The 922746-nt window shown below is 47.8% G+C and carries 973 protein-coding genes, 17 tRNA genes, 3 rRNA genes, 9 pseudogenes, 11 riboswitches and 3 other annotated features (2 of these 1016 cut by a window edge); of the genes and pseudogenes, 333 read left to right on the top strand and 669 right to left on the bottom strand.

Features of this window, described 5'->3' with window-relative positions:
- From K6T23_RS08940 to K6T23_RS08920, 5 genes are all read right to left on the bottom strand, one after another.
- Nucleotides 1-416: the 5' portion of a 1,2-dihydroxy-3-keto-5-methylthiopentene dioxygenase gene (locus K6T23_RS08940; RefSeq protein ID WP_238284185.1), read on the bottom strand. It extends 97 nt beyond the left edge of the window; the window shows 416 of its 513 coding nt (coding positions 1-416); the start codon lies at nt 414-416; its stop codon lies beyond the left edge, outside the window.
- A 14-nt stretch (nt 417-430) separates the two neighbouring features.
- The gene (locus tag K6T23_RS08935; protein ID WP_238284184.1) at nt 431-1060 is read right to left on the bottom strand and encodes a methylthioribulose 1-phosphate dehydratase; all 630 of its coding nucleotides are present in this window, start codon (nt 1058-1060) and stop codon (nt 431-433) included.
- Nucleotides 1057-1719, bottom strand: coding sequence for a 2-hydroxy-3-keto-5-methylthiopentenyl-1-phosphate phosphatase (locus tag K6T23_RS08930; RefSeq protein WP_238284183.1), 663 nt, complete (start codon nt 1717-1719; stop codon nt 1057-1059). Before K6T23_RS08930 ends, K6T23_RS08935 begins: the two co-directional genes overlap by 4 nt.
- Nucleotides 1719-2921, bottom strand: a complete 1203-nt coding sequence (locus K6T23_RS08925; protein ID WP_238284182.1) for a 2,3-diketo-5-methylthiopentyl-1-phosphate enolase — start codon at nt 2919-2921, stop codon at nt 1719-1721. Before K6T23_RS08925 ends, K6T23_RS08930 begins: the two co-directional genes overlap by 1 nt.
- A gap of 70 nt (nt 2922-2991) precedes the next feature.
- Nucleotides 2992-3093: riboswitch (SAM riboswitch) on the bottom strand.
- 49 nt (nt 3094-3142) lie between these two features.
- A complete protein-coding gene (locus K6T23_RS08920) occupies nt 3143-4327 on the bottom strand; it encodes a pyridoxal phosphate-dependent aminotransferase (protein ID WP_056537664.1) in 1185 nt (394 codons plus the stop codon).
- 120 nt (nt 4328-4447) lie between these two features.
- Here K6T23_RS08920 and K6T23_RS08915 point away from each other — a divergent pair, with 120 nt between their 5' ends.
- From K6T23_RS08915 to mtnA, 3 genes are all read left to right on the top strand, one after another.
- Nucleotides 4448-5227, top strand: a complete 780-nt coding sequence (locus K6T23_RS08915) for a carbon-nitrogen family hydrolase (protein ID WP_238284181.1) — start codon at nt 4448-4450, stop codon at nt 5225-5227.
- Nucleotides 5228-5338: 111 nt separating this feature from the next.
- Nucleotides 5339-5486, top strand: a riboswitch (SAM riboswitch).
- 98 nt (nt 5487-5584) lie between these two features.
- Nucleotides 5585-6763, top strand: coding sequence for an S-methyl-5-thioribose kinase (gene mtnK / locus K6T23_RS08910; RefSeq protein ID WP_056537670.1), 1179 nt, complete (start codon nt 5585-5587; stop codon nt 6761-6763).
- Between the two features lie 18 nt (nt 6764-6781).
- Nucleotides 6782-7828 (top strand): S-methyl-5-thioribose-1-phosphate isomerase, encoded by a 1047-nt coding sequence (gene mtnA / locus K6T23_RS08905; RefSeq protein WP_056537673.1) that lies wholly within the window; start codon nt 6782-6784, stop codon nt 7826-7828.
- Between the two features lie 46 nt (nt 7829-7874).
- Here the strand turns inward: mtnA and K6T23_RS08900 are convergent, their stop codons facing one another.
- From K6T23_RS08900 to K6T23_RS08890, 3 genes are all read right to left on the bottom strand, one after another.
- A complete protein-coding gene (locus tag K6T23_RS08900; RefSeq protein WP_238284180.1) occupies nt 7875-8462 on the bottom strand; it encodes a DUF2087 domain-containing protein in 588 nt (195 codons plus the stop codon).
- A gap of 195 nt (nt 8463-8657) precedes the next feature.
- A complete protein-coding gene (locus tag K6T23_RS08895; protein WP_056537678.1) occupies nt 8658-9125 on the bottom strand; it encodes a methylated-DNA--[protein]-cysteine S-methyltransferase in 468 nt (155 codons plus the stop codon).
- A 15-nt stretch (nt 9126-9140) separates the two neighbouring features.
- On the bottom strand, nt 9141-11291 hold the full coding sequence (locus K6T23_RS08890) for a PAS domain S-box protein (protein WP_238284179.1): 2151 nt from the start codon (nt 11289-11291) through the stop codon (nt 9141-9143).
- 158 nt (nt 11292-11449) lie between these two features.
- On the opposite strand from K6T23_RS08890, the gene K6T23_RS08885 reads away from it, so the two are divergent.
- Together K6T23_RS08885 and K6T23_RS08880 are read left to right on the top strand one after the other, a co-directional pair.
- Entirely contained in the window at nt 11450-12475 is a 1026-nt protein-coding gene (locus K6T23_RS08885) for an acyltransferase family protein (RefSeq protein ID WP_056537680.1), read from the top strand.
- Between the two features lie 267 nt (nt 12476-12742).
- Complete coding sequence (locus tag K6T23_RS08880) at nt 12743-14461, top strand: B12-binding domain-containing radical SAM protein (protein WP_056537682.1); 1719 nt, start codon at nt 12743-12745, stop codon at nt 14459-14461.
- A gap of 35 nt (nt 14462-14496) precedes the next feature.
- Here K6T23_RS08880 and K6T23_RS08875 read toward each other — a convergent pair whose 3' ends face one another.
- From K6T23_RS08875 to K6T23_RS08865, 3 genes are all read right to left on the bottom strand, one after another.
- Nucleotides 14497-14634, bottom strand: a complete 138-nt coding sequence (locus K6T23_RS08875; RefSeq protein WP_162838950.1) for a hypothetical protein — start codon at nt 14632-14634, stop codon at nt 14497-14499.
- The gene (locus tag K6T23_RS08870; RefSeq protein WP_164468453.1) at nt 14631-14792 is read right to left on the bottom strand and encodes a hypothetical protein; all 162 of its coding nucleotides are present in this window, start codon (nt 14790-14792) and stop codon (nt 14631-14633) included. The genes K6T23_RS08875 and K6T23_RS08870 overlap by 4 nt, the downstream gene beginning before the upstream one ends.
- Nucleotides 14793-14874: 82 nt before the next feature.
- A complete protein-coding gene (locus K6T23_RS08865; protein WP_056537684.1) occupies nt 14875-16227 on the bottom strand; it encodes a TrkH family potassium uptake protein in 1353 nt (450 codons plus the stop codon).
- Nucleotides 16228-16456: 229 nt separating this feature from the next.
- Between K6T23_RS08865 and K6T23_RS08860 the strand changes: the two genes are divergently transcribed.
- From K6T23_RS08860 to ltrA, 3 genes are all read left to right on the top strand, one after another.
- Nucleotides 16457-16657 (top strand): alpha/beta-type small acid-soluble spore protein, encoded by a 201-nt coding sequence (locus K6T23_RS08860; protein ID WP_048004262.1) that lies wholly within the window; start codon nt 16457-16459, stop codon nt 16655-16657.
- Nucleotides 16658-17112: 455 nt separating this feature from the next.
- A complete protein-coding gene (locus K6T23_RS08855) occupies nt 17113-17292 on the top strand; it encodes a hypothetical protein (RefSeq protein ID WP_187443174.1) in 180 nt (59 codons plus the stop codon).
- Complete coding sequence (ltrA, locus tag K6T23_RS08850; protein ID WP_238281298.1) at nt 17252-18514, top strand: group II intron reverse transcriptase/maturase; 1263 nt, start codon at nt 17252-17254, stop codon at nt 18512-18514. Before K6T23_RS08855 ends, ltrA begins: the two co-directional genes overlap by 41 nt.
- A 55-nt stretch (nt 18515-18569) precedes the next feature.
- Here the strand turns inward: ltrA and K6T23_RS08845 are convergent, their stop codons facing one another.
- The 6 genes from K6T23_RS08845 to K6T23_RS08825 all read right to left on the bottom strand — a co-directional run bounded on the left by K6T23_RS08845 (nt 18570) and on the right by K6T23_RS08825 (nt 25693).
- Nucleotides 18570-19742 (bottom strand): anti-sigma factor domain-containing protein, encoded by a 1173-nt coding sequence (locus K6T23_RS08845; protein ID WP_238284178.1) that lies wholly within the window; start codon nt 19740-19742, stop codon nt 18570-18572.
- Nucleotides 19742-20485, bottom strand: coding sequence for an RNA polymerase sigma factor SigI (gene sigI / locus K6T23_RS08840; protein ID WP_056537691.1), 744 nt, complete (start codon nt 20483-20485; stop codon nt 19742-19744). The genes K6T23_RS08845 and sigI overlap by 1 nt, the downstream gene beginning before the upstream one ends.
- 193 nt (nt 20486-20678) lie before the next feature.
- The gene (locus K6T23_RS22185; RefSeq protein ID WP_258523378.1) at nt 20679-20810 is read right to left on the bottom strand and encodes a hypothetical protein; all 132 of its coding nucleotides are present in this window, start codon (nt 20808-20810) and stop codon (nt 20679-20681) included.
- A gap of 106 nt (nt 20811-20916) precedes the next feature.
- Nucleotides 20917-21681: a TerC family protein gene (locus K6T23_RS08835; RefSeq protein WP_238284177.1), complete on the bottom strand. Its 765-nt coding sequence runs from the start codon at nt 21679-21681 to the stop codon at nt 20917-20919.
- Between the two features lie 99 nt (nt 21682-21780).
- Nucleotides 21781-21877: riboswitch (yybP-ykoY riboswitch) on the bottom strand.
- A gap of 61 nt (nt 21878-21938) precedes the next feature.
- Entirely contained in the window at nt 21939-22403 is a 465-nt protein-coding gene (locus K6T23_RS08830; protein WP_187443097.1) for a hypothetical protein, read from the bottom strand.
- 212 nt (nt 22404-22615) lie between these two features.
- Entirely contained in the window at nt 22616-25693 is a 3078-nt protein-coding gene (locus K6T23_RS08825) for an efflux RND transporter permease subunit (RefSeq protein WP_238284176.1), read from the bottom strand.
- 167 nt (nt 25694-25860) lie between these two features.
- Here K6T23_RS08825 and K6T23_RS08820 point away from each other — a divergent pair, with 167 nt between their 5' ends.
- A complete protein-coding gene (locus K6T23_RS08820) occupies nt 25861-26715 on the top strand; it encodes a hypothetical protein (RefSeq protein WP_238284175.1) in 855 nt (284 codons plus the stop codon).
- A gap of 3 nt (nt 26716-26718) precedes the next feature.
- Here the strand turns inward: K6T23_RS08820 and nhaC are convergent, their stop codons facing one another.
- From nhaC to K6T23_RS08805, 3 genes are all read right to left on the bottom strand, one after another.
- Nucleotides 26719-28113: a Na+/H+ antiporter NhaC gene (nhaC, locus tag K6T23_RS08815; protein ID WP_238284174.1), complete on the bottom strand. Its 1395-nt coding sequence runs from the start codon at nt 28111-28113 to the stop codon at nt 26719-26721.
- Nucleotides 28114-28471: 358 nt separating this feature from the next.
- On the bottom strand, nt 28472-29419 hold the full coding sequence (locus K6T23_RS08810) for an EAL domain-containing protein (RefSeq protein WP_079515857.1): 948 nt from the start codon (nt 29417-29419) through the stop codon (nt 28472-28474).
- A 220-nt stretch (nt 29420-29639) separates the two neighbouring features.
- Entirely contained in the window at nt 29640-31208 is a 1569-nt protein-coding gene (locus K6T23_RS08805) for a peptide chain release factor 3 (protein WP_079515856.1), read from the bottom strand.
- Between the two features lie 303 nt (nt 31209-31511).
- On the opposite strand from K6T23_RS08805, the gene K6T23_RS08800 reads away from it, so the two are divergent.
- A complete protein-coding gene (locus K6T23_RS08800; protein ID WP_056537705.1) occupies nt 31512-32729 on the top strand; it encodes a NupC/NupG family nucleoside CNT transporter in 1218 nt (405 codons plus the stop codon).
- Nucleotides 32730-32817: 88 nt separating this feature from the next.
- On the opposite strand, the gene K6T23_RS08795 is transcribed toward K6T23_RS08800, so the two are convergent.
- The 3 genes from K6T23_RS08795 to K6T23_RS08785 form a co-directional block, all read right to left on the bottom strand.
- A complete protein-coding gene (locus tag K6T23_RS08795; protein ID WP_056537708.1) occupies nt 32818-34293 on the bottom strand; it encodes a UDP-N-acetylmuramoyl-L-alanyl-D-glutamate--2,6-diaminopimelate ligase in 1476 nt (491 codons plus the stop codon).
- A 127-nt stretch (nt 34294-34420) separates the two neighbouring features.
- Complete coding sequence (locus tag K6T23_RS08790) at nt 34421-35446, bottom strand: M42 family metallopeptidase (RefSeq protein WP_056538633.1); 1026 nt, start codon at nt 35444-35446, stop codon at nt 34421-34423.
- Between the two features lie 102 nt (nt 35447-35548).
- Nucleotides 35549-36364, bottom strand: a complete 816-nt coding sequence (locus tag K6T23_RS08785; protein ID WP_056537710.1) for a YihY/virulence factor BrkB family protein — start codon at nt 36362-36364, stop codon at nt 35549-35551.
- A 150-nt stretch (nt 36365-36514) separates the two neighbouring features.
- Here K6T23_RS08785 and K6T23_RS08780 point away from each other — a divergent pair, with 150 nt between their 5' ends.
- Entirely contained in the window at nt 36515-36958 is a 444-nt protein-coding gene (locus K6T23_RS08780) for an SACOL1771 family peroxiredoxin (RefSeq protein WP_056537713.1), read from the top strand.
- Between the two features lie 76 nt (nt 36959-37034).
- Here the strand turns inward: K6T23_RS08780 and K6T23_RS08775 are convergent, their stop codons facing one another.
- From K6T23_RS08775 to K6T23_RS08765, 3 genes are all read right to left on the bottom strand, one after another.
- Entirely contained in the window at nt 37035-37352 is a 318-nt protein-coding gene (locus K6T23_RS08775; RefSeq protein WP_056537716.1) for a DUF3243 domain-containing protein, read from the bottom strand.
- 124 nt (nt 37353-37476) lie between these two features.
- Nucleotides 37477-38514, bottom strand: a complete 1038-nt coding sequence (locus tag K6T23_RS08770; protein WP_053427504.1) for a ribonucleotide-diphosphate reductase subunit beta — start codon at nt 38512-38514, stop codon at nt 37477-37479.
- Between the two features lie 18 nt (nt 38515-38532).
- Nucleotides 38533-40770: a ribonucleoside-diphosphate reductase subunit alpha gene (locus tag K6T23_RS08765; protein ID WP_238284173.1), complete on the bottom strand. Its 2238-nt coding sequence runs from the start codon at nt 40768-40770 to the stop codon at nt 38533-38535.
- A gap of 145 nt (nt 40771-40915) precedes the next feature.
- Nucleotides 40916-41096, bottom strand: a riboswitch (cobalamin riboswitch).
- A gap of 533 nt (nt 41097-41629) precedes the next feature.
- Here K6T23_RS08765 and K6T23_RS08760 point away from each other — a divergent pair.
- A complete protein-coding gene (locus K6T23_RS08760; RefSeq protein WP_238284172.1) occupies nt 41630-42400 on the top strand; it encodes a SurA N-terminal domain-containing protein in 771 nt (256 codons plus the stop codon).
- Nucleotides 42401-42495: 95 nt separating this feature from the next.
- The gene (locus K6T23_RS08755; protein WP_235563596.1) at nt 42496-42666 is read left to right on the top strand and encodes a hypothetical protein; all 171 of its coding nucleotides are present in this window, start codon (nt 42496-42498) and stop codon (nt 42664-42666) included.
- A gap of 40 nt (nt 42667-42706) precedes the next feature.
- On the opposite strand, the gene gndA is transcribed toward K6T23_RS08755, so the two are convergent.
- Nucleotides 42707-44119 carry an NADP-dependent phosphogluconate dehydrogenase gene (gene gndA, locus K6T23_RS08750; RefSeq protein ID WP_056537727.1) on the bottom strand — a complete coding sequence of 471 codons (1413 nt, stop codon included), beginning with the start codon at nt 44117-44119 and terminating at the stop codon, nt 42707-42709.
- 172 nt (nt 44120-44291) lie between these two features.
- Between gndA and K6T23_RS08745 the strand changes: the two genes are divergently transcribed.
- Together K6T23_RS08745 and K6T23_RS08740 are read left to right on the top strand one after the other, a co-directional pair.
- On the top strand, nt 44292-45137 hold the full coding sequence (locus tag K6T23_RS08745; RefSeq protein ID WP_056538635.1) for a MurR/RpiR family transcriptional regulator: 846 nt from the start codon (nt 44292-44294) through the stop codon (nt 45135-45137).
- Nucleotides 45138-45194: 57 nt separating this feature from the next.
- The gene (locus tag K6T23_RS08740; RefSeq protein ID WP_079515852.1) at nt 45195-46130 is read left to right on the top strand and encodes a nucleoside hydrolase; all 936 of its coding nucleotides are present in this window, start codon (nt 45195-45197) and stop codon (nt 46128-46130) included.
- A 32-nt stretch (nt 46131-46162) separates the two neighbouring features.
- On the opposite strand, the gene K6T23_RS08735 is transcribed toward K6T23_RS08740, so the two are convergent.
- The 3 genes from K6T23_RS08735 to K6T23_RS08725 form a co-directional block, all read right to left on the bottom strand.
- A complete protein-coding gene (locus K6T23_RS08735; protein WP_238284404.1) occupies nt 46163-47296 on the bottom strand; it encodes a thiolase family protein in 1134 nt (377 codons plus the stop codon).
- Nucleotides 47297-47461: 165 nt separating this feature from the next.
- Nucleotides 47462-47662, bottom strand: coding sequence for a cold-shock protein CspD (gene cspD, locus K6T23_RS08730; protein WP_048004281.1), 201 nt, complete (start codon nt 47660-47662; stop codon nt 47462-47464).
- A gap of 227 nt (nt 47663-47889) precedes the next feature.
- Nucleotides 47890-47961: transfer RNA gene (locus K6T23_RS08725), tRNA-Val, on the bottom strand.
- Nucleotides 47962-48115: 154 nt separating this feature from the next.
- Here K6T23_RS08725 and K6T23_RS08720 point away from each other — a divergent pair.
- On the top strand, nt 48116-48334 hold the full coding sequence (locus tag K6T23_RS08720) for a hypothetical protein (protein WP_056537735.1): 219 nt from the start codon (nt 48116-48118) through the stop codon (nt 48332-48334).
- 48 nt (nt 48335-48382) lie between these two features.
- Here K6T23_RS08720 and K6T23_RS08715 read toward each other — a convergent pair whose 3' ends face one another.
- From K6T23_RS08715 to K6T23_RS08700, 4 genes are all read right to left on the bottom strand, one after another.
- Nucleotides 48383-50365 carry a TRAP transporter permease gene (locus K6T23_RS08715; protein ID WP_056537738.1) on the bottom strand — a complete coding sequence of 661 codons (1983 nt, stop codon included), beginning with the start codon at nt 50363-50365 and terminating at the stop codon, nt 48383-48385.
- Nucleotides 50352-50867, bottom strand: coding sequence for a DUF1850 domain-containing protein (locus tag K6T23_RS08710; protein WP_056537741.1), 516 nt, complete (start codon nt 50865-50867; stop codon nt 50352-50354). Before K6T23_RS08710 ends, K6T23_RS08715 begins: the two co-directional genes overlap by 14 nt.
- An 80-nt stretch (nt 50868-50947) precedes the next feature.
- Nucleotides 50948-51940 (bottom strand): TAXI family TRAP transporter solute-binding subunit, encoded by a 993-nt coding sequence (locus K6T23_RS08705; RefSeq protein WP_056537744.1) that lies wholly within the window; start codon nt 51938-51940, stop codon nt 50948-50950.
- Nucleotides 51941-52238: 298 nt separating this feature from the next.
- Nucleotides 52239-52796 carry a phosphatidylglycerophosphatase A family protein gene (locus K6T23_RS08700; RefSeq protein WP_056537747.1) on the bottom strand — a complete coding sequence of 186 codons (558 nt, stop codon included), beginning with the start codon at nt 52794-52796 and terminating at the stop codon, nt 52239-52241.
- 140 nt (nt 52797-52936) lie between these two features.
- Here K6T23_RS08700 and K6T23_RS08695 point away from each other — a divergent pair, with 140 nt between their 5' ends.
- From K6T23_RS08695 to K6T23_RS08680, 4 genes are all read left to right on the top strand, one after another.
- Nucleotides 52937-53665, top strand: coding sequence for an alpha/beta hydrolase (locus K6T23_RS08695; RefSeq protein WP_079515835.1), 729 nt, complete (start codon nt 52937-52939; stop codon nt 53663-53665).
- A gap of 93 nt (nt 53666-53758) precedes the next feature.
- Nucleotides 53759-54280 carry a YjcG family protein gene (locus tag K6T23_RS08690; RefSeq protein WP_056537753.1) on the top strand — a complete coding sequence of 174 codons (522 nt, stop codon included), beginning with the start codon at nt 53759-53761 and terminating at the stop codon, nt 54278-54280.
- 1 nt (nt 54281) lies between these two features.
- Entirely contained in the window at nt 54282-54704 is a 423-nt protein-coding gene (locus K6T23_RS08685; protein WP_238284171.1) for a GNAT family N-acetyltransferase, read from the top strand.
- Between the two features lie 127 nt (nt 54705-54831).
- Complete coding sequence (locus tag K6T23_RS08680) at nt 54832-55509, top strand: DUF421 domain-containing protein (RefSeq protein WP_238284170.1); 678 nt, start codon at nt 54832-54834, stop codon at nt 55507-55509.
- Here the strand turns inward: K6T23_RS08680 and K6T23_RS08675 are convergent.
- The 9 genes from K6T23_RS08675 to K6T23_RS08635 form a co-directional block, all read right to left on the bottom strand.
- Complete coding sequence (locus K6T23_RS08675) at nt 55500-56396, bottom strand: MBL fold metallo-hydrolase (RefSeq protein ID WP_238284169.1); 897 nt, start codon at nt 56394-56396, stop codon at nt 55500-55502. The two genes, K6T23_RS08680 and K6T23_RS08675, sit on opposite strands and share 10 nt — an antisense overlap.
- A gap of 60 nt (nt 56397-56456) precedes the next feature.
- Nucleotides 56457-56699 (bottom strand): hypothetical protein, encoded by a 243-nt coding sequence (locus tag K6T23_RS08670; protein ID WP_056537765.1) that lies wholly within the window; start codon nt 56697-56699, stop codon nt 56457-56459.
- Between the two features lie 121 nt (nt 56700-56820).
- A complete protein-coding gene (gene spoVIF, locus K6T23_RS08665; protein ID WP_048004293.1) occupies nt 56821-57084 on the bottom strand; it encodes a sporulation-specific transcription regulator SpoVIF in 264 nt (87 codons plus the stop codon).
- 127 nt (nt 57085-57211) lie between these two features.
- A complete protein-coding gene (locus tag K6T23_RS08660; RefSeq protein ID WP_079515832.1) occupies nt 57212-57340 on the bottom strand; it encodes a YjcZ family sporulation protein in 129 nt (42 codons plus the stop codon).
- 139 nt (nt 57341-57479) lie between these two features.
- Entirely contained in the window at nt 57480-57836 is a 357-nt protein-coding gene (gene spoVAE / locus K6T23_RS08655; RefSeq protein ID WP_048012985.1) for a stage V sporulation protein AE, read from the bottom strand.
- 15 nt (nt 57837-57851) lie between these two features.
- Nucleotides 57852-58868 (bottom strand): stage V sporulation protein AD, encoded by a 1017-nt coding sequence (spoVAD, locus tag K6T23_RS08650; RefSeq protein ID WP_238284168.1) that lies wholly within the window; start codon nt 58866-58868, stop codon nt 57852-57854.
- A complete protein-coding gene (spoVAC, locus tag K6T23_RS08645; protein WP_238284167.1) occupies nt 58868-59338 on the bottom strand; it encodes a stage V sporulation protein AC in 471 nt (156 codons plus the stop codon). Before spoVAC ends, spoVAD begins: the two co-directional genes overlap by 1 nt.
- Before the next feature lie 12 nt (nt 59339-59350).
- Nucleotides 59351-59815, bottom strand: coding sequence for a sporulation protein (locus K6T23_RS08640; RefSeq protein WP_238284166.1), 465 nt, complete (start codon nt 59813-59815; stop codon nt 59351-59353).
- Nucleotides 59816-60081: 266 nt separating this feature from the next.
- A complete protein-coding gene (locus K6T23_RS08635; protein ID WP_148794874.1) occupies nt 60082-60438 on the bottom strand; it encodes a DUF1360 domain-containing protein in 357 nt (118 codons plus the stop codon).
- A 126-nt stretch (nt 60439-60564) separates the two neighbouring features.
- On the opposite strand from K6T23_RS08635, the gene K6T23_RS08630 reads away from it, so the two are divergent.
- Entirely contained in the window at nt 60565-61044 is a 480-nt protein-coding gene (locus K6T23_RS08630) for a CotY/CotZ family spore coat protein (RefSeq protein ID WP_238284165.1), read from the top strand.
- A gap of 41 nt (nt 61045-61085) precedes the next feature.
- Here the strand turns inward: K6T23_RS08630 and K6T23_RS08625 are convergent, their stop codons facing one another.
- The 5 genes from K6T23_RS08625 to mgtE all read right to left on the bottom strand — a co-directional run bounded on the left by K6T23_RS08625 (nt 61086) and on the right by mgtE (nt 66444).
- Nucleotides 61086-61514, bottom strand: coding sequence for a spore coat CotO family protein (locus K6T23_RS08625; RefSeq protein WP_238284164.1), 429 nt, complete (start codon nt 61512-61514; stop codon nt 61086-61088).
- Nucleotides 61515-61663: 149 nt separating this feature from the next.
- Nucleotides 61664-62440 carry an enoyl-ACP reductase FabI gene (gene fabI, locus K6T23_RS08620; protein WP_053427523.1) on the bottom strand — a complete coding sequence of 259 codons (777 nt, stop codon included), beginning with the start codon at nt 62438-62440 and terminating at the stop codon, nt 61664-61666.
- A gap of 174 nt (nt 62441-62614) precedes the next feature.
- A complete protein-coding gene (locus K6T23_RS08615; protein ID WP_238284163.1) occupies nt 62615-63103 on the bottom strand; it encodes a DinB family protein in 489 nt (162 codons plus the stop codon).
- A gap of 110 nt (nt 63104-63213) precedes the next feature.
- Nucleotides 63214-65076 (bottom strand): monovalent cation:proton antiporter family protein, encoded by a 1863-nt coding sequence (locus K6T23_RS08610; RefSeq protein ID WP_238284162.1) that lies wholly within the window; start codon nt 65074-65076, stop codon nt 63214-63216.
- A 24-nt stretch (nt 65077-65100) separates the two neighbouring features.
- Nucleotides 65101-66444 (bottom strand): magnesium transporter, encoded by a 1344-nt coding sequence (gene mgtE, locus K6T23_RS08605; RefSeq protein ID WP_048013149.1) that lies wholly within the window; start codon nt 66442-66444, stop codon nt 65101-65103.
- A 244-nt stretch (nt 66445-66688) separates the two neighbouring features.
- Between mgtE and prpE the strand changes: the two are divergent.
- Nucleotides 66689-67422: pseudogene (gene prpE / locus K6T23_RS08600) on the top strand (bis(5'-nucleosyl)-tetraphosphatase PrpE).
- Between the two features lie 42 nt (nt 67423-67464).
- Here prpE and K6T23_RS08595 read toward each other — a convergent pair.
- The 4 genes from K6T23_RS08595 to K6T23_RS08580 are packed head-to-tail and all read right to left on the bottom strand — an operon-like array spanning nt 67465 to nt 70244.
- Nucleotides 67465-68346: an RluA family pseudouridine synthase gene (locus K6T23_RS08595; protein WP_238284161.1), complete on the bottom strand. Its 882-nt coding sequence runs from the start codon at nt 68344-68346 to the stop codon at nt 67465-67467.
- A 13-nt stretch (nt 68347-68359) separates the two neighbouring features.
- Nucleotides 68360-69154, bottom strand: a complete 795-nt coding sequence (locus K6T23_RS08590; protein WP_048004306.1) for an NAD kinase — start codon at nt 69152-69154, stop codon at nt 68360-68362.
- 13 nt (nt 69155-69167) lie between these two features.
- Nucleotides 69168-69815, bottom strand: coding sequence for a GTP diphosphokinase (gene yjbM / locus K6T23_RS08585; RefSeq protein WP_048015489.1), 648 nt, complete (start codon nt 69813-69815; stop codon nt 69168-69170).
- Nucleotides 69816-69872: 57 nt separating this feature from the next.
- Entirely contained in the window at nt 69873-70244 is a 372-nt protein-coding gene (locus K6T23_RS08580) for a UPF0738 family protein (RefSeq protein ID WP_238284160.1), read from the bottom strand.
- Nucleotides 70245-70375: 131 nt separating this feature from the next.
- On the opposite strand from K6T23_RS08580, the gene K6T23_RS08575 reads away from it, so the two are divergent.
- From K6T23_RS08575 to K6T23_RS08555, 5 genes are all read left to right on the top strand, one after another.
- On the top strand, nt 70376-70975 hold the full coding sequence (locus K6T23_RS08575; RefSeq protein ID WP_079515828.1) for a CYTH domain-containing protein: 600 nt from the start codon (nt 70376-70378) through the stop codon (nt 70973-70975).
- Nucleotides 70976-71034: 59 nt separating this feature from the next.
- Nucleotides 71035-71649: a lytic transglycosylase domain-containing protein gene (locus K6T23_RS08570; protein ID WP_238284159.1), complete on the top strand. Its 615-nt coding sequence runs from the start codon at nt 71035-71037 to the stop codon at nt 71647-71649.
- 161 nt (nt 71650-71810) lie between these two features.
- Nucleotides 71811-72212 carry a globin domain-containing protein gene (locus tag K6T23_RS08565; RefSeq protein ID WP_053427531.1) on the top strand — a complete coding sequence of 134 codons (402 nt, stop codon included), beginning with the start codon at nt 71811-71813 and terminating at the stop codon, nt 72210-72212.
- Nucleotides 72199-73065, top strand: coding sequence for a ClpXP adapter SpxH family protein (locus tag K6T23_RS08560; RefSeq protein WP_235563651.1), 867 nt, complete (start codon nt 72199-72201; stop codon nt 73063-73065). The genes K6T23_RS08565 and K6T23_RS08560 overlap by 14 nt, the downstream gene beginning before the upstream one ends.
- Nucleotides 73066-73348: 283 nt before the next feature.
- Nucleotides 73349-73522, top strand: coding sequence for a hypothetical protein (locus K6T23_RS08555; RefSeq protein WP_179125790.1), 174 nt, complete (start codon nt 73349-73351; stop codon nt 73520-73522).
- A 61-nt stretch (nt 73523-73583) separates the two neighbouring features.
- Here K6T23_RS08555 and pepF read toward each other — a convergent pair whose 3' ends face one another.
- From pepF to K6T23_RS08495, 12 genes are all read right to left on the bottom strand, one after another.
- Nucleotides 73584-75407: an oligoendopeptidase F gene (gene pepF, locus K6T23_RS08550; protein WP_148985432.1), complete on the bottom strand. Its 1824-nt coding sequence runs from the start codon at nt 75405-75407 to the stop codon at nt 73584-73586.
- A 93-nt stretch (nt 75408-75500) separates the two neighbouring features.
- On the bottom strand, nt 75501-76652 hold the full coding sequence (locus K6T23_RS08545; protein WP_238284158.1) for a competence protein CoiA: 1152 nt from the start codon (nt 76650-76652) through the stop codon (nt 75501-75503).
- An 88-nt stretch (nt 76653-76740) separates the two neighbouring features.
- On the bottom strand, nt 76741-78231 hold the full coding sequence (gene cls / locus K6T23_RS08540) for a cardiolipin synthase (protein ID WP_056537807.1): 1491 nt from the start codon (nt 78229-78231) through the stop codon (nt 76741-76743).
- A 74-nt stretch (nt 78232-78305) separates the two neighbouring features.
- A complete protein-coding gene (gene mecA / locus K6T23_RS08535; protein WP_053427535.1) occupies nt 78306-78977 on the bottom strand; it encodes an adaptor protein MecA in 672 nt (223 codons plus the stop codon).
- Between the two features lie 354 nt (nt 78978-79331).
- On the bottom strand, nt 79332-79727 hold the full coding sequence (spxA, locus tag K6T23_RS08530) for a transcriptional regulator SpxA (protein ID WP_048004318.1): 396 nt from the start codon (nt 79725-79727) through the stop codon (nt 79332-79334).
- 292 nt (nt 79728-80019) lie between these two features.
- Nucleotides 80020-80592 (bottom strand): GNAT family N-acetyltransferase, encoded by a 573-nt coding sequence (locus K6T23_RS08525; protein WP_148985435.1) that lies wholly within the window; start codon nt 80590-80592, stop codon nt 80020-80022.
- 258 nt (nt 80593-80850) lie between these two features.
- Complete coding sequence (locus tag K6T23_RS08520; RefSeq protein WP_056537814.1) at nt 80851-82050, bottom strand: putative glycoside hydrolase; 1200 nt, start codon at nt 82048-82050, stop codon at nt 80851-80853.
- A gap of 323 nt (nt 82051-82373) precedes the next feature.
- Nucleotides 82374-83309, bottom strand: a complete 936-nt coding sequence (locus K6T23_RS08515) for an ABC transporter ATP-binding protein (protein ID WP_238284157.1) — start codon at nt 83307-83309, stop codon at nt 82374-82376.
- Complete coding sequence (locus K6T23_RS08510) at nt 83309-84379, bottom strand: ABC transporter ATP-binding protein (RefSeq protein ID WP_056537817.1); 1071 nt, start codon at nt 84377-84379, stop codon at nt 83309-83311. The genes K6T23_RS08515 and K6T23_RS08510 overlap by 1 nt, the downstream gene beginning before the upstream one ends.
- 20 nt (nt 84380-84399) lie before the next feature.
- Nucleotides 84400-85425, bottom strand: coding sequence for an oligopeptide ABC transporter permease (opp3C, locus tag K6T23_RS08505; RefSeq protein WP_238284156.1), 1026 nt, complete (start codon nt 85423-85425; stop codon nt 84400-84402).
- Nucleotides 85425-86354 (bottom strand): oligopeptide ABC transporter permease, encoded by a 930-nt coding sequence (gene opp3b / locus K6T23_RS08500; RefSeq protein ID WP_056537824.1) that lies wholly within the window; start codon nt 86352-86354, stop codon nt 85425-85427. Before opp3b ends, opp3C begins: the two co-directional genes overlap by 1 nt.
- A 163-nt stretch (nt 86355-86517) precedes the next feature.
- The gene (locus tag K6T23_RS08495; protein ID WP_238284155.1) at nt 86518-88182 is read right to left on the bottom strand and encodes a peptide ABC transporter substrate-binding protein; all 1665 of its coding nucleotides are present in this window, start codon (nt 88180-88182) and stop codon (nt 86518-86520) included.
- A gap of 459 nt (nt 88183-88641) precedes the next feature.
- On the opposite strand from K6T23_RS08495, the gene K6T23_RS08490 reads away from it, so the two are divergent.
- A complete protein-coding gene (locus K6T23_RS08490) occupies nt 88642-89028 on the top strand; it encodes a DUF3899 domain-containing protein (protein WP_056537830.1) in 387 nt (128 codons plus the stop codon).
- Nucleotides 89029-89069: 41 nt separating this feature from the next.
- Nucleotides 89070-89301, top strand: a binding site (T-box leader).
- A gap of 76 nt (nt 89302-89377) precedes the next feature.
- Entirely contained in the window at nt 89378-90376 is a 999-nt protein-coding gene (trpS, locus tag K6T23_RS08485) for a tryptophan--tRNA ligase (protein WP_079515818.1), read from the top strand.
- Between the two features lie 39 nt (nt 90377-90415).
- Here the strand turns inward: trpS and K6T23_RS08480 are convergent, their stop codons facing one another.
- From K6T23_RS08480 to K6T23_RS08445, 8 genes are all read right to left on the bottom strand, one after another.
- The gene (locus K6T23_RS08480; RefSeq protein ID WP_056537836.1) at nt 90416-91165 is read right to left on the bottom strand and encodes a YjbA family protein; all 750 of its coding nucleotides are present in this window, start codon (nt 91163-91165) and stop codon (nt 90416-90418) included.
- Between the two features lie 102 nt (nt 91166-91267).
- Nucleotides 91268-92032: a DUF2268 domain-containing putative Zn-dependent protease gene (locus tag K6T23_RS08475; RefSeq protein ID WP_238284154.1), complete on the bottom strand. Its 765-nt coding sequence runs from the start codon at nt 92030-92032 to the stop codon at nt 91268-91270.
- A 91-nt stretch (nt 92033-92123) separates the two neighbouring features.
- Complete coding sequence (fabF, locus tag K6T23_RS08470) at nt 92124-93368, bottom strand: beta-ketoacyl-ACP synthase II (RefSeq protein ID WP_053427547.1); 1245 nt, start codon at nt 93366-93368, stop codon at nt 92124-92126.
- Between the two features lie 49 nt (nt 93369-93417).
- A complete protein-coding gene (locus tag K6T23_RS08465; RefSeq protein ID WP_056537841.1) occupies nt 93418-94350 on the bottom strand; it encodes a beta-ketoacyl-ACP synthase III in 933 nt (310 codons plus the stop codon).
- A gap of 368 nt (nt 94351-94718) precedes the next feature.
- Nucleotides 94719-94901, bottom strand: coding sequence for a ComZ family protein (locus tag K6T23_RS08460; protein ID WP_079515816.1), 183 nt, complete (start codon nt 94899-94901; stop codon nt 94719-94721).
- Nucleotides 94898-95863, bottom strand: a complete 966-nt coding sequence (locus K6T23_RS08455; protein ID WP_273546614.1) for a BMP family ABC transporter substrate-binding protein — start codon at nt 95861-95863, stop codon at nt 94898-94900. The genes K6T23_RS08460 and K6T23_RS08455 overlap by 4 nt, the downstream gene beginning before the upstream one ends.
- Before the next feature lie 63 nt (nt 95864-95926).
- The gene (locus K6T23_RS08450) at nt 95927-96649 is read right to left on the bottom strand and encodes a hypothetical protein (protein WP_238284153.1); all 723 of its coding nucleotides are present in this window, start codon (nt 96647-96649) and stop codon (nt 95927-95929) included.
- Nucleotides 96650-96658: 9 nt separating this feature from the next.
- The gene (locus tag K6T23_RS08445; RefSeq protein ID WP_056537861.1) at nt 96659-97399 is read right to left on the bottom strand and encodes a hypothetical protein; all 741 of its coding nucleotides are present in this window, start codon (nt 97397-97399) and stop codon (nt 96659-96661) included.
- Between the two features lie 225 nt (nt 97400-97624).
- Here K6T23_RS08445 and K6T23_RS08440 point away from each other — a divergent pair, with 225 nt between their 5' ends.
- On the top strand, nt 97625-97807 hold the full coding sequence (locus K6T23_RS08440) for a DUF2929 family protein (RefSeq protein ID WP_053427553.1): 183 nt from the start codon (nt 97625-97627) through the stop codon (nt 97805-97807).
- A 664-nt stretch (nt 97808-98471) separates the two neighbouring features.
- Here the strand turns inward: K6T23_RS08440 and clpB are convergent.
- Both clpB and K6T23_RS08430 read right to left on the bottom strand, forming a co-directional pair.
- Nucleotides 98472-101057, bottom strand: a complete 2586-nt coding sequence (clpB, locus tag K6T23_RS08435) for an ATP-dependent chaperone ClpB (RefSeq protein ID WP_238284152.1) — start codon at nt 101055-101057, stop codon at nt 98472-98474.
- Nucleotides 101058-101179: 122 nt separating this feature from the next.
- Nucleotides 101180-101359 (bottom strand): YjzC family protein, encoded by a 180-nt coding sequence (locus K6T23_RS08430; RefSeq protein ID WP_048004339.1) that lies wholly within the window; start codon nt 101357-101359, stop codon nt 101180-101182.
- A gap of 175 nt (nt 101360-101534) precedes the next feature.
- Between K6T23_RS08430 and K6T23_RS08425 the strand changes: the two genes are divergently transcribed.
- Complete coding sequence (locus K6T23_RS08425) at nt 101535-102353, top strand: undecaprenyl-diphosphate phosphatase (protein ID WP_238284151.1); 819 nt, start codon at nt 101535-101537, stop codon at nt 102351-102353.
- A 50-nt stretch (nt 102354-102403) separates the two neighbouring features.
- Nucleotides 102404-103081, top strand: coding sequence for a Crp/Fnr family transcriptional regulator (locus tag K6T23_RS08420; protein ID WP_238284150.1), 678 nt, complete (start codon nt 102404-102406; stop codon nt 103079-103081).
- Between the two features lie 41 nt (nt 103082-103122).
- Here the strand turns inward: K6T23_RS08420 and K6T23_RS08415 are convergent, their stop codons facing one another.
- Both K6T23_RS08415 and K6T23_RS08410 read right to left on the bottom strand, forming a co-directional pair.
- Entirely contained in the window at nt 103123-103431 is a 309-nt protein-coding gene (locus tag K6T23_RS08415; RefSeq protein WP_053427558.1) for a metal-sulfur cluster assembly factor, read from the bottom strand.
- A 66-nt stretch (nt 103432-103497) separates the two neighbouring features.
- The gene (locus K6T23_RS08410) at nt 103498-104271 is read right to left on the bottom strand and encodes an alpha/beta fold hydrolase (RefSeq protein WP_056537874.1); all 774 of its coding nucleotides are present in this window, start codon (nt 104269-104271) and stop codon (nt 103498-103500) included.
- A gap of 157 nt (nt 104272-104428) precedes the next feature.
- Between K6T23_RS08410 and K6T23_RS08405 the strand changes: the two genes are divergently transcribed.
- The 3 genes from K6T23_RS08405 to K6T23_RS08395 all read left to right on the top strand — a co-directional run bounded on the left by K6T23_RS08405 (nt 104429) and on the right by K6T23_RS08395 (nt 105668).
- A complete protein-coding gene (locus K6T23_RS08405) occupies nt 104429-105238 on the top strand; it encodes a Cof-type HAD-IIB family hydrolase (protein WP_056537877.1) in 810 nt (269 codons plus the stop codon).
- A 105-nt stretch (nt 105239-105343) separates the two neighbouring features.
- Entirely contained in the window at nt 105344-105487 is a 144-nt protein-coding gene (locus K6T23_RS08400; protein WP_162838955.1) for a hypothetical protein, read from the top strand.
- Nucleotide 105488: 1 nt separating this feature from the next.
- On the top strand, nt 105489-105668 hold the full coding sequence (locus K6T23_RS08395) for a DUF3813 domain-containing protein (RefSeq protein WP_238284149.1): 180 nt from the start codon (nt 105489-105491) through the stop codon (nt 105666-105668).
- A gap of 41 nt (nt 105669-105709) precedes the next feature.
- Here the strand turns inward: K6T23_RS08395 and K6T23_RS08390 are convergent, their stop codons facing one another.
- Nucleotides 105710-106555, bottom strand: a complete 846-nt coding sequence (locus tag K6T23_RS08390; protein WP_056538648.1) for a YitT family protein — start codon at nt 106553-106555, stop codon at nt 105710-105712.
- A gap of 175 nt (nt 106556-106730) precedes the next feature.
- On the opposite strand from K6T23_RS08390, the gene K6T23_RS08385 reads away from it, so the two are divergent.
- From K6T23_RS08385 to K6T23_RS08365, 5 genes are all read left to right on the top strand, one after another.
- On the top strand, nt 106731-107579 hold the full coding sequence (locus tag K6T23_RS08385; RefSeq protein WP_056537880.1) for a DegV family protein: 849 nt from the start codon (nt 106731-106733) through the stop codon (nt 107577-107579).
- A gap of 53 nt (nt 107580-107632) precedes the next feature.
- Nucleotides 107633-107764 (top strand): DUF3941 domain-containing protein, encoded by a 132-nt coding sequence (locus K6T23_RS08380; RefSeq protein ID WP_142245899.1) that lies wholly within the window; start codon nt 107633-107635, stop codon nt 107762-107764.
- A gap of 148 nt (nt 107765-107912) precedes the next feature.
- Nucleotides 107913-108404 carry a YajQ family cyclic di-GMP-binding protein gene (locus K6T23_RS08375; RefSeq protein WP_238284148.1) on the top strand — a complete coding sequence of 164 codons (492 nt, stop codon included), beginning with the start codon at nt 107913-107915 and terminating at the stop codon, nt 108402-108404.
- Nucleotides 108405-108476: 72 nt separating this feature from the next.
- Nucleotides 108477-109823, top strand: coding sequence for a CoA-disulfide reductase (locus K6T23_RS08370; protein ID WP_238284147.1), 1347 nt, complete (start codon nt 108477-108479; stop codon nt 109821-109823).
- 103 nt (nt 109824-109926) lie between these two features.
- The gene (locus K6T23_RS08365) at nt 109927-110790 is read left to right on the top strand and encodes an SDR family oxidoreductase (protein WP_218245726.1); all 864 of its coding nucleotides are present in this window, start codon (nt 109927-109929) and stop codon (nt 110788-110790) included.
- A gap of 54 nt (nt 110791-110844) precedes the next feature.
- Here the strand turns inward: K6T23_RS08365 and K6T23_RS08360 are convergent, their stop codons facing one another.
- The 5 genes from K6T23_RS08360 to K6T23_RS08340 all read right to left on the bottom strand — a co-directional run bounded on the left by K6T23_RS08360 (nt 110845) and on the right by K6T23_RS08340 (nt 116975).
- Nucleotides 110845-111867, bottom strand: coding sequence for a LacI family DNA-binding transcriptional regulator (locus K6T23_RS08360; RefSeq protein WP_056537890.1), 1023 nt, complete (start codon nt 111865-111867; stop codon nt 110845-110847).
- A gap of 11 nt (nt 111868-111878) precedes the next feature.
- Nucleotides 111879-113423 carry an alpha-amylase family glycosyl hydrolase gene (locus K6T23_RS08355; protein ID WP_238284146.1) on the bottom strand — a complete coding sequence of 515 codons (1545 nt, stop codon included), beginning with the start codon at nt 113421-113423 and terminating at the stop codon, nt 111879-111881.
- 38 nt (nt 113424-113461) lie between these two features.
- A complete protein-coding gene (locus K6T23_RS08350) occupies nt 113462-114298 on the bottom strand; it encodes a sugar ABC transporter permease (protein WP_048004351.1) in 837 nt (278 codons plus the stop codon).
- 1 nt (nt 114299) lies between these two features.
- A complete protein-coding gene (locus K6T23_RS08345) occupies nt 114300-115586 on the bottom strand; it encodes a carbohydrate ABC transporter permease (protein WP_056537900.1) in 1287 nt (428 codons plus the stop codon).
- Between the two features lie 114 nt (nt 115587-115700).
- The gene (locus K6T23_RS08340) at nt 115701-116975 is read right to left on the bottom strand and encodes an extracellular solute-binding protein (RefSeq protein WP_079515807.1); all 1275 of its coding nucleotides are present in this window, start codon (nt 116973-116975) and stop codon (nt 115701-115703) included.
- A 316-nt stretch (nt 116976-117291) separates the two neighbouring features.
- On the opposite strand from K6T23_RS08340, the gene K6T23_RS08335 reads away from it, so the two are divergent.
- The 4 genes from K6T23_RS08335 (at nt 117292) to K6T23_RS08320 (ending at nt 122608) form a co-directional block, all read left to right on the top strand.
- Nucleotides 117292-119052 carry an alpha-glycosidase gene (locus tag K6T23_RS08335; RefSeq protein WP_238284145.1) on the top strand — a complete coding sequence of 587 codons (1761 nt, stop codon included), beginning with the start codon at nt 117292-117294 and terminating at the stop codon, nt 119050-119052.
- A gap of 24 nt (nt 119053-119076) precedes the next feature.
- Entirely contained in the window at nt 119077-120426 is a 1350-nt protein-coding gene (locus tag K6T23_RS08330) for an MATE family efflux transporter (protein ID WP_056537909.1), read from the top strand.
- 422 nt (nt 120427-120848) lie between these two features.
- Nucleotides 120849-121190: a P-II family nitrogen regulator gene (locus K6T23_RS08325; protein WP_056537912.1), complete on the top strand. Its 342-nt coding sequence runs from the start codon at nt 120849-120851 to the stop codon at nt 121188-121190.
- Nucleotides 121191-121222: 32 nt separating this feature from the next.
- Nucleotides 121223-122608, top strand: a complete 1386-nt coding sequence (locus K6T23_RS08320; RefSeq protein ID WP_238284144.1) for an ammonium transporter — start codon at nt 121223-121225, stop codon at nt 122606-122608.
- A gap of 93 nt (nt 122609-122701) precedes the next feature.
- Here K6T23_RS08320 and K6T23_RS08315 read toward each other — a convergent pair whose 3' ends face one another.
- The 4 genes from K6T23_RS08315 to asnB form a co-directional block, all read right to left on the bottom strand.
- Nucleotides 122702-123532 (bottom strand): phytoene/squalene synthase family protein, encoded by an 831-nt coding sequence (locus K6T23_RS08315; RefSeq protein WP_079515804.1) that lies wholly within the window; start codon nt 123530-123532, stop codon nt 122702-122704.
- Nucleotides 123498-125000 (bottom strand): phytoene desaturase family protein, encoded by a 1503-nt coding sequence (locus K6T23_RS08310; RefSeq protein ID WP_238284143.1) that lies wholly within the window; start codon nt 124998-125000, stop codon nt 123498-123500. Before K6T23_RS08310 ends, K6T23_RS08315 begins: the two co-directional genes overlap by 35 nt.
- Complete coding sequence (locus K6T23_RS08305) at nt 124997-126517, bottom strand: phytoene desaturase family protein (protein ID WP_238284142.1); 1521 nt, start codon at nt 126515-126517, stop codon at nt 124997-124999. The genes K6T23_RS08310 and K6T23_RS08305 overlap by 4 nt, the downstream gene beginning before the upstream one ends.
- Before the next feature lie 306 nt (nt 126518-126823).
- Nucleotides 126824-128671, bottom strand: coding sequence for an asparagine synthase (glutamine-hydrolyzing) (gene asnB, locus K6T23_RS08300; RefSeq protein WP_238284141.1), 1848 nt, complete (start codon nt 128669-128671; stop codon nt 126824-126826).
- 150 nt (nt 128672-128821) lie between these two features.
- Between asnB and K6T23_RS08295 the strand changes: the two genes are divergently transcribed.
- A complete protein-coding gene (locus K6T23_RS08295) occupies nt 128822-129385 on the top strand; it encodes a DUF2777 family protein (RefSeq protein ID WP_056537932.1) in 564 nt (187 codons plus the stop codon).
- 104 nt (nt 129386-129489) lie between these two features.
- On the opposite strand, the gene K6T23_RS08290 is transcribed toward K6T23_RS08295, so the two are convergent.
- The 3 genes from K6T23_RS08290 to K6T23_RS08280 all read right to left on the bottom strand — a co-directional run bounded on the left by K6T23_RS08290 (nt 129490) and on the right by K6T23_RS08280 (nt 132037).
- Complete coding sequence (locus K6T23_RS08290) at nt 129490-129861, bottom strand: YisL family protein (RefSeq protein ID WP_053427579.1); 372 nt, start codon at nt 129859-129861, stop codon at nt 129490-129492.
- 73 nt (nt 129862-129934) lie between these two features.
- The gene (locus tag K6T23_RS08285; RefSeq protein ID WP_238284140.1) at nt 129935-130831 is read right to left on the bottom strand and encodes a fumarylacetoacetate hydrolase family protein; all 897 of its coding nucleotides are present in this window, start codon (nt 130829-130831) and stop codon (nt 129935-129937) included.
- Nucleotides 130832-130834: 3 nt separating this feature from the next.
- Nucleotides 130835-132037 (bottom strand): DUF418 domain-containing protein, encoded by a 1203-nt coding sequence (locus tag K6T23_RS08280; protein ID WP_238284139.1) that lies wholly within the window; start codon nt 132035-132037, stop codon nt 130835-130837.
- Nucleotides 132038-132167: 130 nt separating this feature from the next.
- Between K6T23_RS08280 and K6T23_RS08275 the strand changes: the two genes are divergently transcribed.
- From K6T23_RS08275 to K6T23_RS08250, 6 genes are all read left to right on the top strand, one after another.
- On the top strand, nt 132168-132389 hold the full coding sequence (locus K6T23_RS08275; RefSeq protein WP_048004366.1) for a spore germination protein: 222 nt from the start codon (nt 132168-132170) through the stop codon (nt 132387-132389).
- 12 nt (nt 132390-132401) lie between these two features.
- A complete protein-coding gene (locus K6T23_RS08270) occupies nt 132402-132635 on the top strand; it encodes a spore germination protein GerPB (RefSeq protein ID WP_048004367.1) in 234 nt (77 codons plus the stop codon).
- 32 nt (nt 132636-132667) lie between these two features.
- On the top strand, nt 132668-133294 hold the full coding sequence (gene gerPC, locus K6T23_RS08265) for a spore germination protein GerPC (protein ID WP_056537940.1): 627 nt from the start codon (nt 132668-132670) through the stop codon (nt 133292-133294).
- A complete protein-coding gene (locus K6T23_RS08260) occupies nt 133272-133451 on the top strand; it encodes a hypothetical protein (RefSeq protein WP_048004369.1) in 180 nt (59 codons plus the stop codon). The genes gerPC and K6T23_RS08260 overlap by 23 nt, the downstream gene beginning before the upstream one ends.
- A 17-nt stretch (nt 133452-133468) precedes the next feature.
- Nucleotides 133469-133858 carry a spore germination protein GerPE gene (locus tag K6T23_RS08255; RefSeq protein ID WP_238284138.1) on the top strand — a complete coding sequence of 130 codons (390 nt, stop codon included), beginning with the start codon at nt 133469-133471 and terminating at the stop codon, nt 133856-133858.
- A 64-nt stretch (nt 133859-133922) separates the two neighbouring features.
- The gene (locus K6T23_RS08250) at nt 133923-134141 is read left to right on the top strand and encodes a spore germination protein (RefSeq protein ID WP_048004371.1); all 219 of its coding nucleotides are present in this window, start codon (nt 133923-133925) and stop codon (nt 134139-134141) included.
- A 318-nt stretch (nt 134142-134459) separates the two neighbouring features.
- On the opposite strand, the gene K6T23_RS08245 is transcribed toward K6T23_RS08250, so the two are convergent.
- From K6T23_RS08245 to K6T23_RS08215, 7 genes are all read right to left on the bottom strand, one after another.
- Complete coding sequence (locus K6T23_RS08245) at nt 134460-134756, bottom strand: HNH nuclease-like protein HlpB (protein WP_056537946.1); 297 nt, start codon at nt 134754-134756, stop codon at nt 134460-134462.
- Between the two features lie 40 nt (nt 134757-134796).
- A complete protein-coding gene (gene addA, locus K6T23_RS08240; protein WP_238284137.1) occupies nt 134797-138519 on the bottom strand; it encodes a helicase-exonuclease AddAB subunit AddA in 3723 nt (1240 codons plus the stop codon).
- Nucleotides 138516-141992 (bottom strand): helicase-exonuclease AddAB subunit AddB, encoded by a 3477-nt coding sequence (addB, locus tag K6T23_RS08235; RefSeq protein ID WP_238284136.1) that lies wholly within the window; start codon nt 141990-141992, stop codon nt 138516-138518. Before addB ends, addA begins: the two co-directional genes overlap by 4 nt.
- A gap of 160 nt (nt 141993-142152) precedes the next feature.
- Complete coding sequence (locus K6T23_RS08230; RefSeq protein WP_238284402.1) at nt 142153-143262, bottom strand: endonuclease; 1110 nt, start codon at nt 143260-143262, stop codon at nt 142153-142155.
- Nucleotides 143263-143553: 291 nt separating this feature from the next.
- The gene (gene lepB, locus K6T23_RS08225) at nt 143554-144114 is read right to left on the bottom strand and encodes a signal peptidase I (RefSeq protein WP_056537960.1); all 561 of its coding nucleotides are present in this window, start codon (nt 144112-144114) and stop codon (nt 143554-143556) included.
- Nucleotides 144111-144752, bottom strand: coding sequence for a TVP38/TMEM64 family protein (locus K6T23_RS08220; protein WP_056537963.1), 642 nt, complete (start codon nt 144750-144752; stop codon nt 144111-144113). The genes lepB and K6T23_RS08220 overlap by 4 nt, the downstream gene beginning before the upstream one ends.
- 215 nt (nt 144753-144967) lie before the next feature.
- Entirely contained in the window at nt 144968-146935 is a 1968-nt protein-coding gene (locus K6T23_RS08215) for a S9 family peptidase (protein WP_238284135.1), read from the bottom strand.
- 254 nt (nt 146936-147189) lie between these two features.
- On the opposite strand from K6T23_RS08215, the gene K6T23_RS08210 reads away from it, so the two are divergent.
- A complete protein-coding gene (locus K6T23_RS08210) occupies nt 147190-147579 on the top strand; it encodes a YhjD family protein (protein WP_048004377.1) in 390 nt (129 codons plus the stop codon).
- A 3-nt stretch (nt 147580-147582) separates the two neighbouring features.
- Here the strand turns inward: K6T23_RS08210 and K6T23_RS08205 are convergent, their stop codons facing one another.
- Nucleotides 147583-148149, bottom strand: coding sequence for a competence protein ComK (locus tag K6T23_RS08205; RefSeq protein ID WP_238284134.1), 567 nt, complete (start codon nt 148147-148149; stop codon nt 147583-147585).
- Nucleotides 148150-148347: 198 nt separating this feature from the next.
- Here K6T23_RS08205 and K6T23_RS08200 point away from each other — a divergent pair, with 198 nt between their 5' ends.
- Both K6T23_RS08200 and K6T23_RS08195 read left to right on the top strand, forming a co-directional pair.
- Nucleotides 148348-148584 (top strand): IDEAL domain-containing protein, encoded by a 237-nt coding sequence (locus tag K6T23_RS08200; RefSeq protein WP_056537968.1) that lies wholly within the window; start codon nt 148348-148350, stop codon nt 148582-148584.
- 105 nt (nt 148585-148689) lie between these two features.
- Nucleotides 148690-149349, top strand: coding sequence for a DUF421 domain-containing protein (locus tag K6T23_RS08195; protein ID WP_238284133.1), 660 nt, complete (start codon nt 148690-148692; stop codon nt 149347-149349).
- 23 nt (nt 149350-149372) lie between these two features.
- Here the strand turns inward: K6T23_RS08195 and K6T23_RS08190 are convergent, their stop codons facing one another.
- The 3 genes from K6T23_RS08190 to K6T23_RS08180 form a co-directional block, all read right to left on the bottom strand.
- Nucleotides 149373-150668 carry a M48 family metallopeptidase gene (locus K6T23_RS08190; RefSeq protein ID WP_159643274.1) on the bottom strand — a complete coding sequence of 432 codons (1296 nt, stop codon included), beginning with the start codon at nt 150666-150668 and terminating at the stop codon, nt 149373-149375.
- Between the two features lie 179 nt (nt 150669-150847).
- Nucleotides 150848-151156 (bottom strand): AzlD domain-containing protein, encoded by a 309-nt coding sequence (locus K6T23_RS08185; RefSeq protein ID WP_159643272.1) that lies wholly within the window; start codon nt 151154-151156, stop codon nt 150848-150850.
- Nucleotides 151149-151868, bottom strand: a complete 720-nt coding sequence (locus tag K6T23_RS08180; protein WP_238284401.1) for an AzlC family ABC transporter permease — start codon at nt 151866-151868, stop codon at nt 151149-151151. Before K6T23_RS08180 ends, K6T23_RS08185 begins: the two co-directional genes overlap by 8 nt.
- A 102-nt stretch (nt 151869-151970) precedes the next feature.
- Between K6T23_RS08180 and K6T23_RS08175 the strand changes: the two genes are divergently transcribed.
- The gene (locus tag K6T23_RS08175) at nt 151971-152531 is read left to right on the top strand and encodes a helix-turn-helix domain-containing protein (RefSeq protein WP_142127546.1); all 561 of its coding nucleotides are present in this window, start codon (nt 151971-151973) and stop codon (nt 152529-152531) included.
- 300 nt (nt 152532-152831) lie between these two features.
- Here K6T23_RS08175 and K6T23_RS08170 read toward each other — a convergent pair whose 3' ends face one another.
- Together K6T23_RS08170 and K6T23_RS08165 are read right to left on the bottom strand one after the other, a co-directional pair.
- A complete protein-coding gene (locus K6T23_RS08170; RefSeq protein ID WP_079515786.1) occupies nt 152832-154082 on the bottom strand; it encodes a YeeE/YedE family protein in 1251 nt (416 codons plus the stop codon).
- A gap of 181 nt (nt 154083-154263) precedes the next feature.
- A complete protein-coding gene (locus K6T23_RS08165; RefSeq protein ID WP_238284132.1) occupies nt 154264-154944 on the bottom strand; it encodes a serine/threonine protein kinase in 681 nt (226 codons plus the stop codon).
- A gap of 139 nt (nt 154945-155083) precedes the next feature.
- Between K6T23_RS08165 and K6T23_RS08160 the strand changes: the two genes are divergently transcribed.
- Nucleotides 155084-155269: a hypothetical protein gene (locus K6T23_RS08160; protein ID WP_048004385.1), complete on the top strand. Its 186-nt coding sequence runs from the start codon at nt 155084-155086 to the stop codon at nt 155267-155269.
- A 49-nt stretch (nt 155270-155318) separates the two neighbouring features.
- Here the strand turns inward: K6T23_RS08160 and K6T23_RS08155 are convergent, their stop codons facing one another.
- The 4 genes from K6T23_RS08155 to K6T23_RS08140 all read right to left on the bottom strand — a co-directional run bounded on the left by K6T23_RS08155 (nt 155319) and on the right by K6T23_RS08140 (nt 159642).
- A complete protein-coding gene (locus K6T23_RS08155) occupies nt 155319-156095 on the bottom strand; it encodes an enoyl-CoA hydratase-related protein (protein ID WP_053427597.1) in 777 nt (258 codons plus the stop codon).
- Nucleotides 156096-156158: 63 nt separating this feature from the next.
- Complete coding sequence (locus K6T23_RS08150) at nt 156159-157715, bottom strand: fatty acid--CoA ligase family protein (protein WP_079515784.1); 1557 nt, start codon at nt 157713-157715, stop codon at nt 156159-156161.
- A gap of 192 nt (nt 157716-157907) precedes the next feature.
- Complete coding sequence (locus K6T23_RS08145) at nt 157908-158894, bottom strand: lipoate--protein ligase (protein ID WP_148985456.1); 987 nt, start codon at nt 158892-158894, stop codon at nt 157908-157910.
- Nucleotides 158895-158910: 16 nt separating this feature from the next.
- Entirely contained in the window at nt 158911-159642 is a 732-nt protein-coding gene (locus tag K6T23_RS08140; protein WP_238284131.1) for an MBL fold metallo-hydrolase, read from the bottom strand.
- A 185-nt stretch (nt 159643-159827) separates the two neighbouring features.
- Here K6T23_RS08140 and yhfH point away from each other — a divergent pair, with 185 nt between their 5' ends.
- Nucleotides 159828-159962, top strand: a complete 135-nt coding sequence (gene yhfH, locus K6T23_RS08135) for a protein YhfH (RefSeq protein WP_079515781.1) — start codon at nt 159828-159830, stop codon at nt 159960-159962.
- Nucleotides 159963-160027: 65 nt separating this feature from the next.
- Here yhfH and K6T23_RS08130 read toward each other — a convergent pair whose 3' ends face one another.
- From K6T23_RS08130 to hemE, 6 genes are all read right to left on the bottom strand, one after another.
- Nucleotides 160028-160744, bottom strand: coding sequence for a FixH family protein (locus K6T23_RS08130; RefSeq protein WP_148985458.1), 717 nt, complete (start codon nt 160742-160744; stop codon nt 160028-160030).
- Between the two features lie 342 nt (nt 160745-161086).
- Entirely contained in the window at nt 161087-163282 is a 2196-nt protein-coding gene (locus K6T23_RS08125) for a YhgE/Pip domain-containing protein (RefSeq protein WP_238284130.1), read from the bottom strand.
- A 110-nt stretch (nt 163283-163392) separates the two neighbouring features.
- Complete coding sequence (locus K6T23_RS08120) at nt 163393-163959, bottom strand: TetR/AcrR family transcriptional regulator (RefSeq protein WP_238284400.1); 567 nt, start codon at nt 163957-163959, stop codon at nt 163393-163395.
- 157 nt (nt 163960-164116) lie between these two features.
- Nucleotides 164117-165508, bottom strand: coding sequence for a protoporphyrinogen oxidase (gene hemY / locus K6T23_RS08115; protein ID WP_238284129.1), 1392 nt, complete (start codon nt 165506-165508; stop codon nt 164117-164119).
- Between the two features lie 94 nt (nt 165509-165602).
- Nucleotides 165603-166532, bottom strand: a complete 930-nt coding sequence (gene hemH, locus K6T23_RS08110) for a ferrochelatase (RefSeq protein WP_238284128.1) — start codon at nt 166530-166532, stop codon at nt 165603-165605.
- An 88-nt stretch (nt 166533-166620) separates the two neighbouring features.
- A complete protein-coding gene (gene hemE, locus K6T23_RS08105) occupies nt 166621-167652 on the bottom strand; it encodes a uroporphyrinogen decarboxylase (RefSeq protein WP_238284127.1) in 1032 nt (343 codons plus the stop codon).
- Between the two features lie 287 nt (nt 167653-167939).
- On the opposite strand from hemE, the gene K6T23_RS08100 reads away from it, so the two are divergent.
- Entirely contained in the window at nt 167940-168443 is a 504-nt protein-coding gene (locus K6T23_RS08100; RefSeq protein ID WP_053427607.1) for an antibiotic biosynthesis monooxygenase family protein, read from the top strand.
- Between the two features lie 176 nt (nt 168444-168619).
- Entirely contained in the window at nt 168620-170008 is a 1389-nt protein-coding gene (locus K6T23_RS08095) for a hypothetical protein (RefSeq protein ID WP_148985461.1), read from the top strand.
- A 57-nt stretch (nt 170009-170065) separates the two neighbouring features.
- Here the strand turns inward: K6T23_RS08095 and K6T23_RS08090 are convergent, their stop codons facing one another.
- The 6 genes from K6T23_RS08090 to K6T23_RS08065 form a co-directional block, all read right to left on the bottom strand.
- A complete protein-coding gene (locus tag K6T23_RS08090) occupies nt 170066-170476 on the bottom strand; it encodes a DoxX family protein (RefSeq protein WP_238284126.1) in 411 nt (136 codons plus the stop codon).
- 74 nt (nt 170477-170550) lie between these two features.
- Nucleotides 170551-171066, bottom strand: a complete 516-nt coding sequence (locus tag K6T23_RS08085; protein WP_238284125.1) for a GNAT family N-acetyltransferase — start codon at nt 171064-171066, stop codon at nt 170551-170553.
- 7 nt (nt 171067-171073) lie between these two features.
- On the bottom strand, nt 171074-171757 hold the full coding sequence (locus tag K6T23_RS08080) for an EcsC family protein (RefSeq protein WP_420493506.1): 684 nt from the start codon (nt 171755-171757) through the stop codon (nt 171074-171076).
- An 81-nt stretch (nt 171758-171838) separates the two neighbouring features.
- Nucleotides 171839-173071, bottom strand: a complete 1233-nt coding sequence (locus K6T23_RS08075) for an ABC transporter permease (RefSeq protein ID WP_238284123.1) — start codon at nt 173069-173071, stop codon at nt 171839-171841.
- Nucleotides 173061-173804 carry an ABC transporter ATP-binding protein gene (locus K6T23_RS08070; RefSeq protein ID WP_079515770.1) on the bottom strand — a complete coding sequence of 248 codons (744 nt, stop codon included), beginning with the start codon at nt 173802-173804 and terminating at the stop codon, nt 173061-173063. The genes K6T23_RS08075 and K6T23_RS08070 overlap by 11 nt, the downstream gene beginning before the upstream one ends.
- A gap of 396 nt (nt 173805-174200) precedes the next feature.
- A complete protein-coding gene (locus K6T23_RS08065) occupies nt 174201-174365 on the bottom strand; it encodes a hypothetical protein (protein WP_179125785.1) in 165 nt (54 codons plus the stop codon).
- A gap of 28 nt (nt 174366-174393) precedes the next feature.
- Between K6T23_RS08065 and K6T23_RS08060 the strand changes: the two genes are divergently transcribed.
- Together K6T23_RS08060 and K6T23_RS08055 are read left to right on the top strand one after the other, a co-directional pair.
- Complete coding sequence (locus K6T23_RS08060) at nt 174394-174813, top strand: HIT family protein (protein ID WP_148985465.1); 420 nt, start codon at nt 174394-174396, stop codon at nt 174811-174813.
- Nucleotides 174814-174935: 122 nt separating this feature from the next.
- The gene (locus tag K6T23_RS08055; protein ID WP_056538020.1) at nt 174936-175472 is read left to right on the top strand and encodes a tryptophan transporter; all 537 of its coding nucleotides are present in this window, start codon (nt 174936-174938) and stop codon (nt 175470-175472) included.
- Nucleotides 175473-175498: 26 nt separating this feature from the next.
- Here K6T23_RS08055 and yhzF read toward each other — a convergent pair whose 3' ends face one another.
- The gene (gene yhzF, locus K6T23_RS08050) at nt 175499-175693 is read right to left on the bottom strand and encodes a membrane protein YhzF (protein ID WP_079515768.1); all 195 of its coding nucleotides are present in this window, start codon (nt 175691-175693) and stop codon (nt 175499-175501) included.
- 141 nt (nt 175694-175834) lie between these two features.
- On the opposite strand from yhzF, the gene K6T23_RS08045 reads away from it, so the two are divergent.
- Together K6T23_RS08045 and K6T23_RS08040 are read left to right on the top strand one after the other, a co-directional pair.
- Nucleotides 175835-176209, top strand: a complete 375-nt coding sequence (locus tag K6T23_RS08045; protein ID WP_053427613.1) for a YtxH domain-containing protein — start codon at nt 175835-175837, stop codon at nt 176207-176209.
- Between the two features lie 227 nt (nt 176210-176436).
- Nucleotides 176437-177030 (top strand): HTH-type transcriptional regulator Hpr, encoded by a 594-nt coding sequence (locus K6T23_RS08040; protein WP_048004405.1) that lies wholly within the window; start codon nt 176437-176439, stop codon nt 177028-177030.
- Here K6T23_RS08040 and K6T23_RS08035 read toward each other — a convergent pair.
- Nucleotides 177014-177382 carry a DUF1878 family protein gene (locus K6T23_RS08035; RefSeq protein WP_235563606.1) on the bottom strand — a complete coding sequence of 123 codons (369 nt, stop codon included), beginning with the start codon at nt 177380-177382 and terminating at the stop codon, nt 177014-177016. The two genes, K6T23_RS08040 and K6T23_RS08035, sit on opposite strands and share 17 nt — an antisense overlap.
- Before the next feature lie 193 nt (nt 177383-177575).
- Between K6T23_RS08035 and K6T23_RS08030 the strand changes: the two genes are divergently transcribed.
- Nucleotides 177576-178112 carry a DUF3267 domain-containing protein gene (locus tag K6T23_RS08030; protein ID WP_238284122.1) on the top strand — a complete coding sequence of 179 codons (537 nt, stop codon included), beginning with the start codon at nt 177576-177578 and terminating at the stop codon, nt 178110-178112.
- A gap of 182 nt (nt 178113-178294) precedes the next feature.
- Complete coding sequence (locus K6T23_RS08025; RefSeq protein WP_053427615.1) at nt 178295-178483, top strand: hypothetical protein; 189 nt, start codon at nt 178295-178297, stop codon at nt 178481-178483.
- 337 nt (nt 178484-178820) lie between these two features.
- Here the strand turns inward: K6T23_RS08025 and K6T23_RS08020 are convergent, their stop codons facing one another.
- The 3 genes from K6T23_RS08020 to K6T23_RS08010 all read right to left on the bottom strand — a co-directional run bounded on the left by K6T23_RS08020 (nt 178821) and on the right by K6T23_RS08010 (nt 179285).
- Nucleotides 178821-178913 (bottom strand): YjcZ family sporulation protein, encoded by a 93-nt coding sequence (locus tag K6T23_RS08020; RefSeq protein ID WP_079515766.1) that lies wholly within the window; start codon nt 178911-178913, stop codon nt 178821-178823.
- Between the two features lie 120 nt (nt 178914-179033).
- Nucleotides 179034-179117 carry a YjcZ family sporulation protein gene (locus K6T23_RS08015; protein WP_032089274.1) on the bottom strand — a complete coding sequence of 28 codons (84 nt, stop codon included), beginning with the start codon at nt 179115-179117 and terminating at the stop codon, nt 179034-179036.
- An 81-nt stretch (nt 179118-179198) separates the two neighbouring features.
- Nucleotides 179199-179285, bottom strand: a complete 87-nt coding sequence (locus K6T23_RS08010; RefSeq protein WP_048004408.1) for a YjcZ family sporulation protein — start codon at nt 179283-179285, stop codon at nt 179199-179201.
- A gap of 185 nt (nt 179286-179470) precedes the next feature.
- On the opposite strand from K6T23_RS08010, the gene K6T23_RS08005 reads away from it, so the two are divergent.
- Nucleotides 179471-180415, top strand: a complete 945-nt coding sequence (locus K6T23_RS08005; protein ID WP_079515764.1) for a peptidylprolyl isomerase — start codon at nt 179471-179473, stop codon at nt 180413-180415.
- A 62-nt stretch (nt 180416-180477) separates the two neighbouring features.
- On the opposite strand, the gene K6T23_RS08000 is transcribed toward K6T23_RS08005, so the two are convergent.
- The 4 genes from K6T23_RS08000 to K6T23_RS07985 all read right to left on the bottom strand — a co-directional run bounded on the left by K6T23_RS08000 (nt 180478) and on the right by K6T23_RS07985 (nt 185902).
- Nucleotides 180478-180654, bottom strand: a complete 177-nt coding sequence (locus K6T23_RS08000) for a sporulation YhaL family protein (protein WP_079515763.1) — start codon at nt 180652-180654, stop codon at nt 180478-180480.
- Between the two features lie 114 nt (nt 180655-180768).
- A complete protein-coding gene (yhaM, locus tag K6T23_RS07995) occupies nt 180769-181710 on the bottom strand; it encodes a 3'-5' exoribonuclease YhaM (protein WP_056538029.1) in 942 nt (313 codons plus the stop codon).
- Between the two features lie 42 nt (nt 181711-181752).
- Nucleotides 181753-184746, bottom strand: coding sequence for an ATP-binding protein (locus tag K6T23_RS07990; RefSeq protein WP_238284121.1), 2994 nt, complete (start codon nt 184744-184746; stop codon nt 181753-181755).
- Nucleotides 184703-185902, bottom strand: a complete 1200-nt coding sequence (locus tag K6T23_RS07985; RefSeq protein WP_238284120.1) for a metallophosphoesterase family protein — start codon at nt 185900-185902, stop codon at nt 184703-184705. Before K6T23_RS07985 ends, K6T23_RS07990 begins: the two co-directional genes overlap by 44 nt.
- A gap of 167 nt (nt 185903-186069) precedes the next feature.
- On the opposite strand from K6T23_RS07985, the gene K6T23_RS07980 reads away from it, so the two are divergent.
- Nucleotides 186070-186255 carry a YhzD family protein gene (locus tag K6T23_RS07980; protein WP_238284119.1) on the top strand — a complete coding sequence of 62 codons (186 nt, stop codon included), beginning with the start codon at nt 186070-186072 and terminating at the stop codon, nt 186253-186255.
- A gap of 34 nt (nt 186256-186289) precedes the next feature.
- Here K6T23_RS07980 and K6T23_RS07975 read toward each other — a convergent pair whose 3' ends face one another.
- The 6 genes from K6T23_RS07975 to K6T23_RS07950 all read right to left on the bottom strand — a co-directional run bounded on the left by K6T23_RS07975 (nt 186290) and on the right by K6T23_RS07950 (nt 193265).
- Nucleotides 186290-187084, bottom strand: coding sequence for an enoyl-CoA hydratase (locus K6T23_RS07975; protein WP_159643234.1), 795 nt, complete (start codon nt 187082-187084; stop codon nt 186290-186292).
- A 2-nt stretch (nt 187085-187086) separates the two neighbouring features.
- Complete coding sequence (locus K6T23_RS07970) at nt 187087-188703, bottom strand: long-chain fatty acid--CoA ligase (protein ID WP_238284118.1); 1617 nt, start codon at nt 188701-188703, stop codon at nt 187087-187089.
- 360 nt (nt 188704-189063) lie between these two features.
- A complete protein-coding gene (locus K6T23_RS07965) occupies nt 189064-190551 on the bottom strand; it encodes a coproporphyrinogen III oxidase (protein ID WP_238284117.1) in 1488 nt (495 codons plus the stop codon).
- Nucleotides 190552-190670: 119 nt separating this feature from the next.
- The gene (locus tag K6T23_RS07960; protein ID WP_238284116.1) at nt 190671-191543 is read right to left on the bottom strand and encodes a Cof-type HAD-IIB family hydrolase; all 873 of its coding nucleotides are present in this window, start codon (nt 191541-191543) and stop codon (nt 190671-190673) included.
- A gap of 142 nt (nt 191544-191685) precedes the next feature.
- On the bottom strand, nt 191686-192039 hold the full coding sequence (locus K6T23_RS07955; RefSeq protein WP_053427625.1) for a YlbF/YmcA family competence regulator: 354 nt from the start codon (nt 192037-192039) through the stop codon (nt 191686-191688).
- Nucleotides 192040-192128: 89 nt separating this feature from the next.
- Nucleotides 192129-193265: a DUF445 domain-containing protein gene (locus K6T23_RS07950; protein WP_238284115.1), complete on the bottom strand. Its 1137-nt coding sequence runs from the start codon at nt 193263-193265 to the stop codon at nt 192129-192131.
- Nucleotides 193266-193466: 201 nt separating this feature from the next.
- Here K6T23_RS07950 and K6T23_RS07945 point away from each other — a divergent pair, with 201 nt between their 5' ends.
- From K6T23_RS07945 to K6T23_RS07930, 4 genes are read left to right on the top strand one after another with little or no spacing between them, the layout of a single operon-like run.
- Nucleotides 193467-194696: a YheC/YheD family endospore coat-associated protein gene (locus K6T23_RS07945; RefSeq protein ID WP_238284114.1), complete on the top strand. Its 1230-nt coding sequence runs from the start codon at nt 193467-193469 to the stop codon at nt 194694-194696.
- Nucleotides 194693-195766 carry a YheC/YheD family protein gene (locus K6T23_RS07940; protein ID WP_187443102.1) on the top strand — a complete coding sequence of 358 codons (1074 nt, stop codon included), beginning with the start codon at nt 194693-194695 and terminating at the stop codon, nt 195764-195766. The genes K6T23_RS07945 and K6T23_RS07940 overlap by 4 nt, the downstream gene beginning before the upstream one ends.
- The gene (locus K6T23_RS07935) at nt 195766-197121 is read left to right on the top strand and encodes a YheC/YheD family endospore coat-associated protein (protein WP_238284113.1); all 1356 of its coding nucleotides are present in this window, start codon (nt 195766-195768) and stop codon (nt 197119-197121) included. Before K6T23_RS07940 ends, K6T23_RS07935 begins: the two co-directional genes overlap by 1 nt.
- Nucleotides 197118-198311 carry a YheC/YheD family endospore coat-associated protein gene (locus tag K6T23_RS07930; protein ID WP_238284112.1) on the top strand — a complete coding sequence of 398 codons (1194 nt, stop codon included), beginning with the start codon at nt 197118-197120 and terminating at the stop codon, nt 198309-198311. Before K6T23_RS07935 ends, K6T23_RS07930 begins: the two co-directional genes overlap by 4 nt.
- Here K6T23_RS07930 and K6T23_RS07925 read toward each other — a convergent pair.
- Nucleotides 198296-198694 (bottom strand): ferritin-like domain-containing protein, encoded by a 399-nt coding sequence (locus K6T23_RS07925; RefSeq protein ID WP_238284111.1) that lies wholly within the window; start codon nt 198692-198694, stop codon nt 198296-198298. The genes K6T23_RS07930 and K6T23_RS07925 overlap by 16 nt on opposite strands.
- A 169-nt stretch (nt 198695-198863) precedes the next feature.
- Here K6T23_RS07925 and K6T23_RS07920 point away from each other — a divergent pair, with 169 nt between their 5' ends.
- Complete coding sequence (locus K6T23_RS07920) at nt 198864-199058, top strand: DUF5342 family protein (protein ID WP_079515751.1); 195 nt, start codon at nt 198864-198866, stop codon at nt 199056-199058.
- Between the two features lie 49 nt (nt 199059-199107).
- On the top strand, nt 199108-199290 hold the full coding sequence (locus tag K6T23_RS07915; RefSeq protein WP_056538083.1) for a hypothetical protein: 183 nt from the start codon (nt 199108-199110) through the stop codon (nt 199288-199290).
- 42 nt (nt 199291-199332) lie between these two features.
- On the opposite strand, the gene K6T23_RS07910 is transcribed toward K6T23_RS07915, so the two are convergent.
- Nucleotides 199333-199593, bottom strand: a complete 261-nt coding sequence (locus K6T23_RS07910; RefSeq protein WP_053427843.1) for a metal-sensitive transcriptional regulator — start codon at nt 199591-199593, stop codon at nt 199333-199335.
- Between the two features lie 136 nt (nt 199594-199729).
- Between K6T23_RS07910 and K6T23_RS07905 the strand changes: the two genes are divergently transcribed.
- Both K6T23_RS07905 and K6T23_RS07900 read left to right on the top strand, forming a co-directional pair.
- Nucleotides 199730-200647 (top strand): PucR family transcriptional regulator, encoded by a 918-nt coding sequence (locus K6T23_RS07905; protein WP_238284110.1) that lies wholly within the window; start codon nt 199730-199732, stop codon nt 200645-200647.
- Nucleotides 200648-200741: 94 nt separating this feature from the next.
- Nucleotides 200742-201839, top strand: a complete 1098-nt coding sequence (locus K6T23_RS07900) for an ABC transporter ATP-binding protein (protein ID WP_079515749.1) — start codon at nt 200742-200744, stop codon at nt 201837-201839.
- Nucleotides 201840-201883: 44 nt separating this feature from the next.
- On the opposite strand, the gene K6T23_RS07895 is transcribed toward K6T23_RS07900, so the two are convergent.
- Nucleotides 201884-202063 (bottom strand): hypothetical protein, encoded by a 180-nt coding sequence (locus tag K6T23_RS07895; RefSeq protein WP_156184475.1) that lies wholly within the window; start codon nt 202061-202063, stop codon nt 201884-201886.
- A 340-nt stretch (nt 202064-202403) separates the two neighbouring features.
- Between K6T23_RS07895 and K6T23_RS07890 the strand changes: the two genes are divergently transcribed.
- Nucleotides 202404-202613 (top strand): alpha/beta-type small acid-soluble spore protein, encoded by a 210-nt coding sequence (locus K6T23_RS07890; protein ID WP_142130215.1) that lies wholly within the window; start codon nt 202404-202406, stop codon nt 202611-202613.
- 32 nt (nt 202614-202645) lie between these two features.
- Here K6T23_RS07890 and fumC read toward each other — a convergent pair whose 3' ends face one another.
- From fumC to K6T23_RS07870, 4 genes are all read right to left on the bottom strand, one after another.
- On the bottom strand, nt 202646-204019 hold the full coding sequence (gene fumC, locus K6T23_RS07885; RefSeq protein ID WP_238284399.1) for a class II fumarate hydratase: 1374 nt from the start codon (nt 204017-204019) through the stop codon (nt 202646-202648).
- Between the two features lie 144 nt (nt 204020-204163).
- On the bottom strand, nt 204164-204898 hold the full coding sequence (locus K6T23_RS07880) for an amino acid ABC transporter ATP-binding protein (RefSeq protein WP_148985474.1): 735 nt from the start codon (nt 204896-204898) through the stop codon (nt 204164-204166).
- 23 nt (nt 204899-204921) lie between these two features.
- A complete protein-coding gene (locus K6T23_RS07875) occupies nt 204922-205620 on the bottom strand; it encodes an amino acid ABC transporter permease (protein ID WP_053427637.1) in 699 nt (232 codons plus the stop codon).
- Nucleotides 205601-206407, bottom strand: coding sequence for an amino acid ABC transporter substrate-binding protein (locus tag K6T23_RS07870; protein WP_079515746.1), 807 nt, complete (start codon nt 206405-206407; stop codon nt 205601-205603). The genes K6T23_RS07875 and K6T23_RS07870 overlap by 20 nt, the downstream gene beginning before the upstream one ends.
- Before the next feature lie 171 nt (nt 206408-206578).
- Here K6T23_RS07870 and K6T23_RS07865 point away from each other — a divergent pair, with 171 nt between their 5' ends.
- Nucleotides 206579-207172 (top strand): NAD(P)-dependent oxidoreductase, encoded by a 594-nt coding sequence (locus tag K6T23_RS07865; protein ID WP_238284109.1) that lies wholly within the window; start codon nt 206579-206581, stop codon nt 207170-207172.
- 42 nt (nt 207173-207214) lie between these two features.
- Here K6T23_RS07865 and K6T23_RS07860 read toward each other — a convergent pair whose 3' ends face one another.
- Both K6T23_RS07860 and K6T23_RS07855 read right to left on the bottom strand, forming a co-directional pair.
- On the bottom strand, nt 207215-209233 hold the full coding sequence (locus tag K6T23_RS07860; RefSeq protein WP_079515744.1) for an ABC transporter ATP-binding protein: 2019 nt from the start codon (nt 209231-209233) through the stop codon (nt 207215-207217).
- The gene (locus K6T23_RS07855; protein ID WP_238284108.1) at nt 209230-210987 is read right to left on the bottom strand and encodes an ABC transporter ATP-binding protein; all 1758 of its coding nucleotides are present in this window, start codon (nt 210985-210987) and stop codon (nt 209230-209232) included. Before K6T23_RS07855 ends, K6T23_RS07860 begins: the two co-directional genes overlap by 4 nt.
- A 708-nt stretch (nt 210988-211695) precedes the next feature.
- On the opposite strand from K6T23_RS07855, the gene K6T23_RS07850 reads away from it, so the two are divergent.
- Complete coding sequence (locus K6T23_RS07850) at nt 211696-212220, top strand: universal stress protein (RefSeq protein ID WP_056538112.1); 525 nt, start codon at nt 211696-211698, stop codon at nt 212218-212220.
- A 129-nt stretch (nt 212221-212349) separates the two neighbouring features.
- A complete protein-coding gene (locus K6T23_RS07845; RefSeq protein ID WP_238284107.1) occupies nt 212350-213744 on the top strand; it encodes a cryptochrome/photolyase family protein in 1395 nt (464 codons plus the stop codon).
- Nucleotides 213745-213785: 41 nt separating this feature from the next.
- Here K6T23_RS07845 and putP read toward each other — a convergent pair whose 3' ends face one another.
- A complete protein-coding gene (putP, locus tag K6T23_RS07840) occupies nt 213786-215255 on the bottom strand; it encodes a sodium/proline symporter PutP (RefSeq protein WP_056538118.1) in 1470 nt (489 codons plus the stop codon).
- A gap of 539 nt (nt 215256-215794) precedes the next feature.
- The gene (locus tag K6T23_RS07835) at nt 215795-217048 is read right to left on the bottom strand and encodes a dicarboxylate/amino acid:cation symporter (RefSeq protein ID WP_056538120.1); all 1254 of its coding nucleotides are present in this window, start codon (nt 217046-217048) and stop codon (nt 215795-215797) included.
- A 422-nt stretch (nt 217049-217470) separates the two neighbouring features.
- Here K6T23_RS07835 and K6T23_RS07830 point away from each other — a divergent pair, with 422 nt between their 5' ends.
- Entirely contained in the window at nt 217471-217758 is a 288-nt protein-coding gene (locus K6T23_RS07830) for a low molecular weight phosphatase family protein (protein WP_162244150.1), read from the top strand.
- A gap of 29 nt (nt 217759-217787) precedes the next feature.
- Here K6T23_RS07830 and splB read toward each other — a convergent pair whose 3' ends face one another.
- From splB to K6T23_RS07790, 8 genes are all read right to left on the bottom strand, one after another.
- A complete protein-coding gene (gene splB / locus K6T23_RS07825; RefSeq protein WP_159643653.1) occupies nt 217788-218816 on the bottom strand; it encodes a spore photoproduct lyase in 1029 nt (342 codons plus the stop codon).
- 9 nt (nt 218817-218825) lie between these two features.
- Nucleotides 218826-219071, bottom strand: a complete 246-nt coding sequence (locus K6T23_RS07820; protein WP_053427648.1) for a transcriptional regulator SplA domain-containing protein — start codon at nt 219069-219071, stop codon at nt 218826-218828.
- Nucleotides 219072-219166: 95 nt separating this feature from the next.
- Entirely contained in the window at nt 219167-219946 is a 780-nt protein-coding gene (locus tag K6T23_RS07815) for a TatD family hydrolase (protein WP_238284106.1), read from the bottom strand.
- A complete protein-coding gene (locus tag K6T23_RS07810) occupies nt 219930-220676 on the bottom strand; it encodes an ABC transporter ATP-binding protein (RefSeq protein WP_238284105.1) in 747 nt (248 codons plus the stop codon). The genes K6T23_RS07815 and K6T23_RS07810 overlap by 17 nt, the downstream gene beginning before the upstream one ends.
- On the bottom strand, nt 220673-221434 hold the full coding sequence (locus tag K6T23_RS07805; protein WP_238284104.1) for an ABC transporter permease: 762 nt from the start codon (nt 221432-221434) through the stop codon (nt 220673-220675). Before K6T23_RS07805 ends, K6T23_RS07810 begins: the two co-directional genes overlap by 4 nt.
- Nucleotides 221431-221724, bottom strand: a complete 294-nt coding sequence (locus tag K6T23_RS07800) for a thiamine-binding protein (RefSeq protein WP_238284103.1) — start codon at nt 221722-221724, stop codon at nt 221431-221433. The genes K6T23_RS07805 and K6T23_RS07800 overlap by 4 nt, the downstream gene beginning before the upstream one ends.
- 6 nt (nt 221725-221730) lie before the next feature.
- Nucleotides 221731-222708: an ABC transporter substrate-binding protein gene (locus tag K6T23_RS07795; RefSeq protein ID WP_238284102.1), complete on the bottom strand. Its 978-nt coding sequence runs from the start codon at nt 222706-222708 to the stop codon at nt 221731-221733.
- An 81-nt stretch (nt 222709-222789) separates the two neighbouring features.
- A riboswitch (TPP riboswitch) is annotated at nt 222790-222899 on the bottom strand.
- 52 nt (nt 222900-222951) lie between these two features.
- Nucleotides 222952-223797: a phosphotransferase enzyme family protein gene (locus K6T23_RS07790; RefSeq protein ID WP_238284101.1), complete on the bottom strand. Its 846-nt coding sequence runs from the start codon at nt 223795-223797 to the stop codon at nt 222952-222954.
- A 91-nt stretch (nt 223798-223888) separates the two neighbouring features.
- On the opposite strand from K6T23_RS07790, the gene K6T23_RS07785 reads away from it, so the two are divergent.
- Complete coding sequence (locus K6T23_RS07785; RefSeq protein ID WP_238284100.1) at nt 223889-224791, top strand: aldo/keto reductase; 903 nt, start codon at nt 223889-223891, stop codon at nt 224789-224791.
- A gap of 209 nt (nt 224792-225000) precedes the next feature.
- Here the strand turns inward: K6T23_RS07785 and K6T23_RS07780 are convergent, their stop codons facing one another.
- From K6T23_RS07780 to K6T23_RS07760, 5 genes are all read right to left on the bottom strand, one after another.
- Nucleotides 225001-225183 carry a Fur-regulated basic protein FbpA gene (locus K6T23_RS07780; protein WP_053427656.1) on the bottom strand — a complete coding sequence of 61 codons (183 nt, stop codon included), beginning with the start codon at nt 225181-225183 and terminating at the stop codon, nt 225001-225003.
- Nucleotides 225184-225322: 139 nt separating this feature from the next.
- Complete coding sequence (locus K6T23_RS07775; protein WP_053427657.1) at nt 225323-225667, bottom strand: hypothetical protein; 345 nt, start codon at nt 225665-225667, stop codon at nt 225323-225325.
- A 376-nt stretch (nt 225668-226043) separates the two neighbouring features.
- A complete protein-coding gene (locus K6T23_RS07770) occupies nt 226044-227456 on the bottom strand; it encodes a SpoVR family protein (RefSeq protein WP_056538151.1) in 1413 nt (470 codons plus the stop codon).
- Nucleotides 227457-227584: 128 nt separating this feature from the next.
- Entirely contained in the window at nt 227585-228763 is a 1179-nt protein-coding gene (locus K6T23_RS07765; RefSeq protein ID WP_056538155.1) for an MFS transporter, read from the bottom strand.
- Between the two features lie 184 nt (nt 228764-228947).
- Nucleotides 228948-229247, bottom strand: a complete 300-nt coding sequence (locus tag K6T23_RS07760) for a DUF3889 domain-containing protein (protein ID WP_056538160.1) — start codon at nt 229245-229247, stop codon at nt 228948-228950.
- Nucleotides 229248-229413: 166 nt separating this feature from the next.
- On the opposite strand from K6T23_RS07760, the gene K6T23_RS07755 reads away from it, so the two are divergent.
- Entirely contained in the window at nt 229414-229668 is a 255-nt protein-coding gene (locus K6T23_RS07755) for a YhdB family protein (protein ID WP_056538670.1), read from the top strand.
- Between the two features lie 48 nt (nt 229669-229716).
- On the opposite strand, the gene K6T23_RS07750 is transcribed toward K6T23_RS07755, so the two are convergent.
- The 5 genes from K6T23_RS07750 to K6T23_RS07730 form a co-directional block, all read right to left on the bottom strand.
- Nucleotides 229717-230259, bottom strand: coding sequence for an NADPH-dependent FMN reductase (locus K6T23_RS07750; protein ID WP_238284099.1), 543 nt, complete (start codon nt 230257-230259; stop codon nt 229717-229719).
- A 3-nt stretch (nt 230260-230262) separates the two neighbouring features.
- Nucleotides 230263-230904 (bottom strand): response regulator, encoded by a 642-nt coding sequence (locus tag K6T23_RS07745; RefSeq protein ID WP_056538166.1) that lies wholly within the window; start codon nt 230902-230904, stop codon nt 230263-230265.
- A 13-nt stretch (nt 230905-230917) separates the two neighbouring features.
- A complete protein-coding gene (locus K6T23_RS07740; protein ID WP_218245672.1) occupies nt 230918-232027 on the bottom strand; it encodes a GAF domain-containing sensor histidine kinase in 1110 nt (369 codons plus the stop codon).
- 118 nt (nt 232028-232145) lie between these two features.
- On the bottom strand, nt 232146-233897 hold the full coding sequence (locus K6T23_RS07735; RefSeq protein ID WP_238284098.1) for a phospho-sugar mutase: 1752 nt from the start codon (nt 233895-233897) through the stop codon (nt 232146-232148).
- A 399-nt stretch (nt 233898-234296) separates the two neighbouring features.
- Nucleotides 234297-235838, bottom strand: a complete 1542-nt coding sequence (locus tag K6T23_RS07730) for a bifunctional GNAT family N-acetyltransferase/carbon-nitrogen hydrolase family protein (protein ID WP_056538175.1) — start codon at nt 235836-235838, stop codon at nt 234297-234299.
- Nucleotides 235839-236085: 247 nt separating this feature from the next.
- Here K6T23_RS07730 and K6T23_RS07725 point away from each other — a divergent pair, with 247 nt between their 5' ends.
- Both K6T23_RS07725 and K6T23_RS07720 read left to right on the top strand, forming a co-directional pair.
- A complete protein-coding gene (locus K6T23_RS07725; RefSeq protein WP_056538178.1) occupies nt 236086-236511 on the top strand; it encodes a disulfide formation protein C in 426 nt (141 codons plus the stop codon).
- Nucleotides 236512-236982 (top strand): thioredoxin family protein, encoded by a 471-nt coding sequence (locus K6T23_RS07720; RefSeq protein ID WP_056538181.1) that lies wholly within the window; start codon nt 236512-236514, stop codon nt 236980-236982.
- A 150-nt stretch (nt 236983-237132) separates the two neighbouring features.
- Here K6T23_RS07720 and K6T23_RS07715 read toward each other — a convergent pair whose 3' ends face one another.
- Nucleotides 237133-237528: a YhcU family protein gene (locus K6T23_RS07715; RefSeq protein WP_056538186.1), complete on the bottom strand. Its 396-nt coding sequence runs from the start codon at nt 237526-237528 to the stop codon at nt 237133-237135.
- A 179-nt stretch (nt 237529-237707) separates the two neighbouring features.
- On the opposite strand from K6T23_RS07715, the gene K6T23_RS07710 reads away from it, so the two are divergent.
- Nucleotides 237708-238604, top strand: a complete 897-nt coding sequence (locus K6T23_RS07710; RefSeq protein ID WP_238284097.1) for an RluA family pseudouridine synthase — start codon at nt 237708-237710, stop codon at nt 238602-238604.
- 278 nt (nt 238605-238882) lie between these two features.
- Here the strand turns inward: K6T23_RS07710 and K6T23_RS07705 are convergent, their stop codons facing one another.
- Nucleotides 238883-239713 carry an aldo/keto reductase gene (locus K6T23_RS07705; protein WP_238284096.1) on the bottom strand — a complete coding sequence of 277 codons (831 nt, stop codon included), beginning with the start codon at nt 239711-239713 and terminating at the stop codon, nt 238883-238885.
- Nucleotides 239714-239780: 67 nt separating this feature from the next.
- Nucleotides 239781-242039, bottom strand: coding sequence for an RNA polymerase recycling motor HelD (gene helD, locus K6T23_RS07700; RefSeq protein ID WP_238284095.1), 2259 nt, complete (start codon nt 242037-242039; stop codon nt 239781-239783).
- 252 nt (nt 242040-242291) lie between these two features.
- Between helD and K6T23_RS07695 the strand changes: the two genes are divergently transcribed.
- Complete coding sequence (locus tag K6T23_RS07695; protein WP_079515728.1) at nt 242292-242915, top strand: HAD-IA family hydrolase; 624 nt, start codon at nt 242292-242294, stop codon at nt 242913-242915.
- 29 nt (nt 242916-242944) lie between these two features.
- Here the strand turns inward: K6T23_RS07695 and K6T23_RS07690 are convergent, their stop codons facing one another.
- From K6T23_RS07690 to K6T23_RS07675, 4 genes are all read right to left on the bottom strand, one after another.
- Entirely contained in the window at nt 242945-244171 is a 1227-nt protein-coding gene (locus K6T23_RS07690; protein WP_238284094.1) for an ATP-binding protein, read from the bottom strand.
- Nucleotides 244172-244305: 134 nt separating this feature from the next.
- Complete coding sequence (locus K6T23_RS07685) at nt 244306-245229, bottom strand: ATP-grasp domain-containing protein (RefSeq protein WP_079515726.1); 924 nt, start codon at nt 245227-245229, stop codon at nt 244306-244308.
- Nucleotides 245230-245295: 66 nt separating this feature from the next.
- On the bottom strand, nt 245296-245493 hold the full coding sequence (locus K6T23_RS07680) for a hypothetical protein (protein ID WP_056538206.1): 198 nt from the start codon (nt 245491-245493) through the stop codon (nt 245296-245298).
- A gap of 66 nt (nt 245494-245559) precedes the next feature.
- Nucleotides 245560-246513 carry a LacI family DNA-binding transcriptional regulator gene (locus K6T23_RS07675; protein WP_238284093.1) on the bottom strand — a complete coding sequence of 318 codons (954 nt, stop codon included), beginning with the start codon at nt 246511-246513 and terminating at the stop codon, nt 245560-245562.
- A gap of 307 nt (nt 246514-246820) precedes the next feature.
- On the opposite strand from K6T23_RS07675, the gene K6T23_RS07670 reads away from it, so the two are divergent.
- Nucleotides 246821-247432, top strand: a complete 612-nt coding sequence (locus K6T23_RS07670) for a nitroreductase family protein (RefSeq protein WP_079515724.1) — start codon at nt 246821-246823, stop codon at nt 247430-247432.
- Nucleotides 247433-247533: 101 nt separating this feature from the next.
- On the opposite strand, the gene cydC is transcribed toward K6T23_RS07670, so the two are convergent.
- From cydC to K6T23_RS07635, 7 genes are all read right to left on the bottom strand, one after another.
- The gene (gene cydC, locus K6T23_RS07665) at nt 247534-249237 is read right to left on the bottom strand and encodes a thiol reductant ABC exporter subunit CydC (RefSeq protein ID WP_056538215.1); all 1704 of its coding nucleotides are present in this window, start codon (nt 249235-249237) and stop codon (nt 247534-247536) included.
- Entirely contained in the window at nt 249234-250919 is a 1686-nt protein-coding gene (gene cydD / locus K6T23_RS07660) for a thiol reductant ABC exporter subunit CydD (RefSeq protein ID WP_238284092.1), read from the bottom strand. The genes cydC and cydD overlap by 4 nt, the downstream gene beginning before the upstream one ends.
- Before the next feature lie 233 nt (nt 250920-251152).
- Entirely contained in the window at nt 251153-251677 is a 525-nt protein-coding gene (locus K6T23_RS07655; protein ID WP_238284091.1) for a DinB family protein, read from the bottom strand.
- Between the two features lie 136 nt (nt 251678-251813).
- Complete coding sequence (locus K6T23_RS07650; RefSeq protein WP_238284090.1) at nt 251814-253016, bottom strand: multidrug effflux MFS transporter; 1203 nt, start codon at nt 253014-253016, stop codon at nt 251814-251816.
- A 71-nt stretch (nt 253017-253087) separates the two neighbouring features.
- A complete protein-coding gene (locus K6T23_RS07645; protein ID WP_056538229.1) occupies nt 253088-253888 on the bottom strand; it encodes a MerR family transcriptional regulator in 801 nt (266 codons plus the stop codon).
- Nucleotides 253885-255132, bottom strand: a complete 1248-nt coding sequence (gene tyrS, locus K6T23_RS07640; RefSeq protein ID WP_238284089.1) for a tyrosine--tRNA ligase — start codon at nt 255130-255132, stop codon at nt 253885-253887. The genes K6T23_RS07645 and tyrS overlap by 4 nt, the downstream gene beginning before the upstream one ends.
- 51 nt (nt 255133-255183) lie before the next feature.
- Nucleotides 255184-255389, bottom strand: a binding site (T-box leader).
- Between the two features lie 47 nt (nt 255390-255436).
- Entirely contained in the window at nt 255437-255853 is a 417-nt protein-coding gene (locus K6T23_RS07635; RefSeq protein ID WP_079515719.1) for a carboxymuconolactone decarboxylase family protein, read from the bottom strand.
- A gap of 121 nt (nt 255854-255974) precedes the next feature.
- On the opposite strand from K6T23_RS07635, the gene K6T23_RS07630 reads away from it, so the two are divergent.
- Nucleotides 255975-256415, top strand: a complete 441-nt coding sequence (locus K6T23_RS07630; RefSeq protein WP_148985495.1) for an Lrp/AsnC family transcriptional regulator — start codon at nt 255975-255977, stop codon at nt 256413-256415.
- Between the two features lie 1417 nt (nt 256416-257832).
- On the top strand, nt 257833-259134 hold the full coding sequence (locus tag K6T23_RS07625; RefSeq protein ID WP_053427686.1) for an NCS2 family permease: 1302 nt from the start codon (nt 257833-257835) through the stop codon (nt 259132-259134).
- A gap of 53 nt (nt 259135-259187) precedes the next feature.
- Here the strand turns inward: K6T23_RS07625 and K6T23_RS07620 are convergent, their stop codons facing one another.
- Together K6T23_RS07620 and K6T23_RS07615 are read right to left on the bottom strand one after the other, a co-directional pair.
- Entirely contained in the window at nt 259188-259667 is a 480-nt protein-coding gene (locus K6T23_RS07620; RefSeq protein WP_238284088.1) for a tetratricopeptide repeat protein, read from the bottom strand.
- A gap of 15 nt (nt 259668-259682) precedes the next feature.
- A complete protein-coding gene (locus K6T23_RS07615; protein ID WP_053427688.1) occupies nt 259683-260222 on the bottom strand; it encodes a GNAT family N-acetyltransferase in 540 nt (179 codons plus the stop codon).
- A gap of 176 nt (nt 260223-260398) precedes the next feature.
- Here K6T23_RS07615 and K6T23_RS07610 point away from each other — a divergent pair, with 176 nt between their 5' ends.
- From K6T23_RS07610 to K6T23_RS07600, 3 genes are all read left to right on the top strand, one after another.
- On the top strand, nt 260399-261346 hold the full coding sequence (locus K6T23_RS07610) for an L-lactate dehydrogenase (protein ID WP_238284087.1): 948 nt from the start codon (nt 260399-260401) through the stop codon (nt 261344-261346).
- Nucleotides 261347-261408: 62 nt separating this feature from the next.
- Nucleotides 261409-261846 (top strand): hypothetical protein, encoded by a 438-nt coding sequence (locus K6T23_RS07605; RefSeq protein WP_056538249.1) that lies wholly within the window; start codon nt 261409-261411, stop codon nt 261844-261846.
- 4 nt (nt 261847-261850) lie between these two features.
- The gene (locus K6T23_RS07600; RefSeq protein WP_082529733.1) at nt 261851-262483 is read left to right on the top strand and encodes an SIMPL domain-containing protein; all 633 of its coding nucleotides are present in this window, start codon (nt 261851-261853) and stop codon (nt 262481-262483) included.
- A gap of 38 nt (nt 262484-262521) precedes the next feature.
- Here the strand turns inward: K6T23_RS07600 and K6T23_RS07595 are convergent, their stop codons facing one another.
- From K6T23_RS07595 to queG, 13 genes are all read right to left on the bottom strand, one after another.
- Nucleotides 262522-263040 carry an NAD(P)H-dependent oxidoreductase gene (locus K6T23_RS07595; protein ID WP_238284086.1) on the bottom strand — a complete coding sequence of 173 codons (519 nt, stop codon included), beginning with the start codon at nt 263038-263040 and terminating at the stop codon, nt 262522-262524.
- Between the two features lie 2 nt (nt 263041-263042).
- Nucleotides 263043-263855, bottom strand: coding sequence for a pyrroline-5-carboxylate reductase (proC, locus tag K6T23_RS07590; protein ID WP_238284085.1), 813 nt, complete (start codon nt 263853-263855; stop codon nt 263043-263045).
- Nucleotides 263856-264042: 187 nt separating this feature from the next.
- Nucleotides 264043-265062: a phosphotransferase enzyme family protein gene (locus K6T23_RS07585; protein ID WP_238284084.1), complete on the bottom strand. Its 1020-nt coding sequence runs from the start codon at nt 265060-265062 to the stop codon at nt 264043-264045.
- A gap of 87 nt (nt 265063-265149) precedes the next feature.
- A complete protein-coding gene (locus tag K6T23_RS07580) occupies nt 265150-265881 on the bottom strand; it encodes an alpha/beta fold hydrolase (protein ID WP_238284083.1) in 732 nt (243 codons plus the stop codon).
- An 86-nt stretch (nt 265882-265967) separates the two neighbouring features.
- On the bottom strand, nt 265968-266453 hold the full coding sequence (locus K6T23_RS07575) for an STAS domain-containing protein (RefSeq protein WP_056538270.1): 486 nt from the start codon (nt 266451-266453) through the stop codon (nt 265968-265970).
- A gap of 167 nt (nt 266454-266620) precedes the next feature.
- Entirely contained in the window at nt 266621-267781 is a 1161-nt protein-coding gene (gene yhbH, locus K6T23_RS07570) for a sporulation protein YhbH (RefSeq protein WP_373921204.1), read from the bottom strand.
- A 410-nt stretch (nt 267782-268191) separates the two neighbouring features.
- Complete coding sequence (locus tag K6T23_RS07565; protein WP_156183351.1) at nt 268192-268362, bottom strand: hypothetical protein; 171 nt, start codon at nt 268360-268362, stop codon at nt 268192-268194.
- A 63-nt stretch (nt 268363-268425) separates the two neighbouring features.
- Entirely contained in the window at nt 268426-268593 is a 168-nt protein-coding gene (locus K6T23_RS07560; RefSeq protein WP_164468456.1) for a hypothetical protein, read from the bottom strand.
- A 109-nt stretch (nt 268594-268702) separates the two neighbouring features.
- Nucleotides 268703-270598: a PrkA family serine protein kinase gene (locus K6T23_RS07555; protein ID WP_056538275.1), complete on the bottom strand. Its 1896-nt coding sequence runs from the start codon at nt 270596-270598 to the stop codon at nt 268703-268705.
- Nucleotides 270599-270927: 329 nt separating this feature from the next.
- A complete protein-coding gene (gene nfsA, locus K6T23_RS07550; protein ID WP_238284082.1) occupies nt 270928-271677 on the bottom strand; it encodes an oxygen-insensitive NADPH nitroreductase in 750 nt (249 codons plus the stop codon).
- Nucleotides 271678-271764: 87 nt separating this feature from the next.
- Nucleotides 271765-272238 carry a tRNA (uridine(34)/cytosine(34)/5-carboxymethylaminomethyluridine(34)-2'-O)-methyltransferase TrmL gene (gene trmL, locus K6T23_RS07545; protein ID WP_056538281.1) on the bottom strand — a complete coding sequence of 158 codons (474 nt, stop codon included), beginning with the start codon at nt 272236-272238 and terminating at the stop codon, nt 271765-271767.
- Nucleotides 272239-272298: 60 nt separating this feature from the next.
- Nucleotides 272299-273162, bottom strand: a complete 864-nt coding sequence (locus K6T23_RS07540; RefSeq protein ID WP_238284081.1) for an amidase domain-containing protein — start codon at nt 273160-273162, stop codon at nt 272299-272301.
- Nucleotides 273163-273232: 70 nt separating this feature from the next.
- The gene (gene queG, locus K6T23_RS07535; RefSeq protein ID WP_238284080.1) at nt 273233-274366 is read right to left on the bottom strand and encodes a tRNA epoxyqueuosine(34) reductase QueG; all 1134 of its coding nucleotides are present in this window, start codon (nt 274364-274366) and stop codon (nt 273233-273235) included.
- Between the two features lie 83 nt (nt 274367-274449).
- On the opposite strand from queG, the gene K6T23_RS07530 reads away from it, so the two are divergent.
- Complete coding sequence (locus tag K6T23_RS07530) at nt 274450-275127, top strand: B3/B4 domain-containing protein (RefSeq protein WP_056538290.1); 678 nt, start codon at nt 274450-274452, stop codon at nt 275125-275127.
- Nucleotides 275128-275611: 484 nt separating this feature from the next.
- On the opposite strand, the gene K6T23_RS07525 is transcribed toward K6T23_RS07530, so the two are convergent.
- From K6T23_RS07525 to K6T23_RS07380, 30 genes are all read right to left on the bottom strand, one after another.
- Nucleotides 275612-276580 carry a sugar phosphate isomerase/epimerase family protein gene (locus K6T23_RS07525; RefSeq protein ID WP_238284079.1) on the bottom strand — a complete coding sequence of 323 codons (969 nt, stop codon included), beginning with the start codon at nt 276578-276580 and terminating at the stop codon, nt 275612-275614.
- 12 nt (nt 276581-276592) lie between these two features.
- Nucleotides 276593-277633, bottom strand: a complete 1041-nt coding sequence (locus K6T23_RS07520; protein ID WP_238284078.1) for a Gfo/Idh/MocA family protein — start codon at nt 277631-277633, stop codon at nt 276593-276595.
- Nucleotides 277634-277650: 17 nt separating this feature from the next.
- Nucleotides 277651-278673, bottom strand: coding sequence for a Gfo/Idh/MocA family protein (locus K6T23_RS07515; RefSeq protein WP_238284077.1), 1023 nt, complete (start codon nt 278671-278673; stop codon nt 277651-277653).
- Nucleotides 278670-279401, bottom strand: coding sequence for a ThuA domain-containing protein (locus tag K6T23_RS07510; RefSeq protein ID WP_238284398.1), 732 nt, complete (start codon nt 279399-279401; stop codon nt 278670-278672). The genes K6T23_RS07515 and K6T23_RS07510 overlap by 4 nt, the downstream gene beginning before the upstream one ends.
- Nucleotides 279398-280975, bottom strand: a complete 1578-nt coding sequence (locus K6T23_RS07505; protein WP_238284076.1) for a response regulator transcription factor — start codon at nt 280973-280975, stop codon at nt 279398-279400. Before K6T23_RS07505 ends, K6T23_RS07510 begins: the two co-directional genes overlap by 4 nt.
- Nucleotides 280953-282749, bottom strand: coding sequence for a cache domain-containing sensor histidine kinase (locus tag K6T23_RS07500; protein WP_238284075.1), 1797 nt, complete (start codon nt 282747-282749; stop codon nt 280953-280955). Before K6T23_RS07500 ends, K6T23_RS07505 begins: the two co-directional genes overlap by 23 nt.
- Nucleotides 282750-282897: 148 nt before the next feature.
- Complete coding sequence (locus tag K6T23_RS07495; RefSeq protein WP_238284074.1) at nt 282898-284166, bottom strand: ABC transporter substrate-binding protein; 1269 nt, start codon at nt 284164-284166, stop codon at nt 282898-282900.
- A gap of 72 nt (nt 284167-284238) precedes the next feature.
- Complete coding sequence (locus K6T23_RS07490) at nt 284239-285066, bottom strand: carbohydrate ABC transporter permease (RefSeq protein WP_238284397.1); 828 nt, start codon at nt 285064-285066, stop codon at nt 284239-284241.
- Complete coding sequence (locus K6T23_RS07485; protein WP_056538318.1) at nt 285066-286007, bottom strand: carbohydrate ABC transporter permease; 942 nt, start codon at nt 286005-286007, stop codon at nt 285066-285068. Before K6T23_RS07485 ends, K6T23_RS07490 begins: the two co-directional genes overlap by 1 nt.
- 155 nt (nt 286008-286162) lie before the next feature.
- Nucleotides 286163-286915, bottom strand: a complete 753-nt coding sequence (locus K6T23_RS07480; RefSeq protein ID WP_187443106.1) for an alpha/beta hydrolase — start codon at nt 286913-286915, stop codon at nt 286163-286165.
- Nucleotides 286916-287044: 129 nt separating this feature from the next.
- Nucleotides 287045-287118, bottom strand: a tRNA-Gly gene (locus K6T23_RS07475).
- Nucleotides 287119-287121: 3 nt separating this feature from the next.
- Nucleotides 287122-287206: transfer RNA gene (locus K6T23_RS07470), tRNA-Leu, on the bottom strand.
- Between the two features lie 18 nt (nt 287207-287224).
- Nucleotides 287225-287298 (bottom strand) — tRNA-Cys (locus tag K6T23_RS07465).
- Nucleotides 287299-287307: 9 nt separating this feature from the next.
- Nucleotides 287308-287382, bottom strand: a tRNA-Gly gene (locus K6T23_RS07460).
- 4 nt (nt 287383-287386) lie between these two features.
- Nucleotides 287387-287458, bottom strand: a tRNA-Gln gene (locus K6T23_RS07455).
- Nucleotides 287459-287499: 41 nt separating this feature from the next.
- Nucleotides 287500-287575: transfer RNA gene (locus tag K6T23_RS07450), tRNA-His, on the bottom strand.
- Between the two features lie 2 nt (nt 287576-287577).
- Nucleotides 287578-287651, bottom strand: a tRNA-Trp gene (locus K6T23_RS07445).
- A gap of 8 nt (nt 287652-287659) precedes the next feature.
- Nucleotides 287660-287743: transfer RNA gene (locus K6T23_RS07440), tRNA-Tyr, on the bottom strand.
- Nucleotides 287744-287758: 15 nt separating this feature from the next.
- Nucleotides 287759-287834 (bottom strand) — tRNA-Thr (locus K6T23_RS07435).
- A 9-nt stretch (nt 287835-287843) separates the two neighbouring features.
- Nucleotides 287844-287919 (bottom strand) — tRNA-Phe (locus tag K6T23_RS07430).
- A 28-nt stretch (nt 287920-287947) separates the two neighbouring features.
- A tRNA-Asp gene (locus tag K6T23_RS07425) sits at nt 287948-288024 on the bottom strand.
- A gap of 100 nt (nt 288025-288124) precedes the next feature.
- A tRNA-Met gene (locus K6T23_RS07420) sits at nt 288125-288198 on the bottom strand.
- A gap of 91 nt (nt 288199-288289) precedes the next feature.
- Nucleotides 288290-288365: transfer RNA gene (locus tag K6T23_RS07415), tRNA-Val, on the bottom strand.
- A 22-nt stretch (nt 288366-288387) separates the two neighbouring features.
- A tRNA-Glu gene (locus K6T23_RS07410) sits at nt 288388-288462 on the bottom strand.
- A gap of 5 nt (nt 288463-288467) precedes the next feature.
- Nucleotides 288468-288560 (bottom strand) — tRNA-Ser (locus K6T23_RS07405).
- Nucleotides 288561-288566: 6 nt separating this feature from the next.
- A tRNA-Asn gene (locus tag K6T23_RS07400) sits at nt 288567-288641 on the bottom strand.
- Nucleotides 288642-288648: 7 nt separating this feature from the next.
- A 5S ribosomal RNA gene (gene rrf / locus K6T23_RS07395) occupies nt 288649-288765 on the bottom strand.
- Nucleotides 288766-288942: 177 nt separating this feature from the next.
- Nucleotides 288943-291876, bottom strand: a 23S ribosomal RNA gene (locus K6T23_RS07390).
- Nucleotides 291877-292070: 194 nt separating this feature from the next.
- Nucleotides 292071-293621 (bottom strand): 16S ribosomal RNA (locus K6T23_RS07385).
- The 16S, 23S and 5S rRNA genes sit together here with 16 tRNA genes alongside, the layout of an rRNA operon.
- A gap of 270 nt (nt 293622-293891) precedes the next feature.
- Nucleotides 293892-294758 (bottom strand): nucleotidyltransferase-like protein, encoded by an 867-nt coding sequence (locus tag K6T23_RS07380; protein WP_053427988.1) that lies wholly within the window; start codon nt 294756-294758, stop codon nt 293892-293894.
- Between the two features lie 154 nt (nt 294759-294912).
- On the opposite strand from K6T23_RS07380, the gene K6T23_RS07375 reads away from it, so the two are divergent.
- Nucleotides 294913-295266 (top strand): YgzB family protein, encoded by a 354-nt coding sequence (locus K6T23_RS07375; RefSeq protein WP_048007783.1) that lies wholly within the window; start codon nt 294913-294915, stop codon nt 295264-295266.
- A gap of 68 nt (nt 295267-295334) precedes the next feature.
- Here K6T23_RS07375 and perR read toward each other — a convergent pair whose 3' ends face one another.
- The 5 genes from perR to K6T23_RS07350 form a co-directional block, all read right to left on the bottom strand.
- Nucleotides 295335-295787: a peroxide-responsive transcriptional repressor PerR gene (perR, locus tag K6T23_RS07370; RefSeq protein WP_048007782.1), complete on the bottom strand. Its 453-nt coding sequence runs from the start codon at nt 295785-295787 to the stop codon at nt 295335-295337.
- 85 nt (nt 295788-295872) lie between these two features.
- On the bottom strand, nt 295873-296421 hold the full coding sequence (locus K6T23_RS07365) for a cob(I)yrinic acid a,c-diamide adenosyltransferase (protein WP_056534618.1): 549 nt from the start codon (nt 296419-296421) through the stop codon (nt 295873-295875).
- 1 nt (nt 296422) lies between these two features.
- Complete coding sequence (locus K6T23_RS07360) at nt 296423-297370, bottom strand: D-2-hydroxyacid dehydrogenase (RefSeq protein WP_238284073.1); 948 nt, start codon at nt 297368-297370, stop codon at nt 296423-296425.
- A 207-nt stretch (nt 297371-297577) separates the two neighbouring features.
- Complete coding sequence (bcp, locus tag K6T23_RS07355; protein WP_238284072.1) at nt 297578-298042, bottom strand: thioredoxin-dependent thiol peroxidase; 465 nt, start codon at nt 298040-298042, stop codon at nt 297578-297580.
- A 56-nt stretch (nt 298043-298098) separates the two neighbouring features.
- Complete coding sequence (locus K6T23_RS07350; protein WP_235563475.1) at nt 298099-298374, bottom strand: ion channel; 276 nt, start codon at nt 298372-298374, stop codon at nt 298099-298101.
- Between the two features lie 286 nt (nt 298375-298660).
- Here K6T23_RS07350 and K6T23_RS07345 point away from each other — a divergent pair, with 286 nt between their 5' ends.
- Together K6T23_RS07345 and K6T23_RS07340 are read left to right on the top strand one after the other, a co-directional pair.
- Nucleotides 298661-299947, top strand: coding sequence for a glutamate-1-semialdehyde 2,1-aminomutase (locus K6T23_RS07345; protein WP_056534614.1), 1287 nt, complete (start codon nt 298661-298663; stop codon nt 299945-299947).
- A gap of 266 nt (nt 299948-300213) precedes the next feature.
- Nucleotides 300214-301299 carry an FUSC family protein gene (locus K6T23_RS07340; RefSeq protein WP_056534613.1) on the top strand — a complete coding sequence of 362 codons (1086 nt, stop codon included), beginning with the start codon at nt 300214-300216 and terminating at the stop codon, nt 301297-301299.
- Between the two features lie 40 nt (nt 301300-301339).
- On the opposite strand, the gene nikC is transcribed toward K6T23_RS07340, so the two are convergent.
- The 10 genes from nikC to fabL all read right to left on the bottom strand — a co-directional run bounded on the left by nikC (nt 301340) and on the right by fabL (nt 311377).
- Nucleotides 301340-302236 (bottom strand): nickel transporter permease, encoded by an 897-nt coding sequence (nikC, locus tag K6T23_RS07335; protein WP_056534612.1) that lies wholly within the window; start codon nt 302234-302236, stop codon nt 301340-301342.
- Between the two features lie 25 nt (nt 302237-302261).
- Nucleotides 302262-303266 carry an ABC transporter permease gene (locus tag K6T23_RS07330; RefSeq protein WP_053427996.1) on the bottom strand — a complete coding sequence of 335 codons (1005 nt, stop codon included), beginning with the start codon at nt 303264-303266 and terminating at the stop codon, nt 302262-302264.
- Between the two features lie 292 nt (nt 303267-303558).
- Nucleotides 303559-305151 (bottom strand): ABC transporter substrate-binding protein, encoded by a 1593-nt coding sequence (locus tag K6T23_RS07325; RefSeq protein WP_238284396.1) that lies wholly within the window; start codon nt 305149-305151, stop codon nt 303559-303561.
- A 64-nt stretch (nt 305152-305215) separates the two neighbouring features.
- Nucleotides 305216-306181, bottom strand: coding sequence for an ABC transporter ATP-binding protein (locus K6T23_RS07320; RefSeq protein ID WP_056534611.1), 966 nt, complete (start codon nt 306179-306181; stop codon nt 305216-305218).
- Nucleotides 306156-307172 (bottom strand): ABC transporter ATP-binding protein, encoded by a 1017-nt coding sequence (locus K6T23_RS07315; protein ID WP_238284071.1) that lies wholly within the window; start codon nt 307170-307172, stop codon nt 306156-306158. Before K6T23_RS07315 ends, K6T23_RS07320 begins: the two co-directional genes overlap by 26 nt.
- Nucleotides 307173-307418: 246 nt before the next feature.
- Entirely contained in the window at nt 307419-309167 is a 1749-nt protein-coding gene (locus K6T23_RS07310; protein WP_056534609.1) for an ABC transporter ATP-binding protein, read from the bottom strand.
- Nucleotides 309168-309293: 126 nt separating this feature from the next.
- Entirely contained in the window at nt 309294-309824 is a 531-nt protein-coding gene (gene ntdP, locus K6T23_RS07305) for a nucleoside tri-diphosphate phosphatase (RefSeq protein WP_053427999.1), read from the bottom strand.
- Nucleotides 309825-309971: 147 nt separating this feature from the next.
- Nucleotides 309972-310229, bottom strand: coding sequence for a YgaB family protein (locus tag K6T23_RS07300; RefSeq protein WP_079515411.1), 258 nt, complete (start codon nt 310227-310229; stop codon nt 309972-309974).
- Nucleotides 310230-310405: 176 nt separating this feature from the next.
- The gene (locus K6T23_RS07295) at nt 310406-310558 is read right to left on the bottom strand and encodes a gamma-type small acid-soluble spore protein (RefSeq protein WP_056534607.1); all 153 of its coding nucleotides are present in this window, start codon (nt 310556-310558) and stop codon (nt 310406-310408) included.
- A gap of 75 nt (nt 310559-310633) precedes the next feature.
- The gene (fabL, locus tag K6T23_RS07290; RefSeq protein ID WP_048007785.1) at nt 310634-311377 is read right to left on the bottom strand and encodes an enoyl-[acyl-carrier-protein] reductase FabL; all 744 of its coding nucleotides are present in this window, start codon (nt 311375-311377) and stop codon (nt 310634-310636) included.
- 72 nt (nt 311378-311449) lie between these two features.
- On the opposite strand from fabL, the gene K6T23_RS07285 reads away from it, so the two are divergent.
- Nucleotides 311450-311674, top strand: a complete 225-nt coding sequence (locus tag K6T23_RS07285) for a hypothetical protein (protein WP_048012508.1) — start codon at nt 311450-311452, stop codon at nt 311672-311674.
- On the opposite strand, the gene mutY is transcribed toward K6T23_RS07285, so the two are convergent.
- The gene (gene mutY, locus K6T23_RS07280; RefSeq protein WP_420493505.1) at nt 311671-312783 is read right to left on the bottom strand and encodes an A/G-specific adenine glycosylase; all 1113 of its coding nucleotides are present in this window, start codon (nt 312781-312783) and stop codon (nt 311671-311673) included. The two genes, K6T23_RS07285 and mutY, sit on opposite strands and share 4 nt — an antisense overlap.
- 197 nt (nt 312784-312980) lie before the next feature.
- On the opposite strand from mutY, the gene K6T23_RS07275 reads away from it, so the two are divergent.
- Nucleotides 312981-313967 (top strand): metal-dependent hydrolase, encoded by a 987-nt coding sequence (locus K6T23_RS07275; protein WP_218246875.1) that lies wholly within the window; start codon nt 312981-312983, stop codon nt 313965-313967.
- 48 nt (nt 313968-314015) lie between these two features.
- Here K6T23_RS07275 and K6T23_RS07270 read toward each other — a convergent pair whose 3' ends face one another.
- Entirely contained in the window at nt 314016-314285 is a 270-nt protein-coding gene (locus K6T23_RS07270) for a YfhJ family protein (RefSeq protein ID WP_238284069.1), read from the bottom strand.
- Between the two features lie 109 nt (nt 314286-314394).
- Between K6T23_RS07270 and K6T23_RS07265 the strand changes: the two genes are divergently transcribed.
- Together K6T23_RS07265 and K6T23_RS07260 are read left to right on the top strand one after the other, a co-directional pair.
- Nucleotides 314395-314559, top strand: a complete 165-nt coding sequence (locus K6T23_RS07265; protein WP_079515361.1) for a small, acid-soluble spore protein K — start codon at nt 314395-314397, stop codon at nt 314557-314559.
- Nucleotides 314560-314577: 18 nt separating this feature from the next.
- Nucleotides 314578-314718: a YpzG family protein gene (locus K6T23_RS07260; protein WP_079515360.1), complete on the top strand. Its 141-nt coding sequence runs from the start codon at nt 314578-314580 to the stop codon at nt 314716-314718.
- Nucleotides 314719-314749: 31 nt separating this feature from the next.
- Here K6T23_RS07260 and K6T23_RS07255 read toward each other — a convergent pair whose 3' ends face one another.
- Nucleotides 314750-315079, bottom strand: coding sequence for a YfhH family protein (locus tag K6T23_RS07255; RefSeq protein ID WP_056534603.1), 330 nt, complete (start codon nt 315077-315079; stop codon nt 314750-314752).
- A gap of 361 nt (nt 315080-315440) precedes the next feature.
- Between K6T23_RS07255 and K6T23_RS07250 the strand changes: the two genes are divergently transcribed.
- Nucleotides 315441-316112, top strand: coding sequence for an SDR family NAD(P)-dependent oxidoreductase (locus K6T23_RS07250; protein ID WP_238284068.1), 672 nt, complete (start codon nt 315441-315443; stop codon nt 316110-316112).
- Nucleotides 316113-316129: 17 nt separating this feature from the next.
- On the opposite strand, the gene recX is transcribed toward K6T23_RS07250, so the two are convergent.
- Nucleotides 316130-316936 carry a recombination regulator RecX gene (gene recX, locus K6T23_RS07245; protein ID WP_056534601.1) on the bottom strand — a complete coding sequence of 269 codons (807 nt, stop codon included), beginning with the start codon at nt 316934-316936 and terminating at the stop codon, nt 316130-316132.
- A gap of 90 nt (nt 316937-317026) precedes the next feature.
- On the opposite strand from recX, the gene K6T23_RS07240 reads away from it, so the two are divergent.
- The 3 genes from K6T23_RS07240 (at nt 317027) to K6T23_RS07230 (ending at nt 318392) form a co-directional block, all read left to right on the top strand.
- Entirely contained in the window at nt 317027-317932 is a 906-nt protein-coding gene (locus tag K6T23_RS07240) for a TIGR01777 family oxidoreductase (protein WP_238284067.1), read from the top strand.
- Between the two features lie 67 nt (nt 317933-317999).
- Nucleotides 318000-318122 carry a YfhE family protein gene (locus K6T23_RS07235; RefSeq protein WP_079515356.1) on the top strand — a complete coding sequence of 41 codons (123 nt, stop codon included), beginning with the start codon at nt 318000-318002 and terminating at the stop codon, nt 318120-318122.
- Between the two features lie 87 nt (nt 318123-318209).
- Entirely contained in the window at nt 318210-318392 is a 183-nt protein-coding gene (locus K6T23_RS07230; RefSeq protein ID WP_174564569.1) for a YfhD family protein, read from the top strand.
- A 52-nt stretch (nt 318393-318444) separates the two neighbouring features.
- Here the strand turns inward: K6T23_RS07230 and K6T23_RS07225 are convergent, their stop codons facing one another.
- On the bottom strand, nt 318445-318762 hold the full coding sequence (locus K6T23_RS07225) for an MGMT family protein (protein ID WP_238284066.1): 318 nt from the start codon (nt 318760-318762) through the stop codon (nt 318445-318447).
- Complete coding sequence (locus tag K6T23_RS07220) at nt 318759-320519, bottom strand: ABC transporter ATP-binding protein (RefSeq protein WP_238284065.1); 1761 nt, start codon at nt 320517-320519, stop codon at nt 318759-318761. The genes K6T23_RS07225 and K6T23_RS07220 overlap by 4 nt, the downstream gene beginning before the upstream one ends.
- A 634-nt stretch (nt 320520-321153) precedes the next feature.
- On the opposite strand from K6T23_RS07220, the gene K6T23_RS07215 reads away from it, so the two are divergent.
- Nucleotides 321154-321909, top strand: a complete 756-nt coding sequence (locus tag K6T23_RS07215) for a Cof-type HAD-IIB family hydrolase (protein WP_056534597.1) — start codon at nt 321154-321156, stop codon at nt 321907-321909.
- A 49-nt stretch (nt 321910-321958) separates the two neighbouring features.
- Here K6T23_RS07215 and K6T23_RS07210 read toward each other — a convergent pair whose 3' ends face one another.
- The 14 genes from K6T23_RS07210 to K6T23_RS07145 all read right to left on the bottom strand — a co-directional run bounded on the left by K6T23_RS07210 (nt 321959) and on the right by K6T23_RS07145 (nt 338126).
- On the bottom strand, nt 321959-324088 hold the full coding sequence (locus K6T23_RS07210; protein WP_056534596.1) for an ATP-dependent Clp protease ATP-binding subunit: 2130 nt from the start codon (nt 324086-324088) through the stop codon (nt 321959-321961).
- 247 nt (nt 324089-324335) lie between these two features.
- Nucleotides 324336-325550 (bottom strand): L-2-hydroxyglutarate oxidase, encoded by a 1215-nt coding sequence (lhgO, locus tag K6T23_RS07205; RefSeq protein WP_056534593.1) that lies wholly within the window; start codon nt 325548-325550, stop codon nt 324336-324338.
- A gap of 16 nt (nt 325551-325566) precedes the next feature.
- Entirely contained in the window at nt 325567-326859 is a 1293-nt protein-coding gene (locus K6T23_RS07200; RefSeq protein WP_238284064.1) for a (Fe-S)-binding protein, read from the bottom strand.
- Nucleotides 326856-328265 (bottom strand): FAD-binding oxidoreductase, encoded by a 1410-nt coding sequence (locus K6T23_RS07195; protein ID WP_056534591.1) that lies wholly within the window; start codon nt 328263-328265, stop codon nt 326856-326858. Before K6T23_RS07195 ends, K6T23_RS07200 begins: the two co-directional genes overlap by 4 nt.
- A gap of 21 nt (nt 328266-328286) precedes the next feature.
- Nucleotides 328287-329015, bottom strand: a complete 729-nt coding sequence (locus tag K6T23_RS07190) for a FadR/GntR family transcriptional regulator (protein WP_238284063.1) — start codon at nt 329013-329015, stop codon at nt 328287-328289.
- A gap of 183 nt (nt 329016-329198) precedes the next feature.
- The gene (locus K6T23_RS07185; protein WP_238284395.1) at nt 329199-331151 is read right to left on the bottom strand and encodes a TRAP transporter permease; all 1953 of its coding nucleotides are present in this window, start codon (nt 331149-331151) and stop codon (nt 329199-329201) included.
- A gap of 18 nt (nt 331152-331169) precedes the next feature.
- Entirely contained in the window at nt 331170-332180 is a 1011-nt protein-coding gene (locus K6T23_RS07180; RefSeq protein WP_056534585.1) for a TAXI family TRAP transporter solute-binding subunit, read from the bottom strand.
- A gap of 167 nt (nt 332181-332347) precedes the next feature.
- Complete coding sequence (locus K6T23_RS07175) at nt 332348-332692, bottom strand: hypothetical protein (RefSeq protein ID WP_048004989.1); 345 nt, start codon at nt 332690-332692, stop codon at nt 332348-332350.
- Between the two features lie 76 nt (nt 332693-332768).
- A complete protein-coding gene (locus K6T23_RS07170) occupies nt 332769-332930 on the bottom strand; it encodes a hypothetical protein (RefSeq protein WP_156184481.1) in 162 nt (53 codons plus the stop codon).
- 264 nt (nt 332931-333194) lie between these two features.
- Nucleotides 333195-335243 (bottom strand): catalase, encoded by a 2049-nt coding sequence (locus K6T23_RS07165; protein ID WP_056534583.1) that lies wholly within the window; start codon nt 335241-335243, stop codon nt 333195-333197.
- Between the two features lie 193 nt (nt 335244-335436).
- Nucleotides 335437-336141: a hypothetical protein gene (locus K6T23_RS07160; protein WP_238284062.1), complete on the bottom strand. Its 705-nt coding sequence runs from the start codon at nt 336139-336141 to the stop codon at nt 335437-335439.
- Nucleotides 336138-336881 (bottom strand): hypothetical protein, encoded by a 744-nt coding sequence (locus tag K6T23_RS07155; protein WP_238284061.1) that lies wholly within the window; start codon nt 336879-336881, stop codon nt 336138-336140. Before K6T23_RS07155 ends, K6T23_RS07160 begins: the two co-directional genes overlap by 4 nt.
- The gene (locus K6T23_RS07150; protein ID WP_238284060.1) at nt 336865-337749 is read right to left on the bottom strand and encodes an ABC transporter ATP-binding protein; all 885 of its coding nucleotides are present in this window, start codon (nt 337747-337749) and stop codon (nt 336865-336867) included. The genes K6T23_RS07155 and K6T23_RS07150 overlap by 17 nt, the downstream gene beginning before the upstream one ends.
- Nucleotides 337746-338126, bottom strand: a complete 381-nt coding sequence (locus tag K6T23_RS07145; RefSeq protein ID WP_238284059.1) for a GntR family transcriptional regulator — start codon at nt 338124-338126, stop codon at nt 337746-337748. The genes K6T23_RS07150 and K6T23_RS07145 overlap by 4 nt, the downstream gene beginning before the upstream one ends.
- Nucleotides 338127-338306: 180 nt before the next feature.
- Between K6T23_RS07145 and K6T23_RS07140 the strand changes: the two genes are divergently transcribed.
- The 4 genes from K6T23_RS07140 to K6T23_RS07125 all read left to right on the top strand — a co-directional run bounded on the left by K6T23_RS07140 (nt 338307) and on the right by K6T23_RS07125 (nt 342618).
- Nucleotides 338307-338909, top strand: a complete 603-nt coding sequence (locus K6T23_RS07140) for a DUF4004 family protein (protein WP_238284058.1) — start codon at nt 338307-338309, stop codon at nt 338907-338909.
- A 19-nt stretch (nt 338910-338928) separates the two neighbouring features.
- The gene (locus K6T23_RS07135; RefSeq protein WP_238284057.1) at nt 338929-339720 is read left to right on the top strand and encodes a polymer-forming cytoskeletal protein; all 792 of its coding nucleotides are present in this window, start codon (nt 338929-338931) and stop codon (nt 339718-339720) included.
- Nucleotides 339721-340033: 313 nt separating this feature from the next.
- Nucleotides 340034-341347: an alkaline phosphatase family protein gene (locus tag K6T23_RS07130; RefSeq protein WP_238284056.1), complete on the top strand. Its 1314-nt coding sequence runs from the start codon at nt 340034-340036 to the stop codon at nt 341345-341347.
- The gene (locus K6T23_RS07125) at nt 341344-342618 is read left to right on the top strand and encodes an MFS transporter (RefSeq protein WP_159642908.1); all 1275 of its coding nucleotides are present in this window, start codon (nt 341344-341346) and stop codon (nt 342616-342618) included. Before K6T23_RS07130 ends, K6T23_RS07125 begins: the two co-directional genes overlap by 4 nt.
- A gap of 42 nt (nt 342619-342660) precedes the next feature.
- On the opposite strand, the gene K6T23_RS07120 is transcribed toward K6T23_RS07125, so the two are convergent.
- The 4 genes from K6T23_RS07120 to K6T23_RS07110 all read right to left on the bottom strand — a co-directional run bounded on the left by K6T23_RS07120 (nt 342661) and on the right by K6T23_RS07110 (nt 344734).
- Entirely contained in the window at nt 342661-343287 is a 627-nt protein-coding gene (locus K6T23_RS07120; protein ID WP_238284055.1) for an FMN-dependent NADH-azoreductase, read from the bottom strand.
- Between the two features lie 133 nt (nt 343288-343420).
- Nucleotides 343421-343555, bottom strand: coding sequence for a hypothetical protein (locus K6T23_RS22180; RefSeq protein WP_273546613.1), 135 nt, complete (start codon nt 343553-343555; stop codon nt 343421-343423).
- A 68-nt stretch (nt 343556-343623) separates the two neighbouring features.
- Nucleotides 343624-344151, bottom strand: coding sequence for a DUF3189 family protein (locus K6T23_RS07115; RefSeq protein ID WP_238284054.1), 528 nt, complete (start codon nt 344149-344151; stop codon nt 343624-343626).
- Nucleotides 344152-344203: 52 nt separating this feature from the next.
- Nucleotides 344204-344734 carry a ferritin gene (locus tag K6T23_RS07110; protein ID WP_238284394.1) on the bottom strand — a complete coding sequence of 177 codons (531 nt, stop codon included), beginning with the start codon at nt 344732-344734 and terminating at the stop codon, nt 344204-344206.
- Nucleotides 344735-344828: 94 nt separating this feature from the next.
- Here K6T23_RS07110 and K6T23_RS07105 point away from each other — a divergent pair, with 94 nt between their 5' ends.
- Together K6T23_RS07105 and K6T23_RS07100 are read left to right on the top strand one after the other, a co-directional pair.
- The gene (locus K6T23_RS07105; protein ID WP_238284053.1) at nt 344829-345143 is read left to right on the top strand and encodes a hypothetical protein; all 315 of its coding nucleotides are present in this window, start codon (nt 344829-344831) and stop codon (nt 345141-345143) included.
- 119 nt (nt 345144-345262) lie between these two features.
- A complete protein-coding gene (locus K6T23_RS07100) occupies nt 345263-345958 on the top strand; it encodes a TerC family protein (RefSeq protein ID WP_053428026.1) in 696 nt (231 codons plus the stop codon).
- A gap of 228 nt (nt 345959-346186) precedes the next feature.
- Here the strand turns inward: K6T23_RS07100 and K6T23_RS07095 are convergent, their stop codons facing one another.
- Together K6T23_RS07095 and K6T23_RS07090 are read right to left on the bottom strand one after the other, a co-directional pair.
- Nucleotides 346187-347353, bottom strand: a complete 1167-nt coding sequence (locus K6T23_RS07095) for an IS256 family transposase (protein WP_238284052.1) — start codon at nt 347351-347353, stop codon at nt 346187-346189.
- A 99-nt stretch (nt 347354-347452) separates the two neighbouring features.
- Nucleotides 347453-348505 carry an NAD(P)/FAD-dependent oxidoreductase gene (locus K6T23_RS07090; RefSeq protein WP_159642916.1) on the bottom strand — a complete coding sequence of 351 codons (1053 nt, stop codon included), beginning with the start codon at nt 348503-348505 and terminating at the stop codon, nt 347453-347455.
- A gap of 159 nt (nt 348506-348664) precedes the next feature.
- Here K6T23_RS07090 and K6T23_RS07085 point away from each other — a divergent pair, with 159 nt between their 5' ends.
- From K6T23_RS07085 to K6T23_RS07065, 5 genes are all read left to right on the top strand, one after another.
- Nucleotides 348665-349510, top strand: coding sequence for an ABC transporter ATP-binding protein (locus tag K6T23_RS07085; RefSeq protein WP_238284051.1), 846 nt, complete (start codon nt 348665-348667; stop codon nt 349508-349510).
- Nucleotides 349461-350384, top strand: a complete 924-nt coding sequence (locus K6T23_RS07080) for an iron-hydroxamate ABC transporter substrate-binding protein (protein ID WP_238284050.1) — start codon at nt 349461-349463, stop codon at nt 350382-350384. The genes K6T23_RS07085 and K6T23_RS07080 overlap by 50 nt, the downstream gene beginning before the upstream one ends.
- Before the next feature lie 58 nt (nt 350385-350442).
- Entirely contained in the window at nt 350443-351444 is a 1002-nt protein-coding gene (locus tag K6T23_RS07075) for a FecCD family ABC transporter permease (RefSeq protein ID WP_420493495.1), read from the top strand.
- Nucleotides 351441-352448, top strand: a complete 1008-nt coding sequence (locus K6T23_RS07070; protein ID WP_238284048.1) for a FecCD family ABC transporter permease — start codon at nt 351441-351443, stop codon at nt 352446-352448. The genes K6T23_RS07075 and K6T23_RS07070 overlap by 4 nt, the downstream gene beginning before the upstream one ends.
- A gap of 102 nt (nt 352449-352550) precedes the next feature.
- Entirely contained in the window at nt 352551-353861 is a 1311-nt protein-coding gene (locus K6T23_RS07065; RefSeq protein ID WP_238284047.1) for a short-chain fatty acid transporter, read from the top strand.
- A gap of 48 nt (nt 353862-353909) precedes the next feature.
- Here the strand turns inward: K6T23_RS07065 and K6T23_RS07060 are convergent, their stop codons facing one another.
- From K6T23_RS07060 to K6T23_RS07040, 5 genes are all read right to left on the bottom strand, one after another.
- Complete coding sequence (locus tag K6T23_RS07060) at nt 353910-354872, bottom strand: bile acid:sodium symporter family protein (RefSeq protein WP_056534549.1); 963 nt, start codon at nt 354870-354872, stop codon at nt 353910-353912.
- Nucleotides 354869-356263 carry an FAD-binding oxidoreductase gene (locus K6T23_RS07055; protein WP_238284046.1) on the bottom strand — a complete coding sequence of 465 codons (1395 nt, stop codon included), beginning with the start codon at nt 356261-356263 and terminating at the stop codon, nt 354869-354871. The genes K6T23_RS07060 and K6T23_RS07055 overlap by 4 nt, the downstream gene beginning before the upstream one ends.
- Before the next feature lie 152 nt (nt 356264-356415).
- A complete protein-coding gene (locus K6T23_RS07050) occupies nt 356416-357393 on the bottom strand; it encodes an alpha/beta hydrolase (protein WP_238284045.1) in 978 nt (325 codons plus the stop codon).
- A 253-nt stretch (nt 357394-357646) separates the two neighbouring features.
- Nucleotides 357647-358261, bottom strand: a complete 615-nt coding sequence (locus K6T23_RS07045; protein ID WP_048005012.1) for a class F sortase — start codon at nt 358259-358261, stop codon at nt 357647-357649.
- The gene (locus tag K6T23_RS07040; RefSeq protein ID WP_238284044.1) at nt 358261-359046 is read right to left on the bottom strand and encodes a DUF4397 domain-containing protein; all 786 of its coding nucleotides are present in this window, start codon (nt 359044-359046) and stop codon (nt 358261-358263) included. Before K6T23_RS07040 ends, K6T23_RS07045 begins: the two co-directional genes overlap by 1 nt.
- Before the next feature lie 219 nt (nt 359047-359265).
- Nucleotides 359266-359367, top strand: a riboswitch (purine riboswitch).
- A 74-nt stretch (nt 359368-359441) separates the two neighbouring features.
- On the opposite strand from K6T23_RS07040, the gene ade reads away from it, so the two are divergent.
- On the top strand, nt 359442-361181 hold the full coding sequence (gene ade / locus K6T23_RS07035) for an adenine deaminase (RefSeq protein WP_238284043.1): 1740 nt from the start codon (nt 359442-359444) through the stop codon (nt 361179-361181).
- A gap of 316 nt (nt 361182-361497) precedes the next feature.
- On the opposite strand, the gene K6T23_RS07030 is transcribed toward ade, so the two are convergent.
- From K6T23_RS07030 to K6T23_RS07020, 3 genes are all read right to left on the bottom strand, one after another.
- Nucleotides 361498-363006 carry a flotillin family protein gene (locus K6T23_RS07030; protein WP_238284042.1) on the bottom strand — a complete coding sequence of 503 codons (1509 nt, stop codon included), beginning with the start codon at nt 363004-363006 and terminating at the stop codon, nt 361498-361500.
- Nucleotides 363007-363110: 104 nt separating this feature from the next.
- Nucleotides 363111-364121 carry an ABC transporter permease subunit gene (locus K6T23_RS07025; RefSeq protein ID WP_238284041.1) on the bottom strand — a complete coding sequence of 337 codons (1011 nt, stop codon included), beginning with the start codon at nt 364119-364121 and terminating at the stop codon, nt 363111-363113.
- Nucleotides 364118-364996 carry an ABC transporter permease subunit gene (locus tag K6T23_RS07020; protein ID WP_162244108.1) on the bottom strand — a complete coding sequence of 293 codons (879 nt, stop codon included), beginning with the start codon at nt 364994-364996 and terminating at the stop codon, nt 364118-364120. Before K6T23_RS07020 ends, K6T23_RS07025 begins: the two co-directional genes overlap by 4 nt.
- Before the next feature lie 113 nt (nt 364997-365109).
- Here K6T23_RS07020 and K6T23_RS07015 point away from each other — a divergent pair, with 113 nt between their 5' ends.
- A complete protein-coding gene (locus K6T23_RS07015) occupies nt 365110-365706 on the top strand; it encodes a hypothetical protein (RefSeq protein ID WP_238284040.1) in 597 nt (198 codons plus the stop codon).
- 35 nt (nt 365707-365741) lie between these two features.
- Here K6T23_RS07015 and K6T23_RS07010 read toward each other — a convergent pair whose 3' ends face one another.
- The 7 genes from K6T23_RS07010 to gltB form a co-directional block, all read right to left on the bottom strand.
- Nucleotides 365742-366017, bottom strand: a complete 276-nt coding sequence (locus K6T23_RS07010) for a hypothetical protein (RefSeq protein WP_238284039.1) — start codon at nt 366015-366017, stop codon at nt 365742-365744.
- Nucleotides 366018-366068: 51 nt separating this feature from the next.
- On the bottom strand, nt 366069-366845 hold the full coding sequence (locus K6T23_RS07005) for an arylamine N-acetyltransferase family protein (RefSeq protein WP_238284038.1): 777 nt from the start codon (nt 366843-366845) through the stop codon (nt 366069-366071).
- A gap of 69 nt (nt 366846-366914) precedes the next feature.
- On the bottom strand, nt 366915-368765 hold the full coding sequence (locus tag K6T23_RS07000; protein ID WP_238284037.1) for a terpene cyclase/mutase family protein: 1851 nt from the start codon (nt 368763-368765) through the stop codon (nt 366915-366917).
- Between the two features lie 84 nt (nt 368766-368849).
- Complete coding sequence (locus K6T23_RS06995; RefSeq protein WP_056534533.1) at nt 368850-369557, bottom strand: DUF2161 domain-containing phosphodiesterase; 708 nt, start codon at nt 369555-369557, stop codon at nt 368850-368852.
- A gap of 145 nt (nt 369558-369702) precedes the next feature.
- Nucleotides 369703-371157: an N-acetylglucosamine-specific PTS transporter subunit IIBC gene (nagE, locus tag K6T23_RS06990; RefSeq protein WP_053428046.1), complete on the bottom strand. Its 1455-nt coding sequence runs from the start codon at nt 371155-371157 to the stop codon at nt 369703-369705.
- 259 nt (nt 371158-371416) lie between these two features.
- Nucleotides 371417-372904, bottom strand: a complete 1488-nt coding sequence (locus K6T23_RS06985) for a glutamate synthase subunit beta (RefSeq protein ID WP_053428047.1) — start codon at nt 372902-372904, stop codon at nt 371417-371419.
- Nucleotides 372905-372920: 16 nt separating this feature from the next.
- Nucleotides 372921-377522 carry a glutamate synthase large subunit gene (gene gltB / locus K6T23_RS06980; protein WP_238284036.1) on the bottom strand — a complete coding sequence of 1534 codons (4602 nt, stop codon included), beginning with the start codon at nt 377520-377522 and terminating at the stop codon, nt 372921-372923.
- A gap of 644 nt (nt 377523-378166) precedes the next feature.
- Here gltB and K6T23_RS06975 point away from each other — a divergent pair.
- The gene (locus tag K6T23_RS06975; protein ID WP_238284035.1) at nt 378167-379702 is read left to right on the top strand and encodes a glycoside hydrolase family 10-like protein; all 1536 of its coding nucleotides are present in this window, start codon (nt 378167-378169) and stop codon (nt 379700-379702) included.
- 63 nt (nt 379703-379765) lie between these two features.
- On the opposite strand, the gene metE is transcribed toward K6T23_RS06975, so the two are convergent.
- The 6 genes from metE to K6T23_RS06945 form a co-directional block, all read right to left on the bottom strand.
- On the bottom strand, nt 379766-382039 hold the full coding sequence (gene metE / locus K6T23_RS06970; protein WP_238284034.1) for a 5-methyltetrahydropteroyltriglutamate--homocysteine S-methyltransferase: 2274 nt from the start codon (nt 382037-382039) through the stop codon (nt 379766-379768).
- A gap of 139 nt (nt 382040-382178) precedes the next feature.
- Nucleotides 382179-382363: riboswitch (cobalamin riboswitch) on the bottom strand.
- A gap of 61 nt (nt 382364-382424) precedes the next feature.
- Nucleotides 382425-382533, bottom strand: a riboswitch (SAM riboswitch).
- 153 nt (nt 382534-382686) lie between these two features.
- On the bottom strand, nt 382687-384024 hold the full coding sequence (locus K6T23_RS06965) for a 6-phospho-beta-glucosidase (protein ID WP_273546611.1): 1338 nt from the start codon (nt 384022-384024) through the stop codon (nt 382687-382689).
- 6 nt (nt 384025-384030) lie between these two features.
- Nucleotides 384031-384324, bottom strand: a complete 294-nt coding sequence (locus tag K6T23_RS06960) for a hypothetical protein (protein WP_159129487.1) — start codon at nt 384322-384324, stop codon at nt 384031-384033.
- A 122-nt stretch (nt 384325-384446) separates the two neighbouring features.
- Entirely contained in the window at nt 384447-385724 is a 1278-nt protein-coding gene (locus K6T23_RS06955; RefSeq protein ID WP_056534520.1) for a PTS sugar transporter subunit IIC, read from the bottom strand.
- Nucleotides 385725-385749: 25 nt separating this feature from the next.
- Nucleotides 385750-386055: a PTS sugar transporter subunit IIB gene (locus K6T23_RS06950; RefSeq protein WP_048005030.1), complete on the bottom strand. Its 306-nt coding sequence runs from the start codon at nt 386053-386055 to the stop codon at nt 385750-385752.
- Nucleotides 386055-386921: a MurR/RpiR family transcriptional regulator gene (locus K6T23_RS06945; protein WP_056534518.1), complete on the bottom strand. Its 867-nt coding sequence runs from the start codon at nt 386919-386921 to the stop codon at nt 386055-386057. The genes K6T23_RS06950 and K6T23_RS06945 overlap by 1 nt, the downstream gene beginning before the upstream one ends.
- Before the next feature lie 161 nt (nt 386922-387082).
- On the opposite strand from K6T23_RS06945, the gene K6T23_RS06940 reads away from it, so the two are divergent.
- Genes K6T23_RS06940 through K6T23_RS06915 form a run of 6 tightly spaced genes read left to right on the top strand, consistent with a single transcriptional unit; the run spans nt 387083 to nt 393346 of the window.
- Complete coding sequence (locus K6T23_RS06940) at nt 387083-387409, top strand: PTS lactose/cellobiose transporter subunit IIA (protein WP_079515323.1); 327 nt, start codon at nt 387083-387085, stop codon at nt 387407-387409.
- A gap of 13 nt (nt 387410-387422) precedes the next feature.
- Nucleotides 387423-388514 (top strand): DUF871 domain-containing protein, encoded by a 1092-nt coding sequence (locus tag K6T23_RS06935; RefSeq protein ID WP_238284032.1) that lies wholly within the window; start codon nt 387423-387425, stop codon nt 388512-388514.
- Nucleotides 388515-388517: 3 nt separating this feature from the next.
- Nucleotides 388518-389408 (top strand): BadF/BadG/BcrA/BcrD ATPase family protein, encoded by an 891-nt coding sequence (locus K6T23_RS06930; RefSeq protein ID WP_238284031.1) that lies wholly within the window; start codon nt 388518-388520, stop codon nt 389406-389408.
- A complete protein-coding gene (anmK, locus tag K6T23_RS06925; protein ID WP_238284030.1) occupies nt 389409-390578 on the top strand; it encodes an anhydro-N-acetylmuramic acid kinase AnmK in 1170 nt (389 codons plus the stop codon).
- Between the two features lie 33 nt (nt 390579-390611).
- Nucleotides 390612-392024, top strand: a complete 1413-nt coding sequence (gene glcD / locus K6T23_RS06920; protein ID WP_238284029.1) for a glycolate oxidase subunit GlcD — start codon at nt 390612-390614, stop codon at nt 392022-392024.
- Nucleotides 392021-393346, top strand: coding sequence for a (Fe-S)-binding protein (locus tag K6T23_RS06915; protein ID WP_238284028.1), 1326 nt, complete (start codon nt 392021-392023; stop codon nt 393344-393346). The genes glcD and K6T23_RS06915 overlap by 4 nt, the downstream gene beginning before the upstream one ends.
- Nucleotides 393347-393383: 37 nt before the next feature.
- On the opposite strand, the gene K6T23_RS06910 is transcribed toward K6T23_RS06915, so the two are convergent.
- Nucleotides 393384-393545 (bottom strand): hypothetical protein, encoded by a 162-nt coding sequence (locus K6T23_RS06910; RefSeq protein WP_156450607.1) that lies wholly within the window; start codon nt 393543-393545, stop codon nt 393384-393386.
- A 95-nt stretch (nt 393546-393640) separates the two neighbouring features.
- Nucleotides 393641-394258: a class I SAM-dependent methyltransferase gene (locus K6T23_RS06905; RefSeq protein ID WP_238284027.1), complete on the bottom strand. Its 618-nt coding sequence runs from the start codon at nt 394256-394258 to the stop codon at nt 393641-393643.
- A 165-nt stretch (nt 394259-394423) separates the two neighbouring features.
- Here K6T23_RS06905 and K6T23_RS06900 point away from each other — a divergent pair, with 165 nt between their 5' ends.
- Nucleotides 394424-395098 carry an NAD(P)H-dependent oxidoreductase gene (locus K6T23_RS06900; RefSeq protein ID WP_238284026.1) on the top strand — a complete coding sequence of 225 codons (675 nt, stop codon included), beginning with the start codon at nt 394424-394426 and terminating at the stop codon, nt 395096-395098.
- Between the two features lie 36 nt (nt 395099-395134).
- On the opposite strand, the gene K6T23_RS06895 is transcribed toward K6T23_RS06900, so the two are convergent.
- The 7 genes from K6T23_RS06895 to K6T23_RS06865 all read right to left on the bottom strand — a co-directional run bounded on the left by K6T23_RS06895 (nt 395135) and on the right by K6T23_RS06865 (nt 401943).
- Nucleotides 395135-396361, bottom strand: a complete 1227-nt coding sequence (locus tag K6T23_RS06895) for an ATP-binding protein (protein ID WP_238284025.1) — start codon at nt 396359-396361, stop codon at nt 395135-395137.
- Between the two features lie 40 nt (nt 396362-396401).
- A complete protein-coding gene (locus K6T23_RS06890; RefSeq protein ID WP_238284024.1) occupies nt 396402-396959 on the bottom strand; it encodes a helix-turn-helix transcriptional regulator in 558 nt (185 codons plus the stop codon).
- Between the two features lie 246 nt (nt 396960-397205).
- The gene (locus tag K6T23_RS06885) at nt 397206-398264 is read right to left on the bottom strand and encodes a C45 family autoproteolytic acyltransferase/hydrolase (protein WP_238284023.1); all 1059 of its coding nucleotides are present in this window, start codon (nt 398262-398264) and stop codon (nt 397206-397208) included.
- Between the two features lie 398 nt (nt 398265-398662).
- Nucleotides 398663-399241, bottom strand: coding sequence for an ATP-dependent Clp endopeptidase proteolytic subunit ClpP (clpP, locus tag K6T23_RS06880; protein WP_079515316.1), 579 nt, complete (start codon nt 399239-399241; stop codon nt 398663-398665).
- Between the two features lie 16 nt (nt 399242-399257).
- On the bottom strand, nt 399258-399893 hold the full coding sequence (locus K6T23_RS06875) for a sigma factor-like helix-turn-helix DNA-binding protein (protein WP_056534493.1): 636 nt from the start codon (nt 399891-399893) through the stop codon (nt 399258-399260).
- 61 nt (nt 399894-399954) lie between these two features.
- The gene (locus tag K6T23_RS06870) at nt 399955-400944 is read right to left on the bottom strand and encodes a beta-carotene 15,15'-monooxygenase (RefSeq protein ID WP_238284022.1); all 990 of its coding nucleotides are present in this window, start codon (nt 400942-400944) and stop codon (nt 399955-399957) included.
- A 150-nt stretch (nt 400945-401094) separates the two neighbouring features.
- Nucleotides 401095-401943 (bottom strand): AraC family transcriptional regulator, encoded by an 849-nt coding sequence (locus tag K6T23_RS06865; protein WP_238284021.1) that lies wholly within the window; start codon nt 401941-401943, stop codon nt 401095-401097.
- A 332-nt stretch (nt 401944-402275) separates the two neighbouring features.
- Here K6T23_RS06865 and K6T23_RS06860 point away from each other — a divergent pair, with 332 nt between their 5' ends.
- From K6T23_RS06860 to K6T23_RS06845, 4 genes are read left to right on the top strand one after another with little or no spacing between them, the layout of a single operon-like run.
- Nucleotides 402276-403238, top strand: a complete 963-nt coding sequence (locus K6T23_RS06860) for a DUF4003 family protein (protein WP_238284020.1) — start codon at nt 402276-402278, stop codon at nt 403236-403238.
- Nucleotides 403235-403453, top strand: coding sequence for a DUF3951 domain-containing protein (locus K6T23_RS06855; RefSeq protein WP_082529642.1), 219 nt, complete (start codon nt 403235-403237; stop codon nt 403451-403453). The genes K6T23_RS06860 and K6T23_RS06855 overlap by 4 nt, the downstream gene beginning before the upstream one ends.
- Nucleotides 403450-403830, top strand: a complete 381-nt coding sequence (locus K6T23_RS06850; RefSeq protein WP_238284019.1) for a hypothetical protein — start codon at nt 403450-403452, stop codon at nt 403828-403830. The genes K6T23_RS06855 and K6T23_RS06850 overlap by 4 nt, the downstream gene beginning before the upstream one ends.
- Nucleotides 403831-403863: 33 nt before the next feature.
- Nucleotides 403864-404064: a hypothetical protein gene (locus K6T23_RS06845; protein ID WP_238284018.1), complete on the top strand. Its 201-nt coding sequence runs from the start codon at nt 403864-403866 to the stop codon at nt 404062-404064.
- Nucleotides 404065-404226: 162 nt separating this feature from the next.
- On the opposite strand, the gene K6T23_RS06840 is transcribed toward K6T23_RS06845, so the two are convergent.
- Nucleotides 404227-405156 (bottom strand): NADP-dependent oxidoreductase, encoded by a 930-nt coding sequence (locus K6T23_RS06840; protein WP_238284017.1) that lies wholly within the window; start codon nt 405154-405156, stop codon nt 404227-404229.
- A gap of 184 nt (nt 405157-405340) precedes the next feature.
- Here K6T23_RS06840 and K6T23_RS06835 point away from each other — a divergent pair, with 184 nt between their 5' ends.
- The 3 genes from K6T23_RS06835 (at nt 405341) to brnQ (ending at nt 408972) form a co-directional block, all read left to right on the top strand.
- Nucleotides 405341-406759 carry an NAD-dependent succinate-semialdehyde dehydrogenase gene (locus tag K6T23_RS06835; RefSeq protein WP_238284016.1) on the top strand — a complete coding sequence of 473 codons (1419 nt, stop codon included), beginning with the start codon at nt 405341-405343 and terminating at the stop codon, nt 406757-406759.
- Between the two features lie 99 nt (nt 406760-406858).
- Nucleotides 406859-407263 carry a VOC family protein gene (locus tag K6T23_RS06830; RefSeq protein WP_079515307.1) on the top strand — a complete coding sequence of 135 codons (405 nt, stop codon included), beginning with the start codon at nt 406859-406861 and terminating at the stop codon, nt 407261-407263.
- Between the two features lie 95 nt (nt 407264-407358).
- Nucleotides 407359-407596: a binding site (T-box leader), on the top strand.
- Between the two features lie 53 nt (nt 407597-407649).
- Nucleotides 407650-408972, top strand: coding sequence for a branched-chain amino acid transport system II carrier protein (gene brnQ, locus K6T23_RS06825; protein WP_238284015.1), 1323 nt, complete (start codon nt 407650-407652; stop codon nt 408970-408972).
- A gap of 36 nt (nt 408973-409008) precedes the next feature.
- On the opposite strand, the gene K6T23_RS06820 is transcribed toward brnQ, so the two are convergent.
- Together K6T23_RS06820 and K6T23_RS06815 are read right to left on the bottom strand one after the other, a co-directional pair.
- A complete protein-coding gene (locus K6T23_RS06820) occupies nt 409009-409926 on the bottom strand; it encodes an ABC transporter ATP-binding protein (protein WP_420493504.1) in 918 nt (305 codons plus the stop codon).
- Nucleotides 409920-410609 carry an ABC transporter permease gene (locus tag K6T23_RS06815; RefSeq protein WP_238284013.1) on the bottom strand — a complete coding sequence of 230 codons (690 nt, stop codon included), beginning with the start codon at nt 410607-410609 and terminating at the stop codon, nt 409920-409922. Before K6T23_RS06815 ends, K6T23_RS06820 begins: the two co-directional genes overlap by 7 nt.
- 156 nt (nt 410610-410765) lie before the next feature.
- On the opposite strand from K6T23_RS06815, the gene K6T23_RS06810 reads away from it, so the two are divergent.
- A complete protein-coding gene (locus K6T23_RS06810) occupies nt 410766-411473 on the top strand; it encodes a response regulator transcription factor (protein ID WP_238284393.1) in 708 nt (235 codons plus the stop codon).
- Nucleotides 411470-413149, top strand: a complete 1680-nt coding sequence (locus K6T23_RS06805) for a sensor histidine kinase (RefSeq protein WP_238284012.1) — start codon at nt 411470-411472, stop codon at nt 413147-413149. Before K6T23_RS06810 ends, K6T23_RS06805 begins: the two co-directional genes overlap by 4 nt.
- A gap of 135 nt (nt 413150-413284) precedes the next feature.
- Here the strand turns inward: K6T23_RS06805 and K6T23_RS06800 are convergent, their stop codons facing one another.
- Nucleotides 413285-413779 (bottom strand): lactoylglutathione lyase family protein, encoded by a 495-nt coding sequence (locus tag K6T23_RS06800; protein WP_238284011.1) that lies wholly within the window; start codon nt 413777-413779, stop codon nt 413285-413287.
- 112 nt (nt 413780-413891) lie between these two features.
- Here K6T23_RS06800 and K6T23_RS06795 point away from each other — a divergent pair, with 112 nt between their 5' ends.
- The 4 genes from K6T23_RS06795 to K6T23_RS06780 all read left to right on the top strand — a co-directional run bounded on the left by K6T23_RS06795 (nt 413892) and on the right by K6T23_RS06780 (nt 415561).
- Complete coding sequence (locus K6T23_RS06795) at nt 413892-414266, top strand: winged helix-turn-helix transcriptional regulator (RefSeq protein WP_079515303.1); 375 nt, start codon at nt 413892-413894, stop codon at nt 414264-414266.
- Between the two features lie 10 nt (nt 414267-414276).
- On the top strand, nt 414277-414594 hold the full coding sequence (locus tag K6T23_RS06790; RefSeq protein WP_053428084.1) for an ArsR/SmtB family transcription factor: 318 nt from the start codon (nt 414277-414279) through the stop codon (nt 414592-414594).
- A gap of 64 nt (nt 414595-414658) precedes the next feature.
- Entirely contained in the window at nt 414659-415087 is a 429-nt protein-coding gene (locus K6T23_RS06785; protein WP_053428085.1) for a DMT family transporter, read from the top strand.
- A gap of 12 nt (nt 415088-415099) precedes the next feature.
- Nucleotides 415100-415561, top strand: coding sequence for a DMT family transporter (locus K6T23_RS06780; RefSeq protein WP_048005061.1), 462 nt, complete (start codon nt 415100-415102; stop codon nt 415559-415561).
- A gap of 81 nt (nt 415562-415642) precedes the next feature.
- Here K6T23_RS06780 and K6T23_RS06775 read toward each other — a convergent pair whose 3' ends face one another.
- The 3 genes from K6T23_RS06775 to K6T23_RS06765 form a co-directional block, all read right to left on the bottom strand.
- On the bottom strand, nt 415643-416899 hold the full coding sequence (locus K6T23_RS06775) for a DUF4179 domain-containing protein (RefSeq protein WP_079515301.1): 1257 nt from the start codon (nt 416897-416899) through the stop codon (nt 415643-415645).
- Nucleotides 416892-417416 carry an RNA polymerase sigma factor gene (locus tag K6T23_RS06770; RefSeq protein ID WP_238284010.1) on the bottom strand — a complete coding sequence of 175 codons (525 nt, stop codon included), beginning with the start codon at nt 417414-417416 and terminating at the stop codon, nt 416892-416894. The genes K6T23_RS06775 and K6T23_RS06770 overlap by 8 nt, the downstream gene beginning before the upstream one ends.
- A 131-nt stretch (nt 417417-417547) precedes the next feature.
- Complete coding sequence (locus K6T23_RS06765; protein ID WP_238284009.1) at nt 417548-420676, bottom strand: hypothetical protein; 3129 nt, start codon at nt 420674-420676, stop codon at nt 417548-417550.
- A gap of 140 nt (nt 420677-420816) precedes the next feature.
- Between K6T23_RS06765 and K6T23_RS06760 the strand changes: the two genes are divergently transcribed.
- From K6T23_RS06760 to K6T23_RS06750, 3 genes are all read left to right on the top strand, one after another.
- Nucleotides 420817-421440 (top strand): TVP38/TMEM64 family protein, encoded by a 624-nt coding sequence (locus tag K6T23_RS06760; RefSeq protein WP_238284008.1) that lies wholly within the window; start codon nt 420817-420819, stop codon nt 421438-421440.
- Nucleotides 421441-421542: 102 nt separating this feature from the next.
- Nucleotides 421543-421920 (top strand): GntR family transcriptional regulator, encoded by a 378-nt coding sequence (locus K6T23_RS06755; RefSeq protein WP_238284007.1) that lies wholly within the window; start codon nt 421543-421545, stop codon nt 421918-421920.
- Nucleotides 421921-421923: 3 nt separating this feature from the next.
- Nucleotides 421924-423027 carry a DUF1648 domain-containing protein gene (locus K6T23_RS06750; RefSeq protein WP_238284006.1) on the top strand — a complete coding sequence of 368 codons (1104 nt, stop codon included), beginning with the start codon at nt 421924-421926 and terminating at the stop codon, nt 423025-423027.
- Nucleotides 423028-423163: 136 nt separating this feature from the next.
- On the opposite strand, the gene K6T23_RS06745 is transcribed toward K6T23_RS06750, so the two are convergent.
- The 3 genes from K6T23_RS06745 to K6T23_RS06735 form a co-directional block, all read right to left on the bottom strand.
- Entirely contained in the window at nt 423164-423976 is an 813-nt protein-coding gene (locus K6T23_RS06745) for an SDR family oxidoreductase (RefSeq protein ID WP_238284005.1), read from the bottom strand.
- A gap of 229 nt (nt 423977-424205) precedes the next feature.
- The gene (gene ald, locus K6T23_RS06740) at nt 424206-425330 is read right to left on the bottom strand and encodes an alanine dehydrogenase (RefSeq protein WP_238284004.1); all 1125 of its coding nucleotides are present in this window, start codon (nt 425328-425330) and stop codon (nt 424206-424208) included.
- A 120-nt stretch (nt 425331-425450) separates the two neighbouring features.
- The gene (locus tag K6T23_RS06735; protein ID WP_238284003.1) at nt 425451-426689 is read right to left on the bottom strand and encodes a PucR family transcriptional regulator; all 1239 of its coding nucleotides are present in this window, start codon (nt 426687-426689) and stop codon (nt 425451-425453) included.
- A gap of 280 nt (nt 426690-426969) precedes the next feature.
- On the opposite strand from K6T23_RS06735, the gene K6T23_RS06730 reads away from it, so the two are divergent.
- Nucleotides 426970-428373 (top strand): alanine/glycine:cation symporter family protein, encoded by a 1404-nt coding sequence (locus K6T23_RS06730; protein WP_056534444.1) that lies wholly within the window; start codon nt 426970-426972, stop codon nt 428371-428373.
- Between the two features lie 39 nt (nt 428374-428412).
- On the opposite strand, the gene hflX is transcribed toward K6T23_RS06730, so the two are convergent.
- From hflX to K6T23_RS06710, 4 genes are all read right to left on the bottom strand, one after another.
- Nucleotides 428413-429678, bottom strand: a complete 1266-nt coding sequence (gene hflX, locus K6T23_RS06725; protein ID WP_238284002.1) for a GTPase HflX — start codon at nt 429676-429678, stop codon at nt 428413-428415.
- A gap of 374 nt (nt 429679-430052) precedes the next feature.
- Nucleotides 430053-430817, bottom strand: coding sequence for an HAAS domain-containing protein (locus K6T23_RS06720; protein WP_238284001.1), 765 nt, complete (start codon nt 430815-430817; stop codon nt 430053-430055).
- Entirely contained in the window at nt 430814-431143 is a 330-nt protein-coding gene (locus tag K6T23_RS06715) for a PadR family transcriptional regulator (RefSeq protein WP_148985250.1), read from the bottom strand. The genes K6T23_RS06720 and K6T23_RS06715 overlap by 4 nt, the downstream gene beginning before the upstream one ends.
- A gap of 456 nt (nt 431144-431599) precedes the next feature.
- Entirely contained in the window at nt 431600-432424 is an 825-nt protein-coding gene (locus K6T23_RS06710) for an SDR family oxidoreductase (protein ID WP_238284000.1), read from the bottom strand.
- 163 nt (nt 432425-432587) lie between these two features.
- On the opposite strand from K6T23_RS06710, the gene K6T23_RS06705 reads away from it, so the two are divergent.
- A complete protein-coding gene (locus tag K6T23_RS06705) occupies nt 432588-433172 on the top strand; it encodes a hypothetical protein (protein WP_238283999.1) in 585 nt (194 codons plus the stop codon).
- 260 nt (nt 433173-433432) lie between these two features.
- Here the strand turns inward: K6T23_RS06705 and K6T23_RS06700 are convergent, their stop codons facing one another.
- Together K6T23_RS06700 and K6T23_RS06695 are read right to left on the bottom strand one after the other, a co-directional pair.
- Entirely contained in the window at nt 433433-434590 is a 1158-nt protein-coding gene (locus K6T23_RS06700) for an ABC transporter permease (protein WP_238283998.1), read from the bottom strand.
- Nucleotides 434580-435332: an ABC transporter ATP-binding protein gene (locus tag K6T23_RS06695; protein ID WP_238283997.1), complete on the bottom strand. Its 753-nt coding sequence runs from the start codon at nt 435330-435332 to the stop codon at nt 434580-434582. The genes K6T23_RS06700 and K6T23_RS06695 overlap by 11 nt, the downstream gene beginning before the upstream one ends.
- A gap of 161 nt (nt 435333-435493) precedes the next feature.
- On the opposite strand from K6T23_RS06695, the gene K6T23_RS06690 reads away from it, so the two are divergent.
- From K6T23_RS06690 to K6T23_RS06675, 4 genes are all read left to right on the top strand, one after another.
- Nucleotides 435494-436192 (top strand): LytR/AlgR family response regulator transcription factor, encoded by a 699-nt coding sequence (locus K6T23_RS06690; RefSeq protein WP_056534426.1) that lies wholly within the window; start codon nt 435494-435496, stop codon nt 436190-436192.
- Nucleotides 436193-436202: 10 nt separating this feature from the next.
- Nucleotides 436203-437180 carry a sensor histidine kinase gene (locus tag K6T23_RS06685; RefSeq protein WP_156450605.1) on the top strand — a complete coding sequence of 326 codons (978 nt, stop codon included), beginning with the start codon at nt 436203-436205 and terminating at the stop codon, nt 437178-437180.
- A 232-nt stretch (nt 437181-437412) separates the two neighbouring features.
- Nucleotides 437413-437991, top strand: a complete 579-nt coding sequence (locus K6T23_RS06680) for a TetR/AcrR family transcriptional regulator (protein WP_148985246.1) — start codon at nt 437413-437415, stop codon at nt 437989-437991.
- A 54-nt stretch (nt 437992-438045) separates the two neighbouring features.
- Nucleotides 438046-441204 (top strand): bifunctional cytochrome P450/NADPH--P450 reductase, encoded by a 3159-nt coding sequence (locus K6T23_RS06675; protein ID WP_238283996.1) that lies wholly within the window; start codon nt 438046-438048, stop codon nt 441202-441204.
- A gap of 342 nt (nt 441205-441546) precedes the next feature.
- Here the strand turns inward: K6T23_RS06675 and K6T23_RS06670 are convergent, their stop codons facing one another.
- The 12 genes from K6T23_RS06670 to K6T23_RS06615 all read right to left on the bottom strand — a co-directional run bounded on the left by K6T23_RS06670 (nt 441547) and on the right by K6T23_RS06615 (nt 452682).
- Nucleotides 441547-443745: a YhgE/Pip domain-containing protein gene (locus tag K6T23_RS06670; protein ID WP_238283995.1), complete on the bottom strand. Its 2199-nt coding sequence runs from the start codon at nt 443743-443745 to the stop codon at nt 441547-441549.
- A 278-nt stretch (nt 443746-444023) separates the two neighbouring features.
- Nucleotides 444024-444224: a cold-shock protein gene (locus K6T23_RS06665; protein WP_048005082.1), complete on the bottom strand. Its 201-nt coding sequence runs from the start codon at nt 444222-444224 to the stop codon at nt 444024-444026.
- Nucleotides 444225-444402: 178 nt separating this feature from the next.
- On the bottom strand, nt 444403-445170 hold the full coding sequence (locus tag K6T23_RS06660) for a MerR family transcriptional regulator (protein WP_238283994.1): 768 nt from the start codon (nt 445168-445170) through the stop codon (nt 444403-444405).
- 175 nt (nt 445171-445345) lie between these two features.
- The gene (locus K6T23_RS06655; RefSeq protein ID WP_238283993.1) at nt 445346-446110 is read right to left on the bottom strand and encodes a hypothetical protein; all 765 of its coding nucleotides are present in this window, start codon (nt 446108-446110) and stop codon (nt 445346-445348) included.
- Nucleotides 446111-446226: 116 nt separating this feature from the next.
- The gene (locus K6T23_RS06650; protein WP_238283992.1) at nt 446227-446997 is read right to left on the bottom strand and encodes an ABC transporter ATPase; all 771 of its coding nucleotides are present in this window, start codon (nt 446995-446997) and stop codon (nt 446227-446229) included.
- A 175-nt stretch (nt 446998-447172) separates the two neighbouring features.
- The gene (locus K6T23_RS06645; protein ID WP_142245858.1) at nt 447173-447952 is read right to left on the bottom strand and encodes a hypothetical protein; all 780 of its coding nucleotides are present in this window, start codon (nt 447950-447952) and stop codon (nt 447173-447175) included.
- Nucleotides 447953-448076: 124 nt separating this feature from the next.
- Nucleotides 448077-448841: a hypothetical protein gene (locus K6T23_RS06640; RefSeq protein ID WP_056534410.1), complete on the bottom strand. Its 765-nt coding sequence runs from the start codon at nt 448839-448841 to the stop codon at nt 448077-448079.
- Nucleotides 448842-448967: 126 nt separating this feature from the next.
- On the bottom strand, nt 448968-449417 hold the full coding sequence (locus tag K6T23_RS06635; protein WP_048005088.1) for a DUF5085 family protein: 450 nt from the start codon (nt 449415-449417) through the stop codon (nt 448968-448970).
- Nucleotides 449404-449802 carry a hypothetical protein gene (locus tag K6T23_RS06630; RefSeq protein WP_238283991.1) on the bottom strand — a complete coding sequence of 133 codons (399 nt, stop codon included), beginning with the start codon at nt 449800-449802 and terminating at the stop codon, nt 449404-449406. The genes K6T23_RS06635 and K6T23_RS06630 overlap by 14 nt, the downstream gene beginning before the upstream one ends.
- Before the next feature lie 84 nt (nt 449803-449886).
- Nucleotides 449887-450738, bottom strand: coding sequence for a hypothetical protein (locus tag K6T23_RS06625; RefSeq protein ID WP_238283990.1), 852 nt, complete (start codon nt 450736-450738; stop codon nt 449887-449889).
- Between the two features lie 37 nt (nt 450739-450775).
- On the bottom strand, nt 450776-452389 hold the full coding sequence (locus tag K6T23_RS06620) for an LXG domain-containing protein (protein ID WP_238283989.1): 1614 nt from the start codon (nt 452387-452389) through the stop codon (nt 450776-450778).
- A gap of 23 nt (nt 452390-452412) precedes the next feature.
- Nucleotides 452413-452682 carry a YwqI/YxiC family protein gene (locus K6T23_RS06615; RefSeq protein ID WP_056534405.1) on the bottom strand — a complete coding sequence of 90 codons (270 nt, stop codon included), beginning with the start codon at nt 452680-452682 and terminating at the stop codon, nt 452413-452415.
- A gap of 302 nt (nt 452683-452984) precedes the next feature.
- On the opposite strand from K6T23_RS06615, the gene K6T23_RS06610 reads away from it, so the two are divergent.
- The 3 genes from K6T23_RS06610 to K6T23_RS06600 all read left to right on the top strand — a co-directional run bounded on the left by K6T23_RS06610 (nt 452985) and on the right by K6T23_RS06600 (nt 454998).
- A complete protein-coding gene (locus tag K6T23_RS06610) occupies nt 452985-453152 on the top strand; it encodes a twin-arginine translocase TatA/TatE family subunit (RefSeq protein ID WP_238283988.1) in 168 nt (55 codons plus the stop codon).
- Nucleotides 453153-453366: 214 nt separating this feature from the next.
- Nucleotides 453367-453984 carry a DUF47 domain-containing protein gene (locus tag K6T23_RS06605; protein ID WP_056534403.1) on the top strand — a complete coding sequence of 206 codons (618 nt, stop codon included), beginning with the start codon at nt 453367-453369 and terminating at the stop codon, nt 453982-453984.
- A 15-nt stretch (nt 453985-453999) separates the two neighbouring features.
- Complete coding sequence (locus K6T23_RS06600; RefSeq protein WP_053428115.1) at nt 454000-454998, top strand: inorganic phosphate transporter; 999 nt, start codon at nt 454000-454002, stop codon at nt 454996-454998.
- Nucleotides 454999-455114: 116 nt separating this feature from the next.
- On the opposite strand, the gene K6T23_RS06595 is transcribed toward K6T23_RS06600, so the two are convergent.
- From K6T23_RS06595 to K6T23_RS06570, 6 genes are all read right to left on the bottom strand, one after another.
- The gene (locus tag K6T23_RS06595) at nt 455115-456572 is read right to left on the bottom strand and encodes a sucrose-6-phosphate hydrolase (protein ID WP_238283987.1); all 1458 of its coding nucleotides are present in this window, start codon (nt 456570-456572) and stop codon (nt 455115-455117) included.
- Nucleotides 456573-456593: 21 nt separating this feature from the next.
- Nucleotides 456594-457997 (bottom strand): sucrose-specific PTS transporter subunit IIBC, encoded by a 1404-nt coding sequence (locus K6T23_RS06590; protein WP_238283986.1) that lies wholly within the window; start codon nt 457995-457997, stop codon nt 456594-456596.
- A 161-nt stretch (nt 457998-458158) separates the two neighbouring features.
- Complete coding sequence (locus K6T23_RS06585) at nt 458159-459145, bottom strand: LacI family DNA-binding transcriptional regulator (protein WP_238283985.1); 987 nt, start codon at nt 459143-459145, stop codon at nt 458159-458161.
- Nucleotides 459146-459246: 101 nt separating this feature from the next.
- The gene (locus K6T23_RS06580) at nt 459247-459720 is read right to left on the bottom strand and encodes a response regulator (protein ID WP_238283984.1); all 474 of its coding nucleotides are present in this window, start codon (nt 459718-459720) and stop codon (nt 459247-459249) included.
- A gap of 26 nt (nt 459721-459746) precedes the next feature.
- Nucleotides 459747-460772, bottom strand: coding sequence for a Delta(5) desaturase DesA (gene desA, locus K6T23_RS06575; RefSeq protein ID WP_056534393.1), 1026 nt, complete (start codon nt 460770-460772; stop codon nt 459747-459749).
- A 247-nt stretch (nt 460773-461019) separates the two neighbouring features.
- Nucleotides 461020-461952 carry a TRM11 family SAM-dependent methyltransferase gene (locus K6T23_RS06570; RefSeq protein WP_238283983.1) on the bottom strand — a complete coding sequence of 311 codons (933 nt, stop codon included), beginning with the start codon at nt 461950-461952 and terminating at the stop codon, nt 461020-461022.
- A 163-nt stretch (nt 461953-462115) separates the two neighbouring features.
- Between K6T23_RS06570 and K6T23_RS06565 the strand changes: the two genes are divergently transcribed.
- From K6T23_RS06565 to K6T23_RS06555, 3 genes are all read left to right on the top strand, one after another.
- Nucleotides 462116-462322, top strand: coding sequence for a helix-turn-helix transcriptional regulator (locus K6T23_RS06565; RefSeq protein ID WP_056534391.1), 207 nt, complete (start codon nt 462116-462118; stop codon nt 462320-462322).
- Nucleotides 462319-462777 (top strand): hypothetical protein, encoded by a 459-nt coding sequence (locus tag K6T23_RS06560; protein ID WP_238283982.1) that lies wholly within the window; start codon nt 462319-462321, stop codon nt 462775-462777. The genes K6T23_RS06565 and K6T23_RS06560 overlap by 4 nt, the downstream gene beginning before the upstream one ends.
- A gap of 290 nt (nt 462778-463067) precedes the next feature.
- A complete protein-coding gene (locus K6T23_RS06555; RefSeq protein WP_238283981.1) occupies nt 463068-463889 on the top strand; it encodes an MBL fold metallo-hydrolase in 822 nt (273 codons plus the stop codon).
- Nucleotides 463890-463924: 35 nt separating this feature from the next.
- Here K6T23_RS06555 and K6T23_RS06550 read toward each other — a convergent pair whose 3' ends face one another.
- Nucleotides 463925-464299 carry a VOC family protein gene (locus tag K6T23_RS06550; protein ID WP_238283980.1) on the bottom strand — a complete coding sequence of 125 codons (375 nt, stop codon included), beginning with the start codon at nt 464297-464299 and terminating at the stop codon, nt 463925-463927.
- 215 nt (nt 464300-464514) lie between these two features.
- Between K6T23_RS06550 and K6T23_RS06545 the strand changes: the two genes are divergently transcribed.
- Nucleotides 464515-465522: a serine hydrolase domain-containing protein gene (locus K6T23_RS06545; protein WP_238283979.1), complete on the top strand. Its 1008-nt coding sequence runs from the start codon at nt 464515-464517 to the stop codon at nt 465520-465522.
- Here the strand turns inward: K6T23_RS06545 and K6T23_RS06540 are convergent.
- On the bottom strand, nt 465519-465704 hold the full coding sequence (locus K6T23_RS06540; protein WP_238283978.1) for a hypothetical protein: 186 nt from the start codon (nt 465702-465704) through the stop codon (nt 465519-465521). The genes K6T23_RS06545 and K6T23_RS06540 overlap by 4 nt on opposite strands.
- A 206-nt stretch (nt 465705-465910) precedes the next feature.
- On the opposite strand from K6T23_RS06540, the gene K6T23_RS06535 reads away from it, so the two are divergent.
- Nucleotides 465911-466309: an ATP synthase subunit c family protein gene (locus K6T23_RS06535; RefSeq protein WP_056534383.1), complete on the top strand. Its 399-nt coding sequence runs from the start codon at nt 465911-465913 to the stop codon at nt 466307-466309.
- A 47-nt stretch (nt 466310-466356) separates the two neighbouring features.
- Here the strand turns inward: K6T23_RS06535 and mmuM are convergent, their stop codons facing one another.
- Nucleotides 466357-467322 (bottom strand): homocysteine S-methyltransferase, encoded by a 966-nt coding sequence (mmuM, locus tag K6T23_RS06530; RefSeq protein WP_238283977.1) that lies wholly within the window; start codon nt 467320-467322, stop codon nt 466357-466359.
- Nucleotides 467291-468706, bottom strand: coding sequence for an S-methylmethionine permease (mmuP, locus tag K6T23_RS06525; RefSeq protein WP_238283976.1), 1416 nt, complete (start codon nt 468704-468706; stop codon nt 467291-467293). Before mmuP ends, mmuM begins: the two co-directional genes overlap by 32 nt.
- An 85-nt stretch (nt 468707-468791) precedes the next feature.
- Nucleotides 468792-468900: riboswitch (SAM riboswitch) on the bottom strand.
- A gap of 167 nt (nt 468901-469067) precedes the next feature.
- Between mmuP and nei the strand changes: the two genes are divergently transcribed.
- Entirely contained in the window at nt 469068-469883 is an 816-nt protein-coding gene (nei, locus tag K6T23_RS06520; protein ID WP_238284392.1) for an endonuclease VIII, read from the top strand.
- Nucleotides 469884-470193: 310 nt separating this feature from the next.
- Here the strand turns inward: nei and K6T23_RS06515 are convergent, their stop codons facing one another.
- The 8 genes from K6T23_RS06515 to K6T23_RS06480 form a co-directional block, all read right to left on the bottom strand.
- Nucleotides 470194-471123 carry an ICP22 family protein gene (locus tag K6T23_RS06515; RefSeq protein ID WP_148985229.1) on the bottom strand — a complete coding sequence of 310 codons (930 nt, stop codon included), beginning with the start codon at nt 471121-471123 and terminating at the stop codon, nt 470194-470196.
- 171 nt (nt 471124-471294) lie between these two features.
- Complete coding sequence (mnhG, locus tag K6T23_RS06510; protein WP_392397356.1) at nt 471295-471732, bottom strand: monovalent cation/H(+) antiporter subunit G; 438 nt, start codon at nt 471730-471732, stop codon at nt 471295-471297.
- A complete protein-coding gene (locus K6T23_RS06505) occupies nt 471701-471985 on the bottom strand; it encodes a Na(+)/H(+) antiporter subunit F1 (RefSeq protein ID WP_048015147.1) in 285 nt (94 codons plus the stop codon). Before K6T23_RS06505 ends, mnhG begins: the two co-directional genes overlap by 32 nt.
- Nucleotides 471978-472460: a Na+/H+ antiporter subunit E gene (locus tag K6T23_RS06500; protein ID WP_148985227.1), complete on the bottom strand. Its 483-nt coding sequence runs from the start codon at nt 472458-472460 to the stop codon at nt 471978-471980. Before K6T23_RS06500 ends, K6T23_RS06505 begins: the two co-directional genes overlap by 8 nt.
- Before the next feature lie 18 nt (nt 472461-472478).
- The gene (locus K6T23_RS06495) at nt 472479-473963 is read right to left on the bottom strand and encodes a Na+/H+ antiporter subunit D (RefSeq protein ID WP_148985226.1); all 1485 of its coding nucleotides are present in this window, start codon (nt 473961-473963) and stop codon (nt 472479-472481) included.
- Complete coding sequence (locus K6T23_RS06490; protein WP_048005112.1) at nt 473956-474294, bottom strand: Na(+)/H(+) antiporter subunit C; 339 nt, start codon at nt 474292-474294, stop codon at nt 473956-473958. Before K6T23_RS06490 ends, K6T23_RS06495 begins: the two co-directional genes overlap by 8 nt.
- Nucleotides 474294-474719 (bottom strand): Na(+)/H(+) antiporter subunit B, encoded by a 426-nt coding sequence (locus K6T23_RS06485; RefSeq protein ID WP_048005113.1) that lies wholly within the window; start codon nt 474717-474719, stop codon nt 474294-474296. The genes K6T23_RS06490 and K6T23_RS06485 overlap by 1 nt, the downstream gene beginning before the upstream one ends.
- Nucleotides 474703-477114 carry a Na+/H+ antiporter subunit A gene (locus K6T23_RS06480; protein WP_238283975.1) on the bottom strand — a complete coding sequence of 804 codons (2412 nt, stop codon included), beginning with the start codon at nt 477112-477114 and terminating at the stop codon, nt 474703-474705. The genes K6T23_RS06485 and K6T23_RS06480 overlap by 17 nt, the downstream gene beginning before the upstream one ends.
- Before the next feature lie 165 nt (nt 477115-477279).
- Here K6T23_RS06480 and K6T23_RS06475 point away from each other — a divergent pair, with 165 nt between their 5' ends.
- Nucleotides 477280-477972 (top strand): universal stress protein, encoded by a 693-nt coding sequence (locus K6T23_RS06475; protein ID WP_048005115.1) that lies wholly within the window; start codon nt 477280-477282, stop codon nt 477970-477972.
- A gap of 50 nt (nt 477973-478022) precedes the next feature.
- Here the strand turns inward: K6T23_RS06475 and K6T23_RS06470 are convergent, their stop codons facing one another.
- From K6T23_RS06470 to htpX, 5 genes are all read right to left on the bottom strand, one after another.
- The gene (locus K6T23_RS06470; protein ID WP_056534368.1) at nt 478023-478586 is read right to left on the bottom strand and encodes a site-specific integrase; all 564 of its coding nucleotides are present in this window, start codon (nt 478584-478586) and stop codon (nt 478023-478025) included.
- A 272-nt stretch (nt 478587-478858) separates the two neighbouring features.
- Nucleotides 478859-479527, bottom strand: coding sequence for a thiamine phosphate synthase (gene thiE / locus K6T23_RS06465; protein ID WP_238283974.1), 669 nt, complete (start codon nt 479525-479527; stop codon nt 478859-478861).
- Complete coding sequence (gene thiM / locus K6T23_RS06460; RefSeq protein WP_392397355.1) at nt 479527-480321, bottom strand: hydroxyethylthiazole kinase; 795 nt, start codon at nt 480319-480321, stop codon at nt 479527-479529. The genes thiE and thiM overlap by 1 nt, the downstream gene beginning before the upstream one ends.
- Before the next feature lie 53 nt (nt 480322-480374).
- Nucleotides 480375-481832, bottom strand: coding sequence for a protein adenylyltransferase SelO (locus tag K6T23_RS06455; protein WP_238283973.1), 1458 nt, complete (start codon nt 481830-481832; stop codon nt 480375-480377).
- Between the two features lie 118 nt (nt 481833-481950).
- Complete coding sequence (htpX, locus tag K6T23_RS06450) at nt 481951-482832, bottom strand: protease HtpX (RefSeq protein ID WP_148985222.1); 882 nt, start codon at nt 482830-482832, stop codon at nt 481951-481953.
- 168 nt (nt 482833-483000) lie between these two features.
- On the opposite strand from htpX, the gene K6T23_RS06445 reads away from it, so the two are divergent.
- Nucleotides 483001-483738 carry a DUF1836 domain-containing protein gene (locus K6T23_RS06445; RefSeq protein ID WP_238283972.1) on the top strand — a complete coding sequence of 246 codons (738 nt, stop codon included), beginning with the start codon at nt 483001-483003 and terminating at the stop codon, nt 483736-483738.
- 75 nt (nt 483739-483813) lie between these two features.
- Here K6T23_RS06445 and K6T23_RS06440 read toward each other — a convergent pair whose 3' ends face one another.
- The 7 genes from K6T23_RS06440 to K6T23_RS06410 all read right to left on the bottom strand — a co-directional run bounded on the left by K6T23_RS06440 (nt 483814) and on the right by K6T23_RS06410 (nt 487515).
- Nucleotides 483814-484176 (bottom strand): DoxX family protein, encoded by a 363-nt coding sequence (locus K6T23_RS06440; RefSeq protein WP_238283971.1) that lies wholly within the window; start codon nt 484174-484176, stop codon nt 483814-483816.
- Nucleotides 484177-484271: 95 nt separating this feature from the next.
- Nucleotides 484272-484478, bottom strand: a complete 207-nt coding sequence (locus K6T23_RS06435) for a hypothetical protein (protein WP_238283970.1) — start codon at nt 484476-484478, stop codon at nt 484272-484274.
- A 160-nt stretch (nt 484479-484638) separates the two neighbouring features.
- Entirely contained in the window at nt 484639-485061 is a 423-nt protein-coding gene (locus tag K6T23_RS06430) for a GNAT family N-acetyltransferase (protein WP_238283969.1), read from the bottom strand.
- A gap of 14 nt (nt 485062-485075) precedes the next feature.
- Nucleotides 485076-485507 carry a GNAT family N-acetyltransferase gene (locus K6T23_RS06425; protein WP_238283968.1) on the bottom strand — a complete coding sequence of 144 codons (432 nt, stop codon included), beginning with the start codon at nt 485505-485507 and terminating at the stop codon, nt 485076-485078.
- A gap of 75 nt (nt 485508-485582) precedes the next feature.
- Complete coding sequence (locus K6T23_RS06420; protein WP_079515259.1) at nt 485583-486377, bottom strand: ABC transporter permease; 795 nt, start codon at nt 486375-486377, stop codon at nt 485583-485585.
- Nucleotides 486374-487279 (bottom strand): ABC transporter ATP-binding protein, encoded by a 906-nt coding sequence (locus K6T23_RS06415; protein WP_079515258.1) that lies wholly within the window; start codon nt 487277-487279, stop codon nt 486374-486376. Before K6T23_RS06415 ends, K6T23_RS06420 begins: the two co-directional genes overlap by 4 nt.
- Nucleotides 487276-487515 (bottom strand): PLD nuclease N-terminal domain-containing protein, encoded by a 240-nt coding sequence (locus K6T23_RS06410; protein ID WP_238283967.1) that lies wholly within the window; start codon nt 487513-487515, stop codon nt 487276-487278. The genes K6T23_RS06415 and K6T23_RS06410 overlap by 4 nt, the downstream gene beginning before the upstream one ends.
- A 117-nt stretch (nt 487516-487632) precedes the next feature.
- Here K6T23_RS06410 and K6T23_RS06405 point away from each other — a divergent pair, with 117 nt between their 5' ends.
- A complete protein-coding gene (locus K6T23_RS06405) occupies nt 487633-488178 on the top strand; it encodes a helix-turn-helix domain-containing protein (protein ID WP_238283966.1) in 546 nt (181 codons plus the stop codon).
- Nucleotides 488179-488213: 35 nt separating this feature from the next.
- On the opposite strand, the gene K6T23_RS06400 is transcribed toward K6T23_RS06405, so the two are convergent.
- From K6T23_RS06400 to rlmD, 4 genes are all read right to left on the bottom strand, one after another.
- Nucleotides 488214-488378: a hypothetical protein gene (locus tag K6T23_RS06400; protein ID WP_238283965.1), complete on the bottom strand. Its 165-nt coding sequence runs from the start codon at nt 488376-488378 to the stop codon at nt 488214-488216.
- A gap of 72 nt (nt 488379-488450) precedes the next feature.
- Nucleotides 488451-489044 (bottom strand): histidine phosphatase family protein, encoded by a 594-nt coding sequence (locus tag K6T23_RS06395; RefSeq protein WP_238283964.1) that lies wholly within the window; start codon nt 489042-489044, stop codon nt 488451-488453.
- A 33-nt stretch (nt 489045-489077) separates the two neighbouring features.
- Nucleotides 489078-489317: a GNAT family N-acetyltransferase gene (locus K6T23_RS22275; RefSeq protein ID WP_337946935.1), complete on the bottom strand. Its 240-nt coding sequence runs from the start codon at nt 489315-489317 to the stop codon at nt 489078-489080.
- A gap of 555 nt (nt 489318-489872) precedes the next feature.
- Nucleotides 489873-491234: a 23S rRNA (uracil(1939)-C(5))-methyltransferase RlmD gene (gene rlmD / locus K6T23_RS06385; RefSeq protein WP_238284391.1), complete on the bottom strand. Its 1362-nt coding sequence runs from the start codon at nt 491232-491234 to the stop codon at nt 489873-489875.
- 182 nt (nt 491235-491416) lie between these two features.
- Here rlmD and K6T23_RS06380 point away from each other — a divergent pair, with 182 nt between their 5' ends.
- Nucleotides 491417-492220, top strand: coding sequence for an alpha/beta fold hydrolase (locus K6T23_RS06380; RefSeq protein WP_079515253.1), 804 nt, complete (start codon nt 491417-491419; stop codon nt 492218-492220).
- A 76-nt stretch (nt 492221-492296) separates the two neighbouring features.
- Here the strand turns inward: K6T23_RS06380 and K6T23_RS06375 are convergent, their stop codons facing one another.
- Nucleotides 492297-493133 (bottom strand): GNAT family N-acetyltransferase, encoded by an 837-nt coding sequence (locus tag K6T23_RS06375; RefSeq protein WP_238283963.1) that lies wholly within the window; start codon nt 493131-493133, stop codon nt 492297-492299.
- Between the two features lie 199 nt (nt 493134-493332).
- Here K6T23_RS06375 and K6T23_RS06370 point away from each other — a divergent pair, with 199 nt between their 5' ends.
- The gene (locus K6T23_RS06370; protein WP_056534333.1) at nt 493333-494220 is read left to right on the top strand and encodes a cation diffusion facilitator family transporter; all 888 of its coding nucleotides are present in this window, start codon (nt 493333-493335) and stop codon (nt 494218-494220) included.
- Between the two features lie 230 nt (nt 494221-494450).
- Entirely contained in the window at nt 494451-495170 is a 720-nt protein-coding gene (locus tag K6T23_RS06365; RefSeq protein WP_238283962.1) for a hypothetical protein, read from the top strand.
- Nucleotides 495171-495280: 110 nt separating this feature from the next.
- Here K6T23_RS06365 and K6T23_RS06360 read toward each other — a convergent pair whose 3' ends face one another.
- The 4 genes from K6T23_RS06360 to K6T23_RS06345 all read right to left on the bottom strand — a co-directional run bounded on the left by K6T23_RS06360 (nt 495281) and on the right by K6T23_RS06345 (nt 498659).
- A complete protein-coding gene (locus tag K6T23_RS06360; RefSeq protein ID WP_238283961.1) occupies nt 495281-495526 on the bottom strand; it encodes a hypothetical protein in 246 nt (81 codons plus the stop codon).
- Between the two features lie 90 nt (nt 495527-495616).
- Nucleotides 495617-497137 (bottom strand): tripartite tricarboxylate transporter permease, encoded by a 1521-nt coding sequence (locus tag K6T23_RS06355; RefSeq protein WP_056534327.1) that lies wholly within the window; start codon nt 497135-497137, stop codon nt 495617-495619.
- A gap of 14 nt (nt 497138-497151) precedes the next feature.
- On the bottom strand, nt 497152-497598 hold the full coding sequence (locus tag K6T23_RS06350) for a tripartite tricarboxylate transporter TctB family protein (RefSeq protein ID WP_238283960.1): 447 nt from the start codon (nt 497596-497598) through the stop codon (nt 497152-497154).
- Nucleotides 497599-497663: 65 nt separating this feature from the next.
- Entirely contained in the window at nt 497664-498659 is a 996-nt protein-coding gene (locus tag K6T23_RS06345) for a tripartite tricarboxylate transporter substrate binding protein (RefSeq protein WP_056534325.1), read from the bottom strand.
- Nucleotides 498660-498880: 221 nt separating this feature from the next.
- Between K6T23_RS06345 and K6T23_RS06340 the strand changes: the two genes are divergently transcribed.
- Together K6T23_RS06340 and K6T23_RS06335 are read left to right on the top strand one after the other, a co-directional pair.
- The gene (locus K6T23_RS06340) at nt 498881-499906 is read left to right on the top strand and encodes an ArsR/SmtB family transcription factor (RefSeq protein WP_238283959.1); all 1026 of its coding nucleotides are present in this window, start codon (nt 498881-498883) and stop codon (nt 499904-499906) included.
- Nucleotides 499896-501092 (top strand): MFS transporter, encoded by a 1197-nt coding sequence (locus tag K6T23_RS06335; protein WP_238283958.1) that lies wholly within the window; start codon nt 499896-499898, stop codon nt 501090-501092. Before K6T23_RS06340 ends, K6T23_RS06335 begins: the two co-directional genes overlap by 11 nt.
- A 33-nt stretch (nt 501093-501125) precedes the next feature.
- Here the strand turns inward: K6T23_RS06335 and K6T23_RS06330 are convergent, their stop codons facing one another.
- Nucleotides 501126-501821: a CPBP family intramembrane glutamic endopeptidase gene (locus K6T23_RS06330; RefSeq protein WP_238283957.1), complete on the bottom strand. Its 696-nt coding sequence runs from the start codon at nt 501819-501821 to the stop codon at nt 501126-501128.
- A gap of 227 nt (nt 501822-502048) precedes the next feature.
- On the opposite strand from K6T23_RS06330, the gene K6T23_RS06325 reads away from it, so the two are divergent.
- The gene (locus K6T23_RS06325) at nt 502049-502975 is read left to right on the top strand and encodes an RNA polymerase sigma factor (protein WP_238283956.1); all 927 of its coding nucleotides are present in this window, start codon (nt 502049-502051) and stop codon (nt 502973-502975) included.
- Between the two features lie 107 nt (nt 502976-503082).
- Here the strand turns inward: K6T23_RS06325 and K6T23_RS06320 are convergent, their stop codons facing one another.
- Both K6T23_RS06320 and K6T23_RS06315 read right to left on the bottom strand, forming a co-directional pair.
- Nucleotides 503083-503256, bottom strand: coding sequence for a DUF4083 domain-containing protein (locus tag K6T23_RS06320; RefSeq protein WP_238283955.1), 174 nt, complete (start codon nt 503254-503256; stop codon nt 503083-503085).
- A gap of 72 nt (nt 503257-503328) precedes the next feature.
- The gene (locus K6T23_RS06315) at nt 503329-503778 is read right to left on the bottom strand and encodes a GNAT family N-acetyltransferase (RefSeq protein WP_238283954.1); all 450 of its coding nucleotides are present in this window, start codon (nt 503776-503778) and stop codon (nt 503329-503331) included.
- 227 nt (nt 503779-504005) lie between these two features.
- Here K6T23_RS06315 and K6T23_RS06310 point away from each other — a divergent pair, with 227 nt between their 5' ends.
- Nucleotides 504006-504689: a DUF421 domain-containing protein gene (locus tag K6T23_RS06310; RefSeq protein WP_238283953.1), complete on the top strand. Its 684-nt coding sequence runs from the start codon at nt 504006-504008 to the stop codon at nt 504687-504689.
- On the opposite strand, the gene K6T23_RS06305 is transcribed toward K6T23_RS06310, so the two are convergent.
- Nucleotides 504682-505113: an NUDIX hydrolase gene (locus tag K6T23_RS06305; RefSeq protein ID WP_238283952.1), complete on the bottom strand. Its 432-nt coding sequence runs from the start codon at nt 505111-505113 to the stop codon at nt 504682-504684. The two genes, K6T23_RS06310 and K6T23_RS06305, sit on opposite strands and share 8 nt — an antisense overlap.
- Before the next feature lie 2 nt (nt 505114-505115).
- Complete coding sequence (locus K6T23_RS06300; protein ID WP_079515241.1) at nt 505116-505613, bottom strand: GNAT family N-acetyltransferase; 498 nt, start codon at nt 505611-505613, stop codon at nt 505116-505118.
- 55 nt (nt 505614-505668) lie between these two features.
- Between K6T23_RS06300 and K6T23_RS06295 the strand changes: the two genes are divergently transcribed.
- The gene (locus K6T23_RS06295; RefSeq protein ID WP_179125748.1) at nt 505669-505968 is read left to right on the top strand and encodes a TIGR04104 family putative zinc finger protein; all 300 of its coding nucleotides are present in this window, start codon (nt 505669-505671) and stop codon (nt 505966-505968) included.
- Nucleotides 505969-506009: 41 nt separating this feature from the next.
- Here K6T23_RS06295 and K6T23_RS06290 read toward each other — a convergent pair whose 3' ends face one another.
- From K6T23_RS06290 to K6T23_RS22270, 14 genes are all read right to left on the bottom strand, one after another.
- Nucleotides 506010-508073: a DUF4179 domain-containing protein gene (locus K6T23_RS06290; RefSeq protein WP_238283951.1), complete on the bottom strand. Its 2064-nt coding sequence runs from the start codon at nt 508071-508073 to the stop codon at nt 506010-506012.
- Between the two features lie 63 nt (nt 508074-508136).
- Nucleotides 508137-508847, bottom strand: coding sequence for an alpha/beta fold hydrolase (locus K6T23_RS06285; protein ID WP_238283950.1), 711 nt, complete (start codon nt 508845-508847; stop codon nt 508137-508139).
- Nucleotides 508848-509031: 184 nt separating this feature from the next.
- Complete coding sequence (locus K6T23_RS06280) at nt 509032-510612, bottom strand: M3 family metallopeptidase (RefSeq protein WP_238283949.1); 1581 nt, start codon at nt 510610-510612, stop codon at nt 509032-509034.
- A gap of 98 nt (nt 510613-510710) precedes the next feature.
- The gene (locus K6T23_RS06275) at nt 510711-511280 is read right to left on the bottom strand and encodes a 2'-5' RNA ligase family protein (protein ID WP_238283948.1); all 570 of its coding nucleotides are present in this window, start codon (nt 511278-511280) and stop codon (nt 510711-510713) included.
- Nucleotides 511281-511401: 121 nt separating this feature from the next.
- Nucleotides 511402-512610, bottom strand: a complete 1209-nt coding sequence (locus K6T23_RS06270; protein ID WP_238283947.1) for an ABC transporter permease — start codon at nt 512608-512610, stop codon at nt 511402-511404.
- Nucleotides 512603-513532, bottom strand: a complete 930-nt coding sequence (locus K6T23_RS06265; protein WP_238283946.1) for an ABC transporter ATP-binding protein — start codon at nt 513530-513532, stop codon at nt 512603-512605. The genes K6T23_RS06270 and K6T23_RS06265 overlap by 8 nt, the downstream gene beginning before the upstream one ends.
- Nucleotides 513525-514400, bottom strand: coding sequence for an ATP-binding cassette domain-containing protein (locus tag K6T23_RS06260; RefSeq protein WP_238283945.1), 876 nt, complete (start codon nt 514398-514400; stop codon nt 513525-513527). Before K6T23_RS06260 ends, K6T23_RS06265 begins: the two co-directional genes overlap by 8 nt.
- Nucleotides 514397-514783: a GntR family transcriptional regulator gene (locus tag K6T23_RS06255; RefSeq protein ID WP_048005151.1), complete on the bottom strand. Its 387-nt coding sequence runs from the start codon at nt 514781-514783 to the stop codon at nt 514397-514399. Before K6T23_RS06255 ends, K6T23_RS06260 begins: the two co-directional genes overlap by 4 nt.
- A 15-nt stretch (nt 514784-514798) precedes the next feature.
- Nucleotides 514799-515521 (bottom strand): hypothetical protein, encoded by a 723-nt coding sequence (locus tag K6T23_RS06250; RefSeq protein ID WP_238283944.1) that lies wholly within the window; start codon nt 515519-515521, stop codon nt 514799-514801.
- Between the two features lie 138 nt (nt 515522-515659).
- Nucleotides 515660-516199, bottom strand: a complete 540-nt coding sequence (locus K6T23_RS06245) for a cysteine hydrolase family protein (protein WP_238283943.1) — start codon at nt 516197-516199, stop codon at nt 515660-515662.
- A complete protein-coding gene (locus K6T23_RS06240; protein ID WP_238283942.1) occupies nt 516190-516660 on the bottom strand; it encodes a DinB family protein in 471 nt (156 codons plus the stop codon). The genes K6T23_RS06245 and K6T23_RS06240 overlap by 10 nt, the downstream gene beginning before the upstream one ends.
- Complete coding sequence (locus K6T23_RS06235) at nt 516647-517057, bottom strand: nucleoside 2-deoxyribosyltransferase (protein WP_238283941.1); 411 nt, start codon at nt 517055-517057, stop codon at nt 516647-516649. Before K6T23_RS06235 ends, K6T23_RS06240 begins: the two co-directional genes overlap by 14 nt.
- A gap of 5 nt (nt 517058-517062) precedes the next feature.
- Nucleotides 517063-517608 (bottom strand): GNAT family N-acetyltransferase, encoded by a 546-nt coding sequence (locus K6T23_RS06230; protein WP_337946934.1) that lies wholly within the window; start codon nt 517606-517608, stop codon nt 517063-517065.
- A complete protein-coding gene (locus tag K6T23_RS22270; RefSeq protein ID WP_337946933.1) occupies nt 517605-518324 on the bottom strand; it encodes a nuclear transport factor 2 family protein in 720 nt (239 codons plus the stop codon). The genes K6T23_RS06230 and K6T23_RS22270 overlap by 4 nt, the downstream gene beginning before the upstream one ends.
- 179 nt (nt 518325-518503) lie before the next feature.
- On the opposite strand from K6T23_RS22270, the gene K6T23_RS06220 reads away from it, so the two are divergent.
- Together K6T23_RS06220 and K6T23_RS06215 are read left to right on the top strand one after the other, a co-directional pair.
- Nucleotides 518504-519226: a 3-ketoacyl-ACP reductase gene (locus K6T23_RS06220; RefSeq protein ID WP_148985203.1), complete on the top strand. Its 723-nt coding sequence runs from the start codon at nt 518504-518506 to the stop codon at nt 519224-519226.
- Between the two features lie 62 nt (nt 519227-519288).
- Complete coding sequence (locus K6T23_RS06215) at nt 519289-519723, top strand: GNAT family N-acetyltransferase (RefSeq protein ID WP_238283940.1); 435 nt, start codon at nt 519289-519291, stop codon at nt 519721-519723.
- 29 nt (nt 519724-519752) lie between these two features.
- On the opposite strand, the gene K6T23_RS06210 is transcribed toward K6T23_RS06215, so the two are convergent.
- The 5 genes from K6T23_RS06210 to K6T23_RS06190 are packed head-to-tail and all read right to left on the bottom strand — an operon-like array spanning nt 519753 to nt 522923.
- Nucleotides 519753-520742 (bottom strand): S66 family peptidase, encoded by a 990-nt coding sequence (locus tag K6T23_RS06210; protein WP_238283939.1) that lies wholly within the window; start codon nt 520740-520742, stop codon nt 519753-519755.
- On the bottom strand, nt 520739-521266 hold the full coding sequence (locus K6T23_RS06205; protein WP_238283938.1) for a DinB family protein: 528 nt from the start codon (nt 521264-521266) through the stop codon (nt 520739-520741). Before K6T23_RS06205 ends, K6T23_RS06210 begins: the two co-directional genes overlap by 4 nt.
- 2 nt (nt 521267-521268) lie before the next feature.
- Nucleotides 521269-521889, bottom strand: a complete 621-nt coding sequence (locus K6T23_RS06200; protein WP_238283937.1) for a class I SAM-dependent methyltransferase — start codon at nt 521887-521889, stop codon at nt 521269-521271.
- A gap of 60 nt (nt 521890-521949) precedes the next feature.
- Complete coding sequence (locus K6T23_RS06195; RefSeq protein WP_238283936.1) at nt 521950-522501, bottom strand: ATP-binding protein; 552 nt, start codon at nt 522499-522501, stop codon at nt 521950-521952.
- On the bottom strand, nt 522498-522923 hold the full coding sequence (locus K6T23_RS06190; RefSeq protein ID WP_238283935.1) for an NUDIX hydrolase: 426 nt from the start codon (nt 522921-522923) through the stop codon (nt 522498-522500). The genes K6T23_RS06195 and K6T23_RS06190 overlap by 4 nt, the downstream gene beginning before the upstream one ends.
- A 155-nt stretch (nt 522924-523078) precedes the next feature.
- Between K6T23_RS06190 and K6T23_RS06185 the strand changes: the two genes are divergently transcribed.
- Entirely contained in the window at nt 523079-523495 is a 417-nt protein-coding gene (locus K6T23_RS06185; RefSeq protein ID WP_238283934.1) for a VOC family protein, read from the top strand.
- 40 nt (nt 523496-523535) lie between these two features.
- Here the strand turns inward: K6T23_RS06185 and K6T23_RS06180 are convergent, their stop codons facing one another.
- Both K6T23_RS06180 and K6T23_RS06175 read right to left on the bottom strand, forming a co-directional pair.
- Nucleotides 523536-524210, bottom strand: coding sequence for a response regulator (locus K6T23_RS06180; RefSeq protein ID WP_238283933.1), 675 nt, complete (start codon nt 524208-524210; stop codon nt 523536-523538).
- Entirely contained in the window at nt 524207-525793 is a 1587-nt protein-coding gene (locus K6T23_RS06175; RefSeq protein ID WP_238283932.1) for an ATP-binding protein, read from the bottom strand. Before K6T23_RS06175 ends, K6T23_RS06180 begins: the two co-directional genes overlap by 4 nt.
- Before the next feature lie 622 nt (nt 525794-526415).
- On the opposite strand from K6T23_RS06175, the gene K6T23_RS06170 reads away from it, so the two are divergent.
- The 6 genes from K6T23_RS06170 (at nt 526416) to K6T23_RS06145 (ending at nt 534999) form a co-directional block, all read left to right on the top strand.
- On the top strand, nt 526416-527363 hold the full coding sequence (locus tag K6T23_RS06170) for a DUF1672 family protein (protein WP_238283931.1): 948 nt from the start codon (nt 526416-526418) through the stop codon (nt 527361-527363).
- A 12-nt stretch (nt 527364-527375) separates the two neighbouring features.
- The gene (locus tag K6T23_RS06165; protein WP_238283930.1) at nt 527376-529466 is read left to right on the top strand and encodes an SA1320 family protein; all 2091 of its coding nucleotides are present in this window, start codon (nt 527376-527378) and stop codon (nt 529464-529466) included.
- Nucleotides 529467-529832: 366 nt separating this feature from the next.
- Nucleotides 529833-530759 carry a DUF1672 family protein gene (locus K6T23_RS06160; RefSeq protein ID WP_238283929.1) on the top strand — a complete coding sequence of 309 codons (927 nt, stop codon included), beginning with the start codon at nt 529833-529835 and terminating at the stop codon, nt 530757-530759.
- A 45-nt stretch (nt 530760-530804) separates the two neighbouring features.
- Nucleotides 530805-531740 (top strand): DUF1672 family protein, encoded by a 936-nt coding sequence (locus K6T23_RS06155; protein ID WP_238283928.1) that lies wholly within the window; start codon nt 530805-530807, stop codon nt 531738-531740.
- A gap of 464 nt (nt 531741-532204) precedes the next feature.
- The gene (locus K6T23_RS06150) at nt 532205-533260 is read left to right on the top strand and encodes a transglutaminase-like domain-containing protein (protein WP_238283927.1); all 1056 of its coding nucleotides are present in this window, start codon (nt 532205-532207) and stop codon (nt 533258-533260) included.
- Between the two features lie 5 nt (nt 533261-533265).
- Entirely contained in the window at nt 533266-534999 is a 1734-nt protein-coding gene (locus K6T23_RS06145) for a S9 family peptidase (RefSeq protein WP_238283926.1), read from the top strand.
- Between the two features lie 5 nt (nt 535000-535004).
- Here K6T23_RS06145 and K6T23_RS06140 read toward each other — a convergent pair whose 3' ends face one another.
- From K6T23_RS06140 to K6T23_RS06125, 4 genes are all read right to left on the bottom strand, one after another.
- Nucleotides 535005-535301 (bottom strand): hypothetical protein, encoded by a 297-nt coding sequence (locus K6T23_RS06140; RefSeq protein ID WP_079515208.1) that lies wholly within the window; start codon nt 535299-535301, stop codon nt 535005-535007.
- 251 nt (nt 535302-535552) lie between these two features.
- The gene (locus K6T23_RS06135) at nt 535553-536674 is read right to left on the bottom strand and encodes an MFS transporter (RefSeq protein ID WP_238284389.1); all 1122 of its coding nucleotides are present in this window, start codon (nt 536672-536674) and stop codon (nt 535553-535555) included.
- Between the two features lie 34 nt (nt 536675-536708).
- Entirely contained in the window at nt 536709-537188 is a 480-nt protein-coding gene (locus K6T23_RS06130) for a MarR family transcriptional regulator (protein WP_238283925.1), read from the bottom strand.
- A gap of 219 nt (nt 537189-537407) precedes the next feature.
- A complete protein-coding gene (locus tag K6T23_RS06125; protein ID WP_238284388.1) occupies nt 537408-537896 on the bottom strand; it encodes a DedA family protein in 489 nt (162 codons plus the stop codon).
- 205 nt (nt 537897-538101) lie between these two features.
- Between K6T23_RS06125 and K6T23_RS06120 the strand changes: the two genes are divergently transcribed.
- Nucleotides 538102-538563 (top strand): hypothetical protein, encoded by a 462-nt coding sequence (locus K6T23_RS06120; RefSeq protein ID WP_238283924.1) that lies wholly within the window; start codon nt 538102-538104, stop codon nt 538561-538563.
- Nucleotides 538564-538605: 42 nt separating this feature from the next.
- On the opposite strand, the gene K6T23_RS06115 is transcribed toward K6T23_RS06120, so the two are convergent.
- Complete coding sequence (locus K6T23_RS06115; protein ID WP_053428191.1) at nt 538606-539451, bottom strand: sulfite exporter TauE/SafE family protein; 846 nt, start codon at nt 539449-539451, stop codon at nt 538606-538608.
- Between the two features lie 101 nt (nt 539452-539552).
- Between K6T23_RS06115 and K6T23_RS06110 the strand changes: the two genes are divergently transcribed.
- Nucleotides 539553-540392, top strand: coding sequence for a LysR family transcriptional regulator (locus K6T23_RS06110; protein WP_238283923.1), 840 nt, complete (start codon nt 539553-539555; stop codon nt 540390-540392).
- A gap of 47 nt (nt 540393-540439) precedes the next feature.
- Here K6T23_RS06110 and K6T23_RS06105 read toward each other — a convergent pair whose 3' ends face one another.
- From K6T23_RS06105 to K6T23_RS06020, 18 genes and pseudogenes are all read right to left on the bottom strand, one after another.
- A complete protein-coding gene (locus K6T23_RS06105; protein WP_238283922.1) occupies nt 540440-540886 on the bottom strand; it encodes a toxin-antitoxin system YwqK family antitoxin in 447 nt (148 codons plus the stop codon).
- Nucleotides 540887-540896: 10 nt separating this feature from the next.
- Entirely contained in the window at nt 540897-541367 is a 471-nt protein-coding gene (locus tag K6T23_RS06100; protein WP_420493503.1) for a GNAT family N-acetyltransferase, read from the bottom strand.
- Nucleotides 541347-541703 (bottom strand): annotated as a pseudogene (locus tag K6T23_RS06095) (DinB family protein); the annotation flags it as partial. The pseudogene K6T23_RS06095 and the gene K6T23_RS06100, both read right to left, overlap by 21 nt.
- A 57-nt stretch (nt 541704-541760) precedes the next feature.
- Entirely contained in the window at nt 541761-542258 is a 498-nt protein-coding gene (locus K6T23_RS06090; protein ID WP_238283921.1) for a hypothetical protein, read from the bottom strand.
- Complete coding sequence (locus tag K6T23_RS06085) at nt 542255-543016, bottom strand: class I SAM-dependent methyltransferase (protein ID WP_238283920.1); 762 nt, start codon at nt 543014-543016, stop codon at nt 542255-542257. Before K6T23_RS06085 ends, K6T23_RS06090 begins: the two co-directional genes overlap by 4 nt.
- A 108-nt stretch (nt 543017-543124) precedes the next feature.
- Nucleotides 543125-544888: an acid phosphatase gene (locus tag K6T23_RS06080; RefSeq protein WP_238283919.1), complete on the bottom strand. Its 1764-nt coding sequence runs from the start codon at nt 544886-544888 to the stop codon at nt 543125-543127.
- Between the two features lie 271 nt (nt 544889-545159).
- Nucleotides 545160-545615, bottom strand: a complete 456-nt coding sequence (locus tag K6T23_RS06075) for a GNAT family N-acetyltransferase (RefSeq protein ID WP_148985186.1) — start codon at nt 545613-545615, stop codon at nt 545160-545162.
- A gap of 98 nt (nt 545616-545713) precedes the next feature.
- The gene (locus tag K6T23_RS06070; RefSeq protein ID WP_056534241.1) at nt 545714-546916 is read right to left on the bottom strand and encodes a Bcr/CflA family efflux MFS transporter; all 1203 of its coding nucleotides are present in this window, start codon (nt 546914-546916) and stop codon (nt 545714-545716) included.
- A 178-nt stretch (nt 546917-547094) separates the two neighbouring features.
- Nucleotides 547095-548012 (bottom strand): cupin domain-containing protein, encoded by a 918-nt coding sequence (locus K6T23_RS06065; protein ID WP_238283918.1) that lies wholly within the window; start codon nt 548010-548012, stop codon nt 547095-547097.
- A 75-nt stretch (nt 548013-548087) separates the two neighbouring features.
- Nucleotides 548088-549290, bottom strand: coding sequence for a sensor histidine kinase (locus K6T23_RS06060; protein WP_238283917.1), 1203 nt, complete (start codon nt 549288-549290; stop codon nt 548088-548090).
- Between the two features lie 192 nt (nt 549291-549482).
- Complete coding sequence (locus K6T23_RS06055) at nt 549483-551267, bottom strand: ABC transporter ATP-binding protein (protein ID WP_238283916.1); 1785 nt, start codon at nt 551265-551267, stop codon at nt 549483-549485.
- On the bottom strand, nt 551264-553003 hold the full coding sequence (locus K6T23_RS06050; protein WP_238283915.1) for an ABC transporter ATP-binding protein: 1740 nt from the start codon (nt 553001-553003) through the stop codon (nt 551264-551266). Before K6T23_RS06050 ends, K6T23_RS06055 begins: the two co-directional genes overlap by 4 nt.
- A gap of 430 nt (nt 553004-553433) precedes the next feature.
- On the bottom strand, nt 553434-553973 hold the full coding sequence (locus K6T23_RS06045) for a ferric reductase-like transmembrane domain-containing protein (protein ID WP_238283914.1): 540 nt from the start codon (nt 553971-553973) through the stop codon (nt 553434-553436).
- On the bottom strand, nt 553970-554863 hold the full coding sequence (locus K6T23_RS06040) for an FAD:protein FMN transferase (protein WP_238283913.1): 894 nt from the start codon (nt 554861-554863) through the stop codon (nt 553970-553972). The genes K6T23_RS06045 and K6T23_RS06040 overlap by 4 nt, the downstream gene beginning before the upstream one ends.
- The gene (locus K6T23_RS06035; RefSeq protein ID WP_238283912.1) at nt 554860-555141 is read right to left on the bottom strand and encodes a hypothetical protein; all 282 of its coding nucleotides are present in this window, start codon (nt 555139-555141) and stop codon (nt 554860-554862) included. Before K6T23_RS06035 ends, K6T23_RS06040 begins: the two co-directional genes overlap by 4 nt.
- A 71-nt stretch (nt 555142-555212) precedes the next feature.
- Nucleotides 555213-555857 (bottom strand): hypothetical protein, encoded by a 645-nt coding sequence (locus tag K6T23_RS06030; RefSeq protein ID WP_056534224.1) that lies wholly within the window; start codon nt 555855-555857, stop codon nt 555213-555215.
- 136 nt (nt 555858-555993) lie between these two features.
- Nucleotides 555994-557307 carry a sensor histidine kinase gene (locus K6T23_RS06025; RefSeq protein WP_238283911.1) on the bottom strand — a complete coding sequence of 438 codons (1314 nt, stop codon included), beginning with the start codon at nt 557305-557307 and terminating at the stop codon, nt 555994-555996.
- Between the two features lie 49 nt (nt 557308-557356).
- Entirely contained in the window at nt 557357-558019 is a 663-nt protein-coding gene (locus K6T23_RS06020; RefSeq protein WP_056534220.1) for a response regulator transcription factor, read from the bottom strand.
- Nucleotides 558020-558142: 123 nt separating this feature from the next.
- Here K6T23_RS06020 and K6T23_RS06015 point away from each other — a divergent pair, with 123 nt between their 5' ends.
- Entirely contained in the window at nt 558143-558559 is a 417-nt protein-coding gene (locus tag K6T23_RS06015; protein WP_238283910.1) for an ASCH domain-containing protein, read from the top strand.
- A gap of 4 nt (nt 558560-558563) precedes the next feature.
- Here K6T23_RS06015 and K6T23_RS06010 read toward each other — a convergent pair whose 3' ends face one another.
- Nucleotides 558564-558995, bottom strand: coding sequence for a GNAT family N-acetyltransferase (locus K6T23_RS06010; protein WP_238283909.1), 432 nt, complete (start codon nt 558993-558995; stop codon nt 558564-558566).
- 100 nt (nt 558996-559095) lie between these two features.
- Between K6T23_RS06010 and K6T23_RS06005 the strand changes: the two genes are divergently transcribed.
- Nucleotides 559096-560094, top strand: a complete 999-nt coding sequence (locus K6T23_RS06005) for a GTPase (RefSeq protein ID WP_056534214.1) — start codon at nt 559096-559098, stop codon at nt 560092-560094.
- Nucleotides 560095-560204: 110 nt separating this feature from the next.
- Here K6T23_RS06005 and K6T23_RS06000 read toward each other — a convergent pair whose 3' ends face one another.
- The 4 genes from K6T23_RS06000 to K6T23_RS05985 form a co-directional block, all read right to left on the bottom strand.
- Nucleotides 560205-561299, bottom strand: a complete 1095-nt coding sequence (locus tag K6T23_RS06000; RefSeq protein ID WP_056534212.1) for an NADH:flavin oxidoreductase — start codon at nt 561297-561299, stop codon at nt 560205-560207.
- 24 nt (nt 561300-561323) lie between these two features.
- Complete coding sequence (locus K6T23_RS05995; protein WP_238283908.1) at nt 561324-561683, bottom strand: hypothetical protein; 360 nt, start codon at nt 561681-561683, stop codon at nt 561324-561326.
- 85 nt (nt 561684-561768) lie between these two features.
- A complete protein-coding gene (locus K6T23_RS05990; protein ID WP_238283907.1) occupies nt 561769-563076 on the bottom strand; it encodes a hemolysin family protein in 1308 nt (435 codons plus the stop codon).
- A 297-nt stretch (nt 563077-563373) separates the two neighbouring features.
- Nucleotides 563374-563730: a winged helix-turn-helix transcriptional regulator gene (locus K6T23_RS05985; RefSeq protein ID WP_238283906.1), complete on the bottom strand. Its 357-nt coding sequence runs from the start codon at nt 563728-563730 to the stop codon at nt 563374-563376.
- A 156-nt stretch (nt 563731-563886) separates the two neighbouring features.
- On the opposite strand from K6T23_RS05985, the gene hxlA reads away from it, so the two are divergent.
- The 4 genes from hxlA (at nt 563887) to K6T23_RS05965 (ending at nt 566337) form a co-directional block, all read left to right on the top strand.
- Nucleotides 563887-564519 (top strand): 3-hexulose-6-phosphate synthase, encoded by a 633-nt coding sequence (gene hxlA / locus K6T23_RS05980; protein WP_048013614.1) that lies wholly within the window; start codon nt 563887-563889, stop codon nt 564517-564519.
- A gap of 4 nt (nt 564520-564523) precedes the next feature.
- Nucleotides 564524-565081 (top strand): 6-phospho-3-hexuloisomerase, encoded by a 558-nt coding sequence (gene hxlB / locus K6T23_RS05975; protein WP_048005198.1) that lies wholly within the window; start codon nt 564524-564526, stop codon nt 565079-565081.
- 96 nt (nt 565082-565177) lie between these two features.
- Nucleotides 565178-566038: an alpha/beta fold hydrolase gene (locus K6T23_RS05970; RefSeq protein WP_238283905.1), complete on the top strand. Its 861-nt coding sequence runs from the start codon at nt 565178-565180 to the stop codon at nt 566036-566038.
- Nucleotides 566035-566337, top strand: coding sequence for a hypothetical protein (locus K6T23_RS05965; RefSeq protein WP_238283904.1), 303 nt, complete (start codon nt 566035-566037; stop codon nt 566335-566337). Before K6T23_RS05970 ends, K6T23_RS05965 begins: the two co-directional genes overlap by 4 nt.
- A 41-nt stretch (nt 566338-566378) precedes the next feature.
- Here K6T23_RS05965 and ltaS read toward each other — a convergent pair whose 3' ends face one another.
- Both ltaS and K6T23_RS05955 read right to left on the bottom strand, forming a co-directional pair.
- The gene (ltaS, locus tag K6T23_RS05960) at nt 566379-568325 is read right to left on the bottom strand and encodes a lipoteichoic acid synthase (RefSeq protein ID WP_238283903.1); all 1947 of its coding nucleotides are present in this window, start codon (nt 568323-568325) and stop codon (nt 566379-566381) included.
- 199 nt (nt 568326-568524) lie between these two features.
- Entirely contained in the window at nt 568525-569535 is a 1011-nt protein-coding gene (locus K6T23_RS05955; RefSeq protein WP_238283902.1) for an NUDIX hydrolase, read from the bottom strand.
- Nucleotides 569536-569647: 112 nt separating this feature from the next.
- On the opposite strand from K6T23_RS05955, the gene K6T23_RS05950 reads away from it, so the two are divergent.
- The 4 genes from K6T23_RS05950 (at nt 569648) to K6T23_RS05935 (ending at nt 573443) form a co-directional block, all read left to right on the top strand.
- A complete protein-coding gene (locus K6T23_RS05950) occupies nt 569648-570262 on the top strand; it encodes a LysE family translocator (protein ID WP_238283901.1) in 615 nt (204 codons plus the stop codon).
- A gap of 125 nt (nt 570263-570387) precedes the next feature.
- Nucleotides 570388-570699: a metal-sensitive transcriptional regulator gene (locus K6T23_RS05945; protein ID WP_056534198.1), complete on the top strand. Its 312-nt coding sequence runs from the start codon at nt 570388-570390 to the stop codon at nt 570697-570699.
- Between the two features lie 38 nt (nt 570700-570737).
- Nucleotides 570738-570944: a copper chaperone CopZ gene (gene copZ / locus K6T23_RS05940; RefSeq protein ID WP_238283900.1), complete on the top strand. Its 207-nt coding sequence runs from the start codon at nt 570738-570740 to the stop codon at nt 570942-570944.
- An 84-nt stretch (nt 570945-571028) separates the two neighbouring features.
- Complete coding sequence (locus tag K6T23_RS05935; RefSeq protein WP_238283899.1) at nt 571029-573443, top strand: heavy metal translocating P-type ATPase; 2415 nt, start codon at nt 571029-571031, stop codon at nt 573441-573443.
- Nucleotides 573444-573479: 36 nt separating this feature from the next.
- On the opposite strand, the gene K6T23_RS05930 is transcribed toward K6T23_RS05935, so the two are convergent.
- From K6T23_RS05930 to K6T23_RS05920, 3 genes are all read right to left on the bottom strand, one after another.
- Nucleotides 573480-573836 (bottom strand): MerR family transcriptional regulator, encoded by a 357-nt coding sequence (locus K6T23_RS05930; RefSeq protein ID WP_238283898.1) that lies wholly within the window; start codon nt 573834-573836, stop codon nt 573480-573482.
- 147 nt (nt 573837-573983) lie between these two features.
- Complete coding sequence (locus tag K6T23_RS05925) at nt 573984-574778, bottom strand: class I SAM-dependent methyltransferase (RefSeq protein WP_238283897.1); 795 nt, start codon at nt 574776-574778, stop codon at nt 573984-573986.
- Between the two features lie 180 nt (nt 574779-574958).
- Entirely contained in the window at nt 574959-575135 is a 177-nt protein-coding gene (locus K6T23_RS05920) for a hypothetical protein (protein ID WP_156183332.1), read from the bottom strand.
- 85 nt (nt 575136-575220) lie between these two features.
- On the opposite strand from K6T23_RS05920, the gene K6T23_RS05915 reads away from it, so the two are divergent.
- Nucleotides 575221-575742, top strand: a complete 522-nt coding sequence (locus K6T23_RS05915) for a putative glycolipid-binding domain-containing protein (protein ID WP_238283896.1) — start codon at nt 575221-575223, stop codon at nt 575740-575742.
- Between the two features lie 92 nt (nt 575743-575834).
- Here the strand turns inward: K6T23_RS05915 and K6T23_RS05910 are convergent, their stop codons facing one another.
- From K6T23_RS05910 to K6T23_RS05870, 9 genes are all read right to left on the bottom strand, one after another.
- Nucleotides 575835-576113, bottom strand: coding sequence for a hypothetical protein (locus K6T23_RS05910; RefSeq protein WP_238283895.1), 279 nt, complete (start codon nt 576111-576113; stop codon nt 575835-575837).
- On the bottom strand, nt 576092-576265 hold the full coding sequence (locus K6T23_RS05905; RefSeq protein ID WP_238283894.1) for an NUDIX hydrolase: 174 nt from the start codon (nt 576263-576265) through the stop codon (nt 576092-576094). Before K6T23_RS05905 ends, K6T23_RS05910 begins: the two co-directional genes overlap by 22 nt.
- A 19-nt stretch (nt 576266-576284) precedes the next feature.
- The gene (locus K6T23_RS05900; protein ID WP_238283893.1) at nt 576285-579506 is read right to left on the bottom strand and encodes an ABC transporter permease; all 3222 of its coding nucleotides are present in this window, start codon (nt 579504-579506) and stop codon (nt 576285-576287) included.
- Entirely contained in the window at nt 579503-580195 is a 693-nt protein-coding gene (locus K6T23_RS05895; protein ID WP_056534175.1) for an ABC transporter ATP-binding protein, read from the bottom strand. The genes K6T23_RS05900 and K6T23_RS05895 overlap by 4 nt, the downstream gene beginning before the upstream one ends.
- Nucleotides 580196-580372: 177 nt before the next feature.
- Entirely contained in the window at nt 580373-580894 is a 522-nt protein-coding gene (locus K6T23_RS05890; RefSeq protein ID WP_238283892.1) for a GNAT family N-acetyltransferase, read from the bottom strand.
- Between the two features lie 31 nt (nt 580895-580925).
- Nucleotides 580926-581294, bottom strand: a complete 369-nt coding sequence (locus K6T23_RS05885) for a hypothetical protein (protein ID WP_238283891.1) — start codon at nt 581292-581294, stop codon at nt 580926-580928.
- Nucleotides 581295-581644: 350 nt separating this feature from the next.
- A complete protein-coding gene (locus tag K6T23_RS05880) occupies nt 581645-583735 on the bottom strand; it encodes a heavy metal translocating P-type ATPase (protein WP_238283890.1) in 2091 nt (696 codons plus the stop codon).
- An 18-nt stretch (nt 583736-583753) separates the two neighbouring features.
- Entirely contained in the window at nt 583754-584017 is a 264-nt protein-coding gene (locus K6T23_RS05875) for an ArsR/SmtB family transcription factor (RefSeq protein WP_231578972.1), read from the bottom strand.
- Between the two features lie 205 nt (nt 584018-584222).
- Nucleotides 584223-584399, bottom strand: coding sequence for a hypothetical protein (locus K6T23_RS05870; RefSeq protein WP_238283889.1), 177 nt, complete (start codon nt 584397-584399; stop codon nt 584223-584225).
- A 175-nt stretch (nt 584400-584574) separates the two neighbouring features.
- Between K6T23_RS05870 and K6T23_RS05865 the strand changes: the two genes are divergently transcribed.
- Entirely contained in the window at nt 584575-585039 is a 465-nt protein-coding gene (locus K6T23_RS05865; protein ID WP_238283888.1) for a VOC family protein, read from the top strand.
- Between the two features lie 210 nt (nt 585040-585249).
- Here K6T23_RS05865 and K6T23_RS05860 read toward each other — a convergent pair whose 3' ends face one another.
- The 4 genes from K6T23_RS05860 to K6T23_RS05845 all read right to left on the bottom strand — a co-directional run bounded on the left by K6T23_RS05860 (nt 585250) and on the right by K6T23_RS05845 (nt 590951).
- Nucleotides 585250-585597: a hypothetical protein gene (locus K6T23_RS05860; protein ID WP_238283887.1), complete on the bottom strand. Its 348-nt coding sequence runs from the start codon at nt 585595-585597 to the stop codon at nt 585250-585252.
- Nucleotides 585598-585734: 137 nt separating this feature from the next.
- On the bottom strand, nt 585735-586874 hold the full coding sequence (locus tag K6T23_RS05855; RefSeq protein WP_238284386.1) for a mannitol-1-phosphate 5-dehydrogenase: 1140 nt from the start codon (nt 586872-586874) through the stop codon (nt 585735-585737).
- Nucleotides 586875-586879: 5 nt separating this feature from the next.
- Nucleotides 586880-588952 carry a BglG family transcription antiterminator gene (locus tag K6T23_RS05850; RefSeq protein WP_238283886.1) on the bottom strand — a complete coding sequence of 691 codons (2073 nt, stop codon included), beginning with the start codon at nt 588950-588952 and terminating at the stop codon, nt 586880-586882.
- An 85-nt stretch (nt 588953-589037) separates the two neighbouring features.
- Complete coding sequence (locus tag K6T23_RS05845; protein ID WP_238283885.1) at nt 589038-590951, bottom strand: PTS mannitol transporter subunit IICBA; 1914 nt, start codon at nt 590949-590951, stop codon at nt 589038-589040.
- 200 nt (nt 590952-591151) lie between these two features.
- Here K6T23_RS05845 and K6T23_RS05840 point away from each other — a divergent pair, with 200 nt between their 5' ends.
- Nucleotides 591152-591697: a class I SAM-dependent methyltransferase gene (locus K6T23_RS05840; RefSeq protein WP_238283884.1), complete on the top strand. Its 546-nt coding sequence runs from the start codon at nt 591152-591154 to the stop codon at nt 591695-591697.
- Nucleotides 591698-591755: 58 nt separating this feature from the next.
- On the opposite strand, the gene K6T23_RS05835 is transcribed toward K6T23_RS05840, so the two are convergent.
- Complete coding sequence (locus tag K6T23_RS05835; protein WP_238284385.1) at nt 591756-592676, bottom strand: alcohol dehydrogenase catalytic domain-containing protein; 921 nt, start codon at nt 592674-592676, stop codon at nt 591756-591758.
- A 288-nt stretch (nt 592677-592964) separates the two neighbouring features.
- A complete protein-coding gene (locus K6T23_RS05830; protein ID WP_238283883.1) occupies nt 592965-593564 on the bottom strand; it encodes a histidine phosphatase family protein in 600 nt (199 codons plus the stop codon).
- Nucleotides 593565-593661: 97 nt separating this feature from the next.
- On the opposite strand from K6T23_RS05830, the gene K6T23_RS05825 reads away from it, so the two are divergent.
- The 7 genes from K6T23_RS05825 (at nt 593662) to K6T23_RS05795 (ending at nt 598409) form a co-directional block, all read left to right on the top strand.
- The gene (locus K6T23_RS05825; RefSeq protein ID WP_079515155.1) at nt 593662-594366 is read left to right on the top strand and encodes an MBL fold metallo-hydrolase; all 705 of its coding nucleotides are present in this window, start codon (nt 593662-593664) and stop codon (nt 594364-594366) included.
- Between the two features lie 24 nt (nt 594367-594390).
- Nucleotides 594391-594954: a TetR/AcrR family transcriptional regulator gene (locus K6T23_RS05820; RefSeq protein ID WP_238283882.1), complete on the top strand. Its 564-nt coding sequence runs from the start codon at nt 594391-594393 to the stop codon at nt 594952-594954.
- Nucleotides 594947-595300 (top strand): YrdB family protein, encoded by a 354-nt coding sequence (locus K6T23_RS05815; RefSeq protein ID WP_238283881.1) that lies wholly within the window; start codon nt 594947-594949, stop codon nt 595298-595300. The genes K6T23_RS05820 and K6T23_RS05815 overlap by 8 nt, the downstream gene beginning before the upstream one ends.
- A 17-nt stretch (nt 595301-595317) precedes the next feature.
- A complete protein-coding gene (locus K6T23_RS05810; RefSeq protein ID WP_238283880.1) occupies nt 595318-595599 on the top strand; it encodes an RNA polymerase alpha subunit C-terminal domain-containing protein in 282 nt (93 codons plus the stop codon).
- 70 nt (nt 595600-595669) lie between these two features.
- Nucleotides 595670-595852 carry a hypothetical protein gene (locus K6T23_RS05805; RefSeq protein WP_238283879.1) on the top strand — a complete coding sequence of 61 codons (183 nt, stop codon included), beginning with the start codon at nt 595670-595672 and terminating at the stop codon, nt 595850-595852.
- A 90-nt stretch (nt 595853-595942) separates the two neighbouring features.
- Entirely contained in the window at nt 595943-596689 is a 747-nt protein-coding gene (locus K6T23_RS05800) for a class I SAM-dependent methyltransferase (RefSeq protein ID WP_238283878.1), read from the top strand.
- Between the two features lie 406 nt (nt 596690-597095).
- Nucleotides 597096-598409 carry an aldehyde dehydrogenase gene (locus K6T23_RS05795; RefSeq protein ID WP_238283877.1) on the top strand — a complete coding sequence of 438 codons (1314 nt, stop codon included), beginning with the start codon at nt 597096-597098 and terminating at the stop codon, nt 598407-598409.
- A 42-nt stretch (nt 598410-598451) separates the two neighbouring features.
- Here K6T23_RS05795 and K6T23_RS05790 read toward each other — a convergent pair.
- From K6T23_RS05790 to K6T23_RS05770, 5 genes and pseudogenes are all read right to left on the bottom strand, one after another.
- A pseudogene (locus tag K6T23_RS05790) lies at nt 598452-599134 on the bottom strand (aspartate/glutamate racemase family protein).
- Complete coding sequence (locus K6T23_RS05785) at nt 599131-599592, bottom strand: phosphotransferase (RefSeq protein ID WP_238283876.1); 462 nt, start codon at nt 599590-599592, stop codon at nt 599131-599133. Before K6T23_RS05785 ends, K6T23_RS05790 begins: the two are co-directional and overlap by 4 nt.
- Entirely contained in the window at nt 599579-599887 is a 309-nt protein-coding gene (locus K6T23_RS05780) for a phosphotransferase (protein WP_238283875.1), read from the bottom strand. The genes K6T23_RS05785 and K6T23_RS05780 overlap by 14 nt, the downstream gene beginning before the upstream one ends.
- Nucleotides 599884-600513, bottom strand: a complete 630-nt coding sequence (locus K6T23_RS05775; protein WP_056534109.1) for an HAD family hydrolase — start codon at nt 600511-600513, stop codon at nt 599884-599886. Before K6T23_RS05775 ends, K6T23_RS05780 begins: the two co-directional genes overlap by 4 nt.
- Nucleotides 600514-600573: 60 nt before the next feature.
- Nucleotides 600574-600954 (bottom strand): VOC family protein, encoded by a 381-nt coding sequence (locus tag K6T23_RS05770; RefSeq protein ID WP_218245607.1) that lies wholly within the window; start codon nt 600952-600954, stop codon nt 600574-600576.
- 155 nt (nt 600955-601109) lie between these two features.
- On the opposite strand from K6T23_RS05770, the gene K6T23_RS05765 reads away from it, so the two are divergent.
- On the top strand, nt 601110-601964 hold the full coding sequence (locus K6T23_RS05765; protein ID WP_238283874.1) for a PhzF family phenazine biosynthesis protein: 855 nt from the start codon (nt 601110-601112) through the stop codon (nt 601962-601964).
- A gap of 28 nt (nt 601965-601992) precedes the next feature.
- Here the strand turns inward: K6T23_RS05765 and K6T23_RS05760 are convergent, their stop codons facing one another.
- Entirely contained in the window at nt 601993-602616 is a 624-nt protein-coding gene (locus K6T23_RS05760) for a class I SAM-dependent methyltransferase (protein WP_238283873.1), read from the bottom strand.
- A gap of 177 nt (nt 602617-602793) precedes the next feature.
- On the opposite strand from K6T23_RS05760, the gene K6T23_RS05755 reads away from it, so the two are divergent.
- Nucleotides 602794-603237, top strand: coding sequence for a DUF4362 domain-containing protein (locus K6T23_RS05755; RefSeq protein ID WP_238283872.1), 444 nt, complete (start codon nt 602794-602796; stop codon nt 603235-603237).
- A 65-nt stretch (nt 603238-603302) separates the two neighbouring features.
- Here the strand turns inward: K6T23_RS05755 and K6T23_RS05750 are convergent, their stop codons facing one another.
- Nucleotides 603303-604139: an aldo/keto reductase gene (locus tag K6T23_RS05750; RefSeq protein WP_238283871.1), complete on the bottom strand. Its 837-nt coding sequence runs from the start codon at nt 604137-604139 to the stop codon at nt 603303-603305.
- A gap of 183 nt (nt 604140-604322) precedes the next feature.
- On the opposite strand from K6T23_RS05750, the gene K6T23_RS05745 reads away from it, so the two are divergent.
- Both K6T23_RS05745 and K6T23_RS05740 read left to right on the top strand, forming a co-directional pair.
- Nucleotides 604323-604976, top strand: a complete 654-nt coding sequence (locus tag K6T23_RS05745; RefSeq protein WP_238283870.1) for a DUF3885 domain-containing protein — start codon at nt 604323-604325, stop codon at nt 604974-604976.
- Nucleotides 604973-605530, top strand: a complete 558-nt coding sequence (locus K6T23_RS05740) for a GNAT family N-acetyltransferase (RefSeq protein WP_238283869.1) — start codon at nt 604973-604975, stop codon at nt 605528-605530. Before K6T23_RS05745 ends, K6T23_RS05740 begins: the two co-directional genes overlap by 4 nt.
- 17 nt (nt 605531-605547) lie before the next feature.
- Here K6T23_RS05740 and K6T23_RS05735 read toward each other — a convergent pair whose 3' ends face one another.
- The gene (locus K6T23_RS05735) at nt 605548-606207 is read right to left on the bottom strand and encodes an O-methyltransferase (protein WP_238283868.1); all 660 of its coding nucleotides are present in this window, start codon (nt 606205-606207) and stop codon (nt 605548-605550) included.
- A 123-nt stretch (nt 606208-606330) separates the two neighbouring features.
- Between K6T23_RS05735 and K6T23_RS05730 the strand changes: the two genes are divergently transcribed.
- Nucleotides 606331-607365, top strand: a complete 1035-nt coding sequence (locus tag K6T23_RS05730) for an NUDIX domain-containing protein (protein WP_238283867.1) — start codon at nt 606331-606333, stop codon at nt 607363-607365.
- A 120-nt stretch (nt 607366-607485) separates the two neighbouring features.
- On the opposite strand, the gene K6T23_RS05725 is transcribed toward K6T23_RS05730, so the two are convergent.
- Nucleotides 607486-608913, bottom strand: coding sequence for a hypothetical protein (locus tag K6T23_RS05725; protein WP_238283866.1), 1428 nt, complete (start codon nt 608911-608913; stop codon nt 607486-607488).
- A gap of 158 nt (nt 608914-609071) precedes the next feature.
- Nucleotides 609072-609992 (bottom strand): alpha/beta fold hydrolase, encoded by a 921-nt coding sequence (locus tag K6T23_RS05720; protein ID WP_238283865.1) that lies wholly within the window; start codon nt 609990-609992, stop codon nt 609072-609074.
- A gap of 115 nt (nt 609993-610107) precedes the next feature.
- Between K6T23_RS05720 and K6T23_RS05715 the strand changes: the two genes are divergently transcribed.
- From K6T23_RS05715 to K6T23_RS05700, 4 genes are all read left to right on the top strand, one after another.
- Nucleotides 610108-610509 carry a YybH family protein gene (locus K6T23_RS05715; protein WP_238283864.1) on the top strand — a complete coding sequence of 134 codons (402 nt, stop codon included), beginning with the start codon at nt 610108-610110 and terminating at the stop codon, nt 610507-610509.
- 86 nt (nt 610510-610595) lie between these two features.
- The gene (locus K6T23_RS05710; protein WP_238283863.1) at nt 610596-610856 is read left to right on the top strand and encodes a hypothetical protein; all 261 of its coding nucleotides are present in this window, start codon (nt 610596-610598) and stop codon (nt 610854-610856) included.
- A gap of 4 nt (nt 610857-610860) precedes the next feature.
- Entirely contained in the window at nt 610861-611202 is a 342-nt protein-coding gene (locus K6T23_RS05705) for a hypothetical protein (RefSeq protein WP_238283862.1), read from the top strand.
- Nucleotides 611203-611211: 9 nt separating this feature from the next.
- Nucleotides 611212-611391, top strand: a complete 180-nt coding sequence (locus K6T23_RS05700) for a hypothetical protein (RefSeq protein WP_238283861.1) — start codon at nt 611212-611214, stop codon at nt 611389-611391.
- A 177-nt stretch (nt 611392-611568) separates the two neighbouring features.
- Here the strand turns inward: K6T23_RS05700 and K6T23_RS05695 are convergent, their stop codons facing one another.
- On the bottom strand, nt 611569-611979 hold the full coding sequence (locus tag K6T23_RS05695) for a YjdF family protein (RefSeq protein ID WP_238283860.1): 411 nt from the start codon (nt 611977-611979) through the stop codon (nt 611569-611571).
- A 167-nt stretch (nt 611980-612146) separates the two neighbouring features.
- On the opposite strand from K6T23_RS05695, the gene K6T23_RS05690 reads away from it, so the two are divergent.
- Nucleotides 612147-612464 (top strand): hypothetical protein, encoded by a 318-nt coding sequence (locus K6T23_RS05690; protein ID WP_238283859.1) that lies wholly within the window; start codon nt 612147-612149, stop codon nt 612462-612464.
- Nucleotides 612465-612493: 29 nt separating this feature from the next.
- Here K6T23_RS05690 and K6T23_RS05685 read toward each other — a convergent pair whose 3' ends face one another.
- Together K6T23_RS05685 and K6T23_RS05680 are read right to left on the bottom strand one after the other, a co-directional pair.
- Complete coding sequence (locus tag K6T23_RS05685) at nt 612494-613297, bottom strand: metallophosphoesterase (RefSeq protein ID WP_238283858.1); 804 nt, start codon at nt 613295-613297, stop codon at nt 612494-612496.
- The gene (locus K6T23_RS05680; RefSeq protein WP_238283857.1) at nt 613294-613632 is read right to left on the bottom strand and encodes a YunG family protein; all 339 of its coding nucleotides are present in this window, start codon (nt 613630-613632) and stop codon (nt 613294-613296) included. The genes K6T23_RS05685 and K6T23_RS05680 overlap by 4 nt, the downstream gene beginning before the upstream one ends.
- 87 nt (nt 613633-613719) lie before the next feature.
- Between K6T23_RS05680 and K6T23_RS05675 the strand changes: the two genes are divergently transcribed.
- From K6T23_RS05675 to K6T23_RS22260, 4 genes are read left to right on the top strand one after another with little or no spacing between them, the layout of a single operon-like run.
- Nucleotides 613720-614397 (top strand): nucleotidyltransferase domain-containing protein, encoded by a 678-nt coding sequence (locus K6T23_RS05675; RefSeq protein ID WP_238283856.1) that lies wholly within the window; start codon nt 613720-613722, stop codon nt 614395-614397.
- Nucleotides 614398-614399: 2 nt separating this feature from the next.
- On the top strand, nt 614400-614540 hold the full coding sequence (locus K6T23_RS05670; protein ID WP_238283855.1) for a hypothetical protein: 141 nt from the start codon (nt 614400-614402) through the stop codon (nt 614538-614540).
- Entirely contained in the window at nt 614537-614791 is a 255-nt protein-coding gene (locus K6T23_RS22265) for a hypothetical protein (protein WP_337946932.1), read from the top strand. The genes K6T23_RS05670 and K6T23_RS22265 overlap by 4 nt, the downstream gene beginning before the upstream one ends.
- On the top strand, nt 614788-615003 hold the full coding sequence (locus tag K6T23_RS22260; protein WP_337946931.1) for a GNAT family N-acetyltransferase: 216 nt from the start codon (nt 614788-614790) through the stop codon (nt 615001-615003). Before K6T23_RS22265 ends, K6T23_RS22260 begins: the two co-directional genes overlap by 4 nt.
- Nucleotides 615004-615028: 25 nt before the next feature.
- On the opposite strand, the pseudogene K6T23_RS05660 reads toward K6T23_RS22260, so the two are convergent.
- The 10 genes and pseudogenes from K6T23_RS05660 to K6T23_RS05615 all read right to left on the bottom strand — a co-directional run bounded on the left by K6T23_RS05660 (nt 615029) and on the right by K6T23_RS05615 (nt 622546).
- A pseudogene (locus tag K6T23_RS05660) lies at nt 615029-615983 on the bottom strand (quinone oxidoreductase family protein).
- Between the two features lie 170 nt (nt 615984-616153).
- Nucleotides 616154-616837: an alpha/beta fold hydrolase gene (locus K6T23_RS05655; RefSeq protein WP_238283854.1), complete on the bottom strand. Its 684-nt coding sequence runs from the start codon at nt 616835-616837 to the stop codon at nt 616154-616156.
- A gap of 16 nt (nt 616838-616853) precedes the next feature.
- Nucleotides 616854-617408: a 2'-5' RNA ligase family protein gene (locus tag K6T23_RS05650; RefSeq protein WP_238283853.1), complete on the bottom strand. Its 555-nt coding sequence runs from the start codon at nt 617406-617408 to the stop codon at nt 616854-616856.
- Nucleotides 617409-617432: 24 nt separating this feature from the next.
- The gene (locus tag K6T23_RS05645) at nt 617433-618434 is read right to left on the bottom strand and encodes a serine hydrolase domain-containing protein (protein ID WP_238283852.1); all 1002 of its coding nucleotides are present in this window, start codon (nt 618432-618434) and stop codon (nt 617433-617435) included.
- Nucleotides 618431-619345 carry a Nif3-like dinuclear metal center hexameric protein gene (locus K6T23_RS05640; RefSeq protein WP_238283851.1) on the bottom strand — a complete coding sequence of 305 codons (915 nt, stop codon included), beginning with the start codon at nt 619343-619345 and terminating at the stop codon, nt 618431-618433. Before K6T23_RS05640 ends, K6T23_RS05645 begins: the two co-directional genes overlap by 4 nt.
- A 1-nt stretch (nt 619346) precedes the next feature.
- Nucleotides 619347-620180: pseudogene (locus K6T23_RS05635) on the bottom strand (serine hydrolase domain-containing protein); the annotation flags it as partial.
- 153 nt (nt 620181-620333) lie between these two features.
- Nucleotides 620334-620801: an NUDIX hydrolase gene (locus K6T23_RS05630; RefSeq protein WP_238283850.1), complete on the bottom strand. Its 468-nt coding sequence runs from the start codon at nt 620799-620801 to the stop codon at nt 620334-620336.
- 12 nt (nt 620802-620813) lie between these two features.
- On the bottom strand, nt 620814-621932 hold the full coding sequence (dnaN, locus tag K6T23_RS05625) for a DNA polymerase III subunit beta (RefSeq protein WP_238283849.1): 1119 nt from the start codon (nt 621930-621932) through the stop codon (nt 620814-620816).
- 126 nt (nt 621933-622058) lie between these two features.
- Nucleotides 622059-622232: a hypothetical protein gene (locus K6T23_RS05620; protein ID WP_238283848.1), complete on the bottom strand. Its 174-nt coding sequence runs from the start codon at nt 622230-622232 to the stop codon at nt 622059-622061.
- A gap of 41 nt (nt 622233-622273) precedes the next feature.
- Nucleotides 622274-622546, bottom strand: a complete 273-nt coding sequence (locus K6T23_RS05615) for a hypothetical protein (RefSeq protein ID WP_238283847.1) — start codon at nt 622544-622546, stop codon at nt 622274-622276.
- A gap of 290 nt (nt 622547-622836) precedes the next feature.
- Here K6T23_RS05615 and K6T23_RS05610 point away from each other — a divergent pair, with 290 nt between their 5' ends.
- From K6T23_RS05610 to K6T23_RS05595, 4 genes are read left to right on the top strand one after another with little or no spacing between them, the layout of a single operon-like run.
- Nucleotides 622837-623271 (top strand): type IV pilus modification PilV family protein, encoded by a 435-nt coding sequence (locus K6T23_RS05610; protein ID WP_238283846.1) that lies wholly within the window; start codon nt 622837-622839, stop codon nt 623269-623271.
- On the top strand, nt 623268-623690 hold the full coding sequence (locus K6T23_RS05605; RefSeq protein ID WP_238283845.1) for a PilW family protein: 423 nt from the start codon (nt 623268-623270) through the stop codon (nt 623688-623690). The genes K6T23_RS05610 and K6T23_RS05605 overlap by 4 nt, the downstream gene beginning before the upstream one ends.
- Before the next feature lie 6 nt (nt 623691-623696).
- Nucleotides 623697-625148: a DUF7305 domain-containing protein gene (locus K6T23_RS05600; RefSeq protein ID WP_238283844.1), complete on the top strand. Its 1452-nt coding sequence runs from the start codon at nt 623697-623699 to the stop codon at nt 625146-625148.
- 60 nt (nt 625149-625208) lie between these two features.
- Nucleotides 625209-625709, top strand: a complete 501-nt coding sequence (locus K6T23_RS05595; RefSeq protein WP_238283843.1) for a VanZ family protein — start codon at nt 625209-625211, stop codon at nt 625707-625709.
- A gap of 36 nt (nt 625710-625745) precedes the next feature.
- On the opposite strand, the gene K6T23_RS05590 is transcribed toward K6T23_RS05595, so the two are convergent.
- Nucleotides 625746-627038: a helix-turn-helix domain-containing protein gene (locus K6T23_RS05590; RefSeq protein WP_148985135.1), complete on the bottom strand. Its 1293-nt coding sequence runs from the start codon at nt 627036-627038 to the stop codon at nt 625746-625748.
- Nucleotides 627039-627198: 160 nt separating this feature from the next.
- Here K6T23_RS05590 and K6T23_RS05585 point away from each other — a divergent pair, with 160 nt between their 5' ends.
- Complete coding sequence (locus tag K6T23_RS05585; RefSeq protein WP_079515113.1) at nt 627199-628440, top strand: MFS transporter; 1242 nt, start codon at nt 627199-627201, stop codon at nt 628438-628440.
- A gap of 18 nt (nt 628441-628458) precedes the next feature.
- Nucleotides 628459-629223, top strand: coding sequence for an alpha/beta fold hydrolase (locus K6T23_RS05580; protein WP_238283842.1), 765 nt, complete (start codon nt 628459-628461; stop codon nt 629221-629223).
- A gap of 179 nt (nt 629224-629402) precedes the next feature.
- On the opposite strand, the gene K6T23_RS05575 is transcribed toward K6T23_RS05580, so the two are convergent.
- Genes K6T23_RS05575 through K6T23_RS05550 form a run of 6 tightly spaced genes read right to left on the bottom strand, consistent with a single transcriptional unit; the run spans nt 629403 to nt 634543 of the window.
- Nucleotides 629403-629759 carry an MBT domain-containing protein gene (locus tag K6T23_RS05575; protein WP_238283841.1) on the bottom strand — a complete coding sequence of 119 codons (357 nt, stop codon included), beginning with the start codon at nt 629757-629759 and terminating at the stop codon, nt 629403-629405.
- Nucleotides 629760-629792: 33 nt separating this feature from the next.
- Entirely contained in the window at nt 629793-630224 is a 432-nt protein-coding gene (locus K6T23_RS05570; RefSeq protein WP_238283840.1) for a VOC family protein, read from the bottom strand.
- Between the two features lie 39 nt (nt 630225-630263).
- The gene (locus tag K6T23_RS05565; RefSeq protein WP_238283839.1) at nt 630264-631043 is read right to left on the bottom strand and encodes a helix-turn-helix domain-containing protein; all 780 of its coding nucleotides are present in this window, start codon (nt 631041-631043) and stop codon (nt 630264-630266) included.
- Between the two features lie 25 nt (nt 631044-631068).
- Nucleotides 631069-632451 (bottom strand): sensor histidine kinase, encoded by a 1383-nt coding sequence (locus K6T23_RS05560; protein ID WP_238283838.1) that lies wholly within the window; start codon nt 632449-632451, stop codon nt 631069-631071.
- On the bottom strand, nt 632448-633116 hold the full coding sequence (locus K6T23_RS05555; RefSeq protein WP_238283837.1) for a response regulator transcription factor: 669 nt from the start codon (nt 633114-633116) through the stop codon (nt 632448-632450). Before K6T23_RS05555 ends, K6T23_RS05560 begins: the two co-directional genes overlap by 4 nt.
- Nucleotides 633113-634543: an aminotransferase-like domain-containing protein gene (locus tag K6T23_RS05550; RefSeq protein ID WP_238283836.1), complete on the bottom strand. Its 1431-nt coding sequence runs from the start codon at nt 634541-634543 to the stop codon at nt 633113-633115. The genes K6T23_RS05555 and K6T23_RS05550 overlap by 4 nt, the downstream gene beginning before the upstream one ends.
- Nucleotides 634544-634643: 100 nt before the next feature.
- Between K6T23_RS05550 and K6T23_RS05545 the strand changes: the two genes are divergently transcribed.
- A complete protein-coding gene (locus K6T23_RS05545; RefSeq protein ID WP_148985130.1) occupies nt 634644-635246 on the top strand; it encodes a LysE/ArgO family amino acid transporter in 603 nt (200 codons plus the stop codon).
- Between the two features lie 37 nt (nt 635247-635283).
- Here the strand turns inward: K6T23_RS05545 and K6T23_RS05540 are convergent, their stop codons facing one another.
- Complete coding sequence (locus K6T23_RS05540; protein WP_238283835.1) at nt 635284-637398, bottom strand: MMPL family transporter; 2115 nt, start codon at nt 637396-637398, stop codon at nt 635284-635286.
- Between the two features lie 241 nt (nt 637399-637639).
- A complete protein-coding gene (locus K6T23_RS05535) occupies nt 637640-638089 on the bottom strand; it encodes an AraC family transcriptional regulator (RefSeq protein WP_238284383.1) in 450 nt (149 codons plus the stop codon).
- A 105-nt stretch (nt 638090-638194) separates the two neighbouring features.
- Here K6T23_RS05535 and K6T23_RS05530 point away from each other — a divergent pair, with 105 nt between their 5' ends.
- Nucleotides 638195-638428 (top strand): DUF3953 domain-containing protein, encoded by a 234-nt coding sequence (locus tag K6T23_RS05530; RefSeq protein ID WP_053428311.1) that lies wholly within the window; start codon nt 638195-638197, stop codon nt 638426-638428.
- 41 nt (nt 638429-638469) lie between these two features.
- On the opposite strand, the gene K6T23_RS05525 is transcribed toward K6T23_RS05530, so the two are convergent.
- The 10 genes from K6T23_RS05525 to K6T23_RS05480 form a co-directional block, all read right to left on the bottom strand.
- Nucleotides 638470-638784 (bottom strand): hypothetical protein, encoded by a 315-nt coding sequence (locus tag K6T23_RS05525; protein ID WP_238283834.1) that lies wholly within the window; start codon nt 638782-638784, stop codon nt 638470-638472.
- A gap of 48 nt (nt 638785-638832) precedes the next feature.
- The gene (locus K6T23_RS05520; protein WP_238283833.1) at nt 638833-640440 is read right to left on the bottom strand and encodes a glycoside hydrolase family 43 protein; all 1608 of its coding nucleotides are present in this window, start codon (nt 640438-640440) and stop codon (nt 638833-638835) included.
- Nucleotides 640433-640858 (bottom strand): DUF4064 domain-containing protein, encoded by a 426-nt coding sequence (locus K6T23_RS05515; RefSeq protein ID WP_238283832.1) that lies wholly within the window; start codon nt 640856-640858, stop codon nt 640433-640435. The genes K6T23_RS05520 and K6T23_RS05515 overlap by 8 nt, the downstream gene beginning before the upstream one ends.
- Complete coding sequence (locus tag K6T23_RS05510; RefSeq protein ID WP_238283831.1) at nt 640855-641799, bottom strand: pectinesterase family protein; 945 nt, start codon at nt 641797-641799, stop codon at nt 640855-640857. The genes K6T23_RS05515 and K6T23_RS05510 overlap by 4 nt, the downstream gene beginning before the upstream one ends.
- Nucleotides 641769-642668 (bottom strand): dienelactone hydrolase family protein, encoded by a 900-nt coding sequence (locus K6T23_RS05505; RefSeq protein WP_238283830.1) that lies wholly within the window; start codon nt 642666-642668, stop codon nt 641769-641771. The genes K6T23_RS05510 and K6T23_RS05505 overlap by 31 nt, the downstream gene beginning before the upstream one ends.
- Nucleotides 642665-643993: a glycoside hydrolase family 28 protein gene (locus K6T23_RS05500; protein WP_238283829.1), complete on the bottom strand. Its 1329-nt coding sequence runs from the start codon at nt 643991-643993 to the stop codon at nt 642665-642667. The genes K6T23_RS05505 and K6T23_RS05500 overlap by 4 nt, the downstream gene beginning before the upstream one ends.
- Nucleotides 643957-645120 carry a glycoside hydrolase family 88/105 protein gene (locus K6T23_RS05495; protein WP_238283828.1) on the bottom strand — a complete coding sequence of 388 codons (1164 nt, stop codon included), beginning with the start codon at nt 645118-645120 and terminating at the stop codon, nt 643957-643959. Before K6T23_RS05495 ends, K6T23_RS05500 begins: the two co-directional genes overlap by 37 nt.
- A 66-nt stretch (nt 645121-645186) precedes the next feature.
- Nucleotides 645187-646683: an extracellular solute-binding protein gene (locus tag K6T23_RS05490; RefSeq protein WP_053428319.1), complete on the bottom strand. Its 1497-nt coding sequence runs from the start codon at nt 646681-646683 to the stop codon at nt 645187-645189.
- A complete protein-coding gene (locus K6T23_RS05485; RefSeq protein WP_238283827.1) occupies nt 646652-647311 on the bottom strand; it encodes a YesL family protein in 660 nt (219 codons plus the stop codon). Before K6T23_RS05485 ends, K6T23_RS05490 begins: the two co-directional genes overlap by 32 nt.
- A gap of 18 nt (nt 647312-647329) precedes the next feature.
- Nucleotides 647330-648187, bottom strand: coding sequence for an ABC transporter permease (locus tag K6T23_RS05480; RefSeq protein ID WP_231578974.1), 858 nt, complete (start codon nt 648185-648187; stop codon nt 647330-647332).
- A gap of 372 nt (nt 648188-648559) precedes the next feature.
- On the opposite strand from K6T23_RS05480, the gene K6T23_RS05475 reads away from it, so the two are divergent.
- Complete coding sequence (locus K6T23_RS05475; RefSeq protein WP_048005289.1) at nt 648560-649444, top strand: carbohydrate ABC transporter permease; 885 nt, start codon at nt 648560-648562, stop codon at nt 649442-649444.
- Between the two features lie 62 nt (nt 649445-649506).
- Here K6T23_RS05475 and K6T23_RS05470 read toward each other — a convergent pair whose 3' ends face one another.
- From K6T23_RS05470 to xylA, 4 genes are all read right to left on the bottom strand, one after another.
- Nucleotides 649507-651723, bottom strand: coding sequence for a helix-turn-helix transcriptional regulator (locus K6T23_RS05470; protein ID WP_048005290.1), 2217 nt, complete (start codon nt 651721-651723; stop codon nt 649507-649509).
- A gap of 160 nt (nt 651724-651883) precedes the next feature.
- Entirely contained in the window at nt 651884-652648 is a 765-nt protein-coding gene (locus K6T23_RS05465; RefSeq protein WP_238283826.1) for an NAD-dependent epimerase/dehydratase family protein, read from the bottom strand.
- Nucleotides 652645-654147: a xylulokinase gene (gene xylB, locus K6T23_RS05460; protein ID WP_238283825.1), complete on the bottom strand. Its 1503-nt coding sequence runs from the start codon at nt 654145-654147 to the stop codon at nt 652645-652647. The genes K6T23_RS05465 and xylB overlap by 4 nt, the downstream gene beginning before the upstream one ends.
- 4 nt (nt 654148-654151) lie before the next feature.
- Nucleotides 654152-655468: a xylose isomerase gene (gene xylA / locus K6T23_RS05455; RefSeq protein WP_148985117.1), complete on the bottom strand. Its 1317-nt coding sequence runs from the start codon at nt 655466-655468 to the stop codon at nt 654152-654154.
- A 145-nt stretch (nt 655469-655613) separates the two neighbouring features.
- On the opposite strand from xylA, the gene K6T23_RS05450 reads away from it, so the two are divergent.
- Nucleotides 655614-656783 carry an ROK family transcriptional regulator gene (locus tag K6T23_RS05450; RefSeq protein ID WP_238283824.1) on the top strand — a complete coding sequence of 390 codons (1170 nt, stop codon included), beginning with the start codon at nt 655614-655616 and terminating at the stop codon, nt 656781-656783.
- A gap of 125 nt (nt 656784-656908) precedes the next feature.
- Nucleotides 656909-657676, top strand: a complete 768-nt coding sequence (locus tag K6T23_RS05445; RefSeq protein WP_082139267.1) for an SDR family NAD(P)-dependent oxidoreductase — start codon at nt 656909-656911, stop codon at nt 657674-657676.
- Nucleotides 657677-657849: 173 nt separating this feature from the next.
- Here the strand turns inward: K6T23_RS05445 and K6T23_RS05440 are convergent, their stop codons facing one another.
- The 6 genes from K6T23_RS05440 to K6T23_RS05420 all read right to left on the bottom strand — a co-directional run bounded on the left by K6T23_RS05440 (nt 657850) and on the right by K6T23_RS05420 (nt 661372).
- Nucleotides 657850-658341: a hypothetical protein gene (locus tag K6T23_RS05440; RefSeq protein ID WP_238283823.1), complete on the bottom strand. Its 492-nt coding sequence runs from the start codon at nt 658339-658341 to the stop codon at nt 657850-657852.
- Between the two features lie 27 nt (nt 658342-658368).
- Complete coding sequence (locus tag K6T23_RS05435; RefSeq protein ID WP_159644577.1) at nt 658369-658998, bottom strand: hypothetical protein; 630 nt, start codon at nt 658996-658998, stop codon at nt 658369-658371.
- A 168-nt stretch (nt 658999-659166) separates the two neighbouring features.
- Nucleotides 659167-659289 (bottom strand): hypothetical protein, encoded by a 123-nt coding sequence (locus tag K6T23_RS22175; RefSeq protein WP_273546608.1) that lies wholly within the window; start codon nt 659287-659289, stop codon nt 659167-659169.
- On the bottom strand, nt 659286-659849 hold the full coding sequence (locus K6T23_RS05430) for a hypothetical protein (RefSeq protein ID WP_238283822.1): 564 nt from the start codon (nt 659847-659849) through the stop codon (nt 659286-659288). Before K6T23_RS05430 ends, K6T23_RS22175 begins: the two co-directional genes overlap by 4 nt.
- Nucleotides 659850-660035: 186 nt before the next feature.
- Nucleotides 660036-660650, bottom strand: a complete 615-nt coding sequence (locus K6T23_RS05425) for a putative periplasmic lipoprotein (RefSeq protein WP_148985113.1) — start codon at nt 660648-660650, stop codon at nt 660036-660038.
- Nucleotides 660651-660712: 62 nt separating this feature from the next.
- Entirely contained in the window at nt 660713-661372 is a 660-nt protein-coding gene (locus K6T23_RS05420; protein WP_238283821.1) for a hypothetical protein, read from the bottom strand.
- Between the two features lie 243 nt (nt 661373-661615).
- Between K6T23_RS05420 and K6T23_RS05415 the strand changes: the two genes are divergently transcribed.
- A complete protein-coding gene (locus tag K6T23_RS05415) occupies nt 661616-662005 on the top strand; it encodes an OsmC family protein (RefSeq protein ID WP_238283820.1) in 390 nt (129 codons plus the stop codon).
- Nucleotides 662006-662067: 62 nt separating this feature from the next.
- Here the strand turns inward: K6T23_RS05415 and K6T23_RS05410 are convergent, their stop codons facing one another.
- Nucleotides 662068-662805: a class I SAM-dependent methyltransferase gene (locus K6T23_RS05410; RefSeq protein WP_218245548.1), complete on the bottom strand. Its 738-nt coding sequence runs from the start codon at nt 662803-662805 to the stop codon at nt 662068-662070.
- A gap of 609 nt (nt 662806-663414) precedes the next feature.
- Here K6T23_RS05410 and K6T23_RS05405 point away from each other — a divergent pair.
- The 5 genes from K6T23_RS05405 (at nt 663415) to K6T23_RS05385 (ending at nt 667842) form a co-directional block, all read left to right on the top strand.
- Nucleotides 663415-663732 (top strand): PadR family transcriptional regulator, encoded by a 318-nt coding sequence (locus tag K6T23_RS05405; RefSeq protein ID WP_048013688.1) that lies wholly within the window; start codon nt 663415-663417, stop codon nt 663730-663732.
- Entirely contained in the window at nt 663719-664291 is a 573-nt protein-coding gene (locus K6T23_RS05400; RefSeq protein WP_048013689.1) for a DUF2812 domain-containing protein, read from the top strand. The genes K6T23_RS05405 and K6T23_RS05400 overlap by 14 nt, the downstream gene beginning before the upstream one ends.
- 149 nt (nt 664292-664440) lie before the next feature.
- Nucleotides 664441-666384, top strand: a complete 1944-nt coding sequence (locus K6T23_RS05395; RefSeq protein WP_238284382.1) for an ABC transporter permease — start codon at nt 664441-664443, stop codon at nt 666382-666384.
- 171 nt (nt 666385-666555) lie between these two features.
- Nucleotides 666556-666795: a DUF896 domain-containing protein gene (locus tag K6T23_RS05390; RefSeq protein WP_238283819.1), complete on the top strand. Its 240-nt coding sequence runs from the start codon at nt 666556-666558 to the stop codon at nt 666793-666795.
- Between the two features lie 24 nt (nt 666796-666819).
- Nucleotides 666820-667842 carry an LLM class flavin-dependent oxidoreductase gene (locus K6T23_RS05385; protein ID WP_238283818.1) on the top strand — a complete coding sequence of 341 codons (1023 nt, stop codon included), beginning with the start codon at nt 666820-666822 and terminating at the stop codon, nt 667840-667842.
- Nucleotides 667843-667906: 64 nt separating this feature from the next.
- Here K6T23_RS05385 and K6T23_RS05380 read toward each other — a convergent pair whose 3' ends face one another.
- The 12 genes from K6T23_RS05380 to K6T23_RS05325 form a co-directional block, all read right to left on the bottom strand.
- Nucleotides 667907-668374 carry a hypothetical protein gene (locus K6T23_RS05380; RefSeq protein WP_238283817.1) on the bottom strand — a complete coding sequence of 156 codons (468 nt, stop codon included), beginning with the start codon at nt 668372-668374 and terminating at the stop codon, nt 667907-667909.
- A 262-nt stretch (nt 668375-668636) separates the two neighbouring features.
- Nucleotides 668637-669680, bottom strand: a complete 1044-nt coding sequence (locus tag K6T23_RS05375) for a sugar ABC transporter substrate-binding protein (RefSeq protein ID WP_238283816.1) — start codon at nt 669678-669680, stop codon at nt 668637-668639.
- Nucleotides 669681-669693: 13 nt separating this feature from the next.
- Complete coding sequence (locus tag K6T23_RS05370; RefSeq protein ID WP_148985103.1) at nt 669694-671214, bottom strand: response regulator; 1521 nt, start codon at nt 671212-671214, stop codon at nt 669694-669696.
- Nucleotides 671189-672649: a sensor histidine kinase gene (locus K6T23_RS05365; RefSeq protein WP_238283815.1), complete on the bottom strand. Its 1461-nt coding sequence runs from the start codon at nt 672647-672649 to the stop codon at nt 671189-671191. The genes K6T23_RS05370 and K6T23_RS05365 overlap by 26 nt, the downstream gene beginning before the upstream one ends.
- Nucleotides 672646-673623, bottom strand: coding sequence for a sugar ABC transporter substrate-binding protein (locus K6T23_RS05360; RefSeq protein WP_238283814.1), 978 nt, complete (start codon nt 673621-673623; stop codon nt 672646-672648). Before K6T23_RS05360 ends, K6T23_RS05365 begins: the two co-directional genes overlap by 4 nt.
- 311 nt (nt 673624-673934) lie before the next feature.
- Nucleotides 673935-675107, bottom strand: a complete 1173-nt coding sequence (locus K6T23_RS05355) for a sugar ABC transporter permease (protein ID WP_048005313.1) — start codon at nt 675105-675107, stop codon at nt 673935-673937.
- A gap of 14 nt (nt 675108-675121) precedes the next feature.
- Nucleotides 675122-676645 carry a sugar ABC transporter ATP-binding protein gene (locus K6T23_RS05350; protein WP_148796604.1) on the bottom strand — a complete coding sequence of 508 codons (1524 nt, stop codon included), beginning with the start codon at nt 676643-676645 and terminating at the stop codon, nt 675122-675124.
- 72 nt (nt 676646-676717) lie between these two features.
- Nucleotides 676718-677788 (bottom strand): sugar ABC transporter substrate-binding protein, encoded by a 1071-nt coding sequence (locus K6T23_RS05345; protein ID WP_414130728.1) that lies wholly within the window; start codon nt 677786-677788, stop codon nt 676718-676720.
- Between the two features lie 862 nt (nt 677789-678650).
- The gene (locus K6T23_RS05340; protein ID WP_238283813.1) at nt 678651-679610 is read right to left on the bottom strand and encodes an arsenic resistance protein; all 960 of its coding nucleotides are present in this window, start codon (nt 679608-679610) and stop codon (nt 678651-678653) included.
- Between the two features lie 179 nt (nt 679611-679789).
- Nucleotides 679790-680635: a methyl-accepting chemotaxis protein gene (locus K6T23_RS22170; RefSeq protein ID WP_273546607.1), complete on the bottom strand. Its 846-nt coding sequence runs from the start codon at nt 680633-680635 to the stop codon at nt 679790-679792.
- A gap of 14 nt (nt 680636-680649) precedes the next feature.
- A complete protein-coding gene (gene yfmT / locus K6T23_RS05330) occupies nt 680650-682104 on the bottom strand; it encodes a benzaldehyde dehydrogenase (protein WP_238283812.1) in 1455 nt (484 codons plus the stop codon).
- 175 nt (nt 682105-682279) lie between these two features.
- On the bottom strand, nt 682280-689872 hold the full coding sequence (locus K6T23_RS05325; protein WP_238283811.1) for a carboxypeptidase regulatory-like domain-containing protein: 7593 nt from the start codon (nt 689870-689872) through the stop codon (nt 682280-682282).
- A gap of 603 nt (nt 689873-690475) precedes the next feature.
- Between K6T23_RS05325 and K6T23_RS22370 the strand changes: the two genes are divergently transcribed.
- Both K6T23_RS22370 and K6T23_RS05320 read left to right on the top strand, forming a co-directional pair.
- On the top strand, nt 690476-690700 hold the full coding sequence (locus K6T23_RS22370; protein ID WP_420493502.1) for a helix-turn-helix domain-containing protein: 225 nt from the start codon (nt 690476-690478) through the stop codon (nt 690698-690700).
- A gap of 94 nt (nt 690701-690794) precedes the next feature.
- Complete coding sequence (locus tag K6T23_RS05320; protein WP_238283810.1) at nt 690795-691091, top strand: hypothetical protein; 297 nt, start codon at nt 690795-690797, stop codon at nt 691089-691091.
- Nucleotides 691092-691426: 335 nt separating this feature from the next.
- Here the strand turns inward: K6T23_RS05320 and K6T23_RS05315 are convergent, their stop codons facing one another.
- From K6T23_RS05315 to K6T23_RS05300, 4 genes are all read right to left on the bottom strand, one after another.
- Entirely contained in the window at nt 691427-691798 is a 372-nt protein-coding gene (locus tag K6T23_RS05315; RefSeq protein WP_048013704.1) for a DUF1304 domain-containing protein, read from the bottom strand.
- Nucleotides 691799-692092: 294 nt separating this feature from the next.
- Nucleotides 692093-692668 carry a dienelactone hydrolase family protein gene (locus K6T23_RS05310; RefSeq protein WP_048013705.1) on the bottom strand — a complete coding sequence of 192 codons (576 nt, stop codon included), beginning with the start codon at nt 692666-692668 and terminating at the stop codon, nt 692093-692095.
- Between the two features lie 176 nt (nt 692669-692844).
- A complete protein-coding gene (locus K6T23_RS05305; RefSeq protein WP_337946930.1) occupies nt 692845-695439 on the bottom strand; it encodes a polynucleotide kinase-phosphatase in 2595 nt (864 codons plus the stop codon).
- The gene (locus K6T23_RS05300; RefSeq protein ID WP_238283809.1) at nt 695436-696758 is read right to left on the bottom strand and encodes a methyltransferase domain-containing protein; all 1323 of its coding nucleotides are present in this window, start codon (nt 696756-696758) and stop codon (nt 695436-695438) included. Before K6T23_RS05300 ends, K6T23_RS05305 begins: the two co-directional genes overlap by 4 nt.
- Before the next feature lie 171 nt (nt 696759-696929).
- Here K6T23_RS05300 and K6T23_RS05295 point away from each other — a divergent pair, with 171 nt between their 5' ends.
- Nucleotides 696930-697292: a PadR family transcriptional regulator gene (locus K6T23_RS05295; RefSeq protein WP_079515077.1), complete on the top strand. Its 363-nt coding sequence runs from the start codon at nt 696930-696932 to the stop codon at nt 697290-697292.
- A complete protein-coding gene (locus K6T23_RS05290) occupies nt 697253-698017 on the top strand; it encodes a VanZ family protein (protein WP_238283808.1) in 765 nt (254 codons plus the stop codon). The genes K6T23_RS05295 and K6T23_RS05290 overlap by 40 nt, the downstream gene beginning before the upstream one ends.
- A 273-nt stretch (nt 698018-698290) precedes the next feature.
- Here K6T23_RS05290 and K6T23_RS05285 read toward each other — a convergent pair whose 3' ends face one another.
- A complete protein-coding gene (locus tag K6T23_RS05285) occupies nt 698291-699337 on the bottom strand; it encodes a 2,3-butanediol dehydrogenase (RefSeq protein ID WP_048005661.1) in 1047 nt (348 codons plus the stop codon).
- A 117-nt stretch (nt 699338-699454) separates the two neighbouring features.
- Here K6T23_RS05285 and K6T23_RS05280 point away from each other — a divergent pair, with 117 nt between their 5' ends.
- The gene (locus K6T23_RS05280) at nt 699455-700351 is read left to right on the top strand and encodes a LysR family transcriptional regulator (RefSeq protein WP_079515075.1); all 897 of its coding nucleotides are present in this window, start codon (nt 699455-699457) and stop codon (nt 700349-700351) included.
- Nucleotides 700352-700639: 288 nt separating this feature from the next.
- Here the strand turns inward: K6T23_RS05280 and K6T23_RS05275 are convergent, their stop codons facing one another.
- The gene (locus tag K6T23_RS05275; RefSeq protein ID WP_238283807.1) at nt 700640-700999 is read right to left on the bottom strand and encodes a hypothetical protein; all 360 of its coding nucleotides are present in this window, start codon (nt 700997-700999) and stop codon (nt 700640-700642) included.
- Between the two features lie 109 nt (nt 701000-701108).
- On the opposite strand from K6T23_RS05275, the gene K6T23_RS05270 reads away from it, so the two are divergent.
- Nucleotides 701109-701423 (top strand): hypothetical protein, encoded by a 315-nt coding sequence (locus K6T23_RS05270; protein WP_056533860.1) that lies wholly within the window; start codon nt 701109-701111, stop codon nt 701421-701423.
- Nucleotides 701424-702068: 645 nt separating this feature from the next.
- Here K6T23_RS05270 and K6T23_RS05265 read toward each other — a convergent pair.
- The 6 genes from K6T23_RS05265 to K6T23_RS05240 form a co-directional block, all read right to left on the bottom strand.
- On the bottom strand, nt 702069-702875 hold the full coding sequence (locus tag K6T23_RS05265) for a hypothetical protein (protein WP_238283806.1): 807 nt from the start codon (nt 702873-702875) through the stop codon (nt 702069-702071).
- Nucleotides 702876-702900: 25 nt separating this feature from the next.
- Nucleotides 702901-703245 (bottom strand): hypothetical protein, encoded by a 345-nt coding sequence (locus K6T23_RS05260; RefSeq protein WP_238283805.1) that lies wholly within the window; start codon nt 703243-703245, stop codon nt 702901-702903.
- Between the two features lie 526 nt (nt 703246-703771).
- The gene (locus K6T23_RS05255) at nt 703772-705337 is read right to left on the bottom strand and encodes an LXG domain-containing protein (RefSeq protein WP_056533853.1); all 1566 of its coding nucleotides are present in this window, start codon (nt 705335-705337) and stop codon (nt 703772-703774) included.
- A 40-nt stretch (nt 705338-705377) separates the two neighbouring features.
- Entirely contained in the window at nt 705378-705746 is a 369-nt protein-coding gene (locus tag K6T23_RS05250) for a YwqH-like family protein (RefSeq protein ID WP_056533850.1), read from the bottom strand.
- Between the two features lie 312 nt (nt 705747-706058).
- Complete coding sequence (locus tag K6T23_RS05245) at nt 706059-706721, bottom strand: MBL fold metallo-hydrolase (RefSeq protein WP_238283803.1); 663 nt, start codon at nt 706719-706721, stop codon at nt 706059-706061.
- A 519-nt stretch (nt 706722-707240) separates the two neighbouring features.
- Complete coding sequence (locus K6T23_RS05240; protein WP_056533844.1) at nt 707241-707783, bottom strand: nitroreductase family protein; 543 nt, start codon at nt 707781-707783, stop codon at nt 707241-707243.
- 375 nt (nt 707784-708158) lie between these two features.
- Between K6T23_RS05240 and K6T23_RS05235 the strand changes: the two genes are divergently transcribed.
- Genes K6T23_RS05235 through K6T23_RS05225 form a run of 3 tightly spaced genes read left to right on the top strand, consistent with a single transcriptional unit; the run spans nt 708159 to nt 709219 of the window.
- A complete protein-coding gene (locus K6T23_RS05235) occupies nt 708159-708488 on the top strand; it encodes a hypothetical protein (RefSeq protein ID WP_238283802.1) in 330 nt (109 codons plus the stop codon).
- A gap of 17 nt (nt 708489-708505) precedes the next feature.
- Entirely contained in the window at nt 708506-708745 is a 240-nt protein-coding gene (locus K6T23_RS05230; RefSeq protein WP_238283801.1) for a hypothetical protein, read from the top strand.
- A 54-nt stretch (nt 708746-708799) separates the two neighbouring features.
- Nucleotides 708800-709219: a hypothetical protein gene (locus K6T23_RS05225; protein WP_238283800.1), complete on the top strand. Its 420-nt coding sequence runs from the start codon at nt 708800-708802 to the stop codon at nt 709217-709219.
- 15 nt (nt 709220-709234) lie between these two features.
- Here K6T23_RS05225 and K6T23_RS05220 read toward each other — a convergent pair whose 3' ends face one another.
- Both K6T23_RS05220 and K6T23_RS05215 read right to left on the bottom strand, forming a co-directional pair.
- Entirely contained in the window at nt 709235-710143 is a 909-nt protein-coding gene (locus tag K6T23_RS05220) for an ABC transporter substrate-binding protein (RefSeq protein ID WP_238283799.1), read from the bottom strand.
- A 50-nt stretch (nt 710144-710193) separates the two neighbouring features.
- Nucleotides 710194-710364: a hypothetical protein gene (locus K6T23_RS05215; protein ID WP_238283798.1), complete on the bottom strand. Its 171-nt coding sequence runs from the start codon at nt 710362-710364 to the stop codon at nt 710194-710196.
- A 238-nt stretch (nt 710365-710602) separates the two neighbouring features.
- Nucleotides 710603-710706, top strand: a riboswitch (SAM riboswitch).
- Between the two features lie 83 nt (nt 710707-710789).
- A riboswitch (SAM riboswitch) is annotated at nt 710790-710895 on the top strand.
- A 91-nt stretch (nt 710896-710986) separates the two neighbouring features.
- On the opposite strand from K6T23_RS05215, the gene K6T23_RS05210 reads away from it, so the two are divergent.
- The 6 genes and pseudogenes from K6T23_RS05210 (at nt 710987) to K6T23_RS05185 (ending at nt 716536) form a co-directional block, all read left to right on the top strand.
- On the top strand, nt 710987-712018 hold the full coding sequence (locus K6T23_RS05210; RefSeq protein ID WP_079515068.1) for a methionine ABC transporter ATP-binding protein: 1032 nt from the start codon (nt 710987-710989) through the stop codon (nt 712016-712018).
- Nucleotides 712008-712658 (top strand): methionine ABC transporter permease, encoded by a 651-nt coding sequence (locus K6T23_RS05205; protein ID WP_048005662.1) that lies wholly within the window; start codon nt 712008-712010, stop codon nt 712656-712658. The genes K6T23_RS05210 and K6T23_RS05205 overlap by 11 nt, the downstream gene beginning before the upstream one ends.
- Nucleotides 712659-712673: 15 nt before the next feature.
- Entirely contained in the window at nt 712674-713498 is an 825-nt protein-coding gene (locus K6T23_RS05200; protein WP_238283797.1) for a MetQ/NlpA family ABC transporter substrate-binding protein, read from the top strand.
- A gap of 18 nt (nt 713499-713516) precedes the next feature.
- The gene (locus K6T23_RS05195) at nt 713517-714719 is read left to right on the top strand and encodes a M20 family metallopeptidase (protein WP_238283796.1); all 1203 of its coding nucleotides are present in this window, start codon (nt 713517-713519) and stop codon (nt 714717-714719) included.
- A 426-nt stretch (nt 714720-715145) separates the two neighbouring features.
- Complete coding sequence (locus K6T23_RS05190; RefSeq protein WP_238283795.1) at nt 715146-715595, top strand: hypothetical protein; 450 nt, start codon at nt 715146-715148, stop codon at nt 715593-715595.
- A gap of 75 nt (nt 715596-715670) precedes the next feature.
- Nucleotides 715671-716536 (top strand): annotated as a pseudogene (locus tag K6T23_RS05185) (GNAT family N-acetyltransferase).
- Nucleotides 716537-717022: 486 nt separating this feature from the next.
- On the opposite strand, the gene K6T23_RS05180 reads toward K6T23_RS05185, so the two are convergent.
- The 4 genes from K6T23_RS05180 to K6T23_RS05165 all read right to left on the bottom strand — a co-directional run bounded on the left by K6T23_RS05180 (nt 717023) and on the right by K6T23_RS05165 (nt 719574).
- Nucleotides 717023-717367 (bottom strand): hypothetical protein, encoded by a 345-nt coding sequence (locus K6T23_RS05180; RefSeq protein WP_238283794.1) that lies wholly within the window; start codon nt 717365-717367, stop codon nt 717023-717025.
- A gap of 14 nt (nt 717368-717381) precedes the next feature.
- On the bottom strand, nt 717382-718389 hold the full coding sequence (locus K6T23_RS05175) for an ABC transporter permease subunit (protein WP_238283793.1): 1008 nt from the start codon (nt 718387-718389) through the stop codon (nt 717382-717384).
- A complete protein-coding gene (locus tag K6T23_RS05170) occupies nt 718386-719120 on the bottom strand; it encodes an ABC transporter permease subunit (protein ID WP_238283792.1) in 735 nt (244 codons plus the stop codon). The genes K6T23_RS05175 and K6T23_RS05170 overlap by 4 nt, the downstream gene beginning before the upstream one ends.
- A 175-nt stretch (nt 719121-719295) precedes the next feature.
- Nucleotides 719296-719574 (bottom strand): hypothetical protein, encoded by a 279-nt coding sequence (locus tag K6T23_RS05165; protein WP_238283791.1) that lies wholly within the window; start codon nt 719572-719574, stop codon nt 719296-719298.
- 192 nt (nt 719575-719766) lie between these two features.
- Between K6T23_RS05165 and K6T23_RS05160 the strand changes: the two genes are divergently transcribed.
- The gene (locus tag K6T23_RS05160; protein ID WP_238283790.1) at nt 719767-720183 is read left to right on the top strand and encodes a VOC family protein; all 417 of its coding nucleotides are present in this window, start codon (nt 719767-719769) and stop codon (nt 720181-720183) included.
- 43 nt (nt 720184-720226) lie between these two features.
- On the opposite strand, the gene K6T23_RS05155 is transcribed toward K6T23_RS05160, so the two are convergent.
- Nucleotides 720227-720850 carry a homoserine/threonine efflux transporter gene (locus tag K6T23_RS05155; RefSeq protein ID WP_218245513.1) on the bottom strand — a complete coding sequence of 208 codons (624 nt, stop codon included), beginning with the start codon at nt 720848-720850 and terminating at the stop codon, nt 720227-720229.
- Nucleotides 720851-720977: 127 nt separating this feature from the next.
- Here K6T23_RS05155 and K6T23_RS05150 point away from each other — a divergent pair, with 127 nt between their 5' ends.
- Complete coding sequence (locus K6T23_RS05150; RefSeq protein WP_238283789.1) at nt 720978-721805, top strand: TrmB family transcriptional regulator; 828 nt, start codon at nt 720978-720980, stop codon at nt 721803-721805.
- Nucleotides 721806-722334: 529 nt separating this feature from the next.
- Here K6T23_RS05150 and K6T23_RS05145 read toward each other — a convergent pair.
- The 11 genes from K6T23_RS05145 to K6T23_RS05095 form a co-directional block, all read right to left on the bottom strand.
- Entirely contained in the window at nt 722335-723744 is a 1410-nt protein-coding gene (locus K6T23_RS05145) for a sensor histidine kinase (RefSeq protein WP_238283788.1), read from the bottom strand.
- Nucleotides 723741-724427 carry a response regulator transcription factor gene (locus tag K6T23_RS05140; RefSeq protein WP_238283787.1) on the bottom strand — a complete coding sequence of 229 codons (687 nt, stop codon included), beginning with the start codon at nt 724425-724427 and terminating at the stop codon, nt 723741-723743. Before K6T23_RS05140 ends, K6T23_RS05145 begins: the two co-directional genes overlap by 4 nt.
- A gap of 22 nt (nt 724428-724449) precedes the next feature.
- Nucleotides 724450-725016: a class I SAM-dependent methyltransferase gene (locus K6T23_RS05135; RefSeq protein ID WP_238283786.1), complete on the bottom strand. Its 567-nt coding sequence runs from the start codon at nt 725014-725016 to the stop codon at nt 724450-724452.
- Between the two features lie 202 nt (nt 725017-725218).
- Complete coding sequence (locus tag K6T23_RS05130) at nt 725219-726628, bottom strand: MFS transporter (protein ID WP_238283785.1); 1410 nt, start codon at nt 726626-726628, stop codon at nt 725219-725221.
- A gap of 328 nt (nt 726629-726956) precedes the next feature.
- Nucleotides 726957-727205 carry a phosphatase gene (locus K6T23_RS05125; protein ID WP_238283784.1) on the bottom strand — a complete coding sequence of 83 codons (249 nt, stop codon included), beginning with the start codon at nt 727203-727205 and terminating at the stop codon, nt 726957-726959.
- A gap of 54 nt (nt 727206-727259) precedes the next feature.
- Entirely contained in the window at nt 727260-727466 is a 207-nt protein-coding gene (locus K6T23_RS05120; RefSeq protein ID WP_238283783.1) for a hypothetical protein, read from the bottom strand.
- 88 nt (nt 727467-727554) lie between these two features.
- On the bottom strand, nt 727555-728421 hold the full coding sequence (locus K6T23_RS05115) for a GNAT family N-acetyltransferase (protein WP_238283782.1): 867 nt from the start codon (nt 728419-728421) through the stop codon (nt 727555-727557).
- A 153-nt stretch (nt 728422-728574) separates the two neighbouring features.
- Nucleotides 728575-729255 (bottom strand): metal-dependent hydrolase, encoded by a 681-nt coding sequence (locus tag K6T23_RS05110; protein WP_238284379.1) that lies wholly within the window; start codon nt 729253-729255, stop codon nt 728575-728577.
- Between the two features lie 174 nt (nt 729256-729429).
- Nucleotides 729430-730011, bottom strand: a complete 582-nt coding sequence (locus K6T23_RS05105; protein WP_056533792.1) for a histidine phosphatase family protein — start codon at nt 730009-730011, stop codon at nt 729430-729432.
- 3 nt (nt 730012-730014) lie between these two features.
- Entirely contained in the window at nt 730015-730431 is a 417-nt protein-coding gene (locus K6T23_RS05100; RefSeq protein WP_056533790.1) for a GNAT family N-acetyltransferase, read from the bottom strand.
- A 336-nt stretch (nt 730432-730767) separates the two neighbouring features.
- Nucleotides 730768-731106, bottom strand: a complete 339-nt coding sequence (locus K6T23_RS05095; RefSeq protein WP_056533788.1) for a YolD-like family protein — start codon at nt 731104-731106, stop codon at nt 730768-730770.
- 205 nt (nt 731107-731311) lie between these two features.
- On the opposite strand from K6T23_RS05095, the gene K6T23_RS05090 reads away from it, so the two are divergent.
- Together K6T23_RS05090 and K6T23_RS05085 are read left to right on the top strand one after the other, a co-directional pair.
- The gene (locus tag K6T23_RS05090; protein ID WP_056533786.1) at nt 731312-731746 is read left to right on the top strand and encodes a YybH family protein; all 435 of its coding nucleotides are present in this window, start codon (nt 731312-731314) and stop codon (nt 731744-731746) included.
- Between the two features lie 175 nt (nt 731747-731921).
- On the top strand, nt 731922-732374 hold the full coding sequence (locus tag K6T23_RS05085) for a VOC family protein (protein ID WP_238283781.1): 453 nt from the start codon (nt 731922-731924) through the stop codon (nt 732372-732374).
- Nucleotides 732375-732459: 85 nt separating this feature from the next.
- Here the strand turns inward: K6T23_RS05085 and carB are convergent, their stop codons facing one another.
- From carB to K6T23_RS05020, 13 genes are all read right to left on the bottom strand, one after another.
- Nucleotides 732460-735657 (bottom strand): carbamoyl-phosphate synthase (glutamine-hydrolyzing) large subunit, encoded by a 3198-nt coding sequence (gene carB, locus K6T23_RS05080; protein WP_238283780.1) that lies wholly within the window; start codon nt 735655-735657, stop codon nt 732460-732462.
- The gene (locus K6T23_RS05075) at nt 735647-736747 is read right to left on the bottom strand and encodes a carbamoyl phosphate synthase small subunit (protein ID WP_238283779.1); all 1101 of its coding nucleotides are present in this window, start codon (nt 736745-736747) and stop codon (nt 735647-735649) included. The genes carB and K6T23_RS05075 overlap by 11 nt, the downstream gene beginning before the upstream one ends.
- Before the next feature lie 86 nt (nt 736748-736833).
- Nucleotides 736834-744915 (bottom strand): non-ribosomal peptide synthetase, encoded by an 8082-nt coding sequence (locus K6T23_RS05070; RefSeq protein WP_238284378.1) that lies wholly within the window; start codon nt 744913-744915, stop codon nt 736834-736836.
- A 10-nt stretch (nt 744916-744925) separates the two neighbouring features.
- Nucleotides 744926-746377, bottom strand: a complete 1452-nt coding sequence (locus K6T23_RS05065; RefSeq protein ID WP_238283778.1) for a methylaspartate mutase subunit E — start codon at nt 746375-746377, stop codon at nt 744926-744928.
- Complete coding sequence (gene glmS, locus K6T23_RS05060) at nt 746349-746828, bottom strand: methylaspartate mutase subunit S (RefSeq protein ID WP_238283777.1); 480 nt, start codon at nt 746826-746828, stop codon at nt 746349-746351. The genes K6T23_RS05065 and glmS overlap by 29 nt, the downstream gene beginning before the upstream one ends.
- A gap of 73 nt (nt 746829-746901) precedes the next feature.
- Nucleotides 746902-747165 carry an acyl carrier protein gene (locus tag K6T23_RS05055; RefSeq protein ID WP_048005366.1) on the bottom strand — a complete coding sequence of 88 codons (264 nt, stop codon included), beginning with the start codon at nt 747163-747165 and terminating at the stop codon, nt 746902-746904.
- Nucleotides 747166-747225: 60 nt separating this feature from the next.
- A complete protein-coding gene (locus K6T23_RS05050; RefSeq protein WP_148796685.1) occupies nt 747226-748254 on the bottom strand; it encodes a 3-oxoacyl-ACP synthase III family protein in 1029 nt (342 codons plus the stop codon).
- A 14-nt stretch (nt 748255-748268) separates the two neighbouring features.
- On the bottom strand, nt 748269-749141 hold the full coding sequence (locus K6T23_RS05045) for a hypothetical protein (RefSeq protein WP_238283776.1): 873 nt from the start codon (nt 749139-749141) through the stop codon (nt 748269-748271).
- A gap of 45 nt (nt 749142-749186) precedes the next feature.
- A complete protein-coding gene (locus tag K6T23_RS05040; protein ID WP_238283775.1) occupies nt 749187-750080 on the bottom strand; it encodes an ACP S-malonyltransferase in 894 nt (297 codons plus the stop codon).
- A gap of 48 nt (nt 750081-750128) precedes the next feature.
- On the bottom strand, nt 750129-750884 hold the full coding sequence (locus K6T23_RS05035; protein WP_231578962.1) for an SDR family NAD(P)-dependent oxidoreductase: 756 nt from the start codon (nt 750882-750884) through the stop codon (nt 750129-750131).
- Nucleotides 750881-751510, bottom strand: a complete 630-nt coding sequence (locus tag K6T23_RS05030; protein WP_048005370.1) for a GNAT family N-acetyltransferase — start codon at nt 751508-751510, stop codon at nt 750881-750883. Before K6T23_RS05030 ends, K6T23_RS05035 begins: the two co-directional genes overlap by 4 nt.
- Nucleotides 751511-751526: 16 nt before the next feature.
- Nucleotides 751527-752216: a response regulator transcription factor gene (locus K6T23_RS05025; protein ID WP_053072190.1), complete on the bottom strand. Its 690-nt coding sequence runs from the start codon at nt 752214-752216 to the stop codon at nt 751527-751529.
- 166 nt (nt 752217-752382) lie between these two features.
- Nucleotides 752383-753363 carry an ornithine carbamoyltransferase gene (locus tag K6T23_RS05020; RefSeq protein ID WP_238283774.1) on the bottom strand — a complete coding sequence of 327 codons (981 nt, stop codon included), beginning with the start codon at nt 753361-753363 and terminating at the stop codon, nt 752383-752385.
- 198 nt (nt 753364-753561) lie between these two features.
- Between K6T23_RS05020 and K6T23_RS05015 the strand changes: the two genes are divergently transcribed.
- Entirely contained in the window at nt 753562-755007 is a 1446-nt protein-coding gene (locus tag K6T23_RS05015; RefSeq protein WP_238283773.1) for a class I adenylate-forming enzyme family protein, read from the top strand.
- Between the two features lie 54 nt (nt 755008-755061).
- Here K6T23_RS05015 and K6T23_RS05010 read toward each other — a convergent pair whose 3' ends face one another.
- The 13 genes from K6T23_RS05010 to K6T23_RS04950 form a co-directional block, all read right to left on the bottom strand.
- Nucleotides 755062-756285 (bottom strand): ATP-grasp domain-containing protein, encoded by a 1224-nt coding sequence (locus tag K6T23_RS05010; protein ID WP_238283772.1) that lies wholly within the window; start codon nt 756283-756285, stop codon nt 755062-755064.
- A complete protein-coding gene (locus tag K6T23_RS05005) occupies nt 756251-757303 on the bottom strand; it encodes a cysteine synthase family protein (protein ID WP_238283771.1) in 1053 nt (350 codons plus the stop codon). The genes K6T23_RS05010 and K6T23_RS05005 overlap by 35 nt, the downstream gene beginning before the upstream one ends.
- Nucleotides 757293-758210 (bottom strand): GHMP family kinase ATP-binding protein, encoded by a 918-nt coding sequence (locus K6T23_RS05000; RefSeq protein WP_235563429.1) that lies wholly within the window; start codon nt 758208-758210, stop codon nt 757293-757295. Before K6T23_RS05000 ends, K6T23_RS05005 begins: the two co-directional genes overlap by 11 nt.
- Nucleotides 758211-758223: 13 nt before the next feature.
- Nucleotides 758224-759537: a lyase family protein gene (locus K6T23_RS04995; protein WP_238283770.1), complete on the bottom strand. Its 1314-nt coding sequence runs from the start codon at nt 759535-759537 to the stop codon at nt 758224-758226.
- Between the two features lie 122 nt (nt 759538-759659).
- On the bottom strand, nt 759660-760718 hold the full coding sequence (locus tag K6T23_RS04990) for a GntG family PLP-dependent aldolase (RefSeq protein ID WP_238283769.1): 1059 nt from the start codon (nt 760716-760718) through the stop codon (nt 759660-759662).
- Nucleotides 760711-764688, bottom strand: a complete 3978-nt coding sequence (locus K6T23_RS04985; RefSeq protein ID WP_238283768.1) for a non-ribosomal peptide synthetase — start codon at nt 764686-764688, stop codon at nt 760711-760713. The genes K6T23_RS04990 and K6T23_RS04985 overlap by 8 nt, the downstream gene beginning before the upstream one ends.
- A gap of 176 nt (nt 764689-764864) precedes the next feature.
- On the bottom strand, nt 764865-765641 hold the full coding sequence (locus K6T23_RS04980; RefSeq protein WP_273546605.1) for an SDR family NAD(P)-dependent oxidoreductase: 777 nt from the start codon (nt 765639-765641) through the stop codon (nt 764865-764867).
- Nucleotide 765642: 1 nt separating this feature from the next.
- Nucleotides 765643-766422, bottom strand: coding sequence for an ABC transporter permease (locus tag K6T23_RS04975; protein ID WP_238283766.1), 780 nt, complete (start codon nt 766420-766422; stop codon nt 765643-765645).
- On the bottom strand, nt 766397-767356 hold the full coding sequence (locus K6T23_RS04970; RefSeq protein ID WP_056533755.1) for an ABC transporter ATP-binding protein: 960 nt from the start codon (nt 767354-767356) through the stop codon (nt 766397-766399). The genes K6T23_RS04975 and K6T23_RS04970 overlap by 26 nt, the downstream gene beginning before the upstream one ends.
- Before the next feature lie 137 nt (nt 767357-767493).
- Complete coding sequence (locus K6T23_RS04965; RefSeq protein WP_238283765.1) at nt 767494-769935, bottom strand: ABC transporter permease; 2442 nt, start codon at nt 769933-769935, stop codon at nt 767494-767496.
- Nucleotides 769904-770623 carry an ABC transporter ATP-binding protein gene (locus tag K6T23_RS04960; RefSeq protein WP_048015980.1) on the bottom strand — a complete coding sequence of 240 codons (720 nt, stop codon included), beginning with the start codon at nt 770621-770623 and terminating at the stop codon, nt 769904-769906. The genes K6T23_RS04965 and K6T23_RS04960 overlap by 32 nt, the downstream gene beginning before the upstream one ends.
- 92 nt (nt 770624-770715) lie before the next feature.
- Complete coding sequence (locus K6T23_RS04955; RefSeq protein WP_238283764.1) at nt 770716-771204, bottom strand: PadR family transcriptional regulator; 489 nt, start codon at nt 771202-771204, stop codon at nt 770716-770718.
- A 31-nt stretch (nt 771205-771235) separates the two neighbouring features.
- The gene (locus K6T23_RS04950; RefSeq protein WP_048005384.1) at nt 771236-771895 is read right to left on the bottom strand and encodes a DUF4097 family beta strand repeat-containing protein; all 660 of its coding nucleotides are present in this window, start codon (nt 771893-771895) and stop codon (nt 771236-771238) included.
- Nucleotides 771896-772054: 159 nt separating this feature from the next.
- Between K6T23_RS04950 and K6T23_RS04945 the strand changes: the two genes are divergently transcribed.
- The 3 genes from K6T23_RS04945 to K6T23_RS04935 are packed head-to-tail and all read left to right on the top strand — an operon-like array spanning nt 772055 to nt 773639.
- Nucleotides 772055-772207: a hypothetical protein gene (locus tag K6T23_RS04945; protein WP_048005385.1), complete on the top strand. Its 153-nt coding sequence runs from the start codon at nt 772055-772057 to the stop codon at nt 772205-772207.
- 16 nt (nt 772208-772223) lie between these two features.
- Entirely contained in the window at nt 772224-772961 is a 738-nt protein-coding gene (locus K6T23_RS04940; protein WP_056533745.1) for a MerR family transcriptional regulator, read from the top strand.
- 21 nt (nt 772962-772982) lie between these two features.
- On the top strand, nt 772983-773639 hold the full coding sequence (locus K6T23_RS04935) for a GAP family protein (protein ID WP_238283763.1): 657 nt from the start codon (nt 772983-772985) through the stop codon (nt 773637-773639).
- A gap of 31 nt (nt 773640-773670) precedes the next feature.
- Here the strand turns inward: K6T23_RS04935 and K6T23_RS04930 are convergent, their stop codons facing one another.
- Nucleotides 773671-774369, bottom strand: a complete 699-nt coding sequence (locus K6T23_RS04930; RefSeq protein WP_238283762.1) for a 4'-phosphopantetheinyl transferase family protein — start codon at nt 774367-774369, stop codon at nt 773671-773673.
- Between the two features lie 237 nt (nt 774370-774606).
- Here K6T23_RS04930 and K6T23_RS04925 point away from each other — a divergent pair, with 237 nt between their 5' ends.
- The 5 genes from K6T23_RS04925 (at nt 774607) to K6T23_RS04905 (ending at nt 776639) form a co-directional block, all read left to right on the top strand.
- Entirely contained in the window at nt 774607-775017 is a 411-nt protein-coding gene (locus tag K6T23_RS04925) for a hypothetical protein (RefSeq protein ID WP_056533740.1), read from the top strand.
- 139 nt (nt 775018-775156) lie between these two features.
- Nucleotides 775157-775633 carry a DUF2975 domain-containing protein gene (locus tag K6T23_RS04920; RefSeq protein ID WP_238283761.1) on the top strand — a complete coding sequence of 159 codons (477 nt, stop codon included), beginning with the start codon at nt 775157-775159 and terminating at the stop codon, nt 775631-775633.
- 10 nt (nt 775634-775643) lie between these two features.
- Entirely contained in the window at nt 775644-775865 is a 222-nt protein-coding gene (locus K6T23_RS04915; RefSeq protein ID WP_079515034.1) for a helix-turn-helix domain-containing protein, read from the top strand.
- Between the two features lie 113 nt (nt 775866-775978).
- Nucleotides 775979-776272: a hypothetical protein gene (locus tag K6T23_RS04910; protein ID WP_056533734.1), complete on the top strand. Its 294-nt coding sequence runs from the start codon at nt 775979-775981 to the stop codon at nt 776270-776272.
- Nucleotides 776273-776291: 19 nt separating this feature from the next.
- The gene (locus K6T23_RS04905) at nt 776292-776639 is read left to right on the top strand and encodes an SH3 domain-containing protein (RefSeq protein WP_238283760.1); all 348 of its coding nucleotides are present in this window, start codon (nt 776292-776294) and stop codon (nt 776637-776639) included.
- A 376-nt stretch (nt 776640-777015) separates the two neighbouring features.
- Here K6T23_RS04905 and K6T23_RS04900 read toward each other — a convergent pair whose 3' ends face one another.
- A complete protein-coding gene (locus tag K6T23_RS04900) occupies nt 777016-777258 on the bottom strand; it encodes a hypothetical protein (protein ID WP_238283759.1) in 243 nt (80 codons plus the stop codon).
- Between the two features lie 160 nt (nt 777259-777418).
- On the opposite strand from K6T23_RS04900, the gene K6T23_RS04895 reads away from it, so the two are divergent.
- Complete coding sequence (locus K6T23_RS04895) at nt 777419-777841, top strand: helix-turn-helix domain-containing protein (protein WP_142127011.1); 423 nt, start codon at nt 777419-777421, stop codon at nt 777839-777841.
- Nucleotides 777842-777968: 127 nt separating this feature from the next.
- Here K6T23_RS04895 and K6T23_RS04890 read toward each other — a convergent pair whose 3' ends face one another.
- A complete protein-coding gene (locus K6T23_RS04890; RefSeq protein WP_238283758.1) occupies nt 777969-778400 on the bottom strand; it encodes a hypothetical protein in 432 nt (143 codons plus the stop codon).
- Nucleotides 778401-778543: 143 nt separating this feature from the next.
- Here K6T23_RS04890 and K6T23_RS04885 point away from each other — a divergent pair, with 143 nt between their 5' ends.
- The gene (locus tag K6T23_RS04885) at nt 778544-779212 is read left to right on the top strand and encodes a haloacid dehalogenase type II (RefSeq protein ID WP_238283757.1); all 669 of its coding nucleotides are present in this window, start codon (nt 778544-778546) and stop codon (nt 779210-779212) included.
- Between the two features lie 116 nt (nt 779213-779328).
- Here the strand turns inward: K6T23_RS04885 and K6T23_RS04880 are convergent, their stop codons facing one another.
- The 3 genes from K6T23_RS04880 to K6T23_RS04870 form a co-directional block, all read right to left on the bottom strand.
- Nucleotides 779329-779565, bottom strand: coding sequence for a hypothetical protein (locus K6T23_RS04880; RefSeq protein ID WP_238283756.1), 237 nt, complete (start codon nt 779563-779565; stop codon nt 779329-779331).
- Nucleotides 779566-780145: 580 nt separating this feature from the next.
- Complete coding sequence (locus K6T23_RS04875; RefSeq protein WP_238283755.1) at nt 780146-780481, bottom strand: hypothetical protein; 336 nt, start codon at nt 780479-780481, stop codon at nt 780146-780148.
- Between the two features lie 59 nt (nt 780482-780540).
- Complete coding sequence (locus tag K6T23_RS04870; protein WP_238283754.1) at nt 780541-780717, bottom strand: hypothetical protein; 177 nt, start codon at nt 780715-780717, stop codon at nt 780541-780543.
- A gap of 148 nt (nt 780718-780865) precedes the next feature.
- On the opposite strand from K6T23_RS04870, the gene K6T23_RS04865 reads away from it, so the two are divergent.
- The 5 genes from K6T23_RS04865 to K6T23_RS04845 all read left to right on the top strand — a co-directional run bounded on the left by K6T23_RS04865 (nt 780866) and on the right by K6T23_RS04845 (nt 785895).
- A complete protein-coding gene (locus tag K6T23_RS04865) occupies nt 780866-781297 on the top strand; it encodes a hypothetical protein (protein ID WP_079515022.1) in 432 nt (143 codons plus the stop codon).
- A gap of 184 nt (nt 781298-781481) precedes the next feature.
- Nucleotides 781482-782162 carry a response regulator transcription factor gene (locus tag K6T23_RS04860; protein WP_079515387.1) on the top strand — a complete coding sequence of 227 codons (681 nt, stop codon included), beginning with the start codon at nt 781482-781484 and terminating at the stop codon, nt 782160-782162.
- A complete protein-coding gene (locus tag K6T23_RS04855; protein WP_238283753.1) occupies nt 782159-784003 on the top strand; it encodes a sensor histidine kinase in 1845 nt (614 codons plus the stop codon). Before K6T23_RS04860 ends, K6T23_RS04855 begins: the two co-directional genes overlap by 4 nt.
- Nucleotides 784004-784142: 139 nt before the next feature.
- Entirely contained in the window at nt 784143-784658 is a 516-nt protein-coding gene (locus tag K6T23_RS04850) for a hypothetical protein (RefSeq protein WP_238283752.1), read from the top strand.
- A 301-nt stretch (nt 784659-784959) separates the two neighbouring features.
- Nucleotides 784960-785895, top strand: coding sequence for an LCP family protein (locus K6T23_RS04845; RefSeq protein WP_238283751.1), 936 nt, complete (start codon nt 784960-784962; stop codon nt 785893-785895).
- Nucleotides 785896-785965: 70 nt separating this feature from the next.
- Here K6T23_RS04845 and K6T23_RS04840 read toward each other — a convergent pair whose 3' ends face one another.
- From K6T23_RS04840 to K6T23_RS04825, 4 genes are all read right to left on the bottom strand, one after another.
- The gene (locus K6T23_RS04840; RefSeq protein WP_238283750.1) at nt 785966-786514 is read right to left on the bottom strand and encodes a GNAT family N-acetyltransferase; all 549 of its coding nucleotides are present in this window, start codon (nt 786512-786514) and stop codon (nt 785966-785968) included.
- A gap of 55 nt (nt 786515-786569) precedes the next feature.
- Nucleotides 786570-787079 (bottom strand): GNAT family N-acetyltransferase, encoded by a 510-nt coding sequence (locus K6T23_RS04835; RefSeq protein ID WP_273546604.1) that lies wholly within the window; start codon nt 787077-787079, stop codon nt 786570-786572.
- 147 nt (nt 787080-787226) lie between these two features.
- Entirely contained in the window at nt 787227-788222 is a 996-nt protein-coding gene (locus K6T23_RS04830) for a hypothetical protein (protein ID WP_238283749.1), read from the bottom strand.
- Nucleotides 788223-788251: 29 nt separating this feature from the next.
- Complete coding sequence (locus tag K6T23_RS04825; protein ID WP_238283748.1) at nt 788252-789025, bottom strand: DUF7683 domain-containing protein; 774 nt, start codon at nt 789023-789025, stop codon at nt 788252-788254.
- Nucleotides 789026-789165: 140 nt separating this feature from the next.
- Here K6T23_RS04825 and K6T23_RS04820 point away from each other — a divergent pair, with 140 nt between their 5' ends.
- From K6T23_RS04820 to K6T23_RS04810, 3 genes are all read left to right on the top strand, one after another.
- Nucleotides 789166-789516, top strand: a complete 351-nt coding sequence (locus tag K6T23_RS04820) for a hypothetical protein (RefSeq protein ID WP_238283747.1) — start codon at nt 789166-789168, stop codon at nt 789514-789516.
- Nucleotides 789517-789745: 229 nt separating this feature from the next.
- On the top strand, nt 789746-790369 hold the full coding sequence (locus tag K6T23_RS04815; RefSeq protein ID WP_238283746.1) for an HNH endonuclease family protein: 624 nt from the start codon (nt 789746-789748) through the stop codon (nt 790367-790369).
- 63 nt (nt 790370-790432) lie between these two features.
- A complete protein-coding gene (locus K6T23_RS04810; protein WP_238283745.1) occupies nt 790433-790675 on the top strand; it encodes a hypothetical protein in 243 nt (80 codons plus the stop codon).
- A gap of 61 nt (nt 790676-790736) precedes the next feature.
- Here K6T23_RS04810 and K6T23_RS04805 read toward each other — a convergent pair whose 3' ends face one another.
- Both K6T23_RS04805 and K6T23_RS04800 read right to left on the bottom strand, forming a co-directional pair.
- On the bottom strand, nt 790737-791171 hold the full coding sequence (locus K6T23_RS04805; RefSeq protein WP_238283744.1) for a DUF4275 family protein: 435 nt from the start codon (nt 791169-791171) through the stop codon (nt 790737-790739).
- A gap of 148 nt (nt 791172-791319) precedes the next feature.
- Nucleotides 791320-792225: a helix-turn-helix transcriptional regulator gene (locus tag K6T23_RS04800; RefSeq protein WP_238283743.1), complete on the bottom strand. Its 906-nt coding sequence runs from the start codon at nt 792223-792225 to the stop codon at nt 791320-791322.
- Between the two features lie 81 nt (nt 792226-792306).
- Here K6T23_RS04800 and K6T23_RS04795 point away from each other — a divergent pair, with 81 nt between their 5' ends.
- The 4 genes from K6T23_RS04795 (at nt 792307) to K6T23_RS04780 (ending at nt 794493) form a co-directional block, all read left to right on the top strand.
- A complete protein-coding gene (locus K6T23_RS04795) occupies nt 792307-792750 on the top strand; it encodes a VOC family protein (RefSeq protein ID WP_238283742.1) in 444 nt (147 codons plus the stop codon).
- Between the two features lie 122 nt (nt 792751-792872).
- A complete protein-coding gene (locus tag K6T23_RS04790) occupies nt 792873-793430 on the top strand; it encodes a DUF2239 family protein (RefSeq protein WP_238283741.1) in 558 nt (185 codons plus the stop codon).
- A gap of 21 nt (nt 793431-793451) precedes the next feature.
- Nucleotides 793452-793856 carry a GNAT family N-acetyltransferase gene (locus tag K6T23_RS04785; protein ID WP_337946929.1) on the top strand — a complete coding sequence of 135 codons (405 nt, stop codon included), beginning with the start codon at nt 793452-793454 and terminating at the stop codon, nt 793854-793856.
- A 331-nt stretch (nt 793857-794187) separates the two neighbouring features.
- Nucleotides 794188-794493 carry a hypothetical protein gene (locus tag K6T23_RS04780; protein WP_238283740.1) on the top strand — a complete coding sequence of 102 codons (306 nt, stop codon included), beginning with the start codon at nt 794188-794190 and terminating at the stop codon, nt 794491-794493.
- 157 nt (nt 794494-794650) lie between these two features.
- Here K6T23_RS04780 and K6T23_RS04775 read toward each other — a convergent pair whose 3' ends face one another.
- Nucleotides 794651-795157 carry a hypothetical protein gene (locus K6T23_RS04775; protein WP_238283739.1) on the bottom strand — a complete coding sequence of 169 codons (507 nt, stop codon included), beginning with the start codon at nt 795155-795157 and terminating at the stop codon, nt 794651-794653.
- Nucleotides 795158-795882: 725 nt separating this feature from the next.
- Nucleotides 795883-797109, bottom strand: coding sequence for a DUF819 family protein (locus K6T23_RS04770; protein WP_238283738.1), 1227 nt, complete (start codon nt 797107-797109; stop codon nt 795883-795885).
- Between the two features lie 160 nt (nt 797110-797269).
- Between K6T23_RS04770 and K6T23_RS04765 the strand changes: the two genes are divergently transcribed.
- The 4 genes from K6T23_RS04765 to K6T23_RS04750 all read left to right on the top strand — a co-directional run bounded on the left by K6T23_RS04765 (nt 797270) and on the right by K6T23_RS04750 (nt 800965).
- Complete coding sequence (locus K6T23_RS04765) at nt 797270-798025, top strand: uracil-DNA glycosylase family protein (protein ID WP_238283737.1); 756 nt, start codon at nt 797270-797272, stop codon at nt 798023-798025.
- Between the two features lie 46 nt (nt 798026-798071).
- Entirely contained in the window at nt 798072-798485 is a 414-nt protein-coding gene (locus K6T23_RS04760) for a hypothetical protein (RefSeq protein WP_238283736.1), read from the top strand.
- 560 nt (nt 798486-799045) lie between these two features.
- Nucleotides 799046-800419 (top strand): Sau3AI family type II restriction endonuclease, encoded by a 1374-nt coding sequence (locus K6T23_RS04755; RefSeq protein WP_285813517.1) that lies wholly within the window; start codon nt 799046-799048, stop codon nt 800417-800419.
- A 129-nt stretch (nt 800420-800548) separates the two neighbouring features.
- Nucleotides 800549-800965: a very short patch repair endonuclease gene (locus K6T23_RS04750; protein ID WP_238283735.1), complete on the top strand. Its 417-nt coding sequence runs from the start codon at nt 800549-800551 to the stop codon at nt 800963-800965.
- Between the two features lie 36 nt (nt 800966-801001).
- Here the strand turns inward: K6T23_RS04750 and dcm are convergent, their stop codons facing one another.
- The 4 genes from dcm to K6T23_RS04730 form a co-directional block, all read right to left on the bottom strand.
- The gene (dcm, locus tag K6T23_RS04745; RefSeq protein ID WP_238283734.1) at nt 801002-802264 is read right to left on the bottom strand and encodes a DNA (cytosine-5-)-methyltransferase; all 1263 of its coding nucleotides are present in this window, start codon (nt 802262-802264) and stop codon (nt 801002-801004) included.
- A gap of 575 nt (nt 802265-802839) precedes the next feature.
- The gene (locus K6T23_RS04740; protein WP_238283733.1) at nt 802840-803511 is read right to left on the bottom strand and encodes a DUF2290 domain-containing protein; all 672 of its coding nucleotides are present in this window, start codon (nt 803509-803511) and stop codon (nt 802840-802842) included.
- A complete protein-coding gene (locus K6T23_RS04735; RefSeq protein ID WP_238283732.1) occupies nt 803511-805526 on the bottom strand; it encodes a DEAD/DEAH box helicase in 2016 nt (671 codons plus the stop codon). Before K6T23_RS04735 ends, K6T23_RS04740 begins: the two co-directional genes overlap by 1 nt.
- A 441-nt stretch (nt 805527-805967) precedes the next feature.
- Entirely contained in the window at nt 805968-806840 is an 873-nt protein-coding gene (locus tag K6T23_RS04730; protein ID WP_238283731.1) for an HNH endonuclease, read from the bottom strand.
- 396 nt (nt 806841-807236) lie between these two features.
- Here K6T23_RS04730 and K6T23_RS04725 point away from each other — a divergent pair, with 396 nt between their 5' ends.
- The gene (locus K6T23_RS04725) at nt 807237-807884 is read left to right on the top strand and encodes a BglII/BstYI family type II restriction endonuclease (protein ID WP_238283730.1); all 648 of its coding nucleotides are present in this window, start codon (nt 807237-807239) and stop codon (nt 807882-807884) included.
- A gap of 552 nt (nt 807885-808436) precedes the next feature.
- On the opposite strand, the gene K6T23_RS04720 is transcribed toward K6T23_RS04725, so the two are convergent.
- The 9 genes and pseudogenes from K6T23_RS04720 to K6T23_RS04675 all read right to left on the bottom strand — a co-directional run bounded on the left by K6T23_RS04720 (nt 808437) and on the right by K6T23_RS04675 (nt 815548).
- The gene (locus K6T23_RS04720; protein ID WP_238283729.1) at nt 808437-809198 is read right to left on the bottom strand and encodes an SDR family NAD(P)-dependent oxidoreductase; all 762 of its coding nucleotides are present in this window, start codon (nt 809196-809198) and stop codon (nt 808437-808439) included.
- Nucleotides 809199-809278: 80 nt separating this feature from the next.
- Nucleotides 809279-809584 (bottom strand): ArsR/SmtB family transcription factor, encoded by a 306-nt coding sequence (locus K6T23_RS04715; protein WP_048005433.1) that lies wholly within the window; start codon nt 809582-809584, stop codon nt 809279-809281.
- 75 nt (nt 809585-809659) lie between these two features.
- Nucleotides 809660-810442: an SDR family NAD(P)-dependent oxidoreductase gene (locus K6T23_RS04710; RefSeq protein ID WP_238283728.1), complete on the bottom strand. Its 783-nt coding sequence runs from the start codon at nt 810440-810442 to the stop codon at nt 809660-809662.
- A 115-nt stretch (nt 810443-810557) separates the two neighbouring features.
- Nucleotides 810558-810773, bottom strand: coding sequence for a hypothetical protein (locus tag K6T23_RS04705; protein WP_238283727.1), 216 nt, complete (start codon nt 810771-810773; stop codon nt 810558-810560).
- A 336-nt stretch (nt 810774-811109) separates the two neighbouring features.
- Nucleotides 811110-811364 (bottom strand): annotated as a pseudogene (locus K6T23_RS04700) (DUF6985 domain-containing protein); the annotation flags it as partial.
- 288 nt (nt 811365-811652) lie between these two features.
- Nucleotides 811653-812090: an SMI1/KNR4 family protein gene (locus tag K6T23_RS04695; RefSeq protein WP_238283725.1), complete on the bottom strand. Its 438-nt coding sequence runs from the start codon at nt 812088-812090 to the stop codon at nt 811653-811655.
- An 8-nt stretch (nt 812091-812098) separates the two neighbouring features.
- Nucleotides 812099-813949: a T7SS effector LXG polymorphic toxin gene (locus tag K6T23_RS22165; RefSeq protein ID WP_273546603.1), complete on the bottom strand. Its 1851-nt coding sequence runs from the start codon at nt 813947-813949 to the stop codon at nt 812099-812101.
- A gap of 12 nt (nt 813950-813961) precedes the next feature.
- The gene (locus K6T23_RS04680; RefSeq protein ID WP_238283724.1) at nt 813962-814243 is read right to left on the bottom strand and encodes a YwqI/YxiC family protein; all 282 of its coding nucleotides are present in this window, start codon (nt 814241-814243) and stop codon (nt 813962-813964) included.
- Between the two features lie 447 nt (nt 814244-814690).
- The gene (locus K6T23_RS04675; RefSeq protein ID WP_238283723.1) at nt 814691-815548 is read right to left on the bottom strand and encodes an SDR family oxidoreductase; all 858 of its coding nucleotides are present in this window, start codon (nt 815546-815548) and stop codon (nt 814691-814693) included.
- Nucleotides 815549-815766: 218 nt separating this feature from the next.
- Between K6T23_RS04675 and K6T23_RS04670 the strand changes: the two genes are divergently transcribed.
- Nucleotides 815767-816321 (top strand): TetR/AcrR family transcriptional regulator, encoded by a 555-nt coding sequence (locus tag K6T23_RS04670; protein ID WP_238283722.1) that lies wholly within the window; start codon nt 815767-815769, stop codon nt 816319-816321.
- 58 nt (nt 816322-816379) lie between these two features.
- Here the strand turns inward: K6T23_RS04670 and K6T23_RS04665 are convergent, their stop codons facing one another.
- Nucleotides 816380-816850 (bottom strand): immunity protein YezG family protein, encoded by a 471-nt coding sequence (locus K6T23_RS04665; RefSeq protein ID WP_238283721.1) that lies wholly within the window; start codon nt 816848-816850, stop codon nt 816380-816382.
- Nucleotides 816851-816982: 132 nt separating this feature from the next.
- Nucleotides 816983-817654, bottom strand: coding sequence for a hypothetical protein (locus tag K6T23_RS04660; protein WP_238283720.1), 672 nt, complete (start codon nt 817652-817654; stop codon nt 816983-816985).
- A gap of 538 nt (nt 817655-818192) precedes the next feature.
- On the opposite strand from K6T23_RS04660, the gene K6T23_RS04655 reads away from it, so the two are divergent.
- The 5 genes from K6T23_RS04655 to K6T23_RS04640 all read left to right on the top strand — a co-directional run bounded on the left by K6T23_RS04655 (nt 818193) and on the right by K6T23_RS04640 (nt 820796).
- Nucleotides 818193-818546: a hypothetical protein gene (locus K6T23_RS04655; protein ID WP_238283719.1), complete on the top strand. Its 354-nt coding sequence runs from the start codon at nt 818193-818195 to the stop codon at nt 818544-818546.
- A 111-nt stretch (nt 818547-818657) separates the two neighbouring features.
- Entirely contained in the window at nt 818658-819323 is a 666-nt protein-coding gene (locus K6T23_RS04650; protein WP_238283718.1) for a DUF5819 family protein, read from the top strand.
- Nucleotides 819295-820212 carry an HTTM domain-containing protein gene (locus K6T23_RS04645; protein WP_238283717.1) on the top strand — a complete coding sequence of 306 codons (918 nt, stop codon included), beginning with the start codon at nt 819295-819297 and terminating at the stop codon, nt 820210-820212. The genes K6T23_RS04650 and K6T23_RS04645 overlap by 29 nt, the downstream gene beginning before the upstream one ends.
- Nucleotides 820212-820601, top strand: coding sequence for a thiol-disulfide oxidoreductase DCC family protein (locus K6T23_RS22365; protein WP_420493494.1), 390 nt, complete (start codon nt 820212-820214; stop codon nt 820599-820601). The genes K6T23_RS04645 and K6T23_RS22365 overlap by 1 nt, the downstream gene beginning before the upstream one ends.
- Before the next feature lie 21 nt (nt 820602-820622).
- On the top strand, nt 820623-820796 hold the full coding sequence (locus tag K6T23_RS04640) for a hypothetical protein (RefSeq protein WP_238283716.1): 174 nt from the start codon (nt 820623-820625) through the stop codon (nt 820794-820796).
- 56 nt (nt 820797-820852) lie between these two features.
- Here K6T23_RS04640 and K6T23_RS04635 read toward each other — a convergent pair whose 3' ends face one another.
- From K6T23_RS04635 to K6T23_RS04530, 22 genes and pseudogenes are all read right to left on the bottom strand, one after another.
- Complete coding sequence (locus K6T23_RS04635) at nt 820853-821197, bottom strand: hypothetical protein (protein ID WP_238283715.1); 345 nt, start codon at nt 821195-821197, stop codon at nt 820853-820855.
- 105 nt (nt 821198-821302) lie between these two features.
- Nucleotides 821303-821878 carry a suppressor of fused domain protein gene (locus K6T23_RS04630; RefSeq protein WP_238283714.1) on the bottom strand — a complete coding sequence of 192 codons (576 nt, stop codon included), beginning with the start codon at nt 821876-821878 and terminating at the stop codon, nt 821303-821305.
- A gap of 41 nt (nt 821879-821919) precedes the next feature.
- On the bottom strand, nt 821920-822342 hold the full coding sequence (locus K6T23_RS04625) for a hypothetical protein (protein ID WP_238283713.1): 423 nt from the start codon (nt 822340-822342) through the stop codon (nt 821920-821922).
- 453 nt (nt 822343-822795) lie between these two features.
- Complete coding sequence (locus K6T23_RS04620) at nt 822796-823221, bottom strand: DNA polymerase III (RefSeq protein WP_337946928.1); 426 nt, start codon at nt 823219-823221, stop codon at nt 822796-822798.
- Nucleotides 823222-823404: 183 nt separating this feature from the next.
- A complete protein-coding gene (locus tag K6T23_RS04615; protein WP_238283712.1) occupies nt 823405-823884 on the bottom strand; it encodes an immunity protein YezG family protein in 480 nt (159 codons plus the stop codon).
- 200 nt (nt 823885-824084) lie between these two features.
- Complete coding sequence (locus K6T23_RS04610; RefSeq protein ID WP_238283711.1) at nt 824085-824540, bottom strand: hypothetical protein; 456 nt, start codon at nt 824538-824540, stop codon at nt 824085-824087.
- A gap of 68 nt (nt 824541-824608) precedes the next feature.
- The gene (locus K6T23_RS04605; RefSeq protein ID WP_238283710.1) at nt 824609-825007 is read right to left on the bottom strand and encodes a hypothetical protein; all 399 of its coding nucleotides are present in this window, start codon (nt 825005-825007) and stop codon (nt 824609-824611) included.
- 203 nt (nt 825008-825210) lie between these two features.
- Nucleotides 825211-825588, bottom strand: coding sequence for a hypothetical protein (locus tag K6T23_RS04600; RefSeq protein WP_238283709.1), 378 nt, complete (start codon nt 825586-825588; stop codon nt 825211-825213).
- A gap of 702 nt (nt 825589-826290) precedes the next feature.
- Complete coding sequence (locus tag K6T23_RS04595; protein WP_238283708.1) at nt 826291-826896, bottom strand: pentapeptide repeat-containing protein; 606 nt, start codon at nt 826894-826896, stop codon at nt 826291-826293.
- Nucleotides 826897-827003: 107 nt separating this feature from the next.
- Entirely contained in the window at nt 827004-827714 is a 711-nt protein-coding gene (locus K6T23_RS04590; protein WP_238283707.1) for a PoNe immunity protein domain-containing protein, read from the bottom strand.
- Nucleotides 827715-827857: 143 nt separating this feature from the next.
- A pseudogene (locus K6T23_RS04585) lies at nt 827858-828399 on the bottom strand (T6SS immunity protein Tdi1 domain-containing protein).
- Between the two features lie 197 nt (nt 828400-828596).
- Nucleotides 828597-829064, bottom strand: coding sequence for a DUF6985 domain-containing protein (locus K6T23_RS04580; RefSeq protein ID WP_238283706.1), 468 nt, complete (start codon nt 829062-829064; stop codon nt 828597-828599).
- Between the two features lie 392 nt (nt 829065-829456).
- Nucleotides 829457-829696, bottom strand: coding sequence for a hypothetical protein (locus K6T23_RS04575; protein WP_238283705.1), 240 nt, complete (start codon nt 829694-829696; stop codon nt 829457-829459).
- 150 nt (nt 829697-829846) lie between these two features.
- Nucleotides 829847-830332 carry an LURP-one-related/scramblase family protein gene (locus tag K6T23_RS04570; protein WP_238283704.1) on the bottom strand — a complete coding sequence of 162 codons (486 nt, stop codon included), beginning with the start codon at nt 830330-830332 and terminating at the stop codon, nt 829847-829849.
- Nucleotides 830333-830466: 134 nt separating this feature from the next.
- The gene (gene dhaK / locus K6T23_RS04565; RefSeq protein ID WP_238283703.1) at nt 830467-832221 is read right to left on the bottom strand and encodes a dihydroxyacetone kinase subunit DhaK; all 1755 of its coding nucleotides are present in this window, start codon (nt 832219-832221) and stop codon (nt 830467-830469) included.
- Between the two features lie 143 nt (nt 832222-832364).
- Entirely contained in the window at nt 832365-833138 is a 774-nt protein-coding gene (locus K6T23_RS04560) for a response regulator transcription factor (RefSeq protein WP_056533566.1), read from the bottom strand.
- A 2-nt stretch (nt 833139-833140) separates the two neighbouring features.
- Nucleotides 833141-834694, bottom strand: coding sequence for a sensor histidine kinase (locus K6T23_RS04555; protein WP_238283702.1), 1554 nt, complete (start codon nt 834692-834694; stop codon nt 833141-833143).
- Between the two features lie 181 nt (nt 834695-834875).
- Nucleotides 834876-835703: a hypothetical protein gene (locus K6T23_RS04550; RefSeq protein ID WP_148984981.1), complete on the bottom strand. Its 828-nt coding sequence runs from the start codon at nt 835701-835703 to the stop codon at nt 834876-834878.
- A gap of 14 nt (nt 835704-835717) precedes the next feature.
- Nucleotides 835718-837379: an ABC transporter permease gene (locus tag K6T23_RS04545; protein ID WP_238283701.1), complete on the bottom strand. Its 1662-nt coding sequence runs from the start codon at nt 837377-837379 to the stop codon at nt 835718-835720.
- Nucleotides 837372-838478 carry an ABC transporter ATP-binding protein gene (locus K6T23_RS04540; RefSeq protein WP_079514985.1) on the bottom strand — a complete coding sequence of 369 codons (1107 nt, stop codon included), beginning with the start codon at nt 838476-838478 and terminating at the stop codon, nt 837372-837374. Before K6T23_RS04540 ends, K6T23_RS04545 begins: the two co-directional genes overlap by 8 nt.
- Before the next feature lie 63 nt (nt 838479-838541).
- Nucleotides 838542-839531 carry an ABC transporter substrate-binding protein gene (locus tag K6T23_RS04535; RefSeq protein WP_048013878.1) on the bottom strand — a complete coding sequence of 330 codons (990 nt, stop codon included), beginning with the start codon at nt 839529-839531 and terminating at the stop codon, nt 838542-838544.
- Between the two features lie 234 nt (nt 839532-839765).
- Nucleotides 839766-839975 carry a hypothetical protein gene (locus K6T23_RS04530; protein ID WP_238283700.1) on the bottom strand — a complete coding sequence of 70 codons (210 nt, stop codon included), beginning with the start codon at nt 839973-839975 and terminating at the stop codon, nt 839766-839768.
- Between the two features lie 273 nt (nt 839976-840248).
- On the opposite strand from K6T23_RS04530, the gene K6T23_RS04525 reads away from it, so the two are divergent.
- Together K6T23_RS04525 and K6T23_RS04520 are read left to right on the top strand one after the other, a co-directional pair.
- A complete protein-coding gene (locus tag K6T23_RS04525) occupies nt 840249-840698 on the top strand; it encodes a hypothetical protein (protein ID WP_048013808.1) in 450 nt (149 codons plus the stop codon).
- 99 nt (nt 840699-840797) lie between these two features.
- Entirely contained in the window at nt 840798-841325 is a 528-nt protein-coding gene (locus K6T23_RS04520) for a YdbC family protein (RefSeq protein WP_238283699.1), read from the top strand.
- A gap of 96 nt (nt 841326-841421) precedes the next feature.
- Here K6T23_RS04520 and K6T23_RS04515 read toward each other — a convergent pair whose 3' ends face one another.
- Complete coding sequence (locus K6T23_RS04515; RefSeq protein ID WP_238283698.1) at nt 841422-841577, bottom strand: hypothetical protein; 156 nt, start codon at nt 841575-841577, stop codon at nt 841422-841424.
- 228 nt (nt 841578-841805) lie between these two features.
- Between K6T23_RS04515 and K6T23_RS04510 the strand changes: the two genes are divergently transcribed.
- From K6T23_RS04510 to K6T23_RS04485, 6 genes are all read left to right on the top strand, one after another.
- Nucleotides 841806-842339, top strand: a complete 534-nt coding sequence (locus K6T23_RS04510) for a sigma-70 family RNA polymerase sigma factor (protein ID WP_238283697.1) — start codon at nt 841806-841808, stop codon at nt 842337-842339.
- Nucleotides 842332-843354, top strand: coding sequence for a DUF4179 domain-containing protein (locus K6T23_RS04505; protein ID WP_238283696.1), 1023 nt, complete (start codon nt 842332-842334; stop codon nt 843352-843354). The genes K6T23_RS04510 and K6T23_RS04505 overlap by 8 nt, the downstream gene beginning before the upstream one ends.
- A 157-nt stretch (nt 843355-843511) precedes the next feature.
- Nucleotides 843512-843829, top strand: coding sequence for a DUF3784 domain-containing protein (locus K6T23_RS04500; RefSeq protein WP_056533542.1), 318 nt, complete (start codon nt 843512-843514; stop codon nt 843827-843829).
- The gene (locus K6T23_RS04495; RefSeq protein ID WP_238283695.1) at nt 843807-844298 is read left to right on the top strand and encodes a hypothetical protein; all 492 of its coding nucleotides are present in this window, start codon (nt 843807-843809) and stop codon (nt 844296-844298) included. The genes K6T23_RS04500 and K6T23_RS04495 overlap by 23 nt, the downstream gene beginning before the upstream one ends.
- A 70-nt stretch (nt 844299-844368) precedes the next feature.
- Nucleotides 844369-844800 (top strand): PH domain-containing protein, encoded by a 432-nt coding sequence (locus K6T23_RS04490; RefSeq protein WP_238283694.1) that lies wholly within the window; start codon nt 844369-844371, stop codon nt 844798-844800.
- Nucleotides 844801-844802: 2 nt separating this feature from the next.
- Nucleotides 844803-845609, top strand: a complete 807-nt coding sequence (locus K6T23_RS04485) for a hypothetical protein (protein WP_238283693.1) — start codon at nt 844803-844805, stop codon at nt 845607-845609.
- A 48-nt stretch (nt 845610-845657) separates the two neighbouring features.
- On the opposite strand, the gene K6T23_RS04480 is transcribed toward K6T23_RS04485, so the two are convergent.
- Complete coding sequence (locus tag K6T23_RS04480; protein ID WP_238283692.1) at nt 845658-845882, bottom strand: hypothetical protein; 225 nt, start codon at nt 845880-845882, stop codon at nt 845658-845660.
- Nucleotides 845883-846090: 208 nt separating this feature from the next.
- Here K6T23_RS04480 and K6T23_RS04475 point away from each other — a divergent pair, with 208 nt between their 5' ends.
- Entirely contained in the window at nt 846091-846459 is a 369-nt protein-coding gene (locus K6T23_RS04475) for a hypothetical protein (RefSeq protein WP_056533534.1), read from the top strand.
- Nucleotides 846460-846519: 60 nt separating this feature from the next.
- On the opposite strand, the gene K6T23_RS04470 is transcribed toward K6T23_RS04475, so the two are convergent.
- The 13 genes from K6T23_RS04470 to K6T23_RS04410 form a co-directional block, all read right to left on the bottom strand.
- Entirely contained in the window at nt 846520-847581 is a 1062-nt protein-coding gene (locus tag K6T23_RS04470; RefSeq protein ID WP_238283691.1) for a hemolysin family protein, read from the bottom strand.
- A complete protein-coding gene (locus K6T23_RS04465) occupies nt 847582-848952 on the bottom strand; it encodes a hemolysin family protein (RefSeq protein ID WP_238283690.1) in 1371 nt (456 codons plus the stop codon).
- A 305-nt stretch (nt 848953-849257) separates the two neighbouring features.
- The gene (locus tag K6T23_RS04460) at nt 849258-849809 is read right to left on the bottom strand and encodes an SF0329 family protein (RefSeq protein ID WP_238283689.1); all 552 of its coding nucleotides are present in this window, start codon (nt 849807-849809) and stop codon (nt 849258-849260) included.
- A 67-nt stretch (nt 849810-849876) separates the two neighbouring features.
- A complete protein-coding gene (locus K6T23_RS04455) occupies nt 849877-850119 on the bottom strand; it encodes a DUF2798 domain-containing protein (RefSeq protein WP_079514948.1) in 243 nt (80 codons plus the stop codon).
- A gap of 87 nt (nt 850120-850206) precedes the next feature.
- Nucleotides 850207-851058 carry a metallophosphoesterase family protein gene (locus tag K6T23_RS04450; protein ID WP_238283688.1) on the bottom strand — a complete coding sequence of 284 codons (852 nt, stop codon included), beginning with the start codon at nt 851056-851058 and terminating at the stop codon, nt 850207-850209.
- Between the two features lie 160 nt (nt 851059-851218).
- Nucleotides 851219-852406, bottom strand: a complete 1188-nt coding sequence (gene dltD, locus K6T23_RS04445) for a D-alanyl-lipoteichoic acid biosynthesis protein DltD (protein WP_238283687.1) — start codon at nt 852404-852406, stop codon at nt 851219-851221.
- Nucleotides 852403-852639 carry a D-alanine--poly(phosphoribitol) ligase subunit 2 gene (dltC, locus tag K6T23_RS04440; RefSeq protein ID WP_053428508.1) on the bottom strand — a complete coding sequence of 79 codons (237 nt, stop codon included), beginning with the start codon at nt 852637-852639 and terminating at the stop codon, nt 852403-852405. The genes dltD and dltC overlap by 4 nt, the downstream gene beginning before the upstream one ends.
- 14 nt (nt 852640-852653) lie before the next feature.
- Entirely contained in the window at nt 852654-853811 is a 1158-nt protein-coding gene (dltB, locus tag K6T23_RS04435; RefSeq protein ID WP_238283686.1) for a D-alanyl-lipoteichoic acid biosynthesis protein DltB, read from the bottom strand.
- Nucleotides 853808-855313: a D-alanine--poly(phosphoribitol) ligase subunit DltA gene (gene dltA, locus K6T23_RS04430; RefSeq protein ID WP_238283685.1), complete on the bottom strand. Its 1506-nt coding sequence runs from the start codon at nt 855311-855313 to the stop codon at nt 853808-853810. The genes dltB and dltA overlap by 4 nt, the downstream gene beginning before the upstream one ends.
- Nucleotides 855314-855334: 21 nt before the next feature.
- Nucleotides 855335-855481 carry a teichoic acid D-Ala incorporation-associated protein DltX gene (locus K6T23_RS04425; protein WP_048013815.1) on the bottom strand — a complete coding sequence of 49 codons (147 nt, stop codon included), beginning with the start codon at nt 855479-855481 and terminating at the stop codon, nt 855335-855337.
- Nucleotides 855474-856160 (bottom strand): response regulator transcription factor, encoded by a 687-nt coding sequence (locus K6T23_RS04420; RefSeq protein ID WP_238283684.1) that lies wholly within the window; start codon nt 856158-856160, stop codon nt 855474-855476. Before K6T23_RS04420 ends, K6T23_RS04425 begins: the two co-directional genes overlap by 8 nt.
- Before the next feature lie 73 nt (nt 856161-856233).
- A complete protein-coding gene (locus tag K6T23_RS04415; RefSeq protein WP_238283683.1) occupies nt 856234-857991 on the bottom strand; it encodes a sensor histidine kinase in 1758 nt (585 codons plus the stop codon).
- A 352-nt stretch (nt 857992-858343) separates the two neighbouring features.
- Complete coding sequence (locus tag K6T23_RS04410) at nt 858344-859315, bottom strand: DNA/RNA non-specific endonuclease (RefSeq protein WP_238283682.1); 972 nt, start codon at nt 859313-859315, stop codon at nt 858344-858346.
- Nucleotides 859316-859613: 298 nt separating this feature from the next.
- Between K6T23_RS04410 and K6T23_RS22160 the strand changes: the two genes are divergently transcribed.
- On the top strand, nt 859614-859748 hold the full coding sequence (locus K6T23_RS22160; protein WP_258523323.1) for a hypothetical protein: 135 nt from the start codon (nt 859614-859616) through the stop codon (nt 859746-859748).
- Nucleotides 859749-859775: 27 nt separating this feature from the next.
- Here the strand turns inward: K6T23_RS22160 and K6T23_RS04405 are convergent, their stop codons facing one another.
- Together K6T23_RS04405 and K6T23_RS04400 are read right to left on the bottom strand one after the other, a co-directional pair.
- A complete protein-coding gene (locus tag K6T23_RS04405; protein ID WP_238283681.1) occupies nt 859776-861011 on the bottom strand; it encodes an MFS transporter in 1236 nt (411 codons plus the stop codon).
- A 188-nt stretch (nt 861012-861199) separates the two neighbouring features.
- A complete protein-coding gene (locus K6T23_RS04400; RefSeq protein WP_053428523.1) occupies nt 861200-861580 on the bottom strand; it encodes a VOC family protein in 381 nt (126 codons plus the stop codon).
- 252 nt (nt 861581-861832) lie between these two features.
- On the opposite strand from K6T23_RS04400, the gene K6T23_RS04395 reads away from it, so the two are divergent.
- Genes K6T23_RS04395 through K6T23_RS04385 form a run of 3 tightly spaced genes read left to right on the top strand, consistent with a single transcriptional unit; the run spans nt 861833 to nt 863730 of the window.
- Entirely contained in the window at nt 861833-862852 is a 1020-nt protein-coding gene (locus K6T23_RS04395) for an ROK family transcriptional regulator (RefSeq protein ID WP_053428524.1), read from the top strand.
- A gap of 48 nt (nt 862853-862900) precedes the next feature.
- Nucleotides 862901-863452, top strand: a complete 552-nt coding sequence (locus tag K6T23_RS04390; protein ID WP_053428525.1) for a sugar O-acetyltransferase — start codon at nt 862901-862903, stop codon at nt 863450-863452.
- A 29-nt stretch (nt 863453-863481) separates the two neighbouring features.
- Nucleotides 863482-863730 (top strand): HPr family phosphocarrier protein, encoded by a 249-nt coding sequence (locus K6T23_RS04385; RefSeq protein WP_160316540.1) that lies wholly within the window; start codon nt 863482-863484, stop codon nt 863728-863730.
- 127 nt (nt 863731-863857) lie between these two features.
- Here the strand turns inward: K6T23_RS04385 and K6T23_RS04380 are convergent, their stop codons facing one another.
- The 3 genes from K6T23_RS04380 to bla form a co-directional block, all read right to left on the bottom strand.
- Complete coding sequence (locus K6T23_RS04380; RefSeq protein WP_053428527.1) at nt 863858-864892, bottom strand: flavin-containing monooxygenase; 1035 nt, start codon at nt 864890-864892, stop codon at nt 863858-863860.
- A 242-nt stretch (nt 864893-865134) separates the two neighbouring features.
- Nucleotides 865135-865983 carry a sialate O-acetylesterase gene (locus K6T23_RS04375; protein ID WP_238283680.1) on the bottom strand — a complete coding sequence of 283 codons (849 nt, stop codon included), beginning with the start codon at nt 865981-865983 and terminating at the stop codon, nt 865135-865137.
- A 43-nt stretch (nt 865984-866026) separates the two neighbouring features.
- Entirely contained in the window at nt 866027-866908 is an 882-nt protein-coding gene (gene bla / locus K6T23_RS04370) for a class A beta-lactamase (protein WP_238283679.1), read from the bottom strand.
- A gap of 234 nt (nt 866909-867142) precedes the next feature.
- Between bla and K6T23_RS04365 the strand changes: the two genes are divergently transcribed.
- From K6T23_RS04365 to K6T23_RS04350, 4 genes are all read left to right on the top strand, one after another.
- Entirely contained in the window at nt 867143-867283 is a 141-nt protein-coding gene (locus tag K6T23_RS04365; RefSeq protein ID WP_238283678.1) for a recombinase family protein, read from the top strand.
- A 681-nt stretch (nt 867284-867964) separates the two neighbouring features.
- Nucleotides 867965-869149 (top strand): sensor histidine kinase, encoded by a 1185-nt coding sequence (locus tag K6T23_RS04360; RefSeq protein WP_238283677.1) that lies wholly within the window; start codon nt 867965-867967, stop codon nt 869147-869149.
- Between the two features lie 27 nt (nt 869150-869176).
- Nucleotides 869177-869812: a response regulator gene (locus K6T23_RS04355; RefSeq protein ID WP_238283676.1), complete on the top strand. Its 636-nt coding sequence runs from the start codon at nt 869177-869179 to the stop codon at nt 869810-869812.
- 128 nt (nt 869813-869940) lie between these two features.
- The gene (locus K6T23_RS04350) at nt 869941-872124 is read left to right on the top strand and encodes an MMPL family transporter (RefSeq protein WP_238283675.1); all 2184 of its coding nucleotides are present in this window, start codon (nt 869941-869943) and stop codon (nt 872122-872124) included.
- A 443-nt stretch (nt 872125-872567) separates the two neighbouring features.
- On the opposite strand, the gene K6T23_RS04345 is transcribed toward K6T23_RS04350, so the two are convergent.
- Together K6T23_RS04345 and K6T23_RS04340 are read right to left on the bottom strand one after the other, a co-directional pair.
- A complete protein-coding gene (locus K6T23_RS04345; RefSeq protein ID WP_238283674.1) occupies nt 872568-873383 on the bottom strand; it encodes an alpha/beta fold hydrolase in 816 nt (271 codons plus the stop codon).
- Between the two features lie 84 nt (nt 873384-873467).
- Nucleotides 873468-874259: a LysR family transcriptional regulator gene (locus K6T23_RS04340; protein ID WP_238283673.1), complete on the bottom strand. Its 792-nt coding sequence runs from the start codon at nt 874257-874259 to the stop codon at nt 873468-873470.
- Nucleotides 874260-874378: 119 nt separating this feature from the next.
- Here K6T23_RS04340 and K6T23_RS04335 point away from each other — a divergent pair, with 119 nt between their 5' ends.
- The gene (locus tag K6T23_RS04335) at nt 874379-874924 is read left to right on the top strand and encodes a DUF4865 family protein (protein ID WP_238283672.1); all 546 of its coding nucleotides are present in this window, start codon (nt 874379-874381) and stop codon (nt 874922-874924) included.
- Nucleotides 874925-874976: 52 nt separating this feature from the next.
- Here K6T23_RS04335 and K6T23_RS04330 read toward each other — a convergent pair whose 3' ends face one another.
- Complete coding sequence (locus tag K6T23_RS04330; RefSeq protein ID WP_238283671.1) at nt 874977-876356, bottom strand: amino acid permease; 1380 nt, start codon at nt 876354-876356, stop codon at nt 874977-874979.
- Between the two features lie 367 nt (nt 876357-876723).
- Between K6T23_RS04330 and K6T23_RS04325 the strand changes: the two genes are divergently transcribed.
- Together K6T23_RS04325 and K6T23_RS04320 are read left to right on the top strand one after the other, a co-directional pair.
- On the top strand, nt 876724-876960 hold the full coding sequence (locus K6T23_RS04325) for a DUF3923 family protein (RefSeq protein ID WP_238283670.1): 237 nt from the start codon (nt 876724-876726) through the stop codon (nt 876958-876960).
- A 179-nt stretch (nt 876961-877139) separates the two neighbouring features.
- Complete coding sequence (locus K6T23_RS04320; protein WP_238283669.1) at nt 877140-877466, top strand: hypothetical protein; 327 nt, start codon at nt 877140-877142, stop codon at nt 877464-877466.
- A 27-nt stretch (nt 877467-877493) separates the two neighbouring features.
- Here the strand turns inward: K6T23_RS04320 and K6T23_RS04315 are convergent, their stop codons facing one another.
- From K6T23_RS04315 to K6T23_RS04305, 3 genes are read right to left on the bottom strand one after another with little or no spacing between them, the layout of a single operon-like run.
- Entirely contained in the window at nt 877494-878006 is a 513-nt protein-coding gene (locus K6T23_RS04315; RefSeq protein WP_238283668.1) for a methylated-DNA--[protein]-cysteine S-methyltransferase, read from the bottom strand.
- Nucleotides 877960-878874 carry a DNA-3-methyladenine glycosylase family protein gene (locus tag K6T23_RS04310; protein WP_238283667.1) on the bottom strand — a complete coding sequence of 305 codons (915 nt, stop codon included), beginning with the start codon at nt 878872-878874 and terminating at the stop codon, nt 877960-877962. Before K6T23_RS04310 ends, K6T23_RS04315 begins: the two co-directional genes overlap by 47 nt.
- Nucleotides 878861-879433 carry a bifunctional transcriptional activator/DNA repair enzyme AdaA gene (locus tag K6T23_RS04305; RefSeq protein ID WP_238283666.1) on the bottom strand — a complete coding sequence of 191 codons (573 nt, stop codon included), beginning with the start codon at nt 879431-879433 and terminating at the stop codon, nt 878861-878863. The genes K6T23_RS04310 and K6T23_RS04305 overlap by 14 nt, the downstream gene beginning before the upstream one ends.
- Before the next feature lie 197 nt (nt 879434-879630).
- Between K6T23_RS04305 and K6T23_RS04300 the strand changes: the two genes are divergently transcribed.
- The 3 genes from K6T23_RS04300 to K6T23_RS04290 all read left to right on the top strand — a co-directional run bounded on the left by K6T23_RS04300 (nt 879631) and on the right by K6T23_RS04290 (nt 880814).
- On the top strand, nt 879631-879927 hold the full coding sequence (locus K6T23_RS04300) for a 3-isopropylmalate dehydrogenase (RefSeq protein ID WP_238283665.1): 297 nt from the start codon (nt 879631-879633) through the stop codon (nt 879925-879927).
- Nucleotides 879928-879940: 13 nt separating this feature from the next.
- Nucleotides 879941-880216, top strand: a complete 276-nt coding sequence (locus K6T23_RS04295; protein WP_159646104.1) for a hypothetical protein — start codon at nt 879941-879943, stop codon at nt 880214-880216.
- 103 nt (nt 880217-880319) lie between these two features.
- Nucleotides 880320-880814 (top strand): DinB family protein, encoded by a 495-nt coding sequence (locus K6T23_RS04290; protein ID WP_238283664.1) that lies wholly within the window; start codon nt 880320-880322, stop codon nt 880812-880814.
- Between the two features lie 261 nt (nt 880815-881075).
- On the opposite strand, the gene K6T23_RS04285 is transcribed toward K6T23_RS04290, so the two are convergent.
- The 4 genes from K6T23_RS04285 to K6T23_RS22250 all read right to left on the bottom strand — a co-directional run bounded on the left by K6T23_RS04285 (nt 881076) and on the right by K6T23_RS22250 (nt 883254).
- Nucleotides 881076-881756 (bottom strand): zf-HC2 domain-containing protein, encoded by a 681-nt coding sequence (locus K6T23_RS04285; protein ID WP_238283663.1) that lies wholly within the window; start codon nt 881754-881756, stop codon nt 881076-881078.
- On the bottom strand, nt 881753-882238 hold the full coding sequence (locus K6T23_RS04280) for an RNA polymerase sigma factor (RefSeq protein ID WP_238283662.1): 486 nt from the start codon (nt 882236-882238) through the stop codon (nt 881753-881755). The genes K6T23_RS04285 and K6T23_RS04280 overlap by 4 nt, the downstream gene beginning before the upstream one ends.
- A gap of 482 nt (nt 882239-882720) precedes the next feature.
- On the bottom strand, nt 882721-882924 hold the full coding sequence (locus K6T23_RS22255) for a dihydrofolate reductase family protein (RefSeq protein ID WP_337946945.1): 204 nt from the start codon (nt 882922-882924) through the stop codon (nt 882721-882723).
- Nucleotides 882925-882936: 12 nt separating this feature from the next.
- The gene (locus K6T23_RS22250; RefSeq protein ID WP_337946927.1) at nt 882937-883254 is read right to left on the bottom strand and encodes a dihydrofolate reductase family protein; all 318 of its coding nucleotides are present in this window, start codon (nt 883252-883254) and stop codon (nt 882937-882939) included.
- 120 nt (nt 883255-883374) lie between these two features.
- Here K6T23_RS22250 and K6T23_RS04270 point away from each other — a divergent pair, with 120 nt between their 5' ends.
- From K6T23_RS04270 to K6T23_RS04255, 4 genes are all read left to right on the top strand, one after another.
- The gene (locus K6T23_RS04270) at nt 883375-884328 is read left to right on the top strand and encodes a helix-turn-helix transcriptional regulator (RefSeq protein WP_238283661.1); all 954 of its coding nucleotides are present in this window, start codon (nt 883375-883377) and stop codon (nt 884326-884328) included.
- A gap of 168 nt (nt 884329-884496) precedes the next feature.
- On the top strand, nt 884497-885681 hold the full coding sequence (locus K6T23_RS04265; protein WP_238283660.1) for a hypothetical protein: 1185 nt from the start codon (nt 884497-884499) through the stop codon (nt 885679-885681).
- Between the two features lie 151 nt (nt 885682-885832).
- Nucleotides 885833-886051 carry a hypothetical protein gene (locus tag K6T23_RS04260; protein ID WP_238283659.1) on the top strand — a complete coding sequence of 73 codons (219 nt, stop codon included), beginning with the start codon at nt 885833-885835 and terminating at the stop codon, nt 886049-886051.
- Between the two features lie 217 nt (nt 886052-886268).
- On the top strand, nt 886269-887102 hold the full coding sequence (locus tag K6T23_RS04255; RefSeq protein WP_056533438.1) for a YitT family protein: 834 nt from the start codon (nt 886269-886271) through the stop codon (nt 887100-887102).
- Nucleotides 887103-887119: 17 nt separating this feature from the next.
- Here the strand turns inward: K6T23_RS04255 and K6T23_RS04250 are convergent, their stop codons facing one another.
- Complete coding sequence (locus tag K6T23_RS04250; protein ID WP_238283658.1) at nt 887120-887704, bottom strand: DedA family protein; 585 nt, start codon at nt 887702-887704, stop codon at nt 887120-887122.
- A 176-nt stretch (nt 887705-887880) separates the two neighbouring features.
- Here K6T23_RS04250 and K6T23_RS04245 point away from each other — a divergent pair, with 176 nt between their 5' ends.
- On the top strand, nt 887881-888138 hold the full coding sequence (locus tag K6T23_RS04245; RefSeq protein WP_238283657.1) for a hypothetical protein: 258 nt from the start codon (nt 887881-887883) through the stop codon (nt 888136-888138).
- A 105-nt stretch (nt 888139-888243) separates the two neighbouring features.
- On the opposite strand, the gene K6T23_RS04240 is transcribed toward K6T23_RS04245, so the two are convergent.
- The 3 genes from K6T23_RS04240 to K6T23_RS04230 form a co-directional block, all read right to left on the bottom strand.
- Complete coding sequence (locus K6T23_RS04240) at nt 888244-889041, bottom strand: CPBP family intramembrane glutamic endopeptidase (RefSeq protein WP_238283656.1); 798 nt, start codon at nt 889039-889041, stop codon at nt 888244-888246.
- A gap of 10 nt (nt 889042-889051) precedes the next feature.
- The gene (locus K6T23_RS04235) at nt 889052-889474 is read right to left on the bottom strand and encodes a VOC family protein (protein WP_238283655.1); all 423 of its coding nucleotides are present in this window, start codon (nt 889472-889474) and stop codon (nt 889052-889054) included.
- Nucleotides 889475-889573: 99 nt separating this feature from the next.
- Entirely contained in the window at nt 889574-890245 is a 672-nt protein-coding gene (locus K6T23_RS04230) for an NAD(P)H-dependent oxidoreductase (RefSeq protein WP_238283654.1), read from the bottom strand.
- Between the two features lie 122 nt (nt 890246-890367).
- On the opposite strand from K6T23_RS04230, the gene K6T23_RS04225 reads away from it, so the two are divergent.
- Nucleotides 890368-891237 carry a LysR family transcriptional regulator gene (locus K6T23_RS04225; protein ID WP_238283653.1) on the top strand — a complete coding sequence of 290 codons (870 nt, stop codon included), beginning with the start codon at nt 890368-890370 and terminating at the stop codon, nt 891235-891237.
- A gap of 398 nt (nt 891238-891635) precedes the next feature.
- On the opposite strand, the gene K6T23_RS04220 is transcribed toward K6T23_RS04225, so the two are convergent.
- The 7 genes from K6T23_RS04220 to pssA form a co-directional block, all read right to left on the bottom strand.
- Nucleotides 891636-891797: a hypothetical protein gene (locus tag K6T23_RS04220; protein WP_238283652.1), complete on the bottom strand. Its 162-nt coding sequence runs from the start codon at nt 891795-891797 to the stop codon at nt 891636-891638.
- Nucleotides 891798-891927: 130 nt separating this feature from the next.
- Nucleotides 891928-892230 carry an NUDIX hydrolase gene (locus tag K6T23_RS22360; protein ID WP_420493493.1) on the bottom strand — a complete coding sequence of 101 codons (303 nt, stop codon included), beginning with the start codon at nt 892228-892230 and terminating at the stop codon, nt 891928-891930.
- Nucleotides 892231-892239: 9 nt separating this feature from the next.
- Complete coding sequence (locus K6T23_RS22355) at nt 892240-892416, bottom strand: NUDIX domain-containing protein (RefSeq protein ID WP_420493492.1); 177 nt, start codon at nt 892414-892416, stop codon at nt 892240-892242.
- Nucleotides 892417-892437: 21 nt separating this feature from the next.
- Nucleotides 892438-892656: a hypothetical protein gene (locus tag K6T23_RS04210; RefSeq protein ID WP_238283651.1), complete on the bottom strand. Its 219-nt coding sequence runs from the start codon at nt 892654-892656 to the stop codon at nt 892438-892440.
- Nucleotides 892657-892711: 55 nt separating this feature from the next.
- Complete coding sequence (locus K6T23_RS04205; RefSeq protein WP_238284375.1) at nt 892712-893257, bottom strand: GNAT family N-acetyltransferase; 546 nt, start codon at nt 893255-893257, stop codon at nt 892712-892714.
- A 20-nt stretch (nt 893258-893277) separates the two neighbouring features.
- The gene (locus K6T23_RS04200; RefSeq protein ID WP_238283650.1) at nt 893278-893751 is read right to left on the bottom strand and encodes a DedA family protein; all 474 of its coding nucleotides are present in this window, start codon (nt 893749-893751) and stop codon (nt 893278-893280) included.
- A complete protein-coding gene (gene pssA, locus K6T23_RS04195; RefSeq protein ID WP_238283649.1) occupies nt 893738-894277 on the bottom strand; it encodes a CDP-diacylglycerol--serine O-phosphatidyltransferase in 540 nt (179 codons plus the stop codon). Before pssA ends, K6T23_RS04200 begins: the two co-directional genes overlap by 14 nt.
- 138 nt (nt 894278-894415) lie before the next feature.
- On the opposite strand from pssA, the gene K6T23_RS04190 reads away from it, so the two are divergent.
- On the top strand, nt 894416-895231 hold the full coding sequence (locus K6T23_RS04190) for a MerR family transcriptional regulator (RefSeq protein WP_238283648.1): 816 nt from the start codon (nt 894416-894418) through the stop codon (nt 895229-895231).
- Between the two features lie 308 nt (nt 895232-895539).
- On the opposite strand, the gene K6T23_RS04185 is transcribed toward K6T23_RS04190, so the two are convergent.
- From K6T23_RS04185 to K6T23_RS04175, 3 genes are all read right to left on the bottom strand, one after another.
- Nucleotides 895540-895713 carry a hypothetical protein gene (locus K6T23_RS04185; RefSeq protein WP_201303196.1) on the bottom strand — a complete coding sequence of 58 codons (174 nt, stop codon included), beginning with the start codon at nt 895711-895713 and terminating at the stop codon, nt 895540-895542.
- A gap of 409 nt (nt 895714-896122) precedes the next feature.
- Nucleotides 896123-897256: a zinc-dependent alcohol dehydrogenase gene (locus K6T23_RS04180; protein WP_079514902.1), complete on the bottom strand. Its 1134-nt coding sequence runs from the start codon at nt 897254-897256 to the stop codon at nt 896123-896125.
- A 72-nt stretch (nt 897257-897328) separates the two neighbouring features.
- Nucleotides 897329-897874 carry a helix-turn-helix domain-containing protein gene (locus tag K6T23_RS04175; protein ID WP_079514901.1) on the bottom strand — a complete coding sequence of 182 codons (546 nt, stop codon included), beginning with the start codon at nt 897872-897874 and terminating at the stop codon, nt 897329-897331.
- Nucleotides 897875-897992: 118 nt separating this feature from the next.
- Here K6T23_RS04175 and K6T23_RS04170 point away from each other — a divergent pair, with 118 nt between their 5' ends.
- Nucleotides 897993-898592, top strand: coding sequence for a LysE family translocator (locus K6T23_RS04170; RefSeq protein ID WP_079514900.1), 600 nt, complete (start codon nt 897993-897995; stop codon nt 898590-898592).
- 6 nt (nt 898593-898598) lie between these two features.
- Here the strand turns inward: K6T23_RS04170 and K6T23_RS04165 are convergent, their stop codons facing one another.
- Entirely contained in the window at nt 898599-898955 is a 357-nt protein-coding gene (locus K6T23_RS04165) for a DUF3221 domain-containing protein (RefSeq protein ID WP_238283647.1), read from the bottom strand.
- Nucleotides 898956-899147: 192 nt separating this feature from the next.
- On the opposite strand from K6T23_RS04165, the gene K6T23_RS04160 reads away from it, so the two are divergent.
- From K6T23_RS04160 to K6T23_RS04150, 3 genes are all read left to right on the top strand, one after another.
- Nucleotides 899148-899624, top strand: coding sequence for a GNAT family N-acetyltransferase (locus tag K6T23_RS04160; RefSeq protein WP_079514898.1), 477 nt, complete (start codon nt 899148-899150; stop codon nt 899622-899624).
- A 285-nt stretch (nt 899625-899909) separates the two neighbouring features.
- The gene (locus K6T23_RS04155; RefSeq protein WP_238283646.1) at nt 899910-901199 is read left to right on the top strand and encodes a right-handed parallel beta-helix repeat-containing protein; all 1290 of its coding nucleotides are present in this window, start codon (nt 899910-899912) and stop codon (nt 901197-901199) included.
- 21 nt (nt 901200-901220) lie between these two features.
- The gene (locus K6T23_RS04150; RefSeq protein ID WP_079514896.1) at nt 901221-901787 is read left to right on the top strand and encodes a maltose acetyltransferase domain-containing protein; all 567 of its coding nucleotides are present in this window, start codon (nt 901221-901223) and stop codon (nt 901785-901787) included.
- A gap of 146 nt (nt 901788-901933) precedes the next feature.
- Here the strand turns inward: K6T23_RS04150 and K6T23_RS04145 are convergent, their stop codons facing one another.
- A complete protein-coding gene (locus K6T23_RS04145) occupies nt 901934-902512 on the bottom strand; it encodes a histidine phosphatase family protein (protein ID WP_079514895.1) in 579 nt (192 codons plus the stop codon).
- Nucleotides 902513-902649: 137 nt separating this feature from the next.
- Here K6T23_RS04145 and K6T23_RS04140 point away from each other — a divergent pair, with 137 nt between their 5' ends.
- Nucleotides 902650-902811: a hypothetical protein gene (locus K6T23_RS04140; RefSeq protein ID WP_179125716.1), complete on the top strand. Its 162-nt coding sequence runs from the start codon at nt 902650-902652 to the stop codon at nt 902809-902811.
- A gap of 18 nt (nt 902812-902829) precedes the next feature.
- Nucleotides 902830-903624, top strand: coding sequence for a GNAT family N-acetyltransferase (locus K6T23_RS04135; protein ID WP_148984910.1), 795 nt, complete (start codon nt 902830-902832; stop codon nt 903622-903624).
- A gap of 70 nt (nt 903625-903694) precedes the next feature.
- Here K6T23_RS04135 and K6T23_RS04130 read toward each other — a convergent pair whose 3' ends face one another.
- The 7 genes from K6T23_RS04130 to K6T23_RS04100 all read right to left on the bottom strand — a co-directional run bounded on the left by K6T23_RS04130 (nt 903695) and on the right by K6T23_RS04100 (nt 907886).
- Nucleotides 903695-904264: a GNAT family N-acetyltransferase gene (locus K6T23_RS04130; protein ID WP_148984909.1), complete on the bottom strand. Its 570-nt coding sequence runs from the start codon at nt 904262-904264 to the stop codon at nt 903695-903697.
- Nucleotides 904265-904376: 112 nt separating this feature from the next.
- On the bottom strand, nt 904377-905048 hold the full coding sequence (locus tag K6T23_RS04125) for a 5'-methylthioadenosine/S-adenosylhomocysteine nucleosidase family protein (RefSeq protein ID WP_079514893.1): 672 nt from the start codon (nt 905046-905048) through the stop codon (nt 904377-904379).
- Nucleotides 905049-905171: 123 nt separating this feature from the next.
- Complete coding sequence (locus K6T23_RS04120; RefSeq protein ID WP_056533377.1) at nt 905172-905537, bottom strand: fluoride efflux transporter FluC; 366 nt, start codon at nt 905535-905537, stop codon at nt 905172-905174.
- Complete coding sequence (locus tag K6T23_RS04115; protein ID WP_056533375.1) at nt 905534-905908, bottom strand: fluoride efflux transporter FluC; 375 nt, start codon at nt 905906-905908, stop codon at nt 905534-905536. Before K6T23_RS04115 ends, K6T23_RS04120 begins: the two co-directional genes overlap by 4 nt.
- Before the next feature lie 469 nt (nt 905909-906377).
- Nucleotides 906378-906596, bottom strand: a complete 219-nt coding sequence (locus K6T23_RS04110) for a hypothetical protein (protein WP_079514892.1) — start codon at nt 906594-906596, stop codon at nt 906378-906380.
- A complete protein-coding gene (locus K6T23_RS04105) occupies nt 906593-907381 on the bottom strand; it encodes a phosphotransferase (protein WP_079514891.1) in 789 nt (262 codons plus the stop codon). Before K6T23_RS04105 ends, K6T23_RS04110 begins: the two co-directional genes overlap by 4 nt.
- Before the next feature lie 16 nt (nt 907382-907397).
- Nucleotides 907398-907886: a hypothetical protein gene (locus K6T23_RS04100; RefSeq protein ID WP_079514890.1), complete on the bottom strand. Its 489-nt coding sequence runs from the start codon at nt 907884-907886 to the stop codon at nt 907398-907400.
- A 276-nt stretch (nt 907887-908162) separates the two neighbouring features.
- Here K6T23_RS04100 and K6T23_RS04095 point away from each other — a divergent pair, with 276 nt between their 5' ends.
- Nucleotides 908163-908561 carry a hypothetical protein gene (locus K6T23_RS04095; RefSeq protein WP_187443046.1) on the top strand — a complete coding sequence of 133 codons (399 nt, stop codon included), beginning with the start codon at nt 908163-908165 and terminating at the stop codon, nt 908559-908561.
- Nucleotides 908562-908581: 20 nt separating this feature from the next.
- On the opposite strand, the gene K6T23_RS04090 is transcribed toward K6T23_RS04095, so the two are convergent.
- Nucleotides 908582-909622 carry an NAD(P)-dependent alcohol dehydrogenase gene (locus K6T23_RS04090; protein WP_056533365.1) on the bottom strand — a complete coding sequence of 347 codons (1041 nt, stop codon included), beginning with the start codon at nt 909620-909622 and terminating at the stop codon, nt 908582-908584.
- Nucleotides 909623-909814: 192 nt separating this feature from the next.
- Between K6T23_RS04090 and K6T23_RS04085 the strand changes: the two genes are divergently transcribed.
- Entirely contained in the window at nt 909815-910222 is a 408-nt protein-coding gene (locus tag K6T23_RS04085) for a MerR family transcriptional regulator (protein WP_056533364.1), read from the top strand.
- Between the two features lie 32 nt (nt 910223-910254).
- Here the strand turns inward: K6T23_RS04085 and K6T23_RS04080 are convergent, their stop codons facing one another.
- Complete coding sequence (locus K6T23_RS04080; protein ID WP_056533362.1) at nt 910255-910779, bottom strand: CbrC family protein; 525 nt, start codon at nt 910777-910779, stop codon at nt 910255-910257.
- Between the two features lie 30 nt (nt 910780-910809).
- Nucleotides 910810-910968, bottom strand: a complete 159-nt coding sequence (locus tag K6T23_RS04075; RefSeq protein ID WP_156183405.1) for a hypothetical protein — start codon at nt 910966-910968, stop codon at nt 910810-910812.
- 158 nt (nt 910969-911126) lie between these two features.
- Between K6T23_RS04075 and K6T23_RS04070 the strand changes: the two genes are divergently transcribed.
- From K6T23_RS04070 to K6T23_RS04050, 5 genes are all read left to right on the top strand, one after another.
- Nucleotides 911127-911471: a PadR family transcriptional regulator gene (locus tag K6T23_RS04070; protein WP_238283645.1), complete on the top strand. Its 345-nt coding sequence runs from the start codon at nt 911127-911129 to the stop codon at nt 911469-911471.
- Nucleotides 911462-912718, top strand: a complete 1257-nt coding sequence (locus K6T23_RS04065; RefSeq protein WP_238283644.1) for an FtsW/RodA/SpoVE family cell cycle protein — start codon at nt 911462-911464, stop codon at nt 912716-912718. Before K6T23_RS04070 ends, K6T23_RS04065 begins: the two co-directional genes overlap by 10 nt.
- A gap of 97 nt (nt 912719-912815) precedes the next feature.
- A complete protein-coding gene (locus tag K6T23_RS04060; RefSeq protein WP_238283643.1) occupies nt 912816-913235 on the top strand; it encodes a MarR family winged helix-turn-helix transcriptional regulator in 420 nt (139 codons plus the stop codon).
- Nucleotides 913220-913573, top strand: coding sequence for a DUF3147 family protein (locus K6T23_RS04055; RefSeq protein WP_238283642.1), 354 nt, complete (start codon nt 913220-913222; stop codon nt 913571-913573). Before K6T23_RS04060 ends, K6T23_RS04055 begins: the two co-directional genes overlap by 16 nt.
- 12 nt (nt 913574-913585) lie before the next feature.
- Nucleotides 913586-914095: a YfiT family bacillithiol transferase gene (locus K6T23_RS04050; RefSeq protein WP_238283641.1), complete on the top strand. Its 510-nt coding sequence runs from the start codon at nt 913586-913588 to the stop codon at nt 914093-914095.
- A gap of 39 nt (nt 914096-914134) precedes the next feature.
- On the opposite strand, the gene K6T23_RS04045 is transcribed toward K6T23_RS04050, so the two are convergent.
- The 5 genes and pseudogenes from K6T23_RS04045 to K6T23_RS04025 all read right to left on the bottom strand — a co-directional run bounded on the left by K6T23_RS04045 (nt 914135) and on the right by K6T23_RS04025 (nt 916895).
- Nucleotides 914135-914878: an aminoglycoside phosphotransferase family protein gene (locus K6T23_RS04045; RefSeq protein WP_238283640.1), complete on the bottom strand. Its 744-nt coding sequence runs from the start codon at nt 914876-914878 to the stop codon at nt 914135-914137.
- A gap of 45 nt (nt 914879-914923) precedes the next feature.
- Nucleotides 914924-915616 carry a DUF2268 domain-containing putative Zn-dependent protease gene (locus tag K6T23_RS04040; RefSeq protein ID WP_238283639.1) on the bottom strand — a complete coding sequence of 231 codons (693 nt, stop codon included), beginning with the start codon at nt 915614-915616 and terminating at the stop codon, nt 914924-914926.
- 75 nt (nt 915617-915691) lie between these two features.
- Nucleotides 915692-915883, bottom strand: coding sequence for a hypothetical protein (locus K6T23_RS04035; RefSeq protein WP_238283638.1), 192 nt, complete (start codon nt 915881-915883; stop codon nt 915692-915694).
- A 154-nt stretch (nt 915884-916037) separates the two neighbouring features.
- A pseudogene (locus K6T23_RS04030) lies at nt 916038-916385 on the bottom strand (P-loop nucleotide/nucleoside kinase family protein); the annotation flags it as partial.
- Between the two features lie 69 nt (nt 916386-916454).
- Complete coding sequence (locus tag K6T23_RS04025; protein WP_238283637.1) at nt 916455-916895, bottom strand: YhfM domain-containing protein; 441 nt, start codon at nt 916893-916895, stop codon at nt 916455-916457.
- A gap of 230 nt (nt 916896-917125) precedes the next feature.
- Between K6T23_RS04025 and K6T23_RS04020 the strand changes: the two genes are divergently transcribed.
- Entirely contained in the window at nt 917126-917599 is a 474-nt protein-coding gene (locus K6T23_RS04020) for a GNAT family N-acetyltransferase (RefSeq protein ID WP_238283636.1), read from the top strand.
- Nucleotides 917600-917602: 3 nt separating this feature from the next.
- On the opposite strand, the gene K6T23_RS04015 is transcribed toward K6T23_RS04020, so the two are convergent.
- The gene (locus K6T23_RS04015; RefSeq protein WP_238283635.1) at nt 917603-917977 is read right to left on the bottom strand and encodes a YobA family protein; all 375 of its coding nucleotides are present in this window, start codon (nt 917975-917977) and stop codon (nt 917603-917605) included.
- Nucleotides 917978-918073: 96 nt separating this feature from the next.
- On the opposite strand from K6T23_RS04015, the gene K6T23_RS04010 reads away from it, so the two are divergent.
- Together K6T23_RS04010 and K6T23_RS04005 are read left to right on the top strand one after the other, a co-directional pair.
- Complete coding sequence (locus K6T23_RS04010; protein ID WP_238284374.1) at nt 918074-919057, top strand: BRCT domain-containing protein; 984 nt, start codon at nt 918074-918076, stop codon at nt 919055-919057.
- A gap of 83 nt (nt 919058-919140) precedes the next feature.
- Complete coding sequence (locus K6T23_RS04005; RefSeq protein WP_048012339.1) at nt 919141-919533, top strand: DUF5412 family protein; 393 nt, start codon at nt 919141-919143, stop codon at nt 919531-919533.
- A gap of 31 nt (nt 919534-919564) precedes the next feature.
- Here the strand turns inward: K6T23_RS04005 and K6T23_RS04000 are convergent, their stop codons facing one another.
- The gene (locus K6T23_RS04000) at nt 919565-920425 is read right to left on the bottom strand and encodes an HAD-IIB family hydrolase (protein WP_238283634.1); all 861 of its coding nucleotides are present in this window, start codon (nt 920423-920425) and stop codon (nt 919565-919567) included.
- 84 nt (nt 920426-920509) lie between these two features.
- Here K6T23_RS04000 and K6T23_RS03995 point away from each other — a divergent pair, with 84 nt between their 5' ends.
- The 3 genes from K6T23_RS03995 (at nt 920510) to K6T23_RS03985 (ending at nt 922210) form a co-directional block, all read left to right on the top strand.
- Complete coding sequence (locus tag K6T23_RS03995; protein ID WP_238283633.1) at nt 920510-921496, top strand: LacI family DNA-binding transcriptional regulator; 987 nt, start codon at nt 920510-920512, stop codon at nt 921494-921496.
- Nucleotides 921497-921565: 69 nt separating this feature from the next.
- Nucleotides 921566-921712: a hypothetical protein gene (locus tag K6T23_RS03990; RefSeq protein ID WP_179125712.1), complete on the top strand. Its 147-nt coding sequence runs from the start codon at nt 921566-921568 to the stop codon at nt 921710-921712.
- 27 nt (nt 921713-921739) lie between these two features.
- Nucleotides 921740-922210 (top strand): YrvL family regulatory protein, encoded by a 471-nt coding sequence (locus K6T23_RS03985; protein WP_238283632.1) that lies wholly within the window; start codon nt 921740-921742, stop codon nt 922208-922210.
- Nucleotides 922211-922225: 15 nt separating this feature from the next.
- On the opposite strand, the gene K6T23_RS03980 is transcribed toward K6T23_RS03985, so the two are convergent.
- Complete coding sequence (locus tag K6T23_RS03980; RefSeq protein WP_238283631.1) at nt 922226-922492, bottom strand: hypothetical protein; 267 nt, start codon at nt 922490-922492, stop codon at nt 922226-922228.
- Nucleotides 922493-922640: 148 nt separating this feature from the next.
- On the opposite strand from K6T23_RS03980, the gene K6T23_RS03975 reads away from it, so the two are divergent.
- Nucleotides 922641-922746, top strand: partial view of a hypothetical protein gene (locus K6T23_RS03975; RefSeq protein WP_159644745.1) — the 5' portion only. Its footprint extends 206 nt past the window's final position; 106 of the gene's 312 nt are visible here — the first part of the coding sequence; it begins with the start codon at nt 922641-922643; the stop codon falls past the right edge of the window.

Raw genomic sequence — 922746 nt, 5'->3', positions numbered from 1 at the left:
GGTACGGATATAAGGTCCCCAGGATTCAGGTGGACTTCGAAGAAATCACCATCGCTTCCCTGGATGATGAATACCCCATGACCACTGACGATGAAGCGGACCTCGTCATCCGTATGGTGATGTTCCTGCTGGAAATTCTTCAACAGTTCCTCAAGGTTCGGTGTACTGTCTGATAATGAGATGATATCCCACGCTTCATATCCCCGTCTGGCTGAAATATCTTCAATTTCATCCTTGAACGTTGTGAGGATCCTTTCTTTTTCCACGTCAGCCAAATCGAATTTTTCTTGAAGATCGCCGCTCAATTTCCCGATGTCCCAATGTTCATAAATGACGCCTTGCTCCTCCAGATACTGTACCACTTCTTCTTGATTTTCGATGACTTTATTGCTTCCTTGGACCTTGATTGTTGTCATGATTTTTCCTCCTTTTATGATTGAAGTTGAACGGTGGATTTTAGTGATAAGAGAGAAAGCTGATATTGAAATAGGAACTCAGATGCTTCGAGAAGCTTTTTTGCTTCAAAACCGCTCCGTCCCCAAACCGTGATCCCATGATTCCGGATCAGCACGGCGCCGGCGTCTTCATTAACATGATGGGAGAAGGCGCTCGCAAGGGTCGGAATATCCGCGTAATTCGGGATGATGGGAATGATGAGTTCATCATCTTGTCCCCATTTTCCAAACGCTTTGATCAATTCTTGATTTTTGAAGGTGATCTCTCCCTGATCCCCATAAAGCTCACTGACCACATTATTGGCTACGGTATGCACGTGGAGGGAACAGACTGCCTGGGTCCCTTTGAAAATATGCGTGTGGAGGAGGGTTTCTGCTGAGGACTTGAGTTTCGTTTCCTCCAGAGGATTCCCGTCCAGGTCAACGAGTAGGAAATCCTCTACCGTCCTCTTCCTCTTATCCTTTCCGCTGGCGGTTACCAGGAAGGCACCAGGGGCCGATCCGGCCTTGATGGCCAAGTTGCCTGAAGTGCCCATGAACCAGTCACGGTCTGCGAGTTCCCCCTTGATGGTGGACAGCTCTTCCCACTCTCTTTGGTAACTCATGTCCTCACCCCTTCCTTCAATGCCTCTATGCAGTCATGGAATGTTTCAAATGGGATATGGGGAATCCCCAATTCATTGCAAGTGTCAGCAAGATAATCCCTCGCAAGCACCTTGTCAGCCACCTTGGCCATCTCCAAGTCTGTTACAGAGTCACCGATGGCAATCACTTCTGCACCATCCGGTATGGAAAGGGAGCGGAGGACGGACGGTTTGCAGCATCCGCATCCTCCATTCCCGCATTGCCCATCACAGCCATAGGGCCAGTTGATGGAAATGAAGGGGCCGGTGAAATCCGCTTCATTGCAGTAGATTCCTGCAAATGGGCCATATCCGTCCAGGAGTGGGCGGACAAAGAAATCGATCCCTCCACTCACGATATATAACGGGATTCCTTCCTCTTTCGCAAATTGAACAAAGTCCCAGAACCCTTCCCGGATGACTGCCGTATGTAAAAGATAGTCCACGAGCTCATCTTTTTGTTGGGAAGGCAGAAGTGCGAACATATCCCCTACCCCTTTCTCGATCGACATCGTCCGATCAAGTATGGCATCTTTGAGTCCTTCCCATTCCGGAGGGGCAAATTGCTTCATGAGGGAGATGATATTATCTGTTTTCGTAATCGTTCCATCAAAATCACACAAGATGATCCGTTCCGTCATCAGCCCCTCCCTCCCTTGCTCCACAAGCTTAGAGCGACTCTAAGCTCTTCTCCCTGGACTTCTTCAAAGGGAATTCCCGCTTTCACCGCTTCAATTGCCTGTCGGAAGGCGAGCCCTCCGCTTACAGCACCTCCAGGATGTCCGTGGACGCCGCCGCCGGCATTGATCACACACTCCTCACCAAAATCCTCCACAAGATGTGGTACCAGTCCTGGATGGATACCTGCCGATGGGACAGGGAATGTCTTTTTGAACGGTGAAGACTCATCCGTAAGCTCTCTACTGATGGCGAGTACTTGATCTTTCTCCAGTGCCACACTTCCATAAGGGGAAGGGAACAAGGAAAAATCCGCTCCCGTCATCCGTAAAAATTTCCCTAGCCATAAGGAGTAGGCGACTCCATGATGGGGAGCCTGGGCAACGGCTCCTGCAAAGGCGGGATGGGCCATGAGCGGAAGTCCGATGTTTTCATCTTCCCTGAGTTCTTGAAGTACATCGAGAGAATAAGAAAATACGTTGAATAGCAAGGCATCCGCCCCAAGATCCCGTGCTCTTCTTGCCTTATCGCGAAGCTCAGACGTCCGTCCGGTCAGGTTCACCGCATAGAGCGTCCTCTTACCTGTCTCCTGCTGCACCTCATCAAGGATCCTCCTGCCGTTTTTCACCCGCTCTTCAAAAGGCGTCAGGGGGTTATCAAAAAGGATTTCATCATCCTTCACCAGGTCAACACCTCCGCGAGCCTGGGCACGCAGCTGATCTTCCATGTAAGCGAGATCCCTTCCGATCACTCCCTTGAAAATGCTCATGAGGAGGGGGCGATCCTTGACGCCTGCGAGTTCCCTGATCCCCTCAATACCGTACCGTGGTCCCGGATAGTGACGGTTGAGATCGTCACTGAATTCAAGATTGATAAGCTTTACCTGACCATCCAGGGAGAGTTTCCCGAAGACCGTTGTCAGTATCGCAGGGAGATCATTTGAATAATTGCCACCGGGGTAAGCGATCGAAATTTCTCCCACCCCTTCACCGGCCTCTTCATTGATGGAAACGACCCTTCCCTTGAATTTCAGCAGTTGCTCTTGTTCGAGTTGGGGAAGGTCTGTCCAAGAGCCCACTGTCAAGCCCAAGGCGATACCTTCTGCCTTTTTTTCGAAAGACCCTTTTGCCCCTGGCAATCTATATGTTGCAATCACTTCACTCATGTTCTGCCTACCTCCTTATACAATCAAAAAAGCCCCTTCCGATAAGAAGAGGCTTTCAATCCATCACTCTATCTTATCTCCCAGCGTCTGCTGCAAGAATTAGCACCGTGCTCGTAATGAGTCGGTTGCCGGGCTTCATCGGGCCAGTCCCTCCGCCTGCTCTTGATAAGAATCTATTCATTTGGTTTCCAGTAGGATTATTGCATCGATTGGGAGTCCTGTCAATCCCTATTATCGAACAAATGTAAATTTTCAATCCTTTTCACTGCTTCCTGAAGCCTTTCCTCACTGGTAAGGAGACCTACCCGGACATACCCTTCCCCGTGATCCCCGAAGCCGATGCCAGGCGCCACGGCTACATGGGCCTTTTCAAGGAGTAGGTTCGAGAAATCCATCGACGTGAAGCCTTCCGGCACTTTGAGCCAAGCGAAAAATGAGCCTGCCGGTGCATCCACATCCCAACCGATGGATCTCAATCCACCGATGAGGGCATTCCTTCTGCTTTCATAGGTCTCAAGCTGGGCCTGGACGCACTCCTGCGATCCGAGGAGCGCCGTCACCGCTGCTTCCTGAATGGCGCCAAAGAGGCTCACATACATATGATCCTGCATGAGATTGATGGCTTCTATCACACTCTCGTTCCCGACGGCAAATCCTACTCGCCACCCCGCCATATTATACGTTTTGGAGAGAGTATAGATTTCAATGCCGACATCCTTAGCTCCATCTGTTTCAAGGAAGCTATTGGGACGCTTGCCTTCAAATCCGATCGCCCCATAAGCAAAATCGTGTACCACGCAGATATCATGGCTACTTGCCAATTTTACCGTTTCCTCAAAAAAGGCTGGTGTGGCTACTGCTCCCGTCGGGTTATTCGGATAATTCAGGAACATAAGCTTGGAACCGTCGAGTTCGGCTTCACTAAACCGGCTGTAATCGGGGAGAAAATCATTTTCCTCAAGTAGCGGCATCAGCTTCATCTCCGCTTCTGCAAGTGCCACCCCTGATAGATAATCAGGATACCCAGGGTCCGGAACCAGCACGGATTCACCCGGATTCACCAGGCACTGCGGAATCTCCACGAGACCCGCCTTCCCCCCGAAGAGGATAGCTACTTCTTTGTCAGGATCCAGTTCCACCCCGTATTCCCTTTTATAGAAAAGCGCTACCGCCTCTTTGAAAGAGGCCATCCCCCTGAAAGGTGAATAGCGATGATTCAATGGGTTTTCGGCCGAAGCCTTCAAACTATCTACAATATGTTCAGGTGTGGGCCTATCAGGGTTACCCTGCCCAAGGTTAATGACATCGTGTCCTTCATTAATGACACGCTGAACGTTGGCTGTCAATTCAGCGAAAAATTGCTTTGGCAGCGAATCGAGGCGATCCGCATATGGGAATGTTTTCATCTCTTCACCTTCTGAATGTTCAAATATTCTTCACTTTCAAATTCTAGCTACAAATGATATAACGGAAAATAACGAATGTAAAGTAAAATCTTACAATTCCCCATGAAAGGTGCTGATCATATGAAGATCGGGCTCGCGCAAATGGACATCCGGTTTGGAGATCCAAAATCCAACTACGCACAAGCAGAAAGATGGTTTCAACAAGCAGAAAGCGAACAATGCGATATCCTTGTCTTCCCTGAGCTTTGGACAACAGGATATGACCTTAAGAGGATAGAGGGAATCGCTGATGAAAACAGTGAAAAGACCATTGCCTTCCTATCCCGTTTTGCAAAACAGTATGGGATAAACGTGATAGGGGGATCCGTTGCAAATAAAACGGAGTCGGGAATCGATAATCGCTTGATCGTGATCGATTCCAAAGGAAACTTCGTCAAAGGGTATTCAAAGCTTCACCTGTTCAAACTGATGGACGAACATCACTACCTCCTGCCGGGAAAAGAGGACGGTCTATTCACGCTTTCCGGCGAGCAAATGGCCGGCCTCATCTGCTATGACATCCGTTTCCCTGAATGGGTGCGTAAGCATGTTCTCTCCGGAGCAAAGATCCTGTTCGTCAGTGCAGAATGGCCTGAACAGCGGATCGACCACTGGAAAGTCCTCCTCCGTGCACGTGCCATTGAAAATCAATGTTATGTTGCTGCATGCAACCGCGTCGGCTCTGATCCGGACAATACGTTCGGAGGATCATCCCTGATCATCGACCCGTGGGGAGAGATCCTTGCTGAAGGCTCCCTCCACGAAGAACTTGTGACAGCCGTTGTCAATCTCGATACCGTCGATGAAGTAAGGAAGCAAATCCCGATATTCGACGACCGTCTCCCAGACTTTTACAGTTGACGAGGCGAAAATCGATCAGGATATCTTTTCAAAAAAAGCATTGACACTAAAAAACGCAAGGTGGTATGATGTCAATCAAATGGTAATTTTCTGAACAAATTAAATATGCAACTCTTATCAAGAGCTGGCTGAGGGATTTGGCCCTATGAAGCCCAGCAACCGACCGTAATACCGTTGAAAGACGGGGCGCAGATTCGATGCGCCTGACCAGGGCACGGTGCTAATTCCAACAGAATGATTCCATTCTGAGAGATAAGAGGCGACGAAGTATTCTTCAAGCCTCTTTCACAACTGGAAGAGGCTTTTCTCATTCCACAAGAAAAGCCTCCTGCAAACTATTTTAAGGAGGAACCCCCCATGGCCATCACCCAATTGAAACAGTATCGTTCCCTGACGATCGAATCTGCTATAAACCTTGCCAAAGACCTTTCCCTGTTTGATGCATCGGAAAATCTGACCTGTGAAGAGATCGGAGACGGCAATCTCAATTACGTTTTCCGCATTGTAAGCAGCGAAAGCGGAAAAAGCATCATTATCAAACAAGCACTTCCTTATGCAAAAGTCGTAGGCGAAAGCTGGCCGTTGACCCTTGACCGCGCGAGGATCGAAGCCCGGGCCCTGACTCTCCAGCGTTCCCTTGCTGAGCGTCTTGTCCCTGAGATCTATCATTCCGATGAAGAGCTTGCGATTACAGTCATGGAAGATTTGAGCCATCTTGAAATCGCCAGAAAAGGCCTCAACAAAGGAGGAATCTATCCCTCCCTTTCGAAGGACATCGGGGAATTTCTCGGGGCAACACTGTTCTTCACATCCGACTATGCTCTTCATCCTTTCAAGAAAAAGGGATATGTCAAAGAGTTTTCGAATCCCGAATTATGCAAGATTACTGAGGATCTTGTCTTTACCGACCCGTTCTTCAATAGTGAAACGAATGAATTTGAACAAGCCCTTGAAGAAGAGGTCCGGAATCTTTGGGACGACCTGCCCCTGAAACTGGAAGTCGCTAAACTGAAAAGATCCTTTTTGACCGAGGGGGAAGCCCTTCTCCACGGTGATCTGCATACCGGAAGCATCTTTGCAGGCAAAGAGGAAACTAAGGTCATTGATCCGGAGTTTGCCTTTTACGGTCCTATCGGTTTTGATATCGGACAGTTCCTGGCAAATCTCATTTTCCAGGCTGTGGTCCGCGAAGAAAAGCCAAAGAAGGAAGAGATCCTTCGTCATATTGAAACCACTTGGAACGTATTTGAGTCCACCTTCTCGCAATTCTGGGATCAAAGTGAAGATGCCTACACCAAAATTGATGGATACCTTGAGTATGTTCTAGAAAAAAGCTTTGCAGATACAATCGGTTTCCTCGGTTGCGAACTGATCCGAAGGACGATCGGTCTTGCTCACGTGGAGGATCTTGACTCGGTCCAGGACGAAGAAAAACGGATCTTGTATAAAAAGACGTGCCTTGCCCTCGGAAGGGAATGTATCCTTGAGCGCCAACGCATCCGTTCAATCCAGGATCTACTCGATAAACTTATTTAAAGGAGCTTTCTTAAACCCATGACACCACAACTTACCATACCTACTTCATTGGAGTGGCATGAAGACCACCTGGTCATACTGGACCAGCAAAAACTTCCCGGGGCAGTGGAATATGTCCATCTCTATACCATAAAGGATTACTACGATGCCATCATCACCCTTAAGGTAAGGGGAGCGCCTGCCATCGGCATCACGGCTGCATATGGCCTCGCCCAGGCAGCAGGAGGATATGAAACGGAGTCCCTTGAAGAGTTCAAGACATTGTTCAAGAAGGATAAGGCGCATCTCCTCTCTTCCCGTCCGACGGCGGTAAATCTTTCATGGGCCCTCGAGCGTCTCGAGCGTGAACTGTATCAGGCAGCAACGGTCAATGAAGCCAAGACCGACCTTCTCCATACAGCGATACAGATCCATGCAGAGGATGAGGATATGTGCCGGAGGATCGGGGAGAATGGCCTAGAACTCCTTCACGATGCACATAGGGTCATGACCATCTGCAATGCGGGATCCATCGCTACAAGTAAATATGGAACTGCCTTGGCACCGTTCCATATTGGACGTGAAAAAGACCGGAATTTTCAGGTGTTCGCCTGCGAAACCAGACCCGTTCTTCAGGGGGCGAGGCTAACTGCCTGGGAGCTCCAGCAATCGGGCGTCGATGTCACTCTCATTACAGATAATATGGCTGCCCATACAATGAAAACCAAAGACATAGAAGCGGTCATCGTCGGGGCGGACCGGGTTGCAGCAAACGGGGACACTGCCAATAAAATCGGGACCTCTTCCTTAGCCATCCTGTGCAAACATTTCGGGATTCCTTTCTATGTTGCCGCCCCTTCTTCGACGTTTGACCTGACCATCGACTCGGGAGACGACATTGAAATCGAGGAGCGGTCATCCACCGAAGTAACCACATTGGGCCAAAGCGTCATCGCTCCAGAAGGAGTCCCTGTCTTCAATCCCGCTTTCGATGTGACCCCCCACGACCTGATTTCGGCTATCATCACCGAAAACGGGATCCTTTATCCCGATTTTAAACAGAGCATTGCCGATACACTGAACTAAGTCCAAACCAAAAGCCAAGAATGCAGATTCTTGGCTTTTGGTTTTCCTATGATTTTACACTTCCCCACATTTCCTTTGGGTTTCGTTCATAAATACTGTTTTCCCTGAACATGAATTGATGAATGATGAACTCCCTCCTCACTGTTGCATAATCATCATGGAACTGTTTAATGTAGGCATTGATTTCTTTCTCTTCATACTTTCTCCCAATCTCCAGTCCTTCCACCCAATGTTCAAGCAGGTACAAGCGCTTCTTCTGCTGAGCAGGGAGCTGACTGACCTTCCCATCCTTCCCGATGAAGGCATTCATCACCTTTTGTTTCTCCAGTACCCGTTGATCCATATTCCGTTCCTCCCCTTTCATTCCCTCTGCAAACTGCTGTAGCACCTTATCATGATGCAAAAGGACCTTGGCATTGAGATGGTAATATACTGTATTTTTTTCCCTTCTTGAGTACACCAGGTTACAGTCCTTCAATCGTGATAAGTGATGGGAAATGGTCGGCGCCGTCAAACCAAGCTTTCCCGCCACCGCTCCCACGTGAAGAGGCCCCTCTGACAAAAGGTAAATGATTTTGAGCCTCGTAGGATCCCCAAGCGTTTTATGAAATTCAACCTGCTTATTCAGTTGCACTTACAACCACCCCAACTAATTAGATGAGTATCTATTTAGATAATAATCTAATGATAATAAAAACTCAATCCTTTTTTTCTGAATTTTCATTTCTCGTATTCACGTCTGTTTCGACGTATTCACCACAAAAAAACGCACTGACGATTTCGTTAAGAAATACAGTGCATTTTTTTGTGGTGATTTTTTGAAATTCCCTCAATTGCAGAATGCTTTTTCCAATTCTAAAAGGACGGATTTCTTATCCACCTGTTTCCCTGCATAACCGGTCAGCTGATTGTTCTTTCCGATGACTCTGTGACACGGTATGACAATGGGAAAACGATTCGCTTTATTCGCCTGACCGAGGGCCCTGACGGCTTTGGGACGGCGGATCTTTTCCGCCACTTCTTGATAAGAAGCGGTTTTTCCATAGGGGATTTCCTGGAGAGAAGTCCATACCTCCTTCTGGAATGGAGTCCCTTCCAATCTCAGTGGTAGATTGAATGATTTCCGCTCACCGTTGAAGTACTCCAGAAGCTGCGAAATTGTTTCATCTATTATATGGTGACCTGGACCCTCATCAAGTTCTCCTTCGGAAAATTCAATGGAGATGAGGTCTTGGTCGTCTGCTGTAATCTTCAACAGACCGACCGGCGAATCGATCGTCTTATGGATGGGTTCCATTGCCTGATCCCTCCCTTAGTTTTTCGGGAGATAGATATGAAAGGTCGTGCCCCTGCCCACCAGACTCTCAACCTCTACCGTCCCTTTATGCTCCTTGATAATATTAAAGCTTACCATAAGGCCGAGTCCAGTGCCCCGTTCTTTTGTTGTATAAAATGGTTCACCGAGCTTTTTGATCTTATCCTTTGAAATCCCGCTCCCTTCATCCTGGATCTCGATGTGTATCATTCCATTGTCTGTTTCATTGATGGCAATCGAGATAAAGCCACCCTGCGTCATCACTTCAATGGCATTTTTGATGATATTGATGAACACCTGCTTCAATTGATTCGGCTCAGCAATGATGCACGGAAGTCCCTCCTGGTAGTGCTCCCTGTATTGGACATTATGCATCACCGCCTGAGCGTTAAGCAGTTCCACCGTATCTTTCATGATCTTGATGAGGTTGGTTTCCTGGTACTGGATGGCCTGGGGTTTTGCCAGAACAAGGAAATCGGTGATGATGGATTCAATCCGTTGGAATTCAGACGTGATCACGTTGAAGTACATTTCATGTTCATGACCGATGCTGTTTTCGAGAAGCTGGATGAACCCTTTCAATGCTGTCATCGGGTTGCGGATTTCATGGGCGATCCCGGCGGCGAGCTCTCCGACCACGCTCAAGGTGTCGCTTTTCCTCAACTGTTCCTGCATTTCGACTTGCTCTGTAATATCCCTGATAATGGTCAGATTCAAGTTTGAGAGGAGGTTGTACTTCGATGACAGTTCTACATGCTGCAGCCTCCCTTTCTGATACAGGGACTTCTGGTAGGTAGCCTGTCCTTCTTCCTTCAATTGACGGAGATATCCTGCATATTTTTCTTCCTCAGGATCAATATTTAATATTTCACGTACATCTTTACCAATCAGGTGTTCCTTCGGTGCATCCAAAATTTCGCTCACTTCGGGATTCGAGTCAACGACAACATAATTGTGGTTGGTCAGTAGCATCCCATCCAGTGACCCCTCAAAAATCTTCCGGAAGCGTTCTTCACTTTCCCGGAGCTCTTTTTCCATCTGATATCGTTCACTCACATTCCGGAAGATGGTCATATTGTACCCGTCGACCGAATGGAGCTTGGATGTGAATTCAAGATGTTTGAGCTGATTATTGGGCATGAGAAATAACACTTCATCCCTTACAGCACCTGAAATCGTGAGTTGCTCCATGAGGAGATCGAACTTTTGCACTTCAAGGGGATAGACGAAATCCTTGATCCTTTTGGACAGGAGTTCCGACAGGGAGCATTCAAAAATTTTCAGGGCGGATGTATTGGCTTTCAATACCCGTCCATCCTGATCCCACAGGACGATGGCATCGATCGCCTCTTCAAACAACCCTTTGAAAAGCTCCTCATTCCGCTTCAACTGGATCTCCATTTGCCTCTTTTCTGTCACATCCCTCAGGATCGCCATATGGAGCTTATGATGAACATACGGACTCGTAGTGAATTCCACAATGGATACACTGTGCGTTTTACGGATTGGGATCTCTCCCCTTGCCTTCTTATGTTCGACGATCAGCTCTTTGATCTTTTCGATCTTGTAATGGGCATTTTCAGGAACAAACCAGCTGATGTTCCGTTTTGTCACATCGTTCTTATCCATGCCCACCTGTATACAGAAGGCCTGATTCACATCGCTGATGTTCCCATCAATATCAAACAAAACGATCCCCTCTGAAGCATTCTGGAAAATATTCGATAGGAGATGGACGTTCATATGATCCTTCCGTTCCTTTTCCTTCAGCTGCGTGACATCCTTGAAGTACAAATAGGCATTGGGAGAAATGGTCGATTTTTTGAGGATCAGCTCCACATGGAGGATCTTATCGCCTGTCGTGTTCATGAGCGTTTCATCTTCAAGGGATTTGCCCGTTTCCATCACTTCCTTATAGTGAGAGACGATAGGGGCTGGAACAGGAGTGAAAAACGTGCTGAATAGCTTCCCTATAAGGTCCTCCACAGGGGCGGCAAGGGTCGTGCATGCTCCGCGATTTGCATAATGGATCTTCATTTCCTCATTGATCACCAGCATGGGAAGTGGTGATGCTGAGCAGATTTCCTTATCGATAGGATGACATTCTTCCTTCAATACTTCCAAATCAAGTTTACTGCCGTTAGTCATTTCTACATCCCCCTGCTTCATTAAAGACGACTTTAGTAATACAGTCTGCATATGTTCACAACCCCTTGGCGATAATTAACAATGAAATGAAGGTTTTACCCATAGTATCCTAGGGAAAGTATGAATGAAACAATGAAATCGTTAAAGTTGGTGAGCCTATGAAACAGCGTGATTCATATTTTGATAATGCTAAATTCATCCTGATCTTTCTCGTCGTATTCGGTCACATCATCCGGTCGTATATTGAAAAAGATCCCGTCATCCTTTCCCTTTATAAAACCATCTATACCTTTCACATGCCGGCATTCATCCTGCTTGCAGGATTCTTTGCCAAAGGGTTTTATAAGAAAGGCTATATCCAGAAGCTGGCGAAAAAACTCATTTTGCCTTATATCGTGTTCCAGTTGATCTATACCGTGTACTATTATTTCCTATATGACAGCTCCACCCTTGAGGTCGATCCACTGACGCCACACTGGTCCCTGTGGTTCCTCATCAGCCTGTTCTGCTGGAACGCCCTGCTTTATGCATTCATCAAATGGTTTAAATTCGGTCCTGCGGCAGGACTGACAGTTGCATTTTCACTTGGCCTGATCGTCGGATTCGCAGACAGTATCTCGAGTACGCTCAGTTTGTCGAGGACATTCGTATTCTTCCCGATGTTCCTCCTCGGTTACTATCTGAAAAAAGAGCACTTCGATTACTTCAAAACGTCACAGATGCGCTTGGCAGCCGGTCTGACATTCATCATTGTCTTCCTGGGAATGTTCCTCATACCGGAATTTTCGGACAAATGGCTCCTTGGGTCTAAACCTTATGGCGACTTCAACTGGAATAACCTGTACGGAATGGGGATTCGAGCTGCCGTATACGCACTGAATATCATCATGATCTTCAGCTTTTTCTCCTTCGTGCCGACCAAGCAGCAGTTCTTCACGAAATGGGGTAAGAACACCCTCTATGTGTACCTCCTGCATGGATTCCTTGTCAGATTGTTCAGGGTCAGTGCGCTGAAGGATGAAATCAACCCTACCACAAGCATCCTCGTCCTGCTCGGCGTGTCACTTATATTAACGATGCTGTTTTCGACCAAGTTCTTTACGAGCCTGACTCAGCCTCTCGTCGAGTTCAGGACCTCCCGATTTCAAAAGTTATTTTCAAAAAAAGAAATCAACACAAGATAAAACCCAATAGAAAGGGCTGGCTCATTGAGTCAGTCCCTTTTTGGTGGATGAAATGGAACAAAACGAAAATATCTCCCATTTCCCCACTATATGTCATTTCATATGGTTTTATAATACTATTCGAAATCTTTCATCGAAATCCTCCCTTGGAATACAATAAATTTGAATTGATTTTAGACAAAGATTGAGCTTTTTCGCCTTCTCCGCTACAATGGGAACAGTGTGATGCAGTGACCTCGATTGATGAGGAAATAAAGGAGTACAGGTATGAAGAAAGTGGTTTTAAGTACATTGAACGCTAAATATATCCATACAAACCTGGCCATACGTTGCCTGAAAGCATATGCCGAGCCAGACTTTGATGTTGAACTTGCCGAGTATACGATTAAAGATCCCGTCTTGAATATCGCAACCGACTTATTCTCAAAGCGTCCCGACGTCATCGGGTTCAGCTGTTATATATGGAACATCGAAGAAACGATCAACGTCATCGGGATACTGAGAAAGATCATGCCCGACGTCAAGATCATCCTCGGTGGTCCTGAAGTGACCTATGACGTTCCCTACTGGCTCGAACGCCTGACCGATGTGGACTTCATCATTTTGGGTGAAGGAGAGGAATCGTTCAAACAGTTCCTTGTACAAGCCAATGGAGATGAGGACTGGGATAAGGTTGCCGGTATTGCTTATATGAAAGATGACAAGCCCGTCATCCGTCCACAATCGAACAAGATCGACCTTCGTGAGGTTCCCTCTCCGTTCCGATTTGAAGAAGATCTCGATCAGCTTTCAAAACGGGTAACCTATATTGAAACGAGCAGAGGCTGTCCGTTCAGATGCCAATTCTGTTTATCTTCCATTGAAGTCGGTGTCCGTTACTTTGACAGAGAGAAGGTCAAAGAAGATATCAGGTTCCTCATGCAGAACGGGGCCAAAACAATCAAGTTTGTGGACCGGACCTTCAATATCAGCCGAAGCTATGCCATGGAGATGTTCCAATTCCTTATTGATGAGCATCTGCCGGGTACCGTCTTCCAGTTTGAGATCACAGCGGATATCATGCGCCCTGAAGTGATCGAGTTCTTGAATCAGAACGCCCCTGCCGGTTTATTCCGCTTCGAAATCGGCGTGCAGTCCACCAATGATGAGACCAATGATCTCGTGATGAGAAGGCAGAACTATGATAAATTGACAAGGACCGTCACCATGGTCAAAGATGGCGGAAAGATCGACCAGCATTTGGATCTTATCGCCGGACTGCCGGAAGAAGATTATCATTCGTTCAAAAAGACCTTTAATGATGTATTCCAACTAAGGCCGGAAGAGCTTCAGCTCGGCTTCCTGAAGATGCTGAGGGGTACAGGCCTGAGAATACGTGCAAACGATCATCAGTACACCTATATGGACCACTCTCCGTATGAAATACTCGGGAATAATATCCTATCGTTTGACGATATCGTCCGGATCAAACAAGTGGAAGACGTACTGGAAAAATACTGGAACGATCACCGCATGGACCAGACGATTGAATACCTCGTCTCAGAAGTATTCGAGACTCCATTCGATTTCTTCCAGGAGTTCGGTTCCTACTGGGAAGGCAAGGGGTGGTCACGGATCGGTCACCAGCTTGAAGACCTGTTCAAGAGGCTTCGCGAATTCCTCTCGACCAAAGAAGGAGTATCTTTATCGGTTGTTGAAGGCCTTATGAAGTTGGATTATCTCCAAAATCAAAAATACAAGCCGAGAAAACCATGGTGGAGCAACACGATGACCAAGGAACAGCGCTCATCACTCTATCAGGAAATCCTCGCTTCCCCTGTACGCGCGGGTGCAGAATTCATGGAGATGAACCTTTCGGAGAAAGATCTGTATAAGCATACGATGCTGGAGTCCATTACCGGGACAGATGGGAAGGACGGCTATGTCCTCGCCTATTTCGAACCTTCCACAGGTCGCTCCACCCTCTTCCCCGTCGTTGTTTCCTGATTTCTCTTCAAATAAAAAATGTTAAGCGATATCGCTTAACATTTTTTATTTGCTTCTTTTTTCTTTAATTCTTTACGGGATGCTTCCATCAATTTGGCTGCATTCATGTCCCCGAACTCAAGACCGAACTCTTCACGTACGTTCAGTTCGTTTTTCTTTTCATGTTTCTTCATTGTCCATTCCCCTGTTTGCCATGTTTGGAATTGCGGTTTGCAGCCTTCCCTGGATCTTCTCCATTCATGAACTCTGAAGATACTTCTGTTTCCTGTTTATTTTTCTTGGGGGTCTTGTTGTTCTTCTCTGCAGCATCCCATTGGGCTTTTCGTTTCATGTTCATTCAGCTCCTTTAAGGATATCTTCCCCTCAGGTGCTCGGTGACATACAGAAAACGATTGCCAAGAGCGTCTTCAGCATCAACCGATGATCAGACGCTCTTTCGGATAATGATAATTTGCTTTTTTCTCTTTCCCGCCGATCATGAACAGGAATGAAAGGATGCCGACCCGTCCGATGAACATGAGGATCATGATGACACATTTGCCTATGACGCTCAAATCGGGGGTGATTCCAAGGGATAATCCAGTTGTTCCGAAGGCAGAACAAACTTCAAAGATGATTTCAATAAGGGTGTGATCTTCCGTGATGGTCAAAATGATCACAGAGGTGAAGCATAGAAGCACTGCCACCATGGTGACGACCAGGGATTTCAGTACGTCCTGCTGATGGATTTCCCTCCGGAAGATCTTGATGGTCTGATTCCCTTTGGCAAAATGATAAAGGAATAAAAGGTTCAACGCGAAGGTCGTTGTCCTGATTCCCCCTCCAACAGAACTTGGAGAGGCACCGATGAACATCATCCCGCTCAGCATCATGAGCGTCGGAAGTGAAAATTCGGCAAGGTTCATGGTGGCCAGCCCTCCGCTCCTTGTCGATGCCGACTGGAAGAACGCATAGAAGAATGCTTCATGCCAGCTCATCCCTTGGAAAAAGTGATTGAATTCCATCACGATGATCAAAAGGGTACCCACGATGAGCAAAAGTCCGAATGTCGTAGTGGTGATTTTTGTGAATAAAGAAAAATGATGCCGTTTTTTCTCTTTATTCATAATGAAATTCTTGACCTCGATCAATACAGGGAATCCGATGGCCCCCAAGGTGATCAGGATGACTGTTATTACCTGAACAAAATAATCATGCTTGAATGGTATGAAGGATTGACCGGTTATGTCGAAACCGGCATTGGTGGTGGCACTGACGGATGCGAATAATCCGTGCATATATGCTTCCTGCCAAGATGGATAATAACTTAAGAAATAGGTTCCCAATACAACGGCTCCTACGATTTCAATAAGGATGACCAACAGGAGGATCTGCTTGAGCAGATTGACCAATCCCGAAAGATTCATCTGATTCTGATCGGTCATGATCAGCTGTCTTTCTTTGAGCCCGATCCGCTTCCCCAATAACAACCAGAAAAAGGTCCCGAGGGTCATGATTCCGATACCACCGAACTGGAGGACAAAGATCAGAATGAAAATCCCCAGCGTATTGAACGTATCAGGCGTACTGACGACAGCCAGCCCCGTCACGCTTACGGCACTCACCGATGTAAAAAGCGCATCGATGAAACTCCAATCCGCCCCTCTTTTATGAGCCACAGGCAGGCTGAGTAATAAGGTTGAAAGGGTGATCGCCAATAAGTAGTAGGTGACGATCACACGCGTTGGTGTTAGTTTGCTTATATGTAATTTGAGTTTGAGCCACATAGCGTCGTTTCCTTTCCAGTATGGTGATTCCTACCTTATATTAATGAATTCTTGCTGAGAATGAAAGGAAAACCTTTAAATTAGTGTTCCTGAAACTTGATCCTGTGATACCCTGTCCAAACTCTGCAACTTCCTCGAAATTTTACCACACATGAACATCTGCCTTTATCAAATAATATCCTTACAGAAGCATATTGTTTCTAGTACAAACAGACTGGAGGAGACAAGCATGGCACGAAGCAGCAATAAATTATTGGTTCCTGGAGTGGAGCAATACCTTGATCAAGTGAAATATGAAATCGCTCAGGAATTCGGTGTGAACCTTGGTTCAGACACTGTAGCCCGTTCAAACGGATCAGTTGGCGGAGAAATCACTAAGCGTCTGGTACAACAAGCTCAATCACATTTATCTGGACAATCAACTAAATAATTATGGATAACAAAAGCCGGCAGTTTCTGCCGGCTTTTCTTTAAGTGCGCCCGGCATGGGTGTAGTCTATAGGGTGGAAGTCCCGAGCCGTGAAGGCAGTTGTAACGGTTAGCTTAACGCAAGGGTGTCCGGGGTGACCCGGAATCTGAAGGAAGCGAGCGGCAAACCTCCGGTCCGAGGAACACGAATCTCATAGAAGGCTTTCTGCATTGGATGAGTCTGCTTAACAAGGCAAAGTCCAAACTGCCAAAGGTGTAGGAAGTAAATGAGGCGGATAGATGGAGGGAAAGACTGCATTCTTACCCGGGGAGATCTGGCGGGTACGCCTTGAATACTTGGTAACCGGGGAAGTGATTCCCCGCTGAACCGCCAGAAGTCAGCAGAGGTCATAGTACCGGTGTTATCGAGGACGCCGGGAAGGACTGAACAAATAAGAGAGTGTTACGCCCTGGCTCATGGTAGCTGAGAAACTCACAGACAATCGAAAGAGCTATCCGTTAAGAAGTAGCGATGAATCTCGTGAGGGCTTACGGAAGTGTGAGGCAGTGCCATCGAATAAGGAAACGAAACACACGAAGAAAGGAACGATGATGGATGTTGATGAACACGATCCTGTCAAAACCGAACATGCTTAACGCGCTAAAACGTGTGGAGCGTAATAAGGGAAGTCATGGTGTGGACCTAATGCCCGTACAAAACCTACGAAGGCATATCTTACACGAATGGCAAGTGATTCGGGAGAATCTCCTTCAGGGAACCTACAAACCGGACCCGGTACGTCGGATTGAAATCCCGAAATCAGACGGCGGCGTTCGATTGTTAGGGATCCCGACGGTTATGGATCGTATGATTCAACAATCCATAACCCAAGTACTCTCTCTCATATATGATCCCACTTTTTCTAATCACAGCTACGGATTTCGACCCAATCGAAGTGCCCATGATGCGATTAAGAAAGCAAAGGGATATATACGGGACGGATACACATGGGTCGTTGATTTGGACTTGGAAAAGTTCTTTGATCGTGTAAATCACGACAAGCTCATGGGTCTTCTTGCGAAGACTATAGAGGATAAGGTGCTCCTTAGGTTGATCCGTTCTTATCTGAATGCCGGTATCATGATACAAGGGGTGAAGGTCAAAAGTGAGGAAGGAACACCTCAAGGCGGTCCCCTCAGTCCCCTTCTCTCGAATATTGTGTTGAACGAACTGGATAAGGAATTGGAAAGACGAGGTCTGCGTTTCGTACGATACGCAGATGACTGTCAAATCTATGTGCGCACGCCAAAAGCCGGAAAGAGAGTGATGGAATCGGTCACCAGCTTTCTCGAAAAGAAACTGAAGCTCAAGGTCAACCGGGAGAAATCTGCGGTAGCGCCTTCATGGAAGAGAACCTTTCTCGGGTTCAGTTTTATAGCAAGCAGGGAGCCGAAAGTAAGAATCGCGTTAAAAAGCATCAAGCGATTTAAGCAGAAGATCCGTTCTCTCACCTCCAGATCCTCGGGTTGGTCGATGGAAACACGAATTAGGAGACTGAACCAATACATCATGGGATGGGTAGGATATTTCCAACTCGCAGACACACCAAGCGTCTTAAAGAGGATGGACTCTTGGATTAGAAGAAGACTGCGTATGTGTCTGTGGAAGCAATGGAAACGACCCAAAACAAGAATAAGGAAACTTACAGCACTTGGAGTCCCAAGGTGGAAAGCATATGAGTGGGGTCTTTCCCGCAAGGGATATTGGAGAATTGCCCATAGCCCTGTATTGCACAAAACCCTTGATACTTCCTTTTGGAAGTATCAAGGGCTTCTAAGCCTATCACATCGTTACGAAAAGCTTCGTCAAGTATCTTAATTGAACCGCCGTATACTGATCGGTACGTACGGTGGTGTGAGAGGTCGGGGATTAATCATCCCCTCCTACTCGATTCATCTTGTTTATGGTTCTTTTTCCAGCCTTCCTTCTTGCCCCGGTCCTCTCCTCTTTTGCCTGGGTTTTTATCCCCTTTTGAACCTTCTTTTTCCTTCATGTGATGGTCGTGTTTATCTGCTTCCTTCTGTTTGCCGGCCTGTTTGTTCTTTTTTTCCTGCTGGCTCGGGGGTGACCATTCCTCTTGCTTTTTTGTCGTATCTGACTTGTCGTTTCCCCGTTCTTTCTGCTCATGGCGCTTATGAGGCTGAGCAGGTCCTTTTTTCGGTGGGGTGACTTCCTTTTTTTCTTTTTCTTGTTTCCTTTGAGGGTTTGCTTTTTGTTCGGGAACGGCTTCTTTTTCCTCTTCTTTATTTGTATTTTCTTCCCTGCCTGCGGCATCGCTTTTCGTTTTGTCTTTGGCCGGTGGCTGAACAGAAGGCATGTCACCCTCTTTAGGTTCCACCGTCTTCACCTTATCCTCTGGAGCTTCGTCGACCGTCTTCTCTTGCTCCTTCATCAAGTGCCCTGCCGTCACCCCGTTTTCATGGGCCTCTTTCCGTTCTTCCCGGCTGGCTTCTTTATAGGTGATGGTCACGGGTCTCGATTGATTCTCATCTTCGATCATTGTATAAATGCTATTAATAAAGCTCTCTTTGGCTTTTCCGTCTTTTTCTTCAGGAAATGAAGAAGTCATATAGATGTGATCCGTTTCAGTGAAGTATCCCAGCTCTTCACATAAATCAAAGATCTTCGCAGTAACCTTCTCTGCTTTTGAGTTTCGCCACTTATGAAGGGACGATAGGATTTCATCTCCTTCTTCATTGTACGAAACGATATCAAGCACCTGTTTTTCTTCATCCAGCGTCAATTCGAGACTCGGATTGATGTCGAGAGACACGTAGGCATATGCCTTCCTGTCCTCGGTCAATGTGCTTGGAAGCAAGATTAGCAGAAGAGCAAAGACTGCACATGAAGCGAGAAGAACCTTCCAACGCATCCTTCCTGATCGGCGTCGTGCATAGAACCGTTCTCCCGTCACTGGAAAAAACGGGATCTCTTCACCGATTGAATACTGTTGATGAGGATGCTTCTTCCCTTTGATGAACTCCCCTTCAGCGGTCATCATAACGAGGGCGTCCGACTTGATATCCATGATGATCCCTTTTTTCATCAGCCTAACCTGCCTTTTAAGTAATCCTTTAAATAAACATAATCGCCCATCAGAATCAAGCACATGGCGATGATATACTTACGATTCCGTTCTATGGTCTTCCTGCTCACACTTACCGTCTTTTCTAGTTTTTTTATCGGTAAACGCTTTTTCGCCAGTAGGTAGTCCTTGAATTCCATTTCATTTACGACAATCATGGAAATATTGATGGCATTCATCCGTGCATCTTCATGTTTTGGTGAAGCGTCGATCAGATCTTCAAAGGTAAGATTGTATTCTTCCAGCTGTTTCGTGAACTGTAGAATTTCCTCCCGCCTTAGCCTCGCATCCTCTTTTCTCTGGTACTCATCGACTGCTGCAAGCTGCTCGATATGGAGTGACGGAAGATCTTCATCGTCGGTATTGTTCATGTCCACGCTTATATCTTGGTACTTTCCATTTTTCCGGATATAATCAATGACCTTTCTCTTGATGATCACTTCTGAAAAGCTGATGAATGATGAACCTTTTTCAGTATTGTACTTGACGATCGCATCATGAAAAGCGATCAATCCGATGCTGAATTCATCATCGCTCTCGGTAATATATCGTTTACAGACGGAGGATACCGTCTTTTTTATGAATGGCTTGTATTCATCCAACAAACTTGAAAGTAATTCTTCTTCTCCGTTTTGGATCCGGACCGCTTTTTCCTCGATGGTCGTTTTTCTTTTGACCAGCGAGAGTAATAGTAGATTGAGCATCGGTTCCCCTCCATCCTGCACCCTATTATACTAAGAAGCACCCTAGTTTCAAAGGATATACCCACAGGAAAGGGTTGACATTCAACCTTTTGCTGAAAACAATCGATCGATTCTATAAAGGATTTTCGTACAATCCGGAGTTTTTGAGGGGGTCATATGTAATAAAAGGTGGTTGGACGAATTTAGAGACGTATCATTTCATGACGAACACGATCTGTTCCATAAACCGCTCATGATTTCGGTGCAAGACTTCGCTCTCGGCCGGTAGCTCGTGAGCCTCCACGGCAAGCCTGCACATGAGCCCGTAGGAGACTACATCTTTCACTCCAATCAACCGCTAGTAACAATGAAGTATGACTGGTCATAAAACAAATAAAAAACCGGATTCAATTGTCTTAGGCAATTGAATCCGATTTTTACTATGACTATTGTTAAGACCCTGTTTGGGCTGCATTTGCCCGCTTCTTCGACAAGAGGTATCCGCCGATGGAAAGGATGATCAAAACGGTCCAGAAGATCAGTTTCCATACCTTGGACTCTGGGAAATGATGATCCAGTATTGCGACATCCGGATGGGCGAGGGTGAACACGGCAAGCTTGACGCCTACCCAGCCTACGATAAGAAACGCTGTAGATTCCAGAGTGGGGTATTTCTCCAGAAGCTTGACGAACCATGTAGCGGCGAAACGCATGATCACTAGACCGATGACCCCACCAAGGAACATGATGGTAAACTGTCCACCATCGATCCCTCCGACTTCGAACCATCCTGTCGGTCTCAGCGTTACGGCCAGGGCCACTGCGGCAAGCATGGAGTCTACCGCAAAGGCGATATCCGCAAGCTCGACTTTCAGGACAGTCATCCAGAAACCTGATCCTTTATTCTCGGCGTTATCAACAGCCCCTTCACCCTTACGCTTCTTGATGAAGTGATGGATGGCGACGTAGAACAGGTAGATGGCTCCGATTGCCTGCACCTGCCAAACATTTACAAGGAATGAGATGAGGAAAAGGGCGGCGAAACGGAAGATGAAGGCTCCCATCAATCCATAGAACAACGCTTTCTTCCGCTGCTCTTCAGGTAGATGTTTGACCATGACGGCCATGACGACTGCATTGTCGGCTGCAAGGATTCCTTCCAGACCGATGAGGATGAGGAGTACCCATCCATATTCTAATAACATTGATGCATCCATACTATAAGTCCCTCCCAATGATAAAGTTAGTTTTCCATTAGGCAAGGAATTTTATCAAAAGAAAAAGACCCTTGCCTAAATAAGGCAAAGGTCTTGCTTAGCATAGTTGATATGCCAACAAAGCCGATGGGCAGAACCCATGAACTGACGACTTTGTTTAGGTGTGAACCTATAGCTACTCCCCTTTGACAGGTAGAAAACGTTTAATTTTATACCTGAATCGTACCTTATTTCCCTCATAAAGTAAAGAAATAAATTTATCTGGTGAACCGGATCACGATGGCCCTGACCAAAAAGCCGACCGCCACGCCAGGAATGACGAACAGCATCGGCAGGAAAATGGGTCCGATGAATGCTCCGAACAGGTGGACCTTCGGGGAAACCATCAGGCCGACCGTCACAAAGTATGCCGAAAAAACAAACGGAAGATAGCTGAGCTTTTCCTTTTCGTTTGAAGCAATCTTATACGCATCCCACATAGCGAACATGTATAAACATGGATAGAACATCAGCCACTGATAATCGATGACCCCAGCAGCTTTTTTTGTCTCACCTAAAAAACTGTACATGATGGCCAGGTTGAAGTCGCTCATGACATTGATGAAAATCTCCAAAAGGACCAGGAGTGCCCCTTTGAACCACAATCCGACGAGAAGCTGAGGAAAGCCAGGCAGTGCAATGCTCCAAAGAATGGCTTCAAGTTTTGTGATGGATGTTTTCACGCGGCATCTGCCTCACGTTCACTGGTAATGGGTGATGGATGGAAAATGGCATTCTGGACTCCTCCTAGCTTCTTCTCCCCCTATTGTGACCAATCTCCTCCTAAATATGTCAGCAGACATCAATTCTGTCACTTATGTAGGCGACCGTTCCGATTGCTTCACATCGTTCACCAGCAAAAAAACCGAACCCTTTGAAGATCCGGCTCCATTACTTATTCCATTCTTTTCCTTGTTGCTCTTCTTCGTGTCTCTTTATCAAAAAGGCTGTAAATGACGGGAATGATGTACACAGTCAAAAGCGTACTGGTGAGTAACCCTCCAATTACGGCAATGGCCATTGGCTGATTGATTTCTGTCCCTTCACCCAATCCGAGGGCAAGAGGCACCAGTCCAAGAATCGTCGTCAACGCCGTCATGAGTATCGGGCGGATCCGGTCCTGTGCAGACGTAACAATGGCATCAAAGCTCCCCATTCCGTCTTCCTTACGCTGTTTGATGTAATCAACGATGACGATGGCATTGTTCACGACGATACCTGCAAGTATGATCACTCCGATCACAGCTGGAACGCTGATAGGGGTATCTGTCAGCAATAAGGCCAATGCGACTCCGATGACCATGAGCGGAACTGTGAACATGATAACAAACGGATATTTAAATGACTCAAACTGTGCTGCCATGACCATGTATACCAAGACAAGAGCCAATACAAGAGCTAGGATCATGTCATTGATTGAATCGTCAAGAAGCTCTTTTTCCCCAGAGAAGGATACTTGTGTTTCATCAGGAAGGTCGAGCTTATCGATTTCTTTTTCCACCTTATTGGATATCGTTCCTAGGTTCGTATCAGAAGAATAATTGACAGTGAATTGAACAGCCGACTGCTGATCGATCCGTTTGATGCTCACCGGTCCGTCTTCAATGGAGAAATCAACGACAGAGTCCAGCTTGATGAATTTCCCCTGACCATTAGGTATCAGGAGTTTCTTCAACGAATCCAGGTTTTCCGTGATGTCACGATCATATTTAACAAATACGCTAACGACTTCTGAGTCGTCTGTGACAATCTGTGTAGCCGTTACCCCTCTGGTCACATCCTGAACCAACGAGCCGATTTGGGAAGGAGCGAGTCCTTGATCGAGTGCCTTCCCGCGGTCAACCTTCATCTGGACTTCTTTGATCGTTTCCATGCGATCCGTTGTGACTTCGTTTACGTCATCCATCCCATCTAATTTTTTTTGAAGCTTTTCAACTCCATCATCCAGCCGCTTCTCATTTGTATCTCTCAGATTGAAGGTAAGGGTCTGAGGGCTGGAACCGGAAGTGGATTGTAGATTGAATACGATGTTTGCCGTATCATTTTGTTCTTGAGCCGCTTTCTCCAGCTTCGGTTTTACTTCATCGGCAAATGAAAAGATGGACTGTTCACGTTCGTCAAAAGGCTTCATCTTCACATAAATTTCTGCAATATTCCCTGACTTGCCTCCCCTGAATGACTGCTCTTGATCAGTCCCCACGAGGCTGACAGCTGTCTGTACGTTCGTTTCGTTTTCAAGTTTTTCTTCGATCGCTTTGACTACTGCGTTTGTTTCATTGACCGAAGAACCGTTCTCGAGTTCTACCCTCATGGTGAAGAATCCTTCATCTGTAGCCGGCAGGAATTCCGTACCAACCTTTGTGGCTCCCCAGCTGCTCATGCCGAGCAGGATGAGGGTAGCCAGGAGGACAATGGTTCGATGGGACAGGGTCCACTCCACCGATCGCTTGAACCGGCTACGGGACTTCGATCTTCTTCTTCTTGCTTCAAGATTCCCCTTAGGCTCCTTGAGCATGCGGCTTGCCATCATCGGTACAACGGTCAGGGCCACAACAAGTGAGGCGAAGAGGCTGAAGGATATGGTCAAGGCAAATTCAGTGAAGATTTCCCCTATGAGGCCGGAAATGAACACGACAGGAAGGAAAACAGCGACGGTTGTCAGTGTGGAAGCCGTGATGGCTCCTCCCACTTCCTTCGCCCCTTCACTGGCTGCCTGTTTACGTGATTTCCCCATGGCAAGGTGCCTGTAGATGTTTTCAATGACGACAATCGAGTTATCGACCAGCATACCGATACCGAGTGCGAGGGCACCAAGGGTCATGATATTCAGGCTGAAGCCTGCAAAGAACATCAGAACAAACGTCACGACCACCGAATACGGAATGGAAACGCCTACGATCAAAGGACTTCTGACATTCCTCAAGAAGAGGAAGAGGACGATCATGGCAAACACGCCGCCGAGAAGGAGGGAATTCGTTATGCTTCCGATGGCGTCGGTAATATAATCTCCTTGGTCGAACAATACTTCTGCATCTACATCTTTATACTGTTCCTGTTTCAGAAGGGCATCCAATTCCTTCTGGAATGCCTTTGACACCGTAGCAGTATTGGCATCCGATTGCTGAAGCACGCTGAACAGCACTGCGGACTCTTGATCAGCCCGGGTGTATGTATTATCATCAACCGGCTTCATTTCCACTTCTGCTACATCGGAAAGGGGAATTTTCTTACCCGTTTTGGGATCGACAGTTACGGTGAGTCCTTTGATTTCCTTCACGGACTTCAGTTCACTCATGACACGTGTCGTGAGTGTCTTTCCGTCCGTATCGATTGTATCTCCCGGAGACGTGATGTTATTGCTGCGAAGGGTATTCACGACATCATTCTGGCTCAACCCTTTTTTCTCAAGAGCTTCCTGATCAAGATTGACGGTGATTTCATCATCAAACGAACCCGTGACATTTACGTTGGCGACTCCTGGTACACGGTTGAGTTCGAGCTTCATCCGCTCCGCCAACGTCCGTAGGGCATTATTGTCCCCATCCGCTTTCAGTGAAAACTGGATGATGGGGAATTGGGCCGGGTCGAATTTGAGGAACCTCGGCTTTTCTGCTTCGTCCGGAAGCGGTGCCTGATCAATCCGCTGCAGTACATCATTCTCGATTTCTTCAATGGATGTGGACCATGAGAACTCCATAAGGATGAAATTCGATCCTTCTTGCGCAGTCGATTGGACGTTTTTCAAGCCCGGCAGTGTGGAAAGGCTTTCTTCAAGGGGCTTCGTTACTTTTTCCACCACTTCCTGTGGTCCTGCCCCTGGGTATGATGTTACGACCACTCCGACAGGTGGATTAAGATCCGGGATCAGCTTAAGGGGGATCCTCGACAGGGATACCCCTCCAAGAATCAGGATCAGGATCATGGTGACGATTGTGAATACCGGTCTACGTATGGAAAAATCACTTATTTTCAAACGGTGTCTTTCCCCTTTCTCTATTATCTTGTTGATAGTATCAACTATAAAGGGTAAAGGAAAATCCTTCAATCTATAAGATGCCACCGCATCATATTGTGCGCCTATCGTCATAATTCCTATCTTTCTGCAAACAATACACATAACCTCTCATGTAAGGAGAACGAATGATGACCAATTCCCTCCCGTTTTTGATTCTCGTCATACTTTCATTGATGGTCCTCGGGTTCCTCATGATGACAAATCGGGATCAAGCCGGTAGGATCATCGTCTTCTGGCTTTTCATCTCTGGATTGGCTTATGTGTTTGAGTTCCTTATTTTCATACTCGGGGGAAGTTATGAATACGATCCCGCCATCCTTTCCAATCAATATAATGACAGCGTACTCGGTTCCATCAGCTCCCAAGCGTTTTCAGTACCTATTTCCCTGACCGTCATCGCCGTCAAGCGTTTGAAGTTCGGCTGGATCCTGGTTATCATCGCTTTCTTTTACTTCATCGAAAGTTGGTTCGTATTAGTAGGCATATACGAACATTTCTGGTGGAAAAGCATCTATACGAGCATATTCCTCCTCCTCGGGGCTTACCTTTCAAAAAAATGGTGGAAGAGGATGGCAGACCCGGGGTTGGAGAAACTTCATTTTATCACGCTCTATTTTTCACTGTCCGTGCTTACTCTTTCCATTTCATGGATTTTGTCCCCGTTGCTTGATCTTTACAAAATACCCTTGTCCCTCTTTTCAGACGAGATGAGGAATTCCATAACGGGGAACAGCATTTATTCGTGGGTATGCAACTACCTCTACACCCTGGCGATCTTTTATCGTCCAAACAATATAGTGGCGTTCTGGATCACCTTGTTGATCCTGATGACCCTCGATTATGCACTGATTCATTTCAACTTCTTAGCAGTTCGTGGGGTGGGTGGAATCATCACATTACCCCTTTTCCATATCGCCATGCTTCTTCTAGGTAAGAAGCTTTTCTCCTGGTATGGACATGCGCTAAAAAAAAACCGCTGAGCATTAACGCTCAGCGGTTTTTCCGTCAGTTTTCGTAATCGTCCAACCCGTGAAGCCGAATAGGATGGTCAGGATGGGAGACAGAAGGCAGAAGAATGCAAAAGGAAGATAGGTGAGTGTCGGTACACCTAGCACCTCTGCAATGAAGATACCGCTCACGCCCCACGGTACTAGGGCGTTGATGACCGTTCCGGCATCTTCAAGAGTCCTGGAAAGATTCTTAGGATGAAGCCCGATTTTTTTATACTGCTCCTGGAATGCTTCTCCCGTCAACAAGATGGAAAGGTATTGTTCCCCAATGGCAAAGTTCAAACCGATTGCCGTCAAAGCCGTAGTAAAGATTGTTCTGCTTGCAGACTGAAGGATGGAGCTGACTTTCTCCAAGAGGACCGGTATGATCCCCAGCTTGAATAGAAGTCCCCCAAGGCTCAGAGACAGGATGACAAGTCCGATGGTAAACATCATGCTGTCGATCCCTCCTCTTGTTAACAGTGAATCAAGGGCTTCATTTCCAGACTTTGAAACATATCCGGAGAACAGGGCATTCAAGATTGCCTTTCCCCCTATCATTCCGTGAATGAAGGCAAGGCCGGTTGACACGACAATATTAATGGCAAGCGTCAGCAAAGCAGGAATCTTCATCATCACCATGACGACAAGCAGGAGCAGCGGGATTAGACTATACCAATGGATAACTCCCGTATCCCCCAATGCCTGTTTAAGGGCATCCAGATCTCCAAGACCTGCACTCTTTCCGTCCGGTGATAAAACGGCAAACAGGATCACCGAAATGATGAAGGCGGGGATCGTGGTCCATGCCATATTCCTTATGTGTTCAAAAAGGTCAACCTTCACGACGGAAGATGCAAGATTCGTGGTATCGGATAATGGTGACATCTTATCCCCGAAAAACGCCCCGGAAACGATGGCACCGGCTGTGATCCCCATGGATAACCCCATGGTTTCAGAAATCCCGATGATAGCGACACCGATGGTTGCCGCTGTAGTCAAAGAGCTACCAACGATGACTCCGCAAAGGGCGGTGATCAAAAAGGCAATGGCATAGAAATAAGCGGGGGTGAGAAAAGAAAATCCACCATACATGATGGTCTGGATCGTACCGCTCGTTAGCCAGCTCCCCACGAGCATCCCAATGAATATGAACAGGAGAATGGCACCCAGACCTCCTTGAATGCCTGAAATCATTCCTTCTTCGATTGATTTAAAGGAGACCTTTTTCACCAATCCGTAAATGGTAAGAAGGATGAGGGCAACGGCAATGGGGATATGAGGAACCGTCTCCAGTTTGATGAGAAAGGTGCCGATCATGGACAGAACCATGATGAGAATGAAGGCAGCTTCCCAGACTTTTGGCCTGTTTGAAATATGTTTGTTCAACGTATGTCACTTCCTTATCTATGCTGTTTAGCGGGAAAGGACGAAAAAAAGAACCCTCTCCCTGAAATAGGGACGAAGAGCTCTCCGCGGTACCACCCTAATTGGAACGGCCTTTAGCTGGTAACACCTAAGGTCCATCCCCACTCTATCTTTCCGATCCCTTTTTAGAGGTTTCCCTCCAGAAGCAGTGTAATTCACTTAAAAGGAACTCAAGGCTTTCACCAAACCGCCTGATCTCTGATTGCTGTTCCCCTCAACCTACTATGCTGGTTCAAGATCGTTTACTCTCACTATTTTCCTTAAACGCTTTTAAGCGCTAAAGTAATATATGAGTATTTTATCATGGTTTTCATTTTTGTCAATCAAAAGTGAATGAAGGAATCAATGGACGTTCCATCGGCTTCCCTATGAAATAACCTTGAGCAAGATCGATACCGATGCTTCGGCAATACTCGAGTTCTTCCTTTCTCTCGATTCCTTCCCCTAACACCGTGATGCCTCGTTCGCGTGCCAGATGGATGATTTTCCGCAGAAAGGCCTGCTTGTCTGGACTCTCATCGCAATGATCGATATAGGAGCGGTCGATTTTCACATAATCGGGATTCAGGAGGGTAAGGAGTTCAGGATCGGCAAATCCGGAGCCCACATCGTCGAGTGCGACCCTCATTCCTTCCCTTTTATATACATTCAATACCTTCTTCAAATGATCAATATCTTCGATTTTTTCGGTTTCTACGACCTCGAACACGAGATCATTCGGGTCGACTCCGAAATCTTCTACGATCTGGAATGTGTGACGCAAACAAAATTCCGGATTGTAGATGGTGGATGGAAGGAAATTGATAAAGCTTTTCACACCGCGCGGAACGTATTTACTCTTCGCCTCTATGGCTGCACGCCTCGCTTTCTGATCAAGCATGGAGTGGAATCCTGTAAGAGATGCCGCTTTGAATAAAAGCCCTGGATTCAATGTCCTTGAATTACTCCTCAGCAATGATTCATATCCGTAAATTTCTCCCGATGCAACATTGATAATAGGCTGGAGATGGCTGATGAATCTCTCAGACTGAATTAACGTGACGACCTCTTCATATTTAAGTCGGTAGTGGAGTTCAGAAGCGGTCATCTGGTGTTTGCCATTTAGATGAACTTGAATTTCATCGGAATGCTCGGCAAGTGACTTGGCCACCCCCTCCAACTCCTCCTTGGACCGATAGATAAACGCTTGCCCGATCGATGGTACATTCAATTGTCCTTTGGATTCATACTGCATGGTCACACCGCAATGGATGCACGTGGTTTTCATATGTCTCCCTCATTTCACAAGTCTTTCCTACAATACTAAATCTTTTTACCTATATAAAGCCAGTTATTTCACTTTATATATTGAAAAATCTTCGTATACGCCTGCATCCACCTTTGAAAACCAGACCATTTACCCCCTCATATCATTATTTACCTTTTTACTGTCTCTTGCATGAGTCAGGTATGCAAAAAAGCCGCAGCAACATGCTGCGACTTTTTCCTTATAGCAAGCTATACAGTTTGATTTCAGGGTGTTTATCCTGGAACCATCTCATGGCAAAGTCATTTTCAAACAAGAAGACCATCTGTCCATGACGATCCTTCACCAGCATGCTTCGCTGACTGGACATCGTGTCCTTCACGTCTTCCTCGTTCTCGATCCAGCGTGCGATTTTGGAACCGACGGATTCCATCTTCACATCTACATTGTACTCATTCTTCATCCGGTGCTCGAATACCTCGAATTGGAGCTGTCCGACAGCCCCAAGGATGACATCCTCTGTACGCGTTTTATAGTACTGGATGGCTCCTTCTTGGACAAGTTGAAGGATCCCTTTTTGGAAGTGCTTCTGCTTCATGACGTTCCTTGCTGTCACCCGTACGAATAATTCAGGAGTGAACTGTGGCAGTTTCTCATACTGGAAGTTCTTCTTCCCTTGGACAAGGGTATCTCCGATCTGGTAGGTCCCGGTATCGTATACCCCGATGATGTCCCCGCTGACCGCTTCATTCACGGTGCTTCGATCATCTGCAAGGAACTGGGTCGACTGACTGAGCTTGATCGGCTTGCCTGTTCGAGGCAGATTGACCGTCATCCCACGCTCAAACTGACCCGAGCAAATCCGTACGAAGGCGATCCTGTCACGGTGGGCAGGGTTCATATTCGCCTGGATCTTGAATACGAATCCGGAGAACTCATCTGCTGTCGGTTCAATTTCTCCAGCATCCGAATTTCTCGGTTGAGGAGAAGGAGCGAACTGCAGATACGTTTCAAGGAATGTCTGTACCCCGAAGTTCGTCAAGGCACTTCCGAAAAATACAGGAGAGAGTTCTCCTGAGGCGATCCTGTCCTTCGAGAACTCATTTCCTGCTTCGTTCAATAGAAGGATATCCTCAAGTGCCTGCTGGTACAAGCCGCTTTCAGTCAGTGGATGTTCACCGGCAATCTCTCCTTCGTCATTCAGGGAAATGAAGCGATCATCTTCCTCGACACGGAATTGTTCGATGCGATTATGGAAACGATCATAAATGCCGAGGAATTCTTTCCCCATTCCGATCGGCCAGTTCATAGGGTAAGATTGGATCCCCAGTACTTCTTCGAGCTCTTCCAACAGTTCCAACGGTTCGCGTCCCTGACGGTCAAGTTTATTGATGAAAGTGAAGATCGGAATCCCTCTCATACGGCATACTTTGAACAGCTTAAGCGTCTGTGCCTCGATCCCTTTTGCGGAATCGATGATCATCACGGCACTATCAACGGCCATGAGGGTCCGGTACGTATCTTCGGAGAAATCCTGGTGACCAGGGGTATCAAGGATGTTGACGCGGAAATCGTTATAGTCGAAGGCCATGACGGAACTTGTGACCGAGATTCCCCGCTGTTTTTCAATTTCCATCCAGTCGGAAGTGGCATACTTCCCGGTCTTTTTCCCTTTGACCGTCCCGGCTGCGCGGATGGCTCCCCCGAACAGCAGCAGTTGCTCTGTCAGAGTCGTTTTACCGGCATCCGGATGGGATATGATCGCAAATGTACGTCTTGATTTTACTTCTTCAATAAAGTCTATTTTCATTAGTTCTTTCCTTTCTTGTCGTACTCACTTTCCCATCATATTCTTTCTATAGTTACTTTGCAATAAATCTCTGATGTTCAGTACCAATTCCACACTACAGGAATACCTTTTCCTTCCATTATCCCCAAAAAGTTTTTATCTCATCTGGATTATGTATGCCTTTTCATGAAAACGCTATATATGTACACACTAACCTACACAGATGTACGTACTTCTTGAAAATTGGTGGTTGTCAGACTTCTGAAAGAACTGTAAAATAAAAAACCGAACAACCAGAAAAACATACTACTAAGAGGTGACAGAATGCAGTATTTATGGGGGATTTTTGGAATTTTAGTTGTGTTGGGAATCGGCTTTCTCTTCTCATCCGATAAAAAGCGCATCAACTATCGGAGTGTGATCGGCGGGCTCATCATACAAATCATTTTCGCCTTCCTTGTATTGGAAACATCATGGGGTCAGAGTGGACTTAAGTGGCTTACCCTTGGAATCAATGAAATCATCAACTATTCCAATGAAGGTATTGATTTCTTATTCGGTGGATTATTCACTGAAAAATCCGGGATTGGATATGTGTTTGCTTTTAATGTTCTTCCAGTCGTTATTTTCTTCTCGGCTCTCATTTCTGTATTGTACTACCTGAATATCATGCAGTTCTTCATCAAAATCATCGGAGGAGCGCTTTCGAAGCTTCTTGGTACGCGTAAAGCTGAATCTCTTTCAGCTGCTGCCAATATCTTCGTAGGACAGACGGAAGCACCACTCGTCATCAGACCATATTTGTCTACGATGACCAAATCCGAACTATTCGCCGTCATGACAGGTGGGCTGGCTTCTGTTGCAGGATCCGTCCTGGTAGGCTATTCCCTACTTGGTGTGCCTCTCGAGTACCTGCTAGCCGCAAGCTTCATGGCCGCACCTGCCGGACTCGTAATGGCCAAGCTGTTTGTACCAGAAACCGATGACACCCCAGAACCTGATAGCTTCAAGATGGAAGCTGATTCTGATTCAGCAAATGTCATCGATGCTGCTGCAAAAGGAGCCAGCGTCGGTTTACAGCTTGCCTTGAATATTGGGGCGATGTTGCTTGCTTTCATTGCGCTTGTCGCTTTGATCAACGGAATCCTCGGCTTGATTGGGGGAGTATTCGGTTATTCCGACCTCACCCTTGAACTGATCCTTGGCTATGTCTTCTCTCCACTTGCATGGGCGATCGGGGTGCCTTGGAGCGAAGCGGTCACTGCAGGAAATTTCATCGGGCAAAAGCTCGTGATCAACGAATTTGTTGCCTATTCTAATTTTGCTCCTGTACTTGGTGATCTATCTGACAAAGCGGTTGCGATCATTTCCTTCGCCCTTTGTGGTTTCGCCAACGTATCTTCCCTTGGGATCCTCCTTGGAGGGCTTGGTAATCTGGCACCGAACCGTCGACCAGAGATCGCCAAAATGGGATTGCGGGCAGTGCTTGCTGGGGCACTTGCGTCACTTCTCAGTGCTGCCATCGCAGGAATGTTTGTCTGATTACTGTTGAATCAAAAAAGGGTTCCCGATGGGGGCCCTTTTTCCATGAAAAAAACCGGTCGGGGAGTAATTCCCGGCCGGTTTTTTATCATGTATGATGCACGTATTTGATACGGCTTTCTTCAATGGCGATCTGTTTGTCGCTATGTGGATACTTGGTGTTTTCAATGATCTGATAGTCTTCATGCCCTTTTCCTGCAAAGATGATGATATCTCCGGGTTCAGACACTTCAACGGCATGCTTGACGGCTTCTGCCCTGTCCCCGATCAATGCATACTGATCATGCTGCATCCCTTTTTCCAGATCTTTAAGGATACTGTCATATTCCTCATATCTTGGATCATCGGTCGTCAGGATCACATAGTCCGCAATGGATGCTTTTTCTGCCATCGTCGGACGCTTCGACTTATCGCGGTTTCCACCTGTACCGACAAGGAAAATGATCTTGTTTTCCTTGAAAGGCATGACGGACTCGATTGCTTTTTCAATGGCATCCGGTGTATGGGCGTAGTCGATGTAGACCGATAATGGTGCCTCCATCTCGACTTTTTGCATACGTCCGTCCACAGGCGGGAGGTCACGGAAGATCTCAACGATCCGTTCAACCTTCATTCCTTTTGCGAACAGTGATGCCATAGCTGTCAAAGCATTATAAACATTGAACCGGCCAAGAAGTTTCATCTCGACCTCGTACACTCCTTCAGGAGAATGGAGCGTGAACGTCGTTTTATCATTATAGTAGTCGACGTTCTCAGCCTTGAAGTCGGCATGTGCGTCAAGACCATAGCTGATGACTTCATGGGCGGTCATATTACTGTACCGCTCATACCATTCTTCATCTGCATTCAGGACAACATATTTAGGCTTATCCAGCGTTTGACCAAGCTGGGAGAATAATAGCCCTTTTGCATATCCATAATGTTCCATCGTCCCATGGTAATCCAGATGGTCATGACTGAGATTCGTAAAGGCCACTACGTCGAAGTCCACTCCCCACAGGCGGCCGAGTGTGAGGCCGTGAGAGGATACTTCAAGGGTGAAGTTGTCGATCCCCTTATCGAGGGCTTCCCGGATCATCTGCTGATTCGTCAGGTTATCACACGTCGTATTTTCACTCGGGAAGAGCTCACCATCCAGATTGAACCCGATGGTACCGGACAGTGCCGAACGTTGACCATCACGCTTCAGGATCGAATGGATGAGATTGGTCACCGTCGTTTTGCCGTTCGTACCCGTAATGCCGAACATATTCATCCTCTGTGATGGATAATCATAGTACTTGTTAGAAAGGAGCGCCAGTGCCTTGAAGGAATCCTTCACGACGACAAGGGCCGCTTTGGACTCATCGATATCGAGGCGCTTTTCTGCAATGATGAGACGGGCACCTTTCTCAACTGCCCCTTGTGCAAAATCATGGCCGTCGACTGTGTATCCCTTTGTACAGACGAATACACTGCCTTCCGTCACTTTCCTGGAATCCACGAAGATTCCGTTCACCTCTTCAGGCAGTTCTCCATATATCGTTTTCATCTTCATGCTTTCAAGTAATGTGTATGTATTCATTATTCGTACCTCTTTTATTTTTAAAGTTGTATCTATTTTACCTTACCATGGTTCATTTGATAAGAGAAATACATCCTGCATCCCCTATCCTATATAAAAACCTTCCACATAAAGTGGAAGGAAATCTTTACGCATCTGCCATGGATGATCGGACATAGTGCCAAAGCAGAGTCTCTGTATGGAGGATCGATGATTCATGCGTGCGTTCATACGCATGTGATGAATCAATTCCTGCACCGATCAGCCCGTGGACGATATCGAATCCTGCCCTGATTGCAGCTGAAGCATCGGATCCATAGTACGGATAGATATCGACTTTATAGTCGATTCCGTTTTCTTCTGCCAGCCTTACCAGATGTTTCCTGAATCCATAATGATAGGGTCCGCTGGAATCTTTTGCACAGATGGAAACTGTGTATTCATCCGTGGATTGACCATCACCGATCGCTCCCATGTCGACAGCCAGGTATTCCACCGTCTCGGCAGGGATATTCGAATTCCCCCCGTAACCGATTTCTTCATTGTTCGAGATGAGGAAGTGAGTTGTATACGGCAGTCTGATTTCCTCAGAACAAATGTGCCTGATCAGTTTCATGAGCATGGCGACACTTGCCTTATCGTCAAGATGTCTCGACTTGATGAATCCGCTGTCGGTGATCTCGGCACGTGGATCGAATGATACAAAGTCCCCGACTTCAATGCCAAGATCCCTGACGTCTTCACCATTTCGGACCTTTTCATCGATCCGCACCTCGATATTCACCTCATCCCTCTTTGCTTCACCCGCATCTTTATAAACATGGACTGAGGTTTGGTGCATGAGGATCGTGCCGGTGTATACTTTACCGGAAGAAGTCTCGATCTGACAGTTCTCACCTTCAACGGCATTCCATCTGAATCCACCTATCATGGAGAGGCGGAGACGGCCATTCCCCTTCACTTCTTTGACCATGGCACCAAGGGCATCCACGTGGGCTGTCAGCATGCGGTGACGGCTTTGATCCTCTCCCGGGATCGTGATGAGGAGCCCTCCCTTATGATTCCTCTTCATATCAAGTCCAAGGCCACCAAGCTCATCTTCAATGAATTGAATGATCTTCTGCGTGTTACCAGAAGGACTCGGGATTTCTACAAGCTGTTTGATCAGTTCCATCGTATTCTTTGCATTTGGATATGTATTCAACTGACTCCCTCCTTTATTCCATTATAGAACGAATTCCCCATTTACGACAGGAAAAATAACCTCCGGCCTTCTTCAGCCGGAGGTACGATTGTGCTTGATGGAGATGGTTCCGTTCAGCAGGCCGCCGATGAGAAGGATCGTCGATGACAGATAGAACCAGACCATCAAGGTGATGACACTCCCCATCTGTCCGTAGAATTGGGAGTAGTCCGTCAATTTCACATAGGAACCGTACAGCCAGGAAACACACTGCCAGCCGAATGTAGCGACCAGGGCCCCTGGCACGACATAGCGGAGCAGCATCCTTTTACTCGGCACGACATAATAGAGGAATAGAAACAAAAAGAACATGAAGACAGAACTCAATCCCCACTTCCCGATGACCCAAAGAGGCTCCCATCCCCCTGTGATCCTCCCCTCTGCAATACGTGTATGCCGGATAAACTCCTCCACAATCGGAACGATGAGGGAGAAAGAGATCAGGATCATGAATCCCACCGTCAAGAGGAAATCATAGAAGAGGGCGACAATGAACGGCTGTTTGCGCTGGATCCCGTATGCCTGGTTCATGGACCTCACCATGGATTGAACCGCCATGGAGGAAAGCCAGAACGTAAAAACAAGGGAAAGTGATAAAACATCCCCTCGTTGATTGTAGAGGATCCTTTCTACATTCTTCTCGATGATGTCATATGAATTTTCAGGGGCAAAAGGCTTGATCAGCAACAGCACATTCGTTTCGGAAATCGGCAGATAGCTGATCAATGAAAACACAAATAGCAAAAAAGGAAATAAGGACAATAGCAGGTAGTAGGCAAGCTGTGCCGCCTGATCATAAAAGCGCTCCTGGAAAAATCGACTAAAAACCTGTTTGATATATTCACTCATGTTGTTCATTCTCCTCTTTCGAGTTGATACTGTATTTTACCCAATTCGATTGATTCGTACCACTTTGAATGTGGAGAAGCCATTTCATTGCAAGAGAACCCCATCACCCTTTAGTATAGAGAGGAACTACTAGTAGAACGGAGAGATACCATGGCTATACATTCATTCTTTATCGATACTGACTGGCCCGGCCTCAGGAACGATGTAGGTACGATGTCCGGCAAGACATTGACAACCGACATCTCGATCCCGCCTGAAATGGATGGCCCCGGTGCCGGCACCAATCCAGATGAAATGCTCCTCGGCGCTGCCGCTACCTGCTACATTATCACCCTTGCCGCTATGCTTGAGCGAAGTAACATCAACAAATCGAACCTGAGGATGACCTCTGAGGGTCAAGTGGAAGTGGAAAAGGGCGTCATCACCTATAAACGCATTCTACACCGTCCTATACTCACACTCGACCGACCTACGGATAAGGAATATGCCCTGGCTGAAAAATTGATGTACAAGGCCGAACAATCCTGTATGATCACAAGGGCCTTAAAAGGAAATGTAACAGTGGAAGTATTCCCAACGATCCAATACGGATGATCAAACAAGAAACGCACGGTGCCGGGCACCGTGCGTTTCTTGTTTGGGGATGCATCTCCCTCATCCCCTTTTTTATTCAGCCTTCTTGATGAACGAGCTTCACGAGCATGTGAGATAACATATGCTGCTCCTGCTCGTCCCCTGCTTTCCACAGTTCATACAGCAATTTTTCTTCACGGTTTTTCGGCTCTTCATGTGCAGCCAGATAATCCCCGACCTTCTGTGCTGCTTTTGCCTGCTGTTCTTCATCAAGTCCGAGTTTCTCAGCGAGTGATACTTTCTTGCCTAAGTATTGTTTGAAGTGGTCAAAGTTTTCAAGAATATCCTCTTTTTTATCTTGGGACATGCGACCGAGTTTATCTTCTACTTTCTGATCCATTTTCGTGTCTGCCATCTTGATCCTCTCCTTTTCTATTTGTTGGGTATTTTCCCCTGAACTCCCTGTCTAAACATGGTGATGTGCAGATCATCGAATATATGGCAAAAGGCAGCCCCTGGAGGGACCGCCTTTTCTTGGATCAGAGTTCATCGAACCCATTTGCATCTGATGTTTTCGTATATTGTCTTGATTTCTGCTCAAAGAAATCGGTTTTACCCATATCGACTTCCTGATAGGCGATGATCCATTTGAGAGGATTTGACTTGAACCCTTCAAATGGCTCTTCGAAACCGAGCTGCTTGGCCCTTTTATTCGCCATGAACTTAATGTAGGCCTCAAGGTCACTGAACATGAGCCCATCCATATGGGTTCCGATGATTTCTTTCCCCCATTCAATTTCAAGGAGGGCCGCTTCCTTGAAAGCTTCTGTTCCGTAGCGCTTGAGCTCTTCCGTATCATATTCCGGATTCTCTGCGAGCACTTCCTTGAAAATCTTTTCAAACAATCCGACATGGAGCTGTTCGTCACGATTGATGTAGTTGATCATCGTACTGGTCGCAACCATCTTCTGGTTCCTTGCCAGGTTATAGAAGAAGGCAAACCCTGAATAAAAGAACAATCCTTCGAGGATTACGTCGTATATGATGGACCTGAGGAGTTTATCCACCGTCGGGGCCTCGACGAATTCTTTGTATCCATTGGTGATGAACTCATTCCGCTTCATCAGGATCGGCTCATTCTTCCAATAATCGAACACCTCATCTTGCACGCTCTTCGGTACAATGCTTGAAAGCACGTAGCTGTAGGAGTGATTATGCACTACTTCCTGCTGTGCAAGGATGATCATGAGTGCGTTCACGCTCGAATCCGTCAGATAATCTGCCACTTTCCCAGCATAGTCCGTTTGGATACTGTCAAGGAGAGCCAGGAGGCCGATGATCTTAAGGAACGTCTCCTGTTCTTTTTCCGTCAACTGCGGGAACTGCTTGATGTCTTTTGCCATATTGATCTCAAACGGCGTCCAGAAGTTCCCGAGCATGCGCTTGTACTTAGGGTATGCCCACGTATAGCGCACATCATCCCAGTTCAGGATGTTCGAGCTTTCTCCGTTGACGATCCCTGTTGATTTATTCGGTGCTGTCTCGTCCACGAGCACCCGTTTTTTCAATCCTTCCATATTTCCCATCCTTTCTTATTAGCTGTGGCAACTCTCGCACTCTTCAAAGTTTGCAACAGAAGTCGACCTTACATAATAGGTTGTTTTCAAATTCGATTTCCACGCATCCATATGAAGGTTAAGAAGCTCAATCGCCTTGATGTCATTCCTCACATACAGGTTGAAGGAAATCCCCTGATCGATATGATGCTGCCTTGCCTTGTTCTGTCTGATGCTCCAGTGCTGATCCACATGATAGGCGGTTTTATAGTACCAGGTCGTTTTGGGCGATAGGTCCGGTGCCGTGACCGGGATCTTGTAGTCTTTCTTCTCTTCGGAATATTCCAGTCTGAAGAGTGGATCGATACTTGCCGTCGAACCGGCAATGATGGAAGTCGAAGAGTTCGGGGCCACTGCCATCAGATACCCATTGCGGATTCCCTTGCTTGCCACTTTGTCTTTTAAGTCCAACCATCTCTCGCCTTCATATCCCTTATTCGTGAAGTAGGCTCCAGTATCCCAAGCGGATCCCGGGAAGTAAGGATACGCCCCTTTTTCTTCCGCGAGCTTTTGACTTGCCTTGATTGTGAAGTAGGCGATGTCTTCATATAAATGATCACAGTAAGATACTGCCTCATCGCTCTCCCATTTGATCCCTTCAAGGGCAAGGAGATGATGCCATCCGAAGGTACCGAGTCCGATTCCCCTGTACCGTGCATTCGTCAGCTGAGCCTGCAGGACCGGGATATCGTTCAGATCAATGACATTGTCCAGGAGCCTCACACCGATGGTGACGACGCGCTCCATCTGACCGTCCCGTACCGTCCTTGCGAGGGAAACGGAAGCCAGGTTGCACACCACATAGTCTCCAGGATTTTTATAGGTAATGATCTTCCCGTCCTTGACTACTTCTTCTTCCATCACAGTCGGGCTCATATTTTGGGCGATTTCCGTGCAAAGATTGCTGCAGTAAATCATGCCCTTATGACTATTCGCATTTTGACGGTTCACACTGTCGCGATAGAACATGTACGGCGTGCCTGTTTCAAGCTGGGAGATCATGATCCGCTTAAAGATATCGATCGCCGGGATGACTTCTTTGGATAAAGCAGGCTCATTCACGCACTCCCAATATTTCTCCCGGAACGAACCGGATCCTTTTTCTTCATCGAAATGATCTTCAAGGGCATAGCCCATGATGGTCTTTACTTCATGGGGATCGAACAGATACCAGTCCTCACGGTTCTCGACTTGCTCCATGAAGAGGTCTGGGAGACAGACACCGGTGAACAGGTCATGGGTTCGAAGACGCTCATCCCCGTTGTTCAGCCGCGTATCGAGGAAGGAGAAGATATCTTTATGCCACACATCCAGATAGACGGCGATGGCTCCCTGGCGCTGACCGAGCTGATCCACGGAGACAGCCGTATTGTTCAGCTGCTTCATCCACGGGATCACACCGGAGCTGACCCCCTTGAATCCTTTGATATCACTTCCGCGACTTCTTACTTTCCCCATATAGATACCGAGCCCGCCTCCGTTCTTACTCAATGTGGACACGTCGGTATTGCTGTCGTAGATGCTGCGCAGATCGTCTTCCACCGTATCGATGAAGCAGCTCGAGAGCTGTCCGTAACTCTTGCCTGCATTGGCGAACGTAGGGGTCGCCACGGTCATATATAGGTTTGAAAGCGCCCAATACGCTTCCTCCACGAGCATGAGCCTGTGTTCTTTCGGCTCATTCATCAGTAGCGTCATGGCAATGATCATGAATCGCTCCTGTGGAAGTTCATATAGGACTCCTGCATGGTCCTTGGTGAGATAACGCTCTGACAGCGTGACAATTCCTATGTAAGTGAACAGTTCATCCCGTTCAGGACGGATGAGACCCTCGAGATGATCCACCTCCTCCTTGCTGTAGGCATTCAGTAATGTTGGAGAGTACAAATTCTTCTCTGTGAGTGTCCCGATAAGTTCATGCAGGCCTTTATATGGCTCCATGCCCCTTGCATTTGCACTGATGGCATAAAGATTCTTCAGATAAAGCGAGGCCGCCACGTACGTCCAATCAGGTTCATTGGATGAGATCCGCTCAACAGCCGACAGGATCAAAAACTGAAGAAGCTGTTTTTCTTCCACTCCCGGCTGATCTTCTGTATACAGGGATACCTTTTGAGTGTATTCCTCCCAGTTCAATGATTCATGGCTTTCCCGAAGCCCGTTTAGTAGACGTTCCGCTCTATGGGATGCCGTTGTTCCGTTAATGGTTGATGTCATATTAGTATTCCTCCCTTTAATTAGTCGGGAGAGGATAAAAAAAGCCCATCCTATTAAGATAGGATGGGCAGTCATAAACGATAGATTCACAAGGCATACTACGCCAAAGGTAATCCTCGCCTATCCTCCCAATTCCCGAAGAAGATAACACGTACTGATCATGGCAGGTCTCCTGACTTGTGCTTTTTGCCTACTCGAAGGCCTTCCCGTCCGATGGACAGTGGCATTCCTTCTTTCGTTTGCACTTACAGTTGCGGGGACAGTCCCGGAATTTCACCGGGTTCCCTTTTAAGTCGATATCCGACACCACAATCATAGGTTATAAACAATATATTGTTATGAAGTTTAAACAAAACACAATATGTTGCGTCTTTTATATTAAACCAACTTTCTACATTTTACAACAGAGAAGCTCAAATGAAAAGAATGAAAGCAAGATGAATTTATGCCTACAATTATTTTATTCGTTAAATTCCATAGAAGAGCAGAACAAGACAGCGTGTAATCCACCCATATCGGTCCACATGACGCCAGACTTCCCTTGAGGAAATGCTGTTATCCCTTTATGATGCAATAGAAGGTTGTTTTGACCGTATTCTTAGGTCCCCTATTATTTTGAGCCGTTGAGATGGTACCCCATCTGCAGCGGCTCCTTTTTTACCCTGAATTCCTTACAGTTATGTTTCATTCACCTGGCCGTCACACGCTTCCCTTGTGATAAACCCGCACTTTTCAAGGCTTCTCTTCTATTTCAAGGGAATTACAAGGAAATTAATCGCCCCAAATACTTTCTTTTTCTTGAGGAATCCTTTAAAATGCCATTTAGAAGCTTGAAACCCAGTTTCGAAAGGAGATCACTATGAATAAACATTTACTCACGATCCTTTTAGCGGCTATGACCGTACTGCTGCTCGCAGCTTGCGGGGCTAATGACGATAGTGCAAAAAAATCCGATGATAGTAAAAAATCCTCCGAACAGGCAAAAAGCGAGGAAGAACAAGCGAAACAAATGAAAGAAATGCAAAAAAAGATGGACAAGCAGAAAGTCGACAACGATAAAGTCGTCGCCATCGTAAATGATGAGAAAATCAAAGGGGAAGATTACAACAACGTACTATCTTCTTCTCAAATGCAATATCAGCAAATGGGTCAGGATCCAACCTCTAAGGATGCTGCCAAGCAGATCAAAGAACAAACGATCGACAGTCTTGTAGGTCAGACCCTTCTGCTTCAACAAGCGGATAAAAAAGGGTACAAAGCTTCAGATGACGAAGTGGACAAGCAGCTCGAAGAAGTCAAAAAGCAATATGAGGATGATAAAAAGTTCAATGCTGCCATGAAAGATGCCGGATTCACCATGGATGAACTGAAAAATCAAATCGCGGAAAACATCAAATATACAAAATATGTCGATAAAGAAATCAAGACCGAAAAAGTAACGGACGATGAAGTGAAGAAAATGTACGAACAGTACGCGAGCCAAAGCGGCCAAGATTCAAAAGATGCACCAAAACTTGAAGATGTCGAGCCTCAGCTCAAATCACAGCTTGAACAGCAAAAGAAACAAGAACAGCTTGTGAAGCACGTGGAAGATCTCAAGAAAAATGCAAAAGTCGACGTGAAAATCTAATTTCAAAAAGGACATCCCGACGGATGTCCTTTTTTTTATGTTTCCCACTGAACGTTGAGGGTATTGAACTACCAAGACGGAAAGGAGGAACTGACGTGGCAAGAAATAAGAACGACCAACCAGAACAGACGGGTGAAGACCGTGAGATCCTGGATCGTGAAAAGGAACAGACAGTCGACTCCATTCCCTTGGATGACTTAAAAAAAGACCTCCAGGATGAGAAGAAAAAGCATAAAAGCAAAGATTCTTCTTCTAGCGAAGAATAACAAAACAAGCCTGGCGTCGAAGCCAGGCTTGTTTTTCGTATTATTTTCTCAGCCAGTCAGTGTGGAAGACACCTTCTTTATCTTTCCGCTGATACGTATGGGCACCAAAGTAGTCCCGTTGTGCCTGAAGGAGGTTCGCAGGGAGCGATTCAGAACGGTAGCTGTCGTAATAGGCGAGGGCACTGGCAAGTCCAGGTACAGGCACTCCAAGCTTGATCGCTGTCGCCACGACTTCACGTGCATCTTCCTGGTAGCCTTCAACGATGCCTTTGAAGTAATCATCAAGGAGAAGATTTGAAAGCTCGCCATCACGGTCATAGGCATTCATGATTTCTTCGAGGAATCCAGCGCGGATGATGCATCCCCCTCTAAAGATTTTCGCCAGTTCACCGAGTTTCAGATTCCAACCATATTCCTTTGAAGCAACTTGAAGCTGGGCGAAGCCTTGTGCATAAGAACAGATCTTGCTCAGATAAAGAGCTTTACGGATGCTCTCGATGAATTCTTCCTTGTTGCCTGAAAAGGTTTGGTTTTTTGGCCCCTTCAGGATCTTACTCGCTTTCACACGCTCGTCCTTCATGGCCGAGATGAACCGTGCAAAAACGGATTCCGTAATAATGGAAAGCGGTACGCCAAGATCAAGTGCACTTACACTTGTCCATTTACCGGTTCCCTTCTGACCAGCTGTATCGAGGATCCTTTCAACGAGAGGTTCTCCCGTCTCTTCATCGATCTTAGTGAAGATATCGGCCGTGATCTCGATAAGGTAACTGTCAAGTTCACCTTCATTCCATTCCTTGAATGTTTCATGAAGCTCCTGTGCGCTCAATCCAAGGACATTCTTCATCAAATAGTAGGCTTCACAGATCAGCTGCATATCGCTGTACTCAATGCCATTATGCACCATTTTCACATAGTGACCGGAGCCGTCAGGACCGATATACGTGCTACATGCATCCCCTTTTACTTTCGCTGCAATGCTAGTAAGGAATGGCTCCACGAGGTCATAGGCTTCTTTCTGGCCGCTAGGCATGATTGCAGGACCGTATAGGGCCCCTTCTTCTCCACCGGATACTCCGGCACCGATGAAGTTGATTCCACGCTCAGCGAGCTCCTTGTTGCGTCTCACCGTATCTTCGAAGTATGTATTTCCTCCGTCGATGAGGATATCCCCTTTATCCAGGTGTGGTAGGATGGATTCAATGGCAAGATCCGTGATTTTTCCTGCCGGTACCATCATCATGATCTTCCTTGGCACTTCAAGAGAGTCGATGAATTTTTCCACCTGGTGGAAACCTGTCAGATTTTTATCCTGATGCTCCTGAAGGGCACCTGCCACTTTCTCTTCTGACACGTCGTAGATTGCAACCTTATATCCACGGCTTTCAAAATTCAGCGCAAGGCTTTTCCCCATGACGCCGACGCCGACTACACCGATTTGTTGTTGTCCCATTTTTCATCATCCTTTCAGTTGTATAAACATCATTTCATCATCCATAGTATAATACGAAATAAATTTTCTTGATACTATATTTGAAATAATATTTTTTTCTATTGTACAATAGGTTAAAATAATTTTCATCCATCATCCCTTATAAGGAGGCCTCACCTTGCGGCAAAACGATATACCTCAACATTGTTTACCACGCATCCGGTCCCACTATTCTCAATTCAGCGAAAAAGAAAAGAAAATAGCCAATACTATTATTGCTGACCCTGAAAAAATTATCCATTCTACCATCAGTCAGCTTGCAGAAGATCTTTCCGTAGCCGACGCCACCGTCTTCAGGTTCTGCAAACGCATCGGTTTCAAGGGCTATCAGGCCATGAAGATTTCCTTGGCGGCAGAAATCGTCACCCCCCTGGATGACATTCATGAAACGATTGAAGAAGGTGATAGTGAAAAAGTCATTGCTCAAAAGGTGTTCCGCTCCAACATCCGGACGTTGGAAGATTCCATCGCCATCATGGATGAGGAATCATTTACATCGGCGGTTGCGATGATGCTGAAGGCACGCAGAATTGAATTTTATGGAACCGGGGGATCAGGATTCGTTGCCATGGATGCCCATCACAAATTCCTTCGTACCGGCATGACGACCACTGCTTATAACGACTCCCACATGCAACTGATATCAGCATCCCAGCTAGCCAGTGAAGACCTCATCTTTTTCATTTCCCATTCAGGAGCGAATAAGGATCTACTCGAGGTATTGGAGGTAGCGAAGGGCAACGGCGTTCCGACCATTGCCATCACCCACTTTGCCAAGTCCCCCATGAGTCTAGGTGTTGACGTGTCTCTTTTCACTTCCTCACAAGAAACCGATTACCGATCAGAAGCACTCGCTTCCCGTATCGGTCAACTGAGCATCGTCGACGCTCTTTATGTGACCATTATGATGAAACGGAAAGATCAGTCCTCAAGGTCACTCCAAAAAATGAGGGACGCCATCTCCGTGAAGAAGATCTGAGGGTTGGCATAACCTTCCTTTTCCATTTCATATAGTGAGGGAAGGAGGTGAAGAAGTGTGAAGAATGTATTGATATTCGCTGACCCGGGTATCGATGATACCCTGGCCATCATGTATACCCTCATGCATCCTGACATCCGGGTGATCGGAATCGTATCGGGTTATGGAAATACAGCACGTGATAAAGCCGCGAATAATATCGCTTATATCCTGGACCTTGCAGGTCAAAAAGACATCCCCGTCATCATGGGTGCCACCCGTTCGTGTACGGGGAAAACGCCTGTTTATTACCCTGAGATCCACGGACCGGATGGACTTGGCCCCATCACTCCTCCGGCCACCTTCAAAGGAAGCTTCAAAGAGTTCAGCGAGATCTTCAAGATCGTCCGTTCCTATGACGATGTACACATCCTGGACCTTGGAAGGAGTACCTCCCTTGCCGTTGCCATCATTCTTGACGAGGGGTTCATCGATCAGGTGTCCGGGTTCTATATCATGGGAGGCGCTTTCCTTGTTCCGGGAAATGTGACAGAAACAGCCGAAGCCAACTTCCACGGTGACCCCGTCGCCAGTCACGCCATCCTTTCCACGGTACCGCGCATCAGCCTCTTCCCCCTCAACGTGACCAATCGGGCGATCGTGACATCATCACATATCGATATGATCACATCCTCTCCTGCGTCGGGTACGGGTCTCACCTCGATTCTTAAAGACGTCCATTCATTCTATGACCGTGCTTATAAGGAGAAGATACCCGGGTTGCCTGGGCCACCGATCCATGATCTTGTTGCTGCCTCCCTCATGATGAATCCATCATTCGGTCGTTCTCTTAAAAGGGACGTAGGGGTTGAAACGGCCGGACCATTCAGGGGTCAATCCAACGCAGATTTCCGCCCGGCTTCAAAACCGGGCAATCACTCGCCAAACATTTATCTCTCCATCGATTATGAAGCATTCATACGTGATTTCATCAGGATCATGAGCGAGATATGAAAGAACCCGGCCGTTTTAAGGGCCGGGTTCTTTCATAGTCTTTCGATGATCGTTGCGTTTGCCATACCATGACCCTCGCACATCGTCTGAAGGCCATAACGACCCCCGGTGCGTTCAAGCTCATGCATCATGCCCACCATGATCCTGGCCCCGCTTGCCCCAAGGGGATGCCCCAAGGCAATGGCCCCGCCATTCGGATTGACTTTTTCAGGATCTGCTCCGATTTCTTGCTGCCATGCCAGCACTACGGGTGCAAAAGCCTCATTTACTTCGAATACGTCGATTTCGGAAAGTGGGATACCTGACTTTTCCAAGACCTTTTTCGTTGCCGGTATCGGTCCTGTGAGCATGAACGTCGGGTCTGAACCGACCACGACTCTCGTATGGACTTTGAATCTGGGCTTCAATCCGAGTGAAACTGCTCTCTCCCTGCTCATAAGGAGCAGAGCCGCCGCTCCGTCACTGATTTGCGATGAATTTCCTGCTGTAATGATGCCCTCTTCCCTGAACACAGGGCGCAGGCCTCCAAGCGCCTCTAGGGATGTTCCCACCCTCGGTCCTTCATCCTCCAAGAACTCTCCTCCACTGTGTGTGATGGCGTGGATCTCCTCTTTGAAGTATCCGTTCGCCCTGGCCTGTAAAGCCTTCTTATGACTGGCCAGAGCAAACCGGTCGAGTTCATCCCGCGATAAGCCGTACGTGTCTGCAATCCGTTCTGCCGATATTCCCTGATGGAACATTTCATGTCGGTTTTTCAAGCTTTCACTCAGTCCGGCCCCGGCGAAATTCGATCCGATCGGCGTGCGGCTCATACTCTCCACACCCCCGGCAATGACGATATCCATATCACCTGAAAGGATGGCCTGGGAAGCAAAGTGGACTGCCTGCTGGCTCGAACCGCACTGCCTGTCGATCGTGACCCCTGGCACTTCAACGGGAAAACCCGCTATAAGGGTAGCCACCCTGGCAATATCTCCTGCCTGCTCCCCCGACTGGGTGACACACCCCATAATCACATCCTCTACAAGCCCAGGTGAAACACCCGCCTTCTCCATCAATCCCTTCAACAGATCACCGGCAAGATCATCTGGCCTTATTCCGGCAAGTGCTCCGTTCCGCTTCCCGACAGCCGTGCGTACTCCTTCGACAATGACAACTTCCCTCACAGCAATCAACCCCTTCTTCCTATTCATATCCCCATATTACCTGTAAATAGGAGGAATTGAAATCAGATTTTAACTATTCTGTCAATTGAACTTATAAGGGAAGCAGAGATGAAGAAGCACAAAAAAAGAACAGGCCCCGAGGGAGCCTGTTCCTGGAATGTAAAATTAAAGTTTTACAACGTTAGCTGCTTGTGGTCCACGAGCACCTTGCTCGATGTCGAAAGATACTTCTTGACCTTCGTCAAGAGATTTGAAACCTTCGCCTTGGATCGCTGAGAAGTGTACGAAAACGTCGTCTCCACCTTCAACTTCGATGAAACCGAAACCTTTTTCTGCGTTGAACCATTTCACTTTACCGTTTTCCATAATTGTTGCCTCCTACGTGCTTGTGCACAAATTATTACTATTCTTGCGATATCAGGCGAAAAGCAAATCTTGTTCTTCCCTTACATACCGAACAAAAATAATTCTTCTATAGAATAACAGGTATGCGCACATTAATCAAGCCAATCCGATAGAAGTCAGACCTTTATTTTATTTATGGGGATTTTCCACATAAAAAGAACGTTTCCCGATGGAAACGTTCTTAGCGATGACCTGTGAGGGACTTGAACCCCCGACCCCTTCCCTGTCAAGGAAGTGCTCTCCCACTGAGCTAACAGGTCGCTTATGTAAGGTACAAATTAAATTATATAAGAATTTCGCTAAAAGTCAACATGTTTTGCGAAAATAATTTCTCTTCTTTATTTATCATGCTTACACACTGAATAAAAGCGGCATTCTGTGCGTAGGCTGTTAGGATGAAGGAGGTCTCGCGTCATGAAGCTGATAGCCCGTTCCCAGAATGAAGGAATCAAGATCGACATCATCTATTTCAACGGTGAGAGCTTTACCAAAAGAAAGATCCTCGTCCATCACTTCACAGAACAAACGGTTGATGCTTATTGCTATCTCAGAAAAGCTCCGCGTACGTTCAAGACAGACGGCATCCTGGCCGTCTCCCTCGATTCCCATTCCCTCGAAGAAAGATCCGGGTAGAAAGTAAATGAATAAAAGACCGGGCACAGGCACCCGGTCTTTCATTTATCAAGCTGTAGCTTTCAACACTTTGTCTTCGCGCTTAACGAAGAATTGCAGACCGATGAGGATGATGAACGTGATCAAACCGATCATATCTGATATTCCTTCCGGATAAATGAGCATGAGCCCTGCTGCGACGGCGAACAAGCGTTCAATCGCATACATCCGTCTGAACCAGTAGCCGATGATACCGGCGCCGATGGCAATCATACCGGTAACAGCAGTGAATACGACCCAAAGCAGCTCAGGAATCGTTGTATCGATCATCAGAAGTTCAGGCGAGAGGACGAACATATAAGGGATGATGAAGGCGGCTATGGCAAGCTTTGCCGCGTTGACCCCCGTTTTGATCGGTTCCCCTCCCGACACCCCGGCCGCGGCGAATGCTGCCAGTGCCACTGGAGGCGTGATATCTGCTACGATTCCGAAGTAGAATACGAATAGATGGGCAGATAACTCTGGTGCTCCTAAAAGGATGATTGCAGGTGCTGCAATGGTCGAAGTGATGACGTAGTTGGCTGTAGTTGGCGAGCCCATACCCAGGATCAATGATGCGATCATGGTAAAGACAAGCGTCAGAATCAATTTCCCTTGAGTGGTATTGGTCAAGTCTGCCGCCAAATCAACCAGACCGTTGGCCATTGTCAGCCCCAGACCGGTCTTTGTGACTACTCCTACAATCATACCGGCACACGCAGTGGCCACTGCGACGGATAAAGCGGTCCTTGCCCCATCGACCAGAGCATCGACTGCATCCCTGAATCCGATTCTCGTTGCCTTTCTGATCCCACTGATCACGATGGTAGCCACAATGGACCAGAGTGCCGCCCTCATGACACTCATCCCGCTTACTAGGAGGATGATGACCGTTAGGATCGGAAGCAAGAGGTAGATCTGCTTAAATACTTCCTTTTTATCGGGCATCTCTTCATCGGATAGCCCCCGTAATCCCACGCGTTTCGCCTCAAAATGGGTCATGATCCAGATTCCCGTAAAGTAAAGGACGGCTGGAATGGCTGCTGCTTTCGCGATATCCCAGTAGGAAATCCCTCCGATGAACTCTACCATCAAGAAGGCTGCGGCGCCCATGACAGGTGGCATGAGCTGCCCTCCTGTGGAAGCGGCTGCTTCTACCCCTCCAGCAAATTCTTTACGATAGCCGAGCTTTTTCATCATTGGAATCGTGAAGGAACCGGATGTAACGACGTTTGCAACCGAGCTTCCGCTGATCGTTCCTTGCAGGGCACTCGAGAAGATTGCCACTTTGGCAGGTCCACCGATCCTTTTACCTGCAATGGCTACTGCCAGGTCATTGAAATATTGTCCTACACCCGTCTTCACAAGGAAGGCACCGAATAGCAGGAATAGGAATATGAACGTCGCTGACACATAAAGCGGAGTCCCCAGGATCCCTTCACTTGTAAAGAACATCGTCTTGACGATATCGTCCCAATCGAATCCCCTGTGAGCAAGGAATCCAGGCATGAGTCTGCCGTAATACATATACAGGATGAATACCGTGGCGATGATCGTGATCGGAAGGCCGACGGCACGTCTTGTGGCTTCCAATACAAGGATCATGGCCGCAAATCCAACGTAGAAATCAAGAGAGGTCATCATGCCGACACGGCTGACGATATCATCCTGCATCAGCGGCCAATAGGCGCCGATTCCAATTGAAATGACCGATAACACCACATCATACCAGGCTACTTTGTTTTTCTTCAGATTCTTCTTCCTTGCCGGGAACAGCAGAAAGACCAATGATAGCGCAAATCCAAGGTGGATCGATAATAACAGCTGTCGCGGAATGAACTGGAAGATCGATGCCACTAACTGAAATAATGAAAATGCCAATAACCCATAAAAAATGATCCATTTAAAGAATCCACTCTCCAGCTTCCGAGTAGAAGATTCGGGATCGTATTTTTCAAGCAACTCCCGCTGTTGCTCCTCTGTCAACGTTTCGAATTTCTCATCTTTTTCCATTAACAGTCACTCCTTTCCATTGTGCAAATAGTGAAGCCCTCTTCCACTGAAAGCGGACGAACTCACCCTTACCGAAAAATTCTGATAGTTCGTATTCGGACTTTCCTATTTTTATACGGTGATTGGCGACCACTTGTCCGATTTGAAGATCGATATAGGGAAATTTCCGGTCCATATTCGATATGAGATATTTCCCATCCTTTGTCCTACTGAACACCTCATCCCCCTCCGCATCAGAAGGCATGCCAATTGACGTATCTTCATAGAGAAGGGCGTATTGAGTAATTTCAGCCCCTTTACCAAGAATCTTATAATATTCCTGTACTTCGGATAAATGGATCGAGTGGGTATATTCAATTGAAAACTCCCGATTCTCAGGGAGCTTCACATACATCGTCTTTGCCTCTGTAGAAAGACACACTATCGTCAGCCTTTCCTGAAATGGTACAAAAATTGCTATCGCCACTAAAATAACGAATCCAGCCAAGATGAATCTCTTCATACCCTTTCACCTCTTGCATCAAAACAAAGGAATAGACCCTAGAGTCAGGCCTATCCCTTTCGAAACATTTGAATCGACTCTTATTCTTCTGAGATTCCTTTTTCATCGAAATATTTCTTTGCTCCAGGATGCAATTCAATGCCCATCCCTTTGAGGCCGTTCTCAGCAGAGATCAATTTTCCTTTTGCATGTTTGATATCATCCGTGTTTTCAAAGATCGCCTTCGTTACATCATAGATGACGTCTTCATCAATATCGGCGCTGGTAACAAGCATGGCCAGTACTGCGACCGTCGGAATTTCTTCCTCTACTTTACTGTAGGTACCAGAAGGGATCTTATCCTCTGCATAATAAGGATATTTCTCGATCAATTCCTTTGCCTTATCAGTAGAAACAGGAACGATGGTAATATCCTGAGTGGCTGCAAGACCCTCTACCGCACCTGTAGGCGTACCGGAAGTGATGAAGGCTGCATCGATCGTGCCATCTTGGATACCTGTAGTAGAATCATCGAATGATAGATTGCGGGCTTCGAGGTCGTCAAGCTTCATTCCATAAACTTCAAGGATTTGCTCTGCGTTCAGTAGTGTTCCAGATCCGGCTTCACCGACTGATACAACCTTTCCTTTAAGATCTTCAACCGATTTGATTCCGGATTTTTTTGTTGTGACGATTTGGATGGTTTCAGGATAAAGTGTCGCGATACCGCGTGCATTCTCGACCTTATTATCTTTGAACATTTGTGTTCCTTCTGAAGCATAAGAAGCGATATCGGTCTGAGTGAACGCGACCTCTGTTTTCCCATCTTTGATGGAAGCCATGTTCTCAGCAGATGCACCCGACGTGGAGGCAGAAGATTTGATGCCTGTTTCGTCCTGGATGATCTTCGCGAACGTTCCACCTAGAGGATAGTATGTACCCCCCGTACCACCAGTTGCGATACCGATGAAATCCGTTTTCTTTTTTCCGTCTGCTCCTTTAGAATCATCCCCGGAACCACCACCACAGGCAGCAAGAACGAGAGAAACAAACAGAAGGATGGCAGTACCCAACATTAAACTGCGTTTTTTCAAAAGAATTCCCCCTAATCATTTTCTAATAACGGAAATAATTGTAACACAAAATGTAACACAATTGTGATAAAAATTTTATATTTTGATAATGTTCAATAAATTCAAACTAGTGAATCCGCTTGTAAAACGCTTTATTTCTCCTAATATATAGGACTTTACGGATAGTTACCTAGAAAAAAATTGAATAATAATTGTTAGAAACGTTTACAAACTCCTTTGCACCAATAAAAAGCTCAATATTGTGTATGAAATCCGCGCGTGTGAGCTTATTCCTTTCTTTCTGTTATATAGCAGAGTCTCACCCGATCAGTTCTTCCCCTTCCACTTCCAGCCTTTCTTCAAGCGGTCTTCCCTCTTCCAAGTCCCTTAAACGGTGGGCAAGTCTGGAAGAGGCATTTGCCGCGATGCTTGCCACGATGTCATCGAGGAATGTATGGACAGAGCCGCCTTCCTTCGTATCTAGCTTCTGAATGATGCCAATCTTATTTTTATCCAAGTGGCCGAAAGTCGTGACCGCGATACTTCCGTATCCAAGGGCAGCCCCAAGGGCTATCGTTTCATCGACACCAAAAAGACCTTCATCGGAGGCAACGATGGATTGAAGGGGTTCAGAAAGCATCTTCCGCTCTGCAAGCTGATCGAGTTCGACTCCTACCAGGATGGCGTGCTGAATCTCCCGTTTCAATAGGACCTTCTTTACGCTCTCAAGGCAATCTTCCATTGTAAGGGAACCGTTGTACGGGTATTGCATTTGATAGACGATGTCAGCGATATCCTCCAAGGCCACTCCCCTTTCCTCTAACTTTCTGAGAGCTGCTTTCGTTACTTCATTGGATGGTACGGATGTTTTTGGCATTGCTTACTCTCCCCTTTCCATTTGTCTGAATTATACCATTTATCAGAAGGTTCTACCGAACTCACTCATATAAGCTTTTCTCTTCACTTTGTGATACAATCCACTTGTAAACGTTAACAGAGATAAAGGATGTGTGTAGAATGACGACTGCTAGAGGGACCGTGGAAGAATTGGTTCTATACAGCGAAGCACTGAATGAGGAGATCAAGATGCTGGTCTATCTTCCGGCTTCTTACTCTCCCCTATATAAATACTCCATTCTGATCACCCAGGATGGAAAGGATTACTTCCAGCTGGGAAGGATTCCAAGACTGGCCGATGAGCTTTTGGGCAACGGGGAGATCGAGAACACGATCATCGTAGGGGTCCCCTATAAGAATGTACAGGATCGGAGCCGCAAGTATCATCCTGCAGGCGAAGAGAATGCAGATTACATCCGATTCCTCGCCCACGAATTGACACCGAAGCTTGATGAACTGTACCCGACTTACCAAATGGGAAAAGGGCGTGCGCTCATCGGCGATTCATTGGGAGCGACCGTTTCTTTGATGACGGCCCTGAAATATCCGCATACGTTCGGGAAAGTGATCCTGCAATCACCTCTCGTCAACGAAACCGTTCTTGAAGCCGTCGAATCATTCGCTTCCCCTCACCTGCTTGATATTTACCATGTGATCGGCCAAGGTGAAACCGAGGTAAAGACCACAGACGGTCAAATCAAGGATTTTCTGACACCGAATCGTGAATTGAATCACGTATTCGAAGAAAAAGGATACACCACGTTCTATGATGAGTTCGACGGAGATCATACATGGAAATACTGGCAGCCTGATCTGCGCAGGGCCCTGACGTTCATGTTCCATAAGTAATGGGCGGTCGCTCCGTTCGCCCTATGTTAAATTTTTTAAAAATTTGCTATACTACTCATACGCACATATGTTTCTAAGGAGGATTGAACGAAAATGAACTATGGCATCGTCATTTTCCCATCTAAAAAACTTCAAGATATCGCAAATTCTTACCGAAAACGTTATGACCCTCATTATGCTCTGATCCCGCCTCACTTGACGCTGAAAAATGTATTCAGCGCCGATGATGAGCATATCAAGGATATCGCCGGTAAGCTTTCCCATATCGCCAAAGAACATGACCCTTTTACGCTGAAGGCGTATAAAGTAAGCTCATTCCAGCCCGTTAATAACGTGATCTATTTCAAAGTGGATCCGAACCCTGAGCTGCAGGCACTTCACGATGCCATGCATCACAGGGAATTCATGGGAGATGAGCCGGAGTACTCTTTCGTGCCCCACATTACTGTAGCCCAGAAGCTGAGTAATGATGAGCACTCTGACATTTTCGGCTCCCTATCCATGCTTGGCATCGATCATGAGGAAACCATCGACCGGTTCCACCTTCTCTATCAGCTGGAGAATGGTTCATGGACCGTCTATGAAACATTCCGACTCGGAAAGGAAAATCAGTAAATTGCACACTAAAATCGCCTCAACAGAAGAACAGCTTCAAGAAGTATTTTCCATCAGAAAAACCGTTTTCGTGGGGGAACAAAATGTTCCTCCTGAAGATGAGATTGATCAACATGAAGAGGAGTCCACCCATTTTCTCCTTTATGACGTGGATCAGCCCGTAGGCGCAGGTCGTTTTAGGATTGTAGATGGGAAAGGAAAAGCGGAGCGCATCTGCATACTTTCCTCACTTAGGGGACGCGGAGCCGGACGGGAAATCATGAAGGCCATCGAGGAGTACGCAAGGGAGATGACCCTCCCTGTCCTCAAACTTAATGCACAAAGTCAAGCAATTCCATTTTATGAGAAATTAGGATATGAGATCGTCTCTGATGAATTCCTGGATGCAGGGATTCCCCACCGTACCATGGAAAAAGCATTATGAACACAAGAAGGCGCCGGAGAGTGAATCCGGCGCTTTTTTGTGTCTGATTTAGTTTCAGGGCTAATTCGTATAGAGTAGAGGTCATTCGTCCATAATGGGGAGTAGCCTATCGAAAGGGGGATTCCCCGTGGAGTACACATCCATTGCCGTGGAATTGATTGTCGGTTACTTCGCATTACTTATTCTTACCAAAGTACTGGGTAAGACACAGATCACGCAAATCTCAGCATTTGATTTTATCTCGGCCCTGATCCTAGGAGAGCTTGTCGGTAACTCCCTTTACGATGATAAAATCTCGGTGTTTCAAGTATTGACCGCTATCCTGATATGGGGCGCCCTGATTTTTGTGACTGAATTCTTCACCCAGAAATCCAGGAAATTCCGCCACTTGATGGAAGGAACCCCAGCCATCGTCATCAATAAGGGAATCATCAACTATAATGTCCTGAAAAAGAATCATCTGGACTTGAATCAGCTGCAGCACCTTTTACGGGCAAAGGATATTTTTTCTGTCAAAGAGTGCGAGTACGCACTACTTGAATCCAACGGTACCCTCAGTATCATCAAAAAGCCTCTCTACGATCAAGTTCAGCGTCAGGACCTTTCCCTTCCACTGAAGAAAGCAACCCTGCCCATGTCGCTGATCATGGATGGCGAAATCCTTTATGATAACTTGAAGATTGTGGGGGAAGATGACCGTTGGCTTCAGGCTGAGATCAGCATGCAGGGATTCACTTCGCCAAAAGACGTGCTTTTTGCAGAATGGACCGAGAATGAACCGCTCTTGGTTCAGGGCTATGAGTGAAGGGCCACCACAAGTTCATTCTGAGTGACCACCATGGTAATCCGTTCCCTTCTCTCGAGTGAAATCAGATAGGCCGTTATGCTTGTACGATACAGAAGCAGCTGGCCAAGCTGCCGGGATGAAACCCCCACTTCATTCAAATACTCCTTGACGATTCCTTCAAAGGAGCACGATTGTTTGCCTGCAATCAGTTCTTCCAACGCTTTCATATGACGATGATGAAGGGCGATGTTTTCCTCTACTGTCTTTCTGAAATCTTCTTCATATATACCGTGGCCGGGAATCGACCCATGACAGGATTGTTCCAATATGTAGTGAAGTGTAGCCAGGGTCTGGTCGGCGTCTGCGATGAATGGAACGATATGCTTTGCCAGTGCCTCCTTGCCAAAGTAAGCATCGGAAGCATAGAGGACCCCTTCTACCATCACGCCGATCTGCCCGTAGGAGTGCCCTGGAAGACCCAAGATATCCAACTGGAACGGACCGAGCTGAAAGGGACCAGCTTCGATTTCTTTATCGACAGAAATACCCTTGGCCTCAAGGAATTTATTCCGTAGGGAAATGGGAGGAAAAGCCCCGTTGAATAAGTAGATGGGTTCAAGGACGGGATTTTCCATGATGGCCTTTTCCAAGCGGGGTGCGAGAATCTTCACGTCCCTCTTACTCCTGATCCGATCGGCTCCTCCGTAATGGTCTGTGTGTGCATGTGTGATGATGCAGTAATCAAGGGGAAGACCTTTTTCGTCGAGTATCCGCAGAACTTTGTTAGCGGCGGAGTCATCCAGACCCGTATCGATCAGCAGTCCCTTCCCCTCCTTCATCGAGTATCCAATGTTCACGGCCCCTGTGAAGGCATAGGTGTTTTCGCGTAATGAAATGAATTCCAATGTACTCAGCTCCCACAATAATGTCAGACGTCCCCCCGTATACGAGGAGATTACATCTACTTAGACATATTCGTGAAAATTGATCCCTTTTCCTGTTAGTCTTGCAATGGTCTTTTCAGGAACCTTCTCCTTACCCTTTCCATTCTGATCATCTGGGGGTCCTCCTTCATACCCACCCATCCCTCTCGACAGGGCGGTGATGGCATGTACAGGGGTATAATGGTAAGGCTGCTCCGTGACCTTCAGCTCCCTTTCCTGATACTGCTTATACTGATAATGTGGAATCGGTGCAATATAGCCCATCGGATCCATCCTCCTTCTTTTTTAATGTATGTTACCCGGTACCCCTTTACGTTAATCCTCCCAACAAAAAAAGGAGGCTTATATACCGGCCTCCCGATCATAGGTCCCCCACAAGGGATGCTTATTTTTTATTCCCTTTATTCAACATGTTGGAAATGGTGCCGAAATCAAGTTGCTTCCCATCGTTTACGATGGATTTAACGATTTTATCTTCCATTTCTTTGTTTACAGGCTTATTGGCGATTTTAGAAACCCTTTTGATGACGCTGCGTACAGTTGCCTCATCCTTGAAATTTGCATTCTGCAGGGAGTTTGCCAGTTCAAATACCTCATTCATATCCACACCGGTCTTCTTCTCGAGGTTCTTGAAAAAATTGTTGTTCATCTACTCACGCCTCCTTTAACTATAAGCATCATATGTAAAAAACCCAATAGCGTTCCTCGGATCAGGCAGAAACCATAAAAAAGACAGGATCCCCAATAGCTCAAGGATACTGCCTTTCTACTCCTTTCTAGCAGAAACTGGCTCCGACGATGATCAAAAGAATGAACAAAACGACAATCAATACAAATGTAGAACCATATCCGCCAGTTCCACAGCCGTAATTGTAGCCGCATCCGTATCCTCCATATCCGTACATGCAAATATCACCTCGCTTTGCCCTATAATCCTTATTAACATATGTATCGGACAAGGCCTATGGTTGGGCTGAGGTGAAAATGGGTGAAGCCCTGAACGAAATCAAGCGATCAGATGGTTTCCATCTGACCGCTTGATCTTCATCCTTTCGGGTTGAACAAGAGGGCCCCGAGAAATCCAAATACAATGGCTGCCGATATTCCGGAGGATGTGACTTCGAACATCCCCGTCAGCACCCCGATGATCCCATGCTCCTGGGATTCTTGCATGGCCCCATTCACAAGGGAATTCCCAAAGCTCATGATCGGGATCGTGGCACCTGCTCCGGCAAAATCAATGAGGGGCTCGTAAAGCCCCAATCCTGAAAGCACAGAACCCACCACCACAAGAAAACTCATGGCATATGCCGGAGGGAATTTCACCACGTCAAGCAGCAGCTGCCCTACAACACATATGAGTCCACCGACAACGAAGGCCCAAAAAAACATGGCTAACATAGGTAGTCCCCTTTCTTATGAATATTCAATGGATACGGCATGGGCGATACAAGGAATCGTTTCCCCTTGTTGGAAGGTAAGCGGAGAAAGAAGAGCTCCCGTAGCAATCACCAGGATCCTTTTATACGTTCCTTGACGCATCTGGTTAAGGAGATGGCCGTATAGCACGGTGGCAGAACAGCCGGGACCGCTTGCCCCTGCCTGAACGGGTTGATCATCATCATAGATGAGCAATCCACAATCCTGGAACTGATCGGCCCCTATCCTGAATCCTTTCTGCTGAAGAAGGTCCAGGGCCGTAAGCCGACCGATCTTCGCCAGATCTCCTGTGACGATCAAGTCATAATAGGATGGATCACGCTCAAGGTCCCTGAAGTGAGCCGTGATGGTATCCACTGCTGCGGGCGCCATCGCACCTCCCATATTGAAGGGATCGGATAGACCCATGTCGATGACCTTTCCGATTGTAGCGGAGGTGACCCTCGGTCCCGGTGCTGATCCGACCGCCTCATTGCCAAGGAGTGCATACCCCGCTCCCGTAACGGTCCACTGAGCTGTGGGAGGCTTTTGACCGCCATATTCTGTCGGATATCTGAACTGTCTTTCCGTAGCCGAATTATGGCTCGAAGCTCCGGTAATGACGTGGCGTGCCCCATGGTAATTGACCATGAGTGCAGAAAGGGCGAGGCCTTCCATGGAAGTGGAACATGCTCCGAATAATCCGAAGTAAGGGAGACCGATCGTCCTTGCGGCAAAGCTTGACGGTGTGATCTGATTGATAAGATCCCCGGTCAAGAAGAACTGGACGTCATTTTTAGTGATGGATTTCTTTTCAAGGGCGATGGATACAGCATCTTCGATCATGGTACGGTTTGCCTTTTCATACGTATCCGTCCCCATCCTCACATCATCATAGAAACGATCGAAATCAGCGCTGAGACGGCCTTTCTTTTCAAACGGGCCTCCGACCACACCTGTGGAAAGGATTTTCGGTTTAAGGGGAAACACCCATGATTGTGAACCTGTTAACATTAGATCACCCCTAACTGGATGAGGATTGTTTTGATGAGGGCCACGACGAAGGCAGAGAAAACGCCGAATACGATGACCGATCCGGCAAGCTTGAACATATTTCCACCTACCCCGAGGACATACCCCTCGGTTTTATGTTCGATCGCTGCGGAAATCACCGAATTTCCGAAACCGGTGACGGGCACGGCGCTGCCGGCTCCTGCAAATTGACCAAGATGATCATACAGACCGAAACCGGTCAACAACATGGCAAGGAAGACCATGGTGGCAACGGTTGGATTTCCAGCCGTCTGTTCGGTGAAGTTAAAAAAATAGATATACATATAAGTGAACGCCTGTCCGATCACGCAAATGAATCCGCCGACAAAAAAGGCTTTCAGTACGTTCTTCATTAAAGGGCGTTTTGTTTCATACTTCTTCTCGATGGCTTCATACTGCTTTTGCCCAGGCGTTTTCGGTGTTTTAGCCACTTCTTAGCCCTCCTATGTTTTTTCCTTCTGAAGAGTGATGATGTCATTGAAGTGCTTCTCTGCCTCTTCATTTCCGATATCGTTATTCTTTATTCTTTCTTTGAGCCTTACCGTTTCAAGGAAGATTTTATAGTCGCTTGAAAGAATGAAATCCTCATCGGGATACTTATCTTCAAGGTAGGCCTCCATGTCGTGCTCGATCCGTTTCATATGGAATCGCTGCAGATGTTTCACTTTATAGACGACCAGGGTCTTTTCCTTCCCCTGAATCACAGCAACATCGTATAATTCCTTTTTCTTCGACAGTTCTTTTTTAATGGCATGGCCGAAGCTGTCGGTTTCCGGATTATCCACCAGTTCGATGGGAGATAGATTGGTGCGCTTCATCAAAGCATTTTTACTGTCTTCTCCGTCTTCCATGCTCTTGCAGCCAGTCAGCAGGAGGATGAACAGGATGCAGATGGTCATTCGTGTCATTTATACCGCCCTCCGTTTGGTTCGTTCTCACCTGTATTTTTCACTAAAAAGCAATTATTTATGAATAGAAAAAGACTGCCCAAAGGAGCAGTCTTAGTTCTTTTTGATTTTCGATCCACATCCGCAGCCTTTTTTCTTCGGAGTGGAATTGGTGGTGAGCGGTACATGTATAGGGGTTTTCTTCACTTCCCCGTCCTCCTTTCGTTCATTCCCACTCCCATTATATGCGCAAGATGCATTGCTTGTTTCCACTGTTTCCCTAATCCCTACTGTGATTTCCAATTTTGAATGGCCGATTCAAGAATAGCGCCGATCCCCGCTACTGCCATGATCGCGAGAAACGGTTGGAACACAACAGGGTAAAAGATGAATCCCGCGTAGCAAAAAAATGCCATCCATATACCGGTACACCAATAGCACGATAACAACTCCCCGATAAACCCTCTGACTCCCCCCTCTTTTGGAACCAGATATACTTCCTCCAAGCCATTTTCATCCGCTTCAGTGATTTCGTTGAAAAAGGGACTTCTGATGAATTCAGTGATCTTATCAAATACGATGAGATGGGTAAGCCTGAAGACGGCCAATCCCATGATGATCAATTCCAGAACAGTTAGCTTCAAAAAGCGCCCACTCCTTCATTCAATTCTGCCTATTTTCCCCAAAAGGGGCTATTGTCCGTGACCCAAAACCCGTTCTGTCAATATGTTAGTAGTGTAATGAAAACAATTTAAGGAGGAAATTTTCTTATGGGTTGCGGAAAAAGAAATGATGATTTGCACGGTGCCAGTAAAGGATGCGTTTGTCTAGCCGTACGCGCCATTAAAGATATCCAAGATGCAGCTGATCAAGATTGCTTCGATTGTAAGAACGACTGCTTTCTTGAGCCGCTTGGGTCTTTGATCAGTCCTGTCGGAAATGCACCAAACACGCGTGTTTTCAAACTCTACAACAAAAAAGGAGACCTTTTCAAGGTGCATCCTAAACATCACTGCTGGAAAACACCATACTTCCGTGTCAAAAACGTATTCGACGATTGTTGTGCTACCCTTCAAGTTTTGAAAAAGGTTCATGCTTCCGGAGCAGATGTTGATTCCGAAGATGAAATGATGGGTCTTCACAATAACTATTACTATGAGTTGACAGGGGATTGCATTACAGTTGATCTAGATTGCTTCTGCGCCATCCAATGCATCGATGATGTAAGAGTGGACGGAGTTTGTGACTGATTAACAGGGAAGGAGCCAGTCGGGTGACCGCCTGGCTCTTTCTATTTCAATCCAATGATCTGGATGTTTTTGACTGCCTTTTTTTCCAACACCACGGCTTCCCCTTGGAAGGTCTTAATCGTCAATGTGGTGGAATCCGATGATCGAAGCACCCCTCTGTAAGAGACATGATCCGTCTGGAATGTACATGGGAACGGGGCCCTCCCCATGATGCTCGCTTCCAGGTAGCCGATCTTCCCTTCAAGATCCATCTCCCTGAATGGCTTCAGCGGCCGGAAATAGGATTCTGTCTTCAGCGCCACCGGTTCCTCTATGACGGCTTCCACTACCTCTTCCTTCACTTCTTCGGGGAGCTTCGGCCTGGATTCGGCCCTCTTGGCTGATCCCTTATAGGTATTCTGCATATTGCTGCCCACATCGATCATGCGGGGCTGCTGAATATATAACAGAGGCTTCTTTTCTTTCCTCACATTCATCCCTCCTTATGGTCTACTTTTATATGTATGCACACCCCTCCTATGTGTTTCTTCATGGCAAAATGCAAAAAAAGAACCTTCATCGCGGTGGACTCCAACAGGAGCCTTCCTTAGATGAAGGTTCTTTCTATTGATATCTGAATTTAACCCAGTACGTGGTAACCTGAATCAACATGGAGATTTTCTCCAGTGATTCCCCTTGAGTAGTCGCTGAAGAGGAATACAGCCGCATCCCCTACTTCTTCCTGAGTCGTGTTGCGGCGTAAAGGTGCGCGCTCTTCAATTTCTCTCAGGATACTGTTGAAGTCACCCACTCCTTTAGCAGACAGGGTACGGATCGGACCGGCAGAAATAGAATTCACGCGGATTCCATCTTTACCAAGGTCGCTTGCAAGGTAGCGTACGCTTGCTTCAAGGGAAGCTTTCGCCACTCCCATGACATTGTAGTTCTGCATGACCCTTTCTCCTCCAAGGTACGTCATAGCCACGATGCTTCCGCCTTCGGTCATGATCCCTTTTGCCGCCTTGCTGACAGCCGTCAGTGAGTAGGAGCTGATATTGTGGGCGAGAAGGAACCCGTCGCGGGTCGTATTCATATAGTCTCCAGCAAGCTCCTCTTTGTTCGCGAATGCGATGCAGTGAGCGAGGCCATGGATGACACCGACTTCTTCCTTGATGGTTGCGAAGCACTTGTCGATATCTTCATCACTTGTCACATCACAAGGAAGGATCAGTGAATCTTCCCCTCCTTCGAGTGTGGAAGCAAGGTCCGTTACTCCCTTTTCAAAACGTTCACCAGCATATGTAAAGATCAATCGTGCTCCCGACTGGTGGAGCGAACGGGCAATCCCCCAGGCGATGCTGCGTTTATTCGCCACTCCCATGACGACGTATGTTTTTCCCTTTAATGAAAGAGTCATTGAATATCCTCCTGTTTAATACATGTTATTAGTACCTGATACTAATTCTACATGATAATCACCAAAATGAAAAGCCTTGTTCGCGATGTTTATAAGCTAATCCCTCCCACCACCGCATCCGTACTTACAGGAGGGGGCTCTTCATACGTCACGCCCCCAAGAACCGGGATGCTTTCATAGTCGGGTGATCTGCTCTTTGATCCGGTGGATTTGGCGGATATGCCGCTTCTCATGCCTGCCCAGCAGTTCGAATACCTGCTCAATGGGCATGACGCCGAAGCGGTGGTGATCCATTGATTTTTGCTCCAGCTCTTCTATTGTGTAGGAAGATTCAAGGCGTTCCGTCAACTGCCTCGAAGTATGAAGGGCCTTAAGAAGCTCGTCACAGGTTTTGTGTACGTCAGGAGGATCGATGGGCGCGATCATCTTATGTGCGGGATCATCGAATACTGTCAGGTCGACCTTTTCTCCCTTCGCCATACTCTCAGAGGCAGAGCGCAGTGCGAGCTCCATGAATCGTGTTTCAGCCCCGGCAAGATGAAGGACGACTTGCGCTATGCTCCATCCCCCACTCGCAGGCTTTTCATTCAGTTTATCTTCTCCTGCGTCATGGAAGCTGTCGATCAATTCATTACGAATGGTCTTTACATTCTCTCTCCACATGAGAACACCTCCTATTGGTTATACGTTCATTCTAAACATAGTGATATCCCTTGTCTAATGAGATAAAAAAAAGAACTTCCCAGCATATAGCATGGGAAGTTCCAATGTGTTCAGCAGTCTTCACAGAATTCCAATTCTCTCTTCAATTCATCCACATATTCCTTCGAACCGGTGACGATCAGGCGATCATTCATATGAAGCTCTGTATCACCGTGGGGAACAATGGAATCCTTCCCCCTGAAAATCCTGACAAAAATGACATCCCCGGTGAATGGGAACTGCCTGAGGGACATTCCCTCGAATTGATGGTTCAGCATCCTGATCTCATACAGGGACGTTTCTTGATTGGTAAGGATATTCAGTACAGACGGTGATTCAATCAAGGCCCGGAGCAGTGCCTTCGTGGATAGGAAGACAGAATACACCTCGATCTCCTTCTCCCTCAGATCTTCATGAAGGTCTGCACTCTCGGCCCTGACGATTACCCGGTCCACACCTTTTGCTTTCGCTTCTACGGCTAATGAAGCATTGAGCGCTTCGTCTCCGGTAGAAATGACGAGGATATCCGAATCAAATATCCCAAGTGCTTCAATGGTCGAAGAATCATAATTCTCGATTTCATTGATGGTAAACAGCGAGTCTGCAATGGTCTGTTCCGATTTGTCCTGCCTCGTATGGTAAAGGACCGGTTCATACAGGGAGGATTGAAGCTCCCTCGATACCGGCATCGTCAGCTGATTGGCTCCAAGGAATGAAACCTTGAGCTTCTTCTCTGCCGCACTTTCTTTCGGAAATAGCTTCTTGAAGAAAATCGGCGTGATGATACAGGCAATGACGGCGACGAGGATCAATGTTCCACTCATCTGCGGAGTGATGATCTCGATTCGCTCCGCGATCTTAGCTGCCGCGATGACCAGAGAAAGGGTCGAGGTCAGAAGGAACGCAGAAGCAAGGGTCGTCTTCGTATCATACCAATACTTCAGGAAGTACACCGGCACGACTTTCGAGATGAAGAAAGCAAGCAGCAGCAACGGAATCAACAGAAGCATTTTCTTGTCGCTCAGTAGGGTCCAGAGGTCCAGTTCAACCCCGATCATGACGAAGAAGATCGGGATGAGGAATCCGTAGCCGAAAGAGTCCAGCTTATGGACCATTTCCTGATTGGGCGCAAGCAATGAAACAAGCACTCCAGCCAGGAACGCCCCCAGGATATTCTCTGCCCCCACGGTTTCCGAAATGGCCACCAGGACGATGATGAGCGTGAATACCGCCCGCGTGCCGATTTGAACGGTACCTGTCGATAGACTCCTGATGAACGGATTATTCTTTAGTCGTCTTGCAAGGAAGTAAAGCAGGATCCCCACACCGAAGAGGATGAGAAGGAGCCACATGCTTCCCTGGCCGTCCCCGTATAGGGAGACGAATACGGCAAGCAGGATCATCGTCGCAAGATCCGCGATGACCGCTACCAGGAGGATGATCTGACCGATTGCCGTTTTCATGATATGGGCCTCTTTCAACGTCGGAACCACCACTCCCAAAGAGATGGTCGAAATGATGAGGGTCATGAGGAAGGCATTATTGATCAAACCGAACCAAACGAACAGATAAGAGAGGCCAAGGGAGACCACGAAGATTCCCAGGAAAATGATCATGGCTACCCGGAGCCTGTTCGGCTCTTCCTTACCGTTCGGCAGTAGGGCCTTTTTCTTCTTGCCCCCCGAGAACGCGGTGAAGTCTATTTCCAATCCACTGAGAAACATTAGGAAAATGAACCCCAATGTAGAAAGCGTCTCAAGCCACATATCCTGGTGAACAATATCAAATCCACTTTTCCCGATGATCAATCCGACGATGATCTCTGCGATGACCACGGGGATGAAGTTGAGTTTGAACTTATGGAGCAGGATAGGTGTCAGAAACGCCACAAGGATCACAATGACAAGTGACATAACAGATGCATGTTGTTCCATTCTAATTCTCCCCCTTGTCTATAGTTATAGTAGGTAGCTCATGAAAATGGTGGCGAGGCCGAAATAAATCAAAATCGAAATGATATCATTAATCGTAGTGATGAACGGCCCCGACGCAACCGCCGGATCGACTTTGAGCTTATGCATCACGAGCGGGACCAGGATCCCGGCAAGTGTGGCCACAAAGAGGGATATGAGCAGCGAAACCCCTATGACCAGTCCGAGGAAGAACTCACCCTTCCACACGTACACGATGATGCTGATACCGACACCGCATGTTGTACCCGTGATCAGACCGGTCCCTGCTTCACGCATGATAAGGGACCATCTGCTTTCTTTTTCAATATCTCCCGTTGCAATACCGCGAACCGCAACGGCGAGGGCCTGGGTACCCGTATTACCGGACATCCCCGAAATGACCGGGATGAAGATGGCAAGGACCGGTACGACGGCAAGGGTGTCCTCGAACCGGCTGATGAGGCTTGCGGTAAACATTCCGAGGAACAAAAGGGCAATGAGCCACGGCAGCCTTTTCTTGGCTGCACTGAACGGGTTCTGGTCGATGGAATCAAGATCCGAGATCCCTGCGAGCTTCGAATAGTCATCGGATGCCTCTTCTTCCATAACGTCCATGATGTCATCGACGGTGATGATACCGAGGAGGTGCTGCTGAAAATCCACAACCGGCAGGGCAAGGAAGTCGTAATCCTTCATTTGTCTCGCTACTGCCTCTTGGTCTTCACTGACGCCTACAGACATGACACGTTCGCTCATAATCTCTGAGATCATCACGTCATCGTGACTGATGATAAGGTCGCGAAGGGAGATGACCCCTACGAGTTTTTTATCGTCGTCGATAACATAGATATAGTAGATGGTCTCGGCATTCGGCGCTTCGTTCTTCAAGATATACATGGCCGACCGCACCGTCTGATTCTTGCTGATGGCCACGAATTCCGTGGTCATGATACTACCGGCCGTGTATTCTTCATAGTGCAGGAGTTCTTTGATTTCTTTCGCCGATTCATCATCCATGATGGTCAAGTAACTGACCACCTGTTCCTTATCCAGCTCATTCAATACATCGACCGCATCATCCGTATACATATGGGAGAGCATCTCAGCTGCATAAGAGGGATTCATTTCGGCAAGGATATCCTGATAATCTTCTTCTTCAATATCAAGACTTTCAAAAAGCTCTGCCATTTCTTCAGGGGATAGGTAGTGATAGAGGCGGGCCCTCAATCCTTCCTCCACCCGTGCAAAGAATGTCGCCTGATCATACGAGTGCAGTTCAATAAACTCTGAACGGAAGAGATCCATATTCTCCTCTTCAAGCGCCCTGATCAGAAGTTCTTCATCGAACATTTCCCTATCATTCGGTTTATCTTTGTCTCTTTCCTGATCTTGTGTGATATCAGTCATTGAACACACCTTCTTCCTATCACATGTATCTTTATCGTTTTAATACTAGCAAATCCTTCAGTTCTTGTCGCCTTAAAAATGACATCCTTTTTCTTGAAGTCCTGCGGTCCGAGCGTATATGTGAAACACTGAACCATTAATATGGCATAATTTCAATAAAAAGAAAAGCGAAAAGGAGCTGACTCATATGAAACTGGATATCATCGGGGATATATACATGGCTGCTATGAGGAATTGACCGCACTTATTGAAAAGCTTGGATACAGCTGGAATGACGGCATACCCATCCATCATGAACGAAAGCTTGCCTTCATAGGAGATCTTACGGACAGGGGGCCGCAATCACTCGACACGATCGAACTTGTGGCAGCTCTCTGCTCACGGGGGAAAGCAAGGTATGTCCCTGGGAATCACTGCGATAAATTGTACCGCTATTTCCTGGGCCATGATGTTCAAATACGCCATGGACTTGAAACAACGGTCGCAGAGTGGGAATCCGCCTCATCTTCGAAGCAGGAAGCAATCAAGAAGCAATTCCTCACTCTGTATGAAGACGCCCCTCTCTACGATGTGCTCGATGGAGGAAGACTGATCCTTGCCCACGCAGGGATGAAAGAGGAATGGATCGGGCGTAAAGATAAAAGAATCAGGACCTTCGTTCTTTACGGGGACATCACCGGGGAACGGAATCCCGACGGGACACCCGTCAGGAGGGACTGGGCCAGGGACTATCATGGTGATGCCTGGATTGTTTATGGCCATACACCCGTACCAGAGCCAAGAATGATCCATCGCACAGTCAATATCGACACCGGTGCCGTCTTTGGGGGACGCCTCACCGCGTTCCGCTACCCGGAAATCGAGAAGGTCAGTGTGCCTTCCACGATGCCATCGATCCCGACAAAATTCACTTGTTACTAAAAAAGAGCGAGGGCCACGGGGCTCTCGCTCTTATTATGAACCTTAATCCACCAACCGACTCATATCTTGAGGCAGCGGACAGTGAAAGGTCATCTCGCGTTGTTTCACCGGATGAAAAAAGGCAAGTCGGCTGCAATGGAGTGCCTGCCTCTTTATACGATCAAGCGCACCGCCGTAAAGATCGTCCCCTTCCAGAGGGTGTCCGATATGGGATAGATGCACCCTGATCTGATGGGTCCTCCCAGTCTCGAGCTGCAGTCTCAAATGAGCATAGGCTCCGTACTGCTTTTCGACACGATATCGGGTTTTGGCATGGCGCCCGTCTTCCCGGACCATCCGTTCGATGATGCTGGTCTCTTTCCTTCCGATGGGAGCTTCGATGACCCCTTCTGCATCTGTAAACAAACCGTGAGCAATGGCTTCATACTCCCTGCTAACGTTCCCCTGCTTCTGACTCAGCGTGAAGAGATGATGAATATGCCGGTGCTTTGCCACCAGCACAATCCCAGACGTATCTTTATCAAGCCTGGTGACGATATGGACAGTGGATGCGACTTCTGTAGCCATGTAATGAAACCTGATCGCATTTGCCAATGTCCCCCCTGCTTGATCGGTCGAAGGAATCGTCTTCATTCCAGCGGGTTTGTCAACCACCAGAACGTCCTCATCTTCATAAAGGACCTTCAAGGGAAACGGCTCAGGTAGGATGGAGCTGTCTTCAACCGGGAAGACGACGCGGAGGCAGTCACCCGCGGTTAAGCGAAACCTTACATCTTCCCGCTTTCCATTGACGCTAAGCTCCCCGCCTTCGAATTTGACCGCCGTCAAGGTGCGCTTGGAAATCTCATGATCCTTGAGGAAATCTTTCATGCGGCGTCCCTGGTCCTCTTCACCGATGACCCAATTCATTTCATATCGTTTCATGATCCTTGATCCGTCAGTCCGACACAAAGGAGTCATGCACCCGTTTCCAGAACGGGAACGGCCTGAACCGGGCAAACCGGATCTTTTCATCGGCCACGCGATATTGAATGCTCTTCACATCTTTGTGAAGCAGGGATAAGTGATCGATCGTGACGAGGAAGTCAGGACCGTTCACCGGCTTCAGCATGCATGTATGATGGGCCGGGAGGATGAGCGGCGAACCGATCGTCCTGAAGACGCGATTGTTGATGGACGCCATTTCAGCAAACTGGATCGCAGGGATCGACGGGTGGATGATAGCACCGCCAAGGGCTTTGTTATAGGCCGTACTTCCCGAAGGCGTGGAAAGGCAGAGCCCGTCCCCGCGGAAGCGTTCAAAGTGCTGGCCGCGAATTTCCACATCCATAACAAGAGTTCCTTCGACGCTTTTGACGGTGGATTCATTGAGTGCAAGATACCTCGTTTCCTTTCCACCGTGCTGATAACGGATGATCGTCTCTAGTAGAGGGTATTCAATGACTTGATAAGGAGTCTTCGCAATGGCGATGACCAGCTTTTCGATCTCCTCGGGCACCCAATCTGCGTAAAAGCCCAAGTGGCCGGTATGCACTCCGACGAAAGCCGTCTTATCAAGTCTTGAACGATAGCGGTGAAAGGCATAGAGGAGCGTGCCGTCCCCACCGACGGAGATGACGATGTCGGGTTGGTCTTCATCATATGTAAGATTAAAATCTTGAAGATAGGTCCTCATTTTATGCATCAACGTGTTGGATTTGGAATCACCTTTTGACGTGATCGCGAACTTCATACTCATGCCCCTTTCAAGTCCCGCTGGGTCTCCCTCGCTGGTCCTTTTCCGTTTTGTTCGTAAAAATGACCTGTGCTTCCTGTATCTCTTCCCTGATGAGGCTCATCTCTTCATCAAGGCGGAAAGCAGCTTCTGCAGCACCTTGCAACCTATGTCTGATTTCTTCCGGGATTTGGCCACTGTATTTATAATTCAATGAATGCTCGATCGTTGCCCAGAAGTTCATGGACAAAGTCCTGATCTGGATTTCCGCCAGAATATTCACTTCCCCGTGAATGGTCTGCACGGGATAGTCGATGACGATGTGATAGGAGCGGTAGCCGCTCGGCTTCTTATGGGTCACATAGTCACGTTCCTCGATGATGGTGAAGTCCTTCCTTGCGCGGAGCTTTTCCACCACCACATGGATATCTTCAACAAACTGGCACATCATCCTCAGTCCGGCGATGTCCTGCATCTCCTGCTGGATCGCAGACAGCTTGATTCCTTTTTTGTTCGCTTTATCCAAGATGCTGGCAATCGGCTTCACCCTGCCCGTGACAAACTCAATGGGTGAATGGATGCTATATTTCTCATACTCACCACGCATCCCCTTCAGCTTTACCTTCAGTTCGTCAACAGCCTGTTTATACGGAGCTAAAAACTGTTCCCAATGGTTCATTCCATCACCTCCTGGTAGGGTCGGCTGTCAATGCCTTAATGAACGATGTTTATTTGATCAGTTAAAAAATACCGCTTCAACCTTAGCGACCATCTCATCACCGTAGTTTCCGTTCCCCTGAATATTCTCGACCAGGTACTGAAGCTCATCCTGGAACTGATGCAGCTCTAGGGTCCGTTCCGATCCGCGCGCCATGACCGGCATGCCGCTTTCCAGGACGTTCTTCAGTTCCTGCCAGATCGGTTCCTCCAAATATAAATACACATACTCTTCCGCATTTTCTGCTAGGTATACAAAAGCGAATCGATCAGAGTCTGCTATGATCTGACCGGCTGCCTGGACTCCTTCCAGGAGATCGTCCTGTTCTGTGTGCAGGACCAGGACACCGTTTTCAACGCTTGTCTGGTGAAACTGGATTACTTTCCTCATTCAACACTCATTCCTTCCATAAAACAATCAGTATCATTCTACCACATTTCATGGATTCATCTAAACATTGAAGTTCCCCATTCGTCAATGAGATAATGAAGCAATGACCGACAGTAGAAAGGAAGACCCTCATGCCAAAAGAAATCGAAATTGAATTCAAGAACCTTCTTACATCCGAAGAGTTTGTTAAGCTCTCTTCAGCGTTCAATGTGAAAGAAGCGGATTTTCTGCACCAGGCCAATCACTACTTCGATACCGAAGATTTCAAACTGAAGGAAGCCCGTTCAGCCCTTAGGATCCGGTCCAAGAGTGGACACCATACGCTGACATTGAAGACCCCCCACGGCGAAGACCTGCTCGAAACCAACCAGCCCCTAAGCGGAGATGAAGCCGCTTTTCTTCTCAAGGATAGAAGATTCCCTGAGGGTGAAGTGCGGGATACCATCCTCGGACTCAATATCGATCCAGACACCCTGCTCCACTTCGGGACGCTGAATACAATACGCTCCGAACAACGATTCAAAGGTGGGCTACTGGTTCTGGATCAGAGCGAGTACCTGGATAAAGAAGACTATGAACTGGAATATGAAGTAGCGGACAGGACCGAAGGAGAAGCCATCTTCCTCGAACTTCTTGAGACGTTCCAGATCCCGGTTCGACAGACCAAGAACAAAGTCAGGCGCTTTTATGATGAGTTGAAGAAAAAGCAGAAGGAAAATCCTTCACAGTAGAGGAATCTTACCGATAGTAACTGTATACGCCTACTAATCAGAGCAAGGAGATCCGATACATGAACATCCAACAAGTAAAAGCGATGATGGAGCTTCAGGCACTCGGTAACCTCGGGTCCATCGCCTCATCATCAAGCGAAGGCACGAATGTGTTCCAAACCGTGCTTGAAAATGCTCTTCAGACAACCGGGACCGACACATTGGGGAGTGTACAGAATCTCCTCGATACTATGCCCCAGCAGGCACTTTCTCCGACGCTTCCCCTTTCCCAAAAGCGTGATGCAAGCAAGGGGCCGGAAACAGGCATCGACTCCATCATCAGCAGGGCCGCCGAACGCTACGGGATACCCGCTAAGCTGATCCACTCCGTCGTGAAGCAGGAGTCGGGTTATGACCCTTCCTCCACCAGTCACGCAGGTGCTGCAGGATTGATGCAGCTCATGCCCGGAACAGCTCGTGGGCTCGGGGTCACTGACGTCTTTGATCCTGAACAGAACGTCTTTGCCGGCTCTAAGTATCTGAAACAGATGCTGGTGAAATATGACGGGGACATGAAGCTTGCCTTGGCGGCTTACAATGCTGGACCCGGGAATGTAGATAAGTACAGTGGAGTGCCCCCTTTCCAGGAAACTCAGAACTATGTGAGAAAAATCATGGATTCTTATTACGCATGAGCCGGCCATCTGGGCCGGCTTTTTTTTATTTCCCCGCCCCCCTTTCATACGTTTCCCCCATCGAGGTCACACTATGGTTGAAGGGCAAGCCGATTTGTTTGTGCTAACACGGCAGGCTTGCTAGAATGAACTTACAAACTTAGTAAAAAGGAGTCATTCTTATGGTCGAGAAACCTAACATGCCCTATAATCTAATCGGCGAAAAGAAACTCTCCATGCTCGTAGAAGCGTTTTACCATAGAGTAGCCCGCCATCCGGAGCTGTCGAACCTGTTCCCGGATGATTTGACCGAAACAGCACGGAAACAAAAACAATTCCTGACACAATACCTGGGGGGGCCGCCGATCTACACGGAAGAACATGGACATCCCATGCTCCGTGCGCGACATCTTCCCTTCCCGATTACCGAGTCACGTGCCAAGGCATGGCTCGGCTGTATGCATGAAGCAATGGACGACGTACAATTAGAGGGTCCTGTACGCGAAGATTTCTTCCATCGCCTTGCACTCACCGCGCACCATATGGTGAATACCGATGAACGGGAGCAGAATGACATTGACTAGCGTGAATTGGCATCCGTTGAAGGGATGCAGCGCCGATAAGAAGCCTCTGGAAATCTATATGTTCGTCGACCCTCTTTGTCCGGAATGCTGGGCCCTGGAACCCATCATGAAAAAGCTTCATATCGAATATGGTCAATACTTCCGCATCCGCTACATCCTGAGTGGTCAGCTGTCCTCGCTGAATATCGCAACGAGAAAGAAACAAGCGGATCTCGCCCAGCACTGGGATAAGACCGCCAGCCGTTCGGGGATGTCTTGCGACGGCAGCCTATGGAAAGAAAATCCCATCGATTCGCCTTATGTGGTATCATTCGCCATCAAGGCAGCCGAACTTCAGGGGAAACATCAGGGCATCCGATTCCTTCGTTGTCTTCAGGAGCGATTATTCCTTGAAAAAAGGGATGTATCCTCCATCGATGTATTAAAGGAATGCGCCACTGCAGCCAAGCTGGACCTGAACGAATTCATGAACGATATCCACTCCGATTCTGCTGCGAAGGCGTTCAAGTGTGATGTTAAGATCACATCCGAGATGGAAGTCGAAGAGATCCCTACCCTGGTTTTCTTCAATGAAAACATTGAAGACGAAGGGTTGAAGATCGCAGGTATGTATCCTTATGACGTCTACGTACACATCATTGAAGAAATGCTTGCAGAGAAACCGGAAAAAAAGACGCTTCCCTCACTGGATGTATTCTTGAAGCACTATCGCCTGGTCGGTACGATGGAAATTGCCGTTGTATACGATTTATCGGTTGAGGAAGTAGAGAAAGAAATGAAAAAGTGGGCCCTTCAGCAGAAGGTGAAGAAGATCCCCGCAAAGCACGGGACATTTTGGAGATATATCGGGTAATTAATTATCCCGATATAATAATAATCGCACAAATGGAAAAGCCGATGTTGTCGCCAACATCGGCTTTTCAAATACGAACAAAGGGGATGGGAGAAATTTTTCACGGTCAAACAAAGGGGTATATGTTTGCTTGTGATCAACTTCACACTGATAATATACCATGAGCCGGCTGGCTATGACAAGAGTTTGTATGGTATTTCACAATATTGTCATATTCCATTGAATGAGAATTCACTCTGGCACATATACATAGTAAAAAACGGCTTCCAAAGGAGACGTGCTCATGGTGAAACAGGTGATCCTCCTGATACTCATCGGAATCAGTTTCATCCTCAATATTTTCGGTCTCATGAAGCTGATCCCGATTTATGTCACATCCCCGATTCTTTTCGTATGCGTGCTGATCTTCATCCATTCACTCTTCACACGCCATCGATTCAAAGGTTTTCAACGCTGATTTCTGCCCGAAAGCAAAGACGCCCGCTAGTGGTTCAGCGGGCGTCTTTTTATTTAAACGCTTATTGGAGTTTCTCAAGAAGGGCTTCCATTTCATTGAGTTTTTCTTCAAAGACCTTGCACGCTTCCTCAACCGGCGAGGACGTTGTCATATCGACTCCCGCCTTTTTGAGCACCTCAATCGGATAATCCGAGCTTCCTGCTTTCAGGAACTCGATATACCGTTTGACTGCAGGCTCGCCTTCTTCAAGGATCTGATGGCTAAGGGCCGTTGCAGCCGAGAAGCCTGTGGCATATTGATAGACGTAGTAATTGTAATAGAAGTGAGGGATCCTTGCCCATTCCAGTCCGATCTCCTCATCAATCATGATTTCCTCACCGAAGTACTTCTTGTTGAGTTCATAATATTCCTTCGTCAGGTATTCCGACGTTAGAGCCACGCCTTCCTGGGCTTTTTTGTGGATATGATGTTCAAACTCGGCAAACATGGTCTGGCGGAATACCGTACCTCTGAATCCTTCGAGATAGTGGTTCAACAAATAAAGACGCTTCTTCTCATCGTCGATCGTTTTCAATAAATAGTCATTGAGGAGGGCTTCGTTGCACGTTGATGCCACTTCCGCCACGAAGATGGAATAATTTCCGTACGTGTAAGGTTGTGCGCTCCTTGTGTAATAACTATGGACACTGTGGCCGAACTCATGGGCAAGGGTAAACAGATTGTTCACATTATCCTGCCAGTTCATAAGGATATACGGATTCGTCCCATACGCCCCCGATGAATAGGCCCCGCTCCTCTTCCCTTTGTTCTCCACAACGTCCACCCAGCGGTTATCAAACCCTTCCTTCAGGACATTCGCATACTCTTCGCCGAGAGGCTTGAGGCCGTCAAGGATCATCTTCTGGGCTTCATCATACCCGACTTCCATTTTGACTTCCTTCACAAGCGGAGTGTACAAGTCATACATATGGACTTCATCGAGCTCAAGGACCTTTTTGCGCAGCTTCACATATCGCTGAAGGAGATGCAGATTGCTGTTGACGGTCTCAACCAGGTTATCATACACCTGCTCGGGAATATTATTGTTTGAAAGGGCCGCATGGCGTGCTGAATCAAAGTTCCGAACTTTCGCTGAGAAATTATCTTTCTTCACGGCACCGCTCAGTGTAGAAGCGAATGTATTGCGGAACTTACCATACGTCTCATAGACTTTTTCAAACGCTTCTTTCCTGACTGCGCGATCACCGCTCTCCATGAAACGGATGAATCGCCCGTGGGTGATTTCCGTTACTTCCCCGTTTTCATCTTTGATACTTGGAAATTCAAGATCGGCATTATTCAGCATTCCGAATGTATTGCTTGATGAACTGAACACCTCTGATGCCTGCGCCAGAAGGGACTCTTCCTTCTCAGTCAGAATATGAGGACGTTGAAGGTTGATCTCTTCAAGGGCATGGGCATAAACCTTCAGTTCAGCTTTTTCTTCAAGGAATGATGCAATCCTTTCCTCCTCGATGGAAAGAACCTCCGGAACCAGATAGGCAAATGCGCTGCCGAGCTTTGTATAAAGACTCTTCGCCCTGTCGTCCATCCCCTGATAATGGGAGTTGGTGGTATCCTGGTCGTAGCGCATATGTGAGTATGTATAAACCTTCCCCATCCGCTCAAGGATCTCATCCTGGAAAGCAAAAGCGGCATATAGTTCATCTGCTCCGTTGCCGAGTGTTCCTTTGAAATCCCCTGCCTTGCCTGAAAGCTCCTGGATCTCTTTGAACTCTTTCTCCCAGGCTTCGTCACTCGGGAAGATATCTTCAAGCCTCCACGTTAGCTCCTGCTTTACTTCACTGCGGGTCGGCAGGCGTTTTACAGCTGTTTCATTAGACATAGTGATCCTCCATCCTCATTTTTTGCAATTTTTCCTTAATAGTACTATTCTCTCTCAACGAACGTATTCCTGCAACTAATCGGTCTCACTATACTATATGCGGAACCGCGCTGAAAAATCCGCTCGGTGGAGCATATAGAGATCGAACGTCGCCGGGCATTCCCACTGTTGAAGAAGTCTGCACATCCCTCCCTCCATTCGGACCATTCCGAGCTTCTCCAATAAAGATAAGTACCAGTTGACGGCTTCCTCTATAGGGCAGCCACCTTGGTCCACAAGGGGCAGATCCCTGACCCGCACCTCACCTCTCTCTGACCTCACAGCCATTGCAGAAACGATTGTGCCGAGTCCTGCGTCCCTTTTCTTCAACGCATCACTCCAAAGGTAATACTGCCAGATGACAGGGTGCGTTTCGATCCGGTAGTGGGGAAGTAGACCCACCCATTGAGGTAGATACAATAACGTATCACCTGACTGGTATACTTCCTGCTTAAAGGCTTGCTCGGTTGGGTACCTGAGGATGCGTTGGATCCAACCAGTCCTCGAGCGATCCCAAATTTTGTAGGGAAATGATCTTACAGGTGCTTGGGTAGTCATGGGTATGGTGAATTCACTTACGGGAATCTTGTGAATCGTGCAAGCATGGAAGGTATTCGCAGAAAGGGGGATGAGATTTTGGTAGAGATGGAATTCTTGTCGATCAGGGAGGAAAAGAAGAAGGAATAAGCCAAGGGGTTCTGCATGGCGCAGGAAGGTTTGCTGAAACGATGAAAGCCTGAGTGCCCCGCTCGGCCTGGGGGCTCCTTCCGTTAACAGCCATATCACTTGGATGCCGAGAGACCGGTACCCCTCTGTCCGCTTCTTCAGTTCTGCTGCAGAGAGGGTCGAACACTGGACCTCGACTGCCATTCTTGCGCTCCCCGAATTGATGAACACATCGGCAATCTGATTGATTTCCTTTAAGAAATACTCCACTTTCACATCCGGGAACAGACTGTGGAACCGATCATAAAGGATTTTCTTACCCGAGTGGTGAAGACGGGACTCCCCTTTATGCATGACGGGGCAGTCTTGCTTTAGTTGGTGGGCGAAATGCGGGATGGTCTTGCTTCCGATTTTGAGGACCAAGGGCTTACGACAGTGGGGACAAGTGATCGTTGGAGTGGATGAACGTAGCTTCAAGAGTTCTCCTCTCGAATGATGGAACGCGGTGACTAAACGGTTATTGACATGAGCAGTCAGCATGAAACACCTCCTCCACACTCATTCTACGTGCGCACGTCCATTTCCTTTCCCCCATCAAAAAAACTTCCCCGGGATTCCCCGGGAAAGTTCATAATAACGGTGAGAGCAGACGAGATGTTGATTCAAGGAACCTGTACCCAAGATGGCGCTTTTGGAATGTATCGAGTGACAGCTCTTCTGCATGGAGCAGGTCATGCTCATATTCAGTCATAAGATCAAGGGTGCTTTCCGTCTTGTAAAGGAAGGCGTTGACCTCAAAATTCAAATGAAAGCTCCTCATGTCCATATTGGACGTGCCGATCGAAGCTAGTTCACCATCCACGATGAGGATCTTACTGTGCATGAAGCCCTTTTGGTATTCATAGATCCTGACACCCGCTTCAAGGAGCTCAGGGAAATAGGAACGGGAAGCGTGGAACACAATTCTTTTATCAGGCTTGTGGGGTACAAGAAGCCTCACATCCACTCCGCTGAGGGCGGCAATCTTCAAGGCTGAGAATATATCTTCATCCGGTATGAAATAGGGTGACGCAACCCACACACTCTTTTGAGCAGATGTGATCATGGAGAAGAACAGATTCTTCAGGACGCTGACTTCATTGTCAGGTCCTCCCGCGATCATCTGCACGCCTCCGTCCCCCTCGCTTGGGTCAGGAGTAAGATAACCTGGTGTGATGAAATCGTCACTCGTCATATAGTACCAATCCTGGAGGAAGATAAGCTGCAGGGTCCTGACGGCATCCCCTTTCACCATCAGGTGGGTATCCCTCCAGAATCCAAAGGAAGGGTTCTTCCCAAGATACTCATCACCTATATTCAACCCACCCACAAAGCCGATGGAACCGTCTATGACGATGATCTTGCGATGATTGCGGAAATTGAACTTATTATTCAGGATGGGTATTTTAACCGGACCGAATGGAACCATCTCGACTCCTGCTTCTTTCAATTCGGTGATGTATTTCCTGGAAAGCTGCCATGAACCCACAGCGTCATATAAGAAGCGGATCTTCACCCCTTCGCTGGCTTTTTGGATGAGGACCTCCTTGATTTGAGAGCCGATGTCATCATGACGGACAATATAGTATTCAAGATGGATATGATGTTTCGCCGTCTTCAGCCAGTCCAAAATCTCCTGGAACGTTTCATCACCATTGGTCAGCACCTTTGTCGAAGAAGAAAAGGAAATCGAACTGTTGCCGATTCGCCTGGCTAGACGGAAATACTTGTCCTGAAACAAATCCCGATCCATTTCTTTCGGACCAGGTTCATACCGCAGATAGGTCTGCTTATCCAATATGTATTTTTTCTTGAACATCCGTTCCTTCCGGAAGTTCCTGCCAAACAACAGATAAAAGATAAAGCCCAGGAACGGAAATGCTCCGAGCACCACGAGCCATGTCAACGTCTGGGTCGGATGGCGGTTTTCGAAGAAGATCAAAAATCCGATCAAGATGACGGAGAAGGTGAACAACAAGCTGACGTATTTGACTACACCATGTAAGTACTGATCAAAGTAGAGCAGGTAACTGATAACAAGTACCAGCAGGAACAAGAGAACACGCACTGTATTTTTCACACTCGTGAACACCTTTCAGGATGGATTCTTAAAAATAAAGAAATACCGATTTCATCAGAAACCGGTATTGGGCATTATGCAAAATGTGTACGTAACGTACCGAATACATCTTCAGCCATGACGACTTTTCCATATTCCTCAAGACGATGTACAGTCATGCGTGATTCATCCGCATATTCGAGGAGCATGCTGAGCGTATTCTCCATTTCCTCTTCCGTAAAGTGTTCTTCGGAAAACTTAATGTATAGATAATATTTATTTTCATAAGCCAATAGCTTTGTGGCCATTTGCTCCAACGGCTGGTCCTTCATCCGGTGGGCAAGGGAGATCGCATCTTCAAAATCACGGAATGTAAGAGTGAAATCGAGTGAAGCATCCCCTTCTCCTTCAGGGTCCTGCTTGATCTGGAAGTGCTGATCGAGGAGTTCTTCAATCCGTTCATCAACCGGCAGATCCTTCAGCTTTTCTTCAGGGATCGGCAGTTCGAAACGTTGACCATCTTTGGAGACCTGTGCACGGGTCACGAGGATCTCAAGTCCCTTATCAAGGGCCTGAACCTGGATCCAAAGGGGGCCTTCGATTCCGAAGTCTTCTTCCTGATGAACTTCATCCATCATCTCCCAGAATAGCTCCTCGCTCCTCTCACGGTTATACCAGATTTCTTCCCTGTCAAAACCGCGATCTTCGATATCCCCATAAGATATATAAAACTTGACTGTATTTTCGTTAATGCGTTCGATTTCCATTTGACACCTCTCCCTTCTTGCATGAAGTTAGTGAAGGGACTGCACCCTCCGAGCCTTGCAGCTCGATTGCTGGTGAAGATAGAAGAAACAGTTAGGTTAGTTTGTACCTTGTACTTCTATTTTATGTTGATTCCACTGAAATGGGAATACATTTTGCACCCATTTTACTTCACATATCCTGCTGATTAACTAAGTGTTTTTGCCAGTTTAGCGGATATTTGCAGAAAATTCAAGTGATAAAACTCGTCCAATGTAAAAGGGGACCAGCTGAAAAGGATACGCAACGTACCTTCATTAGCTGGCCCCCTTTTTTTAGAAAAGGTACCCGGCCATTCCGACCGGGGCGGATATGAATTAGTTAACCATGCGCTGAGCTTCCATGAGTTGGAATGTACGAACTTTCCTTGGAAGGAAACGTCTGATTTCGTCTTCATTGTAACCTACTTGCAGGCGTTTTTCATCCAAGATGATCGGGCGTCTGAGAAGCCCAGGATTCTGTTGGATCAGTTCGAACAACTCTTGCAGAGGAAGGGTCTCCAGGTCGACGTTCAGCTTTTGGAATGTTTTCGAACGAGTCGAAATGATCTCATCCGTTCCATCCTCAGTCATGCGAAGGATTTCCTTGATTTCATCAATGCTCAATGGCTCAGAAAAAACGTTGCGCTCTGTATATGGAATCTCATGTTCTTCTAACCAAGCTTTTGCCTTACGACAAGATGTACAACTAGGTGAAGTGAATAATGTTACCACGAATCATTCACACTCCCTCAAGATTTTTTTGAAAAGATTATGGTAGAGTATTATTTAAACGTATACGGTTTAATTAAAATAAGTTTAAATAAGCAATCTCTATAACGTATTATACATGAATAATGTTTTGTTGAATATACTTTTAACCAATTTGTCAATTTTCTTATACATTTGTTTAACAAAGTATAATCATATCCATTTACTCTACATATACCCCTTCTGCTCACTGTTAAACATAAGAGTCCATTTTCATTTAGAAAACCTTATTGCGAATCGCAATAAGGTTGGTGTGCTACAGTTTTTTTAATACATCTCCGTCACGATCCTCATCCATTGTCAAAACATCCTCCACTGACTCGTAGGATTCACCGTAAAACGTTTCATCTTTATAAGTATGAATCAGTTCGTAGGTTTTCTTCATGGATTCATAAATCATTTCTTCAGGCTCATCCTGAGGTGCCCAGTAAAGGATTTCCATTGGATTGACTTCATTCGTTGCAAGGGATCTTCTCGCATATCCGATTGTCACGGCATGTTTGAACCCTTCCCTTTTGTAGAATTTAAGGCGCTTTTCAGTGTCGGTATCGTCATAGTCCACTGGTTCCACCTCCAGGAGGATCGGTTTCTTCCTCTCTTTCAGCTTTTCAATCAGTTTGCTTCCAAGACCTTGGCCCCTGGCATCCTTTGAGACGAACAGATAGTCAATGAAGATGAACTCCTCGAGTTCCGCATACATTAGAACGTGATACTGTCCTTCATCTTTGTGATAGATATCGCTTCTTTCCTTTAAAAGCGTTTCCATATGTTCGCGCGATTTCATTTCCTCTACAGGAAAATATTGATTTAGTTTCTCATACCAATGCATGGATCTACTCCTTCTGAAAATGTTTTTGCATTACTAGAATTCTCTAAATGGTAAAATGTATGTCAGATTTGAGAGAGGGGTTTTCACGCCTAAGGGTGAAAAAAGGGGATTTCGGTAGACACTCTACTTATAATGATAGCAGTATGTGGTGTATTGTCAAATGTCCACCTCGTGTAAAGGGCTAGATCCTACGTTCACTTAATAGAAGAAAACGGTGAGGATCTTTCATTAAACTGAAAGATCCTCACCGTCAATTGATCAAGGCGTGTAATCCACACCTCTTGTGTAGGAGTTTCCTGCATCCCATAGTAGGAACTCATTGATTCCGTTATCATTAAGCGCTTTGATTTGCGCCTCTACTTCTGCTTTTCCATATGCTTTATAGTTTCCAGCGCCGAGCCAAGAGGCCGTAAAATCCTGCAGCCATGGGCGGGAAGTAGGTGGATCCTTCAGCTCATCCAGCTTCTTATTCTCGAGCTTGGAATATTCAGCAACCAATTTGTACGGCTCAAGATCAGGTTTGTCGATCCCGAAATAAGACGTCCAGTGACTCGGGTAGATCATGGATGAAATCACATCGACATTCTCTGAGATTTTAGAGAAATTCTGGCCGATCCCCGGAGCTTCAGGCAATGTGGCGCTGTAGCCAAAAATATCAACAGAAACTTCGACATCATAGGGTTCCAGCTGCTTGTGAGCGTATTCGACAAAATCCGTTACAGCGTGTACGCGTTTTTGTACGTTATCGGAGTCTTCACTTGTGTACGTCCCTCCATCATACTTCAACTCATCGTCACGGGTTTCGAAGCCTTCAGGGAATCGCACATAGTCAAACTGAATTTCCTTGAAGCCCATCTTTGCAGCTTCAATGGCAATGCCCACATTATAATCCCATACTTCTTTCATGAAGGGATTGACGAAGGATTCCCCGCGTCCGTTCTTCCACACATCATTTCCATCTACAAATGAGAGTTCAGGTTTTTTATTGGCTAGGACCGTATCTTTGAATACCACCACGCGCGCGATGGGATAGATCTTCTTCTCTTCCATCGTCTTCAAAACCTGTTTCGGGTCTTTGATGAAAGGCTGGCCGATATCATGATAGGGTGACGACTCCTCTGGTACATACGTCAGATTCCCATTATCATCCTTGATATCCACGACCATTGCATTCAGATCCGTCTCTTCGATCAGCTTCGTCAGCTGACCGAATTTGGATCCACCAGCTGAATGACCCGTCACATAGATACCGCGGACGGCGTCAGGATACTCAAAGTTCAAACCGGAATCGTACTTAAAGCGTGGGGACACGCTCCCATCCTTTTCCTTCATCGCCATCGCTCTTACTTGATGTGTTCCGGCCTCTTTTCCAGTTCCTTCGGCATCTGCCGTCTGGAAAGGAAGCGCACACAATACTGCGACCCCTGCCGCAGCAGCAGCCCATTTTTTCCACTTCAAAGCGAACCTCTCCTCTATTCGTCTAGTAAAATATGTATCTCCTCTACCTATTCTAACAATGATTGAACTTGAAAGAAAAGGGAAAACGGACAGATAATGTCGAAATTTCCGAAAAGATGTGATTTCTGTCGTTTTCTTCTCACCTGAATGATGATTATGGTAGGAAACAACATACCTTAGTCGTGATCCTACCGCTTCATCCTTCTTACCTAAAGGAGTTAAACCAAATCAGCAGAATCTTGTCGATTTTAGCGTACAGAGATTACGAGCGTATGGCCCTTCAGCAAAAAAGAAGACCCCCAGGTCCAGGAGTCTTCTTTTTCTCAATGCTTGTATTGTGCTTGATACTGGACGAATTCTTTTTCAGAACAATAGACGAAATGTCCTGGTGCGACTTCGCGCATTTCAAGTTTGTCATCAGATGTATAGTTATGGACAGCCGTGTTATATTCTTTCCTTCTGCGGTTGCGCTCATAATCAGGATCCGGAAGTGGAATCGCCGACAGGAGTGATTGCGTATACGGGTGCAGCGGATTATTGTACAGGGCATCACTTGGTGCCAGTTCTACAAGCTTACCGTAGTACATGACTCCGATCCTGTCACTGATGTATTTAACCATGGAAAGATCATGAGCAATGAATAGGTACGTTAGTCCCTTTTCTTTTTGAAGCTCCTGCATAAGATTCACGACCTGCGCCTGGATGGATACATCCAGTGCAGAGATCGGCTCATCGGCGATGATGAAATCAGGTTCCACTGCCAGTGCGCGGGCGATCCCGATACGCTGACGTTGCCCCCCTGAGAATTCATGAGGATAGCGGCCTGCATGCTCTTTGTTAAGTCCGACTGTTTCAAGAAGGTCATGAACCCTCTTCATCCGATCTTGTTTATTTGTAGCAAGACCGTGAATATCGATTCCTTCTGCAATGATGTCTGCGACTTTCATACGCGGATTCAAACTAGCATATGGATCCTGGAAAATCATCTGCATTTTACGGTTGAAGTTCTTCAGCTGCGAACGGGATTTTTTCCCGTGAACGTCATCTCCATTAAAGAGTACTTGACCGTCTGTTGCATCATAAAGGCGGATGATGGTCCGTCCGGTAGTGGATTTTCCACAACCCGATTCACCAACAAGACCGAGCGTTTCTCCTTTATAGATATCAAAGCTGATGTCATCGACGGCTTTGACCATATTTGCTTTACCAGGATTGAAATATTGTTTCAGGTTTTTGATTTCCAATAATTTTTCAGCCATTATACACGTACCCCCTCAACAAGTACAGGCTCTGCAAAGTTGGAAGGCATTCTGCGATACCTTACTTTCACTGCCTCTGGTGGCTCAACTTTCGGAGCGTCCGGATGAAGCAACCACGATTTTACATAGTGAGTATCAGAAACCTGGTAATATGGTGGCTCCTGCTCAAAATCGATCTTCATGGCGTAATCGCTTCTTAGTGCAAAGGCATCCCCCTTAGGAGGATTCAACAGATCCGGAGGCGTTCCGGGAATTGCACTGAGATGCTGTTCACCGTCTGTGTCGGTCGTCGGCATGGAGCTGATCAATCCCCATGTATACGGATGACGAGGATCGTAGAAGATTTCATCCACCGTTCCCGTTTCAACGATTTGTCCGCCGTACATAACGGCTACGCGGTCTGCCACATTCGCCACTACCCCAAGGTCATGGGTAATGAAAATGATGGACGTATCGATTTTGTTTTGCAGATCCTTCATCAGTTCAAGGATCTGTGCTTGAATTGTTACATCAAGTGCCGTTGTAGGTTCGTCTGCAATCAGGATCTTCGGATTGCAAGCAAGGGCAATCGCGATGACCACACGCTGACGCTGACCACCGGAGAACTGGTGGGGATACTGTTTGAAACGGGTGTCAGGACTTGGCAGACCAACAAGCTTCAGAAGTTCGATGGCACGTTTCTTTGCATCCGGTTTGCTCATATTCTGATGTTTTAATAGCGGCTCCATGATTTGTTTCCCGATTGTCATGGTCGGGTTCAGAGAAGTCATTGGATCCTGAAAGATCATGGAAATATCTTTCCCGCGGATCTTTTGCATTTCCTTCTCAGGTATTTTAGCAAGATCTTTTCCTTCAAACATCATTTCGCCGTGCTTGATGAATCCAGGCGGGTTTGGAATCAGACGCATCAGTGCTTTCGTCGTAACAGACTTACCTGATCCAGATTCTCCAACGATCGCCAATGTTTCACCTTTATCTAAGTGTAAATCCACACCGCGAACGGCTTTCACTTCTCCAGCATGAGTATTAAAGGAGACGTGCAGATTTTTGACTTCCAACACTTTTTCCATATTTTATATCCCCCTTTTTCTTACTTACGCAGTTTTGGATCTAGAGCATCCCTTAGCCCATCGGCCATAAGATTGAAGCTCAGGATGATCAATGAAATGACCGCTGACGGAATCAGCATCATATGCGGGTAGGACTGAATGGATCTATACCCGTCATTAACCAATGATCCGAGTGATGCCTTCGGCGGTGCTATACCGAGTCCGATAAAGCTCAGGAACGCTTCCGTATAGATGGCGCCAGGAACCGTGAACATCGTAGTGATGATAACCGGCCCCATTACGTTCGGTAAAAGATGTTTGAAGATCAAACGATTATTTGGTGCTCCCAATGTACGGGATGCCAATACGAATTCCTGATTCTTAAGCTGTAGGATCTGCCCGCGGACAATCCGGGCCATACTCGTCCATCCCGTCAATACCATCGCCATGGTAATAGAGAATATTCCTGGATCAAACACCAAGATAAAGAGAATGATAACAATCAAGTTTGGTATACCGACAAGGACTTCAATGATACGCTGCATGATATCATCAATTCTTCCACCGTAGTATCCGGATATCCCACCGTAAGAAATTCCGATCAAGAAGTCGATGACGGCTGCCAGGATCCCGATATAAAGGGAAACTTGAGTCCCTTTCCACACACGTGTCCAAAGGTCACGGCCCAAGTCATCTGTTCCGAACCAATAATTTTCTTTCACTTGACGCGCTTCGTAGACATCAAAGCCTTCATGATCCTTCCCGTCAAACGGAAGCCAGCTGATTCCAGACAACGCTTCGATTTTTGGAGGAAGTTTGGCGTGACGGATATTTTGATCAGAGAACTTATGATCATTCATCATTGGTCCAACAAATGCAAAGAACACAATTATAAGTGTTATAATCATCCCGATGATGGTCCCCTTGCTCTTACGCAGACGGATCCATGCATCCTGGTAGAAGTTCAAACTTGGTCGTTCAATTTTTTCAGCCTGTGCACTTGATGCTTTTTGTCGTTGGAAGAGGTCTTTTGACAGCTGCTCTTGATTCTTTTTGTTTGGTTCCATTATTTCTTCCCTCCAACTAGACGAATACGCGGATCAATAATTCCATAAAGGATATCCACCAAGAAAATGACGGCAACAAGAAGAACACTATAGAATAATGTAACACCCATAATGACCGTATAATCATTTGTATTGATTGAACGTACGAACTGCTCTCCCAATCCAGGCACGGCAAAAATCTGTTCTATAACCATGGTACCCGTCATGATACCGACAGTCATCGGCCCAAGGATCGTGATGATTGGAATCATAGCATTCCGAACACCATGCTTCACGATGACATTTGTGTTTGTCGTACCTTTTGCTTTAGCCAGTAATATATAGTCTGTATTAAGGATTTCGATCATTTCAGTTCTCATATAACGGGCGATTGTGGCGACTACCCCTACTGTCAGGGCGAGGGTCGGAAGGATCGTATGTTTATACTCTCCCCATAACGCTACAGGTAGGATTTCCCACTTAACACCGACGTAATATTGCAGAAGTGCTGCAAATACGAACGAAGGAATTGAAATACCCAGAACGGCTAGGAATGTAGACCCATAGTCAACCCAGGTGTTCTGTCTTATAGCCGCAATGATCCCGATAATCAAACCGAAGATTGTCCCTAATACCATTGCTTGGAAACCAAGAAGTGCGGAAGGTCCTATACGGTCAGCGATCATTTGAGAAACCGGGCGATTGTCATATTGGAATGACAAACCCAAGTCCCCTTGCACCAAGTTCGTCATATAGGTGACATACTGAACCGGCAGTGGATCATTGAGTCCGTATTTATCTAGGATGATTTGTTGTTGTTGCGGAGACAGTCTCTCTTGATTTGTGAGTGGAGTCCCTGGAAGGAGCTTCATCAAGAAGAATGTGGCGGTTGCAATAATAAGCAAAGTGATGATCATATAAACAATACGCTTGATAGTATATTTGACCATGCTTAGCCCCCCTTTTCTATGTTTATACTACTTCTCCATTATAGCGATAATCGACAAATTTTCAATTTATTTTTTAAATTGCGAAAATTGTCGCTTATCACTGGAAAAGGAGAGCGTATGCCTATGCATACACTCTCCTTCAGAAGGTTCAACTTAGAGCGTTTTAGTTCTCGATAGAAGCCCACTTGTAAGAGTAGTCAGCTCCGAAAGAGTGATCCAATACGTTTTTCACGTATGGACGCTCAAGGTAAGAAACACCTCGTTGGTAGATCGGGCTGATTGCTTGATCATCGAAGAGGATCTTTTCAGCATCAACCATTGCTTGCCAGCGAGCTTCTGGATCAGAAGAAAGCTCAGTCTTAGCTTGTTCGATCAATTTGTCAAATTCAGGGTTAGAGTAACCCATTTGGTTATGTGCACCATCTGTTACGAACATATCCAGGAACGTCATCGGATCTGGATAATCCGGACCCCAACCTGCGAAGGAGAAGTCATAGTCACCTTTTGATTCTAGGTCGAGCTTTTGTTTGAACGGCTGAGCTTTGATCTTAACAGTCAATCCGTCAAGATTGGACTCAAGTTGCTCTTTGAAGTACTCACCGATTTTCGCAGAAGCTTCACTGTCATAGTTCAATAGTTCAAGCTCTACATTGTCAATGCCAGTTTCTTTTTTGGCTTTTGCCCAGTAGTCTTTTGCCTTTTCTACGTCAAATCCACCGTATGCTTCTCCAGCAGTTTCACGGTACTCTTTTCCATCTGGACCTGTAACGAAGTCCTTAGGAACGAGGTAGTAAGCTGGCACAGAACCGTTGTTCAATAGAACGTCGACCATACCTTGCTTGTCGTATGCAGAGTCAAATGCTTTACGTGCATTTTCATTTTTCAGGATTTCAGAGTTTTTAGAGTCTTGGTTCAAACGAAGGAAGAATACAGACGCTTCTCCGCGCGTTTTGAAGTTTTCATCGTTTTTGTACTTATCAACAAACTCAGCGCTTAGGCCAACCCTGTCGATTTTGTTAGTTTCATAAAGGTTAACGGCAGTTGTTGTATCTTTTACGATGCTGAAGTTAACTTCTTCAAGTTTAACAGTGTCAGCATCCCAGTAATCTTTGTTCTTCGTAAGTTTGAAGCTTTGCTCATGCTTCCACTCAGAAAGTGTGAAAGGTCCGTTGTATACTGCTGTATCAGCTTCTAGTCCATATTTATCGCCTTGTTCTTCAATGAACTTTTGGTTTTGCGGATAGAAAGTTGCGAAAGAAAGCAACGCTTTGAAGTAAGGAACTTCAGTCTCCAATTCAATTTCAAGAGTTTTGTCATCAAGTGCTTTGATTCCAAGTTCTTCAGGTTTCGCTTTACCTTCATTTACTTTGGAAGCATTTTTAACATCAGACATGATGTACGCATACTCAGCTGCTGTGTCTGGATTTAGAACACGTTGCCATCCGTATACGAAGTCTTGAGCAGTGACTGGGTCACCGTTAGACCATTTTGCATCACGTAGCTTGAATGTATACTTTTTACCGTCTTCACTTACTTCAGGCTCTTCAGCAGCGATACCCAGCTCAGCCTCATCGTTTTCACCTAGGCGGTAAAGACCTTCGTACACCTGGTTCATAACGTTGAATGATACTGCATCTGTTGCAAGCGCTGAATCCATTGACGGGATTTCGGAAGCTTCGGCAAGATTCAATACTTGCTCGTCTTTCGTGTCAGATCCCCCAGCTGCCCCTTCTTTTTTGCCATCAGTCTTCTTGTCTCCGCCACAGGCAGCCAAGAAAGTACTCACAGCTAGAAGAAGAACCAGTAATAAAGAAAACTTTTTCTTCATCTTGAAATTGACCTCCTCATACTTCTCATATTTATTTATCTTCTAATTTTCAGAAGATTTGTTACTTATTATACATGATAGAGATATTTTTGCAATACGAATTTAACAGTTTTTTTGCTAAATAATCAGTTTACTAGGTAATAAGGTGTTAAAACCTTGATATATAAGGGTTCTGAAATAGCATTCAGGGTGGTTTGTCCCATTACAAATGTTACAATCACCCAATTAAACCAGCGATTTTCCTGGCGTTTTTCCTTCTTTATCGAAAGAAAGCGTTCTCCCATCTTCATTATAATTATCTAGTATGGCGGATAGATATAAAAAACTGTGAATTCGTGCTCTTGCTTCCTTTTCAAAACTTGAACGCTTCGGGTATACTTCTATAGGAGAACAGCATGCATTCCTGATCGTTTCTATTGGAAGGAATGCTTGAAATCATTTTGGAAGTGAAGGTGCAACATGATGAAACGTTTACGCGTCCTACCGATGGTCACATTACTTTACCTTGCTGCGGTCTATCTTGTCCGTTACATGAATGGATCGAATTTGCTCCTTTCCCTCATTGATACTTTATTCATCGTCGGAATTTCTTATGCTTCTATAGCCGCCTTGATGTTTGTTTTCCAAAACGGTTTCTTGAATGGGATCTTATATGCCTTCAAGCGCTTCAGGTCAAGGTCGAAGAAAGATGAATACGTGGCGCAGTTCGATGACGTGGAGGAACGGAAGGAAATTCACGAGGTGTATGCAGTGAGAGAACCATTCCGCCTGACGGCACCCCTTTTCTATATCGGGATTTTATCCCTTGCCGTATCCCTGATCCTCTCATATTCTCTCTATACTTGATTTCGGCGCTTTTTTTTCATATAATGACTTTTGCATATATGAAACAAGCTTTGACAAAGAGTAGTACCCCGCTTGCCGGTTCCAAGAGAGCCTGCGTCCGCTGAAAGCAGGCATCCGCTTGCGGGGGAATGGACTTTCGAGCTTCCCCGGTGAAAGCAGTAGCCGGAGACGGACCCCTTCCGTTAACCGGGGACCATGCAAAGCATGGACTAAGCCGACTCATTCCTGAGTAACTTAGGGTGGCACCGCGGAAACAACCCATTCGTCCCTATATTTTTTGGACGGGTGGGTTTTATTTTTGGCCGGATGGTCATGATGATACAGGAACTGTACTATAGGAGGAATGAAGATGAAAACGATTTTTAGCGGCATTCAGCCGAGCGGGACGATCACGCTTGGTAATTACATCGGAGCTATGAAGCAATTCACCGAGCTTCAGGAAGAGTATGATTGCTATTTCTGCGTGGTCGACCAGCATGCGATCACTGTTGCCCAGGATAAAGCAGAACTGCGCAAAAATATCCGCAGCCTTGCTGCCCTCTATATTGCTTGTGGGATCGATCCCGAGAAAGCGACGCTTTTCATTCAGTCGGAGGTTCCGGCTCACGCACAGGCCGGATGGATCCTGCAGTGCGTGACCTATATCGGTGAACTTGAGCGCATGACTCAGTTCAAGGATAAGTCCCATGGAAAAGAAGCCGTATCTGCCGGTCTACTAACCTACCCTCCCCTCATGGCAGCCGATATCCTGCTCTATGGTACGGACCTTGTCCCTGTCGGAGAGGATCAGAAGCAGCATCTCGAGCTTGCGCGGAACCTTGCGGAGCGTTTCAATAAGAAATACAATGATATCTTCACGGTTCCGGAGGTGCGCATCCCGAAAGTAGGAGCACGTGTGATGTCCCTTCAGGATCCACTAAAGAAAATGAGCAAATCCGACGAGAACAAAAAGGCGTTCATTACACTGCTTGATGACCCTAAAGTCATTGAAAAGAAAATCAAGAGCGCTGTGACGGATTCGGATGGAATCGTCCGATTCGACCGGGATGAAAAGCCTGGGGTTTCGAATCTGCTCTCTATCTACTCGATTCTTGAAGGCACTCCGATTGCCGAACTTGAGGAGCGATATGATGGAAAAGGATATGGCGATTTCAAAGGCGACCTTGCCAAAGTGGTTGTGGATGCCATCAAGCCGATTCAGGACCGCTATTACGAGCTGATCGATTCCGAGGAACTTGATGATATCCTTGATCGCGGAGCTGAGAAAGCGAATCGAACCGCAGGGAAGATGCTGAAGAAAATGGAAAAGGCCATGGGTCTTGGAAGAAAAGAACGGAAAAAGCGATAAACTAAAGAACCTTGAGCATGGGCTCAAGGTTCTTTTTGTTCAATTTACTTTTGGACGATTCTCTACTTCCCATAACTTTTCGAAAAATGGTTGTCCTTTAATCAGATTCTCGCAGAGTGACAGATGCTTGTCGGACCATCCGTATTTTGTGTCCTCATAAAGCATCTGCCATGCTTCGTGGAAATCGAGCTCCTGGATCGTCCTGTATTGTTCCGGGGCCCACTCGGTATACCAGTATCTCACTTCAGCGGTGTTCTCCGATGTGCGCAGTTGATCGAGGGCCATGAAAAGAAGCTGTTTCAACTGCCTTTCCTTGCGTGTCAGCCCACTCATCATGAACGGGTTTGGAGAAAGGATGTGGTACGCTTCCTCCCGCTTTTGATCAGGCTTGAACTCATATTCAAGCTCTTCTTGACTTTCCACCATTTCATAAACGAGCTGTTCCTGACGCGGTATCAGGCGGCTCTTCCTGATCGGGACGGTGTAACCGATCGTATCGACGGCCAGAATCGCCGTCCCATCGGTGACCACGAAGCAATAATCCTGTTGAATGCGTTCATGGTTCTTTCTGAGATACGCTTTTTGATACACATCATTCAGCATCTGCCGAGGTAATTCTGATAAATCATTCTCGATGTAATGATACAACTCTTTGCCGACTTTCAATAGAGGCACCTGATCCAGCAACTCGATGACGTCCTCTTTTCTCCATTCGTGAAAATGGCAGATATTATATCCGTTTTCTTCCCCTTCGAACCAATTGACCCATACATCATGAAGATATAACATGATTGACCCCTCGCTTTACTACATTGTTTGGTTGTCAATCAGTATGGTCAATCACCTGTGGATTTATTCGTGCTCTCCCCTGTTTTATCCTATGGGCCGTAGTTACCCTAGAAAAGTCTCTGATGGGAGGCCCAGCATCATCACACTATTCATTCCGTTCTTCTCCGCGAATGACCGTACGAGCCGGTAACCGATGGCGTACCCCAGCAGCTCTGGGTAGTGTCTTTTCCCGTGGAGAAGTTCATCATGAAGGGGTGATTTCCTCGTTAGATCAGCATGGGGTTCGATCCATTCCTTGAACCATCCGCTCAATTCCTCTTCAGTATATTTCCTTGTCCACGGAGCAGCATAGTCAACGCCGCAATATTCCCTCACGGCATTCTCGGCCAGTCCCTCGAAGATGACAGAATCAAGGAGGGTATATTCCTCCTCTTTACCCGCCAGCTTTTTCATACGGGTGCAATGGTGGTATTCATGAACAAATAGTGCCTCATATTCTTTGTGATCCTCCAATTTTTGAAGAAAAAGAAACATTTCATCAAAAAAGCAAACTCCTGATTTTTTTGCCGGTTCCCTGAATAAGACTCTCCTCGGCTCTAGGGGAAATAAGTAGATGGGTATATCAGGTCCTTTCCATTTTCTTTTGTACCTTTTCTCAAAAACGGAAAGCCTCTTCCATAGATCGTCAGACTTAAGCTCATTAAAGCGTTCTTCCATCTGCCTAGACGGGCGATACATTCCTTGTTTTCGGAGGTAGGCATAGAAAGCTGCTGCTTCTCCTTCCCCTCTTTTCGTCCTTTCTAACAACTCGACCGGGTCATCGAATGTTTGATCCATCCACTCGTCTGTCGGGATCACTGGCATCATTATCCCTCTTTCCTGCTGATTTGGTTCATGTATATGCAATCTGCAGTAGAGTTAGAAAAAAAGCCCGCCGAAAGATTCGGCGGACTCACGATTACTTCACATATTTTTTGAATACGAGCGTGGCATTATGGCCACCAAAGCCCAGGGAGTTACTCATGGCAACATTGACTTCCTGCTCACGTGCTTCATTGGCTACATAGTCCAGATCGCAGTCAGGATCCGGATTTTGAAGGTTGATTGTCGGTGGAAGCTTTCCATCCTTCATGGCAAGAACCGTAAAGATCGCTTCCACTCCACCCGCTGCACCAAGAAGGTGACCGGTCATGGATTTTGTGGAGCTCATGGCCAGGCGGTTGGCATGATCACCGAATACCTCTTTGACGGCCATGGTTTCATACTTGTCATTATAAGCCGTACTTGTACCATGGGCATTGATGTAATCCATTTGATCAGGCGTTACACCGGCATCATCAAGTGCCATCTTCATGGCACGCGCTCCACCTTCCCCGCCTGGTGCAGGGGCGGTGATGTGATAGGCATCACCCGTGCAGCCATAGCCGACGATTTCAGCATAGATCGTTGCTCCGCGTTTCACCGCGTGTTCGAGTTCTTCCAGGATGACAATCCCCGCTCCTTCACCGATGACGAAGCCGTCACGTTCAGAGTCGAATGGTCTTGAAGCCGTTTCCGGATCGGGATTGGTCGAAAGGGCCGTGTTGGCGCAGAAACCGGCTACGGACATTTTCGTGATTGGTGCTTCCGCTCCACCCGTGATCATGACATCCGCGTCACCACGCTGGATGACCTTGAATGCATCACCGATGGAATTCGTGCCTGTTGCACAGGCCGTTACGGTACAGGAGTTGAAACCTTTTGCTCCTAGGAGGATCGATACCTGGCCGGCAGCCATGTCCGGGATCATCATCGGAACGAAGAACGGGCTCACCCTACGGTATCCACGCTTAAGGAAGGTTTCATACTGGGTTTCGAATGTTTCCATCCCGCCGATTCCAGAACCGATCCATGTACCGACACGGTTGGCATTTTCCTCCGTGATTTCAAGGTTGGCGTCTTTCACTGCCATCAAGGACGCTGCGATGGCATAATGAGTGAAACGGTCCATCTTACGCGCTTCCTTCTTTTCAATCCCGAAGTCTTCAATATTGAAATCTTTCAGTTCAGCCGCTACCTTGGCAGGATACTCATCAGCATTCAGCCTTGTGAGTGGCCCGACCCCGGATTTCCCAGCAAGGGCATTCGCCCACGTTGTTTCTACATCATTTCCTAATGGATTGACGGTACCCAATCCTGTTACGACAACACGTTTCATATCCATTGTTCGGTCTCCTTTATCGTATAAGTAGTAGAAGATAGATTTTTATCGATTATTTTCCCCAGCGCATGACAATCGCACCCCAGGTCAAGCCTCCACCGAAGCCCACCATGACGACGACGTCATCTTCTTTCACCCTTCCGGCCTCAAGATCCTCGACGAGTGAAATCGGAATGGATGCGGCAGATGTGTTTCCATATTTATTCACGGTCTTGGACATCTTCTCAACAGGCAACTCCAAACGCTGTCTTGCAGCTTCCATGATGCGGATATTCGCCTGGTGAGGAATGAGGAAATCGACGTCCTCTTTATCCAGCCCTGCTTTATTGATGACGTTGATGGAGGATTCACCCATCTGGCGGACAGCGAACTTGAATACTTCGCGACCATTCATGATGATGTGCTCATCCTGATAAAGATGCTTTGCACCGGTTCCATCAGAACCCAGCTCGAAAGCGAGGATCCCTTTCCCATCTGGTACAGGACCCATGACGGCAGCCCCGGCCCCATCACCGAATAGGACGGCAGTATTGCGGTCATCCCAATCTGTGATTTTCGACAGCTTCTCCACACCGACGACAAGGATATGCTTGTAGGCTCCATTGTCGATGAATTGTTTTGCGGTTATCATACCATACATGAAGCCTGCACATGCAGCACTGATATCCATGGCTGCCGCTTTCTTGGCCCCCAGGCGCTCCTGGAGGAGACATCCGACGGAAGGGAACGGCTGATCAGGTGTAACGGTTGCCACAAGGATCAGGTCGATATCCTCAGGTGAGATGCCTGCATCCTCGATGGCATTCTTCGCTGCTTCATAGGCCATATCCGATGTATCAATATCATCCCCTGCAACACGTCTCTCTTCAATCCCCGTCCGAGTACGGATCCATTCGTCCGATGTATCCACCATTTTTTCCAAATCGGCATTGGTCAATATCTTCTCAGGCAGATAGCGCCCTATTCCAATGATTCCAGTATTCATATCGGCATCCCCCTGTTTTACCTTCGCTTTATTATCAATTATTATGACTTGGTACTAATTTTAACGGACTTTTACTCTTTCTGCAATTCTTTTTGCCTTAGTTTTGCATTATCAGACCCAAGTTTCCTTGAAGTGTCCCTAAAGGTTTTTTACGATTCACTGGAAAGTGTATTCGATTCAGGCTGGGTGAATGATATACTCCCACTTGACCCGGAGCAAGGACTTCTATTTAGACTTGCTCTTCGAACCTGGCTAGTGAGTAACCCACTTTTCATCACATACGAAAAAACCCAAGAGGGACTGAACGTCACTGCTCCTGGGTTTTATGATGAACAGAGGGTGTATTTCCCCCTACTGTTCTATGTACATTACTTCGTTGCGTCTTGCTTACCTAGTTCATATGCTTCATTCATGACGTTGGTGAACATTGACAGGAAGGGTTCGATCATCTCCGGGCTAAGCTGGATTCCTGATTTTTCGAGCTGTTCCTGTGCTTCTGGAAGATACTTCATCGCTATCTGCAAGAATTGCATCGTTTTGTCTTCATTCATAATGGCGGCTCCTTTCCGTTGGGTAGTTTTCCGGTATCGACATACGCTTTGATATGCTGGTTCATCTCGGTCTTGAATCCGGCAGGGACGACAGGGCTGAATTCTCCCATGGAGATGACCCCGTCCTGGAAATCGAATTCAAGATTACCAGACTCAAGTTCACCGGCAGTATATTTCCCGGCAATCAGTTCATACAGCTTGTCGGCATGCTGGACCGTACTCGTCAACACCGTTGTTTCCCCAAGGTCTGACTGGTCGCTCACATACCCGATGGCATAGCGACCTGATTCCTTGAGTTTTTCAATTACAGCCACATTATACCCGTCCCCTGCTGGATATACAACGTCCACGTCTTGATCGAGAAGCCCGTCGAGCCTATCGAGTGCAACCTCCGAGTGGTCCCAGTGGCCCGTATATTCGACCAGGACCTCGGCTTTACCATTTTGGTATCTGGCTCCATCAATGAACCCTTGGACTTCCGGCTGCCAGGAAAAGGCTGCAATGACGCCGAGTCGATCCGTATTTGTCTGGGAAGCAGCAGTCATTCCTCCGAAAAACCCCATGGCGTACCCTTTGAACGTCAAGCTGGTAGTATTCTTCTCCGTAGCGTCCCCATTGAAGCTTACCAGATGCATATTCTTATGCTCTGATGCCACCTCATTGAATATGGAAGAGTATTCATTCCCATGGCCGAACACAAGATTGACGTCCTCTTTTTCAAATTCATCCAGGGCATGCCGGACCGACGTGTCTCCATTCATTCCCTCTTTATAGTAAACCTTCACATCGAACTCTTTCTGGATGCCCAAAAGACCTTGATACCCTTTTGTCCCCCAAACGCCATCATCGATCGTTTCCGGGACCAGCAGGCCAGCATTGTCCATCTCTCCTGACCGGCTACCGGCAGTACAGCCCCCCAGCAGCAAAAGGATCATCGACAAGTGAAAAAATCTCATGATCAAGTACAGCAACTCCTTTGATTCTTCGGAACTCGTAAAAATAATTGCAACGGGTATATTTTACCTTTACCTGTCCGAATAAGGGAAGCTATTTTTTCCTTTTTTTATCCCGGCTTCCTTTAATTGCTCATCGAATATGCTTTCTAAACTCTTCGAAGCCATGACGGAAATCTCTTTGCCCCTGATGTTCTTCGGTGCTTCCAATTTCGGATATTCAGTTTCCGTCAGGAGGGACAAAGCTTCTGCCCACGCCGTCTCTCCCTTCAAATGAAGTTCCGCCTTTTCCCCTGTGCATGAGATGATCTTCCTGGCCGCATCCTTTACATAGATCACCCCAGTCGGATCATCCTGGACCTGTTCATCCACACGGACATCCCTTATAAGTCTGGCAAAATGGTAGGACACCGGCTGTCGCAGACCGATCAAAGTGGGAACGTATATATCAGCTCCGGATGGATTAACTGATGGAGGGTCCTGAAAATGGCTGAAAACCCTGATGGTGTATCCTGCCTGTTCCATCAAGGTTTCTCCTTCTTTTTCAGTCAAAAGGTCATCTGCATCATAATAGGGTAGATACACATGACTACCCGAAGGAACGAGACGATCCCAAGTCGAAAAAGACGTCCAGTGAAGATTGGCATTACGCCCGATTTCCATCCAATGGTCACCCATCTCCCTGCCGGAATCAAGTGCCGTCACCTCCCACCCTTCCTCCAACAGTGCCGTACATAATTGAAAGCCCAGAAAACCCTGGGCCGGAAACACATATGCATGATTCACTTCTTTCACTCCCATCAGCTAAAGATCGCTCTCGTGCTTCGCAAAATAAGATGTGAATTTCCTTCCCAATGACATCCGCTTCTCAGGAAGAACATAAAACAGATCGACCATCAGACCATTTTCCAACCGGTCCCTATATATATCTAGTATGAGTGAGACTTGATTTTTATAACGATTCAGACTGGCAGGTTGCACAATGTAAAGTGGCATGGGGAGGGTGTGGAACACATTTGATTCTGTTAAAGATTCAATGAATGCCGGCCACTGATCTTCCGTAACGCTGAAAGCATGTCTGATTTCCCGAATGAGCTTTTTGTGGAAAAACTTCTGCTCCTTCTCCTGTTCAAGATGGTTTCGAAGGGACACACATGGAGACAGCATGACGATGCTCCTTACCTCGTCTTTCATCAGGGGATACAGGTTTTTCAGCACAAGCCCGCCCATTCCTTCGATCAGGATATGAATACGCGGATTGATGATCTCAGTCCTTTTCACATATTGATAGAGGCGATGAGCAAGGCGGACTGCCCTTTTGTTTCCCCAATTGGCTCCGTAGAGATTGCTGTAAAAAACGATATACCCTTTATCTGTCATGTCGCGGACCCATTTCTTGCGGAATTCATGGTGGGACCAGAAACTGCTTTTCTCATCTACATCTTGGCCGTAGTCACCGATGATCATCACTGCAAAACCGTTCGGTCGTTCGGGATAATGAATCATGCACCACTCTTGCTCTACTTGAAACAATCGTTGATACATCTGAAATTCTCCTTTTTCCAAGGTACTATAGTGTATGCGAGGTTCCTATATCGGAAAGGGGATTAGCCCATTAATGAAGGAATTCATGATGAAGAGAATAAAATGATAGGGTTTACATTTCACATTTTCGCCATTTATTAAAAGCTGAAGCTGTGGTAGTATAGAGGAGATTATGAATGTTTACATAGGCTTTTTCAGCCAATTATATAGAAACGGGGTGTAACCGTGAAATTTTTCTGGATGTTCTTTTGGGCATTTGCACTGACCGAGATGCTGACTTATGTTGTAGCCAACATGAGTGGCGGAAAATTCGATTTCATGCAGGGATTGATCTTATCCGTAGCTGTCACGATCCTTGCTTATATCGTAACATTGATCCTTCCTAACGAACCTGTCGAAGATCATTAAAAAAAGCATGTAGACCGGGTCTGAATTTCAGACGACCGGCTACATGCTTTTTTTATTCAAAACGCCGGAGATTTCTCCGTTCTTTCCGCTTGAGCGGTTGGTGCAATTACCTCGCTTTAAGATTTCGTGTACGGAAAAGTAATACTAATGACGAGCAGAAGGAACCTAGGCAATATAACCGTCCGAGAGGGACCAATGCCAGCAGCCAACCAACCAGCGAAAATCAATCAACAAGTCGTGACCCTCACTTTGGAAGAGTGAGAGCATATCAATGAAGAAAAATTAAATACGATTAATCACGACCTTCTAAAGAAGTTCCCGACAGTAATCGTTCGGACTATAAATTCATTGTTCTTACATACAAAGATGATGCTCGCTCAGAATGAGTAATAGATGAGACATAAGTGTTTTAGTCATAGTAAAACCCGGATTCCTTTGCCTACCACTAGGCAAAGGAATCCGGGTTTTTAATTTGCTTTAAGCGGTTGATTGGAGTGCAAGACGAAGACTCCTGTGGGAGAGTAGCTAATGTGAGACCCCACAGGTATGCCGAGGAAGCTCACGGGCTACCCACGGAAAGCGAAGTCTTGCACGGAAATCATTAGCGGTATTAATAACATGAATTGATCTTGTTCATCATTTGATAGGACTTTTTTAACCATCCTTACCTGATCGTCAGACCGCGCTCCCCTTTCTCAACCATCACTTCGCCAGTGGCCTCGCCTGCTATAATGGCCCTGGCAAGTTTTGTTTCGATTTCTTTTTGCAAGAAACGTTTCAATGGACGCGCCCCGTACACGGGGTCATAGGCCGACTCAGCAATGAAGGACTTGGCGTCGTCCGTGATTTGCAGTGAGAGACCCTGTTCAGCTACCCTCTCTTGCAGCTCCTTAAAGAGCTTATCAATGATACCTTTAATATTGTTGACGCTTAGGGGTTTGAATAAGATGATATCATCCACCCTGTTCAGAAATTCCGGTCGGAATGAAGACCTCAGCTGACCCATGACCAATTCCTTCGTTTCTTCATTGATCTCCTCTTCTCCGTGATTGCGTTCAAGAAGATGGGTTGATCCGATATTGGAGGTCATGATGATCACCGTGTTCTTGCAGTCCACGGTTCGTCCGGCAGAATCGGTGATCCTCCCATCATCAAGCATCTGCAGAAGGATATTAAACACTTCTGGATGGGCCTTTTCGATCTCGTCAAGTAGGATCACAGAATATGGCTTACGTCGGATAGCTTCAGTAAGCTGGCCTCCTTCTTCATAGCCCACATACCCGGGAGGAGCTCCCACAAGTCTTGAAACCGCGTGTTTCTCCATGTACTCTGACATATCGATACGGATCATGTGATCCTCACTATCGAACAGGGTCTGGGCGAGAGTTTTTGCAAGCTCGGTCTTTCCTACCCCTGTGGGACCTAGGAAGATGAATGATCCGATTGGACGGTTGGGATCCTTGATCCCTGCCCTTGCCCGGATGACGGCATCTGCCACCAGACCGACCGCCTCATCCTGGCCGATGACCCGTTCATGAAGGATGCTGTCGAGTTTCAGGAGCTTCTCCCTTTCACCCTCCACCAATTTCGTTACGGGGATTCCCGTCCATCTGGCCACAATTCCTGCAATTTCTTCTTCCGTGACTTCTTCCCTCAGCAAACGTCCTTCTTCTTCCTTCAGCGCTTTTGCTTCGAGACCAGCAAGCTCTCTCTCGACTTCTGGAATCTTTCCGTGCCGGAGTTCCGCTGCTTTGTTCAAATCATATTGATTTTCCGCATCCTCGAGGGACCGGCGCAGCTTTTCCAGCTCCTCACGTTTTTCCTGGACGATGGCGATGCTTTCTTTTTCCTGTTCCCACTTCATCTTCATGCCATTCAACTTTTCCTTCAGGCTGGCAAGGTCCCCCCTGATGGAGTCCAGCCTTCCCAAGGAAGCTGCATCCTTTTCTTTCACCAGGGCCGCTTCTTCAATTTCGAGCTGCATCACCTTCCTGGTGACTTCATCGAGCTCTGTGGGCATCGAATCGATCTCGGTTCGGATCATGGCACATGCTTCATCAATAAGATCGATGGCCTTATCCGGCAGGAAACGATCGGTTATGTAGCGGTCAGATAGCGTCGAAGCTGCTACGATGGCCCGGTCATGGATATTGACACCATGGTGGATTTCAAAGCGATCCTTCAGTCCACGTAGGATCGAGATCGTATCTTCCACGGTCGGTTCTTCTACAAGCACTTGCTGAAAGCGTCGTTCGAGGGCGGGATCTTTTTCAATATACGTACGATGTTCATTGAGCGTCGTCGCGCCGATACAGTGAAGTTCTCCCCTGGCGAGCATCGGTTTCAGGATATTTCCTGCATCCATTGCGCCCTCGGTTTTGCCTGCACCGACAATCGTATGCAGCTCATCGATGAAGAGGATGATCCTGCCCTCACTTTTTTTCACATCTTTCAGTACCGCCTTCAGTCGCTCTTCGAATTCTCCCCTGAACTTCGCCCCTGCTACGAGTGAGCTCAGGTCCAATTCAAAGATGGTCTTATCCTTCAACCCCTCCGGAACATCTTTTCGGACGATCCGCTGAGCTAGGCCTTCTACGATGGCCGTCTTCCCTACACCCGGTTCCCCAATCAGAACGGGATTATTTTTGGTTTTTCTTGAAAGGATCCGGATGACATGACGGATTTCTCCATCTCGTCCGATAACCGGATCAAGCTTTCCGGATCGCACCTCTTCCACGAGGTCCCTTCCATACTTCTTAAGGGCTTCATATTTCATCTCAGCATGTTGATCTGTCACTTTGTCCCCTCCCCTGATGGTTTCCACCTGATTTTGAATCGATTGTTGCTCAATCCCTTTTGAAAGGAAGTAACGCGTTATGGGATGGTCTTGCTGACGGTAAATCCCTACAGCAAGATGTTCTGTGGATATGTACTCATCATCCCATTTTTCCATAAGCTGTTTGGCATCTTCAAGGAGACGACGAATATCAGCAGCGAAGTATTGTCCATAAGGAATATTCTCCCCCTGTACCTCCGGGACCTGCTCAATCCTTGACTGTATAAACTCCTGCAGCTCTGAAATATCGACATCCATCCGGGCATAGAGGGAAGCCAAAAAGCTGTCCGGCCCTTCAAGCAGACGATCCCACAGATGGATCAACAGGATGTCGGTATGCTTTTTCTCCTTTGCCAGTTCTCCTGCCGCCACGAGCCCCTCCTGGATGGAAACGGTGAATTGATCAAAATTCATGCACTCACTCCTCCTTGACCATTCTTGACCTTTTCTTTATTATAGCTTGTTCCTTCCCTGTTGGAAAATAAAAGCCCGTAACGGCAGAAAAAAGGATGGAGCAGATGCCCCATCCCTTGTCATCACGGCTTCCTGGCATATGTCCAGTGGCGATCGTCATTTGTCGTCTCAGGGAAACGATCCCCGGCCTTCAATTTAGCCTGCTTCGGGTGATTGACGGTACTCCCGGTTTCACCGATTTCGATGTATATCCCATTATTGGGTGCTTTTTCTCCACCCTTGAAGTGTCTGCGCTGTCCCATAGTGACCCCTCCTTTATGAAGCATGTGCTTCGCTACTATTTTTCGACATACAGGGGCCATTCATACCTGTCAGAAATATGTCAATCTCTTTTCGAATCTGGATATTCCCTTTACAGTCTTTTGCTGAATGGTGTTAAATGAATAAGTGTGAATTTTTTTACTTGGAGGAAACAAAATGGATTTTATATTAATACTGAAATACCTGGTACTCGGGCTCATTCAAGGTCTGACCGAACCGATCCCGATCTCATCCAGTGGACATCTTCAAATTGTCCAGCATTTTTTTAATATCAAGACCACTTCTTTAACGTTTGAAATTCTTGTGAACACGGCTTCCTTGGTGGCAGTACTTATCATTTACCGTCAAGATATCTACAGGCTGATTTCTAACGGACTAGGTTACTTCAAGACGAAGTCCCCGGAAAATACCCGTGATTTCAAATTCATCCTTTTCTTGATCGTCGGGACGATTCCTGCAGGCGTCATCGGTGTCCTGTTCGGTGATGATATCGAGGCGCTCATTTCTGATCGTATTATCACAGTGGGAATCACCTTGATCATTACTGGTATTGCCCTATGGCTGATCCGTAATCTGCGCGGGCGGAAGAATGACGGGGACCTTAATTTGAAGGATGCCATCATCGTGGGACTCGCACAGGCAGTTGCCCTGATACCGGGTATCAGTCGTTCAGGTGCCACGATCGTCGCTGCCATGGGACGGGGAATGAAACCCGAAACGGCCCTTCGATTTTCTTTCCTTTTATACATACCTGTTTCGTTCGGTGTCATGCTACTCGGCATCAAAGACCTGATCAACGACCCTAACTTAGGGGAACTGGCTGTACCATATACCGTTGCGTTCCTGGCCTCCCTCATTGCATCCTACTATGCATTAAGATGGTTCATGGGGATCATGGCAAGGGGCAACCTGAAAGGGTTCGCCATCTACTGCTTTGTTGTCGGCGGTGGTGTGGCACTATTTTCTCTTCTATAATTCACGGAAAGGAATATCCTTTACCTATCTAAACGAAATGGTGTGAGGCTGTGGGACATGTTCCTGGATCGATCAAAGAGATGTTCATGCTGGATGGTCACCCATATGATGTTCCCAAAGGAAGCTACCTGTTTCTTGAAGGAAAAGTTCCAAGCCACTTGTTCTTCATCAAGGAAGGGCATATCAAAGTAACGAGGTCCACACCTGGTGGACGTGAACTGGCCCTTCGAATTGTCGGAGCCGGTGATGTGGTGGGAGAATTGCTTTGCGGGGATTCTTCCTATTCGGTCAGTGCTAGGGCGATGGATCGCTGTTCCCTCCTCTCGATTCCTATCACCGACTTCGAGGCATCCCTTTTGGACGATCGTGGGAGGAACCGGGATTGGATCAAATGGTTTCAGTTGCAACAGAGGAAAGACCAATCGAGGTTCCGGGATCTTCTTCTTCATGGCAAGAAGGGCGCCCTTTATTCAACCTTGATCCGTTTGACCAATACGTACGGTGAACACCAAGTGGGCGGGATCCTCATCGGAATCTGCCTCACCAATCAGGACCTGGCCGATTTCTGTGGTGCCTCCAGGGAAATGGTGAACCGGATGCTGCACGACCTCAAGGAAGAAGGGGTGATTTCCATGAACAAAGGCTTCATCACCATTCATAAACTGAATCGACTGAAAGAAACGATCGATTGCGATCAATGCCCCCTATGCGTTTGTCAAATCAATTAGAAAAGGGCCTGCTATGTGCAGGCCCTTTTCTTATGGAACGATTAACGGATTCCTAATGCAATCTTGGCATAGCGTGACATATTGTCCTTGCTCCAAGGCGGATTCCATACGATGTCGACTTCAGTATCTTTTACTTCAGGGATATCACGAAGCGCTGTTTTCACCTGATCCACGATGGTCCCGGCGAGGGGGCATCCCATGGAAGTCAGCGTCATCGTAACGGTGGCTGTTCCTTCTTCATTCAATTCCACGTCGTATACCAATCCCAGATTCACGATGTCTATTCCGAGTTCAGGGTCTACCACTTGTTCAAGGGCGCCCATCATATTATCTTTCAGATCTTGATCCACACGATCACTCCTATCTGTCCGTATTCTTAACCCATCTTAACAAATTCTGTCCCATATGACAAAAGGTTACGCCATCAGATGATCGACGAACCAGTCCACGAGCTTCAAGACACCGTCTCGGCTCACTTTGTGATCAGCCTTCTTATCTTCAAGGAAGACCAGTTGATCCTCGCGTCCTTCATAGAAAGGAAGAAGTTCCGTATACGCTTCGTATGTAAGCTGGAAAGGTACGACTTTGTCATTTTTACCATGCCAGAACATAAGGGGACGTCCGTTCAGCTTTTCCGGTTGCAGACTGAGATCGAACCGTGAGAGCTCGGACAAGATTTCTTCGACCTGCCCCTCTGTGAAAGGATTCTCATAGCCCATTTTTTCAAGCTGGCCAAGCTGAGCCTGTGCTAGCTTCACATAAGATGGGTTTCCCATGAGGGATACCGCACTGTTGATCCATTCATATTGGGTCAGGGCACCAAGGGTCACGATTCCGCCCATGCTCGTACCCGCTAGACCGATTCTTTCCTCATCAATCAGGCCATCCCGGGCGAAAGTCTCCTTGAGGATATCCAACTCCTTGATGGTATGGATGACGATGTTCCAGAAGCGTTTGCCCAGCTCATATTCGGTCTTACCTGTCCCCCGCTCCCCGTGCTCAAGACAATCAGGCAGGATCACTCTGAAGCCTTTCTCGGCTAAGTAATATGCATAGTGCAGATTATGCTCCTTCGCACTCGTGAATCCGTGGACGAAAAAACACGTCGGCAGCGCTTCATTGCGGTATTCTTCTTTCACCAGATGAAGAAAGGGGATTTCTTCAATGGTATTATTCTCTACGATAATCACGATCGTCCGCTCCTTCCAGGTATAGCTTCCTTCCTATGATATCCTAGTGGAAGGGGCATGTATATTATTTGGCCTTCACATCCACCTTCAGTGGACAATCGTTCGGCCTTATGCGTACACTACAACTAGAAAACATATAAATGGGGGATTAGTGAACATGAAAGATAAACATCTTATCGTCCTTGACCTGGACGGAACCTTGCTTACAGATGAAAAGAAAATATCCGTCCGTACGTTGGATACCCTCAATAAAGCCAGGAAAAATGGGCATGAGGTCATGATTGCAACAGGCAGACCATTCCGTGCGAGTGAACTTTACTATAAGCAGATGGGGCTCAATACGCCGATCGTCAACTTCAACGGGGCATTCGTCCATCACCCGGGTGACCCTTCCTGGGGAGTCCATCATGAACCGATGGACCTTGAGACAGCCAAACAAATCATTGATGCCTGTCACGGTTTCAAATTCCAGAATATCGTGGCGGAAGTGAAGGATGATGTGTACCTTCACTATCATGATGAAAAGATCATCGATGTATTCATGATGGGGAATCCGTCCATCTCTACCGGAGATATACGTCAAGTATTGAAAGATCACCCCACTTCCATGCTGATCCATGCTGATGAACATGATGTTCCGGAGATCCGTTCCCACCTCGACGACGTCCATGCAGAACTGATCGATCATCGCCGCTGGGCTGCTCCTTGGCACATCATCGAAATCGTCAAAACCGGCTTGAATAAAGCCGTCGGCATCGAAAAAGTGGCCGCGAGCCTTCAAATTCCACAGGACCGCATCATTGCTTTCGGTGATGAGGATAATGATCTTGAAATGATCCAATATGCCGGAACGGGTGTAGCCATGGGGAACGCCATCGATCCACTAAAAGATCTTGCCAATCATATTACGGAAAGTAATGAAGATGACGGGATTGGCAGATTCCTTCAAAGGCATCTTGAATTGTAATTCTGGCAATGGAGGGTAATACTTGCTAACGTATTTCAATGGATTTCAGCCATACTAATCAGGAGCGTCCACGTGGCGCTCCAACTTCGATAAGGGGTGGTTAGGATGGGAAGGAACAAGTCCAAGCGTTTTGTACAGCAAGGGAAAAATGCGGTCTCGAAACATGATGAACGCATTCCATACCATTTGACTTATGCCGAGGCAGAAGCAAGGAAGCTTTCCAATACTCCTTACGACGGAGGTCTGTAACATGGCAAATCCACTTTTCCGACAGGCCCGGACCGCAGTTGAGGAAGCCTGTGGCTCACAATCGGATCCACAGACGATACAGAAAGCGAAAAATGCCCTTTCCTCTGCATTTGCAAACTCGAATAACGAGGAGAGAAAGCAGCTTCACTCCATGCAGGATGAGTTGAACCGCCTATCGTAAGAACATGCAAAAGGGCAGCCGATAAAACGGCTGCCCTTTGTTTAGTCTTTCCTGAAAAATCCGAATACACCTGTCGTTTGGACGATATTCGTGAATGCCTGGGGATCGACTTCCTTGATGGTGTGCTCCAGTTCATACAGTTCATATCTGGAGATGACGATGATGAGCATTTCTTTATCTTCCCCTGAGAAAGCCCCTTTGGCCGGCACCGTCGTAATCCCTCTCACCAGCTTCGCATGGATGGCATCTTTCAGTTCCTGCGTCCTTTTCGTGACGATCATGGCGGTAAGCTTTTCATGACGCGTATGGATGGCGTCGATGACCCTGGTTGTTACATAAAGGGTCACGAGCGTATAAAGGGATTTTTCCCACCCATACAGGAAGCCCGCTGAAATGATGATGATTGAATTCATGATGAAGAAGTAGGTTCCGACCGGTCTGTCCTTCAACCGCGAAAGGATCATGGCGATGATATCCATCCCTCCGGTCGAGGCACCATACTTCAGGGTAAGACCGACTCCGACTGCAGCAATGACGCCTCCAAATACAGCGTTGAGGAGGATATCGGGTGAAAGCTCCACCACGGGGATGACTTCAAGGAAGAATGAAGTAAGGAAAACCGAGACGAAGCTGTAAATCGTGAATGACCGACCCACCTTCATCCATCCCAAGATGGTGACGGGTATGTTCAGTATGAATAATAAAATACCTGTAGACAGGTGAAAAGGTGTGAATTCTTTCAAGAGGCTGGATAATAACTGAGCCATACCCGTGAATCCACTTGCATATACATTAGCAGGAATCAGGAAGAAGTTCATGGCAACAGCCCCGAGGACCGCCCCCACCAATACAACAAGAAACTTCTTCGCTTCCAGGGTAACGTGCATTTTTTTCATGAATCGAACTCCTTTGGCAAGTGTAGTTGTTCCTTATGTTCCACACTATATCACAGCTAAACCCCTTGCACATGATCCTTATGTACAAGAATTTGAATAACTATCGATTGTGCTTTTACTGAAAAATAGCTAGACTAAACCTATATAACGAAAAAAGGTGATAGATATGAACGTTAAACTTTTTGCTGATAGTGCCAGCGACCTGCCGGTAACTTTCTTCGACCAACCCAACATAGAACTGCTTCCCCTGCAGGTACATATCGACGGACATGATTACGAAGATCTTGTCACGATCCAACCAAAGGAAGTTTTTGATAAAATCCGCGAAGGTCATGTTCCGAAGACCTCCCAAGTTTCGCCCGATGTGTTCCTGAGGACGTTCACGGAGCTTGCCAAATCCGGTGATCCAGGTGTCTACATCGCCTTCTCCTCCCAGCTGTCCGGAACCTATCAGACAGCGGTGATGATCAGGGACCAGGTGAAGGAAGAGTATCCTGATCTTGATTTGACCATCATTGATTCCAGGGGTGCCTCCCTTGGGTACGGACTATCGGTGATCAAAACCGCAGAGGTGCTCCACGCCGGCGGTACAAAGGATGAAATCGTGGAAACGGCACGCTACCATGTGGAGCATATGGAGCATCTGTTCACCGTCGAAGACCTGGAATACCTCGCCAAGGGCGGCCGCGTCTCCAAAGCATCTGCATTTCTAGGAGGGTTGTTGAACATCAAGCCCCTTCTTCATGTGGAAGACGGGAAACTTGTGCCACTGGAAAAACATCGCGGTAAGAAGAAGCTCCTCAAGCGCATTCTCGATCTGATGGAAGAACGCGGAAACAACCTTTCCCAACAGACCATCGGCATTTCCCATGGTGATGATGAGGAGCTTGCCCTCGAGATGAAGGCGATGATCGAGGAGCGTTTCTCTCCTAAGGATGTTACCATCAATATTATTGGATGTGCCGTAGGTTCTCATACAGGGACCGGCACCCTCGCCATCTATTTCTTGAACTGAACAGACATATTCCACCCACTCCTGCCCATACTAAAGGAAAAGGAGGGTCTATCATGTCACATACATCAGATAACGAGAAGAAAGCCAGGGACAATAATGCCCTGCTACAGAAAAAGAACAAGCTGAAAGAAAAAAACAGTGAAGCGGGTAAACATCAATTCTCCAAAAAAACGGATCATCTTTGATTAGCTGCCGCCATTTCCTATGGCGGCTTTTTTGTTGCTTAAAACCTAAGAAATCCATTCCATAAAGGGAATATCCTGTACTTTATACCTCTGCAGGTGGTATTTTAATAAGTGAAAAAGAATCATGCATATACGGAGGGATTTACATATGGCAAAAGAGAATTCATTTGATATCGTTTCACAGGTTGATATGTCTGAAGTTAGCAACGCGATTCAAATTGCACTGAAGGAAGTTAAGACCCGCTATGATTTCAAAGGGAGCAAAAGCGATGTCTCACTTGATGGTGAAGAGCTCGTCCTGATTTCGGATGATGAGTTCAAGATGAACCAGCTGAAGGATGTCCTTCTTGGAAAGCTGATCAAGCGCAATGTGCCTGTCAAGAATCTGGACTATAGTAAGCTTGAAGGAGCTTCCGGCGGTACCGTGCGCCAACGCGCCAAGCTTGTACAGGGAATCGATAAAGAAAATGCGAAAAAAATCAATCTCCTAATCAAACAGTCGGGTGTGAAAGTCAAAAGCCAGGTACAGGACGACCAGGTCCGGGTTACGGGAAAAAGCAAAGATGACCTTCAGCAAATCATGGCAGCTGTCAGGGGAGCCGACCTCTCCATCGACGTCCAGTTTGTGAACTTCCGCTGATCCTTCTGTTTCTTCTATCTATCCGATGGGTATCATAAACCCATCGGACTTTTTATTTTTAGGAGGCAGAACATGACTAAAAAAGTGATAATCATCGGAGCGGTCGGTGGCGGGGCCACCACGGCATCCCAGCTCAGGAAGCTTGATGAAACAATGGAAATCATCGTCCTTGAAAGAACCGATCACCTCTCATACGGCGCCTGCGGGATGCCCTATTATCTCGGGGATGTGATCAAGGATCGTGAAAGCCTGTTCGCCGCCACTCCTGAATCCCTTCAAACAAAAAAAGGGCTGGACGTCAGGATGAAGCATGAGGCATTAACGATCGACAGTGAACAAAAGACCTTACATATTCGCAATCATACCACCAATGAGGATTATGAAGAGACTTATGACGTACTGGTTCTTGCCACTGGTGCCTCCTCCATCCTCCCCGATATTCCGGGACTGAAGCAGATTCCCGCCTTCCATCTGCGGACCGTCGCAGACATGGACCGGATGAAGCAGCATCTTGTAACAGAAAAGCCCACATCCTGTGCCATCATAGGCGGAGGCTACATCGGGGTGGAGATGGCGGAAAACCTTACGGGACTCGGCATGAGTGTATCGGTAGTGGAGCGCTCTTCGCAGCTCATCCATATCATTGACCCTGAAGCAGCTGAAATCGTCCAGAAGCATCTCAACGACAATGGGGTTGATGTTTTTCTTGACGATGGCTTAAGTGAAGTCTCGGGACCTGATCAGCTTAAGCTCGACAGCGGAAAGATGATCCAGGCTGACTGCATACTTCTTGCTGTGGGGATCAAACCGAACAACGTCCTTGCAGAACAGGCGGGACTTTCTCTCGGGGATTCGGGGGGTATCAAGGCGAATGAGTTCATGCAGACGGATGACCCTTCCATCTATTGTGTCGGGGACGCCGTGGAGTCCATTGACTTCATTGATCACGCCCCAAAGCAGGTGCCCCTCGCATGGCCCGCTCATCGTCAGGCTTATGTTATCGCCAGACATATCACAGGAGACCCCGTACCATTCCACGGAATGCTCGGCACGGCCATAGCAAAAGTTTTCGATCTCCACGTCGCTTCCACAGGTCTCGGGGAAAAAGAACTGAACAAGAAGGGCTATCGGTTCAAGACCATTGTCCATAAAGGGAAATCCCATGCCGCCTACTACCCTGGGGCAAAGGATGTATACGTACGAGTCCACTTCGATCCCTCCAGCGGAAAGATCTATGGAGGGAGCGTCATCGGCGAAGAAAAAGTCGATAAACAAATCGACATCCTTGCTACCGCCATTTATGGGGGGATTACGATCACTGGACTTCAGGAAATCGAAACGTGCTATGCCCCACCATTCTCTTCTCCGAAAGGACTGTTGAACATGGTCGGATATAAGGCTGAAGCCGAAATGGATTGACCAGAGTCTTAATGATCAAAAATCTGCAAAGATGACGTTATCATTTCCAAACGTTGGGTAAACACTATTCCATATGACGAAATACTAAAAAGGAGTGTTTGCATTGACCCAACAAAATAAACAGCAGTTCCCCCCTCAGCACCAGGATCACCAGCCCGGTACAATCGATGAAATGAACCCCCAGCCGATTCATACCGATCAAAATTACAAAGGCAGCGGCAAACTGGACGGGAAAGTAGCCCTTATAACGGGAGGAGACAGCGGAATCGGACGTTCTGTTGCGTGGTATTTCGCCCGTGAAGGAGCAGATGTGGTCATTTCCTATCTTGATGAACATGAAGATGCACAGAAAACGAAAGAGCTCGTTGAAGCGGAAGGGGTCAGCTGTGAGCTCCTCCCGGGTGATATCGGGGATTCCCATTTCTGCAAAGAGCTTGTGGAAAAGACGATCTCCCGCTTCGGCAAACTGGACGTTCTCGTGAACAATGCAGCCGAGCAGCATCCGCAAGCGGGTCTTGAAGAGATCGATGATGAACAGCTGGAGCGCACGTTCAGGACCAATATCTTCTCCATGTTCTATGTGACCCGTGCTGCCCTTCCCCACTTGAAAGAGGGAGCTTCCATCATCAATACGGCATCCATCACCGCGTATAAAGGCAGTAAAGACCTGATTGATTATTCGGCCACCAAGGGGGCCATTGTCAGTTTCACCCGCTCCCTTGCCGACAATATCGCTTCCAAGGGCATCAGGGTGAATGGAGTGGCTCCGGGGCCGATCTGGACGCCGCTCATCCCTTCCACCTTCACCTCGGAGAAGGTTTCACAGTTCGGCGGCAATACACCGATGGCAAGAGCGGGACAACCATTCGAGCTTGCACCTGCATACGTATACCTAGCGAGTACAGACTCCACATACGTTTCAGGTCAGATGATCCATGTCAATGGCGGCATGATCGTGAACGGGTGACGCAACCAACGCAAAAAGGCATTCCGATTGGAATGCCTTTTTGCTTGCATATCTTTACCTCTTACGCGTGCACGATTGCCGCTCCACTATGCAATGGGGAACGATGATCCGCTTGACCGGCTCGAGAGGATCTTTGATTTTCTGGATCAGGTTCTTCGCTGCTTCATTCCCAAGTTTGAAGATGTTGATATCAACCGAGGTCAGGGGTGGACGGGACATTTCCGCCAGCAGGACGTTATTGAAGCTGACGATGGAGATATCATCCGGCACCGTGATCCCCATCTCGTCCAGGGTATTGAGTACCCCCAGAGCCATCAGATCATCTGCCACCACCAGGGCCGTCGGAGGTTCATCGAGCTGCATCAGCTCATTGATGGCTTCCCGGCCGCCTTCCCGGAGGAACTCCTCATGGATGATGTAGTCATCATGAAGCTCAAGTCCGGCCTCACCCAGCGCTTTTTCATAGCCTAATAATCGTTCGACCGTCACTACCAGGTTCAGATCTCCACCGATGAATCCGATGCACGTATGCCCGAGATTCAACAGATGCTCGGTCACCTCTTTTGTCGCCCGGAAATTGTCATTGTCCACATGGGTGATTTCTTCGGCATACTTGTATGGCTTCCCGATCATCACAAAGGGAAAATCCCTTTCTCTCAGGTAGTTCATCACCCGGTCTTCCACCCTGGAGTATAGAAGGACGATCCCGTCCACCCTTCCCCCCTGGACCATCTGGACGATGCCCTCATAGATTTCCTCCTCGGTCTGGCCAGTGGACATTTGCAGCGCATATTGTTCTTTATGGGCGCCTTCACTAAGGCCCCTCAACACGGTTGGGAAAAATGGATTCTGTGAAAATGTGCTCGTGGACCCGGGCATGACCAGACCCAGGACCTGTGTCGATTGATTGGCGAGGCTTCTGGCGATGAAGTTAGGGTGATATCCGAGCTCGGTCATGGCTTCCCTCACCTTCTTCTTCGTCTTCTCACTGATTCTTGGATTATTGGCAATGACGCGGGAAACCGTCGAAGGAGCAACGTCCGCAAGCCTTGCCACATCCTTTATGGTAATCGCCATGTATTCCACCTCTATTCTTTCTGATGCTTATTCTTTTTACCGCGTTTTTTCACTACATATAGGAATACCATGAATAATACGTAGACTATCCCAAGAGCGACGAGGAATGGGATATTGAGCCCGGACTTACTCTTCAGCTCATAGATCTCCGATTCCTCACGGTCGAGGACGATTTTATAGGTCCCTTCACCGTCGCTCCTGACAAGATCCGTTGTCAGGAGACTCTTCAGCTCTTGATCTGCTTCTAGCTGATCTTCCGTCAAATCGATCGTTTGTGTTTCCGTCGTATTATTGATGGCGATCAGCAGGGTTTGATCTTTATAGGTCCTCTTGTAGATTCCCATGCCGTCATTTTCGTATACCTTTTCAATCTCTCCCCTTGTGAGAGCGGGTTGGGTCTTCCGCAGCTCCCCAAGGCGGGTGATGTAATCGATGAGTTCTTTATCAGCCCGGAAATTCATCAGCCTTCGGTTGTCAGGATCTTCTCCCCCATCGACGGCAATTTCAGAACCATAGTAAAGGATCGGGATCCCAGGCGTTGTATACATATAGGTAAGGGCGAGCTTCCATCTCGTTCCCGGGAACTCCTTCTCTTCCACCATCAATCGCGTGAACCTTTTCATATCGTGGTTATCAATGAAGGTACCCATCAAGTAAGGGTTCTCATAAAAGGTCTGATTGTATCCCCAGAAATTGAAAAGACGATCCATGGATGTATCCGGTTTCTTGAATACCTGCCGCATTTCCTCGGCCTGGGGTACATTGACGAATCCATCGATCCCCACTCCATTATACTCGGCTATCTTTTCAGGATCCGTGTCGAACACTTCACCTAAGAGGTAAAAATCATCCTTCTCGGCCTTCACTTCTTTCGTGAAATCCTTCCAAAATTCCTTCGGTACGTGCTTCACGGTATCAAGGCGATACCCATCGATATCGGTTTCCTTGATCCACCACTTAGCGGCATCGATCAGGTATTCCTTTACTTCCGGATTCTCCGTATTAAGGTCGGGCAGGGCGTATAACCAGGCATTTTTCACGCTGTCTTCATCTTCGAAGTTCATCGTCTGCTTTTCATGGAACCAGTCTGCCTTGGCAGGATCCGTCACCCACGGATGCTCAGGTCCGACATGGTTCACCACAAAATCGAGGATGATCTTCATATCGCGTTTATGCGCTTCTTCCACAAGCTTCTTAAACGTTTCGATCGAGCCGAAATGCTCTTCTGTCTTATAATAGTCTGTGGTCCAATATCCATGGTATCCCCCAGGCTGATTCTCAAAAATCGGGGTGAGCCAGATGGCTGTGAAGCCCATCTCCTGAATGTAATCCAAGCGATCGATGATCCCCTGGAAATCTCCCCCTTGATAACTCAGCGGGTCGTTGGCGTTTACGTTTTTGTCATTGCTTGAATCCCCATTGTTGAATCGGTCTACCATCAAAAAGTAAATCGATTCATCCTGCCACATTCGCTCTTCTTTTTCAGCTGCACCTACCGGATGGGCGTAAAAAAGAAGAAACGGGACTAAAATGAGAGATAACACTCTTCTTTTCATCTCCGCTCCTCCTCCAAATGTTAGTAACGCCTATAAGATTATCCTTTCGTGCCCCCTGCCGTCAATCCTGAAACGAAGTATTTCTGGAAGAAAAGGAAAAGTAGGGCAATCGGTACAGCAATCAGGACAGAACCTGCTGCAAACGTTGTGAATTCCGCCCCGAATTGCTTGGCGACCATATCATACAGCGCCACGGGAAGCGTATACATCTTCTCTGAACGAAGCAGGATGCTTGCAATGATAAAGTCTGCGAACGGAGAGATGAATGAAAACAGGGCCACAACGGCGATGATCGGTTTTGCAAGTGGCATGACGATCTGCAGGAAGATCCTGAGATGTCCTGCACCGTCAATCTTCGCCGATTCGTCAAGTTCCTTCGGGATGGTGTCAAGGTATCCCTTCATCAGCCATGTGTTCATCGGGATCTGTCCTCCCACATAAACGAGGATGAGTCCGAGATGGCTGTCAAGGAGTCCTGTCAAAAGCGCCAGGACGAAAATGGCAATCAGCGCTGCAAAGTTCGGAATCATCTGCAGAACGAGGAAGGCCATCAACCCATTTTTCCGTCCGACGAAACGGTAGCGGGAAAAGGCATATGCCGTCAAACTCACAAGGCACACGGTCAGGGCCATGGTCGAGAGACTCACCTTCAAGGAATTCCAGTACCAAAGCATATAGTTGCTTTCTTCCAAATTGAATAGCTCCTTGTAGTGGGCAAGGGTCGCATTTTTAGGGATGATGCTCGAACCGGACAAGCTCTGCCCCGGATTGAATGAGGAACCGATGATCCATGCGACAGGATACAGTATCACCGCGAACATGATGCCAATGACAAGATACGATAGAGTCAACCGGATGATTTTTTGTTTTTTCATTTTACATCATATCCTCTTCCTGGAATGATTTCGTCTTCTTGAACTGCCAGATGGCCACTGTGATGACGATGATGGACAGGAGCAGCGTGATGGCTGCAGCCTTTGAATACTGCGCCGAAGTCATGGTCAATCGATAGATCCATGAGATCAGGATGTCGGTACCGCCGGCATTTTGACCTGTCAGTGCCGGACCGCCACCGTTGAATAGATAAATGACGTTGAAATTGTTGAAGTTGAATGTGTACTGGGTGATGATGATCGGTGCCGTTGCAAACAAAACAAGGGGCAGTGTGATATTCTTGAACTTTTGTACCGCCGAAGCACCGTCCACGGTCGCAGCTTCGTACAATTCATCCGGGATCGACTGGAGTACTCCGGTCGTCATTGCAAAGATGAACGGGAAGCCAAGCCACATCTGGATCATGATCAGGGCAATCCTTGAGAATAATGGCTCTGTCATCCATGGGAGTCCTTCGATTCCGAAGAATCCGAGGATATCACGATTGATGGCACCGAATGATTCGTTGAACATCCCGGCGAAGACGAGGATGGAGACGAATGCCGGAATGGCCCACGGCAGGATGAGAACCGTACGGATGATGGCTTTTCCCTTCAGATCTTTTTGATTCACGATGATGGCCAAGAAGATTCCAAGAGCCACTTGCAGGGTCGTGGCACCTAAAGTCCAGACCAGCGTCCACGCAAGGACCGTCACAAAGGTTTCACGCCAGATATCGATCTTGAAGATATCGACGAAGTTCTGGATGCCAACCCAGTCTACAAGTTTTGCAGGCGGAGAGTGATAGAGATCATAGTTCGTGAATGCCAGCAGGACAACGAAGATGATCGGGAAAATGACCACGAAGATCAGAAGAAGGAATCCCGGCGACATGATAAGGTAGGGAAAACCATTATCCACAAGGTTCCGATATTGTTCGCGGATCGTCGCGATCTTCTCTCCATTGTCCCTTTTGACTCCGTTCTTATAAGCGTCCCTCAGATTATATAGATAGAATGCGATTCCGAATAAGATGACGATGATGGCCAAAATGCCGTACACCATAAGGAAGATGGAATGATCACCATAGGAAACATCGGTACCCAGGGTCGTAATACCCCAGAGCCCTAAGGATATGAGATCCTTGAACACTAGGATGAAGGAAAGGGTCATGATGAGGAAGAAGACCCCCTTCAGGATTTGACGATGGTAAAGCTGGCCAAGGCCGGGAATGAGAGATAGGGCCAGTGCCGTTTTTCTATGTTTAGTAGTAGGATTGGATTGATCCATCCTGAACTCCCCCTTTATCTTTATATTTCAAGAGCTTTCTAAGCCGGCGGCTATTTGCTTAGAAAGCTCTTGAAAAGGATGGCGGCACCCGCAGACAGGTGCCGCCACTCTTCATCAGTTAGAATGGTTGGCTTTAATGTTATCCTCGATTTGCTTGACCGCAGCATCCAAGGCCGCTTTCGGCTCCTGCTTGCCTGTCACGACCGTTTGCAGTGATTTGGCCATCGGATCCCAAACTTCACCCATTTCAGGGATGTTCGGCATCGGTACAGCGTATTTGGACTGCTCGGCAACAGCTTTGGCGCCTTCATTCTCAGCAATCGCAGAATCATTGATCAAGCCTTCGTTTGTTGGTACTTCCTGTGTTTGTTCAAAACGATATTTCGCATTTTCATCTTCTGTGATGAACTCAACGAATTTCTGTGCCCATTCTTTGTTCTTGGAATAGCCGGATACATGCCATCCTTTAACACCCATGAATGTTTTCATCGGCTCACCGTTCGGAAGCTTCGGCATCGCTGTGACACCGATATCGATCCCAGCATCCTTGTAGCCTTGGAAAGACCATGGTCCGTTCATGACAGATGCCACCTTGCCTTCGTTGAACAATCCGTCCATGGCAGATCCACCGTTTTCACCGATGATTCCTTTAGGGAATAATCCTTCTTTGTACCATTTCTGAATATATTCTGTTCCTTCTACTGCTCCATCGTTATTCAAACCAAGATCTTTCGGATCAAGGGCTCCGTCATTTTCAGCGAACACATAGCCACCGTATCCACCCATCGGTGCGTGGGCAAAGTAGAAGTTATCCCATAGAGCAAGGAACCCATAGTTGCCATCTTTCGTGAAATCTTTTGCGAAGGAGTATACATCATCCATTGATGCAGGTGCTTCTTTCATCAATTCTTTGTTATAGATGAATACTGGTGTTTCAGACGATTTCGGCAAGCCGTAAAGCTTCCCATCATAGCTTTCTGCTAGAATGGAAGACTCTGTGAAACGCTTCTTGACGTCATCAGACACTTCAAGTGGCGCAATATGACCTGCTAGGGCCAGTTCCCCGATCTGATCATGCGGGAATGTCACGACATCTGGACCCGTACCTGCTGGTCCATCGAGGCGCAGCTGCTCTTTCATTTTAGAAGCCATTTCGACCTCCTTCACCTCGAGCTCGATGCCTGTTTCTTCCGTGAACTTCTTACCGACTTCGTCCAGCCATCCAGATTTCTTTTCATCTTCCCAGACGACCAGTTTTTCAGGCTTATCTTTGTTTTCCGCCTTCTTGTCTCCGTCTCCGGATGCACCTTCTTCCCTGTTTGGACCGCATGCAGCCAATACCCCTGCTACCAACAACAAGACCATGAATAACGAAACGACTTTCTTCACCCTGACCCCTCCTAATGGTTTGTCAATTTCCGAATGTGGACAACCGCTTGCACAAAAACGGGAATATTCCCCTGGAATCTATGTATGGTCCCCGGGCTTCCCCTATCGGATTTCCATAAATGATTTACGATCACCCGATATAAGATAACGTTTTCATTTTTACTGTGAAAGCGATTGCACAATCTACTATCATTATACTAAGTAACGCCCATTTGACAATACCTTTTTAGTAAAAACTTTTCTATGTCATTACATAATTGACAACCTCCTATAATTGGAATACTCTTTAGTGGAATTCATAAAAGGAGGAAAAGCCATGTTCCTTGAAGCCATTTTTCACCAACCAAGAGATCAATATGCATACGCTTGCACTGAAACAGACCTGCACATCCGTATCCGAACGAAACGGGGCGACATCCACACCATCCGTCTTTTGCACGGTGACCCCTACGATTGGAGCGATGGCGAGTGGCAGTATACCGACTGTGAAATGACTCTTACGGGCAGTGATCAACTCTTTGATTACTGGCAGGCTACCGTCACCCCTTCCTTCAAGCGGCTTCGATATGGTTTTCTCCTTTCGGACGGCGAAGAAGATATTTTTTATGGGGAAAAAGGGTTCAGCGGTGAACCATCATTTGAGATCGGCGACTACTTTTGCTTTCCTTTCCTTAATGCCATCGATGTGTTCAGTGCTCCCGAATGGGTGAAGGATACAGTTTGGTACCAAATATTCCCTGAACGCTTCGCCAATGGGGATCCTTCCAATGATCCTGATGGCACATTGGAATGGAATTCGGAAGAACCGGCCCCCGATCATTTCTTTGGAGGCGACCTTCAGGGGGTCATCGACCATATTGACTATTTAAAGGAGCTGGGGATCAACGGAATTTATTTCACCCCGATCTTCAAAGCCCCATCCAACCACAAATATGATACGACTGATTACATGGAGATTGATCCTCACTTCGGGTCGGAAGAAACCTTGAAGGAACTCATCCATGCTTGTCATGAGCGCGGGATCAAGGTCATGCTTGATGCGGTTTTCAATCATAGCGGTTATCATTTCGGCCCATTCCAAGATGTATTGGAAAAGGGTGAAGCGTCTCCTTATAAGGATTGGTTCCATCTGCACGAATTCCCGGTGGACCCGGAGTCGAATCCTCCCAATTATGATACCTTCGCATTTGAAGCATCCATGCCGAAGTTGAATACGGAACACCCGGAGGTCAAGGAATATCTATTGAACGTCGGGCGTCACTGGGTGGAGAAATTTGATATCGACGGATGGCGGTTGGATGTTGCCAATGAAGTGGACCATCAGTTCTGGAGGGACTTCCGCCATGCCGTGAAATCCATCAAGCCTGACCTCTATATCCTCGGAGAAGTATGGCATGATTCGATGGCATGGCTGAGGGGCGATCAATTCGATGCGGTCATGAATTATCCCTTCACCACCAACATTCTGAAGCTGTTTGCCCACGAAGCCATTTCTCCTGAAACCTTCGTTGAGAACATGACCACCGTCATGCATATGTATCCTCAGAATGTGACCGATGTTAACTTCAATCTTGTGGGAAGCCATGACACCCCGCGGATCTTAACGGAGTGCGGAGAAGATGTCAGGAAGCTGAAGTTGCTGTATACCTTCATGCTCACCTCCCCCGGGACCCCTTGTATCTATTATGGGGATGAGATCGGACTTACGGGCGGACAGGATCCGGGATGCCGCAAATGCTTCCCATGGGACGAGGGACAGCAAGACCTCGATCTTCATGGACATGTGCAAAAACTCACCTATCTCCGCCAGGAATACGATCTCCTGAGGAATGAGGGAGTTTTCAGCTTCCTTCCGACTGCGGGAGAGGACCGCCATGTGGCCTTTACGAAATCGGACGGTGACAGGACGATCCTCGTGGTATTGAATTGTTCCGACACCGACTTGGAATTCACGATTCCATTCGAATTGAAAGGCGTCCCCCTCTTGAACATACTTACCGGGGAGGAGTTCACAGCAGAAGCGGAAAGCATCGAATTAACGCTTGAAGCATACGGTTTCGCCATCATCAAGTTTTAAGGCATCTCTATGTAAGGAGTCAGTATGGACACAAAAAAACGAATGACCTTGTTTGCCCTCACGTGGCCGATCTTCATTGAAATCCTTCTTCACATGCTCATGGGGAATGCCGATACCCTCATGCTCAGTCAATATTCAGATCGTTCCGTTGCAGCCGTTGGGGTATCGAATCAGATCCTCTCCCTTATCATCGTGATGTTCGGTTTCATCGCAACCGGCACGGCGATCCTGGTGGCCCAGCACATCGGAGCCAGAGAGCATGCCATATCCGGTGAAGTCGCTCTCGTCTCCCTTGTCACGAACCTTGCATTCGGAGTGCTACTGAGCGCCATCCTTCTGCTGACAGGAAAAGGCATCCTGGACATCATGGGGCTTCCGCGGGAACTGATGGATGAAGCATCCGGTTACCTCAGGATCGTCGGAGGATTCATCTTCATCCAGGCCCTCATCATGACGGCAGGGGCCATCCTCAGGAGTTACGGATATACAAAAGACGCTATGTACATCACCATCGGCATGAACATCCTGAATGTAGCAGGAAATTATCTATTCATATTTGGCCCATTCGGCTTACCGGTCCTTGGAGTGGAAGGCGTGGCGATCTCCACCATCGCCTCCCGCTTCGTCGGCCTTGTCGTAAGCATCATAGTCATCAAGAAGCGCATCCCTTCAGCCCTGCCGTTGAACAAGCTGGGGCACATCCCTGTCCGTCATATGAAGAATCTGCTGAAGATCGGGATTCCATCTGCCGGTGAACAATTATCATACAACGGCTCACAAATGGTGATCACCTACTTCATCGTGAGTATCGGAACCTATGCCTTGACAACCAAAGTATACGCACAGAACCTGATGATGTTCATTTTTCTTTTCAGCGTGGCCATCAGTCAAGGCACACAGATCATGATCGGACATATGATCGGCGCCCGGCAATACGAGGACGCCTACGCACGGTGCCTAAAAAGTCTCAAAATCGCCATCATCATTTCACTGTGCATGGCAGGAATCGTCTCGATTGCAGCAGAACCACTATTGGGGATCTTCACTTCCAACGAGGAAATCATCTCTTCGGCTAAGGTCCTGATCTATCTCACCCTTCTCCTGGAACCAGGGAGAAGCTTCAATCTCGTTGTCATCAATGCATTGAGGGCAGCCGGTGATGTTAAGTTCCCTGTTTATCTCGGCATCGCCTCGATGTGGGGTGTCGGGGTTCCCCTTTCCTATCTCCTCGGCATCACTCTTGAGCTCGGGCTCGTCGGCGTTTGGATCTCCTTCATAGCAGACGAATGGCTCAGGGGCCTTCTCATGCTGAGGCGTTGGCGTACCAGAACTTGGATCCATAAAGGATTTGTCAGGAATGAAAAGGCCGTTTGATTCAACTGAAGCTGGGACAAACGTGTTTTAGCAGTAGTAAAACCCGCATTCATTAGCCTATGATCAGGCATGTGAATGCGGGTTTTTGCTTTTTGTTTGATTGGAGTGAAAGACGAAGACTCTTGCGGAAAGTGTAGCTGATGTGAGAGCCCCAGGCTTGCCGAGAAGGCTCGCGGGCTACCCGCGGTAAGCGAATTACATTAGCGGTAGAGAAATATATACTGATTTTATTCGCTTCAAAGGGGAACTTATAAGTTTTTTGATCCTTCTTTTATCATACAGGAAAAATAATGTGAAGTTTTTTTACATTTAACCGCTTACATATAAAATTAACACTTGAACTTTTTATATTTTCTGAATATGATAGTTGATATAACTTACTCATGTCATAAAAACTAACATCAAATTCAGGAGGCGAAAAAATGAAAAAAGTGGAAGCGATTATTCGCGCAGAGGCATTCATCAACTTACGTGAAGCACTGAGCACCAGAGGATTCAGTGGATTGACCGTATCAGAAGCAGCCGGCTGCGGCAAACAAAAAGGGAAACAAGGGATATTCAGGGGCAATAAATTCGAAATCAAGCTGGTCCCCCGTATCAAGGTCGAAATGGTCATTGACGATGATCAAGTCGAAGATATCATTGATCTGATTGTCGAGTACTGCAGCACCAACACGGTAGGTGACGGTAAGATCTTCATCTTCCCCGTGGAGGAGGTCATCCGGATCCGCACTGGAGAAAGAGGCAAGCAAGCCGTATTATGAATCACCAATCAAAACCAATTGGAGGGGTTACATTGATCAAGAAAATTTCCATTTTGCTATTATTGTCCTTTTTCATCGGAAGCCAGGCATTCGCGGCAGCACCTACGGCGGAGTCCGTACAGGCATCACTTGATTCCACCTGGGTGATGATCGCCACCATACTTGTGTTCTTCATGCATGCAGGATTCGCCATGGTTGAATCTGGATTCACCCGGGCCAAGAACACGTTGAATATCCTGATGAAAAATGTCCTCACCGTTGCCATCGGTGCTTTGATTTACTTCTTCGTCGGTTTCGGCATCATGTTCGGGAAAGATGTCGGAGGGCTGTTCGGAAGCGACGGATTCCTATTATCAGGTCGAGAAGATATTGGATTCTTTGTTTTCCAATCCGTTTTCGCCGCTACTTGTGCTACCATCATTTCTGGAGCAGTGGCAGAGCGAATGAAGCTTAAAAGCTATATGATCCTGACCGTTGCCATGACTGCCGTGATCTACCCGGTCGTCGGTCACTGGATATGGGGCGGAGGATGGATTTCAGAACTGGGATTCGTAGATTTCGCCGGTTCTACAGTCGTGCATTTGACTGGGGCCATAGGCGCCATTATCACCGTGTTGTTCCTCGGAGCCAGGTCTGGCAAATATCAAAATGGTAAAGTCAACGTGATTCCGGGACACAACATCCCGATTGGTGCCCTTGGAGTCTTCATCCTATGGTTTGGCTGGTTCGGATTTAATGGAGGAAGCACTCTTGCTGCCGATCCTTCCCTTGTCCCAATGGTTATCGGCACCACTTTGTTCTCAGCATCAGCCGCGATCATCTCATCTGCCCTGTATACATTGTTCCGTTATAACAGGATTGATCCTTCTCTTACGTTGAACGGTGCGCTTGGAGGACTCGTCGGAATCACAGCAGGTACAGCAAATGTCTCCCTTACAGGAGCCATCGTCATCGGACTCATTGCCGGAGTCATCCTTGTTGAAGGTGTCACACTTCTGGATTCTGTCCTGAAGATTGATGATCCGGTTGGTGCCATTGCCGTACACGGAATCTGCGGAATCTGGGGCACCCTTGCAGTTGGACTTTTCGATGTTCAAAACGGACTATTCTATGGAGGAGGCGCTTCCCTTCTCGGAGTTCAATCGCTTGGAGTCATCGCCGTCATTGCCTGGACCACCATTAGCGTAGGCGGCTTTCTCTTCATCGTCACGAGAATTTCCTCTATCCGCGTTTCACAAGAAGAGGAACTATCAGGTTTAGACTTTGCTGAACATGGCTCCAACGCATATGAGTTGAAGGATACCTTCTTGGAGCCTGATGTCGCTTCAAGCCCATTCGGCAGTGATCTTGTCGAGAGGCTGAACTCGATCGGCACCCCTTCTTCCGAAGAATCCCTCAAGCACCGCAATAGCATATGACTCTGAGAAAGAGCTGTCCATAGGGCAGCTCTTTCATCTTGAAGACAGAAAAGAGCTTCCTGTCGGGAACCGATCCCACAGGAAGCTCTTTTTTTATGATATAGTTGAAATGATTTTTTCCTTTTCATTCCCAGATACAAAGTTCTTTTTTGAAAAGACATCATATCCGTTCTTGCGTACTTCATTGAGTATTTCCTTATACAGAAGGGCCGCGCCTTTAACGGGAGCCCTGGAGTATATCGGATAAAGACCGATCGTTCTCATGGATAAACGGTAATAGTGTTCCGCCAAGCCGGCCATTTCTTCCCAGACAAGACGGAATGCGTCAGTTGAACGCCCATCCCGCAAGTCTTCCACAGAGCACTCGTGCTTCACGAGCAGATCCTGGGGAAGGTAGAGCCTGCACCGATCCAGATCTTCCCCTACGTCCCTCAGGATATTCGTCAACTGAAGGGCATAGCCGAGATAGATCCCGTCTTCACGCAGGTCCTTTTCTTTGCCGGGCGCGAGGATCGGAAGGAGCATCAATCCGACGGTGCTCGCTACATGATAAGAGTAGTCCAAGACGTCATCCATTGTCATGTATCTCCTGCCGGCAAGATCCATCCTCTGCCCTTTGATCATATCCCGGAACGCTTCCCGGTCCATATTGAAGCGCTTGAAGACATCATCCAAGGCGATCCAGATTGGCTGCTCTTCAAACGTCCCTTCAAGGAATAGCTCAAATTCCTGTTCAAAACGATCCAATACCTCTGGCGGGCTCCCCTCATCCACAATATCATCCGCTCTACGACAAAAAGCGTACACCGCCCACACCGCTTTACGCTGATTCTTGGGCAAAAGGGAAAATGCCCTGAAAAACGTTTTCGAATGATGTTTGATCACCGATTCACAGTGATCGTACGCTGCCGAAATCCTGTTCATCCATGGTCACATCCTTCCTTTCTAATTCCTCTTCAACATATCTCTGCACGGCCAGTTCGACCAGTTTTGCCCCTTGCATCACAATGGGAACACCCCCACCGGGATGAGTCGATGCTCCGACAGCAAACACGTTCTTCTCCGGGAACGGCTGCACCTGTGGACGGAAAGGACCAGATTGTCCAAGGGCAGGGGCTATACCGAAACTTCCTCCTGCATACAGCCCTTCCTGACGTGCCTGTTCAGGCGTCCGTGTTTCCATCCAATTCAACCGTTCCCTCAAATCATCGAATCCGCTCTCTTCCATTGTATCTAAAACATAGGACGAAAGATATCCCGAAGCGTCCTCCCAATCAATCTTTTCAGATGCTGGAACCGGGACCAGAACGTAGAGGACACTATTCCCCTCTGGTGCAAGGGATTCGTCTACGATGGATGGATTGAACACATAAAAGGAAGGTTCCGATGGTACTTTCCCTTTCTCGAAGATCTCCTTCATATTTTTGGAGAAATGTTCATTGAGGTAAAACTGGTGAAGATCTTTATCAGGATAGGTACCTTTGACTCCCATATAAAACAGGACGCATCCGGAAGAAGGCGTATATTTTTTGTCGGATGGACGCTCCATGAGGGAGTGAGTCCCAGGGAAGTCACCATTCACTACGACGGCGTCCGCCATAAAGTCCCCCTCACTCGATCGAATGCCTTCCGCCTTGCCGTCTTCCACAAGGATTTTCTCCACAGGACACGACGTTTTGATCTCTACTCCGAGTCTCTCGCACGCCTTCCGTATCGGTTCAAGGATACTTGCATACCCGCCTTTAATATAGTAGATTCCGTGCTTATGCTCACTGAATGATACGAGACTATAAATGGCTGGAGTGGAATAGGGATTCCCACCTATATAGAGTGATTGCAATCCGTATGACATCTGTAACCGCTCATGTGCAAAGTATGTTTTCAGGTTCGACATGACCGTTCGATACGCTTTGAGCTTAATGAGGGAGCCGATTGTCTTTGGATTCACATAGTCTTTTATGCCAAGGAAGGAGGACTGGAGGAATTGTGGTTCGCCGATGGAAAAGCGCTCATCCATATCCGACATGAACCTCTTGAATCCTTTTTCATCACCCGGGAACTCCCGCCTGATTTCATCCAGCTGCGTTTCAAGATCCGCAAATTTCCGGTAAGTCTGCCCGTCGGGGAAGTGGATCCCATAGAGGGGATCACAGCGAATGAGTTCGATTTCATCTGTATTCACACCCGCATCAGAAAGAATCGACATCAACATGTCAGGCAGAAGGACAATCGTCGGGCCTTTATCAATCTTGTAGTCTCCCTTGGTTACAAACGCAAGCCTGCCTCCAATCTCCTCATCCTTTTCAAAAATCGTCACTTTGTGACCATTCTTCGCAAGGAGCAGCCCAGTAATCAACCCACCGATTCCCGATCCCGCTACCGCCACCTTCATAGCGCTTCCTCCATTGCCCTGTGAGCGCCTGAAGTTTGGGAGGCATCTTCCTTCATTATGATGGCTGTAGTGATCCTGGCCGATTCAAGTATCGTCGGCAGTCCGCTGCCCGGATGGGTGCCGCCGCCGACAAGCCAGCAGTGATCGAGTTCCTCGAATTTGTTATGAGGTCTGAGGGCCATCATTTGCGTGAGCTGATGACCAAGATTGAAGGTCGCTCCTTTATAGATATTGAAGTCGGTCTCCCATTGATGGGGGTCAAGGACCTTCTCGAACCGGATATGACTCCGGATATCCTCGAGACCCGCTCTCTCCTCTAGAGAGCGAATGACGAGTTCCTTGAAGGTTTCTTGATTTTCTTCCCAATCGATCTCACTCATATTATTCGGTACCGGGGCCAGGACATAAAGCGTAGAGTGTCCCTCTGGTGCGAGGGTAGGATCAGTGACGGAAGCATTTTGAACATAGATGGAAGGATCTTCTGATAAAGCCATCGTTTTCGTAATCTCTTCTACATTTTTCCTGTAGTCATCGGCAAATATGATTGTATGGTGAGGCAGATCATATTGTTTATCAAGACCGAGGTAGATCATGAAGGTGGAGCATGAATATTTTTTCTTTGAAAGCTTTTCTTTGCTGTACTTCTTCAGCACACCGTCATCCACCAAATTCGTCATCACGTGAGCGAAGTCGCCATTAATGACCACTTCATCGGCTGATACCTTCTCCCCATTTTCGAGGATGACCCCTTTGACGTTTTTCCCTTCAAGCCAAAGCTTTTTGATTCCCGTCGAGAGATGGATCTTTCCTCCGCTCTCTCTTACGACTTTCGCCATCGCTTCTGAAAGCTGATTCACCCCTCCAATGGGATGAAAGACACCGTACTCGTGTTCCATGAAAGAAAGGATGGAGAAAGCCCCGGGACACTCCCAAGGTGACATACCCAAATATTTTGACTGGAAGGTAAATGAAAGTCTCAGTTCGTGATCGGTGAAGTAGTCACTCAGCACGCTGTAGAGCGACTTACCGAGGGAAAGCTGAGGCAGGGCCCGAAGGACTTTCCAGCTGATATATTGATAGTACTGGTCCATCGGGCTTTGAAGGATGGGTTTCAAGCGCTCCATCTTCTTGCGGGTGTCATTCATGAATCGCTCATACCCTTTTCCATTCCCGGGGAAACGGCGTTCAATTTCCTCTTTCAGCCGCTCTGGATCCCTGTACATCTTCACATCTTTATCTTTGAATTTCAGCTCGTACATCATAGGCAGCTCCTTCAGATCCACATAATCGTGAAGGTCTTTCCCCGCCGCTTCAAAAAGTTCCTCCGCAATTTCCGGCATGCCAAGGAACGTCGGCCCGATATCGAATGTGTATCCGTCTTGTTTGATGGCACCATTGCGACCACCAACAAAGGAATGCTTTTCATATACGTCGACTTCATATCCTTTACTGGCCAGAAGCATGGCAGAAGCCAAACCTCCAGGTCCCGCTCCGATGACAATCACATTTTTGGACATCTTGTCTTCCCCCTTATACAAAGTATATACAATACCTGAACATTGATTATAAATTAAGTATACATTGCTTTTTTCATGGGCACAAAGATTAACACTCTATTTTACTAACAAATTTCTTTTTTGCCATATGTAAAAATAGTCATATGAGGTATCTCTCATAGTTTACCCTCTTTTTTCTCTTTAATGATTCATATGTGCAAAAGATTATTTTAATCACGAATCCGCGAGTCGAGTACCTCCGCTCCTGCTGTAACAGGACATTCCCATAAAAAACATCCCCGGACAATTGTCCGGGGATCGTTGGCTTCAGGAAACGATTTTAATATTGTAGGTCTTGAACCAAACATGGATCTGTGCCAGATGGGCAAGAAGCTGCGGACCAGTCATGAGTTGACCGTACCACGGGGTCTGGAATGCTGCGCCTCCTGATTGTACGATGTCCTTCAGCTTTTCTTCATCGAATAAGGTATGGAGGACACTTGTTTCATCTTCCAAGATCTCTGACAGCCATCCACGTACAAGTTCCGTATACTTTGGATGATGTGTTTTGGGATAAGGACTCTTTTTGCGGTAGAGCACCTCATCAGGGAGGATGCCCTCAAGTGCTTTCCTTAAAAGGCCTTTTTCCCTCCCTTCGTGATGTTTCATCTCCCAAGGGATATTCCACGCATATTCTACGAGACGGTGATCGGCAAACGGCACCCTGACCTCGAGGCTCGCCCCCATGCTCATGCGATCCTTCCGGTCCAGGAGGGTCGTCATGAACCATAGCTGATTCAGATAGAACATCTGCCTCCTTTTCGCCTCTTCTTCCGATTCTCCTTCAAGCAAAGGGGTTTCTTCCACTGTATCCTTGTACCTTGCAAGTACGTAGTCTTCGAGATTGAGCTTGTTGCTCCACTCTTCCTTCAGTAGTCCCTGCCTTTCTTGCGTTGAACGCATCCAAGGGAATCCTGTGCGATTGAAATCATCCTCCCGGTGGAACCATGGGTATCCCCCGAAGATTTCGTCCGCACACTCGCCCGATAGACCGACCGTGAAATCCTGTTTGATTTCCTCACAAAACCACAATAGAGACGAATCAACATCGGCCATGCCGGGCAGATCTCTTACCAGGACGGCCTCCGTGAGGTATTCCTTCAGCTTTTCTTGATCGATGACGCAGCTGTGATGAACGGTTCCGAATTCCTGGGTCATTTGATTGATCCAATATGCATCGGCATTGGGCTGGAAGTCATTGGCCTTGAAGTGTTCATCATTTCCTTCGTAATCGATGGAATACGTATGGAGGTGGCCCTTCCCTTCATCCCTGTAGCAATCGGCAGCCACCGCTGTGATGGCACTGGAATCAAGACCACCTGATAAAAAGGTGCATAGGGGCACATCCGATATTAGCTGCCTTTTGATTGCATCCGTCACGAGGAATCTCACTTTTTCTACGGTCTCTTCGAAAGAATCTGTGTGCTTCTCACTTTTCACATTCCAGTATCTCCACTTCTTCACCCCTTCGGGACCGAAGCTCATGGCGAATGCCGGGCGCAGTTCCTGTACCCCTCTGAAAACACCATGCCCCGGGGTCCTCGATGGCCCGAGACCCAACACTTCCTTCAACCCTTGAAGATCGATCTCAGGTTCGATATCAGGGTGGGCCAGCAATGCTTTGATTTCTGACGCAAATAAGAGACCACCGTCTTTCTCGGTATAAAAGAGGGGTTTAACACCAAGGCGATCACGGGCAAGGAAAACCCGCCCTTCCTGTTCATCCCAGACGGCAAAGGCAAATATACCGTTCAGGTGATCAACGCACGCTTCCTTCCATTCGATATAGGATGTGAGGAGGACCTCTGTATCCGAATGCCCCCGGAACGTATATCCCTTTCCTTTCAATACGTCCCTGAGATCTTCCGTGTTATACAACTCACCGTTATAGCAGATTGTATAGGATTTCCCCTCATGCTGTATGGACATGGGCTGCCGTCCGCCTTCCGGATCGACCACGATCAGCCTCTTATGACCGAACAGGACATGTTCACCGCCCCAAAGATTATTTTCATCGGGCCCCCGCTTCGATAATGTTTCCGCCATCTCCCTAACAATCCCTCGTTCACCTGTCAGATTTCGTTCGAAATGTACCCATCCTGTGATCCCGCACATGGTCATCATCCTCACTTTCGTAGAAAACTGCTCTTCGACATGTAGATTATCTTATGCTTCTAAAGGGAAATGGTTAATTGACTCAATCAATTTTATATGAATGAAATATGATAATAATGATAAGTAATGTAGTTAAGGAGGGATATTCATTTGAGCAATATTTATCGATCGAACATATTAAAATCCCAAAAGCGGGCATACTCCGAAGGGACCGTGCTCTTAGAAGATGATATATGGTATTTCTTTGAGATAGATGCCGAAGAGGAGTCGGAACTGGATTTTTATCTTCATCAGGAGCTCAGACTGTACAGGGACGATGAATGGATCACGGGGGTCCTGTTGGAAGACGGCATCCTCGCAACCCCATATGAGAAGTTCAGAATCGAGAGCGGAGATCGGATCTTGATCAAGAAAAGCATCTTGTTCTCCCTCGAAAACCTGATGGAGGAAATATCGGATGACGCATTCAACCAGTTCATCACCACATTGAATAATCTGAACTATTCCATTTACGATTGTATTTTTTGTCACAACCACCTGGTATTCCTCGGAAACCAGAAAATCAAACAGGGCGTGAATTTCATCACCTTCGACAATGGGGACGAAATCTGTGCGGTACAACACCACTTCACCTACTACAAAAAACAGCGCGACCGCTTCGAATTCACCCTCAGCACGGGTAAGAGGATCGTTATCGAGAATATCGTGAAGTAATAACGGCGGGAAGACCAACAAAAGGAGAAGCTACGAGGCATTTTAGACTTGACTTAACCGAAGAACAAAAAAACCGTTGCCCTGTATAGGCAACGGTTTTTTTCTTACGCCAGGAAGTTGATTCCCAGTGGAAGCTTAAATCCAAGGTAGAGAACAATCAAAAGGGCAATGACCAGCAAGATAGAGGCCACCTTCGTACTTTTCCCTTTATTCAAGCGCACGAGGATAATTTCGAACATGGCAATTACCCAAATGCCGACCAACCCTTTGACACCGTAAAGGGCAGGATCAATTCCTTGGTGTTTCCAGAACAACAGTGCTCCGGTCACAATGATCAGGATGTAGAATAATCGCAGGATCATATGTACAATCTTCATTGCTTTAGCATTCCCGGCTCTGTGAAGCCCTAACGCTACAAAAAACAAGATGATGGCGATCGCCCATGTCGTAATATGAGCATCCGTTCTATCAAACATGTGAACCCTCCTAAAAAAGAGTATATGTACGCTCATAATATTACCATAGTCCGCCACCATTCCAAAATTTTATCTAGGACTGTAACCGATTTGTCAATTTTCCTACCGATTCCACTTCGATTTCAATCAGGTCGCCGTGCTTCAGGAATTTGGGAGGATTGAAGCCTTTCCCTACTCCTGCCGGGGTACCCGTCGCTATCACGTCACCTGGCTCGAGGGTCATCCCTTTTGACAGGATCGAGATGATGTCGCTGATCTTGAACATCATATTGCTCGTGTTCGAGGATTGTCTGACTTCCCCGTTGACCTTTGTGGTGATGGACAGATCGTGAGGATCACCGATTTCGTCCTTCGTCACAAGATACGGGCCCATAGGACAGGTTCCATCGAGGCTTTTACCGAGGAAGAACTGACCGTGCTTTTTCTGCAGGTCCCTCGCCGTGATATCATTGAGGATCGTGTAGCCGAAGACATGGTCCATGGCGGCTTCCACAGAAATCCCGCGTCCGCCCTGCCCGATGACCACGGCAAGCTCGCCTTCATAATCGAGCTGTTCCGTAAGCTCATCATGGACAGGGAGCTCTTCCCCTGATGCAGCCAGGGTGGTTGGTGCTTTGGTGAAGATCATGATGTTTTCCGGTGCATCTTCTGCCCCCATCTCGATGGCATGGTCACGGTAATTTTTACCCACGCACATGATATTTTTACCGAGTGACGTGAGGGGCGGGAGCAGACGGATCGCATCGGAATCATACGTGTGCCTGTCAAGGGCATCCTCATCCATGGCATTCCATGCTTCCTCAATCCTTTTTACGAATCCATCCCCTTCCGCGATTCCACTCCTCACATCCATCGGCAGCGCGTGTCCTTCTCCGAGCTCGGTGCTGGCCGCGAATACATCCACTACCCGGTTCTCACTGCAAATCCCATACGATACACGATCATTTTCCGCAAAGCTGACTAATTTCATCGTTTACTCCCCCTTGGTTTGATGGTGCCTGTCAGTAGACAGATTTCGCTTCCCGTAGCTCAGTAACCGCCATACTTTCTCTACTGGTCCGTATTTGAAATACGTGAGCCAGATCTCTGAGAAGATAACCTGGACGATATAGATCCCGATTGCGAGGAGAGTCCCTGTCGTCAGGGTGACTTCCCCATAGAGTCCCAGTCCATAAGAATAGAAGATAAGGGTCCCGATGATCGATTGAAGCAGGTAGTTGGTCATCGACATCTTCCCCATTGACGCAATGGGCTTGCTCCACTTCAAGATTTTTTGGTTCTGCAATAATAATGAGAGTATTATTGCATAAGATACTGATAAGAACGGACCTCCCAGGAAATCCTGGATATAGCCATAGGCCGTATTGGCCTCGATCAGAAACGGCAGTGATTTGATCGCAGTCCCGATCACCAATGTGGAGATCCCGATCCACAGCCAGGCTTTCTTATGTAAGGCGACTTTCTCCAATAATCTCAGTTTGCTCGCCCCTGCTCCGATCAGCATCATGGGCAGGATCGAAAGACCAAGGAAGATAAAGTTCCCCGGACCGTTCACCGCATACCAGTCAGAAAAGCGCTGACTCATGATGTCGCCGAATGACCCGTTCCCATAAGCGGCAACCGAATTCTGAAGTGACGCGATATCTGTGTAAAAACTTACCCCTTCAGGATCGACGAATGTCATCAATACGAGCAAAGAGCTGAAAAAAACCTGAGGCAAGATCAGCATAGCGCCTCCCAACATCATGAGCCATTTACCAGTCATGTTCATGAACAAAAGGAGCATCAACCCGAATACCGCATAGTTGATGAGGATGTCACCCGACCAGATAAAAAAGGCGTGAAGGCATCCGATGACCAGTAAAATCAACAACCTCCGGATCCCGAACATGTAAAAGGATGTCCCTTTTACATCGGCCCGGATCTTTTGTATACCCAAACCATAGCCGAAAAGCATGGCGAACAGCGGATAAAAACTGGCTTGGACAAAGATATCGATCCAGGGATACAACGCTGTATCACCGGCCGTTTTCCACCAGGAATACGGGTCCATATAAAGAAATGGTGAATGGAATGAGATCATATTGATGATCAAGATACCAAGTAGTGAAAAACCCCTTATCACATCGAGGCTGATTATTCTTTCCGATTGACTCACAGGTGATAGTCCTGCCATGAATCGTCCCCCTTTCTTAATCTCTTCTACTCTAGTGTACATCGAAACGGTCGATTAGGCGATTGTCACTTTTGCAAAATTCTCACATACATTGGTACTAATTATTGATAAACAAAGGTGTGAGTATTTTATGCCCGCGATCGTAGGCTTCGCCCAGGTGATCAGCATCGGTTCGAGCGGTGTTTTCCATATAGGTGACGTATTCAATATCAGCCCCATTTCAACGGCCAAAACCTTTGCAGGAGCTGGATCTTTCATCACCGGACGCGGAATATCCGTCTATAACGAAAGCTCCCTGACGTACACCGTGGATGACGACACGATGGACCAAGGGATTATCCTAAATGTATAAGGATGTGGCGAGATGAATTACTATGTGCAGCAGTCCATCCAAATCCAATTCATCAAAATTGGCGGAATGTCCAATTCCTCGGTCCTTCAGATCGGGACGTGCGGACAAATCGCTACAAATGATTACCTTTATAATACAGGCGGATTCACTGAACCTGCTCCACAGGCACAAAAGAACGGGGGTACGGGAGGCCAATCACAATCCGTACCTCCCTTTGTCCCTCTTCAACCCCCAGGCGAATCGTAAGGAAATCACGCGGCACTGAAAGAGGTGGTACCATGAATAATTACTATATGACCCCACAACAACTCTATCAATATATTGAAAATCTTCACTCAAAGATTGCCGCGTTAGAAAAAAGGATGAATGATCTCTCCGCTGAGCTCCAGAATATGAGGGACTCTCCATCAATCAACGTGGAGAAAATCGAATACAAATTCGATCAGCTCAAGGTGGAGTCCCTTGATGGCACATTGAACATCGGACTGAACCCGAACTCGCTGAAAGAAACCATCGAAGATCTGGCGGTGGAGCAAAACGTGAACGTCAAGTCCATGCAGGATCTCGGGCCCTATAAGGCGAGGCTTGCTGAAGCAGTCGGGAGGTATATCAAAGAAGAACTTCCCGTCTTGATTCAGGATAACGAAATGCAGTTCCAACGTTCTTTGGATCCCCAGTATCATGATATGATCCAACAGGACCTCCTGAATCAAATGCCGGGAAGAATCGAATTCTATCTTGAAACGATCCCCTACATGGAGGGCCGCCATACGAAAGAAGAATGGGAAGCGAAAGTGCTATCCCGGATCAAACAGGATATCCAAACGGCTCTGTACACCTTCATGTCTCAAATGCCAAACAATATGGAAGGGATGAATCAACATGAACCTCCAGGTAATCAATAGGGAATTATCCGTCGGAAACATTGATATTGCGGGGGTCGCAAGCTCTTCCCTCGTGCTGATCGGAGATGCAGACATCATTCAGCTCACCTCAGCTTTTGACACCCCTGCTGAATCCTTGATCATCGGACCTTTTGTACCCCTGACCCCGAAAGGATGACCATGCGCTATTCCATCGTGAATCAACTCGAAGGCATCACCCTGGCATTCAGCTCTTTTTACCAACTGGGGGATACGCGGAACATCGATTCCGTGTCATGGGCATACGCCGTCCAGCGGGAGAAGGAATTCTTCCTTTCCAGTGAAGGGAGCTACAATTATCGGGTGTTCCAATCCCCCATTCAGAAAGCCCCCATTGACCCAAGAGTAAACGTCTCGCGGTTGAACCTTTGTCCCATCAAGGTCAATCGCTTATTTGTAAAAGCAACGGCTTTCTCCTCCATCGTACACGTCGGGAATGTTTCTCTTGTATCCATGGATGCCAGAGTAAAACATATCCGCCAGCTGGAAGATGCCAATGGAGGCACCGGTCAGACGCAGTCGGAAGAAATCGAAGAGTCCAATTAACCTTTTCCATACAATCACATAGGCTAAGGATGATAGGACTTACTCGCGACAGGAGATGGTAGATATGCCAGCATTAGTCGGACCCGTCTCGATCCTGAATATCGGCGGGGGGAACGTACAGTTCGGAGACACGGGAATCATTTCCCCCAAAAATGCTTCTAAAACCTATGGTGGCTCTGGAGGGTTCAACACCGGTCCATTCCAGCTCACCTACAATGTATTCAGCGCCACAACCACTTTTGACTGCAACGTAGTCGACCAGCCGATTGCCGGCAACAACTAAAAAGGATGTGACTAAACTAGAAGAGCCCCCTTTAATGCCGAACACGATCAGTATAGTATCTTAATACCGCTCATGATCTCCGTGCAAGACTTCGCTTTCCGCGGGTAGCCCGTGAGCCTCCTCGGCAAGCCTGCGGGGTCTCACATCAGCTACTCTTCCCGCTGGAGTCTTCGTCATGCACTCCGATCAACCGCTGGAAACGATGAAATTTGATTGTTCATTAAACGAATTTAAAACCCGAATCATTTGCTTTATCGTAGGCAAATGACTCGGGTTTTACTATGACTAAAACATGTTTGTCTCAGCCTCTTGTTGGATTTATTTTTTCTTTCTCCGTTCCCTGCTTTTCCTCGTTCTGACGAGTTTAGACGATGGTTGCTTCCTGATCCACTTGATGAACGCGGATATCTTCGGATCATGACGCAGGGTTTCGATGGAATTCAGGCGGATCCCAAGCTCCTCATTCGTATAGAGGGAATGGATTTGTTTATGACAGGGGATGCAAAGTTCAGCCGTCGGGAGAAATGTCCCCCCCACCTCTTTCGGTGTAAGATGATGGGTGGTCGTCTCCACATCGCGTCTGCCGCAGAGCTCGCACGTTTGGTCCTCAGCCATAGGTGTCTCCCCTCCCTTTTCGTTACATGTAGGATACCCTTCAGATTTCGAGGACATGCCCGCCATCGAAGAAGTAGAGGAATTTCTCTTTCACAGGTTCCTTCCAGATGGATTCGAGGGCGCGGGTATACAGTTCGATTTGGACCCTGTACCGCTCTTCCAGGACCGGCCTTGCTTCTTCGAATCCATTCTCGTATCGATCGTGGATTCCATCCGTCTTGTAGTCGAGAAGGATGAGACCTGTCTCATCCCGGAACACACAGTCGATCACCCCTTGGACCAGAACCGTTTCTTCCGGTGCTCCTTCTCCGTCGAGGGTGATATCCCTAATGGGGACGCTCATACTGAACGGGATTTCCCGTTGGATTTCACTTGCATTCAACAACCGGGTCCCGACTGGAGTATGGAAGAATTGCTCGATGCGTGAGGCATCGATGGAGGAAATCTGTTCTTCCGTCATGATCTCGCGTTTGAGAAGGTCCTCCAGCAGATTTCGGATGTCAGCTTCGTCTGGTGTCGATCCATCAAGGGTAAGATGCTGCATGACAGCATGCATGGCCGTACCTTTTTCTGCCGGTGAGAGGTCCTTGGACTGCATGAATTTCGGACGATCATATACCGGCTTCTGGTGTCTTCTCAGAATATCGTTGCTTGCAGCTTCATCCTTGATCTCCACCATCCGCTTAAGCTCGGAAACGGACTGCTTGGACCTGAGACTTGTAGCCCTCTCATGCGGATACGTCCATGAGAGGCGGTGAAGCACTTCCTCTTCGAAAGGTGAATTCATCCCCATCTTTTCCGAGGCTTTGACGGTGTCCATCCAGTCCTGTGATTCCCCTTTATCATCGCCCGATTCTTCCATAAGGTCTGTTGCCTGGAATGTGGTGATCTTCCAAGAGGATGGATGATCGGCAATATCATTCGTCCCGGCGAGCCCATCTGCTCTCAGTGGGTCTCCGTCCCTGTGGCGAAGAACTGCCGGCCCGATCCAGTCGAGGTACGAAAGGGCTTTTGAACGTTCATGGTCGCTTAGCAACCACTCTTCCGTTGTGCCTCCGCGCTTCCAGTTATCAAGCGTCTTTTCAATGTTTTTGACGGTTCCGACGAGATACAACTTCTCTTTCGCCCGTGTGAGGGCTACATACAAGACCCTCATCTCTTCAGAAATCGCTTCTAGCTTCTTCTTTCGCTTGAAGGCAAGCTGCGGAAGGGACGGATAGCTGATCCGCTTTACCGGATCGGTGTATTTCGCCGCCAGCCCGAGATCCTTATCCAGAAGGTAAGCAGCATTCAGGTCCATGAGGTTGAATTGCCTCGTGGTCCCTGCCACGAACACAACCGGGAATTCAAGTCCTTTACTTGAATGGATCGTCATCAGCCTGACGACATCTTCCTGCTCGCTTAATGCCCGGGCAACCCCGAGGTCATCCCCTCTCTCCCTCATCCGATCGATGAATCGAAGGAATCGGAACAGCCCCCGGAACGATGTTTCCTCGTACTGCCTTGCACGGTCATATAAAGCCCGCAGATTCGCCTGGCGCTGCTTTCCGCCAGCCATTCCGCCTACGTAATCATAAAATCGCGTATCCCTATATAGCTGCCAGATCAGTTCCGTTACCGAGCCCTGCCTTGCCTTGGTGCGCCAGAGTTCCAAATGATACAAGAACACGCGGACCTTTTCGTACACTTCTTCATCCCGTTCTCCCTGAGGTCTCTTTTTCGCAAAGGATTTCATTGCTTCATAGTACGATCCGGCTTTAGAATGGATCCGGATCCTCGCAAGTCCCTCTTCATCTAGGCCAACCACCGGTGACCTCAAGACCGATGCCAAGGGGATGTCCTGATACGGGTTATCGATCACCTTTAAAAGCGAGAGCATGATTGCCACTTCGACGGCATCGAAGTAACCGGTGGACAGATTGGCGTAAATAGGAATCCCGTGATGCTTGAATTCTTCCATGATTTCTGGCGCCCACGGCATCGAACGGAGAAGAATGACGATATCACGATATTCGACCGGACGATCCGTACCGCTCTTGGCATCATGTATGAGTGTACGGCCTTCGATGAGCTCTTTGACTTTCTTCGCCATGAATCTTGCTTCCAGCACGGATTTTTCGGTATCCTCACTGTCGAGGGGATCATCGCCTCCTGTCTCCTGTTGAATCAGTGCAAGCTCTACAGGATAAGGCTCGTCCGCCGGATACGGGGCACCGGGAACCAATTCCGCTTCCCGGTTATACTCCATTTCCCCGACATTCATGCCCATGATCTGTTTGAACAGGAAATTGGTCCCGTCCAGCACTTCCTTTCTGCTCCTGAAGTTTTTGGAAAGGTCGATTTTCATTCCCGTTCCGTCACTGCCGAACCGGTTGTATTTATCCAGGAAAAGATTTGGTTCAGCCAGGCGGAAGCGGTAGATCGACTGCTTGACGTCCCCTACCATGAACCGGTTCCCTTTCCCTTCATCCGCTTCGGTGATCAGCCTCAGAATGGACTCCTGTACCATATTGGTGTCCTGATATTCATCAATGAGAACCTCTTTGAACTTCTCCTTATACTCCATCGCTGCCGCTGAGGGAATCAATTCCGCACTTCCTGGCTCCCTGAGGATATCGAGGCAAAAATGTTCAAGATCGGCAAAATCGACAAGACCTTTTTCTTCTTTAGCTTCTTTGAAGCGGATGGCAAATCGGGACACAAGTTCCGCCAACGTGTCGATGACAGCCTGCATTTCTCCCATATCCTTCAAAAATGAATCCGGTCGGCGGGAAAAGAAATCTTCCTGGATCTTCTCTACCATCTTCTTCCCTTGATCACGAAGGGCCTTTGCACTATCTACCAGATCTTTGTTGAAGTCATCTCCACGGCATGGTTTCAGTTTAGTGAAATGGAGGGCTTGAATCCCTTCGTAAAGAGCTTCCCATGACTCCTTCTGCTTGAGCTGAAGCATTTCGACGACACCAAGGTCATCGAGGAAGTTTTCCGCCCGTGGTGATGGGCCTCCAGGCATACGGCTCATGTTCAATGCCTGCTGAAATACATCCTTTGCCCCTTCAAGCTGAAGGGATATATCCCTGTGGAGATAGTCGGCAATCGGGAGTTGATCGATACTCTCCACCCCTCCCACGCCATACATTTCACCAAGTCCATTCAGCCACAGGGACGGTGCGGGATGGGACCGGGAGAAATCATAAAGCTTGAGAATCATATCCTGAAGGGCTTTATCGCTCCGGTCACTCGTAAACGTATCCACCAATGTATAGAACGGGGTATTCCCTTCCTTCCCATACTCTTCTTCAAACAGCTCTTCCACCACTTCATCCCTGATGAGATCTCCTTCGGTCGCATCGGCAATCCTGAAGCCGGGATCAACATCGATCAAATAATAGTATTTCCGGATCACCTCGAGGCAAAATGAATGCAGGGTGGAAATCGATGCTTTATTCAATAAACTCAGCTGTTTTCTCAAATGGGTGGAATGGGGGGCGGAGTCGATAGCTTTTTCAAGAGCCTGACCGATCCTGTGCCTCATCTCGGCCGCGGAAGCATTCGTGAAGGTGACGACCAGCAGTTCATCGACATCCAATCCGTCTTGACCTGATACGATCCGCTGAATGATACGCTCCACGAGCACCGCCGTTTTTCCTGATCCAGCCGCGGCCGCCACAAGGACATCCTGTCCTTTTGCCCAGATGGCCTTCCACTGATCATCCGTCCACGTTGCTTCGTCTGGTTTTACAGGTATATGATGACTGCTCATTGATCAGCCTCCTCTCTTATCTTCGCCATGATGTCTTCGGTCTTTGCCTCGGGCAATACTCTGTATTCATTTTCCTCAAGGGACTGATCGAATTGGCAGACGGGTTTGTAAGAACAGAACTGACATGGTGTCCGGTCCTTCAGTTTATATGGGGCAATGGTCGTTTCACCGGAAACGATCCGGTTTCCTGATGATTCATACATTTTCCTTACATGATGACGCATGAACTGGAAGTCTTCTCCCGATGCCGCCTTCGATCTTGATGACAGGGATCCGTCCTTTTTGATCCCTGCGGAAATGATGTCTGAATTCCCCGTATCCAACGTCTGGTCCATGAGGCGGATCACATCGCTGTCCCCTAGCACCAATCCTTTCATCTTGAAGCTTTTGAAAATCTCCTGTTCAATTTGATCAAGGGTAAGGAGCTTCTTGCTGTTGATCAAAGGATTATGCACATGGAAATAGAGGACCCCCGCAGGTTGTGCTTCCTTTCCTACAAACTGCTTGGAATTGCTCAAGACGATATCCAGGTAGGTGAGCATCTGCAGGGCTAGCCCGTAGTACACCTCGGTCATGTCCAGGTCCCTGGCGCTCGATTTGTAATCGACGATGCGCAGGTATACACCGTTCTGGTCCTCTGCTTTATCCACCCGGTCAATCCTTCCCTGAAGCTCCATCTGCGTTCCGTTGCGCAGTTTGAATTGGAACGGGGGGAGCGTCGCTTGTGGTCCGAACCCAAGTTCAACGCCGACAGGAACGAATCCACTGGCTTTCGCATGTTCGCTTAGGATCAAATTCGCCCGCCCGATAATCTGTTCAAGCTTCTGCGCAATATAGTTGTAGCGATTGGAACTGAGGAGGATCTGATGCTGCAGTTTCGGCGCAAGCATCGTCACGGCCTCCTTGGCCAGGCTTAAGCACTGGTTTCTGGAGAGTGATGCCCAGCTCAGACCGGCACGCTCCACTTCTTCCGATATCCATTTGAGCGCAGAATGGAACATCTCCCCTATATCAGGTGCCTCCAGTCTGAATAATTCCCGCTCCCTCAGCTTCAAGCCGTGGCTTGCAAAATGGGAGAACGGACAGCCGTGGAACATTTCCATACGCGAGACGCTGGCCAGGATATGTTCCCCGTACAGGTCCTTGCTCGATTCATCGGTCAAATCGGCCGATTCATTGCGATGGAACAAGCTCGAGAGCACATGACTGGTATGCCACTTCCATTCATCGGAGGTGACGTAGTAGTCGTATACATCCCACCAAAAATCAAAGACCGGGTATCCCCGCTTCTTCTGCTGAAGCTGCGTCGTCAAATGGGCAATCGATACCCCGGGATGGCTGACATAGTCAAGCTGCCCTCTTTCGTCAAGCTCCGCCGGATCATTGACGACAAGGGAATGCCGTGCTGCGGGGAACAGTTCCTTGAGCCTCTTGATGAGGGGGGATGGCAGGAGGGCCTTTCCCTCTTCATCGGCAATGGGATAGGAAATGATCAATCGTTCACCCGGTGTTGTGAACGCTTTGTATGCAACAAACTCTTCGTCGAGTAGCTTCGTCCTGCTCCTTGGCCCGACTTTCATACCTGCGATTTGCAAGGTTTCCCTGTCTTCATCCGACAGGATACCGTCTTCGGTCACTTTGGCAGGGAGTACCCCTTCGTTCACGCCGATGACAAACGCGGTTTTGATATGGGCTAGCCTTGATTTCTCCAGGTCGGCAATGATGACCTGATCGATGGCAGGCGGTACGAGGGAAAACTTCATCGCTTCCATTCCCGTATCGAGGATCGAGGCGAATGCCTTCACACTCGTCTTTTCTCCTCCAAGGATCTCCACGTATTGATCGAGGAGATCCATGACAGCTGCCCACGCCTGATCATGCTCCCTTGCGGCGACCAGATCGCCATTCTCTTCCGCCTCCATACGCTTCCGCTCAAGCTTCGCTGGAATATCAAGTTCCTCGAGATAAGCGAATAGCGTTTCGCAGTATTCCTGCCCCGTCTTCTGCTTTTTCAACCGTTTTGACAGGCGGATGATAGGGGCGGAGATGAAGAGTCGAAGCTCATTGATTTCATGCTCGATTTCTTTTTCTTGGTCGGTCTGAGGGGAGTCCACATGTTCAAGTCCCCTGAATCGGCGGTACTTCCACCTGTCCTTCTTCACCCACCGGTCGCCTTTCACCCCATGGGCCAGGACGTAATTCTCCAATCGGTCCATCTTCTCCCTGAGCTCCCCCGGTTCCTCGTGAAGGGGGAATAATAAATCGGTCTTCACTGCCCGGAATACGGGTTCGTACCTCCAATTGGAAGAGATGATTTCAAGAGTGGATCGGATCAGCTCAATCAGGGGATGATTGAGCATCGTCCGTTTTTGATCGAGGAAGTATGGGATATCATGGTCTTGGAAGATCGTTTCGATTTTGTCCCTGTAGTCCACTCCGTTCCTGACAAGGACAGCGATATCCTTATACCGGTGATCCCTTACGCGGGCAAGCTCCCGAATTTTTCGTGCAACCCCCTCGATTTCCGCCCGGCGATTGGATGCTTCCATAAATTCAATGCGATCGCCATCTGCCTCCGAAGGGATGACAGGTCTTGTCTCATAGTGCTGTTCAAGATGGGCAAGCGGTCCGCTCTGATAGCGGATCGGCGCCTCCATCACTTCTTCTTCCACCGGTATAGAAGCCGCGATACAGCCCTCCCGTATGATCCCGTATGTTTCACTCGTCATCCGGAAGAGGCTTAGTTCGTTCTCAGGGAGTCTCACTTCCTCCGCATCCGCTGTCAGGGCAATCGTCACCTTGCGCGTGCGCTCAATGAGCTGCTGGATGATCCTGTATTCCTGCGGGGTGAAACTATGAAAACCATCTATGTAGACGACTGCATCCTGCAGGAGATCGGAATGTTGGATCTGATCGGAAAGCAGTTGGAAGTAGTCTTCCGAATCAAGGTATTTTCCCAATAACGCTGACTGGAATTCTTCGTAAATCAGCTCAAGATCCGCAAGCTTATCCCGGAGCACCTTTTTACCCATGCCGTTTTCTTTAAATGAGGCAAGGTCACCCGGTTCGATGCAATAGCGTTTGAACTCCGTGAGCATCGTTTCCACATGCCCGATGAAACCGGGTTTTTCCGAAGACTTCCGGAAAATGCTCAATTCCCCTTTATTCTCTTCGATGATTTTCCTGATCATCATATTGAGCCCCACGTCGGATAAATGATAGCGGGTCATGCCTCCTGTCTCCTGGAGGATCTTCCACGCAAGACGTGTAAAACTGAAGACCTGTGCACGGATCATGCCGTTCAGCCCCGGTGTGTTCACGAGCTCGTATTCCGATATGAAGGACATCTGGTCAGGTACGATATAAAGGATCGGGGCGCCTTGTGGACGTTCCCTCAGTTCTTCTTTTATTTCTCGCAATATGCGATGCGTCTTCCCTGTCCCAGAGCGTCCGAGAATGAATCTTACCGTCATCTCCCTCACTCCCTTTCCGTTATACTCTTAGTCTATCCGGCGAGTAACATGTTTTTTTGGATAGGTTCATTATAATATAGATTGTCTATAAAATATGCTAATCCGCCTGATTTCCAACAGAATGCAAAACAGCCCGGGAAGATGCCCCGGACTGTCCATTTCACCATATTTGCTCTGCCCATTCTGGATGATCGATAAAAGGGTTCCGATTCCCCTGATACTCTTCATAAATGATCTCATTCCTCCGTCTTTCACGGTCATCGACGGGATCTGATTCATGCCAGTCCAAGAGGACAGATAGCCGCCCGTGATTCGGTGCCTTGCCGTTATTCACCCGGTCATTCAGCTCGAGGTCCACTTCCCCCGCGTCCCCTTCATAGCGGACGGCCATATAGAAGAGCATCCTCGCCACGTCTCCTTTCACCTCGTCCCGCGGCTCCCATGAGTCTTCATCGGAAAAATTCCCATCCGCTTCATCATGGGGTGAGCCACCGTTATCGAAATCCAGATTCCCCCTGGAAGAGTTGACTGTGACATCGGCCGGCCTCAGGTGATGAAGATCGGTCCCCGGTCCTCTTGCCGTCCCGAAATTCCCATGGGACTTTGCCCACACGTGCTCCCTGTTCCAATCATCCACATCTCCACCGTGCAGCGCCTGGTCCTGGGATCTTCCTGTATAAAGAAGGATAACATTGCCGGGGTGATCGGGATCTTCATCCGTTTTGGCGATTGCGTCCCATAGCTCGCTATAAGAGAGCTCCCGGTGATCATCGATGATGTCGTGAAGCTCCGATTTCAGTGCTTCACCGCTCAACCCTTCAGCGCTTGAGTAGTAGCCTCCCGGGTCTGTCGAAGGCTCTTCCTCTTCCTCATCCTCTTCCCCGTCGTCTTCTTCACCCGGCAAAATGGAGGTGACCTCCTTTAATCCGGGGCGAGAAAAGTAACCGGTCAGTTTCCCAGAGATCACTCGCTTCTTGCCGAATATGTCGGGATTCGTTTTCAAGCCTGCTTCAGGCCTTTGTGAAGAAGGAATCTGGACAAACAGCATCTTCTCCGGATCTGCTTCTCCCGGTTCATCCGCGAGGGCTAAGGCATAATCATTCGTGAAATCGCCCGTCAACACGTCCGAACCAGATACAGGCTGACCTGTGACAAATCCCGCTACTTCAGCTAGTGAACCGTCTTGGCGCTCAAGGGCTTCCTCCACTGTCAGCGGTGTGGAGACGTCCCTTTTGGCAATCTGGGGATGAGGAGTATCTTTCTTTCCCATTGATTGATTTCCCGACACTTGTCCACATGCCGTCAAAAAAACCGCCAAGATCAGCACCACTGTAATCCGCATGTATTGTTTCACTATTCTTTCCTCCCCCGGTATGGTTTACCTATAGCGTACAGGATAACATGCACGTAGAGATCGATTTTTTAATTGTTTTCAGGAAAATGCTCCATTCGGCTCATCCCGGTAATACTACTCGAACCTGGATATGATAAAAAGCACCCAGCAAGGCAGGGGATGCCTTGCTGGGTGCTTGACTGTTTTATACGGGTAGACCCTTCAGGATCAGTCTTTGAATTGGACGTCCCACTCATTCAATGGCCAGTAGCGGAGATTCACTTTCCCTACTACCTGATCGCGGTCGATGAATCCGAAATAACGGCTGTCCTCACTACCACGGCGATTATCTCCAAGGACGAAGAGTTTGCCTTTTGGCACTTTCTTCTCACCTGTCAATTCCTCGAGGGTGAAATCACCTGTGAGCTTGCTGCCTGGACTTTCTGCTTTATATGTATCCAGGTATGGTTCTTCGTAATATTTTCCGTTTATATAAAGTTTATCATTCTTATAGGTGACCGTGTCGCCCGGCAGCCCGATGACGCGCTTTACATAGTCTTCTTTTTCGTTGGCATGGAATACAAGGACGTCAAAGCGGTGAAGATCCCCGATCTGATACCCGATTTTATTCACGACGAGCTTATTGCCATCTTGAAGGGTCGGCATCATGGATTCGCCGTCCACTACATAATTCGAAAAGAGGAACGTGCGGATGACGATGAAGATGATCAATCCGATCGCAAGTGCCTTGATCCATTCCAGGCCCTCTTTCTTTATCTGCTCTTTCAATGTGATTCCTCCTGCTTCTTGCGTTCGTTTCGCTGGTCCATTTCAAGCTTTTTATTAAGATGAGCCTCTATACGCTTGCCGACAAACCAAAGGAGGAAGATGATCGCTCCCACGATGACGGTGCGGATCGGCTGTTTCACTAATGATACAATATCATACCCTATAAAGCTAATGGTGAAAATCATCACCATTTTTCCCGTGATGACGGCCAGCATATACTGGGCGATACTGATCCGGGACAGCCCGGCCACGACGTTTACGAGGGCCGAGGGTGTAAACGGGAAACAGAGCAGGATGAATAGAGGACCGAAGCCGTGCCTGTCCACCCAATGGGTCAGACGTGCTGCCTGTTTATTCTTCTTTAAGAAACGGAATAGTTTTGCTTCCCCGTATCTTCTGACCAGCATGAAGACCAATAATGCCCCTGCCGAAGCCCCTATCCATGAAAACAGGAATCCGAACCACAAACCGAATGCATTCGCATTTGCCAAGACGAACACAAACAGCGGCAAAAAAGGAAGGAAGGCTTCAAGCAAAGGGAGAAGGATTCCCGGAACGGGCCCGAATGACCGGTATTGCTGAATGAGATCCATAATGTTTTCTAATGTGAACCAATCTTTGAACGCTTGGATATCCATAGTATATGTTTCCCCTTAAACGACCATGAAAAAAAGACTCATTTCGTGATATTTTTCTTCATCATATCATATCATGTTTCATTTTCCATATCGCAGTTTGTATTATACATCCTTAACCTCGCAAGGGCCGCTTTAAACCTCCCCTTTCCAATCCCTCTCCCCTGACCAGAAAAAAACCGCTTCGGGATCACTTTCACCCTAGGCGGTCCTCCCCTTTACAGATGCTTCTCGAACCACGCCATCATCTCGTTCAACCTGTGCACCCTGAGTGACGGAGCACCAGTCCTGGAGAGATTATGATCCGATTGCGGGAAGCGGACGAACCTTGCTTCTTTCTTCTGGCGCTTCAAAGCGATGTACAGTTGTTCCGCCTGTTCGACAGGGCATCTCAGGTCTTCTTCACTATGCATGATGAGAAGGGGGGTATCCATCTCTCTCACGTACGCAAGGGGAGAGCGTGTCCAAAGTGTCTCCATATCTTCAAGCCCTGAACCGATCTGCCATTCTGTGAAGAAATAGCCGATATCGCTCACGCCGTAAAAGCTGATCCAATTACTGATCGACCTCTGGGTGATGGCAGCTTTGAACCTGCCGGTATGACCGATGATCCAATTTGTCATGAATCCCCCGTAGCTCCCTCCGGTCACACCCATCCGATTCCCGTCCAAGAAGCTGAAGTTTTCCAGCACGTGATCAACGGCTTTCATAATATCTTCATAATCTCCGCCACCATAGTCACCACGCACATCATCGACGAATGCCTGACCATAACCGTGGCTCCCCCTCGGGTTGATGAACAGGACAGCATAGTCTCCTGCTAACACCTGCAGCTCATGGAAGAACGTATTCCCATACATAGTGTGGGGACCGCCATGGATTTCTACCACGAGGGGAATTTTGCTTTCATCACCTACGCCTGCAGGCTTCATCAGCCATCCCTGAACCATCTCACCCTTCGCGCCTTGGAAGTAAAAGGATTCAGTTTCAGCCAATGACCGATCATCTGCCCAATCATTGCTTGCAGTCAGCTGCCGGATACTCCCGGTCGGAACATGGAGCAGATAGAGCTCACCAGGCTTGGAAGGAGTGCTCATGGCCATGATGATCCGTTGTTCCTGCGGATGGAAGTCAAAATCATATACATGCTGTTCCGCTTCCAGATAAGCAGGGAAGATGGCCCCGTCTATGTGACCATAGTATAAAACCGTATTCCCTGAGTCGGATGCCAGAAAATATACACTTTCATTATCAGTGGACCACTTGATCCCCGGGGTCTGTACCGCTTGGACGGCGTCACTGTTCATATGATCACCGATGGGAAGATCGAGTCCTTCACTCAAACAGTATGCATATCGCGCTTCCACGTTGTAGATCCAGAGTTTCGGCTGCGTGGCATTGAAATATTCCCTCTCATCTCCCGTGTAGGCAATATGTCGGCCATCTGGGGACCACCGGGCCGTTCCGTACTGACCCGCCCCTCCGGTGATCCTTTGCTTGCGGCCTGTTTCGATGGACCAGGTATAAACATGCTGCTGAAACGAAAAATCCGGATCATCACTGAGGTCGGCCGCCACCAAGAGTTCTTTCCCATCGGGGGACCAGTCCTGAAGACTGTAATCATGATGGTCATCGCTCAACCTTTCAGCCTTCCCGGTGATGATATCCAGGATGACAAGTTGAGAATGGCGATGATCCCGAAGCCCTTCCCCGTCGCCCTTATATTTCATGGTAGAGGTGACGTATGGACGGGGACGCTCTTCTTCTTTCATCTTTCCTTGCGGGTCTTCCCCAGTTCCAAGCTTCATACTGAATACGATCTTCGCGGAGCAAGGAGACCAAAGAAACTGCTTTACCGATGAGGGGCAGTCCGTCATCCGTTCAGGCTCTCCCCCGCCACGTGCCATCCTGTAGATTTGCGAAACGCCTGTGCGGTCTGATAGAAAGGCGATATACCTCCCGCACGGTGACCATGCAGGGGATGAAATCCTTTCTTCCTGGAACGTCCACTGCCGAAGTTGGTCACCATCCCCGTCATAATGGAAAAGCTGTGTGAAATAGGCATCTTTTTCTTCACACATCACCGTTTGAAGAAAAATGGCTTCCTCTCCGTCCGGTGAAAACCGCGGGGAGGAAATGGCCTTGATATGGTATAGATCATGGATGGAAACGGTTTGTCGGTCCATGTATGTATGATCGCTCCTTTGAGATGAATGTGTGTAACCGGTAATCAAGATACGGATATTCATCATTCTACCATCCCGGCATCGCCATGGATAAAACATTGCAAAAACTTTCATAATAGAAACACATTAACTTAGTATTGAAAAGCATCGTCATACACCGTACAATAGATACGAACACACGTTCTAAACAAAAAGACTCATGCCTTCCCCGGGACCTCTCGGATAGAAAGCATGAATCAAAGGAGTCATCACTCATGACAAGGATCCCTGAAGACGATCGAAATATCCTGGAACTGGCGATTTACCTGCCCATGGTCCTGACGATCCTGAATCGTGATATGCAGGTCGTGACCTCCAGCCCGTTCAAACTGAAACGCCCCTATCTGGAACTGATCGAGGAAACGATGAAAACGATACAGGCAGAGCTTGCCCGTGTAAGGAGGTATATGAGGAATAACAAGATGAAGGTGGAGAAAATCCAGACGGATGATGCGTTCACCATGTACATGTTTCTATACAAGGGGTATGAGGAACATCATAACTACTTCAACCCACGGCTGAGGAACAGGGTGGAAGAACTCCTGCGCCACTACTTATTCCAGCGCTTCCTCAGTCCTGGAAAGGACTCGACGAAGGAAGCTTGATCATCACGCATCCTGTTTCGGAATATCCCGGTCCATATAGAACATCTTCACCTGGGACGGATCGGGTGCACTGAGGCCGTAACGGGTTTCCATCTCGGAAATCCTCTGTGAATAGGCAATGCGAAGTTCCGCTGTTTTCCTCATCTGATTCTTGAAGGAGCTGTACGAAATCGGCACGATGCACGTTTGCTGGTTTTGGAGGTGAACATTTGTGGAACCATCTTCAAGATGCTCGTACTCCTTTACAAAGGCATGGGATATCCATGTGCATTCATGCTTGGCGGGAGATGTTGTAGGGAAGAAGAAGAGAGACATCTGGGGATTCACAATGATCGGGGCTTTATAAACGATGCCAGTCAATGTTTTGGTTCCTTCTTTCAGCCCTTCGTATGAAGAGCCGAAGTATTCACAGCTTTTCTTCAGGATCTCCAGCGGCTTGAACGGTGAGATCAGAACATCATTCACTTCGATGATCTGAGTGAACGTCTTGGCTCCATACTCAATCGGTTTCAGGACCATTGTATGAGGATTCACCTCATATTCTTCTATAATTCGGGATTTTGTGCTCATTCCATCGCCTCCTTTTACATTTTCCCCCATAATACTATCACATTTTTACTAAGTTGTCCTATGTATTTTTAAAAAATTCAGTTATTTAAAAAGCGTGACCGTTTTCCACGTTAAATATTATCAGAATATTTAATTTTCAGGTTGAATTTTCACCCCTTTGCCCATATACTAAGAAAAAGAATTCAGGGGTGATCGTATATGGAAAACAAAAAATCCTATACTGATATGATGAAGGCTTCCGCGATGACCAGGAAAAAGCATGCTGAAAAGAGCGTCCTAGATATCTATATTGACATGGTCATACACGAAAGCATCCTTACGACAAGAAGAGCCGACTTACTGGAAGCCATCGATGCCGCCCTGGATTGCAAAGACGAAACCCTTTTTATGAAATTGACGGATGAATTGACTCAACTATCCTGCCATTATGGATGAATCGCTTGGCCGCTTCCCCACGGGGAGGCGGCCATTTTCATGTCTATTCCGCATGTTCACCCCATCCTATGGTCATCCTAAGGGAAAAGAGTAAGGGGTGATACCATGACCATCCTTTTCAAGACACTTATCCTCTACCTCATCACCATCGCCGCCATGCGGCTCATGGGCAAGTCCACCATTGTCCAGATGACCCCCTATGACCTGGTGGCCATCATCATCGTCGGTACGATTGCTTCAGAGCCGTTGATTTCAACAGCGTTCTTCCCTACTCTATGGGCATTGATCATCCTTGTATCCCTTCATATCCTTTTCTCGTTCCTTACATTGAGTCAGTTCGGGAACCGCTTCTTTCTCGGGGAACCCACCCTACTGATCAAAGAAGGCACGATCCTCGAAGATAATCTGGAGAAGTCGAAAATCTCGATCATACAGCTTACGTCCATCCTGAGGGCTAAAGGATACCCGAAGATTTCCGACGTGGATTACGCCATACTGGAGCCGATCGGCGAAGTGAGCATCATCCCTAAAGTGGAGAATACACCTGTTACGGTTGAACATCTGAACCTTCGCATCGATGACGAAGGCCTCCCCATCTCTGTCATTGTCGATGGAAAGCTTCAACACCATAACCTCCTCCTCCTCGGGTTGGATTCGGACTGGATCAATGTGCGCCTTCGCAGGGAGCACCTCCATCATAAAGATGTATTATTCGCCTACGTGACGGAAAAAACAAAAAACCTCGTGATCAACAAACGCAAATAGGACCCGCATCGGGTCCTATTTGATCATGGAGAAGATTCCGCAGGATCTTCTTTTTCTTTTGTATCCATTTTGTATTGCTCAAGCATATTCAGCCGCTCCAGCATGGTTGGATGACCATATCGGAAGATCTTGACCAGAAGGGGTGGATTCACTTGAGATAAACCGACCTTGGAAAGCTTCTGGAACGATGTGATGGCCGCTTCTTTGTCCTGTGTCAACTCAATGGCATACCGGTCCGCTCTCGTCTCCTGGTAGCGGGATATCCAGTTGCTGAACGGGCTTACGGCGAACAGCAGCACCGATATGATCAATAAGAAGAGAGGCAGGGAACGAAGGCTTGCCACACGGTCCACCTTGATCTCCTCTCCGTAATTGGCGACGATCCCCCTCATGAGCTTCGATGTAAGGAAGAGACCGAAGAATGACAGGAGCAGATAGATCCCGATCCCGATGTAAATATGCTTCTCCACATAGTGGGCCATTTCATGGGCCATGACGAATAGGATTTCGTCATCGGTCAGCTGCTCCAGCGTCGTATCCCACAGCACGATACGGGAATTGGATCCAACACCGGTCACGTACGCATTGAGTGAATTCGTCTTCTCTGACATATCGACCTCGAATACATGATTTGCCGGAATCCCAGCCTGATCAGCCAGGGAAAGGATTTTTGCCTCAAGCTCCTTATTCTTCAACGGGTAAAACTCGTTATAAAGCGGATCGATGAGAACCGGCTGGATGAACATCATGAATATCGTAAACGGAACCGACAGTGCCCATGCAGCAAGCCACCACCGCTGTTTGAACCTTTTCATCAGTCCATAGAGAACCGATACGATGATGAGCATCAACAGGTAATTCACCCAAAAATCGATGGTCTCGTCCTTCATCCACATGGAAAACGTCTGAGTGGAAATATTGTATGCCTTGGACACTTGATAGGAGATGTACTGGAATGGAAAGATCGCGATGAACGTCGTGATCGATAACCAAAACAGATAAATGGCCGTCTGCAGGAATCCATTCTTCACCGTTCCTTTTGCCCACTTCTCAAACGTACGGGAAACGCCCAGTATCATGATCAAAAAATACAGGAGCCATTCATACGGAGTGGATAAAAAGAAAAGCAGGTTCTTGATCTTGGAAAAATCCTCGCTGAGGAGAATCTCCTTGGCATTCATGAATGTTGAAGGATCGGCACTGCTTCCTTTAAAGCTCTCAGGTACACCAGAACCGGCAATATAGAATAGATAACCATATAAAATCAAGCCCAACAGCGCATAAGCAAGTATCGCACGGAACGCCCACTTCTTCGCCAAACAACTTCCTCCCTTCTCAACCCTCACTACTATATGTAATACCCTGTCCACTCATTTAGAACCCGGAAGTACAGAGCACTGATCAACGCAAACCAGCAAGAGCTGCAGGACCTGCACCCTGCCCCCGCAGCATCTATCACTCATTATGAACCACTCTTCTCATTTTATCCCTTCCACGATCAGACCAAGAAGGTATAGGCTGATAAAATCGCGATGGCACCCAGCACGACGATGATGACATTGGCTCCACAAAATGCGAGGACGAAGGCAGCTGCGGCTCCGACGAATCCGAAAAGGAAGTCTCCTTCCTTGATCAGAAATATGCTCGGGAAAATGAGGGCCCCTAAGACGGCATAGGGAACATTATTGAGTACCCCCTTCATAAATGGGGGCAGCTCAGCCCCGGAAAACATCACAAACGGGAGCATTCTCGGCACGTAGGTGACAACGGCCATACCTGCAATCATCAAAAGCATCATTTTATCCATGGTGATTCCTCCCCTTCATTTGCCAGACCCATTCAACCAGCAGGGATGAGACCAAGGTCGAAGCAACAATGGACCAGCCTCCGGACAGATCGGTGTAAAAGATGAGCAGGCTGTTCACGGCTGCCGCAACCGCTGCAAGATACGTGACCTTCACGCTCTTTTTCATGGACGGAACGAGAAGCCCAACAAACATGGCATAGAGGGCAATGGACATGCTGACCTGGAGGAATCCGGGCATGACATCACCCATAAGATGACCGATTCCGGAAAATGCCACCCAGCTTCCATACGATATGATCATGACGCCTGCTGCAAAAGCGGTACGGACCTTCCCTGCCTGAGTCGAGATGACCGAGAACGTTTCATCTGTCACGCCGAAAGCCGTCATCAGCTTTTTATAGAGTTGATGTTCTTCCAATCTCTCAGTCAGTGAAGCAGACATGAGGAAATGGCGGATATTCACGATCAGCGTCGTAAGGACGATTTCCACTACGCCGGTTCCCACAGCAATGAGGCTCAGTGAAATATACTGCGCGGCTCCCGCGTAGACAAAGACACTCATGAGTACCGTCTCTGCAAACGTCAAGCCCGTTGTCCTTGCCAGGAGGCCGAACGTGAGGGCGACGGGCATATAACCGATTGCTATGCTTAAGCCCGCTTGCAGCCCTAAACGAAAATCAGAGGTTTTTTTGACAGAGTAGGTAGCTTCCACGCTTACACTTCCTTTATCATATAAACTATCGTACAATGAAAATATTCTAACAATTCATTATAGTATACATATAGACGTTATATTGCACAAGGGGTGTAGTGGATGAATGAGATGCCGATGAAGATCGGAGACAATATCAGGAAAATAAGAAAAGAAAGAGGGCTCAGTCTTGACCAGGTTGCCGATAGGACAGGGGTGAGTAAAGCCATGATCGGTCAGATCGAGAGGGATGATTCCAATCCGACAGTTGCGACCCTTTGGAAGATCGCAAACGGTCTGAAAGTATCATTCTCTTCCCTCCTTGAAGCCCCTGCTACCGATGTTGCCATCATTGACTACAAAGACGTAGAGCCTGTTCTCGAAGACGGGGGAAAGTATGTGGTCATACCGATTTTCCCATTCGAGCCGACAAAGAAATGGGAAAGCTACCGCATTGTCATGAAACCCGGCTGCGATTACCGGAACGACGGGCACCCACGGGGAGTCGAAGAATACTTGACCGTCCTGAAAGGTACATTCTCTTTAAAGATCGGCGAGGCTTCCTATTCCCTCTCTGAAGGAGAATCGATCCGGTTTGAAGCTGATGTTGCACACGAATACCTCAACCCCTCTTCTGACGACGCCGAGTGTCATATGGTCATCTACTATGGTGAACTCTCATAAACAAGAGCCTGGGACAAAACGAATAGCTACCAACTAATGAAAAAAATCAATATAGGGTTCTTTAAACCGCTCATGATTTCCGTGCAAGGCTTTGCTTTCCGCGGGTATCCCAAGAGCCTCCTCGGCAGCCCTTCTCACATCAGCTCCTCTCCCGGGAGGAGTCTTTGTCTTACACTCCAATCAACTGCTGGGGACAATAATAATGGCTCATGAAACAAATAAAAACCCGAATCCATCTCAAACTGGATTCGGGTTTTTCTATATCTAAGACCCTTTTGTCTCAACCTCTTTTCAGCAAATTCAGCAGAAGGTATCCTTTGGCTTCGGCACGGACAATCCAAATAACGGCCTCAGATAGAGGGCAAGGAATGTTCCGGAAAGAGCTACGATTCCCCATACATATCCGTGAAGGCTGAATGAAGCGATTCCGCCGAAATACGCACCGATATTGCATCCAAAGGCAAGCCGGGCACCATAGCCCATCATTAGACCGCCGATGACGGAAGCCATGGCGTTCCCGCCTGTAATCTTATTGAATCGGAAAAGACCACCTGCAGCCGAGGCGAGGAATGCCCCAAGGATTACGCCGAAGTTCAAAACGGTCGTGGAATCACTGAAGATGGAAGCCTGGAGGGCGCTTGCATTCTCGCCTGTCCAGTATCCCCAACTTGCCACATCGATCCCCATGAGTGAGGCCGCTTTTGAACCCCACAGGGCAAATGCAGAAGTGATTCCCCAAGGTGTCCCGCGTGTCATAAGCGTCAGCGCATTGAGTACAGCGAGGACGACAGCCGCAGCCATAAGCGGCCAAGAACCGCGCACAACCCGCTTCCATCCTTTCGCAGTAGGCAATGCTGCCATGCGGGGAGGATTCTTCACCTTCTCGACCCTAAGCGTCACCCATGCCACAAGGCCAAAAAAGATGAGGGATATAATCCAGGCACCTGTGTAACCGAGACCCGTAGAAGTGGCCAGTGAAAACGGCTTGAATGAAGGCATCTCTTCTGTCCAGAAAGGCAAATGATAAGCCCCCACCGTCGAACCGACAATAAAGAATAGCAACGTGATGAACATGACGGAACGGCCTCCCCCTACGGCATATAGGGTACCGGAGGCACATCCGCCCCCGAGCTGCATCCCGATTCCGAACACGAAGGCACCGACAAGTAGGCTCACTCCTACAGGGGAGACATACCCCGTCGCCTGTCCGCCGAAAAATGTAAACCCGGTAGCAAGGATCGGGGCGAAGAGTGTGACCGCGATGGCAAGCATAAGCATATGGGCCCTGAGTGCCTGCCCGTTCCCCACCGACATCACCCGGCGGAACGCAGATGTGAAGCCAAATCGTGCATGAAATAGGGTGAATCCTAATAAGAGACCGAGAATCAGGAGCACGACCTGGCTGACATCTTGGGTGAAAGCGAGATAGATGACCAGTACGGCAGATACGATGCTGCCCCCGGCCACCAATGGAATTTGAGGGGAATTCAACTCTTTCCCTCCCTGGACCGGGCCTTTCTGCTCTGATACCGGTTGAATAACTTTCGTCATTTTAATCCTCCTTTTCTGATTGTAATGGTTGGATTTTAATCGATTCTGAGCGACTTGTCAAAAATCCACTCTTCTCCTTTTACCCATTTCCGCAGGAACTATTCTCCCTGCAGCAGGTCGAGACTCCAAGCAAACCGCCAGGATCATTGAAAAAAGGACCCTTCCTTTAGGAAAGATCCGTCTATTGCTTATTGAAGGGAATGAACTTGGACAGCATGGCCATGAAGTCTTCTATGGTAGATGGCCTGTTTACCCACTGATGGTACCATTTGCGGACCGTTTCAACGATCCAGAATGGGATTGCTCTCCCGTCGATAAGGGAGTAAAACTCGTCGTATCCCTTCTTGAGATGCTCCCAACGATAATCATTGCCATCCAGGATGTACTCGGAAACATCGACGATCTTTGCCCTGCCCTCTTGCAAAAGGATGTTCTTCAAGTGGATGTCCCTCGGGTTCAGACCGACGCTCCTTACATACTCCCTCGCCTCTTCCACTCCGTCGACTACATGTTTCGGGATATGGACTCCCTGCAGGATGCAATCGAATAGCGTGGTTCCCGATTCAAAACTCAGCACGAGGATATTCCCATAGGTTCCATAACAGCGTGGAAAGTAATGTGATTCCCCGAGTACTTCATAGACCCGGGCTTCCGCCTCGGCTTTATCAGCTTTGGTGGATGCGTACACTTTGAAGGCATACTCCGGATCATCAGGGGAGCGGAATACGGCTGCGTCCGTCCCGATTCCCACGCAGGTGAACCCTTCATATTCACCACGGATGGTCACCGGTTCATTGTCATCCGTCGAAGTGACGGTAATCTGTTCTAATGAAGAGATGAGCTGTTTCCATTGATGAGACATGCTGATTCCCCTTTCAGGATATGTTCCAAACACTATAGCATGATTGTCAGAAAACTGATATAAATCTGCATCTGGTACTATCACCCAACCAAAAAGATAACGCTTACATATAGTGTTATCAATGAAAGGAGGTACTATTATGGATCGATTCATCCTGCTGATGCTCGCCAGCATCCTATCCGGTTTTGCACTATTGAAGCTCCCGCTTAGCGGAACATTCCTTGAAGGGATTTCACCAGTGACAGACGTCATCGGTATCATCACGGTCTTGTTGTTCTCTTTATTCCTCATTTACAAGGGGCTGCGTGCCCTCCTTACCAATTAATAAAAAAAGGACTCGTTCATTCGCGAGTCCTTTTCCATGTGCAGAAGAGTCACTTCCCTTTAAACTCCGCCTTGCGTTTTTGGCTGAAGGCCAACAGTGCTTCCACACGATCTTCTGTTGGGATCAGTCGTTCATAAGCCTTTCGTTCAATCTGGAGGCCGGACTGCAGATCGACGTTCATACCGGATTTCACCGCATATTTTGCCTGTTGGACAGCGATAGGGCCATTATTCAGCATAGGGTCAATAAAGTCGTATACCTCTTCCATGAAGCGGTCTTTTCCGAAGACCCTGTTCACCAACCCCACATCAAGCGCTTCCTCAGAAGTCAGCCGCTTCGCCGTAAGGATCAGTTCCAGCGCTTTCGATTCCCCAATCAACCTTGGAAGACGCTGGGTACCGCCCGCACCCGGTATGATGGCAAGACTCGTTTCAGTCAGTCCCATGGACGTGCCTTCCACCACCAGACGGAAATCACATGCCAGTGCAAGTTCCATCCCCCCGCCGAATGCATATCCATTCATGGCGGCAATGGTCGGCTGTGGCAGCATGGCCACTTCATTGAATACTTCTCCGATCTTATATACGTTCCGTACGACCTGCTGATCCGTAAGGGTTTTGCGCTCCTTCAGATCGGCCCCCACACTGAATGCTTTCTCTCCGCTTCCAGTGAAGATCACCGCCCGTACATCAGGGTTCAGCCTGAGAGATTCCACAATTTGCTGCAGTTCGTGCAGGGAATCATAATGAAAGGCGTTCATGGCATCCGGACGGTTGATCGTCACTACCGCCACATGATCCTTTTGTTCCAACAGAATGTATTCCATACGTCACTCCCCTTTCCTCATGTCTCTACGTATATTCGACATGTTTCGAAAAAAACCTCTAAATCATGGATTCAGTACCTGTGCTTTCAACGCTCTCCTCAAAATCTTGCCGGTTGTGTTCTTCGGCAGTTCTTCGAGAAATTCGATGGAAGAAGGAAGTTTATATTTTGCCAATCGCTCACGACAATACTCCATCACCTCTTCTTCAGACAAAGCCGGATCTTTCCTCACGACGTAACAGCTCACGGCTTCCCCTTTTTCGGGATGCGGGACCCCGATGACGGCTGCTTCCACGATCTCAGGATGATCATACAGCACTTCTTCTATTTCCCTCGGATACACATTGAACCCACCGACGATGATCAGCTCTTTTTTCCGATCCACGATATAGAAGTACCCTTCTTCATCCATTCGGGCCAAATCACCGGTATAAAGCCACCCGTCCCTGATTGCGGCTTGGGTTTCTTCTTCCATTTTGTAATATCCCTTCATCACGTTCGGGCCATTTACAATCAATTCCCCAACTTGCCCAGGCGGGAGCTCTTCACCGAGTTCATTGACAACTTTATTCTTGATGCTCATGATCGAAGTTCCGATCGAACCGGGCTTTCTTGGGCGATCGAGTGGATTGAAACAGGTGACAGGTGAAGCCTCGGATAATCCATAGCCTTCTGAAATCATGACATTGAACTTCTGCTCGAAGTTTTTCAAGAGGGCAACTGGCATGGAAGCTCCTCCAGATATACAGAGTCTGAGGGAACTGAGGTCATCAGGATCTCCATCAGTGTACTGGTAGAGGAAATTATACATGGTCGGTACACCTGCAAATACGGTCGGTTTATGCATCCTGGATAACCCGAAGATCCCCTTTGGACTGAACTTCGGAGCGATGAGAAGGGTGGCACCCATCATGAGCGGCGCATTGAGTGCCACTGTGAGACAGAACACATGGAACATGGGAAGGGCCGTGATGACACGATCTTGTTCACTCATCTGGAGGTATGTTCCGACATCCCATGCATTTGAATACACATTCTTATGTGTCAGCATGGCTCCTTTCGGCTTTCCTGTTGTTCCCGAAGTGTAAAGTATGATGGCTGTTTCATCTTCCTCTACATCTGCTCCTTCAAAATCCGTACCTCCAAGGGAAAGTACCTTTGTAAACGATTTCATTTTTGGATTCAACAAACCGATCCGTTCAAGATCCACCCCTTTTGCCCTGTCATCCCCCGATTCACAGAGAATGACGTGATCAACGGATTGAAGAAGCGATTCAAGTTTCCCCATGAGTGGAACCATGAGATCCAATGTGATGACCGCCTTCACATCCCCGTTACTCAGTATGTACCCCATTTCATCGGGTGTATAGATTGGATTGACCGGGATGACCCTTAATCCCAGGCGAAGCGCGCCGTAAAGACCGATAACGAAATGAGGCGAGTTCCCCAGTATGAGAGCAATATGATCCCCCTTCTTCAAGCCAAGGCTCTCCAAACCGCCCGCAAAGCGGGAAACCGAATCATCAAGCTCCCTGTAAGAAACGGATGTGTCCAAGAAATGATACGCGATCTTCTCCCCTTTGTCCTGTGAAACTTCCTTTAACCGTGAAGCAATATTCATTCCTGCCCCTCCCTTTTTCTCGAAATGAATGAATGGTCATTCATCAAACTAGTAAAAGTATTCAAAATATATTCTATTAAAAGAAAAGTCAGATTGCAAGATTTAAACCATCGAGCCTCCTTAACCTCAGCCACTTAGGATATCGCGATCAACATGGAAAAAGGCAGGCCATAACGGCCCACCTTCCGACACTCAATATACTAAATCGATAAATTCCTCTTTTGTCACTTTACCGAAGTAGTGTTGGATATCCATACCTTCGAGAACGTGTTCGATTTCGCTGCGCTCATAACGGGTACCTGTAAGCTTTTCTTCAATTTCATCCACATTGCCGACTCCGAAGAAATCTCCGTATATCTTGCAGTTTTCAATGGTGCCCTTTCTTACTTCCAATCTCACATCAATCTGACCGACAGGGAAGCGATGGGAGTGCTGGAGATTGAACGAAGGTGATTTCCCATAATTCCAATCCCAGTTCTGATAGCGTTCCTTGGACAAAGCGTGAATGCGATCCCAGTCCTCATCGGTCAAAACATATTCTTCTACATCGCTGTCATTGAAAATGTACTTGAGAAGGGTGGACCTGAATTCTTCAATCGTCAATTTCCCTTCAAGGAATTCAGAAATATTCGCCACCCGGCTCCGGATCGATTTGATGCCTTTCGATTCAATCTTGTCCTTTTTCACCCGTAGGGCAGATACAACGTTTTCCATTTCAGAATCAAACAGCAGTGTACCATGGCTGAACATGCGGCCCCTGGTAGAGAACTGGGCATTACCGGAAATCTTCCTTCCTTCTGCAAGGATATCATTCCTTCCGCTCAGCTCCGCTTTGACACCCAATTTATTCAATGCTTCGATCACTGGTTCGGTAAACTTCTTGAAGTTGTGGAAGCTGTCACCATCGTCCTTTGTGATGAAGCTGAAGTTCAGGTTGCCGAGATCATGATAGACGGCCCCTCCGCCCGAGAGTCGACGAACAACATGCAGTCCCTGCTTTTCCACATAGTCCGTGTTGATCTCTTCGATCGTATTTTGATTTTTACCGATGATAATGGAAGGCTCGTTGATATAGAACAACAGATAGCTCTCATCGATATCAAGGTTCTTAAGGGCGTATTCCTCTATGGCAAGATTGATCCGTGGATCCGTGATGCCTTTATTGTCTATGAATTTCATGTTGATGATTCCTCCTCTATATGATCCATACTTTATTCATGGCAGCAAGTTCGATGGTCCCGTTGAAGGCTGTCCCTGCTTCTTCCACCAGTTGCTGAAGATTCCCGAAATGCGGAAGATGAGTCAGGACAAGTCGTGTTGCACCGGCCTGATGGGCGAGTCGCCCTGCATCGATGCTCGTCATGTGCCCCGCTCCCGAACCATCCATCCCTCCATAGAAATTACATTCACACAGCAGCAGATCAGCCTGATGGGCAAGAGGGATAAGGGATTCTGTAAAAGACGTATCCCCCGTATAATACAGCACCTTTCCATCAGCCTCGATCCTCATGGCATAGCACGGGGCAGGATGGCGGGTCTTCACAAAGCTGATGGTAAAGGGGCCGACAGAAACGCTTGAGTCCCCTTTATATTCGATCCCCTCCATCACATCCCGATATGCAAGAGAGCGGAATCCCTGCTCGTCTTCGCGATGTCCATAGACCGGCAGTTTTTTCTTCGTTCCAAGAAAAGACTGAATCAGGAGAGCATGCTGAAGAACACCGATATCCGCCACATGATCAGGGTGATAGTGTGAAAGGATGACGGCATCAAGCTGACTGACAGGAAAATGGGTCTGAAGCCTTGAGAGGACGCCGCTTCCACAATCAATGAGGAGACGGAATCCTTCATGTTCCACTATGTATCCGGAGCTAGCCTCCCCGGCTTTCGGGTAACCACCCCAATGCCCGATAACAGTAAGTTTCATCTTGTACCTCCATTCTGTTGTGCGCTACTCATACTATACTTCATTGTGCCTAGTTTTTCATTTTTTCAGCCTATTTTCGAATAAATGGTTGACGCTTTACATACTGTTATAATACAATAAAACAAATCGATCCATCAGTTATATAACAATAAGGGTGGATACTAACTTGGAAGGTGATGATGAACATGGTAAAAAACATTATGGAGTTTTTCAGGAACCTGCCGCCAAAGTCTTGTGCCCAGTGTGGAGATGAAATCGAAGAACAGCATGAATGCTACGGCATATACTGCGAGAAGTGTACGACAGACTACGAGTATTGATATAGAGAAAAAAGTGGCGTCCCTGTATGGGCGCCACTTTCAATGTTTTCTGTTCTATTCGATACCTAATCAACTTTTACGGTTTCCATGATGTGGTCGTGGACCTCGTCCCCTTTGGTCACGTGGACCTTCACCATATATTCCCCCGCTTCAGGGAATGTGTGTTTCACTTCGTATTCTCCATTCCCTTTTTCCGTTCCGTCGATCCATTCATGTTTTTCGACGCCTTCCTGGGAAATTTCAAGCCTTACCTCCGCCCCGGTCAATGGTTTTTTGTCATTTTCCACATGGACGGTAAAGACTTCATCCTGAGAGGCTTTCAGTTCTTCCGGTGCCATAAAGTGGATGGAGGTGTCGCTTCCTTCATGGTGATGCTCATGATCTCCCCCATTGCCGATCGTGATTTCTTCCTTTGGCATCGTATGCATATCCCGGGCCGTCACATGGGCCTGGACAACATATGTACCATCCTGATCGAATGTCGTTTCCCCTTTATAAAGTCCTTCTTTATCATGTTTTGCTTCTACCATTTTACTATCTTCTTTTTTATCTTTCGGCCATACTTCAAATTCAAGCTCCCCTGCGTCATCCACTGCTTTATCATCTTGGGTCACCGTAACGGCAAGGGGGACCTTCTCCCCTTTATCTGCTTGTTTAGGAATATCGATTTGGGCATCGATCGGCTTTTGCATTTCCCCGCCGTCCGAAGACTTGTCATTTCCTTGTCCGCATGCAGCCAATACAATGGCAGCACCCATCAGAACCATCCATGCTTTTTTCATGGTCGATCCACTCCTTTACTTCATAGTTTCCATTCTAGTATTAATCGATCCTTCCACTAGTATACACCCGAGGAGGAGGACTGTATTTGTCCATTTTATGAAGGTCAGGAAGTAAGGCATTCATATACATACCCCTGCACTGTTGCTTCACTGAAAGATATCTTGGATTTTCATACTTCCCTTAAAGGTTTTGTTGTTTCCTTCGCCTTGGCATGCATCACTCTGACTGTGGGGATACATATTTAGACAAAAACATCCGAACGCATTCGATTCCAATTAAGGAACTCGAATGATTGTCCGGATGCTTTTTGTCAGGAACACATTTATCCTAGTTCCTGACTGTTATGCTTCTACAGGTTGATCTACCTGTTTTTTGAACTTCACAATGAAGAATGTCAACGTGATCAGGGCAAATACTGCAGCATATCCACAGAGGATGCCGAGATTATTCCACATGACCGTCATATCACCACTTGAGATGACCGCCTTGAATCCTGCAACCGAATAGGTCATCGGCAATAGCGCACTGATCGGCTGAAGGGCGGTAGGGATCAATTCCAGTGGGAATGTCCCTGCGCTTGTGGTCAACTGAAGAATCAGGATCACGATGGCAACGAAGCGTCCCGGGTCTCCAAGGATTGTCACAAGCATCTGGATAAGAGCAAGGAATGTAAAACTTGTCACCACTGAGAAGAGGAGGAACAGCGGTACACTTTCCACTTCAAGCCCGAGACCCCAAAGGAGTATGGCGACGGCTACAATTGATTGAATGATCCCTACGGTTGCAAGAACCATGAGTTTACCGAAGAACCAGCTTCCTCCATTGGAAGGAATGCCTGCAGGTTCCCTTAATGGGTAAACGATGGAGATCAGCAATGCACCGACGAATAGTCCTAGTGAAAGGAAATAAGGTGTAAACCCTGTACCGTAGTTCGGTACATGATTGATCTTCTCATTTTTCACGTCGACTGGAGCCGCCATCATGTCGGCGGTTTCTTCATTCGGTTTGACGCTGTTGGCTTTTTCCGATGCTTCCTTCAGTTTTTCATCGTACTCACCGGTTCCTTCAGAAAGTTTAGTCGAGCCATCCGCAAGCTTAGCTGAGCCATCTGCGAGCTGTCTGGATCCTTCCGTCAGTCGGCTCGAGCCATCATACAGCTGATCCATACCGGCACTTAACTCTCCAGCACCAGCAGCAAGACGCTGGGTTCCGTCTTTGGCCTCATTCAGCTTTCCGTTGAGGAGCGCGAAATTGCTCATGATTTCTCCTTGACCGGCCTGAAGTTTGCCTGCTCCCTCCTGGAGGGCTACCGATCCACTTTCAAGCTGATTCACTCCAGAAAGCAATGAACTCTGTCCTTCGTTCAAGGCACCGAGTCCTGAAGCAAGTGTACCCGCTCCCGTCTTAAGGGCACCTGCTCCTTCTTGGAGGGCACCTGTTCCTTGTTGAAGGGATGCTGTACCCTCGGTCAGCTGATTCAATGCTCCTTCCAATGCGGCTCTCTGCTCATCAGGGAGACTGGCAAGCAGTGGCGTCAATTGTTCTTTCAGCTGCTTCGAACCGGCGTTAACCTGCTCAGCACCTGTATTCACCTTGCCCGCCCCTTCCTGCAGTTCACCGATTTTACCTGTCAGTTCCTGGGCACCGGATTGGAGTTTCCCCGTATTGTCGATAGCCGACTGAAGACCTTGATCGACCTGGGTCAATCCTTCACTGCTTTGTACCAAACCTGAGGACAGGCTGTCGATTCCGGCCTGAATATCCTCGGATCCGTTATATAGTTTTCCATAGTTCTCGGAAAGCTGCCCCATGCCTCCCGACAGTTCGCTTGAACCGTCAGCCAGAGACTTGGCACCTGAGCGGGTTTTCTCGACACCATTATTCATTTCCACATTTTTTTCAGCAAGGGTTGTCAGATTATCCTTGAGGCTTCCTGCCCCTTTTGCCAGATCTCCTGCCCCTTTATTGATGTCCGCGGCTGAGTCACTCGCCGTTTTGAACCCGTCTCCAAGCTCTCCGATTTTATCGAACATCGTTTCCGCATACGTTTCAGAAACAGACTTGGATAAGCTTGCTTTGATTTCTTTCATTGCCGTCTCGCCGATCTGGGCGGACAAGAAGTTGAAGCTTTCATTCGGTACATACTTCAACGCAAGCTTTGTAGGATGATCATCAAGCAAGGTCGTACCGTTCTTTGAGAAGTCCTTCGGAATCTCCACCAGCATATAATATTTCTGCTTCTCGAGGTTTTTGTATCCATCTTTCTCATTCACAAAGTGAAAATCGAATTGGTCACTATCTTTCAATTTCTTGACCAACTCAGAACCGATTTCCAAGGACTGTCCCTCGAAGTCGGCTCCTTCGTCGTTATTCACGATGGCAACCGGAAGATCACTCAGCTGTTCATATGGATCCCAGAAGGCCCATAGGAACATACCGCTATACATGACCGGTATGAGGAGGACCGCGATGATTGGTATCAATAATTTCTTGTTTTTAAAAATGGCTTTAAATTCTGAGCCCGCAGATTTAAACATTTGTCTTCCCTCACATTCAAATTGACTATTTTGTTCATTTGGTCATATTGGTCATAAAATAAATGACCATATTATTCATTTGGTCATTCCGCTCCAAAAGAAAGGGACTATCAAAACGATAATCCTTCAATCAAATAAAGCTTAAAAAGATTGGCGATTTCATCTTTATCAAGTTCTCCCCGTTCACGCTCCCAATCGAAAATAAGAGCCACATAAAGCTTCAACATGACGAAAGCCGTCATTTCTGGATTGCATGGTTTGATTGCTTTCGACTCGATGGCCCTTGATATCCGTTCACTAAGGAACTCCACCACCATCAGTTCAAGCTTATGCAGGGCATCTGAGACAGCTGGCGTCCCCATTTCTCTTGCTTCCTGATAAAGTTTGATGGTGAGCTTATGTTCTTTCCGATATTCCAGCATAGAGAACAGGGCATTGTGAACGTTCTCGGAAAATGTCACGTTCGGAGAGATGGCTTCCTCTGCTCTGCCCTTCATTTCATTCATCAAGGAAAACGCTATTTCATCGAACAGCTCTTCTTTGTTGCTGAAAAACGTATAGATGGTCCCTTTCCCCACATTTGCAAGCTTTGCCACTTGATCCATGGTCGTAGCTTTATACCCGAATAAAGAAAAGGATTTAGTTGCTGCATCCACAATCTGTTTTTTACGGTCGATGATTTCCACCTCCAGATGACCGAATGACTAAATTTGATTTTTGGTCATTTCATTGCCGTTACTTAACTTACCACATACACCTACCTATAGCAAGAAGGAAATAGCACCCACAAGAAAAAAGGCCAAATCGGCAAGATTTGGCCTTTTGGGAGATGCATCAATCCTGAAGGAATTGCAGGGTCTTTTCCACTGCCGTTTCACCCTGTAAAACACAGTCGGGTATGCTCAGTCCCTCGAAGGAACTTCCGGTGATGAAAATACCAGGAATGGATTCCTCCGCCTTCCTTGCCATTTCCCTTATGCGGTCCCGGTGTCCGACCGTATACTGAGGCATGGATTGCTTATATCTCGACACAATAGTGAATTCCGGCTTCGCGTTCAATTCAACGATTTTGTTCAGATCCTCAATGACAATCTGCTCAATTTGATCATCGGAAAGATCAACAATCGCTTCATCGCCCGGTTTCCCTAAATAGCTCCTGATGAGTGCCTTTCCTTTTGGAGCCGTATGAGGCCATTTCCGATGTGTCCATGCAGCTGCCGTGAGGGAAAAATCACTGTTTCTCGACACGAGGAACTCGGTGCCGTCCCTTTTCTGCTTGATCGCATCATTGTCGAAGCCCATGGCAACGGTGGCGACAGAAGTGGCGGGCATCTCTTTCAGAAAATCCAGATACCCTTCTTGTGGAAGAAGTCTTTGAACCACGTGATGAGGAGCAGCCAGTATGACGGCATCGCACTCGATGCTTCCATCGGCAAAGGTGACGGAATATCCTTTCTCTTCTTTTCGGATATGGGTCGCCTTCATGCTTTTATACACCGTTCCCGGTTCGATCTTCGTCTCCAATGCGTCGATCATGGACTGCAGTCCGCCGGTAAAGGTCAGAAATCCGCCTTCTGATGTCTCTTTCTGGCTGTTTTTTTTGATTCCTGCTATCAAACTGCGATGTTTTTGTTCAAGTTCATAGAATTGCGGAAAGGTGGACATGAGGCTCATCTGATCGATGTCCCCTGCAAAAATGCCTGTCAAAAGGGGTTCAATGAGATGATCCACCACCTCATCTCCCATCCTTCTCCTGAAAAACGTACCGAGTGATTGGTCCTCCGTCATGTGAGAGCGAGGCAGGAGGAAATCTGCAGCTGCCCTCATCTTACCGGTGAGAGAGAAAAGATTGGTCGTGACAAAAGGTGCAATCTGGGTAGGGATGCCAACGATTGACCCTCCCGGAATAGGGTATAATTCCCCCCCAGCAATCACAAAGGACTTCCCTTTCTCATTCGTCACCAATGTATCGCTGATTCCGAGTTCCCCGGCCAGCTTCAGGATCGAGTCATTAGTCGTAAATACGGAATCAGGACCTTTCTCGATCACATATCCATCCCTTTTGACGGTCTGTACCTTACCGCCGACCCTGTGTGTCGACTCTACAAGTTTCACGTCATAAGGAAGCCCCTTTTCACGCGCTTCTTTTTGAAGGTAAAACGTTGCTGCCAATCCCGTAATGCCCCCGCCGATGACGACGACCCGCTTCTTCATTCTATCTGTCATACTTCATCGCCTTCTTTTATTCAAAGATCATAAAACACAGAGAAGGACTGGGCTGCGGGAATGGTTTCCTTCTGCCTCAGTCCAACTGCCTGAGCTACTGAATGTGCTTTAATACAACGTCTGCAAGGGCGTCAATGAATTCCGGCTTGCTATTCGGCATTTCCGGACGATAATAAGCCGCACCGATTTCATCCGTCACCACTTTACATTCGTAGTCATTATCATATAGTACTTCCAAGTGGTCGGATACAAATCCAACGGGAGTATAAACAAAGGTTTTGTATCCTTTTTTCTCATGGAGATCTCTGGTCAGATCCTGTACATCGGGACCCAGCCAAGGATCCGGCGTATTCCCTTCACTCTGCCATCCGACCGCATACTCCTTCACGCCGGCACCATCTGCAATCATACGTGCCGTGTCTTCAAGCTGCTTGGGATACGGATCCCCTGATTGGAGGATGCGCTGAGGCAGGCTGTGAGCCGACACAATCAGCACGGCTGATTCACGTTCCTCTGAAGACATACCCGCATAGGTTTCCTTCACACGGTCGACCCAGTACTGAATGAATTTCGGCTCATCGTACCAGCTCTCAACAGACGTAATGACTGGTCCTCCCAGTTTCTCTGCCGCTTCTTTCGCCCTGCCGTTATAAGACTTCACGCTGAAGGTAGAGAAATGAGGAGCAAGTACGATGGAGACCGCTTCTTCAATTCCATCTCGATGCATCTGTTCCACTGCATCTTCCACGAATGGTTCGATATGCTTCAGGCCGAGATACATTTTGAATTCAATCTCACCCTGCATATCATTTAAGTGTTCTTCAAGGCTCTTGGCCTGTTCCAGGGTGATCTTTGCCAAAGGGGAGATCCCCCCGATTGCTTCATACCGCCCCCGGAGGTCTTCAAGCAGTTCACTTGATGGAGTCCTACCGTGACGGATATGCGTGTAATAACGTTCAAGGTCTTCTTCTTTATAGGGGGTCCCGTAAGCCATGACGAGGAGACCCATTTTTTTCTTAGACATACCTCTTCACCTCTTAGTTGATAACTTGTCTGTGCATATTGTGCCATGTTTGGACCATTAATACCAAAAATAGTGCTCGGCAGATCGGTTATCTCGAACTATAGTCGTGTACAAAGGCAGCAAGCCTCTTCAATGTGTCCGGATTCACCTGAGGGAACACCCCGTGTCCAAGGTTGAAGATATGGCCAGGCAGTTCCATGCCTTGATCCAGTATCGCTTTTGTACGCTCTTCGATGACTTCCCATGGTCCAAGGAGGATCGCAGGATCAAGATTACCCATAAGGGTCTTCGTAAGCCCCATTCCCCTTGCTTCCTTGATCGATAGTCTCCAGTCCAGACCGACGACGTCAACCGGCAGGTCATGCCATTCCCTTGCCAGATGACTCGCACCCACCCCGAAGAGGATGAGGGGAACACCGGTTTCCTTCAATTCATTGAAGATTCGCTCCATATATGGCTTGATGAAATAACGGTAGTCCTGTACGTTCAGTGCGCCAACCCAGGAATCAAATATCTGAAACGCAGATGCTCCTGCCTTGATTTGTGATTTCCCATACGTGATGGTCATGTCAGACAGTTTGTCCATGAGGGCGAACCAGCTTTGAGGCTGTTCATACATGAAGGCCTTCGTCTTATTATAATTCTTTGATGGGCCACCCTCGATCATATAACTTGCCATGGTGAACGGTGCCCCTGCAAAACCGATCAAGGGAACCGACAGCTGCTCGGTTGTCAGGAGACGGATCGTATCAAGTACGTAAGGAACATCCTCTTCCGGGTGGATCTCGCCAAGCTTCTCCACATCCGACAGGGAGCGGATCGGCTGGTCGATGACCGGACCGATTCCAGACTTGATCTCTACATCCACTCCGATCGATGGGAGCGGTGACATGATATCCTTATAGAGGATGGCCGCGTCCACGTCGTATTGCTCGACCGGCAGTCTTGTCACATATGCGCAAAGTTCAGGCTGATGCGTGATTTCAAAAAGAGAATATTTCTCTTTGATCGCCCTGTATTCGGGCTGGGAACGTCCAGCCTGTCTCATGAACCATACCGGAGTATGCTCCGTATCTTCTCCCCTTGCTGCACGCAGCAGCGTATCATTCATTGCTTTCATACCTTTGTTCGTCCACCTTTCCTCGTACATCCAATATGTATAGTGTAGCCTAAGTAAAATTGATTCCAACAATTATGTAAGAGTTTTCATGAATATAGATGTTCTCAACTTCACTACTATAGACGTTTTCAGTCTGAAAGTATAGATTTACATGGCAACTGTCATAAAATTGCCGATTTTCACGGCTTCGCCACCGATTTATAAAACATTTCCCTCTTCATGTTACATGCAAACGGTTTTAGGGAAGAGTATAATAGAAGGTAACTATATCGCAAGAGGTGATGGACATGAAGATTTATATGACGACAGGGACCCATGATTTCCTAAAGACGATCAAAGACGAGCACCCGGGAGAGACAATGGTCCTCATGCAGGGAGAAGATGGACTTTTGATCCACGAAAGCGAAGGGGACAGCGTCTTCAGTTCCCCCCGCACCTATGACATCCTCGATTCATCCGGGGAGCTTACGGAAGAAGGGTTCGTGGTTTGCAACAATATACCTGTAACGGACGAAGGGCGCCCCTTATTCGAATACCGCTTTACCAATCGTGCCGGTCTTGTGGAAGAAGTGGAAGGGTTTATCTCAATCAGGGTATTGAGACCTCAGAGCTCTGATACATATGTGATCATGACACAGTGGAAGGATGAAAAAAGCTTCCTTGGTTGGCAGGAATCCAACCAGTACAAAAAGGCTCATGCCAAACGCGGAACGGAATCCGGAATCGACAATAAAAAAGACATCTTCCCCCGTTCATCCTATGTGACAAAATATCATGTGACGACCATCTGATGGTTTCAGTGGAGCCGCCGATTTTCGGCTGCTCCTTATTTGTGTGCCGGAATGGACAATATCCCCCCTATTCCCCAGGAAATGCACCACTCCTGGCACGAACAGGTTTCCCCTTTCATATCTTATTACTACAAATCAGGGCTTTTGCCCTGTAAGAATGGAAAGGGGTTTTCCTAATGGGAATCGATTTGACCTCCCTGCATTGGATCTATTTATCGTTCATCGGATTGATCATCGCGTTTATGGTGTTCAGAAAGGACACCACCATCATTTGCATCCTAGGGATTTTCACCATTGCCGCTGTCGCCACCGGCTCTTTGACCGGATCAATCAGTTCGATCTTCTCAAGCTTCATCTATGCGATTACCGAACTGCTCCCCACCATACTCGTCATTTCCATCATCGTTGCCATGAGCAGAAGTTTAACCTCCACCGGCATCAATGATGTGATGATCAAACCATTCGCTTCATTCATCCGTACTCCTACCCTTGCCTACTGGACAATCGGTCTCGTCATGATGTTCATCTCCTGGTTTTTTTGGCCATCGCCAGCTGTCGCCCTACTCGGAGCCGTCCTTGTTCCTGTCGCTCTCAGGGTGGGGCTTCCGGCACTCGGAATCGCCATGGCCATGAACCTTTTCGGACACGGGATTGCCCTATCAGGGGACTTTGTTATACAGGCTGCACCGAAGCTCACTTCGGATGCAGCAGGCATCCCGATTGGAGATGTTATTTCTGCAAGTATCCCACTGGTCATTATCATGGGGGTGGTCACGACCGTAACGGCTTTCATTTTCCTAAAGAGGGATATGAAGCAGGGAAAACTGAAGGTGGAGACTTCACCTTTGCTGTTCACCGAAACGGACACCTCATCCTCCCTCTCCCCTGTCTGGAGACGGATCATTGCCATTCTGATTCCCTCCGCCTTTATCCTGAATGTGGTGGCGATGTCTGTTTTCAATCTCCAGGGCGGAGATGCCACTGCATTGATTGGTGGTACCGCCATGTTCATCGTTCTTATCATCTCCCTTGCAGCATTCAAAGGAGATGGTTTGTCAAAAACCACCGGGTTCCTCATCGACGGATTCCAGTTCGGTTTCAAAGTGTTCGGTCCCGTCATTCCCATCGCAGCGTTCTTTTACCTCGGCGACTCAGGGTTTAATGCCATCATCGGTGATCACCTGCCGCAAACCTCACACGGTATCGTCAATGATTTGGGGGCAGCGTTATCAGCAGTCGTTCCGATATCTCAAGCAGTAGGTGCTGTTACACTGACTGCTGTAGGAGCCATAACCGGTCTTGATGGTTCAGGGTTTTCGGGTATTTCCCTCGTCGGGTCCATTGCTTCCCTATTTGCCGACAGCATTGGGTCTGGCGTTGCGACCCTCACAGCCCTCGGACAGATTGCTGCCATCTGGGTCGGTGGTGGGACACTTGTTCCATGGGCTCTGATTCCTGCAGCGGCGATTTGCGGGGTAGACCCTTTCGAACTCGCCCGTCGCAACCTTCTCCCGGTCACCATCGGATTGGTCGTAACGACAATTGCAGCCATGTTCCTTATGTAAAACGAAATGCGCCCCGGAAAGCAGGTTTTGCTCACGGGGCGCATTTTTGATATCTTCCTATGAATAGAAGCTACGAGTCTTTTCCACCTTGCTGACAGCAAGCACCCACCAGATCAAGAGCGGTTGGAAGAGGAGCCTCACCCAAAGCAGGGGAGCGTTTGCTTCTTCCGCCCCGGGGGCGGGAATGCCTTTGACGGCTGCATAGATATTGGCAGGAAAGATCAGGACCAGATAGACGGCCGTTACGATGCCGGTTTTTCTTCTCGTCTTCGGAATGAGAAGGAGGATGGCGAGTATGAACTCAAGTATCCCCGTCAGGTAGACCGCCTCCTCCTTCAGAGGAAGGAATGAAGGGATCATCCGCGCAAAGCCTTGGGCCTCTATGAAATGGAATACCCCCGCTGCAATGAAGAAGAAAGAGAATAGAACGAGACCGAACCATCTCACTACTTTTTTTCGACGTGACACACGTTTCCCCACCTTTCCACTCCATCATACTATATGTATTTCGCTCAGCGAAAGACAAAAGAAGGGATTACCAGTCATTCAAGCGTTTGGTAATCCCTTCTTGTTATTGCATAAAGGAGGCAGTCTTCGAAATCGGAGCCACGCCTGCGTGCCTGGCGCAACAACGCCTCTTCCTCGAACCCCGTTTTCTCAAGGACAGTCCTCGAACCTATATTGGAGTCACGTACCATCGCCCACATACGGTTCAGGCCAAGATCTTGGAACCCGAATGACAGGATCTTCTCCACGGCTGAAGTGGCATAGCCCCGCCCCCAGAACCGACTGCCGATCCAGTAGCCCAGTTCTCCTGCATCATGCTCCTGATTCCGTCTGATCACGATTGTACCGACGATGTCGGATTGGTATTCGATTGCAAAGTTATACTCCTCATCAGCTTCCCACAATGAGGGATGTGAGCGGATCCACTCCTCTGCATGTGAGACTTCATAAGGATGGGGCAAACCGATCGTATCTGCCAGGATCTTATCATCTGCAAGCCTGGTAATGGTTAATGCATCTTCCCGATGAAAAGGGCGTACACTGACTGTCATCCGCTCTTCACCCCTTTTCATGCTCGTGGAAATGACGGATCCGGTAAGCGAATTTCGCCGTCTCACCCAGCTGATCGAGAAGCTGGTAATTTGCGTACGCCCCTACAACCGCACCGATCCCAGGCACAAGCTGGAGCATTTTGATCAAATCGATATGATCCCTGTATTCCTGTTGGAATGTTCGCCAGTCCATGTCTTTGACCCGTTCTTTCTCCGCATTCCAGTCTTCGATCACGCTCAAGGTCTTCCGCTTATGCTCATCACTTGAAAACGCCAATTGAAATACATATAGGAGAAATAGCCTCTCTTCATAGACATTCACATCATAGCCGTGAATGATCGAGCATTCTGTAAGGAACTTCATCTTTATTGACAGGAGCAGAGGAAAATCCGCCATGCCGAGGAAGAGCCCTCCTGCTCCGGTGCCTGCACCTTCTATTGTAGCCGTCTTCCTGTAAAACTCCAGTCGCTCCTTCATGCTTTCTTCCCTTTCCTGAAGGTTTCCCTTTGCAGACACGGGATTCATCGGTAACCAGCCTCCGCTGTTGAGCGTGATCTCCACCATGCGGCGGATGCTGTCCGTTATCAGGTTATGGGCCTTCTCGGGAATCCACGTGTTCATTTTCGTCTGGGCCCTCTTGGATACTCTCTGCAGCCTGGAGGATTTACGTGTGATGCGGCGCTTCCACATATCTAGCTCTTGCTTTTCTATTTCCACTCTCATCCCTCCTCCACATGATGGTTAGTATACGTTCGGGTCATGAAGATGGTTTCACGAGTGAAGCGGATCATGCATTTTCTTCAACCTTCCCACCAGATAGTGGCGGCTGAACAGGAGTGAAAAGACACAACCTGTAGCAAGCACGATCACTCCCCCCAGCCACTCTCCCCTTACGATTAATGGGATGGATAAGACGAACGCCTGGATGATGAGTGCCTGCATGATCACGGTTTGAAACGATGACTCCTTCAGCTTCCGGGGAACCGGATAAAGAAGCACCCATATCTTATAGTCAAACCTTTTGAATAACGGGATGAGCTGGAAACCGGTCAAATACATGAAAAGGAGACCGGCGATCACGCTGAAGATCAAGGACGTATTGCTGTAAATCAAAACGGCGCCGATGAGGGTCAACCGGATATAGAGGCCAGAATATTCACTGGTCCTTACCAATGATCTGATATAAAGATAGCGGTATGACTTTCCTTGGTCCATCTCATTTGGCAATAAGGCATCGAGCCACTTCCTCCGATGAACCTTTCCTTTTAATTTCGGGACATCGGTGAACATATTGGCCATGCGGTAGAACATGAGCATACGCTGCTGCTCAAGGGTAATCAGCAGGTCCCATTTCAGATTTTTCCCTTTGGCAACCTGCATGAAATACCCCACGTATAGGAGCTGGATGACTGCAATCGTTGCAATGACCCAGAGGTGAGCACCAGAGAGAATCAGATACATGATGCTGCCGCTCAATAGAAAGCGGAAGAACGAATCAGTGAAATGGACACTCCTCTCCTGAAAACGGAGGATCTGCCACCGCATGAGAAGGTTCCACCATTTCACGGCCAGGACGATGATCAGAAGCGGGAAAAAGGTGCTGAATCCCTTCCCCGTCACTGCAACATACATAGGCATCATGGCAGCGAGCACAATAAGCTGGATGTAGGATTGAAAAGCGAAGCTCACCCAGAGGCTCTTCGTGAAATAGCCCTTCAATTTCTTCTCAAGAGGGAGCAGGAACACCGCATCGGCTTCGCGGAGGAAGGTATATACAGGGCTCCATGCCAGAACAAGTCCCAAAATGACAGCCATGATCAGAGGAGCAGGAAAAGACGGTTCCAATGTCTTGACCCACTGATTGTATGTATAGGCTCCTCCGCCGAATGCGAAGATCAAGACAAATAAAAGGTGATCATTGAACATGTACTTCAGATATTTTTGAAGCTCAAGGGTATATTCCGTCACCCGCTGCTTCCAGATCCCATTTACATTATTCATCATCCGATTCTTCCTTTGTCAGTTGAATGTAAATATCGTCAAGGGTGGCCCCAGCCATCGTGAATTCCCTCCGCAAATCGTCTAGGGTCCCTTTTGCACGGATTTTCCCCTCATGCAGGATGACGAACGAGTCACAATAGCGTTCGGCCGTCGCCAGGATGTGTGTGGACATGAGAATGCCGGCTCCCGTTGCTTTCATCTCCTCCATGGAATCAAGAAGTGACTGGATGCCGAGGGGATCAAGCCCGACAAATGGTTCATCGATGATGTACAGGCTTGGCTGGATCAGGAACGCACACATGATCATTACTTTTTGCTTCATTCCCTTTGAGAAATGGGCAGGGAACCACTTCAGTTTCTTTTCCATCCTGTAGGCCTTCAGCAATCCGGGGAGACGATCGGAATACTCTTCTTCCGTCAATCCGTATGCCATGGCTGTCAGCCTTAAATGCTCTTCAAGGGTGAGCTCATCATAAAGGATCGGTGTTTCGGGAATGTAGGAAAATTGTTTACGGTACTGCTCGGGATCTTTCTTCAGGGTCTTTCCGTTGATGGATACATCCCCCTGCTTTGCTTCCATCAGTCCGATGATATGCTTGATCGTCGTACTTTTACCTGCCCCGTTCAATCCGATCAGTCCTACAATTTCATTGGACTCGATTGAGAAGGAAATATCTTTTAATACAGGCTTACGTGTATATCCACCAATCAAATGGTTGATTTCCAATAATGCCAAAGCGAAAACGTCCTTTCTCTGCACAGTCTTTGCTTCATTTTATCAAAATTCCGTTATGAAGGCATGTTTGATCTACAACTTTTCCATTATCTAGTACAAATAAATACCTACAGACGGGTCATCCTATAGTTGTAGGGGTAAGGCAATAAGAAAAACGGGGTGGTTGTTAAAGACCAGGATCCGAATTTCACTAATTGTTGTAGCATTTATGCTCTTCTTTAGTGAATGACATTCATTCACCATTCATTCAGACAAATGAGGTGTTTGTTAAAGAACAAGTTGACGTATATCCAAACACTTATTCGCTTTACGTGATGTAAGGAGATGGAGATGGTCACATTGCACGAGTCATTCGTATGTATGCAAACCGTCAAATGAGGTGGTTGTCCAAGACGCTCAAGATTTTTCAAAAATCGATTGCGATAGGATCGTTCCGTTCACCTGCTGAATGGAATCGCCGACTTTACGAAAAGCATCAGGAAGCACAGCCCCTACATGGAGAGGCGGGACATTCGTTCCCGTCTCTTCTTCATTTATATCTGCACCCGTGATAAAATACAACTACTACATATTGAAGGGTGGATATACAATGAGCGACTGTATTTTTTGTAAAATCATTGATGGGAAGATCCCATCCACAAAAGTATATGAAGATGAAAACGTGCTTGCCTTCCTGGATATCAGCCAAGTGACGAAAGGGCATACACTGATTATCCCGAAGCAGCATATGGAAAACGTTTATGAGCTTTCCCCTGAAGCGGCCGGGCACGTGTTTCAGGCGGCTCCGAAAGTGGCGTCTGCCATCAAGGAAGCGTTCCAACCCATCGGGCTGAATCTCCTCAGCAACACAGGGGAAGCAGCCGGCCAATCCGTGTTTCATTTCCATCTGCATCTCATCCCGCGCTACGGTGAAGGCGACGGATTCGGCGCCGTCTGGAAGACCCATACGGACGACTACACCCCCGAGGACCTGCAGGAAATCGCCGCATCCATCTCTGGCCATATTTGAGAAGGAACAGGTCCGTTGACATGAGAGGCCGATGTGTTATAATAGTCCTAACTTTTCGCTGATGGCAATAGTGCACATCAGGAGGAGCAGAGAAAGCATAGACGAGTTGAGGAGAGATGAAGATGAATACTAAAACGCTTGTATCCCTGTCACTATTGATCGGGATCGGAACCGCACTGCATGCCGTAATCCCTGGGATCTTCCTTGGTATGAAGCCTGACATGATGCTTACGATGATGTTTTTAGGGATCATGCTGTTCCCTGCCAAGAAAAATGTACTGCTTGTGGGACTGTTGACCGGTGTCATTTCCGGATTAACCACCCAGTTCCCTGGAGGATTCCTCCCGAACCTGATCGACAAGCCCGTGACAGCATTTGTTTTTTACGGATTATTCTTGCTTACAAGAAAGTACTCCCGATCCATTTTGGGAGCAATTGTACTGACAGCCATCGGAACGCTCGTTTCCGGAGCCATCTTCCTTGGTTCAGCTTCAGTCATCGGCGGTCTTCCTGGAGCATTCATCGCCCTGTTCGCAGCGGTCGTACTGCCTGCTACAGTCGTCAACGCCGGTGCAATGTTCGTCGTATATCCGATCATCAATGGTATCTTAAAGCGTTCTTCCATAAGCGAAGCGGTCACGTCAGATCAGCTTCAATGAAAAAAGGCCCCCTTTGGGCCTTTTTTTTATGAAGCAATCCACCACAGGATGCTGCCGACCACTAGGGAAGCTGCTCCCGCCGTCCCCATCAACCCCGCCCTTTTCTTCAAAATGCTCTTAGGGGGATAGATCCCCGGTCTTTGAAAACTCATAATATTGTACACCATACTGATCACCAAAATCACACTGAGAGCAAAGAAACCGAAAATGATCCCGTCCATTCTTCCCCCTCCTCTCCCTTATTCGTATGCGTCCATTCGAATACTTATGAACAATCCCGTTTCAAACTGTTACAATAGGGAAAAGGATATCTACATCTTTTGTAGAATAATAATACTACCAAGCAATCAGAGGTGAAGGGCATGAAAGTGAAATCATTGATGTACGGTTTGATCGTGGGCGGCATCGTCGCAGGTGCAGGCTCCCTTCTCTCAGCTCCTTCTTCAGGGAAGGAATTGAGGGGAAAACTGAAAGATAAGCAGAATGATTGGAAGCTGACGCTCGAAGACTTAAAAGAGCGGGCAAATGAACTGAAGGAATCCATCGGAACGCTTTCTCAGGAAAGCAAGGAAACCGTTCTTCAGCTTTCAAAAGATCTTCAGGCTTCCATTAAAGAGTGGCAAATATCGACCGCTCCGAACAACGAGCGCCTGCAAAAAGAAATCGAGACCGTAAGACAAACGATTGAAGATCTAGAAAAATCCATCGATCTTCCAGGTTCGTCCCAATCGAAGTAAATCATAGGGAAAGCCCGTATCCACCTTGTATGTTCCAAAACATGAAGGCCTTTGCGATGCGGGTTTTTCAATTCCCTGCATGAACTTCTAAAAATTTTGTGAATTTAGACTTTATTATTCATTACTTTATTGGCATAATAAAATATAAGCGCTTTCTTTTTAACAGCCTGGTGCTTCAAAGGAAAAAGAAAAGGGGAAAAGATTTTTTAGTAAAGTGGGTGAAAGAGATGAAGGAAAGAGAATTCACATTAAAAGAGGCAATGCTCTTCAGCCAGCGGATGGCACAGCTCAGCAAAGCTCTGTGGAAAGCCATCGAAAAGGACTGGCAGCAATGGATCAAGCCGTATGATCTCAACATCAATGAACACCATATTCTCTGGATCGCTTATCATCTAAAAGGTGCTTCCATATCAGATGTAGCCAAATTCGGTGTCATGCATGTATCCACGGCATTTAATTTTTCCAAGAAATTAGAGGAGCGGGAACTGCTGGAGTTTTCAAAAAGGGAAAACGATAAACGCAACACGTATATCAGGCTGACGGAGAAAGGAGAACGCATTCTTCTCGATTCCATGAAGAATTACGATCCTGACCATCACGCTATTTTCCAAGGGGTCTCTCCCCTCAGGGAGCTTTACGGAAAATTTCCGGAAATGATCGAAATGATGAGCGTGGTGCGCAACATCTATGGGAATGATTTCATGGAGATTTTCGAAAAGTCGTTCGACAACATCAAAAATGACTTCTCCGATGACAATGGAAAACTGACTGAACTTTTCCAGGAAGAAGATGACTTAGAGAGTTCTAAAGACATTTCCTGAGCTGGGTCATGAGAGAAGGATATAATCCTTGGTTGAGGCACCCCTCGATGACCCGCTCGACAGTAAGCCTGCGGTCGATCCTACGTTCAAATTCTTTAAAAAGCGGAGTAAAATAGACAAACCCTTCCGCTTTTTGTTTTTGGCATTTATTGTTCAATCCCTCACATAACTGGAAGAATGCTCTTACATCTTCCTCATCAAGCCCTGCCTTCATGACCTCCCTGTAAAATAAAGTGGTATGCCCCGGCATCATTTCCAACATGAGCCTTTGATAATATTCCAGCTTTTCCACTCTTCTTAACAAATCATCCATTCCAATCACCATTCCATATGCATAGTTTCTCTTTTCCATTGTACAAGACATTCCGTACACTTGTCTCTTTTAATCATCACTTCTCCTCTAATCAAGCCCGTGCAGACTCCCCTGAAGGCATCACGGTTTTATTTTTTCCTCCCCTAAAAAAGTATTGATTTTCAGCAGCAATCATAATACAGTATGTAAGGCGCTTTTCACCATACCGAACGCCTTTTGGAGGAAACACGTAATGCACTGCTGGAAATCCGTTGATAAAGAAAGACATTTCGGGTATCATCGAGTCTTTTTACTTTCATCCATCGTGATGATGATGGTATTCTCATTTATATACGTACCGATTAATGTATTGAAACATCGTGTATTTTATGATCATCACATCCTGCTCTTTTTAGCAGGCTTGTTGAGCATCTATCCCCTGCATAAGATCTGCCACGCACTGCCGGTCTTGCACTGTGCACGGAATATGACATGCACGCTGAGAAGACAGATAGGGATCTTACCGACCGTAACGCTCAGATTGAATGTGCCGATCACCAAATGGAGATACGGGATGGCATTAACCGCCCCATTCTTTGTACTCAATTCATTCCTGATGTTCGGTTGCTTCCATTTTCCTCATTACTCCCATTACTTCATCATGCTGACTGCCTTCCATACGGGCATCTGCTTAATCGATTTTCTTTGTGTAAGGACACTGCTCTTTTCTCCGAGGAGGGCGATGATCGAGGAAAATGAGGATGGATATGAGATATTGATTGAACAATGAGGGGTCGCCCCCCTCACTAGGCTATTTTCGTATTCCTGCTCTTCATCAAAAGCAGAGGCTTTATACACGAACACGAATACGAAAAGAGCTTAGTTTCCAATTTTTCGTCAATACTCGCCCTACCAATCACCCCATTAATTTGGTATTGTATAGCTTATAGGAGAGAACGGGGAGGGACCTGGATGATCACCGTATTTATCATGTTTATCGTATTCGCACTGTTCATTCTGTTCAACATCAACAGAATGACCTTCGCACTCTGTGCACAAAAGGAAATACCCGAAGAACGTCAGCCGAAAGTATACGCAACCATCAACATCCTCATCACCATACTGCTGATTTCATCTTATGTGGAAATCTTATTTACATAGACAAAGAAAAGCGGAGGCGGGTCGCTCTGACCCGACAAGCATAAGACGAGCCACCCAGAAAGGCGTTCTTGGCCTTTTTGGGTGGCTTGACTTATGACCTCGAGGGTCAACCCGCCGGAGCTGGTTAAAGAAAAGCAGAACCAACATCCTTACCAATTCAAAAAACAAGCCCCCCGGATCGTCTTCAACGACTCTTCGAGGGGCTTGCTTTATTTTAGCTAAAAATAGAAGCCTGCAAAAGGAATCAATCCTCCCTTTTGCGTGCTTCCCTTCTTTTGAAAAACTGCCGTGAATGTTCACAGCAGCCTAACAAGTCCTTTCGGTTCAATTCACTTTATTAGCAAACGTATGCTGCACCGATGATGATAAGCAAGATGAATAGAACAACGATTAGAGCGAAACCTCCGCCATACCCGCAAGCACCTGACATATGCGCTTCCTCCTTTCATGTATGAGAAGCATCGGATGAGATAGGCAAAAAGGGGACGTTGCTGCAAGTAATGCCCCCTCTTTGATCCTGATCCGTCAATTCCTAGTATTTTTGGCTATCTTATAGCCAAGCTGCACCTACAATGATCAACAAGATGAACAGTACAACAATTAACGCGAAACCTCCGCCGTATGCGTTACCCATTACGTTCCACCTCCTTTGAAGCGCTAATGCATTATATTCAAGTAGACGTCTAATGGTTTTAGGCTATTGTCATATTTCTTATTAGCAAATAAACGCGGCACCAACGATGATTAATAAGATGAACAATACAACAAGCAATGCAAATCCTGAATTGTATCCACAGCTCATGATCATTACCTCCTTTTCTCTCTTCGCTGATATCATATGAACGAATCTGGGAATTGGGTATGTTATCTGCCTATTTTTATCAAGAATAGTTTGGAAATTATTTTTTTTCATCCAAAAAGTGTGATATAGTATGGGTTGTAGATTTTAGCCAAGCATGACTGAAAATAGCTTAGGAGTTGATCACCATGAAGAAGTGGATCCTTTCCGTATCACTTGTTGCCGGTGCCGTGGGACTAGCAGGATGCAGCGGTAATGGGGCAGACGATAAAGATGTAGTTGCGACAACGAAAGCCGGGGATATCACCAAGGATGAACTGTATGATTCAGCGAAACAAAAGTTCACTCCACAAATGGAACAAGCCCTGCAGGAACTCGTTTATACAAAAGTTCTCGATGAGAAGTATGATGTTTCTAAAGATGAAATCAACAAAAAGATGGACGAAGCGAAAGAACAGCTCGGTGATCAATTCGATATGTTCCTTCAACAGTACAACCTTGATGAAAAATCCTTTAAAGAGTATTTGAAGCTTCAGCTTCTTCAAGAGAAGGCGGCTACATCAGATATAAAGGTCACTGACAAGGAACTCAAGGATTATTACGAAAATTGGAAAGCTCCGATTGAAGTAAGGCACATCCTCGTGGAAGACGAAAAGACTGCGAAGGAAGTCAAAAAGAAATTGGCTGACGGGGGTAAATTCGAAGATCTTGCAAGCGAGTATTCAACCGATACCGCTTCTGCAGCTAACGGTGGCAGCCTTGGATGGGTTGATAATGCCGGACGCCAAAGCTTTGTACCTGAGTTCTCAAAAGCCCTTGACTCCCTGAAAAAAGGTGAGGTCAGCGATCCTGTGAAGACAGATTATGGCTACCACATCATTGAAGTGACCGATACGAAAGAAAAGAAACCGTTCAAAGATATGAAAAAAGATCTTGAGCAAGAGCTTAAACTTTCAAAAGTGGACCAGTCTAAAATCCAGGAATCCATGAAGGACGAAATCGAAAAAGCAGATCTTAAGATCAAGGATAAAGATCTCAAAGATGCATTCGAACAAGTCCTGAACGGTACGCCAGCACCGGATGCTGCTGCCCCTGAAGGCAATGCAACGACCGAATCCGATACAAAAGAATGAACCCAAAAAAGACAGTCCGGAGATTATTCTCCGACTGTCTTTTTTCTTTAATGACGATTTGATCAAGAGGACACGCGCCGCCGCTCTTTTTCTTCTTCCATGCGGGTCATATAGACCTCGCCCTCTTTCGCGATCCATTCATCCTCCTGGGCCTTTTCCTGCCTTGCCGACTTAATGGTCATGAACGCACTGACAAAGATCCCTGCTACAATGAAATACATCCAAATCGGTAATGTCATCTGCTTCAACTCCTTATAGGTTTGTCCTTACTTCACCATATGAAGAGGATTGCCTGCTTATGACAATCTTTTTTCAGACAGCAAAAAGCCCGGTCGAAGGACCGGACTTCATGTTCATTCATGGAATGTCGGTTTATAGAAGGAGCGGTTGTCAAGGGCAAAGACCCTCTCCGTATACTCCCCAGGTTTCGTCCTCGATAGGACCCTGTCGAGCATGTTCATCTTCGCATCCACGTTATCGATATAGTGAAGGATCTCTGCTTCGCGAATCAATGGGGGTTTCGGGCTGCCCCATTCTGCCTTGCCATGGTGGCTAAGGACCAAATGCTGAAGGATCATGACCTCTTCTCCTTCTATGCCAAGCTCATCGGCCGCTTTCCCGATTTCATTCACCATGATGGAGATGTGCCCGATCAAGTTCCCCTCGATTGTGTAGGTGGTCGAAGTCGGGCCGGACAGTTCAATCACCTTGCCAAGATCATGAAGGATCACACCTGCATACAACAGGTCGGAATCCAGCGTCGGGTATAGTCCTGCGATGGCTTTTGAAAGATCAAGCATGGAAACGACATGATAGGCTAGGCCAGATACGAATTCATGGTGATTCTTCGTTGCTGCAGGATATTCAAGGAAGTCCTTCTGATATTTTTTGATCAGATGACGGGTGATCCGCTGAATATTCGGATTGCGCATTTCAAAGATATATTGGGTGATCTTACTGCTCATTTCATCTATACTTACCGGAGCAGTCTCCAGGAAATCAGCAATGGAAAAACCATCCCCCGGCGACACGGGACGAATCTGTTTGATTTTCAGTTGGTTCTTCCCCCGATAGTTGTGGATATCCCCGACTACCTTGACAATCGTCTCCGGCTGGTAAGCTTTTTCATCCTGATCTGAGGCATCCCACAGCTTCGCTTCGATATCCCCGCTCTTATCCTGCAGGATGATAGTCAGGAATGGCTTGCCTGTATTGGTTGTGCCTTTTGTCATCTGTTTGATCAATAAATGCAAATCGATGGTCTCACCGACTGCATAGGTCGTAATTCCGGACATGGTTGTTCCCCCGTTCTCTTTCAGTTTACTGTTTCAAGTATATCACAGAGGCACCCGACTTGACTCGTCGAGACCCGTCTCAATTGTCTGCTCATCCAAATTTATCACTCCTGGTGCCTGGAAGGTGTCCACTACAGCCTGATGACAGGTGAAATACAGGATTTGATGATTCTCCGACAGCTTATCCAGCGCTTCAATGAATGCCCTGGTTCTGCCTTCATCAAAGTTCACCGCCGCATCATCGATGATGACGGGAAGATCATAGATTTCTTTCAGGGAAGAGCTCAGGGCGAAACGGATGGCGATATACAGTTGCTCCTTCGTTCCCTGACTGAGTTCCACAGCCTGAAACACCTGACCGTCTTCCCTGGCAACCGTGATCATTTCGTCATCGGTTACGTTGATCTTACGATATCGGCCATTCGTGAGCTTAAGGAAGTATTGTTCTGCCTCCCCGATCAGCCTCGGCATCTTTGTCTGCTGATAGTGCTCCATCGTATTTTCCAAAGCCTTCCTCGCCAGGGTGACAGTCGACCATCGCTGGATCTTCTCGTGGATTTCGGCTTTCTTCCCTTCGAACTGTTGCAATAGGACAGAATGTTCGGTTCCTTCCTCTAGAACTTGAAGTTCATATGCAAGTGTCGCTGCCTCCTCCTGCAGGGTGGAGATACTGCGGGAGCATTCGTCGATCTCAGTGGAAGCAAGAATGATTTCCTTTTCAACAAGATCTTTAGATTGAAATTCAGTAAAAGCAGACAGGATATCAGGCTGGAATCGTTTTTCCATAAATCTATAGGCATGCAACAGCTCCCGTTTCTCTTCGGCAAGCTGACCTGTCTTCCTATAGGCTTCCTCCGAAGTGGTTCCTGCAAAGGAGAAAAGACCCTCCACCTCGTCTTCCAGCTTGGTTCGTTCGATTTCAAGGCTTTGCATATCCATCCGGATCTGGTTGAGCTCTTCCTTGGCGTGATTCCTCTTCAGATCTTCTTTGTCCATCTCCTTCAGAAGCTCCTTCATCTTACTGTGGATCTCCTCCAGTGGTACAGCTTCGATTCCATGGCGATTGAACCACTCCCGACACTCCCCTGTATAGGCTTGGATCTTGGTTTCAGCTCCGCGGATTTCGTCATGGAGGATGAGCAACCTGTCATGAAGGGTCACGAGTTCCTTCAGCCTTATATAGGCTTCCCTCAGCCATTTCCACTGGAAATCAACAGGTAGTCCAAGCTCTGAAACGATAGAGGCAATCCTGTCATCTACATCCTGCAGCCTGTTCACAAGTCGGCTCTCCTCTTCCACGATACCTGCGAGCATACCTTCCGTCTCTTCAAGCTTCAGAATGAGCTGCTTCCATTGACTGCGGTACTCAAGCTGTTCATCATAGAGGCGCTGGGAGTCGGACGATACCTCTCCTTCGGGTCGTTCCATGGATTGGATCCTTTTCTCACGTTCAATCAAGCGCGATCGCGACTGCCTAAAGGATAATATGCTCATGACGCCCGGCAGCAGGGCAAGGCCCATGATCCATGTTCCCGTCCAGATCCCCCATAGCGTCAGGATCAGTCCGATCAAAAGAAGGGATAACGTGATCTTCTTCTGTCCGCCCAATGTCTTACGGTCGCTCGCAAGCATCCTCTCCTCTTCTTCCAATCGTTCCCTGAACCAGTTTCTCTGGGCCTCGGACATCCCTTTTTTGATTTTCCGCTGGAGATCCTGAAAGGCCTCCTCCCCGATCAATCGATTCTCCGCAGCGTCACAATCCCGCTCGGTTCGATCTCTGGTTGCTTGTGCTTCCGCCCTTTTCTTCCGATTATGCTCCCGTTCATGAAGGATTTCCGTCTTTTCTTCAATTGCGTCGTTGATTCTCTCATTCATCGAGAAGCTGATGTTGACGGAAGCAGCCTCATGTCCTTCCAAACTCAGTTGGAGCTCCCTTCTGATTCCTCGGATGCCACTTTCAATCGCTTCGACTTCCCTCCGATGATCCTCAAGATCATGGATCCATTTTTGAAAGTTCCCCTGAGATGCCAGCTTTTCTTCCAGGAAGCTCCGTTCTTCCTCTTCAATCTCTGCGTCCCGTTCCACCCTTTCCAAAAAGGTATCCTTTTTGAGCTGCAGGGTTTCAAGCTGGGCTTCCACCTTCCGGACCTCCCGCCTGCACTCATCGAGGCGGTGCAGACCCTTTTCAGGAAACGGGAAGTCACCAATTTGTCCGATCCTATCCAATGTATACACTCTTTCACTGAGAGCATCCCAGTTTTCCCGGATCTGCAAAAGGGTATGTTTTCTTTCCTGCAGGATCTTCAGCTCATGTTCAAGAAATTCCAGTCTTTTACCGATTTGCTCTTTTTCTACATGAAGGGGAGCATAGCGGTCATTGCGACCTTTCGCTTCTTTCAGTTTCTTTTCAAGTGACGTGAGCTCAGAGAGTAGGAGATTGATCACAGGTTTGCGCCCGGAGCGTTTGAAGAGCTGTTCCTGTTCTTTTTGCCACGCCTGCTCCATCTGCATGAGGGCATCCGTTCCGGTGGATCCTGCTGAGAATAAGAAGCGGTTAAGGTCTTCCTTTTTCAATCGGTGGATTCCCTGAAGACCCTCAAGGTCAAAGGAAAAAATGTTCCCGTAGGTTTTCCGGTCGATGGTACCGAGTAGCCGGTGAAGCCCTTCCTCCCCTTCTACCCTCCCATCTTCATATTGAAGAGTCACAGTCCCCGTGGCTGGTCCCCCCCTCTTCCTTTCAATCCGGATCTCCTCTCCGGAAGGAGTGCACACCCTGAGAACTCCTCCATAGTCTGATGATGTTTTCGGTTCGTAGCGTGGGAGTGAATGCTGCTTGGTAGGAAAGCCGAAGAGGACGCTGTGGATGAAAGACATGATCGTCGATTTCCCTGCCTCGTTTTGTCCAAAGATCACCTGTAATTCTTCCATGGTATAGTGCTGATTGATCAGTTTTCCATAGGCATAGATATGGATTCCCTTAATCTTCATGCAATCACCTTCCTTCCTTGCCCGGGGTGCCGAGGAGCTTTCTGACATCGTGAAAGACCTCCTGATCCACCTGAAGACCATGCTTATAGATCAACGGATGATCCATCAGCTCTGACAGGGACGATGTCCAGTCGCCCTGCTCCAGCTCATCAAGCATCTCAAACATGATTTGGCTGAATGGGTCGCGCTCATCAAGAACCCATTTCTCTTCTGCAAAGGACACACGATGCACCCATTTGATCCCTTGTTCATCCTCCATTGCCGATTGAATCGTATCCAGTAACTCACCGTTCTGGATCCTCCTCCATTCCTCTTCCCCCAAGCTGCCCTTTCCCTCCAGACGGAGTTCGATCATATCTTCACCGCACGAATCCACGGCCTCCCTGATCCGATTGTACAGCTCACCAAAACGGGTGACCCCATCGAGTGATACAGATTTTTGTATCCATTCTACTTCCTGTACGGGTATGAAGGTCAGTTCGGTACGGTCCCCTTCCATCTCGACTTCGTAACAGCCTTTAGGGCCGGTTTCTTTCCGGTGCCTTCCTTGTATATTCCCCGGATACACAATGTAAGGATCCTCATGGAGGATCTGCCGCTTGTGGATATGACCCAGTGCCCAGTAATCATATCCCTTATCTAGCAGTTCCTTGATGGTGAAGGGGGCATAGGGTTCATGGTCCGCCTCGATGCTCCCTTCACTTCCATGAAGAAGAGCGATCCTGTAGCCGCCGCCTTCGGCCTTTGGATATTCTGTAATCATCCTCTCGTGAATATGACGGCTTCCATAGCTGAATCCCGCGATTGAGACATCTGCCCCATCCTTCGTCCTTATCTGTTTCCACTCAGGTCGTTCAGAGAAGATATGTACATGGGGAGGCATGTCCAGTTGAACCCTGAATCCCCCAAGGTGATCATGGTTTCCATGGATGATGAAAACGGGGATCTCCTTCTCCTTTAAACGATCGAACTGTTGCACGAGCCTCGCCTGCGCCCGGATACTACGATCCTCTTCATCAAAGAGATCCCCGCTGATGAGCACAAAGTCGACCTCCCTTTTAAGTGCCTCGTCAATCAGTCTTTCAAAAGAAGCAAAGGTGCTTCCCTGTATGTGTTTGAACCGCGCTGCGGGCAAGTTCTTCAACCCTTTGAACGGACTGTCCAAATGCAGATCTGCAGCGTGCAGAAACCGGATTTTCTTCATGGTTCCCCTCCAAAATTACGAATATATGTTCTAATACTACCCATTATACCCCAACGGACGCTATCATTTCATCTGTGAATTATTTATTGGTATAGGAATATTCCACTTTTCATTATTAGAAAAATATGAAAAAATAAAAAGTGATCATGTTGCAAAGGGGTAGAGCGATGAAAACGTATAAACTTACAGTATTCGAGAAGAATGGGGCAAAACTTCTGGATGAGAGTGTCCAGGCTGCAACGGATGAGGAAGCGAAGAAGGTTGGGGAAAGTATGTTGGCAGAGAAGGGGTATCTTGATCACACCCATCGTTTCACTTCCCCACTGGGAAAGCTTCTATTATTCCACGTATAACAAAAGAGGGCGCCATTCGGCACCCTCTTTTCCGTTATTCCCCTTTGAATGACGGCCTTCTCTTTTCAATGAATGCCTTGATTCCTTCTTGGTGATCTGATGTTTGTCTCATGAGCCATTGACCATCTTTTTCTTTGAGCAATGCTTCCTGAAGCCTCTCTTTATTCAACTCGGTATAAATTTCCTTTGTTTTCAAGAGTGCCTTCACTGGGGATTGAAGACACTGTTCGATATATCGTTCCAGTCCTTCTGCCAGTTTCCCCGATGGAAGTGCTTCGTCTACCAGTCCTTTCATGAGGGCCTCTTGCCCGAGCATCACTTTTCCATTCCAGATCATCCTTTTCGCCTTATGGGTGCCGAGCCTCTCTTGAAGGAGGAAGTGGCTGCCACCATCGGGGATGAGTCCAATCCCGATGAAATTCATGGCAAGCTTGCTGTCTTCCTCGCAAAGGATATAATCGGCCGTCAACGCCAAGCTGAACCCGAGACCCGCGGCTGCACCGTGGATACCCGCCACGACGATCTTCGGAAGGGTGTAGAGAGTCATTGCAAGCTCATTGATCACATCCATCACTTCGGAAAAATCGCCTTCATTCCCAAGGGAGAGCATGGATTTGATGTCTCCTCCCGATGAAAAACCTTTTCCTTCCCCGGTCAGTACGACAATCGCCAAATCTGGGTCCCTCCTGATTTCCTTCAGTGCAGACAATAGCCCGCTCATCAAATCGAGGTCGAGGGCATTCAACGACTCCGGCCGGTTCAAGACGACTCTCGCCACTTTTCCTTCTATTTGAACCTTCACTAATTCACCTTGTTTTTGTACGCTCATGATTACTCCTCCTGGCTTATTTTATTATGAATTTCATCTCTCAGGGCCATCTTCAGGAATTTCCCCACCGATGTCTTCGGAATTTCCTTCATGAAGATCACTTTGTCTGGCAACCACCACTTCGCGAACTGTGGACGCAGGAAGTCGATGATTTCTTCCTCTGTGACCGTCCGCTTCTCGGTATCTTTCAAGACGACACATGCGACAGGACGTTCCTGCCACTCCTCATGAGGTACTGCAACAACTGCAGCTTCAAAGACATCTTCATGAGACATCAGGGCATTTTCCAGGTCAACAGATGAAATCCATTCTCCTCCTGATTTGATCAGATCCTTCGTCCGATCCACGATCTTGATATACCCTTCTTCATCGATCGTCACCACATCTCCAGTGTGGAGCCAGCCATCCCTGAAAGCATCCTCTGTCCGATCATCCTCGTAATACTCGGATGCAATCCATGGCCCCCTGAGGGCAAGTTCTCCCATCTCCCGGCCGTTCCACTCCACTTCCCCGTCTTTCCCGAGAATCTTCATCTCCAGTCCCGGGACAAGGATTCCTTGTTTGGCTTTGACATCATACCGCTCTTCATTCGATAACTCGTCATGCTGACTCTTCATCGATGCCACGACGGCGAGGGGGCTGGTCTCAGTCATCCCGTAGGCATGCATGAATGGAATTCCGTGTTTTTCTTCAAAGGTCTTGATCATTCCCCTCGGCGCTGCGGAGCCGCCGCAAAGGAGGTAGCGGACGGAAGATAGATCATATCGGTTCTCTTCGAGTTCTCTCAAGAGTCCCAGCCATATGGTGGGTACACCGGCAGCAACGGTAACCTTTTCTTTTTCCATCAGTTGGGCGAGGAGCCCAGGGGTGAAGTAGGGGCCCGGCAACACTTGCGTTGTTCCGAACCATACGGCTGCGAACGGGAGACCCCATGCATTCACATGGAACATCGGTACGACAGGCAGAGCCACATCCCTCTCCATGATCCCGGTTGTATCGGCAAGTCCGAGGGCCATGGCATGGAGGACAATGCCCCGGTGCGAGTATACGACCCCTTTCGGATTCCCTGTTGTCGCAGAAGTATAGCACATACCGGCAGGCGCGTTTTCGTCGAGATCATGCCTGAAAGAGAATGTCGGATCACCTTTCTCGAGTAGCTCTTCATAATGATGCAGATCTTCAATGGTCGAATCAGGCATTTCGCCGTCCGTCATGACAATGATGGACTCGACATGAGGGATCTGATCCCTGATTTTTTCCACCAGTGGTAGAAGATCGGAATCCACAAGAAGAACAGTGTCTTTTGCATGATTGATGATATACACGATATGCTGAGGGGACAGCCTGATGTTGATGGTGTGAAGCACTGCGCCCATGCACGGGATTGCAAAATACCCTTCAAGGTGACGGTGATGATTCCACGCAAGGGTCCCCACCTTATCTCCTTCCTTGACCCCTAGGTTCTTCAGGACGCTGCCGAGTCTCCTCGTCCTTTTTCCCCATTCTTTATAGGTGAAGCGGTGAATGCCCGATTCGGTCCTTGAAACGATGTGCTTTTTGGGATAAAACTTTTCTGCTCGTTCCATCATCGCTGTTAGAAGTAAAGGCGTCTGCATCATAAACGTATCTCCCCTTTGTCTTTATATGGACTGGTACAGATGAAGCGCATGCGGGATCGTCACGACGAAGTAATCGCTTACAAAACCATCCTTCTTACTTATTCGATTTCCTTGATCCGAATCCTCTTTCTCCCCCATGATTTCGACAATTCTCTAAAAACCAAAGGGGGTGGAACAAAGCAAAAAAGGGATCCTTTCATGACAGACACGTCCCCGCAGCTTCTTTATACTGCACATGAACCGCTGGATACATCGGAGTATACAGTTCGTAAAACAAATAAAAAAAACCGAATTCATATACCTTATCGCAGGCAAATGAATTCGGGTTTACTCTGACTGAAATATGTTTGTCTCAGTCTCTCAAGAAAACAATCCATCGAGGATGTCGATTTTTTTGTCTGTGTACTCTTTGAATGTCAGATTATACGCATTCGGTTCCTTCGGATTGGCAAAGTGGGTGATCTTCCCCGTTTCAGGGTCGATGAATTTACTTGCCGCCCCGCAGCCGATCCCGATGATGGTCTGCACTTCTTCCATGATCATGATGTTATAGATACTATCCTGACCCGGCAGGGCATAACCGACGTTCTCAAGATTTCCAAGGATGTTCTTCTGACGGTACAGGTAATAGGGCTCGTATCCATGAGCAGAAGTCCACTCCTCGGCGAGATTCATCATCCGTCCGATCTCGTGACGATCGGCCACCTTATATTTATCCTTATTCTTCGTCATCTCTGATGCACGTTTGAACGAAAGGGTGTGGACGGTCAACGATTCAGGCATCAGCTTCTCGGTTTCATCAAGGGAATGCTGCAGTTCAGGAAGCTCTTCGCCCGGCAGCCCGATGATGAGGTCCATGTTGATGTTATTCATGCCCATTTCCCTGGCCAGATGGAACTTATCAATCGTCTCTTCCACCGTGTGATGCCTTCCGATCGCCTTCAGCGTTTCCTGAGTGTAGGATTGTGGGTTGATGGAGATCCGGTCGATATTCCATTTGTTCAATACCTTTAGTTTATCAGGCGTGATGGTATCGGGTCTTCCGGCTTCCACCGTCACTTCCCGCACCTTGTCCACATCCGGGAAGGAGTCGTACATTTCTTCATACAAGGCATCCATCTCTTCCGCTGTGATGGAAGTCGGCGTACCGCCTCCGAAGTAAATCGTCGTGATCTTCACGCCTTTTTCCTTCATCCACCGCCCCATTTCCCGGATTTCATAATGAAGTCCAGCGAGGAACGAATCCACCCTGCCCTGCTTGCCCTGGATAGCGTAGGCCGGGAAGGTACAGTAAGCGCATTTGGTCGGGCAAAAGGGGATCCCGATATAGATGCTCACCTCATCCCTCACGTCATACAGGTCGGGAACGACGGACAGCTGGCGATCCACGATGTTTTGCATAAGATCGATCTTTTCATCGGTGATCAAATACTCTTCCTTCAGCTTATGATGGATCTCTTCTGCCTGAAGCCCGAGCATATTTTGTTTGTGGATCAATTTCGTCGGTCTTATTCCCGTCAGGATCCCCCATTTCTGTTGGATGCCTGTCATCTCCTGCAGGACGTTCAGGTACACATGGGAAACGGCGGTCTTCAGCTGTCTGAATCGCTCCTTCTCCGTGTCATACGGTAACCAGTCTTTTTCATAAACCGCTTTCGGAGACTGGTCTGATTTGATTTCCGCACTGGCCTGTATTGTCTCAGCGTCTGATACATGTATATGGATCTCCAAATCGGGGTGATCGCACTTTCCAAAATGGATTTTGGTTTCTTCAAAAAATAAATTGGCAATCAATCGAAGAGGTCGTTCAAATCGTTCGTCTTCGATGCCTTTAATTAACACATTCACGTTGTAATCACCTTTCACAATTGGATAAGCATTTATAAGTGTACAAGAACGGGATGGGAATGGTCAATGTCGTTGATGGTATGAAAAAGACCGATCCCTATTGGAACCGGCCTTGGCAATCAAGATTTTATGATATTCATCTTCTTAAGGAAAGGAATCGGATGCTGCTTCCTGAACACCTCACTGATGAAGTACGGGATCCCCTTTTCATGCTGGCTCCTCGTCACCCAGTCCGCTGCCTTCCTCACTTCTGCAGAAGCCCCTCCCATGGCGACACCGAGACCGCAGCACCTCATGGCGTCCATATCATCCACTCCCGCCCCGACCATGACGACCTGCTCCTTCTTCAACGCATAGCGTTCGGTTAGATACATGAGACCGCGAAGTTTTGATACGCCTTTCGGAACGATATCCAGACTATTTTCCGAAGTCGGGATGGCATCTACTTCATCGTACATGGCTGTGAGTGCGGCGATGATATCCCACACATCTTCCTTCCTCTCAAGGACCACGGAGATTTTCGGAACGGTCATCGGATTTGCTGCAAGGTGCTCACTGATGGAGTCGACATATTGCTTGCTGTAAAGAAGACGTGATTCCCGCTGCCACGATAAGCGGGCAAGCTCCTTGGACGGCGAATTGGTTTTCCCGATGATCGACTGCCTTTCATGGGCCATCTGGATCTGACAAGGGAATCCTTCAAGGAAGTGGGCGATTTCATAGGTGATGGTCTCGGATATCTTTTTGACATAGAGTGGTTTTTCGAGTTCAGCGGCGATATAGGCACCCCCATGAGTGATGATGGGACCTGTGAGATTCAGAGATTTAGCCACTTTCTTTGCCGAGTTGAAGCTCCTGCTCGTCACAAGGGTGACAGGAACCCCTTTATGTTGAACGTATTCAATTGCCTCCTTCGTTTCCTTTGCAATCTTTCCGCTTTGATTCACGATCGTACCGTCGATATTGAGAGCAAGCATTCTATAGATCATCATGATGTCCTCCTAAGTGTTGTCTACTGCTTTCTTTACATTTATGAAGAGGAATAGACAATTATGACAAGGAGGTCAAGGAGGCCTGAAATTTGCATCCACTCACAGAAAAATCCCGCCGGATCTGCCGGCGGGATTTCATGTATTATTGCTGTACGGAACCGTATAGTTCTTCCAGTGGTTTCATGATGACTTTATTCAAATCGGTGATCACCATGCTCATGCGTTGTTCTGCTTCCATGAGTTTTGAGATTTTGTCGTGCTGCTGGACGAGCTGGGCCGCTTTTTGAGCCTGCTCTACTTCTTCTTGAGTGATTTCTTCACCGCTCATTTGTTTTTGTTGAAGCTGCATCTGGATGTTGCGGAAGTTCTCGAACATCTTGCTGGCAGATTCGTCACTGTTCACTTCATCATACATGTTTTTCAGCTGTTGGAATTCGTCACTTTGACGGAGTGCGCGCTCCAATTCATTTGCTTGATCGTATAAGTTGATAGCCAAGGTTTAGCCTCCTAAAATATCTGTCTGACTTTCTTCATCCCCACTATAACAAACTATGTGTCCGAATACTAGGAATGACCCTTTTTCCATCATCCAATCAACAGAGCAAAGATTCCTTGGATGATTCCAATGACCCCACCCAACAGGGCACCAAGGTACGTGATCATTTTGAACTCACGCTTGGATATGCCAAGGACCAGTTCCTCAAGCCTCCCTACCGAGAAGGACGACACCTGTTCCTGAACGATTTCTTGAAGATTCATCTTCTCCATCACCCCTGGGAGCTTGCGTCCGAGAAGATCGGTACCTTGGTCCACCCATGCAGGAAGGAGCTTGGTGAAAAATGTCTCTTCATGGCGGGATAGAACACTTCCAAGGGGGCGTGAAAAGAACTCATCCACCTTCAGAACCCGTTTTGCATAGCTTTGAACCGATGAGACCAGGGCCTCATCTGAGAAGCTTACGGTCAATTCACCAATGGTTTTTTCTTGGAGTTTCTCCCATTCACTTCTTATCAGATTCAAGAGGATTTCCTGGGTACCGGGATGTTTGATGAACTTGACGATCTCTGGCTGTACTTTATCGGCAACCGACGTATTCCCCAGGAACATCCCGATCATATTCCCGAGCCTCCCCCTCTCTTTCAGGAAGTCATCGATCATCACCTTTACCTTTGATTTTCCTTCGGGACTTGTAAAATAGTCCTCGGCCTTCCCTGCGATCATCGCCACAATCGCAGGAATCTTCTCTTCTGCTTTCTCCTTCCATTCAAGAGGCATGGCCTCCCCTAAGGAACGGTCCGCATAGCTTAGCCTTGTTTCGATCACTTTCGTTTCAATCCACTTATCAAGGTAATCATGGATCATCATGGTATTTACAGGAATATTGAACTCTTCGATCCATTCACCAATCGGTTTCTCTGATTGGAAGATCGGGGTGAGTTCAGCTTTCAAATACTTGACCGCTTCTCCCTTAAAAGCCGGATTGAGAATCTTTTTTTGAAGGCTATCCGGAGTGAGAAGGTGGTCCACTACGGTTTTCCCCATTGATACGGCCAGTTCGTCCCTTCTCCTCGGAATGAGACCTGGAGTAAAAGGAATACGGAATTTCCCGATATAATAAGCCCGATACGGTCTGAAGAGCATCTTGATGGCCAGATGGTTCGTGACTCCACCGATCAGGGCACCCACTGCCACCATGAAAAGAATGAGGATGAACGCATTCATTTCATATATGCACCTGCCTTTTCCTGTTCATTTGAACCTTTTGTGACTGCCTACATAGTATGCTATATCAGCAATAGCCCAATAAGTCATTATAGGGGCATTTTGACGTGTTATGCAAACGAGGAATGGGTGATATGGATGAAATGCCGCATTATTTGCGAAAAAAGGACGGAACCTCATATATACATCCCTCACACTCTTTTGGAGGACTGGATGCTCGAAGATGGGATCACGCTTACAGTTGGTACGACTTCCACCTTGGTGGAATGCTTTCCTTCCCCGACGGATGACCTGATTCTGACCTCTTTCTTGCCCTGGTCGCATGCCTTACATGACCGGGTCTTTCATATACACGTCGATCGGCTCCGTGCCGGGATCGGGATTGGACCGATCACAGCAATCCTCATCAACAAAACGGCAGAATCACTCAGTGACTATGCCCATGAATGCCAACGCTTCTTCCGTCAAAATGGAGGCTTGCTTTATTTGCTTCCTGTTTCATCTTTTCTCCAAAAGGACGGGACCGGGCTACTCTATTCAGAAGGTGATTGGGAGGGTTGTTCCGTTCCTTCCCCAAGCGTCTTATATAATCGCATTCCTTCCAGGCGACTTGAGACCACAGGCCCATTCAAGCACGCTGTCACCTGTTTGGAACAAGCGGGGGCCGCTATTTTCAATACACGGTTTCTCTCTAAGTCAGAAGTGGATCAAGCACTGAATCATCATCCGCTCCTCCAGGATCATATCCCTCCTTCTGCCACTGGTGTTGATGAGTTGGAAGGGATGCTCTCAACATATGGAGATGTGTTCATCAAGAACATCCATGGCAGCAAGGGAAGGAACATCATCAGGGTGACCTCAGGGGACGGATGGGAAGTAAGACAGAATTCATTTCCGGGAGACAGCCACCAGACGTTCAAGGACTACCGCTCACTGGAGAAAAAAGTTCGTGCGTGGTGCAGGAATTCCACCTATCTCATCCAGGAGACGATCCCTTTCTGTCTGTACAAAGGTCGGCCCTTGGACTTCCGTATCCTATGCCACCGCATCGGTCAGGAGTGGACGGTCCTCTCATCGGTTGCGAGGGTTGCCGGAGACGGCGAATTCGTATCGAATGTCGATCGTGGGGGACAAACGGCGAAACCACGTACCATCCTGAACGACATCCTGCCTCTTTCTAAAGGCATTTACGAGAATATGAAGGCTATCAGCCTGAGTACAGCTGTGTATCTTTCCGAGGTGCTCGACGGCCATTTTTCCGAGTTTGGCATCGACCTCGGCATCGATGCTGATGGTAAACCATGGATCATCGAAGTAAACTCCAAACCAAGTAAACTCTCCAGCCAGCATTCTGAAGCGGTAAGACCCTCGGTTCGTGGATTGTATCAACATAGTCTTTCCATATGGAAAGAAGAGGAGGAAGAAAAATGAATCATCTTGGCATCCTGACGTTGAACCCCGACCCTGCCAATCCGCTTTATTCAGGGATAGGCAAGGAATCCTTGTCTTATCCGATTTGCCTGCACTTGTTTTCTCCGGAGGACCTCTCTCCTTTCACGGAAGGAATTGAGGGCTATACGTACTGCCGGGAATCCGGGGTATGGAAGGAAGATGCCTTTCGGATCCCGGAATACTTATATGACCGCACCTATTATCAAGCAGGAAAGCAACAGCAGGCAAAGGCGGTGGTCCAATGGTTGAAGCAACAGCCCCACGTTACATTCCTTGGCTACGGTTTGCCGAACAAATGGATCCTCTATGAGGAGCTTCGGAAGGGTCCTCTTGCACCCTATCTCCCCGGCACACGTCTTCTAAAGGAGGTCGAGGACCTTACCGCCTTCCTGAATCGCGAAGAAGAAGCCATCATCAAGCCTGTGGACGGAGCCCATGGATTCGGCATCTATCACCTTCGTACTAACGGTCCTTCAATTATCGTCAGAACGACGAAAAAGGATGGAATCCTTTCCCATACATTTCACAACCGGGATGAATTCAAGCGATTCACCCTCCGTTTAATGAAGAAACATACCTTTCTGATCCAAAGACGCCTGGAGAATCAAGTTCAAGATCGACCTTATGATCTACGGATCCACATGGCGAAAGATCCAAGTGGAAACTGGCAGGAATATCATCGCGCCTTCCGATACGGACATCCTGAAGGCATTTTGACCAACGTATCCTCCGGCGCCGAGTATGTTCCCTATGATGAGTGGAAAGCAGCGCATCCCGGCCCACCTTGGGCAGTCATGGAAGAAGAACTGAAAGAAATCCTGTCCATTCTGCCCCTGGAATTGGAAGAACGATTTTCACCGTTGCTGGAACTGGGAATCGATATCACGATTGGTGCTGATCATTCCATTTGGCTGCTCGATATCAACTCAAAACCTGGACATAAACTCATGCAGACCGGCGGGCTCGATTCTTCTGAGCTATCCCGCATCCCCTTAGACCACTGCATGAATCTATCATCACAGTCTGCACCCACGAGGAGTGATCACTGATGTTGAAACCTTTTAAAGTTGAAGTTTTTCAAGAAGAGCGTCTCCTCCTCTACCTTCCTGTTTCTTTCAATAGGGATTCAATACCGGGAAGCATCACTCTCGGGACAAGGAAGGTCGAAGCAGAATGCAGGACACACCCCAATGGACGAAATGTCATCGGCATCAGCTCCCCCCTTGCCGATGCCCTGCATCTCCCTCGCGGAGTGGGGAGCCTCCACCTTCATCAGGTGGAGGAGGAGCTTTACCTTGGCGCATTGATCGGCATATTCACGGCCGGATTCACGCAGTTCAAGATGAACCCCGTCGGGGAACGCTCGCGCATGTTCCAGCGGTTGCTTGCTGTACAGGGTACGCTCGGAGTCATACCGTTTGTGTTCGGGGAACATGACATCCAGTGGGAGGACGGACTCATCCATGCCCTTTTTCACTTTGGCGATCAATGGGAGCGGCACTTCATCCCGTTCCCAACCGTCATCTACGACCGCCTCCCCAACCGCAGGAGCGAAAAAAAACGTTCCTTCCTTTCACTAAAGGAGCGACTTCAAGGAGAATACGGAATTCCGTGGTATAATCCCGGCTTTTTCAACAAACTTGATCTTTTCGAGAGATTGGCAGGGGTTGAAGAAGCCGCAGCCTTCCTCCCGGAAACCCATCAGTTCCAATCCATCAGTGATCTTGAGCGGATGCTTGCAACATACCGGCATGTGTACGTGAAGCCTGCAAATGGAAGTCTCGGGAACGGAATTCATAAAATCACGTATGACCGGGGGAAGGATGGATATTTTTGCAGATTCAAGGACGGCGACCAGCAGGTTCGCCTACTCCGGTTTAAGAACCTTGAATCCCTTGTTCAATCGGTCATGAAGGGTCGGAAACTCGATTCCTTCATCATCCAACAGGGAATCAATCTGATTGAAGATGACCATCGCCCGCTGGACTTCAGGGTCCATACGAATAAAGATGATGAAGGACGGTGGCACGTATCGGCCATCGCAGCCAAAGTCGCAGGTTCCGGAAGTGTGACCACCCACGCAAAATCCGGAGGGGAAGTGAAGGTACTGAGCGAGCTCTTTGCGGAAGATGAAAGGCATGTGATAGAAACCCGGCTCAAGGATGCAGCCATTCGACTGTCGCATTCCATCGAAGCAAATATGGAGGGCTATGTGGGAGAAATCGGATTCGACCTCGGAGTCGACGAGAGTGGACGGATCTGGATGTTCGAAGCCAATTCAAAACCCGGCCGCTCGATCTTCACCCATCCCTCCCTGAAAGCCGAAGATGTCCTCACAAGAAAGCTTGCCCTCTCCTTTGGTGTATTCCTCTCTCGCAAAACCATCGAGGAATTGGTGCCATGAGAATCCTATATGATCGAAGGAGAAGAATCTTCTGCCATGACGAAAGGAGTATATCCACCTATGCGTTCGGTCTGGATTCCTTTCTTTTGCAATCAAAAAAATCCGAAGACTCCTACGCCTTTCCCATAGGCTCTCCCAATGACGGGGTGATCCCCCTCATAGGCATCCTGGCTGATAAGGACAGGGCGAATCGCTACCGCGGAAATTTTGAACTCTTTAAAACCCTTCAGGAAATCATCCAGGCTGCTGGGGCCATGTGTTTTGTTTTTTCACCCGGAGATATCGAGTGCAACACGGTTTCCGGCATTGCCTTTAGTGATGCGCTGGACAGATGGGTGACCTGCCACTTTCCCCTTCCAAACGTCATTTATAACCGAATTCCCACTCCGGCGGGCGAACAAAATGAAGCGTTTCTGAATGTAACCTCGTGGAGTAAAGATCATAAGATTCCTTTCTTCAATCCCCACTTTTTCAACAAATGGGAGATTTATCAGATCCTCCGGGAAAGGGAAGAACTACGTCCCCATCTTCCCGCTACCGAACAAATCCAGGATTCCGTCCATCTGAAGGAATTTTTGACAGAACATAAACAGATCTATATCAAACATTCCCTTTCATCCAAAGGTAAAGGCATCCGCAAGGTCGAGGTCCATGAAGATGGGAAGGTGATTTGCCGCAGTATCAAAAAAATCGAGCACTTCTCCTCTGCTGAGCGATTGGCGCATGCGTACCCCGAATGGTTCGAAGAAAAAGACTGGATCGTCCAGGAGGCCATTCAGTGTCGGTCACTGAACGGACACCGATATGACTACAGAGTGCTTGTCCTCTCCTCGGAGGATGGATTCAGTGTGACGGGAATCGGGGTGCGGATGTCGCACCGACAGGAAGTGACCACCCACGTCCCCTCAGGGGGAACGATCATTTCCCTTGACGATGTTGCCAAAGAGGACACAAAGCTGGTGCTCGATTCCATCATGAAGATCTGCGGGGAAACGCTCACCGAATCACTCGGGTTCATTGGGGAGTTTTCCGCTGATATCGCTCCAAGGAAAGAGGAAGGCTTCGTTTTATTTGAAATCAACTCCAAGCCGATGATATTCGATGAACTAGATATTGAAACCTCCCGACGCAAGAAGCTTGTGGATACATTTTTCTCCCTTGCCTCCTCCCGTCCTCAGCGCAAGGACTGATAAATCGTTTGGAAACGGGTCGAGTGTGCCGTCTCATCAGTCATGGCTATAAAGAGCGGTTTATAAGCCTGCTGATTCGGTATATCCATCAGAAGATCCCGATAGTATGAAGCACAGTCCAGCTCGTCCTTCAGTGCACGCAGAATCCCTTCTTTAAAGGTTGTGAACTCGACCTTTTCTTTTTTATGTTCATAATATTCTCCTGTAAGCAGATGATGCAGATACTGAAATAGATCATAATGCTTTTTCTCATCTTGTCGGGCTGAGCTGATGAACTCCACAAATAATGGATTATTCGTTCGACTCTGCAATTCTTTATAGAAATGATAGGCTGTCCATTCGTCGCTTATGGCTTTTTGTATATCCCGGATAAATTCATTCATGCCTCCGTACCTCCTTTGTCCATTCCATAAAGTGTATTAAGACTCAGGTGGATTTATGAGTCGGGTGAATAGGATGACGAGATCAATGGGACGGACAGGCTCTCCTTTCCATTTCACTCTTTTCAGTGCGATAGAAACCGTTTACACTATCATTAAGGAGTGATGCTGCATGATTCAACATTTTCAATACAGGAGCATGTATGAAAACAAAGAGTTACCGGGCTGGTATATTTCATTTTTCTACGGCGGCGTCAAGCATGAAGGGACCTACCATAAAGACGGCCGGATCGACTGCAAGCCTGCTCTCGATGAGAAATGTGCCAAACAGATCCACGATCTCATGCTTTTCCACGTCTATGAATGATGCATAATTCTCATCCGTTTTTTGAACACTATCCATAGGAGGCGATCTAATGGATAAGAAACATGAATTTCTTCCGGATAGCACGAATGAAGGACGCGATAAAGCATTTGTGGACGTGGACCGTTTCATCAATGAAGGGATGTCCGGGGGATCTGTTCACCTGCGCGATCAGATCGCAAACATTGAAGAGGCGATCGATATGCCCAGCCATGAGGAACCTCCAAGGCCATAAAAAAAAGCTGCCGTTTTTTCAAACGGCAGCTTTCATTGATAATCAGCGGCTTCTCACCAAAAGGTTGACTGCCTCCTGAATGGCCTCTTCCGTATTCATGCCTTTCTCTTCTGAATCCTTGATGCATGCTTCAAGATTCTTCGCGACAACAAGTCCGATCGTGCGGTCCACGGCAGTCCTGACGGCGGAAAGCTGAGTGACGACTTCTTTGCAATCCTTCCCATCATCCATCATCTTCAATACACCGCGTACTTGGCCTTCCAAGCGTTTCATTCGATTTGTGACTTCTTTTGTATATTCCATTGTGTACACCTCATCACGATAAATTCCTCTTACAATAGTATTCCAATCAAACAATATTTGCAATTCACGACTCTTTGCATCGTCCTTTTTATTCAGTACAATGGGAATATACTGAATAAAGGACGGTACATTCCCCATGCTGACATCCCTACTCAAAAAGTATCCTGAAGCAGCTGTCAGGTCCTCCCGACCGGGTACACTCGATTTCGGGAAGGCCTGGTTTACAAATGAAGAAGAAGACACGTTCATTGGAATCGATCGAAATAAAATTACCGAAGAAGAAGTGGAGCTACTGAAATGTTTGTTCATCGAAGTCGGTTCCCCCGTTACCCTACTCAACGGCTCATTTGAAGCCCGGGAATGGTTTTCTTTCCTCTATGAAGGTGGACATCAACCTCGTATCTCCCAGGATGAATACAGGATCATCCAATTCTCCATGAACGGTGAAATCGAGCACTCTATGATGAAGGAAGCCTTTCACCATCTGCTCCCGGAAGGAGTCCAGTCGGTCTTGTTCAGTGACGGGACAGGTCTGTTCATTGAACGAAAAAGCAACGAAGTGCTAGATCATGAGCAGCTGTTCACGATCTCCCATGTGATTGAGTCGGATTTTTTCGTCTCGACCTTGTTCTTCACGGGACAGTTCCATACGCTTGGCCCCACCTTCCCTGAAGCTTTTTCCTTCGAGCGGGAATTGTTCACCATGCCTGCATCGCTTAGTCATTCTGTCATTCACTCGGTTGAATCACTACTGCCATCCTTCCTGCTCCACTGTATGCCACCTGAGTGGAAAACACATCTCCTCGGACATGTGATCACCATACTGGAAGAAGATCCTGATTGGACACAGATCATCAAGGTATTCCTTGAAAATCAGGCCAATGTAAGCCAGACCGCGAAGAAGCTTTTCATGCACCGCAATTCGGTTCAGTACCGTATCGAACGTTTTATCGACAAGACAGGTATCGATATACGAAGCTTTCAGGGTGCAATCCTTGCCTATCTTGCCTGCCTGGATCATCTCCATGACAAGGTGAACAAGGAAGAAGAGTGAATTTTGTGCACATTGACCATATCGATCCCCCCTTAATTCCCCTACAATGAATAATAAGTTGAAAACGATTACAAAAGAAAAGGGGAGATTGAAAATGGCTGAATTGAAACTGGACAGTATCTATAAGATCTATGATAAAAAGGTGACAGCGGTCACCGACTTCAATCTACATATCAAGGATAAGGAGTTCATCGTCTTCGTCGGACCATCAGGTTGCGGAAAGTCGACGACCCTTCGCATGATTGCCGGACTGGAAGAGATTTCTCAAGGAGATTTCTCCATCGACGGAAAACGGGTGAATGACGTTGCACCAAAGGATCGTGATATCGCCATGGTGTTCCAGAACTATGCTCTCTACCCTCATATGAGCGTATATGATAATATGGCGTTCGGCCTTAAACTAAGGAAGTTCGACAAGAAGGAAATCGACCGACGCGTCCAGGAAGCTGCTAAGATCCTCGGCCTTGAAGCCCTTCTTGATCGTAAGCCGAAGGCATTGTCCGGTGGTCAGCGCCAGCGTGTCGCATTGGGTCGGGCCATTGTCCGAGATGCCAAGGTCTTCCTCATGGATGAACCTCTATCCAACCTTGACGCTAAACTGCGTGTACAGATGCGTGCAGAAATCGCCAAGCTCCATCAGCGTCTTCAAACGACAACCATTTATGTGACGCATGATCAGACGGAGGCCATGACCATGGCGACCCGGATCGTCGTCATGAAAGATGGAGTCATTCAGCAGGTCGGCTCACCTAAAGAAGTGTATGATAAGCCTGAGAATGTATTCGTAGGCGGCTTCATCGGCTCACCGGCCATGAACTTCTTCCAAGGAAAACTGGAAGAAAACTACTTCGTATGCGGGAAGACAAAGGTCCTCGTTCCGGAAGGGAAAATGAAAGTCCTCCGGGAACAGGGTCAAGTAGGAAAGTCCATCACCCTGGGTGTCCGTCCTGAAGATATCCATGATGAGCCCCTTTTCATCGATACTGCAGAGGGTGCAAAGATATCAGTCAAGATTGAAGTATCAGAGCTGACCGGTGCAGAAACGATGCTGTACTCCCAGCTCGAAGGACAGGATTTTGTCGCAAGGGTGGATTCACGCACAGATATCCAAGCTGGGGAAACGATCACCATGGCACTGGATATGAATAAAGCGCATTTCTTCGATGCAGAATCTGAAGAACGCATTCGATAAAAACAAAAAGGAGTCCCTATTATCCGGGACTCCTTTTTCAATGGTCAAAACTCCACCATGTCAATGCTTCTTCCTTCTTCCTCCCCACATCTCTTACAAGTGAAAAGATGCAGGCATGTATCCGTACAGCTGCTGTTCGGAATCCCGTCGGCAAGCTGAATCTCCTGAATGTCCATATAAGGGCTGTACTCATCATAGTAGTCATGGTATCTGCCTTGATCCACCGTTGTATCACCGCATTTTGCACACATTCCCTTATAGGAGACGATTCCATTGCATAAAGCACAAGCTTTCATGTGGTTCACCATACTTTCAATCTTCGTATACTGTTAGCCTTCAAACAAAAGCATGCTTTTATGAGGAGAAATTAAAGGGAGTTTAAAAGGAAAAGATTTCTTTTTTTATTTTCCGTATAGAAAATGCAGATTGATCCATAATACAAGTAACGGGATGAATTACTTCATTGGGTTAAACCATACCAGATGGTCGCTCATGGAATGCGAGCTGGTGCAAACCCAGCTGACCCAGCCAATAAAATTCTTATACTTTAAGGAGATGAACAACATGGCACAATCTCGTAACAACTCATCTAACCAACTGGTTGCTCCTGGAGCTCAGCAAGCAATCGACCAAATGAAGTACGAAATCGCTTCAGAATTCGGCGTACAATTAGGAGCAGACACTACTGCACGCGCTAACGGTTCTGTAGGTGGAGAAATCACGAAACGCCTTGTTCAAATGGCTGAACAACAACTTGGCGGAAGCTACAAATAATGCACAGTCCCCCGGTATTTCCGGGGGTTTTTTTATTTGTTCACCATGTCTTCAGGATTGATCCATTCATCATACTGTTCTTCCGTCACATATCCGCTTTTCAGAGCAGATTCTTTCAAGGTCCATCCTTCTTGGTGGGCCTTTTTGGCGATTTCTGCCGCCTTCTCATATCCAATATGAGGGTTGAGGGCGGTCACAAGCATCAGGGAACGGGATACAAACCCTTCAATCACATCGAGATTCGCCTCCAATCCTTCGATGCAGCGGTCATTGAATGATTGGATCCCATCTCCCAAAAGGCGGATGGACTGCAGTGCATTATAGATGATGACCGGCTTGAATACATTCAATTCAAAGTTTCCCTGGCTAGCTGCAAAACCGATAGCTGCATCATTCCCGAAAACTTGTGTTGCTACCATGGTGACTGCTTCACTCTGAGTAGGATTCACCTTGCCAGGCATGATGGAGCTTCCCGGCTCATTTGCAGGGATGGTCAATTCTCCTATCCCGCTTCTGGGACCGCTTGAAAGCCATCGGACATCATTGGCCACTTTCATGAGATCTGCAGCGAGTGCTTTCAATGCACCGTGGACGAAGACGAGCTCATCATGAGAAGTGAGCGCATGGAATTTATTGTCCGATGACTGAAAGGCATACCCCGTTTGTGATTCCAGCTCCTGTGCGACCCGGCTTCCGAATGTCGGGTCTGCATTGATGCCCGTTCCAACGGCGGTCCCCCCGATTGCGAGGGGCAACAGATGACGTGATGACTCCAGGATCATCGCCTTGGATTTCTCCATCATGGCCCTCCAGCCGCTGATCTCCTGTCCCAGGGTCAAGGGAGTCGCATCCTGGAGATGGGTCCGCCCGATCTTGATGATATCCTGGAACCTCTCTTCTTTTTCCCTAAGCGTTGCAATCAATTGATCCAGGGATGGAAGGAGACATTTATCCAGTTCCATTAATGCAGCAACATGCATGGCCGTCGGGAACGTATCATTGGAGCTCTGTGACATGTTGACATCATCATTGGGATGAACCCTCTCTTCCCCTGCCAGGGTTTCATTCGCCCTGTATGCCACCACTTCATTGACATTCATATTCGACTGGGTGCCGCTTCCAGTCTGCCAGACCACAAGGGGGAAGTGATCATCGAGATCCCCCGAAAGGATGTCTTCACACGCCCTTGCAATGGCATCCGCCTTGGTGACCGATAGTTTTCCCAATGCATGATTCGCCCTCGCTGCGGCTTTTTTCAGATGGGCGAAAGCATATGTAACTTCAAGGGGCATCTTCTCCCCTCCGATGGGGAAGTTCTCCTTGCTCCGTTGGGTCTGAGCCCCCCAGTATTTATCTGCGGGTACTTTCATTTCCCCGATGGTATCCTTCTCGATCCTGTAATCCATCATGATTCCTCCTTTTCTGGTCATATATTCATATTTCCACTAATTTCAACGAACTAACCTATTATGGACAAGGTTGATGAATATTCGTTCCCATCTGCACAAAAAAACGCTCCCTGTCCATAATGGACAGAGAGCGGATGAGTATCAATGTATAAGATTCAAGAACTGACGCGTCCGTTCATTCTTCGGATTGTCAAGTACCTGCTCAGGAGGGCCTTCTTCAAGGATATGGCCACCATCCATGAAGATGACGCGGTCAGCCACATCTTTGGCAAATCTCATTTCATGCGTGACGACCACCATGGTCATACCCTCTTCGGCAAGCTCCTTCATGACGGCAAGAACGTCGGCTACAAGCTCCGGATCAAGCGCTGAGGTCGGTTCATCGAAAAGCATGACCTCTGGTTCGATTGCGAGAGCCCTTGCAATCCCGACCCTTTGCTGTTGACCGCCTGAAAGTTGATAAGGATAGAAGTCGACCTTATCTCCCAAGCCTACCTTCTCAAGCAGTTTTACAGCCTGTGCTTTTGCTTCCTCTCGGCTTTTCCCTTGAACGACCACCGGACCTTCCATGACGTTTTCCAAGGCGGTTTTATGAGGGAAAAGGTTATAGCTTTGAAAGACCATACCGGTCCTTCTTCTCATTTCAAGGAGTTCGTTTTTGGCCACGCGACCTTTGAAGTCGATGGTCGTTCCCCCGATGGAGACAACTCCTTCATTCGGTATCTCAAGGGCATTGAGGCAGCGAAGGAATGTCGTCTTCCCTGACCCCGATGGGCCTACAAGTACGACGACTTCACCCTTTTTAATCTCGGCGCTCATGCCTTTAAGCACTTCAAGATCATCGAATCGTTTGGTTAATCCTTTTATGGAAATCATGATAAATCTCCTTTTTCTAACAATTATTTCGCTATATATCGATCGAGTCGATTCTCGATGCGGCCCTGTATGACGGATAGGATGAAGCACAATACCCAGTATAGGAGTGCCGCTTCCATATAAATCAGCAGGAATTCATAGTTCGTGGCTGCAATCTGCTGTGCGATTCTGAACATCTCAGTCACGAGGATGAGCGACGCAAGAGATGTATCCTTCACAAGTGAAATGAATGAGTTGGCAAGCGGTGGAATCGAAACTCTAGCTGCTTGGGGGAGGATGATGCGCCATAACGTCTGACCATAGGTCATACCGATGGACGAACCTGCTTCCCATTGACCCTTCGGTATTGATTGGATGGCAGCACGGATGATTTCAGATGAATATGCCCCCTTATTCAAGGAGAAGGCGATGACTGCTGCCAAGAAGGCAGGAAATCTGATTCCAAGATTCGGCAGGCCATAAAAAATAATGAATAATTGCACCAATAGAGGTGTACCCCGGATTGCAGATACATAGACCCTTGCGATGATTTGGAGCACTTTGTACTTTGAAAGTCTCGCTAATGCAGTCAAGATGGCCAGAATCATACCCACGGCAAATGATATGAGCGTCAGAGGGATGGAATAATACAAAGCTCCCTTGATCAAAGGAAGCAGGGAGCTTTGTAGTATATCAATCATTGCCTGAGGATCCTGGTAAATGCTAGTGCTTAGGAGATACATCTTCTCCGAACCATTTCTCAGAGATTTTCTTGTATGTTCCGTCCTCTTTCATATCCTCTAACGCTTTATTTACTTCTTTCACCAATTTGTCGTCGCCTTTGCGGAACATGAAGGCACTCTCGCTTGCTTCTGCCGCTTCAGCAACAATTTTCACATTGGCGCCTTTCTTCTTATTCAAGTAGTCAAGAACAGAAATTTTGTCATTCACTGTTACATCCACCCGTCCCTGCTCGATCAACTCGATCGATTGGGAAAGACCTTCGACACCTTGAATTTCTGCACCATTTTTCTCGGCAATGTCACGATAGTTGCTTGTAAGGGACTGAGCCGATTTCAACCCTTTGATATCTTCAAATGACTTTACGTTCTTGTTGTCTTTTTTGGCAACCACTACAGCACTTGACTCGATATACGGAGTTGAGAAGTCATATTTCTTTTGGCGATCTTCCCTGATCCCCACTTGGTTTGCAATCATATCGAACCGTTTACTGTTAAGACCTTCAAACATGGCATCCCATTGTGTTTCCTGGAATTCTGCTTTTACTCCGAGGCGTTTTGCCACTTCACGTGCAAGTTCGACGTCGAAGCCTGTCAGCTTGCCTGAATCATCATGGAAGGTGAACGGTGGATATGTACCCTCTGTCCCGATGAGGATTTTCCCATCTTCCTTCACTTTGTTATAAAGCGCTTCTTCGTCTGAACCGCTCTTCGAATCACCACTCGAGCACGCTGTCAGCACTAGGCTGAGCACGGCAATCAGAACGATGGAAATTCTCCATTTTTTCATATGATAACCCCCACTAATCTTATCGGATTTACTTCTGTACGAATGTCATCATAAAACGCTATGACTGAAAAGTCAACGGAAATGTTTCAGGCATTCGTCCCTTCTTAGTATTGGACGCGGAATGGTTTATCATGTAACAATATTCACATCGAAGAATCAGGGGGAGATGGAATGAATACTGCACTATTCGGATCAACCGGAAGAGTCGGAAGCATCATTGCCGATCAGCTGGGACAGAAAGCAAATTGTCTTGTGCGGACACCTACGGGAAATGATGAGGAGATCATAGGGAACGTCTTGAACCAAAAGGATATCGATCTCGTACTGGAGGGATGCGATGGCGTCATCAGCACTCTTAACTCCGACAAAACAGATGTATTATCAAGAAGCATGCCCCTCATCCTGAAGGGCATGCGAAGACACGGCATAAAGCGGATCATCACATGCGGAACCGCAGGCATCCTGGATGCATCTCATTCCACCGGGCTCTATCGCTTTCAGTCGGATGAGTCCAAACGGAGGAGCACCACGGCTGCGGAGGATCATCTATCCGCTTATCTGATGCTAAAAGCTTCTGAAATGGAATGGACGATCGTCTGCCCAACGTATCTTCCCGACGGTGAACGGACCGGTGTCTTCCGGGCATCAGAACGGGTCCTGCCTGAAGGCGGTAGGAGCATCTCGACACATGACACGGCAGACTACATGCTTAAAGTCCTGGATGATGGTCTCCATATACGGAAGCGCGTCGGGATCTGCTATTGACGGCCAAAAGGCACCTGGACGGATTCCAGGTGCCTTTTAATCTTATCCTGCCTCCTCCCCGGCTGCGCCGGTTTGAAGGTGATACATATGATAATACTTACCCTTACGCTCCATCAGTTGGTCATGGTTCCCCATTTCCGCAATGGACCCGCGATCAAGTACCAGGATCTGATCTGCATTTTTTATAGTAGAAAGGCGGTGGGCAATGATGAATGTGGTTCTCCCTTTCTTCACCACTTCCATCGCTTCCTGTATGATCGATTCCGTCTCCGTATCGATGCTGGATGTCGCTTCATCGAGGATCAAGATGGCAGGGTCGAAGGCAAGGGCCCGCGCAAATGAAATGAGCTGCCTTTGACCTGAGGACAGGGTGCTCCCTTTCTCGATCACCGGCTCATCATACCCTTTCGCAAGACCTGCAAATGCTTTTTCTGCTCCGACTGCCTTGAGTGACGCCTCTACCTTTTCACGAGATATCCCTTCTTGGCCCAGACTGACATTGGAAGCGATGGTCCCTGTAAAAAGGTATGGATCTTGAAGGACGATCCCCATATGCTCACGGACTGCTTGAATCGGCAGCTCCCTGATATCCTTTCCATCGATCGTGATACACCCTTCATCTACATCGTAGAATCTGAATAGCAGATTCATGATGGAGCTCTTGCCGGAGCCTGTATGTCCGACAAGGGCCACTGTCTCCCCGCGTGTCGCTGAAAAATCGATATCCTTCAGCACATAGTCATCCTTCTTGTACCCGAATGACACATGCTTGAAGCTCACATCCCCCCGGTAGCGCTCCATCCGTTCATCTTCCACGTCCGTCCCTTTCTCTTCGAGGAGCTTGAAGACCCGCTCCCCTGCGACCAGGGCCTGCTCCAGGTTGGACAGCTGATTGACAATCCCTGTGATAGGTTGGAAAAGCCGATTGATATAATCGACAAACGCATAGAGGACACCAAGTGAAATCACCGATCCCACTTCGAGTGATCCACCCCCGAAATGCCAAATGAATGCGACGAACACAATGTTCCTCAGTACTCCCGAAAGATTGTGGGACGTAAGGGAATTCAAATTGAGTAGCTTGTTTTGATAACGGTAGTGCATCTCATTCAGTTCTTCGAATTCCTCTTTTGTTTTCTTTTCCCTCCGGAAAGCCTGGATGATCGGCATTCCCTGGATTGATTCGTTGATGACCGCATTGATCTCACTTACCTTGCTTCTGATCACTTTATTATAGGAAGAGGCGTATCTTCTATAAAGGAAAGTCCACAGGACAAGAATAGGCATGAGGATGAGACAGATTGAAGCCAAGGACGGATCCAGAATGAAAAGGGCGATATAAATGCCGACAATGTAAATGGCACTGGTGAAGAAGGTCGACAAAACCGTCACATACAGGTTCCTGATCGCCTCCGTATCATTCGTAATCCGTGCCACGACCTTCCCGGCGGGCAGATTATCGAAGTACTGGATGGGCAAACGCTGAATATGGTTAAAAACGTCATTCCTCATCTTCTGAATGACCCTGTTTGCCGCCTTTTGAAGATAGAAGTGCTGTCCGTATTGGAAAAATGATGCAAACAGCAGCAATCCGAAATAAAAGGCAATCAGTTTGATGATCCTTGGAATTTCCGGCTGATAAAAAGCCAACAGTTCGGACCCGGATAATTTTTCAGCCTCATACAAGGATGTTTCCCCATTCTTACGGATGGAAAGCTTCCCGTCCGTAATTGAGCGTTCCCCATCACTCGGGACATCTCCCGGGATGAAGTAGAAAGACCTTCCGACCTGGAAGACCCTTACCTCATTCCCTCCGATTTCTCCATCAGACCGATATTCTTCACGGGTATACCATTTGCCTTTATAGGCTACAGCATCTTCCCCCTTATCGGTTTCTACCCACCGGTCTTCAATTCCAAGTATATGGTCATCGATCATCTTCTTGGCGATGAAAGGACCCGCTAGCTCTGCTCCTACTGAAACAGTGAGCATGAGAAGGGCCGCAATGATCATTCTTTTATATAAAAGGGCATACTTAACCAATCGTTTTCCTACGCTCATGCCCCCACCTCCTTCCGTGCAGGATCTGCAGCCTGCTGACGCTCATATTGCTGTCTATACCATCCTTTTGTAGTGAGAAGATCCGAATGCGTGCCCTCCTCGATGACTTTTCCTCCATCAAAGACCAGGATCCAATCTGCTTCCTCAACGGCGGAAATACGGTGGGTTGCCAAAATGGTGGTCTTCCCGGTCCTTTCATTCCTGAGATTCCGTATGATGGTAGCTTCCGTCTTTGCATCCACCGCCGATAGCGCATCATCGAGTAGGAGGATGTCAGGGTCCTTGATCAGAGCCCTTGCAATGGAAATCCTCTGTTTCTGTCCTCCTGAGAGCGCCACGCCCTTTTCACCGACAATCGTCTCGAGTCCTTGGGGAAGGGTGCTGAGATCCTTCATGAAATCTGCTTGGATTATCGCTCTTTCAAGCTCTTCATCTGTTGCTCCTTCTTTTCCATAAAGGATGTTTTCTTTCACCGTCTTGGAGAAGAGGATATGATCCTGAGGAACATACCCGATCCATTCCCTGACACGGTCCATCGGCAGCTGTTGGATCGGGATACCACCGATCTCCAAAGTCCCTTCTCCTAGCGGATACTCCCGTAAGATCTGTTTGATGAACGTCGTCTTTCCACTCCCCGTTTTACCTACTAGACCAAGCGTGGCCCCTTTAGGCACCCTTACATCCACATCTTTGAGATTCATTCCTTCAGAGGATGGATAGCGGAATGATAATTGATGGAATTCGATCCCATCCGGTTCAGGAACCGTTTCTCGGATATCTTCGTCTTTCACATCCTGCTCATAGGCAAGGGTTTCCTGAACACGATCGAGTGAAGCGTTCCCCCTCTGCATGATATTGATGAGTTCACCTATGGCAAACATCGGCCAGATCAACATTCCGAGGTAGACATTGAAGGAGACAAGCTGACCGAGAGTGATGGACTGATGGAATACAAGGTACGCACCGTACCCTAGCCCGATCAGATAACTCAGCCCCACCAGCACTTTGATGGTGGGATCGAACAATGAATCGATTCTCGCTACGGCGATGTTCTTGCTGTACACATCCTCTGTCATATCGGAGAATCGATTCTCATCTGCCCTCTCCTGCACATAGGCCCTGATGACACGGACCCCTGAGACCGACTCCAGGACTTTATCATTCAGCTCCCCGAAAGCATCCTGTGCTTCCGTGAAGCGCGCATGGATCCTTGCCCCGTAGATCTTCATAAGGAGGGCCATCAATGGAAGGGGTAAGATAGCCGCCAGTGTCAATTTCCAGCTGACGAGGAAGCCCATCGTAAAAAGGATCGTCAGCATGAAAATACTTGAGTCGATGAGCGTCAGCACCCCGAAGCCTGCCGTGACCGAAATGGCCTGAAGATCGTTCGTAGCCCTGGCCATGAGATCCCCTGTACGATTCTTTTCGAAGAAAGTGGGCGTCATCTTCATAAGATGACCGACAAAGCGTGAACGGAGCTTCCGTTCAACAAGGAACGCTCCCCCGAACAGCTGATACATCCAAATATAGGTCATGCCATACGAAACGACCGTGGTGCCTGTCAACAGCAACAGATAATGCACGATTGCTTCCTTCGTGAGTGAGCCGACCTGGATTTCATCGATGGCGTCACCCACCAGCTTCGGCGGGACCACATCCAAAATGCCGACTATGGTCAATAAAATGATGGCAACGGTATATCTCTTCCAGTTTTCTATGAAAAACCATGATAATTTCTTAAAAATGATGAACATGCTCCTGCCTCCATTCTTGCTTTTGGTCCCTAACTAGCCTCCTTCGGTCTCCGTAAGGGATGGGACTACCGATTGGTGATCGTGAATCATAAAAAATTCCTCCTTTATCAAGATGTGATTCTATGTCACAGGGATACCCTGAAAACAACAAAAAGATGGACGACCAAAGGCGATGCGCCTTTTAGTCGTCCATCCGGGGACAAAAAAGCACAGGTGTTCTACCATCACCTGTGCCCTCACTCATTTATGAAAACGGGATCAGCAGATATGTGATGAAGATCGCTTATTCTTGTTCATAGCGGAATCGATCATAACCTTCTTCATCACAGCCACTCCCTTCTCAGTTCAGTCTTCATAGACAGAAACTCTTCATTTTAAATCTTACTATACCCTACATTATTTTCAGAATAATGTCAATATTATTTTTGTTCTTATTTGATGTATCCTTTATGTTTCATTTGTACACGTTGGGGTATCTTAACGGTAAGCGAAATGATAAAACACATATGAAGAGGTGAACATCCATGGTACGCACGATCTTAATGGTCATCGGGGCAATCGTTGTAATCGGCTGGATCATCAGCCTTCTATAAGTTTCAGTATGAAGCAGGTGAAACCCACCCTGCTTCTTTTTTTGCTTTAACAAAAGGATTAAACTATTCTGAAAAGGGTAAATGGATACTATTCCATTACCAGAGGTGATTATTGATGTACGAACATATCCTAGTCGCATATGACGACACAGATGGTAGCAAGAAAGCACTTGATGAAGCACTGAAGCTGAAGAATCAATCACTCGATACAAAAATGACCATTTTATATGTAACCGATGAGAAAACACCGAATCAGGCAGTTGATCACTTCACTCCTCCCCACGCCATGGCAGCTACTTCCCCGGGTGTGGACCAGCAGATCGTAGGTGATACCGCCCTGCAGCGTGACCCCCATGTGTATGATGGTGCCGAGGAAAGGCAATCGATTAATGAAGTGGGAGAAATCCATCCTGTGCTGAAACACGTACAGGAAAAACTTGACCCCCACAAGATCGAAGCTGAATACATTCACCTTGCCGGTTCAGAAGAGAAGAGGATTTGTGAGTACGCAGCAGAAAATGCAGTAGATCTAGTCATCATGGGAAGAAGCGGTAAAAGCGGCATGAAGAAGCTCATGCTGGGAAGCGTAAGTGAAAAGGTCGTAAAGAACTGCGAAACCAATGTATTGGTCGTGAAATAAGCGATTTCAGGAATGGGCTTAGACCCATTCCTTTTATTTTGTAGCGCATTTTTCTTTGTCTCATCATGGATTCTTCCCTATACTGAATGAAAAATGGATCCCCTGAGATTCAGCAGGAGGTATAAGTATATGAACAAGCGCATCATCGTCCTCTTCAGGGACGACCTGAGAATTCATGATCACCCCGCACTTCATGAAGCCGCTACCGCTGGAACCGTCCTCCCCCTGTATATCCTTGATAACGATCGTCCATTCGGGGGAGCAAAGCAGTGGTGGCTTCATCGAAATCTGGAAGCCCTCGAATCGGCCATTTCAGAAATAGGCGGCCGGATGTGGTATGACAAAGGTGATATGGAAAAGACAATCTTCAGATGGATAAAGGAATGGAAAGCCGATGCCGTTTACTGGAACCGGGTGTATGAGCCAGGGATCTATGAACGGGATCTCGAGCTTGCCAAGAAGCTCGATGCTGAAGGAATAGAAGTGAAAACATTTGAAGGAACCTTGATGCTCCCTCCTTGGACGGTCAAAAAGGAAGATGACACCCCTTATAAAGTGTTCACTTCATTCTATAAGTCGTTTCGAACGAACAGCATCCCTAAACCGCTACCGAAGGTAAAAGAATTGAACGTGACGGACATAGATACAGGTGCTTCATTGGAAGAATTGGGCCTTCTCCCTGAAATCCCTTGGTATCATGTGATGGAATCCATCTGGGATCCGGGAGAAGCTGCCGCGATCAGGAGGTTCCGCTCATTTACGAAGAACAGGCTCCCGAACTATACCGACAGGCGGGATTATCCTGCAAACGGATCTCATTCCACTCTTTCTCCGTACCTATCCCTTGGTGTTATTTCCGTCAGGAGTATGTACCACTCCCTTCTCAAACATTCCGTATCACCCGAGCCGTTCATCAGGCAGTTGGTCTGGAGGGAATTCTCTTATTCCGTCCTCCTCCACTTCCCCGACTCCACGTCGACACCGCTTGACTCCCGATTCAAATCGTTCAGATGGGAGTCGGACCAGGAAGCATTCGAGAGATGGACAAAGGGTCTCACCGGATATCCCATCATCGATGCCGGGATGAGGGAATTGTGGGCAACCGGTTTTATGCATAACAGAGTCAGGATGGTCGCAGCCTCCTTCCTGACCAAGCACCTGCTCATTCCATGGCAAAAAGGCGCTGATTGGTTCATGGATACGCTGATCGATGCAGATCTTGCTAATAATTCAATGGGTTGGCAGTGGGTTGCCGGATCGGGACTGGACTCTTCTCCATATTTCAGGGTTTTCAACCCGACCCTGCAAGGAGAAAAATTTGATAGTGATGGTGACTACATCCGGATGTGGGTACCTGAAATCAGCGAATTACCTGACAAGTATATCCAAGAGCCTTCCAAGGCACCCGCTGCCACATTAAAAAATGCGGGGATCACGCTCGGGAAGGACTATCCGGAACCGATGGTCGATCATAAAGCAGCGAGACAGCGTGCATTGGCACGTTTTGACGAAATAAAGAAATAGCAAAGGAGACCTGTCAGGTGACAGGTCTCCTTTGTTTGATTCTATTGCTTCAATTTTGTCTGTACTAATTCGAATTCTTCTACGACTTCTTTGTCCGGTCCCTTTCCTGTCAAGCTGACGATGATAATCGCCAATGAGGAGAAAATGAAACCTGGGAGAAGCTCATAGATTCCTAGGAAGCCATCTTCGGGGATGGCCCAAAGGATGACCGTTACAGCACCGACTAGCATTCCTGCAAGGGCGCCATTACGCGTCATTCGCTTCCAGAAAAGACTGAAGATGATCAGAGGACCGAATGCAGCCCCGAATCCTGCCCATGCATAGCTGACGAGCTGCAAAACAGAACTATTCGGATTATACCCTAGGAAAATCGCAATAACGGCAATGACCAAGACCGAAATTCTTCCAACAAGCATCTCTTCTTTCTTGCTTGCTTCTTTCCTAAAAATGGCTTTATAAAAATCCTGTGCAAGCGCACTTGAAGATACGAGCAGCTGAGAATCCACTGTACTCATGATTGCTGAGAGAATCGCCGCAAGTAAGAAACCGGCAACCCAAGGGTTGAATAAGATTTGTGAAAATGAGATGAACACAGTTTCCGGATTACTCAGTGGATTATCTGCAAAGTATGCAAAACCAGTGAATCCAATAAAGATGGCCCCGAAGAGGGAAACAACCATCCACGTCATCCCGATCAATCTTGCCTTAGGTATCTCCCTAGTCGATTTGATCCCCATGAATCGAACGATGATATGAGGCTGACCGAAATACCCGAGCCCCCACGCAAGGAGCGATACGACGGATGCAAAGGTTGCTCCCGTATAGACGTTGAGATGGGATGGATCGATGCTTCCAACCCTGCTGACTGTTTCACTCCAGCCACCAAGTTCGTTAATGGCTACGACCGGAATGATGATGAGAGCAAGGAACATCAGGATACCTTGAATGAAATCCGTCCAGCTTGCCGCCAGGAATCCACCAAAGAATGTGTAGGAGAGGATGACACCCGCCCCGACCCATAGTGCCAGCTGGTAGTTCATCCCGAAAGATTGCTCTAGGAGGATGGCTCCACCTACCAGACTTGAAGATGTGTAGAATGTGAAGAAAATGAGGATGATTATTGCAGAAAAAACTCGAAGTACTTTGCTGTGATCGCGGAAACGATTTTCGAAGTAATCCGGGACCGTGATGGAATCGTTCGCTACCTCCGTGTAGACCCTGAATGGTTTTGCCACGAACTGCCAGTTGAGATATGCACCAACGGCTAGCCCAATTGCCAGCCAGATCGAGCCCATCCCGGAAGCATAAACCGCTCCAGGCAACCCGAGCATGAGCCATCCACTCATATCGGATGAACCTGCGCTGAGTGCTGCCACTCCTGCGGTCAAGCGTCTTCCACCTAAAACATAATCTGATAGATCACTAGTTAATTTTGCTGCTAAATACCCGATGATCAGCATCCCTACAAGGTAAATGATGATCGCTGTCAATGTTTCGATATTAATGTCCATAATCTACTCCTTTGTCTTTTCGGTTAATAAAGTGATAATTGAAAAAATAATCAATAGAGGCATCGGTATCAAAAGCCAAAGCCAGGTTGCCATTGTTAAGCTGTCTGCCATCACGCTTCCTCCTTATTCAATATTTTGAATCACGTATGCAATCATAAATCTCCTCTGCAATAATCTCCTCTCCCGAAGACACAAGATAAATCTTAACACATTTCTGGAATAATGAAAATTTCACAGGGCGTACGTAATTCATTTTTTGTATAATTATGCGCAAAAAACGCGTAAAACGAAAGGGTTTTTTTTGATTATCCGATAAATATTCATGTCGAATTATTTAAATTTATTTAAAATCATGACAAAATGAGGGGGGATAGAAGGATGATTCCCGAAGAGTATTAGACAAATAAGAACATGACTGGCTCCCTTGGTCATAGTACTTTTTTCTTAACCTCTTTCAACCAGTGTTAAACACATTTTCTGTATTTTCTTAAAAAAACAAAAAATCCGGACATGGTCCGGATTTTTCAGTTTGGTACCTATTATGATCTGGCAGATTCGCCTCGCTGTTCTTTGATGGTGCGCTTCTTCTCAGACTCTGAAACGTATAAGGCACATGCAGCATCACCAGAAATGTTGATTGCCGTCCTCGCCATGTCAAGGAGTCGGTCAATCCCAAGAATCAAGCCAATTCCTTCTACAGGAAGGCTGACACTGTTCAACACCATGGCAAGCATGATGAGCCCGACGCCAGGAACCCCTGCCGTACCGATACTCGCAAGAACGGCGGTGAGGACAACGGTAATCAACTGCTCCATGGAAAGATCAATTCCATAAACCTGTGCGATGAACACTGTCGCCACCCCTTGCATGATGGCGGTCCCGTCCATATTAATCGTGGCACCTAATGGCTGTACAAAAGAACTGACCGTTTTGGATACCTTCAGCTTCTCTTGAGCTACTTCCATGGAAACAGGCAGCGTGGCGTTACTGCTGGATGTTCCGAAAGCCACACTCATCGCAGGGCTGAAGTTCTTGAAGAACCACAGGGGATTCTTCTTCGCGAGGAAGCCTACGGCTGAACCATAGGTCACCACTCCGTGTACGATGAGAGCGAGAAGGACGACCAAGAAATACAACCACATTGCTTTCAGTGCGCTCAACCCTTGGCTTCCGATAGCGGAAGCGAGCAAGCCGAATGTTCCATACGGGGCAAACTTCATGACAATCCCCACGAGATACATCATCAGGTCATTCCCTTGTTCAAACAGCTTCAAGATTCCCTTTGTCTTATCACCAAGAGCGGTCAGGCCGAGACCGACGAAGATGGCGAATGCGATGATCTGCAGCATATTCCCTTCGCTCATGGAGGCAATCGGGTTCTTCGGAATAATATTCAATAGAGTCTCGCCTACAGGTGGAGCCTCTTCTGTCTTATACCCCTCTGCCTGTGATTTATCGATACCCTCGACCATTCCCGGGTCTATCGCATAGGCCATTAGAAGACCGATCACGATAGCAATGCATGTAGTGATCAAAAAGAATGATACAGTCTTGACTCCGATCCTCCCAAGCTTCTTCGGATCTCCCAATCCGGCTGTCCCAAGGACGATGGAGAGGAATACGATGGGTACGACAAGCATGCTGATTAAGTTTAGGAAGATTTGTCCCAGTGGAGTCAATAGATATGGGTCAAGGACGTCGAACCAGTCCTTAGCAAATAAATTGAGCAGCAACCCTACTATGGCACCCAAAATCAGGGCCAAGATAATCTTTGTTGTCAGGTTCAGTTTCATATGGTACCTCCCTAAAAAAATATATAAAGATAATTCGTAATCTTTACCCTATACAATTTTATATGAAACCGTTTTTTTAATCTAGGATTTTCTTACTCAATGGAAGAAACTCTACTAATTTACTAGAATCAGGAGAAGACCGGTATGAAACCGGTCCAGAAGTGGTTGCTGAAACGAATTCACAATAAATACTAATACATATCATGATTAAAACGAGCATATCGGGGTAGATAATAAGTAACAGCATGATGATTCGAGAAAGGAACATTAGAATGAAAAATACCGTTTACTTTCTTTCACCTGGCCAGGATCGAAGTTCCATCGCTGAAGGTTGGGCTGGAAGGCTTGACATGTCCGGCTGGGCCTTTAAAAGTGCTGGATTAATGAGAAAACACCACAAAAAAAGCTTTAGTACCCTTGCCATGAAGGAATATAACATTGATATAGACACCCTTAAAAGGGACCCCATTCAGATTGACGAACTCGCCGGTGCCTCCCTCATCATCACGATTTATGATGAAGAAATGGACGATGCCATCAAGTTCCCGGAAGAATGGGAGAAAAAAGTCATCCACTGGAATCTCCCCAACCCGGAGAAACGTTCCACCTCCGATTTGGAAGAGTGGGTTTTTTTCCAAGAGATTTGTGACGAGATCGCCATGAAGGTCAGGGATCTTGAATCCCTTCTCCCTTCCATCGGAATGAATTGACTGCCATGATCATCATGGCAGTCATTTTTTTATGTGAAGTATTCCAGTTTTGCTTGAGGAAAAGCCTTTTCCATATAACCGTATAGATGATCTTTGATATCCTGTTCTTCGTCTTTCTGATAAATATACTTTCCTATGCCATATTTCCCCCACTTATACCGACGTTCTTCTTCATTGAGTTCAAGTTTCGTCATCGGGTAGTTTTTCTCGATCACCCGTTTGGCCGGCTTTGTAAATCGATGCTGGATGAACTCAAACGTGAGATCTTTTTTGGCCGATGAAGGCAAAGTGGCTTCCAGATGTTCAAACATGGTTTTGTACCCTTCTTCCCATCCTTCGTGAAGATAGATGGGTGCTACAATGAAGCCAAGCGGGTACCCTGCTTCTGCCACTTTCGCTGCAGCCTCGATCCGTTGATCCAATCGCGATGTCCCGGGTTCAAAATTCTTGATCACATAATCAGCGTTGATGCTGAATCTGAAGCGTGTCTTCCCATTATGGTTCGCATCCAGAAGATGATCGACATGGTGGAATTTCGTCACGAATCTCAGCTTGCCATGGTCTGATTTTCCGAAGTGCTCGATTGCGCGTTTCAATGTATGCGTAATATGGTCAATCCCCACAATATCCGACGTACAGGCCGCCTCGAACCGGGTGAATTCAGGCGTGCGCTCCTTGATATATTGATCAGCCGCGTCAAAGATCTCATCCACATTCACATAGGTCCTGATATATGGTTTGCTCCCCATCGTCGTTTGAAGATAGCAATAATGGCAGTGCCCCATACACCCTGTGGCAAATGGGATCGCATATTCTGCGGAAGGTTTCGAGGTGTCGAACTTCAGGGTCTTCCTTACCCCGACTACCAAGGTGGATTTTGCAATCCTGTATTTTTGGAAGTGGTTATCCCCCGGCAAATTCCGCACTTGGTTGTGGGAAGTGGTGTAGCGGATTTCCACGTTCAATTTCTCAAATTTCTCTTTAAGCTGTTTCCCGAGGGGGTACTCTAGAGCGCCCGGTTCAAAGTAGACCAGCTGGGGCATGAATGGTTTCAGCATCTTGTCCTCCTACATCTGACCGAATGATTGTGTGTAGGCCGCTTCAGCATCTGCTTCCGATGCGTAAACTGCAACTTCATTCGTCAAAGGATAATAAGTTTCGTACATGAACAGTGCAAGTTCTTCGGGATGGTCCGGATCATTCACCACTGCTGCAGCCTGGACATTGGCCACGCTTTGAGTATGGGGATTGCGGTAGATCACATAGACAACATCCCCCGCCTGATAGACGGAATCCTGATTGTTGATTTCCATAGGGTTCACCCATTTCCTTTGTATTCCTTTTCATTTTTTCCTACCCGGGATCAAATATGTTGGTAATACCTGCTTATGCCAAAAAAGCTCTCCATTCAAATGGAGAGCCCGTAAAATCGTTTTGTTTGGGTGAAAATCTTCTCGGCAGCTTCGCTTTCGTCCATATTTTTGATTGAAGCGATGCACTTGATGGTTCGACCCATCATACCGGGGTGGGTCATCTGCCCTTTAAATGGCCCTTCAAACGGCCAGGGACCGTCGGTTTCCACCATGATGGCATCAAGCGGAGCTTTTTGCACGATCTTTTGTATTTCATCTTCATACATCACATCCGGTGTTACCGATACTTTATATCCATTGGACAGCACCCTCTCAAGGATTGCTTCGTCCCCTTTGAACCAGTGGAAGTGCGCCTTCTCGACAGAATGATGTTCCAACAGATCGCAAGCAATACCGGCATGCTCGTAGATGCAGTGGAGCACAATGGGTTTTTTAAGGGACTTCGCTTTCACAATGAACCTCTCCAGTAATTCTTCATAAGGTTTGAGCTCAAGATTGGCGTCATCCTGCATCCTGTAATAAGGAAGGCCCACCTCCCCCACGGCCACCAGTGAGCTGGCATGCTGATCGAGGAAGGTGAATAATTCATCCATTTCTTCCTCGGAAGGCAGTTCCTGTTCCGGATGAAACCCGGCTGCCGCTTTCACCCGGCTGTCCATCACGGAGAGTTCCAGTGTCTCACGGCTCGACTTCAAGTTCATCGACACGGCAATCATCCCTCTAATCCCATGTGTATCGAGAGAATCAAGGATTCCCGTGCGTTGCCCGGGAGAATATGCATCCCAGTGGATGTGTGCATCAATCATGTTGAACATACTTCGTCAACTCCCGGAAGATTTCTTTTTTGTACTCGAGGAATTCCGCGCTTAAAATAATTTGTTCATCCCTTGGGCGTAGATAGGGTACCCGGAATTCCTTCTGTACGCTTGACGGTTTACCTGATAAAACAATAATCCGGTCTGATAGGAAAAGGGCTTCGTCAATGTTATGGGTGATGAAGAGAACTGATCTTTTATCCTCATCCCAGATATCCAAGAGCCATTTTTGCATATCAAGCCTTGTGAACTCATCCAGACTGGAGAACGGCTCATCAAGGCACAGCAGGGATTGTGGACTCATCAGGGCCCGGATGAACGCGACCCTTTGCTTCATCCCACCGGATAGTTCATCGGGATACGCCGCCTCATAACCCGAGAGGCCGGCGCGCGCGATCCACTCTTTTGCCCGTGCCTCGTCCTTCCTCCCATGAATCTCTTGACCCAGGATCACATTTCCGAGAACCGTTCTCCAAGGTAATAACGCGTGATCCTGCGGCATATAGCTGATGAAGCCACTCTTACCGTTGATCTTCTCCCCGTTGAGAACAATGGAGCCTTCTTCCGGCTCCATCATCCCACCGATCAAATGGAAGAGCGTAGTTTTTCCGCTTCCTGAAGGGCCAAGGATAGAGACGAACTCCCCTTCTTCAACCTGAAGGGATAAATTTTGTAGGACAGGTTGGTGATCGAAGTGTTTCGATAATGACGTGATGTGAAGCTCGCTCATTTCAATTCCTCCTTCTTCCCTTTCACACACCATTGTTCCAGCAGGACGATGATGCTGAAAAACAACAAGCTCAAGATCATGATGGCGAAGATCGCCACGAATACACGATCGGTCCTGAATGCCGAGGAAGCAAGCGTCATATAGACGCCAATTCCTTTCTGAGAACCAAGCCACTCAGAAATAACGGCTCCCATGACGCTGTATGTAGCCGCAATCTTCAGACCTGAAAAGATGGATGGAAGGGCATGTGGCCATTCCACCTTCCTGAAGATCTGCCCCTTGGCGGCACCCGCCATTTTCATATAGTGAATATATTGGCGTCGCGTCTGTCTGAACCCGTCCATGGTGGAAACCGCTATCGGAAAGAAGCACACAAGCGTGATTACCAGGAATTTAGGCAGCAGGCCAAAACCGAACCATATGACCAGTAGAGGTGCAAGGACGATGATGGGGACGTTTTGCGATAAGATCATCAGCGGATAGACTGCCTCCCTCACCCCTGGAAGAAGATGCAGTGTGACAGCCACAGCGATACCCGCCGCACATCCGATCAAGAACCCGGAAACGGAGAGCCCGACTGTCGAAGTAAGATGGATACGGAAGGAGTCCCAGGAGGCCAAGCCTTCGGAAACAACCTTCATAGGGGATGGCAGCAACCATTGGGGGATGGTGAACACCGTCACCGCCACCTGCCAGAAGATGAATAAAAGGATGAGGGCCGAAACCGGCCGCCATCCCTTCCTTATTCCGTTCATCATGAACGGTATTTACCGGTAAGATCCGTCATCTCGATGCCTTGAGGCTGATAGAGAACCTTGATCTGAGAGATGACATTCACGCTTCCCCTCGTGATCATCTTCTCATTCATGCGCTCCACGATCTTGAACAACTCGCTGAGTTCACCTTCCATTGTCGTTTCTAAAGGATTCACTTCATAGTTCACTCCTGATTCTTCTATGACTGCGATCGCGTCGTCCACATAAGGGATGACATCTTCACCATTCTTTGTTTTCGGGATGATTTGAATACTGACCAATGCATTTGCCATTTATACTCACTCTCCAGGTAAAAATTCATTTGTGTAGGCTTTTTGACTATCAAGTTTCTTTTCCAGAAGTCCATTATCGAACATCCAATCAGCGTAGTTCTTCCATACTTCCGCTTTCTGCTCTCCCCATCTCTCCGCATCGTCTTTGTACTTCGCCGCAAGCCATTCTTGGCTTTTCATGACGAGCTCTTCATCAAGGTCGGGTGCTTCTTTCAGAAGGATCTTGCCTGCTTCATCCGGATGTTCGATGCTGTACTCATATCCTTCCGTTGCTGCCTTCAGGAATGCTTTGACCGTGTCAGGATCATCCTTTATGTGGGATTCGTTCGTCGTGAGGACAGGAGTATAGTAATCAAGCTTATCCGAGTAATCTTTGACATACATCATATCAAGTTCTTCCCCCCGGAGTTCGGCTTCGATTCCCGTCCAGCCATAAAAGATCCAGGCAAAGTCGATATCCCTTTTTACAGCCGTAAAGAAGTCTGTGTCCCCCATATTCACGAAGTTGACCTTCTTCACGTCGGCTCCTTCCTGTTTCATGATCGAGCCCATGACGGCTTCCTCTACGGGAGAACCCCATCCACCGTAGGTCTTGCCTTCGAAATCTTCAGGCTTGGTGATCCCTTTGTCCTTCGGAGCTGCGAATCCGGATGTATTATGCTGGATGATGGCAGCAATCGAGACGATCGGTACATCCTGTACCCTTGCCTGTGTGACACCTTCCTGATACCCTACACCAAAGTCCGCCTTTCCCGATGCCACCAGTTGGTCAGCACCAGCCTCTCCTGGCATGATGATGTCGACATCCAGTCCTTGCTTTTCAAAATATCCTTTTTCTTTTGCCACATACAAACCGGTATGGTTCGTATTCGGAGTCCAATCAAGGACGACCGATACTTTTTTGAGCTTGTCTTTTTCAGCTCCTCCTGCACTGCAAGCAGTCAGCAGAAGGATTGAACTTACGACCATGAGCCATTTTCTCAAGATGCATACGCCCCTTCACAAAATATGTACAGAAAAAAACGCCCGAGGCTCATGGGCCTAGGACGCATCATTAAACAAGAATTCTGTCTACGATCTGTTTCCTACGCTGGTATGAGCCAGTTCAGGTTCAAAGGGTCAGCATCTGATGGATGCACTCTCAACCGGCCACACCGGTCCCCCTACAATAATCACGATATCGGGCGTTATCTTTCATTCCTACTTTGCCATAGTATCTTATGGTTTTCAAGCATTACTTGAAGGGGACATCAGATCTTCAACCGCTTCGGATACCTCTATGAGCTGGGAAAATGCAGCGAAGGGTTCCTTACGTAGATAAAAGGTATATTGAACGATGAACATGGTAAGATGATGCATGAATCGTGCACCGTCTCCTTCCCTGAATGTTGACTCAGCACCGTACCCCTTTAAGAATGCGGTGATCAACGGCCATGATATACCGTTGTGAATGATGAGGTGTGCGCAGAAATAAGCAATGTCAGCCATGCGGTTGGCGACACGAAGCCGCTGAAAGTCGATGATGCCAACATCCCCTTCTTCATCGACTAGGAGATTCCCGGGGTGAACATCACCGTGCACCAGCTGCTTTCCTCGTTCAAGGTCCAAACTGCAAAATTGCTTCACAACGGTCCGCGCCCACCTGGCAACAGGTGAATGGCCGGATTGAAGGATCCACTCCCACGTATGAAGGGAGATATCCCACGTTTTGACTCCTTTGAACGGAAAGTGCATGAAACTTGAATGAAGCTTGGCCAACGTGTTTCCGACAGCTGACATGATCGGAACTTCCCATCCCGGTCGGATTCCGGGAATGCATGCGTATAAGGCGTACCCGCATCCATCCGCCCAGAACATGTTTCCCCCATGTCTTGCGGGATGAGGCATCTCCACCCGGACGGACCGCTGATGAAGATAGGAGGTGAGCTTCTCTTCCAACTTCAACTCCGTCCTCCGCTTGATATAAAAGATGCCCTCGGGACCATGAGCAACCCACACGCTTTCACTTATCTTTTTCACCTTGAACTCTTCTGCATCTTCTTCAGAAAAAAATGCGTTAATAAGGTCTAGCATTTCGTGTTCCACCCGTCTGTGTAGTAAGATATTCATTAGTATGACTGCCTAACCACCATACATACCAATTGCATGAAATGAGGAATGCGCGATGGAAAGAATCAAAATCACAGAAGACCTAAGTTTCTCAAGGATCATCCATGGTTTTTGGAGACTTGCAGACTGGGATTATACAAAAGAAGAAACCCTTTCATTGATCGAGCATGATCTTGAACAAGGCATTACGACATTTGATCACGCAGATCTATACGGTTCGTACAAATGTGAAGAGCTGTTCGGAGAGGCCCTTTCACTGAAGCCTTCTTTGCGGGACCAGATGGAGATCGTCACTAAATGCGGAATCGTCATTCCTTCCGAACAACGACCGCAGCATCGTACCCACCATTACAATACATCGAAATCCCATATCCTTGAATCTGTGGATCAGTCACTCAAGAACCTGTCAACTGACTTTATCGATGTCCTGTTGATTCACCGTCCCGATCCATTCATGGATCCGGAACAAGTAGCAGACGCCTTCACTCAGTTAAAAGACGCCGGTAAGGTCAAACATTTCGGTGTCTCGAATTTCAAACATCACCAGTGGTCCATGTTGCAGGCACATCTTCCGTTCCCTCTCGTGACTAACCAGATTGAACTATCTGCTTACGAGCTTGAAAACATCGAAGACGGCACGTTGAACCTTTGTCAGGAGAAGAAGGTGCCGCCAATGGCCTGGTCACCTCTTGCTGGAGGAGCCATCTTCAAGCAAGGCGATGAAAAAGCCGACCGCCTGCGTGCTGCACTTGAAAAAGTACAGGGCGAAACAGACGCCAACGGAATCGACGAAATCCTTTATGCTTGGCTTCTCACCCATCCTGCCCGCATCATGCCGATCGTCGGTTCAGGCAAAAAAGAACGAATCCAATCAGCCATCAACTCACTGAACATCACCCTAAACCACGACCAGTGGTTCGAAATCCTCCACGCCTCAATGGGCCACGAAGTACCTTAAGAAAAGCGGAGGGGGGTTGTTCTGACCCGACAAGCATAAGACGAGAACCCTGAAAGGCGCTCTTTACCTTTTGGGGTTCTTGACTTATGACCTCGAGGGTCAACCCGCCGGAGCTAGACAAGAAGAAAAGCGAAGGGGGCTCGTTCTGAGGCGACAAGCATAAGACGAGAACCGAAAATAAAAATGACGATCTCTACAGATCGTCATTTTTATTTCCTCCTAATATCAGGAGCTACATAGAAGTCGAGATACACTTCCTGAAGCTCTCCCATTGGCAATTCATACAGCTGTTTATCTTTATATTTATAAACTCCGATTCGCAAGAGCTGTTGAATGTAGAAATCTTTTTTTGAATTTTTGATTGTACTCAGTTCATTTTCTTGGTGTAACATTTTCAACCCCTCCAATTGAGGTGTATACCCCAATCATGGAAGGTTTCAAACCAAGCAATATTGGTTGGTGGAGTAAAATATCCCTTCATCTCTCCGAACTTATTAGAGGTTGATTTTCCACTAAGTGAAAAGATTCACCTTACCCCATTTCACAGGCTACCAGCCCGTATTGGATTCCCGGATCAAGATCCAGTATCATCCTGAACAGTCTTTCTACATCTTCCCCTTTTCTCCTATGGGCGTAATGACCCGACAGCACCTGGATCATTTCATAAGGATAGAGCAGGCACGTGTGGCTTCCCCAATCCGTTTGTCTTCCCACCAACTCTTTTTTGTAAATACCATCCAAGATCTTGTAGAAAAGATCGGATCCATCAGGAAGGAACGGACTGATCCTTTTCGGATAATTATGATTCCAATCACCGCCTTCATACTGAAAAGCAGGATCTTCCAGGTCTCCAATGAATACTTCGACTTCAGCCATACAATCGCCTCCTTGATTCATTTTATAAAGGAGGACATGGTTTTAGAACAAAAATCCAGGTCGGTCTGTGCATGATGATATGGAAAAAGAGGCTGAGACAAGAGTGTTTTAGTCATAGTAAAACCCGAACGATCCTGCCTGAGATCGTTCGGGTTTTTGATTTGTTTCATGACCATTACTATTTACTGGTTCCTAGCGATTGATTGGAGTGCAAGACGAAGACTCCAGCGGGAAGAGTAGCGGATGTGAGACCCCGCAGGCTTGCCGAGAAGGCTCACGGGCTACCCGCGCGCAGTCTTGCAAGGAAATCATGAGCGGTATAAAGAAACCATACTGATATTGTTCGTCATGATCTTTTTTGTTTTGTCCCAATCTCTTATAGGTATTTTCTCTGTACGCTCCGACCATCATAGGTGAACTGCATATTCCTTCCTTCCACCCGGGTTTCCATATGGACCGGTCTTCCCCAAAGCTGATGAAGATAGGGAAGGACTTTCTCCAAATATTTAATATCGAGTTCCACGTCCTCAAACCAGTGCTTCAGGTACAGCTCGCCGCTCTTCATATAATCTCCGTCATCGACTGTGATGTATGGGAATCCACCGTTCACCCTCATCCCGACAAGCTGATCCCTTACATGGGTCCACTCTTTGTCTACGATCTTGTAGTCCTTACCCTGCTTTTGGAAGAGATACATATCCTCCCTTGTCACGAGGTCTTTCGTAAGGTAATTCCTCAGGAATGAGATGTCGGATTCGATCTCCCTCACCTCAAACATTTTTTCCCTTCCCGAGTTTTCCTTCACACCCCGCTTCTTCATCTCCTCTGTCGGATGATCATAGCGGTCCTCGATATCTTCAAAGATCTTTAAGCCGAGGTAATAAGGGTTGATCTGAGTCCGTGACGGCTGGACGACCCCTGCATTCAACTTGGCAAACTCGATGGATTCACCCGATGTGAGGTCCATTTCCCTGATGATGCGCTGATGCCAATAGGAAGCCCAGCCCTCATTCATGATTTTCGTTTCGAGCTGTGGCCAGAAGTAGAGCATCTCCTCCCTCATCATCGTCAAGATATCACGCTGCCAATCGGTAAGCTCACGGCTGTACTGTTCAATGAAGAGCAGGATATCCTTTTCGGGTTGAGGCGGGAATTTCTTTTTCACCTTTTTCGTCTGGATCTTTTTTGGCTTTTCATCCAGGGACCAAAGATCATCGTAGGGTGTGACAGGGGCCGATTCTTCCTCTACCCATTCCACATCATCCATCGTCCATGAAAGATTTGGCCGCATAAGGGAAGGATCGATATGTTCATCCACTGCAAGAACTGCATCAAGGAAGTTCTCCACCTCCTGCTTCCCGTGTTCGATTTCATACTGTCTCACGCGCTCCGCCGTCGCCGACATGCTCTCGACCATATCCCGCTTCGTGTTTCGGAACCTCACATTGTTCTTGAAGAAATCACAGTGTGCAAGCACATGAGCGACAATCAATTTATTCTGTATCAAAGCATTCGAATCGAGCAGGAAGGCATAGCATGGATCCGAATTGATGACTAACTCATAAATTTTGCTCAGCCCCAGATCATACTGAAGCTTCATTTTATGGAACTGCTTGCCGAAGCTCCAATGGGAGAAACGGGTCGGCATCCCGTAAGCACCGAATGTATAAATGATGTCGGCAGGACAAATTTCGTATCTCATTGGGTAAAAGTCCAATCCAAATCCAGAAGCAATCTCGGTAATTTCAGCGATTGCATACTGCAACTGTCGCTGTTCCTCTAAATTCATCGCCATCCCCCTTAATATCACTCTTATCTAACTGTATGATAAGGTCGGCCATTTGATGAAAGGAACTGGGAGCAATTGACCTCTGAGAGACGAAAAAACCACGTGCCGACACGACACGTGGGTGAAGCTTATTCATTCTTCAAGAATACCGTCATCGGAATGATTGAAAGAGCAAGAAGGATACCTGAGACAGTGAAGACCGCCGGTATCGACCATTTCTCCACGAGTAAACCTGCACCTGCGGAAGAAAGACCGAACAGCAAGGTCGTCAACGTTCCCTGGGCTGCATAGATTTTGCCCAATTCATCTGGTGGTGCACTCTCCTGAAGATACGTCTGGAGTATGATCGTTTTCAGCTGATCGAATAAACCGAACAACAGAGAAAGGACGAGGGCCAAAATGGCCAGTTCATTCCAGGCAAAGAAAAGGGTGATGATCGATGTCATAATGATGGTCAGTGGAAGAATCGATGCCCGCTTTCTGCTGAACAGCCCGTGATAGCGGAAGATGACGATGGATGCAAGAAGCAGGCCGATAAAGAAGGCGCTGTTGATGAATCCCCACCATTCTTCCCCCTTACCAAGCTGGCGATCGACATACAGGTAGAGAACAGCCGCGATCCACACGGTGGCGGCGATGGACTCAAGGGCATACACACAAAACACTGATACAAGCCCTCTTTTCTCTTTCACCAGAACCCAGCCTTCACCGAGCTGCGCCCACCATGATTTTCGTTCTTCCAGGTTGGTCCTCAGGGCTGCAGGGAGCCGGAACATATAGACCGTACTGACAAGGAACAGAATGAACACGGTGACAAAGAGATAATCAACCCCGATAAGCGAGAGCAACACTCCCCCAAGGGCCCAACTAGAGAACTGGATGATCTGATCGACGGTGGATAAAAAACCGTTTGCCCCCATCAACTCTTCCCTTTTAACAAGATAGGGAACGAATGCATTCCGCGCCGGTAGGGCCCAACCATCAAGGAAGGCGATGCCTGCACCCAGCATAAGCAACGGCCAAACGGAAAGACTTTGGAGCGCGAACAGAACAATGAACAACAAAGCAGTCTTTGCAGCCTGCGACCAGGCAAGCAATGCCCTGAGTGTCGTTCTGTTCATGAGGAGCGGTGCCACCACTGAACTGACGAAACGTGAAAAGGTGATGATCAGTGGAACAGCAGTCATATAAACGGCCGAACCCGTCATGGTATAGACGGCCGAAATCAGTCCCACAATATATAAGACGTCGCCAAGATTGGCTAACGCCTGACCGAACCAGAGATGTCGAAATGCGATGGATTTCATCTTTTTTCCTCCCATTATTCAATTTTCAGGCTAGAAAAAAAGCTGAACTCACATCGGATTGCCAATCTCCCTTCTTTTCATTGATAACGACCATTATATCATACATTCTATTCTCAAAGCAGGATTATTTTTCCTGAATACCTATTAGGAGACGTAAAAAAAACCTCCCGAAATGGGAGGAATTTCATTCATGCACCGTGATGTTCAGCGTTTTCTCATTTGTAAGGTCATGTACGATGATGATCAATACCCTTTTGTCCCTGTTATTTTCCTGTACGGTGAACTCGAATGTATCGGACACCTTTTCATTTGTCAGCTGCTTCCTACCCAAGTAAAGATAATCTTTGACGGACTGACCCGGGTAGTCTTCTTTGACGACGACAGTTGCGATCCTGCCGAACTTTTTATAATCCACTTCTGTTGCATGGGCTACGCTTGGAAGCAGAAGAGACAGAAGGCATAGGATGAGAAAGGGCTTCTTCATGTGTTTCACCTCTTGTTCCTTTTCCCTTTAGAATGAGGGTAGGAAGGGATCTTTATTCACCCAATATAAGGAGAACCAGAAGAATCCACAGTGCCAAGTTTTGCTGAGGAAGTTCCTTGCATTTCTCCATACACTAACAGTACCCCTTCAGAAGGAGGGAACCGGAGTGGATAAAGTGGACTACGACAGGGCGTTGTACTACACTCACCGATCGGAATGGGATAACCTCCTGATCTTGATGGTGAGGTCGAAGGATGATCTTCTCTCAAAGAGGATCGAACATTTCCTGCATGCCTATCACTTTTCGCACGACTATACGGTTGTCGAACGCAACCTGTATACGCTTTTACGCTATATCGAACATGCCAACATCACCTACAGTGAAGAGCAACCACTCGAAGTCGATGTTGTCAAAATGTAAATAAGGGAATTCCACCGGCCGGCCTGACACTACGGGCCGGTTTTTTCTTTAAGGCTTAATGAGCTTCTCACGGATGGATACATGAGCCTCTGCATAAACCTTCAGTTCCTGCATCATGTCTTTTACCAATACTTCAGGATCTGGTAAAAGCGTATCCTTTTCACGGTCAAAACAGTGAGGATCCAGAACCAGTTGCTTCGGAATAACGTTGGCATACACGCCCCTGCTCACAGTTCGGAGATTCGTCAGACAGTTGATTCCCCCCTTCCCACCACCTGCACATGCGATGATGGCGACGGGCTTATGGGCGAATTGGTCGCTACCCATGAAGTCCATGGCGTTCTTGAGGGCACCGCTCATTCCGCTGTGATATTCGGGAGAGCAAAGGATGACAGCATCCGCCTCCTGGACCTCCTGCTTCAACGACCGTATCGCTTCAAGCTCGGACTGCTCTCGATCACCGGTGTAAAGTGGGATGGTTCCGTCACTGAGGTCGATCATGCTACATCCGTATTGTTTTGCTATGTAACGGGCAACGATGCCTGTCCTTCCATGTTTCCGGGGTGTTCCGTTGATGACTGTGATATTCAAAATTCATTCATCCTTCCATGCAAGCTGATTTTTAACGGCGTAGAGGGCTGCCTGCGTCCTGTCGGTCACCTCAAGCTTAGAGAAGATATTGGAGATATGGGTCTTCACCGTCTTCTCTGTGATAAAAAGGCTCGAGGCGATCTCTTTATTGCTCTTCCCTTTGGTCAGTTCCTTGAGCACCTCTGATTCCCTTCTTGTGAGCTCATGGATTTTATTGGGCGGTTCTTTTTTGGTGATTCTAGTCAAAAGATGGTTCGTTGCTTTCGGATGAAGGGAATTTTCTCCGGATAAGAGCTTTCTGATGCTTTTGACCAGCTCATCAGGCTCAATATCCTTGAGTTGATATCCTCCTGCCCCTGCTTCGATGGCGGGAACAACCTGGTCCTGATCAGAAAAGCTCGTGAGCATCATGATCTGGATTCCAGGGTGGACAGCCTTGATTCTTCTAGTTGCTTCGATTCCATCCATCTCCGGCATCATTAGATCCATGAGGATGATATCTGGATCAAGGGCTGATGCCATTTCAACAGCTTCCTTCCCGTTTTTCGCTTCTCCGATGATATCCATATCCTTCTGCGTTTTCAAGAAGAAGGCAAGCCCTCTCCTGACAACGTGGTGATCATCAACAATCAATATCTTGATCAATCCCTTCTACCTCCTAACATGGTATCTTCACGGAGAGGACCGTACCCTTTCCGAGTTCTGAATCGATTGTGAGGCTGCCCCCGACCGCCTTGATCCGCTCCTTCATTCCCTGAAGGCCCACGGACGGCAGGGAATTGGATGGATCGTAATGGAAACCATAGCCACAATCCTCGATGTTCAGCTCCACAAGTTCTGGCAATCTCGTCAACCGGTATCGCACTGACTGGACACCTGCATGCTTCTTGCAATTATTCAGTGCTTCCTGGCTTACCCTCCAAAGCGCTTCTTCATATTTGGAGTCCAAACATGCCAGACCCTGAATCTCCGCATCTAACTTCAGCCCGAGCATATCCGCATAGCCCCTGACCGCTTGGACAAGTCCATTCTCAAGTCCGTGAGGCTTCAATTGCCAGATCAATGCCCTCATTTCTGACAGGGCTTCCTGCGCCATGCCCTGGATCGTCTGGAACGTATCCTTGACATCCTGATCATCCGTCATAGCCGAACCGCCCCTTGCCGTCAATGTGAGGGAAAAGAGGAGCTGATTCACGGAATCATGGAGGTCCCTTGCCAACCGGTTCCTTTCCCCGATCAGGGCAAGTTCCTGCTCTTTCTTTGTCAACGTGATCCTCTTGATCGCGGAACCGATTTGGAAAGCGACCGACTCCAATAGAGCTAGCTCCTCATGGGAGTAATGGGTCTTATGGGGTGCTGCCATATTCAATAAACCAAACGATTCCTGCCCGGACTGAAGAGGAACCGTTGCATGATAAAGGATATCGTTTGTCGCATTGGGATCTTCTTCGATTGCTTTTTCAATTCGCAGGCATTCAATGATATTCGTCGCCTTGGTAAGCTTCCCTTTGATGAACCGGTTGACGCACCAGCAACCGCCTTCTTTCATACGTTCACAGCCCCGCTCTGTCAAAGATGCGGGAAGGTTCTGTTGAGAGACCATCTCATGTTTCCCTTGATCATCAATGAAAAAGATCCATCCGCTCGTGAATACCGTCCCGTTGATCAACTTATTCAACGCCTCGCTCATCATGGACTCCATCTCAGTCTCGGTGTTCAACAATTCGGCAATTTCTTTTAAAAGTTCGATATTTGATCCTTCGTTCATCGTATTCGTCCTTTCTTCTCCTCTCTAGTATAACTCCTTTCAGCCCATGAGCATTCGCTGAAGGTCCCATGCCCGCTACGACTTTTGTCTGACTTTCCACAAAAAAAGAAGGAAGGCATCAAGCCTTCCCTGCTTTCGCTTGCATCTTCCCTTCAACGTTCACCATGAAGTCTTCCTGGATGACATGCAGCAATTCGTCGCTCTCCTGCTTTGTCTCACCGACCACGCTGAAATAAAACTTGATTTTCGGTTCGGTCCCCGATGGACGGAGACATACCCATGATCCATTATCCAAGAAATACTTCAACACATTTGAAGAAGGGAGATCGATGGTTTCTTTTTCACCTGTCAGGAGATTGGTCCTCTCACCGCTCGCATAATCTTCAGCAGTGACTACCTTTCTTCCTGCAATTTCCTTAAGGGGATCAGCACGGAAATCCTTGAGGATACCCTGGATCTGTTCGGCTCCCTCTTTCCCTTTAAGGGTCATGCTTTGCAGTCCCTCCTGGTAATACCCGTGACGCTCATACAGTTCATTAAGTACATCTTGGAGCGTTTTTCCCTGCGCCTTGTAGTAGGCCGCTGCTTCCGCTGCCATGAGGACGGCCTGGATGGCATCTTTATCGCGGGCAAAATCACCGATCAAATACCCGTAGCTTTCTTCATATCCGAAGAGGAAGGTATGTTCACCCGATTGTTCGTATGCTTTGATCTTTTCGCCGATGAACTTGAAACCCGTCAAGACATCCTCGACAGAAGCGCCGTAGTGCTCGGCTACCTTCCGCCCAAGTTCGGACGTTACGATCGTTTTGAATACCCTTCCGTTCGCAGGGAGCTGATTCTTCTCCTGCTTCCTTGCCAGTACATAGTCCATCAGGATCGCGCCAGTCTGATTACCCGTAAGGAGGATATATTCCCCGCCTCCACCTTTCACTGCGACTCCCAAGCGATCAGCATCGGGGTCGGTAGCGATCAGGATATCAGCATCGATCTCTTTCCCTAGACGGATGGCATATTCGAAGGCTTTCCTTTCTTCCGGATTAGGCGAAGCAACCGTCGTAAATTCCGGATCCGGAACAGCCTGCCCCTTTACGATATGGACATGCTGGTAGCCTAGGGCCTTAAGGCCGCGTTCTGCCATTTTCAGACCGGTTCCATGAAGGGGCGTGAAGACGATCTTGAGATCGACTTCCGTAGCGATCTGTGGTTTTTCCGAAATCGTGAGAAGATGCTCAAGGTAAGATTGATCAATTTCATCCCCGATCATCTTGATCAGACCTTTTTGCTTCAATTCTTCTTCAGGAAGCACCTTGATCACCAGCTCATCCTCTACTTCATTGACCCTTCTGATCACTTCATCTGCTTCAAGAGGCGGAAGCTGGGCCCCGTCTTCGCCATATACTTTGTAGCCATTATATTCAGGGGGATTATGACTCGCCGTGACGACGATTCCCGAGAAAGCATTCAGCGTCCTGAGGGCAAAAGATAACTCCGGTGTCGGAGCCAATTCATCGAACACATATGTCTGGATCCCGTGAGTCGCCAAGGTCTTGGCAGACTCCATGGCGAATTCAGGCGACTTATGCCGTGAATCATAGGCGATCACCACACCGCGCCCCTTCGCTTCCTCTCCTTGATCTTCTATGTAACGGGCAAGTCCTTCAGACGCTTTCCTGACAGTGTAGACATTCATCCGGTTCGTTCCCGGGCCTATTTCCCCTCGCATGCCCCCTGTACCGAACTCAAGGTCTTTATAGAACGCATCTTCGAGGGCCTTCTCATCATCATTGATCGAAAGAAGGGCATTCCCCATCTCTTCATCCAGTCCAGAGAATCCACTCCACTTTTCCCATGCTGCTTTCCAACTCATCTGAATCCCCTCCTAATAGGCTTTGTGTTTGTATTATTCTAGCCCTTCACCCGTAAATCCTCCTTAAATGGAGGAGCAGGGTTTGCTTTTCTATAGTAGCATACTTTCGGCCCGGTTCAGTGGGATATTTTTCAAAAAAACCATGAGCTAATGCCATTTTTATTATGATAAGATCCTTCACGATGGAAGGGGGTGGGGCAAAACTAAAAAAGGCCCCTTTAAAGCCGAGCACGATCAGTATAGGAGCTTAATACCGCTCATGATCTCCGTGCAACCGCTGGAAACGATGAAATTTGAATGTTCATTAAACGAATTTAAAACCCGAATCATTTGCTCTATCGTAGGCAAATGATTCGGGTTTTACTATGACTAAAACATGTTTGTCTCAGCCTCGATCATTCATTTTTTATAAGAGATGCCGTACACATCATGACGGCGGTCTTTCAGTTGACGGACCGTTCCTGATTGCCGCTGGCGGCGAAGGACTTCGAGGTCCACATCCCCGATCATGACCATCTCGATGTTCGGGTTGGTTTCACCTACGATCCCGTCACGTGCAAATTCGAAATCGGATGGAGCGAAGATGCCGGACTGGGCGTATTGGATATCCATATTTTCCGTTTGTGGAAGATTGCCGACCGTACCGGAAATGACGGTATAGATCTGGTTCTCAACCGCACGTGCCTGTGAACAGTAGCGCACCCTGAGGTACCCTTGACGGTCTTCGGTACAGAACGGGGTGAAGATGATCTTGGCCCCTTTATCCGTCGCGATCCTGGCAAGCTCGGGGAATTCAATATCGTAACAGATCTGGATGGCGATCTTGCCACAGTCCGTATCGAATACACGCACGGTGTCACCAGCACTGATTCCCCACCATTTGCGCTCATTCGGTGTGATATGGATCTTGTATTGCTTTTCAATTGTTCCATCGCGTCTGAAGAGGTAAGCGATATTGTATATTTCATCATTCTCTTCTTTCACGAAGTGGGATCCTCCGATGATGTTCACATTATAGCGTACCGCAAGATCCGTGAAGAGTTCGATATACTCCTCAGTAAAATCTGTAAGCTTCCGGACGGCAAGACTCGGGGACTTGATGTTTAGGAATGACATCAACTCCGTAGTGAAGATCTCAGGGAAGACAACAAAGTCAGACTTTGCATCGCTTGCTACATCGGTAAAGTATTCAACCTGGTTGGCAAACTCTTCAAAGGATGAAATCTTCCTCATCATGTATTGGACCACACAGATCCTGACCGGATGGCTCGTCTTGAAGTGTCGCTTACTCAACGGACGATAGTCTACGTTGTTCCACTCCATGAGGGTGGCATACTTCTGCGAACGCTTGTCATCCGGAAGATAATTCGGGTTGATACGCATGAGGGTGAACCCGTTCAGAAGCTGGAAGGAAAGCACCGGGTCGTAGATTTTATGGAGGCTTACCGCATCTACGTAATCCCTCGGGGACATTTCATCCGAGTGCTTATAGAAGTTCGGGATGCGCCCCCCGATGATGATACTCTTCAGATTCAACTGACGTGCAAGCTCCTTCCTTGCCTCGTACAAACGGTGACCGACCTTCATCCGTCGATATTCAGGATGAACCATGACCTCGATTCCATAAAGGTTATAACCTTCCGGGTTATGGTTTGTGATGTACCCGTTGTCCGTCACGTCGTCCCATGTATGACGGTCGTCGTACTCATCGAAGTTGATGATGAGACTTGAGCAGGAACCGATGATCTCGCCATCGAGTACCGCAACAAGCTGCCCTTCCTGGAAGATATCCAGATGGCTTTCAAGATGTTCCACTTTCCACGGATCCATGCCTGGGAAGCAGACCTCCTGCATCTTGATGATATGTTCAATGTCCCCGTACTCCATGGGACGGATAATCATTTTCTTCTCAAATTGGGATAAATCGAGCTTTTCTGCCATTCATGATCGACTCCTTCTTCATCTTTCCTATATACCACATATCCTGCTCGTTTTAAACGAACTTCATGTTTATTCTATCAAATACCATGATTGAAGGAGAAGAAAAATACCTTACTGCATATGCATAATGCGATCATTCATGTAATTGACATGATTTTTTTATCATCCCACACAAAAATTTCGCATTTTACATTTATAATAAACCCATACTATAATTTGATAGAATACTTGAAGAAAGGAGAAAGGGATGAATAAAAAAGCGGATTCTCTATTCTTCACCGCATGGGCCACTTCCCTGATTGCCATGCTGGGCAGTTTGTACTTTTCTGAAATCATGAAGTACGAGCCGTGTGAGCTTTGCTGGTATCAACGGATCCTCATGTATCCCATGGTGATCATACTCGGGATTGCCTATGTACGGAAAGACTTCAAAATGGCATTATATTCCATGATTTTATCCGGCATCGGTACACTGGTTTCCCTTTATCACTATTCAATTCAAAAAGTAAGCTTCCTGTCCGATAGTGCCCCGGCCTGCGGCAGGGTACCGTGCACGGGTGAATACATCAACTGGATGGGATTCGTCACGATTCCATTCCTTGCATTAACTGGATTCATCATCATTTTCATCATGAGCCTGCTGGTTCTGAAAACACTGAAGGAGGATCACTAATTGAAGAAAGTCATCATTTTTCTTGCCGTCATCGTTCTACTCTTCGGAGGGATCGCTATCATTACGAGCATGCAAAACAGTCAGAAAGCCGAAGGAAATATGTTCAAGAAAGATAAACTAAAACCTGCGACCGTGGATCTCCTCGACGACCCGAACTATCAAAACGTCATCCTGCCCGATGATTTGAAAGAAAAACTCGATAACAAAGAAGATGTGACCGTGTACTTCTATGCTTCCGATTGCGTGCATTGCAAACGCACCACTCCAACCCTCGCTCCATTGGCCAAGGATATGGATGTCGACATGGTTCAATATAATCTATTGGAATTCCAGCAAGGTTGGAATGATTACAATATCGAAGCAACTCCGACCCTTGTCCAGTTCAAGAACGGAAAAGAAGAAGCAAGGCTCGTCGGGGAACAGTCGAAGGAAGATTTCGAAGCATTCTTTAATGAATATGCAAAAGAATAAAAAAAGAGGAGCTGGCCCTTCACGGGTCAGCTCCTTTCAATGAGGAGGAATTTCTGATCGAGAATATGAGGAATTCTCAAGATTACTGGTAGTAGATGTATACCCCTCATTGATGATGCTAAACCTATTTAATTGATTATTCAGATAAAATCAAATTAAAAGTTGATTAGCCGGCTTTGCATACAGGCTGATATGATTATCACAGTCATGACCTTCCGAGAATTGATCAAACGAGAAAGGAAAGGATATACCAAATCCCCGAAGGATCCCGGCATTATGAGCGAACATTTCCCTGTATACCTTTTCTTCGCTACCTGTTTCAATGATGGCAATCAGTGTTTGAAGACTTGAGATGATCTGAAACGCTTCTTTCAGCGTCCCTACATATTCCACTTCATGCACATGGGTATGTAAAACCTTCAAGTCATCCATTTGTCTAATTTCATCGTCTGTGAAATAATCAGGAAACACGGTACAATACATATACTCGATTAGCTCCTGAATCTTCTCTTCTTGTTCGGGAGTCGACGCGATTAAGATTTTCACCTGTAGCCCACCTTTTTTGTCATGATTGTAATCTTTATGTAATGGATTATATTAAGGATAACATAGTTCTATGAGTGCTCAGGTGGTAATTATACCCACGGCAACATCGTTAAATACAAAGATATAGGCTGAATTACATGATTCAAACCATGAATTTTGTCGTCTAAAGGAGCTTTTTGATGAAAACAAGACGTATAGGTGATCAATTTGAACTAACCATTCCTGAAAACTGGAAAAATGTAACGATTGAAATAATTCTGAAAGAAAAATGGAATTCCCCTAAAAAGTGGATCCACTCCATGCGAATGAGCAAGGAAGTAAAAATCAATGGTGAGGTTGCCGGATGGGATGAGCCCCTTAAAGGAGGAGACCGCCTGCAGCTTCCTCTATTTAAAGACTTGGAACTGAATGTGAATCCGACATACGGGGAGCTTGACGTTCTATATGAGGATGAACATGTAATTGTCGTCAATAAGCCCGCCGGCATCGATACCCATCCGAATGGTCCTGATGACACTGACACCCTGGCGAATCTGGTGGCCTTCCATATCCAGGCTTCAGGCAAATCAGCGAATGTGCTTCATGTCCATCGTCTCGATAAAGATACGTCCGGTGCCGTGCTATTTGCGAAAGATCCATTAAGCAAGGCCATCCTGGACCGCCTCCTTTCAGAGAGAAAAGTCAAAAGGACCTATCATGCAGTAGCCCAGGGCTCACTTAAAAAAAACAAAGGATCCATCACCGATCCCATCGGAAGGGATCGTCACCATCCAACAAGGAGAAGGGTGTCGGCCAGCGGGCAGGAGGCTATCACTCACTTTAAAGTCGTCTCCAAACAAAAAGACAAGACATTCCTGACTCTCCAGCTAAAAACTGGAAGGACCCATCAGATCAGGGTCCATATGAGTTCACTCGGACATCCTCTGGCGGGCGATCTCCTCTATGAAGGTACCCCCGTTTACAAGAGACAGGCCCTTCACGCCTCCTCCATCGTCTTCCCCCACCCACTGACCGGGGAAACGATTTCATGCCATGCATCGTGTTCGGACATTGCCGAGCTGAACTGGGAGGATTGAGTCAGCAGACGGGCTCATAAGGATAAAAAGGAATAACAGGAACGAGAGGCTAAGACAAAATTGATTTAGTCATAGCAAAACCCGAATGGATTTGTCTACGATAAGACATATCCATTCGGGTTTTATTTGTTTCATGATCATTGCGATTGTTTCTATCGGTTGATTGGAGTGCACGAAGAAGAATCCTGCTTGAAGCGGAATCTTGCATGGTAATCATGAGGGGTATTTAGAACCTACTACGAGCATGCTCTTCATTAGGCTTTTATCCCAATCTACTATTAAAAATCAAAATGATCAGGGTCTGGTCCGAACCGTTCATTCTGATTGAGACTGTTGATCTGGTTCATTTCATCCAATGACAGTTCAAAGTCAAACAGATTTGCATTCTCTTCGATTCGATTGGCATGTACCGATTTTGGAATGATGATCACATCATTTTGAAGATGCCATCTCAGAACAATCTGAGCCGCTGACTTACCATGCTTCTTGGCGATGTGATTCAGCGTCGGTTCGTGAAGCACACGCCCCTGTGCAATCGGTGACCACGCCTCGACGGCAATGGAATGGGACGAACAGAACTCCCTCAATGGTTCCTGACTCAAGCGAGGATGTGTTTCGATCTGATTGAGGACCGGTTTTTCATTGCTTCCGGCTAACAGATCTTCAAGATGATGCTGATGGAAGTTGCTTACCCCGATCGACTTGATCAATCCTTCCCCATGAAGACGCTCAAGTGCTTTCCACGTATCTTTGTATTTCCCTTCCACCGGCCAGTGGATCAGGTAAAGGTCGAGATAGTCCATCTGAAGCTTCTTCAGGCTCTCATCGAATGCACTTAGTGTCGAGTCATAGCCTTGATCGGCATTCCATACCTTTGATGTGATAAAAAGATCTTCACGATTGACTCCGGAATCCCTTACTCCCTGCCCGACTTCTTCTTCATTTCCGTAAACAGCAGCCGTATCGACGGAACGGTAGCCGGTTTCAATCGCCGTCCGCACGGCGTTGACTGTTTCTTCCGGGTTTTTCATTTTATAGACTCCAAGACCTACAAACGGAATTTCTAAGCCATTATGTAACGTCTTCGTACTTGCAAGGTTTTTAATCATGAGTGATCCCTCCTGATTCCATTGTACAAAATCTCTATTTCGGAAAGCGAATATTTCGACTTGTCAGTCATCCTATGAAATTCTCGGATGATGTACTCAGAAAGGACAGTTGGTGAAGTGGACGGGTCATGCCCACATACTGCAGCTTGATATCCAGTTCATTGGAAGGGTCATAGCTTTCTTCAATGGAGACAAGTATCACAGCATCGAATTCCAGTCCCTTTGAGAGATAGGAAGGAACGACAACGACCCGGTCTTTCGGGATTGATTCCTGTTCTTCCAAAAGCTTCACCACCAAGTCCGTCCGCTCCTCCAAGATAGAAGCGACCGCTTGGCAGTCCTTCATACTCTTACAGATCACAGCAAACGTTTGAAATCCCTGTGCTTTTCCGGAAGCGACAAGTCTTCCCACTTCATCGCCAATTTCTTCCTTTGAAGCTACAACCTTTCTTACTGGAGCTTCTCCGTGGCGAACGACGGGATTCACCTTTGGGAATTCGTACGGGAGAAGTGTGAGCAGCCTATTGGCTTCTTCCATGATTTCCACTGTAGTCCGATAGCTTTTCTGAAGTTCTGTGTACGTTGCCCGGGGAAAGATTTCCCGGTAGACCGGCTCCCAGGATTGAAGCCCCCTATACGAATGGATCCCCTGTGCGAGGTCCCCTACAAGGGTGAACATATCGGTTCCAAGGGCTTTTTTCAGCGCATAGAGCTGCAGATAGCTATAATCCTGGGCTTCATCGATGACGATATTTTTCGCTTTCACATATTTATCAATGCCATACAGGTGGGTTTGCAGGAACAAAAGGATGGCCAGATCTTCTGACTCGTAATATTTCTTATTGGCCAGCTTTAACGAATAGGCACATAATCGTTCGGCCCTCTCATGGGAAAGCTCACCGCCTGAATAGGATACCAAGCGCCCGGGATCTGAAAATAATTCCTTGAAATAGTGATCCAGCTGCTTTCGCTCGAATTGCTTCATATAGCTTGTGACGCTTGTTCTGATGGCTTTTTTCAGTTCTTCAAGACGTTCAAGCTTCATATCGAGGGCTTTTGTGACATAAGCCTTCCGATTCTCGCTCCTTCTGGATAAAGCCGCTTCAATGCGGGCGTCGAAGAAGTCCTCCACTTTTGTGATCATCTCGGCCTTGTTCGACCTGACAACATTCTGAAGAAGGGACTTGAGTTTCGTAATCCGTCGATAGATCGGCAGATACGTATACTCCTCTTTGAATAGATGGGTGAAACGCTTCGCCGTGAACAGCTTGTATTTATCCACATAGAAATCCTTGGACGTATAGAATCTCTCTTCGATTTCCTCCACGTACTGTTCAAGGATCTTCCTGAACGTCCTCGAGCCCTTGAATCCGGAGATCCACGCAAGGTCCTCCTTGCCGGGAGAATCCGATTCGATGAACCGTATTAGTTTATCATCCGGTGCGAGTTTCAACTCCCGCTCAAGACACGTCTGTACATAGTCGGTGAACGTCGTCTGCCTTACATTCTCCACCCCTAGATCAGGAAGGACTTCTGAAATGTAATCGATGAACAGATTGCTTGGTGCAAGGATCATAAGCTGGGATGGATCGAAGAATTGTTTATAGTTGTAGAGGAAGTATGAAATCCGGTGGAGGGCGATCGTCGTCTTGCCGCTTCCAGCCGCCCCCTGCACGATGATGGGTTTATTGAGATCGGCACGGATGATCCGGTTCTGTTCCTCCTGGATGGTGGAAATGATTTCAGTGAGCCGGTTGCTTGAGCTTTTGGCAAGAGAGTCCTGGAGCAGTTCATCCGTTGTCGTCAGGTCGATGTCGCGGACTTCTTCGAGCTTGCCTTCCTCAATCATGTACTGTCGCTTCAGTGAAAGATCGCCACTGTATGTTTCTCCTTCTGCTTCGTAGGAAACGTCACCGATCCTGCCCTCATAGTAGAGGTTTGCAATCGGGGATCTCCAGTCCACAATGATCTGTTCCTGATTATCTCTTTGGTACAGTGAGGTTTTACCGATATAGTGCTTTTCCAACTCAAGGGCGCGGTCATGGCGGAAATCAATCCGGGCAAAATAAGGTTTGCTTCTGGCCTTCTCAAGGGAATCGAGCTCCTCCTTGGACATTTCAAAGAAGCTTGCATTCGTAAGTAGGTCGATGTAAGCCGCACTGGATTCACCCCAGTCAATGTCACCGAAGGCTTTTTCCATATTCTCTTTATACTGTTCTTTGCTTGTTTGTGAGGTCTCGATGACTACGTCAATGTACCTTCTAGTGAAGTCGAGTCGTTCTTGTTCGATTGTAAAATCGGGATGAAGTGGTTTTTCCTTTGTCATGGCGATCTCCTTCCAAATTATGATCCGCAATGGAGAAATGGTGCTGCAGAGGTAACGACTCTCTGCATACCGACACTGGAAATATATGTAGGGCGTTGGGAGCAGAAGTATATATTATCAGAACATTCATTCCGGCACAATACTTATTTTCACTCCACGCCTGAGAGTGACCTATTTTATGGAAGAAAGGGATGCACTGGGATGCACTGTGATACGCTGGAATCAACGCATATTGCGGAGGAGGGAAAACAGATGTATCAACATATCATGTGGGATTTTGACGGCACCTTATTCGATACATATCCGGTCATGGCCGATTCATTCAGGGTCACCTTAGAGAAAAACGGGATCAGCGAGCCGCTTGAAGAGATCATGGATCTCATGCGCATCTCCATGTCTACGGCCATCCAGCATTATCAGGGGCTACACAGGTTTGATGAAGCCTTCCTGAATGACTATCATGCGGAACGTAAATCAAGGGAGCGTGATGCGAAACCATTCGAAGGGATCGCCGATCTATGCGGGCAGATCCAGAAAACCGGAAGACATAACTACCTTTATACTCATCGCGGGGAATCGGCTGTCGCCATGCTTGAGACATTCGGTTTGGCTGAATTCTTTACAGATTTCATCACCGAAGAACATGGATTTGACCGAAAGCCAAGTCCTGATGCCATCCTTCACCTTTTATCCAAGCATGACATCGCTGCTGAAAAAGCAATCATGATCGGCGACCGTGACCTTGATATCATGGCAGGAAAGAACGCCGGGATCGATGCCTGTCTGTTTACTGACAAGCCGTCATCCGACAGTCAAGCGGATTACGTCATTCGTGAGATTCAAGAGCTTCGCCCCATCCTGAACATACGGGGCTGATAGACAAAAAAACGCCTGATGGCGTTTTTTTAGTCTGCTGTCGGAAACGTGATCCTGAATTCTGTACCTTGTCCAACCGAACTTGTGACACTGATCTTCCCATTCATGGCTTCAATGATCCGATAGGAAATGAGGAGACCGAGTCCGGTGCCTGACTCTTTTGTGGAAAAGTAGGGCTCACCCAGTCTCCGCTTCTGAGACTTTGTCATGCCCACCCCTGTATCAGAGATGCTAATGCATACATGTCCCCTCTCCCTCACCGTCCTGATTGTCAGGGTTCCCCCCTTCGGCATGGCCTCCACGGCATTTTTCATGAAATTAAGGAAAGCCTGCTGAAAGGTCCGTGCATTCCCCTTAATCACCGCTTCTTCTATCCCTGCCTCGATCTTAACCGAATGCTGGTGGCTCATGGGTCCGATGATTTCCATCAGCTTCTGCAGATGGGCACCGACGGGGATCTCTTCGATGACTTCGGGGTAAGGTTTGGCAAAGGTAAGGTAATCATTGATAATATCTTCCGCACGGTTCAGTTCGGATGAAGCAATGCTTAAATATTCCAGCTTCTTCTCAGATGACAGATGCTCCTGATGCAAAAGGCGGAGAAACCCTTTAATGACGGTCAGGGGATTTTTCACCTCATGTGAAATGCTGGCGGCAAGCTGAGAAAGGACTTCCATCTTTTCAATCTTCATGAGGGTATGCTTCACCTGTACCTGCTTGACCAGGATCTCACAAATGTATGTAAAAAAGAGCATCCCGACTGAAGGCAACAGGATAAAGTTCAAGATGTAAGACCCGTCCACCCTGAATTCCGTCATCACCGTGGCAATGGAAGCTGCAGCGATGGAATGGATCGTGAACAGGCATACAGAAAAAAAGATCCGTTTCCGGCTTTTCATTGCATCAAAACGGAAAAGCTTCAACGCTGCAACGGTCAGGATATAAATCACTCCATAGATGACAAACGATGTCCAGCTCCACTGGTAAATGAATGTTCTCCCTGCCAGGAGGGAGAGAAAAAGGGCAGGGCCCATGTATGGCCCGGCATACATGATCCCGAGGACGAATGGGATCATCCTGAGGTCATGTATGCAGTAAGGTTTCATATAGATCGGTGACAGCATGCAAAGGATCATCGCACCGCTCAATGATAGGAACGTGATCATCTTCGTACAGATTCCTCGGATGAATCGCTTCTCTACAAGAAAAAAGACGAGGAAGATGCTGAGAAGGATATAGAAAAAATTATTGACCACGTCTTGATTGAAGATAATCATATGAATCTCTTGTTCCCTTTCAAATGGTATCGTATATGAGAATTTTACCACAACCACATCATCATGGTTACTCTATTATGGAATCATATGACCCTATCAAAAAAATGGATCCCTTATGATTGGTGAAGCTCCCTACCAAGGTATGAGGCAAGTTCGAGCATCCCGAACACCCCTTCCTTCTCTTCTGCATCACGGTTATAGTTCGTATTGGTGTTCACATCATACGTATATAAATTCCCTTCTCCATCACGGATGAATTCAATACCGGCGATGGCAATTTCATTCTCTTTCAAGAAAGTCTTATATGCGTCAATGATGTCTTCATCAAAGTCCTTGATTATTTCAAACTTTGGCCTCTCCCCAACTGGGCATGCAAGATCCTCGATGCGGCACGCATCGGCCGGACATAACTCGAAGCCTTCGGACGTATCGACCCTCACTGCATAGATGAATTCTCCCCCAATGAATTCGCAGCGTGTGATGCTGGAATCCGGGGACTTGATATATTCCTGGATGAGCGTGATCCCGTCCAGTGGCTCATCGAACTCTTCACTGTTCACATAGCTCTCCAATGCTTCTATGGAGTGGAATAACTGAACTCCAAGGCCCTTTCCTGCCCTGTTATGCTTCGTAATGAATGAAGGAGCACCCAGACGGTGGGCAGCATCCACGATGGCCTCTTTACCTACCGCCGCAATGGTAGCCGGCACGGCAATCCCTGCTTTCTTCAAAGCGGTGTACTGATTGACCTTGCTGACTTCAAGGCGGATGGCCCTGGTTCCATTCAACACCTTCCGTCCGTGAAGCTCGAGCCACGCAAGCACACTTTCCGTCAGCTCCGGTGCATAGCGGTGATCACGCGTGTGGGAAGAAGCGCTGATCCGATTATAGAAGATCCCTTCAGGTGGGGCTGTAGTCAAATCAACCATTCCCTTATCTAAGAACCACTCTTCATAGTCCAATCCAAGCTCGTCCATCCTCTTAATCAAATGATCTGTCCATTCGCTATTTTCATGAATGATATGTATCTTTCCCATTTCCTTCACCTCAATTTTTCGATTAGCTTCAATGTAACACAGAAAATCCTACCGATAAAGTAGGATTTAACGTTCCATGCTTGATTCATGCGATTTTCTCATCCACACTTTCATTCCAAACCGTGTAACAGGAAATCGGGTTGCTTCCCTTCCTGCCTTCGGAGCTTGCGTCCGGGTCCTTTCCGTTGAAAGCATGGTCATCACAAGCCCAACACCTACAGCTACCATCACGAGCTCCATAAGCAGTTTAACCACCCGTATCATGTTCATCCCCCCTCTTGCGTCCTATCTATAACATATGGCATCAGATAGGTTATGGTCACATTCCTTTTAAACCGTGTCACGTTCAAAGAGAGTCGTTTGTAAAACGGACCGCTGCCTTCCTTCCTCCAGAAACATCCGGAACGCCTCTCTCCCGAGGGATCGGGAAGGAACTTCAATCGAGGTAATCCCCATCAGCTCGCTGATTGGATGATTATCAAATGAAAGGAGAGCGAGATCTCCAGGGATGCTCACACCCCTTCTCCCTGCCTCACTGAGAAGACCGGCCGCCACTTGATCGCTCGTGACCACGAGGGTCTCCGGACGCTCCTTGAGATTCATCCATTCCCCCAAGGCCCTGCAGCCATCCTCCATGTGATAGCAACCCGTAAAGATCCATTCATTCCTTATCTCGATTCCCCGGTACTCCCGGAAGGCACGCATCCTGTCTTCGCTATTCTTACCACTTAAACGGTGGATGCATAGACCGATCTTTCGGTAGCCTTTTCCCTGAAGATAGGACAGGGCCCTGCCCATCGCCTGATAGTGATCGATATATACGCTTCGGAGGGAATCCGATTCGAGATTTTCACAAAGGACAATCGGACGATCTCCCCCCATGAAGTCCTTTAATTCTTCAAGGCCATTCGTCCTTGATGCAACGATCAAACCGTCGACTTCCTTCATCCGCAGTGCCTCAAACGCATCAAGTTCGGCAGGCGAATCATAATTCGTCTGATAGAGGCGCAGATGATAGCCGGCTTTGAGGGCTTCTTCAGCAATACCCTGAAGGATCTCTCCGTAATATGGAAGATTCAGATACGGAAGGACGACGCCGACGCTGTTCGTCTTCCCCCTTGAAAGATGGACCGCATTGGCGTTTTGTGTATAGTTGAGTGCTTTGATGGTTTCAAGGACGATTCGGCGTTTGTCTTCCCTTACATACGGATGCCCATTCAGCACGCGTGATACGGTAGATACAGATACGCCGGCAGTCTCGGCCACTTTGCGAATATTGGTCAAAGGTTTTCACCCTTTCATGAAAATAAACACTTGCTCTGAAACGCGTTTCATCACATACATTGAATTCATCGCCACTCAAAAGGAGCTGATTGCATGCTTGGAATCCTGTATTTTCCACTCTTATGCGTTATCATCATTTGCTGCTCATACTTCGCGCTAGATAAGGAGGAACGTAAGAACATTGGGCCGACATCTTCTTGAAAATCCTTGTAGCAGTCCTTATCTTGACTAGCTGAGCGTTTGTTCGATATAGTAGCAGTATTGCTTTCTATCATACTATAGATGATTTACATCAAGGAGGATAAACATGGACTCATTCTTTCAGATTATTGAAGAGCGACGGTCAGTTAAAGTATATGACCCGACAGTAGAAATTCCTCGTGAAGAACTTCTTCACCTAGTAGAAACAACAGGAAAGGCTCCATCTGCATGGAATCTGCAGCACTGGAATTTCCTTGTCTTCGACTCCAAAGAGGTCCAAAAGAGACTTCTTCCGATTGCATTCAACCAGCAACAGGTTCTTGATGCTTCTGCCGTCATCGCTGTCCTTGGTGACTTGGAAGCCAACCGCAATGTAGATCCAGTATTCGATCCGTCTGTTGCCAAAGGTGAAATGACACAAGAAATCAAAGACGTTTTAAAAGGGCAGATTGACGGTGCCTATACTCGTCCCGGGTACGCACGTGATGCCGCGTTCAGTAATGCATCCCTTGCTGCGATGCAGCTAATGCTGACGGCAAAGGCAAAAGGCTGGGATACATGTCCGATTGGTGGATTCGATCCTGCAGCCCTTGCAAAAGAATTCAATGTATCACAACGATACATTCCGATCATGCTGATCACTGTCGGCAAGCCTCTCCAAGAAGCGAGAAAATCTGATCGTCTTGAGCCTATGAATTTGATTCAGTGGGCTGAGTGATCATATAGGCTCAAACCGTACCATAAAAAATCCGAACGATCGCGATTCCTCCATGGAAATCGAGTGATCGTTCGGATTTTTTCTTTCTTTCGCCATTGCTTCTATTGGAAAATCACGTTCTTTTCAATTTCCTTCATGTGATAGAAATACCCCTTAAGGTCCATCAGCTCCTGATAGTTGCCGATTTCAACAATCTCCCCTTCCTCCATCACTACAATTTGATCCATTTCTTCAAGCCCGGTCAATCGATGACTGATGAGAAGAAGCGTACTATTCTCCGACTCTTTCCGGATAACGTCCATCAGTTCGGCTTCAAGCATGGGATCGATGGAAGAAGTCGGCTCGTCCAGGATCCAAAGTGGACCGCCTTTCAAGATTGCCCGGGCAATGGCCATCCTCTGCTTCTCTCCTCCTGACAGGTTCCCGCCCTTTTCAGTCACGGTGTCCTCCAACCTGAATGGAAGCTTCACTTTTAAGAGGACCCTTTGCAACTCTTCATCACCGAACTCACCGGCAATCAGCAAATTATCTCTGATTGATCCATGAAAGAAGTGGTTTTCCTGAAGGATGACGGCAGCTTTTTGCCACAGGCTTTCCCGCTTGAAGGCATCAATGGGACGGGAATCCATTAGGATCTGTCCCTCATCCGGTGAATAAAAAGTTAGAAGCAGATTGAATAACGTTGATTTTCCGGAACCCGATGCACCGATGACAGCCGTCTTCGACCCTTCCGGTATATAAAGGTCGACGTCAGAGATCGAGGACCTCCCCCCTCCCTCAAAGGTGAACCCCACCTTTTCCAGCGTAAAGGAGGGCGCATGATCGGGAGCCTCTTCACTCCTTCGGCCCTTAAGCTCTCCACCTTGAATTTCACCAAGGCGTTTGGATGCCTTCCTTGAATCTTCTAAATGGTAAGGAAGGGTCGCCATCGGTATTGCTTCATCAAAGACAGTCAGTGAAATCATGACGAGCATGGCAAGGAGGACACCATCTAGGGTCCCTTCCCCGACGGCATACACACCGAGAACCAATACCAGCCATGTGATCAGCAGTGAGACGAGCAGGTTGATGGTATGGCTGAATAAGGAGTGACGGCTTTCCAGATCCTGCTCTTTCACATACGCAGAGGAAGAACCGCCGAGTGTCTCTTCTTGATGGGATAATTGCTGATGAATTTTCAGTTCCCTGAAGCCATACAGGAATTCTGTAGTACCGGACGATAGCTCACTGCGACGCTCTCTCACACGTGATTCAATTTTCCTTTGTTTCAGGCTGACCAGGGAGGGAATCAAGAAACCGGTGAGCAGCATCCCCACAATCAGCAATACTCCAGTCGCCAAAGAATAGAAGAGAGTAAAAAGTATGGTGGCGATAAAAACAACCATCATAACCAGAGGCGGATAGAAGACCCTCAAGAAGAAGTTTTGAAGGCTCTCTACATCTCCCACAATCCGAGCCAGGAGATCACCGCTTTTGTATCGCTGAAAAATCGTCGGCGCAATGGTTTCCAACCGGTCAAAGATCGATGCCCTCAAGTTGGCAAGGATCGTGAACGTCGCCCGGTGGGAATAATAGCGCTCTGCATACCTTGTCACTGCCTTCAGGATGCCGAACAGCTTCATTAAAGCAATCATGATGGTCAGAACATAAAGGGGCACTTCAAGTGCCGCTTGGGAAATCATATATCCACTCAAAGCGAAAACCCCGACGGATGTAAGACCGGCCACCGTACCGAAGACAGCAGAAAGGACAACATCTTTTTTCTTTTTTACAGTCAATCGAAGGATCTCAGTCAACTCTCTCATATGATGTTCACTCCTTTTTGTACCGCAATCATGCGCTCGTATGCAGGCAGCTCCTTGAGCAATTCCTCGTGAGTACCCTCTCCGATGAGTGCTCCCTCTTTCAATACAAGGATTTGATCGGAATGGCGGATGGTGTGCAATCTATGAGCAACCGTGACGATGGTGGAAGACCGGGATAGCTCCTGGATCGACTGCTGAAGAATCGACTCTGTCTTCAGGTCGAGTCCGGTGGTCGGTTCATCAAGCAAGACGATGGATGGCTTCCGCAAAAAGGCCCTTGCAAGGGCGATCCGTTGCTTCTCTCCACCCGACAGTCCCCTGCCCCCTTCGCCGATCACGGTCTGGAATCCTTCCTTCAGACTGAAGATCAGATCCGTCAGTCCGGCTTTTTCAGCCGCATCCTCCAGTTCCTTTGCTGTATGAAGGGACCCGGCTGCCATGTTCTCTTCTATCGTCCCGGCAAAAATATATGGGTTCTGCGAGATATATGCGATGAGCCCGAACCACGAACGTTCTGTAAACTGTCTTCTTGATTGGCCATTCACCATCACTTGTCCCTCGGCTGGATCGATCAATCCTGAAAGGATATGCAGGAGGGTCGTTTTTCCGGATCCACTTTCACCGATGATGGCCACCTTGCTGAACGGTTCAATATGGACTGACAAGGGCTTAAGACGAAAAGCACCTTGTGAATAGGCGTGACCGACCCCTTTCAGATCGATTGGGGGCGGTCCATCCTCCGCATGAATGAGACTATCCCCCCAGAGGATCTCCCCGTCATCCCGTTCAAGCTCATCCTTCACCGCTTTAACGGAACCTGAACTACCCCTTCCTGTATGGAAGGCACTCCCCAACTGCTTCATGGAAAGATAGAATTCAGGTGCCAGGATGAGGACAAAGAATGCAGTGTAAAATGAGATGCTGTCGAACACGATCAGACGCAGACCGACTTCGAGGGCGATCAGGCCGATGCTCAGCATGGAGATGAACTCGAGCATCAAGGAGGATAGGAAGGCAGTCTTCAGCACCTCCATTGTGGACTCGCGGAAGTTCAGCGAGCTCTCCATGATCTCTGAACTCTTCGTCTTTCCTTTCCCGAATAGCTTCAATGTCGTCAACCCTTGAAGGACATCAAGAAATGTACCGGAGAACGATTCAAGCTTTTCCATCTGGTCTTCTGATTTTTCCTTCGTTTTGATCCCGATGAGTGCCATGAAGATCGGGATGAAGGGAGCCGTAATCAGGATGATCAGTCCTGTGAACCAGTGTTCCTTGAATAGGACCACCAAAATCATCAGTGGGACGAGCGTTGTTTCAATTCGTTGAGGCACATACTTGCTATAGTAGCCATCAAGCCCGTCGACCGCTTCCATCAGGACGGATACCTTCCTTCCCGCCTGACTGCCTACAGAAGCAGTGAGTGGCTGATGAGCCCATTTGTTCAAGAGTTTTTTCCTGACCTCTCCTTTCACAGATGATGCAAGCCGGATCCCTGTTCTGCCGTTCAACCAGCTGAAAACCGCCCTGGATGCGAAAGCCAAAAGCAGTGCTGTCAATAGAGGCCATACTTCTGTCAAGGAAGCTCCCTTCAGGAAAACCCTGTCTACAATCCCCGCGATCAAGTATGCCTGAGCGACAATGGCGAGACCCAAAAGAATGGAAGAACTATATAAAGTCATCATGAATGACCTACTGGCTTTTACAATTGAATGTAATGCTTTCATAGATGATTTCACTCCCGTTCCGAAAGTTAGTGAAATACTTCACAAATTATTCTATCTCTATTATACCATCACTTATCCTTCTTCTCACTGAATTGAATTTGACAAATTCAAGACAAAGTACACAGGAGGGAAAAGAGGTTCCCTGCACTGCGACCGCGCAAGGAACCTCGCCGGTGAACCATTGTCTTCAACTAGTTTGAACCCTCTCTATACTTCCTTCTCAATAGACGTATCTGTCCTCGATGATTGATTTCATCCTCCATCACGTGGTACCAGATATAATAGAAGTTATAGGAAACCCCGTTTCCCCTCCTTCTTTCTTCATCTAGCCATTGGTCTGAAAGCTGAGAGAAAGAAGAGACAGTAACACTCCGAACCTTTTTTAACGCTTCAAGGTACTCATCAACCTCCAGCCCCTGATAGTGCAGAGTGGCCGGATTCCCCAAGTCAAGGGCCTTACCCCATGTGTCTGCTTCTTCATCAGTCAGGTCCCTTTCTTCAAAAGAGATGATCTGATGGACAAATTCAATTGCTGCAATATGCATGAGGAGGCTTGCGATGGTATTTCCACCGGGGTCCTCCATATACTCAAGCTCTTCCCGGCTGATTCCACTTAATTCTTCCATCGTCACGCTCCTGGTATGCTCCAACATGGATATCAGTTCACCAATCTTATGATCAAAGCCATCTTTCCTTGTAATCCTATAATCAATCACGGTCATGCCCCCTTGTCTTGCTCATTTTAACAGGGTTTTTCAGGAAAAACAGACTGATATTTTCCCTATAGGCATGCTATACTTAAGGTATAAGCGAAAGGGATTCAGAGCATGTGCTCTGAATCCCTTTTTCGGTTCAACCCTTTTTCCTTACCATGATAAAGTAGGATACTACAGCCACAGCTTCACAAATGGCAATGACGACAGCCATGGGGACCGCTGAAGCCCCGTCACCCAGTCCGACGAGGGGTGCCGCCGCACCACCAAGAATGAATGGCAATAATCCAAGGAGGGCAGCTGCACTCCCTGCGTTATCTCCCTGATCACTCATCGCAAGGGAAAATACGGTAGTATTCACGATTCCGACAGTGGATACCGTCAGGAAAAGGAAGATACAGATGAATACGACCGAGGCCTCCAGTGAGATGCTGACAATGAGCAACACGCTAGCCAATAGTCCTTGAAGGATGCCATACCTCAGCAACGATGTTTCACCGAAGACGGGTGCGAGTTTCCCGGTTGCCTGGGTTGCAATGATGAGACCGAGGCCGTTCAAGGCGAAGATCAGACTGAACATTTGTGGAGATAGTCCATAAATATCCTGCAGGACGAAGGTGGAGCCTGAAATATAGGCGAACATGGCACTCATGGCGAACCCTTGTACCAGGACATACCCCATGAAAACCCGGTTTCTGATCAAACGGCCGAAGGTGTTGAAAACGCTGGAGATCCCCCCGGTCTTCCTTCTTTCTATCGGTAGCGTTTCACTCAATCCGAAGCAGACGGCAAGAAGCATGATTCCCCCGATGAGGGCAAGGACACCGAAGATTCCCCTCCACGACATGAATTGAAGAAGCTGTCCCCCGGCCACTGGCGCTGCAATAGGTGCCAACCCATTGACGAGCATCAGCATGGCAAAGTACTTCGTCAATTCCTGTCCGGAAAAGCGATCCCGCATGCCAGCCCTTGAAATGACCATGCCGGCAGCACCTGTGAGACCCTGAATGAAACGGAGAACAATAAGTCCCCAGATTGAACCTGTGAACATGCACAAAACCGATGAAATGGTGAAGAGGATCAATGCCACAATCAGCGGCTTTTTCCTTCCCACCATATCCGAATAAGGACCTACGATGAGCTGCCCTGCGGCAAGTCCGATCAGGCAGGCCGTCAGACTAAGCTGAGCAGTGGAGGCGTTCGTACCAAGATCAGATGCAAGAGTAGGCAGACCCGGAAGGTACATATCGATTGTCAGTGGTCCGAATGCACTTAGGCACCCCATGATCACGATGAAAATGAATAAATACGTTTTTGATTGCGTGTGTGCTAATTCCTTCATGGATGACTCTCCTTTACGTTGTATAGCCATCATCATTTTAAACCCTCCAGTAACCGGAGGGTCAATAGGAATCAACCACGAACTTTAATCTGATACTCTGTCAATCGCTCGTCCTTCATGTGGGAGATGAAGGAATCGACAATCTGCCTTGTATATAGAGGTCCCTCCGTTTCCATTCCCAGTCCAGATACAAAATCCACAAGCATATTATAATAGTAGGAATCCCTCCTGCGATCCTCGAGAGAATAGACTGTGGCATATGTCCCTTCCGGAAGGATGTCGTATCCTGATTCTTCTTCAAGAAGGATATACAATCCGTCGTAGACAAACTCTTCATCACTCTTGATGTGCTCAGGTGATACAAACAAGCCGACAGAACCGACCATGATGGGCGTCATATGATTGACGGTTTTCTTGATTTCCCTTAAGAGCACTTCCATATCATCAAGGGAAGAAAATGAACGCTCTTCTTTCCAAATGCTTCTCTTCGGCAGAGAGGAGAGCAAAGGCCCCCGTTCCGTTGTCTTCGCAAGCTGAAGCTGCTGAATTTTTTGGGAGAGATGCCGATGAGTTGTTTTCAATTCATCCATTTTCCTTCTCGTGTTTTCCTCGTATTTCTCAAGAGTGTGCAAGAACTGGTCCAGCGTACTGTGCTCCATTTTTTGCTTAATTTCCTTCAGAGGCACACCCAAGCTTTTCAAAAAGCTGATCATATCGAGCTGCTGGAACTGCTCGGCACGGTAATACCGATAACCTGTTTCCCCATCCGTATGATAAGGGGTGAATAGCCCGATTTCATCATAATATCTCAAGGTTTTCACTGGTATATCATAAAGCTTTGACATTTGTCCGATGGTGAACTGATCCTTCATTCCCCTTCAACCAAAAGTTTAATGAATTTTCGCTTGCCGACCTGCATAGTCATCCCCTCCTGGACCTTCACAATAAGGTTTGGATCTTCCACCTTGGCTCCATCAATCTTTACGCCCTTATTCTTGATCATCTTCCTCGCTTCACTTTTGGAAGGAAGAAGATTGACGTTGACGAGCAGCTCGAGTATGTTGATCTCTTCATTCCCGTTCCACTGCAGCTCTGGAATCTCATCTGGCATACTGCCTTTTTGAAAAACAGAGATGAACTGCTCTTGTGCCCGCTCACTTGCTCCGATTCCATGGTACATCCTGACGATCGTCCTTCCGAGGAGCATCTTGGCATCACGGGGGTGCATTTGCCCTGCAGCCAGCGAAGCTTTGATTTCACTGATCTTTTCAAGGGGAAGATCCGTGATGAGTTCAAAGTACTTCATCATAAGGTGATCGGGCAGTGACATCGTCTTGCCGAACATTTCTTCAGGACTCTCATCGATTCCGATGTAATTATGTTTCGATTTTGACATCTTATCGACTCCATCCAGTCCTTCTAGAAGGGGCATAAGAATGACAACCTGCTTCTCCTTATTAAATTTCTCCTGGAAATGACGCCCCATGAGCACGTTGAAATGCTGATCCGTCCCCCCAAGCTCGATATCGCATTCCAGCTGTACCGAGTCAAAACCCTGCATCAACGGGTAGAAGAATTCATGAAGGGAGATCGGTTTACCTTCCTTGATCCTCGCCTCGAAGTCATCGCGCTCCATCAGTCTTGCCACTGTGATTTTCCCCGCAAGTCCAATGACATCCTCCATCTTCATCTCACTCAACCATTTGGAATTATAGTGAAGTTCAACCTTATCCATGTCCAGGACTTTAGAAAATTGCTCAAAGTAAGTTTGAGCATTATGTTTCACCTCATCTTCGGTTAGCTGCTTACGGGCAACGGATTTCCCAGTTGGATCCCCTATTTTCCCCGTAAAGTCACCGATGATCAGCTGGATGATATGGCCGTGCTCCTGGAACTGGCGAAGCTTATTCAAAACGACCGTATGCCCGAGATGGACGTCAGGAGCAGATGGATCAAGACCCAGTTTAATTTTTAATGGTTTATTTTCAATGACGGATGTTCTGATTTTGTTTTCAAGTTCTTTGAGAGGAATGATCTCCTGTACACCTTGTCGGTAGACAGCCAGTTGCTCCTGTACTTCTTGTTCTTGTTGATCTGTCAGCTTTTGCATTGACATTACCTCCCATAATCATTTCTAACACATGAAAAAATAAAAAAATTGCCTTCAAAAAGGGACGTGATTGCTCACGCGGTACCACCCTTCTTGAAGACAATGATTCTTCCACTCAATCGAATAACGGTTCGTCCGTTCCCCACGAATGCAGGGACGCTCAAGGATTGTAATTCACCCGACCTTTGTACCGGTTCGCACCACCCACCGGCTCTCTTAAACATGGAGATCGTCGCTACTGGATTTCCTCTCATCGCTTTACATGTGTTAAATTGAACTGATCATACCAGATTAGCAAAATATTTGCAATTTAATTTTTCTGCGGACGAAGGTCCATAAGGGCTCCAAATGTCTGGGAAGCGGAGGTGAAACTGATGAAGGCAATAAGCTCTGAGATTTCCTCATCACTGAACGATTCCTTCAGCACCTTGAACAGAGCATCCTGAACGTTGCTACCCTGTACTCCGAAAACTTCCGCAAAACCGACGGCCACTGATATTTTTTCATCAAACACGTCAGGATCCGGCCTTCCCTTTGCTTGACAGTATAAGCATCCATTTTGGAATGCCAATACCCTTCTCACTTGTTCTTTTAGTTCTTTCGTCAAGTGACCGTCCTTCTCCAATGTTTCTGAGAGTTGCCCCCATCGTTCCATTACTTCTTCGTGATGTCCAAGCAAACGCATGAACGGTGTTGCGCCAATTGCAGCTGAAGCAATCCTTGTCATTTCCATCTCCTCCTTATAGAATAATCATATCAATCTCATTCTCAATTTTACATTTCACTCTAAAAGCAATTAGCAATTTAAATTTAAGAATTTAACCCAAATCACAAGGAGATCATTCCATATGAAAATCGATGATATCGACAGAAAAATTTTAAACGAATTAATGCAGGACAGCAGGCTTTCCATGAGTGAGCTCGGTAGGCGAATCAACCTCTCTTCTCCATCGGTCTCCGAAAGGGTGAAGCAGATGGAATCCCACGGTGTCATCGAGTCCTATACAACGAAGATCAACCATGGAAAACTCGGCAACGACATTCAATGCATCATCGAAGCTACCGTGAAAAATGGAGACTACAAAGGGTTCAAGCAAAAAATCGCCGAGCTTCCAAACGTGGACTTCTGCTATCGGATCGCTGGGCAAGCCTGCTTCATGCTTAAGCTCCACTTTGCAACATTCGCTGAAGCAGAAGCCTTCATAGACCACATCAACCCCTTCGCCCACACCGTCACCCATTTCATCTTCTCAGAAGTCGAAACCCAAACCCTCTTCACCAATCAATGAAGCACTTACATGGATACCCAACACTTGGAGATACTATTAACGTTCCATCCAATAAGGCCCAATCAACAGAGCGGTGATAACTCGAATGCGCTGGACAAACAGAACCGTACGGAACGCCCAAATCCAAGTGCAAAATGACTAGCACTCACTTCCACAAACAATAAGGAGAAATCTATACAAATGACGTTCTCCCTATCACCAAAAGTGCAGTGCAGCGAAGGGTGGCCGACTCCCGCGGAAATAGAGGGAAGGTTGAGACCCTGCAGGTGCAGCCGAAGCGGCTCAACTCCCTCCCCGCCGGAAAGCGGCCACCCGCAGCGGAACGGAACGTCCATGTACAGATCCAACCACAAAACAAAATGAAATGCTGAATGAATAGCACTCTTTCACAAACAATAAGGAGAAATTTATATAAATGACGTTCTCCCCATCACCAATAGTGCAGTGCAACGGAGGGTAGCCGACTCCAGAGGGAATAGAGGGAAGGTTGAGACCCTGCAGGCACAGCCGAAGCGGCTCAACTCCCTCCCCGCCGGAAAGCGCCCACCCGTAGCGGAACGGAACGTCCATGTGCAAATCCGATCACAAAACAAAATGAAATGCTGTAATGACTAGCACTCACTCACACAAACAATAAGGAAAAATGTATATAAACGACGTTCTCCCTATCACCAATAGTGCAGTGCAGCGGAGGGTGGCCGACTCCCGCGGGAATAGAGGGAAGGTTGAGACCCTGCAGGCGCAGCCGAAGCGGCTCAACTCCCTCCCCGCCGGAAAGCGGCCACCCGCAGCGGAACGGAACGTCCATGTACAGATCCAAAATCAAATGATGTGATGACTAGCTCTCACTCTCACAGACAATAAGGAGAAATGTATATAAATGACGTTCTCCCCATCACCAAAAGTGCAGTGCAGCGAAGGGTGGCCGACTCCCGCGGGAATAGAGGGAAGGTTGAGACCCTGCAGGCGCAGCCGAAGCGGCTCAACTCCCTCCCCGCCGGAAAGCGCCCACCCGCAGCGGAACGGAACGTCCATGTGCAAATCCGATCACAAAACAAAATGAAATGCTGAAATGACTAGCACTCACTCACACAAACAATAAGGAAAAATGTATATAAACGACGTTCTCCCTATCACCAATAGTGCAGTGCAGCGGAGGGTGGCCGACTCCCGCGGGAATAGAGGGAAGATTGAGACCCTGCAGGCGCAGCCAAAGCGGCTCAACTCCCTCCACGCCGGAAAGCGGGCACCCGTAGCGGAACGGAACGTCCAGTGCATAACTTTCATTATCAGTTCTTAAAGAACCAACACGAAAAATATTAAAAATTTGTCGATACCTATTGAAAAACGATGTATTACCGAATATTATAGTAGTTGTGCTTTTTAATCGTTCGTTTTTATTGGAGGTATTACACTAATGTTTAAATTAAAGGAAAACGGCACGTCAACCAAGACAGAAATCCTTGCCGGACTGACCACGTTCCTCACAATGGCTTACATCGTCGTCGTCAATCCGATCATCCTATCCGATGCAGGGGTGCCGTTCGACCAGGTATTCATGGCCACCATCATTTCGGCAGCTGTCGGTACGCTCTGGATGGCACTGTTCGCCAACTACCCGATTGCCATCGCACCAGGTATGGGATTGAATGCCTACTTTACATATTCCGTTGTCGGAGGTCATGAAGATATTTCGTACTCGGTTGCCTTTGCAGCAGTATTCGTAGCCGGTATCATCTTCATCATCCTTTCGCTCACACCGTTCCGTAAGAAATTGATTGAAGCCATACCGCAAAATCTCAAACACGGAATCACAGCCGGTATCGGTCTCTTCATCGCTTTTATCGGTCTTCGTTTATCCGGACTGGTTCAAGCTGATCCATCCAATCTCGTGAAACTCGGGGATCTTCATTCTTCATCTGCCATCCTTGCTTTGATCGGACTGGCCGTCACCCTTGTCCTCATGGTCCTGAACGTACACGGAGCCCTGTTCATCGGGATGATCATCACCGCCATCGTTGCATTCTTCACTGGTGACCTGTCGTTCAAGGAAGGCTTCGTCGCCATGCCGCATCTGCCTGAAGGGCTGATCATCTCGAACCCGATCACCGCGTTCACCGATGTGATTCAGCACAGCTTGTACGCTGTCGTATTCTCCTTCTTGCTTGTGACCATTTTTGATACAACCGGTACGATGGTCGGTGTTGCCCAACAGGCAGGACTCCTGAAAAACAATGAAATGCCGCGTGCCCGAGAAGCACTCCTTGCTGATTCACTTGGGACGACTGTCGGAGCCATGTTCGGTACTAGCCCGACCAGTGCCTTCGTGGAATCATCTGCTGGGGTTTCAGCGGGAGGACGCACAGGATTGACCTCCCTTACCGTGGCTGTACTGTTTATCGTTTCAGCATTCTTCGGTCCACTTGTGAGTGCCGTATCTGGATTATCTGCCATCACGGCTCCAGCTTTGATCATTGTAGGAAGCTTGATGATCGGAAGCATTTCCCAGATCAAATGGGACGAACTTGATGAAGCTTTCCCTGCATTCCTCATCATCCTCAGCATGCCTCTTACGTCGAGCATCGCTACAGGGATCGCACTCGGATTCATCTCGTACCCACTTTTGAAAGTGGCAAAAGGGAAATGGCGCGAAGTCCATCCCCTCGTCTATATCTTTGCCGTGCTGTTCTTCTATCAGCTGGCATTCATCCCTCATTAAAGAGGAAAGGCAGCTCCCACGGTGGGAGCTGCCTTTTTAGTATGAGTCCTTCTTTACCACGTACGATCAAGGTCGCGGCTGTAATAGTTGATAGCAGCTGCATAAGATTGGATCGAACCATCTGAAGAAGTATCACACAGCTGCCCTAAAAGCAGTTCCATTGCCTTCTTCGGCTCTCCGAGGTTATAGAGCGTCATGCTGTAGAATACTGATAATGCCCTGTCCCTGTGTCTCTTAAGCCCATCCTCAAGCACTTCTTTTGATTTTTCATACTTCCCGAGGGCACGGTAGGTGCTCCCGAGTCCCGTATAAGCACCGATGGACTCTTCTTCATCCAACCCGTATGTCAATGCTTTCTCATAATATTCAACGGCTTCCTCTTCAAGTCCTGATGCATCATGACTCCAGGCACATTGATAGTGTAGGCTTCCGCTTTTGGGGTGTTCGGCGATCAGCTCTTTCAGTATCCTGATCGACTCCACTGTATTCCCTGACTTCCTCGCTTCGATCGCTTCGCTCATTCTATCTTCCATATCCATCCATCCATTTCAATCCGGTATGTATTCCATCAGCCAGCAGTCGTGCCATTCACCTTCGTGGAGCTCATTTTGAGGCAGGATCCGTGCTTTGCTGTAGCCGCATTTCTCATAGCAACGAATTGCCCTGCGATTCCAGGTCATCGGATCCATGACCAACCGGTGCAGGCCTTTTTCAAGCATGAAATATTCCACCATGGCCTTGATCATCAGCGTGCCCACGCCTTTATTCCAGTACCTTGAATCCCCTATGAACTGATCGGTCCCATAGATGAACTCATCAAGATTCGTATATCCGTAGCGAAGCTTGGTCTCATCATCTAATGGATAATATTGGAGATAACCGACTTTCTCCCCTTTATATTGAACGATGCAGGCGACCTTCTCTTTATCGTCATTATAAAACGCTTCCTCCACCATCTCATGGGTAAAGGGTTTGTCCCTTCCTTCGTAATACTCAAGGATCCGCGGATCGTTCAGCCAGTTATAAAGAAATTCGGCATCTTCATCCTTCAAAGGCCGGACCTTGATATCACCTTTCTCATAACGCATCGTGCATCCCTCCTATGGACTTATTCCCCGCAGCTTCGTGGAATCCCTTTAAAGTTGTCGAAATTTCGTGTTGGAAATTCGATTTGGAGTATGCTACTATAAGTTTGTGAAATATTTCACATTATCATCTTCAACCCACCACTTTCATAAATCCAATTAAAAAGGGCGTATGACGGATGAAAACAAATAAAGTCGTATTGATCGGAACAGGCTTTGTCGGTTCAAGCTATGCTTTTGCCCTTCTCAATCAAAATCTTGTCCACGAGCTCGTGATGATCGACATGAACGTTGAAAAAGCCATAGGAGACGCCATGGACCTTAATCATGGTCTCGCATTCTCATCCCCAATGAAAATACGTGCAGGAGCGTACAGCGACTGCCGCGATGCAGATCTTGTCGTGATCACAGCTGGCGCCAATCAAAAACCTGGTGAAACGCGGTTGGATCTTATTGATAAAAACGTCCGGATTTTCAAGACCATTGTCGATTCGGTGATGGAGAGCGGCTTTGATGGCATCTTCATCGTCGCCACTAATCCAGTTGATCTATTAAGCTATGCCACATGGACTTTCTCCGGTCTCCCAAAAGAAAAGGTGATCGGCTCAGGGACGATCCTTGACACCGCAAGGCTCCGCTATCTGCTGGGTGAATACTTTCATCTTGATACGCGAAACATCCATGCCTATATCATGGGTGAACATGGCGATACCGAATTTCCGGTCTGGAGTCATGCCACCATCGGGGCCAGCTCCCTTGGTGACCTGGTCGATCTAACGGAACCACAAATCCAGAGCGACCTGCAGGACCTTTTTGAAAATGTCAGGGATGCTGCCTACCATATCATCGAGAAAAAAGGAGCCACCTACTACGGGATTGCCATGGGTTTGGCCCGTCTCACCAAAGCAATACTGAATGATGAAAACAGCATCCTTACCATCTCTTCCCTCCTGGATGGGGAGTATGGGCAGCACGGTGTCTATACCGGAGTGCCCGCCATCATCAATCGACAAGGAATCAGGAAGGTCGTCGAACTCCAACTGGGTGAAACAGAGCAAAAGCAATTCACAAGATCCATTGATACATTAAAGCACGCCATGAGTACCGGTTTCCCTTCTGATTTATAGACACGCACACACGAACCTCCTCCTCATACAATGATACCAACATGAATGGAGGAGGTTCTATTATGTACGATCAGAGACAATTCCTACCCGGCTTTCCCGGCGGAGGAGGTTCCGGGGGCAGTGGTTTCCCTTCCATCCCCGGACTTCCAAATGTATTCCCGCCATCACCGCCACCAGGGCAAGGTGGCAGCAGCGGGTCCCCATCTCCTTCTCAGGGCGGTGGACAAAATCAGCCTCCACCTGGACCTCCGCCTAACTTCCAGCCTCAGAAGACCGTCATGCAGGGCGGCCCTGGAGGAACGTCGACGTTTGCCGTGGACCCGGGTTCCATCCGGAGATGCCTGTTCCGCTATACCTATATCTGGCTCAACCGTGACGCTTTCTGGTTCTACCCTGTCTTCCTCGGAAGAAGGTCCATAGCAGGATGGAGATGGATCGGATTCACATGGGTGTATTTCGGAATCGATCTTGATAAAATCGAATCCTTCACATGTGTGTAACAGGATGTATCCATCTATGCGCGTGACCGATTCCCGGGGAACCATCACGGTTTCAGGAGAACACACCTCATATGGAGCGCCTGATGAAGCCCTGATCACATTAGGGGTGATGACCGAAGGCCACGATCTGCAAAAAGCCCAACAGGAAAATAACGAAAAGATAAAGAACATAGTCGGGACGCTTCAAGCAAACGGAGTTTCAAACAGTGATACACAAACAGCAAACTATCAGATCATCCCCCGCTATTCCTTTGAAGATGGAAAGCAGATCTTTAATGGTTATGAAGTCGTGAATATCCTGCGCGTCCACCTTAGAACCATTGAAAAGGCGGGAAAGATCATCGATGATGCCGTGAAGGCCGGAGCAAACCGGGTGGAGGGGATCCAGTTCCTCTCCTCCCATTCCACTGCCCTATATCAGTACGCCCTGGAACACGCCTATAGAGACGCTTTGGCAAAGGCCACGGTCCTTGCCAGGCAATCTGGTCAGGAGCTGGTTTCTGATCCCCTTTCTATCAAAGAAGGTCAATCTACTGAGCTTCCTTCCCCTATGAAGCTCGCAGTTCAGGAATCTGCCATCCTGCCAGGTGAAATATCCGTGAAGGCTTCACTACTCGTTACGTTTACCACGCATTGATTTCACAAAAAAAACGGCTTCCAGGAGCCGTTTTTTTATTACTTTTTAATATAATCCGCAAGCCTCTCGGCAGACCGGGCCACTCCTTCTTCATCCAGTGTCCTGACGCCCTGTTCGATGAATGCCGGAAGATACGTTGTTCCGATCAGGTTCGATGTTGCCTGGAACGGCTTCAGTAGCTCGCTCATGGCATAATGATTCTTTCCTCCAGCCTGATAGGCATCTGCCGGTGACCCTGTGGACGTCGCAATCAGAAGTTCTTTGCCATGAAGCATCGTACCACCACTTCCGTACGCCCACCCATAGGTCAACACGGCATCGATCCATTCTTTCATCAGCGCGGGGGCACTGTACCAGTAGAAAGGGAACTGCAGGACGATCCTATCGTGTTCTTCAACCAACTTCTGCTCACGTGTTACATCGATTTGGAAATCCGGGTATTCACGGTAAAGGTCGTGGACCGTCACATCGGCCTCTTTTTCCAGCCTCTTTACCCAGGCTTTGTTGACGATTGATTCGTTCATTCGCGGATGTGCAGCGATTACCAATACGTTCATGTTCAATCTTCCCTTCCCAGCTGCTTTGCTTTTTTTGTACAGGCATCCATTGCCCTTACAATGCTTCCCTTGAAGCCGCTCTTTTCAAGTTCAATGACAGCTTCGATGGTAGCCCCTCCCGGTGAGCAGACCGCATCCTTCAGCTCTCCAGGATGGCTGCCCGTTTCAAGCACCATCTTTGCTGCTCCGAGAAGCGCCTGTGCTGCCAGGTTATATGCCTGCTTTCTAGGGATCCCCTCTTTCACCGCACCGTCTGCCAATGCTTCCATGAACATGAAGGCATAAGCAGGTGATGAGCCGCTGACGGCTGGAATGGCGTCCAAGAGGCTTTCGTCCATCTCCTCTGCTTTTCCGAAGCTTTCGAGGACAGCATGGATCATCTCACGCTCGCCTTCTCCTACCCGGCCATTGACGCAATACGCAGTCATCCCTTCTCCTACAAGGGATGGCGTATTCGGCATCGTTCTCACAATCTTCGAGTCCGGGGTTAGTACCGCTTCCATCCACTGGAGTGTAATCCCTGCGGCCATCGTGATGACGATGGTATCCGGCTTCACATTCTCCTTAATGGATGAGAGGATTTCCTGATGTTGATCCGGTTTGACTGCGAGGAACAACACGTCGGCAAATGCCGCTACCTCTCCATTGTCCAATGTTGTACGGATTCCGTATTTTTCTTTTATTCTTTCGACGGTTCCGCGGGTTTTGGCGCTCGCCATGACAGATGTTTTATCCACCAGTCCGGAGTTGACGATGCCGCCTATGATGGCCTGAGCCATATTTCCACAGCCGATAAAGCCGATTGATTGTTTCATTCTCTACACCTCTTCTTCCACCTATGAATCATATCAAAAAACCACTGAAAGGAAAAATGGTTCACACCTGGACACAATGACATATTCATAAAACAAAGTAAAAACCCGAACTTCGTTGCTTGATCGCAGGCAACGAAGTTCGGGTTTTACTATGGCTAGAACACGTTTGTTTCAGCCTCAATCGATTCTAGCGGTTGTCGTAGATTGCCTCCCAATCGAGATCGACCATTGGTTCCTTTTGCCTAAGCCTCTTCCTCAATCCATCGAGGAGCTCTTTTTCTTCCTGGGGAATAGTGGCCAGGTCCCACTTCTGATGGAAAACGGAGTAAAGGGTCAAGTCCCTTAGGAGGAGGAACTGAGGAATCCGCAGGAACCATTCTTTCGGAACCGGGCATTCGCTCTCATACCCTCTCAGGAACGAACGAAGGAAACCCTCTCCGAAGGCAGAACGTACGTGAAGGGAATCACCTCCATGCTTCGACCAGGTTGCATAGTATAGGGGGATGGCGATATCACTTGCGAAGTAAAACCACATACTATCATCAAAATCAAATACGTGGAGATCTGCTTCCCTTTGATCGTAGAAGAAATTGCCATGATGGATATCAGAGTGTATTAAACCGTATGTATCCTCGGATCGAGGAAAAGTCTTGATTTCATCGATTGTCTTTTTTCCAATCTCTATGATATCCTCTTCTTCTTGGGGAAGATAACGCTCGAAATTCAGGATTTCATCTTCATCCCAGGCCATTCTTGCCTTTGAAGATGGATCTCGATAGTGTTTTGTAATGGTATGCATCTTCCCAGTAAGACTTCCCCACTTTTCGAAGAGCCTCTCATCAAAGTGATCGGAGTTCGCTCTTACAGCCACCCCCGGTGCTTTATCAAATAAGCTGACAAAAAAGGATCCGTCATCCCCAGCCAGTTCTTCCACAAGGCTGCCTGTACGGGATTGATGGGAGAGGGAGACGTTCAATCCATGCCCATGGAGGAAGTTGATCCATTTCATTTCCGCTTCCAACTCGATTTGCCTGCGGTGGGAGCTATGGGTGATTCTCAGGATGTAAGAAATCCCTTCCTTTTTCACTTCGTACACATAGTTTTCAAAATCACCCAACTTTCGGGCATCTGAAGCATCGCAATCAAACATCCCAGCCGCTTCGTTCAATCTTTCCTTTGTCCATTGTGCGTCTATCCAAGATTCCATCGTGTTTCCTCCTGTTTTCAGTACTGATCTTCCTCTACTATTTCGTCTGCACGGGGAGTTTTTCCTGCCAAAAAGAAAAAGGGCCGATTATCCGGCCCTTCCCTGAATCCATTCATCGATTGTTTTAATGACTTCATCCTGCTGATCCCATACTGATTTTGTTGCTTTCCCGTCTCCCTTTTGAGCACCGTATACACCGAAGCCTGCGTGGTTCCCGCCCTTGACTTCATGAAACTCCGTATCTGCAGGCAGAAGGGATTTGCTCTTGTCGATCTTTTCCTTGGTAGCCAGGCCGTCATTCTCGGCCCAGATACTCAGAAACGACAGGTCGGATGAAGAAAAGTCTGTGGACTCGGCAGGGTACGATGCAAGGTAAATGATCCCTTTCACCTTGTCCGGGTGGTCAGCAGCATAGCTTGATGCAGCAACGCCCCCTAGAGAATGTCCCGATAAGTACCATTCCTCCACACCCTTATATTCTTTCATGATCTCATCCGGTACGTTCACCCCGAAGAATGCAAGGTTCAATGGTACATCCGGAATCACCACGGTATACCCCCGCTCAGATAGCTCCTGCCCAATATAGGCATAGGCCTCCTTTTCCACTTTGGCCCCGGGGTAAAGGATCACACCCTTATCCCCCTCTCCTTCAAACACCAGCCACTTGCCATCCTTTGCCTCGGCTTTTTGAAGGTCCACCTTTTCCTTAAGCGATGAAGTGGCCGAGTAGGTTTGCTGGGACCATACATAAAAGGATAGACCTCCTATGACAATCAAAGCGAGCAGAAGAATTCCTGCCCATTTAAAAAATCGTTTCATGCTGAACCCCTTCTTTCTCAAGATTTATTGTCCCAATATTGTCAGGATTCCATCCACTAAAAAGAACCAGCCGCGGCTGGTTCGCATCATTTTTCTTGGAAGGAAAGACTCTTTTCACTCATCAGGTACTGCAGAGCCGTTTTGAAACTGAGAAAGCTTTTAATCTGCCCGACTTCCCTTACATCTGATTGAATCACGATCTGGGTAAGGGACGGGGTGAACCCGACGAAAAGGATCTCGATTCCCATAAGCTGTACTGCTTTGGCCATATTATGAATATTCATGCCGAACACGTCAGTCTCACCGATGTCCTTATCCCTTATACCGGAAAAATCAACGATGATCGTATTGATGTCCTGATTATAGGATACATCCAGGATTTTGGTGATGATGGCCTCAAACCTTTCCTGGGAGAGTCTTCCCATGATTGGGATGAGAATGGTTTCAGGAACGATGGAAGGAATGACAGGTGCCGAAATATCCGTGATTTCGCGCTCTGCTTCCTCCAGTTTTCTTTTCAATTCCTGGACCTCTTCTTTTAGCTTAACGATTTCCTGTGTCTCCACACTCATACTGTAACCTCACATGAACATATTTTTTTCGCTATGACTAGTGTAGCACTACCCTATGTAAAGTTTCTATCCAAATGTACCGGGACCTCTGGAAAATTTCTACTCTGGGAAAAGATACATGATTGAACGTTCGACCAAAAAAGAAGACCAGCCCGGCTGGTCTTCGATCAAGCAAGTGCTGCTTTGTCACCTGAGTTGTGAAAGAAGCTTTTCATCGCATGGAACACATCCGCTTTCTGCTTCAAGATAAAATAACGGAAATCTTCGTTCTTAATGTTTTTATATGCCGACATCAAGGTCGAGTGGCGGTTATACTGATTCACTTCCCCATACCCGAACATACTCGATACCTTCATAAGCTCCTCCACCAGTTTGACGCATCTGACGTTATCAGATGTGAGATTATCTCCATCGGAGAAGTGGAATGGGTAAATATTATACCTGCTTGGCGCATATTTGTAGTCGATGAGCTCCAAAGCCTTCCGGTAGGCGGACGAGCAAATCGTACCTCCGCTTTCCCCCTTGGAAAAGAAGTGTTCTTCAGAAACGACCTTTGCCTCGGTGTGGTGAGCGATGAACTCAATCTCCACCGTTTCATATTTCGTCCTGAGGAAGCGCGTCATCCAGAAGAAGAAACTTCTGGCCATATACTTTTCCCAAACCCCCATAGATCCGCTTGTATCCATCATGGCCAGTACAACAGCCTTAGATTCCGGCTTCAGCACTTCATTCCACGTCCGGAACTTCAGATCCTCCCTTGTAATCGGATGGAATCCAGGTGTCCCCGTCATGGCGTTCCTTTTGAATGCCGACATCATGGTTTTCTTTTTATCAATATTGCCCATCAGGCCCGTCTTGCGGATATCGTTGAATTCAATATGTTCCACCGTCTGCACGTCCTGCTCCTTTTTCTTCAGGTTCGGCAGTTCAAGCTGTTTAAAAAGGGCATCTTCGATTTCCATGAGAGAGACCTCGGCTTCGTAGTAATCTTCACCGGCTTTGTCCCCTGCCCCTTTCCCTTTTCCGGGCCCTTGTTGAGGGTTCCCATCCCTAGCAACAACATCCCCCACCTGGCTTTCTCCATCACCCTGGCCGACGTGCTTGTTTTTATCATAATTATAGCGGATCTTGTATTCATCCAATGACCGGATCGGTATCTTCACAACGTCTCTTCCATTAGACATGACGATGTTTTCTTCTGTGATCAAATCCGGAAGATTATTCCTGATTGCATCCTGTACCTTTTCCTGATGACGCTGTTGATCGTCATGACCTTTACGGTGGAGGGCCCAATCTTCTTTGGAAATGACAAATTGATGATTATCCATCTGGCTCAAACGTTTCCCCTCCTTATCTTTTTATCACATATAGCAGTATCGGTGCATACACTATGATGGCTGCCCGCACTCATTTTTCCCGTCATAAGAGAAACGGGGATTACTCTATCCTATGCAAAAGCATCGATAAATTTACAAATAATTTCGACAATGATAGAAAAGCGGAAGGGGCTCGCTTTGAGGCGACAAGCATAAGATGGAATGGGCGGAAAGGCGTTCTTTGCCTTTTTGACCAGAGCAGCTTATGACCTCGAGCCTCAAGCCCCTGGAGCTAGACATCACGAAAAGCGGAGGCGGCAGGACCTGACCAGCCCTATGTACAAACCCCTAGTGCATACTTATGCTATTCCCAGCAACCCTACCACCGGACAACAAAAAAACAGGCGTACTTTCTCACCTGTTCATCCTTCTTCATATTGAGCCGGGTCTGACTGACGATTATTCAGCTTGAGTTCTTCACTTGAACGGAGCTTTTCCATCTGTTTTCCCAGTCTTATGACTTCATCCAGATTGTTGGCCATCGTACCGTTAAAAGGTTCTTCCTGCAAGATCGGTTTGTCATGTGTGGACATCCCTTCACCTTCCTTCGAAGAATACCGGCTTTGAATTCAGCTTACTATATTCTGATTATTCTTTCAACTTTTATCTTTATCTTTAAATTGTACGGGGTCGGGCTGCTTATTATCTTCCTCTAGTTCCTCATTCGTCCGGAGCCGTTCCATCTGCTTTCCGAGCTGCTCCATCTCTTCCATGTTACCAGCCATTGAACCATTCTCAGGTTCTTGTTCATGATTTTTTTTCATCCGTCTTCACCTCTATTACTAAATTTCCCGTAATGATGGTTTCTAAACCGATGAGTTAGAGATTCAAATGATTAAGAAAGCCGACGGCACTTGGCCGACGGCTCACCTTTTAACGATTCAGGAGACTTCCTACATAGCGAAGGAGCTCATTGGCACTTGTTGAATTATATCCGTGCTCATCGATGAGTCTCGCCACGACTTCATTGACCTTTTTCAGCTGTTGCTCATCAGGCGTCTTGGAAGATGTCGTGATTTTCACAACGTCTTTCAAATCGGCAAATAGTTTCTTCTGGATGGCTTCCCTCAGGCGGTCGTGGGAATTGTAGTCGAACCGCTTCCCTTTACGGGCATAGGCGGAAATTCTGATGAGGATCTCTTCCCTGAACGCTTTTTTCGCATTTTCAGAGATCCCGATCTGTTCTTCGATGGAGCGCATGAGTTTTTCATCCGGATTGATTTCTTCCCCGGTGAGCGGATCATGGAGCTTCGCCTTGTTGCAATACGCTTCGACATTATCGAGATAGTTATCCATGAGGGTCTTGGCTGATTCCTCATAAGAGTACACAAAGGCTTTCTGTACTTCTTTCTTCGCAATGTCATCGTATTCTTTTCGGGCAAGTGATATGAAGTTCAGGTACTTCTCCCGAAGCTCGGCTGTGATGGACGGATGCTGATCCAGTCCTTCCTTAAGTGCACGGAGGACATCCAATGCGTTGATCGTCGGCACTTCTTTCCGGATGATGGTAGAGGAGATCCTGTTGATCACATACCGCGGATCAATTCCGCTCATTCCTTCATCCTGATACTCTTTTTTCATTTCATCAACGTCGGCCGAGTTGAATCCTTCGACACTCTCGCCGTCGTACAGGCGCATTTTTTTGATGAGGTCGATATCTCCGCGTTTCGGTTCTTTCAAGCGCGTCAGAATCGTGAACATGGCTGCCACCCTCAGAGTATGTGGGGCCACATGGACATTATTCACATCGCTTTCATTGATCATTTTTTCATAAATTTTTTCTTCCTGAGTGACTTTGAGATTATACGGAACCGGCATGACGATGATCCTTGAGTGAAGGGCCTCATTCTTCTTGTTCGCAATGAAGGAGCGGTACTCCGTTTCATTCGTGTGGGCCACAATCAGCTCATCTGCAGAAATCAATGCAAATCGTCCGGCTTTAAAATTCCCTTCCTGCGTCAGGGATAATAAATGCCAAAGGAACTTTTCATCGCATTTCAGCATCTCCTGGAACTCCATCAGTCCACGGTTTGCTTTGTTCAGCTCCCCGTCGAAGCGGTACGCCCTCGGATCAGATTCGGATCCATACTCAGCAATGGTCGAGAAATCGATGCTGCCCGTCAAATCGGCAATATCCTGGGATTTAGGATCGGACGGACTGAATGTCCCGATACCGACACGTTTATCTTCAGAGAAGAAAACCCTTTCCACTTGCACATCCTCGATGCGTCCGTGGTACTCCTTCTCAAGCCTCATGGTATTAAGCGGGGATAGATTCCCCTCGATCCGGATGCCATATTCTTCAAAGAATTCCTCCCGGAGATGCTGAGGAATGAGATGAAGCGGATCTTCATGCATCGGACAACCTTTAATGGAGAAGACCGCTCCTCGTTCGGATCTTGAGTATTGTTCCAGACCCCGTTTCAACATCGCCACCAGGGTCGACTTTCCTCCACTGACAGGACCCATCAGAAGAAGGATCCGCTTACGGACATCCAGCCGCTTCGCCGCCGGATGAAAATATTCTTCTACCAGGCGTTCGAGTGCTTCCTCTAGACCAAATAATTGATCACTGAAGAAATTGTACTTCCGCTTGCCCTCTATATCCTCCACGCCTGCGTCTTTGATCATATTAAAAACCCGTGAATGTGCTGACTGACCGACCCACTGTTTTTCTTTCAGTAGATCCAGGTACTGTGCAAACGTCCCTTCCCATTTCAGCTTTTCTTCTTCTTCTCGAAAATGTTCAATTCTTTTTAAGATATCCATAAGGACCTCCCCTTGTCACTTGTTGAGAGACGATTAATATACTCTATGCTCATCCTCCTCTGAACATGTTAAGAAGATAGGATTTATCAAGGGGAATTAAGGAATGCGACTGAACGCGTTTTCAAAAAGAAGTTCACAACATTTGTAAAATAGGCTATACTAAAACCAGACTGTATGACAAGTTCATCTTGGGAGGTCTTGAAATGAATTTCATTTTGATTTTAGGAGTATCCTTGGCTTTCTTGACTGCAATTTTCACTGCAGGCTATAATGACAAGCCCGGCTCCAACTAAACAAAAAAACTGACCCTATTGGTCAGTTTTTTTGTTTCATTGCTTATTGAATCCTTTTTTCTCCACAAACTCCTTCATATACATGCGGGGTCTGTTCGAAAGCATATTGGCCATCTGGCCACTCCAGCGGTCGGATCGTTTCCCGGCTGTACGGGCGTGGTAATAGGAAGAAATGGTATCATCGTACTCTTTCAATGTATCCTTCATCTTCTCTTCATCCCGTTCATATCCATCTTCATGGTAGACGGCTTCAAATGGAAGCCTCGGTTTCACGTCGGATTCATGTGCAGGATGTCCCACTGCAAGACCGAACAACGGAACGACCCGGTCGGGAAGATTCAATACTTCACTAACTTGTTCAAGATCGTTGCGGATCCCGCCGATATAGCAGATACCAAGACCCATGGATTCTGCCGCAAGCGATGCGTTTTGCGCTGCCAGTGCCGCATCGATGAGGGCCACCATGAATTTTTCGGTACTTTCAAGTGTCGGAACCACATCGGCTCCTTCCCACTCACCGATCTTTTCATGACGATGGAGGTCGGCACAGAACACGAAGAAGTGACCGTTATGCTCTACATAGGATTGATTCCCGGCGAGCTCGGCGAGTTTCTTCTTCTTCTCAGGGTCCTTCACCCCGATGATCGTATACGCCTGTATGTAGCTTGACGTGCTTGCAGCTTGAGCAGAGCCTACAATCGTAAGGATTTCCTCATCAGTCAAGGTTTGATCCGTAAACTGTCGGATGGAACGGTGCTTGAGTATCGTTTCTATTGTTTCATTCATAGGTATCATCTCCTTGACTCTTAGTATAAACCAAACGAAAAAAGGAATGAAAATCATTTGATTTTCATTCCTTTCATTCATCCCGCATCAATCGAGTCCGGGGTACCCTTTTTGACGAAGGGCCTCATACACGAGGATCGCCGCAGTATTGGACAGGTTCAATGAGCGTACATTCCCATTCATGGGAATCCGCAGCGCACGGTCCATATTCTGTTCGATTATTTCATCGGGAAGACCAGTCGTCTCTTTTCCAAAGATGAAATAATGATCTTTCTCTACATCGCTGTAGTCGAACGTTGTATGGGGGATCTTACCGTATTTGGTCAGATAAAAGAACTCCCCTTCAGCATTCTTTTCGAAGAATTCCTCCAAGGAATCATAATAGATGATCTCAACGAATTCCCAATAATCCAGCCCTGCACGCTTCAGCATCTTATCGTCCGTGGAAAAACCAAGTGGACGGATCAGGTGGAGCGTCGTATCAGTGGCTGCACACGTACGTGCGATATTCCCCGTATTGGCGGGGATTTCCGGTTGATATAAAACAACATGTACTCCCAAGTGTTGTCACCTCATTCTTAAAACTATAGGTGACATTATACCACTATTATAAAAAGGTTGTCAGCAATCGTCCATGATTGTCAGGAATTTATACTTGATGTTGGGGGTGTAAGCAGTGGAATCCTCGTAGTTCCAGTACCTCATGCGGCAATTATACGTGTGGGCATTCACCAGCGGCATCCCGTCTGCATCCCGCCCTGTCACGATGGTCGTATGATCGAACCGTCCGTCCCCTTCAAAATCATAGCAAATCACATCCCCAAGTTTCAGCTTATCGGGAGAGTCCACCAGCTTCCCTCGGAGTCCCACTGATGAATTCGGGATATACTGCCGAAGGGAATGGGCGACGGTCCAACTGTAGCTCCAGCTCTGATTCCTCATCCACCACCCTTTTCCCTTGGTCGGGTATCCCCTCATGGGGGCATCCCCTGCATGAAGGCACTGTGAAATGAAATTCGTACAGTCGTTCTCGAACTTTTTAAAGGCCGGGTTATAGCTGTTCCACCATTTTTCCGCGTATTGAACGGCAGCATGGCGATCATAGCGGTATTCGAGCCTTTCCCCTTCTCGCGACTCCTCCTCATCTACACCAGGCTCCATGGCAGGAATGGGCTCTTCCACGTCTTCATAGATCACTCCGCCATAATGAACAGCTCTCCGGTTTTCCACTTCCTCTTCAAGATAGTAGTGATCTCCATGCTTGATGAAATACGTATAGTGAACAGAATAAGTGACCTTTTCTGTACCGTCCCTTTGTTTGTCGATGGTATGGATCCTTCCAGTCGCTCCCACCTTGAGCAGCAATGCCTCACGTTTCCTGAAGGACTCCTTCTTGCGATTGACCTTCTCGAACTCCGAGTGACTGCTTGAAGTGAAATCATTGATCACGACCCCGATGTTCCCCATTAATACCCTTCTGATCATACGCTCCCCTCCTCCCTAATGGGTATGCGGTGAAGGAAACAAAAAGAAGCCGCTCCCTTAAGGGCGGCTTCTATTCTGTCATCAAATGGAGACCCTTTTGAATTTCTGCCAGTACTTCGGGGTCCGCTTCATTCTCGATCTGATGTTTCAACGCTTCTTCCGCTTCCTGTCCACCGATTTTCCCGAGGGCCCAGGCCGAGGTTCCCCTCATGACAGGACGGACATCATTCTTCAAAACCCCGATCAGATCAGGGATTGCGGTTTCATCTTTGTAATGTGCAAGTGCAATGATGGCGTTTCTCTGGATGGGCTTCTTCCCCCTCCAAGAACCGGAGATGTGACCGTATGTTTCCTTGAAATCCCGGTTTGAAATCGTCAGAAGCGGCTTCAAGAGCGGTTTGGCCACTTCAGGATCCGGCTCCATTTCCTCATGGAGGTGAAAGTCTTTTCCCTTATTCTCAGGACATACCGTCTGACATGTATCGCATCCGTAAATCCGATTACCCAGCTTGACCCGGTACTCATCCTTAAGGAATCCCTTTGTCTGCGTCAGGAATGCAATGCACTTCTGAGCATCGAGCCTGCCCCCCTCTATCAGTGCGCCAGTCGGACATACATCCACACATTTATTGCAGGTGCCGCAGCCGTCTTCAATGGGCTTGTCCGGTGAAAAGGGTAGATTGGTGATCATCTCCCCAAGGTAGACGTACGAACCGAATTCAGGTGTAATGATCGAGCAGTTCTTCCCGCTCCATCCAATACCCGCCCGTTCTGATACTGCTCGGTCCACGAGTTCTCCTGTGTCCACCATGGACCTGAACCGTGCCTCAGGTATACGGGACACGATGTATTCTTCGAGCTTCTTCAACCGATCCCTTAGGACATGATGATAGTCCGTTCCCCAGGAAGCCCTGCAGAAGATCCCCCTACGTTCACCCCTCTTGCTCCTTGGGGCGTCCTTCATCCTTGAAGGGTAGGCAAGGGCGATGGCAATAATGGATCGGGGTTGATCGAATGTGAGGGACGGGTCAACACGCTTTTCGATGTCCGGTTCTTCAAAACCCGATTGGAACCCCGCCATTTCCTGACGGATGAGGCGATTCTTCATTTCCGTGAATGTATCCGCCGTAGTAAAACCAATCTTATCGATGCCGATCGTTTTACTATAGGAAATGATATCCGACTTCAACTGTTCCATGTCCATGTTCATCTGCCTCCTTTCTCTCGTTCGCATGAATGCATTGTACTATGATAAACTATTTCAAACGAAATGTGGAGGGAAATGAAGTGGAAATCATCATTGATTCAACATTGAAAGAAAAGGTCCCCGATTTCAAGGCAGGGATCATTCACTATAGGGGCATCGAGGTCGGGGAATCCCCACAGATGCTCAAAGGGCGTCTTCAGCTTTTTCAAGAGTCCATTTACTTTGACCTTCAGGATCAAAGCGTGACGGACTTTCCGGGGATCAGCGAATGGCGAGATGTATTCAGGAAGACCGGAAAAGATCCCAACCGCTACCGTCATTCAGCTGAGGCGCTCTACAGGAGAATCGGGAAACAGAATTATCTAGGTACGATCAATTCGGCTATCGACCTCAATAATTTCTTTTCCCTCCGCTATCAAGTGCCCGTCGGAGTATACGACTGGAACAAGGTGGACGGCAACTCCCTCACCCTGCGCGTAGGGGGGCCCGGAGAATCATACAAAGGGCTGAACGGCAGGGACAATTCACTTGAAGGTCTGATCATTGCTTGCGATGGATCGGGTCCATTTGGAAGTCCGTTTGTGGACTCGGCACGTGCGCCTGTCGATGAGAAGACAACGGAGGCTGTTCAGATCATCTACATGAAACCTTCACTGTCATCGGACGAATGCGATCAGCTTACTTCTTCCCTCGAGGAAATGTTCATCGGCATCCACGGCGGTGAAGCCACACATACGGTCGTCACGACGGATTATTGATAGTACTCCATTGGACAAAACCATGATAGGCGATTTTTGCCTTTTGGTTTTGTCCTTTTTTATAGGGTATTGGGAGGAACATAGACCGTTCCTTTTCGCTCCAGGGACTTGCTTTCCACGGGGAGGAAGTCGAGCCTCCTCATTCTTACGGGGTCTCGATCATCCCTCTTTTCCCGTAGGAGTCAAGTCCCTTCCGCTTCAATACACTCTTTGATGATGCAAAAGGCTATAGAAATTTGAGCAATGTTAGGAAGCCAGTCATTTACTATCCAACCGTGGATTTACTTGCGTTAAGGCAATCCTCACTGCTATCTTATCCTCTCTAATATGTAAAATGCACTGCAAACTTTCCACTACAAGAATGACACTAGTCTTCAATAAAAAACTCCTTTGTAGAATGGTTCCACAAAGGAGTTTTCTTTCTTACTCACATATTCTTAGTCTACCACTTTCCGTGCAAAGAGTGATCTTAGCCACCGGGGGCTTACACCCACCACATATCAGACGGTGTCTCCTCGATCAGGACCGACTTCAGGTTCTTCACTGCACGGAGGAAGCCTTCCTCAATCGACATGATCGGGTCTTCATGTTCGATGCTGACAACGTAGTCATACCCATACGTACGAAGGGCGCTCATCATGTCGGACCATTCCTGCAACCCATGACCACATCCGACTGAACGGAACGTCCATGCCCTGCTCCTTACGTTTCCGTATGGCTGCATATCTGTCAGACCGTACATGTTGACGTTGTCCTGGTCGATGTACGTATCTTTTGCATGGAAGTGATGGATCGCATCTTCTTGGCCGAGGATCTTGATGGCGGCAACGGGATCAATCCCCTGCCACCATAGATGACTCGGATCGAGATTGGCACCGATGGCTTTACTCGTTTCTTCCCTTAGTTTCAGAAGGGTGTACGGGGTGTGTACAAGGAACCCGCCATGAAGCTCAAGACCGATCTTCACGCCATTTTCCTCTGCGAGTTTCCCCATCTCCTTCCAGTACGGTATCAATTTCTCTTCCCACTGCCATGTCAATATATCGCCGTACTCATTCGGCCACGGAGTGACGGGCCAGTTGGGATGCTTCGCTCCTTCATGATCCCCGGCCGTACCGGAGAAGCAGTTCACAACAGGTACGTTCATCAGACCGGCAAGACGGATGGTCTTCTCAAGGGCTCTATGGGATTCTTCTGCAAATGATTTGTCAGGCGTAAGTGGGTTTCCATGACAGCTGAAAGCACTGATCTCCAGTCCCCTTGACTTCACTTTCTCCGCATACTCACTGCGTTTCTCTTCACTCTCGAGTAGAGCGTCGAGGTCACAGTGGGCTTTACCTGGATAACCGCCCGTACCGATCTCCACGGAATGGAGCCCCGCTTCCTTCACATAGTCCAACATCTCTTCAAAACTCTTTTCAGAGAATAATACAGTAAATACTCCGAGCTTCATCTATGTTTCCTCCTATCTTAATGTGATGCTTTTCCCCGTTTCGCTGCTTTTATAGATGGCTTCGATTATGGCTGAAACCTGCAGTGCTTCTTCCGGTTTTACTATAAGCTCTTCATCGCCTAAGCAGCTCTTGATGAAATTCATCGCCTGGGGGATGCCCGCATCATCGTCACCGGGTATCCAATCCGCCTCACTATTCAGGAGCATGCCGTGCTTCATCTGATTCATCTGGAATGGGAAAAGGTCGATCCCCCCGATTTCACCTGAGATGCTCATGCTCTCTTCATCCGACTTGACGTTGGCCGACCAGGATGTTTCGAACAACATGGATGCACCATTATCAAATTTGATATAGGCTGTCACATGATCATCCACCTCGAAGTTTTCCCGATCGAAGTCCCCCCACTGATTCACCTGTCCAGGCATGCGAGAGAGCTTGTTATAAGCAGTACCAGTCACTTCAACCGGGATCGGATTGCCAAGAAGCCATAAGGAAAGGTCGAGGAAATGGCATCCGTAGTCGATGAGGCTCCCGCCTCCCTGAAGCTCCCGGTTGGTGAATACGCCCCAGCCCGGTACTTTGCGACGTCGTATTGCACGCGCCCTTGCTACGATCGGCTCGCCGATTTCGTTTTCAGTAATGACCCTTTTTGCAGCGATGGAATCCTTCATGAACCGGTAATGATATGCAATTCCGAGGAGTTTCCTTGATTTTCTGGATGCATCGATCATGCCTTCGCATTCCGTCACGGTCATCGCCATGGGCTTTTCACAGAAAACATGTACTCCTGCATTCAGCGCGGCTATGCTGATTTCCGCATGGAACTTATTCGGGGTGCAGATGGTGACGGCATCCACAACGTCGAACATGTCATGATAATCGCTGAAAACATGGGGAATGGCGTGCTCCTTTGCCACTCCCGCAGCGGTTGCCGGGTTAAGATCGCTCACCGCTGTAATGGTCACGATATCTGACAGTTTTTTATAAGCAGGAATATGGCGGCCCTGGGCGATTCCCCCGGCGCCGATGATTCCCATTTTGAGCTTTGTCATGGCTGAAACTCCTTATCTTACAGTCTGATGATCTGTTTGGTTTTACTTGATTCAAGGGCTCCCAGGACCACCTGAAGTGATTTCATGGCTTCTTCACCCGGGACAGCTGCGGGAAGGTCCTCTACGACTGACGTCACGAATCGATCGATGACTCCCGATGCAGACTGACCGCCGTCATCGTTCGTCTGGATCCCACCCAGTTCATATTTGACGACCTCACCCGTTGAATACTGGACGACAAGGGAATTGACAGGATCTTCTTCAAGTCGAAGGACGGCTTTTTCACCATAAATGACGGTCGAATTATCTTCCTTTTGATAGGACCAGCTTGCAGCGAGGGTCCCGATGGTCCCGCTCTCCGTTTTCAACACGCATACGGCCGTATCATCGACATCTGCATTTTCTTTGGAAGACGTTTCAACGAATGCGCCTACTTCCACGAATTCTTCACCGAGGATATATCGCATAAGATCCGTTTTATGGACCCCAAGATCACCCATGGCACCAATGAAGGCTTCTTCTTTTTTGAAGAACCAGCTATCCTTTCCATCCACGCTCCAGCCTTCAGGACCGCCGTGACCGAATGCGGTGCGGAAGCTGTAAATCTTTCCGGCTTCTCCCTTGGAAATGAGCTCTTTTGCTTTTTGGTGAGATGGGACAAATCGCTGATTGTGTCCGATCATCAGTTTTCGACCGGCTTCATTGGCTGCCACAATCATGGCTTCCGCTTCTTCAGTGGAAGTGGCCATCGGCTTTTCGCATAGCACATGCTTCCCTGCCTTCAATGCATCAACGGATATCGGAGCATGAAGGGCATTCGGCGTACAGACGCTCACCGCTTCAATCGACTCATCCTTCAACAAGTCTTTGTAATCCGTATACGCTTTTGCACCAATCTGGTCTGCCATCTCTTCGGCACGGTCTTTTACGATATCGCAAACCGCCACGATTTCTGCATGTTCATTGGCCATATATTCAGGAATATGCCGATGTTTCGCGATGCTGCCGCATCCGATCACACCAATCTTCAATGGTTTCATTTTGCTTCCTCCTTCGCTTTGATCGTTTCAAGTGGCTGTGCATTTCCATAGACAGGTCGGTTCCGGTTCACTGGGGCAGCCCACTTCACTGCATTCGCAATCACCTTTTGAACGTCTTGATGGTAATAGGTAGGATACGTTTCATGCCCTGGACGGAAGTAGAAGATCTTTCCATTCCCACGCTGATACGTACATCCGCTCCTGAAGATTTCTCCTCCTTCAAACCAGCTCACCATCACCAGCTGATCCGGCGCCGGGATGTCAAAGTGTTCGCCGTACATCTCCTCTTTCTCAAGCTCAATGCTTTCCCCGATCCCGTCTGCAATTGGATGGGATGGATCCACGATCCAGATTCGCTCTTTCTCGTCGGCTTCACGCCATTTCAAATCACAGGAAGTGCCCATGAGAGTCTTGAAGATTTTCGAGAAGTGACCGGAGTGAAGAACAATCAGACCCATTCCATCCAGTACCCGTTGCTTCACTCTTTCTACTACTTCGTCACTCACTTCCCCGTGGGCAAGATGCCCCCACCAGATCAATACATCTGTTCCATCAAGAACCTCCTGCGTCAGGCCATGCTCGGGTTCATCCAATGTGGCTGTCCTCACATTGAATGCCTCTTCCAGGAAAGAAGCGATTGCTCCGTGTATTCCTTTAGGATAGATTTCCCTCACCACTGGATTCTGTTGTTCATGACGGTTTTCGTTCCAAACTGTAACATTCATTATTCGATTCCCTCCATTTGTCGTTGTGCAAGCGATTGCCTAAATTGTGCCGGTGTTGCTCCTGTATGCTTCTTGAATACCTTGCTGAAATATTTCTCATTCTGGAATCCCACATCGTGAGCAACCTGGTAGATTTTCACGTAAGGATTGGATAAGAGCTGCTTTGCCTTCTCCACCCTGACCGATGTCAGATAATCCGTAATGGTCACTCCGTATTCCTGTTTGAATCTGCGGGAGATGTACTCCCTGCTCAGATAGAATCGGTCGGCGATTTCCTGAAGGCTTACTTCTTCCACGTAATGCTTCATCAAGAATTGCTCCACTTCCTGCATTGGGTTCTTTTCTTTCTGATACCTGATGTTCGACAGACAGTCGATGAGTTCAAGAAAGTCTTTTCTTTTATCCTCTTTGAACCGATCAACCAAAAAAGATCCGTCCCTTCCCCAATAGTCCGATTCCTCCGGTTTTCTTTCTAGGGATATGCCGTACTCTTTGAGCCAATTTGACCGGAGGAGGTTGAACTGATCATCCCACTCCTTCAGGCGGGCAAGGGTAAGTCCCTCTTTCCTATTTAAGGCATCCATGATCATCAGTACTTTGGATGAGAGCTTATCTTTATCTCCAGCTTGGATGAGAAGCTTCAACTCCGCCGAATAATCGAAAAGGTGGGGAGGCTCTGACTTCCTCTCAATCTTGGATACAACCGCCGCCTTCCCGGTCAAATCCTTTCCAAAGTGGATGGCCAGTGCTGCTTGATACGCTTCATGCATTCGGGTGGAAACCATTCCGATGGCCATGGTGATCTGCACACTGCTATATTGATAGATTCGCTCGGTCAATTGACGGAGCCTGCTCTCTGCATCATCTATATCCCAGAGGAGGATGGCAATCTCATCATCTGAATGTGTATGGCGGAAACAGACCCCGATATCCTTGCTCCTAAGCCACTCATTGCAAATATTCATCACTGTAAAAACCGTCAGTTCGCGATCGCCTTGAAAGACGTGTCGGATCATGGGTTTCACTGAAAAGATCGCAATACGCTTTTCACAGTCCATCAGCGATCGTCCATGCTCCTTGAGAAATTCCTTCTCCGCTGAAGGAGGGACAAAGGATTGACGGCACAGAGTCGAAAGCAAGTGATCCCAGTACCGGGGTTTCACTTCGTTCATGGCCTGCTTCTCCTCCGCTTCCGAACGACGATGATCTCTCCATTCCTTCACAGCCCTCTCGAGGGTTTCATTCAGTATATCGGGCTCGATGGGCTTCAAGAGATAATCGAAGCTCTTATAATGAATGGCATTCCTCATCAATTCAAAGTCATCATGTCCGCTTACGACGATGGTTTTACTTCGGATACCTGCCGTGTGGATCCATTTCAACAGGCTGATTCCGTCTCTCTTGGGCATGCGCATATCAGTGAAGATGATTTCCGGACGGTGCTTTTGGATCAGTTCGACGGCTTCCTCCCCATCCTCTGCTTCCATGACCGTATCGATTCCATGGACTGCCCAATCAGCAAGGAGGATCAACCCCTCTCGCACGTGCTTCTCATCATCCACGATGATGGCTTTCATCGGCTTCACCCTCCCATTGCAGCGGTACTTCGATTCTAACCATGAATCCTTCCTCATCCAGATTCTTTAGCAAAAGAGCAGCCTTCCCGCCATAGTACAGCTCCAATCGAACATACACGTTTTTCAATCCGATATGCCCTTCTGTCTTTTTTGATGGGTCGTACAATTGCTTTTCAATCTCTTCAAGCCTTTGTTCCGGAATGCCTCCCCCATTATCCTTCACCATGATGATCAGCTGATCTTCTTCACGTCGGCAATCCAGGGTAATGACGCCTGCCCCGTTTCTCACGTCGAAACCATGCTTGAAGTAGTTTTCTATGATGGGCTGCAGGATCATCTTGGGGACGGAGACTTCCTTTACGTCTTCATGAACAAGGATGTCGTATCTGAGCTGATCTCCGAAGCGTTCTTTCTGCAGGAGAAGATAAGCAGTCGCATAGGTGATTTCCTTATGAAGGGGAACGACGTCTTCCTGCATATCCATCCCGTATCTCATGATTTTAGAAAGATGGGTCACAAGGGAGTAAATGTGCGGGACATGATTCTTCAAGCCGAGTGTACCGATTGATTGGAGTGCATTGTACAGAAAGTGCGGATTGATCTGTGACTGGAGCATCTTCAATTGACTGGTGCGGTTCTCAAGCTCAAGCTTATACTCCCGGTTGATAAGTTGATTGATCCTGTCTACCATTTGATGAAACCTTCTGCTCAGGACCCCGATTTCATCCTCGCTATATGTCTCGGCCTTCACCTTCATATTACCGCTTTCAACCTGCTGGATGGATTGCAGGAGCCCACGGATGGGTGAGGTGATCCTGAATGAAACAAACAGGGTGGCCAAGACCACCAGCCCAAGCCCGATGACCCCAAAGAGGATATTGATCTTCGCTACATTAAAAGCGCTTTCATATAAATCTGCATAAGCAACACGTTTGACGAGGAACCACCCTCCTGCAGAAGGTGACAGGCGATCGTACATGATCACCCCATTGAAGTCATCCCTCTTCCACTCGATGGTTCCCGCCTCTTTCTCTTCACCGATGACCTCTTGAATCCATTGCTGCTTATCCGATATCTCGGCATCGGAACTGTAGATCATATCCCCATGCGGTGATAGAACATAAAACTCTTCAGATTCACTATTGTACATATTACGGCTGAGATCGATGATTTTATCCGGAGCGATATCGAGTGATATGTAGGCAAGGACGTCATTATCCGGGATGTTCCGGAATGCACGATGGATCGTCACGATTTCCTTTGAGCGCCTGATTTTCTCCTCCTGCTGGCTATAAGCAGGTTCAATATACATATTGAATGGACTCTGGGCAGCCTTCAGAAAAGAAGCCTCATCTTCTTCGGGTATCCCCCTTGAGAATACGACATTGGTCCGCCTGGTTGCCGAGATGAACCGGTCTTCGTCAAGAAAAGAGATCTTGACCCCGTTGATCGTATCACCAGTGTAAAGGATGGTCTGCATTACATTCTTCACCATCCCGATGGTCAGATAGCCATGGTCTTTGTCGGGGGATTTCATATAATTGATAAAGTCTGGATTGTTATAGAGGGAGAGGGACAAATCATTCAATTCTCCGATATAGCCTTCAAGATTCACCTTCCCCTGGTAAAGCAAGTTGCTGCTCTCTTTCACCACCTGGTCTTCCATGGAATCCTTTGTATAGAGATAGGTGACAATGATCGAAGAGCCAAAGGGCAGGATCGTCGTAATCATCAATAAGAAAATGAGCTTATTGCGGATGCTTCCCTTCAACATCGGTCCAGGCCCCCCGAAACTTGCTTATAAAATAGTATAAATCTTCCCTCCTCCTATTTGAAAGGGTTTTCTAAAAAAATATTTTAAAATACTGATAGAGGGGATAAAAAATGGAAAGCACCCATGACCAGTGCTTTCCATTCCTCTCTTACTTCAGGTTATCCCATGTTTTCTGGAATCGATCCAGGACTGTATCATAATCGATCTTGCCTGCAGCATATTCCTGAATGGTAGCAGCGAATTCCTTATTCGCTCCATCCGGCCATTGGAACCATGTCCAAGGGATTGTCTTCTCATCCTTCGAGTACGTCAGGATGGATTCACCAAGGTCTCCCAATCCATTCGGTTCGATGTTATCGAAAGCCGGAATGAAGGCAAACTCTTCTGTGATATAACGTTTACCTGTTTCAGATGAAACCATCCACTCCAGGAACATCTTCGCTTCATCCAGATGCTTGGAGTTTTTATTGAGTACCCAGTTGTTCGGTACCCCTACAGGAAGACGGTCGGCACTCTCATCATTGTCCAGTGGAATCGGCAGGAAGCCCATGTTGATATCAGGATTGACTTCGGTGATCATATTTTCTGTCCAGTTCCCTTGCTGAAGCATCGCAGTTTCCCCTGATGCAAAGAGCGTCACCTGGGTGTTATAATCCGTCGTCAGTGGATTATCGTTGGCATTCTTGATTTCTGCATCCAGTACACTCTTAAACTCTTTAAACTTGTCATTATCCTTGAATGTTTCTGTTCCATCATATAATCCTTTGATGAACGCATCGGGATCCTCCTGCTGGGCAAACGGGATATTCAGCAGATGCTGTCCGATGACCCACCATTCGCCATAACCGGCTGAAAACGGCGTGATATCCTTGGCTTTCAATTTCTTTGCTGCATCATTCAGTTCGTCGATAGTTTTTGGTGTTTCCTTTATACCTGCTTTTTCGAAAAGATCTTTGTTATAAATGAACCCGTACCCTTCTAGGTTGACCGGCATCCCGTATAGCTTGCCATCCTCATCAGTCATCGGGACTTTACCGATTGGAAGAACATGATCGACCCACGGCTCACCTGAAAGGTCTGCAAGCTTCTCTTTCCAGAGATCAAGCTCCTTGAAACCTCCATTGTTGAAAATATCCGGTTCCTCTCCGGAAGCGAATTTCGCTTTCAACGCTGCACCGTAGTCCGCACCTCCTCCTACCGTCTCAAGCTTGATTTTAATATTCGGATGCTCTGCTTCAAATTCCTTGATCATTTCTTGAAGTTGATCGGCGATTTCAACCTTGAATTGGAAGAAATTCAGGGTCACCACATCCCCGTCACTCTTCCCTCCTGAACCCGAAGAGCCTTTGGATGAACAGCCTGCAATGCTCCCAAACACCAGAATCAACGACATGCTTAACAGCAGAATACGTTTCACTAGATTCGACCTCCCCATTCTTCTTATAAATTTTATATAATTTTCTGCATGGAATATACAGAAAGTTTATATCTACTTGATTGATCCTGATGCAATCCCTTTAATGATATGCTTCTGAAGGAACAGGAAGAAAATGATGACCGGTGTGATCCCGAGGACCAAAGCGGCAAGTCCCATGTCCCATTGCTTTGTATACTGTGCAAAGAATGAGCTGGCAGCAAGCGGGATCGTACGGAGCTCTGCATCCTGCAGAACCAGGAGCGGAAGAAGATAATCATTCCATATCCAGAGCGTATTCAGAATGACGACGGTGACGGTGATAGGCTTCAATAGGGGGAAGACAATCCTCCAGAAGACACCGAATGAACTGCATCCATCCATCATGGCCGACTCCTCGATCTCTACCGGCACCGTCTTGACAAAGCCATGGTACAGGAATAGCGACAGAGGGACGCCGAAACCGAAATACATGAGGATCAATCCCGGTATACTGTTAGTCAGACCCAGTGTCCCACCTACCTTCATCAGGGGAATCATGACCGTTTGGAAAGGAATGACCATGGCTGATACAAATAAGATGAATAGGACCTTACTGAACTTCCCCGGAGTCCTGACCATTTTCCATGCGGCCATGGAGGAAATCAGAACCAGACCGATGTTACTGATCGTGGTGATGATGAAGGAGTTCATGAAGGCACGGGGGAACTGAATGATCTCCCACACCCTTGCATAGTTTGAAAACATGAACTCTTCCGGCCAGGCCGCTGCATCGATCAAGATGGCTGCGAACGGTTTGACCGAATTCACCAGTACGAAGTAAAAGGGAATCATGAAGACGATGGCCAGTGCGATTGCGACAATTTCGAGCAGGAACGTCCTTTTTGTATAGCGGTTTTTCATCATGCCTGGACCTCCTTCCTCTTCGTGATCATCACCTGGACGGTAGTGAATACGGCGACGATGACAAAGAACAGGATCGATTTGGCTGTACCGAGACCGTACCGGTTATTCTGGAATGCTTCTTGATAAATATTGATGGCTACAGACTGGGTGGAGTTGAATGGTCCCCCGCCTGTCAGGGATATATTCAGATCAAAGATCTTGAATGCCATGGAAATCGTCAGGAAGAAGCAAATCGTGAAAGCCGGCAGGATGAGGGGAACAATGATCCTTGTCAACAGCGTCCAGTTCGATGCACCATCAATTTTTGCTGCTTCCAACAAAGATGTATCGACACCTTGCAGGGCTGCTACATATATGACCATCATATAACCGCTGATCTGCCAAGCGAAGACGATGACGATGCCCCAGAAAGCGGTCTTCTCATCTCCAAGCCAAGGCATCTTGAACAGAGAAAGGTCGGTTGCATTTCCCAACGAAGCAAACCCTTTTACAAAGATGAACTGCCAGATGAATCCAAGCAGCAGGCCTCCGATGACATTCGGCAAGAAGAATACGGTCCTCAGGATATTCCTCGTCTTCAAGGCGGCATTCAAGAGAAGGGCAAACCCGAACCCGATCACATTGCTGATCACCACTGCGGCAAACATGAACTTCGTTGTGAACATAAAGGATTGGAAGAACACCTGATCATCGGTGAATATCCGGATATAATTATCGAATCCAACCCACTCCACAGCTGAACTGACCCCGTTCCAAGATGTAAATGAATAATACAGTCCCATCAAGAATGGGATGATCTGAATAACCAGGAAGAACACTAGTGCCGGACCCACGAAGGCACTATAGGTCAATATGTTCTTCCATTTAAGTCCTTTTTTAGGAACAGGCTTCAGCTGTGCTTCTGGCCTGACCGGTCCCGTCTCTATCTTTGGTTCCATCTCTTCTCCCCCTTCGGTCGCGCTTTTTTTCATTATAATGTAAACGCTTACTTTTTATAGTCAACTGAGTTGACATGGATGGGGCACGATATTGACCTCTTTAGGGATCAAAAAAAAGACCCCCGCCTGAGTAAAGCGGGAGTGAGTTATATCTATTATTCACGGTCTAGGGGGAAGTCTCCCATCAATCGGTGGAGCCAGGAGATGCTGAGCTGGAACCACTGTGAGAAATCATCGTCTACCATTGAACGCTGTCCAGCCGATGACAAAGGCTTCCCTAGGGAAAGTCCGTGTACACCATGCTGAAAAATATGAGATTCAAAGGGGACGCCAGCACGGGTGAGGGCCCTTATGAATTCCACCGTATGTTCAACTGGTACAATCCGGTCTTCAAAAGTTGAAAACAAAAAGCTAGGAGGTGTGTTCCCATCAACTTTCTCTTCGAGGGATGGCACCGGGAATGCCAGCACATCCTCAAGGTTTGAAAGAATACAAGGATACCCAAGGATCAGGGCTCTCGGTCTGTAGGTACCCATGGTACCCAGCGAAGCGGCCAGATGCCCCCCAGCGGAAAAGCCGACTACCGCGATACGCTCAGGATCCACTCCTAATTCAGAGGCATGATTCCTGATATAAGCTAAAGCTTCCTCAGCATCCCTGAATGAATCTTCAAACCTCTTGGCTTCTCCTACCGAATAACGTAGGGTGAATGCATGATAGCCTTCTGACAAGTATGCCATGGCTACAGGCTCTGCCTCCCGGTCGGATGTATAGTAATACCCTCCTCCCGGCAGGATCAGAACGGCAGGACGGGTGGTAATGTTTTTCATACGCTTGGTTGTATCCAATAAATAAGCTGTAAGCGTCGATTGCGGGTTGCTGCTCAACTGGATAGATTGAATGTTCATGCGTTTTCCCCCTAATGATCTATACGTTATGTCCAGTATATAAGGAGACGGATGGGGTTTCCAGATATTCTCTCCTGCAATACAAAAAAAGACTTCCAACAAATCTGTTGGAAGTCTGAATATGTAAGATGGAGCGGGTGATGGGAATCGAACCCACGACATCAGCTTGGAAGGCTGAGGTTTTACCATTAAACTACACCCGCTTATGGTACCGGTGGCCGGGGTCGAACCGGCACTCCTTACGGAACACGATTTTGAGTCGTGCGCGTCTGCCTATTCCGCCACACCGGCAAGCGTCTAAAAACAATATGGAGGCGGCAACCGGATTTGAACCGGTGATAGAGGTTTTGCAGACCTCTGCCTTACCACTTGGCTATGCCGCCATTTTTCTATGGAGCGGAAGACGGGATTCGAACCCGCGACCCCCACCTTGGCAAGGTGGTGTTCTACCACTGAACTACTTCCGCACTACTGGGCTAGCTGGATTCGAACCAACGCATGTCGCAGTCAAAGTGCGATGCCTTACCGCTTGGCTATAGCCCACTGTTAGTATATGACACACAGAGAAAAATGTGACAAAAATATGGGGCGACTGATGGGAATCGAACCCACGAATGCCGGAACCACAATCCGGTGCGTTAACCACTTCGCCACAATCGCCATGGCAGGGGCAGCAGGAATCGAACCCGCACCAAAGGTTTTGGAGACCTTCGTTCTACCGTTAAACTATGCCCCTGTACTAAATGGTGGAGGGGGGCAGATTCGAACTGCCGAACCCGAAGGAGCGGATTTACAGTCCGCCGCGTTTAGCCACTTCGCTACCCCTCCAGCTAAAAAAATCAGTGGTGCCGGCAAGAGGACTTGAACCCCCAACCTACTGATTACAAGTCAGTTGCTCTACCAGTTGAGCTACACCGGCACAAAAAAATGGTGGCTCAGGACGGAATCGAACCGCCGACACATGGATTTTCAGTCCATTGCTCTACCAACTGAGCTACTGAGCCATTGCATATTTTTATTAAAAATGAAAAATGGCGGTCCGGACGGGACTCGAACCCGCGACCTCCTGCGTGACAGGCAGGCATTCTAACCAACTGAACTACCGGACCAACTTTTTTTCGCATTAGCGAAAATAAAGATCAATGTTCTTTTAATAGCAAATATGCTATCAATGTCACTACATCCCAATCCTCTCGGATCAAAACGGTATTGCGGGGACAGGATTTGAACCTGCGACCTTCGGGTTATGAGCCCGACGAGCTACCGAACTGCTCCACCCCACGACGATAAAAGTTTGATTCCATTCTTTAACCTGTTAAGTTCAAGAACGCATGGAACGTTTTTTTCACTACGCTTCGCTTCGTGAAAAAACAATGGTGGAGGATGACGGGATCGAACCGCCGACCCTCTGCTTGTAAGGCAGATGCTCTCCCAGCTGAGCTAATCCTCCACTGATTCTTTCTGTTTGAAAATGGTGACCCGTACGGGATTCGAACCCGTGTTACCGCCGTGAAAGGGCGGTGTCTTAACCGCTTGACCAACGGGCCTTATATGGCGGAGAGCAAGGGATTTGAACCCTTGAGACAGCTATAAACCGCCTACACGATTTCCAATCGTGCTCCTTCGGCCACTCGGACAGCTCTCCATATAATGGCTCCACAGGCAGGACTCGAACCTGCGACCGATCGGTTAACAGCCGATAGCTCTACCACTGAGCTACTGTGGAATGTACCGCCTGGCGACGTCCTACTCTCGCAGGGGGAGATCCCCCAACTACCATCGGCGCTGAAGAGCTTAACTTCCGTGTTCGGCATGGGAACGGGTGTGACCTCTTCGCCAATGTCACCAGACTATGTGCGTCCTTCAAAAGGACAAGTATTATTATACCGCATCTTCGCGGTAATTTCAAGGTTTTTTTTATACTTTATGTATACTTATTCCCTGAAAACTAGATAAAGGGTTGATAGTCAATCATTACCGGCGTATCGTCCAGTCCGGGAGACGCGAAGCGCCTCCTTCGTCTTACTTTGGTTAAGTCCTCGATCGATTAGTATCAGTCAGCTCCATGTGTCGCCACACTTCCACCTCTGACCTATCTACCTGATCATCTTTCAGGGATCTTACTCACATAAAGTGATGGGAAATCTCATCTCGAGGGGGGCTTCATGCTTAGATGCTTTCAGCACTTATCCCTTCCGCACATAGCTACCCAGCGATGCCTTTGGCAAGACAACTGGTACACCAGCGGTGCGTCCATCCCGGTCCTCTCGTACTAAGGACAGCTCCTCTCAAATTTCCTGCGCCCACGACGGATAGGGACCGAACTGTCTCACGACGTTCTGAACCCAGCTCGCGTACCGCTTTAATGGGCGAACAGCCCAACCCTTGGGACCGACTACAGCCCCAGGATGCGATGAGCCGACATCGAGGTGCCAAACCTCCCCGTCGATGTGGACTCTTGGGGGAGATAAGCCTGTTATCCCCGGGGTAGCTTTTATCCGTTGAGCGATGGCCCTTCCATGCGGAACCACCGGATCACTAAGCCCGACTTTCGTCCCTGCTCGACTTGTAGGTCTCGCAGTCAAGCTCCCTTGTGCCTTTACACTCTGCGAATGATTTCCAACCATTCTGAGGGAACCTTTGGGCGCCTCCGTTACTCTTTAGGAGGCGACCGCCCCAGTCAAACTGCCCACCTGACACTGTCTCCCACCCCGATAAGGGGCGCGGGTTAGAATGTCAACACAGCCAGGGTAGTATCCCACCGACGCCTCCACCGAAGCTAGCGCTCCGGCTTCCAAGGCTCCTACCTATCCTGTACAAGCTGTGCCAAAATTCAATATCAGGCTACAGTAAAGCTCCACGGGGTCTTTCCGTCCTGTCGCGGGTAACCTGCATCTTCACAGGTACTATAATTTCACCGAGTCTCTCGTTGAGACAGTGCCCAGATCGTTACGCCTTTCGTGCGGGTCGGAACTTACCCGACAAGGAATTTCGCTACCTTAGGACCGTTATAGTTACGGCCGCCGTTTACTGGGGCTTCGATTCGCACCTTCGCTTGCGCTAAGCACTCCTCTTAACCTTCCAGCACCGGGCAGGCGTCAGCCCCTATACTTCGCCTTACGGCTTCGCAGAGACCTGTGTTTTTGCTAAACAGTCGCCTGGGCCTATTCACTGCGGCTCTCTCGGGCTTGCACCCTACCAGAGCACCCCTTCTCCCGAAGTTACGGGGTCATTTTGCCGAGTTCCTTAACGAGAGTTCTCTCGCTCACCTTAGGATTCTCTCCTCGCCTACCTGTGTCGGTTTGCGGTACGGGCACCATCTTCCTCGCTAGAGGCTTTTCTTGGCAGTGTGGAATCAGGAACTTCGCTACTATAATTCGCTCGCTATCACAGCTCAGCCTTCACGATGATGGGATTTGCCTCATCATCAGCCTAACTGCTTAGACGCACATATCCAGCAGTGCGCTTACCCTATCCTCCTGCGTCCCCCCATTGCTCAAATGGAAGAAAGGTGGTACAGGAATATCAACCTGTTGTCCATCGTCTACGCCTATCGGCCTCGACTTAGGTCCCGACTAACCCTGAGCGGACGAGCCTTCCTCAGGAAACCTTAGGCATTCGGTGGATGGGATTCTCACCCATCTTTCGCTACTCATACCGGCATTCTCACTTCTAAGCACTCCACCAGTCCTTACGGTCTAGCTTCGCAGTCCTTAGAACGCTCTCCTACCACTGACACCAAACGGTGTCAATCCACAGCTTCGGTGATACGTTTAGCCCCGGTACATTTTCGGCGCAGAGTCACTCGACCAGTGAGCTATTACGCACTCTTTAAATGGTGGCTGCTTCTAAGCCAACATCCTGGTTGTCTAAGCAACTCCACATCCTTTTCCACTTAACGTATACTTTGGGACCTTAGCTGGTGGTCTGGGCTGTTTCCCTTTCGACTACGGATCTTATCACTCGCAGTCTGACTCCCATGGATAAGTCTTTGGCATTCGGAGTTTGTCTGAATTCGGTAACCCGATGAGGGCCCCTAGTCCAAACAGTGCTCTACCTCCAAGACTCTTACAACATGAGGCTAGCCCTAAAGCTATTTCGGAGAGAACCAGCTATCTCCAGGTTCGATTGGAATTTCTCCGCTACCCACACCTCATCCCCGCACTTTTCAACGTGCGTGGGTTCGGACCTCCATCCAGTGTTACCTGGACTTCATCCTGGACATGGGTAGATCACCTGGTTTCGGGTCTACGACCACATACTCATTCGCCCTATTCAGACTCGCTTTCGCTGCGGCTCCGTCTTCTCAACTTAACCTTGCATGGGATCGTAACTCGCCGGTTCATTCTACAAAAGGCACGCCATCACCCGTTAACGGGCTCTGACTACTTGTAGGCACACGGTTTCAGGTTCTATTTCACTCCCCTTCCGGGGTGCTTTTCACCTTTCCCTCACGGTACTGGTTCACTATCGGTCACTAGGGAGTATTTAGCCTTGGGAGATGGTCCTCCCAGCTTCCGACGGGATTTCACGTGTCCCGCCGTACTCAGGATCCACTCAAGAGGGAACGAAGTTTCGACTACAGGGTTGTTACCTTCTTTGACGAGCCTTTCCAGACTTCTTCGTCTACCCCGTTCCTTTGTAACTCCGTATAGAGTGTCCTACAACCCCAAGAGGCAAGCCTCTTGGTTTGGGCTAATCCCGTTTCGCTCGCCGCTACTCAGGGAATCGCATTTGCTTTCTCTTCCTCCAGGTACTTAGATGTTTCAGTTCCCTGGGTCTGCCTTCCATGCTCTATGTATTCAAGCAAGGATACTGTTCCATTACGAACAGTGGGTTCCCCCATTCGGAAATCTTCGGATCAGCTCACTTACAGCTCCCCGAAGCATATCGGTGTTAGTCCCGTCCTTCGTCGGCTCCTAGTGCCAAGGCATCCACCGTGCGCCCTTATTAACTTAACCGAATTGGTTAAAAACCTAAAATGGCGATACTCGGTAATTTCTTGACTATCAATAAAACTTTATCTAGTTTTCAAAGAACAATATAATGATGGAAGTTTCTTTTACTCCGCTTGCGCTTCGTAAAAAAACCAATTAAACCATCAAAACTGAACAAAACTTCGACGTCGTCAAACGTTTTAGTAAATCTTCCTTAGAAAGGAGGTGATCCAGCCGCACCTTCCGATACGGCTACCTTGTTACGACTTCACCCCAATCATCTGTCCCACCTTAGGCGGCTGGCTCCAAAAGGTTACCTCACCGACTTCGGGTGTTACAAACTCTCGTGGTGTGACGGGCGGTGTGTACAAGGCCCGGGAACGTATTCACCGCGGCATGCTGATCCGCGATTACTAGCGATTCCAGCTTCATGTAGGCGAGTTGCAGCCTACAATCCGAACTGAGAACGGTTTTATGGGATTGGCTAAACCTCGCGGTCTTGCAGCCCTTTGTACCGTCCATTGTAGCACGTGTGTAGCCCAGGTCATAAGGGGCATGATGATTTGACGTCATCCCCACCTTCCTCCGGTTTGTCACCGGCAGTCATCTTAGAGTGCCCAACTGAATGCTGGCAACTAAGATCAAGGGTTGCGCTCGTTGCGGGACTTAACCCAACATCTCACGACACGAGCTGACGACAACCATGCACCACCTGTCACTCTGTCCCCCGAAGGGGAAAGCCCTATCTCTAGGGTTGTCAGAGGATGTCAAGACCTGGTAAGGTTCTTCGCGTTGCTTCGAATTAAACCACATGCTCCACCGCTTGTGCGGGCCCCCGTCAATTCCTTTGAGTTTCAGTCTTGCGACCGTACTCCCCAGGCGGAGTGCTTAATGCGTTAGCTGCAGCACTAAAGGGCGGAAACCCTCTAACACTTAGCACTCATCGTTTACGGCGTGGACTACCAGGGTATCTAATCCTGTTTGCTCCCCACGCTTTCGCGCCTCAGTGTCAGTTACAGACCAGAAAGTCGCCTTCGCCACTGGTGTTCCTCCAAATATCTACGCATTTCACCGCTACACTTGGAATTCCACTTTCCTCTTCTGCACTCAAGTTCCCCAGTTTCCAATGACCCTCCACGGTTGAGCCGTGGGCTTTCACATCAGACTTAAGAAACCACCTGCGCGCGCTTTACGCCCAATAATTCCGGACAACGCTTGCCACCTACGTATTACCGCGGCTGCTGGCACGTAGTTAGCCGTGGCTTTCTGGTTAGGTACCGTCAAGGCGCCGCCCTATTCGAACGGCACTTGTTCTTCCCTAACAACAGAGTTTTACGATCCGAAAACCTTCTTCACTCACGCGGCGTTGCTCCGTCAGACTTTCGTCCATTGCGGAAGATTCCCTACTGCTGCCTCCCGTAGGAGTCTGGGCCGTGTCTCAGTCCCAGTGTGGCCGATCACCCTCTCAGGTCGGCTACGCATCGTCGCCTTGGTGAGCCATTACCTCACCAACTAGCTAATGCGCCGCGGGTCCATCTGTAAGTGATAGCCGAAGCCACCTTTCAACCTTCCCCCATGCGGGGGTAGGTGTTATCCGGTATTAGCCCCGGTTTCCCGGAGTTATCCCAGTCTTACAGGCAGGTTACCCACGTGTTACTCACCCGTCCGCCGCTGATCTCAGGGAGCAAGCTCCCATCGATCCGCTCGACTTGCATGTATTAGGCACGCCGCCAGCGTTCGTCCTGAGCCAGGATCAAACTCTCCATAAAAAGTTTGAATAGCTCTTTTAAAAATAAATCTAGAATTAACGTTGACGTGTTTGTCTTGTTTTGTTCAGTTTTCAAGGTTCAAATAGATTGTAAGCGCTTCGTTTCTCTCTGAAGCGACCTTTTAATCTTATCAAGTTGTCGTTCGTTTGTCAACAACTTTTTTTGTTTTATTAGGTCGCCACTGACCGTTTTTGCTTTCGTTCAGCGGCGACTTAACTACTATATCAAGCCGTATAAAAGAAGTCAACACAAATTAATATTTTAATATAATTATTTTTTAACCCTGTAATATCTATGGTAAATCCCCTGTCCTTTGGTTTCCACATCAACCACCTCGATGAAGCCCTTATCCGTCAGATACTCGATCATCATGCTCAGATCCACAGAATAATGTTTGGCTCCTTCATTATTCAAGAGTTCCTGGAATGTCCAATACTCTTTTTGCTCCAGTATGCTGATGAGGTGTTCTGAAGCTACCTTCATCCTCGAATGGATAAGGAATTCACTTGCCAGGAAAAGCAGCTCCAGACGCTTGTCGATTTCCTCATCGCTCGTCACCAGCTCTTCATACAACTTGTAAATTTCCGGTTCGATCTGCTTGACCTGATTCCACACGGTCACTTCAGGATGGAATCCATGCTCGATGACAGAGAGTCTTGCAAGGTGATGAAGGGAATGGACAATATGATTATAGGCATCAAGGTAATGCTTACTCTCGAAGAATACTTTTCCATCCATATATCGTCTGATCAGTTTGGCAAACTCAAGACCCATTTTGATTTTCCTTCCATAGAAAGGGAAATCTCTCAGTTCGATCTTCAGATTCTGGATGAACTCATTCCGATCAAATAATACTTTCCCATTGAAAATCCAGTCGATGACTTTACGGTTGGAACCAAGCAGGATCCATTCCCGGAGCTTTTCCTCCGTCACCACGTGCAGGGCTGCTTTTTGATCTTTATAGGAATAATGCTTGATGAAGACAGGCTCTTCTGCCTCCTTCACCACAAGGAACAGGACGATATCAAAGGTATCGGTCAAGGGGCTGAATTTGTTGCTCTGTTCTACCAACAGGGCGCCCAGCGTATTAGGGTGACTGGTACGCTCCTGGTATATCGGTCTTAAAATGTCTTCCATTGCTTACTCCTCCACATCAATCATTGGTTGGTAACTATTTCGACATGAACACTGGATTTCCTTCTGTAATTATAGTCATTTTTCGACAAACGTCATTCCCGTCCCCCGTTCCATCCTGATTATGGTATAGTATTTTTTTAGGAGGGGGATGGAGATGGCAAAGAAGTATTCTAGCAAAATCAATAAAATCCGGACCTTTGCGTTAAGCTTGGTTTTCATCGGATTCATCATTATGTATGTAGGTATCTATTTTAGACAGCACCCGTGGGTCATGACAACCTTCATGCTATTGGGGTTTCTGTCAATCATCGGAAGTACGGTCGTCTACTTCTGGATCGGCATGCTCTCGACGAAGGCCGTCCAAGTGACGTGTCCCAATTGCGGGAAGGTCACGAAGGTGCTCGGGCGTGTCGATATGTGCATGTATTGCAATGAGCCGCTTACGTTGGATCCGAAGCTTGAAGGCGAAGAGTTCAACGAAGACTATAATAAAAAACGCAGCCGATAGGGACCTTAACAGGCCCCTATCTTTTTTTATGATGCGCAACAAAAAAGAATGGTCCGGGTGGGCCATTCTTAATGGGTTTCTTTGTTGATTTTACTGCATTCAGGACATGTTCCGTAAATCTCCATGCGATGACTGTTAACCTTGAATCCCGTCACGTGAGAGGCGAGATGCTCCACTTCATCGAGTCCCGGGTAGTGGAAATCGACAATCTTTCCGCAGCTATCGCAGATGACATGATAGTGTTCCGTGGTGACAAAATCAAAGCGGCTGGACGCATCCCCGTAGGTAAGTTCCTTTACCAGTCCGACTTCACGGAAGACCCGAAGATTGTTATAGACGGTTGCCACACTCATATTAGGGAATTTTCCTTCAAGGGCTTTGTATATGTCATCAGCAGTCGGATGAGCCATTGATTCAATGAGAAACTCTAATATCGCATGACGTTGAGGAGTTATTCGCACTCCCGTTTCCTTCAATGTCGAGATCGCTTCTTTCAATTGGCTTTCGTCAGACATCGTCATGCACCTCTTTTCATAAAAATTATTAGTTTATAATCTTTATAAATAGTGTACTAATGGAGGCGCTGATTGTCAATCCATGCCACCATCAACCATGCAAATTTTTCTCTCCCTCACCCATCTGCTGGTTGATGTATCTCCCTGCCACGAACAGGTAATCAGACAATCGGTTCAGATAGGAGAGAACGAGGGGATTGACCGGTTCATCGATTCCTACCGCTTCCCGCTCAGCCCTCCTCACAATCGTCCTCGCCATGTGAAACGCAGCACCGGAAGGATGGCCACCTGGCAGGATGAAATTCGTCAGCGGAGTGAGCGTACCGTCGAGGGCGTCAATCTGTTCTTCAAGCTCTTTCACATGCTCCTCCTCCAGCTTCCATTTCACTTCCTTGCCCTCGGGGGTGGCAAGCTCCGCTCCTACGTGGAACAGGATCGTCTGCACTTTGTGAAGGAAGGCCTCGAATGAGTCTTTCCCTTCGAAGAATTCATTTTTCATATGGCTTAGTGCCAGTCCAAGCATGGAATTTGCTTCATCGCATGTACCATATGCTTCTACACGCTGATCCTTTTTGGACACCCTGGTACCGTATATAAGGGATGTAGATCCTTTATCCCCGGTCTTTGTATAAATTTTCAACTTAATAACCCCTTTCAGTATCAATGATATTGATAAGCTCTTCACCATTATGATATGCAAGCAGATTGGTTTTAAATATGGAGAGCGCCCTCGGCATATAGTGTTCCGTTATGCTCGACACATGAGGTGTGATGGTGATTGATTCCTCTTCCCAGAAAGGATGATCTGCAGGCAGGGGTTCATCCTTGAATACATCCAGGTAGATCTTCTCAATCAGGTGATCCCCGGCCGCACGGAGGAGTACTTCCTCCTCCACTAGATCCCCCCTCCCGATATTGATGAAGGCGGCGCTCTCTTTCATGGCTTTGAAGTGATCGATTGTCAGCAGGGAGCGTGTCTCCTTCGTACTCGGAAGGACCGAAACGATATAGTCAGCAGATCCAAGGACCTTATCCATCCCTTCAAAGGTGTACATCTCATCGAAATGGTCTTTTGCCTCACCGGATGAATTGATGCCGATCACCTTCATCCCGAATGCTTTTGACAGCCTGGCGACCTCCCCTCCGATCGCCCCGGCACCGAGCACGAGGAGAACATGATCATGAAGCTCCGTGGAACCGATCCGGCGCGACCACCTCTTTTCTTTCTCCTGATCACCGAGGATTGGGAATTTTTTTGCATGTTGCAGCATCAGGCCCAATGTGAACTCGGCCATTGGGATCTTATGGATTCCCCTTGCATTTGTCACCATGACCCCTTTTTGACGGATGGAATCAAACGGCATCTTCTCCAAGCCGGCAGACGTTACCATGATCCACTTCAACTGCCGACAATTTTCAAGGATTTCAGGGGTCAAGTCCTCCCCCATTGTTACAACAACTTTGGCCACAGTCAGTATTTCCCCAGCTTCCTTCACATTTTTGCAGAAGTGAAATTGCTGATCGGGGAATTCACGCATCAGCTCAACACGGAAATCTTCTTTTGGCTCATATGTAAATACTACATCCATCGCGACACCCACACTCCTTTCTCCCATTTTATCACACCGCCATACAGCCCTCTAATCTCAAGCGGCAAAAAAAAGAGGGCGGTCATTGACCGGCCCTGTCTATGGGAGACTGACTTATTTGAGGAGGTTGCCCTACTCTTACTATATGTACCTGCAGTAAAAGTGAATGGACAAACGCCTCTGAAAAGAAAAATAGGCGATTTCGCTTCAGGAAAGATGCTCTTCGATGTATTGAAGGGCCTCTTCCACATGCCCTTTCACCTTAACTTTCCTCCACTCCTTGGAGAGAGTGCCTTCTTTATCAATGATAAAAGTGGAGCGTTCGATACCCATGTATTCCTTCCCAAAGTTCTTCTTGAGCTTCCACACCCCGTAAGCCTCCGCTACCTTATGATCTTCATCCACAAGAAGTTGGAACGGGAGACCGTGATTCTCGATGAACTTTTCATGGCGTTCGGCCGGATCGGGGCTTACACCGAGGATGACTGCATCAAGCTCTTCAAAATTCTCATGGTGATCACGGAAGTCACAGGCCTCCGTCGTACATCCCGGTGTCATATCTTTCGGATAAAAATAGAGCACGACATTCTTGCCTCTGTAATCGGATAGTTTCACTGTTCCACCATTATTCGCCGTCAGTTCGAATTCCGGTGCCTTCTGACCAACTGTCATTATTGATCCCTCCCTAGGTTTGATTACCGATAGCGTAACCAAAACAGTGATAAAACTCAACTTATTCGATCATCTTTTGGTCGCATGAAGTTTTTAACCACAAAGGCAGCCGGTACCGTATAGCCCAGCCACGATTCTATGAGGGCGACACCCCGGCCGACCCCTACCGGCGTAACATCCCCATATCCAAGAGAAAAGAGCGTCACGCCGCTGAAGTAGATGCTCGTGAAGAAATGTTCAATGAAGGTACCACTGATGGGTGCACCATCTTCCACCAGGATTTGAACTCCCTCAAGATCGAGAAGGAGGTAAATGGCGCCGAAACCAATCATGATGGTCAAGTAGCACATCCCCAGAAAGAAAAAGTGGTGCAGGGAAAAAACGTGGTCCTTTTTCCCACTAGGAGTGAAAAGTGCCCATACGCTCATCATCATGCACAGAAAGATCATTGATCCGATTACATACAGCATCCGCATCCCTCATCCATGAGCTTGTCTTCTAATATGTACGCATCCTCCTGCGAAAACATTCTCCTATCCAGTATTCCCCTATTTGCTAAACCCTGTGGCGCAGTACTACAATAGAGAAGGAAGTTTCAAAGAATACTAGGAGGTTACCATGCAATTTTCTAAATCAGAATCATTACATACAGAAGCCCTGGAGCATATCGTCGGTGGTGTGAATAGCCCATCACGCTCGTATAAAGCAGTCGGCGGCGGGTCTCCCGTCGCGATGGAACGCGGGGAGGGAGCGTATTTCTGGGACGTCGATGGGAATAAGTACATTGACTACCTTGCTGCCTACGGTCCGATCATCACGGGGCACGCTCATCCCCACGTGACTGAAGCCATCAAAACGGCTGCGGAAAACGGGGTACTATACGGTACGCCGACGCGCCATGAAGTCAAGTTTGCGAAAATGATCAAAGAAGCCATGCCTTATATGGATAAAGTACGTTTCGTCAACTCCGGTACAGAAGCCGTCATGACGACCATTCGCGTTGCCCGTGCCTACACAGGCAAAGATAAAGTCATCAAGTTCGCGGGCTGTTACCACGGCCATTCCGACCTTGTCCTTGTGGCAGCAGGTTCAGGTCCGTCCACCCTTGGGACACCGGATTCAGCAGGCGTACCGAAAAGCATCGCCCAGGAAGTGATCACCGTTCCATTCAATGAAATCGGACCTTTCAAAGAAGCGATGGAAAAATGGGGCGACCAGATCGCAGCCGTTCTTGTCGAGCCGATTGTAGGAAACTTCGGGATCGTCGAGCCGAAGGAAGGTTTCCTCGAAGCCATCAATGATATCGCTCACGAAGCCGGCTCCCTTGTGATCTATGACGAAGTCATCACGGCATTCCGCTTCATGTACGGAGGAGCTCAGGACCTTCTCAAAGTGAAGCCCGACCTGACCGCACTCGGAAAGATCATCGGTGGAGGACTTCCGATCGGTGCCTACGGCGGTAAAAAAGAGATCATGGAGCAAGTGGCTCCACTCGGCCCTGCTTATCAGGCTGGAACGATGGCCGGTAATCCAGCATCAATCCTGTCGGGAATCGCCTGCCTAGAAGTACTGCAGGAACAAGGTGTATACGAAAAGCTCGATGCACTCGGCGCCAAGCTTGAAGAGGGAATCCTCGCAGCAGCGAAGAAACACGGTACACCGATTTCCATCAACCGCCTGAAAGGAGCTTTGACCCTTTACTTCACAGAAGAAACAGTAGAGAACTATGAGCAGGCAGAAGCCACAGACGGTGAAATGTTCGCCAGGTTCTTCAAACTTATGCTGAATCAAGGGATCAATCTTGCTCCATCAAAATATGAAGCATGGTTCTTGACCACAGCCCACACAGAAGAAGATATCGATGCGACACTCGTTGCCGTCGATAATGCATTCTCGCAGCTTTGATTACACCAGCCCGTCTCTTACACGAGACGGGCTTTTTTTGATTCAGCCACCCATGATAATCCCACCTCCTTCTTCATATACTAAAGAGCAATACACCCGTTTAATCTCCTTACCAAAGTGGTACTAACCCTAGTAAGAAAAGCCTTGTGATACCAAGCAGCAACCTTCTGAAATAAATTGAAATTGCCTATTGATATTGTACTGAAGTACCTGTATAGTACAGTATTGTTTATTGAAAAAGTCAAGAATGGAAAGGATCTATATACATGAAATTTGGTGCCCGCATCCTCAAGACGGGGATTGCGATCGTTTTGGCTCTCCTTATCTCAGAAATACTGAAACTGCCTGCCCCTGTGTTCGCAGGGATTGCAGCAGTATTCGCCGTACAGCCGACGATCTACCGCTCATACCTGACCATCATTGAGCAGGTCCAGGCAAATCTGGTCGGCGCCGGGATCGCCGTGATCTTTGTATTGATTTTCGGCAGCAGCCCTCTTGTGGTCGGCCTTGCGGTCATTATCGCCATCGCCATCATTTTGAAACTGAAACTGCAAAACACCATCGGCCTGGCTCTTGTCACACTCATCGCCATCATGGAGGTAACCGATCAGGACTTTATTACATTTGCACTCATCCGTTTTTCTACGATCTTGATTGGGGTATTCTCCTCTTTCATCATCAACCTGATCTTCTTGCCACCAAAGTATGAGACAAAGCTATTTCACCGGGTGTCGGATTCCACAGAAGAGATCCTGAAGTGGATCAGGCTCAGCACAAGGCACGCAACCGAATTCCACCTTGTAAAAAAAGATCTGGAGCGTATCAAAGAAAAGCTCATCAAGGTCGATCAGCTTTATCTGCTGTACAAAGAAGAGCGTGAATACTTCAAGCGGAACACGATTGTCAGAAGCCGGAAGCTTGTCATCTTCAGGCAGATGATTTCGTCTACGTACCGCAGCTTTGAAGTGTTAAAAAGGTTAAACCGCTATGAAAACGAAATCTACCAGCTTCCCGATGAACTCCGGGGTGTCATCAAGGCTCAGCTCGATTGTCTCCTGACCTATCATGAACAATTACACCTGAAGTTCCTTGGCAAGATGCATCCCCAAGCTGAATCGGAAGCACAGCAGGATGTTTGTCTTCACCGAAAAGAATTGATGACCATCATGCTGGAGGAAGTCAAACAGCACACCAAAAACGACGATATCCATAATTTCCACCTGCTTCATATCTTCTCTGCCATCTTTGAATACGATGAAAACCTTGAGCATCTGGAGCGATTGATCACAAGCTTCCAGTCGTATCACAAAGAAGATAACGAAGTATCCATCTCGGAAGAAGAAGAAGTATAAAAAAAAGAAGGAGCCGATGCTGTCGGCTCCTTCTTTTTTGTCAATTTTTCATTTTTGGATCAAGCGCATCCCTGAGGCCATCGCCCATGAGATTGAACCCGAGAACCGTCAGCATGATGGCAAGTCCCGGAAAAATCATCGTCCAAGGTGCTTGCAACATGAACGTCCTTGCATCGGCGAGCATCTTCCCCCACTCCGGTTGAGGAGCCTGTGCCCCCAGACCGAGGAAACCAAGGGCGGCCGCTTCGATGATGGCCGTAGCAATAGCCAACGTCCCCTGAACAATGATCGGAGCCATACTGTTCGGGAGGATATGATGCAGCAGGATGCGGTTATCTTTCATGCCGATTGCCTTAGCCGCCATCACATACTCCTCCTGCTTCACGCTCAGCACCCTGGAGCGGACGAGCCTTCCAAAGTTCGGTATGTTGATGATGGCAATGGCGATAAGGGCATTCCTTAAGGATGGCCCGAGTGCCGCAACGACGGCGATGGCCAGGAGGATACTTGGAAATGCGAGCATGATATCAAAGATCCTGGAGATAATCGTATCAACCCAGCGCCCATAATAACCTGCAACAATCCCCAGCAGGCTCCCTGCTACGGCGGAACCGATGACAGCAAAGAATCCAACCCATAGGGAAATCCTTGCTCCGTGGATGATCCTTGAAAGAATATCACGGCCGAAATCATCTGTTCCGAACCAGTGCTCGGAGGACGGTGCCTGAAGCCTTTTCGCCAGGTTCTGCTCATTGATCCCCTGAGGAGCAATAAGAGGAGCCGCTATTGCGAGAATGACAAAGAACAAAACGATGAAGAGACCGATCAGGGCTATTTTATTCTTCCGGAAGCTCTTCCACGCCTCCTTCCACGGAGAAACATGCTCCTCATGAAGAGCAGGACTGAGTTCCTTTTGCGGTTCTGCTATTTCTGCCATAAGAGTTCACCTCTTCCTGTAGATGCTAGTTATATTTAATGCGCGGATCAACAGCCGCATAGAGTAGGTCCACGATAAGATTGATGGTGACAAAGATCATGGCTACGACCAGGATCCCTGACTGAATGACGGGGTAATCCCGATAGGCTATGGCATCGTAAATATAGCGGCCGATACCAGGCCATCCAAAGATTGTTTCCGTCAGGATTGCTCCCCCGAGAAGGAGACCCATCTGTAGCCCGATGACGGTCAGGACCGGAATGATGGCATTCTTCAAAGAATGCTTGTATACAACCCAGAACATCTTCAATCCTTTAGCCCGTGCCGTCCGGATATAATCAGATCTCATGACTTCGAGCATGCTAGATCTCGTCATCCGTGCAATGATAGCCATGGGAATAGTCGCGAGGGCAATCCCCGGTAGGATGAGATGCTTGAAGACATCACCAAATTGATCAAATCTCCCTTGTATCAAGGTGTCGAGCAAATAAAAATTCGTAATCGACGAAACAGGATTCCGGACATTTTCCCGGCCAGATGTAGGAAGCCAGTCAAGCTGAATCCCGAAAACCCACTGCTCCATTAAACCAAGCCAGAAGATCGGAAGCGATACCCCGATCAGAGCGAGGATCATGGCTGTGTAATCAAACCAGGAGTTCTGGAACCACGCACTGATGATTCCTGCATTGACCCCAATGACAACAGCAATGATCATGGCCACGATGGCCAGTTCAGCGGTGGCTGCCAGATACGGCCAGATTTCGGATGAGACCTCTGTCTTCGTTCTGAGGGAATTACCAAGATCACCTGTAAGGAGACCTTTTAGATAGTCAAAATATTGAACATACCAGGCGGTATCAAGTCCAAGCTGATTCCTCAGCTGCTCGATGGCTTCCTTCGAGGCCTGCTGCCCAAGAATGACCTGTGCCGGATCACCAGGAATGGCACGGATGATGAAGAATACAATCAATGTCATCCCCAACAGAACCGGAATCAGCTGCAATAATCTTCGGATGGTGTATTGAAACATCAGTGTTCACCTCTTTTTAAAAGGAATGGTTGCTATGTTTATGAATCCAAAAAGGCAAAGGACGCCTTTCCGGGTTTCTGTCTTATGCTTGTCGGGCCAGATCGAGCGCCCTCCGCTTTTCTTTGTCCAGCTACGGGCGCTTGGCCCTCGAGGTCATAAGCCCGAAATCCAAAAAGGCAAAGGACGCCTTTCCGGATTTCTGTCTTATGCTTGTCGGGCCAGATCGAGCGCCCTCCGCTTTTCTATGTACAAAGGGGAGAGCTTTTGGCGTCTCCCCTTTGGTGGTGATGGATTATTCGATGTCTACTGCTCCGAGGAAGTCGGATCCAGTTGGATGCGGCTTGAAGTTTTTGACTTTGTTGCTGCCCGCTAGAAGTGGCGTCGAGTGGGCAAGCGGTACCCAAGGGGCATCTTCATGGATGATTTCCTGGGCTTTCTTGTACATCTCGTTACGTTTGTCTTGATCGGTTTCCGATTGGGCATCGATCAGGAGTTTGTGTAGCTCGTCATTGCTATAGTACGTATAGTTGTTGCTTCCGATGTTGTCTTTATCGAGAAGAACATAAAGGAAGTTATCGGCATCTCCGTTATCACCGGTCCAACCAAGTAGGAAGGCATCGGCTTCACCTTTACGGGCTTTTTCAAGATACGTTGCCCACTCATAGGAGACGATTTTGGCTTTGACTCCGACTTTTTCAAGGTCGGCCTGGATGGCTTCTGCCACCTTTTGACCGTCCGGCATATACGGGCGCGGTACTGGCATCGCCCACAGATCCATCTCGAAACCGTCTTCAAGACCTGCTTCCTTCAATAATTCCTTCGCTTTTTCAGGATCGTATTCATACCCCTCAAGCTCATCGTTATAACCTGCTACGACAGGAGGCATAGGATTTTTGGCAATTTCAGCTTTCCCTTCGAAGAAAGCGTCGATGATCGATTGCTTATTGATGGCATAGTTGATGGCTTGACGCACTTTCGGATTGTCGAACGGCTTACGCGTAGAAGTCAAACCGAGGTAGCCTACGTTCATGGATGGGCGTTCAAAGATTTGAAGGTCAGCATTGCTTTCAACTTGGCCTGCATCACTTGGATTGACTCCATCGGCAAGATCGATTTCCCCGGAAATCAGGGCGTTCAGACGAGCAGAGTTTTCAGGGATGGCGCGGAATACCACTTCATCCAATTTAGGTTGATCTTTTTGCCAATAGTCTTCATTTTTCACGAGGACGATTTTGTCGTTACGCTTCCACTCTTTGAATTTAAATGGACCAGTTCCTGCATCCACTGGGTTTTCTCCGAGCTTATCGCCTTGTTCGTCGATTGCTTTCGGGCTGACAATCGCAAACGGGCTCATGGCAATGTTCTTAAGGAAAGGAGCCTGTGGACGTTTCAGCTTGAATTCAACGGTTTTCTCGTCAACAGCCTTCACGTCTTCAATAACGTGCCCTTCGTCTCCTTTAAATCCACCGAACATGGATTTATAGTAATAGAATGCTTCTTCGTTCCCGTTCATCCAGCGATCGAAGTTCTTAACGACCGCATCCGCATTGAAGTCCGTTCCGTCTTGGAACTTCACTCCTTCACGAAGGTGGAAAGTATACGTTAATCCATCTTCGGCTACGTCCCACTTCTCTGCAAGACCAGGATTCGGTTCTGTATCCTGCTCCCCGAAGTTCACAAGGGTTTCAAAAATATTCACTGTGACCTTAAATGACTCTCCATCTGTAACGACTGCCGGGTCAAGTGCCACGGAATCTCCACCACGACCGAATATCAATTGCTTTGGTGCAGCATTATCCTTGTCTCCCCCGCCTTCGCCGGATGAACCTTCGGATCCACATCCGTAAAGCAGTGTGGATACGAGAAGGATCATGAGCATGATCATTGACCAACCTTTTCTCTTCAAACAAATCCCCTCCTGTGGTTTATATATACTTTATACCGCCCGCCTAATAAAGATGGCAGGCAACATAATGCCCTGGTTGCTGTTCCCTGAACTCAGGAACCTTTTGCTTGCATATCTCCGTTGCGTGCGGGCACCTGGTGTGGAACGTGCATCCGCTCGGAGGATTGGAAGGACTCGGGATATCCCCTTGTAAAAGGATGGTTTCCCTTTTAAACTCCGGATCCGGAATCGGCACTGCCGACAGAAGCGCCTGCGTATACGGATGCATCGGCTTATCGTAGAGGGCTTCACTGCTGCTGAGTTCCACCATCCTGCCGAGATACATGACGCCTACACGGTCACTGATATGCCTGACGACGCCAAGATCATGTGCGATGAATATATAGGTGAGGCCGAATTCTTTTTGTAGATCCTGCATGAGGTTGAGCACCTGTGATTGGATGGAAACATCAAGGGCTGACACAGGCTCGTCTGCAATGATGAGCTTCGGACGCGTCATGAGTGCTCTAGCAATCCCGATCCGCTGTCTCTGCCCACCACTGAATTGATGGGGATATCGCTTTGCATGGTAGCTGCTCAAACCTACAATTTCGAGAAGCTCCCTTACCCTTTGGCGCCTTTCTTTCTGAGACCCGATCCCGTGGACCTTGAGGGGTTCTTCCAAAATCTGTTCCACTGTATGCCTAGGATTCAAAGAGGCATACGGATCCTGGAAGACCATTTGGATCTCCCTTCTCATCTTCCGCATTTCGGAATTTGATAGACTCGTAAGCTCCCGGTCCTGAAACGTCACTTTCCCATCGGTTGGATCGATCAATCGCATGAGCATCCTTCCGGTTGTGGACTTTCCGCATCCACTTTCCCCGACGATTCCCAGGGTCTCCCCTTTGTTGACGGTAAATGATACGCCATCAACCGCCTTGACCGAGCTGATTTGCCTCCCCAGCAGTCCCCCCGTGATGGGGAAGTGTTTTTGGAGATTCTCAACCTTCAACAATGGTTCCGTCATAAACTCCCTCCTCCGCTCCATCGAATAGGAAGCATCTTGTGCAATGTCCTTTGGATGTTTCATATAGTTCAGGTGTTTCAACCAGGCAGCGATCGAAGGCCGCTTCACATCTGGCAGCGAATCTACATCCGGTCTTGATCGATCCGGGCCTTGGTACGCTGCCTTTGATCGAATGGAGACGCTGCTGTTTCATCCTCATATCGGGAACCGATTGGATCAACCCCTTAGTGTAAGGGTGCTGAGGATTTTTAAAAATTTCTTCGACCGTTCCTTCTTCAACCACTTTCCCGGAGTACATGACGACGACACGCTCACACGTTTCGGCTACAACGCCGAGATCATGGGTGATCAGGAGAACGGCCGTATTCAATTCCTTATTCAGATTTTTCATCAGCTTCAGGATCTGCGCCTGGATGGTCACGTCAAGGGCTGTGGTCGGCTCGTCTGCAATGAGGACATTCGGATCGCACACCATAGCCATGGCGATCATGACCCGTTGACGCATTCCTCCCGACAGTTGATGAGGGTATTCCTTCACCAGCTCCTCGGATCTTGGAAGCCCGACTTTCTTCAACATCTCAATGGCTCTCTTAAGTGCTTCCTTCTTGCTCAGTTTCATATGTATACGTATGGACTCTGTCAGTTGATCTCCTATGGTAAACACCGGATTAAGGGAAGTCATCGGTTCCTGAAAGATCATGGCAATTTCATTCCCCCTGATCTCCCTCATCCGCTTATCGGTTGCCCTAGTCAAATCTTCCCCTTTGTAAAGAATATGGCCTCCCGTGATTTTACCTGGTGGTGAGGGAATTAGTCCCATGACCGAAAGGGATGTGACGCTCTTACCGCATCCACTTTCTCCTACCACCCCGAGGATCTCTCCTTCATTCACATGAAAACTTACCCCGTCGACTGCCGGAACCTCTCCATCATCAGTGAAAAAGGAGGTCCTCAAGTCTTCCACCTGCAATAAAGGACGTGCTTTCCCCATCAAACCTCTCCCTTTCCGTTATCTAAAAAATCTTTATTTTCTAATTTTATCTGTTTCTTATTATACAAGATGCTACAAATGTTGCAATCTATTTTCAGAATTTTTATTCTTAATAGACAATAATCCTTTCTCTCACTATATGCCGTATGTCCTAGATCATTCCTTCACTCACCAAGGAAAATACTCCCATTTAGGCACCGCAAAAAAAGCCGGTGGAGAAACGAATGTTTCTCCACCGGCTTTCTATTAATTATCTAATTGTTGAACCTGGAACAGTCTATAATAGTGATCCTGCTTTTTCATTAGTTCTTCATGGGTACCCATCTCTGCAATTTCACCGTTTTCCATATGGATAATGCGATCTGCATGGGTTATCGTGGATAATCGGTGGGCAACGATGAAAGTCGTTCTGTCTTTTGCTAGCATCTCCAATGATTCCTGAATGAGATGTTCACTCTCAAGATCGAGGGCGGAGGTTGCCTCATCCAAGATCAAGATCGGTGGATTCTTCAAGAATACCCTGGCAATGGCCACCCTCTGCTTTTGACCTCCAGAAAGTTTCACACCGCGTTCCCCGACTTTCGTATCGTAGCCTTCCGGCAGCTTCATGATGAAGTCATGGGCATTTGCTGCTTTGGCGGCCTCAATCACATCTTCATCCGTTGCATCCGGATTACCGAATTTGATATTCATCTTGACCGATTCACTGAAAAGGATGTTGTCCTGAAGAACCATACCGATTTTATCCCTGAGCGTCCTTACCTGGAACCTTCTGATATCTGTGCCATCAAGGCGTATGCTCCCTTCGGAAACATCATAGAACCTAGGGATCAAGCTGACAAGGGAGGATTTCCCCCCTCCGCTCATTCCGACAAGGGCGACCGTTTCACCTGAATGAATATCCAGGTTCAGATTGCTCAACACCGCTTCTTCTTCTTCCTCGTATTTAAATGATACCTGATCGAATTTGATGTCCCCTTTTACCGTCGTACACGGAATGGCTCCGGGCTCATCGTCGATATCGTATTTCTCATCCATGAACTCAAACACCCTGTCCATGGACGCAATGGACTGCGTCAAGGTCGTAGAAGAATTCACCAGTCTCCTCAGTGGGCTATAAAGACGGTCGATATAGGCGACAAATGCGGCCATCGTCCCGATGGTCAAGTCTCCTTGTATGACCTGATAACCTGCGTACCCGATAATGATGAGGGGTGAAATGTCTGTAATCGTATTGACGACAGCAAATGCTTTCGCATTCCAGCTCGTCTGATCCAAAGCCTTCTGCAGGAAGTTCTTATTCTGACTGCGGAAAGCCGTTTGCTCGTGATCTTCCACAGCAAAGCTCTTGATTACCGGCATTCCCTGGACCCGTTCGTGAAGATGGCTCTGTACTTCTGCAAGAGCCTGGGACCGGTCCCGAGTAAGCCCACGGAGACGCCCGAAGAAATAGCGTACTGAAAGGGCGTAGAACGGAAAGGCAATCAATGATACAAAGGTCAATGATACGTCCATGGTGAACATGATGGCCACTGCGATCAAGATCGTGGCAAGATCCAGCCAGAGGTTCATCAGGCCCGTCATGACAAAGTTTTTTGTCTGCTCCACATCATTGATGACCCTGGAGATGACTTCTCCTGCCCGCGTGTTCGAATAATACTTGAAACTGAGCTTTTGTATATGAGAGAAAAGCTGGTCCCTGATATCATAGAGAATTTTATTCCCTGTCCACTGAGCAAAGTATTGGCGGTAATATTCAACAGGCGGACGAATGATCAGAAAGACCACAACCATGATCCCCATCACAAGGAGGAGATGGTTCGTCTTTTCACCGGCTGTAAGGGTGGTGTTCCCTACTACATCATCGATGACATATTTGATGAGTACCGGAATGAGAAGCGGGATTGCGAATTTGATGATTCCTATAATGAGCGTACCTATGATTTGCCAGCGGTAAGGCTTTACAAACTGCAGGTACCGTTTGATACTGTCCACTTCAAAACTCCTTTCAATCTGACCATGAAAAAGGGATGACCCCGTTGATCGAGAAGCCATGCACGGATCGGATTGAATCCGGCGGCTCTCAGAAAGGGTCAGCCCTCCTATCGGTTACTACTTCCTTTATCCTCTGTGCATTAAATAGCGCTCGTACCAAATATCGATGAAATCAGGGGCAAATGGTCCCTTCCGCTGCCTGATCCATCTGACGAGCTTGTCCACATTCCTTTGCAAAATGTGATCGATAACATCGGGATAACCGTACAACTTGCGATGGGCATCATACTCATCTTCATCCAAGAGCGTATAGGTCATATCAGGATACACCTTGATATCAAGATCATAATCGATATACTTGATCGCTTCGTGATCGTACACGAACGGGGAGCTAAGATTGCAATAATAATAAATACCGTCTTCCCGGATCATGCAGATGATATTGAACCATAATTCTGAATGAAAGTAGCAAATTGCAGGCTCTCGGGTCATCCACGTCCTGCCGTCGGACTCGGTCACCATCGTCCGGTCGTTTCCACCGATGATCATATTGCTCGTCCCTTTCAGGATGGTTGTCTCATTCCATATACGGTGGATGTTTCCATCATGCTTGAAGCTATGTATTTGTACTGAATGCCCTTCTGTGGGAACCGCCATTTTCTACCCTTCTTTCCTTCGGATTGCACGTATAAATAAAAGTCTATTCTATTATTATAACGTTTCCTTCCGAAATTTAAAACAAAAGGGCTACCCATTAGGAAAATACATTCGCTGGGCGCCCTTGTCCTTCATTCGTTTTATACCTTAAAGGGATACTTCCTGTTCTTTTTTATACGAGCGGATGACTTCATCAGTCTGCTCTTGAAAAACTTTTTGAATGTCTTTCAATTCACATTTCTTCATTTCGATTTCTTTTTTCAGTGACTCGGCAAGAGCCATCTCTTCAAGCTCGACCAGCTCCTTTTCAAGCTCTTGGCAACGCTCGATTTCGGATTGAAGGAAGAGCAGCTTGTCCATCGTTTCCAGCTGCTCATGAATCAGTTCATTAAATAACTCCTGCATAGCCCATCCACTCCCTGTTAAAGACTCTCTACACAGATTCTCCTTCCAAACGGTAATCCCTTTGACTTTTCCTGTCCCTTTCCCACCAGTTTTGTCGAAGGGAAAATGAAAAAGCACCCGGAAGGAATCCGGATGCTTTTCATTGGTCATGGAATAGCTCTATGCTATTTCAGACATTATTTTTGTTTCTTTTGAGCTGATTGTTGGTTTTGCTTTTTCACTTCTTGAGCGTTAGTCTCAGAAGCGAACTCAGTGCCGTACTGTTGTTGTCCGGCATTTTGTTGTTTTTGTTGTTGTTGCATGTTTGTTTTGTTGTTTTGTTTTGCCATTGTAATCACCTCCACGCTTATTAAGATAACCAAGGGTGGAGATGACTATTCGATTTTTTTTTGAAAAAAATCAGGTCAGACGAGAAGCGATCGTCCGCCGTCGACAATGATCGTTTGTCCCCTGATCATAGACGAATCATCTGACACTAGGAACATGACGGACTTCACAAGGTCGTCAATTTCGACCATTCTTCCAGCAGGAGTATTCTGGCGGGCGTCTTCAAGAAGCTCTTCGCGATTCGGGAAATGCTTGAGCGCATCCGTATCAATCGCCCCCCCTGATACGGCATTCACGATAATATTCCTTGGCGCAAGCTCGACAGCCAGATAACGGGTCAATGCTTCAACCGCTGCCTTTGAGACGCCTACAGTCGTGTAGTTATCAAGGTAGCGGATGGAACCGAGGGAGCTGATGCTGACGATCCTTCCGCCGTCATCCATCAACTTTGCAGCTTCCTGGGCACAGAAGAGCAGTGCTTTGCTGTTGATATTCATTGTCCAGTCCCAGTGGGATTCTTCCAGCTCCATAACAGGACGCAGCACGCCGGAAGCCGCATTGCTGATGAGAACATCCAATCGCCCGAATTCCTCCTTGATTTGTTCGAACATGGCCTTGATTTTATCCACATCCCCGACATTTGCACGAACGATGAACGCCTTTCGTCCAAGCTTTTCGATCTGTTCAGCTGTCTCAAGGGCTCCCTTTTTACTGCGTGCGTAATTGACGACGATATCGTATCCTTTTTCAGCAAGCTGAATGGCGATTTCCCTTCCCAATCCACGACTGCTTCCAGTTACCAATGCTACTTTTTGACTCATGTTCATCTTCCTTCCTTACCCTCTGTATATTCGTCCTTCATTCATCCAAACTAAGGACAGGAGGGATCATTAATGTATGTAGGTAGAGATATGACCGAACTTTCCATGGTACCAAAGAGTGATTGGAAGGAATCCGAGCTTGCCTTCTTCCATCACTCACTACAACAAATAGTACCTTATTTGAACAGTGAAGGACAATCCATCCACCGTGAAATCATCAAAGAGATCGAGTCACGCGGAGGCCTGTCCCATCATGAAGCTACTTATACCAATGGAACAAAGGTCAGTTATGATTAGGGGCGCACTTGCCCCTTTTCAAGCTGTGAGCTGACTTCCTTCCATATCTTTTGATGGGATACGGGAAATGCATATTTTTCAAGCTCTTCCGGTGTGACCGCAATAAGATCACCATATGAGTCATGATCTTCAACAGCCCCAACGAATACATCGATATCCCATATGATGTGTGAGAAGATATGTTGGAAGGTCGAAGCGATTTCCCTTTTTAACGCACTCTCAACTCCATATACTTCAATGAGGCTTTCATGGAGCTGTTCACGGATGTGACCGGTACTTCCGACTTCAAAGTTCGGAAACTCCCACAAATTCGCAAGAAGTCCGGTGCCGGGACGCTTATGGATCAAAACCTTTCCATCTGTGTTGAAAAGCACGGCTGCTGCCATATTGAGCTTACGGGCACTTTTCTTTTTTGATTTGATGGGAAGTTCAGACTGAACGCCCTCTTCAAATGCATGACAATGCTCCCTTACAGGACAGAGCAGGCATGAAGGGGACGTCGGCGTACAGATCAACGCACCAAGCTCCATCAGTGCCTGATTGAAGTAAGAAGGGTTTTCTTCAGAAATGAGGCCCCGTACCGCTTCTTCGAACACCTTTCGCGATGAAGGCTTGGCAATATCGAGCCAGATCGATAATATGCGCGAGAAGACCCTCATGACATTGCCGTCCACGGCCGGTTCGGGTTTCCCGTAGGCAATACTTAGGATTGCGCCAGCCGTATAGGGTCCTACCCCCTTCAGGGTGGCGATATCTTTCGGATCATCAGGAACGATCCCGCCGTATGAGTCCCTCACCTCCCGGGCCGCTGCCTGCAGATTCCTCACGCGTGAATAATACCCTAGCCCTTCCCAGGCTTTCAGTATTTCTTCTTCATCGGCAGAGGCAAGAGCATCTATCGTAGGAAATTTTCCGATAAATCGGTTAAAATAAGGTATAACCGTATCGACACGAGTTTGCTGAAGCATGATTTCCGACACCCAGACTTTATAGGGGTCCTGGTCCTTCCTCCATGGAAGATCCCGCTGCTCATTGGTGAACCAGGAGATCAGGTCTTCCTGGAACGCTTCACGGTCGATGGAATGGAGATTCTTTAATGGTTCATCTATCACTTTTGTCCCTCCAGGATGTTATTTGGTACTCAATATAGGGAATAACCCCTGTAAGCAGGGGGAGCTTGCCCTCCTGCTACCACGAATTATCACAAAACTGTAATCATTCTTACCTTGAAATTCACACCCATTAACCATATCATGTTCAGAAACGATTCGCGACACAAAACATGCGAGCCAAGGAGGACTTACTTTTGGATACAGGTACACACATCGTCATGGGGTTTGCACTCGGGGGGCTTGCGACGCTGGATCCGGTCGTGGCCGAAAATGCATCCACCGCGCACAGCGTGTTGATCGCTGCGGTTATCGGCTCCCAGATCCCCGATGTCGATACCATACTTAAACTTCGGAACAATGCCGTTTACATCAGGCATCACCGGGGCATCACCCATAGCATACCCGCTGTCATCCTGTGGCCACTCCTGATCGTCGCCTGCCTGTACCCATTCTTCCCGGGTGCAAATCTGCTTCATCTTTGGTTATGGACCTTCTTCGCCGTCTTTCTCCACGTGTTCGTGGATATCTTCAATGCGTACGGCACTCAGGCCATCCGGCCGATTTCATCGAAATGGGTGGCTCTCGGGGTCATCAACACGTTTGACCCCATCATTTTCGGTATCCACATCGTCGGATTGATTCTATGGGCCGTTGGCTTTCCGCCCGGCCAGACGTTCCTTGTGATGTATGCGGTCATTATCGGATACTACCTCCTGCGCTTCATCGTGCAGAAGACGGTCAAAAACGCAGTCAAAAGAAGGATCCCCAATGCCGAACGGATCATCGTCTCCCCGACGATCCGATTCTTCCAATGGAGGCTGGCCATACTTACCAAACATCACTACTATGTGGCACGTGCCTACAGGAGATCCATCACGATCTACGATGAGTTCAAGCGGGTTCCGATACCGGATATCCCGGTTATGAATGCTGCCCGGAAAGATAAAAATCTGGCCGCATTCCTTTCCTTTTCCCCAATCTACCGTTGGGAAATGGACGAATACGATGACCATTATGAAGTAAGATTCATCGACCTCAGGTACCGCAACAATGGTCACTATCCATTCGTTGCTCTCGTGCAGCTCGATAAAGATCTGAACATCGTCAGCTCTTATACGGGTTGGGTGTTCAGCGAAGAGAAATTACGCCAGAAGGTGGATATCAATGTCATCATTGATTGAATGACGAAAGGGACGGCCAATTGGCTGTCCCTTTCGATTTCCACCTGATCAGTGGACCGTATGATCTCCGTCATCAAGCAAATGACTGTATTTCGGATTTCTCGCCGCGAAATCATGCACATTTGTTCCATACGTCGCAATCCATTGCCTTACAACCTTTTCAGTGACTTCTTTTCCTTTATATTCATAACCAGCCTTGGCATAAGTCGTTTCAAAATCTTCCCAAACAAGCTCAACCCAAGTCCTTGCCTTTTCATACGTCAGTTTGGAATTTTCATCCATAAGAAGCTGTGTCAGTTCGTGAAAAATCGATTCCATTATCCACCCTCCTTTTCCAGTGACAGTAACGTGTTTTCTATCTGAAAAATCATCATACTATAGATGTGGCATCGTCCACAAACATTCCACCCTTTAAGGAGGCAGTCACATGCGCAATAAGACAACAGGGTTTCCGAATGAACATGGCAATAAATTCGAAGGAGAACCCCGTGCCAAAGCGGAATATGCATCCAAAAGGGCGGATGGCACCATCAATACCCACCCTCAAGAACGAATGAAGGCTTCAAATAATCGCAAGCAGGATTCACTCTAGAGCAGGGGGGAATAGTTGATGAAATTCAATCGAGATTACAACAGTCCATTTAAAAAGGCATTCTACAATCCGAAGCATGCCCATGCACAAGCAAATGGACAAACAACCCAGACACAGAATCTGATCATCCTTGAGCGCGATACTAAAAAGCGCACATAACATGTTGCCCGTTCCCTTTGCGGAATGGGCTTCACTTTTTCTTATCCGGGGCAAGCAGTGAAATCGGCAATGCCTCTTCTTCCCCATTTCCGCCGAGGCGGTAACCCCAGGCAAACACTCCATTCAGGTAGTCAACCTTAAAGTATACACCGGGATCTCCTTCGATCCCATATACCCCGCCGGCCTCATAATCAGCAGGATTCCTCAAATAAGCCTGTGCCATTAGCGTCTTACGCTCCAACACCGCAAACTCATTCACAATGCCCAGCTGCTCAGCCTTGCGTGCCTTCTCCCTCAACGAAGCAATCTCCTGATTCAACTCATGCTCCGTCATCTCACTATAACGTCTCTCCTGATCCATTTCCTCACTCCTCCCTACTATTGTAGTATAAGGAAAATGGTATAATAAGAAAAGCGGAGGCGGGTTGGGCTGACCCGACAAGCATAAGGCGAGGAACCCGGAAAGGCGTTCTGTGCCTTTTTGGGTTCCTTGACTTATGACCTCGAGGGGCAACCCGCCGGAGCTGGACAATAGAAAAGCGGAGGGCGCTTGCTCTGGGGCGACAAGCATAAGACGGGATGGACGGAAAGGCGTCCTTTGCCTTTTTGGCCATCACGGCTTATGACCTCGAGCCCCAAGCGCACGGAGCTAGCCAAAAGAAAAGCGCAGACGATCCACCATTTGCTCAACAATAGTACATACGCCGAAAGGATTGATCATCATGGGAACAGCAGTCATAACTGGTGGAGGCACCGGGTTAGGAAAAGAACTTGCAAAACAGCTCAGCGCAAAGGGATATGATATTCTTCTTGTCGGCCGCAGGGAACAGCCGTTAAAAGAAACTGTCCAGAGTATCCTTGCATCAGGTGGGCAAGCTTCATATGTCATCATGGACGTCCGCTCACGATCTGAGATTGAACATACGCTTTCAACATGGGGCGCGCGAGATATTGAACTGCTCGTCCATAATGCAGGGGTGGGTTATTTCGGTCCACTTGAATCATCCACCGACGAAGAAATGGTCGCCACCTTTGAAACAAACGTGTTTGGTCCCATCCGCCTGACAAAGGCCTTGATCGAAGCTGTCCCCCATCCCAGGTGCACTGTCATCAATGTAATCTCGACGGCGGGGCTCCGCGGTAAGAAAAATGAATCGCTCTATGCGGCAAGTAAATTTGCACTCAGGGGATTCGGTGAAAGTCTTCAGAAAGAATATGAAGAGAGCCCGATCCGGATCGTGAATGCCTTTATGGGGGGAATGAATACACCATTCTGGGATAACAGCGACCATGTTGAAGATGCCAGCCGATTCCGCTCACCATCAGAAGTGGCAGAGATGATCGTATCCCAGTACACGGAAACAGAAGAAATCATCATTGAATCCAAGAAATAAAAAAAGAACCTGGAAGGTCACTCTTCCTGGTTCTTGATTTCCTCTATTGCCCTGTCGATATCCTCCATGGAAAACCCTTTTCGGTACAACGCCTGCTTCATCCTCTGATTATAGTCGTACCCTTCATACTTTGAGCTCAGCTTGCGGTGGGCCTTCAATGCCTGATGGTAGACTGCCTGCCACGCTTCGTCATCATCCCGCTGGTTGTCGACCGTTTCCCAAGCCTGCTTCATGATGGGGCCGGTGTACCCTTTCCTCATCAAGTTCTGTTCAATTTTTTGTTTTGCCACGGTAATGGAGTCATTTTTGTACTTCTTCAGCATCTTCTCCATAAGGGCAGCAGCCTTTTCAACCTGCTGATCCTGAGAAAAGGCCTCTAGAGCCTCTTCGATATACTGGGCATCCACGCCTTTCCTTCTCAGTTCTCCACTTATCCACTTCGGCCCTTTATCCGATGTATTCATATGGGTCCCCGTGAAGGCATGGGCAAACTCCTCATCGTTTGTATATTTCAATTCCTTCAGCTTATCCATCACCTCTTGTACGATCCCATCCTCCCACTCCGACTCAAGAAGGTGGTCACGCACTTCCTTCTCCGTTCTCATCCGGTAGGAAAGATAATGGCTTGCTTTATTGAAAGCTTTCTTCACGTCATCCGCATATTGAAGCTCACTGATGGCAAGCTCGTCCACTTCAAGACCCTTTCGTAAATGATGCGAGGTCAGTATCCCTTCATCGACACTGAATGCATATTTTCCATCTATAAATAGGTTATAACGTTCTGTATTTTTGATCTGCCTTGTTATCTTTGTGATGGTTCCCATCTTTATCACCTCATTTCAATCGTAACACATCCTTTATGTTTTTAATTCTGCAAAGAGGTAAAATAATAAGTATTAACTGGAGGGATGATCATGAAAATAGCGATTACCGGCGGGACAGGATTTGTTGGAAACGTGTTATCAGAGGAACTTCTCAAACATGGGCATGAGCTATTCATCTTGACCCGCAATCCTGACAAACAAACCGCGCACGAAAACATAACCTTTATCGGCTGGATGATCGAAGGAGCCACTCCTGAAAGCCACCTTGAAGGAATCGATGCCTTCATCAACCTGGCAGGTGAATCCATCAACAGCGGCAGGTGGACGGAAGAACGAAAGCGCAGGATCCTCGCGAGCAGGATTGACGCCACCCAGGAAGCACTGCGCATCATAAAGAATCTGGAAACCAAGCCGGCTTCCTTCATCAATGCAAGCGCCATCGGAATCTACCCTTCTTCTGTATCCAAGACCTATACAGAAGCTTCTACTGAACAAAGCGAAGAATTCCTTGGACAGACGGTACAGATATGGGAACGCGAAGCAGGAAGGGCCCGTGAGATGGGTCTCCGTGTCGCTTTTATGCGATTCGGGATCGTATTGGGAAAAGACGGCGGCGCTCTGCCAAAGATGGCCATTCCTTATAAGCTCTTCGCCGGAGGTCCTGTAGGAAGCGGGGAACAGTGGATGTCATGGATCCATATACAGGATATCGCCAAGGGGATCTCCTATACCCTCCAACATGAAGACATTGAAGGTCCAGTCAATCTGACGGCACCCAACCCGCTTCAGATGAATGAGTTTGGAAAGGTGCTTGCCGAAGTACTCGGAAGGCCCCATTGGCTGCCGGTTCCTTCCCTTGCTCTTAAAGCGGCCATGGGAGATATGAGCACCCTCGTACTCGATGGACAAAAAGTCATTCCAGAAGTCCTTTTGAATCACGGATATGAATTTGAATACCCGCACTTGAAGGATGCACTTCAGTCCATTTATAGGTAAATTACGTATACCCCACCCTCTTCAAGGAAAAGATGGAAGTAGGTTTTAATGGAAGGGGTGTACAGATATGGACAAGAAAAAGGGCGATCAAAACAAGGCCACACTGACCTCTGCTCAACAGGTCACCTATTCCCATCAGTTCAAGGCAGCTGACCGTGCTGCAGGCTATGCGCCGAAACGAAATCGCTAGGAAATTTTCCCTTATTAAAATGGGTGACAATGACCCACACTATACGTACAGGCGCCAGCGCTTGTACCGACTATGTATGATAAGGGGATGTTTCGATTGGGAAGATCGCATAAGAATCGTGATAAAAATGCCAATTCATTGCCTCAGACTCCGGCCCAGAACAAAATGGGCGTCGACGAAGAGTTCTCACGTGAACTTGCCGACCAGGCCGATCTAGAAGCCCAGGCCCGCGCCAACGCTGCCAATCAGCGTGCCCGGGCGAAGAAATAGCACCATCATACGACAGAAGCCCCCGCTCACGTTTGTGAGCGGGGGCTTTCCTTTATTCCTCTTCGAAAGGCAGTGGCTCATAGCGGTAGTGATCGAGATTGACTGTCCCGTTCTGAAAGAGGACCCCTTCCTGACGAAGAGCTTCCATTTGGTGCTGACCTTCTTTTCCACCTAGACTGATTTTCCCTTTCGCATTCAAGACTCGATGCCAGGGTAACCCGCGCTTTGCACTCATGGAATGCAGGATCCTGACTACCTGTCTTGCACCCCGAGGACTGCCGGCGTGCGCAGCAACCTGTCCATAGGTCATAACCCTTCCATGAGGTATCGACTTGATGATGCAGACTGCACGTTCTGTGAATGGCTTCAATTCTCCAGCCCTTCACGTTCACCGATCCTCAGCTGCTGCTTGGCAAAATCACGGTACAATGCGTGTGAAGCAAATAGTTCTTCATGATTGCCGCTACCTGTCACCTTCCCTTTCTCAAGGAAGATGATCTGGTCAGAATCAACAATGGTTGACAGACGATGAGCAATCACGATCGTCGTCCTCCCCTTCATGAGATTCTTGAGCGCTTCCTGTACAACGATCTCAGACTGACTATCGAGGCTAGAAGTCGCCTCATCGAGCATGAGGATATCGGGGTCCCTGAGAAGTGCCCTAGCAATGGCTATACGCTGGCGCTGCCCACCTGAAAGCTTGATCCCGCGCTCCCCTACTTCCGTATCGTACCCATCCGGAAGATCCTTGATGAAGTCATGGGCAAATGCCATCCTTGCGGCTTCGATCATTCTTTCTTCAGGTATTTCCCCTTCAAGCCCATAAGCGATATTATCCCGGATAGAACCGGAATAGATCGGACTATCCTGGGAAACGTATCCCAGCAGGCTTCTCCATGATTTCAAGGAGAAGGTGCTGATAGGCGTTTGCCCAAAGCGGATTGAACCGTGTTGGGGGCGATAGAATTGTTCAATCAAAGAGAACAACGTGGTCTTTCCGCTGCCGCTCGGCCCGACGATGGCGGTGACCTTTCCTTTTTCAGCCATGATACTTACTTCTTTAAGGACCATTTCTTCGGTCTCGTACCCGAATGATACATCTTCGAGGATGAGGGCCTCATCAAGATCCTTCACCTCTTCCCCTTCATCGAGGCGCTCCTCTCCAAGCTGAAGGATGGAAAGAACTTTTTCCGTCGCGCCCACTGTTTTTTGGAACTGGGTGAAAAAGACGATGATCTGTGTGATGGGCATGATGATCTGGAACAGGTAAATGAAAAAGGCAACCAATTCTCCTGCCGTCATGGCTCCGGAAGTTACCCGAATACCACCGAATCCGATGATCAGGACAAGGACGATGATGATCATGGATGAGACGACAGGTGACATAAGGGACTGGATGATTCCTTCCCTTATCCCCAACCGGTAAAGCTTTCTGATGCCAGCCTTCCCCTTATCAAATTCAATGTCTTCTGCATTCGAAGATTTCACAAGCCTTATTTCAGAAAGGACACGGGTAAGGTTGGCTGAGAAGCTGGCCGTTTCACCTTGGATGCCCCTTGAGATCTCCGCCATCTTCTTTCCTACGGGAATCAGGAACAAGAGAGCGAGGGGAATGATGGAAAACATCACAAGGGTCAATGGCCAATCGAGGTAGAAGAGGACGATGATTGCCCCGGCAACCGAAATGATGCCTGTAATGAATCCGGTGAGATGCTCTGTGATCAGGTTTTTGATGACTCCTGTATCGTTGGTCATCCTGCTGACAGAGTCCCCCGTTTCATGTGTATCGTAATAAGGGACCGGCAGCGTCAACAGTTTACTCCAAAGCTTTTCACGCAGGGAGGCAATGACGTGCTGACCTACCTTGGCGAGCAGATAGACCGAGACACCACCAGCAAGTGCTTGGATGAAAAAGGCTGCAATCATCGCGATGATCACTCCCCTGCTCAGTGAGTCTAAGCTGAAATCATCAATAAGCTTGCTTGTAAGCAGTGGAATGGCAAGTCCTGCGAGCGTCGTCAGGAGACTAAGCCCAAGGGAAATGCCAAATAATAATTTGGGCGGTTTCGTTTCACGGATAAGTGTGAATAGATGCTTCCAAGAATTATTTTGATTTGAAGGATTCATTGGGTCTTCCTTTCGAGGGTTTTGTCATGCATTAATTATCCTTTGATATGTTGGATCTTATTGTTCGTGGTTGAAAGCAAGAAGAGCATAGGACGTCATTCCGGGTTCCTCGCCTTATGCTTGTCGGGTCATCCCAACCCGCCTCCGCTTTTCTTTTTGTCCAGCTACGGGCGCTTGAGGCTCGAGGTCATAAGCCAAACAATCCAAAAAGGCAAAGAACGCCTTTCCGGCTTGCTTGTCTTATGCTTGTCGCCTCATAGCGAGCGCCCTCCGCTTTTCTTTTTGTCTAGCTACAGCGGGGTGACCCTCGAGGTCATAAGTCAAGGTACCCAAAAAGGCACAGAACGCCTTCCGGGTTCCTCGCCTTATGCTTGTCGGGTCATCCCAACCCGCCTCCGCTTTTCTTTTTTGTCTAGCTACGGGCGCTTGGGGCTCGAGGTCATAACCCGTGACGGCCATAAAGGCACAGAACGCCTTTCTGGCCATCCCGTCTTATGCTTGTCGCCCCATGGCCAGCGCCCTCCGCTTTTCTTTATTCTATACTGTTTTACTCTCTGACTAAAGCTTCTTTCCTAGATGGATAGTGGTTTTTGTATTACACTAGAGAAGAATTCTAAGAAGGACGTGATTGTCAATGCCAACAGATATTAAATTGATCGCACTCGATATGGACGGGACGCTTGTGAATGACGAGGGAATGGTCTCTCCGGAGAATGAGAAGGCTATTGAGCTCGCCAAAGAAAAAGGCATCCATGTTGTATTGAGTACGGGACGCTCTTTGCGCACATGCCGCGATATTTCGGATCAGCTCGGAAGATCCTCTTACCTTGTGACCGTTAACGGCGGGGAGATCTACGACAAAGAGTACAATCTTGTCCATGGGACGCCTTTGGATAACGAGCTTGTGAAGGACCTTTGGAAACTGAAGGAAACCCACGATAAGGATAGCGTTTATTTCTGGTCTTCCACTTCTCAAGGCCTTTTTAACAGCCATAATCCATTCGATGGTAAGATCGAAGATTATAATTGGCTCAAATTCGGCTTTGATATCAAGGATGATGAGGTCAGGAAGGTCATTTTGGACGAGCTCATGAATAACGAAGCACTCGAAGTTTCGAACTCAAGCCCGACCAATATTGAAATCAATCCAGCCGGCGTGAACAAGGCCGCGGCACTCGTCAAAGTATGTGAATGGCTCGGACTATCCATGGACCAAGTGATGGCCTGCGGAGACAGCCTGAATGACATGGCCATGATTCGTGAAGCCGGGATCGGTGTCGCCATGGGCAATGCACAGGAATCAGTCAAGGAGGCGGCAGACTGGGTAACCGGCCGCAATACGGATCACGGGGTGGCACAGGCCATTCATAAACTATTGGAGCAACAATAATTCTCTACAATAAAAGGCGTATCGGCCAAACCGATACGCCTTTTTGTCTTTATGAGCCGACGATAATATTGTCATCTTTCACAGACACGTTTACTTCCTTCACACCGTCTTCTTCAAGAAGTAGATCGGCGATGCGATCTTCCACCTGTTCTTGGATGACGCGGCGGAGAGGACGTGCACCGAATGCAGGATGATAACCAAGGTCCACCAGTTTTTCCTTGGCGACCGTATCGACCGTAATGGAGATGCCTTGTTCGGATAGATCCTTCCTTAGATCATCGAGCATAAGGTCGAGAATCGTAAGAAGTTCTTCTTTTTCGAGTGATTGGAACTGAATGATGCTGTCGAAGCGATTCAAGAATTCCGGTTTGAAGTACGCTCCGAGAGAGGTCAGAATGTTGGTTTCTTTGATAGCATCCGTTCCACCTGTATCGAAACCGACGACTTTTTCCTTCACATCCGTCACTCCGGCGTTGCTTGTCATGATGATGACAGCATCCTTGAAACTGACTGTCCTTCCCTGGCTATCAGTTAAACGGCCATCTTCAAGGATCTGCAGGAACATATGCTGGACATCTGGGTGCGCTTTTTCGATTTCATCAAGAAGGATGATGGAATACGGGTTCCGTCTTACCTTTTCTGTAAGTTGACCTGATTCCTCATGACCAACATATCCAGGTGGTGATCCGATAAGTTTTGAAACAGAGTGCTTCTCCATATACTCACTCATGTCGAGTCGGAGCATCGCTTCTTTGGAGCCGAAGAGTTCTTCTGCAAGGGTCTTCGTGAGCTCGGTTTTCCCGACACCGGTAGGGCCGACGAAGAGGAATGTACCGATTGGACGATGCTTCGCCTTCAGTCCTGCACGGCTGCGGCGGATGGCTTTAGCTACTTTTTTCACGGCTTCCTCTTGGCCGATGACTTTGCCGGCAAGATTTTCTTCAAGTGATTTCATGCGCTCACGATCGTCGCTTTGGAGCTTGCCGACAGGAATACCTGTCTTAGACTCCACCAGCGATTGAATAAGCTCGGTTTCGACAGTGGCATCATGTGTTTGATGTCCCTCATCCAACTGTTTTTCAATAGCCGCTTCCTGATCTCTCAGGCGGGCTGCTTCTTCATAGTTCTCTGCTTTTGTAGCCTGCTCTTTTTTCACCTTGATGTCACTCAGCTTTTGATGAAGTTCGGCTGTATCTTTTCCTTCAGACAGCAAATTCACTTTTGAACCGGCTTCGTCCATGAGGTCGATCGCCTTATCAGGAAGGAAGCGATCCTGGATATAGCGGTGTGAAAGCTTCACACATGCTTCAAGGGCTTCATCCGTGAATGTGACTTTGTGGTACGCTTCGTATTTATCCTTGAGGCCTTTCAGGATTTCAATGGATTCCTCAAGTGTAGGCTCGTTGACCATCACGGGTTGGAAGCGGCGTTCGAGAGCCGCGTCTTTTTCGATCTGGCGGTATTCTTTAAGGGTTGTCGCTCCTATGACCTGAAGCTCACCGCGGGCGAGGGCAGGTTTCAGGATATTTCCTGCATCCATGCTTCCTTCTGCAGATCCTGCACCAACCAGCTGGTGGATCTCATCGATGAAGAGCATGACGTTTTTACGGTTTTGAAGCTCATTGATGATACCTTTCAGGCGTTCTTCAAACGAACCTCTCACACCTGTTCCCGCTGTAAGGGAAGCGACATCCATGACATAGACTTCTTTATTCATTAATTTCGAAGGCACGTCGCCAGCGATGATTTTCAATGCAAGACCTTCCGCGATAGCCGTCTTACCGACACCCGGTTCCCCGATGAGGACCGGATTGTTTTTGTTGCGGCGATTCAGGATTTCGATCACCCGGTCGACTTCTTTGTCGCGTCCGATGACAGGGTCGATCAGTCCTGCTCTTGCTCCGTCGGTCACATTGCGTCCGAATTGGTCAAGCAATCCTCCGCCCCTCTGTTGAGTCTGAGGCTGGCTTCCTTGTCCGGACTTGAATCCTGACTGCTGGCTGCCTCCGATATTCATGCCTTTAAATAATTCATCGAACGGGAATCCACCGTGCATTCCAGAAGGTGCGGTCTGCTGTTGAAAGCATGTTGAACACATATGCACTTTGGATTTCGTTCCGTTCACTTGAGTAAACAATTCAATGGTTGCCTGATGTTGTTGACAAACTTCACATTTCATTGTGTATGACCTCCTGTTCAAAATTCATCAATGGGTAAGGTCTCATTTGACTTTGACTAACTTTGACCTTATGAACATAGTATACTCTGACCTTTTTTGACTTTCAAGGTTTTTGCTCAAATTTTTGATGTCACTCCGACACTGCCCTGGAGTGTGAGAATCAGTATAAGACCACGTTGATCTTCTCTCAAGGTTTTTGCTCACAAAAAAACCGCCATGGGAAGATGACGGTCCGTACATGCCGAGATTATGAAAACTGCTTGCTACGTTCGAAATGGTCAGAAGGTATCTTCCGTACAACTTCCTTTCCGATTTCAAGGGAGGCAGTTGCGGCTGGGGAGGGGGCGTTGCAGACATGGATGCTTCTTTTTCCATTCACGATGAAGAAGTCGTCCACGAGCTCGCCGTCACTGGTCAACGCTTGAGCGCGGACCCCAGCATCTGCCGTCACAAGGTCGGCTTCTTGGATCGCAGGCATGAGCACCTGTACATTTTCAACAAACTTTTTCTTGCTGAAAGAGCGAACCATCTCCCCCATCCCTTCCTTCATATATTTTGATGCAATCTTCCAGAATCCAGGGTAGGTCATCACTTCTGCAAAATCCTTCAGATGAAAGTCTGTCTTCCGGTATCCCTCCCGCTTTAGGCTAAGGACCGCATTGGGCCCGACGTCGACTGCCCCTCCGATCATTCGGGTGAAGTGAACACCGAGGAACGGGAAGTCCGGATTCGGTACAGGGTAGATCAAGTTGTTCACGAGGGCTTTTTTATCCTCTTTCAGCTTGTAGTACTCACCACGGAAGGGAACGATCTTCATATCGACGTGATAGCCGGTCATGTTGGCAATCCTGTCGCTCTGAAGACCCGCGCAGTTGATGAGATACCTGCCTCTGATCGTTTCCCGGTCGGTTTCAACCACGACTTCATCCTTTCCTTCCTCTATCATCCTGACTTCTTTCGAAAGTTTGATTTCTCCATTATTATTTGAAAGGATTTCAGCCATTTTTTCTGATACCTGCCTGTAATTCACGATGCCTGCCATGGGGACATGGATGGCTCCGACGCCGCTGACATGGGGTTCCTTTTCGAGCAGTTCTTCTTTTGAGAGCCTCGTGATACTCAGTTCATTCTGAAGGCCCCGTTGATAGAGATTTTCCAGATGAGGGATTTCCGCCTCATTTGCTGCTACGATGACCTTTCCACAGATATCGTGCTCAATCTGATGCTCCCTGCAAAATTCAGTCATGGAACGGCTTCCCTGTCTGGCGAAAAGGGCTTTATAACTGCCCGGCTTGTAGTAAATACCTGAGTGGATGACCCCGCTATTATGCCCCGTCTGGTGAGAAGCCACTTCTTTCTCCTTATCAATCAGGACAATCTTGCTTCCCGGGTTCTTTTCGTTTAAGGCGAGTCCGACGGAAAGACCGACGATTCCTGCGCCTACGATGATGAAATCATACATATGAACACTGCCTTTCTTAATGGATGTTGCAGGACTCTGCTAGCAATTCGACGAGATGCATGACCCTGATTTTGCCTTCAAGACCTTCTCTTTTGACCCCCAGGAGCATCTGGAGATGGCAACCTGGATTAGACGTGAGGATCACATCCGGCCTGACCGACCGAATATTTTTCATTTTCATGTCCAGGATGTCCATGGATTCTTCATAATTCACCAGATTATAGATGCCAGCTGATCCACAGCACATCTTCATATCGGGATACGGAAGGAACTTAACCCCCGGGATCCTCGAGATGAGTTCCAGCGGTTCGTCCGCGACACGCTGGACGTTCGTCAAGTGACAGGAAGGCTGATAGGCAACGTTCAGAGGAGACCTTTCCTTGAAAGGAAGATCCACTTTGCGAAGGATCGCACTGATATCCTTCGATTTTGAAGCGAATTGCTTTGCCCGGTCATACCATGGGTCCCCCAGCTCGAAAAGATGATGGTATTCGACCATGGCTGCACCGCAGCCTCCTATGCTATTCACGACGAAATCCACGTCCAGTTTTTCGAACGCCTCAATATTGGCCTTTGCGAGTTCCTTTGCTTTGTCCCTTTCACCACTATGCTGATGAAGCGCACCGCAGCATGTTTGCTCTTCAATGAAGTGAACCTCACAGCCCGATGCCGTGAGAAGCTTCATACTGAGATCGTTGACTTTTCTGAAGAAAGTGTCCATGACACATCCTGTGAAAAAGGCGACTTTGAATCGGGTTTCCCCTTCTTTGACCGCCATGGTTCCTTCTTTTCGTTTACCGGAGAGGACCTCAGGCATGATCGCCTCCATTTCCCTCATTGAATCAGGGAGGACCCTTGTCAGATTCAGCTTTTTGACCAGGTCATCGAGATGCCATGTCTGATACCAGTGCAGACCCGACCCTATGAAGCCCAGGACATTTCGCTTCGGGAATACATGATGGAACAGCACCTTTTTTATCGTCTTTTCCTTCACCGTTTCATATTCTTTTCGATAGGCAGAAACCGTGCTGAGGGCAGATTCCAGAATCTTGCCGTACTGGACGTTGGTTGGGCATGCCGGTTCGCACGCCCTGCATCCCAGGCAGAGCTCCATCGGGCCAGCAAGATCGTCAATGGAGATCCTTCCTTCAGCGGCCATCTTCACCAGATTGATCCTTCCACGAGGGGAGTGGGTTTCTTTCTTCATCGTGATATATGTAGGGCAGGATGGGAGGCAGTATCCACACTGGACGCAGTCGAAGGTTTCATCATAAGCAAGTGACGATTTCAAATCGGTTGTACTACTCATGACAACACCAACCTCTGACCCGGTTCAGGGAAGATTTTGCCGGGATTGAGGATGTTATTCGGATCCCATGCGCGTTTGATCCGGTGCATCATGTCCAAGCCTTCCTTTCCAACTTCCATTTCCATGAAGGGGGATTTCATGACCCCGATCCCGTGTTCACCCGACAAGGTTCCCCCAAGTTCCACCGCTGCTTTGAAAATCTCCCCGACTGCTTCTTCCACGCGGCGCATTTCCTCGGGATCCCTCTGATCTGCGATGATATTAGGGTGAAGATTTCCATCCCCGGCGTGTCCGAACACCACCAGATGAACCCCATATGTGTCCCTTATGATTTTTAAACGTTTGAACATCTCAGGAATCTTGCTGCGGGGAACCGTTGCATCTTCCGATATCTTTGTTGGTTTGATCCTGACAATCGCTGGAGAAACAAGTTTTCTCGCTTTCCACAGCTCACGTTCTTCTATGACATTCCGGGCAACTTTCACCTCTTCAGCTCCAGCAGCTATACATACCTTTTCAACTACCTCCATCTCATGGGCGATGGCTTCAGGATGCCCATCAAGCTCCAGGAGAAGGACCGCTTCAACATGGATTGGAAGTCCCAGCGGCTCATATTCCTCGACTGCAAGGACGGATGCCTGATCCATGATCTCCATCTTTGAAGGAAGGATGCCCGATGTGAGGATTTTTGAGATCGCCCTGCCGGAATCGACCAGGTCCTTGAAAGGAATGAGTGCGGTCTTTGTCGCCACGGGTTTCGGAATGAGCTTTAAAATGGCCTCTGTCACGATGCCTAGGGTCCCCTCCGACCCGACAATGAGCTTAGTTAAATCGTAACCGGTTACATTTTTCACCGTCTTCCCACCGGTCCTGATTACTTCTCCTTCTGGAGTCACCACCTCAAGACCGATGACATAGTCTTTCGTCACTCCATACTTCAATCCCCTCGGTCCACCGGAATTCTCGGCAAGATTTCCTCCGATGGTGGAAACATGAGCCGAACTCGGATCAGGAGGATACATCAGCCCGTGCTTACCGGCTGCGGTGTCGATGGAACCGGTCAACACTCCAGGGGAGACGATGGCGATCATATCATCAGGGTGGATCTCAAGCTTCTGATCCCAAAGTGAAAAATCGAGTACGACACCGCCATGGACGGCAAGGGGTCCACCACTCAAGGATGTTCCCCTTCCCCTCGGGTACAGCGGCACACGGTGAGTATTGGCGATTTTCACAATTGCTGCTGTCTCTTCCGTAGAAATCGGCTGGAGGACAAGATCCGGCTGAAAGATCCCGAATGATGCATCATAGGAATAGCTATAAAGATCGGCCGCATCCTCGAGGCATCTTTTTGGATCCTTCATGGTTGCTTTCAGTTCTTGGCGGCATGCTATCGTCAGTTCCATTTTCCGAACCCCCTTTCCGAATTAATCCATAGTTTCATTCAATGGATTGATGCGCTTATCTCCGAGTTTGATTCTGGCATTGAGCAGATGTCTCTTCATATAATAAGCTGCTGCTTTCTCATCTTGACGTTCTATGGCTTCATAGATCTTTACATGCTCTTCATAGATTTGCTGCCTCTTCCTGGCAAGGCCGACATTCTGCTTCAATGAAAAGGTTAGAGCCCTCTCGTAGAGTCCCCTCAGGCTCTCCACTGATTGCAGGAGGAAGCGATTCCCGGAAGCCTTTACGATTTCATGGTGAAAAGCGAAGTCAGCTTCAGATCCAACAGACGTTTCGTCTTCCATTTTTTCGGCGAACAGATCAAGAGCCTCCCGGATTGCCTTCAGTTCATCTTCAGTTCTCCTCATAGCTGCAAAAGAGGCTGCCTCCGTCTCTACGACGGTGCGCATCTCCAGAAGGTCATAGACCTGATCAATATGGATGAAATCGAAGGTGACCGGATCCAGCATATTCGCAAGGTTGACCTCTCTCACGTAGCTTCCTCCACCCTGCCTCGATTCTACCATTCCCCCTGCCTGCAGTACTCTCAGCGCTTCCCGTATCGGAGAACGACTGACCCCGAACATGCCTGCCAGTTCATTCTCAGATGGAAGCTTTGAATTCGGTGGGAATTCTTTATCCTTAATCATCCTTTTCAACTCATCCAGCACTTGTTCAGATACTTTTTTTCTTTCAATCGGTGATATCATATGAAAGCTCCTTTAGCGAACAACTTGTATTACAAGTATACAACATCCACTTGCCAGTGGATAGAGTATTCAGAAAAATTTAACTTATAACACGAAAAGGATCCGTACACCCTTCCTCATTACGCATGAATGAGGGAGGGGCCGGATCCTTTTTTTGAACATACTACTTATCGGTCATATCCGTCATGCAGCCACTTCGTAGGAACTGCGCTTTTTATGCGTGAGCACATGATACAGGATCGTCAAACCGCACACCACCAACCCTGCAGCATCTGTCAGAAGGCCTGGTTTGATCAAAAGCAATGCCCCGATAAAAAGCAAGCAACGTTCAAGGAGTGCAAGCCTGGTTATCAGGAAATTCCCCAGTGAACTCGCAAGGGCGTACACCCCTATGGTACTCGTGATGACGACGATGGCAATGGAAAACACACTCAGCGCTTCCCCATCTTGAGCCGGCTGTAAAAGAAGGATCGGGTCATAGGCGATCATAAATGGAATGATGAATCCTGGAAGGGAGATCCTCAGCGCCTCCCAGGATGTTTGCATGGCGTTGGCCCTGGCAAGTCCTGCGGCCGTGTATGAAGCCAGGGCTACAGGAGGCGTGATATTGGATAGGGCTCCGAACCAAAACACGAAGAAATGGGCTGCAATTGGTGCTACACCTGCCGCTACAAGGGCCGGGGCCGCGGTTACGGCTACCACGATATAAAGCGCTGTTGATGGAAGACCCATACTCAGTACGATACAAGTAAGCATCACGACAATGAGAACGAGCCAAAGCTTGCCACCTGTCAACTCTACGATGTTAAACGCGAGCGTCGAACCGATGCCCGTCATCGTCACTACACAGATGATGATTCCAATCGCAGCACAGGCGATTCCCACCTGGATTGTCCCCCTGCCTCCGTCAATGAAGGCCTGGATCGTTTTCCTGAATGTGATCCTGGAGGTTTTGTCCTTCGCGATCCAGCTTGCAAGGATGACGGCCCCGATCCCGGAGAACCCAGCGAATAATGCTGTCTTACCTGCCAAAAGTGTCCCGATGACCACAAGGATCGGAATGAGGAGAACTCCTCTTTCCTTCAAGATTTTCACGACATCCGGTATATTTTCTTTTGCAATACCTTTCAATCCTAGTTTCTTCGCTTCAAAATCAATGGCGAAGATCAAGGCGATATAGTATAGGAAGCTCGGGATGATGGCAGCCAGGATGACCGTTGTGTAAGAGATCCCGAGGAACCCGGCCATGATGAACGCCGCTGCCCCCATGATGGGAGGCATGATCATTCCTCCCGTAGAGGCCGCTGCTTCCACTGCTCCTGCAAATTTCGGTTTCAATCCGATGGACTTCATCAAAGGAATGGTGAATGTACCCGTTGTGGCAACATTGGCAACCGCCGACCCACTCAATGATCCCGTCAATGCGCTTGATAACACCGCGACTTGAGCGGGTCCTCCCCGTCTTCTTCCGGCAATGGCCAGAGCAAGATCATTGAACAGCTGTGTGGCCCCACTAACGGACAGGAATGCACCGAACAGGATGAACATGACGATGAAGGTGGAAGCAGTTGAAAGCGTCAGTCCTAGGATTCCTTCCGTTGTCATATAAAGCCGGTACAACAAACGTTCCAGTGAGAAGCCTGCGTGACCGAAGATCCACGGAAAATAGGTGCCAAACAGGGCATAGGCGATGGTGATGAGACAGAGGATCGGAATGAAGGCGCCGACCGCCCTGCGCGCTGCCTCCAACAGAACGATGATCGTGATCCCTGCAAATACATAATCGATGGTAATCGCCTGTGAAGCACGATCAACGTGAATAACAGAATAATTGAACAGAAGATACCCGATCCCCGCCAGAGAAAGACCGATAAAAATATAATCCGGGAGGGTGAAACGTGAATTGCTTGCCTTCTTTCCTGAAGGATAGAAAAAGAACGTTAGAAGTAAAAGTAGACCGAGGAAAATCAGATTCCGATAGATTTCCTGTATGTTGGATAGGCCGTTTGTATAGATCGCAAAGATCGAGAACAACACGGCAACCGATCCGGCGATGGTCTTATATATGCCAGTCAGTTCCCTGGCCCCGCCCCCTGCTTCCTTGTCAAGATTCGTTGCTTCCGTATTCGTTGACATTGACTTCACTTCCTTCCTTTATTGTGCTTCCGGTGGAATCAATTCTTCCGGAATATCCAAACCAGCTTCTTTGAAATATTTATATGCCCCTGCATGGAGTGGGACCGTGACCCCGTCGAGTGCCGTTTCAAGCGTCATATCCTTTGCTGAACTATGAACCTCGTACATTTCATCCAGGTTTTCATAAAGGGTCTTTGTCAACAGATAGATGGTCTCTTCATCAATTTCCTTTGTGGTGGAGAGAAGATTAGGCTGCGCGATCGTTTGAATGTCTTCATCGATTCTCGGATATGTACCGCCCGGAATCGTGTAACGATACCAGCTGTTTGATACTTTATTAATGGCATCCAGTTCTTCATCCGTCACTTCAAGAACAGTCGCTTTTACGTTGCTTGCATACATATCCGTAACGGCGGAAATCGGTATGCCGGCAGGCAGTGATCCACCATCCAGACGCCCGTCCCTCATGGCGGATACCGTATCGCTGTATCCGAGATACTCAGGGGAGATGTCTTTTTTGGACAGCTCCAGTCCTTCCATCATAACCAGTGTAGACTGTTCTGTACCGCTTGCCTGTGGCCCCACTGAGAACCTTGTTCCCTTGATATCTTCGATTGTTCCCGACTTCACCTTGTTATTCATGAGCACAAAATGCTCGACATTCGGCCATAACATGGCGACTGATCGAAGATCTTTATAGGGCTTGCCTGAAAACGTGCTATCCCCCTCATAAGCCTGGGTGGAGATCAACCCTTGCAAAATGGCGAGTTGTGCTTCTCCTTCTCGGAGCAATTCGATATTTTCAATGGATCCGGCAGACGATTGCCCGCTGGCTTGAACCTTTTCCCCTTTTAAATGGCTGCTCCAGATATTCGCCATCCCGACACCGATTGGGTAATAGGTTCCGCCTGTGGAGGCAGTTGCAACAGAAACGAACTTTTTCCCTTTGTTGCCCTCAGCGGTTCTGACTCCCACCACCGCTGCGATGAAGATAAACACGATACTGAGGATGATCTTCCATTTCTTCATAAATGATTTCCCACCTTCCTTTATGTAAGCGCTTTAAAACTTGTAATACAAGTATACAATAAGACAAGATTAGACGAAAGAAAATTCTGACATTGAAACCAAAATAAAAATGATCCCTGATTTATCAGAGATCATTCATCTATGTGAATCCTTATTACAGGAGAATTTTAGTACCATTGCTCCCAGTTGTTTGATTTGATATATTTCTTGATCATTTGAATATCAGACTTCATCTTCTCAATATCCGCATTTACATTGCCTGCGCCACGGTTCATCCGTTTGCTCATGACATTATTCAGCATGGATGAGATATCGAAGTTCTTTGCCATACCCAGGAGATTTTCCGTAGATCCCAGCCCTGTCCCCTTCATCAGGTTTTTCAGACTGTCTTCATTCATGATGGAATTCATCTGTTCCTTCAATGTATCCATATCGATAGATTGACCTTGATCCTTTGATACTTTGTTGATCATATCGAATAATCCTTCAAGTGGATTTCCTTTTTCGCTCATTTTCCGTTCCTCCCTTCAAGGTCTTCTTATTAACTCCTGAAGAAGGGAGCATGTCCCATCTTCAGAAGCACCATTCTTACAACTCGCCTACCACTAACAACACAAGTAGCGCAATTCCGATTACTAGTGCCGCAAGAGGAGCAATAGCAAGCGTGATAATGAACGCAGCCACAAGGATCACCAACAAAAGGCTGTAGAAATCAAATTCAGTGCTCGGTTGAGATTTTGAGTAACCCATATCCAGTCACCTCCTTGTTCTTTTCTAGTAAATCACCTTACAACGTTATTCTATGTAGAACTGGTAGTTTCGCATCTGATAGAAGCCTATTTCTAGTAAAACGGGCGAAAATAGACATCAGTATAGATTGAGAGGAACCCTCTGACGCTACTGCCCACAAAACAAATGAAAAACCCGAATTCATTCACCTGATCGCAGGCAAATGAATTCGGGTTTTACTATGGCTAAAACTTGTTTGTTTCAGCCTCACTGTATTTTTCTTATTTAAACAACTTCACGATCCCAGTGGCGGTGTTCTGAAATGGCTGTGATAAATCGTTTGGAGAAATCATCTCCTCCATTCGTAACAACACCTGAGCCTTGCTGGATACCGGCAGAAGCAAGCCACTCAGATCCTTCATGGACAGCACCGATCGGTTTGAAGTGTGAGAAGGCTTCCTTCACGAAATACTGAGTTTCACTTGTAAACTTCTTATCTACTTCGGTTCCACCAGCAAGGAAGATGCTGTCGAACAGAACCGATTCACCTGTCAGGAATGTATGATCCACCTCAAGCTCCGCCCCGTCAGCTCCTTTGATAATGCCGAGCTTGCCGGATATGATCTCTGGCTGCACCCCTTCTTCTTTAAGAGCATTCAGGATGGCCGATACTTCGCTGTTGAATCCTCCCGCCACGATCACACCAACTTTTCGGGTCTGAGGTTTCTTCTTCGTGTTTTCCTGGCTGAGTGCAGGAGATGATTTCGTTACAGTGGAACCGGCATCCTGAGGAGCCTCAAGGCCGATCTGTTCCGCAAAGCCTGCGGCGAGTTCCTTACTGACATTGGCAAACATGGCCACAATCTGCTTCCTCACGTCCACACTCTCCACTTTTCCGAGCTCAAAGCTGAACGCCTGGATGATGTGATCCTTTTCCGGGCGGCTCATGCTGTTCCAGAACATCGTCGCTTGGGAGAAATGGTCTTTGAAGCTCTCACTCCTGGCCCTGACCTTATGGCCCTCAACCTTCTCCTGATAGTGGACATAGCCACCTTCCTCAGGACTTGCTGGTGCAGGGGTATTGTTGGCGAGTGAGTTTTTGTGATAGCTCACCTGACCACGGTTGATCGTCTGGCGGCCGTAACCATCCCGCTGATTATTATGGAATGGGCAGACCGGTCGGTTGATCGGAAGTTCATGGAAGTTCGGTCCTCCTAAACGGATGAGCTGAGTATCCGTGTAGGAGAAGAGCCTACCCTGTAGTAGGGGGTCGTTGGAAAAGTCGATGCCAGGAACGACAGATCCCGGATGGAATGCCACTTGCTCCGTTTCGGCGAAAACGTTGTCTACATTACGATTGAGCGTCATCTTCCCAATAATCTTCACCGGTACATCTTCTTCCGGCCATAGCTTGGTCGGATCCAATACGTCGAAGTCGAACTTGAATTCGTCTTCCTGCTTGATGAGCTGAACGCCAAGTTCGAATTCCGGATAGTCTCCGTTTTCAATGGACTCAAAAAGATCACGGCGGTGGAAGTCAGGGTCTTTCCCGTTGATTTTCTGTGCTTCATCCCATACGAGGGAATGGGTCCCGAGGACAGGCTTCCAGTGGAACTTCACGAAGTGTGCCTTCCCTTCATCGTTGACAAAGCGGAATGTATGGACGCCAAAGCCCTCCATCATGCGGAGACTTCTTGGGATGGCACGGTCGGACATGGCCCACATGACCATATGCGCAGATTCCTGGTTATTGGCGATGAAATCCCAGAATGTATCGTGGGCGGAAGCAGCCTGCGGCATTTCATTATGAGGCTCCGGCTTCACCGCATGGACGAAATCAGGAAATTTGATGGCATCCTGGATGAAAAAGACTGGGATGTTATTCCCCACAAGATCGTAGTTCCCTTCTTCTGTATAGAACTTCGTGGCGAACCCACGGGCATCACGTACGGTTTCAGCAGATCCCTTCGATCCTGCCACCGTAGAAAACCGCACGAATACCGGCGTCTTAACGGATGGATCCTGAAGGAATTTAGCCATTGTATAGTCTTTCATTGATTCATATACTTCGAACTCACCGTGTGCGGCATAGCCCCTAGCATGGACGATGCGCTCAGGAATCCGCTCGTGGTCAAAGTGTGTCATCTTCTCACGGAAGTGGAAATCTTCGATCAGGGTCGGACCGCGTTCCCCCGCCTTGAGGGAAAATTCATCTTCCGATACCTTCAGGCCCTGATTCGTGGTGAGATGCTTATCCTTATCATCCACACGGTACTGTTCCAGCTGTTCATCCTTGCTATTCCCGTTCACCTTGCCATGACGTTCATTACTCATTCTCTCAACCCTCTCCACCTGTTTTGTAATGCTGTTTACTATGTAAACAAATCCACTTACAAACTACCCTTCTATTGGTAGAATAAACATGATTTTCTGGAGAGGTATTCCTCTTCACCTATTATTTTCATAGAAAAAGAGGCACCATCCAAAGATGCCTCCTTCCGTTCATACTCTAATCATTCTTTACCCACTATTCTTGATCCCTTATCCATTCTACGGGTCCGGATACAAGGGTTCCTTTAGGGACCGTGATATAAATAGCGTCGGTGCCTATGGAGGATTCAAACGATTCACCTCCAAAAGCGGTCACACCTTTAAACTGATTGGTCACAAAAGAGCCTGTGTACTGATTGATGACAATCTCCTTATCGGGCTGACTTTTCACTGTCAGAACCCCCTCTTTAAAAGCTATTTTAGGAGAAGGTACTTCGCTCGTGATATCCAGATTCTGAAGAACGCTACGGGATACGATATGCTTTACTGTCATTTCATCTGATTCTCCCCGGTCGTCGACGATGATGAATGGATCTCCGTCTTGCCATCCCATCGTTTTTACATCGAGCGATTTCTCTTTACTGGGGAAGTTCCATTCTTTTTGCAAAACAGCTATCGGTACCTGATCGATGGAACCCTCCATCAGGCCGGTCATGAATTGGTTGTAGTCGTCTTCACCTGTATAATCGGCTGCTTCATATCTTGTGTCCTTCATATGGTCAGGCAGGAAGACGAATACGATGATGGACGCAACTAGTAAGATCCCGTATACCAGCAAGATTTTTTCCGGTAAAATCCGTTTGCTTAATCCAGCAACCTTCGTCTTCTTAAGAGAAAAACCGATAAGGACTGCCAGTAGAGCAATGATGAAGATGGGGAGTATAAGACCAAGGACCATCATGATTTCACCTCCAGGCGATTTCCTGTTATCAGGTTAACCGCGAAAAGCGGAAGAATGACGAGCAGAAACTTTCCAACGAATAGACTGAATGATGTCTCATCCAAAAAGAAGAGGAAAAGATCTTCTGTTAAGAATGGGACGCCCAGCATAAATGAAGTGGTCATGGGAACGCCGATGACTATGGCAGGAATGATGAAGAGGAACAGCTTATTCATCTGAACCAGCATACCGCACGTATACCCTGAAAGGGCGAACAATATCAGGTACATACAAGTTCCAAGGATTCCTTGAATTGTCGGTGCCGCCCCCTCAAAAATAAACGTTGCATCCCTGAACAAAATCAACAAATCTCGTAGTAAATAATCTGCACCGATCGCTGTAAGTGCCCCAATGGTGGATATGATCAATAAACACAGCAGTGATGAAACCTGACTTGTCAGCCTGTTACTAACCATTAAAAAGTCACTGTATCGATACGCCTTCGTGGTTATGACGATGGCCGTCATGAACGACCAGATCATCGTGAAGACTAGGATCAGGTTCCCGGAATACCCGTTCACCTCGAAGGAATAGCCCATGGAAGAGGATCCGACCGCCCCACCGGTGCTCCCGAGGGACAGTAAAAGTGCGACTACTTGAACAATGATCATCGATGTATAAATCCCTCTATACGCCTTCAGCTTATACCGAAGCTGTTTCATGACGATGCTCCAAAAGTCTGCCTTAGCGATAGACATCATCGATTCCCCCTTTTCCTCTTCCTGTGATGTACACGCATGCGTCTTCTGCCGCTACTTCCCTGACCGAAAACGTTTCAGGGATCCGCCCTTCAAGCCGGTCCTGTCTTACAGCAGCTAACGTCAGGTGAGGGGTGGTGGCTTTCATCTGCAGCACGTCCTGCGCGGAAGCCCATTTTTCCAGTTCTTCTTTCGGTCCGCTCACTTCGATGACAAGCTGCCTGACTTCATCAACGGGCTTATGAAGGCAAAGTCCGCCGTCCTTCATGAGGAGGATATTCTCTATGAGATCCTCCATCTCGGTCAGGAGATGACTGGAGAGGATCATGGTCCTCGGATGGGCGAGATAATCCTTCAGCATCATGCGATAAAAGTCCTTCCTGACGGCAGCGTCCATCCCCGTGACGGGTTCATCCATGATGGTCAAAGGGCACCGTGCAGCAAGGCCGACAATGACATTGAAAGTGCTTTTCATGCCTTTGGAGAGCTGACTATGATACGTTTTTCCGTCAAGGGAGAAATGGGCCATGAGCTTCCTGGCGATTTCCATATCCCAATTTGGATAGAAATCCTTCATGGCATGTAGGATTTCCTTCAGATTCAGATAAGGGGAAAAGGTCATTTGGTCATCCACGTAGATACTATTGGCGGATACATTCAAGGAATTAAAGGGTGTTTCTTCAAAGATGAGGATTTCTCCATCCGTCGGCCGTATGAAGCCTGCCAGGAGCTTCAATAAAGTCGTTTTCCCTGCGCCATTCCTCCCGATCAAACCAGTGATTACATTCTCCTCGATTGTGAAGGTCATCTGATTCACGGCCTTCTTCCCACCGAACATCTTTGAGACTCGACTGCACTCGATGACATTCACCCTTCATTCCCCCTTCTCATTTCTTCCCTGATCAACCGGATCAGTTCGTCTTCTGATACATTCAGATACGCTGCTTCCTTCACCAGATTCCCGACGAGTTCTGCAAGCGTCTCATTTTTTCTCCTTATCAAAATGATGTTCTTTGCCTTCTCCGAAACAAACATACCCAGCCCCCTTTTCTTGTACAGCACTTCTTCATCTACTAATAACGATAGGCCCTTTCCTGCCGTCGCCGGATTGATATTGAGCATGTCGGCGAGCTGATATTGGGAGTACACTTTCTGATTTGCCTGTAGGGCATCAGAAAGGATCTCTGTCTCGATCCATTCGGCAATCTGGACGTATATCGGCTTCGAACTGTTTGAATTTAAGATCAAGAGTGCATTCACCTCTCCCTGCCATAGTGCATTACTGATGTAATGTACTATATACTGATTTCCATTGTTTTGCAATAGGCAAGGAGGAATTTTTTTCAAACTCACTTGCCAACGTAACATTGTTCTGTTATTGTGAATACAGATACAACGTAACAATGTTTTGTTACAAGGAGGTTGAGTATGAGTGAAGAACTGATTTCAAAACGTGAAGTCCTCGATATGACCGGCATTTCCTATGGACAGCTCTACCGATGGAAAAGAAAGAACATCCTCCCTGAAAGCTGGTTTATCAAGAAGTCCAGCTTCACAGGACAGGAAACCTATTTTCCAAAAGTGAAGGTGCTCGAACGCATACAAAAAATCAAAGAGCTGAAGGATGACCACTCCCTCGACGAGCTATCTGCGATCTTCTCTCCTGATTCGTCCACCATCCAACTGAGTGGACAGCAGGTACGGGCACTGAACTTGATACCGGAAGATCTCTGGGACCTGTTCCAAGTAAGGGAAAGCTTTACCGGTCAGGATCTGCTGCATGGCAAGGTCGTGTACCAGGCCAAAGAACAAGGCGTCAAGGAAGAAGCACTGAAGGAGCTGGTTTCCTTTCTGGAATCATCCCCTCCTCCCCTCGACTACATGCTCATCGGCATGAGTAAAGGATCGGAATGGATGTGGATGCAGCTTCCCGGTGACAGTAAATGGGTCATGGAAGAATCCGCGAACTCCGTGGAGATGGACATCGGTTCGTTGATGGAACAAGTGAACGGCAGCATTGCAACAAAGTGAAGATATTTTGAGGAGGATCATGATGAGTACAGCTCAAACGAAATTACATGACTTGAAGATCAGTGGAAGCGGGACATCGGGCGGCGGAACATTCAAAGATGTAAAAATTAGCGGGAGTGGGAAAATCCACGGCGATCTATCCTGCAAGGAATTCCATATGTCGGGTTCGGGTAAGGTGGATGGAAAAGTGGACGCGGAGAATATGAAAACGAGCGGTTCATCCGTGTTTTCAGGCGATATCGACACAGGGACTTTCACCGTAAGCGGCTCTTCCAAATGTAACGGGAACCTTACCGCACAAGAAGTTGATATCAGTGGATCGGTGAAGATCGCAGGCAATTTATGCGCTCAGACACTTGAGAGCAGCGGTGCCTGTAAAGTGGAAGGAAAGATCCAGGGGCAATCCATAGAGACAACCGGCTCTCTCAAGGTCGGCAAAGACTGTGAAGTGGAAAGCTTCACTTCTTCAGGCTCTGTCCATATTGACGGATTGCTGAATGCAGATAAGATTGAAATCAAGCTGCATCATCACTCCTCCATCAAGGAAATCGGCGGCGAAACAGTGGTGGTCAAACAGAGCCGCACGGGGAAATTCTTCAAGCAGGTGGTCAATTTCTTCACACAAAAAGATGAGTTCCTCCACTGTGACCTCATTGAGGGGGATCTCATCACCCTGGAAAATACTAAAGCAAAGCTCGTTCGCGGGAAGCACATCATCATCGGTGAAAATTGTGAAATCGATCATGTGGAATACTCCCATGAACTCGATACAAAAGAAAATGCAAAGGTCGAGCGTTCAACCAAGATTTAATCACAGAGGATGGGACAAAACTAAAAGAGGCCCCTTTAATGCCCAACACGATCAGTATAGGATCTTAATACCGCTCATGATCTCCGTGCAACCGCTGGAAACGATGAAATTTGAATGTTCATCAAAAAATTTAAAACCCGAATCATTTGCTTTATCGTAGGCAACTGATTCGGGTTTTACTATGACTAAAACATGTTTGTCTCAGACTCTTTTTTCATTCCCTTTACCTGTTATTAACAAAAGTGCGTATGTACATTCTGAATCTTCTGCTATATTAATAGATATATAGTACATTTCCCTGTTGGAGGTACACATGACCCGTCTGACTGAGCATCTTATCGTCGTATCATTCGACTGCCTGTCTTCACTGGATTATCCACTTTTGAAAGAGCTCCCACACTTCAGCCGCCTCCTCGAGGAAGGGGCCTTATGCCGGAATGTGCGCACCATTTATCCATCCGTCACCTACCCCTGTCATACATCGATCGTGACGGGGAACTATCCGAAGCGTCATGGGATCATCAATAATACGCTCATCCAGCCGGGGCGACCTTCGCCCGACTGGTACTGGCATCGCTCTCACATCCGGGGAACCACCCTGTACGATGAAGCAAAGTCATCGGAACTTACAACGGCCGCCCTTCTATGGCCTGTCACGGCGAAAGCAAACATCGATTACAATCTTCCCGAGATATTCGCCAACCGTCCGTGGCACCACCAGATCATGGTTTCACTCATGAATGGGACCTCGCTCTACCAAATCGACCTTCAACGGCGATTCGGTTCAATAAGAAACGGCCTTGAACAACCCGCTTTGGATGATTTTGTACTGGAATCCGCCGTCCATACGATCCTTACGAAGAAGCCAGGCCTGACGCTCATCCATTTCACCGACCTCGATACAATGAGGCACTACCACGGATTCTCTTCAAAGGAAGCCATCGATGCCATTCACCGTCATGATGATCGTCTTGGACGGATCATGGATGCATTGGATGAAAGCAGATGTGAGTATACCTTGGTTGCATTGGGAGATCACAGTGCACTTAACGAAGATACAGCCATCCAACTCAATGTTTGCTTCAAAGAGAAAGGATGGATTACATGTGATGGGAAAGGAAAGGTGATCGATTGGCAGGTTTATGCCAAAGGGTGCGACGGCTCATCCTATGTTTATGTAAGGGACGAACGACTTATGGATGGGGTCCACCAATTATTGAAAGCGCTTAAAAAAGAAGGAGGGATCGAAGACATCTTCACGGGATACGAGGCAGGGCTCATGGGTGCAGATGGAAGTGCTGCATTCATGCTCGAGGCAGAGAGAGGGTATTACTTCAAGGACTTCACCGATGGCGACTTCCTTCATCGCATCACCTCTCAAGATGTCCAGGATCGCACCTATACATGGGGCTCCCACGGGTACTCCCCTTCCAAGGACCAGTACGGGACGATATTCATGGCCATGGGCAAAGGAATCAAAAAGACGGAAATCCCTGCAATGAATCTTGTGGATGAGGGTCCTACTCTGGCACGCCTCCTAGGCCTTGACCTCGGGGATACAGATGGGGTATGCCGACATGAATTACTGGAAACAGCGAACATTGAACAGGAGGACGGAAAAGGATGAAAAAATTCACAAAAGAAGAGAATAGTTGGATCCTCTATGATTGGGCGAACTCAGCCTATTCCATCATCATCTCCACGGCCGTTTTCCCGCTTTTCTTCAAGGCAGCCGCTACAAGTGCAGGAGTCAGCTCCGTGGACTCCACGGCGTATCTCGGTTACACCATTGCCATCGCGACGTTCATTTTGGCCATGCTCGGTCCGATTTTGGGCACGATTGCTGATTACGAAGGCTACAAGAAAAAATTCTTCACCTTCTTCTTCACCCTGGGTATCATCTTTACAGCCTCCCTCGCCTTCATTCCAGGGGAGCAGTGGCTCCTCCTCCTCATCTTTTACACGGTATCCACCGTGGGATTTGCGGGAGCCAACGTCTTTTATGATGCCTTCCTCACCGATGTGACAACCGAAGACCGGATGGACCGTGTTTCTGCGAGGGGTTATGGGCTCGGTTACATCGGCAGCACGATCCCGTTCATCATCGCCATCGCCATCATCGTGCTCGCACAGAGCCAGGTCATCCCCATCGCCGTCGACACGGCCAGTGGCATCGCCTTTGTCATAACAGCCATATGGTGGGGAATTTTCACCATCCCTCTTCTCAAGCATGTCAAACAGCATTATTTCATCAAACGCGAAAAAAACCCCGTAGCGAAGAGCTTTAAACGCCTGGGCAAGACCTTTAAAGAAATCCGGAAATATAGAGCCCTTTTTCTATTCCTATTGGCTTATTTCTTTTATATTGATGGAGTCGGTACGATCATCACCATGTCCACCGCCTATGGAAGTGATCTTGGCATCACTTCTACCAACCTGTTGATCATCCTGTTCGTCACCCAGGTGGTGGCAGGGCCATTTTCCATCCTATACGGCAGGCTTTCTGAGAAGTTCACGGGGAAGAAGATGTTGTACGCAGGAATCATCGTCTACATCGGCGTCTGCATCTACGCCTATTTCCTTGAAACAACCCTCGATTTTTGGATTCTTGCCATGCTTGTTGCCTCTTCACAAGGTGGCATCCAGGCACTGAGCAGATCCTACTTTGCCAAGATGGTACCTAAAAAGAACGCCAATGAGTTCTTCGGTTTCTATAATATCTTCGGGAAATTTGCTTCGATCATGGGACCACTGCTAGTGGCTGTGACGTCCCAGGTGACAGGGCAGTCGAACAGCGGGGTGTTCTCTCTTGTGATCCTCTTTGTGATCGGGATCATCATTCTCGCCTTCGTACCTGAACCTAAGGAAGAATCCGTCGATCGCTCCGCCATCATCTGATAGAAAAAATCCGGCCGAAATCACTTCGGCCGGATTTTCTAATTAGAAATTTGGAGCAGCAGCTTTGGCTTTTTCAATGGCTTCCGCTTTGATTTCCTCGGCTTTATCCGGCATGGCCGCATGTCCTTCGACGAAGATCCCTTCGAAAGATGGCACGCCGAAGAATTGCATGATGATTCCAAGATATCGGTGACCCATTTCAAGCTCAGCCTGTGGACCATGGGAATAGACTCCCCCTCTTGCCTGGATGTGGATCGCTTTCTTATTCGTCAAAAGACCGACGGGACCGTTCTCAGTATACTTAAATGATTTCCCTGCTACGGCGACCGAATCGATGTACGCCTTCATGACCGGTGGAAATGAGAAGTTCCAAAGCGGCGTGACGAACACGTATTTATCGGCTGCGACGAATTGTTCCGAAAGCTCATTCAGGCGGCTTACCTTTGCCTGCTCATCTGGGGACAGATCTCCTCCTGACTGAAGTTTCCCCCATCCGCTGAACACATCTGCATCGATGGACGGGATATGTTCCTTATAGAGATCGAGATGGGTGATCTGGTCATCTTGGTGGCTTTCCTGATAGGATGCAATGAACGCGGATGCAACCGCCATGCTGAAAGATTGGGTTTCATCGTGCGGGTGTGCGGTAATATAAAGAACCTTTGCCATGTCGGAAACTCCTCCTTTTATGCTCTCTTCTCTATTGGAGAAAGAACCTCCATAGTTTTCTCTTTGGGCAAATGATTATCCCGTTTTTCAAAAAAGAGCGACCCCGAGCTTATGAACCCGGGGTCGCTCCTATTCATTCTTCCGTTCCGTATGGATTCCCCGAGATGCTCTTCCGCATCTCTTCGGTCAAAACGAAGGGCTCCTGTACCCCTTCTCCTACGTTGCTTACCGGGTGACTCCCATCATAATGCAATGGTTTTCCTTCCATTTGATCACACCTCCGTTTTAATCGCTCGCATCCCCTGATGACTGATTCTTTGTACCTATTTCTTCCTCTTACAACTTTTTCCCTTTTTTATACTGATAATATTTATTTTCAAGGTCCATAATTTGTCCCGCATGCGGTTCATAAGCGTTGCGTTTTGTTTCTTCCACAAGCTTTTCAAGATACACCCTGCACTGTTTCGCCCCCCTCAAAAGCAGAGGGACACCGATGGCATCCAGCCCGAGTCCCCGGGCTAAAAAACCGCCTGCGGTCATGACTGGGGGTACAACGGGGGATGTGTTCGAGAAGATGATCTTTCCGTCACGATCATAACGGGAAAGAAGCATCTTACTTACATCTTTCATGGCGGGCAGTACATACTTAGAAGACCGTTTCCCGATTGTATACACATCATGACCGTCATGATCTGTCCCTTTGAAAAAAAGATGTCCGGCATCTTTTTTGTTCAGCTGATTGAAGTCCGGGATTTCTAGGATTTCCTCATCGGTCCACTCTCTATCCGGGAGCAATCTCAGGTGGATCGCTGCCGCCATGGAGGTCGTGTGGGTCCCTCCAAAATCATGGTAAATAAAAATCATCTCATCACCCTTACCGATCGTCTTTTTATCAGTATGGGTCTTTTACTATATTTTATCCCACTGCTGCACCTGCTCCTCCAGCAGCTCCTGCCGGTGTCCTTTGCCCGAGCTCCTGATCGAGGACCAAGATGGCGGCAGAGTTGTTCCCGGCAAGCGTCAGTCGATCTACAATCGTTTTGGACTGGGCTTCTTCATCCACTTGCTCACGGAGGAATTCCTGAATGATGATGGCAGACTGTTGATCATTCTGGGCAGCGTACTCATAGGCTTTCCGGTATGCATCCGTGACGAAACGCTCGTGCTCCAAGACCTTCTGGAAGGTTTCAAGCGGTGTGCCGAAGGTGGTCGACTGTGCCGGAAGAGCTGACAGCTCCACTACACCCCCACGATCCGTCAGGTAATCAATCAGTTTCAATAGGTGCGTCCTCTCTTCTTCCGATTGGACCCGAAGCCAATTGGCCATTCCTGTGTAGTTTTGATTGGCAAGGTAAGCAGACATAGCAGACATGGCAAGGTACAGGGTGGTAGAAACATGTTCAATTTGAATCAGATTATTGATGAGTTTTTGCATCTGTTCATTCATGCCCAATACATTCATATATATAGTGGACGGAAGCAGGATATGAATAAATAACCTTGATGAATCGTTGGGCATATACTATATAGAATGAGAAAGGATGGATGATATGAACATCTATGCGATCAGGAATCAGAGACCCGTTCACGGCGGCGGCGGTCACGTCAACTGGGGCAATGGCTCGGCCAGCTGGCATCACGGCGGTGGATGGGATGCAGGAAGTTGGAACCACGGTGGAAATTGGGGGCCGGGTTGGAATCATGGCTGGGGGTATCCTGGTGCAGGTTTCGCCGCAGGAACGGTCACCGGTCTTGCCGTCGGGGCAGCTGCCTCACCAGGACCCTACCCTGTCCCCGTGCCCGCATATCCATATCCCTATCCTTACCCGTATCCATACCCCTATCCAGCACAGTAGGCTGTCGGCCGGTCATTTGCCGGCCTCTTTTTCATTTCGGGAATATGGGGTGACGATGGTTTTAGTGCTATAATAAGTGGGCAACATACTGCTTGAGATAAGAAACAGGAGGAAACATTATGGATTTATCTTTTTCATCCGAAGCCATCATTGCGCTGTTGAAGATCATCGCCATTGACATCATCCTGTCTGGCGATAATGCGGTAGTCATCGCCATGGCTACGAGAAGACTCCCTAAAGATCTGCAGAATAAAGCGATCTTCTGGGGAACAGGTGGCGCAGTCATACTAAGGATATTATTTGCAGCTATCATTGTTTATCTTTTAAAGATCCCTTATGTCCATCTGCTCGGAGGCATCCTTTTACTATGGATCGCCTATAATGTCCTCGTCGAAGATGAAGGAGATGCCGATATCAAATCGCATTCCAAACTGGGACAAGCAATCGGGACCATCATCCTTGCCGATGCAGTCATGAGCCTTGATAATGTCGTGGCAGTGGCAGGAGCCGCTCACGGTCATATCGGCATGATCGCACTCGGGGTATTCATCAGTATCCCGATCATGATCTTCGGTTCGAAACTCATCGTCAAGGTTCTCGAGAAATATCGCTGGATCGCCTACTTGGGCTCGGGGATCCTTGCCTATACGGCAGGGGAAATGATCGTCGGGGATGAAAAATTCATGAAGTTCCTGAACCTTCATGAAGGTCCTGCCACCATGACAATCACGATCGCCCTTACCATCGCCATCCTTTTGATCGGCTTCCTGGTGAATAAGCGCAGATCCTCTAAACGCGAAAATCAATATGGGTAAATAAAAAAATCCAGACAGCTGTCTGGATTTTTTTATTTAGTCAAGTCCATTATATTGTGTAAAAGTTCAACACTATTAGATAGAGATACTCCAACCCCATTTGTTTTTTTCGACGAAGCTTCCATGCCTTTTCACTTCCTATAGTGGCGGGGCGGTCAAAGGCGATCTATCCTTTGAGGGCCCCGCCACTATAGGACATCATTCAAAATGGAAGTTCATCGAAAGACATTACTTGATCAGGGATTCTTTATGAGCTAGTACCTTATCTTGAAAATGCATCAAGATCCCTCCAATCAACCGGAATGCCGATTGAGTGTTCGGGAATATCCGTATGACACGTTCGCGTCTGCGTACTTCTTGATTTAGACGTTCCAAATAGTTGGTGCTTCGAACATATCTGCGCATACTCACCGGCTCGTTCATGTATTGCATGGTATCTTCGAACCCATCTTCCAATACGGCTAGCGCTGCTTTGTATTTCGGCTCTGCCTCAAACTGTTGGAGTAGTTCTTCTTTAAAGGACCTCATGTCTTCCACATTCACGGCATTGAAAATTCGATTCGCCATGGATTTAAACTCGTCGTTCCCCTTCTTCGGCAGCTTGTCCATAATATTTCGCTTGAAATGGGCATAACATCGTTGCCAAGTCGTCCCAATAAACTCCCGCTGAATGGCTTTTTGGAGACCCGCATGTGCATCGGACGTAATGAGTTTGGGAGACTGAAGTCCTCGCTCCTTCAACTGTTGGAGGAACCGTGACCAGCTATCAAAACTTTCCACGTGATCAACCATGAGACCAAGGATCTCACGCTTATTTTGATCGGAAATCGCGGTAGCGATATAGACGGCTTTTGAGACAACACGATGGTGTTCCCTTACTTTAATGTACATGGCATCGACAAATAAATATGGATAGTATTGTGTATTTAGCGGTCGCTTTGACCACTCATTTACAATCGGATCTAGCTTTTGAGTCAACGAGGAGACAAAGGATTTCGAGACACTCTCTCCACATAACTGTTCAATGATATGAGTCACTTTGCGTGTTGATACGCCATTAATGACCATTTCAAGCATGGAGAGAATAAGCACCTGATCGTACCGTGCGTACCGTTCAAACACATCCGTCGTAAATTCTCCGTTTCGGGTACGCGGTACCTTCAGTTTGATTTTCCCAAGACTGAGCGTATACTCCCTTTCGTAATAGCCATTCCGATAATCACGTCGCTGGTCCGACCGTTCATAGGGGTCAGCTTGAAGATACTCATCCCGTTCCTTTTCCATGTATTCGTTCAAAATCAAAACAATAGCCGATTTGACCACATGGTCGAGTGAAGAATCCATTACGGAATCTTTTAAATCATCCAAATTAAGGTTAAACTGAAGGGGAGTCATATTCATTCCTCTTTTCACTTTTTGTAGGGGTACAAACAGTGTTGACAAGAGCGAATGAAATGACTCTTTCTTTTTACACAATTATATGGACTTAATCTTTTATTTACCTACCATCTTTTTGATCAATTCACGGTTACGCTTTTTGAATACTTCGTTATGGGAAGACACCATTCCTGACCGGTCGGCATCTGGTGAAATGAAGTTCTTTGCACGGTTTACGGCATTCGCCGCGTCTTGAAACGCTCCTGCGATCAAATGGACCTTTCCTTCGTGCTTCAAGATATCGCCTGCTGCGTACAATCCTTCCACGGATGTTTCGCTCACGGCATTCCCTTTCATATAAAAATCATCCAGCATTTCTATGCCGAGGGAGCTGTCTTTCAAGAGAGAAGAATCGATTTCGAAACCATGATTGACGATGACGTCGTCGACCGTCACGACCGTTGTATTCTTTGTCTCCACATTCATCAGCTCTACCTTCTCGATCCTCTCCCCATCCTCAGAACCGATCAAGCGCGTGATGGTTGTGTTGAATAGGCAATCGGCCGAGCTGTTCATGAGCTGGGAGCATTGGGCTTCATGCCCGGTGAAGGAAGCCTTCCTGTATGTGACCATGACCTTCCCTGCCACAGGCTCCAACTCATTCGCCCAATCAACAGCTGAATTTCCTCCTCCAGAGATCAAGACAGTCCTGCCCTTGAATTGTTTGAGGGATTTCACTGTGTAATGAAGATTGGACACCTCGAACCGCTCGGCGCCTTCGATCTTGAGTTTCTGAGGATTGATGATACCGCTCCCCACCGCTACGATCACAGTCCTGGACAAATGGACATTACCTGAATCTCCTTCGAGTATAAAGATCCCCTCCGGATCCTTCCTGATGGAAGAAACCTTTTCATTGAGTACTACGGTCGGATCGAATGTGAGACCCTGCTTCACGAGCTGCTTGATCAGATCGGCCCCCGACAAAGGTGTAAGGCCCCCGACATCCCATATCATTTTCTCTGGATAAACATGGATCTTACCGCCCAATCGCGGCTGGGACTCAATCAACTTCGTTTTCATTTCCCGTAATCCACTATAGAAAGCAGAATATAGACCAGCTGGCCCTCCGCCGATTATCGTGACATCATAGATCTCCTTCTCTCTCATCCTAATCCCCCGCTATCTAAATGATTATCATTCTCAATTACATCCTACCTCTTTTCATCTGCTTTGACAACCAATTTTCTATTGACAATGGGCAAAAAGGAATATAACATGAGTATTAGTTGAAACTGAGAATCATTATCATTGATTAGGAGGGATAGGATGAATCGTCTCTTTTCCACCGACCTTTCCGTAGGGTATGACGATCGGCTCATTGTGAAAAATCTGAGCGTAAGCATACCGGACAAACAGATCACCACGATTATCGGACCGAACGGCTGCGGAAAGTCGACCTTGTTGAAAGCGATTACCCGGATCATTCCCCATCAGACGGGGAATATCCTTCTGGATGGACAAAACATCCATAAACAGAGTACGAAGGAATTGGCCAAAAAAATGGCCATACTTCCCCAGACCCCTGAAAGCGCAAGCGGATTGACCGTCGGTGAACTGGTATCGTACGGACGATTCCCCCATCAGAAAGGCTTGGGCCGTTTAACGAAGAAAGATCAGGATATGATCCACTGGGCCATGGAAGAGACTGGCACGCTGCCTTTCAAACACAGGGAGGTAGATGCCTTATCCGGGGGACAACGGCAGCGCGTGTGGATCGCCATGGCCCTCGCCCAGGAAACAGACATCATCTTCCTGGACGAACCGACAACGTATCTCGATATGGCCCACCAACTTGAGGTCCTCGAGCTCTTGGAGAGGCTTAACCGGGAACAAGGACGCACGATCGTCATGGTCCTCCATGATCTGAATCAGGCAGCACGGTTTGCCGATCATATCATCGCCCTGAAAGACGGCGACTTGGTGAGTTCCGGCACAGGGGAGCAGGTCATCACCCGCGAGACCTTGAGGAAGGTATTCAACATCGACGCCGAAATCGGCCGCGATCCCCGCACCCTCAAACCGATGTGCATCACCTACAACTTAATCAAAGGAGAAGAACAACATGAAGAAATGGCTGGCACCTATCATTCTGCTATTCGTGCTACTAGTTAGTGCATGCGGCAACCAAACATCAACGGATCAAAAGGAAGAGAAAAAGAAAGAAGACAAAGGAACCATTACCTATCAATCTGAAAACGGGCCCGTAGAAGTTCCGGCCGACCCTAAACGCGTCGTTGTCCTGTCCTCTTTCGCAGGTAATGTCATGGCCCTAGATGTCCCTCTTGTCGGAGTGGATTCATGGTCCAAGATGAACCCCCGCTGGGATGACTCCCTTAAAGATGTGAAAGAAGTGAGCGATGAAGACCTGGAGAAGATCATCGAGTTGGACCCGGATCTCATCATCGGACTATCCAATATCAAGAACGTCGATAAACTCAAAAAAATCGCCCCTACCGTTACATATACGTATGGAAAAGTCGATTACCTCACACAGCATCTTGAGATCGGAAAACTCCTGAACAAAGAAGATGAAGCAAAAGCATGGGTCGATGATTTCAAAAAACGTGCAGCTGCTACTGGTGACGATATCAAAGCGAAAATCGGTGATGATGCCACTGTTTCCGTCATCGAAAGCTTCAATAAACAACTCTATGTATACGGAGATAACTGGGGGCGCGGAACCGAGATCCTCTATCAGGAAATGGGACTGAACATGCCTGATAAAGTAAAAGAAGAAGCGCTTGAGCCAGGCTACTTCGCCCTCTCCACGGAAGTTCTCCCTGACTTCGCCGGTGACTATCTGATCGTCAGCAGGGATCCGAATGCAGAGAATTCTTTCACCAAGACGGATACGTATCGTTCGATTCCTGCAGTGAAGAATAACCGCGTATATGAAGTAAACATGATGGAATTCTACTTCAATGATCCTCTGACGCTGGATTACCAGCTCGAGTTCTTCAAAGAGAAATTCCTAGGAAACCAGTAATCTCCCGAAAGGAATTCTTACTATAAGAATTCCTTTCTCTTATACTACGACAGAAAAGATGATGGCTATGAGTCGAAAACTACCATACATACCTGCACTATCCATACTGATAATCGTATTATGCGCAACATTCCTTGTATCGGTCACCTTTGGTGCGGCTGACACGACCCTTTCCGACGTCTGGGGGGCGCTGACCAATACCGGGAGCGGAGACAAGATCTCGATCCTCCAAGAACTCCGTTTTCCCCGTGAAGTGGCTGCCATCCTAGTTGGCGCAGCCCTCAGCGTTTCCGGTGCCATCATGCAGGGGATGACCCGTAATCCCCTGGCTGATCCGGGGCTTCTCGGTCTGACAGCAGGAGCCAATGCCGCCCTTGCTGCAGCCCTTGCTTTCTTCCCTTCCATCGGTCCCTTCGGCATCATGCTTGCGTGTTTCATAGGAGCGGCCGTCGGGGCAGGGCTCGTCTTTGGAATCGGAGCTGCGAAAAGGGGTGGGTTTTCCCCGTTCCGCATCGTCCTTGCAGGAGCGGCTGTATCGGCTTTTTTATTTGCTGTTTCTGAAGGAATCGGTCTTTATTTCAAACTTTCAAAAGACATCTCCATGTGGACTGCAGGTGGACTGATCGGCACGACGTGGAATCAGATCTATATCATCGGTCCAAGCATCCTTTTATGCGTGATCATTTCCTTGGGGTTTTCAAGGCAATTGACCATCCTGAGCCTGAATGAGGAAGTCGCAGTCGGACTGGGTCAGCGGACGGTCCTCGTCAAGTCGGCCCTTTTCATATTGACGGTCATCCTGGCAGGGTCTGCTGTCGCTCTCGTTGGGAATATGGCCTTTCTCGGACTGATGGTTCCTCACATCGCCCGGGCACTGACAGGGACCGATTACCGCACCATCATCCCTGTCTCGGTCGTACTGGGCAGCACATTCATGCTTCTCGCCGATACCATAGGGCGGACGGTAAATGCGCCTTATGAGACACCTGTTGCAGCCATTGTGTCCATGATGGGCCTTCCCTTCTTCTTATTCATTGTTCGGAAAGGCGGTAAACTATGATCCATCCCAAGCTACTTAAAAAACAACGGGGGATCTTGATCGCCCTTCTGCTTTTCATTGTGTCTACCGTTTTGATTGGAATCAGCCTGGGGTATTCTTCCGTCTCCATAGACCGGCTGATCCCCACCATCATGGGGAATGGTTCCTTTAAGGATGAATTCATCCTCTTCTCCATCAGGCTTCCGAGGATCGTGATCACCGTCCTCGCCGGCATGGCCCTTGCCCTTTCAGGCTCTATCCTGCAGACGATGACAAAAAATGACCTTGCAGATCCGGGTATCATCGGGATCAACTCCGGTGCCGGTGTCGCCATTACGGTCTTTTTCCTGTTCTTCCCCATCGATGCAGGATCATTCGCCTTTATGCTTCCCTTGGTTGCCTTTGCCGGTGCGATTCTGACTGCGGGTCTCATCTACTTCTTCTCGTCCACAAGGGGAGGCGGACTTCAACCCGTCAAGATGATCCTTGTGGGAGTCGGATTCTCCACGGCATTTTCGGGATTGATGATCATCATGATCTCAAGCGCGGAACGGGCAAAAGTAGACTTCATCGCCAACTGGCTTGCCGGTAACATATGGGGAGCTGATTGGCCATTCGTATGGGCGGTCCTTCCTTGGCTGGTGATACTGATCCCGTTCACTCTGTATAAAGCCCGTACATTGAATCTCCTCGCCCTGAGCGACCCCGCTTCCATCGGCGTCGGGGTCGCACTGAAGCGAGAGAGGATCGTCCTTCTGTTCACAGCCGTCGCCCTGGCCGCCTCGGCCGTCTCCGTGACGGGTGGGATTGCCTTCATAGGCCTGATGGCCCCCCATCTCGCCAAATCCCTTGTCGGGCCTCGCCATCAGCTGTATCTTCCTGTAGCCTTGCTCCTCGGTGGATGGCTGCTCCTTGCAGCCGATACGGTCGGCAGAAATGTCCTCGAGCCCGATGGTCTTCCCGCCGGGATCATGGCCGCTTTGATCGGGGCTCCTTATTTCGTTTATTTGCTTCTGAATAAATAGCAAGGTAAAAAGCCGGATCTTCCGAGATCCGGCTTTTTTGTGCTCATGAACATGGACAAATCCCAATATACTGTAGTCAATCATCGAAAGGAGTTGTTCACCATGTTAGCTTCCATTGCCGACAGGTTATCAAGACTTGTCCAGCGGTACTTGCCTGATGCTTTCGTCATTGCTGTCCTGCTTACGCTCCTCGTATTCGGTATAGGGATTTTCCTTAAGCCGGCAGAGCCACTGAGCCTTGTTAAGTCATTTGGGGACGGTTTTTGGGTGTATTTGACGTTTACCATGCAAATAGTCCTTTTGCTTTTAACCGGCATGGTCCTTGCATCCGTGCCTTTTGTCAAAAAAGCGTTGCAACAACTCGCCAAATGGGCAGACACCCCAACAAAGGCCTATGTGTACACCTTTTGCCTATCAGGTGCCGCTTATTACATCAACTGGGGGCTGGCTGTCGTGGTCGGGGCCATCCTGGTCAGAGAGATCGGTAGGCGCAATCAAAACGTTCACTTCCCTCTGCTCGTTGCAGCTGCATATTCCCCCACTGCACTTTACACAGCAGGATTATCAAGCTCTATCGGACTGACCGTCGCAACCAAGGATCATTTCCTTGCCGATCTCATGGGTGTCATCCCTACTTCCGAGACGATTTTCAGCCCTTCCACCATCATCATATTTCTAGTTCTCTTCGTAACAATGCCCGTCATCATCTGCCTGATGGCACCAAAGGGGCAGGTCACCCCTTATGAAGAAAAAATCATCCAAAAGATCAATCTCCAGACCGGCGTGGAAGCCACTCCTGCATCAAGGCTTGAGACGACTCCTATACTAGGGGTTGTGACCGGATTAATCGGTATGGTCTATGTGACTCATGAATTCATTTTGGGCCGGGATCTTGACCTGAACATCATCAATCTTTTATTTCTTTCTCTCGGCTTGATCTTCCATGGATCCCTGCGTTCATTTGGCGAAGCGTTCAAGGAGGCGGCGGGGTCTACCTCCCCCATCATCCTGCAGTTCCCATTTTACGCAGGGATTATCGCTGTTCTGACCAGTTCGGGGTTGGGGGAAAGCATCATCCAGGGGATGACCTCGATTGCCAATAAAGAAACCTTCGATATCTTCACCTACTGGACGGCAGGAATCGTCAATCTCCTGGCGCCGTCCGGTGGCGGTCAATGGGCTTTGCAGGGGCCCCTCCAAGTACCGGCGGGGATGAATCTTGGAGTGGATCCTTCCACCATCGCCATGGCCGTTGGATGGGGCGATGCTTGGACCAATCTCATCCAGCCTTTCTGGGCCCTGCCGATCCTCAGCATCGTCGGACTGCATATCCGCCACATCATGGGCTACTGTTTTATCCTTGCCGTATGGGTTGGGATTGTAACCACCGTCCTCATGGTATTCCTGTATTAGACAGAGAAAAGGCTGAAGGGGATTCATCCTCCCTTCAGCCTTTTAAGATTATCCAGCTTTCACCTTCTCTTCCGTTTCGTCGACTTTAGCAGGTTTCTTACTCCAATAGGTTGCGAGAATCGGACCTGATATATTGTGCCAGACTGCGCCAATCACGCTTGGAAGTGCGGCAAGTGGACCAAAATGGGCGGTGGCGAGTGCCACACCGAGTCCGGAGTTCTGCATGCCCACCTCGATGGAAATCGCCCTTCTGTCCCCTTCCTTCAGTTTCATGATGATGGCAGCCACATACCCCAGGGTCAAACCGAGCAGATTGTGAAGCATCACGGCTACAAAGATAATCGCTCCGGACGTACGGATGCTCGGGGCATTGGCGGAAACGACAGCCGTCACGATTGTCATGATGGCGAGTACCGAGATCAACGGGATGATCTCCAGACTCTTCTCAACGACAGTAGGAAGAAGTTTCTGGACGATGATACCAAGTGTGATCGGGACGATGATCACCTGGAAGATCGACAGGAACATGGCCAGGGGATCAACCGGCATCCACTGCCCTGCCAGTCCAAGCAGAATCAACGGAGTGGCAAGGGGGGCAAGGAGCGTTGACAACGACGTCATGGCAACCGACAGGGCAAGATTCCCGCGGGCAAGATAGACCATCACGTTCGACGCTGTTCCGCCCGGTACCGAGCCAAGAAGGACTAACCCCGCAGCCAGTTGATCCGGGAGGCCGAGAAGATAGGCGATGAGAAGCGCACCGAGGGGCATGATCAAAAACTGTGCCAGGATCCCGACGATGACCGGAAGCGGCTTCTTCACGACCAGCTGAAAATCCACAGGTTTTAGCGTCAATCCCATCCCGAACATGACCACACCGAGGAGGATGGTGATGTATCCTCCAAGGGGAAGGAAAGGTGCCGGGATGAAATAGGCCACGACCGCTACAAGGATGACCCAAAGAGCAAAGTACTTTCCTGCAGTTTTGCTGATGGTCTCAAGGAATTTCATTGTCCCGCCTCCTTTTGTTTGATCAGTTTGTTGGGGTTGAAGATTCCCTTGGGATCGAGGGCCTCTTTGATCCGTTCCATCACCCGCAGTGAATCACCGTGCTCCAATTCCTGATACTTTTGCTTCCCTACCCCGACCCCATGCTCACCCGTACAGGTCCCCCTGCGTTCAAGTGCGTATTCAACGATCTGTTCGTTGAACTGTGCAGCTTTCTCCACTTCCCTGGGATCTTCCATATCGATCATGAGGAGCACATGGTAGTTTCCATCGCCTACGTGACCGAGTATGCCTCCAGTGAGTCCGAAGGTATCCAGCCTCCTCCTGGCGTCCCTGATGGCGCCTGAAAGCTCGGAAATGGGAACACAAACATCGGTCACCATCATCTTCTTGCCTTTGTTTCCATGAATGTAGGCATAGGCAAGATTATGACGGGCATCCCATAACCGATTCCTTGCCCCTTGATCGGTTTCAAAGGCAACAGACTCGCACCCATGATCAGCGACGATTTCCTTTGTGAATTCCACATCTTGGGCAAGACCCGCTTCGTTCCCGTGAAACTCAAGGAAGAGCGTAGGCTTTTCATGATAATCCGTTTCACTGAATCGATTGGCCTGCACCATGGACATTTCATCCAAAAGCTCGACCCTGGCAATCGGAACGCCCGCCTGCAAGATTGATACAACGGCTTCAACGGCATCATCCAGCTCTTGGAATGAGGCTCTAGCCGCCACGATATGCTCTGGTATCCCATATACTCTCAAGGTCAGTTCCGTTATGCATCCGAGCGTTCCTTCTGATCCTACGAACAGACTGTTGAGATGGTAACCTGAGGATGATTTTTGTGCAAGGTTCCCGGTATGTATGATACTTCCGTCGGGAGTCACCACCTCCAGATCGCGGACCTGGTCCCGCATGACCCCATATTTCACTGAAGTCGTCCCGCTCGCATTGGTAGCCGCCATTCCCCCAAGTGTGGCATCGGCTCCGGGATCGACGGAAAAGAACAAACCGTGTTTCTTGAGTTCCTTATTGAGCTGGGAGCGAGTCACACCCGGCTGCACGGTAACCAAAAAGTCCTTTTCCCTCACTTCCACTATTCGATTCATTTTGGAGAAATCGATGGTGATCCCCCGGTCATATGGAATGACATGACCTTCCAGACTTGTTCCCAGGCCAAATGGGATTACCGGTACTTCATGAGCAGCCGCTGTCTTCACGACGGCCCTTACGTCTTCTGCACAAGAAGGGAAGACCACAAAATCGGGATTACTCGGTTCGTGATAGGACTCATCCCTCCCATGTTGCTCCCTTACTGTTATATTGGTTGATAACTGGTCTTTCCCCAGTACGTTCTGAAGTTCTTCATATAAAGTTCCTGTGTTTGTGTTCATATGCTTCTCCTCCTGATGATGGGTATTGTCGAATTATACCTAATAATCAGAATTTTACAATGATATGAGAGGAACTTTTTTCAAAAACTTCTTATTTCCCTTTAATCACATGAAAAATCCGTCCCCTGATTACAGTAAGGGACGGATTTTTCTCAATTCTTTTCTTCCTGTTCCATCATCGCTTCATTGACAAAGTCGATGACTTTCGTGCTATATTCTGTTTCATTCACGAGAAATCCTTCCGTATGACCTGCTCCCGGGACGATCCACATGTCTTTTCCCCCCCCGGCTGCTTTATAAATCTCCGTCGCCATTTCCGTTGGGACCAGTTCATCTTCTGCTCCATGAATGATCAGGAGGGGAAGATCATTCTTCTTTACCTGCTTCACAGCAGATGCCTCTTTGAATGAATACCCCGCCCGGATCTTGGTGACGATGGATGTGGCGTCAACAAGGGGGAATGCGGGAAGGTCATAGAGATATTTCAACTGATGGGCAAGCTCGTCCTCGAGATTGGTATACGCACTGTCGGAGATGATCCCCTTCACTTCGGAAGGCAGATCTTCTCCGCTCGTCATCAGGACGGTCGAAGCCCCCATGGAGAACCCATGAAGGAAGATCGCTTCCTCCCCTTTCTCCTTGACGAGGAAATCGATCCATTTCACATAATCGAGACGGTCCGGCCAGCCGTACCCGATATAGTCACCTTCACTGTCCCCGTGCCCCCTTGCATCGGGCTTAAGGATATTATAGCCTTGGCGATAATAGAACCGTGTCACCTCCGGAAGTTGGTCGCTGTTCCCTTTGTATCCGTGTGCAAGGACGACCGTCTTCCCGTTCGGGTACTTATTCTTGAGGTACAGGCCCTTCAAGGTTAGACCGTCTTCAGATTGGATGGATACCTGTTCGAATTTTTGCCTGCTCGTCCAACTGCGCAGTTCTTCCAGCCTTTTTTGTTCTTCTTCCAATGCGCTCACCGCTTCAACCGCCTTATCCGTTCCTCCATATAGCTGAACAACACCGCTGTTGCGGCTGATGGCAAGATCATATATATAGTTACCTGCAAGCCCCAAGACGATGACAACGAGGGCCAACAATGAGCCGATCAACCAAATGATTCGTCTTTTCATCACTCGTTCTCCTTCGATCGTCAGTCATCTCATGGAAGCCTGTCAATGGTAGGTAGGATCACCCGTCAGTTATGGTAAGGGTATCTTCCGAAGATTTCTGAACTAGATTGTCTCTACCCCTTTTTCCCTCATTCCCCACACGGTTAAACCCTATTATGTGTTGAAGATGTAGACAGCTGAGAGATGATCATCCCTTAATTGGAACACGCCCCCAAACCTGTAAGTATCCACCAATAGCAAAAAAGCACCCGGTTCAACCGGATGCTTTTTCATCTGTGACGAGCTCTGTATACACGACCAGTCGCTCGACATAATTATGAATATCGTGGTCAAAATATCCTGTGCACGTAATGATATTAAGACCGATATGATCTCCCGGCCCGAAAATCTTCCGAAGGGGGGCATCATCTTTCAGATAGGCTTGTTTATCCTTCACCTCAAAGACAAGTTCTTCATCATCCTTTCCCTTCAGGATGATCCTGTCCCCCTTCTTGATATTTTTCAGGTCGAAAAAGACCGCAGGTTGCTTTTCGTCATCGACATGACCTGCCAGGACGGCATTTCCTCGTTCCCCCGGGCGAATCCCCGGTGAGAACCAGGCGACATCCTTCCCGTTTTTGGGAAGCTCCATATTCCCTTCCTTATCCAGACCGAATGCTTTCACAGGGGCATCAATATCAAGTGAAGGGATCGTAATCGATTCAGGAGTGATCGATTGTTCATCATCCTGCACGTTGGCTGTTTGAACAGCAGGCTTCACCGCTTGTACCTTTTGGACGGGTTCATCCGCTTCCGGTGCAGTGGAAGGGTCATTGGAGCATGCGGCCAGAAGCAATGGGATGAACAAGACAACCGCAATCCGCTTCATTAAGAAGAGAATAATTTTTTACGGTTGATAAATAGTAGTGCTCCTCCACCAAGCACTGCTGCGGCTGCTACGATCGGAAGCATCGTATTTTGATCAGCTGCTCCTCCCATACCGGTTTCAGGCATTCCACCAGGCATAAGCGTGTAATCTTTCAATACAAGTACTTCAAGTTTGTCTGCTGTATTGATGGCAAACACACTGTATACGGTATTTTCAGCTAGTTCCGTTCCGGAAAGATCCAATACTTGCTCTCCTTCAGGTGTGCGGATTTCAAGATCATACGTTCCAGGATCCAATTCCTGATAATCCGTGATGGCTTTGAATTCTGCTCCTTCGAACAACGCATCTCCATCCTTCAGTCCAACATCGACTGTTGGTGCATCAGGGGATAAATGGCCGACCCTTACTTTTGACTTGCCTTCCGTTACATCCATTGAATCATTGGCAACAACAAGCTCAAGATTCTCAAGGGTATTGGCGGCTGCGACCGTGTAAGCCATACCTGCTTCAACGGTAAGATCTTGTGAAATCACCGGATCTTCCTTTGTACCAGCTGCAAAGATTTCCACTTTGTGGTCACCTGCAGGAAGTTCCATATAGTCAGTGGCGGCCTTGAATTCTGCTCCTTCAACCACTGCATTTCCATCTACATAAACATCGACGGCCGGTGCGTCAGGGGATGCGTGCACGATACGTACCATGGCATCTCCATCAGCTGCAAAAGCAGCTCCCGATACACCAAACATCATCAACACTGCGACCAACATTGCAAAAAGCTTTTTCATTCACTCCACTCCTTGTATATGTTTTATGCAAGGTTTGTTCAAACCTTGTACATCTAATGTATAACGGTTACATTTTTCCCGCAACTCTCAACCTGCCGATTCAGCACATTGAATGTGCTGATCCATCCGGAACCCTGAATCCCCCCTTTTCCGGTCCGTTCTTTCCATTTTGCATTGACATTTCTAAAGAGCAGGATATACAATGTTCCTTAAACATTTTAATAGCAGCATGAGTGTTCTCGTATAATATTGGAAATATGGTCCAAAAGTTTCTACCAAACTACCGTAAATGGTTTGACTACGAGGAGACAGGGGACGTATGCCCTGTCCTTCTCCAACGTCGAACCCTGGGTGAACCCCCGGGGCTTTTTGTTTATAAAGGAGAGAAAACGTTGATGAAAAAGACTGATTTGACAAGACGGATACAAGCAGCCGCCGGTACTGCCACGGCTGATATCGTGATAAAGAATGCCCGAATCATAGATGTATTCAACAGCGAGATCGCAGAAGGTGATGTCGCGATCACAGATGGCACCATCGTGGGAATCGGAAACTACGAAGGAAAGGAAACGATTGATGCAGAAGGGAAGTGGCTATGCCCTTCGTTCATCGATGGTCACGTGCATATCGAATCGTCCATGGTACCGCCATCGGAATTTGCAAAAGTGGTCCTCCCCCATGGTGTGACAACGGTCATCACCGACCCGCATGAGATCGGGAATGTCTCAGGGGTCGAAGGCATACAGTTCATGCTCGATGATTCAGAAAACCTTCCCCTTGATGCGTTGACCATGCTGCCATCCTGTGTACCTGCAACGCCATTTGAGAATTCGGGAGCGGAACTTGGCGCTGATGACCTTGCCCCTCTCTTCGAGCATGATCGCGTCATCGGGCTTGCCGAAGTGATGGATTATCCTTCCTTGCGATCAGCATCCCCCGGCCTTATAGACAAGATTGCCTTGACCTCTGAGTATAGCCGTCTTGTCGATGGCCATTTGGCCGGTCTTCCCGAGGAAGCCATCAATGTGTACCGTGCAGCAGGCGTATCAACCGACCATGAGTGCAATACAGTGGAAGACGCAAAGGCCAGACTTCAACGGGGGATGTACCTTCTTATACGTGAAGGGTCTGTAGCTAAAGACTTGAAGAAATTGCTACCCGTCGTGAATGAACGCAATGTACGCCGCTGCCTATTCTGCACAGACGACAAGCATCTCGATGATCTAGTTGAGGAAGGAAGCATCGATCACAATATCCGGCTGGCCATCGGGGAAGGAATGGACCCTCTCATGGCCATTCAAATGGCCACGCTGAATGCTGCGGAATGCTATGGTCTCTACACCAAGGGGGCCATCGCACCTGGATTCGATGCCGATTTCCTCCTTCTTGACAATCTAGATGCCTTGCACATCGCTTCTGTCTATAAAGGAGGGCGCCTGGTTGCCCGGAACGGGTCGGCACTCTCCTTCAGTGGTCCGACTACGACGGCACCCACTTCATTGACCGATACCCTCCACTTTCCTGATGTAGAGGCAGCAGGCCTTTCAATTCAAATGGAGGGCGCCAACACAGCAAACGTCATTCAGATCATTCCGAATCAGCTTCAAACCATTAAACGAGTTGAAGTGGTCGATACGTCCAGGGGGACCTTCTCTGTTTCGATTGAAGATGACCAATTGAAGATGGCCGTGGTAGAGAGGCATCACTCCACCGGCAATATCGGGCTCGGCATAGTCAAGGGCTTCGGACTGAAGGCAGGTGCCATTGCCACGACGGTCGCACATGATTCACATAATCTTGTAGCTGTCGGGACCAATGATTCCGACCTGCTTGCCGCCATCAGGGCCCTTCGCGACATGAAGGGCGGACTGGTAATGGTGAAAGACGGATCGGTGATTGCATCCCTTTCCCTTGAAATCGGGGGATTGATGTCCAGTGCCGGTCATGTAGAAGTACTCAAGGGGCTGGAGGAGCTTAATACGTCCTTGAAGGATATCGGGTTCACTGGAGATTTCAACCCTTTCCTCACCCTTTCCTTCCTAACATTGCCCGTCATCCCGAGCATCAAGCTCACCGACCTCGGCCTGTTCGATGTCGATGAGATGAAGCATATCCCGGTTCGTGCAGAAGGTTGAACGTGAGGATGTTCTGAAGTCGTCCGTTCCTTTCCGCTGCAGGCGCTTGCTTTCCGCGGGGAGGAAGTCGAGCCTCCTCGGCTGAAGAGCGCCTCCGGGGTCTCGATCATCCCTCCGTTTCCGCAGGAGTCAAGCGCCTTCCGCTCCAATCCACTCAGTGAGGACAAAAGGTCTGCACGATCCTTCAGGCACCTCGACCACCAACTTGAAAATGAGTTCAATCCATCTCTCAAACGCAAAAAATCCGAACGCATTCGATATCTTGGAGACTATCGAATGATCGTTCGGATTTTTTATTGTTCATTGTATGACATTATTATTCTTTCGGTTCTTGACTCTCTTCCGTTTCGTCGCTTTCTTTGGTAGCCGCTGCTTCCGCGTGATTCGGCTGGGATGCGACAGGCTGGTTGACTTCGATTTTCTGTGTCCGGTTGGCGTAGGATTTCAAAAGGTCACCCACGTCGATCCCTGTCATTTCCTTCAAGGGTTCCTGCATATCGAGCATGGTGCGGGTGATGCTTTTCCCGAAGGACGGGACACCCTGGCCGTTGCCTGAGTCAATGATTTTCACAGAGTCGATATTATTAAGCGGCTGTGCAATCTTCTCGGCGAAGACCGGTAGCATCTCGATGAGTTTCTCGGTGATGATGACATCGCCGTGTTTCTCCATCGCTTCTGCCAATAGCTTCCGTGATTCTGCTTCGGCCTTACCGCGCTCCCTGATGACGTCTGCCTCCGCGGATCCTTCTTCCCTGCGGATCTTCGCTTTTGCTTCCCCGTCGATTTCAGCTTTGCGCGCTTCGGCTTCCGCTTTACGGGTCGTTTCATAGTAATCGGCATCGGCCTTGGTTTTTCTCACTTTGGTTTCTTCAGCCTCGAGTTTTACGGCACGTTCCCTTTCAAGGAATTGAAGGGTCAATTCTTCTTCTTTTACTTCCTTGGCAAGCTTTGCTCTTTCCAGTTCATAGGACTGCTCTGATTTCGCCCGTGCACGCTCTGTTTCTTCCTTGAAGGAAGCATCCTTGATGTCCTTTTCCTTCTTGGATTCAGCAATCGTGATTTGGCGTTTGTATTCTTCTTCTTTTGCCTCTTGATCGGTCTGGGCACGGTGAATCCGCGTTTCACGTTCTGTGTTGGCCTCGGCGATTTCTGCCAGCTTGCGTACTTCGGCAATCCTTGGACGCCCAAGATTTTCTAAGTATCCATTTTGTTCGTCCGCATCGCGGATGTCTGTCAGCCCGAGAGATGTGATTTTGAAGCCCATGAGATCAAGCTGTTGCTGGGCGATTTCCTGCACATCGGCATTGAATTTCTCACGGTTGCTATTGATATCCTCAACCGTCATTTTTGACAAAATGGCGCGGAGATTACTTCCGAGTACTTCAATGATTTCATCTTCGATTTCCTTTTGATCTTTCCCGAGGAATTGCTCGGCGTAGTTGGCGATCCCGTTCAATGAATCGGCTACCTTTACCATGGCCACGGCATCTGCCACGATCGGGACGCCTCCGTTCGTATACACACGTGGCGTTGAAAGTTTGAGCTGGAATGACGTGAGGTTTACCGGAGTGGACGTCTGGAACCGGCGCAGCCTGTACCCTCCACCCCTGATGATTTTCATCGAACGTCCTTCACTATCGGTGAATATATTCGTTTCTTTTTCCGGATCACCCAATCTTGGTCCCGTGATGATAAGAGCCTGATTCGACTTCGCCGTGCGGTAGCGGAACCGGATCCAGAAATAATAACCGACCCCTGCGATTGCGGCGATGACCAATAGAGGGATGAGAATGACGAACACCCCTGCCAATGTTAATCCTGCCATGATAAAACCCCTTTCTGTTGTTGGTTGCTAAATAGATTGGAATATTCCTACACCATTATCTACGGAAGGACCTGCCAAAAAGTTTCATGATTTGACTAAATGAATTATTTTCCACTATCCATAGTAAAGGATTCACTCGTGATTTCTACTCTATCTGTCTTTTGATCTCGCGCTCTTTTTTTCTTCATGGACGGAATGGTCCCGTCTACCAGACCCCTCTTCAAGGTTGTACTGATGGAATTGACGCTGAGGATGCTCACGGCGAAGAACAGAAGTGGTGCAAGTACGATATGGACTCTGTTGAAGACTTCCTTTATATTGATCGCGATGGTCGCCCCCCACTCATTCGTGTCGGAGAAATAAACGAGGTCCTGGGTCATGACTCCCACGTCCGCTATCTTCAATCCACCGAGGCACATGAGCATGATACCGAGCTGGATGATCAGCGCCAGGGCTGCTGCAATCTGTTCTGAGAATAGCACAGCGGAATGCCTCATGAACTGCGGGAACAGGTGACGTCTCAGCAAATGGAAGCGATTGGCTCCCATGGTCTTGGATGCAACGATAAAATCATTCTTCATGAACAGCTTCATTTCTTCACCGAGATAGATTCCGAGAGAAGGTATCGACACTAGGGCTATGACGGCGATCTGGATGGCAAAGTATTTACTTGATGACAACACCTCCCCCGAGAAGGCAATTTCAAGGGGAATCAGGAGGATGAAGACGATGATCACAAGAGGAATATACTGAAACGCTTCCGTCACACCCTTCAGGATCCGATTGATCAAGGACGGAAGGAAGGCATACACGCAGGCAAAGAGGAAGCCGAAGAGCATTCTCAGCAGCGCAATGGCTACAGCAGCCAACAATGTATACTTCGCTCCTGCCACTAATAGATAGAATAGATTCCTTCCAAGCACATCCCCTCCGAACGGTGGCATCTCACTGATTGAATAAGGAGGGGCTGCAATTACCCTGCCCTCATCGTTCTGCAAGTACTTAGTCTTTTCATCAAAGTCCGGATTCATATAAGGAAGTAAAAAGCTGGCCAGCACGAGTCCCGTCAGGAACAATACAGGCAGTGCGAGTCGTTTCAACATCCAAGGCTTCATGCGTGCTCACCCCCGAGCCAACGGCTCAAGATCCATGAACCGAGTTGGAATACAATGAAGAACGGTATGAAGATCAGAAGCAGTCCGATAAAAAAGCCTGCCGGTACGGCGATCGCTGCGGTTGCAAGGGTCATCATGAAGCCGTTGATGTTGAATAGGATCTCAATGATCAACAAATTCGACAGCATCAACAGGAAAATCGGCTTCAAATGAAGGAAGAAGTGGATCCATACGTTCCTGAAGATATGCCTCCATACCGTATAGGACTTCCTGAACCCCTTTGCAAAGGAAAATTCGACGTACGGCTTATTTTCTTCTTCTTTCAACTGGAAGATGAATTGCTTCACCAGGAAGACGACAGGGAGAAGCGACAGGCACAGAATCGGAAGGAAGTAGATCTTCTCCTCTCCGAATGCGTAAATCTCAAAGACCAATAGACCCGTCTGCTTGAATAGCCAGATGATGAAAAGCTGGAAACCGACCACGATGAATACATCGGGAAGGGCATCTATGGCATTCACGACTTTCATCGTGAAACGGTAGCCCTTGCCCGGTAGCATCATGATGGAATAGCTGATGATGATGGCAAATGCCACAGCCACGAAAAATGCCGCAATCAAGATGGAAAACGAATAAAAGTAGGTTTTGGAAAATACGGTCGTGATGGGGTATGTCTTATTCCCCTCTCCCCACGGCATGGCAATCTGGGCTGGGTGAAGGATCTGATGGAAGATTTCCTTCAGTCTGACCCCGTAGTCCCCTAAATTGATGACAAGCTCAGTATCGTAGGATAGCAGCGCCCCAAGGCCGCTCAATAAAAACAAACCAGTAATGACTAAAATAAAGTGTAGAGGAGTATACAGTACTCTCTTCATCTCTTCTCCCCTTTTCGTTTCCATATTTATGTAGAATCAAACTAAAAACAATGTTACAATACTGAAATGGAATTGTAAATATTATTCTGAATATACTAATAAGGGTGACACATATGAAATACGTAACGTTGATTGTTGCTACCACTGCCGTGATGCTCCTTTCAGGCTGCAGGGTTACCTTTACCCCAACAGTGCAAGAAGCGTCCGCAGGGAATGAAATGGCGGCTGCACCGGAAGACACCCAGGTACCCGATCGTTCCGAGTTGATTGCAGCCACCATGCAGGTGGATAACCCCAAGGTGATCTTAAGGGGTCAAACCTCCCTACCGCCGGGAACCGTCCTGAACGTAGAGATGAAACCGTATGCAAAGGAAGATTCATTCGAGCAGATTGAAGCGGGCCAGGTGGAACCGGATCCCAAACCGGTCCTGACCTCAGAAGCCGTCATCGGTGACAACGGTGAGATGGAGCTTACAGTGCTGAGAAGACCTGATAATGAGAGCAGCTATCGTGTTGATCTGATGCTCATACCGGACAACCAGCCGGAGGCAGTTCAATCAGATGTAGAAGAGGCAGTAACAGAAGGATCTGCTCCCGTCTTTTTCAATGGAGAGGAAAGCAGGGGCTTGCGATTCTCGGCCATTATTTCGGAAGAGGAAGAATGGTACGGAAATCATTTTACGTCCGATATGAAACCACCTGCCAACTAAAAAAAGAGCCCAATGGGCTCTTTTTTGATTCGTCTTCAATAATGGCCTTCAGCCTCATCCTCTTCCGGCATCTGATACTTTGTGAAATAGGCGCCGATGAGGAGGAAGGCAACAGACAGGCCCCAGCTGATCAAACCGATGAAGTCAAATAATAAGGCGAGGATATTCAAAACCCCGACGGATAAAAAACAGATCGGTGTGAGGGCCGATTTGATACCGGTCACTCCATGCGCCTTCCTTTTCCTTATAACAACCCTGACGGTCCAGAGGAAAATAGGGATGAAGAGGATCGCAAGCAATATGTCGAACATGATAGATGACCTCCTTGCCCTCAGTCTATCACAAACGAGAATGACCTTGGATCATACATTGAATCTTTTCTTTCGGTATTCATTGAAGGAATCATCGTCCAAATCCTTTTTATTCAAGCGCCCGTCCTCCCACTCCGTCATCGACCCCTTTGTAAGGGTGACACTGCCGGTATCGGTCCGCTTTGTCAACAGAGGGGACCGGTTGAAAGGGGATTCTGGATGGACAGATACTGTTTTTTGAACTTCTGCCAGTTCATTTAGATCCGTTACAGGTTTTGTGGTGTCGAATGCATACCCTTTCTGCCACTCGTCGGACCTATACGACAGCTTCATCTGAAGAATATAATCCCCATGGGATGTATCTTCCTTTGCTATCCTGAAGTCTCCGTTTGCAGACGTTACAACTTCCCCTGTGAGAGGGACCGGTTTCAGCGGGATATTCCCCCCGAACCCTCCGTCCACTACCCAGCTTTCTCCTCCATGCTCGAGAAGGATCAAGACATGGGTACGCCCGATATCATGGAAATCCCCTTTCCCCTGATGATAGACGACTCCCCTTACAAGCGTGACACTGAAGCCCGCCTCCTTGAGATAGAGGTATAAGAGACCGTTCAAGTCGTAGCACAATCCTCCCTCGCCACGAACCAGGATCTTCTCCTTCAAGGATTGTTCAGAGAATGGAGTGAGACGATCTTCTATGATGGCCATGTTCTCAAAGGGAACGGCCTTGGCAAATGCCTCGAGGAGGACCGGTATCTCCGCAAAAGCGGGTGACCAGCTCTCTTCCATACCGATTCTGCGATTTAGGTCTTGCTGTACGTTATCCATTTTGTTCCCTCCTGCCATAGTTATTCCTATTAGTATGGCAGGATTCCATTCATTTAGCAGTACATATGCTTATCCATACTTTTTCAGGTAATGGCTGATGGTCACCATGGGCCAGATCCACTGATAGCTGTGATAATGGATATAAAGATTCCCCGGTAAGCCGGCACCGGTAGGGTAATCATCCTTTTCCTCCAGAAGTTCAAGCAGGGTCTGCATGCCCGTATCAATGGCTGGGGTCGGTTCCTCCTCCAATGAAATCAAGGCATCCAGCGCCCACGCCGTCTGGGATATGGTCGCTCTAGATAAGGGCAAATAATGCTTCACTTGGTCGCTGAGACATGATTCTCCCCATCCGCCGCCGCGGTGCTGGATTTTTTCTAGCCACTGTTTGGCAAGCACGAGATGACGGTCATCCCCCGGCACACCGACAGCCCTCATGCCCGTAACGGCCGCCCAGGTCCCATAGATATAACAGACGCCCCATCTCCCGTACCAGGACCCATCGATCTCCTGTGTTTTCTTCAGCCAATTGACCCCCTTTTTGATTCCCCTGAGGTTCTTCTTCAGTCCCGCATATCCGCCTAGGAACTCAAGTGCCCTTCCTGTAAGGTCGGGGGTCGAGGGATCGATGGCCGCTGCTTCTGCTCCGTTGATAGGAAAGAGCGTGAGGAGCTCATTCGTTTTGTTCGGTTCAAATGCCGGCCACCCTCCATCTGGATTTTGCATCCCAACCATGAAATCCACCCCCCGCTGCCATGAGTCCCGCATGTCAGGCCGGTCGGCTGCGGCTGATGTGAGGGCTCTCAAAGCAGCAGACGTATCATCCACATCCGGGTGCATCGTATTACCCGCGGTGAATCCCCAGCCCCCGGGAGCTACAGAAGACTCCATTCCCCAATCCCCATAGCGGAATTGCTGATGTTTCTGCAAGAATTGTATGGATTTCCGAATGGGTCCATCGCCGGCCGACCTTCCCGCCGACTGAAGGGCATAGGACAATAACGCAGTGTCCCATATGGAGGAAGGGGAATTCTGTTGATGATAGCCCCTTTCCGTTTTGAGGATCATCGCCTTCAACCCTTCAACGCATTTCTCGATCAACGGATCATCCTTGCGATACCCGACGGACAAAAGAGCATAGATCATAAAGAAGCTTGAGCTGAAGTATTTCATATAGGTCCCGTCAGGCTCGATCCTTTCGAGCATATAGTTCTTCGTGAACTGTTCGGCACGCTCCTTGAGGGATGGCGACAGCCCTCCCATGCTCCCAAGAGCACCGGAGATCTTATTCAGGAAGTGCCTCTCCCCGTCAGGTGTGCGCTCCTCCCCTTCGCGGTACATCGACTTCATTTCCCCTGCGATTCCCTGCGGACCGTGTGCGTACCCACGGCTTTTCAATAACAGGATCGGAGCCATATGGGCCCTGGCATAGCTTGAAAAGTCCCAGAATCCCACTGGTGAGGATGGGGGAATAAGGACAAACTCAATGGGGACTGGTAGGACTCTTTTCCACTTCATTCCCCCGAGTATCGCCAGCATGAAGCGGGTAAGGGAGTGAGCTTTTCCTACCCCACCGTTATCCTGGATGAAACGCTTAGCACGTGTGATCCTCTCATCATTTTCTTTTATTCCGCTCATTCGCAGGGCGACATACGCCTCGATTGTAGAGGAAAGATTTCCTGTTTCTTCATCCTTGAACAGTTTCCACGTCCCTTCTCTCGTTTGCAGACAGAGGAGGCGCTCCACGAGTTTATCCACCCACTGGTCTTCCCTTCGACCCAGGCTACAGAGAAGAATGGTCATGAACGCATCGGTCATGGGGCTGTTTTCAAAACAAAACGTCCAGCTTCCGTCAGGATTTTGACGCTGTTCAAGTTGTTTTGCCATCCTATCCAACTTGGACCTCATCCGTTTCTTCACAGTGCCACCCCCTTTTGCTCGGTCTCATCACATGTATATGTCAGGGTAGGGCGTGGTAGAAACAATCAAAAAGGACCCCGGACATCAATCCGTGGACCCTTCTTCCGTGCTATACGTTTCAAGGAGATCCGGGTAGTCGAGCATTTCCCTCTTCCCTTTATCCGTGAGCTCATATACTCCTCTTTTGACCCTGTCGTACCATCCATAGTAATTCTTCTGAAGGATCAGTGGGGTTTTATCCCCTGTCCCGAGTTCTTTGAGAGATTTCGGTGAAAGGGGGCCATGGCGATCGAGCAGGACGGCAATGTGAATGCAGCTTTCTTTATAAGCCGTCATGATCTTCAGCTTATTGCTTCCCCCCACATTGTAATCCGCGCTCCTTCCTTCGATTTCCCTCACAAGCTGCGCACGCTTTTTCTTTCCATATGAAAGGCTTGCCTTCCGGTCAAAGGGAGCCGGATGATGTACGAACTCGATTTTATCCCCCTTGGCATGGGGGGCCACGGTGATCAAGCCTAGCTCCAGCCTTCTCACCAGGTGACAGGCATCCCTCCACCTTTTGGATCTCGTCCGTTTCGGTCTCGGGACGGCTATGTATACCATATCTGTCAGTCTGAGCCTCTTGGCGGCCTGGACGAGAAGATCCACCGTAAGGGAAAGCTTCATCTCCACGATGATCAGCTCTTCTCCTTTCATGGCCGTTACATCACAATCCTTCACCTCTCCGTTGACACGGTAGCCCAGGGAATGGAAATGGTTGCGTATAGGTGGATACAGATCAGCTTCTTTCATATTGATCCTCCTATCAGGCACTGCCTGTTGATTGCAGATTCTTCTATGAATCTAGTGTTAGTGAAAAGTATAGACCATTTTCATCAAATGAAAAACCTCTCGTCACTAAAAAACCCCGGATCCTACACGATCCGGGGTTTGCAAATCATTTTCTGATTTTGTGGATTTCATCCGCGACGAATTGAACGGATGTACCGACGATTACCTGAATGCTGTGTTCTCCCACAACATGGATACCCGGCACACCTGTGCGCCTGATCCTGTTCTGATCCACGACGTCCATATTATCCACTTCGATTCGCAGACGGGTTACACAGTTATCAACGGATGTCACATTCTCGTCTCCACCAAGGCCAGCATAGATCTCAGTAGCCATGGCAGAGAACTTATCTTCCTTGGATGTCTCAGGCTGAGCCGTCTCTTGAACGGCTTCTTCCAAGTCATCTTCTCCCCTTCCAGGTGTCTTAAGATTGAACTTCACAATCAAGAAGCGGAAGAGGAAGTAGTAGATCAGTCCGAAAACGATTCCCTGTACGAGGAGCATGTAAGGTGCATTGGCGATCGGCAGTCTTGAACTCAGTAAAAAGTCGATAAGTCCTGCCGAGAAACCAAATCCGGCCGTCCAATGGAAGAAAGCCGCTACCGCAAGGGATAAGCCCATAAGCACCGCATGCACAAGGAACAGCACAGGGGCCGCAAACATGAAGGCGAACTCAAGGGGCTCTGTCACACCAGTGAAGAAGGATGCAAAACCAGCCGCAAGCATGAGGGAACCGATCTGCTTCTTCTTGCCAGGCTTTGCCGTGTGGTAGATGGCAAGTGCCGCAGCTGGAAGACCAAACATCATGATCGGGAAGAAGCCGGCCATATACATACCGGTAATGCCTTTATCCCCTTTTCCAGACCAGAAGTTCCCGATATCATTGATTCCCGCGACATCGAACCAGAATACGGCGTTCAACGCGTGATGAAGACCTGTCGGGATCAGCAGGCGGTTAAAGAACCCATAGAGTCCGGCACCGACATAGCTGAGGGAACTGATGGCCTCCCCGAAAGCAATCAATCCTGAGAAGATCAGCGGCCATAAGAACAGCATGATGACGGAAACCACCAGCATGGATACGGCCGTCATGATCGGCACTAGACGCTTGCCGCTGAAGAAAGCGAAGGCATCAGGAAGCTTCACTTCACTGAAGCGGTTGAAGTTCCATGCCGCTATGATCCCGCAGAGGATCCCGATAAATTGGTTGTTGATCTTGCCGAAGGCTATATTGACCGAATCAACATCGACACCCTGAAGCATGGCCACGCTATCCGGGGACAAAAGGGTGGTAATGATCAGGAAGGCCACCAAGCCGCTGAGAGCCGCCGATCCATCTTTTACTTTTGTCATTCCGAGTGCAATCCCGATGGCAAACAGGAAGCCCATATTACTGATCAGCGATTCTCCTCCCTTGATCAAGAAGGCGGCAAACGGATTATTACCTCCCCACCCATCAGAATCGATCCAGTACCCGATCCCCATGAGAATGGCAGCCGCAGGAAGGACTGCAACCGGTAGCATAAGAGATTTACCGATTCGCTGCAAATAGTTCATCATACACATTTCCCCCTTTTTTCTTTAAGATGCTCAACACATTATAATTTCATAAACCGGGGCAATTCTATAGGAAAATGAACATAATGATAAATTGCCCATGCATCTGCCTCTTCAAAGAGACAAACAGGACATAAAATCCTATAGTAGACGATATTCGGAGATTGTGCAATTTAGAAGAAAGGGGAATGGATGTTTTTTGGTCTCTCACCACAAAAAAAGACCCTCCGGATTCCATATTCCGAAGAGTCTTTTCCTCTTATTAAGGCAGCTGGGTCGCACCCATCAGGTAGCGGTCGCACTCCCTCGCTGCTTCCCTGCCTTCGTTGATCGCCCATACGATCAGGCTTTGGCCACGTCGCATGTCACCGGCGGCAAATACGCCTTCCACATTGGTCTTGTAGTCGCCATATTCCGCCTTCACGGTTGAATTTTGATTCGTTTCAAGTTCCATGGCCTTGATGAGATCCTGTTCAGGACCACTGAATCCGATAGCGAGAAGAACAAGGTCGGCTGGCCACGCCTTTTCACTTCCCGGGATTTCCTCACGGATTTTGTTGCCTTCTTCATCATACCGAAGCTTCACATTGACCGTGTGGACTTCTTTAATATGCCCGTTCTCGTCACCGACGAATCTCTTTGTCATGACAGCATAAGCGCGGGGATCGGTACCGAACGTTTCTTCTGCTTCCTTCTGGCCGTATTCGACCCGGTGGATCACAGGATACTGCGGCCACGGATTACCCACCTCATCACGCATGGCGCCTTTCTTGTCATAAATGTCGAACTGGGTGAGGCTCTTGCAGTTGTGTCGTACAGAAGTAGCGAGGCAGTCTGTACCCGTATCCCCGCCTCCGATCACAATGACATTCTTGCCTGCGGCAGAGATATACTCCCCGTCGCCGTGATTGGAATCCAACAGGCTCTTCGTGTTGGAGTGAAGGAATTCCATAGCATAATGGACGCCCTTCAATGCACGTCCTTCCACCTGTACATCGCGATGGACTGCAGCTCCTCCGCACAGGATGACGGCATCGAAGTTTTCACGCAGCTGTTCGACGGTATAGTCCTTCCCGACTTCTGTATTGGTCACAAAGTCGATCCCTTCTTCCTCAAGGATCTTGACCCTGCGCTCCACTACAGAATAGGGGAGCTTCATTTCAGGGATCCCGTACGTGAGAAGACCACCCACGCGGTCATGCTTCTCAAATACGGTCACTAGATGACCCGCTTTGTTCAGCTGCGCAGCCGATGCAAGCCCGGCAGGACCGGATCCGACGACGGCAACCCGTTTGCCCGTACGGTGCTCCGGCGGCTCAGGGATCACCCATCCTTCCTGGAATCCCTTCTCGATGATGGAACGTTCTACGGTTCGGATGGCAACGGGCGGCTCGTTGATGCCGAGGACACATGCCCCTTCACACGGTGCCGGGCATGCAAACCCTGTGAACTCGGGGAAGTTATTCATTTGATGCTCCCTCTTCAGCGCTTCCTTCCATTGCCCCTGGTATACGAGATCATTCCATTCGGGGATCAAGTGATAAACCGGACAGCCCGTAGTGGAGCCATTGATCTCCATTCCCGATTGACAGGTGGGAACGCCGCAGTCCATGCAGCGCGCTCCCTGATTCCTGACTTCCTGTTCCGATAGGGGGAGTGTGTAGTCGTCCCAGTCCTTCGTCCTTTCACCAGGATGCCTTTCCTTTAATGTTTGCCTGCTGTATTCCATAAAGCCAGTCGCTTTTCCCATGAGTCCCCCTCCTTTTCTACTTCGCTGTTTCTAGCACTTTCTTTTTCTCTTCCTTCGTTCCTTCTTCAAATGCGGCCATCTCTGCATCGAATTTCTCAAGGCCCTTGCTTTCGAATTCACTGATCCGTTCTTTCATTTTCAGATAGGATTTCGGGATCACCCGCACGAATTTCGATAGATAGGATTCCCAGTTTGCAAGGATCTTCCGGCCATTATCACTATTGGTATACGAGACATATCGCTCGATCATTTCATACAATTCTTTCGATTCTTCGGGATCAAATAGCGGTTGCACATGGACAAGCTCCTGATTGCAGCGGCTTCGGAACGTTCCATCGTCATCCAGTACATACGCGACGCCTCCGGACATTCCGGCAGCAAAGTTCCGTCCCGTCATACCCAGAACAACAACCTTTCCACCAGTCATGTATTCACATCCGTGATCTCCGACTCCTTCGACCACCACGTCGGCACCGCTGTTACGGACACAGAAACGTTCTCCCGCGATACCATAAATGTAAGCCTCCCCTGATGAAGCACCATAAAAGGATACGTTCCCGACGATGGTATTGCGCTCAGGGATGAACGTAGCTGTCGGATCAGGATGAACGATGATTTTACCTCCGGATAATCCCTTCCCGACAAAGTCATTGGAGTCCCCAACAAGTCTCAACGTAAGGCCTTTCGGGATGAAAGCCCCGAAGCTTTGACCGGCAGACCCCTTGAAGGTCAGGCGGATAGTATCTTCCGGAAGTCCCTCCGTGCCGTAGCGCTTCGTGATTTCACTTCCGAGCATCGTTCCCGTAACACGGTGAATATTCCGGATGGCTGTGGTCCACTCCACTTTTTCACCTTTATCGATGGCATTCCGGCAGCGTGGGATGAGCTCCTGATAATCCAGGGTCTTCGTCAATTCATGATCTTGTTTGCGCGTTGCATAACGAGTCACTTTAGCAGGTACATCAGGCTGATAAAGAAGGGCGGATAGATCGATTCCCTTTCCTTTCCAGTGGTCGATGGCTTCATTCGCTTCAAGGACATCGGTCCTTCCGATCATCTCATTGATCGTCCTGAATCCGAGCTGGGCCATGATCTCCCTTGCTTCCTGGGCCACAAAGCGCATGAAATTCTCGACATGTTCAGGGTCACCCATATATTTCTTCCTCAGTTCAGGATCTTGTGTGGCAATCCCTACCGGACATGTATTCATATGGCATACTCTCATCATCACGCATCCAAGGACCACAAGGGGTGCAGTTGAGAATCCATATTCTTCTGCTCCGAGCAAGGAGGCGATGACCACATCTCTTCCGGTCATCATCTTCCCGTCTGTTTCCACGACGATCCGGTCCCTTAGATGATTGAGGAGCAGAGTCTGATGGGCTTCTGCAAGACCGATTTCCCACGGGAGGCCAGTGTGCTTCAAGCTCGTTCTCGGAGCAGCACCGGTCCCTCCGTCATAGCCTGAGATCAGGACCACATCGGCCCTTCCTTTGGCTACCCCGGCAGCAATCGTCCCGACACCGACGGCAGACACAAGCTTTACGCTGATGCGTGCGCGGGGATTGGCGTTCTTCAGATTGTAGATGAGCTCGGCAAGGTCTTCAATGGAATAAATATCATGATGGGGCGGAGGTGAGATAAGCTCCACTCCAGGGGTGGACCCCCTTACTTCTGCAACCCAAGGATAGACTTTCTTACCCGGAAGGTGACCTCCTTCTCCCGGCTTCGCCCCTTGGGCAACCTTGATCTGGATCTCGTCTGAGTTGACCAGATAATGACTGGTGACACCGAATCTCCCTGAAGCTACCTGCTTGATGGAGCTTCTGCGGGAGTCTCCATTTTCATCTGGCTGGAAGCGTTCCGGATGTTCCCCGCCTTCACCGGAGTTGCTTCTGCCTCCGATCCGGTTCATGGCGATAGCCAAAGCTTCATGGGCTTCCTGACTGATGGAACCGAAGGACATGGCCCCCGTCTTGAAGCGGCGGCAAATGCTTTCCACCGATTCCACTTCGTCAATCGGGATGGATTTCGCGTCCTTGAAGGACAGCAGGCCTCTTAACGACTGCAGATGCTGCTTCTCGTCAGTGAGCATACGCGAATACTTTTTGAATAGCTCGTAATCATTCGAGCGGCAGGCATGTTGCAGCGTATGGATTGTACTTGGATTGTATGCATGGTCCTCTCCCTTGTTCCGGTACTGGAACTCATCCCCTGATTCAAGGGTCCTGTTCGGGTCTTTGCGATCGGCATAGGCCTTGTTATGGCGCATGAGGACTTCCTTCTCGATCAGATCGATCCCGATTCCCCCGAGCCTCGACGGCGTACGGGTGAAATAGCGATCGATGACGTCGTTTTGGATTCCTACGGCTTCAAAGATCTGTGCACCCCTGTAGCTCTGAATGGTTGATATCCCCATTTTCGAGAGAACCTTGACTACTCCATCCGTTGCAGCCTTTACGTACTTATCGACAGCTTCGTCGAAGGTCTTGCCGCTGATTTCACCGTTTCCGATCATGCTATGGAGGCTCTCATACGCAAGATATGGATAAATCGCTTCGGCACCATAGCCGAGCAAGGTGGCAAAATGATGCACTTCCCTCGGCTCCCCTGATTCAAGGAGAAGGCTTACTCTCGTACGTGTCCCCTTCCGGATGAGATGATGGTGCAATGCGGATACGGCCAAGAGTGCAGGAATTGCAGCCTTCTTCTCTTCGACACCTCGATCGGAAAGGATGAGGAGGGTCGTTCCTTCCTCAACTGCTTGATCTGCTTGTTCAAAGAGGCGTTCCAGGGTAGGAGTCAGTTGATCTCCTTCTTCCGTCACCTTGAAAAGGATGGACAGCGTGACAGCTTTGAAGCCCTCTTCACGCTGCTGACGCAGTTTTTCAAATTCGGTCCCGTTAAGGACCGGTGTCTCAAGATAGATATGGCGACAGCTAGCGGGTGTCGGTGCAACAAGATTCCCTTCGGCACCGATTGTCGTTCCGACAGAGGTGATGATCTGCTCTCTGATGGCATCGATCGGCGGATTCGTCACCTGTGCGAATAGCTGTTTAAAGTAGTTATAAAGAAGCTGCGGTTTCTTCGAAAGGACGGCGAGGGGTGAATCATACCCCATGGAACCGACGGGATCTTTCCCTTCAAGCACCATCGGCTTGATGAGCTTATTGAGTTCCTCGGTCGTGTAACCGAAAGCCTGTTGCTGCACCATTACCTCTTCTTCTGGTATCGTTTCCGGCTCCCTTACAGGATCGGGTAGATCCCTCAGATTGAATTTATTCTGATCGAGCCAGTGGCGATAAGGCTGCTCGGAGGCAACACGCAGCTTGATTTCCTCATCAGGGATGATCCTTCCCTTTTCGAGGTCCACTAATAGCATTTTCCCCGGCTGCAGACGATCTTTATAAACAATATCATCAGCGAAGATATCCAGGGCACCGACTTCGGAACCAAGAACGATCATGCCGTTCTTCGTCACATAGTATCTGGCTGGACGCAGGCCGTTACGGTCAAGACATGCACCGATTTCCTTGCCATCGGTGAATACAAGGGCAGCAGGCCCATCCCACGGCTCCATGAGACAGCTGTGATATTCATAAAAGTCTTTTTTCTTCGGATGGATGGTTTCATCATTTTCCCACGGCTCCGGTACCATCATCATGGCCGTGTGGGCAAGGGATCGTCCCGATAGATGCAGGAATTCGAAGCAGTTATCGAACATGGAGGAATCACTGCCTGTCTCATCGATCACAGGAAGGATCTTTTTAAGGTCTTCGTCATTGAATGCACTGGATTTGCACAGTTTCTCCCTTGCTCTCATCCAATTGACATTGCCGCGAAGGGTATTGAATTCACCGTTGTGGATCGTATAGCGGTTCGGATGCGATCGCTGCCAGCTCGGGAAGGTATTCGTGCTGAAACGGGAATGCACAAGAGCGAGGGCAGACCTGAATTCAGGATGATTGAGGTCGATGTAGAAGGAGTCCAGCTGCTCAGGCACCAGCATCCCTTTATAGACGATGGTGGTCGAAGAAAGACTGCAGATATACACATCTTCCTGCCCTTCCACATTGGCTGCCTCATTTTCAATCCGTTTACGGATCACATATAGCTTGCGTTCAAAGTCCATGCGTGTCTCCATATCATCGGACGCACCGATGAAAACCTGACGGATGAACGGTTTAGACTTGGATGCGACTTTCCCCACGAAGGAATCATTCAATGGCACCGGTCTCCAGCCAAGAACCTCCTGACCTTCTTCCTCGATGATGCGTTCAAAGATTTCTTTGCTTTTCATTCTCTTTTCATATTGTTCAGGGAGGAAGACCATCCCGACCCCATATTCTCCTTTACGTGGAAGGAAGATGTCCTCTTTCTCGCACTGCTTCTTGAAGAAATGATGGGGGATTTGAGTAAGAATACCAGCACCATCGCCGGTACTGGTATCAGCGGACTGTCCTCCGCGGTGCTCTAGGTTACAGAGAATATTGATCGCATTTTGCACGATACTATGTGATTTGCTTCCATCAATGTTGGCAATCATCCCGATCCCGCATGCTTCATGCTCATGAAGGGGGTTATATAATCCTTGTGCCGCCGGAAGATTCGTTTTCATTCAATGTCCTCCTCTACTCACGTGTATAAAAATTGAATAAATACCACCTGATGCATTTAGTTGATTTTCGTTAGTATATCATGAAATTTAGAAAAAACGAAAAATTTAGTCATTAAAACCACCTCTATTTATACCAAAATAGTTGGAAAAACAGGCATGTACAATATGCCGGACTCTATGGATTTCCTCTAATTTTCAGAATCTTTAAAACCTTGATTTGACAATAAAGTAATCGTTTACATTTTCATTCTGAAAAAGCGCGTCCACAGATGAATTTTCATACAAAAATATCTTTAAAAAAAATTTTTTGTCAGACTGTTTTACAAGGTGATTCCAGGTCGATCTTCAAGGATGATTTCGGAAGAATGATGAGAATGGGCATCTCAGCGGAGGACACGGCCGTGCCAAGGTACGTGGATATCAACGTTATTTACCCATAACTTCTAAAGATTAAACCGTAGTACAAAACGACTAGCATTCACTAGCATCCATTCACTCTAATGGAACTATATACCACAGAACTACGCGCCTCTATAATGAAGTTAGAAATATTATTTCACAGAATTATTAGTTATTAGTGAAGTGTTATTTCACCGAGTATTTTGAAAGCGTTTACTATTCGAGACAAGAAAGGGAGGAGTTCAATGAAGAAAGCAAAAAAGTCCGTTGTCGTGATCCTGCTTCTGGTCCTGCTTGCCCCTATGTGGGCCGGACAAGCTTCTGCATCGGCACAGCCAAAGCATGAGATGCGTGCCGCATGGATTGCCACTGTTCAGAATATCGACATGAAGGCAGGGATGGACAAAGCCGCCTACACGTCATGGGTTCAAACGACTCTGGATGATCTTAAAGAAAGAAACTTCAATACGGTCATCTATCAGGTGAAACCGACCGTCGATGCCCTCTACTCCTCAGATCTTGCCCCATGGTCGAAATACATCACCGGTAAAGCTCAAGGAACCGACCCTGGATATGACCCCCTCGGCATCATGCTTGAAGAAGCCCACAAACGGGGAATCGAGCTCCATGCATGGGTGAATCCCTACCGTGTCACCATGCCGGGCATGACGCTTAACGACCTTGATCCTGGCAATGTGGCAAAGCTTCACCCTGACTGGGTGCTGAAGTACGGAAGCCAATACTACCTAGATCCAGGGCTACCGGAGGTACAGGAATACCTCATCGAGACCGTGGAAGAGCTTGTAGCCAATTATGATATTGAAGCTGTACACATGGATGATTATTTCTATCCGTATAAAATTGCCGGACAAGACTTCCCTGATCAAGCTACATACGAGAAATACGGCAAGGACTTTGATTCGATCGAAGACTGGCGCAGGAATAATGTCGATGTCCTCGTCAAAGATATCAACACTTCCATCAAGGATATGAAGGAATGGGTGCAGTTCGGTATCTCTCCATTTGGCGTCTGGAGGAATATCGCCAAAGATCCAACTGGAAGTGATACGACGGCAGGCCAGACGAATTACGATGATCTTTACGCCGATACGCGTCAGTGGATCAAAGACGGCAGCATCGACTACATCACTCCGCAAATCTACTGGTCCCGGGACTTTGCCGCTGCAAACTATTCCATCCTCCTCGATTGGTGGAGCAATGAAGTGACTGAGTACGCCTATGAGCACCCCGTTCATCTCTATATCGGGACGGCTGACTACAAGGTTGGTGACAACTTCGATCAGCAGTGGTACGACCCGTATGAACTACCGGAACAGATCCTGGATAACCGTGAAAACGGCACGGCAAAAGGACAGATGCATTTCTCCCTTCAGCAGCTCTATAACAATCGCCTGGGATATGCGGATATCCTGAAGGAAGAAATCTATACAGAAACAGCCTTGACGCCGCCCACTCCTTGGAATAACAGGGAACTGCCGAAAAAACCGACCAAAGTAAAAGGGAAATCCAAACATGGCAGTGTCAAACTTGAGATTGAAGATAAGAAACACACTGCAAGAAAGTTTGTCATCTACCGGTTTGACGGTCCTCGTGAAGGCGATTATAATGATCCTGCCAATATCATCGATGTCGTCTATGCAGATGAAGATTCCTATACAGACGTTCCTCCTGGTAAGGGACTCTACACGTATGGAGTTACATCTGTATCCGATACCGGTCTTGAAAGCCGCGACGCCAAAACGGTACGTGTTAAACATTAGGTCAAAGCAAAGTGCGGACAGCCCCGTCCTCAGACGGGTGCTGTCCGCACTTTTTATGTTCGTTCACTGTTGAGCTGCCAGAACGGTTTCCCTCATCTTCTTCGCTGCCTCCACCATCACGACGAGTGCTTCGATGGTTTCGTTCGGTCCGCGTGTTTTCAAACCACAGTCAGGATTGATCCAGAACAGTTGCGGATCGAGGACGCGAATGGCCCGTTCAATGTTCCGAGTCATCTCCTCGAGCGTCGGAACCCTTGGGCTGTGTATGTCATAGACGCCGAGACCGATACCTTGACTATAGGTGTTTTCCTCAAAGGAATGAATGAGATTCCCATGACTCCTTGACGTTTCGATCGATATGACGTCCGCATCGAGCGCTTTGATACTCTCGATGATTTCCCCAAACTCCGAATAGCACATATGGGTGTGGATTTGCGTACTGCTTTTCACAGATGACGTCGCAAGTTTGAAAGCGTGGACGGCAGCATCTAGGTAGCCTGCCCTCTTTTCTTTCTGCAGGGGCATCCCCTCCCTGAGGGCCGGTTCATCGACTTGGATCATGCGGATTCCATTCTCCTCGAGGGCTTCGACTTCTTTTCTCAAGGCCAGGGCAATCTGATTGGCCACATCATAACGCGGAATGTCTGTCCGGACAAATGACCAGTTCATGATCGTGATCGGACCAGTCAGCATGCCCTTCACAGGTTTTTCAGTCAGTGATTGCGCAAAGACCGTTTCATCCACTGTCATCGGTTCTTGGAAGCTGACGTCCCCGTGAATGATCGGAGGTTTCACACAGCGCGATCCGTAGGACTGCACCCAGCCATTCTTTGTGAAGGCAAATCCCCCAAGCTTTTCACCGAAGTATTCCACCATATCCGTCCGTTCAAATTCTCCGTGCACCAGTACGTCCAAACCGATTTTTTCCTGGATGTCGATCCACTTCTCAATCTCTTCCTGGATGAACGTCCGGTAGTCCTGATCACTTACGTCCCCCCTCCTCCACTTAAGCCGTTCTTTCCGCACCTCTTTAGTCTGAGGAAAGCTTCCAATCGTAGTGGTAGGGAAGAGGGGCAGACCCAGCTCTGATTCCTGAACGACCCGCCTTTCAGAGAATGGAGCACGTTGAAGGACTTCATTTTCGACCAGTTGTTCACTCTCTCTGAGTGTCCGGGATTGTTCGATATTGTCGAGACAGTCAGAGCTTTCCTTCAGCTCATTTGAGATAGAAGGACGCCCTTCCTTGACAGCCTCCGTAACCGTAACGATTTCCTGCAGCTTTTCATCTGCAAAAGAAAGTGTGCGTTTGAGGTGTTTCCTCAGCCCTTCCTCTACTTTGACCGTGACGGGCACATGGAGCAGGCTCGATGACGGCTGAATGATTAACCGATCCTTTGAAACAATGCCCTCCAATTGCTTAAGCGAGGAGAGAGTCCGATCAAGATCTGCCCTCCAAATATTCCTTCCATCAATGATTCCAGCAGCCAAGACCTTATCTTCAGGGAATCCATGGGTGTTCAGTGCCTGACGATTACCTCCACCATCGTGTACAAAATCCAATCCGATCCCATGTACCGGAAGCCTGACCACCCTCTCATAGCGACTGACGCGATCAAAGTAGGTTTGAAGAATGACCTTGATTCCAGGTGCTGCCTTGATCAACGTGTCATAGACCTGCTCAAGGACCGTCCACTCATCCTCTGTGAGGTCGGTACAAAGTACGGGTTCATCAATCTGAACCCATTCGGCGCCAGCCTCTTCAAGCTCCTTTAGAATGGATGCATACAGCGGGACGAACCAATCGACCACGCTATCAAACTCTTCGGGGGCATAACCTTTGGACAACTTTACAAACGTAACCGGACCTATGAGCACCGGCTTTCCAATGATGCCAAGCTGCTCCTTCGCTTCCTTGAAGTAGCGGAGCGGGCGATTATCAGCCAAAGAAGGCGTAGCCCCTTCAAGTTCTGGAACGATGTAATGGTAATTCGTGTTGAACCATTTCGTCATCGTGGATGCCACCGCATCCCCCGTTCCCCTTGCCATACCGTAATACGTTTGCAGAGAGACCTTCCCTCCCCCATGACCGAACCGCTTCGGGACCACCCCGAACATGGCGGCCGTATCCAATACATGATCATACAGGCTGAAGTCCCCGACAGGAATCAGGTCGATCCCTGCATCCGACTGCTTTTTAAGATGACGAAGGCGGATCTCATCTGTCTTCTCCACAAATTCTTCTTCCTTTAGCTTTCCTTCCCAAAATTGCTCCAGTGCTTTCTTCCACTCTCGTTTTTCACCGATCCTCGGGTAACCTAGATTTGAACTTTTAACCATATTGCTCACTCCTTCTCATTTTTTCTCCAATAAAAAAATCTCCCTTTCAGAGAAAGGGAGATTTTGCGCGTAATGAATAAACGTCGACATTCCTATGATGTCAACACGCGTACCTCACTCCCCTCTATGACCCGTAGAGCTTAAGTGCACACAACAGGCAGGTCTCCTGACTCAGGTTCATCACGCCTTATCCCTTCCCATTCCCTCTAGAAACAGTGGATGTGATAAGTTGCTTCCCCTTACAGTGGCGGGACCGTACCGGACTTTCACCGGTTTCCCTTTTCAGCCATGCTTCCACACGGCACCTGTCGCATCTTCCTATTCAGTTCTCACCTCAACGAAAAAAGCCTCTCCACGATAGAGAGGCCCGGTAAAGGGATGTCCTCTCTTATTTTCCAAAGCATGACGCTTTGCAGGAATTAGCACCTTTTCAACAAGTGTTGAATGGTTGCCGGGTTTCACAGGGCCAGTCCCTCCACCGCTCTTCATAAGAGTATCGATCATATATTTGTCCGTTGAATAGGGTAATACTAGCATGCCAGCTTTTGCTTTGTCAAAATATTTCTAACATTCGTCCGAAGGTCCTACTTGCCGTAGGGGTCACTCCAGCTAAACTCGTTGCCATAAAAAATGCCCCCTCTGGCACTTCAGAGGAGGGTCGACTTTGCATGGAACGCAGGAAGAAATTCGCGGTGGACGTCCAGCAGTTCATCCAATAATGGTTTCGCTCTTGAATCACTTGTGACCAGTGGATTGATCGCCATGGCCAGAAGGGCTTTTTCGTAGGAGCCTGACACGGCTGCTTCTGCCGCGGTCCGCTCAAAGGATTTGATTTGTTGAACAAGTCCACTGACGGCTACAGGCAGTTCACCGATATGGATCGGTTTCGGCCCTTCTTTGGTCACGATACAGTTCACTTCCACGGCGGACTCATCAGGGATGCCCGTGATACTGCCATCATTTCTGATGTTCAGGGTCTGTACATCCCCTTTATCATTGAAGATCGAAGAAATCACATTGCAGGCGGCATCGCTGTAGTAGGCTCCTCCGCGCTCCTGAAGCTGCGGGGGCTTCACATCAAGGTCTTCGTTTTTATACAGCTCGAACAATTCATCTTCCAATCGTTGGACGACCTCGGCACGGGTTGTCCCCGTTTTGAATTCCTCCAGTTGCTTCTCCAGGATCTCACTGGTTTTGTAAAAATACCGGTGGTACGGACAAGGTATGACTCCGAGAGCCTTCAAGAAGCCAGGATCCCATGGCAGTGGGGCGATATTTTTCATGCTGAGCTGCTTATCCTCATCACCCATCAGTTCCAGTACCTCATCAAGAGCGGACACCCCATCGACGGTGACATCCAGTCCGTACACCATATGATTCAAGCCGGCAAACCGGATATCGACGGAAGCGACCTCTACTCCAAGGAGCCTGGCAATGGTCATCTTCGTATTGATCGGCAGGTTGCATACGCCCACGACTTTGGAATGCTTGCTGTATCGGAGCAACGCCTCCGTCACCATCCCAGCCGGGTTGGTGAAATTGATCAGCCATGCATCAGGGCAAAGACGCTGCATATCCTCTGCAATCTCAAGAAGAACCGGAATCGTGCGGAGGCCTTTGAATAGTCCACCTGCCCCGTTCGTTTCCTGCCCGATCATGCCGTACTTGATCGGCAGCCTTTCATCCTGGATCCTTGCCTTCAGCTGACCGACCCGCATCTGGGTTGTAACAAAATCCGCATCCTTCAGTGCTTCCTCCCTGTCCAAAGCCAGGTGAATGGTCATGGGAACACCGGCCTTAGACACCATCCTCCGCGCAAGACTCCCGACAATTTCGAGTTTATCTTTTCCAGCAGGGATATCCACAAGCCACAGCTCTCGTACAGGCAGCTCATCATATCGATTGATCAAGCCTTCCACAAACTCCGGCGTGTAGCTTGAGCCACCGCCTATGGTCACGATTTTTAAGCCTTTATTCATGCTCATACCTCCTTATCCTTTCACTGCAAATGCCAGCACAAAACTGATGGCAAAACTAACGACGACACCAAGCCATAAACGCTTCTTCTTAATAGAAGGATCCTCTACAGGCCCTTCAATCTTGAGTAATACGAGGCTCAACCCTAGAGAAGTCGAAATTCCCGTTGCCAAAAAAATGCTCCACTCCTTTGGCAAACCTGCACTTATTAAAGGCTTTGACAATAATAATAAGCCGATGGATACGGTCATTAATAAAATGAATACACTTTTGAATCCAATCCTCCTGGGGATGACAGTCTCAGTCATTTCCTTCACTCTCCTTAGGGTACATAGTGAAGAAGCGGGATCCATGGATTCCCGCTTCACTGTTCACTTCCTTACATATATTGCTGTTTATACGGGGTGTAATCGACCAGTTTCCACATTGATCAAGCGGCTTGTTGGTCGTTTTCTTCTACTTGCACCATTTTTCTATCATACATCTTGAAGAACGGGAAGTAGATAGCGAACGAAATAGCGATGTTGATGAAGACCATGACGACAGCCCGCCAATCTCCTCCTGTTGCCAGGAATGCGCCGATTGGTGCCGGTAGGGTCCACGGCGGCATGATATAGGTCGGCGAAATCATGCCTGTAGCTGTTGCTACATAAGCAATGGTTGCCGTAATAAGTGGTGTGATGACAAACGGAATGATCAAGACTGGATTCAGGACGATCGGTGCCCCGAAGATGATCGGTTCATTGATATTAAACGTAACAGGTACGATACTGGTACGACCCAATGCTTTCAAATACTTGGAACGGGAGAAGAATACCATAGCAAGAGCGAGCCCAAGTGTAGCTCCTGATCCACCGATCCAGATGAACCATTGGTAGAAGGTTTCCGGAGCGATATGCGGAATAACCTGACCGTTTGCAACAGCGTCAGCATTGTTCACTAGGAACACTTCCCATAATGGACGAGCAACGGTTCCTACTACTGATACTCCGTGAATTCCGAATGACCAGAAGAATGTAATTAAGAAAACAGGAATCAATACCCCAAAAATGCTGTCCCCTGCCGTTACAAGAGGAGCGACTGCCACACCGATCAAATGGTGAAGATCAAGACCTGCCCAAACGGTTATGGCCGATACACCCAAGATGACGAAGGCAACAGGAATCAGTGCTTCAAAACTTCGTGCCACGGATGGTGGTACCTGTTCTGGCATTTTGATTGTAATATTTCTCTTTTTACAGAACCTGAGTATCTCCACAGCGAGTATCGAGACGACCATGGCAACGAATAATCCATGTCCCCCGAGGTTTGTCATTGGAAGCATCCATGCGCCGTCAACTGCCTGAGGTGTAATAGTTAAGAGAAGTGCAGCTACGGACATCTGAGCGCCTGAAAGAGGATCGAGGCCATAGCTTTTCGATAGATTGTATCCTATCCCGAAGGCTATATAGAGCGACATGATGAACATGGTGACACGGTATGGAATCAGGATTTCCACAATATTATCTGCAGCCCACTGCTTGATGTCACCGAATACCCCTGCATCAGGCAGCGGTGGGAACGCCACAATCAAAAAGAATGATCCTACGATAATGAACGGCAGTGCAGAAATGACCCCATCCCGGATCGCCTGCAAATGCCTTTGTTCCGAAAGTCTCGCCATTGGCCCGGATAAATTATTCTCCAGGAAATTTACAAACTTTTGCATGTTCCTACCCCCTTGTTCTTCCCCTTTAGTTCGTCAATTCTTTGACGGTTTTCAATAATGTGGCCCCACCGAGCGGTGAGTACGCCTGTGGCGGGATCGGCCCACATGGTACGTTTGCCCCGTCAGCCGCTTTCTTCACCTGATCGAAGCGGTGCCTGATCTGCGGTGCTACCATGCAGACATCCCATCCCTTGGATATCTCATCGGCCACTTCCCCCGTCCCGATTGCCAGGACGTCCATTTCAAGCCCTTCTTTCGCCCCTTCTTTCTTCAATGCATTGACGACGATGGAACTGGACATCCCACCTGCACATACAAATAATACTTTCATCAATCTTCCTCCTTTTTCATTCGTTGGACGATATTATGGGTCTCGACGATTTGTTCGAAGACGCCATGTCCTTTCTTCATACATAATGCAACAAACAGGGCGTCTATGATGACGAGCTGCGCAATGCGTGCCGTCATCGTACCGATCCTAATATTGTTCTCCTCTTCCGAGATCGTCAGGACGATATCGGCAAGCTTTCTCGCCTGAGACTTCCCGTGCTGGGTAAGGAGGATGATTTTCGCCCCTTTTTCCTGTGCCACGGTCATGAGCCTCAGGATTTCCTTCGTCTGACCGGATGTTGAAACGACGAACAGGACATCGTTCTTCGTCATATTCGCTGCCATCATCATCTGGACGTGGATATCCCCCGCCTGGAAGGCCAGATAATTGAGCCTGAGGATCTTCTGGGTGAAGTCCTCCGCCACGACAGCAGAACCTCCGACTCCGTATAGATAGACGCGATCGGCGTGGTGCAGTGCTTCCACCGCACGCTCGAGCTCCTCCACCGAGAACAGTTTCTCCGTGTTCTTGATGGCCTGGTACGTATTCATCGTCACTTTACTGAATACTGTTTCCAGACTGTCCTCAAAGTGTAAAAGTGTGTTCACTTCGGGATTTTCCGGTTCCTCGATCCATGAGGTTTTGGCAAGTTCGATCTTCAACCCGCTGAAGGAGTTGATGCCGATCCGTTTACAAAAACGGATGATCGCCGCCTCGCTGCTCCCGCAGGATGAAGCTAGTTGCTTTGTGGTCATTTCCATCACTTTATCCGGATATTCCAGTACATATTCCGCTACTGCGTGCTCAGAAGGAGTGAATGCTTCCATCTGGCTCTTGATGTGTTTTAAAACGTGAAACTCTGTCATGGTCACCTCCAAAAAAATGAGTTGTGCTGTAAAGGCTTTCAATTTACTATGATTATATGCGATAATGAAATTAAATTTCAATATATTTTTGAAATTTCTAAACTTTTATTTTACCAAGTGGTAGAAAGCCGTTCTATAAGAGTACTAGGAGGAATAGGAAGATGACCAAAAACGTGGAAGTAGAAATCTTTGAAATCATTTCAAATGGAGGAAATGCAAAAGCCATCGCCTATGAAGGACTTTCCAAGGCGCATGAGGGAAAATTTGAGGAAGCCGATCAGCTCTTGAAAGATGCACATGTGGAGCTGAACAAAGCCCATAACACCCAAACATCTCTTATTCAAGCGGAGCTGAACGGGGACAGCTTCGAAAAGTCCCTTCTCATGATCCATGCCCAGGACCACCTCATGACATCCATCAGTGAGATCACGCTCATCGAGCAGATGATCCCTATGTTGAAACGCATCCATCAATTAGAAACCCGATAAGGAGGAAGAATAGATGAGCAAACGTCTCGGAGTATCGATTTATCCCAATCGTTCAAAGGTGGAAGATGACAAATCGTATCTTGAACTGGCTTCTTCCTATGGATTCAAACGAGTATTCACCTGTCTTCTATCAGTAGATGGTGAAAAAGACACGATCCTGGCAAACTTCAAGGAAACCATTTCATATGCAAAAGAGCTCGGCATGGAAGTCATTGCAGATATCTCACCGCGCATCTTCAAGGAGCTGAACATCTCTTATGATGATCTCTCATTCTTTGCCGACCTCGGAGCCCACGGCATCCGTCTCGATATGGGGTATACCGGTCAGGAAGAATCCATGATGTCTTTCAATCCGTATGACCTGAAGATTGAGCTCAATATGAGCAATGCCACAAAATACATCGACAACATCATGACGTATCAGCCTAATAAGGATGCCCTCCTCGGCTGTCATAACTTTTATCCTCACCGCTACTCCGGGTTGTCTTATCCGTTCTTCGTCGAGTGCAGCCAAAAGTTCAAGGATCTCGGGATGAGGACTGCGGCCTTCGTCTCTTCGGAAGATGCTACATTCGGCCCCTGGCCGGTAGTCGAAGGGCTTCCCACCCTTGAAATGCATCGGGACCTTCCAATCGACGTCCAGGCAAAACACCTTTTCGCAACGGGGCTGATCGATGATGTAATCATCAGTAACGCATATGCCTCCGAACGGGAATTGAAGCTCCTGAGTTCTCTTAATCTTCAAAAAATCACGTTCTCTGTGGATGTGGTGGATACTACTACGGAACTTGAAGAAACGATTTTGTTCCAAGAGCCTCACTTCTACCGCGGGGACGTGTCGGATTATATGATCCGCTCCACCCAGAGCCGGGTGAAGTACCGCGGCAGGGAGTTCGCTCCCCATAACACCCGTGATATCAGACGGGGGGATATCATCATTGAGAATGACCTGTACGCCCAATATGCCGGGGAGCTTCAAATCGCCTTGAAAGATATGAAAAATTCCGGTAAGACCAATGTGGTCGCCCGGATCCGCGAAGAAGAGATCGTCCTCCTCGATTATCTGCAACCATGGGGCAAATTCGCCTTCGAAAAAAGAGGCTGAGAGATGGGGAGAATCATAGGAGTAGACGCAGGTGGGACGAAAACACAGGCCCTTGTGATGGATGAGCAACGGAATGTGTTCTTCGAATCGGTTGCCGGTCATGGCAATCCTTCCGTATCTTTTCAGCAAGCCATGGACCATCTTACGTCGGTTCTCAAAGACTGCCTGCATGACGGAGAGGCGGACGCCATCGTCATCGGGATGGCCGGGCTTCAATCGGGGCCGCTAGAGGAACGGGTGAAGGACGTACTTGCACCCCTTTCTCCCTCTCCCATGTGGATCATCAGTGATGCCGAGCTTGCTTTTGACAGTGCGATCGGGGACGGTGACGGGATCCTTACCATTGCGGGAACGGGCTCCATTTCCCACGGCCGCCACGGTACGATGACAGGTGTGTCCGGTGGATGGGGCCATCTTCTCGGTGATGAGGGAAGTGCCTATTCCATTGCAATCCAGGCCTGCCAGATCATCACTACTGAAATCGATCGAGATGTCCCCCATTCTCCCCTCTCACAGGCAGTGATGAAGGAGATCGGTGCTGTTGACGGGAAGGGGTTGAAAGGATTCATCTACACATCCAATAAGGGGGAAATCGCCTCCTTGTCCAAAGTTGTGGACGCATGTGCGCAGGACGGGGATGTTTCTTCCCGGATGATCCTGCAAAAAGCCGGGGCATCCCTAGGGATGCAGACCGTTCAGCTCGCCCGTAACCTTTCTCTTTCATCGTTGAAAGTGGCCATAAAGGGAAGCGTTTTGGAAGCAAGCAACGAAGTTCAGACATCTTTCAAACAGGTAGTCTCAGAGGCCTACCCAGATACAACTATCCTTTTGAGTCCTACGTCCCCGGCCTTGGGTGCCGTCACGACTTTTACAAGAATGAGGAGGAAACACTAAATGGTCAAACGTCTAGCCGTAGGGCTAATGTCAGGCACATCCGTCGATGCGGTGGATGCCGCCCTCGTATCCTTGGAAGGGACGGGAAGCAGCGCAACCTGCAAGCTGATCCATTACGCCTCCACCCCCTTCCCCCAGTCAGTCAAAAAGAAAATTTTCGAGGTCATCAGTGAGGAACACTCATCCACTCCTGCCCTTTCAAGCCTTCACTTCGAGCTTGGCCGCATCTACGGGGAAGCCGTCATCGGTCTTTGCACGGATGCCGGTGTTCCACTGGAGGATCTCGATGTCATCGGGTCCCACGGGCAGACCGTATTTCACCAGCCTTTCCCCACGGCGGATTCTGTCCCTTCCACTCTCCAGATCGGTGAGCCGAGCGTGATCGCATACATGACGAATACCGCCGTTGTCTCAAATTTCAGGTCTATGGACGTCGCTGCGGGAGGCGAGGGTGCCCCCCTCGTTCCCTACACGGAATACATCCTCTACCGGTCACCTGGAGTGGGGAGGCTCCTTCAAAACATCGGGGGGATCGGGAATGTCACCGTCCTATCCAAGGACGGTTCCCTTGAAGACGTGTACGGATTCGATACAGGGCCGGGCAATATGATCATCGACGGGCTATGCGAGAGGCTTTACGGCAAGGCATTCGATGAAGACGGAGCCATCGCTTCCACTGGGAAGGTGCATGAAAAGATGGTGGAAGAATGGATGGAATGGGAAGCCGGTTTCTTCTCAAGGAAGCCCCCTAAATCCACTGGGCGGGAACAGTTTGGGGACATATTCATCGACCGCATCATGGATAAGTTCTCTCACCTTGCGAAAGAAGATCTCATCGCATCGGCGACGTACTTTACGGCCCGCTCTATCGCAGATGCCTATAAAACGTTCATCTTCCCTCACTATGAAGTGGATGAAATCATCATCGGAGGCGGAGGGAGCTATAACCACATCCTCATCCGTTTCATGAAGGAACTGCTTCCAACCTGTACGCTCCTCACGCAGGAAGAAATCGGCTACTCATCCGATGCCAAAGAGGCCATCGCCTTCGCCCTTCTTGCCCACGAGACGTTGAACGGACAGCCTGGAAATGTACCGGGTGCAACGGGTGCCGGGGATTATGTGATCCTTGGTTCCATTACCCCTGCCCCTCTTCCCGGAAAGAACTAAATCTACAAGAATACTAGAAAGGCGGGATCACCTATGATCACTTCGTCTATCAAGCAATCATTCATCCGCATTGTAGGAGAAGCTTTCTACTATGACAGCCCCGCAGAGAGGCTCGTCTATTCATACGATGCCACCCCTAACTATCAGGCGATGCCTGATGCCATCCTCTCCCCTTCTTCGGCAGAGGAGATTGCAAGCATCGTGAAAGTGTGCGGAGAGCATGGCATCCCGATTGTACCGAGGGGGTCAGGCACCAACCTGTGTGCCGGCACCTGCCCGACCGAAGGCGGGATCGTCCTTCTCTTTACCCGTATGAATCGCATCCTGGAACTCGATGAGGAGAATCTCACCATCACCGTCCAGCCCGGTGTGATCACAGGAGAACTCATAACCTCCGTTGAAGCAAAGGGCCTCTTTTATCCACCGGATCCAAGCTCCATGAAGATTTCCACCATCGGAGGGAATATCAACGAAAATTCCGGTGGCCTCAGGGGGCTCAAATACGGGGTGACACGTGACTACGTCCTGGCTCTCGAGGCCGTGCTTCCGAACGGAGACATCATCCGGACAGGCGGTAAGCTCGCCAAGGATGTGGCAGGCTACGATCTGACGAGGCTCCTGGTCGGTTCAGAAGGGACGCTCGGGATCATCACTGAAGCGACACTGAAGCTCGTGCCCCTCCCGGAAACGAAAAAGACGATGCTTGCCACTTACGGAGACATGGAAGCTGCGGCCAAAAGTGTTTCCCATATCATCTCGGGCAAGATCATTCCCGCCACACTGGAATTCCTCGATCAGCCCACCCTTGCTGTCGTCGAGGATTTCGCCAAGATAGGTCTCCCTACAGAAGCGAAGGCCGTCCTCCTAATCGAACAGGACGGACCCGCCGAACTCGTCACAAGGGATATGGCGAGAATGAAGGAGATCTGTTTGGAGCACGGCGCCGTATCCGTTGAGCTTGCCGCTACACCTGAAGAAGCAGAAGCCCTCAGGACGGCAAGGCGATCCGCCCTCTCTGCCTTAGCCCGGTTGAAGCCGACGACCATTCTCGAGGACGCCACCGTGCCCCGTTCTGAAATTGCCACGATGGTCTCGGCCATCAATCGCATCGCCGAAAAATACAAACTCAACATTTGTACGTTCGGGCATGCAGGGGACGGAAATCTCCATCCAACCGTTGCAACCGATGCGAGGGATCACGAAGAGATGGAGCGGGTGGAAGCGGCATTCGCCGACATTTTCTCAGAGGCGATTTCGTTGGGCGGTACGATCACGGGAGAGCATGGTGTCGGGATGATGAAGGCCCCATATCTTGAATGGAAGCTTGGACCTGAGGGGGTGAATGCCATGAAACTTATCAAGCAGGCATTCGATCCAGGTAATATCATGAACCCGAATAAAGTATTTGCCAAAGAATCCAGAAAGCGCGTGGTGATTTCACGATGAGTGAACGAACGAAGATGCAGCAAGAATTCAAGGAACGGATGGATGAGGATGAGCTTCTTAACTGTATGAGATGCGGATTTTGCCTGCCCTCCTGCCCGACCTACATCGAATCGGGATTCAAGGAATCACACTCTCCCCGCGGCAGGATTGCCCTGATGAAAGCCGTCGTCGATGGGGTCATCGAACCGGACGAAGATGTAGAGCGTTCACTCGATCTATGCCTGGGCTGCCGAGCCTGCGAGCCCGTCTGTCCTTCCGGTGTGAAGTACGGGCATCTTCTGGAAGAAGCAAGGGACATCATCAACAAAAACAAAAAGCACTCCATCCGAGAGAAAGTCGTGAGAAAGACGGTATTTTCCGGTCTGTTCCCCCACCCTGACAGGATGCGGACTGCCACTTCCCTGCTCGGCTTTTATCAGCGTTCAGGAATCCAGAAAGCCGTTAGGGCATCGGGACTCCTGAACATCCTGCCTGATCACTTGGCGACGATGGAAAAGGTCCTGCCCAAGGTGCCAAGACGCGGTGATATGACCCATCGTCCGCGTCACTTGGAGCCTGCAGGCACCAAAAAGAAAAAAGTCGCCTTCTTCAGCGGGTGTCTCATGGATACGCTGTTTCTCAGCACCAACAACGCAACGACAACCCTCCTCCAACAGGCCGGGTGTGAAATTGTCATTCCTCAAGCCCAAACATGCTGTGGAGCCCTTCATGGTCACAGCGGAGAGAAGGACGGAGCGAAAAAGCTTGCCAAAGAAAACATCTCAGCATTTGAAGATTGTGAAGCCGATTACATCATCACAAACGCAGGGGGATGCGGTGCCTTCCTTGTGGACTATGACCATCTATTGAAAGATGACCCGGAATGGAAGGGGCGGGCAGAGCGTTTTACTGCTAAAATCAAGGATGTTTCATCCATCCTTGTCGAACTTGGATTCCACCGCAACGATTTGGAGGTAGCTCCCCAGATCATTACGTACCAGGATTCCTGTCACCTCAGGAACGTACAGAAAACGTTCCTCGAGCCCCGCATGCTCCTTCAGGCTGTATCTGGTGCCGAGTACCGCGAGATGAAGCAGGCCGACCACTGCTGTGGTTCTGCAGGCATTTATAATATTGTCGAGTCGGACATGTCGATGAAAATCCTAGATACAAAAATGCAGCATGCAAAGGACACAGGGGCCGTGACCATCATCACCTCGAATCCAGGCTGCCTGCTTCAGATGAAACTAGGAATCGAACGTGAAGGGCTGTCGAACACCGTACGGGCCGTCCATATCGTCGACTTCCTCCTCGAAGCTATCTACAATAAAAAAGAAGGATGATCCTCCATGGAGGATCATCCTTCTTCCTTTCTCCAACCTACTGCTTCTTCGACTTCGGGAACATGAAATACACAAGAAAGAAGAAAACAAGACCATATCCCGAGAGAAGCAGAATGGCAGACTCCGCTCCTTTTGTCATCCAAAGACCGATGGTCACCAAGATCACAATCAAAAAGCTCGCCCACACCCATTTGTACATGCCCCATCCTCCTCATGAAAGCGTCTGCTTTCTACTAGACTGTACGCATGGCGCGATTAAAAGTTTCACAAAAATGGAAAATATAGAAATCCCATTCACCTTTCCCCACCATAAAATAGCTCGTACACCCTAAACTTCTCATATGGATTCTCGGCAAATTCCCCGGTCAGGTCCACTTCTGCTTTCAGACGGAAAAGTGGATGCTCTTCCATATAGTGAATATAATCATCGGAGCTGTAATACAGGATGATCTCCACGTCCCTCGGGTACTCTTCTACCGAATGAAGAATGTTATTGATGACGCTCATGAAGATCTGGACTGAAAACGGGTTGAAAAAATAAAAGCGATTATCCTGTGGGTGGATGACATATTCCTCTGCCAGGCACTCCTTGAAATGGACGTTATTCCTCCGGATTCCGGCATGGCGGAGATAATGATCCAAGTTCACCATGGCATCCCGGTAAAATTCCCTGTTCATTTCAATTCCGATGGTCGTGCATTTGAACCTGTGATGAAGATAAAAGTTCAAGCGTCCCTTGCCGCATCCATAATCCACCACCCGGTCAGATCTGGAGAAAGGATACTGCTCACAAAACTCATCCAGCGCCTCATATGGTGTCGGTTCATATCGATGATAGTGAAAGGACCGGTGAAAGCCCATTTGTCGTTTACCTGTCTCGATGTGGAGCAGGCGGTCATAATCTGTTTTCATAAGAATCTCCCTAGGGGGCTAGAAGGCCCTCGAATTAGGTCCATTATACATGAATCCTCTTCAAAAGAATGGAATCCCGCACCTCCGCCATACTAAATACATGAACTTCCCGCCCGCATGTGGTAGGGTGAATGTGTTATAAACAAATGGATAGGAGTGATCGCAGTGCAAAACAAAGAACAACGCAAACATGAAATACTCGCTGCCCATCTGGACAGACATGCGACGAAAGAATTCGATCCTGAGAAGAAAGTTTCCGATGACGATTTCCGATTCATCATGGAAGTCGGTAGGCTTTCTCCCTCTTCATTCGGTTTTGAGCCATGGCGCTTCCTCGTGATCCAAAGCGAAGAGCTCCGTCAAAAGATCAAGGATGCAGCATGGGGAGCATACGGAAAACTTCCTGATGCGAGCCACTTCGTGATCCTGCTCGCCCGGACAAAAAAAGATACCCGCTACGATGCTGACTATCTCCAGCAGCACTTCAAAGAAGTGAAGCATATGCCAGATGAGCACCTTCAAAAGTATCTGAGCCGGATCGAAGAGTTCCAGAAAGAAGACTTCAACCTTCTTGATGGTGATCGCCCGCTTTACGACTGGGCAGGCAAACAAACCTATCTTGCACTTGGCAATATGATGACGGCTGCAGCCGAAATCGGAGTGGATTCTTGTCCGATTGAAGGCTTCCACATCGAAAAGATGAACAAGCTCCTTGAAGAAGAGGGACTTCTGGAAGATGGCAGCTTCAGCATCTCCGTCATGGTGGCATTCGGATTCCGCGTGAAGGATCCGGCAGAAAAAACCCGCCGTCCGTTTGAAGATATCGTCAAATTTGTATAAAGAACATAAATAAAAGCCGGCATCCGCCGGCTTTCTTCATGCAATTCCATGATTCAATTCGATATAAATGGTCGTTCCTTTGTTCGGTTCGCTTTTAACGGTGATATTCCCTTGCATGGCATGGACGATGATGTGGGCCGCCATGACCCCGAGCCCTGTGGACTCATCCTTGATGGTAAAAAAGGGCTCCCCGAATCGCCTGATTTGATCCTTAGTCATGCCCACTCCCGTGTCGCAGATCGATATAATCACTTTCTCCTTCTTTTCGACCTTCACCGTCAGGGTCCCTCCAGCAGGCATGGAATCAATTGAATTCCGCATCATATTCATCATGCATTGACTGAAACTGCGCGGTTGTCCCCTGACCAGCACGCCTTCCTCCAATACCAGGTTCACCTTTACTTTCTGCTCCAGTGAAAATGCCTCGAGATCTTTTGCAACTTCCATGATCGCTAATCTGACGTCGATCGCTACAGGCTCATCCGGCATGGAATCCGTAAAGGTAAGATAATCCTCAATGACACCTGTTGCCTGTTCGATGCCAACAAGTGACAGTTCAATGAACTGCCGCTGCAATTCTATGTCCTTCTCTTCCCTGATCAATTGAAGAAATCCTTTGGAAGAAGTCAGTGGATTGCGGACTTCATGGGAAATACTTGCTGCGAGCTGCCCAACCATATTCAGCTTATCCAATTGCTGTTCCTTCCGTTTCAACATGATGAGGTTCCGGATCATTTCGGCACATAATATGGCAATGATCGAAGCGGCCAAAGGAACGATTAGAAGAAGCATGTATTCCGCGAATTTAGTCTTCGGGTCATACATCTCGCCAAATGATAGATTGAAAAGCGACATATAGGTACATAGGATAATCATGATCACCAGTTTCCACTTCAACGAATACTGAGCGAATCTTTTACTGATCATGGCAATCACCAGGAACGCAAGTAGATAATTGAAGATCACCAGATGGATGAGGTCCGGACCGATGAAAAGGAATCGAAACAGGACGATGACCGCGACCAAAATGATGGATACGAGGGGACCGAAGTAAAGGCTAGCCAGAAAGAAAGGAATCCTTCTTAAATCTGCATAGACACCTTCTGTGATCTCATAGCTGAACAACATGCATAAGAGAATGACAGGTATCGCCACCATAAGGGCACAGACCCTGGAAGGGAATTTCTTCTTCATATCATAATACAACGCAAAGAAGAGCAATCCGGTAATGATGAATAGAAAATCCAGTAAAAGTAACGTCAAGGCTTCCGGATACATCGTATCCCCCCATCCTGATCTTCTGTCATGAATGAACCTTTGGTAATTCACACACCGGTACCCGAATGGCTGCCGTGCTTCCTCCTATCAGGACGCCCCTGGCGTTGAACAGTGGGTGACAGGTTACATCATAGGCTGCGTCGCCGTCGGAAAGGGTAAACACGATCTTCTTGCTCATGGTCTGGCGACGGCTGATTACTTCCTGCTTCATTTGCATGAGCTCCTCGGAACCGCTGCCTTTATCCATCTCCACATCCGTCCTCCCGACAGCAAGAACAGGATCAAAATCTGCGTGGGGATTAAAAAGCCATGTATAGCGAAGATTCAGGTCAAAGTGGGCCAATACCACCTTCGAATGCCGCAAAGCAAAAAAGAACGGACTCTTTTCCATACCGAATACAGAATAGTGGAAACCAAGCAGGTCAGCGAGGTCTTCTGCCAGCTTTTCACTAGGAGCTCTCAAGCCATTCTCGATCTTCGAATAGTAAGATCTGTCAATATGTACGAGTTTGGCGACTTCATCCTGGCTTAAGCCCTTAACCTTCCGCATCCTGCCAAGCCAAGTTCTCTTTTTGTGCTCCATCTGCATCCCTCCGAGTTGTTCCTAGTTATATTATACTGAGAAGGGATTTAAAAGCTATGTGCCTATTTTGTCACTCTTGCTAAATTCCGTAAATTTGTTAAAAGGAACTAAAGAAAAGGTAATATCAGAAAATGAAAATAGGTCTTATGAACTCTATATTTAGTATTTTCATCCTTGTAAGGAGGTTTATTCAAAGGATGATTCCATATAAATAGCCCGCCTAAATACCCAGGCGGGCTTGTCTTTTCATCGTTTAAACCAATCTGCTCCTTCGTCCATATGAAGGAATGGAATCTCGGTGTCTACTTCCCCTTCGATCCTCTCTGCTTCGATCTCTTTTCCTTCGAGCCAAGCCGAAAAATTGAATTCGACCGGCTCTTTATCACCGCCTAGGACAAACCAGGCCTTGCCCTCTTCAGGGAAATAGGCGGACGTATGAATGGTCCCCGCCCAGCTTCCATAAAGATCAGAGAACACCCCTTTATCACGGTCATTCATGAGGCGGAAAGCTTCCCTTGCCTCCAGTCCCGGATGCTCTTTCAATATGGAAAGCCTTCGCTTTGAATCTCCAAGATGATTCCTGTTCTCCTCTACCTGGATTTCGAAGTGGTTCGTACACGCGTTGTCTTCTCTTACCTTGATCCCACGGGGAGAAGCCTCCACGATCTTCGTCATCCCACTGGCATCATGGAGAACATAGCTGAAGGAATTCCGATGAGGGATTTCTCTCAGCATGGCGACTGCTTCTCCTACATCCCTGCATGACTCAAGGAGCAACCGTCCGATCATACAGCAGATGAAACCCGGTCCCGGATTCTTACGATGCATAAAGTTATAGCCGATGGCCAACCCGCACTCATTCATACCATCCATGCGGCCTGTCGTACGCTGGCTCGGACCGATCATGGCATATCCTCCATCAGACGGCTGGAAGAGCATATATCGTCCCTCATAGGTTTTCGGGTGATAATCATAGTTACGGATGAGGTAGTCATGGCCTGTCATGATGGAGCAGCCGGATTTACCATAGGGGACCCTGTAGCCGCCGAACTCCCTCAGGACGGATTCCATCGGCCACTGAAGTGCCTCCTGGAGACCGAGGATCTCCTCCCACACATAGGGGGCAAATCGTTTGATGGCCGCCTCTGCCTCTTGCTCATCGATCACGAATCTCGGCTTTCTCACTTTCCATTGATTCTCCCTGTTCCGGACCGTCAGGGAGTCCTTCAACTTCTCTCCCTGAAACTTCCCGAAGTCGAAATGTGTACCCCTGAACTGGATGATATCACTATGGATCTGCTTCATAACTTCAAACCCTCTTTTTCTCTATTTTCCCTCATCATAAAGGATGCAACTGAAGAATGAAAGCAAACATCCTCCAATTCAAAAGGGGCTGGGACAAAACTAAAAAAGGCCCCTTTAATGCCGAACACGACAAGTATAGGATCTTTATACCGCTCATGATCTCCGTGCAAGACTTCGCTTTCCGCGGGTAGCCCGTGAGCCTCCTCGGCAAGCCTGCGGGGTCTCACATCAGCTACTCTTCCCGCAGGAGTCTTCGTCTTGCACTCCGATCAACCGCTGGAAACGATGTAATTTGAATGTTCATTAAACGAATTTAAAACCCGAATCATTTGCTTTTTCGCAGGCAAATGATTCGGGTTTTACTATGACTAAAACATGTTTGTCTCAGCCTCCTTCTCTTATTTTTTGATAATATGATCTATGATCCCATATTCCAGTGCTTCCTCTGCCGTCATGAAGTAGTCCCGGTCGGTATCCATCTCGACTTGTTCCAAGGGCTTGCCGGTCCTAACCGCGATGATGTCATTGATGTGCTTACGCAGTTTCACGATCCGTTTCGCGGAGATTTCAAGGTCCGTCGCCTGCCCCCTTGCTCCTCCAAGGGGCTGGTGAATCATGATTTCACTATTCGGCAGGGCCATCCTTTTTCCTTTGGTACCCGCTAGAAGAAGCATGGCACCGAATGACGCAGCCATGCCGGTACAAATGGTCCTTACATCCGGGGAAATGTACTCCATCGTATCGAATATGGCAAACCCTGCAGAAGTTGAACCACCGGGGCTATTGATGTATAGGGAGATATCCTTGTCGGGGGCATCGGCCGCCAGGAACAGGAGCTGAGCGACGATGCTGTTGGCCATGGCATCGTTGATCTCATCGCTTACCATGATGATCCGGTCCTTCAGCAGCCTCGAGTAGATGTCGTAGGAGCGCTCCCCGGTACTCGATTGTTCAATCACATACGGTATGGCATTCATCTTGTTTCCTCCTCCATTATGCTGCGTTGGAGAGGTTGAGGGAGGAATGGACATGCAGGCGTTCCCCGCTGACCGTCGACTGACGGGCAAGCAACGTCGGGATAAACTGAAGAAGAAGGGCAGGATCCTGTGCACGAAGGGTACGGATCAGGATGGCATCCAGTTGGTTTTGAATGTCGGACGGCTCCCCCACGCCAGGATCGTCCTGTAGATTTTTCAGTCTGTTCCTTGCTCGACTCAATAGCGCCTTGATCCCGGTTTCACTCATGTTCAGTATGGAAGCAATCTCTGCAATCCGGAACTGAAAGGCTTCTTTCAGGACAAAGGTGACCGTCTGCTTCGGTGTGAGACTTCTGAGCAGGTGGGCGCATTCAAAGCCGGACAGCTGATACGACTCCTCATAACACGGAGCTTCCACCGTTTCCCATCGCCGCTTACGGGTTATATCAATCCACACGGAATAAGCGATACGCTTCAGCAGTGCCTGGGTCCACTCCTCTTGATGATAATGTTCCAACGCCCTGACCAGAGACTCCTGTGCAATCTCGTCTGCATCCCACTGATTTTTCGTCAGAAAGCGGCAGTAACGCAGGAGACCGTCCCTTTGCTCCTTCACACCCCCTGGGGGAGGCGACTTTTCAACAGGTTGCATATCCTTCACTCCTTTCATCCTCTCACACTACTAACGGATGGGATGCCGAAAAAGATACGGGTCACGCCAATAATTCTTTCAGACGGTTAGGATCATCCACCCTGATGGCCACTTCACGCACCATGACCTTCCGACCCAAGAAGAGGGTGGCTTCCGCTTCCTCCTTCAATCGGATGACAACCTGGGGCTCCACTTCTTCAAAATCTTTATACATCAGGAGGATTCCGTCTTCACTTGGTTTCCCTCCCCAATCCATGTGTTCAATATTTTCGATCGGAAAGACAATCCTCTTTTGAAGTCCCTGGCCGATATAGATCCTCCCATCCCTCACTTCAAGGGGATGCAGGCGTGCGATCTGAAGCTCAGCAAGGAACAGGATGACCCCGTATACATTGAGTATGAGAAGCACTATGGACAGAACCGGTTGAATATCATGAAGCCACCAATGCAACCCCACTGATTCCAGGACGATGGCATGGATCAACATGAGATTCATGGCTGTGTGGCTGGTGTTCTGATGGATGGTCACCACTCCGCCATGGACGGGTGCCTTGCGCTTCCAGCTCATTAGGCCGTAGTAGATTGTGAGGATTTCAGAGGTGATCAACCTGACGATAAAATGATCCTTTACATTCTCTATGGCAGCTGGAAGAAGTGAAAATAAGGGTCCGTTTCCAGACTCCCTCATATAGCCCTTTATGTCCGGTATCCTTTTCACCAGGAGGAAAATCAGTGCAAGTTCTCCCATGACAACGATCACCTCGACCGCCAGTCCGGCATACAGCAGAATCGTGTACTGAGCAAAGTGTGCTTCTGGGAGTATGGATCTTGCGAGGACGAGACCGAATACCACGAAACCTGCAAGCTGCTTTTTAGAGAGCCTGAATGCTGCATACATCAAGGCCGGCAGGACGACCACCAGGTCAAGGAGGCTCCCGAACACTACTTCCTTGCCGATATGAATATCTAGGTAGAGTTGTACTGAAGAGTGATACAGGAGAATATTGCTCGGTAAGATGACGGCCACGAGCATGAGGGCCCATTTTGACAAACGTGTCCTTCGGAAAACCATTGATTCACTCCCAATCCATATATCCTTTTTCTTACATTATAACAAGAAGGTCCAGTTTGAGGAGGAATGACTATGAACATTCTTGAAATCAAAAAAGGCAACGCGACGTTGCCTTTCTTCAACATGATATTAACGATTCTTAACGGGTACCCATACCTCACAGCGAAAGTCTTCTGCCCCGGCATCTTCCATCGGGTAAAGTTCGAACTCAGGACCACCGCTGTGCTCAAACCCCGTGGACGGGAACCACTCTGTGAAGATCCTCTCCCATACGCGCTGTATGGCGAGAGGCATCGGACCCACCACCTCAAATACCGCCCAAGTGCCAGCAGGGATCGTATGCGTTTCATAGACTGCCGTAGCCGCCACATTTTCAGCGCAGATGAAATACGTGAAATCATCCTTGGTACGATCTTCGTGCAAGCACACGCCCATAATCGAATCTGCTTTGGCAGCTCTGCAAATCTCCCAGTCAGTCCCTTCCCTGTTTACCTGCTCCCAGAGCTTGGGGATTTCCCTCAGGTTTTCTCCATTTTGTGTGCTCATCCTTCTTCCGATCCCGGCCACTTCAAACGCTTCTTTTTCGACCATGCGATAATTCATCTCGATCACTCCCATTATCTGAAGTTTAAAACCCAATCTCGGATACGCCCTCACAGACGCTTTGCGAATTTTTGAAGGTGGTACTCCATGAAGCTTCCGGAAGGCTTTCGAGAACGACTCCGGCGTTTCATATCCATATTTCAGGGCAACATCGATCACTTTTGCATCTGTCACCATGAGTTCCTGGGCGGCCACAGTGAGCCTCCTCTTCCGTATATACTCCCCAAGTGGGCAACCGGAGATCACGGAAAACATCTTATGGAAATGATGATGGGAGTACATAGAAATCGCAGATAACTCATCTGGATTGATGACTCCGTCCAGATTCTTCTCAATATAGTCGATGCACTGATTCAATCGCTCCAGCATTTCCATATGATCCCCTCCTTATGTAGAATACGATGAATGGACGAAGCATTCCTGTCTTTTTAGGTCTATTGAAGACAGATTCTGCTTCAATCGCCTGAGAAGTTTCTTACGTCCCTGTATGAATAGTGATGGTTTGATAACGTATGTATACTCCTACACCTTAGCAGACTATTAACTATTCCTCACGAAAATTGTTAAAAATCAAAAAATGATTCTTACCAGTCTGAATAGCGCCTGTGGGTTCATTCATTTACTGAATGTGCATCCGCAGTAAAATGAAACCCCCATCCCACCATATCCGTATATATATAAAACAACCAATTAAGGACGTGATTACTATGATCCAAGACCAGATCAATCAGTATGAAGACATTTATACCACATTGAAAAAGCGCCTTCGCTGGCAGGCTTCCGATCACCAGGTACTCATGTTGACCTCCTCCATTTATTGTTCGAATGATCATCCTTTCGATGTGGAACGATTCATGGACATAAGCGAGATGATCAAAAAAGAATCCGGTATGTTTTCACACATGAAATCGCAGCTGCGCTTCTCATGCGCTGCCCTTCTCGACGTGAAATCCGAAAATCCCCGCCTGCAATTCGAACGCCTTCAATCCCTTTACGACCGGCTCATTGAGGCAGGATTCAAAAAGGGTGTCTACACTCACCTTGCCGCCCTGGCGGTACTGGGGGAAGAAGAGATCGATCCAGATCTTCCAGAACGCGCGCTTACCCTCTATAAACGGATGGCAAAGGAGCATCTCTTCCTCACCGGTCACAGCGACTATCCCCTCGCCATGCTTCTCGCCAAAAAGGGGCAGGAGAATATCGTGGACTATATCGAGACCTTTTATGATCAATTGAACCACGAAGGCTTCCGCAAGGGGAATGATCTTCAGACGATGAGCCACATCCTTTCCCTTCAGGAGGAGGAAGGACCTGAGTCCATGATTACAAGAGCCCTACGCATACATGATGCCCTCCGCTCGGAAGGAATCCGCATGAAACCCGCTTTTTACCCGCATATCGCCCTCCTGTCATTCGTAAAAGATGCAGACTGCAGTAGGGTCCGATCGATATGGGACAACTTGAACGGCATAAAAGCATTCAAATGGCATAAAGACGTGAATTTCATGATGGCCGTGAACTTCTATGTAAGCAATCAATTAGAGGATACCTCCCTCGCCACGACAAGCTTGACGACGACGATCGAGACGCTGATCCAGGCACAGCAGACCGCCATGATTGCCACCATGTCAGCAAGCGCCGTCATCACAAGCTCGTCGAGCAATTCATGATGGAGCTGCTGGTATTCGCCCTGCTCCCCCTCTCTGTGACAGCACTCCTCATCGTCGCAGGTTTCAGATTTTTCAAGAGAAAACAAGCTCCTCCCCTCTTCTATACACCCTTTGACGAGATCACAGGGCAGTCTGGAGTGGAATTCCACGAAGAACAGGACATTCCGGCAGAAGATGAAGAGAGTGGAGAGGAGCCCGAAAGGACACACCTATGATAAGCAAAACTCAGTACTTCATCATTTTCAGCTTCGCCATTATTTTTGGAATAACAGGTGGCTTCTTGGATCTTCCTTTCGGGGTGGTCGTAACGGGGATCGCAGCCGCTGTCATTCTTATTGCCATGATTCCCTACGTATATTTTCTTTACTATGCCACTAATACATCTAAAATCGAACAGTTTCTATCTGCACGTAAAAGGCAGCCGATTCTGGGCTTCTATTGGGCGCTGGGTCAAGGTACGCCTGACCTGGTAGAGGATCAGCTCGAAAAAGTCCTGCGAAAGTACAAATCCCCATCCCACCAGGCCATTTTCATCTTAGCTGACGCTTCACGAAGAGGGGATGTTCGGAGCGCCTCCTCGCACCTTCATTAAGTAAAACAGACTCATATAAGGGAGTATTACGAGGTGCACGTACTGCTGGAGGAAGGACGATTTGAAGAAGCCAAAGAGAGGGCAGATACCCTGCAAAAAGATTGGATGAACGAAAGCATCCTTGGCCGCCTCTACTCCCTGAGCGGAGATGCAGAAGCAAGCAGGAACCATTACATACGTGCTGCTCAGTGCTGTAAAGGGGTTCAGCGGTATCTTCTGGAGGGGATGTACTGATTTAGAACATACCAAATAAAAGGAATGCACACGTGTTATATAGAAGCATCGGATTACGTAAGTGTTGAAAAGTATAGGACTTGGCCCACGCTTTGAAGTACGACAAAAAAATCCGTGCGCATCCATTCCATTCAGGAATTGGGCGCTCACGGATTTTGCGTTCTACTTCACCTTGATGATGATCTTCCCTTTTGCATGGTGGGTTTCACTGAGGGCATGGGCATCCTTCAAACCTTGTTCACTAAGGTCGAAGGTCTCCCCGATGACCGGCTTCAGCTCGCCTTTTTCAAACAGATCCGCCAGCTTCTTCAGCTGTTCCCCGTTCGGCTCGAGCCAAAGGAATTTTGTTGTGAAGTCAGTGGCGTAGTCTTCGGATGGCTGATCGGCAATCGAAACGAGCTTGCCTCCCTTTTTCAGCACTTTGAAGCTGTCTTCCTGAACTTTCCCTCCCATCGTATCGACGACAAGGTCATAGCCCGATAAGAGCTCGCTAAAATCCTGTTCCCGGTAGTTGATGAATTCATCTGCCCCCAAGGAACGGACGAACTGCTCGTTTTTCCCGCTTGCAGTTGTGGCAACATATGCCCCGAAGCTCTTTGCGATTTGAATAGCGTAGCTCCCTACACCCCCTGCTCCGGCATGGATCAATACGTTGTCGCCTTTCTTGATCTCACCGAAATCCACCAGGCACTGCCAGGCTGTCAGTCCGGCGAGGGGGATCGCCGCGGCTTCTTCATAGGTCATGGAATCAGGCATAGGTGCCAGCAGATGGGCATCCACTGGAACAAACTCCGCGTAAGTCCCCTGATTCGTCGTTTCCGGACGCGCGAATACCCGGTCCCCTACGGAATAGCCGCTGACGTTCTGACCGATTTCAGAAATGGTACCGGCGACATCCCAGCCCAGAATAATCGGGAATTCAAAGTCAAGCATTTGCTTCAAGTATCCTTCTCTCAGCTTCCAGTCGATGGGATTGATTGACGTCGCATGGTTCTCCACCAGCACCTGATCATCACCGATTGCCGGCTTCTCTACTTCCTTTTCTTCCAAAACATCTTTGCTTCCATATTGATTGATCACTATGGCTTTCACAGTAGGTTCCTCCTTCATAATCTTCATACGGTATATGTTCCCTCAATCTGAATAAGAATAAACACAGCAACTTCAAGAGCCATTTAGTGGCGTCACTGCATCATTTGAGGTAACGTTTAAGCTACATATAGAGAGGGAAAACTCTCACCATCTCATCAACCAATCAATTCAGGAGGTACATTCAATGGAAAAGTATGCATTATTGATCAATGGTCAACAAACCGGTCAGGATCTCGACACGATCAAAGTTATCAACCCTGCTACATCTGATGTCGTTGCCACCGTTCCGAACGGGAGCACAAAGGAAGCAAAAGAGGCAGTCGATGCTGCTTCTGAGGCGTTTAAAAGCTGGAGTAAACACTCGGCATACGAGCGGAGTGAGCTGGTGCGGAAATGGCATGATCTCATTCATGAAAACCGTGAAGATCTTGCCCGCACGATGACGCTTGAGCAAGGAAAGCCACTTAAAGAGGCACTTGGGGAAATCGACTATGCCAACGGATATATCTCGTGGTTTGCGGAGGAAGGAAAACGAGTTTATGGAGAGCAGATCCCTGCTACTCAGCGCGATAAACGCATGTTCGTGACGAAGCAGCCGGTCGGTGTCGTCGCGGTCATCACGCCGTGGAATTTCCCCGCTGCCATGATCACACGGAAGGTCGCTCCTGCATTAGCGGCAGGTTGCACCGTCGTCATCAAACCGGCTGAGCTCACGCCGCTGACAGCTTTCAAACTTGCTCATCTCGCAGAAGAAGCCGGCATCCCGAAAGGCGTCATCAATGTCGTGAGCGGTGACTCCAAGACGATCGGGGAAGCATGGACAGATGACACCCGTGTCCGCAAGCTCACTTTCACTGGCTCAACACCTGTCGGTAAGATCCTCATGAAGAACTCTGCTGATACAATGAAGAAAATCTCCCTTGAGCTCGGCGGTCATGCTCCATCCATTGTGACTCAGGATGCAGACCTCGATAAGGCCGTCAAAGGCGTGGTAGCTTCCAAATACCGCAATGCTGGTCAAACGTGCGTGTGTACCAACCGCATATACGTGCATGAATCCATCGTCGATGAATTTACCGAAAAGTATGTGGCGGAGGTCAAAAAACTGAAGGTCGGGAACGGACTAGACGAAGGTGTTGACATCGGCCCCCTCATTGACGACAGAGCAGTGGATAAAGTGAAGAAGCATATTGAAGATGCTGTGGGTAAAGGCGCTGAAATCGCGACGGGCGGCAGCGTGAAAGAAGGGCTGTTCTTTGAGCCCACAGTCCTTACCGGCGTGACCGATGATATGCTCTGCATGACCGAGGAAACATTCGGCCCCCTTGCCCCGATCACCACATTCAAAACGGAAGAAGAAGCCGTCGACCGTGCCAATGATTCGATCTATGGGCTGGCTGCCTATGTATTCACGGAAAACATCTCACGCGGGATTGCCATATGCGAACAATTGGAGTACGGGATTGTCGGGTTGAATGATGGTGGCCCATCCGCTCCTCAGGCACCATTCGGAGGATTCAAACAGAGCGGCCTTGGACGCGAAGGTGGCCATCAAGGAATGGACGAATACCTGGAAGTGAAATATATTTCTGTTGGACTATGACCTATTTCAAAGACGTGCACATCTGCACGTCTTTTTTTATTGACCTTCACGCAGCGGCATGGACTAAAGTGAAGGCTATCAACAGAAAGGAGTGACCACATGGAAGCTTATCCAATGCCCCTGTTTATAAAGCTGGAGGTGAGAGATATTGAGCGCTCGATGGAATGGTACAAAGAAGTCCTGGATTTCAATGTCGTGTATTGTTTGTCCGGACAGGAAGACAACATCGTGATGGCTCATATCCGCGGTGATAAATACCAAGATCTGATGCTGATTCACGCCAGATCCCCTGTCCACCCAAATGGTATCACCATCAACCTGCAGTGGCAGGACGTTCAGATGACGGCCAAGAGAGCACCGGCTGAAAGTATTATAGAAGGTCCTGTCGAACGTCCTTGGAATGCACGAGAAATCGTCCTTCAAGATCCTGACGGCTACAGACTGATCATATCCGAAGTGCTTCAACCTGATTTATCGTTCGATGAAGTGATGAAAGAGATCTAAGCGTTTACAGATCACCATTCTATTGTCAGAATAAATACTATATTTAAAAAACGAATTGACGAATGAATTCCTTCTGTGCTAGATTACTACTATAGTAAATGTCAACGACGGGAAAGAGTAGGTCGGGACACTGTTGCAAAGAGAGCCGGTATATGGTGGGAGCAGGCGAACAGTACCCTATTGAAAATCATCCTTGAGACGCAGCGCCGAACGGAGTAAGCACTGCCGGTTTTCCACCGTTAACAGGAAGGCGTATGATGGTACGTTCAAGTGTCGCTTGTTTTTTGGCAGGCGGAATTCGGGTGGTAACGCGGGTATAAGCTCGTCCCTTTCAGTTAGAGGGGCGGGCTTTTTTGTTATTCCAGGATAGAATCAGGAGGTTCATCATGACCAATAAAAAACATATTACCGTAGCAGGATTCATGCTCTTTTCCCTTTTCTTCGGGGCAGGGAATCTTATTTTCCCTCCTACCCTGGGGATGGAGTCAGGTCAAGCGTTCATACCTGCCATCACGGGATTCATTCTCTCAGCTGTATTCCTTCCCTTCTTCACAATCATCACTGTGTCTCTTTCGAAGAACGGGCTTTTATCCATCGGCGAGCGGGTTCACCCCCTTTTCGGGACGATCTTCGCTATCATCGTCTACTTATCCATCGGTGCTTTCTACGGAATACCGAGGGCTGCCAATGTGGCCTTCGAGCTTGGATTCGAACAGATCCTTCCCGTACAGGGGCATATGCCACTCTTCATCTTCTCGCTAATCTTTTTCGGAGTGACATTCTTGATCTGCCTGAACCCGAAGAAGGCGATCGATCTTGTGGGACAATGGCTGACCCCGGCACTTCTACTCGTATTGGCTGTTCTTTTCATCAAAGCCTTTTTCACCTATTCGTATGGGGAAGCACAGACTTCAGTCAAATTCCAAGACTCCCCTTTCCTTACGGGATTCATTGAAGGCTACTATACGATGGATGCCATAGCAGCCCTTGCTTTCGGTATCGTCATCATTAACGGCTTCCGCTCAAAAGGGATGAGCAATCGGAGCGAGATCGTGAAAGGAACGATCGGTGCAGGATCGATTGCCGCTGTGGGGCTCATCCTTGTATACGTCTCCCTCGGTTGGATCGGTAGGGTCATCCCGGCCGACCAGGCAGTGGCCAACGGCGCAGAGCTCTTGGTCCTTGCATCCGGACAGCTTTTTGGACCCAGCGGTAATCTGGTATTCGGTTCCATCGTGATCCTTGCCTGCCTGACAACCTGTGTCGGTCTGATCAACGCATGTGCCCAGTTTTTCCAAGAGCGCTTCACCATCCTTTCCTATAAAGCATATGTAGGGGTATTCACCTTGATCGGACTGCTTACTACGAATCTTGGACTGAATATGATCCTCCAGATTGCCGGGCCTCTTCTATCCTTGATCTACCCTGTGGCTATCGTCCTCGTTGTCCTCTCCCTTGCCCAACACTTCCTGGGTAAAAGTCGGAGGATGTTCACCCTTTCGGTGGGGATGACGGGTGCGTTTTCACTCTATGAAACGTTCCACAGTTTCCATATGGTGCCGAAAAGTCTCGAACACGCCGTAGACTGGATCCCTCTTTCGGCTAATGGGTTGGAGTGGACCCTTCCCGCTCTCCTCTGTGCCGTCATCGGCTTTGTATGGGACCACATCTCCGGTTACCGACGCACGAGTGAACAGTGGCATGGCTAAACAAAAAGGCAAGGTGTCTTCGCGACACCTTGCCTTTTATTTAACCTCTTCCCTTTCCAGAAAAATCTCTTCCAGGGTAGGTTCATCCACCTCGACCCGGTAGACATCGACCTTGATCCGGTTAAGAACGCGGATGATGTCGGCAATCTTTTTCTCATCCTCCACCACCACATGAAAATGGGTTTCGTTCATTTCAAGGTCGCGACCGTTGATGGTAAGCCATTGCTCCAGATCTTCTCGATCACGGACAGGGATTGGTGAATGTTTGACTTTCACTTCAATGTTCGAGCGATAAAATGCCCGCAATTCTTCCATAGTACCGCTTTTCATAATCCTCCCCTCTTTCATGATAGCAAGACGGTTACAGATCTTTTCCACTTCGTCAAGATTATGAGACGTCATGAAGATCGTCTTCCCCTGTTTCTGCAGGGAAAGGATGAGGTGCTGGATCTGCAGGACCGATTCTGCGTCCATTCCGGACGTCGGTTCATCAAGGAAGATCAATTCAGGGTCGTGGATGATTGCCTGTGCCACTCCAAGCTTCTTCTTCATACCGAAGGAAAACTTGGAGGTTTTCTTATGCTCATGCCCTTCTAGACCGACAGCGGCCAGCACCGACATGCACGTTTCCTTGGATACCTTTTTCCCTGAAACACCGGCAAGGAACTGCAGATGTTTCAATGCGGTCATGGATTGATAGAATGTTGAATAATCAGGCATGACGCCGATCTTGTGCTTGATTGCATTGTGATTCTCCTCTTCTCCAAGCAGAGAATAGCTGCCGGAAGACGGAATCACGATGCCTGTCAGCATGTTGATGAACGTAGATTTCCCTGCTCCGTTCCTCCCGAGGAACCCGAAGATCTCCCCTCTCTCCACCGTCAGATCGATTCCTTTGACTACCTGGTTTTTCCCGAATGATTTCGTCAGCCCTTTCGTTGTAATCATCAGCAGCCCCTCCTTCTGAAGAACACATATGTCAGTAACAGTAAAAAGAAAGCATCAAGATACATGAGCAAGAATGTATAATCTTCCCTGACAAGATAATAGTTCGGATCAACATACTTCATCCAGCTGAACCATGGATTCGAGGTGTATGCCAACCAGTACCCCAGGATTGGAAGGAGAATCCCGGCGATGATACTCATGAACATCGTCAAAGCAGGCACCGGGACCACCGTCGACAAGAAAACCGTGAAAGCGACCTGACAGGCGATGAGACCCATGAGCTGAAAGAATGTGAAAGCATCGAATCGGTGAGAGAAGATCGCGATGATCACGTGGGAAGCTGTGATGCAGGCAAACCAGAAGGCCAGGATCCCGAGGAACTTCCCTGCCACGATGGACCGCCTTGACGTCCGGGTCAACAGGAACCTCATGGTCCGCTCATGCGTCTCCCGGTTCATCGTGTCATGGGACAGTCCCATGACGAACAGTTGCCCAAATACAACCATGACCACCAGCAAGCCTGCCGAATGGGCCATATCTGCCTCATCGGGCGTTAACTCCAATGCACTCTCGAACATCGAGGAGAATTTAGCGAAGTAATACGTTGGTACAAGGAGCATAAGGATGATGGCGATGGACTTGAACCCCTTGAACAATTGAAAAAACTCCCTTTTGGCTATGGAAAACATATGCAACACTTCCTTTTCTTATTTGTCTATACAAAAAGGATAATCGACTACATTTAACGCAGGTGAAATCCCACCTTAACTTTTCCTTAATTCTCTAATTCTACTAAAACTTTGATGATATGATAGGGGTAACACCGTTACGATAGGAGATTAATGATGAATGAAGCACGATTATTGATTGTTGATGATGAAATGGCACTAATGAATATGCTTGAGACCCTGCTCCTCAGAGAGGGAATCTCAAAGATTGATAAAGCCGAGACTGCCTCACAGGCACTTGCCCTATGTAAGAGTCATACCTATGACTTGATACTCTTGGATGTGATGCTTCCTGATCAAACAGGTTTTGAGATTTGCCCATCGATCCGCGAGCAATCCGATGCCACGATCTTCTTTCTGACGGCCAAGGCAGGCGACCTCGATAAATTATCCGGATTTGCCGTCGGGGCTGATGATTACATCACCAAGCCCTTCAACCCCCTTGAAGTCGTCGCGAGGATCAAAGCTCATCTATCCAGGAGGTTGAAAGTCGTCACGAAACAGGATCAGACCGCGCACAGCTGCGGTCCCATCGAAATGAACACAGCGACAGGGGAAGTGTTCATACGGGGGGAATCCGTTCGACTTCCTGCTCAAGTATACCAATTATTACTATTCTTTTGTAAGCATCCGAATCAGCTCTTCAGCAAGGGACAGCTCTATGAGCAGGTGTGGGGGGATGCCTTCATGGGGGAAGATAACACCGTCATGGTGCACATCCGGAAGCTGCGGGAGAAAATCGAGGAAGACCCCGGCGATCCCTCCCTCATCCTTACCGTCCGGGGGCTCGGGTATAAACTGGACGTGCCAAGAGGCGGCAGATGAATATCCATACTCGATTCATCCTCCACCTTCTCGGCAGACTGATCCTGACCGGCTTCCTTTTATTACTGTCGATCTTGATCATTTTCATTTTCATCGCGTTCCTTACCATGAATTCTGCCATTGAAAAAGACCTCACCACCGCAGAAGGACTCTATTTTTCCGATAGATTCGAGATCAAGGATGGCAACGCAACCATCGATCAACATCTTCAAGAACTTCTTCAAAAACAACACAGTTGGTTGATCATCTTGGACTCCAGGGGAGACATTGCCGGTTCCTACGGTGCGCCCGATTCCGTTCTCTCTTCAAAACATCTTCTGTCGGCTGCAAATGAAGTCCCTTTCACCGATATCCATACGTGGGAGATCATGAATATGGACGATGAACCGTCCTACGCGATGCTCGGGAAACAGCATCCTGAGGAGCAATGGTTGAGCAGGGTGAAAGATGAGGTCGATTGGCGTAAAGGTGAATGGTTGCTCTCGACAAAAGATCAGCGGCAACTGAAAAAAGAAGGCGTCTGGATTCAGCTGACCGACCCTGATGGCAAGGTTCTTCAAGCGTATGGAGACCAGCCACCTTCAAAGGACTACACGTACAAGGACCTCCTTCAACTGGATGATCCGAATCAGACCGTGCACCAAGATCTCCTATCAGGAAACATCCTGATTTCAGGGGTCCATCCTCCTGCTGAAGCACCCATTTCGGTGCCGATCCATAACGGGTGGTTCATCGCGCTTGTCGTCATTGCCCTTCTGATTCTGTTCAGCACCTTTTGGTATGCCCGGAACCTCGGCACCCCTCTCTTGATCATGGTTAAATGGATCAAACAGCTCTCAGATGGCCAATACTCCCAACCGGTCAACCAAGTCGGGGAATCCACGATTTATAAAAGAAATGGGAAGCTTAAACGGAATTATCGCCTGTACAAAGAGCTTTTCAGCCAGCTATCCAAGCTGACGGACACACTGAAGAGCAACGAAAGGCATGAAAAGAAGGTGGTCAGCTCACGGGAAGAGTGGATCAGTGGATTATCCCATGATCTGAAGACCCCTTTGTCATCCATTACCGGATATGCTCAGATGCTTCAGTCCGATCAATATGAATGGACACCTGAAGAAATAAGGGACTTTGCTGGTACAATCGTTGATAAATCGGCATTCATGAAGGATCTCCTTGATGATCTCACCCTCGTTTACCAGCTCAACAGCCAAGCCTTGCCCATCAGGAAAGAAAAGACAGATATCAACGAAGCCATTCGGAGGAGCGTCATTTATTTCATCAATACGGCACAAGCCGATATCCGCTTCCTTCCTACAGAAAATCCTCTGCTTGGGATGGTGGACCGTAAATGGTTTCAGCGAATCCTAGACAATCTGTTATCAAATGCCATCAAACACAACAGAGATGGTACAGCGATCACCATCTCTGCAGATGTGATAGAAAACCAGCTCATGGTCATCAAAATTGAAGATGATGGAGAAGGGATGGATGCCGTGACCCTCTCCCACTTGTTCCAACGCTTTTACCGCGGAACCAACACCAGTGACTCCGGTAGCGGTACCGGACTCGGGATGGCCATTACGAAACAACTGATTGAATTGCACAACGGTTCCATCAATGTACAGAGTGCGCCTGACGAAGGAACAAGGGTAAGGCTCATCCTTCCCCTATAGGACCTGAGTTTGGGAAAACACTATAAAGAGCCCATTAAAAAACCCGGATTCATCAACCTTCTCTTAGGCGAATGAATCCGGGTATTTCTATGAATGAAACACGTTTGTCCCAGCCTCTGCTACTTTTTCTAGATGTCAGTACGCACCTTCTGAATACGTCAGCTCATAACCGTGGGAGTAGATTTCAAAGATATTGCCGAACGGATCTTCTACATACACCATACGGTAAGGCTTTTCACCAGGGTAGTATTCCCGGATCGGCATGCGCTGCTTCCCGCCGTGCGCTTTGATTTTCTCTACGAGGCCTTCGATATCTGGATCCTGGATTGCAAAATGGAACAAGCCCGTTTTCCAGTATTCGAAGTTGTTCTCAGGGGCTTCATTCTGCGGGAATTCGAATAGTTCGATCCCGATCCGATCGCCTGTGGCCATGTGAGCAATCCTGAAGGTTTCCCAATCGTTTCCGAATACGTTACGACACATTTGTCCGATGGCACTATCATCGTTCTCAACATCGGACGGCTCCATGATGATATACCAGCCGAATACCTCCTGGTAAAACTTCACTGCTTCATCCAGACTTGGCACGCTTAGGCCGATATGTGAAAATGATCTTGGATATGGTTTCATATTAGTATCCTCCTTGAGTTGAATTGCCCTCATTATAATGGGCGATTCGTCCGAATGTAAGTATGCACTTTTTTGTGAGATACTAACCTGGAGGTAAGAAAGGGTGAACTGAATGGCAGTCGAGATTGGCGAAAACGGTAAGCTGAAATGCTCTATTGAATATACACTGAAAAAAATCGGCGGCAAATGGAAAACCGTCATTCTGTGGCATCTTGGAACGGATGGGGTCCATCGCTACAATGAACTGAGGAGGCTCATGCCTGGTGTCGCCCATAAAGTACTCAGCCAGCAACTGAAGGAGCTTGAAGAGGATGGGTTTATCAACAGGACTTCCTATGATACCGTCCCACCCAAAGTGGAATATAGCCTGTCTGTTTTCGGGAGCACGTTGATGCCGGTCCTTCAGGCAATGCATCAATGGGGCAGGCAGCATGGACCATTTCTAGCCGAAGAGTCTCCGGTTGACATATCGAGGAATATCGATTAGTCTAATCCACATGGAAAACTACGTAGATATTTTCAAAGCGTTGGCTAACAGCACTCGATTGGAAATGTTGAAATGGTTGAAGGATCCTTATGATCATTTCGACAAACCTTCTGCACATCTTTCGAAGAATATGAGTGAAAAAGGAGGCGTGTGCGTTGGTGATATTTCGGAAAGGGCCGGGATGTCCCAATCCACTGTTTCGCACTATTTATCAATGATGCAGAAGGCTGGATTACTGGAGTCGGAACGTCACGGAAAGTGGACGTACTACCGAAGGAACGAAGAGAATTTAGAGAAACTGGCGAAGTGGATCAAAGAGGAGCTTTAATCCTCTTTTTTTGAGTTATCATATCGATATTATTCGAAATATAGATTTAAGGAGCCATCATACTATGAAGCTATGGGTTTATATCGTCGCCCTCATTGCAGGGGCATCATTAAGTACAGAGGGAGCCATCTACGGCGAGCTCGGGAAAACGATCGGGAAATTGGAAAGCAGCTTTTATAACTTTTTTGTCGGAACGATCATTCTCGGTATTGTCCTCCTTTTCCTCGGAAAAGGCTCGTTGTCCCATTCCCTCAAAGCACCAAAATGGCAGCTCACCGGTGGTTTCTTCGGGACCATCTATCTTACCATCCTGGTGATCAGTGTTCCACTGGTAGGTGTTGGACTGTCGATGATCAGCGTCATTGTCGGACAAATGATCATGAGTATGATCATCGAGCACAAAGGGTGGCTCGGAAGTGAAAAAATCAGCATCAACAAAGAGAAGGTCATAGCTATCATCCTGATGGCTGCGTCCCTCATACTCATCTATTAAGGAGGTCCAAACATGTCTGCATTCATCCTGATCGCCGCCATGCTCGGCGGCTTCACACTTAGCGCACAGTCCTCCGTGAACGGGGCACTCAGTCGAAAAACCGGTACCTATGAGACAGCGTTCATGACATTTGCTACGGGTGCCATGATCTTATTCCTTATCATCCTCTTCTTTGGGGACGGAAATATCTTCGCTATATTCGATGTTCCTAAATGGCAGCTGGCTGCCGTTTGGTTCGGCGTAGGATACCTGTTCCTTACCGTTCTTGCCGTTCCGAAGATCGGGGTAATCGCCACAAATGTATCCACTGTCATCGGACAGTTAACCATGGGGATGATCATCGACCATTTCGGATGGTTCGGCGGGATTGAGATCCACCTGGACTGGAAACGGATCCTTGCCATCGTTCTTATGCTCCTTGCTTTACGATTTATTTATGTGGGGAATAAGAAAGGCCAGGAACAATCTGCATAAGGGGCGTCAATTCCAGTCACTTAACGACGAAAAGGCAAGAATCCATTCATCGGATTCTTGCCTTTTTTTGATCCAAACCACCTACTCGATCACAATATGTTTGTCATATGTTTTCATGTACGAGATGCCTTTCACAAGGAGGGATTGTGGTTCATCGTTTGTGTCAAAGATGAGGGTACGTTCATGAAAAGCCTGCCCGTCCCTTTTCGTATACTCGTCATCCGTTGTATGATCGAGCTTGACAGTCCCACTCTCGGTCTTGATGCTCACTCCGTCAAGACGTAGCCCTTCCCCGCTCTCGATTGTTACTGTAGCCTGCCCGTCTTTTACCCCGCTCTTCTTCACCACCACGTTCTGATCATTCACTTTGAACGTTTCTGATGCCGAGAGAGGTACGGTGATGTCCGCTTTCTCCTTTACAGGAAATGCTTTCACAACAAGTTCGAGATTGTTCAAATCGTGTGGCAGAGCATCAAATTCCAGTTCAATATCATCGGAAAGACCCCAGTTGGATGAGCTGCCTGACCCCTGCCACTCAAGGGCTTTGCCGTCTGCCACAAGCTCAATATCGCCAAGTGGATCGTTGATCTCTTCATCCAGCTTCATCTTGCCCTTGATGACCGTGATGGTGGGGGTTGCCGTTATACTCTTGAACGTGATGGAACCATTATCGAATGTCACAGTCTTATTGATCCCCTGCTTGAATTTGGTTTGCAGTGCTTGATCCGGACGGTAGTTGAAGGTAAGTTTTTTTCCTTTCATCCATTCATCGTTTTTGTAGTGGTCAAGATGAATGGTAAGCTCTTTGGCAAAGGCATTCGGTGGATCATATCGGATTTCACCCTTAAGTTCTGTCCGGTCTTCACTGACGACCGTCTTTGCACTGATCATATATTCCCTGGTCAAAAACCCAGTCAGGTCACCCGGCTCCCAAGTATCCCCTTCTTCCACTCCTTTGGCATCATGCAGGGTGTAATACAGGATGAATTGGTTCTCATCGACAATGACGCCATCGATCGTGATCTTTTTCCCTTCTCCTAGAGAGTATGTCTGGTCGATGACCTGGCCCATCCCCGCTTCATTAAGATCTTGAAGTGTACCATTCATGACATCTTCTGCTCCCATTATTTTCTTTCCGTAGTAGGCAAGGGCTGGATATTGAAACGAACCGAGGATCAAGAAGACTGCGGCTGCGGCCAGTGCTACCTTCCACCCGTTCTGCTTCTTTCGCGGCCTATCGTCGAGGGCTGAACGCAGGCGCGCTTCGAGGTCTTGTGGCGGCTGGATACTCTGCATTTTTTCTGCTTCTTCCCTTAGTTTCTTATCCACTTCATTCATACGCTATCCCTCCAAACGTTTCCCTTAATTTCTTCAAACCTTGGAATACCCTGGATTTTGCCGTTCCCACCGACACGCCCATCACCTTAGCAGCGGTTGAATAATCAAGATCCAGTATATATTTCAACCTGATGGCCTCTGCCTGGTGCTCATTCAACTGGAGAAGCATGTCTTGGATCTCCATGTCTCGGTCACTGTTCTCCAATGGATTTGAGGATTCCCCCTCATCTGACCACTCCTCTTTCAACACGAGACGAGTCTGTTTACGAAGCATCGTTTTACAAAGATTCACGAGTATCGTTTTGCTCCAGCTGTAAAAGGCATCCGGATCGTTAAGCTGGTGAATTTTTTCATAAACGGTGACGATCATATCCTCCATGGCATCCATGGCATCATGCTCGTTCCCGACATATACGTAGGCCAATCGATAGTAGTTTTCCTTTTCTTCCATGATCAGTTGAAGGAGCGCCTCTTTGCTGCCTTTTTTCGCCTTCTTCACTGCGCTTCTGAGATTCATTTCTCCACCTCTCTTTCCTGTAAGAGTATTTGGATGCGTGAAAAGTTCATTGGTTTTCATTTTTTTATGTAAGAGCCTGTCCAGCACCCTGTCAGAGAAAAACCGTCACGGATGACGGCTTTCCCCTTTTCTTATTCTTTACCTTCGTGCGGAGGGCACGGGCATTTGACAACGACCAGGAATGGGCCTTTTTTCAACTGTTCATCCCCTACTTCTGCCGTTGCGGTTATGGTGATGATATCTACCTTTCCTTTTGCAGGCACGATACGGGCTGTATAGGTGCCATCCGCCTTCGTGACTGCTGGATTCGGAAGGATATATTCCTCTCCATGCGACGATACGACTTTAAAATGGACAGCTACGCCTTCAACCGGGCGATGGTCACACAAGACCTCACCGGTGATCTCTTCCCCTTCACAACCGACGAACAACGGGGTGCAAAGAGTCAAACGGGGATGTTTGCACCGCTCACAACCCACAACGGTTTTACAGGTTTTCGAGATGGTCCGTGACCCGATTTCAACACTCGCTGTGTAGGTGGTGAGTTCGTAAGGTCTTTCACCGGGTACGATGGCAGACGTTCTGAAATACCCTTCCTGATTCGTAAACACCACTGCTGGTTCAAAGTCGAGAAGCGGACTGGTCAATGTTACCCTCACTCCTGCAAGCGGCTCACCCTTACAGAGGAATCTTCCCTTTATTTCGGCACGGCAGCGGATTTTCTTTACACATTCCAGTTCCAATTCGGGGTCTTCACATTGACAATCCACCTTGATCTGTTGGGATTCTGAAGACACCACTTCTCTTGAAACGATGGCTTCTGCCCTGATGGTGATGACCTCTGTGACCCCGACACCTGCACGGATGCTTGCCGTGTATTCGCCCATTTCATTCGTAAACGCCGGATTCGGATCCACGGTGACGGCTTCCGGGGTATCCGAGGTAACGACAAAGGTAATGGCCGCATCCCTTATCGGTACCCCATCACAGGTGAGGCGGCCAGAAATCCGCTCTGCAGGACATCCGATGTATTTGGGTGTATTCAAGGTAAGCTTCGGATTGCGACACTTCAAGCAGATCACTTTCAGCTTGATGGTGTCGGTAATGGTCTTGCCAGCCACTGTCACCCTTGCTGTGATGACCGTCTCTGTTAGCGGTGTATTGGATGGGACGGTCACTTCCGAAGAGAATGATCCCGTTTCATCCGTCAGCACCGGATTTGGATCAAAGTCAAGGATCGGACTGGAAAGCATCACTTCGACACCGGCAAGGGGCAGTCCCTCGCATGTCACCTTCCCTCTGATTTCACCTTTACAGTTGATTTTATACGGCTCTTCAAGAATGATCTCTGGATGTTTGCACACACATTTCACTTTGATCTTCTCATTCTCGGAAACTACCACTTTTCCGTCGACAACGGATGAAGCCTGGATTGTCACCACTTCCTCCACACCGAGCGTAGTGGTCAAGACAGCTGTGAACCTTCCGTCTTCGTCCGTGGTGACAGGGTTCGGCGATACTGCAATCGCCCCTGCCGGTGAGGTGGTGAATGTAACGAGATTCCCCTTGAGCGGAACTCCATCGCATGTCAGCCTGCCCGTGACCTTCCCGCCGTCACATCCGATGAACTTCGGTGCTTTCAGGGTCAACAGTGGATTCCGGCACTTCTTACAGAATACTTTGACCGTGACGGTCTCAGTAGCTCCGGCACCTGTTACCGTGATGGTCGTCTCCTGTGGCTCTGTACCGAATGGGACGGTTGCCGTGGTAGTGAACTCGCCGTTCTCATCCGTGACAACTGGGTTGGGGTTGAATTCAAGGAGTGGACTCGAGAATGTGATCTCGACCCCTACGAGCGGGAAGCCTTCACACGTCAAGCGACCCGTAATCGGGGATTCACAATTGATCTTTCCGGGGTCATCGATGGTGATGACCGGATTCTTGCACTCGCAATCGACTCGGATCGTTTTGACTTCTGAGGAAATCAGCACCCCTGCAATCACGGTCCTCGCCTCGATGGTGAACGTACCCACTGTCCCAAGCTCCGGTACGATTCTTGCAGTATAGGATCCATCCTCCCCGGTGATGGCGGGATTGGGAACGATCGCGACGCCTTCTTCCGGAGTCACGATAAAGGCTATACTTGCTCCTTGGTACGGTATGCCGCCGCATGTCAGCTTGCCGGTAAGCTCCGCTCCTTCACAGCCTATGATCTTTTTCGGAGTATTCAGGGTCAGCTCAGGGTTCCGGCAGAACAGGCATCCTACGGTGATGATACGGCTTGTGAAGACCTCGATGCCGCTGACTACCGCTGAAGCCGTTATTTCTGCTTCCTGGAACGGTGTCCCACTTGCGACGGTCACTGTGGAAGTGAAAACACCATTCTCATCGGTGATGGGAGTGTCCGGTTCAAACTGTAGGAAAGACGGTCCCGAGAGTGTTACAGGGACATTGGATAGTGGAACCCCGTCACAAAGCAGCGTACCTGAAATGACTCCATCACAGTTAATCGTGGATACTTTTTTAATGAAAATGACCGGATTAACGCACTTCACACAGCGCACAGTAAGTTGACGTGCTTCTGATACCACTTCGATTCCGCCGATCCTCGTTGAAGCCACGATCGTAATCGTTTCATTGATTCCAATGAACGGGACGACGGTAGCTGAATAGGTGCCGTCATTTTGTGTGATGGCAGGGTTCGGGTTAACGACGACCCTCTTTGACTGGGATGTGATGGTGAAGGTTATGGGGGCTCGTGCAATGGCGCTGCCGTCACAGATGAGTCGCCCGCTGAGAGGTGCACCCTCGCAGCCAACAGGCCCTTCAATTGGATTCAAAGTCAGGGTTGGATTGGTACACACGATGCAGTCAACCGTAGTAATGATGCTGTCGGTTACACGCTGCCCAGCTACATCTGCATCTGCCGTCACCACGACACCTGACGTAATCGGCGTTCCACGCGGGACCGATACGGTCGTGGAGAAACGCCCTGATGCATCCGTGATCGGTGTAGCATTCGCAAAGTTCACGATCCCGGGATTAGCAGATAGTTGTACGACTACACCCGCTACAGGTTGATAGTCACAAAACACCCTTCCGCTGATGATTCCGTCACAGCTAATGGAGCCGATACGATCAAGCTGAATGATCGGTTCTTTGCACTCGTTTCCTGGATTCGGAAATAATCCTTCGCAGCTCTTTGGGGGCGGGATGATCTTGCAGGACAACCCTGAGGTTTCTCTCCCTCTTTTCAACATCTCAATCAGTCCTTTTCAATACACTTTCATGCATCATATGCAAAAACCAGTAGGCTGTTCTCCCGAGTTCATGACATCTGCCCGCCCTCACAGCTCATATTGAATCCACATAAGATACATCAAAAAGCGGTGCATAAAGTATGAGCAGAAACGTTTTTGTTTTTTTCTTCCTTACCTTACTGGCCACTGTCGGCTTTCTTCAGAGAGACACCATCGGTTTGATCCTCTCAGGGGATGAATCCTCCCTCTATTCCTTGAAGGAGTCTAACAGATTCAGCCTTTACGGACTTACCCTGCTCGTCATGATTATCCAGAACTCGTTTACCGTCATCCCTCTTATTCTCGTCATTTCAATAAATGTAACGATTTTTGGTTTCTGGCAAGGATTCCTTTGGAGCTGGATTTCGAGTATCATCGGAGCCGGGATCGTCTTTCTTTCCGTCAGACAGCTCTTCCTTCAAAGCCTTTCTTCCCGAATCGCTCCTTCCCCCCACCTGAAGGAACGTGGATTCACGTATGTATTCCAAGGTCGGATCATCCCAATGATTCCCACGAGCCTCGTCAATATCGTGGCTGGTGTCAGCGGGATTTCATTCCGGCATTTGATCACCGGGACCATCACAGGCAACTTTCTCTACTTTTTCTGTCTATCACTGATCCCCCTAGGAGTCCTGTCCATGTCCTGGATCGAGACCGGCGTCGTCACTCTTGTTCTTATCACGATCGTGATTTTCTATTACTCAAAGGTCCGCGGCAGACGATGATTCGCTGCCTTTGATCAAAAGGACAAGCCCATTTTTATTTTGTTATACATATAGTAGAACAAATCTGTTATAATAAACATATAACAAACAGGAGGTGATCTTTTGCTGATCCAAATTGAACCACATTCTCCCATTCCGATCTATGCCCAAGTACGGAATGGGATTGTCGAGGGCATCGTGCGGGGTGAGCTGAAGCCTGGGGATGTTCTTCCTTCGGTCCGGTCCTTTGCCGCTGACCTGGGCGTGAACATGCACACGGTCAATAAAAGCTACCATGAATTAGAGGATAAAGGAATCATTCAGATCGTACCCAAGTCCGGTGCCGTCATCCTCGCGCCCGACGAACCGACAAAGGAACGGATCAACATGATCGCCTCCTCCATCCGGCCGCTCCTTGCCGAAGCACTGGCCGTCGGAATGACGGAAGAACAGCTGCAGGATATGATCAGATCCATTCAATCAAGTATCAAGGGGGAATAAACCATGCAATCCATTTTATTGATCGGTATGATCGGAATCATACTCCTTATCCAAGTGATGCTGCCATTTATCGTGAAACGCACCGTTGTATTCGGGGTCACGATTCCCGTAGAGCACATACGAGACGCTCAATTGCTCCGCTTCAAAAAAATCTATGCGGCGGTCACCGCCATGCTTTCTGTAGCCGGCATTGTCCTGTTCTTTATGATAACCGGTTCAGTTGACCTTCCTGAGGACCGGCTCATTGCTTCAGGGATCCTGCTTCCCTTCATCATCATCTTCATCTCCATGTCCCTCTATGCCTACTTCCACATGCGAGTGGTCCGGTACAAACGTGAAAGCCAGTGGTTCAAAGGACGAAGACAGGTCCGCGTATCAGAGCCTACCTCTAGGTCCAAGGATGAAATGCTCCCCTGGTACCTCTTCCTGTTCCCGATCGTGCTCGGGGCAGGTCTCATTGTCTTCACCCTTATGAATTATCAGCTCTTCCCAGATCAACTGCCGACCCATTGGGGACCAAGTGGAGAGCCGGACGCCTTCACAGCCAAAACCAGGGTCAGCGTCCTGACGATGCCATTTGTTTTACTGCTCATGAGCGCCATGTTCCTTGCCATCCACGAATTGACGCGGAACTCCGGAATCAAACTGAGCGCAGGGAACATTCCAGCATCCAAGATCCGACAGCTCAAGCTTAGGAAGTACTCCAGCTGGTTCTTGTTCTTCATTTCCATGGCAACAGCCATGCTATTCAGCATACTTCATATTCAAACGGCTTACGAAAATCTATTAAGCGGGTCCCTCATGCTCTTTGCACCACTGGCCTTCTCTGTATTCGTCTTCTTCAGTGCTGTCTTGATGGCCATAAAAGTAGGAAAATCCGATTCGGATCTGGACCGCACCACCATCATCGATGAGGGAGGGGACACCGTCAATGAAGACGATGATTCCCACTGGATCGGCGGCATTTTTTACTTCAACCGTGAGGATCCTTCCTTCTTGGTGGAAAAACGATTCGGTGTCGGCTGGACGATAAACTTCGCCAGACCTACCGGCTACCTTCTCATCCTTGCACCGGTTGTTGCCATTTTGTTGCTTACCCTTCTATAAAATTAGAGATATGGTTTCAAGCACCAAAAAAGCCCTGTCCCCTGCGATTCTTTTCTAGAGCGCATAGTAATAGACGATATATTATCACTCAAAATAAAGGAAAACTCGCCCCGTACTGGCGAGTTTTCCTTTATTCCTATTTTCCGGTCATATTTTTTCTTAAAAAGTCCTCAAATGTAACGCTCCCCACATTCTGCGTTGGATTCGTGTTTTTACCCTCCAATAAAGACTTGTACAGTTTTCCTGGGAGGGCTACATTATATACCCTACTTGGTTTATTGCTCATCCCTATTTTCAAATTGGCCATTTCTCTTAGTGTCATGACTTTGGGACCTGCAAAATCGCCCGTTCTCCCTTGGGGTCCCTTTTCCGTCAGATCAATTAAATGATTGGCAAATTCACCTACATCCACGGTCTGAAACTTGATGTTTCCAGGAATAAAATACCCCTTTAAAAAAGGCTTTGACAAAAACAAAGAATCTACAAAACTATGGAACTGAGTTGCACGAACGATTGTGTAAGGAATATTACTATGTTTCAGCACTTCTTCTGCTTCGTGTTTATGTTTGTAATAGTTATATGGTATATCTTCGATCCCAACAATCGATGGATAGATAAAATGTTTTATGTGTGTGAGTTTACTCAAAAAGTTCGTGAGACCCGAAACTTCAATTTCCTTGGTTTTTTTCATTGGGCTGGTTGCTGTGTGAATGACCACATCTATATCTCTTGCGGCCTCTTCTAATCCTTCACCTGATAGCATATCACTATAAACCCAGTCAAAACGATCACTGTATTCAGGTTTTCGTCTTGAAGTCATGAGGACACTACACTCACGCTCTTTAAGTTGATTAAGTACCGCTGAACCTAGGCGCCCTGTTGAACCAGTCACTAGTATCCTCAAAAACAGCCCTCCCCAATTAGGATAAACCAAACCGATCAGCTTCATTAGTTATAAAAGGCAGCCGGCTCGATCATAACGCTATGTTTCAATCCCACAATACGTATGGTCCATTATATAATACACTGTTTGCTTGTATGCCAAGAAGGAGATATGAAGATTTTTTATACAAGAAAAAAGACGTGTACTACTTCACACGTCTTTTCAAATGGCTCTTATCAGTAGAGCACCCAGTCTGGAACATTCAGATTCCAGGCAAGGCTATTCTACATAGTTATCAAACTACGGTTGTAAGGATCGCGTCGTGCGCTGTAACGTATTTGTACCCAAGATCTCTCGCCACTGCTTCATACGTGATGAACCCGTTAGCTACATTGACCCCTTTCGCGAGGGCCATATTATCCTGAATCGCTTTCGCCACTCCTTTGTTGGCAATCTGGAGAGCGTATGGAACGGTCACATTCGTCAAGGCAATCGTAGAGGTACGAGGAACGGCACCCGGCATATTCGCTACGGCATAATGGACCACTCCGTGTTTTTCGTACGTAGGATCATCATGGGTGGAGATATGATCGCATGTTTCGATGATTCCGCCCTGATCGATGGCAACATCCACGAGAACTGATCCCGGTTGCATGGACTTGACCATCTCTTCCGTCACAAGCTTTGGTGCTTTGGCTCCGGGGATCAAGACAGCACCGATGACAAGATCGGAATCCTTAACTGCATCTTCAATGTTCAATCGGTTCGACATTAACGTTTGAATATCATTGCCGAAGATATCGTCGAGCTGGCGCAGGCGCTCGGCGCTCAGATCGATCAAGGTAACGTCCGCTCCAAGGCCGACAGCCATCTTCGCTGCGTTCGTCCCGACGACTCCGCCTCCGATGATGGTCACCTTGCCGCGTTTCACACCCGGTACTCCGCTCAGCAGGATTCCTTTTCCACCCTTCGGCTTCTCTAGGAATTGTGCACCGATCTGTGTAGCCATGCGTCCTGCTACCTCACTCATTGGAGTCAGAAGTGGCAGGGTGCGGTTGACTTCCACCGTTTCATAGGCGATCGCCGTTACTTCCTTTTCAACCAGTGCTTGGGCAAGTTCCGGTTCTGCTGCGAGATGAAGATACGTGAACAAGATCAGGCCTTTGTGGAAATACACATACTCAGATGGAAGTGGCTCTTTCACTTTCATGACCATGGCTTTATTCCACACGTCAGCTGCCGAGGCTTCGATTTTCGCTCCGGCTTCTTGATAAGAATCGTCCGTGAAACCGCTTCCAATTCCAGCTCCAGATTCGATATATACAGAATGACCTGCCTTCACCAGGTTCAGGACACCAGCAGGTGTGATGGCTACACGGTTCTCGTTGTTTTTGATTTCTTTAGGAATTCCAATCTGCATCGCTACATCTCTCCTATAATCATTGTTTGGTTAATTCTGATTATATGGATTCTTCACAGTAATTGCATCGTGGAAAATAGAGAAAAAAAGAAGACGGGTTTGGAGAAATCCACAAACTCGTCATTTTTTCATCTGTTCGATTTTAAGATCCAAATATAAGGTCATTTTCTGATTCGGGTCCTTCAGATCCATCTCAGTGATCTCCCCGATCCTCTTCAGGCGGTAATTCAGTGTATTGGCATGAACATGAAGGGCCTTTGAAGCCTCATTGACGTTGCAATCGTATCTCAGGTACATATCGATCGTCTCAAGAAGCTGGGAATGGTGCTTCCGGTCGTACTCCATCAATTTCTCCAAGTGATAATTCTGATAGCCGTCCCGGACTCGCTTTTCATACAGCTCATCGATGAACTGGAAGATCCCAAGCTCCTGATACGTATAGATCCCACTTGCCTCATATTTAAATCGATCCTTGATCGATAGCACATATAGTGCTTCTTTATAGCTGTCACGGATGCTTACAGGTGAACGGTAGAGGGTACCGGCGGCTCCTTTGAGCTCCGGGACTCCGAGTCTGCTGCTGATCTCTTCCACGAAATCTCGGACAAAATCCTTGATCTGCCTTGCCGGCCCTTCATCCTGGAACGGCCTTACGAGAAGGATCAGCTGGTTTTCATCCGTCGTGCTTGTGATAAGTTTTATATAAGAAGAAGCCTGGATATAGTAGTTTACGTGACGCTCCAAGGATTGCTGTATTTCTTCGGGGAACTCAAAAACCACAATACCCGTGGACCCGTTCATGGTAAGATGATATTTTTCAGAAAGGGAATCAATCTTGCCGCGATCTTTCAAATGACCGGTCAACAGCTGCCAGAAGAAATCTTTGTGCCCCTCTTCCCCCGCCTTCTTCCGTATTTTCAACGATAACATCTGATTCTTGACGACCTTCCCCGCCTTACGGAAGAAATCCAATTCTTCGTCTGTGATATCCCATGTCACCTGTCCCCATATGAAGCCGAGGATTTCATCGTTCTTCCATACTGATATCGCCACCCGTTTCCCGAGACCGACTTCTGAGATGGCAGGGATGATGACAGGCTCGTCACTGTCGAATAGCTTCGGGATGACTCCGTTTTTCCACAGACTCTTGATGACATTATCGGGAACCTTCCTGCGCATGATCGTCGCCATGCGGGCAGGATCCACGTCATCATCATGGGTGCTGTATGCGAGAATGCGGTGATTGGCATCTTCAATCGTAATCGGGCATCCGATTGTCTCACTGATGGCGTCAGCCAGTTCTTCTAACGATTGGAATGGTCCCTTGAAAGGGTCGAGTTGCTCTGAGGATTTGTCCATTCGTACCACTCCTTTTGCGTTCATTTCATTGATCCGTTTTTATCATAGTAGATGTACGGTTTCCGAAGCAACGGTTTCCCGACATTTCGGATATGTTTTTCAAAATGAACCACCAGTCCATTTCCATCCCTACAAACATTATCCACCCATTTGTGTAAACACACAAATGTAAACGCTTCAACTTTCATTTTTCGACAAAACCCTATCCACATTCTTGATGATACTATATATAATAAGAGTTGGAAACTCACATATTCACAGACAGCTAGAGGAGGATTCGATGTTAGACGTACTAGACAAGATCAATTCATTCTTGTGGGGAACACCAAGTTTAGTACTGTTATTCGGAACGGGCCTATTTTTGACACTGGTATTGAGAGGCATTCAGTTCCGCAGGCTATTCTATGCATTTAAACTCGCATTCACGAAAGAAAAACCGTCCGCTTCGACAGATTCATCCGAAGGGGATATCTCCAACTTCAAAACACTGATGACCGCATTGTCGGCCACTATTGGGAACGGGAATATCGCAGGGGTGGCAACAGCCATCACGATTGGCGGTCCCGGAGCCATCTTCTGGATGTGGGTCGTCGGTCTCGTGGGGATGGCGACAAAGTACGCCGAAGCACTGCTCGCCATGAAATACCGGGTTAAAAACAAAAACGGCGAATACTCCGGTGGACCGATGTACTACGTGGAAAAAGGGCTCGGGCGAAAATGGAAATTCCTCGGTGTCGCCTTTGCCCTGTTCGGTGCATTTGCAGCTCTCGGAATCGGCAACAGCGTCCAGTCCAATACGATTGCCGATGTCATGACATCAAGCTTCTCCATTAATCCATGGATTACCGGAATCACCCTGGCTGTACTGACAGCACTCATCATCTTCGGAGGCATACAGAGGATCTCGACCGTTGCATCCTTCTTCGTCCCGATCATGGCCTTTCTCTATATAGGAGGATCTCTTTTAATCATCTTCATCAATTACGATATGATCATCCCCTCCTTCTCCCTGATCTTTGAATATGCTTTCAATCCTGTTGCAGCAGCAGGAGGATTTGGTGGAGTCGTAGTCGCAGAGGCAGTGAGGAGTGGGTTCTCGAAAGGGATCTTCTCCAATGAATCCGGACTCGGGACGGCAGCCCTCATTGCGGGGAATGCCAAGACCGACCATCCGGTTAAACAGGCACTTGTCGCCATGACCGGTACGTTCATCGTGACCATCATCGTCTGTACGATGACAGGACTTGTTTTGCTCATCACAGGTTTTTGGGATCCGTCCGGCGGATTGATCTCAGGTGTGGCCCATGATCCTTCCTTGGATGGCGGGGCCCTGACCAGCGCCGCTTTCGGACATGCCCTCGGCACGGCTGGGGAATACATCGTATCGTTTTCCGTCGTGTTCTTCGGATTTTCCACGATTGTCGGATGGTATATGTACGGGGAGAAATGCTTTGAGTACTTGACCAACTACCGCTTCATCGTACCGTATCGCCTCGTGTATGTGATCGCAACGTTCGCCGGCGCCATTGCCAACCTGAATGTCGTATGGAAGTTCGCCGACATGGCCAATGCGCTCATGATGATCCCGAACTTGATTGCACTCATACTCCTGTACAAGGTGATATCAAGTGAAACGAAGCACTACTTCAACGAATACCTGCCTTCAACAACCAATAAGAAGTAATCAAAAAGCCCCGTCCTTCACCCAGGACGGGGCTTTTGTTCATGCGATGATATAGTCTCGGTACCGTTCGGCATCACTTTCCCTGCATTCCACCTTCAGTATCGTGCCTTTCTCGTCATATTCGGTCTCAAGGACGGTTGCCTGTTGGTTGAAATACGAAATCAGCTGTCCCTGGTCATACGGGATGAGCATCGTGCATGTCTTATAATCGCCAAAAATCTGTTTTTTCACTTCACCCAGCAGTTCTTCGATTCCGATCCTCTGCTTGGCTGAGTAAAAGACACCGCCTTGTTCGACACGAGGGATATCCCCGCCAACAAGGTCTGCTTTATTGAAAGCATACAGAACCGGTGTATCACCGACTCCGATGTCTTCAAGTGTCTTGTCCGTCACATCCATCATCGTATCGTGATGAGGGTCGGCCAGATCCACCACATGGATGATCAGGTCTGCTTCCACCACTTCCTCAAGGGTTGAACGGAATGCTTTGACAAGCTGATGGGGCAGCTTGTTGACGAAACCGACCGTATCGGTCAGAAGGAAGGATTTTTGATCCGGCAGGGTGATGTTACGCACGGATGTCTCCAATGTGGCAAACAGCATATCCTTCTCGAACACCTGCTTGTCGTTGTTGTGGTGGAACCGCTCTATGAAGGCATTCATCGTTGTCGATTTGCCGGCATTTGTATAGCCCACAAGGGAAACGACGGGAATCCCGCTCTTTTTCCGTTGCTTTCGCTGCGTACTCCTCAGTTCCACGAGGGAGTCAAGTTCCTTGCGCAGAGCCGTAATCCGGTCCTCTATGCGACGGCGGTCGAGCTCAAGCTTCGTTTCACCGGCACCACGGTTGGCAAGTCCTGAGCCTCCCCCCTGTCTACCGAGGGACTCCCTCCGTCCAATCAGACGGGGAAGCATATACTGCAGCTGTGCAACTTCCACCTGAAGCTGTGCTTCCCTTGTCTTCGCGCGTTCAGCGAAGATGTCAAGAATGAGCATGGTCCGGTCCATCACACGGAGTTCAAGCTTCTTCTCTAGCACCCTGATCTGAGAAGGCGACAGTTCATCATTCGAGATGATCACATCCGCTTCCCACTCTTCTATGAGGGGGATCAGTTCATCGATCTTCCCTTTCCCTAAATAATGCACATGATTGGGACGTTGCATATTCTGGGTGAATTTACCCACCACGTCCATATGTCGTGCTTCAGCAAGTCCTTTGAGCTCAAGCATCCCATATTCAAAGTCATTATCACGGTCTTTCGTATTCACGCCGATGGCGATTGCTTTTAATTTTTGTTCTTCCATTCATTTCTCACTCCTTCATCGATCTTCCCTTAGGGAATGATCTGGATCGGTCCTATAGACGAAAAAAAGCCCAGACCTCTGCCTGTGCTTTTCGTAAACGGAAAAAGGCATGGGGAAATCCGCACTTCCCCATCATGCGCCAACCGGTCGGTATTCAATTTCAATGATAAGGCTCCACGTTCGAGGCTTCCCTTATAATCGATCAGACCAATCCCATTTACCCTGCACACAGGCAGAGCATTGAACGTATTCAATTATGCGTTCCATTCGCGGATTCGTAGTCTGATCAAGATCATTTGGAAAACCTCCATTCCTATAAGTACAGTCATCTTACCATATAAACCGGGGGAATGAAAGGGATTCCTCCCGACAGATTATGCAACCTGCCTGCGTTCCTTTCGCCACATCTGCAAGATAGAAATGCCCAGGGAAATCATGAACCCTATCGGGAATACCATCGCGATCATCATAAGCTGTGTTTCTTCAGACCAGGAGGTTCTTTCGATATAATACTGAGGCACGAAAACAAGAATCGGAAGTAAGATCATGATAAGCGACTTAGACCAAATCGATACCCCGATCAGGATGAAGGCGCACAGTACAAATCCAATCACTCTCCCCGTGGTGCCTAACGATACGGCTGTAACTCCTATGAATTGATCTAAAAATACAACTCCTCCCATACCGGCAAGTGGTACTCCCGCCAACAGAATAAGGAGCGTGAATTCCTTCTTTTTTGATAAAACTTTTTCCGCTGTGTATTTAAATAGCTTCGCTACCATTACACCATAAAGCAGGACCATGACAGGTAAACCAATGATGATAATCCATGAGTAATCCATTGTGCCGTTAATGGCGTCCCCCATCACATAGAAAGCGATGGCTCCAAAGATCAAAACCAGCGCATATTTGAAAACCCCCATCTTATCAAACGGCATCTCTTTCGCAATCTGATCCATGTACTGTTTTGCCGTCAGCCCGGTGATATCCTCGACGCTTTTCCCCTTCTTTTCCGCTTCATGAAGATGGTCTTCGAGTTCACCCGTGACCTCCCTGATCTCTTTTTCGTTCTTCCCGCTTGCAAACAAGTAAACACTCAGGCGGTCCAGGAAGTCCCTGCTTTCCTTTGAAACATTCATTCCGCTTCCTCCTCTATCAATCGATTTACGCTTGTTGCCATCTCATTCCATCTCATTTTGAATTGGTCCAGCTCTTCCTGCCCCGCCTCCGTCAAGCGATAGTACTTCCGCTTCGGCCCACCCGAAGGCTGTTCTTTCTGGATCGTATTGACCAATCCATCCTTTTTCATACGCAGGAGCAATGGATAAATGCTTCCTTCCTTCACCATCGTGAACCCATGCTGTGCCAGTTTCTCGATCATTTCATAACCATACGTTTCCCCTTTTGAAATGATCGAAAGGAGGCACCCCTCCAGTACACCCTTCAATAGTTGGCTCGATGACATATCGTCCTCCTTTCTCCCTCAACTACTTTGTTTTACAACATAGTTAAGGAAAAAGAATGCAATGCAAACTAGGTTGCATTACAAAGTAGTTTTAGTTTATCAAATGTTTCCATTTTTAGCAATGCAGTTTTTAATTAATCACAAAAAAGAGGTTGGGACAAAACAATAAAGGTCATGACGAACAATATCAGTATGGCTTCTTTATACCGCTCATGATTTCCGTGCAAGACTTCGCTTTCCGCGGGTAGCCCGTGAGCCTCCTCGGTAAGCCTGCGGGGTCTCACATCAGCTACTCTTTCCGCTGGAGTCTTCGTCTTGCATTCCAATCAATCGCTAGGAACAAGTAAATCGTATTGGTCATGAAACAAATCAAAAACCCGAACGATCTCAGGCAAGATCGTTCGGGTTTTACTATGACTAAAACACTCTTGTCCCAGCCTCTTTTGATGATGGATCTTATTCAGTACCCTTTTTCCATTCATCCTGGTCGATCAGCATCTTCCCAGGCCAGGTGTACGCCATGATGCCTCCGTCTGCCTTGATGTCTTCTCCCGTTACATATGAGCTATCATCGGACGCTAGGAACAGAGCTACCGTCGCCATTTCGGTAGGGCGCCCGAGGCGACCCATCGGGGTGATCCATTTATTGGCTTCGCGGAACTTCTCACCCATGTCATCCTCTTTCCCACCGACAAGGATATCGATGAGAGGGGTTTCGATTGTGCCCGGAGAAACCGAATTCACCCGGATTCCGTGGCGCGCATAGTCGATGGCCATTGCTTTGGTAAAGTTGATGATGCCTCCCTTGGCGGCATTATATCCTGAGCGATCAAGGTCCGCGGCGTGTCCAGACATGGATCCGTTATTGATGATGGATCCGCCTTTCTCGAGCATGAGGGGGATCAGATATTTGCTGACAAGGAATGTACCGCGTAGATCAACGGCAATGATCTTATCGAATAGTTCCACAGGATATTCGTGGACCTTCCCGCCCTGCTCATCCACTCCGGCATTATTGAAGAGCACGTCAATCGTGCCATACGTTTTCTCAAGATGAAGGGCAAACGCTTTGACGCCTTCTTCACTGGAGACATCAAGATGGTACGCCTCTGCATAGCCCCCTTCTTTCCGGATGTTTTCTGCCGTTTTATTGACCTGCTTTTCATCAACGTCGGCAAGGATGACCTTGGCGCCCTCTGCTGCAAATACGTTCGCTGCAGCTTCACCGATCCCGGTTGCGGCTCCTGTGATGATGGATACTTTGTTGTCTAATCTTCCCATGATACTGAATCCTCCTGTTTGATTGGTTATCTAATGGGAGTTTTCCCGATTTGTGAAGAACTAAACATAAGGATGTTTCCACCATCCCATCCAATGATACGCTACAACCTGTTCATCTTCTCTATTACATCCGGGTACTCTACCCCAGAAAAACGAAAACGAGATGAAGCAGGTCGATCATCACATCTACACAGATTTTCATGAGCATAAGCTCCTCATCCTTTCCATTCATTTCCTACCATCTGTAGCCATCTCTTGCTCCCCCTGCTATAATCAGTGCATATTGAGTAAAGGCGGGATGAGATTGAAAGAAGCCATCATTTCCATTGTAGAAGTGATCAATAACTTCCACGACGTAGTCATTGAAGTCACAGATGGCCTGGGGTTGAACCTCACCGACAAAGATTTGCATTTCTGGGTGATGGGCATCATCGGGATGCTCGTGTTCTTTTTTGTCTATGCCGTATCCAAGGTAGCAGCCAAGATGCCGTTTGGAATCGCAGGTCTCTCTTTTATGTACACTCTCACGTTCATGTTCGTCCTAGTTTTCGCCATTGAGATCCAACAGGCAATCACCCAGCGGGGGAACATGGAATTCGCCGATGCCATCATCGGCCTATGGGGATTCCTAGCATTCTTCCTGATCTACGCGGCCATCATAGGCGTTTTCCTTGTTCTGCGATCCTTCTTCAAAAAGCCGCCTAAAAAGAAAAGAAGCCCTGGCCGAACGACCAGGTCCTCTCACTAGCATCCTATGACACAGCAAAGTTTGTTCTTCAGTGTATCACGCAATACGCAGCAAGGTGTCCAGGATGTAATGTACCAAAGGATCAACAGAACCATGGCAAGTGCAAAGTCTGCGCAGCCTTGTATCAAATGAATCTCCCCCTTTCTTACTCCTATCATATGCACGGAATACTAGAGGGTATAAGCTAGATTACTAGATTCAAGAAAAGAGGCTGTACAAAAGTGAACACCGTTCCTTCTTGGGGAACGGTGTTCATTTGTTTAATTCATCACCCATTTATCCTTCAGGAACATGATGCGTCCGATGATGAAGATGACCACGACGACGATCAGATTCGTGCCGATCATCATGGATAAGTGTACGGGATCGACAACACCGTAGATCAGCTCTTTCAAGATACTGAACATATTCAGGATCGGGATAAGGAAGTGATGGGCGGCAAGTTCGTTGACGCTGACTCCCGAAATGAACAAACTAGGGAATACGGCAAGCATCATCACTGGAGTACTATAGCTCTGCGCCTCTTTGATCGTTTTCCCCGCAATACTCGTCAGCATCAAGATCGATGCATTAAACATGGCGTACACGACAGCCACCACCAACGCAAGACCTACGATAAGGGGGAGCTGATCCCCAAAGGAAATGCCTTTTCTCAAGTTTTCAGTAAAGAATGCAATTTCCACGGTCACCACGAGCAATGTGATCATCCCTGTAATGAGCCCCAGTGATGAGATGGTCAACCATTTTGCCCATAGAAGAGTAGAACGCTTCACGGGCGTAATCAGGAGAGCTTCCATTGTTTTCTTTTCCTTTTCACCGGCGAACAGGTCAGCTGATACTGGTCCTGCACCGATCCCAATGGCAAGGGCCATCATCATGGGGATGATCAGGGCAATAAGGAAAAGCCCGGTATCTTCTTCAGACAGTTCCTGCTGGGTCATGATGAATGGCTGTATCGTTGACTCATCCAACCCTTCACTTTTCAACCTCTCAGCAGTAACTGATTTCTCAAAGTTCGTCAAATAAGCACTGACCTTACTCATCAAGAGACTTGAGTTCTCACTCATGGAATCACCGACAATCGTGACGGATGCTTCTTCCCCTCTGTGAACACTTCCCATGAAGTCATCACTGAATACCACAGCTGCCAGAGCGTCCCCGTTTTCAACGCTGTCTTCAGGATTTTCCACTTTCGTTACATCGATGCTTTTATCACCCTCAAATAAGGCCAACTGCTCTTCCGTTAGGTCCTTATTCACTGCCAGGGTGTAGGAGTCTCCCTCACTGTCAGACATCATCCCCTCATAAAAGAACGTCAATGCTGTCATCATCAAGATCGGTAGAAGAACCGTCAGAATCAGCGTCCGCTTATCCCTGAACGCATCTTTCATTTCCTTTTTAAAAATATTAAGAAGCATGGTACTCATCTCCCCTCACGAGTTTGCTCATAAAGATGAAGTTCAGATCGCGACTGTTTTCTTGTGCGTAGAGATCTTCCAGCTGTCCATGATAGACGAGTTCACCTTTATGGACCATCGCCACCTTGTCGCAAAGCATCGTGACTTCTTCCATGATGTGACTCGAGAAGATGATCGTCTTTCCGTCCCGTTTAAGCTGATGGACCAATTGACGGAACACATTGGAAGACGTAATATCAAGGCCCGTCGTCGGTTCGTCGAAAAGGATGATATCTGGATCATGGATCAAGGTACGTGCAATCGCCACCTTCTGGCGCATCCCCTTTGAGAACCCTCCGACTTTCCGTCCGAGATAGTCCCTCATGCCGAACATCCTGGCAAGCTCATCGACCCTGACTTTCGTATCGTGCTTGCTCATCCCGTACAGGCTCGCGAAGTACTCAAGATTTTCTTTCGCCGTGAGACGATCATACAAGCCGGTCTCCCCGCCAAAGAGAACGCCGATTTTCCGCTTGATTTGATCCGGGCTTTTGACTGTATCGTAGCCCCCTACCGTCACTGTGCCATCAGTCGGTTCGAGAAGGGTTGCAATCGTACGCAGAAGGGTCGTCTTGCCGGCCCCGTTCTCTCCGAGTAATCCAACCGTATCTCCCTTCCCGATGGTAAAGCTCACATGCTTCAGTGCCGTGATGGACTTTTTCTTATCTTGGAATTTCTTTGTGACCTCATTGATTTCAATCATCTTCACCGCTCCTTGTTTGGTTTCTTGTGTTTATCTTACTAAGGAAATCGCACATCGTCTCCGGAGTGGTCGTGAATGTTCCATTTTATGTCGTAAAAATGCCAAAACCCCTCTTTAAAATGGTAAAATGGACAAAGAAATCCATATGAAAGGCGATCGCTATGAAAATTGGTCTTGTTGACGATCGGGTCATCGATCTTGATAAGCTTCAGGTCATCGTATCAGGTGTGGAAGGAGCGGACATCGTATTCTCCACCACTTCGGCCGAAGAAGCCTATGAACAAATAAAAAAAGAAACAGTTGATCTACTGATCTGCGATATTGAAATGCCTCATCTATCAGGCTATGAACTGGCGGATATCATCCATTCCCATGCCCTGAGCATTGCCGTCATTTTTGTAACGGCGAACAGCGGATATGCCGTTCACGCCTTCGAACTGAACGTGCACGATTACATTATGAAGCCGTACTCTAAGGAGCGTCTCCAGCAATCGGTGCAGCGGCTCATGGAGAAGTCCAAATCCGCCGAGATGACAGGTAGGCTGTACCTGAAACAAAAGAACAACATCCATATTGTCCAGAAGAAGGACATCATCTTCATCGAACGTTCCGGACGTTCCACCACCATTTACACGAGGAGCGAACAGATCAAAACGTATCTCACCCTCAATGAACTAGAAGGAGAACTGAGGGAGCGCGACTTTATCCGGTCTCACCGATCTTTCATCATCAACATCCATTATGTGAAGAACTTTTCATTATACGCGAAGAATTCGTACGTCATCACATTCGAAGGAATCGGTGAACAGGCCATGATCACAAAGGAAAAGGTCGATTTCCTGCAAGAGCATTACTTTTAAGAGGTGTACCATGATGAAAAAATCGTTTATCCACTGGGGAATCATCACGGTCCTCGGTTTCATCCATATCCAGGGGTTACTGTCGGCATCCCCCTGGATGACAATTGAACTGCCCGCTGCGCTCCTGACCCTGGCAGTCGTTTACTGGGTTGCGAGAAAGCATCCAGCTCCATCGCTTGGCTATCAACTGAACGGTGCTTTCTACCTTATTCAAATTCTTCTGATTGTCCCCCGTTTCGCCTTGGATTCCGGTTATTGGAACCTTCCCCTTCTTATCTGCTTCATCGGCCTCGAATGGATCCGGATGTACACTTCCCATGTTCTGTCCGGACTGTTGAATGAGCGAGACGGTTTCGCTAAAGAACGCAGCCATATGAATGAAACGTTCCGGATCGTCCGGAGCGAACGTCATGACTTCCTGAAGCATATCTCTGCCATTCACTATATGCTTGACCACCAGGAAGCAGAGAAAGCAAAAGAATACCTTGATGATCTTGTGGATGGCTACGAAAAGACCAATCTCTCCATTAAAGGAGAACGGGGCAGCATCGCCGGCATCCTACATCAGATGTACAGGGATGCGTCCAATGCCGGTTTGAACATCGTGTATGATACGGACCTTCCCCTTTCAACCATGCCCATGACTGATAAAGAACTGGTCGCCTTACTCGGAAACCTTCTCTCGAACGGCATCGATGCTGCAGTGGAGTGGCAGGAAGAAACCGGAGAGCAGGGTGCCGTCACCCTTCAATTTCACAAACGGAGCGGTTTTTATATCCTGAAGGTAGAAAACCACTGCCGAACGATCCCCGGTCCGATTCTTGATAAAATCTATCAACAAGAGGGAATCACGACAAAATCGGGGGATCATCATGGACTCGGCACGAAGGTGATCAAGGATATCGTAAAAGACTACAATGGTTTCCTTGATTTCATCCATAGAGGTCAACGTTTTGAAACGAAACTTAAATTCCCCGCCATTCACTGACAAGGAAGGAGACCCGTCTCCCTCCTTTTTTCCTTATTCAAGAAATTCTTTCTAAGAATGGATTCCGTACAGCGAATGCTGAATGCTCCCCAACTTCCTGCCCAAATTTGACCAAATCGTCATATATTATGGGTCCAATGCTTGATTGAGATTCCCCATCCTAAAGGTATACACTATTACGTAATGGGCGTCTTCCCCAGAGAAATTCAAATTCAGAAACGGGGTGCATCCAATGACTGCCACACTCACCAAGCGACAGAGCATCATCCATGGTGCCCTGAAAATCTTCTCAGAAAGAGGCTTCGATGCCACCACCATTCCGATGATCGCCACAGAAGCAGGAGTCGGAGCCGGGACGATTTACCGCTACTTTGAAAATAAGGAAGTCCTCGGCAACCATCTCTTCCAAGATAATGTCACCCGATTCACGGAATCCCTGCGTTCAGATTACCCGTACTCGTCATCCATCCGGGAGCAATTTCACCATATCTTCAGCTCCATGATTTCGTTTACGACGTGTAACCCCCATGCTCTTTATTTCATCAAGATGCATAGCCATGCGCACTTCCTGAACAGGGACAGTTTGGATTGCTTCAGCGAGCTTACCGATCTGCTCGGACAGTTCTTCGAATGGGGCAAAACACAAGAGGAACTGAAACCCCTGCCTTCTCCCGTGCTCTTCTCTATTATTTACGGAGCGTTTCTAGAGCTTCAAAGAATCGTAGAAACGGGCGATATCACACCGGATGCTTCTCTGCTTCTTGATGTGGAGGAAAGCCTTTGGAATGCGATTCAACTTATTAAACCGTAAGCGGAATGAATATTCATTCCGCATCAAATTCAATGAAAGAGGTGCCATGACCACATGACCCAATCAACCAGTTACCCTTTCGCACGAACCTATGGACCGCTCGGCAGCCTGCCGCTCATCGACCGGGAAAAGCCGGTCCAATCCTTTATCAAACTTTCTCAGGAGCTCGGACCGATCTATCAGTTCCAGTTCCCAGGACATAAAAGCACATTCGTATCCGGGGCTGAATTCGTCAAAGCCATCTGCAATGAAAAACAATTTGATAAAAAAGTGGGGCCTGCCCTCCAAAAAGTCCGAGCTTTTGGCGGCGACGGCCTCTTCACCAGTGAAACAACCGAGACGAACTGGAGGAAAGCCCATAATATCCTCCTCCCGAGCTTCAGCCAACAGGCAATGAAAGGGTACCACGCAAAAATGGTCGACATTGCCACCCAGCTTATCCAAAAATGGGCACGATTGAATCCGGGGGAAGCCGTCGATATCCCTGAAGACATGACCCGTCTGACACTAGACACCATCGGACTATGCGGCTTCAACTTCCGATTCAATAGCTTCTACCGAGAAGATTCCCATCCATTCGTCGACTCCATGGTCCGTGCACTCGATGAAGCGATGAATCAGAACCAGCGCCTCGGTATCCAGGATAAACTCATGATCAAGAATAAACGTCAGTTCAAAGAAGATATTCAGTACATGTTCTCCATCGTCGACAGTTTGATTGCCGAGCGGAAACAAAACGGCGATCAAGGGGAAGATGATCTTCTATCCCATATGCTGAAAGGAGTCGATCCTGAAACGGGAGAAGCTCTTAGTGATGAGAACATCCGCTTCCAGATCATCACGTTCCTGATTGCCGGCCACGAAACGACGAGCGGCCTGCTTTCTTTCACTCTGTACTATCTTATGAAGCACCCGGAAGTCCTCAAGAAAGCTCAGGACGAAGTTGATCGCGTCACAGGCGGAGGCATCCCCGATTACAAACAGGTCAAGCAACTCAAGTACGTGAAAATGATCCTGAATGAATCACTGCGACTATGGCCGACAGCACCAGCGTTCACCCTTTACGCCAAAGAAGATACTTCCCTTCCTGGAGGTTACGCCGTGTCTGCAGGTGATGAGTTCACCATCCTATCACCACAGCTTCACCGCGATGCGTCTGTCTGGGGAGACGACGTCGAATCCTTTGTACCGGAACGATTCGAAAATCCAGCCGATGTCCCTCATCATGCATTCAAACCGTTCGGGAATGGACAACGTGCATGCATCGGACAACAATTCGCCATGCATGAAGCCGTATTGGTACTGGCCATGGTCATCCAACACTTCGATTTCATCGAGGACGAAGACTACGTACTGTCTATAAAGGAAGCATTGACCCTGAAACCTGATGGCCTGACCATGCAAGTAAAACCAAGAGAGGGATCCGTTCCCCTTTCAGTGGCAACAAGCACACCTGAAGAAGAGCAGAAGGAAGATGACACAGGAGTAATCGACTCACACGGAACCCCCCTTCTTGTGCTGTACGGTTCCAATATGGGAACGGCAGAAGGGATTGCCAGGGAGCTCGCCGAGAAAGGTAGACGACTCGGCTTCGAGGTAGAAACGGCCCCACTGAATGAATATAGCAACGGCCTGCCGGACCAAGGTGCCGTGCTCATCGCCTCTGCATCCTATAACGGGAACGCCCCTGATAATGCGGATGCATTCGTATCTTGGCTCGAAACCTCCCCTACCACAGAACAGGTCCACTATTCCGTGTTCGGATGCGGGGACAAAAACTGGGCCAACACGTATCAGCGCATTCCCTTCTTCATCGATGAAAAACTTGCGGAAGGCGGAGGCATCAGGCTGACAAGCCCAGGCTTCGGCGATGCAAGTGATGATTTTGAAGGCCAGTATGATGTGTGGAAAGAGGACCTCTGGCCTGCCCTCGCAGACGCTTTCGACCATGAACTCCCAGGAGATCAGAATACAGATACCGGAGTCTCACTCGAGTATGTGAGTCACGTCAGCCATACTCCTGTCGCCCGTGAACATCACGCATTCACGGCAGTGGTTAGTGACAATCGGGAATTGCTTCATGAAGAGAGCGGACGTAGCACACGTCACATCGAAGTATCCCTGCCAGCAGGAGTCAGCTATCGTGAAGGAGATCATATCGCCGTGCTGCCTGAAAATCCACCTGCACTGATTGAACGCGTACTTGAACGCTTCGCCCTGAACGGTGATGATTATGTTCAACTGAACAGAGGAAGCAGTACAACTTCCCATCTTCCTTCAGGCATGCCGGTGAAAATATCCGAGCTCCTTGCCAATCACGTCGAGATGCAGGAGCCTGCAACACGCGCACAAATCCGTGCCCTTGCAGCCACGACGGTCTGTCCTCCACACGTCGTTGAACTGGAGGCCCTGCTCGAAGATACCACCTATAAGAATGAAGTGTTGACGAAGCGCTTGACCATGCTCGATCTTGTAGAATCATACATGGCATGCGAAATACCGTTCGGACAATTCTTATCATTACTACCGGCGCTTAAACCGAGATACTATTCAATTTCAAGCTCGCCTTCCCACCATGAAGGAAAAGCAAGTCTCACCGTGAGCGTCGTCCGCGGAGCATCCTGGAGCGGAAAAGGCGAATATGCCGGAATCGCCTCCAACTACCTTGCCGGCCGAAGCACCGGGGATAAAATCGCCTGCTTCATCCACACACCGCAATCCAACTTCCAGCTTCCTGAACGAAGCGAAGCACCGATTGTCATGGTAGGGCCAGGAACGGGCATCGCCCCATTCCGAGGATTCATCCAGGAAAGACGTCATCGTAAGGAACAAGGCCAAACATTGGGTCAGGCCCATCTTTACTTCGGATGCCGAAATCCACAGCACGACTTCCTTTACGAAGACGAACTGCGAGTGGCTGAAACAGAAGGACTCGTCACCTTGCACACGGCCTTCTCCCGCTGCCCGGGCGAAGACAAACGCTACGTGCAACACGCAATTGCTGAAAATGCCGATGTTATCCTCCCTCTTCTAAAAGAAGATGGCCATCTCTACATCTGCGGAGATGGCAGCAAGATGGCACCGGATGTCGAAACCACCCTGCAACAGAATTACCAAACGCTTTACAACACCACCCAGCAGGAAGCCCTCGACTGGCTTCAAACCCTCGAAAAAGAAGGGCGCTACGGCAAAGATGTCTGGGCCGGTGCGTGAAGCATCATCTTGGACTGAAAGAGAAGCTGGTCATTTGGCCGCTTCTCTTTTTTTGCACATGTATTGTGCCTGGCACCTTTTCCCCTTTTTGTGCCTGGCACCTTTTCCCCTTTTTGTGCCTGGCACCTTTTCCCCTTTTTGTGCCTGGCACCTTTTCCCCTTTTTGTGCCTGGCACCTTTTCCCCTTTTTGTGCCTGGCACCTTTTCCCCTTTTTGTGCCTGGCACCTTTTCCCCTTTTTGTGCCTGGCACCTTTTCCCCTTTTTGTGCCTGGCACCAGCATTGCATTCGGTGCCAGACACAAAAAAACAGCCGCAACGATTTCTCGTTGCGGCTGTTTGCATTAATGGAACAATCCAGATTCCTTCGATTTTTTCATGAAGGCTTTGGTTCGTTTGCTCAGTGGTTGTTTCAGGAACGTGCCCATGAAGATTGCAATGGCCCAGAAGAGGACTAGGAACAAGATATCTTTTGTGACACGCTCCCAGACAATTCCGCCTACCGCTTCCCTCATGAGGTCGATCGCATAGGAGAACGGCAGGAATGGGTGGATCATCTGGAAGAACCCAGGTAGCAATGGAGTCGGATACGTACCACCTGATCCTGCGATCTGCAGGACAAGTAGGACGATGGCCAGTGCTTTACCGACGTTTCCGAACACCGATACAAACGTGTAGACGATTGTGATGAACACCGCACTGATCAATAGGCCGAATAATACGAACCACCCTGGTGACGAGATGTCTACACCGAGAAGGAAGATATCCCCCAAGGTGACGATGATTGTCTGGATGAACCCGATTGACATGAAGGTCATCAGCTTACCAAAGTAGATATGTCTTTCCTTAAGGTCAGGAATGCCCTCCATCACGTCAGTTGCGAGAAGGGAGATGAGGAGCAGACCTCCTACCCAAATAGCAAGGACCGTATAGAATGGCGTCATGGCCGTACCATAGTTCTGAATAGGATACAGGCTGTTTTTGTTCATTTTCACAGGTTCTTCAAAGAAACTTTTCTCCAATTTCGGATCATTTTTAAGGAGCTTGATGATTTCATTGATGTCTGTCTCACCTTGGATTTCCCTGATCCGATCTGCGAGCTCGTTTACTTTAGTGTTCACATACGGGTATTCACCCAACACATCTTTCAAGGTTTTCTCACCGTCTGAAAGATTCCCTTCAGTGCTGGAGAGTATTTTTTCGACTTCAGGAATAGTAGATTGGATATCCACTAAAATGGAACGGGCATCGCTCAGCGTCTTTTTGGCGCTCGCCACTTCTGAGCGGACAGCCGGTTCGATGTTATTGTTGTATTCTTTCACGAACGCATCGATGTTGGCACTTGTCTCAGCAGAACGCTCTTGGATTCCGTTGATGACATCATCCACTTCCTTCTGTTTTCCGGAAAGGAAGTCGTTGATCTTGGCCCCATCCGATTGGACCTGTTGAAGTTGTTTCTTCACTTGACCCAATTGTTCAAGAGCTTGATCAATCTGCTCCTGGTTTTGCTGGGCCTCTTCATTTTGAGTCTCCTCCCCTTCTTGCGGTGGAGGGTTCTGCTCTTTTACTTGCTGGAGGCTTGACTCGATGGCCTCAATGTTTTGAATGGTCGAATCCACTTGTTTTTGGACATCATTCGAAATGGTGTCCCCTTGACTCAGGTCGATGTCGGATGTCTGCACGCTTTGAAGGAAATCATTGATTTTCTTGGAGGTGCTTTGAGCCTGCTCAAGGTCTTTTTGTACCTGAGGAGCAATTTCATCCAATCGTTTTTCGGCCTTATCAAGGAAAGCTGTTGTATTATCGATGGTTTCCAACCCTTCATTGGTCACCCGACTTGCTTCCGGGATCATACTTTGGGCATCGTCGATCATTCCCTGTGCCTTTTGGGCATCGGAGAGTGAGTCATTTAAGGTCTTCCCGATTTCAGGGAGCCTTTCTTCTGCTTCGAACACATAGTTTTCGAAATTCTTGATATCAGGAAGATCGCCTTCGATTTCCAGTCCAAGCTCATTGAACATATCAAAAATCGTTTCGTTCACAGTCGAAATGAATGAACTAGTGATTTTATCAACAATGGCCCCTGCGCCTTTTTCCGTGATCTTTGGGGCGATGGCGTTGATTTTTTCATTCACATAGTACTCAAGTTTCGCTTTCTCGGGCTTATCTTCAATAACAGTCGACAGCTTTTGAGAGAAGTCCTTCGGAATGGCGATGACGGCGAAATAGTCACCATATTCTACTTTGTCCATGGCCTTCTCTCGATTGACAAAGTGCCAGTCCATATCATCGTTTTTCTTCAACTCTTTGACGAGGTCTCCGCCGACATCAATTGATTCATCCCTGATGGTCGCTCCCTCATCTTCATTGACGACCGCTACGGGAAGTTGGTCGGTCTTTCCGTACGGATCCCATGATGCTTCGATGTTTAACCATGCATAGAGGGACGGGAGGATCATCAACCCACCGATTACGATGAGGGCTACATAGTTCGTAACAAGATTTCTTCCGTCCCGCGAGAATATATTCCAGCTTTTTTTCATATTTTCTTACTACCTTTCTGTCGTATCTTGTATTACCGTTTACTATACCCATTTTTGTCGTGAACAGGCATCATTTGGTCAATTTAGCTATTATATCGCAATAACGTTCAGGAAAGAAGTATGTTCATCTAACTGTCACATACAAATTTCCCACCATCTCTGTATATTTCCGGGGAAATTTGCTGTCGAAAATTACCTATCATGCGGAGGATGCTTGGTGATTTAAAACAAAAAAAAGACCCCCGAAACCGGGGATCTTTTCATGATAAAAGCAGAAATTATGCTTTTACAACGTTAGCAGCTTGAAGTCCACGTTGGCCTTCTTCAACTTCGAAAGTCACTTTTTGACCTTCGTCAAGTGTTTTGAAGCCGTCGCCTTGGATAGCTGAGAAATGTACGAATACATCTTCTCCACCGTCAACTTCGATGAAACCGAAACCTTTTTCTGCGTTAAACCATTTTACTGTACCTTCTTGCATGTTATTTCCTCCTGCGTGGATTGTGCTCCACAATTATTACTATTATTGCTCAATTCAGGTGGAAGGATTGCTCCCTCCCTATATACCGAACAAAAATAATTAACTTAATAATAACAGATAGTGGGAGATATAGCAATGGGGTTTCGGAATTTTTTCTTATTCAGTTAAAATTGTTGTTTTACTTCCCCTCATTCTTCAAGTAATGACTCACCGCATTGCGAAGAAAATCGGCCATACCATTCTGGTGCTTATCGTAATATGACCTGAAACGCTCATCGTCCACATACATCTGAACAAGACCTTCATGGGCTTCCCTATTGTAATGACCCCACTGGCGGGTGATCCATTTTTTGTGGAGCCGCGCCGCTTCCTGTGCCTCCTCACCAGTTGGATCGCCCTTTTCATTCGCTATTTTTAGCAAGGCTATCATTTGTTCTTCCATGTGCTTGGTTTCTTCATATGTTTCTTTGTCCGTGCTCAGGAGCTGATGATTCGATGCATCTATCGACTCGTCTCCATATTTCTCTCGGATCTCTTTCCCATGCTCCTTCTCGTTTGCGTCCACGAGCTTTTTCTTAAACCCTTCAAACTTCTCCCGGTCACTCATTGCGGTTCCTCCTCCCATATCCTCCAACGTCTGATCGACATTACGGATCAACCTCAGTAAACGTTTCTTCTTTTCGACGAGTCGGCTACGATGCTCTTTCAACGCTCCAACTGAATCAAAGTCTGGATCATCCAATATGAGCTTGATCCCTTCAAGCTCCATACCCATTTCCCGATAAAACAATATCTGCTGAAGGCGGTCGACCTCCACACGTCCATAGATCCGGTAGCCGGATGAATTGATTCTGGACGGTGAGAGCAATCCGATTTCATCGTAGTACCTCAGTGTCCGCGTACTGACTCCCGCGAGGTCACTCAGCTTCTTTATTGTATATTCCATGCGGCACCTCCTAGTTCTACTGTACACGTTGACGTTGCGTGAAGGTAAAGGGGGAAATGAAAAACCACTCTTTAATTCTGAAGAGTGGTGGAATAGCTAACTATTCATATTGATTCTTTCAAAAGCCTCTTCGTAATATATTCATATATTTTCCATTTTTTCATAAATGACCAGATTAAACATCCTCAATGGAATATAGTCGCCCGGATATAGGACTGAAATTAAAACTTTTGTATGCAGCTTTGCAGTAAAGGATAGCTAATTGTTCAGGTAGGATAAACAGCATGGCATAATAGAGAAGTAGTCCTAACAGAATCATAAAGCCGTCTACTAAAGGGAACCCAATCCCACCGAAACTCCTAATCAAATAGTGCAGGGTATAATAAATAGAAAGTCCACTCACAATGGCAATCCCTATATATGAACGGTTTTCCATTTTGGACCTTGTCTGATGTTTTTTTGAACCGGCTCTATATGAACCACTGATGATTGAAATGATGAGTCTTATGAGTGAAATGACAAAGATTAGAAGCCCAACAATCAACGTACTATATACAAAGCTGAATAACGACCCCTGAGTAATAGTATGTTGATCCCCTACTAAAAATATTGCGGCCATATAAGGTAGAATCCCAAATAGGGATTGTGAGAAAACGATTGAAAGTACATATTGGGTTTTCTGAAACTTACTATAGATTTTCTTAAACGAGAACATAATGATGGCTGCAGTCAAACAAATGAGAAACCACGATGATCCCTCTTTTATTTTTTCTATGTGAGGATATATTGCGGCTTCCCCTGCTAAATGAAATACGAGATAATACAGCAACCATATCAGGGGAACACTAAAAAGAAGAGCTGAAGACAAACCTCCTGGAGATTGTCTGCTAGCCAGTGACTCTCTCAGCACTTCTACATCCTTTTCATGAAACCACTTCATTAGATCCCCCCTCAACTATTGGACATATAGAATAGAAGTCCAGCCTTAACATAGTCAGTCATTTAATAAAACTTTCTGGTGCCATTACGCTGCATTCTATGGTCTTTGTCGAATAATCAGTGATGACCTTCACCTTCTGGATCATATAAGTATCCGCGGGAGTTAAAATTAAATGTTTTAAACCGCAGCTTACAATAAATCAATACGAGCTGTTCCGGCAACACAAAAATCATCATATATGAAATGATCAGTGGGAAATAGATCAGGTGTAAGTCCTCAATAGAATCGGAGGGTATTGTTCTTATAGCATATAGTATGAGCAGAACGAGTCCCGTTGAAGCTACAATTACAACTGGCATGTAATCGGACTTCTCAAATCTATTTCTTACTCGATCTTTGCTGCCTCCTTCTCTATAAGCACCTTTTCTTAACAATAGATAAAATCGAACACAAGTCACCAAAAAAATGACGATACCAATTGCAAGTGCCATATAGGTAAAGTTCATAAGTGACTCCAGGCTCGCACTGTCTTGTTCCCCTAAAATATATAGGGCGATAAGAAATGGGTAGACACAAAAAAGCAGTTGTGAAAACAGTGTATTAATTACATATTGAACCCACTCAAGTTTTTTATAGATTGTCGGTACAGAAAACAGTAAACACAAAATAGAAATGAATAATGTAAAACTGAATTGAATTTTCTTCATTTGTTCAACGTTTGGAAATACTGTCATTTCCGCAGCAATAGAAAAGGTCAAATAATAAAATAACCAAAGAAACGGTATTCCCAATAAAAGTATAGCCGCTAAATTACTTGGACTTTGTCTCTTGGATTCAAAAGGTTTTCTCAATACGACAAAGTCATTGTATGTTAATTTCCCAGCCACATTTTCACCCCAAGTTTTCCGACCATTTCTGAAGTACTTCTCAACAATTATATTTCAACTAATGTATCTTAATTATGTCCCGCGTTCTGTACATGGTTACCTAGCGCGAATGGTAAGGAGTATGATTTTAAAAGAGTTGGAGTTGGTTCCACCATTCATCATTCCATTGTAGAGACTAAACATTTTTCCTTTTTAGTTCTATTTTCTCTATATCGTGTAAGTACCCTCTTGAATTATAATTAAATGCCTTAAATCGGATCTTACAATAGGTTATAACTATTTGTTCAGGAAGAACAAAAACGGATACGTAACAAATAAGAAGCGGTAAATAAGTAAGTATAGCGTCTTCTAAAGAGACGAATTGAATTTTCCGAATAGCATATTGCATAATAAGTACAAACCCTGTAGAAGCCACTATTGCAATTGGTATGTAGGATTTGTTTTCAAACTTGCTTCTCGTTTCATCTCTGCTACTCCCTTTTTTGTAGGCCCCTTTTCTTAATAGGATGGAAAATCTTATACTAGTAACCAGGAGTACTAAAATACCTAAAATTATTGCATAATAAGTCAGTTTTATAAGGATTTCACGGCTTGCATTTTCCTGTTGGCCCATAATGAAAAATGCACTGATAAATGGGTACACAGTAAATGTGAATTGTGCTAATAGGACGCTATATGCATACTGTAACCAGCCAGTTTTTCTATAAATGCTTGGAAATGAAAATATAATCCCAAGTATAGAAACAACTACAGTCATAATAAACTGCGTGGTACGAATTTTTTCCACGTTAGGATAGTTTGTAGAATCCGCTGCTACTGAAAAAGTTACAAGGTACAATAACCAAACAATAGGAACACTTAGTAGGAAAGCCTCGGCAAGCTTCTTCGGGCTTTGTCTACCTGATTCAAGGGGTTTCCTTAATACAGCATAGTACTCAACAGGTAATTTAGTCATTAACGTTACAGCTCCAGTCTGAGATCCCATTTTTCAAAACCAGTGCTTACAAATATTTCTCCTAATCATTACAAATATTTCTCCTAATCAATGCCCTCACCATAGTCCATGAACCACAGTGGTTTCATTCCATTAAATGTAATTTCCCTCTATTATCAAAATTAAAACTCTTAAAACAATATTTACAATAGAGAATCACTAGTTGTTCAGGTAGAACAAAACTCATAACATGTGCCACTAAAAATCCAATTACTATAACTATAATTTCTCTAAATCCCTGAAAACCATAGCTACTTATAATCATTTGCAGGCTGATAACTAAGCTTGTTGAAGCTGTAACAACAGCTGGCACATAAGAATACCCTTCAAACTTAGCCCTTTGAATATCCTTAGCAGTACCTTTTCGATATGCACCTTTATTTAGTAATATAATGAACCTTATTATAGCCACAATAACAACGAGCACCATTGAACTAAGGCTTATGAGGGTTATCTTCGTTAATACATCCTCTGATACTCTATCAGACTTCCCTATAATGAATAGTGCTGCTAAGTAAAAACTTACGCTAAATAATGCATGAGACAATACAATTGCCAGTATGTACTGGATCTTCTGAAATTTCATGTAGAAGTACTGAAATGTAAACACGATCATCAATCCTGTTAATACTACGGTAAACCAAAAACAAATTAACATCATTTCTGAAAATAAAGGGTAATTCGTGACATATCCCGTCGCATCACCTGCTACATAAAAAACTAAAAAATACATTAACCAAAGTAATGGTATACAAATGATGAAAGCACCTGCTAAATTAGAAGGTGTTTGCCTGCTTAATGCAGAATTTCTAATAGCTTCGAAGTCTTTGTCTCTTAATTTTCTTAACATTAAGCCACCCCTAGTCTATCTGGACCATTTTTACTGAAGCTGATTTACTTTTTTAACTTCAGTTCTCTTCTACAACAAATGTTGAATGAAAGAATAACCCCTGACAACCTGTCAGGGGTTATTCTTTCATTCAGCCCCAGCACTCATCTCCACATAGGTTTTACCTGAAGGTGACTGCTTGTAGACAACGAACATCGGTGTCGATTGGGTTTGGCCACTTCGTTCAATGTACTCTACGATTTCCCAGAACTTGTATTGGGAGAATTCATCAAAGTTCTCCATCACGCGGGACATGACCATATCCTTCAAGTAGAAGTAGCTTCTGAAGTGAACGTTTTCACTCTCAGGTAAATCTATGCGATCTTCTTCGATCGGTAGGAAGATTTCGGCTGTCATGATTTCGTCTTCTAGAGGATTGCTCATGATGCAGAAGAACAGATCGCCCGTTGGGTTGTATCCATTGTTTTCGAGGATGCCAGCAAAGTCTTCAAAGGCCATTTCCAATTCTTCGGGTGCGAATCGGTAAAGCTTAGAGGCTACATTCTTATAAGTCAGAGTGTGATCAGTGAATAGCATGAGGCACACTCCTCGGCACATAGAGATCGATGATGATATCACCGTATACCTCTAGGAGGACACAGTAGAATTGATCTGTGAGGGGGATTCCGTTCACTTCGCCATACGTTTTCACTTGTTCAAAGGCAGTTGAGAAATCCTGAATTTCCTGTGCCTGCCTTAAGACGAGGGCATCTTTCAGGTCCAGCCTGCGGTCATATTGAATGTCTGAGTCTTCTGCAAGCTCAACTTCGTCATTCACCGGCATATAATACGTAAAGGTCCCGCTATCTCCCTTTGCTTCATATGTAAAGATGACGGGGCCGTTCCTGTATACTACCTGTTCCAGTTCTGCTTCCTCCATGACAGCAAAGCCTTCCTGCCAGTCCTCCATTTTGCCTTCCATCTTATACACTAATACATGATCAAATTGTAAGGATTTCTTTTCGATAGCCATGACCTACTCCCTTTCATCATTTGGTTTTTATTTTCATTGAAACCAGCTGTTCTTCTTTTCGTGTGGAGAAACTTTCTTTTCCAATATATTTGTTGGTGCATTGGGTATAAATTGGGCTTCACCCTTTGACGTATCACGCTTCAGGGTCTTGCCATCAGCTTCAAAGTTAAAGCTGTTGAATCTCCTCTTACAATAAAGAAGAACCAATTGTTCCGGCAGAATGAAGAGCATCATATAAAACAGCGCAAGTGGCATGAGCGCGATGATATAGAATTCGAGGGAATCAGCATTGAAATTCCGTATGATATATTGAAGGATCAGTACGATGCTCACGCCGATGACGATGGCGAGAGGTACATTTGATTTCAACTCCAGATTCATCCGGCTTTTCCACTTAGCCGATCCGTACATGTATTCTCCGTTTTTCAACAGCCGGAAGAAGCGGAGGACGGTAACGGCGATCAGGAGGACCCCGACCCCGAGAGTCAGCAGAAGCAGCGTCGTCATATTCCCCTCGGTCACGCCTTGTTGTGTTCCGATAAACATCATGGATATCAGATACATACAGATACCGAAGAGAAATTGGATAGCGAAGATGCTAATGGCGTATTGTGCCTTCTGATACTTTTTGTAGAATGAAGGAATGCTTGCCATCAGGCACAGGATGGAAAGCAGGATGGTGATGTAGAAGTGCGCACCCTTCACCAGTTCGATTGCCGGGAAAGCAGAGGAATCTCCCATCAGGGTGTAGGTTAAAAAGTAAAGGAGCCAACTGATGAACACCGAAACGATCAGGCTGGGTGTGAGGGAAGCAGGGCTTTGCCGCCCGCTCTCGAATGGCCCTTTCAACACATAAAAATGACTTTCAGGTAAGTCTCTTAACATAAGCGGTACGCCCCTTTTGTTCTGAACGACATGTCGGCTATCTGAACCAGCCTTTCACTACGTCCATAGCGGATTTCCCTTTGCCGTCCGTATCTTTCCCGAACTTATGGTTCAAGAGGGTATTCACGGCGATTCCTGCGCCCATCCCGACAAGGGTACCGACACCTGGAATCGGGATAAGGGCCGTACCGGCTGCAGTGAAGGCTGTCTGTACACCACTTGAAACCCCGACGTCAATGGCCGTATCCACTGTTGCGCGCTTCGTTGCTTCTGCACCGGTTAATCCTTCTGCTTTTGCATTTGTGTGGTTTTCATAGAATGACAGTCCCGCAGAGATCGGCGCAAGGCCTTTCAAGCTGCTTTTTAATACACCTTTGACAGGACCGCTCTCTTGAAGGGGTTTCGCAATGCCTTTGATGTCGACGATATCCTTATATGAGTCTTTGACACCTTTTGCCGTAGCTTTACCGATGGTCTTGAATTTGTCTTTGGCAGACAGCTCATTATTGTTCCAATTCTTAAGATGCGGATTCTTCTCCAGGACTTTCTCGCCTACCGGTGACCAGCCTGTCTGGCCTTTCTTTTGTGTCGCGTATTTAAGGGTGACCGTATTGTTTTTAGCGATCTCCTGATGCTTTGGAGAAAGCTTTTTGCCACCTTTCGGCACCCCGTGCATCAATTCCTTAAACGCGCGGGAGTCCGGCTCTACGCCAAGCTTCCGAAGGGCCTGAGGCGTAGCGGTGATGCGGTAGCCGTATTGACCTTTCTTAGGATCCCATACTTTATACGTCTTGAGACCATTTTTTCTTGCCGCATAGAAGGTCCTCAAACTTGTGAACGACAGGGTTCCCCGGGACTTCAGCTGATCGAATTGATCCAGGTTCTTCTTCGCTGTAAGCAGGAAGGAACTCGCGCCTCCGTTTACATCACCGGTTTTATCCTTATCGTCTTTGATTTCGAGTTCTTCTATATTAGGTGTCGTTCCATTCAATTTATTCGTTAATGGGTTGAGCTCTGCATACTCCTTCCAAACGGTGGTCGGGAAATTCACGTTCACTTTCCCATCTTGCATCAATCCCTCAATATCAGAGATCCAGTTCTCCATCATGACGAGGTCTTCTTCAGCAGTGGAGAGTGCCTTCGACTGGCTGGAGTCGAACTCAGTCAGCTTGTCGACTGTTTCAGTCAATTCCGTTTTGGCGCTTTGGACGCCTTGAATGAAGGAAGAATCCTGGATGCTGGAGATGGAGACGATATCAGAAATGGAGCTGATCGTACTGTTGGCGTCTGCAACGAGGCTTTCTGTATGCTGCTTGATGCGGTCTAAGCTCTGTTCGAGTTCCTGATCGAGAAAGGGTTGGTGAATATAGCCGTCTGAGCTTGGTTCGAGGGTGCTTAGTTCACTTTTGATCTTTTCGAGGGTGGACTTGTATTCACTGCTGAACTTCACAATAAAATCAAGAAGGGGTACGTGGCATTCGTCATAAAAAGAGCGGATGGCACTCCCACCCTTTCCTTTCAGTGCTTCCTCCATTCCAGAAAAGGCGGTAATCGATTGTTTAAGAGATTGGATTTCTCCATCAAGGGTATCAAGCATGGACTTGCTTCGGGAAATCCCTTCCTGAAGTGACTGGACTTTTAATGTTTTCATCTCTCATCTCTCACATTCATATATTATTTGCGTTGCATCCCGCCGGCGATGGTGGCATCGGCTTCCCGCATGGATTCCACGGCTTGCCTCGTACTTTCAAGATTTTTTTCCAACACACCTTTATAGGAAGCGAGGATGGTATCCAGCTTTGAGGCCAGTTCATTCAGCTTATCGGCTGTATCGAGGACGTTCCCTTCAATGGACCCCTCGCTTTTCGCCTTAAGGCCTTGAAGTGATCCCTTTACATTCGATATCTGCGACTCTACGCTTGAATATTCTACTTTGATCTCCATGTTGACACTCCTCCCTTGGGATTTTATGTACATATTCCTGTTCCTACTATTTTCCTTCCTCATTATTACAAAAACCATTTTTGTCTTATATAGGAAATTAGGATTGTTTTTTGTATTCTCTATGCAACTTTTTTGCTAGTTTTTATTTTGGAACTAATATCCTCATACCCCATATTCAGAATATTATTCCAATTACCTGTATAATTCACCGAAAAAACCGGAATCTCCTCTTGATTTCCACTAGAAAAGAAGTACGATATAAGGAGAAATGCCACTCATTTACAAAGGAAAGAGGTCTGAGGATGAATCTTGGATTTGGAGAAATTGCATTGATTGTATTTGTGGCTTTATTGTTTTTTGGTCCAAGCAAGCTGCCTGAGCTGGGGAAAGCAGTCGGGGTTACGTTGAGGGAGTTCAAAAAGGCGACCCAGGGGATCCTGGAGGATGAGAAAACAGAAGAAAAGAAATGAGGGTGACGGGGCCGGTCCTAGGAAAATCGGCCTTTTTTTCGTTGTCGAAGCAGGATGAAATACCTGTGTTCGAAGATACTATTAAAAAAGAAACCGTTCTTATGTTAAGTTAATGTAAATTTTCGATCAAAATTCTACATATTTTCGACAATTTGCGATATCATTATGAAGGTTTATTAATTCCATATTCGAAATGTTGGAGGTTTGAAAATATATGGTTTTCAAAAAGAAGGATAAATTCGGTACGATTTTGAGCAACATCGCAGAAAATCTGAAAGAGAGTGCTCATTATTTCGCTGATTATAAATTGAATAATGTCAGTGACCTGAAAGAATTCTCTACAACCATGAAGGATTATGAAACAAAAGGCGATAACTATGTGCATGAAGTCATCCTCGACCTGAACAAGGTGTTCATCACACCAATCGAGCGTGAAGATATCCTTGCCCTGTCCATGAGCATGGATGATGTACTGGACGGTCTGGAGCACACTGCGGCCATGTTTGAAATGTACTCGATCACAAAGGCAGATGAGTTCATGCTTCAATTCGTGGAAGCCATCCGTCAATGTTCGAATGAAATCGAACAAGCCGTCGAGCTTCTTTCAACAAAAAAATGGATCAAGGTGCGTGAATCTGCAATCAAGATCAAAGACCTTGAATCTAAATGTGACGGAATTCTGCGTCAGTCGATCAAGCATCTGTTCAATACAGAGAAAGATCCGATCCGCATCATTCAATACAAAGAAATTTACGAAGAGCTTGAACTTGTAGCGGACTATTGTCAGAACGTAGCAAACACATTCGAAACCATTATCATGAAAAATGCGTAAGGAGCTTAGTTCAATATGGATACAGTATTAATTCTGACCGTCTTGATCGTTTTCTTTGCTCTTGCATTCGACTTCATCAATGGATTCCATGATACTGCGAATGCGATTGCTACTTCCGTATCGACCAAGGCATTGAAGCCAAGACACGCCATCATCATGGCGGCTAGCATGAACTTTATCGGCGCCATGACCTTCACAGGTGTGGCCAAAACGATCACGAAGGACATCGTTGACCCATTTGCCCTTGAAAATGGGACGATCGTCATCCTGGCTGCATTGATTGCCGCCATCATCTGGAATCTTGTGACATGGTATTTTGGGATTCCAAGTAGCTCCTCACATGCCCTGATTGGTTCCATTGCAGGTGCTGCGATTGCTGCAGCTGGATTATCATCACTGAATTATACAGGCTTCATCAAGATCGTCGAAGCGCTGATTCTATCGCCAATCCTTGCATTCGTGGTCGGTTTCATCATTTACAGCATCTTCAAGGTTGTATTTAAAAACCGTAACCTTGCCAAAACGAACCGGAACTTCCGAAGCATCCAGATTGCTACGGCTGCCCTCCAATCGTTTACACACGGTACCAATGATGCGCAGAAAGCGATGGGGATCATCACCATGGCCCTGATCGTCAATAATTATCAAACCTCCGACGATATCCAGACATGGGTACAGCTTGCCTGTGCGACAGCCATGGGACTCGGAACCTCCATCGGTGGATGGAAGATCATCAAAACGGTCGGCGCCGGTATCATGAAAATCCGCCCGGTCAATGGAGTGGCAGCTGACCTTACAGGTGCGGCCGTCATCTTCGGTGCTACAGCGATCCACCTTCCTGTCAGTACGACACACGTCATTTCTTCCTCAATCCTTGGTGTTGGTTCTGCCCACCGATTGAGAGGAGTCAAATGGGGTACGGCACAACGTATGCTCATCACCTGGGTCATTACCCTTCCGATTTCTGCTACGCTGGCAGCCCTGATTTATTATGTAATCGATCTTTTCTTATAAAAAAGCAGTGCAGACCGTACCGATCCACCGGTACGGTCTTTCTTTTTCCGGAAATATCATTTACCCCACATTTCCCCTTGCCAAACCTTTCTCCACTCAAAAACGTCCACCCTTTATCAGGAATGGACGTTCAGATTCGATCTTAAGGTATACGCCTCCACCGAAAACCTGACGTTTTCTTTCGAATGAAAAATGATGGAGTCGTCCGATACCCGGGGAAAATAGCGGGCGGTCAATACGTGCTCCCCATCATTCAAGAAAAGCTCCAGTGAAGAGTGGTCCAGGAAGAGATGAAGCTTTTGGACTCGGCTCACATCCACCCTCCTTCTCTCCGTAGATCCGTCATCAAGGCGTCGCCGGGTTAATGTAACCCTGCCCTTCTGACAATCGTAGTGAATTTCAGCTTCATTCCTGAGGTGGATAGAGAAAGAGCCCACCTTCAGAACCTCGATGATGAGTTCCTTGCTCTCCACTCCCATCCCTTCAAAGTCCCACTTTTCACCGGCAAGGAGTTCTTTTGAGCGCACGCTGAACGCACCCGTCCTTAGCTTTTTCAATTCCTTGACCGGTCGTTGGAGTAAAACCCCGTCCTTCAATCCCAGTTCCCTCGGAATGGTCAACGCGTGGATCCAGTGATAATTCAGTGTGGGATGATAGGGCTCCTGAGAGTCTGTCATTCCCATCCATGCCACGAGGATACGCCTCCCCGCTTCGTCAGTCATCGTCTGTGGAGCATAGAAGTCAAAGCCCTTATCAAGCTCTGAAAAATCCCCATGTGAAAATCGGGATGAATCAACATCGAGGGCACCCGTCATATAGCCTGATTGAAAGAGATTCTGATACCGATCTTCCTCGGGTTCGATCCCTTGTGGTGATATCAATAAGACGTCGCCTTCATCAAACTCCAATAGATCAGGGCATTCCCACATATAGCCTCCCAGTGCGTCACGTCCAGCACCTGCGATAATCCCTTTATAATTCCAACGATAAAGGTCATCTGACGTATACAAGACGACGGCACCGGCACCTTCAGACGTTTGTGCTCCGATCACCATATGCCAGGTGGCTCCCCTTTTCCATACCTTCGGATCCCTGAAATGGGCGGTGAATCCTTCAGGCAAGGTGATGATCGGGCCCTTTTTCTCAAAATGCACCCCGTCTTCCGAGACGGCAAGGCATTGATACGTTTCCCTTTCACTGGCATCGTTCTTCACGTTTCCTGTATAGAATAGGAACAGATGATCATCCGAAACGACTGCTGACCCAGAGTAGCAGCCATTCCTCTCGTACCATTCACTCGGCACGAGGGCAATCGGTTCATGTCGCCATGTGGCAAGATCCTCTGAGGAATAATGGCCCCAGAATTTCGCTCCGTGACTTTCTTCAAGGGGATTCCACTGATAGAAGAAGTGATAGCGCCCCTTGAAGAAAGACAATCCATTCGGGTCATTCAGAAGTCCGATGGGCGGCAGGAGATGATAGTTCAATCGGTATGGATCAGCTTCTGCCTTCTGTTGAAGGGACTGTATTCTTTCTTCTACAGCTGTGAGCAGTCTTTTTTCATTTTTATTCATATGCAAAGCTCCTTGCTGTCATTATTTCTCCACGTCGTTTTTCAGTTTATCCGAATAGCCGAACATCCACGTAAGCGCAAATGCAACTCCGATCGCAATGACATTCACCAAGATATATAAGAGGATCTGACCGTTCAAGTATAGAAGCGTACCCGGGATGACCGTGATGGCCATGCCTGTTCCCTTCAAGCCGACAATGGATGCGATGAATCCTCCTACTCCTCCACCAACAAGACCCATGATGAACGGCTTCCCATATCTCAGGTTCACCCCGAAGATGGCGGGTTCAGTGATTCCAAGGAAGGCGGAAAATGATGACGGGAGGGCAAGTGCTTTAAGCTTCTTGGATTTTGTCTTAAGTCCAACAGCAAGTGCTGCTCCACCCTGTGCAGCGACGGAACAGGTGATGATGGCATTGTATGGATTGCTTCCAAGGTTTGCAAGCAGCTGGATCTCGAGCATATTGAAGATGTGGTGGACCCCTGTGACGACGATAAGCTGATTGAGGGCACCAATGATCAATCCGCTGATTCCAAATGGCCATTCAAGGACCGCAATCGTACCATCAAGGATGACGTTTTCCAGGCTGTGGAAGATTGGCCCAATGACGAAAAGGGCAAGGGTAATCATGACCAGTAGTGTCAGGAATGGCGTAATGATCAAATCCAATGCCTCCGGGACCCGTTTCCGGATTTGCTTTTCAAGTTTGGCACCAAGGATCCCCGCGATGAATGCCGGGAGGACCGAGCCCTGATAGCCTACGACCGGGATGAATCCGAAGAATTCGATGGGATGTACATCCCCGCCTGCTACTCCCCATGCGTTCGGCAGCGATGGGCTCACGAGCATGAGGCCGAGTACCAGCCCAACGATTGGCGAACCTCCAAATACGCGGAAAGTGGACCACGCCACGAGAGCCGGCAGGAAGATGAAGGCCGTATCAGTCAAGATTTCAGTGAACAAGATGAAGTTTTGAGAGATATCATCCGGAGTCATACCGAATAAGGCAAGGATCTGTTCCTGAAGAACCAGACCTCGTAATCCCATGAACAGTCCAGTCGCCACAAGGGCCGGGATGATCGGAACGAAGACGTCCCCGAATGTCCTGATCGCCCGCTGGAAGGCACTTCCGCTTTTCGCGACTTCAGAGGACTGCTCAGACTTGGTGGATCCCTTCAATCCAAGGTTCATGACTTCTTCATAGATCCTGTTCACCGTACCCGTACCGAAGATCACCTGGTACTGCCCTGAATTGAAAAAGGCCCCTTTCACTTTATCCGTTGCTTCCACCGCTGCCTGGTCAATTGCCTCCTTGTCTTTCACCATGATGCGAAGCCGTGTGGCACAGTGGGCTACAGAGAGGATGTTTTCATCCCCGCCGACCGCTTTGACGATTTCTTCTGCAATCTTTCGATTCTCCGACATAGTCATTCTCCCCTCCATGTTCATTTGTGGAATCGATTACACAACATTGAAAATAAAAACACTTAATCTATGAGACCAAATGTGGAATCGATTACACAAAATCATAAAAATGATGTAATCGATTCCACATCAGCAGAATGAAACCGATTACTTAATTCGGATTATACACTATCACCTTGGAGAAGTCGAACATTTATCAGTCTTTTTTCAGGAGAACTTCCACCTCTTTTGATGGCTTCCAGGATCAATCCTGCTGCCACCCTACCGGACTCCTTATTTTGATAGTCCATAGTGGTGAGGGAAGGCGTAATGTATCGGGAGAGCTCCGAAGCACCGATTCCCGCAAAGGCAATGTCCTCAGGAATCCTTAATCCTATTGACTTTACGTAATTCATGGCGCCGATGGCCAGGCGATCCGTCACGGCAAATACTGCTGTCGGGCGTACAGCAGCCCCCATCATCCGCTCCATGGCCACTGCTCCAGATTCCACATCGAAGATCCCCTTCTCGATCCAACTTTCCTCTATAGGAAAATTCTTTTCCTGCATCGCCTGAAGGTATCCCTTTTTCCTCAATACACCGACAGCCGGGTCTTCTTCTGAAACCCCGATGAATCCGATGCGTTCATGACCGTGATCGATGAGGTGTTTCACCATGTCCTTTGCTGCCTGGTATTCGTCAAAGATCACATTCGGCGTATCGTCTACCTCTTGCCCCACTACGACCACCGGTATATCCAGTCGTTGGATTTCAGCCTTCAGCCCGGCTCCATTTGTGGTAGCTGAGAGGATGATTCCATCCACATCGCGGCTCTTTAAGAGCCTGAGATGTTCAATTTCCTTATCCGCATTCAAGCCCGAGTTGGCAAGCAGGATCTGATATCCCTCTTTAGCCAGGACCTCATCCAGCCCACGGACAAGCCGGCTTGATGTTTCTGTGCTGATTTTCGGCAGGATAACACCGATGACTTTCGTTTGTTTCGTTCTGAGGGACTTTGCATTTTCACTCGGAACATAACCCGTCTCTTCAATCACCTTCAGAATCCTCTTCCTTGCCTCTTCTCCTACATAACCTGAATTATTTAAAAAGCGTGAGACCGTGGCACTCGAGACCTCAGCCATCTTCGCTACTTCTTTGATCGTTGGCACTGTGCATTCCTCCTTACAAAAGCCCGGACCCTTCCATTTTACCCGAAACCCGCGTTGATGAACATCTTACAGAAAAAGAAAAAAACCTCCCAACGGGAGGCTCAAACAGCAGAAGATTTGAATCTGTTCACGATAGAGGCGATGGGACCGGCCTTCCTGACCGGGAGGGGGTGTACGCTTGACTCCTCACCCGGTTCTTCGAGCTTGGGAGAATACACGTGTTCTCCCGTCATGACGGTGCGGATCGCTCCGATCAATTCATCTCCCGTGCTGTCTTTGATCAAGTAGCCATGTGCACCGGACTCCATCACCATCCGCTCGTTCCCTGGATCGGCAAACGTGGATAGAATGATCATCTTGATGCCTTTGGACGCTACATCTTTTATGAAGTCCTGTGCATATAGCCAGCTGATGTCGGCAATGAAAATGTCAGGTGGGTCTTTCTCCAGGATGCTCCCTGCTGATTCGAGGGAGTCTGCCTGCCCGATCACCACTGCATCTTCTTCCAGTTCCAAAAGGGAGCAGATGGTTCTCAAGTATGATTCATCCACTTCTGCCACAACTATAGAAATCATGCGTGTCTCTCCTCTTCAACCTGCGATTATAATTCCGGTTTGGCTTGCGGAGTGATACGGGCAGGCTTTTGGACCTTCGCTGCCTTGAAGGTGACAAAGTTCTTCTGTTCTTCGTCCCACAGTTTGAATTTGATGGAGCTGAGACTTGTCATCAGGGAAATCGTCGGTACATTTTGTAATGGCTTGGTGTTATTATGGGCCTCTTCGAGTTTGTAGTTCGGAACCCTTGGGCTCAAATGATGGACATGGTGATACCCGATATTCCCCGTCAAGAATTGAATGGCCTTTGGAAGCTTGTAGAACGAGCTTCCTTCCACTGCCGCAAGCACATATTCCCACTCTTTATCTTCCTCGAAATAGGAATCTTCAAACGTGTGCTGCACATAGAACAACCAGATTCCGAAAGCGCCCGAGATCATGAAGATAGATCCTTGCACAAGCAGGAATGGAAGCCATCCTAGCGTCACGCAGAATAATGTGACCAGGACTACCAATACAAGGTTGACGAAGTAAGTATTATTTCTTTCTTTTTTCCTGGCGTTCTTACGATTGAAGCGATTTTTCAACAAGAATACATAGATTGGACCAAGGATGAACATCACGAACGGATTACGGTAAAAACGGTACGCAAGGCGTGTTTTCAGAGTAGCTGCACGGTATTCTTCCACCGTCATCGTCCAGATATCACCGGTACCCCTTTTATCAAGGTTCCCGCTTGTTGCATGGTGGACAGCATGGTCATGGCCCCATTGATCGAAAGGGAAAAGGGTCATGATGCCCATGGCCGTACCGACTGCTCGATTGACTTTGCGGCTTTTGAAGAATGAGAAATGCGTGCAGTCATGAAAGATGATGAAGATCCTTGTCAAAAATCCAGCTGCCAGGATGATGGGGACCAGAGCCAGCCAGTAAGATACAGATAAACTCTCATAGGCGAGGAACCATAAAAGGAAGAACGGCCCCAACGTATTAATCAGCTGCCACACACTTTCCTTTGTTGTGGATTTCTCATAAGGAGCTACTTCTTTTTTCAGCGTTTTTATATTGGTCATGTGAGTACAATCCCCTTTTCTCTTTGTCTTACCCATAGTATAGGGGAGAGAGTGTCATGGTGTTAGTAGTAGGTGTCATATGAAGGATATGACACTTGTCATATTTCCAAGCGGGGCGGGAATGAGAATGCTTTCATATCAGGGGTTTGAGGAGAATAATTAAAATCAAGAAAATCTAAAAAAAGTCATATTCCTGCGTTAAAAACATAAATACCCACTCCATCTGTGTAAATGGAGTGGGTTTTATTCATGAGCATACAAGTACTTCCCTGACGAATCGACCTTTCTTCACTTCGCAACGGTCTTCTATGGAGAGACCGGCATCCCGGATGGCATCATCGACATCCTCAAGGGTCACAATTACGGCCTTGTCTGATATTCGTTTGGCACTCTGAAGGAGCTCGAGCTTTTCTTCATCTGTAATGACCGAGCAGAGATTATAGGGCAGATCGATGATGGCCGCATCATAATGGTCGGTTATGTCATTGATATCTATGAGGCTGACCTCCCCTTCCAGACCGAAGTGGGCGATGTTCTCCTTCACTCCGTCCAAAATCAATGGATTTCGGTCACTTCCTTTGATATCCATCCCCATGGACAGTGCTTCCACCAAAACGGTGCCAATTCCGCAGCACGGATCGATTAGGGTGACACCTTCTGGATCTGGTGCGGCGATATTGGCTACGGCACGGGCCACACGTGTATTCAATGAAGTCGAGTAGCTGTGGGGCTTGGACTGGTGCTTCAGCCATATGGCTTCATTACGGGCATATTCCCCTAAGACCCACCCCCTATCCGTTTCCAAAATGCCGTATAAGATTGACGGATGGACCAGCTCCGCTTCCCCCTTGAGCTGGAGGCCGACTTCCTTTTCGATTCTGCGCACTTCCTTGAATCCTGTTTTCTCCCGGTCGGGATTTTGCACATATATGACCTTGAAACCATCTACAGCGGCCAATTGATGGACGTTCCCAAGGAACTCCTCAAAGCTGGCTCCTTCCGTCATGACGGTGAGACGTTCTTTTATAAATGGACTCCTGCTCGGATCGATCAAGCGTGTGCTTTCCTGGATCAATGAGCTCGGACTTTCGCCGAACAACGCCCTTCTTTCCAATGCGCACAGCGATACTTCGTTCGGTTCCCAGGAGTAGGTATATAGATTTTTTTTGATGATAATCAACTCCGTATGAAAATAGCGTACTCCCCCTATTGTATCACAGCTATTTTGTATAGTCGGCATGCTTGCCGGTGCCCATTTTGAAAATAGATGTAAAATAGACTTTACAAAATGTAAAGTTAACCATACAATATGGGTATAAACTCAAGAAAAGGAAAGTGATGGGATGCTAACAAACCGTGTAAAAGAATTGCGGGCAAGGCATGGAATGACGCAGGGCCTTCTTGCTGAGTCCGTCGATGTAACGAGACAGACCATCGTCGCCCTCGAAAAGGGGAGTTATATCCCCTCCCTGCTTCTCGCGATGAAAATCGCGAAAGCGTTCGGACTGCCCGTTGAAGACATATTCTATCTGGAGGAGGAAGAAAGATGAAGTGGATGAAATTGTTTTGGATGTATGTCGTAGTATTTGGTTTATTTGGCTGGGCAATGGTGGAATTTTTTGATATGACCACCCAAATTGCTGCGTTCAACAAAAACCCCGACGGAGACGTCATGTTTGAAGGAAATGCTTTTCCTTTTCTATTGATCTTGATCGTGTGTAGCATCCTTTCCTTCTTGTCCTACCGCTCTAAAAAAAGAAGGAAGCTTTCCCTCATGGTCCCGGATGAATTCCAGGAAAATGATGAACGGGAAAAGCAGATCACTGCGGAAGCCTGCAAGACCGCCTATATGAGCATGATGATCGCTGCTCCGGTCATCGCCGCCCTTCTCGTCTTTTATCCGCTCGTTGCCGATAAGCTCCCCTACTATCCGGTGATTCTCTTCATGCTGCTACCCTTCGTTCAGGTGACGGCGTATCTGATTCATTGGAAGAAGGCATTTTAATAAGAGTTAGGACAAAACAAACGAACACGATTATGGTAGGTTCGTCATACCGCTCATGATTTCCTTGCAATACTTCGATTTCCGCGGGTAGCCCCCAGTAGTCTATGTCTTGCGCTCCCTGCGCGAAACTAATAAATCGTCATGTTCTTGACACCAATTAATAACCCGAACTTTTTTGCCTGATAGCAGGTAGATTGATTCGGGTTTTACTATGATTAATACACATATGCCCCAGCCTTTTCATGGTATAATTTTAATGAATTCCCAATAAGAGGAGAAGTGAAGTCATCATGAATGAACAAGTATGCACCACATGCGGCGTGCAATACCAATCGGCTATCGAACCGTCATCTTGTCTGATCTGTAAGGAGGAACGACAATATGTGAATCCAAACGGTCAATCATGGACCACCCTTGAGCAGCTTACTGCATCAGGAAAATACAAGAATGAGATTGTTCAAGAGGAAGAGGGGCTTTACAGCATCACCACCACTCCTTCGTTCGGCATCGGTCAAACCGCTTATCTCATCCAGGAAGCAGGCTTCAATGTTCTATGGGATTGCATCACCTACCTTGATGCAGAGACCATTGCGTCCATCCGTGAGTTAGGAGGCATCCAGGCGATTGCCCTGTCCCATCCGCATTATTACTCCACCCAGGTGGAATGGGCAGAAGCCTTCGATGCGCCGATCTATATTCACGAAGATGACCGGGAATGGGTGACACGGCCGAGTGAGCGCATCATCTACTGGAGCGGGGAAGCGCTGGAACTACATGAAGAAATCACCATCCATCGCATCGGCGGGCATTTCAAAGGAGGGAGCATCCTACACTGGAGAAGCGGTGCAGATAAGCTCGGTGTGCTCCTCACAGGGGATGTCATCCAGGTGGTAGCTGATCGGAACTGGGTCAGCTTCATGTACAGCTATCCGAATCTCATCCCGCTCCCTGCCGTTAAAGTAAGGGAGATGGCGAATCAGGTGGAACCGCTCCCATTCGAGAGACTCTATAACGCATTTCACCGGATCATCGTGCGTGGAGCGAATGCAAAGGTTCAGGCCTCAGCAAAACGCTATATCGCCGCACTGGAAGGCACACTCTTCCATACATAACACAAAAGCATCCCATGATATGGGATGCTTTTGTTTCATCCTGTACAGATCATGATGAGATGGCCGTCAGGATCCTTCACGGTAAAAAAAGAGAAATCATCGAAGCTCGTGATGGGCTGGACGACTTCGATTCCGATCCCCTCCACGTATCCATGGGCTTCATGAATATCGTCCGCATGAAAATTGAAGATCGGGAAACGGGCGGGCACGATGTCCTTTTGCTCCCCTTCAGGGCCTGCGTCCAGTGTAAGACTCGTATAATCGGCAACCGGGATCGTATGGACCGGTCTGATGACATCGTCCAGGTCGACTTCCTGACCTAGAAGATCAGCATACCAGTGGGCAGAGGCTTTCAGGTTACTTACATGGATAAAGATGGTATGGATCCTGTTTTGAATGGGCGTTTTCATGATTCACTCTCCTTTTTGTCTTCATTTAGTAAGACGGATGAAACGATGAAAACCTGACAGACTTTTTTCTTTTTTTTAAAGGTTTTTCCTGCAGACGGCTTCCATACAACCTTATCCCCAAAATCATCATAAGGAAAACTTATTCTATCACCATTTTTTGCCTATCAACCTATCACGGGAAACGGTATCATGAAGGAAACGAGAGGACTGATTCCATGAAAAAACATGATCTCCACACCTACTGTATCAATACGGACTTCCACGGATCCATCCTTGTCACAAATGGGTCCCAGGTGGAATTCAAGGAGGCATACGGCCTGGCAAATCGGGTGCACAACATACCCAATTCCACTCAGACCCGCTTCGGGATGGCTTCGGGCTGCAAGCTCTTCACTGCAATTGCCATCCTGCAGCTGATTGAGAAAGGCTGTTTCTCCTTAGACTCACGGATACGGGATGTACTTCCTCTGAAGCACTCTCACTTTCACGAAAGCATCACGGTTCACCAGTTGTTGACCCATACTTCCGGCATACCGGATTATTTTGATGAAGAAAAGATGGATGACTTCGAGGACTTATGGAGAGACCAGCCCTCATATCGGATGGAATCACCGGCTGACTTCCTCCCTTTATTTGAACAGGAGACTATGAAATCCACACCCGGTGAGCGCTTTTCCTACAATAATTCCGGCTATGTGCTTTTGGGTTTGATCATCGAGGCACACGCAGGAATCACATTTTCTGAATATGTGGAGACCCATATTTTCGAAGCGGCAGGGATGGAAAAGTCGGGTTACTTCAGGATGGACCAGCTGCCGGATGGAACAGCCACAGGCTACATCGGCCTAGGGGATGGGCTGTATAAAAGCAACATCTACTCCCTTCCCGTGAAAGGAGGACCGGACGGAGGCGCCTATACGACAACAGAGGATGTCCATACCCTGCTCGATTCCCTCTTTAAGCACCGTCTCCTGACGAAAGAAAGCACCGATCTCCTCCTGACTCCCCATGTAGAATCCAGTACGGGAACCTTTTATGGATACGGGATATGGATGATCCAGGATGAAGGAGCGGCGCGGGTTTATTCGTTGATGGGCCTTGATCCGGGTGTGAGCTTCAGGTCCATTATTTTCCCTGAAGACGAGCGGATGATCACCGTACTTTCGAATAGTGATGATCAGGCATTCTCCATGATGACCTTCATCCGGTCCAATGTTCTTTAGTACAGATGATAAAAGTAGGCTGCGTTCAATTCTACATCGAGATCTTCTGCAGCCTGCTTCATCAAATCCCATGAGAAGCAGTAGAATGTCCAGGATATGATGAGGCCGTCCTCGATCTCGATGTGGTGAAGATTACTGAGATACTTCTTCCCGTCCTCCTTCTCCTCCAGTTCCACAATCACCGGTTCACCCCAAAGCAGACGGTACTCCCCGATGATGGTTTGTTGCCCCTGGCAAATCTGCGTCTAGATCGTATTCTTTTCGCCCCCAATTCTTTAAATCTACTTTATTCACAGTTGCCTGCGCTTCCTGTATTTCCTATAATATGGTTATGTTACAAAATCTTCAATACTATGAAATCTGAGGTGATTCTTTGGCTTTATACGTAATGGCATTAGCAGCCATCGTTGCAACTACAGGAATCGGGATCGTGATCCGGAAGGCCATGAGGGAGATGGCGGCAACCCCTGATCAACGGCAGCAGATCCAGTCGAGGATGTTCATCGGGGTGGCGATAGCAGAAGCGCTTCCTTTGATCCTGATCGTCCTTGGTTTCATCATGCTTGAGTCATTTACAGGATCTGTCGTCGTTCCAGTGGCTATCATCATCGCGGTGACCGCCATCAACTTTGTGGTGCTATTGCGGACATTTTTGGACCTGGTGAAAGATCCCCATGCGGAGAAGCAGACAAAAGCGATGGTACAATCCACATTTTTCATTGGGTACGCCCTCATGACGGCGGTCCCCATCATCGCTGTTGTGGCAAGTCTCATTGCAGCAGGTTGATCCCACATAAAAAAGGAGGCTCATCAGCCTCCTTTTTTATAGTTGATTTATTTTTCGCGTTTCCTCCACTTATCAGAAAGGTCCTGAATATGGGAAGGTCCGGTCCGACAGCAGCCACCAATGATTTTGGCACCTGCTTCGAACCAGGCATCGGACTGGTCAATGAAACTTCCGCATGTTTCCTGGCCATGCCAGGTTTTGGTCTCAGCATCATAGGTTTCACCTGAATTCGGATAGACGATGATCGGTTGATCTGTATGCTGGTGAAGGATTTTGACAGCTTCCGTCGCTTCCGGGATCGGTGCACAGTTCACACCGATTGCAGCAATCTGCTCTATATCCTTGAAGGCAAGTGCGCAATCGGCAACCCTCGTCCCATCACTGATCCGGGATCCATCCCTCAACGAGAAGGATAACCAGGCATAAACACCGGGATTCTCATTCAATAAGGATACCAACACTTCCGCTTCTTCAAATGAAGGGATGGTTTCAAAAGCCAGAACGTCGGCTCCGGCTTCTACAAGGGCCTGAATCCGGGGACGATGGAAGGCTGCAAGCTCTTCCTTTGAAATGCCGTAATCCCCGCGATACTCGGACCCATCTGCCAGATACGCACCGTACGGACCGACAGAGGCCGCTACGAAAGGCTTATGACGACCGTTGTCCCGACTGCCTTCTTCATCCCAGAATGAATCCCTTGCTTCTTTTGCCAGGAATACGGTTTGCTTGATCAGACCAATGGCCTCCTCCTCGCCTATCCCTCGTTTACCGAAGCCCTCCACTGTTGCCTGGTAGCTTGCTGTGATGGCACAATCGGCTCCGGCTCGGAAGTAGTCCGTGTGGACGGCCGAGATTGCCCCCGGGTTCTCAATGAGGGTCCGGGCAGACCAAAGGGGATGATCGAGATCGCATCCATGGGACTCCAGTTCAGTGGCGAGCGCCCCGTCCAGGATGACCGTGGCGTGACTCCTCAAGATGGCTTCAATGGGATTGTGTTTCACTTGTGTTGACATACTCGACACTCCTCTTCTTTTTCACATAGTTTGTCACATAGTACGCTGCATAACAGAAGCCGACGAACGGGATCGTGCAGTAAAGTGCCACCCTCTGACCTTCATCGAATGCAATACCGATGACGGATGCAAGGCAGAGAAAGAACGATGCAATCGGGACAAATGGATACAACGGCGTCTTATATGCCAGGTCCTTCACGCTGTTACCTTCTTTGATGAAGCGTCTCCTGAAGAAGAACTGCGATGCACTTATGCTCATCCAGACAAATACGACAGCCAGTCCGGAAATCGACACCAATAAGATATATACTGTATCGGGTGCGTAAATGCTTGATAAGAGTGCAAGCCCGCCTCCCAACATGCTGGTGATGGTGGCTACGAGGGGGACACCCGATTTGGTCAATTTACCGAAGAAAGACGGTATGGTCTTTTTGTCTGCAAGTGACCAAAGCATCCTGGAAGAAGCGTACAAGCCTGAATTGGCTGCGGAGAGGATGGCGGTGATGATCACCACATTCATAAGGTCTGCCGCATATGGTATCCCGATCCTGCCGAGTACGGCGACGAATGGACTTTCCAATACGCTTGCCGCTTCACTTGGGAGGAGGGCAGAAAGCACCACGATCGTCCCTACATAGAAGATGACGAGTCTGATAAGGGTTGTACGGATCGCCTTTGGAATCGTTTTGGTAGGCTCCTTCGTTTCACCCGCTGCTACCCCGATCAGTTCGGTGCCGGAGAAGGCAAAATTGACGGCAAGCATTGTCATGATAATGGCAAATGCCCCATTCGGGAATAACCCCGCATCGGTGATATTCGTGAAGAATGGTGCCGGGGATGAATCGGCAAGGGGCACGAAGCCGACGATGGCAGCCCCTCCTGCAATGATGAAAAAGACAATGGCGACTACCTTGACAAGGGAGAACCAGAATTCAGATTCTGCAAAAAATCGGACCGTGAACGCATTCATACCGAAGATGATGGCTGCAAATAACCCACTCCAGATCCATACGCTCACTGATGGGAACCACCGCTGCATCATCAGACCGGCAGCCGTGAATTCAGATCCAAGGGCAACCGTCCAAGTCAGCCAGTACAACCAGCCGACGGCATAACCGGTACCCGGCCCGATGTACTTTGCCGCGTAGCTGTGGAAAGATCCCGTCTCGGGCATATGTACCGAAAGCTCCCCGAGGCACATCATGACAAGATACACGACGATGGCTCCGATCAAATAAGAAAGGATCGTACCGAATGGACCTGCCTGATGGATGGTATACCCCGAGCTGAGAAAAAGCCCCGTTCCGATCACGCCCCCAAGGGAGAGCATGATCAAATGCCTTGTTTTCATTTTCCTCTTAAAGTCTTTTGCTTCAATTTTCATGTTGGCATCCTCCGCGTTCTTGATTCTGGGATGAGCAGACAAACAAAAAACGCACTCAAAACGAGTGCGTTACCGACAAATAAACTGCTTATCTATCAGGTTTGATCACCCGCTGGAATTAGCACAGTTTCTTCAGAAGAAGATCTGCTGCTGAGGCTTCAAAGGGCCAGTCCCTCCACCTCTCTGGATAAGAATTATGAGATTGTTATAAACATTAACAAGAACCCTCATTCCTGTCAATATAAAAATAGTCACACCAAAATTTCGTAAGCGCACCCACACCTTACCCTTGGTGAAAAAATACCCATTTGATTATTTCCATGGGAATACGGGAACGTATATAGAAAAAGGGGATGACACCATGCCGGAAGGACCGGAAATCAGAAGGGCTGCCGACCGTGTTCAAAAAGCGCTCGCCCATCTTCCCGTCATGGAGATTTTCTTTGCCTTCCCACAGCTAAAGGGATATGAAAGTCTCCTTCAGGGAACGAAAATTACCAGGGTGGACACGAAGGGAAAAGCGATGCTGATACGCTTTGACAACGGCTATACGATGTATTCACACAACCAGCTGTATGGAAGATGGTATGTAAAAAAAGCCTATGAATACCCAAAGACCAACCGCCAGCTGCGCGTAGCCATACACAATGAAAAGAAATCCGCTTTTCTCTACAGCGCCTCTGATATTGAAGTCATGCGGGATGAGGAGGTCCATTTACATCCCTTCATCGCACGGGTGGGTCCGGATATTCTCAGTGAAGACGTAACAAGTGGAGACATCCTGACCAGGATGGAAACATTCAGGAAACGAAAATGGGCGCATCTGCTGCTTGATCAAGGTTTCGTTGCCGGTATCGGGAACTACCTTCGCTCTGAAATTCTATTCGTCTCGGGGATCCATCCGACACTCCGTCCCATGGACTGTAGTAATGAGCAGCTGACCCTTGCTGCCGAAGCCATCATTCATTTGATGACGCAATCCTACGAAACCGCTGGGGTCACCAATGACCTACAGTTAGTAGAAAAGCTGAAACAAGAAGGTGTGACGCGGTCCCGTTACCGCCATTGGGTCTTCAATCGTGAAGGTTCCTCATGCTATCGCTGCGGGACAGAGATTGAGAAAATCACGGCCGCTTCCAGAAGGCTGTATTACTGTCCACATTGTCAGTCCAAGTAAAAATGAGGTCGGGACTAAACAAAAAAAGTACCATTTAACACGACCAGTATAGGTTCTATATACCGCTAATGATTTCCGTGCAAGACTGCGCGCGGGTAGCCCGTGAGCCTCCTCGGCACGCCTGTGGGGTCTCACATCAGCTACTCTTCCCGCTGGAGTCTTCGTCTTGCACTCCAATCAGCCGCTAGAAACAAGTAAATAAAAATAGTCATGAAACAAATTAAAACCCGAATTCATCTGCCTGTTCGGTGGCAGATGAATTCGGGTTTTACTATAGCTAAAACACGTTTTTCCAACCCTCTATTTATTATTAGATTACGCCGTCCATCCCTGCACTCGTCATAATCCCGTCGAGGGCTTCTACAAAATAGGCGTGATCAAGTCCCTGTTTGACGACGATGTCCTTCATGATGACACCCAGTTCAGTTGAAATCCTCAAGTATTCTGTTGTCATATCATCAAGTTTCGCTCTGGTTTCGGCGGCATTGTCAACGTTCACTTTCTCAATTGTCTTAATCATGTCTTCTGAGATTGCCAGATATTTGTCCTGTGTTTCTTTGTATTTCTTGATATCCCCATCCACTTCTTTGCTGTTGTCGATCGAATCAAGCAAACCCAAGGCCTCATCATGCATGCTCTTATAGACAGGTTCCTCTATCTGGATGGTCTGAAGTTCCGATTTGACCATCTGCACATCCTCTTCGGTCATGTTTTCCTTAATGTAAAAGTCGGGATTGCCAATTCCATAATCGTAGTACAACATGACCTCCATCATCCTGGCCTGGAATAAGGCAAGCTGGATTTCTTTATCGAAAGCAGCAAATTCTTCTTCACTGGCTTCAATACTGGGTCCCTGACCTGGCATCGCGGTATCTGCTTCCCCTGCAGCCGGACTGTCGAACGCATCGGAAGAGTCGTCATTGAATGGGTCTTCTTCGGTACTCAGCGAATCATCCTGGACGCTTCCATCTGCCGGAATGTCATCGATTGATGCCGTTCCCCCATCCCCCGATGCAGTACCTTCTTCCTCTGTTGCCGTGGCATCCGTCGAATCTTCCGCATCTGCTTCTCCAGATTGATCACTGTCATCTTTCTTGGCGGTCTTTTCTTCACCCGTTTGTTCCGTCTTTTCTTTCTTCTCTTCCTTGTCACCACTGATGGCCGTCTGCAGGCTGCTGCAAGCCCCCAGGGTCAAAATCATCGCCAGTAGAATGCTGAACCATGCTGCCTTTCGCTTCATGTAGCTACCTCCTTATTTGTCAACCATTTTGTTACCAGTTTTATACCCGCACTCTCTCACTGCAAACATATTTTTACAAAGTTTGGTGCTTATTGGTGTGTTTCGACACATGTAAAAAGATGGATGAACCGCATAGCACCATTCAAATTTCACATAAAAAAGACCACCGATTTACTCAGTGGCCTTCTCTGTTTTATTCGATGAAGAAGCGTTTGTCTCCTCATCTTTCGTTTCCGTATGATAATTGGCTTCGTCCTGTTCCAGCAGATCTTTCAACTCATCCTGTACGGTTTCGTCGCACATTTCGACTTTGGACCTGTATGCTGCCCTGACGATGACATGGGAAGCGACTGGCGCCGTAAGGAAGACGAAGAAAATGCCCAGGAACAGTCTGATGCTGAACACCCCTTCCATGATGAAAAACAGGAAGACACCGATGAGGGTGAACAAGACCCCTACCGTGGAGCTCTTTGAAGCTGAGTGAGACCGGGTGTAGATGTCCGGCAGACGGACGAGCCCGATTGCACTGAGCAAACTGAAGATCGTTCCGATCAGGATCAAGAATACGGCAACGACTTCAATCGGACTTGTTACGTTCAAAGACGACACCCCTTTCTATATAGCGCGCAAAAGCAAGCGTGCCGATGAATGAAAGGATCCCGATAAGAAGGATGACTTCGAAAAAGCCCGAATTCTGTAGCAGGACCGAAAAGATCGCCACCGCCGAAATCAGCTTGACTCCCAGGGCATCCAGTGCCTGGACGCGATCGGGTGCTGACGGTCCCTTGATGATCCGGTAAACGGTCGCCAGGATGGCAATGGTCAGGACGACAAGGGAACAGATCAATATGGCTTTAATCATTTCTGGTCACCCTCTTTATGGCAGTCTCCAGCTTCTTCTGGGATTTGTATGCCGATTCTTTCGCACTCGGAAGGTTGATGCCGTGAAGATAGAATCGTTTGTTGTCATCGGAAACCTCCATGACGACGGACCCCGGGGTCAAATTCAACAGGAGCGCGAGAAGCGTGACTTCAAGCTCCCCTTCAAGATCGGTCTCAAGCTTGAATACACCGGGTGTCACATCGATCTTCGGCTTGATGATATGACGAGAGACCTGGACGCTGGAAACAAACAGTTCCCGGATGAAAACAAGGAATAAATGGATGACTGCCACCAGCGACTCCAGGTAGAACTTATGAGGCAGGAAACGCCTTAAAATGAACAGAACCAGTATACCGAATAAATACCCGCTGAAGAAGGTGAGGAAACTGAAGCTTTCCTGAAAGAACATCCATATGAAACCGATCAGAAGATTGATCAGGATTTGCATGGGCATGGGGTACCACCTCTTTTCTTATCGATTGACACCAATGACGGCTTCAATGTAAATGGACGGGTTCATCAGTCCCTCCACCGCTATATTCACATACTCTTGGACCCCTTGGGCGCCTAGTCCAAGGAAGATGGTAAGGGCCGTCAGGATACTGATCGGCCACATGAGGCCTTTGATGCTTCCTTTTTCTTTTTCCTCGGTCAGCTCGGTATCTCCGAGGAACCCGTTCATGAAGATCTTCATGATGGAGTACAGGACCATGAGACTGGTCAACAGACCGATGCCTCCCAGCCAGAAATACCCTGCCTCAAACGTCCCCTTCGTGATGAGGACTTTCCCGAGGAACCCTCCAAATGGCGGGATTCCTGCAAGGGACAACGCGGCAATGAAGAACATCCAGCCGAACAGCGGATGAAGCGTGATGAGTCCACTGATGTTCCTGAGCTTGCTTGTTCCCGTCAAGTGGATGATCGTCCACCCCAACAGGAAGATCAGGGCCTTCACGATCATATCGTGAATTAGATAAAAGATGGAGCCTGTCATTCCATTTGGATTAAACGAAGCCAGACCCGCCAGGATGAAGCCGACACCGACAATGACGTTATAGGTCAGGATCTTCTTGATATCCCAGTAAGCGACGGCTCCTATCGCTCCGGACAGCATGGTAAGGGCTGCTAGGATGCCGATTAGGAGGTGGGTCACCTGGGGCTCATGATAGAACACAAGGGTGAACATCCGGATGATGGCGTAGATTCCCACTTTGGTCAAAAGGGCGGCGAATACGGCTGACACGGCCGTCGGTGGTGCTCCGTATGAACCAGGGAGCCAGAAGAACAGGAACAGGCCTGCCTTCAGGCTGAACACCGTGAGCAGGACGATTGCGATCGTTGTGATCAGCCCGTCTTGACCCGCTTCTTCCACCCTCAGGGATAAATCAGCCATATTCAATGTTCCAAGAGTCGCATAGAGATATGCAATTCCGACTAGGAACAGGAAGGACGAAATGATGTTGATGAGAATGTATTTCAAACTTTCTCTGAGCTGCACCTTCTCCCCTCCAAGGGAAATCAGCACATACGAAGCGACCAGCATCACTTCGAAGCACACAAACAAGTTAAAGATATCCCCCGTCAAGAATGACCCGTTCACCCCGGTGATGAGGAACAGGAATAACGGGTAAAAGTAATGCTCTTCCCTGCTCCTCCCGATCGAACGGAAGGAATAAAAGAGACAACATAGAGCCACGATCCCGGAGACCAAAAGCAGGAGCGCCGAAAGCATATCCGCTACCATCGTGACACCGAATGGCGCTTCCCACCCGCCCAATTGAAGGGACTGGGGACCGTTCACTTTGATTTCCTCCATCAGTACGAAGGAAACGGCTATCGATGCCAGGAGGGCTATGACCCCGAGGAATCGCTGAAACGGTATATTTTTTCTGAAGATGACCATCACCATCCCGGCGATGATCGGGATGATGATAGGCAATATGATCACATTATTCATTCTCATAACCTCTCATCTGTTCTGTGTCATCTGTACCCAGCACTTTGTAGGCGCGGTAGCTCAACACCAGAAAAAGGGCCGTCGTGGCGAAGTTGATCACGATCGCCGTCAACAAGAGGGCCTGAGGCAGTGAGTCCGCATAGGTGAGGGATTTGATTCCGAGAAGAGGAGGTCCACCCTTCTTAAGACCACCCATGGTGATGATCAAGAGGTTTACGGCATGCCCCAGGATCGAAGTGCCCAAAATGATTCGTAGAAGCGTCTTTGTCAAAATCAAGTAGATTCCAATAGCAAAAAGGATACCGACAACAATGGACATCAGTGTTTCCATTAGCGATCATCCCCTATGCTCAGTATGATCGTCATGGACGTCCCGATGACGGCGAGGGCGACACCAATATCAAATAGGACCGCAGTGGCGAGCTCCGTCTTCCCAAAAATGGGAAGGTCGAAGTAATCGTAGGTCTGGAACAGGAACGGCTTATCGAATACCATTCCACCGACACCCGTCAGGACGGCGATGAGGACACCGACAGCAGACAGGACCTTAAAATCGACAGGCAGGTTGCGACGGACCGATTCCATATCAAAAGTGAGGAACAGGAGGATCAAGGCTGACGAAAACGCCAGACCGCCGATAAATCCACCACCGGGGTGATGATGACCGGAAATGAATAAGTTGATGGCGAAGGCCAGGATGATGACGATGGCCACCCTCGTGACATTCTTGATGATGATATCATTTGGCTTTTTCATTCTTATCCCCTCCTCCTCTCATTTTGATCAGTGTGTAAACACCCAGCCCGGCGATCGATAGAACCAGGATCTCAAGCATGGTATCAATCCCACGGAAATCGACCAGAATCGCATTGACGATGTTTTTTGCACCTGCGATTTCATACGAGTTCTCATAGTAGCTCGAAATCGAATCGAACATTCTTGTACCATTTGCAGACAAGGCAACCAGGGTCACGACCACTCCCGATAGAATGGCGATGACGGCGTTGGTCAACTTGAACGGGATCTTGCTTACTTCCTTCTTCATCTGAGGAAGATGGTAGAAGCATAACAGGAAAAGCGTCGTTGTGACGGTTTCCACCACCAACTGGGTCAGGGCAAGATCCGGTGCCCTGAACAAGACGAACAGGAATGAAACCAGGAACCCGAGAGCCCCTACGGAAACGACCGCCGTCAGCCTCGTCTTGGCGAATAGGACCGATAGTCCTGACAGGACAAGGATCAGTACAAATCCGGCTTCATAAATTGTGATTGGACTGTCGTTAGACGTATCGAAGACGAACCCTCCCGTAAGGAACAGGGAACCTCCGACCATCAAGATGAAGAATACGAAGATATAAACGAGATAGTCCCTCAGGAAACCAGTCATATAGCGATTTGTCACGGCACCTGAGACTTTCTCCATCTTCTCGATCCCGACATTGTAGGCATTATTCAGCGTCAGGGCTTGCGGATATTTCAAATAGAGACGGAACCATTTCCGGAGCGTCTTGTAAAGGATGAAACCGAAGACGATGACACCAAAGGTCATGAACAGCTCCAGATTGAATCCATGCCATGCGCTGATTTCTTTCAGCTTGATGGTTTCATGAAGCTCAGGAAGGATGGCGTTAAAGGCCGGTTTGTACAAATAATCCCCCATCACATTCGGTACGAAGAATGAGATGATGACTATCAGAGCAAGGATGACCGGACTCAGCAGCAACCCGAATGGCGCTTCATGTAAGACCTTCCCTTTCTTCGCGAGCTTGTTGCGCCCGCCGAATGTCTTGAATACAAGGATCATGCAGTATACAAAGGTGAAGACACTGGCCACCCAGCCGATGATCGGGATTAGGAGGCCGATGAACCCGACATTGAAGATTGACAGCTCTGACGCTTTCACCAAGGCAGTGAAGAACATCTCCTTACTGAGGAAGCCATTGAACGGCGGAAGGCCCGCCATGGCAAAACTACCGACTACAGTCAGCGTAAAGGAAATCGGCATGAATCGTACGAGCCCTCCAAGTTTCCGGATATCACGGGTACCAGTTTCGTGGTCGATGATACCGACCACCATGAAGAGGGCACCTTTGAATGTGGAGTGATTCACCATATGGAAGATCGCCGCGAATATGGCCGTCCCATAGACGGTGGATTCATCCCCATACCCGAAATACAGAGCGGCGGAACCGAGGCCCAGCATACTCATGATCATGCCAAGCTGACTGATCGTCGAATACGCAAGGAGTGCTTTGAGGTCCGTCTGGCGCACGGCGTTGACCGATCCATACAGGAGTGTGATGAGGCCGACCCCCGATACGATCCAGAACCATTCGGCCGATCCCCCGAAGAACGCTGTGAAGCGGGCGACGAGATAGATACCAGCTTTGACCATGGTCGCTGAATGAAGATAGGCACTGATAGGTGTCGGTGCTTCCATGGCGTCCGGAAGCCAGATGCTGAAAGGAAATTGGGCAGATTTCGTAAATGCCCCCAACAGAATCAATATCATGGCAGGAAGGAAGAGTGGGTGATCCTGAAGGCCATTGGCCTGTGACAAGATGTCCCTTATACTGTTTGTTCCTGTCATCATGCTGATCATGATGAGGCCCGCAAGCATGGCGAGTCCGCCGAACACGGTGATGAGCATGGACTTCTGTGCTCCGTAGCGTGAACGCTCCCGTTCATACCAGTACGCTATGAGGAGCAATGAGGATATACTCGTCATTTCCCAGAACACATACAGGACATAGATATTATCCGAGAACACCAGACCGAGCATGGCTCCCATGAAGAGGAGCAGATACACATAGAAGTTGTGTAGCGCTTCACGGTGCTTCGACATATAGTAAATGGAATAAAAGATGACCAAGCTTCCGATCCCGGTGATCAGAAGGCCGAATAATAGGCTGAGGCCATCGACGGTGAGGACAAAGTCGATATCGTACGCAGGAATCCATGATAAAGATGCTTCATACGTATTTCCGGCTGCGAGATTGGGGATAAAGGTTAATAGGTAGATGAAGACCAGAAGTGGAACAACAAGAACGAACCAGCCGGTATGGATCTTCGGTGAAACCAGTTTATAGATGAATGGAACCAAGATGGCGAACAGAATCGGGAGCAAGACGGCTAGATGGATCCAAGACAAGTGAGCCCCTCCTTTTTGAATAATTTTCAACAATCTATTTCTTAATCTTTCGGAACTTCTAGATATAGTAAGAAATCCATTGACGACTATTATGGCATGCGTTATAGTCATACATAGTTTGAAGATAGCAAGGGAAATTTACACAGCTTCGAGGTGAAAATAATCATGAAACCGATAAAAGAACGGATGGATGAAAGCATCCTGGTATGTGTCTATTACGGACCGAACGGGGAGCGCCTGATCCAGCGCGGATGCAAGATCGCCAATATGATGAAATGCCCTCTTTACATCCTCACCGTCGATCCGAAACCCTTCGATGAACTGGATGCAGAGAAGTCGGCCTACATTTCCCAGTGGAAAGAACTAGCCGAGAAGCATAATGCCGATGCCTTCATCATAAAAGATAATGAAAAACGCCCGATTTCAAAGGTGATCGCCGAAGTATCAAGGGAGCGGAACGTCACCCAGATCATCCTTGGACAGACTGCCCAGAGCCGCTGGGAACAAATCGCGAAAGGCTCCATCATCAATTCGTTGCTGCGGGAAGTCCCATTTGTGGACCTTCACATCATTTCAGTGTCCCGCGCCCTCAAGAATCCTGATGGACACTTTGAAAAAGGCTGCCGTGCTTATCTCGTGGAAGAAGACGATCAATACCGTCTTACGTTCAAGCACACAAAGGCCATGCGCTACGAAGGAATCTTCTTTAAGGAATCAGGTACCGATTTCAATAATGGGCTTTTCAAGTTCATGAAAGACCGGGAAACGCTCCAGGTTCAAGTAGAAGAAGGAATCGTCAAGGACTTGACGAATGTTTCCGTACAACCGAATGATTCAGAAGATGACGACTATCTATAATTTCAACGCGAGCCTCCACCTTGATGGGTGGGGGTTTTTCTTATGCCTTTTTACAGGTTCACATCCACTTTCACCAGACGGAGTTCGTCCTGATGAATCCCGATATATCGTAAGGTTTCCGAAGAAGAATGGTGATGAAAGGTTTTCATGAGGATCGAAATGGCAATGCCTTTCCTGTACGCATGATACCCGAATGTTTTCCTTAGCGTATGGGTTCCGATCTTCCCTGGTATCCCCACTTCTTTCGCGGCCTTGTTAATGATGCGATACGCCTGCTGTCTGGTTATGGCCTGAGCATGTTTCTTTGACTTAAAAAGAAAATCCTCAGGTGAAAAGTCAAGGGGACCGAGATACGCCTGCAGTTCTTCCTGAATTTTTCCGTTCAGATAGAAAGCACCTTCCTCTTCACTTTTGGAGTCTTTAAGACACAAAAACTCCTTCCCTTTCCCTTCTTCCCACACGTCAGCAATCTTCAATGACAGCAGATCACTGATTCGTATTCCAGTATTGATCCCGAACACGAACAAAAGCAAATCCCGCTGGGACTGCATTCGCAGGTTATCCTTGATGGCATTGATGTTTTCAATATCCCTGATGGGATCGACATATTCCATCCAGAACCCTCCCCACTAATGTAACTTAAATAAATCGTAACATAGATTAAGTAACATAACAATGAATAAACGTTGAACATTCTGATGTGTCAGCACATTCTTGTTCACACTGGTATCGGTAGTTTTCTCATAAAAAGCAAAGACGATACTTTCGTCTGGATTGCTTGAATCTTATGTAACATTTGAACAAAATTCCCCTTTTTCCAAGCATTAAAACGTTCCATGCACACATGAAAAAATCCGCCAGGACTTCAGGCGGATTTCAGTATTTTTTATTGATTCGCATATCCGGAATGAACCGCTTGATTCAATCGAGTGGCTGCATCCTCCACGTCTTCAGACCCGGAGATGGCCGAAATGACCGATACACCATCCGCTCCAGCCTCCATCACGGCAGCCGCGTTCGTTGACGTGATTCCTCCGATTCCGACCAAGGGAATGGAGAATCCATGTTCTCTGAATTGCCGAATGATGGCGGTCCCCTTCACGCTTTCGGCATCGTCCTTCGAGCTTGTCGGGTAGATGGGGCCAAGTCCGAGGTAATCAGCACCGTCCTTGATGGCACGCTCCGCTTCCTCGATTGTGTGGGCAGAAACCCCTACCCATTTTCCAGCTCCAAGACGCTGCCTTACGATGGAGGCCGCTTCATCCTCCTGCCCGATATGGACTCCATCTGCATCAATCTCCACAGCCAGGTCGATGTCATCATTGACGATAAAGGGGATGTTCGCCTCCTTGCATACTTGTTGGAGTGCTGTCGCAAGTTTTTTCTTCTGTGTACCTGAGAGGGCCCCCTGCCCTTTCTCACGGAATTGGAAGAGGGAAATCCCCCCGCGGATCGCTTCTTCCAGAATGTTCACGGGATCCCGGTGACAGTTGGTACTTCCCATGATGAAATACACCTTCAGTGCTTCTTTGATTGCAGATGTTCTCTTTTCCATCACGCTTCCCCCTTTTCAACGTTGAAGGCTTTTTCATCGTCGGGCTGAAGTCTGGACAGCTCATCAAGGAATGCGGAGCAGAAGCTGCCCGGACCATTTGAGTGCCGCTCTGCCTTTTCTGCTGCAACTCCATAGGAGGCAACGGCAGCGACCGCACTCTGAAGCGGCTCATGTCCTACTGCTGCGAAAGCCGCGGCAACAGAAGATAATAAGCATCCAGTCCCTGTCACTTGGGTCATGATGGGATGACCATTCCGTATACGATACACAGTGGTTCCATCTGTCACGACATCCACCTTACCCGTCAGGATGACAATGCAGGCGAATTCCCGGGACGCCTTGACGGCCAAGGCTGTTCGGTCACCGTCCCCATCTCCTGAGTCCACCCCTCTCATGGTCCAATGCTCCCCAAGGACGGAAGCGATTTCTCCCGCATTCCCCCTGATGATGGAAACGTCAACCTCCTTAAGGATGAGGGCCGTCATCTCGGTACGGAAGGTCGTGGCTCCGGCACCCACAGGATCCAGAACCACAGGGATCCCTTTTCTATTCGCCGCTTTTCCAGCCAGGATCATGGACCTAACGACGTCGGAAGAGAGGGTCCCGATATTCAAAAGGAGGGCATCGGCAATCCCCGCCATTTCTTCCACTTCTTCTTCGGCATACGCCATCACCGGCGATGCCCCGAGGGCCAGAAGACCATTTGCCGTAAAATTGGTCACCACCGCATTGGTGATGTTGTGGACAAGCGGTCGGTCTGTTCGAAGCTTCTCTACTAGTTCAAGCATTCCCATCTCTCCTCTTCTATGTATGAGCCGCCCAGTGCGAAAGGCAGCTGCTTCAGCAATCAGGTCCCACAAAATGTGCGGTATGGTCCGTCCTCCGGATTTTGTGGGTGTTGATACGCTTCAGGACTTCCTTCATGATCATATGGTTTCGTAAGCACGTGAAGGAGTGTCGTCAAAACGGACAGGTCTCCTTCCTCCACTGCAGCGTCCAGCGCCCGTTCCACCTGATGATTCCTCGGAATCACAGCCGGGTTATGGTCGCGCATCAGCTTTCTTGCCTCTGCTTCCGACTCCGGCTGTTCATCCAGACGCTCTTCCCATCTCTCCTGCCACTGGGCGAATTCGACCGTACCAGCGAGGGGATTCCGCTCCTCTCTGTCAAAGGTCAAATCAAGGAAGGTATTCGTATAATCGGCTCCATGATTCCCCATCATCGTCAGAAGATCTTCGACAAGCTTCTGGTCCGATTCATGAGCATGGAATAGCCCGAGCTTAGATCTCATTCCATCAAGCCAGTATGAATGATAGAGAGCAGGGTAAGCGGAAATCGTCTCTTGTGCAAGCTCCACCGCCTTTTCCTCATTCTCATCCAAGAGAGGTAGCAGGCTCTCAGCGAAACGGGCCAGGTTCCATCCTGCGATCGGTGGCTGGTTTCCATACGCGTAACGACCCTGCTCATCAATGGAACTAAAGACTGTTTCAGGATTGAATGCATCCATGAACGCACATGGACCATAGTCGATGGTTTCTCCACTGATCGCCATATTATCGGTGTTCATGACCCCATGGATGAACCCTACAAGCTGCCACTTGGCAATCAGTGAAGCCTGGGCGTCCATTACCTGTTCAATGAGGGAAAGATAAGGCTGGTCTGTCCCCTTCACACCCGGATAATGTCTGTCGATCGTATAATCCGCAAGGGATCGCAAGTCTTCCAGGCTCCCCGCTTTTGCGGCCAGCTGGAAGGTTCCCACCCGGATATGGCTGGATGCGACCCTTGTAAGAACGGCTCCAGCAAGCAGTCGATCCCTGACGATGCTCTCCCCCGTCTTGACGACGGCAAGGCTCCGGGTCGTGGGGATGCCAAGGGCGTGCATCGCTTCACTGATCACATATTCACGAAGCATTGGCCCAAGCGCTGCCCTTCCATCTCCTCCACGTGAGTAGGGCGTACGACCCGCACCTTTGAGCTGTATGTCCACCCGTTTTCCTCCAGTGGTCACTTGTTCACCAAGGAGGACGGCACGGCCATCACCCAGTCTGTTAAAATACCCGAATTGGTGCCCTCCGTAAGCCTGGGCAAGGGGGTGTCCTCCATCCGGCACATGATTTCCTGCATAGACGCCCACATCCTGATCGGTAATGCCAAGGGATCTCGCAAGCTCTTCATTGAAGATCACCCATTCCGGTTTTTCTACAGGAACGGGTTTCATTGACGAGTAGAAAAATGGGGGCAACCCTTCATACGTATTCTCTAAGTTCCAGCCTGACTGATTTGTCATAGTGGCTCCTTTCATTTGAAAAAAATTTCTTCATTTGTCCCCATGGTACCATATTTGCCGTTCATCCGCCGAAGTGAAGGAATGGGGAAAAAGAAAAAGCTGCATCCGATTATGGATGCAGCTCTCATGCTTCTTATTTACCTTCCAGGCGACTGATGCGGACATCAAGGTCCGGGTGAGTCGAGAAGATGGAAGACTTTTTCTTATTATTGATTTTCAATGTAGCGATGGCTGTGTCATCATTCCCTTTCATGCGTCCAGTGTAATCCTTCAGCATGCGGAGGGCATGAACCATCTTATCCTTACCAGCAAGATCCGCTCCGCCCCGGTCAGCGTGGAATTCACGGTGACGGGAATACGCGAACACGACGAGGCTTCCAAGGATGGAGAAAACGATCTGGAATACAACCACGGCGATAAAGTGGACAATCGGCGCAATTTCTTCTTTCACAAAGCGTGTAGCGATCCAGGCAGCGACACGGGACAGGAACACTACGAAGGTATTGACCACACCCTGCAACAGGGTCATTGTCACCATATCACCGTTTGCCACGTGGGCAACTTCATGGGCGATGACACCTTCAACGGCATCGTCATCCATTTCATAAAGCAATCCGGTTGATACGGCCACAAGTGATTTCTTCTTGGAAGGACCTGTCGCAAATGCATTCACTTCAGGTGAATCGTAAATTCCTACTTCCGGCATATGCGTAAGACCTGCAGCCCTTGAAAGGCGGTGGACCTTTTCCACGACACTCTGCTCATCCGCCGTCAAAGCCCCATTCGGGTCAAGGACACGGACATTCATCATGCGTTTCGCCATCCAACGGGACATGGCAAGTGAAATGAATGAACCGGTGAAACCGATGATCGCACTAAAAATCAGAAGTGCAACCAGATCGAGACTGCCATCAGCATTGATGTAGCGTCCTGCACCTGTCAGTGAAAAAATGATACTGATGGTCAGAAGGACGAGTACGTTCGTCAACAGAAAATAAAATATGCGTTTACCCATCGAGATCCTCACTCCCATTTTCAAGTTCAAATGAACTTATATATGAGTTCATTATACGGTTTTTTCCTATAAAAGACAAGAATAAAGTGCACGCGAAACTTCGATTGACGGGCTTCCATCCAGTCGATAGTATAGTAGAAGATAAAGAAAAGAAACGGAGCGATTGCGGTGGAGACCTACAAACTTACACGAAAAAACATGGCCGATCTTCTCATGGCCCTATCAGGACAGTTCTCCCGCAGTCCACAGGAAGTGCTCGTGGACGCATGGGGCACATGCGACCCTTCACAGGGGATGCCGCCCATACTGGTTAAGGTCCTAGACTCCCCCGTAGGGAATACAGGATTCTCCTTGAATGAGATCGTGTCCCTTGGGAACCAGATCGAGTTCACCAACTTTCCGCAAAGTACCGTACAGAACTGGGTGAAACGGGATGTGAAGGAACTCATCGGCTCTCCACTCCACGGAAAAAAATACACAATGGTCCAAGCAGCCATGCTCTTCATCGTCGAGGACTTGAAAGGTTCCCTTGATTTCGAGTCCATACGCGGGGTCCTCACCCTTGTGTTCAATAATATAGAGGACCGCCACGATGACATCATCAATCCAATCGAACTATACAGCGCCTACGCTTCTGTATTCGACCGCATCCACCATCATGCCCTTCCCACGGCTACTGCCACCGGTGACACTTCCGTCAATGAAGCGATCGACCAGTTCATACAGGAAGAGTGCAGGAGCCTGTTACCCGCCCTGCAGGATATGACAGAAGAAGATTTGACCGTCGTTTGGAATGTACTGATCGTAGCCGCCATGACCGTCCAGTCTGCCTACTATCAAGCGACGGCCAAGAACTACGTAAAAACTGCATTGGATCTTCGCCGGACAGTAGATCTGCCTGATTAATGAAACGAAGCGCCCCCACGATCCCATCGACAGGACCCTGGGGGCGCTTCGTACTTTCTTCGTCCTCGATCTCCTTCAAAGGCCAAATCCGCCTTTGTTCAAATAGAGGACAATCAAGCTCAGAATCAACAAAAGGAAGGGCATTCCCGACTTGGCAACCGGGTCCTTCACACGGAGGAGATGGGTGAAGATCGCACCCACCATCGTCACGGCAGCGATCAGCGCTCCGATAGCCGCACAGGTTTCATTCCACAGCCCTGTGATTAGCAGGACTGCTGTAATGACTTCCACCACCCCAGTGAAGATCCGGAACCAAACCGGCATCCGGTAACGATGGAATTCATCCACCATCTGTTTCGATGTGAACTTCATCCACCCGAACATGAGAAATCCTGCACCAAGTAAAATCTGAAGGACCATGGCAACTGTACCCATCATATCCCGTCTCCCGCCCCATTGATTATTCGATACCCAAAGAGGCATCTGATATATAGGTATGCCTGCAAGAGTTGATACATTCTCCAAGCCGGGTGTCACTTCACTTGTTCAAGGAACAGATAGTCTTCTCCCGTCACCATCTCGACTTTATGGGCCCTCTTCCCGTATGTGACGGTGTGCCCTTCTTTCTCCTGCACCCTCCATCCCGCAGCAATAAGCCTTATTTTATAGGATAGTGGGAGATCACCTTCACGGGCAGCCGGTTTCCATCTGTAATTTTTGATGCTTTTCGTTTCATTCATCACATGTGCCGACACAGGAACAGGGAATCCCGAATGTCACCGGACCCTTTATACCCGAAGATCACAATCGACCCATATAACAAGATTGAGACGATTCCTAACGCCGAGAATCCCCATTTCAGTCTTGTCTTCCAGCTTCCATCCCACTTCATCTGTACCATCAGTCGAGCCTTTTGACTAGGTAATACTGTTGGTGTTCCGGCGTTGGATGTGACTCCACAACGCCCGCGACAGTATACCCCAGTTTTTGATAAAAGTGCGGAGCCTGAAAGCTGAAGGAATCAAGCTGGATGAGCCTGCACTGATTTTCCTTTGCAGCCTCTTCCATTTGACGGACCAGATCTTGTCCATACCCCTTTCCCCTGAGCTTTTCATCGACCCAAAGAAAATCGATATGCAGATGATGCCAGAAGATCGTTCCGGTGATCCCGCCGAAGACAATTCCATTATCATCTCTTACCATGAAGCCCACCTGCTTCACAGGATGCTTAACTTCATCCGGGTGCCTGTCCCCATTGTATTCAATCACCTTGCTCCGTATCAGGTCGCGTTCCTCCTGGTTCCATTGTGATGTGATATTCATCGCTGTCCTCCCTTTCATGAATGAAGGCTCTTCACAAACCCTGTGCTCTTTGCCGTATACCCCATTCGTTTATAGAACCGGTGAGCGTCTTCACGCTCCGTGCGGTTCCCACTGTTCAGTCCCATACCGGTTGCCCCCAAGCCTTCCGCCAGGCTTTCCGCTTCTCTCAGCAGCTCCCCGCCGATGCCTTCATTCCTGATCGATGGATCCACCACCAGGGCGATGACCCTCGCATACATCTCATCTTGAGTGTACAGATAGCCCGTATGGAAGCCGATCATTCCCACGACCCTGCCGTCAAGTTCCGCCACCAATGTATAGTGATCCTCTTTTTCTACGATTTTTTCAAGCCGGCCACGCATCTGTTCAGATGTGGACGGATAGCCGAGAGAACCCATTAAAACCGCGAGACTCTCGTAATCTTTTATCTGTGCGTTCCTTATCATCTCAAATCCCTCCAGTATTATCCATTATACAGAGAGAGAATCATATGATAAATACCGAGTTTCGGAGGACCACCCTTAGCCGTGGCGGAGATATACTTTTCTATGTTTGATCAGCCATTCGTTCAGGGAGAAAAGGAAGAGGATCCAGACAGCCACGAGCAGGAACGTCCACGTGATACCGGACATCATTCCGCTTGTTTTCAGTACATTGGCAGCCTCTAGACTGAGGGAAGCAGGATTGAACAAATCAACTAGGGGATTCAATCCTGCAAGCATCCTGAATAAAAGCAGGATGACGATCGACACGAATGCCACAGAACCACTTCCCCGCAGGAGCGTGCTGACCGTCATGATCACACTGAGGATGAACATGCCCCACACGAGATAAATCGAAAATGCCTTTATTCCTATAACCACATTCACTCCGTCGAATAGATAGTGTGAGTAGAACATGGAAGTTCCGAATCCTGCCATCATGCTGAAGGCAATCAAGCTAAAGGCTGCCACCCATTTCCCTAGTAGATAAGAGCGCAGGTTCAAAGGTCTCGTCATCATGAATGAAAGCATCCCCGATGCCTTTTCTCCTTGTATGATTCCCATGAACGAGAGGGCGATGATGATGAGTCCCATCTGATCGAATTGGGATGCGAGGGTGGCAGCGAGTATGGTGTTGCCGTCCAGTACAAATTTCGATGGATCCACGGTAATCCCCTGCTCTCCACCCATCATTTCAAGGATGGAAGGAAGATAATAGCTCGTTACAGGCTGCGTAGCCCCTAAAAGGATAAAGACGACCGGCAGCCAGATCCACTTATACTCCAATCCCATCTGCCTACTTTCTTTCTTGAAAACAGTCCATGTATTTTTCATGACTTTGTCACCATCCTTATAAAGATCTCCTCCAGTGAATCCCTGCCCACTTCGAATTTGTGGATATCCACTGAATGATCCAGCGCATCCTGCAAGAGTTTTCCTTTATCCCGAACCAGATCTTTGAGCTGGATATTCATGCTTCTTCCTGTGACATTGACTGATTCTACAAACGGCAGCCCGGCAACATGATCCACCCATCCCCTTTCCATGGAAGCAGCATCCAAACGGATGATTTGCCGGGAGTACCGATCTAACAGATCTTGGATCATGGCATCTTCAATTTTTTCCCCTTCCGTCATAATGACAAAGCGCTGACAGATTTCCTCTGCGTCACTAAGAATATGCGTGGAGATGAGCAAGGTCGTATGATTTTTGATTTCGTCCAGGATCGAGAGCACTTCCCTTCTCCCGACAGGATCAAGGGCCGATACAGGTTCATCCATAATGACCAGAGAGGGCTTATGTAAAAGTGCCTGGGCAATTCCCAATCGTTGTTTCATCCCTCCTGAGAAGGTGGCGATGCGATCATTTGATCTTTTTGCAAGTCCAACCTTATTCAGAAGCGTGCGGATATCATGTTCCAGTACAGAGGGAGCCATACCTGATAGGCGTCCCATGAACGCCAAGTGTTCACTGGCTGTCATCCATTCGTAGAAGGCGGGATACTGAGGGAGGTAGCCGATTTCCTTTTTCATAGAAGAGATCGGCTTATCATTCAATAGAATCTCTCCGGTGTCAGGTTCCTCCATACCCGTCATCAGTCGCATCAATGTTGACTTCCCTGCACCGTTCGGTCCAATCAGACCTGTGCAAGTCCCCGCATCCACCACCAACGAGAAAGGCTGGAGGGCCACATGACCCTTGTAGGTTTTACTCACATTTTTCACATCAAGCTTCATCTTCTCTTCCCCTCTTTCCGACCGAACACAAAGTAAAGGACAGGCCCAATGGTATTCCCAAACACAATGATCAACACCCACATACCCTTATGGGCCCTGAACTCCCTATACTTAAATAAATCTGCCAAGGCCAATGCGATCAGTATCAGACTGATGATCACGATCGGCAGGATCAGCGGCAATAAGGCCTCTACATCCAAAAAGGGAAGATCATCCAACCCATAATGTAATGTCATTTTCATCATCCTTTTCATTATCATTATTGATAATGATAATTGATAAGTGGATGAATTGCAATTCTTATTCTCATTTTTTATAATGAGATTACAAACCCCACGTAAAGGAGCATTCCATTGAAAAATAAAGCCGAGTTGATGATGCATCCCGTCCGGATGAAAATATGCCAGGCGCTTATGAGGAACAAAGCAGCTGGCCTGACTCCTTTAGAAATGGTTAAAATGATTGAAGATGTCCCGCAGGCCACACTCTATCGCCACATCCAGACCCTTGCCCATGCAGGGATCATCCGTGTGACCCGTGAGAAAAAAGTAAAGTCTGTTTCTGAAAAATACTATGTATTGAATGAAGAGGAAGCTACCATTTCCAAAGAAGAATGGAAGGAAGCTTCAGGTGAGGAAAAGCTCCTCCACTTCTCTCGGTATCAGCTCATGGTATCCGCTCAATATGAGGATTATCTGAAACAAATCGGAGACGATGAGGACAAAGCATCTTTTTCCATGGTTGAAATGAAATTGAGTGATGCGGAATACCAACAATTGCAGACGGAAATCGGGGAGATCGTGAAGAAATACTATACCGGGGCTACACAAGAAAAAAAGGATAGGGAACCACTGAGAACCATCGCCATCACGATGATTCCCGATTCCCCATCCCACTAAAAAATGCGTGGGGCAATGAACACCCCACGCATTTCTTATAATCCGTCGCCGAACCAGCTATTTGCCTTGACCCTCTCTTCTTCTTGAAGCACACGTTCCTGATCGTTCACCACATCAAAGGAGGATTTCTCCCTTCGACCATTGATGAGGGCAGAGCCAAGACCGAATACGACAGCAACACCAATGATGATCCATAACATAAGATTTCACCTCCCCTTTGATACTCTTACTAGCATATACGAATAACACTGCAAAAAGTTTTAATTTTCTCACTATTTGTGTGACGTGTTTCCTTCCATAACAATTTCATACTTCCCTTCGCCCCCTTCGATGACCGTGAGGCTAGTGGCATGGATGAAAGGAGGAGACCACAGCTTGTCCAATGGAAGTTCCTTTACATGGGCAAGCAAGGCTTTGATGAAGATGGAATGGGTCACGACTAGAATCGTTCCCTTGTGGACCTGGACCTTTTCCAAAAACGATGCCACACGTTCCATGACCTGATTAAAGGTCTCTCCCGTCTCTGTCTCATAGACATGTGGGTTGTTCCAGAACGTGTGAAAGCGTTCCGGATCGGCATTTCTCACTTCATCCTGTGTCCGTCCCTCCCAATCACCCATTCCGATTTCCCTCAGGTCATGATCGAATGTAATGGGCGCGTCGTCTACAAGTAGCTCTGCCGTCTTCCTTGCCCGACCGCTCGGGCTTGAGTACACGGCCTCAAAGGAGACCCGCTTAAATACCCGCGCAAGGGCCAGAGCATCTTCTTCTCCTGCCGGGGTTAAATCCGAGTCTTTCCACCCCTGCATCCGTTTCTCTCTATTCCACTGTGTTTCACCATGTCTTGTAATATATAATTTCACCATATGTTACAGCTCCAATTCATAGTGAAGAAAGATTTAATCCTGGTGGTACCCATTCTTTTCATACAGCTTTCGCGCCGCTTTATTGTCAGGTGCCGTGCTGAGGCAGATGGAAGCAGCCCCCGTTTCCCCGGCAAACGCCCTCGCCTTATGGAGCAGAGCCTCTCCGACTCCCGCCCCCCTGGCTTCTTCAGACACATAAAGATCGTTGAGGATCCATGCCTTTTTCATCCCGATCGACGTGAATGTCGGATAAAGTTGGGTGAATCCGATCATCACTTGCAAGGAAAATCACAGAGTCCCCTGTTGTTAGACGCTCTAGAATGAATATTTTTGCACCTTCGGGATTAGACGGTTGTTTGTAAAAGATACGGTATTCATTGAATAAATGTGTGACTGATTCAAGGTCGCTCAGCGTTGCTTTCTTGATGTTCATGGAGATCTCCCCTTTGCTTTTAGTAGTTAAAGTTTACCGTTTCTACCCCTTTGGTTCATTTCTTTTTCAAAATAAAGGCTGGGACAATTATGTTTTAGACATAGGAAAACCCGAATTCACTTGTCTACCGTAGGGCAAATGAATTCGGGTTTTAAATTTATTTTATGAATTGTATTTCATTGTTTCTAGCGGTTGATTGGAGTGCAAGACGTAGACTCCTGCGGGAAGAGTAGCTAATGTGAGACCCCGCAGGCTTGCCGAGGAGGCTCACGGGCTACCCGCGGAAAGCGAAGTCTTGCACGGAAATCATTAGCGGTATAAAGAACAGACTGATGGTGTTCGTCGTTAATTTTCGGCTCGAACTAGTTTTACTTTGGAAAAGTAATGAACCAAAGTTATTTACTCAAACTTGCGACGACTTCCACATGCACCGTATGCGGGAACAGGTCGACTGGTTGTACATCATCAAGTTTATATCCGAAAGCTTCAAGTTCTTTGACGTCTGTCGCGAATGTATCCGGGTTGCAAGACACGTAGACGATCCTCTCCGGCTGGGCACGGCCGATCCGTCTCATCACTTTACCGCCTGCACCTGAGCGAGGCGGATCAAGAAGGAGCAGTTCAGGACGTCCAAAACTCTCAAGAATCTCATCGATTCCATTTCGTGCATCCTTCGCAAGGAAAGTTGTATTGGAGATATGATTGTCACTTGCATTCCGTTTCGCCGACTCGATGGAGCTTTCCACAATTTCAATGCCGGCAAGGGCACCGACACGGCTTGCGAATGGAAGGGAGAATGTACCGACACCACAGAAGAGGTCGATCATTTTTTCCGTTTCCTTCGGTTTGCCCATTTCAATGGCAAGGTCCACAAGCTTCTGTGCCTGTGTGGGGTTCGTTTGGAAGAACGTATCGAACCACAGACGGAAGCGGTACCCGTCCATCTCATCATAGATGAAATCCCGACCTGCAAGGACATGGATTTCTTCCGCTTGGGTACGATCCGCCCAATCGGTGTTTTCCATCCACAGAAGGCTCTTCACATGAGGGAATTTCGCTTCGATTCGTGTTTTCAGATCATCGACGGCCGCCTGAAGATCACCTGTCGGGGCTTCCGTAGCAAACACACCGAGCATCAATTCACCTGTAGCGAAGGACTGACGGACCATCAAGTGACGAAGGAGGCCTTCATGCGCCTCTTTGTCGTATCCTTTCAGACCGTGTTCATTGGTCCAGGCGGCGACTTCCATTGCCGCCTCCACCATCTGTTCGCTTGCGATCAAGCACGTTTCAAGGGAAATGACCTTGCGGAAGTTCCCCTGCTCATGCAGTCCGAGCTCTCCTTCTTTGGAGAAGGTGAACTCCATTTTGTTGCGGTAGCGCCAAGGATTATCCATTCCCATGGCATCCCTCACCAAGGCAGGATCGAATCCTTCTGCTTCCAGGGCATGCTTAACGTGGTTGGTCTTTTCCTTAAGCTGGCCTTCGTACTCCCAGTGCTGCCACACACAGCCGCCGCAGCGGTCGAAGTGCGGGCATGGTGGGGCTGTCCGCTCGGGACTTGGCGTAATAATTTCTTGCGGCATCGTCCTCCAGCGCTTTTTCTCCGGCTTATCCACCGTCACCTGGACTTCTTCACCAGGAAGGGTCTGAGGGATTGTGAGCTTCAATTTTCGTTTATTTCCAAGCTCGTTTTCGCGCCATACGCTGGCACGGCCCGAGCCTCTGTCGTCTAATCCATGTATTGTCGCAACCATCGTTTCAGGGTTGGATGTTGTCAATTTCGGGTCCTCCTCTATAAAACCTGTCTAACTCTATACTTTAGTAAAATCGGGCGGGGATTGCAACTGGAATTTCTGCTCTAAAGAGCCCGATTGTTTAATCGGCTTGCCCTGAGGGAAAAGTTAAACCATTAACTGTAAGGGAGAATGATGTAGAAATGGGTAAATATATCACTGTAGATAAGGATGTCAATCTTTTTGTGGAAGATATCGGGGAAGGTCAACCGATCGTCTTCATCCACGGTTGGCCTGTAAATCATAAAATGTTTGAATATCAAATGAACGAATTACCTCAGAAAGGTTATCGTTTTATCGGGGTCGATCTTCGCGGATTCGGTCAATCGGACAAACCTGCCTTCGGATACGACTACGACACCCTCGCTTCTGATATCGAAAAAGTCGTTAAGGAGCTGGGACTTCAAGATTTTTATCTAGCCGGCTTCTCCATGGGTGGACCGATCAGTATCCGCTATGCGAGCAAATTTGCAGGAAAAGAACTGTCGCGTTTGATCCTGATGGGACCCGCAGCCCCAATTTTCACCCAGCGGGACGGCTACCCGTATGGAATGAAGAAAGAAGGGGTCGATGAGCTGATTGAAGGAATCAAAGCGGACAGACCGGCGGCACTGAAAGACTTCGGCGGGAATTTCTTCTACAGCGAGACATCTGATGAGATGGATACATGGTTCCTCGGTCTTGGACTTGAGGCTTCTGCCCACGGCACCATTGCCTGCGCAGAATCTCTCCGGGACGAAGACCTTCGCAGCGAGCTGACTTCTGTGTCTGTTCCCGTCACGATCATGCACGGAAAGCAAGACCAGATCTGTGACTATGCCTTCAGTGAACGCTTAGTCGAAGAATTAAATGATGCCGTGCTGATTCCATTTGAAGAGAGCGGTCATGGTCTTGTGTATGATGAGAAGGAAAAGTGCAATGAAGAACTGTTGAAGCTATTGAAATAATATAAAACATCAGATGCCCCGGGATTGTCGGGGCATTTTTCATGACTTGAAACAGGCGGAATGGCAGGCGATCCTTCTAACCCAAGGCTTGGGATGCCAGGGCGAATAACATCCCATTCCTCGCAGCGAGGACATCTTCACCTAGTACCATGATCGGGGAATGACTGTCTTCCTCAAACCCGAATTCATCTAAATACTTGTGAAAGACCTCGTCATCCGTAGATGTATCCAACCGAACACTCCCCTCTCCCCTTCCCAAAAGTTCTTGCAGGATTCCCGCCGCTTCATATGCAGTAGGTGCGACCACAGGTCCTGCCACCCGGTGGACGGAACCTTGCACACACATTCCGTATCCTATCATCCTCCCAAGGGAGTCCCTTAGTACGACGGCTGAAATCGACCGTTCATATCGTGCTCTGAGCATCTCGATTCGATCTCCACGAAATGCTTGAGTGTCCAACTTTGCCACCTCTTCAATATCCTCGTATGTCATCGGCGCTAAGAATAACTCATGCTGAATCTGTGCTGGATGAAAAGTAGAAGCGATATACTTCGTAATCATCCCGGTTTCCCTGAACCCCATTTTTTCATACAAGGGCTTCCCTTCCCTTGTAGCAACAAGCAGGATCGATCGCTCACCCTTAGATGCAAGCACAGATTCCACCAGCTCTCGCCCGAGTCCTCTTCCCTTATACGCCGGGTTGACGATGACCACACCCAGAGTGGCAAGCTCATCACCATATGGGAACAGGGCCGCTGATGAAATGACCTCACCCGAATCCAGACGATGCCCAACCATCCTTCCGCTTTTGAACACCTCTTCCACATCTTCTTCACTATAGTCCCATCCCACTTCACGAGAGAGCTGAACAATACTTTTTTTATCAGAAACACCCACATTTTCAAGCTTCATCCCAATCACCCTTTCCCACTACAAAATATGCTTCGTGCCTTATACCGTCTGTATTTCTCCTCAGCTTATAAAGTTTCCTTCATCCAACCCTTTTCACCGGTCAAAACATATGTTTCTCCTTCAAATAAGGTTGCTGTAGACCCACTCGCACCGGGCTTGGTACGATAGAAACATAGAAAATAGAATAGGGTGAAGATAGTTGAAAAATACCTCAGGCATTGCCTTTTTATCCGTACTCAGTAATTCCTTTGTCGTACTACTAAAATTCATCGTCGGGATCCTCACCGGTTCCGTCGCTGTCATATCAGAGGCGATTCACTCTTCATTGGATCTCATCGCCTCCCTCATCGCCTTCATTTCCGTCCGCATTTCCGGAAAGCCTGCTGATCCGGAGCATCCATATGGACATGGGAAGGTTGAAAACATTTCTGGTACAATCGAGACACTGCTGATTTATGTAGCAGGGATTTGGATCATTTATGAATGTGTCCATAAACTCATCTATCCTGAACCAATCAAGCTTCCGATACTGGGCGTAGGCGTCATGGTCCTCGGCGCTCTCATCAACTTCATCGTCTCCAGGATTGTGAACCGTGAAGCCAAGAGAGTGAATTCCGTTGCCATGAAATCGAATGCCCTCCACCTGCTTACAGATGTATTCACTTCCCTCGGAGTCGCAGCGAGCCTCCTCCTCGTCACCGTCACGGGATGGACGTTCCTGGATCCCTTGATTGGGATCGGGCTTGCCATTTATATCATGATTGAAGCAACGAAACTCATGAAAGAAGCCTTCCCACCCCTCATCGATGCCCGTCTATCCGATGAAGAGGAGCAGGTGATCTTGGATGTGATCGATTCATTTCAGGATGAATACATCCAGGTCCACGACTTCCGCACGCGGCGTGCAGGGGCCATCGAATACATCGACTTCCACATGGTCGTGCCGTCCAAAGAAAGCATTGAAAACGTCCATAAGCTATGCGATCGCATTGAAGATCGGATCAGGCAGGAATTCAAGAAAGCCGTCATCTTTATTCACCCTGAACCCGAGACTCATGTCGAGAATGCCAGTGGACTTGAAAGGTAAAACGAACGCAGGATGCAATCCTGCGTTTTTTTGTTCTTCAACTTTGATCACATCCCGTGTAGTTTTTGTTGCGATCCACTTCATGCACGTTGTTTGCAAAACAGGAATAGCAACATCCTACGAGGAGTGGATCGTGAACATGGGGCACCCTCTATATCTATAGGTAGAATGAATAGCTGGAAAGCATGATACACTTATATGAAACGATAATTTTATTGGGTGGTGTTTGCATGAAAAAGTGGATAACCGGCCTATCCCTTTTACTCCTTCTTGCCGGAACGATGGTTTTCCTACTTATCTATCCGACGGATGAAAAGAAGGTTGTCTCTTATGTCAAAGAAAAGTATGGAGAAGATAGTAGAATCATTGATAGCAGATGTGATGATTGTAAAAAACGGAATCACAATCGCAGCTACACCGTACAACTAACCGATAAACCATTTGAAGTATTCGAGGTCTGGACAAACAAGAAAGTGATTCGATTGGAAGTTGAAGGTGACAATTATGCCCTGGGGGAGCCCCTCAAATCGTTCAATTCGGATCTATCTCATTCCAAGGAATCGGATGAATTGCAGCAATACGGGTTTAACAAGCCCCACGTTACAAGGTATTATGATGCTGACAATTCCGGAGTGCTTGGGGAACCTTTTGTCCATGACGGGAATGTAGCACTGTTTATATATGATAAGAGTCAAGGAGATTCAGGTGAAGAGCTCCTGGCATCTGTTCCCGTTATCACTACAGTCAACCAGCAGCTATCATCTACGGGAGATACGCTGGCATGGGTGTATGTCATCGATCAATCGGATTATCAGACAGTCCATACCAATGATATGGATGGCTATAAGGATGTCATGAAGCATGCAAAACGTTTGAACATCAAGGATTTACTGAAAGCTGAGGATGAAGAAGATATCCGGGAAAGCATTGTAGATGGGAATAGGAATTAGATCGTCCAGTGAAGGGTCGCTGATGAGGAAAGACTGATGCTTCATTAACCACTGCCTGGACTGTCAGGATTTCATACTCAGCGGCCCCTCATCCCAATAGAGGCGCATTGCTACCTCTTCTTCTCATATCTTCTCTTCGTGAACTTCCAGGACAAATATCCGTACACCACCCCAAAGGAAAGGGCAGATAGGAACGTCTGAAACAGGTCCATATCCGAACCACGGACATACGCCAATAAAACGGACAGGCCGAAGAACGCTCCTCCACCCGCCAGGATGCCCACTAAGAGTAAATAATTCACCTTTCCCATCTTCTCTGCTCTTTTCCATGCTTTTTCTTCTGAGTAATTCCCCATGAAAATCCCCTCCCTTCCGTGCGCCTTTATATCCCAAGCTTACCACAAGAAAACAGAAAAAAAGAGCAGGACCCCCGTAGGGCCCCACTCTTATGATGCCTGACTATTCGTTTCTTCTCCATCACCGCTGGACTTTTTCTTTCTCCAAGTTTTTAGAAGCGGAACGATGAAAGAAAGGAATGCAATCGCAAGCAGTGTTGCTGAAATTGGTTTTTGCACGAAAATCAACAAGCTTCCGTCGGATATCGTCAGGGCCTGTCTGAGGGAACGCTCCATCATCCCTCCGAGAATGAAGGCAAGGAGCATGGGTGCTGCAGGGAAGTTCATACGCGCCATGAAATATCCGATGATCCCGAAGATGACGAGCAGGAATAAATCGAATGTCCTGAAGCTGATTCCGTACACCCCAATGATACAAAACATGATGACAAGGGAGATCAACATCGGCTTCGGAACCTTCAAAAGCTTCGAGATATAAGGGATCAAAGGAAGGTTCAGGATCAGCAGGATGACATTCCCGATATACATACTGGCAATGACTCCCCAGAAGATATCAGGGTGATCACTGATCATGAGCGGTCCCGGCTGAACACCGAGGACGATCAATGCACCGAGCATGACGGCTGTGGTTCCAGACCCAGGAATTCCAAGACTTAACAGTGGAACGAATGCACCGCTGGACGCACTGTTATTCGCTGACTCAGGAGCTGCCAGACCGACGATGGACCCCTTACCGAATTCCTCCGGTTTCTTTGAAAGCTTCTTCTCTGTGATATATCCGAGGAACGAGGCGATGGTCCCCCCTGCTCCGGGAAGTACACCGATGATGAAGCCCAAGAGGGATTGCCTCGTGACCGGAACGGAAAGTTCCTTGACCTCGGCTTTTGATAATTTCATGCTGCCGAATTCACTGTCGAACATGCTTCGTTCTTTCCGCTCACGGATCAGGGAAGTCACTTCTGCGAGGGCGAATAAGCCCAATGCAATCACAAGGAAATCAATCCCCTCCATAAGGTTGATATTCCCGAATGTATAGCGGGCCGTCCCTGTCTGGGAATCGATCCCGATCGTCGCGATGATGAATCCAACCGTTGCAGAAATCAGCGCCTTGATGGTTGAACCGCTCGAAAAACTCGCGACGGTCATCAACCCCATTAGCATGAGGGCGAAATACTCCGCCGGGCCGAAAGAGATTGCCACCTTTGCCAGGAAAGGAGCGAAAAGGGTCAGCAGGACGACGCTGATCGTCCCGCCTGTGAATGAGGCCAGGGCTGCAATGGCCAGGGCTTTACCTGCCTTTCCCTGCTTGGCAAGGGGATAGCCGTCAAATGTCGTCGGGACCGCCATGGATTCTCCCGGTGCATTGAGGAGGATGGAAGAGGCTGCTCCTCCGTAGGCCGATCCGTAATAGACGCCTGCCATGAGAAGCAGAGCAAGAGCCGGGTCCATCCCATATGTGATAGGGATCATGACTGCAATCGCTGTAATCGGACCGAGACCGGGGATCATCCCGATGATGGTGCCTGTGACGACACCGATGAATACGAATGAAAGACCTTTTAAGCTGAGTGCGACTTGAAATCCTGTGAGGATACCTTCAAAGATGCTCAACCGTCATCCCTCCTTTAGAATGGCAGGATCCCCGAAGGGAGTTGTATTTTTAAAAATGATACGAATAGAAAATAAATACTGAGGGGCAGGGCGAGTGAGACAATGATATTGCTTACCCACTTCTTGTAGCCCAGGAATCTGGAATTGATGCTAATGAATAAAAAGGTAGTAAGGACGAAGCCTAGCGGTTCCAATAACAGAATGAACATCAGGACAAATCCCAGGACCGCAAGAATGACCTTGCCTTCTCCTTTTGGAAGCTTTTCTTCCTCATTTTCTTCCGATTTACTGAAATAGAGCAGTACAGAAAGGAATAAAAGAATGAATCCGAGAACGATCGGGACAGCGTCGGAATCTACTGGAACATAAGGGTATTCAGGTAGCGTAAAGCTGAAATATAAGTAAATGATCGAGATAACGGCAAGGATGATGCCCATTTTCTTATTCATCGTATTGATCACGATTGCACACCGCCTATCAGGCAGGGACGATGGAACCCATCGCCCCGCGCCAGTATTTGATTTGATTATTGACCCAACCCGATTTCGTCGAGGAGCGCTTTCATTTCGTCATTCTGTTCTTTCAGGAAGTCGTTGTATTCACTGCTTGTCATGAACATTTCATTCCATCCGAAGTTTTCCCTGATTTCCTTCCAGCCTTCAGAATCGTTCAGGGCCTTGAATTTATCTTCATAGTACTTGATCTCTGCATCACTCATATCAGGCGGTCCGAAGAATCCTCGCCAGTTGATGAAGGTGGCATCGATTCCCTGCTCCTTAACAGTCGGAATATCTTCCAATACCTCTCCAGTCATCCGCTCTTCAGAAGTCACACCCAACACTTTGATTTTGCCTGCCTTCACTTGTTCGATCGTTTCCCCTACACCGGTGGAGAACACTTGCACACTGCCGTTCAAAAGCTGGGTAAGCGCACCGCCGTCCTGGTCGGAGACGTACTTGATCTTTTTCACATCAACGCCTGCGGCCTTTGCCACCTTGACGAATTGAATGTGGTCCATGCTTCCCGGAGCCGAAGTACCAACGATGGAGATACTTGAAGGATCTTTCTTCATATCCTCGAATAATTCATTGAGATTATTCCATTTCGCATCGGCATTCACGGCAAACGCACCGTAGTCCGCAATCATATTCGCAAGAGGAGTGAAATCTTCATATCCATACTTGGATTGCCCGTTCAGTGGAACAAGCAGGAGTGGCGGGGATGCAACGAACATTTGATGTGGATCCTTTTGGGCAAATACAGAAGACCATGCCACTGCTCCTCCCCCTCCAGGTTTATTGACGACCCCGACACCTTTGTCGATCAGTTTATCTTCTTCAAAGACTTTTGCCGCCATCCTGGCTGTCGTATCCCATCCGCCGCCCGCTCCTGCAGGTGCGACAATTTCAATCGCCTTTGTCGGCTTCCAAGGACCGTCTGACTTTTGACTGGATGATTGTCCGGAACATCCTGCCATGAATAAAATCATAGATAATACCGTAATCGTGAACCCTTTCTTCATTCAAACCCCTCCTCATTCATGTGTAGTATCAGGTGAATCTGTCCTCATCATAAAGGACTCCCTTTTAAATGTAACCGTTTTCATAATAAATTGGATTTAAACCCTTTTTGCACATTTTGATCATTGTGCTCACGGAAATAGACATGACCTTCTATGAATTTCAAAATATATTGAATTTTATATTCGATTATTTTAGAATAATAGAAAAGGAGGAATCGTCCATGAACTACCATTTGTCCCAGATGCAAGAAAGTCCCACCGTCTCCGTCGAATGGTCACCCGTATGGGAGATCATTCTCGGCATCAGCGCCTATACACACCGGAAGCTCCGGCATACCTTTGATTGTGATGAAGAGTGGTCCCGGGCCTCCCTGTCTGAAACACTCAAGGAGGATCTTCAGATGATTGAAGACACCAACCAGTGGTTTGCCCTTATGATGTTGCAAGCATCGTTCTCCGCATCGACGGTTCAAGATTTTTCCGATGAACTGTCCCAGATGGAGGAAACGGCATTTTATTCAATCATCCTTCCCTACAAGGACCGGCATTCAGAACCACTGCGCCTTCAAGCTTCTCACGATCGCGACTTCCACCGCTATGCGGATGAGTTCAAGACCCATGAATTCTTCGGGGGGTATATTGCTTCCCTTGCCACCCATTCGTTTTCACAAATGAAAGACTCCTTTCGCTCCGTACTGAGTGGTTGGCAGGAAGTGATGGAGGAAAAAGCAGAATGGAATAAGTGGAAATCGGCACTTGAAAGAGAGTCCACCCTTCATGTCATCGACAAGGAAGCTTCCGTGACGGAAGAAGTACAGCGGATAGCAGGAACAGCATACATACCCGAACCATCCATCTGGGAGATCAAGCTCATCCCCCAGATCTCCTACCGTCCATGGCTCCTTGAGCAAAGGACACCTGATACGAAACTATTTTTCTATCCATTAAGAGAAGAGTATCTGTTGGAACAAGGGGAACCGGGAAAGGCGATGGTGAACGGATATAAAGCATTGGGGGACGAGTTGAGACTCAAAGTCCTCCATCTTCTGCAGCATGGACCACTTAGCCTCCAAGAGTTGAGCATAAAGCTCGATGTATCGAAAACGACGCTTCATCATCAGCTTTCACTCTTAAAAGCTTCCAAGCTCGTGACGTCTGCCAAAGGCGTCTATTCCGCAAACCCGCAGCGGATCACCGAACTCCAAGAGGATTTGTCCTTTTTCCTCGGAAAAAGCCATGAAGAATAAAGCATTCAAGGCCCTCTGGGTCGGGGAGATCGTATCAGAACTTGCCGGTGCCGCCGGCGGTATCATCAACGGACTCATTCTGTATGAGCTGACGGGTTCACGGGAATGGATGGGCCTCCTTTGGCTCGTCTACTTCCTTCCGTCACTGGTCTTGCAGGGGGTGAGCGCACCTTTCCTCAACCATGTGGCAAAGGAAAAAGTATTGAAGAGGATCCAACTGCTACGATCGGCAGCTTATCTGTTCCCCCTCATTGGGTACGTAAGCGGGATGGACACACTTGTCCTCGGCGGATTAATTCTGCTCCAGCTGTGTTTGGGGCTTCTGCAACCGGCCTATGCAAGTCTGTCCTTTTCCATCCTTCCCGACCTCTGCCGTGAGGAGGAACTCACGGAGGCCAACGGGATCCTTGATGGGACCATGAGACTCATGAGCTTTCTCGCTCCCGGGGTGACCGCCCTTCTTCTCATCGTGGTTCCGACCCAGCTGATCTATGCTCTCTCTTCAGGATTGTTCCTATTCAGTGCGCTGTCCCTGTCACGTCTTCCCCAAACAGGCTTTGGGGAATGGGCAAAAGGAAGCTGGTGGCATGAAATGAAGGAAGGCTACCGAATCTTTTTCCGCCATCCCGTCCTTGTCCGGATGACGGGCCTTTCATCCCTGGTCCAGTTTGCCGTGGGAGCGGCCATGGTGCTTTCCATCCCTTTCATACGAGGGGAAATGGGCGGATCACAGTGGGAATATGCCCTCTTCTCGGCCTCATTCCCCATCGGATATGTACTCGGTACATGGCTGTTGAAAAAGATGCCCCTGCACTCCTGGATCATGTATGCAGGACTAATCGGCGGCGGCCTGTCGTTCGCCTTTCTCTGGATGGCACCCTCGATCCCGCTGGCATGGGGATGCGAACTGTTGGGAGGACTTTTATTCCCTCTCTTCAACGCTAGGAGTGCCGCTGTATTCCAACAGGCAACTCCCCGGGAACGATTGGCGCAGCTCAGTGCCGTCAGGCTCCTCATGCTACGCATCACCATGCCATTGGGAATCCTCTTCGGCTCGAATATGTTCTTCACCCTTTCCACACGGAATGCCTTTCTAACGATCGGCCTCCTCATCATCGTACCAGCGTCCTTCTTCTTGATCCGCTCCTATTCTGGAGATGATAAAACCGATAGAGCTGCAGCATGAAAAGGCACGGAGGAATCACCTCCGTGCCTTTTGTTATGAAATGACAACCGCCAGGATGGAAATGGCATTCAATAGACCATGAACGATAACGCCCGGCCAGATCGAGCCGCTTTTTTCATAAAGCCATGCAAAGACCAGTCCATCCACAAAATTCACGGGCATGGCATTGGTCGTTGGGTAATGAGCCGCCGTGAAAATAAGGGCACTCGCCACCAGCCCTACTCCCACTCCCCACCGGACCCGGAGGAAGCGATACACGAAGCCCCTATAAAAAATCTCTTCGTACAGGGGTGATAGAACCGCAGCTGATAGAAGGGCAAGGATTATATTGATCCCACTCATGGATTCTTTCAAACTATCAGTCTTGGCATTATCCACGTCATTTCCAATCTGAGCAGTGAGGAAAATAAGGATGGTCCCCGCCACCATAAGGATGATTCCCCAAAGGACCATCCGCTTCCACTCACTTTTTTGAAACGCCCTGACGCCTGCTTCACCCCAGCCCCCTTTCCCCCTAATTCCCCAAAGATAGAGTGCTGTCAATAAAAGGATGGCAATGGTTGGACCGACCAGCATCCCTCCATAAAGGGAGGAGCCGAGCCACTCCTTATATACAGGCTGTATGTAGATCTTCACAATCACGACTACCCCTATGAACTCAAGAAGCATCAATCCCCAAAAGATGCTCCAATTCCACTTATCCTGCTCCCAAAACGTTTGATTCCCCATTTGTTTATCTCCTTTAATCTTGATAGTTTTATCCTACCTGTTCTTCAATGGAAACTTCAAGTTAATTTGGTAAAACATTCAACATCGGATTCTTTGTCTGGTATGATGTTGACTAGAGAATACCGTCGAAGTCGAGCGGGTAGACGTTCAACATTTTTCATATTGCCCGTATAATCTCCGAGCGTTGATCCGTTATATTAATGAGTAGATGAAGAGGAGGAGAAAAAATGAAGCAGGCTATCGGGCAGAATATGATAGAAGAAACAAGGATGGCACGGGATGCTTTTTCCACCATGGTAGGGACGTTTTCAAGCGACCTGTGGTCATATTGCAGCTATATCGCGGGATCCCCGTGGGACGGTGAAGATCTGTATCAGGAAACATTACTTAAAGCATTCGGGATGCTTCCAGAACGCTGGAGTGATGTGACGGATCAGAAATCGTATCTATTCAGGATGGCCACGAATGCGTGGTTTGATCAGTGCAGGAAGCGGAAACATGGAGTGGGACTCCTTCTTGAAGATGATATCAGCGATGTGCCTCCAATGGACCGTCTAGAATTGGAAGAAGCCCTTATGAGAGTCCACACATCCCTCACCCCAAAGCAGGCGGCGGCCTTTCTTCTTGTGGATGTGTTCCGATTCAGCGCAGACGAAGCGGCTGGTATCGTCCATACGACAAGAGGCGGTATCTATGCCGCCCTCCAGCGTGCCAGGCAAAACCTAAAGGAAAATCGATCAGGGGAAGTGAAACCCGTGATGACTATGGACAACGAAACGCAACAGACCGTGGACATTTATCTTGAAGCCTTCAATACCGGGAATCTCGATAAGCTCCTCAGCCTCTTCAGTTCAACCGCCCACAATGAAGCATTCCTCGGTTTCCAGGAATACTCCAAAGCAGAGATGAAAAAAGGATCCATGCGGTTCGGGCTGCCCGGACACACTGCAAAACGGATCACGCTTTGGGGAAGGCACGTCATCGTGGTCATCACCGACGAAGGAGAGCTTCACGATATCCAGGTGCAGGAAGTGGAAAACCATCAGATTGTGGCGCATGAAAGTTATTTCTTCAGGAAGGAATTCATGTTTGCTGCAGGGGAAGAACTTGGGGTAGCCGTTCAGTTGAACAAGCCGCCTGTTGATTGGCGATGATACGGGGGAAAGCTTCCGTGATATTTCTGACTCGATGATTGATTTGCCTATTTCAGTTGATCTTCTCTTTATAAAACCAAAAGCGGGTCAGCAGCACTGACCCGCTTTCACTTATTCGGCTTTTCCAGATGATCCAGGATCCGATCAAGCTTCGCCTCCACCTTATCGATCCGCTCATTCCTCGCCGCAGACCGATACACCATACGCCGGATGAACAGCGTGAAGGAGACGAAAAAAAGGACAATCAAGCCGAAGAATAACACAAGAAACAACCAATTCATGAATTCCATTATCATTCCTCCCTTCTTCATAAAACAGAAAACGCCAGGATCTAAATCCCGACGTTTTCTGTTTTATGAAGTCACCTGGTAGATGACAGCCATTTCCTTCCCGAACCGATTCCCTTCATCTTTAAAGCCAATGCTTTCATAAAGACGATGGGCACCCCTATTATCCGGATGGTAACCGACGACGATGCGCTCGCACCCTGGAAGCTCCGACATAATGGCGAGCATTTCTTCCGTTGCCCGCTTCCCGATGCCCTTTTCTTGATACCTGCGATCGACCATGATCCGGTATACCCAGTAGCCGCCGAGTTCTTCCCGTTCCGTATTGAACATAAGGAAGCCGACTACCTGTTCCTTTTCATAGATGGCAAATGGTTTAAGACCGGGCTCGAATTTGGACTGTGCAATGGAGACGGCATTGGACTCCATATAGGAGGATTGTTCCTCCGTAAGCTTCAGTTGACAGCACTCATACCAATTTTCTTCATTCACTTCGACCAATTTGACTGATTTCAATGCAAGTTCCCCTTTCAGATGAGGGAAAGCGCACGGGGCGTTTTCCCATGAGTGTAAATCGATTTCATCATGAACGCCTCCTTTATCATTAGGGCTATGCTTTTGCATGCAAGAAAATTATACCATACAACCCACAATCATTTACATAATAGTTAAAATAATCAACGATGGGTACATGGGACTTCCACCAACAGGGAATACTATCATCCTTGAAGGGGGAATATGCCGTGGAAGATATTTTGATGACCATGTATCGAACGACTTTCAGTTTCATTCTTCTTGTGCTGGCAACCCTGCTGTTCGGCAAGCATATCAACTCCCACAAAAACCACTACAGCTTTGCCCTTTCCATCACGATCGGCTCCTTGATCGCCAATATGGCCTTCAACCACAGACTCGATTTCCCTTCCATGGTGATTTCCTTCGTCGTACTGATTCTCCTCTTCTACATCCTTCTTCTGATTTCTGCCAAGTCCCGGAAGTGGAGGGGACGCCTATCCGGGAGACCGACCACCCTCATTGAAAAAGGGAAGATCCTTGAAGAGAACATGAAGCAGCTGAAGTTCACGCTGGATGATTTGAACCAGCAGCTCAGGGAACAGGGAATCTTTGATATCATGGAAGTCGACATGGTCGTCCTCGAAGTGAGCGGAATGCTGTCTGTTAGGAAGAAAGCACTCTACTCACCGCTCACCCCTAAGGATATGAACCTCAGCCCATCTGCGTCAGGTCCCCTGCCTGTTGAATTGATCATGGACGGGAAAGCAACGGAGAACCTCATCCCACCACACAGTGAACAATTGCAATCGATTTGCAGGGATCGGGGAATTTCCTTAGGTGACATTAACTATGCCGTTGTCACAAGTAGCGGCACGATTTTTATCGATGAGTATCGCGATGGTCTCAGGTAAAGCGAGAGCGATATACCTCTTCACACTGTTGGATATTATGTTCTAGAAAATCCGGGATTCCTGGATGTGCCAGAATTTCTTCCGTCGTCAGCCATTTGATCTCATCGACTTCGTCGGGACTCTTGGGATAGGCTTCTCCTTCTTGAAGCGTGCATATGTAGACGACATCAATCACATCAATGCCAGATGCCGTTTGGAAGATCGAACTGTTTACATAGTGGAGGTCTGTAACGTTGACACCCACTTCTTCATAGATTTCCCGTTGTAGCGTTCGCTCAAGAATATCAGCGGATGCTTCTTCCCGTTCACATTTTCCTCCCACGAAGGAGAGCGCGCCCGGAGCATGCTCTTCTTTATCGCTCCTTTTGATCATAAGCCAGCGATCACCACGGCGGATCGCTCCTTCCACATTGACTACAAACATATTCAAGCCTCCAATAGCTGTGCCATATAATATTCATCATGATACCGCCCGTCGATGTACAATGACTGACGTTTTGTCCCCTCGATCTCGAATCCCATCTTCCGGTAGAGGGCGATGGCCGGTTCATTATCGGTGACGACCGTCAATTCAAGCCTGGTGAGGGATCGTTCCTTTGCCCACTCTATCCCTTCCCGAATCAGGGATTTCCCCAGCCCCTTACCGCGCCAGTCTTCTCGGATGCCGATCACCATATATGCCCGGTGGGACGTTTTCCTCGTTGACTCGGTCAGGATCATGACGTACCCCACGAACTCTTCCGATTCTTCCGCAGCCAGTATGGTGGAGGAGTCGCCGATCCGCTCCAGAAATGTCTTGAACTGCTCGGGCGTCGTCCTCCTCTCTCCCCCCTCCATCATCATGTACGGTGAAGTCTTCTCTACTTCCTTCATCAGTCTAACGATCTTCCCTGCATCATCAGGATGGACTTTTCGAAATTCCACACAACAACCTCCATATTATGGTAAAATAAATTTATCCTTCGAAAGGAGTGATCTCATGCCCGTCTGTCAACACTGCAACACGGAATGGACATGGCAACAAACCTTCAAGAAGATCTTCACCTTCAAGCGTTCCATCACTTGTCCGGAATGTGGAGCAACTCAGTATCTGTCGCGGCGCTCGCGCAACCACATGAGCGTCCTGGCCATGATTCCGTTGGTGATTAGTTTACCGCTTGTCGCAGTATCCTTGCCTATGTCGATCATCGTATCGATCCAGCTAGTTACGTTTGCTGCGGTTCTCACACGGATGCCAACATTCTACACCCTTACAAGTGAAGAAGAAGCCATGTGGTGAAAAAAAGAGGGCCTAGGTAGGCCTTCTTTTTTTATGGCACATTACTTATTTTTAAACTTCAGTGGTACGGATTGATCCAGAAAAACGGTTTTTTCGTACCCGTCGATTATAAACTCGGTGGGGATTAGGTCAGGAGCTGGCTTCCCTTGCTTGAACATTTTAAACGATTGCTTCACCGTTAGTGACCGAGGATAATTCCCTTTCATGACTTCCTCATAGTCCCAGTCTTCCTCCTGAAACTCTTTTCCGTTACGGTCCAAATACACGCTCTCCATTTCCCCATCATTTCGAAAATCTCCTTCGCCTTCGAATTCTTCTTTTGACATGATGGAAACGGTATCGAAGTCTCGATTATCCGTTAGTGGCATCTTCATCGTGACTTCGCCCGGACGATCTTTTGGCGGTTCTTCCACTAAGATAGTTCCCCCTCCATATTCATGGACTTGAGGAAACGGTTTAGTGAAATCAATTTTAAATTTCAGCTGTTCAGACACATGCATTTGAAGAGTGGAGAACACGAGCTCCGGTTCCTTCAACTCTTCAAAATACAATGAATCAAAATTTTGTCGGTATGCGCTCCATCCATCATTGTAATCTTCCAGGAAAGTCGGCCAACTTAACCAGTTTAATGAAGCGGCCTTTTCCTTCGTCTTAATAGAATCAAAAAGCAGATGGAAGATGGAAGAGGGTTCTTCTTGGCCTTCACGGATACTGTACGTGAGGGCAGTCGTAGTTGGCGCGATAATCACTTCATCAAGCCTGACCGGCAACCCTTCCACCTCGATTTCCTGACCCAATTTCATCACACGGGATTCCTGCTTTTCAACAGGGATTTCGAACTCCCAGTCTCCTCCTGTCCTCTCCATTTCTTCAATAGCGTTGGTTGCATACACTTCCATAGTGGATTTCATATCGGGGCTCATCGTTATCAATTGGGTAAAACTGAGTTTTATGAGGGGATTCTCCACATCATCTACGATCGGAGGAAGTGAGAAGGATCCTTTGTGTATATTTCTTTCTTCCTCATTTCCTTCTTCACTTTTACCTTCTTCCAAGTAAAAGCTTCCTCCTTCATCCTGGAAATCAATTTGATTTACCAGGCTGAACCCATTTTCCGTATCCACCATCAACCGTCTGTCCTTCTCCATATCTTCAATTTCATAATAAACCAGCGTCTGGATCTCATCGGCGATAGCGGTCTTGATTGTGATTTTCACACCATTGTCTTCTGCTGTAAGGTTCAGGCGTTCACCGATTCCAGATTGATAGAACTCACGAAGCAGGGGATCTTCGTCATTCTTCCAGTCTGCATATGTATAGTAGATCGAGGCGAATCCATCTGTTATAAAACCCGTAAATAGTAATAGAAAGGCTGCGACCAAGGCAATGATACCCGTGCGCTTCCGCTTATTGTTCTTTTTCTTTCTTGTCTCCAGCTCCGTGTCGATCAGCCCATCAAGCTTCAGCCGGAACCCTTCAGGAACATGACTCCGTTCAAAGAATTCCCGTAGCTCCAGGAGCGTTTCCTGAAAGGTGGCAAGGTCTTCCTGACACCCGGGGCACTGATGAATATGCATTTCAAATGCGACCTTCTCCGTCCGTTCGATGCTTCGTTCAAGATAGTCCACGTACAGACGATGGTACTCAGGACATCCTTCCACATCGGGGTGTTTACGAATGAAGCGAATCCCCCTGAGGAGGTCTTCCTTCACTTCATCCTCCGGCTTCTTCATGACCGAAGAAACATCTCCTATTGAAAGACCTGCGCCATATACAAGTAAAACCGCTTCACGTTCACTTTCATTCATCCTGCTGATCACCGAAGGGAACTCTTGCCCCTCCACCGGCCTCGCAATCCCCCTGCATTCTTTCATGAACAGAGTAATGAGTGCATGACGGTCCTTTTCCCGACCATGCTTCTTCTTTTGATCGTGAAGCGTAAAGATGCAGTTGAAAAGGATACGTGCAATCTCCTCGTCCCCACAACCATGGGAGCGGCCGATGGCGTAGAGGAGAGGCTCTATCTGCCGGAAGATCATGAGGGTCTTATTCAATTCCTGAACCTCCATCCCCATCTCATTCCGGGATGCGGCGGGCATTTCCATAGTCAGCACTCCCTGTCTAAAAAATCAGTCTATTTATCACATTCTACCATATGCTTCCTTCTCTTACAGCCCGTCTACGTGAGAAAGGAATTCTTTAAGGATCAAGGAATATAACTGTGGCTGTTCACTGTGGACAAGATGGGCGGCAAACGGGATGACCGCAATCCTCACATCTTTTTCAGCATAATAGAGTGCCCCGTTTCTTTCTGCCGACTGACCTTCGCCCACCATATACAGGATGGGTGAATCGATGCCTTCAAAACTTTCTGTTTCTTGGAAAGGATACCAGTTCTCATCCCAACCGAGTTGAATCAGCTTCCTCCACTCTGATCGGTGAAGCCTATCGAAATATTGGCACGCCTCCTGGTTTTCCAACAGCCCTTTTTGCATGTCCATATCTTGACGATGAAGATCCAACCAATTGGTTGGTTTCTCAGGCGTGATCCCTGATAAGGTGACACTTTTGATCAAATGGGGATAGCGCTTTGCGAAGAACAGCGCCACTAGCCCCCCAAGTGAGCAACCAACCAGATGTACGGCACCCACCTCCAGATGCTCAATCGTCTCGGCAAGATCCGTCGCCGAGTCTTCAAAGAAATTCTCATACTCATCAGATACGGATGAACCGTGCCCTCTCAGATCGGGGCGGATGATCTGGTACGCCCCCTTGAAGAAGTCAGCCTGTTGTTCAAAATCGGTCAATCCCGTTTGTAAGCCTGTGTGAAGGAATACAAGGGGTGCTCCTTGTCCTGTCACATCTGTATGTAAAATCATTTTCCTCTCTCCTTTTCAGCGGATGAATAATCTGGCGAAAACCTCGGGCTACATCATATCAACGATGACCCAGCGGCTCTTCTCCGGCTTTCTTTCTCCGGAAAAGATGTCGCGCTCGCTCCTCACATTCCTTCCCATACAACCACTTCCTTTATTTAGCAGTATAGGAGTAAGTACGTTTGCATCACTGATTTGGTTTCAGCTGGCGGGAAGAAAGTGCGATGAATGTATCTATATTTCCCTGAATTCGATCCAGGGCCGCCTCCCATACGCATCCGCTGGACAGATGTTTCTGCATAAACTCCTCGACCGTCAGTGATGCAGTGTCCTTCAACATCTCCATTAAGCGTTTCTCCTTATCTTCTGCCTCTTTTAACTGATGATAAATCCCCGTACTGAGCAGGTGGGCCACCGTATATGGGAAGTGGCCGAACGGTTTCCGTGTGATATAAAAATGGCGAAGTGATGCCCAGAAGGTCGGATCAAGAGTCTTCATATCCGGTCCAAATACGTGTTCTTGTGCCTCGGCCATCCACGTGTTCATCCTGCGTGCATCGACTTCACCCATTCGGCGGTTTTCGTAAAGCTTTTCCTCGAATCGATGACGGACATAGCTATTGAGGATGGTGCCGATATCCCGGCTGATCTGCTGATCAAGAAGATGCATTTTTTCCATGGGAGAAGCAGATTTCACGGCTTCCTCTATAAGAATAGATTCGAACAAAGTCGAGGCAATTTCCGTGAATGCTTGTGGACAATCCTGCAGAAACATGGGATGGTCCTCCAGAAGATGATAATGGTAGGCGTGGCCAAGCTCATGGGCTAACACACTCACACTCTGAAGGTCGCCTTCATAGCTCATCATGACCCTCGTCTGCCGCGCATTGGGAAAGTGTGCGCAAAAAGCACTGACTACCTTGTGACGGGACGGCGCTGCATCGACCCACTTATGGTTGAACGCATGCTGGACAAACCGACCGGCATCCTCCGAAAAAGCTCCGATGAGATTTCCGATCAAGATCTTAGCTTCCTCATAAGGGATGGTCCCAAATTCCGTCTGCAAAGGGAGTGGGGCGAATTGATCCGTCCAGTGCAGATCCTTCTCCCGTTGAAGAACCAGCTTATACTGGAGGAACTCGTTGAACATCTCCTTCCGCTCAAGGACAGAGGCCCACATATCATTGACGGACTGTTGCGTGATCCGGTTTGTTTCATAGGCCGACTGAACGGGATCCTCGCCCCTGCTGATCCGGAATCCAGAGATGTGATTCAATGCCTTGGCACACCAATGACTGACTTTCTCCCACTCCTTGGTCCATTCCTTGAAGAATTCGACCCTCGATGGCCGATCGTTCGAATAATAGACAAGCCTTACTGCTTCACCGAGGGGAATCTCTTTGCCTTTCCATCTGGGTTTCACTTGTTCCGAAGCCATTCCGTATAGCTCAGCCCATGCATGGAGACCGTCCGCTTCGAGCTCATGGCTCCCAGGAGAGGGCAGACGCCAGGTGGACAGTACAGGCTTGAGGGAAACCAACTCCTCGGAATCGGCCAGTCGACTCCACTCGTCATCCGCTAACTGACGACATTCCCGCTTCACCTCTGACTCGATCTGTTTATAGCGCCCCATCAGCTCTTCTGCCTTCCCGTCCAACTGTTTACCCATCGGATATTTCTTATCTTTCCAGGTGATGCACACTGCCAGTTCAAGATATTCATAGCATCTCGAATAAATCTCTTGAAGGGTCAAAATTTTTTTGGACAAAACTCCATTCTTCGTAACTCTCTCTAACCCAGATGTAATCCGTGCAATATCCAAGTCAACATCATCGGGTATCAGTGGGTGGAGGGTCCATTCGTCCATCATCTGTTCGACACCCCACTCTTGGATAATCTTTTTGTATAAATCACAGGAGCCACGAGCTTCCCATTTTCTTCACCGACTTTCTCAATTATGGCAATCCGATCAATGGTGCCTGAAATCGGCTCTACATGCTTCTGGCAATAACCGAACACGTCGGATAGGTTTCCTGTAACCGGCTGGTTGGCCAATGTGCAATGGGGGATCCACTGTTCAGGCTCGTATAGCTCGTTGGAAGCCTCTTTGTAGTGGGCAAACGCTTGGTGATAGGCTCCATGCAGCTTCAATAGATCGGTAGTGATGACCGGAGAAAGGAAGACCGTGTCGTGATTCAGGAACGACCCCACGGTATTGAAGGTGAGGGCTACCTCTTCCTTCCCTTCACAGTAGGTTTCAAGCTTTGAAATAAACGTCTCCTTGTCCAATTGCTCATAACTTGCGAGAGTGAGATGGGGCTTCCCATCCTTGACTTTATTCACATAATACGAGATGGATTGATCACAGAGCTCCTGCCAGATATCCATCACCTTTTGTTCAGTCTCTTCATCAAATAATGCCACAACCCAATACATGCAAGTACCCCTTCCCTTTTCCATACATCCCCATTATTTCAAATAATCAGACGTTTGACAATGCAGCATGGGGACGGTTCCTGTGCGTCATTTTTTGCCGCATCGGAACCGTCCCCATGTCTCATGATTTAACCCATTTGATGATCTCTCCGATGCTGGCATTCTTCCCATAGAGGAGGATGCCGACTTCGAAGATTTTTCCGGCGATCTTGATCATCACCCAGATACTCAGGATGAGGACTGCGATGGCACCGATGATCTCGAGCCACGGCCATTGATCGAGTAAGGAAAGCCTCAGGATCAGGATGGCGGGTGAGGTGAACGGTACATAACTGGCAATCGTGGCGATCAATCCATTCGGATCAGAAAGAACCGGTGAAATGAGGATGAACGGGAAAAATGGCAGCATGAGGATCATGCCCTGGAAGTTGCTTGTCGAGCTCATATCCTCCATCGTCGCACCGAGTCCGACAAAGAGAGCTGCGAATAGGAGATAGCCAAGGAGCGCAATGAAGACGAGGAGCAACAGCTCAGGAACGAGGAGATAGTCCATGACCGGAAACTCATCGAAGCGGATCGCAATGGCTGGAAGAGCGACGGCAATCCAAAAACCGACCTGCAAGATTCCAAGGAAGAAATATCCGATGATCTTCCCTTGCATCAACTCACTTGGGGTAAGGGACGACAGGATGATTTCCGACACCTTCTCCTTTTTTTCCTGAGAAGCGCTTTGCACGATCATCATCCCCGTCATGATGATGGAAAACAGGACGAGCCCTGCCGCTGCACCAGGCACTGCTTTCCGCAGGAAGTCACCTGAACCGTCTTCACCAGCAAGTTCCTGCGCTGTGAAAGAGATATCGGTGGAGACCGCTTGAAGCTGCTCATCCGTGAGTCCTGCCTCCGTCAGCCTAAGATGCTGGAGGGGCTGCGCCAGGATATGCACGTCCGACGCAAACGAATCAGGGATCTCTTCCGTGGTCAGAAAGATGATCTGACCCTTTTCCACAGCCTCTTTGGTCAAGGGGATATACGCCATATCCTCCTCATCTCGGAAATCCTTCTCCATTTCCGTTTGATCTTTATCCGTCAGTGTCACGCTCCAATCCAGATCCGCCTGCTTCAAAAGCGGTGCCACTTCATCCTTCCAGATCCCCGTATCATCCTTTACATACACATGGACGGGCGTGTCCCCTCCCCCTGCGAATAGGGACGGCAGGACGGCAAAGATAATCGCAATCAACGGCGTGAGGACGAGTGAAATCAGGAAGGATTTGTTCTTGACGTTCCTCTTAAACTCCCATTTGGCTACTTTTAAACTATTACGCACTTTTTTCACGTTCCTTTCCTTGCTTATCAGTGGCGATATCGATGAAGATCTCATGCAGGGTGATGCGGTCGATCTTCAGTTCATTGATTGAAATCCCTTCAGGAAGCGTGCGAATCCAAGATGGAATGTGCACCTCTGAGTCGAGGTAGAGCGTCGATACCTGCTCAGACTGTTCCACCCGTGTGACCTGTGGAATCGCCTCCAGCATTTCTACGCGATTGGAGCCTTGGATCGTGCACTTGAAGTTCGCGTATTTCTCCTTCACTTCGTCCATCGTGCCGCTGATCACTTCCCTTCCCTTATGGATCATGATGAGGCGGTCGGCCATTTCTTCCACAAGGTTCATCTGGTGAGCGGACAGGAGTACAGCCGTACCACTGCGTGCCAATTCGCGGATCTCGTCTTTGAATACTTCCTGACTGACAGGATCGAGTCCGGAGAACGGTTCGTCGAGAATGAGCAGCTTCGGCTCGTGGATGATGGAAGCGATGAACTGCACCTTCTGCCCCATCCCCTTGGATAGCTCTTCGATCGATACCTTGTCTTTCCCTTCAAGTCCGAATTTCTTCAAGTAATGAAGTGCACGCTCCTTGGCTTTTTTGATCGGGTAATCCTTCAGTTCAGCAAAATACAGGAGGATATCCATGATTTTCACATTTTTATAGAGTCCGCGTTCTTCGGGAAGGTAGCCGATGGCATGCTTCGGGATGACTCCTTCTTCTTCTCCGCTGAACTGGATATGCCCCTCATCCGGGAAGAGGATCCCCATGATGCTCCGGATGGTCGTTGACTTCCCGGCTCCATTCGGTCCGAGGAGGGCTGTGATCTCCCCTTCCTTCACATCGAAGGACACGCCGTGCAGGACCTGCTGTTTTTTGAACGTCTTCTGGACGTTGCTGACCTTAAGAATGGTTTTAGGCATAATGCTTCACTCCCTTTGTTAATAATTCAGTAACGACCGTTTCCAAATCCGGCACCTGCTCTTCCATGATAGAAATAGAGTGCTGACGGAGGGCATCCCTTGTTTGATCTGGATCGTTTGTCAAGATCACCTTGCCGTAAGTCCGTTTCAGCTCACCAGGCAACGGTTCGTCAAAAGGGACAGGTTGATCCAGCCACAAAAGTCGGTGTGAGGCGACCAACTCATCCTTCTCAACCGGCTCCCCCACTTCATCCCCATCAAAGAAAATCAAGTAGTCTGCGAGCTTCTTCAGATCATCCACATGATGCGTGGCCAATAGAATCGTCTTCTCCCCCGTCTCCATAATTTCGGCAAGAAGATCGATGACGAGCTTACGGGACGGAATGTCCATGGAAGCCGTCGGTTCATCCAGCAGCATCACAGGGGCATTGCATCCCAAGGTGAGGGCTATACTGAGCTTCGCCTGCATTCCCGGGCTGAGTTTTTTGCCTTTTTTGTTCAGCGGGATTTCCAAGGTGGAAACGACCCGCTGAAATAACGATTCGTCCCAGTCCGGATAGTAGCGGGACATCAGCTGTCGGAGATCTTCACCTGTAAGAAAATCTACTCCATCCATCTGCTGAGACTGATAGGATAGGTGGGATTTCCATTCCTCATCATCACCATTTACAGGCTTTCCGAAGATCGAGATAGTCCCTTTATCCGGCTTTACCAGATTCATGATCATCTTGAAGAGCGTGCTCTTCCCCGCTCCGTTCGTTCCTACGAGAGCGCAAATCGTCCCAACGGGTATGGTCATATGTGGGATGGAGACCGTGAGCCCCCCAACGGTTTTCTCTACATCTTGTATGGTGATCGGGTCGTTCATTCCTCTTCCTCCTTTAAAATGGATTCCATGAGTTCACTGATTTCGCTATTGCTTAACTCATGCTGCCTCGCGATTGTGACGGCTTTTTTTAACGCATCATGGACGGCTTGCGATGCAACCGACTCCTTCTTGCCGGCGTCGATTTCTGCAACAAAGGTCCCCTTCCCCTGCGACGTCCGGATAAAACCTTCGTATTCCAGGTTCTGATAGGCCCGCCGGATTGTAATCGAGCTGATTTCGAGATCCTTCGCTAGTACCCGGATCGACGGCAGGGGAGATCCGGCCGCAAGCTGACCGCTCGCAATGAGGGCTTTCAACTGATGCTCGATTTGATGATAAATCGGTTCCCGCGAATCCTTTGATAATCGGATCGGTATATTCATTGTTTTTCCCCCTGCTTACATATAATCCATTTTGTTCATTTGTTTCAGCGCATGACGGTATGCCCACCATGTGCTTAGGGTTGGAATCAGAATGGCCATAAGGATCATCAGGACCGGATAATCCGCGCTAAAGTAAATCGACCATTTCAAGATTCCCGTTTGAAGCACATATTTCATCAAGTAGAACAAAGCCGCTGCTCCTGCCAAGAGCCATATAAACGAGGTGATAATCCTCTTCTTCGAGATGCGCTCTCCCATTTCCATGGTGACGGATGCACTGCAGAAAGAAAGGGCTATACCGGTCCAGAACGAAGTAAGGACAAGCATTTCTCCAAATGTTAATACTCCTTTTAAATCTTCTGACCAGTAATAGGTCATGACCATGACTGCTGCCGTACCTATGGTGATGGGGATATAGAGACAGAGCAACCTGCTGGTGATAATCACTGTTTTCTTGATGGGCAGCTGATTTAATAGTAAAAAAACAGGCGCTGCGTAGAGATCCCCATTAATCTTTTGTGCGAGACTATCTTTCGTACGTGACCAAGCGGGCATGAAAAAAATATAAAGGAAAAAGAACAAGTCAAACGCAGGTTTGGCCTTTACCAAATAGCCCTCCATAAGCTCAGCGAAAAAGTATGCATACAGTGCAGCCATTAACAACACAATCGGAATATGTTTCAAAACATATTTGAAATCGAAGCGTGCCAGCCAAATACTTTCTTTCATCATATTCATATCCGAATACCTCCATGTTCAAGTGTTATACTGTGTATATGTATATGCACAGTATAAAAGAAGAGACCTGACAAAACAAGATGTTTTTGGAAAATAAAACAATTAACATCCAATTAAAAAAAAAAAAAGAAGCCCCATTCAGCTTCTTTCACCCTCCCATTTTTCGATTATTTCCTTTGATCGTGTTACGTTGGCAAACCATCGAAGGACTGCATTGTGATGACGGATGATGTCTTCCGCTTTCAACACTCCTGAATCCCACGTGCTGTGGGCATCGGAGACGAGCGTCACTTCGTACCCCATGCTGAATGCACGCCGGCATGTCGTATCTACACACACTTCTGATTGGATACCGGTAAGGAAGAGTTCCTCCACTCCCTTTGACTGAAGCTGCTCATGCAGATTTGTCTGGTGAAAGGAATCAGGGGTCGTTTTATGGATGACCGTTCCTCCCTCCACCCGTGGATGGATCTCCCAACTCGTTGTCCCGCGTTCCAGTGGTTTCCCTTCAGCTGCCTCATGCTGGATCAGAAAAACGGGGATTTCCAGTGCCTCTGCGTTTGCTTTGAGGGAAGTGATAGTCTGCAATAATGCTTCCGCATTGTGCACTTCTTCCCCTTTCTGGAACATGGCTTGTTGGACATCTATGATGAGGAGCGCCTGACTGCTCAATCCCATACCCTCACACGATCGACCCCGGCCGAGCGCAGATAGTCGAGGAGTTGACCAGTATGTACCGCCTCATGGTAAGGAATACGCAGGAGCATATCACCCAATTCCCGGACGTATCCTGATTCACTTCGATCGATGCTGATTTCCTTTAGATCCTTTTCCGTATAAGAACGGATGGTCTCAAGAAATGCCTCGTGGTACCCGGCAGCAAAGGCAAGCTCATCCTCTACGTTGGTGTACGGCCGGCTTTCAAACGGGGAGTCAAATGTATCAAGGCTTCCTTTGTTCTGAATAGCCAGGTGGTAGTAATGCTCGCTTTCCAGTACATGCCTGATCATTTCAAGCATGCTCATCGCTTCCGCATCCGGTCTCCAATGTAGCTTATCCTCTGGAATGCTCCTCCACACGTTGGTGCTCCTTCTTCTTACTTCCTCGATGTTAAAGATGATCCATTCAATGCTGCTCATATGATGCCTCCTGATATGTGTTATGGTTGTTTATCAATAGTAGAAACTCGTCCAATTCTCCTGTGATGTGCCGGATCTCCGGCAGATGATAAAACGTGGTGCTATCATTCAAAGACAATGGTACTTTCGAATAAAGGTATATGCTTTTTTCCCACGCAAGTGCGAGGCCAAGCTCGACATGAGTGCCTTTGCCTCCAGGAAGCAAGACGATCACCACATCCGCCTCTAAGATCGCCCTTTTCTCGTCTTGACCGATACGTTCAAGGTCTTTCGCCGTGCTCGCCCGCTCATTTTGCGTCCAATCATACGTCAGTCGGTGTCCCGCTGCACGAAGAGACTCGGTCACGGCCCTCACCATGGGAATGTTTTTAAAGCTCGACGCCACATAAAATTTCATGATATTCAATGTCTTTCTTCAAACGTTTTGCGGAAACCGTAGAATGGGCGATAGGATTGTTGCTCGTAAAAGGTCTTTGACGTGGAACTGGCCAGCATCTCCACCCGGGTGCTCGGGTAGAGGGTGTGAACATAGTCCAGGAGTCTCGCTCCGATTCCGCATCCCCTGAAATTCTGGTCAATCAATAGTTCACAGATGAAAAGGGTGATGTGTTGATCCGTCAGCCCGCGGATATACCCGATGATCTCCCCCTCCGATTCAGCCACATAGGCGATCCCGGAATCGAGCCAGGCCTCCTTGGTCAGCTCCCTCTTACTCACAAGATTATTCCACTCTTCCTTTTCATTGAGGCTGTGGATTGCCGGAAAATCTTCTTCCTTGAACTTTCTGAATGTGACTTCACAGTTGTTTTTCAGTGTTAGTTGCATGGTTTTATTCACTCTTCCTGATTTTATTGTTGGAGCCGCTTGAAGATTTGCTTTCTTTTTATCGAAATGCATCAATACCTTTTTGACTGCACCGTCATACCGGTCCTCAATTCCTGCAATCACCTTTCCAGCTCAATATGCTCCCTTAATAGCCTCCACCCGTCATCCTCCAGCCGCCAAACCAGCAGGCACTGTGCCGAGTAGGCTTTCCCCTGGATCATATTCGTCTCACGCCCGGTCAGCAGGACCTCACCCCCGCCCCTTTCCACCAAGGAGGTGAGGTGAAACTGTTTCTCTCCTCGATCAATCTGACGCAATACGTCATCCAGACCGTAATCATGCCCATAGGGTTCGATGCTTTCAAGACCCGCCTTCGCCCAGTATCCTGTAAATGATTTGGAGAAAAATGCCCGGATTCCTTCACTTCTTTTCGATACATATCCTTTTGACCACTCCACAAAATAGTCCTCTACAACTTGAATGACCGGGTGCTGATCCTGATGATCCTCAAACAGGCCGATCTTGTTTCCTTCAGGATCTTCAAATGTACACCAAGATGCCGGCACACCGTCTCTTCGCTGTATCGGTTCAATCTCCAGATCAAGTTCAGTCATCAGCCGCCCGCGCTCCTTCTCAATAGACCTCACCCCCATTCGCATCGGACCTCCTCCAGGCTCTCCTTCTGCCAGCTGGAACCAGGAACCCGGGACCAATTCCCATTCGGCAAATCCTTCATGAGGAACGAAGTCCGGTTTACGATTGAACAGTATTTCATACCATGCAAGACCTTCCGAAAAATCCTTTATCCTCATTTGAATGGTCACACTCGAATACGCCATTCAACCACTCCTCCTTTTTAATCTTCAACATGCTGCGTATCGAAACAGAGAACGTCATACCTTGGTGTGGAGATTCCCTGAGTCTGTCTCCTACGCTTCCATTTCAATGGTGATTCCTTGCAAGCCCCTCCCGGACCCCGTACACTGTCCATAAGAACCTATTGAAAGGGGAATCATGCATGGCACAATCTATCGAAGGAAAGATCGCGTATATTACCGGTGCCGGCCGCGGCATCGGTAAAGCAACCGCACTTGAGCTTGCTAAAGCCGGCGTCCATCTCGGCCTCATGGCACGAACGGAGTCCGCCCTGGAGGAAACGGCCGAAGAAGCCAGAACCTATGGGGTAAAGGCCGTTACGGCATCTGTTGATATCGCAGACCTCTCGAGCGTCGAAGCAGCTGTTTCTTCGCTTCAATCCGAACTCGGTGATGCGGACATCCTGATCAACAATGCGGGAATCGGTGTATACGGAAAGTTCCTTGAACTCGAACCGGCGGAGTGGAAGCGTGCCTTCGAGGTCAATGTATTCGGCACCTACCACGTGACCCGCACCGTCCTTCCTCAGCTTATCGAGAAAAACGGCGGGGACATCATCATGATCTCATCCAGCAGCGGACTGAAAGGAACAGCGAAAAGCTCTGCTTACTGCGGTTCGAAGTTCGCCCTTCAGGGATTCTCTGAATCTCTCATGCAGGAAGTGCGGCCGCATAATATCCGCGTCATGACCTTGAATCCGAGTTTAGTAGCCACAGACCTTACGTTTGGTGATAAGCTCGAAGAAACCGACACGAGTAAGTACATGCAGCCCGAAGATCTGGCCGAGCACATGGTATCGCTTCTCAAGCTGGACCGCCGCATCTTCATCAAGCAATCCCTTCAGTGGGCGACGAATCCTTTCTGAGTATACAAGCCTACGCTATTCCGCTATACTCTTAATCATTAGCTCTGAAAGGACTGAAGCCAGTGAACATCAAGAGAATCGTAACAGAAGACGAATTGAAAGAAGCATTCGCCATCCGCAAAGAAGTCTTCATCGATGAACAGGGTACACCTGATGATGAAGAATACGATGCTTTCGACAACCTTGAAGCCGATTGCACCCACATCCTTATCTATCAGGACGGGAAGGCGGTTGGTACGGGTCGCATCCGCACAGTGGAAGGAACCGGGAAACTCGAGCGCATCTGCATCCGTAAGCCCTTCAGGAAAGGCGGCGTCGGGCGCCATATCATCCAGGAGCTCGAAGACATCGCATCTGAGCATGGCCTGAGCCGCGTAAAGCTGCATGGTCAAACCCATGCCGAAGGGTTCTATCATAAGCTTGGATATGTATCCGAGCCAGAGATCTTCTATGAAGCAGACATCCCCCATAAACTGATGAAAAAAGAATTAAAGTGATAAAGGCGCCCACCGGGTGCCTTTTCTTCTTATATCCACTCCTCTACGCACGTCACCGTCTTTTCTCCCGCGTCAAGCTTTATACGTTTTCCGATTGCCAGAGGATGCATCGGGTGCGTATGACACGTATCGAACTCCGCAAGGACCGGCAGTTCTCTTCCATCGAGCTGCTCCAAGAGGAGATCAAGTGGCTTCTTTCCCGTCCCCCCATCATCGAACTGTTCATGCTTCCCAAGAATGATTCCCGCCGCCCGATCAAACAGTCCATGAACCTTCAGCATGGCAAAATTCTTCTCGGCGACAGAGGCATGCTTGCCGCAGTCCTCAATCAGGAGAATGTCCCCTTTTTTCACTTCGGGGAAATACTCTGAGCCGATAAAGCCATACATGGTGCTGACATTGCCGCCCATAAGCCTTCCTTCTGCGCTACCAGGTTTTCCTGCCACCCATTCATTCCGGTAGAGCGTCTTTTCCGTCGTCTTCTCCGCCCAGTTCACGGGTTCATCCGACCAGAAAGGCGGCATCGGGACTTCATACGGTACGACCGTGTCGTTCATGAAATAGTCTTCAAAAAAACGATAGGTATCATCGACCAAGGGAGGAAACTCTCCAAAGGATGGCACAAGGGATGGTCCGTAATAGGTGGTGATTCCTGTTTTCGCATAGATGCCCAACAGGATCGCCGTCGCATCCGAGTAGCCCACCAGAAGCTTCGGGTTCTCCTTGAACGCCTCATAATCGATATAGGGGAGCATACTGTTGGAATTCGTCCCCCCGATCACCGACATAATCATGGCAAGGTCAGTGCGTCGAAACAACTCATTCAGTTCATCTGCCCGCTCCTTCTGGGTCCCTGATCGATAATGATCCTGCTTACCCGTCAAGGCACCTTCCACTATGGTAAAGCCCTTCTCTTCCAAAAAGGCCTTTGCCCGCTCAAACCTCATCTTTGAATGCGCCGAAGCAGGCGAGGATGGAGAAAAAATCCCGATCTTATCTCCTTGTTTCAATCTGTTCATGCCTCTCTCTTCCTTTCTAGTTGCAGGGCTTTCCGCATGAGCCGGATCTGCCCTCTATGGTTGATTTCATCCTCCATTACATGGAACCAGATGAAGGAGTGATTCGAAGGGTGCCCGTCCCAATGGCACTCCTCATAGAGCCACTCATCCGGTTTATCGGCAAGGACTGTGAGGGTCTTCTGCCGGACACGACGCAATGTTGCAATATAAAAGGAAAGAGGGTGTCCAACGATTTCCTTGCGGCCACGGGCTCCCAGCCCGTAGGCAGCTCCCCATTCCTCCATTTCTTCTTCATTCGGATTCCGTCCGTCGAAGAATTCAATCTGGAACCCTCTCTCTATGGCGGCCATATGAAGGAGCAATGCCCCGATGGTGTTACCATCTGACGAAAGAAGGCCATCCAGTTCTTCCTGTGTGCACCCTTCGATGGAATCAAGCGTCGTCTTCCGTGCATAGTCCATCTGGGATACCAGATGCCCGATCTGGGGGGCGTACCCTTTTTGTTCCTTTACGTAGATGTCCATGATTACCGTGATCTCCGAAGGATGATTCCTTGAAAATCGAGATCCCTGCCCAGCTCTTCTTTTGCCAGGCACCGAAACGATTCGATCTTAAAATGCCGTTCAAGGACCTCTCTCAATCGTTCATTCGTGTAGAGGGCAAAGAATCGTTTAGGCTCATAGAAATCCCCTTCCCATATCCCCTCTGAATCCTTGCCTCCATAGACACCCATGAAAAAGACCCCGCCTGGCTTCAGTACCCTTTTGATCCCTTCAAGTACGCCGGGAAGTTCATCCTTCGGGCAGTGTAGCAGGCAGTTCATCGCCCATACGACATCGAACGCTCCATCGGGGAACGTTAACGAATCATAGCTCATGACCTCTGCCTTAAGCCCTTTCTCTTTGCACAGCCGGATTGCTTCCGGTGACAGATCGGTGCTGAACGTGTTCAGACCTGCTTCTTTGAAAACTACGCTATCCTGCCCTGACCCGGCTCCAATCTCAAGGAGTCTGGTCTTGTTTTCCTTGATCAGGAGCGACAGGAAGTGGCTGCGCACTTCCGCCTTCCAATCCTCCTTGAGCTCGCGATCCCTGGAGATGGCAGCAGCATTATATGAATGAGTTAATTGATCTTTGATTTTCTGCATGTGTACCTCCTTGATTTAGAACGTATGTTCTTAATTCTACAGAGATACTTCCCATTCCTTCTATTCTTCTATACTTTTTATCTTTTTTATCGCATCGATTACGATGATCACCTCCTCTTCACTCCTGATGGTAAGGAGATGATCAGCTTCTCCTTCAGAGGGGCCATTTCCGTGATAGCCGTTCTGTCTCTGCAACACTTCTTCATATGAAGTGGTGGTCGTCCTGAAGATCGTCGTGCTGCGGCCCGATTCACCGATCCGCTTGAAAAGGACGGAATCGGGGATTTGAAAGTCGACCAGGATCGTCTTGAAGCCTTTCTGTCCAAATCTTGAGAGCAGGCCACGCCTCCCATCCCGGTCCAGATTGGAGTTGCTCAGGATGATATGATGTCCTGTATGCTCGACCGCATGGTTCAAAATGGTCTGTGAAAGGGCCATTTTGAATGTATTTGGGCCCTTCTCGGGGACAAGCTTCCGGTAGTGGGTGTTGATGAACTCTGCCTGAAGATCCTGATCGAGGACGATAAAATCAGGCAGCTCCCTTTCCAGCGTCCGGGCAAAGGTGGTTTTGCCGCTGTGGGTCTTCCCTACGGTAAGGACGGCCAGCCTCATTGATTAAACTCCACGTGGATGGGATGACGGGTGTGCTCCAGCGAATCTTCAATCCGTTGGCGGAAGTTGGAGTGGGTCACCATGCTCAGAGCCACATCCACCGGAAAGAACCCCACTTCCAGGCTCTCCGCGGATGTCGTCGGCTCACCGCCGATGGCCTTACCGAGGAAGAGGGTGTTGCAGATCGAGCGCTTCACATTCTGATAGATTCCACAAAATTTCACGATTTCGATATCGATCCCCGACTCTTCCTTCGTCTCCCGGATGGCAGCGTCCGTCAGGGATTCTCCTTCTTCGACCTGCCCACCCGGCATCTCCCATCCCCTTCGCGGCCCCTTGATCAAAAGGATTTCCCCTTTTTCGTTCAGCACGGTCACGGTCGCAGAAACAATATGGTTGGGTGGTGTGTATGTCATTGTCATGATCGATCCCCTTTTCATAAATTATCCAATTCTATTATTTCAGAAAAATTCAGCATACTCAATGTTTTTCAGCCTGAAACCTTTGTTGAAGGGATTTCCGGTCTCATAGCGAATAGATGATAGAAAGATCTTTTCCAATTAAAGGAGGTGTCAGGATGTTTCGAGTAGGATCCATCTTTATTCCGGTGACGGATTTGGAGCGTTCAATGGCGTGGTATGAGGAGCATCTCGGGGTGAAGAAAATCGACGAGTGGGAAGACGGGGTCGGGTATTGCCTGCCTGACGGGCTCACCCAGCTTGCCCTGGTGAAGGTGGAGTCCCGTCAGGAAACCGAGTTCACAATCAGGGGCGACAGGAAGAATGCGTATTTCAATTTCCTCACGGATAATATTGAAGCCACTCATGAAGATTTTAGAAGGCACGGTGTCACGGTCACAGCGGTTGAAGATTTCGGGGGTATGAAAGCCTTCGATTTCAACGATCCCGACGGGAACCCGTTCTCCATTGTGGATGAAGTAACCGGATCACCTTTTCACAGCGAGGAAGTACGGAAACTTCAAAAGAAAAGCTAGAACAATAAGAAGGAAGCTCTCCACGGGAAGAGCTTCCTTCTTATTTGGCCATGAAATATTTTCGCTCCGGCCTGCCTACGATTCCGTATTCAAGCTCCGCCGTTCCTTCCCCCGTTGAGACCATGTACTCCAGATACCGCCTCGCCGTTGCACGGGATGCACCCATCCTGGAGCCCATTTCCTCAGCTGAGATTCCTTTGCCCGTATCCTCCACGATCGCCTTCACCTTGCTCAAGGTAAGCGGATCGATCCCTTTGGGCATGCCGCTTCCATTCAGCGGCGTTTGATGCAGACCGAGCAACCGGTCGATGGTGGCCTGGCTGACCTCTTCCTTCTCCTTCAGCATCTCCCTTCTCTTCTGGTACTGCTGCAGGGTGGAGGTAAACCGCTTCAAGGATACGGGCTTGATGATGTAATCAAGAACCTCGTTCCTGAGGGCCGTCGCCACAAGCTCCCGGTCGTTCGCCGCAGTAATCATGATCACATCGACATGGGGGAACCGGGTGCGGATCGCCGGCAGGAGATCCGTCCCGAGCTGATCCTGCATGTAGATGTCGAGAAGCAATAGATCCGCTTCCTCTTCTCCCAGCAGGCGGAGGGTTTCCTCCCCGTTCAGGGCCTTCCCGGCAACGGTGACCCCTTCGATCTTCTGGAGGAATCGCTCATGGATGGACGCCACCCTGAAATCATCCTCCGCTATGATCACTTTGATCATCCTTCTTCTCCCCTTTTCTCTTCTTTTGGAATGAACACGGTAAAGACCGTCCCTCCGCTTTTCGGTACATGAAGCTCAATCGTTCCGCCAAGCCTTGTGACCGTCTTCTTCACCAGCGTCAATCCCACTCCCCGGTTCTTCCCCTGTTTCGACGAGATTCCACGCTGGAATACATCCACATCGTCAGGGATCCCGGCTCCGGTATCGGCGACTTCGAACACAATATCCTTCCCGATATCGGTGGTAAAGAAAGTGACTTCCCTCGTCTCCTTGTGAGCAACGGCGTCAAAGGCATTATCCATGATGTTTCCCAGTATCGTGATCAGGTCACTCATGGCAACCCTTTTTGGTAACGGTCTCAAAAAGCTGGTTGGATCGATGCTGAACGTCACTTTATATTCAGATGCCTTCCCGATCTTCCCTAACAGGTTGGCCTGCACCTTGCGATCATGGATCTGTTCGAACACGATCCGGTTCTGGCTACCGTGCACGTCGGCCTCTGAGTGAATGAGATCGATGGCCTCCTCATATTCCTCCAGCTGCAGAAGGCCCGAGATGGCATACAGCTTGTTGGTGAATTCGTGGGTCTGGGCACGAAGATCTTCAGAATACTGCCGGACCTCTGAGAGGGTATTGATCATTTCCGTCACTTCCGTCTTCTCACGGAAGCTCGCCACCGCTCCGACAATCCCGTTCTTATCCATGATCGGTGTCCGGTTGACGATTACGACTTTTCCGTTCAGGAGCATTTCCTGATCGTTTTCATAAATATCGTTCCGCTGGATATCATACATTTCCGTATTCGGTATCACTTCCTGTACCGGCACCTGGGTTTTCCGCCCACTCACACCAAGGAGCTTCCTCGCAGAGTTATTCATCATCGTGATCAACCCCTTCTCATCCACAGCGATGATCCCTTCTTTTATGGAAAGGAGGATGGCATTCCGCTCCAGGTACAGAGCCGCAATTTCCTTCGGCTCCAGCCCGTGTGTATCGCGGCGGATATTCTTAGCCAGAAGTACCGCCCCCACGGCTCCTGCCACCAATACGAGAATCGAGACGATCCCATACGTACGGAGCTTGTGAATGAACAGCGTGTGAATATCTTCCTCGAGGAAGCCGACGGACACGAGCCCGATGATCTTCCCGTTATCATCAAAAATCGGCGCCTTTCCGCGCAGGGAAGGACCCATGGAACCGACGGCTTTGGACGTATAATACTCTCCATTGATGAGGGCCCGGTCATTATCCCCTCCCACCATCCGCTTACCGATCTTCTCTTGCTGCGTGTGAGAATAGCGAATGCTGTCCTTATTCCCTACCACGATGAACTCCGCCCCCACCTGCTCCTTCATCTGGATCGTCATGGGCTGGATGATCTTCGCCGGATCCTCTGTATGAAACGCTTCCCGGATACCAGGGATAAGGGACACCGTCGTCGCCACCTGCAGGGCCAGCTGACCGACTTCCTTCTCCGTTTCCTTGGATTCGAAATAAGCAAACGTGCCGCTCAGGAGAAGGATGACCGATGACAGCAACGTCAGGATCAAGACCAAGAGCTTCGTCTGCAGCGATACATTCATCCCACTGACCTCCCCGGTCTCATTTCTTTCATTTTAGAAGGACGTCTGCCGTTTGGCAATAGGATTTCTGAATATTCAGATGTAACAAGTGATCCCTTAACTTTTCAACTGAAGAACGGGACATGCTGGTTTTTTCGATAAAGAAAGATTGATAGAATAAGAATATTTTTACACCTTTAGGGTTATATCCACATAATGATGGTTGTGACCATTGACGGCTCAAACCTAAACACTGCCACCCATCCTTCTTAAAGCTTAATGAAGGTAGTACCTCCTCTTCTCCCCCTTTCATACACTAGACGATGTAGAAAATTAAATGAACCATTCTAACCTCCAAATCCCTCTGCCTTTCATAATTAAGAATATACTAATTAATTTTTCCATCAAAAGGGTTAAATCCATAAACTGGAGGGTAATGGTATTTCAGGTGACAAAAGACTCAAACACCTTGGAATCGTCACAAATCTGAATGACAAAAGATTCACATAGATACAATCCTTCCAGGTGACGAATTTCCTGTTTTTGAATTTATGGGTACATTCACCTGTTAATACTTTACAGTTTCTTTTACAATAAAGAAGTTCTTTTACGTACATCATCCCATTAGGAGGATTGTTAACACATGAAACATAAATGGAAACTGTTCGTATGTGGTATAAGCATCTCATTATTATTAGGAGGTTGTTTTGGAGTGGAAAATGGCGGAAAATCGGATGTTAAAAATAGTCATACAAAGCAAGATGAGAATGCTCGGTCTGAAGATGTATACGAGAGTGTTTTGACATATACAGGAGAAGGCTATGACCTGCCAGGGGGAGAAGAAACGGAGAAAATTGCAAAAGATCAAAAGGATGAAGTTGTAAAAGCAACTAAAGACTATTTGAAGAAAGAATACAACACTGATATAGAAGTTCATAATATGGTGGGAAACGAAGATGGGGTCACTGTTTTTTATGAATCTACCGGAAACTTACATTTCTACGGTACAGCAATTGTTCCGATTGATGTAAAAAACAAGACAGTCTTATCCGATCAAGTATGGACTTTAGAAGGGGTTGTGGAACGTGGAATTAGAGGTGCCTTATACGCTTTTATTTTTGAAGATAAATTTAAAAAACTAGATAGTGTGCTAGCTGATTTAGAGAAAAATGAAAATATAGTTGGACGAAAAGTAGAAGCAATTGAAAATGTGGGCGGAATTGGTTATATGACTCCTTATTACTTCTTAGCTAACGATAATGATGATCAAGCAATCGAACCTGTATATGACTATTACATGAAAAACCCTAATGCGAGTAAGGAAGAACTTTTAAATGAATATAAACAAGATTTGTTTATCCCGGAAGATTTCTTGTTCTCCATTCAATTTTATATGAAAGACCAAAAGAAATCTCCAGAGGAAGAAATTTTAAAAACAATTGTAAAGACAATAGAAGATAATGATGGTATTCCTTCTGGAGCATATGCAATTAATTTACATGATAATTATGTAATAAGGGAAGCTGCAGAAGGCGCAAAGAAAAATTCCATAAGCAAAAAGTTTCCAAACGGAGAAATAATAAAAAAATAGGGTGATCTAATAATGACAATTACAACACAAATTGAAACAACTGATGCAGACTTAGTAGAACTTTCTGGATATCATGTTTATCAGAATCCTCCTGAGGACTCTAAGTTAGATGTCAATGGGAAAAAATTTAGAGTTGTGAACACTAATTATGATCATCCTACTGGTTTAGATGCTATGACCGTCCTAAACCAAAAGACTGGAGAAATATCTATAATTTATCAGGGAACTCAGGCAGATGCGAAATATGGTAAACTTGACCTCTTAACGGATGCCCAATTGTTGAGCGACCTTGATGTAAGACAGGTAGAGGCAGCTGACGAATACTATTTAGAAATGAAAAAATTATTCGAAAATGAAGGTGGAGTTTCATCGGTTGCAGGTAACTCACTCGGTGGCCCATTAGCCTCAGGAGTAGTCGTAGAACATCCTGATGATAATATACGTTGTGTCACGCTGGACCCAGCATTATTACCTAAAGGTAAAATGGATCCTAATAGGGATTACGACAATATAGTAAACTATTTTGGGGATAACGATGTATTAACAAAAGGCCTTATCGCTTTAGGTTTAGAAGACCGAATCCCTGGTGAAAGAAGAGATATTTCTTTTGGCGTTCCATATGCTGGAGCAGATCTAGAACATATTGGTTCATCTCATACAGGCTTCAAAAAGGACATGGCACCACACGTAGTCGCTGGTGAAAATATTAATGTGTCAGCAGATGACCATATAATCACCAGTATCTGGACAGGAGAGCCGTTATACAGCGGGCATACTGAGCGCATCGATATTACCCCTGAGGCTCTTGACAAACTCTCAAAGGCTTTGATCGGGGATGATTTGTCAGTTCACGGTAAGTATACAAGTATAGATAGTTATATGAATAAGTCCCAATTACTAGTAGAACAAGAAGGAGAAAGGTTCTCTGCCCGATTGAATGAACTTCAAGATAAAATTGAAGAAATTACTGAGTCACATTTCAGTCATCCCTTGTTCAAAGGCATGAGTACCTTAGCTGCTCCTATCCTATTGGAGTTGGACATTTGGATCGCCCTATTGGGTAAAGCAGAATCCTTTGTCAGGTCCATAAATAAGGTACTGGACTCTCCCCCGCTTGAGCTAGTAGAGCATATTGTCAACATTGACCTAAATGTAGCTAATATATTTGAACCCCCACGTGAGTTGCTCTCTCAATTCAAAGAGAATATAGTAGATCTACTACAAGGTTTCAAGCAATTGAGCGAGCACTTAATACCCACACTTTTAAGCGGTGGGAAACAGGTTGTAGAAGATGTGTTTGTAAATGATTTAAACGCACATTACAAAATCGTCAACCTTAATATTCAGAAAGTGTCAAAGCATATCGAACTGTTTAACTTTAAAACAAATTTCGTAAGGGCAGAGATGGTCATGCGTGATAAAAATTTGGCTGACTCAATCACAAATAAGGGCTCATTACTTGCAGTCGCTCCTTCGATGCTGAATAGTTCTGGGGAACCGTTAACGGAATCAGACCATATGCTAGTTGGTATGAAATTAGGTGATCTGATTCTCGATGAGAGCATCGCAATTCTCACTGCTTTTGGAAATAACATTATCCAAGCAGTAGTAGGAACCCTAATAGGAATTGTTTCAGCACTAGAAGGGTCCCTTGAAGCAACAATCCTGCAAATTAAGTCAAAAGCTAAGATAGACTCAGTCGCCATTCCTATGGATTTCTTGGGGCTATACTCGAATCTTGCAAATAAAGTGAATGCTATAGCTGAGTCAGCAATCGCCCCGCTTGAGGAGATTACTGGAACACTGGGTGGAGTTAGAGATGGACTAACTAGAGTATTCTTTGGTTTCCCTAACATTGTGAATGAATTTAAACCCTTCCTTCAAAATGCAATTTTGGATCAATTTAAACTAGCTGAGATCAACATTTTAAACGGAGTATCTTCTTCCCTACATGGAGAATTAGAATTGCTCTTCGAAGATATAATCTATCAACTTAGTGAACATAAGGGCAATTCCATCACTGCACTTCACGATACTTCCCAAAAGGTAAAAGCCGATCTAGAAACCGTTCGCGAACAAATTGAACGGATTACATTCAGTTAGTTCGAATATGGTTTCTTACGACTACTTAATGTAATTAAATTGAATAAATGTATTTATAATGAAACGGAAGAAGGGATATCTATTCTAATGATATCCTTTCTTTTTTAACTGATTTGATAAAATTACACTTTCCCCTGAAGAGCTTCCTTTTTAACTTTCATATTAATGGATATTTTTTGTTATGAAATGATTATATAAAGTGTTCAACTATACTACTAGAAAAGATAAGAGGATCTAAACACTAATGTAAGAGACACTATCCTATCAATCAAATGTCACTTATTGTTTTCCCAAAAAAATGAAAATTAATTTCGAATAGTTTTCAGTAATGAAAGATAAACACCTTAACAAATGGAGGGTTATCCGTTGAAGACATACAAAAAACATGCATTGCTAATTGTTTTAATCCCTCTTCTTCTAAATGGTTGTATTCCAATCTCGACTACAACACCCAAGGAAATCGAAGATCATAAAAAGAAAATAGAGAAAGAAAGAAAAGAACGAAACGAGGACGTATTAACGTACACTGCGGAAGATTACAAAGCGTATGATGCACAGGAAACGGAAGACATCACAGAAGAATTACGAGATGAAATCATTCAAGCAACAAAGGATTATATGAAGAAAAATTTCCACTTAGACATCCAAGTACACAATATTCTTACTAACATTGACGGGGTGACCGTTTACTTTGAAACAAAGGATCATATCCATTTCTTCTCAGAAGTCAGGATACCGATCGATCTAATTAACAAGAGAGTTCTGGGAGATAAAGTGAAATATTATGATGACCTTCTGGATAACGCTATGAAGGCATCACTATACGCTTATATGTATGAAGAACAATTCAGTGAGTTGGATGGACTTTTGGGTGAGGTAGCTGAAGAAAATGATGTGGTGGGAATCAGGAAGGAATTGATCCAAAACATAGGTAGACAGGGATACATGACTCCTTATTACTACACGAATTATTTAAATTCAGAGGAAGCACTTATCCCCGTTTATCAAAAATATTTAGATTCTCCTTCCTCCACTAAAGCAGAACTATTAGAGGTATTTAAATCAGAGGACTTCGATCCTGAGAATATCGAGATTCACATTCAGTTGTTCATGAAAGAACCAGATACTGAACCTGACGAAAAGACTTTCCGTCTAATAATGGATAAGATTAAAACCGGAAATCAACTGCCGAAAGGACATTACATCATCACCCTTAATGATAATCAAAAAGAAAAGGGAACAATCGATAATAGAAGCCTTGGCTCCAAGCAGGAAGAGATTATCATAGAATGATATGCACTCCTAATAATCCTAAATTAATTGGAGGAATTCAACACAATGATACGTAAATGGATCATGCTGTTATGCCTTGCCCCCACCCTATTTTTAGGTGGATGCCTCAATCTTCTATCAAATAATTCACCACAGGCTGAAAATGAAGATGGTGTAAAGGGCCGGCCCAGCGATATTTATGAAAGTGTCCTAACATACACGGGAGACGGGTATTTCCTTCCATATGGAGGAAAAGCTGAAAAAGCCGAAGAACAATACAAGGATGAAGTAGTAAAGGCAACCAAAGAATATATAAAAAAAGAATATAATACGGATATAGAGGTTCACAATTTGGTAGGTAACCAAGACGGATATACAGTATTCTTCGAAACAACAGGCCGACTTCATTTTTATTCCACAGCAATCGTCCCTATTGATTTTAGTAAAAAAAAAGTCCGGACAGAAAATATTGGTACCTTGGACGATGAAGTAGAAAAGGGCTTAAGAACAGCATTGTATGCCTATATAAAGGAAGATGAATTCAAAGTACTGGATGACCAGATTAAGGACATCATAGACCAAAGTGGTGAGATAGTCGGTACTACTGTCGAATCAATTCAAAATACAGGAGGGAATGCCTACGAGACTCCCTATTATTTTGTCCAGTCAGTATCTGATGACGAAGCCATTAAGCCGGTCTATGATCTATATATGAAAAATCCCGACGCTTCAAAAGAAGAATTGACAGCCGCCTATCAAGAAGAGCTGTTTGACCCTGATGATTTATGGTTTTCCATCAACTTATATATGAAGGATCCCAAGAAAGAGCCGGTACAAGAGGTATACAATCCTATCATGATTGCTTTTGAAGAAAACGATGATCTACCGAAAGGCCACTATTTCATTAACTTGCACGATCATTATGTGATCAAGAAGGCAGGTTCCGGCAACAAAGAAAATTCACTAAGCCAGGATGGGATACACGGGATTTACAAAGAATAAAGCATGCAAGAGTTAGCACATACTCCTTAGCTTAAGGAAAAACCCCCTATTTCTGAATGTTAGTAAGTTAACTGATAGATACATGTTCTGAATAAAAGCAAAGCACAGGAACGATCCCTCTTCCTCCATGAAGAGTAGGAATGACCCCTGTGCTTTTTACTTGGATCCCCTGGGAAGACCACGAAAATCAATCTATAGATTTTTAATGATCTTCACCGATTTGCTGTAGTACGTTCCTGTTTTATACCGCTCGGTCTCATCCTTTAAGCTACAGCGACGAGGCATCACACTAAACAACCTCACTCTAAATTCCATAAAACCCATTTATATACACACCCATACATGGTACCCTTTTCTATAAAGCAACCAGCTTGCGTGGAGTGAATCCCCATTACGGTAAGATTCTAGCTCCTCCCTTTTCTTTTTACAAAGGTGATGCATTCAATAGGAAAGAGGAAAACAGATTGAAGAAAATCAAAATAATCGAATCAACCAATCTACATCTCAATGAAATGAACCATCATCATCTTGATCTCTTAAACCCAGAAGAGCGAAAAAAATTACGTGAGTATGTGCTGGGGAACAAAGACTTCCAACTTAGTCATGAACCGACCTTTTTCTATGAGGCGATGCACTGGGTTCACAGGCAGTGGGATCACCATGGAATCAATCAGGCGCCTGCTGGCAGCTCCACTCTTGATATCCTGAAGCGTGCGGCATCAGGGGAACGCTTTCGGTGCGTGGAATATGCTTCGGTTACCAGGGACGTGTTGATTGCTTTCGGGCATCCTGCCAGAAGTGTGAATCTCCTTAGCATTGATGCTGATTATGGAGGAACTGGTAAAGGCCATATGGGAACCGAGGTTTGGTCGAATCAGCTGGATAAGTGGATTTTTTTAGATCCACAGTTTAATTGCCATGCAGAGAAGGACGGTCTGCCACTAAGCTACCTTGAGCTTGTGGAAAATCATGAAAACGTCCGCTTCCACATTCCATCTCAGGAAACGCGGGATATATATTCTTCTTTCATTTCGGAATATGTGGGATATGTTCGGACGAATCGCTTTGCCCATGGGCACTCCATCCGGATGACCCTTCCGATACAAGGAAGCGAGCAACATCTAGCATTTGAATCAATGGAGCTTGATCATGCCAGTTACACCAACAATAAAGGTGACTTCTACCCTGCTCTGAATCATACAATGATCCTTTTTGAATACAAGGAAAAGAAGGATCTTCCAAAACTGATCCAGGACTATAACATCCAAACAGAAGAGGAATACGAAGCCTTCCTTCCCCTTCTATCTGCCAAGCCTGACTACAGGCTCACCTTCATCCATACGGCGGAAGCCTTCAGCCATTATGAAGTTTCCATCGATGCAGGTGACGCCATTGTTCTTTATCACAATGAGTTGGTTTGGAGCCTGGTGGAAGGCATGAACCGGATAACAGCTCGTACCGTGAATGACTGCGGGGTGAAAGGTGTTCCCGTTACCATGACGATCTATTATGGAGAGTGATGACATTGATAGCCATTCAAGACCTGTACCAAACGACCGCAATCGCCTGTTTCACAGTTGATGACGAAAGAAGGCGCATCCTGATCAGTACGAACCACGGAGGTTCCTATGATGTGTGGGAACTCTGCCTCGACTCCCTTGAGACCAACCGTCTCACATTCTCAAATCAGCATAGTTCTAGCCTCTTCACCTATGATGGGAGTGTGTTTGCAACATTCGATTGGGATGGAGATGAGCATTACCAGTGGCACCGAGTGATGGATGATGGGAAAATCATTCCTTTATCCGAGGAAGAAACTGGGTCGACGGCCTACTTTGCCTGCTTCACTTCACAAGGGCATATTTACTATTCCACTAATCATTTGAATCCGCTCATTAATGTCATGCGGTATGATGTTTGCCTTGGGACGAAGAACCTTGTGCGGGAAGGTAAAACGGCACCTGTCGTTTGTGCCGCTGTCGCTCCCGATGAATCGTCCTATGTGTATACGGATTCCTACTCCAATACCCATGTGCCGGCGTACTGCATGGTGAAGGGAGTCAGTCAGCCTCTGATTCCGGATGCTGCAGGTCCATACAGCACTCAGGATGTCCTATACGACGGAGACGATCGGATCTATTTCCTGACAGATTATGATGCGGATTTTCACTATCTTGCTTCGTATAAACCTTCTACCGGATTGTTTACAAAGGAACTCTCGATTGAGGGGGAGAACATGAAGGGGCTCTGCAAGGCGCAGGATGGGTTGATTCTGTCAACAGAGAAAGGGGTACGGGATCATTTGCATCGTTACTTCCCTGAGGAAGGAAACTGCACAAGAATCGACGCTCCCTGCGATACTTTCAATCAACTGAAGGCAACATCGGACGGCACCCTTCTCCTTCTGGGAAGCTCTGCCCATGCGTCCGACGCCATCTACCAAATGGGTCTGGACGGTCGCTGGGATTGCCTGACTCCCTATACGGTGAAAACAAAGCGGGTCAAACCGGTGGCTGTCGAGTACCCCTCCTTCGACGGACTGACGATTGAAGGGATTCTTTACCAACCGGAAGAGCCAAACGGCATGACCGTGTTATGGCCGCACGGTGGTCCACAGAAATCGGAGCGGTTGAAGGATCGCCCCCTCCTGCAGTACTTGGCGCTTAATGGGTATACCATCTTTGCCCCCAATTTCCGCGGTAGTGTCGGGTACGGGGCTTCGTTCATGAAACGGGTGGAAGGTGATTGGGGCGTCGGGCCGAGGCTTGACTGCGTAGCCGGGATGGATTGGCTGATTGCCGAGGGGCTTGCGGAGAAAGGCAGGATCGCAGTCATGGGCGGGAGCTATGGTGGTTACATGAGCCTTCTTCTGTCTGGCAGACACCCGGAGTATTTCTGTGGGACCGTTGATATCTTTGGAATCTCGGATTTGATTTCCTACGTGGAGGCAGCTCCGGAGACACTAAAGCCCCTGATCATCAATCTGGTGGGTGATCCCGTCGGGCAGCGCGAAAAGCTTGTTGCTGAGTCCCCGATCACGTATGTAGAGGATATGGCGGGTCCTATGCTCATCATACATGGGAAGAATGATACGAGAGTTCGCCCTGAGGAATCGGAGCGGATCGTCGGACGACTACGGGAGCGCGGGATCCCCGTCCAGTATATCCTGTTGGAAGACGAGGGCCACAGCTTCTCGAAGCATGACAATGAAGTGATGGTCTACCAGGAGATCAAGCACTTCCTGGATACCCTTTTATAAAGAAATCACGGCTCGGATATCCCGTTGGCAATGAGCAGCAGATAGATCATGAAGCTGGTTACGATGATGAAAACGCCATTTGCCAGGATGCTGAACAGCTTCACGAAGCGTTGTTGTGACCTCATCCCCATGAAGAGAGCCAAGATGAACCCCGCATCAATCAAGGCAAACAAGGTTATGGGCAGCCACAGATCGGCTTTCACAAGCTTCCCGATCGGGAACACGAGAATGGAGGCCACCAGCAGGACGGCTGTGAGGGAGACCGCCTGCAGGGAACGTTTATCGAGTTTTTCATTTTCCATTTTTAGTACCTCCCAAAAATAATCGATTGGAGTGCATATGTATCATTAGCTTAGTCATTCTTACCTTGATTCTTGGTTTCGGATTTATGATTTCAGCAATCAGGGACCATTCAAAACGTGTCCAGGAAAAACAGGACCGGCAGATTGAATTGCTTCAGGAAATCACTCAATTACTTGACGACAACGAAAAAGATCGCTAACCCGCTTTTCCATAATCCCAGAAGTAAAGGGGCATGGCAAGCACCTCCCCTTTAGATGGGGTATTTCTTCTTACTAGAGGAGATGACTGAATAAAAGGAAAAGCTCAAGGCAAGCAAAAGTGCCGATAGGATCAGGAATGTCCCTTTCTCCCCCATCTCCCTGTAGAAAAGGCTGAATACGACCGGCCCTGCCCCCATGCCGATATAGCGAGTTACATTATACAGCGCCATGATGCTGCCTTTTCCTTCCTTGTAACGGGATGTCAGTAATGTGGCAAAGAGAGGGGTTGCTGCTCCCAGGCCCATTCCAAACAATATGAGAAGGAAAAGGGTGAGAGGCAGCAACCATTGATCCATTAGCGCGAAAAGGATCAAGCTCACAGAGACAGCGCCCATAACATGGGAAAAGTTCAATTTCACCTTTTTAAAAAGGTAGCTTCCTGCTACTATGCTTCCCGTTACCGGCACATAAAGAAAACCAATCCACTTCAGTCCGATATGAAAACGGTCGGCGAGGAGCTCCGGGAGAAATACAAGGATCGCCATATACACTAGGAAAACCACTAGACTGAGCGAAAGGATCACAAATACGACCGGATCCCGCATTAAATCCAAATACCTTAGGGATTGGTGCAATTTTTCTTTTTTCACGGTCGTATTCCTTCGTCGTACGTTCAGGAATAAAAATAAGAGGCTTAGCCCTGCCAGGAACCAGAACACACCGTGGAACTCATATCTGGCACCGATGATTCCTCCGAGAACCGGTGCAGCCGCCGGTGCTATGGAGAGGAACATTTGATAAGTCCCCATCGCCTCCCCCTGTTTTACTTCAGGAGTTTCACCCATGATGGTAATCACCGCGATCAACGGCAAAGATGCGGCACCAATGGCTTGTAGGCACCGAAAAAAAAGAAAAGCATAAAAACCTTGGGACAAAGCGCAGCCGAGACTCGCCAAGGCGACGAGCACGAGACTTCCTACAAGTATATGTCCTGTCTTTGTACGGTCCAAATACGGTGCCATGATCAGTTGTATAATGGCTGTAAGAATGATGAAGAGCGATACTGTGCTATTTACAGCCAGACCGTTAATGTGAAAATATTCCTTTATCGAGGGAATCAATGGGGTGTAAATATTCTGGTTAAGCGAAGCAAAGAAAGCTACTAGGGACATGAGATACAAAATTGATTGATTGCGTGAACGAGTCTTAGAGTTGGCCATGTTCATGCCTTATGCTCTCGGTCATTTTTTCCAGAAACGATGCAATGGTCCGTTGTTCCTCCACTGAAAATGCTTCGATCATATTCATGAACGCCCTTTTTTTCTCGTTATGAAGCTTCATGTGCATGTCGTGGACTTTCCTGCCTTCGGGTGTCAGCTTATAGTAGACTTCTTTTTTGTTATCATTCAGTTTCACCGCCCTAATCAGCCCATCTTCTTGCAGTTTGCGGGTAACCTTTGTGATGTTAGCCTTGGAAATCATCATCGTTCGGGAAATCCCCTTATGATTGATGGGTTCATGGTCACCGATGCACTGAATGACGTGGATGCTCGTCATGTTACCAGGTAAAAGATCAAGTGGTTCATCTTTGTTAAGGTAGATGCCGAATAAAGATTGAATTGAATCGGCTTTCTGCTCATTCAGGTGAAGTAATTCTAGATACGATTCATAAATGATTTGTTTCATGCAACAAACTCCTTTATGTTTACTAGTGAACAAAAACAGAATAACACGGTCACAATCCATTTGCAAATATTAGTTTACCTGTGAACTATTATACCATTCACCATTATCTCACTAATCCTTTAGCTCACACTGTTGGCCCTTACTTCATAAAAACCATAACATCATCAAAAAATTGAACTAGAAAAGCCAACGAGACCGGTCCCGTTGGCTTTTACAATTTTATAGTGTAATGACACCCGCCAGCCTCCCGATGGTGATGAAGACCGACGTCCAAAGAAGGGATCCGATGGCAACGAACAGGAAGTACTGTTTAAGATCCATGCGGGCAATCCCGGAAAAATAGCAGGTGATATGCCGTACGCCAGGAATGAAATAGCCGATGATCAAGGAATACGATCCGTACTTCTCCATCCACTTTTCAACCCTTCGCATACGCTTTTCCTTCAGTCCGACCCATTTCCCATATTTATCAAGGAACGGTCGACCGGCTTTGTAGCCGATGAAGTAACTGATGGTCATCCCGACAAGGGCCCCACCAAAACTGAACAATACGGCCAGTTCATAGTTGAGGGTCCCGACATTTGTGAAATATCCGACCAGCATCATCAGGACCTCATCCGGGACAGGCAGTCCGACGATCCCCAGTGTGAGTAATAAAAAGACGGCTATATAGCCATAATTGGCGATGATTTGTTCTACTGATTCCAAGTCCATACAGCATTAAGCTCCCTACGTGAATTCTAGGCAATGATGTTCCATATTCTTATACGGTTCAACACCGGCAAGAGTTTCAGTTCATGGATATTCTTTCAAAACACTTCTTCCATCATACCATAGGGAGCAGGTTTTCTATAGATTTTTCCAGAAAACCCATGTATTATTATACAAGAATAATTAATATGGAGTGGTATGTATGATCCTTGTTTTATCCCTGCTTTTAGGTGCGCTGTCTTATTATAGTGTCATATCATTTTTAGAAGTAAAAGAAGACATTGTCCGCAAACCCGCTTTGGTGAAGCTGAATATTCTCATGGTGATCCCGATTGTGGCGATAGCGATCTTATCATTTGTCGTATACCTTCTTCACACCCATCTCGAGGATCGCATTTCTCATGCACTACTCGTCCTTAGCTTATGGCTGCTGTGCACCACTGCACTGTTTATTATCCGGAATGCCGGTAATCGCAGGCTATCTGTGATCATCCTAGCCTTAATCAGTATGGTCGCAGCCATTGCCATGACCCCGATCGACTTTTATAATACCGTGTTCGAGGGACCCCATTATGGGCTTCCCTTAGGGATCAGTATATTTTTCATCATCTTGGTTTATATAAACTGGTTTCGTATGGCCCGTTCCATCACCGCTACAACATAAAAACGAAGCCCGCGTCCGATGACGCGGGCTTCTTCTCTTTACCTAAGCTGATGCACTTGGCTCTTTTCTCTGCTTGTTGATCAAGACCGCGAAAAAGGCAACCATGGCAGCACCTATCAGAATCAGGGATAGGGTCGGAATCTGAAGCAGCTTGAGGATGACGCTTGCTGCTACGATGATATACAGAAATGCGAGCATGCGTTTCACCTTATCCGTTGCAAAGTTCTTCAGCTGGGTTGAGCCGATCGGGGTTCCGATCAGTGCGCCTGCGATGAGAAGGACGCCGTGGCGATAGTCAAGTGTTTCTCCTGCTGCCATGTAGGAACCGATCCCGGACAGGACGATGATGGAGGCAGCCGTGATGCTCGTTCCGATCGCTTTTTTCAGGTCCAGCCTGATCCATTTTGACAGGAGCGGCGTCATGACGAATCCACCGCTGACACCCATGAGGGATGAAATGACCCCTGTGATGAACCCGATCACCGGAACGGCACCCTTGCCTTTCGGTTTCGCATCCGACTTCTCCTTCCTGAAGAATTGATAGGAGAACCATCCAAGAATGGCAATATAGGCGATGGAGATGACGAGGGATGCACCATTTGATGCTTCAAGCCATTTCACGAATGGCGCCGTGACCGTTGACCCGATCACACCAGCGATGCCGAGGATGATGGCAAGTCGTCCGTTTACATTTTTCAATCGTATATGAGAAATCGTGCCGGTCACCGTGGATCCAAGGGTCAGCATCAAGGAGAGGATGATTGCCTGACTCGGGTCATAGCCGAGGACCAGGAGCGTTGGAGTCAAAACGATTCCTCCACCTATCCCGAAAAACCCTGACAGGATCCCGATGAACGCACCACCGATGATAAAATAAATCCATTCCATTTCTGTTCACTTCCTTCCCTTTCATTATACAGTGGGGAAGTTTATAATAGAAATGAATAATACGAATAGTGTTTATTACGTTTCGTAATGGAGGTGCACCTATGCAAATCGATTGGATCCGGACGTTCGTCACCCTTGCGCAGCTTCAGCATTTTACGAAGACGAGTGAATTCCTGAATCTGTCCCAGCCGACGGTGAGCGTCCATATTAAGAAGCTCGAGCAGGCACTCGGCGTTGCCCTCATCAGCCGCTCTTCCAATTCACCCGCCTTTCAATTGACGCCTGCTGGACAGAAGGTATATGAACAAGGAAAGAAGATGCTTGAAATCGCCCGTTCCATGGAGCACATCCATGATGAAAAGGAAGAGTTCCATCTTCGGATCGGGTCCACGCATACAGTAAGCGATGTCCTGCTCCCTGACTTTGTGAAACAGCTGAAGCTGATGTACCCCCATGCCCATCTGCAGCTCAGGATCAACAATCATGAGACGATCGTGGAGGAACTGAATCACGGCGAAATCGATTTTGCTCTTGTGGAAGGGACGAAGGGGCTCGAGCCCTTCCAGGTAGAAGTCATCGCACGAGATGAGATCCGTTTCTTTGCTAGCAATCGCATGAGCCTGGAATCGTCCCCCATCATTTTGAGAGAGCTGGGTTCCGGAACGCGTGAATATGCGGATGATCTCCTGCGATCAGAGCGGATCCAGCCTGTGGAAATCCTCGAGGCAAGCAGCCACTCCCTCATCAAGCAGCTCGCCATCCGGGGCCTTGGGATTGCTTTTCTTTCCACTTCCATGGTGAAAGAGGAGCTCAGGCAGGGGAAACTTGTCCCCATCGATCCTTTTGTTGTCTACCGGCCCTTCTATTTCGTACACGCCGGAAAGTCCGGTGAGGGAAGTGTCATCCATCATCTCATTCAACTTGTGAAAGGTTTGTCATAGTTCTCAAGGTGCAAAAAAGAACCGATCTGCACAGGCTGCAAATCGGTTCACTTTCTTCCCCATTTCTCCGCGAAGCGTCTATCTTCCTCTGTCCACTCCGTCTTCTCCTTCAGTACGTTCCCGTTTTCGTCATAGGTCCGGAACGTAATCCGCTTGCCGGCCACGCTCTCAAACTCCTCCCGCACCCTGCCGTTTTCATAGAATTCCAGCTGATGTCCGTGCGAAGCGCTCTTATGCATGGTCCGGATGGATGCGACAGCGCCGCTTGGGTAAAATTCAACATAGCGTCCTTCCTTCACCCCACCTGACACATAAAAATAACTCTCAAGCTCTCCATTACTGTGAAGATCATAGACGAGACCCGTGAAAAGGTGCTCTTCCCCGTCTTCATCCACGATTACGATCCCCTGACCGTATGGCCCTCCATATTCGAGCTGGGTCTCAAATTCCACCCCATGCTTCAACACATATTCTTTGGTGAGCAGTTCTTCCATCTTGTCCACCTTAAAGATCCTTTTTCATATAGAAGTGGCGATGGTCCCTGCCGACGTTTTCAAGGGTGCCGAACACGTCATATCCATGCTTCTCGTAGAATCCCCTCGCCTGAAAGCTGAGGGTGTCGAGTTTGATGAAGTCACAGCTCCTTGAGGAGGCAATCCGTTCGCCTTCTCGGAGGAGACTGCTCCCATGACCTCCTCCCCTCAGATCTTCATCCACCATGAGGATCTTGACCTCCATCCAGTTCCAGCAGATTTCTCCCACAAGGCCTCCCCTGATATCACCATTTGCGTCAAGGAGGGTCAATGTGATTTCTTCATATCGACCTTTCAAGTCTTCTGAAAAGTGCTTGAGATTGAAGGAATAAAGCTTTTCTGAGATGCTTTTAGCTGCTTCGCCATCTTCCGTCCGCTGAATGGTGAAACCATCTGAAAGGAATGCGTCGATTTCCGCTTTATGATGAAGATCATGCTCCATCAGTCCAAGGAAATAACGACCGATGGTGATGTCTTTTTCACCAATGGTCATGGTGTAATCAGCGTTCAATTCCTTGATTTCTTCAATAATCCTCATCTTTGTTCCGGTAAATTGCCCGACCAGCTCTGCTTTTGATGCCTTCTCCATCCGTGTGACTGCCTCATGATTGAATGCATCCACTTCCGGGGCAGGAGACATGCTCTCTCCTGATCCGATAGCCTGCAGGCGATGATCCAGGAGGAATTCGTCCCACGCAATGAGGTGGGCAAGGATTTCTCCTGTGTTCCATTTCCCTGGTTTGAGTGGGGTTTGCCACAGGGTATTGTCAATCTCCATTAGGGATGCTCCCCATTCGACCATTGCATGTTGATGTTGGATGATGGTTTTCATTTCTCAACTCTCCTCCAGCCAGGTGTGGACTTTTTTCTTCATGTCTTGATCAAGACCCGCGGCCGATCCTTCATCTTTCATGGCATTCTTCGCCAACTTCTTAGGGAACATACTTTCAAGGGAAGATTGATGAGTGCTTCCGTCATCGGGTTCTTCGTACTTCACCACGGTGTATTGATTTCCTTCTTCCTTTAATTCAATATGAGCAGGCAAAGAGGCCCCTGTTTGGGCTTTGTCACCGGTTGACAGGTCATACCCTTCGTAAAGAGTGTAGAGATATACATCAATGGTGCCGTCCTCTTCCTTCGTGCCATAAATCTTATGTACTTCAAATTGTTCGTCTGTCTTATCGAGCAGAGGCTCATTGTGTTCGATGATGGAGGTGGAAATAACGCGGTCCATTTCCGGTGTGACCTCCTTGTCCCCTTTCGCTACGCCTTGGTTGCAGGCCGTAAGCAACGGGATCATGACGAGTGCCGGTACCCAGTTCCTTTTTCTCATCTTTCATGTCTCCTTCCTTGGAATGTCCCAATGGTCACTTCTGTTTCATATGGAATGGTCAGGCTTCCCTCTTGGCAGTGCTCCCGGAAAAGCGTTCCCAGTGCGTTGATGAATGACTGATACTCGGGATGATCGGCCGAAGGCGTGTAGGACAGTGACAGACCATGATGTATCAATTCCTCTTCATCGAGGGTATGGGCATTACCCATTTGTACGATCTCGATGTCTGATCCGAAAAATTCCCGTTTCTCTTTAAGGTGGTCACCGCTTGCATTCCCAGCCGTCTGCTTGATGGTGAAGTCCTTCAAGACATTGGAATACGCCTGAACGAACGGATCATCACCCTTCATTGAATTCCAGATAAGGAGGACCCTGCCACCCGGTTTCAGGATACGCTGGAACTCCGTGCGGCACCGGTCTTTATCCAACCAGTGGAACGCCTGGGCAACAGTGATGAAATCAACGCTTCCCGTCTCCAGACGGGTTTCTTCTGCTGGTGCTTCCATATAGGTAACGCGTGGGAGCTCACGGCAGGTGTGACGGTATTCCTCCAGCATGTCAGCACTTGGTTCAACGGCCGTAACAAAAGCATCGAGCTCTCCCAGCATGCGTGTCAATCGCCCTGTTCCTGCTCCTATGTCTGCAATCCGTGATTGTTCATCAGCTCCGAGACTGCGCATGAGCTCAAGGATCCCCTTTGGGTAAGGCGGTCTTCCTTTTGTATAAGAAGAAGCCCTTCCAGTAAATTCTGTCTTCATCTCTATCTCCCCTTCCACATTTTGTATTACCATCCATTTTACGCTTTTTAAAGATGTTTACAATAAAAAAATCAAGCCGCTTCCTGTGTTGGAGCGGCTTGATCCTTTTTATTTTATCAGCTTCAGTTCTAGACTGTGAGCTTTATAGACCGGTTTCACTTTGGTTCCCTTTGGGAGCCCGGTTGTTTCAATATGATTGAACACTTTATGGCGATCCAGTTTCCAGTAGGTCATGACGGTGACGGATTTACCCGGACGCTGATCCCGTGGGAAGTGTACTTTGAGTGTGCCACCGAGCTCCGCTTCCCCTTTGATGACGAGAACATCTTCGCGACTATCTACATCCACCTCAAGCATGGATTTCTTCGACTGGCTGTAGTCGCCATCGATGACGAGTTTCCCTTTACTTTCTTTTTGAAGGGTACCTGTTTCCACCTCCACATCGCCTTTTCCGAGCGCTGTTTTAGATCCAGCGACAAGGGTCCCGCCATCCAAGGTCGTATCTCCCTTATAGGAGTTATTTCCTGTGAGCGTCAATTCTCCTGATCCTTTTTTCGTCAGGGAGCCCTTCCCTGAGATATCGTTTGCCCATATATCTTTCGCATGGAATCCACCTTTTGAGGCGTCCATCTTCACCTTGACATTTGATTCAAATGAACCGAATCCATCTGCAGCCGCATATAGATTCAACCGTCCCCATCCTTCCAAATCATCAAGAAGGGGGTAGCCGGAGGAGAGTCCCGTTGTGGATAGTACACGACGGCGATCCTCGTCGCTCAGGTATGGAAGACGGGTTTCGAGAAGCACCTCAGCTCCTTTTGGTACGACCATGGGCTTCTTGGTGGAACCGGTGGGTTTGAAACCATAGGTGAGCCTCTCTTGATAGGCCTGCTTATTGGCTTCCTTATCGGCAAATCGGTCCGGTGCTTTCCCATCTTGCGTCAGTAGCTTGGTGTGAGCTTCCTCATAAGCTCCTTCCTTCAGCGCTTCATTATCGGGATCTGCGAGGATGGAAGCGGCGAGTGCCGTGGCCATCGTACGACCTCCCATCACATCCAGGGGTGAATGAACGCCGGCAACGAGGCGATTATCCCCGAGCTCCGAGGCGCGCGTCAGCATTTCCTGATAGCGCTCAGGAAATGCATAGGCGATGGCGAGTGCCGTCAGATAGGCGGCGTTCGTATGCCCGCTCGGGAATCCACCATCATTCGTCGGGTCCTCCTTCAGCGTCGGACGAAGTTCCGGTACGACAATGGACGGATCGGTCCAACGGAAAGGACGTTTATAGGAGTAGAAATCTTTTGCCGAACTCGTGGACGAATACTCTCCCCTCAGGGTTTCCACAAGCCCTGCCATCTGTCCGAGCTCAGAGTCTGTTGTCCCTGCCCCTGTCCCCTCATCGGTGTACTTCTTCACCAGGGCATCTTCGGGAATTCCCGTGATGGTGGTCGTGGCGTTGGCGTCCTTCCTGTAGATATCCGTGAGGGACCCGAGGCCATCAAGGGCACTGTAACTCTGGCTCACACGGTCATCGAGGTAAGCAGCATCCGCTTGAGCCTTTGTGCGGGAGGACGTCTTGTCCAACACGGTTTGAATATTATGTTCATGGACCGATTGATCCAGTACGACACCGGAATCCCAGGTTTCCCCCGGTTCCCAGATTCTGTTGTACTGTGAGAGGACGCTGATCGTCGGATTGCTCGGGGTCTTATTGCCCGACACATTATTCTTATATGTATCGATGAAGTAGCCTGACGGCGGTTCCGGTACCGGATCCACCCCTTGTTTCGCCCCTACCTGGACCCCTCCAAGAGCGCTTTGTGAAATCACAAGTGATAGTACGACGGCCGAAATCGGCTTTATTGCCTTCATTTTCTCCCATCCCTTCTGTCCGCATTGAGCCGAGGGTGACACCACTCTTTGCGCTGATCTCCGATTAGGGTAAGCGCTTTCTCTTTTACCTAAAAAAAATCGCTTCCCTCTCGGATTCAAACTGATTATAAAGTAAAAAGACTGAAAATTCAATCTTTCTAATATAAAACAGGTCCTACTTCCCATGATGGGGGTCGAGACCTGTTTATATCAGCGTTTATGGAAGAGGAGATGAACGTACATATCTTTAAGTCATCTTCATGGCTCATTGCTATAGCCTTCTCTCCTTTTCAAAGAACACCAGAGTCAGAATATCATTGATAGTGAGGGTTCGGACCTTCTCATACCCTGATTTTTCATAAAACCGTACGGCAGGAAGATTCTTCTCTGCTGTCGCCACTTTGTAGAGAGAATGGGGATGTGTCCGTTCCAGTTCCTGCAGTAACTTTCCGGCAATGCCTTTGCGGAAGTGCACAGGATCTACGATGAGACGGTGGATGTCCACCTCGTTTTCTTCTTTTTTATAGGCAATCGCCCCGCATAGTTCCCCGTCTTCAAACCAGCCAAGAAATGTTTCTCCGCATTGTTGCAGGTCTTCGGTGGTTTCTTTTAAGGGGGGAATATCGTCCGTTCCAATCAGCCCTGCTTCTACCTTGTATGATCGGAGCTGCATGGATAAGACGGTTTGTGCCTGGAACGGATCGTTTATTTTTATCGTTGCAATCATGTTGAACACTCCTTTTCCTTGCATCATATCACTGATTATCACATCTTGAGAATATTTTTCCATTTTCTGATATCAAAAAAGAAGCACAAGGGAGACCCTTATGCTTCTTGTACTTCTTTGGTGAACGTGAAGAATGCGATGGCCCCTAGGAGGGCGGTGGTGAACAGGATGGCTCCCATGGGAACCGGTGAAGCTTCGTTGATCCCGACGAGGGGAGAAACGATGGCGCCGACGACGAGGGGCAGCATCCCGAGGAGGGCGCTTGCACTTCCTGCCCTGTGTCCCTGTTTTTCCATGGCCAGGGTGAAGGTACTCGTCAAGATCATTCCGATCGAGATCATATACAGGAAGATCGGGATGACGATGGTGGCCAGCGGTCCTTGGATAAATGTCGCGACCAGTAGGATGGCAGTCGCGCTTACAGAGACGAACACGGCCGTCTTCAATAGGTTGCGTTCTCCTACATACTCACTGAAGCGCCCGATGATGAAGCTTCCCGAGATGATGGCCAGTCCATTGATGCCGAAGAGGATGCTGAATGCCTGCTCTGACACGCCATAGATCCCCTGGTAGACAAATGGGGTCCCGGATACATAGGCGAAGCTTCCTCCGTGGATGAGTCCGATCGTCAGGACATATCCGATGAAGGAGCGGTCCACCATGAGGCTTCCCATCGTGCGCACGGATGAGCCGAGCGTACTCGGGATCCGCCTCTCGGGCGGAAGGGTTTCCTTGAGCTTCAGGAAGATCATGAGGACAATGATGAATCCGATCAGGCACAGGGCATAGAAGATCGTATGCCAGCTGGCGAACGGCAACAAGAGGATCGCCCCACCTGTGATGGGCGCGATCATCGGTGCCGTGGCGTTGATGACCATGAGGAGCGCGAAGAATTTGGTCAGCTCACGCCCTGTGAAGACATCCCGCACGACGGCACGGGACAGGACGATTCCAGCAGAAGCCGTGAAGCCCTGAAGGAATCTCGCTCCAATCAGGACGGTGATGTTCGGTGCAAGGGCACAGAACAGGGAGGCGATGGCAAAGAGGAAGATCGAGATGAGAAGTGGTTTCCTTCTCCCCTGTGCATCACTGATGGGACCGACGATAACCTGTCCGATGGCAAGACCGATGAGGCAGGCCGTCAGACTGAGCTGGACCATCGAGGCGCTTGCTCCGAGGTCTTTGGCAATCCCGGGAAAACTGGGTAGATACATATCGATATTAAGAGGTCCCAGTATACCGAGCATACTGAGAAGGAACGCAAGGGCGATCCGCTCTTTTCCTTGTGGTTGTTGAGTCATGGCTTGAACACCTTTCTACTGCGTTGAAATTCTTGTTGATTTTAGCAGAGCCCTCTCCCATTTACAATACATTTGTTTCAATTTCCGGAAGAGAACGTTTTCAATTTCCCAGACTGTAAGTATAGGATCTCGGCGAGGGATAGAATCAAAAAACAGCCCCCATTGGGAGCTGCCCTCTCTACCACCAGACTCCATTTGTATATGGAAGTCTCGGCTGGTTTTCCGCTGCCTCGGCATCGGCTTTCGTTTTATGCACCGTTCCCCTCGCATGATGTGGAGGGGCATAGATGGAGTAAAGCTTGATCGGGGTGGCCCCCGTGTTGATCACATTATGCCACGTTCCTGCAGGCACCATGATGGCAGAGGCATCTTTGACAGGCTGTTGATAATAAAGATGATCGGGACGGTCCCCCATCTGGACGATCCCCTGTCCTCCCTCGAGGCGAAGGAATTGATCCGTATCGGGATGGATCTCGAGTCCGATATCCTCTCCCGGTTTGATGCTCATCAGGGTGACCTGCAGATGATTCCCCGTCCACAAGGCCGTGCGGAAGGTATTGTTCTCCAGTGTCGCTTCCTCTATGTTGACGGAGAATGGATTCGGGCCATAATCCTTGAGGATGACACGCTGACTCCTGCCTGCCCCGATGGCACAAAGGCGCTTTGCGTGCTCCCATCCGCCCTGGTTGGCGTTCAGCAGTACTCCATATACCTGGGAATGCTGACCTGAAGCTCCCACTCTCGAAAACTCTTCATACCTGCTCAGTTCCCGGTCATAGGCAATCTGAAGTCCTTCCTCATATGAGCTGAATGGAATGGTTTCAACATGGCATACCGGAGCCGTCCCCGTCAGGGACATATACCAGTTCGTCAACTGCCAGCACATCCGCTGCTCATTTTCCATCAGTTCAAGGAGGGTATCCTGCGCCTCCCGGTCATCCGTTTCATTCACCAATCGACTGTACAGCTCTACGGAACAAGCCTTATAACTGATTCCCGCCGCTAAATCCGCTGTTTCATCGTACTGCACGGCATCCCTCATCATCCCGGCTTCGATCGCCGGCTCCACATAACAGTATGACTGATTAAAAGGCATACATCTCACCATCACTCAATCCCTTCGCATGAATATCCACGATATCATATGCTTCCGGGGCGGATGTGTGTATGCCTATCGTTGCATCAGAGGGAACCGTACAGTGACCGTCGCACCTTGCCCTGGTTCGCTTTCAAAATGAATATGACCGTTGTAGCGCTCGACGATGTTGTAGCAGATCATGAGACCAAGACCAGTCCCTTTGCTCTTCAGTGAGTAAAACGGCGTCCCAAGATGATCCACCTGCTCCTTCGTCATCCCCCTGCCGCGGTCGGTCATCGTGATGAATACATCTTTTCCAATCTTTGCCGCCTTCACAGACACCGATTCTCCGGAATCAGACGCTTCGATGGCGTTTTTCAACAGGTTGACGAATAACTGCTTCACTTCCATTGGATTGGCCGCGATCAAGCACTGTTCATCTACCTCCAGCTCGATGCTGTTGTCATGAAGGATCCCGTACATGGACAGAAGCTCTGTCACATCCCTCAGGATCTGTTCCATGTCGACACGGTCGACCTCTTCTGTCTGTTCCGGTTTCGAGATGGACAGGAACTGTGAAATCACGTGCTCCGCCGTATCAAGCTCGTTCAACATGAGGCTGAAGTTCTGCTTATAGTCCTTCGGCAGATGCTCATCCTGTGAGTAATACTGCAGGAACCCTTTCACCACGGTCAGTGGATTCCGGATCTCATGGGCAACGGCTGCTGCAAGCTGACCCGTCGTTTTCATCCGTTCTGCCTGTTGCACCTCTTCATAATACATCCGCTGTTTCTTGATGCGCCCGTTTGTCAGGTAGAAGATGAAATAAAGGATGATCTGACTGGCTACGAAATTGACCAGATTGCCGGGAATATCCGAGTAAAAAAATGAATAGGTCTTTCCCTTATCCACCCAGCCGATATACATGGCCATGCATGCAACAAAGAATATGTTCAGCGAAAGCGATGAGTAGAAGAGCTTCTTATCGAAGAACAGGATGGAAAGCGCCGGAACGAAACAAAGAAGCACAAACGCCGACCAAGTACCAGGGTACATATAGAACAGCGCATAAAAATAAATCGATACCGTCAGCACTGTGATGGCGCGGAGCCATCTCCGTTCATGCGTCGGGTACAGGAGAAGGCAGACAGAAATGATGACCACCATGATCCCGTGGACTGCTATGCCAGACCCTGCAGGATTATCCACGATGACCCCGATAATCATCAGAATGATGGAGACAACCGCCACGGTATAATAATTCCTTTTATGAAATCGTTCGCGAAATTCTCTCATAACGTACTCCTAAATCAAAATAAGAAAAGATACCTGCAGACGAGGTATCTTCTTCCGATTTTAACATTGTACCATTATATGGATTGTTTTTGTTCGATTTTTTCTCTGGAAGTTTTTCCATGACTGGAAGCCCCTGCTTTCCGACCCCTGTTCATACAAAAACCGGCCCGGATAGTCCGGACCGGTTCACTCCTATATGCCTCCGACGGTCGCACCGCCGATTTCAGCTTCGCGGCCGAACAGTCTGGCGTACACGCCATCCCGGTGAAGAAGAAGGTCGCCGTGCGTTCCTTCTTCCACAATCCGGCCGTTTTCGAGGACGACGATTTTATCGGCTGCAAGGACAGTGGAAAGCCGGTGGGAGACGATGATGATGGTCTGATTTTTCCCGGCGCGGAGCACGGCTTCATTGATCTTTGTTTCCGTGATCGGATCAAGAGCCGAACTCGCTTCATCGAGTACCATGATCGGCGCATCCTTCAAGATGGCACGGGCTAGGGATAAGCGCTGCTTCTGACCGCCCGACAAGAGACTTCCCCTCTCCCCGACGAGCGTGTCGAGTCCGTCGGGAAGCGTGGTGATCAGATCCCCGAGACCGCTTGCTTCAAGGGCTTCCATAAGCTCTTCATCTGTGGCATCCCGCTTACCGATCCGCAGGTTCTCAGCAAGAGACCCGCTCCGCATCATGACGTCCTGGGTGACGATGGCCATCTGGGACCTGAGCCAGTCGGTGTCCCACTCTGCCACGTCACGGCCGTCCACCTTGATGCTTCCTTTTCCTGCGTCATAAAATTTGAACAGAAGATCGACGATGGTGGATTTCCCTGAGCCACTCGGACCTACAAGGGCGCAGGTTTCCCCCGGTTTGATCGAGAAGGAGACTCCTTTGAGCACATCGTCTTCTTTCCCCGGATAGGTAAAGGTCACATCTTCTAGTTGAATCTCTCCCTTGGAACGGTCACCCCGGACTCCTTTGGTGGATTCTGCACGGGACGCTTCTTCAGCAAGAAGGATTTCCGACCTGTCGAGGGCCGGCCCCGTCCGCCTGACAGACAGCCAGTTCCGCAGGAGACGCTGCATTTCATTCGCCGCGATGGTGACAAGGCCACCCGCCGTCAGCATCTGACCGCTCGTCAATCCCTTATCCCAGATCAACAACGTGGAAATCAGATAAACCAGGGCCAGGGCGAATCCATTGTAGCTTGAAACGACCACGACGGACTGCATGCGGGCCTTCAGCTCTTTGATGGAGTGCTTGACAAATGTATCCCTGATGGCGACGACGCTCTCCACTTCACTATCGGATACGCCCGACACCCGCGAAAGATGGATCCCCGTCACCGACTCGCGCAGCCGCTCAAGGTAGCGTGACGCTTCCTTCCGTGCATCGGCTGAAGCCGCACGAGTCCTTGCACCGACAAGATTAGACGTCCAGTAGAAGAGGACACCGAAAACGACACTCGCAATCATGAGATACGGGTGGATGAAGAACAGTACAATGCTGTAGAGGAATACACCTTGAGCACTTGCCATGAACGTGGATCCTTCCCACGCAAGGAAGTTATGCAGGGTGTCCGGATCATCCGACACCCTCGCGAGCATTTCCCCGGTGGAATTATGGTGGTAGAACGAATACGGCAAGACTTGAAGATGCCTGAACAGCCTCAGCTTCTGCCAGTTCGTCACAGTCTTCGCGGTCTGATGGCAGAAATATTCATCGATGACCATCATGACGAGGTCGAGGACCGCCGAAAGGATCAACAGCCACATCAGGCCCCATAGCCATGTGGAGTTCTCCCCCGGAAGGATCGTATCCACGAGCCAGCTCAAGGCCAGGGTCGGGATCAGGGCAGAGAACACCTGAGAGATGGCGATGACCACGGAATCCGCGATCACCCATTTTTTATAGGGACGGAGGAAGGACAGGACCCTCCTGCCGTCACGGCTTTTCTTTGGTGAAACCGTACCGGCGCTCATCCGATCAGCTCCCTTTCCAGTTCGCTGTACTGAGCTCTGTACAGTTCATAGTATTTACCCCTCTGCATGAGGAGTTCTTCATGTGTTCCTTTTTCTGCGATGACCCCTTGATCGAGGAGGATGATGACATCCGCCTTCCTCACCGTGACGAGGCGGTGGGCGATCGTAATGGTCGTCCGGCCAGGAATCAGTTCTTCCAGGGAAGCCTGAACCCTTTCTTCATTCTCGCCGTCCAATGAAGACGTGGCTTCATCAAAAATCAGGACAGGTGGCTGCCTCAGGATGGCACGGGCCATGGCGACGCGCTGGCGCTGCCCGCCTGAGAGCTTCAATCCACGCTCCCCGACGATGGTGTCGTACTGCTCATCGAGGGACTCGATCAATTCCTTGAGCCCTGCGGCATCCACCGCTTGCTCGAGTTCTTCCTGTGTGGCGTCGGGCTTACCGTACAGCAGGTTCTGACGCAGGGTGCTGTTCAGGAGGAATGTTTCCTGAGATACGACCCCGACCTGCTGGCGGAAGCTGTTGCGATTGTACTCATATAAATTCTTGCCGTCGATCTCGACAGATCCTTGATCCGGCTCATACAGACCGAGAAGGAGCTGGACAAGGGTACTCTTCCCTCCCCCGCTCGTACCGACGATCCCGATATGGCTTCCTGGATTCAAGGAGACCGATACGCCCTTCAACACCTGCTTATCACTGCCAGGATACGAGAACCATAGATTCGTAAGATCGATTTTCCCAACGACGTCCCCGAAGGCAGGAAGGTTCTCGTCATGTTCTTCCGGCAAATCGAAGTATTCATAGATCCGTTGAAGGGCCGGGATGGCCTGCTGGATCGTCAGGGCATGCTCCGCCATGGAGCGGACGGGCTGGAACATGATGGGGATGAATGTCAGGCAGGCGACCAGGGTCCCGACTGTGATGCTTCCCTTCCAGATCGCAAGGCCACCTACCAGCATGACGACACCCGGTGCCGCGATATTGAACAGATTCCCGAGACGCCAGTTGACCTTTCCGATCAGGGCTGCACGGATGGAGAATATCTTCCAATCAGACAGCTTCTTCTCCTGTGCCCCCGTTTCCTGATCCTGTGTCTGATACGTCCTGACGAGCCGGACGCTTTCGATGCTTTCCTGCAGATGATTATACATGTCTGCACTCATATCGCGCTGAATGGCGCTCATCTTCCTCATCTTCGTCCCCAGAGTGAAGGACGGGATGATATAGATGGCGAAGACGCAGAACATAACAATCGCCGCCGGCCAGAAGAGCACGAATACGGCCGAGAATGCCGCCACCGCTCCAACCACCTGCTGGAGGATCCTTGGCACTACGGTGTTGTTCAGATTCTGGATCGACTCGACATCATGGGTGAGCCTGAAGAGCATATCGCCCCTCGGTGTTCTCGAGAAGAATGACATCGGTGCGCGGTGCAGCTTCCGGAAAGCCCGGATCTGCATGTCGGTGATCACATCGAGGCCGATCTTCACCTGAACGTACTCCTGCATCGTCTCAAATAGGGATTTCCCCAAGTAGGCACCGAGGACCCCGGCCGCCACCCACAGAAGGAGGGTAAGATCGCCGCCTACGATCACGTCATCCACAAGCTTCTTCACAAGGACGGGCGGTGCGATGGTAAAAAGACCACCGATAATAGAAAAAATAAGAGCAACTAAAAGCATGCGCCAATAAGGCTTAAAATGATTCACTGTCGTTCGTACTAGATTCATGGTGCTTCCTCCTCACAAAATACTATTTTATTACAATCGATGGGAATATTCACTATAAACTGAATCTTTTTATGATTAAAAATCGTCTGAAGCGTTTTCATGAAGATAGGTGTGATGGAGGAGGATAATGAGAAGAGATTGGGACAAAACAAAAAGGTCATGACGAACAATATCAGTATGGCTTCTTTATACCGCTCATGCTTTCCGTGCAAGACTTCGCTTTCCGCGGGTAGCCCGTGAGCCTCCTCGCCAAGCCTGCGGGGTCTCACATCAGCTACACTTCCCGCAGGAGTCTTCGTCTTGCACTCCAATCAATCGCTAGGATCAAGTAAATCGTAATGGTCATGAAACAAATCAAAAACCCGAACGATCTCAGGCAAGATCGTTCGAGTGTTACTATGCCTAAAACACTCTTGTCCCAGCCTCTTGATCAGTGGGCGGAGCGAGCATCCACAGGCTTTTTCTGCTTCCTTCGCCCTGCCGTCATGTAAATCGTGGCAAACAGGACAAGGAGGAACGTGGAACCGTACATGACCAGTGCCCATTCTTCCCTTCCTTCTGTGCCCATGAACAATCCGTGTGCCCAGATCAACAGCCAGGATGGGAAGGCAAGGTAGTGAGCTTTCTTCCAGACTGCACGTCCGATCGTTTTCATGAAATCGGACGTCACGATGACGATAAGCAGCAGATAGAGACCAATCGTCCCGAACCCGCTCAACACCGGCTCATAGGTGGAGGAAAACGGAACAAGGAGCCCGACCAGGCTATACGGTTCATAGGAATCGAACAGCAGGAGGAATCCGTGTAGTCCACCGAGAAGGAGGGCGATCTGTCCGATTTGCTGATGGAACTGGAGCAGGAAGAATTTCTTCTTCGGTATCCCCCTCAGGATCCCGCCAAGTACCGACAAGGTCAGGAGAAGATAAGAAGTGAGTCCAAGGATCCTGATGCCAAACCAGATCCAATTCATCCCGCCACCTCCATGGCGCTGTAAAGGCCTTTATTTCCCCCGGCTGCCACGCGGCCATCATCCAGATAGACAAAGTAGGCCGCATCGGGGAATTTGGATGCCTCCCGTTTCGCCTCTTCATAAGGAAGGATGCAGAACAGCTTGGCGACCACCTCCGCCTCCATGGCAGAAGATGCGATCACGGTGGATTGCACGACGTCACTCGTGGCTACTTCGCCTGTCCGCCCGTTCAGGATGTGATGAAAGTCCTTTCCCTCATGGCTCCAGCGTCGATGATGGATGCCTGACGTTGCCATCGCCAGGTCCTCGATTAAAAGCTTGATCATATCTTTTCCCGGAAGCTTCGGGTGCCCGATACCGACTCGCTGACGACCGATGGCCACCAGATCGCCCCCCGCATTGACCAAAGCGTCCGTGACACCTTCACGAGTGAGCATCTCCCGTGCACGGTCTGCGATATACCCTTTCCCGAATCCGCCAAAGTCGAAGTGAAAGTCTTCCAGCTTCATGATCCATTCCTTCGTAAGCCACTCCATCGGCTCATAGGTGAAGCCCCTAATTGGTTCACCAGACATTTCAGGCACGTAAGACTCATGAAACGATGATGTGTAGCCGATTGCCTTCATGGATCGTCCCATGAACGGATTCACCCTGTACCCGACCTTTCTTGTAAGGATGAGGGATTTCGCTAGAAGGTCCGCTATCGTAGCGTCGAGAAATACCGGAACGTCCGCTGGTACTTGATTGAGCTCATCCACAGGATTCCCGGGGATGAAACGGCTCGCCCTCTCTTCGAATCCCCTGAACATGGCCTTCAGCTTTCTTTCCTGCTCAAAGGAGAGGCCGTGTGACATGATGGTTGCGTTCATGGCTGTAAATGTATGGGTCATCGCTTCGACACCCCCGAGCTGCCATGATCCTGACTGAATCCTTCGGACGGAGCCTGGAAGTATGCATCACCCTCATCCTCATCATGGTCAAAGTTGAACTCTCCCCCATCTTCCCTTTCATGGATCATCGACTGATCCCCGCTTCTTCCACCGTCATCAAATGACCCTTCTGCCGATGCACCATTCAACTCCTGTGTGTGATCCGCGACAAGACCGCCAAACGTCACAAGCGACAAGGTCACCGTTGAAATCACTGTCCATTTCACCTTTTTCGTCATCCTTCATTCTCCTTTATCATTGATTAAGGATACTGTACGACGGAATGGTGAAAATTGAGTGAAAAGCCGGTTCAGATTGTTGAAGTGATCAAGACGCCGACGGGATCGGTCCCCGTGAATGAGGCAGGCTGTCGAACCTTCACTGATTGAAGGCCGCATTCCGGTCCGCGTGATAGTTTGACCTCCCACTCCCCTTTACGGATCAGGCAGATTCCCCCCTTGTCCTCTGCTTCCGCTCCAAGAAGCTCTGCCAACGCAGAAAGCCTGCCTGGACGGTCGATGTTCAGCTCAAGCCTTGTGAGGGAAGGGAATGCTTCCGACCGTACGGCTTCTTTTCGCCGCTGAAGCTCCACCCTGAATCTCCATGGGGTGGAAATGAATGTCCTTCGTTCCCCTTCGTCTATCCTCCATCCGAGAAGAGCAGCATTTTTCAGCACTTCGTCATGCTCCAAATCGTCCACCAGGAATCCTATATGATCGAACCGGTCCCGCTTTCCCTGACCGAACGTGATGTTCACCTGGCCCTGTAACATTTCGATGATGCGGAATTGGACATTTTCTTGCCTGAACTCATCCCATTCGAGGGGAGGGTTGAATTCCCGCATCTCCCCATTTGCCCTTCCGATTCGTTGCCGCGTCTCAAACCCGATTCCTCGGTACCATGCCTCCATTTCTTCTACTTTGTCCGTCCACCAGTGATAATGAAACAACTTCATCTGTCTCCACTCCTCTACTACTCTCAGCATATCGTTCTCTCACGGGACCTGCTTCGGCAAGGGGGTGGAAGAATCTCTACGACTTTAGGAGGAAAAAACAAAAAGCCCCTCATCAATAGGAGCTTTTAGTAAAAAATCACATTGGACGTTCTGGTGGAAGTGGAATCACCACGCGGAATTCCGAACCTCCACCACTTTCACTTTGGACGGAAATCACACCTTCATGTCCCTCGACAATCCATTTGGCAATGGACAACCCGAGGCCGTGACCACCTTCCTTCCGTGTCCTTGCTTTATCCACACGATAAAACCGGTCAAAGATGCGAAGCTGCTCCTCTTTCCCGATGCCGATTCCCGTATCTTGTACGGAGAGGATGAGCGTTCTCCCCGAGAGGTTTTGGTCGATCCTGCAGGCGAGAGTCACGCGGCCGCCATCCGGGGTATATTTGATGCTGTTGTCCAAGAGGATATACAAAAGCTGGATCAGCTTGTCGCGGTCACCATGGATAAAGAGTTCTCCTGACGATTCAAGGCTGAGCGTGATTGATTTGTCCCGGGCCAGACGGTCAAAGGTTTGAAGGATCTTCTCCGCATCAGGTGCGAAGTCGAACTCTTCCTTCTTCAAGACCAGTCGGGCTTTTCCTTCATCATCTGAGCGTGCAAGGGTGAGAAGGTCGCCGATGAGGCGGTTCATCCTTTTCACCTCGGCTTTCAATCCTTTCACCATTTTCCTTGTAAACGGATCAGATTCTTCGTCCCCCATCTCGAGTGCTTCCACAGAGGACAGGATGACGCTCAAGGGTGTCCGGAGTTCGTGGGACGCATCCGCTACAAATTCCTGCTGTCGCCGGTAGGACTGCTGGATCGGGACGAGGGCGCGCTTAGACATGAGGGAACTGAGCCAGACCCCCAGTGTGACGAATAGAACGGCAAGGGCCCCGAAGACGACCAGGATCCATTTGAACAATCGGTAAAAGGAAGAGATATCGAGACCGATATACATCCTTCCCACCAACTCTCCCTGTGATGTGATGGGCTGGGACTGCATAAGGATCCTGAGATCGAAATCCTCATACCCTTCATTCTCCGTCACGTCGATGGAGTCTTGGCGGATCTGGCGTTCTTCCGGTTTCCAGTCGGATAGCTTATCTAGGAAGGTATCCCTCAGATCCGGATAGATTTCGTTCGTTTGCAAGGGCTCCCCATCTTTGTCGAGGATATAATAGAACACCTGATTTTCGCTAAGGACGGCCGGTCGCTCCTCCCCCCTCGGTTCTCCACGCCTGTGGGCACCGAGTTCCTGCAGTTCCTTGACCTCATGTTCCGCCAGGCCCTTGAGTTCCTGTTCCTGGTCGTACAGCACAGTCTTATAGACGATGAACAGAGCCAACAGGATGAACACCACTAGAAAGGCGGTGATGATGACACTGTTAAAAAGCGTGAGCTGCATGCGGGTTCTCGTGAACAGGTCCCTTGGCTGCCTTCGAGAAAAAATCGATTTACGTTTCAATCCGGTACCCCACTCCCCTGACGGTTTCAATCAGGCCTTCGCCGATTTTCTTCCTTAGTAATTTGACAGTGGCATCCACGGTCTTGTGTGAAACGTCGGCATCGATCCCCCATATCCGGTCGAGGAGCAGGTCCCGCGAGAGCGCCTGATTCTGATTGCGGACCAGTATGTCGAGGAGCTGGAATTCCCGGGGGGTAAGGTAGATTTCCTCCCCGTCCCGCATAAGGCTGTGGCTCGTCCGGTTCAATGTGAATCCCCTGATGCCGATGGTTTCTGATTGCAAAGGGGCAAGATTCCGTCTGGACAGGGCTTTGAGCCTGGCATGAAGCTCTGCAATCTCAAAGGGTTTCACCAGATAATCATCGGCCCCCGCCTCGAATCCTTCCACACAATCCTCCACGCCGTCACGGGCCGTGAGCATGAGGATCGCACCTCCATAACCACCGGACCTGAGGCGCCGGCAGATTTCGACTCCGTCCCCGCCAGGCATCATCCAGTCCATGATGATCACATCATAATAGGACGCTAGGGCATAGTCATGGGCCTCTTCCCCGCTGACCACCCAATCAATGCGCTCCACCCCTTTTTTCTTCAATAAATGGACAATCAGCTCACCGAGTGTTTCATCGTCTTCTGCCAGTAAAATATGCATATCTGCCACCCCTTCGTCCTTTTTTGTCCAATGTAGCAAAGAGAAATGAAAATTTGGTGAAAATGCAGGGATTTCTTCCTGTTATAATCAAGGCATACAGCTAATAAAAAAGGAGGCATCCCAATGGAGCAAGGTATGTTCATCAGCATACACCCCCAGTACTGCACCCTGATATCCGAAGGCAAGAAGGTGCATGAATTCCGGAGCGTGAAACCGAAACGGCCGACGGATTTCCTGTGGATCTATGAATCGGCCCCGTCATCTGCCCTCACCTACATAGCCAGGACCGCTAATCCCGTTGAATTCCCGGAGCAAGTGGAGGTTCGAGGGGATGGTGATGCCAGCTTCAACGAGGGTGGCACCAAGTACCGGTTCGCTTTCCCCATCCTCGAGCTATGGCGTCTGGAGGACCCGATCCCGTTTGCTTATCTGAAGGAGCACTTCGGATTCCACGCTCCCCAGAGCTATGCCTATCTCGATCGCTACCCTGCCCTCGTCGATCTGGTACGCAAGGAATCAATCCTTGTGAAGATACGATAAGGGATCAGCGTCGCCATTCGTAAAGAAGGTCAGGCAGCTGCTCCTCATTCTCATGTCCCCGGCCGATGATGCGGAAGCCGTGCTTTTCATAAAATCGCCTGGCTCCCTCATTCACTTCGAAGGTATAAAGGGTCACGATGCCGGATGAGGCTTCCTTGGCACGTGTCAGAAGTGCCGTCCCGACGCCCTTCCCGTGATGGTCATTATGGATATAAAGCTGACTGATCTCAGTCCTGTTGTAGGCGATGATCCCGATCACCGATTCGTTTGAAATGGCGATTTCTACATCATGGGTTGCGGGCAGGATTTCATTCAGGAAATAGAGATGGTCCTCGAAGGAATGGATTTCCTTTTGGCCGATGGCTGCTTCCTTGCTCTCCCTCCACATCTTCACGGTTTCCGGACCGAATCCAGGTTGATAAGGGATGATTTTCATGACGGGCCGCCTTCTTCCTTTTTTCCATCATTATACTACGGAGGCGGAGGTCCGCGCTTCCGGCTTTCTCCACATTCTGCTACTATTAGGATAAGGAGTGATGAACGTGTTTTCTTTTCATGATAAAGAATTCGAACAGGCCTACGACCAAGAAGTGAATGAAATCAACGCTCAGCTCGAGAAGGAGATCGTCTTCGCCATGATCGGGGATGTGAACGCTGGTAAATCATCAACGATCAATATGCTCATGGGCGATGAAGTCGCGAAGGTCGGCGCTCAGCCCGGGGAGACCTCCCTCATCGAGAAGTACGCCTATACCGATAAGATCATTTTTGCCGATACACCCGGACTTGATGACATCAATCAGCAGAATTCCGCCGAAACGATGAAGTTCTATAAGGAAGCCGATGTGATCCTCTTCTTCCTCAATGCGGCTGGAACCGTGTTCTCTGAAGGAGAGCGGAAGACATTCGAAGAGGTCCGCAAGATCAACCGGAACATCATCTTCGTGTTGAACAAGATCGATGCGGCAGAAGATATTCCAGGTCTGGTGAAGTACATCCAGGATCATACGAATTACCGCTACAAAGTGACCCCGATCTCTTCCAAGACAGGCGAGAATATGGAGATGCTTCGTGGTGCGATCCTAGATATCCTCAAGGAGAAAAAAAAAGATATCCTTTTCGCTAAACACCTGAAGGAAAAATCATCGACGGCGAATAAATGGATCATCGCAGCAGCGGGATCCTCCACGGCCATCGGTGCTTCTCCGATCCCGGGCTCCGACATGGTGCCCCTCACCGCCATCCAGGTCGGCATGATGGTCAAGCTCGCCACCCTTTACGACAAGCCCCTGACAAAGAACAAGGCGAAGGAGCTCACCATCGCCACCCTCACCGGCAACGTCGGGAAAACCCTGTTCAGGCAGATCGTCAAACTCGTCCCGGGAGCAGGAATGGCTGCAGGAGCCAGCATCGCAGGCGGAATGACCCTCGCCCTCGGCTACGCCATCAAATATGCGTACGAAAACGATATCGATCTGGATCCCAAAAGTTTGAGCAAATTGTATGAGATGTTTTCGAAGAAGAAAGACGTGTAATCCAACAAGAAGCACGGGCCATGGCCCGTGCTTCTTTTATGGTGTATGGGGCGGTCCCGGTGCGCCAAAAAAATGACGCATGGGAACCGTCCCCATGCGTCATTTTGCATTCAATATAGTGTTTGCAGCGATTCTTTGCTGAACGGGTGGATTTCGTCGTTACGTCCTTCTTTGATTTTCTTGACCCATTCAGGGTCTTGAAGGACGGCGCGACCGATGGCGATGAGGTCGAATTCGTCGTCTCCGAGGCGTTCGGTCAGCTCATGGATATCGGTGGCTTCGGCTTCTGAGAAGCTGGTGAATTCACCGTTCAGGCCGACGGATCCGACGGAGATGACGGGTTTTCCGGTGAGCTTCTTCGTCCAGCCCGCGAGATTCAGGGGTGATCCCTCAAATTCAGGTTCCCAGAAACGGCGCGTCGAGCAATGGAAAATATCCACCCCTGCTTTCACGAGCGGGTGCAGGAACTGCTCAAGCTCCTCCGGTGTCTTAGCGAGCTTCGCACCATAGTCGGTCATCTTCCATTGCGAGAAACGGAAGATGATCGGGAAGTCAGGTCCTACTTCGCGCCTGCATGCCTCGATGACTTCGATGGCAAATTGCGTGCGCCCTACAAGATCGCCACCATATCGGTCGGTCCGCTTATTCGTTTTCTCCCAAAAGAATTGATCAATGAGATATCCGTGGGCACCGTGAAGCTCGATGCCGTCGAATCCGATTCGTTTTGCATCGGCAGCGGCCTGGGCATAGGCTGCGACGAGCTGCTCCACTTCTTCCGTCGTCGGCGGCTCAGTCACCTGTTCCCCCGTAAGGGTCAAGCCTGACGGTCCGACGGGCAATGCTTCGGCATTCGGAAGCTCGCCTTTCTTGCGGGTCATCCCCACATGCCAGAGCTGGGGAACGATCTTCCCTCCTGCTTCGTGGACGGCCTCGACCACTTCTGCCCAGCCTTCAAGGGCCTTTTCCCCGTGGAATAAGGGGATGCTGTCACCTGATACGGATGCCGGATGGTTGATGCCGGTGCCCTCCGTGACAATCAGCCCTACTTCATTTTCTGCGCGTCGGCGATAATAATCAACGACGGGCTGACCCGGTACGCCCCCAGGTGAAAACCCGCGCGTCATCGGTGCCATCACCGTACGGTTCGGCAGGGATAGGGTTCCATATTGAAAAGGTTGAAATAACGGATTCACAGATTGACTCATGAAACAATTCCTCCTTATGATGATCTATACATCATTATTCCAAATCGGGATGGAGAAAGAAAGCAATCTGTTTCCCATTAGCCTATCCATTTGAGTAAGACAAAACCCGACCAACCTGAAACGGCTCCTCCGATGATGATTGCAACCGTCATCCAGATCGAGTCGAGGACCTTTTTTCTTCCACTCTCCCTTTCCACCTACGTCCAATCTGATCACGGAGAACACCAAGAGCCCGATGCTGAGGATCGTCAGAATCATCAAATAGTGAATAGGGTCGAACAATCCGGAAGCAGTGTGAAGCCCAAAGGCAAGGTCTTGGGCTGTGATTCCGATATACGTCGCCGTCACCAGCAGGATGAAACTCCACCAATTCCCCTTTTTCATTTGTTGCACCCTCACTCTTTTTCTATATATCACCATAAAAAGGCCACCGGGGAGAATTCTCTCCGGTGGCCTTGCAAGGTTCCCATCATGAAACGAGGGACTCTGGCTTTTTCACTTCCAGGTACTGAATGTGATACCCATCTTTTTTGTGCACTTTGAAGACATACCCGTGAGACTCGAGCTCTGCTTCGCTTTCGATGGTGTTCGAGAGGAACCAGCCTCCGATCGTATCAACGTCGTCATTTTCCATTTCGATTCCGAGCACTTCATTGGCTTCTTCAATTAAAAGCTTCGCATCGATGATGAAATGGTGGTCTTTGAGCTTCCTTACCGGCGCCACTTCATCCTGGTCGAACTCATCGCGGATCTCTCCTACGATTTCTTCGAGGATATCTTCGAAGCTCACGATGCCCGAGGTGCCGCCATACTCATCGACCAGGATGGCGATGTGGGTGCGGAGCTTCTGCATCTTGAGGAGCACATCATGGATCGGGGCCGTTTCCACCACTCGGATGATGGGGGTGATATGGTCTTTGAGGGAGAAGTCGTCCCCCGTCCTCTTGCCCTGCCGCAACCGTTCAGTGAGGAGCTCCTTGACGTTGATGAATCCGACGACGTGGTCTTTATCCCCATCGATCACCGGATATCGTGTGAACCTCTCCGACTTGATGAGATCCATGATTTCATCGAATCCCTGGTCGACGGAAACGGTCACCATCTCTGTTCTCGGGACCATGATTTCCTTCGCCAGTCGTTCGTCGAAGGTGAAGATATTATTCATGTAGGTCAGTTCGTTCTGATTGATCTCCCCGCTCTCATAGCTTTCAGACATGAGGATCCTGAGCTCTTCCTCGGAGTGGGCCGCATCGTGCTCGGAGGCTGGCTTCATGCCGAATGCCCGGACGAGGAGACGTGCGGATCCGTTGAGGAACCAGATGAACGGGAAAAGGATCCGGTAGAACAGGATGATGGGACCGGCTGTCAGAAGCGTGATCGTCTCCGCCTTCTGGATCGCCAGCGTTTTCGGAGCAAGCTCCCCGATGACGACGTGCATGAAGGTCGCGATCATGAAGGCGATGGCAATGATAAGGACGCTTGAAAGGGACTCGCCGATATTCAGGAATTCGAAGATCGGCTCGAGGATGACGGCGAAGGTGGACTCCCCCACCCACCCGATTCCGAGGGCGGTCACCGTGATGCCCAGCTGACAGGCTGACAGATACTCATCCAGATGACTGACGACCTTCTTGGCCGAGGCCGCTCCCCTTTTCCCTTCAAATACGAGTTGATCAATCTTGGTGGACCGCACCTTCACCATGGCAAATTCCGTTGCGACAAAAAAGGCTGTGAGGGCGATCAAAATGGCAAAAATCGTTAAGTTTATGGCTGTCAATACATCGTCTTACCCGAAGGAAGACTTCCACCTCCAAAAGAATAGTTCAAGCTATATGGTCCTCCAAAGACCAAACGATAACGTGATGGTTACTAGAATTATACAGGAGAACCATCCTTCCTCCGTAAAACAATATGACAATTGTGTGGAGAATGGGCTGCTTCAACGGTAGTTCCTGGTTGGATTTAAATGATTTCCCAAGTGAATGATAGCGGATTCAACTCACCATCTCCACAAAAAGACTGAATCCGTTTGAGCCTAGTCCTCATGCGGATTCAGTCATGATCGATTCGTGATTTATGCTTCTATTTTGCTTGGTTCCTTCAACGTCGCCATATACGTTTTACCCCATTCGTACATGGATTCGAGTATGGGCATGAGTGTTTGACCTTGTGATGTGAGGGAATACTCTACTTTGGGAGGGACGACGGGATAGACCTCACGGTGGACGATCTGGTCTTCTTCAAGCTCCCTGAGCTGGTTGACGAGCATGCGCTGGGTGATTCCAGGCATGAGGGCTTTGAGCTCGCCGAATCGTTTGGTCCCTTCTTTTCCAAGATGCCACAGGATGAGCATCTTCCATTTACCGCCGATGACGGAGAGGGTCAGTTCTTTTTCACATTGGAATGTTTTATCTTCTAAGCGTGATGACATTTGGCCACCTCCTGATTGGATTCTATCCTTTAGTATACTTTTTGACACTATGTAAGTAAAATGTGCGTACTTACATGGATTCACCTCATGCGTTATAGTGAAATGGCTGAAGGGGTGACCCGCGCAGCACAAATTTTCTCAAGGAGTGAAGGATCTATGAAATTACAACTTGCACTGGACTTAGTCAACATTCCCGAGGCGAAGGAAGTCGTCAAGGAAGTAGAAGAATACATCGACATCGTGGAAATCGGAACTCCTGTCGTGATCAATGAAGGACTGAAGGCTGTCAAGGAAATCAAGGAAGCATTCCCTTCCCTGTCTGTTCTTGCCGACCTTAAAATCATGGATGCTGCAGGCTATGAAGTGATGAAAGCTTCAGAAGCAGGCGCTGATATCGTGACGATCCTCGGTGTGGCGGAAGATGCTTCCATCCAAGGTGCCGTCGAAGAAGCGAAGAAACAAGGCAAAGAACTCCTCGTCGATATGATCGGAGTGAAAGATATAGAAAAACGCGCGAAGGAATTGGATCAGTTCGGAGCAGATTACATCTGTGTCCACACTGGATATGACCTTCAGGCTGAAGGTAAGAACTCATTCGAAGACCTTCATACCATCAAGAGCGTCGTGAAAAATGCCAAAACGGCCATCGCAGGCGGAATCAAGCTTGAAACCCTACCAGAAGTGATCAAGGAAAATCCTGATCTCATCATCGTAGGCGGCGGCATCACGTCCCAAGATGATAAAGCAGCGACTGCAGCGAAAATCCGCGAGCTAATCAACCAAGGGTAATCCCATGCAGACGACAGGCTATATGAACGAAATCCTGAAGGAGCTTTCAAAGGCACCGGACTTGATCGGGGACCGGTCGGCGGAACAGCTGACCAACCGCATCATGGAAGCCGGTAAGATCTTCACGGCAGGTGCCGGACGCTCCGGGCTCATGGCAAAGTCTTTCACGATGCGCATGATGCATATGGGACTCGATGCATACGTGGTCGGGGAAACGGTCACGCCGAACCTTGAAGAAGGGGATCTCCTCATCATCAGCACCGGTTCAGGCGAGACGAAGAGCCTCGTACCCATGGCAGAAAAAGCGAAGGAGCTCGGAGCGACCGTGGCGGCCGTCACGATCAAACCCGACTCCACCATCGGAAAACTGGCCGATATCGTTGTGGAGCTTCCCGGTTCACCGAAGCATGAATCAGGAGAAGAGCGTGCCACCATCCAACCGATGGGCTCCCTCTTCGAACAGACGCTCCTCCTGTTCTACGATGCGGTCATCCTCCGCTATATGGATAAAAAAGGACTCACATCCGACACCATGTTCGGCAGGCATGCCAATCTGGAATAGGAACACAGAAACACCCGCGAATCTTTCGCGGGTGTTTTGTTATGCAGGAAATCCCCTCCTCACTGCCGTATATAAAAGGGAAAGGACGTGAAACGGATGACATGGAAACAAGAACTACTGACCACGAAGCGGGGATGCTTCGAAGTCTTTCGTAAAGGAAGCGGTGATCCTTTATGCGTGACCCATCACTACTCGGCATTCAATGCTTCAGGAGACCATTTTGCTGATGCCTTCACCGAAACACATGAGGTGTTCCTTGTGAATATGCGGGAAGCAGGGCACTCGGAACGTGCACATGAACCGTACCAGCTCGGATTTCTCGAAACGGTATTCGATCTCGAGGCGGTGCGTGAGTCCCTTGAGATCAAGAAATGGACGTTCGCCGGCCATTCCACCTGCGGGATGATCGGGACTGTGTACGGCATTTACTTTTCCCAAAGCCTGAATTCCCTTGTGATCGTCGGTTCGGCAGCAAGGGAATTCATGTCAGAATCATCTCAGTGCATCTACCATGAAGACCACCTAGACTTCGTGCGGATGCAGGAGCTGAACATCACCTTGAAAGGATCCAGCCTTCCGGAAGACGAGAGAAAAGCACTGACCCGTGAGCGGATTTCGTTTTCTTTATACAAGCCGGAGCGGTTTCCATCACTCTTCCCTCCCCATGTCACGAAGCGTATCAGTGCCACGCGCATGGACTTCTTCAACCGGGAGATCCAGCTTTTCGACGTGACCCGGAAGCTGCACCTCATTGATACGCCGACCTTGATTGTCTGCGGCCGCCATGATGTCCAGTGCCCTCTTCTTTACTCGGAGGAAATACTGGACGGCATTCCGGGCGCAGAGCTCGTAGTATTCGATGAGAGCAATCATTATCCGTTCCTCGAGGAGAAGGAGCGCTTTCGGACGGTAATGGAATGCTTTTTTGAAAAAGCTCAAAAAGTGAGTGAATCATGATGCTTAGTACCAGCACCTTTATACTTTTAGCGGTGATCAGCACCTGTCTTTCGAGCGCGGTCTCGCTCCCTTTTTATGTAAGGAACGGACGAAAGTGGTTTACACTCTTCATCGCTTTTTCCCTGCATGCGATCGTAATGGCAAGTGTGATGCTTACACTCCATTCCGACTCCTCCAAACAGATTGAATCGTTCCTTGACACAGCCTTTCTTCTCGCCTTCTTCCCTTTTGCCCTCACCTACGTCAATTACGTGTTGATTGAAATAGCTGGCAAGCGGTCATTCAATCTTCCTAACTAGCAAACAGCCCCCGCCAATTCAAGGCGGGGGCTGTTTCGTGTTTACTGATTATTCACATCTGCTTCTTTGTCGTAAATGTAGTTGTAGTCGTCACGATCGATCGGCGTGAATCCTTCTGGCGTGTAGAAACGGAGCAAATCTTTGTTAACGATGCTGTCGGAGATGGAAAGCTCGGTCTTCGCCTGCTTGTTGAGCTCGGCAAAGCCGTCACCTTTGATCTCTTGTCCGTCTTCATTGCTGTAGTATTTGCCGTTCACCGATGTGATGGTGGGTGTGATGAAATCTCCGTTGCGGAACGGGATGACTTCACGGTGATTCTTGCTCAGGAGGTCAGATCCGATCTGCAGGTAGTCCTTCGTATCGACACCGAGAAGATGGAGCACGGTCGGCATGACGTCGACGGCACCGCCGTACGTATCCTTGGCGCCGCCTTTGACACCCGGTGCATGAATGAATAATGGTACCCGTTGGAGCTGGGCGTATTCATAATCATCGATGTCTTTCCCGATGATTTCTTTCATGGCTTGGTTATGGTTCTCGGAGATTCCGTAGTGATCTCCATACATAACGACGATCGTGTTGTCATAGAGACCCGATTCCTTCAGCTGGTCGAAGAACTGTTTCAGTGCTTCATCCATATAGTGCGCTGACTGGAAGTATTGATTGACAACTTTATCATCCGTATCGGCAGCAGGGAAGTCGGTATCTCCCTCATCCATCTTGAACGGGAAGTGGTTGGACAGAAGGATGTACTTGCTGTAGAACGGCTGCTCGAGGCTTTCAAGGAGCGGCTGGGATTCTTCCACGAATGGTTTATCCTTCATGCCGTAGTTCTTGATGTTATCCTCTGACATATCGTAGTATTCGGCATCGAAGAACTTGTCATAGCCGAGTGACTTGTACATTACATTCCGGTTCCAGAATGTTTTGTAGTTACCGTGGAAGACCGCGGAAACATAGTCATCCTTCTTCAGGATGGCCGGAGCCGATTGGAATGTATTCTGCGCCTTGCTCACATAGACCGATCCTTGTGCCATCGGGTACAGGGAGTTGTCCATCATGAACTCTGCATCGGACGTTTTCCCTTGTCCGGTCTGATGGAAATAATTCTTGAAATAGAAGGTTTCATTATCATGAGCCAGTGAATTCAGGAACGGTGTCACTTCCTGCCCATCGATCTCATAGTCGATGATGAAGGACTGCAGTGATTCCAGGGAAAGGTACACCACATTCATGCCTTTCGCCTTGCCGAAATAGGCCGGGTTCGGCTCTGCATAATTGGCTTTGATATAGTTTTCTACACTGGTGATGTCGCTGCTGTCCGCCATGGCGCGCTGTCTCGCGGTCTGGACGTTCTGGACGATATCATAGATCGTGAAGTTGTATGATCCCAGATATTTCACCAAGTAGTTGCGGTCGAACGTACGGGTCAAAAGCTCTGGACGATCCTTTTCCGCAAGATGGAGATTGACGGAAAATACGATGGCTGCCATGGCAATGACAAGACCGGCCGATTTCCATTTCCGCTTGGCTGCAGGTTTTGAGACCTTGAAGGCCAAGAGGACGATCAAAAGGATCGTATCAGCGAAATAGAAAATATCCCATGGAGTCATCAGGGAGAAGGCACTGTCACCTAGCTGCCCTGCATTGGTCTTTGTCTGCATCAAGACCGGGACGGTGATGAAATCGTTGAAGAAACGATAGTAGACGACATTGGCATAGAGCAGGAATGATAGAACGAACTGGATGACAATCAACAGGGTCGATTGCAGCTTCCCTTTAAAGAACAGGGCAATTCCCAAGAATAATAGACTTGAGCTTAACGGGTTCAAGAATAGTAGAAATTTCTGCATGCTGTTATCGATCCCAAGATTGAATTCAATCTGATAGGCAGCATACGTTTTCATCCATAGGAGCACGACGGCTAACACAAAAATGGCTATGGGTCCTCTGAAAACATTCTTAGTTGATGTTGAAACTTCTTGCATGGTACGCACCTCATAATTGTAATGGCTTAGTGAACATGGATCTGATGCAGGCCTCCGGGAGCACGGTCGGGGGTATCTCCCAGCAATCTTCAGGCATGCTTCACATGTCCAATAAACGATTTATTACCCCGAACGAAAAGTAATGTTAAAACTTTACCATTCTACCTGAATTTCATTAAGATTACAACTGGAGATCGGCCTATCTTCGGAACTCCACCTGCAAGCCTGGAGCAGGCTCCGAATATTGCTTCAAGAGTTCACACGTATCAGAACGGATCCAATACCATTGGGTCGTGGTACCGAACTCGACCCTTACTTTGAAGGAGCCGCTGGCTTGTTCATCCGCATGGATCTCGATGAGCTGCTCCTCTCCTTTGTGTACATTGAACGCATGGAAGGACCGGACATAGCCCCCTTCGAGAGGTAGCGTGCGGAGAAGGAGTTCAACCGAAAACGTATCAATGGGAAGATGATGGAGTGACACCCCCTCCTCTCCCCCATCTCTCTCGATCATCACATGATCTCCAGCATACACGGCCCTCACGCCGCCTCCACCGGTATCCTCAACGGAAAGTGGACGATTCGTGGCCGCCATCAATCGGGTCACGGTCCTTCGATCCCCCATTTCTTCAGATATGAGGGTCTGCTCCCTCACCAGCAAAGCGCCGCCCTCTTCGAATGAAATCCGTTCACGCGTTTCCCCGATGATCCTCTCCACGCCTTCTTCTATTAAATACACATGTTTGACGTCTTCAGATGCCTCCAGACACCCAAGGCCATCTGAAGGTCTCTCTTCCAGCACATCAGCCAAATAGTCCCCATGCCCCCTCGCCAACGGAATATCCCCCGGTGAGGAAATCCAGAACAAGGTGAGCTGCAGCCCCTCTTCTTCTCCCCCGCCAGACGGCACATGCTGCCATTGATCAAGAGCATCCCGCTGATCCAAGCGATAAAAATGCCGATGATGGATGCTTCCATCATCCGCTCGCCACATATCGTCGGCAAGGAACACCGGCTCTCCCAAGTCCGTCAAACCCGTTTCCTCCCTCATTTCCCGGACGACGGCAGCTTCAGGAGATTCCCCTGCCTCCACCGTCCCTTTTGGGATCTGGATACCCGCTTCAAGGATCGGATGCTGGAACACCAATACCTGTGGTCTTCCATCGTGGCTTCTTGTTATGTATCCGTACGCTTTTTTGATCGGTTCCACTCTTCCCTTCTCCCTTCCCACAAAAGACTCATTTCTTCCATTTAAATCCTTCTTTCATTCTACCGGATTTTTCTCTATACTAAAATGAAACTTCTGAGGAGATTATGAACATATGGACATCATTTTTCTATTAAAAGGCCTGCTCATCGGCTTCACCGTGGCAGCACCCGTCGGCCCGATCGGGATCCTCTGCATCAACCGTACTCTTTCTAAGGGGCGTTTGACGGGATTCGTATCAGGACTGGGGGCCGCATCAGCCGAGGCCATCTACGGATGCATCGCCGCATTCGGCCTGACATTCATCACGAGCTTTTTGATCAGCCAAAAGCTGTGGCTTCAGCTGATCGGCGGACTCTTCCTTTGTTATCTCGGCATCCAGACGTACCGCTCCAGACCTGCGGATCATTCCGCTTCTGCACGGGGTGGCGGACTGCTGAAATCCTATACCTCCGTCTTCTTCTTGACGGTGACAAACCCCATGACCATCCTGTTCTTCATCGGGATCTTCTCCGGGATCGGTCTCGGAAAGTCCAGCTTCGACCTCATGTCAGCCCTTCTCATGGTAACGGGTGTGTTCGTTGGATCAGCCGCTTGGTGGCTTTCCCTGAGCTTCGGCGTGAGCCTCTTCAGGAAAAAGTTCTCCAATGACAGCCTCGCCTGGATCAACCGTCTTTCGGGGATCATCGTCTTCGGTTTCGGAGTGTTCGCCCTGCTTCGATTGCTTTGATGCACCTTTTATGGAAGGTGCTTTTTTCATGTGTAAGCATCCCTCTTGACATACCCCCCACAGGTACACTAAACTGGACTCAAATGAGAAAAACAGGAAGCACTTTGCTTCCGGGAGGTGATCGGATGGAAGATGGATTGAAGGACGGCATCTCCTGCCGCAAGAGTCATCACCCTGAAGAGGTGAAACGGAATCTCACCAGCCGGCTGAATCGCGTCGAAGGGCAGATTCGCGGCATCAAAGGCATGATTGAAAAGGACGTGTACTGTGACGATGTGATCACACAGCTTTCAGCCACCCAGTCTGCCCTTAACAGCGTTGCAAAGATCCTCCTCGAGGGTCATTTGAAGGGCTGCGTGGTGGACCGTCTCAATGAAGGCGACGATTCGGTCCTCGATGAATTTGTCGTCACGATTCAAAAGCTGATGAAAAAATAACTCATACTGGAAATACCCAACCAAAAGGAGCGATTATCATGGAACATATTACATTGAATGTACAAGGAATGTCATGCAACCATTGCGTCAATGCCATCGAGAAAAATGTAGGCGGACTATACGGTGTTAAAAAGGTCAACGTAAGCCTCGCCGATGCCAAGGTCGAAGTGGACTACGACAATGCCGTCGTCAGCCTCGATGAAATCAAGGAAACCATCGACGATCAAGGTTATGACGTTGTGTAAGGAATCAAACAGGAGTGCAGATCATGCACTCTTTCTTTTTCACATCAACATACCCTCACCAGGTATAAAGGAGGCTAGCCGCTCATGAGTGCAAACAAGAAGGAAACCACCCTGCACATCTCGGGTATGACGTGTGCCGCCTGTGCAAACCGGATTGAAAAGGGACTGAATAAATTGAACGGTGTCGAAATGGCCACCGTGAACCTCCCCCTTGAGAAAGCTTCCATCTCCTATGACCCTGCCAAACTAGGTGAAAAGGACTTCGAAGAGAAGATAGACGCTCTCGGGTATGGGGTCGTCCATGAAAAAGCCGAGCTTGAGATCACCGGGATGACCTGTGCCGCCTGCTCGGCCCGTATTGAAAAGGGATTGAATAAACTTGATGGCGTCACATCTGCAAGCGTCAATCTTGCCCTTGAGAAGGCGGTCATCTCCTATCACCCTTCTCAGACCTCTGTCAGCGACATGATTGCAAAGGTCGAAAAGCTCGGGTACGGTGCCCACCGGCCATCTCAGGAAGATGCGAGCGATCACCGGGAGGAAGCCATCAAGGTCCAGAAGAGGAAGTTCATCCTTTCGGCCATTCTCTCCCTTCCGCTCCTTTGGACGATGGTTGGCCATTTTTCGTTTACTTCCTTTCTGTACGTACCCGATTTCCTTGCTAACCCGTGGGTCCAGCTGATCCTGGCCACGCCTGTGCAGTTCATCATCGGGGCACAGTTCTACATCGGAGCTTACAAGGCACTGCGGAATGGCAGTGCGAATATGGATGTCTTGGTCGCCATGGGGACATCCGCCGCTTACTTCTATAGTCTGTACCAGGCCATCGTTACGGCCGGCAGCCATCACGGGCCACATCTGTATTTTGAAACAAGCGCGGTCCTGATCACCTTGATCCTACTCGGCAAGCTGTTCGAAGCGCGAGCAAAGGGACGTTCTTCCGAGGCGATCAAGACGCTCATGGGTTTGCAGGCGAAAACGGCACGTGTCTACAGGGACGGGAAGGAAATCGACACCCCTGTGGAAGAGGTAATGATCGGAGACATCGTCATCGTCAAGCCTGGCGAAAAGATCCCGGTCGATGGAGAAGTGACGGAAGGTTCTACATCCATCGATGAATCCATGCTGACGGGTGAAAGTCTACCCGTCGACAAGGAAAAGGGGGATCCGGTATTCGGTTCAACGGTGAATCAGAACGGTTCCATCCGGATGAAAGCCCAGAAGGTCGGACGCGATACGGCACTCGCCCGGATCATCAAGGTCGTCGAGGATGCCCAGGGCTCAAAGGCACCGATCCAGCGCCTGGCGGACCGGATATCAGGCATCTTCGTTCCCATCGTGGTGGTCCTCGCACTCCTGACGTTCCTCCTATGGATCATCTGGATCGAGCCGGGTGACTTCACCCAGGCCCTTGAAGTGTTCATCGCCGTCCTTGTCATCGCATGTCCGTGCGCCCTCGGCCTTGCCACACCGACTTCGATCATGGCCGGTTCCGGACGAGCGGCGGAATTCGGGATCCTCTTCAAAGGCGGGGAGTATCTGGAACAGACCCAGCTCATCGACACCGTGGTCCTGGATAAAACCGGGACCGTCACGAACGGAGCACCCGTCTTGACCGATCATCTCATGGCTGATTGGGTGGAAGAGGATGAATTCCTGCGACTCGTCGCCTCCTCGGAGCAGCAATCCGAACATCCCCTGGCACAGGCCATCGTGCAGGGTCTGAAGGATAAAGGGGCCCACCCTTCTCCCACCTCATCATTCGAGGCCGTTCCCGGTAAAGGCGTCCGCACCATAGTCGATGGACGGCATGTGCTGATCGGTACCAGGGCGTTCATGGATGAGAACGGGGTGGAAACCGCCTTTATCGCCGAGGATAAAGCAGAGCTTGAATTGCAAGGAAAAACGGCCATGCTGGTCGCCATCGACGGACGGTACGCCGGACTCCTGGCTGTTGCGGATACGGTAAAAGAAACCTCAAAGGCTGCCATCGAACGCCTCCAGAACATGGATATCACCGTCATCATGATGACGGGTGACAACACGCGCACAGCGAAAGCGATCGCCTCCCAGGTGGGCATTCAAGAGGTGATCCCAGAGGTCCTCCCCGAAGGAAAGGCCTCTGCAATCAAACACCTGCAGGAATCCGGTAGGAATGTGGCCATGGTCGGGGACGGCATCAACGACGCTCCTGCCCTCGCCACGGCCAATGTGGGGATGGCCATCGGCACCGGGACCGATGTAGCCATGGAGGCAGCTGATATCACCCTGATCCGTGGCGATCTTCACAGCATTGCCGATGCGATCCTGATGAGCGGCAAGACCATGCGCAACATCAAACAGAACCTCTTCTGGGCATTTGCCTATAATACAATCGGCATCCCCATAGCCGCAGCCGGGCTCCTTGCCCCGTGGGTGGCAGGGGCAGCCATGGCCTTCAGTTCGGTGTCGGTCGTGTTGAATGCATTGAGACTGCAACGCGTGAAAAAATGGAGTTAAAAGAAGAAAGCCCGCCGGATTCCGGCGGGCTTTCTCCTACTGGAGGTTCTTCTCTATCTCCCCGTAGGATACGAGCTTCTTCTTGATCCGCTTCAAGTACTCGAACTGGGAGCTCAGCTTCGCTTCGACATTTTCTTCGTGCTGAAGAAGGAGTTTTCGCCTCTCCTCTTTTGTGGCATCTCCCTCCATATATAGAGCCACATACTTTTTGATCTCCCTTATGGGCATGTCCGTTTCACGGAGGGCACGGATAAAATAGATCCACTCAACGTTCACGTCATCGTACACCCTGATTCCCTTATCGTTCCGCTCTACAAATGGCAGGATGGACTCTTTCTCATAATATCGCAGGGCGGAAGCAGGCACACCCGTCATCTCCGTGATCTGTTTCATGCTGTATGTCATCGGCTTCATCTCCCTAATTAGTGTGTTCAGTTAAAGTGCACTTTAACACATACTGAAGGAGCTTTCAACACCCCTCCTCCAGAGGGGAACAAAAAAATGCCGGGATACCCGGCAAGTTCTTTGCGAGAATACAGTTTACAGCCCAGGACACCAGCTCATGTCCCTTTTCCCCTTTCTCAGCTTGAATACGAGGAAATTCGGGTGGATCAGGTCTTCCCTGTACTCAGGATCCTCCCTAACGAGTTCATCCGACGGCCTCGGTTCGACCATTTCATCCATCTCGAAACCTACTTCCCTGATGGCAGTCATGTACGTGGTCAGGCTCCTATGGTAAAAAACCACTTTGTTCTCGGCCTCTTCGGGAAACGCCTGTTCATAGACTCCTTCAAGGAAGTATCCGGATACTCGCCATGCTTCCTTTTTACCCCGTCCATCCCGGATCCATCCACTTCCGGGTGTAATAAAGCACGGGTGGAGGATCGAAAAGACGAGGGTCCCGCCATCTCTCAGGAGCCGGAAGCATTCCCTGAGAGCCGCCGTGTGATCTTCAAGATCTTGAATGACCATATTGGACACGATCGTATCAAACATCCGATCCTCCAGGAAATTCAGATTCTCACAGTTTCCGTGGTGGTAGCGGATCCCGGAAGATTCCGTTGCCTTCGCTTTGGCAAGCTTGAGCATTTCCGTCGAATAATCCACGGCCGTCACATGGGCCCCCTTCCGTTCGAGGAGCCGGCTCAAATACCCTTCCCCGCAGCCTGCATCGAGGATCTCCGTCCCTTCTACATGCCCGAGAAGGGAGAAGATCGCGGGATTCAAGAGGATCCTCCTGCTCCGGTCCCCTTCCTCCGTGTAGCCTGCCGTGAATGCCTCCGCGTGCTCATTCCACCGCTCGATCGCTTCGTCTGTTGATAGATTCTTTTTCAATGTACGCCCTCTTTTCGTCAGAAAGTCGTAACGTTACGCTCCTTGTGCACTTCTTTATTTTTACATTGAATCAAAAAAATAAATAGACTTATATTCCGTTTTTTTGTATCATGTAGATAGAGTCATACCTATAAAAACAAGCCGGAGATTTCCATACGAAATCTCCGGCTTTTCTTGTATCTACTTCCTCTTCCCGAGGTGACGGATGATCAGGATGATGGCGAGGATTCCCATGGCAATGAACAGGAATGATTCCACGCCCCAGCCCGACTTCAGGATCACCCATGAATCATAAAGGGCGAAGAAGCTGACGATGGCCAGGGTGAAGTAGATGAAGAGCAGTAGTTGCTGTTTCATAGTCGTTTTCCTCCCGGCCTTATTTTGGCATAGAACGGGTGCGCCGGCAAGGAGCGATTCGCATTTCTTAAAGGAGGACAAAAAGATGATCCGCTGGAAAAATCAACGTGAAGAAATCGAAGAACTCTCCCTCGCTGAAAAGGACGGGTGCATCACCATACAGAGCACGGTGCATCGCTCAGCAGGGGAGATTCACTACAGCCTGGAACTGGATCCATCCTGGACGTTCAGAAAAGGGGCTTTCCATATAGGTGACCGGTCCCTGACCCTACATGCCGACGGATTTGGAAGCTGGTCCGACGGGGAACACGGGCCCATCGAGGAGCTGACCGGAGCCATCGATATCGACATCTCCTGCACCCCTTTCACCAACTCCCTCCCCATCAATCGAATGGAGTGGGTGCAGGGCCGAACCGTGAGCATGGACGTCGTCTACATGTCAGCTCCCGACCTGACCTTCCGGAAGGTCAACCAGCATTACACCCTTCTCCGGGAGTCAAACGGTATCAGGGAATTCCTTTATCAAAGCCCCACCTATGAATCCAGTATCTTTGTAGATAGGAAAGGGCTGGTGGTGGACTATCCCGATTTGTTCCTGAGAATCTAGTTTTCTGTGTAATGGGAGAGCGGCGTCGGGTCAAACAGAAAAAACGCCCGGCAGCATCTGGGTCCCTTGCTGCCGGGCGTTTTGTGAAACCATCACTTCACTTCCATGATTTCCTTAAAAAAGAGAGGCTTGTATAGGGCGGCGTGGGCTAGGATATGCCCGAGGCTCCCTTCTCCTGCATAGTGCATCTGATCGGTGAAGTCGACATCCAGTGGAGACCAATAGAGTTCATTCTCTTCTCCGTGCACCTCGACGTCATGCGTGCATCTTCCCGCATAGACTTCCAAGTCGAATCCCGAGAGATGATAGGTCAAGTCCATGAGGTGGAACAGGGAGACATCTTCCCCGGTCAGTCCCGATTCCTCCTCCATTTCCCTGAAGGCTGCAGCCTGACCTGTTTAACCCCTTCGATCTTCCCTCCGATGAAGTTGCTCAATCCTTGATACGGTTCTTTCCTCCACTTGCACAGAAGGACCCTATCCATCGCTTCATTTAAGATGACAATCAGATTATATCGTTTCATGGCCGGATCCTTTCTGTTGTCAGAGTCCTTTGTCTATGTGCTTGATCACGACATCTCCCGGCTGGGAGGAACGGGACATGATGAAATTGAAGTTTTCCTTGTTTTTCGGTACTTCGAACGCCAAGGAGACAATCGCTTCCCCTCCCGGCTTCATCCGGATCCCGTTCCAGTTCTTGCGGGAAATGACCTCGGTGTCGACAGGCTGGTATTCTTTTCCGTCCTGATCCTTTAAGAACTGTCCTGTGACCTTATAGTCATCCCACTCGTCTTCCGTCGTCAAGTTCTGAATCCGTGCTTTGATGACGATGGATTTCGTGTTTGCCTTGGCTTTTTTAGGTTCATCCAGCCTGAACGTATACTGAAGGGGATCGGCATTCCACGGCTTTTCGAATTCGATTACTTTCCAGAATTCGCGGTCCAGTGCCACCTCTTCGCCTTGCAGTTTGGCTTCAGGTTTAGCATCCGGTTTTGTTTCGTTTTTTGAAGGAGCGGTGGATGTTTGGATTGCTCCATCCGTCCCCTTCACATCCTTGGTATCCGCGGTGGTGACAGCCGGTTTGGCGTCAGGGATTGCTTGAGATAAGATGGTGACAAGGCCGATGAAGAGGATCGCTGTCGCCACTCCCAGGGTGACCTTCACCCGCTTCTCCGTTTTCCCGGAATGCTCCGCTGTGCCGCCAAGCGCTTGGTAAGGCTGGACTTTCACTGCTTTGTGTGCCGGGAAAAGTGCTCCCGCCATCCCCATCAGGATCGGGATGACAATGGCCAGGGCAAAGAATGGCGCATGCTCCAAAGGCGGTTCCCCGTAGATTTTCCAAACAAATACAAAGGCGATGAGGATGCCGATGATGCCGGCGAACAGTCCGCTGAATGCCCCTTCAAAGAGGACCAGGAAGCGGATGGAACGATTCTTCCACCCAATGGATTTCAGCAGGGCGATCTCGGGCTGACGCTCCGATATGTTTTGCCACATGATTTCCGTTGTGGTGAGGATGGCGATTAATAAGGCGACGCCCATGGCAATGTAATGCATCGAGCTTACTTCCATGGCCACGTACTCCCCGAGCCAGGTCGCAAACATGACCCCCTTCAACCGGTAGGTGATGAAGAGGAACACCACGAACAGGCTGGTCGGAAGGGCAATGGAGACCACCGACAGGCAGCTCCGCTTCCATCTCGACAGGAAGGAGTTGAGGCTCATGGACCAGATCGCAGCGGATGGGATCAGCCTCCTCCCGATATGGGAGATCTCTCCTGCCTTCATGGATTCATACGGTTTGATCTTCCTGACGAGATACGCAGGGATCATCGTTCCGAGCAGATAGATCAGGATGCCGAACAGCCCCATGAGAAGGAATCTGAACGGCGACGTCTCCACCGTGGAGGTGACGGTGAAGTATCCTAGGATGATCCAGCTCACAACCGACACGAAGGTCCCGAGGATCAGGGCTTCCGTGAAGAGCATACGCGATAGCTGGACCGGTCTCCAACCGATGGATAATAGGACGGCGAACTCCTTCTTCCTCGTGTACATCATGATGAGGTTCGATGAGAACACGTAGATGATGGCCACCAGGATGACGCTTGCGATCACCCCGCTCAAGCCCACTTTTGCTTCCTTGAAGATTGTCATGGATGAACCGATCTTGATCCACGGCTGTTCCACCCAGCCGATGGATTCTTCCCCCTTGATACCCGGGATATGGGTCAGGGCCGGCTGAGGTGATGACCCGAGGGTGATATCGGTGATGAGCCCGGTTTCGTCCTCGATTCGCTTGGCGACTTCCTGAAGCGTCTTTTCACTTTCATCGGTCATGGCTTCCACGCCTGCAACCTTGATCCGGATCGACGATATCGGCTTCTCTCCCATCAATTCCGCTGCCGCATCTAGGGTCGTCAGCATCATCGGGGGCTTTGTCAAGAACCCATACGGATTATTCAGGGGCTTCATTTCCTGAGGAGGGTTCACAGGCTCACCGTTTTGATCGAGCACGAGATTCGACTTCGAAGGAAAGTAAGTTTCCATAGGAAGTTCCGTCAACGGATCCTTTGAGATGTTGAGCTTCGCAGGGTCAAAGATTCCCTTTACATCGATCTTCACCCGCTTCCAATCTTGGAAACTCCCATCCCCGAACATCTTGACGGGACGATAGGCGTCGGTTTCAGCGAGAGGGACCCCTTCAGGGATCTCGTAAGGCTCCACCTCATAGGCAAACGGCCATCGCTCGGAAAACGGACTGCTTACCGGGCGGTAGTTGACCGGGGTTGCCTGAAAGGCGATGAAATTCTCCTTGGTGGTGCTCAGTTCTGGATCAGGATGCATCGCCTGATCAAGGATCTTTTTATGGGCCTCCTCAGTTGTATACGTGTAGGACTTTACCTCTTCACCCGACTGTTTCTCCAGGTAGTCTTGCCCTCCGTTCTCCTTTACCTTCTCCATCGTTTTCGCCTGTTCATCAGTGGAAAACGGAAGATCCAGTTTCTCGAGCGTATAGGTGACCTTGCTCTCTACGTACTCCCGGTTGCTGAGGAGGACGGGAATCCCGGTCTGGGTGAAGGCTTCATCTTCATACTCCACCACTTCCGCCTGGTCGTCCGGTTTAAAATATCGGCTCCCTCCTTCATCAAGGACGGACTGATCAAGTCCGACAAGGGCGCTTTCCGCTTCAGGGTCCACCCCGGCGATCATGACTTCAGAACCCATCTCGAGGGACTGTTCACCCATGAAGGGCGAAGCCCCGTACTCCTTCCCGAGACCCTCCGGTTGCCAGTTCCCTACAGTGAAGTACGTATTGCCCCCATCTTTCCGGGTGCCTGCACCTGTGTCCGTTTCATCGGTGATCTTCAGACGGTACACCCCGGGCTGGGATACGGTCAATGAATTCATTTCTATGGAGTTGTTCATGAAGCCGATCATGGCGATGGGTGCTGCTACATCAATGTCTTCCATCGTTTTGATTTTTTCATACTGTTCCATCGTGATGCCGCCGGACAGCCCGCTTTGATAATTGGGCTCGAGGAGCTTCAGCTCTTCTGTGACACTTCTCGTATCAGGCGGACGCACGACGATGTGGTACGAAGATTCCCACCTGTTCTGCAGCTCTTCGACGATCGTCCCGTTGTTTGACTGGGTGACCCCGACCAGGTAGCTGAGGCCCGTACTGACGATGAGTGCCCCGACGAGGAGCAGGATAAAGCGCCCTTTATTGCGCCACCAGTTATTCCATATGAATCGGATCATACCCGGGCCAGCTCCTTATCCGAGAGGATCTTCCCGTCTTTCATCTCGATCATCCGGTCTGCCTTGGCAGCAAGGGCCGGATCATGGGTCACGAAAATCACCCCGCAGCCCTTCTCGCGATTCAGTTCGGTCAGAAGGGAAAAGATGATATCCCCAGTCTCCGTATCAAGGTTCCCTGTCGGCTCATCGGCAAGGAGCCAGTGGGGCTCATGCACAATGGCCCTGGCGATCGCCACCCTCTGCTGCTGTCCGCCTGAAAGCTGGGACGGCAGGGAGTTCATTTTATCCTTCAGCCCCACCCGCTCAAGGACGGCCTCTGCCCGTTCTTTTTTGTTATATGCTACATTCCTTGAGAAAAGGGGCGCCATGACGTTTTCCAGTGATGTGAGGGTCGGAAGCAGATGAAACTGCTGGAAGATGAAGCCGATATGATTGAACCTGAAATCGGCTAGCCCGTTTTTGTTATAGGTTTTAATGTCTTCGTTGTTATAGAGGATGCTCCCGGAAGTGGGACTGTCCAATGTGCCGAGTATACTCAGGAGGGTCGATTTCCCCGATCCCGATGTCCCGACGATGGACACGAACTCACCCTTCTTGAATGTGGCATTCACTTCGTCCAGGGCGCGCGTCTTGATGCCGTCCCCCTGGAATTCCTTCCTCAACCCTTTGCATACGATGGAAAAGTCCATGTGTAGATCCCCCTATTTTTTATCTGATTATTTCAAATATAGCAAAATCGGGATTGTTTTCCTATAACTTTTACAAATATATCTAATGGGTGGTGTGGGAGAGGGGGGTTCGGTTACGCGTGGCCTTGGACCAGTTGTGCTATTTGCGAGGATTGCAGGGGATGGTGAACAGGCCTTTCATTGCGGCGTTTGGATCCTTCCCATGATCAGGGTGTCATGGTAGGTTCCATCGCTCAACCGTTTGTCATCCACCAGGATGCCTTCGGTTTTAAAGCCATACTGTTCGTAGAGCTTGATGGCTTTATGGTTATCGGCGAGGACGGTGAGGGTGACCTTTCTGATCTGCTGGATGTCTGCCCACTGCAGCGACTGTTCAAGGAGCCTGCGTCCGATGCCGTTTCCCCAGTGGGCCTTCAGGAGGCAGACGCCGAATTCGACTTTATGGGCGGAACGTTTCAGTGGACTTCCTTCACACCGGGAGAATCCTACGATCTCACCGTCCGTTTCCGCCACAAGGAAAAGATGATTGGGCGTTTCTTCATCCGTTTGGATGATCGTGCGGAATCCTTCAGGCGTGATGAAGGCCTCCCCTTTTTCCCGATCCATGAATTCCGTCTCGCCATCGATGATGGGACGGATGGCTGATAGTCGGGGTGCATCCTGTAGCTGTGCATGGCGTATCGTATAGTGGTTGGTCATTGAATCGTCACGTCCATTTCGTTTGAGGTCTTTAGTCGAATGTGATGGGGATGGTTTGTTTACGGTCTCCCTTTGTAAAGATGACGGTCGCATGTTCATCATCATCCCAGTGGATCTTGATCTCATCAGGTATCTTCGTTTTCGTTATAACCTGATCACCGTATCGGATGTCGACGACAGGATCAGGGAATTCATCGACTTTCACGACTTCGATGGTGTGAACGTCATGGGGGGAAGAACTGACTTCAAGGGTGGTTTCGCCTGTCCTGAAAAAGAGCCATCCGATGATGAATGGGAGCAAGAGGATGGGGATGACGACGGCAAGGAGGCACCCTACCCGGGTCAGGTTCTTCGTTTGTTCTATTTCTATTTCATCTTCGCGTGCTGTTCGTGGATTCATGCTTGGACCTCCCTTCCATTTTCAGACTATCATATTGGAGGAGATTAGGTGGTGAATTTTTTATGGGGGCAATCAAGAATCAGCGTGCTACATGGCTTGACGAATGCTGTGGTATTACCGACTTTTTAAATTTTTTTACCGACAATCGGATTTTTTCTACCGACTTTGAAAAATTTGTTACCAACTCTCTGATTCTCTACAAAGCCCATTACCAACTTCATAGTCTTCTTTCCAACTTGGTTGCGGGTCAACCGAGTTTCTCCATATATCCTCAACTTCCCCTTCTTATGATCAACTCCCCTCTCATGTCTCCGCAAAAAAAGAAGCAGGCACGGTTGGCCTGCTTCCTCCTATAATGAACTCTGTTTCTTTTCCCCAATCATGACCGTCAGACTGATCAGCGTGACGAGGATTGTGGCACCCATGTCGGACAGGATGGCGATCCAGAGCGTAAGCAGTCCTGGGATCGTGAGGAGCAGGGCGATGAGCTTGAGTCCCAGGGCGAAGGTGATGTTGATCTTGATGATGCGATTCACCCGTTTGGCGATCCTGATGGCCGTTGGGAGCTTGCCGAGATGGTCCTGCATGAGGACGAGGTCGGCGGTTTCGATGGCGCTGTCGGTCCCTTTCCCCATGGCAATCCCGAGGTCGGCCGTGGCGAGGGCCGGAGCATCATTGATGCCGTCGCCCACCATGGCTACGCGTCCGCTCTTCGTGAGTTCCTTGACCTTGGCGACCTTTTCATCCGGCAATAGGCTCGCATAATAGTCGGTCAGCCCGACTTTGCTTGCGACTTTCTCGGCAGTGCGGTCGTGGTCGCCCGTGAGCATGACCGTCCGCTTGATGCCTGCTGCGTGGAGGCGTTCGATGATGTCATGGCTCTCTTCCCGGATCTCATCGGTGATGCCGAAGAGGCCGAGGACCTGCTCTTCATCGGAGACGATGACCAGGGTATAGCCTTCCCGTTTGAGCTGTTGGATTTCACCGTTCATTTCTTCAGACAGTGGGAAAGAGATACTGTTCTCATTCCCCACCTTATACGTCCGGCCGTTCAGAATGGCAGCGACCCCTTGCCCGGTGATCGTGTTGATCTCCTCGGGTTCGATGAACGTGAGGTCCTCTCCTGCCAGTCGCTCCATGACGGCTTTGGCGATGGGGTGGGAGGACGATTTCTCGATGGATCCGGCGATGGTGAAGAACCGCTCGTCGTAGATCTTCACCTGCTCCACATGGGGCTCCCCTTTTGTGAGCGTACCGGTCTTATCGAAGGCAATGGTGTCGATTTTCCCGAGCTGCTCGAGGAATACCCCGCCTTTGACGAGGATCCCGTTTTTGGCGTTACGGGCAATCCCTGAGACGATGGCGATGGGAGACGACAGGATCAAGGCGCACGGACAGCCGACGATGAGGACGGCAAGCCCTTGGTAGAACCATGCTCCCCACTCGCCGTTCAGGAACAGGGGCGGGATGACGATAACAAGGACCGCAATGATCATAATGAGCGGCGTGTAATACTTAGCAAATTTATTGATGAACTGCTCGGTCGGGGTCTTCGTCTCCTGTGCCTCCTCCACCAGATGGAGGATCTTGGCGAGGGATGAATCATGGTATTCCTTCTGGATGGATACCTTCAGGACCCCTTCGTTGTTGATGCTTCCTCCGAATACGGCTTCTCCCGGTTGTTTTTCAACGGGCATCGCTTCCCCAGTGATGGCAGCTTCGTTCACGGAACTTTTGCCTGATTCGATGATTCCGTCAGACGGGATTTTCTGCCCGGACTTCACGAGGACGATGTCCCCCACCTTGAGGCTTGCGATCGGAACGACGCTCTCTTCCCCGTCTTTCAACAGGATGGCTTCCTTCGGTGCCACTTTCAACAGCTCTTCCATGGAGCGTCGTGCTTTCTCCATGCCCATGCCTTCCAGGAGCTCATTGACGCCGAACAGGATGGCCACAAGTGTGCCTTCCTTCCATTCACCTATGGAGAAGGCCCCGATGAGGGCGATGGTCATGAGCGTATCGATGTTGAACTTCAGGCGGAACAGGTTCTTCGCTCCCTTGATGAACGTCGGATATCCGCTGATGGCGGCAGCAGATAGATAGAGGGCGATGGATACAGGATGATCGATCATGGAATCAACGAAAATCGCCAGGAGGAAAATGACCGCAGATATACCAAGGAGCAATTTCATCCGGCTGCTGCTTGTATGGGAATGGTCATGATCGTGATCACCGTGGTCATGATCATCCTTCTGGATGGCGGCTCCGTCTGCGTGCAAAATCTTCTCCACACGTCCCATGTCGACCCCGTCTGTGAGCACCATTTTGCTGCTGTTGTACAGGATCCTGGATCCTTCCCCGTTATCAAGCTTATTGATCTCCTCTTCCATTTCCCGCGCGCAGTTGCTACAGGATAGACCCTGGAGTTTGTATTCTTTCATTATGTGTTCCCCCAGTCGTTAATGGTGCCGTGCGTGGTGGATCGTTTGCTGCAAAAGATTCATCACATGGTCGTCATCTGCTGAATAAAATAGGGTCGTTCCCTGTCGGCGATACTTGACGAGACGGAGATTCTTCAAGAACCTGAGCTGATGTGAAACCGTCGTCTGCAAGAGTGAAAGCTTCTCGGCAATTTCATTGACTGAATGCTCCTTTTGCGCCAATAAGTGCAGGATCCTCACCCGCGTCGGCTCGGATAAAGCCTTGAATGTCTGTGTGACCATGAAGAGGGTCTCTTCATCAATGGCATCACATGTACAAAGGTGGCTTTCTTCTTCTATTTTTTCTGGTTCAATCGCTTCATTCTTGTTCTTTCCCATTTTCAAACTCCTATTCTATTTGAGTATATGACAATGTGTTCATATATGATATGTTCATCATAAGAAAAAGGTGCACCCAAGTCAAGGCGTGCACCAAAATTCGTAACCTTTATTCAGATTTTTCTTTCCTTACTTTATCCACGGTCACCCATATGTAGGAAAGGATCCAAAAGAAGAAGATGATCAGACTCCCAAACAAGAGCTGATGATACGGGATGAAAAGGAAGACAAGGATGATGAATAACAGGAAGGGCGGCAATAGTAAAAAGTATTTTTTCCAGTCCACGTCGGGCACCTCCTCCTTCCACCTTTCTTCCAACACCATACCACGTTTTCGCCTTATGGAAACATTAGGAATCTCTGCGACCTATGACGTATGAAAGAATCATTCATTTACACGGTGGCACCTCTCCCTGATGCCGGTACACTACCTTTAACAAGTTTTTAAGGGAGGAAACATCATGATCAAAGGATTATACGAAGCCCATTTACCCGTCAGCGACCTTGAGCGCTCGGTTGCATTTTATGAAGGGCTGGGACTGAAGCTCGCGAAGAAATACAAGAAAACCGCCTTCTTCTGGATCGTTAAGAATGAAAGCTGGATCGGGCTATGGGAAGGCGAGCAGGCAAACATCCCCTATCACGCGTCGATCAGGCACATCGCCTTCCGGGTCGAACTGGAAGACCTGCGCACGGCGAAGGAGTGGCTGAAGGAACGCGGCATATCCATGAGGGAAGAGTTCGGGTTCCAACCTGTGGAACCGATCGTCATGCCCGATCAGGCGCACGCCATGGTCTATTTCCATGACCCGGATGGGAATTCCCTTGAGTTCATCTGCAGGCTGGAAAATGAACCGGAAGAAAAACCGGATATGTATCTGAGTGAGTGGGAGGCGTATTTAAAGAATAAAGGCCTGATGGCATAATAAAACATTTACCATCCGCAGAGTGCCTCGCAGCGGAGGAGGACCGACTCCTGCGGGAAAGGCGGGCAGGTGAGACCCTGGAGGCGCAGCCGAAGCGGCTCACCGCACGCCCCGCGGAAAGCGGTCCTCCGGAGCGGAGAGGCACGGACCCTATAAAAAAAGGAAGCACGGGATCCCCATGCTTCCATCAGCTTAATGTGGTCATATTTATCAATCCACTCTGAGGATATTCAGATGCTTGTATGTCGACATCAGGTCGATTGTGTGATCGCCTTTTGTGTAATAAACGGAAGCCCCTTCTCTTTCTCCCTTTTCCCATCCGTTGGCTTTCAGGGCGATTTCATACCCATAGGGTATCCCATTTTCTTCAGATGCCCTTGACCAATCATACTGATGACCATGCTCGTTCTCCCCGACCAGTTTCGCATGTTTAGGGACCGGGAAGTGGTGTAGATCTTCTGACGGCTCGTAAAGAGATAATGTGACGAAATAGTATAGTGGTGCTGCAACGATTAAGACTATGGCTGTTGCAAGGATCCAACCGATTTTTTTCTTCATTTCCCCCACCCCACTTCAGCTATGTAGTAGTAAACCTTTTCCATATTTCCATTGTATAATTTTTCTAAATGCAGGGATACAGCCAGCTTGCCAAAAAACAAAAAAGGAAGCACGGGATCCCCATGCTTCCTTTTCCTTTATGCTTTCAACGCGTCGTATTGGGCGATGATTTCTTTGGTGATGGCACTGTCTGGATCGAGTGAGCTGATCTCCTTCAGTGCGCCTGCTACGCCGTGTTCTTTGATGATGGATTGGACTTCGACGGCTTCCGGATCTTGCGGGTTGTCGAAGAGCAGGGCAGCGGCGATGGCTTTTGCGAGATTCGTGTAGCCGAGGCCAGCTTTGGCTGCTTGCGTGGTCGGGCGGATCAAGCGATCTTCCGGTCCGAGCTTACGGATCGGCGCGCGGCCAACCCTGGTGACGCCGTCGTTCAGGTAAGCGTTTTGGAAGCGGGAGATGATCTTCTCGATGTATGCGAGGTGATCCTCTTCATTCAAACCGTATTCCTTCACGAGGTAGGCTCCTGTTTCTTTCAGCGTCTCGCGCACTTGAGTGGCAATGGCTTCATCGGCTAGGGTCTGATCGATGGTTTCCTTCCCTTGCAGATAGCCGAGGTAGGCAATGACGGCATGGCCAGTGTTGACGGTGAAGAGTTTGCGCTCGATGAACGGGGCAAGCTCGTCCACGATCGTCATTCCGTTGACTGGTGGGATGGTTTCAGTCGTTTCCACTACCCACTCATAGTATGGCTCAACAAGGACGTCGAGTGAATCCTGATCTTGGATCGGCACGATGCGGTCGACGGCGGAGTTGAAGAAGTGGACGTTCCCTTCCATCTTGCTGACGGTTGCCTCGGACAGGTGCTCAAGGATGTATCCTTTCAACAGGTCGGTCGCGCTGATCTGGTTTTCACATGCAATCACATAAAGTGGCTCCGATGTTTTCTCCAGACGTGCTTCGATTCCCTTGGCGATGAGGGGTGCGATGCGCGGCAGGATGTTCGGTCCGATGGCCGTTGTAAGGTACGTCGCTTCCGCGATGCCTGCGACCACTTCGTCTTCCTGGTGAAGATTATTCAATCCTGAGACGTTGGTGATGGTTTCGGACTCGTTTGATTCTGTTGCCAGCTTCACCTGGTAGGTGCCTTCTTCGTTCAGCTTGTTGATGATGGTGTCGGCGATATCAACGAAGGTGACGTGATAGCCTGATTGGGCGAATAGGGCGCCGATAAAGCCCCTGCCGATGTTTCCTGCTCCAAAGTGGATCGTTTTATTCATCATTATCATTCCTTTATAAGGTTTTGTTGAACATAGTCTAAGAAGAGTTCTTCGAGCTTTCGATAGATCATGGCCTCGTTGGTGGAGGAATAGATCATCATGGACGCCTGGTTTTCGATGAGGCTCGTGGAGATGAGGCTGAGGATTTCATTTTCCCTTTCACTCAACCCTTCTGGAGCCAGCATTAGGAGAAGGCTTTTCATCTCCATGGGCTTCCCGTTCATCCCTTTGATGAGGAACGGCTGGTCGAGATGCGCCACCTGGAACACGAGCTGGGTGACGTGAGGGTCGAGACAGTGGAATAGCCCCATATTCGTTCCGGGGATCCCAAGGCCGCCCCGCTGTTCCCTTTCCATCAGCTTGTCCATGACCTTTCCTTCATCGGTCAAGAGGCCATCGAGCTTCGCCTGTTGGACCATTTCGTTCATGACGGTAAAATGATCCGTCACGGATTGCTTCCGGTACACCCGGAAGTGATCCAGGATCGATTCGATGCTTGTGTGGACGTCTTTGATTTCCTGCAGGAGCCCGCGGATCTCCGTCGGCTTCTTCTCTGCCTTCACCGGTTTCACCGGCTTCAGGTACTTCCTGCTTGTGATCCTCTCAATGTTGTTCTGGACGTACGTCTGAATAATCATGATATCCTCTTCGCTCAAGAGCGGACTGACAAGGATATAATCCAGATTGGTGAACGGAAGGCGCACGGTGGAGATGACGATATCATAGTCGTCGGGATCGGCATCCCTGAAGTCATTGAGGGATAAAATGCCGACAGGATTGATGATCTTCAGTTCCTTCTTGATCCTGCTCGCGAGCATCTTGGATGCCCCGATGCCTGTGGGACAAACGATGACGGCATCGACCTTCACCTTTTCTTCGTTCATGAGAAGGGCCGATCCGAAATGGAGGACGATATAGGCAACCTCAGCATCGGGGAATCGCATATCGGGAAACTCCAGCTCCAGGCTGTCCTTCACGGCGAGGAACAGGACCGGGTACTTCTTCTTGATCTCATCCGTCAGGGGATTGAAGAGCTCCATCTTCTGTTGAAGGCGGAAGATCGACGGTCCCATATGCGCCATGAGTCCCTGATACAGGGAGAAATCATCGGTCAGGTCGACGGTGAGCTTGGCCGAAACATCGCTCACGAGTTTCTTCACGAGATGACCGAGGAACACACTATCATAGTAGGTGGCACCCGGTTCCTGCAGCTTCGATCCCCGGAGGATGACCGACCAGAAAGCGACATCGGCCTCTGTGATCGTCACAGAGAGCCTTTCCCTGAGTATGTCTGCGACAGACTTCATGAGGCTGTATTCCCTTGATTCATCGGGAGTTCCTTGGCTCTGAAGGACATGACCCCTCCGCACCCGCTGGATGGAGAGGCAGATGTGGACGACAAGGCCGACGAAATCACTGTCTACCAATTTCACACCTTCCTGATCCAATACCATTCCGAGCGATTCATAGGTCGCAAGGAGAAGCTCAGGTTCATAAAACCCGAGGACAGGCAGGGCACTGTCCTGCCCTTTTTGCAGAGAATACAAGCTATCGATGATCTCCTCATAGAAGTACACGATGGAGAAGCTTGCCAGGGCATTGCGACGGCTTCCTTCATCGGCCGTCACTTCCACCCCCACTCCCCGCTTGCGGGTGAGCGTGACGTTGAACTTGGCGAGCCAGTCGGCCACTTCATCAAGGATGGTGGTCAGGCTTGAGAGGCTGACGCCCAGCTCATTGGCAAGTACGCTCATTTTGAAGGAAGAGCCTCCTTCAAGCAGGGTGACGAGAAGCCGCAGCTTCCTTTCTTCAGGTGTTTCATCTGTCGGTTCGGATTCCGCGAGCTGTTGGATGAGCCTGTAGATGTTTTCATTTTTCCCGCTGATGAACAGGCCATCGGCCGGGGTCCGCATGAGCTCGAGCTGATGCTGCTTCAATACGCCCTCAATGGACTTTAGATTGCGCTGGATCGTCCGTCCACTCACGTTCAAATACGCAGAAAGGGAGTGGACGGTATGTTTACCCGAGGTTTTCACAATCAGTTCGATGATCGCTTTTTCCCTGGATGTAATGAACATACGTCTCCCCCCTTCCATTATCTACACTAGTATAAGAACATCCAAATCGGAAAAGCAAGCGTGCGCCTCTCCGATTTGGATTCCATTAGTTGCTATTGATGATGTCTTTGATTTCTTTTGCAGAAGAAGCAAGGACCATTTTGTCGACGTTCTCCTGCTCGGAGCAGATGACCGCGATGCTTGAGAGGATCTCAAGATGCGTGCCGTCCTTACCGGCGATACCGAAGATAAGCTTCGCTTTCTCTCCGTTGAAGTCGACACCCTCTGGAACCTGGATGATGGTGAATCCGGATTTCAGGACTGCCCGCTTCGCTTCTTCCGTCCCATGCGGGATGGCTACGTTATTACCCATGTAAGTCGTCGTGATGCCTTCACGGTCGATCATGGCGTCTACATAGCTGTCTTCCACGTATCCTGCTTTTGCCAATGCTTCACCGGCAAATCGGATCGCTTCTTCTTTTGTTGCGAACGATTGATTCAAGAAGATGTTCTCTTCTAGTAGAAGATCATCATCTCCTGAGTCAGGAGCGTCAACAGGTGCTTCCGCTTCTTCCACGAGCTCTTCTTGAGCAGGTGTCACGTCAGCCTGGAGGCTACCGATCAATTTGTCATACTCGGGACTGGATAGGAAGTTATCCACTGAGATGTGGTACGCACTTGGAAGCTTGCTTTGCGCACGCGGCGTCAGCTCTTCCTGTGTGATGACCACTTGGGCATCCGCCGGCAGATTGCTGATGGCCGTGTTGGTGACGGTCACGCCTTCAATGCCTGCTTCCTTCACTTTCTTACGAAGGAGTGAAGCACCCATTGCACTGGACCCCATTCCGGCATCACAGGCAAAGATGATTTTGTTCACATTCTCAGGAAGCTGTCCGTTTGATTGCTGGTTGAAGTGACCTGCAACGGAGCTTTTCTTCCCTTTCATGTCTTCCATTTTCTTTGTAGCGTCTTCGATGTTTCCATCGTCTTTTTTGCTTGATTTCAAGATGATGGCCGACACGAGGAAGGATACGATGGCAGCCACAATGATTGCCGCGAAGTTTGCGATATACGCTCCAACGTCTCCAGTCGGTGTCACCAATCCGATGGCGATGACACTACCTGGTGAAGCCGGTGATGCAAGACCTCCGCCAAGAAGGACAAGGGTCAGCACTCCACTCATACCACCAAGGATGACAGAAAGGAGCAATGCCGGTTTCATCAGCACATACGGGAAGTAGATCTCGTGGATCCCCCCGAAGAAATGGATGATGGCGGCACCCGGTGCGGATTGCTTCGCTGTTCCTCTTGAGAAGAACATGTACGCTAGCAGGACACCGAGACCTGGTCCAGGGTTCGCTTCCAATAGGAAGAGGACCGATTTCCCTGTTTGTTGAACCTGCTCGAGACCGATTGGGGAAAGGATCCCGTGGTTGATTGCGTTATTCAGGAACAAGATTTTGGCCGGTTCGATCAAGATGCTTGTCAGCGGCAATAGATGGGCTGCGATGAGCCAGTCGACACCGTGGACAAGGACTTGGGTGAACGCATTCACCGCAGGACCGATTCCGAGGAATGCAAGGATGGCGAGGATACCGCCCAGGATCCCTGCTGAGAAGTTGTTGACGAGCATTTCAAATCCTGAACGGATTTTCCCGTCGATCAGTTGGTCAAACTTCTTGATGACATACGCACCAAGGGGACCCATGATCATGGCGCCGAGGAACATCGGCGTATCAGGCGCACCGACGATGACACCCATCGTGGCGATGGCACCGACGACTCCTCCCCGCTGATCGTGAATCAATTTACCACCTGTATATCCGATCAAGAGTGGTAACAGATACGTTACCATCGGACCTACAAGGCTGGCAAGGCTTTCATTTGGAATAAGGCCGTCTGGAATGAAAAGCGCAGTAATTAATCCCCACGCGATAAAAGCACCGATATTCGGCAGAACCATGGAACTCAGGAAGTTACCGAACTTCTGAATCTTTACTTTAACAGTAGACTGTGCCATGTAATTTCTCCCCTTCTATAGTAGGATTTATGACATAACATCACATCTATATGATATGTCACCTTAGAAACGTCATACAACCTTCTTGAAAACTGACTTTGTCGCGACACCCGTGACAAAGGTAATGTATCTGTCTTGACAGTTCAAAAAAAAGGAAATCAGCGATACCAAAGCGAATACATACGCTGAGGTGAAGGATTATGGAAGAAACGAAAATCGTCATCGGTGCCGGACCTTATCATAATAACCCCGGCTGGCTCCACACCGATGAGCAGGAGTTGGATCTTCTAATAGAAGAAACGTGGTCAACGAAGTTCAATGAAGGAAGCATCTCGGCAATCCTGGCCGAACATGTGTGGGAGCATCTCACTGCAGAAGAGGGCCTTGAAGCCGCCATGCGCTGTTACCGCTATCTGAGAAAAGGCGGATACGTCCGCTGCGCCGTACCGGATGGATATTTCCCCGATGAAAGCTACCAGCACATCGTACAGATAGGCGGACCAGGACCTGAGGATCATCCAGCTGCAAGCCATAAAATCGTCCATACCTATAAAAGCCTGACTGAGATGTTCTCACAGGCAGGCTTTGAGGTCAAATTGTTGGAGTACTGTGATGAGAACGGACAGTTTCACGTTTCCGAATGGGATGAAGCGAAGGGCGTGATCTTCCGTTCGAAGAAGGTGGATCCCCGGAACCGGGATGTATTGACGTTTCCTTCTTTGAAGGTGGATGCGGTGAAGATTTAACCTAGTGAATGGTGTAGGAGACGCAGGGACTCTGCTCTTTGCGTACCCTTACTTCACCCTATTGATAATCAACAAACACTTTCAGAGGCCGGATGGATGCCATCTCTTCAAAGCATGACATCACTTGATCCGGAGCAATCTCTTTTTCAAATAAATCCATAAGATAAGGCGTCTTTTCGTATGTACTGAAAAACCACTCACTATGTTTGCGATAGTCATAGCCATCACTTGAAGCAACCATCCTCAATTCCTTTTCGAAAAATGCGGAAGGAAGCGTAAATTCATCACGATTCCCATCTGATAAAACGCAGATGGTCCCCTCCCCCTTCATGGTGTTCATAAGCGTGAGGAATGCATCGCTGTGAGCGGAGCACTCCAATCCAGCATCATAGAAATCTTTTATTTCAGCTTCACTACGGTAGATCCTGTCGGCACCAAGTCGCAGTGGCAGCGAATGCCTCGCTTCATCAGGTTCCACCACATCCACATACCTCACCCCGAGATGATGTTTTAAGAAATGAACAGCCAAGACGCCCATCGTCCCTGCCCCTGTTACAAGGACACGATCTTCTTTCGATAGATTCAGCTTCAGGACGCCCTTGGCTGCATCACAGGAAAGCGTGTTAAGAAGCGCATACTTCCACTCTACATCCGCAGGAATCCTGACCGCCTTCTTGGACGGGGTGACCCCGAATGTCTGCTGACCGTAAAATGCGATAACACGATCCCCCACTTTGAAATCGGTCACAGACCTCCCAATCTCTATGACCCTCCCTGCGCTTTCATACCCGACCTTACGTGGATAGACCGGTTCCACATCGGTCGGGTCAATCCCAAGATATTGAGACATTTCAGCCCCGATGCTGATTCCGCAGGCATGGGTTTCTACCCGGATTTCTCCCTCTGAAAGTACAGAGTCATCCCCATTAATCCATTCCAACTTCCTTGGTCCATTCAAAACAAGACGCCTATTCATCATGATCAACTTTTCTCTCTCCCCCCTTTGACAAGGGATGGTAAGTCGTCCTACACTGGCACTTAGCTATATTTTACCAAAGGAAGGAACGTTCGAATTTGTTTTTATTGTTTTAATAGCTGTAAGTACCCTGATCGGATTCGTTCTTTTAGGACTGGATCAGCTTGGCATGGTGATTGGATTCGGGATGATTTTGGGTTGTTTGATCAGGGGGATTTATTTATTGAAAGAGATTTTAGCCAGGTTGGAAGAATGAGCGGAGTCCCCACACGAAACGTGTTGGGGCTTTTTTTAACTCTTTATTTCAGCAAGATGCCCCGTATCATTCAAAAAATGAACCAACCTCTCCTCCCCATCCTTCTCCAATAGATGCATTCCTGTGTCACCCGTGATGAACCAGACATTCTGATCAACCGGATTCCCCATAAAGATATTCAGAAGCATGGATAATACACCTCCATGTGCGACGATGATGATCCTATCTGCATTCGTTGTATGAATGATCCGGGAGAAGATGTGTTCCAACCTCATCCGGAACTCAATGAATGTTTCCCCTCCCTCCACAGCTTCGTGAAGATACTGAGGAACGGGGATCTTCTCAGCTTCCACAAGCGGCATGCCGGCTAAGATTCCATTATGTTGTTCCATCAGCTCGTCTATATAGCGGACGTCCTCACACCCCACTTTCTTTGTCAGGATATCCGTGGTTTCTGCTGCTCTTTTTAACGTACTGGACCAGATGATGTCTGGTTCGAAAAAGCTTTCTACTTTTTCCGCCATCGCTTTTCCTTGCGAACGACCAAGCTCCGTCAACGGATAGTCCGCCCTTCCTTCATGTACGTTCAGGACATCTGCCTCTGATTGTCCGTGGCGAATCAGTAATAGTTTCAATGAATTCCCTCCTCATGGCTAGACAAAACTAACGCCATTAGTTATATTGTTATTACAATTAGTTTTTAAATTCTTTTTCTTAAAGGAGAACGCCATCATGCGCCTAACCCGTATAAATCAAATCCATCAGTTATCTTTTCTGCCACGGTTGTTTCCTGTGAATTGTTATCTTGTTGAAGAGCAGGATGACCTTACCCTTATCGATGCCGCACTACCTTATAGTGCAAAAGCAATCTTGGCTTCTGCCGAGAAAATCGGCAAACCCATCTCCCGCATCGTTTTGACCCATTCCCATGACGATCATATCGGTGCGTTGGATAAATTGAAGGAATCACTGCCGCATGCTGAAGTCTATATTTCCAGACGGGATGAGCGGTTGCTCCGTGGCGATCTTTCCCTGGATGATCACGAGCCCCAGACGCCTATTCGCGGCGGCGTGCCAAAGAACATCAAGACCCGTGCGGATGTCCTCCTTGAAGAAAATGATGTGGTCGGTTCCCTCCGAGCCATTTCAGCACCGGGGCACACACCGGGGTCAATGGCTTTCTTCGACCAGAGGGACGGCAGCCTGATTGTTGGAGATGCTTTTCAAACGCGCGGGGGGACGGCCGTTTCCGGGCAGCTTAATCCGCTCTTCCCGTTCCCGGCACTTGCGACTTGGAATAAAGAGGTGGCCCTGAAAAGCGCTCAAAAGCTTGTTGATCTTAAGCCTACTCTCCTCGCAGCAGGTCACGGAGTGATGATCCCTTCACCTGAATCGATCATGAACGAAGCCATATTAAAGGCAAAAAAGAAAGGTTGAATCAGTATGTCACCACGAATTGGAATGGATCTAGATATCATCTTAACAGCAGCCATCGAGCTTGCTGACCGTGAAGGGATGAGCGAGGTCACACTTGCCACTTTAGCAAAATCATTACATGTCCGCCCCCCTTCCCTCTATAATCATGTTAAAGGCGGACTCCCTGCCCTGAAGATTGAAATGGCCAAACGCGGCTATTCCCAGTTGAACCAACGGTTGATGGACGCTTCAGTCGGCCGTTCAATGGATGCCGCTGTCCTCGCCTTCGGTATGGCCTATGTACAATTCGTCCGGGACCATCCAGGACTCTATGAAGCCATGCTCATGGTCGCGATCGGAGCCGATGAAGAGCTGCAGGATATCCAGGATCGAAGCATCAGAATCATCATCCAGGTCATGGAGGGATATGGTTTGGGCGAAAATGGTACCCTTCATGCCGTTCGGGGACTACGGAGCATTCTCCATGGCTTTGCTTCATTGGAGCAGCACGGAGAATTCGGGCTTCCCCTTGAAAAGGATGAAAGCCTGACAAAAAGCATCCATGCTTTTCTTTCAGGAATCCGCTGGTTCAAGGACTCCAATGATTAGATTGCTTAGACAGTTGAATGTTGCTCTTCGCTTCACGCTAGAGCTGATGGGTTTGGCAGCCATCGGGTATTGGGGGTTCCATATGGGAGATGGCTGGATGGGGTGGCTGAGCGGGATCACCATTCCCCTTTTATTCGCAACTTTCTGGGGAATGTTCGGTTCCCCACGTGCCCCATTTCCACTCCCCCCAAAAGGTAGGCTTATGCTGGAAGCCTTGATATTCGGCCTTCCAGGCGCTCTTCTATTGGGGTTGATGCCTGTGACGGCCATTATTTATCTAGTAGGTGTGGTCCTCAACCGTGTGCTCATTGTATATTGGAAACAAGAAAACCTGATTCACACTTGAAAGGAGATACTTCTACCATGACATCCAAACGAGTCTGTGAACACGGACACATCTATTACAAAAGCAGTGACTGCCCCACATGCCCGACCTGTGAGAAAGGAAAAAAGCCTTCTGAAGGATTTCAGTCCAAGCTTTCTGCTCCGGCACGCAGGGCTTTGACCAGTAAAGGGATTGAGAGTGCAGAGGATTTGTGCAAGTACACGGAAAAAGAAATCCTTTCCTTGCACGGGATCGGTCCTTCCTCGCTTCCTGTGTTGAGGGACGAGCTGGAGCGTAATGGGCTTGCTTTCAGGGGGTAAATTGCCCTTCTTATTTATTGTCACCCACTTCAAGTACTCAGTGTACAATACCCCCAAAGGAGGAATAAACATGTCAGATAAAGAACCCTTCAACGATGTAACCGATCACATGAGTAAAATTGAAGGATCACCTATAAGTACAGACCAAGGGAATGGAAGCCTCCCGAAACCGATACGATGGATTGGTATCTTCATCATCGGGGCGTTTGTCCTCGGGGCTTTATTCATCTTGATTGGTAGCTTCATGAATTGACGACTGAATTTCCTAGATGGAGGTTCAGTTTTTTTGTTACAGGAAATGTCGACCAATTTATAGAAGTATTACGGGGAAGGATGTGTTGCAATGAAACCTGTAGATATTTTAACGATGAATAAGACAAGCTGGGAGCAATCGGCCGAGCGCTTTTTCGGACGGACGGCCTTGCCGGAGTTCGGGCCGAATGCCCCGAGTGAAGACGATCTTCACCTGTTTGGAGATGTAAACGGAAAAGCCGTACTCGATATCGGGTGCGGAAGTGGACATTCCCTGTCCTATATGGGGAATCAGGGGGCCGGTGAGCTGTGGGGCCTCGACTTGACCACGAAGCAGATCGAAGCGGCGACTGGAGTACTTCGGGAACAGAATACCACAGTGAAGTTGTTCGAATCCCCCATGGAGGAGAATCCTGGGCTGCCCTCAAACTACTTCGACGTGGTCTATTCCATTTACGCCCTGGGCTGGACGTATGATCTGAAGAAAACATTGAGCCATGTCCACTCGTACCTGAAGCCGGGCGGCACGTTCATCTTCAGCTGGGAGAATCCCATGCACGACCGCCTCCAGTACCGGGACGGCGAGTTCGTCATGACCAAATCGTATGTAACGGAAGGCCCTGAGTACAATGAGGGGTGGAATAAAAGTGTCGTGATCCACCACCGGAAGCTGACCACCTACATCAATACGCTCATTCAGTGTGGATTCGAGATTGAACATGTCATTGATGACGTGGTGATCTCAGACATCCCGTCTGACAATCCGGAACGTTGGTACGCCAGTCAGAAGGCGGAATGGGTGCCTTCCACGTTTATTGTGAAGGCAAGGAAAAGGTGAAAACATTCCATATGAAGCTAATCCGGATAAGGCCGAGCCAATTATTCATCAGCTTTATGGATCAAACGGTGTGAGGAATGTTCAAGAAGCTCATCACATTGACTATCGAACCTTTGGCAGGCTTACAGTAAAATCTGTAAGTCTGTTTTGTTTCTACGATTCCCCCAAGTCTCGTGCTGAACGCTTTTCATTTATCTTCCCCCTTGCACGGCCACACCTCTTTACACACCACTTTTTTCAGATGAAGCACATCCCTTGCAAACAAAAAACGGCTGTATTATAGTAGTCCTAGTCATCAATTGACGCCTCAACTAATTGCGCACAATCATTTGGAAACACGAGAAATAGTTCCCATGATTACTTTTATTCCAAACGGGAATAGCAATAGAGTAGCCAAATCAAAGGAGTGTTCATTTTGGAAAACTACCAAGATCTTTTAACAAAACAACGTACGTATTTCCGTACGGGAGAAACAAAAAGTGTTTCTTTCCGTATTAACACATTAAATACATTGAAATCACTTGTTCAGAAGCATGAACAGGATATCCTGGATGCCGTGAAGCAGGATTTGAATAAATCTGAGCTTGAAGCAAAACGTGCCGAGGTCGGCCTAGTGATCGGTGAGATCGACTTCATGGTGGAGAACCTTGAAGAATGGGCAGCGACAAAAGAAGTGCCGACACCTGCTTCCCACGAAGGAGCAAAAAGCTTCATCCAGCCTGAGCCGTATGGTTCCGCACTTGTCATAGCGCCTTGGAACTATCCATTCCAGCTTGCTGTGACACCGCTTGTCGGGGCGATTGCCGGTGGGAATACAGCCGTATTGAAGCCTTCCGAGCTTACACCGAAAACATCTGCCCTTCTCTCTACATTGATCAATGACAACTTCCCTGAAGAGTATCTTCATGTAGTGGAAGGCGAAGTAGAAACCAGCACGGCCCTTTTGAAAGAAGACTTTGATTACATCTTCTTCACTGGTAGCACAGGCGTCGGTAAAATCGTTGCCGAAGCGGCAGCGAAGCACCTGACTCCGACAACGCTTGAACTGGGCGGTAAAAGTCCGACAATCGTTCACGAAGATGCCAACCTTGATGAAGCGGCTCAACGCATCGCACGAGGTAAATTCGCCAATGCCGGCCAAACCTGTGTGGCACCGGATTATCTTCTTGTCCACAGCAGCGTAAAAGATGAACTTATGAGCAAATTCAAAGAAGTGATCACAGCTTCTTACGGTGAAAACATCGTCGAGAACCCGAACTTCGGGCATGTGGTGAGCGAGCGCCACTTCGACCGCCTTGTCGGCTTCCTCGATAACGGAAGCATCGTGACCGGCGGAAAACATGACCGCGACAACCTGATCATCGAGCCGACCATCCTTGATAACATTTCATGGGATGACTCCGTGATGCAGGATGAGATCTTTGGACCGATCCTGCCTGTCATGACGTATGACAGCCTGGACGAGATCATCGAACCGATCGTGAAACGTCCGAAACCACTTGCTCTTTACCTGTTCTCTGATGACGAAACCGTACAGGATCAGATCCTGAGCACGATTTCATTCGGTGGCGGATCCATCAATGATACGATCAACCACATGACGTCCCACTACCTTCCATTCGGAGGCGTAGGCGATAGCGGAATGGGCGCCTATCACGGGAAAGCAAGCTTCGATACGTTCACTCACTTCAAGAGCGTGTTGAAACGTTCAACGAAATAAATGATGAGAGCCCCCTGCTGATGCAGGGGGCTTTTATGTGTGTCACCCGCAGGTTCTCCCTACCTCCGCTTCGTCTTCTTCCAACGCATAAGCGACGGCTGCATCAGCGTGTAATGATGTCGTATCGAATAATGGTACAGCCACATCCCCTTGCTTAATCAACAAGGAAATTTCCGTACAGCCAAGGATTACGCCTTCGCATCCCTTTTCAACAAGCTTCTCGATAATACGTAGATAGTCCCTTCTGGATTCCGGCACTATTTCCCCCAGACACAGCTCCCGATAAATAATATCGTGTACGAGCTGGCGATCGTCTTGCTCTGGAACAACCACTTCGAGACCGTGGCGGGATGAAAGGCGACCTTTGTAGAATTCTTCTTCCATCGTAAACGCCGTGCCGAGAAGGCCAATTTTCGTCAGCCCTGCTTCCTTTATCTTTCTGGCAGTAGCATCGGCAATATGTATGAGCGGAATGCCGATGGCTTTCTGTACGTCATCCGCCATTTTGTGCATCGTATTCGTGCAGATCAGGAGGAAATCAGCGCCACCGCGTTCAATCTGCTGTGCTCCCTCGATCATTAGCCCTGTTGCCTTGTCCCACTCACCATGATGCTTTTTGCCGAGTGGTGGCCACCGAGCTTTCGATTAATGCCTTGATTGATGAGGCGGTAATATTCACTGGAGGATTCCCAGCTCATACCGCCAAGTAACCCGATTGTTTTCATTTAGCTATCCTCCCATTTACTCCTTGCCGTACAATCTCCAGAAGCCGTTCCGCATCCTCACCCGGTACATTCTCCGACAACCTCGCTCCTGCAATCACCGGTCCCCACTGAAGAACCTCCTCCCGCTCCAGCCCGCTCTTCTCGCAGTATAGGGAAAGGTATTGACCGGCGAGTTCCTGATCGAAACCTGAATACAAGAGATAGCTGCGAACCACATCTGCACGGATATCCCCTGAACTGGCGTCGACCCAATCAATGACACGGATCCCATCCTCGGTTCTTACCAGATTGAAAAGATGAAAGTCACCGTGACAGAGATTGTCTCCCGACACTTGGTTCACCTGTTTTATCAGACCCTCTTTCACTTTTGAAGATATTGATTGGACATCATGCAGCTGCCTGATCAATTTATCTCTCATCGGTTCAAGTCCCGGCGCTTCTTTCTCATGGATCATCATCTGAATCTCGACTGATGAGGCAAGGTAGTCCTGCAGAAAGGTACCGGTCCTTCATGACGAGATCCCCGAGGGTGTCCCCCTCTATGTATTCCATGACCAGGGCCTGTCTTCCATTGAAAGTCGTGAGTTCAAGGACTTCCGGCACAGGGATGCCAAGGGAATGGATGTAACGCTGCTTGTCCGCTTCCTTCCTGGCTTCATCTGCCGGGAATCCTTCTTTGTACACCTTGACCGCATATCCCGCATCATTCAGATAGATTTCCGCCGTGTTACCCGTGGCGATGGGGCCCTTCATATCAACCCTTCTTCTTTCAAGAGCTCCCATAGATCCTGCTTTTTCCGCTGAAGATGCAGGGCTTTCATGCCGATCCGCTCGGCCCCCTGAATGTTTTCGATTAGGTCGTCGACGAAGACGGCCTCTTCCGGGCGGACGTTCATCTCTTCTAGTGCGTAGCGATAGATCGCTTCACTCGGCTTCACTTTATTGACGGTGGAAGAGAGGATGATCCGCTCGAAGTATTTCCGCAATCCGAGCTGGTCGAATACCCAGTCCATGCTCGGTACCGCGTTGGATATGACTGCGAGTCGATAATGCTTCGCTTTCAGCTTCTCGAGCACTGCCTTCACTTCCATGAACATCTCACAGTGGCGGGCATAGTGGCAGAAGTAAAAGAGTTCCGGCGCGAGCTCCCCCGCTCCCATTTCGTGTGCAATGATCTCGTAATAGCGTTTGAAATAGCGCTCCTCTTCTTCCCAGTTGGTTATGAACGGAAGCTCCAGCATCTTCGCCTTCCCGATTGCCGCCTGGACATCCTGACGCTCGAATCCCCGTTCTGCGAGAATATGATGGACCCGGTCCTCCCCTTTTTTGACTGTATCGAATAAAACGCCACCTGCATCCAGGAATATGACGCGCTCCATATTTGTTCCTCCTTCATAAAAACAGGCCCTCAGCACATGTCTGAAAACCTGTCGTCTTCTCTATTGTTTATGATCCATGACGGCAAAATAATTGTCTTCATCATCAGCGAAATTGAACACACGCTGCGGACCCATCTGGACGATTTCCCCGACGGTCACGCCCTCTGAGGAAAGCTTCTCATACAATTCATCAAACCGGTCGCTGAAAAACATGATCGACGGCGTTCCGAGGTTGAGCTCAGGCGACATCTTGGCAATGAAATCCTTATCATGCAGGATCATTGTCGTCTCCGCCTCTGCAGTCGGAGCAATCTCCACCCACCGCATATGACCGTTATCTTCTTCCGACTTGATGTGGAAGCCTGCTTTCTCGCTCCAGAATGCCTTCGCCTGATCCTGATTGTTCACATACAGCATGATTTGACCGATTTGTTTGATCATGTGTGATCCTCCTGGTAAATGGGGTATGTTTCTTCATTCGCCATGGATACCTGTTATCCTGCCATGATCTTCATGTTTCCACCTATATTTACGCTGAATGGACAAGAAGGTTTCAAAAAGTTTGATACAATAAGGAAAATTGTCTAAGGAGGAAAATGATGAAGTTTTTTATTGTGGATGCCTTTACGGATGTTCCGTTCGGCGGGAATCCTGCCGGAGTCGTCCTGGTGGATGAGATGGATGAATCCTTCATGCAGCTATTCGCACGTGAGCTTGGCTATTCAGAGACTGCTTTTGTGGAAAGAAGGAGTGATTCTTCGTTCCACGTGCGCTTCTTCACTCCAAATACGGAAGTGGATCTGTGCGGACACGCCACCATCGCTGCCTTTACCGTTCTTTTGGACAACGGACTGGTGGCAGACGGTCGCTCTTACATCATGAAAACCGGAGCGGGCGACATCCCCGTCCATTTAACGAACGGCCGCATCATGATGGAGCAAGCACCACCAAGCCTGGGGAATCTATGTGAAGATGTGAAGGAACTGGCTGGGCTCCTCGGAATCAAGGTGTCATCCATTGAAGGATCCCTGCCGCCTCGTGCCGTGAGCACCGGCCTGATGGATCTCATGGTGCCGGTCACCAGCAGGCGTGCACTTGACGCTATCAATCCGGATTTGAAGGCTTTGGCAGCTTATCAGAAAAAGCATGGCTTGGAAGGCATTCACGCGTTCACTCTGGATACAACGGACGCCCTTGCCTGCAGCCGGAATTTCAGCCCCCTTTACGGGATTGACGAAGAATCCGCCACCGGGACGGCGAGCGGCGCGATGACGTACTACCTGTACCATTACGGGGTGTTGACGGAGTTTGAAGAGGAGTTCCGGTGTTTACAGGGTGAAGGCCTCCAACGGCCATCGGTCATTACGACGGTGCTGACTGATCCTGCGAAGCCCCTGGTGCTTGTTGGAGGAACCGGGATTGTCATTTCGGAGGGAAGCATACGAATTTAAAAGAGGACGCCATCCAGCGTCCTCTTCCTTATTTACCCAACATCATATAGACGCCGCCACAGTGTGAAATCTGATGATACTCATACTTCACTTGGAGCGAGTCCATCAGGTCATCCCTCACAAAATAAAACTCGTCATCATCCCAACGTCCACGATTTTCCTTCCGACACGCCTCAAGCTCTTCTCTCGTTTGAAACGAAATGTCTCCAATCAGGAGTTTGCCACCAAACTTCAACAGACCCAGCAACTCCTTGATCAGCGCTACCTTCTTTTTATCCGTAAGGTGGTGGAGCGTGTAGGTGCTGATGATAACGTCATAGGATGACTTCTTGATGACAGAAGGAAGCCCTTCCTGCAAGTCCGCTTGGATCAATTCCGCAGCCGGCATCTTCTGACGGGCTTTCGCCATCATTTCCCTGGAAAAGTCGATTCCGGTGATCGCGTGACCGTGATCGTAGAGCCTGCTTGTGAGAACCGCCGTCCCGAAGCCTATGTCGAGGATTTCAGCATTTTCCTTCCCCATCGCTTCCCCGTAAATAATGTTCAGGATGTCCCTGTACCCCGCAAACGGGTACTGGTTGCTTTCCTCACTCTTTTTTACCGTTTCATCGTATTGGTCCGCCCATAGATCAAACCCAGTACTATTTAACATATATGCCCTCCGTAAGTGTTGTTTCATCACGGGCATGGTGGTGGTTTTTACCCGTGACGTGCCTCTATCAGGTTGGTTGCAAATGTTTGAATTTCATGTAGATCACGCCTTTTGATTTGATATACTTATTTTAACATATTTATCTAATAATGGTGATAGAAGTAGGAGGATGAAGAAATGAAGTGGTCTGGAATTGGTTTGTTGGTGGTCTGCTTGTTTCTAACCACGGCCTGCTCAAACGGAGCGTACAATTCCGATGAAGCCATCGAACGTGGTGATGTCGTGGTACAGAACGGGGTAGAAAATCCGGGACCCTTCATAGAGTTTGTGAAGAATGTGGAGGATAAGAATGAAGCTACACTGAGGATAACGGGGTATACCAAAGAAGGTGATCCGATTTTTCATGATGTGGAGTATGAAGGAAGTGAATTCGGATTTTCCTATGATAACTCCCATGATAAATTTGGCGGTGAAGATATAGGGGTTACAACGGACACCTGCACTGAAATGGAGCAAAGAGAAACACCAAATGATGAAATTGGGTTTTATTTAACAGGCTGTTCCAAGGAAAAGGAGCATCGGCTTCTTGAACTATCAAAGGAACAGTGGAAAGAACACTAAACTCCTGGTTCCAATCTGTGATAAAACCGGATGCCCGCAAGCATCCGGTTCTTCACCTATTCGGTTTATTTAAAATCAAACTGGTCCGGATCCGGCCCGATACGTTTGTGCTCATCGAGGGCGTCCAGGGTTTTGACTTGTTCTTCAGTCAGTTCGAAGTCGTAGATCTCGATGTTTTCTTTGATGCGTGATTCTGTCATGGATTTCGGGATGGTCACGACACCGTGTTGAAGATCCCAGCGAAGGATGACCTGTGCCGCCGACTTGCCAAGGGACTCGGCAATTTCGTTCACCGTTTCATGGTTCAATAGCTCGGCGTTCATGAGCGGGGACCATGCTTCCACTTGGATGTCATGTTTTTCGCAGAATGCGCGCACGTCTTCTTGTACAAGTTTCGGATGGAATTCGATCTGGTTGATGACCGGTTTCACTTCTGCTGTTTCAAGAAGATGCTCAAGATGGGATACTTGGAAATTGCTCACACCGATTGATTTGATGCGGCCTTCTTTGTAAAGGGCTTCAAGAGCTTTCCAAGGTTCCATGTATTTGTTTTGGCCTGGCCAGTGGATGAGGTACAGGTCAAGATACTCAAGACCGAGTCTCTCCAATGTATCGTTGTAAGCTTGGATTGTTTCATCGTATGAAAGGCCGTCATTCCACACTTTGGATGTGATGAACAGCTCTTCCCTCGTCACGAGACCAGCGTCGATGGCGTTTTGGACGCCTTTCCCTACGCTCTTCTCGTTTTGATAGATCGCGGCCGTATCGATGCTGCGGTATCCGATGCGGATCGCTGTTTCCACCGCTTTTTCCAAGTCTTTTCCTTCTTCGACGCGGAATACTCCGTAGCCGATTTCCGGCATTTGTACGCCGTTATTTAGTGTAATGGATTTTGCACCCATGATTGTATTCCTCCTCTAAAAATCACTTCTATCACAGTATGCACCAACTTCTTAAAAGATAGAAGTAGGCACTTTCATGTGCGATAGGCACTGACAGGTAACCTTTACCCGCTGAAAGTCTGCCAAAAACATATCCAAAATGTTCCACTATGGTAGAATAGTTGATACGAAAGGAGCCTTCTCATGACTATACGTGACTATCTACTAGAACACTTTCCCGGGCTCTCCCTCGAGCCACCGCTCTTTTATTCATGGCCTACGGGCTTGCGGTTTGAAATTGCCAAGCCGGGAAGTGAGCACCATGACACAGACAACCTTGAGCAGATGGGCGAAAGGACGACAAGCTTATTCAAGGCGGTGTTTGAGCAGGACGATGATGTGATCCTCGTGACAAATGTATTTGGTCTAAACGATTCTCCACCACCGAAGACCAACGTATTTCTCAAATATATCAAGGATAAAGACGTGCGCATGAAACTGCAATATGAAAGGGTAGATGGCTTGATTGATGAAGAGGATATGACTGTCACCCATCGCTTCTCCCTGCAGTGCCAAGCGGGCGACATCCGCTATCGGCCGCTCCTGATGGCGATCTGTCATGAAGATTTCAATCATCCCACACGGATCCTGAAGAACCGCTGGGACATAGGACTCGACATCTATTTCGTGAACATCACCAAACAACTTATCTATCATCTCTATGACGACCGCGGCTGTGACATTATTTCAGCTAAAAAAGATACCTTGCACCCCCTTTATCATTCGGCTTCCCCTTGGATCCTTGAGTATGATCGGGAACAGATCGATGGAGTTTTCATGGAAGGGGGCACAACATGAAGCAGGCATTTCCCACCATTGAAACCAAACGGCTAACCCTAGTAAACTCGACCGCTGACGATGCCAGATTTATTCTCGAGCTCTACGAGAATCCCCTCGTCTGCCGGTACCTCTATGATGAAGAGCCCTTCACCTCGATTGATCAGGCAAGGGTATGGATCGACTGGCATGAGTATCCGGAAGAATACGGTCGGAACCGCTGGATCATACGGAAGAAAGAAACCGCCACTCCAATCGGCACGTGCGGCTTCGACCAGTGGGATATCGTGAATCATGTAGCTGAAATCGGCTTTGATCTCTGGCACGGTGAATGGGGAAAAGGATTTATGAGCGAAGTCTTGACCGCCGCCATCGACAGCGGCTTCAACAACATGGGGCTTAACCGGATCCAGGCATTCGTTGCCCTTGAAAACACGGCATCTTGCCGATTACTCGAGCGGTTGGGGTTTGAAAGGGAGGGAATCTTCAGGGAGAAGCATTTCTTCCAGGGGGATTACTACGATCACTACATCTACTCCCTTTTGAAGAAGGAATGGAAAAAGGGCGGCTCCTGACCGCCCTTCGGGGATGTTCATTTGACTACGCTGATCACGAGGCCGTCATAGCCTTTGGAACCGACGGTCTGGATTGCAGTGGAATCGATGCGGGGATCGCGCTGGGCAAGATCGATATACTTCCGTATCCCCATGACGCGTCCATCCGTGGTGGCGGCATCCACGACCTCTCCATTCCGTACGACATTATCGGCGATGATCACAGATCCTGGTGTCGTGAGGGCAAGGGCCCATTCGAGATAGCGCGGATTGTTCTCTTTATCGGCGTCGATGAAGACAAGATCAAAGACGTGGCCCGCTTCCTTCAGCTTCGGCAGCGTATCAAGGGCACTCCCGACAAGGACTTCCACCTGCTCATGGAATCCCGCACGCCGGATGTTCCCTTCTGCGATCAAGGCATGGGCCTGATCCACTTCAAGGGTTGTCACCCTGCCGTCGACACCGATTCCCTTTGCCAAGCAGATGGTACTATAGCCGCCGAGGGTACCAATCTCAAGCACGCGCTTCGCCCCCTTCATCTGGGCCAACAGGGTGAGGAACTTCCCTTGCAGGGGAGACACATCGATCTCGGGAAGGCCGGCTTCACGATTCGCCCCAAGCACCCGTTCCAATTCATCGTCCATTAACAGCTTTCGTCCAAAATACTGATCCACTTCATTCCACAACTCAGAACCCATCTGCATCGTCTCCTAGTCTAGTATTATGACTCTTTCATTATATGCTAAAATGTTCCATACAGGAAATCGTAGACCCAATGAAGCGTTCCTATGCAACCACTTAACTGAAAGGACGAAGCCCCCATGCCAACCATCCCAAAACGAATCCATATTATCGGCTCCGTCGGCAGTGGGAAAACCACTTTGGCCCGCACCCTCTCAACCGCTACCAGTATCCCTTATCACGAACTCGACAATGTGGTGTGGGAACGGAGGCTGGGCGGAGATCGAAGACGCACGGATGAGGAGCGCGATGCCGTTCTCGCCGACCTTGTGAAAGGGGAAAGCTGGATCATCGAAGGCGCACATAGCTCGGACTGGTTGGAAGAAAGCTTCCGGAGCGCAGACGTGATCCTCTTCCTCGACACCCCCTACTATAAGAGGATGAAGCAGATCACCTTCCGCTTCATCCGTCAGAAAACGGTCCGTGAATCCGCCCACTACACGCCGGATTTCACGATTTTCAGGAAGATGTTCAGATGGAATACCTATTCGAAAGGGAAACGAAACCGTATATCCTCAAGCTATTCAAAGACAGGGGTTACCCGCATATCGTGCTTCACGATAATCAACAGCCCATCGATTGGGCCCAGGGAAAGGAGAAACGCTATGTATAAGTACACGCTGTGCTTCATCCAGCGAAACGATGAAATCCTCATGCTCAATCGGGATAAACCGCCGGTACTTGGGCTGTGGAACGGTGTCGGCGGCAAGATAGAGAAAGGGGAAACCCCAAGCGAGTGCATTCTGAGGGAAATTGCAGAAGAAACCGGACTGCACCTCACCCTCGAACAAATCCATTATAAAGGGACTGTTTCATGGAGCAACGATGAATCTGTGACCGGAGGGACGCATCTTTTCACCGCCACGATCGGAAGCAGTGTAACCTACTTAACACCGATCAAGACTCTTGAAGGATTGCTGGATTGGAAAAGCATCGACTGGCTATCCATTGAACAAAATCACGGGGTCGGAAAGATGATTCCTCACTATTTTAAAAGGATGATTGAAGAGAAGAACGGTTTTCATCATCACTTCTCTTTGGAAAAAGGCGTAATCTGTTCTTATTCTTACAAGGAAATATCCTACATAGATAACAACCTTTCTTTCCATAAGTAACTTCCATCCCCATAAACCCATTTATGCAATGTAAAGAAGTTCAGCAAAAATCATTGCTATTTATAAAAAAAAGACTAAGCTAATAACTTAGTCTTTACCTATACATAGAAGATCGTTCGGTTATTTTATACGATAACCGCCTGCAGAAATTTTCACATCATCATAATCGTTTCTTGTATACGGTTCATAGAGGTAACTTAGATTAACAGCAGATTGATCATCGAATATAAGTAACTCCACTAGTGTAGCTGGTGTATAAGAATAGGAATGGGGTACTCCTCCGACTGATACACTTCCACGTACATACCTTGTATTATCATATCCATTTTCGACTCGATAAGGTATTTCCGCTTTTTGTAATAATTGCAGAAACTCTTCTTGGGATAAACGGTGCTGATTATAGAAATTGACTGCATTCGTATAGGTTTGAACGGCCGTGTTTTCCACCTGTAGGTATTCGTAAACAGGTTCTTTTACTGTATACGTATATGTTTCCTCATCTGTGTAGGTGTAGGGCTCTTTTTCAATTTTCGTGCCGACTTGGACCTTCTTATCCCAAGCAGTGTAGTTTGTTACGACAGGAACTTGTTTATACTCTGTAACGGTTTTATATTTAGTTACAGTTTTTTCTCCAACCTTTTCAGTCTCTTTTTTGGTTTTTATGAATTTAGATGGAACAAAGGCTGTTTTCGTCTCTGTCATTTTTTTATTTTCAGACTTAGAATTCACGTCTTTTTTTGAAATTTTTTTACTTTTTTTCACTTGCTTCTGCTTAACCCACTTACCCTTTTCTTTCTTATAAGGCGTATATTTCACATCTGAATAATAGTTACTATTTTTCTTTGTAGCCTTGGCACCTTTAGAAATGATTGCTTTAACCTTTTTACCATCCTTATTGTGATAGACAATATCCGTTACAATTTTTTTATTAGTGTAATAAGAAGTTGTCTTTTTATAAGAAGTATAGCTTATTTTTCCTTTATACCAATTTTTGTTCACTTTTGACATAACGGTTTTACTCGGTGCATAGACATTGATGGTTTTCAAGTTCTTATCTTTAGCTGTTAGTTTAGATTTCGTATCTGCTTTGGAATATGCTTGTGTTTTTTGGGTTACTCTTGATACAGTTTTTGATTGATAAACCGGTTCTTTCACCTTATATGGAACTTGTTTTTTTATCTCTTTTTGTTCTGCCCATGGTTCAGTTCTTGATGCAGGATATAACCGATTAAATTCTTTAGGTGCATAGTACCCTTGGTTATAATTATTTTTCGGATAGATATAATATTCATCCTTGAATTCTTTGTATGTCCAATCCTTATCAAGTGACGTCTGATTAGTAGAATCAGACAATTCCCACTCATATATTGGGACCTCCACATCATTATATCCTGTTTTTTCAACTGACCTTTTACCTTCTTTTTCTACATCTTTATAGTCTATTATTTTTTCTTCAGTATGATACCTAGCCTTATTCGCCAATTCATCAAGAGAAGAAGTCGCAGCTTCTGCGCTTGATGGGTAAAACATAGATGCTACAACTGTCAATGCAATTAGTAAACTCCATATTCTCATTTTCAACATACTATCCCCTTTAATTGATATAAGCTTGTATATTATACCAAACCAAGAAACATATTTTATATTGACAGATTATGTTTTACCTCTCACGATCCACTGTTAAAAAACACTTATAGCTTCTTGCTCTAAGAAGAAAATCCCCTCTCCTCGTTAATAATAAAGCGCAGCACTTCTTCCTTGAAGGCATCGGGCTCCTCATAATGAGGCGTATGGCCACTATGCTCAAAGATGGTGACTTCACCGTTCGGGGCGTCATGTTGAAACGCCTTGATTTGCTTCTCGCAAGTGGTTGCATCAAATTTACCCAAAGCAAGGAGCATGGGATTCGGCACGGTACTAAGCAGCGGCAGAAGGGATCGGAACACTTCCCCTTCTTCACGGAGAAGATCGAAGTGGAATTCAGAGCGATCATAGAATTCATCCCATTCTTCCTCAGAATGATAGGATTCGTAATCTGTAGGATTGTCGTGATTATGACGGTAGATTTCCATGCGGTGCTCCCCGAGGTGATCACTGAGTTCCATATACCCTTCCGTCAGTTCCCTGATGGATACATCGGCTTCAGCAAGCTCCCTCCCCTGTTCGGCGAGATTGCGTTGTCCGTACTTTTCAAGCAAACAGGACGTTTTTCGGATCAGACTACGGGACGTGAGCTCAAAGTCGAACGTAGGTCCCTCGAAGATGATCTTCTCAATGGACCCAGGATAGGCAGAAGCATACAGGAGCGCAAGGAATCCCCCGAAGGAATGTCCAATCACCGACCACCGTTCGATGCCGAAGTAATCCCGCAGTGCCTCACAATCCTCCACAAGGTCACGGAGTCCGAACGCTTCCCCTTCTTCGATCCCTTCCGACCGGCACACTCCCCTCTGATCGATGATGATGAGGCGAACATGTTCACCAAGTCGTTTCGCCTGATGATAATAAAAGTCATGGCTGCCTTCCCCAGGTCCACCATGAAGATATAAAACAGCCGGAAGCTTTTTCTCTCCAAATGTCTCAACATACAGCTTCTTCCCTCTGATTTCAATCAGTTCTCCTATCATAGCACCCTCCCAGAATTTCTTTTCTTTTATTCTAGCACACCATTTAATAAATGATGTAAACAAAGGATTATTATGGTAAGTTAATTGCATAAGAACCCATAAGGAGGAAACGAACATGAAGCAAGCCGCAATGGAGAATGATTACGTACATCCGGCAGAAGAAACCTTAGACCGTTACATCGACGCGACGAACACCCATCGCTTCAGCGAGGTCGAGAAACTTCTCCATCCAAATGCCGTTTATTATTTCTCTGACCGGACCTGCTCTTCTATGGAAGAAATACAGACTTACTTTGAACACGCTTGGTCGGTCGTGAAAAATGAAGTGTACGGGGCGAATGATGTGAACTGGCTACAACTAGGAGAGCAGGAGGCACTTTGCGTCTATCGGTTCACGTATGAAGGATTTGTGGATGGGGCATTTGTGAAAGGTCACGGGAGAGCGACGAATGCGTTTGTCAAAGAAGAGGGGCGTTGGCTTCTTATCCATGAGCATTTGAGTGGTGAACCAGAATAGGCAGACCGTTTATTGAACCTGTATATGGATAATAATGAACATTATGGTAGAATAATAGTAATTCCCAAACAGTTAGGAGAATACAGATGTCCAAAGGATTACTGGGTGTACTAATAGCCGGTGTACTTAGCTGGTACATTGTCGGGATCTTCACAAAACATTATGATAGTAAACTATTATTCGCAATTATCGCATGGGGTCTCATCGGGTTCCAGACAGGAAAAAAAGAATCGTCAAGCAAGAGCGAATTAACTGGAGGAGATCTGTGTGATACAGGTCTTCTTTTTTATCTTTACAGGAAGGATTTGTGGTACAGTATATTTATCATATTTTTCCAAAAGGAGTGATTGAATGCGATTCCTTCTTCTTTTATCCGTTATGCTGGTGGCGGGGGGATGCAGCATGTCCGCTTCAGAGGTACAAACGAAAGTGGACTGGGTTGATACTGTGTGTTGGAACGGGCACAAGTACATCCTTGATCAAGACTTTGGCGAGGCTGAGGCCGATGAGAAACTTGGTGAAGTCTCATTTTCCTTGGTCGGTAGTGAGGAAGAAAATAACCCAACGTATCAATTAAAGGACGGAGAAGCCACTTTCGCTTCCCCGGGGAGTGCGATTCAATCAGTGGCGGGGATCCCCGTAGAGGAGGCCATTTTGGTTGAGGACAATGTGTATACCACAAGGGAGGAATGACCAGGAACAATGGGAAAAAGACTAGTTACCGTTTTATCTTTGGTACTCGGCATCCTTCATTTGATGCTGATCTATCTCTTTCTTCATGACTGGCAATCGTTTACGACTGCATTTGGTTTCATCAGTTGGGTGGGTTTGATCCTGTTCGGTATGATCATTTGCAGTTTCATCGGACATCAAGTGCGCTGATGGGAAACCCTCTTTCGATTACGCTGGTCAGGAGTTCGACTTTGATGGTGACGTTCATCGGTGTGACAGCGTTTCTGATTGAAGGATGCACGTACTTGATTGCTTAGTCGAGACACTCCTATACCGGCCAGGAAAGAAAAAAAGAAACCCCACGAATCCATCTATGGGGTTCCAGCTCTACTTGCCGCGATGACGCGCTTTTGCTTTTTGTTTCTTTTTCTCGTATTTCAGCTGTTGAAGCCTATCCCGTTCGATACGATTCTCAATTCTCGCTTGCACTTTTTTGTGTTCAAGCGCTTCTTTCATGGCTTCCTGGGCCTTGGTCGAGATTCCTTTTTTCATTTCCTTGGCTGCGAGGCGCTGCAGGCGTTTTTGGTTGACCTGTCCACGCTTTTTGTGTGCCACCTCGACTCCCGGCTGTGACGATTCGTCCATCAGCCTGGATAATCTTCCATGAATGAATAACAGGATGTCTTCCTCTTTCGGTTCGGTGCCGAATACATGGCGAAAGACCTTAAGCTTGCCTTTCTCCACTACTTCGACGATGCCGACCCAGTACTGACCATCATGGTAAATCGTTAAGGTCATAACGATTCCCTCCTCTTTGTTTACTGAAATGATGGACATCCCGAGGAGGGGAAGGTCACTGACACGCCAAGCGTGCATCCGGACTACCAACCGGATCGTGTTTTTACATTTCATTTCCATTATACTATTTTTGTATAATGGATGTCATCTCGAAAGGAGAGACTCCTATGGCTATGATTCTAGCTTGTCTGGCATTCATCACGGTTTTGTTGCTCTTCAGGGGGTTTGCATGGGCTGAAGCAAAACCGTGGCATGAAGTCGGGAAGCATCTTGTTCTGCTCTTATTTGGCCTCCCCTGCCTTTTCCTGATCCCGTTTTTCGCCTATGAAGTGTGGCTCGCAACCGGTCTTCCCCCTGACTTCGGAGCTGTTTATATAATGGGCGGAAGCGCTGCTGTCGTAACACTCTTCGGGATCATGTCCTATCTCAGCGGAAGACGATCCTATTTGAGACAGAAAGCAAGATCTTTGAACATCCGGGGGTAACACATCACCGCTCATTCCCTTCCTTTCATTTATTTTGCCAATAGCGTTATCTCAACTACTTCAGGGCGATTAAAGATCCGGAGTGGAATGATGCTGTTGCCGAGTCCGCGATTGACAATCAAATGCGTGTCTCCGTCCTTATAGAGGCCCTCTGTATACTTAGGAAACATCCCTTGGTCAGGTGCCACCAATCCCCTGATGAACGGCAGGCGGACCTGGCCGCCGTGGGCATGGCCGCTCAGTACAAGATCTATGCCCGATTCGGCGTAAACACTGAAGAGCTCCGGTCTATGGGAAAGAAGGATATTGAACCCTTTTTTCTTTTCAAATGACTGAAGGGCAACTGGCACATCTCCACCAGCAGGATCATCCACCCCAAGGAGGCTTATTTCCTCCCCGTTCCTCGTGAGTGCGACTCGATCATCTTCCAGAAGGACAGCGCCTGTTTTCACGACCTCTTCCCTCAGTTCCTCCCATCGCCCTGACCACCATTCGTGATTTCCCGAAATGATGTATACCGGTGCGAGGGTGGAGAGTTCCTTTAGGAGGGTGAGTCCGGGACCTGGATCATATCGCTTTGCGTCGACAAGATCTCCTGTGAAGACAATCACATCAGGCTTAGATTTCTTCACTCGTTGAATCAACCTGGCCTGATTGGGTCCGAAAGACTTTCCATGAAGATCGGAAAGCTGGACGATCCGATAGCCATTGAATGCTTCTGGGATCTTCGAAGATTCTATTTCAAGCTTTGTGGTGACAAGGGCATTATTTTGAAAGTAGCAAAACAAGCCCAGAACAAGGACAATTCCACACAACACCACCCACTTTCTCATGGCTTGATCACCCTTTGGAACGCCTCCTTGAGACTCTTGTACTGCTCTTCATTTGTATCAGCAAACGCTTCGGCTCTAGATGAGGGACGATCCTCGTAGTCAGGGATCCTCTCAAACTGGGAAACCGTGAAATCTTGACGAATGCCGTCTATGATATTGTAAAAATGCCAGCTTCCTTCAATTGTGGTTTTGGCGATTTCACCACCAAGGTGATCATGGATGACGAGAGCCGTCACCCCGCACTGCCCCCTTGCCGGATTTCCCGCTGTCCACTTCGAGCTACTCTTGATGGACCATGCCTCGCGCAATCCTTTTTCTATGGTTTTTTTCTCCATTTCTCCCCATCCCCTTGTCTTTTCTATTAAAATAATAGCAGAAGTATTTTCCAAATTCAGTTTTTTGTTACAAAGGAGGAACCAACAATGATAGAACTTCAATCGATTGGCTCGGTCTGCCGGGTAGATAAAAATGGAGTGTTCTTGAATGATTCGAGTCTGGAACGGGTGCATCCCACTTTCAGGCCCGTGGTGGAAGAATTGACGGAACGAATCGCTGACGGATTTGGGGATAGGATTCACAGCGTGTATTTGAGGGGATCACTGCCGAGGGGGCTCGGCGTGGAGGGGATATCGGACATCGACCTGCTGGTGGTCACCCATCAACCGTTGACGGACAAAACCAAATCCCGCCTGCAAGACTTGGACACCGATTCACACCCGCTGATCAACGGGGTCGAATTCGCCGTATGCACGCTGAATGAACTCTTGGAGCCCCGGCGCTTCCACCTGATTTCGTTCATGATCAAGGTGTATGGCGTGCATCTTTATGGAGAAAACCTCCAGCCTGTTCTCCCCGACTTCCGTCCAGATGCAGAGCTTGCCCGTGACCATATCGCGTCCATTTCCGACCAGATTGTCCTTGCGGTAAGTGACCTGAAGGGAAATGAAGACCCGGACGATGTGATGGACTGCTGCACGTGGATCATGAAGCTGATCATCCGGTGCGGAATGGCCTTTGTGATGAGGAAGAAAGAACCTACACCCGGGACCTATATCCTGCGTATCAGCTATTCTCATCGCACTACCCTGAGAAGGAAATGAAAATGAGGCAAGCCGTGGAATATGCCATCAATCCGGTGCGTGATCCAGAGGAGGTCATCCGATTCCTGAACGGATTTGGGGATTGGATGGTGAAAGAAGCCGAACGCTGGCTTGTTGTACATAGTGAGGAGCAAGATCAATGAACTGGACAATCACAGAATTGAACAGGAAAGCAGCGGAGGAAATCCTTGCGTGGAAATATGAACCACCCTATGACTTTTATGAAAATGAAAGATCAGAAGAAGCCGTGGCGGAGCTTTCAGGCGGTACATATCGCCTGGTCCTGGATGAGTCGGGGCAAATTTATGGATTCTTCTGTACCGGTTCTTCCGCCCAGGTTCCCATGAGTTCGGCGTCTACCCGGACGATCATGTCGATTTCGGACTCGGCATGAATCCGGCCTTCACCGGGAAAGGGACGGGGGCCGCTTTCACGGCCTTTATACTAAAAGAGATCCGGAGGGATACGTCCTTGCCGATCAGGCTTTCCGTGGCGACGTTCAATAACCGCGCCATTGCTGTGTATGAAAAGCTTGGGTTCCGGAAAGTAGATGACTTCCGCACCCGCAGCGCCGAGTTCATTACAATGGTTGAAAATCGGGGGTAACATGACCATTCAGCGGGATAATCCATCATTCCTCTCCAATACGAATGACAATCTTTCCTTTGCTTCCCCTGTTCTCCATGAGCACATGCGCTTCGCGGATCTCGTCCAAACTGAACTCATGACCCACATCCACGGTCAATCGGCCTGATGTGAGCATGGGGATGACGGCCGCAGCGGTTTCTTGTAACGTTTCAGGTCTTTTCTTCCGCGTCGTGCCGAGGCTGAATCCGAGGATGGAGCGGCAGCTTGAGTGGAGGTCCTCCAACGTTGCCGAAGTGAACGAGCCTTCCGTAGGGGGCGAGACAGGTGAGGCTTCGCTCCGTGACCTTACCTGGTATGGAATCCAGGACGATATCGACTCCGTTTCCATTCGTGAGGTCGTTCACCCGTTGGGCAAAGTCTATTTCCTTATACAGAATGATCTCATCCACCCCTGCTTTGCGCGCGACCTGTGCTTTTCCCTCGCTCCCCACCGTCCCGATCACGAGCCCCGCCCCCAGCTGCTTCGCCAGGCGTGCCGCAGTGGTGCCGACTCCACCTGCTGCCGCATGGATCAGGATGGACTCTCCTTTCTCCATTCGGGCCACATCCGTCAGTAGGCGATGGCTCAGAAAGGAGACGACGGGGCTTGCTGCTGCAACGGTCATGTTCATCTCATTAGGAATGGGAAACACCAGGACCTCGCGTGCGATCACATATTCCGCATACGATCCGTTATCCGGAAAACAGATGACCCGCTGACCGACGGATACGCTCCTGCAGCCTTCCCCTATTTCTTCCACGATGCCCGCAGCATCAAGCCCCGGAATGAAGGGAAGTTTGTTCCCCTTTCCTCCGCGGCGCGCTTTGATATCGGCAAAATTGACACTCGTCTTCACCACCCGTACGAGGACCTCTCCCGCTCCGGGCACCGGCCTGTCCATCTCTTCTACATGCATTCCTGCCACATCTCCATATTCCTTCACCACAACTGCTCTCATACTTTCCACTCCTCCGGCTATGATCCTAGTTTAAGAATAGAAGATTTTTCCTAATAAGCAAAGATGGTTTTTTGGATGAGTGGTCATTAGGAGGCCTTATCAATATCGGCTCCATTCATAGCAATTTAAAAAGAAAAGGGATTCCAGCTAGCTGGGATCCCTTTTCTCCTCTATCGAATCTTCTCTAAGAATGCTCGCAAAATCTCATTGTACACCTGAGGACAGTCCATATTGGCAATATGGCTGCCACCCGGGATGAGCCCCGCCTCGATGGCTGGGTTGGCCTTCTTCATGAATGCGACGGCATCGACTTCGTGGGGGTCGATGCTTCCGTTCAGGATGAGGACCGGTACCGACAGAGCAGCAAGGTCGGCGGAGCTCACGGAAGGATAGTCGTAGGTCATCCGGTCGAGGACGACCTTCCGGATCTTCTTCCACTTTTCTCCGTGCAGATTGTTGAAATGTTTAGCGACTTCCGGCTCGTGATCTTCAATGCTGATGAAATGGCGGTGCTGCTCTTCCATGATGTCTTTTAGCTCATCAGGGATGAATGGGGAATAGCCGGTGAGGACAATCCCCTTCATCAGATCCGGTTTACGGAGGGCGAGATGGATGGCCAGGGTTGCCCCGAGTGACAAACCGACCACATAGCCTTTTCCGTGTTGTTCAATCTGGTTTTCAACAAAGCGGATGGCGCCTTCTATGTAATCCCCTTGAAGCTCTACGGTTGAATTCCCGTGGCCGGGAAGATCTAGTGCTATGACGTCGTAGTCATCTTTGAAGGCTTCGATCTGGTTGGAGAAATGGGCTTGCCCCGTTCCCATGAAGCCGTGAATCAGATAGAGTTTTTCCATGATCGTTCTCCTTTTCTCAGCCTGTGTGTAACGGCAAGTCGATGAGCGGTTCGTATTGTTTTTTCTCTGTATTCAATTCGTATACGCGAATGGAGGTGACATCAAAACGCGGGTATGGGGCGAGTTCCCTTCTTGCTTGGTTTTCCATGACTTCAAGCTCCGGTTTGCCCACTCCTTCACGGATGGATGAAGGATAAAGCTCCTTTCCCAGTGTCAGATGTGGCACGAATGCCTCCAGTTCAAAGTACTGCCGTATCTCTTCCGGCGAAGGGGATACAGCCTGGACAATCTCGCGATGAAGATCAAAAAGATCAGGGGAATGAACAGTAAGATACAGGATGGCCCCCCCGAAATAGGCCGGTTCCCCGAGACTCAAGGAAAACGGGCGGAAATGTGAAGCCACACCCTTCACCCCATCTAGCCACCTCCGGTCAGGCAATAGTCCCCCTTGAGCTTTCAGGGTGATGTGGGGCTCCACCCCTACGTTTCCCATCCACCTGTTCTGGAACTGTTGAACCCTTTCCAGGTATTCTTCAGGCGGTACGATACCGATAAAGTATTCCTTTTTCACTGGGTTTCCCTCCTTTTCCAAGCGTTATGTTGTGAGAAGTCGGTACACATCGCCGATCAGCCCCTTTATCTGATGGATGCCCGTATTGCCGTTCGTCATGATGACCCATGCTTTTCCCTCCAATGGCTCGGCGACCATCATGGACTGAAACCCTTCTCCCCAACCGAGGGAAGAAATCTCCGTCGAGCTTCCTTCTCCATCCAGGAACACGCCAAGTCCTGCCCAAGATGCGGCGCCTTGCGGAGAAATCATGTCCATCGCATACTCTTTGGAAAATAAGATCCCCTCTCCGTTTAAAGAACGGAAGAGCTCCTTCACGAGTTTCATCAAGTCGGAAGGCGTGCTCCATAGACCCGCTGCCGCGGCATACGGATAATGGGGTATCCGGTCCTTCATGACGGTGCCATCGGGATCGTGTCCAGAGGTCATGGGAGAAGTCGGCTCGTACATGCTTCGATTCATTTCCAGTGGACGGAAGAGGTGCTTGTCGATTGCCGTTTCAAACGGGATATCCAGTACGTCTTCCACCACCTGTTGGACGATGCAAAAGCCGGCATCTGAATAGGTGAACTCCTGGTTTGGCGGTTTGACTGCCTCGATGCGTGTGGGGCATGCAGGCGTTTCTCCATTAATGATCTGCACCATGTCTGGGCGTCCTGGATGAACTCCGAAGCTTTCTTCCGGATCCTCGATGCCGCCTTGATGACTGAGGAGGTGGCGCAGGGTGATGGGGCCATGCTCACTTTGGAGTGACCAGGACCTCAGGTAGTCTTGAACGGGATGATCCAGTGAGAGCAATCCTTGATGGCATAGCTTCAGTACCAGCATGGAGGTGACGTATTTGGACATCGAGCAGGCGTGGAAAAGGGTGTCTTCCGTTACGTTCCCTTTGCCTTTTTGGGCCAGACCGAGGGAGATTGTGGAAGTGGTTTGGTTGTGAAATTTAGCGAGACCCAGACCAGGTACTCCTGTGTTCAGCAATAATTCATTGAGTTTATACGTCAAGGACTCTTTCCTTTTACTCAAAGCCACCACTTCTCCTGTGGCAACAGGGTAGTGTTCAATCCCATATTTTGTTCAAACCAGTCTTTTATCAATGTTTTCTTCACGAGGTATTCAGAAGCTGCATGGGAAACACCGATGAGGGACATCCCGGTGCCAGAGGCGTATGCCATCATCTTTGAGAATCTTTCACGGCCATATTCGCTGTCGATATGGCAGTGAATTTCTCCCGTGATGTATGCCTGAACCCCTTTTTTCTCTGCTTCTTCCATCCACTCCACCTTGTCACCACAGCCTGCTACGACGGCGATTTTGCAAATCTTCTCAATGCTCGGTCCTTCGCAGTCTATATAAGGAATGGAAAATACCGATTGAAGGGTTTCCTTCAGTTCAGGGGAATCGATTTCCTCTATTTCCCCGATAAGGATCAGATGCTCACCACGATCATTGGCAAGAAATCCGTCTGTAACCGTCATACCCAGTGCAGCTGCCATGGCGGCGCTTGTTCCCAACGTTGGATGGTAGTCCAAAGGGATATGACATGTGTAAACGGATAATTGCTTTTCCTTTAGCTGTTGGATTAAATCTGGTTGAATGGGAACGAATCCTCTCCCCCATTCCCCTTGCGGATCCCCGCATTCCATAAGGAGAGGGTGATGCATGAAAAGAAAATCTCCGGGTTTTCCTTCGTTGATGAAGCGCTTCAGCACATGATCAGTTGGAAATACAGCAAGGAACACTTGTTCGACTTCACTGGCCCCACGAATCATAAGTCCGTTAAAGTACGAAGTAAACGCTTCTTCAAACGCCGCTTCCCAATCAAATGAAATCGATTCATACGCAGCAGGCAGGAATCTTTTAAAGGCGGGGTCGGCACCATATGCCTTGATCTCAAACTCCTGATTCAACTTTTCCACCAATTCTTCCAGTCTCATATCAGCACTCTCCCTTTCTCAACCCTCTCATCACTTCATCCCCGAACCCCCGGATATCCGCCAGGTAGTCATATCCCTCATACAAACTATTAAACAACCGCACCGCAACGGCCCGGTACTCCGGGATGACAAGGCAGGCGCAGCCGGGGGCACCGAAGATCTGGAAGGAGCCGTCCGGTAGCGTTGCACCCAGTTCATCTTGAGGGTGACGGCTCTGTCCTTCTTTCAGCAACCAAAAATAGCCGAAGGACGGTTGCCCGGACCGGTGGACGGGGGTGGTTACCTGCCGGATCACGTTTTCGGGAAGAATCCGTTTTCCGTCCTTCACGCCATCCGTCACATGGAGGTTCCCCCAGTCGGCGAGTTCCCTCGCATTCACAAACAGATTGCGGTCTGTCCCGTCGTCGGCACCCAACCGGATCGTTGGATATCCTAGGGGAGACACGTCACAGACGAGATTCTCTGCCGCCGCTCCCATCCAGCCTGTATGGGTCCACCCCATGGGATTGATGAGCCGTTCATGAAGGATCTCCCGAACCGTTTGACCCGTGGCTTGCTGTATGACAGCGGCCACAAGATCAGGCCGCTTCCCTTCCAGTACGGTGCCCGGTGGAGCCACCACTTCTGCCATTCCGTCCGTCCACTTCAATCCCGTGCTCCTGGTAAGTAGATGTTGGACGGTTGCCTCGCCCTGGACTCCGGGAAAATAATCATTCAGGGGATCGTGGAGACGGATCAAGCCTTCCTCGATGCAGATGGCCGCAGCCAGGGAGATATAGGTCACGCGGACCGAATAGACGTTGAAACGCGAAGAAGCATCGATGCTCCTTGCCCCTGTCCGGTCATGATGGAAACCGTCGTATCATTCCTCCACGACACGGTTATCCTTCATGACCACAAGGGCTGCACCTGATGCTTTCATTCTTTCCTTCATTGTTTTCATATGGGATCTCAGCCCATGAAATGGATCACTCATCCCGCTTCCTCCTCAGCTCACTTCCGGCCTTAGTCCTGCATAGAGATCCACAGGGTAAAGGTCGTCATTCTTCATGTGGTCGATGATGTTCCGCAGGGTAGCGGGTTCTCTGAGATCTGCTTCGTCCATCGCTTCGAGCTCGGCAAGGGGCATCCATTTCCCGTCTTGGATTTCCCCTTCTGCCGGGCGGAAGGTTCCCCCATTCACCACGCCGGTGAAATGGAACAGGACGATGCGGCTGCCGGTATCACTGATGAATGGGTAAACGCCTGTCGTCGAAGTGAGGCGGACGGAGTACCCCGTCTCTTCCTTCACTTCCCTCCAGGCAGCGTCGGCAATGTCTTCCCCTGCTTCAATCCGTCCTCCGGGAAAATTCCACTTGCCCCTGATCCCTGGTTTATCCTCTTGGATCAAAAACACTTGATCGCCCTGGGTGAGGGTGACGCTGACGACTGCGATCGTATTCGGTACGATATTCATGTTGTCTCCATCCTAGTAAGCCCTGACCGGTGAAATAAGCTGAAGATGGGTGGCATTGCCTTCTGGGCGTATGATCACGGGCTTCATGATGCCCCCGAATTGCAGGGTCACGGTCTCTTCCTTCACCGATCTCAGCGCTTCCATCAAATACTTCCCGTCGAGGGTCATCTTCATTTCTTCCGTGCCTTCGATCTCCATGATCCTTTGGGATTCCTCGATATTCCCCAGCTGTGTGGCGGCAGAGGAAAGCTTCATCCTTCCGTCGTGAATGGTGATGTAGACATTATGATTCTTCCATTCCCCGGCAAACAGGCACGCACGGTCGACACCTTTCAACAGCTGCTTCGTCTCCATCTTCACGAGCGTCTCACTGCCTTCCGGAATGAGGCCCGATACGTTAGGATACTTCCCATCAATCAAGCGGGAATAGAGACTGGTTTCGCCTAGACGGCAGTGGATATGATGCTCGTTCATGGCCACCTCTACAACCTCTGTCTTTCCGTCCCACAGTTTGATGAGTTCCCCGATCGCCTGATACGGAACGATGCATGCCCGGTCGATATGTTGATCAATTTTCGTTTCACGGTAGGCGAGGCGGTGTGAATCGGTGGCAACTGACGTGAGCCGCCCCTCTCCCATTGAAATATGTACACCGGTCAGGACCGGTTTTGCTTCACTTTTCGAAACGGCAAATACGGTCTGCTTCAGCATTTCCATCCATTTGGAGGCATCAAGCTGAAGGGTTTCACTTTCTTCCATGACGGGAAGCTTCGGATAGTCATCGGAAGGGAAGCCCTTCAGCTTCGTCTTGATTTCCCCACACCGGATGTCGGCCGTCGTGTCGTCGATCAGCTGAAGGTGGATCGGACCCGAGAGCTTCTTGACGATCTCAGCCAAATACCTGGCAGGAAGGACAATCGCTCCCGGCTGCTCAACGTCGAGCATCCCCGCTTCAGCAGGCAGCTCCCTCGTGATAATCAGGTCGGAATCACTGCCGACAAGCGTGAGCCCTTCCTCCGTCGCTACAAGATGCACACCCGTCAGTACCGGCATCGGCGTTCTCGTCGAAACCGCCCTCACCACATCTCCCAACGCCTGGTGGAACACCTCACTCATAATCGTGATCTTCACCACATTTCCCCCTCGGAACTTTTCTATTATTCTTACAATTACGCGCAAATATTTCCCTACCCGAACTAGTTTACCAGAAAACGAAGGAGGATATGGATAAATATTACTAGAATTTGCATGTATTTTTTATACAGTGCCCTGTTTCATGAGTGTTTCGATCTTTTCTTTCATGCCATCATTGCTTGTCTGAAGCAATAGGTTTGGTTTATGCTTTGCCTCATGAGCAAACTTTACACCGCTCATAGGAGTGATGATATCATCACCCTCTCCTCCGCCACCGGTGAAAACAATACCTATCAATTTAAATAAAGAAAGGGACCTCAAGACGGAGGTCCCTTTCTTTATTCTTCTGACCAGTATTCGTCCACTTCCTGTTGCATGAGCTCAAGCTTCGATGCTACGGTGGATTTTAAAATTTTATAGTGTTTATCGTATTTGCACATCCTGCATGAACAATTCAATTTCCCCTTGGCCAGTTTCCCAGGGTGCGCGATGAACGGATGGAGGATGGATTCCTTCTCATCCCTTCCCCACACATTGCGGACGACGTACAATTTTTGTTGGATGATTCGACTGCGCTGGTGCCGTGTAATGGCACGGTTTCGATTCTTCATAGATGAAGACCTCCCTTGAATGGAACCCGCCTGCACGGGGCCTCAAGGTCTGTCCCCTACAGGCAGGTACTAAGGAAAGGCTTCTTTGCTTCAGTACCTGACATATTTTCACGTCCTTTATCATTATCAGTCTATCATGTTTCGATTCATGGGCTCAATTCCTATGAAACGTCCATCTAAAAGCAAATGGCGCACAGGAACCATCCCCACGCGTCAAAAATAACCCAAAAGACTCACAGTCTATGGTACTATATGAATAGAAAAATACGGAAACAAAGGATGGTCGAACCATGAAACGAATCCTTCAATATACGCGCAACGCCCGCGGTATCACCCTTGTTGAAATTCTTGCGTCACTGGTCATCTTAAGTGTCATCCTCGCGGTATTCGTGCCCCTGTTCGGCCACTCCATGACCTCGACAAAAGTGTCGGAGGACATGCTGGATGCCACCTACGTCGCCCAGACGACGATGGAAGAACTCCACCAGCAGATGACGACGCTTAATGAAACCTCGATCGGCTCATTAAAAAACGCCACCTACCTAAGAAAAGACACAGAGCGCTACTACTATAAAAAAGAAACGTCAGAAGCCTATATCGAAATCTCCATCAAAACACCCGTGGATGGACTATCCAGCGTCCTGGTCAAGGTGTACCCGAATTCCGGGAAGAGCAAACTCCTCGCTCAGATGGAGACGATCAACCGCTGGGGGAAAACACCATGAAGAAGCTGATCCATAATGAACGCGGTGTCACCCTGATCGAACTGTTGGGGGCCATGGTCGTCCTCGCCATCGTCATGGTCCTGATCGCCAACGTCCAGATCTTTGGACAAAAGCAGTTCGTCAATCAAACGGAACAAGTATCCCACGAAGCAGATGTCAGGCTTGCCATGAATCTCCTGACGAAAGAAATCCGTTCCGCCTCTTCGATCTCTGTGACAAACAACACCATCCAGACCGATACAGGAAAAATCGAGCTTAAAGGCAGTACCCTGCAAAAAGGGTCCAAAGTCATCGGTGAGAATATCGCCTCCTTCTCAGCCAGCCAAAAAGACGGGAACGTTACCCTCACCCTTAAGAGCAAGACAAACGAAAACAAAAAAGCATCCTCATTATCCACGACACTGTACATAAGGAAGTGACCAGTCATGTTTAAAAAATACCTCACAAATGAACGGGGCATGTCCCTCCTGATGGTCCTCCTTCTCATGACCGTCCTGACGGTGCTCGGGATGGGTGTGATGAGCATCGTCATCAATAACACGAAGACCACTTCATCCGAACGGGACAATCAATCTGCCTATTACATCGCCGAAGCCGGCATCACCAAGCAGATGAAGGCTGCCGAGGACGCGGCGCGCAAGCTCTACCCACTTCAATCGACCGCACCGGCCTTTTACACCAACCTAGAGTCCCAAATCGTGAAAACGACCAATCTCACTGATTTCGCCACTTCATTCGGAGAGAAGCCTTCAGCCAAAGTGACCATAGCCAAGGTATCGGGTGAAAACCCGCGTCGGTACAAAATCACCTCCGTCGGCACCATCGGAAAACGAACCAAGCAGCTGGAGAAGACGTTTACGATCAGCTGGGAGATGAAGGGCGGGCTTCCCCTCAACAAAGACCTGGCCGTATACACCGATACAACCATTTCCCTTTCCGGTGGAGCCCACATCAAAGGAAATATGGGGACGAATTCCAAGGCAGCAAGCACGATTCAATTCGACGGCGGTGCCGGGATCGACGGGAACATCTATGTACCAAAGGGATCCGAGAATATAGCCATCTACAAACCTGATTATATGAAGGTTCCGCAACCTCAACCATTCAAAGAACAGGCACAGTTTCAGCTACCTCCTTTTCCTTCCTACCCAAGCTACCCGCTTCACCCAAATGTGACAGTGGGAAATGAATACAATAAATACAACGTGATCAATAATGGTGTCCTGCAGGTGGATAACTATCTTGCAGCTGATTATGAACTCAAGCTTAATAACAATACCGCCTTCAAGGAAATCAAAATGGGCTCCAATTATACCCTTTATATCAATGTCGGAAATACGGACAAGGCCATCGTGGTGGATCACCTCAATGTCCAAAACGGACACATCATCCTGAAAGGGACAGGCAAACTCACGATCTACGTCAAGAATGAGATCAGCATGGGATCCGGGAGCACGGTGAATAATGATAGTGACATCAAGCGCCTGAACATCTACCTGGCCAAATCCACCGCATCATCCAGCGTCAAACTGGGAGGCAATCAGAAGATCTTCGGTTCCCTCTATGCTGAAAATGCAGATATCGAAATGAACGGAAGCGGCGGATTTCAGGGTCACATTTTCACAGGAGGGAAGAATGTCACCATCACCGGTGGTGCACGTGCGTATTCCACTCTGATCTACGCTCCGAATTCAACATTTCAAGTTCTCGGGGGCTGTACGGTCAAAGGTATGATCGTATCAAAATCGTTTGAAGGAGCTGGAGGCGCAGATGTCATCTATGAATCCATCAATCTCAATGACGTCCCGTTTGCCCCTGGCGGAAGCACCGAAATCCCTGATGGGCTCATCACCTCCGACCCGGTCAGGGAAAAATAAACCTCCCAATCCTACTAATAATTGGTATAATAGGCGAGAATCTATTCGGAGGTACCTACCATGAATCGCATCATCAAATCCATTATCATCCTAAGCTTCATCGTGTACATCGCCGTTTGCGTGAATCTGCTTTTCCTTGACCAAAGGACATTCGGGGCAAGTGAGATCACGTATGCCCAGTACATCCGCTTCAGCTCGAACTTCATACCGTTCCGTACGATCTTGACCTATTTGCAGGCTCTCATCACGGGATCTCTTCCCATCAACATCCCGATCACGAACCTGGGAGGGAATCTCATTGCTTTCCTTCCCATGGGCCTTTACCTGCCACTCCTTTTCCGAAGGATGCGCAGTGTCAAAGCGTTGATCCTCACCATGACCATCATGATCCTGGGTGTAGAATCGACCCAACTCATCACCAAAACGGGAAGCTTCGATGTGGATGACATCATCCTGAACGTCAGCGGCAGCCTGATCGGCTACTGGATCTTTACCTGGGATTGGGTGCAGAAACTGCTATTCATATCCAAGACGAGTCATACGCGCAGAAAAGCGGCATAAGAAAAGGAACGGGAGTCACACTTCCCGTTCCTTTTTTTATAGTTGTTCTTTCCATTTTGCATGAAGGGAGCCTTGAGGCTCCTTCATGGCACCCGTTTGATTCATGACCTCTTCATATACAGAAAGGACAAAGTCCCTTGACGGATGGTCAATTAGTGGCAGTACGGACTCCCTGCCACTAATAGCTTCTTTCTTTGCTTCTTCTGTTTCCCCTTTACGAAAAAGGATCAGGGCACTGTAGGCATACGATTCTGCTTTGGTGGCCACGTCATAAGGGTGTCGGGCCATGGGATTCTGTACGTGGACTTGAGATAGATACCCCAATGCCTTGTCATGCTCACCGAGATGGAAATAAGCTATTCCAAGATACAGATTCATATAACTGTCCATCACAAGCTTCATTGCCTTATCTTTAACGGGTTGCTCCTCATAGAGGGCATGAAGGCCAACGATTTCTTCTGGATTTCCTTCTATTAGATAGGCGTGTAACATCTTTAAAAAGTAATAGGCAAACCGGACTTCTTCTGCATCCGTCAGTTGGACGAGCAGCGCCAAACGATCATGGTAGTAGCGGTACCTCTCCATGTCCCCTTGAATCAAGGCAAGATATCCACCGTTTGAAAGGATTTCATGATCCCGTGTCATATCCCTCGTCCGGGCACTCTCCTGTGCTGCTTCATATAGAAAGTCCCTTCCTGCTTCCCGATTACCGAGTGCCAGGTGAATCCCGCCGATGTTGTAAAACACTTTGATCTTAAGCGCGGGGGTCTCTGTCATCTCCGGCTCTGTTTCCATCAACCGTTTGAGTTCAAGGATGGTCTCCAATGCTTCTTCATACTGGCCGTTCAGAAAATGGAACATAGAAAGATCCCGACGGGTTTCGGTTGCTTTTTGCCTGTGCCCCAGGTTGAGAAAGACCCCTTCGGCTTTTTCAATATATTGAGTGGCACCTGCCTGATCACCCTTCAGGGCCAATAGATAGGCATACATCTTAAAGACCTCCGCACCGTGGTACGTGTGTGCAATTTCATCGAGATGGGGATGGATCAGGCCGTACACCCGGTCAGGATCGGTGAATCCTTTTTCCGATAAACACTCCTCGACCTGCCTCCAAAGCTCCGTCGTTTCCCCTTCACTTTCCCCGATCAATTCACTGACGCCCACTTCAAGCATCCGGGCAATGTGCCGGAGGTTGTCCATGGTGGGGTTGGACTTCCCATTTTCAATCAGACTCAACATGCTCACCGAAAGCTTATCCCCGGCCACATCAGCCAGTGTTTTTCCATTTCGCTTCCGGATCTGCCGAATCCGCTTTCCGATCTGCCCCATCTCGCGACACCTCCAACTTTAATGATACTCATTATATCACACTCACAATCTCCCTTACTCATAAATATTTTAATTAAATTCAAATTTACAGTTCCATTACCCAGAAAATAGTGGTACGATTTTATCAATCTTAAAAAACCATAATCTGGAGGTATTTCCATTGAAGGCATCCCCTACCAAACGAAACATCGTTCTCATGCTGATCAGCGACGTCACATCAACCTATGGCAGCACGGTGTTCAATCTTGCCATGATGTGGTTCATTTATTCGGAAACGGGCTCTGCCTTCGGGGCATCCGTCATTGCGGCTTTGAGTATGATTGCCATGGTGGTGGCAAGCCCCCTCGCAGGCGTTCTCGTCGACCGTTTTGATCCTGTGAAACTATTGCGGCTTGCCCTTCTTTCCGCGAGCGTCCTCTTGGGGATTCTATTCGTCTCCTCCCTATATGTAGAGGGACTCACCCTTGTCTTCATCATCTATGCCGTCGTCTTCCTGCTTTACCTTGCCTACAGCATCACGAATCCAGCAGAGAACAAGGTCGTCCCCAATATCGTGAGCAAAGATAAGGTGGCGTCCCTATACGGGATGAAATCCTCCACCAGTCAGCTGTCTTCCCTGGCCGGCAATGCGTCCTCAGGGTTCCTGATCACCTTGTTCTCACTGGCCGGAAGTATACTCATCAACTCGGTCGCCTTCTTGTTCTCTGCCTTGGCATTGACCTTTATCCGGGTGCTGAAGCCATTCGATACGGAAGCTGTGCAAGAAGAGCGGCCGTCCATGCGCACCCAGATGCGCCAGGGAGTGGAGGCGATCAAAGACCACCCGGTCCTAAAGAAAATTGCCCTCCTTTGTATCGTCATCAACATCGCTTCATTCGGTCCCCTCCTCGTCGTATTGACGAGCAGTCAGTACGGGGGAGATGCGAAGGATTTCGGCTTCCTGAATTCGGCAGGACTTGTCGGCGGCGTCATTGCTGGGGTCATCATCGGATTCATTCAGAAGAAGGTACGGCCCTCTCTCCTCATGGCGGCAGGCTTTATCTTCTCTGGGTCCCTCCTGGCTGCCATGGCCCTGATCCAGACTATGTCCATCGCCTTCATCCTCTATGGATTCGCCATGTTTTTCGTCACCACGGCCAATATCATGCTGCAGACGATCATGGCGGTCATCGTCCCGGAGAATCTCCGCGGACGGGTGAACGGGATCCTGACCAGCGCCTCCGTCCTCTTGATTCCGGTATCCTCCCTATTGATGGGCTGGCTCACGGATCTTGTGGGCGTGTCATGGGTGTTCCTTTTTTGCGGGCTATGGATCACGGCCATCGGGTGTGTGACGATGCTCATGAAGGATACGCGGGAGATTGATCTTGAAGAATCACTGGAGAACGCATCTGTCTCTTAACTGAAAGGGGTGCTAAGAATGAGCTTGTCTTTATGTGAATATGGAGAAACAAGCGCTCCTTTATTGGTCTTCCTTCACGGCGGGGGAGTATCCGGGTGGATGTGGAACGAACAAATAGAGGCATTCCCCGATTACCATTGTGTGGTTCCAGATCTGCCAGGACATGGGGGAAGCCGGCATCTGGACTTTACGATGAAGGGGACGGCAGGACTCCTCCTCACGATGATCGAAGAGAAATCCTCCGGGAAGCCTGTCCACCTTATCGGCTTTTCCCTGGGGGCCCAACTCATCGTGCAGATGCTAAGCATGAACCCTCACTGTGCCGAGACGGCCATCATCAACAGCGCACTGACCCGTCCGATGCCGTCCCTCATCCCAGTCATCCGACCCCTTGTGAGACTCACCCATCCGTTAACGAGACTTCGTTGGTTCGCAAAGCTTCAGGCACGCCGCCTTCATCTACCTGATGTTTTAGTTGAGAACTACTGGGAAGAAAGCAGGGAGCTAAAAGCCTCAACATTGGAACAAATCTTGGTGGAGAATATGTCATTCAAGATCCCCCCTTCCTTTCAAGAAACAACCGCCCGTGTGCTTGTGACCGCAGGAGGGAAAGAAAGGACGATCATGAAAAAATCTGCCGAGGATATTCAAACAAAAGCCAAAGGGTCACTATACATGTTTCCAGGTGTCGGGCATGGAGCCCCCCTTGCCAATCCGGATTCTTTCAACCACTTGGTGAGGAAATGGGTCGAGGACCATACAAAAAGAAGCCATTTCTTGTAACGGCTTCTTTTTGTATTTTATTGGCTCAGGATAGCTCCGTCCTTATGGCGGAAATGGGCAATTCCACAGGGACTCTTACTAATCGACTCTTCTCCTGATTATCACGGGCAACATCCGTCAGTTTGGAACCGGGCACGCTTAGTGGGAGTCTACTAGAGTCCATGCGCAGGCCGGTGCCATCACCACCGACGCTTTTCAATAGATGCATAGAATCGGGCACTTGTGGAGGGGAGGTATATGCTATCGAACCTTCCCACAAGCTCTTTTTTCACCCTGGACGTGAGCTCGCTGCCCTTTTGGTTGAAGACTTCCTCCATCTCGATTCCGCCGGGTCGGAGTTTATCACTATCCCAATCAATCCATTCCCCGTATGATCGACCCCACTCAGCGAGCTCTTTTGATAAAGGATCGGAGAGGTGCAACTCTTCCAATTCAAGGTTGCTTCCGCACGAATGGCACCAAATGGGGTCGGCACCGACGTCGCCCTGGATCCGGATTTTAGCGGGTGTACCGGTTACACATTCACAGTTCATCATCGTTCATTCCTTTCATCAAAAAAATGCCGACTTTTAAAAAGTCAGCATTGCTCCGCGCTCATCGAACGTCGAAGAAGGATTCCACACCACTTCCCACAGATTCTTCTCCGGGTCGGCAAAATAGGAGGTGCGTCCTCCCCAGAAGGCGTCGCTCGGTTCGCGGAGGATGGTGCCGCCCTTCGACCGGATGGTGTCGATGATGCGATCGACTTCTTCCTTCTCTTCCACATTGATCGCGAGGGTGACAGGCTTGTAGCCTTCCGTCGGTTTGGCGAGGGGGACGCCGGCATCCTTCTCCAGCTCCTCATGAGGGAACAGGGTAAGCATGACCCCGGCCGTTTTGAAGACGCCATATGTATCGGAACTGAAGTCTGCTTCCTCCCATTCCAGTGACTGATAGAAGGCACGGAGCTTCGGCAGATCCTCCGCCCCCAGTGTTACGAGTGATATTCGCTGTGGTATCATATTCATTTCCCCTTTCCTCTCCATCGTACAGGTTTCTCTTCAGGAATGATTGTAAAAATCGGACAGTTTGAGCTGGGACGGGGTCTTCCCCGTCTTCTTCAGGATGTCATGGTAAAGATGGGACTGATCATAGAAGGCAGCGGACACATCTCCGACGTTTGCCCCGCCGCTCCCCACGTAATCAGACACAAGGGACTGGAAACGGATGACGGCGCTGAACTTCTTCGGCGTGAGCCCGACGTAGTCTGAGAAAAGCCGGGATAGGGTCCGGGTTGAAAGGAACTGTTCTGCCGCGACCTCTTTCACGGACAGGCTCCCTCTGCCTTCCAGGATCAATCTTACGGCTGCCTCCGCCTGGATGGACCTGGGGGACTGTGTATGGTCCTCGCATCTTTTCAGAAAAAAGGCATCAAGGGATGCTATACTCAAGCAGGATTCCGCGAGCACTGTCAATTCCCTCACAAGGGCAGGTGATAGATCATCGAGAAGCACCGATGTACCGGAAAGGGTCGATGCCTTCTCACGGATGATGCGGTGATACGCCCCCGGATAGAAGCGGATGCCCCATGTGGTTGACCCGTCTCCTCCCGGATTGGTGGCATGGATATATTCATCGAACATGCCGCAGTAGGACCATTCGTACCGGCCAGTGAGGGCATCCCTATCATAAATGATGTCGGTGCACCCATCGGGGACAATGACGCTTGATAGTCGCGTCCCCTTCCCTTTCACCGGCACCGAATGCCAGTAGCAAACGATGAGGGACGAAAGGGCGGGATGCGGCGCATACTCCCGGTAGGCAGTATCTTGACTTGTCATAATGATGGGGCGGAATGGCACCATGCTAATTCTCCTTTGAAGGCAGGGTGATGATGAAGCGCGTTCCTTTACCCAATTCGCTTTCGATGGCCACTTCTCCTCCATGAAGGGAAATGATCTGCCGCACGATGGAAAGTCCGAGGCCAGTCCCCTCTTTCGTTCGAGAATCATCGACGCGGTAAAATTTATCGAACACCTGCGACACTTTATCTTCAGGGATGCCGATTCCCGTGTCGCTGATGATGACCCGGGTCTCCCCGTCCTGCTCGAGGGTGATTCCGATCGTCCCGTCTTCACGGTTGTATTTGATGGCGTTGGTGAGGAGATTTTCCCACACATTCTCCAGAAGTTCTTCATCGGCCCTAACCGTGGCGGCCGGGATTTTATAAGAGAGCTCGATCCCTTCTTCATCCATCCGCCAGCGGTACTTCCGGATGACGGCTTTCAGCTGCTCATCCAGACTGTAATCCGTGACCTTGAGAGGATAGGCTTCCTGATCCAGGGAGGTGAGGAGCAAGAGCTGCTTGGTCAGATTCGACAGCCGCTTCGTCTCCCTCTCGATCACCTCTGCGTATTCAATCCGTTCTTCCTCCCCTTCTACGGTCTTCAAGAGATCCGCATAGCCCTGTATGTTCATGAGGGGCGACTGGAAGTCATGGGAGACGGAGCTGATGAACGACTTCCTGGCCCGGTCATTATGGAGAAGCTGATTTTGCATGCGGTGGAAGCTCTCGGACAGCTCCCCGATCTCATCCTTCCGGTGGATATCGATGGGGTAGCTGAAGTTCTCCTGCGACACCTGCCTCGTCGCTTCCGTCAGCTTTGAGATCGGACGGGTAAGCTGCTTGGCGAGCATCATCATGCCGACGATGTTGAGTATCGCGATAACGGCGATGAACCCGGCGAGGACCGTATGAAAGTCCGATGCCAGAAGCTTCGTGTCGGACCGGATGAACAGACCGTAGGTGTCCCCGTCGTACTCGAACGGCACGCCCACCGTGTTCTGAAGCTCATTGGAGAAATGACCGAACATGAAGTTCAGGGTCGAGAAGTTGCTGATGCCGTGATAAACATCCCCTTCTGTCAGGACCCGTTCTGCTTCTTCCGGAAACTCTTCATTCTTAAAGGGAAGACCATAGAAACGCTCGTCCCCTTGTCCGTTCGTCACATAAATCTGATAGCCGAGCTTCGAAACGGAATCTAGATACCGGTCGAATGTTTCCCCCGAATGATGCATGGCATCGAGCACCTTCACGATCTCCTTGGCCCGGTCCTCCTGCTGCTGATCGGTCTTCTTCTTCGTGTAATTCATATAGAAAAAGTTCGCGAGGAAAAAGCCCAGCACCGTACTGACGACCAGGATCAGGAGGGTAGCGGCGATGAACTGCTTGTAGAGTGTCTTCATCATGACCCCTCCAATCGGTACCCGACCCCTCGGACCGTATGGATTTCTACGCTTGATCCGTGCTTTTTAAGGCGGTCCCGAATCCGGTTCATATGGGTGTTGAGGCGGAGCTCGGTCCCTTCTTCTTCAAGGCCCCAGATCTCCTCGATCAGAAGCCCCCGGGACGTCACCTTATTGGCCCGTCCCATCAGGGTATAAAGGATTTCGAATTCCTTCAGGGGCAGGATCAGCGTTTCCTGATTGATGACCACCTCGAAGGTTTTCCGGTTGATGGACGTGTTCCCCATCACGATCTCATCCCGCATACTGCGCTCATAACGTCTCAGGATCACCTGGACGCGGAACAAAAGCTCCTTTGGTTCGAAGGGCTTCACGATGTAATCCTCCGTCCCTGAAAGAAACCCTTTTTCCTTATCCTCAAGCTGTCCTTTTGCGGTCAGGAGGATGACGGGGATGGACAGGTCCTCCGTCAGGATCTTCGTCAAATCGAACCCATTCATCCCGGGCATCATCACGTCGACGATGGCGAGATCCACCCTTTCTTCCTCCAAGAGGCGCAGGGCTTCATCGGCATCCGATGCCTTAAGCACGTGGTAGCCTTCCTTGGTTAGGTGGATGGACACGAGACGCTGGATATGGAGATCATCATCTACGACGAGGATCTTCATGGCGCATCCCTCCTTTCTTTTATGATTTTACGCAATTGGTGTAAGCCGATTTCCATCTCATGCAGGGATGCATAGGCAAACGACAAGCGGATGTGATGAGCATCCCCAGGGTCATAAATATAGCCTGGATTCAAGAGAACCTTCCTCTGCAGCGCCTTCAGAAACAAGGCTTTATTCACAATGGGTGCATGGAATCGGATCCAGATATAGAAACCTCCAGATGGACGATTCCACGTAGCAATATCCTGATACTGCCGCAATAAGAGCTTTTCCATTCGTTCCGCCCTCTCCTGCAGACGCGTACGAAGCCTCTCCACATGGCGATCATACCTTCCGGACATCATCCAGTGAGCGACGATTTCTTGTGAAAACGCACTTGAGCCATAATCGGTCTGCATCTTGATATCAGCGAGTCTCTTGATGACAGGCGTCGGGGCCACGATCCACCCGATTCGAAGACCGGGGCTTAAGGTCTTCGACACACTGCCCAGGTAGAGGACATGGCCAGCTTCATCCATGGACTTCAACGATGGGCTGCCTTCCCCGAACTGAAGTTCATGGTACACATCGTCTTCAATGATTGGAATCTGGGCGTCACGACAGAGGGTATAGAATGATTTTTTCTCCTCTACTGTCCAACTGTAACCCGTAGGATTATTCAGGGTCGGGACGCAATAGAAAAGGGATTGCCCCTTTTGGCTACGGATCGTGGAAGATAGCGTTCCGTCTCTGTTGACGGCTTGCATCCGCATGCCCGTTGATTGGAACGGATGGACAGAGTTGAGATAGGAGGGACCCTCCTGGAAGACCGTCGCCCCTTCCTCCAACAAACCGACGGCGATGAGTTGGAGAGCCTGCAGGGCTCCTGAAACGATCAAGATATTATCAGAGGATACCGTAATGCCCCGTTTCTCAAGTCGGGCAGATAGGGCTTCCCGGAGCTTTATGCTGCCTTGTGGCGATGAATATCCGATGGCCCGTGCATCAAGGGTAATGGAACGGAGGGATTCTTCCAGTTCCTTGGCAGGAAGGAGGTCCGGTGACAGCTCTCCTGTGCCGAGTCTGATGATATCGTCTTTTTGCTCATAGTCATTGATCAATTGAATGGTGTGGTAATTGGGCTTGTGGACGCCGGTTTCAATGTGACGCTGCCAGTTCGGACGCGCTTGGTCCATCAGAAAGTTCCATGCATTCCCGGTAACATAGATGCCGGACCCGATCCTCCCTTCAAGATATCCGTCTGCTTTCAACTCATCCAAGGCTGTCTGGATGGTACTTCGGTTCACACCGAATTCTTCTGCAAGCTTCCTTTGAGGGGGAATTCGCATATCGGTGCTCCAATCCCCTCTTTCTATCAAGGCTTTGATCCGGTCGGTGATCTGCCGATGAATGCTGATCACGGTGTGACGATTGGGTTTCCAGTCCATCCTGTTCTCCTTTGAAAATTGGATGGGTGAAAAACCATCCAATTGGTTGTTTTCTTTTAGTTGTAACACAGTATGATGAAAGAAGAAAGGAGATGGTGCAATGGACGCCCTTCTTCATGGTATCCTACTGGCATTCGGTCTTATCCTTCCTTTAGGTGTGCAAAATGTGTTTGTCTTTTCCCAGGGGGCAGCACAACCCTCCATTCCGAAAGCACTACCAGCAGCAGTCACTGCTTCCCTGTGCGATACCCTACTCATTCTGTTATCAGTAACCGGCTTATCCGTCATCGTCTTTACGTTTGATTGGCTTCGCACAGGATTGATCATCGGCGGAGTCCTGTTCCTGGTCTATATGGGGTGGTCACTCTGGCAGACCGAAGGGGCAAGTGCTTCGACTCATGGTGCCATGCCGATCAAACAGCAGATGGTCTTCGCCCTTTCCGTCTCTCTCCTCAACCCCCACGCCATCCTTGACACGGTCGGGGTCATCGGGACGAGCGCATTGGCGTATACCGGAATGGATCTACTCCTATTCACCTGTGCCTGTATCGGTGTTTCATGGCTATGGTTCCTCGGACTTATCTTCGCCGGATCTACCATGAAGCATGTTGATCCTGCTGGAAGAGTGATGACGGTATTCAACAAATGCTCTGCCCTTTTCATCTGGGCCATGGCCCTTTATCTTCTCTTCGGTTTGGTTTAAAAGAAACCACAGGCTTATGAGCCTGTGGTTCTTCACGTTATTCCGTTGCTTCCTTCTTATCCTTCTCAAAGAAGAGGATGAGGGCCGGAAGCAGCATGCCGCGGACCAGGAAGGTGTCGATCAAGATCCCGATCGATACCATGAATCCGAAGATGAACAAGTCGGCGATCGGCATCGTCATGAGGGCTGCGAACGTGGCCGCAAGGATGACCCCGGCTGACGAGATGACGCCTCCTGTATTGCGTATGGCAATCTCGAGTCCTTGCTTCACCCCGTGCACCCTGCGTTCTTCCATGAAACGCGAGACGAGGATGATGTTGTAATCGATCCCGAGGGCGACGAGGAAGATGAAGGCATAGACCGGCACCCTCGTGCTGATGGCATCATACCCGAAGAACACATCGATGAGGAAGAGTCCCGCACCCAGTGCCGATGCGTATGAAATCAGAATCGTCGCCATCATGTACAGCGGCATCTTCCATGAACGGGTCAGGAAGAAGAGAAGCGCAAGAATCAGAACGCTTTCCAGGACAACGATGGTCAGAATATCCCGGTTGTTCACGTCGCGTTCGTCGACGAGCTTCGCCGTCACACCCGCCACATGGGAATCACCTGAAATCGATGCATCCTTCAGAAGCCGATCGCCGTTGTCGCGGATGTCTTTCATGAAATCCATGGCTTCCACGGAGTATGGGTCGGTGTTCAACGCGATGCTGTACGATGCTGCGTCACGATCTTCCGTCACACCGGACAGTCTGACGGAAGCCACTTCTTTATAAGAATCCAGTTTTTCCTGTAGTGCCTTTACAGATTCATCAGAGAGCTCTTTTTTGCTCTCCACCAAGAACGTAGCAGGAGCGAGTTCCCCTTTATCAAACTGTTCTTCGACGATTTCATATCCAACGCGTGATGGCAGGTCATCCGGGAAGGATTTGACCATATTGAATTCAAAATCAAGATTCAGGACGTTGGCGGCGGTGATGATCATGAACACCGCGACTGCCCCTCCGGCAACAAGCGGTTTTTTCACCACGAATTTGGCTACCGGTCCCCAGAATTTGTGCTTCACTTCTTTTTCCTGGCCATATTTCGGTACTTTCGGCCAAAAGGCTTTTCGTCCGAACAGGGTGAACAAGGCCGGAACAAGGGTGATGGACGCGAGCATGATCACGAGCATGGCCATTCCGAACACCGGCGCGAAGTTCGAGTAATCACGGAAATTCGCGAAGAACAGGATGAGCATGGCGGCGAGCACGGTACCACCGGCGAAAAAGACCGGTTCTCCCGTAGCCCTCATAGCCTGCTTCATTGACTCATACTTGCTTTCATAGCGGTTGAGCTCTTCACGGTAGCGTGAGAACACGAACAGCGAGTAGTCGATCACGGCGGCGAAGAGCAGGATGCTCATGATCGACGTCGTCGAGTTGTTGATCTCAAGACCGGCCGACCCCATGAGGGCGATGGCCTGATTGGCAACCTGATAGACGATGGCCGTCGCGAGGAGCGGGATGATCGCTAGAAGCGGCGAGCGGTAAATGGCAATCAGGAGTACAAGGATGATGAGCACGGTCGCGATCAACAGAACGAAGTCGGCGCTTTCGAATAGCTTCACCGTATCTCCTGCGATCCCGGCAGGACCTGTGATATAGAAGTCTGTGCCATCCTGGCCTTTCGCCACGTCGTTCCCGATCTCGGAGGCTTCATCGTTGATGGTCGAGTATTCGTCATTCCCGAGGCCTTTCTCGAGATTCATCGGGACGATCATCGTGGAACCGTCTTCCGACGTGAACCCTTCCAGGGCAGGTGGCGGCAGCTTGCTGATGTCCACGATGGAATCGATCCCTTCGATCTTTTCAGCACGGATCGCATTTAGGATCTCATTGGCATCCTCTATCTTCACCTTTCCATCTTCATTGTGAAAGACGAGGATCCCCGGAGTTCCCTGGTCATTTGGGAAGTATTTCTCTACTTTTTGATCTGCAATGATGGACTGAGCATCATCGGGCAGCGATTGAAAATCCGTCACCTTGTAGTCCGAGAGCTTAGGACCGGCACTCAAGGCAATCATGACTACGAGCCATGTGATGATCGTGATCCACATCCCCCGCTTGGTCGATACCCAGTCGGTGATGGGTGCTAATACTTTCTTCATGTATGACAACTCCTATGAACAGAATGATTAAGCTTACGGGATCATTCTATCAAGGGAATATAAACTGAATATCAATTCTTTGTGTCAAAGGGAGAAACTCCTCCAATGATTGAAGGAAATGTGAAAAAAGTAGAAGGCCGTTTCATTCCGCTGCGGGCGCCCGCTTCATTGCACTTTTTGATCATGGTGGTTTCTCATGGTTCACGACAGGATAGGTGTCGGTCTTTGCCACCACTACTTCTTATTCAATAGGAACTAGCATTTCACACCGATGCTGCTTGATCAGTTCATCGGTGTATCGTTCGACGATGGGACGGTTTCTTATGGATAATCCGCTCTTTTCAATATCCGATGGCATGTGCTTCCACCATTCCGTTACGGCTTCTTCGGTGTGGTCCAGTGTGAAGACCGCGTAAGTCCCTCCTGGAAATGTGCCCTCCATGGCCTCTCCTCTCACCTCGAAATCCAAGGCGATCACCACGGCTGTGTCGTAGCGGCAGGCTTCCGGTGGCGTGAGATCCGGGTGGTCCTGTGGAATTCCGAGTATCAACGAATTCTCCAGAATGTCATTCTTTCTTGCCCACGATTTCACCTTTTCCATGAGTTCCTTATTTGCTTCTCCTCCATACGGGCCTATGTTCCTGAAATAGGCGATTCTCATCTCTGGAATCTCTTCTATCATCATATCAATCTCCTCCACTTGAAGGTAATATGGTATAAAATGTTTTTCAAGGGGATTTTTAAAAGTCGTCATGTATGATAGTGTGAGAACAGTATGTTGATTGGAGGCCTTTCCTTGTTAAAGATCCTGCGGATCCTGCTTGCTATCCTCACCGGGTCATTCGCTCTTTACGGAATGCTGGCGGATGATTTCACTTATGTCCCCCTTATGCTTTTGTTCATGGGCGGTATGATCCTTATCATGGGGATTGAAGAGTACAAGAATAATAAAAAGGTTTTAGCTAGTTTGCTCATCGCGGTATGTCTATTTATCTTTTATACCTCGTTTGAGACCATGCTGCGCTGGTAAGCCGCAAAAGAAAATGCACCGTCATCTGACGGTGCATTTCTTCATAACCCGAACTGTTCTTTCACTGTAAGCTTCCCTCGCTCAAACACAAGCCTAACCATCTTCTCCTCATCTTCCCATCTGTAGACTGAATCGTTTTCGCCGTTGTCTTCCTCGCCTTCCGGTACGCCAGGTTGACCGATGACATCCACGACTTCCGGATAGGTCATGCCTTTTTCAAGATCGTTGAACAGGTCGAGGGTGAACCCCTGCTCTTCTTTTTCCACCTTGCCATTCGAGCTGGTCCATTCGACGCGACATCCGGAGAGGATGATCAGGGCGGCCAGGAAAAACAGGATTGTTTTGAACCGGTTCATGGTTTCCCTCCCTTTTTCTACCTTTACGAAAAAGGGTCGTGCAAGGTTTCACGAATCGCTGAAATTCACCATCCACTCTCCGGATTCTCCAATTCCTCTCGCTTCGTCTTTTCCCCGGTACGTGAAATGATGGAAGTCGGCATGGGAACCGGATTGGGTATCCATGTCGTGGACGGCGATGCCGATATAGGTTCCGGTGAAGCCGCCTGATAAAAAGTGGACCGGGATGGCATCGTCTACGGGCAGCCATTCTGCGTTACTGCGATAGTAGAACCTTGCCTCGCTCCCGAGTCCTTCCACCTTGAGATCAATGGCGCCATCTCCGAGATCGATCATGACCGGATGAAGCGTCGATTCCCCTCCATCACAGGAAAGCAGTCGCAGCACCCGTCCGGATTCATCCAGGGTAAGATAGCAGTAGAGATAATTCTCATCATCGAGATAAAGCATGAGACCTGCGAGCTGATTGAACGTCTCCGGCTCGTATTCGATCCTCGTCTCGGCCTCGTAAAAGAAATCCTTCTGGCGCACGGCGAGGATGTGATGGTCGAACAGGGAGTGCGGCGAGCCGCCGGACCGTAGGCGGAGAGCTCCTTTCCTGCTCGTCAGGTCGCACCATGAAGGGTCCTGGGGAATGCGCAAAGTGTTCCACTCCTGGTGAAGGTTCCCTTGGAACTCATCGTGGAAATCGGTGGGTTTGACCTGACGGACGGGTTCTTTCGTCTCAATGGCCGTCTGCAGACTCGGACCGTTTCCGCCGTCTGCCAGCCTTAGCCACCCGTCTTCGCTCCACGTCACTTCCTGGATCGCCGTCTCGCGACCGAGGATCGCCCCGCTCCCACCGAGGGGACGCGTGCACAGATAGGCCATATACCAGTTGCCCTCGGGTGACTGGATGATGCTGCCGTGGCCGGCGCATTGAAGGGGCGATTCCGGCTTATCCCGGGCCGTGAGCATCGGGTATTCCGGGTCCACTTCATATGGACCCGTGATGGCACGGGACCGGCAGACGGTGATGGCGTGGCCGGAACCCGTCCCTCCTTCTGCCGTGATCAGATAGTAATAGCCGTTGTGGCGATACAGATGGGGTGCTTCCGTTTTGGCAAGCTCGGTGCCGTCAAACACCTTATGGACCGGACCCGTGAGCGCTTGCCTAATACGATCGTATTCTTGTAAAACAATTCCTGCCGACTTATTCCCCGTCGTCATCCGGTAATCCCAGATTTCATTGAGGAGCCAGGTCTTGCCGTCGTAATCGTGGAAGAGCGATGGGTCGAAGCCACTGCTGTTGAGGTAGACGGGATCCGACCACGGGCCGCTGAGGTCGGGAGCGGTGATGACATAATTATGACTGTCCTTGAACGGTCGCCTCGTGCTTTTCACATCGGTATAGACGAGATAATAGAGTCCGTCCGAGTAGCTGATCTGCGGGGCCCAGATGCTGCCGTTCTTCGGGTTTCCCCGGAGGTCCACCTGATCGGTGAGGGGATCGGATTTGTGTTCCCAGTTAACGAGATCGCGTGATTCATAGATACGGACGCCTGGAAGCCACTCGAATGTGGAGACGGCGATGTAATAGGTGTCCTTCACCCGGAGGAGACTCGGATCCGGATGAAATCCAGGCAATACGGGATTGGTGATGATGGTTTTAGGCATGTATGACTCCTTTCTTGTTCGGTTGTTTTCGGAAGAAGCAGAGGGCGGCAGAGAGGAAGAAGAGGAACGCCAAAGGGAAGGCAACGAGCTGGGTGCCGATCAGCGTGGCTCCTCCCGCTACTATCAAGATGATCCCGGCCCTTCCCGGATTCCGGTTTCCTTTCAGGAAGAAAGAGGCAAGGGCAATCAGGCAGAGGACCACGAGAAGGGTGATGGCAAACCATGTTGACAGCGTTTTGACCGCCTCGAAATTCCGGTCGAGCTCATCCCCCGGAAGGTTCCCCTGCAAAAGGGGGAATACCTTGTCGGCATAGGTCGCTTCGTCCATGGGCAGGATCGTGAGGGCAAACCCTCCGAGGAAAAAGAGGCAGAGGAAGCCCCCGGACAGGGTGATGAGGAGCTCCCGCTTCCTTGTCACCCCTCTTCCTCCTCGATGAAGGTGATCCAATCCGGGATGATGAACGCACCGGCTCCTTCGTAGTGGTTGCGGTCTTCCACGTAGGTGGCGGTGAGGCGGTTCGATGCTTTATCCCAATCATCCCATCGTTCCGGGTGAAGATGGGCCCCCATCCAGCAGCGGGAGAAGACGGTCTTTCCATACGCCCGCCACGGCCGTCCAAGGTAGACGTTCCCCGTTCCTTCTTCTGCCGTGATGTAGCATTCCTCGAAGATCAATCCGCGTTCCTGCCCTTCTGGTGTCGACGCTGCGGAAATGAAGCCGACCCCGTCATCGGGTCGCTTGAGGGATTTGATTTCACACTGTTGGAATAGCCCTTCCCCTCCCCCAAAAATGAAATCAATCGTCCCCTCGATCATGCAGGAGTGGAATTCGGCCCTGCTTTTCTCGAAGCGGACCTTCAGCTGGGGGGTGCAAAAGGGAAGGCCGGTTTTCTGGACTTCGGGAAGGGGTCCAAGACAGATCGTATCCTGATAGCCTTTGAAGCGGCAGTTGTTGAATGTCACACGATCCCCTTCTGAATACATGGCGACGGCCTGCCCGACCACTTCTCCCGGTCCTGCGTCATTGGTGATCGTGATGTTTTCAACCAGTACGTTCTCGGCATTGATGAATACGGTGGCGGTCCGGAATGTGCCGATTTCTCCGCCGTTTCCATCAGGCTCCCTCGCATAGCGGCCATCGACGATTTCCACGTCGCCGATCCCGCTCAGGATCAGGTTGTTTTGATAAATGGCCAGGCGCTCCCTGTAGACTCCGCTCAGAATCGTGATGCGGACCGGCCCCTCGATCCCCTTGCAGCGCTCCAGTGCTTCCCCGATCGTCGATACGGTGCCAACACCGGCTTTCCCTACAACCATGCGCGTTTCTTTTACAGATGTTTTCTCAGAAAGGTTTTCCATGTTTCCCTCATCTCCTTCGTCTCTTGGTGGCCCCCGGTCAGGATCCTGCCCTCCCAATGATCGGGGCATCCCTCACCGGCGTAAGCCTTGGTCAGTTCTCTATCCAGATATCGCGCCCCTTCCACCGGGCACATCCGGTCGCTTTCCCCCGTGAGGCTGAGGCGGGGACGCGGAGCGATCATTTCCTGGATTTCATAGGTGGAACATGCCTTCAGCAGTCCCGGGACGTAATAGTAGAAGCCGTGATGATCGAGCCCCCTTTTCTCAAGAAGGGTCTCCGTATCCACTTGGGCTGCGATATCGATTGTCACCTTCACCCGCTCATCGAGGGCCGCAAGCCACCAGCTCAGTAGTCCGCCCATGCTCATCCCGATGGTGGCGATACGGGTGTCATCAAGGTCTTCCCTCGTTGCGATGTAATCCAGGAGCCTCATGCTATCGAACAGGCGCATGCCCCAAAGGGTGCGGCCGTATAACAGCATCTCTTTCACTAGTTCACTTTCAAGCTTTCCTTTCCTCTCTTCGAATCCCCAATGATCGATGGCCAGGACGGCATATCCCATGGCCGTAATCTCCCTAGCAAAAGAAGGATCCTGAAGGTAGCCGGCACTCTCCGTCAGCTCGTGTTTACCCCTGTCAAAGTCGCCCCCATGTGAATGCTGGTAGACGACGACAGGGTGCGGCCCCGAGCGGTTCAACGGTGTGAGGAGGATGGCAGGGACGCTCTCCATCCCGTTCAGGTCGATCATGAGATGCTCCGTTTCATATGCATCCCCCTTCTCTTTTGAAAGCGTGGTCCCTTGAAGCGTGGCTTCCGGAGGCGGATCTCCGAGGAGCACGAGGAGTTTTTCCCGCAGAGAGGCTGTCATGAGAGCGTCACCTCCACCGCTTCACTGCCGCTTGCAGTCTTCGACAGGCAGTCCCTGACAGTGATTGTACCGCTGTTTTCCACGTGGAACGGCGGGCCCTCATGGTTCTCGATCGTGACGCGGTCGAAATGGAGGTCGCTTGAGCAGCCGATGAAAAAGCCCCGTTTTGCCATATCCTCAATACCGGTCATCATGGCCGGCTTACCCGGGATGGCATCGTCTGCCATGGAGATTTCGATGTGCTGGAAGCTGACGACCGATACGTGCTGCTCGGCGAGTCCGTAGATGAATCCCGCTGCCGCATGGACCCGTCTCGCCGTGATATGGGAGAAGTGGATGCGCCGGAACATCGGCGTTTCTACCGTGACTGGATACGGATTTTTGTCCCACACGTATTGGTCCTTCCCGCGCGGACCGCAGAAGTAATAAAGATTCAATATGAACGGACAGATCACATTGTCCATGACGATATTCGTCACGCGGATGTCTTCGACGATGCCGCCCCTTCCCCGTCTCGACTTCAGGCGGATGCCGCGATCGGTGTCCTGGAAGACGCAGTTTGAAATGGTGACGTTGCGGATATCACCGCTCATCTCACTCCCAAGGACGACGGCACCGTGTCCGTGGACCATCGTGCAGTTCGTGATCGTGATGTTTTCACACGGAGTGCGGTCCGGGGAATCCTCGGTCCCGGATTTGATGGCGATACAGTCGTCCCCGACATCGATGTGACAGTTGCTGATCCGCACATTCTTGCACGACTCGGGATCGATCCCGTCGGTGTTCGGGGAGTCGGCAGGGTTCAGGATTGTCACATTGTCGATGGTGATGTTCTCGGAACGGATGGGATTGACGGTCCAGCTCGGGGAGTCCTTCAGATGCACATCACGAAGGGTGATTCCCTTGCAGCGGTCAAAGCTGATGAGCTTCGGTCGCGGGTAGAGGAGGCGGTCCGGTTCGTTGCGGAACACATGCCACCATTCTTCCCCGTTCCCGTCGATCGTCCCGTATCCCGTGACCGCGATTTGTTCGGCATCCTCCGCGTACAGGCACGAGGCATAAACATCGCGGTTCACGCCTTCCCAGCGTGATGCCACGACGGGATAATCCTCCTGGCGATCGGAGAACAGAAGGGTCGCCCCCATCATCAGGTGGAGCTCGATGTGACTCTTCAGGAAAAGGGCGCCCGTCAGGAATTCACCCGCAGGGACAACCACCCTTCCCCCGCCATGACGCTCCGCTTCATCGATGGCCCGCTGGATCGCTTCGGTACAGATTCTGCCTTTACTTACTGCTCCAAACTCGGTGATGTCGTAGACAGACATGACGCGTCTCCCCCTTCCAGTACCGCTTCGCATTCGCATAGGGCCTGGAGGAATGCCCCGAGTCCTTTTTGATCGTTGCAGATGATCGGCTCGCTGATGTAGTACGCGTAGGAACCGTCCCTTTGATCAGCGCCGCCGAGCCCGGCGACCTGACAGTTTTTGTTCAGGTTCACCAACCCTTCATTCGTCAGGAGGACGAATTCTGATATAAGGCCTTTCCGGGATGCGGCGACATCTGCTTCCCACTCCTCACGATCCAATACTCCGAGACGGATCCCTTTGGCCATGGCATAGACGAACATACTGCTGCAGGAAGCTTCAAGGTAATTCCCTTTCCGTCCGCCCTGATCGAGCACCTGATACCAGACGCCGGTTTCGTCCCGCAGTGATTTCACCTTTGTGAGGATGGATTCGAGCATCGTCGCCAGATCGTCCCTTCCCGCCGTGTCCTCCGGCAGGATCTCCAGCGTATCGGCAAGGGCCATGACGTACCAGCCGACGGATCTTCCCCAGATGTTGGCTGACAAACCAGTTCCTTCATGGGCCCATGGTTGCTGCTTTTTCTCATCCCACGCGTGATGCAGAAGGCCGGTCTCCCGGTTCAACAACCGCCCGTAGCTTACACGGAACTGACGGATAATGTCCTCGATCCCTTCCCTGCCGTTCCACGTCAGGAGGTACTGTGCATAGAACGGCGTTCCCATATACAGTCCGTCGAGCCAGATTTGATGAGGATAAATCTGTTTATGCCAGAACACCCCTTCCGACGTCCGCGGATGCCGGGACAACTGTTCCCTTAAAAGGTCCGCCGCTTTCCTGTATTTCTCGTCGCCTGTTTCCTTGTGGAGCAGAAAGAGGAGCTTGCCGTTGTTGATGTGATCGATATTAAATTCTTCCAGCCGGTAGCCAAGGATGCTTCCATCTTCCTTTATAAAGTGATCCATATTCTCTTGGATGTACGCCAAATACCGTTCGTCCCCCGTCCGCTTCCAGAGGCACTCAAACCCTCTCAGAATGACGCCGTAATCATAGGACCACTTTTCGTTATAGCCCCTTTCTCCATAAAGCCTCGGCGTCCGTTCCATGATGGAGTCCGCTGTTTTCGTTGCCCATGTTTCGTTGGTCATGCCTTCACACTCTCCTTTAGCAAAGTAGGAAAGGAGGGAGGTCTCGTGCCCCACCCTCCTAGATGATCATTGACTCGCCTTGTAGGCTTCTTTGTACTCTTCCTTGATGGTTTTACCGCCTTGGTCTTCCCATGATTGGACGGCTTTCTTGAATCCTTTCATGTCGATCTCGCCGAGGATGTACTGATAGGTGGCATCGGTGATGATCTTCTGAAGCTCGGTTCCTTGGCTTGAGTAGGTTCCAGACTCGAGTGGGACGGCCGGGTTCAGGACGGCATAGTCAGCATTTTCGGCAATCATTTCATTGGATTTCTGCTTGATCGGGTTTGGATCTTTTGATTCATATCCCGTTTCCCGCGGCCTTGAAGCTGCAAGTGGCTGTACTTCCTGCTGCCAAAGATTCTGGTCGATGATTTTGTACAGGCCGTCGGCATCTTCTTCATAATGCGTTCCTTCGATTCCATAGGTCATCAGGCTATACAGCTCTTCATCATGGAGATCATTGACGAACTGAAGGATCTTCTTCAACTCGGCTTCGTCCTTTACTTCAGAGCGAGGGAAGGCAAGAACGCCGCCGACACCGTTCCCTTCAGACCAGATCACGCGCTTGTTGTAGTCTGTTGACGTCATGTCGTTGATGAGATCAAGCTCCATATCATCCTGGATGCCTTTGGCCATGTTCTGGAAGTTCTGCCCGTCGAATAATCCACCGAAGTAGATCCCGGCTTTCCCTTGGGCGAACGTTTGCTGCTGGTCGGTCTTCGCCATGACGGCAAAGTCCTTGTTCACCCAACCGTTGTCATACATCTTCTTCAGGTAGTCCATGGCTTTGACATATCCTTCTGTTTCGAATTCCGGTGTGAAGTTGCCTTGTTCGTCGACATCCCATTTATTCGGGGCTCCGAAGTAGGTGGCAAGCGTCTTGAACGAGCTATACACCAGGTCGCTCCGGTCGAGCAATCCTACCGTATCGTCCTTGCCGTTCCCGTCGGGATCATCCTCGGTGAACGCCTGGGCCACCTTCATGAGATCCTCTGTTGTTTTCGGCATGTCGAGTCCGAGATTGTCGAGCCAGTCTTTGCGGATGACAATCCCGATCCGCGACAAATCTTTCTGGAATGGCACCCCGTACAGCTTCCCTTCAATGGATGCCGACTTCCTTACATCCTCCGAAATGTCCTTCAGATTCGGGTAATCATCAAGATAGTCCTCTACATTCCAGAACATGCCGGACTTCATGGCGTTTCGCACCGAGGAATTATCCATCATGGTGATCGTCACGATATCGGCCAGGGAATCAGACGCGATGGCGGTGTTGATCCGCTCTTCCTTTGACGCATCGGGCACCCAAGAGAATTCGAGTTTCGTATCGGTCTTCTTCTCGATTTCATCCACGATGGTGTCTGTAGGCGGCGAGGCGGTGTGCAGGATGTTCATCCATGTGATCTTCCCGTCCCCTCCTTCCGATGAAGAGCTGGACCCTTTTTCCCCACTGCAGCCGGCAAGAAGCAGCATCCCGGCAAGTCCGACGCTACCCAATCTTGAGATCATGCGTTTGTTCATTGTGTTTCCCCCTTTTTAATTGTTTGGTTTCATTATGATGAAGCGCTTCCATTCTTGTGAACACCTGATTGCCCATCCATGCAAGCAGGAAGAGTGGAAGGCTTGCTCCCAAGAATACGAGAATACCAGGAAAGATCGACCAGAATAGACCATAAAACACGGCTATGATCAGGGTCGTCACGAGTGAGTACTGCAGGAATGACAGGCCGATCCAGAAGGCCGTTTTGATCTTGAAGAACATCCCTTTCACATCGTAGTTCGCCATGACCGGGAAGATGAACAGCAGGGACAATCCATATGCGAACAGCAGAAGGAAGAGGAGTCCCTTCACGTACCACTGCGTCACGAAAAGAAGATCAACGATCAGGACCGTGCCTGCGAGCATGTACAGCAGGCTCGTAGCCGTCGATTCCCGGAACCCTTCCTTTACGTACTGCCAGAACGTCGAAGCAACAGGAACGTCCTTCCCCCGGACCCACTGACGGCAGACGCTCACCGCTGCATATGTTGCAGGACCGATGCCGAAGATCACGCCACCGCACAGGGTGCACAGGAGCCAAAGGGCATTCACATACACAAGCTTCAGTAACAGGATACAGAAGGCATTGAGCTTCTCAACGGACTTCATCTCGTCTGCCTCCCCATGTTAATACACCCCGTCTTCGCCGAATTTCTTGGCAAGCTTGTTGGCCAGGATCACGAGAACGAGTCCCACCAATCCCTTGAACAGGCCGACGGCTGTACTGAAGCTGAGCTGACCGTTCCGGAGACCAGCCGTATAGATATACGTATCGAAGATTTCCGCCACCTGACGATTCAGGGAGTTTAATAGAAGATACACGTGTTCGAACCCAAGGTCGAGGGTGGAACCGATCTTCAAGATTAATAGAACGATGATGACCGGGCGGATGGCCGGAAGCGTCACATGCCACGTCTTGCGCAATCTGCCTGCCCCGTCCATCTCGGCCGCTTCATAGAGTTGGGTATCGACGGCGGTGATGGCAGCGAGATAAATGATCGTCGACCAGCCGAGCTCCTTCCAGATCACCTGTCCGATATAGATCGTACGCGTCCAGTCGGGTGAAGTCAGGAAGCTGATCTTGTTGAACCCGAGGGATGCCAGGAGTTCATTGATGATGCCTCCGTCCACATTCAGGAACACATAGGAGATCGATACGATGATGACCCAGGACATAAAGTGCGGAATGTAGATGAGCGTCTGGATCCCCGCCTTGAAGTACCTGTTCCTCACCTCATTGAGCATGAGTGAGAGGATGATCGGCAGCGGGAAGAAGATGAAGATATTGAGTCCGAACAGGATGAGCGTATTCTTCAATAGCATGTAGAAGGTCGGCTCGGTGAACAGCCGGACGAAGTGCTTCATCCCGACCCACGGACTCTCCAGGACTCCGAGATACGGCTGATAATCTTGGAACGCAATGACCAGGCCCGCCATGGGCAGATATTTGAATATGACGAAATAAAGAATTCCCGGGAGGATCATCAGGTACAGGATTTTGTTTGTCTTGATGCCTGCCCAGATTTGCTTCCTCCTGATGATCCGCTCCTGTTTCGCCGACAGGACCGGAAGCGAGGAATCCTCCGTCTTCACTACAGTTTCCATTCGTCTCCCCCTTTGACCACTTTCTTGTTCCAAGCATACTGATTTCAGGAGGATTACGTATATAATCATTTGATGATGGCGCTTACAAACGTTGGTGCATCAACCTTTCACGTGTCATGACTCCCCCAGGTGATTATCCGGGGCACATTCCTTATCAGGGGCGCCACCCCCTACTGGGAAAGTGATTATATACGGAATGAAACCGCCGATGCTACAGTGAACGTACGCTACGTATCTAAAGGAGGATCTGTTATGAAAGAGCCTAAATGGAAGCGGCGTTCAAAAAGCGGGGTTGCTTTCTCCATCGTGAACAACACGCTGCTTGTTCTCGTCGCACTTGCTTGCTTCATTCCGTTCGTGAACGTCATCGCCAGTTCATTCGCATCGACACAAGAAGTGATCGAAAGGAAATTCATCTTATTCCCGAAAACCTTTTCACTCGATGCCTACCATTACATACTGTCCACCCCCACCCTCTTCAAATCACTTGTCGTATCGATCGGGGTGACGGGGATCGGGACCCTGGTCAGCATGGTCCTCACAGCCCTCATGGCATATGGGCTGTCGAGACGCTACTTGTTCGGCAGGGGGTTCATCAACTTCCTCGTCGTATTCTCCATGCTTTTCAGCGGCGGGATGATCCCGACGTTCCTGGTGGTGAAAAGCTTCGGACTCATTGATTCCTACTGGTCTCTCATTCTGCCTGTCGCCATCAATGCCTTTAACCTCATCATCATGAGGAACTTCTTCCAAGCGCTTCCCGACAGTCTGGAGGAGTCGGCGAAGATGGATGGATGCACGGATTTCGGTGTGTTCATGCGGATCATGCTGCCGCTTGCCATGCCGTCGATCGCGACGATTTCACTCTTTTATGCCGTCACATACTGGAATACGTATATGACTGCCATCCTCTATATCAATGATTCATCGAAATGGCCGATCCAGGTGCTCCTGCGCCAGATCGTCATCGTCTCAAGTGGGATGCAGGCAGAAGGGTCGTCCGTTGACGTTGTGCCCCCTGCCCAGACGATCAAGATGGCCGTCATCGTGATCGCCACGGTGCCGATGCTGGTTGCCTACCCATTCGTCCAGAAGTACTTTGTCAAAGGGGCCCTTGTCGGTTCCGTGAAGGGATAAAGGGGAAAAAGAAGAAATCCGAACGTCATCCGCTCAAGCGGCTGGGTTCGGATTTTTTTGTATCAATGCCGATGTTTCTTCCGGTAATCGCCCGGGGTCATATCGAGGCGCTTCTTGAAGAAGCGGATGAAGTTCTGGGAATTGCGGTACTGAAGTTTCTCGGCGATCTCCTTCACCGTCCACTCCGTTTCCACGAGCCACCTCTGGGCCTTCTGGAGACGGTAGTTCATGAGGTAATCACCAAAGCTCTCGCCGTACTCCTTCTTAAACACATTGCTGAGGTAATTCGGGTTGTAATGGAGCCGGTCCGCGATCTGATCGAGGGAGAGATCCTGATCAAACTCCGTTTCCACGATGTAGACGATCTTCTGGGAAAGGGACTTGATGGACTGCTCCTTTTTATCATGGGTCGAACGGATCACCGGCTTCAGGAGATCCTCCGTCAGCCGCTTCCTGATCCTGTCCGGACTGTAGGCATTCATGGCCTCTTCGTAAAGGGGCTTGATCCGGTCGAAGATGGCGAAGTCCGCCCCGAGGAGCTGCCCGAGCTGGACGAGATCGTTGATGATGCGGGTCAGGGTCACACCGATGCTGACAGGATTTTTATTCGTTTTGAAGATGTCCGCGATCAGGTTGTCCATATGGGACACGGCTTCGTCTTCCTCTCCCGATCGCACCGCCCCGAGGAGCTGGTTGTGGAGATCCAGTGGAAACTTCGAAAGCGTGGCATCATTGACCATCTGCGAGATATCCGAGAAGAAGATGATGGATTCAGCCCCGACGTTCACGCGATAATACAGGGATTCTTTCGCAAGGTCCACGGCCTCCTTGCTCTTGACGATAGCGTCATAAGGGGCGCTGATTCCGGCGCTCAAGGTGACATGGAGGTTTTCCTTCACCGCCTGCTGGATGCTTTCGTAGTACTGGGCGATCTTCCGCTCCGGTTCTTCTTCCGATTCCGGGAACACGAGGATCGTCGCCTGCATCTCATCATTCAGGACGATGGGGATGAAGCGCTCCGATTCCGGGATGCACTCTGCCACCACCTGATTGATGGCCAGGCGGAAGAGATCCCGTTCCACTCCCTGCTCTTCAAAATCTGTGTCCATCTGGATCACCGCTGTGTAGAAGACCTTCTGATTCACATCATAGCCGAATTGTTCCAGGCGGTTCTGCACTTCTTTCTCCGACAGGCGGTTCCGGAACAGACTAAGGACGAACAGGGTCTCGAGCTGCGGCTGTTGCCTGGTGAGATCTTCAGTGAGAAGCTCATTTTGATCCACCACCTGCTCAATGGAAGCGGCCAGGAGGGAAAGCTCGTTTTCCTTCGATGGAACCCGGGGAAGGGCGAGTTTTTCCTGAATTTTCCTGATCGGCTTTGAGTAGGACTCTGCCAGGCGGTACGAGATGAAGCCGACCAAGAGGATGAGGAGGAGTGAAGTGATCACAAGCCCGATCGCCGTATTGCGGATGATCGTGCCGATTTCCCCCTGGTTCACTTCCACCATGTAGAGCCACTGGTTGTAGTCGGACAGGGCATACACATAGGTGCGCCCGTCCTTGGCCCGCATCATGGTCATGCCGTTGGCGGCTTTTTCTTTGAGACGTTTGAACTCTCCGCTCGTGAGGCTGCTATCCTTTTCCTGATTGGAATAGAGGAGCTCATCCTGCTTATTGTAGATTTCCACGTATTGCTCTTTATCACCGACAATCTGATCGATGCTCCGCTTCGGGATGCTCGCCGTCCCCATGGCGAACTTCTCACTCCGGTAAATGGGAAGCGTCATGATCATCTCGATCTGTTCCTCGTCGGGACGCCAGAAAAGGCTTTGGGTCTTGCCTTCTACATACTTCTCCTTGAAGCCGTCTAGTTCTTGCTCCGTAAGCGTTTTCAACGATCCGTTGATGATGCCCCATTTCTGATCGAGGCTGATGAGATTGTACGCACTCCCCTCGATTCCGAGCATTTCGATGTAGCTCATTTCCTTCCGGATGTCCTGATAGCGATCGAATTCCGATTCATAAAAGGGCGTTTTGAACGTTTCCTCAAAGCTCGACGTCGAGCTGTAGGCGGTGAAACCGTACTCGATGGTTCTCACCTTTTGCTCCACATTATGCAGGACCTGCAGCGTATAATCACGCTTGTCCTTCAGGAATGATTCCTCCACCGAATTGTAGGTGGTTGTATAAATGAAAATACAGAAGCCCAAGACAAGCCCCACTCCTAAAAGGAAGAACGGGACGAATAGGCGATAAAAGACTCTCGATTTCTTGAACATGCTCCCTCTCCCCCATCAAGATCCATGGCGGCATCACATTGCGTGATCCTTTTTCTCTATAAAGTATTCTGAATAATAGCACATTTATATCGTATCACAATGATTTCCACTCGGGTATACGCCTGGGGGAATTTCCTTTTTTTCAAAAAGAAAAGAAGGGCTACTGCCCCCCTTCCCTCCGTACCACCTGTTCGGCATTCCGCTTCGGCTCATAGCCGAGCTCGCTCCTGGCATTGTCGATGGACCAGGGTTTCCCAGGGTTATCCGACACGCCGTAGTAGGTGCCCCCGGCCCGTGATGATTCCATCGCCTTCTCAAAAAGCCCGATCAGATCCTCGTGTGAAAGAAGCGTCTTCATGAGACGTGGATCCTCCTGCACATCCTTCTCCTCGTCAGCATGGACGCTTCCTATGCGGATATTGAACACGGCCGGTCCTCCGGGTTCTTCCCGGGAAATGATCTCACTGATCTGCTCGGACGCGTACTTCAGCACCCCATAAAGCCCCTTGGATCGCGGCTTTTCTTCAACGGTGATTTCACGGCCAAGGAGGGAGTCCCCACCTTCCTCATACGCATCCGTCGTATGATTGCTGCTCGCAAAAATCACCTTCGGAATCCCGAGCTCCATGGCGGCCCTCATCAGGTAAAAGCTTGAGATGAAGTGGACGCGGGTCATCTTCATGAACTCATCCGTGTCCTGGAGGTCCTTCTCTCCGCTCACAGTGAGAAGGTTGATGAGGATATCCGTGTCTTCCGGAATGCTCTTCTTCAGCTCCGCTTCGTCCGTGGCGTCGACCTTCACACCATTTTCTACCCACTCGGGAACCTCCTGATCCAGGATGACCATTTCAAACCGATCACTCAAACCATCGTGGAGGACCTTTCCGACCGTACCGGCTCCTCCCACCATCACGACTTTTCTCATGTTTCTTTTCCTCCTTTCCGGAATGGGTAAAGCTGTTCGTTGATGAGTCGGGTGTTAGGATACACTTGTTTGTAAATGGTATACACCTTTTCATAAGTGGCTGCGGCTTCTGCGAAGGGACTATACCGTTTTCCGTATCGGATGAAGGTTTCTGCCGCCTCTTCTATAGAAGAAAACCATCCAGAACCTGTTGCCGCGAGGATCCCTGCCCCGAGACCCGGTCCCTGCTCGGTGACAAGGCTCACCACCTCGGCGCCGAAGATATCGGCCTGGAGCTGGAGCCAGGCGTCGCTTTTCGCTCCTCCGCCGATGCTCACGATCGTGTCGATGGTCTTCCCTTTTGACCGCAGGATCTCGACGGATTCTTTCAGGGAAAATGTGATCCCCTCCATCACCGCCTTCACGAAGTCCCCTCTCGTTTGAGAAGCATCCATTCCGATGAAGCTGCCCCTGATGAGGGCATCGGCATGGGGCGTGCGTTCGCCTGATAAGTACGGGGTGAACAGCAGCCCGTTGGCTCCGGGAGGTACAGTGGCCGCCTCCTGTAGAAGATGGTCGAATGATTCACCGGCAGCGAATGTATCACGGAACCAGCTCAGGCCGTGCCCTGCAGATAAGGTGACGCCCATGGCATAATAGCCCCCCGGGACGGCATGGTGAAAATGATGGAGCGCCCCTTCGTAGTCGACGTCGGCATCCTCCTCGTAGCTCACGATGACACCGGAGGTCCCGATGCTGCACATCGTATCTCCCGGCATAAGGATGCCGGCCCCGATCGCTCCGCACGCATTGTCTGCGCCGCCCGTGAAGACCGGTGTTCCTTCGATCAAACCTGTCTCCGCAGCGGTTTCCGCATTCAAGTTCCCTGCCTTTTCGTCAGACGGAAGGATCGGCGGGCACAGTGCTACTGGGATACCGAAGAGATCGAGAAGATTCTTGCTCCACTCGCCCATTCTGCTTTCCAGAAGAAGCGTTCCCGCTGCATCGGACGGATCCGTGGCGATCTCCCCGGTCAGGCGGTAGCGGACATAGTCCTTCGGCAGCATGAAAACAGACGCATGCTCAAAGAGTTGCGGTTCATTCTCCTTTACCCACAGAAGCTTTGGAAGGGTGAATCCCTCAAGGGGACGGTTTTTCACAACACGCAGAAGCTCATGGAGACCGGCCGTCCCTTCAATGAAGCGGCACTGATTCGTCGTCCTTGTATCATTCCACAGGATTGCCGGCCTGGCCACGTCCCCCTTTCCATCAAGAAGGACGAGGCCGTGCATCTGTCCGGAGAATGAAATGCCTTTCACGTCTCCTTCTACTGTAGCGAGCTCCTTCAGTGCCTGCACAGTCCCCCTGACCCAGTCATCGGGATCCTGCTCGCTGTAGCCGGGCGCCGGGCGCATGACGGAAAATGACCGCTCGGCTTCCTTCACCACGTTCCCGGCACGATCGACGAGGAGGCATTTCACCGCACTCGTTCCGAGATCCACTCCGATCACATATTCCATTGGATCAACGCACCCCCAAAATGGCCTGATTGACGATGGCCTTCAGGCGCTCCTGCCTGCCTGAACGATTTCGGATCTCCTTCAGGCCGAGGGCATATGACTCCAGCTTCTTGAAATCCGTCCGCCCTTCATGGATCTCAAGGCCGATGCCGGAGGTGAAACTCTCGTAGCGCTCCCCGATGTTTTTCTCCAGCACGCCGTCCTCCATGAGCTTCGCCGCCGCTTTCACTCCGACGGCAAAGGCGTCCATCCCGGCGATATGGGCATGGATGAGATCCTCCGACTCGAAGGAGGCACGCCTCACCTTCGCATCGAAGTTCAACCCGCCCCTTCCCAGTCCGCCGTTCTGAAGGATTTCATACATGGCAAGAGTGGTGGCATACAGGTCGGTGGGGAATTCGTCCGTGTCCCAGCCGATGAGGGGATCGCCCTGGTTGGCATCGACAGATCCGAGCATACCCCGGATCCTTGCCACCCTGAGTTCATGCTCGAATGTATGACCGGCAAGGGTCGCGTGATTGGCCTCGATATTGAATTTAAAGTGCTCTGCCAGACCGTATTGCTGCAAGAATGATAGACTAGTAGCCACGTCGTAATCATACTGGTGCTTTGTCGGCTCCATTGGCTTCGGCTCGATGAGGAACTGGGCATCGAAACCGATCTCCCCTGCATAGTCCACCGCCATCTGCAGGAACGCGGCCAAATGATCCTGCTCCAGTTTCAGATCCGTATTGAGGAGCGTTTCATAGCCTTCGCGGCCACCCCAGAACACATAATTCTCCGCTCCAAGCTCTTTCCCGACCTCAAGACCCTTCTTCACGCTCGCCGCCGCATACGCGAATACATCGGCAGAACAGCTTGTGGCAGCCCCGTGCACATAGCGCGGATGTGTAAAGGCATTAACCGTATTCCACAGAAGCTTCACGCCGCTCGACTCCATGTACTCCTTGATCATGGCGACGATCACATCCAGATTCCGGTTCGTTTCCGAAAGACTTGCTCCTTCCGGGGCGATGTCCACATCATGGAAAGCGAAATACTGAAAGCCAAGCCGATCATAAAATTCAAACGCAGACTCCACCCGCGCTTTTGCACGATCCAATCCGCCAAGGGCATCCCATGAGCGCCTCATCGTCCCCGCACCGAACGGATCCGATCCATCTGCGTTGAACGTATGCCAGTAGGCAGCGGAGAAACGCAAATGATCCTTCATGGACTTTCCTGCGATGATTTCTTCAGGATTATACTGCTTGAATGCAAACGGGCTATCAGAATCGGCTCCTTCATAGCGGATGACGGGAATCTCTTTGAACTCGGGCATATCATTTTTCCTCCTTAAGATTGGTTCTTGTATACGCATTCTTTACTCATTATAAATCAACCTACTTCGTTTATTCAATAAACAAACTAAGTTTTCTAAAAAAATGATATAATGAGATCACGAAACGGATAACAGGAGGACATCAATGAAGCAATCGTGGAATCAAAGCAGTATGAAACATGAAAACAAACGACTCGTCCTGCAGCAGATCATCGCAGACGAACCGATCTCGCGTGCGGATCTCGCCAAGCGGTGCGGTCTCAATAAAGCCACCGTCTCTTCCCTTGTGGCGGAGCTCATGGACGACTCCCTTGTAAAGGAAGCCGGCATCGGCGAATCGAGTGGCGGTCGCCGTCCCGTCCTGCTCTATTTCTCCCGAGAAGCCGGGTATGCCCTTGGACTGAATGTGGAAGCGGCAACGGTGGAGGCCGCGCTTACCGATCTGAAGGGGACAATCATTTCCCAAGAAACGTTCCCGGCTGGTGATACGGCTTATGAATCCACACTCCGCACCATGGAGGAAGCGCTGGATTGGGCACAGAAGGTGGTACCCGCTTCTCCCCATGGCATCATCGGCGTCGGCGTCGCCGTTCCCGGCATGATTGATCGCTCGGGCACCGTGTTGAACGCCCCTAACCTGCAGTGGCGTGATCGCCCATTAAAGCACGATTTGGAAGATAGGCTGAAGCTGCCCGTGTTGATCGAAAATGAAGCCAATGCAGGCGCCTACCGGGAATATCAGACACGGCCAGACGCCGATGAAAGCCTCGTTTATATCAGCATCGGAACCGGGATCGGCGCTGGGATCGTGCTCAACGGATCGCTCTACAGGGGACAAAGCGGCTATGCGGGTGAAATCGGGCATATGACCCTCGACTTCCAGGGACCACGCTGCACGTGTGGCAACAGTGGATGCCTGGAACTGTACGCATCGGAACCTGCACTCGCGGAAAAGGCCATGGGAGCCGGCCTGGAGAATTGTAAGGATTTCGACTCCTTGGTGAACAGTGCAGCGAATGGCCATGAACTGGCCCTCTCACTCTTCACGGAAGCCGGCCGCGCACTCGGGAGCGGGGTCGTCAGCGCGATTCACGCATACGATACGAAGCATATCATCATCGCCAGCCGTGGTGGTGAGTGGATGAAAAACGCGGTACGCGATACCGTGAGAGCAAAAGCCCTCCCCCATTACCGGGACGATCTTGATCTTGTCTTTCTCGATACCCGGCTCCCTGTCGCTTCTCTAGGGGTATCAGGGTTGATGGTGGATGAATTCCTGAAGGGACGGAAGGGTTTTGAAAAGGCTAAGGAATAAAAAGCGGAAAACGGAAACATTTTCTTGAGTCTTTCGAAGCAAATCATTAGAAAATACACACTAGTTTGCATTACAATAAATTATGTAATTAGTATAACAACTATTTTCTGAAGGAGATGTCCATCATGGAATTCAAAGACAAGGTTGTATTGATCACAGGTGCTGCAGGAGGAATTGGGTTGGCTGCTGCAAAAAAATACGCGGAGCAAGGAGCCAAGCTTTCTCTGGTTGATTTGTCTCAGGAAGCCCTTGAAAAAGCGGCTGGTGAAATCGATGCAGAGAAATTACTGCTGGGGGCCGATGTAACGAAGGAAGAAGAAGTGGAAAACTACGTACGCCAGACAAAAGAACGATTCGGTCGGATTGACGTGTTCATCAATAATGCAGGCATCAATGGCGACTTCAAGAACATCGTGGATCAAACCGTCGAGAATTTGGATAAAGTCTTTTCTGTCAATGTTGTAGGCGCTTTCCTCGGATTGAAACATGTGCTGAAAGTCATGATTGATCAAAAAAGCGGTTCCGTTGTGAACACAGCATCCAATGGAGGACTGTTAGGCGCTCCAGGCATGAGCTTGTATGTTGCCTCCAAACACGCTCTCCTTGGAATCAATAAGTCTGCTGCTCTAGAAGTCGCCGATTATGGAATCCGGGTCAACGCTGTGGCACCATCAGGCGTAGATACAGCCATGATGCGCTCCATTGAAACAAATGCAGCGAAAGGCCACGAAGAAGAAGCACGTAAAGGATTCGAAGCAAGCGTGCCGATGAACCGCTATGCAACAGCGGAGGAAATTGCCGATCTTATGCTCTTCCTCTCCTCCGACCGCGCCTCCTTTATCACAGGATCCTACTACCGCATTGACGGTGGGCAGGGTGCGACATCTGTATAAGAAAAATTCATGAAGGCTCTTGTTTATACAAGGAACCCTCTGCATGGCGGAGCCTATACACCCTTCCACCGTCGACAGGAATCTGCTGGCCGGTTGATCGCTTCACGGGATGATACACAACAAAAAACCGACAGCAGGATGATGATCCAGCTGTCGGTTTTTTTCGATTCTTCTTAATCCAATTCCTGATCATTGATCTCTACGTCCCACTCGTCCGCAAGCTTCTTCAGATCTTTATCGAATTTGACCGCTTTCTCTTCGATTTTCATCTGAGTCTCATCTGCTTTCGTCATCAGTTCCTCGTCCTCTGTCTCGAAGGCTTCTTGCTGAACGTCGAGGTTTTCCCTGCTCATTTTCACGACTTCACGCAACTGCTTTGCTTTCGCCTCTACCTCATCTGTCTTGAACTTCCACGAATCGATTTCCTTCAGCATCTTATCGTATTCCGGCTTGGCATCTTGGATTCCGGCAATGAGTGCTTCGATATCATAACTGGTCACTGCCTCTAAAATGGGCTCATTCGCTTTTTCTTCCATTTCAATGATCTTATTCAGTTGTTCATTATTGAACTCGACCAGTTCATCCGCCTTGCCGCTCCCAAATACACCAAGGCTACACCCTGATAAAAGAAAAAGTAGTGCTGATGCTAACATAAGTTTCTTCATTCTAATTCCCCTTTGTAAAGTTCTGTTTTATGGTTGTGTATACGTGTACCCATACTTCGCCGCGAGCTCATTTAGATCGTCATGGAACGCTGCCGCAGACTTTTCGAATTCGTCCCCTTTGGCATTCATCTCTGCTTCTTTCGAGGGGTCATCAAAGGTTTCCCTGTAGAGGACGAGGGATTCTTTATACAGGTTCACTCCCTCTAGTGCTCCTTCTTTCGCTTTCTGTAGTTCTTCCGAGTCCACCTTGATGGCTTCGACCCTCTCGATCACTTCATCATAATCGATGATGGCCTGATCCAGGACCTCGATCAGTTCCTCTCCAGGCTGTTCGCTTGCTTGCAGGATGCGATCCTGAATGTCCATTTCCAGTTCACCGACTTCTGCCATATCTACATCCACAAAGTGCTCGAACTGTTCCTCAGGAGTACCTGGAGAAGCCGCACCATCGCTATCCTCTTTGAGGGCATCCCCCAGTGAACCGTCCATTTCTTCTTTCAGTCTCTCAAGCTCTTTCTTCGATTCTTCCAATTTTGCTTCTGCTTCTGCGGTTTTATCCTCTGCCTCCGAATCAGCTGTAAGGACCTTTGCCGCCTTCTGTAACCCGCATCCGCTCAATAACAGTGCAAGTAGCATGATGATCAGTATCTTCTTCATTTCCTGTTGCACACCCAATCCCTTCCAATTTCTAAACCTTTCACATAATACCATTTCTCTGGGTTTTCCATAATGATTCCATCGATTCATTTTGTTTCAGCCGTCCATTCGGGACTGCTCTCCCTTGTGTCTTTTTTCCCAGAAACCTTAAAGAAGGAATAGCGTGAATCATGAAGGGGGTGCCAACTCATAGTCAATTGCGTATTTCTTACTGATGTCATCCACCAGCGTACGGTATTGCTCGACTGACTCTCCGTATTCCAGCGTCTTTTCTTCCACCTTTGTCCTCAAGGATGGATCATCAATGGTCTTCCGGAGGAGAATCCAGTGTATCTCTGTACAGATTGAATCTTGACGAGCTCCTCCTTCACAGGCTTCAATTCATCGGATTCTGCGGGAAGGCTTTCTGCCTGTTCGATCAGGGATCCATATTCCGAGATGCCCTCATCCATAGCCTTCCGGGCGGCTGCCTTGTCCCCGTTCATCTCATAGAGATCGACCCCGGTCTGCACCTTCTGGCGAATCGCCATTTCCTGTTGACCGATGGCAGGGATGCTCACGGCGATGAACTGCATGAACTGTGCCTTTCCTTCCGATTCCTCTCCTTTTTCACCCTTATTCGTGCCGTCCTTTCTCTCAGTGGAGGCAGCAGGATCTTTCCTAACTTCCTCTTGCTCTTTCGGTGCAGTCTCATTCTTCGATGACGCGTCATCCGGATCCTTTGGATGAGACTCCGTCTTCTCAGTCTCCATGCCCCCGCATCCACTCAATAGGAAGAGGAACAGGACGGGCAACAGGAATTTCTTCATTGTGTGAATGACCACACTCCCCACCTTTACAGGTTTTTCCATAATGTTGGCAATTGCTTTGATTTACCTATATTTTGAGAGGATAACCCTATTTTTGTAACTTTTTACCGATGACTTTTGATCTGGATTCCTGGTCATAAAATTCGAGTGGCGGCCGTGTCGACATGTGGGAACCTGAAAGCTTGGGATCGTCACAATCGCCCAACCGCGCTGCTTTTCAACTAACCATCATTGTTCAAACGAATACCCATACTCATCGGCAAGATCCTCAAGATGAGACTGATAAGTCCCTTTTGCCCGTTGATACTCAAGGTTCTTTGCAATCATCTCCTCGTCTTTTGAAGGGTCATCGATCAATTCCCTGTTAAGAATGAGATACTCCTGATAGATACTGAATCCATCAAGCGCCTCTTGCTTCAGCTTGACCAGCTCATCCGATTCCACTTCGATGGCCTCCATCTTCACGATCAGCTGCTCGTATCCTGCGATGGCTCTTTCCAGTGCATCTTTCATCGCCTGATCCTGATCCTTATCCTCGGCAGATTCCCTTTGGGCTTGGGATAGATTGACTTGTACGTTATATTCCATTACTGAAATGTCACTCATATCCCCCTCTATGAAAGAGGTAAACTCTTCTGCCGGGGTCATGCTTCCCTTCTTGGAAGAATCATCGGCAGCTGCATTGGCTTCCATCTTTTGATCCTTGTCTTTCCCTTTTTCGTCGGTTGCTGTCACCTCTGCATCCTCCGCTTCTTCGTTTGACGAGCTCACCTTTCCCACCTTCATCAAGCTGCATCCGCTCAGTAAGAAGGCAATCAGCACAAAAACTAGTAACCTCTTCATCTCGGTGACCCACCCATCCTGTTTCGTCTTTTGTCGTTCAACCTCTGCACTGCCAGACTTTCTTATTCAGGCTGGCCGACCTGATAGTTGATGCCATACTTCTCGCTGAGCTCTGTGACCATGCGATGGTACTTTTTCACGGATGCATCATATTCCGCGCCCATGATGTTCGCTCCGGTCCACTCGGAAGGATCATCGATGGCATCCCTGATCATCCTGAGGTATTCTTGGAAGAGCATCACGCCATGGATCAATTCTTCTTTGAGCGGTTCCTGTTCATCCATGTAGGTCCGGACATTTTTCGCATCCTCAAGGATGGATTCGTATTCCTTCATGGCCCAATCCACCGTCTCAAACGCGGCCTCCTTGTCTCCATTCATTTCGAAAGCAGACATTGCCTCATACAATCTTTCCTCTACAGCCGCTTCCCGTTGGCCGATCGGAAACACTTCCTGTTCAATGAAAAGCAGCAGTTCGCCTTCCCCTTTGACTGGTTCATCTCCCTGTTCGATCTCATCGAGCTTCTTATTCGCTTCTTCCACAAGTGCATTGGCTTTGTCTAAATTCGATGGCTGATCAGACTTTTCTTGAGCTGTCTCGGTTGCTTCCTCTCCGCCGGTTTCCTCTGCCTGGGAACTGGACGGAAACACCTTTCCAAGTTTCGTCAGCGAGCATCCGCTCAGCATGATTGCTACGAATACTACCATCACTATCCTCTTCATCCCATCCATCACCTTTCCTTTTCCACCTATGTGTCCGATCACAGCACTCATATTTTTCCATAATGATTCCAATTACTCATTTTGATTTACCCATTTTCCACGTATTAAATCCTTTTTATTACATTTAAAGAAAAAAAAGCATGAGGTGGATCCCTCATGACACTACTGTATTTCTTTCCAAGCGTTTTGATTTAATACTCACAAGGGTATATCATTTATAGCTCTATGAAAGGGGTGCTATTCATGAAGTACACCATTAATAAAGACTCTGTCACAACCGATACCACCTTCGGGAATCTTTCCGTATCGACCAATGAAGAGGAAGGATATCGCCCGTTTCAATTATTCATCGCTTCCCTTGCTGGATGCAGCGGGACATTGCTTCGCACCATCTTAACGAAAAAGCGGATGGATGTTGCTCACATGGAACTCGAAGCAGACTACGTGAGAAATCCTGATAGAGCGAACCGAATTGAGGAAATCCATTTCACTGCACTTGTTAAAACTGGAAATACCCTGACGAAAAAGCAGGCAGAGCGCATCTCACAGCTCGTTCTGACTAACTGCGGCATGATTCAATCGGTCATATCCTCCATTGAGATTACGTTCAAGATCCAAATGGTGGATGAATAACCTATTCACAATAAAGAAACAAAAAAAGATTGCCTGATGCGCCGGCAATCTATTTTTGTTCATTATTTTTCACACGAGAATAGCAACACGACAGGAATTCGCAGGCGCCGCTCATACTCCTCATCACTCGAGAAATGCTCCCGCTGAGGATGGCCTTCCCGGAGGGTATCCACGCGGAAGCCTGCTTCGGTCAGCGCTGTGAAATACTGCTCGGTCGTGCGGTGATATTTCACCACGGTCTGATCGATCCAAGGTTCCTTCCGTTCCCCTGTACGGAAATAATCATCCACGATCCAGCTTCCGCGACGTTCTCCGTTCTCCTTGCTGGCGAAAGAGGACGTGGTGAGGGGATGCTGAAGGCTGAAAATGAAGCGCCCGCCGGGTGTCAGCGTCGAGTGGATGCTCCTGAAGATGCTCTCGATGTCTTCTATGTAGTGAAGGACAAAACGGGAAGTGACCAGGTCAAAGCTTGCTTCAGGGAATGCATAGGTCTCAAGGGTTTCATGAAGGACAGTCGCTTTGGGGTGACCGGCAAGAGATGCCCTTGCCGCCTCCACCATCTGGCTCGATCCGTCCACCCCGGTATAGGAGCCTCCTCCGCCTTCAAGGAGTGCCGTCCCGAACGCCCCGTCACCGGAGCCGAGGTCCAGGATCCGGGCATCCTCATACTCCCCCAGCAGCTCCACCATCACCGGTCCTTCGATGGCATTATTTGGACTGTCTCGCCTGCCCCTTCGCTTTGTGTACTGATCAAAAAACGCTTCATTATCATAAACGGTCGAACCTCTGTATTCGGTCATATGTCCTCTCCTTTGTTTGAAGTGGTGCGTGCATTGCTCTCCACTAGATTCGACATGGAGGTAGTTTCTTCCTGTGTAGACGTGGGCGTACTTCTAATTGATGCGCTGATGGACAGACTGTTCGGCAAACTTGCTTCCGTTTTTCTACGTTTGTGAAAATCCAGTGAAGGTCCACACAACAAAAGGTTTATATTAACATTAAAGGATGTTGGATAAAAGATGCCGATTATGTGTGAATGATCGGCTTTTTTGAAAGGGGAGATGGTAGCATGACTAGAGATAAAATGTCCTCTCTTAACCTTCTAACTTTTAGTGTTTCGCTGATTTTAATGGTAACGTATGACAGTATGCCATCTTGGGGACAATGTATTTTCTTACCCATCGGGTTGGTTTCAAGCCTGGCCACGTTGGTCCTGTTCATTTCCTGGTTGGAAGCTAGGAATCCTTAATGACTGGTACATACGCACATGACGATTGACATCCGGTACTTCCCTCAGTGGAAACCGGCTTTTTTGATGAATTTGGAAATAAAGCATTGACTATTCAGTTGAACTGTATTATCTTTTAGTAAGTTGAACTATATAGTCGAACTGAATAAAGGATGAGACGATGAAGCATAAATTATTACCCCTGTCAGAAACGATGCACTATATCCTGCTCGCACTGCGCGAGCCCCTGCATGGCTATGCTGTCATGCAGAAGATCGAAGAAATGAGTGATGGCGCGGTCGTACTCGCAGCGGGTACCCTGTACGGCGCCGTTGAAAATCTGAATAAGCACGGCTGGATCGAACCGGTCGGGGAAGAAGGCCGGAGGAAGGTCTATCAGATCACGTATGACGGAAATGCCGTTTTAAATGTAGAAAAAAAACGATTGCAGCATATTTTATCCTTATATGAAGGAAGTGGATCGGGTGAAAAAGGTTAAGATCTTTTTTGATATCGAGAGAGAAGAAAAGTGGCTGAATGAGCAGCTGGCGAAAGGATTCCGCTGCACAAAGATCAGTTCGTTGGGTGTCTATACGTTCGAGGAAACGGACAAAAAGCATGTGATTCGATTGGATTACCGTGACCGGATGAAAAAGGAAAAACACCTCGAGTATACGGACATGTATGAAGATTTCGGCTGGAGTAACATCGATGGTTCTAAGTTAGTCGGAATCCGGTATTGGCAGAAAGAAGCGGACGGTCACGATGAGCTTTTCTCCGACCGCGAGTCCCTGGCTAAATACTATCAGCGGTTGATGGGCTATTCCTTTTGGTTAGGGATCACCATGTTTTGCATCGTGGCCATGTATTTTTTCAATCAGGACTACAGCCTTTACCACGACGGTCTATGGCGCATGGAAGGCTCACTATTCTGGAAAGCGTTCATTTTTGAAACACCGTTCGCCCTGTTGAAAGCATTGCCTGGGATCATGGTGATTTTGTTCATTGGCAGTTATTACAGAGCGTATAAAAAGTATGAGTTGTTCAAGGAAGCTTGATGCGCGGTGAGTCCCCGCATCTTTTTTCTTTCCTTCCCCATGTGACAACAATGTCACACCATCCCCCATTTTGTTCGCCGAATGAAACGATTCCCGCCTGACTCCTCCCTATAATGGGAAGTACCAACAACGAGTCAGGAGGAATCATCGTGAACATGTACTCTCTTATCGGAAAGAATCTCAAGAAGAATCTCAAAAACTACTATCTTTATATTTTTGCCCTGACCTTCGGGGTGTCGCTGTTCTTTGCCTTTGTCACCCTGCAGTATGATCCGTCCATGGATGCGACGAACGGGTCGATCAAGGGAGGGGCCGCCATCCAGGTGGCGTCCTTCATGCTGATCGCCATCATCGGCGTCTTCCTCATCTATGCGAATGCGATCTTCATCAAACGGCGCAGCAAGGAAATCGGGTTATTGCAGTTGATCGGAATGTCGAAAAAGCGAATCGTGTTCCTGTTGAGCGCGGAGAACTTCCTGCTGTATGCCGTGGCCACCGCGCTCGGAATTGGCGTGGGATTTGCCTTTTCGAAGCTGATTACGTCGATCCTCTTCAAGGCAGTGGGGATCACGGCTGTCGCAAAGCTTCATTTCTCCATGGCCGCCATGGAGCGGACCCTCATCGTCTTCTCTGTGATCTTCCTGTTGATCCTGCTCATCAATGCCGCCTTCATCAAGAAACAGAGCATTTTGAGCCTGTTCAAAGTCAAATCTGCTTCTGAAATGAATGTGAAGAAGCAATCCGTATGGGAGATCCTGATGGGGATCCTCGGCCTTGGCCTTGTATCGTCGGGGTACTTTGTGTCAACGAAGCTGTTCGGCGGGGATTTCACGTCGACGATCGAACTGATGGGTGCCATGATGTTCATCCTCGGTTCGGTCATCATCGGGACGTATTTCTTCTATAAAGGGTCTGTGAGCTTTGTGTTCAACGTGATCCGCAAGCAGCGGAAAGGGTATCTGAACGTGCGGGAAGTCCTGTCCCTGTCCTCCATCATGTTCCGCATGAAGACGAATTCCATGCTCCTGACGATCATCACGACCGTCTCGGCACTGGCCATCGGGCTCCTGTCCCTCACGTACATTTCGTACTATTCAACCGAGGCGTCTGCCGAGAAGCAGCTCCCGGATGATTTCACCTTCCTCCAGGAGGACGGGTTGAATCAATTCGAGAAAGCCCTTGGTGACCATCGCATCGATTACAGCGAAAACCGCATCGACGTGCTTCAGGTGGCGGTCGATCTGGAAGGCATCGTGTCCGGTAAAGTGGACGGGATCGCCATGGATCTAAGCAAAGCGCATATGGCCGTCATCCGTGCAGATGATGCCGGGTTAAAGCTTAACGAGGATGAAGCGATCCTGACGGGGTACAGTGATATGCTGAAGAACTTCATGCCGATGAAGGAGAAAGGGGAAATCGTCCTCCAGAACAAAGAAACGAAGCAGCCGCTTGATCTAATCAAAACGAAGGATAATCACTATATTTCCTGGAAATTCACAGGTGGCGGATTCCCGGTGGTGATCGTGAACGATACCGTCTTTCAAACGATGAAGGAACATCTGGATCCCGGGCTTCAGGGTACGTCCAATATCAATCTGGGCGTCAACATCAAGGATGACCGTCAACTGGAGAAAGCGAACGATCTGTACGTGAGCCTGTTCGGAAAAGAAGAAAACCTGTCTGATTCCCGTCCGATCTATATCGAGTACCAAAAAGCCAATATGGGGATCTCCGTGTTCATCGTCGGATTCCTCGGACTCACCTTCCTCATCACATCAGGCTGCATCCTTTACTTCAAACAGATGGATGAAAGCGAAGAGGAACGTCCGAACTACACGATCCTCCGCAAGCTCGGCTATTCACGACATGACCTGCAGAAAGGCATCCGCTTCAAGCAGCTGTTCAACTTCGGGATTCCGCTCGCCGTCGGCCTCCTGCACAGCTACTTCGCCGTCAAATCCGGCTGGTTCTGGTTCGGTAGCGAACTCTGGACGCCACTCCTGATCGTCATGGGACTCTACACCGTCCTCTACTCGGCATTCGGCGTCCTCTCCACCCTCTACTCCCGCCGCATCATCCGGGAATCCCTTTGACGGGTGGCGGGTTCCGGTGCTCCACTCTATTCGAAATGATGACAAAGGACGATCCCCTACCTTACGGGATTCGTCCTTTTTTTCGTGTTGACATTCCCACATTCTGGTGGTAAACTACATTTATCTCGAATTCGAGATAAATGAATATAAGATAAAAAGGAGGAAGAGAACATGATCAGGAGCTTGCAGCGAATCAATGAGCTGGCCCGTAAAGCACGTGAGGACGGATTGACCCCAGGGGAAGTCGAAGAAAGAGCGGCATTGAGGGCAGATTACCTGCAGGAAATCCGCGGTCAGGTCTCCTCCACCATGAGCAGTTTGACCATCGTGAATGAAGACGGCGAGGACGTCACCCCTACAGCCTTTGTCATCGAAAAAGCCATTCAGTATCGGAATTCACTTCCGTTTTAATCATAGAAGAAAGAAGGAATCGACATGGAAATCGGATTGTATTCAATCGGGGAACATGTGAGGAATCCCATGAACGGGGATTATATTTCTGCCCAGCAACGGATCCGGGAATTAATTGAAACGGCTGCCTACGCAGATGAAGCCGGGCTGGACGTTTTTGCCGTCGGGGAAAGCCATCAGCGCCTGTTCACGACCCAAGCCCATACGGTCATCCTCGGTGCCATCGCCCAAGCCACGAAAAACATCAAGATCGCAAGCTCCGCAACGGTTCTCAGTACATCCGATCCGGTTCGCGTGTACGAGGACTTCGCCACCATCGACCTGATCTCGAACGGCCGCGCGGAGATTGTTGCCGGCCGGGGATCGCGTGCGGGTGCTTATGAGCTCTTCGGGTATGATATAGAGGATTATGAAGACTTATTTGAAGAGAAAATCGAGCTTCTCATGCAGCTCAACAGAGAGGAGAACGTGACGTGGGAAGGCAGATTCCGCGCCCCGCTCCGCAAGGCCACGATCCTTCCGCAGCCGCTCCGTGGCTCCATGCCGATCTGGCGGGCAGTCGGGGGACCGCCGGAGAGTGCCATTAAGGCGGGAAAAGCAGGGGTCCCCATGATGCTCACGACACTCGGTGGACCTTCCACCGGCTTCCTTCCAGCTGTGGAAGGGTTCCGGAACGCAGCCAGAGAGGCTGGTCACGATCCCGCTTCCCTTCCCCTTGCCACGGCGGGCTTCCTTTATACAGCCAAGGACAGTCAGACGGCACTGAGGGAATTCTATCCTCACCTTAACAGCGCCATGATCCAACTGAAGGGTGGCGGTTACCCGCAGGATCAGTTCACCGCAGCCACGGATCACCGCGATGCCCTGATGATCGGCTCCCCCCAGCAAATCATCGAGAAGATCCTCTATCAGTATGAACTTTACGGCCATCAGCGCTTCCTCGGAGAAATCGATCTCGGGGGAATACCGCTTGACCAAATCAAGAAGAATATTGAGCTCATCGCTACCGACATCATGCCGGCGGTTAAGAAATATACGGCAGGTTAAGGCGATAAAATAGGGACTGTTCCCACCCATCGATTGTTCGGTGCATCGGAACCGTCCCTATTCGTCATTTCAATTCTACTTCCCAGTCCTCCGCCAGTTCCTCGATGTGTTTGTTTAGCGTATTGACCTTTTTATTATAGTCTGCCAGCAGGTCATCGGATTCTTCCATCAAGGCATCATCGGTGGCCTCCAATGCGTCCTTTCGTTTATGAAGGAATTCAAGATAGACTTCCTCTACCTCCCGTGTCTCTTTCACCAACTTCTTCATTTCAGATTTTTTATAGCTCCAGCCTTCTATGGCATCAAGAATATCCTCATACCCCGGTATGGCATCATTTCCGATGGCAGCTATCACTTGACCAAGATCCTTGTTCGGACCCTTGGATGCTTCGATCATCGATTTTCTGGCGTCCGCCTCCATGGACCCCAGCTCAACCAGATCTTCATTGATGAAGGCAATCAATTCTTTTTGGCTTTTATACGTAAAGAACGTATAATCCACGCTGCATCCGGCTAGGACCATCGTGGCCAAGCAGGCTAAAATAGTTTCTTCATAGGCGGTTCCACCCTACACTTTACAACATTTACCACTATAACATGGATTCCTTTACCCATAAAAGGATCTTTTTATCCATTTTAGCTAAAGAAATGTGAGAATGAACGACCCTATCATCTGAAAGAAAGGGAAGGTTCCGTTCAGGCATCAGCCGATCGGAACCTTCCCTTTCTTACTCACGCTGGTCTTAGCATTTTTACGTCTGACTGTTTTGACGCACCGGAACCGTCCCCGTGCTTCACTCATACACTTCCTCCCGGGTGTGGAAGTGGTCGGCGATGATGGTGGTGTCGAGGTTGGCTTTGTTGACGGCGGTGGGCTGGAGGAGGACGGATGGGACTTCGATTTTGCCGTTGTTGATTTTTTTGTCGGTGTCGATGTATTCGCCGCGGGCGATGGAGATGGCGAGGGCTGCCGCTTCTTCTGCTAGGATGTTGATCGGCTTGTAGACGGTCATGGCCTGGGTGCCCTGGACGATGCGGCGGACGGCATTGAGCTCGGCGTCCTGGCCGGCGACGGGGATCTTCCCGGCGAGTCCCGCTTCCTCCAGCGCCTTCTCGGCCATGCCGGCGGTGGCATCGTTGGCCGCGATGACGGCATCGATGTCACCATCACTCGCTTTGAGGGCCTCTTTCATATTGTCATAGGCGTTCTCGGGCAGCCAGTTGTCGGTCCACTCATCGTACACCACCTGGATCTCTCCGCGGTCGATGGGCTCCTTCAGTACGTCAAAGACGCCTTTCTTCAAGAGGTGGGCGTTGTAGTCCGTTTCCGCCCCGCCGATATAAACGTATTTGCCCTTCGGCACAAGTTCGGTGATGGCACCGGCCTGAAGCTCCCCGACACGTTCGTTATCGAAAGATACGTACAGATCGATGTCGGCATTCCGGACGAGGCGGTCATAGGAGACGACCTGGATGCCGGCTTTATGGGCTTTTTGGACAATGGCCGCGGCGGCTTCTGCGTTATACGGGACGATCACGAGGACATCGACTCCTTCTGCGATGAGGGTTTCCGCCTGCAGCACCTGGAGGGCATCATCCCCACGGGCCTCCGTGATCAACACTTCCGCTCCCTGGTCCTCCACGGCCTGCTTGAAGAGGTCCCGGTCCCGCACCCATCGCTCCTCCTCAAGCGTATCCATGGAGAATCCGATCTTCACGGAGCCTGGCGCTTCTTTTTTTTCTTTATGGACCGGAACAACCGGTGCTTTCTCTTCGCATCCGGCGAGGATCATCCCGAAGAGGAGGAGCCACGCCAGGTGACGCATCGCTTTCCCCATGCCCCATCACCCTTTACACATGTTGTCCGAGCAGGCTCCTCCGGTACTCTTTCGGGGAGTGCTTCGTCATTTTCTTGAATACCTTACTGAAATAATTCGGATCGTGATACCCGACTTCGTAGCTGATTTCCTTGATGCTCTTCTCGGGATCCTTCATGAGCCCCTTCGCCTTGTCCATGCGGCATTCCGTGAGAAAATCGATGTAGTTCATCCCCTGCTTCTCCTTGAACATCTTGCTGATGTAAATCGGGCTGAGATGGACGGTCTGGGCCAGGGTGTCGAGTGACATGTCCTCGTGGGAGTGATCCTGGATGTACTGCTTGATCTGTTGGAACGTATCGGCTTCCGTATGGCTGAAATGAGTCCGGTAGCCTTCCTTCATATCATCCAGGAGGCGCTCCGCTTCCTTCCGCAGCGTGCGGTAGTCCGTCGGCTGTACGGAAAAGAGGGGCTCCTGCGTGTCGATTCCGCTCTCACTGAGAACACGGGACGTCATCCACAGTACCTGGAGGATCCGCTGCTGGGAATAGATGATCGGCGTCCCTTCTTTCTCCAGGGTAGTGATAGCGTTGGTCACCTGGGTGTGGACCCGGTCCCACTGGCCGAGGCGGATGTTTTCCATGAGCTCCTTCTGGTCGGTCATCGCCTGCTCCCGGGTTTCGGGCTTTAGGGGGATTTCCTCGAAGAAGCGGTACCGTTTCCGTCCCTGTGTGTCGACGGTGGCGAGCATCGCCTCCTGATAGGAACGCCTCACGTCATCCAGGGAGGAGCAGACGGTCCCGATCCCGATGAACCAGTCCTGCTCCGAACCGAGGGAAAGGAGCTCCCGTGCAAGAGCCGTCGCCTGTGAACGGTACGTGGTCCCGGGCTCCCTGAAGATGATGAGGGGAAGCTGCCGGCCATATAAGGCGCCGGTCCAGCCACGCTGGCGGATCGCCTGACGGATCTCGGAGTAATGGGCATCCCCATTTTCCGGAAGGAGGAGGACCATGACGAACAGATCCCCTTCTGCCGGAACGTCCAACATCCCCATGAGCAGATCCACATGCACATCGTGGACGTGGTCGAAAAGGAGCTGGGTCACGACGTCGGTTTCAACGAGCATCCGTGCCCTCTCCCATTTCTCCTGCTGATCGAGGCTCGCCACGTGCTTACTGCGCTCCGACTCGATTTCACCGAGGACCTTTCCGATCGTCGCCACGATCTCCGCCGCCTTGCTCGGCTTCAGGATGTAGTCCTTCGCCCCGAGCTTGATGGCTGCTTTCATATAGGAAAAGGTATCATAGGCCGTCACCATGATGAACTTGATATGGGGCTGTTCCGCCGTGATGGCCTCGATGGCTTCAAGGCCGTTCATCCCCGGCATCTTGATGTCCATGAGGATGAGATCAGGGGTGAATGTGGCCGCCATCTCAACGGCCACCCTTCCGTTTTTCGCCTGTTGGATGACGAGATCGGGGAAATGCTTCTCCAGGATGAGCTGCATCCCTTCCCTTTCCATCGGTTCATCATCCACGATGAGCAATTTGATCATGATTCTCCGCTCCTTCCCGTTTGATTCGCAGTGTGATGGTCGTTCCCTTTCCTTCTTCGCTTTCGATCGCAATCACATCCTCGACCCCATAAAAGAGGCGGAGGCGCTTCACGACATTGCTGAATCCGATGCCGGTGGAATGCCCTTCCGGCAGCGCTTCTTCCTCGACGATCTGACGGATTTTTTCCCGGGGCATGCCCGCTCCGTCATCGCTGATTTCAACCGCAATCCCGTCTTTCTCCTCATACACCCGGAAGCGGATGCTGCCTCCGTCTTCCTGCGGTTCGACGGCATGGATGACGGCATTCTCCACGATGGGCTGCAGGGTGAGGGCCGGGATCTTTGCGTCCAGGCAAGAGGGGGCGATGTCGGTGGTGAACTGAAGGCGGTCGGCAAACCGGGCCTTTTGGATATCCATATACTGAAGGAGCACAGCGATCTCATCCCCGAGGGTGACGGAGCGGTTCTGGCGCTTCAGGTTGTAGCGCAGGATGCCCGCCACGCTCACGAGGAGGTCACTCGTCTCCTCGGACCCTTCCATATAGGCCTTCTTCGACAATGTATTCAGCGTATTGAAGAGGAAGTGGGGATTGATCTGACTCTGAAGGCTCCTGAACTGACTTTCCTGCAGGAGGAGCTTGCTTTCCTGCAGCTCCCTCTCTAAGGCGGCCTTCTGCTTCATCTCCGAGATGAGGTTGTTGATGTTGATCCGCATCCGGTCGAAGGTTTTCGCGAGGAAGGCGATCTCGTCATTCCCCTCCACCTTCACCTCCTGACTGAAATTCCCACGGGACAGCTCGTTGGCGGCCTTTGTCAGCTTGAAGACAGGGCGCGTGATGCCAAGGGAGAACCAGTACGAAGCAATCAGCAACAGACAGGTGATGAGGAGGAGCACCCAGATCCCGAGCTTGATCACTTCGGCGGACTGCTCCATGATCCCCCGGTAGCGCACATTGTACGTCGTGAGCTCCTTATCGATCAGGGTGAGGGTCATTTCGGAAATATATCCCGAGATCCGGTTCGCCTCGGCAAACTCCCTTGCCGACGCTTCCGCATCGTTCTCTTCCTGGAAAAGGAGGAAACGGTCCGTCGTCTCAACGAGACTGTCGATGAGATTCAGATAGTTTGATAGGGTGAAATCATTATCCTGGTTCCGCAGGCCGTCCACGACGGTTTTCCCGTCCTTCATCTTTTCTTTGCTTGCCTGCAGTTTCGCTAGATTCCCATCGGTGGTCTCGACCATATAGTTATTGAGATCCGTGACCACCTGCTGGCTGTTCCGCGATACCTCATTCATGCCGAGGTAGCGCTGGAGGATATCATTGTATTGTTCGTGTGTGCGGTAATTGTAATAGGTCAGGGCGAGCCAGATCGCCGACATGATGATCATGACGACCGTGATGAGGGTAAGGATCTTCTTCTGTATGTAGGTCATCGGTCGTCACCTTTCACGATCTTTACGTCGGTTATATAGCCGGCGGGGTCAAGGGGTACCGTCTCCCCGTTCAGCCATTCCTCCATGAGCTGCACGCTCCACTCCCCCATGCGTTCGGGTTCCTGTTCGACGACGGCGTTAATCTTGCCCTGGGCAAGGAGCGTCATGGATTCAGGACCGTCATCGAAGGAGTAGATGAGATACCCTTCTTCTTGAGAGCGCTTACTTATTTCCTCGATCATGGCCCCGAGGTTCCCCGCATTCACGGAGATGAACGCATCGACATCGGGCTCACGGTTCATGACCTCACGGGTCGCCGTGATGATCTGATCCCGTGCGCTGCCCGTCTCCCCCTCCACGATTGTGATGGATGGGTAGTCATCAAGGACGGAGCGGATGCCTCGTATTCTCTCATTCTGATTGTATTCACGCTCGGCATCCACCATGAGGACGACCTTGCCGGCACCGCCCATTTCCTTCACCAATGCATCGGCCATGAGCTTGCCCGCTTCGAATGGATCGGAGCCGATGTAGGTGCGGCGGAGGCTCTCACTCATGGGAACGTCATTGGCAACCGTGATGACGGGGATCCCGTTGAAGGAGGCTTTCACCTTCGTCAGCTCCTTGAACTCAGGCGTGTCCATGCCCTGGATGAGGATGCCGTCGACCTTCGACTGGATCGCGATCTCGATGTTCTTCAAAAATTCTTCTTCATTCTTACCGTATGTCCCCCACACCTCGAGACTCACGCCTTCCTTCTTCGCCTGCTCCTTCGCCCCCGTCGCCACCTGATCCCAGAACGGCGTCTGCGTATCCTGGGTGATCAGGACGAGCCGGCGCTGCTCCTTGGCAGCAGGCATCGTTTCCCGCAGGGGCCCCTCATCGGCCAAAAATACTTTCTTCGCTGACAGGAACGTCAGATGACACAGCATCAGCACCCCCACACACAGCACCACCAACCCGATCTTCCTCACGTCCCATCACCTCCCGTACATGCCAAATCTCCTATGCCTATCATAGCACGGCAATGCCCCGTGTGCTTCCTATTTTTTGGGTGGTGCACGGGGACGGTTCCTATGTGCCACGTTTATCCGCGGGTGGTGCACGGGGACGGTTCTTGTTCGTCATGCCACACCCTGCCACACCCTTCGGTTAAAGCATTCTGGCTGACGCTTCGGAACCGTTCCCTTGTTTCATTCCCTCTCGAATGCCTCACCGGAACCGTCCCCATGCTTCACTCACCAAACGCCCAAAAGGACGACCCTTTTGGGGCCGTCCTGGTGCGTCAGCGTTTTTTGCGGGTAAGCACGTCGAAGATGACGGCGCCTGCGAGTACGCCTCCGCGGATCATGTATTGGTAGGAGATCCCTACTCCGAGAAGGTTCATGCCGCTTGTGAGGGAGGCCATGACGATGGCACCGATGATGGCGCCTGTCACTTTCCCTACTCCTCCGGCACTGGATACACCGCCGACGTAAGCCGCGGCGATGGCATCAAGCTCGAACAAGGTCCCGGCCGTTGTCGTGGCCGATTGGAGCCTGGAGGTGAAGAGGATTCCCGATAGGGCGGCCAGCATCCCCATGGAGCCAAACACGATATACGTGATTTTCTTGACGTTGATCCCGCTCAGGTGAGCCGCTTCCGGATTGCTTCCGACGGCGTAGATGTGACGCCCGAGGACAGTTTTCGTCGATAGGAAGTGATACACCACCACAACGAGGAGGATGATGACCATCGTCCAGGAGAAACCGTTGTATCCGGCAAGGATCCATGTTACGTAGCCGATGATGGCTGAGACGAACACGAGCTTCAGGGCAAAGATCGGCGCTGAAATGACTTCGAACTCGTACTTGATCTTGTTGCGTCGTGTGGAAAATTCGCTGTAGATGTACAGGAGGATACCCACGACTCCGACCAACAAGGAGAGGAGGTGAAGACCGTTCACCTGTGTCAGGGACGGGATGAACCCGTTCCCGATGGCATTGAACTTGTCATCCTGGATGATGATCGTCCCGGTCTTCTCCGTCACCTGGAGGAGCGCTCCGCGGAAGATCAGCATGCCGGCAAGGGTCGCCACGAAGGACGGGATGCCGATTTGTGCCACAAGAAGTCCGTTGAAGAGTCCCACGACCGCCCCGAGGACGAGGATGATGGGAATGGTCAACCACGGGGACAAGCCCGCCTGGGTCAATAGGATCGCCGCGATGGCGCCCAGGAATCCCGCAGCGTACCCGACCGATAGATCGATGTGGCGGATGACGATGACGAGGGTCATCCCCACGGCAAGGACCGCGATGTATCCAGCGGAATCCAATAGATTACTAATGTTCCTCGACGTCATGAACAGCCCGTCGGTCATGAATGTAAATGTTAGAATGATAACGAATAATGCAATGTACATCCCGTAGTCACGGATGTTGTCCCGGATCAGCATCCTTGTTTCTTGAAAAATATTCATCTCTGTCTACCCCCTTATTGCGTTGCTAGCTCCATGATTTTTTCCTGATTGGCGTCTTCGACTTGAAGCTCGCCTTTGATCTGGCCCTGGGCCATGACGTATACGCGGTCGCTCATGCCGAGGACCTCCCCGAGTTCCGATGAGATCATGACAATACTGAGGCCCTGTTCGATGAGCTCATTCATCACCGTGTAGATCTCGAACTTCGCCCCAACGTCGATTCCCCGCGTCGGCTCATCGAGGATGAGCAGCTTCGGTCCGACGAACAGCCATTTCCCGATGGACACCTTCTGCTGGTTCCCCCCGCTCAGGTTCCCGACGAGCTGTTCAAGGGATGATGCCTTGATATGAAGGGATTTATGATATTTCTCCCCTACCCGTATCTCTTCGTTTTCATTGATCACGCCGGCCTTGGAGGAAATGCCCCCGAGGTTCGCAGCGGAAATATTGCTCTTGATATCCTGGAGAAGGAATAGTCCATCATCCTTCCGATCCTCCGTCACGTAGGCGATGCCCGCCTTGATGGCATCACGCGTATGCTTCAGGACGGTGAGGGTGTCGTTCCAGATGAGATCCCCTTCTAGTTTGTAGTGCTTGGCGTTGCCGAAAATGCTCATGGCAAGCTCGGTGCGCCCGGAGCCCATGAGTCCTGCAATCCCGACGATCTCGCCTTTTTTCACCGACAGATTGACGTTCTTGATCACCTGGCGGCCGAGCTGCGGATCATACGCCGACCAGTTATGAAGCTCGAGGATGTTCTCGCCGTGCTTCTTGTTCGGACGCTTCGGATAGATATCCTGGATATCGCGCCCGACCATGTTCTTGATGATGACGGGTTCTGTGATCTGGCCCGTTGAGGCATCGAGGGTGCAGATCGTCTGCCCGTCCCGGATGACCGTCGCCTTGTCGGCGATATGGATGACCTCTTTCAGCTTGTGGCTGATCATGATGCACGTGATGCCCTGTGCCTTCAGATCCTTCAAGAGCTCCAGCAGGTTTTCGCTGTCGTCTTCATTCAGGGCCGCCGTCGGCTCATCGAGGATGAGGAGCTTGACGTCCTTACTGAGTGCCTTCGCGATTTCCACGAGCTGACGCTTCCCGACGCTGAGGTCGCGGATGAGCGTATCGGGATTCACATCGAGCTTCACTTTCTTCAGAAGCTTCTGGGCTTCCACGATCGTGCGGTTCCAGTCGATGAACCCGCCGACTTTCACTTCATTCCCTGCAAAGATATTTTCATAGACCGTGAGATCCGGGAAGAGAGCGAGTTCCTGATAGATGATGGCGATGCCTGCCTGCACACTGTCACTGATTTTGTTAAATTGCTGAACGTCCCCTTCGAACACGATGTCCCCCGTGTAGGTCCCATATGGATAGACGCCGCTCAGCACCTTCATGAGCGTGGACTTCCCAGCCCCGTTTTCCCCGATCAGACAGTGGATCTCGCCTTCCTCGACTTTGAAATTCACATCGCTCAGTGCTTTGACCCCTGTAAACTCCTTGGAGATATCATTCATCTCCAGCAAATACTTCTTCAATTCGTTAACCCCCTTTAACAAAAGCAATGACAGGTGGAAAAGTGGCGGGATTGCCCCGCCACCACATCCTTCTTACTCCAAACCTGTGAATTCGCTAGCTTCATAGTATTTGGAATCAATCAGCTTTTCTTTCACATTTTCTTTATCCACCACGATGACTTCCGTTTGCTTCGCTTCTACTTCTTTCTTCCCATTATCGTAAGAACCGGTTGTTTCAGGTTTCTTATCATCAAGCACGTCGACTGCGATACCCATGGCATCCGTTACAAGTGTGCGGACATCCTTGAAGACCGTCATGGACTGCTTGCCGTCGATCACATATTGGATCGATGCTTTCTCTGCATCCTGACCTGTGACCACAAAGCTCTTCACTTCTGAATCGGAACCGAATACATCCGCGATGCTTCGTGCCGTACCATCATTCGGTGCAAGTACGGCTACGTCACCCTTCATGTCCGCTCCGACTGCTGTCAAATGCGTTTGAGCCTTGTTCTTGGCTTCGTTTGGATCCCAGTTCGTTGTGACCTGACCGAGGATCTTACTCATCTGATCACGGCTGAGTTCTGCCGTATCCTTCAGGCCTTCTGCTTCACTTGAGTTGGCAATCTTGAATGTGCCATCGGCGATTTTCGGTTGAAGGGCTTTCCAAGCTCCTTCGAAGAATAGGAACGCGTTATTATCTGACGCTGCCCCGGCATACAGGTAAAGCGGTACATCCTTGCCTGTTGCGTGGTCGATCAAGTATTGGCCTTGAGCTTCCCCAACCGCGACGCTATCGAATGTCACGTAGTAATCAACGGCATCCGTGTTCGTGATCAAACGGTCGTACGAGATGACCGTTACGCCTTCTTTCTTCGCAGACTCGACAGCCGCTGCTGCAGCGTCCCCGTCCTGAGGCGTGATGATCAGGACATCGATGCCTTTATTCAGCAATGTTTCCACATTTTCTTTTTCCTTGGCAGATGAACCCTGACTGAACAAAATCTCAACGTTGTAGTCCGAATCCTTCAGCGCATCCTTAAAGCGTTTTTCATCCTGAACCCATCTCGGCTCATCCTTCGTCGGAAGAACGATCCCGATATCGACGCCGGATTTGCTCTTTCCACCGCCTGAGCTACTGCTGCTGCCACAAGCGGCCAGCATCCCCATGAATAAAGCCAGAACCATTAAAAATGAAGCCATTCTCCACATCTTTTTCACACTTGAATCCCCCTTTAACGTGTTGGTACATCTTGATTATATGGGTCCTTTATCATGAATGTAATCGCTTTCACTAGCACTCTTTTGGTATCGCCTGTATTTTTTTGGTGTTGGGGGTTTGGGAGGAATAGGTTGGGTGATGGCTGCGAGTTTTTGTGGGGAGTGTGGTGTGGATCGGAGCTTGAATGGTGGACGGTCGTTCAGGGGGGATGGCGGTGGTGGCTCGGGGTTGGAATGATGGATGCGGTCTATCGGTGAGTGCCCGTTAGTGGTTGTTGGCGTTCGCACATAACGTGGCCGATTCAGCATTCAATCGCTTATTTGATTGGAATGTCGCAAGTGGAAAAACGGTGAGGCTGGGCGTTCGCAAATAACCAAGCAGATTCATATGGAACAGCATTCAATCGCTGATTTGACTGGAATGTCGCAAAATAGAAAAATCGTAGACCCGGGAGTTCGCAAATAGATTTTCGTTTTTCGCAAATAAATTTTTAAAAGTCGCAAGTATTTTTTTGATTTTCGCAAGTAAATCGATCTTTAACAGTTCCGAATCTTCCCGTTCGACAAGGTTCGACCAAATTCACAGCTTGTTTGAATGATTCAAGACCTTTTTGAACAGATCCGTTGAAATTACGACTGGTAAACGCATGGTAAATCAGGGCAATTCTCGTATAAATTTAGATTGTTAACGATATCGGGAAAAAGTCGCAAATAAGCTGCATGCGGCCCATTCAGAAATGACCACCATCCATCCCCCCACCTAAAAAAGACCCCCTATACCTTACGCCTTCAGGGGGTCCCTCCATTATTTCATCAATCTCGGTACAACCTTGATATACACCAGCTCCCCCACGAGCTCGACGATCGTCTGGGTGACGACGACGGCGGCAGCGATCCTTGCCCAGTCCCCTGGCAGAGCGAGGGCGAAGGGCAACACGACCAGTGAATTGCGCGTGCCGGCGCTGAAGATGAGGGCTCGCCCCTCCCCCGTATTGAGCTTGAACAGGGCAACGGTGGAACGGGAGACGAGCGGACTCACGACCAGGAAAAGCGCGTAGATCGGGATGACACGGACGATTACATCTAGATCGCTGTACACCTTGCCGATCTGCGAAGCGACAACGACGATGAGGACAATGGCCATGAACGGGACGGGAAGCCACGCCGTCCAATCGAGGAACCGGGCTCTGGTGGTCTTCCTGCCTGCCCACACTTGAGTGAGGATCGCCAAGATAAGCGGCGCCACGATCAGGAAGAGGAAGGCTTCGAGGAAGGGACCAACGCGCACGATTCCGGTCATCTCTCCCCCTATGAACAGCCATAGGTATACCGGCAACAGGAGCATCTGCACGACGAACAGCACCGGCGTGGACGCAAGCATGAGCTTTTCATTCCCTTTCCCGAGCTGGGTGAATACGATCACGTAATCGATGCACGGCGTGAGAAGCACGAGGCACACCCCCAGCAGCACGGGTGTGGTCAACGGAAATAGCGAAATCAATATCCAGACGAGGACGGGTACGGCAATGAAATTAGCAATCAATAAAGCCGTCATAAATCTCAGATTGGACAGGGCTTCACGGAGCTTCAAAAACGGGATCTGCGTGAACATCCCGTACATGAGGATCGCGATCAACGGCGAGATGGCCGCGTCGAGACTCCTCCCTGCTCTAGGACTAAGAAGCCCCACTGTCCCACCGATGAGGAGGGCAATGGCATAAATCCAAATTTGCTGGTTTTCCAGCTGTTCTCTTGTCATTTTCATTTCTTACTCCTTCTCTCATCCGATAGTAGTAAGTGTAAAGGAAGTGATGGGGTATCTCAATAGCGGTTCATGGGGACGATTCTTATGCGCCAAAAAAATGGCGCACATGAACCGTCCCCATGCTTCACCTCCCCACAAAAAAGAAGAAACACACATGTGCTTCTTCTTTTTTTTGTATTTTAGTTGTCGGTGTATAAGGTCTTCTCAGCAAGTTGGGCAAGTTCTTGAGCTTTGGCGCTGATTTCCTGAATGGTAGCTGAGAATTCCTGGATGGATCCTGATTGGGTGTCAGTCAACGTGTAGACTTCCTGGAATGATTGGTTAAGGGAGAGAAGGAGTCCCTGGATGTTCTTGGTGATATCGTTGATCTGGGTCACGTTCTCTTTTGAATTCGTGGCAAGCTTGCGGATTTCGTTGGCGACGACAGAGAAGCCTTTTCCGACTTCACCGGCGCGGGCAGCTTCAATGGCCGCGTTCAAGCCTAGAAGGTTACTTTGATCCGAGATGCCTTTGACGACCCCGGAGATTTCTCCAATCTCTTCTGCACTTGAGCTGACGTCCTTCATCTGCTCAGTCATATCCGTGACACGACCAGACAATTGAGTGACGGATGCGCTGATATCCTCAATTGAAGCCGCAGTCTGTTCGACGATAACCGAGAAACTTTCGGCCATTTCAAACAGGGCACTTGCTTTCTCAAGGCTAGTTCCAATTCCGACACCGCCGATGACATTCCCATCGTCATCGTGGAGTGGGATTGCGCGGGCAATCAGCGGAAATCCGAACAGTTCTTTTGGGACGACTGCCGTCAGCTCTTCGTCTCCACGAATGGCCTTCGTGACAATGTCTTCATCCATGAGGGGATCTCCAGGTTTCACGTTCAAGGAGAACGTTTTGCCAGGAATGTTCAGAATGAGTTTTTCGGTATCATAGATTCCGACTGTTACATCATCCTGAAGCAGTCCGTTAAGGAAGGGTGCAACTTGGACGAAGGATTCGATTATTCTTTCGTTTGCCATCTTCATTCACATTCTTTCTATTAATATGGTAGTTGACGCTGTCCGTAGTTGACAGAAATCCATTTAAGGGTTGTGAATTCATCCAGGCTCCATTCGCCGTTCATGCGTCCGATACCGGATTGTTTCTCTCCACCGAAAGCCACGATCGGCTCATCGTTGATCGTAATGTCATTCACATGAATCATGCCGGTATGGACCTTCTTCGCAAATTCCACTCCGCGCTCCAGATTCGATGTATGCACGGCTCCGCTCAGCCCGAAGCGGGTTTCGTTGGCGATAGCGATCGCTTCCTCTTCTGTGTCGAACGGGATGATGCACACGACTGGACCGAAGAGCTCTTCCTGGGCAACGGTCATATCCGTCGTCACATCCGCAAGCACGGTCGGTTCGAAGAGGCGGCCGCTGTTGGATCCTCTGAGCACAGGGTTTGCTCCTTCTTCAATTCCTTTTTCGATAAGGGCGGATAGGTTTTTCGCCTGGCGATCGTTGATGACAGGCCCGATGATGGTGTCCGGATCTTTCGGATCACCCGTTTTCAATGTCGACACCTTTGCCGTGAATTTAGTCACGAACTCATCATAGACCGAGCGCTGGACGAGCACGCGGTTCGCACACATGCAAATCTGCCCCTGGTGGGTGAAACGGCTGAAGGCCGCTGCATTGACGGCATACTCAAGATCTGCGTCTTCGAGTACGATGAAGGCACTGTTTCCACCGAGCTCAAGAAGAGGCTTCTTGAAGTTCTTCACGGCCACTTGACCGATGTAGCTTCCGACGCCCGTTGACCCGGTGAACGAGATGATGCGCGGAATCGGATGCTCCACAAACGCGTCCCCGATTTCCTTGATGTCTGCAACGACAACATTCAGAAGACCTTTTGGCACCCCTGCTTCTTCAAAGATCTTCCCGATGAGTGTTCCGCCTGTGATCGGGGAATCTTCATGTGGCTTCAGGACGACGCCATTTCCGGCTCCGAGTGCAGGTGCCACGGATTTAACGGATAGGAAGAACGGGAAGTTGAACGGACTGATGACGCCCACAACCCCAGCCGGGATGCGGTACAGTCTGTTTTCCACGTCATCAATCGTAGACGGCAGGATCTTGCCTTCCATGCGGATCGGGAAGGTGGCTGCTTCTTTGATCATGTTTTTCACAAGACCGATTTCGAATACGGCCTTCAATCTTGTTCCACCGAGCTCATCGATGATGATCGAGATGATTTCTTCTTCATTTTCTTCAATGTATTTCACAGCATTTTCTAGGATGTCGCGCTTCTTGAACGGGTTTACTTTATCCCACTGAAGCTTCGCCTCTGCGGCTGCTTGGTAGGCTGCATCTATGTCTTCTGTATCTGCAAGCTTATAGGTAACGATGGATTCACCGTTGTACGGGTTGATGTCAACCATTTCACCGGTGCTGTTCCCGTCTCTCCACTCGCCTCCGATGAATTGTTTTCCCAATGACTCTCTATTCATGCTAAAACCTCCAGATAGTATAAATCTCCAACATTCTTTTTATCGGCTACTTAAGGAAAATCTTTACTGGGAAATGGATATTTCATCCCATACCGTTTTCACTATTCACTCTGAGCCTTATAACCAAGACGTACTTGAAAATAAAAACCGATCCCAAAACGGGATCGGTCATGTGTTAGCAATTTGGAGGCCATTCCGGAAAGTCACAGCTGGAATTGGCATCCTGATCGACGAATTCAGGGTTTCCACGAGGGAAGCAGAATTCAGCGAGAACCTCCAGGGTGACGTTGGCATGGACCTCGATCTGCAGGCAGGCCAAGAGGTTGATCTCGAAGAACTGATCGGTGAGGACTCCGCCATCTGCCATGCATTTTACTTCAAGGAGCGAGCAGTCGATGTTCCCGGCGTTGAGGCCATCAGGAATGCAAACGGCAAGGGAACGGTCGAGGTAAGCCCGGTAGTCGATGGTGCACGAGCCCCCGTCCTCCGTTTCAAGGGTCAGGCTGACCGGGATCTCAATCCTGACATTCACGACACCCGGACTTCCATTCTCGTACCCGATCACGCGGCAGGTTGTGGCTCCGGTGCTACAGGAGATTGTCACGTCTTCGCCGAGGGCGAGGGCGTCTTCTACGATTCCCCTGCAGTCAGGCGGGATCATGACCTTTTGACTTTCCCGGAATGGAGCAAACACCCAGTCATAGACTTTGCTTACGTTGATGCATTCCGCATTCAGTTCGATCACAGGCGGTGTAGTTGGAGGGGGAGTTGGTGGAATCTCTCCCAGTTGAATATCAAGATCAAGTACCTGCCCCTCTGTCAGAGTGACCTCAATCCGCCTCTCTTCATATCCTTCTGCCCTGACCCGTACCACAAATCGGCCAGCCGGCAACCCGATTAGAAGATAGACCCCATCTTGAAGGGACAGTGTGGATTTGAAAGGAACTTCTGAACCAACGGGAAGGATTTGCACAAGAGCCCCCGGAACCGGTCCACCTGTCCCGATATCCGTGATGAAACCTGTTAGGCTTGCAGGATTCGCTACTAAGGCGAAATCCTCTTGAGCGGTTTGACCAGCCCTGATGGCAACATCCCTTCTCTCAGATTGAAAACCTGTGGCCCTTACAACCAAGACCACCGGTCCCTGAGGAAGACCACTCAGCAAATATGCCCCATTGACATCTGTCAAGGTACTTCCAATCGGCTGCCCGGCGACCGTGAAGGCAAGAACGAGTGCGTTCACAATCGGAGTACCGTCGCTTGCCCGTCTCACTGATCCCGCAATAGTACCAGAACCAAGTCCCAATGCCTGATTGACCACGACCCGCTCATTCAGCCCGAGAACAATCGGGACCGTTCCCGTGACATATCCTGGGGCTTGGAAACGGAGAGTATACTCACCTGGTGACAACCCATCCAATGCATAATTCCCGTTCGGGTCGGTGAATCCTGTTGCCGCAATGATACCTGAGCCGCTGTATAGGAGCGTCACCGATGCATTGGCAATCGGAAGTCCACTGGCGGCCTCTGTGACGGTGCCCTCAATCCTTGATGGAAGTCGATCCAAAGCCACATCATTCGTCTTTACTTCTCCCGGATTGAATAAAAGGAGGTTCGTCTGGGATTGATAATTTGTGGCACTATAGACGACCCGATATTCTTGGGGTAAGAGACCATCAATGGTGTAGCCCCCTTGTTGGTTCGTCAGGACGGATGCAACAGGGATTGTGGTCCCTACCACGAATATCTGTACGAGTGCCGATGGAAGTGGAAGTCCGTTCGCAGCATCCCGAACGGTGCCTTGGATGGAGGCAGTATCCTGCACAAGGGATACATCCACGGTAACACTCGTTCCGGCAGGTAAGGGAATCGTCCTGAGAGTCGTTCCAAATCCGGTCGCGCTGTAGATCACGGAATAGGTTCCTTCCCTGATACCCGGTAGTTCATAAAAGCCATTTGCATCCGTCAACGTACTCGTCACAAAGGCACCATTCTGAGTAAAGACCCTCACAAGAGCCCCTTGAATCCCTGCCCCCGATCCCTGAGCCGTCACCCTGCCAGAAATAGTAGAAGGATTAGCGTCCAGGAATGCATTGATGGTTGCAACTTCATTTTCTTCAAGCGTGATGGATTGTACGTCACTAGCAAAGGCATTAGCTGAGAAAGTCAGGGTATACTGTCCTTCAGGTATATTGCTCAACGTATAGGTTCCATCGGCACCGGTCAATACGCTTCCTACTTCAATATCCGTGTTCGGAATGACCAAACGGACAAGTGCACCCGCAATCGGGGTTAGCGTGAGGGCATCGGCCACCGTTCCAATGATTGTTGCAGGGAATGGACTTAATGGAATATTAAGACCCTCCACTTCACCAGGGCTAAGGAACACCGTATTGGTACTGATCTTATAATTCTGAAGTTGTGCCGCTACGTCGAATGTACCTTGTGGTAATCCGGAAACAATGTATCTACCAGTTCCATCTGATACCACTCGCCGAACGAGGATATTGGTGCCGCTCACTCTAATTTCAATCACCGCACCCGGCAATGGAGATCCGTCCACGGCATCATAAACGAGGCCGTTCAACGTAGCAGGGTTCCCTTGCAAGAGCAAGTTCACCGTATTGGTCACGTTCGGTTGAATCAACGTTTCACTCAGGCCCGCCTGGTACACAGGGTTGACCGCTCCTACCGTATAATCCCCCGGAGGCAACCCGCCTGCATAATAGAAGCCATTCGCATCCGTATTCACTGAAGCAATAATGGTTCCTTGGTTGTTGATGACCCGCACGAGTGTCCCGCCTAGCGGCTGCAGGGTCTCAGCATCAAGGATGGTTCCTTGGATGGCACCCGGATTCGGCGTGAGGAATACCTCAACCGTCGTCACCTGACTGCTGACGACATCGGCTGACACGGCGGCTGACCCATATCCATCGATACCGGATACGACCACGTAGGACCTTGGTGATAATTGAGTGGATCGGAAGAACCCATTCGCATCCGTGAGAGTCGTTGTTATGATCGGCCCATCTCCAGAGAACTGCCGGATTGTCACGGTGGCATTCGGGATCGGCAGATTGGTTCCCGCATCACGCACCGTTCCTTGAATCACCCCCGGATTAGGCTGGAGGGCAAAGCTGACATTGCTTACGATATTGGGCGCAACCGTTACACCTGACAACTCAGGTCCGAAATTCGCGGCATTGGCTATAACGGTGTAAGTGCCCGGAGTCACTCCTGTAAAGGAGTATTGGCCAGAATCATTTGTCAATGCAGTGGATACATTGACCCCGGCTACATTCCTAAGGGTCACGGTAGCGTTCGGGACGGATGCTCCTGTAGGCAAATTGGTCACAATCCCTACCACTTGACCCGGATCATCTCGCAGGAATAGTTCAACCGTCAGAACATCTCCAGGTCCTGCAAAGACCGTTTTGGAATCGGTCCCAAAATCTACAGCATCCGCTGTAAAGTATAAGGTACCTGCAGGAAGACCTTGAAACGTCACCTGACCTGAAGAATCGGTCGTTCCAGAGGCAATGACAATATTGTTTGATGATTTGACCTGTACTTGGGATCCTCCAATTGGTGTAGACGATCCCACTATAAGGACGGTTGCTGTAACGGCAACAGGATTCGGAGTAAGGACATTCGTGACTGGGATGGTCTGTGCACTTGTTACAATCGCTGAAACCGTTGAAGATGCAAATCCAGTAGCACTTGCTGTGATAAAATACGTCCCCTGCAGCAACTGTGGAATCTGATACGTCCCATCTGAATTGGCCAGGACTGTAGCGACAATGACATTGTCTTCATTCACGACGGTGATCAGAATATTTGTGCCCGATACAGGATTCCCCAGCGTATCCACCACCGTCCCTTCAATGGTCCCTGGATCAGGGGTGAGGAATAAGTGGACGATGCCGTTCTGATCGCTGACAACGATCGCTCCGACTTGTTGGGAGGCATATCCGGTCAGGGAAGCTGTCACAATATAGGTTCCAGGAGCCAGACCACTCACAAGGAAGTTCCCGAACAAAGAGGTGGTGGTGGTGATAACGGGAAGCTGTGTCGTGGCATCCGATATGACAACCGTGGCTCCTGACAAGAGGGTACCCGTAAACGCATCCGTTACCTGACCAGTCAAGCCCCCTGTATCCGCCAGGAGCGTGAAGTTCACATCCGGCAGGATTTGCCCTGCTGTCAGCGTTACGCCTTGTGACGCCTGACCAAAATTGACCGCATTGCCCACTACCGTATAAGAGCCCGCCGGAAGATTCCCCACCGTATAGACTCCGTTGGCGTCAGAAAAACCTGAAGCCACCAAGATGCCTATCGGATTCAACACTTGAACGAATGAGGTCGGAAGCGGCACCCCGCCGGTTGTCGTGATGGTGCCCGTTATGGTGGCGGGATTCGGTAAGATGGTCAGTGCGATGACATCTGTCTCCCCACTAACCACCACGGCACCTGCTTGTGCGGAAGAGTAGTTCGGTGCACTCGCCGTGACTGTGTACACACCTGGTGCCAAGTTATTAAAAGAAAAGGTTCCATCAGGGTTCGCTGCAAACGAATCGATGAAGACGTTATTGCTATCCCTTAATTGTAAGATCGTGTTCGGTACTGCCGGGGTGACTAACCCGGTAATACTCCCAGGATCAGGGATCAGTTGAACGGCTACCGGCGTGGTGACGCCCGAAACGACGATCGCGCCCACACTGCGATTTTGAAAATCGGGAGAAAGGACCGATAGGGTATATTGATCCGGCGCAAGTCCGGATACGGTGAAGTTCCCGGCAATGTTCGTCAGCACGGACGTGACCAGTTGACCGCTACTATTCAGGACCGATACTACCGCCCCTCCAATCGGCGTTGAGCCGATACTGCTTGTGACCGTGCCGAAAATACTTCCCGGATTTGGCAAAAGGGCCACATTCCCGACCGTCGTCAGATTCGGGAACACTTGTACCGTAGCGCTATTGGTCTGGAAGTCCACCGCAGAGGCGACAACGGTATACACCCCCGGTGCAAGATTCCCCAAAACGTATTGACCGTCCGGGGCAGATTGAACCGTGGCGACAAGAGAGCCCCCTGCATCCAAAACCCGTATCTGTACATTCGCTCCTGCAATCGGACTCCCAGTCTGGGCGTCGAGAATCACCCCGGAGATGGTCCCAGGATCACTGGCAAGAGATAGGTTCAATACGGTCGTTCCGGCAGCTGCGATACTGGCGCCAGCCGAAACTTGTTGGAAATTGAGACTGCTTGCCACCACGATGTAGTTTCCGGGAGCAAGACCCGTGACCGTATACGTCCCGTCATTTCCTGTCACCGTCGTTGCGACAATGATTCCCGTACCCGAGCTTGCTGCCACCGTCACCGAGACGCCCGATAGGGGATTGGCACCCTGATCGGTTATGGTTCCAGTCAACGTACCTGGATTTGGAGTCAGGAGTGCGTCAAGCGTTGTAGTCTTTCCACCTGATATGGATGTCCCTAGAGAGGCCGACGTGAACGTATTGGCCCCGATCACGACGGTATAGGAACCTGGAGAAAGCCCCGGAACGGTGTAATTCCCTGCCAGATCCGTCAACACGCTCGCGATCTGGACGTTATTAGCGTACACCGTTACGACCGCACCAGGGATTGGCAGGCTGCCCGGGCCAGTCACGGTACCCGATAACGTTCCTGCTATCCGTGTCAATGGAGCATCCACAACCGTGATGGCATTGGACGTCACCACGGCTCCATTGGTTACACTTCCATATCCAGGTGCCGAAAATATAAGAGAATACGAACCTGGACGCAAGGAGGCAAAGGTATACACTCCCGTCACATCGGTCGACAGTGTCCCCGATACGACCCCCTGTCCGTCGATCACTTGAACCGTGGCCCCCTGTATCGGCAGCAGAGTCGCCGCATCCCTTACCTGCCCCGTCACCGTTCCCGGGTTTTGCAAAAGGAGAAGATTCCCTGTCGCCGTCAACCCCGAGACAACCAATGCCGATACGATACCCGTGGAATATCCTGAAACCGACGCCCTTACCTGATAAAGCCCGGGAGCTAGTGCATCGAATGTATAGACGCCCCCTGCATCCGTCGTCGTCGAGTTGAGGAGGATCCCCGTAGATGTAAGCAATTCCACCGTGGTACCGGGAAGTGGTGCACTGGTCACGCTATCCTGTACCGTACCGGAAAGGGCACCGGGGTTCGGCACTAAGGTAACATTCACGACCGATGCCTGATTGGCCACCGTCGTGACGCCAATCGTCTGAGATTGAAAAGCCGGGGCGGAAACCGCTAGATTGTATGGCCCCGGTATGAGTCCCACAAACGAGTAATTTCCTAAAGCATCCGTGATCGTGGTACCCACGATGACACCTGAAGAATTCGTGAGGACGATCGTCGCCCCGAGGATCGGACCACCGCTTGAAACATTCCCCGAAATGCTACTTGTTTGAGGCTGTAGCGGGATATTCACCGTATTAGAAGCACCAGGGGCTACAGATGTGTTAACACTGGCGGTATTATACGTCGCCCTGGCTGCTTCGATTGTATAGTTCCCCGGTACCAGATTGGTGAAGGAATAAAAGCCGATGGCATTCGTAATCGTCGAGGCCACAACCGTGACCCCCTGTAGGAGATTGACCGTAGTATTTGGCAGGAAAAGCCCCGTAGCCTGATCGGTGACAACGCCATTGATCGTAGCAGAAGCTGTTACATTTACGTTCACAACGGTCGTATTGGAAGTCACCACCCCTCCCGAGAAACTATCCAGTCCCGTAGCCACTACGCGATCAAGGAGCCTTTGTCCGCTCAGTGTGTAGGAACCTGTAAGAGTGAACGTCAAAGTAGCTTGGATGTTGGCAGGAAGATTTCCTACATTCCACGTCAACTGCTTCGTCAGTGCATTATAACTGATCAACCCTTGGGAGACACTGTCCACCACAAACGAACTGACCACATCTGTCCCGATGAGATCAACCAGAGACACGGCATTGGCCGCTGACTGCCCATTGTTCCTCACGGTGATGGTCCCGGTCCACGTGGCTTGCTGCCCGAGCAGCAGGCTGGTCGGGCCACCGGTGAGCTGCTTATTTGTTTCAAGACGGGCACGGATATCAGCATCCTGAGCAGATATGGGATTACTAAAAGCATTGACAAACGAAAACCCTTCACTTGTACGCAAGGAGTCCTTGTTATAATTATTCGCATTCGCCGATGAAAAATATATGGTGCGCAACAGTGAAGCCTCTGTGATCCCCAGGGTGGAGAAAAACACACTGGCCGGTAAATACCAGTCCAAAAAGAAATCCGGAGTACCTCCGATCGACGAATCAGCGGGAACCACCCTTGCAAAGTCGAAATTGGTTATGGTCCTTGACACATTGGGAGCCCCATTGCCATTGGTCCCTTCCGCCTGATCTGTCCAAGAATTGAATTGAACGATCGTGTTCTGGATCAAGCTGACCCGATTGTTCAGTCCATCCACATTGAATAGCCAGTTGTATGTTCCTGCAACGCCTGTCGTGTTGATCAGTACGCCCCAAGAAAAGTTCCTGAAACCAGTCAGCTGCGTGTTACGCGGATCTGCCTCCAGTCGTAGCCTGAAATAAACGTTGGTCCCATCATAGGCAAAAAAGCCGGTCGGGAACGTCGAATTCCCGACAAGGTCCGTCGAAGCGGGGGATTCATCCCCCAAAACGTCAAAGAGCGGGACGCCACCAACCTCTATCGCAGTATATTGATTGTTACTAGGAAACGCCAAACCTAAACCCCTCCTTATCCTGTCATCCATACATCTTATTGAGAAGAGGACAAAACGGGTCTAGGGGTTCCGTCTAATTTCATGCCATTTTTTCTTTACAGGCTTCGCTGTTAAATGAAAACTGGCATTTCACCTCACCACCTCGACGCCCAAGCCACAATGGAATAAAGTAGACAGTCACATCAATCGGGAGATGTTCAACATGTTTTACCATGGACAAAACAATTACGTTGAGCAGCCATGTCAATTTGGAGGGGTACCAAAGCTTTCTAAAGCAACACCCAATGGCTATGAAACACCGAAGATGCTGAGTTATTAATTTCACAATGGTTCTTTGCCCAATCCAATGTATTAGTCACCTGCACACAGAAAGGTCATCACCTCTAAGGATGATGACCTTTCTGTGTATATAAAATTAAAAATATTTTTAAAATTAATTTCATCCAAAAGGTTTATGTTTAAAATGGAAGGGTAAAACTACAATTGGACAGATATTGATACTTCGATTAATAATTCGATACCCACCTCGAGCAATTCCCCAAGACAAGGATATAATCAAAAGAATTAGGGCTATTGCACCTAGTTCTTATTTTTTGGAAGTGGGTGTTCTTCTTGGAGATTACACTATATATAGGACGAAGGCTCAGATACCATCGAAGGACACAGGACATTACCATTCAAGAACTGAGCAAGGCAACCGGACTCTCAATCAACTTTATCTCGTCATTAGAAAGAGGTAAAACAAATGCCTCTATTAACAAGGTCGACATTATCGTCAAAGCCCTAAATATTTACTGGGTGGATATCTTGCCACCCAGAGAGACATAATTTCCAATTTACAATTGGAAATTATTCAATTAAAAAGTCTTATTTTCACTACTTTTAACCGTAATATAAATGGGAAATTATGAATATTGCTCGTGTGGGATACACTGAAGTAGAATGGGAACTAATGTTTCCAAGTCAAAATTCAGGATGTGTTTCATACGTGATATTCCACATCGAACGTACTGGTTGCAGAAACCAAGAAAAACCTTTGGATCGTGCTTACGAAATCAAAGGGAAATGGTATGTTGAACTTGATGACCTATCTGAACTGGTCGGAATTATTGAGCAGTTTAGCGAAGCCGTGATCATCAAGCAACATTACCTCCATTCAAACAGCGAAGGTATCTCCTCCATCCTCATACAGGATAAGGAATGCGATTGCTGCTCGTAAGTTTAGCAGGGAGAGCCCATCTCCCTGCTTCTTTATTAGACACAACTACTATTACCCTACTTTATAGATCCTCAAACCCTACTCACCCAATTTCAGTATGTTTTCTACTCTTTTGGATCAGCGTTCCACCGAAATACTTCACCATGAACTAGGATGATGCCAAAACATCGTTGGAAGAGCTCCAGCACCTATACCAAGAACCCCCCCACTGGACACGGAGAATACATGGAGGGTGACGAGCTCAAGAAATCATTGGATTATCTCGTCGCTCACTTTAATGAAATCGCCCTTCCGTGACCAAAAAAAACGCCATTCCAGGAATGGCGTTTTCTTCTTTACATCACGATGATCAGAGCAATCAGCGCCAGTATAGCTGGCATCCCCTGTTTCACAATGATCCCCTTATTGGAAGTGAACCCGCCAAACAACGCAGCGATCACCACGCAAATCACAAAGAACAGTTGGACCATATAGCCTGTCGATGTGCTTCCAAGAATTAATCCCCAGATAAGCCCTGCAGCAAGAAATCCATTGTACAGGCCCTGATTGGCGAACATCGTTGCCACATTGGGATCCCCTTGGAGATGCTCCGGCAGATTGAAAGCCCGTTTGGCCATCTTTGATCGGATAAAGAACATTTCGAGGATCATGATGAACAGATGCTCGATCGCCACGATCCCTACTAATATAATTGCTATGATTTCCACAATAATCTCTCCTCTACTCGTACATCCCTTTATAGTATGTTCAACAGTTGTTCTTGACAAGCGGGAAGACATAGAAAAGTTGCAGACCAGAATGTGGTTTTCAACTTTTCTACATTCATTGAGTAGGTAATCCGGAAGAATAAGGTGCTATGTTCTACCATTACTGAATCACACTTATAGGTGTTATCCTACCTTTATTGCTTCTATACTCCATTAATCTATTAAAAATTGCTGTGCTGATCTTATAAGATAGTGCATCCGTATAATGGCTCGCGCTCAATGCATTTTATTTAGTTAACATTCATCTAAAAAATTGATCACTCGCTTGATGAGAAGCTTCGTCGCGTCATCATCGTAAGACGGTAAACAATTCTCGGTGAAGAGATGTTCCTTTCCTTCATATAAAAAAAGGTCAGCGTGAATAGTTGACTTAACAAGCTCACGGGCCGCATCAATGTCGCCGTCTTCAACAAAAAAAGGATCTTCATTCATGGCGTGAATTTGAACAGGTACTTCTTTGGGCCACTCGGAATCGAATGCCGAGGGCGGAAAGCAGGAATGAAAGAATAGTGCACCTCTTGCGCCTGCACGTGTTTGAGCGAGCTTCTGTGCAGCCGAGACACCTAATGAAAAACCTGCATAAACAATATCATTTGAGAGTTCGTTAGCCGCCTGAACACCGCGCGCCGACACTTCTCCAAATCCAATCCCCTTTACGAATTCCAAGCCATCTTCCAGCGTAGAAAAAATGCGACCATCAAATAAATCTGGCACATGAACAATATGTCCTGCACCTCTCAATTGATCCGCTATTGCTTCAATTCCCTTTGTTCGGCCTAAAACATGATGGAACATTAAAACCTCTGCCATCTTCTTTTCCTCCTACCAAATAAATTTCATCTCTATCAGATTCAACGGTAAGACTCTTATACCTTTAAATACATTGTGAGATACATGCGATCATTCATTGAAACACCATTTAATGGCCTATACACACGCTTTGTATAGTTCATTTTGACCACAGGGTAGGGCATCTCTCGATTCACTCATAACCTCGGATCGACCGGATCGGCATTGCTTGCCAGTGTGCCGAGGGCGCACTCGTGTATGCGTTCGAGGCTCTCTCCGTCAACGAAGCGCCTGATGCCTTCAAGGCCGAGGGCGAACTGCCGGAGGGCAAGCTTTTGTTTCTTGGACACATTCCGTTTTCTTAGGCGGTCCAGATTCTCGGGCTCCGAATAGTCCATGCCGTAGATGATATGGAGGTACTTCTGTCCTCTCACCTTGATGGCAGGCTGAACGAGCTTGCCTTTCGACCGCGTTAAGAAGGTTTCCGGCTTAATGACGATGCCTTCATGTCCGTCCGCTGTCATCTTGAGCCACCAATCGATTACATCCTGCTCCGATGCTTCATCGTCGATCACCTTGAACTCCGTCTCCACGAAAAGATGACTGAGGCGTGCGAACTCCCGGTTCTTTTCCATATGCCATGTATGAGTCTGATCAAAGAACGTTTCCCCGCTGTGGGCGAGCACGTGGAACGGGGCGATCTGGATATCGTCGAGGCTTTCGACGTCCCAGCAGTAGGTTTCATACACATCCTTGAACACGCCGGCATGATGAAGCTTTTCTTCATACTCCGTGAGCCAGGCGCTGATCCCTTCATGCTCACCTAAGGCGGCTGCGAGCTTCTCCGTCAGCCTCCCCCGGTCCATGAGCGCCTGCTCCGACACGTGGGCGTATTGGCGATGGATCAGTTCCTTCGCCTTCAGGTTCCACGGCATGATCTCGGCATCAAGGAGCACATACTCGGTCTCGTACCGTGAGAAATATCCACCCTTCACGAGATCTTCATGAAGGATATGAAGTACACGATCCTCCACCTTTTCCTGGAAGAAACGTCTACCCGTCCGCGTGTACATGACGCCTAGGGTTCGTCTTCCTATAACACGCTTCCCGGCTTCCTCATCCTTGAATAAGAGCACGATCCCCCTGCTGCCCATATGCTTCTTCTCGGCCACCATCCGGTTGATGCCAAGACTACGGTAGTAATCGATGGCGTCCTGCGGGTGTTCGAGGAACCCGTCGACCGTCGATGCTTTCGGCGTCGGGCTCATGGTCGGCGGGATGTAGATGAGTTCTTCGACAGGGACCGTGTAATGGGAGATGGCATCGATCGTCGGGATGATCTGCGCCTTCGGTATCGCCACTTCCCCATACGTTTCCGTCTCCACGCTGTAGCCGTTCAGGAATCGGGCGATATTCGGCGGATTGAGTCGCTTCTTCTCGAGCTCTTCGAGAGGATTTGAATCACTGCCTGAATAGTCCGTTTTTCCCTTCACCGATAACAGCGTCCGCTCAGGATACCGGTAGGCCGTAAGCTCTCCTCCGAAAACGGCACCCTGATCAATATTCAGGGTGTTATTCATCATGAGGGGCCTCGGTTTCGGATCATGCCCCCATAGGATCAGAAGGCTATTGTGATGATGAACGGTCCAATCCTTCCTCACCGGGCGCCCGTCTTCATGGAAACCATCGGTATCACCATACCGGCAGAAGTCACTGATTGCATGGGACTCCTTCCCGATGAATTCATCCTTGATGCCGGCATGGACACAGACTGCGACCGGTACTTCGTTTTGCTTCAACACTAGATGGGACGGGGCCCTCAACAGGAAGCTACGCCATGTTTCTTTCAGCTCATTTGCCGCCTCTTCCCCGTGTTCCGCTTCGTATCGCTCAAGCGTTTCCGCGATCCACTCATCTCCGTGGCTCAAGGTGACGTTCCGACCGCCAAGATATCGCGCGATCTTCCACCCATGGTTGCTGTCGATCATATGGGCAAGCCCCCGCTCCACATGCGTGTGGAAAAAGGTCATGGTCTCAAAAGACTTCGGGCCACGGCTCATGATGTCGCCGAGGGAAAGGAATGTGCGCCCGTCTGGATGGATATAGAGTCCGTCTTCATTTTCCTCATAGCCCAGTTTCACAAGAAGGTCAATTAGTTCATCAAAGCAACCGTGGACGTCTCCGATGATATCGACCCCCTTTGCTACATCAAGTTCCAAGGAATTACCTCCCCTGATCCACTCGACGGAATCAGAAGGACGGACCGTATAGACAAAGCGGTAGCCTTCTTTCTTCACGAAGCGCTTTTCCCTCTTGAAAACCTGGTACTGCTGCTTGATGCGCCGTTTCCCCCGGGGGTTGTCCCGGTGGAGATCGCGCTCAAGGAGTTCGTCCTGATCCGTGTCGAGGATAAGGGCCACGATGGGAACGTGGTTCTCTTTTGCCATGGCGATATACCGCTTCCGGTCATCGGGATGCAGATGGGTGGCATCGACGAACGTCAGCTTGTTCATGCGGCAGCGTGCCCCGATCACGGCATCCATCATCCCGAACGCTTCCTTGGAGATCTGCTGGTACGTTTCAAATAGCGTATCGGCTTCTTCCTTCGGCCTGTCCTTCCAGTCGATGAATTCCACGTCTCCGACGAGCTTCCTGAACTCATCGGAGCTCACGATCTCGGAGGGTACTAGGGTGTCCTGCTCGACCAGTCCGCGAAGGAGCGTCGACTTGCCGCTATTGGATGGCCCTATGAGAAGGACGATGCCGGCATGTGGGATCATGATCTTCATCATGCTTCCTCCTTTCGTGTGAAAATGGCAAACTGCGTCGGCTGCCCGTGGGTGTCATGAGAATCGCCGATTCCCTGATGGGTGATATCATACGCTTCTTCATGGTCCATCTCCCGGCACCAGGTCTGGAACTCTTCCCGGGTCCATTCGAACCGGTGATCGGGATGACGATACCCTTCCCCCATGTCGTACACCCGGTTGTACTCGGCGTTCGGTGTCGTGATCAGGAGGGTGCGTGGACGGTAGGCACCAAGGATCGTCTCCATGATCTTCGGCAGGCGGTGTTCATCGATATGCTCGATCACTTCGCACAGGATGATCACATCCTTATTCCGAAGGCGCTCATCATAATAGAATAGCGACCCCATCACGGTCGTCGGTTTCAGGAACCCCGGCTGACTTTCCGCTTTCTCGAAACGCTTCAGCGCCTTAAGAGTAGCCTGCTCCGACGGCTCGACGGCAAGGATCTCTTCTATTCCGGGAACCAACCCGAGGCGTGCGGCCAGCTTTCCTTCCCCTGAGCCCATGTCGACCACGCTCGATTTCGTTTGGAGGTCTTTGACCACGTGGATGATCGACTCATACCGGGTATCATTGAGCCTCGGTTTGGCCGGCTCTGACTTTCCTTTCCCTTCCTCGGGAAGAACATGGCGGTACACATCCTTGAAGCGGAGGGCCCGCTGGAGGATGAAGGAGCGTTTAGGATGATCGTCGAGCCACCCTTTCCCGTATCTCTCAATCTTGTCGATTTCTTTTTCATCGATATAGTAGTGCTTGTACTGATCAAGGACCGGGATGAGGACGTAAAGCTGCCTGAGTCCTTGCTTCAGGGTCGTGCTCCCTTTCAAGGTGATGAACCGGGCGGCCGGCTCCCCTTCACTCCGGTCGATTCCCACGGCAAATCCAAGGGGCTCGAATAGCTCGCGGATCGCCCCGTCTGACAGGGAGGATGCGAGGGGGCCGAACTCGAACGTGAACGGGAAGGCATGATCCACCCACCCCGTGTAGGCTTCCTTCGGTTTGCCGTTCAGGGCCGTACCGAGGGCCGTGCGCAGGAACGTACAGAAGATGCTGCTTACGGAAAATTCGCGGTCATTGATGTAGGAAGTGATGTCATACTTCTCCGAACCGTCCCTCGACAGTTCAATCGGGTCGGGTGTCACGAAGAAGGTCACTTCCACCTCATCCTCCCGGAACGTGCTGAAGAACATCCGGACGAGATGCCCGTTCTGGCTCCGCTCGTAGAGGTTCGCCGGGTTCTTCGCAAGCAGATGGGAGATGACTTTCGCATCCTTGTCTGCCGTATGGATCGTCAATTGCATGGGGATTCTTCCTTTTTACTGGGTTATTAATTCACTAGTATACCAGTTCAGAATGGAATAAGTTTCAATAATTGTTAAATGTTCTTGCCAATTTCTATAGAAAGAGATACAATCCAAATATACCTCGTAAAACGATGTACATAGTAAAACGATACAAAGGAGGCATCACTCTTGGACAAAGAAATCATGAAAGGCAGCATCGACATCCTGCTTCTATCCCTGATCAGCTCGGAGGATATGTACGGCTATCAGATCGTGAAGGCGCTGAAAGAAAACAGTGACGAGCTTTACAGCATGAGCGAAGGCACCCTCTACCCCGCCCTGAAGCGGTTGGAGAAAAAGGGATGGATCCGCTCGTATTGGCAGGAGCCCGATACAGGAGCACGCCGGAAATACTACGCCGTCACCGAAGACGGGAAGGCAGAACTGAGCCGAAAATTGCAAGAATGGAACAACGTCAACACCCTAATCAAGAGATGTTCGGAGGGACTCGCATGGATCAAACCATTGAAGACTACATCGACCGCATTGTAAACAAACTCGACATGGACGAGATCGACCGACTCGAGCTGAAAGAAGAAATGAAGGGTCACATCGACCTGTTGAAAAGCGACTTCATCGCACAGGGCCTTGATTCCGAAGCCGCAACAAAAGCCGCCCTGCAAAGCTTCGGCCATGAAGAAACCCTGAAGGACGGACTGACGGAGTCGTATTCCCCTTTCAATAAAGGCGTCCTTCTATTCCTGAAGCTGGCCGGAGGTGCCTATGCCCTCGTGCTGATATGGACACTGCTCCTTCAGCGCATCGTGAATAACATGGTGGCCTATTTCTCAACTCCTTTCTACTTCAATCGATACTTCTGGGTACCCGAGGGTGCCGGTTATTTCAATCTGGATTCGTGGGTGCGGAATGCGAACGTCCTCCCGTTCCACAGCCTGTATGAATACACAACAAGATGGGACCATTTCAATGTCGATATCATCCTGACGAACACTTTCGGCAACATCCTTCTCTACATCCCACTCGGGTTCTTCCTGCCGCTCTTCATCATGAAGGGTTCAAGAATGATGAAGGTGGTCAAACAGGCCGCCATCCTCATCTTCCTTGTGAACCTGGCACAATATGTGCTCCACTTGGGACGCTTTGATGTGGATGATGTGATCCTCGGTACGGTTGGCTCGTTGATCGGGTATCTGATTTATCGACCGTTCATGCGCTTGTCGAAGGGGATGGCAAGTCGTCGGGTTGTGAGGTCGTAGAATTTAGATTGGTAGAGTACAAGTTAAGAATGTTTTAATAGAAGAACTCGGACGAAAAGTTTCCGATTTCTTCTATCTAAGTCGGCATACCCTATACATATCTCAACTAAGAACATGAATGGCCCCCCTTTCCCCACTCTGAAACATGTGAGTTTCATTGGGGATGAAATGGAGATTTCGCTATTTTGATGTTCAACGAAACCAAAAAATGGGTTACCCGATTTGTACTGATCGGGTAACCCTTTGGTTGTTCATGTTGTGGTACTAGATTTCTTACTTCTGTTCTGATTGCACCAAAATCTTCACCTGATTCTTCTCCTTGATCAGGCTCTGGAAGCCTTCTTCGATGACGTCATCGAGAGGGATCCGTTTGGTGACGAGTTTGTCGGCAGAGAAGTAGCCTTTTTGCATGAGGGAAAGAACGGCCGGATACACGTCGCGGTAACCGATGATGCCTTTGACGGTCCGTTCCTTGATGACGATGTCATTCGGTAGGATTTCCGCTCCCTGTTCCCAGATGGAGACGATGATCGTTTCGCCACCGATCCCTGTTGACTGGATTGCTTGGCGAAGGACGACCGGAACCCCTGTCACTTCGAAGGATACATCGACACCTCCACCGGTGAGGCGGCTGATTTCCGCCACGGTATCGTCCACTTCGGCCGGGTTGACGACAATCGCACCGAGTTCTTCTGCCTTGGCTTGTCTCTCAGGAGAAAGCTCGACGGCATAGATATCGGTTGCACCAGCGGCTTTCAATGCTTCGATCACAAGAAGCCCGATCGGCCCGCATCCGAACACCGCGACTTTATCCCCTGCCTTTACTTTACTTGAACGTACCGCGTATAGGGCCACAGCAGACGGTTCCACAAGTGCGCCCTGTTCATAGGAAAGGTCATCCGGAAGCTTGAAGAGGAGCTCTTCATCGACAGCCACGTATTCACTCAAGCCGCCACCGCCGCCTGCAAGTCCAAGGAAGCCCATTTGCTCATCGAGATTATAAGCGCCTTGGTGGCCATGTGTGGCGAAGATCGGTTCCACGACAACGCGGTCGCCTACTTTATAATTGCTCACGCCTTCTCCGACTTCCACGACTTCACCGGAGAACTCATGTCCGAGGGTGACAGGCGCTTTTTCGCCCGTAAGAGGATGGGGCTCATCGACCGGGATGAAGATCGGTCCGCCCAAGTATTCATGAAGATCACTACCGCAGATTCCACACCATTTCACTTTCATTTTCACCTGACCGGCACCTGTCACCGGTTCTTCGATTTCTTCCAAACGAATGTCTTTCTGGTCATGCCATCTTAGTGCTTTCATCATGTGCCATCTCCTTCTGTCTTGTCTACACCCTCAGTATACAACGAACGACACTTATGTTAAATTTAGTTAATATTAACGTTTGTTAAGCAGAACGTAACTAAAAAGAGGTTTACTATGACAATCGAACAGTTGAAGTATATAGTCGAAATCGGAAAAACCGGCTCCCTGAAGGCAGCGGCAGAACAACTCCACATCACCCTCCCTGCCCTTAGCCAGTCAATCAAACAGTTGGAAAAAGAACTCAACATCCCCATCTTCCATCGTTCCAGAAGAGGCTCGATCCCGACCGAGGAAGGACGCCGGCTCATCGAAAAAGCCCAGGTTGTCCTCTTGAAGCTCCAGGATTTCATGGATGAAGTCGAAACCTACACTGAAACCATGAACGGCGAGATCAAGGTCGCCACCTATCCCGGTCCCATGGAGATCCTCGTGCGCGTCATCACGGAGCTGAAGCGGGAATACCCGAACGTCAAGGCGTCCGTCTATGAAAACAGTACCGAGTTCATCATCGACCGCGTCCTCGAAGGCGAAGTCGACGTCGGCTTCATCACCTATACGGAAAAAGAAGAAAAGCGATACCGCAATCTCGTTTTCAAAAAGCTCGTCGACGGTCATATGGTTGCCGCCGTCAACAAGCACTCCCCCCTTGCCAAGGAAACGCTCATCACCCAGGACATGCTCATCGGCCAGCCCATCGTCCTATACAACGACAAGTACATTCAGGAATTCATGAAGGGCTTCAGCTCTCTCCCCTTCGACATCCTGTTCACCACCAACAACGTCGACACGATCCGCCTCGCCCTCGAGACCAACACGGCCATCAACATCGGCTTCGACTACGCCTTCCGCACCGACGCAGGATTATCCCGAAGCGACGAATACGTACTCGTGAACTTCGCCCCGCCTTATTATAAGACGTATTCCTTCGGGTATTTTTATAACGCCAATAATGGATTGTCCCGGGTCATCCGGGAGTTTTTGAAGCGGGTGCGGTCGGTGATTGTGGATTAGGATTTAATGAAAAACAATTAGTGGAGATTCTTTATACCGCTCATAATTTCCGTGCAAGACTTCGCTTTCCGCGGGTAGCCCGTGGGCCTCCTCGGCAAGCCTGCGGGGTCTCACATCAGCTACTCTTCCCGCAGGAGACTACGTCTTGCACTCCAATCAACCGCTAGAAAGCATTTACATGATCAACAAACAAAATAATAAACCCGAACTATTTTTGCCTAATTTCACGCAAAGAAGTTCGGGTTTTACTATGACTAAAAACTTTTCTCCAGCCTCTTTTGAATCCGCTCAGATGACCAACCCGAATCCACCTACCACTACAAGCATGAGGACGAAACGGACAAGTTGATGGCTGAACGTCACCTTCCCATTCATGAATTTCCCATTCAGAATGGCCCCGAGCTGAATCACAAGAAACCCTGCCGCCAGTAACGCCAGTGCTCTCAGCGTATTTGTGAAGAAGACGAGATATACAGTCATACACAAGCTTCCGGCCACAAACAGCACGGCGTTCTGAACCGGAATATCTCCTTTGAAGAGCTGGACCGATCCTGTTAAAAGGTGGAGAAGTGCGTAGAGCGATGCAATGACGATGAGTGTGATGAGCATAGCGACCCCCATATTGTAAGTATTCAATCTATTCAACATCGTATACATCATTCTATCAAATACGCACACTTAAAACCAACTAATTCCAAATAAAGAAATATATGATATATTTAGATTATCTGTAAAAATAGCTAACGGAGGATTCACTATGTGGATTGTATTAGGACTTATCGCGATCGCAGCAACGGGATTAAATCTTTTCCTATATTTCTCTGGAAAGGATCACAAACTCGCCATGGTGCTGGGGCTATCATTCACCGCATTGACGATGTGTGCAGAGTACAGTCTCGTCTCGCAGTGGGTAAAAGCGGAAGACTGGTCCGCACTCGAGGACGTCGTTCCTACGATGGAAAGGGCTTTGTGGGTTCTCGTCATCCTGTCGATTCTACTAAACACGGCACCTATGCTAATAGGTAGAAAAAGCAGAAACATGGTTAAAAATATAGATAAGGAGGGATTGTGAGTGAGTTATTGGACGTGGCTCATCATCTGTATCCCCATCATCGCCGGAGTCATCGCGGCAAATTCTTCGAGGAACGGTAAACAATGAATGTCTTTCGCGGACCATTGACTTTAATGCTATTGGCCATGCTTTTCACAGGCGGATGTTCGGAATCTGCCGATAAGCTAGGGATTAGAGGTGATGCTAGTGTTTACTGAAAAGTTTTGGCTGGTGGTTATTGTGCTACTGACTATTTTTAGTATTTATGTAACGGTGAAGTCGAATCGTTCGTAAGGTAAAAAAGCAAGTTGTCCTTATTTAATCGTTCCTCAATTTTTATTCACCATGAGGACATGTAACCGCTTCAATCAAGACCCTATACAGAAATCAATTAATTTGAGAGTCCCGTCCCCATTTCACTACTATTCGTTCATGTCTTCCACCCAACATGCTGATACAATGATCTTACCTATATTTTCTTTTGATAAGTTGGGGTGAGAAAATTGACGTTTTGGATCATAGTGGCGGTAATCCTAACGATTTATGGAACGTATGTGACAATTAAATCCAATAGACCATAAACCATATAGGATCTAAACAGCCAAACATTAATCAAGACACAAATAAAAGAAGCCCTTTTTCAATTCAAAAGGGCTTCTTTTATATTTAAGAATTCTTCACTAATTGAGAAGCCAGCTCCCCAATTCCTTCCAACATCTCTTCCCATTCCTTATCATCTGCTAAATGAAAATAGACAGTATCCGAATCGTCCTGATATTCTGTAAGCCAGATTCCTTCGGTTGATGGTAAGAAGAATAGTATGTTTTCAAGATAGACCTCATCTTCTACAGTCACAATATTAAAATTTGAAATATTGAACAGCGACCATTGGAAACGTTCTAAATCTTCTACAAACAAATGAAAGCTTTCTTCTTCCTCTTTTGTAAACGTCGAACTTTTTAACACTTTCTTTAGCTTATCAGGTTTGCTGAGGCGATCAAAATTCTTCTCGGTTAGAGTAAACGAGTGCGATATAGTTGTATCGAGATTTTTGATTCCGTAATACTCCTTAATATAGGTATGTATCTGCTGTGCCTTGATGATTGAAAACTCATGGATGATATCGCGATCAATCAAATGGAGTAACCAGTCGTCACCCTCGAAATGGTGTATCATCAAAACTGACTTCATTGGTGCATTTGAACATCGGATCATACGCTTCGATTCTACATATTTTTGGAGAAATCCTAGCATATCCTCTGTTAAAGGATTTTCCCCTCGTGCTTCTCTTTCTTCATCAAATATTCTTTTCATGATCAGATGCTTGCTCGTAGCTTCCATTACGGCAACCCACTCTTGCTCACTTTTCTCCCCAACGGCAGCTTCAGCAATTCCTTTTGCCACACTGTCATATCCAGCAACGCTAACCATTAATGCCAACTCTTCTGATGTACACGTTAGTACATGATCCATATTTTACTCACACCCCTTACATTTTTTATAATGGAACCGGAACAAGGATTTCAAAAATTAGATCAATGATTTGGAATAGGATGATTGATAAGATCCCTTGTACAATTAATATAAATAAGTACAGTATTTTTCTGACAAACCAATTGTATTTGCCTATTTTAGTGTAAACGTAGTATCCAGAACCGATGGTTACCCTCTGAAAAAAATTTATTGTTTTCTGAAATGTATTTTCTGGAGGATCAAAGATAGATATCTCATAATACCCTAACATTGTCTTCTCGAGTAATAAGATGGTAAATCCATATGCAACTTGTGCTATTAGGATTAAAGCAATTAAAATCTTTAAAAATTCAACAATAGAATAGAGCACCAAAAAAATTCTCCTAAAAAATACTCATTTAACTTGGGGACACTTCGAATTAGGAATACTCACAAACCACAACCGCTATATCCTATATGAAGGCATTAATTTAAGGTATTATACACTTAACCCTAATCTATAATTTTTAATATGCTTTTTACTCCGGTGGGGCTATGAGATCTAGTGGCCAAGCAATTAAATAGTAAAGGATAATTGAAAGAATCCCTTGCACCAACAAGATAACTATATAAAGAATTTTACGAACAAACCAATTATATTTTCCGATTTTTGTATATACATAGTATCCAATACCAAAAAATAATTTTTGGAACCCATTAGTTATTTTTTGAAAAGATGTCGTCGCTGGCCTAAATATAGTTATATCATAGTAACCGAGCATAGTTTTTTCAAAAAATACGATGGTAAGTCCATACGCGAACTGGGTGCATAAAACAATTAAAATAATAAATTTAATTAATGATATAAAATCAAAAAGTGTCAAGTACATTCCCCTTCTTCACATAAGTGTTCACAGCTAATTAAACCAACCTAAAACTGAATCTTTAACCTTTTTGGCTTTCTTCAATGCTTTATCACCAATTTCATTTGCTTTCTTCCCAATTTCTTTTCCAACTTTACCTGTAACGTCTTTAATGTTATCTCCAAACTTAGAACTTACTACACCGCCCACTAATCCACCAACGGCAGCACCCACAACAATGCCTACCGGACCTCCTACGCTACCAATAGTCGCACCAACTTTTGCACCAACGGCCACTGCAGCTAAGTCTGTTCCCATACCACCAATGAAGCGTCCTGCTCGTTCTGCCGTACTCATTTTAGAATTCTCAGGCGATGTGAACTCACCAAAGTTAGATAATATTGTTACTGCATTTCCTACAATAGGCAAACGTTTCCCAAAATTAGTAATTCCTTTCGAAGCTGCTACTTTTTTAGCAGCATCTCCGATAAAATCTGATGTACTATTGGTTACACGACTAACAATACTATTTTTCAAAAAATCTTTCTTGATTCTATTTGCATTCTTTGGAAATCCGGCCACATGCTTATATAAGTGTGATGGGCTTTTATATGATTTCACTAATTTATGAGCTTGCTTTAGCAATGGGTTTGAAGGAGTTGGAGCTTTTGAGAAATCGAGAATTTTCTTTGCAAGTTTTGAGCTATGTTTTGATTTGCTAGTCCATGAATCATCCATTTTCATACTGAATTCATAGTTACCTGTTATTTTTTTCCACAACGAAGGTTTTCCTCCAAAATAATTAACCTTTAATTTGGAAGCAAATAAACCAACAGTCATAGTGCTTAAAGTATGATAACCCATTAATATGTTATCTCCCCAACCCAAACCGGTGGTTAAGGTTTCAAAAGGAGAAAGCATTTTATCGACAAACTCCATAGATTGATTAGTTGCTTGTATTTTTTTCATTTCACTATAATTCTTTGACTCTTTAAGATCAGAAGGATGATATTGTTCAAGCTGTATACTCCCATTTTTGAACATCCCACTAATATCATCAATAACCCTTTCTATCAACTGAATATCTTCCTCCACAGAATCAAAGCTCTTAGACTGTGTCGAATCATACTTATTCAGTTTTTCAACGGTATCCGTAATCTCTTTCTGAGCTTGTTGATGGTAGCTCAAAAAACGATCATCTTGGATTGTGGGAGCATGGAGGATATCATTGACACTGCTTATGGAGGAATTGGCGTCGTTCACTAATCCCACGGTTAAATTACGTCCATTGTCCAGTCCATTGGTAAGATCATTTGATAGGAAGGATTCACTAATATATCCGGATGGATCGGATTCCAATTCCGTTGTGGCCTCTTTAACATTTTTTAATACTTTCACATAATTTTCAAGAGTCGAAGTATAGTAAGTTAAGAACTTTCCGTGAAAATCTTTATAGAAGGCACGGATGGAATCTCCTGCTTCTCCTTTGAACGCGTCATTCAAGTTGACGAGATTATCAATTTCACTTTTTAGCTTTTCAATGCTTTCTTGCTGTTCTTTAAACTTACTGCTCTGTTTTTCAATACCTTCATGAAGAGCACTCGCATCCAGCACCTTCACCCTCATCACTCCCAGCCCATTTATTTAGCTACCAGTACTCTCACTTTTTCTCGTTTCGTTTCCTTTCAAGATCCGCTTTTTCACGCGTGATGTCTGCTTCCAAAGAATTGATTTCGTATTGAAGCGATTGACATTTACTTTCCATTAGTTGAATGGTTTCACTTAATTGATTTTGAGCCATATCCCTATAGCTGGTCATCATGTTCTCTCGAACGTCACTGAATTCGTTTGCAAGGTTCCCTTTCCAAACTGCCGGTGATAACTCGGGGTCATCCACTCTTTTCTGACTATGTATAAATTCACTTTGAGTATCGTCCAATTCCCTGACGGTCGATTGAAGTCGCGAAAGCTGTTCCCGTTTTTGCGCTACTTGTTGCTGTAACAAAGATAAGTAGGACAGAAGATTCATCCCCTTTCATAAATAGACAATTTCTCCCTATGTTAAATGGTACCAAATGGTATAGTCTGAGGTAATAGGAAATTCAACTCAACTTCGAATGCATGGACAGTACTTTTCTCCCAATATCATCTTTGTTCTTTACCATATTTTATACCTGAATAAACATTTATTGGGTTTTACTAGTTAAAAAAGGACTGTAACTAGACCTTACTTTCAATCGACACGACATTCACCCTGAATTTGATATCCATTCGCATAATATGCGATCTTATAAAAATGAAAAAACCTCCTCCCAATCACTCGGAAGAAGGTTTTCTGTCGTTAATCCCTATAGCGAAGCACATATTTCTTATACAACTCTCCATGATACTCGAGCTCCTCACCGTGGGACGAGCTGATCAATGCGGGCTTGAGGTCGTCAACGATGGCGCCGCTGTCGATGTTTTCGTTCATGTCGACACTGAATTTGCGGATCGGGGGATGCAGGTCTTCCCTGCTGGTGATAAAGAGATCCCCTGTCATGAGCACCTTATCCTCTTCATGGTAGTAGACCACATGTCCTGGAGCATGACCGGGTGTCAGATAGGCACTGACGGGAAGAGTGGCAAGGATTTCGTCCGTCAGCGCCTTCACGATGCCGGCTACTGCATTCTGTTCAGGTGCCTGCTTATTGGGATAGGGCTTTTCCCCGTTGATGAAGGGCAGTTCCACCTCATGGGCATAGATAGGAAGATCGTATGCCTTCAGCCACTCTCCAGCCCCTTTGATGTGATCGCTGTGCCCGTGGGTCAGGAGGATCGCCTTAGGCGTGCCGAGTGATTCGGCTGCTTTGATTTGTTCGTCCACATGCGATTCGACGCCTGTATCGATGATGTACACATCCTCCCCATCTTTCACCAGCCATACATTGACCGGGATCTCCACGGAGACATTGATGGAAAAAACGCATTTATAGACATGCGGAGACAATTGAATGATATTCATGGTAAGCATCCTTTCTACATTCTCTTCTTTTTCACTCTACCCTACCCTTTCAAGAATACTCAACCGATCCAGTTGTAGCAAAGAATGAAGAACCGTGCAGCAACATCTCGTCTATCGGACCCATTTCATCCGGTTAGCGGCATTCAGCTAGCCTATTCAAGAAAACGAACTGTCTTATCAACAAAAAGGCCAACAATCTGAGATTCTCTCAAATTGTTGGCCCTTTTATCTTTTTGGAAGCATTCGTTTGATGCCCTCGGTACAAATGACACTAGCTGCCACCCCAACGTACGCACTTGATGACATCACTTTACCCATATAATAAAAACCCGTCCCCGCCAAACAGTCCAGGAGAAGGAATCTCTTGATACTCGACCCATGGATGGCGTAAAAGATCACTTGATGTTGAGCTTTCATTCCGATAATCACACACCTGTTTTTTTCAATGGATATGCCGGATGCGGATTGTCTTATTCACCCCAGAAAAAAAGAAGGACCCCGGTGAGCCCTTCTTCTACATCATTTCCCGTAAACGGAAAACTTGTCTTCAATCGGCGTCCTGTTCCGTGCTGGCGGTACCTCATCAAAGTACCCGAGATGCAAGAACCCGGCAATCCGTTCTCCTTTCTCGACACCAAGCAATTCATGGACCTTCGGATCATAAATATGTGGATTCGTTTTCCATACAACCCCAAGCTGCTGTTCCCAGGCGAGGAGCTGGAAGTTCTGGATCATGGCGCCGATGGCTCCGAAGTTCTCATCCCACTGCTTCTGACGGGGGTCTTCGGTCATGACGACGACGAGGATCGCCGCAGGCTGGCTGAAGTAGTTGCGGCGGTTGTCCCTCATATCGGGCGGGAAGGTTTTCACAAGATCCTCTACGAATCCTTCCTTCTCATCCGCCGGTACGAAGATGAATCGCCACGGCTCACGGAGTCCGTGGTTAGGTGCCCAGACGGCGTCCTTCAACAGGTCCAGCACCGTTTCCTGTGTCACTTCTTTATCAATGTAGCCGGCTTTTATGGAGCGGCGTTCGCGTATCGTTTTCGCTATGTTTGTCATGTTCGTATCTCCTTATCTGCTTATCTCTCTTCTAAATGATAACAATTCTCATTATCGATTGCAATCTTTCTGTAGGAGAAGAGTCCCCTTGTCGCGTCCTTTTTCCTCTTTTCAACGAAATGGGCGAACATGGGAAGTGGGTTCTCTTCACGAGTTCCTGCTCGGTGTAGCCCTGTTAGAAAGTATGATCACCGCCGACCGGATTCAAGACGATAAGACCTAACAACAAATTATTATTGAAAAAGAAACACTTTTTATTGTTTTACAATAAATAATTCGATACAATCATCTCATAGAAATCATTTACCAAGTTTCTACATTTACAAATTTATTGGAATGGAAGTGGGCATCATCGGATTTATGGTTATTTTTTTGTTGTTCATTGTATTGATTGCATTCGGTTCCATCATGACAGCGCTCATGGTGAGGAAGACGAACACCCGAGCACCTCGGAAGCTGTCTTTTCTCGTATTGGGCCTCCTGATCCTTCACTGGATTTTCTGGCTATCAAGCGGGTATGAATGGTTTTCCGACGAAGTGGCCGAGGCCATCTTTAATCCTATATGGGGAGTGCTATGCGCAGCAGGACTGGCAACGAGTCTTTATGAATTGCGGCATAACAAGAGCTTCGCCTTCCCCGTGGGCGCATTGTCTGGCATCACTTTGATGTTCGTGATCCTCGTCAACGGCATTACCAGTATGTAAAAGGAGACGTGACCAACATGAAGCTTTTCACTTGGGTGTTCGTGGCACTCCACCTGATCATTACGATCCTATGGATTGCCAACTCCCCTGCCCTGTTTTCAATTGCCGGGATGGTTGCCTGGCTCCTCTTGATCGCGGGAGGATTCGGCCTTTATTTCAAAACAAAACAGATGGCGGTCATCGTCTCTAGTTCTTTCATGGTCTTCCTGCTCCTCCTGACCGGCCTGATTGAATGGACGGTTTCATCCATGCCTTAGTATAAAAAAAGAGACTCCCTTCGTTGGCGAGTCTCTCACAAAGGAGAATGCTTTATGTTGAAGAAAACCATAATCAATGTTTACAATACAGCCCTGAGCCTGGGTGCTTTTTATCTCGGTGGTTCCATGATATCAGGTAAAGGGATCTTTGCTGCCTTCCCACCAGAGTGGGCAGGAGATCTGCCTTTTGACAGCTGGATGGCTATGGCGATCGTGGGCATGACCGTTTTCGGACTGGGCAATGCGGTCGTAGCAATCAGAGGATTCATGCGGTATGATCGGCAGATTTTCTTCTCGACCCTCTTCATGGGCGCCCTGCTTTTCATTGCGACGATCGGTGCCACCCTATCCGTGGGAGAATGGTACTTAGCGTCGGTACAGCTCTTGATTGCCAGTGTGGTTCAGCTGGCTCTTGGTCTTGGCGCTTTCATCGTTCATTTTATCCGTCCAGAATCGGCAGGGGTCACGGAATGACCTCTGCCTCCTCTTTTACTCTCCTAAAAAACCACTTCCAAACGTTTCCAGCAGATGCTCAAGGGTCACGGGATCACTGTAGGTCGATTCCTTGCTATTGATCTCGATGACGTGACCGTTCTTCACAGCCGGGATGTTCTTCCACGTATCCGTGTCCATAAACGAGTTGTCTACATCAGGATTTTTGCTCAGGACGAGATAGTCACCGGTGAAGTCGCCTACCGCTTCCGGTGAGATGACGTGAATACCCGTTTCCAAGGCGTTATCCTTCACAGCATCCGGCATGTTGAGCTTCATGGCCTGATACAAGATCTCAGAACCACGGGCATAATTGTTCCCGAAGACATAGAGCTCCTTTTGACCGGTTTCAATGACGGATACCGTGGCGTCGTCGCCGATCTTCTTGCGGATCTCATCCCCGATCGTCGCGGCACGCTCCTGGAAGTCATCCGCCCATTCCTTCGCTTCCTTCTCCTTGTTCAACAGCTTGCCGATCTCGATCTGCTGATCGATGTAATTCAGTTTCCCCCATGTGAAAGCGACGGTCGGCGCAATCTCCTTCATCTTATCGAGGTTCTTCGTTTGACTTCCGGCAATGATCAGATCCGGATCGAGCTCGATGATCTTCTCGAGCTGATCGTCCCCCACCACTTCCACATCCTTCAGCTTGTCGGTGAAGAGCGGGTTCATCTCGGTCCACTCATCGATCCCGACGAGCTTCCCTTCGAGGGAAATCACATTCGGACCATTGGTGAGGGCGACGATTCGCTTCGGCTCTTTCGGCACCTCCACCGGTCCCTGCTCTGATTCATATGTAAATGTCGATGATTCCTCCTTGGACGAATCCGTTTTTGTTTCTCCGCTGCTGCACGCAGCCAAGAGCATGCAGACCATCAATATGGTAAAGAACGATGCTTTTTTCATGTGGTTCCCCTTCCAATTCTTGATAATGAGAATCATTTTCAATTAATACTTTACTGGGATGGGGGATGGATGTCAATGAAATGTTCCAAGATTTTCTTCGATTGGAACAGGACCGTTCCATTTCGCTGCGGTGGCTCGCTTTCCGCGGGGCGTGCGGTGAGCCGCATCGGCTGCGCCTGCTGGGTCTCACCTGCCCGCCATTCCCGCAGGAGTCGAGCCACCTCCGCTTCATTGCACTATCCGAATTGGATGAATGTAAAAAAAATAAATAATTAGTTAAATAGAAGCGTTTTCCGATTATCCTCATCCAAATAAAAGGCTTTCATTTTCTTTCTTTTGAATCCATAGACCTATTTTCACCCCATTTCCACTTCTTCCAGCCTGTCTCATTTCTGTCAGAGGGTGTTGACGCAGGAAAAAGTCCGGCGTAGAATAGGGCTCACGTTAAACAAATACAACTTCTTATCACGAGAGGTGGAGGGATTTGGCCCTTTGATACCTCGGCAGCGGGCTCACTTGAGCACTGTGCCAACTCCAACAGGCGGATGCCTGAGAGATGAGAAGAGTACGGATCTTTCTTTCCTTATGGATCTCCGGCCTCTTCCTGTCTCAGGAAGGGGCCTTTTGTTTACCCTAATTGAATAATTTCTTATCCAGAGAAGCTGAGGGACTGGCCCGATGACGCTTCGGCAGCAGACTTTCCACAAAGTACTGTGCCAATTCCAGCAGGCAACGCGCCTGGGAGATGAGAAGGGACCCATTGATTCCGTGTGAATCCATGCCCTCTTCTCGAGACCTCGGGAAGAGGGTTTTTATTTTTAACCACCAGGAGGCATGACGAACATGATTGAATTCAAAAGCGCCACGAAAGTATATAACAGCGGCGGAAAGGAAGTCCGGGCCCTCGACGGCATCGACCTGCGGGTTGAGCAGGGGGAAATCTGCGGGGTGATCGGGTTCAGCGGCGCCGGGAAAAGCACGCTGATCCGCACCGTGAACCTGTTGGAGCGATTGAGCTCGGGGAAGGTGATCGTAGACGGCCAGGATCTCATGGCCCTTTCACCGAAAGATGTGCGCGGGGTGAAACGGAAGATCGGGATGGTGTTCCAGCACTTCAACCTCCTGAACTCCAAGACGGTCTTCGCCAATGTGGCGATGCCCCTGATCCTCGCCAAACAATCCAAAGCCGAAATCCAGAAGCGGGTGACGGAGCTCCTGAGCTTCGTCGGCCTTGAAGATAAAGCAAACCAGTACCCGGATCAATTATCAGGCGGTCAGAAGCAGCGCGTCGGCATCGCCCGCGCCCTTGCCACCCAGCCATCGATCCTTCTATGTGACGAGGCGACATCGGCCCTCGATCCGCAGACGACGGGGTCGATCCTGAAGCTGCTGAAAAAGATCAACCGTGAGTACAACATCACGATCCTCATGATCACCCATGAGATGTCGGTGATCCGGGAAGTCTGCGACCGGGTGGCGGTTATCGAAGGCGGGAAGATCATCGAGTCCGGATCCGTATTCGACGTCTTCTCCTCCCCTCAGACCGAGACGGCGGCGAACTTCGTGAGCTCGGTGCTGAACGACTCCATCCCGGAATCGGTCCTCGAGCTTGTGCAGAAAGATAACGCACCGGGACGAATCTACAAGATCCGCTTCGTCGGCGCCTCATCAGGTCAGCCCCTTCTGTCACAGGTGGCGAAGCGCTTCGACCTCGATGTGAACGTGCTGTTCGGGAACATCACGGAGTTGCAGGGCACACCATTCGGTCATCTCATCGTCGAGCTCATCGGCTCCGAGAGCGAGATCAACCGTGCACTGCTTGTCATGAATGGAGAAAACGTCACCGTGAAGGAGGTTGCACCACATGCTAGTTGATTCACAGCAGATCATCGACGCACTCATTGAAACATTAGTCATGACAGGCTTCTCCCTCCTCTTTTCCACCGTGATCGGACTGCCCCTCGGGGTGCTCCTCGTCATCACGAGGAAAGGTCATCTATGGGAGAATGCCTTTATATTCACCATCCTGAACGGTGTCGTGAACATCTTCCGTTCCGTCCCGTTCATCATCCTGATGGTAGCAATCGTGCCCCTCACCCGCCTGATCGTGGGAACATCGATCGGGACGGCCGCGGCCGTTGTGCCACTGGTCTTCTATGCAGGACCGTATATTGCGAGATTGATTGAGAACTCCCTCCTTGAAGTCGACAAAGGCGTCATCGAGGCAGCGGAATCCATGGGGGCGACATCCACCCAGATCATCTTCCGCTTCCTTGTCCCGGAAGCACTCAGCTCCCTCGTCCTCAGCCTCACCATCGCCACCGTCGGACTCGTCGGGGCATCGGCCATGGCAGGCGCCATCGGCGGAGGCGGACTCGGAGATCTTGCCATCACGTATGGCTATCAGCGCTTTGACACCTGGGTCATGGTCATCACCGTCGCCATACTCATCGTCCTCGTACAGGGACTGCAATCATCCGGTAACTTCGTATCGAAAAAAATCAGAAGAAGATAGCGAGGAGAAAACAACATGAAAAAATGGATCATTCTATCACTCATTCTATTAATTGGCGGATTCGCTGCAGGCTGCAGCTCAAGCGCCAGCAAAGACGAAACGAAGGTCAAGATCGGCGTCAGCGGTTCCGACAACCGCATCTGGGACTTCGTCGCGAAGAAAGCAAAGAAAGAAGGCATCGACATCGAGATCGTCCGCTTCTCCGATTATGTCCAGCCGAACCTGGCCCTTGAAGAAGGCGAGCTTGATGCCAACGCATTCCAAACAATCTCTTATTTCAACGAATTCAAGAAAGAGCATGACCTCGATCTCACACCGGTGGGTACCACGGTCATCGCTCCGCTCGGCCTTTACTCTGAGAAATATAAGTCAGTAGATGACATCCCGGATGGTGCCAAGATTGCCGTCCCGAACGAAGCAACCAACATGGGAAGAGCCTTCCTCCTCCTTCAGGAAGCTGGTCTCATCGAACTTCCTGAAGGCTTCGATGGAAACGGCTCACTGGATAAAATCAAAAAGAATCCGAAGAACATCGAAATCGTCCCGGTCGTAGCCGGTCAAACGCCGCGCGTCCTGCCTGATGTCGCTGCCTCCATCATCAACAACGGCATCGCCGTAGACGCCGGATTCAATCCCGTGAAGGATTCCATCTTCCACGAAGATGACACGGCCACGCCTTACATCAACATCATCGCTGCACGCACAGAAGACAAGGACAACAAAACACTCAAGAAAATCGTCGAGCTCTACCAGGAAGAAGACACAGCCGACTTCATCGAGAAAGAATACAACGGAAGCACAATCCCGACCTTCGTCCCACTGAGCAAGATCGGAGAATAATCCTGAGGAGGAATGGAAATGAGTACTGTCGTCGACACATTGAGAGACCAGATCATCACAAGTCTTGAGGAAAATAAGGAAAAGTACATTGAGATCAGTCATGCGATCCACGACCGTCCCGAGATCGGCAACGAGGAATTCTACGCCTCGAAGACCCATGCCGAGCTCCTGGAATCGGAAGGATTCACGGTGGAACGCGGGGTGGCGGGACACGAGACCGCCCTCCTTGCCCGCCGCAAATCGGATAAACCCGGCCCGGCCATTGCGTTCCTCGCCGAATACGATGCCCTTCCTGGCCTCGGTCACGCCTGCGGACACAACATCATCGGTACGACGAGCGTATCGGCGGCCATCGCCCTCAGCAAGGTGATCGACGAAACCGGTGGAGAGGTCGTTTTGTTTGGGACACCCGCCGAGGAAGGCGGCCCAAACGGAAGCGCCAAGGGAAGCTTCGTCAAGCACGGACTCCTCGAAGGGATCGACGCCGCTCTCATGGTGCATCCGGCGAACTCCACCCGGATCACATCGAACTCCCTCGCCGTCGATCCCCTGGACTTCGAATACATCGGGAAACCCGCCCATGCTGCGGGGTCTCCCCATCACGGCATCAACGCACTCGATGCGGTCATCGGCCTGTTCAACGGCATCAACGCCCTTCGCCAGCATGTAACCGACGACGTCCGCATCCACGGCATCATCACCCACGGAGGCGACGCGCCGAACATCGTTCCGGAATACGCCAAGGCCCGCTTCTTCATCCGCGCTGCGACCCGCAAGACCTGCAGCGACGTGACGGCACGCGTGAAGGCCATCGCAGAAGGCTCCGCCCTGGCAACGGGGGCGAAACTGAACGTCATTGCCTTCCAGAATGAAGTGGATAATCTGGTATTGAACCGCGCGTATGATACGGTCTTTAAAGAAGAGCTTGAACGACTGGGCGAGTATGTTTCAACCGAAGAGCGAAACGGACTCGGCTCCACCGATGCCGGCAACATCAGCCAGGTCGTCCCGACGATCCACCCCTATATCCAGATCGGACCCGAAAGCCTCGTCGCCCATACGGATGAGTTCCGCGAAGCGGCGAAATCGCCCAAGGGGGATGAAGCACTGATCCTCGGAGCGAAAGGCCTGGCACTCACAGCGCTTCGACTAGTAACGGACGGTGAGGTGCTCGCTGAGATCAAAGAAGAGTTTACTAGAAGAAAAGCATTAGAGAGCTGAAGTTCTGTGGGAGTCCCCTTGGTTGGTCATGGGGGCTCTTTTTTTGTTGGGTTGGGGGTGACGGGCTATTGGATTGGAGGGGATCGGGGCATTTTTCTATGTGAGATCACTTTTAGTTTGGGAGAGATGTGGCATAATAGGTCTGAAATGGAGAGTTTTGAGCTTAAATCACACCCTTTATTTTCCACAAAACAGCTACCTCCCCGTTTTTCTACCGACTTTTGAATTTTTACTATCAACTTTTCAACTTTTACTTCCAACTTTCGAGATTTTATTACCAACTTTTTTTGGAGGGGCATTTTTATTGTCAACTCTGCCGGTTTATTTTCAACTTTCTTCTTTTATTACCAAGTTTCCCGCTTTATCACCAACTCCCAAGACTCCATTATCTGGTAGAATAAGAGTAGCATGAAAGGAGCCTGAACGATGATCATCCTTCCCACCGGCGTCACAGGATTTTTCGATTCGCAGTCTGGGGAACCTCCCCTGACGGATCTATCCCTATTTCAAAAGCTTTGCTACAGCATCGCGGCTGAATCGGGTGGGCGGGTACTGGCATTCGAATCCGCCGATGTTTCAACCAATTTCGCCTATTGCCGGATCAATTGGAATGGGGATGAGCTCTTTGTGTTGCTGAATGACCATTACCCCTATCTTGCAATGGCCGATGCCATCGGGTTCGGGGGGATCTCCTTCGTCGACAGAATGGTGTTAAGAGAAGCGTTTTCCCCGTACTACAGCGTGTTGGAGACTGATGAACTGAACACACCCATCGAACCGACGATGATTCAACACCTCAACCGGGCGGAACTTGCGCAGATTTCCTATTGGAAACCGAAGACTGTTGGGGAAATCGCGTTTCATTATTGGGATTAATCGTAAAAGGAGTGATGGCAAGTGATTACCATCCAAAAAGCCGAAAGGTCCGATGCTGAGAAGCTGACCGATATCATGAAAAAAACCTTTGATGAAGAAGCACGGAGATGGCTGTCTGATGACTCTATCGTCGATTACAATATTCAGCCCCCTGGATATTCTTCGGTCGCGATGACGAACTATATGATCGAAGAATTGATCTATTTCAAGATCATTGCTCATGATGTAGTAGTGGGCGGGATAATTCTTACTCTGACGGGGAGCTCCTTCGGCAGGATCGACCGCATATTTGTCGATCCCGACGTGCAGGGACAAAACATCGGGTCAAGGGTCATCCGTCTCATCGAAGAGGCATTCCCTGACGTGAGGACGTGGGATCTGGAGACGTCCAGCAGGCAAGTAAACAACCATCATTTTTACGAAAAGATGGGATATCAAGCTGTATTTCAGACAGAAGATGAGTATAGCTATATTAAGAGAATCAAGCGCCAATCCCCCGCCGGGAACGTCGTGGAGCAGCAAGATCTATCCCTCACCCAATATGAGGACTGCAAGATGGAACACACGGAGCACTATCAAGTCACCCTGGAGGGAAGCTCCTATTGCAACAGCAACTTGATGAATACGCACTTCAGCAATTGCAACCTTCGTGACTCCACCTTCAAGAATATCAATCTCACGCATGCCTCTTACGCTGACCTTAACTTTTCCTCAGTAGCATGAGGCTGGTCACGATGGGCGGCGTCCGTTTTATGGATACGAGCCTCGGAGAAAAGCAGGATCCCCTCTCATTCGAACGCTGTGAACTACAAGGTACCACCATCAAGAACAGCAATCTAAAAAACGTACAAATTACAGGCAGTGATATATCGGGAATGACCATAGACGGAATCCCAGTAGAAGAACTGCTCGAAGTGTATAAGCGTCATTCTCTACTATAAAAAAATGTAGCCAATCCCCCTATCGCAAAACTTGAAATTGCAGTCTAGTAAATTGTATATCAAAAATAGAATAGCTTCATCCATATGAATGAAGCTATTCTTTGACTATATCCCATCAAGGTGCCGTTCTAAGAAACTCATCAACAAACTCCATCATTAGACCGTAACCAAGAATACCGAGCGGTGATACATTGATCATGAAAACGATGATTCTCTTTGCTAGGTTTTCTCTGCTGAACATGGAGACGATACTAAGTGGTATGCCGAACACTGAAAGCAGGAAAGTAAGTCGTACCAACGGTCGAATAATGGGAACTCCATTCTCTCCAGTAGTGGTTAAAAGGAGGAATAGTGGTACAACCATAATCATGGCTAGAGCTATAAAGGATGAGATGTGGGTGAATATCTTCAGATTATTCCTTTTCAATTAACACACTCCCTAGGCTAACCGATGGCGTCAGTGTTAGATCCCCGGCTGTCTCCTCCCTATTCAAACGAATGCGTGGTCGCCGTGATTTCACCGGACGGATCCACACTGTACTGGGCTACGGCGTTGGTGGCGACGGTCTTGTTGGTGAGACCGTCTTTGTAGTTGAACGACACTTCCCATGCTTTCGAGGTGCTGCTGAAGACGGTGTCGTTCGAGAGGAGTTCAAGGTCGTTGATGTTGATTGGCTCACTGGCGGTTTCATTATAGATGTGAAGGTCCTGCTCCAGTTGGACGATGGCGATGAATTCGGCGTCCGTACTGTCGATGGTCTCGTTTCCATTGTTTCCGCACCCCATCAGGAACAGGATGACACCGACGATCAGGAATGAACATTTTTTCATACATATTTCCCCCTTTAACCAATTTTTCGATCTATCCGTTCAAAATCTCCTTTTCCGTTCAAGCGGGTATCTTCTGCAACGGGCACGTCTTTCCTTTTCTCTCCCACTCCCCCATACGCCTCCTGATATCCTTCCACCATGAGCTTGAGTGCGATGATGGATAGCGTCAGAAAAAGGATGGGCATGAAGGGGATCCATGTATATGTAGTAAATAGATACTTAAAATCCCTTCCGATGAGGCCCGACCATTCGTTTGAGAGGGAGGCCATGGCAGAGTTCCCGAATAGATCTTCCATCAATGCCCCTCCTCCAAAGAAGATGCCGAGGATACCGAGGTGGGAAAGGAGGATCAACACTTGGATCGCTTCCCTCAAAAAGAGGATGACGAACCGCGGCTTCAGGAACGGAAGAAGATGCTTCCGGAGGATGTGTCGCCGATTCCCGCCGAGAACTTGGACGCTTTCCATGAACTCCTGCTTCATGATGTCCTTCACTTCATTGGACACGATGAGGGTGGAAATCGGGAAGGCTGCAAGGGTGAGGACTGCGAGTTCGATCAGCACCCGTGCGCTGAAGGAGTAGCTGAACTCTCCACCCACGAGGCCGTCCTCGAACAGCACCCAATACAGCATCATGAAGGCCAGGAGTGTGATGGGATAATAATAGAAGGTTTGCAGGAATGGACGGATCCACGCGGTGAACTTCGGAACGTACAAGGTCATCACGGTCCCGATGAAGGCAGACAGGACAAAGCGCAGAAACGCCACAAGGAAGGCGATCCCCAGGGTGAATTTCGCCCCGACCACCATCACGAGGAACATGCTTTGCCCCAGGGCGTTGGTGCCGAACGGGAGGTGGTCCATCGGTCCATAGGGCGGTTTGATCGCCCCTTCCTCTCCGAACTTCAACGGAACGACAGGGATGGCATCACCGCACACCCACCCGTAAACGAGGCTCCCTCCAAGTATGAGGGCAATGAACGAAAAGCCGATCACAAACGAGAGATTCTTGAATGCCTTCACCCCTCTTCACCTCCGACGATGCTTGATTTCAGCTTATTCATCCCCTGCTCAAAGAGAAGGATCGGAACGGCAAGGAGCAGAATGCTCACGGTGGCGATTTCCGGGGTCGGATGATGATAGACGAACCAGGTGATGCCCCTCGTATTGAAGATGATCTCCAGCATGATGAGGTTTGAGAGCATGAAGGCCAGGATCATCTTGGAATGATGGAGGAGACCCATCAGCCCATTGCGGAACACATGGACGAATAGCACACGAAAATCCGTCAGCCCCTTCCCCCTCGCAAGCTCCACGTAGGGCTTCCGCAACTCTTCATCGAATAGGAGCGTCAGCGTCCGGTACAGGAAGATGGTGGGAAGGATCGTATAGGTGATGAGAGGCAGGATAAACGGCCGTTCATAGGCGCCGACCACATCAAAGAACAGGATCCCCGTCTGCTTGAACAGGAAAATGATGAACAGCTGGGCCATGGCGATGACGAACAGGTCGGGCACCGCCTCCAGGATGGTGGACAGCTTCATGAGTGCCGTACGTTTTTTCACCGATAGTTGGAAGGTGATCATGATGAGGGAGACAGCGATGACAAGGGCCAGGATGAAGCCCAAGAAAAGGATGGAAAGCGAATAGCCGTAGAACTCAAAGACGTATGGAAACAACGGGTATTGGCTGCCCGTATTGTAGTCACCCGTGGAATACGTGATGGAACCCGGTTGAACGAGTGAAACGACCAACCCTTTGAGGCTGCTCCAATAGGTGGAGAGACTGAGATCGATGCCTCGGAAGAGCGTGATGAAGGCGCCGAGAAGGATGATGGAAATAAGAATGATGGCTGTTTTGGTGAGGAATCGGATGCAGATACCCCCTTTTTCTTCTTATTTTAACATAAAATACCATTAAATGATTGTACTAAAAAAAGAAAACAAGCAAAATAAGAATGACAACCCCCACGATAAACAGCCCATATAGGAACGAGAGCGTTTTGAAAAGGGCGACAAAGTATGGAGCAGGTGCGAGCTTTCTTGAGATGAACAATAGAAAATCCATGATCCAATGAACAGGAAGGATTTCCAATGTGGGATGATGAAATTCATCATCCTCTTGATACGTCTTGAAGACGATATAAAATGCGTTCCCGGCTACATAAAGTAATAGGACTAGGACAACCACCACAAGTATTTTTTCCAATTATTTTTCCTCACAATCGTAATAGGAATGCAGCGAAAAACTAGCTGGTCCACATTGCACTTTTTCTCCTATCCATGTCTACTATCTAGTTTCAAGTATACTAAATATCCAACACCTAGTATTCTCAATTTTGGATTAAAAAGGATTACTCACCTTCAAACCAGAATAATACTAGCATTGGAGGGATGTTTCATGAACAATAAATTAATCCGAATCGGTACCATCTATCTACCTGTTACAGACATAAACCGTTCTGCAGAATGGTACGTTCGCCATCTTGGCGCGAAGCTGAATTACCAAGATGACGACAAAGCCATCCTCGACCTCGCCAACCAAAGCGTCTTCCTGGTGAAATCCGGTGAAGGCGAGAGCGCAAACTTCACGGATTACCGCGGAAATGAGCGCTTCTCCGTCACTTTCGAGGTGGACGGATTGGCATCACTCGAAGCCCTGCACGGGGATTTCGCCTCCCAGCGGATGAAGGTCGGGGAGATTGAAGACCGTGGCCATGCAGGACGGAACTTCGTTTTCTACGATCCCGACGGCAATGCGTTCGATGTATGGAGCGAGCTTAGTCCGTCATTCCGGCACCTTGTCCATAAGGAATAACGGCAAAAGAGCTACCCACTCAACATCATGGGTAGCTCTTCTTTCATATACCGGTTTTGATTCCGAATCCGACGAGGAGGATCCCCGCCACTCGTTGGAACATTTGTTGATGTTTTTTATCATTCAACCATTTCTTCGCATAGTCCACTACATACACCAGGATCAGGAACCAGGCGGCTGCCAGTCCTGTCAGGATGGAGGCCAGGATGATCAACTGCTGGTTGACATGACCGTTCAGGTTGATGAACTGGGGCATGATGGTGATATAGACGATGACGGTCTTTGGATTCAGCACATTGCTGAGCATGGCCTGCATGAAGGACTTTTTATGATAGCGGCGATCGACGGGTACGTCCGCCGAGGGTTCCATTTGATCCACAGCAAGGGTCTGTTTCGAAATCAGGCTTTTGATTCCAAGGTAGATCAAGTAAGCAGCACCGAGGTATTTAATCGTGGTAAACAATACCACAGATTTGGCAATCACGACGGATAATCCGAGTATGGCAATGCCCGTCCAGAACGAAAGGCCCGAGAGCATGCCGAGAACCGTAAAGCGTCCGGCTTTCGGTCCGTAACTCAGGGTATTCTTCATGAGAAGCATGGTGTCTGCGCCGGGAATGACGACCATAAGCGTAGCGACAGGTATGTAAGCAAGCAAGTTGTCCATGTGTCCTCTCCTAACATGATAATAGTGGTTACTACAGTAACTACTAAAAAGAATACCAGAATCGATTAGAAATAATCAATCTATTTTGATACACTAACAGAAATAAACTCACGCATACGGAGGATCTATGAGCGAAACCCTTTTAAACACACTGACCAAGCTGCATTTCACCGAATACGAAGCCAAAGCCTATCTGGCACTCCTGGAAGAATCCCCTCTCACGGGCTATGCCGTAGCGAAAAAATCAGGTGTCCCACGGTCGAGGATTTACGAGACGTTGGATCACCTTGCGGGAAGGGGAGATATTCTCGTCAGTCCCGGCACCACCCCTCAGTACACCCCGATCCCGGCGAAAGAGCTCATCAAGAATCGGCGCAGGGAAGCGAATGACCACTTCAAGCTGGCCGAGAAGTCACTCGCTGAGTTTGAACAATCCTCCTATGATCGGGAAAACATTTGGAACATTACAGGCCGGAATGAAATCATCGACAAAGTGAAAAACTGCATCGCCACCGCACAAACGAGGATTCTTCTTGAAGTCATGGAAGAGGAATATGCGGAAGTGGAAGAGGAGCTGAAACAAGCGGCCCTTCGCGGAGTCAACGTCACCATCATCGCATATGGCGACATCTCCTCCGACTTTGCCCACGTCCATCTCCACTACATGGGCTCTGCCATCAAAGAGGAATACGGCGGCAACTGGATCGTCATCAGCGCCGACGATGTGGAAGTGGTGGCAGGCATCGTCTCCCTCGGAACCGACAGCCGCGCTGCCTGGACAAGGCACGTCGGACTGGTCATGCCCATCACGGAGGTCATGATCCACGACCTCTATCTCATGGAAATCATGAAGGAACATCGGGATGAGCTGGAGAAAACGTTTGGAAAGAACCTCGTGAATCTCAGACGGAAATTTTCGATCCATCCTGATTTTAAGAAGCATTATTTAAAGTGAGGTCATTCCATACACCAATAGAGGGACCCGAACACTAAAGAAAAAAGGCGATGTCTCCACTCGGAAACATCGCCTTTCACCTCTATTTATCACAGTTTGTTAAGAAGAAGCATTAGTCTTTCACTATAATACAAATGTTATCACGTACGACCCCGTCGCTAATGACGTACACCACAATGCATCTTTTAGTATTTTCTTTTTCGTTAAAGGATCTTGACTTTTATAATACTATCTTTTGGAACCAAAGATCCCTATATCCATTAATCGCGATAAATAAAAGAGACATACAAAAAATAAAAAATATACTGAAATGACAATCAGGAGTTGGAGCCATATAGGTAAAGAAATAAGTTTTTCGAATAGCTCAAATGCAAGATTTCTCATGCATACCTCCTGTATACTTCAACAAATCTATCAGTTACGGATGAAAGATACAAAACAATTATACCATTTTTATACAAACAAAAAAGTAACATTTCATCCAAATAAAAAGGCGCTGCCTCCACTCGGAAGCAGCGCCTTTCCCTTTCTATCCTCTAACCGGCAGCGCCACCCACACAGTCAGCTCACCTTCCCCACTCTCTGCCCAGATCTCCCCGTCATGAAGCTCGACGATGCGCTTTGCAATGGCGAGCCCAAGACCGGATCCGGCGATCTTGGTGGAACGTGCTTCGTCCAATCGGTAGAACTGGTCGAAGAGCCGGTGCAGTTCTTCTGGGTCCACAGGGTCGGATGGATTCGAGAGACTGGTGAGCACCTGGTCCCCTTCCACTCTCATCCTGAGATTGATCGTCCCTTCCAGGCTGTACTTCTCTACGTTGGAAAGGAGGTTATCGAACACGCGAATCATCTTCTCGATATCCACGGTGACGAGGACGGGTTCTTCCGGCACGTCCATCTCGACATAGAGACCCTTCCCTTCGAGGATCGGGGTGTACTCCCCGACAAGCTGGTGGAGCAAGGCGGCAAAGTCGACCCGATCGGTCTGGAGCTCGACCTGATGATGGGTGAGCTTTGTATACTCGAACAGCTCGTCCATGAGCCCCTTCAGCTTGAGTGACAGGCGGTAGGTGGTGTCCACATACCCCTTATCTCCCGGTGACTTCTGGTCTTTTGCCAGCTGCAGATAGCCGATGATCGACGTAAGCGGCGTCCGGAGATCATGGGATAGATTCGTGATAAGCTCACTTTTCGACTGCTCGAGCTCCCTTTCCCTCACGAACCGGAGCCGGAGCTGATCCGTCATCCAGTTGATATTCGCGGCTAAGGAGGACAACTCATCACGTCCTTTCACCGGAATCTCATACGTCCAGTCATGATCCACAATCCGTCCGATGCCCGATTCGATCTGCTCGATGTAGCGTGTCACCGGACGCATGAAGAGCACGAACAGGACAAGGAACACCACGACCGCCAGGGAAAAGGCGAGTAAAAGCTGTTGATTGTAGGTCGTGGGATTGATTGCCTTGAGCCTTGACGGGGCCTCAATGACCACGTATCCCAAGCCTTCCTGGAACATAACCGTGGAAATGAAGGGTGCCTGCTTCTCGTCACGCTCGCTGGAATAGTCATTACGGAGCTTCTGCTCAAGGAGCTTCGGCAGATCTTCACTGTAAAGCTTCCCCGTCCGGTACGTCACATCCCCCTCGGCATCGGTGACGAGGAAACCCCACTCTTCGCGCTGATCCTTCACCGTTCCGATCGCTTCTTCAATCCCCTTCGAATCAGACAAGCTCACGTTTCCCGCTTCCAATGACGCCTTCCAGTCGGCCAGCACCTTCTCCACCTGATTGTTGACCTTTTCCTGCTTCCTGTAGTCTTCAAGGGGGGTGAAATAGAACACCGTGAGGAAAAACGTGACCGTCGCCGCGGCCAGGCAGGCGATGAAGATCAGGATGAGCCTCACATTCAGGTTCAGTTTAAGGGGCAGGAACCTCATGCCTTATACCCCACGCCCCACACGGTCTTCACATAGAAGGGCTTCTTCGGATTCTCTTCGATTTTGTCGCGGATATTGGTGATATGCACCATCACCGTGCTGTCGGATTTAAAGAACGGTTCCTTCCACACCGCTTCATAGATTTGCTCGATGCTGAAGACTTGTCCCTGATTCCGCAGCAACAGGGATAGGATATGGAATTCCTTCGGGGTGAGGCGCACCTCGCGACCGCCGACGGTCACTTCATTCGTCCGCTCGTTGACGGTGAGATCCCCTTTTTCAAGAAGATGGGAAGGCTCACTGTTCCCCGGGGCCATCTTGTAGCGGCGGAGCTGGGATTTCACGCGGGCCATGAGCTCGAGGGGATTGAACGGCTTGGTCACATAATCCTCCGCTCCGCTCGCGAGGCCATGAATTTTATCGAGGTCCTCGCTCTTCGCCGATAGGAAGATGATGGGCATATCATACGACTGCCTGATCGTCATGCATGCTTCCACCCCGCTCATCCCCGGCATCATGACGTCCAGGATGATAAGGTCGACAGGGCTATCCTCGAGCACGCCAAATGCTTCATGGGCATCGGCTGCTTCCAACACCCCATACCCTTCATTTTTCAAATAAATCGCGATCATGTTCCGGATGTCTGCTTCATCATCGACGATCAGGATGGTCGTTCCGGTCATATGGTCCACTCTTTTCTCTTCATCATTTCATCGGTCTCGCGGCAAGCACATAGGCAGGAGGTACGTTCCACCACACCCGCTGCCATTCCATCCCTGCGAAGTATCGCTCGAACAGCGCCTTTTTCATCATGGAATACTGGAACGTGACGAACACGCCTCCAGGCGCGAGGACCTGATTGGTTACTCTTAAAATAGCGTGTGACACGTCATTTGGCAAGCTTGCGAACGGAAGCCCCGACACAATCGCATCCAATCGGCTCATCCCGTACTTCTGCATATGCTCCCGCACATCCTCTGCCGAACCGTGGATCACCACCACATCGTCCCGCTTGCTGTACCGTTCATAGAGAAGCTCAAAAAATTCTCGATTCTCCTCAATCACCAGCAGCATGGTCCCGTCCCGTTTCCTCCGCAGGATCTCTTCCGTGAAGACACCCGTACCCGGCCCGAACTCCGCAATGCTCTCCACTCTGTCGAACTCAATCGCCTCCACCATCTGACGGGCAAGCACCTTCGAACTCGGCATCACCGCCCCCACCGTCCTCGGCTGTTTCACATATTCCTTCACAAACTGCAGCGCACTCATCATCTGTCCCTCGCCCTTCTCGTATCGTTTCCAACAGATTACCGGACGGACCTTAAGAAAAAGGACGGGGAAATCTTAAGGAAAGTTAAGAAATGACGCATGGGTGATGAGGAGCTAGCCGTGATTTCTTTTTTCTTAAAACAGAGCAACCAGAAAAAGATCTCCATCTACATACTGTAAACGGAGATCTTTTTCGAAAAGAAAATTATTTTTTATCATCCTGCTCTGCCTTCCACCAAAGGGAGTCTTCAGGATTCTCCACGGCTTCTTGGTACTCGGATTTAGTCGCAACAGTCGGATACGATCCTTTGAGGGACTTACCGGACGTACTCGTGAACATGAACAAGATGATGAAGAAACCGATGACGCTGACAATGGTCAGATACCATGCAGGTGCCAAGTTGTTCCCTGTTTGGTGTACAAGCCATGTGGCAACCAAAGGGGTCGTCCCACCAAAGATGGAGACCGAGACATTGAATGTGACGGATAAGGTGCGATAGCGTACATCACTGAAGAACATGGATGGCAACGTTCCAGGCATGGTTCCTTCATAGCTCGCCAGTAGGATACCTAAGATCAAAATGCCCAGTGACACGAAGAGCAGACCATTGAGATTGACTAAGTAAAAAGCAAAAGCAGACAGGAGCGACAGACCACCCAACCCAATCAAGATGGTCGCTTTGTTGCCGATCTTATCGCTCAGTTTCCCGAACATGAGGGCCAGTGGAATCATGATGACCATGACACCTGTGATCAGGACCGTTCCCGTCGTGCTGGACAATCCGACGATTTCATCTAGATAAGAAGGCATATACGATAACAGCATATAATTTGTTATGTTAAAGAACGCTACTGCAACGAAACAAACGATAATGTCCTTTTTATGATTCTTGAAGATCGACACAAAACTTTCTTTTTTCTCATCCTCATTTTCATTGGCAAGTTCGTTTTCGAAAATCGGTGATTCCTCCAAGCTCTTCCTCAAGTACAACCCTACAAGGCCTAACGGCAAACCAAGCAAGAATGGGATTCTCCATCCCCATGAACTCATTTGATCGTCAGATAGCGTGATGAAAAGGATACTCGCGAGGAGAGAGGCCAAGATATAGCCGGTAAGGGTTCCGATTTCCAACCCACTTGCGAGGATATTCCGTTTATTATCCGGAGACGATTCTGCAATATACACCATGGCTCCGGCATACTCACCGCCCGTTGAGAACCCTTGAATGATCCTGGCAACAAGGAGCAATATCGGAGCCCATACCCCGATCTGATCATAAGTAGGAAGCAATCCGATCAGTAAGGTCGAACAAGCCATCAAGATGATCGTTGTTGTTAATACGACCTTCCTCCCTAACCGATCACCGATCCTGCCGAAAATAACCCCGCCAAGCGGTCGCATTAAAAAGGCAATGGCGAACGTTCCGAACGTGAAGATCAGCTTCAGTTCATCATTTTGGACAGGACTGAAAAAATTCTGACTGATGATAACGGCTAAATATGAATACAAACCAAAATCGAACCATTCCATTGCATTCCCTACACCCGTTGCGAATACACTCTTCTTGGCCTTTTCAATACTAACAACGTTGATTTTCTTCTTATTGAATTTCATATACTATTGTCAACTCCTTTGATGTGAATGGATTTCTACATGAAATACCAGGTTGCCTGAATAATCGTTTATGATTTCAACTTCTACTTACTGAAAAGGCCTGTTACTGTATGATAGTACCCTGTATTCAAAAAATATATTCCTCCTCGACAAACCGGCTTCTTGTCATGTGTAAGTACACCTCTATTGAGCCTTTACCATCCTACTTTAGTATTTGCCACAACCCCTATTGCTATTAGCAACGCGAACCCGATATAAAAACCAAAGCAGCCTCCATTGGGAGACTGCTTTGGTTGGGTGGTGCTTAGGGACGGTTCCGGTGCGTCATTTATGATTTCTTTTTCTGATAAAACGAATAGCCTGTGAATCCAATCCCCACCACAGCCAAGAGTATCGAAAAGACTAACGGAACGGTTCCGATCCTCCGAAACGCCGTCCCGAACACACCGTAGCGCGAATCCCAACCAAACCCTTCTTTGCTTAGAACCGTGGAATAAATCGCTGCGGTAATCAACGTCGATCCATATAAAATGGCACTGGATAAGATCAGGACCAACCCTGTCGCAAGTTTCTTCATGAGTATTCCCCCGATGTCTGATTTTGGACGACGCATGGGGACGGTTCCCATGCGTCATGCATAAAACCCAATGGCATTCAAGATTGCGACCCCGACCACCGTCACCAGGATCCCCGTCAACGCCGCAACGAAGGCCGACTCCATCTTCCTCGTATCCCACCATACCGTCACCCCGACGATGACCGTGAAGATCAACCCGAAAAAGATCGACGCCATGGGATTCGTCGGCGTAAGCCAGTCGTACCAGGATAGAAAGTCCATATCACTCACCTCCGCTCCAGAATCACCTTACATATATCATTCCACATAAAGGAAATAATTCCTTTTTACTAAATGGGGACGATTCACGTCAAGCCTGCGCCGTCAACGGATGCTTCACCCCGTCAGGAATCCCTACCCCGCTCTTAATGGGCAGGACGAACAGCACGTCATCCCCGTGGAATACATCTGCCTGCATCTCTTCCGTCTCCTCCGGTGTGAAATGGAAGACGATCTGCCGTGTATCATCGTCTGCAAGCTTTTCGGCAATCTTTCTGACATCCACGGTTTCGCGGCATGCGACATCAAACAGATCAAGCCTCTCCCCGTCACGCTGGAACATCACCACCGCGTCTTCTTCCTCGAGATAATAAAGGTTATCCGGGAAGGCATAGAGAGCATAGAACATGAACAGCTCACCCGTGTTTCTCGTCCCGAAGCGAGTGGATACCGGCAGCCTGTCCCTGGCGATCCCGTATACAAGATCGCGGTCTTCGTCCTCCTCCATATCAAGCTTCCTTGCGTTCACTTTACCGACGGTGCCTGGCACCATGCTGAACAGCATTTCTTGCTGCGCCTGGAATCCGAACTTCGGGTAAAACTCCAGTACATTTTGATTGGCAAACAGATAGAAGAAGTCGACCTGATCCCGGTATTCCGCCAGCACGCTCTTCAGGAGATCCGTCGATAAACAGCGATTCCGGTAGTCGGGATGGGTCATGACGGTCCCGATCTGGATCGCCTTCTTTTCTTCTCCTGCTATGGTAAAGTCGATCAGGTTCACGGACACGTTGGCAATGACCCGGTCTCCTTCGATATAGGAAAATGGCACGTACTTCTCTGTCCAATATCCCCTGGCATGCCACTGTCCAAAATGGATGCCGAATGTGTCCTCTGCAAGCTGGTTGAAGCTGTCACGTAAGTTCTGATTCTCCCGAACGTTCTTTCTAAATTCCACGCACATTCCCCTTCTCTTTGTCAATTTCAACTAACGCTGCTACCTGTTCCTTCTATCATAACAAAAGGAAAATTATAACAAAACTATTTTTTCACTCAACAAAAAATCACCCGGAACCTCCTGTGAAGGTCCCGGATGATTCCGGTGATGATCTTATAGATCGATGGTGTCTCCTGCTTTCATGACGCGGCCTTTGCTGTCTTCAAGCATCTCGACGAATTTATGCGGATCCTGCTTGATCGGCGGGAATGTATCGTAATGGACAGGAACGACTTCCTTCGCTTTCAAGAACTTAGCGGCAAGTGCTGCATCCTCTGGTCCCATCGTGAAATTATCCCCGATTGGAAGGAAAGCAAGGTCGATCGGATGGCGTTCACCGATCAGCTTCATGTCGGAAAACAAACCTGTATCTCCTGCGTGGTAAATCGTCTTCCCTTCAGCCATCAAGAGGAAGCCTGCCGGCATGCCGGTATAGATGATTTCGTTATCTTCTGTTGTATAGCTTGAGCTATGGAATGCCTGGGTGAATTTCACCTTACCGAAGTCGAACTCTCGCGCTCCGCCGATTGACATCGGATGAGTATTGAGGCCCTGAAGGCCAAGATAGTTCGCCAGCTCGTTCGGTGCAATCACCAAGGAGTCATTCCTTTTCGCGATGGCGACAGTATCACCCACGTGGTCGTTATGTCCGTGGGTCAGGATGATCACATCAGCTTTGACGTCATCTGCATTTAGATCGGTATATTCATTCCCGTTGATGAACGGATCAACAAGGATCGTTTTTCCGTTGGTTTCGAATTTCACCACTGAGTGGCCATGATATGAGATCTTCATCATTATCTCCCCGCTTCCGTAAATGTTTACAGACGTAGTTTACCCGTTTGATCAGCCGGTAAAACAGAATGGTCCTTTACAATGAACACTTCTTCGGATTGCTGAACCGATTGAAAATCATCCGTGAACAGAACGCATGACTACCGGCTGCTGTGAGGCAGCCTCTTGTAGCGTTCACTGTCCATACTGCTCCCTGATCCAGCCCGCATCATTTAAGAAGTCGGCTCTGGATAGCGTTTCTCTTCTCAATCGCTCCCGGTACGCTGTGATTGTCCCGTCATGGGATACCACGTACACGTGATGGGCGCCCTGATCCTCAGCCCACCGTAAAAAGACATCTGCGCATTCTGCAAACTCGTCATGGGGCAAGACATTGATACCTGACGTCCACATGTTTCGGTCCATCCCTGATCCCAACTCAAACCCAGGAAATTCGGTTCCAATTGTCTCCTGGTCGAGCATCCGGTCACATGGAAGGGTCATTGCCCCCTGCTTCTGCGGGAACATCCTCGGGGACACCAACGGATGCACGACCCGCCTGCACCCCGATTCACCGGCAATCAAGGAGGCCGTTTGCAAGGTCCTTCGCGTAGGGCTCGCCACCACTAGATCATCCTTCGTGACATCGAAAACGGACGAAAGGCTTCTCGCCTGCTCTCTCCCCGCTTCCGTCAATGACGGGTCCTCCAACTGAAAGCTTTCCGGCAGGCTCAGCGTATGCTCCCCCTGCCCATGTCGGATGAATGTGATCTCCATTGGCTACCCCTCCTTTGACGCATGTGTCATTTCCATGATCACATACGTCTTGCCGCCTTTGGTGAAGCGGCGGTCGGTTTCACGAAGACCGAACCGGGTATAGAAGCCGGCTTTCTCGATGCGTGCGTTGCACCAGATCCGGCGGATGCCCATGGCTTTTAGTTCTTCGAGTACATAGTCAAGCAGTCGGCTCCCGTAGCCCTTTCCCTGCTCTTCATCAAGGGTGGCAAACTTCCTGAACTGACACTCCCTTTCCTCGATGAAGAGGGAGATGACGGACTTCAGGTCACCTTCATGAAAGAGTCCGTAGTGCAGGGCCGATTCATCGCCCTCCACCTTGATATAGTCATAGGGTCGGTCCGGCCACATGACGGTGTGGCGGAGCTCCCAGGCTTGCGGGTGATCGATTTGTTTAATCATGTCAGGCTCTCCTTTTGGATGCACGTTTGATTGTAAAGAAGTTGGAACTGATGGCCACTAGTGCACCGATGACCAACCCCATCTTCTAGTAGCCTTCCTCGTTGAATTCTGAATACAGAAAAGAGCTTAGCACAAAGAGTATGAACCCCATCGCAAAAAGGATTTTCCCCGTCATGGTGAATTTCTTCAACATGATTTCCACCCCCATTTATCTCTCTTTGATGAATAACCGCTCGTAAAAAAACTTCTCTATTACCATATCATATCCCCTGTACGATTTCCTTTTATTTTCCATAAACAAAGACACTCACGCTCCCGCAAGTGTCCCTGTCGCTCTTATTCCACTACATCCACCGAAATCAGATCCTCCACCCGCACCTTGACGAATCCTTCATCTCCGCACTCAAGTATCAGCTTCCGGTCCCGCTCATTGAGATAATGAACCGTCCCCGTCGTCATTTCACATTTCCCCTTCAATTCATTCCAGATTTTCATACGTAGGGGAAGGTGGTACTCCATGGCGTAGCGGATCCGTTCCTCCATCTCCGTCATGGCAAAGATGTCGACTTCAGGCTTCTGATCGCGCTCGAAAACCTCCCAAATATCCCTCAGTTCCTTGACGTGCTCCGGGAGCATGAGCGACGTCCATTTGATTTTCCCTCTGTCTCTTATCATTTCAATCACCTCTTTCCGGTAGTATAACCGAACATCTGTTCTTTTACGAAATGAGACGTATTGAGACAGAAGGCTTATAGGCTGCCAATTATCTCCACCCATTTACCTAGATGATTGGGAACGGGATAATTCCTCTATAAAAAAGGAATTAACCAGGTAGCCTCGAATGACTAGTCGAGATGATTATTAGAGAGGGGTACTCAAAATGAAGAATGGTGCCGCAAAAGATGTTCTTGAAGTATACAAAACGGCCGTTTACGAACAGGATGTGGAGAAATTCTTATCTATCCATGCCGAGGATGTTCACATTTATGATTGTTGGGGCAACTGGGAATGCAGAGGGATCTCAGAGTGGAGAAAGAATGTGATCGAATGGTTTACAGGTTTGAGAGAAGAAGGAGAGATCCTCAAAGTCCTATTTAACGAAATAAAGGTAGAGGAAAGCAATACAGTCGCTTTTGTTCATTGTGAAGTGGTGTTTGCTGCGTATACGAAAGAATCGGAAGAAAAACTTCGACAGATCGCGAACCGGTTTACATTCGGTCTCAAAAAGATTGAGGGGTCTTGGGTCATCGCCCATCAACATTCTTCGTTGCCGATCGATATGAACACGGGAAAAGGAATGTTCCACCTGAGATGAAAACCGTAAAAAGCTTCTTCCCTCCACATAATTGCTGAAGGGACGAAGCTTTTTTCAAATGGGAGGAACCTCTCTATCCCCTTTACCTCCACCTTATGTCTCATACCAACCCGGCCTTTTGCCCGTCGAATCCACCCGTTCGTCAAGGTACAGTATAGAAAAGGAGGTCATGACCATGATCAAAGGATTATACGAAGCCCATCTTCCCGTAAGGAGCGTAGATCGTTCCATCGCATTCTACGAGGGGCTGGGTTTGGAGCTCTCCCACCGCGCAGGGGACGGGCTTGCGTTCATGGGGATTGAGAAAGAAAGAAGCTGGCTCGGGCTATGGGAAACGGATTGTGTGGAACTCGCGTATCACCCTTCCATCCGGCATATCGCCTTCCACGTTTCACTGGAAGAATTGAAGCAGTCCGTCCCCTGGCTGATCGAGCGCGGCTGCACACCCCGCAAAGCATTCGGATTCGAACCCGTGGAACCGTTCATCATGGCACATAACGGGATGGCCCACGCAAAAATCCACTTCCCCGATCCCGACGGCAACAGCCTGGAGCTGATCTGCCCCCTTGAAAATCCGGGAGATGCGAACGGGATGATGTATTTGAGTGAGTGGATAGCAGAGAACTAAAACACAATATGATTCCATTAGAAGATAGAAGAAACGACTTAGACTGTATCACGACTAAGTCGTTTTAAAAATGGTCTATTGCAATCTACCTCAATCGTACATTTTCCTTTTCATAAAAAGGATGTACGCCAAGCTTTTGATCCTGCATTCTATCCTTTGTTTCTAAAGAAGTAACAAATAAGGAAAGGGTATCTACATTTGTAAATAGTGGAATATTGTGTTGAACAGCATTCTTTCTCAGCTCCTTCTCCCACTTACTCTTACCTCTTCGCAAATCGATCACGATCCCTATCGATTTTTGTTTCATTTTCCTGATTAATTCAGATAAGATATCTTCAGATAAACTGATTGTTTTTATGTTTTGATTTAAATGACCCGTACCTTTTTTCTCACCCTCAACAAAGAGGAACTCTGAGGTGTGGCAAGACAATCTTTCAAGAAGCTGTTCAAGATGGTCATTGATGAAATCTACTAGAATTAAAGCCTGTTCTTCTCCAATTCCCAAGCTCAGCCCAGCTGCTTGAAAAGACTTTAATACCGCTAGGTCGAATTGTTTGTCATATCCAATTACTTCTCCAGTAGACTTCATTTCGGGTGTAAGAATGGGATCAATAGCTGTCATTTTGGAGAAAGAGAAGACCGGCGCCTTCACATAGAATACATCATCCCTTGGTCTTTCATTCTTCGACCTATCATCTGATGAAAGCGAGTATCCCAACTGACAATTGGTAGCGAGGGCAGCCATGTTAAGATCTGAGATCTTACTAATAAATGGCAATGTTCTACTTGAGCGTAGATTTATCTCGATTAAGTAGATTTGTTGGTTGGAATACACCGCTTGAATATTAACTAATCCTTTGATCTTCAAAAATCGTGTGAGCTTGTTTGTCAACACGGTTAGTTCATCAAGGACTTTCTTTCCGAGCTTTCGAGGTGGATAGATTGCCATCGAATCACCGGAGTGAACCCCGGATTGTTCAATATGCTCCAAAACTGCTGGTATGACTGCTTTCTCACCATCACAAATCGCATCTAATTCCAGTTCAATCCCTTCGATGTACTGGTCGATATGGAGCGGGTTCCCCTTCGCAAAGTCATATCGTGATAGGTACGACTCTAACTCTCCATGATATGTGATGACCTCCATATCACTGCCACCAATTACGTAAGAAGGACGCACGATGAGCGGATAACCTAGATCAGATACTACTTCACGGGCACGATTGATAGTCAACACTGTTTCACCATTAGGATGAAGGATATTCAACTCCTCTAATGCACAAACAAGTTCACCACGGTTCTCACCTATCTCGATGGATTCAACCGAAGTCCCAAGAACGTTTACCCCCCTATCCTTCAACTGCTTGGCAAGATTAATGGCCAACTGACCACCGAATTGTACGAGTACGCCCATAGGTTGTTCAAAATCAATGATATTCATGACATCCTCTACCGTCAGGGGTTCAAAATAAAGTTTATCTGAAATACTGAAATCGGTGGAAACCGTTTCTGGATTATTGTTGATAATAATTGATTCAAATCCGTTATCCTTAACCGCTTGGATCGCATGGACAGTTGCATAATCGAATTCTATTCCCTGTCCTACTTGAATGGGGCCAGATCCTAAGATGACTATTTTTTCTTTATGAGATGGAGAGGCATCGTTGAACTGCTCATAGGTACTGTAGTAATATGGCGTATAAGATTCGAATTCTCCTGCACACGTGTCGACCATTTTATATACTGGAAGCATTTGTGACGCTATTCTTTTTTTATAGATATCTTGCTCTGCACTGCCTTTGAGTAAAGCAATCTGATAATCAGATAATCCCATTTTCTTAGCCTTAAGTAAAAGTTTAGCGTCTACACGTTGACTTTTAATCTTACTCTCTACATCTATGATTTTCTTGATCTTATACAAAAAATACCGATCCACTTCTGATACTTCAAAGATGGTATCAACCGACACGCCTCTTCTAAACGCTTCTGCAATCAAAAAGATGCGATGGTGATCAGGGGAGCTCAGTCTAGTGAGATTCCCATCCTCCCAATCAACTTGTCCCAACCAATATTGCTCATATTTCCGACTGACTGACCGAATTCCTTTCATCAAGGCTTCTTCGAACGTTCGCCCGATGGCCATCACTTCTCCAGTTGCCTTCATTTGTGTTCCAAGCTGATCAGGCTCAAGTCCGAATTTTTCTGAAGGAAAGACAGGAATTTTCACAACGGCATAATCCAATACAGGCTCGTAGCAAGCATATGTAGTTTTAGTAATGGGGTTTTGGATTTCATGCAGACCTTTTCCTACTGCCAGTTTGGCAGCAATCTTGGCAATCGGGTAGCCTGTTGCCTTAGAGGCCAATGCGGATGAACGGCTCACCCTTGGATTTACTTCAATAATGTAATATTGTTTGGTATTAGGATGAAGTGCGAATTGAATATTACATCCTCCAACGATGGATAGATGGCTGATGATTTTAAGGGCGGAAGTACGGAGCATCTGATAGTCCTTATCGCTCAATGTCTGACAGGGTGATACGACGATGGAATCACCGGTATGAACACCGACAGGATCCAGGTTTTCCATGTGGCATACAATGACCGCTTGCCCATAGCTATCCCGCATCACTTCCATTTCAACTTCTTTGAACCCTTTAATGCTTCTTTCAACTAAACATTGACCAATTGGAGATAAAGAAAGACCGTTGCCAGTAACCGACTCCAGCTCTTCGAGGTTATGACATATACCTCCACCCGTTCCCCCTAATGTGTAAGCCGGTCTCACGATGAGCGGAAAATCAAATTCACTTGCCACTTCCTTAGCTTCTTTGATGGACGTGACGATTCGACTTTCAGGAACGGGCTCATGAATATCTAGCATCAACTCTTTAAATAGTAATCTGTCTTCCCCTTTCCGAATTGTCTCCGCTGTTACACCTAAAAGAGTGACCTGATGATCTTGCAGAAAGTTCTCCTGATCAAGTTCATAGGCGATATTCAGTGCCGTTTGTCCTCCTAGGGTGGCCAATAGTGCTTGAGGCTTTTCTTTTATAATAATAGTCTTTACATACTCTACTGTTAAGGGTTCCATATAGATCTCATCAGCGGTAGTCTTGTCTGTCATGATGGTGGCAGGATTGGAGTTAACTAGAAGGACGTAATACCCTTCTTCCTTCAATGCTTGGCATGCTTGAGTTCCAGAGTAATCAAACTCTGCAGCCTGACCTATTACAATTGGACCTGATCCAATCACCAGTATCTTTTTTGGGTTACCGTACATGGACTTTCCCCCTTGCTTCTTGTTCCTTTTTAAAATCACGCTCGATGAAGGAGTGAAAGAGCTCATTAGAATCCATCGGCCCAGGAGATCCTTCAGGATGATATTGAACCGACATGACCGGATACGTTTTGTGCATGATCCCTTCCACAGTTCCATCATGGAGTGCTGTCTGGATGATCTCCAAATCCGTTTTTATTATACTTTCTTTCCTAACAGTATAATTGTGATTCTGAGAGGTAATCTTCACAAGGTTGGTTCGATGATCTTTAACAGGGTGATTGGGTCCTCTGTGGCCAAACTTCATCTTTTCCGTATCCGCACCACACGCTAGGGCGATAATCTGATGACCTAAACAAATGCCGAAGATAGGATAGTCTGGAATCAACCTTTTCACTAGTTGAATTACATATGAGGAGTCCTTAGGGTCCCCCGGTCCATTTGAAAGAATAATTTTATCCGGAGACAAACGGTGAATCTCTTCAATGGACGTGAATGCAGGGACCACCGTAAGACAGACACCTCGACCAGTGAGCTCCTTCATAATCCCCTTTTTCAGGCCTAAGTCTAGTACCAGCACATGCTCCCCTTCTCCTGGTATCGTGTAGGCATGCTGTGACGTGACACATTCGACCGAATTTCTCCCGTCCCCACGACCCAACTCTTTAAGCAATACTTCCTTCGGATAATCCAACGGGGCGATACTTGCCCTCATCGTTCCTTCCTCTCTGATCACTTTGGTTAGTTCTCTTGTATCTACCTCAGTGACAAACGGGATTTCTTCCTCCAATAGGTAGTCTGATACGGACATCTTGCTTTGATAATGAGAGGGAGTTTCGCACAACTCCTTCACGATCAGTCCCTTTACTTTGGGTTTGTTTGATTCCGAATCCCCATCATTTATCCCATAATTTCCGATTAACGGATAGGTCATGACAACGAATTGACCATGATAGGAAGGATCCGTCAAGACTTCTTGATAACCAGTCATTCCCGTACAGAATACAATCTCCCCTATATATGGTCTTTCTCCGCAAATGCCTGTACCGTGAAACTCGATTCCATTTTCCAATAGGATCTTTAACTCTTGCACCGCCTTCACTCCCCAACGTTCATCTCTCGACCAAATTCGAAACAACGAGTGATAGCCGAGTAAACGAACCATCACTCATTTGCACCTCAATGCTTGATCGGAACTCTTGCAGCCTTTGATATTTTGTTCTTGGCATTCGCATCAGCATTTCCCATCCTGCTTCCAATCAGTTGATTCATACGTTTTATTGTAGGGTTTTCGAATAAATCAATCAGTTTGACTTCCGTGTGGAACTGATCAAGGATTTCGTTTAGTAGTCGGATGGCTAACAAGGAATGGCCCCCCAGGGCGAAGAAATCATCATTCTTCCTTAAACTAGTCTCTATGTGAAGTATTTGCTTCCATATCCCCGCCAATTTCTCCTCCTCTGGCCCTACTAATTGATCATGGTCTCCGTCAGCCCATTTCGGATGTGGAAGCTTCTTTCGATCCACCTTGCCATTTTGGTTGATTGGGAGGTTCTCCATCTTCACCATGAGAGGAATCATGGAGATTGGGAGGTTCTCCAAGAGTTGTTTCCTGACTTCATACTCGCTGATTTCCGCTCCTTCTTCAGGGACCATGTATGCCACTAAGTATTCTCTTTTTCCCTCTTCCACTTTTGTCACGATCGCTTGCTTAATCACTGGGACTAGATTTAAGAAGTATTCCACTTCATTCAGATCGATTCTTACCCCGTTAAGCTTGACTTGAAAGTCCTTTCTTCCTAAGATCTCTACAAATCCATTGGGATGATATCTCCCTATGTCACCTGTGAAGTAGACCAGGTCCTCCTTGTCGGTAGACAACGGATTTTGACTAAATGTATCATTCCGGTTCAAATACCCCCTCGTCCGGTAAGGAGTCTTGATGACGATTTCCCCTGGTTCATTCACTCCAGAGAGCGATTGCTGCGTATTCAAAATCAGCACCTCCGTTTCAGGGATGGCCTGTCCGATTGGAACAATGGACAGTCTTTCCTCATTGGGGCCCACCCTATGAAAGCTCTTTGCCAAAGTGGTCTCAGAAGGGCCATAGAGATTGACCACTTCTGCACCATCGCCAATGATTTCTTTCCACTCTGTGACCAGGTCATAAGGCAACGGTTCCCCAGCGAAAAAGGTCAACCTAATCAAAAGCCCCTTCGTACTGGTATGTTCCATCCATCGTTTCACTAAAGATGGTACGGCGTGGACAACCGTAATTTCCTTCCGCTTCATCCAATCAATCTCTTCTTCATTGCCGTCCGGTATGCAAAGCGTTGCACCGCTAATGAGCGGAAGGAAAACATCACGGAGATACACATCAAATCCTGGGTTGGTAAGTTGTGCTATGCGATCAGATGGTTGAATGTCAAACTCTCTTCTTTGCCAGCACAAAAAGTGATTCAAGCCTTTTTGATTGCCCATGATTCCTTTTGGCGTACCTGTCGAGCCGGAAGTGAAGTAGATATAGGCGTCAGAATTGTGATCTACGGTTGAATCCCCCAATAAACCTTCTGTCAGATGATCCGGCCCCGGAATAGAGATAGTGGGTGAAAAATAAAGGACATTCAGATCATCTCTCTCCGTAGCTGATAATACCTGATCGAAATCTACGAATAGAGAGACCTCTGCTTCCTCAAGAATCCTCTTGATCCGGTTCTTAGGGGTATCTACATGGATAGGCACGAACACATATCCGTTTACCATCATACTCACGATGCTTGTAATATAACGGAACGAGCTCTTTCCAAATAGAGCGATACGGTCACCTTTGGATAGGTTCAGGTTCCTAAATGCATGTGTATACCCATTGGCATACTCCATCACATCTTTGTATGTCCATATAGTACGTTGTTCTTCCAAGGCGTCAGCCCGTAGATTGTCCTCAATGGCTTTTTTTAGGGTTTTAGCGAATGGCACTTTTTGAAGGCTAGGCTCAACCACAGCATTTGTATGTGTATGATTGATGTCAAGTCTTCCGACAGAAATATCCTGATTTGCTAACAATGATTCACAGACAGTGTTGAATTGGTGAAGAAAGGTTTGAATTCTTGTCTCATGGATCTTTTGCCCCTGAAAAACGACCCTTACACTCAGTGAGTCCTGGTCATCAATGAAATAGAAAGTTAGTAGGAATTTTGCCTTTGAATCATGGAATTTTTTTCTTTCGACTTCCAGATCAATTAGCCTTTCTTGATTCTGTTCGTAACTGATATAGTTCACAAGAATATCGAATAAGGGGTTGGAGTTCCCTGTCCGATTAGGCTGAACTTCCTCAACAATCTTTTCAAATGGGACGTCTTGGTGCATGAAGAGTTCTCTCACAGATTGACTTGTTCCCCTGATGACTTCATCAATTGTTTGTTCACTGTGTACACGGATCCTTAAGGGAAGGGTATTCAAGAATAATCCCATTGACTCTTCCCATTTTGAAGGACGATCGATGATAGGCGTCCCCATGATCAAGTCTTCTTGTCCATTGATCCGATGAAGCAGAATGGATAGAACAGAAGCCACGATAGTGAAATTAGACGAACCATGTCGCCTGCTTATTTTTTTTATATTTGTGAAGGATTTCTCGGAGAATGTCTGCGTCATCTGTTGAGTTTGCTCTTCTAAATTATGATTGTGTTGATCAAGTGGGAATTGGGTTTTAACCAGTTCACCGCTTAGCTTTCCTTTCCAATACTCTAGCTGATCTTTATAGAAAGTCGACGTACTATACTCTTTTTGGCCCTTTGCATACTCAAAATAGGAAGGGACATGCCTGATTGCTAATGGCTTTTTTTCTTTTAGACGATTATAGGTTTCAAACAACTGTTGTTCAAAGAATTCCAATGAGATTCCATCCATGACAATGTGGTGAAAAACGATATAGAAATGAAATTCAGATTGCTTTACCTTTACCAGTTTCATTCTGTACGGAGCATCCTCCTCTAGATTGAAAGGCTGTCTCAACCACTCATTGATGAGATGGTCTGTACCCCCCGCTGTCTCGAGATCAATCTGGACATCTATATCTCCCGCAATAGCATATGGCTTACCCTTTTCTAAGCGAAAGCGCGAATGGAGGATTGTGTTTTGTTTCAGTACATATTTAATGCTATCTCTAAAAATGTCCAGATCAAGTTCTCCACTCATTTTCACTCCATAAGGCATATGGTAACTATAATCCGCCGGGTCTAGTTGATGTAAAAACCACATTCGCTCTTGTGCATATGATAGGGGGTGGAATGGATTCCCTCCATTATTCGTTTCCTGTATACCTCTTGATATCCGCTCAGCCTTCACTGCCATTTCCCTGATGGTGGGAGAGTCAAATAAATCCCTTAGCCTTAAATCCGTGTTACATGAACGATTCACTCTTGAAATCAATTTGACCCCCAACAGGGAATGACCTCCTACCGTGAAGAAGTTACTTTCCACACTGATCTCCTCAGTCTCCAATAACTCTTCCCAAATACGGGACAACTGAATTTCCATCGGGGTTTCCGGCGGGAAATATTCCTCCTGATTAAATAAATCATTCTTACTAGGTTTAGGTAGAGCATGATAATCCAACTTGCCATTCTTATTTATTGGAAACGCAGCCAATTCAACCATGTACTTCGGCATCATATAATCGGGAAGCTTCCTACTCATAAACTGATGTAAATGGTTTTGTTCGAATGGTTCTTTCACAACCATATACCCGACTAACCCCTGCTTGTTGGAAGGATCAGCAAAGTGAACAATTGCATCTTTGATTGCTGAGAAAGCTTTAATTGAGGATTCGATTTCGCCCAGTTCAACCCTCATGCCCCTGACCTTTACTTGTGAATCCTTCCTTCCTGTAAACACGAGATTGCCATCCAATCGCAGGTACCCCTGATCTCCTGTACGATAAATCTTCTCATCTGGATGATAAGGATTTTGGATGAAGCTGTTCCTTGTTTTCTCAGGATCATTGACGTAGCCCTTGGCCAATCCTACACCACCAATATACAAATCGCCAATTACACCAGCTGGTACGGGTTTCATGGATTTATCAAGAACATAGATATAATTTCCTTGGATCGGCTTACCCACTGGGACAAATCGATCGCCGCCCACGTCTGAAAGCGTACATTCATAGCAGGTGGAATCAATGGAAACTTCTGTCGCACCCCATGAATTCAACAATCTGACATCCAACTTCGAGAAAAGGTCTTTGACGAGTGAGGTTGCAAGGGCTTCCCCACTTGAGATGATGGCACGAAGTGAAGGCATATCCTTTTCTTCTTCCTCACTAATTTCTTCAACGAAGAGTTTCAACATACTAGGGACGAAGTGAAGGATAGACGCATCATATTTCACAGTATCCTCTATGATGGCGCGTGGATCCTTATGTTCTTCAGGATTCATCAAGGCAACTCGAGCCCCGATTATTAGCGGCCAGAAGATTTCGACCGCTGCGTCATCAAACGAAAGAGTGGTTTTATGTAAAACAGTCTCCTCTTCCCTTAATTGATGATAGGATTGCATCCACTCCATTCGATTGACCCATCCTTGATGGTGATTGGCTACTCCCTTCGGTTTTCCCGTGGATCCAGATGTGTAGTAGACAGATACTACGTCTGTTCCCTCCACCACTATTGAATTCCCGCATCCATCTGCCTGATCCCAGTCAAGTCTGCTTACATCCATGATTGATGAAAACTCTGTCGAATGGGATTGGTCACCACAGACTACAATCACTTTTGCACGTGAGTCGGTTAAAATCTCTTCCACTCTACCCGGAGGCATACCGGTATCAATAGGTAAGTACGCTCCTCCAGCCTTCAAGATTCCGAGAAGTGACACCACCATTTCGGGCGAGCGGTCCATATTAATTGCGACGATGTCATTGCGAGAAACACCACGTTGAATTAAGTGGTCGCGGAGATAAGATGATCGTTCATCTAACTCCTTATACGTCAATTGATTGTCTCCTTGAATAACGGCTATATTTTCAGGGGTTCGTTTTGCCTGCGCTTCGAATAAGGTGTGCAAACCCACAGATGGGGCAACTTCATCGATGGTTTCTGTTAGCTGCTTCTCTTCTTCCTTTGTTAGCAAATTAAACTCTTCTATCCGACTATTCAGAGGTTTTTCATACAAGCCATCTAGCAGCTTTGAAAAATGCCTCGTAAATTGCTTTATTCTTCCTTTTGTAATGAGGAACGATTTGTACTCCCACCGGCCTAAGATCTCTCCCTCATTCTCTTCCAAAAACAAAGTAAGATCATATTTGGATGTATGATTGTTCACTTTTTCAGGCGCACCCGTTAACAGGGGATACTTATCGCGATTCAGCTTAGGCGCATTTTGGAAGGCCATCATGATATTCATGATAGGCGTGAGGCTGTATTCTACACCACTTCTCACTTCCTTCACTATATCTTCGAAAGGAAGATGCACATGCTTCAGGTGATCAACACTTTGCTTTTGAACATGACGCAAGAGACTGATGAAGGTCGACGTTTCATCAAACTGTGTCCTCCATGGCAAAGTGTTGACGAAAAAGCCCAGTGTCTGATCAAAGTGACCTCCCGGCCTTCCGGCAACAGGTGCCCCTACGATGATGTCTTGTTTATGCGTATATTTGTAGAGCATAAGTTGAAACAGACTCATGAGAACCATGAATTTAGTGGTACCGGTTTCCTTAGCAAGACGGTTTACCTTCTCCACTGACTTCCCAGGAATATGGAAATGGAAAGATTCACCTTCAAAAGACTCATTAGCCTCTTCGTGATAATCGGCGAATTTCACCTTTTCTACATTTCCTTCCAATACTCGAGACCAATAGTCAACCAGATTTTCTCTATGAATGAGTAAATGCTTTTTATGCCACTCAGAATAGTCTTGGTATTGAAGCAATTGGCTTGAATCCAGGCCCCTTTCAGGAGAATGATAAAAGGAAAGCAAATCCTCCAAAAAGATGGTGAAGGACCAGTCATCAAAAATACTATGATGAAAATTAAGGAATAACGTATGGTCTTCTGGACTTACTTTATAAAGAACCACTTCGAATAAAGTCCCTTTAGATAAATCAAATGCTCTCTTTGCTTTATCTTCAATGAACTCCTCCACATCATGAGGATTCATCGATGCATTCACCACTTCAAATGGAACATCTCCTCCTTCTACGTCCACTTTTTGCATGGGACGGCCATCGTTCTCTATGATCTTGGTTCTCAGAATCTCATGCTTCACCATCATCATTCGAATTGCCTTGTGAAGCCTACTCGGATCAACACCTCCTGTGAGCTTTACTTTATAAGGAATATTATACAAATGACGATTTACATCCAGTTTATCCCAGAACCACAACCTACTTTGTTGAGAGGATGCCTCCAACGTACTAAAATGCGATCTTTCCAACTGGGAACCTTCCGTTTGTTCTTGTCGACCCTCTACTAAACTTGCAAGGTCTTCAATGGTTTCCTGTTCAAACACGTCACCTATTGTTACCCTTACCTGAAAAGCATCCTCCAGCTCACTCGCCAATTTAATGGCATTCAATGAATTTCCCCCGACTTCAAGAAACCGATCCGTTCTATTCATGTGACTAGAGTCTAGTAACGAAGACCAAATGGTGTGAATTTTCTTCTCTGTCACACTCATCTCTTCTTCATGTGCTCCAGCCAATTCCCCCAAAACCTGATTGGTGATGAGCTGTCGATCGACTTTTCCGTTAGCATTGAGGGGCAGGGAATCCAGTACCACATATTCTTGTGGGAGCATATAGGCCGGTAGAGTACTTACTAATGCCTCTCTAATTTGTTTGACAGTTCCCTTATATGCTGGATCAAATACCAAAGCAGCCCGAATAATTGTTTCCCCGTTCTGATTGATTCTTGCCACCACTGCACTATCTTGAATCTCATCCTTAGCTTCCAGATGGGCTTGTATTTCATTTAGTTCAACCCGATAACCGCGAACCTTCACCTGATGATCGATCCTGCTCACGAATTCCAGTTGACCTTGAGGATTGACCCTTGCCAGGTCTCCAGTCTTATAGAGGGTATGATCATGTTTGCCTTCCTGCCAAGGATTCGGTATATATTTCTCTTTGGTCAAGAAATCATTCTGAAAGTACCCTCGGGTAATACCTAATCCGCTTATGTAGATTTCACCGATCTCACCAGGTACTACTGGATCAAGGTTCTCATCCAAAACCATGATAACCGAACACCCATATGGCTCTCCCAACGGAATGACACTGCCTGTCCTTTCCACTTGATCAATATCGTTGGCCATGACCCCGACCGTTACCTCTGTGGGTCCATAATGATTAAAGATCTTACATGTTGGATGGCGTTCCTTAATTTTATCCACCAAGCTCCATTTCAATTGTTCTCCACCAAGAATGATGTAATCCGGGATATAGATAGATGGCGTATCTCTATACAAAAGTGCCTCCATGTGGGAGGGGACTAATTTCATGCAGTTGACACCATACTCCCTGCAATAGATTCCAAGCTTTTCGGCATCAGTGATCATCTCTTCGGGGATGATATGTAGTGTCCCACCTGTTATGAGAGCGGCGAATATAGGTGTGACGGATAAATCTGCTGCAATCGTAGTAAGAAGGGTATAGTTTAAGGGTTTTACTACGTTCATATAGCCCAGTATTCCTTGAAGGTGGTTCAATACATTCCTGTGCTCAACTTGCACTCCTTTTGGCTCTCCCGTAGTCCCTGATGTAAAGATGGTATAGATAAGATGATGAATGGAAGCTCTATCGGAGAGGTTGGTCGTAGCATATTTTACGAGAGTTGAACGTTCAATATGATGCATGCTTCGTACATGATCTAAATGAAAGAACGATTCGTTAGCTGAATCAGTTAGAAGAATAGGAGAGTTTATTCTTTTTATGATCTTGGTCAAGCGATCACTTGGTAAAGCCGGATCTAACGGGACATAGTAACCACCTGCTTTCAGTATTCCTAGAATGGCTGTAATCATGTGAATGGACTTGTCCATGCATACGGCTACAGGTTCTTCCACGTTTAGCCCCTGATCTTTCAACAGATGCGCTACCTGATTGGACTGATGGTTCAATTCTTCATACGTCATTTCCTCATTTTTATAGCGGACGGCTACCCAATCAGGATGATGCTTAGCTTGCTCTTCAAACGAATCAATCACGGTCTTGGATTGATCAATTTCTGTCTCACTGACATATACACCATTGTTTCTCATGGTCACGTTGTCACCCCTTGGTTCCATTTTGAAAAAAATCCCCGTTGGAAACGGAAAAAATATCATTGACAATCATTTCGTGATTTACCTTCTTGTTTTCCAAACGTTCTCTCTTAGCAATCCTCTCCTGATGCAGCGCTTTAATATGAGCATTAAAGGGCAAATTGCCGAATTCTACAATCCGAATTGCTCCTAGATAGTCTCTGATCGGCATGACTGCTCCATGGTTATAGATGCTCGGCGCAAACGGTATATCCAAAACTCCTTTTGCAAACGATTCAATGATTCCTTCGGCCAGATCACCTTTGCCTAAACGAAACACTTCGTCAATAATAAGCATGGTTTCTTCTTGAATAATCTCCATTTCATCAGACACATCAATCGTCAGGCTCCCTAACTGGCTTCTGATCATCTTTACCATGTGATGGGACGTCCTGATTCCATTCATATTGGCCTCTAATGTAGGAATACCTTCCGCTTCATGGGGTGTTTTGATAATCATCTTTGTCGCACCTGCCAATACCGATGTGAGAGACCCCAAATTAATGACAGAATAGGCTTCAGATTCTTCACGTGGGAAATTACCCATCCACTGGTGATAAACGGTTGAAAGGTTAACATCATATCCGAACTCTTTAAAAAGTCGCGATGCCATCATCCTCAACGATTTCATGGCAGCTATATCCTGTGGAACGTGACCTACACTACCAAAGCCCAAGCTTATATTCTTGACCCCTTGCTCGGCCGCTAGTAAGCCCTCCATGATTGCAATAGCATTTGAGATGCTTGGCGGCACCAAAGTACCCGTCAAAGGTCCAAAAGGTTCCCGGTTTAATGAAATTCCCTTTTCCTCATAAACCCCGACTAACCGATCACAATATTGCCAGTTGATGATACTGCTTTCCAAACTCGCTTTTTTCGAGTAAGGAATGTTATAAGAGATGCCTCCCCCCTCATTGGAAGTCCATCCAGAAGCGTGTATAATTTCCGCTAGAAGCCTTCCGTCAGGTGACCCATGTCTGGCTTGAAGAGGGCGCGGTATGGCCTCACTCAACTTTCGGCACCCTCTTAACCCATGATTCACAGCGGGAAACCCATTAAGGACCGAGGTATCCTTTGTAAGACTTTCACTTAATCCTTGCTCACTTTTTCGATAAGCATTCTGCCTTGTATAGCTATCAATGGTAACAGGCATCACATCTGCTCCTGCTTTAATGAAACCTTCCAACAATGCAGTCTGGCCAGTAATGGTTGCTACTCCGCCCCTTGGCTGAAGCAATACCCTATTTACTTTCTTTGCTTCAGCCAAGACTTCAGGAAATGATTTGTGTGGCGGAAGGGACCGCAAGTATTCAACCGACTCATCTAAGTCAATCCAATGACCGGTTGGCCAACTTCCTAGAACCTGCTCCCTTATCCTGTAGAATATATCTTCAGTTAATTTTGCGTTTTTTGGTCGCATCTTCCTTCTCCGTGCCAGGGATTGAGTGTGTCCCCTTTTGTAATGAAATATCCGCGCGAATCCATTCTATTGCTTGATCAAGATCGGCGGATGGGTGAAAGGCACGATGGAATCCCATCTTAAGAAACTTTTTTTCCACCACTGCCCACTCATTTTTTCCAATTGCAAGGTTTCCTCCAATGTAAAGAAGCACTTGAGCCAATCCACTTTTAGTACAATTTGTAGCAAAGCCCCGGCAGTCTAGCTCAGCATGACCATAAAGGGATGAAACGATGATTGCATCAGCGTTAACTTCCTTAGCAGCTTCAATAAACTCTTCTTGAGAACATTGGACACCAAGATTATGAACGGTAAATCCCTTCTCTTGGAAAGCAAAGTGGAGAACTTTATTGCCCACAGAGTGGCAATCTTCACCTATGACACCCATCACAATCGTATGTGCATTCTTCATGTTATAACCCTCCCACTATAATGCCTCTTGTCAAAGACTAGACAAGAGGCCGGTTTCAATTGACTATACGATTTTATCTAGCTCCTTGGGGCATAGATTCTTTTATAAATTCGACCATCTTATTCAATGTGTTAAAGTTTGTGATTTGCATCGCGTTGATTTCAAGCTTATACTCGTCTTTTAAAATGGAGATGATTCGAAGCACGTCCATTGAGTCCAGCTTATAAGGAGAATCCGGTCCAAAAAGAATCGTATCTCCATCCACATCTTCTTGTAGATTGACCCCATATACTTCTGTAAATAATTCAACTACTTTTCGTTTAATTAGCTCATCCATTCCCAATTCCTCCTCATATCAGTAACTACCTCTTCTTCTTTTTATGTGTAGGTTTGGCCTTTACGTGGTCCTTGATAAACCCAGCGCTCCCCATATGAAACCTGCACCTATTCCACCGATTACAAGAGTATCTCCCGACGCTACTGCTTTCGTATTCATAGCCTGATGCAACACTGTCAACACAGTGGCAGCTCCTGTATTCCCAAATTTGTCAATGTTGATAGTGGTCTTATGATCAGGCTGACCAAGCTTTTTCAATACTTCCTGAATGATGTTCAGATTGGCCTGATGAACAATATAGTGGTCAATATCATCTGGTGTAAGTTCCATTTGATCAATAACCGCCTGGATCGAGTTTGGAAGGTGCTTAGTGGCCATATTCCATACTGTCCTACCATCCATTTTGATATAGTGCTCATCTTGCTTCACAGTCCATTCATTCGTTGGTTTCCTGGACCCACCTGCAGGAATCTCGACCTTATAAGACAACTCAGAGTCAAGTTCCCAAGATAAAAGATTATACCCATCAGCTTCATGATGAAGAATGACGGCCCCAGCTGCATCGCCAAAGAATACACGAGTGGTCCGGTCTTGTGGATTCGTATACTTAGATAAGGACTCTGCCCCGATGACCAGCACATGTTGAATTGAAGGATTCTGCAACAAATGGGTTCCCAAAAACAATCCATAGATCCCACCTGCACAAGCTGCCTGATTCATATCAATGGTTATCGCATTGTTGATTCCAAGAGCATCCTTTACAATGACCGATGTGGAGGGGAGAATCTGATCCGGAGTAAATGAGGCAATGATGATCGCATCAATCTCTTGGGCATCCAAACCGGCATTTTCGATGGCTTGTTTTGCTGCCTCAATACAGAGATCGGAGGTTGCTTGGTCCTCACTGACAAACCTTCTTGTCTTGATCCCGGTCTTATCCACGATCCATTCATCAGAAGTGTCAAGATGGCTGCTTAAGTCCTCATTTGACACCTCATTTTCTGGAACGAACATTCCCGATGAAAGGATCCCAATCGGTCTACTCAAAGTCATTACATTCTGTTTCTCTTTGACAGTTGTTTCAATCATCGCCAGTCCCCCAGTTATAATTTGAATTTCAAAGGATCAATGTTCGTTACGGTGAAATCCCGTTTTAAGATGGCTCCAAAAAAGTTACTGGGACCAATTACGTACACTTGTTCAATTTCATCTTCAAGCATTTTCTTATGAACTAGAGTAAACTTCACTGGGTGATCGACACTTTTCAACATCTCTTCCTTTAAATCTTCTCCTGCTACAATGTACCTCCCATCCAAGTCTGACACAAAAGGTTTTGAACATTCAGAAAAATGATAATGAGAGTAGACCTCTCGATCCAATCGATCTCTCAGTTCCTTCAGATTACTTGTATGGCTTAGTTCAGCGGTGTGTATGGACGTGCTTTTCCCCTGAACTTTTATCATTTGTTTGAGTTCATTAACGGTCTCTACCGTCGAACCGATTCCAATGAGGTCATCCGAAATGAATACTGATATCTCAATCCATTTACCTTGAGATCTGAATGATTCTACAATGTCTTCCAAATCATCCAACGAATATTTGTAAATGAAATGTGTGCAATACTCAGCATCAAGATTACTCAAGTAGGAATCTTCTACAAGAGCTGTATCTCTTACCATCTTCAAGGCATCTGAAAAATCGATGCTTCCCAAGAAAATCCCTGCAGGTGTAATACCGAAACTGGATCCGATGATATAGTCAGGGTCTACACCAGGATGACGCTCTTGAAATTCATACAACAAGGCAAGTGTGTTGACAAAGTATGAACAACGCACCGTCACAATAGACGTATCCCCGCTTGAGAATTTCTCAAGCAAAGGATAATCCATGCACCTCTCTGCTTCTTTATAAAGAGATTGGGCTATAGATGATTTCTCTATAAAGGTTTTAAAGTCCCGATATTCCGACTTGGCCATTCCAGGAAATAAAAAGACTGATTTACTCATCATACCCCTCCATGGTCAACTTCTGGTCATTTGGAAATCTTCAATCTCTAGGTAACTTTTAAGGGTAAACGATACATCAGTGAACTCCATCGATTTCACCAAAAACTTCCCTGGTCCGATAATATCAAGCTGCTCGACCCCCTCTTCTTTTAGAAGGTGAAGAATATCTGTCCATCTGACAGGCAGGACATACTGTTCTGTAAGAGACCGCTTGATCTCCTTCCCTTGAACCATCGGTTTTGCTGTATTGTTGCAGATGTTAGGAATAGATGGATTTTCAAACTCATGGCTCTCCATAAACGATTTCTTAAAAAGATCCCTAACTTCACCCATCATGGACGAGTGTGCGGGAGGACTGTAAGGGATATGCACACCGAGACCTCCGCTTTTCAATACGTCCCAGCCCATCTTTTCCAGCGCAGTCAATTCCCCAGTAATAATCATTTGATTATCTGCTGTGAACATACAAGGCGCCACATAATGACCCTGCTTGTTTGTTTCTTCCATTATTTCTAACAGCTTCTTCTGACTAATGTTATAGAACATATAATTGCCAAACCGATCATCGGAATAAATCGCCTTTTCACTCTCTACCATTGACACAATCATCTGTAGCATGGTTGCAAAAGAATAAGATCCACTTATATAACCTGATGTGATGCTACCAAGACTTGGGCCAGAGATAAAGGAATACTCCTCTAGGTTCATGTTCAGTCTCTTCAATAATCCACATGTGATAGAGACAATGCCGCATCTGCCAATGTGACTCTCATTGATCAACTTTTCATTATCCGAGAAGAAGGAATCATACAGAGAGATTCCCAATACCTCGCTTGCTTCATCGAAATAGGATTGAACTTCTTCGAATTGATTGTAATACTCCAGGAGATGCCCTGTTCTGATCGTCATTTGTGGGGGTAAGATTAGTGCTTTTTTCATCATTTTTCACCTATTTCACTAGATTGATAGACCACCATCTACAACCAAAGTCTGTCCAGTAATGTAACTGGCATCATCTGAACAGATAAATCCGACCGCCTTGGCGATTTCCTCCGGTTGACCAAACCTCTTTAAGTCAATTTGTTCCTTGTATTCAATCAAATCCTTCTCTTCAATTTCATTAAACATTCGCGTTCCCTCTATATAGCCGGGTGCGACGACATTAATTCTTACGTTAAAATTGGCAAATTCCTTGCTTAGTGATCGAGTAAGTCCGATAATTCCAGCTTTGCTGGCTGAATAGCTGCTTAACTTCGGAATCCCTTTGATTCCTGCAATGGAAGAGATGCTGACGATACTCCCTTTTCGAGCCATGAGCATAGGTAAGGAAACCGCTTTGATACAATTGATCGTGCCCATGATATTGGTTGATAAGATCTCTCCCCAATTATCGAGACTATTGATTGCTAAGGCCCTTTCGGCACTAACTGCTGCATTATTGATCAAAACATCAATCGATCCATGCTTTTTCCTCACTTGATTGAATACTTCTTCAACGTGATCATACTCTCTTACATCAAGGTGAATGGCTGTACAGGCTGAGGGGAATTCGTCATTAATTGTCTCGACCGTCTTTACCGCTTCTTCCTTATTGCGGAGGTAGGTGACAATCACGGTTGCCCCCTGTTCCGCCATGCGTTTGGCAATTGCTCTTCCAATACCTTGGGACCCACCCGTGACGATCGCGACTTTTCCTTTCACGATTTCCTTCACACTCCTAAATTTGAAAAGAGACTTCGTTGATTCTCGTAGTACCTCTTGAATTTATCTTTTGTTTCCTTTAATGTCTCAGGATCAAAAATATTGTAGTAAAATTCAGGATTCTCTTCGTAGTATTCATAATATTCATCTCGTAGGACTGAACAGATGACTGCATCATGGTAGGACCCATCAAGAAAATAATAATCTCTCAGAATTCCTTCTATTTGGGTAGTATGTTTCATGAGCATCCCGATGGTCCTCGTATTGTATAAGCCCGTCACAAACTGCAGGCGATGGGCATTCTTGAAATGGAACAGATAATCCATGACCAACTTTGTTGCTTCCACACCATAACCTTCATCCCAGATTGATGGATCCCCAATGGTCCCACCAATTTGATAATTACCCTGGGTTTTCACCTCATGCCAAGAGATAAAACCGATTTTTCTCCCTGCATTGGTCTTAACTCCTACGTATCTGGATTTGTCTTGCTTCATCTGTTCCTTCATTTCACTTAATGATACAAAGTTCAATGATCCGCTCATCAACGTGCTTGTAAGGTCGGATTGTCTCCACTGATAGATTAATTCCACATCTTCCTCTTCAAAGGGGACGAGTGTCACCATTAGGCCTTTCATCGTCACGTCCCTCCTTTCACTTTACCAGTTCATTCATTAATGAATCATATGACTCCCTCTCAATGATCGAAAGGGCTTTCACTGCTAGACCTACTCTGGAGTTCACTTCAAACTTTTGAATACATGAAGTGATGTGATACTCCACTGTCCGTCGACTCATGTAGAGTGTATTGGCGATTTCTTGATTGGTTTTATCACGGATCAGCTCTTTGACGACCGATATCTCCGTTTTGGTCAAAGGCAACTTATTCACATTATTGCGGAAGTATCCTTTGCTTTCGTTGTAACCCGAGAACTCTTTCGAATAGTAGAAACCGCCATTGGCTAAAGTTTGAATGGCCAGCAACAGATCTTCTTTCCTCCTATTAAGGATGATGCTATTCGAGATTTCCCACATTAGATGAATTCGCTGTATGTTCACTACCGTATCATCAAAAATCATCACCATGGGACTTTCTTGGCCAGTGAGTAAATGTTGCTGCTGCAAATATTTTCGTAGCATCTTCAAAGCAGACAAATTGGTATTACTCATAATGATTAAATCAAGATCACATGCAGCCAAATCATCAAGACTAAAAATTTCATTTTCGATGTACACGCTATATTGTACGTCTATATCAATCGGACTGGATTTAAGAAATAGATGAGTTTGGTTCACTAACGACAAATTTCTATCTACTATGGCAGTTTTTAATGGCAGCTTCATAGTTCCTCCAATAATCGTTATTAGTTTGAAACAGCTTTGATCTGTTCATTCTAGCGATTTGAATATGCCTTTGAAGGATTCTCTCTATTATGGCAGGAGTTTTTGTCTTCCCCGGCTTAGGTCCATAAGTGGTTCACTGATACAGGCTGGTAGATTTCAATAAGGATTAAACGAGCTGAAGGTTTTTATCTTTTGAGTACATTGAGGCTAGAGTAGCTTTTTGAACATGGAGTCTGTTTTCTGCGGTGTCATACATTAGGGATCTTGGACCATCAATAATTTCCTTAATGGCTTCATCTCCTCTGATGATCGGGAGGGGGTTAATAAAATATGCATCTTGGTTGGCTCTTGCAAAACGTTCATGATTGACTAGCCATTGATCTCTTATCTCACTTTTATACTGCTGCTCTTCATAACCAGGTAAGGAAAGGCTACCCCAAGCTTTTGCGTAGACCACATCAACATCTTCGATGGCTTCATCTAGGTTATTGGAAAATTCGATATTTGCACCCGATTTTTGCGCTGCCTGTTTGGCAAAGGACAAATACTGATCATCGAGTTCGTAGCCCTCAGGGTGGGCAATTCTCAAATCCATACCGAGTAGGGAAGCCGCCGTCAGCATGCTGTGGGTGCACCCAGGTGATTTTTTCCTCTCTGCATATCCCCAAGTGAAGAGTACTTTTTTCTTTTTGTACTGTTGACCGTACTTTTCTTTGAGAGTTAGAACATCCGCCATGATTTGGCATGGATGGTCCTTGTCATCCAACGCATTGATTACGGGTAATTGTGAGTTCAATGCAATTTCTTCTAATGTATTTCGACCATAACCATAATCATTCATGTTATACCAACGGACAACCAGACCGTCCAAGTACTTACCCATGACCGTGGCCGTATCTTTCATGCTTTCCTTGTTGGCCAATTGTAGCTCATTGGCGCTGTATGTCAATGCTTCCCCGCCTAACTGTTTAATGGCTGTTTGAAAGGATATTCTCGTTCTAGTTGATGGAACGTTGAAGAGCAATCCTATGTTTTTATTTAACAGCGGCTGATCATTTACCTTCCCAGTCTTGTAATCCAATGCCAAATCGATTAATTTCTCTAAATCTTCTCCCCTTATATCTGAAAAGTCGAAAAATTTCTTCAAATTCCAACACTCCTTTTTGTCATAATTTATATCTTTCTGTACTCAAAGTATAATATACCGGCTAATTTTTAGTATACGTGTATTCCGCAAAATTGGTAATTTAACATATATTTCACAAAATCCAAATTATTGCGTTAATTACCATAGAATTTACTTTTGGGATACCTTAGGATATCTGTAGCCAAAGGAGGTAATAATATGAAGCTAGATCAGAAGAATAATAGTTTTATTATAGATGATCAAAAGGAGTATACAGCTGTTCAGTTTAAGCGTGATGTGATCCGTCACTCTATGGTCCTCTTGAAACATGGTGTTCAGGAAGGGGACAGGGTGACTCTATGCTGTCCTAATAACTATTCATTTCTAGTTTCTCTGTTTTCATTGATGCACGTTAACTGCTCTATCGTCCTCCTTGATCCAGACATAAGTTCCACCGATTTTGATTGGATCCATAAGAAAACAAGGTCTCATTGGATTTTATCAACTGAAGATGCGGGAGTGGAACATACCACGTTTATTAACTTGCACTCAACGATAAAAGCCGCTAGTACTATTTCTCAGCAAAATGACATGGATATAGACCTTACCCAATGGTACCACCGTGGTGATGCCGTCATCCTTTTCTCATCAGGGTCTACAGGATTGCCCAAAGGCATTATGAAGTCAGGTGCATCCCTATTCTCAAATATGTACTCAACCGCTATCGGTATGAGATATAACCATGATGAAGTGATTCTGCCAGTTGTTCCATTTTTCAATATTTGGGGGCTTAACATGATCATCCAATGGTGGGTGACGGGCGGAACTCTCATCGTGTGTGATTATCAGAGTACACGGACTTTACCTTCTATCATCAATCAACGAAATGTGTCTGTAGTGGAAGCAACTATAGCCACCACGTACCTCATTGTTCAGTTAGCCGAAAGGAATGTGAAGCACGTCCAGCAAATCAAACGCAACGTCCGTATGTGGTTCACGAGTGGCGCTCCTGTTCCAAATGTGTTAAAAGAGCGCTTTTATTCCGTATTCGGCATTCCACTTTTAGATTATTACGGTTCGTCTGAAGCTGGCAACTTAACCTCTACGAACCTTGGACATTTGAAGGGTACGGGGACCTTATTGCCAGGTTCCTCCGTTAAAATATTTAATGAAGACTTTATTGAGACCATCCCTGGTGAGATCGGTCACATTTATGCCAAGGGCAATGGACTTATGGAAGGGTATCTTGATGAAGTCGGCAATGCCTCTTTACCTCTTCTTAACGGATGGCTTGATATGAAAGATTTTGGTTACTTTGATGAAGAGGGAAACCTTTTCGTTATTGGTAGACACGACGGGGCCATCCATCGAATGGGGGCTACTTTTTATCCCTGCCATATGGAGAGAATCGTAGAAGAACTTGGCATATTGAGCAAAGTGGTGAGTTTTAAGGAAGAGAAGAAGAGCTCCTTCCTAACTCTATTCGTTCAATATCCACCAGATCAGTCTTCTATCATAAGGAAACAGATCATTTCAGCTCTCCCTACCTATATGTATCCTGATAAACTGATCTGCATTGATAAGTTCCCCTTCCTTCCTAACGGAAAAGTTAACGGTAAGAAACTAGAGGAATATGCGCTGAAAGAAGTCACCATGCCTATCTAAAAAAAACAGAAAAAAGCTACTATCTGGTGGTAGTAGCTTTTTTTATGCAACGCCTTAATCCAGTTCAATGGAGAGGACTTCTTCTATACTATTGAGTTTTTCCTTTAATCCCTCGTAGCTACTTGAGGTAACGATGACATATCCAAGGCGATCTGAAGAATTCCTTGGCTTTCTCACTCTCTTCCCCTTCTTACTGTCTAACGAAGCCATATGAAAGCCAGAAAATCGCTCAATCTTCTCCATGCCATTTATCGCCTTTAAAACACCGGTTGAGGAGGTCGTGACGAACTGAATCCCACTATAGTGAGCTGTCTCATACATCATTGAATCGATTGATTCTATAAAGGAACGTACGTGCAGCTCTAGGAGATCGATCCCTGTTGCTTGCTTAATAAGTTCAGGAATCATACCTCCAGCCAAGCGGGGATTGATTTCTATAATATAGCAGCTTCCTGCCTCTACTTTCACTTCAGCGTGGACTGCCCCGTTTAGATGACCCAGCTCACCTATGGCTAATTGAACTGATCTTTCAATCAAAGCTGTTAATTCTACTGGAATACGAGAAGGGAAAATATGCCTATCTTCTATAAAGTAGGGGCTTCCCTTCGTCGTTTTTTCGGTGATTCCGATTGTTATAAGATCCTTTCCAGTTCCAAACACCTCAACACTATATTCGTCCCCCCCAATATACTCTTCAATTAGCACTTTGGGATGCATTCTCTGGTTCCGCATGTTCACTTCTTTTGACAGAATAGCTTGGACCTGTTCTTCTATCTCTCTTCGGTTATAACATAGCTTGACATCATTTGAACCGCTATCTTCTGCTGGTTTTACAATGTATGGAAAATCCATGAGCTCATGTAACTTCTCCATTCCTGTTTCTCCATCAACAATCATAAAAAGGGGCTGATTAATCTCTTGATTGGCCGATAAGGTCGTCCTGAGAAGAGATTTGTCTCTATAGTGACGAATGATATCGGGATTATTGGCGTTCAACCCAACTCGATTAGCAAGGGCAGCAGAGATTTCAATATAATACTCACTTGTACTCATAATCCCCGCTACTGTATGAATACCCAATTTTTCAACCTCTTGATATAAGCAATCCAAATCATTGGTATCGCATACTTTGTACTCAATTCCTGAAAAATCATGATACTGATTAATACTGTTGGTAAGCAGGATGCCGTTATATCCATTTTCCTTGGCAATATCAAACGCCTTTCTCCCCGTTCCCGTGGTATTAGACTCTATGAATAGTAGGATATTGGGTCTCATGATTTTTCCGTTCCTTTCTGTTCCATTTTACATAAGACCAGGTCTTCACTTCCTCCTGTCCCAGAACCATAGTAGGTTCAGAAGGAATACTCCCATGGTTCAAGCCATGATCTTTCCAAAATTCCTCATTAAAGACGGAATCTTGGTAGCGGTCTCCACGATCGGGGAAAATAGCTACGACTGTCTTATCGGGGCCTGCCTTTTTACCAACCCAGGAAGCTACGGTATAGACGGATCCCGAGCTGTTCCCCGCAAAAATTTTCTCTCTATTCGCCAGTCTAATTGAAGATTCAAATGCTTCATTGTCATTTAACCAATGAACTTCATCAATTAGTCCATACTGCACATTCTTAGGTTTGATACTATTTCCTAGACCGCCTTGTAGCCTCTTGCTTTTCAAAGGCTGATCGAATAAGATACTGCCTACACTATCTACAGCTATTACTTTCAGCGAGGGGTGTTTCACCTTAAGATGTGAGGCAATACCACCAAGTGATCCTCCGCTCCCAACCGCCCCCACAAGATAATCAATTGCAGGAAGTTCGTTCATTAGCTCATCTGCAAGGGATTGATACGCGCCGGGGTTGTGGGGATTTTCATATTGCTTAGGCCAAAAATGATTAGGGTATATAGTGAATAATTCACATAGATACTCTAATCTGGCACCTTGCCAACCTCCGCTTTCACCCATCCGTTCGACAACATGGACATCCGCTCCAAGAGCCTTTAATTTTATCATGGTAAGGGGATCAATTCTTGGATCTGTGACGATAATGACCTCATGTCCGAGAGCCGTCCCCACCATGGCAACCCCTAATGCCATCGTGCCTGATGAACTCTCGATGATGACATCTCCAGGGTTCAGCGTCCCATCCATTTTGGCTTGAAGAAGGATATTTTTTGCCACCCTATCCTTCATCCCAAAATGATTCAACATCTCCAGCTTTGCATGCACATTAGGTGTACATAATGAAACGAGAGGTGTCTTACCTATTGAATCGATCAAATTAGTAGCCACTTGGGCACTCCTCCTTCGTAATCGTGTGCATCACCTGAACCTGGCCGGTAAGTTGACAAACCCGTTCTTTAGCCATTTTAAGCTTCCTGTAGTATCCCTCGTCCTCTTGAGAGAGCAGGACACCTATGTAGGTGCCGCTATGGGCTATTACAACGCCTAGGCCATTCACTTCTTCATTGATCTTCATCATTTGGTACAACGTTTTTTTGGGTGCGATGGTTTGGTGAAGGATGGCACTCCTCGTGGTTACGTCACCTATACCTTTAAGATCCTTCTCTTGAATGGCATGAATCAAGTCCTTAAGCAACCGATCGTATTCTTCTTTATGACTGGATTCATATGGTTGATGCCTCTTGTTAAATTCAATCGTATTGATTTCTCCACCTTCATCATGCGACACAATGGTCAGAGATGGCAGCGGACCTATGTGGTCTTTTAACTTTGCTTCTCTATGGTAGTAGGAAACAATGGATGAATACATCACACCATCAGTTGGTTCAATATCAGCAAGGTAGCGTTGCAAGGTATTAATGTCCATTGTAAAGTCATAGGCTGACTCAATCGCCCTGGACACCGCGACTAAATCTGCTGAGGAACTTGCCAGACCTTTTCCGATTGGAATCGTACTTTCAACCGTAAGGGTACCTCCAGGTGGGAGGTTATGTTCGACCAAAATTCTCTCACACAGCCTTTTAGCCTTGAGTTTGAACGAGGGGTGGACCTCAATCGTGTCACTCAAAAGGTCAGGTTTGAACGTGGCTTTTGAGTAGCGGTTAATCGGGAGTGTTACCAAGAAGGGCTTGCCATTGGTCAATACCCCTTGCAATAACTCTCCAAAAGTCCCGCTAGAGATACCGACTCCTCTGAGCTCCAGCCGGTCGGGAGTTTTTAACATGTCAGTCCGCACATCTCTCAGCCTCCTAAGATTTCGCTATATGATTTCGTTTTTCCCATCTTTGTCCAATCTCATGATTGACTGCCAAGTATTCATGAAGCAGTGCCTCCACACTGGCCGGGTTAGTCGAGCCAGATGTCTGCTTGTTTACATTATGAGGAATAGAGAATAATGCTAGAATGGACTCCTGATCCATTCGGATACTATATCCATGCTTATGACAAACTTCCTGGACCAATACGTTTTCTACTCCGGATGGAGAGACACCCTTTTCGATCGCTGTTCGAATGATTTCACCTACGATCGATTGGGCTTTTCGATTCGGAACGTCATATTCTCTCGTAAGATGATTAGCAAATGCAAATCCGCCAAAGAATCCTTTAGAACAGTCGTCCAGCATTTTTTCTTCTATAAATGAGAGATTTTCCAGGACGATTCTCATTAAGCTGAGATTAACCTTGGAAGTATGGAAAAGTTCACCTACATATTTCCCTCCCTCTTTAGCCGTCTCTACGAGATTCGTGAAAGGGGTATTCTTCTGAGAGAGTGCTATGCCCGTATAGAACGTGATCATATGGGCATTCTGTCCTCTTATCCTCTCCATAATGGGATAATTTTTCTTTTGAGGCATCGCTGAGGAGATACCGGAAAGCTCATCTGGAAGATCAATGTACCCATCTATAAGCCAGTCCATTAGATCTGTTGCTAAACGACTGATAAGTACGCCCAGGTTCCCTTGGGCGGCTGCTACTTCCAGAATCCCCTGTTTCGAAGCAATGGAAGCCAAAGCTGTATCTTTAGGCTTACGAAAACCCAGCTCCTCGGCCATTCTTTGACGATCCCATGCATATTCTAATCCAGCCATGGCTCCGGACCCCAATGGGCACTGGTCAATATAGTCGAATACATTTAGCAGGACCTTTCTTATATGCGTCAATTCTTCAACGATCGAGAGGAAATAAAAAGCTGGCGTAATGACTTGGGCTGGTTGATAATGCGTCTTACCCGGTAGAGGCAACTTGGTAGACTCTTGGGATCGATTAATCAAGATGCCAATCAAATCTTCTACCTTCTGTTCCAGTTCAACCACCTGTTCTTTAAGAAACATGGCCTGGGCACAACTCTGAACATCATTTCTGCTTCGATCACTATGCCATCTCACCGGCACACAAGAATCCAACTGGCTTTCAACAAACTTTTCAATCGCAAACGACATATCAGACATATTTTGAGAGGGATCTGCCTGGATGACAGAGATGTCGACTTTTTTTAATGCCTCATCCAAGGCGAGACGTTCTTCATGATTGATCAATCCCAGCCTTTCGTACTCCCTGTTCATGACGAGTTCAATTTCAATGTAATGGTTAGTCAAGTGCTCTAATTCGAAGGCAAAGTGAGGCTCGAGTATATGCTGATTTATGAAGGAATTCGGTTCCTTCGTAATCCTCCCAGTTAGATGAATCAACCGTATACGCTCCTCTCTGCCATTGATAATGGAATAGCCCTCTTAATAATTTCAACCGTATCCAAAATATCTTCATCACTAATGTTTCGATGAATGACAGCCCTGATCACACCTGGTTCCAACTCATCAATGTTGAGGCCGAACATGGAACAGGTGCTGATGAATTTATTGGTTGTGTATTCTCCTCTCAATCTGAAAAAAACCATATTAATTTCTACATTTGGCTGAAGAATTATTTCCTCCACCATGCTTAATTGCTCTGCCAGCATTTTAGCTTTCAGATGATCTTGCTTCAATGTAGCTTCCATGTTTTCTAGAGCGACGATTCCAGGCGCTGCAATAACTCCAGCTTGTCTCATCCCGCCACCCAACATTTTCCTGATCCTTCTAACCTTTTGAATTAACGCGCGAGTTCCTGCAACCATCGACCCCACAGGAGCTGAGAGACCTTTGGACAAACAGAATTGGACTGAGTCTGCATACTTTGCGATATGAGCTGCGGGCACGTCCATTGCAAACGAAGCATTGAAAATTCTGGCTCCATCCATATGAAGGGGTACCTTCTTCTCCTTTGCGAATAAAGATAGTTCCTCCAAATACGAGAGAGGCAGGATATTCCCCCCAGTCCGATTACTTGGGTTCTCAATGCATATAAGCGAGGGAAGTGCAAACTGTGGATCGTCTTGATCCTGAGGAAATGCCTTCTCTACATTGTGTAATTTCAAGATTCCATCTGACTCTGTTGGAACGGGCTCATACATGACTCCCCCACAAACGGAAGCACCTCCCGCCTCATAGATGTATATATCTGATTTGTCTCCAACAATCACTTTTGATCCCCTCGGGCAATGGGCAAGGATAGAGGCAAGATTCGCCATTGTTCCAGACGGCATAAGAATCGCGTCTTCCTTACCCAGTAATTCAGCTGCTCTGCTCTCCAATTCCTTCACGGTCATGTCCTGACTATAGACATCGTCTCCTAAAATTGCCTTGCTAATCGAATCCAACATTTCTTTACTTGGTAATGAGAACGTATCACTTCTTAATTCAATCATGTGTAACCACCTGTTCTTCCAATATATTTTTAAATGCTCCCGCAACTCTTTCTACGTTCGTTTTGTCCATGAGATTATGATGATGGCCATCTATTTCATGGATGAATACTTCCTTTGTTGTCCGGGCTGCCCACTCATTTGTATCCACCAGGGGAATCGGATTGATTTCCGATCGTTCACTTACATTGAACAAGTGTAGCGTTTGATGAATACGATAATCACAGAAAAATTCCTCTGCCGCTAAGTTGTTGCAATACATAATTTCTAACACTTTAGCGGTCTCATTCAGCGTCGCATCGACTGGAATCATCTTTCTCTTTTTAACCTCTGTATGAATGAGTTGGATTTTTTTCTCATCGGTAAGGTTCTCCGCATACGTTAGATTTAATCGTGCCGCCCATGCCTCTAGAGGAGATTTACGCGACTGAGCCACTTGTTGGTCATCTCGATGACAATCAATGGGATAGGTGTCAATCAGCCCGATAAAATCGACCTCGTCACCCATCTCTTCCAGTTGATGAGCAATTTCAAATGCAATCGTCCCGCCTAATGACCATCCTGCCAGGGCATAGGGTCCTGCTGGTTGCACTTTCTTTATCCCCTTTATATACTCACACGCCATTTCCTTAATTGACGACAATGGGGATACATGATCTTCATAGCCAATGGATTGAATACCATAAATCGGATTCGGTATACTCATTTTCCTCACAAACTCGTAATAACAGATGATTCCCCCACCACCTGGATGGATTAAGTAGAGCGGTCGTTTTTCTTGGTCACCCTTTTGTAAAGAGATCACATTGGAAGTCTTCCATTCCTGATTATTAATAGTGTCCAGCACCTTCCCCATCATTTCGATGGTAGGATGTTTAAAGATGAAGCTCAGAGGTAGCTTGGTATGGAATTCTTGATTAATTCGATTCAATAGTTTGAAAGCGTTAAGGGAATGCCCACCTACATCGAAGAAATTACTATTGATTCCGATCTGTTCATGTTCTAGCAAATCACTCATTAATTGGCAAAGAATGAGCTCTTTGCTGGTCCTAGGGAGAATCAGTTCCTCACTTTGAAAGATCTTCCCTTCCGGAATAGAGAGTGATTTTCTGTCGATTTTCCCATTTGATAGGCGAGGCAATTCTTTCATCAGTTCAAAATGTGTGGGTAGCATATACATAGGGAGTTTCGTCATAAGCTCATCCTTCACCTTATGTATAGCTACCTCGCTTTCATCAAGCATGGTGATATAGGCAATAAGCTTCTGCCCTCCACCATTCTCAGACACCTTCACCACACATTGATTGACGCTTTCGCTCTCCATTATGACCCGTTCAATTTCATCCAGCTCGACCCTTATGCCCCTCAATTTGACCTGGTTATCTTCACGACCTACAAACTGAATGTCACCGCTTTCTAAAAAGTATCCTTTATCCCCTGTCCGGTACATGATCGTTCCTTCATGAAAAGGGTTGTCAAGGAATGTTTGCTTAGTTTTTTCAGGATCATTCACATAGCCCCTGCTCAAACCTATTCCAGATACAAAAATGTCTCCTGTGACATAAGGTGAGACCGGATGGAGGTATTCATCTAAGATGTATACCTCGTTATTCATTAACGGTTTACCGATTGAAAGGATGTCACCGTTATACCGATCATGTTCTGTGCAAACATATTGGGTGACATCTATGGATGCCTCAGTGGGACCCCATGTGTTATAGACTGGACAGTTCATTTTTTTTCTCCACTCATTGTACAAAGTGGATGTCAGAGGTTCACCAGCACTCCCAATGAACCTGAGATGCTCACTTAACGCTTCGGCATCCTCTTCAGTCAACTCCAAGACCACTTCATTCAGCATGCTCGGTACCACCTGAAGGAAGATTGCTCTATACTCCTTCATAGCATCAATAATTGCTCGTGGATTACGATGTTCTCCAGGTTCAAGTAAATGGATGTGTCCTCCATACATCAACGGCCAAAACACTTCCAGACCAAAGGCATCAAATGTGTGCAACGTCTTCTGCAAGACCGCATCGCCGATTTTCATCTGATGGCTTTGCTGCATCCCGTTCATTCTGTTAATCCAGCCTTTGTGATGATTGATTACCCCCTTTGGTTCTCCCGTTGATCCGGACGTGAAGTAAATAGAGAGCATTCCTTCAGTAGTAGTCATTGTCTTGAGATTAGGGAAATCAGAACCAATCCCCAGTTCAGATTCTTCCACATTATAGGTTTTCTGATTAATGGTAGCGATCCGCTCAGCGCTTTCATGTTTCGTTAAGAGGAATGATACGTTTGCCTTTTCCACCACTTTCTCCGTTCTTTTAAGAGGATCCTCTGTATTTAGAGGGACATAAACGCCACCTGCTTTTATTATGGCAAGAACGGAGAGGATCAACTCTATCGAGCGGTCCATGTAAATCCCTACCGTAGCTCCTCGATCAATCTGATTAACTATTCGAGCTGCTAAGTCGTTGGACTTCTCATTTAACTCTTGATAAGTCAACGTTCGATTCCTAAATGTAAGAGCATTGGCATGGGGATGATTGGCCACCCGATCTTCAATCAGCTCGTGGATACATTTATCCGATTTGATTGGAGAAATGGCTGGGCGGTTCACTTTCGTGATAACCGACCTTCCTTCTGCCAATGGAAGAGTCCCTATAGGCTTGTCTTGATCCTTTGTGAGATCTGTTAAGAGAGCCATGAAGTCCTGTCCAAACAACTGGTTGATATATCTTTGATTAAAGATGCTGGTGTCATACTCGACTTCAAGTTCGATCTCCTCTTCACTGACGATTGCAGACAAAGACAAATCTAGCTTTGTCGTTCGGTTGTCATATAGGATTTCTTCGTACTCCAGACCTGTAAGATTTGGTTTGCCAGCTTTATAATGGAGAGCGAACATTATATTGAATAGAGCGTTATGAATATCATCTCTATCAGGACTGATCTCCTTCACGATCGTGTCATAAGGAATATACTTGTGTTTAAAACAGTCGTAGACTTGTTCCTGCATTTTTTTAAGATGTTCATTGAACGTATCGAGGGGCGATATATGAGAGCGAATAACCAGTGAATTGATGAATAATCCCGTAACGTTCTCTAGCTCCTTGCTCTCTTTTAGACTCACGGGTGTTCCAATACTGATCTCTTTCTGTGAGGTGTACTTGTATATAAGGATGGTAAATGCAGTGATGAAGGTGGTGAAAAGGGTGGTTCGGTTGGCTTTAGATACAGATTTCACGGCTTGTTGCAGTTCACTTGGAACCCTAAACCTGGTCGTTTTCCCACCGGTGCCCACCTTCTGACTTTCCCCATGTTTATTGAAGTCGACTTTGGAAGGGGCTCCTTTAAGGTTTTCTTTCCAAAACTCCAATGAAGTCGATTGATCACTCTCGACAGTATTCCTCTCCCATTCAGCAAAGTCTGCGAATTGAATCTCCAACGGTGGCAATTCAGCTTTTAATTGCTGGCTATTGGATGAGTACAGGCGGAATAAGTCTTCTAATAAGATTCCCAAAGACGGACCATCACAGAGAATATGATGGATATTCATCAGGAAGTAATGGGTATCCATTCCGGTCTTAATAACCTTTACTTGAAAGAGCGGGTTACTGCTTTCAAGATCGAATGGCTGTTGAATATAGCTCTTTATGGCTTCTTCTACTAGGTCTTCTGAGAGTTCCACGTAGTCGAAGTCACATTGCTGGTCACTTGCAATACGTTGATAAAGCCTTTCTTCGAACGTGAATGTCGTACGAAGAATTTCATGGCGTTCTACTAATTCCCTCAGACTTTTCTTCCAGGCTTTAAGATTAAATGCTCCACTGAATCGAAAAACCTTAGAAATGGTATAGGTCGGCTTGTCAGGATCAAGATTATGTAGCACCCAAAACCGTTCTTGGGAAAATGATGGCTTCAGCTTGTAGTATGTGAGGGGGTGATTTTTCGTTGTATCAATCGTCATACTCTGCCACTCCTTACAAAAGATGGTTGTGTAACTTGAGCAAAGTATAAGTTTTTTCTTCTCAAGAAACATTAGTAAATAACGCAAAATAGGAAGTTTGGTCAATATTCCTTAAAGGCCATTTGCCTCCCATAAAAATAGACTTGTAGAGAATGGGCATTCCCTACAAGTCCCCTTTACCTTCCTAGAGCCAGACCGCCATCCACCACAAGAGAATGCCCTATAATATAACTTGCATGCTTCGAGGCCATCCAAAATACAGCTTCAGCCATTTCATCTGTGTTGGCCATTCGACCTGCAGGAATGTACTTATTTGAGAGCTCATCCGAGCTATCTTCACTTACCCCCAGTACACGATTTGCCATGGGTGTCTGAACCAATCCCGGTGTCACATTATTGATTCTAATCCCAAACCTGGCATATTCATGCGCAGCCGTTTTAGTCAGCCCTTCCAGCGCATGCTTACTGGCAGAATAAATAGATCCATTGGGCGTCGTTTTCAGACCGCTCACAGATGAGATATTGATGATGGATCCTCCATAACGCTGGCGCATCATCTGCTTAATTTCGTATTTCATACATAGCCATGCTCCCTTTAGATTCACGTTCATGACCTGATCAAATTCTTCTTCTTCCAGTTCAATCATGGATGCGAAGCGATGCTCTACCCCTGCACAGTTACAGGCAATATCTATACTTCCGTATTGATTCACAATCTCTTTTATCACCTTTTCCACATCACCGGCACGACGTACGTCCATTTGATGAAATTCCACATGTTCGGATATCTGTCTTAATTCCCCTTGTGCATCCATCCCCTTTTGAAGGTTGGTACCGGTGATGATCACTTGATTTCCAGTGTTCTCCAGAAACTTCTTAGCCACTCCTTTCCCTATACCTGAATTCCCCCCAATGACCAAAACGACTTGACGTGTGCCTTCATGGTTTCTCATATTATTCAATTCTCCATTTTATGTTTTTTAATATCAGGAAATACGAAACGACTGTAAAGCCGACTAGAATAAAAGAGTCTATTAGGACCCCTTTGGTCAAACCATTTGTCAACACTTCCCTTAGCCCCTCCGCCACATAGGTGGTTGGGAATACAAGGGAAATCCAATATAGAATCTTTGGTAACTGTTCGCCATCAATTAATACTGGAGTCAAAAACCCCAAAAACATCATTAAACTAGGCAGTACGATGTTCGTTACTTGGGGACTAGGCGACCAGAAGCCAATAAACACCCCAAATCCGACGATACTCAGAATGCTCAGAAAGATAAGGGGTATGACAAACCAATGAAAGTTCCATTCAAGATCATAGATCGTCTCCCCTATAACAGCTAAAATCATAAAAGATGGAAAGCTCGTAATCATGCCTTTAATAAGGTTGGCACATATAAACGAAACTTTACTAATCGGAAGTGTGGCATAAAAAACAAAATGCCCCCGATGTTTCTGCCAAGACAGGTCCTGAGCAAGTAGATTAATTCCTGTGATGATCAGCGCGAATACCATATTGCCCGTTACAATCCGAAGCACCATGTCATTCGTGGGGTTCTCCACGAAGAAATGAAGTAACATTAACGTAGTCAATGGAAAGAGTGAGGCGAGGATGATGATTAATAGCCATTGTTCTCTAACATTGGCATACTGAATTCTTACGAGTATCCATAAATCTATTAACCACTGCGAAACCCCCATACGTTTATGCTTTAAGTCCAATTGAGTCATGCTGTGGTTCGCCTCCTTCCAAGCGAAGGTACACATCTTCCAGGGTAGGCGGCACCAAAGAAAAATCAAAATCAAACCGTTCGCCTAAGCCCATTAGCTTTTTCACCACATTTACCACATCTTCTTTTTGTATTAGAAACCTCAATTTATGATCAGTGACTCGTTCGGGGTCCCTTTCAAGCATTAATGTATACAATTGATTTGCCACTGCCTGATCACTCGCTGATAAGTCCAGTCTCATTCGCTGATCAATCCTGTGCTTCAATTGTTTAATCCCATCCAATGCGACCAGTCTTCCTTCATTAATGATGGCCACCCGATCCACTACTTGCTCTGCTTCTAGTACATTATGGGTAACCAAGATAATGGTTGCGCCCTCTCTATTCTTTTCTGTGATAATGTCCCATACTTTCTTCCGCTTAACAGGATCTAGCTCATTTGTCGGTTCATCAAAGATCATGACGCTTGGGTCTCCCGTCAGGGTCAGGGCAACACTGATCAATCGCTTTTGTCCACCCGATAAATTCTTGATATAATCCTTTCTAAATGCTTCTAAACCAATTAATTTCAATAGTCGATCCGTTTCTTCCAATGAAGTGGACTTTGTCAATCCTTTCAAACGACAAGAGAAATAAACGGATTCCCACACTCGTAAAGAAGTGATGGCATGTGGATCCTGAGCATAGTAAGCCACATTCTCAGTAATAAATGCACTGTTCTCCTGTATGTCTTCTCCGAAAAGCCTAATACTTCCGCTTGTAGGCTTGATAAGCCCCATCATCTGTTTAATCAACGTCGACTTCCCAGCCCCATTCGGACCTAATAATGCGATGATCTCTCCTTCTTGAATCTGAAGGTTAATCTCTTTATTGGCTGTGATATTCCGTGAAGGATATTCTTTTGTTATATCGTTTATCTCATAAATGATTCCCATAAGAGCTCCCTACTGTAATCGTGATACATTTAATGATATAGAGGGAACTCCATCAAAACATCTGTATATTACGCAATATGAAGCACAAAGAAAAAAACCTACCACAAACATCAGGTAGGCTCTTAAGAATAACAAGTTTAGTTTTCTTTTAGTGCATTGACCAAGTTCACACGCGCTGCAATAAAAGATGGAAATAGGGATGCAATGACCGAGAGTAGAAGACCCGCCAAGATGGCAAGCCCGATATTCCCCCAAGGAATAATGAATGGCATGTAAGTAGCAGAGGAATTAGAGATGGAGTTCAAATATATAACAAATATCCCCAACACGACTCCGACGATGATTCCGGCCACACCTACGACTAACCCTTCTCCCATCACCATCGTTCTCACTTGTCTCGTTGTAAAACCGATGGCACGCGTGGTTCCAATCTCTCCTATCCTCTCCATTGTATTCATTAATAAAGTATTGCTAATCCCTATGCTGGAAAGTGCAATGACGATAATCATAAGGAATTGCATCACTTCATTCATACCATCAAAAGAACTTTGTGATGACTCAATCTGGTCTTCCACCAGCGTAAGTGTCGAGATGCCTGTAGGGAAGTCTTGACGCAAATCCCTGCGCAGGTCTTTTGGATTGCTTGAATCATCGACATCCATCATGAGTGTCTGGATTCCCTGCCAATTAAACACTTGTGAAAATTCTTCCTGAGAGACGAATCCGACGTATCCCCCATCCTGAGACGTATTAACTTTTCCTGCCACCTTATACTCTCGTTCACCGGCAGGGGTGTTCATCTTGACAGAGTCGCCAACTTTCCCACCCCACTCATCAAACGCTCTCTCTCCCAGTAGAACTGCACCGTCAGGAATATCCTGACCATATCCCTTAAACAATGGAAAATCCGGAGAGGAAGGGTTGCTCATCAAATAAAATTCTTTTGCCTCGCCATCCACTGTTTTCCAAGTAACCATTGTCTCCTTATACCAGGCCATATCTTTCACAGCCTGATGGTTTTTCACAGTGTTTAACTGGGATTCATTAATTGGTTCTTCAAATTGGATTTGGATATCTCCACCGAAGGTTTGGCGGATTTCCTTCTCAAATCCCGAAGGAATGGATTCCAATGCCGATCCAAGAAAGATGACCACTCCAATACTGATTGCCAACATGGCCGAGGTATTTGCATTTCGATTGGTATTTACTTTGATATTACTGACCGATAAGCGTCCGGGATAACCCAACAAACGCTCAATCAACGGTCCTAACAACTTCGCAAGCATTCTTATTACCACCGGATAAAGGAGAACGACTCCGAAAAGCAGGAATACGTAACCCCAATAACTATCGAGAAAACTCAAGCCGATGAAGGCCAAGCCGAGTATATATCTGATGACCTTCACTCTGGTTTTCGACTCTTTATTCGTATTCCTCAAGGCATATATTATAGGGGTCTTAAATGCGATATACATCGGAATACCTGCTATTATGAGTGGAAAGAGGAGTCCGATCATTCCTGATAAGATCGTGGCACTCTGCCAATTCAATGTATAAACCATTGTGTCTTGGAAGATACCTAGAAGCATATCAACAAATAGATCGGCGAACCATACCCCGAGTGGAAGAGCAATCACTGTTCCGATAAGGGATAGTAAAAATACTTCCATGAATACAAGTTTAAACACATTAAAGTTCGTATATCCAAGACTCTTCATGATGGAAAATTCCTTTTTACGCTCGATGACACTCGAGTAAATCATATTGAAGATGATAAAACCACTGATAAAGAGTGCAAGGATAGACACGAGATAAAATACAGAGTACAACCCATCCACATCGTTATTCCTCAAATCATCGATTACCACGGGTTGAACGTATAAAGGTGTCCCGTTCAATTCATCTTGATACTGTGATAAATGATCTTTACCTCCTTCATGTTGCAGCCTTATATAACTAATCTGATCGGTCAGTCCAGTCCACTCCTGTAGGGTGTCAAGGTCCATCATGACCCTGAATGATCTCCCTTCTGCTTCTTCCCAACTGTTAGGGCTTGCTAACCAAGAAGTGAAGCCTACAATCCCCGTTACTTTAATTTCCCCCAGCCCTTTAAAGGTGACTGTATCCCCAATATCCTTCCCCCATAGCTTGGATGCATTTTCGGGGATGATCAAGCCTCCACCTTCCAGGTCTCCCTTGATCAAGGGAAGCTTGAGAAGATTACTATGGATATCACTTACTCCCGTCACCCTTACCGGGGTTTCAGGTGGACCTTTGTCACCATTTACATCAATCAGTGTCTGCTTATCCAAGACACTCAGGCTGTCTTTCACGGCATCCTGCTGCTTAATCGATTCCACTTCACCCTCAGAAAAGGAATAGTCCTTACTCAAGATCCATGAGTCTGCATCACCTGCGTAGATTTCTTCATAATATCTAAACGTATCTTTTACTGTGTTATTCGCCACCAACATGCTGGTGGTCAACAGAATTCCGAGGATGACGGCAATCAGAGTGAAGAAGAACCTCCTCTTGTTTTTCGTTAGATTACGCCAGGAAACTAGCCAGATATTCAGCATAGTCTTGATCCTCCCTAGTAACTTCCTTATCAATCACTCCATCTTTGAATAAAATAATCTTATCTGCATATCCGGCTGCGAAGATATCATGTGTTACCATGATAATGGACTGCTTTCGTTCTTTATTGAACTTCGCAAGTAGCTCCAGTATTTCTTCAGCACGCTTTCGATCCAGATTTCCTGTAGGTTCATCTGCCAAAAGGATTTTGGGTTCATGGATCAACCCTCTAGCGATGGAAACACGCTGTTGTTGCCCTCCACTCAATAGATTTGGGGATTTCTTTTCAAGCCCTTCCAATCCCACCTCTTTGATGATCGATCGGATTTTCTCCTCTCCATCCTTATCTTTCCTCCCGTCTGCATGTAGCGGGAAGGCGATGTTTTCCTCCACAGTCAAGGTAGGCAACAGCTGATAATTCTGAAAGATGAAACCGATATCCTTGCGGCGCACAATGGTCCTTTTTTTTTCATTCAAATCAGAAAAGGGTTTCTCTTGTATTCTCACATGACCAGATGATGGAGTGTCCAACCCTCCAAGAAGTTGAAGAAGGGTACTTTTACCCGATCCACTCGGACCCATGATGGCAACAAACTCTCCTTCTTTAATCGAGAGGTTTACTCCCTTTAGAACCTCGATTTTCATATCTCCCTGTTCAAAATGCTTGAACACGTTATCTACAGTGATCATATGTTCCTCACTCCTTCACATTATCCTTGATAGATACTGTGTATAGATACTCAGTATCTATTACCCTACAAAAAACTTCACCATCTTTATGATCATTCATCCTTGATGTACTCCAACCACTTTAAATCTGCCTCCAGATGTAGTAGTCCCCCATAGATGATCTTCTTAAAATGCTTATGATCGATCGTCTTCTTAAAGTCCGTAAGTAAAAGGATCTGTTGGAGAATCAATTCTTTCTGAGACTGTAGCAATTCCTCTATTCCCTCCAACCCCTTACTTTCGGCCAGTAAATATTTCATGTACAGTTCATCCCTTAATAGGGGCCTTTTAACAGGAGACGATATCCAGTCAAAAAGAGCTTCTCTCCCCTCATGGGTAATTTGATAATGAATCCTTCCCTTCTCATTTTCCCCTAGTGACGTAACCAACCCATCTCTTTCCAGTCTCTCTAATGTGGAATAAACCTGACCCGGATTTAGGGGCCATTGATGATGAGAGAGTTCATTGAATTCCGCGATGATATCATAGCCGTGTAAATTCTTCCTATATAAAAATCCCAATATTGTGAATTTAACAGTCATGTTCTTCCCTACTTTTCTAGTCCCTATTTAATCAATTCACCTTTATGCTCCCTGATTTGGTTTTAATTTTCATTTCATTTCCGCCATTTCCTGATGTTCCCTTCACTTTTCTTTTGTCTTTTGTTGATTCATCCAATGACATATTGATGGATTGACTACCACTGTTCGTACTGACATCCAGATTCAGATCGGGTGTCTCTTCATCGAATTCAATCGTAGCCTTACCGCTTGAAGTGGATACCTCTACATCCCCATTCAACTCGGCAAAATGTAACTTCACATTCCCACTACTCGCTTTAACTTCAATGTCGGTTTGATTTAAATCTTTACCAGATATATTCCCTGAAGAGCCATCAAGGATGAGCTTGCCATTAAAGTCTTGTGGAATCATCAATTCAAGAGTTGGCTTCTTCTTAACCAATCGTGCAATACTGCTATCCAGATCCACGGTCAACCGGTTTGACGACTTATCCAGGGTCACACCTGGACCATCATCATAAACTGTAAGATGCGCCTCTAATTCAGACGTATCACTTACCTGAACATCAACATCTGTGCTTGCAAAGTTCACTACAATCTCATTTACATCGTCGACGGATTCCTTATTTACCAGTACATCCTTTTCACCGGTAGAACATCCAGCAAGGCTGAATAAAGCCACCAGTACACCAAAAATGAATTTTTTCATCATAATCCAACCTCCTTCGAACCCATTATATAAGATGACGTAAGGTCACTTTCAAACTTTACGCAAAGGAAGATTCAAAATAGTTGAAAGTGACGTAACGTCATCTTTTATACTTACACTATATTCAATAGCGTGTTAAAAAATAAAAGGAGGAGATTTAACTTGAAAAAAGAAGATGTTATTATCTACGGCTGTGTGATTGCAGGGGCTGGGATCGGCTTACTATTTGATAATGCGATCCCTGGTGTACTAATCGGGTTGGGAATAGGCTATGTTCTAAAATACTCCATGTCGGGCTCAGCAAAAAAGGAATAGGGAAGTAGGAATTGCCTTGCTACATATCAATGAAGTTAAAAAAATGAGTGGCGTATCCGTTAGGACCTTAAGGTATTATGACAAGATTGAATTATTAAAACCTGCATCGAAGACCCAAGGGGGTCATAGGTTATATTCGAATACGGAATTGCAGAAGCTTCAGCAGATTCAATTCCTGAAAACAATCGGCTTCCAACTTAGTGAAATTAAAATCATGTTGGAATCTGAAGAATGGGACTGGTCGATTAGCTTAATGAAGCAGCTATCCTACGTAATGGCAGAGAAAGACCGACTTTCAAAGATTGAGTATAACCTCAGAGAGCTGATTAACGGCATTGCCATCGAGGGAGAAGAGTTCCGAATTCAAAAAATCATGAGCCTATATACAAGGGATTCAAAGGAAGTACTCACATATAAACAGAATGAATTAGATATAAAGAATTACGATGTTCTCGATCGTTTGCCGAATATGACCAGTAGCGATCCAGACTCCCTCGAATGGATTGCCTTATTAGGACAATTGAAGAAGTACATCCACCTTAAATATAGTGACCCCCGAATTCAAAATATCATCAAACGTATGGACGAAAAAAGAGCTGAGAACTTTGGAGACGAGGATGCCTTCTTAGACAAACTTTGGGATATTCGTATGTCTCCAGAAGAATCCAAGAAGCACAACTTATACCCCATTGATCAAGAAGTCCTTGATTTCATGAAGAACGCCTATATCCATTACATGGCGAAGAATTCTTAATCTCAACCATTGGAGGAACACATGGGAACTGAGCTATTACTCTATCTAGGCGGTTTAGCCCTGTTGGACACGTTAAGTCCAACCATTATTGGCGTCACCCTTCTACTAATTTTGAAGGATAATAAGAATATGGCCTCACGATTGTTTGCCTACCTCTCTACCGTTGTCATCCTGTATTTTTCCCTCGGTGTCATTTTGATGCTTGGCCTAGGGTATGTGATTGATGCCTTTTCGAACCTGTTCCAGAATAGGGTCGTCAGCTGGGGGATTTTCAGCATCGGCGTCATTCTGTTCGTGGCAAGCTTTTTCATGCCAAAGAATCAAAAGAATCGTATCCCCATCCCTAAAACCCAAAGTATTATCTCTGTTGTCCTAATCGGCGTGACCACTTTTCTCATCGAGGCTGGAACAGCTCTACCATACTTTGCCGCTGTCGGATTGTTGACTACCAATCAACTTCCCTATTATCAATGGCTCCCAATTCTCATCATCTATAACATCATCATGATTCTCCCTGCGATCTTGATCTTTTTCAGCTACAAAGTATTCGGAACATGGGTGACCAGTAGCCTGAATAAGCTTCGCACCCGCTTAACAACCGGATCAGATTCTGCATTGTCATGGATCATGTGCATCGTTGGATTAATCTTAATTTTTAACACGCTTGATTATCTATAAACTTGAAAACCCACCAAGATGGTGGGTTTCTTCATGATTGACAAAAAGCAGCGTGTCGACGGAAAATCAAATTTACGGGTTGTTCTTTGGCTTCAAGAAGCGTCACGCAACCCATTACATCCTCCAACTCGAAATCCACCATTGTGGCATTAGGAAGTTTCCCATCTGGAAAAGCCATAATACGAGGAGCTTCACTACACCCAGACAGCACCAGTGCCTGCAAATCAATCGTCAATCCGACTCCCAGTGCTTTAACAATCGATTCCTTGCGCGTCCAATATGTGAGCAATCCTTTTGTTTTTTCCTTGGGGTCTACTTGTTCTTTCTCAGATTGTGAAAGGGCTGAGTAAAGAAACTCCACATCTTTGGCTTCATCAGCTTCTTCAATATCTATCCCCAACTCACCGTTACTTACTCCCACCACTACAAAATGAGCAGTATGAGAAAGGTTAAACTTGATTTGACTTTCATTCAATAACGCCGGTTTCCCATGTTGAGCCCCACATCCCAAGCAATCCCTACTTATCTCAATATCTTCGGGACGTTGCCCAGTATACACTGCCAAGACATCTCTTAAAAAAGTATAGGTTATGGCTTGGTGCTCTTGATCCTTTGGAAACTTTAAACGGGTTACTTTTTCCTGTTCTACTTTATCTAAATGATTCAGATTTTTATGATACGTATCAAACGTTGTCCACCAAATATGCACTTCATTTTCTTTCAAATTCAATCTATCTCCCCTCCCGCGAACAGTCTTACTATCTTCTTACTATGATATAGGCCAGGTATAGATTAATCTATTGCGTGAATTACCGGTTTTTAGAATGACCACTCAGAGGATTTCCGCTTAGTAAACTAATAAGCTATTTGGAACCATTTTAGGTCCATTGTTCCTAAGCGGCTAATTTGTACTAAACGTACTTTTATTAAATAAGGGATGTATAATGACTATGAAGGGGGTTTTCCAATGAAAAAATCATTTATGCACTTTTGGATCATTGGACTGGTTCTGATAGCAGGCTGCGGCAAGGAAGATAAATTCCATACACATGAGATAACAGAATACAAGGAACCCCCATCCACTTACTATATGAAGATACAGTTCACTCCTGAAAATATTGAAATAAACACGATACTCGAAGCCATCCAAGTGGGAAGCGTAGAGATCAAGGATGCGTATGTACTAGATGATCAGGAAATCAATACCGTTGAAGAATATACAACCAGGAAAATCTCATCCCTCCCAGTCGAACTAAAAAAGGACGAACGATACTCGGTCGTTCTGGTATCAGAAGATAAAGCGCTGTTTGAGAAAGAAGAGATTGATTTCAGCTACAAAACGGGCTCGAAAGAATTGATCTACACTCATGAAAGGTAAACCCATCAACAACATAAGAGCAACCGTTGTCTGATCAAGCAACGGTTGCTCTTTTTTATCATGTATTAACAATTATTTATTGTAAATCAATAAATAAAATGATACATTCATCTATAAGAAACCATAAGAGGTGACCTACATGAAACAAGGCTCAACACTATTCCTCAAGGTCGTTCTGTTCTGCATGGGCATCCCCGTCCTCGCTATTTGCGTCGCAGGGGCCGTCCAATTGGTCCGGAACCCAGCTGATCCGGAGTACGCACCATTACTCTATCCAGCCGTTGTGCTGATCTATATCACCGTGATCCCTTTCATCATGGCACTGGTCCAGTCCTATTCGCTCCTTGGGCTCATCGATCGCCAAGAGGCGTTCTCCGATCGCTCCGTGACGATCCTGAAGAAGATCAAACGGTATGCGCTCTCGGTCAGCGTTCTCTACGTTGCCGCGTTCCCGTTCGTCTTCATGGTCGCTGATAAGGATGATGCACCGGGGCTGATCCTCGTTGGACTTGTCCCGATTTTCGCCTCCCTTGTCATCGCGGTCTTTGCTGCCGTCCTCCAAAAATTATTACGTGAAGCCATTTTCATTAAGTCTGAAAATGATTTGACGGTGTGAGGAGGATACGATGGGAATCATCATTCATATCGACGTCATGCTGGCCAAACGGAAGATGAGTGTCACGGAGTTGTCCGAGAAAGTCGGCATCACCATGGCCAACCTCTCAATCCTCAAGAACGGGAAAGCGAAAGCCATCCGACTTTCCACCCTTGAAGCGATTTGCAAAGCGCTGGACTGTCAGCCCGGGGATATACTAGAGTATGTGAAAGAAGTCGAGGAAACGCCTTGACCCCTTCATCTATATCAAAAACGCCATCTTCCTGAGACAGGGAGATGGCGTTTTCTTTTCCACATAAATCATCCAATGTGGTAAAATATTCTAAAACAGAACCTGGAGGCTCAATGAACCAAACTCTTAACAACGCGTCCTTTATCGCCACCCTTATCAGCATCCCCCTGTTCTTCCTTGCCACTTCATCATCCATGATCGTCACCTTTACAGAGAGCAGGCTCCATATCCACCCGTTATCGATCGTCCTGGTTCTTACCGTCCTCTCCTTCCTTGCCGGATTTGCTGGACTATTTGGGGTGGATAACGGCGGTACCTATGCGAAGAGCATGGCCACGATTCTGTTATCAGTGGTTCTTATGCTGGTTACTGGATGTATCTTGGTGATGGGGATCCTTCTTGGCTAACTATGAAAGGAGTCCAGAAATGAATAATTACGTCGTTATCAAGCCTCACCACTCCACCTATCCGGATCCTATCACATTGAAAACCGGGGACAAGGTCATCTACGGAAAAGAAGACACAGAATACCCTAACTGGATGTTCTGTACCTCACCTTCCGGAAAAAAGGGATGGGTTCCGAAGCAGATCCTCTCGCAGGGTAAATTAACCCGCTTCGCTACGGTATCCGAAGACTATTCAGCCTATGAACTTACGGTGGAGGCAGGAGAATCGTTGAAAGGTTTGCATCAACTGAATGAATGGACCTTCTGCCGCAGAGACACCGGTGAGGAAGGCTGGATACCAGATAGTTGTCTCAAGAAAATAACGTAAAGCCACCCATCGTCGGGTGGCTTTTGCTGTTGCCTGAATAGAAACAAGAAACTGACTGACACTAAGAGGACATTCATGTATAAACTGAAAGGAGATTGACTGTGAAAACATTCTTGATTACCTTACTCGCTTCAGGTCTCGTTATGAGGCATAACCTGAACTGGCACCGCAGGATTCTTACGCTTTCTATTCCAGGAGCCCTAATTGGTGCTTTGGTGTTGGCGGAGTATATCAGGTATCGAGTAAGGGATATAAGCTGAGGGAAAAAAGAGCCCATCTATTTTTACATGAAGGCTCTTTTTATATAGATAAAACATTCCAACCCCTTCTCTGATTGCCCACATTTCCATCGCCATCCAAATTCTCTGCTTTGTCATCACCTTCCATCGTTCATTCCGTCTCTATTTCGCCACTTAGATCGCATATTATAAAGAAAATCACTCCCAAAAAACACCGCCACCCCCACCAGCATGATCGTAAATGAAGCCCCTGTCTCCGACGTCTTTACATACGTATAAACGGAATGCCCCAACAAGACGATCAATAAAACGGAAAAGGCCGTCCCTCTCGCTTTTGTTGAATTCCTCTTTTCTTCCTCCGTCATTTTTCTGAAGAACATGTTTCGTCCCCCTCTCCTTTTTCGTTTCCCTCCACTATACACCTTTTTACAAAAATTGTATCTCCCCTTCCTTCAATCCCATCAGTGGCATATTCAGGAGTCTATTGGTATGATAAGCTCCGGCAAAGGGAATTGAACATCGATTGGAGAGACAGAAGAAATGAAGAAGATTGAAGTGGATACATTGATTGAAGGCGGCCACAGCATGATGAATAGTGTCGTGGTGGATACGGCGATGGAACTGAGCGGGGCTCACTTTGTGGTGAAACTTGATGAGCTGTTAAAAGAGCGGGGCGTCACCCAGAAGCAGCTGGCCGAGATGACGGGGATGAGGGTCGGAACGATTTCCGAAATGGTTAACGGAAAGGGAACCTCCATCAATAAAACACAGCTCTTTTCCATCATGGCAGCCCTGAAGGTCACGCGCCTGAGCGATATCTATGAGGTGGTCCTCCCTGAGGAGATGCGCAAAGAGTATTTGATGCTCAAAGACGAGTGGGTGAACGAACGCAAGATGCCCATGACCGTCAAGGAAATGTATAAGAAGAACGTGTTGAAGGCTTCCGGCCTTTCACTTGATTGATCAACCATACGCCCCATGTGCAGGGCGTATTTTTTATGGTCTTGTTTCCCTACCCCAGGTACGGTGGACGAAAAAAACCTTTTCCACGGAGGAAAAAGGTGAGAAATGGCATTCGGTTCTTCAAACTTCAGCGAGCTTTTTGCCTAAAGGTTCGTCCTGCACCATAGCCCATTAACGTGACGCTAAGACCTACAATCGGCACCGCAAGCTTGAGCAGCGTCCCGTGCCCCATCAGCAGTCCAAGCCCGTGAGCGGGCCCGTCGAACCAGATGCGGAACAGCAACAGTTCATCGTATGGTGCAAAGATGCCAAACACGCTCACCACGAGCCCAAGTCCCCAATAACCACCTGCACATACAAGAAATGATCTCTCCCCCTTGATCCCAGGCGCGAGGCTGATCAACAACCACCCAAGGAAAAAGATCACCGATACCATCAAATCAAACGCCGTCGCAGAATAGCCCGTCATGAACCCCGGTGCATTCGTCCAGATGGCCGCCAAGGTAAGGACGAAAGCCATCAGAAAAATCGGAACCAATCGTTGAAACGAAACAGACATCGTACCAACCCCTCTTACATTCTGATCCTATAAGTATATACGATACCCAGGTTCTTCCACTACTACATTTAAACTATTCCGTCCTGTTTACCACCAACCAAACAGGGAAACATACACCCATCACACCAAAGGAGACAAAACCCATGACCAAACCAACCATCAAAGCATTCATATTCGACGTCTATGGCACCCTCTTCGACGTCCATTCCGTACAGGACACGTGCAACAAACTCTTCCCCGACAAAGGCGAAGCCATCAGCCAATCGTGGCGGAAAAAACAGCTCGATTACTTCTTCCTGAGACAAGTGATGGGCACGTACGAAGACTTTGTCACGGTCACCCGTGAGTCCCTTCGCTACGCCCTCATGGAAAACGGAGCCGATTGGACGACGGAAGCAGAAGATGAATTGATCGACGCCTACACGCACCTCACCCATTACGCTGAGGTCGAGAGCGTCCTCCAAGAGCTGAAGGACAAGGAGCTTGTCATCCTGTCGAACGGCACGCAGCATATGCTCGACAGCCTGATCGAAAACGCCGGTCTCGCTCACCATTTCGACTCGGTTCTGAGCGTCGATGACGTCAAGCAGTTCAAGCCCGCACCCGCCGCTTACACCTATGCCCTCAAGGAGCTCGACGTGAAACGTGAAGAAGTACTCTTCATGTCCTCCAACGGCTGGGACATCTCCGGCGCCAAGAACTTCGGCTTCCACACCGCCTGGATCAACCGCGGCCACGCCCCCACCGAACAGCTCGGACTGGAGCCGGATGTGGAGTATGACGATTTAACAGGCATTCTTGAGTGGAAATAAGTAAAAGGATCCGATGTGGAAATCGGATCCTTTTTGCGTGTCATAATTATACACCCGAAGATTTTTTGTGATGTGATTGACTACGTTTTGCTTTATCGATTACCAGCTCACCTGCCTCACCACATACTCAACGAACTAACGATCCAAACCCCAATCATAAAGGCAATCACCAGACTAAGAGCAGAAGCAATCATCAGGGCTCCTCCCATCTTGCGGTCCCTGAAGTGATGCCAAAGGATAAAACCAGCCACCAACGCTACAACCGCCAGCACCATGGATGACAACAATGCTGCAGCAACTGCAGCGACCCAGCCTACAATCGTCGTGAATGTCTTTCCTCCTGGTTCGTTCATGCATTGACCCCTCTTTCGGATTTTTCTTTTACCCTATACTTATGCGTACAGTCCGCCCATTTACCGGATTCAGAAGAAAAATAATGAAGATCGCAGCTTTTCCCAAGGATTATTTTCATGCAATTAGTGTGTGAGGAGCGCAACCAAGACGGGAAATAATAATGCGTGGATGTATGATATCAATATTCTTTTATTAGTGGCTAGTTTCTTGTACATGTTTAAATGTCCATCTTCATAAAAGACCTTCAACATAACATGTTTTTCTTTTATAGGCATGTAGATATCACACATGCCAAAGACAATCATCACCATAAGAATGGCGACTTCAAGCTTGGGTCCAAAAAGCACTATTCCACTATAGATCGTGACTGACATAATCGAAATGATTACCGGGATGATTACATATGCCGTTACTTTATTCCACCTGGACAGTACATCTAATTTTGCCTCCGAATTCAAGTCAGCACCTTCTATTCTCTAAAGCTATGTTGGACTTTATGATCGTCTCGGAATCATTAACTAACAGGATACTTTGTAAAAGTATGACAGGTTAATTACCATCTACCCTTACGTTCTTTCCTCAATGCATGTTTATTGCAAAAAAAGCTGTAATGGCCGTGACCATACAATATTTCATCAAAGTTCCTTTATGTTTCTTGAGCTTCTCTTTTAAACGTAAGTCTCCATCGGTCCCATATACATTCATACATTCATCCTTCTCAAAGATGGGTTGATACAACACACAGTAAAGAAAAGGTGTCGCGATCAGGGCCAAAACGCTCTGGCCGTGGATGTCTCCAAATGAGTAGACCAGATAAAGGACGCCCGCCCCTGCTGACATGATCGTCGGCACGAGTACGAAGGCCAGAAATTTGTTGCGAATAGTCATATTTTCAGTTGATGCTCCGTTACTCACCCTATCACCTTCTCTTCTTTCACTTGCTAGAGTGTTAGATCCATCTACGCCAACCCCATCTATAGCACTCTACCAATCAACCATGGCACAAGATTGATGCTGATCACGCCCCACACCGTCACGGCAGCAATCCACCAGATCATAAACCGGGTCGATGGCTGTTTCTTTCTCTTACGGATGACAACCAGGGTGATGAGTCCAAGTGGGATCATGATGGCGACTAACCATGAGACCATATCATGCACGCTCCCCTCTGTCGCTTTATATATAAACATTACCATATATTTGGAAGGTTCTGAAGGGAGATAATACTTCAGTAACAAGGGAATCGTCATTTAATTTGGCAAAGGGTATACTAAAATTAGAGAGGATGGGGGATAAAATATGAATACAAAAGAAATGATTTTTGATGTGTTCCAAACACAAAGAGCAAGATCACTGGCAAAAGAAATTGACAACTACTTATACCGTGAAAGTCCCTATGCCAACTATGTGGAAGATTATCACGATAGTCGGAAAGACGGCGCGAGAACTGATTACATCGGGTATATAAGTAAAAAAGGGAGTTATAAATTCCTCTCCATTACTACAAGTCGAAAACATTGTGTTGTGTTACATTTGGGTAAGAAACTTCATACAGCTACCTCTATTAACATGCAACATGAACTTGACAATTTATTAAAACATCGTTATCAAAATTCAGATAACATTAAACCAACCCCGGGAGAAGCTTATATTAGGCTTGAATGGGTTGATGAATTGTCACAAATCATACCGTTTATAGACAAAGCTTATTCATTAAGATTAGAAAAATAAATATAATCATTACATCGCATATCCTTCATCAGGACATGCGATTTTTAATTTCAATTACTTTTTAATGCATGCAGAATCACAGTCCCAAAACCATATTGTAAGTAGATTTGAATCCTCCCCCCAAAGAGCTTATAATGAGGTGGAATTTGGAACGGTAAACAAGATCCGGAAAGGTTTAGATAGGATGAAACAGACAGTGTTAATCGCAGAGGATGAAGAGATCCTCCGGGAAATCAGTAAGAATTATTTTGTGAATGAAGGCTATGAGGTGCTGGAAGCCGGGGACGGGGAGGAAGCGCTCGAGCTCTTCGGGTGCCACTCCGTTGATCTGATCGTATTGGATATCATGATGCCCCGCCGTGACGGTTGGGACGTGTGCCGACAGATCCGGAAGCAGTCGTCGGTGCCGATCATCATGCTTACGGCGCGGTCCGATGAGGAGGATACGATCCTAGGATTCGAACTCGGGGCGGATGATTATGTGACGAAGCCCTACAGCCCGAAGATCTTGCTGGCGCGTGCCAAGCGCCTCCTCCAGCAGCGCACCCAGCCTACTACAAAGGACGATGACGCCTTGACGACGGGCGGTCTGCAGGTGAATCTCGGGTCCCGGACGGTGAAGGTGGCAGATGAAGAGGTTTCCCTCACCCATACGGAATTCGAAATCCTGTCATACCTCATGCTCAATGAGAACATGGTCATCTCCCGGGAGCAGCTGATCATCAAGATCTGGGGCTATGAATACCAAGGGGATGAGCGGTCCCTCAATACCCACATCCGGAACCTGCGCTCGAAGCTCGGGGCATGCGCCGGGATGATCAAGACGATCGTGCGGGCCGGGTACAAGTTTGAGGGACTGGTATGAAGAGCCGCCTTTTCCTCAAGCTCTTCTTCCTGACCCTTGCCCTGTGCATGCTGATGGTCGGGGGAATCTACGTCGGCCAGACGCTTTTCTTCGATGAGTATTATGAATCGAGCAAGATCGGGGAGCTCTCCGATTCCATGGATGAGTTCCAGAAGGAATACCTGAAGCTCGACGATGGGGAGCGGGCGAACCATGAGCTGGAACGCAGCTTCCATCAGGAGACGAATGCCTGGATCACCGTCCTCGATGAGAAGGGCTATGTGAAGACCCTTGAAGACTACACCCTCACGATCACGGGTGGATTCGTCGAGGAAGGCGGCATCGTGGCCAATATGGACCAGGAGTACACGATCCCCCTGGCCTATCTCGAAAACTCGTTATCTGATACGTCGATCCTCGAAGCCCTGGAGAACTACCGGGATCACGTCCTTGAGGTCAAGGCGATTGCAAAAGGCGACGAGCTGTATCCTTACGAAATGGTCGTGGATAAAGAACATCACCTGAACAACCGGGAGAGCCCCTTCGAAATCTTCGATGGCGGGATCGACAGCTACATGGACTATATGCGGAACCGGGTACTCGATGACCGGATCGATCACACACGGGAACAATCCCTCAAGAAGAAGATCCTGTACGGGAAGGTCGATGCCACGCATACGCCGGAACAATACCCGTTCCAGATGAACCCGGTGTTATCGAATCGCGTGTTCCTGGAACAGGTCAAAGGATTTCAGGCGGATCTGCTCCTCCGCCCGGGTCATGATCCCGTCGAGTCCTCACCGAAGAGCTATGAGCGGAATGGCGTCTCCTACAAGATCCTCGTGGACAAGAAGCTGGATGAAGACGGGAAACCCCTTTATTTCATCTCGATGACGTCCCTCCAGCCGATCGATGAGGCAATGGAAATGCTGAAGGATTATTACATCTACGTGATCATCGGAGCGGTCATCCTGGCCCTACTCGGGTCCTTCTATTATTCAAAAAAGATTACACAGCCTTTGGTGAACATCAACAAGACGGCAAAGGACATGGCCAATCTTCAGTTCGAACAGCGCATCCCGATCAAGACCACCGATGAAATCGGCGAACTGTCGGAGAGCATCAACAATCTATCCGACAACCTCCACCGCCATATCAACCAGCTGCAGCATGAGATCCAAAAGGAAAAGCAGCTCGAACATACGCGCAAGAACTTCATCGCCGGCGTGTCCCATGAACTGAAGACACCCCTCAGTATCATCCAGAGCTGTACGGCAATCCTCCAGGACGGCCTTGCCAAAGACCGCACGGATCATTATTTCGACGCCATCAACCGGGAAGTGAGCCGCATGGACCGGCTCATCGTCGACATGCTCGAGCTCGTCAAGTACGAGTCCGGCACCTTCCAGCTCCAGCCGGAAGCGTTCCCCGTCAAAGAGGCGATTCAAAACGTGTTCAATCAGCTCATGATGAAGATCCAGGAGAAACAGCTCCAGATCCACATGGACGTGGCAGACGGCACCGTGCTCGCCGATCAGCACCGCATCGAGCAGGTGCTCAGCAACTTCCTATCAAACGCCATCAAGCATACACCGCCAGCCGGACAAGTGACCATCGAAGCCCATCCCGACGGCGACCACGTGCGGATCAGCATCATCAATGAAGGCGAGCCCATCGAAGAAACCCAGCTGAAGAGGATCTGGGACCAGTTCTATCAAGAGAAGAAAGCCGGACGAGCCAAAGACGGCACCGGCCTCGGCCTTGCCATCGCAAAGAACATCCTGAAGCTCCATGACGCAGAGTATTCCGCACAGAACACGGACAGTGGCGTTTGTTTTTCGTTTACGTTGAAACGGATTTAGCTACCAAATACTATAATACTTTGCTCTTTTGCGAATAAAAGATTTCCTCCAAAAGCTTGTAATCTAAATGATTTATTTGTAAATAAACTGATACAAAAGGTCGAATCATGTGATACAATCTTTTGGGAGGTGCGTAAGTATGAAAAAATTCTTAGTAGTCGTACTTGTTGCCCTGCTCTTGGGAGCTTGTGGCACAACGGAAACAAAAGAACCAAAGTCTGTTGATTCCAGTGAAAAATCCAAGAACGAAACCAAAAAGGAAGAAACCAAAAAGGAAGAGCCTAAGAAGCTCAACCAGGAAATCGCTGACACAGAAAACATCAAAGCAACCTTGATTTCTGTGGAAAAGAAAGAAGACGATGTGTTTGGTGATACCATTGAGGTGATGTTCGAGGTTGAAAATAAACGTGATGATACCATCGAAATTCAAGCGAGGGAAGTTTCCGCTGATGGCAAGATGGTCGATGAGGGAATGCTCAGCATGAGCCAAGAAATTTCAGGTGGCAAGAAAGCCGATGCTATCCTTACCATTCAAAGCTATGACGATGGAAAAGAGATTCCTGAGCTTAAAGAAAACCTTGAAATGATTCTTTATGCGTTCTCATGGGACAATATGGACTTTGAAGAAGAGCACAATGTAAAAATAGACTTCTAACATAGGGGAGGGCGACTTGAAAAAGTCCCCTCCTTTTTTATTTCAATCAATGGCATGCCACACCCTTCTCCTCTTACTCTCCGGGCTTTTCTGTCCCCATGTAACATTTATATTTCCTCTACTTCACTATTCCCTTCTCAACATTTCACTTTCACTCTGAAGATTTCCATCGCCATCTTCACCTCATCTTTATCTCCCTGCTATACAGTAAGATATGATGCGGATACGCGCATATGGGATTTTCGACAGTCGTGAACGACCACATAGAGAATGAATTTCACACATGAAAGGTGGATACACAGTGAAGCGTACAGTCAGACGTAAACGAATCAGAAAAAGAAGGGTCGGTCTTCTCCTTATCGTCGCCCTCCTCCTCGCCTTCGGGGTCAAAGGGTATCTCTTCGCCAACGGGAATTCCCCCCTTCATAAGACCAGCGCCGAAGAGGAAACGGAGTTCAACGGATCGGACGAGCAGGTCGACAACACCAATGTCCTCATCCTCGGAAGTGATGCACGCGGGGACGAGCGGGCACGGGCCGATACGATCATGATCGCCAACTACTCCTCGAACACGAAAGAGCCTAAGATCGTCTCTATTATGCGGGATACCTACGTCCATATCCCGGAGCACGGATACAATAAGATCAACGCCGCTTACGCTTTCGGAGGGGCAGAACTCATGAGGCAGACGATCGAGGAAAACTTCGGCATTCCCATCCACTCTTATGCCGAGGTCAACTTCAACTCGTTTGAAGAGATCGTCGACGCCGTTGCACCGGACGGGATCGAAGTGACACCGACGTATGAAATGACCCAAGACAAAAAAGCCCTCGGCGTCCAACTGACCGAAGGCACGCAAAAACTCCACGGCAAGGAGCTTCTCGCCTACAGCCGCTTCCGACACGACGGGAACGGCGACTACGGCCGCGTCGAACGCCAACAGGAAGTCTTCGGCAAGCTGAAGGAAGAAGTGAGCAGCTTCTCCACCATAACCAAGCTGCCGAAGATCGTTCGCATCGCCTACAACTCCGTCGACACCAACGTCCCTTACCGCACCCTCCTCTCGGTCGGAACCGATGTGGTGCGCGGCAAGACCAAGGACGTGGAAACGATGCGCCTCCCGATGGATAATACCTACCATAACACCCGTTATGACGTCGGCGCCGTCCTTGAATTTGATGAAGGCGGGTTGGAAGAGAATGCGGCTGAAGTGCAGGCGTTTTTAGAGGAATCGTGATGGCGGCAATATAAAGATCGTTAACCTAACAAAACCCAGAGTTGATGACTCTGGGTTTTGTATGATTCCATTAATAAAGATAGCCTAATAAATCTAAACATCCATTTTCCCACTTCGCATTTCCAATCTCCTTCATCATCAGTTCATTCATGACTTCCTTTCCCACACCTAAAGATTGATGATTTTCATGATCTATTTTGAGCCATGTACATTCGTTCATTACGGATCGGTATCCATTTTTCAAATACAAACCCTTATGATCTGCAAATAATAGTAAGAAATCAATCGACTTATCTCCACTGAATTTTTCAATTTCTGAAAGCAATAAAGAGCCTAATCCATTTGAGCGGTATTCCTTTTTGACACATAGATCAATGACTCCAAGAACGTTTACTGGAAGGCCATTGAGATTCATCACTCGATAATCCAGCCCTACTTGAGCAACTAGCATATTGTCTTCATTCAAAACCAGGTATCTAAAATGAGGCAATTGCTTAAAATATACTCTTTCCTTTGGATAATCGTCTCCAAAACTCTCCAACAGTAACTCTTGAATACTACTTCTTAGCGCACCATCAACCTCATACTCATGTACTCTTTTGATTTTCAACTTTTTCACCTGTCCTCTAGTTATTCCAATCTATTTAATTCTATTCCTCATTGACCAAGGAGACTTATACCATACGAGAATAGTACGCTACATCGGCAACCCTGCCCAGCAAATTCGATTCGGGCAACACCGCTACCAACGTAAATCCTAGTTTTTCAATTAACTTCTTCGACTGTACATTTTCATTATCGATTGTAGCCGATAGGCGTTTAAGATGTAATGTGCTTCTACAATGCTCGATGACCGCGGACACCGCTTCATACGCAAACCCGCATCCCCAATGCTCCCTCATGAAGCGATACCCGATTTCACCAAGATACCCTTCTGATATAGTCGGAATCATGACATCCCCGATGAATTCATCCGTCTGTTTTAGTGCCACCGTCCATTTTGTTTCAGTACGATTCCTAATCATTTCTATCAAGGCGTGTTTATCACGAGGGGGATTGATTCCAAGGTATTTTCTTACTTCCTCGTGGTTAAACATTTGGAGCATGTTGGGAATGTCTCTTTCCGCTCTTGGACGTAAAACCAATCGATCTGTTTGGATGATCGGCGCTTCTTTTTTTGTCATGATGGATTCCTGCTTTCGTGCATTGTGTAAATCAAAATGGTCACATTGTCTATATGCTGCAATGTTGAGATCCCTGTTCTTCTGACGCTACTTAACTCTTCAGGGGTGTGTAGCGTGGACACGCTTTTATACAAGTAGAGGCAACCATTAACCTTTATCAAATATCTCTTGTTTGTTTTCCACTATTCTGGCTACTTTCATTTTGACACGTGGAACTCCATCTTTTTGATAATAATCATTTAATATAGGTTCTACTTCATATTTGTCTGTACAAAGGATCTTAGGAGAAAATTGCTCAACATACATGTCGCCATAACCTTTGACACAGTTCGCCATTGTATCCAGTGCAATTAAACTTAAAGGTCTTCCTTTGTTCAGCCACGTTTTCATTCTCTCCCAGGTTGGGAAGCATACGGCTGCCAGCCTTCCCCAATTATCGTTAAAACTTGTGGAAGTTGACTCAATCCAAACAAGTACATTACTTGAGCGGAAGCGGTGTAAGCAGGTAAAAGCCGCTATTGGCAATTCTTTTTCACCTACCAGTTTCAATTTCCCAAAGATATTACTTAATCCCTCTTCGGATGGCAAACTACTGGCTGTCGCCCAAGAAATCGGGTAAAGTAAATCTTCCTCATAATTCTCCCAAAGCTCTCTTACCCACCCTGAAGCAGATGTACCTAAAACATCAGCTACGATTTCCAACATTCTTGTTTTCACTTCGTAATTTCCGGTTACATAAAATCTAGATTTCACTGAACTCAAAGTCTTTTGGTTATCGTGTTTTTTAAGGGCGTTTATTACATCATCCTCAAGAAACCATCTGGTGATCGAAAAGTCTAATAAAGACTCCAAATTATCTCGAACCTCTCGTAATGTGGGTGCTTTATCTTTTTTAGTTACAACTATATCTTCTTCTGGTTGGCAAGCCTCTCCGTTTTCTTCATAAAAATCATCATGCAATGAAAATTTATTAGGGGAATGAACAACCGCTAAGTTGTACCATTCAATAGGTCGTAATGAATATTTCACTAACCTTTCGTGACATTGATTGCATAGTTTATAAGGTTGACTATGGTCATCAGATGTTTCTACAACGTTAATCTCGTTTCTTTTACAGGCTTCACACAAATCAGTTATCGCCACTGACACCACTCCCTTTTATTGCATATATATTAATGCCCACCCCAAAAACGATACTCATAAAGATCAAAGTCCATTTCATGCTCCAGAAAACGTTGAAAAAAATCCTTCTCGTCACGTGGAATTTCAAATGAGCCAGTCACCGGATGCGCTGCTGACAGGCGGAAGATCCTTCGGCACTCATCCAGGGGGATGCCGGTCACGCCCTCTTCCCCCACGAGGATCTTCGACTCATCCTTCAGAGCATTCCATCCGATTTCCCAGATGATCTCTTCTTCTGAAATTCTATACGGGGACGGCTTATTCTCAACAAACAGTCCGTGGGTGGCCGCCCATTCGATGGCCGAGGGACAGTCCACATGGGAGCCGATATACATATAGTAATCCGTCCCAAAATGGATGAAGAGCCGGTCCTCGCTATACAGCTGGCACCAGATGAAATCTCGTATCACCCTCTTCATGACCAATCGAACGTCATCCAGGCTGATCAAGGAGTCTTCTTTTAGCACAAGTCGTTCGAATTCGTTCTCATATAAAAAACTCGCCCGATTTTCTTCTGTGATATGCTCCTCGAGCCCCAGGATCCGCACGAAATGGATGCCGCTTTCCTCCATGAAGGCCATGGCAGTATCCAGATAGGCTGTCTCCACCCGAAGATAGTCATCGAGCGTCAATTCGTTTCCATCAAAGGTTTTTCCTATCTCACAAGGGGAAGTCCAGTCTTCTACTACTGCGTAGTGGCCATGCTCATCCCTATTATCCGGATTGTACTTCGTGACGCGCCACTGATGATGGATTTGTTTCACGAGCCGATTCCTCCATTATTCCCGTCATGTAAATTTTATGCTCTTTCACTATATCATATATTTTTCCAATATTATCAAATTATTTGTAGTATAATGGAAACAAGATTCCTTTCCGGAAGGCAGATCAACAGGGGGTATGTATGAATAAGAAAAAGGTAATTCAGATTGTGTCCGTTCTCTCTCTAGGAACCGTTCTACTAACGTTATGGGCTGTATTCTCTTACAAAGAATCAGATAAATTCGGTGGATTTCCAGTCCCTCAATTGGCGAAAAAAACAGTGAGTCGGGATGACTTTGAATCGTACACATGGGCTGGTACTTCTGAAGCGAAGGAGGATGGACTTCCCTTCCTTTACCGTTCACATATCAAAGCGGGTGGATGGAAAAAAACATTTCAAGAAGGAACGCTGACGACGTATGAAAAAGGTGAACATAAAATTGACGTAATCGCACAAACAAGTTATCTTTCCATAAACGTTAGTAGAGAGTAGCCGTGTATTCTGCATGAACCAATCCCTTAATGATAAGGCGGTTGGTTCTTTTTCATTTCAAGACATTCGTTTATCATCAATTTTAAAAATCCGAAAGAAGTCTGAATCTTTACAAAAAACCTCTTGTAAACCTCTCTCTCCCTCCCCTATCATGGCAGTAGAGGCACCTTATCCCAGTATGCGCATCGTGCCGATGTTCATATAAAAAACTACATACAGGAGGCTCTCCATGTTCAAGAAAACCATGTTGTTTGTCGTTGCCCTAGTCCTTTCCTTCTCGCTGTTCCTGCCGTCCGCGTTTGCCACTCCGCCTGTCACGCCGTCGAAAGCGACGTCCCAGTCCCAGCTGAACGGACTCACGGTGAAAACCGAGGGATCCATGACCGGCTACTCCCGGGACAAGTTCCCCCACTGGAGTAGTCAGGGCGGCGGATGTGATACCCGTCAGGTTGTCCTGAAGCGCGATGCCGATACGTACAGCGGCAACTGCCCGGTGACGTCGGGAAGCTGGTACAGTTACTATGATGGCGTCAAGTTTACCAATCCTTCCGACCTCGATATCGACCATATCGTTCCCCTTGCTGAAGCATGGCGCTCCGGGGCCAGCAGCTGGACCACCGCCCAGCGCGAGGCATTTGCCAATGATCTGAGCGGCTCCCAGCTCATCGCCGTCTCCGCGAGCAGCAACCGTTCCAAGGGTGACCAGGACCCCTCCACCTGGCAGCCGCCCCGTGCCGGTGCAAAATGCGGCTACGCCAAATGGTGGATCAGCACCAAGTCCAAATGGAACCTGAGCCTGCAGTCATCCGAGAAAACCGCCCTTCAGGGGATGCTGAACAGCTGCGTATACTGATAGAATAAAAGAAAAACGGACGATCCTCACCGGGATCGTCCGTTTCAAACAGGAGGCCAAACCATGGAAACCAAATCAACCACGTTCAACGCAAGCCACGGCGTCATGACCGAAGAAGTCGGCGTCATCAGCGGGGAGCTTGAGCTCGTCACCACCTGCGATGAAAATGGCATCCTCTCCCTCAAGATCACCTATGTGGGTGCAGAAGAATGGTACACCCTGCCCGGTGAGGAGTATCGACTGTTTGATGCAAGGGATCATGAGGTGGTTCATGGGATGCTTGTGAAGGTATTGGAAAGAAGTTGAGTTTCTACTAGAGTACGATCAATGACAAAGACGCTTGGAATCTCAAGCGTCTTTGTCTTCTCTATCTCCTACTGAAATAAGGTCCGAGCCAATCGGTTTCATGCGTGAGCACGAACGTCCAACGGAACTGTTTATCTACGACATAGATGTCCCGCCCCACCTCACTTGATAGGTCGATCACATCAAACCCCGATGCATCCTCAAGGAGCAGGGCATCCTCCGTGTCCTGGAAGAAGATGAAACACGAATGTTTCCGCTGATCCCTAAAGGCAACTTCTGCCTTTTCACCTTCTAGACATTTTTTCTTCTTATAGCTGAACAGATGCCACAGGTATCCGCCAAATCCATCTGCATCAAGCAGATAGATCGATTGTTTCTCCTTGTCGCTGAGGTGGCCGGCAAAATGGGTTTCCCATTCTTTCTTCAAGTACGCTCCCCATCCTGGGATGTCCCGTACCTTGATGTTTTTATCTATTAATCGATCAATCATATTCATTGGTACCTCCCAAAACTCCTGAGCACGTTAGAACCTATCACGCTTCTCTTCTGCACTTCCGCTCTTTCAATGAATGAGAATGTGGCATCATGAACGAAATGACCCTCATCCCAGCTAGCTAAGAGCTTGCTCCCCACCGGGAAAATGCTCATTGATAGATCCTTAACGCTTCTTCTAAGAATTCTTTAAACTGTTCTACATACCTTTGGGGTTCCACAATCCTCACCTTATTCCCAAACCCAGCCAGAAACTGATAGGCAAAGTGATTCTCAGGCAGTTCCATCGTAGCTTCATATGTCCTTCCACGAGCGTGCACGACGGACTGCTTTCCAAATCGCTCAATGAACTGGTCTCTGACACTAATATCGATTTCGGCTTTCACCATCATAGACATCATCGGTGGCTGCTCCATGTCAGTTCCTTCAGAAGATTGGGGCCGTGGTGTAAACGAGCCCTTTATCTTGAGATCCGTCATCCTTGTCACCTTGAACGTCCGATGATTCTCACGCTCCATACTGTACCCGGCCACATACCATTTCATCTCATGGAGCTTCAAATGATAAGGCTCCACGGTTCGGTGGCTGATGGCCCCTTTCTGATCCACGTAATCGAATTCAATCAGCCAGTGGTTTTTAATGGCGTCCATCAGAATGGATAGTTCATCCTGCAATCCGCTCCGCCCCACCCTATCAGAAAAGGTCATGAAGAGGGTCGGAGTAAGATCGATATGACTCATCCCCCTGATTTTCCCGATCGTTTGTTGGACCCCTTCATTCGATGACAGCTGACCAAATCCATCGAGAGCCACGACGATATGCTCAATGTCCCTGTGGGTCAACAACCTCTTATCAAATTTATATTCCCCCATCAATCCGTATCCGCCCTCCCGACCGTGCATGGCATAGACCGGGATATTCGCATAGGTCAGGGTGTCCATATCGCGCTGGATCGTTCGCTTCGTGACCCCGAAAAGCCGACTCAGCTCAGTGGCAGATACCCGCTCCCTCTGCAGAAGCAACATCACAATCGAAATCAATCGCTCAATTTTTTGCATAACGCCCTCCCAATGGCGACATACAGTTGTCACCTTTCACTCATTATACTACCGGTAGACCTATAAAGGAGGCAACACACAATGAAATCAATCGTTTATCTTCAATTCAACGGCCAGGCACAAGAAGCACTCACATTTTACGAAAAAGCCCTACAGGGAATAGTCCAACAAGTGACCTTCGGTGCAATCCCTCAAGATCCCCCGTTACCGGCCGAAGAACAAACCATGATCATGGAGTCGCGACTCGACTTCTCTGGAAACACCATCATGATCTCCGATGTTCTTCCGTCCATGCAATCAGTCACTGGGCCCATCACTCGAGGAACCAATGTGATCATCAGCCTGATCGACGGCGATCCTGATCTGAACCAAACGTATTTCGACCATCTGTCTCAAGGAGGAACCATCCTCATGCCCCTCTCGTCCGTTCCGTGGTCATCAAGCTTTGGCATGGTGAAGGACCGCTTCGGCGTGGTATGGAAATTCAACAGTGATGCGAGCACGTTTTTGAACCAGCTGGTTTGATCATCATCCCCCACTCCACTTGTAGTATCACAAGTGGGGTGGTTTTTTTATTTTCACCCGGGTAATATTGACGACACCATTTTACCCGGGTATAATACACTGTAGTAAAGGAGTTGGAAATCATGACAAAAACCTACACCGCATTTTCAGGCGTCAAAAACGTTGCCCGTGGACCATTGGATCAAGTTGTCTCCACCATCAAAGATCAACTAGATAGCAACGATTGGCCCCAGGTCCTCATCTTTGACGATGCCACCGGCAGACAGATCGATGTTGATTATCACGGTCCGATCAATCCAAAGGCAGAATCAGGAGAACAGACGGAAGCAGCCCAGCCACGACGAGTCGGCCGTCCTAAGCTCGGCGTCGTTTCCGGCGAAGTGACCCTCCTCCCCCGTCACTGGGAATGGCTCAAGAGTCAGCCCGGCGGCGCATCGGTCACACTGCGGAAGCTCGTAGAAGACGCCCGACGCGGAGGAACCCAGCAGGCTAAAGCATCCCAGGAGGCTACCTACCACTTCATGACCTCCATGGCCGGGAACTTCCCTCATTACGAAGAAGCGCTGCGCGAGCTCTATGCAGGGAATCAGTCGGCGTTTCACCAGCATATAGAGGATTGGGCCGTTGATGTGAAGAAGTATATGAAAGTGCTCTCCAGTACAGCATTCACTGAGGAGTGATTCACATTTGGAGGTACTCATATGAACAGACCATTCACCCTGGACTGCGGCAATATCCTGTTAAGAGAATTTCAACCATCGGACGCAGATGCCATCTACCACTTGACGTCCCAGCCGGAGGTCTATGAATTCCTGCCCGACTGGCGTTCCACAAGAGAGCAACGCCTGGACTGGCTGACGAATTACGAAGTCCCCGATAACCAGGCATTCCTCTCCTCCCTCCCCACCATCGGTAACGGGTGGCTCAAGCTTGGAATCATTGAAAAAGAGACGGGTGCCTTCATCGGCTTCTGCAATACAGGGATCAAGGAGGAACTCCCTGAACCCAACAGGGAAATTGCCTTTGCCATCTCCAAGGATCACCGGAATAAAGGCTACACGATCACGGCCGTAAAAGGACTCATCGCCTTCCTGGTACCGATGTGAAGCAGTTGAATGCGGTAGTCCTGCCCCGGAATCATGCTTCGAGAAGGGTCATTGAGAAAAGTGGCTTCAGGTTTAATGGAAACGTGGAGATTGATGGCGAGATGCATGGTCATTATACAATGGCTACTTAATACAGCAGGTAACCCCTAATCAGAATAATGAAAGCAAAGGGTTGGAGGAAAATGAATAAGGGTGTTAGTGCCATACTTACGTTAATTGGAGTTTGCATAATGGCTTTTATTGTACTCAACCTACTTGATGAAAAGACGCTGAAACTGGAATCCAGCCCTGAACAGGTTTCAGACGAAGATGGGATCCAAACATATGAGTTATGGTTAAACCCATTGAAAAGGGTGACCACACGATCCATTTTGGTTTGATTCAGGACATCGGGTATGCCTTTGGGGCAGTGGATGATAACGGGAAGGAATCGTATCCTGAAAACACCGTTAAGGCCGAGATCCCGAATCGAGAAAAGGGTGAGACCATCACCCTCAACCATCAGCATGAACTGATTTATCCCATTAAAATTAATACCAATCTGTTAGAGCCTGTCGTGTATGACTTGAATGTATCCTTTTCAGGAGCTGAAAACGTTGAAGTCAGTGACCAGGCGATCAGTATTAACACTCCATAACACAAAACACCCCCCCTCTCTTTTAATCGACACCATATTCGTGATGGAAACAATAAGAAGCAAGCTGCCAGCTAAGGAGCTTGCTTTTGTCTTTCTACTAGAAGGCAGTAGATACAAAACAGAGCTGGTCATTGACCAGCTCCCTCACTTAGATTGATTACTTTAATCTGTCCATTATCACAGCTGTAGGGAAGTAATCTTGACCGAATTCGTTCGTTTCCTTCTCGTTTCGGTCCATCGTAATCGACCCAATATCAGTATATGTAATCGTTAAACGATCCCAATCACTATAGCCAAGTAATTCATCCGAGGCCTGACTATATCGGGTTACAGCAAAATCTTCATCCGATAGAAGATCACTGGGGCCGAGTTTTATAGCCACATCGACTTTTCCTTTATCAACGGAAACATCACCTAGTTCATCTCCCTCCCCCATTGCCGTTTCCTTTAGAAAATCCCTTAACTCATCTTCTTTAAGAGAAGTAATGGATGGAAGCTCTTCTGGCTCTGTCACTTTATCACTCTCAACATCTTTTTTTGTAACCTCTTCAGTTGTTTCTTTTTTTGGTACTTTCTCTGCACTTGTTTTATCATCCGTTGAAGTAGAAGAACTACATGCGGATAATAATAGTGCCATTGCCGAAATAAACACGAATTTTTTCATATGACTCTAACCCCTTCCTACTTCAAAGAAGTATAGTAGAATACTATACTATTAGCAACCAATAAACCCATATTCAGGATGAATCATTTCAAAGAGTTTAATCTATGAGTTCACCCACCCATACCGTTCCTGTAAATAGCTTCTTTTTAAATACATTTGCCTACTGCTTCTTCAGTTCTTCCATTGGAATCACCTTTAACCACTTCGTTACTCTGCACAATCTCCACTTGCTCCACCTTAGGATGTTAAAAGGGCCTCTACCGACCCAAACTGATAAGCCAGCACCTCTCAATTCAATGCGTACAACTTCTTGCTACAGATTCTCTGTATTAATCGCCATGAATCGTTCTACAAAAAAGAGAAGCATCTCTTACACCGACAGATGTATGATTTGCTTCTCTTTGTCTACTATATTTTTAATTCAATGCCATCTAATAGAATCTGCCACTCCACCGAACTGCTCAAGGACAGAGTAGCCGCCCACTTTCCTTCCACACCTTCTTAAAGTTCAAATGGAAGAGGAGCGCAAGGGGGATGTTGAAGATCCACACCAACCAAAGTGAAAACAAGACCTGATGTGCGACTGCATCCTCCATTTGTTTTCCCGAATAAAGTTGTGCTAGCGGTTGGGCAGCTTGCTTTATTGAACACTCCCAAAGATAACTGTCCCAACTCTCTTCACATGCTTTCTAGTCAGTAGTAGTCCGCGGACCAAGCAGCTGCCATCACATAAACCCAGCAAACCACAACCCAAGCGTCGTCCCAACATAATTCCCGATGATATACCCCAGGGTACCGACCACAAGGATCGGCCCTATCAAATCCTTCCATCCCTTCGCAATGGCCATGGCGGCAGCCGTTGTCGGGCCTCCGACGTTGGCGTTGCTGGCGAGGAGGATTTCTTCAAGGTCATATTTCAGTAGCTTCCCTGCACCGAGTGAAATACCCAGATTTAGAATGACGATGATCAGCACGAACACAAGAAGCAGCGGTGCATTCTGAATGATCAACGGAATCGATGCCGGTATGCCGATCACGACAAAGAACAGGTAAATGAGGAACGTCCCGATCTCCTGGCTGCCGTTGATCGATTCGAAGTACTTCGGAAACAGGGCCAGTGCCAGGAAGGTCAATGTCGTGAGCATGAGGTACTTATCCCCGAACAGCCCGTTCATCAGATTCAGGAAGAAGGACGCATCCTCCCCGGACGGGATGAGTCCGGCAAATAGTTCAGCGATCTTGAATGACACCATAACAAGCAGGAAGGCGGTTCCGACCGACAGGGCTATATCCTTGAGGGACATTTCCTTCCGCGACCAGAATCCTTCGGCAAGCGTCTTCCCGTCTTCCTTCATGCCCCCGTTCTCCACCTTTTCCACATGGGGTGCATGGAATCGTTTCCTGAAGAAGCCCATGGTCGGAATCGTCATCAGCACGATGAAGTAGATGGCCATCATCAGATTATCCGCCACCACCGCAGATGACACCATCTCTCCCGGCGGTGCGAACTTCGCGGCCATGGCGGCAAAGTTCACCCCTCCCCCGACATACGAGGCACTGAGCATCGCACCGAGCTTATCAAGGTAGGGAATGTGATCCTTCAACAAGAAGAAACTGATGATCGTCCCCGCCACCGTCCCGACGGAACTGATCAAGAACAGAATAAGCAGCCGTCCGCTCTCCTTCCACACCTTCTTAAAGTTCACATGGAAAAGCAGCAGCGGAATCGCAAGGGGAATGATGAACGTCCACACGGCATCATACACCGGTGACTCCGTCGGGATCACCCCCGTATTCGATAGAATGATCGCCCCCACCAGGGCAATGATGGCTCCCGATATCTTCGCCGCCCAGCTATAGCGCTGTTCGAGGAAGATGCTGACGGAAGCCCATACGACGATGATCCCCCACAGGGTTATGTAATCGTCTGGTTGAATGAGAGCTTGGTTCATGGGGTTGCCTCCTTTTTGTAATCTATATTCTATCGTACCCATTTCATAGAGAATTTTCAAAATATTATTCCTTCTTGAAGGCACTACCCCTTCTTCAAGCAAAACCTCTTTTCCAGATAGTGTATACTATACGTAGATTCAGTTAACAGGAGGAATAGAAATGTCCATTGCGCCCTACTCAACGTTCAACCACTATAAAGCAACCATTCAATCATTACCTTCACCAACACAAGAAGCCCTATTGGATGAATCATTCCTGCTGGAAAAAGACCCAAAGAAAAAACTCGAAATCTACTATGCTCCATTCGAGCATCTAAATACCAATGCAAAGGTCGTCATCGTCGGGATCACCCCCGGCCTCCACCAGATGAAAAAATCGTTCGAGACGGTGTGGAACCTGAGAGAATCAACCCTCACAGATGACGAGATCCTTCACGAGGTCAAAAAGAACTCAAGCTTCGAAGGGCCCATGAGGAAGAACCTCATCACCATGCTCGATGAACTCAACCTCCCCGCTCACTTGGGGATCACTAGCACCAGCGAGTTATTCGGATCACACAGCCACCTGGTCCAAACCACCTCCGTCCTTCCCTATCCGGTCTTCTATAATGGAAAGAACTACAGTGGATCCACACCGAACATAGTGAAAACAGATCTGCTGCGCGACTACATCCTTCAATCGTTCCCTAAAGAAATGGAACATATGGACAATCCGCTGATCGTTCCTCTCGGGGTGAATGTCTCAAAGGCCCTTGCCTATCTATCGCAACAAGGTCTGATCAACGCCGCGTGCATCTTGAACGGCTTCCCCCATCCTTCTGGAGGGAACGGGCATCGACATCGGCACTTTGCTGAGAATAAGGAGAAGATGATGGAAAAGTTGAAGAATTACTTCAAGGGGATTGCAACGGAATGATCTGTTTATGACCAAACAGCGCTCTGTTAAGTAGGGGGATATGATAGTGCCATCTATAAAAGAAAAGGCAGAAGCATGGCTGATTCAAAACAGAAAAACTCTTCGCTTATATAGAGATTCAACTATATATTTTCCGCTGGTCGGATTTGCGGATGATCCCAAAATGTATATATCTCTATCAAACCAGGAATTAGAGATCGGCTACATAAAAGATATCTGGTATTCACCCTGTAGCCCTGAACCAACAAAATACAAAAAACACGTTATGCACATGACTGATCATCTTTCCGTAGAAGATCAAACAGAACAAATCCTCGGTTTACTTTTAAAAACCATCCAATCAAGAAAACGCCAATATCGATCATGCCAATACTGTGGGAAAAAGGTAAACCCCGAACACCGTTATGATAAAGATACTTGTCATGGATGTGCGACTTATCATCATGGGGTAAAGTATTGAGTAGACATAACTCATGACCATGCGGATGATTGATTCGCGTCGAGGAGATTTATTTCAACTTGAAAAGGATGCCCCTAAAAGTGGATGGAATAGAAAGACAAAATAAAGCAAGCTGAACATTTGCCCAGCTTGCTTTATTCAGGAAAATTGTAAAAATTAATCAAATACACCTCTTGTAAAGTGGAGTGAATGTGAAACTAGCGGTAAATCTAACAACCAATTACTCTCTTTACCTTTTTTACCTCTAATAAGATAGCCTATCAAGACTCTGAATAACCAAAGTAAAGTCACTTTCTTGTTGTTCTAGTATTGTAAGAGCTTCAAATATATTCTTTCCCATAAAAGTTCCTTTATGTACACCTTTCAAGCCTTTAAAATGGAGTATTCCCATTGCTTGATAACCACAACTTTCATTCGGATTTAAGTCCAACACATGCTCATCAATCCAGCGATGGCTTTCCGAATTTATATAAAAATTCTAAACCATAAGTCATGTTATTGTAAACATTTTACCTTTTATAGTAAAATTATCAATATCATATTATCCTAAGGAGATTATAATGATTCTGTATGAAACAATAGATGAATTAATGGAAAAGGCATACGCAGCTGAAGGAAAGACCTTCGGAGAAATTGATGGCACCGGAAGAATCAAGAACCTCCGATCGAAAGGGACCTTGGGAAATATCATAGAGGAAAGTTATTTCGGTTATGAGATTAATTCAGTTTCCAAACCTGATTTCGAAAACCTCGGTGTGGAATTAAAAGTGACACCATTCAAATTGAATAAAAACCAAACATACTCATCAAAAGAAAGATTGGTATTAAACATCATTGATTATATGAAGGAACATGATTTGACCTTTAAAGAATCCTCCTTCATGTCCAAGGCAGCAAAAATGTTGATCATGTTGTATCAACACGTACCCGAGGTACCCATAAGTGATTTTCGGATAGTCAAATCTTTCTTGAATGAATTCTCGGAAGAAGACCTTGCAGTCATGGAACGGGATTGGGAAATCATCGTATCAAAAATTAAATCCGGGGAAGCACATCTTATCTCGGAAGCCGATACAATGTACCTTTCTGCATGTACAAAGGGAGCGAATAAATCAAGTGTCCGGGAACAACCATTCTCACCAATAAAAGCAAAACAAAGAGCATTTTCACTCAAGACCTCGTACATGACGAATTTAATCAGAAAATACCTCACACCTGAACATATGGAATCCTTCTCTATGCCAGGGGAACTCAAAACAAAGACCGTTGATCAAATACTGGAAGAGAGATTGAGCCCCCACTATGGGAAAAAAATCGATGTACTATGTGACGAGGTCGGCATTAAGTACAATCCCAATAACAAATCAATGATTCCCCATCTCATGGCAAAGTTACTTGATGTCAAAAAGAATGATATTGGCGAAATAGAAGAGTTCTCAAAAGCCAATATTAAATTCAAGACTATCGGTAGGGAACCCGGCGGGAATATCCGTGAGCATATGTCCTTCACCCATGTTGATTTTGACACATTGTTGAGTGAAGAATGGGAAGAAAGCGAACTCTACAGAATCTTCTCGGAGCAAAAGTATCTATTTTTGATTTTCAGATTCGAGGAAGAATATAAAAAAGGGGTAAAGCGAATCCCTTATTTCGAGGGAATCAAATTGTGGAATATGCCACAAGAAAAAATTGATGGTGAATTATATGCAACATGGTCTGAAACCAAAAAGATTGTAAAAGAAGGGGTAAAATTAAATAAAGCTGGTAATCGAGTCAATAACAACTTGCCGGGCTCCTCTTTCAACAACTTCTGCCACATCCGTTCTAAAGCAAGGGATGGCAAGGATAAGATATTGTTGCCCGATGGCCAAAAAATCACTAAGCAAGCTTATTGGCTGGATAGACATTACATCGAAAGGATATTGAATGAATGATTCTACGTCACAAGATAAATCTTGTGACTTTTTCCATTGTCGGAAGTTCTCTATAAAGTTCTGATGTTTAATACTTCCAGAAGCAAGGAAATATAACATCAACGAGACTTTATAAAGGAGCTTATTAAAATGAAGAATCCTAAAACAACCGAAGAGCGTAGCAGAATGATGGGTAAAATCAGGGCCGTGTCCAAACTGGAGACATTGGTCACCAATGAGCTTTGGGGGCGCGGTTATAGATTCAGAAGGAACGTCCGCTCGTTGAAAGGGACACCGGACATAGCCATCAAAAAATATAAGGTGGTCGTATTCATCGATTCATGTTTTTGGCATCTATGTCCCGTACATGGTAAAATCCCCAAGACCCATGTGGAGTTCTGGACTGAAAAGCTGACCAGGAATCAGGAACGTGATAGAGAAGTGAATGAATTTTATGAAGAAAAGGAATGGAACATCCTACGTATCTGGGAGCATGAAATCCGGGGGGACTTCGAGGGGGCCATACAAAAAATGACCCACTTCATTGACAAGGCAAAACATAAATAAGGACTTCCTCACTGTCTATCAAGGAAGTCCTTATTATTATTTGGAATCTGTTTCAGAAAACACCAAGTTCAATTCAACTTGATTCCCTTGAATATTTTCCTTTTCAATTTCAGATATACGTTTACCCATCCGTTCAATAAGTCCGACCACCAGAGCGTTCCCCATACAAAAATATCTCATTCTGTCAGTCATGCCTTCCGTCCAATTATCTGGAAAACCGTTCAACCTCTCGCATTCGACCGGTGTAAGGATGCGCAGACGCTTTGTCTCGGGATCCTCGACCACGTGTGAACTTCTATTCACTGTCCCCTCACTGGTGAGCATGGTCCGACCGGGCTTGTCCAATGGCTCAGGGAAAGCCATGCCGCCTTCAGAGAATGTATATTGATGGCCTGTGGCAGAGGTCCTCTCGATTTTCTTGGGACCTTTCAAATATCTGAATTTCTCAATGGAAGCATCCGACAGATAGAATCTTTCATCGACATCGGATTGAAGTACGTGCATAAGAGGAATCGGTTTATGATTGATCGGTGTGACTTCCTCAGTATAAACCAGGCTACCCCTCATGATCCCTGCGTTCAAATAATTCATGGAAAATTCATCTGAAATCTCCAACAAATCCTCTTTCATGATGAATGAATGAGGTTTTTTCTTTTCAGAAATCCCCTCCGAGACCGGGAATGCCTTCGCGAAAAAGCCTTCTTCGTGTATCATATTGTACTCATCCACGCCATCCCTGTTAATCACATAAGGTGTATCATCTTTGGTGGCAAAGATGAATACCCTTCTCCGTCTTTGGGCCAGTCCATACTCCGCAGCGTTGATGACCCTCCATTCCACTGAATACCCCAGTTCCCTGAAGCTTGCCAACATGATGGAAAAGTCACGCCCACGTTGCTTTGATGGTGATTTCAATAACCTGTCCACATTTTCAAGTAATACATATCTTGGCTCTGTTTCTTTCATTAATCGGATGATTTCCCAAAATAGGACACCTTTCTTCCCTTGAAGTCCTTTTTCTCCGTGAAGGCTTCTTGCAACGGAATAATCCTGACATGGGAATCCACCAACAATCATATCGATATCCTGACCCTTAAAGGTTTCACCGTCTACTTTACTTATATCTTCATTGGAATGAATTCCTTGTCCCTCAAATCTACGGGAATAACAATCAAAGGCATGCTGAGCTTTTTTTGATGGTTCCCATTGGTTACCCCATATAATGTCAAATCCTCCAGCGGCTTCCAGACCAATCCGAAATCCCCCTACTCCTGCAAATAATTCTATTACGTTTATCATTACCGAACATCCTTTCGGTTTTTTAAAAATTATATAATAAAAGTTCCTCGAGATCAATGATTTTTTAAAAAATACTATAATTTTTAATCTCCATCAATCTTTAATTATAACAGAATTAGTCTGCATTTATAGCATATTTAACTTATAAGAAACAGGGATTTTCTTCTTGAATATTTAAACAATAACCATTATATTTATATTTAACCAAAATTTTCATAATTTAAATTTGGTATATTGATTTACTGTTAATTTTTTCTATCATTACTTCATGGAGGTGAACAACTATAGTTAAAAAACCAGAATGGACCAAAATAAGAGTAGTTCAAAATGAAAAAAAGCTCACCTATGAGATAATTGGCTTCAGGGACAAAAAATCTTATGGAGAAATTCATGTCACCAATAGCGATTCAAAAACATACATTTATCAAGGTATTGGATTCAAGAACGTCATGCAAAATGTAAAGAAAGGAAGCTGCCAGAATTGAATTACAGCTTCCTTTCTTTATAGTAGATGTACTTACGTTTAGAGTTTTAGCAATAGTTAAATTAATCACATAAAGCACTTGTTCCATATTTTAATTTGTTACAAATGAATTTCTATTGAAACTAAGTATTAATTTATCTATTTCACACTCTTCCAGCCTTTGCTTTTTATTATAATTCTCTTCTAAAAGGAAATTAACAAATTCATCCTTTAAATCATATATATATTTAAAAACCAGATAAATGAATTCATTAGGATAAAATATACCCTCTAAAGGAATTCGGAATTCAGAAAACTCCTTTTCGTATTCTGTGTGAAAAATCCCATAATGCATATGAACATCTGTATGAACTATGTTTTTTTTACCAGTTAAATCAAAATCAATTCTTAAATAATTGTTGGTATTTTGTAAGATTATCAAACGGTTTTCTAGTGTTAGTTCATCAGATAAGGCAATTTCCAAATCTAAAGAAGGTATAAATGAAAGGCTATGTTTCTTAATGTTGTTCTTATCATCAAATAAATAGTGGAAAGAAATTATTGATTCATCATTAATTAGAATATTATATTTTTTCTCCTCTAACAGTTCCTTATAAACATCCGGGTAAGTATTTTGAGTAAGTTTATTAGTTCTTTCTCCAATTTCAAATTCATTAATATTAAATATATTTACGTCATTTATACTTGGTATTCTTTCTTGTACCAAGTATAAATTCATTATTTGCCTACATACAACTTCATATTCATTATTTATTTTTTCCATCACTCTTCATCACCAATATTTTTCAACATATCCAGTAATAATTTTTTCGCTAATTCTGGATTGGTTTTATTTAACTCGCTTATATTATCCGCAACTTTCTTCATTTTGAACTCGTTAATTGATTCAAGCTCACCGTATGTTTTTATCTTTTGTAGCTGCTCTTCTGTAGGGTAAGTAAATTTTAAAATATAATTATCGTCAGAAATCTGTTTAATTTCTCTCTGATAACCAGCTATTTGTTTTAAGCCCATTAACCAAACAGCATACCTAGCTCTTGTCATTGCTGTGAAAATCTTATTTCGAGAGATACTTTTTACAATTTCTAATGAGTCACTGTTAACAATAAAAACTAAATTTGCTTCATTTCCTTTAGCTCTATATATAGTAGTATAGGGAATTGCATTCTTTACTTTAATCCTAGTTGGATTGTCTTTGTTCACAAGATTAATGGATGCTGATAATTTATCAGTTCCTTCTTCAAAAAGTTGATTTTCCCTAGCAAGTTTATTAAAAATCATCCTAAAAATCCCATGGTTATTTGAAAGTTTATATGATAAGTCAATAATTAAAATATCCTCGGGCATAATATCCTGATTTTTAAGTAAGTCTATTATGATTAATGCTAATTTTTCATACTGAGAATTTTCATTTTCAAATGCCAGAGTGTTTATTATCCCAGACTCATTTAACTTTTCCTCATTTCTTGCTAACTCTACATATTCTCCATATTCTAATTGCCCACTTACTTGTTCATATCCTATGTCTAACCAAACTTCTTTATTACGCAGCATATTTACAAAAGGAAGCTCTCCTTCATTTACTTCCCTATTTATCCCAAGCCCCAAAGCATGTGCTGTTGTTAAAATTTCAACCGGAGCTCTATAGCTAGTTTTTAAGTTTATATCTATACACTCTTCGTCCTTGAAAATCTCATTTTTAGTAGGAATGGAATTTTCCTCACTTAAAGACTGAAGTTCATCGTATGCATATATAAGTTTTCCGCTATTTTTCAAACTCCTTCTTACTAATTCAAAGAAATTTATTTTAAAGTCTTGTGCTTCGTCAACAAAAACAAAGTCATATAACCCTAACCTACTAGAAGTATCCATGTTTTCTAATAGTTCCTTGCATACATACTCATAAGGGTTTTCACTTTTACTTCTTGCCTCACTATAATTTTTGGGAGGGTGGCCGACTTTCTGTGAAACCTCATAATAAAATCCTTTTTTTCCTACACCACCCCAGCTGTGAAAAATATCAACATTATTTAAATTGGGTTCACCATATCTATCATAATCTTTATAATACTTCTTAAACAAATTTAGAATTGTCTGTTTTAAGGAGATTGTATAAAATATAAAAGCAATTTTTTTATGTGGATACTTAAAATGTAGATACGCCATTTTCTTCACTAACAAAATGGTTTTCCCACTTCCGGCCAACCCACGGATTCTCAAATTTTTATCATCATATGAATGGATCATGTTAAATTGTTCTTCATCGAATGTCCCAATATATGTATTTCTGTCCTTGATTTTCGCACCTAAAGAGTCATGAGTCCTAACCTCACGTTTATCTTCTTTGGATAGACCATATGCTGTTTGAATAGCTCTATTTGCTTGTGTCTTTAATTCTGTACTGAATATATCATCTAGGCTTTCATATGATGTCAATACATTTTCAGGTGAGTTTAAATCAATTTCAATAATAAAATTAAATTTCCTTATACTGCTAAACAACTCCATATCTTGAGATATTAACTGGTATATCCTAGATACAAAAACGTTCTGCTCTTCTGAATTTTCATATAATACAAAGATACCTTTATCACTGATTATTATCCCTTTTACATAGTCTTTCTTTTCTTTTTCATCAATTACAGGATAACCATAATACATGGAATATACTATACCCGCAGAATCTAACAGTTCCATTACATGATTAATTTTTTTTTCTGTCGCACTACTTAAATCTTGAAAGCTACCAAATTTTTGAGATTTCGTTTCATTTGTCAACAAATTTCATCTCCTTACCAAAAATTGTGTTACTTATATAAATTCAATAAATTCGTGATTTTTTGCGAGTATAATGCCTCAACCTTGTTAATGTTAAAGTTTTTAAATACTAAACTTGTTGAGTAAATCATTGTTAGATTTAATTGTATGCTTTCTTTTCTTAAAATTATATCTCAGAGAAGTGTGTTGAATATTATTGAATCCCGGCATCCTTTTGCAATAAGACCATAAGACATTCCACTGAATCCAGCAAAGACATTCCTATATATTTTCTTACACTGAATTAGGTTAAAACTAAATTAGAATACTTGAAGCTTACAAAGCTTCTCTGCAGGACTTAAAAATATTCGTTTTATTTTTTACTCCTTAGTTTTCAACCATCTGGAAAAACCTAGACCCTTGAGTCCAGTATTAGTATGTATGGCTCCTTCTTTATAGTCATCATTTAATATTTAAAAATGCTTTTTTTGTAATTATCTTTTTATCTTCTTCAAATTCCAGTATATGAATTTTCCTATGGCAATTTGGACAAAGTGCCACAACATTATCTATGGTATCGGTTCCCCCTTTTGACAAATATTCAATATGATGTACTTCTAAAAAAGGGTTACCATATCTATCTTTAAACGGTGCTTCTTTACCACATAACTGACAAATACCATTTGCATTTCTCCTCGCGAATTCTTTTATATACACACTCCTATCATTTACTTTATTTTGGACTATTTTTTCAATTACAGTATTGGATTCTTTTTTCAAAATGCTCTTCTTTAGTAGATTCAATGGAATACTTTCAAAATAACTTTGTTTTAATTTATGAAAATCTTGATATATTTCTTGGAAGTGATTGTGATGGCCTAATTGTATAATATTTTCTTTCCATGCTAACTGGTTATTCTTAATAAGCCAAATCGAATCAAATTTATCAGCCCAACTCTCCTCCAGTTTTATGCCATACTCCCTGGCTTCCTTTACTATGTTTAGTGCTTGTACTTGTGATTTTGATAGTAATATTTGATGTGTAAACAAAGTGGTAAATCTTCTTCTCCGATTTCTTTGTGTTTGTAAAATTTTATTCTTTAATAAAACAAGATCATCATATTCCTCGATAAAATGAATAAATGCTCCGTTAAAAAATCCAAAAGGTGGATTAAAGTCGTTTTCTTTCAATTTATTATAAAACATTTTCACTTCTACATAATTCCCCAAATAATACAGCATCATGTTAAGTTCATTTCTATCTGGCGTCCTTCTAGCGGACTTTAACAAATCTAAGTACAAGAGAATTTCAGATAAATCCATTGGAGTGATCATCGTCTCCCCTCCTACTAATATTTTTTAAAAATACCATGTTAACCCATTATATCAAGTGTGTAAAAAATAGAATAGAATTATTGCAACTTAGAACAACCCGTTGTTGGGAAAGGTGTATTTAAATTTGCATATGTCTTCCTAAACCCGTGAGAAATCACGGAAATTTTGTCTTCAGCCTTCAAAACTACGGTTCTACGTTCACTAGTATTACAAACATTGACTTATGGTAATCAACAAACCTTATGATTCCCAAAACAGAGCACCTTTTTTTATAATCTTGTACTATCCATTTAATAACCGTGCAACTAATTAGTCCTTACAAGGAAATCCTCCTACAAATAATAAATGTGTAGGTAATTCAGTTCTATGGTACTATGTTGTACTGGGAGGGATTATATGGAATTCAGAATACACTCACACAGAAATGCACTCACCATTTTGGAGAATGTACCCGAGTTTAAAGAAGCTTGGGAAGAAGTTAAACATATCTTGTCTAGTCTTGATGAAGACACACTAAGACAATGTTATGAAGATAATTTTCAGACAAAGAATAAAAGTTTATCAACATCTATCAATTCACTTCTAAAAGAAGAATTTAAAGCCTTTGATTGGAGCGGTGAAAGTGCAATATTTCAAGACCCTTATTATGATGACCCTAAAAGTGATTATTGGCGACTAGACTTTGCTAAAGACGATATATCAATCGAAGTCGCCTTTAACCACGCTTCTGCTACTGCATGGAATTTATTAAAACCTGTTTTAGCTAGTGAACTAAACCATATTAGAAAAGCTATACAAACTAAAATAGGAGTTGTAGTTGTTGCAACTCAAGAAATGAAAAAGGCGGGTAACTTTGACGGTGCAATTGGTTACTATGAAAAATATGTTGACCATCTAAAACCTCTAATGAACCAACTTAGTGTTCCTTTGCTTATTATCGGACTAAAAGCACCTAGAACCTTCAAAATTGTAGGAACCCCTAAAGGGGATGAACTAAAAGGTAAAGTAGTAAGACTTAAAGATGTAAAGAAAGTTCATGAATAGTTGAGACACTGACTAAATATTTCTTTACTTATTTAAGTCTACAGGTTTTAACTAAAAAATCTTCTCAAATCTGAATTAATCAGATTGATTAGAAAAACGTTAGTAAAGAGAATGGTTACCTTATAAAGCACTTAAAGTAACCTTCCATTGCCCTGAATTGAACCGAGTTATTGAGTGTTCCGCAGTAGAAATCATACTTAAATCATTCCACTATTAAACATACGTATTTATTATCCTTAAAATTTTCAAGCAATCCCTAATAGACACTATGCCTGCCAATATTCTCAACACATACAAAGTCTCTGGTACGCCCTAAGAGGCAATCAAATCAAACCTCCATTTTAATAATTTTAATATTAGATGCTATCCGTTGAAGCTAGTACTAGCATCAGAAATAAATCATGTTCAGACAAAGATCAATATGATAGTATGTGCCACTGTTGCAGCCTGCAAGTGGGGGAACTCAAAGAGTTGTATGGGATGTGAAAAAAGGAAGCTGCAGGCGTTGAACTGCAGCTTCCTTTCTTTTCGTAACCTAAGTTTTTAAAGTATCTACTTCTTCATAATCCCCGCCACAAATCGCGTCAACACTTTCCGCGGCAAGAATCGCCCCATCTGCGTGGTCGCATAGTTCGACTTCCCGTCGACGACGAAACTGTTTCCTTTCGCCAGGGCGTGGAAGGCGGATTGGACGACTTGTTCCGCTGTCCGCATCTTCCCGAAGGAGACGTCTCCGGCCGTTTCGAAGAATGAAGTGGCTGTGGCCCCTGGGCAGAGGGCGAGTACCTTGATCCCCTTCTTCCGGTATTCTTTCCAGAGGGATTCGGTGAAGGAGAGGACGAAGGCTTTGGTTGCGCCGTATACGGCCATGTAGGGGACGGGCTGGAATGAGACGACGGAGGCGAGGTTGATGATGGTGCCCGAGCCTTTTGCCACCATGTCCTTCAGGTACAGATGCGTCATATCCACCACCGCGGCCACGTTCACCATGACCTGGTTGTGATCGGTCTCATGGGGGTTGGAGAGGAATTCACCGCTGGTGGCGAAGCCGGCATTGTTCACCAGGTAATCGACGGTGAGCCCGAGCTCCTGCGTTTGCTTATACACGTCCTTCGCCCCGTATTCCTTGCTGAGGTCGGCCGTGATGACCGTTGCGTTCACGTTCCATTGCGTTTGCAGTTCTGTTGCGAGCTCCTGCAATTTCCCTGTCGAGCGGGCGACGAGGATGACGTCCATTCCTTTGGCTGCGAGCTGAGTGGCAAACTCTTTCCCGATGCCGGATGAGGCTCCTGTGATCAATGCGGTTTGATTCATTTTTTTCTACTCCCTTTCTGCGTTTATATGTTTAATCATTTGAACGAAGATGGTGAAAGAAAGGACCTGAAGCCGGATGACTAAAGATCGCATGTACTTTCCACTGTATGGATCAGTTGCTTCAGCAGTCCGACCGATGGCTCGAGGGCCAATGAGTAGAGACGCTGTGTGCCTTTTTGTTCGATGGTGACCAGCTGATTGTCCCGGAGGATCTTCAAGTGATGCGAAATGGCTGGTCGTGATAGCGTGGAATGCTCGGTGATTTCGTTTACGGTCAAATGGTCATGCTCTGCCAGCAGCAAAATGATGTCCTGCCGTGCCGGATCACTCAATGCCTGCAAGAGCGGAATACAGGAACGAAACACGTCGATGGCCTGTTGCCCCATATCCATCCCCCTCTAATGTCTATTTGTTTAAGCTAATCAACTCAATGATAGTCAAACGAGCGCCAAACTTCAAGACTAACGGGCCCTCTCCTGGACATTTCGCACCGTCGCCGTCACCCATTTCCTCGGGATGAAGCGGATGCTGTTGGCAAGCAGCTTATTCTTGAATCCCGGGATGACGATGGTCTTCCCTCTCATCAACCCGTCATACCCGATGCGCGCAACCGTCTGGACATCCATCACGCCGCTCTTGAACAGCTTCGACTCACCCAGATTCGCACGGGACTTGAACCCGGTCTCCGTCGGCCCCGGACATAAAGCCGTCACCGTGACGCCGCTCCCCTTCAGTTCGTTCTCAAGCGCCTCCGTCAGAGAAAGCACATACGATTTTGTCGCATAATACACCGCCATGAGCGGTCCAGGCTGAAAGGCAGCAGAAGACGCGACGTTCATGATCCTCCCGCGCCCTCTCGCCTTCATCCCCGGCAGGAATAGCTTGGTCAACGCGGTCAGTGCCTTGATATTGATATCGATCATGGACAGCTCATCCTCAAGATCCGTCTCATCAAAAGCCCCATACAAGCCGAAGCCGGCATTATTCACCAGCACATCGATCTCGATATGCTTACCCTTCAGTTCTTCCTTCAGGCGGTACGCTTCCTCCGGCTTCCCCAGATCCATGGCGATCACAGTACCCCGGATCCCGTACTGCGCCTCCAGTTCCCCCTTCAGCTGATTGAGCTTCCCTTCACTTCTTGCCACAAGTACAAGATCATAGCCGTCTTTGGCAAAGAGCTTGGAGAGCTCAAGTCCGATGCCGGATGAAGCACCGGTGATGAGTGCGGTTTGGTTGGTCATAGTTGGATCCCTTCCTTTTCTTATGATTAGTTATTTTATTACGTTTAATTACTTAAACGTTTAAACATTTAAACATATTGTAGTGAATTGTTGTGTTAGTGTCAATATAGTTGTCTCAGTTTCTTTTTTGATCAATCTCTTCTAGGACTCGTTCCGTACCCATATGGGACTCAACTACGTTATCCAAAAATTCAACGCTGACTTCCCTATCCCCCTCAAATATATGGACTGCAGCACCAGCATTCAATAATAAACCTATGGTCTTTTTCATTTCCAATAGTTCATCAATATTTATTCCGTTACAAGTTAGGATATAATCACCGTTCTCCAATGATTCTTTTAGTACCTCTTACCGGTACTTTTTCTTACTATAGGAATGTATTTAAGCACTTGAGTATCTTTCTCTATTTTTATATTCATTATGGCCATTACATTGCCACCTCCCTCAAATCTCCGTTCTTATCAGCATTATGACTTCTTCCTAGACCTGGATGTAACCAGATAGTCGGTATAAGACCGGTACATGCCCTCAGTCACTTATTGCAAAAAGGTCCGTCCTAATTCATCTGTACCATCACAAAGCCCTTCGACGATCCAGATTCAACCTTCCCCATGATTCTTCTTCGCTACATCAATCGCATTTTATTCTACTTCCGCACCTATACGTTCATAGTGCGATATCTTGGTATCCCACTTCTTCCACAACTTCATCCTCAATCCTTATGCCCAACCCATTCTCAGTATCCCAAGACACATCGCACAATAATCCCAATCTTCTCTTACCATTCTTCCTGGCTCTTCTTACAATGAATTCAGTAGGTTTCACTAATTCTGCTAAGCCTGTTAAAGAATCTAGTTTAGGAGCATTTTTATTTGCTTTTGATTCATTTTCTACCATTTCTCTATATTCATCGACATTTTCACTATAGTACTCAGAGTCATTGTCGTTAGTTTGTTAGCCACAATCCTTGTCATAACTACCCCCAACCATATAAAATGTCATTTCGCCTAATTATCGTACTTTTCTTACTATCCAAGTATTAAAACGATACTTCATGAAGGTACAATCATCATGAGCTTTCGATTTACAATTAAATTACTTTCTTTTGTCTACTTAATAACATTGGTTGATTCAAATAAAGTAAAAAACCTTGAAAGGCAGTTCATAGCCAATCAAGGTCAATTTTTTTTATCCCTCTACCATTTGAACCTAATCCTCAATTAAATCAATATAATATTCATTGTTATTGATAAACTTTTTAAAAAAATCCTCTAACGATTCAGCTATTTGAATATCGAAATAATATATTGGATTATTAACTAATTGTAAATCTATTGAAATATAAACACCCTCGTTCACTTCAAAAAAGATAAGTTTATTTTCATCATCAAAAAGTTCATCTAAATCTGGGTCAAATTCAAAAATACCTTCTCTTAATCTAATATCAGCTATAGCCCCTGGTCCCAATATTCTATTTATTGCATTAGCACTTTGACCTTTAATAAAACCATAACCTACTTCTAAAAATAACTGTTTTAGATCATTTGGAAAACTAATACCCGTTCTTTGTTCAGCTTTTAAAATATCATCTTCAGTTACCTTATAGGTTTTATTTTCTAGCTCATTAATAAATTCAAAATCAGCCATATGCTATTTTACCTCCTTGGAAATAGTTTACCTGATGGTGCTCCCTTTCCATGTATACCTGCTTGGTGTTCGTTAGGGTATTTTGCTGGATGAATATTCCACCATTCATGAGGGCCACCAAAGTTATTCTCTATGATATGATGGGCATCATACGGTTGACCAATACTCCGAGCAACCTCTCCATTCTTATCAAGCACTTCTTCTGTATATCTTGGCCACTTTTGGTTGGTTTTTTCTTCCCATTCTGCAATCAATTTATCTTTCAAGCTCGATGTAAATTTGCTTCTATGCTTAGCTGTCTCTTTTGGTGTCAATTTTTCATAGTTTTTGTTTCTCAAGGCTTCTTTTATAAGATGAACCTGCTCTTTATTAACCTTTCGTCCAGTTTTAGCCTCTATATCCCTCATATAAGCCTTTGCTAAATCCTTATTAAGTTCACCCGAACCCTCCGTCCCACTCTTCCGATCCTCTTTCTTCCAAGAGAACTTCACATGCCCATTCTCATTCATAACCAATTTCCTAACCCCGTTGAAGATCTCTGAACGGGCAACCTTCGAAATCGCACTCCTGACAATACTTTGATACGTCTTCTCCATCACGTTCTTTACTGCATCAGAGTTTAAGACGTTCTTAGTCTTGATGAGATTTTCTTCAAGACGCTTGGATACTCGATTCAGGGTCAATGCTTGATGTCCGGTTTTAGAAGACAGCAGCTGCTTCGGTGTGTCCTCTACTATATCGAAAGAGATGGTAACTCCTTTCTTGATGAGTGATTTGAATGCGGCTGTGGCCATTACGTTGTAAGGGATGTCTTTCTTAGAGCCTTTTTTACCGGCTTTTGTTACCATTCCTGCCCTTCCCGTTTTACTCACGGCACTTACTTTATCTGTGCCTTTTAAGCCGTAAAGGGACGCCCCAATATAGGTTGCTGTATAAGAAACGTACCTTTCCCGGCTTCGTTCATCGCCTTGCACAACTTCTTCTTCGAAGGATTGCTCGATTCCCCCCCATATATACTTAAACGTATCGATCGGGTGAAGCAAGGCATGAAAAATCCCTTGAAAGAATCCAATGGGATCGGTAAACAGGTAGAGTAAAGATTCAATGGTATCCATGACAATATCAAACAACGCAAGCCCCGCACCTTCCATTGCCCCTAATGTCTTGGAGTACTTCTTCGAAAGCTTAGCTGCTGCGACATCACTTAATTCAGAGAGAAAGGAGTCCTTTTTCTTAAATGTACTTTTCCCCTCTATTATATCAACCTTCCCCATACGATAAACAGATTGAAGCATTGTGATTTGTTTTGACAACTCTTGTACTTGTTCTTCAAGGGAAGAGAGATTGGCTGTTTGATTTCGATCGAATACGTGCAATTTTTCAACAGTTTGTGCCTTCTCACGTTGAGCATTGGCCACCTGTTGTAAGAAATCACCGTCTTGAATCGTCGGGATTGATACAATATCCGACACTCGTTGTATTGTCGCATTGGCTTCATTTGTCATGTCTATCGTTGTCTGCTTGGCACGGTGAAGATGTCCTTCTACCTCATGGTCCAAAAAGCTCTGCTTAATGACCCCATGTGGTGCCGGTTCGACGTCTTGAATAGCATTTCTTAATTTCCCAATAGTGGTTTCATAGTCAGCTAGAAATGTCTGATATTGTTCAATCATGGGAAGGTGTTTATTCCGGTAAAATCCACGAATGGCCTCCCCACCCTTCCCCTTGAATGCATCCTCCAAGTCGACGACAGCCTGAACAGATTTCTGTATGTCTTTCACTTGATCTTTTTGTGAAGACAAGGTCTCCTCTATCTCTTTTAATCCAGTATGAAAGTCGTGTACATCTAGAATTTTCAATGATTGTCCCCCTTACCGACTGAGATTCATCATAGACGAAAGGGACTGATCAGCTTGCAAAATCTCTTCAACCGATTGCTGCATCGCAGATTTGTTTTCCCTAAGAAGCTCTTGATAGGTCTCGAGCATCTCCTGGCACTGCTGATTGAGCTCATTCAGCTTATTGATGACTTCCAGTTCATTCCCTCCACCGATTTGCTTTGGAAATGCTGTGTTCCATGCATTAATTGAGCGCCGCAGATTCAAAATTGCCAACTCCGTCTCGCTATATTGAACCTTGATTTCAGTGTCCATGTAATTCGATCCTTTCTAAAAATCTATGATCATATGATAGATTCTATATAATTCCAATTCTCTGAACATAGTACCATCGTTGCCATTTTCATTCTACTCATAATCCTTATTTTTACAAAAACAGGTATTTGTTGATGGGTCTTTTGTAACAATTCCACACATGTTTCTCATCATTAAGAAGGCATGGGGAATCTACACATCTACCTCTTCCTCTAAGGATCTTATTTACCTACTACTGCAAAGAAACAAAGCCTAAACTGGTGAGCATCACATCCCTTCTTACATCTGGACTACATGATAACAATCCTTTTGCAGTAGAATAGCGGTGTATGATACACCTTTCATAGAAGGTAATGTATTTATCCACACAACAAAAAACCATCACTATGAATTGTGATGGTTTTATTTTGCGTGTATTTGATTATCATCAAGCACTTAGAAACGGTTTTACCTCCCGACCAATTTAGCCACTTCTGCCTGCAGTAGTTTCCCTGTTGGATCAGCTTGCGTTTTCAATTTCGTAAATTCTTCTGACCATTCTGAGGTGCGCATGCGAATTGGAGGATCCTGCATTTCTACACACTCGACGATCTTTTCCGACACTTCTTTAGAGGTTTGGTACGCATAATTCCCTTGTCGACTGGAAGCCCCGCCGATATATGCTTCTAGTAGGGGTTTATACTCATCATCTGCCATCCCGCCACTCACTTCGAATTGAGCTAGGGCACTCTTGGCGAATTCAGAATGGATTCCGCCAGGTTCAATGCTCGTGAATTTGATATTAAAATGTGGTTGCACATAGCTGGCAAGAGCTTCTGTATATCCTTCGACACCGAATTTCGTTGCACAGTATATTTCATTGAACGGTTGTCCGACAAGCCCACCGACAGATGAAATGTTTACGATATGCCCACTCTTATTCTCCCTCATAATCGGCAGCACTGCCTTCGTTGTACGGATCACTCCCATCAAGTTGACGTTGAGCTGCCACATGATCTCTTCTTCCGTGGCTTGTTCTGTTGTACGTAGGAAGCCAGCCCCCGCATTATTGATCAGGATATCGATATTGTCTTCGTCCTTCATGATTTCCTGCACACATTCATTGATGCTGCTTGTGTTTGTAACGTCCAGCGATTTAACCATGATCTCCACATTTTGATCTTTCGCCGCTTCCAGCAAGGCATCTTGTTTCTCCAGGTTCCTCATGGTGGCATACACTTTATATCCTTTTGATGCTAATAACAAGGCTGTTTCAAAACCGACTCCAGTTGATGCGCCAGTAATAAGAGCAACTTTATTCTTCATTTTGATGATCTCCCTTTTTATAGAGTGTTTACTCTATAAGAATATACATACTTAGCTTGAAAGTGTCAACTCTAAAAATATCTGATAAAATGATTAAATGTCAGCTCTTATTGATGAATACAAACAGATGAACCAAACCAATGCTAGTGGAGGACTTCATTTCACAAGCATATTATAGAGCATTCACTCCACATCGTAGCATGAAAAGGAGATACAAAATGGATAAAAAACAGCAGATCATAGATGAATCGTTAAACGTGTTCGTTGAATATGGATTTCACGGATCCCCCATCACGAAACTTGTTAAATCCGCCCAAGTATCAAACGGGACCTTTTTTTATTACTTCAAAACCAAGGAAGATTTAATCACGGCCATATACGTCTCGACCAAGGAGGAAATCCATCGCCATATCTTGCTCGATATCAATGAAGTCACATCCGTAAAAAAGAGCATGCGCGACCTCTGGATGAACTGGACAAAATGGGGCATAGCCAACAAGCAAAAATTCATGTTCCTGGAGATCTTTTCTACCTCCCCCTATATCAATAGTCTGGAGAAAAAAGAAGTGGCCGATACATTTATTTTCATCAAGGAACTATTACTCAAAGGAATCCATGATGAAATCATCATCCCCATGGACGTAACCTTGCTGAGCCACCTTTTCTACAGCAGCATCCGTACCACCGTCATGTACCACCAAGTGAAACCACTCTCACACGAAGAGATGGAAACCATTTTCACGATCATGTGGAAAAGCTTTGTTGATCTTTAAGTCATGACATACAGACAAAGGGGAAGCAGCTCCCTGCTTCCCCTTGTCTTTTAGTTAATTAAATTGGATCATCAGGAAATTCGCTATGATATTTATCGATTAATGCTTGATATTCCCCATCACTTGCCGCTTCTTCCAAGTACTTATTTTTCCAGATCATCATTTGGTCGCTAAAAAGATAGTCTGTATTGAACCAATTTGTATAATCATAATGCATTTTAAATTTCCCGCTACTTTCAAGAGTCATTGTAAAAGAATACCAAAGTTCTTGCTGGTTATCTTTATCGCTCAACTCAAACAGCTTTCTTTTATTTTTCTTAAATTCTTCTTTATCAATGTAATAGTTAAATGGGATTTCCACACTATAATTAAAGTGTTGATTATTCTCTGGTGTATTATAAAAAAAGTACGTTCCTCCCCCATTTCCCGATATCTGAGCATAAAAATAAAATTCCTCCCATACTTCTGGGATCATTTCGTTAATAGTTTCAGCTATTTCTCTATACAACTTGTTCATTTCGTTTTCCACTTAAATCCGCATCCTCCCAAGTCCATAAATATTGAAATGAGATCAGCACCAACTTCTCCAGATTATGTAAATAGACAGAATGTATTTTTGGCGAAGTATTCGCCACTCCTCCGTACCTAACGATTGCTGCCATTAATATTTTATTGGTAAGCAATATCCGTTCCCTAAGTGAATATATAGATTATCTTCATGATCTTTTTTTAAAACCTTCCAGTTCTCAAAGATTCCCTTATCAAGATAAGCAACAAAGCATTCCCAATTGTCTTTCCCTTCTATGATTTTGCCTTCTTTTAATACCCACCGATTTTCAATAAGATCATAAAGAATGGTTTCCTGACCTTCTAAATTTGTAGAAAGTGCAATGGTATTTTTAATAACTGATTTGATTAGACCTGACATATCATCTATTCGTTCTATCCCTCTAGCCCCCGTCATCCACATTCGTTTTAATTCATCTGCACTAATACTTTTTATAAAACCCAAGTCATCTTCAGCATCATATTTTAAAGAAGTCCATAATTCTTTAAACTGATCTGAATTAAAAATAATCGTTTTATAGATATAATCTGAGTCTAAAGAGATTTTTGGTATCCATACAATATGTTCATCATATTTTCTAGCGATAACTGAAGAAGTATTGCTCCTACCATGATTTAATTTTAATTCTAGGTCACCTGTTACTGAAGTTATTAGGTCATCTGTATACCCCTCGTAAATTACTTGTCCGTCATACTTGAGAATCAACATTTCTTCTGTGATTTCTCGGTATGTTTTATAATTGAGTAACTTTTTCAATTTTAACATTCATTCTTGCCATTACATTACTCCCTTCCTCTAAATTTGATGAATCTTATTCTCTACGCCAAACTCCGATCTTTAAGAATACAATGGTTTAGCTAAAGTTATTACTTCATCTTTGAAATAAATCTACTAAAAGTGTCTGCTACAAATATATTCCAAGCTCTAACTTTGCAGATTCCTCTCATTATTCCAAACTACTATAGGAAAATATTTTAAAAAGGACTTTGAAGGTGCAATAAATTGATGGAAACTTAACCCTTTCAAATAGAACATCTGGAGTCATTTACGACCATTACCTAGAAGTTCTGCTCAGTAAAGAAATTATAAATAGTTACGAAAAAATAGACCAACGCTTTACTGGTCTATAAAAAGGTATAAAAAAACAAGAGATATTGTGTCCATAATGATGGTGCACTATTTTTAATCTAGATAAAAAGCCCTTAGATATATTACCTTACTCATACTTATTCCCTGTTTTTTGTAAAAACTATGGAATATTTGTAAAAAGATGTTACAATTTCTAACGAAGGAGGTGGTATAAATGAAAAATAGTAAAAAAATTTTAGTCACTGGGTTACTAGGTTTCTCGGTATTTATTGGAGTGTTCACTACTAATAGCTCTTTTGCTTCTGCTGAAACAGATAGTGTCAAAAACTACAAAGTTTCTGATAAGGATGCTCTAATCGCCAATGATTTTAAACCAGAGGCTTATCCAGCTTTCGTAGCAGGTGCATTGGTGGGTGGTGTGATTTACGATGTAGCTAAAGCGGGGTATAACAAAGTCTATGATTACTCATGTGCTGGTCGAAAGGCAACAGGAAATGTTCCATCAGCTGGATATAAGAATGGGTCTCCTGAGCTTTCTGAAGTTGCCCAAGATTCCTTTGGTAGATAGAAATTAGTAATTGTTTATTGGTGGACACAACATTAGATACTATACATATTTTAGTCCACCTTTTTTATTCTTATATCCAGATGTAGCCCTTTAAATAAACGAGGTGAAACTATGAAAAAATCAGGAGAAAAAGTTCTATTTTCAATTTTAACACTCACTTTAATATTCCATACGAGTATGACTATATCATATAATTTCCCACTAACACCATTAAAATACAAATACGAGAATTTTATTTCATCCTACATGAATCCCTTATTTCAACAAACTTGGACACTTTTCGCACCAAACCCTTCAAACACAAACAATAATCTTCAATTCAGAATTGAATATAAAAAGGCAAACAAAAATTTAGAAACTGATTGGATCAGTTTAAGTGATAAATTCATTAGTCAAACTAAAAAAAACTTTTTTCATCCCTATGGCCATTATACTGGCACACTAGTCCAGCTTGAAAGTTCTGTTATGAAAGAAATTGAATTTATTCAGAAAATGAAAGAAGATGAGGACGTAAAATTAGATGTGAATTCTGATGATTTTTTTCAAGACTATTTTCAGATTGAAACCCTATATACTTTTGCTTTAAATATAGTTGGTCATCAATATGAGAATATTAATTCAATACAATTACGTTATTCTATAGAGTACTTCCCAGAATATGAAAATGGCACTATTAAGGGAAAATCTAAATACGAATATGTATATCTTCCTAAAATGAACGAAAATCAATTGACAGGGAGGATTTTAAATGGATACCATCAAGACCAAAATCAATAAATTTTTTCATAAGTATTTCTATTTAGCAAGAGAAAATCAATATAACTTGATTAGTTTGAGCATTTTGAGAATAACTATTGGAATCCACGTATTATTTGAATTAATTACAGCTCACCCCATAAAAGAGGTTTTATGGAATTCAACAATATTTAATTATGCAGTTCCCTTTCTCTATAATCCAACCTATTTTAACCTATTTTACTATCTAGGGATATTATTGATGGTGTTATATACGTTAGGAATTGGTTCTAATTTTTTCAACTTAATAATATATGTATTTGTATATACACTTTATAAAGCCAATCCCAATTTATTAGATGGTGGAAATAATATTCTTATAATAGTATTGTTTTACATGATTTTCACAAATAATACAGAATACTTTTCTTTACATAAACTCACTAGAAAATCTCCTTATAGAAATATTGTACATAACTTATTTTTTGTTATGATAATCATTCAAGTATGTATACTTTATTTCTTTGCTGGTTTTTTTAAAGCCCAGGGTAGTATGTGGTTCCATGGAAGTGCATTATACTATGTATTAAACTTAGAAGCTTTCGCTATGGAATTCACGGATGGTATGAAGAACTTTGTTTTGAGTTCACCTGCATTATTAACTTTTGGAGCATATTCTGCTATATTCACACAATTATTTTTCCCGTTTCTTGTCTTTAATAAATACGTTAGATATTTAATATTGCTTGGATCAATCGCTTTCCATCTCAGTATCTTAATGTTTATGGGTCTCGCACAATTTGCAATTATAATGATTGCACTAGACCTTCAATTTATCACCGATAAGGAGTACAAGGCTGTTGCATCTATAAAGAAGTTCCTAAATAAATGTAAAAGAACTAAAAATCTTGAATTTCAGGGTGTTAAATAATGATTTTAAAAAAAGATTGTCATATGGATATATTAGTATACGATGGAAACTGTGATATGTGCAGCAATTTCATTAGATTCATAATTAGGATAAATAGGAACGAAAAGCTAAAAATCACTAACTTTGAAAGTGAGTGGTATAAAAAAAACATTGCCCGAGAAATTGAAAGTATGATTTTTATAAGAAATAATCAGGAATATTTATATTCTGACTCTGTAATCAAACTATTAGTTACGTCAAATAAACTGTTTACTCCTTTATATCTACTTTATTTTTTTCCAAAAATACTTAGAAATTTCGTATATAAGCTTGTTGCAAAAAATCGAAGAAAGATACCTATGTCCTCATGTACGCTGATAAGCCCAGAAAAGAGAAAGTATTTTTTGTAGCATAATCTTAGGAGGTAAACTATGAATAAGACATTTATATTATTAATTATTGTATTAGTTTTAAATGTAATAAGATATGCAGACTATTTTTTTAATAATCCAACTAGTATTTATAATATTGTAATGCTTGGTCTAAATTTACTGGCAATTAGTTTTGCTTTTATATGGAGAGCTAAGTTATCCAGTAATAAGTGATTATCAGATTACATTTAAAAAGATATTGCCCCACTTGTGGAGGAAGCAATATCTTTTTATTTACAATTTCCTATCATTGTAGTGTAACTAACATATTTGACCACTGAATACGGAGCAATTACCGAAATTAAAACCATAATCCCGGTTATCTCATGCTTTTCCTTAAGATAATCATTGAACTCAACACTACCTACTCTAAAGTTCGGACCTCGCGATGATTGAATAAAATAAGAAAAGCACGTTGAATAACTGAAGTCGGTAAGATTATCGATGAAAATCTGTTCTACCTCATCATTGAACGTACGAGCCCAATAGTCCTTATCAATATACTTGGCTAGTACATAGTGAAAATCACCTTTTGCATACAATCTGTCAATGGTATTCAGTAAAACTTCTTTCATAGTATGCCTCCATTATTGTGCAGGATAGCCAGCTGACACCTTTTTATTGGAATTATAAATAACCTTCAAAGGTATTAGGTCAATTAAGGTTAATAAACTAGAAAATCACACGATTGATCCTCTTTCTAAATCAAAGATATCGATCTCTTCCTGTTCAAATAATTCTTCTAATGAATCTGTTCCTTTTTCTTGGGCAAATAGATATTCATTCTCAGATATCGGAACAGCTAGCAGCCAAGCCACTTTTTTGTTTGGAAACTCGATTGTCTTTAAATCCTCCCACAAGAAAGGTGACACAAATAACACATGTCTCATCTCGATAATGGGATAATACATCTGGAATATATTTCGAAAAACTTCACCGTGAGAAACGGACAATTTCGAATTAATAAGACCAAATGCACAGCTTGCCAGTATATTAGGAAATTGCTCATAATCTGTTGCACTTGCTCCTACTATTTCGATCCGCAAAGGTGTCTCGTCAACAATCAATTCAATTGAATGGTCAGATAGTCCAATAGTAGAATACGATGATACACCGTCAACGGGTCTATTCACGGTTGTTAGCATATCAATATTACTCACATTATTTTCGTCCCAGTATCTCGAGACACCAGGTTTACCCCCAAAAGCATGGTGTGCTGCCTTTGCAATGATTTTATGATCAGTTGAAATACTCAAAGTAAACCTCCTTGTGTCTTCATCCATAACACCTTTTGAGATTATTTATTTTTCTCCAAGCTATCATACGGATTAGAGATATTTTCGCCTACTTCATCTATTGCTTCCTGGATCTCATTCAGGATTGATTGATCGATATCCTTATTCTGATCCAGTGATTCTTTTATCTTTTCAAAGCAAATTTCCAGACCGAGATTGACTACAATAGAAAGAATCAGATCTACTTCATCATAGGAATCCGTATTCCATAATCCAGAAAGAGTTCTATCGATATCATTTCGTATATCACTTCTTACTAGCTCGTATGTCATCACTTGCCTGTCTGTTAATTGACCAAGGATGATTAAGAAAACATCTCTCTCAATCTCTTCCTTTCTAAATTGATCTAATGCGTCCTGAAACAATGCTAGTAGTATTCCCGCCGGTAATCTATCAGGTAGATTCTCAATTTCTTTTGTATCCATATTACATTTCCCTTCTATTGGAATATGAACCCCATTTGAAGATTGATATCTAGTCGATGTTCCGTCTGATTTCAGCTATTTTCGGTTTTCATCTGTGCAGTCCACCAGGAAGAGTACATTTACATTTGTAATAGTATCGGTTGTTATAGATAACTCGTCATCTTGCATACTATCCGTAGCATTTGATTCAAAGTTCCTTATTTTTATTTTCCATTTATCAGGTCCCCCATTCAACCTATCATGATTTTTCCACTACCAAAAATCCGGTAAATTGGCGTTCCAGTTCTTACCTTATACCCCATGCTAATTTTATCCATTCATATATTAACAAATAGAAAAAAACTCGAAAGGCATTGAGCCAACCAAGGTTCCATACTCATTCTTCACATACACGAATCATTTCTTTAGGTACAGATTCAAAAACTAAAACTTCTGGCTTTGAATAACGCTTTGTTAAAGAGGCATCGCACTTTTCCAGTATAGGTTAATCCAAAACTCAATCGTTTCTCCAGTATCAAAATTTAAAGCTTCCTCATCAAAGTCTTTAAAATCATCGTAGAAAGCTTGGTCATAGATCGAAAGAGATAGATCACCATCAAACACAAAAATTTTATCTGTAAATACAGGAAAGCAAAAAGACTTTGAGAACCGATTAACTAAATCAACACCTATTGCTTCCTTGAAGTTTAGCCATTCAGGGATGTCGGTAGGCCTGAACCGTTCTGTTACCTCAAGTTTCACCCTGCCGCCGTTACTATATCTATTGTTTGACTTACTAGAATAATTAATACCACCACGTTTGACTTCGTCAAGCGAGATATGATGTTCATTATTTCCAGGCAAATATGCATGGTACAACAAATTACTCAAATCTCTCACCTACTTAACATTTGTTTTCATGGAACATAAGGAAAATGTGAGCTTCTCGTTGGATCGTACTGGCGAAAAAATCAAACCCCGTTTTAAATACCTTTGATTGCAGCTTCATCTTATATACGTTTCAATTTAGGGTCTGGTTGTGGTTTAAGCGTACTTAAAGATTCTCCTCTGATTTGTTCAAATTCAACCTTTGTTGTTTTCTCTATATTCTTCTATTATCTTAACGTCTCGCGCTCGATCCTCATTCGGAACCAAACCTAGTCTTTCGTATTCCCAAATTATTTGCTGCTCATAGCTATCTTCATTTACCAAGCTATTATATTTGAAATCGATATTGAACTTACCATCCGAATTTAACTTCAATGTTAAATTTGTCCACTGTTGTTGATTTAGATTTTTAGTTTCAACCCATAATTCTTTCAAGTATTTATATAACTGGTGTAATTGCCTATTTACTTCGTATTCGTCGATATCAATCATTTCTTCAATATCCAAGCTATAAATTGGTGTCTCCTTATTATGAGGATAATAGTAGAAATACGTTCGATTACTCTCCTCGGTTACTTCAGAATATAGTAATACTCTATCCCAGGGTTCAGGAATAATTTGATTTACTTGTTGTCCAATATTTATATATATGGGTTCCATATTTCTAATGTCCATTGTCTTCACCTCCATATATGTTTTCCGACCGATTCATATGAATTTTCGCAATGACTCATACAGTATCGTATAAGTCTGTAATCGTTGGATATAACCTGGATTTGCCGTTGCAATTGGTTGTATGCTCATGGATGATTTCGTTAATTATTCTTTCTTTTTTTTATCATCTCGATCACCTACTTAAAAAAAGATCTGCAATGCTATTTTTCATCTTCATATACAGTAACGAATAATTCTCCGTCGTCTTCCTCGAACAGAGATACAACGATTTCATGACTTGGGAATCGATCCTTAAAGCTGAGCGACCAAAGTAGTTTAATAGCCTTACCCAAAGCCTGTATCTGCTCCTCTACGTTTTCGTCCTCATCAACATTCATATGAAAAAAATCTCTAACTTGGTATAAGTTCATCATTTTTTCTATATTCAGTTTATTTTCTTGACATTCCTTTTTCCATAGTTCAAAATATTTTTCCGAAAACCTATCTTTTAATAAGAAACACCCTTCAACTTCAATAATATCTGGGTAAAAAAATCTCGCAAACCCGAGAGCTGTTTTTAAATCTGACTTCATATTCACATAGCTCCACCATGTGAAATTCCCTTCATTAGCGTCTCTAAATTCCGTATATTCTCCATTTACATGATCATCGAACAATGAAAATCACTCCTGTTTTTATGGAATATTCTCGGAATACCTTGAACGTTGCGCTGGTAAGGATACAGTTATAGTATTTGAATACTTGGAGGGTAAGTAGTTAGTACTTCGATCACGTCATGTGGCGTTAAAAACACATAATGCTGCAATTGATCAGGCTCAAAAACCCCTGAACTTTCTTCAAGGAACCATTGTTTGTACGCAGAGTTCCTGACTACAAATAAAGTCCACTCGCTGTAAAAATCTGTACCGTATTGTTGATCTAAGTAATGTAGTGTTTTCAATAATGAACCTTCATCTGAATTTCTGTAGGATACTACCCCATCTTCAAACTTAACTACATATTTCTTATCATTCATGTCGTTGCTGAACTCTAAAATAAATCCTTCTCTAGTATCGATCAAAGCATCATTATACAATGTTGAGGGTAAGTCTTTTAGTGGTTTCCATCTTTCCCAATGTTCCAAAGCATGTCCCCCTACTTGGTTCATATTGTCCCGGAAGAATACCTACTATAACTAGGTAGCCTGTTTCTGACTTTTAAACGATGCCCTTGTGCATTAAGTAACTTTTCCTTACTCTATACAAAAACAACATCAATGGCTCTATCGCCTTTCCCCATTGGACCCTCTATATTCAATTTCAATAATGGCCTCTTTAGCAGCTTCTATTATTTCTCCACTAGAATGACGAAGAAACGTCTCCAGGATCTATATTTACCCTTTCCTGAAAAACCCATAAACGTCAGAACATACGTTAACTGTTCTTCATCGAACGTCGATAGAACTGGCACCAGCAGATCCAATGAAATGTCAGAAGCAATGTCTTGATTAACAATTCCGTTATGAATCGAATAAAGCATACTTTCTTTTACTGCATCATCCTTTTCCATAGGAATATGCGCTAGGAGTAGATTGATCCCTTCTATGAGCTCAGGGCTGTCCACACCTCCATATTGGAACGTATCTCCAATATCTTCAATCCCTCTCTCCTTCTCAACTTTATCCTCACTCAATAATAGTCTTCTTATTTCTTCCACTACTTTCATGAGCCTACCTCCTTCCATTTATTACGATTTGATAAAATAAAGAAACCTTAAAAAGCGCATTTTGCTAATCAAGGTTTCTACACAGGACTATTCCTCCAACACAACATTGGAACATACTATCGACAACCACGGTTTCGAGTAGTCTATCGTGAAAATCCCCACATGCTTATGCTTATCCGAACTTCCTTCCAGCTCTTTAAAAAGAACAATCGTTAAGAGACTTTCTTTGTTTACGTCATCAGGAGATAAGGGAAGATTTGTACTGATCTGAAAATCCGCTTTTGTGCAGTGTTCAAAAATAAGCTTTATCATCCTTGTGTTGTCATGACCCTCTTGAATATCCCACTATCAGGTCTATTAGATTGTCCGCCCACCTCACTTCGGTAACAATACTGTCTGTGAAATCGAAATGCTCTAGAACATCGTGCAGATTGGTAGCCAACACCTTCACTCACCACCCTTTCAACATGCTGCTTTGTCATCCCTGATAGGAGTTGTTTCCGAATCTATATTCCATTGAGATTACTCTATACCTGAATATGGATGATGAATGTTCCCATCCAATATAATCTGCCTGGGATTGTTCCTGTGACAATGGATAGATATCCCTTATTTTCATATTGATATCATTTCCAGAATATCATGCAGATTTTCAGCCCGCACTTTCACTCACCTACTTATTAAAGATAGAATTGTATCCCATTACTCTAAACTTTTATTTTGTAACCATTCCCCAGCTTCTTCGCCCATTAATAGGATCGGTTCTTCTACAGTCCCTATATTTATACTTTTTATAAAAGCCTCTTCGATTCCACGAACCCCGGTTAAGATAGCACCGTTCAGTAATACACCTTCAAACGATGCTAATCGTATATCGGCATTTGATAAAACAGCATGTCGGAAATCCACCTCATCAAAAAGGCCACCTACCAAATTGGCGTCTGACAAATCTGCCTTAGCGAACACGGTTTCGATACATTCGCAATCAGCAAGTCTTGCAGCTTTCATATTGGCATTTGTGAAGTCTACATAGGAGACATTAGATTTCCTTAAATCCGCTCCTACTAAATGTGCTGATCGAAACGTTGATGAACAGAGTAATGATGACGAGATATCCTTGTTAGTTAAATCCATGCCATCAAAGATACAATCGGTTATATTCGCTTGGTCTAGTGGATACGGGGACAAATCCACATTCCGCAAGTCCACTTCATCTATACCTAGTTTTTCTCCTTGTTTACCAATCGTTTCAATCCAGAGACGGTGTGACTTTAATTGAACGATAGTTTTTCGGATATTGAAACTCATTCCAACCTCCTTTTTTTACACTGAATTACTTAATTCTTAGAATTTTTGTAGCACCAATCACTTCTGTAAGGCATTCTGCTAATTTATTGTGGGAAGGAATTTATTTATCATTTGAAGTGAACCATGTCATAAGGGTAGTACGGAGTATCCTTTAAGGCCGTATCATCTAACTTTAGAATCGTTACGATGGCTCCACTTTCATAACTCCAATACCCGTTATACGTATCATGTTGACTATTATGCGAGTCATACCAGCCTGTATCTTCGTGACCAGGATACCATTTAGATTCTAAATAATATTTTAATTTCTCTATGGCCTCATTTTCGCTGCTCGCATGAATAACATCAAATAGGATGCTATACGGATCTGAAAACATGAGTGATGGTGTTGTACGATCCAAATCGTTATGGTTACCATTCAACAAAAAATCTACTAGGTAATCTTTCAATTGGGATTTGACAACTAACTCTCTAAGCTGATTGACATCGTGGTCTGGAACATTAATCATATTGCCGATGGAAAGCATCCACACCAGTCTGACATAGCCACTTTCCTTGTTCCATTCCTTATTCATTATTTGGATCATTTCAGAATACACCCTTTGGATCTCTCCAATTGGTGCTCCCATAGAATATAGGCAGTTCAATTTGTTAAAATAGCTATTTTGAATAATTCGATAAGCTCTTTTTAAACCTGTATCCTCTTCTCCTCGTTCCCGTTTCACTTTCTCAGCCATATCTTTATACTTTAGTATTTTGTGAGTTTCATTTTCAAGATATTTCTGAAAATAAGGCAGAGTTCTACGAGTGTCTCTCATTTACTTATCTCCTTAATACTTAGGGTTTTTCTTCACTAATACCTACACACAGCACCCTCATTTTCTCCAGCTGTTCTAACGTTGTTACAAAGGTGCTACCAGCTAAGAGATGTACAGATCTTAGATCCAGAAAATGATTATCTTTACTGAACCGGTCCCATAAATTCTGTCATAATAAGAATATGTTCCTTCAGTTTGACTTTTTTTAGATTCTCTACTTTTTCAGCTCCACCTAGACCTAATAAAGGTGTATAGCCGAAGCACTCGTCATATTCCAACTCACTATATTGTTTAAGGGCTTTTGGATAAGGTTGCCAAGACAAATCTTCATCTTTGAATTCCAAATCATTAACATTTTGAAAGAAAAACTCAAATGTAAACATAATTGTCTTTACCACACCATACCTGTAATTAAGCAGTCTGACGTATCCATCTGACCAAATTATTAGGTCGCCCATCCCTGTGGCAAACAACACAACTGAATCCTTGTATCTTTGACTGCTCTCCTCCAAAATCTCTTTAAATTCCTCTGGATTTACACTTTTAAAATACCCTTGCATAAATGTACCAAATCCATAATTACTCCATAAATCAATTATTTCATTTGGTACCAGCTGCCTATATTTTCAATGATTTCCCTCGGAACTTTACTATGCCATTTAAAGTCTTTTAAGTATTTTTCCATTTATACTCCTCCCACTAATGTGTTAAGTATTTTTGGTGCCATACTCATTGCTAATTCCTTGATTTGTTCATCCTCCATTGACTACCTATTAATGGATGTATTCTCTTATCTCTTACTTCTGCCTTTCCTCCTGTTATCTGCTCTGGGTTGTGCAGCGTTACCTTCACTTGCACGCCATCATGACTCTTAACAACCTTTCAAATGGCAACATCTTGATAGCCTAGTTCAATTATTTTTTCATTTAATAAACGAATCCCCAATCCGTTTTCCGCATCCCATGTACAGCTAAATGTAATTCCAATATCTCGACCTTCGAAAATATCCCCATACGGAACAAAAATTCCATCTAAAGTGATCATTTCTAGTAGTTGATCTGGTGTTTCGATCAATGGATACTTATCATTTAATTCAATATCATAACCTAGTTCATGACGATTCTGTTTGTAATAGTCTAATATTGATTGCAATAAACTTGGCTGTAAGTCCTCCCAATTCTGCATTAATGCTTGATATGCCATATACTGCTCTTCATCAAATTCTCCATCTTCTTCCCCATCGATGATCAAAGATATCTCAGATTCTTTTTCACAAAAATGAATAATGGTATCCCTAGTCCAAACATATTCATACTGAAGTTCACCAAAAATCGGATCGTCTATCGTCATTTAAAATCTCCTTTTACTATTTGTTAGCAAACCCATCAGATCTAAAAAACTCATGTACGTATTTCTCCTACCCCAACAAGGTGTCGGAATTCACTATATTTCATTAATTACTTTATGCTACGTTACTAATTTTACCATATTTTGTATCAGGATGGAGATGTGGGCATAGAAGTCCGGCTAGATGAACCTGATAATACACCCCATGAAAAAAGATGTTATGTGAGAAAAGATATTGAGGACTGTGCTTTCTTGCAAGTGGGCAAAAAAAAAGAAGGTCATAATAACCTTCCCTTGGAACACAATTCCTGCTTGAACGATTTGCAGAGAGTCATCACTCCTGTAACCCACCTTGACTTTTGATAAAGCGGATCGTGATTTTACCGATTACCAGATTATATGAGCGCCCACACATAAAATAAAGCGATGTACAGCCCGTAATATAACAAGGTCGATCCGATGAACAACAGCAACCAATTGAATGAGACACGCATCACATTGGTCAGTGTCAAGGTGACAAGGGTGCCGATGATCAGCATGAGATATAAGATGAATTCGGTCCATGCATACAGGGCGACCGCTCCACAAACAAATATAAGCAACAAGAGTGCTATGCCTTTCCATATTCGGGTCATATTATCCAGTCCCCCTCCTTTCCTTCAGTATAATGGAAGAAGAGGGGCTGTAAAGGAGATGGGGGCAAGGCATAGGTGACTCTATGTATTTCACGCTTAGGAATCTGGCACAGAGGGCAAAAAAGAAGCATGGAGACCGTCTCCACGCTTCTAGTTATTTGATGATTTTTCATCAGCCTTCACGCAATCAATCGCTACCACCAAGGCAATCATGACTTTCTCCATGTTTTCCTTGTGTACGTTCACCCTGTAGCTGTCTCCCCAGGAGAACCACTCCTTGGCTACATCTCCTACGACTTCGCCGTGCTCGAGCACCTGGAAATTCATATCCCACCAATTCCCCCTCACTTCGATGCCTGCTGCATCAATCGTGTAGCGGTGTTTGAAGAAGGAAAGCTCTTTCTTGATCGTTAAGACCTCTTTACCATCTACCTCGACAAAAAACGTTGGCAGAAAACTCAACATCTTCTTCGTAATCAGCGCCACTTCTTCCCTGTCTGTATCCATAATGGAGAACGTCTTCGGAAACCGCATGAAGCTGCCCTCCACATAATACCGATCCCGCTCGTCTTGGTCCTTCACCGTGAACTTTTCGCCTATACTAAAAACCTTCTGCTTCATATACAGCTGACTCATGCTATCTTCCTCCATCCTATGTGCTACTAGTTTATACGAATGATTGCCCAGGTTGGTTTCATTTGTGGCATGGGGACGGTTCCGGTGCGTCAAAAAAGTGGCGCATGGGAACCGTCCCCATGCGCCACTACTTATTACGTCAGACTCTCTGATAGCTCCGTGAAGATGACTCCGAGGGCATAGGCACCCGCATCGGGGTGACCCAGGCTGCGTTCGCCGACGGTTCCTGCGCGTCCCATCCGGGCGACGATGTCCTTGGTTTTCTCGGCTCCCTCTACTGCGGCCGCTGCTCCTTTTTCAAACGCAGCTTTGACGTCGGCTCCGTTCGATGCGCTTTCCGACCAGGCGTCTGCACAAGGGACGAGGGCGTCGATGAGGGTTTTGTCGCCCACATCCGCTCCCCTTCCAAAGGATCGCTCGCCTGTATCCTGGATGCCCTTCACCGCCGCCTGCAGCATGTCCGCGAATTCTGCTACGGTCAGTTCGGTTCGGTCACCGGCCGATTTCCCGGCTGCGCGGAAGGCCGATCCCCAGATCGGACCGGACGCCCCGCCGCAGTATTCCATGATAACCATGGAGCTTGCGTCGAGGAAGCTGCCGATGGTGAGATTGTCTTGGTCCAAGATTGATTTCCACTCCCGTTTCAGCTGCTTGAAGCCCTTCGAGACGCTCATGCCGAAATCTCCGTCCCCTGCGTGGGAATCAAGCTCGCAGAATGGGACTTCATTCCGGATAATCACGTCGCTCATCTTGTCCACGAGGTAGATCATGTTCTGGAGGGATACCCTATTATCCTTGATCTTCGCATGCTCGTCCGCTGTTTCCACCTCGAAGGATACAGGAGTCGATTCTTCCTCTTCCCCGAAGTCGATGTACTCGACCCCTGGCACCGGTCCGTCCACCCTGAACGCTGGTGCCAAGCTCTCACTCGACAGCAACGTGCGCAGTTCATCATCGAGTTTCATGAAGGTCAGGGACACGCCCGCCATATCGATGCTCGTCATATAGTTGCCGACGAAGGCACGGTTGATTGCGATCTTTTTCCCCGAAAGGATGCGGGTGACGGAGTTATTGAACAGATAGAGCTCCTGCAGGGGTGTGCCCCCGAAGCCGTTCACCATGACGGCAAGCTCGGTTGAGTCCCCTTCAAGCTTCATGTCCTTCAGAAGATCATTTACCATGCGCTCTGCCAGTTCATCGGCGGATGCGACCTTTTCACGACGCGTACCGGGTTCGCCATGGATGCCGACGCCGTACTCGATTTCGTCGTCGGCAAGCTTGAATGTAGGCGATCCGCTTGCTGGTACCGTGCAGGAGGTCAGGGCGAATCCGATGCTGCGCACGCTCTTCGCCGCTTTCTCCGCCACGGCCTTCACTTCCTGCAGGCTCCTGCCTTCCTCTGCTGCCGCCCCGGCGATCTTATGTACAAACACGGTTCCCGCAACACCGCGGCGCCCCACCGTATACAGGCTGTCTTCCACTGCGATATCATCGTCGACCTTGACGTATTCCACCTCGATGCCGTCCTCTGAGGCCAGGTGGGCAGCGTTCTTGAAGTTCATGATATCCCCGCTGTAGTTCTTGATGATGAGCAGGGCACCCTTCTTCCCGGCCGTCGCCTTGATCGCCTGATACACCTGGATCTGCGAAGGCGAGGCAAACACGTCACCGCACACGGCCGCGTCCAGCATCCCTTTCCCCACAAGACCCGCATGGGCCGGCTCATGTCCGCTACCGCCGCCGCTGATCAGCGTGACCTTCTCTTCATTTAACTCCTTCTTCTTCATCACCTTGTACTTCTTCATGAACTCAAGCTCCGGATGAGCAAGCGCCATCCCCTTGCACATCTCCACCACCAAGTCCTCGGGCTTATTCAACACCTTCTTCACATCCAGCGCCTCCTTGAGATTGTCGTTGGGTAAATTATCTCACTGGGTGGATTAAAATGAAAGCGTAACGCATGAGGGATAGTGGCGCACAGGGACGGTTCCGGTGCGTCAAAAAAGTGGCGCATGGGAACCGTCCCCATGCGTCATCTGGTTTTCCCTCTCGCCATGAAGTCGCCGGGAGAGGTGGAGAAATATTTTTTGAATACGGTACTGAAGTGTTTGTAGTCTGAGAATCCTACATCATTTGCGATTTCATAGATGCGGTAGTTCTCAGTTTGCAGGAGGGAGATGGCCTTCATGATCCGGTAGCGGTTTAGGTAATCCATGATGGTCAGGTTCGTTTCCTTCTTAAAGACTCGGCTGAGGTAACTTGTGCTGACACTCAATGATTCCGAGATATCTTCGTTGGACAGTTTCTCCTGGTAATGTTCCTTGATGAATGACACACACTGGGTTACGTAATGGTTCGAATGATGGCTCAGATCCTTATCAAGCAATTCTTGGTAATAGGAGATTGTTTGGGTTTTCTGTTTATCTTTCTGCTGGTCTATCATTTTCTTTGTTAATTTTTGAAAGGTCTCATGCAGGATTCGATCGTCTACAGGCTTCAAGATATAGTCATAGACCCCCAGACGGATCCCCTTCTGTGCGTATGAGAAGTCACTGTAGCTCGTGAGGATCAATTTCTCACATTCATGGAAATCCGCTGCTTCTTCAAGCATCTGGATACCATCCATGACCGGCATCTTGATATCGGTCAACACGATGTCCGGCTTGACTTCCTTGATTCTTTTAAGCCCTTCTGCCCCATTGCTTGCCTCCCCTACGATGGTGATACCGAGACTGGTCCAGTCAATGGTGTAGATCAAACCCTGCCGTATAATACGTTCATCTTCCACAATGACTAATGTCAGCATCGTTACTCTTCCTCTCTAAAAGGAATGGTGATCAATAGAAGGCTTCCTTTATTCTCTTCACTAAATACTCTCACTCCATACGATCGTCCATATTTCAATTGGATCCGTCTGTGCACATTGTAGATCCCGATATGGTTGGAAGGATTTTGAGTAGTGTGTAACAAGTCTCTGATTTCCTGTAACCGGGACTGCGTGAATCCACTCCCCGTATCTAATATCATGATGATGAGCTTATTCCCTATTCTGGATGCCTTGATCTTGATCTGCAGATGTTCGACATGATCAATGCCATATTTCACTGCATTCTCCACCAAAGGCTGCATAATCAACTTCGGTATCGGAGTGGTTCCCAGTTCTTCCGGTATCTCTACGGTGAAACTCAATCGTTCTTCAAACCTTGCCTTCTGGATGTCGAGGTAATCGTAAATATACTTGATATCATCCTTCAACGGGCTATCCTGATCGGTATTATCAATCGAGTAGCGAAGGATCGAAGATAGCTTTAAGAGAAGCTCCTCGGCAGATGAAGGATTCATGCGGATCATAAATTTGATGTTTTCCAGCGTGTTGAAGAGGAAATGCGGATTGAATTGCATCTGAAGCTGCTTGATCTCGGCCTCCGTCTTCCGAATATGGATTTCTTTATTCTCTGAAAGAAGAAGGTTCTTGGAAAGGATCATGTCATGAAGATAATAATTGATCGTTTCAAATTCATCCTGTTCCTCCAGTTGGTTATATCCTTTATACCTTCCTTCGTTGACGTCCAGAATCGTTGAAAGTAGAGTATCGATGGACTTCGTTTTTTTCCGAGCGATGCGATTGGCAAAGAGCCTCGTGATGATGACCATCAGACCACAAATGACGAATAGGCCAAGGAATCCGAAAAAGAATCCCTTTTGTAACAGTCCTTCATAGCGTATGGAGTGAACAATGAATTCATCCTGGACAATGGAAGAGGAAACGGTATGGTACCCCTTCTTGGATAGCACACCAATCTTGCCATTATCCAGGATCAGCGATCGTTTTGATGAGAATAGCTGGTTACCGAAGGGATCGGTAATGACGATATCTGTATAATTCATATTCTCATAGAATCGCCTCAACTGATTGGACTGCAGATCAAAGATGATGAATCCGCTTACCTTATTGCCATCGTAGATTGGTGCCGTCATCTTTAAAAAGGTGAAATCAGCCGCATGATTATCCTTTTCATTATAAAAGGTAATGTCTCTATCCTGATTCTTATTGACCTTTGTCAGATACTTATCATAATAAATCTGTGCCGTGTTATCCTTATAGGCATTCGTTAAAAGGATGTTCCCTTTTACATCGACAATATAAAAATTACTCTTCAATTGGTGATCGGTGACCACTTGATAGAGTTCCTTGTACATGTCGTTATGCACGTCATTCGTCTTGAACACCCGGAACAGCCTGGGATCTTCTTGAAGGGCTTGAATCTCTTTTTTGTACGACGTGATTTCGCTCGACAAAAACGAAGATAATTCCTTGTTTTGACTGGTAAGTTCCCGATCGCTGATTTCATTGATAATCATGAAGAACAGTTGAAAGAAAACTCCCGTTACGAGAATCGTAGGGATAATCGCAAACAGGAGCAGGGACCGACTTAGTTTCTCACGATACAGTTTGTTAATCGTTGTGTTTCCTATCATGATGATCACACCAACTTATTGGAAGCATTGTATCTCTTATTATAAGAGTCCCTCTACTAGCTGACTACACTTTCATTCTTAGATAAGCCCGATCGTCAAACGAATCTTTCCCTTTCTCTAGCCCTTTTGTGTTTGGCTTAAGAAAATAGCATAGGGGATCGTTCTTGAGTAAGTGAGCGAGGGCCGCTTCCGTTTGGGCAAGGTCTTCCTTCAGGACAGGATACCCGTCACTTGCCAAGATCACGTCTTTTGCCTCTTTCACATTGATCACTTTCACCTGATCCCGAATGACCGGGAAGCCATCGATGACGGTGTAGGCTAGTGGTGAATCCGTTTGGTTGTTCTGGTGATGGTACTGCTGTCGTAGAAACGGCTGGATGTGCAGGGTGCTGAGATCTTTTTCGTACAAATCCTCAAGGTCTCTCGTTTCCAGATAGCTCCTGATAATGGTGATCCTCATATCTGTCATCAATTGATCTACGAGCTTTTCATTCGTGGTCACCACCCCGTCGATGGAACACTGACAGTCCCCGACGAACCACACTTCCTTGCGATGGTCGCTGTACAGGATGATGTTGGCTCCCATGCGCTTATGGGGGTGGTTGCTGACATTCTCGATAATGTGATGTTCCCGGTAGTAATCCGCGATACAGTCCGTCAGAGCCGTAACGGCATCATAACACGATATCTCCTGAGCAAAGCGCCCGATGCACTCGGAGAGCCGTTCTGTACAGATCAGGGCAGGGGATACCCCGGAATAAAGACTCTTATCCTGGGGCGTCATGCCATCGATCACCGCGGCAAAACCGGGCACGGTCACAATGCGGTCTTCGTTATCTTCGTCCCGCCCCGTCTTGGCGTGGGTGTACGATTCCACTACAGTGTATGCCATCCTCTTCCCCCTCTCTAAATACTGATTTCCTTGGTCTTATTGAACGTAAAGAAGATGATCAGCGTGATGATCGTCGTGACCGTCAAGATCGTGGATAATGCGGCAGCCGTCCCGTAACTTGCCCTGATGACCTCCGAGTAGATGGCCACAGACATCGTCCTCGTACTTCCCGTAAAGAGGATGATCGATGAACTCAATTCGTTGATGACGGTGATCCAACTGAGAAGCGCACCGGCCAGTACCCCTGGCATCATCAGTTTCGCCGTTACATTCAGGAAGGTACGAAGCTGCGAATAGCCGAGACTGATCGATGCTTCCTCGAGACTTGGACTCAACTGATAGATGATGGCCGCACTTGAACGCATCGTATATGGCAACCGCCTGATCACATACGAGATGATCATGATGGCTGCTCCACCGCTCAGCAGCAATGGTTCGTCATTGAAGGCAACCAATAAGGTGATTCCAAGAACCGATCCCGGAATGATGTATGGGAACATCGCAATCGTATCGAGAAGGGATGTGAAGAAATTCTTCCGTCGCACGGAAACATAGGCAATCAACATCCCGAGGATAATGATGATGATGATGGCAATCAGTCCGTACACGAATGTATTCATGATGGAATCTCCCATACGATCCATCACGGTGATATAGCTGTCCAGTGAAAACCCAGGAACAAAGATCGATCCCTGCGTCTTCAAGAAGGACGTGTAGATGACCGTGATTTGAGGAATGATGGCAATGGCAATCGTTACATAGATGAAGAGATGTGCCATTACATTCCTGAACCCTTTTACTTTCACTGGTTTGATAGGGCGCAACGAGCTCATTTCAAAGGACTTCTTGTTCACAATGTATTTTTGACCGATGAAGATGATGGCGGTAATGATGATCATGATGGTGCTGAGCGCCGCGGCAAATGACGCATTGCCTCCGACTTCACTGATAAACTCAGAGTAGATCAGGACCGGCATCGTGGAGAAGCCTTCGCCGATCAGCATCGGCGTACCGAAATCAGCCAGTGCATTCATGAATACAAGGAGAGACCCTGCAAGAATCGTTGGCAAAATCAGCGGTAGGATGAGCGTATAGACCTTTTTCATCCCAGTCGTCCCTAGACTTTCAGCTGCCTCGATCAGGGACGAATCCATTTTCTTCAATGCCCCTGATACATACAGATAGATGAACGGAAACAGCTTGAAGGTGAAGACGATCAGAATGCCCGCAAACCCATAAATACTCGGGGTTTGAATATTAAAATGTTCCTTGAAGAACGTCGAGACGACCCCGCTTCTCCCCAACAGGAGGATCCATGAATACGCCCCGATAAACGGTGGGGACAGGACGGAGATGATGATAAGGACTTCAAGAACCCCTTTCCCCTTGATCTTCATCGTCGTCATCAGATAGGCAAGGGGTACTCCAAGCAGGACGGCGAAGATCGTGACCAGAATGGTAATAGAGAAACTGTTGAAGAGCGATTCATAGTAATACTTTTTCTCAAAGAATGTTTGATAGTTGGCCCACGTGAAGCTGTCTGAGCCCGGACTTTTGAAACTATTGATGATCAAAGATGATAATGGATAGACGAGGAACAGGACGAAGATCGCCAAACAGAGAATGATCATAATGTTCCAGAAGTCGAGTTTGAATCTAGGGAATCGCTTATTCATATTTCACAACCCCTTCAATCAGACTGTGCTCCCCGTCCTCCGTGAAGACATTGATTTTGTTGACCAACAGCTGGAGCTTGACCGTCTGGTTCACTTCAAAGAAGTGCTTAGATGTGTTGGTATCCTGACTGAGTTCCACCTTGCTTCCATCTGGAAGCTGAATCTCATAGTGAATATATTTCCCGAGGAAGTTCCGGAATGTAACCATCCCATCAATCCCTTCCTCTGATTCTGAAATGATGAATTCCTCAGGACGGACGGCAACCGTCACCGCCGCTCCGTCCTTCGCTTCACTCTTGAGATTCGTCATCTCGAAGGTGAATCCATCCACCAAGGTAATCAGGGTTTTCCCACCTTGGTGTGATACCTTCCCGCTAAATAGGTTTGAGTGTCCGATGAACGTGGCTACGAACTGATTGGCCGGGCGAAGATAGATATCTGTGGGAGAACCGACCTGTTGGATTTCACCGTGATTCATGACGGCGATCCGATCGGAAATGGCGAGTGCCTCCTCTTGGTCATGAGTAACATATACCGTCGTGATGCCAATCTTCTTCTGAATCTCGTTGATAGCACGACGCATATCAATTCTCAATTTCGCATCCAAGTTGGACAGGGGCTCATCCATGAGTAACACCTTCGGATGAATGACGATTGCACGGGCGAGTGCCACCCTTTGCTGTTGCCCTCCGGAAAGTCGTGCTGGAAGCCGGTCCTGATATTGGGTGATCTGGACCGTCTCCAAGATTTCCTCCAGCCGTCTGGATTTTTCATCTTTCGGAAGCTTCCGTGCGTTCAGCCCATACTTTACATTATCCTTCACCGTCATATGCGGGAAGATGGCGTAGCTTTGGAACACCATTCCGATGTCCCGCTTATTGACCGGGATCTCATTGATCACCTGTTCGTTAAACGAAATCTCTCCCCCATCTACACTGTGGAACCCTGCAATCATCCTGAGCAGCGTGGTTTTCCCACACCCGGAAGGACCCAGCAATGTGAAAAGTTCTCCTTCTTTTATATCCAATGAAAGACCATCAATGACCGTTGTATCTCCGTACTTCTTGGTTACATCATTAAACGTGATTTGAGTCGGCATGTTTCATTCCCCCTGGTTTAAAAAGGACCGCCTCCTCTTCGTGAGGGAGGCGGCCTATTCATCTTAATTGCTTGTAAAGATGTCCTTGTATTTGCTCAGCAATTCTTCTTTATTATCATTAGACCATTCTTCATCGTCCTTGATGACTTTCACATCGTTTAAATCTTTCATTCCTGACTTGGGATCGATTTCGATCCCCTTCAAGACCGAACGACGGTTCAATTCAGACGTGATTTTCTGTTGCACTTCTTTTCCCGTTACATAGTCCACAAATTTCTTGGCATTCTCCAAGTTGTTTGCATCCTTGATGATGGCCATTCCATCAGCTTTCGCAATCGTTCCTTCTTCAGGATAGACGACTTCCACAGGTGCCCCATTTTTCACATAGTTCAGTGCTGCTTCTTCGAACGTCAGTCCAACCGTATACTCACCATCTGCTACCCCTTTGTACACTGCGGACGAACCACTTAATAGCTTCCCATCGAGATTTTTCACAAAGTCAGACACATAGTCCCAGCCGTCATCCGGTACACCTTCACCCATTGCATATAGCTGGTTGATTAAGTGCTCGAATGAAGATGAAGATTTGGAAGGATCCGCATTCGCAATCGTCCCTTTTAGTTCTTTGTTCAAGAGGTCTTGATAGCCTTCCACCTTCACATCACCGATCAGGTTCGTATTCACCATAATGACACTTGGAACAACAGAGAAACGTGTAATATATCCATCCGTATTCTTATAGGAATCAATGACATCCTCTTCATTAGAAGACTCATATTTCTCAAACAAGTCTTTCTTGGAGCTCAACGTCGAGATTGAACCTCCCCAGAGGACATCCGATAACGGATTCTTACTTTCTGACTCAACACGCTTCAATAGTTCTCCAGATCCAGCCGAAATCAATTCTACTTTGATACCGGTTTCATTTTCAAAGTCTTTAACAAGAGGCTCTGTGAATTCGAGCGGATGAGGTGAATACACTGTTAACTCCTTGGAGTCTCCTCCGGTCTTCTTGTCTCCTGACGAACACGCGGCAAGTGTAAGCGTTAACATAATAAGGCATAAAAATAAACTAGTGCGTTTTTTCAATTCCTTCACTCCCTTAACTGATCTTATCTCTACTTTAAACCTATCCCTACCCACCCACAATCCGAAATCCAACCCAGAATATCCGGAAAAATGAACACATAGGGACGGTTCCGATGCGTCAAAAAAATGGTGCATGGGAACCGCCACCATGCACCATTTTTAGTTATAGAACACACTAAACCAACCGTCCACCAAGTATCAAATCGATTCCATCTCGTCCCACAATTCCTCCAACTCCCTCAAATACCGATAAATTTCTCTAGAGAATATTCCATCTTTCCCACCAAGTCCTTCATAGTCAGCAAACTCTTCCCACGCAGCCTCGCTCCTTTCTTGCAGTGCCCGCTTTTCTTCTTTGGAGTGCTTCGGGTCATACTGGCTCCAACAGTCGATGTACTCCCAACTCATCGCATCATAGTCATCGATATACGGTGATTCATATCATTCGGGGAATCATCAGCCTCCTCATAGCACCTGTCTGAACAAAAAATCACCTCTTCATTGTTTACCCGTCGCTCCAGAGCCGAGATGATTTGACACACCTTGCATCTTTCCATTCTTATCATTCCTCCCTCTCTAGTTCCAACATACATAGGCTTTTTCTATTTTGTTACGGTTGTGCCCCCATCGGGATTGTATATAATGGAAGAATGATAGAAAGGTACAATGGGAGGGGATCGTGTGAACGAGTTTCATTACGTTGATATTGTGTTCGAGAATGTGGAGTCCATCAGGGTCAGGGCCGATCGATTGGTGAGGTTGGACGTAGGTCCACAGAAAGAAAATGGGGTCACTGCTTATGGGGAAGGCACATCATACTCGACTGATTCCCTCCATATGGCAATCAGTTTTGAGGATGAAGCCGTCTTGGCGTATGATCCAAATACCGAGCCCCATCCTGCGGGGATGTACACGAGCAATCCCCTTAGTAACGTGGTGCACGAGCGTCCGGCTGTGTTGGGCCGCATCCTTCACTATCGCGATATCGTCAACCTTACGTTCCTAGACGAACAGGAACAGGCGTTCAAGACCGTGTATGTGCCTTGGAGGGAAGAAGATGAGTATTCGAATAAATACATGGAAGTCGAGGCGGGATCCGGAGTGATCGAGGTGAAGATTGAGAAGGATTAATTCTTTTCCCTTGAAATCATTGGGGTTCCGCCAAATGTCGGTTCCCACCTCCCCATCCTCCGCTAGACTGTTGCTAGAACACCGAAGGAGGAACCTCACATGCTGGTAAAACGTATCGTATGCACCGTGGAGTCCTATCAACGCGAGTCATTTCATATGGCGCAAATGGTGTGGGTTGCCCTTAGAACGGTAGAGGGATTCATTGTCCAGTTGGGTGGATGGGACACATCAGACGCATCCATCGCATACATCTACTCTTTCTGGGAGAATCGCGATCGATATGAGAACTTCATGGAGAACATGCATGACGAAATCTTCGGACATTCAAACCAGAGGGCTACCTATACCACAATCAAGGTCGAGTTGTTCGAGGGGAAGGCAAGTGGATCCGCCGTCAATGAGCGATTAAGAGAGTGTTCATTCATCAGAACCAGCATCAACGATTGTGAGGAACAGCCACTTATCAATAAGAAAAGTGATGAAACCCTTCTATTCTCTGATTCTACCGCAAGGACCCTTTTGTTCACCGACAATGAAGCAGAAGGAATACCGCCCTGGACAATAGGGGAGACCGTGGAAGCATTCATGGTCACTGAAGACTGGCGCGTTCATCGTAATGATTCTTAAAAGGAGGCTACGCGTTAAAACAGCAGCCTCCTTTTCTTCCATTCACTTCTCACTCACCCTTCTTCACTCTGAAGAAATTCGAGACAAACAATAAGCTCAGTCCAAACATGAATCCAATCGAGGCACTACAAGCTGATCCATCACCACGAACACTCCCGCCATCAGCAACAAGCCATATCCTACTCCAACCATGACTCTTCCACTCATTTTCTCCTCATAGATCTTTCCATTGAATGAAAACTTCCGGTTCATTTGATTCCACCCACCCATCAAAAACTCCCAATTTTATCCTTATCTTAATTGAAAAGGCCGTACTATTCAATAAGCCTAGCGGTTTTCAGTTATTAAAAGGGTTAAACCATCCGATAAAACAATGAAGGTACTACCCAAATTTATTTTAAAATTACCTCATCTTACATACCTTGCAACCATTCCCCCCTGCTCAATCGACTATATAACGTAATAGAAAGGAGAACGCACATGGATATCGCATCACTAGTGAAAAAGGCCAAAAAGGGCGATGAAGAATCGTTTGAGCTGCTCATCGGTTCAGTCAGGGAAAAGCTGTACCGGACGGCGTATGTATACGTCCGGAATGAGCAGGACGCCCTGGACATCTACCAGGAGACGATCTATACTGCTTTCACCTCCATCCACACGTTGAAGAAGCCCGAACGGTTTTCAAGCTGGATCACGAAGATCCTCGTTTTCAAGGCGATTGATTTCATCCGGAAGGAGTCCCGCCATTTCACGACCGATGATGAAAATGTCTTTGCCGGGCTCCTCTCATCCGAGAATGCCGATTCGAACCTGCATTCCATGGACCTCACGGAGGCCTTTACCTCGCTGAACCCCACGGCAAAAACAATTGTTCTACTGAGGTACTACCATGACCTGACCACAAAGGAAATCGCAGTACTTATGAAGTCCCCGGAAGGAACGGTGAAGTCACATCTGAACCGGGCGAAGAAACAGCTGAGACCGATATTAAAGGAGGGCTATCTGTATGAATAAGGATCTATTCGAAAACATATCTGTACCCGTTGAAAAGCTTGTGGCAAGGGAAAAGGAAGCGATAATGCAAGCGAAGCGAAAAAGGAACGTGAGAAAGACAACGATGCGCTCCCTCATGGTGGCGTGCGGCGTATGCCTTTCCCTCCTCGGCTCGGGGTTTGTATCGACGGGCATGGCGGAAGCATTGTCGAGCATCCCTATCCTCAGTCCGATCTACAAGGATTTCAGGGACATTGCGTCAGATAAAATCGAGAAGAATCAGCTGGCAACGACGATCGACAAACAGGACAGCCACAACGGGCTCACCATGACGGTAAAAGAAGCCGCTTATGACGGCAATCGCCTCATCGTAACGGTCGTGTACACCGGCGCAAAAGGCGTGACGCTGAAAGAAGAAAAAGCCGGGCGGCAGGAAATCACCATCAACGGCCAGCCCATCAAACCGGCCATCGGCTCAACGGGGCAAGATGATATAAACCCGAACACCATCATCGAGCACCACCAGTATACCCTCTCCAACTTGGATGGGTATGGTGATGAAATTGAAATCCAAGTCCAAGGAGACAACCTATTTGGCTATGAGGGTCAGTGGAATGTGGCGTTCCCCCTTGAGAAAATCAAGCGTGACGTCACGTCCATCACCCCTGATGTCACAGCAAAAACCGACGACGGGATGTATGCAATCACTGCAGACAACGTGACCTTCTCTCCACTCTCAACCCGGATCGACCTCTCCGTCGACTACCCTGCAGAACTGGATGAAAACGACCGCTGGCCATGGTTTGAATACTCCGTCGTCGACGACCAAGGCCGCGTCTATGGTGGCATGAAGCTCCAAACCGGCATGGCCGACGGGACAAATGGCCATCATATGGTGCTGACGTTGCCTCCGATGGATGAGGTGCCGGCGTCCCTTACGCTGATGCCTAGTGAACAAAATCAGGATGTGTATGGTTTGAAACTCGATGAGCTGGAACTGCTCATTCCTTTAAAAAATCTTAAACACCAAAACTAATGAAAGAAAAAAAGCCGGATTCTATTCCAACGGAACCCGGCTTTCTGTCGTTCTTGCTACATACCTCGGACCCAAATTGGAATCATCTCCCTCTTTATCACCCATAAATGAAACTTCTCATTCATTCCCGACGTAAATAAAGCAAGGAGGCGATGATATGTTGTGGGGCACACTTGTTGGCTGTTTGTTTGCAAGCTTGTTCTTATTCGGATCCGCCTATCTAATCTGGTACAAAAAAGACCTCACCTTCATCGCCGGATATGATGAAAAGAAGTTCAAGGGAGACAAGGATCGACTCGCCAGGGCCTACGGCATCTTCTGCTTGGTAAGCGGGGTCCTGACCGTCCTCCTGCCTTTTGCATTAGCAATCATCGGCTCTTATGCCGAAGCCATATTCGGCATATGGCTCACAGTGGGGGTCGTTATGTTGGCGTTTTATTCACAGTCATTGAATGCAAAAAGTAGTGGTTCCTAGTTTTCTATCAGAGAGTAATTCAGAAGCCAAGGTTATAATCCATATAATATTTATAGGGACAAAAACAGAAATCAATCGGAGGATACAGATGAAAACTAAGATTGTTCTAACCTTACTGATTGTAAGTGTAGGAGTAAACCTGTACATAGGGGGAAAATGGCTTTTGTTTGATCGTCCATACGAGCCGACCCCCGAAGAAGCAATCATTCTTGGGGAGATGGTTCAAAAGACAGTCGAAAGCGAAGAGTACAAGGATTTAGCTAAAGAAGAAAAGGTCATTGCCATCGAGAGGGGAATTGACAAAAATAAAGGGGGCAGATTCCCCTACAATATGATGATTAGTGTGCGCACGGATAAAGAAACCCATTTATTCTCATGCAGCGATGACCAATGCTCAAAAATGGAGATTGAAGGAGCAAGTTATTCCATTTATCAAGACGAAGAGCCGAGGCTGCCACTTAAAAAGTAGATTGACTACCTCCCCCCTTCACTACAAGTTGAACGTTACTAACCCTAACCATCACAAGGAGGACCTGCCCTTGAAATACCCATCAAAAGTAGACCTGTGGCTCGCCATCCTCATCTGGGGAATCATGCTCGGCACCATCGGAATCGGCCTTTATGCTATCTTCTATGAATCTTCTTCCTATTGGGAAGTGATGTTTCTACTACTTTCTTGCGTGCTTCTTCCCCTGTTTATATTATGGGGGTGCCTTACCACTTACTACCTGTTGAGCGATACCCATTTGATCATCCGATATGGTCCGTTCAAAAAGAGAGTTCCTTTAGACAGGATCACCTCCGTCAAGAAAACGAGCAACCCCTTATCGAGCCCTGCCCTTTCCCTCAAAAGGCTTGAGATTTCGTACAATACCTACGATATGGTGCTGATTTCACCCAAGGATCGAGATGCGTTCATCAAGGTCTTGTCCGAGCGGTGTGAACAGCTTACTAGTTTAAGGAGGATTTAACGATGAATACGGAAGAGTTTTATAGACTTTGTCATTCCACCGATCTCTACAAAAGTGTCGAGCAGAAAAATAGCGACATCACCGGAGGCAATATCACACGGAAGGAGATTGATCTCATAGATGAATGGGAAGGCGTGGAAAGAGTTATGATCTCCGGCTTAAAACAGGATACATTCGACTACTTCGTCCAACATCATGCCCACAAATTCAAGGCTATTCAATTCTGGAAAAATAAGCTCGTGGAGGACTGGTCCAGTCTTTCCACCTTGAAGGATGTGGAATTCATCGGGTATTTCCATAATCAGCGGATTACAAAGATGTGGGATATGACGGGGAATCATGCTCTAAAAGGTCTTTCCATCAGCGACTTCACCAGGCTGCATTCACTTGACGGGATCCAGAAAGCCCCTGCCTTGGAGCGGCTCCACTTCGGTGATGCCGTCTGGCCGGCGAGTGTGCTGGATGACCTGAAGCCGTTGGAGGGCTCTCGCTTGAAGGAATTCACCTTTTCAGGCAAGAAAATCAAAGATGAGGATGTATCGGTGTTTACCACGATGCCGGATCTAGAAGTCCTGAATTCACCGACCAACCACTACACAACGGAGCAGCTTGCGTGGCTGGTGGCTAAGCTCCCACACGTCGAAGGCTACGCGTTGAAGCCCTACATACAATTTGAGAACCGCTCAGAAAAGGACGTCCTGATCTGCGGGAAACGGAAGCCTTTCTTGTCTTCTGGGAAGGATGATGCGAGGATTCAGAATTATGCTAACAAGTTTGAAGAGTTTGTCCGGCAGTATAAAGAAGAATAAGTCAAAAACGCATGTAGGTCCATTCCCTACATGCGTTTTTAACGATATTCAAGATACGTCCCCAGCTTCCCTCGTAGCAAGGCCGATAACACTAGCCGTCAACACCACAGCCGTCCCAAGGGCCATTCCGATACCTGCAAACACATCGTCCACCCACACGACACACCCCACTGTCGCCGTGATCAGGATGGCATTCACCCCAACGACCCTGGAAATCGCAGAAACCCCTCGGCTGTCCATTGCGCGATTGGCTCCGTAAGACACCAGGAACATCAGGAGTGCAACCGGGATGAGCCATGCATACGACCCGATGATTCCGCTGATGAAATACCCGAAAAGAACGCTGAAAGCGACCAGTTAACCAATCTGATTCTTCTTCATCCATACCCTCCTCTTCATCAAATTCCATGTATCATCAGGGTAACATAGTGATGGTGTTTATTGGAAGAACCTTATAAAATGGATAAAAGGGGATGAGGGAATGAAAAGGAGATGGATAATTCTCATCGTGATCATGATGGTTCTCCTGTCTGGATGCCAACGTTCAGTAGAAAGGAAAAAAGCACAATATGACCCAGCCATCAAGCAGGTACTTGCCCTCGAAAAGGACCGGATCGCCGGTGAGTTCCGGTTGAAAAGGGAGAACACGGGGATTGCTGTATATGGAAAGGGGCAGTATCTGATGCTCTATTATGACCCAGAGCCGGACGTGGGTGCTGAGGCCTTGTATCAACGGAATGAGCAAGGAGACTATGACTATATTCCGGAAGAAGATCGTTATGACATCTTCGATCGAGATGAGAAGATCTTTGAAACAAATGATTATATAGAAAATCTGGGCATCAAATAGGAAAAACCCCCATCCTCGCAAACCGAAGATGGGGGTTTCCCTTTTTCAAAAACAATCCTATTACGTCCCCACAACCCCATCCACCTCATCACGGATCTCCCCAACGATCTCTGTCAGGATATCCTCCATGGTCACAAGGCCGACCGGCTTGCCGGTGCTGTCTGTGACGACGGCCATGTGGGTGCGGGATTGCTGCATCTTGAGGAATACTTCCTTGATCGACGCGGTCTGTTTGAAGCGGGGGATGTCGTGGATGTAGTCCTTGATATCCCCTTTTCGTCCGGCGGCGATGGCGGTCATCATTTCCTTCGTGTTGATGAAGCCGATGAACTGGCCGGCGTCGCCTTTGGTGCGGTCGTGGACCGGGTAGCGCGTGTATTCGTAGCGATCGATGACGGTGATCATGCTGTCGAGGGACTGATGCCTCTCGAGGGTGATCATGCCGCTTGCCGGGATCATGATGTCCTTCAGCTCGCGCTCATCGAAGGCGAAGATGTTCTTCAGGTAGTCAAGTTCCGTCCGGTTGATTGCGCCGCCTTCATAGCTCTGGGCGACGATGAGCTTGAGCTCTTCCTCGGAGTGGGCCGTGTCATGCCCCGACGGCCGTACCCCGAATGTCTTCAGGAGCAAGCGGGCCGATCCGTTCAATACGGTGATGAACGGACTCGTGACTTTGCCGAACCAGTAGAGCGGCGGCGCCAGGAGGAGCGTCATCTTCTCTGCGTACTGGATCGCAAGGGTCTTTGGTGCGAGCTCGCCGATCACGACGTGAAGCAGTGACACGACCGATAGCGCGATGGCGTACGAGAGCACGGTGATCATGGTGGCCGGAACGTTCAATTCAATGAACACGGGCTCGAGGATCTTCTGGACCGTCGGCTCACCCAAAGCCCCGAGTACGAGGGCCGTGATCGTGATCCCGAGCTGGCACGCAGACAGGTAGTAATCCAGTCCTTCCACGACCTTCTTGGCGATTTTGGCTTTCTTGTTGCCTTCGGCGATAAGCTGGTCGATCCTCGACATCCTCACTTTCAGGATGGCGAATTCCGCCCCGACGAAGAATGCCGTCAATAAGATGAATACGACGATCAAAAATAGATTAAGTGTAATCATACCGTCCAATTAGCTCCCCCTTCCTGAGGGGTTCACCTCCAGTGAATTCATGAGGGGCTGGGAGTCATCTTCCCTTTCCCCTTTATCCGGTTGAAACAGGATTTGCTTGATTTGATAGTTATCGAGCTCGGTCACCGTCCAGGCGTGTGTGCCCTGGGTGATGCGCTGCCCTTCCTCCAGCCCATCGAAGCTCTGGGACTGGATCCAGCCGGCGATCGTATCGATGTCATCCCGGTCTTCGAATGTCAGGCCGAAGCGGTCTTCGAGCTCATCGAGGAGCACGCGCCCGCTGATGAGGTAGTCTTCTTCCCCGCTCTTGCGGATATCGGCAACTTCGTCCGCATCGAATTCATCGCGGATCTCCCCGACGAGTTCCTCCAGAACGTCCTCCATCGTCAGGATCCCGGCGGTTCCGCCGTATTCATCCATGACCACGGTCATGTGGACACGGTCCTTCTGCATCCGCTTGAAGATCTCCTTGATCCGCGTCACCTCCACCACATGTGGCACGTCGCGGATGAAGTCTTCCAGGACGATGTCCCGTCCGGTCACGATATGATTAAGCAGTTTTTTCGCATTCACGATTCCGAGGATCTTATCTTTATCGCCGTTTTCCACGACGGGATAGCGCGTGTAATTGTGCTCATCCATGAGGGCGATGATGTCCGCCGGTTTCATGTCTTGGTCGATCGTGACGAGATCGGTCCTCGGCACCATGATGTCCTTGGCCACCCGTTCATCGAAGGAGAACACGTTCTCCATATACTTCAGCTCGGTCTGGTCGATCTCCCCGCCCTGGAAACTCTGGGCCATGATGATCTTCAGCTCTTCTTCCGAGTATACCTGCTCGTGATTCGCTGCCGGCACCCCGAACATCTTCAGGAACAACCGGGACGTACCGTTCAGCACCTGGATGAACGGATACATCACCTTCCCGAACCAGTATAGCGGCGCGGCGAGAAGCATGGTCGCCTTCTCAGAGAATTCGATGGCGAGGGTCTTCGGTGCCATCTCCCCGATCACCACATGCAAATAGGTGACGACGGCAAGGGAAATCCCGTATGAAATGACGGAAGCGACTCCGTCCGATACGCTGAGCCAGTTGAACACAGGCCCCAACAATTCTTTGACGAACGGCTTCGAGAATGCCCCGAGGCCGAGTGCCGTCACCGTGATTCCAAGCTGGCACGCAGACAGGTAGTAATCGAGATCCTGCACGACCTTCTTCGCGACGACCGCCTTCTTATTCCCCTCGGCGATCAGCTGGTCGATCCTCGACGAACGGATTTTCACCACCGCGAACTCCGCTCCGACGAAGAACGCCGTCAATCCAAGCAATACAAGTAATAACACGATATTCGATATGATATATATGTCCAATTCATCCCCCTGGTGAGGGATTCACCTCCACGAAATGATGTCTGTTAGCGCATCATCATGTCCGGTCCATGGGGTGTGAAGCAGGACGTACCGCTTTTCCCCCGGAGCCGATCATGATGAACGCTTCTTCCGATTAATCCATGAGCTTCAAAGGCCCACAACGTATACTTCAGCTTCTCGACCCCAAGGGAACTCCCTCCAAACTGTCACGTGACGGTTATAGTTAGAATTATTATACGATGGTTTGAATGGGGGCACAAGGATAATCTTACGACCCTTTTTTCTCCATAAAAAAAGAACGTCCTTTAGTAAGGAAGTTCTGTCTCACCGGAATGTTTGATCTGGATGTTTTCCACTTCACAGCGTAACATATATAGCCGTTGAACCAGTGGGTGCTCTTCTTGGATGAAGTCCTTCCATCTGCAGAGCGTCCTTTTCCCCATCCGGCGGTCCAGCATAGTTAGTGCTTTAACCAATACATCATCCGACTTCAAAAGCTCACTGATCGGGGATTGGATATAGTCATCCACCACCGAGAAAAAATCATATCGGGCGTAGATCCCTTCATGCCGCAACTGCTCATGGGCAAGTGCCTGGATTTCCAGGTTGGTCTTCACATCCCTTTCATCCTCGTTCCGCTTCCCTCGGATTTCTTCTTCCCGGTAGTACTCTTCTCGCATAGACGTAATTGAACACATGCTGAACACTTCCTCCTTATCCACCGTCATGACGGCACGCCCCATGTGGTCATGCGCCTTTCGGTATGAAATCACGTGGAAGTCGATCCTGGATTGCAGCGCTTCACAGATCAGATTCATGAGGCGCTTCTTTGTTTTGCTCCAAATCAAGGAAGGCATAGGAGCCTCCTTTCCCAATGTAGATAATTTTAAAAAACCGATCCCTAAAAGAAAACGGGACCGGCTATCAATCGATGGTATTCTCAAAAAAGTGGATCTTACTGATCAAGAACTGAATGAACTTCGGAAAGAAGTACGCTCCGAAGAACGCGCACGCAAATGCTTCAGACCACATTCTTAACCACGTCAGAATAAAATGACTGTCATATCCGAAATTGATGGACACCAGCATGAATGAAATAAAAATCGACATACATAGAGCCGTTACAAATGCCGTAATGACTCTTCTATACTTGGAATGAATTTTCATAGGCTACTTCCTTTTTACATTTGATAACTGTCTGATGGTATCATAAATGAGAACAGTCGTCAAAGATGCAGGGGATGCCCAATTGGGTCATTCCCCGCGGGTTCCCAACCTTTCAAAGAAGGCCGAGACGTCCTCATCATAGCCGTATTTTGTGATTAATGCTTGCAATCGTTCCCTGTCGTGGGTATACGTTTTGCCGGTCTCGAGCATTTCTTCGTATAGTTCCATGAAAGGCAGGTTCGACTGCCGGGCGTTCTCCAGTTCCTGTCTTGCGTCATAGCTCACTTTTCTGAACCTTACATCGGCAACACCTGTGTCGTCGATTTCAAGAATGGCATATTGAGCGCGCCGATCATTCCCGAACGAATCCCACTTATAGAATGGCTGACCGATGCTTCCTGGGTTGATAATCAGCTGATCTTCGCTGCTATAGCGGAGGAGCTGGTGATGAGTGTGAGCATACACCGCAACATCAACCCCTTCTTTGACCAATTCATCAAAGTTCTTCTGATCACTCGTCGGCCACAGATCCCCTCCGTGACTTTTCGTGGGAAGGTGATGGCTGATGCTGATCGACAAGTGATTCACTTGCTTCGTCAGGTGCAACGGCAGATTCCTAATCCGTTCTATATACGCTGGTTTTAGGTTCTCACACTGGTAGTGTGCAAGCTTTGAAACATAGAGATCGGTAGGATGGTGAAGGTCCACTTCCTTCTTCAGGACATCAAGGAAACTATCTTCCCAGTTCCCCCTCACATAGACAGATGCACCTACGCCCTCCAACATCTCAAACAGGTCATTCGTTCCCGGTCCCGGCATGATCAAGTCCCCTAGAAACCAATAATCCGTAACACCTTCTACAATCGAGTCGTCGATCACTGCTTTTAACGCTGTTGCATTTCCATGGACATCGGCCAGCAGGGCAATTTTATGCTTCATGTATGTCTCTCCTTGGGATGGAACGGTAATAGATTGCATATTCTACCAGTTTAGCATGTTTCGTTGCATGCGGGGACTGGAGAAAATAGAAAAAGAAGTAAGTTCACCGCGAATCTAACGAAAAAGGCAGCCAATCCACCGGCTGCCTTTCCCTCATTCCCTACTCTTCCTCAAACGCCTTCCCCGTCTTCACAAACGAATCGATATCCCGGTCCAGATACACCCACCCCTTCCACGCAATGTGGATCGTATCCTTCAGGAAATACGGGTCATATTCGTGATCGGAGTAGTCTGTATACGCGAAGCCATTATCTACAATTTGCGCGGTGATCCGCTTGTAGTAGTCGTCTCTCCCCTTCTTCGGGAAGCCTGTGTAATCGTAGTACTCGCCGTTTACGGGCAGGATGACGAAGAGCGGTTCGGCTTTCGATTGTTTCAATACGTCCATGAGCAGTTGGAAGTCATCATACTCCTTGGATACCCCGTAGGAGTGATCCTTGTTCTTGCCTTTTTTGGCCGCGATCTCACGGGCTTGCTTTTTGTATACCTTGTCGTCGATGTTGAACCGGCTGTGTTGCGTGTGGCGCTCACCTGTACGGTCGGCCATCTTCATGAGGGATTCCCACGATTGACCTTCGACCTTGTTCGAGGCATTGCGCTGGGCCGATGAAATCGTGAACAAGGAATAGTACAGATCCTTTTTCTCCAGCACCTTGCCGTACAGGTTCGACGCGGCTGACAGCCCGCGGTATGTAGCGGTTTTATCATGAAGATATGCATCGTACAGTTCATACACGAGCGTATCGTTCTTCACCGTATTGTAGGACATCATCCGCTTCATCAGCTTCGTTTTCGTGTCTTCATCGATGATGGAATTGGACGGGAGGTCCATGGCCTGCAGGGCTGAATAGTTCGGGGCGAAGTGATTTTCATCGGTCCCGTTCTTCACGAACCATTGAGGCGAGACGATGATCACCATCTGCTTCTGTTGGAGCTGATTGGCGTGACTCGCCAGGTTGATGGCGTGGATGATGGAGGTGGTGCCCCCTTTTCCGACGAGGAACGGCTTGAAGCCGGCATCATTCACCTTGAAATAGTTCGAGGGGTGGTACCGGTCCCATCGCGAGAATTCGGAAGATCCATAGATCGGTAGATATGTAGGGTCCTCAAGCATCTCATCCTGCATGAAGGTCCCGGCAAACATGTTCGAGTTCAGGGAATTCGCTGCCTCATCGAGCCGGCCGCCTGGCATCAGCTTCACGAGCCACTTATTCGGGACCGATAGCATGCCGATGAACAGCACGAATGCGAGGATCATCGGGCCGAAGACGTGTCGCTTTTTCTTCATTTCAGATTCTTCAGCTGCTTGATGATCGCATTTGGCGTGTTCCATACGTCACGGTCAAACTCCGTGATCGGGACGAGGATCCCGAGCCTGTCTTCGAATTCGACGAGCATTTCCACGGTGCCGAATGAATCGAGCAGACCCTCTTCAAACAGGTCCATATCCGGGGTTTCTTTTACCGACTCCTCCTGGCAAACCTCTGCAAGTATGTCTAACACTTCTTGTTCAAAATTCATATTCGTATTTCCTCCTAGTGGAATGGTTGTCCTGAGAATAGATAGAATCCGAAGCAGATCACATGGAAGGTGATCACAATGGATACGACGGTCGTGAACCGGTTCGCCGGCCACTTCTTATGCTTCTTGTTCCATTTCTCGAAAAAGTTATAGCTGACCATGACGGCCGCATGATAGAGTCCGTAGACGATGTACTGGATCGCAAGGCCATGCCACACCCCCATGAGGGTGAACAGCAGGATGTAGCCGAGATTCGACAGCAGCATCTTGTTCTTGATCCAGCGCTTCTTCTTCATGAGGAACATGAAGCGCATGAACACATAATCCCTGAACCAGAAGGACAGGGTCATATGCCACCGGTTCCAGAAATCCTTGATGTTCCGGCTCAGGAACGGCTTGTTGAAGTTCTCCGGGGTCCGGATGCCCATCATGTAGCTGATCCCGACGGCAAACGCCGTATACCCGGCGAAATCGAAGAACAGGTACATGCTGTAGCCGTACATATAGAGCAGGTTATACAGGATCTTGTTCGACGTCATATACGGCAGATTCATGATGAAATAGGTATTGATCGCATATCCGATGATGAACTTATAGAGGAACCCAATGAAAATCTTATGTAATCCCGAGTACAGAAGGGATTGATAGTCCTTCGCATCCCATACAGTCCCCTCATCTTTCTCGAATCTCCGGTACCGGTCGATCGGTCCCGAGGAGAGCGATGGGTAGAACAGCATGAAATAGGCGATCCGGTAGACCGGCGGCTGCTCCTTGATCAGGCCGTCCCGGATTTCGATGACCACCTGGACGGCTTTGAACGTCAGGTAAGAGATCCCGAGGAATGTGGCCCAGTTATCGAAGGCTAGAAACGGAAGCACCTTGGATAGGATCAGGGGCAGGAGGGATAGCGCCACCATGAGATAGAAGACGCCTCCTGCATTCCGCTTCGAGCGGTACGCCATATACCCTTTGATCAAGAGCACCTGGAACACGGTGAAGGCGATCAAGGTCGCGAACCCTCTCGCCTCCCCCGAGAAGATCAGGGACAGGATGACCACCGAGATGATCAGGTTATAGACACGGAAGCTCTTCCCCCTGAGGCCGAGGATGATCGTCGGCAACAGCAGGATTCCGATGATGATGAAGAATAGAAACGAGCCATATACTGTCATGCAAGAACCTCATCCTTGATGCGCTTGCGGTCGAGTTTCCCATTCGTCGTGATCGGCAGGCTCCCTTTGTAGATGAACTTACGCGGGACCATATAAGAAGGCAGCGTCTTCTGTAGCTCCTTGCGGATGAACGACGTAAGGTGATGCTCCTTCTCGAATGGATGATCCCCCGGGATAATCGTGGCCACGAGATAATCGATCTTTTCCCCATTCTGGTGAGGGAGGACGACCGTCGATTGCACGTATGGACACTGATTGATCTGGAATTCGATTTCCTCAAGCTCCATGCGGTATCCGTGCAGCTTGATCTGGAAATCGAGACGTCCCTGGTAGAAGATGCAGCCTTCACGGGCATAACCGGCATCGCCTGTGCGATAAGCCCACGTTCCCTGATACGAAAAGAACGACTTCTCCGTCAGATGGGGCGCACCGAGGTATCCCTTGCTCACGCTCGGACCGGCGATGATGATTTCCCCTGCTCCCCCGTCCGCTACAGGCTCTCCTTGTTCATTCAGGATGAGGATTCGGGTATCGGATTTACTGTACCCGACCGGCAGCGATCCGTGATCAGCCAGAATACGGTCCGTGATCTCGACCGAGGTGACGGCGACCGTTGCTTCCGTCGGCCCATATGTATTAAAGATGACGGCCTTCGGGAAACGTGTGCGGAGCTCCTTCGCCACCGATACCGGCAGGGTTTCCCCGCAGAACTGGAAAAGCTCGACGTTTGGCATCTTCGCTTCATCGAACCCTGGGTCCATCAGGCACATCTGCATGAACGAAGGGGTCGAGGTCCACACCTGGACGCCGGATGCTTCAAGAGTTTCAAACATCACTTTCGGCTTGTCGACGCAAGATTTCGGGAGGGCAAATAGGGTCCCGCCCGTCACGAGCGCAGGATACAGGTCCATGACGGAGAGGTCGAAGGAGAACGGTGCCTGATTGAGGAAGACTTTGCGCTCCCCGATCGGGAAGTCACCCTTCAACCAGTCCACGAAGCTCTGCAGGTTGCCGCCCGTGATCTGGACCCCTTTTGGATTCCCTGTGCTCCCTGATGTGTAGATGATGTAATACACTTCATCGTCTTTGACCCACGTCCCGGGCGTCACGCTCGTCGCTTCGTTCCAATCGAACGCGTCCAATGCCAGTACGGGAACGGTGGCAAACGGGATGGGTTGATCCGACACGTTGATGATCAGTCCGGCGCCCGAGTTCTCGATGATGGACCGGACCCGCTCATCCGGGATGGAAGTGTCAATGGGAATGTACGGGAAACCTGCCTTGACGCTTCCCAGGAAGGCGACGGGCATACCCGGCTCCATATGTCCGTAGACGACGATCGGGGTCTGACGCGGAAGGATATAGGCGTCCAGTAGATAAGAAGCGAGTTGATCGGATCGTTCCCAAAGCTCCCCGTACGATAGTGCCTGCCCATTCGCTGTGAAGGCCTGCTGTTCCGGTGATTGTGTTGCATGCTCTTGAATGTCTAACAAAAAGTCCATAGTTCGATTCCCTTCTCCACGTTAAAAATCATTGTAAATATAGCTTCCGGTATTGGCACTGTGGAAGCTGTATAAAAAGAATAAGATTAGCAGGATCGCCAAGTAGAATGTCGTGTGCACGACCCATCTCACGGCGATCCGTTGGTAGAAACGGCTTAATTTATCCATGCTTGTCTCCTTCGAATTTGTATCCCGTCCGGATGACGGTGCGGATATAGTGGGATTCCGTCCCGAGCTTGCTCCTCAGCTTCCGGACGTGGGTGTCGACGACACGGCTGTCTCCGTCGAAGTCCATGCCCCACACCCGGTCGAGGATCGTATCCCTGGATAGCACAATGTTCTTGTTCTCGATGAGCAAGAGCAGGAGATCATATTCTTTCGGCGTGAGGTCCACTTCGGCCCCGTCCACTTCCAGACGGCGTGCCAGCGTATTCAGGAGTGCAGAACCGAATCCGATCATATGGCCGTTCGGCAGATAGCTTTCCTTCACCCGCTTCATGAGGGAATTCGCCCGTGCCACCAGTACCCGCGGACTGAAAGGCTTCGTCACGTACTCATCCGCCCCGAGCTCAAATCCGTGAATTTTGTCACTGTCGGCCCCCTTCGCGGTCAGCAGGATGATGGGGACACCCGACTTGAGGCGTACACGGCGGCACACCTCGAATCCATTCACCTTCGGCATCATCACGTCCAGGATGAGGAGGTCCGGAGAGATGGAATCCAGCATCTCCAGCGCCTCATCGCCATCCTCTGCTTCGTGGACCTCCCAGCCATCCTGGATGAAATAGTCCGAAATGATCTCTCTGATCCTCGCTTCATCTTCCACAAGCAAAACTGTTTTACCCATTTTCTTCGTTCCTCCAGCCTGATTCTTCGATTAGTGTAAAAGGGTCGTATGTCTTTTGTGTGTCCTTTTGCCTTTAATTTGTAAATAGTATAGTAAATTGGACTCCATCCTCGAGGTTCTCTACCCTGTACTCACAGTGGTGCATATCGAGGATCTGCTGTGCGATCGACAGCCCGAGTCCCGTCCCGCCCGTTTGGCGGCTGCGTGACAGCTCCCCACGGTAGAACCGCTTCCAGATATGATCGAGCGTGTCTTCAGGGATGTTGTCGCCCCTGTTCCGGAGGATGAAGGTCGTGTCGTGGTCATCGCTCTCTATATCAATGGAGATGGTGCTTCCCTTCTCCGCATGGCGGATGGAATTCACCAGGAAGTTCAGCATCACCTTCTCCATCCAGCCATAATCGGCCACGATCGGCAGCTCCTTGGTGGAGCCGATGACGACGTCGAGATCTTTTTCCTTCAGGGAATAGACCAATTTATTCGAAGCTTTATCGATCAGGTCACTCAATAGGAAGGAAGTCTTCCGCAGCTTGATGGTCCTTGCCTCCAATTTGGCCAGGTCGAGCATGTCCGTCAGCAGCCCCTCCATCTTCTCCGCCTCTTCGACGATGACCTCGAAATAATGATCCTGCTTGTTCGACCCTATGCCATCCTTCAGTCCCTCCGCAAAACTCTTGATGATGCTGAGGGGCGTCTTCAGCTCATGGGAGGCATTCGCGAAGAAGTCCTGTTGGACCTTCTCCATCTCATTCTTCTGCTCCATATCGGCAAGGAGCTGGACGTTCTTCTCCTCGAGCTCCTTCAACGCCTGATCGAGATTCCTCGCCATGAGCAGCATGCTGTTGGACAGATTCCCGATCTCATCTTTCTGACGGACGGGGGAATCGACAGTGAAATCCAGTTTGACCATCCGCTTCGCCATCTTGTCCAGCTTGATCAGGGGTTTGCTGACCAACCGCGAGAAGAAGAACGATAGAATGATAATGAGGAAGAGCCCGCCGATCCCCAGATACAAGTAGAAGAGCTGCAGGGCATTGTTCGTGTCCTGTACTTCCTGCAGGGACGTCACGGACACGAGGTATTCGGTCTCCCCTGCTTTCGTTTTCACCGGATCGATGATGACCATGTTATGCGTCCCGCTCCACGGCTCCGTCCAATCGATCTTCTGAAGCTTCATGTCCTTGACCTTCTTTTCCTGCGCCGGCTTCAAAGGGAATAATTCATTCAACGCATCGAATAGCAGACCCTGCTGGGTGTTCCACGCCTTCGACCGGGGCAGGACCCGTTCCACCACTTCCCCCGTCACCTTATCCGCATAGGAGGCATCCACGTCCTCCCCGATCGACGGGTAACCCTTTTGGGTAATCTGGAAGGGATACATCACCGTAGGAGCATCCTTTTGTTCCTGATCCAGTGCTCCCCACACCGTCAACGTGCTCCCTTTGTCGATTGCAGCCGCCTTCAATTCCTGCCCATATGTATTCATGAAGAACGACAGCGACACGACCACAAGCGTCCCGTCTTTTTGTTTCAGCGTGATATGATACGGGTCATTCAACGTCAAATCCCCATCCGTGTCCACGATGGTCAGCTGACTCTTATTCTCCGACATGAACTTCACGGCTTCCCGTGACGCCCTATGCGAGCCCCAATCCTCATTCACATAATGCTCCGAGAACCTCTCCAGTGCGGACTCCACACCCTTGATCTTGTACTTCTGATAAAAATCCTGAAAAAAGAGCATATGCGCCAAAATGATCATGCCGTAAAAGCACATGAACACGACAACCGTCAGTAGAAATAGTTTCAATGTAATTCCTTTACGCTTCATAAAACCTCCCGTGTAGCTGATGATGATGTTTTTGCAAGTATACGAGTCTCATATGTTCTTTGTGTGTAGGCTAGAATCGCCCGCAACCGAAATGCAGTTAATCTTACTACAATTGGGAGGGAGAATCCAGATGGTGTCATATACTTCCAATATGTAAAAATATAAATGATTTATAATAAATATTCAGAACTTTGCCACTTTAAAGTTGTAAATCAATCTCAGCCATTGTATGATGGAGGAGACAATTTGTCATTGACCCCCTTTTCACCCCTTTGTTTATGCAAAGGGGGCTTTTTGTGTTTCCACATTAAAAAAGGCCAACCGAATATATCGGTTAACCTGTCATTCTTCTTTATTCCCCGACCATTCCATCACCATCGCGGTCATCCATATATTCATAGAGCCATGAATCACTTGTGATCGGCATCTTGAATCCGGCCGCTTTTGCCTCTGCGATCGTCACCCTGCCGTTGTGATCCGTATCCACCTTACTGATATCGTGAGTAGTCTCCTGAGTTGCGGGAGCCTCCGGAGCCGCTTCAGGCTCGGCTTCTGCACGTGCATTTACGTCATCCGGGTTCACGTTATCGAAGTCATCCGTCACGGTCCGTCCCTTCATAATGTATGTATACGTGTAATGATCAGGAATTTGCGTTTCGGTATCAGGATAGCTGATTTTGGCGACAAAGTCCGTCACTCCTCCGGCATCTCGGATCACCTTTTCCATGTAGGCTTGATCTCCGTGACGATTGAGAGTGCTGTCCTGCGGGGTGATGTTATAGGCATTGGACACTCCGCCCAGTGAGTCGGCGATCACATGCCCCTGGTCGAGGTAGGAACGCTCCGTACCTGGAACATTGGCTTCATCGTAATAATACCTGCCCGACGACTTGACCGGCTCCGTTTTATCATCCTGAAGAATGATTTTCTTCGCCTCTACCCGAATCAGCTGACCGTACTCATTCGTGAACGCCCAGTATTCCCTGTCACCGAATCCGATATCCACACGGACATTGGGCTCACGATCACCGGACCGGTCCCCGCCATCCACTTCGATCAGTTTATAGTCGCTGTAGTCAATGTCCCCTTTGATGCTTGTAGCAGAAGCCGTGGTGGCAGGCTCGCTGGCACGTTTTTCTGGTTCATCCTTGGATTCCTTTGCTTCAGGCACTTCATTTTTAGCGTTGTCTTTTTTGCTTTCATCTGCTTTCTGTTCGCTTACTTGTTTCGTATCCTCTTTTGCTGACGATTGATCTTGCTCCGGTGCACAGGCCGCAAGCGTCATTATGACTAGTGAAATCAGTAAGCATGCTGCTTTCTTCATTTCCATTCCCCTTTTATACAATTCTCTCAAACGATACTAGAATACTACTTATTTACCGTTATTCGCCCTGCTGTTTGTGTCTAAACCTTGACGTTTTCCAACTTATGGTCCCTTTCCCCTTCTTTATATAGAAGTGCACGTGACAATGTGAAGGTATAAAAAAAGTCGATTTCCTGATGACAGGGAACCGACTTTTTCTGAAATTCGATCTTCTACAGCTCTTAAAACCCATTGAACCAATTACCAATATCTGTTATCATATCCCCTGAATCGAATAATCATAAAGGAGAGGATCGGCATGGGTGTTTTTGATATTATCTTATTATCTACAGTAAGCGCAGTAGCATTCATGGTTTCAGAAGTATCAACTATCAAAAAAGAAAATCAGCAGCTTAGGGAAGAGCTTGATGAACTGAAGAAAAGGATCTCGTAATCTGTTTCCATGAGTCTCATTCTATCCTCACTTTTCACAAAGAGAATCCTGCTTTCGCATCAAGTCATCCCTTCCCGGAGGTTTGGCAGCATGCGCCAACATTCCCGCAATGGTAACGGTCACCAACACCACAAATAGGGCATGGAGTAATCCGATCTTCTCACCGAGAAACCCCAAGAACGGTGGTCCGACCAGGAAGGCAAAATATCCCGCTGAGGCCACTGCACTGACCCTGACCGCCACTCCCCGCGGATCATCACCAGCAGCCGATAACCCTACCGGGAAGCCGAATGCAGCACCTAGTCCCCACATCACAATTCCGATCATGGCAATTGGTACATTTCCTCCGAAGATGACAATCAGTAAACCTGCAATGGCCAGCAAAGAAGACACTCTCAGAACGAATACCCTGCCCCAGCGATCCAATACGCGGCCTCCGACCATCCTCCCGATTGTCATCGCTCCTACGAATAGGCCAAACGCAAAGGAGCCCGTGGCAGGACTTACATCATAGCCATCCACCATAAGGATGGGGAGCCAGTCATTTGCCGAACCTTCTGCAAAAGCCATGCCAAGTACTATCAAACTGATCAGCAACGTCCTAGGTTCCTTCCAAATGGCCATTCTTTCCTTGAACCCCATCGGTACAGCGTTGGGTTGGCTACGATCCTCTTTCCCTGTACCAATTGGTACATACTTGGATAAACTACCCATCACCGCCACTGTGAGGAAAGCGATTCCTGGTAGATGCACTGGTACAGGAATGCTGCTTTTAATCGCTGCAGATCCAATGATGGCCCCAACCAACGTTCCGACACTAAATGCGGCATGAAACCCAGTCAGGAGAGACTTTTGGGTGGCTCCTTCGACCGCTGTCCCCTCAACGTTCATCGCCACATTACAGATCCCATTGCCAAATCCGAAGATCCCAAGTCCGAGGAAGACGAGGCTGCTTTGGGTGAGAACAGAAACACCCAGACTGACGGTCAGGAGCCCGATTGCACTGATGGCTACTCCTGTAACCATGGAGAACCGAGCCCCTTTCTTAGCAATAAGATGACTTGCACACGTCAAACCGATGATGGCCCCAACAGACATACCGAAAATAATCCATCCAAGTTCGGCCGTCGTTGCGCCGAGTGTATGCCGGATCTCAGGTGTCCTTGATACCCATGTGGCCATGGATAAACCAGGAAGGGCAAAAATAAAGTAGATCGACATCCTCCAGGCTTGAATTTGTTGTTTAGTCAGCGATTGGTTCACATTGCACCCCTTTCCTACCTTCTCGTTCGTAAAAGTGCCTAAGCCCCATCGTCAAGAGATCACTTGTAAAAAGGACAATAATGCCCAGCCAAACAAAAAGGAAATTAATCCTCCAAAAAGGATCAACCCTGCATACTTCAACATCTTCCTCTACCCCATTCCTAACTGTGTCTTGAAAGAGACTGCTTTCATAGCGTAATCTCCACGTGATTTCCTTCCGGGTCCAATACGACACTTTCATAGTAGCCATCTCCCGTGATCCGCGGCTCTCCGAAGATGGTATAGCCATCTTCCCTTAATCGTTCCGTCAATTCATCTACATCCTCCTTGGACCCCACCGATATCGCCATATGGGCCCATCCCAGCTGGAAAGGTTCTGCTTTTTTGTCGACTTGGTGCATCTTCATGATCTCGAATCTGGCTGCACCTGAAAACGTGAGGAAATACGATGAGAATCCTCTCATTTCATTGGTATATAAGTCATTGCAAGAAGCATGAAAATACTTCATGTAGAAGGCCTTTGTTTTTTCCAAATCATTTACCCAAAGGGCGATATGTTCGATTTTCACCTATGTCCACTCCATTCGATAGTAAATTTTTTTGTGCCTATCCGTTAGCTTCCAATGCACGGATAGGGGTGAAACCGACACTTTTTAAACTCTTTTAATAAGTTGGTGCTACTATATCACAAACGTACTTTCCCTATCTAGTCTTATTTTTGAAAAAAAATGGGTTTGCCATAGCATTCTCAGCCTGTTATAGTATGAATGACTACTTTTTAAACGATTTTAATAAGTTGATATAGAAAGGACTGGGTTCAGATGAAAAGCAGATCTGAAGACTATCTCTATCGCATTCGTCAGTTCTTCTTAGTACATGATTCTGCCACTACTGCCGAGATTAGCAAGCATCTGACCATCAGCTTCCCCACTGCTACCAAGTTACTTGAAAACATGGAAAAACAGGGAGAAGTATCACTAGGTGGGTTAGATGAGTCCAACGGCGGGCGGAGGGCAAAGCGCTACCGATACAATCCCCACTTCAAGCAGGGGCTCTCCGTCTATGTGGAAAAAGACGAATTAGGATTTATAGTATTCAATAGTTTCGGCGAGGTGTTGGAGGAAGGCATGGTTGCTGATTCACTGGGCAAGGGGAATGTGACCCCTTTGCTTCAATTGGTTTCCGGGCTGTTGGATCGATTTCCCAGGATTTCGGCTGTCTCGCTCGGAGTCCCAGCTTCAGTCAACGGGCAAGGAGACATCCTCTATGCTCCTCATTATGAAGACCTGCATGGGCTTAATTTAAAAGCACTAATAGAGGAGAAGTTCGGAACTCCTACTACGGTTGAAAATGACATGAACGCCGCCGTTTTGGGCTATAGCTACAACGATTCCTACGTTGAACCAAGCTCGTCCACCTTCATCTATCTCTATTTTGGCCATAACGGTCCAGGGGCGGGTCTCCTTGTGAATGGAGAGTTGGTTCGTGGAAAATCCCATTTCACAGGGGAGATTTCCTTTGTACCACAGGTTCACGGGAAGAGCTTTGGGCAATCCCTCTCCCAGGAACAAATTTCACCCGGATCATTACAAGGTCATGGAGCGGATGCGGTCGGACAACTGATCGCTACCTTCACCGCCATCATCAACCCCCATTCCGTAATTTTCTCTGATCAGGAGATTGGTGGTTCTGACATCACGACCATCTTACAAAGAAGCCGTACGTTTATTCCAGAAAGCCATCTCCCTGAGCTGGTAATCAGTAATTGGTCCAAGGATTATTTGAGGGGGCTTCAGCGGTTGTGCATAGAACTTCTTCTGGATCAGACTTCCCTTACGTGATGAACGGAACGTCCTTTTTGTAAGCCATTAAACAGGAGGAATATGAGCATGAAGACTGAAAAAGAAAAAATGCTTGCCGGGCATTTATATGATCCCGGTGATACCGTTTTGGTACAGGAACGCCAAGATGCCAGGAGATTATTAGATGATATCAGTCAGCCTCCTACAGCTGACCCCAGAAGAGTGGACTTGTTAAAAGAACTGTTCGGCTCCACTGGTGAACAGTTTCATGTTGAGAAAGAATTTCAATGTGACTACGGTTCTAATATTCATGTAGGTGAAAACTTCTTTGCAAACTTCAACTGTATTATGTTAGATGTCTGTGAAATTAAGATCGGTCACAATTGCTTCTTGGCACCTGGTGTTCATATCTATACCGCCACCCACCCCTTAAATTATAAAGAGAGGGTTTCTGGCTTAGAATACGGAAAACCCGTAACCATCGGGGATAACGTGTGGATCGGCGGTGGAGCGATTATCAACCCAGGTGTGACGATTGGGAATAATAGTGTCATTGCCTCTGGTACCGTTGTGACAAAGGATGTTCCCGACCATGTCTTGGTTGCCGGGAATCCCGGTCGCATCATCAAAACCATTTAAAGAAGGAAAAGAAGGTGAAATAATTGCGCGTGCAGAAAGTAAATATCTGTTTGATAAGAGGACTTTCCGCCACCAATACCTCCTATTTCGTTCAAAGAGCACGGTCCTTCTCTTCACACGTTACCCTGTACAAGGAAGGGTGCTGCGCCAATGGAAAAGACCTGATGGAAGTCCTGGACCTGGATGTTCGTTTTGGGAATCATGTCACGGTGATGACTGAAGGAGAAGATGAAAGTCACGCGATTGTAGCATTGGTAGCCCTCCTCTCAGGGAGTTAGGATCTATGAACCTATTCATGACAACAAAAAGAAGCATCTTTCATCTGAGTATGAAAGATGCTTCTTTTTAAAATAATTTCTGCGTATGATAGGTGAAAAAATACCAAATGTCCTTTTCACTCAAAGATCAGCTTCCCCCACATATCTTCTCATAAAGATACCTCGCATCCTCCCCCACACCCTGCAGCAAGGCGGATCCCCTCCTATGCTGCCAAGGCAGTCCGATGAAGTAGAGGCCCTTCTCGGGCGAAACGCCTCTGTGGTGGAGAGGCTTTCCTTCTGGGTCCAGTACACCAGCAACGGATATCCAGTCAAAATTCTGTCTGAATCCTGTCGCCCAAACAATATTTGAAATATCCATCGTGGTGCCATCCACAAAAGTCACCCGTTCTTCCTCCATACTCTTGAATCGAGGCTTGACGACGACTCTCCCTTTCCTGATCAATTCCTTCAGTTCCTTTCCGAAGATTGGATCAGGTTGTTTCCGGAGATACCGCCCTGGACCGGAAGATGACGTGACGCTCAACACGCCCAGACGCTTGAACCACCAGAAGATGCTCTTCCCCGCTAATCGCTGAGGCAGGAACTTCATCTTTGATCCGACAGACAGATAGACGGTTCGCGTTTCGGCCAGTTCCACGGCGATTTGCGCACCTGAATTGCCGCCTCCCACCACGAGCACCGACCCGGGAACGAGTTGATCAGCTTGCCTGTAGCTGGAGGAATGCAGCTGATGGATGGTTCCAGACCTTGCTTCCGCCGGGAGTGCAGGGGTCTGAAATGGTCCTGTCGCCACCACTACCTGCTTCGCGAGCAGGATTCCCTGATCAGTCGACATCTTGAACACTCCGGTCTCCTTCTCCAGCTTCACCACCGTCGTTTTCAGCTTCAGGGGAAGATCGAACCTCTTCGCATACTCCTCCAGATAAGAGGCCACCTCATCCTTCCCTGGGTAAACATCCTCCTCCCCACTAAGAGGAAGACCTGGCAGGGAAGACATCGACCGTGGGGTAAAGAGCTTCAGCGAATTATATCTCTTTTTCCAGCTCTCCCCCACAGAGCTTGCTTGATCCAGAATCAGAAAGGATCCACCCGATTTCTTTAAGTAATGACCCATGGCCATGCCCGCTTGCCCACCACCGATGATGATTGTCTCGTACATCTTTATCCTCCTAATCTTATTATATGATTATATATTCATATAATAAGATATATAAGTGAAATTGTATATATTTATTCCATAAATATGCAAGGAAATCCCGTAACAAAATAAAAACCCAACTCCATACAACGGGGTTGGGCCTCATTCCTGAATTGGTTCTGATTTTAATACGACCTCTCTCAAGTCAGGGCATATTCTATTGCCAGATCTTGCTCTATAGAGATCGATTTGACGTGTGCATCTTATTTTCGTTCAAGAATGTTGTCCATCTTGATGGAAAACTCCTCAAAATGAATTTCTCCATTGGCAAATTTCGTGCTAAGAACAAAGATTTCCTCATTTTTCGTCCTTGCACGATTCGTTGTTCGTTCAATCCATCCGTCTTCTTGATCCACTTTGTCTACCACATTCGTTCGGTTCAAGAATGCTTCATAGTACCTCAATCCGAATTGCCTTTGGGAGATGGCATCCATATGAATGCCGTCGGGATTAGCCGTCATTCCCTTTGAGGTTACTAGATACGTATGTTCTTCGGAATGGGCAACGTCAGCTAGCACCTCGTTCACTTGCTTATACTCCACCGCACTCTTTCCGAATCCCGATTCCCCAAGGTACTCTCCCAATTCTCCCATGATAGTGGGGATATCCGGAGCATTCAATTCCTCTCTCAAGTGATTGAATAACGTGCAGACTTTCTCCTTATACGTTTCATAGCGCCCCCCGTAGCTGTCGCTTTCTCCCTGATGCCATAGGATACCGACAAGTTCACTCGTTTCCATGGCAAATCTCACTTCGGAAATGGCATGTCTGGTCAGGATCCCATCAGACGACCACTCATCTATCGAACTTCCTCCCTCGGCGCAGGGGATCAAACCGATGGACTCACCCGGGTGCTCCTCTGTCCAAGCTTGAGCGAATGACGCTGCCGGGCCCACACCAGCTACGTGGCGATCTACATTCAAGGGCTCAGCCATCATCTGCCACCTACCATTTCGCAGCATGTTGATATGCTCATTGTAGATCGGAGGCACGTCCTCTATGAATCCTCTTCCTGCCATATTCGATTGGCCGATTAATAGTACGGATTTCATCTAATGACCTCTTTCTTCGTTTATTAACATGGTATTTTTGATGTTACTTCAAAGCCTCCAGGGTGACTTCGGCTACCTCGGCAATCAGCGCATCGTCATAGTCTGCATCCTCTGTATCGTGGCGGGTCATGATTGCCATAATGATCGGCTCCCGATCTGGCGCCCAGACCACGGCGATATCATTTCTTGTCCCATATCTTCCGGCCCCGCTCTTATCAGCGACCGTCCAGCCATCAGGTGCGCCGGCACGGATCAGCGTGTCTCCCGTCGCATTGCCTTTCATCCAATCTATCAGAATTTCACGCTTATCGTCCGGAAGCAAACCGCCCACTGCAAATCCTTGAAGACTCGTGGCAAGGGCCGCCGGAGTGCTGGTGTCACGGGTATTTCCCGGGGTGAATTCATTCAAAGCCGTCTCGTATCGATCGGATTGTGTCACGTCATCGCCGATCTCCCTTAGAGATTGCTGGAATTGTTCAGGGCCTCCCAGTTCCTCAAAAAGTAAGTTGCCGGCCGTGTTGTCACTGGTCCGGACCGCCGCCTCGCTTAGTTCCGCCAGGGTCATGCCGGTCTCAACATGTTTTTCCGTTATGGGAGAGTACGAAACCAGGTCATCCTCGGTGTACGTGATGACCTCCTCTAGTTCATCCATGGAATTCTGTTTCAACACAAGTGCAGCCGCCAGCGCCTTGTAGGTGGAAGTGAAGGCAAAACGCTCCTCCGATCGATAGTCGATGGTCCGGTCCGACCCCGTATCGATGGCATAGATACCTACGCGAGCGTCATATTTATCCTCGATATTGGCAAAAGTCTCATCGGAAACTGTGCTCTTCTTCTTTTCAGGTGAAGATTCCGCTGATTTCTCCGGCTTCATGCAGGCAGACAGAACCAGCAGAGCAACCAACGACATGATCACTATCATCATTTTCTTCTTCACAGTCATCACCTCTTTCCTTCTATAGTACATAGACTTGAGACGGGGTGGCTATCCATAATCAGACCTGCTACCAATGGTTTAGGTGCCTATGATTCCCCCGTTCAGTTCTTGCGAAGGGGCTTGGAGATTTAATCTGACATAAGAACCATGTATTGAAAATAGTGTTTACTTAGCGTGTGCGGGAAAAGTGTGGAGCTAGTGAGCATATCGGAGCAATTGGATATGAGGACAGCGATTGGAAAAGCCATGTTCGGCATGATTGGGATCATGGCAGAATTAGAACGAAACATGATCCGTGAGCGAACTGCTGCAGGATTGTCCGCAGCTCGTGCGAGGGGAAGGCGCGGGGAAGGCCTAAAATGAATCCGTAAAAGATTCGGTATGCCTTATCCCTATATGACGCACGAGAAATGACGATTTCGGAGATCACCGCGGAAACCGGTGTGAGCAAATCTCTATTATACAAAGAGCTAAATAAACGCAACTTGCTGGAGCCTACCGAATAATCGGTAGGCTGTTTTTCACCTTTCTTCTTTAATATATCCTTTTTAATGAGGGGGTCACACAATCCAGGCCACACCTATACACGCTCTCTAAGAATACAGATTCCTTAGGCATGAGGTCATCTATTTGCTACAGGTCTTCACTCGCAATTTGAATGTTGGTTGCTCCCAAGTTCTTCTCCCGATACAAGAAACGTTTAGTTCCTTGATTAGGTATAGAGCCATTGGCCATGGTCCAAGCTATAGTTTGTGGGGCGGGGAGCAGACTTTCTTATTTGCAATTTGGTGTAATTTATCGACTAACTCTACATTCCTATAACTAGACGTGATGTTGTAGACAATTGATGAAGATATTTGTTGGATAGTCATTTACCATTATGGGCAAGTATTTCATTGTAATATTTACAATCACTTCAATACATCTATTTCACCACTGAAGACATAGAACTATTAGTTGTAAGTTGTACTGTACAAAAGGGCATGCCTTTTTGTACAGCTTAATCTTGACACAAATGATATATAATAAAAAATGGTGATGAATATGAGAAAACCTAAAAAAATTAATAAATTTCAATTTGATGTATCTTTATTTTCTAAAACTCCTATCGTTTTCTGGGTTAGCTTGGTATACGTATCGACTCTCATTTTGCAGTCTTTGAATCAACCGATGGTTACGAAAAGCATAATCTTTACTGGACTCATGGGACTCCATGTCCTTTTATACTGGTTTTCTACTAACTTTCCCAAGAACCGTTACTGGCATTACTTTTTTGTACAAGGGGCCTTGATATTTGTATCGGCGTTCCTTATTCCAAAAGGGTCTCCTGTCATATTAATTGGACTATTACCCATTCTTATCGCCCAAGGCATTACTATACTAAAGAGCTACACTAAGGTGGGCTTAATGTTTGGGCTACTATATGGATTGTTCTGTGTAGCAATTGGGATTAATTACGGATTGGATGATCTTCCATTATTAATTCCAGTACTGTTCATCATTCTGTCAATCATCATTTTTTATACAGTACTTTATAATCGTCAAGTTAATGAACGACAAAGGATGGGGTACTTTCTCCGAGAACTTGAGCAGGCTCACCAGAAGGTTGAGGAACTAACCCTATCCAATGAAAGGCAAAGAATGGCAAGAGATCTTCACGACACGCTTGCTCAAGGGCTGGCCGGCTTGATTATGCAACTTGAAGCTGTAGATGCTTATTTACAAAAAGGGAATGAGCATCGAGCACATGAAATCATCGGACGCTCGATGCAGCAGGCAAGAACAACTTTAAGCGAAGCGCGAACGGCCATCGACGATCTCCGAAGTACAACACTTCCAGACTTTAATTTCACTAGTGCTGTTAACAAGCGAATCGACGAATTCACTTCAAATCATTCTGTTGATGTATCAAAAGATATCGAGTCCATTTCCAAGATATCAGGGCTCGCGAGCGAACACACCCTAAAAATCCTTGGGGAAGCATTGGCAAATGTAGAAAAGCATGCTCATGCCAAGCATCTGTCAATTAAAATCCACCAACACCACAATCAATTGCATTTGATCATTGAGGACGATGGAGTTGGGTTCTCCACCAAACAAATTGAAAAAAGCAACGGAAAATATGGTCTCCTAGGGATGAGGGAGCGTGTGCGTCTACTAGGGGGCAAAATAAAAATTAACAGTACTCCAGGAAACGGGACAAAATTGATGATCATTGTTCCTATGTGAAGCAACTAATAAAAGGAGAGCATACTTATGGTGCACGATGTACTAATCGTAGACGACCACTTTGTTGTCAGAGAAGGACTGAAGCTAATACTAGAAACGAATGACTCCTTCCGTATAGCAGGTGAAGCAGAGAATGGTGAAGTCGCACTTCAATTAATAGAAGAGCGGAAACCCGATGTAATTCTGATGGATTTAAATATGCCAATCTTAAGTGGATTGGAGACTATCAAGGAGCTAAATCGCAGAAAGATTTCCATTCCAATCATCATCCTGACGACGTATAACGAAGATGACTTGATGATGCAGGGTATTGAATTGGGGGCAAAAGGCTATCTGCTAAAGGATACTAATCGAGAAGATTTATTCCGTACGATCGACACTGCTATAAGAGGAGAAACCATCATTAGCGCCACCCTCATGAAAAAATTGTTTTCTACTAAGCAGCCACCCTCTCAACAGTCAAAAACAATCTTGACAGACAAAGAAAAAAGCATTCTCCAAGCTGCAGCTAAAGGAAATCGTAATAAGGATATCGCCATGCATATGGGTATTGCTGAACGAACGGTGAAAGCCCATCTTACGAACATCTATAATAAGCTTGGAGTCAATTCCAGAACAGAAGCCGTCGCTGTCGGAATTGAGCTGGAGATCATACACTTCTGATACTGACTGCCCTTTCGTACATCGGATACCTGCCCCGATGTACGATTTTTTTTTTGCCGACTTTCATTACACTTGTTCTTGTGCAATTTACAAGTAATGCACATGAACATGAAAGGTGGTTACATACATTGGCAAAGTACCTATATAAACTAGGCCATTGGGCTGTTAGCAACAAGAAGAAAGTGATTGGGGGATCGCTCGGTATCCTGATTGTAGCAGCGATACTAGCCTTAAGTATCGGCCCTTCATTCGAGGATAATATGGAAATACCTGGTACACAGTCATCGGAAGCCGGTAAAATCATTGAGAAAGCCTTCCCTGATTCTGAACAAACAGGTGGTCAAGTCCAACTTGTAATGAAGGCACCCAAAAATAAAACGCTAGAATCAAGTGATGTAAACCAGATTATTCAGAAGACACTAAAGGACATCCAAAAGGACAAAGCTGTTGAATCCACGGCCACCCCTTCAGATCTCGGAACCATTAGTCAGGATAAAAAAATTGGCTATGCTGTCATCACATACAAGGTTCCTTCAGAAAAGGTAACGGAAGCGTCTAAGGAAAAAGTCGAGAATCAAATCAAAAAGATTGAAAAATCAGGTATAACCGCAGGAATCGCTGGTGATGTAGCATTCTCAGAAATAGAAATCGGTGGAATTACTGAAGCCATAGGAATCATTGCTGCTTTCTTGGTGCTAGCTTTGACCTTCACGTCCTTCCTAATTGCGGGAATGCCAATTCTCACAGCCATCATCGGCCTCGGAATTGGACTGATGGCGATCATGATCGGGACAAATGTTGCGGATATTACCTCGTTCTCTCTATCTCTTTCTGCCATGCTTGGGCTAGCAGTAGGAATTGATTATGCCCTATTCATTTTTTCTCGATTTAGGCAGGAACTAAAAAAGGGTCACCCTACGGAAGAAGCCATTGCCATAGCAACAGGAACGGCAGGAAGTGCAGTCGTATTCGCAGGAATTACTGTCATCATCGCTCTTCTTGGATTAGCCGTTGCAAGAATTCCGTTTTTAACGATGATGGGTGTTTCAGCTTCCCTATGTGTCTTCATCGCCATTCTGGTTGCTATTGTTCTTGTTCCGGCCATCCTTGGAGTAATGAAACACCATGCTGGTCCGGATAGACAGAACCCCCTTCTTGCCAAGATCATGCGAACCAATTATAAAGAAGAAAGTAAACAGCCAAACAAGTGGGGACGTTTCATCACAAATCGTCCGCTTCCAGTCGCCCTATGTGGAATAGTGCTTTTATCCGTCATTACTATCCCTTTTTTCCAAATGGAATTGGGATTACCTGATAACGGAACAAAATCTCCTGATAGCACAGAACGAATTGCGTATGACTTATTAAGTGACGGGTTCGGTGAAGGAGTTCATGCCAACCTTGTGATTGCCGCTGAGTTGGATACCCCAGAAAATTCAGAGGCTGAACTTGAGGAAGTATTGGATAAACTACGTCAATTACCACAAGTTCAGAGTGTAAATCCACCGATACCTAGTACCAATCCCAACATTTATATGATTTCAATGACACCGAAAACAGGACCGAATGATGTGGAGACCAAAGAACTTGTCCACGACATCAGGAAATTATCCAATAGAATTGAAGATAAGAATCACCTAAAACTCATGGTGACAGGCACTACAGCCGTTAATATCGATATCTCTGAAAAGCTGAATGATGCGCTTCCATTATTCGCTACTCTAATTGTCGGATTTGCATTCCTACTTCTTGTTATGGTATTCCGTTCACTATTGGTTCCTTTAAAAGCAGTGCTTGGCTTTTTATTATCCCTGGGTGCCACATTAGGATTTGTTGTTTTCGTCATCCAGGATGGCCATATGGCAGGATTCTTCGGATTCCATTCATCGGGTCCCGTACTGGCCTTTCTGCCTGTCATCGTCATAGGAATATTATTCGGACTCGCCATGGACTATGAAGTATTCCTTGTGAGCCGAATGCGAGAAGAATATACACACTCTGGTAATGCAAAAAATGCCATCCTTGTTGGTATGAAGGATAGCGGAGGTGTAGTAACAGCCGCAGGACTCATAATGATGGCCGTATTCTTAGGCTTCATGTTTGCACCAGATCCCATTATTAAATCCATGGGCTTTGCCCTCACTTTCGGGGTTCTATTTGATGCATTCATTGTCAGAATGACCATCGTACCAGCAGTGATGAGCCTCATGGGGAACGCAGCATGGTATCTACCAAAGTGGTTGGATAAAATCCTTCCAAATATTGATGTGGAAGGGGAAGCAATTATTAGGCATAAAGTTGATAATGAATAGGTTCCTAAATTTAAAGTAGGAGAATATGTTTTTGGATCCTACAAAAAAATTTTAGAAATCTTACCATTCAATAATCATTAATCAGTCAGCCTGTTGTACCTCGCTCCCTGCGAGGTACTTTTAATTTTGGAGGCTAAATTGGTTTAATTCAGTAAAAATTATAACTTAACAAGGCGAAAACTTTTCAATTCATTAGAACTGTTAGTAAAAATCATATTCATTTCCCAATTTCAAAGTTAGGTTTTATGTGTGAATTTGTATATACTCCGAGACGAAATAATCTATTGAATATGAAAGGATGCTCCCTAATATATACCTAGTTTATACATACCAAGAAAGCCCTATTCCTTGTGGAGACACCTCACACTTATTTGTTATCCACACTAGGTATCTTAAAATAAAACCAGAACCTCATATCACGAAGTCTGGTTTTTCACCTCATTTCAAGTGGTTTCTCCAATCCGCTCCAACCATTCTTCCACTAAAGTATTAAAAATCCCCGGATGCTCAATCTGCAAGTTATGCCCTGCCTGGTCCACTACGGCAAATGTACCACGTGGATACTTGTCTTCTAATGCAAGTGCATCCCGATACCCCACCGTCGCGTCTTGTTTCCCGAGGAGGAACAAGCTTGGCTTGGCAAAGACCGACTGACCAATCTCAAATGAAAAACCATAATTCTCCTGGACCATATCCAAAAAGGCATGATCCGCCATCTTAATTCCACCTATGATCTCGCTGTTGTATCTCTCCCACGTCGACTTATTCAGCACCACATTGTTGCTCCTGAAGTCTTCAAGTTCATTCTGGCTCAGTGTGCTGATGAAATTCTCATTGATTTTCAAAACCTCGTGCTCCGGCACGTTCCGATCCTGATGATGGGGCTTGATCACTGGACAGATGAATGCTGCACCAAGGATGTTATGTTCATCCTTATGGATCAGGCCGTTGGTCAAATAACCACCGTACGATTCGCCAGCAATGACATACTTCTGATCAGGAATCACGGTCTGAATGAAGTCCTGGACCGCTTCCAACATATCATCGGAACAAGCAATCTCATCATAGTTCCTCGTCTTGCCCATTCCTGGAAGGTCAAGATAGATCCGCCTCCAGCCGTTCTTTCCCTCAAATACCGGCTCCATGCACCCTTTCATCAACCGATGATCGGGTGAATAGCCGTGGATCATGATGATGGGGGTACCTTCTCCTATTTCTTCATAATAGATGTCTGCTTTGCGGACTTTACAATAAGGCATGTGATCGTCTCCTTTTATATGTCTATCAATCTGTTATCACCTATTATATCGTGTGTAGGCACAAAACGATGAAGAGGGAAACCTTTAAGACATCAGGTCAGCAGGGATCTCCCTCCCCAATTCACGCATCGTGTAAAAGTGAACAGACAAGCTTTCTACCTCTACATCTTCCACTCTTTCTAGTTGATCATCCTTTATGGGCAGAAACGCGATGCCTTTTTCCTCTGAGATGAATTCCTGAATCAGTGAGAAAGAATCCAACGGTTGAAGTTGCTCCTTGTGGATATGATTCTCTTCCATAAAGTCGATCGTACGCTTCCTGAAGGGACACTGTCGGTCCTGACTGACAAAGAAATATTCTTTCGAAAAATCCATGACCGTCTTACCCTTCGCTTTCTGTAATCCCATTGAAATCGTATGGCTCCCCACTTGTTGGAAATCTGAATCGGCATACGTTCCATATGTGATGACCATGTCCACCTTTTGATTCCTTAATAAAGAATGCAGCTGGCTGCTGTTCTCGATCGTCAATTCGTACTTCATGAACGTCCCGCTTATCCGTTTGCTGACATAGTTGGACAGAATCGATGGCGATGTGGCGATCCGGTAAGGAAGGGCGTGGGTCCTCTTGATTTCATGTTTCGCTTCGTCCACCAGGTTTAAGATCCTGTTGGCATAGTCGACGAGTACATCTCCTGATGGAAGGGTGGTGACGCCCTTATTCGATCGATGGAGTAACGGTGTGTCCAGTTCTTGTTCCAATCGCTTGATCCGTTCTGTAAGATGAGGTTGCACATACCCCAAGATGTTTGCGGCCTTACTGATCGACCCTTCTGTCACGACTGTTTTGAATATGATAAGGTCATTGATTTCCATATCGTTCAGCTCTTTTCCTGCTATCAGATTTCATGATGACCGGCATCATCTATACCTATTTTACACCTAATCTCTTCAGGATTATCATGAATCTATACCATTGAAAGAGAGTGATGAACATGATTGGCATGCAATACAAAGTCATCCTGCCGAAGGATTATGATATGGGGATAATAAGAAACAGGGTCCAAGAGAACGGGGGGAAGACGGATGGTTTCAACGGACTCGACTTCAAAGCCTATTTAATCACAGAGGCAGGGAAGAACGGTCAAACCTATAATTCTTACGCACCATTCTATATGTGGAACAACCACGAAGGAATGAATACCTTCCTATTCCATGGTTTTTACGACAATATCCTGGACTCTTTCGGCTGGCAGCAGATTCAGATCGGTGTCCCGTTGACCCTTTACCTAGACCCGAACTTTTCCAAAAGTCAGTACGTTGTAGAGTACGCTGGACGTATTGCCGAGAACTCGTCATTAGCGGACCACTCCCTTCTTGAGGCCGTCAACGTGGAAGGATCCAAAGAATGCTTGGGAAATGTACTGGTTTATAATCCGGATAAATGGGGCTACAGTCATTTTCGTTTTTATGAAGAGAAACCGGATGTTGCGACGTCAGAGCACCTGACCGTGTATGAGATTTTACATATTTCGAGATAAGCTCTTCTAAAAAGAGAGGCACCCTCTTGGAGGATGCCTCTTCAATCTTTTTCTATTGTTTCAATTCTTTTTCCTCCAACGGAACCTTCTTCCCGATCCCGAACGCAAAGTAACTGATGGTCACCAGCGCGAGAAACACGATCCCCACGATGAGCGACATGCGCGTATCGTCATTGAACCACATGCCGACGAGGACTGCGACCAGGAAGGCAAGGGTCAGATAGTTCGTGACCGGTGCGAACGGCATTTTGAATGGATGATCGTCGAGTTCGGCACCCTTTATCTTCCGGAACCGGATCTGACTGATCAGGATGACGAACCACGGGACCATTCCCGGGAGGACGCTTGAACTGTATACGTACACGAACAGGTTCTCCGGTGCGATGTAGCTCAGGATGACGCCGATGCCGAGTCCGATCATGACGCCGATCGTCCCGAGGAGCGGTACCCCATTACGGGACAGCTTCGTGAAGGATTTCGGTGCTTGTCCATTCACCCCGAGGGTGTAGAGCATGCGCCCTGCGCTGTAGATCCCGCTGTTGCAGCCGGACATGGCCGCGGTGATGACGACGAAGTTGATGACACCGGCCGCTGCTGTGATTCCGACTTTGGCAAATGTCGCGACGAACGGGCTTCCGATCGAGTTCAACTCATTCCACGGATACACAGTGACGATGACGAAGATCGCCCCGATATAGAAGATCAGGATCCGCCAGATGATGCTCTGGATCGCTTTCGTGAGCGTGTTTTTCGGATCGCGTGCCTCACCGGCCGTGATCCCGATCAATTCCACCCCTTGGTAGGCCGCCACCACAAGGGAGAGGGCGAAGAAGAAGCCAGACCATCCGCCGGCAAAGAAGCCGCCGTTCGCCCACAGGTTCGAGAGCCCGATGGCGTCTCCCCCATTACCGAGTCCGAAGAAGATCAGCCCGATCCCCGCGAAAATCATCAGGACGATGGTGATAATTTTTATAAGTGCAAACCAAAATTCAAACTCCCCGAAGGATTTCACGGAAATCAGATTCGCTGCGCCCAGGATGACCATGGCGATGATCCCCGGTATCCATGCCGGCAGATCAGGGAACCAGTACTGCATGTACGCCCCTACTGCGACAATTTCGGCCATCCCGACGATGACCCACTGGAACCAGTTGCTCCACGCCGTCATGTACCCGGCAAGTGGATGGATATATTTGTGCCCGAAGGTTGCGAATGAACCGGTGCTCGGCTCGACATACAGCATTTCCCCCATGGCACGCATGATGAAGAAGATGAAAATCCCGGCAATCGCATACGCCAGCAGGACAGACGGACCCGTCCACTGGATCGTGCTTGCCGATCCCATAAATAATCCGACGCCAATCGTACCGCCTAGAGCAATCATCTGAATGTGACGTGCTTCCAGGCCTCGATGCAATTCTTTGTTAGCCATGCTGTTCCCCTCTTTTACGATTATTCGCTCTGATGTGGTAGAACGTGAAGCTTAATTGTTTTTCATTATAATATGTTTCCTATGTGAAAACAATTGTGTTTTCAGGAGAAACATTCATTCATGAGGACTATTGACAAATGAATGTTTGTGGAAATATTAGGGTTCCTTATTTTAGTATAATTTTTGTCTAGATCCATGTTCACATGATTGGAATGGAGTGCTCAGTTAGTATCCGCCTTTCTCCATACAACCATTCCCCACACTACGTCTTAAGGCTTACTCGAAAATAAAGCCGTGGTCCATCAAAAGGAAGCCAGGATCACGGTAGAATAAGAGAAAGAAATGAGATAGGAAATGGAGTGGAAACATGAAGAGAATGTGGATGTTCTGGTGGATGACCAATCTGTTCTGGGTGATTCTGTTCGGTGTGGTTTCGGCGTTCATCTGGCTGAGGGGTGTGGACGGGGCGGGGATTGTGCAGACCCCGGAAGCGAAGCTGGTGGCGTTTCTGATCCTGGCGGCTGCTTTCCTTTTCCCGGCCATCATTCAAGGGGTGTGGCTAGTGGTGAATGTGGTGATGCAACGGAAAAAGACGGTGATATAAGAAAACAGAACTTCCTACGCATAGGGAGTTCTGTTTCGTTATGTAAGCGTTCGGTGAAGAGCGGTTGCACATAGAACTTATGATGGTATGTTTCAAAGGTAAAGATAAAAAATCTTCTAAAATAAGGTACCGATCTATGATAAGATGGGGACACATCACAAGAAAGGAGTGCGAAGCTCATGACAGACACCGGTTGGTCCATCATCCTCAATGCGGTTGCCGCACTTGGCTTTGCCATCAGTCTCTTCTATTACGATCCCTTTTTCTACACACGGATGATGGCATGCCTTTTTGCCCTATCGGAAGTCGTGATCCTGCTGCAAAAGGGACGAATTAAGAAAAGCGTGTATATCGTCTATTCCATCATCATCCTCTTCTTGATGGTCATTGCGAATCAATATGATCAGGATCGTGTTGATGTCTGGCAAACCATCATTCTTTGTATTTGTGTGTTTACGCTTTTAAGAACGACCTACCGATCCTTGTACCATAAGCCTTGTACATAGCCAAGCAGCTGAAGACCCGAACGGTTTTCAGCTGTTTTCATGATTTCTCTCATGTCCCAGCAGCCACTCTTTCCTCCACACTCCTCCCGCATACCCCGTCATCGTCCCGTTTGACCCGATGATCCGATGGCACGGGATGACGATGCTCAGCTTGTTCTTCCCGTTGGCACTACCGACGGCACGGATTGCTTTTTCATTGCCGATCGAGATGGCGAGGTCCTTATACGAACCGGTTTCGCCGTACGCCAGGTCGAGCAGTCCCTTCCAGACGCGCTTCTGGAAATCGGTCCCCTTCACATGGACTGGGAATGAGAACGTCCGGCGGGTGCCGTTGAAGTACTCGACGAGCTGATCATGGCAGTCGATGATCACGTCAGGCGTATCGTCCTCACGCACATGCACCCTCTCCTCCCTATCCACAAATAAGATCGAAGACACCGCCTCCGCAGTCCCGATGATCTCGAGGATTCCAAGGGGCGTGTCCAGATCCAGTTTATACTCCTTCTCCGTACAATGATCGCCAGAGATAAAACGTAGCATAGGCTTCCCATCCTTTCCAGTTGATGGCGTGTTCTTCGATTTCCCCGATTGTCGGCTTTCGTTCCAGGTTGAGGGCCTCCTTCAGGGCAAGGTGAAGACCGACGTCGGCGACCGGGAACGCGGTCCGGTCATGGAAGCATTTCATCCTGACATAGTCTGCCGTCCATGCTCCGACACCGCGAATGGCAAGTAACCTCTCCCGTATAGCCGATGCATCCAATTGGAGTAGCACCTCTTTGGACAGTTCACCTTTCGCCATGGCGGTTGCGAGATCGAGGACGTACTCTGCTTTACGCGTGGTGAACTGCAGCTCACGCAGTTCATCGATGGAGAGGGTGGCCACACGTTCGCAGGAAGGAAACAGCCAATGCCTGCTCCCATTGAATGTCACACTCTCCCCGTACCGCTCGACAAAGCGTTTTTTCAGCGTATAAGCGAACGTCAGGTTGATCTGCTGACCGAGGATCGCCCAGACAAGCGCTTCGAACAAGTCGGGTATGCAGAGGATTCGCATGCCTTCGTACCGCTCAGCGAATGGCTTCAGGACGGGATCGCGTCCAGCCACCTCCATGAACCCGGAGAGATCCTGTTCCAGATCAAACCACTCCACCATAAAATCGGCCACACACACCCGAGCGCGTGTAGACGGAGACGTGTTGAGGAACGCAACATTCAGGGCTTCACCGGTGGAAGTGACCTTACAGAGAATCAACTCTCCATCAACTTTTAGAAGCTTAAGGACAGCGCCCTCTTCTACCTGATGAAGCACTTCCTGGTCCGACCTGGCCAAAAACCTTAAGCACTCCTTGAAGCTGAAGGGCTTTGGCAGACTGATTTCAATTGACGATCCATGATCACTCCACCTCATCCAACTGCTCCCTTCGGTACTCACTCGGTGAACACTCTTTTATGCGTTTAAACACTTTATAAAAATTGGACGGACTCTGGAATCCCACTTCATAACAGATTTCAAGATTCGTCAGACCGGACTCACGAAGCAAGTTCGTCGCCTTATCGATCCTGATTTTCTCTAGATACATCCGCGGCGTATGGGACGTTTCTTCCTTGAACACCCTCTCTAGGTGATAGCTGCTCAGCCCCACCCCGTCAGCGATATCCTGCAGCTTCAACGGCTGCTTGTGATGGTTGACCAGGAAGGCGATTGTCTCCTGGACGACCCCGATATGTGGCGAATGCTCCTCTTCGGGTTTGCACCTCTTACAGGCACGGTATCCCGCCTGCTCCGCCTCCGCACGCTCCTGATAGAACTCCACGTTCACCTTCTTCGGCTTCCTCGACCGGCACGAGGGCCGGCAGTAAATATTCGTCGTCTTTACTGCCGTAAAGAACAAACCGTCATATGTCCGGTCGCACGCCATGATCTTCTCCCACATCTCTTCAAATGACAGATTCACCGCCGTCTCCATCCTGCTTCACCGCTTTCTTTCAATTTCGTTGCTTCTATTTTATCAATCCTCCGCAGGGCATTTCATCCTCATTCTTGCTGTTATGGTCTGATAGATTTTTGGGATAAATTGTTAGATACATGACTAAACCACGAGCGTGTATGTTAAAATTAGTAAAAACCAGCGCTACACACATATACATGACACATAGGGGAGGAATGATGAAAATGGACCTGTTCTTCTACTTGCTGATGGGATGCTTGATTGCCGCGGGAAACATTCTCGCCTTTATCACTTTCCGAAAAAAGAAAAGCCTGTATTCCGCTGCATTGACAGTCCTGCTCATGGCACCCGTGCTTGGCGGTGTCGGGGGGATTACCGCACTGATTGTCATCCGAGATGCCTTTGCCGTCTTTTATGGTCTCCAAGTAGCGTACTTCCTGCTCGTGAACAGCGCGATCATCCTTGTCATTGCCGTCATCACGTCTGCCTTCAGAAACTACCGCACTCCTTAAGGAGGGGAATCACATGAAGAAAACCTATTCCATTCTTTCAGGAGCTTTTTCCATCATGGCCATCTTTCCAATCCTCGCCGGATTGACGAAGTGGGGATTTCCGCTGTATGTAGCGGTCCTTGAAGTGAGTCTCTTTTTGCCGTTCACACTGGCACTGGCTGGCCTCGTTTTTGCGCTGATGGGACTGAAAGGCAAGCTAAAAATCAGCTTGGTCGTACTGAATGCTGCCGGGCTATCCCTGTCGTTGTTGTTAGTGTTTGTGGCGCTGTTTGGATTTCAACAGCCATAAAAGTAAATGGTTAAAATGAAAACCCTTCCATAATACTAACGAACAACCTCCCTCCTTCATGCTACAATGAAACTGTCTTACAACCAAAAGGAGGGATTTTTTCATGTTCACATCAACCAACGATTTTCTACGCGAATGGAAGCAGGAAGCCGCCACTACCCAGAAAGTGTTTGATGCACTTACTGATGCGTCACTGAAGCAGGAAGCAGGTCCCGATCTTTATACCATCGGAAGTGTAGCCTGGCACGTAACGGGCGCAGCGTATTATTTCCTTGCCCAAGTAAGTGTCACCTTCGAAGCGCCAGATCTCCAAAAACCTGCTCCGGCATCCGCTAGCGAGATTGCCGAGACGTATAAGCTCGTGAGCACGCGCCTCGCCGATGCCGTTTCAGAGCAGGTGTCCGATGAGAAGCTGAACGAACCGATTAGCCTCTTCGGCATGGACATGCCGTTCCAAGGCGTCCTTCGCCTGCTCATCCAGCATCAGGCCCACCACCGCGGCCAACTGACCGTTCTCATGCGCCAGGCCGGACTGCAGGTTCCTGGCGTGTATGGACCGAGTAAGGAAGAGTCGGAAGCGATGCGGGCAGGGAAATAAGTGAAAGAAGACTCGCCTGGTGGCGAGTCTTCTTTTGTCCATTTGACGAGTTTATATAAATAGGCTTCCAACGATCAATCCGGAAGACCTTATGAAAAACGCTTGTTTTTTTCACATTGATTTATGTTTACTTTCCCGCCTTTTCTCTTCTCAAGTTGAAGAAAAGCATCAAGGATACCCTTGTTATACCGATGAGCAGAAGACAAACCGATACCAATAAAGGACCATCCACGGTCATCATCAGCCTTAGTCTAATTCCATTTACAACCCAAACCGTTCGAGCACACTCTGATCGGTTTCTGGCACGTCCATGCCTTCTTTCCAGATCAGCTTGCGGTCATCAGGGGTTCCGAAGTAGATCGCCTCGATTTTCTCTCCACGGATTTCTTCCTGCTCAGAAAGATCGACGAATTCATCAGCGTTTTCAAGGGCACTTGGACGGGAGGCTTCTTCCTTGATCACCTGACGCTTCCCCGTGACATAGAAATCCCCGTTACTGTTCACATCATACTTCAACGTTGAAATCTTGTACCCATCGTCTACATTCAGATGAAAAAAGATCTTCCCATCCGCCTGACTCACTTTACTGATTTCCACGTTCTCGGTCCCGACATTGACCACATTCCACTGGAACAGCCCCACATAAGCAAGGACGAGGCAGGCTGCAACGGCAGACGTCACAAGCATCCCCTTCCAAAACGACCGCTTCTTCCCCTTCTTCCAAGAGGACGCAATCCCCTTCATCACCCGGTCATCACTATTCCGGTCAACCGTCACCTTCTCCTCCACCGGCAGGCCGGCACGCATCCGCTGAAGCTCATTCCTGCACGCGTCACATTGACTAAGATGTCCCTCCACTAGGGACCGGCTTTCCTCACTGCACACGTCATCATGATATAGGGGCAGCAGGTCTTCGATGACCCGACATGGTACCTCCCTCATACGTCTTCCTCCTCCAAACGATCCTGAATTTTTTGCCGTGCCCGGTGATACGTCACCCTGGCCCAGCTTTCCGTCTTACCGAACAGCCCGCTGATGTCCCGGAAGGAAAGCTCCCCGAAAATCCGCAGGGTGAACACTTCCTTGTACGGATCTTGAAGGGAGTGCAGCACCTGATGGACCCGCATCGCCTCTTCCCGGTTCTCCATGAGCCGCTCCATGACCGCGTCCCCACTGGATTCGACCACCTCTTCCGGCACCAATCGCTTCTGCTTTGATAAATGGGTAAAGTATGTATTCTTCGCGATCTGGCACAGCCACACATTCATCTTGCACTGCCCCTTGAAACCATCGATCGCCTTCAGCGCCTTGAAAAACGTCTCCTGCGTGATCTCTTCGGCCAGCTTCTCATTGCGGCTCATGGATAGGATGAATGCATACACTTCCCTGAAATGCTGATCATAGATCTTCTCAAATTCTGTCACCCGGCTGCCTCCCTTCTGTTGTATGACCTGGTTGGGGTGGATTCGTTACAGGATTGGATGATTTTTTTGATTTTAATCCAATTATCATCACAATCTACTTAATATGTAGGCGGGTTTGACACCGTTTCACATGAAATACGACCAAACGATGCCAAAAATAGCCCAGATACATCGTACTCCAACTTTCCTACTCTCCTTTTCTACCGACTTTTTCAAATTTATTATCAACTTTCGAGATTTCACTTCCAACTTTTCAAAATTTATTTTCAACTTTGGATTTTGGAACGTTTTCTTCTTCCAACTTCCCCTATTTATTTTCAACTCCAAGCCTTTATCATCAAGTTCAATCTCTTATTACTAACTCTCTGGCATTACTTCCGACTCGCTTCTTTATTAAACCTCACATCCCACCCAAAGTATAGAAGCACCATAAGCCCCACGCACAAAAAAACAGCCCACCCCGTGAGCTGCCCCAACACCCTCTACCTCTTCACCTCATAATGCAATTCCACAAACTGATTGAACGTCTGCGTCCCCTTCAGTTTAAGATTCAGTCCGTGGTCACCTTCCCTAAACAGTGGAATCCCATTCCCGATGATGACCGGCGCGACGGTGATGATGAACTCATCCACCAACCCTTCCTGGATGAACGCGTGCAGCAGTTCCCCTCCACCAACGACCCAGATATTCTTGCCGTTTCATCCTTTTTGTTCGTCTACAAACGACCGGACATCACCATTCCGGTAGCGCACATGTTCCGTATCTTCCCACTCTGAACGGGAAAACACCACACATTCCTTTCCTTCATACGGGAATGCCTCCATCTCCTGATTCATGACCCAATCGTACGTCCGCTTTCCCATCACGACTGTATCAACGGTGTCGTAGAACGCGGAGAACCCATTGTCCCCTTCACCCTCCACTTGGAAAAGCCACTCCAATGACTCATCTTTCGTCGCGATATAGCCGTCGAGACTGCAGGCGATGAATACGACGACTTTTCGATCCTGTTTCATGCTATCTTCCTCCTTTTCATGTCCATACATTCAGTATACGATTAAAACATGACATCCTTTGTCATATTAATATGGACTAGTTTAACCAAAGGGGCGGATGGTATGAGAGCGGACCGATTGATGAACATCATGATCCTATTACAGAACCGGGGCAAGATGACAGCGAAGGAACTGGCGGATGAGCTGGAGGTGTCGGAGCGGACGATCCTCCGAGACATGGATGCCCTGACGCATGCGGGAATCCCGATTGTATCCGAACGCGGCAAGGCTGGGGGTTGGCGCCTGATGGATCACTTCCGCAGCCGCCTGAGCGGGTTGACCAACGCCGATATGACCTCGCTCTTTCTCTCCCCATCCAAGGAACTTCTTGAAGATCTCGGCCTTCATCACTCTCTCGATACGCGGCAGAAGCTGTTCGGGGCGATCCCCGACACCTACCGGGACGAGGCGCAGGCCATGTGGGAGAAGATCCATATCGATTCCGGCACATGGAAAACTTCCAGTGAGAAAAACCACGCCCTCACCGTCGTGAAGCAGGCACTGTGGGAAAATAAAAAACTGTTTATCCGCTATGGGCGCACAGAAGGGGACATGAAGGAGCGGATCGTGGAACCACTGGGCCTTGTGGCAAAAGGGGGAACATGGTATCTGGTGGCAACCCGGAACGGAGAAATCCGAAATTATCGAGTCTCCCGGATTGGGCAAGCGAGCCTGGAAGAGGAGACATTCGAGCGGCCCCCTCATTTTCACCTACCGGACTACTGGGAACAATCCAAGGCCTCCTTTGTGAAGAACCTCCCCGCCTATGAGGTGGATGTGTGGCTGCACCCCCGAATCGTAGGGAGGATCACCTTCACCGGCAAATTCGTGAAAGTCATGAAGAAAGAGCAGCCCACAGACGACGGATGGATTCCCGCCACCCTCCAGTTCAATGATGAACAGGAAGCCATTGAATTCATCCTTGGATTTTCAGATAAGATCCAGGTCGCATCCCCACATCTGAAAGAAAAGGTACTAACAGCAGCTCAAGCAGTCATTGCGTTCTACCAGGACGAATCCATACGCCCTGACTAATACGATCGCCTGGCACAAGGCGATCGTTTCATCTACCCGACCAATCCGAAAGCTTCCATCCACAACAACCTATCTCCCAAAACCTATTGACCAACACAACCCAATTACTTACACTTATAGAAACAAATGTATCAAAGTGCAAGGCCGTATACAGATAAGGGGGAAAAGATGAAATACATACTCATGATAGCCAGTGCACTCTTCCTGCTAGTAGGATGCAGCGACCAAGAGGACGTCGCCCAGGAAAAGAAGAAAGAATCCCGTCATGAGGCAGGCACTTCTTTGTCCACTGAAGGCTCCCCTGTTTTAACGAACAAGGAACCAGCCCAAACGAACGAGCACCTCCTTTCCACCTTAAAGGGTCCCATCGACCATCTCTCTCCTTCCTCCTATGAACTCACCCATTCCTCATGCCCGAAAGGAATGGTCTCACCTTTCTATATCACGGACCAGTCCATCATCTACGTCTATGACCCCATCAGTGAACAGGAGAATGATCAGATCATCAGATTTTCCCGATCAGGCGAAACATGCGAAGTCCTGCACGAAGCAACGGAAGGAATTCAATCCTCCGCAGGGATCGATCAAACGCTGTATTGGACCGAGTATGATGCCAGACACGCGTCCGATGTCGCCTGGTCGATCCTTGAGTTGAACGTGGAGACCGGGAATGTCCAAACGATTCACAAAGGAGAAAGTACAGATGAAAACCTGCCACCTATGCTGACGACGTATTTTCAATCCCTGAACTGGATCGAGTATGAAGCGGATGGTGACGGGGTGACCTCCAACCTGATCAGCTATGATTCCCAAAGCCGGGACTTCCGAACGCTCGTGACCGCTGAATTAAATGAAAACGAACAACCAAACGGGGAATATATCTTAGAGCAGCAAATGACAGGGAATGGCCTGCTTCTCCATAAGGCCGTCTCCAAGGACGGCGAAAGAAAGCTCACGCTCGAACGAGTCGCAGACAATGAGAAGCAAACCCTCCTCACAGATGAAGGGATTCTCGATTTTGATGGGATGGAGGATCGGTTTGCCTATACATCTGACGAGGGATTGACCATCGTAGACAGCGAAAACGAAGAAACCTACAGATACCAGGCAACCGCAAGAACCCCGGTAGATGCTACTACTTTTGTCAATCCACACACGGTTGCTTTCAGAGATCGCGCTGAAAATGTGTATCTCGCTGATATGGATACGAAAACAGCCCTTTCATTGCGACGTGATGGATTCGGCCACACGGCATCAAAACCCGTCTACTACAACGATACCCTCTGCTTTGCCGTGACGAAGGGAGAAAGCCCGGATGAATCCGTCACATTCTATACATTTAAGATGAAGTAAGTTTACTGATACAAGATTTCATGAAGGAGGAAAGTCACATGCCGAATACCCTTCCAGTCTGGTTTTGGATCGCCCATTACCTATTTTTGGCCATCACCATCGGGGGTGCGATCTACAACCTATCCAATCGAAAAACAAGACGGATGCCCTCTTGGTCATATGGATCGCCATCACGGTTCCTATTGTTGGTCTCTTGAATAGCATCGTTGCACCGCCGGAACTCAATGAGTTTCTACACTTGGTGAGCGAACTGCAGCAAGGTTCGCTCTGGGCCGTGTATGCCTGCAGTGGCTACTTGTTCCTTGCCGTCTGGTGGATCACATTGTTCCTGAAGGTCCGTACCCATCAAAAAAAGAGCGTCGCCCGCTGAACCATGTCATGAACGGCCCCATCGTCGGGGTCTTTTTTGTGCTGATCGAGCCGATAATCCCCTTCGAACTGGATATACTACCAGTTAAAGTAAACCCCTCACCGAGAACGCTCCCTTCTTATGAAATAAGCCCACCGAACCCTCCAAATCACCTTTCCCCCGCCCCATCCTCTGTGCTATAGTATTCTGGTATTCAAACGGAACGGAGTGATCACATATGAATTCGACAGCTAAAGAAATCACATTGATTATTATCGGATCCCTGTTCTTTGCGCTTGGAGTGAATCTGTTCGCGATTCCGAATGAGCTTGGCGAGGGAGGCGTGACGGGGATCTCTATGACCCTCTACTATGTATTCGGCTGGTCACCGGGCTACACGAACTTCGTGATGAACGGGATTTTGCTGGCCATCGGCTATAAAGTGCTCAACAAGCGGGTGACTTGGTACACGCTACTGGCGATTTTCTTCACATCGGTGTTCCTGCACTTCACGGAAGGAATGGGACGCTCCCTTGATATCATGCTCGGCACCGTCTTCGCCGGTGTGTTCATTGGGATCGGTCTCGGCCTTGTCCTCCGCTCCGGCGGGACAACGGGCGGGTCCACGATCGTCGCCCGCATGCTCAACCAGAAGTTCGGCTGGGCCGTGAGCACGAGCATGTTCGTGTTCGATATCCTCGTCGTCATCGGTTCTGGATTCGTCATCGGGATCGAGAACACAATGTACACAGGGATCTCGATCTATATCAGTACGAAAATCCTGGACTACCTGATCGACGGTTTCGATACGAGGAAGGCCGTCACCATCATCTCGCCCCTCACCGACGCCATCGCCGAGAAGGTGAGCGCCGAGATGGACCGCGGTGCGACGATCATCAACGCCCGCGGCCACTACTCCAAGGAATCGAAGGACATCCTGTATGTGGTCATCAACAAGCAGGAGCTCTTCCTCCTGAAAAAGACCATTCAGCAGATCGATGATAAAGCATTCGTCGTCGTCCACGACGTGCGCGATGTATTCGGCGAAGGATTCACCTTCCCGAAAACGTAATGAAAAACGCCTGGAATTCAGCATCCAGGCGTTTTTTCTATGACCTCTTCGACCTTTAAAGCCTTCCGTCGACGACAGACAAACAGGGTCAACACAACGATCAACACAACCGCCACTACAAGAGGCAGATGATCAAGCAACAGTCCCAGCACAAACTCCACTCCGACCTTCTCATCAATTGTATACACCAATCCGGTCCAAACCCCCGTGTAGAGTGATGAGGCGAGTAATGTCGCCGTCACGTATTTCCTGAGTGGCATCCGCATGATCCCCGCAACATAGTGGATCGGATGACGGACCCCTGGCACGAAAAACGACACCATCACCGCCCAGAATCCATAGCGGGACAACATCTTCTCTGCCTTGTTCAACCACTTGGTCGACATCCACTTATTGAATAATGGAATGCTCCGGAAGAACATCCCCACTACATAAAACCACAGGAAGGCCACGAAGACCATCCCCCATGACGCCAGCCAGACTCCATAGGGATTCACCCCGTCCGCCGCCCAGATCCCAAGGCTCGATAGAAGGATGACCTCATCTGAGATTGGCGTAAACATGATGCCTGCCGCAAGTCTGAGCAATTCGATGATCTCCATAGTGCACCTCCCCCTCCGTTCATTGATACCTCCATTATATTCACGGAACCTTAATGTTTCAGGGGGGAAGTTCTTAAGAATTCTTAAGGAATAACAATTAGGAGGCACGGTGTTCACTTTACCAGCTGCACGAAATGGTATATTATGGTTTAAAAGGACATGAAAGGTGGATTACCATGAAACTCTTTTTGCAATCCATTGCCATCTCCACCGGCATCCATTTGCTATTTTTCCTCGGGACCTACGTGACCGGAATCATCAGGATGATGAACTACACGCCTGACTTTGAGGCAGCTGGATTCTTCTCGTCAGAAGTAACATTCGGTACGACCTACACCGCGTCACCACTACTGCTTCCCATCACTTTCATATGTGTCGCTGTGATCGCCGGTGCCATCATTACCTTGTACAGAAGCAAATCGGCCGCCTACTGAGGAATGCCGTATCCAAGGCCGTTGGTGTCCCTATGGAAGCGGTATGAAAAGGGTACATTCATTCCTCCAATCAAAAAGAACTTCCACACATCGGGAAGTTCTTTTTTAATACGGGAGTATGAATCCACTGAAAACCATCAGTAGATTGATGATGAAATGCCACAGGATCGGTGGGAACAGACTTTCACTCCTCCATTTGACAATGGCAAAGAAAAAACCGCCAATGGAAAAACCGAGAGCAGCCCAAAAGGGAATGCCAAGGGCAATATGATGGAGACCGAATGCCAGGCTTGTCACAACGAGTGCATACATCCATGAGACCTGTCCGGCCAGGATCGGGAACAGGGTACCCCTCCACAACATCTCCTCCAGCGTCGCATTCACGATTGAAAATGCGAGTGCGAACAGCACAATCTCTTTCATCCCATCCCATTCACCAAACAAGAATACATTGAACGAGAAACCTATGACGCTTCCCATGACGGAGAAGAGGAAGAAGAGCCTGATCGGAATCGAATGAAATCCGTGCGTGATAAAGGGGAAATAGATTCGATTGTCCCACTTCGGTTTTTGAAGCTGCATGGAAAAAGAGGTTTTCGTCAGCTTGGCGGTCAGCACCAGCGCCGCAATCAGGATAACGAGCGTCCCCCTCTCGATCAGGATGGCCGCCGCCACATCCTCTACATGAAAGCGCAAAAACGTCCTGAATGAGACATAACCATAAAAACCGGCTAAAAAAACGGCCAGAAAAAAGAACGGCAATCCCGGCGATTTGGTTGCAAACATGATACCTACTAGCGCGACGAAAACGAGCATCACCCATACGGGATGAGCTTGGCAGGCGATGACCACCATTCCGAGAAGAAATACAATCCCTCCTCCTATCAGACCAGGTTGTTTCATACCGATCAGGTCACCTCGCCCGTTTCGCTATTGGATGATTCTCATTCAGCTGCAGCAAATCCCACAGATTCCCGTACAGATCCTTGAACACCGCAACCTTGCCATATTCCTGCTCCTTCGGCTCCCGCACGAATTCGATTCCGTTTGCCACCATATCCCGGTAATCACGATCGAAATCATCCGTGTTCAGGAACAGGAACACCCGTCCACCCGTCTGATTCCCGATGAAAGGCTCCTGCTCTTCCTTTGATGCTTTGGCTAATAGGATCGTCGTCCCGACGGATCCAGGCGGCGCAACCACCACCCACCTCTTGTCCTGTTCCGGCTGGTATGTATCCTCCACTAAGGTGAAATGGAGTTTATTTGTGTAAAAGCCGATTGCTTCATCATAGTCGTCAACAAGTAGGGCGATATGGACGATGGATTGGTTCATGGGCGTGGCCTCCAGTATGTAGGGTTTTATCTAACTATACCATTTTTTGTATAACCATTGATGCAAAAAAAGACGCCATTGGCGCCTTTTTCATAACGTTTAGTTCACCCATTCCACCACGTCTTCAATGGCCTGTCTGACTTTCCCACGGTGAGGCTCCTCTGCACGGTAGCCGAATGCCGCCATGACGGAGATACCGAAGTTTTCGCTGTCGAGGATACCTGCTTGTTCCAGGATCTCGGTGGCTTTATCATAGTTAAAGCCTTCGATCGGACATGAATCGATGCCGATCATGGCGGCTGAGGTCATCATATTGCCGAGGGCGATGTAGGTTTGCTTGCTGGCCCAGTCGAATAATGCCCGTTCGCTTTCGTAGATGTTGATGTCCTCGTCTTGGAATCTTCTGTACGCCGCCACCATCTCGTCCATCATGTGATCGGGTACTTCCTTGACGTTTCTCAACAGGTGTTGCGCATAGTCTGATTCTGGAGTCGCATTCTTGCGGGCAAGGATGATGACCATATGACTTGCAGTCGGCAGCTGCCCTTGTGCTCCGAAGCTTACTTCGCGCAGTTGCTCGCGGATCTCGGGATTTTGAAGGATCACGAATTTCCAAGGCTCATAGCCCACGGAGCTTGGTGACAGCCTTCCTGTCTCAAGGATATATGAAAAATCGGCATCGGAGATCTTTTTCTCCGGGTCGAATGCTTTTGTTGCATGACGGAAGGAAAATGCGTCGAGGACGGCTTGTTTTGTGTTTTCGTTGCTCATGATTGATTCCACCTTTTCTTGAATGTGATTGACTCTTTTTATTGTATTGAACATCTATCGTTTAGTAAAATAGATATATCAGAACGAAACGTTCAGTAATACTGAACTTAAGGAGAATCACTATGGAACTGCGACATCTGCTCACATTCAAGACCATCGTCGAAAAAGGCGGATTCAAAAAAGCGGCAGACGAGCTGGGGTATGCCCAGTCCTCCGTCACCAATCACATCAAGGACCTGGAAGATGAACTGAACCAGCCCCTATTCGATCGACTCGGGAAGAAAGTGGTCCTCACCACCTTCGGAAAAGAGTTCTTCCCCTACGCCACCAAAATCATCGACCTATACACAGAAGTAAAGGAAAAGGCCACCCATCATGATGAGCCGAGCGGCAACCTCAGGATCGGGGCATTCGATCACCTCACGAGCTACCGGTTGCCACAGATCCTCGTCGAATACAAACGAAAATACCCGAACGTGAACCTGTCGATCTCGTCCATCGACTTTCACAATCTCCACTCTGAGCTTCAGAACGGCACCATCGACCTTGCCTTGATCCTCGAGACGAAAGAGTGGACCCCGAAGGAGCTGACCGTCCAACCGATCAAACACGAGCCGATGGTACTGATATCACCGCCAACCGAACAAGATACCGATCCGACACGGACCGTCCTATATACAGAAAAGACATGTGCCTACAAGAGCCTGTTCGACAGGTACATCGATCAGCAAAGCCTGGAGATCCAGGGAAGCGTGGAATTCGGAAACATCGAAGCCATCAAGCGCTGTGTCATGAGCGGCCTCGGAAGCTCCATGCTCCCATATTTCACTGTGAAGAATGAAATTGATCAACACGCGTTCAAAGGCAACATCATTGAAGATCCGGCGTATCAAATCACCACATTCGTCGCGTATCATAAGGACAAATGGATCTCCCCGGCTATCGATTCCATGATCTCTCTCATTGAGGATCATGCCGAGCATTGGGATTGATTGATTCTTTTAAAAAGAAGTTGGGACAAATCAAAAAACGACTATTGAACACGAATAAGTTCCGTATAGATTCTTTATACCGCTCATGATTTCCTTGCAAGACTACGCTTTCCGCGGGTAGCCCGTGAGCCTCCTCGGCAAGCCTGCGGGGTCTCACATCAGCTACTCTTCCCGCTGGAGTCTTCGTCTTGCACTCCAATCAACCGCTAGAAATAATGATATCGTAATGAAACAAATCAAAACCGGAATTCATTTGCCAAGTGGTAAACAAATGAATTCCGGTTTTACTATCTCTATTACACTTTTGTCCCAGCTCTTACTATGATGCTGTTCACCTTACCGTCCGGCACCCCCGCTCCGCATGCCTCGTTTCACCAAACCGGTCACCAGGTACCCAATCAGCAAGAGAAGGATATACAGGCGTACATCGAAGGAACGAGCAATTGGGAAACCACTTCTGAAAAGGATATCCCGCTCAGCACCGATATGTGTTCCGTTGCTCCCGATAGCAGGATGAACATGGCCAGATTGGAAAGGAAAAAGCCCATGACCATCAGCATGACAGCCCGCCTACGGATACCTTCATCACCAGCCCGGCAATGACTCCCAGCAGGACAAACAGCAGTGGATACCATACCCGCAATGCTAAAATGTAGTCATTGGCATTCCCCCTTCCTTTCTCCAGCTCCTCTATTTCCCCGATAGTACTTCCCACTCATCGTACACAACGGCTTCGCCAAGCCCACCGGTCCGCAGCCACTCAAATGCTTTCAGCACGAGCGGAGACGCATTCTCCATGGACACCTCGTCTTCCGACACCCATACAGCCCCCAGGGAATCCTGTCCCTCGAATTGCTCCGGTACCACAATTCCACCGCCGACTTTCCTGACAGAATAGTAGACGGTGATATGATGCACATCCGTGAATCCCCGCCACTTCCAAGGAAGCTTGAAATCGGTCACGCCGATAATCTCCTCGATCTCAATTTCCACGCCCGTTTCCTAAAGGAACTCCCTCTTCATTGCCTCATTTAGCGACTCCCCGTCTTCGAGACTCCCGCCCGGCAGATCAAAACGGTGAATATAGGGTCCCCCGTTCTTCAGGATGACGAGGAGTTTGCCGTCCTTGGCATAAATTCCGTACACTCCGAATGCCCTATGATACTTCTGAACTGTCATACTGTCTTCTCTCCGTTTCTTCTATTCTGTCTGATTGCCACTTACGTCCACGTCCATCCCATCCACTACGATGGAAAACGAAACGGAGTCCCTTAACCACGATTCAAAACAATTTTGAATGGCATTTGCGATTTCTTTCCTGGTTCCACTTTCATCAATGTTCAGTTCCTCAAGGGTGAACGTTTGCTCCATACGTGCTTCTTTTCCTGCCGTGCTGGCAGTGAAGGTAACGGTTGTCATGTTGGCTGCCTCCCTCAGTGTTGACTGAATTTAGTCAGCGTCTTTGATCCGGTCTTTATTTCATGACCTTTTCAAAGCGGAAAAACTCATATTCTTCATCTGTTTCAGGCTTTTCGTGTTCTACATGTGACCCTGGATTGCCCCGGTGATAAAACTCTACAATTTGAAAACCACATTTGTTTACGTAAAAGTGGATGTTACGCTTTTCGAAATATGGCGTGTGCAGTTCCCACACTTTCGTTTCAGGGAATGCTGCTTCGACGGCTTTCCACGCTTTCGTTCCGAGTCCTTTTCCATGTGTACTGGCCAATGTATAGAGGAAATCAACTTCAATGCGATGAGTATCCGCATCAATCTGTAATACGACACCACCAATTCGTTCCCCGTTTAAAAGAAATTGACGAGTCACTGCCGATTTTGAATAGAGAGAGTGCTCAAAGTCTGCCTCAGAGGGAATGGGCTTAGTCAGCTTGTCTGCTTCTTTACTATTTTCCTGCAAGCCTTTCATAAACGCTTCCTGTATTTCTTCTTTTATTTGAAGTAGCTCTTCCTGTGGAACAGGGGCCAGTATAATGTTCTCATCTTGTTTCAATTTAACCAATCCTTTCCATCTATTGTCAATTAAAATATCCGTCCAACTGATAAAAACAGCAGGCTCCACAATAAGGCACTTGCCCCTGCAAAGAGCGTATAGGTCTTGAGGGACATATGTGACATCCCGCAGAAATAGCCGGCAAAATGGCGCATTCCTGGAATGAAGTAACTCACAATAATGGCGGGGGTACCATACTTCCCAATCCATCCCTCAGCTTTTTCACTCCATTTCCCAGATGACTTCACCCATTTCCCCAGCCAATCCAGGAATGGGCGTCCTACTCTTTTTCCAAGTCCGTAGCTTACAAGCATACCAATAAGGGATCCTAAGAACACAGCGATAAAGGAAAAACTGTAGTGCAGTAAGCCGGTCTTTGTGAGATACCCAACCAGTAGGACCATTACTTCATCCGGGACAGGAAGACTGAATAATCCAAGTGCAAGTACAGTGAAGATAGCTATATATCCATAGTTTTCAATTAACTGCTCAATGAAAGCCATTTGCCTTTTCCTCGTCCACTTTCATTTTTTTAAAATGAGGGAATCTCACGTGGCTTACCATGAGCCAAGCAAGGAAGCAAGTGCTGATTGCTACCAGCCATGGCGGCATGAACAACACACTGACAAGTAACCCAATAGCTGCACCTGGAACAGGCAGACCAACAAAAACTGGTAAATCGCTTTGCATCGTATTGAAACGTGCTAAACGAAGGACAGAGCCAATGGTAAAAAACAACACGATCCCTAAACCTACTTTCCCAAGCCCTGATAATACAAGCTGATACGCTACGATTGAAGGCGCTAGACCGAATGTCACAATATCTGAAAGTGAATCCAGCTCTTTCCCAAATGTTGAAACGGCATTCAATTCCCGTGCTGCCCATCCATCCAATGAATCGAATACTAAACCTAAACTTATATAAAGTATGGACATACCAACTTTCTGTTCAAAAACGAATAAGATTGCGGAAACGCCACAAGTAAAGTTACAAAGTGTCAGAACCGTTGGAAATAGCTGCTGCGGCATGATAATACTCCTCCCCTCTCTCATGAAGACATGTCAAGCCCTCACTAAAACTTGTCTCCTGTTTCTTTTCTTGATAAGTTCACAGTAAACAGTGTAAGGTATGGAGTAACTCCAGGGTAAAGAGGGAAGGCGAATTAAATGAAAAAAAAGAACAATAAAACATTCTCCACAGGCGAATTTGCCAAATTACTTGAGGTCAACAAAGATACATTGCTTTATTACGATAAAATTGACTTATTTAAACCAGCCGGTATTCACGATAATGGCTATCGTTATTATACATTTGAGCAATTCGACCATTTTATGGCCATTCAATCACTCCGAACAGTAGAGCTTCCAATTAAAAAGCTGAAATCCTATTTTGATGAACCTAACGCGTCTTCATTGCAACAGTTAGCGATGGAACAGCAGGAAAAAGTAGCAAAGGAAATACAAAAGTTGCAGGATATTCAGTTTTTCCTTGATCGTACGGTTGCGCTGACAAAAGAAATGGAGCAGGTTTCATATGGGGAAGTTATGATCAAGCAATTACCTGCTGAGCTTGTTGTCCATAGTATGGAGAAGATCGACTGGTCAGATTCAATGGAAGCACTATACGAGTATTCCATGCAATTTATCAAGCAGCTCGGAGTAAAAGGTTTGGCTGCCAATGGGGTCGTTTATGAAAAAGACGCTTTTTTACACAAAGGCTCCGAACATGTCACTCGCCTCTTTTGCCGTCTGGATGGACCATCAGCTCAAACCAAACCAGCAGGACTGTATGCCATCATCTATCAAAAAGTAGGCTATGAAGAAATACCTGAAGTCCTCCATCAATTGCTTACCTATTTACAAGAGGAAGGATGGGCACTTGACGGGGATCTATACGAGGAATATTTACTACACTCACTATCTGCAAAGGAAGAAAAAGATTACACGACAAAAATTAGTGTGAAAGTAAAACCTATTCGTTAGTTTATTACCATTCATACTGACCATCTATTAGCGATTCCATACGGTAAAATGGGCCTGGGATGAACGTACGTTGCACTCATGGTGAAAACAGTTTGAACCGATCTAAATCATGCAGGGTGCCATTGCGGGAAATACGTTCATACATTATGTTGCTCTTTACCCAGTATTCATTTCAATGAAGTTAACAGGGTAATGGAAAAGAAAAATTAAAAAGGATCCTCCTAAATGGAGATCCTTTCTGTAATGACTTTATAACACCTGTATCCTTTTTATTAGACAAGTCTCATCCTTATGTTTTCCCCAACACCCTACTGACCACTTCCAGTATGACGATTGTCCCCCATCATATAATTCGAACTGTCGCCCGGCTTTGCATTCGGGTCGGTTGGTCTATGGGGATGATTATTTCTTTTCTTTCGTCTCCGGTCGATGAATAACGCAAACAGTAAAATCCCTACAATCAGTATGACAAACCACCACACATCAGTTGCCTCCTTTGTCGATTGGATTCCATCCTTCCTATACATACGACTTTGTTGCAGAAAAGTTTCAAATTTTACCATTAAACTAACTATTCACGGAAGACCTTCGCACATCGATTTACCATTCATTCTTCACCGATTTCTATGAGGCTTAAACTTGAATTACTTAACACATACAGACCTACATATGTATTTGGTACCCACCCATATATATGATATGTTCTTTTATAATTGAACACCTTTCATTCATGGGCAGCCCATGATCCTAACATCTTCACAATCACTTCATAAACCAGACCCACAATTACCCTATTGTGCACGTGTACTTTTTGTATTCCAACTATACCAAATCAACTACTTTTTGATGTAAATGAATTTAAAAGGATCCCCGCATTTGGGGATCCTCTCATTATGGCTTCAATATCACCTTTATACAGTTATCTTCTTTGTTATTAAACAAGTCATACCCTTTTGCCGCATCCTCAAGATTCATCCTATGAGTAATGATGGAGGTTGAATCGATATTTCCTTTGACGATTTCATCATAAAGAGGTTCCATGTACGCACGGGCAGGTGCCTGTCCCATTTTCAACGTGACATTCCGAGCAAAGAATGCTCCAAGAGGAAACATATTGTAGAGACCTCCATATACTCCGGTGAATTGGACTGTGCCACATTTCCGAACAGCTTTCGTTGCAATCTGAATCGGACCGAGCGTCCCTCCTTGAAGCTTTAGCTTTTGCTCCATAAACTCAAGTGGTGACTTCTTCCCATCCATTCCGACACAGTCGATGACGACGTCGGCACCGCCTTTGGTCAATTCTTTCAACGTCTCGCCCATATCATCATACTGGGTGAAGTCAAATGTTTCCGTCCTGTTCATCTTACGGGAATGATTCAAACGGTAGTCGAAGTAATCGACCGCAATGACCCGTTCAGCCCCTTTCTTCCAAGCAAACTGTTGCGCCATCAATCCAACGGGACCGCATCCGAGGACGATGACCGTGTCTCCCGCCTTTACTCCGGCATGCTCCACGCTCCAGTATGCTGTCGGCAGTACGTCTGAAAGTAAAAGAATCTCTTCATCCTCAAGCTCACAAGATTCAGGTACTTTGAACGGTGTATAGTTTCCGAACGGGACACGAAGATACTCTGCTTGGCCACCTGGGTAATTTCCATATTTCTCCGAGTAGCCAAGAAGTCCACCGGAATCATAATGCGGATTGGAGTGATCGCACTGGCTTTCCAAGTGTTGATCACAGTAAGGGCAATGACCGCAAGCAACCGTAAATGGAACAATGACTCTATCCCCTTTTTTGAATTTTGTCACCTCGGCGCCGACTTCCTCGATGATCCCCATCGGCTCATGCCCGATAACATATCCAATTGGAAGCGGGAAGTTTCCCTGGTATAAATGGAGATCTGATCCACAGATTGCAGTAGAGGTGATCTTGACAATGACATCCTCGGAATCCTGAATTCTTGGATCCTCCACGTTTTTGACTGCGACCGACTTCTTCCCTTGATACGTAACAGCTTTCATGTCAAACACTCCATTCCATTCGTTAGATAGTCCTTTACTAGGTCTTTCCATAATGGAGGGAAGATATAACTGTTAAAACGCTGGAGGCGTGACAGAAAAAAGGATACTCACTTCTGCTTGAGAATGATTTCGGTACATATGCTCGGCAAAAGGAGGGATCTTCACGCTGTCCCCTGCCTGAAGGATATGGGTGGTTCCTTCCAGCGTCAGCTCGATCGGTCCCTGCATGACAAACGCCACTTCTTCCCCCCTATGGGAAAGAGGGGAGTCAGAAGATGCTGCCCCTGCGGATAGCCTCATGATGGCCGTGACCAATGTGCTGGTGAAGTCCGGCGACACCAGTTCGTAGTGGATCCCGTCGATCATCATCTGCTTCCGTTCTTCTTTCCTTACAATCAGCTCGCTTGCATCATGTTGCTCCATGAGGAAGGTGAACACCGGGGTATCAAGGGCTTTAGCGATGGACTTCAGCGACTGGATGGACGGCGTTGCCTTCCCCTTTTCAATCTGATTGAGCATGGATGTCGTGAGCCCGGCGTCCTGAGCGAGCTGGGTTTGCGTCCTGCCCGCTTCTTTTCTGAGCTGGGTGATCTTCTTTGCTAGTTCATCTTGTTCCATGGTGACACCTCGTTAAATTAAATTTAATTATTTTAAATTATAATTGTTTAGTTTTCATTTGCGTGTTAAATTTAATTTAACATTTTTTAACTACAGTAGCTACCAAGGAGGGAACAAGATGATCACATTCTTATTGATGACCCTGTTCGTCGTCATGAGCCCAGGCGTCGACACGGCCCTGATCACGAAAAGAACCATTTCCGGAAGTAAAAAAGACGGAATCTGGATGGCCATCGGGATTTCACTCGGTTCCCTCGGTCATACGATCGCCGTCACGTGCGGGTTATCGGCCCTGCTCTTCCAATCAGCCTGGGCGTTCCAGACGTTGAAATGGGTGGGCGCCCTCTATTTGATCTACTTGGGGATCCAGTCCCTATGGGTGAGGAAACATACGGAGGAAGGGGCACAGGTGGAAGCAAAGCGCTCTCCCCTTACTCAAGGGCTACTCTCCAATCTCCTGAACCCGAAAGTCCTGATCTTCTTTCTCACGTTCCTGCCCCAATTCGTGACAGACACCGACCGGGCGATGGCATCGTTTCTCCTTATGGGGCTCACCTATACACTGCTCTCCTTGATCTGGTTCATCCTTTACGTCATCTGCCTTCATTGCATCCGTGAATGGCTCCTATCACCGATCGTCCAACGGTGGATGGAGGGTGCGACCGGTGTGGTGCTGATCCTGTTCGGCATCAAGCTGTTATTCACCCAGGGAGGATGAGCCCACTCATCGCACTTCAAGTTTCAGCACCTGGATCTTTGAGGGAAACGATTCTTGTACCTCGGTGTACCAGATCTTCACCCGGTCCCCCGTTTGAAGCCGTTTAAAAAAAGAGAGATTTTGAATATCCAGTTTAGCGACAGAGCCGTATCGTCCAATCACCTCATTGATTGATACGCCCTCCACTTCTTCTTTTGACACACCCTCATCGCCCACGAGGTAGATTTGCCCATCACCCATGACCAGCACCCCTTGCATTGTCATGGCCCCATGGTTGATCTTAGCCTTCTGACTCAACTCGCCTGCATAAAAAAGCAGAATGAAAAAAAGGAGAGCTGTGAGAAGTATATAAACCCTGTTCAACTGTTCTCCTCCTTTCCGCAACCATTGGGATTTTCTCCAATCTTTCTATAAAAGCCTGCTTTTCCTTTTTAAAAGCCATGCGGTACTTGTCAGAAGGATTCTAAAGCCGAGATGATTCCCGTTCTCCACCTTGCCCGCTTCAGGAAAGTTTTCTATAATGAATATACTAAAAATTCTCAATTGGAGGCTCCCATGAAGATTCGATTATTGGAAGAGAAAGACAACAAAGCAATGGCAGCGATCATCCGCGACATCCTGGAAGCCAATCATCTCGACATCCCCGGAACAGCGTACTTCGATCCTTATCTGGACGACCTATCATGCTACTATAGTGAACAGCCCGATGCCTGTTACTGGGTAGCGGTGAACGAGCAGGACCAGATCCTGGGAGGGGTCGGCATCGCCCCGTTCGATAGGCAACAACGGATCTGTGAGCTGCAGAAGCTTTATGTGTCACCGGAAGCCAGGGGGCTTGGGGTGGCCAAATCGCTCATGAACACGGCCCTTGCATTCGCCTCGGACCACTTTGATCACTGCTACCTCGAAACGATGGAGCAGCTAAAGGCAGCCAACTCCCTGTACGATCGATTGGGCTTCAGCAAGCGGACAGAACCCTTGGATGGATCCGAACATGGAACCATGGATACGTGGTACATCAAACAACTCTGACTTATTTGTAGAAAATGACCGATCGAACAATCTCAAAAAAGTACTCTTTCCACGATTTCTTTGGCAATCCGATCCTCTCCTTTATCGTCAATATGAATAGTATAAAGGTGTACCAGGGACGATCCCATTAAGATTGGAACGCATTTCCCTATAAGACGTTAAGAAACTATTTAAATATCAATAGAAACATTCAGATCATGATCATCCCAACAGCGATTGGCTCTCTTCCCATCGAACATGATCGTCTGTCACGGTACCAGAAACTACTACCATCAAGGAGTTTTTATGAAACAGATCCTCAGTATCGCCATCATCCTATGTTGCTTCCTACCTCTTCACACGGAAGCAGCCGGACCGTCCACTTTGTTCGTCTCCCCTGATGGAGATGACAGCCATGCCGGGACAAAGGAACAGCCCTTCAAGACGCTGAAAAAAGCAAGCGAACTGGCCGTACCGGGTACCACAATCTACCTGAGGGAAGGCACGTATCCTGAACGGCTGGACATCAAGCATTCCGGGACAAAGCAAGAACCGATCCGCTTCACCCACTATGAAGATGAGGTCCCGGTGATCAGCGGGGAGACTGCACCTGCAGATGGTGGCCTCATCACCATCCGCGGTAAAAGCTATATCACGATCCAAGGACTCGATGTGGGAGGCCTCTCCACCGATCAAGAGGAACCCACCCCGTCCGGTATTTTAGTAGAAGGAAACGGGACAGGCATCCGGATCCTTGATAATCGGATCCATGATATCACCACCACCCATCCGAACGGCAACGCCCACGGCATCGCCTTCTACGGCACAGAGGCACCTGAACCGCTCCAGGATATCGAGATCTCCGGCAATACCCTCGAAGACCTGACCCTCGGATTCAGTGAAGCGATGACGTTGAACGGCAACGTGAAGGATTTCCTCATCAACGGGAATACGATCCGGAATGTAGATAACATCGGCATCGATGTCATCGGCTTTGAAGGGATCGCCCCGATTGAGCAATACGATCAGGCGCGCGAAGGCATCATCCGTGACAATCATGTGTATAACGTCAGCAGCCATTCCAACCCTGCCTACCATGAAGAATACTCCGCCGGAGGCATCTATGTGGACGGAGGGAAGGACGTAGTCATCGAGCACAACATTTCCCACCATAACGACCTTGGAATCGAGATTGCCAGTGAGCATCCCGGCAAACAAACGACGCGGGTCCAGATTGCCTGGAACCAAGTTTACGGGAACCGCTACACGGGTATTTCAATCGGGGGTTACGATTTGAAACGGGGTGGCACCACGCACACCCGCATTTCCCATAACCTCCTTTACGGGAATGACACCATGGGCATGGACGGGGGACAGCTGCTCATGCAGTATCATGCCACTCAGAATCTGGTGGAAAACAACATCATGATCCCCACCGATAGCGGCTTGTTCCTGGCAAGCCTCCACCCGTCCAACCGGAACAATCAGCTGATCGGGAATGTGTACGGAAACCACAGCAGTGAGTCCGATCACTGGATCTGGAATGGACAAGACATCACACATCCGCCCTTCATTCCCGGTGTGATCCACAACTAAAATTGAAAGGGGCCATTGCCCATGAAGACCGAAAAAGAAAAGATGCTTGCAGGAGAGAACTACAATCCCGCCGATCCCGAACTCGTGGCAGGAAGAACCCATGCCCGTGAACAGATCCATGACTTCAATCATTCACCGGTCGCAGACCTCGACAAGCGCACATCCATCATCCGCGAACTATTCGGTGAGACCGGAGACCAGTTCTTCATCGAACCGAGCTTCCGCTGTGACTATGGCTCCAATATATACGTCGGGGAGAACTTCTACGCGAACTTTGACTGCGTCCTCCTTGATGTATGCGATATCCGCATCGGTGAAAACTGCTTCATCGCACCTGGCGTACACATCTACACCGCCACCCATCCGATCGATCCCCATGAGCGGAACAGCGGCATCGAGTCAGGCAAACCCGTCACCATTGGTGACAACGTCTGGATCGGCGGCCGTGCCATCATCAACCCCGGTGTCACGATCGGCGACAATGTTGTCATCGGATCAGGGACAGTGGTGACAAAGGATATCCCTGATAACGTCGTAGTCGGTGGGAATCCTGCCAAGGTCATCAAGTGGGTCAACAACAAAGGGTGACCTCACCCATGGACCTTGACGGGCACCCCCTTGAAAATCGAGCAATATCAAATACCTGATCTTCCACTCCGGATCCGCCTTGGACCGGCCAATCGTTAATGATGGAAAAAGACCAAAAGACACCCCGATGCCTTTTGGTCTTTTGGTTAGATCAAGTGCTTGGAACAATTGTAGAGGGAACAGTCCCACCGATCCTCGTGATGATGCAATACCGTGATGGACGTATTCTCCATATTCGTCTGTTGGAAAGTATCGGGCATCAATCGCTTCAACGTTAAACCGATCAACGCCCCGTGGCTCACCACCAACACCCTCTTGCCTTCATATTTGTGCACCACGCCTTCCAGGAACCTCACGCCCCTGCTCGCTACGTCCTCATGCTTCTCCATCCCAAGAGCCCTGCTGCGCCATTCCTTCCCCCACTTTTCAAGGCGCTGCTCTTCCGTCATGCCTTCCGCTTCCCCGCAGTTCACTTCCCTGATCGTTTCATCCGTATGATGAAGGGACAGCCCGATCTTACTCCCTATGATGTCGGCCGTTTCACTTGCCCGGCATAGATCACTTGCGATGATCAGATCCCACGCCTCCTCGCCGGCTAACCTCTCACCCAGTCTCTCCGCCTGTTCCCTACCTGTTTCATTCAGAGGAATGTCGCTGATTCCCTGAGCCTTCCCCAAGAGATTCCACTCTGTGATGCCATGTCTGATCAGTCCGATTGTTGTCATGATGGTCTCCTTCCACGCAAGAAATTCGTTCTATCTATCCTACTTCTACTCCAAACGTGGATTCACCTTCATTTCTCCCCACCTCACCAGCCAATTCATGGTAAAATCGGAAGCACTACATCTTAAAGGAGCGACCCATGCAAGCGACACTGATCATATTACTCATCAATCTCGTCACCCTGATGATCGTGACACCCAAACAAAAGAAAGGCCGGATCACCCTAACCGCAAAAAAAACCATCATCGGACTCGGCATGACGGTTCTTGTTATCAATGTCATGCTGACGTGGATGATGTAACAAAAGGAAGGAACAACCATGAACCCAACCGATGATCTATACAAACTCGACCTCTCCTACCTCGGGGCATTCTCCGCCCGCCTCGATACTCCGTGGGGAGCCCTCTTTTATAACGAAAATCAGCCCCGCTACTACGATGCCAATCATGCCCACGTCATCCGGGAGTGCCATGATCCACAAGTAATGGTCGCGAAAGTGGTGTCTTTTTATCAGAAAAAGAACCTCGTACCGCGCCTATACATCCATGAGCTCCATCTTCAACAACCGTTGCTGGTCGAATTAGAAAAGAACCAATTCCAGTATGAAGAATTCGTCAGCCCCGTCCAGCTATGGAACAATCAGATGGCGAGAGTGGCCGACAAGCAAGGGGTGACCATTGAAGAAGTGACCGAGGAAAATGTCCAAGAAGCCATCGATGTGGAAAACACCATCAAGGAATTCGGCAGCAAGGACACCATCACAAAGGTCTTCGAAGAGCAATTTGCCCACCCCTCGTTCAGCTACTTTCTCCTCAGGCTCAATGGTGAAGTGTGCTCCACGGCCTGTCTGTTTCAAGATGGTCCGGATGCGCGCCTTGAAAGCGTCGTGACTCTTGAAGCTCACCGGGGAAAGGGATTGATCGGTCACCTCATCCGCTTCATCCAGGAAGAATCAACGCGCAGGGGCATGGCCAACCTATGGGTCCTTCCGATCAATGAAGCCGTGGAGAAGGTGTATGCGCGCTACGGGTTCACCACCGTCGAAAGGATGCGGAGCGGGCATGCCTTTCTTTCCGGCAAGAGTATCAAGGACATACGGGAAGGTCATTCATGAGCTGAATAACCGAAACGTCATCAACAAAACGGGACAGTGGCATACATACCACTGTCCCGTTTTGTTAAGATCACTTTTCCTTCTTCCTATACTCTTCCTGCAGAAGCCCATAAAGAGCACAATCTTTATACTGATGTTTAGCATTCCGGATCATATGTTTAATCGTACCTTCTTGCTCCATTCCATTCTTGAGCATAATCTTCCCCGAAGCAGGGTTATCCAAGTTATGTGCGGCTGAGATCTTATGAACGTTCATCCTTCTAAAACCAAAATCGATGACCGCTTTAAGGGCTTCAGTCCCATATCCCTTGTTCCACCATTTGTAACCGATAGAATAGCCGACCTCACAATTATCCGTCAGACCATCGAAATGAAAAAGATCGATTGCTCCTATCAATTCACCGCTCGTTTTCAGTTCCATCCCCCAATAACAGAACTCCTGTGACTCATAGTTCTTCACGATTTCTTTTACCCTCTCAATGGTCTCCGATACAGACTTATGGGCACCTTTTATGAGATTGTCCATTACCCGATCATCGCTAAGCCAATGATCGAATACACACTGTGCGTCCGAGAGCTCGAGCTTCCTTAAAATCATCCGTTCCGTTTCCAGTACCGGCGTACCGAGATATTGTATCATCCGTCCCCCACCTCAACCCTATCAAGCTACTATTCATTTCTTCACATTCAAGCGTTTCTCCTTCTTTGATTAGAATATGGGTGAACGGCCGTGCCCATATCGATGCGGTCTTTCAAATAAATCTCATCAAATACTCTCTGAATATTTTCTCCATTACCTTGGGGGTGTTCTCGATATAAGTCGTCATCTGCTCACTGTTGGATTCGAATGTGTCCTCGTTGCTCTCCTTCATCGCAAAATCAGATATACCTTTTATGATGATGCACTCCACTTGATTCTTCTTACAGATGTACGCAATCGCCCCTGCTTCTGTATCAGCGATCGTGATGTTATGTTCCTTAAGCTCAACATAATCCTTCCACATCACCACGGCCTTATCTGCCGTGCCGATCGTTCCCCTATTAAAATCATTTCCGTAAGGTGATAGATCGATATGGACGATGAAAGATTGCTTGATAAAAGGCTCAATTTCCTTAACGGTGCAGTCATATTGCACGGCTTGACCCGGCACAAAAATATCCAAGGGACGGAACCGTTCATCTATCCCTGCACATGTCCCGGCGACGATCACTTTCGTCAACCCAAAAGCAGACATCATATACTGATTCGCTCCGACCCCGTTTACCTTCCTGACGCCGGTACTGTAGAAAACAAGCTCTCGCCCATTGATTGTCCTCATGAAATACTCCCCGTAGGGATAGGCAAAACGTTCGCCATCTTTGACGCTAAAGTGACTCAGCGTCGCTTCAAACTCCCACTTCGTCGCGATACTTATACCGATCATGGTTGAACCACTCCCCTTTTCCAGTGACCTTATTTTACCATGAATTGTAATACCCTTACGCAAATCTCAACATAAAAACAGCACCCCGAGTTTCGTTCCTCAAGGTGCTGTTTCATTGAGCTGTTATAAAAGGCGACCCAGCATCAATCCGATGTAGGCACTCAGGATCCCGCCGGCATAGCAGCAGACATTATAGTAGAGAAATGCCCTCTTCTCCTTCTTGAGATGAAGCTGAACCCCTTCAAGTTTGAACGTGGAAAAGGTCGTGAACGCCCCCATCATCCCTGTCCCGAAGAACAGCATCAGGGCGTGCCCCGCCGTACTCCCCGTCAGTAATCCGAGGATGAACGAACCGAGGATATTGACCGTCAGGGTGGAAACGGGAACGGTGGACGAGCTTTTTTTATTGATGGCCTGCGTGGTCGCAAACCGGGCAATGGCTCCGATAAAGCCGCCTGCACCGACGAGCAGAAGGGATAAGAGGCTCATTGCGCACCTTCTTTCTCTGCGAGGCGGAAGCCGATCCTACTCATGAACAGTCCGCCGAAGATACTGAGGGCAATATAAAGGAAGGCCAAGCCCGTCCGTCCGCCTTCAAAAAGGGCGACGGTTTCCACACTCAACGTCGAGAACGTGGTGAAGGATCCGATCATCCCCGTCCCGATGGCTGTCTTCACCATAGGTGACAAGGACCACCTCTCCACGAGCACTGTCGTGAAGATCGCGAGCAGGAAACTTCCGATCAGGTTGGTGACCAACGTGGCAACCGGAAAGACGCTGCTGCTATACACATATATGCCCACGAGATACCGAAGAACCGCCCCGACGGCACCGGCCACACCGACCCATACATAGATCATGATGAAAAACTCCTTTATTATACGGATGAATGATATCCAGATTATCTTACACCACTTGGTGAGGGGAAAGAAAGTCGCGATCTACGTAGTTTGAACGTCATTTGACCAAGTGAGCGAATACTTCATGCATCAAAACAAGAGGAAATGAACAAAAATAGACGTGTTTGTACCACCCGCAACGGCCACTTGGTTACCTTACTTTCAACTTTGAATCATTTCCTTTCAAGTTTGACGTTTTTACTTTCAACTACGAGGATTTTATTTTCAACTTCTCTCAAAGGCGAATTCTCATCATCAACTCTTTTCTTTTTTCATCAACTACCCCACTTTACTTTCAACTTCCCCCCTGTATCACCAACTTCACTGAACAAAACAGCAAAAAGCACCAGCCACATCTAAATGGCTGGTGCTCCTTCCACTAGCACGACGTACTCATTTTCTTTTTGGAAAATTACAGTTTCTCCCACGACTATATGCCTTTATATGGGCGATCTTGTCGTCTTTTCCCTTTTCTGAACCAAAGGGTTGGGAGGACATATCCACTTAGCACCATCAGTCCGACGGAACAGATCCGCAACAGGATACCGAGAAATGATCCCGATTCTTGCAGATCCCTGGCCTGACTGACATAGTAATAGAGGACGCTGGCTGCTGCGAGATAGAAGAGGGAATAGAAGAACCTCCTCATCGCCATAGATACCCTTCGCGCTTGATGAACTCCAGCTCCCGTTCGTAGTGATCATAATGCCCATCCTCGATCATCCGCTGGAACGCCGCATCCCCTTCTGCCGCCTTCCGCTTCATCGTCGATTGGAGGGCTTGGACTCGGAGCTTCACCACCTCGAGGATTCCTTCCTTCAGGTGCTCCATACCATAGGCTTTGAAAAAGAGATCGATCCGTTTCTTCCTTATAGGAGCATCCCGGCTCGCTTCATAGTAGACAGCTTCCCCGTTCTCATCGAGATGCCCCACTCCAAGAGGCACGCACGTATAGAGGGCATATGCCACATCCCATACCCTCGGACCTGGCGCCGCCACATCAAAATCGATGATTCCCGCGACCTGTTTGTTGTGGAAAATAATATTGTAGATTGCGAAGTCATTATGACAGATCAATTCATAAGGTCCCGGCGTATCATCGAGAGGCTCCCATTCTTCCTCGAACGGGAAATCACTTACCGCATCGTGGTAGCCTCTAAGCATTTGCGCAATGTTGACTAGGACTTCATCCGACCACATGTACGATTTGAGAGGATAATTTCCGGCTTCCCCCTCTAAATAAGAAAGCACTTCTCTTCCCTTTTCATCAATCCCATTGAACCTAGGAGCATGGGCAAATCCTTTCTCTTCCAAATGTTTCAACAGCTTATGTATTCTTTCGCTCTCAGGCTTGATTTCCCGGCGGACCGTATCTTCCACGCGGTACACCTGCGAGACATTCCCCCCGGATAGCTTTTCTTCCTGTTGGCTCATCCTAAAACCCCCTTTGCTACATCATAAAAATGATGATCAATAGCACCACGACTCCGATGCCCAGTGAATAGCCCGGAACCTTTTGTTTATCACGTGTTTGCCGATTAACGATTGACACGATCCAAAAATAAAATAGCCAAATGAAATACACGAGCAGCACATACATGAACCAGCGATGTCCGTCCACCCATTCAAACAGGCTACCGCTCATGCCAAGCATGAGGTAGACGGTGATGGAAATGACACCGATGATGATCAGCAGAATCGGTGCACTCTTCCAGAATCGTGCCTGGAACAGATCCGGTTTCTTCTGAAGCTGCAGCATCAGCAGAAGGTACGCACACCCCATGACACCGAAAATAAACATGGCCCCTAGAAGCATGAGGATGAACGCCATCCCATCATTACCCGGTGTGACGTTGATCGGGATATCCCCAACATCGCCAAAGAACAGAAGGATGATGAGGGTGAGGATCGTCAGCACTTGATACATGGTCCATTTCATTGAATTGATAGAATCACTCCTTGATGTTGACTTGCTGGTGGAATAGCGGGAACGGTTGGGTGGTGATGAAGAAATCGTTCGCCGCTGCGTGGGTTCCCGTTCCTTTTCATACGAATTCAATCGTAAAAAGATTCAATCCAGCCGAATCCAGTTCTTCCGATGCCTAGCACAGGAGGAGTCTATTATTGTATGTTCCTTCCATTCTATCAAATGCGTATGGGAGTTGGTAGAAACATAGTGAACTTGGTTGTAACGGGACGAAGTCGGTAGTAATGCATGAAAGTTGGTCATACCTCTCCTATGTTCGTAATAGGATTTCCGTCAAAACACAGAGTTGGGTATAAAAATTCGATTCCCGGTAGAAAAAATCAAAAAGTCGGTAGTATTCTTTTGATTGTCGGTAATAATTCCATCTGCCAATGTGATGAAGACGTCCAATCCCATGAAAAATGGGGTTATCCACAGACTATGAAGGGAAACCTAGTCTTTCTTCACATACCTTCCTGTGCAACAACCACCTTTTCCCTCCGCCAGCACGTCGCCATTAATAGAACGAGTGCTATTCCAGAGGTTCCAAGACTGATTGAAACGACGACCATCTTGATTCCCAACGTTTCAATTAAAATACTGCTCTATATCAAACAAAAACAAATAAAACAAGACCCCAAAGGCTAAGCCTCCAGGGTCCCCTAAAATCAAATCGTACTTGTATCAATCACAAACCGGTATTTCACATCAGAAGCCAATACGCGCTTGTACGCTTCATCGATCTGATCCGCCGAGATGAGCTCGATTTTCGGAGCGATGTTATGTTCAGCACAGAAATTGAGCATCTCTTGTGTTTCTTGTATGCCGCCGATCATGGAGCCGGCGAAAGAGCGACGGTGGCCGATGAGGGACATGACGTTCAGTGACATCGGTTCTCCAGGTGCGCCCACATTGACGAGCGTTCCATCAAGCGTCAGGAGGGAGAAGTATGCATCGATGTCGATATTGGCGCTGACCGTGTTGATGATCAGGTCGAAGCGGCCTTTCAGCTTATCAAATGTTTCCGGATCCTTCGTCGCATAGTACTCCTTGGCACCGAAAGCTAGTCCGTCTTCCTCTTTGTTCAGTGTTTGGGAAAGGACCGTCACCTCTGCTCCCATGGCGTTGGCAATCTTCACGGCCATATGACCGAGTCCACCCATCCCGACGATGGCGACTTTCTTGCCGGGTCCGGCATTCCAGTGGTGGAGCGGTGAATAGGTGGTGATCCCTGCGCATAGAAGCGGTGCCGCCGCATCAAGCTCGATGCCGTCCGGGATGTGCAAGGCGAAATCTTCCGTCACGACGATATGTGTGGAATAGCCACCTTGTGTCGGTTCGCCGTATTTGTCGACGCCCGCATAGGTCGGCACATTGCCTTCCAGACAGTATTGCTCTTCGCCAGCCTTACAGTTGACGCATTCGCCGCATGAGTCCACCATACAGCCGACGCCTGCGCGGTCGCCCACCTTGAACTTCGACACACCAGAGCCGACTTCCTTGATGATCCCGGCAATTTCATGCCCCGGAACGAGTGGGTAACTCACTTCTCCCCACTCACCGTGGGCTGTATGGATATCAGAGTGACAGATCCCTGCGAATTTGATTTCGATCAGTACATCCTTTTCATCCAGTTCACGTCGTTTGATTTCTGCTGAGCGGAAAGCCTTATCCGGCCCGTCCACTGCGCGTGCTTTTGCCATAACCATAGTAGTTCCTCCTCGAATTCTGATTGTCCCAAGTCAGGGTGTCTTGCTCCTACTGCTATCCCCGTTTTCCCCTTGAGCAAAACCATCGTACTGCCTCTAGTTCACTCAAGGTCAAGCACGAAGCTCCCTTTTGACAACCGGTGACCACCGTGGTATCTTTCCAATCATATGAACATGAAAAGAGGAATCCTCATGAAAACCTACTCCATCAGCGAAGTCGCCAAGGAACTGAACCTCACCATCTATACCCTCCGCTATTATGATAAAGAAGGACTCATGCCCTTCGTGGAACGCAGTCCGAACGGCGTCCGCCTCTTCAAGGATTCCGACATCAGCACGCTCCGCATCATCGAATGCCTGAAATCCACCGGCATGCCCATCAAGGATATCAAAACCTTTATCGACTGGTGCACCGAAGGCGACTCCACTCTCCAGGAACGGCACGACCTCTTCATGGAACGGAAAGCCACCGTGGAAAGGCAGATGGCGGATCTCATGAAGACGATGGAAGTGATCGACCACAAATGCAGCTACTATAAGGAAGCGCTGGCTGCGGGGACGGAAGAGATCCATCGTGACAAGAAAATTGAGATCCAATAGAAAAACGCCCTGGATTGGGCGTTTTTTCACGTTCAGTTCGAATCCACCGTAAGCCGGTGCTGATGGCAGTGTACGCATCGGAACAGATACCCCTGTAGCGCTCCATCATTGACCAGCCATTCCTTCAGCTTATCCTTAGGCATGTTAAAGGTGGCCATGATCTCGTTTAAGTCGCCGGCAAGTTCTTCCTCCAGATGCTCGATTTCCTTCCACCCGACATACTCCACAATCGCACAGAAGTCTCCGCAGTGACTGAGCCAATGCTCCTGCTGCCACCCGAAGTATCCCGGCGTCCGGTAAACAAGTTCGTCTATGTACGCTTCTTTCTCCACTTCCTCACAGCTCGCATCATCCTGAAAAGAGCCTTCATACTTCTCGGCCGCCGAACCGTCCGCGATACACCACGGGCAGATCCCCTCTACATCCTCGACGGAATAGAACGGTCCCTTATACACATAGTCCCGCTCCTTGTTGCAGACCGGGCAATCGGTCTTTTCCTTCTTGATGACCTCCAGCTTGATCGGATCCGGATTATACGTAAATGTTGGCAATGTCATACGACGATCCCCTCCTATATTCAATGATCCCTAAGGCAGAAAAAAATCAAGCATGGCCGTGATGATGATTGCCTGCGCACAAGTGATCATGAGTTCATCCTTCCAGTGCGTTCTGCCGAATCGACTGAGAAGCCGCGCAATGACAAAGGCAAAAAACCAGATAGCCAGAAATGTGTAAAGCCACGCCAAACCTAACACCTCAACCCATTTTTCTCCATCTTATCACATCCCCCTTATGCAGAGAATGATAGATGACTAGAAAACAGTTGACGAATGAAAATCGGCGCCATACAATTATACCTAGATAAACTATGCATAGATAATCTAGGTACGAAAGGATGACTAAGATGAAAGTGAACAAAGAATTGGTGAAAGGAAGTACCTCCACACTCATTCTCAGCCTGCTGAATGACCGTCCCATGTACGGATATGAATTGATCAAGATCATGGAGGAACGCTCGAACGGGATATTCAGCCTGAAGGAAGGAACCCTCTATCCCCTCCTTCATTCATTGGAGGAGCAAGGAGTGATCGAAGCCTATTGGGGACAGGGAGATACGGGAAGGAAGCGTAAGTACTACCGCATCACCAAAAGCGGGCAGGCCTTCATGGTCGAGAAAAAAGAAGAGTGGTCCACCTTTAAAGGTGCAGTGGATGACATCCTGGGATGGGAGAAGGTTTCATGGGAATGAACGAACCATTCAAAGACTATATCAGTGCCGTGTGCAGCCGTATCCGTAACAAAGATGTTCATGAGGAAGTGGCCCTGGAGCTAGAGGATCACCTCCATACACTGAAGGAACACGCCATGAAGGATGGAATGTCAGAAAAGGCCGCCGTGCAGCATGCCATCAGTCAGATGGGTGACCCCGCCACGGTCGGGAAACAGCTTCATCAAACCCATCGGCCGACGTTTGACGTGACGATCCTCATCCCAGTTGCCGTCATATCGGTTTTCGGTCTCGTTTCTATGTATTTCATCCAGTTTCAATCAACCATCACGGGGATTGGAGACATTTTTCAAAGCAGCCTGATCTATTACCTAGCCGGCTTGGTCTTGATGATTGCATGCTTTTTCTATGACTATCGGAAACTATCCCGTTATTCCGGGGTCATCTATGGTGGTACCGTCTTCCTCCTTCTCCTGACTCAGTGGATCGGGGTCCGGGTAGACGGCATTGCCTACCTTGATATCGGCTTCGCCACCCTGCATATTTCCGGCATCGCTCCCTTCCTCTTGGTCGTGGCATTTGCAGGGATGTTTTCTGAATGGAACTGGCATGCACCGAAAAAAGCTGTGACCGGGATCGGTCTCCTGGCAATCCCTATCCTGCTTCTTGCATCCGATGGATTTGCTGCCTATGCTCTTGGACTCGCAGTGGCACTCATCCTGATGGTGGCAACCAGGGCAAAGATCCATCAAATCCTCCTGTACGGGACCAGTGTCATTGCATTACCCGCCCTCTTCAAACCGGACTTCTTCTCACCTGTCAGTGCCGAAGACGGTGCAGGAATCAGGGCTTTATTCCAAACGGCAGGATGGTTCGGTACAGACCCGTCCGTGAACAGTTTGAACGAGTTGCATACCGATTACATCCTTGCGTATATGGTTCATTCCTTTGGGTGGGTATCAGCCACCGTGACCATGCTGTTCACGCTCGTCTTCACCATTCGGTTGATCCAGACAGCGAGAACCACCGCTCACTCATTTGGAAGGGTGCTGACGATCGGGTTCGCCGCAGTGTTTGGCATCCAGTTTGCCACGGCGATCCTCACCAATATCGGCCTTCTTCCACCTTCCGGCATCACCATGCCCTTCATGAGCTTCGGAGGTACGCATGTATTGGTTGATATGATGGCAGCCGGTCTTGTCTTAAGCGTCTATCGCCGCAGACGCCTGGCTCCTATTCAAGCCAATGGTACGTTGAAATTATCATGATGGAAACTGATCAGGGATGTCCTGATCAGTTTTTTTATGTTTATTTATATCGTATATTACGATATAATTTAAGCAACCGAACCAAAGGAGAGAATCCATGACCACCGTGACGCAACTCAATCAACACTGGACCGACCTTTATTTCCACCTTCATATCCAGCATCAAGAAAAGATTTCCCACCAGGTCATCCGCATCCTGCAGCTCGTAGATAAACGCGATGAAGTCGGCGTAAAGGATGTCGCCGATCTCCTCTCCATCACCCAACATACCGCTTCCGAGCATGTGAAGCGGATCATCGAGAAGGGATACATCCTTAAAGAAAAGCACTCCGATGATGAGCGCAAGGTGATCCTGGAGCTAACAGATAGCGGGCGTGATGTGCTATTCCGCAACACCAGTCTGGATGAAGACAAACTGCAGGCTGCCCTGGACCTCATGACTCCCGAGGAACGAACGGCCGTGTCGGAAGCATTCCGGCTGCTGAGCGAAAAGGCGAAATCATGTACGTCTTCCTGAAGATCCTCGTATCCGCCCTCGTCATCGGAGCCGTGACCGAGATGGCTAGGCGCTTCCCGACCTATGGTGGCATCATTGCGGCCCTGCCCCTGGTCAGCCTCCTCAGCATCATCTGGCTATATGTCCAGGGTGAGGCACCCGAGCGCATCAGCACATTCGCCCTCGGGGTCCTGTGGGGTTTCCCCGCAACGGCCTTCCTGCTCATCATCGTATACCTGTCGCTCCAGCACTCCCTTCATCTTTTCACATCGATCGGACTTGGACTGGCAGGATGGGCGCTGTTTCTCGTGTTACAGGATGTTGTCATCAAACAGGCAAAAATCTTTTTCTTATCATAGGAGGAATGAAGAATGAATGAGCGCTACCCCATCGGGGAGTTCGAAACACCCGACCATCTATCAGCCGACCAGATTCACCACTGGATCCAAGAGATCCGCACGTTTCCTGCAAGACTCCTGGAAACCGTCAGATCTCTAAGCGAGCATGACCTGGAAAAGGCTTATCGCGAAGGGGGATGGACCATCCGCCAGGTCGTCCACCATGTTGCCGACAGTCATATGAACGCCTACATACGCTTCAAACTCGCCCTGACAGAAGAGAACCCGACCATCCGTCCCTATGCCGAGGATAAATGGGCAGCGCTATCGGATTCCCGTTCACCCATCGCATCATCCCTAACCATTATCTCTTCCCTGCATGAGCGCTGGGTCAATCTATTAGAAAGCTTAACGGAGGAACAGCTTGCACGGACCTTTATCCATCCTGACTCAGGAAGCGTGGCCCTTGCCGTGAACATCGGAATCTACGCCTGGCATGGGAATCATCATCTGGCTCATATCCAGAATGCGCTGCAAAACTAAAAAAGCCTTGGCCTTCTTAAGGGAAGGCCAAGGCTTTTCCTAAAACAACTCATACATTCCATCATAAAAGTACGTGAACTCCTCATCCGACACCCGGTATCGCTTATATCCATCATAAAAGGCATCCCTCTCTTCCCCCGTGAACTTCCCGATAGCCAGCGACTCATCATAACGCGGATCTCCCACCGTCATCCCGGACACATCGATGAAGCATCTCACTTCCCCGTCCACTACCAGCACGTTATCGGGATTGCAGTCCCCGTGGATCATCGTGGGTTTGACCGAAGCCGGCCTCTCCGCCTTCAACTGTTCCAAAAGCTCTATATCCCCGTCCGTCTCACCTGCCCTGACATACGGCTCCGCCTCTGCCCATACCCGCTCCAGCCAATCGCCTTCTCCTAATCCTTCCAAGAGCTCTCCTTCATGGAATCGCTGAAGGAAATCACCGAAACTCCTTATAAGCGCTAGGCGTTCCTCTCCATCCCCGACTCCCTTTAACGCCGATGTCAGGGAGACCCCTTCTATGTATTCCATTAGAAGATAGCTGTCTCGTTCACTCTCCCAAAATCCCATGAATCCAGGCACCGCAACAGTTCCCTGAACGCGTTGTCGCGCCTGTGCTTCTTTCCTTAGCCAGTCACGGTAGCTGGGTAGAGCCGCCTTCTTCAAAATGAACGTCCCCTCCTCGGTTTCAATCCGGCTCACTTCAGACGTGCAACCCTGTTCTTCAAGGAGTAGATGCTGCAAGATGGGACCTACCAGACTTTCAATCTTCTCGATCATGCTAGACGCTCCTTTATGAAAATGTGATGTCAGCGCGTGTCCTATTCAAACTTCTCCGCATACTTCCCTCTCTCCAAGATTTCCGCTGTAGTCATAGATGTCCATTCTGGTATGGGGACCTCGATTCTTCTCAAGAAATGCATCCATGATTTGAAGGCCGACCCGGTAGTTGGACCACATCGGGATCTTCTTTTCGCGACTGCCGATAGCAATTTCCTCATAGAGGTCTTGATCAAAGATATCGGGATTCTCTGAAATCATGTCCCACACCATTTTCTCTTTATTGGGATGCAACGTGTCCACCCATGGGTTTTCCACACCGGGATAGATCTGCTTAGCAAATGCATCTGCTTTCCCTTCAATGACGACACTATCCAAAACGGAGTATGTCTCTTCATCATGGGTCTCGAAATTGACGAGATGATGATACTCATGGGCAATCGTATATTCAAGATTTTCCACGTTGAAAGCAGGATCGATCAGGATGAGGATGGCATACTCACCGTACACCACACCATATACACCGTTCATAAGATTTGCGTTAGATTTGAATTCAGGATTGGATGGAACCACGTAAATGATTTTATTACCACCGGGAAGAACGTCGATAGACTTCTCCATGGCTTGCTTTATGCTCGAGTGGATCGTGTCCTGTTTTCTCTTGAATGCCTGCAGGTTTTCCTCCATTGTATCTAGGTCTCGCGGAGCCTGTAAAAATTCATAACCAATCATTTTCATTATAGTCGGATCATCCGCCTCACCGTGCTCAACCATCGCTTTCTTGACCTTCTGTATGTAAAGCGTCTCGTTATCCTAATCAGTATTGTCACGTACACTTTCGATATAATCTGCCATCTCATTGTAATAATAGTGAACCTTTATTTCTTGTTCTTTGTATGTAATCGTTTCTTTGCTCTTGAACGCCTCTTCTTCTTTGTCGTCTGAACAGCCTGTGAATGCAAGGAGCAGGGTACACATAGCAATCGTCCAATGGATTTTCTTCATTCCTCTCCCCCTCTCCATTCTCAAGGTATCGAATAACCCTGGTAATATACGACGTAATAGGAGAAGAAGTATCTATCTGTAAGCAAGGGAGGCCATTGGGCTTTTTACTGTTCAACACCGTTTTTCGGAATGCTTCTTCTGATTTAACCTCTTTGATTTGGCTCGGCATCCGATCCCTTTCCCTCAAACGATTATTGATCAGGGTAAAATCATTTACCACACACTCAATATATTTATAAGGAATGCTATATTTTTCAGCAAGGAGCGTTCCCTTCTCTACCATTTCATCATATAGGCATGGGCTATCAAAGATCACACTATGTCCTTGCGCGAGCAACGACTCACTGATGGACCAGTCCAAGTGATATGATACTCTCCCTGCTATATCATGAGTAAGTTCATTTCCCACCTGTTCCATCAGAGCTGATTTCGTGACGTCATGATCCACGATGACCGCACCTGTTCTTTTTCCTATCTCACGGGCGAGAGTTGATTTTCCCGACCCTGGAAATCCTTACATTTGAATAAACATACTCACGCTCACCTCGTATCCTTTTTATATAAACACGCCTTACTCAAGATCATTGCCTACCAACTGCCTCAGCCTATCCGTCCATTTCTCATCAAGTGAATAAACAGCGTTTGAATCACCCACCCTCTTCACATGACTCTCCTCCCCTTCATCACCCAACCAAAGAAGAAGCTTTTGCTGTTCACCGTTCGCAGCATCCACCTCCATGATGAAATCCGGATCTTCAAGATTGGCCATCCCCTCAACTTTCACAGCACCAGAGAATACTTCCTGAATCGCCTGGATCATGAGCGCATCATCCTCATTCAGTCGTGAATCGCTTCCCGGTTTGGAAAGATGGAATCCTTCCCACTCTTCGAAATCAATCAGCCCGTTATCCATGTTCGACGCCGGAGGATCGTACAGAACAGGGGCGGCCGATTCCTTTTGACAACTGGCGAGTATAATACTCATCGAGACTGCAAAAAGGATCTTTTTCATAGCGGCACCTCCACTTATCTTATACGTACAAATGAGGATTAAGTTTCCATTTATTGATAATTAAAAACCGTACCCATTCGATCCGGTTTACTTGTTTCATTTCATATAGGTCCTGACCAGGTCGTAACAGCGGGATTTCGTCAGATTCGCTAATGTGGACGCTATGAGGTGGTCCCTCTAAATTTCCTCGAAGGCGTGTTACACTATTAAAAAACTCTAGGAGGTGGCATATGAATCTGCAAAAAATCGATGTGGACAAACACAGGGATGTCATCATTTCTTTCCGCAGGGAGTCCTTCAAGGTCAGCTTCGGTACGGATCAAGACTTTGACGAGGAAGAATATGTACGGTGGGTCCAGGACCAATCGGCCTTTTTCCCGGATGGCTTCATTCTCCTTATGGAAAAAGGGGTACCGATCGGTCAGCTTGAATTGACGGTGAAAGACTATGAAGGGAGAAGAATCGGGTATGTGAACCTCTATTATCTGATTCCTGAGCGACGTGGATCTGGGCTGGGAAATAAGCTTCATCAATACTCCCTTCAGTTCTTTCGGACTCAGGGTGTATCCGAATATCACCTTCGCGTTTCACCAAGCAACCATCAGGCGCTGGGCTTTTACCGCAGGAATGGGATGACGGTGCTGAAAAGAGAATTGGATGGAAAGGTCTTAAGGATGATGGGACGCGTGGAGGATGGATTGTAGTCTTCAATCCTCCACCACTGCTTCAATCTTCTGGCAGACAGCATATGGCGGAGAAGACTCCAGGATCTTACCACACCACACCTTCACCTTGGTTCCGGACTTTATTCCTTTGAAATCTGAATCGTCATTCAACCTTAAAAAGTATCCGTTGTTTTTGCTCATAAACTCATTCAATGAGAGAGTCTTGCCTCCCTCCTTCAATTCCTCGCCCTCGATCAGAATGTTATGTTCCTCTTTCTGAAGATAGATTCCCTCCATAGTAGGGGGTCCCTCCCCATCGTGCACAAATTCAGGCTGCCCTTCATGAATCATCTCCTCACAACCCGTAACCAACAAGAACAGCCCCACCGGCAGAAGGAATTTCATGAAGTGTTTCATCGCGCTCATCTCCTTTCATACAGTTGACAATATACACTCTCTGCTTCACTATGTGAATGATACATATTGAACTGAGGAGGCTTCCCCTTGAAAAACATGATACTGATTGACATCGAAACGGGAAGTGCCGCTCCTGATTCCGGAATCTTTCAAGTCGCCGCGCTTGTTGTGGAGGACGGGGTCATCATTGATAAGCATTACTTTTTTGAAATAAAGGACGAGACCATGACGGCCTTAGGTTTTGGGGCTGGATATGCGAAAATCTCCAATCACATAAAGATGAAACAAACCTTCCGTGAGCTACTCGAAGACTACCCATACCCGGTTGTTTCGTTCAATGCAACCTTGGACCGAGCCACTCTTTTACATGACGGATGGCTGGATGAAGGCAGGGAATGCTTCAGTGCACAGGCCGCCATCAAGCACACCCATCCCCATCTGTTTTCCTATAACCTGAGTTATCTCTCCCACTATTTCAAAGTGGGGTTGCCCGTTGACCACAAAGCCTATTTGAATTCGCTACTCATGCTTGAAGTGATCAGGGGGGCCTCTCCGCTGGAGTGGAATCCGGTCCACTTAGCCAAGCCGGAACGCGATCGCAGGATTTTCCAAGGAAAGTCCATCGTGTTCACCGGAGCCAGTGCCCAGCCCCGGGTGAGCATGAGCAAAGCCGCCAGAAGTTGCGGGGCCACCGTTAGCAATACCATCACATCCAAGACAGACTTCCTTATCGTCGGCAAACGGCCGGGAAGCAAGCTGGAGCGCGCCCGAAACCTTGGGGTCCCCATCATTTCTGATGAATGGTTTTTGGAGACCTTATCGACCGAACCTGCAAAAGAATCATCTCCTTACAAAAAACTTAATGATGTGGCTGGAAAGACTGTCTACCTCGCCCCCATGCCTTCCGCGTATAAGAGCAAGGTGAAAACCATACTGAACACAATGGATGTTTCATGGGTGAGGGACTCGGAAGACTTGAAACCAGAGGTTGTCATCCATCGAGACGGATCAAGGTCCATGGAAGGATTGGAGATGACTCTATCCCTTTCGGAGTTGAATCGGATGCTGCTTCGTGAATAAAAGGTTCCGTCCTTTTGTTAAATAAATTCCTTATTTGAAGTATAATGGAAACCTCTCTATATCATCAAGGAGGCTTCCATTCTATGAAACGTTTCATCAAAAAACACCCCGTCGGTTTCACCATCACGATTTCCACCATCGTGTTCACAGCTGCAGTGAGCTGGGGCCTCATCGCCCTCATCCATTGGTCCTTATTTGACATAGACCGGCTGGAGCCAGGGGAACTCATTACAGAAGAAACGTCACCTGACGGACGCTATACCGTACAAACCTTCCTCAACAATGGCGGAGCCACCGTGGATTATGCCGTGCTGGGCGTACTGACATTCAACGAGAAAAAACGCGAAGCCAAGAATATCTATTGGCAGTACCATGAAGAGGAAGGAGAAATCAGTTGGGTGGACGATGAGACGGTGCAAATTAACGATCAAGTCCTTCATTTACCAGATGAGGTGTATGACTACAGGCGGGAATGAAAGAGAGGTTCCCTCCTCAGGAACCTCCACTTCACCTCTCCATCGCGCTGTCCCATTCCTTACGCGAAAACACTCTCCCACACACTTCCATGATCCCTTTCCCGTATTCACCTTCTGTTATGAGGGCATGCTTCCTTTTCGCTTCTTCCGTGGCATTTCTGAGGAGATAACCGTGCTCCACAGCCTTCACCATTTCCAGGTCGTTGCCGCTGTCACCGAAGGCAAGGGTGCGGCTACCGGGGACGTTGTAATGTTTCTTCATGAAGCTGACCGCGGCCTTCTTACCCGTCCCTTTGGGAATGAAGTCGACGTCGTACGCATTTTCCGGGTCTCCTGCCTTCGGGTTGCAACGGTTGATGTTGATCCCTACACCGTGATTAAACGCGAGCTGACGGATGATGCCGAGGTGATAATCGACACCTGTGTCCGAAGCGGGATAGTAATAGTAGTTCATCTTATATGTCCCCTGCCCGAATTGGGTTTGGGGGGTCAGTTTGATAGAGTAGATGTTCTTTAAGTCATCCAGGATCTCCTGTACGACTCCATGGGAGAAGCCTGACCGGGCAATCCTCTTCTCCCATTCCGGGATGGAACGGTAGCATTGGCTTGCATGCACTTCCCACATTTCCGTCCCGAGGTTGCTTGAGATGAAGTGGGGCAGATACCGCATCCTCGCCTTCTTCATCTTCTCCTCGACCTGGGCGAGACTGCTGCCTGTCACCCATCCGATTTTCACATGTTGCTCAGACGCAAGCCATTGAAGATACTCCTCCAGTTCATGGACCATCATGAGCTGCTCCTCTGTGCATGCATGAGGGAAATACGTTTCATCAAAATCAAAAAATGCGATGTACCTGGTCTCGCCTGTCGAATGGTAAACATCTTGCGGCATATGGACACCTCCTAGTAAGATAAATTCAACGTACTCTCTGGGAACGTTCCCATGTCAATACATAACTTGGAGGGAGATTGACCGATGCCGACCATTCTTGATATCGCCCGTGTAAGCGGAGTGTCCAAATCGACCGTTTCACGGGTCCTGAATCACCATCCCCATGTCTCGGAAGACAGCCGGAGGAAGGTGGAAGAAGCCATCAAGGAACTTTCCTACGTCCGAAATCTCCGTGGCGTCCAGCTCCGCTTGCAACGAAATCACACGATCGGGATTGTCGTGCCTCTCCTGGATCATCCCTACTTCAGCCGCCTTGCGGGTATCCTTACAAAAACCTGCCGGGACGCCGGGTATAAGATGGTCATCCACCAGACCTTCTTTTCCCAGGATGCTGAATCCGAGATCTATGATGCCTTAATTCATAGAGAGGTCGATGCCTTAATCCTCACCCACTCCACCTTCTCGGAGGAAGAGATCAAGTCGAGAGTTCAGGATCAGATTGTCGTCGTATGCAATGAACAGTTCGAAGGGGCTCATTTTGATACTGTCGGCGTGGATGAAGAGGAAGCGACGTTCATCGCCACCGATCATCTTCTTGATCAGGGGGCTTTCCCCCTTATCTTCTGCGGAGACGATATGGACTCTCCTCTCCAACAAAAGCGTTGGGAGGGTTTTAAGCTTGCCCACGCCCATCACGGACTGGAGTGCGCTGACACTTGTTGTTATAACAAGGTCATCACCATTGAAGACGGGTTGGCATTGGGAGAGGAACTCTTCCGCACCGCTTCGCCACCAAAGGGGATTGTGGCAGGCAGTGATTTTGTAGCCGCAGGTCTCCTCGCTGCCGCAAATGCAGCACGTCTGTCGGTGTCGGAGGACGTGAAGATCATCGGGTTTGATGATCTTCCCATCTGCTTGACGACCTCCCCGACCCTTTCTTCCATCTCATATGCTCTGGATGAAATCGCGCTAGATCTCATGGGCAGGCTGAAACAGCGCCTTCAAGGAAAGAATCCAAAGCCCCTTTTGATCGAACAAAAACCAGTGTTAGTGAGACGAGGCTCCTCTTAATGGTTTTATTTTACATAAAATCCAGATTGGACTATACTTTGTAGTTAGTAAGGTCATAGGAGTGATTATGTGAAATCCACCATCCTCGATAACCGCGGGGAGGAACATGAATGGTTGCTTATTTTTCTAACCATCACATCGTTCTGGACCTTCCGCAAGATTCCTAGGTTGGAAGCCTTTCATAAGAAACTAAGGGGAACATTCAAGCCATATTGAAGATCCATTACACCACGGAGGTACACCATGTCCGATCAAGACTCATTCAAAAATGAATCATTGCCCACCAAGATTTTCATCATCGTATCTGTCAGCCTGATCATTCTCGCGGCCATTGGATTCGTCGTCGCTCTGATTTTCTTCGGCTTTGTCGGTCTCTTCCGGATCGTCGGCATCGAGTACAGCTCTTACTGGTCCCTGCTTTGGTTCGCGGTATTCTACTTCATCTGCGGATTCATCGGAGATTTTATCGTGAAGCTGCTGTTCGGCCTCATGAGGGCGTCGGGACGCTGGTCATGGAATGCATTGAAGGGAGGCTATTTCTTCTTCTCATTCCTGATTAACTGGGGCATCATTTCCATCCTAGTGGCTCTCATGTCGTCCATTGACATACAGCCCCTGACTCAGATCGGAATCGCCTTATTCCTCGCCCTGTTGGATCTTGTGTTCGACCCGCCGAAGGAAAAGAAGACAGACATGGAAGAAGGAGGCGAATGATCGCCTCCCTCCAAGCTAACAAATGCTAACCTCGCTCTTTTTCACCTTACCGGTCGCATCGTGGATATAGTCCGTCCCCACCTCACAGTTCTCCGTGTTCTCCCACTCCACAATGTATTCCCTCCAGTTATGCTGAACGGAAATAATCTCGACTTCACCAATGGATTTTTCATGTTCCTTCATAACAATGGATCGGACTTCCTTCTCGGATATGTTCGGTTGAATGGAATTGCATCCGCCAAGCACCAGTATCAGCGATAAAGCCCCCACGATTTTCTTCATCCCCCATCAGCCTCCTGTCCCTATAGACGATGTAACGTAACAGGAAGTTTCAAGCAGTGGATGCTCCCTTATTAAAATTGTATATTTTTCCATAAAGATGAAACTTCCCTCGTGATCATACGTTTATATATAAAAGGGGGAATGACCAATGAATAAGACGGCTATTTGGGCAATTTGTACTGCCATCGTCATGGGCCTGGTCGTTTGGACAGCCAGCAGGCTCGTACCGTTTTCCTACAATGAATACAGCTTCT

The sequence above is a fragment of the Rossellomorea marisflavi genome (assembly GCF_022170785.1).
Taxonomy (GTDB): domain Bacteria; phylum Bacillota; class Bacilli; order Bacillales; family Bacillaceae_B; genus Rossellomorea; species Rossellomorea marisflavi_B.
Note: the sequence above shows the minus strand (reverse complement) of the source record. Positions and strands in the feature narration are given on the sequence as shown.

Excerpts from the sequence above, each read along its gene's own strand:
- K6T23_RS08935 (WP_238284184.1), bottom strand. The coding sequence starts at position 1,060 with ATGAGTTACCAAAGAGAGTGGGAAGAGCTGTCCACCATCAAGGGGGAA.
- K6T23_RS08930 (WP_238284183.1), bottom strand. The coding sequence starts at position 1,719 with ATGACGGAACGGATCATCTTGTGTGATTTTGATGGAACGATTACGAAA.
- K6T23_RS08925 (WP_238284182.1), bottom strand. The coding sequence starts at position 2,921 with ATGAGTGAAGTGATTGCAACATATAGATTGCCAGGGGCAAAAGGGTCT.
- K6T23_RS08920 (WP_056537664.1), bottom strand. The coding sequence starts at position 4,327 with ATGAAAACATTCCCATATGCGGATCGCCTCGATTCGCTGCCAAAGCAA.
- K6T23_RS08915 (WP_238284181.1), top strand. The coding sequence starts at position 4,448 with ATGAAGATCGGGCTCGCGCAAATGGACATCCGGTTTGGAGATCCAAAA.
- mtnK (WP_056537670.1), top strand. The coding sequence starts at position 5,585 with ATGGCCATCACCCAATTGAAACAGTATCGTTCCCTGACGATCGAATCT.
- mtnA (WP_056537673.1), top strand. The coding sequence starts at position 6,782 with ATGACACCACAACTTACCATACCTACTTCATTGGAGTGGCATGAAGAC.
- K6T23_RS08895 (WP_056537678.1), bottom strand. The coding sequence starts at position 9,125 with ATGGAACCCATCCATAAGACGATCGATTCGCCGGTCGGTCTGTTGAAG.
- K6T23_RS08890 (WP_238284179.1), bottom strand. The coding sequence starts at position 11,291 with ATGACTAACGGCAGTAAACTTGATTTGGAAGTATTGAAGGAAGAATGT.
- K6T23_RS08885 (WP_056537680.1), top strand. The coding sequence starts at position 11,450 with ATGAAACAGCGTGATTCATATTTTGATAATGCTAAATTCATCCTGATC.
- K6T23_RS08880 (WP_056537682.1), top strand. The coding sequence starts at position 12,743 with ATGAAGAAAGTGGTTTTAAGTACATTGAACGCTAAATATATCCATACA.
- K6T23_RS08875 (WP_162838950.1), bottom strand. The coding sequence starts at position 14,634 with ATGAAGAAACATGAAAAGAAAAACGAACTGAACGTACGTGAAGAGTTC.
- K6T23_RS08870 (WP_164468453.1), bottom strand. The coding sequence starts at position 14,792 with ATGAAACGAAAAGCCCAATGGGATGCTGCAGAGAAGAACAACAAGACC.
- K6T23_RS08865 (WP_056537684.1), bottom strand. The coding sequence starts at position 16,227 with ATGTGGCTCAAACTCAAATTACATATAAGCAAACTAACACCAACGCGT.
- K6T23_RS08860 (WP_048004262.1), top strand. The coding sequence starts at position 16,457 with ATGGCACGAAGCAGCAATAAATTATTGGTTCCTGGAGTGGAGCAATAC.
- K6T23_RS08855 (WP_187443174.1), top strand. The coding sequence starts at position 17,113 with ATGGTAGCTGAGAAACTCACAGACAATCGAAAGAGCTATCCGTTAAGA.
- ltrA (WP_238281298.1), top strand. The coding sequence starts at position 17,252 with ATGTTGATGAACACGATCCTGTCAAAACCGAACATGCTTAACGCGCTA.
- K6T23_RS08845 (WP_238284178.1), bottom strand. The coding sequence starts at position 19,742 with ATGAAAAAAGGGATCATCATGGATATCAAGTCGGACGCCCTCGTTATG.
- sigI (WP_056537691.1), bottom strand. The coding sequence starts at position 20,485 with ATGCTCAATCTACTATTACTCTCGCTGGTCAAAAGAAAAACGACCATC.
- K6T23_RS08835 (WP_238284177.1), bottom strand. The coding sequence starts at position 21,681 with ATGGATGCATCAATGTTATTAGAATATGGATGGGTACTCCTCATCCTC.
- K6T23_RS08820 (WP_238284175.1), top strand. The coding sequence starts at position 25,861 with ATGATGACCAATTCCCTCCCGTTTTTGATTCTCGTCATACTTTCATTG.
- K6T23_RS08810 (WP_079515857.1), bottom strand. The coding sequence starts at position 29,419 with ATGAAAACCACGTGCATCCATTGCGGTGTGACCATGCAGTATGAATCC.
- K6T23_RS08805 (WP_079515856.1), bottom strand. The coding sequence starts at position 31,208 with ATGAAAATAGACTTTATTGAAGAAGTAAAATCAAGACGTACATTTGCG.
- K6T23_RS08800 (WP_056537705.1), top strand. The coding sequence starts at position 31,512 with ATGCAGTATTTATGGGGGATTTTTGGAATTTTAGTTGTGTTGGGAATC.
- K6T23_RS08795 (WP_056537708.1), bottom strand. The coding sequence starts at position 34,293 with ATGAATACATACACATTACTTGAAAGCATGAAGATGAAAACGATATAT.
- K6T23_RS08790 (WP_056538633.1), bottom strand. The coding sequence starts at position 35,446 with ATGGAACTGATCAAACAGCTTGTAGAAATCCCGAGTCCTTCTGGTAAC.
- K6T23_RS08785 (WP_056537710.1), bottom strand. The coding sequence starts at position 36,364 with ATGAGTGAATATATCAAACAGGTTTTTAGTCGATTTTTCCAGGAGCGC.
- K6T23_RS08780 (WP_056537713.1), top strand. The coding sequence starts at position 36,515 with ATGGCTATACATTCATTCTTTATCGATACTGACTGGCCCGGCCTCAGG.
- K6T23_RS08775 (WP_056537716.1), bottom strand. The coding sequence starts at position 37,352 with ATGGCAGACACGAAAATGGATCAGAAAGTAGAAGATAAACTCGGTCGC.
- K6T23_RS08770 (WP_053427504.1), bottom strand. The coding sequence starts at position 38,514 with ATGGAAGGATTGAAAAAACGGGTGCTCGTGGACGAGACAGCACCGAAT.
- K6T23_RS08765 (WP_238284173.1), bottom strand. The coding sequence starts at position 40,770 with ATGACATCAACCATTAACGGAACAACGGCATCCCATAGAGCGGAACGT.
- K6T23_RS08760 (WP_238284172.1), top strand. The coding sequence starts at position 41,630 with ATGAATAAACATTTACTCACGATCCTTTTAGCGGCTATGACCGTACTG.
- gndA (WP_056537727.1), bottom strand. The coding sequence starts at position 44,119 with ATGGGACAACAACAAATCGGTGTAGTCGGCGTCGGCGTCATGGGGAAA.
- cspD (WP_048004281.1), bottom strand. The coding sequence starts at position 47,662 with ATGGAAAACGGTAAAGTGAAATGGTTCAACGCAGAAAAAGGTTTCGGT.
- K6T23_RS08720 (WP_056537735.1), top strand. The coding sequence starts at position 48,116 with ATGAAGCTGATAGCCCGTTCCCAGAATGAAGGAATCAAGATCGACATC.
- K6T23_RS08715 (WP_056537738.1), bottom strand. The coding sequence starts at position 50,365 with ATGGAAAAAGATGAGAAATTCGAAACGTTGACAGAGGAGCAACAGCGG.
- K6T23_RS08710 (WP_056537741.1), bottom strand. The coding sequence starts at position 50,867 with ATGAAGAGATTCATCTTGGCTGGATTCGTTATTTTAGTGGCGATAGCA.
- K6T23_RS08700 (WP_056537747.1), bottom strand. The coding sequence starts at position 52,796 with ATGCCAAAAACATCCGTACCATCCAATGAAGTAACGAAAGCAGCTCTC.
- K6T23_RS08695 (WP_079515835.1), top strand. The coding sequence starts at position 52,937 with ATGACGACTGCTAGAGGGACCGTGGAAGAATTGGTTCTATACAGCGAA.
- K6T23_RS08690 (WP_056537753.1), top strand. The coding sequence starts at position 53,759 with ATGAACTATGGCATCGTCATTTTCCCATCTAAAAAACTTCAAGATATC.
- K6T23_RS08670 (WP_056537765.1), bottom strand. The coding sequence starts at position 56,699 with ATGGGCTATATTGCACCGATTCCACATTATCAGTATAAGCAGTATCAG.
- spoVIF (WP_048004293.1), bottom strand. The coding sequence starts at position 57,084 with ATGAACAACAATTTTTTCAAGAACCTCGAGAAGAAGACCGGTGTGGAT.
- K6T23_RS08660 (WP_079515832.1), bottom strand. The coding sequence starts at position 57,340 with ATGTACGGATATGGAGGATACGGATGCGGCTACAATTACGGCTGTGGA.
- spoVAE (WP_048012985.1), bottom strand. The coding sequence starts at position 57,836 with ATGTTAGCCATGTTTTTTTGGGCCTTCGTTGTCGGTGGACTCATATGT.
- spoVAD (WP_238284168.1), bottom strand. The coding sequence starts at position 58,868 with ATGTTAACAGGTTCACAATCATGGGTGTTTCCCCTTAAACCGAAAATC.
- K6T23_RS08640 (WP_238284166.1), bottom strand. The coding sequence starts at position 59,815 with ATGACACGAATGACCATCTGCATCCTGTTCATCCTCCTGCTGACTGGC.
- K6T23_RS08630 (WP_238284165.1), top strand. The coding sequence starts at position 60,565 with ATGGGTTGCGGAAAAAGAAATGATGATTTGCACGGTGCCAGTAAAGGA.
- fabI (WP_053427523.1), bottom strand. The coding sequence starts at position 62,440 with ATGACTCTTTCATTAAAGGGAAAAACATACGTCGTCATGGGAGTGGCG.
- K6T23_RS08615 (WP_238284163.1), bottom strand. The coding sequence starts at position 63,103 with ATGTGGAGAGAGAATGTAAAGACCATTCGTAATGAATTGATCGACAGC.
- K6T23_RS08610 (WP_238284162.1), bottom strand. The coding sequence starts at position 65,076 with ATGGAACAACATGCATCTGTTATGTCACTTGTCATTGTGATCCTTGTG.
- mgtE (WP_048013149.1), bottom strand. The coding sequence starts at position 66,444 with ATGTTCGATGAAGAACTTCTGATCAGGGCGCTTGAAGAGGAGAATATG.
- K6T23_RS08595 (WP_238284161.1), bottom strand. The coding sequence starts at position 68,346 with ATGAAACGATATGAAATGAATTGGGTCATCGGTGAAGAGGACCAGGGA.
- K6T23_RS08590 (WP_048004306.1), bottom strand. The coding sequence starts at position 69,154 with ATGAAGTTCGCGATCACGTCAAAAGGTGATTCCAAATCCAACACGTTG.
- yjbM (WP_048015489.1), bottom strand. The coding sequence starts at position 69,815 with ATGAACCATTGGGAACAGTTTTTAGCTCCGTATAAACAGGCTGTTGAC.
- K6T23_RS08580 (WP_238284160.1), bottom strand. The coding sequence starts at position 70,244 with ATGAGGAAAGTAATCCAGTTTCACCAGACAAGCGTTGAAAACGGTGTC.
- K6T23_RS08575 (WP_079515828.1), top strand. The coding sequence starts at position 70,376 with ATGCCAAAAGAAATCGAAATTGAATTCAAGAACCTTCTTACATCCGAA.
- K6T23_RS08570 (WP_238284159.1), top strand. The coding sequence starts at position 71,035 with ATGAACATCCAACAAGTAAAAGCGATGATGGAGCTTCAGGCACTCGGT.
- K6T23_RS08565 (WP_053427531.1), top strand. The coding sequence starts at position 71,811 with ATGGTCGAGAAACCTAACATGCCCTATAATCTAATCGGCGAAAAGAAA.
- K6T23_RS08560 (WP_235563651.1), top strand. The coding sequence starts at position 72,199 with ATGACATTGACTAGCGTGAATTGGCATCCGTTGAAGGGATGCAGCGCC.
- K6T23_RS08555 (WP_179125790.1), top strand. The coding sequence starts at position 73,349 with ATGGTGAAACAGGTGATCCTCCTGATACTCATCGGAATCAGTTTCATC.
- pepF (WP_148985432.1), bottom strand. The coding sequence starts at position 75,407 with ATGTCTAATGAAACAGCTGTAAAACGCCTGCCGACCCGCAGTGAAGTA.
- K6T23_RS08545 (WP_238284158.1), bottom strand. The coding sequence starts at position 76,652 with ATGCTGACTGCTCATGTCAATAACCGTTTAGTCACCGCGTTCCATCAT.
- mecA (WP_053427535.1), bottom strand. The coding sequence starts at position 78,977 with ATGGAAATCGAACGCATTAACGAAAATACAGTCAAGTTTTATATATCT.
- K6T23_RS08525 (WP_148985435.1), bottom strand. The coding sequence starts at position 80,592 with ATGCATTGGTATGAGAAACTAAATCAATATTTTCCTGTAGAGGAAATG.
- K6T23_RS08515 (WP_238284157.1), bottom strand. The coding sequence starts at position 83,309 with ATGGCTGAAAAATTATTGGAAATCAAAAACCTGAAACAATATTTCAAT.
- K6T23_RS08510 (WP_056537817.1), bottom strand. The coding sequence starts at position 84,379 with ATGGAAAAAGTGTTGGAAGTCAAAAATCTGCACGTCTCCTTTAATACT.
- opp3C (WP_238284156.1), bottom strand. The coding sequence starts at position 85,425 with ATGGAACCAAACAAAAAGAATCAAGAGCAGCTGTCAAAAGACCTCTTC.
- opp3b (WP_056537824.1), bottom strand. The coding sequence starts at position 86,354 with ATGGTCAAATATACTATCAAGCGTATTGTTTATATGATCATCACTTTG.
- K6T23_RS08495 (WP_238284155.1), bottom strand. The coding sequence starts at position 88,182 with ATGAAGAAAAAGTTTTCTTTATTACTGGTTCTTCTTCTAGCTGTGAGT.
- K6T23_RS08490 (WP_056537830.1), top strand. The coding sequence starts at position 88,642 with ATGATGAAACGTTTACGCGTCCTACCGATGGTCACATTACTTTACCTT.
- trpS (WP_079515818.1), top strand. The coding sequence starts at position 89,378 with ATGAAAACGATTTTTAGCGGCATTCAGCCGAGCGGGACGATCACGCTT.
- K6T23_RS08480 (WP_056537836.1), bottom strand. The coding sequence starts at position 91,165 with ATGTTATATCTTCATGATGTATGGGTCAATTGGTTCGAAGGGGAAGAA.
- K6T23_RS08475 (WP_238284154.1), bottom strand. The coding sequence starts at position 92,032 with ATGATGCCAGTGATCCCGACAGACGAGTGGATGGATCAAACATTCGAT.
- fabF (WP_053427547.1), bottom strand. The coding sequence starts at position 93,368 with ATGGATATGAAACGTGTTGTCGTAACAGGATTGGGTACCGTCAATCCA.
- K6T23_RS08465 (WP_056537841.1), bottom strand. The coding sequence starts at position 94,350 with ATGAATACTGGAATCATTGGAATAGGGCGCTATCTGCCTGAGAAGATA.
- K6T23_RS08460 (WP_079515816.1), bottom strand. The coding sequence starts at position 94,901 with ATGAATGAAGACAAAACGATGCAATTCTTGCAGATAGCGATGAAGTAT.
- K6T23_RS08445 (WP_056537861.1), bottom strand. The coding sequence starts at position 97,399 with ATGTATCAACGATTGTTTCAAGTAGAGCAAGAGTGGTGCATGATTCAT.
- clpB (WP_238284152.1), bottom strand. The coding sequence starts at position 101,057 with ATGAATTTTGATCAATTCACCGTTTCCATCCAGGAGGGGCTCGTGGCG.
- K6T23_RS08430 (WP_048004339.1), bottom strand. The coding sequence starts at position 101,359 with ATGGGACAGCGCAGACACTTCAAGGGTGGAGAAAAAGCACCCAATAAT.
- K6T23_RS08425 (WP_238284151.1), top strand. The coding sequence starts at position 101,535 with ATGGATTTTATATTAATACTGAAATACCTGGTACTCGGGCTCATTCAA.
- K6T23_RS08405 (WP_056537877.1), top strand. The coding sequence starts at position 104,429 with ATGAAAGATAAACATCTTATCGTCCTTGACCTGGACGGAACCTTGCTT.
- K6T23_RS08400 (WP_162838955.1), top strand. The coding sequence starts at position 105,344 with ATGGGAAGGAACAAGTCCAAGCGTTTTGTACAGCAAGGGAAAAATGCG.
- K6T23_RS08395 (WP_238284149.1), top strand. The coding sequence starts at position 105,489 with ATGGCAAATCCACTTTTCCGACAGGCCCGGACCGCAGTTGAGGAAGCC.
- K6T23_RS08390 (WP_056538648.1), bottom strand. The coding sequence starts at position 106,555 with ATGCACGTTACCCTGGAAGCGAAGAAGTTTCTTGTTGTATTGGTGGGG.
- K6T23_RS08385 (WP_056537880.1), top strand. The coding sequence starts at position 106,731 with ATGAACGTTAAACTTTTTGCTGATAGTGCCAGCGACCTGCCGGTAACT.
- K6T23_RS08380 (WP_142245899.1), top strand. The coding sequence starts at position 107,633 with ATGTCACATACATCAGATAACGAGAAGAAAGCCAGGGACAATAATGCC.
- K6T23_RS08375 (WP_238284148.1), top strand. The coding sequence starts at position 107,913 with ATGGCAAAAGAGAATTCATTTGATATCGTTTCACAGGTTGATATGTCT.
- K6T23_RS08370 (WP_238284147.1), top strand. The coding sequence starts at position 108,477 with ATGACTAAAAAAGTGATAATCATCGGAGCGGTCGGTGGCGGGGCCACC.
- K6T23_RS08360 (WP_056537890.1), bottom strand. The coding sequence starts at position 111,867 with ATGGCGATTACCATAAAGGATGTGGCAAGGCTTGCGGACGTTGCTCCT.
- K6T23_RS08355 (WP_238284146.1), bottom strand. The coding sequence starts at position 113,423 with ATGAAAAGAAGAGTGTTATCTCTCATTTTAGTCCCGTTTCTTCTTTTT.
- K6T23_RS08350 (WP_048004351.1), bottom strand. The coding sequence starts at position 114,298 with ATGAAAAAACAAAAAATCATCCGGTTGACTCTATCGTATCTTGTCATT.
- K6T23_RS08345 (WP_056537900.1), bottom strand. The coding sequence starts at position 115,586 with ATGGATCAATCCAATCCTACTACTAAACATAGAAAAACGGCACTGGCC.
- K6T23_RS08335 (WP_238284145.1), top strand. The coding sequence starts at position 117,292 with ATGTTCCTTGAAGCCATTTTTCACCAACCAAGAGATCAATATGCATAC.
- K6T23_RS08330 (WP_056537909.1), top strand. The coding sequence starts at position 119,077 with ATGGACACAAAAAAACGAATGACCTTGTTTGCCCTCACGTGGCCGATC.
- K6T23_RS08325 (WP_056537912.1), top strand. The coding sequence starts at position 120,849 with ATGAAAAAAGTGGAAGCGATTATTCGCGCAGAGGCATTCATCAACTTA.
- K6T23_RS08315 (WP_079515804.1), bottom strand. The coding sequence starts at position 123,532 with ATGAACAGGATTTCGGCAGCGTACGATCACTGTGAATCGGTGATCAAA.
- K6T23_RS08310 (WP_238284143.1), bottom strand. The coding sequence starts at position 125,000 with ATGAAGGTGGCGGTAGCGGGATCGGGAATCGGTGGGTTGATTACTGGG.
- K6T23_RS08305 (WP_238284142.1), bottom strand. The coding sequence starts at position 126,517 with ATGTCCAAAAATGTGATTGTCATCGGAGCGGGACCTGGAGGTTTGGCT.
- asnB (WP_238284141.1), bottom strand. The coding sequence starts at position 128,671 with ATGTGCGGGATCACAGGATGGGTACATTTCGAACGAAATCTGACAGGT.
- K6T23_RS08290 (WP_053427579.1), bottom strand. The coding sequence starts at position 129,861 with ATGTTTGATAGAACGGATGCTCATATTACGACATGGGCGATCGCCATC.
- K6T23_RS08285 (WP_238284140.1), bottom strand. The coding sequence starts at position 130,831 with ATGAAATTAGTCAGCTTTGCGGAAAATGATCGTGTATCGTATGGGATT.
- K6T23_RS08280 (WP_238284139.1), bottom strand. The coding sequence starts at position 132,037 with ATGGCAGGACTATCACCTGTGAGTCAATCGGAAAGAATAATCAGCCTC.
- K6T23_RS08275 (WP_048004366.1), top strand. The coding sequence starts at position 132,168 with ATGCCCGCGATCGTAGGCTTCGCCCAGGTGATCAGCATCGGTTCGAGC.
- K6T23_RS08270 (WP_048004367.1), top strand. The coding sequence starts at position 132,402 with ATGAATTACTATGTGCAGCAGTCCATCCAAATCCAATTCATCAAAATT.
- gerPC (WP_056537940.1), top strand. The coding sequence starts at position 132,668 with ATGAATAATTACTATATGACCCCACAACAACTCTATCAATATATTGAA.
- K6T23_RS08260 (WP_048004369.1), top strand. The coding sequence starts at position 133,272 with ATGAACCTCCAGGTAATCAATAGGGAATTATCCGTCGGAAACATTGAT.
- K6T23_RS08250 (WP_048004371.1), top strand. The coding sequence starts at position 133,923 with ATGCCAGCATTAGTCGGACCCGTCTCGATCCTGAATATCGGCGGGGGG.
- K6T23_RS08245 (WP_056537946.1), bottom strand. The coding sequence starts at position 134,756 with ATGGCTGAGGACCAAACGTGCGAGCTCTGCGGCAGACGCGATGTGGAG.
- addA (WP_238284137.1), bottom strand. The coding sequence starts at position 138,519 with ATGAGCAGTCATCATATACCTGTAAAACCAGACGAAGCAACGTGGACG.
- addB (WP_238284136.1), bottom strand. The coding sequence starts at position 141,992 with ATGACGGTAAGATTCATTCTCGGACGCTCTGGGACAGGGAAGACGCAT.
- K6T23_RS08230 (WP_238284402.1), bottom strand. The coding sequence starts at position 143,262 with ATGGGAAAGAAAGATACTCCTCATCCCCAGATTGCCAAAAGGGACGTC.
- K6T23_RS08220 (WP_056537963.1), bottom strand. The coding sequence starts at position 144,752 with ATGGATATCCAAGCGTTCAAAGATTGGTTCACATTAGAAAACATTATG.
- K6T23_RS08215 (WP_238284135.1), bottom strand. The coding sequence starts at position 146,935 with ATGGACCGACAAACCGTTTCCATCCATGATCTATACCATATCAAGGCC.
- K6T23_RS08210 (WP_048004377.1), top strand. The coding sequence starts at position 147,190 with ATGACAAGGATCCCTGAAGACGATCGAAATATCCTGGAACTGGCGATT.
- K6T23_RS08205 (WP_238284134.1), bottom strand. The coding sequence starts at position 148,149 with ATGAGCACAAAATCCCGAATTATAGAAGAATATGAGGTGAATCCTCAT.
- K6T23_RS08200 (WP_056537968.1), top strand. The coding sequence starts at position 148,348 with ATGGAAAACAAAAAATCCTATACTGATATGATGAAGGCTTCCGCGATG.
- K6T23_RS08195 (WP_238284133.1), top strand. The coding sequence starts at position 148,690 with ATGACCATCCTTTTCAAGACACTTATCCTCTACCTCATCACCATCGCC.
- K6T23_RS08185 (WP_159643272.1), bottom strand. The coding sequence starts at position 151,156 with ATGGATAAAATGATGCTTTTGATGATTGCAGGTATGGCCGTTGTCACC.
- K6T23_RS08175 (WP_142127546.1), top strand. The coding sequence starts at position 151,971 with ATGAATGAGATGCCGATGAAGATCGGAGACAATATCAGGAAAATAAGA.
- K6T23_RS08170 (WP_079515786.1), bottom strand. The coding sequence starts at position 154,082 with ATGACGAAAGTTATTCAACCGGTATCAGAGCAGAAAGGCCCGGTCCAG.
- K6T23_RS08165 (WP_238284132.1), bottom strand. The coding sequence starts at position 154,944 with ATGTCTCATCAATGGAAACAGCTCATCTCTTCATTAGAACAGATTACC.
- K6T23_RS08160 (WP_048004385.1), top strand. The coding sequence starts at position 155,084 with ATGGATCGATTCATCCTGCTGATGCTCGCCAGCATCCTATCCGGTTTT.
- K6T23_RS08155 (WP_053427597.1), bottom strand. The coding sequence starts at position 156,095 with ATGGAATACATTCTGTTGGAACAAAAGGATCATGTGGCGGTAGTGACG.
- K6T23_RS08150 (WP_079515784.1), bottom strand. The coding sequence starts at position 157,715 with ATGAATATTGCTTCACGGTTAAAGGAAGTTTCACAGGACAAAGGGGAG.
- K6T23_RS08145 (WP_148985456.1), bottom strand. The coding sequence starts at position 158,894 with ATGAAATTCATAGACAATAAAGGCATCACGGATCCACGGATCAATCTT.
- K6T23_RS08140 (WP_238284131.1), bottom strand. The coding sequence starts at position 159,642 with ATGAAACTTACTGTTATCGGGCATTGGGGTGGTTACCCGAAAGCCGGG.
- yhfH (WP_079515781.1), top strand. The coding sequence starts at position 159,828 with ATGGTAAAAAACATTATGGAGTTTTTCAGGAACCTGCCGCCAAAGTCT.
- K6T23_RS08130 (WP_148985458.1), bottom strand. The coding sequence starts at position 160,744 with ATGAAAAAAGCATGGATGGTTCTGATGGGTGCTGCCATTGTATTGGCT.
- K6T23_RS08125 (WP_238284130.1), bottom strand. The coding sequence starts at position 163,282 with ATGTTTAAATCTGCGGGCTCAGAATTTAAAGCCATTTTTAAAAACAAG.
- hemY (WP_238284129.1), bottom strand. The coding sequence starts at position 165,508 with ATGACAGATAGAATGAAGAAGCGGGTCGTCGTCATCGGCGGGGGCATT.
- hemH (WP_238284128.1), bottom strand. The coding sequence starts at position 166,532 with ATGTCTAAGAAAAAAATGGGTCTCCTCGTCATGGCTTACGGGACCCCC.
- hemE (WP_238284127.1), bottom strand. The coding sequence starts at position 167,652 with ATGAAAGCAATGAATGATACGCTGCTGCGTGCAGCAAGGGGAGAAGAT.
- K6T23_RS08100 (WP_053427607.1), top strand. The coding sequence starts at position 167,940 with ATGAAGATTTATATGACGACAGGGACCCATGATTTCCTAAAGACGATC.
- K6T23_RS08095 (WP_148985461.1), top strand. The coding sequence starts at position 168,620 with ATGGGAATCGATTTGACCTCCCTGCATTGGATCTATTTATCGTTCATC.
- K6T23_RS08085 (WP_238284125.1), bottom strand. The coding sequence starts at position 171,066 with ATGACAGTCAGTGTACGCCCTTTTCATCGGGAAGATGCATTAACCATT.
- K6T23_RS08080 (WP_420493506.1), bottom strand. The coding sequence starts at position 171,757 with ATGTGGAAGCGCCGCATCACACGTAAATCCTCCAGGCTGCAGAGAGTA.
- K6T23_RS08075 (WP_238284123.1), bottom strand. The coding sequence starts at position 173,071 with ATGATGAATAATGTAAATGGGATCTGGAAGCAGCGGGTGACGGAATAT.
- K6T23_RS08060 (WP_148985465.1), top strand. The coding sequence starts at position 174,394 with ATGAGCGACTGTATTTTTTGTAAAATCATTGATGGGAAGATCCCATCC.
- K6T23_RS08055 (WP_056538020.1), top strand. The coding sequence starts at position 174,936 with ATGAATACTAAAACGCTTGTATCCCTGTCACTATTGATCGGGATCGGA.
- yhzF (WP_079515768.1), bottom strand. The coding sequence starts at position 175,693 with ATGGACGGGATCATTTTCGGTTTCTTTGCTCTCAGTGTGATTTTGGTG.
- K6T23_RS08045 (WP_053427613.1), top strand. The coding sequence starts at position 175,835 with ATGAAAGTGAAATCATTGATGTACGGTTTGATCGTGGGCGGCATCGTC.
- K6T23_RS08040 (WP_048004405.1), top strand. The coding sequence starts at position 176,437 with ATGAAGGAAAGAGAATTCACATTAAAAGAGGCAATGCTCTTCAGCCAG.
- K6T23_RS08035 (WP_235563606.1), bottom strand. The coding sequence starts at position 177,382 with ATGGAAAAGAGAAACTATGCATATGGAATGGTGATTGGAATGGATGAT.
- K6T23_RS08030 (WP_238284122.1), top strand. The coding sequence starts at position 177,576 with ATGCACTGCTGGAAATCCGTTGATAAAGAAAGACATTTCGGGTATCAT.
- K6T23_RS08025 (WP_053427615.1), top strand. The coding sequence starts at position 178,295 with ATGATCACCGTATTTATCATGTTTATCGTATTCGCACTGTTCATTCTG.
- K6T23_RS08020 (WP_079515766.1), bottom strand. The coding sequence starts at position 178,913 with ATGTCAGGTGCTTGCGGGTATGGCGGAGGTTTCGCTCTAATCGTTGTT.
- K6T23_RS08015 (WP_032089274.1), bottom strand. The coding sequence starts at position 179,117 with ATGGGTAACGCATACGGCGGAGGTTTCGCGTTAATTGTTGTACTGTTC.
- K6T23_RS08010 (WP_048004408.1), bottom strand. The coding sequence starts at position 179,285 with ATGAGCTGTGGATACAATTCAGGATTTGCATTGCTTGTTGTATTGTTC.
- K6T23_RS08005 (WP_079515764.1), top strand. The coding sequence starts at position 179,471 with ATGAAGAAGTGGATCCTTTCCGTATCACTTGTTGCCGGTGCCGTGGGA.
- K6T23_RS08000 (WP_079515763.1), bottom strand. The coding sequence starts at position 180,654 with ATGACATTACCGATTTGGATGTATTTCATTGTAGCAGGGATCTTTGTC.
- yhaM (WP_056538029.1), bottom strand. The coding sequence starts at position 181,710 with ATGTCCGGAATTACGACCTATGCAGTCGGTGAGACCATCGATTTGCAT.
- K6T23_RS07990 (WP_238284121.1), bottom strand. The coding sequence starts at position 184,746 with ATGTCAGAAAGCTCCTCGGCACCCCGGGCAAGGAAGGAAGGTGATTGC.
- K6T23_RS07985 (WP_238284120.1), bottom strand. The coding sequence starts at position 185,902 with ATGAAGAAAATCCGGTTTCTGCACGCTGCAGATCTGCATTTGGACAGT.
- K6T23_RS07980 (WP_238284119.1), top strand. The coding sequence starts at position 186,070 with ATGAAAACGTATAAACTTACAGTATTCGAGAAGAATGGGGCAAAACTT.
- K6T23_RS07975 (WP_159643234.1), bottom strand. The coding sequence starts at position 187,084 with ATGAGCGTACAAAAACAAGGTGAATTAGTGAAGGTTCAAATAGAAGGA.
- K6T23_RS07970 (WP_238284118.1), bottom strand. The coding sequence starts at position 188,703 with ATGATGCAGACGCCTTTACTTCTAACAGCGATGATGGAACGAGCAGAA.
- K6T23_RS07960 (WP_238284116.1), bottom strand. The coding sequence starts at position 191,543 with ATGATGATCTATAGAATGCTTGCTCTCAATATCGACGGTACGATCGTG.
- K6T23_RS07950 (WP_238284115.1), bottom strand. The coding sequence starts at position 193,265 with ATGAATGCGTTCATCCTCATTCTTTTCATGGTGGCAGTGGGTGCCCTG.
- K6T23_RS07940 (WP_187443102.1), top strand. The coding sequence starts at position 194,693 with ATGAATCATCTTGGCATCCTGACGTTGAACCCCGACCCTGCCAATCCG.
- K6T23_RS07935 (WP_238284113.1), top strand. The coding sequence starts at position 195,766 with ATGTTGAAACCTTTTAAAGTTGAAGTTTTTCAAGAAGAGCGTCTCCTC.
- K6T23_RS07930 (WP_238284112.1), top strand. The coding sequence starts at position 197,118 with ATGAGAATCCTATATGATCGAAGGAGAAGAATCTTCTGCCATGACGAA.
- K6T23_RS07925 (WP_238284111.1), bottom strand. The coding sequence starts at position 198,694 with ATGAATGAATTTATCCGGGATATACAAAAAGCCATAAGCGACGAATGG.
- K6T23_RS07920 (WP_079515751.1), top strand. The coding sequence starts at position 198,864 with ATGATTCAACATTTTCAATACAGGAGCATGTATGAAAACAAAGAGTTA.
- K6T23_RS07915 (WP_056538083.1), top strand. The coding sequence starts at position 199,108 with ATGGATAAGAAACATGAATTTCTTCCGGATAGCACGAATGAAGGACGC.
- K6T23_RS07910 (WP_053427843.1), bottom strand. The coding sequence starts at position 199,593 with ATGGAATATACAAAAGAAGTCACAAATCGAATGAAACGCTTGGAAGGC.
- K6T23_RS07905 (WP_238284110.1), top strand. The coding sequence starts at position 199,730 with ATGCTGACATCCCTACTCAAAAAGTATCCTGAAGCAGCTGTCAGGTCC.
- K6T23_RS07900 (WP_079515749.1), top strand. The coding sequence starts at position 200,742 with ATGGCTGAATTGAAACTGGACAGTATCTATAAGATCTATGATAAAAAG.
- K6T23_RS07890 (WP_142130215.1), top strand. The coding sequence starts at position 202,404 with ATGGCACAATCTCGTAACAACTCATCTAACCAACTGGTTGCTCCTGGA.
- fumC (WP_238284399.1), bottom strand. The coding sequence starts at position 204,019 with ATGGATTACAGGATCGAGAAGGATACCATCGGGGAAATGAAAGTACCC.
- K6T23_RS07880 (WP_148985474.1), bottom strand. The coding sequence starts at position 204,898 with ATGATTTCCATAAAAGGATTAACCAAACGATTCGATGATCTTGAAGTG.
- K6T23_RS07875 (WP_053427637.1), bottom strand. The coding sequence starts at position 205,620 with ATGTATCTCCTAAGCACTAGCATTTACCAGGATCCTCAGGCAATGATT.
- K6T23_RS07870 (WP_079515746.1), bottom strand. The coding sequence starts at position 206,407 with ATGAAAAAATGGAGAATTTCCATCGTTCTGATTGCCGTGCTCAGCCTA.
- K6T23_RS07865 (WP_238284109.1), top strand. The coding sequence starts at position 206,579 with ATGAATACTGCACTATTCGGATCAACCGGAAGAGTCGGAAGCATCATT.
- K6T23_RS07860 (WP_079515744.1), bottom strand. The coding sequence starts at position 209,233 with ATGAGCGTAGGAAAACGATTGGTTAAGTATGCCCTTTTATATAAAAGA.
- K6T23_RS07855 (WP_238284108.1), bottom strand. The coding sequence starts at position 210,987 with ATGTTCATCATTTTTAAGAAATTATCATGGTTTTTCATAGAAAACTGG.
- K6T23_RS07850 (WP_056538112.1), top strand. The coding sequence starts at position 211,696 with ATGTACGAACATATCCTAGTCGCATATGACGACACAGATGGTAGCAAG.
- K6T23_RS07845 (WP_238284107.1), top strand. The coding sequence starts at position 212,350 with ATGAACAAGCGCATCATCGTCCTCTTCAGGGACGACCTGAGAATTCAT.
- putP (WP_056538118.1), bottom strand. The coding sequence starts at position 215,255 with ATGGACATTAATATCGAAACATTGACAGCGATCATCATTTACCTTGTA.
- K6T23_RS07835 (WP_056538120.1), bottom strand. The coding sequence starts at position 217,048 with ATGAAACTGAACCTGACAACAAAGATTATCTTGGCCCTGATTTTGGGT.
- K6T23_RS07830 (WP_162244150.1), top strand. The coding sequence starts at position 217,471 with ATGAAGGAATATAACATTGATATAGACACCCTTAAAAGGGACCCCATT.
- splB (WP_159643653.1), bottom strand. The coding sequence starts at position 218,816 with ATGCTGAAACCATTCATGCCCCAGCTGGTCTACTTTGAACCGGGCGCT.
- K6T23_RS07820 (WP_053427648.1), bottom strand. The coding sequence starts at position 219,071 with ATGGAAATCAACAATCAGGATTCCGTCTATCAGGCGGGGGATGTTGTC.
- K6T23_RS07815 (WP_238284106.1), bottom strand. The coding sequence starts at position 219,946 with ATGTTCAACATGATTGATGCACACATCCACTGGGATGCATATTCTCCC.
- K6T23_RS07810 (WP_238284105.1), bottom strand. The coding sequence starts at position 220,676 with ATGAGCGAGCTTCACATCACGTCATTATCGAAACACTTCGATCACCAA.
- K6T23_RS07805 (WP_238284104.1), bottom strand. The coding sequence starts at position 221,434 with ATGATGAACGGAATAAGGAAGGGATGGCGGCCGGTTTCGGCCCTCATC.
- K6T23_RS07800 (WP_238284103.1), bottom strand. The coding sequence starts at position 221,724 with ATGGCAAATGCATTGGTCAGTATTCAAATCATCCCGAAAACAAAGAAT.
- K6T23_RS07790 (WP_238284101.1), bottom strand. The coding sequence starts at position 223,797 with ATGCTAGACCTTATTAACGCATTTTTTTCTGAAGAAGATGCAGAAGAG.
- K6T23_RS07785 (WP_238284100.1), top strand. The coding sequence starts at position 223,889 with ATGGAAAGAATCAAAATCACAGAAGACCTAAGTTTCTCAAGGATCATC.
- K6T23_RS07780 (WP_053427656.1), bottom strand. The coding sequence starts at position 225,183 with ATGTTACACCAAGAAAATGAACTGAGTACAATCAAAAATTCAAAAAAA.
- K6T23_RS07775 (WP_053427657.1), bottom strand. The coding sequence starts at position 225,667 with ATGGCTGAAGTCGAAGTATTCATTGGAGACCTGGAAGATCCTGCTTTT.
- K6T23_RS07770 (WP_056538151.1), bottom strand. The coding sequence starts at position 227,456 with ATGAATTTAGAGGAACAGCGACAGTTGCAGTATGCAATCGCTGAAATT.
- K6T23_RS07765 (WP_056538155.1), bottom strand. The coding sequence starts at position 228,763 with ATGAAATCCATCGCATTTCGACATCTCTGGTTCGGTCAGGCGTTAGCC.
- K6T23_RS07760 (WP_056538160.1), bottom strand. The coding sequence starts at position 229,247 with ATGAAGAAGCCCTTTCTCATCCTATGCCTTCTGTCTCTTCTGCTTCCA.
- K6T23_RS07740 (WP_218245672.1), bottom strand. The coding sequence starts at position 232,027 with ATGAACGAAGGATCAAATATCGAACTTTTAAAAGAAATTGCCGAATTG.
- K6T23_RS07735 (WP_238284098.1), bottom strand. The coding sequence starts at position 233,897 with ATGAGTTGGAAAGCAGCATGGGAAAAGTGGAGTGGATTCTCTGGACTG.
- K6T23_RS07730 (WP_056538175.1), bottom strand. The coding sequence starts at position 235,838 with ATGGCAGAAAAGCTCGATTTATCCCAATTTGAGAAGAAAATGATTATC.
- K6T23_RS07725 (WP_056538178.1), top strand. The coding sequence starts at position 236,086 with ATGAATAAAAAAGCGGATTCTCTATTCTTCACCGCATGGGCCACTTCC.
- K6T23_RS07710 (WP_238284097.1), top strand. The coding sequence starts at position 237,708 with ATGAAAACAAGACGTATAGGTGATCAATTTGAACTAACCATTCCTGAA.
- K6T23_RS07705 (WP_238284096.1), bottom strand. The coding sequence starts at position 239,713 with ATGATTAAAAACCTTGCAAGTACGAAGACGTTACATAATGGCTTAGAA.
- helD (WP_238284095.1), bottom strand. The coding sequence starts at position 242,039 with ATGACAAAGGAAAAACCACTTCATCCCGATTTTACAATCGAACAAGAA.
- K6T23_RS07695 (WP_079515728.1), top strand. The coding sequence starts at position 242,292 with ATGTATCAACATATCATGTGGGATTTTGACGGCACCTTATTCGATACA.
- K6T23_RS07685 (WP_079515726.1), bottom strand. The coding sequence starts at position 245,229 with ATGGGAAAGATACATATCATTCATGAAAATAGCGAATGGACAGATCAT.
- K6T23_RS07680 (WP_056538206.1), bottom strand. The coding sequence starts at position 245,493 with ATGATACGGGTGGTTAAACTGCTTATGGAGCTCGTGATGGTAGCTGTA.
- K6T23_RS07670 (WP_079515724.1), top strand. The coding sequence starts at position 246,821 with ATGGACTCATTCTTTCAGATTATTGAAGAGCGACGGTCAGTTAAAGTA.
- cydC (WP_056538215.1), bottom strand. The coding sequence starts at position 249,237 with ATGAGAGAGTTGACTGAGATCCTTCGATTGACTGTAAAAAAGAAAAAA.
- cydD (WP_238284092.1), bottom strand. The coding sequence starts at position 250,919 with ATGATGACTTTATATAGTTCTTCCATTCTTTTGGGTCTCGCCATTGTC.
- K6T23_RS07650 (WP_238284090.1), bottom strand. The coding sequence starts at position 253,016 with ATGAAGGAATTAGCACACACGCAATCAAAAACGTATTTATTCATTTTC.
- K6T23_RS07645 (WP_056538229.1), bottom strand. The coding sequence starts at position 253,888 with ATGAAGGATCAGTTCACCATCGGACAAATGTCAAAGCTTTATGATATA.
- tyrS (WP_238284089.1), bottom strand. The coding sequence starts at position 255,132 with ATGTCAATGCAAAAGCTGACAGATCAACAAGAACAAGAAGTACAGGAG.
- K6T23_RS07635 (WP_079515719.1), bottom strand. The coding sequence starts at position 255,853 with ATGACAAGGATTGCTTCAGCTGCAATTGGCGCAACACCGTTCATGCGT.
- K6T23_RS07630 (WP_148985495.1), top strand. The coding sequence starts at position 255,975 with ATGAAAATCGATGATATCGACAGAAAAATTTTAAACGAATTAATGCAG.
- K6T23_RS07625 (WP_053427686.1), top strand. The coding sequence starts at position 257,833 with ATGTTTAAATTAAAGGAAAACGGCACGTCAACCAAGACAGAAATCCTT.
- K6T23_RS07620 (WP_238284088.1), bottom strand. The coding sequence starts at position 259,667 with ATGGAAGATAGAATGAGCGAAGCGATCGAAGCGAGGAAGTCAGGGAAT.
- K6T23_RS07615 (WP_053427688.1), bottom strand. The coding sequence starts at position 260,222 with ATGCGTTATGAGAAAGGTGATATCAAGGTCCGGCCTTTGAAGGATGAA.
- K6T23_RS07610 (WP_238284087.1), top strand. The coding sequence starts at position 260,399 with ATGAAAACAAATAAAGTCGTATTGATCGGAACAGGCTTTGTCGGTTCA.
- K6T23_RS07605 (WP_056538249.1), top strand. The coding sequence starts at position 261,409 with ATGTACGATCAGAGACAATTCCTACCCGGCTTTCCCGGCGGAGGAGGT.
- K6T23_RS07600 (WP_082529733.1), top strand. The coding sequence starts at position 261,851 with ATGTATCCATCTATGCGCGTGACCGATTCCCGGGGAACCATCACGGTT.
- K6T23_RS07595 (WP_238284086.1), bottom strand. The coding sequence starts at position 263,040 with ATGAACGTATTGGTAATCGCTGCACATCCGCGAATGAACGAATCAATC.
- proC (WP_238284085.1), bottom strand. The coding sequence starts at position 263,855 with ATGAAACAATCAATCGGCTTTATCGGCTGTGGAAATATGGCTCAGGCC.
- K6T23_RS07585 (WP_238284084.1), bottom strand. The coding sequence starts at position 265,062 with ATGGAATCTTGGATAGACGCACAATGGACAAAGGAAAGATTGAACGAA.
- K6T23_RS07580 (WP_238284083.1), bottom strand. The coding sequence starts at position 265,881 with ATGAAACGATTTTTTAAATGGGCAGGAATTCTTCTGCTCGCTTTGATT.
- K6T23_RS07575 (WP_056538270.1), bottom strand. The coding sequence starts at position 266,453 with ATGAGTGTGGAGACACAGGAAATCGTTAAGCTAAAAGAAGAGGTCCAG.
- yhbH (WP_373921204.1), bottom strand. The coding sequence starts at position 267,781 with ATGGATAATCATCAATTTGTCATTTCCAAAGAAGATTGGGCCCTCCAC.
- K6T23_RS07565 (WP_156183351.1), bottom strand. The coding sequence starts at position 268,362 with ATGTCCACACATGACAAACCGATCTTGCAGGAAGAACCTTTTAACGGT.
- K6T23_RS07560 (WP_164468456.1), bottom strand. The coding sequence starts at position 268,593 with ATGAAAAAAAATCATGAACAAGAACCTGAGAATGGTTCAATGGCTGGT.
- K6T23_RS07555 (WP_056538275.1), bottom strand. The coding sequence starts at position 270,598 with ATGGATATCTTAAAAAGAATTGAACATTTTCGAGAAGAAGAAGAAAAG.
- nfsA (WP_238284082.1), bottom strand. The coding sequence starts at position 271,677 with ATGAATGAAACAATAGAAACGATACTCAAGCACCGTTCCATCCGACAG.
- K6T23_RS07540 (WP_238284081.1), bottom strand. The coding sequence starts at position 273,162 with ATGATCAGAAGGGTATTAATGGGGAACATCGGGGTCGTGATCAATGAT.
- queG (WP_238284080.1), bottom strand. The coding sequence starts at position 274,366 with ATGGACATGGAACAGTTGAAGTCGGATATCATTTCCTATAGTAAAACG.
- K6T23_RS07525 (WP_238284079.1), bottom strand. The coding sequence starts at position 276,580 with ATGAAGCTCGGAGTATTTACTGTATTATTCTCTGAAAAGAGTTTTGAA.
- K6T23_RS07520 (WP_238284078.1), bottom strand. The coding sequence starts at position 277,633 with ATGACAAAGCTCAAAATGGGAATCATCGGCGCCGGGGGAATCGCCCAG.
- K6T23_RS07515 (WP_238284077.1), bottom strand. The coding sequence starts at position 278,673 with ATGAAACCATTGAAGATTGGTGTGATCGGATGCGGCAGCATCGCGAAA.
- K6T23_RS07505 (WP_238284076.1), bottom strand. The coding sequence starts at position 280,975 with ATGAAAGCCATCATCGTGGATGATGAGAAGCACGTGCGAGAGGGGTTG.
- K6T23_RS07500 (WP_238284075.1), bottom strand. The coding sequence starts at position 282,749 with ATGTTGAAGGGAAGCATCCGCAATAAGCTCATTTTCTTATTGATGATT.
- K6T23_RS07490 (WP_238284397.1), bottom strand. The coding sequence starts at position 285,066 with ATGAAAAACCGCTATACAAAAAGGACGTTCCTGCTCGAAATTGTCGCA.
- K6T23_RS07485 (WP_056538318.1), bottom strand. The coding sequence starts at position 286,007 with ATGGAACCAAAGATAGAGACGGGACCGGTCAGGCCAGAAGCACAGCTG.
- K6T23_RS07480 (WP_187443106.1), bottom strand. The coding sequence starts at position 286,915 with ATGAACATTCAATCTATCCAGTTGAGCAGCAACCCGCAATCGACGCTT.
- K6T23_RS07380 (WP_053427988.1), bottom strand. The coding sequence starts at position 294,758 with ATGGAAGACATTTTAAGACCGATATACCAGGAGCGTACCAGTCACCCT.
- K6T23_RS07375 (WP_048007783.1), top strand. The coding sequence starts at position 294,913 with ATGGCAAAGAAGTATTCTAGCAAAATCAATAAAATCCGGACCTTTGCG.
- perR (WP_048007782.1), bottom strand. The coding sequence starts at position 295,787 with ATGACGATGTCTGACGAAAGCCAATTGAAAGAAGCGATCTCGACATTG.
- K6T23_RS07360 (WP_238284073.1), bottom strand. The coding sequence starts at position 297,370 with ATGGATGTAGTATTTACATATGAGCCAAAAGAAGATTTCCGTGTTGAG.
- bcp (WP_238284072.1), bottom strand. The coding sequence starts at position 298,042 with ATGACAGTTGGTCAGAAGGCACCGGAATTCGAACTGACGGCGAATAAT.
- K6T23_RS07350 (WP_235563475.1), bottom strand. The coding sequence starts at position 298,374 with ATGATTGGTTTCGGCGCCATTTACCTCCTTCTCGATCTTGAGGGAGTT.
- K6T23_RS07345 (WP_056534614.1), top strand. The coding sequence starts at position 298,661 with ATGCAATTTTCTAAATCAGAATCATTACATACAGAAGCCCTGGAGCAT.
- K6T23_RS07340 (WP_056534613.1), top strand. The coding sequence starts at position 300,214 with ATGAAATTTGGTGCCCGCATCCTCAAGACGGGGATTGCGATCGTTTTG.
- nikC (WP_056534612.1), bottom strand. The coding sequence starts at position 302,236 with ATGGCAGAAATAGCAGAACCGCAAAAGGAACTCAGTCCTGCTCTTCAT.
- K6T23_RS07330 (WP_053427996.1), bottom strand. The coding sequence starts at position 303,266 with ATGTTTCAATACACCATCCGAAGATTATTGCAGCTGATTCCGGTTCTG.
- K6T23_RS07325 (WP_238284396.1), bottom strand. The coding sequence starts at position 305,151 with ATGATCATGCTCATGATCCTTCTCGTATCCACACTGCTTTACGGATGT.
- K6T23_RS07320 (WP_056534611.1), bottom strand. The coding sequence starts at position 306,181 with ATGACGGAACCATTGTTGAAGGTTGAGAATCTCCAAAAACACTTCCCC.
- K6T23_RS07315 (WP_238284071.1), bottom strand. The coding sequence starts at position 307,172 with ATGGGGAAAGCACGTCCTTTATTGCAGGTGGAAGACTTGAGGACCTCC.
- ntdP (WP_053427999.1), bottom strand. The coding sequence starts at position 309,824 with ATGGCGGTTCCCACAGAAGGGCATTCAGTACAAATACATAGCTTCAAG.
- K6T23_RS07300 (WP_079515411.1), bottom strand. The coding sequence starts at position 310,229 with ATGCAGGAGTTATTTAATGAACTGATTCATGAGCAGCTGGAAACGATG.
- K6T23_RS07295 (WP_056534607.1), bottom strand. The coding sequence starts at position 310,558 with ATGGCAAAACAAAACAACAAAACAAACATGCAACAACAACAAAAACAA.
- fabL (WP_048007785.1), bottom strand. The coding sequence starts at position 311,377 with ATGAGTCAAAAAGTAGCATTGGTAACTGGAAGCAGTCGTGGATTGGGA.
- K6T23_RS07285 (WP_048012508.1), top strand. The coding sequence starts at position 311,450 with ATGTATGTAGGTAGAGATATGACCGAACTTTCCATGGTACCAAAGAGT.
- K6T23_RS07270 (WP_238284069.1), bottom strand. The coding sequence starts at position 314,285 with ATGGAATCGATTTTTCACGAACTGACACAGCTTCTTATGGATGAAAAT.
- K6T23_RS07265 (WP_079515361.1), top strand. The coding sequence starts at position 314,395 with ATGCGCAATAAGACAACAGGGTTTCCGAATGAACATGGCAATAAATTC.
- K6T23_RS07260 (WP_079515360.1), top strand. The coding sequence starts at position 314,578 with ATGAAATTCAATCGAGATTACAACAGTCCATTTAAAAAGGCATTCTAC.
- K6T23_RS07255 (WP_056534603.1), bottom strand. The coding sequence starts at position 315,079 with ATGGATCAGGAGAGACGTTATAGTGAGATGACGGAGCATGAGTTGAAT.
- K6T23_RS07250 (WP_238284068.1), top strand. The coding sequence starts at position 315,441 with ATGGGAACAGCAGTCATAACTGGTGGAGGCACCGGGTTAGGAAAAGAA.
- recX (WP_056534601.1), bottom strand. The coding sequence starts at position 316,936 with ATGGGAACCATCACAAAGATAACAAGGCAGATCAAAAATACAGAACGT.
- K6T23_RS07240 (WP_238284067.1), top strand. The coding sequence starts at position 317,027 with ATGAAAATAGCGATTACCGGCGGGACAGGATTTGTTGGAAACGTGTTA.
- K6T23_RS07235 (WP_079515356.1), top strand. The coding sequence starts at position 318,000 with ATGGACAAGAAAAAGGGCGATCAAAACAAGGCCACACTGACCTCTGCT.
- K6T23_RS07230 (WP_174564569.1), top strand. The coding sequence starts at position 318,210 with ATGTTTCGATTGGGAAGATCGCATAAGAATCGTGATAAAAATGCCAAT.
- K6T23_RS07220 (WP_238284065.1), bottom strand. The coding sequence starts at position 320,519 with ATGAATCCTTCAAATCAAAATAATTCTTGGAAGCATCTATTCACACTT.
- K6T23_RS07215 (WP_056534597.1), top strand. The coding sequence starts at position 321,154 with ATGCCAACAGATATTAAATTGATCGCACTCGATATGGACGGGACGCTT.
- K6T23_RS07210 (WP_056534596.1), bottom strand. The coding sequence starts at position 324,088 with ATGAAATGTGAAGTTTGTCAACAACATCAGGCAACCATTGAATTGTTT.
- lhgO (WP_056534593.1), bottom strand. The coding sequence starts at position 325,550 with ATGTATGATTTCATCATCGTAGGCGCAGGAATCGTCGGTCTTTCCGTC.
- K6T23_RS07200 (WP_238284064.1), bottom strand. The coding sequence starts at position 326,859 with ATGAGTAGTACAACCGATTTGAAATCGTCACTTGCTTATGATGAAACC.
- K6T23_RS07195 (WP_056534591.1), bottom strand. The coding sequence starts at position 328,265 with ATGGAACTGACGATAGCATGCCGCCAAGAACTGAAAGCAACCATGAAG.
- K6T23_RS07190 (WP_238284063.1), bottom strand. The coding sequence starts at position 329,015 with ATGATATCACCGATTGAAAGAAAAAAAGTATCTGAACAAGTGCTGGAT.
- K6T23_RS07185 (WP_238284395.1), bottom strand. The coding sequence starts at position 331,151 with ATGTCAACGAATACGGAAGCAACGAATCTTGACAAGGAAGCAGGGGGC.
- K6T23_RS07180 (WP_056534585.1), bottom strand. The coding sequence starts at position 332,180 with ATGAAGAAATGGAAGATCATCCTCAGTATCGTGTTTATCTTCATCGCA.
- K6T23_RS07175 (WP_048004989.1), bottom strand. The coding sequence starts at position 332,692 with ATGAGCGAAAAAGGAAATCCACTTGAAGGATTATTCGATATGATCAAC.
- K6T23_RS07170 (WP_156184481.1), bottom strand. The coding sequence starts at position 332,930 with ATGGGTTACTCAAAATCTCAACCGAGCACTGAATTTGATTTCTACAGC.
- K6T23_RS07165 (WP_056534583.1), bottom strand. The coding sequence starts at position 335,243 with ATGAGTAATGAACGTCATGGCAAGGTGAACGGGAATAGCAAGGATGAA.
- K6T23_RS07160 (WP_238284062.1), bottom strand. The coding sequence starts at position 336,141 with ATGATGGTCCTTGGTCTTATACTCCCCATCTTCATCATTGCTCTACTG.
- K6T23_RS07155 (WP_238284061.1), bottom strand. The coding sequence starts at position 336,881 with ATGATGTCTATCGCTAAGGCAGACTTTTGGAGCATCGTCATGAAACAG.
- K6T23_RS07140 (WP_238284058.1), top strand. The coding sequence starts at position 338,307 with ATGAGTGAAGAACTGATTTCAAAACGTGAAGTCCTCGATATGACCGGC.
- K6T23_RS07135 (WP_238284057.1), top strand. The coding sequence starts at position 338,929 with ATGATGAGTACAGCTCAAACGAAATTACATGACTTGAAGATCAGTGGA.
- K6T23_RS07130 (WP_238284056.1), top strand. The coding sequence starts at position 340,034 with ATGACCCGTCTGACTGAGCATCTTATCGTCGTATCATTCGACTGCCTG.
- K6T23_RS07125 (WP_159642908.1), top strand. The coding sequence starts at position 341,344 with ATGAAAAAATTCACAAAAGAAGAGAATAGTTGGATCCTCTATGATTGG.
- K6T23_RS07120 (WP_238284055.1), bottom strand. The coding sequence starts at position 343,287 with ATGGCAAAGGTTCTTTATATTACCGCACACCCGCACGATGAAACCCAA.
- K6T23_RS22180 (WP_273546613.1), bottom strand. The coding sequence starts at position 343,555 with ATGGAAGGAAAACCATTGCATTATGATGGGAGTCACCCGGTAAGCAAC.
- K6T23_RS07115 (WP_238284054.1), bottom strand. The coding sequence starts at position 344,151 with ATGATTTTTATTTACCATGATTTTGGAGGGACCCACACGACCTCCATG.
- K6T23_RS07110 (WP_238284394.1), bottom strand. The coding sequence starts at position 344,734 with ATGAATGAACAGATGCAAAAACTCATCAATAATCTGATTCAAATTGAA.
- K6T23_RS07105 (WP_238284053.1), top strand. The coding sequence starts at position 344,829 with ATGGATGATATGAACATCTATGCGATCAGGAATCAGAGACCCGTTCAC.
- K6T23_RS07100 (WP_053428026.1), top strand. The coding sequence starts at position 345,263 with ATGGATTTATCTTTTTCATCCGAAGCCATCATTGCGCTGTTGAAGATC.
- K6T23_RS07095 (WP_238284052.1), bottom strand. The coding sequence starts at position 347,353 with ATGACTCCCCTTCAGTTTAACCTTAATTTGGATGATTTAAAAGATTCC.
- K6T23_RS07090 (WP_159642916.1), bottom strand. The coding sequence starts at position 348,505 with ATGAGAGAGAAGGAGATCTATGATGTCACGATAATCGGCGGAGGGCCA.
- K6T23_RS07085 (WP_238284051.1), top strand. The coding sequence starts at position 348,665 with ATGAATCGTCTCTTTTCCACCGACCTTTCCGTAGGGTATGACGATCGG.
- K6T23_RS07080 (WP_238284050.1), top strand. The coding sequence starts at position 349,461 with ATGAAGAAATGGCTGGCACCTATCATTCTGCTATTCGTGCTACTAGTT.
- K6T23_RS07075 (WP_420493495.1), top strand. The coding sequence starts at position 350,443 with ATGATGGCTATGAGTCGAAAACTACCATACATACCTGCACTATCCATA.
- K6T23_RS07070 (WP_238284048.1), top strand. The coding sequence starts at position 351,441 with ATGATCCATCCCAAGCTACTTAAAAAACAACGGGGGATCTTGATCGCC.
- K6T23_RS07065 (WP_238284047.1), top strand. The coding sequence starts at position 352,551 with ATGTTAGCTTCCATTGCCGACAGGTTATCAAGACTTGTCCAGCGGTAC.
- K6T23_RS07060 (WP_056534549.1), bottom strand. The coding sequence starts at position 354,872 with ATGAAATTCCTTGAGACCATCAGCAAAACTGCAGGAAAGTACTTTGCT.
- K6T23_RS07055 (WP_238284046.1), bottom strand. The coding sequence starts at position 356,263 with ATGAACACAAACACAGGAACTTTATATGAAGAACTTCAGAACGTACTG.
- K6T23_RS07050 (WP_238284045.1), bottom strand. The coding sequence starts at position 357,393 with ATGAAAAGACGAATCATTTGGTTGATCGGCTCATTGTTGGCCCTCGTT.
- K6T23_RS07045 (WP_048005012.1), bottom strand. The coding sequence starts at position 358,261 with ATGAAGCGGATTGCGGTTGTCTTGTTCATCCCATTGCTTCTGGCCGCA.
- K6T23_RS07040 (WP_238284044.1), bottom strand. The coding sequence starts at position 359,046 with ATGAAAAAGCTTTTTGCAATGTTGGTCGCAGTGTTGATGATGTTTGGT.
- ade (WP_238284043.1), top strand. The coding sequence starts at position 359,442 with ATGAAAAAGACTGATTTGACAAGACGGATACAAGCAGCCGCCGGTACT.
- K6T23_RS07030 (WP_238284042.1), bottom strand. The coding sequence starts at position 363,006 with ATGGCAGGATTAACATTGGCAGGGGTGTTCGTCATTCTCATCCCTCTA.
- K6T23_RS07025 (WP_238284041.1), bottom strand. The coding sequence starts at position 364,121 with ATGAAGCCTTGGATGTTGAAACGACTCGCACTGCCTGTATTGTTCCTG.
- K6T23_RS07020 (WP_162244108.1), bottom strand. The coding sequence starts at position 364,996 with ATGAAGAGAGTACTGTATACTCCTCTACACTTTATTTTAGTCATTACT.
- K6T23_RS07015 (WP_238284040.1), top strand. The coding sequence starts at position 365,110 with ATGAAATACGTAACGTTGATTGTTGCTACCACTGCCGTGATGCTCCTT.
- K6T23_RS07010 (WP_238284039.1), bottom strand. The coding sequence starts at position 366,017 with ATGTTCGACATATTGCTTGCGATCCTCTTCATCCCTATTTTCCTCTGG.
- K6T23_RS07005 (WP_238284038.1), bottom strand. The coding sequence starts at position 366,845 with ATGGATAACGTACAGCAAGACCTAAATCGCAGAATCGGTATGGAAGAG.
- K6T23_RS06995 (WP_056534533.1), bottom strand. The coding sequence starts at position 369,557 with ATGAAAGAAGCTGATCTGTATCCACCTATACGCAACCATTTCCATTCC.
- nagE (WP_053428046.1), bottom strand. The coding sequence starts at position 371,157 with ATGATGAACTATTTGCAGCGAATCGGTAAATCTCTTATGCTACCGGTT.
- K6T23_RS06985 (WP_053428047.1), bottom strand. The coding sequence starts at position 372,904 with ATGGGAAAAGCGACTGGCTTTATGGAATACAGCAGGCAAACATTAAAG.
- gltB (WP_238284036.1), bottom strand. The coding sequence starts at position 377,522 with ATGAAAACGAATCTTCCGGCGGCACAAGGATTATATAACCCCCTTCAT.
- K6T23_RS06975 (WP_238284035.1), top strand. The coding sequence starts at position 378,167 with ATGAAGAAAGCAAAAAAGTCCGTTGTCGTGATCCTGCTTCTGGTCCTG.
- metE (WP_238284034.1), bottom strand. The coding sequence starts at position 382,039 with ATGGTTAAAAGTTCAAATCTAGGTTACCCGAGGATCGGTGAAAAACGA.
- K6T23_RS06965 (WP_273546611.1), bottom strand. The coding sequence starts at position 384,024 with ATGAGCATGAATAAAGGCTTAAAAATCGTGACCATAGGCGGTGGCTCA.
- K6T23_RS06960 (WP_159129487.1), bottom strand. The coding sequence starts at position 384,324 with ATGACTGAGACTGTCATCCCCAGGAGGATTGGATTCAAAAGTGTATTC.
- K6T23_RS06955 (WP_056534520.1), bottom strand. The coding sequence starts at position 385,724 with ATGCAAAAGTTTGTAAATTTCCTGGAGAATAATTTATCCGGGCCAATG.
- K6T23_RS06950 (WP_048005030.1), bottom strand. The coding sequence starts at position 386,055 with ATGAAAGTATTATTTGTATGTGCAGGTGGGATGTCCAGTTCCATCGTC.
- K6T23_RS06945 (WP_056534518.1), bottom strand. The coding sequence starts at position 386,921 with ATGACAGAGTTTCACGTTTTAAAACACATCAAGAGCCAGATGGAAGCA.
- K6T23_RS06940 (WP_079515323.1), top strand. The coding sequence starts at position 387,083 with ATGACCAAAAACGTGGAAGTAGAAATCTTTGAAATCATTTCAAATGGA.
- K6T23_RS06935 (WP_238284032.1), top strand. The coding sequence starts at position 387,423 with ATGAGCAAACGTCTCGGAGTATCGATTTATCCCAATCGTTCAAAGGTG.
- K6T23_RS06930 (WP_238284031.1), top strand. The coding sequence starts at position 388,518 with ATGGGGAGAATCATAGGAGTAGACGCAGGTGGGACGAAAACACAGGCC.
- anmK (WP_238284030.1), top strand. The coding sequence starts at position 389,409 with ATGGTCAAACGTCTAGCCGTAGGGCTAATGTCAGGCACATCCGTCGAT.
- glcD (WP_238284029.1), top strand. The coding sequence starts at position 390,612 with ATGATCACTTCGTCTATCAAGCAATCATTCATCCGCATTGTAGGAGAA.
- K6T23_RS06915 (WP_238284028.1), top strand. The coding sequence starts at position 392,021 with ATGAGTGAACGAACGAAGATGCAGCAAGAATTCAAGGAACGGATGGAT.
- K6T23_RS06910 (WP_156450607.1), bottom strand. The coding sequence starts at position 393,545 with ATGTACAAATGGGTGTGGGCGAGCTTTTTGATTGTGATCTTGGTGACC.
- K6T23_RS06905 (WP_238284027.1), bottom strand. The coding sequence starts at position 394,258 with ATGAAAACAGATTATGACCGCCTGCTCCACATCGAGACAGGTAAACGA.
- K6T23_RS06890 (WP_238284024.1), bottom strand. The coding sequence starts at position 396,959 with ATGGAGCACAAAAAGAGAACTTGGCTTGGCAGGATGCGGAAGGTTAAG.
- K6T23_RS06885 (WP_238284023.1), bottom strand. The coding sequence starts at position 398,264 with ATGAAGCAGATCCATAGTGATATCATCCAGTTCAGGGGTACACATTTC.
- clpP (WP_079515316.1), bottom strand. The coding sequence starts at position 399,241 with ATGAATGCCATACCGTATGTGATTGAACAATCGAGTACCGGGGAGCGC.
- K6T23_RS06875 (WP_056534493.1), bottom strand. The coding sequence starts at position 399,893 with ATGCAACCTGTTGAAAAGTCGCCTCCCCCAGGGGGTGTGAAGGAGCAA.
- K6T23_RS06865 (WP_238284021.1), bottom strand. The coding sequence starts at position 401,943 with ATGGAAATGCTGGAGCGATTGAATCAGTGCATCGACTATATTGAGAAG.
- K6T23_RS06860 (WP_238284020.1), top strand. The coding sequence starts at position 402,276 with ATGATCCAAGACCAGATCAATCAGTATGAAGACATTTATACCACATTG.
- K6T23_RS06855 (WP_082529642.1), top strand. The coding sequence starts at position 403,235 with ATGATGGAGCTGCTGGTATTCGCCCTGCTCCCCCTCTCTGTGACAGCA.
- K6T23_RS06850 (WP_238284019.1), top strand. The coding sequence starts at position 403,450 with ATGATAAGCAAAACTCAGTACTTCATCATTTTCAGCTTCGCCATTATT.
- K6T23_RS06835 (WP_238284016.1), top strand. The coding sequence starts at position 405,341 with ATGGAAAAGTATGCATTATTGATCAATGGTCAACAAACCGGTCAGGAT.
- K6T23_RS06830 (WP_079515307.1), top strand. The coding sequence starts at position 406,859 with ATGGAAGCTTATCCAATGCCCCTGTTTATAAAGCTGGAGGTGAGAGAT.
- brnQ (WP_238284015.1), top strand. The coding sequence starts at position 407,650 with ATGACCAATAAAAAACATATTACCGTAGCAGGATTCATGCTCTTTTCC.
- K6T23_RS06815 (WP_238284013.1), bottom strand. The coding sequence starts at position 410,609 with ATGTTTTCCATAGCCAAAAGGGAGTTTTTTCAATTGTTCAAGGGGTTC.
- K6T23_RS06810 (WP_238284393.1), top strand. The coding sequence starts at position 410,766 with ATGAATGAAGCACGATTATTGATTGTTGATGATGAAATGGCACTAATG.
- K6T23_RS06805 (WP_238284012.1), top strand. The coding sequence starts at position 411,470 with ATGAATATCCATACTCGATTCATCCTCCACCTTCTCGGCAGACTGATC.
- K6T23_RS06800 (WP_238284011.1), bottom strand. The coding sequence starts at position 413,779 with ATGAAACCATATCCAAGATCATTTTCACATATCGGCCTAAGCGTGCCA.
- K6T23_RS06795 (WP_079515303.1), top strand. The coding sequence starts at position 413,892 with ATGGCAGTCGAGATTGGCGAAAACGGTAAGCTGAAATGCTCTATTGAA.
- K6T23_RS06790 (WP_053428084.1), top strand. The coding sequence starts at position 414,277 with ATGGAAAACTACGTAGATATTTTCAAAGCGTTGGCTAACAGCACTCGA.
- K6T23_RS06785 (WP_053428085.1), top strand. The coding sequence starts at position 414,659 with ATGAAGCTATGGGTTTATATCGTCGCCCTCATTGCAGGGGCATCATTA.
- K6T23_RS06780 (WP_048005061.1), top strand. The coding sequence starts at position 415,100 with ATGTCTGCATTCATCCTGATCGCCGCCATGCTCGGCGGCTTCACACTT.
- K6T23_RS06775 (WP_079515301.1), bottom strand. The coding sequence starts at position 416,899 with ATGAATGAAGTGGATAAGAAACTAAGGGAAGAAGCAGAAAAAATGCAG.
- K6T23_RS06770 (WP_238284010.1), bottom strand. The coding sequence starts at position 417,416 with ATGAATCTCAGAAGCGCAGTGAAGAAGGCGAAAAAAGGCAGCAAAGAG.
- K6T23_RS06765 (WP_238284009.1), bottom strand. The coding sequence starts at position 420,676 with ATGTTGAAAAGAGGGAGAGAAACCTCAGGGTTGTCCTGCAAGATCATC.
- K6T23_RS06760 (WP_238284008.1), top strand. The coding sequence starts at position 420,817 with ATGAGCAGAAACGTTTTTGTTTTTTTCTTCCTTACCTTACTGGCCACT.
- K6T23_RS06750 (WP_238284006.1), top strand. The coding sequence starts at position 421,924 with ATGCAATCCATTTTATTGATCGGTATGATCGGAATCATACTCCTTATC.
- K6T23_RS06745 (WP_238284005.1), bottom strand. The coding sequence starts at position 423,976 with ATGAAGCTGATCGGTTTGGTTTATCCTAATTGGGGAGGGCTGTTTTTG.
- ald (WP_238284004.1), bottom strand. The coding sequence starts at position 425,330 with ATGCAGATTGGAATTCCTAAAGAAATCAAAAACAACGAGAACCGTGTA.
- K6T23_RS06735 (WP_238284003.1), bottom strand. The coding sequence starts at position 426,689 with ATGGACAAATCCTCAGAGCAACTCGACCCTTTCAAGGGACCATTCCAA.
- K6T23_RS06730 (WP_056534444.1), top strand. The coding sequence starts at position 426,970 with ATGTTAGACGTACTAGACAAGATCAATTCATTCTTGTGGGGAACACCA.
- hflX (WP_238284002.1), bottom strand. The coding sequence starts at position 429,678 with ATGGAAGAACAAAAATTAAAAGCAATCGCCATCGGCGTGAATACGAAA.
- K6T23_RS06720 (WP_238284001.1), bottom strand. The coding sequence starts at position 430,817 with ATGAATGTTTCAAAGGAAAGCAGGGACTTCCTGGACCGCCTGAGTGTT.
- K6T23_RS06715 (WP_148985250.1), bottom strand. The coding sequence starts at position 431,143 with ATGTCATCGAGCCAACTATTGAAGGGTGTACTGGAGGGGTGCCTCCTT.
- K6T23_RS06710 (WP_238284000.1), bottom strand. The coding sequence starts at position 432,424 with ATGGGAAGATTAGACAACAAAGTATCCATCATCACAGGAGCCGCAACC.
- K6T23_RS06705 (WP_238283999.1), top strand. The coding sequence starts at position 432,588 with ATGAAGCAGGTCGATCATCACATCTACACAGATTTTCATGAGCATAAG.
- K6T23_RS06700 (WP_238283998.1), bottom strand. The coding sequence starts at position 434,590 with ATGCTTCTTAATATTTTTAAAAAGGAAATGAAAGATGCGTTCAGGGAT.
- K6T23_RS06695 (WP_238283997.1), bottom strand. The coding sequence starts at position 435,332 with ATGATTGAAATCAATGAGGTCACAAAGAAATTCCAAGATAAGAAAAAG.
- K6T23_RS06690 (WP_056534426.1), top strand. The coding sequence starts at position 435,494 with ATGAAAATTGGTCTTGTTGACGATCGGGTCATCGATCTTGATAAGCTT.
- K6T23_RS06685 (WP_156450605.1), top strand. The coding sequence starts at position 436,203 with ATGATGAAAAAATCGTTTATCCACTGGGGAATCATCACGGTCCTCGGT.
- K6T23_RS06680 (WP_148985246.1), top strand. The coding sequence starts at position 437,413 with ATGACTGCCACACTCACCAAGCGACAGAGCATCATCCATGGTGCCCTG.
- K6T23_RS06675 (WP_238283996.1), top strand. The coding sequence starts at position 438,046 with ATGACCCAATCAACCAGTTACCCTTTCGCACGAACCTATGGACCGCTC.
- K6T23_RS06670 (WP_238283995.1), bottom strand. The coding sequence starts at position 443,745 with ATGAAAAAAAGCTGGAATATATTCTCGCGGGACGGAAGAAATCTTGTT.
- K6T23_RS06665 (WP_048005082.1), bottom strand. The coding sequence starts at position 444,224 with ATGCAAGAAGGTACAGTAAAATGGTTTAACGCAGAAAAAGGTTTCGGT.
- K6T23_RS06660 (WP_238283994.1), bottom strand. The coding sequence starts at position 445,170 with ATGGAATATACAATAAAGAAGCTGAGTGACCTCGCGGGAGTCAGTACG.
- K6T23_RS06655 (WP_238283993.1), bottom strand. The coding sequence starts at position 446,110 with ATGAAGTGGTTTCATGAAAAGGATGTAGAAGTGCTGAGAGAGTCACTG.
- K6T23_RS06645 (WP_142245858.1), bottom strand. The coding sequence starts at position 447,952 with ATGACTAAATTACCTGTTGAGTACTATGCTGTATTAAGGAAACCCCTT.
- K6T23_RS06640 (WP_056534410.1), bottom strand. The coding sequence starts at position 448,841 with ATGTTAAGAAAATTAAGAGACAAAGACTTCGAAGCTATTAGAAATTCT.
- K6T23_RS06635 (WP_048005088.1), bottom strand. The coding sequence starts at position 449,417 with ATGCTATTCACTGATCACACTCTGACTTATAAGAATGTAGCCTCTAAG.
- K6T23_RS06630 (WP_238283991.1), bottom strand. The coding sequence starts at position 449,802 with ATGGAAGGCAAAATGGAGGACTGGCAGGAAGGCTTTGCTGTCATGGAG.
- K6T23_RS06625 (WP_238283990.1), bottom strand. The coding sequence starts at position 450,738 with ATGTTAAGAGACTTACCTGAAAGTCATTTTTATGTGTTGAAAGGGCCA.
- K6T23_RS06620 (WP_238283989.1), bottom strand. The coding sequence starts at position 452,389 with ATGAAAACATTAAAAGTCCAGTCACTTCAGGAAGGGATTTCCCGAAGC.
- K6T23_RS06615 (WP_056534405.1), bottom strand. The coding sequence starts at position 452,682 with ATGGAGATCAAAGTAGAATATTCAAGCGTAGAGTCGCAGATATCGAAT.
- K6T23_RS06610 (WP_238283988.1), top strand. The coding sequence starts at position 452,985 with ATGAATCTTGGATTTGGAGAAATTGCATTGATTGTATTTGTGGCTTTA.
- K6T23_RS06605 (WP_056534403.1), top strand. The coding sequence starts at position 453,367 with ATGGTTTTCAAAAAGAAGGATAAATTCGGTACGATTTTGAGCAACATC.
- K6T23_RS06600 (WP_053428115.1), top strand. The coding sequence starts at position 454,000 with ATGGATACAGTATTAATTCTGACCGTCTTGATCGTTTTCTTTGCTCTT.
- K6T23_RS06595 (WP_238283987.1), bottom strand. The coding sequence starts at position 456,572 with ATGAATAAAAATGAAAAAAGACTGCTCACAGCTGTAGAAGAAAGAATA.
- K6T23_RS06590 (WP_238283986.1), bottom strand. The coding sequence starts at position 457,997 with ATGTCGGAGAATCGAAAGATTGCAGAAGAAATCGTCAAAGCGGTCGGC.
- K6T23_RS06580 (WP_238283984.1), bottom strand. The coding sequence starts at position 459,720 with ATGATTTCTATAGTTGTGGCAGAAGTGGATGAATCATACTTGAGAACC.
- desA (WP_056534393.1), bottom strand. The coding sequence starts at position 460,772 with ATGACCAATATAAAAACGCTGAAAAAAGAAGTAGCTCCTTATGAGAAA.
- K6T23_RS06565 (WP_056534391.1), top strand. The coding sequence starts at position 462,116 with ATGCTAACAAACCGTGTAAAAGAATTGCGGGCAAGGCATGGAATGACG.
- K6T23_RS06560 (WP_238283982.1), top strand. The coding sequence starts at position 462,319 with ATGAAGTGGATGAAATTGTTTTGGATGTATGTCGTAGTATTTGGTTTA.
- K6T23_RS06555 (WP_238283981.1), top strand. The coding sequence starts at position 463,068 with ATGAATGAACAAGTATGCACCACATGCGGCGTGCAATACCAATCGGCT.
- K6T23_RS06550 (WP_238283980.1), bottom strand. The coding sequence starts at position 464,299 with ATGAAAACGCCCATTCAAAACAGGATCCATACCATCTTTATCCATGTA.
- K6T23_RS06545 (WP_238283979.1), top strand. The coding sequence starts at position 464,515 with ATGAAAAAACATGATCTCCACACCTACTGTATCAATACGGACTTCCAC.
- K6T23_RS06535 (WP_056534383.1), top strand. The coding sequence starts at position 465,911 with ATGGCATTAGCAGCCATCGTTGCAACTACAGGAATCGGGATCGTGATC.
- mmuM (WP_238283977.1), bottom strand. The coding sequence starts at position 467,322 with ATGTCAACACAAGTGAAACACAATCCCATTGAAGCCATCTTGAGGAGT.
- mmuP (WP_238283976.1), bottom strand. The coding sequence starts at position 468,706 with ATGAAAATTGAAGCAAAAGACTTTAAGAGGAAAATGAAAACAAGGCAT.
- nei (WP_238284392.1), top strand. The coding sequence starts at position 469,068 with ATGCCGGAAGGACCGGAAATCAGAAGGGCTGCCGACCGTGTTCAAAAA.
- K6T23_RS06515 (WP_148985229.1), bottom strand. The coding sequence starts at position 471,123 with ATGAAGCGAAAGGCAGCATGGTTCAGCATTCTACTGGCGATGATTTTG.
- K6T23_RS06505 (WP_048015147.1), bottom strand. The coding sequence starts at position 471,985 with ATGATTAAAGCCATATTGATCTGTTCCCTTGTCGTCCTGACCATTGCC.
- K6T23_RS06500 (WP_148985227.1), bottom strand. The coding sequence starts at position 472,460 with ATGCCCATGCAAATCCTGATCAATCTTCTGATCGGTTTCATATGGATG.
- K6T23_RS06495 (WP_148985226.1), bottom strand. The coding sequence starts at position 473,963 with ATGAATAATGTGATCATATTGCCTATCATCATCCCGATCATCGCCGGG.
- K6T23_RS06490 (WP_048005112.1), bottom strand. The coding sequence starts at position 474,294 with ATGGAAACACTGATGTCCATTGTTGTCGGTATCCTTTTTGCTATTGGA.
- K6T23_RS06485 (WP_048005113.1), bottom strand. The coding sequence starts at position 474,719 with ATGAAAAAGCCAAATGATATCATCATCAAGAATGTCACGAGGGTGGCC.
- K6T23_RS06475 (WP_048005115.1), top strand. The coding sequence starts at position 477,280 with ATGAAACCGATAAAAGAACGGATGGATGAAAGCATCCTGGTATGTGTC.
- K6T23_RS06470 (WP_056534368.1), bottom strand. The coding sequence starts at position 478,586 with ATGGAATATGTCGATCCCATCAGGGATATTGAAAACATCAATGCCATC.
- thiE (WP_238283974.1), bottom strand. The coding sequence starts at position 479,527 with ATGGAAAAGAGAACATCTGCAATCAAAGAAGCACTGAAGGTGTATTTC.
- thiM (WP_392397355.1), bottom strand. The coding sequence starts at position 480,321 with ATGGGAATGCTTGAACTAGTAGAGAAGCTTCGAACAGACCGACCGCTT.
- K6T23_RS06455 (WP_238283973.1), bottom strand. The coding sequence starts at position 481,832 with ATGAAAGGAGCCACTATGACAAATCAGTCAGGCTGGAACTTAGAGAAT.
- htpX (WP_148985222.1), bottom strand. The coding sequence starts at position 482,832 with ATGGGTAAACGCATATTTTATTTTCTGTTGACGAACGTACTCGTCCTT.
- K6T23_RS06440 (WP_238283971.1), bottom strand. The coding sequence starts at position 484,176 with ATGATGGGTACAGTTGCCATGGTCCTTCAGATTTTACTTGGTGCAGGA.
- K6T23_RS06435 (WP_238283970.1), bottom strand. The coding sequence starts at position 484,478 with ATGAATGAAACGAAAAGCATCAAAAATTACAGATGGAAACCGGCTGCC.
- K6T23_RS06430 (WP_238283969.1), bottom strand. The coding sequence starts at position 485,061 with ATGAATATCACATCACAATGGAACCAGGAGGAACGCGACCTGATACGG.
- K6T23_RS06425 (WP_238283968.1), bottom strand. The coding sequence starts at position 485,507 with ATGATAAGGAACGCACAGATAAAAGATTACGAGAGTCTCGCGGTTTTA.
- K6T23_RS06420 (WP_079515259.1), bottom strand. The coding sequence starts at position 486,377 with ATGAAAAATACATGGACTGTTTTCAAGAAAGAAAGTAGGCAGATGGGA.
- K6T23_RS06415 (WP_079515258.1), bottom strand. The coding sequence starts at position 487,279 with ATGAAGCTTGATGTGAAAAATGTGAGTAAAACCTACAAGGGTCATGTG.
- K6T23_RS06410 (WP_238283967.1), bottom strand. The coding sequence starts at position 487,515 with ATGACATTACATTATGGGTTGGATGATCTTCCCTTTTTGGATGTAGAG.
- K6T23_RS06400 (WP_238283965.1), bottom strand. The coding sequence starts at position 488,378 with ATGTTATGGATCATCATTGGTGTTGCTGTCGTATTCGGTCTTGGCTCT.
- K6T23_RS06395 (WP_238283964.1), bottom strand. The coding sequence starts at position 489,044 with ATGGTGAAATTATATATTACAAGACATGGTGAAACACAGTGGAATAGA.
- K6T23_RS22275 (WP_337946935.1), bottom strand. The coding sequence starts at position 489,317 with ATGATCGGATTCACCCAACTTTATCCGACATTCACGTCGATCGGGATG.
- rlmD (WP_238284391.1), bottom strand. The coding sequence starts at position 491,234 with ATGGTTGCGACAATACATGGATTAGACGACAGAGGCTCGGGCCGTGCC.
- K6T23_RS06380 (WP_079515253.1), top strand. The coding sequence starts at position 491,417 with ATGGGTAAATATATCACTGTAGATAAGGATGTCAATCTTTTTGTGGAA.
- K6T23_RS06375 (WP_238283963.1), bottom strand. The coding sequence starts at position 493,133 with ATGAAGCTTGAAAATGTGGGTGTTTCTGATAAAAAAAGTATTGTTCAG.
- K6T23_RS06365 (WP_238283962.1), top strand. The coding sequence starts at position 494,451 with ATGAAAAAGTGGATAACCGGCCTATCCCTTTTACTCCTTCTTGCCGGA.
- K6T23_RS06360 (WP_238283961.1), bottom strand. The coding sequence starts at position 495,526 with ATGGGGAATTACTCAGAAGAAAAAGCATGGAAAAGAGCAGAGAAGATG.
- K6T23_RS06345 (WP_056534325.1), bottom strand. The coding sequence starts at position 498,659 with ATGAAGAAAGGGTTCACGATTACGGTATTATCTATGATTTTATTCATG.
- K6T23_RS06340 (WP_238283959.1), top strand. The coding sequence starts at position 498,881 with ATGAACTACCATTTGTCCCAGATGCAAGAAAGTCCCACCGTCTCCGTC.
- K6T23_RS06335 (WP_238283958.1), top strand. The coding sequence starts at position 499,896 with ATGAAGAATAAAGCATTCAAGGCCCTCTGGGTCGGGGAGATCGTATCA.
- K6T23_RS06330 (WP_238283957.1), bottom strand. The coding sequence starts at position 501,821 with ATGGGGAATCAAACGTTTTGGGAGCAGGATAAGTGGAATTGGAGCATC.
- K6T23_RS06325 (WP_238283956.1), top strand. The coding sequence starts at position 502,049 with ATGAAGCAGGCTATCGGGCAGAATATGATAGAAGAAACAAGGATGGCA.
- K6T23_RS06320 (WP_238283955.1), bottom strand. The coding sequence starts at position 503,256 with ATGAATTGGTTGTTTCTTGTGTTATTCTTCGGCTTGATTGTCCTTTTT.
- K6T23_RS06305 (WP_238283952.1), bottom strand. The coding sequence starts at position 505,113 with ATGTTTGTAGTCAATGTGGAAGGAGCGATCCGCCGTGGTGATCGCTGG.
- K6T23_RS06295 (WP_179125748.1), top strand. The coding sequence starts at position 505,669 with ATGCCCGTCTGTCAACACTGCAACACGGAATGGACATGGCAACAAACC.
- K6T23_RS06290 (WP_238283951.1), bottom strand. The coding sequence starts at position 508,073 with ATGGAAATGCCCGCCGCATCCCGGAATGAGATGGGGATGGAGGTTCAG.
- K6T23_RS06285 (WP_238283950.1), bottom strand. The coding sequence starts at position 508,847 with ATGATTTTACATACAGATGTGACAGGACAAGGAGCACCCCTTGTATTC.
- K6T23_RS06275 (WP_238283948.1), bottom strand. The coding sequence starts at position 511,280 with ATGTATTGGGTTGTGGCATTATTTGATGAAGAGACTGAACAAAAGGTG.
- K6T23_RS06265 (WP_238283946.1), bottom strand. The coding sequence starts at position 513,532 with ATGCCTAAAACCATTCTTAAGGTCAGCAACGTCCAGAAGACGTTCAAA.
- K6T23_RS06260 (WP_238283945.1), bottom strand. The coding sequence starts at position 514,400 with ATGAACGACCCGATCACCATACAAGATGTAGAGAAAACCGTTGGGGGG.
- K6T23_RS06255 (WP_048005151.1), bottom strand. The coding sequence starts at position 514,783 with ATGAATATACCGATCCGATTATCAAAGGATTCGCGGGAACCGATTTAT.
- K6T23_RS06250 (WP_238283944.1), bottom strand. The coding sequence starts at position 515,521 with ATGAATATGATGAAAGAAAGTATTTGGCTGGCACGCTTCGATTTCAAA.
- K6T23_RS06245 (WP_238283943.1), bottom strand. The coding sequence starts at position 516,199 with ATGGGATTGAGCAGTCAGGCGCTCCTCATCATAGATGTCCAACAAGCC.
- K6T23_RS06240 (WP_238283942.1), bottom strand. The coding sequence starts at position 516,660 with ATGAGCAGCATTGAATGGATCATCTTTAACATCGAGGAAGTAAGAAGA.
- K6T23_RS06235 (WP_238283941.1), bottom strand. The coding sequence starts at position 517,057 with ATGAAATTTTATGTGGCGTCGAGCTTTAAAAACATTCCCATGGTGAGG.
- K6T23_RS22270 (WP_337946933.1), bottom strand. The coding sequence starts at position 518,324 with ATGGCGTATTCGAGTGTGACCATTCAAATGAGGATAAAGGATTTTTCG.
- K6T23_RS06220 (WP_148985203.1), top strand. The coding sequence starts at position 518,504 with ATGGCACAATCTATCGAAGGAAAGATCGCGTATATTACCGGTGCCGGC.
- K6T23_RS06210 (WP_238283939.1), bottom strand. The coding sequence starts at position 520,742 with ATGAACAGATTGAAACAAGGAGATAAGATCGGGATTTTTTCTCCATCC.
- K6T23_RS06205 (WP_238283938.1), bottom strand. The coding sequence starts at position 521,266 with ATGGACATCTACGTAAAGGAACAAAAAGGGTACGCCCCCCAGATCGGG.
- K6T23_RS06200 (WP_238283937.1), bottom strand. The coding sequence starts at position 521,889 with ATGCAGAAAATCAAAGATCAATTAACTCATTCATATAATGCTGCTGCC.
- K6T23_RS06195 (WP_238283936.1), bottom strand. The coding sequence starts at position 522,501 with ATGAGGCTGGCCGTCCTTACCGTAGGGAAGACCCACAGCGGCAAAACC.
- K6T23_RS06190 (WP_238283935.1), bottom strand. The coding sequence starts at position 522,923 with ATGACAATGACATACACACCACCCAACCATATTGTTTCTGCGACCGTG.
- K6T23_RS06185 (WP_238283934.1), top strand. The coding sequence starts at position 523,079 with ATGTTTCGAGTAGGATCCATCTTTATTCCGGTGACGGATTTGGAGCGT.
- K6T23_RS06180 (WP_238283933.1), bottom strand. The coding sequence starts at position 524,210 with ATGATCAAAGTGATCATAGCGGAGGATGATTTCAGGGTGGCGTCCATC.
- K6T23_RS06175 (WP_238283932.1), bottom strand. The coding sequence starts at position 525,793 with ATGAATGTATCGCTGCAGACGAAGCTCTTGGTCTTGATCCTGACGTTG.
- K6T23_RS06170 (WP_238283931.1), top strand. The coding sequence starts at position 526,416 with ATGAAACATAAATGGAAACTGTTCGTATGTGGTATAAGCATCTCATTA.
- K6T23_RS06165 (WP_238283930.1), top strand. The coding sequence starts at position 527,376 with ATGACAATTACAACACAAATTGAAACAACTGATGCAGACTTAGTAGAA.
- K6T23_RS06155 (WP_238283928.1), top strand. The coding sequence starts at position 530,805 with ATGATACGTAAATGGATCATGCTGTTATGCCTTGCCCCCACCCTATTT.
- K6T23_RS06140 (WP_079515208.1), bottom strand. The coding sequence starts at position 535,301 with ATGGAAAATGAAAAACTCGATAAACGTTCCCTGCAGGCGGTCTCCCTC.
- K6T23_RS06135 (WP_238284389.1), bottom strand. The coding sequence starts at position 536,674 with ATGTCCCTAGTAGCTTTCTTTGCTTCGCTTAACCAGAATATTTACACC.
- K6T23_RS06130 (WP_238283925.1), bottom strand. The coding sequence starts at position 537,188 with ATGAAACAAATCATTTATGAATCGTATCTAGAATTACTTCACCTGAAT.
- K6T23_RS06120 (WP_238283924.1), top strand. The coding sequence starts at position 538,102 with ATGATCCTTGTTTTATCCCTGCTTTTAGGTGCGCTGTCTTATTATAGT.
- K6T23_RS06115 (WP_053428191.1), bottom strand. The coding sequence starts at position 539,451 with ATGGAATGGATTTATTTTATCATCGGTGGTGCGTTCATCGGGATCCTG.
- K6T23_RS06110 (WP_238283923.1), top strand. The coding sequence starts at position 539,553 with ATGCAAATCGATTGGATCCGGACGTTCGTCACCCTTGCGCAGCTTCAG.
- K6T23_RS06105 (WP_238283922.1), bottom strand. The coding sequence starts at position 540,886 with ATGGAAGAACTGCTCACCAAAGAATATGTGTTGAAGCATGGGGTGGAA.
- K6T23_RS06100 (WP_420493503.1), bottom strand. The coding sequence starts at position 541,367 with ATGGAGCATGATCTTCATCATAAAGCGGAAATCGACGCATTCCTTTCA.
- K6T23_RS06090 (WP_238283921.1), bottom strand. The coding sequence starts at position 542,258 with ATGAGAAAAAGGAACTGGGTACCGGCACTCGTCATGATCCCGTTGCTT.
- K6T23_RS06085 (WP_238283920.1), bottom strand. The coding sequence starts at position 543,016 with ATGAAGACAGAATTTACTGGAAGGGCTTCTTCTTATACAAAAGGAAGA.
- K6T23_RS06080 (WP_238283919.1), bottom strand. The coding sequence starts at position 544,888 with ATGAAGGCAATAAAGCCGATTTCGGCCGTCGTACTATCACTTGTGATT.
- K6T23_RS06075 (WP_148985186.1), bottom strand. The coding sequence starts at position 545,615 with ATGATTGCAACGATAAAAATAAACGATCCGTTCCAGGCACAAACCGTC.
- K6T23_RS06070 (WP_056534241.1), bottom strand. The coding sequence starts at position 546,916 with ATGACTCAACAACCACAAGGAAAAGAGCGGATCGCCCTTGCGTTCCTT.
- K6T23_RS06065 (WP_238283918.1), bottom strand. The coding sequence starts at position 548,012 with ATGCCTTTTAATCAGTCATACTGTTATGTGGAGCCGGCGATCGAAGCC.
- K6T23_RS06060 (WP_238283917.1), bottom strand. The coding sequence starts at position 549,290 with ATGAGAGAATTTCGCGAACGATTTCATAAAAGGAATTATTATACCGTG.
- K6T23_RS06055 (WP_238283916.1), bottom strand. The coding sequence starts at position 551,267 with ATGAGCGCCGGTACGGTTTCACCAAAGAAAAGCCGTGACGGCAGGAGG.
- K6T23_RS06050 (WP_238283915.1), bottom strand. The coding sequence starts at position 553,003 with ATGAATCTAGTACGAACGACAGTGAATCATTTTAAGCCTTATTGGCGC.
- K6T23_RS06045 (WP_238283914.1), bottom strand. The coding sequence starts at position 553,973 with ATGAATTGGATCTGGTTTGGCATCAGGATCCTTGGACTCACTTCTTAT.
- K6T23_RS06040 (WP_238283913.1), bottom strand. The coding sequence starts at position 554,863 with ATGACCCATACATTTACAGCCATGAACGCAACCATCATGTCACACGGC.
- K6T23_RS06035 (WP_238283912.1), bottom strand. The coding sequence starts at position 555,141 with ATGACGAAAAAGGTGAAATGGACAGTGATTTCAACGGTGACCTTGTCG.
- K6T23_RS06030 (WP_056534224.1), bottom strand. The coding sequence starts at position 555,857 with ATGAAGTTGTTTCATTATCACTGGTGGACGGACAAAGTAGAAGAAATG.
- K6T23_RS06025 (WP_238283911.1), bottom strand. The coding sequence starts at position 557,307 with ATGCAGCTCACGCTTTTTAACAGTGTCATCATCACCGCCTTTCTAGTG.
- K6T23_RS06020 (WP_056534220.1), bottom strand. The coding sequence starts at position 558,019 with ATGCATATTTTACTGGCAGAAGACGATGAAACACTCGGTGAGCTGATT.
- K6T23_RS06015 (WP_238283910.1), top strand. The coding sequence starts at position 558,143 with ATGGAGCAAGGTATGTTCATCAGCATACACCCCCAGTACTGCACCCTG.
- K6T23_RS06010 (WP_238283909.1), bottom strand. The coding sequence starts at position 558,995 with ATGAAAATCATCCCTTATCAACCTGGATTCGGTCCGGAAACCGTGAAG.
- K6T23_RS06005 (WP_056534214.1), top strand. The coding sequence starts at position 559,096 with ATGAACGTGTTTTCTTTTCATGATAAAGAATTCGAACAGGCCTACGAC.
- K6T23_RS06000 (WP_056534212.1), bottom strand. The coding sequence starts at position 561,299 with ATGAGTCAATCTGTGAATCCGTTATTTCAACCTTTTCAATATGGAACC.
- K6T23_RS05995 (WP_238283908.1), bottom strand. The coding sequence starts at position 561,683 with ATGAAAAAGGGGAATTGGTGGAGTTTCATCCTGCTGGTGACGGCGACG.
- K6T23_RS05985 (WP_238283906.1), bottom strand. The coding sequence starts at position 563,730 with ATGTCATCACGCTTAGAAGATAAAACATTCCAATGTGAAAAAGAACTG.
- hxlA (WP_048013614.1), top strand. The coding sequence starts at position 563,887 with ATGAAATTACAACTTGCACTGGACTTAGTCAACATTCCCGAGGCGAAG.
- hxlB (WP_048005198.1), top strand. The coding sequence starts at position 564,524 with ATGCAGACGACAGGCTATATGAACGAAATCCTGAAGGAGCTTTCAAAG.
- K6T23_RS05970 (WP_238283905.1), top strand. The coding sequence starts at position 565,178 with ATGACATGGAAACAAGAACTACTGACCACGAAGCGGGGATGCTTCGAA.
- K6T23_RS05965 (WP_238283904.1), top strand. The coding sequence starts at position 566,035 with ATGATGCTTAGTACCAGCACCTTTATACTTTTAGCGGTGATCAGCACC.
- ltaS (WP_238283903.1), bottom strand. The coding sequence starts at position 568,325 with ATGCAAGAAGTTTCAACATCAACTAAGAATGTTTTCAGAGGACCCATA.
- K6T23_RS05950 (WP_238283901.1), top strand. The coding sequence starts at position 569,648 with ATGGACATCATTTTTCTATTAAAAGGCCTGCTCATCGGCTTCACCGTG.
- K6T23_RS05945 (WP_056534198.1), top strand. The coding sequence starts at position 570,388 with ATGGAAGATGGATTGAAGGACGGCATCTCCTGCCGCAAGAGTCATCAC.
- copZ (WP_238283900.1), top strand. The coding sequence starts at position 570,738 with ATGGAACATATTACATTGAATGTACAAGGAATGTCATGCAACCATTGC.
- K6T23_RS05935 (WP_238283899.1), top strand. The coding sequence starts at position 571,029 with ATGAGTGCAAACAAGAAGGAAACCACCCTGCACATCTCGGGTATGACG.
- K6T23_RS05930 (WP_238283898.1), bottom strand. The coding sequence starts at position 573,836 with ATGAAACAGATCACGGAGATGACGGGTGTGCCTGCTTCCGCCCTGCGA.
- K6T23_RS05920 (WP_156183332.1), bottom strand. The coding sequence starts at position 575,135 with ATGAAACAGCAACTACTGCTCTTCATCTACTTCACCCTGGCCATCGTC.
- K6T23_RS05915 (WP_238283896.1), top strand. The coding sequence starts at position 575,221 with ATGATCCGCTGGAAAAATCAACGTGAAGAAATCGAAGAACTCTCCCTC.
- K6T23_RS05910 (WP_238283895.1), bottom strand. The coding sequence starts at position 576,113 with ATGGAGGAGGAATCGGGACTGACCGGGGAAGATGTCTCCCTGTTCCAC.
- K6T23_RS05905 (WP_238283894.1), bottom strand. The coding sequence starts at position 576,265 with ATGAAACGATATAATCTGATTGTCATCTTAAATGAAGCGATGGATAGG.
- K6T23_RS05900 (WP_238283893.1), bottom strand. The coding sequence starts at position 579,506 with ATGATCCGATTCATATGGAATAACTGGTGGCGCAATAAAGGGCGCTTT.
- K6T23_RS05895 (WP_056534175.1), bottom strand. The coding sequence starts at position 580,195 with ATGGACTTTTCCATCGTATGCAAAGGGTTGAGGAAGGAATTCCAGGGG.
- K6T23_RS05890 (WP_238283892.1), bottom strand. The coding sequence starts at position 580,894 with ATGACCAACCACTATACGATACGCCATGCACAGCTACAGGATGCACCC.
- K6T23_RS05885 (WP_238283891.1), bottom strand. The coding sequence starts at position 581,294 with ATGAATCCACGAACAGCACGCGAAGATGAAATAGAAATAGAACAAACG.
- K6T23_RS05880 (WP_238283890.1), bottom strand. The coding sequence starts at position 583,735 with ATGAAAGAATACAAACTCCAGGGTCTATCCTGTAGCAACTGCGCGCGG.
- K6T23_RS05875 (WP_231578972.1), bottom strand. The coding sequence starts at position 584,017 with ATGGTCACACAGACATTCAAGGCTTTATCCGAGCCGACGCGGGTGAGG.
- K6T23_RS05865 (WP_238283888.1), top strand. The coding sequence starts at position 584,575 with ATGATCAAAGGATTATACGAAGCCCATTTACCCGTCAGCGACCTTGAG.
- K6T23_RS05860 (WP_238283887.1), bottom strand. The coding sequence starts at position 585,597 with ATGAAGAAAAAAATCGGTTGGATCCTTGCAACAGCCATAGTCTTAATC.
- K6T23_RS05855 (WP_238284386.1), bottom strand. The coding sequence starts at position 586,874 with ATGAATAAAACGATCCACTTTGGAGCAGGAAACATCGGCAGGGGCTTT.
- K6T23_RS05850 (WP_238283886.1), bottom strand. The coding sequence starts at position 588,952 with ATGTTCATTACATCCAGGGAAAAAGCGATCATCGAACTGATTGTGAAA.
- K6T23_RS05845 (WP_238283885.1), bottom strand. The coding sequence starts at position 590,951 with ATGGCACAGTCTACTGTTAAAGTAAAGATTCAGAAGTTCGGTAACTTC.
- K6T23_RS05840 (WP_238283884.1), top strand. The coding sequence starts at position 591,152 with ATGGAAGAAACGAAAATCGTCATCGGTGCCGGACCTTATCATAATAAC.
- K6T23_RS05835 (WP_238284385.1), bottom strand. The coding sequence starts at position 592,676 with ATGATGAATAGGCGTCTTGTTTTGAATGGACCAAGGAAGTTGGAATGG.
- K6T23_RS05825 (WP_079515155.1), top strand. The coding sequence starts at position 593,662 with ATGCGCCTAACCCGTATAAATCAAATCCATCAGTTATCTTTTCTGCCA.
- K6T23_RS05820 (WP_238283882.1), top strand. The coding sequence starts at position 594,391 with ATGGATCTAGATATCATCTTAACAGCAGCCATCGAGCTTGCTGACCGT.
- K6T23_RS05815 (WP_238283881.1), top strand. The coding sequence starts at position 594,947 with ATGATTAGATTGCTTAGACAGTTGAATGTTGCTCTTCGCTTCACGCTA.
- K6T23_RS05810 (WP_238283880.1), top strand. The coding sequence starts at position 595,318 with ATGACATCCAAACGAGTCTGTGAACACGGACACATCTATTACAAAAGC.
- K6T23_RS05805 (WP_238283879.1), top strand. The coding sequence starts at position 595,670 with ATGTCAGATAAAGAACCCTTCAACGATGTAACCGATCACATGAGTAAA.
- K6T23_RS05800 (WP_238283878.1), top strand. The coding sequence starts at position 595,943 with ATGAAACCTGTAGATATTTTAACGATGAATAAGACAAGCTGGGAGCAA.
- K6T23_RS05785 (WP_238283876.1), bottom strand. The coding sequence starts at position 599,592 with ATGATGATCCATGAGAAAGAAGCGCCGGGACTTGAACCGATGAGAGAT.
- K6T23_RS05780 (WP_238283875.1), bottom strand. The coding sequence starts at position 599,887 with ATGAAGGGCCCCATCGCCACGGGTAACACGGCGGAAATCTATCTGAAT.
- K6T23_RS05775 (WP_056534109.1), bottom strand. The coding sequence starts at position 600,513 with ATGGAGCGCGTCATATTCCTGGATGCAGGTGGCGTTTTATTCGATACA.
- K6T23_RS05770 (WP_218245607.1), bottom strand. The coding sequence starts at position 600,954 with ATGATCAAACAAATCGGTCAAATCATGCTGTATGTGAACAATCAGGAT.
- K6T23_RS05765 (WP_238283874.1), top strand. The coding sequence starts at position 601,110 with ATGATGAAGTTTTTTATTGTGGATGCCTTTACGGATGTTCCGTTCGGC.
- K6T23_RS05760 (WP_238283873.1), bottom strand. The coding sequence starts at position 602,616 with ATGTTAAATAGTACTGGGTTTGATCTATGGGCGGACCAATACGATGAA.
- K6T23_RS05755 (WP_238283872.1), top strand. The coding sequence starts at position 602,794 with ATGAAGTGGTCTGGAATTGGTTTGTTGGTGGTCTGCTTGTTTCTAACC.
- K6T23_RS05750 (WP_238283871.1), bottom strand. The coding sequence starts at position 604,139 with ATGGGTGCAAAATCCATTACACTAAATAACGGCGTACAAATGCCGGAA.
- K6T23_RS05745 (WP_238283870.1), top strand. The coding sequence starts at position 604,323 with ATGACTATACGTGACTATCTACTAGAACACTTTCCCGGGCTCTCCCTC.
- K6T23_RS05740 (WP_238283869.1), top strand. The coding sequence starts at position 604,973 with ATGAAGCAGGCATTTCCCACCATTGAAACCAAACGGCTAACCCTAGTA.
- K6T23_RS05735 (WP_238283868.1), bottom strand. The coding sequence starts at position 606,207 with ATGGGTTCTGAGTTGTGGAATGAAGTGGATCAGTATTTTGGACGAAAG.
- K6T23_RS05730 (WP_238283867.1), top strand. The coding sequence starts at position 606,331 with ATGCCAACCATCCCAAAACGAATCCATATTATCGGCTCCGTCGGCAGT.
- K6T23_RS05720 (WP_238283865.1), bottom strand. The coding sequence starts at position 609,992 with ATGATAGGAGAACTGATTGAAATCAGAGGGAAGAAGCTGTATGTTGAG.
- K6T23_RS05715 (WP_238283864.1), top strand. The coding sequence starts at position 610,108 with ATGAAGCAAGCCGCAATGGAGAATGATTACGTACATCCGGCAGAAGAA.
- K6T23_RS05710 (WP_238283863.1), top strand. The coding sequence starts at position 610,596 with ATGTCCAAAGGATTACTGGGTGTACTAATAGCCGGTGTACTTAGCTGG.
- K6T23_RS05705 (WP_238283862.1), top strand. The coding sequence starts at position 610,861 with ATGCGATTCCTTCTTCTTTTATCCGTTATGCTGGTGGCGGGGGGATGC.
- K6T23_RS05700 (WP_238283861.1), top strand. The coding sequence starts at position 611,212 with ATGGGAAAAAGACTAGTTACCGTTTTATCTTTGGTACTCGGCATCCTT.
- K6T23_RS05695 (WP_238283860.1), bottom strand. The coding sequence starts at position 611,979 with ATGACCTTAACGATTTACCATGATGGTCAGTACTGGGTCGGCATCGTC.
- K6T23_RS05690 (WP_238283859.1), top strand. The coding sequence starts at position 612,147 with ATGGCTATGATTCTAGCTTGTCTGGCATTCATCACGGTTTTGTTGCTC.
- K6T23_RS05685 (WP_238283858.1), bottom strand. The coding sequence starts at position 613,297 with ATGAGAAAGTGGGTGGTGTTGTGTGGAATTGTCCTTGTTCTGGGCTTG.
- K6T23_RS05680 (WP_238283857.1), bottom strand. The coding sequence starts at position 613,632 with ATGGAGAAAAAAACCATAGAAAAAGGATTGCGCGAGGCATGGTCCATC.
- K6T23_RS05675 (WP_238283856.1), top strand. The coding sequence starts at position 613,720 with ATGATAGAACTTCAATCGATTGGCTCGGTCTGCCGGGTAGATAAAAAT.
- K6T23_RS05670 (WP_238283855.1), top strand. The coding sequence starts at position 614,400 with ATGAGGCAAGCCGTGGAATATGCCATCAATCCGGTGCGTGATCCAGAG.
- K6T23_RS22265 (WP_337946932.1), top strand. The coding sequence starts at position 614,537 with ATGAACTGGACAATCACAGAATTGAACAGGAAAGCAGCGGAGGAAATC.
- K6T23_RS22260 (WP_337946931.1), top strand. The coding sequence starts at position 614,788 with ATGAATCCGGCCTTCACCGGGAAAGGGACGGGGGCCGCTTTCACGGCC.
- K6T23_RS05655 (WP_238283854.1), bottom strand. The coding sequence starts at position 616,837 with ATGGAAAAACTCTATCTGATTCACGGCTTCATGGGAACGGGGCAAGCC.
- K6T23_RS05640 (WP_238283851.1), bottom strand. The coding sequence starts at position 619,345 with ATGAGACTGGAAGAATTGGTGGAAAAGTTGAATCAGGAGTTTGAGATC.
- K6T23_RS05630 (WP_238283850.1), bottom strand. The coding sequence starts at position 620,801 with ATGAATATCGTACCGAATACGATCGCAGTCGTCAGCGTCACCCTCACC.
- K6T23_RS05615 (WP_238283847.1), bottom strand. The coding sequence starts at position 622,546 with ATGAAGAATCGAAACCGTGCCATTACACGGCACCAGCGCAGTCGAATC.
- K6T23_RS05610 (WP_238283846.1), top strand. The coding sequence starts at position 622,837 with ATGAAACGAATCCTTCAATATACGCGCAACGCCCGCGGTATCACCCTT.
- K6T23_RS05605 (WP_238283845.1), top strand. The coding sequence starts at position 623,268 with ATGAAGAAGCTGATCCATAATGAACGCGGTGTCACCCTGATCGAACTG.
- K6T23_RS05600 (WP_238283844.1), top strand. The coding sequence starts at position 623,697 with ATGTTTAAAAAATACCTCACAAATGAACGGGGCATGTCCCTCCTGATG.
- K6T23_RS05595 (WP_238283843.1), top strand. The coding sequence starts at position 625,209 with ATGAATCGCATCATCAAATCCATTATCATCCTAAGCTTCATCGTGTAC.
- K6T23_RS05590 (WP_148985135.1), bottom strand. The coding sequence starts at position 627,038 with ATGGGGCAGATCGGAAAGCGGATTCGGCAGATCCGGAAGCGAAATGGA.
- K6T23_RS05580 (WP_238283842.1), top strand. The coding sequence starts at position 628,459 with ATGAGCTTGTCTTTATGTGAATATGGAGAAACAAGCGCTCCTTTATTG.
- K6T23_RS05575 (WP_238283841.1), bottom strand. The coding sequence starts at position 629,759 with ATGATGAACTGTGAATGTGTAACCGGTACACCCGCTAAAATCCGGATC.
- K6T23_RS05570 (WP_238283840.1), bottom strand. The coding sequence starts at position 630,224 with ATGATACCACAGCGAATATCACTCGTAACACTGGGGGCGGAGGATCTG.
- K6T23_RS05565 (WP_238283839.1), bottom strand. The coding sequence starts at position 631,043 with ATGACAAGTCAAGATACTGCCTACCGGGAGTATGCGCCGCATCCCGCC.
- K6T23_RS05560 (WP_238283838.1), bottom strand. The coding sequence starts at position 632,451 with ATGATGAAGACACTCTACAAGCAGTTCATCGCCGCTACCCTCCTGATC.
- K6T23_RS05555 (WP_238283837.1), bottom strand. The coding sequence starts at position 633,116 with ATGAAGATCCTCGTCGTAGATGATGATCTCCATATCCAGCGTCTCGTG.
- K6T23_RS05550 (WP_238283836.1), bottom strand. The coding sequence starts at position 634,543 with ATGGACTGGAAACCCAATCGTCACACCGTGATCAGCATTCATCGGCAG.
- K6T23_RS05545 (WP_148985130.1), top strand. The coding sequence starts at position 634,644 with ATGGACGCCCTTCTTCATGGTATCCTACTGGCATTCGGTCTTATCCTT.
- K6T23_RS05540 (WP_238283835.1), bottom strand. The coding sequence starts at position 637,398 with ATGAAGAAAGTATTAGCACCCATCACCGACTGGGTATCGACCAAGCGG.
- K6T23_RS05525 (WP_238283834.1), bottom strand. The coding sequence starts at position 638,784 with ATGAACCGGTTCAAAACAATCCTGTTTTTCCTGGCCGCCCTGATCATC.
- K6T23_RS05520 (WP_238283833.1), bottom strand. The coding sequence starts at position 640,440 with ATGCCTAAAACCATCATCACCAATCCCGTATTGCCTGGATTTCATCCG.
- K6T23_RS05510 (WP_238283831.1), bottom strand. The coding sequence starts at position 641,799 with ATGGAAAACCTTTCTGAGAAAACATCTGTAAAAGAAACGCGCATGGTT.
- K6T23_RS05505 (WP_238283830.1), bottom strand. The coding sequence starts at position 642,668 with ATGACAGCCTCTCTGCGGGAAAAACTCCTCGTGCTCCTCGGAGATCCG.
- K6T23_RS05500 (WP_238283829.1), bottom strand. The coding sequence starts at position 643,993 with ATGTCTGTCTACGACATCACCGAGTTTGGAGCAGTAAGTAAAGGCAGA.
- K6T23_RS05495 (WP_238283828.1), bottom strand. The coding sequence starts at position 645,120 with ATGACCAACGAAACATGGGCAACGAAAACAGCGGACTCCATCATGGAA.
- K6T23_RS05490 (WP_053428319.1), bottom strand. The coding sequence starts at position 646,683 with ATGAACAAACGCATGATCTCAAGATTGGGTAGCGTCGGACTTGCCGGG.
- K6T23_RS05485 (WP_238283827.1), bottom strand. The coding sequence starts at position 647,311 with ATGAAGTCCGTTGAGAAGCTCAATGCCTTCTGTATCCTGTTACTGAAG.
- K6T23_RS05480 (WP_231578974.1), bottom strand. The coding sequence starts at position 648,187 with ATGATCCTCCCGGGAATTCTTTATTTCGTCATATTCAAATATCTGCCC.
- K6T23_RS05475 (WP_048005289.1), top strand. The coding sequence starts at position 648,560 with ATGAAAGAGCCTAAATGGAAGCGGCGTTCAAAAAGCGGGGTTGCTTTC.
- K6T23_RS05470 (WP_048005290.1), bottom strand. The coding sequence starts at position 651,723 with ATGTTCAAGAAATCGAGAGTCTTTTATCGCCTATTCGTCCCGTTCTTC.
- K6T23_RS05465 (WP_238283826.1), bottom strand. The coding sequence starts at position 652,648 with ATGAGAAAAGTCGTGATGGTGGGAGGAGCCGGTACGGTCGGAAAGGTC.
- xylB (WP_238283825.1), bottom strand. The coding sequence starts at position 654,147 with ATGGAATATGTGATCGGAGTGGATCTCGGAACGAGTGCGGTGAAATGC.
- xylA (WP_148985117.1), bottom strand. The coding sequence starts at position 655,468 with ATGCCCGAGTTCAAAGAGATTCCCGTCATCCGCTATGAAGGAGCCGAT.
- K6T23_RS05450 (WP_238283824.1), top strand. The coding sequence starts at position 655,614 with ATGAAGCAATCGTGGAATCAAAGCAGTATGAAACATGAAAACAAACGA.
- K6T23_RS05445 (WP_082139267.1), top strand. The coding sequence starts at position 656,909 with ATGGAATTCAAAGACAAGGTTGTATTGATCACAGGTGCTGCAGGAGGA.
- K6T23_RS05440 (WP_238283823.1), bottom strand. The coding sequence starts at position 658,341 with ATGAAGAAACTTATGTTAGCATCAGCACTACTTTTTCTTTTATCAGGG.
- K6T23_RS05435 (WP_159644577.1), bottom strand. The coding sequence starts at position 658,998 with ATGAAGAAGATACTGATCATCATGCTACTTGCACTGTTATTGAGCGGA.
- K6T23_RS05430 (WP_238283822.1), bottom strand. The coding sequence starts at position 659,849 with ATGGAAAAACCTGTAAAGGTGGGGAGTGTGGTCATTCACACAATGAAG.
- K6T23_RS05425 (WP_148985113.1), bottom strand. The coding sequence starts at position 660,650 with ATGAAGAGGTTACTAGTTTTTGTGCTGATTGCCTTCTTACTGAGCGGA.
- K6T23_RS05420 (WP_238283821.1), bottom strand. The coding sequence starts at position 661,372 with ATGAAGAGGATAGTGATGGTAGTATTCGTAGCAATCATGCTGAGCGGA.
- K6T23_RS05415 (WP_238283820.1), top strand. The coding sequence starts at position 661,616 with ATGAAGTACACCATTAATAAAGACTCTGTCACAACCGATACCACCTTC.
- K6T23_RS05410 (WP_218245548.1), bottom strand. The coding sequence starts at position 662,805 with ATGACCGAATACAGAGGTTCGACCGTTTATGATAATGAAGCGTTTTTT.
- K6T23_RS05405 (WP_048013688.1), top strand. The coding sequence starts at position 663,415 with ATGAAGCATAAATTATTACCCCTGTCAGAAACGATGCACTATATCCTG.
- K6T23_RS05390 (WP_238283819.1), top strand. The coding sequence starts at position 666,556 with ATGATCAGGAGCTTGCAGCGAATCAATGAGCTGGCCCGTAAAGCACGT.
- K6T23_RS05385 (WP_238283818.1), top strand. The coding sequence starts at position 666,820 with ATGGAAATCGGATTGTATTCAATCGGGGAACATGTGAGGAATCCCATG.
- K6T23_RS05375 (WP_238283816.1), bottom strand. The coding sequence starts at position 669,680 with ATGGGGAAAGCGATGCGTCACCTGGCGTGGCTCCTCCTCTTCGGGATG.
- K6T23_RS05370 (WP_148985103.1), bottom strand. The coding sequence starts at position 671,214 with ATGATCAAATTGCTCATCGTGGATGATGAACCGATGGAAAGGGAAGGG.
- K6T23_RS05365 (WP_238283815.1), bottom strand. The coding sequence starts at position 672,649 with ATGACCTACATACAGAAGAAGATCCTTACCCTCATCACGGTCGTCATG.
- K6T23_RS05355 (WP_048005313.1), bottom strand. The coding sequence starts at position 675,107 with ATGAATATTTTTCAAGAAACAAGGATGCTGATCCGGGACAACATCCGT.
- K6T23_RS05345 (WP_414130728.1), bottom strand. The coding sequence starts at position 677,788 with ATGCTGGCCGCTTGTGGCAGCAGCAGTAGCTCAGGCGGTGGAAAGAGC.
- K6T23_RS05340 (WP_238283813.1), bottom strand. The coding sequence starts at position 679,610 with ATGAAAATGACAAGAGAACAGCTGGAAAACCAGCAAATTTGGATTTAT.
- K6T23_RS22170 (WP_273546607.1), bottom strand. The coding sequence starts at position 680,635 with ATGAAGATGGCAAACGAAAGAATAATCGAATCCTTCGTCCAAGTTGCA.
- yfmT (WP_238283812.1), bottom strand. The coding sequence starts at position 682,104 with ATGAATAGAGAGTCATTGGGAAAACAATTCATCGGAGGCGAGTGGAGA.
- K6T23_RS05310 (WP_048013705.1), bottom strand. The coding sequence starts at position 692,668 with ATGGCAGAGGTTTTAATGTTCCATCATGTTTTAGGCCGAACAAAGGGA.
- K6T23_RS05305 (WP_337946930.1), bottom strand. The coding sequence starts at position 695,439 with ATGATGAAGATCATGATCCCACATGCCGGCATCGTCCTTCTCATAGGG.
- K6T23_RS05300 (WP_238283809.1), bottom strand. The coding sequence starts at position 696,758 with ATGCAATTGACGATCCATACGGCAGACAAGGATGCGAAAGTCATCTCC.
- K6T23_RS05290 (WP_238283808.1), top strand. The coding sequence starts at position 697,253 with ATGGATCAAACCATTGAAGACTACATCGACCGCATTGTAAACAAACTC.
- K6T23_RS05285 (WP_048005661.1), bottom strand. The coding sequence starts at position 699,337 with ATGAAAGCACTAAGATGGCATGACCAGAAAGACATTCGTTTGGAAGAA.
- K6T23_RS05280 (WP_079515075.1), top strand. The coding sequence starts at position 699,455 with ATGACAATCGAACAGTTGAAGTATATAGTCGAAATCGGAAAAACCGGC.
- K6T23_RS05275 (WP_238283807.1), bottom strand. The coding sequence starts at position 700,999 with ATGTTGAATAGATTGAATACTTACAATATGGGGGTCGCTATGCTCATC.
- K6T23_RS05270 (WP_056533860.1), top strand. The coding sequence starts at position 701,109 with ATGTGGATTGTATTAGGACTTATCGCGATCGCAGCAACGGGATTAAAT.
- K6T23_RS05265 (WP_238283806.1), bottom strand. The coding sequence starts at position 702,875 with ATGGATCATGTACTAACGTGTACATCAGAAGAGTTGGCATTAATGGTT.
- K6T23_RS05250 (WP_056533850.1), bottom strand. The coding sequence starts at position 705,746 with ATGAATCTTCTGTCCTACTTATCTTTGTTACAGCAACAAGTAGCGCAA.
- K6T23_RS05245 (WP_238283803.1), bottom strand. The coding sequence starts at position 706,721 with ATGAATATCATTCAATTGTCTCCGCATGTCTATAAATGCGTTTTTTCC.
- K6T23_RS05240 (WP_056533844.1), bottom strand. The coding sequence starts at position 707,783 with ATGACAAACATAGCGAAAACGATACGCGAACGCCGCTCCATAAAAGCC.
- K6T23_RS05230 (WP_238283801.1), top strand. The coding sequence starts at position 708,506 with ATGAAGCTTTTCACTTGGGTGTTCGTGGCACTCCACCTGATCATTACG.
- K6T23_RS05225 (WP_238283800.1), top strand. The coding sequence starts at position 708,800 with ATGTTGAAGAAAACCATAATCAATGTTTACAATACAGCCCTGAGCCTG.
- K6T23_RS05220 (WP_238283799.1), bottom strand. The coding sequence starts at position 710,143 with ATGAAAAAAGCATCGTTCTTTACCATATTGATGGTCTGCATGCTCTTG.
- K6T23_RS05210 (WP_079515068.1), top strand. The coding sequence starts at position 710,987 with ATGATTGAATTCAAAAGCGCCACGAAAGTATATAACAGCGGCGGAAAG.
- K6T23_RS05205 (WP_048005662.1), top strand. The coding sequence starts at position 712,008 with ATGCTAGTTGATTCACAGCAGATCATCGACGCACTCATTGAAACATTA.
- K6T23_RS05200 (WP_238283797.1), top strand. The coding sequence starts at position 712,674 with ATGAAAAAATGGATCATTCTATCACTCATTCTATTAATTGGCGGATTC.
- K6T23_RS05195 (WP_238283796.1), top strand. The coding sequence starts at position 713,517 with ATGAGTACTGTCGTCGACACATTGAGAGACCAGATCATCACAAGTCTT.
- K6T23_RS05190 (WP_238283795.1), top strand. The coding sequence starts at position 715,146 with ATGATCATCCTTCCCACCGGCGTCACAGGATTTTTCGATTCGCAGTCT.
- K6T23_RS05180 (WP_238283794.1), bottom strand. The coding sequence starts at position 717,367 with ATGAAAAAATGTTCATTCCTGATCGTCGGTGTCATCCTGTTCCTGATG.
- K6T23_RS05160 (WP_238283790.1), top strand. The coding sequence starts at position 719,767 with ATGAACAATAAATTAATCCGAATCGGTACCATCTATCTACCTGTTACA.
- K6T23_RS05155 (WP_218245513.1), bottom strand. The coding sequence starts at position 720,850 with ATGGACAACTTGCTTGCTTACATACCTGTCGCTACGCTTATGGTCGTC.
- K6T23_RS05150 (WP_238283789.1), top strand. The coding sequence starts at position 720,978 with ATGAGCGAAACCCTTTTAAACACACTGACCAAGCTGCATTTCACCGAA.
- K6T23_RS05145 (WP_238283788.1), bottom strand. The coding sequence starts at position 723,744 with ATGAGGTTCCTGCCCCTTAAACTGAACCTGAATGTGAGGCTCATCCTG.
- K6T23_RS05140 (WP_238283787.1), bottom strand. The coding sequence starts at position 724,427 with ATGACCGGAACGACCATCCTGATCGTCGATGATGAAGCAGACATCCGG.
- K6T23_RS05135 (WP_238283786.1), bottom strand. The coding sequence starts at position 725,016 with ATGATGAGTGCGCTGCAGTTTGTGAAGGAATATGTGAAACAGCCGAGG.
- K6T23_RS05130 (WP_238283785.1), bottom strand. The coding sequence starts at position 726,628 with ATGAAATTCAATAAGAAGAAAATCAACGTTGTTAGTATTGAAAAGGCC.
- K6T23_RS05125 (WP_238283784.1), bottom strand. The coding sequence starts at position 727,205 with ATGAAGAAACTTGCGACAGGGTTGGTCCTGATCTTATCCAGTGCCATT.
- K6T23_RS05120 (WP_238283783.1), bottom strand. The coding sequence starts at position 727,466 with ATGGACTTTCTATCCTGGTACGACTGGCTTACGCCGACGAATCCCATG.
- K6T23_RS05110 (WP_238284379.1), bottom strand. The coding sequence starts at position 729,255 with ATGAAGATCTCATATCATGGCCACTCAGTGGTGAAATTCGAAACCAAC.
- K6T23_RS05105 (WP_056533792.1), bottom strand. The coding sequence starts at position 730,011 with ATGGAGATCACATTCATCCGACATGGGCAGGGGGAGCATACGCTGAGC.
- K6T23_RS05100 (WP_056533790.1), bottom strand. The coding sequence starts at position 730,431 with ATGATTAAACAAATCGATCACCCGCAAGCCTGGGAGCTCCGCCACACC.
- K6T23_RS05095 (WP_056533788.1), bottom strand. The coding sequence starts at position 731,106 with ATGATAAGAGACAGAGGGAAAATCAAATGGACGTCGCTCATGCTCCCG.
- K6T23_RS05090 (WP_056533786.1), top strand. The coding sequence starts at position 731,312 with ATGAAGAATGGTGCCGCAAAAGATGTTCTTGAAGTATACAAAACGGCC.
- K6T23_RS05085 (WP_238283781.1), top strand. The coding sequence starts at position 731,922 with ATGATCAAAGGATTATACGAAGCCCATCTTCCCGTAAGGAGCGTAGAT.
- carB (WP_238283780.1), bottom strand. The coding sequence starts at position 735,657 with ATGTACGGTAACCCAAAAAAGATACTGGTGATTGGATCAGGTCCAATT.
- K6T23_RS05070 (WP_238284378.1), bottom strand. The coding sequence starts at position 744,915 with ATGAGAAACAATGGTGTATATGTCAGTGAGACAGAAATTGATCAATCC.
- K6T23_RS05065 (WP_238283778.1), bottom strand. The coding sequence starts at position 746,377 with ATGCGACCAAAAAACGCAAAATTAACTGAAGATATATTCTACAGGATA.
- glmS (WP_238283777.1), bottom strand. The coding sequence starts at position 746,828 with ATGAAGAATGCACATACGATTGTGATGGGTGTCATAGGTGAAGATTGC.
- K6T23_RS05055 (WP_048005366.1), bottom strand. The coding sequence starts at position 747,165 with ATGGATGAGCTAATTAAACGAAAAGTAGTTGAATTATTTACAGAAGTA.
- K6T23_RS05050 (WP_148796685.1), bottom strand. The coding sequence starts at position 748,254 with ATGATTGAAACAACTGTCAAAGAGAAACAGAATGTAATGACTTTGAGT.
- K6T23_RS05045 (WP_238283776.1), bottom strand. The coding sequence starts at position 749,141 with ATGGCCAAGTCGGAATATCGGGACTTTAAAACCTTTATAGAGAAATCA.
- K6T23_RS05040 (WP_238283775.1), bottom strand. The coding sequence starts at position 750,080 with ATGACGATCAGAACAGGGCATCTCCTGGAGTATTACAATCAATTCGAA.
- K6T23_RS05030 (WP_048005370.1), bottom strand. The coding sequence starts at position 751,510 with ATGAAAGGCCTAATGGTGACACTCGTCCCCTTTGAAGAGGAAGATGTG.
- K6T23_RS05025 (WP_053072190.1), bottom strand. The coding sequence starts at position 752,216 with ATGAAGCTGCCATTAAAAACTGCCATAGTAGATAGAAATTTGTCGTTA.
- K6T23_RS05015 (WP_238283773.1), top strand. The coding sequence starts at position 753,562 with ATGAAGCTAGATCAGAAGAATAATAGTTTTATTATAGATGATCAAAAG.
- K6T23_RS05010 (WP_238283772.1), bottom strand. The coding sequence starts at position 756,285 with ATGAGACCCAATATCCTACTATTCATAGAGTCTAATACCACGGGAACG.
- K6T23_RS04995 (WP_238283770.1), bottom strand. The coding sequence starts at position 759,537 with ATGAACAGGGAGTACGAAAGGCTGGGATTGATCAATCATGAAGAACGT.
- K6T23_RS04990 (WP_238283769.1), bottom strand. The coding sequence starts at position 760,718 with ATGATTGAATTAAGAAGTGATACGTTCTCATTACCAAGTAAAGAAATG.
- K6T23_RS04985 (WP_238283768.1), bottom strand. The coding sequence starts at position 764,688 with ATGACGATTGATACAACGAAAAATCACCCCCTCACATACTACAAGCTG.
- K6T23_RS04980 (WP_273546605.1), bottom strand. The coding sequence starts at position 765,641 with ATGAGAAACCATGAAGGCACACGTCAAGTCGTTTTGGTCATTGGGGGG.
- K6T23_RS04975 (WP_238283766.1), bottom strand. The coding sequence starts at position 766,422 with ATGACTCAATTGGACTTAAAGCATAAACGTATGGGGGTTTCGCAGTGG.
- K6T23_RS04970 (WP_056533755.1), bottom strand. The coding sequence starts at position 767,356 with ATGGGAATCATTTATGAGATAAACGATATAACAAAAGAATATCCTTCA.
- K6T23_RS04965 (WP_238283765.1), bottom strand. The coding sequence starts at position 769,935 with ATGCTGAATATCTGGCTAGTTTCCTGGCGTAATCTAACGAAAAACAAG.
- K6T23_RS04960 (WP_048015980.1), bottom strand. The coding sequence starts at position 770,623 with ATGATCACTGTAGATAACGTGTTCAAGCATTTTGAACAGGGAGATATG.
- K6T23_RS04955 (WP_238283764.1), bottom strand. The coding sequence starts at position 771,204 with ATGACTGTTAAATTCACAATATTGGGATTTTTATATAGGAAGAATTTA.
- K6T23_RS04950 (WP_048005384.1), bottom strand. The coding sequence starts at position 771,895 with ATGATGAAAAAATTCATTTTTGGTGTACTGGTGGCTTTATTCAGCCTT.
- K6T23_RS04935 (WP_238283763.1), top strand. The coding sequence starts at position 772,983 with ATGGGAACTGAGCTATTACTCTATCTAGGCGGTTTAGCCCTGTTGGAC.
- K6T23_RS04925 (WP_056533740.1), top strand. The coding sequence starts at position 774,607 with ATGAAAAAATCATTTATGCACTTTTGGATCATTGGACTGGTTCTGATA.
- K6T23_RS04920 (WP_238283761.1), top strand. The coding sequence starts at position 775,157 with ATGAAACAAGGCTCAACACTATTCCTCAAGGTCGTTCTGTTCTGCATG.
- K6T23_RS04915 (WP_079515034.1), top strand. The coding sequence starts at position 775,644 with ATGGGAATCATCATTCATATCGACGTCATGCTGGCCAAACGGAAGATG.
- K6T23_RS04910 (WP_056533734.1), top strand. The coding sequence starts at position 775,979 with ATGAACCAAACTCTTAACAACGCGTCCTTTATCGCCACCCTTATCAGC.
- K6T23_RS04905 (WP_238283760.1), top strand. The coding sequence starts at position 776,292 with ATGAATAATTACGTCGTTATCAAGCCTCACCACTCCACCTATCCGGAT.
- K6T23_RS04900 (WP_238283759.1), bottom strand. The coding sequence starts at position 777,258 with ATGTTCTTCAGAAAAATGACGGAGGAAGAAAAGAGGAATTCAACAAAA.
- K6T23_RS04895 (WP_142127011.1), top strand. The coding sequence starts at position 777,419 with ATGAAGAAGATTGAAGTGGATACATTGATTGAAGGCGGCCACAGCATG.
- K6T23_RS04890 (WP_238283758.1), bottom strand. The coding sequence starts at position 778,400 with ATGTCTGTTTCGTTTCAACGATTGGTTCCGATTTTTCTGATGGCTTTC.
- K6T23_RS04885 (WP_238283757.1), top strand. The coding sequence starts at position 778,544 with ATGACCAAACCAACCATCAAAGCATTCATATTCGACGTCTATGGCACC.
- K6T23_RS04880 (WP_238283756.1), bottom strand. The coding sequence starts at position 779,565 with ATGAACGAACCAGGAGGAAAGACATTCACGACGATTGTAGGCTGGGTC.
- K6T23_RS04870 (WP_238283754.1), bottom strand. The coding sequence starts at position 780,717 with ATGGTCTCATGGTTAGTCGCCATCATGATCCCACTTGGACTCATCACC.
- K6T23_RS04865 (WP_079515022.1), top strand. The coding sequence starts at position 780,866 with ATGAATACAAAAGAAATGATTTTTGATGTGTTCCAAACACAAAGAGCA.
- K6T23_RS04860 (WP_079515387.1), top strand. The coding sequence starts at position 781,482 with ATGAAACAGACAGTGTTAATCGCAGAGGATGAAGAGATCCTCCGGGAA.
- K6T23_RS04855 (WP_238283753.1), top strand. The coding sequence starts at position 782,159 with ATGAAGAGCCGCCTTTTCCTCAAGCTCTTCTTCCTGACCCTTGCCCTG.
- K6T23_RS04850 (WP_238283752.1), top strand. The coding sequence starts at position 784,143 with ATGAAAAAATTCTTAGTAGTCGTACTTGTTGCCCTGCTCTTGGGAGCT.
- K6T23_RS04835 (WP_273546604.1), bottom strand. The coding sequence starts at position 787,079 with ATGACAAAAAAAGAAGCGCCGATCATCCAAACAGATCGATTGGTTTTA.
- K6T23_RS04820 (WP_238283747.1), top strand. The coding sequence starts at position 789,166 with ATGAATAAGAAAAAGGTAATTCAGATTGTGTCCGTTCTCTCTCTAGGA.
- K6T23_RS04815 (WP_238283746.1), top strand. The coding sequence starts at position 789,746 with ATGTTCAAGAAAACCATGTTGTTTGTCGTTGCCCTAGTCCTTTCCTTC.
- K6T23_RS04810 (WP_238283745.1), top strand. The coding sequence starts at position 790,433 with ATGGAAACCAAATCAACCACGTTCAACGCAAGCCACGGCGTCATGACC.
- K6T23_RS04805 (WP_238283744.1), bottom strand. The coding sequence starts at position 791,171 with ATGAATATGATTGATCGATTAATAGATAAAAACATCAAGGTACGGGAC.
- K6T23_RS04800 (WP_238283743.1), bottom strand. The coding sequence starts at position 792,225 with ATGCAAAAAATTGAGCGATTGATTTCGATTGTGATGTTGCTTCTGCAG.
- K6T23_RS04795 (WP_238283742.1), top strand. The coding sequence starts at position 792,307 with ATGAAATCAATCGTTTATCTTCAATTCAACGGCCAGGCACAAGAAGCA.
- K6T23_RS04790 (WP_238283741.1), top strand. The coding sequence starts at position 792,873 with ATGACAAAAACCTACACCGCATTTTCAGGCGTCAAAAACGTTGCCCGT.
- K6T23_RS04785 (WP_337946929.1), top strand. The coding sequence starts at position 793,452 with ATGAACAGACCATTCACCCTGGACTGCGGCAATATCCTGTTAAGAGAA.
- K6T23_RS04780 (WP_238283740.1), top strand. The coding sequence starts at position 794,188 with ATGGTTAAACCCATTGAAAAGGGTGACCACACGATCCATTTTGGTTTG.
- K6T23_RS04775 (WP_238283739.1), bottom strand. The coding sequence starts at position 795,157 with ATGAAAAAATTCGTGTTTATTTCGGCAATGGCACTATTATTATCCGCA.
- K6T23_RS04770 (WP_238283738.1), bottom strand. The coding sequence starts at position 797,109 with ATGAACCAAGCTCTCATTCAACCAGACGATTACATAACCCTGTGGGGG.
- K6T23_RS04765 (WP_238283737.1), top strand. The coding sequence starts at position 797,270 with ATGTCCATTGCGCCCTACTCAACGTTCAACCACTATAAAGCAACCATT.
- K6T23_RS04755 (WP_285813517.1), top strand. The coding sequence starts at position 799,046 with ATGATTCTGTATGAAACAATAGATGAATTAATGGAAAAGGCATACGCA.
- K6T23_RS04750 (WP_238283735.1), top strand. The coding sequence starts at position 800,549 with ATGAAGAATCCTAAAACAACCGAAGAGCGTAGCAGAATGATGGGTAAA.
- dcm (WP_238283734.1), bottom strand. The coding sequence starts at position 802,264 with ATGATAAACGTAATAGAATTATTTGCAGGAGTAGGGGGATTTCGGATT.
- K6T23_RS04740 (WP_238283733.1), bottom strand. The coding sequence starts at position 803,511 with ATGGAAAAAATAAATAATGAATATGAAGTTGTATGTAGGCAAATAATG.
- K6T23_RS04730 (WP_238283731.1), bottom strand. The coding sequence starts at position 806,840 with ATGATCACTCCAATGGATTTATCTGAAATTCTCTTGTACTTAGATTTG.
- K6T23_RS04725 (WP_238283730.1), top strand. The coding sequence starts at position 807,237 with ATGGAATTCAGAATACACTCACACAGAAATGCACTCACCATTTTGGAG.
- K6T23_RS04720 (WP_238283729.1), bottom strand. The coding sequence starts at position 809,198 with ATGAATCAAACCGCATTGATCACAGGAGCCTCATCCGGCATCGGGAAA.
- K6T23_RS04715 (WP_048005433.1), bottom strand. The coding sequence starts at position 809,584 with ATGGGGCAACAGGCCATCGACGTGTTTCGTTCCTGTATTCCGCTCTTG.
- K6T23_RS04710 (WP_238283728.1), bottom strand. The coding sequence starts at position 810,442 with ATGACCAACCAAACCGCACTCATCACCGGTGCTTCATCCGGCATCGGA.
- K6T23_RS04695 (WP_238283725.1), bottom strand. The coding sequence starts at position 812,090 with ATGGCTGATTTTGAATTTATTAATGAGCTAGAAAATAAAACCTATAAG.
- K6T23_RS04680 (WP_238283724.1), bottom strand. The coding sequence starts at position 814,243 with ATGGACACTGAAATCAAGGTTCAATATAGCGAGACGGAGTTGGCAATT.
- K6T23_RS04675 (WP_238283723.1), bottom strand. The coding sequence starts at position 815,548 with ATGAAGAATAAAGTTGCTCTTATTACTGGCGCATCAACTGGAGTCGGT.
- K6T23_RS04670 (WP_238283722.1), top strand. The coding sequence starts at position 815,767 with ATGGATAAAAAACAGCAGATCATAGATGAATCGTTAAACGTGTTCGTT.
- K6T23_RS04660 (WP_238283720.1), bottom strand. The coding sequence starts at position 817,654 with ATGTTAAAATTGAAAAAGTTACTCAATTATAAAACATACCGAGAAATC.
- K6T23_RS04655 (WP_238283719.1), top strand. The coding sequence starts at position 818,193 with ATGAAAAATAGTAAAAAAATTTTAGTCACTGGGTTACTAGGTTTCTCG.
- K6T23_RS04650 (WP_238283718.1), top strand. The coding sequence starts at position 818,658 with ATGAAAAAATCAGGAGAAAAAGTTCTATTTTCAATTTTAACACTCACT.
- K6T23_RS04645 (WP_238283717.1), top strand. The coding sequence starts at position 819,295 with ATGGATACCATCAAGACCAAAATCAATAAATTTTTTCATAAGTATTTC.
- K6T23_RS22365 (WP_420493494.1), top strand. The coding sequence starts at position 820,212 with ATGATTTTAAAAAAAGATTGTCATATGGATATATTAGTATACGATGGA.
- K6T23_RS04640 (WP_238283716.1), top strand. The coding sequence starts at position 820,623 with ATGAATAAGACATTTATATTATTAATTATTGTATTAGTTTTAAATGTA.
- K6T23_RS04635 (WP_238283715.1), bottom strand. The coding sequence starts at position 821,197 with ATGAAAGAAGTTTTACTGAATACCATTGACAGATTGTATGCAAAAGGT.
- K6T23_RS04625 (WP_238283713.1), bottom strand. The coding sequence starts at position 822,342 with ATGGATACAAAAGAAATTGAGAATCTACCTGATAGATTACCGGCGGGA.
- K6T23_RS04615 (WP_238283712.1), bottom strand. The coding sequence starts at position 823,884 with ATGGACATTAGAAATATGGAACCCATATATATAAATATTGGACAACAA.
- K6T23_RS04600 (WP_238283709.1), bottom strand. The coding sequence starts at position 825,588 with ATGAAAGTAGTGGAAGAAATAAGAAGACTATTATTGAGTGAGGATAAA.
- K6T23_RS04595 (WP_238283708.1), bottom strand. The coding sequence starts at position 826,896 with ATGAGTTTCAATATCCGAAAAACTATCGTTCAATTAAAGTCACACCGT.
- K6T23_RS04590 (WP_238283707.1), bottom strand. The coding sequence starts at position 827,714 with ATGAGAGACACTCGTAGAACTCTGCCTTATTTTCAGAAATATCTTGAA.
- K6T23_RS04580 (WP_238283706.1), bottom strand. The coding sequence starts at position 829,064 with ATGACGATAGACGATCCGATTTTTGGTGAACTTCAGTATGAATATGTT.
- K6T23_RS04575 (WP_238283705.1), bottom strand. The coding sequence starts at position 829,696 with ATGACCCGAATATGGAAAGGCATAGCACTCTTGTTGCTTATATTTGTT.
- K6T23_RS04570 (WP_238283704.1), bottom strand. The coding sequence starts at position 830,332 with ATGAGTCAGCTGTATATGAAGCAGAAGGTTTTTAGTATAGGCGAAAAG.
- K6T23_RS04560 (WP_056533566.1), bottom strand. The coding sequence starts at position 833,138 with ATGCTGACATTAGTCATTGTGGAAGATGAACGTATTATACGGCAGGGT.
- K6T23_RS04555 (WP_238283702.1), bottom strand. The coding sequence starts at position 834,694 with ATGATTATCAATGAAATCAGCGATCGGGAACTTACCAGTCAAAACAAG.
- K6T23_RS04550 (WP_148984981.1), bottom strand. The coding sequence starts at position 835,703 with ATGGCATACACTGTAGTGGAATCGTACACCCACGCCAAGACGGGGCGG.
- K6T23_RS04545 (WP_238283701.1), bottom strand. The coding sequence starts at position 837,379 with ATGAATAAGCGATTCCCTAGATTCAAACTCGACTTCTGGAACATTATG.
- K6T23_RS04540 (WP_079514985.1), bottom strand. The coding sequence starts at position 838,478 with ATGCCGACTCAAATCACGTTTAATGATGTAACCAAGAAGTACGGAGAT.
- K6T23_RS04535 (WP_048013878.1), bottom strand. The coding sequence starts at position 839,531 with ATGTTAACGCTTACACTTGCCGCGTGTTCGTCAGGAGACAAGAAGACC.
- K6T23_RS04530 (WP_238283700.1), bottom strand. The coding sequence starts at position 839,975 with ATGAGTTGGGAGTACATCGACTGTTGGAGCCAGTATGACCCGAAGCAC.
- K6T23_RS04520 (WP_238283699.1), top strand. The coding sequence starts at position 840,798 with ATGCTGGTAAAACGTATCGTATGCACCGTGGAGTCCTATCAACGCGAG.
- K6T23_RS04515 (WP_238283698.1), bottom strand. The coding sequence starts at position 841,577 with ATGAACCGGAAGTTTTCATTCAATGGAAAGATCTATGAGGAGAAAATG.
- K6T23_RS04510 (WP_238283697.1), top strand. The coding sequence starts at position 841,806 with ATGGATATCGCATCACTAGTGAAAAAGGCCAAAAAGGGCGATGAAGAA.
- K6T23_RS04505 (WP_238283696.1), top strand. The coding sequence starts at position 842,332 with ATGAATAAGGATCTATTCGAAAACATATCTGTACCCGTTGAAAAGCTT.
- K6T23_RS04500 (WP_056533542.1), top strand. The coding sequence starts at position 843,512 with ATGTTGTGGGGCACACTTGTTGGCTGTTTGTTTGCAAGCTTGTTCTTA.
- K6T23_RS04495 (WP_238283695.1), top strand. The coding sequence starts at position 843,807 with ATGCAAAAAGTAGTGGTTCCTAGTTTTCTATCAGAGAGTAATTCAGAA.
- K6T23_RS04485 (WP_238283693.1), top strand. The coding sequence starts at position 844,803 with ATGAATACGGAAGAGTTTTATAGACTTTGTCATTCCACCGATCTCTAC.
- K6T23_RS04480 (WP_238283692.1), bottom strand. The coding sequence starts at position 845,882 with ATGTTCCTGGTGTCTTACGGAGCCAATCGCGCAATGGACAGCCGAGGG.
- K6T23_RS04475 (WP_056533534.1), top strand. The coding sequence starts at position 846,091 with ATGAAAAGGAGATGGATAATTCTCATCGTGATCATGATGGTTCTCCTG.
- K6T23_RS04460 (WP_238283689.1), bottom strand. The coding sequence starts at position 849,809 with ATGCCTTCCTTGATTTGGAGCAAAACAAAGAAGCGCCTCATGAATCTG.
- K6T23_RS04455 (WP_079514948.1), bottom strand. The coding sequence starts at position 850,119 with ATGAAAATTCATTCCAAGTATAGAAGAGTCATTACGGCATTTGTAACG.
- K6T23_RS04450 (WP_238283688.1), bottom strand. The coding sequence starts at position 851,058 with ATGAAGCATAAAATTGCCCTGCTGGCCGATGTCCATGGAAATGCAACA.
- dltD (WP_238283687.1), bottom strand. The coding sequence starts at position 852,406 with ATGAAGAAAAAGCGACACGTCTTCGGCCCGATGATCCTCGCATTCGTG.
- dltC (WP_053428508.1), bottom strand. The coding sequence starts at position 852,639 with ATGAATTTTGAACAAGAAGTGTTAGACATACTTGCAGAGGTTTGCCAG.
- dltB (WP_238283686.1), bottom strand. The coding sequence starts at position 853,811 with ATGACAGTATATGGCTCGTTTCTATTCTTCATCATCATCGGAATCCTG.
- dltA (WP_238283685.1), bottom strand. The coding sequence starts at position 855,313 with ATGGACTTTTTGTTAGACATTCAAGAGCATGCAACACAATCACCGGAA.
- K6T23_RS04425 (WP_048013815.1), bottom strand. The coding sequence starts at position 855,481 with ATGGATAAATTAAGCCGTTTCTACCAACGGATCGCCGTGAGATGGGTC.
- K6T23_RS04420 (WP_238283684.1), bottom strand. The coding sequence starts at position 856,160 with ATGGGTAAAACAGTTTTGCTTGTGGAAGATGAAGCGAGGATCAGAGAG.
- K6T23_RS04415 (WP_238283683.1), bottom strand. The coding sequence starts at position 857,991 with ATGAAGCGTAAAGGAATTACATTGAAACTATTTCTACTGACGGTTGTC.
- K6T23_RS04410 (WP_238283682.1), bottom strand. The coding sequence starts at position 859,315 with ATGAAGAAAGCAGCATGCTTACTGATTTCACTAGTCATAATGACGCTT.
- K6T23_RS22160 (WP_258523323.1), top strand. The coding sequence starts at position 859,614 with ATGGGTGTTTTTGATATTATCTTATTATCTACAGTAAGCGCAGTAGCA.
- K6T23_RS04395 (WP_053428524.1), top strand. The coding sequence starts at position 861,833 with ATGAAAAGCAGATCTGAAGACTATCTCTATCGCATTCGTCAGTTCTTC.
- K6T23_RS04390 (WP_053428525.1), top strand. The coding sequence starts at position 862,901 with ATGAAGACTGAAAAAGAAAAAATGCTTGCCGGGCATTTATATGATCCC.
- K6T23_RS04380 (WP_053428527.1), bottom strand. The coding sequence starts at position 864,892 with ATGTACGAGACAATCATCATCGGTGGTGGGCAAGCGGGCATGGCCATG.
- K6T23_RS04375 (WP_238283680.1), bottom strand. The coding sequence starts at position 865,983 with ATGAAATCCGTACTATTAATCGGCCAATCGAATATGGCAGGAAGAGGA.
- bla (WP_238283679.1), bottom strand. The coding sequence starts at position 866,908 with ATGATGATAGTGATCATGTCGTTGGTTGCTCTGCTGGTTCTGTCTGCC.
- K6T23_RS04365 (WP_238283678.1), top strand. The coding sequence starts at position 867,143 with ATGAGGACAGCGATTGGAAAAGCCATGTTCGGCATGATTGGGATCATG.
- K6T23_RS04360 (WP_238283677.1), top strand. The coding sequence starts at position 867,965 with ATGAGAAAACCTAAAAAAATTAATAAATTTCAATTTGATGTATCTTTA.
- K6T23_RS04355 (WP_238283676.1), top strand. The coding sequence starts at position 869,177 with ATGGTGCACGATGTACTAATCGTAGACGACCACTTTGTTGTCAGAGAA.
- K6T23_RS04345 (WP_238283674.1), bottom strand. The coding sequence starts at position 873,383 with ATGCCTTATTGTAAAGTCCGCAAAGCAGACATCTATTATGAAGAAATA.
- K6T23_RS04340 (WP_238283673.1), bottom strand. The coding sequence starts at position 874,259 with ATGGAAATCAATGACCTTATCATATTCAAAACAGTCGTGACAGAAGGG.
- K6T23_RS04335 (WP_238283672.1), top strand. The coding sequence starts at position 874,379 with ATGATTGGCATGCAATACAAAGTCATCCTGCCGAAGGATTATGATATG.
- K6T23_RS04330 (WP_238283671.1), bottom strand. The coding sequence starts at position 876,356 with ATGGCTAACAAAGAATTGCATCGAGGCCTGGAAGCACGTCACATTCAG.
- K6T23_RS04325 (WP_238283670.1), top strand. The coding sequence starts at position 876,724 with ATGAAGAGAATGTGGATGTTCTGGTGGATGACCAATCTGTTCTGGGTG.
- K6T23_RS04320 (WP_238283669.1), top strand. The coding sequence starts at position 877,140 with ATGACAGACACCGGTTGGTCCATCATCCTCAATGCGGTTGCCGCACTT.
- K6T23_RS04315 (WP_238283668.1), bottom strand. The coding sequence starts at position 878,006 with ATGCTACGTTTTATCTCTGGCGATCATTGTACGGAGAAGGAGTATAAA.
- K6T23_RS04310 (WP_238283667.1), bottom strand. The coding sequence starts at position 878,874 with ATGAGGTGGAGTGATCATGGATCGTCAATTGAAATCAGTCTGCCAAAG.
- K6T23_RS04305 (WP_238283666.1), bottom strand. The coding sequence starts at position 879,433 with ATGGAGACGGCGGTGAATCTGTCATTTGAAGAGATGTGGGAGAAGATC.
- K6T23_RS04300 (WP_238283665.1), top strand. The coding sequence starts at position 879,631 with ATGATGAAAATGGACCTGTTCTTCTACTTGCTGATGGGATGCTTGATT.
- K6T23_RS04295 (WP_159646104.1), top strand. The coding sequence starts at position 879,941 with ATGAAGAAAACCTATTCCATTCTTTCAGGAGCTTTTTCCATCATGGCC.
- K6T23_RS04290 (WP_238283664.1), top strand. The coding sequence starts at position 880,320 with ATGTTCACATCAACCAACGATTTTCTACGCGAATGGAAGCAGGAAGCC.
- K6T23_RS04285 (WP_238283663.1), bottom strand. The coding sequence starts at position 881,756 with ATGAGGGAGGTACCATGTCGGGTCATCGAAGACCTGCTGCCCCTATAT.
- K6T23_RS22250 (WP_337946927.1), bottom strand. The coding sequence starts at position 883,254 with ATGAAACAGGATCGAAAAGTCGTCGTATTCATCGCCTGCAGTCTCGAC.
- K6T23_RS04270 (WP_238283661.1), top strand. The coding sequence starts at position 883,375 with ATGAACATCATGATCCTATTACAGAACCGGGGCAAGATGACAGCGAAG.
- K6T23_RS04265 (WP_238283660.1), top strand. The coding sequence starts at position 884,497 with ATGAAATACATACTCATGATAGCCAGTGCACTCTTCCTGCTAGTAGGA.
- K6T23_RS04255 (WP_056533438.1), top strand. The coding sequence starts at position 886,269 with ATGAATTCGACAGCTAAAGAAATCACATTGATTATTATCGGATCCCTG.
- K6T23_RS04250 (WP_238283658.1), bottom strand. The coding sequence starts at position 887,704 with ATGGAGATCATCGAATTGCTCAGACTTGCGGCAGGCATCATGTTTACG.
- K6T23_RS04245 (WP_238283657.1), top strand. The coding sequence starts at position 887,881 with ATGAAACTCTTTTTGCAATCCATTGCCATCTCCACCGGCATCCATTTG.
- K6T23_RS04240 (WP_238283656.1), bottom strand. The coding sequence starts at position 889,041 with ATGAAACAACCTGGTCTGATAGGAGGAGGGATTGTATTTCTTCTCGGA.
- K6T23_RS04235 (WP_238283655.1), bottom strand. The coding sequence starts at position 889,474 with ATGAACCAATCCATCGTCCATATCGCCCTACTTGTTGACGACTATGAT.
- K6T23_RS04230 (WP_238283654.1), bottom strand. The coding sequence starts at position 890,245 with ATGAGCAACGAAAACACAAAACAAGCCGTCCTCGACGCATTTTCCTTC.
- K6T23_RS04225 (WP_238283653.1), top strand. The coding sequence starts at position 890,368 with ATGGAACTGCGACATCTGCTCACATTCAAGACCATCGTCGAAAAAGGC.
- K6T23_RS04220 (WP_238283652.1), bottom strand. The coding sequence starts at position 891,797 with ATGCTGATGGTCATGGGCTTTTTCCTTTCCAATCTGGCCATGTTCATC.
- K6T23_RS22355 (WP_420493492.1), bottom strand. The coding sequence starts at position 892,416 with ATGACAGTTCAGAAGTATCATAGGGCATTCGGAGTGTACGGAATTTAT.
- K6T23_RS04210 (WP_238283651.1), bottom strand. The coding sequence starts at position 892,656 with ATGACAACCGTTACCTTCACTGCCAGCACGGCAGGAAAAGAAGCACGT.
- K6T23_RS04200 (WP_238283650.1), bottom strand. The coding sequence starts at position 893,751 with ATGGCTTTCATTGAGCAGTTAATTGAAAACTATGGATATATAGCTATC.
- pssA (WP_238283649.1), bottom strand. The coding sequence starts at position 894,277 with ATGCCGCAGCAGCTATTTCCAACGGTTCTGACACTTTGTAACTTTACT.
- K6T23_RS04190 (WP_238283648.1), top strand. The coding sequence starts at position 894,416 with ATGAAAAAAAAGAACAATAAAACATTCTCCACAGGCGAATTTGCCAAA.
- K6T23_RS04180 (WP_079514902.1), bottom strand. The coding sequence starts at position 897,256 with ATGAAAGCTGTTACGTATCAAGGGAAGAAGTCGGTCGCAGTCAAAAAC.
- K6T23_RS04175 (WP_079514901.1), bottom strand. The coding sequence starts at position 897,874 with ATGGAACAAGATGAACTAGCAAAGAAGATCACCCAGCTCAGAAAAGAA.
- K6T23_RS04170 (WP_079514900.1), top strand. The coding sequence starts at position 897,993 with ATGATCACATTCTTATTGATGACCCTGTTCGTCGTCATGAGCCCAGGC.
- K6T23_RS04160 (WP_079514898.1), top strand. The coding sequence starts at position 899,148 with ATGAAGATTCGATTATTGGAAGAGAAAGACAACAAAGCAATGGCAGCG.
- K6T23_RS04155 (WP_238283646.1), top strand. The coding sequence starts at position 899,910 with ATGAAACAGATCCTCAGTATCGCCATCATCCTATGTTGCTTCCTACCT.
- K6T23_RS04150 (WP_079514896.1), top strand. The coding sequence starts at position 901,221 with ATGAAGACCGAAAAAGAAAAGATGCTTGCAGGAGAGAACTACAATCCC.
- K6T23_RS04145 (WP_079514895.1), bottom strand. The coding sequence starts at position 902,512 with ATGACAACAATCGGACTGATCAGACATGGCATCACAGAGTGGAATCTC.
- K6T23_RS04140 (WP_179125716.1), top strand. The coding sequence starts at position 902,650 with ATGCAAGCGACACTGATCATATTACTCATCAATCTCGTCACCCTGATG.
- K6T23_RS04135 (WP_148984910.1), top strand. The coding sequence starts at position 902,830 with ATGAACCCAACCGATGATCTATACAAACTCGACCTCTCCTACCTCGGG.
- K6T23_RS04130 (WP_148984909.1), bottom strand. The coding sequence starts at position 904,264 with ATGATACAATATCTCGGTACGCCGGTACTGGAAACGGAACGGATGATT.
- K6T23_RS04125 (WP_079514893.1), bottom strand. The coding sequence starts at position 905,048 with ATGATCGGTATAAGTATCGCGACGAAGTGGGAGTTTGAAGCGACGCTG.
- K6T23_RS04120 (WP_056533377.1), bottom strand. The coding sequence starts at position 905,537 with ATGAGCCTCTTATCCCTTCTGCTCGTCGGTGCAGGCGGCTTTATCGGA.
- K6T23_RS04115 (WP_056533375.1), bottom strand. The coding sequence starts at position 905,908 with ATGATCTATGTATGGGTCGGTGTGGCCGGTGCCGTCGGGGCGGTTCTT.
- K6T23_RS04110 (WP_079514892.1), bottom strand. The coding sequence starts at position 906,596 with ATGAGGAGGTTCTTCTATTCCCTCTTCTATCTCGCAGCAGCCAGCGTC.
- K6T23_RS04105 (WP_079514891.1), bottom strand. The coding sequence starts at position 907,381 with ATGAGCCAACAGGAAGAAAAGCTATCCGGGGGGAATGTCTCGCAGGTG.
- K6T23_RS04100 (WP_079514890.1), bottom strand. The coding sequence starts at position 907,886 with ATGAAATGGACCATGTATCAAGTGCTGACGATCCTCACCCTCATCATC.
- K6T23_RS04095 (WP_187443046.1), top strand. The coding sequence starts at position 908,163 with ATGAAAGTTGGTCATACCTCTCCTATGTTCGTAATAGGATTTCCGTCA.
- K6T23_RS04090 (WP_056533365.1), bottom strand. The coding sequence starts at position 909,622 with ATGGTTATGGCAAAAGCACGCGCAGTGGACGGGCCGGATAAGGCTTTC.
- K6T23_RS04085 (WP_056533364.1), top strand. The coding sequence starts at position 909,815 with ATGAAAACCTACTCCATCAGCGAAGTCGCCAAGGAACTGAACCTCACC.
- K6T23_RS04080 (WP_056533362.1), bottom strand. The coding sequence starts at position 910,779 with ATGACATTGCCAACATTTACGTATAATCCGGATCCGATCAAGCTGGAG.
- K6T23_RS04070 (WP_238283645.1), top strand. The coding sequence starts at position 911,127 with ATGAAAGTGAACAAAGAATTGGTGAAAGGAAGTACCTCCACACTCATT.
- K6T23_RS04065 (WP_238283644.1), top strand. The coding sequence starts at position 911,462 with ATGGGAATGAACGAACCATTCAAAGACTATATCAGTGCCGTGTGCAGC.
- K6T23_RS04060 (WP_238283643.1), top strand. The coding sequence starts at position 912,816 with ATGACCACCGTGACGCAACTCAATCAACACTGGACCGACCTTTATTTC.
- K6T23_RS04055 (WP_238283642.1), top strand. The coding sequence starts at position 913,220 with ATGTACGTCTTCCTGAAGATCCTCGTATCCGCCCTCGTCATCGGAGCC.
- K6T23_RS04050 (WP_238283641.1), top strand. The coding sequence starts at position 913,586 with ATGAATGAGCGCTACCCCATCGGGGAGTTCGAAACACCCGACCATCTA.
- K6T23_RS04045 (WP_238283640.1), bottom strand. The coding sequence starts at position 914,878 with ATGATCGAGAAGATTGAAAGTCTGGTAGGTCCCATCTTGCAGCATCTA.
- K6T23_RS04040 (WP_238283639.1), bottom strand. The coding sequence starts at position 915,616 with ATGAAAATGATTGGTTATGAATTTTTACAGGCTCCGCGAGACCTAGAT.
- K6T23_RS04035 (WP_238283638.1), bottom strand. The coding sequence starts at position 915,883 with ATGAAGAAAATCCATTGGACGATTGCTATGTGTACCCTGCTCCTTGCA.
- K6T23_RS04025 (WP_238283637.1), bottom strand. The coding sequence starts at position 916,895 with ATGAAAAAGATCCTTTTTGCAGTCTCGATGAGTATTATACTCGCCAGT.
- K6T23_RS04020 (WP_238283636.1), top strand. The coding sequence starts at position 917,126 with ATGAATCTGCAAAAAATCGATGTGGACAAACACAGGGATGTCATCATT.
- K6T23_RS04015 (WP_238283635.1), bottom strand. The coding sequence starts at position 917,977 with ATGAAACACTTCATGAAATTCCTTCTGCCGGTGGGGCTGTTCTTGTTG.
- K6T23_RS04010 (WP_238284374.1), top strand. The coding sequence starts at position 918,074 with ATGATACTGATTGACATCGAAACGGGAAGTGCCGCTCCTGATTCCGGA.
- K6T23_RS04005 (WP_048012339.1), top strand. The coding sequence starts at position 919,141 with ATGAAACGTTTCATCAAAAAACACCCCGTCGGTTTCACCATCACGATT.
- K6T23_RS04000 (WP_238283634.1), bottom strand. The coding sequence starts at position 920,425 with ATGCCGCAAGATGTTTACCATTCGACAGGCGAGACCAGGTACATCGCA.
- K6T23_RS03995 (WP_238283633.1), top strand. The coding sequence starts at position 920,510 with ATGCCGACCATTCTTGATATCGCCCGTGTAAGCGGAGTGTCCAAATCG.
- K6T23_RS03985 (WP_238283632.1), top strand. The coding sequence starts at position 921,740 with ATGTCCGATCAAGACTCATTCAAAAATGAATCATTGCCCACCAAGATT.
- K6T23_RS03980 (WP_238283631.1), bottom strand. The coding sequence starts at position 922,492 with ATGAAGAAAATCGTGGGGGCTTTATCGCTGATACTGGTGCTTGGCGGA.